The following is a 903,560-nucleotide window of genomic DNA, read 5'->3' as shown; positions in this document are numbered from 1 at the left end:
GCCGCGCTGGTCTTCGACGCGAGCGGCATCACCGGCAGCGCCGGGCTGAGCGCGCTCTACGAGTTCTTCCACCCCGTGATCCGCTCGCTGCGCCCGTGCGGCCGGGTGATCGTGCTCGGCAGCCCGCCGGAGCTGTGCACGAGCGCCCGCGAGGCGACCGCCCAGCGCGCGCTGGAGGGGTTCGTGCGCTCGGTCGGCAAGGAGGTCGGCCGCGGCTCGACGGCGCAGCTGGTCTACGTCGCGCCGGGGGCCGAGGAGGCGACCGAGTCCACCCTGCGTTTCCTGCTGTCGGGGCGCTCGGCGTACGTCTCCGGCCAGGTCATCCGCATCGGCCCCGCCACCGTCGACGTCCCCGACGACTGGGACCAGCCGCTGGTCGGCAAGACCGCGATCGTCACCGGCGCCGCCCGCGGCATCGGCGCCGCGATCGCCGCGGTTCTCACCCGCGAGGGCGCCCACGTCGTCTGCCTCGACGTGCCCGCCGCCGGCGAGGACCTGTCCCGGGTCGCCAACGAGCTCAAGGGCACCGCCCTGCAGCTCGACCTGACCGCCGGGGACGCCCCGCGCCGCCTCGCCGACTTCATCGCCACCCGGCACGTGCACGCCGACGTCTTCGTCCACAACGCCGGCATCACCCGCGACAAGACGCTCGGGCGCATGGACGAGGCGCAGTGGTCCGCCGTGATCGACGTCAACCTGGAAAGCCAGGAGCGGATCAACGACGTACTGCTCGCCGAGAACCTGCTCGGCGGCAACGGCCGGATCGTGTCGGTCTCCTCGGTCGCGGGCATCGCCGGCAACCGCGGCCAGACCAACTACGCCACCTCGAAGGCCGGCGTGATCGGCCTGGTCCAGGCCACCGCCGGCGCGGTCGCCGAGCGCGGGCTCACGATCAACGCGGTGGCGCCCGGCTTCATCGAGACGAGGATGACCGCGGCGATGCCGGTGTTCGTGCGCGAGGGCGGCCGGCGGCTCAACAGCATGTCCCAGGGCGGGCTGCCGGTGGACGTGGCGGAGACGATCGCATGGCTGGCGCATCCGGCCTCGGGCGGGGTGAACGGCAACGTCGTGCGGGTCTGCGGGCAGAGCCTGCTGGGGGCCTGATGGACGACGTCACGGTCCTTTCGCGCCCACCGCGGCTCGGGCCGATGTACCGCGCCGCCGCCCTGCGCCGCCATGTGGGCTCCTCGCTGCCCGCGCGGACCCTGCGCCTCGACGGCGTGTCCGTGGTCCGCGCGCACCTGGCCGCCTACGACCGGGTCTGCGGCTTCCGGCTCGGCGACACGCTGCCGGCCACCTATCCGCACGTGCTCGCGTTCCCGCTGGCCATGGCGTTGATGACCGCCCCCGACTTCCCGTTTCCGCTGCTCGGTCTCGTGCACGTCGCCAACCGGATCCACCTCGATCGGCCCCTCACGTCCGCTGATGCGTTCTCCCTGTCCGTACACGCCGAAGAGCTGCGTCCCCACGAGCGCGGCACGCGGCTCGACGTCGTCGCGACCGCCTCGGTCTCCGGCACAGTGGTGTGGACCGGGCGGTCGACGTACCTGCGCGTCACACGGCCGCGGGAAAAGTCGGGTGGTCGTGAAACTTTCGAGTTCTCGCCGACCGCCGTCTGGCGGGTGCCGCGCCGGATCGGCGGGGACTACGCGGACGTCTCCGGCGACCGCAATCCCATCCACACCAGCCGGATCCTGGCGCGGGCGTTCGGGTTCCGCTCGACGATCGCGCACGGGATGTGGACCCAGGCCCGGTGCCTGGCCGCGCTCGAGGGGCGGCTGCCCGAGGCCTACACGGTGACCGCCGCGTTCAAGCTGCCGATCCTGCTGCCGGCGACCGTGGGCTTCGCGGCGTCGGCCGGCGATGGCAAGGGGTGGCGGATAGCAGTACACGATCGAAGGACAGGAAAGCCCCACCTGGCCGGCCAGATCGTTGACCATGGCTGTGCAGACCCCGACGAGGGCGCCCGAGCTGACTGAACCCGCGGCGCCGGCGCCCGCCGCACCCAGCCGTCGCGGGCGCGGCTTCACCGGCCCGGCGCTGCTGCTGGCCGGCTGCGTCGCGGTGCTGTGGTTCTACCGGGTGCCGCCCGCGACGACCGGGCTCTTCGTGGTGTACCTCGCCCTCGGCGTCGCGCTGCCGGGGACCCTGTGGTGGCGGCTGCTGCACGGCCGCGGCTGGTTCGTCGCGGACGTGGCGGCCGGGCTCGTCGTGGGGTACATCGGCGAGGTCTTCTGCTATGTCGTCGCCCGGCTCCTCGGGGCCCCGCTCCTGGTGCTGCTCTTCCCGCTCGGCACCGTGGCGCTCTTCGGCCTCGTCCGGACCTGGCGGCCGTGCTTCTCCTTCGCCGGAGGCGAACGCCCGCCGGCCGCGTGGCGCTGGGCGATGACCGGCCTCGCCGCCGTGACGCTGCTGTGGAGCGTCAAGTTCTATCGGGTGTACGGCCTGAGCTACCCCGCCAACGCCTCCCCCGACACCGACTCGACGTTCCACCTCGCGCTGGTGGGCGAGGCGAAGCACCACATGCCGATGACGGTCCCGTGGATCCGGGGCGAGCCGCTGCTGTACCACTGGTTCGTCTACCCCGAGATGGCCGCGACGAGCTGGGTGACCGGCATCGAGCCGAACGTGCTGCTGCTGCGCCTGTCGATGCTGCCGATGCTGATGGGGTTCACGGTCCTCGTGGCGCTGCTCGCGCGCCGGGTCACGGGCGGCTGGTGGACGGGGCCCGCGGCGGCTGGGGTGACGCTGCTGGTCCTGGCGCCGAATCCGTACCAGTGGCAGCTCAACGCCTTCTACCGCGATCTCGCCTTCAGCGGCTTCGACGACGGCGCGGCCCTGCGCCAGACGGTCTGGACCGGCCCGACCCAGACCTTCGGCGCCGTCCTCTTCGTGCCCCTGATGCTGGTCCTGGTCGATCTCCTGCGCGGGCTCGGCAACCGGCGGCGATGGGTGCTCTTCGCCCTGCTCCTGGCGGGGATCACCGGCGGTAAGGCGACCTACCTACCCCTGCTCGCCGCGGGCCTCGCGCTCCTGGTCCTGCTCAAGCGCGGCCGGCACCGGCCGGCGCTGGCCGCGCTGGGGCTGACCGTCGCCGGCATCGGGCTGGGGCAGGTCGTGCTGTTCGGGGCGAGCAGCCAGGGGACGCGGCTGGCGCCCCTGACCGACGTGGCCACCGGTGGCATCGGCGTGACCACCGGGTTCAGCGCCGGGCGCGAGGGGTGGAAGCTGCTGGTCCTGGCCCTGCTGACCGTCCTGTGCTGGGCGGCGATCTGGGCCGGGGCCGCGTTCCTGCGCGCGCCGGCGCCGGAGCTGATCGTGATGCTCGGCATCGGCCTGGCCGGGGCGGTCGCGACCATGCTGCTCGGGCAGGACGGGGACAGCCAGCGGTACTTCCTGGAGTCCGCTCGTCCGTACCTCAGCATCGCCGCCGTCGCCGGCCTGTCCCGCCTGCTCCCTGGGCCGATGACCCGGCGCCGAGCCGTCGTCCTGCTGTCCACGGCCCTCTTCGGCGTGGTCGTGATCCAGGCATTGCAGTCCCTCGGCCGCCACGACATTCCCCGCTCCTCGCCCCTGGTCTCCCTGGTCGTTCCCTACGCGGTCCTCCTGCTCCTCGTCCTCGTCCTGTATGCAGTGCTCAAGCGGATATGTCCGCCACTCCGTGACGGACATATCCGACATTTCGCAATTTTTCGGCAGGTTACGGCTCCCGCGCTGCTGGTGGCGCTCCTGGCCGGGTTCGGGGCGAACACCAGCGCGCAGCACTTCCTGCTTATCGCGCAGGAGTCGCGGCAGGGCGGCTGGCGGGACGTGGTGCGCTCGCCGCAGTACGTCTCGGAGGGAACACTGGAGGCGGGCCGGTGGCTGCGCTCGCACTCCGACCCCGACGACCTCGTGGCGACCAACGCGCACTGCCTGGTGTTCCAGGGCGAGTGCAGCGATCTGCACTTCTCGATGACGGCGTACTCCGAACGGCGGATGCTCGTCGAGGGCTGGGGCTTCGCCACGACCGCCCACGGGGAGGCGCAGCGCCTGGGGACGTGGGTCGGGGCGGTGCCGTACTGGCGCCCGGACGAGCTCGCCGCCAACGACGCGGTGTTCGCGCACCCAACTGCGGCAAATGTGGACGAACTTCGCAATCGCTACCGAGTCCGGTGGCTGTTCGTTGATGAAACGCAGAGCAGCGTTTCGCCCAACCTTGCGACCTTTGCGAGTTTCCGCTTCCGGTCGGGGGTCTGCGTGGTGTACGAGCTGCCCCGATCCTGACGTGAGGTAGGCGCCGCACAGTGAAAGCCACGAAGCAACTCGCCGTCCCGTTCAACAAGGGCTACCTGACCGGTGCCGAGACCGCCTACATGCAGCAGGCGATGACGACCGGCCCGATGACCGGCGACGGCCCCTTCACCCGGCGCGCCCACCAGCTCCTGAACCAGATCATCGGCAGCCGCCACACCCTGCTCACCACGTCCTGCACTCACGCCCTGGACATGACGGCGCTGCTGCTCGACCTGGCCCCGGGCGACGAGGTGATCCTGCCGTCGTTCACGTTCTGCTCGACGGCCAACGCGTACGCCCTGCGCGGCGCCCAGCCGGTCTTCGTCGACTGCCGCGCCGACACCCTCAACCTGGACGAGCGCCTGGTCGAGCCGGCCATCACCGAGCGCACCCGGGCGATCGTGGTCGTCCACTATGCTGGCGTGGCGGTGGAGATGGACGCCATCATGGCCCTGGCCCGCCGCCACAACCTGGTCGTGATCGAGGACAACGCCCACGGCCTCGGCGGCACGTATCGCGGCCGCAGCCTGGGCTCGATCGGCGACATGGCGACCCAGAGCTTCCACGAGACGAAGAACATCCACTGCGGCGAGGGCGGCGCCCTGGTCCTGAACGACGACCGCTTCCACGACCGCGCCGAGATCATCCGCGAGAAGGGAACCAACCGCGGCCAGTTCTTCCGCGGCATGGTGGACAAGTATCGCTGGATGGACCTGGGCTCGTCCTACCTCCCGTCGGACCTCCTGGCCGCGTTTCTGACGGCCCAGCTGGAACACTTCCCGGAGATCCAGCGCCGCCGCATGCACGTGTGGAACAGCTACCACAACCGCCTGGCCACGTGGGCGGTGGAGCACGGCGTGATCCAGCCGACGGTCCCGGAGGACCGCACCCACCCCGCCCACCTGTACTACCTGCTGCTGCCGGACCTGGCGAGCCGCTCGGCGATGCTCTCCCACCTGCTGGAGCAGGGCGTCCTGGGCACCTTCCACTACCAGCCCCTGCACCTGGCCCCCGCCGGCCAGAAATACGGTCAAACCCGCCCCGAGGGCTGCCCGGTGACCGAGGACGTGGCCGACCGCCTCCTGCGCCTGCCCCTGTACGCCGGAATGGACGACGACGACATCGACCTGGTCATCCGCGCCGTGGAGTCCTACCACCCGGTCCGCCGAGCCCCCCGCCCGCCACTGGCCTGCCCCTCGTGACCGCGACGGTGGAGCGAGTGCTGTCCGACCGCCGCGTACGCTACGTGGCGGTCGGCGCGGTTTCCTCGGCCGCGTACTACGCGCTGTTCACAGCCATCTACCTGACCACGAGAAACCACCTGCACTACCTGGCGATCCCAGTGCTGGCCAACTTCGGCTGCGCCCTGATCACGTACCCCCTGCAACGCCACTGGGTCTTCCAGTCCAAGGGCCCCGTGCTTTCGGGCTTCCTGAAGTTCTACGTGGTCTGCCTGTGGGCCTTGGTCTTCACGTATGCCGGGCTTCCGGCACTGGTGGAACTCGCCCACGCGCCGGTCCTCCTGGCCCAGGCAATCCTGATCGTGACGGCCCCGCTGATCAACTACCAGCTGAGCAAACTCTGGGCCTTCCGCCGATAGCCGAGTTGTGGCGTTCGATGTGTCGTCCAGGACGCGCCGCTCGGCGATCGAGCATGAGGGGTTCATTCTTACAAGCCGTCGCTATGACTGATTAATCCAGTCATAGCGACGGAATCAAGCCATCATCATGATGGAAAGCAACACCTTATCCATCAAGGAGCGCCGCAAGATCGTCCGCTTGCTCGTTCGGGGCGCAGGATGGCACCTTTCGGGCATGCGTACCTTCTTCGACCTGGCGGTTCGCCGGTGGCGCGATGCCATGTTCGCTGATCGAGGCATGGCGGCCACGTCGTGGGCCCCCTGATCAACTACCGGACTGAGCAGGCTCTGGGCCTACCGGCGCTGGCAGGGTACTTTGGTACCAAGCTACCTGGCCACTATAGGGAGGACTCCGTGGCGAGCGCTTCCGCGCCGATCAAGGTCGACGTAGCCACCGACGAGCTGATCTCTCACGCTGCCCACTTCCTCGGCAAGTCCAAAAAGGACGTGGTGGACGCCGCCGTCCGTGAATACGTCGACGCCCACCGCGCCGAGATCAACGCGGGCATTCGTGCCGCCCTGGGCCGCCTCGACGGCTCCTCCAAGTCGGCCGTGGCACTGCTCGCAGATGTGCCGGCGGACCAACTCGACGATTTCGGCGGCCTGCCCGAAAGCTAGCACCAAGCGGCCGGCCCCTTGCCCGATCTCGGCTACCCGATAGATGCGCGGCTGGCGGCGTCGAAAGGATCCGCTCCCTCGGTGACCGCCTTTGATTCAAAGGCTTCACTGGCGGCCGCGTCGTCCGCTGGCCGCTTGCGCGGTCGTCCCATGTGCCTTGGAGCGGCCTGCTGATACCTGTAGTAATGGCACGACGCCAGCAGCGGGCAACTCGTACAGGTTCACGGCCACAATGCTCAGCGAACTCCACGGAAGATCGCCGCAACTTGATCCATGTGGTAACGGCTCACCAGCGCGTCCAGGACCTGATCGACAGTCCGCTCCGGTCCGCGCTTGCCAGAACGCTGAGCGATAGCCGACAGGGCGTTAGCTGCGCGAACTGGGTCAAGGGCGACGGTGTTGGCTGCAAATTCGCTAGGCGGCAGGACCTCGATCCCTAGAGGGAGGCGAGAAGCTGGAAAATCTTTCACGTTCGCCGTCACTACGGCGCCGGCACCAGCAACAACCGCCGCCGCAAGCACATGTTCATCATTCGGGTCGGGCAGGCCGAAAGTCCCGTCCAGGGGCTCCCAGCCTCGTACTTCAGCGTCATCAAACGCGGCCCGCATCCGGTCCACAAGGCGGCTAGCCCGCTGATTTGCCGTGACCTGCTCCTCACCACGGCTGACGAGCTTCACCGCCTCATGGTATTCAAGTTCGTCGAGGATTACCGAACTCCACACCGGTCGATACATTCCCTCAACTGCAAGCGACAACAGGAAGTCCCGCTGCAGGCTGGGCCAGAGAACGCATGTATCGAGAACTGCGGTGAACACGCCTGCATCCTGCCAGTGCGGCGAGGCCCTGTCATTCAGCTATGCCCCGACGCCGTGCGGCAACGACACGCCGAGCCTCGCGAAGCTGCTGCAATGCAGTGTCGAGGTCTTCCTCGTCGTCAATTTCGACGCTCGTCGCATCGAGAGCGTCATACTGCTCCGCGCGCCTCTGTTGGCGATAGGCCAGCAAGTCGCGCAGCAAGATGCGACGGTGAGTTCCAGACCTCTCGAACGAGATCTTTCCGCCATCAAGCAGCTTGATCACGGTGGGCCGACTCACCCCTAGAAGATCCGCCGCCTGCTGCGTCGTAAGCGTTTGAGTCTGCGGAGCCACGGTCACAGCAAGCCCCTGCTGGAGTGCCTCTACGACTTGGCGAACCGCTCGGTAGACCTCGACCGGAAGTTCCACCTGATCGCCGGCCGTAGCGCCGGCCAGGAAGTATCGAGGCTCAACAGCTCCTCGACCAGTCTTCTCATGGGCTTGCAGGAAGTCGTAGACCTGCGCAACCTGGGGGATCGCCTCAGGCAGGTACGTCTCCTGCTTCAGTGCCGCACCAGTCATGACAACCCCCTTCAACGCAAAAACCGTAGCACCTTTCGTTTCTTGCGTCTAGCCGAGGAGGCCTGGCGCATGATCACCACTATTTGTATCTGATATCACAAAGCCGTTCCGGCGTGTCGGAGCGATGACGCGCGCGGGTTCATGCTGCCCGTAGGGCACGGCGAGACGGCCGACTGATCGGTGAAGAGGCATGTTGGCCGGCGTTCGCGCTGGTCGACTGGCGTCGCGGCTGATCTTGGCGGAGGGCGTGGGATTCGAACCCACGGAGACGCGGAACGCCTCACCGGTTTTCAAGACCTGGGCACGCACCGCGCCTGAGCTGCCCTGATGGCCCTGACGAGGGCATCGATGACACTCCTCAGGCACGTCGCCCCCCGGGGCAGGCAGTGTAAATCTCACCGGACGTATGGCCATCGGAGTATTACCGGTAATACGATGCTCCCGTGAGCGAGTTGCAGTGGCGGATGCCGCAGCCGGATGAAAGTCCGCAGGCGACCTTGAGGGATGGGCTGACCGTGGCCGACGTCGCCGAGGCCCTGGACCGCGACGAGCGGCTGCAGCTCCGGGCGCACAGCGACCTGTTGCTGCTCGTGGTGGCCGAGACGGACGCCCTTGTGCTCGTTCGGGTGTTGCTGGTGCGCAACGACGACTCGTTCGTCTGGCGGGTGCACAACGCCCGTGTTGCCAGTGCCGTCGATGGTGAGCAGTGGAAGCAGAGGGGAGATCAGCGATGACCGGGACGCCGGATTTCGAGCGGATGAGCCGGGAGGAGATCGCAAACTGGCTGATGGAGGCCGACGACATCACTCCGTGGCGCGAATGGGCGAAGCCGTCGAGCCCTTCCGGGGCTTTCGTCCAGGTCGACCCGGCCGGCGAGGCGGTCGAGCGGGTCGTGACGGTGAAGATGCCAAGCGACATGGTTGCGAGGCTCGATAGCGCCGCCGGCCGCGACCGGGCCGGCCGATCCGGCATCATCCGGGCCGCAGTCGAGGAGTACCTGGAACGGCACCAGGGGGAAGCTGCATAGGCCAAGCGGCTACTGCTGCCTGTAACGCCCGAACGCCTCACCCGGTTTCAAGGCCGACGGCTGTAATGCCCGTGAGCTGCAAGACAGCCGCGCGGGCGAGCATCCATGGCGCAGCTCAGGCACCGATGGTGCAGCTAGGGTAGCGCGTCATGCCGTCAGGAGGGTCGGCGGGCAAGGCGCCGACGATCGGCAGGGGCGGATCTTCGCCCGAGTATGCGGCAACGTTGGAGCATGTACGCATCGTAAGTGTGAAAACACGTAAGGCTACAGGAAGTGAGGACTAACCGGACGGACGGCGCGAAATGCCTACATTACAAGCGACACATTATGTGGCATGATCGGTTCTGCGTCTAGTCCAGGGACGCGCAAGGTCAAGCGGTCTCTCTGTCGATGGAGGAGTGGCGACGATGACAGGCCAGGATGGCGGCTTCGCGCGGGAGGACCCGGAGTCCGCTGAGGCGCAGATCGTCGAGCAGTCCAAGCGCATCGACTTCTACATCACCGAATATTCGGTTGAGATCCTGGCAGCCAAGATGCGCGCCGGAGAGTACGTCGTCCCAGATTACCAGCGTGAGTTCACGTGGGAATCCGAACGAAAGTCAAGGTTCCTGGAGTCGCTAATCATGGGCCTTCCAATTCCGTTCATCTTTTTCTGGGAGATGCCGGACGGAAAGCTTGAGATTGTCGATGGCTCCCAGCGATTGCGAACGATCGAGGAATTCGTTCTGGGGGACTTCAGGCTTGGTGAGCTCGAACAGCTCAGCATGGTCTCCAACTTCACATTCGCAGAGTTGCCTGAGTCTCGACAACGAAAGATCAAAAACCGTTCGATTCGTGGAATCGTACTCAATGAACATGCAGACGAAGTGGCTCGTCTTGACATGTTCGAGCGCATCAACACCGGTAGCAAAATCGCCAATACAGCGGAGATCCGGCGAGGAGCCCTTGCCGGGCCGTTCATGTCACTGGTTATCAAGCTCTCTCGGCTTGAGCGATTCGAGAAGCTTGCTCCGATGAGCGTCAAGACCAAGAAAGAGCGTGGTTACGAGGAGCTTGTTACTCGGTTCTTCGCGTACGGCGATGGTCTCGACGGCTACAAGGACCGACCGGCTGACTTCATCTTCGAATATTCGAGAAAAATGAATGAAACGTTCAGGGAGCGCCCGGAGCTCATCGGTCAATACGAGCAGCGCTTCCTGGAAGTACTCGGCTTCGTTGAACGCGTATTCCCTAACGGCTTCAGAAAGACCGCAACGAGTCAAGCGACTCCTCGTGCGCGATTCGAGGCGATTGCAATCGGGTCTTATCTAGCTCTGCAAGACAAGCCGGGCCTTGCCAATGCGTCGGCCGATGATCTCAACGTCGGCAGTTGGCTAGGTAGCGCGGAGTTTGTCGACGCCACCGGTTCCGACGGAGCCAACGCGATCGCCCGGCTGCGAGGCCGTGTGAACTTCGTTCATGACAAGTTGGTCGCGGCATGAGCGGCGCAGCCGATCTCTTGCCGTTCTTCGACGAGCGCTTCAAGGAAGTAGAGACTTATCTGGAGTTCCTTGAAGAGTTGGAGAAGGCCGCGCAGTCCGGGCCGCCGCGTCTCGAAGGATCGCCGCTTGCCATCAGTGCCCCGCAACAACGCATTTTGTACTCAAGCGTATATCTTCAACTTTACAATCTCGTTGAAGCGACCGTTTCGAGATGCATAGAGGCGGTCTGCGACGCAACCCAAAGCAATGGCCGTTGGCGTCCCGACGACCTTAACTCTTCACTGAAGCAGGAGTGGGTTCGCGCTATCGCCCGAACTCACATTGACATGTCGCCAGATAACCGGCTCAAGTCCGCAATGGCCATGTGTGATCATCTGATGGACAGCTTGCCGATCAGCGACTTTTCGATCTCAATTGGGGGTGGTGGAAACTGGGACGATGACTCTATCGAGAAGATAGGAGTCCGTGTCGGCTGTTCGTTGCGGTTCAACATGACGACCCGCGTTGCGGTTAAGCGCCCACTCCGAAACGAGATGGGGGCCTTGAAGTTGGTCAAGAGCCACCGCAACAGCCTTGCCCATGGATCAATATCTTTCGTAGAGTGTGCGGACGGCGTCGTTGTGGACGAATTGCGCACAACCGTTAACGCGGTCGGCGCATACCTTCATGAAGTGATCGAAAGCTTCAGTAAATACATCGAGTCGTTTGATTTCCTCCGCCCGGATCGTAAACCTCAAGGGGTGGCGTAATGTCACCTCGTCGCCGCAGCCCAAAAATAGCCGCTGTTGATCTGTTCTGCGGAGCTGGTGGACTTACGCACGGCTTGATCGAGGCAGGCATTGACGTTCGTGCTGGAATCGATTTGGATCCCGCTTGTCGGTATCCGTTCGAACAAAACAACGGCTCTGCGAAGTTCGTTGAACGCGATGTCAAAGATCTGGGCGCCAACGATTTGAGACCCTTCTTTAAGGGGAGCGACTACACCCTGCTCGCTGGGTGCGCTCCTTGTCAGCCGTTCTCTACATACAGCCGGAGCGGGCGAAGCAAGAAAAGAGAATTGGACTGGCAACTTGTTTCTAACTTCGGCGAGTTGGTCTCGGACCTTCAGCCGGATCTTGTCAGCATGGAGAACGTAACCCAGCTGGCGGACCATGATGTATTCGCGAAGTTTCTCGACCATCTCGACGGGTATCACATTTCGTGGTCCGCCATTGAATGCACTCAATTGGGCATCCCTCAGACCCGGCGTCGGCTCGTGCTCTTGGCATCTAGGCTCGGCCCCGACAACCTGAGCCTCTCCAATATCGTCGAGCCTGCCCGAACGGTACGTCAGACGATTTCCGAATTGCCGGTGATCGCGGCCGGGCAACAGGATGCTGAAGATCGGCTTCACACCGCGTCCTCCTTGAGCCAATTGAACATGCGGCGTATTGAGGCGTCACGGCCGGGCGGAACGTGGCGGGACTGGCCGCCAGACTTGCTCGCCTCTTGCCACAGAAAGATGAGCGGAGCCAGCTACCCGAGCGTTTATGGGCGCATGGAATGGGATGCTCCATCGCCGACTATTACAACCCAATGCTTTGGATACGGCAACGGACGGTTCGGCCATCCCGAGCAGGATCGTGCCATCTCGCTGCGTGAGGCTGCGATGCTGCAAACGTTTCCGCGGACCTATCGCTTCGTCCCAGATGATGAGCCCGTTCGGTTCAACGTCCTTGGGCGTTTGATTGGCAATGCGGTTCCGGTCAAGTTGGGCGAGGCGGTTGGTCGAACCCTCGTACGACATGTTGGAGCTCCTGGTTCCGGCAAACCACCACAGAAGAGGGCTGTCCCCCAATATCTATTCGAGCTATAAAGCAGTCCGAGGAATGCGGAGAAGTCTGATTACTTAAAGTCGCGCTCAGTGGCTTGGGCTCGACGAGATCGGTGTCACAGTCATCGAGCCACGCAACGGCGCAGTCCGGGTGGCCTTGGGGGAGGCGTCGCCCGCTCCTCAGACTGGCGAGCAGGTCCATTGCTCTGGGATGATCGGCCGTATGGTCAATGAGTACGGCAAGCACTCCTCCCATACATGACCGACGACGAGCGGACGCCGCGGAGGATCTCGGGCGAGCCCCGACCGCCTGCCAGCTCTGAAGTGGTTCGCACACGGATGAGGCAGCAGGTTCGAAGCCACACCGCGCCTGAGGTCGCTGCCCGGCACGCGTTACATGTACGCGGCATTCGTTACCGTCTCCACGTCCCGGTACCTGGGCTGCCCCGGAGAAGCATTGACATCTGCTTCGCAGGCAGGAAGGTTGCCGTTTTCATTGATGGGTGCTTTTGGCATGGTTGCCCCGTACATGCCACTGCGCCGAAGAGCAACGCTGCGTGGTGGCGCGCGAAGCTAGTTGCTAACCGGCAGCGTGACACCGACACAACAGCTCATCTTGAGAAGCTCGGCTGGCTCGTCCTTCGGTTCTGGGCACATGAGAGCCCAGAAACCATCGCAAACCATGTACAGGACGTCATCTGCGCCGTCGATATGGCGAATGTCAAGATGCGCACAGCAGGCGGATCTTGATTCACTATAGGTCGTTTGTGGGCCGTCGTTGCCTCTAGTCGTGACGATCGGCGACGAACGTGCCGCGTTGAGGCACGGTGAAGACTAGACCGCGGTCGCGGAGGAGTTCGACGGCGCGGCGGGCGGTGCCTCGAGCTACGCCGAACTCTTGCTGGAGCGCCAGTTCGCTTGGGATCGGCCGGTTCGGTAGTAGCTCGCCGGCCTCGATCCGCTGCTGGATGATGTCGGCGATCTGCACATACACGGGCGTGGGGCCGTCCGGATCGACCATGTCGGCAACGTAGATGTGTAGGTACATCAGCGTTCCTTCAGCTACGTCTCTAGACGTACAGGTACGTACAGACATAGCCTTGTGCTTGCGGGCATGGCAGCGACGCGAACGTCGCCACTGTCACCCACATCGTCACCACCGGATCGGACGTGAGCTGCTGGAACGCTCGGACGTCCGCCCTCGGTGGTGTGGGTCGACCCGGGTCCGCGACGACATCGGGGAGGTTGGATGCACTCGCAGGCATCGCCACACAGAAACACCGCACCGGCTGACCTAATAGGCCTTCGTCTTCGTACGGTCGTCACTCGAACCGAGCGGCACTACAGCGGCCTGGTCCTGGTCGTTGCCGACGATGTGCGCCGGGTGCACCTGGTGGGCAGCGAACACGGCCAGACCGGAGACGCAATTCGAGGAGCACTGCGGCTTGCCGCTGGCGCGTCCGCGCACGCGCGTCAACTCGCCGCCACGCTTGGGCAGCCCGATGATCGGCACGCACCGGCGCGGCCGGAGTGGGTGTGTGTCCGGTGTGGGCGGCCTTGGCCCTGCGATTCGGTGCGACGCCACCTTGCAGACGAGTTTGCGGACAATCTTGATGCGCTGGCGGTGCTGATGGCGGCGAGGGCCGTTGAGGCGTCCAAAGATCTCGGGGTCGCCGCGCTACCAGAACTCTATGACCGGTTTGTTTGCTGGACGCCGACGCCGACTACCGGACCAATCTTCGCTGAGGAGTGTTGACGTAGGAGTTGATCAAGAGCTGCACGCTCCGCCCGTTGTCAGCGGCGTGGCACCGCGCCAGTCATCGGCCTCCACTCGGCGTCAGCAGCGCCGTAGCGATGTCGCCCATGCTGGTCAGCACGACGTCGGCTGACGCGTCGGTGAAGCGTTGCATCTTGGGTGGCTTGTTGGCGTAGGCGATGACGGGTACGCCAGCCGCCTGGGCGCCCTCGATGTCGAACAGCGAGTCTCCGATGAGCACGCACGTGGTCGGCTCGATGTCGAGCGCGGTAGCGGCGCGCCAGAGAGGCTCTGGGTTGGGTTTCATGCGTTCGGGTTGGGCGTAGGCACGGCCGGCAACGTAGGCGATGTGGTGGGCAAGTCGGCGCGTCGCCAGGTACGCCTCGATGGCGCCGGCCGAGTTGTTGCTGACGATCGCGACCGGCAGCCCAGCGTCACGCGCGGCCACGATGACCTCGCGCCCGTACGGCGCTGGGATCGCGGTCTCCGCGGCGAGCAGCTCGGCGCGGCACAGCCCGTCCTCGACCTCGCGCAGCAGCTCCGGCTTGCCGAGCGTCGCCGACCACCGGAGCACCTCCATCGGGTCTGTCTCGGACCGGACGTCATCGGGAAGGTCGACGCCGCGCGCATCGAGCAGGTTGAGCAGCTCAGCCGCGATCAGTGGCGCCGGGTAGCCGCTGAAGATGCTGCACACCGGGCCGTCGAAGTCGAGCAGGATGGCGCGGCTGCGGGCCAGCAGCGAGCGCAGGGTGTCGCTCATCCCTCGTACTCCCTGGCCACGCTGTTCCACACCGAGTCGAACCACTGCTTTGATGCGCCGACGAACTGCGTGCCGTGCGAGGCGTCTTCTTCGCTGACCTGGTAGTTGAACAGCGGCACGTCCTTGCCGAGCAGGTCATAGATCGCCATCGGCTCACCCTTGTGCGCCACGGTCCGCTCGGTCACCGGGTAGAAGCCGAAAAACACCTCGCTGTTGTTGAGGATGTACAGCTTGAACAGCGGCGATGCCGAGTGCAGCCGGACCGCCACGGTGGCGGACTCGACCAGGCCGAGATCGCCGAGCTCGTGGACCTGGTCCACGATCGTGTCGAGCGACCGGTGGGAGATTCGCTCCATGCGCTCGCGCACGATCGGGTCGTCGGCGCCGGTTTCGGCGCGCGCGGGGACGGCCATCGGCACACCCATGTCGGACACCATGATCCGGATTGCGATCCGCTTCGGCGCCAGCTGGCCCGCGCGCACCCGGTCGAGCACCTCGGCGAGCGCGCCCTGGAGGGTCTCGCCGAGGAAGCCGGCGAAGTCGATGGTGACTTCCTCGCGCTCGAACGCGGCCTCCAGGTGCGGCCGTAGCTCGACCGGCCGCTGGGTCTGCGCGCGCACGAACACGCCGCTGCCCTGCCGCGACACGATGAGCCGCTCCGCGCGCAGCACGTCGAGGGCGCGCTTCACCGTCTCGCGGGCAACGCCGTAGTGCTTGGCGAGGTCCGGCTGGGAGGGCAGCTTCTCGGCCGGCTTGAGCCGTCCGGTCAGGATCGCCGCGCGTAGTTGGCGAGCGATTTGGTTGGCGGCGCCTGAGGACTCGTCGGGGTCGAGTTCTCCCAGGTAATCCAGCTCATCGGGCATGGGCGCATCCTACAGCCTGACTAGCCAGACTAGAAAACTTGCGTCATACATATTGACCTGTCTAGCCAGGCGCATCTACCTTCATCTCAGCGCACTTGACTAACCAAGTGCAGCAAGTCGAAGGAGTGTGCGTGAGGTACCCCGACGAACCTACCGACGCGGAACTCGCAGCCATCGAGCGCGAGTCCGACCTGATCGACGCCGAGATCGCACTGGTCGACGCGGAGATTCGACTCCTGGTCGCCGAGCCCGGCCCGACCGTGCTCGACTGGCACCGCGTGCGCCGCGCCGAGGCGCGCGTCATGCGCGAGTTGCTCAAGCTGGCCGCCGCCGGCGTCTGGCCCGAGGCGGTGGCGGCGTGATCGAGCCGAAGCTGAAGGGCCGCGGCTGGGCCTACACCGGCGCCCTGCTCGGCGGCGCCGTTTCGGTCGCCGCGAACGTCGCCCACTCGTACGTCCCGCCCGTCGGCAGTGAGCAGGGCTGGTCGCCGAACTTCGGCGCTGTGGTCGGCGCGGTGTTCTGGCCAATCGCGGTCTTCGTCGCGGTCGAGATCCTGGCCCGGGTGATCTGGCCGAACGGCCGGGCGTGGACCGCGCTGCGATTCCTTGGCCTGCTCCCGGTCGCCCTGGTCGCCGCCGTCGTCTCGTACCGCCACCTCTCCGGCCTGCTCCAGTTCTACGGCGAGGACGACCTGACCATGCTCATCGGCCCGCTGGCCGTCGACGGCCTGATGGTCATGGCGACCGGCGCACTCATCGCCACGGGCCGCCGCCAGCCCTGGACGGAGCCAGTCACCGAGGCGGCATCGGAGCCACAGCCCGAGCCGGTTCAGGAGCCGGCAGTTGTACCGCCAGAAGCCGAGCCGCCGGCCCCGGCACCTGTCGCCGAGGTGAAGGCCGAGCCGCGCAAGACGACCCCGAAGCGCCAGCCGTCCGCGGCCCAGCGCATCGCCGCCGCGGTGGCGCGCAGCCCGAAGGCGAGCGACGCCACGATCGCCGCCCGGCTCGGCCTGAGCGAGGCCACCGTGAAGCGCCACCGCCGACAGGCTGTCGACAGCGTGTCGACGCCGAACCTCAAAGCCGCATGAGCCCCGCCGGCCCCGCGCAGCGTCGCGCTCGACCAGCCATCTACGCCACGGCACACGACCTGTAGCTCTGCCCGGAGCGCGGCCACTTGGCCTAGGAACCTCGGCCGCGCTCCGGCCCCTCACGTGGAGGAAGCCTCATCATGCCCAGCAACAACCCGGAACGCTCGCCGTTCGACTGGCAACGGCACGAGCAAGAACTGGCAGATGTCGTACAGCTCCACCCCGACGCCGACGACCAGGACGGTCCGACGCTCGTGGACTCGCCCGAGGCACAGCGCCCGATCGGCCTCGCCGCAACGGTCCGGCGCGGCGAGCGTCGCCCGGTGGTGCCGTCGTGGCTGCGATCCCGCGCCGAGTTGGTGTACACGGTCCGGTGGGGGATTGGGCACACCGCGCACGTCGCCGCCTATCACGCGGTACGCGTGCCGAAGTACGCAGGCAAGCTCGCCCTCCGCGCACCGCGCGGTCTGCTGAAGATCCTCGGCGGGTACGTCCGCTGGCTGCTCGACCTCGAAGGCGAGGCTGTCCGGCAGGCCACCGTGCGCACCGAAGACGCCGAGGCGTACCTGAAGCTCTCTCGCCAGCGCGACCGGCGCGTGCGCTGGCGCGGCATCGTGACCCTGTTCCTGGTCGCCGCGCTCATCATCGCCGCCAGCCTGCTCGCGGTCAGCCCGGCATGGTGGCACTGGTGCGCGCTGACGCTTGGCGTCATCATCTGCGGCGTCGTCGGCGCGCCGGCCGATCGACCGCTGCTCGACACCGCCGTGGTCGCCCCGCGCGTCGCCGCGCTCACCTCCGACGTGGTGACCCGCGCACTGTCGGTACTGTCCATCGCCGGCATCAACCAGGCACTGGCCCGCAACCCGAAAGCGATCGGCTTCCCGGCACCGATCACCCGCGACGGCCCCGGCTGGCGCGCCGATGTCGACCTACCGCCTGGCGTCACGGTCGGCGAGGTCATGGACCGGCGGGACAAACTCGCATCCGGCCTCGGCCGCCCGCTCGGCTGCGTCTGGCCGGAAGGCAACGCCGACGTGAGCCCGTCACGGCTGGTGCTGTGGGTTGGCGATGAGCCGATGGCCGCCGGTCGTCAGCAGCCGTGGCCCCTGCTCAGGGCGTCCACAGTCGACATGGCCAAGCCGTTCCCGTTCGGCACCGACCCGCGCGGCCGGATCGTGCACATGGAACTGCCGTACACCAACCTCCTGATCGGCTCGATCCCCGGCTACGGCAAGACCGCCGCGATTCAACTCCCGATGCTGGTCGCTGCGCTCGACCCGCACGCCGAGCTGTGGGCGTACGAGTTCAAGGGCACCGGCGGACTCGACCCGCTGATGAAGGTGTGCAGCCGGTACGCCTCAGGCGCCGACGACGACACCGCCGAGGCAGGCCTCATGGCGCTGCGCGAGCTGCGCGCGGAGTGCCAGAAGCGCGCAGCGATCATCAAGAAGCTGCCCAAGGACGTATGCCCGGACAACAAGGTCACGCCCGAGCTGGCCCGCCGCATCAAGGGCCTGCACTGGCTCGTGGCGGCATTCGACGAGTGCCAGGAGCTGTTCGCCCACCCCGAGTTCGGCAAGGAAGCCGGCGAGCTGGCCGAAAAGATCATCAAGCTCGGTCGCGCCTTGGGCGTCATCCTGCTCAAGGCCACCCAGCGCCCCGACGCCAAGAGCCTCCCGACCGGCGTTTCAGCCAACGTCGGTACCCGCTTCTGCCTGCGCGTCATGGGCCAGCTCGAAAACGACATGGTGCTGGGCACCTCGGCCTACCGCAACGGCATCCGCGCCACGATGTTCGCCAAGAAGGACAAGGGCGTGGGGTACCTGGTCGGCGCGGCCGATGAGGCCCAGATCGTTCGGACGTTCTACCTCGACGGCCCGAGCGTGGAACGAGTCTGCGAACGGGCGTACGCCGCCCGCCAGGCCGCCGGCACGCTGACCACCCGACCGGCAGCCGAGCCCACCGCACGCCGCGAAACGCTGCTGGAGGACACGCTGAGCGTCATCCGCGCCGACGAACCGAAGGTGTGGATGGAGACGCTCATCGAACGCCTGGCCGCACTACGCCCCGAGGTCTACGGCGAGCTGACACGCGATCAGCTCGGCGCCGCGCTCAAGCCGTACGGCATCGCAACCACACAGGTATGGGGCACCGACCCGGCGACCGGCAAAGGCGCCAACCGGCGCGGCATAGAACGCGCCACGCTCGCCGACGCGATAGCCGAGCGTAACCGCCGCCGAGGAGACCAGGCCGCGTAAATCGCCGCTAGGTCTAGCGGCCGACCCCGCTAGACCTAGCACCCCCACTAGCACCAAATCCCAGCCCTGATCAGCGCGCTAGTACCTAGCAGCGCCAGCCTTCTGCACCCTCAAACCGCCCCCCTGGAGGCGTTTCGTGGACTCCCTCGCCCTGCTCGCTAGCCTCGGCCTCGCCGGTTACGCACTGTGCTACATCCTGGCCTGCGCCGCCTTCCCGTTCGGCGCCTGCCGCCGCTGCAAGGGCACCGGCAAGCTCCGCAACCCCTTCGCCCGCCGCATGTACCGCCTCTGCCCCCGCTGCGACGGCACCGGCCACCGAGTCCGCATCGGCCGGCGCATCTACGAGTACCTCCGCAGCGAACGCCGCCAGGGCACCCGATGAGGCGCGACCAGCACCCCGACTGGTGCGCCCGCGGCCACCGATGCGGCCTCGGCGAGCATCGCGCCCAGCCGATCACCCTCGACGCCCCCGGCCTCGGCCGCGTCGTCCTGACCCGCGTCCGCACCGAGGACGGCCGGGAGTCCGCCGAGGTCCGGCTCACCGTAGCGCTCGCGACGACCGAACCGGCCGCCCGACGCCAGCTCATGGCCCTGACGAACGACCTCGACACCGTGCTCAGCCGCGCCGTCTACGCCAGCCAGCCACCGACGCGCCGCGCCGCCTGACCGTCCACACCGGACACCGCAGAGAGGAGACCAACGCCGTGGACCGCACCGCGCCACACGACCAGGCCGCCGAACAGGCAGTGCTCGGCGCTGCCCTGCTCGACCCGGCCGTGCTGGCGAAGCTCGCCGAAACCCTTGCGGCCAGCGACTTCTACCGCCCGGCGCACGGCGAGCTGTGGCAAGCGCTGGTGGACCTCCACCACGCCGGCCAGCCGACCGACCCGGTGACCGTGGCCGCGCACCTTGCCGAGGCTGGCACCCTCGGCAAGGTCGGCGGCGCCGGCTACCTGCACACCCTCATCGCCGCCGTCCCGACCGTGGCCAACGCCGGCCACTACGCGAGCATCGTGGCCGACCGGGCGCGTCGCCGCGCGGTGGTCGACCTCGGCCGCCGCCTGACCCACCTCGCGGACGCCGAGCCTGACACGGCCGAGCTGCTCGCCGCTGGCCGCGCAATGCTCACCGACGCCGAACCAGCCTGGCCCGCACCGATCCCGCTCACCGCCCGGCACCAGCCCCCGCCGTTCCCGATCCACGTACTACCCGGCTGGCTCGGCGACATGGTGTCCGCCGTCGCGGAGTTCACTCAGACCCCGGTCGACGCCGCTGGCTGCATCGCCCTCGCCGCGCTCTCGACCGCGACCGGCGGCCGAGCCGAGGTCGAGATCCGGTCCGGCTGGCGCGAGCCCTGCAACCTTTTCACCGTCGTCGTCCTGCCGCCTGGCTCCCGCAAGTCCGCCGTCTTCGCCGCGCTCATTCGGCCCCTGCTCGACGCCGAGAAGGCCCTCAAGGAACGCATGGCCCCGGCCATCATCGAGGCCGAACTGGCGCAGCGCGTCGCGGGCAAGGCCGCCGAGAAGGCCGCCAACGTCGCCGCGAACGCCGACCCCGCCGCCCGCGACCGGCTGCTGGCCGAAGCCACCGCAGCCGCGATGAGCGCCGACGCCATCGCCGTCCCGAAGCCGCCGCAACTCGTCGCCGACGACGTGACCAGCGAACAGGCCGCATCCCTGCTCGCCGAGCAAGGCGGCCGACTCGCAGTGCTCTCCCCGGAAGGCGGCATCTTCGCCACCCTCGCCGGCCGCTACTCCGGCACGCCCAACCTGGAGGTCTTCCTCAAGGGCCACGCCGGTGACATGCTGCGCGTCGACCGGCGCTCCCGCCCAGCCGAGCACATCGACAACCCGGCGCTGACCCTCGGCCTGGCAGTACAGCCCGAGGTGCTTCGCGACATCGCCCGCATGCCCGGCTTCCGCGGCAAGGGCCTACTCGCCCGAATCCTGTTCTCCCTGCCGGAGAACACGGTCGGTCGCCGCACGCCGGGCGCCCGATCGGTGCCGACCGAGGTAGCTCACGCCTACACCCGCGACCTCGGCGCCCTGGTCCTCGACCTCGCCGCGCTTCCAGAACCCGCGGTCATCCCGATGACCGCCGAAGCCGACGCCGCCGTGCTGGGCATCGAGTGGCACGTCGAACCACGACTCGCACCGACCGGCGCATGGACACACATCATCGACTGGGGCAGCAAGTACACCGGCGCCGTTGTCCGCATCGCCGGCCTGCTCCACCTCGCCGAGCACTCGGCCACGGGCGTACACAAGCCGATCGAGTTCCACACCGTTGCTCAAGCCGACGCCATCGGACGCTACTTCGCCGAGCACGCCCTGGCCGCGTTTGACGACATGGGCACCGACCCGACCGTGGAGGACGCCCGCCACATCGTGGCGTGGCTGGAGCGCACGGCCACGGCCCGGTTCACCCGGCGCGAGCTGTTCAGCGCCGTCGCTCGAGGCCGTTTCCCGAAGGCCGGCGACCTCGACCCGCCGCTCAACCTCTTGCACGCCCACGGGTACATCCGCGCCGAACCTCTCCCGGCGCGAGCCGGCGCAGGCCGTCCACCGTCGCCCGCCTGGCTGGTCCACCCCGACGTGATCCGCCCGGCCAGCACCGTCCACCCGCTCAGCGCGGCCATCCGATGAACCGCCCGCAGAATCCGCGCAATCCGCAGAACCCTTACGCCACCCGCCATTTCGTGGATTCCGCGGATATCGCGGCGGCACCTCGACCGCCACCCGCAACCTGTCTTCCCCCCTCGGCAGCCCACCGGACCAAGGCGAAAGGCCCCTCGCTTGCCGCATCGATCGATCGCTGACCACCGCACCATCCACGGGGAGGACTGCCGTATGTACACGCCCAACGTCACCCGGCTACCCAAGACGCGCGGCGGCGAGCTGCTCACGCTCGCCCAGGTGCTCGCCGAGCTGGACGTACCGAAGTCGACCTTTTTCCGCTGGAAGGCCATCGGCAAGGCGCCCCGAACGATCAAGTACCCCAACGGCAGTCTCCGCATTCGCCGCACCGATCTTGACGCCTGGCTCACCGCCCACGAGGAGGACGCCGCAGCATGAGCACCTACGACGTGCGCATCTGGGCAATCGGCACTTATGAAGTGAAGGACCGAAAGACCGGGAAGAGAAAGGACGCGTACCAACTGCGCTGGCTGGTCGCAGGCAAGCGGTTCAGCAAGGCGTTCCAGACGCAAGCGTTGGCGGAGAGCTTCCGGTCCAGACTCATCGTCGCGCAGCGCGAAGGCGTTGCGTTCGATGAACCAAGCGGACTTCCCGAACCGATGGCGCGGGAACTACGAGCTTGCTCGTGGTTCGAGCACGCTATCGAATTCGTGGACATGAAGTGGCCGCGCGCTGCAGCCACGCAGCGCAAGTCGATCGCCGAGAGCCTTGCAACCGTGACACCAGCGCTGCTATCGACCGATCGTGGCGCTCCGACCGACGCGGAGATCCGACGCGCTCTGTACAGGTGGGCGTTCAACAAGGCTCAGCGAGACGCCGGCCCGCCGCCGGACGAGCACGTCCGCGCCATTGACTGGTTGAGGAAGAACACGGTCAAGCTCACGGCGTTGACGGACGCTGGACTTGTCCGAAAGGCGTTGGACCAGTTGGCGTTGAAGACGGACGGCAAGGCGGCGGCACCGAACACGGTGGCACGGAAGCGAGCTGTCTTCTACGGCGCACTCCGACACGCCGTTGAACTCCGCCGGCTGGATGCGCATCCTGTGGATTTCGTGCAGTGGTCCGCTCCCAAGAACGATGAGGAAGTAGACCGGCGCGTCGTCGTCAACCCTGCACAAGCCCGATCGCTCCTGGATGCCGTGGCGCAGAAAGATCCGCGTCTCAAGGCGTTCTTCGGCTGCATGTACTTCGCGGCGCTTCGGCCGGCTGAGGTCCTGCATCTGCGCCTCGACGACTGCCGACTTCCAGAAGGCGGGTGGGGCTCGCTGCATCTTGCGGGGTCGACGCAACGAGCCGGCCAGGACTGGAGTGACAGCGGCGAAGTGATGGAAGACCGCGCGTTGAAGCACCGCGCGATCACCGCAACGCGTATTGTTCCGGCGGCGCCTGAACTGGTCCGGTTGCTCCGCCACCACATCGGCGAGTACGGCGCGGCAGCCGACGGTCGGCTGTTCAACCGACGCTGGCACCAGCGGGGTCCGGTGTCGAAGGAGACCTACAGCCGCGTATGGCGTCAGGCTCGGGCTATCGCGTTGAGTGAGGCTCAGCAGCGCTCACCGCTGGCGAAGGTGCCATATCACCTCCGGCATGCGGCCGTGTCGCTCTGGCTAAACGCCGGCGTTCCTGCGACCCAGGTTGCCGAGTGGGCAGGGCACAGTGTCAACGTCCTACTCAAGGTGTACGCCAAGTGTATCGACGGCCAGGACGAGGCTGCGCGGCGCCGTATCGAAGCGGCGTTGCGGCAAACGACCGAACCGCGATAACGGGACGGCGAATCCGCTAATTCTGCGAATTTGACGGCCACCGTTGTGAGGTCAGTTGGCATGACACCACAACGGTGGACCGTTGGCGCGTGGCATCGGTGTCTACTGAATTAGGGCGCGGAGGCTGCCGAGTAGCTGTCGACCGGACGTTACTAGATCGTCGAATGTTACGACGTCGATCAAGTTACTGTTGATACTCCAACGTCGAAGCTTGCTTTCTTGACGAGCAGTGAGCGCCGACCGTCTTCCAATAACCAGCAAGCCGCGCGGGTTCTCGATGTTTGGTAAGGAGCTTCGAGCATATTCCCCGTGCTCCGCTACCCAGCCCTGGAAGTCAAGTACCTGTCCAAGAGCGTGCGAGAACTCACGCGTAAAATCGTCGCTTGAGTTGAAGATTCGATCTTGGGGTTTCTCAATTTCGACCACGAGGTACCGCAGGTCGTGGCGGCGGATTACGAAATCAGTGACATACTCGGTCCCCAGTCGATGCTTGGGAATGACCTCTGCGGCTAGGGGATCGAGCACCGTCGGGTGAGTCTTGAGGAATTCCTGATATCGTTCCTCAGGCAAATTCTTTGAAACCAGTGCTTCAAAGTCGTCAAGAATAGACGCGGGCACTGCGATGGAGCCAGCCGCCAAAACCTTCATTACGTGTTCGGTGAAGTCATTAACGCCGCCCACAACCTGGTTCTTGTTTGCTTCCAGGCTTGCGAGCGTCAGAATTTTTGCAAATAGCGCTTTGTCCTCTTTGGAATTGACAATCAGCTCGTCAAGCGTCGCTCGCGCTTTTGCGCGAATCGCGCTGGGAATCTCGAAATGAACCTCTGAGGCGGAAGAAGCGTAGCCCTCCGCCGGTAGTCGTTTGTTGGATGCCGCGAGCCATAGAGCTTCGATCCCGTAGTTTGCCCAGTTCTTGTAGCTGTCGTCGAGAGCAACTTCCGCCAGCATCCGGATCCCGGCATCGCCAGCCAACACTGCAGTTGCGGCGGCGAGTTGCGCGTAGCTCATTCGTTCTGTACCGCCAAACCGACGACGCTCATCCCGCAGAACTTGCTCGGCGAGATCGATGCGCCCAGCTTTGCCGAGCGCCAGGAAGACCTCAGTTACGCGCTGCATCGCCTCCCGGTATGGGTCGAACTTGTCGTGACGGTCGGGATCATCCCGGGAAGGAGCCCGGGTTTGTCCGTCCAGCCAATCCATTGTGTAGGAATCAAGATTCACTGGGGTGTCCAAGTCGTGTGTCGATGACGGACGAGCACCCTACCAGGACGAGGCGTGACGAGGATCGCATCAGACTCTGGTCTCCCGGCCATTGCTTGGTCGGGCGCGATCTCATGCACGGCTCATGCACAACCAGCGGGCCGCAGCGGGTTTCGGTGAGATCCAGCGAGATGGCGGGCCGATTGACGGAGACGCCCGTTGGGTGGCGTTCGAGCTGCTCAGCGGGCGTTTTGGCGGATCACTGGCGGAGGGCGTGGGATTCGAACCCACGGAGACGCGGAACGCCTCACCGGTTTTCAAGACCGGCGCCATCGGCCACTAGGCGAGCCCTCCAGCGCAACGACGTTAAGTGTGCCAGATCGCCGCTCGTCCCACTCTGTCACCCACGTGAGGGAGGTCGTTCGGGTGGTGTCTCGGGGCCGGGTGAGGGACCGCTGGACGGTGAACCCTGGGACATAGTGGGGCAAATGCCACCCCAAAGCGTCTGAGCTGCGCAGACTCGGGGTCTAGGGCATCTCGGACGGGGGATGGGACCAGTGCACCTCTTCTTCAACGATCCTCGGGCGCCGTACGTCACCCGGCATCGGCGGATTCTCCGGCCCTCGTTGGCCGGGCTTGTCGTGGGCGGGGTCGGGGTCGCGGCGCTCGGCGTGATCGTCGGGGTGGCCGGGTACGACCCCCACACGAAGGCGCCGGCGCCGGCCGCGCGGGACGGGGGGTTTGCCATGCCGGTGGCCACGCCCCGGGCGGGCGGGGGCGATGCCAATGGGCCGCTCGCCGTCGGTACCGTCCCGGCCGCGCCAGTGCCCATCCTCGATCTCGGTGGGCCGGTGGGCGCTTCGCCCGGAAGTACCATCAAAAATCCGGACACGTCCGGAAAACGTGGCGAGAGTTCCCCCGCTCGGCCTCGCACGACTCCAGGTAGCACCTCGGTTGCGATCCCCACCAAGAACCCGGCCCCGGCTCCGGCCAGCGAAGAGCCAGCAGAGGAGCCCGTGGAGGAGCCGGTGGAGGAGCCAGCAGGGGGCCCGGCGGAGAACCCGGCCGAGGAACCGACCGCAGGCCAGGACACGGATCAGGACGGCAGCTGGATCGGGCGGCACCGGTGGCATCAGGACCGGCGTGGATGGGACGTCCAGCGGTGGCATCCGTGGTGGCAACCGCGATGATGGAGGCGTGCATGCGATCACGATCGAGCGGCCCGGTGGACCCGAAGCGCTGCGCTGGACGGAGGTGCCGGACCCGGCCCCCGCCGCCGGCGAGGTGCTCATCGAGGTGGTGGCCGCGGGCGTCAACCGGGCCGACGCGCTGCAGCGGCAGGGGAACTATCCGCCGCCCAAGGATGCCCCGCCGTACCCGGGCCTTGAGGTCTCCGGGCGAGTTCGAGCGCTCGGCGAGGGGGTTCACGGCTGGCAGGTGGGCCAGGAGGTCTGTGCGCTGCTGGGCGGAGGGGGCTACGCGCAGCTCGCGCTGGCGCCAGCGGGGCAGCTGCTGCCAGTACCGAAAAATGTCGATCTGATCGAAGCGGCCGGACTGCCCGAGGTTGCCGCGACCGTGTTCTCGAACGTGGTGGACCTCGCGCGGCTCCAGCCCGGCGAGACGCTGCTGGTGCACGGTGGCGGGAGCGGGATCGGCACGTTCGCGGTGCAGCTGGGGAAGGCCCTTGGCGCGGAGGTCGTGGCCACGGCGCGGGCCGGGAAGCATCAGCGGCTGCTGGAGCTGGGCGCGGACCGGGTCATCGACTACACGGCCGAGGACTTCAGCAAGATTACCCAGGCCGACGTGGTGCTCGACATCATGGGCGGCGGGTATCTCAAGCAGAACGTCGACGCCCTGAAGGCGGGCGGGCGGCTCGTGGTCATCGGCCTGCAGGGCGGGCGGCGGGGCGAGCTGGACCTCGGCCAGCTGCTGGTGAAGCGGGCGCTGGTGGCGGGTACGACGCTGCGGGCTCGTTCGGCGGCGGAGAAGGCCGCGATCGTGCGCGGGGTGCGCGAGGAGATCTGGCCACTGGTCGAAGAGGGCATGGTACGGCCGGTGATCGACGAGCGGTTCCCGATGACCGCGGCGGCGGAGGCGCACCGGCTGCTCGAGTCGAACGAGCACTTCGGGAAGATCCTGCTCACGGCCGTGTGAGGATCACCGGGCCCGAGCCCTTGGTCGCGAGGCGGTCGTCGGTGTTGACCAGGCGGCAGGTCTTCAGCGACAGGCAGCCGCAGCCGATGCAGCCGGTGAGCGTGTCGCGGAGGCGTTCGAGGAGCTCGATCTGCTCGTCGAGGTGGGTGCGCCAGCCGGCGGAGAGGCGGGCCCAGTCGGCCTTGGTCGGTGTGCGGTTGGCCGGCAGGGAGGCGAGCGCCTCCTTGATCGTCTCCAACGGCACGCCGACCTGGGCGGAGATGCGGATGAACGCGACGCGGCGCAACTGGGTGCGCTCGTAGCGCCGCTGGTTGCCGCCGGTGCGGGTTGCCTGGATCAGCCCCAGCTTCTCGTAGAACCGCAGCGCGGACGGGGCGACGCCGCTGCGGGCGGACAGTTCCCCGATGCTGAGCAGGTCGTTCGGGCGGCTCAAATGCTGCGGGACGGCTTGCGGACGCGTTCGCGGGACAGGATCCACAGCGCCTCGACCCCGTCCTTCCAGGTGATCTTCTTGCCCTCTTCGCGGGTGCGGGCGCGGTAGGAGATCGGCACCTCGAACGGCCGGTGGCGGTTGCGCAGCAGCTTGCCGGTCACCTCGGCCTCCATGCCGAAGCCGGCCGAGCGCACCTGCAGCGAGCGGTAGAGCGAGACGGGCATCAGCTTGAAGCACGTCTCGAGGTCGCCGAGGTAGCAGTTGTACAGCATGTTCGCGGCGGTCGTGACGGCCTTGTTGCCCATGACATACCAGAACGAGAAGGAGCTGTGGCTGCCGAATGTCCGATTGCCGTAGACGACCGTGGCCCGGCCGTCCAGCACCGGCTCGAGCAGCTTCGGGATGTCCTGCGGGTCGTATTCGAGGTCGGCGTCGAGGATGACCATGTAGTCACCGGTCGCGTTCTCGACCGCGGTCTTGATCGCCGCGCCCTTGCCACGGTTGCGCGGGTGGACGACCACGCGCAGTCGCTCGTCGCGGATCCCGCCGAGAATCTCGGCCGTGCGGTCACGGCTGCCGTCATCGACGATCACGAGTTCGATCTCGGTCGGGTAGTTCACGTCGAGTGCCTGCTTGACGGCGTCGGCGACGCGCACTTCCTCGTTGTAGACCGGCATCAGGATCGACAGCTTCATCACGATCTCCGGAGGGGATTGGGCTGGACCATCAGAGTAACTCCCCGTCACTCTGGCGTGTGATGGACCCGTTGGGGGTTGCGGTGCTCGTACGGTGTGTCGTATGACGGACACTCCCGCCACCGCGGAGCAGTTGGGCGAGGAAGAGTATCTGCTGGTCACTACGTTTCGCCGGGACGGCACCCCGGTGCCCACGCCGGTGTGGGCCGCGCGCGACGGTGACGCGCTCATGGTCTGGACCGTGGGCGACTCCGGCAAGGTCAAGCGCATCCGCCGCGACGGTCACGTGACGGTCGCGCCGTGTAACGTTCGCGGCAAGCCGAAGGGCGACCCGGTCTCCGCGCACGCCGAGATCCTCGGCCCCGAGGGCGGTGTCGCGGCACGCGAGCTCATCAAGCGTAAGTACGGCCTGAAGGGTCGCCTGTTCGTCTGGGCGAGCATCCGCCGCCGGGGCGCCGATGCCACGGTCGGCCTTCGCATCACGCTGGTCTGAACGCCGGATTCCCTTGCCAGGCAACGCATCTGGGTGAACACAAAGCAACGCGCTCGGATCACCGGGGGGTGACGATCCGAGCGCGTTGCGGAAAGAAGCGTGTCGTTTGGCGCTGGGGGGTGACGCGATGTACTGTCTGCGTCAGTCGCCCTGGCGTTGGGTGGGGATTTGGCCCTGGAGCAGGGCCCGTACCTCCGACTCGCGGTAGCGCCGGTGGCCACCGAGCGTACGAATGGCGCTCAGCTTGCCCGCCTTCGCCCAGCGGGTGACGGTTTTCGGGTCGACGCGGAACATCGACGCGACCTCAGCCGGCGTGAGCAACGGCTCAGGTTCATGCGTTCGAGATGGCATCGGTCACTCCTCCACAGGTACCCAGGAACGCCGGCCGGGGTCCCGCCGGTCGACGCGTTTCCTATGGTCCGGCTAGTCCCCGATGTCCGACATGGGCCGAACGGCTACAGGTCCCTGTATGGACGGATGATGAATAAGTGAATTTTCCCATTTTGATGCCACGAAATGGGATAAAAGGGGACTCATTTTGACGGAGGGTGAGCGATCCACCACGAATCTAGCTCACTCTCCGGGGTGACGGGTAGCCCACAAAACTGATCCAATTAGTCATAACGGACATCGTTCGGGTGCGATTCGGTTGCCGTGGGTGACACTCGATCGGGTGGGTGACGAACCGGACATTTAGCATCGTCAACCTCTTGACTCGGGCCCGCGTCACTTGCGGACCGTCCCTCCCGCGAGACACCGTTCGGCCGCGGCCGGCCTCTCTGCCACGCCCGCGCCGCCAAGAACCCCCGGCCTCCGGCCGCGACAACCAACCCGCCTCCCCCGCCGTTCATAACGCACATGCCTCCGGCTCCCGCCGGGTTCAACGGCCCCGAGTACCTGGCGGCCCGCCCGGCACCCGTGACGCGCACGGCTCCGGGGCCTGTTGGGGTCACCGGCCCGGAGTGCTGGCAGCTCGCCCGGCACCCGTGACGCGCACGGCTCTGGGGCCTGTTGGGTCACCGGCTCGGAGTGCTGGCGGCTCGCCCGGCGTCCGTGACGCGCACGGTCCTGGAGTCTGTGGGGTCACCGGCCCGGAGTGCTGGCGGGTCGCCCGGCGTCCGTGACGCGCACGGTCCTGGAGTCTGTGGGGTCACCGGCCCGGAGTGCTGGCGGGTCGCCGAGCGCCCGTGAGCGCATGGCTCCGGGTTCTGCCGGCGTCGACGGCCCCGGGCGGCTGGCGGCTCGCCCGGCACCCGTGACGCGCCTGCCGCCCGGGGTTTACCGAGACCAATGGCCCGAGCGGCCGGACGAAGAATCCCGCTCCCCGCGATCCGGATCTTCGAGACTCGAAGCACAGGTCGACGGGCCACGGCTCGACAGTGCTGGGACGCCAATCGTCATGCCGAGCTGCGACTGAGAATGCATCCGCAGTCCGCCCCAAAACTCTGCGCGTCGGCGCGGCGAAGCTCGATCTTGATCCGCTGGCGGTGCTTTTATGACCCGCCAGGTGATAAATCCTGACAATGCTGGAGGGCGCGACCCGGGAAGGGTTCGCCGGCACGGGTTCCGCTAGCTCGACGACAGCCCGGCCAGCGGCCCAATCAATCGGCCCGTGGCCGTGGGCCTGTGGCCCGTGGCCGTGACTGTGGCTGGTGACCGTGACCGTGACCGTGACTGTGGCTCGTGGCCGTGGCCCGTGGCCGTGGCCCGTGGCCGTGGCCCGTGGCCGTGGCCTGTGGCCCGTGACCTGTGGCTTGTCGCCATGCCATGGCCTGTTACCCACGGCCTTGTAGCCCGTGGCCTGTGGTCGACGGCGGGCCCGGCCGCACCGTTCCCGCCTCCTGGCTGGCATCTTCGGTGGCGTCGAAGTCGCGCCCCCAGTCGGGTCCCGGCCGCACACCGAGAACACGAGCGGCCATGACCCGACCGACGGCCGCTCCTATGCCCCGTCGGGCGACAAATCCGACAAAAATCCCCCACAATGGGCGCCCGTATTGCGGCAGGTCGAGCGCCGAGGCGCCGCCACGACGGGCGCGACCCTGGACGGCCGTCGGTCTCTCCAAGCGCGGAGGCGCCCGATTTACCGCGCTTCGCCCCGAACCAAGACCTAGTTGCAGCGCTCCAGCAGCTGCACCGAACGCCACCGCTCGACGAGCTTCTCGTACGTCTCCGTCGCCGCGTCCGCGTCCCCGCGGGCCACGTTCGACAAGCCCGCCGACACCAGTCCGGGTGAGTCGTCCGCCGCCAGTGCCTCGTCCGACATCAGGTTGACCAGGCCGCCGTAGTCGAGCTCCACGATCGAACGGGAGTGGAACTCCTCCAGCCAGCGGGCCGTTTCCTCGACGGCGACGGTGATCGGGGCGTCTCCTATGGCCCGGCGCAGCACCGCATAGGCCCGGTGCGCGCGGCGGCGGGCCTTCGAGATTTCGGTGCGGTAACGCAGGACGCGCCGGCCCTGGCGCAGGGACAGCTCCCGCTCCTCCAGGTCCACGAACACGAACCAGCGCAGGGGTACGCCCCACGTGGCGACCTGCTCGTGGACGCGGGGCAGGCCGCGCTCGAGGACTCGGTCGCCGCTTCGCCAGTCGTCGACGATGGTCTGGGCCAGGCCGGCAAGCACAGGGGGTACGAACGCGTCGGCAATCACGCTGGGAACGCCGTCGCGGGCCGTCAGAGCCGCCTCGGCGACGCGGATGCGCAGGTTCCACGGGCAGACGAGCAGCGTGTCGTCCGCCTCCAGGACGTAGGCCTCCTCGGGCAGGGCCGGCAGGCGGGTCCAGCCGGCCCCGAGGGCCTCCAGAACCGCGGTGCGCTGGCGGACCGGACCGTCGGACAGGGCGACGGCCCGGCCCTCCTTGACGTAACGACGCCAGTACAGCTGGTGGTCGCGGTCGAAGGCGGCCAGCGGCTCGTACACCCGCAGGTATGACGCGAAGAGCGACGGCACGGCCCGATCGTCGCACGAAACGGCCGAACGACGCGAAGGCGCCCTCGATCCCGGGGTGACGTGTCGGCGTTAGGGTCGAACCACCGCCACTCCGTGAACAGCTCCGTCTCACGAGGACGGGTCGCGACTCGCATCGGGAGCATCCATGGGTGTCTTCACCAACAACCACGAGCAGGTCGTGTTCTGCCACGACCGCCAGTCCGGCCTGCGGGCCATCATCGCCGTCTACTCGACCGCCCTCGGGCCGTCGCTCGGGGGGACCCGCTTCTATCCGTACGCCTCGGAGGAGGACGCGCTCCACGACGTCCTGGATCTCTCGCGCGGCATGGCGTACAAGAACGCGCTCGCCGGGCTCGACCTCGGCGGCGGCAAGGCGGTCATCTGGGGCGACCCGGACAAGGACAAGAGCGAGGCGCTGCTGCGGGCGTACGGCCGCTTCGTGCAGTCCCTCGGCGGCCGCTACTACACCGCCTGCGACGTTGGCACCTACGTGCAGGACATGGACGTCGTGGCGAAGGAGACGCGTTACGTCACCGGCCGCTCCGAGTCTCACGGCGGCGCCGGCGACTCCTCGGTGCTCACCGCCTACGGCGTCTTCCAGGGCCTGCGGGCCGCCGCCGAGCACCGCTGGGGCACCCCGACGCTCGCCGGGCGCCGGGTCGGCATCGCGGGCCTGGGCAAGGTCGGCAAGCACCTGACCCGCCACCTGCTCGAGGACGGCGCCGCGGTGGTCGCCACCGACGTCTCCGAGCGGGCGCTGGGCTGGGCCAGGTCCACCCACCCCCAGGTGGACCTCGTCGACAGCAGCGAGGCGCTGATCGCCGCCCCGATCGACGTCTACGCCCCGTGCGCCCTCGGCGGCGCCCTCAACGACGAGACGGTCCCGCTCCTGCGAGCCAAGATCGTTGCCGGCGCGGCCAACAACCAGCTGGCCCACCCCGGGGTCGAGAAGCTCCTCGCCGAGCGGGACGTGCTCTACGTCCCGGACTACGTGGTGAACTCCGGCGGGGTCATCCAGGTGGCCGACGAGATCGAGGGCTTCAACTTCGCCCGGGCGAAGGAGCGTGCGGGACGGATCTACGACACCACCAAGCAGATCCTTCAGCTCGCCGACGCCGAGGGCGTGCCCCCGGCGCTGGCCGCCGATCGGCTCGCCGAACGGCGGATGGCCGAGGTGGGAAGGCTCCGTACCATCTTGGTGTAGACATGCGCGGGGGCTCGGAGCGGACGTGACGACCTCCCGGCCGTGGTGGTGCTTACCCGTCGGTTACCCGACCGGTCCGGTCGGGTAAGCAACGCCACCGAAATGGTCGGTAGGGGCGAGATGCCGAAAGGTGCCCGCGACATGTACCGTAAGAGCCACGAGAGATGCCTGACGTTGTCGGGGCCTGCCGGTAATGGCTGCCCCGTAATTCTGTGCGAGGGGGTCGAGCCATGGGGCGCGGCCGTGCGAAGGCCAAGCAGACTAGGGTGGCCAGGGAGTTGAAATATCACTCCCCAAACACCGACCTCGAAGCGTTGCAACGCGAGCTCGCGGCGGGCAGCCCTAAGTCACGCGACGACTACGCCGAGTATGACGGAGTCGACGAAGAGGCTGACGACGAGGACGATTACGACGACCCCTCTAGCGACGGTGATTGGCGCTCACGGGGTCGTTGACCATCGTCGCCCAGTCTGGCTCGACTGGCTTCGCGCAGGTCGACCCAGACCGGGCGTCAACCCGGCTCACGGGCACGTGGACAACCACGTGCCCGAGTCGTGTTTCACACACCCGCACGGCGGTCGTTCTCTCGACGGCCCGCCATGCGGGTGTCTTGGCGTAGCCACCGCCGCCGGGCGTTCCCACGCACCCGTCGGCGCGGTCACGCTCCGTCCGGCATCACCAGCCACGGCTGGCGCTCAGCCGCGCCCGATGTAAGGGGTGCCCCCGCGCCGAGCCGTGCGGTGATGAGCGCCGGCCGGAGACCGCGCCAGCAGGCCGGCGCCCACCTGGCGATGAGCGCTGCCCACATGCGCGCCGGCTGGCAAGCGACCTCTACCTGGGACGGTTGTTCCAGTTGTAGAACGTCGGGATGTTCTCGAAGTGGTTCCAGGCGCAGACGGCGCTCGCGCCGTCCTCGCCGGTCGCCTCCGCGCGGGCGGCCCGTGCCGCGGCAGCCTCCTCCAGCAACACCCGCAGACCGTCCGCGGCCTCGTAGACGCGCTCGGTGACCGGGTCAGCATGCTCCGGCATGGTCGAGTACTCCCTCCAGAAGGCGTATCTTGCTGTTGCGGCAGTGGTTCGTCTCGGTGCCGTCGAACCTGCCGTGCTCGAAGTAGCGGTTCGCCGCGTGGGCACCGCCGCAGAAGCCGAAGTACGGGCAGCTCGCGCGGCACGCCTCGACACCGCGCAGATACTGCGGGATCCACCCCGCCGACGTCGCCGCCCCGGCCAGGATCGTCGCCAGCGGGGTCTGCAGCACGCTGCCGGAGGAGAAGTCGCCGTAGCGCGGGTCGGTGAACCCGGCCAGCTCCGGCGAGAGCAGGAACACGCGTCCGTCCGCGGCGATGGTCGGGATCGGGTCCAGGGCGCCGGGCAGGATGCCGTCGGCGCGGCCGGCGAGCACCGCCCCGGCGTATCGCAGCGTCCACTCGATCTCGCGGACATGGATCCGCGGGTCGAGCCGCCACGCCGCCACCAGCTCCGCCCAGAACGCGCGCACGTCATCGGCGGCGAACGCGTTCGCGCGGGCGTTCACGCCCTCCTGCTCCTCGATGTTGATCCCGAGGACCTCACAGCCGAGCCCGAGGAAGTACTCGTAAAGCCCCGCCGCCAGCCCCGGCCGCGGCCGCGTGACCACGCAGAGCGCCGAAAATGGCACCCGATGCCGGCGGAGCGTCTCGATGCCGCGCAGGATTTGGTGGTACGCCGGGGAGCCTGCCCGATTCACCCGCTCTCCGTTGCGCTCCTCCGGCCCGTCGACGCTCACGGACACGTGCACTGCGCGCTCGGCGAAGAACTCGCACCAGGCGTCGTCGATGAGGGTCGCGTTGGTCTGCACGTGGTGCTCGACACCGGCGAACGGGGCCATGAGCTCGGCGAGGGCCTCACGCCCGGCCGCGAGCGGCTCGCCGCCGTGCCACACGACCGAGAAGCGCTCGTCGCGGGCCGCCCACGGGTTCACCGACTCGGCCACCGCCGCGGCCACGGCGGGGCTCATCCGGTCGTTGCGGGACCGGAAGGGGAGGTAGCAGTAGGTGCAGTCAAGATTGCACAGGGTCGTCGGCTGCATGACCACATAGCCGGGGACCGGCGAGATGCCTTGCATGCCGCTCCACGACACCGCCCCGTCCTCCTTTTGGGTGTAGGGACGTGTCGCTTCAGCCTAGGTCCAACGCCGCGCCGCGGTAAGCCCCAGTTGATCGAGTTTCTCCGTACCCGCCTATTCCGACACCCGCTCAGTTCTTAAGAACGCGTCCGGGGGCGGCGCCGGTTGTCCCGGCGGCCGCCCCCGCGTCGTAAGTTTCGTTCCGCGGCTCAGCCGCGGGTGTGTGAGCCGACCATCTGCACGGTGCCGGTGCCCTCGATGACCTCGCCGACCTGCCACGCGTCCAGGCCGCGGCCGGCCAGGAAGGCCAGGGTGCGGTCGGCGTCCTCGGCGGAGACGACGGTCATCATGCCGATGCCCATGTTGAAGGTGCTCTCCATCTCCGAGTCCTCGATGCGGCCCTTGGTCCGGACCAGCTCGAAGATCGGCTGCGGCCGCCAGGTGGAGCGGTCCACGACGGCGTCGAGGTGCTCGGGCAGGACCCGGACCAGGTTGCCGGGGATGCCGCCGCCGGTCACGTGCGCATACGCGTGGATGTCGGCCTCCTTGATGAGGTCCAGGCAGTCCTTGGCGTAGATGCGGGTCGGAGTGAGCAGCTCCTCGCCCAGGGTGCGCTGCTTGCCGAACTCGTCGATGACGGAGTCCAGGCGCATCCGGCCGGCGCCGAGCAGCACGTGGCGGACCAGCGAGTAGCCGTTGGAGTGCAGGCCCGTGGAGCGCAGGGCGATCACCGCGTCGCCGACCTCGACCCGGTCGCGGCCGAGGATCGCGTCCTCCTCCACGACGCCGACGCCGGTGCCGGAGATGTCGTACTCGTCGGGGCGCATCACGCCCGGGTGCTCGGCGGTCTCGCCACCCAGCAGCGCGCAGCCGGCGTAGCGGCAGCCGTCGGCGATGCCGGCGCCGATCTCGGCGACCCGGTCCGGCACGACCTCGCCGCAGGCGATGTAGTCGAGCAGGAACAGCGGCTCGGCACCGCAGGCGACCAGGTCGTCGACGACCATGGCGACCAGGTCGATGCCGACCGTGTCGTGGATGCCCATGGTCTGCGCGATGGCCAGCTTCGTGCCGACACCGTCGGTCGAGGAGGCGAGGATCGGGCTCTTGTACTTCTTGAGGTCGAGCCGGAACAGCCCCGCGAAGCCGCCGATGTCGCCCATCACCTCGGGCCGGTGGGTCCGGTGCACCTTGGTGCGCAGCAGCTCGACGGCCTGCTCGCCGGCGTGGATCGACACACCCGCGTCCGCATACGTCACGGTCTTTCGGCGGCCCCGGCCGTTGCCGGCCGTCCACAACTGCCGCTCGGGGGTGCTGCCCTGACCGGTCTGGCCGGCCTTGTCGGCGCGCTCATCCACGTGCGTCACTTTCTCCCCTTTGATTGCCTTTGCGGCGGGCGGCCACCGCGGTATGTCTCGGGTGGGCGGGTCACGGGCGCAGCAGCGCGCCCGAACCGCCCACGCTGGCGGCGACGCTCGCCACGCCGCCGTCATTCGTGGTCGGTGCGGCTCCGGCGGCGCGCGCGACGCCTTCCAGCACGTGCTTGCCGATCACGTTGTCGGCCGGCAGCTCGATCGGGTAATGCCCGTCGAAGCAGGCGCCGCACAGCCGGGTGGCCGGCTGCTCGGTGGCCGCGACGAGGCCGGGCAGGGACACGTAGCCGAGGGAGTCGGCGCCGATGGAGCGGCGGATGCCCTCGAGGTCGAGGCCGTTCGCGAGCAGCTCCGCCCGGGTGGCGAAGTCGATGCCGTAGAAGCAGGGCCACTTGACCGGCGGGGAGGAGATCCGCACGTGTACTTCGATGGCGCCGGCCTCGCGCAGCATGCGTACGATCGCGCGCTGGGTGTTGCCCCGCACGATCGAGTCGTCGACGACGACGAGCCGCTTGCCGCGCACGTTGTCGCGCAGCGGGTTGAGCTTGAGTCGGATGCCCAGCTGGCGGATGGTCTGGGACGGCTGGATGAAGGTGCGCCCGACATAGGCGTTCTTGATCAGGCCGTGGCCGAACGGGATGCCGGACTCGGTCGCGTAGCCGATCGCGGCCGGCGTGCCGGACTCCGGCACCGGGATCACCAGGTCGGCCTCGACCGGGTGTTCGCGGGCCAGCGTGCGCCCGATGGCGACGCGGGCCGCGTGGACGTTGCGCCCCGAGATGGTCGTGTCGGGGCGGGCGAGGTAGACGTATTCGAACAGGCAGCCCTTCGGGTCGGGCGTGCCGAAGCGGCTGGAGCGCAGCCCGTGCTCGTCGATCGCGATGAGCTCGCCCGGCTCGATCTCGCGGACCACGCTCGCGCCGACGATGTCCAGCGCCGCGGTCTCGCTCGCCACGACCCAGCCGCGCTCGAGGCGTCCGAGCACCAGCGGGCGGACGCCGTTGACGTCGCGCGCCGCGTAGAGAGAGTCCTCGTCCATGAAGACGAAGCTGAACGCGCCGCGCAGGGTCGGCAGCACCTCCAGCGCGGCGGCCTCGACCGACAGGTCGGGGCGCGCGGCGAGCAGGGCCGTCACCAGGGCGGTGTCGTTCGTCGCGTTGATCGCGTCCGGTTCCATGTCGGGCAGCTCCGCCACCCGGCGCGCGAGCTCGGCCGTGTTGACCAGGTTGCCGTTGTGCGCCAGCGCGATCGTCGTGCCCGCCCGGTCGCCACCGCCGCGGGTCGAGCGCAGCGTCGGCTGGGCGTTCTCCCAGGTCGAGCCGCCGGTCGTCGAGTAGCGCGCGTGGCCGATCGCGATGTGGCCACGCAGGCTCGCCAGGGTCGGCTCGTCGAAGACCTGCGACACCAGGCCGAGATCCTTGTAGACCACCACACCGGATCCGTCGGACACCGCGATGCCGGCCGCCTCCTGCCCACGGTGCTGCAGTGCATACAGCCCGTAGTAGGTCATCTTCGCGACCTCTTCGCCCGGCGCCCAGACGCCGAACACACCGCACTTGTCCTGGGGACCTGGACGCTGGGGGTCGAGCTCGTGGCTCAACCGGCCATCGCCTCGGGGCACTTGCCGCTCCTGTCGTCGCAGTTGCCTTGGGGTGGCTGAGTGAAGAACCTTGTGTGTGGTGGCGGGAAGATGGCTCTCAGGTTGACCCGGGCCGTCCGGCCGGCGGCGCTTCTACGCCACACGCTGGGTCGTCGTCGCGGGGAACAGTGTACGCGAGGTTTCGGGCATGACGCAGAGCGACGTATCGAAGGCTGTTGGTAGCAGCTGGCTGGGCGGTTTGCTGTGCTACAAGGGTAGATAATCGGATAAATCCGCCCGAACCCCGCTCGCACGAATCTTCCCCGCCATGACGGCTTCGTGCCAAGATCTCCGACCCGTGGCGATCTCGACCCACGTGGTCGGGTCGGTCTCGACGACATTGGGTGGCGTACCTCTCGTATGTCTTGGCCCCTCGATGCACTGAATCGCGCCGTACGGAGGAATGCGGACCTCCACCGAACGTCCGGGTGCGCGTGTCCGCAGGTCGGCCAGGAGTTCCCGGACGGCGTCGCGCAGGGCGGGACGGTCCGGATCGACCCCGTCGTCCAGTGCATGTAGGACGGTTTGCACCGTGCCGGAATATCGGTGCGGAGTGGACATAAGCGGACGATACGACCGCCTGTGGGCGGCTCGCAACACTCGGCGGGTTTCGCCGACCCCTCCGGACAGGGCATAGTTTGCGGCGGCGCACCATGCAAGGCGAGTCTCGCTCGCGTGTTGGACCATAGACGGACATGCTCGGCAGCGACGCTCGGGTGAAGGTCAAGATCCGGAGGGGTGTGGACGTGACTGCGCACCGACGAGCCCTGCTGCTCAGAGCGGGGGCGGTGGCTGTTCTGGCGGCGAGCGCTCTGTTGGGCATATCAACACCTGTGGTCGCGGCACCCGGCCCCAATATTACGGTCAGTGCCAACGATGTGACGCTGACCGTAGGCGGTGGAGCGCAAACCGTCAACGTCGCGGTGAAGAACACCGGCGACGGCGACGTGGGCCCGATCGGCGGCGGGGTCTCGCTGACCATCGACCTGCCGGGCGACCTGCAGGTGTCGGTCTCCAGCAAGCCATCGGGCTGCGACGGGAGCGGCACGCACCTGACCTGCCATATCGACACGCTCGCGGCGGGTGCGACCAAGAACCTCCCGGTCGGCGTCCAGCCGCCGGGGCAGAGTAACGTCCCGGCCGGGCAGAGCCGGTCCGGCGGCGGCCAGGTGATCGTCACCGACGGCGGCTCGGACACCAAGCCGTTCAACGTGACGCTCAAGGCGCAGGCCGCGGCCCCGACCTCGGCGGCGTCGACGGCGGTCACCGTGACCGAGGTCTCCGGCACCATCACCGACTCGGGGACCGGTAAGGGCATCAAGGGCGCGACGGTCGTGCTCGAGGACGGCGCGCAGAAACGGCGCCAGATGACCAGCCTCGACAACGGGACGTTCCGGTTCGTCGGCTCCGGGTCCAACCCGATCGCGCCGGGGACGATGACGGTGTCGGCGGGCGCGAGCGGATACGAGAACTTCGAGAAGGACGTCACCGGGACGGCCGGCAAGGCCACGACCGGCGTGAAGCTCGGCCTGCCCGTCCTGGCCGACTCCGCCTCGCCGGTACCGCCGCCGTCCGCGGGTGACGCGTTCGCGACCGGTGACGCCTCGTCCGGCGGCGTCGTGCCGCAGAACACCGCGACGAACAACGCCTCCAACGACAGCAGCGGCGGGGTCTCCTGGATCCTCATCGCGCTCGGCGTACTCCTGGTCGGCTTCGGCATCGTGGCGATCGTGCTGCTGCTGCGCCGCCGCGGCGATGACGACGACGAGGACGAGGGCGACGACGACCCGCGCCGCGGCGGCCCCGGCCAGGGGCCCGGTCAGCGCCCCGGCTACCGCCCGCAGGCCGACCCGACGATGGTCGGCGCGATGGGCGCGGGCGCGGCCCCGACGATGATCAGCCGGGGCAACGCCAATGACGCGACCGCGATCGTGCGCCCCGGCCCCGGCGGCTTCGACGACGTGCCCCCGGACCCGTATGGCGCGCCTCCGCCCGGCCCCGGTGGCTACCCGTCCGCGGGCGGCTACGACGACCGCGCCGGCTTTGCCAGCGGCGGCTATGGCGGCGGCCCCGGTGCCGGCCCGGGCGCCGGCTACGGGCCGTCCTCGCGCCCGCCCGTCGACCCGTATGCGCCGGACTACAACGCCGGCGCCGGCGGCTACGGCGAGGCGACCCAGCGCTACGAGCCCGGCACCGGCGGCAACAACTACGGCGGCAACAACGGGTACAACAACAACGGCGGCCCCTCGGCCGGCGGCTACGGCTCCGGCGCGGCCGGCGGTTACGGTGAGCGCGGCGGTTACGACGCGCCGGCCACCAGCGCCTACGACGCCCAGTCCGGCGGCGCCTACGGCCAGGGTGGCGGTCAGGGTGCCCCTGGCGGCTACGACCCGCGCGACCGTGGCGGCTACGAGGCCCCGCCCGCGACGCTCGGCGGCTTCTCGGGCGGCGAGCGCGGCGGCTACGGGCCGGGCGCCGATCGCGGGGGCTACGGACCCGGCGACCGTGGCGGCTACGACGGCCCCTCGGCCGGTGGCGGTTACGATCCCGGCGACCGCGGCGGCTACGGCCCCGGCAGTGCCCCCGGCAATGGCGGCGGCTACGACGGCCCGTCCGCGGGCGGCGGATACGGCGGCCCGGGCGGCGACCGTGGCGGCTATGGCCCCGGCGGCGGCCAGGGCGGCGGGTACAGCGACGACTACGGCCCGAGCGCTGGCAACGGCTACGGTCCGGGCAGCCCAGGCGGCCCAGGCGGCCCAGGCGCTGGCAACAGCTATGGTCCGGGCAGCCCAGGAGGACCGGGCGCCGGCAACGGCTACGGCCCGGGCGGACCGGGCGCTGGCAACGGTTATGGTCCGGGCGGACCGGGCGGTGGCGGTGGCTACGACGACGGGCCGCATGCGGGCCGCGGTGGCTACGAACCACGCGGCGGCTACGAGCCGGCCGCGGGCTACGAGCGCGACGGTTACGAGCGCGTCCCGGAGCCGCCCCGCGCGGGCAACGGCTACAACGGCGGCGGCGGGGAGTACGAGCAGCGCGGCGGCTACGGCCCGGGCAACGGCGGCGGTGGCGACTACGACGACGCCCGCTCGTCGGGCCAGCGCGGTGGCGGCAACCGGCGCCCCCTGGACTGGCTCGACGACTGACCGGACGCCCGGTCCGGCTCCTGACGCCCCGGTATCGGCCCTGACCTCGGGCTGAGACCGGGGCGTTCCGCTGCGGCAGGGGTGGCCGGGTGCCGCCCCGCCGCAGGTCAGCCGTCCTCCTGTGGGTCGCCGTCGCCGTCGGCGGATTTCGGGTCGGGGCCGTCGCGCAGGTCGAGGTCGTTGCGGGTGTTGCGCAGATCGCGGGCGTGCCGCGGGATGTACCCGTCCTCTTCCGTCTGGCGCAGAACCTTCGGGTGGCGTGGCATCATGTTTCCGGTTCCCCGTGGGTCATCTCGTGGTGGGTGTGGCGAATACTCACGCCACAGAGTGTGCGTGGGCCACGACGCAATCGTTAGACCACGAACAGTCCGGGTACGGCGACCGTCCGGATTCCCCTGTTAGAAGGTGAGTACCACCTCAGCCGGGACTGAGTAAGTATCCGAACTCGGCGTGCAGGGTCTGACCTGCGCTGATTGCTTTCGATGCGAGTGTCAGGCGCCGGAACATCGAGGGGCGCAGATCGGTGCGCGCGTCGTCGAGAAATGACCATCGGAAGCCGGTCAGTTCATTCTCGGCCGGGCGTATCTCGGCCTCGTCCGGATCGAGCACGCCACCGTCGAAGACGAACTGCACCTGATCGCTCCACGGGCCCCGGCCCGGCGTCCAATCCACCAGCAGGAGCCGGCCGACGGGAAGGTGCAGCCCGATCTCCTCGAACACCTCGCGGGCACAGGCGGCCGACGGCGACTCGCCCGTCTCCACGATTCCGCCCGGAATGTCCAGGAAGGGCTTGTAGTTCGGCACCACGAACAGCATGCGTCCGGCGGGGTCGCGCACGATCGCGCCGCCGGCCACGGTCTTGTGGGCCATCCGCCGGGCGGCCCCGGCGTGAAACTCCCGCTCCGGCTCGCCGTCGAGCTCGAAGTCCGCGCTGAAATCGCTCATCGCCCGGATCCAACTACTCAGGCCGGCGGTTCGTCCATCCAGCGGGGTACGCCGCGGTGCGCCCGAGGAGCCGGACAGGTCCGCTGATGGTGCGCATGCTCGATGCCAAGGTGCTTTGAGTAAGTACTGAGAAATGGCGCCCGGCAATGCGTCAGGAACTGCGCCGGATGTGCAGGCGGACCGTTGTCCCGCCGGAACCGGTGCGCATTTCCAGAAGGTCGCAGATCTGCCGGGCGATCCAGAGTCCGTGCCCCTGTCCGCCGCCCGGATCGGCACGCAGAAAGCCGAGGAAATTGTCCGTGGCCCGGCCGGGATCGGTGATCTCGCAGATGACCCGGCGGTCAGTCGCCCACAGGCGCGCATCGCCGTGGCCGGCGCCGTGGCGCACCGCGTTGGTGGCGACCTCGTTCACGGCGAGGGCGAAGTCGGCCAGGCGCTCCGCCGGCACGCCGAGGCGCGTCGCGTGGTCGGCGACGAACTGCCGTACGGGCGCCATGTCCGCGAAATCGGCGAGCCGTTCGACGCCCTCGCCCGGGCGGGGCAGGAGGGGGCCGTTGTGCTCGGCGTAGTAGGAGGCCGGGTCGGCGTAGGCGATGCTCGCCTCGCTCTGGGCGCCGACCGCGAGCGCCGGGTGGGTCCGCCGGGCGTCGTCGACGATCGCGGTGGGCAGGCTGCGGCTGCTGTACCCGCACATCAGCCAGGCCCGCGCGTCCGCCAGGGCGACGTTCAGTACGGACTCGTAGCGCCCCCACTCCGACGTCTCCAGCGGGTCCCGGCCCTCCCAGACCGGCTCGCTGAGCACCCGCAGGATTCCCGTCGTCCCCGGCAGGGCGTCGATGCGCCGGTGGTGCGCGTCCAGCGTGCGGCCGGGCGAGTCGAACCAATCCACCGCCGACAGGAACGTGACGTGCTCCGCGGTGCCGCCGATATGCTCGCGCAGGAGCTCCTCGTTGGCGGCCGAGGTGATCGCCAGCACCGTGTCGCCGCGGTGCACGCCCTCGGTCACGAACGGCACCGCGGCGGCGAGGAACGCGGCGGCGGAGTCGAAGACGAGGGCCTGGTGGATCAGGTTCACGGCGCTTCGTCCCGGTCCTCGAAGGCTGTCCAGTTCGCGATGTGCAGCACCCGGCGCATCGCGGCCGGCATGCCGCTGACCTGCACCCGCCGCTGCGGCGCGAGCGACTCGGCGAAGCGCACCAGCGCCCGGATGCCGGCCACGTCGATGAACGCCACCCCGGCCAGGTCGAGCACGAGCAGCGGCTCCCCGGCCGGCCACTCCGCCGCGTGTGCGAGCGCCTCGGCGAGCGGCGCCGCGGTCGAGTCGTCGACGGTCCCGGTGATGCGCAGCCCGCGCGGCGAATACGTCGGCACGATCCGCAGCCGCCGGTCGTCGTGCAGCGGGTCGATGCGGACCACACCGTGGTGCACCGCCACCAGACCCGTGATGTCGGCCTTCTCGAAGAGCCGTTCGTCGTACTGGCAGATCGCTGCCAGATCCCCGGAGTCCACCACGGTCGAGGCGACGCCGGTCTCGTACTCGTGCAGCCGCACCGTGCCCGGGACGCCCCGCAGCGCCCAGCTCATCTCCCCGGTGAGCCGCAGCCCCTGGAACCCGGCCGCCCGCGCGTCGCGCACGGCGAGCCGGATGCCCCCGACCACCTCCGCGGGGTCGAACCCGCCCTCGGCCGGGCGAACCTCCAGCTGCCCGCGCGCGATCGCGAGCGCGCCGTCGACCCCGCGCGGCCCGAGCCACGCGTCGATGGCGTCGGGCCTGGTGCGGTCCGAGAAGTACAGCACCCGCTCACCCCGCCGCAGCCCGTCGGCGATGTACGCGGAAACGACCTCACGCTGCTCGACGTCGCTGGCGAAGGGCAGGCAAAGATGATCGCCGAGACGAATGCGCCCGGCGTGCGTGGAGGAGATCGGCTCAGTGATGTGATTCAACCTAGGCGCTGTACCCACCGAGTGCAGCTCATGAAACGTCCCCGGGTGCCTGTGATGGCGTGATTACGCTCCGCCAGCAGATCTTGAAGGCGATTTGGATGGGTCCTGTAGCGTGGTGGATGAAAGCGGAATCGCACCGCCGAGGCATTGCGCTCACGGGTCATCGGCCCCGGCCGCCGACTCGCCCCGACAGCGGCGCGAACGCCGCCAACGAGTGCGGTCGCATCGCGGACGCGCCCGCGCGCGAAGCCACGGGGGTCAGGAAAAACTTAAGAGTGTGAGCGGATGCAGCAGGTCGTGCAGACCTTCGGGGTCGGCAGCGTGAACGCCAGGCAGCAGGTGCGGCGCTGAATGTCCAGGCCGCCGCCCGCGCGGGGGGTCAGGTCGACCAGGTCCTCCGCGTCCAGGGCGGTCAGCAGCCGCTCGGCGATCTCCAGGGTCGGGCCCGGCAGGGAGTCGGCGGCGCGGGACAGGCCGTAGGCGACGCCCGAGGCGACCGAGCCCCACAGCGTCCGCCGCCCGATGCGGGCGCGCTTGCGGAACTCCTCCAGCAGGGGGTTCAGGTGGGCGTCGACCAGGGAGCGGCGCAGCACCCCCAGCAGTTCGGTCTCGTCGTCGACGATCAGCAGGCCCGGGGCGTCGGTCGCCACGATCGGGTCGGTGGCCAGGACCGCGGTCACCGGGTGGCGCAGAGCCAGGGTCAGGAAGGGCTGGCTGTCGCCGTATCGGACGAGGACGTTGTCCGGGGTCATCAGCGGGACCCGGCGGGAGGCGGCGAAGCCCAGGACCGCCGGCAGTGCGCACCAGTAGGAGTAGCACTTCCAGGCCAGGGCGGCCGCGGCGTGGGGCTGGGCGCTCCAGCGGCGGGCCGCGGTGTCGAGCAAGTCGGTGACGTCGAGCTCGCAGGCCGGGCGCCAGGCGAGCGAGTCGTGAGGAGCGGCGATGGCCGGGCCGGCGAGCGAGGCGGGAACGGCCGGGCCAGCGAGCGGGGCGTGGGTGGCGGGACCGGCCGGGCTGGTGAGCGGGGCGTGGGAGTCGGGGGCGGCTGGGCCGGAGGTGCGGGGCGGGGTGGGGTCCGGCAGGACCAGGCCGGGGGCCAGTCCCTGGAGTGAATCTTTGCCGTGGCGGTGCCGCAGGGTCGAGAGGGTCGCGAGCACCGGGGCCAACGGCTCCACCCCCTCGCGGCTGATGAGGGCGGTCACGTTGGGTCGCCGTTCCGGGAGCCGGGCAGGGCGACACCGAACGACGTCATTACGCCGTTCGTCAGCGCGTGGCTGGTGCTCACCACCGTTGCGTACCCCCAGAAGTGCCTGCCAAGCGCCCACCATACAGCCCTTAGGTAAGCCTAACCACCCTACCTTGCGAGGGTGTCGGTGACCTGCCTTTCGTGACTTTGCGTTACGGGCGAGCGGCACGTGGTGACCGAAATTGGTTGATCAAGACCGATGTCGCGGTGGTGTCAACCATTTTGTCAGGAATCCGTCGGGCTGGCCTGGTCGACAGTCGGACTCGGGGACACTAACCGGACAGGGGCCGTCTCCCTGTAGGGCTGGACCGGACAATGACCACGAGCGACCCCTCTCCCGTGCAGCGGGCGTCGGAGGCGTTCGTCGCAGAGTTTGCGCGGTGGCGCGTCGAGCGCGGCATGTCCAAGAAGCAGCTCGCCGCCGCCATGGGGTTCGACGCCTCCTACGTCAGCCACGTCGAGGCCGGCCGGCACCGGCCGACCGAGGACTTCGCGCGCCGCGCCGAGGCGATCCTGCAGAGCAACGGGCAGGTCTGGCAGCGGTACAAGGAGTACGACGAACTGCGGGCGACCGCGCGCAGCCGGGTCGGGGTGCCCGGGCGTGACCCGCCGGTGCCGGACCAGTGGCTACCGCCCGGGACCGGACTCGTGGTCGAGCGGGAGACCGCCCGGCTGTCGTACGTCGACGGGAAGTACCGCTGCACGGTCCGCCGGGCGCTGTACAACGCCGGCACGGAGCCGATCACGCGGTACCTCGTGCGGATCTCGGTCGACCGCTACCCGGACGACCCGGCGCGCTCCAATCGCCACCACCACGACCACCCGCTCTCGCTCGACGAGCTGTCGCTGGTGGCCTCGTGCGCCGGTGAGCCGATGGAGTGGCGGGCCAAGACCGACCGCGACACGCTCAAGGAGCTCTGGCTGCTCTTCGAGAACGCACAGGGGCGTTTCCCGCTGTACCCCGGGCAGCGCACCACCATCGCGTACTCCTGGCACATCGGCATCGACAAGTGGGGCAACTGGTTCGAGCGGGCGATCCGCCTGCCGACCCGGCACCTCACGGTCGAGGTCGAGTTCCCGGCCCGGATGCGCCCGGTGGTCTGGGGCGTGCAGACGTCGCTGTCGGCCGAGGAGGTGCCGCTGCGCACGCCGATCACGCAGGAGCTGTCGGAGGACGGGCGCGCGGTCTTCTCCTGGCACACCGAGGCGGCCACGCTGCACGACTACTACCGGCTGGAGTGGCGCTTCCGCGGCAGCCGGCCCGAGGGCGCCGTCGAGGAGCCCGACGACTGGGCCGACAACGACGTGGGGCACCAGCTGTCCGCGTGAGAACCGACCGCCCCGACGAGAGCCGGGGCGGTTCTTCTCGTACGTCATGCCATCGAGACGGCCGGCGCGCCGGGCTCCACGTGGTCGATGCACAGCACGCCGCTGAGGTGGTCGACCTCGTGCAGCACGTCGCGGGCCAGCCGGCCGCGGTCGAAGGTCGCGATCGCCTCGTCCCCCGCCGGGGTCAGGTAGCTGATCACCGCCGAGCGCGGCCGGCGCAGCGTGCAGCGGAAGTCGAAGAAGCTCAGGCAGCCCTCGGTCGTCTCCTCCCAGCCCGGCGTCCCGGCCGGGCCGACCTCGACGACCTGCGGGTTGATGAGCGCCAGCTGCGCCTCGCCGGCGGCGCGGAAGATCGCGACCGAGCGCGGCTCGCCGATCTGCGGCGCGGCCAGGCCCATCGCGCCGGTGGTGAAGTCGTGCACGCGCTGGACGGCGTCGGCGACCGCGGTCAGCCGGTCCAGGATGCGCAGCACCTCGTCGCGCTCGTCCGGCAGCATGAACGGGCGGGTGGCCGTGGTGAGCACCGGGTCGCCCAGCTGCACGATGCCGAGCGCCGCCATCACCTCGCTCGGCCGGGGCGTGGGCCTTCCGGGCCCGCGAGGAGTGCCGATCGGCCGGATCGCCCGCAGGGGCTTCGGGATCGGCGCGGTCTTCCGGTCGTCAGCCACGTCGCTGGTCATCGCTGCTCCTTCAGGGGCGGGTTACCGAATCGCCACGTGAATGGGCGCGGGCCGGGCGCGCAAAAAGCCGCGGTCTGGCGGGACCGCGGCGGGGAAGAATCGTACGGGTGCGAAGACGGAAATGCGTCGGCCCGGCTCACAGCCATCCACCCAGTGTGCGTGGCTGTGAGCCGGGTGTGAACCCCTTTAGGTCTCGCTGAACGTGAATGAATGCGTGCGATTCTCAGGGTGAAACAAAACGCACCATAAGGCTGGTCGTCAGTCGAGTTCGCCGGGCGCCGACAGGTATGCCTCCGCAACGTAAACGGTGATCCAGCGGGTCGGCCGGCGGTCCGCGACCAGTTCGAGGGAGGGGTCGAGGTTGAGCCGGCGGTACGCGCGGCGCATCGCACCGTCGTCGAGGACCTTCGCCAGGCCGCTGACGTGCAGCCCGATCGCGCCGCGGGCGAAGTCGACGAACAACAGGCTGATCCGCGGGTCCCGGCGAATGTCGTCGATGGCGCCGGAAAGGCTCGTGTCGTCGAACTCCGGCCACGCGAGGCGATTCACGCTCAGCACGCGGACGAAGCCCGGCCCGCCGGTGACGAAGGTGCAGTCGTGCCCGTCGTCCGGTTCGCCGGTGGCGACGAACATCATCTCCTGGCGGCGGACGAAGCTCTGCATTCGCTCGTCCAGCGTGGTGAGGACCTCGCGGTCGGACAGGGTCGGCACGGTACACCTCCGGTTGCTGCGGACGCCTGCGCCTCACCGTCGCATTGCCGCGCCGGGGTAGCCGGACAGTCGGTGCGACACCGCCGTTCGGCGGAGTCCGGCGCTCAAGTTCGGGCGTGTCACCACTCAAAAAGCTGGCGGAACGCTACTCAAGAAGCGTCCGAAACACCCGAACCGGTGGGACATGTCCGGCATGTCCAGGGCCGTCAGTCGGCGCGTCGAGGGGAATATCGACCCCGGACACGCCTCGTCGCACACTCAGTGCGATGCGTGGTCATCGCAGGTCGCGACGCTGATTCGCGGACGGCACCTACGTTGACGACGAAGGGCACCGATGAGCAATCTCTCGCGATTACTGAAGGAGAGTTGGACACTCGTCGAGGAACAGCAGGACAAGCTCGCCAGCTACTTCTACGCGCGCATGTTCCTCAACAACCCGCAGTTGCGGGACCTGTTTCCGGTGCAGATGGATGTCCAGCGGTCCCGCCTGCTGGGCGCCATCGTCAAGGCGGTGCAGACGGTCGACGACCCGGAGCACCTCGAGGAGTACCTCAGCTCGCTCGGCCGTGACCACCGCAAGTTCCACGTTCAGCCGGAGCACTACGAGGTCGTCGGTACGGCGCTGCTGGAGGCCCTGCGCACCTACGGCGGCGACCAGTGGACGTACGAGTTCGACCAGGCCTGGCGCGACGGCTACGCCCTGATCGCGTCGAAGATGATCGCGGGCGCCGAGGCCGACTCGAGCAACCCGCCCTACTGGCACGCCGAGGTGCTCCACCACGAGCGCCGCAGCCGGGACATCGCCGTGCTCACCTGCCGGCCGATGCAGCCCCTGGAGTTCCGGGCCGGGCAGTACGTCAGCGTCGAGACCAAGTACCAGCCGCGGCTGTGGCGCGCGTATTCCGTCGCGAACGCGCCGCGCAAGGACGGCTCCCTCGACTTCCACGTCCGCGCGATCGGCGCGGGCTGGGTCTCCTCCGCCCTGGTGCGGCGGGTGCAGCCCGGCGACATGATCCGCCTGGGCGCCCCGATGGGCCAGATGACGCTGGACCGCCGCTCGACCCGCGACATCGTCTGTGTCGCGGGCGGCACCGGCCTCGCCCCGATCAAGGCGCTGATCGAGGAGATGACCCGCGCCAACCGGACCCGCTGGGTGCACGTGTTCTTCGGCGCCCGGGACCGCGACGACCTCTACGACCTGGCCTGCCTCAACCGGCTGGCGGCCCGCTACCCGTGGCTGTCGGTGGTCGCGGCGACCAGCGACGACCCGGACTTCCCGGGCGAGCACGGCAACGTCTCGGACATCGTCGCCAGGTACGGGCCGTGGCGGGACCATGACTTCTTCGTCTCCGGCTCCCCGACGATGGTGCGCTCGACCCTGCGGACCCTCGCCGAGATGCAGGTGCCGGCGATCCGGATCAAGTACGACGCCTTCGGTGATTGGTGAGCGCGGGCGGGCGGTCAAGGTGCGGTGACCGCCCGCCCGTCTCGCAGGATTTCGCCAGTACAGTGACGGCGTGATCGAGAAGCGGGGCGTCCGGGCCGAAATCCTGCTCGTGCTCGGCGTCTCGCTCGGCAGTTCGGCGATCTACTCGATCCTCAAGATCATCGACCGGTTGACGTACGTCAAGCCGCTGTCGGAGCAGACCGCGACCCTCAACCCGACGGTGGTCGCCGACCGGCCCTGGCTCGACCTGCTCTACCAGCTGGCCGGCATCGGGCTCGGGGTGGTGCCGGCGCTGCTCGCGGTACACCTGCTGCACAAGGCGCACGAAGACCTCGCGATCGGGCTGGACGCGCGCCATCCCGGCGGGGATCTGCTGCGCGGGGCCGGGATGGCCGCGCTCATCGGGCTGCCCGGGCTCGGGCTGGTGTGGGCGGCCCGGCAGCTCGGCGTCAGCGCCCAGATCGTGCCAGAGGCGCTCGGCGAGCACTTGTGGTCGGTGCCGGTGCTGATCCTCTCGGCCGTCGAGAACGGGGTGCTCGAAGAGGTCGTGATGATCGGCTACCTGCTGACCCGGCTGCGCGACCTCGGCTGGGGCCCGTGGCCGGCGATCGTCACCAGCGCCGTGATCCGCGGCTCGTACCACCTCTACCAGGGCTTCGGCGGCTTCGTCGGCAACCTCGTGATGGGGCTCGTCTTCGGGTACTTCTTCCGCCGCACCGGGCGCGTGCTGCCGCTGATCATCGCGCACTCGATCCTCGACATCGTCTCGTTCGTCGGGTACGCGCTGCTCAAGGATCATCTCGGTTTCCTGAGTTAGGGCAAATCCGGACAATTACCCTGACTCCGTGGGCCGAATCCTTCTCGTTATCACCCTCGTCCTCGCCGGTGCCGTCGCCGTTCCCGCGCCGGCCGCCGCGAAAACGGACACGACGCTCTACATCGTCCAGCTCGCGGGCGACCCCGCCGGACGCACCGAGAGCGCCCGCGCCGCCGTGCGGGCCGGCCGGGAGTCGGTGCTGCGCCGGGCCGGCATCGGCCGGACGGTCGTCGACTACGAGACGGTGTTCAACGGCTTCGCCGCGGCCCTCACACCGCAGCAGCGCGAGAAGGCCATGCGTACCCCCGGCGTGCTGCGCCTGTGGAAGAACGAGCGGCGCACCGTCGACACCATCTCCACGCCCGCGTTCCTCGGCCTGGCCGGCGCCGGCGGGGTGTGGAACAAGGAGTTCGGCGACCCGGCCCGCGCCGGCGCGGGGATGATCATCGCCGACATCGACACCGGCTTCTGGCCCGAGAGCCCCAGCCTCGCCGCGCTGCCCGAACCCCGCCCCGACCAGGCGGTCGTCGACGCCAAGTGGAAGGGCGAGTGCGTCACCGGCACCGGAACGCCGCAGCAGCAGGTCACCTGCAACAACAAGGTGATCGGCGCGCGCTACTACAACAGCAGCGGCTTCGGCGACTGGAGCGGCGAGTTCCAGTCCCCGCGGGACTACGACGGCCACGGTACCCACACCGCAACCACGGCCGCGGGGGACCACGACGTGCCGGCGGCGATCAACGGCAAGCCGGTCGGCAAGGTCTCCGGCATGGCCCCGGCCGCCCGGATCGCCGTCTACAAGGCACTGTGGCGCCAGGCCGACGGGGAGGGCTCCGGCGGCACCGTCGACCTGCTCGCCGCGATCGACGACGCGGTGGCCGACGGCGCCGACGTCATCAACTACTCGGTCTCCGGCTCCACCTCGCTCGTCGTCGACCCGGTCAGCCTCGCCTTCTACAACGCGGCCGCGGCGGGCGTGTTCGTCGCCGCCGCGGCCGGCAACTCGGGGCCGGACGCGTCCACGGTCGCGCACAACGCCCCGTGGGTCACGACGGTCGCCGCGAGCTCGCACGACCGCGGCGCGGTCAAGAGCGTGACGCTCGGCGACGGCCGCAAGTTCGAGGGGGTCGGCCAGGGCGCCGCGGTGCCCGACGCGCCGCTGGTCGACTCCGTGAAGGCGGGGCGGGCCGGCGCGGAGGCGGACAAGGTCGAGCTGTGCTACCCCGGCGCGCTCGACCCCGCCAAGGTCAAGGGCCGGATCGTGCTGTGCAAGCGGGGCGTGAACCCGCGCACCGACAAGAGCATCGCCGTGCGCGACGCCGGGGGCGTGGGGATGCTGCTGTACAACCCCAGCGAGAACTCCCTCAACGCCGACTACCACGTCGTCCCCACGGTGCACGTGGACGAGACGGCGGGGGCGGCGATCAAGGTGTACGCCGCCGGGGCCGCCCCGCACGCCAAGATCTCGGCGACCACCGTCACAGTCGCCCGCGCTCCCGCGATGGCCGCGTTCTCCTCGGCCGGCCCGGCCGACGCCGGCGCCGGCGACCTCATCAAGCCCGACATCGCCGCGCCCGGCGTCGACATTGTCGCCGGCGTCTCCCCGGCCGGGCACCACGGCAACCTCTTCGACGGCGAGTCCGGCACCTCGATGTCCAGCCCGCACATCGCCGGCATCGCCGCGCTGCTGCGCGCCCGGCACCCGCAGTGGTCCCCGGCGGCGCTCAAGTCCGCGATGATGACCACGGCCGGCGACCTCGACAACACCGGCGGCGCCATCCAGCGCGGCGACCGCGACGCCAACCCGTTCGACGACGGCTCCGGGCAGGTCCGCCCGGCCCGCGCTTTCGACCCGGGGCTCGTGTACGACTCGGGGGCGCAGGACTGGGCGCGATACGCCTGCGGCCTCGACCAGTTGCAGACCGCCAGCGACTGGTGCCCGGCCGTCGGCCGGATCGACCCGAGCGACCTGAACTATCCGTCGATCGCGGTCGGGTCGCTGCCCGGCGCCCAGACCGTCACGCGGACCGTCACCAACGTCACGGCGCTGCCGAGCGTCTACGTCGCCTCGGTCACGCCGCCGAAGGGCACCACGGTCGAGGTGAACCCGTCCACGATCACCGTCCCGGCCGGCGGCTCCGCCGCGTTCACCGTCACCGTCAAGCGGACCGACGCGGCCTACCGGGAGTACACCTTCGGGAGCCTGACCTGGACGGACCTGCGCGGCCACCTCGCGCGCAGCCCGATCGCGGTCCGTCCGGTGGCGCTTTCCGGCCCGGGCGAGATCACCGGCACCGGAAAGTCCGGCCACGCCACCATTGACCTGCTCGGCGGGTACACCGGCACCGTCACCGCCCACCCCTACGGCCTGGCCGCCTCCACCGTCCACGCCCAGAAGTTGCTCGGCAGCACCGCCGCCTTCGTGCCGTCCGCGCCGGGCCTGTCGCCGGCCGTGTTCAGCTTCGAGTTCACGCTGCCCCCGGCCACGAAGCTCGCCCGGCTGGCGACCTACGACGCCGACCACGCCCCCGGCACCGACCTGGACCTCTACGTCTACCAGGACGGGAAGCTCGTTGGGCGCAGCGACGGCACGACCTCCGACGAGGAGGTTCCGCTGACCGGTGGCTCCGGGACCTATCAGGTGTACGTCGTGCAGTTCGCCCTTCCCCCGACGCTCACCGCGCAGGTGGTGAAGGCGCACGTGTTCCTGGTGGGCAGCCCGCTGACCGGCAACCTGACCGTCACGCCGAAGGCGCGCCCGATCGCGCCGAATGCCTCACTGCCGTTCGACGTCACCTGGCAGGGGCTGGATCCTGACAAGCGTTACCTGGGGATGATCGAGTTCGGCGACGGGACGGCGGCGCGGGCCTGGACCACCGTGGCGATCGGCCCGCAGCCATTGACCATTCCCTAAGCGAAGAACTGGATCTGCAGCAGCATGGGTGCGAGGAAGAGCGTCTGGGACGTCAGCGCCATGAAGAGGTACACGCGCTCGAAGGTGCGGCTCGCGCCCATCATGCCCAGCACGATGAAGCACGGGAACCACTCCAGCGCGATGCGCGGGGCCGACATCAGGTAGTTGGGCCAGCCGGCCTCGGTGCAGATGAACAGGAAGATCGGGGCGGCGGCGTAGACGAGCAGGTAGTACTGGTCGCGGCGGAAGTGGAAGCGGCCCTTGCGCAGTGTCAGCAGCAGCAGGACCATCGCGCCCACGACACAGACCAGGTTGAGGCCTTGGAGCAGGCGCCAGTCCAGCAGATACGGCTTGTCGTTGAGCAGCTTGAGCGTCTTCCAGATCGGCTGGCCCGGCCAGCCGTAGGTGCGCTTCCAGCCGTCCTGGGCGTGGCTGAACGCGAGCCAGTCGCCGAGCTTGATCTGCAGGAAGATCGCGAACGCGATCACGCCGCTCGGGATGAACGCGAAGCTCAGCGCGTCCCAGCGGATCTTGCGGATGCTCCAGCCCCGCTGCCGCATGTACTCATACGCCAGTGGCGCCGCCAGTAGCAGCCCGAACAGCCTCGTGGAGCCGGCCAGCGCGGCGAAGGCACTGGCGAACCAGAAGTTGCCCTTGCGTGCGGCGTAGAGCGACATGAGCACCAGCGCGAGGAACAGCGACTCGTTGTACGCGGCCAGGAAGAAGAACCCGGCCGGGAACGCCGCGATGTAGAAGACCGTGCGGCTGGCGACCTTCTCGCCGAACTCCTCGTCGACCAGGCGGTGCAGCATCGTCAGCGCGACGAGCGCGAACATGATGCTGACGAACAGCGCGGCCGGGAACGCCCCGCCGGGCAGAATCGGGTTGAAGAGCTTGATCAGGCCCGGGTAGAGCGGATAGAACGCCGGGGCGAACTTGTTGTAGAGGTATCCGTCCTCGGCGATGCGGACGTAGAAGAGGGTGTCGAACTGATACCAGGACCCGAGCAGGTTGTGCACCTGCGGCTCGCGGGTGGGCACGAAGCGCCCCGCGAAGACCGTGACCACCACGTAGGCGAGCCCGGCGGCGAGCCAGACGCCCGCGGCGGCCTTCAGTGATCGAATCCACGGCGCCATCCACGGCCGAATCCACGCCCGCCACTTGGGCGTCGGCGCCGGATCCTCGGGGGTGTTGTCCGTTGTGGATGAAGTCTCGCTGGTCTCGGCAGTGGTCCCGGTCACCGCGGGGGACACGGCGGCCTCCCGTTCGACCTTGCCGGTCACAGCTTTCCGCCCAACGTTCAATGCATCAATGTCGATATCGTTCACGTCGGCGGCGTCAGAGTCGAGAGCGCCAGAGGTAAGCGACACAGGGCGAGACTATACATAAGAGCAGTTCACGTTGCCGTCCCCTGGCTTGGCTCGGATTCGCTTCAACGGTGACCAAGACGTTGCCGTTTCGTTTCCGGTTGCTGTCCCGCACGGTTCCCGCGGCCAACACTTCGGCACTCCTCACTCCCCGTACAGCCATTTCTACGCCCGGGTTGCCAGCTCGGGTTCAGTGTTCGTCCGGCGTTCGGCGCAGCGTGCCGCGGTAGTAGCGGACAGTCCGGGCGGCGAGGCGCTCGGTGCTGCGGGCTGCCGCGATGGAGCCCACGGCCAGGCCCGCGCCGATCGCAAGGCCGCGGCTGCGTCCCGGGACGAGCCGGCGGGCGAGGCGGGTCACCGCGGCCCGCAGCAGGCCCGGGACGATCGCCCTGGCCAGCGGGGATGTCAGGCGCTCGACGCCGGCCCGGCGCGAGCCCTTGCGCTCGGCGGCGCGTACGGCCGCCTCCGCGGTCTCCACCGTGGCGTGGACGCGCTGGAGCACCAGCAGTTCGGCGGCGCGGCGGCGGTTCTCGGGGTCGTGGCCGTATGCGGCGGCCAAGTGCAGCACGAGCTTGGCCTGCAGCCAGGCAACCCCGGCGGCCTCGACGACCAGCCCGGCGGGCCCGGCGACGGCGGTGGCGAATCCCTGGCGACGGGCGCGGCGGACGAACTCGTGCGTAATGGCCCGCGACAGAGCGTCGCGGTCCGCGTCTGGATACGTGAGCTGGTACCACTCGACACGCCGCCGAGCACCGGCACCCAGCCGCTCCACGGCCGCGAGCGCGAGGATTTCGGGAAGGTATGCCGGATTCGCCCCGACCAGATGAATCCGGATTTCTCGGTCGCCGGGGTATTCGGTCCCTTCGTGCGCTTGGGGAGTTTGTGCATCAACTGAAGCACTCTCACTCGCGTTGACACTGGGCAATACCACGCTCACGGGCGGTGCAATTCCGATGATCGGCTCAGGCTCGGGCGCAGTCGCTGTGTCCTTGGTCACTTTCTCCCGCGAAACGACCACCATGGCCGCGGCCGCCGTCTCCGGACTCGCGGTCTCATCGCCCACTTTCGCCCCGGCGACCTTCTCCGGACCGGCGGTCTCGCCGCCCACTTTTGCCGCAGCGGCCTTCTCCGGACCGGCGGTCACGTCGGCCGCATCTGCCATGGTGGCCTTGTCCGGACCGGCGGTCTCGTCGGTCGCTTTTGCCGCGGTGGCCGTCGTCGGGCTGGCGGTGTGCTCGGATGCTTCTGCTGCGGTGGCCTTCTCCGGAGCGGCGGTCGAGCCGGCCGCCCTTGCCACGGCGGTCTCGCCAGGCGTTCCTGTTGCGGCCGCCTCCTTCGGAGCGGCGGTCTCGCCGGGCGCCGCAGTGGCGGCCTTCACGACCGGGGCGGCCTCTTGGACCGGGTCCGGAGCCGTCCCGTCCGAGTTCGTCTCAATCCCGGGCGTGGCGCTCTTCTTCGCCGGGGTCGTCTTCTTGGCGGCCTTTACGACCGGGCCCGGAGCCGTCTCGTCTGAGTCCGTCTCGGCCTCGGGCGCGGCCCGCTTCCTCGCCGGGATCGCCTTCTTGGCGGCCTTTACGACCGGAGCGGTCTCTTCGGTCGGGGCGGCTTCTTGGACCGGAGTTGGCGCCGTCTCGTCCGAGTCCGTCTCGCCCCCGGGCGCGGCCCGCTTCCTCGCCGGGGCCGTCTTCTTGGCAGCCTTCATGACCGGGTCCGGAGCCGTCTCGCCCGAGTTCGTCTCAATCCCGGGCGTGGCGCTCTTCCTCGCCGGGGTCGCCTTCTTGGCCGCGGTCTTCTTCGCCGCGGTCGTCTTCCTGGTCGCCGCCTTCTTGGCTGGGGGAGTCGCCTCGGCGGGCGCAGCTGCGGGTTCACCTGCCAGGAGGTCCGGGGGCGGAGTCTGGCTCGCGCGGGCGGGTGTGGCGGTCGATGGTGGGGTGGCGGGCTCGACCGGCGGCTGTGTTTGGCGGACCGGCCGGCTGGCCCGGGTGGATGCGGCGGTTGCCGGTGGTGCAGCGGGCGTGGAAGCGGTGGGGGTCTGGTGGCTCGGCCGGCTCGCGAGGGTGGGTGCGACGGTTGCCGGTGGTGCGGTGGGGGTCTGGTGGCTCGGCCGGCTCGCGAGGGAGGGAGTGGGGGCCGCCGGAGGGCTGGCGGGCGGTGGGTCCTGGTGGTTCGTGCGGGCGGGCGTGGAGGTTGCCGGACGGGTGGTGGGCTCGGGCGGTGGCGGGTTCTGGCTTGGCGGCGGGCCCGGGCGGATGGGCGTCGAGGCGACCGTCGCCGCAGCGGGCGCGAACGGTGTCGTCAGTGCGGGCGTCCGTGGGCCGGGCGGGGCCGGGGGCGGCCCTTCCTCGCTGGACAGGTCCTGTGGGGGCGGCTCGAACCGCAGAGCCGTGTCGCCCAGCGCCGCGGGCCGGCGGGCGCCGCGGGAGGGGGTAGCTTTGCGCGGTACGGTGTCGGGGTCTTCGCCGGGGGTTGCGTCCTCTCCCATCTGAACGAGCGTAACGGTCAACCGCCCTGAGCACCCGTTCTGCGTCCGTCGCCCGGCCCTGGCCCGCCGGATGGCGTACCCGCTTTGCCGGTCCAGCGGGCCTGCCTGTATCCTCGGACGGCGGTCTCCGGTGACGGGGACTGCTGGAGGCTTCGCCTAGTTCGGTCTATGGCGCCGCACTGCTAATGCGGTTTGGGTCTTAAAGCCCATCCCGGGTTCGAATCCCGGAGCCTCCGCGCAAAACCCGAAAAACCGGGTGTGTATAGTAGTCCCAGCACCAAGCGCCCGTAGCTCAACGGATAGAGCATCTGACTACGGATCAGAAGGTTAGGGGTTCGAGTCCCTTCGGGCGCGCAACATCAAGAGGCGGTTGACCTGCGGAAACGTAGATCAACCGCCTCTCGCGTTTCGTCCACTGTGGACCTGTTGTGTTCCGAAAGGGATCCGCTGTTTCGCAACGGTCCAGGTCGGAGCGTGCTGGTGGGGATCCGTTCGTGCTGGTTGGTCTGGATCTTGGGCTGGGTGCCATGGCGTCAGCCAAGATCAAGCAGGGTCCCCGGATCGTGATCCAGGCCGGCGCCGACCGTCTTCAGCGAAGATCATCTGCCGGGTCGCATCGCCGTGCGGACGTCCGCGACAGCGCTGGCCGTCCGGGCTGTTGGCTCCATCGCGCCGGCCGCACCCCCAGTCCCCGCACCCCGGCTGGGGCACCACCGCCAAGCCGACCCCCGCCCAGACCCTCACCGCAGCCGGCCGCCGACCATCTGACTGCACCACCGCAGGCACCCCACCACAGCCGATACGCATCCGGGCCCGCCGATGACCGTGCACGCCGCCACCGCAACGCGTGGCCAAGCCAGGCATGATCAGCACATGAGCGACAACGGACGCGAGATCTGGGACGCGCACGCTGCGACGTTCGACGACGAAGCCGACCATGGCCTTCGAGATCTCGCCGTCAGGAGCGCATGGATCAACCTGCTGTCGCCCGTGCTACCCGCTGCACCGGCATCGGTCATTGATGTCGGCTGCGGGACTGGAAGCATCTCAGTACTTCTGGCCGAAGCAGGACATGACGTCCATGGCTTGGACGCCTCGCCGCGGATGCTCGACGTAGCCAGGGGGAAGGCATCGAGGCACGGCGTCAAGGTGTCCCTCGTTCTCGGTGACGCGACGTGGCCGCCGTTCAAGCCCGCCTCATTCGACGTTGTTTTGGCACGGCACGTGCTCTGGGCGCTCCCGGATCCGGAAGCGGTACTCGCTCGCTGGATTGCCCTTCTCCGGCCGCAGGGCAGACTGGTGCTCATCGAGGGATGTTGGGCAACGGGCGCAGGGATGGCAGCAAACGAGTGCGCATCATTGGTGCGCCGTCACGGCCGGGTGGCAGACGTCAGGACGCTGCACGACGAGGCCCTCTGGGGCAAGACGATCACGGACGAGCGGTACCTTCTCGTCAGTCGCGGCTGAGGATCGCCGAAGAGGATGCCCGTGCGAGCATCCGCTCATGGCCGCTGAGCTCGCTCGAAGCGATCGTGCTGTGAACCTGGCCATTGTTTCGTTTTTCGGACCGGCGTCACCTCATACGATCTAGGCATGTTGGGGGTGCATTTCGCCATCACGTCGGACCAGGAACGCTCGCTGCTCGCAGCTGACGACGAAGGCGACAGCGACACGGTGGGCGAACTTCTCGAAGACATCGAGGAGTCGTGGCGCGACGGCGGGCTGAAGGTCGACACCGACAAGGCGTGGGACGCCATCCACCGCTGTCTGACCGACGGCACCCTCGACCCGGACGGCGGAGAGTACCCGCTGTCTCTCGCCGTGCTCGGTGGACGGCATCTGCATGACGAGTACTACGTCGTGTACATCAGCGCGGCCGAGACCCGAGATGTCGCCACCGCTCTGCGCGGCGTGGACCGAACATGGCTGCGCCGCCGCTTCGATGCCATCGACGACCCGGGCTACCGCGGCACCCGTGACGATGCCGACTTCGAGTACACCTGGGACGGCTTTGCCGACGTTCGAGCCTTCTACGAACGGGCTGCCGCCGCTGGACGCGCAGTGCTCTTCACCGCCACCTGAATCATGATTGGGTGCGCGCTCACGCCGCATACCGCTCGTCACTCGCTGTCAGGCCGATCGGTTCGGCGGGCTTCCGGTCATGCCGATGAGCGGTCGTCACTCCCACCTGTTCTTGTCGGTCCACCGGACCTCGGGATACGACGGCTTGGGGATGGTGCTGAACCCCACCGCCTTCATGAAGCGGCGCAGCGCGAGGATGCTCCCGGAGGCTGACCACTCCGCAGCGCCTTTAGACGGCGACTGGGTGCCGCCGTACAGGCAGATGCCTACGTTGTGCTGCTCAGCCAGGGAGTAGACCTCTGCGATCTCCGCGTTGGAGAGCGCGTTCGGGCTCTGCAGGTACGTCTTCATTAGCCGAGACTAGCGTCGTAACGTTGGGATCTGAGCGTGTATACGTCGCTGGTCAGGGGTGGATGCGCGCGAGGTAAACCGCTCCGTGCGAGCCCGTTGACGAACGCACCAATCTGCCGCGACGCGGGCCCTGGCGTTCATCGTGGTTGGTGACGCACCGTAATACATGGCTGCGTCTCCTGTTCCCGTGACTGATCAGGTGTTGGTCGGCGGGTTGACTTGACCTGCGTGGTTTGTGCTGGATCATGATCGGGTGTCCGGATCGCCGTCCATCGTGGAGCTGCTTGAGCGGCTTGCCCGGTTGGAGGCTCGGATCGGTGTGCTTGAGCGTGAGAACGGCGGGCTGCGGCAAGAGAACGCGGTGTTGCGGGCGGAGAACGCAGATCTGCGGGCCCGGCTCGGGCAGGACTCGTCGAACTCGTCGAAGCCGCCGTCGTCGGACGGCCTGGGGAAGCCGGTGCCGAGGTCGTTGCGGCAGCGGTCGGGTCGCCGCCCGGGCGGGCAGCCCGGCCATGAGGGCCGCACGCTGCGGCAGGTCACCGACCCGCACGAGCGCATCACGCATGAACCGGCCGGCTGCGGCCGGTGCGGTGATGACCTGAGTGGTGCCCCGCTGGCCGCGACGGTGGTGCGGCAGGTGTTCGAGCTGCCCGATATCGGGGTGCGGGTGAGCGAGCATCGGATTGTCTCGCGCCGGTGCGGGTGCGGGCAGGTCACCGCGGGCCGGGCGCCGGACGGGGTCGATGCCCCGGTGCAGTACGGGCCCCGGGCCCAGGCTGCCGCGGTGTATTTGCAGCAGGCGTTGTTCGGGGCGCAGGCGCGGACCGCGCAGGCGATGGCGGATCTGTTCGGGGTGGCGATGTCGGCCGGCGCGGTCGCTGCCGCGCACGCTCGTGCCAGCGACGTCCTGGCTGATTCGGAGTTTGTCGATCAGGTCCGTGACGCGCTCAGCAGCGCGAGCGTGGTCCATGTCGACGAGTCCGGGTTGCGGGTCGCGGGGCGGCTGCACTGGGTGCACGTGGCTACCACCGGCAGATACACCCTGGTATGGGTCCATCCGAAGCGTGGCCGGGCCGGGATCGACGCCGGGCAGATCATGGGCTGCATGACCGGGATCGCCGTGCACGACGCGTGGGCCCCGTACGACACCTACACCCCGGGCGGACACCAGTTGTGCTGTGCGCATCTGCTACGCGAGCTTGCCGCCGCCGGCGAACTGGCACCCGAGGCGGTGTGGCCCGGACAAGCGACAGACGCGCTGCTGGCACTCAAGACCGCCGCTGACACCGCCCGCGCCGCGGGCCGGACCGGGATCGACACAGATCTCCTCGCGGAGCAGACCGGCTTGTTCCACCAGGCCGCCCTGGTCGCGGTCAAGGACCACCAGCACGAAACCTGCAAGACCGGCCGGAAACTGGCCGCCCTCGCCCGGCGGATGCGCGACCGGATCGACGACTACCTGCGCTTCGCGACCGATCTGCGGTCCCCGTTCGACAACAACACCGCCGAGCAGCAGATCCGCATGGTCAAAATCCGGCAGAAAGTATCCGGCTGCTTACGCACCCTCGACGGAGCCCAGCAATTCACGCTGATCCGCTCCTACCTCGCCACCGCCGCCGCGCACGGCCGCAACATCATCAACGCCCTCACCGAACTCGCCACCGGCCATCCCTGGCTACCCACCGCCGCAGCCACCACCTGATCAGTCACTGCAAACGTAGGTCCCAATGCGCCCCGATTCGTCACCGAATACACTTCGCCCAGTGGTAGCCGGTATTATGGTCGCACCACACCTGGGGGCGTAGATGTCGAGCCGGGTTCGGTCTTGGATGACGTACTACGCGGGCGCCACACGGGCTGTTCGGAAGTTTGCGCGGTCAACGAGGCTCAGAAGGCTGGGGATGAGATATTCGGAGGCACCTTCCGGACGCTCAAGGTGAACTCCGGAGAAGGGGTCAGCCCCTGTAAGGACGAGTGTCAGCCCATGATCCGGCGGCTCTTCGGCTCATGGTGATGGTGGCCGTAGTCCGCTCTCGTCTTCCAATGAGGTGATCTCAACAAGGAATCGGCAGGTAGCGGTGCTCGAAATGGGTGAGCGCGAGTGCCGCTTTGACGAAGTCGCCGATTCTGGTTGGGCTGGCGGTGGTGTGTTGCAGGGCGTGCCAGCGGGTGGTGAGGAGTGCGAAGCCGCGTTCGCCGCGGCAGCGCATCGATCGCAGCAGGAGGTTGTAGGCGCGGTTGTCGATGGCCAGGGCGCTGCCGTCGGTGGGCTGTTTGACCGGAGTGTGGACGCCGCGGCCTGCGCCTTCGTAGCCCGAGTCGGCCAGGGTGGGCAAGTCCAGTTGCGATGCCGCCCAATACAGGGCAGCGAGGACGTCGTGATCGTGGGCGACGGTCAGGTCGTGCAAATGTCCCGGTGACACTGGTGCGGTCCAGATCGGCAGGCCGTCCGGGCGCATGATCGCTTGGATGTTCCCGCCGAAGTCGCGGTGCTTGCCGGAATACCAGGCGTCGATGGTTTTGCCTTTGACACTGGTGGTGGTTTGGGCGCAGCGGTCGGTGGTGAACACTTTGCCGTCCAGGATCACATGGGACCAGCCGTCCTCGGCCACGCGGCGCAGCGCGTCGTGGAGGTCCGGGGCGGTCGCGGCGAGCAGGGCGGTGACCTCGTCGCGGTAGCGGTAGGCGGTGGCGCGTGACACGCCGAACCCGGCTGCGAGGAGGGTCAGGTCCTCGCGTTTGCGGTACCAGACCAGGACCAGCAGGGCGTGATACCAGCAGGTCAACGCTCGTGTTCCGCGTCGGGTTCCGCGTCTGCGGCGGTCGGCGCGTAGGAGCCCGGCGACGTGGTGGACCAGTTCCCTGGGAACGTCGAGCATGGCACGATAGGCGATCACTGGGGTCCTCACCGTGGGCGGGTGTTCTTGTGGTGAGAACTGCCTACCGAGGGCCCCAGCCCTCTTCCAGCACCGTCCACATTGGACGCAATGTCCGTGTCGTCCAAATCAGCCAGCATTCCTCGCTGAGATCACCTCAATGGGTGAAGGAGTGCGTTGTGATAGATATGCCGGCGGCAGGAACTCTGTCGCGGCGTGCTCGCTCATTCGTGCATGGTGATGGGCACCGGGTGTTGAGCGAGCCTGTCCGGCGGTCAGCGGAGGTCTGGATCGGACAGGGCGCCGATCGAGAGCTCGTGCAACGGGCGGTGGAATACGGGCAGCGCTGGGGCGACCTCTACTTGCCACCATCGTTGTTTTACAACGGTGGTCCTCGATATCTTGGACCTGATTTGCTAGTGGGGGACTGGTCAGCTACTGGATACTTTGAGGCGGGTCCCGCTCGGTTTTCTGTCTCCTACGACTTCCTCCTTGCGGCCGATGGCGCTTTCGGCGTGGGTGAGGTCGAGTTCGTTCCTCTGTATGCGTCGGTGGAGGGTTGGATTGAGTCGCTAGCGCTCGAATACCTGCTTCGTGGTGTAGCGGCTGAGACGAGGAGGTTTAAAGGGGCTGACGTCGCCATGCTTGGTCTATCGGACATGGTGCCTTTCCCTGGAATCTCGGGAATCGCTGACATGTGGCTGATAGACAGGGATCGGCTGGTCTTCCTGTGCCGTGGAGTGAGCTTTCTCTCCCATTTTCCAGATGACGTGAATGCCGTTGTCTACTCGGGAATCCCGGATCGGGAGCTGACCCTAGATCTGCCGCCGTTTCAAGATGGTTGAATCAAATTACAAGCGGGACCTGAACATATTCTGGGATCTTGAATGAATACGTTCGACGCGACGAGTCGTGAGGAGGTTCCGCAGCGCTTGGTCCGTGCGCGTCTCGTCGCCACATGGCCCAACTACAGTAGCGGACAGCATGCGGTCGGGACGCTTCAATGATCTGACGTGAGGTGATCGCTTCCACGAACCAGTAGATGTCGGTCGCCCCGCCGGCTCTTGGTGCGCCGCACAGTATCCGGTTCGGTTCTTCGCCCTGCCTCGGAAACCGCGTCGCGCCAGGCCGGGGTCGCGGTCGTCCAGCCAGTCGATGACCGTCTGGGCGGTGCGGCCTTCGACCTGCCCGAGTAGGCCCTGCCGGCCGGACAGGTCCACGAACCCGCGATGGCCCAGACGTCTACCGGGCCGCCGGTGTTGTTGAGCCGGACCAACCAGTCGGGTTCGCCCGGCTGGACACAAAGGAAGACGCCCTCGACCTCGGCCTGCGACTGCCGGCGATCCCGGGTGCGGCGCCCATCCGGGTCCAGTCCAGGCCGAACGATCGGATCGAGTCCCGGATTGTGCACGGACGAGACGTGGTAAAGGCGTGGCACGTCGGCAATGTACCTCTCCTGGAACGGCCACGACCGGCCGCCAAACCGAGCAGGCGGTCACTCGACCGTGGCATGGCCTCTCGTCATCGGCGGAGGTAGGCCAACGGCGGTGTGGGCGGATGGAGCTGATTATGTCAGGAGGAGGCGTTTGGCAGGTCAGCGAACACCGTGAGGTCGTCGTCGGGCTCGATAGACCATGCATCCAGACTGGGTACGGTCAGCACGGCATCGACAAGATCCTGCGACCCGGCGACCAGAGTCGAATCGAAGTCGACCTCAGTGCTGACGCACCAAGAGTGGTCAGCTGGCCAGAACAGGCTGGGCGATTGGGGCTCGAATCCGCAGGGTGACCCCTGCCAGCCCATGCCTAGTGCCGCTCGCAGCGGCCCGCGGAACAAAAGGTAGGCACGGTGCGGCAGGCGCAGACGCGGCAGCGCCCATACCTCAGCGGACACTCCGGGCTCCGGTACAGGTGCCGACTCGACCGGGCGGCCGTCATCGGCGGAGACAACCTTCACCCCGGTGCCGTCGACCCAGCCCCAGCCCTCCCACAGGGCGTGGAAGCAGTCCTGCCCGCCGGTAGCCGGAGCCAGGACATTGATCAGCGCGCCGAGCAAGGCTGGGGCGAGTGTGCCCACCCGCACATCGCCGCCCTCCCAGCGGCCAGACGGCGTCGTCGCGACCTCGGACGCGGCGGTAGGGGTGGCGATGGCAGCCCACTGCATCAGGGCGTGCGGGATGCGTCCGGTGAGCTGGCAGACCTGCTCCCACCTCAGCGATCCACGACCATCGGCAAGCTCGACGGGATGCAGAACGCGAGCGTAGGCTGCGAACCCCTGCGGCACCACCGAACCTACCGTCCCGAATGATCCACGCAGCCGTCCGGCGATCCAATCGCCCCCAGAAACGTCCACGACGGGTTCAAGGCCCGCCTTCATGTCCACCCCTTCATCATGCTCGCGACGAACCTGCGCAACGCACGCATATCAAACATGAGCGCGTACCCGATCATGACCGATCACCGCCGGGGGTCCTCGCGGCTGTTGCTCGGTTGGCCAGGCCGCATGGGACGCGATCGCGCTGAGTTCCGGTGGTGATCGGGTGTGCGGCCACCGTCAGCACGACGGGCGCCCATCCTTGGCGGCGTCTACGCCCCAACTCGGCGCAAGCGACCGCCAACCGGCGGCGTGAGCGCGTCCCATTTGCCGGTGCGGGCTCGATTGCGTTGTGTTCGGAATGTGTTCGGACGTTTCGCGATTGACGAGCACGGACGGCTGCGTTTCGGCACGGGCGTGAAGTTGCATAACCTTTTGTGGGCGTGCTGCACTGGGTTCAGCGCGTGGACCAGCCGAAACGCAGCGAACTCCACGAGCATGAAGCGACCATAAATCGACACGGCGGTGCATCAAAAATCCGTAGTTACATTGAAGAACGCCAATCTGACTACGGATCAGAAGGTTAGGGGTTCGAGTCCCTTCAGGCGCGCAACATCAAGAGGCGGTTGAGCTGCGGAAACGTAGATCAACCGCTTCTCGCGTTTCGTCCACTGTGGACCTGTCGTGTTCCGAAAGGGATCCGCTGTTTGGCAACGGTCCAGGTCGGGGCGTGCTGGCGGGGAGCCGTCCGTGCTGGCTGGTTCGGATCTTGAACAGCGCCGTGGGCGGCAGGACTTGTCGCTGGCAGACGGTTCGCGGCGTCTGACGTCGTCGGGCGGTTGCACCTCCTCGAGGGATCACCTTCTACTCCAGGGCGTCGGCGATCTGCCAGGTGGACGGGCGGCGTCACCGAATAGCGTGCTGAGCGTCCGGCGCACCTACTACGTGGTCGAAGTGACCGACGCGCAGTGCCGCCGCCTGCTCGACAGCCCCCGTACCCAAGACGGCGGCCTGTTCGACCTAGGCGACGCCCGGCTGGTGTCCAACCGCGCGCGCCGAACACGAACAGCGGACCCGCCGTCGTCGTGACTGCTGCCTCCGCTGTCCGTCGGGCCGTCACCGTATTCGCCGAGAGCCGGCGCCCGCCCGGGCCTGGCCGCGCATACTGGTTGGTCCCAGAGGTCCACGAGGTCGGCGGCAACCACAGCGAGTTCTACCCGCGGCAGGATGTCGCCGCGGCTGGCGGCGAGTTCCGCCTGACGATTCCGCCGGAGGTCGACCTGAGCCGCCGCCGGACCGGCGCCGTCTACGAAGTGCCCGCCGAGCAGGCCGACTGGCCGCGTTCGACCCGGTCAACCCTGAGGTCGACTACCCGCCGACCGTCCCTTGTCAGGGTCGCGCATCCGACGACATCGAACGGCCGTTCAGCTAGACCTAGAAGTGTCGCGCACTTGACACGACCACCGACTTGCTCGCCGCCACCGGTCGGGGCCCCTGGCGTGCGGCAATAGGCCGGACGTCGGCGTCGCAATTCTGTCGTACCCCACGGGTAGCGTTAGTGCCCGACCCACCACCGTCGGTGACGCTCGAAGGGCCGGCGCAACAAGCTGCACAACGAGGCCGACCTCAAGAAGGTCGAGGACTCCGAGCTGATCGGGGCGGCCCGCGACATGGGCCTCGTCTCAGACGTCGGATACCAGCAGCTCGACCTCATCCGGTACATGCGTAACTACGCCATCGCCGCGCACCCCAACCAGGCGGCGATCAGCGGGCTCCAGCTGATCGGATGGCTTGACACCCGGACCGGGTCCTGGCCGACAAGGCCTACACGTCCCTGGCCAACCGCCGCTATCTGCGCCGGCGTGGGGATCAGGGCCACCATTCCGTCCAAGGCCGAACAGGACGCCAACCGGCGCAAGCTGGGATCGAAGGGCGGCCGCCCACCAGCCTTCGACCCCGAACGCTACCGGCAGCGCCACGCGGTGGAGTGCGGCATCAACCGCCTCAAGCGCCACCGAGCGGTCGCGACCCGGTACGACAAGCTCGCCGTGCGCTACCTCGCCACACTGCACATCACCGCGCTCAACGAATGGCTCTGATCCCGATGAAACACGGCCTAGCTGGATCACAGCGGACTGCCGATCAGCGGCAGCAGTTCGCGCAGGTCATCGATGATGATGGCGGCGCCGGCGGCGCGGAGTGCGGCAACGGTCGCATACCCGCCTGCGACTCCGACCGGTCGGTAGCCCACGGCAAGGGCGCTGCGGATGTCGTAGGTGGTGTCCCCGACGTACCACGCGCGGGGTGTCTGACCGCGTCGCAGTCTGAGCGCCGTCGTCTTGTCGACGGCGGGAGCGTCGATGCTGTGGAAGCGTCCGGTGAGCCCCAACCGTTCGAGGTCGGCCGCTACGGCTGCCGCGGATGCCGCCGATACGACACCGAGGGCGGCCGCGCCGTCGGCGAGCGTCTGCAACGTCTCGGTGGCGCCCGCACGCGCGGGGGCCGCCGTCCTGGCCATCGCCAGGTTCCAGTCCGCCTCGGCGTCGGCGAGCCCGTTGGGCGTGACTCCGAGTTCGGCGAACATCGTGGCGATCGGAAGTTGGAACCGCGATGAGAAATCGTCGGCTGTGAGCACGGCGAGGCTGCGTGCCGCGAGGACTTCGTTGAGCGCGGTTCGCGCGCGGTCGCGGTCGAGGACGATTGTTCCGTTCCAGTCGAAGAGCACGAGCGCGTCGCGGTACTGTCCGGGCGGCATGCCTGTTTCCGTCCGGCTCACGCGGCGCTGGCCGTGATGGCGATCCCGGCAGATTCCACGTGGCCCAGGCGGCGGCCTGAGGCTCGGGCGTAGACGTGCACGGCTTCGAGCGGTGCTGACACCGTGACCCGCGTGCCCACAGGTGGTGCCGCCGGGATCGGGCACCGGAATGCGACGGAGTCGCCGCGGTCGGTGAGGATTTGGACGATCCTGTCCAGTCCGGTTGGTTCGACGAGCCCGACGACGCCGGTGAGGCGCCAAGCCTCCGTGGCTGCGGGGCCGAGTGTGAGATGTTCGGCGCGCACGCCCAGCGTGACCGGTTCGCCTGTCTTGATCATGATGTGATCGAAGGAGCTGGTGCCGAGGTCGTCGACGGGGAGTAGGTTCATCGGAGGTGTTCCGATGAACGCTGCCACGAATGTGGTTGCGGGCTCGGTGTACAGCTCGTCTGGGGTGCCGACCTGTTCGAGTTGGCCGGCGTCGATGACCGCGATCCGGTCCGCCATTGCGAGGGCGTCGAGTTGGTCATGGGTGACGTTGATCGTGGTCGCGCCTGCGGCGCGCAGCAGTCCGGCGATCTCCAGTCGTAGCGTGGTGTGCAGTTGAGCGTCGAGGCCGGAAAGCGGCTCGTCGAGCAGTACGAGTCCGCTGCGTCGGGCGAGCGCGCGGGCGAGCGCGATGCGTTGGCGCTGCCCGCCGGACATCTCGCGCGGTTTGCGGTCGAGCAGGTCGTCGACTTTCATTCGCGCGGTGATGTCCCGGGCGCGGGCCTCGGCCTCCGCCTTGGCAAGTCCCAGGCCGTGCCGCAGGCCGGTGGTGATGTTTCGCAGGGCGTTCATGTGCGGGTAGAGGGCGAAGTGCTGGAACACGATCGCGCAGTCGCGCTGGTGCGCGGGGATTCCCTGCTGCGACTGTCCATCGAATGTGACCTTGCCGCGGTCGGGCTGGTCGAGCCCGGCGATGATGCGCAGGAGGGTTGACTTGCCTGATCCGGAGGGTCCGAGGACGGCGACGTTTTCGCCGTCCTCGACCGTCAGGCTGATGCCGTTGAGTGCGCGGACGCTCCCGAAGGACTTGCGGATGTCGGTCAGCTCGACGACAGGCATGGTTACTCCGCCACCAGGCGTTCGATGGCGGCGGCCGCGTTCGCGATGGTCGGTTTGGCATCGGCGCCGGACTGCAGCTTCTGCGACGTTGTGCGGAAGATGTCGACGACCTGTTGGGTTGCGTTGCCCGGCCATCCGCCCCACGGGGTCACCGGACGGTTGTAGGACCAGGCGTAGGAGCGCTGCGGGGTTGCCGCGTTGCTGGCGAGCAGTTCCGCGCCCGCGGCCGAGTCGACCGGGATGTAGCTCCACGAGGCGCCGCTGGCCGCGAGCACGCCGTCCTTCGAAAGCAGGTAGCCGATCATCGCGTTGGCGAACGCGGCCCGGCAGGCGTCCTGGCTCAGCACGATCCAGCCGTTGCCGCCGGCGGGCATGGGACCGTCTTTGCCGTTGACGGTGGGCAGGTCGACAGCGGCCCACTTGAATTTGTCTCCGATGTTCTTTTCGAAGTTCGCGATGCCTGCGCTGGAGGTGATCACGAACGCCGCCTGGCCGCGCGTGAACGCGGCCTGGCTGTCGGCGTCCATGACGATCCCGAGCTCGAGGCCCTTGGCCTTCAGGTCGCTCCAGATCGACATAGCCGATACACCAAGTTCGTCACCGAACGCCGGCTTGCCGTCATCGGTGATGAACGTGCCTCCCGCGCCCTGCACGAAGGCCTGACTGAGCCAGTCGGGAATGTTGTTGGTTCCGATCGACACCGACGGGGCCCCGGTCTTCGCGGTCACCTTGCGGGCCGCCTCGTAGAGGTCGTCGTAGGTTTGGATGTCTTTGGCGTCGCCGGCGCCGGCCGCGTCGAGCACGGTCTGGTTCACGGCGAGGAACGGAATCGAGACCTGAGCCGGTGCGAGGTAGACCTTGCCGTCGACCGTGCCGGCGCTGAGGAATGCCCGCTGGTATGTCGCTGGGAGCGCGTTGACGTTGATTGGTCGCGGGTGGTGCTGCTCGACCCAGAAGCGCAGTTGGCCCAGGCCCGACACGATGAGGTCGGGACGCTTACCGACGGCGGAGTCTGCGACGACGGCCCGGGTGAACTCGTCGTACGTGGCGGTCTGAAGCGAGTTGACGGTGATGTCGAGTCCTGGGTACTTGCCCTTCATCTGCCGGACCGCGTAGGTCACCGCATCGGCCGCAGGTGGCTGGTGGCTCACGATGAGCGACGACTGTGCGGGATCGCACTGGGAGATGTCCGCCGCGTCGGCCACCGGAGCATCCGATGCGGACGTTGACGAGCATGCCGCAAGCGCGAGCGAGCACGCTGCGAGCGCGGCGAGCCCGATGGGCGCATGGGAGCGCATGTCCTTCTTCCTTTCCGTGAATAATCTGCTGAGGTGGTTGAGGAGGAGGCTTCGGTCAGCTTGGGATTTCCGTGCCGCTCAGGCCCTGAACGAAGCGGCGCTGTGCGGCGAGGAAGAGCACGACAATGGGGGCGGTGATGATCGCGGCGCCGGCGCTCAGCGCGGGATAGTCGTACCCGACATCCGCTTGTTGGAAGACGGCCAGCGCGAGTGGCGGCGTCCGGGTGCCGGGACTGCGTGCGAGAAGCAGGGGCCAGAGATATTCGTTCCAGTGCGCGAATACCGAGAAGATGCTGAATGCGGTGATTCCCGGCGCGGCGATCGGGATGACGATGTTGGTGAGCCGGCGCAGATGTCCGAGCCCGTCGGCTCGTGCGGCTTCGAGCAACGCGTCCGGGATCGCGACGATCTGCTGGCGGATGAGGTAGATGCCGAAGGCGCTGGTCATGAACGGCAGGATCAGGCCGGTCAATGAGTCGCCGAGCCCGACGACGTTGATGCCGATGAACAGCGGGATCAAGGTCACCTGCGTCGGCACGAGCAGGCAGGCGAGTACGACCGCCAGCGCGACCGCGCTCGCTCGGGTCCGAACGGTGCCCAGCACGTACGCGGCGGGGATGCACGTCAGTAACTGCAGCGCAAGGATGCCCAATGTCTGGGCCAGCCCGACGCCGATCGCTTGGCCAAGCCCGCCCTGCTCCCAGGCGCGGGCGTACCCCGAGAAGTCGAGTCGGGACGGCCACCACGAGATTCCTTCGAAGAAGGTCTCATCGTTCGGCGCGACCGAGGTCCGCAGCATCCAGTAGAACGGGAAGACGGAGATGGCGATCGCCGCAGCGAGGGTGAGCCCGAATGCGACGCGGACCATGACTCTCATCGGCCCCACCCCGTCAGGGATCGACGCTGCAGGAGGCCGACCGCGATCAGCACGACGAGCAGCAGCAGGGCGAGCGCTGAAGCGGCTCCGAGGTCGAAGTAACCGAAGCCGATCCGCCAGACCATGGTGAGCATCGACTCCGTCGAACCGAGCGGGCCGCCCTGGGTCATCACGTTGATCGTGTCGAATACCTGGACCGAATTGATGATCGCCAGTACGGTCGCGAAGGTCACGGTGGGCCGGATCATCGGCAGCGTGACCAGCACCAGCTTGCGCACTCCGCGGATCCCCTCGGCGCGGGCCGCCTCGTCGATGCTTGTCGGCACAGTGGCGAGCCCGGCGAAGAAGATGACCATCGTGAGCGACGCCGCGCGCCAGACGCCAACGAGGGCGACGACGGGTAGCGCGGTCGAGGGATCACCGAGCCAGTTCACAGGGGCGATCCCCGCCAGGGCCAGCATCTGGTTCACGAATCCGCCCCGATAGCTGAAGATCCAGCTGAACACCACAGAGATCGCGACCAGATTGGCTGTCATCGGCAGGAACAGCAGTGTGCGTACGAGCGGCTTGGCGCGGCCCGCGGCGTTGGCGAGCAGCGCGAGCGCCAGCCCGATGGCAAGGCTCGGTACGATCGTGAGCACGCTGTAGACGAGCGTGTTCCCAACCGCTTGCTGCACCGCGTGGTCGGTGGCCACCCGCTCGAAATTGGCCAGGCCGACGAATCGCCACGGCCCGCCGGAGAGCGGGATTCGGAAGAAGCTACCAATGAGGGCGAGCACCGCCGGCAGGACCACAAACAGCGTTATCGCGGTCGCGGCAGGCAGGACCATGAGCGCTAGAGCCATCCGCTCACGCCGGACGAGCCTGGATCCGGCCGTGGCAGGTTCTCGCCGCCGACGGTCGCGTCGCAGTGTGACGGCCATGACTCAGTGCCGATGCTCGACGAGGACGTCTTCGGTCATCGCCAGGCTGGCCGCGCTCGTCGGGAGCGCGAGCGCGATCGCGACGTAGAGCGCGTCGAGAACCGCGAGGTGCACGATGCGGCTGGCCATGGCCTCGACCCGATACGCGGTCTCCGAGCTGCCGGCGACGAGGCTGAGGTCAACCACATCGCTGAGCGGTGAGGCCGCGAAGCTCGTGAGCGCGACACTGCCGGCACCCGATTCGCGCGCCGCCCGGGCCGCGGCGAGCGTCTCAAAGGTTGACCCTGTGTGGCTGATCGCGAAGAAGAGGTCCTCGGTGTCGAGCATCCGGGCGGTCACGTGCTGGGTGTGGACGTCGGGCACGAAGACCGCAGATATGCCGAGGGTGGTGAGCCGGTAGGCGAAGTCTTGCGCCAGCGGCGCCGACGTGCCGACGGCACCGATGAGGATCCGACGGGCCGACATGATCCGGCGCGCCATCGCGGTGAGTGCGATCGGATCGATCGACTCGGATGTGCGTAGCAAAGCGTCGGCCGTGCTGCCGAGGATCTTCCGCGCGATCGTTCGGGAATCATCATTGACTTCGATGTCGCTGTGCACCCGGCTCGCGGCGGGGATTGCCTGGCTGGCCAGCGTTATTTTGAGTTCCTGGTAGCCGCGCAGGCCGATCCCGGTGCACAGCCGGATCACCGTGGCGGCGGATGCGTCGGCGTCTCGGGCGAGTTCGGTCACCGACTTGTGGATAACACCGAGCGGATCGCGCAGGACCGCGTCCGCCACTCGGCGTTCGGCGGGGGCGAGGGTCGGCAGCGCGGCGCGCAGACGCTCGAGAACCGGTGGCCTGACGGCGGCAGGCGAAGGTGCCCGAATGCCGGTGGTGTCCTCCGAGGTGGTCATGACGGCGAGGCTAGGCACGCGCCGTGAACGGCTGCCGTTTCGCCGGCCAACGATGGATGAAATTTTCGTACGCTTGTTGCGGTACGAAATTCCGTTCCGAAGAGTGTGGGCATGACTGAGCACACGAGCGGCCTGCGTTGGTACCGAGGCAATGTGCACACCCACACCGCCGAGCCGCCCGCTTCAGACGTGCACACCGATGCCCGTACCGTGGCGGCCTGGTATCGCGATCACCGCTACCAGTTCGTCGTGGTGACCGACCACGAGCACCTCACCGATGTCGCACCGCTCAACGCGCAACTCGGCACGGCCGACTTCCTCGTGCTGCCTGGCCAGGAGATCACCCAGATGGTCCTCGACCCGGCCCATCCCCACGGGCGGCGCCAGGCCCACGTCAACGCCATCGGCACTGACCGGCTCATCCTCCCCCTCGGCTATCCCGACTTCACCGGCGAGGAACTCGCGGTCTGGCGGGCGACCCCACCGGGCGGACTGGCAGCGCTCCTCGAGCGAGACGAGCGGATCGCCGCCCGATTCGCAAGCTACCCGACAGACCAATACACGATGGCCGAGACCTTCGTCCGCAACGTCGCCGCGGTTCGCGCCGCCGGCGGGATCGCCCAGATCAACCATCCCAACCTGCACTGGTCGGTGCGCCGCCAGGACCTCGAGGCACTGGACGGAGTGTTGCTCATGGAGGTCGCGAACGCATTCTGGGCGGCCGGCAACCTCGGTGGCACCGACGCCACGGGCGAGCGGACACCCTCCACCGAGGAGCTCTGGGACGAGCTGCTGACGCTGGGCATGGTGATCTGGGCCACGGCGGGCGACGATGCCCATGACTACCTCGCATTCGACGACCGGGACGCCCCGACGCCAGGAAAGGCCTGGATCACGGTGCGAGCGGCGCAGCTGACCCAAGCGGCCATCATCGAATCGCTCGCCCGAGGCGACTTCTATGCATCGACCGGCATCGTGTTAGATGACCTGCAGTCCCGAGGCGACCGCTATGCCCTGACGATCGGTGAGCGGCACGGGTGGGACGGCGCCCGATTCCCTGCAATGCCTCGGTACAGCACGCGCTTCGTCGGTGCCGGGGGTCGCCCGCTCGCGGAGGTCAGCGGGACCGGCCCGGTCTACGAGATCCGCGGAGACGAGGGCTACGTACGGGCCGTAGTGCGCGACTCGGATGGTCGTACGGCCTGGACCCAGCCTGTGTTTCTCGACGACCGACTCACCCGCGCACGGTCGGCCACGGCGAGTACAACCTGACCTTCGACCAGGCCCGGCGCAGCTCCGCCGGGCGCGCCGGCCTGCGACCCACCACGACCACCACGGTCGAAGTGGTCGTGGTCTGCGACCCGGACGCCGCCAACGACTACGCCGTCTTTGTCGACGTCCGCCAATAGGCCGGTGACCCGAGGGTGGACCGAGCTGATGTTGATCTCAGGGGCCAGAGCCGAACGCCTTGCCCAGCTCCTTGCGGCCGGTGATGCCGAGTTTGCGGTACGCGCGGCTGAGGTGGGTCTCCACCGTCTTCGTGGTGACAAACAGCGTCTGCGCGATGGTCGCGTTGCCGTCGCCGTGCAGCGCCAGCAGCGCCACCCGCTGCTCGGCCGGGGTCAGCGCGTTGACGCCGGTCACGGCAGTACGACGGGGCCGCCCCCCGGCGGCCAGCAGCTCGGTCCGCGCGCGTTCGGCGAGCGGGACGGCGTGCAGCCGGTCGGCGAGCGCCAGGCCGTCGCGCAGCGCGCCGCGGCCCGCCTCCAGTCGCCCCTGGCGCCGCAGGGCGGTCCCGAGATCCACGAGCGCGCGGGCGTGCTCCAGCGCCGCGCCGGTGCCCCGCAGCGTTTCCACCGCCTCCGCGAGCAGGGTCGCGTCGGGGCCCGGGCCGGCGACGACTCCCATGATCCGCAGGGCGGACCCGACGGCCACGGCCACGCCGATCTGCCCGGCGCGTTCGTGGGCGTCGCGGGCCAGCCGGACCGCCTGCCGGTGATCGCCGAGGCGATGCGCGGCCAGTGCCGCGGTCGTCCGCCACGGCAGCAGGCCCGGATGGTCGATGCCGAACCCGCGCCACAGGCCGGCCCCGACGGCCTGCGCGCCGGCCACAGCGGCGGCCGGGTCGTGGTCGCCTAGGGCGAGCCGGGCCCGGGCGAGTCCCAGCAGAGCGGCCTCCATTGTGTCCGGCGCAACCTCGCCGCCGTCGCGCAGCGCTCGCCGCGCCGCGTCGCGGTCGCCGAGGTCGAGGTGGATGTCGACGGCCAGTGCGGTCAGCCAGCCCGCGGCGCCGCGCCAGCCCGCGTCCGGGGTGCCCTGGGCCACCTGCAGATCGGCGAGGGCCGCGGTCAGCGAGCCCTGGGCGAGGTGGGCGAGCGAGCGGTGGAAGGCGCCGGAACGCAGCGCCAGGTAATCGCCACGGCGGCGGGCCGCGGCAAGTGTGGCGTCGGCCGCGGACTCGGCCGTGGCGCACTCGCCCGCGATGACGAGGGCGTGGGCGACGAGCCCGAACAGCGTGCCGTGATCGGCGGGATCGACGAACGGGTCGTCGGCCAGGGCGCGGGCGGCGAGCGCGCCCACGGTCGCCGGCGGATCACCGGCCAGCGCCAGCCGGAGCGTGACGTGGGCGAGCAGCCGGGCCCGCCGCGGCGGCCGGCCGGCCCGGGCGTCGTGCAGGACAGGGGCCAGCCGCTGCTCGGCGGCGGCGCGCAGCGGCGGGTGGAAGGTGGCAACCGCCAGGAAGTCCGCCAGCACGTCCTGCCAGGCCGGGTCGCGCGGGTCGAGCAGGTCCAGGGCCTGCCCGGCGGCGGTGGCGGCCCGGGCCAGGTCCCCCTGGGCATGGTGGATGCGGGCCAGCCCGGACAGCGCCTCGGCCCGCGCGTGCACCTCGGCGGACCCGAGGAGCCCCAACGCCTGCGTGAGCAGGCCGTCGGCGTTCGCGTCACCGGCGGTCACCTGCGCGGCGGCCAGGTCCATCAGGTGCCGGGCCCGCTCGCCGGGCGGCGGCTCGTCCAGCGCGCGCCGCAGCAGCAGTACCGCACCGGCGGGATCGCCCCGGCGCAGGGCCCGGCGTGCGGCCGCGGACAGGACACGCACCGCGGCCGGGTCCTGCGCCGGTTCGGTCAGCAGCAGGTGACCGGCCGCCTTGTCGATGCTGCCCGCGTCCGCCGCGAGCAGGTCCGCGGCCCGGCGGTGCGCTCTGGCCCGTGCGAAGCGTGGCAGGTGCGCGTGCACGGCCGCGCCGATGAGCGGATGCCGGAACGCGAGCGGGTTGCCCGGGCGCAGCAGCTGGGCGGCGGCGAGCAGGTCGGCGGCGTCCTCGGCGGTGGTCAACGGCAGGCCGGCGTGGGCGCGGGCCAGCCCGATCGGCGTGTCGTCACCCAGCACCGCGAGCGAGGTGGCGAGCCGGATCGCGGGATCGGGCAACCGGGTCAGCCGGGTCAGCACCGCGTGCAGCACCGCGGCGGGGACCAGGTTCGCGGCGGTCGCGGCGGTGGGAGTGGTACCGGCGGTGCGCAGGGCGTGCAGGACCTGGTCGACGAAGAACGGGTTGCCGCCGCTGACGTGCGCGACGGCCGCGGCGAGGGACGGATCGGAGCCGGGGAACGTGGCGGTGGTCAGCCGGTCGACGGCGGCGGCGCTCAGCGGAGCCAGGGTCAGCCGCCGGGCCCGCGGGTGCGCGACGAGATGGCGCAGCGCCGGCGGCTCGTCCGGCTCGCCGTCGCCGGCGGTGACCACGAGGGACAGCGCCAGCCGGTCCGCCCGGTCGGCGAGCATGGCCAGGAACCGCAGCGAGAGCGGGTCCGCCCAGTGCGCGTCGTCCACGGTGAGCAGCAGCGGCCGGCCCGGCTCGGGCCGCACGTTCCAGCCAGCCAGGTGGGCGGCCACCCAGCACAGGCCGACGAGGGCGGCGTCCCCGGGCGGCGCCGGCTCCTCGGCGGGGCGCAGCAGCAGCGCGGCGGCCGGCGCGGCGAGGCCGTCGAACAGCCTCGCGCGCTGCGCCGGCGGGACCGCGGCGACCGCCGGGGCCAGAAGATCCGTCACGACGCCGAGGGCGACGGTCCGCTCCAGCTCCCGTCCGCGGCTGGCCAGCACTCCGACCCCGGCCGCCCGGGCGGTTACAGCGGCGGCGGCGAGGAGCGCGGTCTTGCCGGCTCCCGGCGGGCCCTGGATCACCGCGACGACGCCGGCGCGCCGGCGCGCACCGTCGACCGCGGCCCGCAGCTCTGCGAGCTCGCCGTGGCGTTCCAGGAGGCCGGAGCCGGACGCCGGGTCGTCCGTCGCGCTCGCGACGGTCGGCGAACCGCCAACGTCAGGGTGTATGGCTCTCTCCCTGGTCCGATCTCCCCGTCCGGGATCCGCGGCGCATCGACAGGGCTGGGTGCGCCCCCACTCAGGGTACCGGGGGAAAAGATTGGGGTCCCAACCCTGACGCCGGGTGCCCGCCGCACTTTGCATGCTAGGCCCACCGCCGCGCGGCGCGAGGGCCGGCCGGACAACCCTCGGCGATGCAGGGAGTGATCAGGTGGACGAGAAAGAGGCCGTGACCCGCGCGCTCGACGCGCTGCTGGCCGAACCGGCGGTGGCCGAGTTCCACGACGCGCTGGCGGCCGCCCGCGCGGAGCTCGACCGGCACGCGGCACCGGATGACGTACCGGCGCTGCAGTCGGGGGTGTTGTGGCGGCTGGTGTGCCTGCAGGGCGCCGGCTATCTCGATCGCACGCCGCGCGACGACGAGTCCGGCGCGAGCCTGCCGTCCGTCGCCGAGCTGGTCGAGCTGGCCCGGCGCGAACCGCCCCGGCCCGCGCCCGCCGGGGGGGACGCGCTGCCGGTGCCGACCGTGGCGATGGCCACGTCCACCAAGTCCGCGGCCACGTTCATCTTCCTGGCCGACCCCCAGCCGAGCCGCACGGAGGACCCGAAGGAACGGCCCGACCGGCTGAGCAGACTCAACGAGGCGCTGAACGCGCTGAACACGCTCAACTGGCCGGCGGGGATGCAGCTGACCTGCGAGGGGCAGGTGATCACCGCGGTGGACGGAATCTTCTTCGGCGGCGACCTGTGCCAGGACGGCGGCGACTACAGCTTTGCGGACCAGTTCGCCGGAAGCCCCACGTCGTTCAAGGGCGGCTGGGAGCTGCAGGACCTGCGCAAGCTGTACCAGCCGCCCTTCGACGGACCGCTGGCGGACCCGCTCACCCCGACCAACAAGCAGCCGAGCTACTTCGGGCTGGGAAACCACGACATCCAGGGCAACTACAACCCCGACAACCCCGGTACCTCGCAGGACCTGCCCAACAAGGGCACCGCCATCTGGAACTGGTGGCGCTTCTGGCAGGGCAACCCGAAGGACTTCTGGCGGGACCAGATGTGGAACTTCATCTGCCAGATGCACAGCGGGGTTCGCTCCGGCGGCGACTACGCAGCCGCGGCGTTCCCGGTGACGGACATCGACGCCGACGGCGACGGCGGCTTCAAATGGCGCGAACACAGCTTCAACTACCGGGTCGACCTGGGCCCCGTCGACGTCTACCAGATGCACCGCTACGGCGGGGACAGCGAGTGGGGCCGGCCCGACGGCCTGGAGTGGCTGCGCACGCAGCTCGAGCGGGGCGGACCCCACCGGCCGGTCATCATCGTGCAGCACTACCCGTTCCTGTGGACCGGCGACCGCAGCCCGATCTGGACGACGGCGCAGCGTGACGACTTCCTCCGGATGCTGGCGCCGTACAACGTCATCGCCCTGCTCGTCGGCCACATCCACGACGGCTACTCGTTCGCGCAGCCGGTCACGATCCCTGGGACCGGAAAGGTCCTGCGCGAGTTCCGGCCCGGGGCGGCCGGCGACTACGGCGCGTTCGCCCTGCTGCGGGTGACCCCGTCCACGCTCGACGTCGTGTTCGGCAACGGCGACACCGGCTCGGTGGTGTGGCAGCCGAAGAACGGGCAGGGCTTCGCGCTGAACCCGTTCATCGGCTGGGAACCCGTCGGGGACAACATCCTGTTCGCCGGCCCGCCCGCCGGCCACGCCCTGGCCGACGACAGCATCCGGTTCGTGTACGCGGTCGGCCAGGATCGCCAGCTGTACTACAACGTCTGGCACGCCACGTCACGGTCCTGGCAACGGCAGTGGCTGCCGCTGCCACTACCGCCGGGGAAGACCGTCGCCGGCCGGCCCACCGTCGTCAGCGCCAGCGCGAACACCCACGACCTGTTCGTGGTCGGTACCGACGGCGAGTTGTGGCACGTGTCTTGGAACAGCGGGAGCTTCTGGTCCCAGCCGGCCACGCTCGGCGGCGCCCTGCAACCCGACGTCAGCGTCGTGGTCACCGGACCGGACCAAATCGACATCCTGGGCCGCGGCCTCGACGGCCGGCTGTGGCACCTGTCGGGCAACGCCGCCGGCTTCGGCTCGTGGCAGCAGCGCGAGGGCGAGCTGCTGTCCAGCCCGTCGGCGGTGGCCTGGTCGGACACCGAGCTGCAGATGGTGGCGCTGGGCCCGGGCAGCGACCTGCTGCACCAGTGGTACGACCGGGGCAAGGACGTGTGGAGCGGGTGGGAGAGCCTCGGCGGCCGGCTCAGCTCCGCCCCGGTCATCGTCGCCCCAGACGCGCGGCGCCTCGAGATCTTCGCGCGCGGCGCCGACATGTCGCTGCAGCGCCGGTTCTGGGACGGCCGCGGCTGGGGAAGCCAGTTCGGCTCGCTCGGCGGTAGCCTCGCCGCGGGCCCGGTGGCCGCCGTGCACGGCACCCGCATCGAGGTGCTCGCGCCGCAGCTTGACCACACCGTCGGCCGTCTGTACTGGGACGGCGGGTGGGGCAGCTTCACCGCCCAGTCCGGCCAGTGCGACACGGCACCGGACATCACCATACGTACCGGCGCCGTCGCCGCGGACCTGTTCGCGCTCGGCCTGGACGGCGCGATCTACCACAAGCAGCTGACCTGACCCCCGGCCGGCATCGGCCGGCGAAGACATGCAAAGAGAGGTCGAGCATTGTCCGCGGACCCCTTCGCCGGCTGGCAGACGGTTCCCCGCTCGGGGCTGTTCGCCCACCCGCCGGCCGCCGTCGTACTGGACGACACGACCGTCCACCTGTTCGCGGTCGGCGCCGACACCGTGCTGTACCACAACTGGGCGGGCATCAACGCGGCCCAGCTGACGTGGGTGGGCTGGGAGTCCGTGGCGCCGGGTGCGGTCGGCGCTCCGGCCGTGGTCAGTGCCGAGGCGGGCACCCTGGACGTCTTCTTCGTGGGCACGGACAGCGCGCTGCGGCACGCGTCCCGGACCGGCGCGACCTGGTCGGCGGACTCGCTCGGCGACGCCCTGCGCCCCGGGGTGACGGCCGTGGTGGCGGCCGCCGGCGAGATCGACGTCGTCGGGTGCGGCCTCGACGGCCGGCTGCGGTACATCCACCGTGGCCGGTTCGGATTCGGCCCGTGGCAGCAGCGCGACGGCGCCCTCGCGTCGGTACCCTCGGCGGTGGCGTGGACCGGCGACGTGCTGCAGGTGGTGGCGCTGGGCCCCGGCAGCGACCTGCTGCACCAGTGGTACGACCGGGGCATCAACGCCTGGAGCGGCTGGGAGAGCCTCGGCGGCCAGCTGAGCACGGCTCCCACGCTGGTCGCGCCGAGCCAGGAGCGGCTGGACGTCTTCGCCCGCGGCACCGATCTGTCGCTGCAGCACCGGTTCTGGGATCGCGGCTGGGGCGGCCGGTTCAGCTCGCTCGGCGGCACCCTCAGCGGCCCGCCCGCCGCCGTCGCCGATCCCGAGACCGGCCGCATCGAGGTGCTCGCCGCTCAGCTCGACCACTCGGCGGGCCGCCTCTTCTGGGACGGCGGCTGGGGCAGCTTCGTCTCACAGGGCGGCCGATGCGCCGTACCACCCGTACCCGTGATCCTGTTCGAACTCGATCAGCTCTTCGAGGTGGCCCTCGGCGCGGACGGCAACATCCACGTGCGGCGCATCCCGCTGTAGCCGCCCGCGCAACGGCCGGGTCCGGAGCGTTCCGGTCCCGGCCGGCCGGGCGCTCAGCGGCAGGCGGTGCCGTTGAGCGTGAATCCGCTCGCGCCGAGACCGAGCTCGTTGCCTGCCCGAGCGTGTTGTACTTGGTCACCAGATGCGTGTCTGCGTACGCATCCTGCAGGCTGGTGCCGGCCGGCACGAACATCTCCCGTGGCACCGCTCGGACGGCCTGTTCGACCGCTGGATCGGTGAGCGCGCCGCGGGCGACGGCCGCTGGCATTGCGGACAACTGGCTCGGGCGGCTGGCGGATCGCCACAGCCAGACGGCAAGCAACGCGGGGCCAGAGCCTGTCATGGCCTACCGCGACGGTCCCCGCTCGCCAATGGCAGCCAAGATCACGTGCACTGATCTGAGCCGCGATATGGGCGGCTCCGGGCATGCCTTGCCAGCGGTCGGGTGCACGGCGGGCAGAAGGCCATGACACTGTCACGCGATGCGCTGCGCGGCGGCGGTGCGGACCTCGTCGTCCTCGATGGGGTCGTCGCGCAGTTCGGTGAGCCAGCGGCGGGCGTGGTCGGTGAGTGGGGTGTGCCGGGTGGCCAGCAGCCGTACCGTGGGCTCGCAGTCGAGCAGGAAGCGCGGCAGCATACCGGTCGTGCCCGCCAGGTCCAGCTGGAGCAGGCTGCGCAGGTAGCTGGCCCGCTCGTAGGAGTGCGGTGAGGCCGCGCAGCCGTACGCATCTTCCGTGGCCCGCCCATTTACTATTATTAATAAGTCGACTTGATCAGATGCGCGCACATGCCGCTCCAAGGGCGCTCGTTGACTCCGCACGAGCTACCAGCTCGCCAGACGGGCTCGAGGGGGCTTGTCGGGACGGTAGGCTGTTGGCCCTTCTGTCGGTTAGCGGTGGCTGACGACGTTGACCACCTTGCCGTCTGGGTCGCGGACGAAGAAGCGCCGGACGCCCCACTGCTCGTCGGTAATCGGGTGCACGATCTCTGCGCCCGTCGCGCGTACCGCATCGTAGGCGGCGTCAACGTCATCGACCTCCACGCTGAGGTCCGGGTTTACGGAGGCCGCTGCATCTTTGGTGATGAGGATGACCTGGGCGGTGGGGTTGGACGGTGAGACGAGGTTGACCACCCAGCCCAGGTTCATCTCCTCGCGGAAGCCCAAAAGCTGGTAGAAGCCGCTGCTCGCGACCGGGTCGGCGGTTGTGATATCGGGCACGGCACGGCGAATCGTCATGCCGGATTTTGGCATGCGAAGTACTGGCTCGGCCACGACTGCTGCGCGGTCCGGCCAGCGACCGCCTCATGCAACACCCCGGCGACGTCGACCGCCTTCGTCGATACCGGAGTGACCCGCATCCCCACAATGCAGCGGGTGAACAGGTCCTGCGCGACGGTCAGCTGCGCCCGCACCCACCGGCAGGTCACCGGCTCCATCGCGAACACATCCAGGTCCTGCGTATCCAGGATCACGTACTCGCCGGGCCGGGGCGCCCGCAACCGGCCATAGACTCCCTGCGGCCGGTCAGCAATCGACCGGCGGCCCTTCGCGCTGCCCGACACCGCGTTCGTGCCCTGGTCAGCTCCGCCAGCCACCGGTAGGCCGTCGCTGCCGTGGACGGCAACCGGACCACGCCCGCCCCGTGCAACTCTTCGACCCTGGCCGCAACGCGGGCGATCACCGCACTACGGGTCGGCGTGGACGCGTCCACCAACTCGGCCAGCACCCACCGGACGGCTTCGTCCCACCGCGGATCCACCTGCGTCGGCCCGCCCCGCACGACGGAGACCAGCCCAGCCTCGCCGGCCTCGCGGTAGCCGGACACCCACCGCTCCAGCGTGCGGATGCCGACCCCCAGCTCGCTCGCCTTGCTGGCGTAACGCTGACGCAGCGGCACGTCCTGCGCGAACCGTGGATCAGGCTCACCAGGCGGCGGCCGATCCGCGCGGCCGCTGCGGAAGCCCGTCAACATCTCCCGCACGTGCCCGGCTCGTTCTGCGACCTCACGGCGCTGCTTCGCGGTCAGCGTCGCCAGCACCACCCCAACCGGGGCGTCGCTGGCGGCCGGCTCGAATAGGCTCCGCGCGGCGCTGATCAACGCGGTCAACCCGACTGTCCGCGCGGCGCTGGTGCGCTCGTTCCGCAGCGTCACCCGGGTACCCTCCAGCGCGAAGACCTCGACGATCTCGCCGTCCATCAGCAGCGTCATGCCCGGCGCCAGCGCCAGCGTCCGCGCGCCCACCGCGTGACTCCCACGCGCACCGGGGACCCCGCACCCAACACGACATCAGCGTCGATCTGGGCGCTCATCAGCGATGCGGATGAAAGTGTTCATTTCGCCGGTAAGGCGGACAATTCCGGCTAGGGGTTAGGGGTCGGCGCAACCCTGGGGTTATCGGAGGATCACTCTGGGTGTTAGTTTCGGGCCACTTGGAACTTTTGTGATTCGTGTGCGGAGAGTCGCAATTTATCGGACACGGGGGAGCTGCGGCATGTGTACAACGTGATCAGGAAAGGCCGCACCTCAAGGCGACACGGGATGGCGCAGGTTTCGCCATGATGCGAGCTTGGCATGTCTGCGCTCACGCGATGCGGGCGCCGCTGCCGCATGCCCGTCGCTCTTCGGCCACCCGGACTTCGGCCAGCCCCATGTCGTGAGGGCCGTTACCTGCCGAGTCCGGCCGCGGACGGCCCGCCCGCCCCCGATGCCATCGCCGTCGACGCCCCGGACCGGCCGCCTCGTCTGCGCCGGTTGTCTCCGGCCCGCCGTCCGGCTCCGGCGTGCGGTCTTGCCTCAAGTGTGTCCTCCGGCGGGCTGTGCGCCGGATCGGTGCCGGCCGGTCGGCGTGTCGGCCTGCCCGGCGACCGTGCGGGAACCCCTGCGCGGCCTGCTCTCCACGGATCTCACACCCGGACCGTGCTCCCGTGTGAGGTGATGAGCGGAAGGAATCTTCTTGACACTCAAGAAAGAGGACATCAATCGACAACCGGTCGTGCCGATGAAGATCAGCTTGCTCCGGCTGACCGGGTCACCGCGGCTCGCCGGTGCTGATCCTGACCACTTGCAGGCATTGATCGCCGCACAAAGGGACCTGCCGCCGATCGTGGTGCATCGTCCGACCATGCGTGTCATCGATGGCGCTCACCGGGTCCGGGCGGCCCTGCAGCGGGGCGAAACGACTATCTCCGGGCGCTACTACGACGGCACCGAGGAACAGGCGTTCGTGCTGTCGGTATGGCTGAACATCACGCACGGTCTGCCGCTGTCCCTTGCCGACCGCAAGCGGGCGGCAGAGCGCATCGCCACCTCGCATCCACAGTGGTCGGGCCGCCGGATCGCGGCGGTGACCGGGATCTCCGCGGGTACCGTGGCGGACATCCGGCGCCGGTTGGGCGACGCCCCCGCGCTCGGCGGGAGCCGGATCGGCGAGGACGGCAAGGTGCGCCCGCTGGATAGCAGCGCCGGACGACGGCTCGCCGGCCGGCTGATGACGGAGAATCCGAACCTGTCCCTGCGGCAGGTGGCCAAGGCCGCGGCGATCTCCCCGGAGACCGCCCGGGACGTCCGCAACCGGTTGCTCAGCGGCGCCGAGCTGGTGCCGACCCGCCGCGTCCGGGGCGCCGGGGTCCCGGCGAACGGCGGAGGAAGCCACGGCCGACCGTTGAACCTCGTCCCATCCGCGGGTCTATCCCAACGGCCCGTGTTCGATCGGGCCGCGGTCGTGAGCCGGCTCACCGGTGACCCTTCCCTGCGATACACCGAGACCGGTCGGAACCTGCTGCGGCTGCTGACCCTGCACGCCCGCTGGACACATGAGTGGGACACCATCGTCGAGAACGTGCCCCCGCACTGCACCGATGCGGTGGCCGATCTGGCTCGGGCGTTCGCCGACATGTGGGCCGACTGCGCCACCAGGTTGGGGCCCGTGAAACGGATAGCCGGCTGACGGAGAACCGGAGTTGCGTGGCCGGGCGGCGGTGTGAGAAACGTTACCGCTGCCCGATACCCGCGCGCACCTCGTCATCCTGCAGCGGAGTCGGTGGCGACGTCAAACGCGAACCCAGGACTGGCGTCCAACCGGAGGAATCTGCCGGTTGGACGGCGAACCGGAGAGCCGACGCCCGGCGGTGCGGAGTTCACCGGCAGCGGCGACCTCCGCGCAGCCAGCCAGTCCCATGGCGTCGCGCGACTCGGTCGCCAGCAGCGCAGGACGCTATACACCCCTCGCTCCCCGCCGGTTGCCAGTCCCCAGAGGAGCGGGCGGCCGACCAGGACGCCGGCGGCGCCGAGGGCGAGCGCGCGGAGCACGTCCGTGCCGCTGCGGATGCTGCTGTCCAGCAGGACCTCGCAGCCCCCGGCTACCGTGTCGACGACCTCCGGCAGCGCGTCGACACTGGCCACGGCGCCGTTGAACTGACGGCCGCCGTGGTTCGACACCATGATCGCATCCACGAAGTGCTCCACCGCGTGCCGGGCGTCCTCCGGTGCGAGGATGCCCTTGATCACCAGTGCAGCGTGGTGTGTCGCTGCAGCCGGGCGACCGCCGATCAGGTTACCGCCGGGCTGCACGCGGAGACGTCTCGCAGCACCCGGGGGAGCAGGAATATCTCGTCCAGGGCGATGCGGTTCGCGTGCAATGTCGTCTCGGCACCGCTGCCGCCGGCGATGAAGTCCCAGATCTCGGCGGACGGGATCGCCGCGGCGGTGTGTTCAAGGTCGGCCGACGTGACGGGATCAGCGTTACGGTTCACCGTGATCCGTCCGCCCTCGTTCCGCGCCGGCGTATTACGCCGTTGCTCGAGGTCACAGGACCCTTCTCCGAACTCCAACATTTCCGTATTGGTGTCAATAAATCAAGCTCCTGAACATGTATGGCTTGGCGTGGGTGCCTGCCGAAGGCATGGGTGGACATGATGCTGCGCATTTCGGCGTCTATTCAGAGCGGTGGCGCACGATGATCGCCATCGGGGCCGAGCTGATCTCGACCCGCGACGCAACCGGTAATTCCGAAGTGCACGATCAGTTCCTTTGATCACGGAGGCCCGGTATCGTGCCACAGGGCGGCAGCGGTATCAGCTCAATGCGGGGAGTCGTGACGTTGAGTGAGCGCAAATCTGAATTGGTCTTGTTCGATGAGATCCATGCGGCAACGGCTCTCGGCCGAGGCGCTGTCCTGCTCGTCAGCGGCGCGGTAGGCAGCGGAAAGACCGCACTGCTCCAGGCGATGGCCGAGCACGTCGGCCGACAGGGTGGCGCGTGGTTCATGGTCACGACCTCGGCTGACGAACGATCACACCCCTACGGCCTGCTCGACCGGCTCATTCAGGCAATGGGTGCGGCCGGCATGCGGAACCCGTATCGGGACGGCGGGACCGGCGACAATCGGGATTTCTTCGCGACGATGGACAGCGTGTGCGCTGCGATCTGCGACTTCGCCGGCGGCCGGGCCGCCATCGGCATCGACGACGTCCATTTCGCCGACGAACAGTCGCTGCGCTGCCTGAGCTACCTGATCCGCCGGATCGAGCACTGTGGTGTGGTGGTCGTCCTCAACGAGCGGTCGTCCTCGGAGTGGGACACGGCCGGCATCCGGGCGGACATCGTACATCTGCCGTTCTGCCACCAGATCCGCCTCGCGCCGCTGACCCCCGCCGCCATCAGGGAACAACTCGAGCAGCGGCTGGGCGGCGCGCCCGACGAGGTGTCGGTGCGGGTCTGCGCCGATGTCAGCGGCGGCAACCCGCTGTTGTTGCACGCGCTGATCGACGATCGGGCCGCCGAGCCCGGCCCGTCCGGCGGTGAGCCCGGAGCCAGCTTCCGGCAGGCGGTCCTGCGTGTCATGCACCGATGCGAGCCCACGACGGCCGTGGTCGCACAGGCAATGGCCATCCTCGGCGAGCACGCCACATCGGCACTGATCGCGGAGTTCGCCGGCCCGGACGTGGCCCTGGTGCAGGAGAGCATCCACGATCTGCACGAGATGTGCCTGCTCGACGCCGGCCAGTTCCGGCACGAGCAGACCCGTGCGGCAGTGCTCGCGAGCATTCCGTTGACCGAGTTGCCGGCGCTGCGGAGCCGGGCCGCCGAGCTGTTGTACGAGATCGGGGCGCCGGCGAGTGCTGTGGCCGAACAGTTGGTCACCGCCCACGACGGCGGCAAGGCGGCGTGGCGGGTCGCCATCCTGTGCGAGGCGGCCCGTCAGGCGATGGCCGCGGGTGACGTCGGCACTGCGGTGAACTGCCTGCGATACGCCGCGGGCGCCAGTTGCCACGAGGCGCAGCGGGCCCAGGTCGGCGTTCAGCTCGCCGAGGCCCTGTGGCACGCCGATCCCAGCCGGGCGGCGCGCCGCCTGCGGGAGCTGAGCCGGGATGCCCGGGCCGGGTTGCTCACCGCACCGGACATCCTGACCGTGGTCGACCAGTTGCTCTGGTGGGGTGAGTTCGCCGAGGCGGACGAGCTGCTCCGGCTCGGCGAGATCGAGGCCGAGGGTCTGGTCCTGGCGCGGCTGTGGGCGTTCCTGCGCACGGCGGCCCTTGGTTCGGAGCTGCGCGAGGAGCCTGGCCGCCCCGGCGACTCGCCGCTGGCGTATTCCGGGCCGATGGCCGCGGCCACCCTCCTGAGCGCGGAGGCGAACTCGGCCTTCGACGGCATGACGACAAGCCGGGCCGATCGGTTGCTGCTGGGCATCGGGGCCGACACCTCGCTCAGCCCGGCTCTCTATGCCCTCGTCCTGCTCGTGCAGGCCGGCCGGTTGGACGAGTTGCGGGTCTGGTGCGACCGGTTGCTGAAGGAGGACTGGATCGTGCGGGTGCCGATGCGCCGGGCGCTGATCGGGACGGTCTCGTCCCTGGCTGCGCTACGCGGTGGCGACAGTGTGGCCGCCCTGGGCAGCATCCGTGAGGTGCTCGACGCTGTGCCGCCCGCGGCCTGGGGTGTGGTGGCGGGCCTGCCGCTGTCGGTGGCCATCCGGGGCGCCATCGATCTGGGTGACGCGCAGTCGGCTCGTTCGTATCTGGCCGTCCCGGTGCCGCCGACCATGTTCGATACCCCGTTCGCGCTGCCCTACCTGCACGCGCTCGGGCGATACCACCTGGCCATGGGCGACCCGCGAAGCGCTGTGACGCACTTCCAGTCGTGTATCGAGCTGATGACCCGATGGCAGGCGGGCGAGGCGGGTATCGCGGCCGCGATGGAGTGGCAGAGGGAGGCGGCCGGGACGCTCGCCGAGCCAGGGCATGGTGCCGGTGCCGCCTCCGGGGCGGGGCGGTCCGCCCGCAGCGGCGAGTCCCCGCGCGGGAAGGGCTGGGGCCGCCGCCGCGAGTTCCGCCCGGCTGCGGATCTCGCCGACTCGGCGCTGACGGGCGAGACGGCCGGTGCCAAGCTGACGTACGCGGAGCGACGGGTCGCCGCGCTCGCCGCCGCTGGCAAGACCAACCGGCAGATCGCCGAGTATCTCTTCGTCACCGTGAGCACGGTCGAGCAGCACCTCACGAAGACTTATCGCAAGCTCAATGTGCGCAGCCGTTCCGGGCTACGGCGCTGCGGCCATTGATCCATTCAATGAACCTCGATGTCTGGGCGCCGTTGTCGCGGTTGGCCGAGAAGCGCACCGGCGGCTGGCCCTGGGTTCATCCCCGCCGGGGCCCACCGGTGACACGATCCGGTGCGCGGCCCACGACCGTGCGGGGTCGAGCATCATGGGGGCATGGGTGCGGTCGAGCACGACCTCAAGACGGATTCGCCGCGGGCGGTGGACGTCGGGGCGGCGCTGGTCGTGGTCGGGATGTTCTGGGTCTTGCCCACGGTCAGCGCCGGAGGCTGGCAGCGCGGGGTGATCGGTGCGTGCCTGGCGGTGGTCACCGGTGTCGTGATGGTCGCCCGGCGGCGGATCCCGTTCGGCGCCACGGTGACCGCCGGGGCGGCCACGCTCGTCGGCACCGTGCTCGGGGTTTGTCAGGATCCGATGTTGGCCACGGCGTGGTGCCTCTATCCGCTGGCCGTCGAGCGGGTGTCACGGACCCGTTTGGTCGCGGCCGTGCTGGCCGGCCTCTTCGCTGCGCTGTCGCTGGTCTCCGGCGTACCGGAAGGCGCCGTCCGCGGTCTCGGCGAGCAGCTGGTCGTCGCGGTGGCCGCGCTCAGCGTCGCGTGGCTGCTCGGCATGACGGTGGGCAAGCAGCTGCGCAGCGCGCGGGAGGCTGAGCGGGCCCGGGTGCAGCTGGCCGTGGCACGTGACGTGCACGACGTGGTGGGGCACGCGCTCGGCGTCATCGTCGCCGAGGCCGGGGTGACGCTGAGCCTGCCGGATACCCGCGAGGACGAGCTGCGGGCAACGCTGGCCGGGGTGGAGGGCCACGCGCGTACGGCGTTGGCCGACGTGCAGAGCCTCGTGCGGTCGTTACGCACCGACGACAGCCGGGTGGCGCCGAGTACGGCCGAACTGCCGACGTTGTTCGCCGCGACCCGGGCCGCCGGGATACGCGTCGATGCGTCCGTCGGCACCGGCCCGCTCGATGAAACGGTCGGCGCGGTGGTGTTCCGGATCGTTCAGGAGTCGTTGAGCAACGTGGTGCGGCACGCGCCCGGCGCGAGCTGTTCCGTGGACGTACGGCGGGAAGGAGACGGTGTCGTGGTGCTGATCCGTGACGACGGGCCGGCGGTGCCGGGCGGTGAGGTGCCCGGCACCGGCCTGGGCCTGGACGGCATGCGGGAGCGGGCCCGATCGATCGGCGGAACGGTTCGGTGGGGTACTCGGCCGGCTGGCGGGTTCGAGGTCGTCGCTCGGCTGCCCCTGGCCGGTGCTCGATGAGTGAGGTCCTCTCCGTCTTCCTGGCGGACGACGACGAGCGCTTCCGCGGCGCGTACCGGAAGTTGTTCGAGCGCACGGATGGCTTCCGATTCGCCGGCGAGGCGGCCGACGGCGCTGAGGCGGCCCGTCTGGTGGCCTTGCGCAAGCCGGTGGTGGCGTTGCTGGACGTCCAGATGCCGGGCACCGATGGGCTGGAGGCGGCGCGGCGGATCCTCGCGGGCGGCGGCACCCGGGTGATCATGCTGACCACGTTCGACCTGGACGAGTACGTCTTCGAGGCGCTCACCCTCGGGGCGTCCGGGTTCCTGCTGAAGAACGTCCCCCCGGCGGAAGTGTTGCAGGCCGTGCGTACGGTGCACGCGGGCAACGCGATGCTGGCGCCGGAGGTAACCGCGCGGCTGCTCGAACAGTTCATCCCGCGCCGCCCGGCACAGCGGCACGCCTTCGCCGGGCACGTGCTCTCCGAACGGGAGATCCAGGTGATCCGCCTGGTCGCCGGCGGGCACTCCAACCAGCAGATCGCCGACGAGCTCTTCCTGAGCCTCGAAACGGTACGCACGTATCTGCGCCGAATGTTCGCCAAGCTGGGCGTGAACGACCGCACGCACCTGGCGGTGCTGGCCCACCAGGCGGGCCTGCTCCGCGAGCCGCGGTAGGTGTCTACTTCCGGGGGACGCGCTCGCCCGGCGCCGCCGGGCACATTCTTGTCCATGATTGAGATCTCCGGGCTCACCAAGCGATACGGGGCGAAGCTGGCGGTCGACGAGGTCACCTTCGGCGTGCACCCCGGCCGGGTCACCGGCTTCCTCGGCCCCAACGGCGCCGGCAAGTCGACTACCCTGCGCATGCTGCTCGGCCTCGACCATCCGACCAGCGGCACCGCGCTGATCGACGGCAAGCGCTATCGGGACCTTCGCTTTCCGCTGCGCACGGTGGGTGCCCTGCTCGACGGCGCCGGACCGGTGCCCGAGCGTCGGGCGGTCGACCACCTGACCTGGATCGCGCAGAGCAACCGGATCTCCCGCCGGCGGGTGCGGGAGGTGCTCGACCTCGTGGGCCTGGTGGACGCGGCCAAGAAGCAGGTGAAGAAGTACTCGCTGGGTATGGCGCAGCGCCTCGGCATCGCGGCGGCGCTGCTCGGCGACCCGGAGATCCTGGTTCTGGACGAGCCCGTGAACGGGCTCGATCCGGAGGGCATCCGGTGGGTGCGGGGTTTCCTGCGGCAGTACGCGGCGTCGGGCCGTACGGTGCTGCTCTCCAGCCACCTCATGGCCGAGATGGCCGACACCGCGGACGACCTGGTGGTGATCGCCCGAGGCCGGATCGTCGCGCAGGGGACGCTCAAGGAGATCACCAGCGGCCACGCGTCCCTGGAGTCCGCGTTCTTCGCGCTGACCGGCGACCAGGCGGGGGTGGCCTGGTGAGCACGATCACTGCGGCCGCCCGGGCCGAATTCACCAAGATCATCTCATTGCGGTCCATCTGGATCGCCACCGGCGTCATCCTCGCGCTGCATCTGCTGGTACAAGCCGCGAACCTGCGTCTCAACTCGAACGCGGTCGCCGCCATCACCCCGAACGGCACGATCGAGCTTTTCGAGGGCGACCCGCAGCCGGCCCACCGGGCGCTCGTCGACTTCCTGGTCGCCTCCTCCTTCCAGATGGGCCTGTTCCTGCCGGCGCTCGCCGCCATGATCGCCGGGCAGGAGTTCCGTGGGCGGCAGCTCGGCCAGAGCGCGCTCGCCGTGCCGCGCCGCGGCCGGCTCGTCGTGGCCAAGACGATCGCGGCCACCTGCTTTCTGGCGCTGGTCTCCGCACTGATCGCCGCGGTCAGCGCCGCCTTCCTGTACGCCGCCACCAGGAACTGGGACCCCGGCCTGGTGGTAAGCGCCGACGCATGGCGCGGCCAGGCGAAGTTCCTGGCGTTCGCGGTGCTGACCGGTCTGGTCAGCGTGGCCCTCACCCTGCTGGCCCGCAGTACCCTGCTGGGCATCGTGATCACCGTGGCACTGATCGCGCTGACCATGACGCAACTGCTGGCCGCCCTGGCGCCGGTCCTGGATTCGCTGCTTCCGCTCAGCGCCGGGCGTAACCTGCTGCTGAACCCCGCAGAGAACGATCTCTCCGCCGGGCCGGGCCAGGCGCTGTTCGTGCTCATCGGCTGGCCGGTGGTGGCGATGACCGTCGCGGGAATCGCGCTCACGCGCCGGGACGCGCGATGACCGGAGCCGTCGCCGAGACCGGCGAGATCCGGCTGCACGACCTGGCGGCCGCCGAGCTGACCAAGATTCGCATGCTTCCGGCCGGCTGGATCGCGTTCGCCGTCGCGTTCGTGCTGAACACCGTGCTGGGCTTCGTGGCGGGGACCGATGCGGTGCGCCTCGCCGGCGCGGGCGGAACGACCCCGATCGCCCAACTCGGCATCGTGATGCTCGCGCCGGCCTACTTCCTCCTCGCGGTGCCGGTCTACGCCGCGGGGGGCGAGTACCGCGGCGGCCAGTTCCGGGTCAGCCTCGCGGCGGTTCCCGCCCGGCACCGGTTCTTCGCGGCGAAGCTGCTGGTGAGCGCGGCGGTGACGGCGGTCGCGGCGGTCGTCGTGGTGGTTCCCGGATACGTCCTGGAGCACGGCCCGGCGACCACGGTAGGCGGGCTCGCCGCCCGGGTGCTGGCCTACCTGCTGCTCGGGCTGACCGGATTCGGGTTCGCGGCGCTGGCGCGGACTGTCGTCACGCCGATCGCGGTGCTGTTCATCCTGCCGGTGCTGGTTTCCACCACGCTGGGTGGTCTGCTGCCGAGCCTGGTACGGCTGCTGCCGCATGAGGCGATGCTGAGTTTCCTCGGCATGCCCGCGAGCCCGCAGCTCGCCCTCGCACGGCCGACGGGGCTCGCGGTGGCGGCGGCGTGGGCCACGCTGCTGGTGGCCCTCGGCTGGTTCGCCACCGCCCGGCGGGACAGCTGACCGGTCAGGACGGCTGCTTGAGCAGGTTCGACCGGATGAGGACCGCGACCAGGGCATCGCGGCCGGCGCCCTTGGGCAGGTGCAGCTTCTCGCTTACGTACTTGATGTGCGCGTCAACCGCGCGCGGGCTGATTGTGCGATAGCGGGGCCGCAGCTTCTCGGCGATCTCCGCCGAGGTGGGCAGGCACGCGTCCATCGCACCGTCGAGCCGGTCCCGGCACAGCTCGGAGAGCACCGAATAGTAGGTCGACCGCCGGTCGAGCAGTGGGCGCCGGCCGACGGTTCCCTGGCAGCGCGGCGGGCGCCATCGCGCGGTGTACCGCGGTTCGTAACCGAAGACCGCCACCTTCGGGCCCCCGGGCGCGGCGGAGAGTTCGATCTGCGCCAGCTCGAAGGCACAGCCTGCCGAGGTGAGGGATGAGGACGCGTTCGACATCGCGGGTGTAGTGCAGTTTGGTCGTCGGGCGGATGCTGGTGCGGCTGGACAGCCAGTACCGCAGCCATCGCTCCACCGTCCACGACCGGGCAGTGCGGTCCTCACCAGTGGTGGCCAGCCACTCATCCCGGGCACGGCGGGCGGCTGCCTGCGACGGGTAGCCACCTCGGCGGGCGCGTTCCGGACGGCCGAGCAGGTTCGTGGCCGAGCAGTGGAAGGACCAACTGCCATGTCCGCGTTCCGTCAGGCGGGGACACACGCGTTCCAGCCTGCGTCCGGCGTCGTTACGGCATCCACACCGCTTGAAGATCACACCTGTGTCCGCCATGGCCGTGCCCTTCTCCTCGCCCGTCCTGGCATCCAGGGTGAGCGCTATCCAGGCAGGCGGACGTCACCCGAACGAGCGACGGATCCGGCATCGGCGCCGAGCGCACCGCAGCAGATGAGGATGCCGCGAGCCTGCGCCGTCAATCTCCACTGCTGTCCACGGGGTAGAGCGCCGGGTTGATCGCAGCAAGGGTGCCCGACAGACGAGCGGCTCCTCGACGAATGCCTGGATCAGGCTCTTCGAGGAACGCGTCGCACATTCGCACCGCAGCGTCACGTTCGCTGGCGTAGATCATGTACACGTTCTGGACTGCGGTAAAGATCCAGTCTGCATGGTTGTCGTCGGCGTCCGCCAGCGCTCGCGCGACCAGCGCCAGACCGGCCGGGTCTTTCCGACGAAGCAGCGCATCCGCGGTCACGAGGGTGACGAACGTGTCGTCAGCATCAAGCAGGAGCCGTCGCAGCGGCTGTGCCGACTCCGGCATCTCCGCAAAACTCGCCAGGGCCCGGCCGGCATCCGCCCGGTCCTGGTAGGCGCCGCTGCCGGCCAGCCTCAGCAGCGCCACAACCACGGCACGTCGAGCTTCCACGTCCATGCCCGTCATCATCGAGGACGTCCGTTCGCGTTCCTGCCCCGACTCCGACCTACCAGCCGCACGGGACCGACTATCGATGTCCGATGGCGAGCACACAGCGGAGCTGACGAAACGGCACCGGCTGCGGTTCAGGTGAGTTCATCGTGGAGTTCGCGGTGGGCGGCGGCGATCCATGCGGCATCCGGGCGCAGGGCGAGCGCCGTGTCGACGTCGGCGAGGGCTTGCTCCCGGTGGCCGAGGTCGTAGTGGACTCGGGCCCTGGCCTCGAACACCCACGCCTGGTCCGGGGACAGCCGGATCGCGGTGTCGAGGTCGGCGAGGGCGGCGGTGAGGTTGCCGCGGCGGTGGTGGACCTGACCGCGGGCACCGGCGATCCAGCCCACATCCGGACTCAGCGTCACGGCCACGTTGTAGTCGACCAGGGCGGCGTCGAGGTCGCCGAGGTCACGGTGGATCGCGGCGCGTTCGGCGAGCATCCACGCCAGGTTCCCCTGCGGATCCATCTGCAGTGCCCGGTTGACGTCCCCCAGCGCTTCGGCCAGTTGACCGAGGCGCTGCCGTGCAACACCCCGGTCCGCGTACATCCACGCCTGCCCCGGGTCGAGTGCGATAGCCCGTTCGATGTCGACGAGCCCGCCCTGCGGGTCGCCAGCGCGAACCCTCGTCGCGCCGAGATCACCGCGGAACGTCGCGTTGTCCGGGGCAAGGCGGACGGCCTCGCCGAGGTCGGCGACCGCCGGTTCGTAGCGTTCCAGTTCGCGGTGGACGAGCCCGCGCTGCGCCCAGCTCCGTGCGTCGGATGAGTCTAGTTCCAGTGCCCGGTCGAGATCGGTCAGCGCCGCGTCGAGTTTGCCTAGTCTGCGGTGCGTCTCGGCCCGCAGCTGCAGGCCGGTCACGTCGTCGGGAGCTCGGGACACGACCCGGTCGAGGACGGTGAGCGCCTCGGCGTGGCGGCCCTCGCGAACATGCGCGTCGGCGACGTCGACGTCCCGTTGCGGTGTGTCCACCGGTGCCGAGGCCTCCGAAGGGGCGGCACCGGCGAGAAGGCTGCCAGCCGCGACTGCCAGCTCCGGTTGCTCGATGACGACCGGTGCCCGTTTGAGGGCGCGGTGCAGCAGGGTCGCGACCAGTGGCATCCGGCTTGAGCCGCCGACGAGGAACACCCCGGCGATACGGTTCTCGGCGATATTGGAAAACCGCAGTACGCCCTGGGTGATGCGAACCGTCTGCTCCACGATGGACCTGGCGAGGACATCGAGCTCGTCGCGGGTCAGGTGAGCGCCGGCGGCCAGGGATGGCACGACGAGGTCGGCCGTCGGCAGCCGCGACAGGCGTTCCTTTGCCTCCCGTACGTCGTGCCACAGCTGCCCGTGCGCCCGCCGTTCCTCAACGGTCGACGGTTCCCGCAAACGCCGCCACACGTCCGGGTCGCCAGTCGTGCGCAGGTGTTCTACGACGCTATTGTCAATGTCGAGCCCACCGAGGTCGTCGCGGCCCTCCACAACAAGAATCTCGAACCCGGCACCCGTTCGGGCCACAACACTCGCGTCGAAGGTTCCCGCGCCGAAGTCGTAGACCACAACGACCGACCCGACCGGCACTTTGTGATCGAGGACGCCGGTGAAGTACACAGCGGCCGCGACCGGTTCGGCGACGAGCCGGACGCGGCCGAGCCCGGCGGCCGCGGCGGCATCGGCGAGAACCAGTTGCCGGGTGGCGCCCCACGACGCGGGGCAAGTCAGCACAACGTCGAGCCTGTCGACGCTGGCTCCTCCAGTGACACGGCGGCACTCGTCACTGACCCTGGACAGCACGGCGGCTATCAGGTCGGTGACGGGGATCTCACGGTCGCCGAGCAGGACGACGGAGTCGTCGACGCGGCGTTTTGGGTTCGGTTCGAACCGCGCCGGGTCGACGCGGGAGCTCTGCAGCGCGTCACGGCCGGTGACGATTGCCCCGGCCGGGTCGGCATAGACCGACGACGGTAGCAGCGGCGAACCGTCGAACAACAGCGGACTCGTCCGGCCGTCCTGGGTCCGGACGACGGCGGCAGTGTTGAATGTGCCGAAGTCGATGCCGAGTCCGACGGTGCCCATGCGCTCAAGTCTATTACGCTCGGCGGGGCTCGCTGGGTCCGCGGCGCCCGTGGACACTGTCGGTTACCGATTTCCGGAGAGGCCGTTTGTTGGCGGTGGTCCAGAATGTCGGCACCTCGACCTCACCGCCAACCTCTCCCGGCACGCCACCGTCCTCGGCCCACCGTCCTCGACGCGACCCGGCCCACCGACGCCCAGCTGCGGTACGCCACCGGCAACAGGCTTGACCAGCCGCCGCTACGACCAGCAGGAGCCGACAGGCGCGGAGGATCTGGAACGTCAGTTGGCGGACAGGATGCCCCCTCTGCGCGAGTGGATTGCGACGTTCGACGCGACCGACTTGTTGGCACCCGACGGGCCGCGCGTGGTCAGAGGGCTGCTCACCCCTGCTGCTCCGCAGGCAGCGCACGGCATACAAGAAGGTTCCGCCACCCGTGTACCGTGCGATCGCTACCCGGCCAGCAGCAGGCGCATATTACACAGATCGGATGCTCGCACATCGGCATGTGTGCTCACCCGATCATGGCCGGTCGACGGCGTCCGCCGCCGCCTCGCGGATCGTCTCGTCCGGGGCCGCGCCGGATGGGTAGTCGCCATGCGACCCGGAAACGTAGATCAACCGCCTCTCTCGTTTCGTCCACTGTGGACCTGTCGTGTTCCGAAAGGGATCCGCTGCTTCGCAACGGTCTGGATCGGTTGATGTCCGTGCTGGTCGGCCAGCGTCGATCTGTCTAGACCCGTCTTTCGCACATGGTTGTGAGTGGCGATGTACGGTGTCGGCGGGTTGAGGTGGTTAGGTCTGTCTATGGGTGTTGGTGGTTCGTCTCGGGGTCGTGCGGTGGGTGGGCGGCGGGCGGAGTTGACGGTGGTGTCGGTGTTGGAGAAGCGGTTGGGGTCGTTACCGGTGATCGCGGAGTTCTCGCGCCGGCTGGACATCGCGGACATCATCGACCGGGCTTGCCCGGTTCGGGACGTGGCCCATGCGACGCATGGTCAGGTCATCGAGGTGCTGATCGCGAACCGGTTGACGAACCCGTCCGCGATGGTGGGGATCTCGGCGTGGGCGGCGGCGTGGGCGGTCGAGGAGGTGTACGGGGTGCCGGCCGCGGTGCTCGGTGATGATCGCCTCGCTCGGGCGTTGGATGCGATCGCGCCGCACTTGGACGGGATCGTCGGGTCGGTCGGTGCGGCGGCGATCGAGGCGTTCGGGATCGACGTGTCCCGGTTGCACTGGGACATGACGAGCGTGTCGCTGCACGGCGCCTACGACGAGGTCGACGACAGGTTCCCGGCGCCGGGGTGGGGACATCCGAAGGACCGCCGCACCGATCTGCAACAGATCCAGGCCGGGATCGCGGTCGCTTCCGACGGTGGTGTCCCGATCTTCCATCAGGCCTACGACGGCGGCGCCGGGGAGGTGTCCCAGGTCATCGAGGCGATGCAGCACATGCGGACGCTCGCCGGGCAGCGCCGGTTCCTGCTGATCGGGGACTCGAAACTGCTGTCCTACAGCAACATCACCGCGATGCACGACGCGGAAGTCGGGTTCATCGCACCCCTGGCGGCGGGACGGGTCCCGGCCGGGCTGTTCGCCTCGCTCGACCCGGCCCAGGCCGTACCGGTGGACTACACAGCGCAACGCGACGTGGGCAAGCCCGCCGACCGGCGCGGCGCCTACCGGGTCTGCGAGGACGTCATGGACATCCCCGGACCCCGCAAACGCGACCCGGTCCACCACCTGCGGCGGGTCCTGGTCCACTCCACCGCGAACCAGACCGCCGCCGCCAAGTCCAGAACCCTCAAACTCGACAAAGCCCGCACCGAACTGGACACCCTCGTGCGCACCGCGGGCACCCGCTACCATCCCGACACCGCTGCGGTCGCCGCGAAAGCCGACCAGATCAGCCGGCAACGCCGCATCAGCGCCTACCTACGCACCCAGGTCACCACCGACACCGCCACCGGCAAACCCGTCTTCACCTGGCACTTCGACGAAGCAGCCATCGCCGCCGAAGCCGCAACCGACGGCTGGTACGCCCTGCTGTCCAACCTGCACCCCGACGAGGCCGACCCCGCCGAAATCCTGCGCCGCTACAAGAACCAACCCGCCGTGGAACAGCGCTACGCCACGATCAAAGGCCCTCTCGCCGTCGCGCCCATGTTCCTGCAACACAACCGGCGGATCACCGCACTCATCACCGTGATCTGCCTCGCCCTGCTCATCTTCAGCCTCATCGAACGCGAGGTCCGCACCAACCTTGCCCGGCAAGGCCACACCGACATGGTCGGGTTCTACGCCTACGACAACCGAGCCACCCGGCCCACCGCACGACTCATCCTGCAAGCCCTCCACGACCTCCGACTCATCCCCGCCCACGACCAGCAACCACCCAAAATCCCCCAACCCGGATGGCTGCAAGCCCAACTCCTCACACTCCTCAACGTCGATCCAACCCAGCCACGCTGGCCATAAACCACCGCTCAAGACCATGTGCGAAAGACGGGTCTAGACGCGAGCGAGTGTGGATTCCGCCGGACTCATGGCGGCCGGCAGCATGGCTGTCCGCGCTTCGCGGCGAACCCGTCCGTGTCCCTGCGTAGGTCGTGGACGGGGATGCGGGGCAGGGCCGCCTCGGCGGTCGGCAGGCGGAATCGGTCGAGGACGGGTTGCGGTCGGAGAGGCTGCCGGTCCGGGTTGGTCTTCAGACAGGACGGCGTAGGGCTTCGACGGCACGGCGGGAGAGGGCGATCCCGTCGCGGCTGCCGCCGGTCCTGGGGTCACCGAGCAATGGTCCGGCCCATCTGAATGAGCAAAGTTTCTTGCCAACTTCTCTTATATCTAGATAGGCTGACGGTCGCCGCGCAGTGGATGTGGGTTACGCAAAGGAGTTCGACCTTGACAACCAACGCTCCGACCTTCGACCCGAGGTCGGCCTCCGAGCCCGAACTCTTCGCCCTGTTCCGCGAGCGGCTCCACACCCCGGTCGTCGGCGACATCCTCGACACGCTCGGGCTCATGCATCAGTTCCTGCCACCGGAGATCCACGGCATCCGGGCCGAGGTGAAGGTGGTCGGGCGAGCGATGCCCGTGGTCATCGCCGACGTGAGCGGCCCGCAGAGTCGGCCGTTCGGCCAGCTGACCCAGGCCCTCGACCAGCTCGAGCCCGGCGAGGTCTATGTGGCCCAGAACGGCACCGTCCCGACCGCGGCCTGGGGGGAGATCCTGACGGTCGCCGCGCGTGGCCGCGGGGCCGTGGGCGCCGTGATCGACGGGTATCACCGCGACACCCGCGCCGTGCTCGCGCAGGATTGGCCGGTCTTCAGCCGGGGCGGCTTCGCGCAGGATGCCGGCGTTCGCAAGGTCGTGGTTGATTACCGCGTCCCCATCGAGATCGGCGGCGTACGTCTAGCGCCGGGTGATCTTGTCTTCGGGGATTACGACGGAGTCGTGGTGGTGCCGGCGCACGTCGAGCAGGAGGTCATCGAGCGGGCGATCGAGAAGGTCTCGACGGAGAACTTCGTTCGCCAAGCGATCGAGCAGGGCATGTCGTCGACCGATGCGTTCGAGCGTTTCGGCGTCCTGTAGAGCCTCCCCCAATCCCAGACCTGCATTGTCAAGGAAGTGCCATGAGCATGATCAAGAGTGTGTCGACCGCGGTGGTGGCGGCGAACTTCGATTGGACGATCGTCCGGATCGAGACCATGGACGGTCAGGTCGGATGGGGTGAGTCCTTCTTCGCTCCCGGCCTCACCAGCATCATCCGTGCCATGGCGCCCCTCATGGTCGGGCAGGACGCGCGGAACACCGACGCGGTCATCGCGCGCCTGCGGGCTGCGGCCTCGGGCGCGGGCTCCGTGGGCGGCATCATCCACAACGCGCTGTCCGGCATCGACGCGGCGCTGTGGGACCTGAATGCCCGCGTGCTCGGCGTGCCGCTGTGGCAGATGCTCGGCGGGCGCTTCCATGAGTCGGTTCGGGTCTACGCCGATTGCCACAGCGGCGGGGGCCTGATGAGTCTGGGCCCGATGCTGGATATCCGGCCCGTGCCCTGGCACGACGACGAGGCGGTCGCGGACGGCGTGGTGGGCAGGAGCCTGTTCGACCCGGACGCCGAAACCGGCAAGATCGACCTCGACCTGCTCGCCGACCGGGCTCGGCAGGCGGTCCGCCGGGGGTTCGACGCTCTGAAGTTCGACCTGGACGTGCCGGGTCTCGTGCCGACCCGAGCCGGATCGAGAAGCATGCCGGTCGGAGCGGAGCGCCTGGCGCGGGAGATGGTCGAGGCGATCTCGAGTGCGGCCGGGCCGGAGGTCGAGCTCGCTTTCGACCTGCATTGGCGCTATGACATGGCATCCGCGGCCCGGCTCGCCGGAGCCCTCGAAGGCTTTCCGATCCTCTGGCTGGAGGATCCGCTGCCGCCGGAGAACGTCGCCGGCCTCATCTCGCTCGCCCGCACGACCTCCACTCCGCTCGGCGGGGGCGAGAATCTGATCGGCCATCGCGGATTCGCGCCGCTGTTGGAGACGGGAGCGCTGGCCGTCGTGACGCCGGATCTGGGCAAGGTCGGCGGGGTGTCCGAAGCTCGGCGGATCGCGGCGTCCGCCGCGGAGCGCGGCCTGGCCGTCGCGCCGCACAACATCGCCGGGCCGATCGGCACCGCGTTCGCCGCGCAGGTCGCAGCGACGTGGCCGAACCTGCTGGCCCTGGAATTCCACGCGCAGGACGTGCCGTTCTTCGACGAGCTGGTGGGCGGCGCGCTCATCGTCGGCGGCCACATCGCCATGTCGGACCGCCCGGGGATCGGGGTCGAGCCGGATCTCGCCGTGCTGCGCCGGTGGGCGAAGCCGGGCGAGGAGTTCTTCGCATGAGCACCACCGAGAGCCTGACCGCCACCCAGAGCCTCTCCGGCCGTACCGCGCTCGTGACCGGCGCCGCCCGGGGGATCGGGCTCGCCATCGCGGACGCGCTGGCCGCTGCCGGAGCGTCGGTCACGGTGCTGGACCTGGCGCCGGAGCCGGCGCCGGACCTGCCGTACCGGTACATCGCCGCCGACCTGTCCACGGCGGAGGCTCCAGCGTCCATCGCCGAGCGAATGGGGGATGAGCCGCTCGACATCCTCGTCAACAACGCCGGCTATGAGGTCGAGGAGGACTCGCTCGAGCTGAGCCTGGCGGACTGGGATCGCACCCTGACCGTGAATTTGCTGGCGCCGGTACGCCTGATCGGTGCTCTGCGGAAGAGTCTCACCGCGCGTCCCGGCGCCGCCGTGGTCAACGTGACGTCGATCCACGAGCGCGTTCCATATCCCCGCCACCTTTCCTACAGCGTGTCCAAAGCGGGATTGTCGATGGCGACCAAGGTGCTCGCTATCGAGCTGGCCCCGCGCGGCATCCGCGTCAACGCGGTCGCCCCCGGTGTCATCCGAACCGCGATGAACGAACACACGATCGCCGCCGTCGGTGAAGACCTGTTCCAGCGTGCGGTGCCGACCGGCACGATCGGCGTGCCCGCCGACGTCGCGGGCGCGGTGGCTTTCCTCGCCTCCGATGCGGCTCGCTACATCACCGGTACGACGCTCTACGTCGATGGTGCCTACAGCGAGAACATCGTCCGTTACTGAGCCAGAACCCGACATCGAAAGCGAGGTGCCACCGTGCCTTTCGACCAGCATGACCAACGGGCCGCCACCCTGGTGGCGCAGATGACCCTCGACGAGAAGATCCAGCTCGTCACCGGCTACATCGGCATTCCCATCGGCGCGGACGGCCCCGAGAGCGACGACCCGATGTTCAAGCTCACCCCCGAGACCACGCCCCCGCCCGGCGCGGTCGGCAGCGACGGGTTCGTTCCTGGCATTCCGCGACTCGGCATCCCCGATCTCCAGCTCGCCGGCGCCGGTGTGGGCATCACGTCTCTGGTCGAACGCCCGGGCGGTGAGAACGTGGTCTTCCCGTCCTCCGTCGCCCAGACCGCGACCTGGAGCGAGCCGCTCGTGCGGGAGTTCGGCCGGCGGCTCGGAGCGGAGGCGCGGGCCCAGGGCATCAATGTCGTGCTCGCCGGTGCCACGAACCTCTCGATCGAGCCGCGGTCGGGGCGCAACTTCGAATATCACGGCGAGGACCCCATCCTGGCCGGCGCCATGGTGCGGGAGGAGTTGCTCGGCACCCAGGACAGTGGGGTAGTGGCCACCGTCAAGCACTTCGCGGCGAACTTCCAGGAGACCGGCCGATTCGTCGTCAGCTCGGTCGTCGACGAGCGGTCCCTGCGCGAAGGCGAGCTGCTGGCCTTCGAGGTGGCGCTCACCGACGGCGATGTGGGCGCCGTCATGACGTCGTACAACCGGATCAACGGGGTTTACAGCTCCGAGAACCACTATCTGCTGACCGAGGTGCTGAAACAGGAGTGGGGCTTCCGCGGGTGGGTGATGTCCGACTGGGGCGCCGCGCACAGCACGGTCCCCTCCGCGCTGGCCGGTCTCGACCAGGAGTTCCCGCTCGCGCACTGGTTCGGCCAAGCGCTCAAGGATGCCGTCGAGCGCGGCGAGGTTCCCCTGGAACGCCTCGACGACATGAACCGGCGCATCCTTCGATCCCTGATCGCCGTCGGTGTGCTCGACCGGGACGCCTCGCAGAAGCCCGCATCCGCGACGGAGGACAACCTCGACACGGCTCAGCGGATCGCCGAGGAAGGCATCGTTCTGCTCAAGAACAACGGCGTGCTGCCGCTCTCCGACGCCGTCTCCCGCGTCGTCGTCATCGGCGCGCACGCGGACATCGCGGTGCCGTCGGGCGGCGGATCCGCCGCCATCCGGCCGATCGGTGGCAACCCGGTGAAGGCCGCGCCCGGGGCGTTGCCGCAGTACTGGGTGCCGTCCTCGCCGCTGCACGCGCTCCGCCGGGAGCTGCCCGGCGCCGAGATCACCTGGTTCGACGACTCGGACGCCGAGGCCGCGGCGAGCGCGGCGGAGCATGCCGACGTCGCCGTCGTGTTCGCCGCGCAACTGACGAGCGAACACTTCGACGTACCCGATCTGGGACTCGCCGACGGGCAGGAGGAGCTCATCGCGGCCGTCGCGGCCGTGGCGCCGCGTGTCGTCGTGGTCCTTGAGACCGGCGGCGCCGTGACCATGCCGTGGCTCGACGATGTCGAGGCGGTCGTCGCCGCGTGGTACCCCGGGCATCGCGGTGGCGACGCCATCGCCCGGATCCTGACGGGCCGGGTCAACCCCTCGGGGAAGACACCGCTGACGTTTCCGCGCAGTGAGGACGATCTGCCCCATCGGGCCGTCTTCCCGATGCCCCCGCTGCCGGGTCAGACCGGACCGGTCGAGCTGACGCTGGTCAACCTGCTCAAGGAACAACAGGGCGAGTACTTCGACGCGGTCTACGACGAGGGACTGCTCCTGGGCTACAAGTGGTACGACGCCGGCGACCGGGCGGTGGCCTTCCCCTTCGGTCACGGACTCTCGTACACGAATTACGAGTACGGCGCCGTCGATGCACAGTGGACACCCGAGGGTGCCCGCGTCACGGTGAGCGTGCGGAACGCCGGAGCCGTGGACGGCAAGGAAACCGTGCAGGTGTACGCGACCCTGCCCGAGGCCGCGGCGGCGCCCCGACGCCTCGTCGGCTGGGCCAAGGCTGAGATCCGGTCGGGAGAGACCAGGACGGTGACCATCGACGTGCCGGCGAAGTACCTGTCGGTGTGGTCGGTGGCGGACAAGATCTGGTCCTTTCCCTCCGGGGCCTTCGCAATCGAGGCGGCGGCGTCGTCGCGGGACTCCCGCGGAACGGTCCACCTGCACCGCTGACCTCCACTCCCAGGCCGCGGCGGCTCTACCGGCCGTCTAGGGCCTGTCAACTTCTATTATTAGCTGATATCATCCGGCCATAGTGCCAGATGAGATGCTCCTGGAGGTCTCCGTGAAGGTTGCCCACGACGTGGCCCTGCCTGGCACGGTCCCGCGACCCGGCGCTGCCGCATGATCGCGTACACGGCGAAGCGGGTCGCCTCGGCCGCCTTCCTGGTCTTCGTCGTCTCGCTGCTGTCGTTCTTGCTGACCCGGCTCGTGCCGGGCGACCCGGCGCGCACGATTCTCGGGGTCTCCGCGTCCGGCCAGCAGGTGGCGGAGAAGCGCACCGAACTGGGGCTCGACGAGAACGTGTTCGTCGCGTACGCGCAGTGGCTGGGCCACGCCGTGACGGGCAGTCTCGGCTCGTCCTGGTTCACCGGCCAGGATGTGGCGTCCTCGATCGCGAGCCGGCTGCCGGTCACGCTGTCCATCGCGCTCGTGGCCACGGTGGTCGCGGGCGTCATCGGCACAGCTCTCGGCCTGCTGGCCGCCGTTCGGCGCGGCTTCGTCGACCGGCTCCTGCAGCCGATCTCGATCGGCGGCTTCGCGATCCCCAACTTCATCGTCGCGATCGTGCTGCTGGGTGTCTTTGCCATCCGCCTGAGGGCCCTGCCGGCCACCGGGTACACCGACCTGACGGCGGACCCGGCCGGGTGGGCTCGATCGATCACCCTGCCCGTCGTGGCGCTCGCCGTGGGCGCCATCGCCGCGGTGGCCCAGCAGATGCGCAACGCCGCGATCTTCGTCCTCCAGCAGGACTACGTCCGGTCGCTGCGCGGGCGCGGCCTTCGTGGCAGCACCGTCTACCTCAAGCACGTGCTGCGCAATTCCGCTCCGGTGGCGTTGACCGTGCTCTCGTTGCAGTTCATCGGCCTGCTCAGCGGCGCCGTCATCATCGAGAACATGTTCGCGCTGCCGGGCATCGCCGCGATGACGGTCAGCGCGTCGACGCAGCGCGACGAGCCGGTGATCCAGGGCGCGGTCGTGACCGTCGTCGTTGTCGTCGTCCTCGTGAACCTGCTCATCGACCTCGCCTCCGCGTGGCTCAACCCGAAGGTGCGCACATCATGACCGAGGTTGTCGACCCCACGGCGACAGCGCCGCAACTGCGTACGGGCGCGTGGCGCCGGCTTCTGCGAAGCCCGGGCATGCTCATCCCGGCCCTCGTGCTCGCGCTCATGATCATCGCTTGTTTCGCCGCGCCGCTGCTCGGCCTTGTGTCGCCGAACGCGACCGACCCCCTGCACGCGCTGTCCGGACCGACCGCTGAGCACCTGCTCGGCACGGACTCCTCCGGGCGTGACGTGCTGAGCCGGCTGCTCCACGGCGGACAGGCGACCCTTCTGGCGGGGTTGATCGCCACCGCGGTCGCCCTGGTGCTGGGTCTGCCGCTCGGCCTCGTCGCTGGCTATTACGGCGGGCGGATCGACCGGGCGCTGAACTGGGTCTCCAGCCTCGTGCAGGCCCTGCCGGCGATCGTCGCGCTGCTCGCCGTGGCCGCCGTCATCGGCTCGAGCCCGTACGCCATCATGGCCGTCTTCGGCTTGCTGCTGCTGCCGGCGGTGTTCCGGCCGGTCCGCGCCGCGGTGATCGACGTCCGGCGTGAGCTGTACATCGACGCGGCCAAGGTCGCCGGGATCAGCGACACCTCGATCGTCGGCCGCCACATCCTCGGCGTCGTCTTCCCGGTGGCCCTCATCCAGACCGGGTTCATCTTCGGTGTCGCCCTCATCGTGCAGGCCGGCCTGGAGTTCATCGGCATCGGCGATCCGACGGCGGCGAGCTGGGGCTCCATGCTCCAGGACGGCTTCAGCGCCATCTACGGCAACGCCTTCCTGGTCGTCCCGCCCGCCTTCGCCATCGCGCTGACGGTCCTGTGCCTGATGCTCCTGGCGTCGGTCGGCCGTGACCTCACGAGCGAGAGCTCCACACCGTCGCGCCGCGCACGCCGGCGCGTCCCGGCGCCGGGGTCCGATGCCCCGCGAGGACTGCTCGACGTCCGCGACCTGGGCATCACGTATCGCGCCGACGGCAAGGACGCCAAGGTCGTGGAGCACGTCGACTTCTACGTCCGCGAAGGCGAGATCCTCGGGCTGGTCGGCGAATCGGGCTCCGGCAAGACCCAGTCAGTGCTCGGCGTTCTCGGGCTGCTGTCCGCGGGCGGCGCCGTCACGAACGGAACCGTGCTCTTCGACGGCCGCGACATCACCGCGCTGTCCCCGAAGGAGCTGAACCGCCTGCGGGGCCGGGCGATCGGCTACATCCCGCAGGAGCCGATGTCGAACCTCGACCCCAGTTTCACCATCGGTTCGCAGATCACCGAGCCGATGCGGCAGCACCTGCGGCTGTCCCGAGCCGAGGCGAAACGCCGGGCGCTCGAGCTACTGACCCGGGTCGGCATCGTCGACCCCGAACGGACGTTCCGCAGCTATCCGCACGAGATCTCGGGCGGCATGGCCCAGCGCGTGCTCATCGCCGCCGCCGTCTCGTGCGAGCCGCGCCTCATCGTCGCCGACGAGCCGACGACGGCCCTGGACGTGACGGTGCAGGCCGAGGTACTCGATCTCCTGCGCTCGCTGGTCGCCGAGCGAGGGCTGGCGACCGTGCTCGTCACTCACGACCTGGGCGTGGTGGCCGACATGTGCGACCGCGTGGCGGTCCTGCGCGACGGCCACGTGCTGGAACGTGCGGACGTCCAGCAACTGTTCACCCAGCCGCAGGACCCGTACACGATCGCCCTGCTCGACGCGATGCCGTCGCGCCTCCCGCCGCGCGACGTCGCCCAGCGGCAGATCGGCGAGGTCGTGCTGGAGGTTGAGCGCCTCCAGGTGAGCTACCCGGGCCCGCGCGGCGCGGCGTTCGTCGCGCTGGACGACGTCAGCCTTGACGTCCGGCGGGGCGAGACCCTCGGTCTGGTCGGCGAGTCCGGCTCCGGCAAGTCGACGCTCGGGCGAGCGATTCTGGGTCTGGCCCAGGCGACGTCCGGCGACATCCGCTGGGACGGCCGCAGCATCGTGAACGCCTCGCGGGCCGCGCGGCGCGAGCTCAGCGCCGACATCCAGGTCGTGTTCCAGGATCCGTTCAGCTCGCTCAACCCGGCCATGTCCGTCGAGGACATTCTCGTCGAACCACTGCTGAGCGATCCCACGCTGACGCGGGTGCAGGCGTTGCAGCGGGTTCGCGGGCTGCTCGACGAGGTGCATCTGCCCAAGGACGCCGGCCGGCGCCGGGCCCGGGAGTTCTCCGGTGGCCAGCGTCAGCGGATCGCGATCGCGCGGGCGCTGTGCCGGTCGCCCCGGCTGATCATCTGCGACGAGCCGGTGAGCGCTCTGGACCTCTCGACCCAGGCACGCGTGCTGGAACTGTTCAACGAGCTGCAGGACCGGACCGGTGTCGCGTACCTGTTCATCTCGCACGACCTCGACGTGGTGCGGCACATCGCGGATCGGACGGCGGTGATCCGGCACGGCCGCCTGGTCGAGCTCGGTGCGAGCGAGAAGATCGCCACCGACCCCGCCGATCCCTACACGCGGGCTCTGGCGGAGGCCTCACCGCTGCCGGATCCCGTGCTCCAGGCCGAGCGCCGCAAGAAGCGCCTGGAGTCCCGAATGGCGTCACTGTGACGCTCGCCGTCTACCAGCCTGAGGAGGCAGCCATGACAACTGGAACCGTCCGCGTGACCGATCGTTCGCTCGGCACGATCTCGCCGTTGGTGTTCGGCGGCATGATCGAGCACTTCGGCCGCACCGTGTACCCCGGGGTGTGGGACGTCGAGCGGGATGAGGTCCGCGCCGACACCCGGGAGGCCGCAGCCCGGATGGGCGTACGCCTGCTGCGGTACCCCGGCGGCTGTTTCTCCTGCGACTACCACTGGCGCGACGGCGTCGGGCCGCGCTCCGAGCGGCCGACGGTGGCGGAGACCTTCTGGACCGGCCTCCCGCAACGGATGGAGGGCTTCGGGCGGGACTCCCAGTGGGCATCGGGCGCGGAGGCCGTCGGCCGGCTGATCGGCCCGGCCGAGACGAACGCCTTCGGCACCGACGAGTTCCTGCAGTACTGCCTCGACATCGACGCCGAACCATTCCTCGTGATCAACATCGGCACCGGGACGCCCGAGGAGGCCGCCGACTGGGTGCGCTACTGCAACGTCGACCGCAAGTCACCCCGTACGGTCACCTGGTGGTCCATCGGCAATGAGACTTGGGGCTCCCACGAGTACGGGCACGACACGCCCGGCGCGTACGGCGAGCGCGTCGCCGAGTTCGCTCGGGCCATGCGCCTCGTCGACCCCGCCATCAAGCTCGTGGCGGTCGGTCTCCCGGTCTCGGGCGGGACGGAGATCATGGCATCCGGTGAGGAGGGGCTGGGCCTGACGACGTACGCGGCTCGGGATTGGAACAGCGGTGTCCTCAAGGCGTGCGGCGACGTCATCGACCTGCTGTCCGTGCATTGGTACTTCCCAGGCATGATCGGGCGGGCCCTCGACAACGAGAACGACCTCCTGCAGCTCAACACCTCGCCCGATCAGCTCGCGGAAATCCTGCGCGACACGGCCGCCTTCAACGACGAGATGGTTCCCGGGCGCAATATCGGCCTGTCGCTGGACGAGTGGAACCGCATGGTCCAGTTCGACGATCACCTGAGCACGAACCACCCGCTGGGCAACGCGGCGTTCTTCGCCGGCTGCTACAACGCGCTGCTGGCCAACGCCGAGCGGGTGCCGATCGCCGTCATCAGCCATCTCGTCAACTGCCTCGCGCCCATCCAGACCGACGACGACCGGCTGTTCGGCACGGTCGCCTTCCTGGTCGCGCGGCTGTACGAGGCGCACGCGCGGGGCACGTCGCTCGCCGTCGACGTCGAGGCCGCCGCGATCGACGTTCCGCCGCTGGATCGGCTGGCCCCGGATGCCATGACTCTCGGCGACGTGAGCAGCCCGCGCCAGGCCCCGATGCTCAGCGCGTCAGCGACGCGTCACGGCGACGAGACGAGCGTGTTCCTGGTCAACCGCAGCGTCGCGGAGGCGGCCCAGGTGTCCGTGCTCGGCACGGCCGACGGCGAGGCGATCGTGCGCTGGGTCGACGGGCCGGACCTGTGGGCGGTGAACACCCTCGACGCCCCGGAGACGCTCACCGTGCGGGAGAAGCGGGTGGTGGTCGCGCAGGGCCGTGTCGTGGTGACGGTGCCGCCGTGCGGTGTCGCGGTGCTGACCCGATGACCATGATCGAGCCGATCGTCCACGGTGCGCAGCTCGTTACCGACATTCTCGGCTCGGCGCCGGACCCCGGTTCCGCGTCGCTGTGGCGGCTCGGCCAATCGGGCCTGGTCGTCCGCCTTCCTGGCGCGACGCTCGCGATCGACCCGTACCTGAGCAACCACTGCGAGGCGGTACTCGGGTCACCCTTCGACCACCGCCGGCTGACCCGCGCGCCGCTCGACCCGGCCGAGATCGACTTCCTCGACGCGGTCCTGGTCAGCCATGATCATCTCGACCACCTCGACGTGCCGACGATCCGGACGCTGGCCCGGACCAACCCCGGCGCGCGTATCGTCGGCCCGGCCGCCTGCCGGAAGACGTTCGAAGATCTCGGCTGGCGCGCCGAGCAGGTCGTCGTTCTCGGCGACGGGTCCCGCAGCGAGTTTGGCGGCTGGTACGTCGAGGGCTTCGCGGTCCCGCACGAGGAGTTCGACGAGGCGGACGGCTCGACCCGGTATCTCGGATTTGTGGTCGGCGATGCGCGCGTCCGGCTGGCCCACCTCGGCGACAGCCTGGCGCACACCCGCGTCGCGCGGACGCTTGCCGGCAAGGCGGTCGATTTGATCGCCATGCCGATCAACGGGCGCGACGAGGACCGCCGGCGCATGGGGTTCGCCGGCAACATGTCGGCCCGCGAGGCGGTGCGGCTGGCGGTCGAGGCCGGCCGCCCGCCGGCCTTGCCGATGCACTACGACATGTTCGCGCAGAACGTCGATCGGGACGCGCTCGCGACGTTCGAGGCCGCCGCGGCAGCCGCCGCCCTGCCGTACCGGGTCGCCGCGGTCGGCGAGCGGGTGGACTGGGGGTCCCGATGACGGTGTTCGAGTTCGGCGAGGCCGACCCGGTCATGCGGTGACGGCGCTCGTCGCCTGATCCGGCGCGTCCGCCGGGAAGCCGGCGTTGCCAGCGACCTGGCGGTCACCGTCGCGGATCGACTCTTCGAGGCCGAGCCGGGCCTGCTCGAGGTGGACGGCCATCGCGGTGGCCGCGGCGTTCTCGTCCCCGGCCTCGATGGCGTTCAGGATCACCCGGTGAGCGTCGATGATCGCCTCGACCCCGCCGCCGGCGTTGACCCACCCGTTCCACACCCGACGGCGGAGCCGCCGCAGCAGGGGCTCGAGCGACTCCAGCGTGAGCTCGCAGAGGTCGTTGTTCGCCGCTTGCGAGACGGCGGCGTGGAAGGCGACGTCCGCCTCGTGCAGGTGCTCGGCGTCGCGGACCGAGGTGAGCGAATCCAGCGCCTTGTGCAGCGACGCGATGTGTTCGGGCGTGTGGTTGCGCGCGGCGAGCCGGGCGTTGCCGACCTCCACGATCTCGCGGAACTGCTGCAGCTGCTCGTCGTCGACCGCGGTGCCGACGATGCGGAGCGCGAACAGCCTCGACATGTGGGTCGAATCCGGCGTCGAGACCGTGCTTTCCCGGCCTTGGTGGCGCTTGAGCAACCCGATGGCAGACAGGCCCGCGACCGCTTCACGGACCACCGGCACGCTCACGTTCAGCATCTCCGCCAGCTCCCCGGTGCCCGGCATCTGATCGCCGTCGCGGAGGTTGCGCTCCTGGATCAGCTGGATGATCGCCTCAGTCGCCTGGTCGGTGAGCGACGTGCGCTTGATGGATGCCGGCATCTCTCAGCTCCACTCCCGGCGACGGTCCTGGACCCGCGGTACGGGTCCGCAGTACGATCGCGCAAGCCACTTACAAACTTCTCTGATATTAACAGAGAGCCCGCAATGCGGTGAACGTGGCGCTCCGCACTGCGGAGGCCCCCGGAACCTGGCGCCCTGCGGTGTGACGTCGAGTCCGGTCGATGTGGGCAAGGCTAAGGGCAAGGTGTCGCGCAGTCCAGTGGCTTGTGGCGCCGCGCGTCTGCGCTGGTTACTCAGCAGAAACGTCACCGACTCATGTCAGTCATCTCCTTGACACATATCTACTTCTCATATTAGATGATGTGAGCTCGCGCACCGCGGCGACCCGGGGCAGAGAGGCCTTCCACCAGATGAAACGCATATTTGCTGCCGGCATGTCGGCCCTGCTGTTGGCTGCGACCGTCGCCGGCTGCTCCAGCGGTACCAAGGACTCGTCCGGGGCCAAGCGGACCCTGACGCTCGGCGCGATCATCGACGTCGCGTCGTTCGATCCGTCGCAGTCCGACGTCGGCAACTACATGCAGTACCTGCAGCCTGCGTACGACACTCTGATCAAGATCGACTCAACCAACCAGCTCCAGCCGATGCTGGCGACGAAGTGGACCTACACCGACGGCACCAAGACGAAGCTGGAGCTCACCATCCGCGGTGACGTCAAGTTCTCCGACGGCACCGCCATGGACGCGGATGCCGTCGTCAAGAGCCTGGAGCGGTTCAAGGCGGCGAACGGGCCGCGTTCCTCCGCGCTGCAGAACGTCGAATCCATCACGGCGCCGGACAAGACGACGGTCGACATCACGCTCTCGTCGCCGGACCCGGCCCTGGTGCACAACCTCGGGCTCGTGGCCGGCATGATCACGAATCCGGCGGCCGTCGCGACCGACCTGAAGAGCACCCCGGCCGGCACCGGACCGTACGTGCTCGACACGAAGAAGACGAACCGCGGGAACGTCTACGCGTTCGTCCGGAATCAGTACTACTACGACACGGCGGCGTTCCCGTTCAACGAGATCGACATCCGCGTGATGACCGACCCGACCGCCCGGTTGAACGCCGTCAAGACCGGAGAGGTCGATGCCGCTTTCGCGCTGGCGTCGCAGACGAGCACGGCCAAGGGGTCCGGCCTGAACGTGTTGGCCAACCCGGGAGACTGGCAGGGTCTTTTCCTGAATGACCGGGAAGGCAAGATCGTCAAGGCGATGTCGGACGTCCGGGTCCGGCAGGCGATCAGCTACGCGATCGACGGCGACGCCATTCTCAAGTCGTACGCCTTCGGGCACGGGTCGTCCTCGACGCAGATCTTCTACCCGGGCACCGCCGCCTACGACGCTTCCCTGAACTCCAAATACCCGTACGATCCGGCGAAAGCCAAGCAACTGCTGGCCGAAGCCGGGTATGCCGGCGGATTCACGCTGACCATGCCGTCCTCGACCGCGTTCTTCGGCAGCGTCTACCCGATCCTGCAGGAACAGCTCGCGGCGGTCGGCATCAAGGTGGACTACAAGAACGAACCGGCATCGGCCGGGCTGACGCCTTACCTTTCACAGGAGTTCCCCGCCTACCTGTTCAGCTGGGGCTCCTCGGACAACTGGCTCGACGCCAGCCTCCTGCTCGCCAAGAACGGCGCGTGGAACCCGCTCCACGCAGGCGACGCCACCATCGAGTCGCTCATGAAGCAGATCGCCGTGGCGAGCGGCTCCGCGCAGGACGCGCTGTACAAGCAACTGTCCGCGTACGTCGTCGACCAGGCCTGGTTCGTGCCGTTCTACGTCGCGGACAACATCTACATCTCGAGCACCTCGGTCAAGGTCGTCGCGCAGCCGGAACAGAGCGTGCCGTCGATCTACAACTACTCACCGGCTTCCTGATCGATTCCGCCACCGGGCGGGGCGGCGCCGGACAGAATTTTCCCGGAGCGAGCCCGGCCGGACAGCCCCACAAGGAAGGTTGCGTTTGATGAACGTCTCCATTCCGCGCTGGCGCGGATTCAACCTGATCGACTTGTTCTCGACCAGCGTCCGATGGAAGGACGAGTTCCCGATGAGTGACGGCCTGGTGCCGGAGGAGGACTTCGCCCTCATCCGCGAACTCGGCTTCGATTTCGTCCGGGTCCCGCTCTCCTACCTCTGGTTCGGCAAGGGTGCGTTCGGGCGGGAAGTCGACCAGGAACGGCTCCGGCTGCTCGATCGTGTGGTCGAGTTCGGCCGGCAGTACGGGGTGCACGTCATGCTCGGCTTCCACCGTGCGCCCGGCTACTGCGTCACCTCCTCGTCGTACTTCGACTTCCCGGAGCGCGGCGACCTGTTCCGCAGCGATGAGGACCTCGTCGATTTCCTCGAGTGGTGGCGCGCCCTCGCGGAGCGATACCAGCACGTGCCGGCCCAGGAATTGAGCTTCAACCTGCTCAATGAGCCCATCGACATCGACGACGCGACCTTCGACCGTACGTTCCTCCCGGCGGTCGAGGCCATTCACAAGATCTCGCCCGACCGCCGCATCCACGTCGAGGGACGGTTCATGCTGGAGGACGGGACCCTGGACGGCGGTGTCCGCTACGAACCGCCCACCAAGGCGGTCCGGACGCTTCCGAACATCGTGTCGTCGGTGCACATGTACAGCCCGCTGCACCTGACCCACTACGACAACCCGTGGGCGGGATCGAACGCACACCTGCTTCCGCCGCAGTGGCCGTTCACCCCGACCCTGCGTCCGGGGAGCACCAAGCCGTTGGTCGGTGAGGACACGCACCCGTGGGACAAGGCCGCTTTGCGCGACACTGTGGCGCAGTACCTCGATCTGGCCGATTCGGGCCTTGCCGTGCACGTCGGCGAGATCGGCGCCTACACGAAGATCTCGCACGACACGTTCCTGGGCTGGCTCGACGACGCACTCGCGGTGTTCGCCGAGCACGGGATCGGATGGGCCCTGTGGAACTTCCGCGGCCCCTTCGGAGTTCTGGACAGCCGCCGGACCGACGTGAACTACGAGCCGTGGAAGGGGCATCAACTCGATCGGAAGATGCTGGAAATCCTGCGCGCGCACTGATCGCCGCCGTCGAATCCGATCCTGTCGAGAGGACGCCATGTTTCGCCTTGCCGAGTTTCTCTACCCACGCAAGGAGCCGCTGTGGGAACTCGTAAAACAAGCAGGAGTCACTGACGTCGTCGCGATCATGCGGGGTGCCGAGCAGGAGCAGCGGATGTTCGCCGCGCTCGACGGCGGGTTCCGGGGCGAGTCGAAGACCGACGACCTCCCCTGGAGCGAGAAGTCGCTCGCCCGGGACCAATCCCTCTTCGCGGCCGAGGGTATGACCGTCGTCGCCATCGAGGACACGGTCCCGATGGACCGTGTCCGGCTGGGCCTGCCCGGCCGCGACGAGGACATCGCCGCCGTCGTCCAGCAGATCGAGGCGATGGGCAACCTCGGGATCGGGGTGCTCTGCTACAACTGGATGCCGATATCCAGCTGGTCCCGGACGGCGAGCGGCATCCCCAGCCGGGGCGGCGCCCTGGTCACGGGCTTCCGCCTGGCCGACGCCGAGGCGCTGGCCGAGGTCGAGCACCCCGAGACCAGCACGGAAGCCATGTGGGACGCCCTGGCCTACTTCCTGCAAGCGGTCATGCCGGTGGCCGAGCGGAACGGGGTCAAGCTGGGCATGCACCCGGACGACCCGCCCCTGCCGCGGCTGCGCGGCGTGCCGCGCATCATGGGCTCCGCCGACGCCTACCGCCGGCTACTGGCGCTGTACGACTCGCCGGCCAACGGGGTCACCTTCTGCCAGGGCAATTTCGCCCTGATGGACATCGACGGACCCGCTCTGATCCGCGAGTTCGGGAATCGGATCCAGTTCGTCCATTTCCGTAACGTCCGTGGCGCGGCCGCCGACTTCGTCGAGATCTTCCACGACGATGACGGCGTCTTCGACATGGCCGAGTGCATGCGCGCCTACGACTCGATCGGCTTCGAGGGCCCGCTTCGGCCCGACCACGTGCCGACGATGGCCGGTGAGAGCAACGAGCGCCCGGGGTACGAGACGCTCGGACGCCTGTTCGCGCTCGGTTACATCCGCGGCCTCCAGCACGCGATCAGCCCTTGATGACCGTTCTCCACCCGAACCCCCGCGCCCGGATCGCATCCCGAGCCGCGCCAGCCGTGCGTCGGCTGCGGCGCTACGACCAACCCCTACCGCTGGGGGCTGTGCCCAGAGTGCGTCCTGGACGCCGCATCGCCGCCCGCGCCCGCTTGGCGGTAGAAGTACGCGCGTGATCTTGCATCGGACCGGTGGAACGGCGCGGCAGCGTCCGCGCGGTAGGGGCCAGCGGCACGCCCTGGCGTGAACCTGGACGGCATAGCCGCCCGGCCAAGGCGAACCCGTAGCGACCGGCCACCTGTAGCCCGATCTCGGCCAGCCGGAGATGGACCGGATCCACCTCAGCCGGCCAGCGTCTGCGGCGGCGTCACCAACTCGGGGAAGCGTGCCTGCCAGAGCAGCCTCAGCCGGGCGGGCAGCCACAGGTCAGGCCACAGCCGGCGCAGCGTGGCACCGTCGAGCCAGCGGCACAGATCAGCGTCGGTGGCGGCCTGGTTCAGAACCGTCTGGTACATCACCTGAAGATCACCCGGGTCGTCCAGGTCATAGGTGCTGTCACCCGACCAGTCCAGCCACCGGTCAAGGGTCACTTGGCCACTGGTCGGACCCCGCAGGCCGGCCAGGCTGCCGGGAACCGCGTAGCTGCGCTGGTCGATATACCGCGAACCAGGCGGCGCACCGCTCACCCTCGCCATGACGACACCTCTCAACCCGATCGTACGCGGCGGGCGGCCCATTTCAGCGGCGCAGCGCAGCCAGCATTCCGGCCACGCGGCTGCTGGAGGAGGCGATCGCGTTGTGATCCTGCTGTGATCGGATGTTCAGCCTTCGGCATGCCTCCGCGAGGCGAGCGGTTCAGGCCGTCCTCGGCGGGTGGCGTTGTCCAGATGGTCCCACCGGCGGTCACCGTCGCCGGCTCCAACCGCGCCTACCTGCGCTGGTGCAACGCCAACGCCCGCCACCCCGACGTCCTCGCTGCGCAACGCCGCGAACGCGCCCGCATCCGTTCCGAACGCCAACGCCGGTGGGGCCAGCTCACCAGACGAACAGCGGTTCCAGCCTAAACACAAGCCGCTGACCAGTAACAACTCCAAACCGGCCGGACCCATGTGCTTACGAACTGCGGAACCCGGGGCGTGGCGCACCGGGGCAGACCGCCAAGCCCACGAGTAAGGAGCAAGCTCAGTGGCTACTTTCATACATCACAAGGCTGCGTCAGCGACTCGATGCCGGAAAATCCGCCAATCAGCCAATAGTGCTACAGCGGCAACGGGAAGGCTATGTGCTGATGGTCGATCCTCAAGCGGTCGACGTGCACCGGTTCCGGGCAGGCACGCGACCGCCGCGGGAAGGCGAAGACGCTGCACAGGTGTTGCGACGACTCGAAGCGGCCTTGGCCGAGTGGACGGGCGATCCGTTGCACGGAATGCAAAGCCGGTGGGCGGCAGGAGTGCGGCAGGACCTGCGCGCTAGGCGCCGCCGTTGCCTGATTGAGATCGCGGATATGAGTCTGTCGATGCAGGATCGCCGTGACCTCAGCGGTCTGCTCGGTGTCTATTTGACCGAGGAGCCGTTCGACGAGTTGGTTGTCGAGAAGTGCATGTTGACACTGAGTGCTTCCGGCCAGACGTCTCGGGCACTGGAGCTTTACACCGATACGCGGGTACGTCTGCTCGATGAGCTCGGCATTGAGCCGTCGGCATCGTTGCAGAAGATCAATCTTGAGTTGCTGCGACAGTGAGCGGCTCGGGGCGTCCGGTCTTCAAGCTGCTACGGTGGGTGTCGATGGGACAGATTGTCGCGATTGCGTGGCGGCTCGGAGTCGCCGCGGTGGTGTGGTTGGTCGTCGCCGTCGGGCAGGACGCCTACGGCAACCGTCACCACTTCTCCGATTTGCGGATCTACCACCTTGCGGTGCGGTGGTGGCGTGACGGTCGCCCTCTTTACGATTTCGCCGTCCCGGACCCGACCCAGGGTTCGCTCGGGTTCACCTATCCACCGTTCGCCGCGCTGGTGCTGCGGCCGCTGGCCGGACTCGCCTGGCCGGTGCCGGTGCAGGTTGCGTTCGGCGCGGTGTCCGTGCTGGCCTTCGCGGCTTCGTTGTGGCTGCTCTCATTGCCAGTCGCGCGCCGGCTCGGCCAGCCAGCATGGTTCATGTTCCTGCTGGCAATGTGGGCATCGGCTTGGCCGTGGCGGTCAAGCTCACACCCGGCATCTTTATCGTGTACCTGCTGTGTACGCGTCGTTGGAAGGCCGCGGGCGTCGCCACCGTGACAGCCGCTGGGGCGTCCGGGGTCGCCTGGGCGGTTGCGCCTGGTGACTCGTGGACCTACTGGACCCACACCCTTTTCGGCGGCGACGGCATCGGACATCCCGAGTATTTGTTCAACCAGTCGCTGATGGGGGTGGTGGCGAGGGCTTCGGACCCGCCGCAGCGGGTGCTCTGGCTGTTGCTTGTGCTGGGGGTCGTCGGTTTCGGCATGTGGCGGGCGGCTCGGGCGTACACCGCAGGCAGCGAACTGACCGGCCTGACCGTCGCCGGCCTGACCGGATGCCTGGCCAGCCCGATCACCTGGGTGCACCACATCTTCTGGTTCGTTCCCGCGATCCTGCTGCTGGTAACCGCGGGCACGCGGCCGCTGCGGTGGATGCCGCTGCTCGGCGCCGCAGTCGTGTACCTCACGGTGACGTTCAGCGTCATCTCGTTCTACGCCTACGACCTGCACGAGCCCGGTGGGCTCACCGGCGCGGTCCTTGGCAACTGGGACGTGCTGCTCATGATCGCGCTCGTCGCCGCTTTGCCGGCCGTGCAGCGTGAGCCGGTGGCGGCGCCTGCCGACGCCGCCACCGATCAGACTCTCTCGGTCAACAACTGACTCGGATCTCGTTGGAGTACTTCGTCCCGACGATCGTGTTGGGCGGCGGTGGGTATCCGCCCTGGCCCCACAGCTCAACCTTGACCCGGTAGGTCTGGGTGCCCGTGTCCCGGCAGTTGTAGGAGACGTACTGGATACCGCTGTCGGTCCGCTCCATGGTGCGCAACGTTGACCAGTACCCGAGGCCGACGTACTTCTGCAGGTGCACCTTGATAAGCTGCTGCTCGGTAGAGCATTCGGTGTAGCTGCCCTCGCCGTTGATGGCGTAACCACTCTGGTAGGTAACCCCGACATCGAAAATCTTCGCGCATGCGGCTGCGACCTGCGTGCCGACCTCTGCCGCATTTGCCGGCGCCCCAGTACCGACGAGTGCAGTGGTAACCGCGAGTGATCCGAGTGTTGCGGCCAGGAACTTCTTCATCGCTCTCCTTGGATGCTGGTCGGTGATGAGCGTGTCCCAGCATCGGTCGGCGGAGTTGACGCATCGTTGAACGATCGTTGGAGGGCCGGACGTCCTCAGCGTTCGTCGCCGTGGCCTGGTGCGGCAACGCGTGCCTTTCGACGCCGCTGGGCAATTCGGAACCGTATGAGCTGACCCGTGCGCACAGGTTGAAACCGCTGCGGTACGCGTTGGTACAGGCTGGGCAGTCAGCGACCCTCGACGAGCTCACCGATTTGGCGGTGCCGATCTCCAACATGTTGTGGCTGGACACGCCGGGCCCGTCCAGCGCGCTTGCGGCAGCCGTTGAGGCGCTGCGCCACGTCCGGGTGTTTCAGGGTGTCGGAATCCTCGACGTCGAAGTTCAACGGGTCCGCGTCAGCCAGCCGGGCCACCGCACCGCGTCGTGTGCGGCCTCATCGAACAGTGTCATCGTGGCCGTATCCACCCCGACGCCGAAGAAGTACCCTCGCTCAAGGCCACACCATCGAGCTCGGGCTGCAGAATCGCCAGTTCCTCGAGCAGTGTCGGCATCTGCGCCCGGTTGAAGATCGTGTCGCCGTATAGGCATCGACGTGCGCAAGCATGGGAACCGGTGGCGATCCTGCAGGGTGACCACGGGGTCGTACGACCCGGGCGGCAGCGGAGGCGACGCGAGGTGGACCACTTCGCGCAGGGCCGCCAACCGGTTCCTTGGTTCGTCCCGCTGCGTTGGTGCGGAGGGTAACGGCGACCCAGCCGGGGCGCGCGGGTCGCGCTACGTGCATGATTTTGGCGTTCGTGTCCGAACTGGGTGCAGCACCGCGATGACCCTGTTGTTGGCGCCGGGGCAGCGAAGCAGATCTTCGCGAGCGATAATGCGCTGGCCAACCGAAGATCAGCGATGCGCTCCGCGGCGGATGTCGCGCGACACCCCTCATAAGGAAGCACCGTGCGCCCACGTCTCCTCACCGGCCTCGCGATCACCGCGGTGGCCTCTGGCGCGGTTCTGACCGTCGGCGTACACCCGGCCGGCGCGGACGTCCCCGTCGTGCTCTACGTCAACAACACGAAGACAACGAGCATCACCTGCAGCGACACCGGCCCGGGTAGCTCCGCTCAGCCGTACTGCACGATCGCGGCGGGCGTGGCGGCGGTTCAACCCGGCCAGACGCTCAGCATCGTCGGCCAGTTCGCCGAACACGTCACGATCGCAAAGTCGGGCACGCCGACCGCGCCTATCACGATCCAGGGCGGATCCACCAAAGGTGCGGACGCTGGGCTGACCATCGACGGGCAGCACGACATCATCGTCGAGTATTTCCAGGCCCGCGATGTCGTCAACGGGCCCGCCATCGCGCTGAGCAACTCGACGGCGCTTCGGCTGACCAACGTCGGGGCGTACATGAATTCCGCGGCGACGTCGGCCGCCGTCTCGGTGGTCGCAGTCACCGACTCCGTCTTGCAGAACGTCGGGTTCGGGCCGTCGAGCGGCGGCGAGGGTGTGATGTTGGGCGCCGCGACCAGCGGGGTCACGCTCGATCATCCGAGGGGCCCCCTTGCGGCAACCGGTACCACGGCCATCGACATCGCCGGGTCCCACAACACCGTTTCCGGCCCAAGGGTGACCGGCGGGTCGGTCGCGGCGATCGCCCTGCAGCCGGGTGCCCGCGACAACACCATCGTCAACGGGGACATCGAATCCGGTGCTGCGGTGGGCATCCTGAACAACGGCGCGACGGGTACCGCGATCGCCAACAACGCGGTGAAGGACAACTGCGGGACCGGGATCCGGATCGCGGGAAGTTCCTCGGGCGTCTCCGTGCAGAACAACCTGGTGTCCGGCAACGGCGCGGCCCGCACTGGGTGCACGCCGCCGGCCGACGCCGTCAACATCGGGGTGTACGACGGTGCGGTCGGGCACACAGTGGTGGACTACAACAACGTCCACCAGGACGCCGGGCCGGCCGACTACGCGTGGTCGACACCGATGACGCCGGCCCAGTTCCGGGCGGCGTCGGGGCAGGCCGGGCACGACGCCGAGACTGTCGCGCCCACCGCGGTGGTCGACTCGGCGAACTCGGCGGCACCCGGATACCCAAGCGTCGACGGCACGGGACAGGCCCGCAGCGACAACCCGAAGATCGCCGACACCGGCACGGGGTCCGTCTCGTACACCGACCGCGGCCCCGCCGAATTTGGGCCGGGGCCACACGCCTGGCTGTTTCTCAAAGGCCCGCAGATCGGGCTCACCGTGAACGTGGGCGACCAGAGCACCCCGGGCTACGGGTACCTGCCGGCCCGCTCGATCGACTGGGGTGACGGCACCCCCGTCGACACCTCGGCGGCCCACGCGCACACGTATGCGAAGCCCGGCCCGTATACAGTGACCCTCACCGTCACCGATTCGTACGGGCTGACCGACAGCGCCTCGATGCAGGTGTGGCCGGCGCCGGATATCCGCGAGGCGGGCCTGCTCGCGGTCGCGAACAATCGGTTCGTCACCCAGCTCAACGACGTCACCACCCCGCTCATGGCGAACGGAACGGCGGCGGGGGCCCCGCAGCGGTTCCAGCTCGTCGATGCCGGCAACGGGTTCGTGGGAATCCGCACGCCCAACTCCTTCTACGTAGGCGTGGACCCGAGCCGGGGCGACGAGATTGTCAGCAACTGGCCGGAAATCAGCGATACCGGGCTGTTCCAGCTCATCACGAACGCCGACGGCAGCATCAGCCTCAAAGCCGTGGTCAACGGCAAGTACGTCACGGCCGACGCCGGCGGCGCGCAGCCGCTGACCGCCAACCGAACGGCGATCGGTCCGTGGGAGAAGTTCCACCTCGCCGACATGGGCAAGGCGGGCCAGGCGTTGCGCGCGCACGCGAACTCCCGCTACGTCACGGCGGAGAGCACCGGTGCCAATCCGCTGATCGCCAACCGTACGACCATCGGCCCATGGGAACAGTTCGATTTCATCGACGCCGGTGGTGGCTACATCGCGCTGTACTCCCGGGCCGACGGCAAGCTGGTCACCGCGGAGAATGCGGGTGCCGGCGCGCTCATCGCGAACCGCACCGCCATCGGCGACTGGGAGCAATTCCAGCTCGTCACGAACGCCGATGGCAGCATCAGCCTCAAAGCCAAAGCGAACGGCAGATACGTCACGGCCGAGGCCGGCGGCGTCCAACCACTGATCGCCAACCGCACAGCCATCGGCCAGTGGGAGGAATTCGATCTAGCATCCTGACGACCGCGCGCGATCGGCGGCACGACAGCGTACGTGATCTCGCTGCCGGCGGGGTCCGGCAGCCTTCAGGTCCGTTGCGCTTGGCTGCTCTCTTGCGGTTACTGAGGAACCGGTAGAGAGTGATCGAATGGGTACCAGGCACGAAGTGAGCGGACTGCCGCCGGCTGCCGACCTGGCGCGGGCCGACTCGCTGGCACGGGAGATCTTCTCCGACGTGGCCAACAAGTGGGCGTTTCTGATCATCGAGTTTCTCGGGCAGCGCACGATGCGCTTCGGCGAACTGCGCGACGAGGTCGGCGGCATCAGCCACAAGATGCTCACTCAGAACCTTCGGATGCTGGAGCGCAACGGCCTGGTCGAGCGGACCGTGTATCCATCTATCCCGCCCAGGGTGGAGTACACCCTTACGGAGGCCGGTGATGCCTTGCGCGGCGTCGTCGACGGCATGTGCGGCTGGACCCAGCGCTACCTGGGCCACATCGAGGCGTCGCGCCGCCGGTTCGGCGCCTCGCAGTCCTAGTCCAGGACGGCCGTCGCCTCAACCTCGACGAGGTGCTCGGGAACGTCCAACGCCGCGATCCCGAACAGCGAGGCCGGCGCCATTGGTGTGGCGCCCAGCTTGACGGACGCCCGGGCGATGCCGTCGAGCAGCTCGGGCATCCGGTCCGGGGTCCAGTCGACGACGTGCACGGTCAGCTTCACCACATCGGCAAAGGACGCCCCGACGCCGGCCAGCGCGGTGCCGACGTTGAGGTAACACTGCTCGACCTGAGCGGCCAGGTCGCCTTCGCCGATCGTCTTCCCGCCCGCGTCCCAGGCGACCTGCCCGGCGACGTGGATCAGCTTGGAACCGGTCGCCACCGAAACCTGCCGGTACACGGCGACCTCGGGGAGTCCGCTCGGGTTGATGAGGGTTACGGCCATGAGGGGTGCCTCCTTCTTCGCTCTCCTTCGGTTACTGGGAAACCGTAGGAGACCGACCGCGGGCTGGGAAGAAGGCACTTTTCCGAGACCTGAGAACCTTTCGGTAACTTGCCGGACGTTGCCGAGTTCCGGGGCGCCGCCCGGCTGGCTGTTTGGCGAGCGCGCAAGGGTCTCGGCAGATCCGCGCACCCGATCATGGCCGATCACGGCCCCGGGGTCCTCGCGGCTGTTGCTCAGTTCGTCCGGCAGCATGGGAGGCGGTGGTGATCGGATGTACGGCCACCGTCAGCTGTGGCCAGTATCGGCTGCCGCGGCCATCGCGGTGCGGAGTAAATCTTGACATAGTTTGGCCTCATAGTAAACTCCCGTAGTGACTTATTGGAGGGGTGATACGGCATACTTCGAGATGTTTGCTGCTGGCAGCCCGCACCTAACCCGGCTGTGACCTGGCATTTCACGGCGTGTACCGATCTGGACGGCAGCCGCTGCAAGGTGGTCCTGAACTGTCTGATCTGGGGGGCCACGCCAGGCCGCGCGTGACGCCGCCCGCGCTCATGGCCTCTGCGGCACGACCAATCGGCGCTGTGATGCGCGGCGGCAAGCAGGGCGAGACTGGAAACCCCAGCAAGGCTCGACGCTCCCCGGCTCGCACAACCGTGCCTGGGCAGGGCGACCTGATCATCGACACACCCACACTCGATGGAGCGCGCTCATGACTGACCTGCACCACCGTGCCGTTGTCGCGGACACGCACAACGACCTGCTCTGCGCGGTCGTTTCGCGTCCTGTCGCGCGGTGGGCACCGTTCTTTCGTGAACGATGGCTACCACAACTGCGTGCCGGCGGTGTGAACGTGCAGGTCCTGCCGGTGTTCATCGACGCCTTGTTCCGGCCTGAGAACGCGCTGCGGCAGACGCTGCGGATGATCGAGGCGGCGCATCGGCTCGCTGCCGGTAACCGTGATGCCGTAGAGCTGTGTTGTGACGGCGCCGCGGTCGACGCCGCGCTGGCCGCCGATCGCATCGCGCTGGTCCTGGCCTTGGAGGGCGCGCCCGGGGTGGGCGAGGATGTCGAGTTACTGGAGACGCTGCACCGGCTGGGCGTTCGCATCGCGTCGCTGGCGCACTTCGGCCGCACCGCGCTCGCCGATGGCAGCGGCGAGGACGGCGCCGGCAGTCGGCTCACCCGCGCCGGCGTCGCCGCCCTCGGCGAGATGGAGCGCCTCGGCATGCTCTTCGACGTCAGCCACCTCGGCGCGGCGGGTGTCGACCATGTGCTGGAACTGGCGACCCGGCCGGTGATCGCCACGCACTCCGCGGCACGTGTGCTGTTCGACCACCACCGCAACCTCACCGACGCACAGCTGGGCGGTATCGCGGCCGGTGGCGGCGTGGTATGCGTGAACTTCTACGCCCCGTACCTGCACGAGAACGAGCACACGCTCGACACTCTCATCGACCACATTGAGCATATCGCCTCCGTCGCCGGTATCGATCGTGTCGGTCTCGGTCCCGACTTCGTCAAGGAAACGATGGCCGACGTCACCCCGCCTGGTTGCGAGCGGGATCTGATCGGAGGCGTCCCTGCCGGCAGGTACGTGCCCGGCCTCGAAGGTCCCGCGGGCATGCCGCTGGTTACCGAGGCACTACAACGACGTGGCTGGACTGATGAGCACATCCTCGCGGTGCTGGGCGAGAACGTGCGCCGGTTGTTCCGTGCCGAACTCGGCCGGATGAGCACTAACACACAAGAAGGAGCCGTTCACTAATGGCCGGTGCGAACGACGTTCCGAACCTTACTCAAATCGACGCGAGCGTCCGTGGGGAGTTGCTGCGGGTCGAGTCCTACCAGATCGAGCTCGACCTGACAGACGATCGGGGCGGGCCGTCGGAGCGCCTGTTCCGTTCGACATCGACCGTTACGTTCACTGCGGCGCGGCCGGGTGAGTCGACGTTCATCGACCTCGTCGCCGATCGGCTCCGCTCGGTCACGCTCAACGGAGAGCGGGTGGACGCGTCCGGCTACGCGCCACAGGAGGGCATTACGCTCACGGGCCTCGCCGAGCGGAACGTGCTCGTCGTCGATGCCGACCTCCGCTATACAAACACCGGGGAGGGCCTGCACCGCTTCGTGGACCCGATTGACGGCGAGACCTACCTGTATTCACAGTTCGAGGCTGCCGACGCGAAGCGCATGTACGCCTGCTTCGACCAGCCGGACCTCAAGGCCGAGTTCACCGTCAGTGCGATCGTCCCTCGGCACTGGGAGGTCGTGTCGAACGGTCGCCTGGTCGCCACGGAGGACGCGGGTCCGGCGAAGCGGGTGCGTTTCGCCACGACCGCGCGGATGAGCCCGTACGTCACCGCGCTTGTCGCGGGCCCGTACCACGTCGTGCGCGACTCCCATGACGGCATCGAACTGGGCCTGTTCTGCCGCAAGACGCTTGCGAAGTACTTGGACTCCGAGGAGTGGTTCGCCGTCACGAAGCAAGGCTTCGACTGGTACAACGCGCACTTCGGCATGCGGTACCCGTTCGACAAGTACGACCAGCTCTTGGTGCCGGAGTTCAACGCCGGTGCGATGGAGAACGCCGGCTGTGTCACGTTCCGGGAGGACGACGTCCTCAGGGGCAGGGTCACCGATGCCCGCCACGAGCGCCGCAGCATGAAGATTCTGCACGAGATGGCGCACATGTGGTTCGGCGATCTCGTGACCATGAGATGGTGGGATGACCTGTGGCTGAACGAGTCGTTCGCGACATACGCGGGCATTCTGTGCCAGGCACACGCCACGCGGTGGACCGAGGCGTGGACGACGTTCGCAAACACCATCAAGACCGGGGCATATCGGCAGGACCAGCTGCCGACCACCCACCCCATCGCCACTGACGCGCCGGACATCCAGGCCGCCGAACTGAACTTCGACGGGATCACCTATGCCAAGGGTGCCAGCGTCCTCAAACAGCTGGTGGCATATGTCGGCGTGGACGCCTTCCTGGCCGGACTGCGTGAGTACTTCGTCGAGCACGCCTACGGCAACGCCACACTCATGGACCTGTTGCGCGCGTTGGAGCAGTCTTCGGGCCGTGACCTGGACAGCTGGTCCAAGCTCTGGTTGGAGACGGCTGGCATCAACACCATCAGCGCCGAGTTCACGCTCGACGGGGCCGGCCGTTACGCGACGTTTGAACTGGCGCAAACAGCCCCCAACGAGGTCGCCGCGTCGAACACGCTGCGACCCCACCGCCTGGCGGTCGGTCTGTACCACGACGACGGCACGCGGCTGGTGCGAACCGCACGGGTGGAGGTGGACGTCATGGGCGAGCGTACCCCGGTTCCGGACCTGATCGGCCTGCCGCAGCCGGATCTGCTGGTGGTCAACGACGACGACCTCACCTACTGCAAGGTCCGGCTCGACGAGCGCAGCTTGACCACGCTGCGCGACGGCCGCATGTCAAGGTTGGAGGAGTCGTTGCCTCGTGCGCTCGTGTGGTCCACCGCATGGGACATGACCCGCGACGGCGAGCTTGCGACCCGTGACTACGTCGCGCTCGTGATCGCCGGCGCCGGGCAGGAGACGAACGTCGGTGTCATGCAGTCGCTGATCGACCAGTCGCTGCGTGCGTTGGAGATCTATGCCGACCCGGACTGGGCGCCGCGGGGATACCGCGCACTCGCCGACGCTGCGATGGCCGCGGCCAGGGCGGCAGCACCCGGTTCGGACCATCAACTGGCGTGGGTACACGCCTTGCTGCGCGCCGCTCGCGACGGTGAACACCTCAGGTTCGCCCGGAGTCTGCTCGACGGCAGCGTCGTCCTGCCGGGCCTCACGGTCGACGACGAACTGCGCTGGGCCATTGTGCAGGCGCTGTCCGCGCACGCAGCGATTGACCTGCCCGCCATTGAGGCCGAGTGCGAGCGCGACCCCTCGGCCGCAGGGCAACTCCACGCGGCCACTGCCCGCGCGCTGCGGCCCAATGCGGAGGCGAAGCAGTGGGCGTGGGAGCAGGCTGTGCACAACGACGACCTGCCGAATGCGATGCATGAGGCGCTCATCGCCGGGTTCGCGCACCCGGCGCAGGGCGAACTGCTGGTGCCGTACGCGACCCGGTACTTCGCTGAGGTCCACGGCGTCTGGCTGCGGCGAACCAGCGAGCTGGCCAAGAAGGGACGAGGCGGCGTCGCGACCGGGCTGTTCCCCACGTGGACGTCCACGATCTCTGCGGACACCGTCGCGGCCGCTGATGCCTTGCTCGCCGCGGATGACCTGCCCGCGGGGCTGCGCCGGCTGGTGGCCGAGGGGCGCGACGAGGTGCGCCGGGCGCTGCACGCCCGCGAGATCGACGCCACCCAGGGGCGATTCGCCACAACGCTTGGCTGATCCCGGTCGTGCTGCCAGCCAGACGTGAAAGGCCGGGGCTCGAGCCTCGGCCGGTGCGCCGGACCGGCGGCGAACTGCACATTCGCATGGGCCGGCAGCAGAGTTGAAACCTAATCTCCACAATTGTTCGTTGACTTACTTAGACATCATAGTACTGTAACATTCCATGTCGACACCGCGGCGCCGCACCTTCGATCTGCCGACTGGGACCGGCCGGTCAGTTCACGTCGGTAGCCGGCTCCGAGGTGCCGATGTTCTGCAACGTCTTCGGCGGCCGTACCGTGGCGGCGCTTGGACTTGGCGCCACTGAATCGGAGATCACCTCGTTCTTCACGGCCCGTCGCGAGTCGCTCGTCGAACCCGAGCGTATGCACCCGACCCCGGCCTTGGCGGCAGGCTCTCGGCGAAGAGTCTTGCTGGCATAGTTGGACATCGTATTAAGAATGCGTAGATCCTCGTAGGAGGCGTTGTGAGGCGTGGTTTCGTGTTATTTGCCGGTGTGACGAGTGTCCTGGCGGCGACCGCGCTCGCGGGGTGTTCCGGAGGTGGTGGGCAGGCGTCCAGTTCGGACACGCCATTGAAGATTGATGGCGCATTCACGCTCGCGCGAGGGTCGGACGTGGGCAACCTGGATCCGCAGTCGGCCTACACATCGAACAGCAGGCAGGTGTACGCGTTCCTGTACGACACCCTCGTCAGCGTTGTCGACGGCAAGGTTCGCCCGCAGCTCGCGTCGACGTGGACCGACTCGACGACGAATGCCACCTTCACGCTCAAGGATGGCGTGACATGCTCAAACGGTGCCAAGCTCACTGCCGACGACGTCGCCGCGAACATCAACTACGTGGCGGATGTGAAGAACGGCTCGCCGTTGGCCGGGTTGGCGGTGCCGGTCGGCGCGAAGGCCACGGCGGCGGGGAACACCGTCACGGTGACGACCGCGAAGCCGACCGGGTTCCTGGTGCAGATGCTGGCGAACGTGCCGATCGTCTGTGGCAAGGGCCTCGCCGACCGCGCGATGCTCAAGCAGGGGGCCGACGGCACCGGCCCGTACACGCTTGCCGACGTCGTTCCGGGTGATCACTACACGTTCCAGCGGCGTCAGGGATATACCTGGGGTCCGGACGGCGCCACGACGGCGACCCCCGGTATGCCGGCCACGGTAACCATCAAGATCATCAGCAATGCGACGACGCTGGCCAACTCGCTGCTGTCCGGTTCGGTGAACGCCGGCGCCGTCATCGGCCCGGACGTCGCCCGGCTGAAGGGCGCGGGCTTGTTCTCCCAGAGCTATCCCGGCATCTGGGGTGAGTTCCTGTTCAACCAGGCTTCCGGACGTCCATTGGGCGACGCGGCGCTGCGCAAGGGTATGGCCCAGGCGCTGGACACCAAACAGCTCATGACCGTTTCGACGTCGGGCGAGGGCCAGCCGGCCACCACGCTCCTCGGCGACACTCCTTGCAAGGCTGACACGGTCACCGGCAACGTTCCGGCGTACGACGTGACCGCCGCGAAGCAGGCACTCGCGGGCCTGTCCGGGAAGACACTCACCTTCGTGTACTCCAGCACCACCATGGGCAAGCAGGGCGCCGCGGGCAGCGAGCTCGCCGTGTCGATGTGGAAGGCCGCCGGTGTCAACGTCGAGGTGAAGGCACTGCCGACAGCGGAACTGTTCAAGACCGTGTACCAGACCGGCGACTGGGACATCGTCTGGTTCCCGGTGGACGGTGATCTGCCGCAGCAGGTGCAGAACACGTTCAGCGGACCCGCGGCGGCGGACGGCGGCAACAACTTCGCCGGCATCAAGAACCCGACGTACGACGAGCTCTCGACGCGTGCCTACGGGCAGCTGGGAGAAGCCGGGTGCGCCGACTGGGCCCAGGCCGACAAGGCGCTGGTACAAGCCGCCGACGTCGTCCCGTTCTCGGTGCAGACGCAGGCCATTTGGGGCTCGCACGCGACGTTCGACCTGGTGTTCCACGTGGTGGCGCCGACCAGTATCCGGCTGCACCAGTAGTCGTCGTACCAACGGAAGAAGGAGCGAAATGCCAGAGATTGGCCGGCTGGTGGGCACGGTGGCGCAGCGCACCGGGTTCCCGACCGTCGATGACCTGCATGCGTTCACCCAGGACCTGGCCGCGAAATACGCCTCACTGGTGCACACCCGGGTGATCGGCACGTCCCGAGGGGGAGACGAGATCCATGCGGTCACGGTCGGCGACGGCCCGCGTCACGCGGTCATCGTCGGCAACCCGCATCCCAACGAGCCTATCGGCCTGGTCACGATCCAGCACCTGCTCACCCGGCTCTGCGAGGACGACGCGCTGCGCGCCGAACTCGGCTTCACCTGGCACTTCGTGCCGTGCGTCGATCCGGACGGCACGCGCTTGAACGAGGGCTGGTACGGCGGGCCGATCAGCCGGAGCCACTACGCCCGGAACTTCTACCGGCCCCCGGCCGACGAGCAGGTCGAGTGGACTTTCCCGGTGGAGTGGGCGGGCAGGACGTTCGGTGATCCGATTCCGGAGACGCGGGCGCTCATGGAGCTCATCGACGAGACCCGGCCCACGCTCCTGGTGTCCCTGCACAACAGCGAGTTCAACCGCGGCTTCTACTACGTCAATGGCGGTGACGAGGAGTACTGGAAGGGCCTGTCCGACCTGCTGGTCGACGCCGGTATCTCGGTGGAGCTCGGCTTGTCCGACTCGCCGGGGTCCCGGCAGTTCGCGCCCGGCGTTTACGACCTGCCCCCGTTCGGCGTGCTGTATGACGCCATCGCGCAGGCCGACCCGCAGGCCGCAGCCGGGCTCAGCGGCGGGTCCACCGGCGACTACTCGGCGCAGTACGGCGCCAGCCTGTTGATCGCCGAGCTACCGCTGTGGGCTGTGCCCGACGTTGACGACGACTCGCCCGGTTCGCGATCGCTGCGGGATCTGCTCCACGCCGCGGCCGCCGCGTACCGCACAAGCGCCGAGCTGTTCAGCGGAATCCTGAGCCGCCTCGACGGACGGCTGCCGGAGACGAACCCGTTCTACCGTGCGATCAGCAAGTCGCGAGCGGCTGCGCTCTTGGACGGGAAGGCGGCGGTCGCGGACTCCGCAGACGACCGCATCACGACCAAGTCCGAGGAGTTCACCGAGCTGTACGGCACGCCGGAGATGCTGAAGCTGCGGACGGGTGGCATGCTGCTCCGGCTGCTCGACGCGGCCGACCCGGACGGGGCCGACCCCGATATTCAACGGGAGCGGCAGGACTTCGCGAAGATCTTCGATTCCTGGTGCGCGGACGTCGAAGCCCACCGGCCGGGCCGGCCGATCCCCATCGCCACGCTGGCGGCGGTGCAGGCGGGTGCGATCCTGCTCGCTGCGACCAGGCTCCGCGACGGCCGTCCCGCATGATCGGGCCCGACGGAAAAGGAGCCTGACATGGCCATCGCGGCGGCCGCGCCGAAGCAACAGCAACGCGCCTGGGGGCAGGCGCTGCGCAATCCGTGGGTGTCGTTCGCGGTCCGCCGCGTCACGCGGTTGGTCGTCTCGCTGTGGGTGCTGGTAACGGCGACGTTCCTGATGATCCACCTGGTACCGGGCGACCCGGTGCGCGCGGCCCTCGGCATCACCGCGCCACCGGAGCTGGTCGCGGCGCGGCGCGAAGCGCTCGGCCTGAACCAGCCGCTGCTGGTCCAGTACTGGAGGTACCTGAAGGGGGTGCTGACCGGCGACCTCGGGACGTCGATGACCAGCGGCCTTCAGGTCGCCCAGCAGGTGGGCGACCGGCTCGGTTCGACGGTGCTCCTCGCCGTGCTCGCCTTCCTGGTGGTCGTCGTCGTGACCGTGCCGCTGGGCACGTTCATGGCCGCGCTGACGCGTGGCGGCCGGCGCCGGGGCAGTGAGCTCGCGTTCACCTCGGGCAGTGTGGTGCTCGCCGCGATTCCCGAATTCCTGCTCGCGGTCGGGCTTGTCGCGCTGTTCTCCGTACTGCTGCGATGGTTCCCGGTTGCCGGACGCAGTGATGCCTCGTCGTATGTCCTGCCGGTCCTGGCGCTGGCGATCGGCCCTGCCGCGGTCATGGCTCGCATCATGCGGGTCGAGATGCTCGCTGTCCTCGACAACGACTTCGTCCGCACGGCCCGCGCGAAGCGGCTACCGCCGTGGAAGGTCTACTTGCGGCACGCGTTGCCCAACGCGCTCACGGCCAGCCTCACGTTGGGCGGGCTGCTGCTGACCTCGATGGTGGCCGGGACGGTGCTGGTCGAGAACGTGTTCGCCTGGCCTGGACTGGGGGCGATGATCGTGCAGTCGATCATCGAGAAGGACTACCCCACGGTGCAGGGTGTCGTGCTCGTCTACGGCGCCGCGGTGCTGGTGGTGAACCTGATCGTCGATGTCCTGCTGGCCTTGCTCGATCCGCGTTCGACGATCCGGGAGCGATGATGCGCAGCAAATGGCTTCGGATTGCCCGCACCCCGGTCGGGGCGAGCGCGGTGGTGCTGCTGGTCGTCGTACTCGGGCTGGCGGCACTGGCGCCGATCGTCTGGGGTGGGCGGGCGGCTGCCGTCGACACCGCCGCTATCCAGCAGGGCCCGTCGGCCGCACACTGGCTCGGGACCGACGCGCTGGGCCGGGATCTGTTCTACCGGCTCCTCGTCGCCACCCGGCTGTCGGTCATCCTGGCCCTGCTGGCGACGATCATCGGCGTCGTTACGGGCACTCTGCTGGGTACCGCGCCCTCCGTGCTGCCCACGCGGATCGGGCGCCTGGTGACCGCCGCGGTCGACATCGCCGTCGCGTTCCCCGGACTGCTGCTGGCGCTGTCGTTCGCGGTGATCTTCGGAACGGGCACCACGGGCTCGGTCTTCGCGATCGGTCTGGCCTTCGCGCCGCAATTCGCGCGGCTCACGTACACCCTGTCCGCCGGTGTCGCCGGCCGGGATTTCGTCGCTGCCGCCCGGGTCGTCGGAGTCGGACGAGTGCGGATCCTGCTGCGGCACATCCTGCCCAACATCGCTGAGCCGCTGGTCGTCAACACCACCCTCGGGGCAGGCAGCGCGCTGCTGGTGTTCGCCGGGCTGTCGTTCCTCGGCATCGGCGTTCAGCCACCGCAGTACGACTGGGGGCGGCTGCTCGGCGAGAACCTGGACCGCATCTACACCGAGCCGATCGTGGCGATCGCGCCCGGGATAGCCGTCGTCATCGCCGGGCTGGCGTTCAACCTGCTCGGCGAGGCAGCCGCGTCCGTTCTCGGCATGCGGATGCCCACACCGCGACGGGGCGCACCACCGGTGGCGAGCGCGCGCGAGGACATCCCGGACGATGCGGCCGCCGAAGCAGTGCTGGCCGTGTGGAACCTCCAGGTCGCCTTCCCCGGCCGCACCGGATGGGTCACTCCGGTCCGCGGCGTGAGCTTCGCGATCGCGCCCGGCGAAGCGGTCGGGCTGGTCGGCGAGTCCGGCTCGGGAAAGTCGATGACCGCGCTCGCGGTGGCGCGGCTGTTGGCCGAGCCCGGCGTCGTCACGGCGGACCGGCTGACGTTCGCCGGCGAAGATTTGCTCGGGGCACCCGAGCGCAGGGTGCGGCGGCTGCTCGGCACGTCGCTGGCGGTCGTGTTCCAGGACCCGATGACGTCGTTCAACCCGACCCAGCGGATCGGCCGCCAGCTCGCCGAAATCGCCATCGAGCACCAGGGGCTGGGCCGTCGCGCCGCACTGGCCCGGGCCGTCGACAGGCTACGTTCGGTGCGAATCCCAGCGGCGCAACGGCGCGCGCACCAGTACCCGCATGAGCTGTCCGGCGGCATGCGCCAGCGCGCCATGATCGGTTTGGGGCTCATGGGCACACCGCGACTGGTCATCGCCGACGAGCCGACCACCGCGCTCGACGTCACCGTGCAGCGTCAGGTGCTGCGCCTGCTGGCCAGAGTCCGGGCCGACACGACCGCAGCGATCCTCCTGATCAGCCACGACATCACGGTCGTGGAGCAGACGTGCGAGCGGGTGATGGTCATGTACGCCGGACGCGTCGTCGAAACCCTGCCCACCGCGGATCTGCGGACGAAAGCCGCGCACCCGTACACCCGCGCACTGCTCGCGGCCGTGCCGGACATGGACACCGACCTGGATCGGCCACTGGCGGTGATCCCGGGCCGGCCCCCCGAGCTGGACCAACTGCCGGCCGGGTGCGCGTTCGCGGCCCGCTGCGAGCGCGCCGACGACCGCTGCCGCGCTAGCGACCCGGCCCTGATCGAGCTCGGCGGCAAGCACCGGATCGCGTGCTGGCATCCGGTTGCTCAGCACCCGGCCGGGCCGGATCTGGCCACTGATGCGGCTGAGGAGCGGGTGTGAGCGAACTGCGGTTCGACGACGTGCGCGTCCGCTACGGCAGCCATCGTCGTGGATTGACGGCGGTCGACGGCGCCAGCCTCGTCGTGCCGTCCGGCCGGATCGTCGGGCTGGTCGGGGAGTCAGGGTCGGGCAAGTCCACCCTGGCCCGCGCCGCGGTGGGGCTGGCCCCGATCAGCTCCGGGCAGATCACGCTCGACGGCACCGACGTCCGGCGGCTACCCCGGCGGGACCGGCCTCTGCAGATGATCTTTCAGGATCCGTACTCGTCCCTGGACCCGCGGCTGACGATCGGCGAGTCGATCGGCGAGGCGATGCCGGCTGGGACGGACCGGCGTGCCGAGGCGGCGCGGCTACTGGAGCTGGTTCATGTCGATCCGAGCCGCGCGGCCATGCTGCCACGGGAGCTGTCCGGCGGGCAGCGGCAGCGCGTCGCCATGGCCCGGGCGCTCGCCGGGAAGCCGAAAGTGGTGATCGCGGACGAGATCACTTCCGCGCTCGATGTCTCGGTGCAAGGCGCGGTGCTCAACCTGGTGCGCGATCTGCAACAGCAGTTCCACCTGTCGATCCTGTTCATCTCGCACAACCTCGCCGTTATCCGCTACCTCTGTGACATCGTCGCCGTGATGTACCTCGGCCGGATCGTCGAAGTCGGCCCGACGCTGGAGGTGCTCGCGGATCCCCGGCATCCCTACACGAGGGAGCTGCTGGAGGCCGCGCCGTCAAAGACCCGGACGCTGCTGGCCGGTGACCTCGATGCCGCGGGCGAGATCGACGTACCCGACCCGCATGACCCGCCGAGCGGCTGCCGTTACCACACCCGCTGCGCGATCGGTCCGGTCCAGCGGCAGGACCGGGATGTCTGCCGTACGACCGACCCGGCCGCAGGCGTCCTCAGCCACCGCTGGGCGGCCTGCCATTTCGCGGATGAGCTCACGACGCGGTAGGACGTGCCGCGTTGCCGACCCGAAGCGCGGACGGTCAGGCGGCGGGCTGGGGGAGTGGCAGAGTCGCGGTCCGGTTCTCGTCGCCTTGCCGGATGAACTGTATTTCGATGGTGTGTTCGGTGGCTTGTTGGATGGTGGTGTCGAGGTGTTGGTTGAGGATGGCGACGGATCGTGCGGGGGTGCCGTCGACGGCGATGAGTAGGTCGCCGGGGGTGAGTCCGGCTTGGTGGGCTGGGCTGTCCGGATCGACTGCGGCGATGATCATTCCGGGTTGGTCGGGGAGGCCGACGGTGCGGCGGAGTTGGATGGAGCGGTGGAGTGATTCGAGCCAGATGCCGAGGGTGGGGACGGCGCCGGTGTGTTGGTTGTGGCCGAGGTCGGTGTCGTAGCCTTCGAAGGTGAGGAGGAGGCGTTGGAGGGTTTGGGCGAGTTGGTCGCGTTCGGTGTTGTCGAGTCCGGTGAGGAGGAGTCGTTCGGTTTCGAGGTAGGTGGGTGCGGCTTCGTCGATGAGTTGGAGGCCGCGGTCGGTGAGGCTGATGATGACGGCGCGGCCGTCGTCTGGGTCGGCTGATCGGGTGACGAGGCCGTCGCGTTCGAGTCGGGCGATGCGGGTGGTGAGGGTGGCTTGGGTGCGCAGGCATTGGGTGGCGAGTTCGCTGGCGGTCATGTGGTATGGGGGGCCGATGCGGCGGAGTGCGGAGAGTGTGTCGAATGCTGAGTGGTTGAGGCCGAAGCGGGCGAGTGGTGCTTCGAGGAGTGGTTCGAGCAGGCTCATGAGGCGGCGCATGCGTGCCATGGCGTGAGCTGGGGCGAGGTCGAGGTCTGGGCGGCGTTGGTGCCATGCGTGGAGGGCCTGGCCGGTGTGGTCGAGTGGCAGCTGTGACACGGTGCCACTGTATCGCAACAAAATTACGTCGCAAAGCATTGATGATGTAGTTCGACCTCGTAGTAAGCTGCGTGTCATGACGGATGATGAGCGCTGGAGTCTTCGCGGTCATGTGCGGGCGTTGGAGGGTGCTGGGCGGCTGGTCAGGCTGGGCCGGCCCGCGGACCCGGATACGGAGGTGTCGGCGTTGATGGCTGAGCTGGATCGGCGGCGTCTGGCGGGGGTGTTCGAGGTGGTGGGCGATTCCCGGTTCGCGTTGGCGTACAACCTGTTGGGTAGTCGTGACATGGTTGGGATCGCGCTGGGTGTGGCTGGTGCGGAGGTGGCTGACGCGTTCGCGCGTGGGGTGGGCAGTCCGGTCGATCCGGTGGTGGTGGCTGGTGGTGCGGCGTCGCAGGAGTGTGTGCTGGAGGGTGCGGACGCTGATCTGGGGTTGCTGCCGGCGGTGGTGCATTCGGAGTTTGATGCTGGGCGGTATATCACTGCTGGGATGGTGTTGACCCGGGATCCTGAGACGGGGTTGCGGAATATTTCGTTCAACCGGATGTGTCCGGTGGGCCCGCGGGCGGCGGGGATTCGGATGATGCCGCCGCAGCAGTTGGGGCAGATCCAGGCGAAGGCGGAGCGTCGGGGTGAGGATCTGCCGGTTGCGGTCGCGGTGGGGATGCATCCGACGGCTGGGTTGGGTGCGGCGGCTTCCCCGCCGTTGGGCCGGGATGAGTTGGCGATGGTTGGTGGGTTGCGCCGGGAGCCGGTCCGGTTGGTTGCGGGGGTTTCGGTTCCGATCGAGGTGCCGGCTGAGGCGGAGTTCGTGATCGAGGGTTGGGTGCGGTGTGGGGTGCGGGAGCCGGAGGGTCCGTTCGGTGATTTTCTGGAGTATTACGTGCCGCGGATGGACAATCACCGGTTGGAGGTCACGGCGATCACGCATCGGCGGTCGGCGGTGTATCAGACGATGCATGCGGGTTCTCGTGAGGATGTGCAGATCCTGGGGGTGAGTCGGGAGGTCGATATTGTCGAGGCGGTCCGGCGGACCGGGGCTCGGGTGAGTGCGGTGCGGTTGCAGCCGACGATTCTGGGTGCGGTGGTGGCGATCGCGCCGCGGTATGCGGGGGAGGGTAAGGCGGTCGCGATGGCGGCGTTGGGGGCGTATCGGTGGCTGAAGTATTGTGTGGTGGTCGATGCCGATGTTGATGTCGACAGTGGTGATGATGTGTGGTGGGCGGTCGCGACCCGGACGGCGTTGGATCGTGATGTTGTGGTGGTGCCGCATGCGGGTGGGTTCCCGCGGGATGAGAGCGGTATGCATGATGCGCGGTTGATCATCGATGCGACCGTGCCGCTGGACCGGGCCGAGCACTTCCACCGGCGGCTGCCGCCCGGGCACGGCCGGGTCCGGCTTGAGGACTTCCTGGCCACCGCACGCGGGACGGGTGCGTAGCGTGGATACGCAGTTGCGCGAGCAGGCGAAGCAGTCAGTACGCGAGCGGGTCGCGAGCCTGGGCGAGGTCGCACTGGACCTGTCCCACCGCATCCACGCGCACCCCGAGCTCGCGTTCGAGGAGCACTCGGCGTCCGCCGCGCTGGCCGGCGTGCTCGACCAGCACGGCTTCACGGTGACCCGGGGCGTTGCCGACCTGCCGACCGCGCTGGTCGGTTCGGCCGGCGGTGGTGAGCTGGTGGTCGGGTTGTGCGCCGAGTACGACGCGCTGCCGGAGATCGGCCATGCGTGCGGGCACAACGTCATCACCGCCGCGGCCGCGCTGGCCGGTATGGCGCTCGCGCCGTCGGCTGACAGTTTGGGTCTTACGGTGAAGGTGTTCGGGACACCGGCGGAGGAGCGCGGCGGCGGCAAGATCATCATGTTGGGTCGTGGTGTCTTCGACGGTGTGCACGCTGCGCTCATGGTCCATCCGACGCCGCATGACATGGTGCGTCCGACGATCGCCGCGCATTGCGGCCTGGATGTCGAGTTCTTCGGCGAGACCCCGCCGGCCATGGCGCCGGAGCAGGGTCGCAATGCCGGCGCGGCGGCCACGCTGCTGGAGGTCGCCGTCGGGCTGCTGCGGCAGAGCATCCGCTCGACCGACCGGCTGGCGGGATATGTCCGCTCCGCGGGGACGGCCTCGAACGTCATGCCCAAGTACGCCGCTCTGTCCTTCTCGCTGCGCTCGGCCACCGATGAACGGCTCGCCGAGCTGATCGGCCAGGTACGCCGCTGCGCCGAAGGCGCCGCCCTGGCCACCGGCACGGACGTCGAGATCCGTGAACACACCCGCTACGGCGCACTGCGACATCACGCGGGCATGGGCGAGTACTACCGGACCAACGCCGAGCGCCTCGGCCGGGTGTTCCCACCGGTCGGTGCGCAGGACGCCGAGCGCAGCGCGTCCACCGATTTCGGCGACGTGTCCGCTCGCATCCCCGCCATCCATCCGCTGGTCGGCATCGACGCGCAGGGGGCGAGCAACCACCAGGCGGCCTTCACGGCCTACTGCGCCGGCCCCGAGGGCGACCGGGCCGTCCTCGACGCCGGGACCGCACTGGCGCTGACCATCGTGGACATCGCCACCGACCCGGACCTGCGTGACGAACTCATGGCGGCCCGGCCGTGAGCGCCCGCCGGCTGGTCGTCGCGATGAGCGGCGCATCCGGACTGCCGTACGGCGTGGCGGCACTACGAGCCCTCCGCGAGCACCCGGACATCGAAAGCCACCTCATCATCTCCCCCGGCGCTCGCACAGCGGTGCCACACGAACTCGACCTCAGCATGGCCGACGTCAAAGCACTCGCCGACGTCGTCCACAGCGACAGCAACCTGGCCTCAGCCCTGGCGAGCGGCTCGTTCCGGACCATCGGGATGATCGTGGCACCCTGCAGCATCAAGACACTGTCAGCAATCGCCACGTCGTACTCCGACAACCTGATCGCCCGCGCCGCCGACGTGACCTTGAAGGAACACCGCCGTCTCGTTCTACTGCTCCGCGAGACCCCTCTGCACGCCGGGCACATCCGGCTGATGGCCGACGCCACCGCGAACGGCGCGATCATCTACCCACCGGTGCCAGCGTTCTACACCCGCCCGACCTCGATCGACGACATGGTCGACTACACCGTCCGCCGAGCACTGGATCTGTTCGACATCGACACCGGCGACGCCAAGCGGTGGCGCGGCGTCCCGGAACTGGATGCGTGACACTCATGAATGGAAGGATTCGCCGGCTCGGTGACGGCGTGCCAGCGTGAACGAGCACCGTTCGACGTTCGTGTCCCTGACTGGAACGGCCGGGCGGGGCGGTAGTTTTCGCCTGCTTCAGGTATTCGGTTAGGCTTGCCCGACAACCGTCGATCTGGAGTGTGTTCGCGATGGCGTTGTCAGAGCTTGCTGCGGTGGAAGCGGCGTATCAGGTGTTGCACTCACTGGATGCCGCCGGCCGTCGGCGGGCGTTGCAGTGGTTGTCCGACGCGTTGGGCGCCGAAGGACCAGTCATGGAAGCCGAACCCGAGATCGCCGCGGCGGCGGGGCAGGGCAGCGGTGAGCCTGAGCCGGAACGCTCACCCGCCACCAAGGCGGCGCCGACCCGATCCCGGCGCCGACCCGCGACCGTCGAGGCCGCAGCGGCGGAGACGCCGGCGACGGAGATCGCGGAAGGCCGTCCACGGCGAGTCCGGGCGGCCAGGCGGGCCGCCATGCCGGTGGAGAGCCGCGAGCGAGCCTACCGGCGAATGCCACCCGCCGAGGATGTCATGGCCGCCTACCAGCAGGTCGGTAGCATCAGCGGCCTCGCCGATCACTTCAACGTTCCCCGGTACACCGCGCAGGGCTGGGCCCAGCAACTGCGCAAACAGGGCCACGCCATCGGCCGAGCCACATGAACGCGCCGCAGCCGAGCAGCTGTGGATGACCGCTCCTGCGGGGGAGGGCTCGGCGGGCAACCTCAGCCGGCTCAGGCACCATTGTTGCGCGCGACCTGGCCGGTCTTCGCACCGAACTCCCGGCAGCCCTGGAGGCGTGCGCCGCGACTGGGCTGAAGAACAGGTCGAGCCGCTGCGCATCGCCGAGATGACTTCTGCCAGAAGTCGATCGATTGTCGGGCCGGATGCGATCGTCCGGGCAAGCGAGCGCGGTCAGGATGCTGGTTTGTGGCCGCTGGGTATGCGGACGTGGGAGTGGGCGATGGCCGGGTTCAGCTTCAAGCGGACGTATAACAAGTAAGTGCCGATGAGCAATGACGATGCTGAGGTACGTACCGTGCTGGGTGCGTACCTGCGCGCCTTCATGCTTGGACGCCTTGATGAGTCCGCTGTCCTGCGTGAGGAGTTCGACGCCCGTGACGGCGGCGACGACGAGTTCGCCGGCATGATCGACGCGGTCTTCACCGTCGTGGTCCGCCGTGTGTTTCGGCCCCCCGTCGACCCGTATGGGATCAAGGGTCTCGCCGACCGCTGCCGGGCGCGCTTTGGCGAGGCGGTGCTGACCCATGAGATGCAGATGCTGATCCGGTACCGCCTGGGCCCGTCCGACGCGCCGGCGCCCACCGTTGCGTTGGAGGACCGGGTGCTCATGCAGTTGCTGGCCGCCGACCAGCTTGTCGGCGAGACCGGGCTGAACGACGAGATGGACGCTCTCATCGCCGAGGCGGAGGACCTGGCTGCGTACCGCGGCCAAGGTCCGGACCGGCTCGTGCGGGCGAGCGCTGGGCCGTGCTGACTAGTCTGGATCTTGGATGGCGGCGCAGGGGGTCGAACCGCTCTGCAGCAGGGTTGTCCGGGCTTCTGACCTCGGCCCGATTCCATGCCTCGGCGAGAAGATCATCTCTTGCGGCAGGCCTCGGTGATCTTGTCACATTTTGGTCCCCGGTGCCGGCGCCAGCCCGGAGAACCCGCCGAGCAAGACGATCGGCTCATCGCGCGGGTCGAATGTCGCCATCGGCTTCCGAAATTCGGTATCGCTGTCGCTGGACGCCCGGTATGAATCACCAAATGAGCGAAGAAACCCTGCCGGGCGGCAACACCGTCGGCGCCGTGCGGATCGGTGATGTCGTCCACAAAGTGGCGTCGCCCTGGACGCCGACGGTGCACGCGTTGTTGCGGCATTTGGAGGAGGCTGGCGTCGACGGCGCCCCAAGAGCACTCGGCTTCGACGACCAGGGCCGCGAGATGATCACCTATCTGCCTGGAGAAACGGTCGGCGGCCGCGTTCCCTGGCCCGGGTGGGCCTTCGCTGACTCAACGCTCGTGCAGGTTGGTCAATGGCTGCGACGCGTTCATGACGCGACAGCCGACTTCACACCGCCGGCGGATGAGAGATGGTTCGCCGGTTCCGCGATGCAACCCGGGTTGATCGTCGGCCACCAGGATGCGGCTCCGTACAATGCGACGATGAACGGCGACCGGCTGGTCGGCTTCTTCGACTGGGACACGGCGGGTCCGTCGTCACGGGAATTCGATCTGGCGTTCTCGATACTTTCCTGGGTGCCGATCTACGCGCAGGGTGCGGCCGAGGAGTTGGGCTTCCGCAACTTCAAGGACCGGTCCCGTCGCCTTCATCTCCTGCTTGACGCCTACGGGTACAACAGCGATCGACACGCCTTCCGGGCCGTAATCGCGCAGCGCGCCCGGCTACAGGCAAGCGTCATTCGTGACATGGCCGAAGCCAAGGACCCAGCTGCGATCGCTCTCCTGCCTGTCGCTGGCAACCTCGAAACGTCCGCGGCGGAAGTCGAGATGCTGCCGGACGACTTCTGGACGCGTTGACTCGCGTCCGGCACGGTCAGCCTCCACACCGAACAGAGCCGGGTACACCGCGAATCGTTGCCCAGCACTGGAGGCTGGATCGATCGCAGAATCACGGTCACATCGCAAGATCCGGTTCACTGATCTGCCGCATGGCGCGGCGCGCAGGATGTCAGAGGTTGACTCTCAGAGACTTCGTCACGCGGTTGTCAGGGCGGGTCACGATGTAGCAGCGGGCCGTGCGATCGCCGAGGGCCCACCGCTCCGGATTGCCGCCTGTCGGGATGACGACCAGGTCGGTGCGATTCTCGAACCTCGACTGTGACTCGCCCAGGAACTTCGCTGCCTTGGCGTTGCAGGCCTGCGTCACCTCGCGGGTCAGCTTGGTCATGCCCGGATGCGGGACGTCCGGGCCGACGTCCGGGCCGACGTATTCGCCGTTGTGGGGCCGGGCGCAGTCGATCGGGACCAGACGGTCGATGGTCTTGTACCAGCCTTGCCCGTCCGGGGTGGCGAGGACGTCCATACAGGTCAGCGCCAGCGGGCGAGTGCCGCGCAGGCCGTCCTTCAGGCTGCCGGTACGCAGCCGGGAAGTGAAGTCGTCGGCGGAGAACTCGAACAGGGCGCAGCGGTACTCGCGGGCGCCCGCGATCCACTCCTCCGTCGACGGGACGATGACCGCCAGGCCCAGGCGGCCTTCGTGCCAGTCGGCGCCGACGTACTCGCGGGCGGCCGTGTCGCAGTCGGTGAAGACCTCCCGGGTCTTGTTCTCCGGCGGTGTCGTGAGCAGGCCGACGCGGATGATCTCGGCCTGGTGCTCGGCGGCGCAGTCGACCGGGTTGAGGGTGGCGGGGCGGTAGTCGTACGCGCCCAACGACTGGCCCGAGTGGCACATGCCCGCGGCCGGCAGGGCGATTGCGGAAGGCGAAGCCGCCGCGGCACTGGCGGTCGATTCGCCCACGGGCTGCGCCCCGTCGCATCCGGCCAAGCTCAGCAGTACCACCGCCGCAATCATCCTCAACCGCATCTGATCATGATTTCGGATCGCAGCGGCGAGACAATCGGCGGTACGGTCGTTCGCCGACCAACAGATGGCGATTGGCTGGCGACACCAGGCGAAGTACGTCATCTGCCTGACGTACTTCACCTGGTGAAGTGAGACGGTTTGGGCTACTGATGCGTGAATCAAAGCAACGCTTCAGCTCGCCACCGGCGTCGGCGTGTGAACGGTTGGCGGCGCTTCGTCCAGTGCCTGCCGGCGAACGCCGCGGACGAGCAGGTAGCCGACCATCCAGAACTCGCCTACGGACGCGGGATACGCAAGTGCCTCGGCGACGACTTGTGCGTCAGGGACGAGGTATCTGATGAACGCACTGAGCACGTACAGGACACCGCCACCGACGAGGATCCAGCCCAGGACGCGGGGCATCCAGCCCGATCGCAGCACGCACCAGCCCATGGGGATGAGCCACAGGCCGAAGAACAGTGCTCCCACGCCCCACAGGCTGTCGCTGATCAGGTACAGGACCTGGACGTTGGCCGCCGCGTCGCCGACCGGGTCGACCGATATCCCGACCGCCGTGGCCAACACTGCCGCGCTCACGAGGCCCACAATCGCGTTGACCAGGCCGAAGGCGGCGATCCCGCTCGCGGTAAAGGAGTCTACGGTGCGGAACAGGCGATAGAACCAGACGGCGGCGAGGGTCTGGGTGACGACCATGCCCAGCTCCAAGGCAACGCCGGCGCGGGCGAGCGACTCGTGCGTAACCAGGTTGGCCAGCGTCGCATTGGGGTCGTCGGCTGCGAAGAGCTGCGGGCGGACAATAAGGAACCCGAGTATGCCGGTGATGGCATTGCCGAGGTAGAACAGCCCGGTCATGCGGGCGGTACGTGTCAGCGCGTGCATCGTGGCTCTTTCTCGATCCGGGCGAGGTGCAGGCCGAGGCGTTGAGGGGTTTGCACGATCTCTCCTTGATTTCGGGTGCGTGGAACCGGGCCGCGAGGCGGTTGCCTCGCGCGCCGTGTCACGTGGTGGGGTTTACTCGTGGGTGTCGGGGTATCCGAAGACGTCGTCGAGTGGCACCTGGAATACCCGCGCGATCTGGAAGGCCACCTCCAATGACGGCGAGTAGCGGCCCTGTTCGATGGCGATGATGGTCTGGCGGGTCACCCCGATGTGGTCGGCCAGTTCCGCCTGGGTCATCTCCCCGTGGGCGAAGCGCAGCGCCCGGATCGAGTTGGTGACCCTGGTCGGCTTGCCCATGGGCTACCAGCCCCGCCGGTACGCGACGATCTTCACCACCGACGAGGCCAGCGCGGCCAGGACGAACGCCAGGTAGAGCGCATGGGCGATCCAGAAGTGATCGACCTTCGCCATCGCCAGGACCAGCGGCACGATCGCGGCGATGCTCATGACATAGAACCCGACGTACTCACCCCGCCGGTTGATCTCCCGATCGCGCTCGTCGGTCCGGTCCGCATCCTTGGGTGAGGCCATGGCGGCCACGATGGACAGGACGATGCCCGCGCCGATCCCGGCGCCGATCGCAGTGAGCATCGGCCCCACGTAGGCGATCCTCGCCACGTCCGTACCCGGCACCTTGGACAGGACGGTCGCCAGGTAGGCGACCGGGACGACGACGCCGACCAGGGCGGAGATCCAGGTGCGCTTCTCCTCGGAGGACATGTCCGGCTCCCATGTACGAAAAACTTGACATGTCGAAGGTAAAGCGATCTCGACATGGTGTCAAGAATCTTTAACACGACCTGGGGCTGGCTCGCACACCGGCGATCGAGGGCGGCCGGCCGGCCTGAGGCCTCCCCCGGCAAGATAGGCCGTTCTTGATCTAGGACGCGGCAGTGTCGCGCTTCTGCCATGGCCATCGCCCGCTCAGCTCGACCTCCAGCGAGAAGCTCAGGAAGGTGCGGATGAGGACGATCGACGCCAGTATCGCGACGCCGATCAGACTGGGTGAGGCGGCGACGGTACGGACGATGTCGCCGGCCACGAGCAGTTCCAGGCCGAGCAGAATGGTCTGGCCAAGCTGCTGGCGGAAGCGCCGGTAGACATCACGCTCGTGCCGGGAGAGCCGGACGGCGCAGGCCGCGAACGCGAGCGCTGCGCCGGCCAGGATGACCACGACCCCTGCGGCATCGATAGTCATCCCGATCTTCTCGATCACGTCGTTGTAAGCCATCTCGCTCTCCTTCGACCTGTCCGTCCGACGGGATGGTTGTCGTGCTCCAGGTTCGGACACCACTGGTTGGTCTCGGCGCTGAGAAAGCCGTAGAAGCGAAGCCGCGGCCGGCGGCCTTCCCTGGAACACGCCACCGACTTGCAGCCTCACGAGCAGCGCGACGCGGACACATCACCCGAAACGGGCAAGGGACGAGCGGTGACCACTCGGCCACACTGACCGAGTGGGTCTACCTGAGCACAACGCGGCCCGCGCGCGGCGGGGTGAACCGACCTCGCGTGGCATGGCATACGCGACCGGGAGGACCGAGAACATGGCACACAACGCGCCTGCTCCGCAAAACGGCGAGCATGCCAGCGCGTTTGCCGTCGCCCCGTACCGCGTGACCAATGCCGCGTTCGTGGCGGCCACCGGGTACCTCACCGGCAATCTCGGCTTCCGCTACGCGGGCCCGGCCTGACGGAGCACCGTGCCAGCGACGATCGGACAGCCCGGCCAACCGCCCCGGCCGCCCCGGGCGGCGGGAGTCGCCGGCGTCGTCTTCGCCGCCCTGCTCGCCGCCACCGTCGCCCTCATCCGCATCGTGTTCCCGGCACTGCCACCCGACACGACCACGTGGCACGCCGCCACATTCGGCCGCACCGCCCTGCGGGTGGCGCTGGCTCTGCTGCCGTTCGTCGGCATCGCCTTTCTGTGGTTCATGGCCGCGCTGCGGACCTACATCGGCGCGCGGGAGGACAAGTTCTTCGCCACCGTGTTCCTCGGCAGTGGACTGCTGTTCGTCGCGATGCTGTTCGCGCTGGCCACGGTCGCCGACAGCATGCTCTCGGTCGCCGACACGTCACCCGGCGGACCGCCACCGCAGCTGTGGCGCTACAGCCACCACTTCACCTTCACGCTGCTGTCGAGCTACTGCATGCGCATGGCCGCCGTCTTCACCTTCTCGACGACCACGATCGGGCATCGCCTGAAGCTGTTCCCACGCTGGCTGGTGGGGCTGGGCTACCTCGTCGGCGCCATCCTGCTCGTCGTCGTCACCCGAGTTCCCTGGTCCGAGCTGGCATTCCCGTTCTGGGTCCTGGCCGTCAGCTGCCGCATGCTCTCCGCGCGGCCCGCCGTCGGCGTGACCTCACGTAGCCGGCTGTAACGTGTGCGACGAGCAAAGCGTCGACACCCTCAGGGTAGAGGTCGGTGACGTCGGTCACCTCGCCTGGGCTTCAACACGGCGCCCGCCCGTTTGCCGTCAGGCTGGTCCAGGTCACGCGGGCCGCGCATCGGACTTTCGACGTGCGGCTCGCTCGGCGCGGTGACGCTCGGCTGTGCGTGCGATCTCCTCGATGGTCTTGACCTCATCGGGGCGTTCGCGGCCGAACCGCTTGGCGTACAGGTCCTCGAGGTACTGGGGTAGCGGCGCCTTCCACGGCTCCTGCCGGTGGTTGTCGAGTTTACCGAGCTTGGCCGGGTTCAGCCCGAGTTCGCGCGCCATCTGCACGTGTGCGTGTGATACATGTTCACCGCGGCAGCGTACCGCTGCGACGGTCTGGTGGCCGAAGTTGGTCGAGCACCTCGAGGCCGCGTAGAGGAGCACGGTCCCGGGCCCGTGGCGCTCCCAGTACAGTGGCCGGCTATGGGTGTGCGGGGCAGTGCGGCGGATGTCGACGAGGACTGCCGGGTGGTGCGGCTCACCGAGCCGGAGGCGCTGGCCAACGTGTCGGCGGTGCTGCAGTTGTGCGGGGCGGGGAAGTTGCGGTGCAGCGAGAAGACCCAGCGGCCCGCGGCCGCCACTGTTGCGGCGGTGGCCGAGGTGCTGGCCGGCGGAGACTTCTACGCCGCGGAGCCGATTGCGGCGTTCGCCTGGCCGCTGCTGGTCCAGGCCGGCGGGCTGGCGGAGTTGGCCGGTGGCCGGTTGCAGTTGACGGCGAAGGGTCGCACGGCGTTGGGTCGGCCGGCGGCGGAGACGGTCCGTGGGCTGTGGCGCTCCTGGGTGAGCAAGGCGATCATCGACGAGTTGAGCCGGGTTGAACACATCAAGGGCCAGCGCACCGCCAACACGCTGACCTCGGCGAAGACCCGCAGGCAGACCGTGGCCATGGCACTGGTCGGTTGCCCGGTCGGCGAGTGGGTACCGGTGGACGACCTGTTCACCACGATGAGTAGCGGCGGCCTGTCTCCCACCGTGGCGCGCAGCGAGCGGGGGCTGTGGCGGCTCTACATCACTGACCCCGAGTACGGGAGCCTCGGCTACGCAGGCTTCGCGGACTGGCCGGTCCTGGAGGGCCGGTACACCCTGGCCGTGCTGTTCGAGTATGCCGGCACGCTGGGATTGTTCGATCTCGACTACACCGACCCGGTCGGGGCCCGCGACGACTTCCGTGACAATTGGGGCACCGACGATCTGGACTATCTGAGCCGGTACGACGGTCTGCGCGCGGTCCGGCTCAACGCGCTGGGCGCGTATGTGCTGGGCCTGACCGGTAAGTACGCGGCACCGTCCAATGTGGACCGGGTGCGGCAGACGCTCAAGGTACTGCCCAACCTGGACATCGTGGTCACCGGAGACCTCCCACCGGCCGACCGGCTGATGCTGGACACGTACGCGGCGCAGACCTCGGACCGGGTCTGGGCGCTGCGTGAGGCGTCGCTGCTGGCCGCCCTGGACGCTGGACGCGGCCTCGACCAACTCCGCCAGTTTCTCACTGCCCGCGCCCCACACGACCTGCCCAACCCGGTGACCACGCTGTTCGCCGACGTCGAGGCGCGGGCCGGGCGGCTGCGGAACCTGGGCATGGTCCGGTTGATCGAGTGCGCCGATCCCGCCTTGGCCACACTCATCGCCGGCGATCGCCGATTGCGCGGCCGGTGCCACCGGGTCGGTGACCGGCACCTCGCCGTCACGATCGACCGGGAACCTGAATTCCGCAAGGCGCTGCGGGCGCTGGGATACATCCTTCCGTCCGACACTCCAGCCTGACCAGTAGAAGGATCACCGCATGCCAACCATGCATTCAGTCCCCGGGCCGCGCGCGACGGTGTACCAGATGGCCTACTTCCCTCCGGCGGAGTACGAGGCGGCGTGGTCTCATGGACTGCTGAACGCCACTAGCTACCGGCGCCATGCCGACTACCGACGCGAGACCGAACAGGCCCTGCGGGCGATGGCCGAGCGGGGCGGCTCCGGGATCCGGGTCGTTGCGCTGGACGTGCCCGACCTACTGGCGTACGCGCAGCGGAGGGGAAAAGATCCGGCGCACCGGCAGACCCGCCTGGCGTACACGGGCTGGCTCCACGAAACCGGCCGCGCTGCGATCGACTGGCCGCCGGAGCGTAACGGGCCCTGCTGGTGTGGTTCCGGCGGCAAGTACAAGAAGTGCTGCGGCTCGCCCGCCTTTCTCGGGGTCGAACCGCCCGACCCGGCATCGCTGATCCTGACCATCGAACTCGACGGTGTCACACCGCGGGTGTGGCGGCGCGTTGCGATACCGTCCAACACGCCGCTGGACCGGGTCCACCTGATGATCCAGGACGCCATGGGGTGGCAGGACAACCACATGTACGTCTTCGAGACCGACGAGTTCACGGTCATCGACCCCCGCTCGGACTCCGACGAGATCCCCGCCGACGGCAAACGGCTGGTCTCCATCGCCGGCGACCGCGGCGCCCGATTCGCCTACGTCTACGACTTCGGCGATGCGTGGGGGCACACCGTCACCGTCGACGAGATCCGGCCAGGCGGCCCGGACAACGTCTTCACCGTCCTGGACGGTGGTGGGGCCTGCCCACCCGAGGACGTCGGCGGCGTCGCCGGATACCAGCAGCTGCTCGCCGCGTACGCGGACCCGGCCAGCCCGGACCACGACGACGCGGTCGACATCCTCGGGCCGGATTTCGACCCGGCCGCTCTGCGCTCTGGTGAAGCCGAGCGCGCGGTATCCGGGCATGCGGCGTTGTAGGGAGGTGGCGAGGATCGTCGACCTCGGAGCACATCGTGGATCAATGGAATTCGGCGTGCAGGCCGCTGCCCAGTGCGTAGAGGACCGCGAAGTTCGGGATGCCGCTGACCGACGTCCTGATCAACGGCTGTGACTGGCCCTCTATCGCGATCTCCAGCCGCGCGTTGTACACGATCCGGAAGTGCCGCACTTGCGACCACGGCACCGTGCGGCCGGCCGCCGTCACCCCGTTGCGGTGCAGCGCGACCGGCCCGAACGCCACCGTCTGCCGGTCGGCGATGCGGCGCACGGCCGTCGGGAGCTGCGCCTCCAGGACCCCCTGCTCGATGTCGCGGCCCCACTGCTCGGGCCGGACGAACGACGGGCCCCGCACGGCCTCCGATACGCCGAGATCCGGTCCCGGACCGTTGGAGGTGTCGCCGAGGGTCACGGCCACGCCCTCGGGCCCGGCCAGCGTGTACGCATGCCAGGTCCGGACGGTGCCGTTCTTGCGGCTCTCGACCACCCGCCGCAGCATGCGCAGCGAGTCCCAGCGGTACACGAATCGCCGGCCGTCAGTGGCGGTGAACGCCAGGCCGTGCTCGTGCAGGTCCAGGCGCGCCCCCTTGCCCCGTCGCGCCGCGCGGACCTTGCTCGCCGTGACCACGGTCCAGGTCACGGCCAGCCCCGCGGTCACCAGGCCGACGCCCCAGTTTTGGGACACGAGTGTCACGAACACCATGAACGCGAGCCCGGCGCCCGCGAAAGCCGTGCCAATCCACGGCTCGGGGTTCGGGGGGTACGACTCGCGCAGCCCGCCGAGCTGATCGGCCGTCATCACACCTCCCATTACCTAGCCATCGCTAGACAATTGACACTGTAGAACATTTATCTAGTGGTCGCTATACAATGTGGTCATGAGGGTGGCTCCGTCAGCTCGACGGGACCTGACTGACCAGCTTGGCCGCACGCCGTCGCTGTAGAAAATTCTTTAGGGATCGCTATAGTATTCGCCGGTGCTGGCGAATCCCCCGATGTGCCCGCGGGTGCGCGTCATCTTCCCGATCTTGGCCGTGCTCGCCGTGCTGATCCTGGCCGTGGCCACCGTGGCCATCGCATACTTCCAGTTCGTCGTGAGGAGAGACCCCTACGAGGCCAATGTCACCGCTGTGCGGAGCCTCGGGACGCCGGTCGGGTTCACGCCGAAATCCGAGACGAGGCTGGACTCGGGATCGGTTCGGAAGGAGTACTCCGGCTGCGCGGCCCCCTGCGACCGCGAAAGCCTGCAGGGCAAGGCCGAGGCGGTCCGGGACTGGCTGCGGTCGATGTCCGGCGTCCAGAGGGTGGGCACCGTCGATGCTGAGAACTGCCTCCCCAAGGGCGGCTGCCCGATCCCGTTGCAGACGGGCCGACAGCCGGAACTGTCCAACGCCTGGCTGATCCTTACCCAGGCGGGGGAGGTCATTTTTCGGGTCGACTTCGGGTAGCGGCCGCGGACTGCTTCTCTAGCCGTCGTTATACAATGCATCGATGGCCCCGAAGCGAGGACGGCCCCGGCAGTTTGACCGGGATGTCGCGCTGCACACGGCGGTGATGCTGTTCTGGGAGCGCGGATACGAGGCGACCTCGATCGACGACCTGTCCGCCGCGATGGGGATCGGGATTCCCAGTCTGTACGCCGCATTCGGCAGTAAGCGGAAGCTGTTCGACGAGGTCGTGGCGGAGTACACGCGGCTCTATCGGTCGTTCATGACGACGGCGATCGCCGAGGAGCCGACGCTGACCGATGGTGTACGGCGGCTGCTGCACGAAGCTGCAGAGGCTTGCACACGACCAGGGTTGCCGCGCGGCTGCCTGGTCATCAGTGCGGCGACGAACACCACCTCGCCCGAGGTGGAGGAGGGGCTGCGAAAGCTGCGCACCGACGGGGTCGATGTCCTGGAAGGGCTGATTCGGCAGGCAATCGACGCCGGGGAGCTACCCGCCGACACGGATGCCCGCGCACTTGCCCACTATGTCTGCGCGACCCTGCAGGGCATCGCACAGCAGGCGCGGGACGGCGCGGAACGGGGCACGCTCGAGTCGATCGCGGCGCTCGCCATGCACGCCTGGCCGACCACGGCACGTAGGCGCGGCAAGGCGCCGACGCGTGCCCGTCCCGCGTAGTCACGCCTGCAGCGCCCGCGAAAGCCGCCGCAGTGGACCTTCACGCGCGGCACCGCTGCGCGGGTCAGGCGACCGTGCTTTCGCGAACGACGAGGGTGAACGGGGTGACGATGTCCTGCGGGTCCTGGACGCCGTCGTGGACTGCGGCCCGGGCGAGGTCGATCGCCGCTTCGGCGATCGCCGCCTTGTCGGGGGCGATCGTGGTCAGCCGCGGCGCGGTGTAGTTACCTTCATCGACGCCGTCGAAGCCCACCACGGCGATGTCGCCGGGGACGCGCAGGCCGCGGTCGCGGGCGGCGCTGAGCGCGCCGATGGCGAGCAGGTCGTTGAAGCAGAAGACGGCGTCCGGCGGCTCGGGCAGATCGAGCAGGCGGCGCATGGCGGCGGCGCCTTCGGCGCGGCTGTAGGCCGCGGCCCGCACAGTCAATGCGGGATCGGGCGTGATCCCGGCGGCCCGCAGGGCGCCGAGGTATCCGTTGAGGCGTAGCGCGGCGGTGCCGTGCCGGCCGGGCTGGTCGCCGATGGCCGCGATCCGGCGGCGGCCGAGGTCGACGAGATGCCGCGTCGCGGTTGTCGCGGCCGCCACGTTGTCGATGGCGACGTGGTGCGCCGGTGCGTGCAGGGCGCGTTCGCCGAGCAGGACCAGGGGAGTGCCGGCGGCGGCTTGCGCGAGATCGGTGGGGCGCAGGTCGATCGGACTGATGATGATGGCGTCCACGAGCGAGCGGTGCGCCATGTTGATGACGGTCATCTCCTGATCCCGTACGCCGCCGGTCTGCTCGATCAGGACGGTCCAGTCGTGCCGTGCCGCGGCGCTCATCACCAGCCCGCAGAGTTCGGCGAAGTACGGGTTGGCGAGTTCGGGCACGGCGAGGGTGAGGAACCCGGTGCGGCCCTTGCGCAGGTTGCGGGCGCCGATGTTCGGGACGTAGCCCAGGTAGTCGATGGCCTCCTGAACCCGGCGGCGGTTCTCCTGCGTCACGAACTCGTATCCGTTGACCACATTCGACACGGTCTTCACCGAGACGCCGGCGCGCGCGGCGACGTCCTTGAGCCTGGCGACCATCAACCATCCTCGCTTCCGCCTCTGCCGAGTCACGGTACAACGTTGTAACGAATTTCTCCAAGAGTCTTTACAACGTCGTTCCAACGATGGAACATCGCTGCAATCTCCCGAGCTGGGACGGAAGGTCGACCCTATGAGATCACCATGGAAGATCGCGACAGTCCTCGTCGCGGCGTTACTGACGGCGGCCGGATGTGGCTCGAGCGGGGCAGGCACGGACGACGGTACCGTCTCGCTGAGCCTGTGGACCGGCTTCAGCGGCCCGGACCGCCCCGCCTACGAGGCGCTGGTCAAGCAGTTCAACGACAGTCACCCCAAGATCAAGGTTACGATGGACGTGCAGCCCTGGGACGCCATCGGGCAGAAGCTGCCCGGCGCCTGGGCCACCGGACAGGGCCCGGACCTGGCCACGCCGAACTTCGACCCCGGCGTGCTGTTCACCTACGCGAAGACGAACTCGCTGCTGCCGTTGGACGAGGCGGTCGGCGACGGTGACGGCAAGCTCAACACCTCACTGTTCCCGAAGGCGGCCAACACCGCGTTCACCATCGACGGCAAGCTGTACGCCGCACCGGCCAACATGGCGACCCTCGTCCTCTACTACAACAAGGCGATGCTGTCCGCCGACGGCGTTGCGGTGCCGACGACGGCCGACGAGTTCGCCGCCGCGGCGAAGAAGCTCACCAAGGTCGACGGCGGCAAGGTCACCCAGTACGGCATCTCGCTCGCCGATCACTCGACCATCCAGATGTGGCCGATCCTGCAGTGGATGAACGGCGGCGACATCGTCGACGCGAAGGGCTGCGCCACCATCGCCCAGGCCCCCAGCGTGCAGGCGCTGCAGAACTGGGCCGATCTGGTGGCCAAGGACAAGGTGAGCCCGGTCGGGCAGACCGGCGCCGACGCCGACACGCTGTTCTCCGCGAAGAAGGCCGCGATGGAGATCAACGGCCCGTGGGCCGCGGCCGGATTCAAGACGGCCGGGATCGACCTCGGCATCGCGGCCATCCCGGTCGGCGCCGGTGGGCCGGTCACGCTGGCCTCGACGGTACCGCTGGCGATCGGCAAGTCCACCAAGCACAAGGCGCAGGCGCTGGAGTTCCTGGCCTGGTGGACCGGCAAGACTGCCCAGGCCGCCTTCAGTGACGCGTCCGGGTTCCCGCCGGTGCGCACCGACGTCACGTCGAGCAACCCGGTCGTGGCGCCGTTCGCCGCCGGGCTGCCGCACGCCCGGCTCTACCTGCCCGGCCTGAGCACCTCCGCCAAGATCGATACCGATGTCTACGTGCCCCTGATCGGCAAGATCACGCGAGGGGAGCCGGTCGAGCCGGCGGCGAAGGCCGCCGCCGAGGCGATCAACAAGATCACCGGCTGCAAGCCCTGACACGCAGGCCAGTCCACCGCCTTCGCGGTGGGCTGGCTCCCACTGGAGGACGGCATGACCACCGCCACCCTGACCCCGGCCACCGGGCGCGCGGCGCCACCCCGGCGTCGGCTGCGCCTCAATCCGGCGTACCTGTACGTTGCGCCGAGCCTGCTGCTGATCGGCGTCTTCATCGCCGAGCCGATCGTCCGCTCGGGCTGGATGAGCCTGCACGACTGGACCGTCGGTGAGCAGACCCACGCCTGGGTCGGCCTGGGCAACTACCGCGAGCTGCTGGGCGATGAGCGGTTCCGCAACAGCCTGATGGTCACCGGCCTCTACACGGTGGTCGTGACGACCGGGCAGGTACTCGGCGGTCTGGCCCTGGCGCTGTGGCTGCGGCGCACCACCTGGCTGACCTCGCTGCTGCGATCGGCGTTCTTCTTCCCGACCATCGCCTCGTTCGCCGTCGTGGGCGTGGTCTGGAAGTTCCTCCTGGACCCGCAGGTGGGTCTCGTCAACGCCTGGCTGGAGGCCGTCGGGCTGACCGGTCCGGGCTGGCTGACCGACACGAAGCTGGCGCTGCCCACCGTGATGGCGGTCGGCATCTGGAAGGGCGCCGGCTTCTCGATGATCGTGCTGCTCGCCGCCCTGCAAGGGGTGCCGCACACCCTCATCGAGGCGGCCACGCTGGACGGTGCGGGACGCTGGCAGCGGCTGCGCGCGGTGATCCTGCCGGAGATTCGCCCGGCGCTGCTGTTCACCACGGTGATCTCGACCGTCACCTCGCTGCAGCTGTTCGACCTGGTCTATGTGATGACCGGCGGCGGGCCGCTGTTCCACACCGAGTCCATCGTGGCCTACCTCTATCAGCGCGGCTTCGTGGAGTTCCGGTTGGGCTACGCCAGCGCGATCGCCTGGGTGCTGTTCCTGCTGATCCTCGCCGTATCACTGCTACAGCTGCGGATTGCGAGGCACGACGATGACGACTGAGACGGTCGCACCGGTCGCGGCGCCCGCCTGGCTACCGGGTGCGCTGCGAGTCCTGCGGCACATCGTCCGGTACGCCGCCTGGGCGGTGCTCGCCGTCGCCGCGGCCGCCACCATCCTGCCGTTCGTGTGGATGGTCGGGGTCTCCCTGCGTACTCCCGCCGACCTCTACGCCGACCCGGCGCGGCTGTGGCCGGGCCACTGGAGCGTGGCCGGATTCCAAGCGGTCGTCACGCAGCTGCCGTTCGCCCGGCTGGCGTTCAACACCTTCGTCTTCGCCGGGGGAACCACGATCCTGCTCGTGTTCCTGGACTCGCTGGCCGGCTACGCCCTGGCCCGGCTGACGTTCCGTGGCCGCCAGGCGATCTTCCTGGTCATCCTGGCCACGCTGATGGTGCCGTTCCAGATCACCATCATCCCCGTCTTCCTCACCCTGTTCGACCTGGGCTGGCTCAACACGTTCGAGGGTCTGATCATCCCGCGGGCCACCAGCGCGCTGGGCATCTTCATGCTGCGCCAGTTCTTCCGCACCCTGCCCCGCGAGCTCGACGAGGCCGCCCACATCGATGGCGCCAACAGTTTCCAGATCTACTGGCGGATCGTCCTGCCGCTGGCGCGGCCCGCGCTGGCCTCGCTGTTCGTCATCCAGTTCATGGCCCTGTGGAACGACTTCCTCTGGCCGCTGGTCGTCTCCAGCACCCTCGACATGCGGACACTGCCGTCCGCGCTGACCCTGTTCGCCAGCCAGTCCGGCGTCGACCACGCCGCGCTCATGGCCGGCGCGGCCATCTCGCTGGCCCCGCTCGCCGTGGCGTTCCTGTTCGCGCAGCGCTTCTTCGTACAGGGCATCGCCACCACCGGCCTCAAATGAACCCGAACCAGATAGGAAGTACCGTCGTGCTCACCTGCACTGTCACGCTCGATCCCGCCTTCGGCATCGCGGCCGTGGACCCGCGCCTGTTCGGCTCGTTCGTCGAGCACATGGGCCGCTGCGTCTACGGCGGCGTCTTCGAGCCGGGCCATGCCGAGGCGGACACCGACGGGCTGCGACTCGACGTGCTCAAGCTGGTCCGGGAACTGGGCATCACCACCGTGCGTTACCCGGGCGGCAACTTCGTCTCCGGATACCGGTGGGAGGACGGCGTCGGCCCGCTCGCCGAGCGTCCCCGCCGGCTGGACCTGGCGTGGCGGTCGGTGGAGACCAACGCCTTCGGGGTCAACGAGTTCATGACCTGGACGCGCCGCGCCGGGGTCGAGCCGATGATGGCGGTCAACCTCGGTACCCGTGGCATCCAGGAAGCCTGCGACCTGCTCGAGTACACCAACCACCCGGGCGGCACGCACTGGTCCGACCTGCGCCGGGCGCACGGCGTCGCCGACCCGTACGGGATCGAGCTCTGGTGCCTGGGCAACGAGATGGACGGCCCGTGGCAGGTCGGCCACAAGAGCGCCGATGCCTACGGTGCTCTGGCCGCCGAGACGGCCAAGGCGATGCGGCAGGTCGACCCCGGCATCAAGCTGGTCGCCTGCGGCAGCTCCAACGACCGGATGCCCACCTTCGGCTCCTGGGAGGCGACCGTCCTCGACCACACCTTCGAGCACGTCGACTACATCTCGCTGCACGCGTACTTCGAGAAGCACGGGGACGACCGGGCCGGATTCCTCGCCTCCGGTGCGGCCATGGACCGGTTCATCGACGGCGTCGTCGCCACCGCCGACCATGTCGCCGCCAAGAAGCGTTCCCGCAAGCGGCTGAAGCTCTCCTTCGACGAGTGGAACATCTGGTACGAGAGCCGGTTCGCCGGGCACACCAACCTCGAGTGGGCGCAGGCGCCGCGGCTCATCGAGGACGAGTACACCGTCGAGGACGCGGTCGTGGTCGGCTCGCTGCTGATGAGCCTGCTGCGGCACGCCGACCGGGTGGGCGTCGCGTGCCTCGCCCAGCTGGTCAACATCATCGCCCCGATCCGGGCCGAACCCGACCGCCCGGCGTGGCGGCAGACGATCTTCCACCCGTTCGCGCTCACCGCCCGGCACGCCCGGGGCAACGTCCTGCGCGTCGAGCCGATCACTCCGACCTACGACACGGCGCAGCACGGTGACGTGGCGGTCGCCGATGTCGTCGCCACCCACGACCCCGAGACCGGTCACGTGACGGTCCTCGCGGTCAACCGCAGCGAAACCGACGCTGTCACACTCACCGCCCAGCTGCGGGCACTGCCCGGCCTGCGGATCGTCGAGCACCTCGTCCTCGGCGGCGTCGCCGACGAACTGCTGCAGACCAACAACGCCGCCGACCCCGACCGCGTCCAGCCGCGGACCGGCAACGCCAGCACCCTGACCGACGGCGAGCTCACCGCCGCGCTCCCGCCGGTCTCCTGGACCATGCTCCGCCTCGCACCCGCTGCCTGACCCAGGGCAGCGGCACTCCCAGCGAAGGAGACGCCATGCACCGCCCGCTACTTCGCACCCTCTCCATCCTGTGTCTCGTCGCGGCCGCCACCGCGATCCCCAAACCGGCCGCCGCCGCCGGCGCCAACCTCATCTCCGTCGACGCGAGCGCGCCGACCGGGGTGATTCAGCCCGGTGTCACCGGCCAGATGATGGAGTGGGCCTCCGACGAGATGAACGGCGCCTGGGCCGAACGTGTCGCCGACCGCTCCTTCGAGAGGGAGCAGGTGACGTCGGCCCGCAGCACCCTCTACGACGGCTTCAACGGATCCACATTGGACGCCTCCCGGTGGACGCCGATGAGCCTCGACGGCGCGCCCGCCGGCACCGTCGCCGTGACCGGCGGAAACGCGGTGATCACCGGGAGTGCGCCGGGCCGGTACGGCATCATGAGCAACCCGATCCCGCAGAGCCGCTACGCGACGGTGAGTGTGGAGACGAAGATCGTCTCGTACACCGGGACCAACGCCATCCTCAGTGTCTACGGCGGGACCGGGGCCGGCGACTTCAGCCACTTCGCCGAGTTCGCGATCGAGGGCGGCGTGCTGAAGGTCTTCGCCGACGGCCAGCCCGTCTGGACCGGCGGCGCCGCGTCGACGCCGGCCACCCTGCGTGTCGACGTCTCCGGACTGGCCGGAACCGCCCGTACCCTCGGCTTCTACTACAACGGCACGCTCGTGTACACGCTGTCGGGCTTCACCGGCCTGCCCGGAACCTATCGCGCCTTCCTCTACGGCTGGAGCGGCACGGTTACCGCGGACTACCTCACCATGACCCCGGACGCGACCTATGACGCGTTCGAGGGAACGGCCCTCTCACCCCGGTGGACACCCACCCGGCTGGAAGGCGCCACCAACGGTACGGTCGCCGTCGGCGGCGGCAACCTCACCGTCACGGGCGCAGCGAACTCCCGCTACGGGGCGCTGTCGGACTACATCCGCAACAGCTCCACCGACTGGACCACGATCGACGCCCGGCTGACCGGCGTCAGCGGCACCAACGGGCTGCTGAACATCTACGGCGGCACCGGCGCGGGGGACTTCAGCAAGTTCGTCGAGTTCGGCGTCGAAGGCGGCGTCGCCCGGGTCTTCACCAGCGACGGCACCGGCAACTTCACCGGCGGCGCGGTCGCCCTGCCCGCCACGCTGACCGTCCAGATCAGCCCGTACTGGTCGAACGGGCGGCTGTTCCGGTTCTTCGTCAACGGCACCAAGGTCCATGAACTGGCCACCCGGTTCGACGTGCCCGCACCGGACTTCCGGATGTTCCTGTACGGCTACGGCACCTCGACGACGACCTGGGACTCCGTCAATGTCCGGCAAGTGCACATGCTGGACCGCTGGGACAACCATTTCGAAGGCGGGCCGGGCATCAGCGCCGCCTGGACCAACTCCACCCTCGCCGGCGGCTGGGGCACATCCAGCATGTCCAACAGCGAGATGGTGATCAACGGCGCCGCGAACAGCCGCTACGGCATCATGTCCCAACCGGTCTCCGAGTCCGACGTCTACGACTACACCGTCGAGGCCAAGCTCGACTCGTACACCGGCACCAACGGCCTGCTCAACATCTACGGCGGCACCGGGCGCGGCGACTTCTCCAAGTACGTCGAGTTCGGCGTCGAAGGCGGGACGCTGCGCGTCTACGGCGACGGCGTCACCCCGTGGACCGGCCCGGCGATCAGCCTGCCCGTGGTACTGCGCATCGAGGTCGGCCGGTGGACCGGCGGCGGGCGGACCGTGAACTTCTTCGCCAACGACCGGCTCGTGTACAGTCTCGCCGCAACGACAGCGGTCCCGAACGGCGACTACTCGGCCTTCCTCTACGGCTGGGGCACCTCCGTCACCAAGTGGGACTACCTCACCTGGTGGCGCACCGACGGCTGGGCCGAGGACGGCTACGCCGACCAGGCCGTCTACAGCCAGGACCGGACCGGCTACAACGGCACCTACGCCCAACGCATCGACATCGCCCAGCACACCACCGGTCGCAAGGGCCTGCGCCAGGGCAGCATCGCCGTCACCGCCGGCCGCGCGTACCAGGTCAGCGCCTACCTCAAGCAGACGGCCCTGAGCAGCCCGGTGACTGTCACGCTCGGACCGGACGTGGGAGACAGCGCGAGCTATCCCGCGTACGCCTCCACGACGTTCAGCGGCATCGGCTCCGGCTGGAGCAAGTTCACCGCGACCCTGACCCCGACCACCACCGACCCCTACGCGAAACTGTTCCTCGGCACGGCCGGCACCGGAACGCTGTGGATCGACATGGTCAGCGTCATGCCGCTCGACCCGGCCGAGGTGACGCTGGGCGGCTGGCGCAAGGACTTCGTCGACGCGCTGACCGCGCTGAAGCCCGGCGCGATCCGCTGGCCCGGCGGCATCATCGCCGACAGCTACACCTTCACCGACGGCATCGGCCCGCGCGACAACCGCCCGCCCATGCACTACAACCAGTGGGACGCGCTCTGGCTGAGCAACGACGTCGGCACCGACGAGGTCCTCGCGCTGGCCTCAGCCCTCTCGATCCCGGTCTATCTCAACGTGAACTGGGGCCGCGGAACCCCGGCGACGGCCGCGAACTGGGTCGAGTACACCAACGGCAGCACGGCCACGACCTACGGCGCGCAGCGCGCCGCCAACGGCCGCAGTCAGCCGTGGAACGTCCGCACCTGGGAGATCGGCAACGAGGTCTGGGGCTCGTGGACGCCCGGCTGGACGTCGGCGGCGAACTACGCCGCCAGCTACAACACCTTCCGGGACGCGATGGCCGCGAAGGACTCCACGATCGCGTTCATCGGCGAGGGCGGCGACGGCACCAACAACGACCAGACCTGGAACACCACGGTCCTGAGCACCTCCGCCAGCCGGATGGACCACCTGTCGGTGCACTACTACAGCCCGCAGCCACTGCCCGCCAACTACGACAACCTGACCGTCTACCAGGCGTCGGTCGGTGCACCCGCGGTCATCGGCGACCGCATGGCCACCGCCACCAACACCATCCTGGCCAGCGGCGGCGGCCGCGACATCAAGCTCGCCGTCACCGAGCAGAACGCGATGTACTTCAATGAAGAACACCGCCGCACGCGTACCCTCGAAGGTGGCCTGCAGGAAGCCGGGCTGCTCAACCTGTTCATGCGCCGGGCAGACGTGAACGAGATCAACGGTGCGTCGGCGCTGGTGAACTTCTGGGACGGCAGCGCGATCCGGCTGGCCAACCGGGGCAGCTTCGTCACGCCGGGGTACCTGGTGCAGAAGCTGGCCGCCACCCAGCGCGGCCCGCTGCTGCTCGACACCACCGTCGCCGGCCCCACGTACACCGCCCCCGCGCTGGGCAACCTGCCCGCCCGAAGCGGCGTGCCGATGCTCGACGTCACGACCACCCGGTCGGCGGACGGCACGAAACTGTACCTGTCGGTCGTCAACCGCGACCCGGCCGCCGTTCAGACCTCGACGATCAACCTCACCGGCGCCGGCACGATCGGGTCGACGGCAAGCGTCGCCACGGTCAACTCGCCCGGCTACCTCGACCAGAACAGCTGGCAGAACCCCGGCCTCATCCAGACCGCGACCAGCACCATCACCGGCGTCGGGGCGAACTTCGACTACACGTTCCCGGCCCACTCATACACCGTCATCACGGTCACCATCGGCGCGAGCCCGGTCAGCGCGCCGACGATCATCGGACGGGTCACCACCACCAGCGGCACGCCGATCCCGGGTGCCACAGTGGACGCCGGCGGCGGGCGCACCGGCACCACCGACGCCGCGGGCTACTACCGCATCACCGCGCCCGTCGGCACCTACACGTTGACCGCGTCCAAGGCCGGCTACACCACGAAGGTCCGCACTGCGGTCGAAGTCTCCACACTCGGGGCAACGCCGCTACCGTTCCGGCTCAGCTGACAGACGCTTCCGGAGTCGGCCGCCTCGCCGTATGGTTCTCGGCGATGGCGGCCGACTGTCGGTCCAGGTGCGACACAGTGTCGCCGCAGCCGTGAGAAACGGCGTGCTCACGGTCCGCGGTGGGGTACCGACCTGCCGGAGCCTCATTGGCCCGCCGATCGGGGCCGGGGCCGCCCGTCGGCTGAGCCACAGCGGTCATTTCCCCGGTCCTGAGCGCCGCCGCGTGACCAGTTCAGGCCGGCCCCACAGGTTCTTGATGGTCATGGCGAGGAGTTCGACGGCGTGGCTGTGCTCGGCGGTGCCGGTGAGGCCGTCGCCGCCGAACGCGTAGGCGTCGTTGATCTTGTCGTGGCCACCGGGGTAGCGCTTGGCGCCGTTGTCGTATGGCGGGATCTTCGCTCAGGTGTCGCGGGGGATGGAGATGAGGAACGCGGCGTTGTGGCTGGCCGGGATGTGCAGGATGAGGATCGAGTCGGCGCGGACGAGTTCGGCGGGGTCTTGGCCGGGGCGGGCATCGATGCCGATAAGGAGGATGTTCTTGGCGCCGGTGATGTCGACGTGGCCGCGCTGTTGGGCCTGTTTGCCGGTGTCGCCGAGCAGGTTGCGGGCCGGCCAGGGCGACGAGCAGGCCCAGCGCACCGCGCCAGGCCAGCGCCGCTCCGGCCGGCCAAGTGGTCGTGGTGGCGGTGCGGCATGCCGTGCTGCGGCGGGCGACGCGTTGGTGCAGGCGCGCAGTCTTGCAGACTGTCCCGGCGAGCGGTACGCCGTAGCGGCGCCACCACCCCGCCGGGTGAGCGGGCCGGTGTCACGGCCGTACGGCGCTGGTCGGCCGGCAGGGCGAGGCTGTGCCCGGTTGACAGTGTGCGGGCAGGCTGGACCCGCCGGGTGAGCGGGTAGGGTTGCTGCCGGGGCGCGAGGAGGGGGCGGCACGATGGGTTTGGAGAACCTCGGCGGCTGGCACCTGGTGGTGATCGTCCTGGTCGGGGTGCTCGTCTTCGGGCCCGACCGGCTGCCGAAGGCGATCAGCGACGGGCTGCGGATGCTGCGCACCGTGCGGCAACTGGCCCGCAACGCCGCCGGTGACCTCGGCCGGGAACTCGGCACTGACCTGCAGTTGGAAGATCTGCATCCGAGGACGTTCGTGCGCAAGCATCTACTCAGCGAGGCCGACGAGGCGGCCCTGCGCCAGCCGCTGCAGGGCCTCTACGACGACGTGCGCGGCGTGGCGCACAGCGTGCACCGCGACGCGGAGGCAGCCGCGGCCGCCGCCAGGAACGTCACCCGGGACACGGCCGGTCCGGCGGTCCCGCCGGTGACGCGTCCCTCGTGGGACGAGGCCACCTGATCCCGACGCCAGCGCTGGCAACCCGGCGCGGCGGCGATCGTCCTGCATGGATGCGGTCAGCCGAAGACGGCGACACGTTTCTGCACGATGCCACCAATCGTGGTGAACTCGCAGCCGCCGGTGACCGGACTCGCGGCCAGAGCCCCGCACCCCGACGATCCCGTTGGCCGGCGGCGCCCAGCCGGTGAGCCGGGCGGTGGGGTCGACGGCGGCGAGTTTGATTCGCGTCGCGGCCCCGTCGGTACAGATGCCGTGCGCCTGGTTGCGGCTGGTCGTGCACGCCGCCGCAGGGCTTGGGCGAGGACCGGCTGCCCCAGGGTCAGCACGGCAGGGAGCTTCCGCAACCGCCTGAATGAGTCCCCTGTGGACACCCTCCGGTAAGAGCTCGAAACGCTTCCGATCGTACCGATGAAAGGGATTCCTGATGGTGATGTCCACTGTGGAGCATTCGACAGGTGGGCTGTGATGGGCTGGTTGCAGGCGGTGGTCTTGGGTCTGGTGCAAGGCTTGACGGAGTTTCTGCCGATCTCATCGAGCGCGCATCTACGCCTGGTGTCGGCCGGGCTCGGGTGGCCCGATCCGGGTGCGGCGTTCACCGCGGTCAGCCAGCTGGGCACCGAGACCGCAGTATTGATCTACTTCCGCTCCGACATCGCGTCCATCGTCCGCGCGTGGACGGTATCGCTGTACGACCCCCAACGACGCAAAGACCCGCAAGCCCGGCTGGGGTGGTACGTCATCGCCGGCACCATCCCGATCGCAGTCCTGGGGCTGGCACTCCAGGACGCCATCGAGACCGCGTTTCGCGACCTGCGGCTGATCGGCACGACCCTCATCGTCTTTGGACTGGTGCTGGCCATCGCCGACCGGCTGGCCCGCAACACCAAGGCCATCAGTGAACTGACGCTGCCACACGCGCTGGGCTACGGGTTCGCACAAGCGCTCGCGCTCATCCCTGGCGTATCCCGGTCCGGCGGCACGATCAGCGCCGGCCTCGCCCTCGGATACCGGCGCGAAGCCGCCGCCCGCTACTCGTTCCTGCTGGCGATTCCCGCAGTGCTGGCCTCGGGACTGCTCGAACTGACCAAGATCGGCGACGGCGGTGCAAGCCCGGCCTGGGGCCCGACCATCCTGGCGACGGTGATCGCCTTCGTCGTGGGCTACTCCGTGATCGCCTGGTTCCTGCGGTACATCTCCGCCCACAGCTTCGTCCCGTTCGTCGTCTACCGCGTAGCCCTCGGTGCGGTCGTGGTCGGGCTGGTCAGCTTCGGCATCCTGGCGCCGGACGCGGGCGCCAACAGTTAGTTAGCGGTTTTGAAGACCCAGTCACCAGGCCCGGCTCAACGGTGCCGGGCCTGGTGTCCCTATCAGCGGCCGCGCGATTTCAGTGCCTTGGGGGAGTATCCGCTGAGGTTGACACAAGATCGTTTCCTCGGATTTACCTGCATGTCATGGTGGCGCTTTCGCGCGTTGGATGATCACCACGACGCTCGGCGTCAACATCAACACTGCCAGTGAGGAGCACGCATAATGCGCTTCAGATCTTCGTCGCGCCGTGGCGCGGTGCTCGGGGCGGCGGTCGCCGTCGCGGTCGGGGCGGGGCTCGCCGCACTCGCGCCGGTCGCGTTCGCCGCCCCCGGGGCGCCGGGTACCCGGCCGGCGTTCTGCGACCACGACCAGCGCAAGACGCCGTTCGCGCAGTACCTGTGTGCTGAGGCCGATGACCTGCTCGACGTTCGCATCGGCGACGTGCATCCGACGCAGCCGTCACTGGGTTACGACGAGGTCTACTACAAGCTGGGCCGCTACACCCTCGGCAAGGACGCGATCAACAAGAAGTTCGACGACTGGTGCGAGGCCGACGGCCGGATCGCGGCCGCGACGGCCGCACCCGGCGCTCGGCTGGACGACCCGTCCTCCTTCACCTGCCAGCTCGCGGTCGGTGCCGAGACCACAGACAGCGTCGCCGCCATGAAGACCGTGGTCATCGGACCCGGCGGCGAGCCGTTCCTCACCGACGGGCACCACACGCTCACGTCCTTCTACGAGACTCCCGACGGCGGCCCCGACATGCATGTCCGGCTGCGCGTGCAGGCCAACTACAGCAGCCTCACCCGGCAGGACTTCTGGGCACAGATGCAGGCTCACAAGTGGGTGTACCTGCGTGACCCGCAGGGCAATCCGACCACGGTGAACAAGCTGCCGACCAGCGTGGGGCTGGCCAACTTCACCGACGACAAGTACCGCAGCCTGCTCTACTTCGGCCGCGACATCGGCTACGCCCAGAACGGGCTGCCGTTCCAGGAGTTCTACTGGGGCAGCTGGGTCCGCGACGCCAAACCGATCGACCTGACCACCTGGAACCCGAACGACCACGCCAGCTACCTGGCCACCGTCAAGGCACTGACCGAGACGATGACCGCACTGCCCAAGGCCACCGTCGTCGACAGCGGCTTCACCGCCACCGAGCTCGGTGCGCTGGATCAGTGGAACAACGGCAAGGCCGCCAACAAGGGCGAGTTCGACAAGCTCAGCAAGCCGTACTCCGACGCCAAGCCCGGCAAGCTGGCCTACACCCTCGAGTACAAGCGGGTGCACGGCCTCGGCTGATACTCGCCCGGCCTCGACGGCTGCACACCGAACAGGGCTAGCTGCGCCCAAGCCGCTCGGCGACACTCGCTCGCCGAGCGGCTTCGCGTTCTCCTGGGCGGTCGTCGTCATTGCCGCTTCGAGCTTGACAGCACGGGCGGACTCCAAGCCAGCGCCGTACAGTGGCGGCGCGGGCCCCGACCAGCGGGCGTGCCTGCCGCAACGGCGTCACGTTGGCCGGCGAGCGCCGCCCGGTTCTGCCGCCATTCACCCGGTGACAGGTGGCATTCGATAAGATCTATGTCAGGGTCAATGGGGTGTGGTGGTACGTGGACCGGGCGGTTGACCAGTATGGGCAGGTCATCGACGTGCTGGTCTCGAGGTGATCACCGGCGCCGCCTCGGTCTACCCTGGCGTGCTGGATGAGCTGATCCCGCAGGCGTGGCGGCAAGACGAGCCGGGGCGGGCAGAATTCCTGCCCGCCCCGGCTCGCTGGGATTCAGTGGCTGGGGCGGACGGTCGGCTCCTGACTCGGGCGGCCGGTTGGGTGATCGGTGGGGGCGCCGGTCGGGCGATCGGTGGGGGCGCCGGTGTGGTGGGTCGTGGCGGCACCGGCCGGTTGGCCAGTGGGGGCACCGGTCGGGTGGCCGCCGGGGTGGGCGGACTCGCTGGCGGAGGCGGCGGAGAGCGTGCTGCAGTACGCGTCGACCTTGTCCTTGCCGCCGGCGGCGGTGATCAGGGCGCTGAAGGCCGGGTTCTCGAGGGCCTTGCCGTGCTCGGCGCCGGCGCCGGCGGTGTACGCGTGGCAGAGCCCGACCAGCGAGGGTGACGGGTCGGCGCTGGAAGGGCCGTGGCCGGACGCCGAGGGGCGTGCCGACGCGTTGGAGATACCGGCCGATGCGGCGGGGTTGGCGTGAGTGTTCAGCGGGTTGGGCAGGTTCCCGGTGCTGGCGGCCAGGGCCACCCCGCCGGCGCCGACCGCGACCACGGCGATCGCGGCGGCCTTGACGGTGAGCAGCTTGACCAGGGCAGTTTTGATCACTGATTGTCTCCGTGAAGGTGGGACGGGATCGAGCTGAGCGGCCCGGAACCCGGCCACGGCCTGTTGCAGGCCGCTGAGCTCGGCCGGCTGGGCTGAGCCGGCCGAGCTGGCGAGTACGACGGCCAGCAGGTGGTGCTGGTCGTCGACGCGGTCGCCACCGGCACCGGTGAGAAGGCGCTCGGCGGTGGCGGCGGTGATGCGGCGGGTTCGACGGTTCCTCATCTCACTTGTCCCGGCGCCGGAGCCGAGCCGGGCGTTACACCGGGCCGGCCAGAGTTGCGTGGAAGTTGGTCCAGAAGCGCGGCGAGCTGGCGTAGGCCCCGGTGGGCCGCGACCCGGACCGCGCCGGGGCGTTTACCCAGCACCTGAGCCGCCCTCTTGGCGTCGAGGCCCACGACGACCCGCAGCAGGACCGCCTCGGCTTGGTCGCGGGGCAGACTGGCGATCAATGCCACCGCCTGGTCGGTGGAGATCGCCTCGACCGCCTGATCGCCGGCGTCGGGCTGGCCCGCAGGCAGTTCGGCCAGCTCCTCGATCGGGGTGGCCACGGCCGGCCGGCGGCGGTGATGGCGCAGGTGGTCAAGGGCGCGGTGCCGGGCGACGGTCGCCGCCCAGCCGCGAAACCCGGCGGCGTCGCGCAGGCCGGGCAGGTCGCGGGCGATGTGCAGCCACGCCTCCGAGGCGACGTCTTCGGCATCGTCACCGACCAGCGCCCGCAGATAGCGCAGCAGACCCGGCTGTACCGCCACATAGAGCGCCGCAAACGCCGCTTCGTCACCGCGCTGTGCCGCGATCACCGATGCGGCCAGTTCATCCGGTGAGCCCGATGCCGGTCGCGGTCGTGTCACCGGCCATCCCCACGCCCGGCCCTCATGGCCGGACCTGCCGGCGGTGTCGGCGCGCGCGAACGGCCGTCCGGATTTTGTCACCCCAGATGACAGCAATGACACATCCACCCATCTGCACGCAAGCGGCTCCGAGCTTCCGTGGTTAAGGCGTCGGCGGCGCTGTCCGCGTTACACACAGTGGACGGGCGGCGTGTGGGGTTCCATACCCTGTCATCGACCCTGAGCGGGTCCTTCTACGCGGCTCGTTCGTACTCGTTGATCAGCCCGCCGAGGACTGGGCGGCGTTTGACCCGCTCGTGGGTCAGGTCGACGATGGGCCGGTCGGGATCGTGGAGGCTGCAACTGCTCAACCAATACCCGCACGGCTCGCAACGGATCCGTCGAGGTCGGGCCGGTCAGCGGCTGCCCCAGTAGTCAGCCAGGCCGTAGAAGCCCTGGTTGAACGTGATGTGCCTGCTGAGAAAGATGGCGAGCGGCCGGTTCGTCGCCATGAGCGGCGCGAGCCGCAGTTCGGCCTCCTCGATCAGCGCGACCAGCCTGGCGTCGACGATCTCCCGCCCGACGCCGAGCAGCAGCACGTTGACGTCGCCCCAGGTCACGTCGCGGTGATAAGTGCCGTAGTCGTTGAGGATCCGGATGATTTGCTGGACCAGCCGGCCGGCGGCGACGAGATCATCGATGTCGGTGACGGGTGCACCGGTCGTGGCGATCCAGTGCGACAGGAATACCAGCGAGTATCCGAACTCGGCCTGGGCCAGGTATTCGTCCAATGTGGGCAGTGGGGCATCCGGGGCGGCTTTCCACTCCCAGTCCCGGACCATCGACGCGAGCATCCGGCGAACGTCGTCCTGCCAGATCTCCGCGAGCTGGGGAAAAGCCGGCGAGGTGGCGAGTTCGGCGCGAATGTCGGCGAGGAAGCCGGCCAGCGGGTCGTCCGGGGGCGCGGGTGCGCCGTCGACGACCGCGAGGCAGCGCGCGACGATCGAGTCGATCTCGCCCCGGGAGGTAGCGAGAAGGTCCATCAGCCGATCGACCCCGAAGATCCACATCGTGATGCGGTTGGCCGGGCGGAGCTGGTCGGCGGTCAGCCACGGCGCGCAGAACGTGTTGGCCAAGGCGATCGTGCTGAAGAAGGTTGCGTCGAACGGCTTGGCGGGGAACAACTCCGGGTATGCCTCGGCGCAGGCGATCAGGTCCCGCTGGACATGACTGGCTACCGCGCAGACCGCACCTGCCTCCCGTGGCGCGAGGAGATCGGCGATTGCGGTCACGGATCGATCATAGGTCAGCCGACGGGCATCGGCTCCTCGGTAGCCATCACGTGCTCGACCAGCGTGATCAGTCCCTCCCTGGCGCTTGCCCGCCGGCGCGCGTCGCAGAGGACCAGCGGCACCCTGGGATCGAGGTCGAGTGCCATCCGTACCTCGTCGACCTCGTATCGCCGCGCGCCGTCGAAGCAGTTGACTGCGACGATGAACGATGTGCCGCGGCGCTCGAAATAGTCCACCGACGGGAAGCAGTCCTCCAGCCGTCGGGTGTCAGCGAGTACGACGGCGCCGATCGCGCCCTGCGCCAGGTCGTCCCAGAGGTACGAGAAGCGATCCTGGCCCGGGGTGCCGAAGAGGAACAGCACGAGGCTGCTGCTGATGGTGATTCGGCCGAAGTCCATCGCTACCGTGGTCGTGGTCTTCCGGTCGACCCCGGAGGTGTCATCGATGCCGACACCGACCTCGGTCAGTTGCTCCTCGGTAGTCAGCGGCGAGATCTCGCTGACCGCACCGACGAACGTTGTCTTGCCGGCGCCGAATCCACCGGCGACCAGGATCTTCACCGTGGTGGGCAGCAGTTCGCCGTCCGCCGGTTCAGAGCGCACGTAGCCCATTGATGACCGCCTTGAGTACATGTTGACGTGGCTGATCGGCCGGCTTGGGTTCGCTGGTCAGGATGAGCCCGGCGTCGAGCAGGTCGCCGAGCAGCACCCGCACGGTGCCGGCCGGGAGCTTCAGGTGGGCCGAGATCTCCGCCACCGTGATGGGCCGCTGGCACAGGTCCAGGATGGCGATGTGCTCGGGTTGCAGGTCGTTGCCGCCAGCGCTGGACGGCTGCATCGCCAGGACCACCGAGATGAGGTCGAAGACCCCGTTGGACGGACGGGTCCGTCCCTGGGTCATCGCGTAGGGGCGGACGAACGGCCCGGCCTCGTCGTCGACCCAGGCCGGCCCGTCGGTGTGCCCGTTCATGACTTTCCTGCCGGATCAGCAGGGGTTCGAGCGTCGGCGGCCAGATACTGTCCGACCTGAACGACAAGCAGGGCCAGCTGGTACGAGATGACGCCGATGTCGGCTTCGACGCCGGCCAGGACCGCCAGGCAGGCGCCTTGCCCGGCGGGTGTTACCACCAGCAACCCTTCGTTCATCTCCACGACGGTCTGGCGCACGGAGCCGGTGCCGAAGCGGCGTCCGGCACCGCGGGCGATGCTCTGGAGGCCGGACGCGACCGCGGCCAGGTGCTCCGCGGCATCCTGGGCGAGCCCGTCGGAGGTTGCCATCAGCAGCCCGTCAGCGCTCAGCACCACCGCATGCTGGAGATGTTCGACCTGCTTGACGAGGTTGTTGAGCAGCCACTCCAGGCTGGTGGTCTGTTTTGTCGACTGGTGCACCGAACTGTCTCCCTCTACCAGGTCTCGCCGCAACTTACCGATCCCGGCTCGTGTCAGTCTTGTTGCCGGGCTCCGGCTCGACCGGCGCGTCGGCGTCATCAGACGGCTGCACCGCTCGCTTGGCCTGTTCGCGGCCGCGGGCCGTCAGCTGCTGATAACTGGACCACCGGGATCGGGTCGCGTCCGGGCTTTGCGGCGCGGCGACCGGCTCGTCCACCGTCTCGCTCGCACGCACTTGGCGCCGCCGGCGGGGCAGCCCGTTCGGCGTCCGCGCCGCCGGCGGCGCGGCGCTGCGCTCCACGGCGTTGGGCTGCACCGGGAACTGCGCCGGCGCCTCCGCTGGGGCCTCCGCCGGGGGTGCGGCGAGCAGAGCGGTGCCACCGGCACGTCTGGCTGCGTTCAACGCTGCCGACGGCGCCGCGAGCGCGCCCTGAGCGTTGCTGCCATCCGGTGCGGCTTCCGCGGGTGCTGGCTGGGCCGGCTCCGCCGCATCGGCCGCGACGACCAGCGCCTGCGGGATCAGCACGATGGCCTTCGTCCCGCCGTACGGAGAGCCGCACAGCTCGACCCGGATGCCGTGGCGGGCCGCGAGCCGGCCGACCACGAAGAGTCCCAGCCGGACCGCGGCGGGAGAGAATACGAACTCCGGCGGGGCCTTCAGCTCTGTGTTGGCTGTGGCCAAGTCCTCGTCGCTCATTCCGAGACCGCGGTCCTCCACCTCCACCACATACCCGTTGCTGACCTTCTGGCCGCGGACGCTTACGGGAGTGTGCGGCGGGGAGAACGTGGTCGCGTTCTCGATCAGCTCGGTCAGCAGGCGGGAAATGTCCAGGGCGGCGACGCCGGCGACCCCGGCCGGGTTGGACGGTGAGACAGTCACCCGGGGGTAGTCCTCGACCTCGGCGACAGCGGCGCGGATGATGTCGATCACCGGCACCGGTTGCCGCCAGGTCCGGCGGACGTTAGCGCCGGCGAGCACGATCAGGTTCTCCGCGTTGCGGCGCATACGGGTGGCGAGGTGGTCGACCCGGAAAAGTCTTTCGAGGGCCTCTTCGTCGTGCTCCAGGTGCTCCATCTCGTCCAGCAGCGTGAGCTGCCGGTGCACCAGGCTCTGGGTGCGCCGGGCCAGGCTGAGGAAGACCTCCCGGATGTTGCGGCGCAGTTCGGCCTGCTCGACGGCGGTGCGGATCGCGGTCTCCTGCACCAGGTTGAACGCATCGCCGAGCTGCCCCACCTCGTCGCGGCCGAACTTCAGCGGCGGCGCCTCGGCCGCGACGTCGACCGAATCACCCCGGCCGATCCGGGCGACCACCCCGGGCAGACGCTCGTTGGCCAGGGCGAAGGCCGCGTCGCGCAGGCGCTCCAACTGCCGCAGCAGCGACCGCGCGGTGGTGAACGAGATGATGATCGAGGCGATGACCGCGACCAGGCCGAGGCCGCCGGCGAGGGCGATCCGGATGATGACACCGACCGCTGCGGTGCCGGCGCGCGCAATGAGGTGGTCGGCGGCCTGCAGGACCAGGCCGCGCAGCTGGTCGAAGACGGGCTCGACGACGGCTTGCCAGGCGGCTGTGTCAAGCGGCAGCGCCCCGCCGGCCCGTGCTTGGTTGACGATCAGGTCCTCGGCCGCGCGGAACTTCCCGAAGACCTCGCCCTGGACGAATGCCTCGTACGCGATCCGGTCCGCTTCAGGCAGTGCCCCGGCGACCTCCGCGTATCGCACCCGCTGCGCCCCGACCAGTTGTACGAACTGGGCGTGCTCGGTGGCGGCGGCGAACTTGCCCGCGGCCAGCACACCGGTCAGCAGCGTGTCCTCCTGGGCCAGAATTTCACGGGCGTAGCTGGCCTCGACAAGGGTGCGACCGTCGTTGATGATCGCCGCGTCGTCGAGTGTGGACAGCGCGCCGAAAATCAGGAGTGTGTCGGAAACAATGCCGCTGAAGAAATCGGCGGCCTGAGCCCGGGTCATGGTTCTGGCATCGATGTTGGTGCGTGTCTGGCTCAACTGGTCGAGCCGGGCGGCGGCATTCGCGATACGCCGGTGAAGCATGTCACTGCCGTCGGTCTCCCGGCGCGTGAGCTGGTTGAACTTCTGGTGCGCGGCGTCGGTCCTGGACCGCTGCTCGGCCAGGGCCTGCCGCCGTTCGGATGTCGGGCCGGCCAGGTAGATGACCGAGAGCCGACGCTCCTGCTGCATCGCTTCCACCAGGGATTCGGCCGGTCGGCCGACCGTCTTGTCCAGCGTCGAGACCGTCAGCAGGTTGAGCCCTTCGCGTGACGTCACCCAGGCGGCGAAGCTCCAGAGCGCGACGAGTGACAACAGCAGGGCGACGATCTTCGTCCGCACGTGTGAGCTGCCGGATCTCATGAGTGTCTGTCTCCCGAAAACCCACGCGTCCGACGGATTTGACCGGACTTTTGCCGTGACCACGCGATGCGCTGATGATGCTGGACATGCGGCGCGGCGGTCACGGTCCTTTGACGACGGGCACCGTAGCAGTGCCCGATCAGTCACTTCAAGTATCCTGGTGTCCGGTTCGGGAGTCCGGCGCCAGGGCGACCCGGCCACGCTGGTCGTCGCAACCACATGGCCTGGAGGGCCATCCAGCGATGGCTACGCACCTCGCGAGGGCCCGGTGCGGCGAGAGTCACACAAAACTCGTGGATGAACGGGTTCGGCAAGATCCGCCGATGCGCCAACCGCAACGCCAACGCCAACGTCACCGTTCAACTCATCCGTCGCGCCGGAACGCTCTACCGCGGGGACACCCGGCCCACCACTCGCAGGCTCAAGTAACGCATTTTGCCGGTCGGTCGCTACTTAATCCGTAGGGAGGGCGAATGAGTTTCCGTGGGTCAGTGGATGGGTCGGTCCGGCCAGCCGAAACGCGGCGAGGACGGCGGCTCGGACAATGCGGGGTGGCGCGTAGAGATCTTTGTCATGCCACAACGCCGGGTCCGGCTGGCGCCCGTGTGCTGCGGTGAGGTAGGCCAGCCCGTCGACCGCGGCGGCGTGCGCCCCGGTTTCGTCCAGGGCGGCGGTGAGCAGCAGGGTCTGTACCGCGTACGCCGTCTCCTCGACCGTCCCGTGCCAGCGGCCCCAGGCTCCGTCGACGCCTTGGGTGTCGACGATCCAGCGGATGGCCCGTCGGAGCACGCCGACCGGATCGGCGGCCGCGCCGCCAGCCAGGCGGCCGTAGCGGTGCAGCGCTGCGACACAGCAGAACGTTGCGTAGTACGGCGATGAGTGCCATTTGTCCAGCCAGCTGCCGTCAGGGCGCTGTTGCCCGCAGAGCCACTCGGTGAGCTTGCCGACGACCGTGCGGTTTCGCGCTTGCGCCCCGCCGTGCGTGGCGACGTGGTGGCCGAACGCTTCCAGGACGTGGGCATTCGTGGTCGTTGACGGGGTCCTCTCCCCAGGCCAGGTGCACCAATGGGTGTCCGTTTCGAACGCCGACAGGCTGTCGAGCGGTTGTGCCGCACCGAGCTGGGCCAGGGTCAGCAGGGTGACCGAGGTGGTGTCGGCGTCCAGTGGGAGACCGTCGCCGCCGGCGATCCCGGCTGGCCCGAGCGGCGCGGCGAGGGCGGCGACGAGCCGGTCGGTGCGCCCGAGCGGAAAGCCTGCTCCGATCAGCAGGCTGAGTACCCATGCGCGTTCGAACGGTGCGATCGGGATGACGCTCGGCGCTGGTCCGCCGTGGTGGCGGGTGATGGCTTCCAGGTAGCCCAGCGCCGTGGCGGTCGGGGCCGCCGGATGATTGGTCAGCCATGCCGCAGTGGCGGCCGGTGATGCGCCGACCCCGCCGATCGCCGCGGGTCGTACGGGTTGGTTTCCAGCGATGGGGCCGACGACTTCGAGCGCGTGCAGCAGCTTGTCCGGCACCGGTGCCCCGGCGTTGAGTGCCGCGCGGATCGACCGCAGCGTCAGGTCGTCCATTCCGGAGGGCGCCGACAGCCGTACACCGGTGAACCGGTCGAGGCCGGCGATCGGCCGGGCGGCGAGGGTGTCCAGGTGACTGTTCACGAGGTCGATCAGGGCGGGGACGATCAGCTCGATCGCCGGCGTGTCCGGCAGTTCGGCGGCCCGCAGCGGCGTCGCCCCGGCCAGCCAGGTCATGAGCCGGTCGAGGCCCTGACCGGCGGGCTCCGCGGCCGTCGCGTCGCCGCGGCGGGCACTGGCAAGCAGCGCCTCGCTCGCGCTGAGCGTCGGTGCGAGGGCGTACCCGCCCGGCTGCCCCCAGCCGCCGTCGGGACGTTGGGCGGCTCGCAGGAACGCCACGCGTGCGGCGTGGTCGACCAGCCATGGTGCGATCGACACCAGGCGCCCGGTCTCGTACACCGATGGGGAGATGCAGCCCCACTGCGTGGTGGCGACCTCGTCCACCAGTGCGTCCGCCTCGAACCCGGTCGATGCCGAGTCAGCCCGCACGCCGCTGACATCGGCCTGTGTCACACCGTCTCCGGTCACTGGTTCTCCCGGGCAATCGTCATGGCCAGCTGCCGGTCGGGCCGTAGGGTGACCGCGAGTTGTGGGCGGACCGGGCCGTCGTCCCGCAGCCGTGGCCGGTAGCGGCTGAGCATTGCCGCCACCACGAGCTGGGCTTCGATCATGAAGAGCTGGCTGCCGAGGCACTGGTGCGGGCCACCTGCGAACGGCAGGTACGCGAACCGGTGCGGCTTGGCTCGTTCCGGCGCGAACCGCTCCGGGTCGAACGTGTGCGAGTCCTCCCCCCACACCGACGGCAGCCGGTGGGTGAGGTATGGGCTGACCATGACGGTGCTGCCCGCCGGGAGTCGTACCCCACCGACCACATCGGACCCGAGCATGGTGCGTGGGATGAACCAGGCGGACGGATACAGCCGGAGTACCTCCTGGATCACCATGCGGGTGTACCGCAGCTGTGGCAGGTGCGCCGCGCTGGGGCGGGCATCGCCGACAACCTGCTCGACCTCGGCGCGGAGCTTCGCCGCAACGGCCGGGTTGGCCTCGAGCGCCACCCAGAGCCAGGTGAGGGCCATCGCGGTGGTCTCGGTGCCGGCTACGTACATGGCGACCACGTCGTCGCGGATGCGCCGATCGCTGAGCGGCTGCCCGGCCTCGTTGCGGACCTGGCACAGCAGCGCCACGACGTCGCCCGCGTCGGGCTGGTGCCGGCGCTGCGTCACGAGTGGGTCTATCACCTCGTCGACGGTGCGCACCGCCCTCCGGAACGCGCTGTCGCCGGGCAGCGGCATCCATGACGGTGCGAACGGCAGGAGCATCCGCGCCGTCAGCGAGGTGAACGCGACGGCGACGGCCCGGCCGAGCCGGCCGCCGTCGGCCGCTGAGATGCCACCACCGAAGAAGGCGCGACCCAGCACGAGGTCCGCGATCCGGGTCATCTCGTCGGCAACATCGAATGGCTTGCCGGTCGTCGCATGGTCATCGAGCCCGTCAACTGCCTCATTGACCGTGGTTGCGAGCAGGTCCGTCAGCGCGGCGACGTGACGCGCGGCGAACACGGGACGTAGCACCTCGCGGCTCGCCTTCCAGGGCGGGCCATCGCCAGAGATGCCGTTGCCCGTCAGCCGGTGCACCGGCTTCCACAGCATGCCCTCGCGCATGTATCGGCCGGCGTCGTCACTCAGGACGTGCTGCACGTCATCGGGGTGTGTGACCAGGTAAGGCCGGAAGAGCCCCAGGTTGAGCCGGACGACCGCACCGTTGGCTTGGCCGCCGATGGTCTCGAACTCGGTAAGCGGATCGCGGGCGAATCTGGCCAGTCTGCGGTAGACGGGGAAGGAGATGGCGCGTTGCGGCGGAGCGGTTTCGGGCCCCGGCGCGGAGTGCGGCGAGGCCGGCTGCTGGCAGACGCTGGACGACATGTACGAACCCCCTACGGCGACGGCAGAGTCATTTATCTCTACTCACCGATGCCACACCCTGAAGTTACGTGATCACGAAAGGTAATGGAATGGCGTCCATTGAGAGGGATGCCACATCGACGGTTCCGCTCGCCCGGACTGTCCGCGTCCAGGGGTGAAGCGCCGGTGCTGTCGCTTCTGGATGGAAATCGTACCTTGTACGCCCGTCGACACCATACTGGTCGGTTTGCGACGCACGGGCGGCCCCGTTGGCCGTTCCGCCGCGGCCCGGCGTCCCGCAGCCGAAACACGGCGAAGTCCGCGAGCATGAAGCGCCGCAAGTCGATGCGGTGAGGCGTTCGGAATTCGTAGCCACATTGAAAGACGACAATCTTGCTACTGCGTCTGGCGGCTGGCGGGTTTGTTGTCCCGGTGGTGGGGTGACTTCGGTCCCGTGTGATTGGGGAGGTTCGGCCCGGGTGTCTGGTGCCGGTCTGGGATGACGATGTGTGTGTCAACAGGGAGACGGCAGGAGGCCGAAAGCCATGAGCACCGCACACATTCACCGGGTCAATCACCTTGAGCGGGTCGAGGCCCCGGGCAGCATGCTCACCAAGACGGCTGCCAAGGGTTTGGCGGTGCTGCGCTACGCCACCGGGTTCGTGTTCCTCTGGGCGTTCCTCGACAAGACCTTTGGCCTGGGCTACAGCACTCCTGAGGCCAAGGCGTGGATCAACGGCGGCAACCCCACCAAGGGTTTCCTCGCCTCGGTGGACGCCGGACCGCTGCAGGGCTTCTTCCACACCATCGCCGGCACCTGGTACGCCAACTGGCTGTTCATGTTCGGCATGCTCGGCATCGGCCTGGCCCTGATCGCCGGGATCGGCCTGCGCGTCGCCGCCGCCTCGGGCACCCTCATCATGGCCGGCATGTGGCTGGCCGAGTGGCCCCTCGCCCAGCACACCGCCAAGGGCGCGCCCACCGGCTCGACCAACCCGCTCACCGACTACCACGTCGTCTACGCCGTCGTGCTCATCGTCCTGGCCGCCGCCTACGCCGGCCACACCTGGGGCCTCGGCCGCCGCTGGGCCAAGCTCCCGATCGTCCAGCGCAACCGCTGGCTCATCTGAATCCCGCACAACCCAGCCCCGAAGCCCGGTAGAGGCAGCCAGCAGCCGCCTCAACCGGGCTTCAAGCTACTGAAACCGGACGCCGTCATAGGGAAAGACCGGGTCCAAGTTGCTGGTGCGCGACCCGAGCGCCGTCGTCCCGGGCGACCCCACCGGAGGCGCCGCCCGTTCAGCCCCACCGGTCCAGCAGGGTGCCGAGGCCGTCGACGCCGCCGTCGGGGTACTCGCCGGACACCTCCGGGGCGGCCTGGAACGGCAGGATCCGGTCCACGTCGCCGGGCCGGGCGACGCGTACCTCGGACAGATCCTCCGACAGCACCCAGACCTGCACTGTCGCGCCCGGCGTGAGCGCCGCGGCGTCGTCGGAGCGCAGGCGGTACCCGAGGAACTCCAGCACGTGCTCCTCGATGCCCTCGAAGCGCAGCCGCAGCCGCACGTTGCGCCGCCGCGACCCGTCCGGGCCCTTGAGCGGGGCGATCTCGGCCGCGACGATTTCAGCGCTCAGCCGCGCGCCGCGCCGCAGAATGCGCCGATTTCGCCGGTACGCCCCGAGGCCCACGGCCACACCGGCGCCCACAGCCACGACCGCGCCCACCAGCGCCCACCCGAGGGCTGCCGGAACCGGCGCCGATCCGATCGCCATCGGCGTACGATACCGCCCGAAGACGCTCCGCTAAGCCTTCCGCGAACGCCTCTACCGGTGCGTTCTCGGCAGGCGCGGACCCCGATCCGTGGTGCTAGGTGTACTGGTTCGAGCCGTTGCCGAGGTCCCAGACCCGTACTTCGACAACCGGCGTGTCGGCGAAGTTGTCGCTACCGGTGATGACGACCGGCCGTCCTTCGAGCACGGCCGTCGCGATCGCCACCACGTAGGCGGCGTGACGGCCCAGCAACCGGCCGGGGGCGTCGTTGTCGCGCAGGTCCCAGACCCGGACCTCGTGGTCGGCGGTGATGGCCAGCGGGCGGCCGTCGATGACGGCGGTGGCCGCCACCCGCACCTCGTGCTCGTGGCCGGTGAGGGGCTTGCCGACCTGCCGGGCGTCGGTGAGGTCCCAGACCCTGGCCGTGTTGTGGTGGCTGGTGACGGCCACCGGCCAGCCGTCGATGATCGCGGTCGCCACCGCGTACACCGGCGCCCGGCCGCTCTGTCCGGTGATAGTGAGGGGTTCGCCGACCGGTTCGCCCGTGGACAGGTCCCACAGCCGCAGGGCTTTCCAGCCGCCGGACACGGCCACCGGCCGGCCGTCGAGCACAGCCGTCGCCACCGCGTGCACCGTCTCGTGTCCGGTCAGCGGCTGGCCGACCATCTCGCCGGTGCTCGGATCCCACAGCCGCAGCGTGCCGTCGGCGCTGCCGCTCACCACCACCGGCCGGCCATCGACGTCGGCCCACGCCAGCGCCAGCACCGCGCCGGTGTGACCGCGCATCTTCTTCAGGCGTCGTCGCCTGGCCACGTCCCAGATACCGATCGTGCCGTTACCGCCCCCGGTCAGCACCACCGGCCGGCCGTCGAGCACCCCGCCCGTCATCGCCCACACGCCACGCTTGTGGCCCCGCATCGGCTCGCCAAGCGGCCGGCCGGTGGCCAGGTCCCAGAACCTGATCGTGCCGTCGGGCTCGGGATACGCGTCCGAGTGCAGGGAGAAGATCTCGTTCGCGGCGGCGGTCACGAGCACGACCCGACCATCCGCCACCGCCGTGGCCATCGGCCCGCCGGTGCCGGGCACGCCTTCCAACGAGTACACAAGGTGGCGGCTCACCCGGGCAACCTCCTGGCTCAGCTCGTCCTCACGCCGTCTGACCCGTCGGCGCAGAGTAACCATCGCGAACAACCCGGCCGGAGCACGATGTTCCTCGAACAGGCGTCCGCATCCCGGCGTATCCGCATACGTGCCGCTGCATGAGTGCGCCTGGCCCGGTAGGCCGGCCCGGGAGACTACGTCAGCTGACGTACACACGGTTGCGCCGGCGAGCCGACGATCCGACCGATCCATCGCCCACAGAATTGGACGGTCGTAACGACGTAGCGAAGACGTCAGGCAGCCATCTGCCGATCGGAGAATTGGTGAGCACTGCACGGGGCAACTCCCGGCTACCCAGGCTGGGTGTCCGAACCCGCAAGGCCGTCCTTGTGGTCCACATCGCGTCCGCCGGCGCGTGGCTCGGTATCGACGTGGCCATGGCAGTGGTCATCTTCACCGCGGTGTTCACCGACGACACCGGCATCCGAGCGCTCTGCTATCAGGCGCTCCAACTCTTCGCGGTCTGGCCGCTGTTCACCGCCGGCACCGTCTGCCTCGCCAGCGGTGTCGTGCTGGGCCTCGGCAGCAAGTACGGCCTGGTGCGGTACTGGTGGGTCGCTACGAAGCTCGCGTTGAACATTCTGCTCGTCGGGCTCGTCCCCATCGCGTTGCGCCCGGGTCTGTACGGGTTGAGCGAGTTGGGCCGGCAGCTTGCGGCGGGGCAGTCGGTGACCGCCTCGGTGGGCGACATGATCTATCCGCCGATCGTCTCGCCCGCTGCCCTGCTCATCGCTACGGTGCTGGCGGTTTTCAAGCCGTGGGGTCGGATCCGCAGGCGTCCGGAGCCCAGCCGGCCTCCGCGAGCGCTCGAGAACGCCTCGGTACAAGACCGGATCACGCCATCGGACCGCTGATCCGCCAGATCCTGCCCGCGACGGTCGTCATGGGGGAAGTACACGGCCGAGTCGGTGGCGCGACGTGACGTCGAGCTTGCGGAACACCTTGCGCAGGTGGTATTCGACCGTGCTCGCGCTGATGAACAGTTCGGTCGCGATCTCCTGGTTCGTGGCCCCGTCGGCGGCCAGGCGAGCGATCCGCGCCTCCTGCGGGGTGAGGTCGCGGGCGGTCGATTCCTCCCGCTTGCGGGCCCGTTCCCCGGTGGCGAGCAGCTCCAGCCGGGCACGCTCGGCGAACGCGGCGGCGCCCATCTGGTTGAACATCTCGTGCGCCGTCGTGAGACGGACCCGGGCGTCGCCGCGGCGTCGTTGCCGGCGCAGCCATTCCCCATAGAGCAGGTGGCTGCGGGCGAGGTCGGTCGCGACCGGGGTCTTCTCCAGGTGCTCGACGGACTCGCGGTACAGCGCCTCCGCGTCGGGCTCCGCGGCGAGGAGCGCCCGGCTGCGGGCCAGCAGGCCAAGCGCCCACGGGGTCGGGCTCGCCTCGGCCCGTACGCGCAGCTCGGCCAGCGCGCGGCCGGCGACGGCCGGCTTGCCGTTGCGGACCGCTGCCTCGATCAGGTCGGGCAGCACCGTGCCGAGGTAATGCGGGGGGTTCTCGCCGAGGATCAGCTCCCCGACTGCCTGTGCCTCCGGGTATCGGCCAGTGCTGAGGGCCAGCACGATCAGGCCGCGCCGGGCCATCTGCACGATGGCCGGGCCGGGCGTGTCGACGGCCGGCCCGGCCTGCACGGCCGCCGCCGCGCGAGTCTTCGCCTCGTCGCCGCGCCACGCGTGCAGCATCACGTCGCTGGCGAGGTAGTACCCCGCGTTGGCCCACATGGCGGCGCCGACCTCCGCGAACTCGGCGAACCGCATTTCGGCGGCGGCGAAGCGGCCGCACTGCAGCTCCCACATCGCCTGGCCATACGCGGCGACGTCCAGCACGCGCAGCGCACCCTGCGTGCGGGCGGAGGCCGCGTAGCGTTGGGTGAACGCTCCCAGCGCGTCGATGTCCCACAGGTCGATCGCGGCGACGATGCCGAGCAGGCACCGGGAGGTGGCGCTCTCGCCGTCGGCGCTGTCGAGCCGCAACGCCGACAGCGCGCTGCGCAGGATGGGCGCCGCGGCCGGGTAGCTTTCCGTGATGAGGCTGGCGTGCCCGGTCAGCAGCAGGTCGCCGACTGCCGGGTCGGGGTGCCTCAGCTCCAGCGCGTCCCGCGCGACGCGCAGCGCGGTTGCGCCTCGCCCGAGTCGCGGGGTGACGACGGCGGCCTTGAACGCCTCCAGCAGGGTGTCGCGCGCCGTCGTCGGATCGACCTGCCCGAGGATTCTCGCCGCGTCCAGCAGCAACGACGTGGCGCCCTCGCGCCCGGTCGCGAGCAGCAGGTTGCCCCGCAGCCGCAGCGCAGTCGCCGCCTGGGCCGGTGTGTCGAGCCGGGGGATGCGGCGGTCGAGCAGTTCCTCGGCGCGCTGCAGGGCGCCGCCGGTGATGGCGGCGCTGGTGGCCGCGAGCAGTCGCGCGTTGCGCCGCCGTCCCACCGCGGTCAGGTCGGCCGCGCGGGTGAGGAACGCGGTCTGCGCCAGGTAGCCGCCGCGGTCGCGGGCGCGGTCGGCCCGGTGCTCGAGCTCGGCCGCGACGGCTTCGTCGGGACCGTCGGCCGCCGCGGCCAGGTGCCACGCACGGCGATCCGCGTCCCGGCCCGGGTCGATGACGGCGGCCAGGGCACGGTGGGCGATGCGGCGGCGGACCGCCGAGGCGCCGCCGTAGACAGCCGAGCGGATCAACGGATGCCGGAAGCTGACCCGCTCGAACGCGCGGTCGCAGAGGAGCAGCCCGGCCCGTTCGGCGTCCTCCAGCGCCGCGGTGACGTCCCCGCCGGGCTCGTACTCCGGCAGCTGCCGCACGGCGCCGCGGACCACGTCGACGTCGCCGGTGGTGTCCGCGGCGGCGATCAGCAGCGTCATCTGGGTCAGGTTCGACCGGCTGCGGACCTGATCGAGGAACCGGGCCTCGAGCTTGCGGTCCAGCGGCAGCGGGCCGCCGAGGATGAAGTCCTCGACCAGCCCGGCCTTCATGGCGCCCGGCGTCAGGATGTGCGCGAACTCCCGGATCGCCAGCGGATTGCCGCCGGCCACCTCCAGGACGCGGGCGGCGACGGCGCGGTCGCGGTGGTCCCGAGGGGCGGCGGCGAGGTCGTCCTCGAGCAGCGCCTTGGCGTCGTCGTCGGGCAGGCCCGTGATGACGAGCTGGGGGAGGCCCTCCAGCGGGGGCGTCCCGTCGACAGGGTGGCGAACGCCGAACACCATCGCGATCGCGTCGAAGTCGAGCCTGCGCGCCACGAACCCGAGCACGTCCAGGGACTCGCCGTCGAGCCACTGGGCGTCATCGCAGACCACCAGCAGTGGTCGCTCCGCGGCGGCGTCGGCCAGCAGCGTCAGCACCGACAGGCCGACGAGGAACCGATCCGGTGGCGAGCCCGTCACCAGGCCGAAGGCCAGCGCGAGGGCATCCCGTTGCGGCGCCGGCAGCCGCTCCCATCCGCCGAGCAGGGGGCGCAGGAGCCGGTGCAGCGCCGCGAAGCCCAGCTCCTGCTCGGCCTCCACGCCGTCGATGCGGATCAGGCGCAGGTCGGCGCCCGCCGCGACCGCGTGATCGAGGAGCGCGGACTTCCCGATGCCCGCCGGTCCCCGCAGCACCAGGCTTGCGCTGCGGCCCTGTCTGACCGACGCCAGTAACCGGGCGAACTCGGCGCGCTCCGTGACGCGGTCGCGCATCTGCACATCTGCGGATGCTACCGTGCACCGGCCCTTGGGGCAGCGGTCAACCTGCCGTCGCGCCGGCCAGGTGCCGCAGGCCGCTGATGCCGGGCAGGAACACGTGTTCGCCGCCTCTGGTGACGACGAACGCCGGGAGCCCGCGCAGGCGCCGGCGGACCGGCCGGGCGGGGTAGGCGAAGTCGCTGTCCGTGACGTGGCTTCCGGCGATCGGGTCCTGGTCGGTGCCGGCCGAGATGAAGTTGCCGTCGTTTATCCACTGCGACTGGACGAACTCGAACTGCCGGCCCGGGTCGGCATTGACGAAGGCGAGCACCGCGCCCCGGGGTACACCGTCGTCGTCCAGCACGCCCTCGGGGAGCATCGGCCCGTAGGCGGCGCCGCGGCGCAGCAGCCGGTGCAGACGGGCGTCGACGATCGTGTCCGTGAGCGCGTCGCGCGGGTTCACCCTGCGGATGTGCGAGCCGGGCGGCGTCTTGCGCCCGTCCGGGTCGTCGTCGCGGTAGGCGAAGTCGTTGAGACGCGCCGGGTCCCGCGGGGTGTCCTTGTCGGGTGACAGTGCCAGCGGGCAGCCGCTGCGCCACCGGCCCACCATCTTGGCGGCCAGCAGTTCCTCGCCGTCGGCGTCCTGGGCGTGGTCCTTGAGGAAGCGCCGGAACATCGCGACGTTCTGGTGCAGCTTGCGGATCGACAGGTAGGTGCCGTTGCGCCAGAGTGCCTGTGGTCCGGGTCCGGTGGCGACGTGGCCCAGTTCGTTGACGTAGCCGAGCAGGAACTCTCCGGCCTTCGTCACGGCCTGGCCCGGTTTGGGTTCGCCGCCTTGGCCTTCGATGAACGGCCGGCTGATTCCGTCGACGAAGCCGAAGTGCTCACGGAGGTTCTCGGGGGTGCGGATGTCGAGCCGGTCGACCCGGGTGATGCCGTCCAGGTCGGCCTGGGCGCCGTGCCCGATCGCCAGCTTGGCGTCGAAGGCCGCCTGATCCGGCGCCATGAGCAGCAGTCCGACGTCGAAGCGACCCCGTCCGGGGAGGTCCCAGTTGCCCGGATCGCTGTCGCCGAGGTCGCCGAGGAACTCCTTGCGGGTCCGCATCGGCTCGCGGAACTCGCGGGGGAAGCCGTCGAGGATGTCCCGCGGCAGGCCCAGCGCGCGCAGCCCCGGGTGGGTGAAGACGATGTTGAGCCAGGCGCCCGCGTCCGGGCCCTGCCAGTCGGCGGCGGTCGTCACGTACGGGATGAGGCGGCGCAGCATCCTCCTGGCCTGGTCGGCGTCGTCGATCTGGTACAGCAGGTAGGCGCCCACGTACGGCATCGGCCGGTCCCGCAGGACGGTCCCCTGGATCTGGTCGAGCTCGAGCTGCATGGTTCGGTGCTCCCTCGGGAGGCGCGCTCCCGCCGCGGCACGGCGGCGGGAGCGCGGCGGCGGGTCAGCTGGCGGCGTCGAGGACCTCGGCGAAGGCGTCGCTGAGGCGCTGCATCTTCTTGACGTCGCGGACGGTCACGTCCGGGGTCGCGTGGAAGTAGATCTCCGCGGAGTGCGCGAGGGAGATCACCAGCGGCGCGGTCCCGGGATCCTGGTAGCCCTGGTAGCCGTCGACGACGTCCAGGAAGATCTCGTCCAGCCACGGCTGCGCCTGCCCGATGTCGGCGAGGTACGGCACGAAGTCGCCGTCGTAGACGAGAGTGATGAGCATCCGGGTGTCGTTGTCGAACAGGAAGATCCGGAAGTTGTCGACGGTGCCGACCCGCGCCTCCCAGTAGCCGGCCTGCGCCTGGGTGTGCGCGAGCCGCTGCCGGAAGATCTCGGCGCCGCCCGGCCTGACCGGGGCGATGAGGGTGAGCTCGCCCTTCTTGCCGATGCGCCGGCCGGGGCCGTCGGGCTGGTCGGTGACCGGCTGCGCGTGTGCGGTGAGCTCGTCGGTGACGGTCATGTGCGGTTTCCCTTCACTCGTAGTGCTTGGCGAACGGGCAGGCGTGCCAGCCGCCGGTGCGGTAGGCGGCCGAGACCTCGTAGACGCCGCGGCGCGCCTGGAGGATCGGGTCGTCGTTGAGTTCGATGCCGTCGGTGACCTTCGTCGGGTCGTGGTTCATCTCGGGATCGCCGAGTTCCTCGAGCGTCACCGGGTCGGTGATCTCCACCGTGCCGACGGTGACCCGCTCCCGGTCGGCGGGCCACAACGCGGTCGGGTCGGTGAGCGGGTCGCCGTCCCGGCCGATCTCGAGAACCAGGTCGAATCGCACGCGCTGGGTCCGCAGCCGGGCGTCGAACTCGTCGAGCAGCACCTCACGGGACATCGCCGCGAGCTCCTCGACCGGCCGTCCGTGCACGCCCGCCTGCGGGATCCAGTGGCAGCGCACGTTGGTGACCACGTCGTCGGCGTTGACGTACCGGAAAACGTGCACCGCGTGGAACTCGCTGTGCGCGAAGCTGGTCGGCGCCGACGAGGCGGCGCGCATCCGCAGGACATCGGCGATCTCGGGGTGTTCCTTCAGGAACGGCTGCAGCGCCGCCTTGTTCAGGGCACCGCCGGGCTCGGCGGGCGCCGCGAGCGCGATCGCGGCGAGCAGGTCTTCCGGCCGCCGGGCCGGAAACAGCAGCTGGCTGAGCATGACGAGGTTCGTCGTGCGGCCGTTGGGCAGATAGAAGCGGGTCGCCATGCCGACCGTGGCGCCGAACGGCGCGTCGGGCCGGCCGCCACCCTTGGAAAAGCGGACCGAGACCGGGATCGTGTCACCCTGCAGGTGCGCGGCGCGGGTGTACCCGCAGGCGACCGGCAGGGCGGTGAAGCTGCCACGGTAGAGCCGGCCGTCCGCGTGCAGTGCGCGGTAGCCGGGATGGAACCCGAACACCTCGTGCGCGCCCTCGACCAGCGCCTCCGCCTGGTCGTACTGGCTGAGCTGTGCCATCGCGACGTCCTTCCGGTGTGATAACCGGGCTGACGCTAGGTCGTGCGGCGGTGGCGAACCGTGTCCGCTGTGCACAGGTGGCTGACCGTTGTGCACGGGCACGCCCGCCGACGGCACTAAGGACGTCCGGGATGCGATCGCGTCGCCGACCGTGTGAGGCTTCGCCCCGACGGACATCGACGGGGAGGTCGACGTGGAGCTCATTCTGGACTCGTCGCTGCTGCGCCCGCAGGAGCGGCGCGACGCAGTGCAGGCGTTCGTCGGCGACTCAATGGTCCGCTGTACGATCGCCCACCCGCCCGAGCTGAGCAGCCGCTTCTCGTACGCCCCGGCCGGTCTGCTCGGCGTCTGCGAGTTCGCCCTCGCGGTGCCGCCGGGTGCTCGCCCCGCGGTCTCGGACCGCACGGAGCGGCAGGCCCGGGAGGACGTCGAGCCCGCCATGATCATCAATCTCCAGGTCGCCGGCACGTCCGTCGTCGTCCAGGACGGCCGGGAGACGGTGCTGCGTCGCGGCGAGTTCGCGCTGCACGACACCACGCGCCGCTCGGTGGTCGTCTACGGTGAGAGCGGCGTCCAGAACGTCTTCCGGGTCACGAACGCCGCCCTTGCCCTGCCGCAGCGCACGCAGCGGGAGGTCACGGCCCGCGCGTTCGGGTCGGCGAGCGCGGTCTCCGCGCTGGCGGCCGACTATCTCACCCGGCTCGGCGCCGAGCCGGGTCTGCGGACCGCCGCGCACGCCGACCGGTTGGCCGCCGCGGGGGTGGACCTCCTGCGCGCCGCGCTCGCCGCCGAACTGGCCGACGAGACGCTCGGCCGGCAGTCCGGCGTGGAGAGCCTCCATCTGCGGATCATGGCGTACCTGCGCGAGAACCTCGCCGAGCCGGGACTCGACGCCGCCCGGGTCGCGGCCGCGCACAACATCTCCGTGCGCCACCTGTACGTCGTGCTGGAACGGGCCGGCGTCAGCCTCGGCAGCTGGATCCGCACCCAGCGCCTCGAGGGCGCGCGGACCGACCTCGCCCGGCCCGGCGCCGGGAGTGAGCCGATCCGGGCGGTCGCAAGACGGTGGGGCTTCACCGACGTCACGCATTTCAGCAGGACGTTCCGGAAGGTGTACGGCATGAGGCCGCGCGAGTGGCGCGACGGCCGGTGAACGATGGAGTCCGTCGCGGAGCTGCGTTTGTCCACATTGGACAGCAGCTCGCCGCCGGCCGCGGAGCCGGGCCGGGGCGGCGAGCCGATGCTGTGCCTCGTCATCCAGGTCAGTGGCACCGGCATCCTGCGGCAGCGCGGTCGCGAGGCGGTGCTGAGCCCCGGCGACTTCGCGCTGTGCGACATGACAGCGCCCTACACGCTGCGCCGTCCCGGCGGCTCCATCCAGCACATCGTCCAGATCCCGCTGGCGATGCTCGGGCCGGCCCGGCCGTTGCTCGCCGCCGCGACCGCCCGCACGTTCCCCGCACACGGGGACCCCACCGGCGAGCTCGTGACCGGGTACTTCACGCGGCTGATCAGCCAGCCGGAGCTACGGCACGGGCTGCACGCCGCGACGGTCGCCGAGGTCGGCGTACGGCTGCTCACCGCGCTGCTGACCAGCCAATGCGCCGGCGCGGCCCAGGCGTGCGAACCGTCGACGCTGGCGAGCAGCATCCTGGCCTACCTGCGGGAGCGCTTCGCCGACCCGGACCTGTGCGCCGCGCAGGTGGCCCGTGCGCACAACATCTCCGTCCGGTACCTCTACGTGCTGCTCGGCCGCGAGGGCATCACGCTGGGCGAGTGGCTGCGGTCGCGGCGGCTCGCCGCAGCACGCGACGAACTCGCCGGACGCCACGCGGACCGGCGCACGATCGCGGCCGTCGCCAACCGGTGGGGGTTCGCCGACGCGACGCACTTCAGCAAGGTCTTCCGGGAGACGTACGGCATGACGCCGCGGACCTGGCGCGCCCTGCATCAGCGGCCCGCCGGGTGACGCGGCCCGCGCGGCGGTCGCCGTGCACGGCTACGCAGGTGGTGTGCACGGCAGCACCAGTCAGGTCCGCGTGGCGCGCTTAGCGTGGCCGTCGCCAGAGCACGCACCATGTCGTCCACGGAGGAAGGCACCCGGATGAAGAAGCTTTCGGAACAGCTCAGCGACCTGTCGGAGCGCACCCGGCAGACGGAGGAGACCATCGACGCGGCGCGGGAACGCAACCGGGCCGCGCTCGAGGCGAAGAAGGCCCAGCTCAAGACGGCCGCGGACGCCGGCGCCGCCAAGGTCTCCGAGGAGGCGGCCGAGGCGAAGTCGAAATGGCACGCGCTGCGCTCGTCGGTGGCGAGCCACGTCGCCGACGTGCGGGCCAAGGCCGACGCCCGCCGCGCCGGACGCGACACCGAGCGCGCGCAACGCGCGGCGGACGACGCCGAGGACGACGCCGCCGACGCCATCATGTTCGCGCTCTACGCGCTGGACGCGGCCGAGTGGGCGATCGTCGACGCCGTGCTGGCCCGAGCCGATGCCGACGACCTCGCCGCGGCGCAGTAGCACCGGTCACCGTCTCCTCCGCGAGCCGCCGGAGCGCCGACGAACCATGGCCGGCCCGGCCGCTCGCGGAGGACGTCGTCGAGGGCCGGCACGGACAGGCCCCGCCCACCGTCGACACACCGAAGCGACCGACACGACAAGGAGCAACCATGTCCGACCCTGAGGTGCACATCTCCCCGTCGACGCTGCAACAGATCGAACGCGCCAACGCATCCGGGCGTACCCCGGTGGTGTTCATCCACGGCCTGTGGCTGCTGCCGAGCAGCTGGGACCGGTGGGCCGAGCTGTTCCACGAGCACGGGTACGCGCCGTTGCTGCCGGGCTGGCCGGACGACCCGGAGACGGTCGAGGAGGCCAACGCGCACCCGGAGGTGTTCGCGAACAAGACCATCGGCCAGGTGGCCGACCACTTCGCGGCCGTCATCGGTGGGCTGGCGCGGAAGCCGGCCGTGATCGGGCACTCGTTCGGCGGTCTGCTGACGAACATCATCGCCGGCCGCGGCCTGGCCGCGGCGTCGGTGGCGATCGCGCCGGCGCCGTTCCGGGGCGTGCTGCCGTTGCCGATCTCCGCGCTGCGCGCCTCCGCACCGGTGCTCGGCAATCCGGCGAACCGGCACCGCGCGGTCCCGCTGACGTTCGAGCAGTTCCACTACGCGTTCGCGAACGCGGTCGACGACGCGGAGGCGAAGGAGCTGTACGAGACCCACGCCGTCCCGGCGCCCGGCGCGCCGATCTTCCAGGCTGCCACCGCGAACCTCAACCCGTGGACCGAGGCGAAGGTCGACGTGGACAACCCGGAGCGCGGGCCGCTGCTGGTGATCGGTGGCGAGCGCGACCACACCGTACCGCGGGCGATCGCCATCGCCGTCTACCATCAGCAGCTGGACAATCCCGGAATCACGGAGTTCGTGGAGATCCCCGCCCGTGGGCACGCGATCACCATCGACAGCGGATGGCGAGACGTCGCCGAGGTCGCTCTGGGGTTCGTCAAGCGCTTCGTCTGAGCGGTACGGATCCGGCGCCCCGCCGCTACGGGCCTTCCGGCTCGAGCGGCGGGGCTTCGGCCGCGTCCGGCTGCGGCGGCGCGGCCTGCCGGCGGAGTGTGACGACGACGGCCTTCGCGGCGGCGGCGACCGGGATCGCCATGAGGACGCCGACCAGCCCGAGCAGCGCGCCACCGACCAGGCCGGCGATCAGCACCGACAGCGCGGGCATCGACACGGCGTTGCGCAGCACCCGCGGCGCGATCACGTAGTTCTCCAGCTGCTGGTAGACCACGAAGAAGACGGTGAGCAGCACCGCCCCGGGCCACAGCCGCGTCGCGGCCAGCGCGACGAAGACGCACGCCGTGGCGCCCAACGTCGCGCCGACCATCGGGATGAGGTCGGCGAGCGCGACGAACACCGCGAGCGGCAGCGCGAACGGCACCCGCAGCGCCGCCATCGCCAGGAACGCGGCAGCGCCCGCGATCGCCGAGATCGCCAGGTTGCCGATCATGTACGACCCGACCTTGTCGCTGACGACCGTGAGGGACTCCTGGACGGCGTCGCGGTGCCGGGCCGGAACGAGCCCGACAACCGCCCGGCGCAGGCGCGGCAGGTCGAGCATCAGGTAGATGGTGAGCACCGCGACCAGCACCGTCGACGACAGCACGCCCATGAACTGCTGCCCGTAGGCCCACGCGCTGCGGCCGGCCCATCCCGGCAGCCCGGCCATCGCGTCGTCGAGCCGCTCACCAAGGTGGAACCGGTCGTCGGCGGCGGCCACGCCAGCCGACCGCCCCCGCAGGTCCGCGAGGTACCGAGGCAGGTCGGTGACCAGCCCGGTGCCCTCGCGGACCAGCGGCGGCACGAGCGCCCAGACGAGCGGTACCAGCGCCGCGAGCGCCACCAGGAAGATCACGGTGACGGCGAGGCCCCGGCGGATGCCGCGGCGCACCATCCAGCGCACTGGCGGGTCGAGGCTGAGTGCCAGGAAGAGCGCGATCACCGTCTGCACCAGCACGGTCCGTACGGAGTACACCACCAGGCAGGCCAGGCCGACGAGCACCACGCCCGCGGCGGCGGCGACCGCCCATCCCAGGACGGTCGCCTTCGACACCGCCGGCCTCACGTCACGGCTCACGGGGGTTCAGCTCGCGGACTCGGCGATCCGGTGGGCGAGCTTGCCCAGCCGGCGCATCCGGAACCACTGCAGCAGCGCAGTGACCCCGTAGGCGATGGTGAAGATGCCGAACACGGTCGCCAGGGTGACCGCCCCGACGTCCGGCCGCACGAACAGCACAACGCCGAGTGCCACCGACACCAGACCGCCGAGCGCCCACATCGCCCGCTCACCGGCGGCGGCACCGCGCTTGAACGCCAGCGAGATCTCGATGATCCCGGTGACGACCGCCCAGACAGCGACCGACACGGTCAGCACCAGCGCCGTGATGCCGGGCCAGAACAGCGCCACCAGCCCGGCACCGAAACCGACCAGGGCCAGCAGCAGGTAGCCGACCACGGGACCGGCGCGATCACTGCCGAACGCGCGCTCCAGATCGCTGCCCGCCCCCAGCAACGCGTAGACGGCGAACAGAATCACGAACGCGCCGATGGTAATGCCGGGCCAGGCCACGGACACGATACCGACCGCGAGGGCGAGGATGCCCCGCCACAGCAGCGAGGTGACCAGGGACTTGAACACGATGAGCCTCCGGGGAGCCGGGAACGGGGGTACAACCCAGGCCTCGCTTCCGGGCCGGGGCGCCAGCCACGCTAGAAGCCCAGCGGCCCCCGAACGGTGTCCGCCGTGCACAACGCCGTGCCGGCCGTGCACGCCGACCGCGGACCGAGGCTGCGCCATTCAAGAACTGATCCCGCCGTCCACCGGGTGTCCCCGCGCGGGGACAGGCGGCGTACCGCCCGGCCCCGCGCGGATCTGACGATCAGCGCTTCATCAGGGCGAAGACTCCCCAGCCGAGATACTCACGCATGTAGCGCGCGTAGCGTGCGGGCTCGGTGGTGAGCTCGGCCCGTACCTGGGGCGCCAGTTCGTCATCAGGGTTCCGGTCGAGCCAGTGGCGCATGTTGAGCCACTGCGCCGCGGCGTACCGATCCCAGCTGTCCTGGTCGGCCAGCATCATTTCCACGACGTCGTACCCGAGGTCGCGGAACTGTTCGATCAGCTCGGGCAGCGGCATGAAGTCGGCCAGGCTGGTGGCGTGGCAGGCCTCGGCGGCTTCCTGGTCCGGCGGAGTCCGGCGCCAGTAGGGCTCGCCGATCAGCATCAGACCTCCGGGCCGGAGGCTGCGGCTGAGCAGCTCGGCCGTTCCGGCGACGCCGCCGCCGATCCAAGTGGCGCCGACGCAGGCGGCGAGATCGACCGGCTCGTCCGCGACATGGCCGGAGGCGTCGTCGTGGACGAACTCCACCCGGTCGGCGACGCCGAGCTCGATGGCGCGGGCCCGGGCCTGGGCGGTGAAGATGGTGCTGATGTCCACGCCTGTCCCCGTGAAGCCCAAGTCACGTGCCCAGGTACACAGCATCTCGCCCGAGCCGCTGGCCAGGTCGAGCACCCGTGTCCCGGGGGCCAGGTGAAGTGCCTGGCCAAGGGCGGCGAGCTTGTCGGGAGTCAGCGGGTTGTGAATGCGGTGGCTGCTCTCGCGAATGGTGAAGATGCGGGGAACGTCCATGACCATATTCCTTTCCGTCATGCCTTGCGGAGGGAGGAGCGCTTGATGGCACGCCGCATGCGCGCGATGTCCTTCTTGGGCCGTGGTGTCGGCGGGACGCGCGCAGGAGAGAACGAAACAGGTTGATGAGAAGCAGGTTGACGTAACAACGTGGAGGCCTTTGTGAAGGGCCCTCCGGACGGCACGTGCGGCCAAGGACTCCCGCTAGGAGAGAGAAAGGCAGGTGCGGGTCAGGACGAGGCCCGGGAGGTGAGGATGATCCGGGTACCGCACACGGCAGTGGCCTCCACGACAGTCATCAACCCACCTCCTTCGGTCTCCGCAGCAGACCCAGTCGTCACTGCGTCCCCCAAGATAACAGACACCGGAGATCCCGCGTCGGCCTCGCCATGTCGGCGGAGAGCAATTCGACGCCGCCGTCGCGGTGGCCGCCCTGGCCGTGAACCTCGCAGTAATTGCCGCGCCGTCCCGTGAACCGTTCGCCCCGCCCGGTACGACGAACAGGGCATGGATGGGAGCCGCATCGCCGGGCATGTGACTCTTGACCTCGTCGAGCTGCGAGAACCGGGAGGTCACGCATGCTGACGCGACCGCCGGACCCTCGGGAGGACTCCCAGCTTCTCGCGGCGATCATGGACGGCGACCGGGAGGCGTTCGCCGAGCTGTATCGGCGGCATCTGCCGTGGCTGTTGGTACGCCTGGGGCGGCGGTGCTCGTCGCCGGAGCTCGTCGACGAGGTCGTGCAGGATACGTTCGTGGCGGTCTGGCGGTCGGCCGGGCGGTGGGACCGCCGGGGCGAGGTGGCCGCGTGGATCTGGGGCATCGGTATCCGCCGCCTGGTCGACGCGCTGCGGCGGGGCCGGCCGCCGGCCGATGAGCTGACCGAGTTCGCCGGCGTCGAGACGTCGGCCGAGGAGCACGTGCTGCTCGCGGTCCAGTACGGCGACGTCGGCGCGGCCCTGGCGAGCCTGTCGCCGGAGCTGCGGGCGGTCGTACAGGCGACGGTCCTGGACGGGCTGACCACGCGGGAGGCCGCCCGGCTGCTGGGCATCCCGCCGGGCACGGTCAAGACACGGATGATGCGCGCCCGCGCTCAGCTGCGGGAGCGCCTGGCATGACGGGGAGGTTGGGATGACCGTCTGGCACCTGGATCCGGAGGCGATCCGCCGGTATGCGCAGGGCGCCGCCCCGCCGGACCTGGCCGCGTCGGCCGAGGCGCACCTGATGAAGTGCGCGACCTGCCGGGACGCGATCGCGTCGCACGTCGATACCCGGCGGGTCGAGGCGATCTGGCACGAGGTGGTCGACCGGGTCGACACCCCCCGGCCGAGCTGGCCCGAACGGGTGCTGGCCCGGCTCGGCGTCGGCGAGGCGACGGCGCGCCTCGTCGCCACGACGCCGACCCTGCGGGGGCCGTGGCTGCTGGGGGTCGCGGGCGTACTCGCGCTCTCCGTCTGGGCGGCTCAGGTCGACGAGCGCTTCCTGCGGATGTTTCTCGTGGCCGCTCCGCTCGGGCCGCTGGCCGGGGTCGCGGTGGCCTTCGCGGGCGGCCTCGACCCGACCCGGGAGATCGGGCTGGCCGCGCCGTACTCGGGACTGCGATTGCTGTTGATCCGCACGGCCGCGGTCCTGGCGGTCACGGTGCCGATCGTGACCGTGGCCGGGCTCGCGCTACCCGGCTCCCACTGGCTGGCCGCCGCGTGGCCCCTGCCCACCGCCGGGCTCACCTGCGCCGCGCTGGCGCTGACGGCCCGGTTGACACCGGTCGTCGCCGTCGGCGTCGTGGCCACGGCCTGGGTGCTGGTGACCGCCCCGACTGCCATGGCCGGTCACCTGGACCTCGCCTTCGGCGTCGGCGCCCAGATCGTGTGGCTCGCCGTGGCCGTCGGCGGCGGCCTGTGGCTCGCCGTCTCCCGCAACACCATCACGATCAAACTCGGGAGAAGTGCATGACTGTACGCGTGCGGAGCGCGACGAAATCCTTCGGTCGCACGACGGCGCTGGACAGCGTCGACCTCGACGCCGGCCAAGGGGTGACCGGCCTGCTGGGACCGAACGGCGCCGGCAAGACGACCCTGCTGCGGATCATCGCCACCGTCCTGGCGCCGGACCGGGGTACGGTGACCCTGCTGGGCCGTGATCCGTCGCGCCCCGACGACCGGACCTGGATCCGCGAGCGCCTGGGCTACGTGCCGCAGGAAGCCGGCTTCCACCGGGGGTTCACCGTCTTCGAGTTCATCGACTACGTGGCGATCCTGAAGCAGATGACCGACCGGCGGGCCCGGCACGACGAGGTCCGCCGGGTCATCGAGCTGACCGGGCTGGCGTCGGTCAGCGCCAAGCGGATCCGGGCCCTCTCCGGCGGCATGCGCCGGCGGGTCGGGTTGGCCCAGGCCCTGCTGGGCGAGCCCGACCTGCTCCTCCTCGACGAGCCGACGGTCGGCCTCGATCCCGAGCAGCGGCTGCGGTTCCGGGAGATGATCTCGCACGCCGGCGAGGGGCGCACGGTGGTCATGTCCAGCCACCAGACCGAGGACATCGCCGCCCTGTGCACCCGGATCGCCGTGTTCCATCACGGCCGGGTCCGATTCACCGGTACGCCCAACGAGCTGACCACGCAGGCCGCGGGCCGCGTGTGGGCCGACACGCAGCGCTCGCCCGCCGCCCTCGCCGCGTGGCGCACCGGCGACGGCACCTTCCGCAACGTGGGCGACCCGCCGGCCGGCGCCGAGCTGCTCGCACCCTCGCTGGAGGATGCGTACCTCCTGCTCATGGGCGAACCCGATCTGGAGGTCACCCACTCATGAGCACCGCCATCCTGATCGGCCGGGAGGCTCGCCGCCTCCTGCGGCACCCCGTGCTGTGGCTGGTACCGGTCGTCGTCGCCGTGACCACCGCCGCCGACTCGGCCAGCGACGGCCGGAACGCCGACTACTGGTACGTCACCATCTTCATCGCCGTCGCGTTCTTCGGGCCGATCATCGTCCTCTTCGCGGCGAACCTGGTCGCCAGCGGCGCCCGCCGCAGCCGGGCCGAGGAGATGCTGAGTGTCACCCCGACCTCGGACACGCGCCGGACCTGGGCGATGAGCCTGGGCATCGCGCTGCCTCTGGCCGGCATCGGCGCCGTCGCGGCGGCGGCCATGGCCGTCATCGGCAGCCTCAACGACATCCCGGCCAAGGACCTGATGAACGCCGGCGAGCTGGCCCAGCTTCCGCTCGTCATCGCCGGCGCCGGGCTGCTCGGCGTCCTCGCCGCCCGCTGGCTGCCCTTCGCCGGCGGCGTGCTGATCACCTTCGTGGTCGCGACGCTGGGCGGTCTCGTCGCGTTCCGCCGCTTCGACGGCGGCGCCTGGTGGATGTGGTGGACGACCGGGATGACGTTCGAGGGCTGGGTGCCGGGGCCGGGCCGGCCGTGGCTGCACGTCGCGTACCTGACCGGGCTCTGCGCGTGCGCCGCCATCGCCGCCGTGTACCGCTCCCAGGGCCGCCGGCTGGTCCTCGTCGGTGGGCCGGTCCTGGTCGCCACCCTCGTCCTCGGCGGGCTCCAGCTGCCATGAGACCGTCCGTGGCACGGGAACTGGTCCGCAGCGGCCACCTGGTACGCAGCCTGCGCCTGGCCCCGTTCGCAACGAGTGCCGCCGCCGTCGCCGCGTACCTGGTGGCCCGCCTCGGCGACACGCACGACGCCATCGGCGACCTGCGCGTCCTGGGTCTGCTGCTGGCCCTGGGCAGCGGCTACGCGCTCGACGACAGCGCCGCGATCACGCTGCAGGCCAGCCCGTACGGCCTGGCGCGCCGGCTGTGGCTGCGGATCGCTTGTGCCGTGGCCGTCGTCGTGCCGGTGTGGGCGGCGGTGCTCGCGGTCTATCTCCCCTCGGCTCCGGCGGGCGATCGGTGGAGCCTCGGCCTCGGTCTCACGACCGAGCTGGCCGCCACGGTCACCGTGATGTGGGCCGTGGCCGCGTGGGCCCGTCGCCAGGGATTCGACCAGCCCGGCATCATCACCACGCCCGTGCTTCTGGCGTCGCTGCTGCTGGCCGCGTCGATTCCACAGGCCCCGATGCTGGTCGGTCTCGGCCGGGAGTGGACGCCCGCTCACCTGCGCTGGTCAGGCATCGCGGTCGCCGCGACCTGTGCGCTCGTGGCCGCGATGCGCGACCCGGCCGCGCGCTGGGCGACCCGGGGGTGACCCAATAGCGATCGAGGTTACAACCGCGCATCGGACACCATGGTTGTGGAGGCCAAAAAACGCACGACGCCGCATGAGGGGCCGGTTCGGCCGTAATGTCGTAAGAGCCCCTTATGCGAGTCTCAGGAAGGGCCGTGCCAGATGCGGTGGTCCGGGATCGTCGCGGACCGCGGCGTCGGCACGAAGATCCTGCTCGCCGTGCTCATCGTGGCGCTGTTCAGCCTCGGCGACGGACTCGTCGGGCTGCTCAGCCTGGGCTCCATCAACGACCAGGTCGGCTCGATGGCCGGGTACAACCGCCAGCTGCAGGCGACCGGCGCGCTGCGCGACCTCGTCGGCCAGGCGCTCGTCGCGGTCGACGACCACATGCTGGCCACCGACGCGGCCGCGCGGGGCACGGCGGCCAAGACCATCACCGCGCTGGAGCAGCAGATCACGGCCGCGGTCGCCGACTGCCGGACGCTGGGGCTCGACGCGGTGCAGACCCGGGCGCTGGACGCGTTCGGCTCGGTCTGGCAGCAGTACGTCACCGCCGTCGCGAACTCGATCCTGCCCGCCGCGGATCTCGCCACCGCCGACTCCGCCCGTACCGCCGCGGCCGGCTCCGTCGACGACATCCGCCGCGCGCTCACGGCACTGGAGAACGAGACCGTACGCCGCTCGACCGCAGAGGATACGACCGCGGAGTCGCTGTACAAGGGCACCCGCCGGGCCATCGCGATCATGCTGACCGTCAGCTTCGTCCTCGGCATCGCGGCCGCCCTGGCGATCAGCCGGACGATCACGCGGCCGCTGCGGGACTGTGTCGGCGCGCTGGGCCGGCTCGGGGCGGGGGACCTGACCGCGCGGGTGCCGGTGCGGCATCGGGACGAGATCGGGCAGGTGGCCACGACGCTGAACAGCACCGCGGAGTCGGTGGCGGGCATGGTGCGCCGGATCGGGCAGGCCTCCGACCAGGTCTCGAGCGCCTCCGGGGAGCTGTCGTCGGTCTCCGAACAGCTCGCCAGGGCCGCCGAGGGGACCACGGCCCAGGTCGGCGACGTGTCGACCGGCGCCGACGGCGTCTCCCACCACGTGCAGGCCGTCGCCGCCGCCACCGACGAGATGACGCAGGCGATCCGGGAGATCGCGGGGAACGCGGCCGAGGCGGCGGGTGTGGCGCAGTCGGCGACGCGGACGGCGGAGGCGACCAGTGCGGGTGTTTCGCGGCTGGGTGAGGCGTCGGCACAGATCACGACGGTGGTGGCGCTGATCACGCAGATCGCGGAGCAGACGAATCTGCTGGCGTTGAACGCGACGATCGAGGCGGCGCGGGCCGGTGAGGCGGGCAAGGGGTTCGCGATCGTGGCGGGTGAGGTGAAGGAGCTGGCGCGGCAGACGGCGGAGGCGACGGAGCGGATCTCGGCTCAGGTAGCGGCGATTCAGTCCGAGACCGGGGGGACGGTGTCGGCGATCGGGGAGATCGCGGCGGTGATCGGCACGATCAACGACTACGCGGCCACGATCGCCTCGGCCGTGGAGCAGCAGACCGCGGTGACCGCCGAGATCGCACGCCGGGTGACCCAGGCGGCCGACGGCTCCTCCGGCATCGCCGGCACGATCACGCACGTGGCCGGCAGCGCCGCGACCGTCTCCAGCAGCGCCACGCAGACCCAGGCGACCGCCGCCGAGCTGGCCCGGATGGCCGCCGAGCTGCGGAGCACCGTCGCGGCGTACAAGGTGTAGAACCGGGCTCAACCTTTCCATCGCGGCTGTCGTCCTTGACCGCGACGAGGGGAGAACCCGTGCCATGGAAACGTGACTTCGAGGGCCTCGACGCGCTGGTGGCCGAGCGCGGCAACGCCCTGCTCGCCACCGCGGTGCTGCTCACCGGCGGCCCGGGCGGCCGGCGAGGACCTCTGAAGGGGCGCCTCGACCAGGGGGACTGGACCACGACGGTGGAGCTGTCCGAGCACGGCCTGCCGGTGACGGTGCCGGCGTAGCTTGGGGGCATGAGCGGGTACCTCCTCGACAACGCCCAGGCCGAGGCCGGCGACCGCTTCGGTGCCCTGGCCGAGCTGTTCGACCCGTCCACCTTCCGCCACCTGGCCGCGCTCGGCGTGGGGCCGGGCTCCCGGTGCTGGGAGGCGGGGGCGGGCGGGTCGACGGTGCCGTCCTGGCTCGCGGAACGCGTGGGGCCCGAGGGGCACGTGGTCGCCACCGACCTGGACGTGCGCTGGCTGCCGGCGGACGCCGGGTTCGAGGTCCTCTGCCACGACATCGGCGCCGAGGAGCCGCCCGGCACCGGCTTCGACCTGGTCCACGCCCGGCTGCTGCTGGTCCACGTGCCGCGGCGCGCCGAGGCCCTGGCGGCGATGGTGTCGTCGCTGCGCCCCGGTGGCCGGCTGCTGCTGGAGGAGGCCGACCCGGCCCTGCAGCCGCTGGCCTGCCCCGACGAGTCCGGGCCGCCGCAGCGCCTGGCCAACAAGCTCAAGCACGACTTCCGCACCCTGATGGCCGAGCGCGGAGTGGATCTGGCCTACGGCCGGACGCTGCCCCGGCTACTGCGCTCGGCCGGGCTGGTCGACGTCGGCGCATCCGCGTACTTCCCCGTGGCCGGCCCGGCCGGCGCCCGGCTGGAGCGGGCGACCGTGCTGCAGATCCGGGACCGGCTGGTGGACGCCGGGCTGGCCAGTGCCGCCGAGATCGACGAGCACCTGGCCAACCTGGACGCGGGCGGCCTCGACGTGGCCACCTCCCCGATGGTCTCCGCCTGGGGCCGCAAGCCCGAGGCTTAAGGCGCGGACCTCGGCGGCGGCCTCAGAGCAGCGTGACCTCCATCTCGGCCAGCGCCTGCGGGCCGCCGGTGACGTCGATGGCGGCGATGCGACCCGCGACCACGGTGAAGCTGAGCAGCAGACGGCCGACGGGGGCCTCGACCACGGCGCCGGGGGCGCCGTCGATGTCGGCGAGGCGGGCGGCCTGGGCGCGGCCCGAGAAGAACTCCGCGACCACCTGGGCGCCGCGGGTTTCGCCCACCCGGCTCAGGCGGTCCGCGGTCTCGTCGGCGCGCAGGACGACGTCCGGGTCCAGCAGGGTGAGCAGCCCCGCCATGTCCCCGCCGCGCGAGGCGCTCAGGAACGCGGCGACGATCTCGCGCTGCCGGTGGATGTCGGGCTCCAGGTCGGCCGGGCCGTTCTGGACGCGGCGGCGGGCGCGGCTGGCGAGCTGGCGGGCGGCGGCCGGGCTGCGGCCGACGACGACCGCGATGTCGTCGAAGGACACGGCGAACATGTCGTGCAGCACGAACGCCAGCCGCTCGGCGGGCGTCAGCGTCTCCAGCACCACGAGCAGGGCCAGGCCCACCGAGTCGGCCAGCAGCGTCTGCTGTTCGGGGTCGGAGCGCTCCGCCGGTACGTCCTCGAGCGGCTCCTCGCGGCGGTTCGTGCGGGCACGCAGCATGTCCAGGCAGATCCGGCCCACCACCGTGGTCAGCCACGCGCCGAGGTTGTCGACCGCGCCCGCGTCCGTGCGGTTCAGGCGCAGCCACGCCTCCTGGACGGCGTCGTCCGCCTCGCTGACCGAGCCCAGCATGCGGTGCGCCACCGCCCGCAGTCGCGGCCGCAGCGCCTCGAACTGCCGGGCCAGTGCCTCGTCGCTCACCACGATCCCCCTTGCCCTAATTGTGGCCTGCGCCACATTCGTCACATTCCCCCGGAGCGGGGCGTCATACCAGCGACGAACCAAACCGCCCCGATGTGACAGGAGACGAGAACAATGCAGGCTCGTATCAACAACCCCGCCGGGCTGCTGCCGGACGCGGCCAAGGCGATCAACCTGCTGTACAAGGCCGCGCACTCGGCCGGCGTGCCGCAGAGCACGCTGGAGCTCGTCCACCTGCGGGCCAGCCAGATCAACGGCTGCAGCCCCTGCGTGGACTCGGGCGCCAAGGCCATGCGCAAGGCCGGGGAGACCGACGAGCGGCTGTTCACGGTCGCGGTGTGGCGCGAGACGCCGTACTTCACCGACGCGGAGCGCGCCGCCCTGGCCCTCTCGGAGGCCGCGACCCGCCTCGCCGACCGGGCCGACGCGGTGCCGGACGAGATCTGGGACGAGGCCGCCAAGCACTTCAGCGAGGCGGAGCTGGCCGCGATCGTGCTGTGGATCGCCACGACGAACTTCTTCAACCGGATCAACGCGGCGACGAAGACGCCCGCCCCGCAGAACTGGGGCTGATCTTCACTCGGCCCTCGTCGTCGTCCCCGTCCCATCGGCAAGGTGCTGCGGGACAGGCTCGCGGCCGCGTTCGAGACCGGCCGTCGCCGATGCCGCGGACCTCGGCGACCTGTGCTCCACTGTGGACATCGCCGGGCCGGGCTTCATCAATCTCAGGCTCGCCGACACCGCGCTCGACCGGTGGCTCGCCGCGTCCGCCGCCGATGCCCGGCTGGGGGTGTCCACTGTGGAGCCCGAGACCGTCGTCGTCGACTATTCGGGTCCGAACGCCGCCAAGGAGATGCACGTCGGGCACCTGCGCTCGACCGTCATCGGCGATGCGGCCGTGCGGGTGCTGGAGTTCCTCGGGCACCGGGTCGTCCGGCAGAACCACCTCGGCTGCTGTACGTCGTCGGCGCGCCGCAGCGGCAGCACCTCGCGATGGTGTTCGCCGTCGCCCGGGCCGCCGGCTGGCTCCGGCCGCCGGTGCGGGCCGAGCACATCGCGTTCGGTTCGGTGCTCGGCACCGACGGTAAGATGCTGCGCTCCCGGGTCGGCGGTGCGATCAGGCTCACCGGGCTGCTCGACGAGGCCCAAGCGCGCTCGCCGGAGCTCGGCATCGGGGCGTTGAAGTACGCCGACCTGGCCGGCGACCGGATGAAGGACTACACGTTCGACCCCGAACGGATGCTGGCGCTCACCGGGGACACGGCGCCGTACGTGCAGTACGCCCACGTGCGGACGGCCTCCGTGCTCCGCGAGGGTGGCCGTCCGGACGGTCCGTTCCTCATCGGCCATCCGGCCGAACATGCCCTCGCCGTCGAGCTGCTCGCCTTCCCCGGCGTCGTGGCGAACGCCGGCGAGACGCTGGAGTTCCACCGCCTCACCGCGCACCTGGTCGCGGTCGCGACGGCGTTCAGCGTGTTCTGGGAGAAGTGCTCGGTGCTGCGCGCGCCGGAGCCGGTGCGCACGAGTCGCCTGGCGCTGTGCGGCCTGGCCGCGCGTACCCTGCGTACCGGTCTCGACCTGCTCGGAATCGACGCGCCGGAGCGCATGTAGGACAGTGTGCGGACGCCGTCGGCTGTTACGATCCGGCGTCCGCTCGCTCGCCGGTCCCGGAACAGCCGGTGGGCACACGCCGAGCGCGACGCATCCCATAGATATTGAGGAGAACCCCCAACATGCGACGGCTTCTGACCGTGGCGATCCTTGCCGCCCTGGTAAGCACGTCCGCCGCCTGCGGCGATTCCACGGACAGTGACACCTCCGCCTCGGCCGGGTCGAGCCCCACCTCGTCGCCGAGCCCGACGGTCGACATCAAGGCCAACACCAAGGAGGTCTGCGGCAAGGCCGAGAAGATCGTCACCGAGGACGCGGCGAAGCCGATCGGCGAGCAGATCGGCATCATGATCGTGGCGAAGGAGCAGAAGAACAAGGCGAACGAGACCAAGGCCGTGGCCAAGGCGAAGGAACTCGCCGACGCGCTGGCCAAGCAGCTGCGCGACCTCAAGGCCGAGGCCGCCGACCCGAAGCTGCAGTCGGCCCTGGACAAGGCCGCCGACGGCATCGCGCTGTTCGGCACGCCGGACAACCTGTCGAAGATCAACTCGGTCGGCGACATGGAAAAGCTGGCGGAGGACATCGACGCCGCCAGCAAGGACCTCAAGGCGATCTGCTCCTGATCCACCGTCGAACCCCGCGCCCCGGTTTCGGGGCGCGGGCTTGATGGTCTGTGGCAGGCTTCCGAGGGTGGTAGATCCATCGGGTGTCTCCACCCTGGACGAGCTCTCCGGGCTCCTGCGTGACCTGCGGCGAAGGCAGGCGCGGCGGGTCCGCTCGTCCCCGTTGACCTTCGGCGAGCTCGCCGAGCGCACCGGCTGGCCGCACGCGGTCATCGGCGCCTACTTCGACGGGCGGGCACTGCCGCCCGAGGAGCGGCTCGAGGCGCTGCTTCGCCTGCTCGGGGCCAGCCCGGCCGAGTGCGGGGCCTTCGCCTCGGCCCGCTCGCGCATCGCCACCCTCGACGGGCGGCGGCGGGAGCTTCCGCCCTCGGCCGCGCCGCCGGGCCTCCCCGCGCCGCCCGCCGGGTTCGCCGGGCGGGCCGGGGCGATCGCGCGGCTCGACCGGCTGCTGCCCGGGGCCCGGGCCGTCGTCCTGAGCGGGTCCGCGGGCGTGGGGAAGACCGCCCTCGCCGTCCACTATGGACATCGCGTCGCCGATCGCTTCCCCGGCGGGGCGGTGTTGCTCGATCTGCGCGGCTCCGATCCGGCCGGGCCACTGTCCGTGGCCGAGGCGCTGCGGGTGCTGCTGGCCGCGCTGGGGGTGGCGCCCGCGGATCTGCCGCTGGGGATCGCGGCGCGCACCGGGCTGTACCGCGCGCTCACCGCTCGCCGCGGGGTGTTGTTCGTGCTCGACGACGCGTCCGACGCGGCTCAGGTCCGGCCGTTGCTGCCCGCCACGGGCGACAGCGTCGCCGTCGTCACCGGGCGGGGCGGGCTCGCCAAACTGTCCGAAGTGGACGGCGTGGCCTCGGTGGTGCTCGACGCTGTCGACCGCACCGAGGCCCGGGCCGTTCTCGCGGCCCGGATCGGGGCCGAGCGGGTCGCGGCCGAGCCGGCTGCCGTGGACCGCATCATCACCGCCTGCGGGCGGTTGCCGATGGCGCTGGCCGTTGTCTGCGCGCGGGTCGCGCTGGAGCCCGCGCTGATGCTCGGCCCGGTGGCGGACGCGCTCGCCCGCGACACCGCGTTCTCCTGGGCGTACGGGTCGCTCTCGCCCGCCGCACGGCGGCTGTTCCACGGCTTCGGCGCTCACCCCGGTGCGGACCTCGGCTCCGCCGACGCGTCCGTGCTCATCGCAGCGTCCGATGCGCCCGGCGCGCTGGCCGAGCTGCTGCGGGCGCAGCTGATCGCGCAGCCGAGGCCCGGGCGATACGCGATGCACGCCCTGCTGCGCGAGGACGCCGCCGGCCGCACTCCGGACGCGGAGCGGGGCGAGATGCAGGACCGGCTCGTCGCCCACCACGCCGGGCCGACCGCCGCGGGGGATGCCGGCTTGCCGATGCTCGCGCTGGCGATGCGCCGCGGGCGATACCGCGACGCCTGGCGCATCGCCGACGCCGTCGACGCCCACCTCGACGTGGCCGGCCGCTGGGACGAGCGTATCGCCGCCCAGGAGACCGCGATCCGCGCCGCCGAACGGCTGGGCGACCCGGCGCTGCTGGCCCGGGCGTTACGCGCGCAGTCGGCCGCGTACCTGCGCACGGGTCAGCACGATGCCGCCCTGCGCCGCCTGCGCGAGGCTGCCGACTGCTTCCTGAGCCAGGGCGACCCGGGCGCCGCGGCCCGCTGCCGCGTCGACCTGGCGGCGCGGCTGGAGTCGATGGCCCGCATCGCCGAGGCGATCGTCCACGACGAGCTGGCCCTGGCCCTGTTCCGCCGCGCCGCCGACCCGCACGGCCAGGCCGCCGCCCACGCCGCGGCCGCCTGGCACTACGCCCTGGCCGGCCGCGCCGCGGAGGCGACCGCACACGGCGAGGAGGCGCTGCGGCTGCGCACCGGCCTCGACGACCCGAACGAGATCGCCGCCGCCGAGGCCCATCTGGGCCGGGTCCACGCGGCCCTCGGCGACCGCGAGCGCTCGCTGCGACACCTCCGCGCGGCGCTGGAGCGCTACGCTGAGCTCGGCGCCCAGCTCGACGAGGCCGAAACCGCGACCCGCCTGGGCGACGCGCTGGACGGTGCCCCGGCCGTCGGCATGTGGCGCCGCGCCCACGCCATCTTCGAGCGCTCCGGCCACCCGGCCGCCGCCGCGGTGGCCGCGCGACTGGGCATTTGACCGCCGGCGCGGGCTCCCGGGGGCGTGCCGGAAATCCATCGAGCGGGTTTAATCACCGCATGACCTCCGAAACGGCCGGCTGGGACGCCATCGACGCGGAGCTCGCGCGGCTCTACCCCGGCGTCGAGCCGCACCATCTCGCGTTCGACGGCCCCGACCCGCTGGAGGGCGTCGGCTTCCTCCCCCGGCTGGAGCCGGTCCCGCACTGGCACGCCGTGTCGTACGGCATGAGCGAGCTCTACGACAAGCGCTCCGACAACCCGGACGAGTCCGGCTGGGGCTTCGAGTTCACCTTCCGCATCCGCCGCGAGCCGGACGAGACCGACCCGCCGGCCTGGGCCGCGAACTTCCTGCAGAACCTGGCCCGATACGTCGTCCAGACCGGCAACTGGTTCGAGCCCAACCATCACATGGACCTCAACGGCCCGATCGCCCTGGAGCGGGACACCCTCATCCGGGCGGTCGTGTTCACCGAGGACACGCAGCTCGGCACCGTCGACACGCCCAACGGCTCGGTGCAGTTCCTGCAGGTCGTGGGGATCACGGCGGATGAGTACGCGGCGACCCAGGCGTGGAGCGTCCGCGACTTCCTGCAGCTGCTCGCCCAGCGGCTCCCGCTGCTCGTCACCGACCTCGGCCGGGCCTCGGTGACCGACGATCCGGAGGTGGCCGAGGAGGTCACCGAGGGGCGCCGGATCGACGGCTCGTCCACCGCCACCCTCGCCCTCGCCGAGTTCGGCTGGCGCCCCGACGGCGACCTGATCCGCCTGGTGCTCGGCGCGCACGTGGCCCCGCGGGTCGCCGAGACGCTGCTGGGCCGCCTGCCGTTCGGCCGCCCGCTGCGCCTGGACGGGCCGCACAGCAGCGCCGAGTTCTCCTCGGGCAGCTTCTCGGTGCGCCCCGACGAGGAGCTGCTCGACGTCGTGCTTACCGGTGAGGCCCTCGACGGCCTGATCCAGGTCCTGGTGCCGGTGGCCGGGGTCCGGGCCGCGCCCGGGGCCGAGCCGCTGGTGGTGGAGATCGTGCGCTCGCAGATCCGTGATCCGGGCGGCAACGTCGTGCGCACGATCGGATAGCGCCTCGCCCGGGTCTTAGTGTGGGGTGGTGACGTACACCGCAGGCGCCTCGCGTTATGAGCAGATGCCGTATCGACGGACCGGGCGCAGCGGCCTGAAGCTGCCGGCCGTCTCGCTCGGGCTGTGGCACAACTTCGGCCACGGCCGGCCGCTGGACGGGCACCGCGCGCTCGTCCGGCGCGCGTTCGACCTCGGCATCACCCACTTCGACCTGGCCAACAACTATGGGCCGCCCTACGGCTCGGCCGAGGAGAACTTCGGGCGGATCATGGCCACGGACTTCCGGCCGTACCGCGACGAGCTCGTCATCTCCACGAAGGCCGGCTATGACATGTGGCCGGGCCCCTACGGCGAATGGGGCTCGCGCAAGTACCTGACCGCGAGCCTGGACCAGAGCCTGAAGCGGATGGGCCTGGACTACGTCGACATCTTCTACTCCCACCGCTTCGACCCCGAGACGCCGCTGGAAGAGACCATGGGGGCGCTGGACACGGCAGTACGGGCCGGCAAGGCGCTGTACGTCGGCGTCTCCTCCTACTCGCCGGCGAAGACCGCGGAGGCGGCGGCGATCCTGCGCGACCTCGGCACCCCGGCGCTCATCCACCAGCCGTCCTACTCGATGCTCAACCGCTGGATCGAGGACGGCCTGCTCGACGTGCTCGACCGCGAGGGCATGGGCTGCATCGCCTTCTCACCGCTGGCGCAGGGGATGCTCACCGATCGTTACCTGCGGGGCGTGCCGGAGGGGTCGCGGGCCAGCGAGAACAGCTCGCTGTCGTCCGAGTGGCTGACCGAGGAGAACCTCGGCAAGATCCGGGCCCTGAACGACATCGCGGCCCGCCGCGGGCAGAGCCTCGCCCAGCTGGCCCTGGCCTGGACGCTGCGCGACCCGCGGGTGACCTCGACCCTGATCGGCGTGTCCAGCGTCGAGCAGCTGGAGGACAACGTGGCGGCGCTCGGCAACATCGAGTTCTCGGCCGAGGAACTCGCCGAGATCGACAAGCACGCCACCGAGTCGGGCATCAACCTGTGGGCGAAATCCAGCGCGCACTGATGTCGAAATCGGGCCCGCCCCGATCGTGTGGCAGGTAGGAGCTTCGCGAAGGAGGAGATCATGAAGCAGTACCTGCTCAGCGTCGTCGAGCCCAGCGAGGGCGCCATGCCCGGGCCGGAGGAGATGGCGCGGATCATGGCCCGGGTGGCCGAGCTCGACCGGGCCGCCCAGGAGGCCGGGGTCTGGGTGTTCAACGGCGGCCTGCACCCGCCGGGGACGGCCACCACCCTGCGGGCCAACGGCGACGAGGTGCTGGTCACCGACGGGCCGTACATCGAGGGCAAGGAGTACCTCGGCGGGTTCATGATCATCCGCTGCGAGGACCTCGACGAGGCCCTGGAGTGGGGGCGGCGCACGGTGGAGGCGACCGGGCTGCCGGTCGAGGTGCGCCCATTCAAATGATCGAGTTTTGAAGTGATCGAGAAGGTCTTCCGGGAGGAGTACGGCCGCGCGGTCTCCGTGCTGATGCGCAGCTTCGGCGACATCGACCTCGTCGAGGAGGCGGTCCAGGAGGCCTTCGCGGCCGCGCTTCAGCGCTGGCCGGACGACGGGGTGCCGCCGAGCCCGGCCGGGTGGATCATCACGACCGCGCGCAACCACGCGATCGACCGGCTGCGGCGCGAGGCCAAGCGCGCCGAGAAGCACGCCGAGGCCGATTTGATCCACAACGCGCCCCCGGAGCCGCCCGACGACCGCCTCCGCCTCATCTTCACCTGCTGCCACCCGGCCCTGGCCCGGCACGCGCAGGTGGCGCTCACCCTGCGGCTGCTCGGCGGTCTCGGCACCCCCGAGATCGCCCGGGCGCTGCTGGTGCCGGAGCCGACCCTGGCCCAGCGGATCGTGCGGGCCAAGAACAAGATCCGCGACGCGGGCATCCCCTACCGGGTGCCGCGGGACGAGGACCTGCCCGACCGGCTGGCCGCGGTCCTCGCCGTGGTGTACCTGATCTTCAACGAGGGCTACGCGGCCAGCTCCGGCGGCGACCTCGTGCGCGACGACCTGTGCGTCGAGGCGCTGCGGCTCGGGCGGATGCTGCGCGGGCTGATGCCGGACGAACCGGAGGTCGCCGGGCTGCTCGCGCTCATGATCCTGTCCGCGGCCCGGCGCCCGGCCCGCGTCGACGCCGCCGGGGCCCTGGTCCCGCTGCCGTCGCAGGACCGCTCGAGGTGGGACCGGGCCGCCATCGCCGAGGGGCACCGGCTGGTGCGGGAGTGCCTGCGGCGGGGCCGGCCCGGGCCGTACCAGATCCAGGCGGCGATCAACGCGGTCCACACCGACGCGCCGAGCGCAGAGGCGACCGACTGGCCGCAGATCGTCCAGCTGTACGACCAGCTGATGGCGCTCGCGCCCTCGCCCGTCGTCGAGCTCAACCGCGCCGTCGCCGTGGCCGAGGTGGACGGGCCCGACGCCGGGCTGCGGCTGGTCGAGGGGGTTTCGCTGCCGCGGTACCACGTGCTGCACGCGGTCCGGGCCGACCTCCTGCGCCGCGCGGGTCGCCTGGCCGAGGCCCGCGCCGCCTACGCCACCGCCGCCGAGCTGGCCGGGAACGAGGCGGAGCGGGACTACCTGTTGTCGCGCCGCTCGACCATCTTGTCCGGGAGTGGGATGCTCGAATGATGACCCATCCGGTGCTCGCCCAGTTGCTCGCGATCGCGTTGATCGTCGCGATCTGCGCACTGGCCGTCGTCGTCATCCCGATCAACCGCCGCGGCGCGCCGATCAGCGCCCGCACGCAGGGCCGGCGCGGCCGCGACGACGAGCGCGGCTGGTATGGCTTCATCTACGCCAACCCCGACGACCCGAACCTCTTCGTGCCCAAACGGCTCGGCCTGGGCTGGACGATCAACTTCGGCCACCGGCGCGCCTGGCAGGCGGTCTTCGGCGTGCTGGCGTTCATCGCGCTGAGCATCGCCATCGGCACGGTCGCCGGCCACCAGGGCCGCTAGCCTCCCGTCTACGCGATGGTGGGCCAGTCCCACCCCAGCTGCAAAAACATGCCCAGGCGGTCGCTGACCGCCCGGATCTGCGTGATCCTGCCGTCCCGCAGGGTCATGATCCAGATCTGCTCCACCTCGCACGAGCGGCCCGTCGGCTCCGGCATCCGCGGGTGGAAGCCCGTGTGCGTGCCCCTCACCAGCAGCCGCGCGACCACAGTGTCGCCCTCGGCGATGACCTGCTGCGGATACATCCCGCCCTCGCCGAACGCCTCCAGCTGCTGACGGAACCCGTCGAACGCCGCGCCCGGCCGGTCCTCCTCGCCGAAGATCACCTTGTTGTGGTCGATGACGTCGGCCGCCATGTACTTGCCCCAGTCCTCGTAGCGGCGCTCCGTCACGGCGTCGAAGAAGTCGACCACGACCTGCTTGTTCGCGTCCATCCGCCCGTCCTCGATTCTTACAACGTAAATTTGATGCGCTCACTGTAGACTTACGTCGTAAGACAACGCAACCCCCGGGAGGATCGGACCGTGCCAAGGAAGCGCGGCGAGCGCGCCGGCCTGACCCGCGAGCAGGTCCTCGACGCCGCCCTGGCCCTGGTCGACCGGGCCGGCCTGCCCGCGCTGACCATGCGCGCGCTGGGCGCCGAGCTCGGCGTCGAGGCGATGACGGTGTACCACTACGTGCCCAGCAAGGAAGCCCTGATCGACGGCATGGTGGAGCGCCTGTTCACCGCCGCCCACCCCGCCGAGCCGGGCCCCGACTGGCGCGAGCACCTGCGCCGCTACGCCCACGACCTGCGCGCGGCGCTGCTGCGCCACCCCGGCATCCTGCCCGCGGCCGTCCGCCCGGCGACCACCCCCGCCACGCTGGACGCCGTCGAGGCGGGCCTGCGCGCGCTGACGGGCGGCGGCTTCGCGCTCGGCACCGCGCTGGACATCCTCAACACGCTCACGCTGTTCGTCCTCGGCCACACCGCCGCGGAGGTCGGCATCGGCCCGGAGCCCCCGGCCGGCCTCGCCGAGCTCGACGAGGCGCGCTACCCGCTGCTGCTGCAGTCCCTGCGCTCGGGCGCCGGCACGGACGACGCCGCGCGGTTCACCTTCGCGGTGGAGGTGCTGCTGGCGGGGTTCGCCGCGACACTGCCAGTATTCTTTTCGGCGGCCGTTGTCGTCGAGAAGGAGCCGGAGTGAGCGAGACGCTGGAGTTCCAGGCCGAGACCAGGCAGCTGCTGCAGTTGATGGTCCATTCGATCTACTCGAACAAGGACATCTTCCTGCGCGAGCTGATCTCCAATGCCTCTGATGCGCTGGACAAGCTGCGCCTGGAATCGCTTGTGAACAAGGAGCTGGAGGTCGACACGAGCGACCTGCACATCCAGCTCGAAATCGACAAGGAACAACGCACGCTGACCGTGCGGGACAACGGCATCGGCATGTCGCACGACGACGTGGTCTCGCTGATCGGCACCATCGCCAAGTCCGGCACCGCGGAGCTGCTCAAGCAGCTGCGCGAATCGCCCGAGCAGCAGGAGCGGGCCGAGCTCATCGGCCAGTTCGGGGTCGGCTTCTACTCGACGTTCATGGTCGCCGACAAGGTGACGCTGGTGAGCCGCCGGGCCGGGCAGAGCCAGGGCACGCGATGGGAGTCGGCGGGCGAGGGGACGTATGAGATCGAGTCCCTCGACGAGGCACCGCAGGGCACCGCGGTCACGCTGCACCTGAAGCCGGAGGACAGCGAGGACAAGCTGTTCGACTACTCGGCGGAATGGAAGGTCCGGGAGATCGTCAAGAAGTACTCGGACTTCATCGCCTGGCCCATCCGGCTTTCCGGCGACGACTCCGACGCGCCGCTGAACTCGATGAAGGCGCTGTGGGCCCGCCCGCGCAGCGAGGTCGCCGCCGAGGAGTACAACGAGTTCTACAAGCACGTCAGCCACGACTGGACCGACCCGCTCGAGACCGTTCACATGAAGGGCGAGGGCACCTTCGAGTACGAGGCCCTGCTCTTCATTCCGGCCCGCGCGCCGTTCGACCTCTTCATGCGCGACGGGCACCGCGGCGTGCAGCTTTACGTCAAGCGCGTGTTCATCATGGACGACTGCGAGGCGCTCACCCCGCGATACCTGCGATTCGTCAAGGGTGTCGTCGACGCCCACGACCTCTCGCTCAACATCTCCCGGGAGATCCTGCAGCAGGATCGCCAGATCAAGGCCGTGCAGCGGCGCCTGGTGAAAAAGGTCCTCGCCACGCTCAAGGAGATGCCCGCCGAGCGTTACACGACGTTCTGGACCGAGTTCGGCCGTGCCTTGAAGGAGGGCCTGCTCGACGACACCGAGAACCGTGAGGCCCTGCTCGATCTGCTCCGCCTTCCCTCGACGCACTCCGCGGACGAGCCGACTTCGCTGCGCGCCTATGTCGAGCGCATGCCGGAGGGCCAGAAGGACATCTACTACATGACCGGCGAGACCCGGGCGATGGTGGAGAACTCGCCGCACCTGGAGGCGTTTCTCGCCAAGGGCTACGAGGTCCTCATCCTCACCGACCCCGTGGACGAGGTCTGGGCGGAGCAGGTCACGGAGTACGACGGCCGCTCCCTGCAGTCCGTGGCGAAGGGCCAGGTCGACCTCGGCTCCGAGGCGGCCGACAAGCCGGAGGGCTTCGACGAGCTGCTGTCGTGGCTGGGCACCCGCCTGGAGGGCGACGTGAAGGAGGTCCGCCTGTCGACCCGCTTGACGACCTCGGCCGCGTGCATCGTGGGCGACGAGCACGACATCACGCCGACGCTGGAGAAGATGTACCGTGCGATGGGCCAGGAAATGCCGCACACCAAGCGGATCCTGGAGCTGAACCCGGAGCATGCGCTGGTCAAGGGCCTGCGCGACGCCCACGCGGCCGACGCCGTCTCACCCGCCCTGGGTGAGACCGCCGAGCTGCTCTACGGCATGGCCCTGCTGGCCGAGGGCGGCGAGCTGTCGGACCCGTCCCGCTTCACCCGCCTGCTGGCCGACCGGCTGGCCCGCTCTCTCTGACGCTCCGCGCGGCGGCGATGGGCCCCTCACCCGAGGGGCTCATCGCCTCGCGGGAAGCCTGGCGTGCGACCTCCCCAGCGACAACGGCCGCTCTGCGGCCGGGTCCGTGGTTTTCGGAGTAGCCGCAGCTGCCCTTGGGGCGATTCCGTGGTGTTCTGAGTGACCGTAGCCGCTCTGGGGGCCGGGTCCCATGGTCTTCTGGGTGAGTGCTCTGGGCCGGGTCCGTGGTCCTCGGGAGTGCTCTGGCCCGGTCTGTGGTGTTCGGGAGTGCTCCGGACTCGGTCTGTGGTGTTCGGGAGTGCTCTGGGCCCGGTTCGTGGTCTCCTGGTGAACTGCTCCGGGCCGGGTCCGTGGTCTTCTGAGTGCTCCGGGCCCGGTCGTGGTCTTCGGAGCAGCCGTAGCCGCCCGGGGGGTGAGCCCGTGGTCTTCAGGGCGGCCGCAGCCGCTGTGGAAGCCCGGGCCGTTGTTCGACCGCAGCCGCCGTGGAGGTGGCCGTGATCTTCACCGGTCCGGCCGCCCACCGCCGATCGTGCCGAGGAGGCCGTTGTGACCACGCCCGACAGTGTCCGGACCGAGGCCGAAGCCGCGTTGCTCGCGGCCGAGCGGCGCCTACAGGCCGCGCAGCTCGCGAGCGACGTCGGCGCCCTCGACGAGCTCATCGACGAGCGCCTGATCTTCACCGGGCCGGACGGCAAGCTCTACCGCAAGCAGGACGACCTGCACGTCCACCGCACGGGGTATCAGGTCATGACGAGGGTCGACGAGGAGGTGGTCGAGCTCCTCGTCACCGGTGACCTCGGCGTGACCTGGTTCCTGGGCACCCTGGAGGGCACGTTCGGGGGTGAGCGGTTCGCCTGGCGGATGCGGTACACCCGCACCTGGCACCACGACCCTACCCGAGGCTGGCGGCTCGTCGCCGCCCATGGCAGCGCGATGTAATGGAAGACGTGCGGAAGGTAACGCTAGTCCTCGTCGACTCGGCCGGGGTGGTGCTCGGGGAGCTGCCGCCGTTCGAGGTCGCGGTGCCGTACTGGCCCGAGGTCGACGTGGTCGTCAACGGGGCGCGGCAGCTGCACGGGGCCGAGGTCACCGTGCTGCGGCTGCTGCACGCCGATCGGCCGCGCCCGCACGGGGGTGCGGTGACCTACCTCGCGCAGCTCGACGGGGAGCCGCCGGCCGGGCTGCAATCGACGTCGTTCCGGCCGGTGCCGCACCCGCGGCGGGCGCCGTTCGCGGAGGTGGGCGGGCCGGCCGAGACGATCGCCTGGGGTCTTGGGGCGATTTCGCGGCTCGGGTTCGGTACACCCGAAGAAATCTTGCAGCGCAAGACCTGGAACCTCGCGGCGCTGTGGCGGCTGGACGGGGCCGCCGGCAGTCCGCTGTGGCTCAAGCATCTGCCGCCGTTCCTGCGCGCGGAGAGCGACCTGCTCGCGTGGCTCGGCGCGGTGGCGCCCGGGGCCGCGCCCCCGCTGCTCGCGGCCGACGGGACCGGCCGGCAGCTGCTCGGGCACCTGCCCGGCGAGGACGGCTTCGGGGCGCCCGCCGCGGCGCGCCACGCGATGGTGGATCTGCTGCACGGGGTGCAGGTCCGGGCGCTCGCCGACGTGGAGCACCTGGCCGGGCTCGGGGTGCGGGACCGGCGCGGCGCGTGGCTGCGGGAGGAGATCGTCGTGGCGGCGGAGCCGTGGCTCGGCGAGATCTTCGGGCTCGACGCGGTGGTGCATGGCCTGCCGGAGCGGCTGGCCGCGGTCGCCGCGTGCCGGCTGCCGGACACGCTCGTCCATGGCGACTTCCACCCGGGCAACGTCCGTTTCTCCGCGACGGTACCCCCGGCCGTGCTGGACTGGGGCGATGCGTTCCTCGGCAATCCGGCGTTCGACATCCTGGCCGTCTGCGAGGGGCTCGCCCCGGACGAGGCCGACGCCCTGGTCGAGCACTGGGCGGGCCGGTGGCGGGAGGCGGCGCCGGGCAGCGACCCGGTCGAGGCCGTGCGCCTGCTGCGGCCGGTCGCCCCGCTGCTGAGCGCCGTCGTGTACGCCGGGTTCGTCCACAATATCGAGCCATCCGAATGGCCGTACCATGCCGAAGACGTCCCGACCTGCCTGCGGACGGCAGTCACGCTTGCCTGAGATTTTTTGTCGTACCCATGCGGTACAACTTCTGGCGTCACGGATCATCCGAATGCTGGAGGTTGATGGTCTTGAGCGTTGAAACGCGCTCGACGGCGGTCGTCATAGCGCCCGTACAGCCCCGCAGGCTGGCCAAGGTGCCGTTCGTCGAGCTCGCCGACGGACGCTTGCAGGGCGTGGTGTCGAGCGGATCGGACATCGAGCGGGTCTACGTCTCCTCGATCGGCGCGGGCAGCCACGGGCTCAGCTGCAGCACCAACAACAACCGGCCCTGCGGCGGGCTGCGCGGCAACTATCCCTGCAAGCACCTGGTGGCGCTGCTCGACGAGGCCGAGCTGCAATACGGGCGGGATCGCGTCGCGCGTTACCTGCGCATCGAGGCCGACGAGCAGACCCCGCTGGTGCGGGGGCTGAAGGCGCACCACGAGCCGTCGCCGGCCGCGACGGTGTTCAGCGGGTTCCTGCGCCACCTGGCCTATCTGGAGCTGCCGGGCAGCGACGAGCCGATCCCGGAGCTGCACTGGTTCCCGTCCGTCGCGGCGGGAGAGCGCTGATGCTGTCCACACTGTTCGCGGGCGCCGAGACCGACGCCGGGGTCGGCGCGGCGCTGGAGCTCGCCGCCGCCGTCGACGAGGGGCTGCTGCACGGGTTCGCCCGCATCGACGAGGACCGGGCTGCGGCGCTGACCGCGCTGGCCGGGGCGTTCGCAGGCAGCCCGCTGAGCGAGCCGGTCGCCGAGGCCGTCGACAAGATCGCCGCCGGCTCCATCGCCGACGAGCACCTCTTCGCCCTCGCCGCCGCCCGGATCGCGCTCTTCGGCGCCGTCCACGACGCCCTCCTCGCGCAGGCCGACGCGGCGCTGGGCCGCACCCGTGCCGACTGGCACGGCGAGCCCGGGCCGGCCGCGAGCGCCGGGCACCTGCTCGCCGGTGCCCGGTCGTGGCTGCGGGAGCTCGCCATCACCGGCTGGCGGGGCGTCGACAACGACCTCGTCTCGGCCGCCGGGCAGGCGATCGAGGCCTCACTCGCCGACCCGGAGCTGCGCCGCCTCGCGGTGCTGCTCGACGGGCTCGCGGCGGAGCTGCGGGCCGGCAGCCCGATCGCGACGATGGCGCACGTGCCGGTGCGCCGCTGGGCCGACCTGTGGAGCCGCGCGCTGCTGCTGGCCCGCGACGGTGGCCGGGCGCAGCGGGCCGGGCAGGCCGAGCCGGTCACCGGGCGGCTGTTCCTGCTCGGCGCCGACGTCCACGAGCACCCCACCGCCGTGCAGGTCCAGGTCCACGGCGTGCTGGAGACCGCCGGCGCCGGCACCCGGCTGGTCCGGGCGAGCATCTCCGCGGCGAAGGTCGACACGATCGTCGGCCCCGCGATCTGGCGGCTGCTGGCCGGGCACCCGATGCTGCTGACCGCGCTCGCCGAGCACCGCGTGCTCGAGCTCACCGACATGCCGCTGCTGGCCGGCGGCGACCTGATCTGGCGCGACGCGCAGGCCAAGCCCGGCGATGCGGCCGACCCGTTCACCACCGCCCGCGTCCACCTCGGCCCCGCGCTCGCCCCGGCGACGCCGCCGCTGGAGCGCCACCCGGCCCGCATCGCCGAGCCGGTGCTCGTCGAGGACCTGGCGGCGGTCGCGATCGACGCGACCCGGCTGCCCGCCTGCGGACCGCTGACGCCGGAGGTGCTCAAGGGCGCCACCGCCTGCATCGGGCTGCTGCGCTGGGACGACGGCGCCTGGACGGTGCAGCCGCTCGGGGTGCTGGCGACGGTGAAGAAGAAACCGGTCGGGGTGCACACCGGCGACTGGGCGCTCGGGCCGTCCGACGCGAAGCTGGCCAAGTCGGCCGGCGAGGCGGTCGAGGTGCTGCGCGAGCGGGCCGGAAGGTTGCTGCGCAAATGACGACCGCCGAGGAGAACCGTCGCCAGGTGCTCTACTGGCGGATGCTCGGCCGGGTCTTCGAGGCCGACGAGCAGCTGACCCTGGAGTCCGCGAGCGTCGCGATCGTCGACGACATCGGGCTGCCGCCGGCGCTGCTCGACCCCGGCGTCACCGTCGACAACCTCGTCCAGCGCCACCCGGAGCTGGCCGCCGAGTTCGAGGGGCTGATGGCCCCCGGGGCGGACGAGACCGGCGCGGGGCTGGAGGTGCGGCGGGCGGCGCTGGTGTCGAAGCTGCTCATCAACGTCTTCCACACCGGCTCCGGCAGCGTCAGCGCCACCCAGCTGGCCAACTGGCAGGCCGACGCCGGCTGGTTCGAGAAGGCGCTCGGCATGGACCCCGGTGAGCTGCGCGGGCGCCCCAACGCCGGCGGCCTGGCGGGCGTGCTCGGCGGCATCGAGGGCGACCTCGTCAAGCGCATGCACCTGCGGGAGGTGCTTGCCAACCCGGCGCTGGCCAAACAGCTCACGCCGAGCATGTCGCTCATCGAGCAGCTGCTGCGGGACAAGAACAACCTCTCCGGTGTCGCCCTGGCCAACGCGAAGGCGCTCATCCGGCGCTTCGTCGACGAGGTCGCCGCGGTCCTGCGCACGCAGGTGCAGCAGACCAGCGTCGGCGAGATCGACCGGTCGGTGCCGCCCAAGCGGGTCTATCGCAACCTCGACGTCGAGCGCACCATCTGGAAGAACCTCACCAACTGGAGCCCCGAGGACGAGCGGCTCTACGTCGACAAGCTCTTCTACAAGCAGACCGCGAAGCGCACCACCCCGGCGCGGCTCATCGTGGTCGTCGACCAGTCCGGCTCGATGGTCAACGCGATGGTCAACTGCACCATTCTAGCCTCGATCTTCGCCGGGCTGCCCAAGGTCGACGTGCACCTCGTCGCCTACGACACCCGCGCGCTCGACCTCACCCCGTGGGTCGCCGACCCGTTCGAGGTCCTGCTGCGCACCCGGCTCGGCGGCGGCACGGACGGCACCGTCGCGATGGCGCTGGCCCAGCCGAAGGTGTCCGACCCGCGCAACACCGTGGTGGTGTGGATCTCCGACTTCTACGAGTCGCAGCAGCAGGTGCTGTTCGACTCGATGCAGGCGATGCACCGCTCCGGCGTCAAGTTCATCCCGGTCGGCTCCGTCAGCAGCGGCGGCCAGCAGAGCGTCAACCCCTGGTTCCGGCAGCGCTTCAAGGACATGGGCGCGCCGGTGCTCTCCGGGCACATCAAGAAACTCGTCTTCGAGCTCAAGAGCTTCCTCGCATAGGAGACCCCCTCAATGACTGACATGCTCCGCGCCCCCGCCGAGGTCAAATTCGCCGAGGAGCTGGACTGGCTCGAGTCGATCGACGACTCGCCCAAGCCGTTCTCGTGGCGCCTGAGCCCGAAGATGATCCGGCTGTTCATCCTCGGCTCCGAGCGCGCCGACGGGCTCGACCGCGAGATCTCGCAGAAGTGGTTCGGCGACCGCAGCTTCGTCGAGCGCAGCATCGTGACCCTGGCCTCCGACCGGGGACTGCTGCTCATCGGCGACCCCGGCACCGGCAAGAGCTGGCTCGCCGAGCTCCTCGCGGCGGCCATCTCGCGCAACTCGACGCTCGTGGTGCAGGGCACGGCGGGCACGACCGAGGACCACATCAAATACTCGTGGAACGTCTCGATGGTCATCGCCAAGGGCCAGTCCCGCGCCTCGATGATCCCGTCGCCGATCATGACCGCGATGGAGAAGGGCGTCATCGGGCGGTTCGAGGAGCTGACCCGCTCGACCAGCGACGTGCAGGACGCGTTGATCTCGATCCTGTCGGAGAAGTACGTGTCGATTCCGGAGCTCGACGACGACAACATCGTCTTCGCCCAGCCCGGCTTCTCGATCATCGCGACCGCCAACAGCCGCGACCGCGGGGTCAACGACCTGTCCTCGGCGCTCAAGCGGCGGTTCAACTTCGTGCGCATCCCGGTGGTGACCAACAAGAAGAGCGAGGCGGAGATCGTCCGCTTCCGCACCACCGAGCTCCTGCGCCGCCACCAGATCGAGCTGGACGTGCCGCCCAACCTGCTCGACATCCTGCTGCAGAGCTTCGCCGACCTGCGCGCCGCGTCCGCGTCGGCGACCAGCGACGACGAGAAGCTCGAGTCGGCGCTGTCGACCGCCGAGCAGATCGGCGTGCTGGAGGACGCGATCCTGCACAGCACGTTCTTCGGCGACCGGCAGCTGCGGGCCGAGACGCTCGCCGGGTCGCTGGTCGGGTCGCTGGCCCGGCGCAGCCCCGAGGATCTCGCGATCCTCAACAAGTACTGGCACGGGGTGGTCGAGCCGCGCAGCAAGGAGGACGGCGGCGAGTGGCCCGCGTTCCTCGAGGGCGGCCGAGCGGCGATCGCCACCCTGTCATGACCGAGTCCCCTGAGGCGCGCGCGCCCGAGCCCGGCGGGTCGGCGCCGTTCGACGCACTGCGGTCCCAGCTGGTGGAGGCCGCCATGGCCTTCGCCGCGCCTGGTCCGGGTCGGCCCGGCGAAGCTTCGCCGAGCCACACTGGGCGAGGGCCGGGCGCCGTGCCGGAGATCCTCGCCGGCATCGTCGACGACGTCGACCGGGCGCTGCGCGAGGAGCTGGAGATCTTCCCGGTCTGCCACCACTCGCCCGCGTCCGGGCTGGCCATGGTCCGCCGGCTGCGCGAGAAACAGCCGAAGGTCATCTACCTGGAGCTGTGCGAGGACCTCGGGCCGCTGCTCACCGAGCTGCGCAACTGCCGGCTGCCGGTGGCGCTGCAGGCGTTCGCGTCGCAGCTTGACGGGTTCCCGCAGGACTGGGGACCGCTGAGCATCGTGGCGCCGATCACCGAGGCGTCCGCGGAGTATCAGGCCATCGCCTACGCGCTCGACACGCCCGGCGTCGAGCTGGTGCTCGTGGACCGCTCCACGGACCACGTGTTCCAGTGGCAGCCCCGCGAGGAGGCCGCGCCGCCGGCCGAGAGCAGCGAGGAGTCCGAGGACACCGACCTGCACGGCGACGCCGTCGGCATCGAGATCGGCGACCTGCGGCCGCGCTTCGCCGAGCTGGAGGAGCACCTGCTGCACCACGGCAAGGTGCGGCACTGGTCGGAGTGGTGGGACCAGTATGTCGAGCAGCCGCTGGCCGGGGCCGACTACGACACCTACCGGCAGGTCATGGTCCTCATCGGCAGCCTCTTCCGGCGGCTCACCCCGGCCGACACCCGGCGGGTGCAGGTCGACGAGGACCGGGAGCGCTACATGTGGACCCGGATGCGGGAGCACCTCGCCCGCACCGGCGTCGACAAGGCCGACTGCCTGTATGTCTGCGGCGCCTTCCACGCCGCGAGCCGGGTCGAGGAGTTCGGCACCGCCGAGGGCGTCCCCGGCTTCGACATCAGCCCGCGCACGGCGACCAAGTGGCTTTACGGGCTGATCCCCTCCAGCCACTCCGCGATCGAGGCGCAGTTCGGCCTCGCGTCCGGCTCGGTCTCGATCGCGGCGGCGACCTGGCAGAAGGCGGTCACCCGGGCGCGGCTGACGCCGTTTCAGCTGGAGGGGCAGAAGGGCAGCCGCAAGCGCAAGGCCGTCGCGGCCGCGCCCGCCGCGGCGGCGGAGCCGGTCGCCGACCGGCTCACCGGGTTCCTCGCCAGCCCACCGGTGCTCGACGGGCTCGACGAGGAGGAGCTGCTCGGCTGGTGCGTCGACATCGTGCGGCTGGCCCGGCGCAACGGCTACCTGGCCAGCACCGCCGACGCCATCGCCGTGTTCGAGACGTCGATCCTGCTCGCCGGGATGCGCAACCGGGCGCGCCCGACGCCGTATGACTTCCAGGACGCCGCTGTCACCTGCATCGAGAAGGACAGTGTGCCGGGCCGGCGCGACGTGCGGCGACTCTGCGAGATCCTGCTCGGCGGCGACCGGGTCGGCCAGGTGGGCTACGAGGCGCTGCCGCCGCTGGCCCAGGACGTCTACGACCGGCTCGCCCCGATCGGGCTCGACCTGACCAGGTCGACGGTCCAGCGGGCGCTGCTCGATCTGGCCGGGCGGCCCGAGCTGGTGCCGGCCTCGCACCTGCTGTGGATGCTGCGTTACCTGCTGCCCGACGGCGCCGTCCGGCCGATCATGGGCACCCGGCGGCTCGGCGAGAAGTCGATCCAGGAGAGCTGGGATCTGGCGATCGGCAAGCACCAGCGATACATCATCGAGCTGGGCTACGAGGGCGTGACCGTCGAGCAGGTCGTCGAGCAGCGCCTGCGCCGCTCGGTCTGGGCGCCCGACGCCACCGCGGCGGTGGCACTGCGCGCCGTCGAGGACTCGATCCTGTTCCTGGGCAGCCGGCGCTTCACCGACGAGCTGGGCGCCCGCGCGGTCGAGCTGCTCGCCGCCGAGCGCACGGTCGACGAGGCCCCGGAGGTGCTCAAGCGCATCCGGCGGCTGCTGGCGCACTACCGCGCGACCGAGCCGACGCTGCCGGCCTGGGCGGAGTCGTTCGTGACCGCGGGCTATGCGCATTACTGCACGCTGCTGCCGACCGCGTTCGTCGACGACGAGACCGGCGTGCGGCAGGTCGCGGCCATGCTCGGCTTCCTGTTCACCATGGAAGGGCTGGCCATGTCGCTGGGCTGCGATCGGGCCCAGCTGGAGCTCGCCGTGCGCCAGTCCCACCCGGAGAGCCCGGCCAAGGTGGCGCTGCTGTGGTCGGCCCACCACCAGCTGGGCCTGCTGCCGCTGGCCGACCTAGGCTCGCGCGCCGGGGAGCTGCTGGGCAACCCGCTGGTCGTGCCGTCCGTGCCGCAATACCTCAGCGGCTTCATCCAGGCGCTGGACCCGGTCCCGAAGCTCACACCGTTCGTGGTCGAGTTCATGTCGAACGCGTTCGCCAAGCTCCCCGACCCGGTCCTGCTGCCGTGGCTGCCGACCCTCATCACCACGCTGCGCGACCAGGCCGCCGAGCTCGTGCCGGTCCTCATCCGCGAGGCGGGCCGCACGTTCCCGGGCACCCTCGCGGCCGTCGACGCCTTCGTGCCCCCGTGGCGCGCCACCCCGCGCCGCACCCCGACCGGCCCCGGCGCCGCGACGGCGGGCCCGACCCCGTCGACCGGGCCGGTCGGCGCGTTCCTGGCCGCGCACCCGGCCACGACCGACGCGCTGGCCTCCACCCTGGGCCTGCCGACAACCTGGCAGCCCGCCGTGTCCGCGCCCGGCACCGGCTCCGGCTTCGGGCCGCCCGCCGGCGCCGGTCCGCTGGCGTTGCTGGTCAGTCACCCCGAGACGGCCGGCGCGCTGGCCGCTCTGCTCGCCGCCCCGGCCTAGGCCGTACCGGGCGCGGCGCGCCGGGCCCCCGACGACCTCGTGACCGTCGGGGGCCCGGCCCCTTATGACCGCCTACCCGCCGCGGCGAGCCGCGCCTTGAGGATCGTCGTCGTCAGGGACTCGGCCCTTTCGCCGGTCGGCCGTCGTTCCGGTCTTCGCTGCTGGCGGCGTCTTCGCTATGGCCTGGGCCTCTTGGAGCGGGATTGGCTGTTGCTCCGGTGGTTGCCGGTGGTGGCGTCTTCGCCGTGGCCTGGCAGGGGGCGTGGAAGCCGCGGTCGTCAGGCCGGGCTTCTTCGGGCGGGCCGGCTATTGCTTCGGTCGTCGTCGTTGGCGGCACCTTCGCCGTGGCCTGGTAGGGGCTTGGAAACCGCGGTCGTCAGAGTCTGGCCTTTTTTGGACGTCTTGGCAGCCAGTGGGGCTTGATGCTGCTCGGCGTGCACCCGGCGGTGTCGTCTGCCGGCGGTTGGGTGACAGGTTGTGGGGTGTGCTTTGGCGGGCGGGGGTCGATGGGTCCCGCGGGAACCGGCAACTGGCCCGCCCGCGGGGCTGCGGGGGCGATCCGTGTTGGGGGCTCACGGGGCCTGTTCGGCTCCGGTCCACATGGCGATCACGCTGTGGGGTGCATCGTCCGCGAACATCAGCCGGAAGTCGGTGGCTTCTGCGGCTGCGGCGGCGGCGCGCGGGAACATGGCCTGCTCGTACTCGGCGAGCGCGGTCTCGGGGTCACCGGGGTGTGCGGCGATGGCCCGGCCGAGTTCGGCGCCGTCGTACATCGCCACGTTGGCGCCTTCGCCGTTGGGAGGCGCGAGGTGGGCCGCGTCGCCGAGCAGGGTCACCCCCGGCACCCGGTCCCAGCGGTGCTCGCCGGGCAGGGTGTAGATGGGCCGCGGGGCCAGCGGGGTGTCGCCTTCGGTGATCAGGGCAGTGAGCTCGGGGGCCCAGCCGCGGAACTCCTCGACGACCCGCACCGCCGCGGCCGCGGGATCGGCGAAGTCGATACCGGCAAGCCAGCCCTCCGGTTTGAGGAACTGGCCGTAGACGTGCAGGGTCCCGCCGCTCTCCCGGTGAGCCAGGATCCCCCGGCCGGGCGCGAGCGCGATCAGTGACCCGCCGCCCACCAGCTTGGCCGCCGCGGGGTGGCGGGTGTCGCCGTCGAGCAGGAAAGTCTCGACCGTCGAGACGCCGGCGTACTCGGGGGTGGCGCCGGACAGCAGCGGACGGACCCGCGACCACGCGCCGTCCGCGCCGACCAGCAGGCTCGCGGCGACGGCGGTGCCGTCCGCGAAGACAACCTCGTGGCGGCCCTCGCCGAGGGCCCGCACCTCGATGACCTTGTGCCCCCATCGCACGGTGCCGGCCGGAAGCGAGTCGAGCAGGAGCCGGCGCAGGTCGCCGCGCTGCACCTCGGGTCGATCGCCGGTTCCCTCATCGGGGTGGTCGAGCCACACGGTCCCCTCCCGGTCGAGGACCCGGTAGGACTCGCGGCCCGGCAGGACGAGACCGCGGAACTCCTCGCTCAGGCCGGCCGCCTCGAGCGCCGGCTGGCCGTTCCAGGGGTGGATGTCGAGCAGCCCGCCCTGGGCACGCGCGTCCGGCGAGGGCTCCGCCTCGTAGACCGTGACCGGGATGCCCTGGACGTGCAGGACGCGAGCCAGAACCAGACCGCCGAGGCCGGCGCCGATGACCGTGACCGATGTCGTCATTACGTCGCTCTCCCAACTTGATTGGATTGACGCTCCAAAGCTAGCACGATATTGGATCGACAATCCAATCGTGTGAGCCGGGCCTCAACCTGGCTCATGCCAGACTGGAGCGCATGGCGACCAAGGCTCGGCGGGCCCCGCGGCGAACCGACGCTCTGTCCAGGGAGCTGATCGTCGAGACCGCCACGCAGATCCTCGACACCGACGGCGAGGAGGCGCTGACCCTGCGCGCGCTCACCGTTCGCCTGAGCACCGGATACGGGGCGCTCTACCACCACGTCGCGAACAAGAGTGACCTGCTCGCGGCGGCCGCCGACGACGTCATCGCCCGCGCCATGACAGACGTGGCCGCGGATGCGGAGCCGCGGGAGACGCTGCGTGCGATCGCGCTGAGCCTGTTCGACGCGATCAACGCTCACCCCTGGATCGGCGCTCAGCTCAGCCGGGAGCCGTGGTGGCCCGCACTGCTGGAGATCTACGAGGGCGTCGGCGAGCAACTCCAGGCGCTCAATGTTCCCGAGCACGCGCTGTTCGACTCGGCGGGCGCGCTCGTGAACTACATCCTCGGCGTCGCCGGCCAGAGTGCCGCGAACGCCCGGGTCCGTGCCGGCGAGGCGGCAGACCGGACGGCTTCCCTCGCGGCCGTCGCCGCACGCTGGGCGCAGCTCGACCCCGCCAAGTACCCACGCTTGCACAAGGCCGCGGCGCAGCTGCGCGAGCACGACGACCGCCAGCAGTTCCTGGCCGGCGTCGATCTCTTCCTCGCCGGCATCGAGACTGTCTACGGTCAGGGCGAGGATCACTGAACTGCCGGCGGACGACCACCTGACGGCCCACGTCCGGCGACTGGTCACCGTCCCCGCTGATGGGCTCCGCGGACCCCGCAGCTTCGAAGAGCCTGATTGTGCTTGGCGTGAGGGTATGGACGCGTCACTGGTCTTGGCCGGGGTCGGCTGCCGGTTCGGAAAAGGTGGGGGTCTCGCTCGCGCTGAGCGGGGTGGTCGGTGGGCGGCCGGTCTCCGTCGCCGAATACTCCTACACGACCGCCACGACGACGTCCGGGGCGGATGGGCGACGAGCACCAGCGGTACGACTCATCATTTTGTGGTTTGGGTGGCTCGGGTCGGCGGGTTGTATCCAGGCATTGCTGGGCGACGGTGCTGGGGCACGAGCCGTTCGACAGTGCGTTCCGGATTCTCCGGGGACCGGCCCGAGGTGGTGCGGGACGTGTTCGGGCGGGATCTCGTGGCCGAGCACGTCGCGGGGTGGAGCCTGCGCGGCGACGAGGTCATGATCGGGGCGAGCGGGCGGCCGGCCGAACCGGACAGGATTCCCGCCCGGTTCGGGCCGCTGGTGCGCATCGCCGGCCTGATCGACGCGCGGGCGCTCCCTACGACTTCTGCAGGAACTCTTCCACCGTGGTGGTCGGGCGGCCGATGAGGCGGCTGAGTTCGCCGGTCACGACGTCGAGGGCACCCTGCGCGATGGCCGCGTCGGACTGGGCCAGCGCCTGCGCGAAGCCGGACGGCACGCCGAAGCTCTCCAGCGCCTTCGCGTACTCCTCGACGGGCAGGTCGCGGTACACCACGGGCTTGCCGTAACGCCGCGCGATCGCCTCGGCGAGTTCCGTGAGCGTGAAGGCCTGGTCGCCGCCGAGCTCGTACGCCTTGCCGTCGTGCCCTTCGGTCGTGGCGACCACGGCGGCGGCCGCGGCGAAGTCGGCGCGGGTCGCGGCGGCGACGCGGCCGTCGCCCGCCGAACCCAGGACCGCGCCGTGCTCGACGGTGCCGGCCAGGTTGGCGGTGTAGTTCTCCAGGTACCAGTTGTTGCGCAGGAACGTGTACGGGATGCCGGAGGCTTTGATGAGCTCCTCCGTCGCCTCGTGCTCGCGTGCGATAGTGATCGGGTTCGTGTCGGCGTTCGTGATGCTGGTGTACAGGATTCGCCCGACCTTGGCCTCGATGGCCGCGTCGACGATCGCGCGGTGCTGGACGATGCGCTTGCCGAGATCGCTCGCCGAGACGAAGACGAGCGTGTCGGTCCCGGCGAACGCATTCGTCAGCGTCTCCGGCCGGTCGTAGTCGCCGAGGCGCGCGTCCACGCCGTCGACCGCCTCGGGGCGTCGGGCCACGGCGCGTACGTCGTGTCCCTGTAGCTCACTCAGGATCAACTTGCCGAGGTGCCCGGTCGCGCCGGTTACGGTGATGGTCATTTCTGAATCGTAGGCACTAACTTTTAGAAAGTACAACCGCTCGGGTTATCTTGGTGACATGCCCCTCGATCAGCTGGTGTACGACGTCTTCGCGAAGAACTGCACGTCGCGGCGGGTCATGGACACCGTCGCCGGACGGTGGGGCATCCTGACGCTGGCCGCGCTGCAGGAGGGAACGCATCGGTTCAACGAGCTGCGCCGCCGCGTCGACGGGGTGAGCGAGAAGATGCTGTCCCAGACGCTGCACGCACTGGAGCGCGACGGGCTGGTTGTGCGGGAGGTGCTCAGCGCCATACCGCCCCGCGTCGAGTACAGCCTGACCGATTCGGGCCGGCGGATCGCGGCGAAGCTCAGCGAGCTGATCGACCTGGTGGAGGCCGAGATGCCGGACATCACGGTCGCGCAGGAGCGTTACGACGCGCGGGAGCCCGCCTCCGACTCCACCCCCGCGACCCGTTAGAGCGCCGAGACGGCTGTGGCCAGGCCGGCTCCGATCAGGACCACGGCCCAGATCCGGTCCAGGGCGCTCCAGCGGGAGCGCAGCACCCGGGGGCCCGCGAGCTGGTACGCCAGCAGAGCCACGGTGCCGGCGACCGTGACCATGGCGGTGGTGTGCACCGCGGTGGCCAGCAGGCCGGTCCACAGGGACGGGCCGTGGTGGGCGTCGGCGACCAGGACCGGGACGAGCATCAGGCCGGTGCCGTGGATGCTCGACATCAGGAAGGACCAGGCCGTCAGCTGAAGTGGGCCCGGGCTCAGGGCGGTCCAGCGGAAACGGAAATCGTGCCTCGACAGGGCCCGCCACAGGCCGGCGGCGACCAGGACCGCGCCGCCGGCCGTCGCCACCGTGCGGGTGGCGGCCACGGACTGCAGGGCGCTCACCAGGCCGGCGATCACGAGGACGGACAGGGCGTGACCGGCGGCCAGCGGCGGCAGGGTGCGCAGCAGGGCGGAGCGGCTGCGGTCCTGGACGGCCTTGGCCGTCGCGAACAGCCAGCCCATGCCGGGGTTCAGGCCGTGGAAGGCGCCCATCGCGGCGAGGGCGGCCCAGGAGGCGTGCAGCGAATCGGTCACACCCGATACGACGCTCGGCGCGGCCGAAAATCAACCCCGGCTCCGCAACCTGTTGCCAACCGGTGACGACCTGAACGCTTCTCATGCGGCGGGCCCGGCGCGCCGATAGCGGGGGATCGCGGTCACGAATCCCCCGTTAGGAGCACGGATGCGCGTTCTCAAATCGGCCGTCGGCCTGGCCCTGGTGGCCTCGGGCGGCGCGGTGGTCGCCGCCCAGCCGGCGTTGGCCGACACGACCGTCCTGCCGCACGCCGTCGGCGGGTTCGCCGCCCCGGCGACCCGGGTCGCAGCCTCGGCCGGCACCGGGTTCCGGGCGATGGACGCGCTGCCGGACAGCGCCTCGCTCGTCACCGACCTGCCCCCGGTCGGTGACCAGGGGCAGATCTCGTCCTGCGTGGCGTGGACGATCGCGCACACCATCATGGGGTACTACGCCAAGCGTGACGGCGGGACCGGCGCGCCGTACGCCCCGCTGTACCTGTACATGCGCTCGGTCGCCAAGGGCGGCGCCCCGACCCAGGGCCTGAACCCGGACAAGACGCTGCAGGAGGCCACGGCCAACGGTGTCGACACCCAGGACGACTACGTGCAGGGGACCGCCGGCTACCGGACCGCACCGACCGCGGCCGAGATCGCGAACGCGGCGAACTACAAGCTCACCGGCTGGACCACGCTTTGGGCCGGCGACAAGCAGGGCGACAAGGCCAAGGCCGCGATCAAGACAGCCCTCGCCGGCGGGTCGCCGGTCGCCATCGGCATCCCGGTGTTCAAGGACTTCATGTACCTCAAGGGCGACACGCTGTACAACACCCTGACCGGCGCCAGTCTCGGCGGACACATGATCACGGCGTACGCGTACGACGCGGACGGCGTCTGGATCCGCAACCAGTGGGGCACCGGCTGGGGCAGCAACGGCGACGCGCATCTGTCGTGGTCGTTCGTCACCACCGACGTCCAGGCGGCCTACACGGTGAAGGGCGTGAAGACGCCGGCGACCGCGACGACCCCGGCCCCGGCCGTCACGTCGTTGTCGGCCACCCGCGGCCCGGTCGCGGGCGGCACGCAGGTCACGCTGACGGGCGCGAACCTGTCGGCCGCGACCTCGGTCAAGTTCGGCGGCACCGAGGCGACCTTCCGCAAGGCGGAGTCCAACGGTGTGACGACGCTGGTGGCGACCACCCCGGCGCACGCCAAGGGCATCGTCGACGTGACCGTGACCAACGCGACCGGCACCAGCCCGCTCAACGCGCTGGCGAAGTTCACCTATGTCCCGGCCGCGCCGGCGGTGACGAAGCTGTCGGCGTCCTCGGCGTCGACCGCGGGCGGCACCGTCATCACCGTCACCGGCACCGACCTGTCCGAGGCGAGCGCGGTCAAGCTCGGCACCGTATCCGTCGCCGGCGCGAAGGCCACCTCGCCGACCACGCTGACCTTCACCGTGCCGGCGAACCTGGCCGCGGGCGGCTACGACGTCACGGTCACCACGCCGTACGGCACCAGCCCCGTCGTCCCGGCCGGCCGCCTGACGCTGGTCGCCCCGCCGGCCCCGACCGTGGGCGCGCTCAGCGTGAACAGCGGCCTGACGTACACCACGACGGCCGTCACGGTCACCGGCACCGGCTTCGGCACCCTGAAGTCCGTCACCGCGGGCGGCGCGAACGTGCAGTTCAGGAAGGTCTCGGACACCCAGATCACGGTGACGATGCCGGTGCACACGGCCGGCAAGGTGACGCTGAAGCTCACCAACGCGGGCGGCGCCTATGAGGCCACCGCGCTGCCGTTCACCTACGTGGCCCCGGCCGCGCCGGTGGTGGCGTCGATGAGCCCGAGCACGGGCGGCACCAGGGTATCGACCACCGTCGAGCTGACCGGCACCGGCCTCGGCGGCACGAGCAAGGTGACAGTGGGTGGCGTCGCGGTCGCCTTCACCAAGATCTCCGACACCAAGCTGCGCATCGTCCTGCCGCCGCACGCGGCCGGCACGGTCGCCGTGCAGGTGACGACCCTGGGCGGCACCAGCGCGAACAACGCGGCCGCGACCTTCACCTACAAGGTCTGACCGGAGCAGGCCCGCGCAGCACCGAGAAAACCCCGCAGAACCCCGGCGTCTCGAACAGACGCCGGGGTTCGCTCCATCCCGGCACTTTTTCACGCTGTGTGATTTGTCGTGCCCACTCGGCGAACGGGGCAGCCGCATCCCACTCTCTGCGGCTAACCTTTGGCGGACTTCGATCGGACCACGACTGGTGCCGGAGGTTCTCGGGTGCGAAGGATTCTGCCGCTACTTACCGTGCTGGGCCTGCTCGCCGGGTGCACCGCGTCCGGCAACGCCCAGGAGTCGCCGCCGGGCCTGGCCGATCGTGGCACCGCGGTGACCACGGCGAAGCCCGCCCGCCAGGACCTCACCAACAAGGTCAGCCTGAGCGGCAAGGTCGCGCTCAACCCGACCTTCGGGCTCGTCGCGCCGATCGACGGGGAGGTGCGCTACCTCGACGTCAAGGCGCCGACGGGCACGCCGACGAAGCCGACCAAGGTGGCCAACATCTGGGCTGGGGGCAAGGCGACCGCGGTCGAGGTGCCGGCCGGGGCGATCTTCGCCGGGCGGCTCGTCGACGACCGCTCGAAGGTGACCGCGGGCATGCCGATCGTCTCGGCGCGCCAGGCCGGTTACGGGATCGTGGCGGACATCGACGGCTCGCAGGCGTACCAGATCTCCGACACCCTGGAGTCGGTCACCGCGCAGATCAAGAGCGGCCCCGGCCCGTTCCCCTGCACAGTGCTGGGCACGCTCGCGGCGCTGCCGGGCGGTGTCATCCCCGAGCCGAAGCAGCCGGAACCCAATCCGAGCTCGAGCGCCGCCGCGCCCGTGGTGCAGCGGGGCCAGACGCAGCCGCCATCGGAGCCGACCGGGATGCGGCTGGTCTGTGTCGGGCCCGCCGACGTGAAGCTCATCAACGGCGCCGCCGCCACGGTCGAGATCGTCACGGCGAAGGCGGCCGGCGTGCTGGTGCTGCCGGTCGAGGCGGTCGCGGGCTCGCAGGGCAAGGGCAAGGTCGAGGTGATCAAGGCCGATCAGAGCCGGGAGATCCGCGAGGTCACGCTCGGGCTCACCGACGGCAAGGTCATCGAGATCAAGACCGGGCTCAGCGAGGACGAGACCGTGGCGGTGCCGGGGCCGAGCCTGCCCGACGCGAAGGGCGGCCAGGGCATCCCGGGGGTGGGCAAGTGAGCCGGCCGATCATCGAGCTCGCCGGGATCACCAAGACGCTCAAGGGCCAGCAGCAGCCACGCACGATCCTCGACGGCGTCAACCTGACCGTCGGCGAGGGTGAGAGCGTGGCGATCCTGGGCCGGTCCGGGTCGGGCAAGAGCACGCTGCTGAGCCTCATCGGGCTGTTCGACCGGCCCGACTCGGGGACATATCTGATGGGCGGCCGCGACCTGGCCCGCATCTCGGAGCGGCGGGCCGCCGGGCTGCGCAGCGCCGAGTTCGGCTTCGTATTCCAGCGGTTCTTCCTGCTCAAGCACCTCACCGCCGCGCAGAACGTGGCCATGGCGCTGGTCAACGGCCAGGGCTGGCTGCCGCGGCGCAAGCGGCGCGCCCGCACGATGGAGGCGCTCGACCAGGTCGGCATCGCGCACCTGGCCAAGAACCGCCCGGCCCGCCTCTCCGGCGGCGAGCAGCAGCGGGTGGCGATCGCGCGGGCGCTCGTGCGCGGCCCGCGGATGCTGCTGGCCGACGAGCCGACCGGCGCCCTGGACACCGAGACCGGCAACCTGGTCATCGAGGTCATGCGGGCCGCCACCGACCGCGGCTGCGGGCTCATCCTGGTCACCCACGACCAGGCCCACGCCGCGAAGATGCGGCGCGTCCTGCGCCTCGAGGACGGCCGGCTCAACCCCGTCGCGTTGGAGCCCGCATGATCCGGCTGTCCGGGCGGTTCCGCTCCGCGCTGATCATCGGCGTGCAGGGCATCCGCGCCCGCAAGATGCGCACGTTCCTGTCGATGATCTCGCTGTTCCTGGGCGTCCTCGCGGTCGTCACCGTCCAGGCCGGCGCCGAGACCGCCCGCACGCTGAGCCTCGCCGACATCGAGCTGCACGAGGGCCGCGACGGCACCCGCATGATGTTCGTCCCGCCGTTCGGCTCCGCCTCGCAGGTCACCGAGGACGTCATCAAGGGCCGGCCCGGCGTCGCGGCGACCTACACGATCCAGGCGACGATCGGCGAGCCCCGGGTCCGGGCGATCAACCCCGGCGCCCAGTCGTTCGAGCACCTCGACGACTACGGCGGCGGGCCCGTGTATGGCCCGGAGACGAGGTTCGAGATGCGGTGCGACGACGCCGGCAACTGCCGACCGGTGCCGATCGACGCGAGCGCCGCCCAGCCCAAGGGCGCCGCGATCGAGGTCATGCTCGTGGCGATGGTCAACGACATCCGTCAGTTCCGCCCGTTCCGCCCGGTCTCGGGCAGCTGGCTGGACTTCGGCGGCGACCCGTCCTATTCGCCACGGCTGGTGATCAACAAGGCGGCGGCGGTCGGCTTCTCGCGATACACGATCCCGGCCGAGATGCGCTTCGAGGGCGCCACCGCCAACCTGACCCCGCGAATCATCGGCGTGATCGACGACGGCAGCGAGCAGCCGACCGCCTACGCCCGCGCCGACGAGATCGACAACTGGATGGCGCCCCCGCAGCCCCCGCAGCCGGCGCCGACGGGCGCGCCGGGCGGCGACCTGAAGGCGGCGATGGTGATGAGCAGTGGTCAGCCCCTGCAGGCCTACTTCCGCCCGGGCACGGCCGAGACGGAGGACCTGCTGACCCGCAGGCTCGTCGCCGCCGGCGTGCCCCGCGAGGCGCTGCACGTCCAGGTCAACAACGCCCGCCAGCGGATCGAGCAGCAGCTGGCGATCCTAAACTGGATCTTCCTGGGCATGGCTGGCCTGGTCCTGCTCATCGGCGTCGCCGGCATCCTCAACGTCGGTCTGGCCACGGTCGGCGAGCGCGTCGAGGAGTTCGCCCTGCGCCGCGCGGTCGGCACCCCGCGCGTCCTGCTGGCCGGCATCGTCCTGGCCGAGACCCTGCTGACCGGCTTGCTCACCGCCGGCGCCGCGATCGGGGTCGCCGCCGCCGGCCTCGACGTGGGCACCCGCATCCTCGGTGGCCGCATCCCGCAGCTGCAGGAGATGGGCTTCCCCTGGCAGGCGGGCGTCGCGGGCGTGATCGCCGGCCTGGTCGCGGGGCTGCTCGGCGGCTCCATCCCGGCGCTGCGCGCCGCGCGGATTCCGATCGCCACGGTGATGAGGGCATAGGCCATGGCCGTGACGGGGCGAGGCGCACGGCAGGCGGGCCGGGTCGTCACCGCCGCGACGGCGCGCGGTCTGACCGTGGCCGGGGTGGTCACTGAGGCCGGCTCCGGCGGCCCGGCCCGCGCGCCCGCGGCGCGTCGCCGGGGTTCGGGCTTGACGCTCGCCGCCCGAAGCTGGCGAAGCTGCTGCCTGACCCGGCGGTGACGACGATTGCGGTCGAGCGCCCCGACCGGCTGGCCCCGGTTCGGTGTCGAGCACTTGACCTGCGCGCTCGCGGCATCGTCGTACTCGACAACGCCGAGGTCGATGACGACCTCGTGCGGGACATGACCGAGATCGTCACCTCGTTCTGCGCCCGCCAGTACGGACGGCGGTCGGCCCGGCGTCAGGCCGAGGCGGCGTTGACCGCGGCCGAGGCGGCTGGGTGAGCACCGTCGTCGCGCTGCACAACCCGGGGCCGGCCGTGTCAAGCAGGGTTCCGGGTCGAGTTGGCGTGCACGTGCGGGCAGGTCGAGGCGATGGGCCGTCACGCCGGGCTGTCGCGGTTTGTCGAGAACTACGCCTTGGACAAGATCCGGGCTGCGTTCGCGCAGCGAGCCGCCGAGCGCACCTACGGTGTCCCGGATGAGTGGTTGACCCGGGTGCCGTGGATGGCGGTCGATCTGGAGCGGTTGTGGCGTGCCGAGCATCCTTCGGTCGCGCCGTGGTTCGCCGGGTCCGGCCTGTCTTCGCGCGTTCCGAAGGAGGCGTGCCGGCTGCGGGCGGCCGGGTCGCGGAACTGGTGGGCGTCGAGGACCGGGAGGCGTCGGGGCCGCAAGGTCGGTTTTCCGAAGCTGCGCCGGCGTCGGGACGGTTCTCGGTTCCGGTATGACGCTGACCGGGCCCGGCCCGCGACGGAGGCCACGGTGAGCCTGCCGGGTATCCCGGGCAGGGTCGCCGCCCGTGAAGATCTGTCGTGGCTGACTGTCCGGCTCGGTGACGGCCGGGCCCGGATCATCGGTGCCACGGTCCGGGAGCAGGCCGGGCGCTGGTGGGTGGCGTTTCAGCTCGACGTCGACCGGTCCGGTATCAACACGGCCCGTCAGGTCGTCGAGGATGCGCCGGCGTGTGGGGTCGACCTCGGGTTGCGTACGTTCGCGGTGATCGCCGATGACACCGGCGCCGTCGAACAGGTGCAAGCGCCGCGCGCGCTCAAGGCCGCGCAGCGCCGGCTTCGGCGGGCGAACAAGGCCCTGGCCCGCACCCGCGACGGCAGCACCAACCGGGATAAGGCCCGGCGGAAGGTCGCGGCGCTGCATGTGCGGGTCGCGGACCGGCGCTGCGATTTCTTGCATCAGCTCACCACGAGGCTCGCGAGAACCAAACGCGCCATCGCGGTAAGACCACCAGCGAAAGCCGGTGGCAGCGCGCCCGATGAAGCAGGCAGAGAATCCCTGAGATTCTCAGAATGGTGACTCTCGGCGGGGTTGGCGTGGCCGGGGAAAGAGCCGGCCGGCTTCCACGGCAGCGGGAGCCGGCCGGCGTTCAACTGAGGACTACGGTGCCCAGGGCGCGTCCACCGACCAGGTTGTGTCCTCGGTGAAGAGGGTCGGGCCGTCGTAGGCACTGGGGCCGCCCGGCGTTGCCAGCCACAGTTCGGCGTTGTAGTGACGCAGGTACTGGCCGGGGAAGTTCCAGGCCGTCAGCCGGACGCCGCCGTTGCCCGGCTGGGCGCACCATGTTGCGTCGGCCTTGAACAGTGCCGAGTTGTCGTTGGCGTCCTTGCGCACTCGGAACGCCTGGTGCCGAAGGTAGTGGCCGGGGTAGTTGCGCGACTCGAACGAGTAGCAGGACGAGTCGGCCAGGCCGGGCACGACCCGCCAGGTCGCGTCCTGTTTGAGCAGGGCGGTGCTGTTCGCGTCTACGACGTCGGTATAGCCGAGGCTGTCGCGGTGGCGGGCGTATCGGTTCGTGCAGCACGCTGTCGTCGCGCGCAGGGACTTGTAGACGCCGGTCTGCAGGGTGGCCGAGCCGGCCGGGTTGGACGAGGCGGCGATGAGGGCCTGGTTGGCGGCCCGCAGCCGGGCCGTGTCCACCTTCACGATCTGCCGGTCGTAGGTGAGCAGGCCGTTGCTCTCGTTCTCCACGTCGGTGATCTCGGTGTAGACCGAGGCGGACAGGCCCTGCGGCATCCCGCCGCTGCGGATCTGCTCGTAGAGGCCGTTGAGCCGGTCGTTGAGGCGCGCCGCGCCGGCCTGGTCCTCGTAGGAGAACCCGTTGCCGGGCGACCACTCGTGCCCGGCGACCCGCAGGCCCAGGCCGCCGAACTCGCCGAGCACCGCGGCCCGCGTGCCGGACGGGCGGGTCGCGCCGGGGCCGACGTAGATGTGGTTGTCGAGCACGTCGCCGTTGCCGCCGTCGACCGAGCCGCAGCAGTTGATGCCGCTCATGTTGTCGACCAGGCGCGACGGGTCGTACGCCTTCACGTCATTGGCGATGCGGGCCTGGTCGTACTGCCCCCAGCCCTCGTTCTCGTCGACCCACATCACCAGCGCCGGCGAGCTGCGGTGCTGGTCGATGATGCGATGGTACTCCGCCTCCCACTGCGTGCGGGCCGCCGAGTCCGGGTTCTTCCCGGTCGGCATGGCCGGCATGTCCTGCCACACGAGCAGGCCGAGCTGGTCGGCGGCGTAGAACCAGCGCTGCGGCTCCACCTTGATGTGCTTGCGCACCATGTTGAAGCCCATGTTCTTGTGCTGCTGCAGGTCGGAGCGCAGCGCGGCGTCGGTCGGCGCGGTGTAGATGCCGTCCGGCCAGTAACCCTGGTCGAGGGTCCCGCTCTGGAACACGAACTGCGCGTTGAGCAGGATGCGCAGCTTGCCGTTGACGTTGCCGATCGAGATCGACCGCAGGCCGGCGTAGCTGCCGACGGAGTCGACCACCGTCGAGCCGCTCTTCAGGTCGATCCGCACGTCGTAGAGGAACGGGTCGTCCGGCGTCCATCGGTGGGCATTGGGAACCGGCACGCTGAACGCGGTACCGACGCTGCCGCTGGAGCTGCCCACGGCCGTGCCGCCCGTGGAGACGGTGGCGGTCACCGTCTGGCCGGACAGGCCGGCGCCCTGCGCCGTGACCGAGAGCGTGTTGTTCGACAGGTTCGGCACCAGGTCGACCCGGGTGATGCGGGCCGCCGGCGTCGGCTCCAGCCAGACGGTCTGCCAGATGCCCGAGGCGCCGGTGTAGAAGATGCCGCCGCCCGCGTGCGGCAGGACGTCGTTGCGCCGCTGCTTGCCCACGGCCTGGCTGCCGGCGTCGGTCGGGTCGTAGACGCCGACGACGATCGTGTTGGTGCCGCCGTTGAGCAGCGAGGTGATGTCGTAGGTGAAGGCGTCGTAGCCGCCGCTGTGCACCGCGCCCGCCTGGGTGCCGTTGACCCAGACCGTGGTCTGCCAGTCGACGGCGTCGAAGTTGAGCTGCACCCGCTTGCCGCTCCAGCCCGCGGGGACGGTGAAGGTCCGGCGATACCACATCCGGTCGTTCTCGCTGATCTTGCGCTGGATGCCCGACAGCGCCGACTCGACCGGGAACGGGACCCGGATCTGCTCGCCGAACGTGGCCGGCGGAGTCGTCCGGCCGCTGCCGGTCACCGCGAAGTCCCAGATCCCGTTGAGGTTCTGCCAGTCCGGGCGGGTCATCTGGGGCCGGGGGTACTCCGGCAGCGGGTTGGTCGTGGACACCGAGTTCGTCCACGGCGTGGTCATCGGCGGGGTCTTGGGCGTCCACGCGCCGGCCGGCTGCGCGGAGGCGACCAGGGCACCGGCGGTGGCGATCAGCGGGGCGAGCGCGAGCGCGACCCGTCTGGAGAGCTTCATGGAGACTCCTCGAGGCACGGTGGCGGCCGTAGCCGATCCGTGAGGGTGCATACACCCCCATGGATGAACACATGCACTCACGTTCCAACGAGAAGTGTCAAGAGTTTTCGATCAATATCCAACAACCTACAGCGGCACGTGCTACTGGAGTTACGCCCGTCATTCGCACTTGGCGAAAAAAGAACCTCTGGAGTTTGTCGTTATAGAACCGTGATATTCGCCAAGATTCGTAACGTGTGGTAGTCGTCACAGTGGTCGTCTGCCCGATTTGATGGCTTTGTTGGCCCGTCATCGCCCGGACATTCCCCCGTAACCGGCTACGCAGCGTACGCATTTGCGAGTTTCGTTGTTACCGGCCGGTAACGGCGCCCCTTGAACCCGCACGGGGGACCCGGCAACATCGTCCGCACGCCCCGACCCGGCCTTGGGATTCCGCCCGGCAGCCCACGAAGACCGGTCCCGGAACAGCGCGATGCGAGCGCCCGCACAGCAGGAGCGCCGCACCTTCAGCACCCCGCGACAAGAGGAGCCCTACGTGTCCGTAGCTCAGGGCAGCGCGGCGAAGGGCCGCACACGATGGAAGCGGTTCGCAACCGTCGTCGTGCCGGCCAGTTTCATCGCCGGCGCCATCGTCTTCGGCCAGGCGACCGGCGCGATCGCCGCGTCGTTCAACGTGTCCGGCAGCCAGTTCAAGGTGTCCGCCGACAAGCTCGAGGGCACCGGTTTCGTCCAGTACGGCGGCCTGGCCACCGAGAAGGGCGGCAACCCGCAGAACCCGGCCGACCCGAAGAACCACTTCGTGGCCGTCTCGGGCATCTCCCACGCGAAGCTGTACAACCTCTGCCAGTCGGTCAAGGTGCCCGGCCTGCCGGTGACCATGGTCATCCACGCCGGTAAGGACCCCAAAAACCCGGCCGAGGCGACCGACCTGCTGATCAACATGTCTTCGCTCAAGGGCGACGCGACGTTCGACAACATCCAGATCGGCATCGACGCCTCCGACCTCACCAAGGGCGGCACCAACGCCAAGGGCCTGCAGGGCAGCTTCGCCCAGCAGGCGGACGGCGTCGTCATCAACAACCTCAAGCAGGTCGCCTGGTCGACCACGGCCGGCACCTTCAAGCTCACCGGCCTCGACCTCGGCCTCTCCACGGGCGCGAACCCGGAGGAGTGCTTCTAACCGCTCGGCCAGGGCCCGCGGGTGCTCGCCCGCGGGCCTCCTGCTTGTAGGACCGCAATCTGGAGGACCCAGTGACCACCTCGCACGCCGCGCACGCGAAAGACCGTGCGACCTTCGGTGGGTGGCGCGCCCAGCGGCCGTTCTGGGGCGGCCTGTTCCTGATCCTGTCGGGCCTGGAACTGTTCATCAGCGGCAACCTGAAGCTGGCCCTGGAGGTCCACTTCGGACCGACCGGCTTCCTTTCCTATGTCCTGCCCCTGATCATGCTGCTCTGCGGGGCCCTGACGTGGTTCAGCCCCGGGCAGCGGCTCTTCTACGGCATTCTCGGCACGGTCACCGCCCTGTACTCGCTGATCGGCCTGAACCTGGGCGGCTTCTTCCTCGGCACGGTGCTGGGCCTGGTCGGCGGCGGCCTGGCAGTGGCCTGGGCTCCCGCCGCCGACGCGTCGGCTCCGGTGGTCGAGGAACCGCCGGTCGACTACGAGGACTCCCGCCTGGACGAGATCCTCGCCGAGGACGGGGACACCACCGACTACCGGCGCCCGGCCTCGGGTGTCCTGACCGACGAGCTGCCGAGCGCCCAGGTCAGCCCGCTGCACGAGGGGTACGGTGCGGGCAGCGCCGATGACCAGCTCCCCCCAGCGTCCGGCCCGGGTGACCTGCCGAAGCGGCGTCACCTGGGCCCGCTCCTGATGGCCGGGCTGCTGGCCGCCGCGATCGCCGGCGCCACGAACCGCGGCGGCGAGGCGTATGCGGCCCCGGCCGCCTGCCGCTCCTCGGCCGCCACCTCCGCCAAGCCCACCCCCACCGCCACCGGCGCCGCCAGCCCCACCCCGTCGCCGACCCCGGCCAAGACCGAGGAGAAGCCCGGAATCCTCGACTGGCTGACGGGGATCTTCAGCGGCGGCAAGAAGCAGGAGTCCATGCCGGAGGCGTCCGCGGTCCCCAGCACCGGTGCGACGCCGGGCAAGCCGCCGTCGCCGGCCAAGACGCCGGCGTGCGCGCTGACGAGCGCCAGTCCGATTCCGAACAACAAGAAGGCCCAGGTCGCCGCCGGCCAGCCGTTCGTGGCGAAGCAGCCCTCGATCCTGAAGGCCGACGTGATGACGATGGACAGCCTGACGTACGACGGGGTGGCGGAGTTGCCGCACAGCGACGGCACCACGGTGAAGGTGCTGGCCTTCACGATGAAGAACTCGGTGTCGACCCCGTTCGAGCTCGACACGCCGGGCGCCCCGAAACAGCTGATCACCAGGAGCAGCAAGCTGACGGTCGAGGGCGACGTGAAGTTCTACACGACGAGGTTCTCGGCGAACGTGCTCGGCCTGCTGCCGCTGACCTTCACCCCGTCGTTCCCGCCGCCGTCGTTCCCGCTGCCGGGCTACTACACGGCGTGCGACATCGAGCTGGTGTACGTCCAGTCCAACGTGCTGACGGCCCCGGCCCTGAGCATCGCGTACGCCAACTGAGTCGCGACCGCCGAAAGCGACACTCGGCTGACCGTCACGCCCAGCCGGTCAGTCGAGTGCAGGCGGTGGGAGGCGGTACGAGATCGGCGTTTCCGACAGCGTGATCGGCGATGCCACCGAGCGGCGGCCGGCCAGCTCCACGACCGGGGTCAGGCCCAGGCGCTCGGCCAGGGCGATCGCCTCCGCCACCGTGTTCACCGAGCCGCACGGCACGCCCGCCGTGGTGAGCAGGTCGACCCAGTGTGCCGCCGGGGCCGTGCCGAAGGCGGTGGACAGCAGCTCGCCGAGCGCCTCGCGGTGCTGGACGCGGTCGCGGTTCGTGGTGAAGCGGGGGTCGCTCGGCAGGCCCAAGGCGGCGAGCAGCCTCGCGAACTGGGCGTCGTTGCCCACTGCCAGGACCACGTCACCGTCCGCGGCCGGGTAGGTCTCGTAGGGGGCGATGCTCGGATGGCGGTTGCCCATCCGCCCGGGCACGACGTCGGAGTTCAGCACCGCCGACGCCTGGTTCACCAGGGCCGCCAGCAGGCTGCCCAGCAGCGACACCTCGACCCGCTGGCCGCGGCCGGAGCGCTCCCGGGCGTAGAGCGCCGCGAGGATGCCCGTCGTCAGCTGCTGGCCCGCCAGGACGTCCACCAGCGCCACCCCGGCCTTGGTCGGCGGGCCGTCGGGGGAGCCGGTGATGGACATCAGGCCGCCGAGGGCCTGGACCAGGAAGTCGTACCCGGGGGAGGGGCTCGAGCGGCCGAAGCCGGTGATGCTCGCGTATACCAGCCGGGGATTCGCGGCGCGCAGGTCCTCGTAGCCGAGGCCGAAGCGCTCCATCGTGCCCGGGGCGAAGTTCTCGACCAGCACGTCGGCCCCCAGGGCCAGGGACCGGGCCGCCGGGGACGCCAGGTCGAGGGCCACCCCGCGCTTGTTGCGGTTGACCGAGAGGTAGTACGTCGAAGTGCCGTCGAGGCTCCACGGCGGGCCCCAGGACCGGGTCTCGTCGCCGGTGCCGGGGCGCTCGACCTTGACGACGTCGGCGCCGAGGTCGCCCAGGGTCATCGTGGCCAGCGGGCCGGCCAGGACGCGGGAGAAGTCGGCTACCAGCAGACCCGAAAGCGCCCCGGCCATCGAAGGAACCTCAGATCCGGGCGAGCGCGGCGCGCAGGGGGTCCAGGCCCAGGGCGCCCAGGTTCAGCGCGTCGCGGTGGAAGGCCTTCAGGTCGAAGGCCGAGCCCTTGCGGGCCTGGGCGTCGGCGCGGGCGGCGAGCCAGGCGCGCTCGCCCAGCTTGTACGACGGGGCCTGGCCGGGCCACCCGAGGTATCGGTTGAGCTCGAAGCGCAGGCTCTTCTCCTCGACCCGGCAGTGGGCGCGCAGGAACTCCCAGCCCAGCTCGGGGGTCCACCGCTCGCCCGGCGCGAAGCCGAACGGGTTGTCGGCCGGGATTCGCAGCTCCAGGTGCATGCCGATGTCGACGATCACGCGGGTGGCGCGGAAGGCCTGGCCGTCGAGCATGCCGAGCTTGTCGCCCGGGTCGGCGAGGTAGCCGAGCTCGTCCATGAGCCGCTCGGCGTAGAGGGCCCAGCCCTCGCCGTGGCCGGAGGACCACGCGAGCACGCGGCGCCAGCGGTTGAGCAGCTCCGCTCGGACGTACGTCTGGGCGATCTGCAGGTGGTGGCCGGGAACGCCCTCGTGGTAGACGGTCGTCACCTCGCGCCAGGTCGAGAAGCTGTCGACGCCCTGGGGCACGGCCCACCACATGCGGCCCGGGCGGCTGAAGTCCTCGCTCGGGCCGGTGTAGTAGATGCCGCCGTCGGAGGTCGGCGCGAGCATGCACTCGATCGCCCGGACCTGCTCCGGGATGTCGAAGTGGCGGCCGTTGAGCTCCTCCACGGTGCGGTCGGCGAGCTGCTGCATCCAGTCGCGGAACGCTTCCTTGCCCTGGATCGTGCGGGCCGGGTCGGCGTCGAGCGCGGCGACCGCCTCGTCGATCGTGCCGCCGGGGACGATCTTGTCCGCGACCGCGCGCATCTCCGCCTCCAGGCGGGCGAGCTCGTCGAAGCCCCAGGCGTAGGCCTCGTCGAGGTCGACCGTGGCGCCCAGGAAGTAGCGCGAGGCGAGCTGGTAACGCTCGCGCCCGGCGGCCTCCTTCGGCCGGCCCAGCGGCGCCAGCTCGCGGCGCAGGAACTCGCCGGTCTCCACGGTCGCGGCCCGCGCGGCCTCGGCGTTGCGGGCCAGGTCGGAGGCGAGCGCCGGATACTCGGCGCCGACGCGGGCGGCCAGGTCCGGGTAGAAGTTGTCGCCGTCGAGGTCGGCCCAGACCTCGCACTGCTTGCCGACCTCGATGATCTGCTTGGCCGGGGCGACGCGGCCGCGCTGGGCCTCGTGCATGAGGGTCTGCCGCCACTGGGCCAGCGCCGTGGGCACGGCGGCCAGGCGCGCCGACATGTCGGCGACGGCCTGCTCGCTGCCGGTCGGCATGAGGTCGAACGAGCTGCGCACGCCGTGCAGCGGGCTGGAGATCACGTTGACGTCGCTGGTGAGGTCGCCGGCCTCGTAACGCTCCAGGGCGAGCCCGAGCCGCTCCTGCATGGCCTCCTTGGCGACCCGCTCCGTCTCGGTGGCCGGGGTCTGGGTGTCCAGCGCGGCCAGCGTGGCGCGGTCGAGGTCCGCGAGGGCGGCGAAGCCGTCGGGCGAGAGGTCGGTCAGCCGGGCGTCATGACCGGCCACGCCGACGAACGTCGCGCCGATCGGGTCGAGGGGCGCCCACTGCTCGACATACCGGTTGGCGATGTCATCGATAGAACCCACGGGCCGACCCTACGGCACGCGGCCCTCGGCGCGGTACGGCCGGGGGCCAATTCCCAACGGGTGGCTTGACCTGGAGCTCGAGGTCCGAAACGCGCGCGACAGGGTGAGCCCCGCAGGAGCACAGTAAGGCCCATGACGAGCCCCGCTCCTGACGTGAAGCGCTGGCTGCCGGCCTTCGCCGCCGTCGCCCTCATCTGGGGGACGAGCTTCATGTTCATCAAGGACGCGCTGACGGGGCTCGCGCCGGCGTACATCGCCCTCTACCGCATCGCGCTGGGCGCGCTCACGCTGCTGATCTTCCTGGCCGTACGGCGGATGCCCCTGCCGCGCGGAGCCTGGCTGTGGGGCCACCTGTTCGTGTTCTCGCTCTTCGCCGCGACGATACCGTTCACCCTCTTCGGCTACGCCGAGCAGCGCGTGCCCTCGGTCCTCGCCGGCATCTGGAACGGCACCGCCCCGCTCACCACGCTCGTGGTCACCCTGGTCGCCGTGCGCTCCCAGCGGCCGAGCCGCCGCCAGATCGGGGGCCTGCTCACCGGGTTCCTCGGCGTGCTCGTGGTCCTCGGCGTGTGGGAGGGCGTCGGCGGCGCGTCGCTGGCGGGGCAGCTCATGCTGCTGGGCGCGGTCACCTGCTACGGCATCGCGTTCAACTACACCCGGTGGCTGATGCGGCACTTCGACATCACGCCGCTCCAGCTCTCCACCGGCCAGCTCATCATGTCGACCCTGCACCTGGTCATCGCCGCCCCGCTCATCGCCGGGCTCCCGCCGTCCCCATCCGACCTCGGCCCACGGGTCTGGATTGGCGTCGTCGCGCTCGGCGTCTTCGGCACCGGCATCGCCTTCGCCCTGAACTACCACGTGGTGCAGGCCGCCGGCGTGACGACCGGATCGATGGTCACGTACTTCCCGCCGTTCGTGGCCGCCGTCGCCGGCGTGGCGTTCCTGGGTGAGCACCTGACCTGGCACCAGCCGGTCGGCGGCCTGATCGTCCTGGCCGGCGTGGGCATCTCGCAGGGCCTACTGGTGCGCCGCCGTCCACGCCAGCAGCTCGTCGGCGGGCAGGGTGTTGACGATCCGGTCGGCGGGCACCCCGCAGGCGACGGCCCGGGCGCAGCCGTTGGCGAGCCAGTCGAGCTGGCCGGGGGCGTGCGCGTCGGTGTCGATGGAGAAGCGGCAGCCGGTCTCCAGCGCCACCCGTAGCAGCCGCTTCGGCGGGTCGAGCCGCTCCGGCCGCGAGTTGATCTCGATCGCCTTGTCGTGCTCGACGGCGGCCGCGAACACCGCCGCCGCGTCGAACCGGCTCTCGGCCCGGGTGCCCCGCCCGCCGGTGATGAGCCGCCCCGTGCAGTGCCCGAGGATGTCCATGTGCGGATTGGCCAGCGCGGTGACCATCCGCCGGGTCATGACCTCCGGCTCGTCCTTGAGGTTGCTGTGCACGGACGCGACCACGACGTCCAGGCGCGCGAGCAGCTCGTCGGTCTGGTCCAGCGAACCGTCGGCGAGGATGTCGACCTCGATGCCGCTCAGCAGCCGGAACGACATGCCCAGCCCGGCGAACCCGGCGTTGACCTCGGCCACCACGTCCAGCTGCTCGGCGAGCCGCTCGGCCGACAGCCCGCGCGCTACGGTGAGCCGCGGCGAGTGGTCGGTGAGCACGAGGTATTCGTGACCGAGCTGCGCCGCCGCCATGGCCATCTCGTCGATCGGCGAGCCGCCGTCGGACCAGTCCGAGTGGGAGTGGCAGTCCCCGCGCAGCGACCGCAGCAACGCCGCGGTCTCCTCGTCGAGGTCCTGCCCGGCGGTGGCCTCGAGCCGGCGCAGGTAGACCGGCTCCTCGCCGTTCAGCGACTCGGCCACGCACCGCGCCGTGACGTCGCCGATGCCCGGGACCTCGGTGAGCGTCCCGGCCCGGGCTCGCGCGGCCAGTTCGCCCTCGGGCAGCTTGGCCAGCTTGCCGGCCGCGCCGCGAAACGCCCGCACCCGGTACGTCTTCTCGTGCGCCCGCTCCAGCAGATAGGCGATGCGCCGCAGATCGGCGATGGGGTCACGCGCGTCGGGCATGCCCCCACGCTATCGAAAACACCAGACCTCAAGCGGAGGCGGCGCGGTGGGCCCGTGGAGCGAGTACCGTTCGCGTGCGGGTCAGGGTGGCGAAGGGGTTCGCGAACTGCAGGACCAGGTTGGCGAACTCCGACCCCGGGTGGCAGGTGATGATGAGCAGCTGGTCGCCGCGGCGGACGTCCCAGAACGCCGTGCCGTGCCGGCCCGCCGTGATGATGCCCCGCAGGTGCAGGGCGTTTCGGTGCCGGGGCAGCGGCGGAGCCTCCGAGCGCGGCGCGATGCGGATCGACGCGATCGCGGACAGCGGGACCGCGATCCGCTCGCGCCGGGTCCACCAGCGGTCCAGGCCCTGCGGCTCGATGACCAGGGCGCTGCCGGTCACGGTCAGCTGGAGATGGGTCGGGACATTCATCAACGCGAGCAGGACCACGGCCAGCAGAGGCGGGACCGCCGCGAGCACCAATGCGGGGCTCATGAACACCGAATGTACGCGCGTCTACGTACGACATCGGGAGTTTCGGAAAGAATATCGGGAGTTCTGGGAAAAACAGACCGAGGGAGTATCGGTGCGCACCATTGACTGGGTTGACGGGGCCGTGGTGATCGTGGACCAGACGCGGTTGCCCGGCGAGGAGGTGTACCTGCGGCTGACCAGCGTCGAGGAGCTGGTGGAGGCGATCCAGCGGCTGGCCGTGCGCGGGGCTCCCGCGCTCGGGGTCGCCGGGGCGCTGGGCGTCGCACTCGCCGCGCAGCAGGGCGGCGACACGGCACAGCGGGTACGACTCCTGGAGACGGCGAGACCGACGGCCGTCAACCTGAGCCGCGGAGCCCGGCGCGCCGCGGCGCTCCTGCCGTCCTTCGACGCGGTGCTCGCCGAGGCGTTGCGCATCAGGGACGAGGAGATCGCCAACTCGGCGGCGATGGCGCGGCGCGGGGCCGATCTGGTCGAGCGGCTGTGCGGGAGCAGCGCGCGGCTGCTGACGCACTGCAACACCGGCGGGCTGGCGGCCGTGGTCGAGGGCACGGCCCTGGCCGTGGTGTTCGAGCTGCACCGCCGGGGCTCCCTCGCCGGCGTCATCGCCAGCGAGACGCGGCCGCTGCTGCAGGGCGCCCGGCTCACCGCCTGGGAGCTGCGGCGGGCCGGCATCCCGCACCGGCTGGCCGTCGACTCGGCGGGGCCGTTCCTGATGGCCCGCAAGGAGGTCGACGCCGTGATCCTGGGCGCGGACCGGATCTGCGCCAACGGCGACGTGGTGAACAAGATCGGTTCGTACTCGCACGCGCTCGGCGCCCGCGCGGCCGGGATTCCGTTCATCTGCGTGGCGCCGGAGTCCACGGTGGACCTCGCCACGGCCTCGGGGCACGACGTGGAGATCGAGGACCGGGGCGCGGCCGAGGTGGCGGGCGGGACGGCGCCCGCGGGCACCGACGCGGTGAACCCGGCCTTCGACGTCACGCCGGCCGAGCTCGTGACCGCCGTGGTGACCGACGAACGCGTCTTCTCAGGCCGGGCGGACGGCGCGGACGGTCTTACGGTCGGCTGAGACCGACTCGATCCAGCCGCCGACCCGGCCCAGGCGCAGCAGTACGTCGGCGCGGGCCGGCAGGTCGGCGGACTCGCCCGGCTCCGGCGGCCAGGCCAGCCGGGCGGTGTGGCCGGGCGTGAGCCAGGGGGTGAGCGCGCCGATCGGGTCCGCGCCGTCGAGGGCGGCGCGGGCCGCGTTCAGGTCGGCGAGCACGGCGTCCAGGGCGCGGACGACCGCGGGCGCGTTGCCGCCGCACATCGCGGCGGTGAGCTGCGGGCGCGCGGCGGCCACCCGGGTCCCGTCGCGGAAGGAGCCGGCCCCGAGCGTGCCGGCGAGCGGGTCGTTGGAGATGAGCGCGGCGACCGCGGCGGCGACCAGGTGCGGCACGTGCGAGATCGCGGCCACGGCGGCGTCGTGCTCGTCCGCGGTGGCCGGCACGACCCGCGCGCCGAGGCCGGTGACGAGCGCGGCCAGGTCGACCCAGTCGCGCAGGCCGGCGCCGTCCTCGGTCAGGCACAGCACCCAGGCGCAGCCGGTGAACAGGCGCGGGTCGGCGGCGGTGAAGCCGGACGTCTCGCGACCGGCCATCGGGTGCCCGCCGATGAACGTGGCCAGGGCCTGGCCGCCGGTGCGCAGGCGGTCGGCGGCGAGGTCGCGCACGGGGCCCTTGACCGAGGTGACGTCGGTGACGACGCCGACGTACCCCAGCGAGGCCAGCTCGTCGAAGACCGACCCGACCGCGGGCAGCGGCACCGCCACGACGGCCACGTCCGCGTCGCGCACCGCGTCGGCGATCGAGGCGGTCACGTGCCAGCGAGCGTTCGCCGGCGCCTGGGCCGCCGCGGTGCGCGCGGTCGCCCGGGTCGCCGGGTCGGCGTCGTACCCGCTCACCCGGTGCCCGTGCACCGCCAGCGCCCGCAGGACCGATCCGCCGATCAGCCCGAGGCCGATCACCGCCACGTTCAACGTCGCATCACGCACTGCGGAACTGTCGCACACCGTCCGGTCACCCGTTCGGCTCGGGACGCCCGCCGAACGACCTACGCGGATAAATTTCTACCGCTTCGCGGCGATTACTTCCTGTTACCGTCACATCCATGCGACTTATCCCTTTTGTGGCGGCTGCCGTGGCGGCCGTCGCGGTGCTCACCGGCGGCGCGGCGCTCGCGGCCGGGGTGCAGAAGAGCCCGCGCAGCGCACCGCAGTTCGACGGGACCGTCTACGCGACCGCCTATCTGGGCGACACCGTGTACGTCGGCGGGTCGTTCGGCAACGCCATCGTGGCCGGTCGCAGCTACCCGCGGGCCCGGCTGGCGGCGTTCGACGCGCGCACCGGCGCACTGCTTCCCTGGGCGCCGGGCGCGGACGACACCGTTCGCGGACTGGCCGCCGATGGTGACTCTGTGTATGCGATCGGTGACTTCTCGCGGATCTCCGGGGCGAAGCGAGACTCGCTCGCGAAGCTCGGCGCGAGCACGGGGGCCGTCGATGCGTTCAGCCACGCGATCGCCGGCTCGCCGGTCGCGATCGGGGTCGGGGGCGGGCGGGTGTACGTCGCCGGGCGCTTCACCGCCGTGGACTCCGCGCGCCGGAGCAACCTCGCCGCCTTCAGCACCGCCACGGGCGCGCTCGACACCCGCTGGGCGCCCACGGCCGACGACACCGTCGAGGCGCTCGCGGTCGCGAAGGACCGGGTGTACCTCGGCGGGCGCTTCCACAAGGTCAACGGCGTCGCCAACGCGCTGCGCCTCACCGCCGTCGACCCGGCCACCGGCGCGCTGGACAAGGGCTTCCTGCCGCGCCCGGGCGCCGTCGTGCTCGCGGTCGCGGTCGCCGCCGACGGCACCGTCGTCGCCGGCATGGGCGGGCAGGGCGGGCGGGCCGCGGCGTACTCGCCGGCCGGCCGGGAGAAGTGGACCCGCGTCTTCGACGGCGACGTGCAGGCCGTCGGGGCGCTGGACGGGGTCGCGTACGTCGGCGGGCACTTCGACAAGGCCTGCAAGACGCCCAGGAACGGCAGTCAGGGCGTCTGCACCGACGGCTCGCTGCCCCGGGTCAAGCTCGCCGCCGTCGACGGCGCCGGCCGGCTGCTGGACTGGGCGCCGCAGGCCAACGGCATCGTCGGCGTGCGCACGATCACCACCAGCGAGCCGCTGCGCCAGGTGGTGGCCGGGGGCGAGTTCACGATGATCGCCGGCGCCGGCTGGAAACGGCTCGCCGTCTTCGGCTGACGCCCCGGGCTAAGCTGCACTGGTGGCAGTGAGCGAGTCGCAGTGGAAGGAGCCGGGCGCGCCGCCCGTTCCGCAGGCGACGACCGCGCGGGCTCCCTGGCCGGGCGCCATGGGGCCGCCGGTGGTCGGCCCGCCGCCCCGGCTCTCGGAGCGCCCCGCCGCCCGGCCGCCCACCCCGGCCGCGGCCTACGGCGCCTGGCAGGGGGCGCTGCGGCCGCCGGTGTTCAAAGTCAGCCAGGCCCGCCCGACGTATCGGGAACCGCTGCCCGCCAGCGCCCGGATGATCGCCATCGGCGGCGCGGCCGGCTCGGCCTGGATGCTGCTGTTCGGGCTGCTGATGACCGGCTCCGCCCGGGCGTATGTCTGGACCACGCTCGTCGCGGGCTTCCTGGCCTGGGGCGCGGCGGCGATCCTGGCCCGCTTCGGCAACCGCGGGGTGGCCGTCGGCGTGGCGGCCTCCAGCGGGGTGGCGGTGGCGATCGCGGGCATTCTCGTCGCATATCGTCTCGCCGGCGGTGACTGGCTGCTGTGGTAGCCAGGTGTAGTCGCGAAGTTCGTTTGATGCCTCTTGACGAGGGGTTGCGGCGAGGATCACGCTCAGCGTCATGGCTTTGAGGCTGCAGCGGCTCGATCCCGAGCGGCGACGCCGGCGGCTCGCGCTGCTGGTCGAACTCGCGGACGCCAAGGCGCTCCGCGAGCGGCTCCACCCACGCCGGCTGCGCTCCGACCGGCTGCGCGAACTCATCGCCAGCCGGCGACGCATCGCCGGGTGAGCCCGTTCGGGTCCACCCAGCCGGTTTCACCCCGGCGACGACTCGCCGACTGAACTCCGGGGCCCTTTGCCGCCAAGGCGCAACCCGCTCGAATAGTGTTCACGCGTACCGACGAGCACCGACCGGGGGGACCGTGTCGCACTTCGCTGCCGCTGTCACGCGCGGCGCTGAGGGCTGGGCAGCAGCCGAGCTCGACCTCAGTGGCGTCGCCGACATCGAAGAGATCACCGATCGCCTGCGCGACGCCGATCCGGAGGCGTCCGTCTCGCTGCTGTTTGTCGAGTCCGACGATGCCTACCTGGCGATCCTCCGCCTCGACGAGGGCGAGGACCTGCGCGTCTTCGGCTCCGACGCCGTGTTCGCCGAGGAGTCGCGCCTCGGCGCGATCCTGCTCGGCGACGTCGAGGAGCAGCTGCCCGACATCGCCGACGACACAGAGCCGTCCGGCGAGGACGAGGAGGACGAGGAGGAGCGCACCGCGGCCGAGCCGGACGTCGAGCCGGTCGGCGACGCCGAGCTGCTGGCCGACCTCGGCATGTCCGGTGGGCGGCTGATCGAGCTCTGCGCCCAGGAGGGCATGCTCCCGGCCGACCTCACCGCCGAGATCTGCCAGGCGATCGGGGCCGGCGACGAGATCGAGGAACTCCGCGAGGCCTGAGCCGGTGGGAGCCCGTGACAGCCGGTGGGATACCGCCATGCGCCGGGCTCTCGCCGTCGCCGCCGAGGCGGGCGCCGATGTGCCCATCGGGGCGGTGATCCTCGGGCCGGACGGAGCCGAGCTCGCGGCCGCGCACAACGAGCGCGAGCTGACCGGCGACCCGACCGCGCACGCGGAGCTGCTCGCCCTGCGCCGCTCGGCCGGCCCGGCCGGCTGGCGGCTTTCGGATTGCACCCTCGTCGTCACCGTGGAGCCCTGCACGATGTGCGCGGGCGCGATCGTGCTGGCCCGGGTCGGCCGGGTCGTCTTCGGGGCCTGGGAGCCCAAGACGGGCGCCGCCGGCTCGCTGTGGGACGTGCTGCGCGACCGGCGGCTCACCCATCGCCCCGAGGTGATCGGCGGGGTGCTGCCGGACGAGGCCTCGGCGCTGCTACGGGACTTCTTCCGCAACCACCGCGAGTAGGGGCGCGGCCGTGCGGCGGGTGTCCTCGCTCCACGGCGCGGGGCGCAGCGTGCGCGGGTCGAGCTTCACGTTGACCCGGCGGCCCTCCGCGTGGACGGTCCCTCCGTCGCAGGACAGGATGCGGAAGCCGTACACCGCGCTGCTCTCGCCCAGCGTCTCGATCCAGAAGTGCACGCCGATCTCGCCCATGCCGCGCACCGGGGTCTTGTAGGAGATCGAGTACTCGGCCACGGCGTGCACCGCGTCCGGCGTCGTCGGGCGGCCGCCCGCGAACGAGTGGCCCCGCTCGCCCCACCACCGGGACAGTGCGCGCTCCAGGAAGACCGCGTAGCGGGCGTTGTGCACGATCCCCATCGCGTCGAGATCGTCGAAGTGCACCGTGAAGGGCTCTACATGGCCGGGCATCATGCCTCCGGGAGTAGGTCGGGGGTGGGGCTCAGGCCGCGCAGCCGGACCAGGGCGGCCGTGCGGGCATGCTGGTAGACCTCGCGCGCGCCGAGCATCCGCGACTCGTAGACCGCGGCGGTGCCGTGCGCGTTGATCTCGAAGGACAGCTGTCGCGGGTCGGTGTCCGCGCGCAGCTCGCCGAGCTCGATCGCCTCGCCGATGAGCCGCTCCAGCAGTGCGTGCCACCCGCGCAGCGCCGCGGCCAGCCGGTCGTGCACGGGGCCGGGGCGCGCGGAGAACTCGAACTGGGCGTTGCCGAAGAAGCAGCCGCCGGGCAGCTCGTCCGAGGCGATGTCGGCGAGCCGGTGCTCGTGGACCGCCCACAGGCGCCGCACGCCCCGCGGCTCGCGCAGCGCCGGGCGCACGACCACCTCGGTGAACCGGGCCTCGGCGTGCTCGACCGCGGCGAGCTGCAGCTCCTCCTTGGCCTTCCAGTGCGCGAAGAGCCCGGACTTGCTCACCCCGAGCCGCTCGGCGAGCTGGCTGAACGACAGCCCCTCCAGGCCGGACTCGGTGGCGAGCACGACCGCGGCGTCGAGGGCGGCGTGCCGCGCCCGCTCGCCGCGCAGCAGGCGCCCGTCGGTCATGCACCGACGGTACCAACAAGAAATGCGATCGGTCGGTTAGTTTTCTGTGGGAAGGGTCACCGTGACCCTCAGGCCGCCGCCGTCGCGGGGTTCGGCGTCGGCCGTGCCCCCGTGCGCGACCGCGACCGAGCGGACGATCGACAGGCCCAGCCCGGTGCCGCGGGCCGAGCCGGTGCGTGAGCGGAGTCGCCGGAACGGCTCGAACAGGCCCGGGATCTCGTACGCCGGGATGACCGGTCCGGTGTTCTCCACGACGAGCCGCGAGCCGTTCCCGGTGCGCGCGGTGGAGATCCAGACCTTCCCGTCCGGCACGTTGTACGCCACGGCGTTGTCGACCAGGTTCTGCACGACGCGCTCCAGCAGTACCGGATCCCCGGCGACGGGCGCGGGGCGCAGGTCGGCGACCAGGTCCCGGCCGCCCGCCACGTGCCGGGCCACGTCGGCGAGGTCGACCCGGTCGTGCACCGTGAGCGCCTGCTCGGAGGCGACGAGCGTGAGCAGCCCGTCGATGAGCCGCTCGTGGCGCGCGTTGACCGCCAGCAGCGTCTCGCCCAGCTGCACCACCTCCGGCGGCGGGTCCGGCCGGCCGAGCGCCACCTCGATGAGCGTCCGGTTGATCGTCAGCGGCGTGCGCAGCTCGTGCGAGGCGTTCGCGGCGAACCGGCGCTGCCCGTCGAAGGCCTGGTCGAGCCGCTCCAGCATCGAGTCGAAGGTGTCCGCGAGCTCCTTGATCTCGTCCCGGGGCCCGCCTAGCGCGATCCGCTCGTGCAGGTTGCCGCCGGCCACTCGGCGGGCGGTCTCGGTGATCTGCCCGACCGGCCGCAGCGCCCGCTCGGCCACCACCCAGCCGACGCCGACGCCGACCACGGTGACCAGCCCGAGCGCGATCGAGCCCTGGGTGACGAGCGAGTCCAGGGTCTCCTGCTCGATGCGCTTCTGGCGCTCCTGCAGCTGCTGCAGCAGATGCACCAACTCCAGCTGCTGGCCGTCGAGCTGCACCTTGATCTGGGCCGGCAGCTCGATCGCGGGGGAGCTGCGCTGGTGGATGTTCTGCTTGACCAGGAGGTACGTCACGCCGAGCAGGAGCGCGCCGCCCAGGAGGAACAGCACGCCGTACAGCACGGTCAGGCGGACGCGGATGCGCAGGTGCTTCACGGGATCTGGTACCCCACTCCGGCGACGGTCTCGATCACGGGCGGGTCGCCCAGCTTGCGGCGCAGCGTCATCACCGTCACCCGCAGCACGTTGGTGAACGGGTCGATGTGCTCGTCCCAGGCCCGCTCCAGCAGCTGCTCGGCCGAGACGACCGCGCCCCCGGCCCGCAGCAGCTCCTCGAGCACGGCGAACTCCTTGCGGGTCAGCGCGACGTAGTGCCCGCCCCGGAACACCTCGTGCCGGCTCGGGTCCAGCCGCAGGTCGCCGCGCTCGAGCACCGGCGGCGCGGCCGAGCGGCTGCGCCGGCCCAGCGCCCGGACCCGGGCCACCAGCTCGGTGAAGGCGAACGGCTTGCTCAGGTAGTCGTCGGCGCCGAGCGAGAGCCCCGCGACCCGCTCGGCGATGGCCGAGGCGGCGGTGAGCATCAGGATCCGGGTGTCGGGCAGCGCCGCAACGACCTGCCGGCAGACCTCGTCGCCGTCGACGACGGGCAGGTCGCGGTCGAGGATCAGCACGTCGTACTCGTTCACGCCCAGCCGCTGCAGCGCCCCGTCGCCGTCGTAGGCGACGTCGACCGCGAACGACTCCCGGCGCAGCCCCTCGGCGACCGCGTCGGCCAGCAGTTGCTCGTCCTCGACCACCAGCACGCGCATGCCTTCATGGTGCCGTGCCGCGGTATAAGCCGGGGATAAGCTCGCACGCTGACGCCCCTCTTACGCGTCCGCGCATTGACTGGCCGGCATGAAGAAGACGCTCCTGGCCGCTGCCGTGGCCGGTCTGCTGCTGACCGGGTGCTCGGCGAAGCCCTCGGGCCCGTCGGTCGCCACCGCTGGCTCCTCCGATCCGAAGCCGGTGGCATCGCTCGACAAAGCGGACGCGAATCGGCAGTTCGCCCGGTGCATGCGCGAGCACGGCGTGGACATGCCCGACCCCGGACCCGACGGGAACCTTCAGTTCGACGCCGGTGCCGGCGGGGACCGCGACAAGGCCGTCCAGGCCGCGTCGCAGTGCCAGCAGTACCTGCCCAGCGGGGGCGCGATGACCGACCTCTCGCCGGAGCAGCTCGAGCAGGGGCGGGCCTTCGCCAAGTGCATGCGCGAGCACGGGATCGACATGCCCGACCCGGACCCGGGCACCGGCCTCTCGGCGATCCTCAAGGGCGGCATCGACTTCGACTCGCCCGCCTTCAAGGAGGCGACCGAGGCGTGCAAGGGCGTGGTGCGGCGGTGAGGCGCGCGCTCTGGGCCTCGGCGGCGGCCCTGCTCGCCGCCGTCGGGGTCCTCGCCTACGTCGGCTTCACCCGTGAGCCGGACGCCGGCACCGCCGCGCCGCCCGCGCACACCGCGAAGATCACCAAGGGCACGCTGACCGCGACCGAGAAGGTCGACGGCACCCTCGGCTTCGGCGACCCGGTGACGGTCACCGGCCGCCTGCCGGGCACGATCACCGGCCTGCCCGCCGAGGGCTCGACGATCCGCCGGGGCGAGGCGATGTACCGCGTCGACGGCCACCCGGTCGTGCTGTTCTACGCCGGCGCGCCGTTCTACCGCGTGCTGAAGCCCGGCGACGAGGGCGGGGACGTCACCGCGTTCGAGGCCAACCTCGCGGCGCTGGGGTACAAGGGCTTCACCGCCGACGACTCCTACACCGGCGCCACCGCCGACGCCGTGCGCGACTGGCAGCACGACCTCAGCCTGCCCGAGACCGGCACCGTCGAACTCGGCCGGGTCGTGGTCGCGCCCGACGCCGTGCGCGTCGGCGAGGTCAAGGCCCACCTCGCCGACCCCTCGACCGGCCCGATCCTGCAGTGGACCGGCTCGACCCGCCTGGTCACCGTGCAGCTCGACGTCACCCGGCAGCGCCTCGCCGCCGTCGGCGCCACGGCCCGGGTCGAGCTCCCCGACGACACCGAGGTCGACGGGAAGATCGCCGCGATCGGCGCGGTCGCGACGGCCTCGGTGCAGAACAACCAGACCAAGGTCACCGTCGACGTGACGATCAGCGTGGCGGACCAGGGCCGGCTCGGGACGCTCGACGCGGCCCCGGTGAGCGTCACCCTCGTGTCCGAGCAGCGGGCGAACGTGCTCATCGTGCCCGTGAACGCCCTCGTGGCGCTCGCGGAGGGCGGGTACGGCCTGCAGATCGTCGACAGCGGTGCCACCGTGCGGACGGTGGCCGTGAAGACCGGCCTGTTCGCCTCCGGCAACGTCGAGATCTCGGGCGCCGGCCTCGAGGAGGGCCTGATCGTCGGGGTGGCAGGATGATCGAGCTTTCGCAGGTCCGGAAGGTGTACCCGGGCGGCGTCACCGCCCTCGACGACGTCTCGCTGTCGATCCCGGCCGGCTCGCTGGTCGCGATCGTGGGGCCGTCCGGGTCCGGGAAGTCGACCCTGCTGCACCTCATCGGGGCGCTGGACGTGCCGACGAGCGGCACCGTGCGCATCGACGGCCGCGACGTGGCGTCCCTGTCCGACTCGGGCCTGTCCCGGCTGCGGGCGACCACGATCGGCTTCGTCTTCCAGCAGTTCCATCTGGCGCCCGGCATGTCGGCGCTGGACAACGTCGCGGACGGTCTGCTGTACGCCGGGGTGCCGCTTTCGTCCCGGCGCCGCCGCGCGGCTCTGGCCCTGGAACGGGTCGGTCTCGGGCATCGGCTCGCCCATCGGCCCCATCAGCTCTCCGGGGGTGAACGGCAGCGGGTCGCTGTGGCTCGGGCCGTGATCGGGGACCCGCCGCTGCTGCTGGCCGACGAGCCGACCGGAAACCTGGATTCCGCCTCCGGTTCGGGGGTCATGGAGTTGCTGCGTTCGCTGCACTCCGGCGGTACGACCGTCGTCGTCATCACCCACGACCGGGACATCGCCGCGTCCTTGCCGCGGCAGATCGCGATGCTGGATGGGCGCGTGTCATGAAATTTTCGGATATTTGGCGTCTTGGCGCCGTCGGGCTGCGGACCCGGCCGCTGCGGGTCGTGCTCTCCGCGCTCGGCATCGCGATCGGGATCGCCGCGATGGTGTCGGTCGTCGGCATCTCGGCGTCCAGCCGGGCCCAGGTCGACCGGCAGCTGGCGGCCCTCGGCACCAACCTGCTGACCGTCGGGCCGGGCAAGTCGTTCTTCGGCGACGCGTCCCACCTGCCCGAGTCGGCCGAGGCGATGGTCGCGCGGATCGGGCCGGTCACCGACGTCTCCGCCACGGGCCGGGTGCCGTCCGCGCACGTGTACCGCAACGACCGCATCCCTGCCGCCGAGTCCGGCGGCGTCGCGGTGCTCGCGGCCCGCCCCGGCCTGCCGGCGACCGTCGGCGCCACCGTGCACGCCGGGACGTGGCTGGCCGCGCCCACCTACCCCACGGTGGTCCTCGGCTCCCGGGCCGCGTCCATCCTGGGCCTCGGCGACGGGATCGGGCTCAACGTCTGGCTCGGCGACCATTGGTTCACGGTGGTGGGGATTCTGGATCCGGTACCGCTGGCGCCCGAACTCGACACCGCGGCCCTCATCGGCTGGCCGGTAGCCACCGGCGTCCTGGGCTTCGACGGCTACCCGACGACGATCTACAGCCGCTCGCGCGACGACGCCGTGACCCAGGTCGCCGACGTCCTCGCCGCGACCGCGAACCCCGCGGCGCCGAACGAGGTGCAGGTCTCCCGCCCCTCCGACGCGCTCGCCGCGAAGCAGGCGGCCGACCAGGCGTACACCGGGCTGCTCCTGGGCCTGGGCGCCGTCGCCCTGCTGGTCGGCGGCGTCGGGGTGGCCAACACCATGGTGATCTCGGTGCTGGAGCGGCGCTCGGAGATCGGCCTGCGGCGGGCCCTGGGCGCGACCCGCGGCCATGTGTGCCTGCAGTTCCTGTCGGAGTCGCTGCTGCTGGCGGGCCTGGGCGGCGCCGGCGGCGTGCTGCTGGGCCTGCTGGTCACGGAGGCGTACGCTGCGGCCCGCGACTGGCCGGCGGTCCTGCCACCATGGTCGTTGGCGGGCGGTTTCCTGGCCACGCTGGTCATCGGCGCGATCGCGGGCCTGTACCCAGCGATGCGAGCGGCCCGCCTGTCCCCAACGACGGCCCTGGCATCGTGATCTGGCCCGTGTTCTGACCCTGCTCTTGTTGGGGTGTTCCGTGCTCCGACTATCGCCGGGTGTTCTGCTCCGGCTCTTGTCGGGGTCTTCTGGTCGCTCCTGTCGGGGTGTTCTGCTCCCGCTCTTGTTGGAGTGTTCCGCGCTCCGACTATCGCCGGGTGTTCTGTTCCCGCTCGTGCCGGGTGTTCCGCGCTCCGACTATCGGCGGGTGTTCTGCTCCCGCTCCTGTCGGGGTGTTCTGGTCCCGCTTCTTGTCGGGGTGTTCTGCTCCCGCTGACTCGGGGGTTTCGGTCCGATATGTCGGCCGCTTCGCGGCCGAACCGGCCGACATATCGGATTTATACCTTATTTCGCATTCTGCCCGTTTCTTGCCGGTCAGGCGACGATCGTCTGGAGGGCGATCTCGACCATCTGCCCGAACGTCTGCTCGCGTTCCTGCGCCGTGGTCCGCTCCCCGGTCTTGATGTGGTCGCTGACCGTGAGCAGCGTCAACGCCTTGGCCCCGAACCGCGCCGCGATCGTGTACAGCGCGGCCGACTCCATCTCGACGGCCAGCACCCCGTAGTCGGCGAGTCGGTCGTAGAGATCGGGCCGATCGGTGTAGAACGCGTCAGCGGCGAGAATCGGCCCGACCCGCATCGCGATCCCCTTCTCCGCGGCCACGTCGACAGCGGTGCGCAGCAGCGAGAAGTCGGCGACGGGCGCATAGTCGATGAGCCCGTCGAACCGCGCCCGGTTCATGTTCGAATCGGTGCTGGACCCGATGGCGGCGATGACGTCCCGCAGCCGAAGCGACTCCTGAATCGCCCCACAGCTGCCGACCCGGATGAGCGACCTGACCCCGTAGTCGTTGATCAGCTCGTGGGCGTAGATACTGGCCGAGGGCATACCCATGCCAGACCCCTGCACCGACACCGCGACCCCGTTGAACGTCCCCGTGAACCCGAGCATGTTCCGGACGGTCGAGTAGCAGCGGGCATCCTGAAGGTATGTCTCAGCGATCCACTTCGCCCGCAGTGGATCCCCGGGCATGAGGACCCGCTCAGCAATCTGACCCGGCTCGGCGCCGATGTGCGTGCTCATACCGCTGATCCTGCCAAACGGCGAGCCCCGGCGCGGATGGCCCCGGGTGGTCAGGTAAGGTCTTCGGCGGTGGCGTGTCCGAGTGGCCTAAGGAGCACGCCTCGAAAGCGTGTGAGGGTTTACGCCCTCCCGGGGTTCGAATCCCCGCGCCACCGCCAGCAAGCAGGCCAAACGCCCGGCCCGTCCGCAAGGACGAAGCCGGGCGTTCGCCGTTTGAAGATCGCTAGTCTCAGTTGTCGTCTCAGTTCACCGGGGGCGCCCCGAAAACCGAGACGCGTCACCGCCGGCCGAACGCGTACCGTGTATGGCCGTGCCCGGTATCTTCACGACGGAAGGCTCCGACCTTCGCATCCCCTGGCTGAGGTTCGACCTCAACAGCGGTGAGACGAGCATGGGCGCCGTGCAGTTGCGCAGTGAGATGTGGGATCACTGGCTTCATATCGCTCACGCGACGACCGAGCAAGCCGTCGCTGCCCGCACAGCCGTACTCGACGCCCATGCGCGTGATCATGCCTCCGATCTTGGCCTCGCGCTCGAAGACGAGTTCCGTGCGTCAATGACTTCGATCTGCGCTGTGGCTTTCGCCATCGACGCGCTTTACGGGAGCATCAAGGATCGCGCGGGACCCCACCCGAACAGCGCCGCTTGGGCCGAGAAGAAGCTGGCTCGACACAAGCAGATCGCCGAATACTTGCGTTGGGTATTCAAGATCGGGCCGACGAGCCACAAAGAAATTCGCTCGCTCCTTTCGCAGATCTTCCAGTTTCGCGGCGAGGCGGTCCATCCTGGAATCGAGTTTCGCGAGGCGATCCATCGGCCGGATATCGACCGGGGGGTTGATCCGCGCTTCATCCGTTTCCGGGCGGACAACGCGGAGATCGCGCTCTGGGCGACCTTGACGATCATCGAGGCTCTGCTGCGAAACGCGGACCGGGCACCGGAGACGGTGAAGGAGTGGGCTACGCACAATCGCGAGCGCTTCTTTCGGCTGACCGGATCGAGGGTCGGCGAACCGAGACCACCCAAGCCGATCAGCGCCTTCTGAAAAGCTCACGCTTGATCGCTTGCCCAGATGAGACCGCCAACTCTCGCTGCAATATCGCGGCGAACCTGGCCGGTTATGTGTTGGTAGCGGCTGGCCATGGACGAGTTGGACCACCCCATAATGCCCATTACCGCCCGTTCGGCGACACCGAGCACAAGCAGCACGGTGGCGGCCGTGTGGCGGGCATCGTGAAGCCGGCCATCTCGAAGCCCGGCCAATTTCAGCAGCCGCTTCCACTCGGCGTAATCGGTGCGCGGGTTTACGGCCTCGCCGATCGCCGTAGCGAATAGCCAACCGCCCTCACGCCACAACTGCGCGGCCTGCTCCCGCTCGGTCTGCTGGTGCACCGCGTGCCCGCGCAGCAACTGCACCAGCTCGTCCGGCAGGCCGATGCTGCGCCGACCGGCGCGAGACTTCGTCTCCGTGGTGGCCGGGCGCTGTGGCCGGCGCTTGGGGCAGTAGCCGGCGAACCGCTTGCCGCAGTCACCCGCGCAGCCGTGGTCCCAGCGCGGCCGTAGGCGGCCGCGCCGCACGGTCAGCGTGCCCTCATCGAGGTTCACGTCGGACCACTTCAAGCCGAGGGCCTCACTCTGGCGTAGCCCGAGCGACAGTGCGATGGCCCAACGGGCGCTGTTGCGACGGGTGGCGGCCTGGTCGAGGAGCTTGCGTACCTCCTCCACCGTGTACGGCTCGATCTCCTCGTCGGCCACCCGCGGGGTCTTGGCGAAGGTGGCGGGATTCCGCGTGATGTGGCCGCGTCGTACCGCCTCGTTGAGCGCCGTGCGGAGGGTCCGGTGCGCCTGGTGAGCCGTGGCCGGCTTGCTGCCGCGCCGGACCATAGCCGCGTAAAGCTTCTCCAGATGCTCCGGCTCGAGCCGGTCGAGCCGGTGCGCGCCGAGACCGGGGATCAGGTGGCGGTTTACCGCTACCCGGTAGCCGGCGATCGTGTTCTCGCGGACGGCCGGGGCCGCGATGTTCTCCACCCAGTGCGTGAGCCACTTTTCGACGGTCCAGCGCTGCCCCGGCTTGCGCACGGTGGCGTTGTCGCGGTCGCGCTCCAGCTTGCGGACCCTGGCGATGACCTCCCGCACGGTCTTGGCCTGCACGTGACGACGGTCCGGCTCGCCGTTGTCCCGCAGACCGACCGTCACGCGGCCATGCCAGTAGCCGTCACTGCCCTTGTAGATGCTCGATGCGCCGTTCGGCTTGCGTCGCCCCATGTCGTGTCTCCTCAGGCAGCCGGGGCAATGGTCGGGACGCTGGCGAGCAGCGATTGCACGTACTCCTCCAAGCACTGCACCGGCACGCGGCGCAAGCGGCCGATGGTGACGGAACGGACCTCGCCGCTCGTGACGAGCGCGTACATGGTGGTCCGGCCGATGCCGAGCCACTGGGCGGCTTCCTCGATGGTCAGGACGACACGCTTGTCGGCGCTGGGCACGACTTCCTCCCCGTTTCCTGCGTGGTTCAGCGGTACGGCTGGGCGGTTGAACTGCAAGGGGTTGCCTCTCGGGTCGCTCGGCCAGGTCGAAAGAGGCGGGAACGCGGCGGGCCACGGCCAGGCGGCAACGGCTCCGCAGAATCCGCGCAATCCGCAGAAAGGCGAGGCGGCACGGGATTTCGCGGATTCTGCGGATTGTGCGGACGGCTCACTCGGCCACCGCCTCGCTGATCGGGTGCAGGCTCGCCGCCGGCCGCGTGAGGTCGGGATGCGTGAGCCAGGCCGGCGACGGCGGGCGGCCCGCGCCGGCGCGCTCCGGCTGCGGCTCGGGGTGGAGGTACCCGTGCGCCTGCAGGAGGTTGAGCGCCGGATCGAGGTCAGCCGCCTTGCGGAACCGGCCGCGGGACATCGCCGTGAACAGCTCGCGCTTCGTGAACCGCTCGCACGCCGTCCGCTCGATCCATGCGAGCACGTGGCGGGCGTCATCCACGACCGGATCGGCGCCCATGTCGTCGAACGCCGTGAGCGCGTGCTCGGCGAAGTACCGGCCGAGCGCGGCGGCCTGGTCGACGGTGGCGGCCGGGATGGGTCGCGTGCAGCCGGCGCCGAGGTACTGGGCCAGGTGGAGTAGACCGGCGATGCGGACGACGGCGCCGACGTACTTGCTGCCCCAGTCGATGATGTGCGCCCACGCGCCGCCCGGCCCGAGCCGCGGTTCGACCTCCCGCTCGATGTCGAGTACGCGGGCGTTCGCCTCGGCGGTCAGCGGCATCACCGCCGGATCGGTCCAACCGTCGAGGGCGGCGACCAGGGCGCCGAGGTTGTCGGCGTACGCACGGCGCATCGGCTCCGGCACCGGCTCGGTGCCGATGCGCCGGCGGCCGACCGTGTTCTCCGGTACCGCGAACAGGATGCGTGCCAGCAGCCCTTTGCCCCGGAAGCCCGGCATCTGCGCGATGTCCCGCAGCACCTCGGGCTGTACCGCGAGGCCGAGCGTCAGCGCCGGCCGGTCGACGTGCTCGGCCGGCCGCGAGCGCCGGTCGACGCGCAGCATGTCGCCGGCGTGGCCCTTGAGGAACACCTCCAGGTTCGGCGCACCGCTGTACCGACCGGCCAGCGTGGCAAAGATGCCGCCCTCCGGCGAGAGGACCGCGAGCCGGCCGCCCTGCTCGGCGAGCAGCGATGCCGCCTGCTCGCTCGTAACGTCGTCGGCGATGAGCCGGGGCATCACCGGAATGGCGATGGCGTCGGCGCTCATCGCCGCCGCTGCGGCCTCGGCGAGTAGCCGGTCGCGGGTGGCAGCATCGGCGTTGGCGGCCGCGTTCGCCGCACGCTCAGCCGACTTCCCGGCAACGCGCTGGGCCAGCTCGGCCTCAACGATCGCCGGCTTCGCCCGCTCGATGAGGGCTCGCTCGGCCGTGAGCAACGGACCGGTCATCGTGGCGAAGACGGCCGACTTCCGCGAGCCCGGCGGCAGTACGACAACCGTGAAGAGATTGCAGGGCTCCCGCCAGCCGCTGCGAATCTCGACCTCGGCTCGCCCGCCGGCAGCCGTGACAGCGCGGCGAGCGCGATGCAGCCGGCCAGGTCGGCCGGAGTCTGCGTGAACTCCGCCACCGCCGCGACCATCTCGGCGAGCCAGCCGGGCAAGGAGTCGACCGGGTACGGCGGCGGCGCATGGCGGGCGGTCAACGGGATCGGCGCCGGCCAGGACGGCGCGTTGGTCGCGGCCAGGAGCGCGCGGCCGGCGGCGAGGACTTCCGTCGTGTCGCCGTCCGACCGCGCCAGCCGGGCGAGCCGATCGCCGAGGTCGACCACGGCGCGGCGCCGGGCGCGTTCGGCGACGATGGCGGCGTAGTGGCCGGCGTTGGCGACGGTCGGGACGGACGCGACGAGCGTGTGCAGGTACCCCGCGCCGCCGATCCGGCCGAGGGTGCCAGCCTCGGCCAGGTGGGCGGCGACGGTCACGGCGTCGGTAGGCGTGCCGGCGGCGCGAAGGGCGGTCAGCGTCTCCCACAGCATCGCGTGCGCGGGCCGGTAGAAGTCCGAGGCCGCAAGGGTCTCGGCGACATCGGCCAGCACCTCGGGTGCGAGCAGCACGGAGCCGATGACGGCTTGCTCGGCGGTCAGGTCGTGTGGCGGTACGCGGTTCACGGGCGGCGGCCCCTTTCGGCGGTCGGTGGTCACGCGGCGCGGCGCAGTACGGCGGCGAGGTTGTCGATCAGAGCGCCGAGTTGGCGCCGTGCGGCCGGTTCGGGGCCGGTGAGGGCGACGGTGGCGCGTACCTCCGCGTAGTCCCGGCCGCCGGCCGAGCGGACGCGGGTGAGGACGACGCGGCCGGCACCGGGGATGTCCACGAGCAATTGGTCGGCGCGGTGCTCGCCGAGCTGGCACCGGTGACCGCCGGCGCACCAGGCAGTGTGAGTGCCGTTCATCGGCCCGACCGGTACTCGCTGAGGACGTAGCGGTAGAGCCGCCGGCCGAGCCGGACGCGGATGCCGGTTCCGTCGCAGCGCGGGCACGGCCGGCGCAGGACGCGGCCGGTCGTACGGGCGCCGTGGCATCGCCGGCAGCGTCCCCACGGCGCTACGGCGCACTTGAGCGTGTACCACGCTGCGTAAGCAACGGCGGCGATGCCGAGAGGGCTGGCTAGCAGGTCGAGGGGGTTCACGAAGTGCCTCCACAGGCCGTTTCGGGGCGCGAAGGGTTGGCGCTGCTAGGTGCTAGCGCGCTGGCCAGGGATTGTTTGGGTTGCTAGCGGGGGTGCTAGGTCTAGCAGGGGTGGCTGCTAGACCTAGCAGTGATCAGCCGCTCTTCCGGCGGTTACGCTCGGCGATCGCCTTCAGTACCTCGGCCCGGTCGAGGCCGCGCCGGTTGGCGCCCTTGCCGGTGTCCGGATCGGTGCCCCATACCTGTCCGGTCGTGAGGCCGTGCGGCTTGAGCGCGGCCGTGAGCTGGTCGCGCGTCATGCCCGCGTACGCGGCCGGGCGGAGCGCGGCGAGCCGCTCGCACACCACCTCGGACCACTGCTTCGGCTCGGCATCGGTGAGGATGGCGGCCAGGTCGTCGAGGAGCGTGTCTCGGCGGACGGCGGTGGTGTCGACCGCCTCGCCGGTCGCGTAGCCGGACAGGGTGCCAGCCGCCTCCCGCGCGGCCCGTGCGCGGATGACGATGGCCGTTGCAGTCGGGCCGTCGATGTAGAACGTCCGGGCGATCTGCGGATCGTCGCCCTCGCCGGCGAGGTAGCCGATGCCCCGGTCGCGGCGGCCGAACATCGTGGCGCGAATGCCGGCGCGGTGGGCGCCGGTGCCGAGCACCATGTCGTTCTCGGTGTGGCCCATGACCTTGAGGCAGAACCGCAGTACCGCGTTCGCCGAGATGCCGGTCGGCAGGCTCTTGGCGTCCGGGCGCTGCGTCGCCAGGATCAGCGTGATGCCGGCGGCCGGGCCGCGCTTCACCAGGTCGGTGCAGATCTCCTCGAACTCGTCGCCGTACTTCGGGTGCTCGAACCACACCTGGCACTCGTCGGCGCCGATGACGATCGGGTGTAGGCCGAGCGACTTCCGCGACGCCAGCTCGGGCGTGACCTTGTTCTCCGGACAGACGTCGACCGGCAGGTCACGGATCACCTTGGTACGGCGGCGCAGCTCGGCCCGCATCGCCCGCATGGCGACGATCGCGTACTCGATGTCTTCCTCGTCGTCGCCGGCACGGTACCGATGCGCGACCTTCGCCAGGCGGCGCGAGGTCGCCGGTGCCCTTGAGGTCGAACGCCAGGATCCACGCCCGTGGGTCGAGGCACGCGCCGAGCAGGGCGAGGCGCAAAGAGAACGTCTTGCCCATGCGCGGGATCGACCCGACGACCATCGACGCGAACATCAGCGTGAGCGTCACCAGCCGACCGCGCGGATCGGTACCGAACGGGAAGGGCTTGAACAGGTCGACCGTTCCGGACTTGAGCAGCGGCCACGGCTTCTGCTGGGCCTGCGACATGTCGCGGTCAGCGACGAAGAGAACGAGACGCCCCGGGTGTACCTCGGCGTTGACCTCCGGCCACACGCAGCCGCGCGGACGCGCGAGGGCCGACGCGAGCTCGGCCCGCTTCTCCGTGACCTCGGCCGCCGTCACGCCACGCGGCAACTCCACCTCGGCGCGCCAGCCGGCGTTGTTCTCGCGCGTGATCGGCGCCGGGAACCAACCGCGGCCCGTGTCGCCGGCCCGCAACGCGCGGTCGATGCCGACGATGCGCAGCGCCGCCAGGGCGCGCACCACCTCGTCCGAGGTGAGCACCGGTACCGCCGCCCGCACAACGGCCGTCGTCAGCAAAGGCTTGTCCTTCGGCATGCCGATCAGACCGAGCAGCCCGACGACCACAGCCCCGGCGAGGAGCTGCGCCCAAACCGGCGCGGCTAGCACCACGGCCAGGGCGACGAGCACTACCGCCGCCAGCGGGACGCTGATGATGCCGCGCCACCGGACGCGCCGGTCGCGCTGGCGGGAGAGCTTCAGGTACACCTCGGCGTCGTCGCGATCGGCGGAGGACTGGCGCACCTGCTCGCCCTCGGCGTCGGTGAGCCAGCGGAGGTACCGCACGGCGGTGCGCCAGCCACCGATCGGCGCTCGCCACGCGAGCCGCACCGCGTACACGGGCAGCCGGAGCGCGTGATAGCCGGCCGTGTGGCCGAGCACGCCGGCAACCCACGCCGCCGAGGCGACGGCCTCGGCACGCGAGCGCAGCCACGCGGGCAGGATCGGCCGGCGCTCGCCCTCGCGCAGACCGGCCAGGGAGAACCGGGGCCGGCGCTGCGCCTCGATGCTGTCGACGAGCACCGGGCCGTCATCGGCCGGCGCGGAGTCGTCGGTCAGCTCGGTCTCGTAGCGGTTCCAGTCGAACTCGTTCGGTTCGCCGCTTCCCTACACGCTGTTCGGCATCGGTGAGAAGACCGTCGGCTCGAACGTCGCCGGCGTCATCAACGCCACGACGCCGCTGTGGACGGTGCTGATCGCGTTCCTCGCCGGTACCGACCGGAACATCACTGTCTGGAAGGGCGCCGGCATCGCGGTGGGCTTCGCCGGCACGGTACTCATCTTCACGCCGTGGCAGTCGGCCGGTGACATCGCGAGCTGGGGCGGCCTGGCGTGCCTGGCGGCGTCCGCGAGCTACGGCGTCTCGTACGTCTACATGGGCAAGTTCCTGACCGGACGCGGCATCGAGCCGATCGTGCTGTCGGCGTCACAGCTCGCGGCCGGAAGTGTCCTGATGGTGCTCGCCCTGCCGCTCGGCGGCCTGGTCGCGCCGACGTGGCGATGGGACGCGGTGGGCGCGCTGCTGATCCTCGGAGCACTCGGCACCGGCGTCGCGTACGTGCTGAACTACCGGCTCATCGAGGATCTCGGGCCGACCGTCGCATCGGTCACCACGTACCTGTTGCCGGTCGTCGCCGTGATCCTGGGCTTCCTGGTGGTCCACGAGCGGGTGACGTGGCCGATGATCGCTGGCACGGTGCTCGTGCTCGCCGGCGTCGCGCTCGTCAAGCGCCAGGCACCACAGCCGGCCGCGGAGCCCGAGCCAGCTGAGAGCCCGTCGCTGGGATGAGCACCGACTCGCGGTTTCCTGCACTGCTCCGCGAGTTACGCCAGCAGCGCGGCCTGTCGCTGCGAACCCTTGCCCGCCAGGTCAACTACTCCCACACGTACCTGTGGGAGCTTGAGGTCGGCCGCAAGCAGCCGACTCACGCTGCGGCCGACGCTCTGGACACCGCCCTCGGCGGCGACGGCCAGCTCGCCGCGCTCGTCGCCGAGCCGGCGATACCTGCACCTCGTCCACCGGCGACGCCCGAGGAGCTTGACGACTTGCGCGAGCAGCTCGCGCACGCCGCGCAGACGGTCGCCGCCGCGCCCGGGAGTGCGGCGGCGGCGCAATGTTCCGGCTGGAAGCGTCGAGGCAGGGAAGGCATCCGAGTACCGAATGCCGATCGGTGACGCGAGCGCCAGCGCCGGCCGTCGTCGCCGATCGGCTGGGCGTGGATCGGGACCAGGCCCTGGCGTCAGGCCGGATTCTGTGCGGGCGGTGCGGGAGTACCGCTGCGGTCCGAGTCTCACGAACCGCGGCCGGCGCCGTACGAACGTGTCGTACAACCAGCTCGCGAGTTGCGCCCACATCAGGCGCGAGAACTGGTACTTCACCGATGGCGAACCGGTGCAGGCAGGCATCACGTACGTCCCGGTCGACGTGGCCAACACATCGGTTGTGGCAAGCACGAGACAGCTCGGCGCTGGCGGCCTGTACCGCCGACTTGAAGACCTCGGCTACCCGATGCACCGCATGCGCGAGGAGGTACACGCGCGAATGCCGTCACCGGAGGAAGCCGCCGCGCTGCGCCTGCCGCCCGGCGTGCCAGTGCTCGAAGTGCTGCACACAAGCTACGATACCAAGGAGCGCCCGTTCGAGGTGACGCGCTTCGTGGTCCGCGCCGACCTCGGCGCCCTGGACTACGAGATCACCGTCGAGGACTGACCGTCAGCCAGCGCACGGCTGACACCAAGACGCTTCGCCAGCCAGGTGGCGTACAGGCACCTCATCGGTACCGGAAGCGATGCAAGCGATCGCACAAGCTCACCGGACCCGAGCGCGCCGACTGGACTCGCCGCGCTCCAAGTGCGGCGCCGGCTGCAACGTCCCCATGCGGCGCCGGCGCCGCACACTGCCGCCTCGTAGCGCGTGCCCATGGCTTCCGCCCATCCATGCGACGCCATATAGTAGGGCTTCCGTTACTGGTGGTGATGGGAGCAAAATGGGTGGGGTAGAAGCGCTCAGAGGCTTCGAATACCAGTTCCTTCGTGCTCTGGAGCATGCGCTTTCATACCTGAGGGACGCATCCGCTACTGGGATCTACGTTGAGAGTCCCAACGAAGACGACCCTGAGCGCGATGTTGAAGCCGTTGACTTCGCTATACATGACGGCAATAGAGTGATTTTGGCAGCCCAGGTCAAGAGCGGAAAAGCTGCGCTATCTGCAGTCGACGCAATTCGCATACTCCTTCGCCTAATAACAAACCCAGCTGAAAGTTACGTGCTGTTGACGAATAAGAGCGCCGGAGTGGGTCTCGATAGGCTATCCGACGCTCTTGACAATCATGGTCGAGACGCGCCGCGGCTCCGAAGCGAACTGGAGCGACTCGCCAGCCGTTCCGCTGGGCTGAGCGCGTCACTAGCCGCCTTATCGGATGAAGGATGGGCTCGGCTCGCTACGTCGTCTGTTCAGGTAGACGCGCGCTCTATATCAACGATTAAGGCGGGCTTGCGAACTGAGATAAGGCAATTAAGAAGTCGGTATACACGTGGTGCACCGGGTTGGGATGCAGCTGGCCTCCTACTGGGTCATACACTATGGAACATCCTTGCTAAGGCGGCATCCGATAGGGATCGCCCTTTCCTTGAGATGGACGAACTAGCCGCTGCCTTGTCAGTTGGCAATGCCGAGCTGGCCGCCGCGCTGAGCGGAGGAGCCTGGTCGTCCTTCGTCAATCCGGGGCCGCTTCTGACCGACGTGGGCAGGCCCCAACTCATCGAGGAGCTTTCCGTCAATCTCCCATTTCCCAACGCAACCCCACAGGTTCCCGTCTGCATACTCTCCGGGCTATCCGGCATCGGAAAGTCCAGCGTGGCGGCGGCATGGGCGGCGGACAGACTTGACGAATATGGAGCCGTCATATGGATCGACGCGACAAGCGTGGCTACCTTGGAAGGCTCGTTTGCCGTACTCGACAGATGGTTGGCCGGTGAACTGCCTGACGACTCCGACAGAAGCCGGAGCGCGCATTTAGACCTTTTTGGCCGTGTGGCCGCTGGTCTTGGCAGCTTGAAGTATCCGTGGTTGATAGTATTTGATAATGCTACTAATCCGCGCGAAGTGCGTAAGTGGTTTCCGCGGACCGGAATCGGACATGCTGTGGTCACCACGACCAACCCAATTGGATGGACCGGCCCCCATGCTCGGCTGATTCCAGTACCGCCAATGACATTGGACCAGGCCTCAGAACTGTTGTCTAAGCGCCTTAGGGGGGCAGGCGCTGAGAGTAACTCTATACGCGATCTCAGGGACCTGGCCGAGAGGCTTGCCCGATGGCCCCTCGCGCTGGAACTCGCCGCTGCATACCTCAACGACTGCTACGAAGGATCGTTGGGAGGGTCGGATTATCCAAGCCTGATTATGAGGTCTCTGGACGACGAGGAAGCCATTCCGCCGGAGTATCCGCGTACGTTGGTCGCAGCAGTTCTATTCGCGTTCGCTCGAATGGAGGAGCGGGCGCGCAACCAAGAAGGTTCGGCTTTTCGGCTGGCATTCAACTGTACCTGGTTCGCCGCATTCTTTCGGTCGAGACAGATTCCATTGCACATCCTTCTCAGCTGCTCGATTTTAGAACCGCATGATGTCCTAGAAAAGAATATTCCTCCTCTAACGCCATACGCTGGCACGGATCCACCCGTTGGTGAGGTGCTACGTGCTATGCGACGAGAGTCGCTAGTAACAACAGATGTTGCGATATTCGACAACCCAAGCGGCGAGAACGGACCGGCATGGGTTGGTTATACGGTCTCAATGAATGAGATCGTACAAATGGTGCTTCGACGAGAGGCGCTGACGAGGCAGAATACGGAACCCCTGCTTTCCATAGCTGCATTTTTCGCTCAGTACTGGCTGAGCTCTCTAGTTGATGCGAAGAGGCTTGATCTAGCGCTAGCTCTGGTCGGTCATTGCTGCCAAGTCGCAGACCAGGCACAAGCAGCCTCGCTCAAGAACTATCCGCTAGCTCTTCTGTGGGGAAACACCGCGGCGGTGCTGGCTGCCGTCGAGGAGTGGCGCATAGCGGAAAGATACCTACGCCTCGAAATGGACTACATAGCTTCAAACCAGCCGGAAGACAGATACATAGAATTGGCTACTGGTGTACAGCTAGCGACCGTGCTTGTGAGGTCGGCCGCGACTTCAAGTGACGTGGTTGAGGAGGTGGTATGCCTTCTTGAAGCAAGCATGGCCATTATTGATGAGATTGGTCCATCTGACGATGGCAGGGCGTCGAGTTACTGCATTAAGATCGCCGCCTTAACGCAAGAGCTCAGTCAGGACTGCCCGGCGAATATGGCAGTGCGGAGTTTGCGGAATCGGGCGAAGTTCGTTGGCGACTCCGAAGCGCTCCAGAACTCTGACGATGCAGCAGCCGCGGAAGTCATGAGACTTCACGAAATGGTGCGGTCCGGTGATTTTGTGAATGCCAAAAGACTTGCGCAGCGGCTACGTGTGCAGCCTGAGTACGACTTCCACTATGTAACCCTAACGAGGCTAGTTATCGAATGCAGCCTGCATCTAGGCGAATGGAGGGAGGCCGAACGTCAACTCCGTGATGTTGCCTCACTCGTCGATAAAAAGACCGTAAGTTCGGTTGATATTAGTCATCTAATTGGCAATCTTGGAATGATCTGCTTCGGGCGCCACAGCGGGCAGCACGCGCGAGCTTACGCTGTACTCCGAGCAGTCGTGGGAATCGCAGCGACACATTTAGCCAACGGAGGCCAACTACGACCTTCGGACCAAGCTCGCCTGCTGGTCTACCAAGCCTGCATCTTTGCCTCTGAAGCCAACTTTTCGGGCGCGCAACGAATGATCGAATCGGTAAGCCCAGACCTCCTACTTGCAGATGAAAAGCACAGGGTGGCTCGAGTTCACGACGTCTATCAACTTATCAGGCGCTGGCTCGACACGCTGCCCAAACAATTGCGTAATTCTCGGAATGGACGAGGCGCGTCGGGTGGTGGAGATGGCTTCGAATAACGGCCCGAGGACTCCGAAGGTGACGAGGCGAAACGGCGCTATGCGATCCAAGGATTACCTTCGTGTTCCTAAAATTCCGAGACACAAACACGAGTTCTGGCAAAGGTCCGACCTGGATCCCCGCCAACGCGTGCTTCAAACAGTGGTGGCGGCGTATCGACGGTCGCGTGATGGGCTCGCCAGGAGGTCTAGTCTGGAAGAGGCTTATGAAGTCGCGCGATCTCTTGGTCTCTTAGGTTATCCCTGTTCCATAATTGCGGTATCCGTTGAGGTGATCCGAATGGATGCGCCACTCGCGCGGGCGGTGATTGATCTAGGCGACTATCGAGACGATGTCACGAATATTGATGCGCACGTGATTGTATATGCGGACAGCTTTGGCCGATTCGTCGACCCGGGTCTGTTTTTGCATAACGCGATGAATCGCATTGTTTTCGACCACCCCGAGCTGTCTTGGCCGCTGATATTCGGTGGCGTTGATGAGATCCCCAAGATTCCTTTTCAAGCGATCGGGACTCGACCGCCATACTATGTCAAGTACGAGATTGCAGCGAGCCGACGCGTGCGCATTGAATCCCTATCGTTTGATCTCGACGCTTGGACAAATATGGAGCGCAACGCCTTTTTCATAGCACACAACGCCGTGTCGAACCTTGTGGCTTATGAAGCGCTGCTGCCGGAAAGAATAACGGTGGAAAGCCCCATATTTCGTTCGATGTTTGGTCCTCCTCGATCTGATCTTCCAGCGAATTTTGAGGGATGGGACGTCGACGCACGCTAGGTCGTCTCAGTTGTCGTCTCATTCGTGCCCGTCCGCCGGCGTCCGTCGCGGTCCCGGCCGCTGCGGTGTGGCAGGTCACGGGCGTCGAAGGACTGCGGCGGACGCTGAGGGGCAGACCTCGAAAGCGTGTGAGGGTTTACGCCCTCCCGGGGTTCGAATCCCCGCGCCACCGCACCTTGGCCAGCGCGAATGCCCGGCGTATCTCCTTCGGAGGCGACCGGGCGTTCGGCATTCAGTCTCTCGTCTCAGTTGCCGTGCGGGTGGTTTGCGCATCGTTGGCAGCCATACTGAACGCCGGGACGGCCGGTTGGCGATCCTCTCCTACACCTCGATCGACACGCGCTGTACTACAAGTCGTGTGCTGTACTGCACGGATGCTGTCATGCTGTAGTACAGAACGCAGTCCTGTACTACAGCATGTCGCACAGGCCCGTGCGTGAGAGGGAGCATGCATGATCCCGGCGGATGTTCCTGCCCTGCTCGCCGAGTTGCAGCAGCTTGGCAACGATCACTTCCTCTGCGAGGTCAAGCGCTCGCAGGGAGGGCTACCGGCCACGCTCTGGGAGACGATCAGCGCGTTCGCCAATGCCCAGGGTGGCTGCATCCTGCTGGGTGTCGATGAACGATCCGGCTTCGCCGCCGTGGGTGTCACTGATGCCGGTGCGATGGAGAGCCAGATCGGCGCGGTATGCGCGGAGATGGAGCCGGCCGTCCGGGCGGAGATCTTCACGGTCGCCATCGACGGCAAGAACGTCGTCGCCTGCTCAGTGCCACCGACACCACGCGATCAGCGCCCGTGCCACAAGAGAAGCCTTGGGCCCTGGGCCGGGTCGCGGATTCGGGTCGGCGACGGAGACCGGCGGCTCACCGACTACGAGGTCGCCGTGCTGCTCGCGAACCGTACCGAGCAGAAGCACGATGTCCGAGCCATGCCCGATGCCAGCGTTGCGGACCTGGACCAGGAGGCACTCGGTCGATTCCTCCACCGGATTCGAGAGACCAGAGGCGAGATCTTTCGGAAGATCGACGACGAACACGCCCTGGCGATGCTCAACGTCCTGACCGTTCACGAGGGCAGGCTCGTGCCGACGCTGGCCGGCCTGCTGACGTTCGGCATCTATCCGCAGACCTTCGAGCCGCAGCTCAACCTCACCTTTGTCGCCTACCCCACCAGCGAACCCGGCGTGCTGGGCCCGGCCGGTGAACGGTTCACCGAGAACCGGTCCGTGGACGGTTCGATCCCGTTCATCGTGAATGAGTGCGTGCGCATCCTGAAGCGCAACATGAAGCGACGCAGCATCGTTTCAGGCATCTTCCGCATCGACGAGTGGGAGTACCCAGAAGAGGTTCTGCGCGAGGCATTGGTCAACGCGCTGGTCCACCGAGACTACTCGGACTTCGCACGCGGCATGCAGGTCCAGGTCGAGATGTTCCCGGATCGGCTGGTGATCCGTAACCCCGGCGGGCTCTACGGGCCGGTCGACGTCGGCGCGCTGGGCATTACCGGCGTCACGTCATCACGGAACAAGGCCCTACTCAAGATCCTGGAAGACACGCCGTACTTCGATGGTCATATGGTGTGTGAGAACCGCGGGAGCGGAATCACCCGGATCCGGATCGCGCTCACCGAGGCCGGCATGGAGCCGCCGCATTTCACCGACTCGGTCTCATCGTTCACCGCGGAGTTCCCGAATCACACACTGCTCGACCAGGAAGCGCTCGAATGGCTGCAGTCCCTCGACAACCGGCCGCTGTCGCGGTCGCAAATGAGCGCCTTAGTGATGATGCGCAACGGTGTCGTCATGACGAACAGCGCCTATCGAGCGTCCACTGGCGTACAGGACAGCCGGACGGTCACTCGCGAACTGCGAGACCTTGTCGAACGGGGCCTGATCGAACAGGAGGGAACGCGGGGAACGACAACGTATCGCCTCCCGCCGAACGATCCGCTTCAGCCGGACCAGCCTGACGAGCCAGCAAAGACGGACGACGACTTGACCCGGCACTCGGCTCGGGTGATTGGCGTGCTCTCCGCCGAGGGTTCATCTCGAAGCGAGATCGAGGAGCGCACCGGCTTGAAGCCGCACCAGGTCTTTCGTGCCTTGAAAGCGCTTCGGGACGGGGGTCTGGTGGAGATGACTGGCCAGCCACGATCGCGGACCGCTCGCTATCGGCCGGTACCGCAGAATCCGGAAGCCTGAGGTCGCACGCGGCGAGTGCCAACGTTCAACCAATCGGGATCGTCTCAGTTGTCGTCTCATTCGTCAGCGTCCGCCGACGGCTTCGGCGTCCACCGTGTCACCCGCGCCCAGCTTGTGAACCCTGCGGACCACCCACGGACGGAGGAGAGCAGACCTCGAAAGCGTGTGAGGGTTTACGCCCTCCCGGGGTTCGAATCCCCGCGCCGCCGCCCTCTGGCCGGCGAAACGCCCGGCTCGTCCCCCGCGAACGACGACCGGGCGTTCGTCGTTCAGTCTCAGTTCGGCGGACAGCACTGCCACTCTGTACGACAGATCTGTACCCCCGTGCGACATCTCTGTGAACACTGAGCTGCACGGGTGTCGCACAGAAGGAGGCTCCCTTGAATTCCTGCGGACATCCCGGCGCTCATCGCTGAACTCCGGTAGGTCGGCAATGATCATTTCCGCTGCGAGGTGAAGCGATCGCAAGGCGGGCTGCCCGTCACACTGTGGGAGTCGATCAGCGCGTTCGCGAACGCACAGAGCGGATGGCATCCTGCTCGGTATCGGCGAGTGATCCGGCCTAATGACGTACTCATGGGTGAGTCGCACATAGGACGGAGAACGGTTGGAGGGTGCATGTCCATTGCCGCGCATTTTGACAGCTACACGGCTGCTCGGGCGCACTTCAAGGATCTCCTCGACGCTGCTCGCCGCGGTCGGGTGGCGACCGTGCAGCGGGAGGTGGGCCGAGCGGCGGTTGTGGACGCTGATCGTCTGCGGGTGAGTCTCGTCGGTGTTTTGCCATCGCCGCAGGTGGTGGCCGAGGACGGCGGGTGGTCCGTGTTTCTTCCAGGCGTGCCGGTGGCCGCGGACGCCTCGACGTTCGACGACGCGATCGACGAGATGGTCCTCACCCTTCGTGAGTACGCCGGCGATTGGCAGGAGCGGCTGCTGGACGCACCGAACCACCAGAACAACTGGGCGCTGGTCCAAGTGGTCGAGCTCAGCGATGATGCGCAACTGCGCGAGTGGCTGGTGGGTTCGGCGCGATGAGCCGGCCGACGCCGACCCGCCAAGATCACCAGAAGTTCTGCGAGATCGAGGGGCCCGTCCGGACCGAGACCCAACACCTGACCGACGAGCTGGCATTGCCGGACGGACCCTGCGAACCCGAATCTCCCATCCACCGGCCCGAAGCACCTACGGTCCTCCGACACTGACGCCGAGCAGCTCGGCGGCCTCGGCCTCGGTGCAGTCCTCGACGCAGGACCAGCACGGCCCGCTGCTTGACCGACAGCTTCAGCAGGGCCGCCCGCAGCGTCATCCGCATGGTTGTCCGGTCGGCGTGATCCCCCGCGCCGCGCCGCGGCTCCGGCAGGTCGCCCGGCATCGACTCCGGCACGCGCCGCCGCCACCAGGAGACCTGCAGGTGATACATGACTTTTCGGGTGTACGCCTCGGCGTTCCCGCGGTCGTGCAGCTGCCCCCACGCGCGGTGGGTGCGGGCCAGCGCCGACTGCACGAGATCCTCGGCCAGGTGCTGGTCGCCGGTCAGCAGATACGCCGAGCGCAGCAGCGCCACGCTACGAGATCGCACAAACGAGTCGAACTCACTCACGTTGGGGTTCACACGAGCCGGTCCTTGGGGTCGGGCGGTGCATCTCGACAAGACGCACACCAAGACGCCACCCCGGCGCCGGACGGTTGCCGTTCGGCCAGAACAAGTTTCCGACCGCCGATGATCAGGCGTATTCCCAGCTCAGGGCCTATGTCGTGGCGATGACACGGGCGATCCCCGGCGGATGCGGGCCCGCCGTCAGCCGGAGATCTCGCCGATCTTCTCGGCGCCCAGGGCCTCCATCAGCAGGCGCAGGGCCGCCTCCTCGCTGGTCTCGCGCACCTCGGAGGCGTCGTCGAGCAACTCGTCGCCTGGGTCGAGTCCGGGGAAGCGAGGATCGGGGACCGGCGAGTCGTATTCGGGATCGAACGGCGGCTCATCCCCGGTCGTGCCATCCCACGCCGAGTCGCCGCCGCCCCGGGCGCCGCTCGCCCCCGGCCGTCCCGCTGCCGCGGCCGCGTTGACCGGGCCGTTGTTCGATCCGCCGGAGCCCGGTCCGGCGTTCGTCCGTCGCCCACCGTTCGCGGCCGTGGCGGCGGCGCGGCTGGCCGCCTCGCGGGCCTTCTCCAGGGCGCTGGACCCTCCGCTGCGAGGGCGGGCCGGCGCGGCCGACGCCGTCGGGGCGGCCGGCGCGGTGGCCGCTGGGCCGGTTGTGGCGGCCGCGGATGCGGCCGTGCGGGCCGCTGCAAGCCCGGGGCCGGCCGGCAAGCCGCCGGGGCCGCCCGAGGCGGTCGCCGTCACCGAGTCGCTTACGCCTGCGAAATTACCGCCATATGTGGACGAACCGGACACGGGCTGCGCGGAGCTGCTGCCCGCCGTGGGAGCCGGCGTCACGGTGGCGATCCCGCTCCCAGACGCTGTGGCCACGGCGTCAGGCGTCACCGGACCGGCCCCGGGCGTTGCCGGTGCGGGCCAGGATCCGCCGGGCGCCGCGGGAGTCGGCCAGTCCTCGTCGCCTCCGCCGGCTGGCTTGGCGGCTGCGGAACTCCTGGCGTCGGGAACGGACCCGCCCGGCACAGCGGGCGCGGGCCAATCCTCGTCCGCGACCGCAGCGGTCGCCAGACCTCCGCCAGCAGCACCGGAAACCCCCGGAGCTGCCCCGCCGCGAGCCCCGCTCGAGATCGGACCGGGCTGGGCGCCGGCCGGTGCGAATGCGGCGTGCTGGGGGCTGACCTGCTGCGGAGTCCCCTGCGGCGGCTGGGCCTGCTGCGGCGCGCCGTGCGACCCTCCGGGCGCCCCGTAGGACCCCCCGGCCGGCGACGGCGGCGCCCCGGCCCCTCCGGGCGGCCCGGACGACGGTGCCGGCGGGCCGGACGGCTGCGGCGTCGGCTTCGGCGGCGCGGGTCGGTTGCCGCCCCCGCCGCCGCCCGGCTGCCCGCCGACCTCGCACCGCACCTGCCAGCGCCCGCCCAGCAGCTCCTGGAGGGCCTTGAGCAGCACGTCCGGCGACGCGTTGAGCATGTCGGCATGGGTGGAGTATTTGAACCCGAGGACCAACGTGGTCCCGTCCACGTCCTGCACCGTCGCCTCGCGCACGATCGCGCCGGCCTTCTTGCTCTTGTCGTTGACCAGCGCCAGGAGGTCCGGCCAGATCCGCCGGATGCCCTCGGCATCCGGCGAGCCCCCACCCCCGGCCGGCGCCGCGGGCTGGGCGGGTGGCGCGGGGGGCTGGGGAGCCGAGGCCGGCGCGGCGCTCGCCTCGGACCAGGTGTTCGGCGGCGGCGCGGCGGCCGGCGTGGACGCGGCAGTCCCCGAACGCGAGTCGCGGATGTAGTCCAGCCCCCGGTTGCCGCCGTCGTTGGCCCCTCGCGCCGGAGGCTCGTCCACGACAGGCGCCGCCGGGGCGGCCGGCGGGACATTCGGCGGGGTCGCGGCGGCCGGGGCGGAGACCGGGGCCGCGGAGACGACCGGTGCGGCCGCGGCGACCGGGGCCGCGGGCACGCCGCCGGCCTGGAGGCGGCGCTCCATGCGCTCCAGGCGCTGCAGCAGGGCCGCGCTCGAGTCGTCGGCGCCGGGCAGGAGCATGCGAGCCGTGATCAGCTCCAGCAGCAGCCGCGGGGCCGTCGTGCCGCGCATTTCGGTCAGGCCGTTGTGCACGATGTCGGCGTAACGGGACAGCGTCGCCTGCCCAAGCTGCGACGCCTGGGCGCCCATGCGGTCGAGCTGGTCGTGCGGGGCGTCGAGCAGGCCCTTGGTGACGGCGTCGGGGACCTGCTGCAGGACGATCAGGTCGCGGAGGCGCTCGAGCAGGTCGGAGGCGAAGCGGCGCGGGTCGTGGCCGGCCTCGACGACGCGGTCGATGACGCCGTAGGCCCCGCGGCCGTCCTCGGCGGCCAGGGCCTCGCACATCTCGTCGATGAGGGCGACGTCGGTGACGCCGAGCAGGGCAACCGCCCGGTTGTAGGTGACGCCGTCCGCGCCCGCGCCCGCGATCAGCTGGTCGAGCACCGAGAGCGTGTCGCGGGCGGAACCCGCTCCCGCCCGGACGACCAGAGGGAAGACGGCGGGCTCGACCTTCACGCCCTCCGCGGCGGTGAGCTGCTCGAGATAGGGCCGCAGCACGCCCGGGGGAATCAGCCGGAAGGGGTAATGGTGCGTCCGGGACTTGATCGTCCCGAGGACCTTCTCGGGCTCGGTCGTGGCGAAGACGAACTTGACGTATTCCGGTGGCTCCTCCACGAGCTTGAGCAGTGCGTTGAAGCCCGCCGAGGACACCATGTGGGCCTCGTCGATGACATACACCTTGAAGCGGCTCGACACCGGCGCGAAGAACGCCCGCTCGCGCAGGTCCCGGGCGTCGTCGACGCCACCGTGGCTGGCCGCGTCGATCTCGATGACGTCGATGGAGCCGGAGCCGTCGGGCGCCAGGTCGCGGCAGGACTGACACTCGCCGCAGGGCTCGGGGGTCGGGCCGCGCTCGCAGTTGAGGGACCGGGCCAGGATCCGGGCGCTACTGGTCTTGCCGCAGCCGCGGGGGCCGGAGAACAGATAGGCGTGGTTGAGCCGCCCGGAGCGCAGTGCCTGCGACAGCGGCTCGGTGACGTGCTCCTGGCCGATGACCTCGGCGAACGTCCGAGGACGATATTTGCGGTACAGCGCGAGCGCCACCAGCGGTCCTCCGATCGACTAGAGCCGGGACCACCGTACTCCCGACCACCGACACTTTTCGGCGGGCGTCACGCGGGCGGGCACGGATGCACGAAGGCCACTCGTGCACCCGACAGAGCTCACTTATCCTTGCTGCCTTCCGGCCCTGGGGAGGTTCATGAGGTGCCGCCGCACGAGTGGCTTGCGGACCACAATACCCGGTGGCGCGAACCTGGCGAGCGATGGGTATCCTGGCGCACGGAGGATTCGCCTAGAGGCCTAGGGCGCACGCTTGGAAAGCGTGTTGGGATAAAACCCTCACGAGTTCGAATCTCGTATCCTCCGCCAGCTCCACCAGGCGAAACGCCGGGCGACCCCGACACCGGGGAGTCCGGCGTCGGTCTCTGGGGGGACGCGTTGAAGGCCGCAGATGGCGCACAGCCGAGTGTGGCGAGCGTCTCACGCCCGCAGACGGGCGATGTCGTACAGCCGCACCCGGAATGCCATCCACCGGCCAGCCAATCGTCATGTCGCCATCTGCGATATGGCAGATTGAGCGCTGTTGCCGGATGACGCCGCATGGGACCATCGTGGTATCAGCACGCTGTCGGAGGGGGCGGCGATGTTCTACCAGAGCCCGGACATCCTGATCACCAACACGCACGTGGTAGTCCTGTATCCCGATCCCGCCCGGTTCGATCTGGCCGGAATCCAGGCGCCGTACATCGTCCGGCACGGTCGGGGGGCCGGCTTCCGGGCGGGGTACGAGATCCGGGCGCGCTACGGCGCGGCCGACGTCCGGCTCTTCCACACCACCGACCGCGCCGCGTTCGGCGCCGTGCGCCGGGCCCTGATCCGGGCCCTGGAGTACTGCGGGGACCCACTCCCGATCTGATCAGCTACCAGCGTTGAGGCAATCTGCGATATCGCAGGTTGTCGTCTAGCGCATCGGCGTGCGGCCATGCAACCATCGAGAGAGAGCCACGAGGGGGCGAGTGGCGCAAGCGCAACGGCGCCCGGCGGCCATCTCCTGGCCACGCACGGGCGCTGTTCTGTTCGCGGCCACCGCTGCGGATACGGGCAGAGACGGCATCGATACCTGAAGTTATGCCTACCGCATTGTCGACCCCTCTCGCAAGCCCGAGGGGAAAGGGAGATGCGAATGTTTTACCGAAGTCCCGACCTGGTCGTGACCAGCGATCACTTCGTGATCCTCCGGCCCGTCCAGATGCAGTACCGAATCGACTTCCTGGAGGGCGTGTACGTCCTGGAGCACCCTCGCGCCGGCCGCACCCCGGCCGCGCAGGAGATCCGGGCGCAGTATGGCCGGCATGACGTGAGCCTGTTCCGGAGCACCGACCGCCGCGTCTTCGGCCAGGTCCGCCGGGCCCTGATTCGCGCCTTGGAGCGGCGCCACGCGGCTTCCCGCTGATAATGGGCCGTTCACCTACTGTCCAGTAGGTAACGATCTGACGAATGTGCTATATATCAGTCGGCCATACGGCGGCTGGACCCTACAATGACTCGGGCTCATTTGGACCACCCGTACGGACGACATATTCCGCGACAAGTGGGGCATGTCCGTCGTGCGTCTTTTCCGCGTCTGCACCCATGTGCGTCTACCCGCGAGTAGGGTTGGGCCACAGCCAGCGATATGGCAAGTAGACATACGTCCAACGAGGGACAACGATGAGTTCCGGGGACACGCCCGCCGTCGCGCGCCGGAAGGTCCGGCTGGCGATCAAGGACGCCCGCAACGCCAAGGGTGACACGCAGACCCAGGTGGCCGAGGCCATGGAGTGGTCGCTCTCCAAGGTGATGCGGATCGAGTCCGGCGAGGTCACCATCTCCCAGAACGATCTGCGTCCACTGCTCAGCTATCTCGGCGTGAAGGATCGTAAGGTCGTCGAGGAACTCGTCCAGGCCGCGAAGGCCTCCAAGCAGCGCCGCCAGTGGTGGGACGACAAGCGTTATCAGGGGATGCTGACGGCGGCGATGCGGCAGCTGATCAGCTTCGAGGCCGAGGCATCGAGAGTCCTGAGCTTCGCACCGGCCGCGATTCCCGGCTGGTTGCAGACCGAGGCTTATGCCCTGGCGATCACCCAGCAATACGTCGGCGAACTGACGGCGCAGGAAATAGATGCGCGAGTTGCCATCCGGGCCGAGCGGCGAAAGATGATTCGCCGGCGCAGCCCGTGGCCGAAATTGTTCGCGCTGCTCGACGAGTCCGTGTTGCTGCGGCAGGTCGGCGGGCCCGACGTGCTGCGCGAGCAGCTCGCGGCGATCAGCGCGGCGATCGACGAGGGCTGGGTGTCGGTGCGCTTGCACCCGCTGGCAAGTCCGTATCCCGCGTTCGGCCTTTTCGATCTGCTGTATCTGTCGGACGCGGAGAACGGCCATGCCGTGCTGTATCGAGAGAGTGGTCCGGTCGACGAGATCGTCGACGACGCGGTCCGAATCACGCGCCACCGCGAAGGTTGGGATCGCATGTGGGCCGGCTCGATCAATGAGGAGGATTCGGCAAGGATGATCGCCGCGGCCGCCGGCGCGGCGAGTCCCTCTGCCGACGAAGGATCTTCGGACTGAATAGGCTTCCGAAGACCGTTCGGAGGCCGACCGGACCCGGCCTGCCTCCCGGAATGAGAAAAGGTGAGAAATGCACGAAACGGTCACGCCGGGTTGGCGCAAGAGCAGCTACTGCGGGACGACCAGCTGCGTTGAGGTCGCCAACCTCGCGTCTGACAGCATTCTCGTTCGCGACGCCAAGAACCCCGGCGGTTCGGTCCTGTCGTTCGAGCGGGAGAGCTGGAGTGCGTTCGTGGCCGGCATGAAGGGCGGCGAGTTCGACCTCCAGTAGTTGTCAGTGCGGCGGCGTGAGGGTTTCGATGCGCAACCCCGCTATGAACGCTTCCCAGTCCGCCCGAGTGAACGTCAACTGCGCACCGCTGGGGTTGTCCGCGTCACGAACCAGGATGACGTCGGCGGTGCTGGCTACCTCGACACACGCGTCGCTACCGCAGAAACTGGACCTGCGCCACGCGAGGGTCTCGCCGTGCTCGGCCATCGGGTCGTCCTCCCCATAGCTCTAAGGACGTGAGCCTTCAGCATTGCGTAGCGGGTGCCTGCCCGCCACGTTTATATGCGAAGTTGGCCTATGAATGCACATAACCGGCAAACCGGGCAACGGGCGTTGCCCGCGGGACCTCCTGTCCCGCGGGCAACGTTGTGGGGCGGTCAGAGCAGGGTGTTCAGCCTCTGGTAGTCCTCGGCGTAGCCGGATCGATCCAGGCGCTCGACGCTCGCCGCGTTCGCGGCGAAGGCGCGCATCAGGCTGCGGCGCACCCGCAGCAGGGTTATCGCGTTGCTCGTGGTGAACAGGGTGACGCCCGCGCCGGCGTAGCGGGCTCGCAGCAGCCATACCACCGGAGTGAAGATTCGGATGGCCTGATTCGTCAGCGGTGGGAAGGACAGGACGGCCGCGGCGACCACGAATCGCCCGGCGCCATCGGTGAACGTGAACGCGGCCGCCGCCCCCGCGGTGGCCAGGGCGCCCGCGACGAGCAGGGCGAGCCGGGCGGGGCGGCCGTCGTGCTCGACGTGCATGTCCTCCAGGGCCTCCAGGTCATACACCTGGGGCTCCGGTTTCCAGATCGCGTAGACGTCGTCGGTGATGACGACGTCGTGGGCCCGATAGAAGACGGTCGGCATAAGTTCCCCCCTTAGCCTCGTCAAACAGTATGAGTCGGCTGCGTCACAGATCGCCAGGCCACAAGGTGCCATATCGCAACCTGCGAAATACCCACCGGCTGTAGTGCCGGTGCTACGGGAAGTGTTCTTGCTGGTGAGCGCCCACCCTAGCGTGGTCGGGGCCAGCGAAGGGGGCAAATGGAATTTTCGGTGGGCACGGAGAGGGCGCGGCGGAGGTCGCGGTCAGGCAGGCCCTAAGCTGGATCGAAGGTCCCGTTGCCGAAAAAGTTGAAGGAGCGCCCTGTGCGGCCCGGTGGACAGCCCAACCTGCAGCAGATGATGAAGCAGGCGCAGAAGATGCAGCAGCAGATGGTCGCCGCGCAGGCGGAGCTGGCCGAGGCCGAGCTCACCGGGACGGCCGGAGGCGGGCTCGTCACGGCGACGGTCAAGGGGACCGGCGAGGTCGTGTCGGTGAAGATCGACCCCAAGGCGATCGACCCCGACGACGTGGAGACGCTCGAGGACCTCATCGTCGCGGCCGTGCACAACGCGGCGCAGGCGGCGCGGGACCTGACCGAGCAGAAGATGGGTCCGCTGACCGCCGGGCTCGGGGGCCTGGGCGGCGGGCTCGGGCTGCCCGGCTTCTAACGGGCGTCCGGCGTGTACGAAGGCGCCATCCAAGATCTTATCGACGAGCTCGGGCGGCTGCCCGGGGTCGGGCCGAAGAGTGCGCAGCGCATCGCGTTTCACGTGCTCTCGGCCGACCCCGTCGATGTCAAGCGGCTCGCGCAGGCGCTGCAGCGGGTCAAGGAGCTCGTGCGGTTCTGCACGCGCTGCTTCAACGTGGCCGAGTCCGAGCTGTGCCGCATCTGCCGCGACCCGCGCCGCAGCGACGAGGTGTTCTGCGTGGTCGAGGAGCCCAAGGACGTCGTGGCGATCGAGCGCACGGGGGAGTTCCGCGGGCGATACCACGTGCTCGGCGGGGCGATCAATCCGCTGGAGGGCATCGGGCCGGACAACCTGCGCATCCGCGAGCTCATGACGCGCCTGGCCGACGGGGCCTGCAAGGAGCTGATCCTGGCGACCGACCCCAACACGGAGGGTGAGGCGACGGCGACGTACCTCGCCCTGCTGGTCAAGCCGATGGGCCTCAACGTCACGCGGCTGGCCAGCGGGCTCCCGGTCGGCGGCGACCTGGAGTACGCCGACGAGATCACGCTCGGGCGCGCCTTCGAAGGCAGGCGAGCCGTTTAACCCTCGGGCCGATTGAGGATTCCGGCGACGACGGCGTGCACGGCGGCCAGGTCGGCCGGGTCCTTCAGGGTGCCTTTCGCACCGCTCACGACGTACCACTCCTCGGCGTCCTTGTATTGGACCTTGACGACGAAGGAGTTGTCGGTGCCGAGCTCGGACTGCAGCGTGAGCTCGCCGGTGACCACGCCGACCTCGTCGGTCATGACGCCGCCCGGGCCGGCCATGATGTCGGTCCTCGGCGGGGGAGCCGGAACAGCAGGAGTCTGCGCAGCAGGTGTGGGCGTCTCCGCCATTCCGGTTCCTCCCAAAAAAACACAAGCCCTACCAAGAAAAAACGAGGGCCTACTTGCAGGTCGCGAGCATGTCGGCGAGCGCTGTCTTCTCGGCCTGCGTCACGGACAACTTGTAGTACGTCTTCACTGTGACCCAGTCCTGCGCGTACGTGCACCAGAACGCGTGGCTCGGCGGCTTCCACGTCGACGGGTCCTGGTCGCCCTTTGCCCGATTGGACTGCAGGCTAACCGCGAAAAGTTGCGGCCGTGTCAGGTCGTTGGCGAACTCTTTGCGCTGATCGTCGGTCCACTTCGCCGCGCCCGAGCGCCAGGCGGCCGCGAGCGGGACCATGTGGTCGATGTCGAGATCCTGCGGGTTGGTCGTGTCCTTGTCGTCGTACGGGCTGTGCCACGTGCCCGCGGTGATCTTGCATTCGGCAGTGGCCTTGACGTTCTTGCCGTCGCGCTTGAGCACGACGTCGCGCGTGTCGCAGCCGCTGCCCTGGCCGATCCAGTGCGTGAACTTCTCGCGGCTGTAGCCGGACATCGATCCGGCCGCGGCCACGGTCAACGCGTCCAGCGACGTGGTCCCGCCGCCACCGCTGCCGGTGCCGGCGGTCGGGCCCGACGTCGGCTCGGCCGCGCCGGGGGTGGAGGAGACGTCGCAGCTGCCGGCGCCGGTGAGCACCGTGGCGAGCACGAGGGCGATAAGAACGGCTTTGCCGTTGGGGGAGGGGCGCACGCCTTTACTGTGCGGCATCGACGCTCGCGGGGCCCGCAGGACCCGCCCGTGAGGATCGACACGGGCGGGTCCGATAGGCGACTTTCAGACGCGGTTGGCCGCGCTGAGCACGGCACGCAGGGAAGCGGTGACAATGTTGGCGTCGATGCCGACGCCCCAGTAGGTTCGGCCGTCGACGGAGCATTCGACGTACGCCGCGGCCTGCGCACCCTCGCCGGAGGTCAGCGCGTGCTCGGCGTAGTCCAGCACCCGCACGTCGACGCCGACGTCGCCGAGCGCGTGGACGAACGCGTCGATCGGGCCGTTGCCGTTGGCGGTCACGTGGCGCGTCTCACCGTCGACGGTGATGTCCGCGTTCAGCGCGACCTTGCCGTCGGCGGTCGTGGCCTCGTACTCGACCAGCGTGAACCGCCTGTCGGAGAAGTACTCGCTGGAGAAGAACTCCCACATCTGCTGCGGGCTGACCTCGCCGCCCTCGTCGTCGGTGTGCCGCTGCACGACGCCGGAGAACTCGATCTGCAGCCGGCGCGGCAGCTCGAGGTGGTGCTCGCTCTTCATGACGTACGCCACGCCGCCCTTGCCGGACTGCGAGTTGACCCGGATGACGGCCTCGTAGGAGCGGCCCAGGTCCTTCGGGTCGACCGGCAGGTAGGGCACGCCCCAGGTGAACTGGTCGACCTCGACCCCGGCGGCCGCCGCGTCGCGGTTCAGGGCCTCGAAGCCCTTCTTGATCGCGTCCTGGTGGGAGCCGGAGAAGGCGGTGTAGACCAGGTCGCCCGCGTACGGGTGGCGCTCGTGGACCGGCAGCTGGTTGCAGTACTCGACCGTGCGCTTGATCTCGTCGATGTCGGAGAAGTCGACCTGCGGGTCGATGCCCTGCGAGAACAGATTCAGCCCCAGGGTCACCAGGTCGACGTTGCCGGTGCGCTCGCCGTTGCCGAACAGGCACCCCTCGATCCGGTCGGCTCCGGCCAGCAGGCCCAGCTCGGCGGCGGCGACGGCCGTCCCGCGGTCGTTGTGGGGGTGCAGCGACAGTACGACGGACTCCCGCCGCGGCAGGCTGCGCGACATCCACTCGATGGAGTCGGCGTAGACGTTGGGCGTGGCCATCTCCACCGTCGCCGGCAGGTTGACGATGAGCGGGCGGTCCGGGGTCGGCTGCAGCACCTCGATGACGGCGGTGCAGACCTCCAGCGCGTAGTCCAGCTCGGTGCCGGTGTAGGACTCGGGGGAGTACTCGTAGTAGATCTCGGTATCCGGGGTGATCGCCTCGGCGTACTTCTGGCACAGCCGTGCCCCGGTCGTGGCAATGTCGGTGATCCCGGCCCTGTCCAGGCCGAACACCACGCGGCGCTGCAGCGTCGAGGTCGAGTTGTAGAAGTGCACGATGGCCCGGCGGGCGCCGACGAGCGACTGGAAGGTGCGCTCGATCAGGTTGTCCCGGCACTGGGTCAGGACCTGGATCGTGACGTCCTCGGGGATCAGGTCCTGCTCGATCAGCGTGCGTACGAAGTCGAAGTCGGTCTGCGAGGCAGCGGGGAAGCCGACCTCGATCTCCTTGTAACCCATCCGGACCAGCAGATTGAACATCCGCCGCTTGCGCTCGACCGACATCGGGTCGATCAGCGCCTGGTTGCCGTCGCGCAGGTCCACCGCGCACCAGCGCGGCGCGACCTTGACCTCCTTGCCCGGCCACTGCCGGTCGGTCAGCGGGATCGGGAACTGTTCAGAGAAGGGCCGGTAACGGTGAATGGGCATGCGGCTGGCGGTCTGGCGGGCGATTTCGGACATGCTTTCTCTGCTCCTGGGTTGTCGCGCTCGAAGCGCGGGAAGGGTCTGGGCTTTCAGACCGGCAGGAGCGCAGACGCGCGCATCATCCCCGCGACGAGGTGCCGGCCTGAAGGGCCTCGTCGCGGCGACGAAGAAGAAGCGTCTGCCACATGTCAAGCGCCACAGTACGCCTCCGCTACTGAGCCTGGAAACCGGTCCCGGTCATTTGAGAGCTGACCGACAGTTCCAGTGATTCCGGCAGATCTCAGCGAGACGGCTTGACCGACGGTGGGGCGCTGCTCGCCGGCGGCGGAGGAGGCGGCGGGGCCGACGTGCCCAGCGGTGCGCTGTTGGCGACCGGGCCGGGCAGCGAGATCGTAGGAGGCGGGGCGACCACCTCGCCGGTGAGCATCAGCTGGCCGAACGGGAGCTTGGCCGCCGTGAGGATCCCGTCGTCGCTGTAGCAGAAGGTGCCCGGGTCCATGGCCGGGGCGATCGCGGTCACGCCCGGCTCGACCGCGAAGCACGGGGCGGACGTGCCGGCCAGCGGCTCGGCGGGCGCCACCGACAGGGGGGTCTGCCGGTCCAGCAGAACGTCGAGCCAGGTCACGAAGACGTACTGCACCCGCGGGTCGATCGCCGCCGGCAGCCGTTTACCGCCGGCCGCCACCTTGACACAGCTGCTGGAAGGGTTGATCGGGCACTGGTACACCCCCTCCGGGCGGCTCGCGATCGCCACGTCCGCGGTGCCGCCCAGCGCGCCGCCCTGGATGTCGACGCGCCACGTCCGGTCGGTGGCGACCGAGACCAGGATCGAGCGGGGCGCCTTGCCCGGCTCCGTGAGCGTGTATGCGGCGACGTAGCGCCGGTCCTTGGCCACCGCCACCCGCGCCGCGAGCTGCCCGCGCGGGTCGGGCTGGGCCGGCACCGGGGTCGCCGAGGGGCTGACCTGCGGATCCGGGGCGCTCGACGAGCTGCAGGCGGACAGCAGCAGCCCGGTGAGCACGGCCAATGCCGTGCCGGTGGTCACAGTGATCGCATGATGGCCGACCCGAGGCTCCCGCACCCGCGTATTCTCGCCCGGCCAGGCGGCCGGATCGTGGAACGCCACTCCCGAGGGGCATCGCACCCCGGTACGCTCGGCTGCGATAACTCCCGGTCGGTCCGGGTCAGGCGGGAAGGAGCTCGACGGCGTGGCGCTGATCGTGCAGAAGTATGGCGGTTCCTCCGTCGCCAACGCCGAGCGCATCAAGCGCGTCGCCGAGCGCATCGTCGACACGCGAAAGGCCGGCAACGAGGTCGTGGTGGTGGTCTCCGCCATGGGCGACACGACCGACGAGCTGCTCGACCTCGCCTCGCAGGTGAGCCCGGTCCCGGCCGGCCGCGAGCTGGACATGCTGCTGACCGCCGGCGAGCGCATCTCCATGGCGTTGCTCGCGATGGCGATCAACAATCTGGGATACGAGGCCCGCTCCTACACCGGTAGCCAGGCCGGCGTGATCACGACCTCGACCCACGGGCGTGCCCGGATCATCGACGTGACCCCCGGCCGGCTGCGCAGCGCGCTCGACGAGGGCGCGATCGCGATCGTCGCCGGCTTCCAGGGCGTCTCCCAGGACACCAAGGACATCACGACCCTCGGCCGCGGCGGCTCCGACACCACCGCGGTCGCGCTGGCCGCGGCGCTGCAGTCCGACGTCTGCGAGATCTACACCGACGTCGACGGCATCTTCACGGCCGACCCGCGCGTGGCCAAGAACGCCCGGCACATCAAGCAGATCACGTACGAGGAGATGCTGGAGCTGGCCGCGTGCGGCGCCAAGGTGCTGCACCTGCGCAGCGTGGAGTACGCGCGGCGGTTCTCGCTGCCGATCCATGTGCGCTCCTCGTACTCAACCGCCAACGGCACCATGGTCACCGGATCGATGGAGGACCTTTCCGTGGAGCAAGCGCTCATCACCGGCGTCGCGCACGACCGCAGCGAGGCGAAGATCACCATCGTCGGCGTGCCCGACCAGCCCGGTGTCGCCGCGCGGATCTTCCAGACGGTCGCGGCCGCGGAGACCAACATCGACATGATCGTGCAGAACGTCTCCACCGAGAGCACCGGCCGCACGGACATCTCCTTCACCCTGCCCAAGACCGACGGCGCCACCGCCAAGGCGGCCCTGGAGCGGATCAAGGCGACGATCGACTTCAAGGCGATCCTGTTCGACGACCACATCGGCAAGGTCTCGCTCATCGGCGCCGGCATGCGCTCCAACCCGGGCGTGGCGGCCAAGCTCTTCGCCGCCCTGGCCGAGGCCGGCGTCAACATCGAGATGATCTCCACCTCGGAGATCCGGGTGTCGGTCGTCTGCCGCGACACCGACCTCGATGTCGCCGTCCGGGCGATCCACGACGCGTTCGAGCTCGGCGGCACCGAGGAAGCCGTGGTCTACGCGGGGACCGGAAGGTAGGTTCGTCCTCCATGGGCGATCTGCCGAGCCTGGCCGTTGTCGGTGCCACCGGGGCCGTCGGCTCCGTGATGTGTGAGCTGCTCTCCTCCCGCAAGAACGTGTGGGGCGAGATTCGGCTCGTGGCCTCCAAGCGCTCGGCGGGCCGCCGGCTCACCGTGCGCGGCGAGGAGTTGCTGGTCCACGAGCTCGCGCCCGAGGTCTTCGACGGCGTCGACGTGGCGATGTTCGACGTCCCCGACGACGTCTCCGCGGAGTGGGCGCCGGTCGCCGTCTCGCACGGCACCATCGCCGTGGACAACTCCGGCGCCTTCCGCATGGACCCCGACGTGCCCCTCGTCGTCCCCGAGATCAACCCGGAGCAGGTCCGCAACCGCCCCAAGGGCATCATCGCCAACGCCAACTGCACCACGCTGACGATGATCGTGGCGCTCGCCCCGCTGCACCGGGAGTACGGCCTCAAGGAACTCGTCCTGGCCTCCTACCAGGCCGTCTCCGGCGCCGGCAAGGACGGCGTCGACACGCTGCTCGACCAGCTTGAGCGCGTCGTCGGCGACCGCACCCTGGGCTCGCGCTCCGGCAACGTCCGCCGCGCCGTGGGCGACGACCTCGGGCCGTTCCCGGCGCCGCTGGCCCTCAATGTCGTACCGTGGGCAGGCTCCCTCCGCGAGGCCGGCTGGTCCTCCGAGGAGCTCAAGCTGCGCAACGAGTCCCGCAAGATTCTGGGCCTGCCCGACCTCAAGGTCTCGGCCACCTGCGTCCGCGTCCCCGTCGTGACCGGCCACTCCGTCGCCGTCCACGCGGTCTTCGGCACCGAGGTCGACGCCGAGGGAGCCCGCGAGGTCCTGCGTCACGCCCCCGGCGTGATCCTGGTCGACGACCCGGCCGCGGGCGAGTTCCCGATGCCGATCGACGCCGTCGGCACCGATCCGTCGTGGGTCGGCCGGATTCGGCGCTCGGTCGACGACCCGCGGGCCCTCGACTTCTTCGTCACGGGCGACAATCTGCGCAAGGGTGCGGCCCTGAACACGGCCCAGATCGCCGAGCTGCTCAGCGCCGAGCTGACCGCCTGATTCCGGGCGGGTTATCACGATAAGTCGGGCGCTCCGCGCCGCGACTTATCGGACATATCACGATTTTGCGTGTTTTACGGCCGCCGGATCGCGCGGGACGGCCGCAGGCGAGGAACTCGGCACTTGATCGACGTATCGGAAATTTCGGATATGTCGGATTCTGCCGCATCGCCTGAGGGGCGTCAGGTCGCCGTTATCGCGCTATTCAGGCATATCGCCTGACGGGGTTTAAATCCGATAAGTTCGCCGGTCACCAGTTGCACGAACTGCTCCTCGCCGCGTTGCGGGGCGCGAACTGGTCGAGCGGCATCCGGGCCCGTTCGGCGTGGTGGGCGTCGAACCGGCCGGTCGGCGCCTCGACCACCAGGGCACAGGGCGCCTGACCTATCCCGAGCAGGGGCCCGTGGCGGGTCAAGACCGTGCTTCGGTTGCCATCCTGGCGAGCCGGTGCAGGTCGGGCGCCTACGTTCGGGGGCTTCGGGTCGCGGCGCCGAGCTAGGCAAAGATCGCGCCCCGGTGCTCGGACGGGCGGGCGCTCTGGTCGGCCGACCGGGCCGTGCGAAGGGGAGCGGCGCCGACCGAGTCCGAAATGTCCGGACCGGCGACGTGAAGTCCATCGCGATTGACATAGACACGCAAGTGAGAGTTACTGTCAACATATGGATGCTGTCACTTCCAGCCCGCGCCGGTGGTGGGCGCTCATCGCGATCGTCCTCAGCGTGCTCACGGTCGGCTTCGACACCACGATCCTCAACGTCGCGCTGCCCACGCTCGCGACCGCGATCGACGCCGGCAGCGACGACCTGCAGTGGATCGTCAACGCGTACGTGCTGGTCTTCGCCGGTCTGCTGCTGCCCATGGGCGCGCTCGGCGACCGGTACGGCCGCAAACGCCTGCTCATGACCGGCCTGCTCCTCTTCGCCGGCTCGTCGCTCGTCGCGGTCTTCGCCACCGACGCGGCGCAGGTCATCGCGGCGCGGGCGCTGATGGGCATCGGCGGCGCGATCCTCACCCCGCTGACCATGGCCGTGCTCCCGGTGCTGTTCGAGCCGCACGAGCGCGGCAAGGCGATCTCGCTGCTGACGATGGGCATGGGCGTCGGGCTTCCGCTCGGGCCGATCATCGGCGGCTACCTGCTGGAGCACTTCTGGTGGGGGTCGATCTTCGTGATCAACATTCCGGTCGCGCTCGTGGCGCTGGCGGCGGTCGCGATCCTGGTGCCGGAGTCGCGCTCGGCCACGCCCAGGCGGGTCGACCTGCTCGGGGCCGGGCTGTCCACGCTCGGGCTGGTTTCCGTCGTGTACGGCGTGATCGAGGCGCCCACCCGGGGCTGGACGGACGCGCGAGTGCTCGCCGGCCTGGCCCTCGGCGCGGCGCTCCTGGTCGTGTTCGTGCTGGTGGAGCGGCGCAGCGGCAGCCCGATGATCGATCTGCGGCTGTTCGGCAAGGCTCGCTTCGCGTGGGGTACGGCGGCGGGAACCCTGGCGTCGTTCGCGCTCTTCGGCCTGCTGTTCATCCTGCCGCAGTACCTCCAAGCCGTCCGCGGCGACGATGCCCTCGGCGTCGGCCTGCGCCTGCTGCCACTGATCGGCGGCATGTTCGTCGGCGCCCCGCTGGGTGAGCGCATCGCGCGCCTGACGAGGACGAGGCTCCCGGTGGCCGTGGGGCTCCTGCTCGGCGCGGCCGGCCTGGCGCTCGGCGCGCGGACGGGCGTCGGCTCCGGGTACGGCTTCGTCGCCACCTGGCTTGCCATCGCCGGGGCCGGCATCGGCCTGGCGATCACCCCGGCCATGGACGCGGTGATGGGCGCCCTGCCCCGCGACGAGGCCGGCTCCGGCACCGCGATCACGATGACCCTGCGCCAGATCGCCGGCGCCCTGGGCGTAGCGCTGCTGGGCAGCCTTACCGCGGCCGTGTACCGCGCCCGGCTCGACGGGGCTCCCGAGGCCGCCGAGCACTCGGTCGCGGCCGCCGTGGCCATCGCGGCGCGCGGCGGTGACGCCGCCCTGGCGCTGGCCGCGCGAACGGCGTTCGTGGACGCGATGGGTGCCGTGCTGCTGGTGTGCGCGGCGGTCGCGGTCGCGGGCGCGGTGCTGGTGGCGCTGCTGCTGCCCGATGCCGAACCGGTCGCCGGTGGGGAAGAATCGGTGGATGAGCTCACCCGGGTTGCGTGAACGCAAGAAGCAGAAGACCCGCTGGGCGATTCAGGAGCACGCCGTGCGCCTGTTCGTCGAGCAGGGCTACGACGCGACCACCGTCGAGCAGATCGCGGAGGCGGCGGAGATCTCGCCGAGCACGTTCTTCCGATACTTCAAGACCAAGGAGGACGTGGTCATCCAGGACCGCTACGACGAGCTCATGGCGGAGAGGATCCGCGCCGCCCCGCCGGAGCTGACGCCGCTGGAGGTCGTCCGCCACGCGTTCGTCGAGTCGTTCATCGCGATCGGCCCGGACGAGGTCGACCAGGCGCTGCAGCGGGCCCGGCTGCAGCTGGGCGTGCCGGCCCTTCGGATGCGCGCCCTGGACAGCCTGCAGGACTCGATCCGCTATCTGGCCGTTCCGCTGGCCGAGCGCCTGGGCCGCCCCGGCGACGACTTCCGCTGCCAGGCCTTCGTCGGTGCCTGCGTCGGCGCGATGATCAACGCGATGATGGCCTGGGTCCGCGACGGCGGCGAGGTCCAGCAGGTGCTGGCCCTGATCGACGATGCCCTCTCGGTGATCGAGCGCGGCCCGTAGGACGGCACGGCCGGCGCGGTGCGACTCCCCCGCCGCAGGCGAGGCGGGGGAGCGAGAGCATCACGCCACGAGGTCGTCGGCGTCGGTGATCGTGTAGGCGTATCCCTGCTCGGCCAGGAACCGCTGCCGATGCGCCGCATACTCCGTGTCGATCGTGTCGCGGGCGACGACGGTGTAGAAGTGCGCCTGCCGCCCGTCGGCCTTGGGCCGCAGCACCCGCCCCAGCCGCTGCGCCTCCTCCTGCCGGGACCCGAACGTCCCCGAGACCTGCACGGCCACCGCCGCCTCGGGCAGGTCGATGGAGAAGTTGCCGACCTTGGAGATCACCAGCGTCCGCAGTTCCCCCGCCCGGAACGCGTCGAACAGCTTCTCCCGCTCCCGGTTGGTGGTCGCCCCCTGCACGATCGGCGCATCGAGGAACTCTCCCAGCTGATGCAGCTGGTCGATGTATCCGCCGATGACGAGGATCTGATCGTCCTTGTGCCGGTCGATCAGCGCCCGCACCACCGGCAGCTTCGTCCGCGCCGTGGCCGCGACCCGATACCGCTCCTCCGGCTCCGCGACCGCATACGCCATCCGCTCCTCGTCGGTGAGCGTCACCCGCACCTCGACGCACTCGGCCGGCGCGATCCACCCCTGTGCCTCGATGTCCTTCCACGGCGCGTCATAGCGCTTCGGGCCGATCAGCGAGAACACGTCGCCCTCGCGCCCGTCCTCGCGCACCAGCGTGGCCGTCAGCCCGAGCCGGCGGCGGGCCTGCAGATCGGCGGTGAACCGGAAGATCGGCGCCGGCAGCAGGTGGACCTCGTCGTAGATGACCAGGCCCCAGTCGCGGGCGTTGAACAGGTCCAGGTGCGCGAACGCGCCGCCGCGGCGGGTCGTGAGCACCTGGTAGGTCGCGATCGTGACCGGCCGGATCTCCTTGCGCTCGCCGGAATACTCCCCGATCTCGGCTTCCGTGAGGGTGGTGCGGGCGATCAGCTCACGCTTCCACTGCCGCCCGGCGACCGTGTTGGTGACCAGGATCAGCGTGGTCGCCTTCGCCTCGGCCATCGCCGCCGCGCCGACCAGCGTCTTGCCGGCGCCACAGGGCAGGACCACGACCCCGGAGCCGCCGGCCCAGAAGGAGTCGACCGCCTCGCGCTGATAGGACCGCAGCACCCAGCCGTCCTCGGCCAGGTCGATCGAGTGCGCCTCGCCGTCGACGTAGCCGGCGAGATCCTCGGCCGGCCAGCCCAGCTTCAGCAGCGCCTGCTTGAGCCGCCCGCGCTCGGACGCGTGCACGATGATCGTGTCGGCGTCGATCCGGGCGCCGAGCATCCCGGCGAGCTTCTTGCTCTTGGCGACCTCGATCAGCACCGCCCGGTCGGAGGCGTGCAGGACCAGGCCGTGGACGGGGTCGTTGAGCAGCTGGAGCCGCCCGTAGCGGTCCATCGTCTCGGCGATGTCCACCAGCAGCGCGTGGGGCACCGGATAGCGCGAGAAGCGCAGCAGCGAGTCGACCACGCCCTCGGCGTCGTGGCCCGCGGCGCGCGCGTTCCACAGGCCGAGCGGGGTCAGGCGATATGTGTGCACGTGCTCCGGCGACCGCTCGAGCTCGGCGAACGGCGCGATCGCCATGCGGCACGCCTGGGCGTCGGGGTGGTCGACCTCAAGCAGCAGCGTTTTGTCCGACTGGACGATCAATGGACCTTCAGGCACGCAGACAGTGTCGCATGCGGGTCTGACACTTCCCGGATAGTGGGAAGATGGTACGCCCGTGCAACCGTCGAAGTGGTCGCATGCGTTCAAGGGATTGACGGCTTCGCGGCCGTCGTCGCGGAGCCGGACGCGCGTTCGATGGCCGCCCGGGCGCCCCGGGCGGTCGAATCAGTTCGGGGGCGGACGCGTCGTCCGATCCGGCTCCTGGTGAATATCCGGTGAATCACCTGATCCGGAGCGGAAAACCCCGACCTACCATCGATGTATGCGTCCGAGGGTGACCTTGACGTTCGGGGGTGCCGCCGCCCTCGCGGTGGCGGTCGGCTGGTTCCTGCTCTCCCACCGCATCGCGCACACCGATGCCGAGACCGCGGTGAGCGAGTCGGTCGGCGCGATACTCGTCGTCATGCTCGTCGCTTCGGTCATCGGCTCGATCCGAAGCGGGAAGAGCCGTGGGCCGCGGCGAGCTCGAGGACGGCGGCGCCGATGACCGAACTCAACCGCGTCGAAGAGCCGGAGGTCCTTTCGCCGCTGGCCAAGCTCGGCGTCGCCGTTGTCGTCACTGCCGCGCTGACCTGGTTCTTCGTCTCGTGGCTGGTGCTCAAGAGCCCGCTGACCGACGCGATCGGCGAGACCGTCGGCAGCCTGGCCGTCGTCCTGCTGATCGTCTCCGTCATCGGCATGGCCCGCACCGACGGTTAGTCAGCTCTCGTCGGTTGGTCAGCTCTCGGATTCTGGCACGGCGCCCGTGATGCGGTGCAGGGCGAAGGTGTGCAGCATCTCCGTCCGCTCGTCCTCGGCGCGCAGATAACCCGAGCCCATCGACACCGGCCGGACCAGGCGCGAGGCGGTGGCGCCGTGGGCGTCGACGTAACCCACCCACACCCGCGTCTTGTCCCGCAGCGCCTGCTGCAGCACCTCCAGCGCCTCGGTGTGCGACGCCGCCGAGCCGGACGGCCCGTTGGCCCGCACGGTCACCGGCGCGCGCCGGGCGGCCCGGGCCGCCGCGTCGCCCCGCCGGATCTGGTCGATGACCCCGGCCAGCCGGGGCGCGGACAGCCGGACGCTGGAGGTCGGGTCCTCCACCACGCGCGCGGCCCACGTCGGGCGGGGCGAGCCGCGGCGGGCCTTCGGCCGGGTCAGCACCGCGGCGCCGGTCGAGTCCTCCTGCACGGGCGGATATCCGGCCTCACGCAGCGCCTCCAGCAGCCGGGCCGGGGTGTGGCGGCAGGCCAGCACGGTCGGCGCCAGGCGGCGCAGGCCGAGCGACTGCAGGCGCCGGTCCGCCAGGACCTCGGCGATGACGGACTCGTCGTCGCTTCGCACGTACGAATTCGCCGAGCCGATGCGCATCCCGCCGTGGCGGCGGGCGACGTCGTCGATGAGATACGTCAGCGTCTGCGGCACCGGCGTGCGCGAGCGCCGGCCGAGCAGGGCGTGCAGGTCGCCGGCGGAGTAGCCGGCGTCGAGGCTGCGCCGGACGGTGTCGGTGGTGATGCGATACACACTCGCGGACTCCTGCTGCCCGAGCAGCTCCAGCTCCCCGGCCAGCGTCGGCTCCGGCGGCCCGGGGACGATCACGGAGAGGTCGGCCTGCAGCAGCACGTGGTCGACGGGGGCCGGCAGCAGCTTGTCCAGCAGCGCGGCCGCCCCGCCCGGCGCGTGCCCCTCGGGCGAGGCGATCCCGAGCGGGTCCTCCGGGTCGATCGCGTCCGAGGCGAGCTCGGCGAGCAGCAGCCGGCCGTACGCCGTCAGCCCGTCGAACCCGGTCAGCCCCACGAACGCGGCCTCGGCCAGGCCCGCCTCGATGCCGGCCGACGCGCCGCGCGAGTTGCGCCGGGGCGCGCGCCAGGCCAGCGTATCCACCACGGCCGCCGGCGGCGCGGTCTGCCCCGGCTCCAGGTCGGCGAGCACCTGCAGCGCGGCGCGGCGCTGCGCGGGCGCGCCCGGGCGGGACAGCTCCGGGGCGAGCGCGTTGATCGGGCGGTCGCGGTCGTCGCGCTGGCCGACGAGCGCCGGGGCGCGGGTCATGGTCAGCCAGGCGAGCGCGAGCCGGTGCCAGCGGGCCGCGATGCCGAACGCCCGCCAGGCGTCGTAGGCCACGGTGGGCAGGAACACGCTCTCGACGCGCTTGTTGTCGACGATCTCCTCGCCGACCAGCCCGGCAGCCGTGACGATCTCGGCGAGGACCGCCGCCTGCTGCTCCTCCACGCCGACGGTCTTGGCGAACCTGCGCAGCTCGCGGATGCCGAGGCCGCCGGAGCGCAGTACGGCCGGCGGCTCCTGCCCGATGGCCTCGATCAGCGCCTCGGCGTTGCGGACCAGCTCCAGCACCTGCCCGGCGCCGGCGCGGTCGATCTGGGCCGGCTCGCGCCGCGGGGTCTCGATCCGCGGCGGGTCGGGGTGCAGCTGCCCCAGCGGCCCGGCCTCGCGCCGCAGCACCAGCGACACCTCGACGGGCAGCTCCACGGCGTCGCGCCCGACGGCGACCAGGAGATGGCGGTCGACCAGCCAGCGCACCGGCGAGTCGGACTCCGCCTGGAGGCCGGCCGCGGCGACCGTGCCGACCGGCGGGCCGGCGGCGAGCCGGTCGAGGACCGCCCGGGCGGCCGGTGGGGCGGCCAGCAGTGTGCGGCGCAGCCCGGCGGCGTCGGCGACCAGGGCGCCGGCCAGCGGGTCGAGCTCCTCGGCGGGACGGCCGAGGCCGGCCGGAAAGGGCGAGCAGACCTCGTCGACGGCGCCGACGATCCGCAGGGCCGCATCCGCGCCGTACACCACCGCGCAGGCCCGCAGCCGGTCGATCGCCGCACGCACGCGCGCGGCCTCCACCCCCGACTGGACCGTGAGCGCCAGCACCGCCTCGACCGACGAGCTGTGGCCCACGCGCGTGTATCGCAGGGCGTCGAGGATCTCCAGCGTGAACTGGTCGAGCCCGTCGAGCGCGCGGGCGACCGCGACGCGGGACTGCGCCCGGTGCGCCAGGGCCGAGAAGTCCGCGGGCGGGGGAATGACCAGGTCCGGGCGCAGGCGGATGAGCGCCACCAGGTCCTCGTCGGGCAGGGCGCGCAAATGGTCGGCCAGCGAAGTCGTCATCTCGCCTCATACGCTAACCGGCCGCTACGACAAAAGAGGGCGGGCCCGGCGGGCCCGCCCTCGATTGTTGAACGCAGACTTACTTCAGGCCACCGCTCACGGCGGACATCAGCTCGCCGTTGGACGTGTCGCCGGAGAGCTCCCAGACGAACGCGCCGCCGAGGCTCTGCTGCTTGGCGTACGCCATCTTGCTGCCGATCGTGGCCGGCGTGTCGTAGCTCCACCAGTTGTTGCCGCACTTGGCGTAGGCGGTGCCGCCGACGGTGCCGGTCGAGGGGCAGCTGTTCTTCAGGACCTTGTAGTCCTCGATGCCCGCCTCGTAGGTGCCGGGGGCCGCACCGGTCGCGGTGCCGCCGGGCCCGGCCTGGGTGACGCCCGTCCAGCCGCGGCCGTAGAAGCCGATGCCGAGCAGCAGCTTGCTGGCCGGGATGCCCTTGCTCTTGAGCTTCTGGAGCGCCGCGTCGGAGCAGAAGCCCGCGGTCGGGATGCCCGAGTAGCAGGTCAGCGGCGAGTGCGGCGCGGTCGGGCCCTGCGCGCTGAAGGCGCCGAAGTAGTCGTACGTCATCACGTCGATGAAGTCGAGGTACTGGACGGCGCCGGCGTAGTCGGCCAGGTCGATCTTGCCGCCGTTGGAGCCGTCAGCCGTGATGGCCGCGGTGACCAGGGCGCTGGAGCCGAACTTGGCACGGACCGCGGAGATCAGGCTCTTGAACGAGTTGGGGCCGCTTGCGTCGCACTGCAGGCCACAGGCGTTCGGGTACTCCCAGTCGATGTCGATGCCGTCGAAGACACCGGCCCAGCGCGGGTCGTTGACCAGGTTGTAGCAGGAGTTCGCGAACGCGGTCGGGTTGGCGGCGGCCTGCGTGAAGCCGGCCGACCAGCTCCAGCCGCCGAAGGACCAGATGACCTTCAGGCCCGGGTGCTTCGCCTTGAGCTTCTTGAGCTGGTTGAAGTTGCCCTTCAGCGGCTGGTCCCAGGTGTCGGCCACGCCGTCGACGGACTCGGCGGCGGTGAACGCCTTGTCGTAGTCGGCGAAGCTGTCACCGATCGAGCACTGGCCGCCCGAGGTGTTGCCGAACGCGTACATGATGTGGGTCAGCTTGGCGGCCGAGCCGCTCGTCTCGATGTTCTTCACCTGGTAGTTGCGGCCGTAGATGCCCCAGTCGGTGAAGTACGCGACGACCTTCTTGTTGCCGGTCGCCGGCGGCGTGCTGGTGGTCGGCGGGGGAGTCGTCGGCGGCTTCGTCGTCGGCGAGTTGGTCACCGGCGGCGTGGTCGGCGGCTTGGTGGTGGTCGGCGGCGCCGTGGTCGGCGTGCCGCCGCTGCAGCTCACGCCGTTGATCTTGCAGTTGGTCGGCGGCTTGGCGCCGGCCCCGTTCATGCCCCAGCTGAAGCTGGCGCCGGCCGCGAGCGTCGGGGACCACGACTTGTTCTTGGCCACGTAGTGCTGGCCGGTGTGGGTCACGTCGGCGTCCCAGAAGCTGGTGATCGAGCCGCCCGCGGGCAGGTCGAACTCGAGCGTCCACCCGTTGATCGTGCTCGCGGTGCCATTGGTGATCTTGTAGGTGGCACCCCAGCCCGTTCCCCAGTCCTGATCGACCGTGAAGGTGGCGCTGAGGTTGCCGGCGGCGTTGGCGGTGGTGGTGACAATCGGCACGACGGCACCGGCCACCGCCAGCGCGGCGGCGACGATGAGGCCGTTGCGGACGGATCGTTTCATCGCGTCTCCTGGATGGTCTCTTAGGAAACTTTCCTAAAAGTATTGGCGACGATAGTGGTCAAGATCTCACCACGTCAATAGCAAGCGGACGGGTATTTCGATGGCGTACCTACTGTGACCTGGGCATCCTTAAATGTGTCTCAACAACCGGTTGTCATTGGCTTTGACCTTGACATGACGCTGCTCGACACCAGGCCCGGCATCGCCGCAACGTGGCGAGCGCTCACTGCGCGTACGGGCGTCCACGTCGACGCCGACCTCGCCGTCACTCGCCTGGGACCGCCACTTCGCCGCGAGATGTCGGAATGGTTCCCCGCTGACCAGATCGAGGAGGCGGTCCGGATCTATCGGGCGCTCTACCCGGACTGCGCCATAGCGCCCTCGGTGGCCCTCCCAGGAGCGTTGGAAGCCTTGGCAGCCGTACGCCTGGTGCCTGCCCGGATCGCCGTCATCACCTCGAAGCTGGGTCGCCTCGCCGAGCTGCACCTGGCGCATCTGGGCATTCCGGTCGACCACGTCTTCGGAGATGTCTTCCACGACGGAAAGGCGCAGGTTCTGCGCGACATCGGCGCCACGCTCTACGTGGGCGACCACGTCGCCGACATGCAGGCCGCAGTCCTGGCCGGAGTCCCCGGCGTAGGTGTCTGCTCGGGTCCGTGCTCGGCCGAGGAGCTGCGGGCCGCCGGCGCGACGGCGGTTTTCCCCGATCTGCGCCCGTTTCCGGGGTTTCTCCAAGGCATGATCTCGGTTGGCCGGGCCGTTTCGGGTGACTAGCCTTGTTGTGCAATCCCGGGTGCCCGCCGACGCGGCCGCCGGGACGGTCCGACACTGGGGAGCAGGACAGCGTGCCGACGGGTCGAGTGAAGTGGTACGACCAGGAGAAGGGTTTCGGATTCCTCACCAGCGACGACGGTGGAGACGTCTTCGTGCACAAGGCGGCCCTGCCGTCCGGCGTGGGTGAGCTGAAAACCGGTCAGCGGGTCGAGTTCGGGGTGGTCGAGAGCCGCAAGGGCAGCCAGGCCCTGCAGGTCAAACTGCTGGACGCGCCGCCGTCGGTCACGGAGGCCCGGGCGGTGGCGAGCCGTCGCCCGCCGGAGGAACTGCACGGCCTGATCGAGGACATGATCAAGGTCCTGGAGGCGAAGGTCCAGCCCGACCTCCAGCGCGGCCGCTTCCCGGACCGCAAGACCGCCCGCACCGTCGCCGAGGCCGTCCACCTGGTGGCCCGCGAGCTGGAGGTGTAGTTCCGCCCTGTGCTTTGCCGTCCGGAAGGGCCCGTCGGTGGACGGGCCCTTCCGGACGTCTGGGCGGTGTGATTCTCCATCCGGGTCAAGAGCGACCGCCGATTGGCCGAGAGTTGTGGCGCCGGTCCCGGCGAGGTTCGCCCTTCGCCCTTATCGCGATATTGCACCTGTCGGGCGATTTGTCGCCTGCTGCCCCAGCCGGCCGGACAAATTCGGCTGTCGTCAGGCGCCCACGAGCGGGGTCGCCGGGACGAGGCCCTCCGCCGCGGCCCGGTTGAGCAGCGCGTCGACCGCCGCGTGCCCGTCGGGCCCGAGCGAGGCCGTGAACTCGTTGACGTACAGCGCGATGTGCTGGTCGACGACCGTCGGCTCCATCTCCTGGGCGTGCTCGAGCACGAACTCCCGGCTGGCCCGCGGGTTCTCCCACGCCAGCCGCACCGACTCCTTGATCCAGGCGGTCGCCTGCTCGGGGTCGACCCGATCCCGGTGCGCGATGATCGCCCCGAGCGGGATCGGCAGCCCGGTGTCGTTCTCCCACCACTGCCCGAGGTCGGCGAGCGCGTGCAGCCCGTATCGCTGGAACGTGAACCGCGCCTCGTGGATCACCAGCCCCGCGTCGAACCGCCCCGCCGCCACGGCCGGCATGATCTCCGCGAACGGCACCACGTCGATGCTGGCCGGCGGGTCTCCGGCCGACCAGAGCCGCATCAGCAGATACGCGGTGGTCCGATCCCCCGGCACGGCCACGCTCTTGCCGGCCAGGGAGGTGATTGACTGATCCTTGACGAGCACGAGCGGCCCGCACCCGCGCCCGAGCGCCCCGCCGCAGGGCAGCAGCGTGTACTTGTCCAGCAGCCAGGGCAGCGCCGCGTAACTGACCTTGACGAGGTCGAACGCCCCGTTCAGCGCCGCGGTGTTGGTGACGTCGACGTCGGCGAAGGTCACGTCGAAGTCGGGTGCCCCGGCAACCAGCCCGTGTGTGAGCGCGTGGAAGACGAACGTGTCATTCGGACACGGCGAAAAAGCGAGCGAAAGCGTCACAAGCCCGAATCTAGACCTCTAAGCGGACCCCGCACCCCGAGTAACGAAACCCCTGGTGTGACCCTTATGACTCTCCCGCCCCACCCACCTGTCAGGGTTGCCGGCCGCCGCAGGACTGGCCAGAAAGCGGCCGAGCATGTGCCGACCCGGCCAAGCGCGGCCCAGGGATTCGGCCAGGGCTCAACCACGAGACGGCCCCAGGCCCAGTCCGAGCGGGGCTGAGGGTCGACCGGAGTGCAAGCGGCGGGTCAGGGCTCGAACGGGAGACGGCCCAGGCCGAGTTCGAGCGACCGGGCCCCTTCCAGATCGTCGACGTCCCCGGGCCGAGCCCCGGCCGAGGACTCGACCGTGCGGGTCGGTCAGCGGCTGCTCAGCGCCGCGAACGCCCCCTTCAACGTCGAGAGGGCCTGCGGGATGCGCCAGGCCGCCCGGTCCCGCGGCCCCACGGCGTTGGAGATCGTGCGTATCTCCCCGAAGGCCGCGGCCGGCCACAACCGCGCCGCAGTGGCGACCCCGAACCCCTCCATGGCCTCCGCCACCGCGTCCGGATGCCGCTTCTGCACCAACTCCTTCGAGTGCGCCGTCCCGGTCGCGGTCGAGACGGTCAGCACCGGGCCGCCGACGGCCTCGGGCAGCGCCAGCCGGAGCGTCCGCAGCAGCCTCGCGTCCCCGTCGATCCGCGACGACCCGAATCCCAGCTCGTCGACACTCTGAAAACCGTCGGGCCCGTCGGCCCCGAGGTCGGCGGCGATCGACTCGGTGGCGACGACCAGCCCGCCGATCTCGACCCGCCCGGCGAACCCGCCCGCGATCCCGGCCGACAGCACCACGTCGAACGGCGCCCCGTCCTGCGCCGCCATGCTCATGAACTGCGCCGTGACCGCCCCCGCCGCGGCCGGCCCGACCCCGCACGCCGTCACGACCACGGGCGCGCCCGCCTCGAGCGCGTCGGGCGCCTGCTCGCCGAGCCCGAGCCCGGCCAGCACATTGGCCCGCTCGACCTCGACCGCGGTCACGATGAGCGCCCGCGTGTATCCCAGAAACGGCCGCATCCTCTACTCGCCCTCCAGCCGCGTTGTCGGATCCGTCCCCGACGGCCGATACAGCGTGTATCCCGGCGGAGCCAGCGGCGTGGTCCCGTCCTCGACGTCCACGGCCGGCATCTTCCGCGTCTCGGCCGGTGCCGCCGTGGGAGCGGGCGCGGGCGCCGCAGCGGGCGCGGCCCCGGGCTCGGATCGTTGCCGTCCCCACCCGAACCGGCGCCGCTGCCCGTCGTCGGCCCCGGAGGCCGGCCGCGGCACCGTGGTCGCCTCCGCGGCCGGCATCCGGGCGGTCGGCACGGTCGGTGCGGGCCCGGGATTGGCCACGGTGGTCGCCTCGGCGGTCGCATCGGGGTCCGCGACATCCGGCGGTGCCCCCCGCAGCCGCTCCTTGCGCAGGGCCAGCGCCGAATACAGCGCCCGCACCGCGCCCAGCGTCATGAAGGCCGCGGCCACCAGCAGCCCCCACGACCCGCCGAACGGAATGAGCCCGACGGCCCCGCCGAGCACCCACGCGATCATCAACAGCGTCTCGGAGTGGGCGAAGGCGCTCGCGCGCACGTTCTCGTCGATGCGCTCCTGGATCGAGGCGTCCACGGCGAGCTTGGCCAGGCCGCTGGCGACCGCGGTGAACAGGCACAGCAGCGCGACCGTGGCGAGCGAGCCGCGCTGCGCCGCGATCATGGCCACGAGCGCGGTGAGCACGATGCCGATCGCCTGCAGCATGGTGGGCCGGTGGATGCGCAGGCGGGTGCCGATCGCCGTGGCGAGGAATGAGCCCACGCCCAGCGCGCCCGCGACCACGACGACCGCGGCCTGCTGGGACAGCTGCCAGGTGACCAGCTTGACCGGGAGCGTGCCCGCCTTGATGGCGAAGGCGAGATACAGCGTCAGGAACCCGTAGAGCGCCCGCAGCGTGGCGCTGCCCACCAGCGCCGCGATCACGACCTTGCCGCTGAGGACCTTGGCTCCGCGGCGGGCCAGCGGGTTGAGGATGCGGGGCACCGTCTCGGGCGGGTCCGAGTCGGCGCGGGGAGGCAGGCGAAGGGCGGTGACCATGCCGTAGAGGAAAACCAGGATCGACACTCGAAGCGGCCACTGCGCCCCGAACTGCCCGGCCAGCAGCCCGATCGGGAGCACGATCGCGCCCGCGAACGTGCCGAAGACCGAGGCGCGCGCGCCCGCCTCCGACAGCCCCAGGCCCGGCGGCAGCACCCGCGGCACGGCGGCGCTGCGGGCCACGCCATAGGCCCGCGACAGCACGAGCATGCCGAACGCGGCCGGATAGAGCGCCCAGCCCGTGAGGTGCTCGGAGAGCAGAAAGGCCAGGAACGCGCGGCCGAGCATGGTGACGGCGAGCGCATATCGGCGGCCGTGCCGGAACCGGTCGAGCACCGGCCCGACCACCGGCGCGAGCAGCGCGAACGGCAGCATCGTGATGATCAGGTAGAGCGCCACGCGGCCCCGCGCCTCACCGGCCGGGACCGAGAAGAAGATCGTGCCCGCGAGACCGAGCGCGACCAGGGTGTCCCCCGCACAGGACGCCGCGTGCAGGTCGAGCAGGCGCAGCATGCCGGCCTCGCCGCCGGCCCCGCGCTCGCGGACGCGCAGCAGGTTGCGCCCGAGGAACCGGCCCGCCCTGGTCGTGCCCACCGTGGCGACCCGTGCCGCGCGCACGGTGGTGACCACGGTCTGCGCCACTCCTCGAATCACGGACATGCCACCATCCTGAACCATGGGTACGACAGTTTCGGGGCACGCCGGGGCCGCAGTGCTCGGCGGGCGTGGCGATGAGGAAGAATGGAGCTGTGACTGCCTCGACTGCACCCACACGTGGAAGCGGCCGCGCCGCCAAGCTCGACCAGGTTCTGGCCGACGCGGTCGAGGTCGCGTTGAAGGGGCTCGACGTCGTCGACCCTGACCACATCGGTGCCCATTTGGGCGTTGTCGCAGAGGGTGAGCGGCTCGTCACGCACTTCTTCGAGTGCGGCCTGCCCGGCTACCGCGGCTGGCGCTGGGCCGTCACCGTGACCCGCATCCCGCGCAGCAAGCAGGTCACGATCTGCGAGTCGACGCTGCTTCCCGGCCCCGACGCGCTGCGCGCTCCCGAGTGGGTGCCCTGGCAGGAACGCCTGCAGCCGGGCGACCTCGGCGTCGGCGACCTGCTGCCGACCCCGCCGGACGACCCGCGCCTGGCACCTGGCTACGTGCAGTCCGACGACCCGGCCGTCGAGGAGGCCAACTGGGAGCTCGGCCTCGGCCGGACCCGCGTGCTGTCCCGCGACGGGCGCCTCGACGCGGCCCAGCGCTGGTATGACGGTGACCGTGGCCCCAACGCGCCCATCTCGGTCGCCGCCCCGTCCGCGGCCCGCTGCGGCTCCTGCGGCTTCTACCTGCAGCTCGCGGGCTCGCTGCGCCAGGCGTTCGGGGTGTGCGGCAATGAGTACGCGCCGGACGACGCCCAGGTCGTCTCCGTCGACCACGGCTGTGGCGCGCACTCCGAGGTCCTAGTCGAGCAGGTCCAGGCGGTCGACGAGCTCCCGACGGTCTTCGACGACAGCGAGGTCGAGGCGGTCGCCGTGAGCCGCGCCCCGGGGTCGGTCGACGGCGACGAGCCGGCCGAACCGTATGGACACGGCTGAGCTCGGTTACCGAGAGCGACCCTCGCGGATACCCGGCGCGATCGTATGGCGCTGGGGCGTACGGGAGGCGGGTGAGATCCGTGTCCTTCCCGACGGCTGCATGGACGTCATCCACTGCGACGGCGAGCTGTTCGTCGCCGGTCCGGACACGACCGCCCACCTGACATCGAGCCCCGTCGGCCGGCGGGTCACGGCGATCCGGTTCGCGCCGGGCTCGGGTCCGGCGATCCTCGGCGCACCCGCCAGCGACCTGCGTGACCTCCGCGTGCCGCTCGGCGACCTCTGGGGCCCGCAACGAGCCCGCCGCCTGACCGAACAGCTCGACGTGGCGCCGGACCGGGCCGCCGTGCTCGAGTCGGCCCTGGGCCGGGCCGGCGATGCCCCCGACCCGCTGGTGTCGCACCTGCTGGCCTGCCTGCGCGCCGGCCGCCCGGTGGCCGGCATCGCGCGCGAGGTGGGGTTCAGCGAGCGCCAGCTGCACCGCCGGGGCCTGCACCTGTTCGGGTACGGCCTCAAGACCCTCGCCCGCATCGTCCGGCTCAACGAGGCCCTCGACCTGGCGCGCCGCGGTGTCGCGTTCGGAGCGGTGGCGGCGAGCGCCGGCTATGCCGACCAGGCCCACCTCTCGCGCGAGGTCAGGGCGCTGGCCGGGGTGCCGCTGGGGGAGCTGCTGCGAGGTTAGGACAGCGTCGCGTACAGGTCGATGCCGTTGCCGTCCGGATCGTGGATCACCGCGTACCGCATCCCCCAGAACGCGTCCCACGGCTCCTTGTGGCTCTCGTAGCCGGCCGCGACCAGCTCACTGTGCACCCGATCCACCTCGGCCGGCGAACCGCACTCGAACGCGAGCCCCATGCGGCTGCTGCCCGCCGGCGGCGCCCATTCGGGGTCGAACGAGCGCACGGTCTCGATGGTGTCCCAGGCGAGCTTCATGCCCCCGTCGAGCACGAACTCCACGTGCGGGCTCTTGTCCTCCTCCGCCGGGACGTCCAGCCCCAGCCGGCGGTAGAAGGCGAGCGAGCGGCCCATGTCCGCGACGACGATTTCGATGACGTTGAGTCGAAGTCCCATGCGCCCCACGCTAGGAGGCGGCGGGCGAGTCCGTCTTGAACGAATCAGACACGGCCGCCGCGGCCCGGGCCCGCCGGCGCCGCCGGTTCCGGTCGTGCACGACCATCGTGAGCAGCCCGGGAATGCCCCACAGCGCCCCGGCGATCGCGATGCCGAACCAGTTGCCGTGCCCGTGCGCCGCCAGTTCGTCGCGGAACGGCAGCATGATCAGCGCGGCGACGATCCACAGCGCGATGCCCGCGATGGCGAACGGCACCATCGGCGGGTCGAGCGGCTTGGGCGTGGTCACGCTGATCACGGTACCCGCCCACGTCCGCCCGCCGCAGGCGCGCCGGTGATCGACGGCACAGGTCGTTAGCCAGGCTTATTAGATAAGCTAACGAGTGTGATGGTACGCGTCCCGAAAACCGCCGCCACCCAGCTCGCGGCCGCGCTGCGGGACAGCATCACCCGGCTCAACCGCCGCCTGCGTCAGGCCCGCCCCATGGGTGACCTGACGATGACGCAGCTGTCCGCGCTGACCAGCCTGGAGCTCGGCGGCGCGCTGACACCGCGCGAGCTGGCGGAGATCGAGCGGGTACAGCCGCCGACCCTCACCAAGATCGTCGCGAAGCTGGAGGAGCGCGGCCTCGTCCAGCGCTCGCCGCACCCGACCGACGGCCGGCAGGTCATCCTCGCCGCCAGTGAGCCGGGCCGCGCCGTCGTCGCCGAGCACCGGCGCAGCCGCGACGAGTGGCTCGCCAAGCGGCTCATGGCCCTCACGCCGGAGGAGCGCGAGGTGCTCGCCAAGGCCGCCGAGATATTAGGGAGGATCGGACGCAGCGCATGATCACAAGCACGTTCGGCTCATTGCAAGTTCGTAACTACCGTCTGTTCACCATCGGCCAGCTCGTCAAGCTCCTCGGCACCTGGATGCTGTTCACCGCGCAGGACTGGCTCGTTCTGCAGCTGTCGAAGGACTCGGCCACTGCCCTCGGCGTCGTGACGGCGCTGCAGTTCACCCCGGTTCTCCTCCTGACCTTGTACGGCGGGCAGCTCGCCGACCGCTTCGACAAGCGCCGCCTCCTGCTGTTCGCCAACGCCGGCTCGGCCGTCGTGGCCACCCTGCTCGGCGTGTTCGTCGTCACCGGTGTCGTGACCCTGGGGTGGGTGTTCGTCACGGCCGCCCTGTTCGGCGTCGTCAGCGCGATCGAGACCCCGGTCCGCCAGGCCTTCGTCTCCGAGCTCGTCAACAAGGACCTGCTGCCCAACGCCCTGTCGCTGTCGTCGGCCACGTTCAACGCCGCCCGCATCGTCGGCCCCGCCGTCGCCGGCTTGATCATCGCCGTCCTGCACGACCGCACCGGCCCGATCTTCCTGCTCACCGCGGTGCTGTGCACGGCCCCGCTGCTCTCGCTGGCCCGCATGAGCACCACGGAGTTGTACCGCGTGGAGCGCGACGCCGTCGCCGCGAGCGAGGCGCGCACGATCGACGGGCTGCGGTACGTCTGGCACCGCCCCGATCTGAGCCTTGCCATCCTGCTCGTGCTCGTGGTGGGCCTGTTCGGCTTCAACTTCCAGCTGACCCTCGCCGTGCTGGCCAGGGTCGAGTTCAGGGTCGACGCGAAGTACTTCGGCCTGCTCACCACCGCGATGGCGATCGGCGCCCTGGCCGGCGCGCTGGCCAGCTCGAGGCGCCGGGCGCGCCCGTCGGTGTATCGCGTCCTGGCCGCGGCCATCCTCTTCGCCGGTTTCGAAACCCTGGTCGGCTTCGCCCCCAACTTCGCGACGGCGGTGATCCTGCTCCTCCCGACCGGCTTCTTCATGATCTACTTCGCTCAGGCCGCCAACCAGCGTGTGCAGCTGGGCACGGACGCCGCCTTCCGCGGCCGCGTGATGGCGCTCTACGTGCTGGTGTTTCTCGGCAGTACCCCGATCGGCTCCCTGGTCATCGGCTGGTGCGCGGAGCAGTTCGGCCCGCGGTCGGGCATGTGGGTGGGCGGCCTGGTGTCCCTGATCGCCACGGTGACGCTGGGCGTGCTGCAGTTGCGCCGGGCGGGCGGCCGCATCCACGTCGGCCTCCGCCCCCGCCTGCACGTCAAGGTCCATGAGCGCGCCGTGGGCGTTCCGGCGGTCCGTCCGGCCGTGCGCTGACCCTCGCCCCGCCACGGGCGGCAGATTTTTGTCGTACCCATGTGGTTGAGTCACGGTCATGGAGCGATCGCGTCTGCTGCAGTGTCTGGCCGCCGACTACATGCGTCTGCGCGAGGTGGCCGGCGCCGGCCTGACGGCCAAGGTTCCCAGCTGCCCCGGCTGGACCGTGGCGGATCTCGTCCGCCACGTAGGCCAGGTCTATCTGCACAAGGCCGAGGTCCTGCGCACCGGTGCCTGGCCCGAGCAATGGCCCCCGCCGGAGATCGCGACCGAGAACCCGATCGCCCTGCTGGATCGGGGCTACGGGGCGGTGACCCATGAGTTCTCCCGCCGCGGCGACGCCGACCATGCGCTGACCTGGCACGACCCGGACCAGACGGTCAAGTTCTGGATCCGCCGCATGGCCCAGGAGTCGGTGATCCACCGTCTCGACGCCGAACTGGCCCACCACACCGAATCGGCCCCGATCCCACCCGATCTGGCCCGGGACGGCATCGACGAGGTCCTCCGCCTCTTCCTGAGCTACGGCTCCCACACCTGGCAGGAGGACTTCGCCCCGGCCCTGTCCAAGGCCACGGGCTACGACATCCGAATCCAAGCTGCCGGCGATCCTGCGGTGATCACCGACGCCTGGCTCATCCGGACCGGCTCCGAGGGTGTCTCGGTCACCTCGGCGAGTCCGAACCGAACCATCGCTGATTCCCAGCCGGACGCGACCGTAACGGGCCCACCGGCCGAAATTCTGCGATGGCTTTGGGCACGCGAATCAAACCCAACGACCGATGTGCATCAACCGATCCGAGTGGAAGGTAACGAGGAGGCCATCACCGAACTCCGATCCTTGTTGACGGCCGGCACGCAATAACGACGAGGCCGGGGCGCGACGGGCGCGGAGCCTTGGACGGCGGTGAGGCCGGGCAAGCGGCGGCGAGGGGGCGCCGCTGGCCCGACCTCATCGCCCCAGGACGCGACTGGTCGGCGGCAACGCGCGAAATCGGTGGCTTTCGCTGTCGTGTGAGCTTAGTCTCATCTCGTGGGTGGCGTGTTGCACGGCCTGCTGGTGGCCGGCGTCATCGGGCTGATTGCCGTGGCGCCGTGTGTTGTCTGTGCGCTGCTCATCTCCGCCGATGAGATCTTCTCGCAGGGCTGGCAGTGGATCCGGCGGCTGTTGCCCTCGCGGGTGCGGGCCCGGCTCGACGAGCGGGCCGAGCGGGCGCGACAGCGGGACATGGAGCGGGTCAAGCGGGACCGGTGGCGGGCGCGGTCCGGCCACCCGCGGGCGGGGCGGCGGTCGTGGTTCGGCCCAGGGCGGGATGAGTGCCGCGGGCGGTTCGGCCAGGGGCCGGGTGAGTGGCGCGGGCGGTTCAGCGGGGCGGGCGATGAGGGTGCGCTCCCGCGGCGGCCGCGGCCCGGTGGTGAGACCGGAGGCCTGGACCCGATCGGCGGCGGTGGGCAAGCGTCTGGCGGCGGTGGGCAGGCGCCTGGCGGTGGGCGGCGGGCGGGGTCCGGTGGTGGGACCTGGGGCCCGGACCCGGTCGGCGGCGGCGGTAGGCAGGCGTCTGGCGGCGGTGGGCAAGCGCCCAGCGGTGGGCGACGGGCGGGGTCCGGTGGTGGGACCTGGGCCCCGGACCCGGTCGGCGGTGGGCAAGAGCCTGGTGGCGGGTGGCGGGCGTGGTTCGGGGGGCGCAGCGGTGGGGCGCGGTATGGGCGGCGGGGGCCGGCCGGTGGATGGCTTCGGGGGAGCTGGTTCGGTCGGCGGTGGCGGCTGCGGCGCGTCGGGCGGGACATCGACCAGGGCAGTCGCGGGCGGGTGCCCCAGGTCGCCGGGCCGCCCATCGAGCAGGTGGCCGGGGACCTTCGGCGGCTCAACCGGCTGCGGGAGAGCGTCGCCATGCGGTCGCGGGTCTGGTTCGTGGCGGTGCAGGAGGCGTACGACGAAGGGTTGCACACCGCCTGTGTGCAGCTTGGCGTGGAGGAGCATCTCGACGGGCTGGCCGGGGTCGATCTCGAGCTGGAGCGGCTCCGGGTCGAGGGGGAGCTGCAGCGGGCCGGGCTCGTGTTGAGAAACGCCGGCGCCCAGCAGTGTTGAGACGACGAAAGTAGTGGGTTTTGCGGGTTTTCATGGCGGCGTATCCGCCGGCCGAGGTGCGGGAGCACTTCAAGAGCGTGGTTGACCGGCTGGCCGTGGCCCGGCCCCGGGAGAGGTCGGTCCGGCTCGCCCCGCCCGAGCGGTGGCACCTGACCGTCGCGTTCATCGGGGAGGTGGAGGACGAAACGGCGTCCGTCGGCGCGCTCGAAGAGCTGGCGGGGGTGCCCGCGCCCAGTGTGCGGATCGCCGGGGGCCGGACGCTCGGGCGCAGGCAGTTCAAGCATCTCGTGACCGGCATCGAGAGCGAGGACGGCGGGGGTGGGCTCAGGCAGCTGGGCGGGGCGGTTCGCAAGGCGTTGCGGCGGCACCGGCTGCCGTTCGACCGGCGGGACTGGCAGCCCCACGTGACGATCGCGCGGCCGGGGGACGTTCTGACGCCCGAGGAGCTGGCCGGGGATTTGCGGACGCTCCGGGAGTACCGGGGGCCGCTGTGGCGCGTCGGCGAGGTACGACTCATGCGCAGCCGGCTCGGGCCTCAGCCGGAGTATGACGTCCTGGCCACCGTCGCATTGGCATGACAACGGCGCCGGCCGAAGGTGTCACGGCCGGCGCCGTCAACCGGGTGGCCGGTTACCAGGCCCAGGCCTCCGGGCCGGGGCCGCCCTTGCCGACCGGCGGGAACAGCTCGTCCAGGCGGTCCAGCGTGGCCTGCTCCAAGGTCAGGCCCAGGGTGCCCAGCGTGCTGTCCAGCTGCTCCAGCGTGCGGGGGCCGATGATCGGGGCCGTCACCGCCTCCTGGGCCAGCAGCCAGGCCAGGGCCAGGTTCGACGGGTCGGTGCCCAGCTCGGCGGCCAGCTTCTCGAAGGCCTCCAGGGCGCTGCGGTGCTTCTCGAGGTCGTCGGCGGCGCGGCCCTCGGCCGAGCGGCCCGCGCTGCCCGCCGCCAGCTTGGCCAGGGCGCCGCTGAGCAGGCCGCCGTGCAGCGGGGACCAGGGGATGACACCCAGGCCGTAGTGCCGGGCGGCGGGGAGGACCTCCAGCTCGACCGTGCGGGCCATGAGGTTGTAGATGCACTGCTCGGCGACCAGGCCCAGGAAGTTGCGCGACCGGGCGGACTCCTGGGCGGCGGCGATGTGCCAGCCGGCGAAGTTGGAGGATCCGACGTACAACACCTTGCCCTGCGCGACGAGGACCTCCATCGCCTGCCAGATCTCCTCCCACGGCGTGGCCCGGGAGATGTGGTGCATCTGGTACAGGTCGATGTAGTCGGTTCGCAGGCGCCGCAGCGACGCGTTGGCCTCGGCGATGATGTGGCGCGCGGAGAGGCCCTGGCCGTTGGGCCACTCCTGCATCTTGCCGTAGACCTTGGTGGCCAGGACGACCTTCTCGCGGCGGCCGCCGCCCTGCGCGAACCAGTTGCCGATGATCGTCTCGGTGACGCCCTCGCCGAGCTTCCAGCCGTACACGTTCGCGGTGTCGAAGAAGTTGATGCCGTGCTCCAGCGCGCGGTCCATGATCGCGAAGCTGTCCGGCTCGGTGGTCTTCGGCCCGAAGTTCATGGTGCCCAGGCAAAGACGGCTCACGGAGAGCCCGGTCCGCCCGAGGTTGGTGTACTTCATGGATACCAACCTAGCCGCATTTCGCGCCGGCTCCGCTCGCGTCGCGCGGGCGGTCAGGAGGTCTCGCGGGCGGCGGGGGCGCCGCCGAAGAGGACGTCGTCCCAGCTCGGCAGGCGCTTGCGGGGCTTCTCCGCGGCCGCCGAGGGCTGCTCGACCGCCGCGGCCGCCGACGCCGTGTTGCGGCGCGGGCGCAGGACCGCCAGCGACGGCACGGCCGGGACCTCCTTGCTCTGGTCCGTGTCCTCGTCGAACGGGGACCGGCCGATGAGCGCGGCGGCACCGCGGGCGCGGTTGTCGTGCTTGACCGGCGGCGGCGTGACGACCGGCTCCTCGCTGGGCTGCGAGCCCAGCGGCCGGTCCAGCGAGGCGAGCAGCGCGTCGCGGCCGGCGCGGATCGGGTCGTTGCCCAGCGTGCGGCCGCCCGGGCGGCGCTCGGGCGTGGCCGGGCGGATCGGCTCGTGGCCGCCGCTGCGCACGGCGTCGGGGCGCAGGCCGAGGTCGCCGCGGCTGGTCTCGCCGCGGGCGGGCAGGGCGCGCTCGGTCGCGGGCGGCTCCTGGCCGAGGATGCCGGCGCCGCGCTCGGTGCACAGATACTGCGCCATGTCGTCGTGCGGCGCGACCAGCTGACGGGCCTTGTCCAGCTCCCAGACGGCCTGGGCGGTCGCCTTGCCGCTCGGCCACGTGGCGGTGATGCGCCAGGTGCCGTCCTCGCGACGATACGCGTCCCAGGAGATCTTCTCCGTGTCGATCCCGTGCTGGCCCAGGCGCGTGTCGACGACCTCGGCCAGGGACGAGCCCTTCTCCGAGGTCTTCAGCCGCGTGCGCCGGGCGTGCTGGGCGAGCATGGCGCGCTCCTGCAGCACCGGGCCCGCGTAGCGCAGAACCCGGTCAATGGGCACGCCGGCGACCCGGGCGACCTCCTCGGCCGACTCGCCGGAGCGGATGCGGGCCTGGATGTCACGCGGCGCGAGCTGCGACGAGCCGGTCTCGACGGTGCTGGTCGGATGGCTGTGATCGGGGCGCAGGGCACTGTGGACGCGTTCGTCGATGGGCAGCGCCAGCAGCCGTCCAACCTCGTCGGCAAGGACGAACGCCTGCCCGTCCTCCGAGAGGGCGACGAATCGCACAGGCCGCATCGCGTGCCTCCGTCCCACCCGCTTCAGGCGCCATCGGCCAGCGCCTTCAAGTCACAGTACGGCAACCCTAGCTGGAATGACCTGCGCCGCGCCGACAGAAACGGGGAATGGAGCAGTGCTTCCCTTCACGACGAAATTACGCTCGGTGTCGGCACTCCCCCGAATCGGTGATTCTTCGGCATCAAAGCCGTTCGATGACGAAGTCGATGCACACGGTCAGCGCCTCGACGTCCGCGGGGTCGACGCCCGGGAACATCGCGATGCGCAACTGGTTGCGGCCGAGCTTGCGATACGGCTCGGTGTCCACGATCCCGTTCGCGCGCAGCGCCTTGGAGATCGCGGTCGCGTCGATCGAGTCGGCGAAGTCGATCGTGCCCACCACGTTGGAGCGCACCGCCGGGTCGGCGACGAACGGGGTGGCCACGGCGGAGCGCTCGGCCCAGCCGTAGAGGATCGAGGCCGACTCGGCGCTGCGCTTCGCGGCGAACGACAGCCCGCCCCCGGCCAGCATCCAGTCGACCTGCTCGGCGGCCATGAAGATGGTGGCCAGCGCCGGGGTGTTGTAGGTCTGCTCCAGCCGGGAGTTGTCGATCGCCGTCTGCAGGTCGAGGAAGTCGGGGATGTATCGCCCGGACTCCTTGATCTGCGCGGTGCGGGCGATGGCGGCCGGCGACATCAGCGCGATCCACAGCCCGCCGTCGGAGCCGAAGCCCTTCTGCGGCGCGAAGTAGTAGACGTCGGTCTGGGACACGTCGACGTCGAGCCCGCCGGCGCCCGAGGTCGCGTCGGTCAGGTGCAGAGCGCCTTCATCGGTACCGCCGAGCCGCCGCACCGGCACCGCGACGCCGGTCGAGGTCTCGTTGTGGGGCGAGCAGTACGCGTCCACGCCCTCCTCGGCGCGCAGGAAGGCGCCGGTGCCCGGCTCGGCCTTGATCACGGTCGGCTCGCCGAGGAACGGGGCCTTCTTGGCGGCCCCGGCGAACTTGGCACCGAACTCGCCGAAGCTGGCGAACTGCGCCCGGTCGCGGATCAGGCCGAAGACCGCGACCTCCCAGAAGGCGGTGCTGCCGCCGTTGCCGAGCACGACCTCGTAGCCCTCGGGCAGGCTGAACAGGTCCGCGAGGCCGTGCCGCAGCCGGGCCACCTGGTCCCGGACCGGCTTCTGCCGGTGGCTGGTGCCCATCCAGGTCGAGGCCACGCCGGCGAGGGCCTGCACAGCCTCGGGCCGCACCTTGCTCGGGCCGGACCCGAAGCGTCCGTCGGCGGGCTTGATCTCATCGGGGATGCGGATTTCAGCCATCTGAGTACTCCGGGGTGCGGCGGGCGGGCGGGTACCCCGCGGATCCTGCCACCTTCCGCGCCGCAGCCCCGGCACATTTAACGAGCGTCACACACCGTGCGGGATGCGGTCCCAGCCCTCGACGTCCTGCGGCTTGCGCGGGCCCGGGCCGACGTACTTCGCCGACGGCCGCACCAGCCGCCCCAGCTCCTTCTGCTCCAGGATGTGCGCGCTCCACCCGGCGACCCGGGCGCACGTGAACATCGACGTGAACATGTGGGCCGGCACCTCGGCGAAGTCGAGCACGACGGCCGACCAGAACTCGACGTTGGTGGCCAGCACGCGGTCGGGCCGGCGGGCGTGCAGCTCCTCCAGCGCGGCCTTCTCCAGGGCCTCGGCGACCTCGAAGCGCGGTGCGCCCAGATCCTTGGCGGTGCGGCGCAGCACGCGGGCGCGCGGGTCCTCGGCGCGGTACACCCGGTGGCCGAAGCCCATCAGCCGCTCACCGCGGTCGAGGACGTTCTTGACGTAACCCTCGGCGTCGCCGCTGCGCTCGACCGCCTCGATCATGCCGAGCACCCGGGACGGGGCGCCGCCGTGCAGCGGGCCCGAGAGGGCGCCGATGCCGGAGGAGATGCAGGCGGCCGCGTCGGCACCGGTGGAGGCGACCACGCGGGCGGTGAAGGTGGAGGCGTTCATGCCGTGCTCGGCGGCGGAGATGAAGTACGCGTCGACCGCCTTGACGTGCCGCGGGTCCGGCTCGCCGCGCCAGCGGCGCATGAACCGCTCGACGATGGTCTCCGCCTTGTCGATCTCCTTCTGCGGCACGGCCGGCAGGCCGAGCCCGCGGGCCGCCTGGGCGACGAAGGACAGGGCGGTGACGCTGACCCGGGCCAGGTCCTCGCGGGCCTGGGGGGTCTCGATGTCCAGCAGCTGGCCGAGGCCCCAGTAGGGCGCCAGCATCGCGACGGCCGACTGCACGTCGACGCGGATGTCGCCCGAGTGGACCGGCACCGGGAACGGCTCGGCCGGGGGCAGGCCCGGGCCGAACTTTCCGTCGACGAGCAGGGCCCAAACGTTGCCGAACGACACCTGACCGATGAGATCCTCGATGTCGACGCCGCGATAACGCAGGGCGCCGCCTTCCTTGTCGGGCTCCGCGATTTCCGATTCGAAGGCGATCACGCCCTCGAGTCCCGGCTTGAAATCGGACATCTCACACTCCTGCTGAATCGGGGTGTCAACTCCCTGACATCTTCGCCTTGCGGCTTGACGAACGCCGCCTGAACGCCGGCTCAGATGTGGCCTGCATGACACATCTTCACGCATATGTGATCGCCGGAGGAAGGATGTGGGCGTGAGCCCCAGCACATCACCGCAGGATTTATCGCGCATGCGCACCGAGTACGAGGGCGAGTTCGGCGAGGATTCGATCGCCGGGAACTGGCTCGACCAGTTCGCCACCTGGTTCGCCGACGCCGTGGCGGCCGGGATGCCGGAGCCCAACGCCATGCTGCTGGCCACCGCGGACGCCGACGGCCGCCCGTCGGCGCGAACGGTGCTGCTGAAGAGTTACGACGAGCTCGGGTTCACCTTCTTCACCAACTACGGGTCGCGCAAGGGCCACGACCTCGCCGCGAATCCTCGTGCGACCCTCGTCTTCCCCTGGTACCACCTGCACCGCCAGGTCATCGTGAGCGGCGTGGTGACGAAGGTCTCGCGCGAGGAGACCGAGGAGTACTTCGCGGTGCGGCCCCGCGGCGCGCAGCTGGGCGCCTGGGCGAGCCCGCAGTCGACCGTGATCGGCTCCCGGGCCGACCTGGAAGGCTGGTGGGCCGACGCGGAGCGGCGCTTCGGCGACGGGCCGGTCGAGGCGCCGCCGCACTGGGGCGGGTTCCGGGTCGCCCCGGACGAGGTCGAGTTCTGGCAGGGCCGCGCGAGCCGGCTGCACGACCGGCTGCGCTTCACCACGACCGGCGGCACGGGGAAGCTCGAACGGCTCGCGCCGTGACGGCGGTCGAGGACGAGCGGGAGCAGCGGCGCGAGCCGAGGGGCTGGCTGCGCCGGCACGCGATCGACATCCGGCCGCTGCGCCACGGCGCGTACCGCCGCATCTTCATCGGCAACGCGGTGGCGTTCTTCGGTGTGCAGTTCACCGCCGTCGCCGTGCCGGTGCAGGTGTACACCATCACGAGGTCCTCCCTGTGGGTCGGCGTCGCGAGCTTCGTCGGCCTCGTCCCGCTCATCGTCTTCTCGATCTGGGGCGGCGCGATCGCCGACGCCTACGACCGGCGCAAGGTGCTGCTCGTCAGCTCGGCCCTGATGTGGGTGACCACCCTCGGCCTGCTGGTCCAGGCCGTGCTGCACCTGGACAACGCGTGGCTGATGCTCGCGCTCATCGCCGCCCAGTCCGCCGCGTTCGGCATCAACAGCCCGGTGCGGCAGGCCATCATCCCGAGCCTCGTCGACGAGCGCGAGGTGGCCTCGGCCAACACGCTGGGCTTCACGGTGTCCAACGTGGCCGCGATCGGCGGCCCGGTCGGCGCCGGCATCGTCATCGCCGCGTTCGACTTCTCCGCCGCCTACGCGGTCGACGCGGTGCTGTTCACCGTCGTGCTGTGGGCCGCGCTGCGCCTGCCGGAGCTCCCGCCCACGGGGGCGAAGAACAGCGCCGGGCTGCGCGACATCGGCGTCGGGCTACGCTTCCTGGCCGCGCACAAGCTCATCCTGCTCACCTTCGCCATCGACATCGCCGCGATGGTGCTGGCCATGCCCAAGGCGCTGTTCCCGGTCGTCGCCGACGAGCGCTTCGGCCAGGCGTCACTCGGCTGGCTGTACTCCTCGATCGCCATCGGCGCCGTGATCGCCGGCCTGACGTCGGGCTGGATCAACCGGGTCCACCGCCGCGGGATCGCGCTCGTGGCCGCCGTCGTGGGCTGGGGCGTGGCGGTCGCCGCGGCCGGGGCGGTGCCGTGGCTGTGGGCATGTGTAGCTTTCATGGCTCTGGCGGGGGCGGCCGACATGATCAGCGGGGTGTACCGCCAGACGGTGCTCCTCAGCGCCCCCGACGAGATGCGCGGGCGCCTGCAGGGCGTCTTCTTCGCCGTGGTCGCCGGAGGTCCACGTCTGGGTGACCTCCGGGCCGGTTCGATGGCCGACGCGACGGGCGCGACCTTCTCCTGGGTCAGCGGCGGGATCGCGGCCGCGGTGGTCGCGATACTGCTCGCGGCGTCGTTCCCTGTGCTCCTCCGCTACACCGACACGACGCAGTGACGATATTGTCGCGCTCATGGACACCGCCGCCGCCGCGCAGCTCTCGCACGCCCCTTCGGGTACACAGTGGACGATCCGTTCGGGCGGCCAGGAGGCCGTCATCGTCGAGGTGGGCGGTGGCGTGCGCGCCTTCTCCGCCGACGGGCGGGACGTCGTCGCCGGATACGCCGAGCACGAGCGGGCCGTCGGCTGCGCCGGCCAGGTCCTCGCGCCCTGGCCGAACCGGATCCGCGACGGGCAGTACACCTTCGGCGGCGAGCACCAGCAGCTGCCCCTGACCGAGCCGGAGCGGCACAACGCGATCCACGGCCTGGTGAACTGGGCCCGCTGGAGCCTCGTCGACGCCGCGCCCGACCGCGTGACCGTGGCGCACGACCTCGTGCCGCAGCCCGGCTACCCGTGGCCGCTGCGGCTGTCGACGACGTGGTCGGTGAGCGAGGCCGGCCTGCGCGCCGAGCACGAGGTCACCAACACCGGCGACATCGCGGTGCCCTTCGGCCTGGCCACCCACCCCTACGTGCTCGTGCCCGGCGTGCCGGTCGACGAGCTGACCCTGCGCGTGCCGGCCCGCAGCCGGCTGCTCGTCGACGCCCGCCTGCTGCCGATCGGCGCGGCGAAGGTCGCCGGCAGCGAGTACGACTTCACCGAGGGCCGGCGCCTCGGCGCGACCGTGCTCGACACCGCGTTCGGCGAGGTGGATGCGGACGCCGAGGGCGGCTCGCGGGTCACCGTCGAGGCCCCCGACGGCCGCGGCGTCGTCGTGTGGGCCGACGCCGCCTTCACCTGGTGGCAGGTGTACTCCTCCGACACCCTCCCCGCCGACCGGCTGCGCAAGGCCCTGGCGATCGAGCCGATGACCTGCCCGCCGGACGCCTTCCGCTCCGGCCGCGACGTCGTGACCCTCGAGCCCGGTTCGACCTGGCAGGGCGCGTGGGGGATCCGCGCGATCTAGGCTTCACCTGTGGAGCTCTCCGAGGTGATCCGCCGGCGGCGGATGGTGCGCAACTATGACCCCGACCGTCCGGTGCCGGCGGAGATCGTCGAGAGGCTGCTCGGCTACGCCGTGCACGCCCCCTCGGCGGGCTTCTCCCAGGGCTGGGAGTTCCTGCTGCTCGACACCCGCGGGGACGTCGAGCGCTTCTGGACGGCCACGACGCCGGAGGAGCAGCTGCCGACGGCGTGGCTCGACGGGATGAGCCGCGCGCCCGTCGTCGTCGTGCCGCTGAGCCACCGCGACGCCTACCTCGACCGCTACGCCCAGCCCGACAAGGGCTGGACCGATCGCGACGAGGCCCGCTGGCCGGTGCCGTACTGGCACATCGACACCGGCATGGCGAGCCTGCTGGTGCTGCTCGGCGCGGTCGACGAGGGGCTCGGAGCGTGCTTCTTCGGCATCACCCCCGAGCGGATCCCGCAGTTCCGCGCCGAGTTCGGGGTGCCGGATGCCTACACGCCGATCGGCGCGGTCACCATCGGCTACCGGGCCGTCGACAAGCGCTCGCCGTCGCTCAAGCGGGGGCGCCGGGAGTCTCCGAGCGTTACGCACCGCGGCAACTGGGGTAACCGAACGGTCTCGTGACGTATTTCTGTCGCACCCGGTCGGTACCCTGACACGGTCAGGGGGGTGACGTTCATGATCTTCAAGGCGGTCCGCGACGGTCGGCCGTATCCGGAGCATGGGCTGACGCTGAAGCAGTGGTCCGAGATCCCGCCGCGGCCGGTGCGGCTGGACCAGCTCATCACCACCAAGCGCGAGCTGGCGCTGGACAAGCTGCTCGCCGAGGACTCGACGTTCTACGGAGACCTGTTCCCGCACGTGGTGCAGTGGGAGGGCGGCCTCTACCTGGAGGACGGTCTGCACCGGGCGCTGCGGGCCGCGCTGCAACAACGGACCTCGATCCACGCCAGGGTGCTGCAGGCCTAATGCATATTCTGGGGGGCGTGACGACTACGCCGGCGCGCCCCCTCGATCTGCTCGACATCGACGGACTGCACTCCGAGGAGGAGCTGGCGATCCGCGCGCTGGTGCGCCGGGTCGTCGACGACCACGTGCGGCCCAACGTCGCCGGGTGGTATGAGCGGGGTCAGGTGCCGGTGCGCGAGCTGGCCAAGGAGCTCGCCGGCGTGGGGCTGCTCGGCATGCATCTCTCGGGCTACGGGTGCGCCGGGGCGAGCGCGGTGGCCTACGGTCTGGCGTGCCTGGAACTGGAGGCCGGCGACTCGGGCGTGCGCAGCCTGGTCTCGGTGCAGGGGTCGCTGGCGATGTTCGCGATCGCGAAGTTCGGCTCCGAGGAGCAGAAGCAGCAGTGGCTGCCGCGGATGGCGGCCGGTGACGCGATCGGCTGCTTCGCGCTGACCGAGCCCGACCACGGCTCCGACCCGGCCTCGATGACCACCCGGGCCCGGCGCGACGGGGACGACTGGGTCCTCAGCGGCGGCAAGATGTGGATCACCAACGCGCCCGTCGCGGACGTGGCCGTGGTGTGGGCGCGGACCGACGAGGGCATTGCCGGTTTTGCCGTACCGACGGATGCCCCCGGGTTCAGCGCGCGGGAGGTGCACCACAAGCTGTCCCTGCGCGCCTCCTGCACCGGCCAGATCTTCCTCGACGAGGTGCGGCTGCCCGCCTCGGCCCGCCTGCCGCTCGCGCAGGGGCTGAAGGCCCCGCTGTCGTGCCTGACCGAGGCGCGCTACGGCATCGTGTGGGGCGCGCTCGGGGCGGCCCGCGACAGCCTGCACACCGCGCTGGACTATGCCGGGGCGCGGGAGCAGTTCGGCCGGCCGATCGCCGGGTTCCAGCTCACCCAGGCCAAACTCGCCGACGCCGCGGTGGAGCTGCAGAAGGGGTACCTGCTCGCCCTGCACCTCGGCCGCCTCGCCGACGCCGGGAGGCTGCGCCCGGAGCAGGTCAGCGTGGGCAAGCTCAACAACGTGCGCGAGGCGCTCGGCATCGCCCGCCAGTGCCGGACGATTCTCGGCGCCAACGGGATCAGCACGGAGTATCCGGTGATGCGCCACGCCGCCAACCTTGAGACGGTGCTCACATACGAGGGAACGTCGGAGATCCATCAGCTGGTCATCGGCCAGCGCCTCACGGGCCTCGCCGCATTCGCGTAGAACGCGGGCCGAGATCGATTCGCGGCACTTTACTGCTCCCCTTACCGTTGAGGGGGAGTAGATCCTCCGCATCCAGGAGTCAGTCATGGCCGACAATGAAGAGTCGAAGACCTCCGAGTACCCCGAGGTCACGTCGGGTCCTGGGCGGAGCCTCGAGATAGGCGACCCGATCGATCCCCGGGACGACCGTCAGCCGCGCCGGGCCGCCGAGCTCCCGGTCGTCATCAAGCAGGGCGGCGGCGCGATGCGCGGCCTGTTCTGGCTCGTCGCGAGCATCGGCCTGGTCGTCGCGCTCGTGCTCGGGGCCAAGACCATCGGGCTGTTCCCCGGCATGAAGAACCCGTTCGCCCAGGAGCAGACCGACCGCTCCGGCCCGGCGCTGCTCAAGAGCGTCCAGGACCTCAGCCAGTTCGTCGCCGCCGAGGGCAACTTCCAGGTGATCGTGGACGTGCAGAAGGACAGGAAGTACATCCCGGACTTCCTGCTCAATGAGCGCATCCTGTTCGTGGCGGCCGGATCGGTCGAGGTGTATGTCGACTTCTCCGCCATCGGCCAGGGCGCGGTCAAGGAGTCCGAGGACCGCCGCACGGCCGAGATCACCCTGCCGGCGCCGCAGCTGCGGCCGGTGCGGATCGACAACGATCACAGCTACGTCTACCAGGAGGAGCGCGGCGTCTTCAATCGCATGGGCGACGCGTTCAACTCGGACCCGAACCGCCTCCAGGAGGTCTACAAGCTCGCCGAGCAGAAGATCGGCGACGCCGCCAAGGACGCCGGCCTGCAGAAGCGCGCCGAGGATAACACGCGCAAGATGCTGCAGCAGTTTCTGGCCGCGCTGGGGTATACATCAGTGACGGTGAACTTCCCGGCCCCGTGAAGCACGCCGCTGACCTGCGACTTCATTAACAGTAGTTGCGCGGTAACACGCCGAACACTGGTCATTCACCCGATGGACCAAGTTGCGTGCCCCTCATCACAGTATTTGACTCGGGGTAACTGCCGAACCGCGAATTGCTGACCTGGGGTGGAGGTGACGGTGGCTACCGTCGCACTCAAAGACGTAATGAAGGTGTTCGCCGACGGCACGGTTGCCGTCGACCGAGTCAACCTGGACGTGGGACAGGGCGAGTTCATGGTGCTCCTCGGTCCCAGTGGCTGCGGCAAGTCGACGCTGCTGCGCATGGTGGCAGGCCTGGAGGACCCCACCTCGGGCGCCATCATGATGGACGGAGAACTGGCCAACGACCTTCCCCCGCGCGAGCGGGGGGTCGCCATGGTCTTCCAGGACTTCGCCCTCTATCCGCACATGACCGTCGGGGACAACATCGGCTTCCCGCTGCGGCTGTCAGGCGTGGAGCCCGAGCCCCGCGGGGAGCAGGTCGCCGAGGTGGCCAGCGCGCTGGGCATCGGTGACGTCCTGGCCCGCAAGCCCGGGCAGCTCTCCGGTGGCCAGCGCCAGCGCGTGGCGATGGGGCGGGCGATCGTACGCCGGCCGAAGCTCTTCCTCATGGACGAGCCGCTGTCCAACCTCGACAGCGGCCTACGCGCCGAGCTGCGGGCCGAGATCTCCGGCCTCGTGCGGGAGCTCGGCGTCACCACCATCTATGTCACGCACGACCAGGCCGAGGCGCTGACCATGGCCGACCGGGTCGCGATCCTGCGCAAGGGCGTCCTGCAGGACGTGGGCACGCCGACGCAGGTGTACGGCCGGCCGGCCACGCTCTACGTCGCGGCGTTCCTCGGCAGCCCGCGGATGAATCTGCTCGAGGCCGAGGTGTACGTGCACCTCGATCGCCACATCGCGCTGCACATGGGCGACCAGGTGCTGCACCTGCCGTGGAACGACCTGCGCTCGCGCCAGGTCGCGCACTTCCACGGCGAGCGGATCGTCATCGGGGTCCGGGCGGAGGCGCTGACCCCGGTTCCGGACTCGACCACGGGCGACGTGCTGCGCGGCCGCATCCGCTACCTGGAGCACCACGGCCACGAGTCGCTGGCGTTCCTCGACATCGGCGCGACCGCCGTGATCGTCGACGAGATCGGCAAGCCGCCGACGGACGTGCCGATCAACGGTGGCGGCCTGCGCCGGTTCGTCTCCAAGTTCACCGGGCGCGGCGACGACGACCAGGGCGCCGGGGCCGGCAACGGCCGCGGGGTCCCGCAGCAGCGCCGCCCGCAGAACCGCGAGAGCGTGCTGAGCGACCCGGGCCGGCACCACCGCCGCCCCGCCGAGTTGGCGGTGCGACTGGCGCCGTACCCGAATGTCACGCACGGTCATCCATTGACCGTCGCTGTGCGCATGGAGGCTCTGCACTTTTTCGACGAAAGGGGACAACGCATCGACGTGGGGTGGCGCTGAGTGACAAATGTCGCTTAGCCTGCGCCGATGGCAGCCTATGGCGAATCCGGTTCCGGACTGCTCATCATCGAGCGCATCCTGCGCGATCGTGAAGGGATCTGGCGGCAGATCGGCGAGGAGCGTGAGCTCGGCAAGCTGACCCGGCAGATGCTGTACAGCTCCGTAGTGGCTCTGGCCTGCTACGGAGCTGTACTCGGCGCATCTCACAGCGTGGCCATGGCGGCGCTCTCGGCGGTGAAGCTGCCGCTGTTGTTCCTCATGACGCTGGCGATCTGCCTTCCCACGCTGTACCTGTTCAACCTCGTCTTCGGGGCGCGGCTGCAGGTCAAGCAGGCATTGTCGCTCGTCATGGTGACCATCACCGTCACCTCGGTGCTCTCCCTGGCCTTCGCGCCGATCAGCCTGTTCTTCCTCATCACCGCGTTCAGCTACGACTTCTACAAGATTCTGAACGTCGGCATTCTCGCGCTCACCGCCTTCGTCGGGCTGCGGTTCCTGACCAGCGGCATGCGCGCGCTGAACGGGCACACGGCGGCGCTGGCCGCCGCGCGCCGCGCGGAGAAGGCACGGGAGGCGGCCGCCCTCGCCGCGCTGTCCGCGCCCGGCCAGCCCGTGGAGGGCGCTGCGGGGGAGGCCGTCTCGCCGGTGTCGGCAGTGCCGGCACCCGCTCCCGCTCCCGCCGGCAACGGGCTGGTGGCCACCATCGTCGAGGCCCCGTCCGTCCCGGTCGCGCCAATGGTGCCGATCGGGCCCGACGGGCGGCCGTATCCCATGCTCCCCCCGGCGCCCCGCCTGGTTGCGCCGCCCCAGCCGCAGCTGGCGCCGGGGGAGCGGCCGGCCAGCATGACCCTGCTCAACGTGTGGATCCTGCTGTTCGGCTTCGTCGGCACGCAGCTGGCCTGGACGCTGCGGCCGTTCCTGGGCTCGCCGGACAAGCCGTTCGAGTTCTTCCGCAAGATCGAGGGCAACTTCTATGTCGACATGGTCCGCGCCATCGGCGAGCTGTTCACCTGATCGCGCTTTCTCAGGGGCCCCGCGTCGCGGGGCCCCTTCTTGCTACCCACTAGTAACATCTGGCGCATGACTCTGGACTCGAAGGCGCTCGGCGAGAACCTCATCGCGGCCGTCCCGTTCGCGCGCACCCTGGGCATCGAGATCGTCGACCTGCGGCTCGAAAGCGACCTGGTCCGCGCCGTGGCGACCCTGCCCGACGAAGAGCGCCTGCACAATCACGTGGCCGGACCGCACGCGGGCGCGCTGTTCGCGCTGGGGGAGACCGCGTCGGGCGCGGTGGTGATGGCCGCGTTCGGTCCGCACCTGTCGCTCGGGACGCCGCTGGCGGTGCGGTCCGACATCGCCTACGCCAAGCTGGCCCGCGGTCCGGTCCGCGCGACGGCGACGCTGGGCCGCCCCGTCGCCGAGGTCGTCGGCGAACTGGCCGCGGGCGGGCGCCCCGAGTTTCCGGTGAGCATCGAGATCACGCGAGCGGACGGCGCGGTGACCACGACGATGACCGTGGTGTGGACGATCCGCCCGCACGGGTGAACCCCTGCCGGTGGTAAGAGCCTGTTAACTACTGGAAGGTTTCTTGACTATTACTGAGATGTGATGTGACCATCATCGCCAGGCGCGAAGGGTGGTTCACGCATGGATGCAGGCACGGGGGTCGAACTGGGCGGCATGGCGGATGCCGTGCTGCAGCCCGGGTTCATCGGCAAGGAGCCCCCGCCGTGGCTTCGCCGCCGCCTCGCCGAGGGGCTGGGCGGCGTCGCGCTCTTCGCCCGCAACGTCGTCGACCGGGACCAGGTCGCCGAGCTGACCGCGGCCCTGCGCGCGGAGAAGCCCGACGTCATCGTCGCCATCGACGAGGAGGCCGGGGACGTCACCCGCATCGACGCGCACACCGGCAGCCCCTGGCCGGGCAACCTGGCCCTCGGCGCGATCGACGACCCGGCCCTGACCCGCGAGGTCGCCGGGCACATCGGCCGAGATCTCGCCGCGTCCGGCATCACGTTCGACTACGCGCCCGACGCCGACGTCAACAACGACCCGAACAACCCGGTCATCGGTTCGCGCGCGTTCGGCGCGGAGCCGGAGCGGGTCGCCCGGCACACGGCGGCCTGGATCGCGGGGCTGCAGGAGGCCGGCGTCGCGGCGTGCGCCAAGCACTTCCCGGGGCACGGGAACACCAGCGTCGACTCGCATCTGGACGTACCAGTGATCAAGGCCGGCCGCGCCGAGCTGGACGCCGTCGAGCTCCTGCCGTTCCGCGCCGCGATCGCCGCCGGCGTCCAGGCGGTCATGAGCGCGCACCTGCGCGTGCCGGCCCTCGACCCGGAGATGCCGGCCACCCTCAGCCGGAAGATCATGACCGACCTGCTCCGCGGCGACCTCGGCTTCGAGGGCCTTATCGTCACCGACGGCATCGAGATGCGCGCCATCTCCGGCCGCTACGGCCTGGCCCATGCCACCGTCCTGGCCCTCGCGGCCGGCGCGGACGCCATCTGCGTCGGCGGCGACCACGCGGACGAGGCGACCGCGGTCATGCTCCGCGACGCGATCGTCGCCGCGGTCCGCTCCGGCGAGCTGCCCGAGGAGCGCCTCGCCGACGCCGCCGCGCGCGTCGCCCGCCTGGCCGCCTGGTCCGTCGCCGCCCCGAAGTCCGCCCCCGACCCGCGCGCGGCCGAGATCGGCCTCTCGGCGGCCCGCCGCGCGCTGCGCATCAGCGCGCCGGACGCGACCTTCCCGATCTCCGGGCCCGCGTACGTCATCGAGCTGCAGCCCGAGCTGAACTTCGCGATCGCGCCTGAGACGCCGTGGGGGCTCCTGGCGCCGCTCGCGGAGCTCATCCCCGCGACCACGGGGGTGCGGCTCTCGTCGGCGGAGGGGCTGCCGGACGCGCTGCGGGCGTCGCTCGGGCGGCCGCTGGTGCTGGTCGTGCGGGACCCGCACCGTTACGCGTGGATGGCGAACGCCTTGGGTGCCGTTTTATCAGTACGTCCCGATGCCGTCGTCGTCGAGATGGGCGTCCCGGCCGCGCCGCGGGGCGACGTGCACATCGCGACCTTCGGTGCCACGGCCGCGGCCGGCCGTGCGGTGGCCGAACTGCTCGCCGGGCGCTGATGCTGCAGCGGGTGAGCGCGCCGCTACCCTGAGACCGCGCTCAGCGTCGGAGCCCATGGCGTTTCCCCGGTCGGTCTAGCATGCCGGTATGTCCCGCACCCAGTCCCGTTCCGTTCTCCTCGTCGCCGCCCTCACAGCGGCGCTCGTCGCTCTTGTTGGCTGCTCCGGCAAGTCCGACGACCAGAAGAGCTCGGCGCCGACGGCCGAGGCCAACCTCCCGGCCGCCGACGGGCTGCTGAAGGACTCCTCGACGGCGATGAGCGGCATCAAGACCGCCAAGTTCCTCATCACCGCCGACGGCACGATCGCCGGCCTGGCCCTCAAGCGCGCCGAAGGCGTGCTCACCAAGGAGGGCAACGCCCAGGGCACGGCCCAGGTCGAGCAGGGCACGACGGTCGACCTGGCCTTCACGATCGTCGGCCAGACCATGTGGCTCAAGGGCCCGACCGGCGACTACCAGCAACTCCCGCTCTCGCTGGCGGCCACGGTCTACGACCCGTCGGCCATCCTCGATCCGGAGCGGGGCATCGCCAAGGTCCTGTCCACGGCGACGGAGGGCAAGACGGAGGCGTCGGAGTCGGTGGGCGGGAAGGACACGTATCGGGCATCGGCCAAGTTCCCGGGGGAGAACCTGTCGAAGATCGTGCCGGGCGTGACCGGAACGATCCCGGGCCGGCTGTGGATCGCCAAGGACAGCAAGCGCCTGCTGAAGGCGACGTTCGACCTTCCGGCCTCGGGCGAGGCCAAGGGCGGGACCGTGACCGTCACCTTCACCGAGTTCGACGCCGCCGTCACGATCAACCCGCCGAAGTAGAGCCGGCCCGATGCCGCACAGCGACCCGCACCTCGCCGTCGTGCCCGGCCCCGCTCATCCGGACACGTCCGACATCTGTGAATCTCCGGATCGCGCGTCCGGCGTCCGGCGGCGGCTGGCCATCGGGGTCGGCGGGGCGACCGTGCTCCTCGCGGCGCTCGACGCGTATGTCGTCGTCGGGGTGCTGACCGACATCCTCGATGCGCTGCACATCGCCGCCAACCGGCTCGAGCGCGTGACGCCCGTCGTGACCGGGTTCCTGCTCGGATACATCGCCGGGATGCCGCTGCTCGGGTCGCTGTCGGACCGGCTCGGGCGGCGGGCCGTGATCATCGGGTGTCTGGTCGGGTTCGCGGGCGGGTCGGTGCTCACCGCGGCCTCGGGGGACTCCATCTGGTTGCTCACCGGCGGGCGGACCCTGCAGGGGCTCGCCGGTGGGGCGCTGCTGCCGGTGACGCTGGCGCTGGCGGGGGACCTGTGGGCGCAGCGGCGCCGGGCCGGGGTGCTCGGGGCCGTCGGGGCGGCGCAGGAGCTGGGCAGTGTGCTCGGGCCGCTTTACGGGGTCGGGGTGGCCGCGCTGCTCGGGTCGTGGCGGGGGATCTTCTGGCTCAACCTTCCGCTCGCCGCCGTCGCCATCGTCCTGGTCTGGGTGGCGTTGCCGGGGCAGGCACAGGGCGTACGAGCGAAGGTTGATGTCGTCGGGGGACTGCTGCTGGCCGTGACGCTCGGGGCGGCCGTTGTCGCTCTTTACAACCCGGACCCCGAGCGCGGTGTGCTGCCGCCCTGGGGCGGGTGGGGGCTGGGCGGGGCCGCCGTCGGGGCCGTGTTGTTCGTGCTGTGGGAGCTGCGGGCGCGGACGCGGCTCGTCGATCTGCGGGGGGCGGCCCGGGGGCCGTTCTTCGCCGCGCTCGGGGCCAGCTTCTGCGCCGGGGCGGCGCTCATGGTGACGCTCGTCGACGTGGAGCTGGTGGCGCAGACGCTGCTCGGGCGGTCCGGGGTGCAGGGGACGCTGGTGCTGACCCGGTTCCTCGTCGCGCTGCCGGTCGGTGCCGTCCTGGGCGGGTGGCTGGTCGGGCGACTGGGGGAGCGCCTCGTCGCGGTGGCGGGGCTGGTGGTCGCGGCCGGCGGGTATGTGCTCGTCGCCGGATGGCCGGCCGACGTCCTGTCGCGCCACTACCTCGGTTTTCTGCCCAGGCTCGACACCGACCTGGTCGTCGCCGGGTTCGGGCTGGGCCTCGTGATCGGGCCGCTGTCGGCCGCGGTCCTGCGCGCGACACCGGCGGCCCAGCACGGCGTCGCGTCGTCGGCGGTGGTCGTGGCGCGGATGATGGGCATGCTGATCGGCGTGGCGGCGTTGACGGCCTGGGGCCTGCACCGCTTCCACGAGCTGACGGCGCACCTGAATTTCCCACTGGTGTTCGGCAAGCCGGCCGACGAGCAACGCCGCCTGATGGACGCCTACAAGGCGGCGTTGCAGGAGGCGCTACGCACCGAATACCGCGAGATCTTCCTCGCCACGGCCGCCATCTGCGTGCTGGGCGCCGCGTGCGCGCTCCTGCTACAGGGCCGCGCGACCCGTCCAAGGCCCTGACCGCCCGCGACCTCACCCCGCCGCGGAGCGCACCGCGCTGATGGACGTCGGCGCGGGTCACGGCCGCCGTCGGTGGTGCGGCATGTTGGTGGGTGTCGGCGCGGGTCACGGCCGCTGTGCGGTCACGGCCGCCGTCGGTGGTTGCCGTGCTGATGGGTGTCGGCGTGGTCACGGCCGCGGTCGGTGGTGCGGCGTGTTGATGGGTGTCGGCGCGGTCACGGCCGCCATTGGGGGGGTGCGGTGCACCGACTCATGAAATAGGCCTAAACGGGCCTAAACGAAGCCGCCGGCGCGGGCGAGGGCACAGATGGCGATCAGGCGCAGAGCCGGCCACTCCAGGTTCGACCAGTCGATCTCGGTGGTCGGCGGGAGCTGCCACTGGGCCTCGATCAGGGCATCGCGAACCCCGGTCGCGTAGCCGGCCAGCGGGACCGCGCCCGGGCCGTGCTGCGGGTCGCCCAGGGCGTCGCGAATGGCGGCGGCGTGCTGGTCGATGACCGCCTGCAGGCCCGCGGCCTCACGAGCCGCCGCGAGGCCGGGCTCGCCGAGCCAGGTCATCAGGCCGTTGAGCGTCGATCGCGCGACGCTGCGGCGAGTGGCTTCCGAAAAGTCACCGAAGGCGCCAGTACCGGCTGCGCTGTAGCTCGTGTCGTTGGACATGCCACCGACTTCGGCCGCCCCCAGGCCCGGCATGACCCGTGAACCCACCCCGCACCCGCCACGACCCACCCCGCTCCCCAAGCCGCCCGCGGTCGCTGTCGCCGAGTCCGACGGGCACTGCATCCAGCGGCGCCCCTCCGCGCAGGAGCGCCCCACGGGAGCCTGTCGCCACCGTTGTCTCCAAGATCGAGTTGTCGGCCCCGTGGTGCCGGCTGGGCCGCCTGTTTTCCCTGGTCAGCGGTTTTTGTCGTACCCCTGTTCTAGGTTCTTGTCATGGCTGAGGTGTTGACCGGGATAGCCGCCGATTCGGAGTGGCGTTGTCGGTTGGATGCGATGTTGGCTGAGCAGCGTCGTCGTGTGGCTCGTCGTCGTGCGGTGCGTGCCGAGTTCGCTGAGGCTCGCCGTCGTGGTTTGGAGGCGCGTCATGCCGAGCGGCTGGCCCGTCTGGACGCCGAGGCCCGGACCGCCGAGATCAGCGCTCATTGGGCCGAACAGGACGCCCGAGCGGCCCGCCGCCGTTCTTTGGCGGCCCAGCTCAGCCCGGGCCATCCGTCGCCTCAGCCCAGCCCGGACTGTCCGCCAGCTCAGTTCGACTCCGGCGGTCCGCCAGCTCAGTTCGACTCCGGCGGGCTGCGGGCTCAGTTCGACTCCGGCGGTCCGGCGACCCAGTCCGACTCTGGCGGTTCGGCGGCTCAGCCCGACTCCCGCGATCCGGCCGCCCAGCCCAGTCCCCGCCGTCCGGTGACTCAGCCCTATTCCCGCCGACCGGCCACCCAGCCCAACCCCCGCTTCGATCCGTCCGCGGCCGCCCTGCCCGGGCCATCTCGCCCGCACGACCTTGCTCCCCCACCGTCGCAGCCGTCGCCGCCGCCGACATCTCGTGCGCAGTCATTGAGGCCACCGTCGCCGCCGACGTCTCGTCCGCCATCACCAGAGCCTTCGCCCGAGCGTTCGCCAAGGCCTTCGCCGTCACCGCGCTCCCAGCCGCTCGAGTTGCCGCGCCTGCGGCTGGTTGGGTTGTTGTGCTCTCAGTTGGTCGAGTTGCCGCGCCTGCGGCCGGTTGGGTTGCTGCGTTCCCGGCCTGTCCGGTCGTCGTGCTGTCGATCCGTAGCGTCGCCACCGCCGCACCGGCGTAGCCGTTGTGGCGGAGACGCTGCGTCACCGCCGGAACAACGGCCGAGCGGTTCCAGCGATGCCACGCCTCCGCCCGCCGCCTCTGCCCCCGCCACCCGTCGGGCCGCCGCCGCACCGGCGCATTCCTCGCTACCGCTGAGTCCCCCTCCGGCCAGGCGGCAGCCGTCATGTGCTTCTCCTGGGCCGCGTCGACCTCGTCATCCGCGTCCTGAGTCTCGCCGGCCGTGGCCTTGGATCACCGGACGGCCTGAAAGCAGTTGGACGTGTGGCACGACATCACCAGGGCCGACGACGCTGGGTTTGTCGTTCCCCGTGTTTGGCGCCTTGGGCGGTAGGGGTCGGGTGGGAGCGCGGTCGCCGCCGGCGTGACCGTGGTGTCGTTACTGGGCGGGGTCGAGGCTCTGCTGTTGCCCTGGTTGTCGAGCCGGTCGCCGGGCGTCACCGGCCGATGTGAGTCCAGACCATGCTGCGCGGCGTGAACTGGCGCCACGCGGGCGCGTGGGCAAGCGCATGCGCGCGGGCAGGCGTTTGTGGGGCCTGGTCGTCGAGCTTGGGTGTTCCGTGCTCGCGCTTCCAGCATCGCTGCTGGAACTGATCTGGCTGGGGTTCGCCGCGCTGAGGACCAGTTGTCGCGTGTTCACCCGGCCCGTCCCCTTGGTTGTCGCCGCCGTCGTGTCACAGGGCTGGGTCGGGTTCGAGCACCTGGTTAAGGCGTCGGTTACGGGCGGGTGGCCAGCGGGTGCTTGGACGCGACGATCCGCCGCCGGTAAGTCACGGTGTATGAAGCCGTCGCCGGGTCTCGAAAAGGCGGTGCGAGTGGCCCGGGCCGCACCCCGGGCCACTCCGTTCCGGCGGGCGAGTTCGGGGATGGTGCTCAGCCGTAGCTGCGGGCCTTGTGCTCGTCGGGCACCAGGACCCACAGGACCAGGTAGACCACGAACTGCGGGCCTGGGAGCAGGCATGAGAGGACGAAGATCAGGCGCATCACGTTGGGGGAGATGCCGAAGCGGCGCGCGAGGCCCGCGCAGACGCCGGCGATCCAGCGGTTGTCGCGGGGTCTGACCAGACTGGACATTTCCGTGAGCTCCTTCGTCGAGGTGTACCTCAACGGTAGAAATGCCCGGCGGGCCTGCCCTCCAACCTTTGACGGAAATCGGGGGCAGCGACCACTAGGGAACTCTCCGCACGGGTAGCCGGCCGGTTGCCGACCGTTGCGGGTCGGTTGACCTGCTCAGTGTCGGTGTGACGGGCCCGATACCAAGGGCGTCCGACCTCACGTGTCCCCGAACGGAAGGCCTCGCCACCGTGACCCGGTTCGCCCGCCGCGCCACCATTATCGCCGCCGCCATCGTCGCGGCGCCCCTGGGCTTCGCGCTCGTCACGACCACCGGACCACAGGCCCTCGCGGCCGCGGCGCCCGTCACGGCCAGTGTCGCGCACGTGGCCGAGGCGGTTGGCGCGAACGCCGCGGACGACGTGGCCGCGAAGTCGTCGTACAACGCGAAGAAGAAAAAGAAGAAAAAGCCGGCCGCCAAGAAGACGCCGACGAAGCCCCCGACGACCCCGGCCACCACGCCGGTGGACACGAGCAAGTACGCGGCGATCGAGAACGAGGTCGTCACGCTGACGAACAACTACCGGCTGGCCAACGGCTGCGGCGCGCTGCGTGTCGACAGCCGGCTCGTCGCCGCGGCCCGCGCGCACAGCACCGACATGGTCACCAGGAACTACTTCGACCATACCGGCTCGGACGGCAGCAGCTTCGTGCAGCGCGAGGCCGCCGCCGGCTACACCACCGGCGCCTCAGCCGAGAATATCGCGTGGGGTTACCGTGCCGCGCAGGACGTCGTCAACGGCTGGATCAACAGCCCGGGCCACCGTGCCAACATCCTCAACTGCACAAGCGTCGCCGTGGGCGTGGGCCTGGCGTACAAGACGGACGGCACCCCGTACTGGACGCAGGACTTCGGCCGGGTCTGACCGGGGGCAGTGACATACGGCATGGAAACGGGGGTCACCCACCGTGTAGAAAGCACGAGTGATCCTCACCCTTCGTAGAGTGTTGCTGCTGGCGGGTGCTGCCCTGGCGCTCGCCGGCTGCGGCGACGGCACGGCGGCCGCCCCCGAGACGAAGTCCAACGCGTCCGCCTACGACAGCGTCGACGTGTGTGCGCTCGCCACCGACGAGCAGTACAAGGCCGCCCTCGGCCAGGATGCCGGCGCCAAGGAGCGCCGGGACACCGACAGCCTCAAGGCGTGCGCGGTGGACGGAGCCGCCGGGGACTTCTACATCTTCCTCAGCGTGATGCGGCCGTCGATGGCCGCCGCGGACCAGGTCAACTTCGACAAGGCCGCGGTGCAGGGCGCCAAGGGCGTGGATGCGAAGACGTTCTCGTTCTTCGATGAGGGGCAGGCGTACGTCGAGACGTCCGACGGCGACCTCGTGCTGCGGGCGTCGTTCGTGTACTACGTCGACAGCGGCAAGATCACCGATGGCCAGGGCGTCGTCGGGCGCCTACACACGCTGCTCGGGCAGATGACACAGAAAGTCTAGGAGCGGTTTAATTACATTTCTACCGTAGGCGTAGTACCGGTTCCTGCGCCTGCTTAGCGTGCGGGCGCATGAGGAATCTTCGACGTGTTGGTCTGGGTGTGGGTGTCGGCGCGCTGGCGCTCACGCTCGCGGCGCCGAGCGCCAGCGCCCACAACGACGGCGGCCGCGGCTTCGGCCAGGCCACGCTCACCGGCTGGGCGTCGCTGCCGGCGGCGACCTTCGTCTCGGCGAGCGACCCGTCGGGCGCACTGCTCGGCGGCACCCCGTCCAACGGCATCACCCCGCCCTTCGACGACCAGCCCGTCCAGGGCTTCAGCGGCATCGTGAAGAACGGCGACGGCACGTTCGACGTCATCTCCGACAACGGCTACGGCAACAAGGCCAACAGCGGCGACTTCGTGCTGCGCATCCACCACGTGGCCCCGGACTACGGCAAGAAGACCGTCGACGTGCTCGGCGGCATCAACCTGACCGACCCGAACAACTTCGTGCCCTTCCCGCTCACCCGCAAGGACCGGGTGCTCACCGGCGCCGACTTCGACATCGAGTCGATCCAGCGGGTCAAGGACGGCTCGTACTGGATCGGCGACGAGTTCGGACCCTACCTGCTGCACTTCGACCGGGCCGGCCGCCTGCTGCAGGCGCCGATCCCGCTGCCCGGTGTGCGCGCGCCGGAGAACCCCGAGGGTAACCCGAACCTGAACAGCAGCAAGGGCTTCGAGGGCATGGCGCAGTCGCCCGACGGCCGCACGCTCTACCCGCTGCTGGAAGGCACCGTGGCCGGCGACCCGGCCGGCGCCCTGCGGCTCAACGAGTTCGACCTGGTGAAGCAGAAGTACACCGGGAAGATCTTCACCTACCAGCTCGAGGACCCGGCCTACGCGATCGGTGACGCCATCGCCGTCGACGACAATCGGTTCCTGGTCATCGAGCGCGACAACGGCCAGGGTGCCACGGCCAAGTTCAAGCGGATCTACCTGGCCGACAAGCGCGACCGCAACCACGACGGCAAGATGGACAAGACGCTGGTCGCGGACCTGATGAACATCGCCGACCCGCGCCACCTGGGCGGCCCGTCGAACGTCTTCACCTTCCCGTTCCAGACCATCGAGGACGTCGTGATCCTCGACGACCGGACCCTGGGCGTGGTGAACGACAACAACTTCCCGTTCTCCAGCGGCCGCACCCCGGGCCAGCCGGACAACGACGAGTTCATCACCATCCGCCTGACCGACAACCTGCACGCGGACAAGCGCTTCCTGAAGTAAGCCCGGCCGCGGTGTGCAGCCTCTTCGAAGATGAAACTTACGGAACGAGGCTGCACACCGCGAGCAGGCGCAGCATCGCCCACGACGGGCGCGACCAGTCCTCGAGCGGGTCGCCGGCGTCGCGGGCCGCGTCCCGGATCGCCGCGGAGTAGCCGGCCAGCGCGACCGGGTCCAGCAGCGCCCCGCCGAGCGAGTCGCGGATCGCGGCGGCGTGCTGGTCGACCCGTGCGAGCAGGTCGGGGCGCGTGGCGACCGCGGCCCGGCCGGGGCGGCCGATGGTGGCGGCGAGCTCGGCGAGGCCGGTGCGGGCGATCCAGGCCCGGCGTCCGGCGGTCAGCTCATCGAAGGGCGCACTCACGTCGCGACCATAAGCCCAGCGTGCTGGCTTGCACACCCCCGACATGCGCCTCGGCGCCGGGCAACGGCGCAGGACGAGCCGAACCGTCAGGTTCCCCCGGTTCGTCCGGTGGGTATTTAGAACCGCATGGCCGATCGCGAGAGTCCCCGGGATAGGCGTGGGGAGACGCCCGACGAGCGGTTCGACCGAAATTGGACCGAACTGCTGCAGGAACTGCGCGTCGCCCAGACCGGCGTGCAGATCCTGTTCGCGTTCCTGCTGACGCTGCCGTTCAACCAACGATTCGCCACGGTGACCCCGGCACAGAAGGCCACCTATATCGTCACGATCGTGTGCACCGCGCTGTCGGCCCTGTGTCTGATCGCGCCGGTGAGCCACCATCGCATTCTCTTCCGGCGCGGTCGCAAACGGGAACTGGTAGCGATCAGCAGCAATCTGGCGGGCGTCGGATTATGGTTTCTGTGGCTGTCGATCGTCGGCGCGGTATTCCTCATCTTTCAGGTGGTCGTAGGGATGTCCTGGGCCCTCGCGGTCGGGATCGCGCTCGCTGCAGCTTTCATCGGGATCTGGTACATCCTGCCCACCGTGAGGCGCTGAAGCGCTTCCGGTCTTGACAGCCACTGTGCTCTACGCCACAGTGGGAGCGCTCCCAATCACCTTCCGCCAAAAGGGGTGTCTGTGCAGCGCAAATTACCCATCGCCATTGCGGCGGCGTTGCTGATCGTTCCGCTGGGTGCGTCCGTGGCCTACGCCGACCCCGCGGAACAGATCATCAACGGTACCTTCGACAGCGGCACGGATCCGTGGTGGTGGACCGGCAACTCGCCGGCCTCCGTCGTCGACGGCCGCCTATGCGCGAACATTCCCGCGGGCACCGCCAATCCGTGGGACGCCATCATCGGGCAGAACCAGATCACGCTGCAGGCCGGCGAGTCGTACCGGCTCGCGTTCTCGGCCAGCGCCTCCGTGCCGGTGACGGTACGCGCCAACGTGCAGCTCGCCGACCCGCCGTACACCCAGGAGATCTCCGAGACCCCGCAGCTCACGCCCGCGGCCAAGGACTTCGGCTACACCTTCACCGCGGCCGCCGACACCACCGGCGGACAGGTCGCCTTCCAGGTCGGTGGCAGCGCGTCGGCCTACACGTTCTGCGTCGACAACGTCTCGCTGCAAGGAGGGGCGCCGCCACCCGTGTACGTGCCGGACACCGGCCCGCGGGTGCGGGTCAACCAGGTCGGATACCTCGCCGACGGCCCGAAGCGGGCAACCGTGGTCACCGAGGCCACCACCGCGCTGCCGTGGCAGCTGCGCAACGCCGCCGGCACGGTCGTGGCCGGCGGAAGCACCACCCCGCGCGGGGTCGACGCCACGAGCGGGCAGAACGTGCAGGCGGTGGACTTCTCGGGGTACCGGACCCAGGGCAAGGGCTTCACGCTGACCGCCGACGGCGAGACCAGCGTGCCGTTCGACATCGGGGCGAGCACCGCCTACGAGCAGCTGCGCGCCGACGCGCTGTCGTGGTTCTACGTCCAGCGCAGCGGCATCGAGATCTCCGACGCGATCGCGCCCGGATACGGCCGCAAGGCCGGGCACCTCGGCGTCGCGCCGAACCAGGGCGACACCAGCGTGCCGTGCCAGGCCGGCGGGTGCGACTACCGGCTCGACGTGCGCGGCGGCTGGTACGACGCCGGCGACCACGGCAAGTACGTCGTCAACGGTGGCATCGCCGCGTATCAGCTCATGAGCACCTTCGAGCGCACCAAGGTCGCCGCGAACGCCCGCCCGCAGTCGATCGCCGACGGCACCCTGCGCCTGCCCGAGCACGGCAACGCCACGCCCGACGTGCTCGACGAGGCCCGCTGGGAGCTCGAGTTCATGCTGCGCATGCAGGTCCCGGCGGGGCAGCCGCTGGCCGGCCTGGTGCACCACAAGGTCCACGACCAGAACTGGACCGGCCTGCCGCTCGACCCGGCGGCCGACCCGCAGCCGCGCGAGCTGCACCCGCCGTCGACGGCGGCGACGCTCAACCTCGCGGCCACCGCGGCCCAGGGTGCGCGGCTGTTCGCCCCGTACGACAAGGCGTTCGCGGCGAAGCTGCTCGCAGCGGCGAAGACCGCGTACGCCGCGGCGCTGGCCCACCCGGCGGTGTACGCCCCGGGCAGCGACAGCAACGGCGGCGGCGCGTACGACGACGCCGACGTGAGCGACGAGTTCTACTGGGCGGCCGCGGAGCTGTACATCAGTACCGGCGAGAAGGCATACCGGGACGCGGTCACCACCTCGAAGTGGCACACTGCGGACATCTTCAAGCCGGAGGGCTTCAGCTGGGGCTTCACCGCCGCTCTGGGCCGGCTGGACCTGGCGAGCGTCCCCAACGGACTGCCGGACCGCGACCGGGTGCGCCAGTCCGTCGTCGACGGCGCGAAGGCGTACCTCGCCACGATCAACGCCAACCCGTATGGCATCTCGTACGCGCCGGGCACCGGCAAGTACGAGTGGGGCTCGAACAGCGCGGTGCTGAACAACCTCGTGGTCATCGCGACCGCCTACGACCTCACCGGATCCGCGGACTTGCGCAACGGCGTCGCCACCGGCATGGACTACCTGCTCGGCCGCAACGCGCTGAACCAGTCCTACGTCACCGGCTACGGCGAGCGCTCGTCGCGCAACCAGCACACGCGCATTTTCGCGCACCAGCTCAACGCGGCGCTGCCGAACCCGCCCAAGGGATCGCTCGCCGGTGGGCCGAACTCCTACCTGCAGGACCCGCTCGCGCAGAAGCTCCTGCCGGGCTGCGCCCCGCAGTTCTGCTACGTGGACGACATCAACTCGTACTCCACCAACGAGATCGCCATCAACTGGAACTCGGCGCTGTCCTGGGTGGCCTCGTTCGTGGCCGACCAGGGCGAGGGCGGCGCGCCGAAGGCGTCGGCGTGCTCGGTGCGGTACGACACCGTGCTGAACCTCGGCGGCGTGTTCATCGCGACGGCGACGGTGAAGAACACCGGCCGGCAGACCGTGGACAACTGGAAGCTGCGCTTCGCCTACACCGGTACGCAGAGAATCGAGCTGGCGGTGAACGGCACGGCGGTGCAGACGGCGGCGAACGTGCAGGTCACGCCGCGGGACTCGCGCCTGCGGCCGGGGGAGCAGACCACGGTCGTGCTCGTCGGGACCGTGCCCTGGGGCCCCAATGCCGCGCCGGCCACCTTCCAGTGCGGTTAGATTAGGAGCATCGAGGGGCGGGCCGGGTCAGGGCCCGCCCCTCTTCCCTTGCGGGACGAGCGCTCAGACCAGCCAGACGACCAGCGCGACGACGGCCGCGACCACGAGCACGACGGGGATCGCCAGCTTCACGAGCGTCGCGGTCCCCGCCACCTTCGTGAGGTCGACGGCCTCCACCTCAGGGGCGGTCTTCAGCGGTACCGCCGGTGCCTGCGCCGGCACCGCGACGTCCGCAGCGGACGCTTCAACCTCCGCCGGGGGCTCGGCCGCGGCCGGTGCCGTGGACTCCTCGGCGGCGAGCTGCTGCTCGAGGTTCTCCACGAATTGGGTCAGCAGGCGGGTGCTGATGTCGGCGATCGTGCTGCGCCCCATCTGCGCCAGCGGCCCGGCGATGTTCAGGTCGGTCTCGACCCGAACCCTGGTGCTGGCGCCCTCGGGCGCGAGCACCGCCGTCACCAGCGCGGACGCGCGGCCCTTGCCGCTCGCGTCGCGCCCCTTCGCCTCGATGACGGCGCGGTGCGCGGCCTCGTCGCGCTCCTTGAACACGGCGGTGCCGGAGAACTGGGCGGTCATCGGGCCGACCTTGACCTTGACCTTGCCCTGGTACTCGTCGCCGGTGACGCCGGTGAGCTGCGCGCCCGGCATGCAGGGCGCGATCCGCTCGATGTCGGTCAGGACGGCCCAGGTCTCATCGACCGGGCGGGCGACGACGAACTCGTTGGTGAGCAGCATGGGTGGGGGTACCTCCGGTGAGGGCGTCGAGGAGCGGGGCGACGGCGGTCAGCGAGTGCCCGCTGACCACGGCGTCGCAGTGGGGCCAGGCCGCCGCCATGCCGCCGACCAGCGGCTGGTAGCGCGGGCTCTGGGTCCGGGGGTTGACCCAGACGATGCGGTGGGCGAGGCGGCGCAGGCGGGCCATCTCGGCGCCGACCTGGGCGGGGTCGCCGGTCTCCCAGCCGTCGGAGACGATGAGCACGACCGCGCCCCGGGCCAGGCCGCGGCGGCCGTGGTCGTCGTTGAAGCGCTTGAGCGCGGCGCCGATGCGCGTCCCGCTCGCCCAGTCCGGGGCCGCCTGCCCGGCCCGCCGCAGGGCCACCGCCGGGCGGGTGCGGCGGGCCAGCGCGCGGGTGAGGCGGGTCAGGCGCGTCGCGAACGTGAACACCTCGGCGCGGGAGGCACCGGCCGCGCAGTACAGCAGCTGGATCATCGCTCTTGCGTAGGGCTCCATCGAGCCCGAGATGTCGCAGAGCACGACGAGGCGCCGCGGCTTCTCCCGCCGGGTCCGGCGGGGCAGGCGCAGCGGCTCGCCCCCTGTGCGCCTGGCCCGGCGCAGTGCGGCCCGCAGGTCGACGAGGCGGCCGTCGGCGGCCGGGCGGAACCGGCGGCTGCGGCGGGGCGGCGTGGCGAACCGCAGCCCGCGCATGAGCTCGGCCAGCCGGGCCAGCTCGTCCTCGGTCAGCGTGGCGAAGTCGCGCGCGGCGAGCCGCTCGGCCGCGCTGCCGGGCGTCCCGACCGGGATATCGTGGACCTTGTCCGATTTGTCGGGCTTCTCCCCGCCGCTCGCGGCGATCGACGGCGTCGACCGTGTGGTGGAGACGGCGCCCTGCGCGTTGAGGTCACCGCGGAACTCGGCCACGTCGCTGTAGCCCCGGAAGATCGCGTCGAAGACGGCGTCCAGGATCTCGAAGTGCGCCGGATCGGACACCAGCGTGGTGCGGGCGCAGCGGTGCAGCTCCTCGACGGTCCGCGGGTCGAGGACGGTGATCGCCCGGGCGAAGCGCTCGGCACGGTCCGGGCCGATGGGCAGGCCCGCGCGGTGCAGCGCCGCCCCGAACGCCGCGACGAGGTCAGCTAAGGACGTCGGCGAGAGCGGCACGGGCCGCCTCCTCGTCCTCGCGATACTTCAGCACCGCGCCGAGGGTGGCGCCCGCCGCCGCCGAGTCCAGCCGCAGGCCGAGCAGCTGCAGGGCATTGGCCCACGAGATCGCCTCGGCCACGCCCGGCGGCTTGACCAGGTCGAGCGAGCGCAGGCGGGACACCGCGCCGGCGACCCGGTCGGCCAGCGGCTCGCCGGCCTCGGGGACGCGGCGGCGGATGATGGCGGCCACGCGCGCCGGGTCCGGGTAGCCGATCCAGTGGTACAGGCAGCGGCGCAGCAGGGCGTCGTGCAGGTCGCGGGTGCGGTTCGAGGTGAGCACCACGATCGGTGGCACGAGCGCGGTGCGGGTGCCGAGCTCCGGGATGGTGACCGAGCCCTCGGCGAGCAGCTCGAACAGGAACGCCTCGAACTCGTCGTCGGCGCGGTCGACCTCGTCGATGAGCAGGACCGCCGGGCGCGGACCCGGGTGCTCGATCGCGGCCAGCAGCGGCCGGCGCAGGAGGTACTCGGGCGCGAAGAGGTCGGCCTCGCGCGGGGTCTCGCCGCGCGCCTCGGCCAGGCGGATGCCGAGCAGCTGGCGCGGGTAGTTCCACTCGTACAGCGCCTCGGCGGCCGACAGCCCCTCGTAGCACTGCAGCCGGATCAGCGGCGTGTCCAGCGCCGCCGCGAGCGCGGCCGCCGCGGCGGTCTTGCCGACGCCGGGCTCGCCCTCCAGCAGGATCGGCTGGTGCATCCGCAGGGCCAGGAACAGCGCGGTGCCCAGGGCGGCGTCGGTGAGGTACCCCTGCCGCTCGAGGCCCTCGACCAGCGTGTCGACGGTGTCGATCACAGGTATCGGGCCGGGTCGTCGGCGAAGGCGCGGCGGCAGCCGGTGCCGCAGAAGTAGTACACGGTGCCCTCGTGCTGATAATGCAGCGCGTCCGGCACGATCGCCACATCCATGTTGCAGACGGGATCCTTCGCCGTCTGCACGGTGGTCTTCTTCTCCAGCAGCGGCAGCATGATCCGCCCGGGCGGCGGGGCGGTCTGGCGGGGCCGGTTCGAGACGATCTCGGCCAGCACCGACAGCGCGATCTCGGGCGCCGTGCGCGCGCCGATGTCCAGGCCGGCCGGGGCGTGGATCGTGCCCCGCTCGGCGTCGGTGAGCGCGAGTTCGGCGAGCACCGCCGTGGCGCGTCTGCGGCTGGCGACGAGGGCGACGTACGGAATGCGGGCCTTGACGGCGGCGGTGAGGATCTCGGCCTCGTCGCGCCCGTGCGAGGCGACCACGACCGCGCTCGCGTCCAGCGGGATCGGCGTCTGTGAGTCCGGGGCGCGGAACCCCTCCCAGCCCACGGCCCGGGCCACGTCGGCCAGGGCGCGGGCGACGGGCGCCTCGCCGTAGACGAAGACCAGCGGCGCGGGGATCATCGCCTCCAGGAAGATTTCGAGGGTACCGCCGGAAAGGCACGGATTCGCGACCGTCAGCAGCCCCTCCGCGCCCGGCCGCGGGTCCGGCCCCTCGTCGTCGGGCGTGATGCGCAGCAGCGTCGACTCGCCCGTCTCCAGCAGCCGCAGCCCCTGGAGACGGACGGTCGACTCGGCGCAGGTCCCGCCGACGAACCCCTCGATCGTGCCGTCCGGCAGCACCAGGGCGCGGTCCCCGGCCTTGGCGCTGGTGGGTCGTTCGGCGCGTACGACCGTCGCCAGGACGAACGGGGTGCGGCCTTCGCGCAGCTGGTCGGCGCGAACCGAGAGGTTCATGGTGGGAATCCTTAGCTCAGCTGATCGCGAGGTCGGTGCGGATGGGGTTGCCCTGCACGGCCCGCCAGACGTTCGACGGGGTCAGGGGCATGTCCGCGTGCCGGACCCCGAAGGGCTTGATCGCGTCGAGCACGGCGTTGACCACCGCGGCCGGGGAGCCGACCGTGGCGGACTCGCCGACGCCCTTGGCGCCGATCGGGTGGTGCGGCGACGGGGTGACGGTCTCGCCGAGCTCCCACGAGGGGCACTCCAGCGCCGTGGGCAGCAGGTAGTCCATGAGCGAGGCGCCGAGGTGGTTGCCGTCCTCGTCGAACGCCATGAGCTGCATGAGTGCCATGCCGATACCGTCCGCGAGCCCGCCGTGCACCTGGCCCTCGACGATCATCGGGTTGATCCGCACGCCGCAGTCGTCCACGGCGATGAACCGGCGCACCTTGACCTGGCCGGTGGCCGCGTCGACGTCGACGACGCAGATGTAGGCGCCGAACGGGTACGTCAGGTTCGGCGGGTTGTAGACCGTGGTCGCGTCCAGGTGCCCCTCGACGCCCTCGGGCAGCTCGAGGCTGGAGTGGGCGGCCATGGCGATCTCCTGGATCGTCCTGCCCTGGTCCGGGTCGCCCTTGACGAAGAAGCGGCCCTTCTCCCAGTCGAGGTCGTCCGGGGACACCTCCAGCATCGCCGAGGCGACGATCCGGGCCCGGTCGCGCACCTTGCGGGCGACGATCGCCGTGGCCGCGCCGGAGACCGGGGTCGAGCGGGAGCCGTACGTGCCGAGGCCGAACGGTGTCTGGTCGGTGTCGCCGTGCACCACCTCGATGTCGTCGGGCGAGATGCCCAGCTCCTCGGCGACGATCTGGGCGAACGTCGTCTCGTGGCCCTGGCCCTGGGTCTGCACCGACAGCCGCAGCACCGCCTTGCCGGTCGGGTGGACCCGCAGCTCGGCGCCGTCGGCCATGCCCAGTCCGAGGATGTCCATGTGCTTGCGCGGGCCGGCGCCCACACCCTCGGTGAAGAAGCTGATGCCGATGCCCATGTACTCGCCGCGCTCGCGCTTCTCCGCCTGCTCCTGGCGCAGCTTTTCGTACCCGACCATGTCCATGGCCAGCCGCAGCGCCTTGGGGTAGTCGCCCGAGTCGTACTCCCAGCCGGTGGGCGTGGTGTACGGGAACTGCTCGGGCTTGAGCAGGTTCTTCATCCGCAGCTCGGCCGGGTCCATCTTCAGCTCGTACGCCAGCACGTCGATCATGCGCTCGACGAGGTAGACGGCCTCGGTGATGCGGAAGGAGCAGGCGTACGCCACGCCGCCGGGCGCCTTGTTGGTGTAGACGCCCGTGACGTCGCAGGAGGCCGCCTCCAGGTCGTAGGACCCGGTGAAGATGTGGAAGAAGCCGGCCGGGAACTTCGTCGGCTGCGCGGTGCCGTTGAAGGCGCCGTGGTCGGCGAGCACCTTGACCCGCAGCGCGCGGATCTTGCCGTCCCTGGTCGCCGCGATCTCGCCGTGCATGTGGTAGTCACGGGCGAACGCGGTGGACGTCAGGTGCTCGTTGCGGTCCTCCATCCACTTGACCGGCTTGCCCGTGACGATCGAGCCGACGATCGCCAGCACGTAGCCGGGGTAGATGCCGACCTTGCCGCCGAAGCCGCCGCCGATGTCGGGCGAGATCACTCGGATCTTGTGCTCGGGCAGCCCGGCGACGAGCGCGTAGACGGTCCGGTGGGCGTGCGGGGCCTGCGTGGTCGAGTAGATCGTCAGCTTGCCGCTGACCTTGTCGAAGTCCGCGACGGCGCCGCAGGTCTCCAGCGGGGAGGGGTGCACGCGCGGGTACAGCACGTCCTCGGCCACCACGACCTCGCTGTCGGCGAAGACCGCGTCGGTCTGCTCCTTGTCGCCGGCGCTCCAGTCGAAGATGTGGTTGTCGGTCTTGCCCTCCTTGTCGTCCCGGATGACCGGGGCGCCCGGGGCGAGGGCCTGCTTGGCGTCGGCGACGACCGGCAGCGGTTCGTAGTCGACCTCGATGAGCTCCAGGGCGTCGCGGGCGATGTAGTGGCTCTCGGCCACCACGAACGCGACCTCCTGGTTCTGGAAGCGCACCTTGTCGGTGGCGAGGACCGCCTGGGTGTCGTACGACAGGGTCGGCATCCAGGCGAGCTTGAGCCCCTCCAGCGTCGCGCCGGTGATGACCGCCTTGACGCCGGGCAGTGCCTCGGCGGCGCTGGTGTCGATCGAGAGGATCTTCGCGTGGGCGTACGGGCTGCGCAGGAACGCCCCGTGCAGCATGCCGGGCAGCTGGACGTCGTCGACGTAGTTGCCCTTGCCCCGCACGAACCGCGCGTCCTCCTTGCGGTGCATGCGGCCGAAGCCCATCGGCGTCGGGTTCTCCGTCACGGTCATGCCTGCGCCGCCTCCTTCTCGTGCTCGGCCGCCCAGCGCACCGACCGGACGATGTTCTCGTATCCGGTGCAGCGGCAGAGCTGGCCGGAGATGGCCTCGCGGATCTCGCCCTCGGACGGGTCCGGGTTCTTGTCCAGCAGCGCGCGGGCGGTGATCAGCATGCCCGGGGTGCAGAACCCGCACTGCAGGCCGTGGCACTGCACGAAGCCCTGCTGCACCGGGTCGAGCCCGTCCGGGCGCTCCAGGCCCTCGACGGTGCCGACCCGCTTGCCGTCGGCCATGACCGCCAGCACGGTGCACGACTTCACCGGCACGTCGTCCAGCGTCACGGTGCACACGCCGCAGTTGGAGGTGTCGCATCCCCAGTGCGTACCGGTGAGGCCGAGCTCGTTGCGCAGGAAGTGCACCAGCAGCAGCCGGGGCTCCACGTCGCGGGTGTGGTGTTCGCCGTTCACCGTCACGGTGATCTGCATGATCTACGCCTCCCGCCCCCGCGCGCGGGCCGCCGCGGCGCGCAGCGCGCGCACGGTGAGCTCCCCGGCGAGGTGCCGCTTGTAGTCGACCGGTCCGCGCTGGTCCGCGACCGGGTTGGTGTGCTCGGCAGCGATCCGCCCCGCCTCGGCGAACGTCTCCTCGGTGGCCGGTTCGCCGGTGAGGTACGCCTCCGCCTCGGCCGCCCGGAAGTGCTCGGCGCCGACCGCGGCCAGCCCGATGCCGGCCCGCCGGACGGTGTCGCCGTCGAGCCAGACCGCGGCGCCCGCGGCGGCGACCGCCCAGTCGCCGACCCGGCGCTCCACCTTGAGATACGCCGAGCCGCCGCCGGGCCGGATCGGCACCCGGATCTCGGTGAGCAGCTCGCCGGGCTCGACGACGGTCTCGTAGGGCCCGACGTGGAACTCGGTGAGTGGCACGGTCCGCGACCCCCGCGGACCCTGGATCACCACCGAGGCGTCGACGGCGGCGAACGCGGCGGAGAGGTCCTCGGCCGGGTCCGCCTGGCACAGCGACCCGCCGACGGTGCCGCGGTTGCGCACCAGCGGGTCGGCGATCACCTTCTCGGCGTCGGCGAAGATCCGGTAGTGCTCCTCGACCAGCGGCGAGGCGAGCAGCTCGGCATGGCGGGTGAGCGCGCCGATGCGCAGCTCGCCGCCCTCGACCCGGATGTAGGACAGCTCGGTCACGTCGTTGATGTCGATCAGCGCGGTCGGCCGGGCCAGGCGCAGCTTCATCATCGGGATGAGGCTGTGGCCGCCGGCGATCACGCGGGCATCCTCACCCCACTGCGCCAGCAGCTGCAGGGTCTGATCGACGCTCGCGGCCTTCGCGTATTCGAATGCGGCGGGTACTTGCATCGCGCCTCCGGTCTTCCAGATTCGGACGTTCGGGATTCAGGCGTTCGGGTTCCAGCCAACCAGCATCGTCGTCCTTGGGTTGATTTCGGACAACCCGTGGCTGTGTAGTTTCCTCGTATACGCAGCGTGGTTCTCGTTGCCCGGGCGCGGGTGCCGGGCGCTGGAAGTTGCAAGATTGCGGGCGTGGGCGGACGCAAGCGGGTGACCGGGAAGGTCGAACAGGTCGACGGGGGCGTCGCCGAGCTGTGCCCGGACGACGGCCGCCCGGGGCGGTGGACGCTGCTGCTCGACGGCTATCCACAGTCCGCGCTCGACTTGGACGATCCGCGGCGGCTGGACTTCGAGTACATGCGCCGCATCGCCTCCGTCGTCGACGAGATGGCCCCGGCCGGCGCGCCGCTGTCGGTGCTGCACCTCGGCGGCGGCGCGCTCACGCTGCCGCGTTACGTCGCCGCCACGCGCCCTGGCTCCGCACAGCGGGTCGTCGAGCTCGACGCTTCGCTCATCGCGTTCGTACGCCGTGAGCTTCCCCTCCCGCGCGGCGCCGACATCCGCGTGCGCGCCGCCGACGCCCGCGCCGCCGTCGAGTCCTCGGCCCCGGGCCGCTTCGACCTGATCGTCGCCGACGTCTACGGCGGCGCCCGCGTCCCCGCCCACCTCGCGTCGCTGGAGTTCCTGACCGCGGCGGCCCGGCTGCTGCGCCCCGGCGGGCTCTACGTCGCCAACCTGGCCGACGGCTCGGGCCTGGCGTTCGCGCGCGGCCAGGTCGCGACGCTGCGGCGGGTCTACGGCGAGGTCGTGCTCCTGGCCGAGCCCGCCGTCCTGCGCGGCCGCCGCTTCGGCAACGTGATCCTGGTGGCCGCCGCCGAGCCGGGCCGCATCCCGCAGGCCCCGCTGGCCCGTGCTGCCGCCGGGGACCCGTTCCCGGCCCGCCTGGTCGCCGGCGACGACCTGACCGACCTGGTCGCCGGCGCCCGGGTGGTCACCGACGTCACGGCGACCTCGTCCCCGCCCCCGCCGGCCAATTTGTTCTGAGTGGTTATTACCGACCAGTCCCCGGGATTGAGCTTAGCGATCGTTCAGGAAACGCTTAGGGTTCCGGAATGCTCGAGTTCGACATTGTTCCCGCCGAGCGGCGCCCGGCCGAGGAGCGCGCGGCGCTGCTCGCCGATCCCGGGTTCGGCCGCATCTTCACCGACCACATGGTCACGATCCGCTACGGCGCGAACAAGGGGTGGTATGACGCGCGCCTGATCCCCTTCGGCCCGCTGTCGCTGTCGCCGGCCACCGCGGCGCTGCACTACAGCCAGGAGATCTTCGAGGGGATGAAGGCGTATGCGCTGCCGGACGGGCAGATCGGCCTCTTCCGCCCCGAGGCCAACGCCCGCCGCCTGAACGCGACCGCCGACCGCCTGGCGATGCCGCAGATGCCGGAGGAGCTGTTCCTGCGCGCGATCCGGACGCTGGTCGAGGCCGACCGGGACTGGGTGCCGACCGGCGAGGGCCAGAGCCTCTACCTCCGCCCGTTCATGTTCGCCACGGACCCGTTCCTGGGCGTGCGGCCGTCCCTGGAGTACCTTTTCGCCGTCATCGCCTCTCCCTCCGGCTCCTACTTCGCCGGCGGCGCGAAGCCGGTCACGGTCTGGGTGTCGCATGATTACTCGCGGGCGGCACCGGGCGGGACGGGCGCGGTGAAGGCCGCCGCCAACTACGCGGTGGGCCTGCTCGCCCAGGCCCAGGCCCAGGACGCCGGCTGCGACCAGGTGGTCTTCCTGGACGCGGTCGAGCACCGCTGGATCGAAGAGTTCGGGAACATGAACGTCTTCTTCGTGTACTCCCGCGACGGCGCCCCGCTGCTGGTCACGCCCCCGCTGAACGGATCGATCCTGCCGGGCGTCACGCGCGACTCGGTGCTGACGCTGGCCCGCCACAACGGCTGGGCGGTGCAGGAGCGCCCATACTCCCTGGACGAGTGGCGCGCGGACGCCCAGTCCGGCACCCTGCGCGAGACGTTCGCCTGCGGCACCGGCGTGGTGATCACGTCGATCGGCCGAGCCCGCACGCGCGACGGCGAGTTCACGATCGGCGACGGCGTGGAAGGCCCGACGACCTCGGCAATCCGCTCCCAGATCGTTGGCATCCAACGCGGCCTGTCCGAAGACCCGTTCGGCTGGTCCCACCGCGCCTGACCACCCCTTCCAGCGCGAGGGCGCTGAGTCCGGACACAGTGCTTGTGTCCGGACTCAGCGATGCCGACCCTGCTCATCGGTTTTTGTCGTACCCGGTTCTAGGTTCTACCTATGACTGAGGTGCTGCCCGGGGCCGCCGATTCGCAGTGGCGTAGCCGCTTCGATGCGATGCTGGCCGAGCAGCGCCGTCGTGTGGCTCGCCGCCGTGCGGTTCGTGCCGAGTTCGCTGAGGCCCGCCGTCGTGGTTTGGAGGCGCGTCATGCGGAGCGCTTGGCCCGTCTGGACATGGAGGCCCGCACCGCCGAGATCACCGCGCACTGGGCCGAACAGGACGCCCGAGCCGCCCGCCGCCGTTCTTTGGCGGCCCAGCCCAACCCCGGCCGTCCATCGCCCCAGCCCAACCCCGGCCGTCCACCGACCCAGCCCAACCCGGGCCAGCGACCGCCAGCCCAGTCCGACTCCGGCGGTCCGGTGAGTCAGTCCAACGCCCGCCGTCCGCCAACCCGGTCCGAATCCCGTGGTCCGGTGACTCAGCCCAATCCGGGTTGTCCGTCAGCTCGGTCCGAATCCGGCGGTCCGGTGGCTCAGTCCAATCCGGGTTGTCCGCCAGTTCGGCCCGAATCCTGCCGTCCGGCCGCCCAGTCCAAATCCGGCGGTCCGGTGACTCAGTCCGACCCCCGCCGTCTGGCTGCCCAGCCCAACCCGCGCTCCGATCCGTCCGTGCCCACCCTGCCCGGACCGTCTCGCCCTCACGACCCTGCCACCCCACTGGCGCCGCCCGCGCCGCCGACATCTCGTACGCAGCCGCCCAGGCCACCGTCGCCGCCGGCATCCCGCGCACCATCGCCAGAGCCTTCGCCGGAACGGTCGGCAAGGTCTTCGCCGTCGCCGCGTTCCCAGCCCGCACCGACGTCACCCCGCCCCCGACCGGTCCATTCACCGCATTCCCGGCCTGTCCAGCCGCCGCGCTGTCGATCCGTCGCGGCACCACCACCACAGCGGCCAGACCCTTGCGGTGGCGACGCTGCGTCACCACCGCCGCAACGGCCGGGCCGTTCCAGCGACGCCGCGCCACCGCACACCTTCCCGGCATCCGCCACCGGTCGGCCCACCGCCCCACCGGCGCATCCCTTGCCGCCGCCGAGCCCCGCTGCGGCCCGGCCGCCACGTGCTTCACCCAGGCCGCGTCCAGCCCGTCATCCGCGCGCCCAAACCCACCGGCCGTGGCCTTGGGCCATTAGACGGCCTGGAGGCGGTCGCTGGGCGCACGGCTCGACAAGATCCCCGTGGCTGACGATGCCTGGCTGGTTGCTCCCCGCGATCGCGGCCTCGGGTGACAGAGGTCGAGCAGGAGCGGGAGCACGGTCACCACCGACGTGACCGTGGTGTTGCCACCGGGCGGAGCCGAGGCTCCGCTGTTGCCCTGGTTGCCGAACCGGCCACCCGGGACACCGACCGACGCGAGCCCAGACCATGCCGCACGGCGTGAACAGCCGCGAACGCGGGCGCACTGGCGGGCGGGCATGCGACGCAGGGACCCGTTTGTCGAACTCCACGCGGCGACGCGCCCAGCGGGCATGCGAACGCACGGACCGGTTTGTCGAACTCCGCGCCGCGACGCGCCCGAGTTGGCCGCGCTCGAAGTATTCGGCCGGCACTTGGTTCAGTGCAGGCGATCGGGTGGTTGGTTGGGTGCCCCATTGGGTTGTGGGTTCTGGCGTGGTGGATCAGTTGACGCGGGGTCCCGAGCTATCGGCGCGCCGCCGGCTCGGGGTGCTGGTTCGTCGCCCGTGGTCGAGTGTCCGGCGGTGGGGCGGCCGCGGGCAGGGTGAAGGTGAAGCGCGACCCGCCGCCTGGGTTGTCCGTCGCGGCGATTGTGCCGCCGTGGCGTTCCACGATTCGCTTGCAGATCGCCAGGCCCAGGCCGGTGCCGGCGTAGCCGCTGGAGCGGTGGGCCCGGTGGAAGTTGGTGAAGATCGCGTCGTGGTGGCCGGCCGGGATGCCGATGCCGTTGTCGGCCAGCTCCACGCGGACCAGGCCGTCGTCGTCGATCGAGGAGGCGATGGCGATCCGCGGGACGGTGCCCGGGGCCGTGTACTTCACCGCGTTCCCGACCAGGTTGTCCAGCAGTTGCCGCAGGAGTACGGGATCGGCCCGCACGTTGTGCAGGTGGCCCAGTGTGAACTGCGGCGGTGGCGTCCCGGCCGCGGCGGACAGGTCGGTGCGGGCGTTCGTCACGTCGGCGACCAGCTCGCGCAGGGGCAGGTCGGCGGGGGCGATCGCGGCGTTGCGGGCGGTTGTGTACGCCAGCAGGTCGTTGATCAGGTGCCGCATCCGGCCCGAGGCGCGGGTGATTCGGACCAGGCTGTCGCCGGCCTCGCCGACGGCCGGGTCGTCGGCCGGCATCGCGCGCAGGATGTCGCCGAGGTTCTCGGCCCAGCCGTCGATCGTGGTCAGCGGGTTGAGCAGGTCGTGGGCGACGACGCCGGCGAAGGACGAGAGCTCGTCGCGGTGGCGGCGCTCGGCGGTGACGTCGTGGAAGACCACCACCGCGCCGCCCTCGTCGGTGCCGTCGGCCGGCAGCCGGGTGGCGCTGACGCTGAGGATTCTCCCCTCGGGCACGCCGGAGTTGCGCAGCAGCACCTCCTGGCCGCGCACGTCCCGGCCGGCGAGCGCCTGAACGTGCGCCATCTCGGACTCCGGCAGCGGGGTCCCGTCGGGGTGCAGGAGGCCGTAGTGCTCGGGGCGCGCGACGGTACGGCTGCCGCTGGTGACGCCTCCCATCAGCGCGACCGCCGCCGGGTTGCGCATGATCCAGCGGCCGTCCGGGCGGATCACCGACACGCCGTCGCTCATCGAGTTGACGATCGTGGTCAGCAGCCGGGCCTGGGCGGCCGCCTCGCGCCCGGCGGCCGTGAGCCGGTCCAGCAACTCGGCGCGCTCGTCGCGGCCCAGCGCGATCGCGAGCCCCACGACCGCCACCATGCCGACGAACGCCTGCGCGACCATGGCCCGGGTCGGGTGGGAGTCGATGGCGGCGAAGGGGCCGTCGCGGTGCAGGGTGAACAGGATCGCGATCGCGCCGAGGGCCAGGCCGTGGACGACCACGAACGTGGTGTGCAGGCGCAGGGCCGCCCAGACGGTGACGGCGAGCAGCGGAAAGGCGAGCGGCAGTTGCCCGGCGCCGAACGCGATGCCGTACGCCGCGAGCGAGCACACCACCAGCGCCGCGTACTCCACCCGCCGCACCGGGCTCGCAGGCCGCGCCGGCCATCCCCTGGCCCGGTGGTGGCGCAGCCGCATCCCGACGGCGCCGATCAGCAGGATGCTCACCGTGTTGCGCAGCAGCCACACGAGCCCGTCCGACCAGCGGAACTGCCCGGTGGTGAGCCACACCGCGGTGGGGCCGGCGAGCGCGCCGGCCGCGGCGCCGGCGACGGTCGCCACGAGCAGGCGCCACAGGTCGGCGGAGCGGGACAGCGGATCGTCGCCGCCCGCGCCCCACGGTTGCGGGCTCAGCCGATGGTGTACCCGCAGAAAGACGGCGACCTGGGCCAGGTTCGCGACCACGAACCAGCAGGCGAGCGCGAAGGAGGCTCCGGTGTTCATGTTCACGGCGACCGTGATTACGGCCAGCGCCACCGGGTCGGCCCAGCGCAGGCGGGCCTTGCGCTGGGTGGCGAACCACACGATCGACACGCCCGCCGCCGGCCAGACCAGGCTCAGGCCGCTGCCGTCCATGATGGTCTTGCGGCCGGCGAGCGTCGCCAGGAGGTACACCGCCGCCCAGGCCGCCGTCCGCAGCAGCGATGCGGTCATCCGGCGCCCCGCAGGGCCTGCTCCAGCCCGGAGCGCAGCGCCTCCGCGGTGAAGGGCTTGCGGACGTACAGCGCGCCGGTCCGCTGCGCGCGCACGGCCACCTCGCCGTCCCACAGCACGGTGAGGAACATGGCCGGCAGGTCGGCCCGGTGCCGGCGCAGCCGCTCGAGCAGTTCGATGCCGTCCATGCCGGGCAGGTCGACGTCGAGGATCGCCGCCTCGGGCAGCCCGTGCCGGGCCACCGCGGCGAGCGCGGCGGCTCCGTCCCCGGCGGCGATGACGTCGTGCCCGTCGGCCCGCAGCCGTTTGACGATCAGGTCGCGAACGTCCGGCTCGTCGTCCACCACGAGCAACCGGGCCATGGGTCGGCACCTCCCGCCTCTCCGACCACCCATCGGCAGCCGGACGGCGAGAATTACCCCTTGGCGGGCATGATCCCTTGCAGGTGGCGGCCGTTCACGGACCCGCGTCGGCCCGCGTCGGCCTCGCCTTTCCAGGTGCGCACGTAGTTGGAGGCGGTGAGCCGCTCCACGTCGTCGAGGTCGAGCAGGTCGCCCACCAGCGTGGTCAGGGCGACCACGTCGCGGCGGTCGTTCGGCGGGACGTGGTCGTGCAGCACCTGGTACACCTGATTGCGCAGCGACCCCTCCCGGATCAGCGGCGGCGGGGTCAGCGTCGGCTCCTCGGCGATCTCCAGCACCTCGCCGGCCTCGTGGGTCACCGGCGCGGTCCGGCTCCGCGAGCGCCGCGGCGCCGCGGTCGGCGGCAGGATGCCCTCCAGGTCCGCGCGCAGCCCGCCCAGCGGCGAGGCCGGCACGGCCGGCTCGGGCGGGCTCACCTCGGCCGCAGCCTCGGCGGCCCGGGCCACGGCCTCGCGCGCCGCCCGCCGCTCGTCCTCCTCGCGCCGCTCGCGCTGCACCCGCTCCCGGGCCCGCAGCTCCTCGCCGACATCGGCGGCGGTCGGCAGCGCGTGCTGCTCGTCGGTGTCCAGAACCGGCAGCGGCTCGGGCTGCGGGGCGGCCGGAGGCGAGGGCGGGGGCGGGCCCGCCACCGCAGCCAGGCGCGCCGGGGCCAGGTCGGCGGCGATGAGGGAGGTCAGGCCGTCGTAGTCGGCGCCGTCGGCGAGGCGGACCGCGATCTCGTCGAGGTCGTACACGGCGACGGCGATGTCCGCGGTCGTCGGGTCGACCGCCGAGCGGATCTTGCGGTGCAGCACCTTGGCGATCGCGGCGGTGCGCTGCTCCTTGCGCTTCTCGGCCTTCGCGGCGGCGATGGAGGAGTAGAGCCCGAGCGAGGAGTCGGCCTTGGCGAGGTTCTTGGCGCGCAGCGTGAGCCACGGGTGGCGGACCCAGTGCCCGACCACCTCGTAGGCGGGAGTCGTCGGCGGCAGGTCGCCCTTGGCCCGCAGCCGGTCGCGGCGCTGGTTCTCGGTGTGCATCAGCCAGACGAGGTACCCCAGGGCGGACATCCCCGCGAAGAATCCGGCGAGCAGCTTGTTGTCGTGCGCCATCCAGTTGAACGCGACCGCGAACGCGGCGATGGCGGCCGACAGGATGCGGGAGGCGACCGCGCGCTCGCCGAGCCGGCGGCGCACGTCGGCGTTGGCCAGGACCACGATGCCGCCCAGCTCCAGCGCGCCGACCGCCGGGATCGCCCAGATGGTCGGGATGCCGAGGGCCTCGACCGCCCCGGAGACCTGGCCGGCGAGGGCGACGAGCAGGACCACGATGTAGAAGAGCTGCCGCATGTACGAGGTGCGCTTGACCGTCTTCTGCAGATCGGCGTCGAGCTGGTTGATGCCCGGCGTGCTCACCGGCTTCTCCCGTCGTCGTTCTTCTGGGACACCGGATAGCCCCTCGCTGCCAGGAACTCGGCCAGCGCGAGGTCCACGGAGCTCTGCACCGTGGTGTTGTGGTCGACGACGAACCGCTGCAGGGTCTGCTCGATCTCGACCCGGACCCGGGTGTTGAGCTGTACCCGCTCGAACCGCGGCCGCTGTGGCGGCATCGCCACCGTCTTGTCTGTCGCTTCCAACGCCACTCCCGCTAGCCGAATGCTAGCCGGGACGCTAGCAAAGCATCCGTCGATGACCGAATCCAACACGCCGGACACGTGTTCGAACGAATTCGCCTAACGTTGGGTAGTCACCCGGGAGCGTTTCTCGCTGCTGCGCCGGGCCGTTCGGGTTCGGTACGCTCACCGTCATGCGGCGCCGGGTGCTCATGGTGATGACCGCGGCGCTCATGCTGATCGGTGCGTGGGCCGTCCCCGCGTCCGGCGCGCCCGGCGATCCGACCGCGGCCCCGAACGAGGGTTCGGACACGACCCTCGGCGACAAGCTCGATGCCGCCAACACCGCGTGGCTGCAGGCTCAGGCCGTGCTGGACGCCTCCAAGAAGCGCCAGGCCGAGCTCGCCCAGCAGGTGGACGCGATGCAGAAGGAGCTCGAGCCCGTGCGCGCGAGCGTCAACGTCATCGCCGCCGCGGTCTACCGCACCGGCGGAAACGTCCGCCTCACCGCCGCGCTCGTCAACACCGACTCCCCCGAGCAGTTCATGGATCGAGTGCTGCTGGTCAATACGATCGCGCAGTACAACGACCGGCAGATCGCTCGTCTGACGAAGCTCGAGAAGGACCTCGCGGACGCGAAGAAGGCGGCCGACGACGAGGTCGCCAAGCAGCAGGCGCAGGCCGAGATCCAGGCCAAGAAGAAGGCGGACGCGGAAGCCGCCCTGGCCAAGATGAAGGGCAGGGCGGACGGCTACGTCAGCGTGAACTCGCCGCTGGCCACCCCCGCCCCGCGCAACGGCGACGGCAGCTGGCCGAAAGAGAACTGCATCATCGACGACCCGACCACGACGGGCTGCATCACCCCGCGCATGCTGCACTCGGCGCAGGAGGCCCGCAAGGCCGGCTTCACGCACTTCTATTCGTGTTTCCGTCCCTCCGGCCCGTACGAGCATCCGAAGGGCCGCGCCTGTGACTTCGCCGCGGCCTCGGACGGCTTCGGTGGGGTGGCGAGCGGCAATGACAAGACGTACGGCACGAATCTGGCCGCGTTCTTCGTCAAGAACGCCTCCTCGCTGGGCGTGCTGTACGTCATCTGGTTCCGGCAGGTCTGGACGCCGGCGGCGGGCTGGCACGCGTACAGCGGCGGCAATGGCGATCCCTCCAGCGACCACACGAACCACGTCCACCTCTCGGTGATTTAGCCCGATAAGTCGGGCGCTCCGCGCCATGACTTATCGGATTTATACCCTGCCGGGGGATAAGTCCGTTATGTCGGGCCTGTGGCTCCCTCGGCGTGGTAGGCGTCGCACTGCAAAGCGAACGTTCATTCTTGACGCGCGGCCGGGTGTGACGCCATGCTCAAAAAGAGCGAACGAACGTTCTTTTTAGGAGACGACGATGGCCAACGGATCGCCGTGGGGGAAGGTCGCGGGGATCGTCCTGCTGCTGACCGCCCTGCTCAGCCTCATCATGGTCGCGTTCGCCTGGCCCGCGACGCGGTCCAGCCTGCACGACATCCCGCTCGCCGTGGCCGGGCCGCCGCAGGCCGCCGCGCAGGTGGTGAGCCAGCTCGAAAGCAAGCGGGCCGGGGCGTTCGACGTCACCGTGGTCGGGGACACCGCCGCCGCGGAGCGGATGATCAAAGACCGCAAGGTGTACGGCGCGATCGATCTCACCACCGGCAAGCCGCAGGTGATCATCGCCTCGGCGGCCAGCCCGGCGATCGCGCAGGCCTTGCAGCAGCTCGCACAGGGGCTGGGGCCGGCGGACGCGGGGCCGGCGGTGCGGGATCTCGTGCCGCTGCCGCAGGACGACCCGCGCGGGGCCGGGCTCGCGGCCGGGGCGTTGCCGCTGGTGCTGGGCGGGATCGCGGCCGCCGGGCTGCTGACCAACCTGATCATCGGCACCGGGCGCCGGGTCGTCGGCGCGATCGCGTTCGCGGTCACGGGAGGGCTCGCGCTCGTGGCGATCCTGCAGTACTGGCTGGGCTCCCTCGAGGGCGACTACTGGACCAACAGCGGGGTCGTCGCGCTGTCCATCGCCGCCACCGCGCTCACGATCCTCGGCCTGGAGGCGCTGTTCGGGGTGGCCGGGCTCGGGCTCGGGGCCGCGGCGATGATGCTGCTGGGCAACCCGCTGTCGGGGCTGGCCAGCGCGCCCGAGATGCTGCCGTCCGGGTGGGGTGCGCTCGGGCAGTACCTCCCGCCGGGGGCGGCCGGGTCGCTCCTGCGCAGCTCCGCGTTCTTCGACGGGGCCGGGTCGGCGCCGCATCTGCTGGTGCTCGGCGGGTGGGCGGTGCTCGGGCTGATCCTGGCCGGGATCGCCGGGCTGCGGAAGTCCCGCGGCGCCGGGCGGGTGGCCGAACCGGAGCTCGTGGCCGCCTGAACGCTCACAGGCTGTTGCCAAGCTGCGCGCGGCCGGGTGCCAGGCTGCGCCGGGATTGTCGCTCATGAGCGGCTCCCCGGAGCGGGCCGCCGGACGCAGGGAGCCAACGCATGAGCAGCCAGACCGACCAGCAGCCCGCCGCCCCCGTCTGGGCGCAGCCCCAGCCGGGACCGAGCGCCGCGCCGGCCTCGCCCGTGAACCCGGGGCCGTCCGCATCGTCGGCCTCGCCCGCGAACCTGGGACCGTCCGCCGCGCCGGCCAGATCGTCCTCGAAGATCAAGACGATCGTCGTCGGGGTCGTGGCCGCGCTGGTCATCGGCGGCGGCGGGTTCGCGGTCGTCAAGGCCGCGAGCGGGGATTCCTCCTCGACCTCGCAGCAGGCCGGGCCCGGCGGCACGGGCGGCTTCGGCGGGAACGGGCCGGGCGGCCCCGGCGGGTTCGGCGGCGGCATGGGCGGCAACGGCCTGTCCGGCGCGCTCCACGGGGACTTCACGGCCTCGGACGGCAACGGCGGGTACACCACGAAGCGCCTCCAGACCGGAACCGTCACGGAGATCAGCACCACGTCGATCACCGCCAAGAGCGCGGACGGGCACGCGACGACGTTCGTCATCGGCTCGTCCACGACCGTCGACAACGGCAACGACCAGGTGTCGGACATCAAGACCGGCGACACCGTGACCGTCGTCGGCGCCGTGGACGGCTCGACGGCCACCGCGACCACCATCACCGACACCACGCTGAACCAGGCCAGCGGTCAGAACGGCCAGCCGGACGGCAACGGCGGGCAGCCGCCGGCGAACTGACAAGTGATCTGCGCCCCAGATGGTTGGCGTCGGCCGTATGATTGTACGAATATAATAATTATGGTCGTACAATCACGCAGCCGGCGCCTGCTCATTCTGGGCATCTGCTGCATGAGCCTGCTGATCGTCGGGCTCGACAACACGATCGTGAACATCGCGGTGCCGGCGATCGGGCGAGACCTGGACGCGCCGCTGTCCGGCCTGCAGTGGACGATCGACGCGTACACCCTCGTCCTGGCCAGCCTACTGCTCATGGCCGGGTCCACCGCCGACCGCATCGGGCGCCGCCGCACCTTCCAGACCGGCCTGATCGTCTTCGCCGTCGGGTCGCTGCTGTGCGGGCTCGCGCCGTCGCTGGGCTGGCTGATCGCGTTCCGCGTGCTGCAGGCGATCGGCGGCTCGATGCTCAACCCGGTCGCCATGTCCATCATCACCAACGTCTTCACCGACCGCCGCGAGCGCGCGCAGGCCATCGGCGTGTGGGCCGGTGTGATCGGCATCAGCATGGCGCTCGGCCCGGTCGTCGGCGGCCTGCTGGTCCAGACCGTCGGCTGGCGCACGATCTTCTGGATCAACGTGCCGATCGGCATCGCCGCGGTCGTCCTGACCGCACTGTTCGTGCCCGAGTCCCGGGCCGAGCGGCCCCGCCGGGTCGACGTCCCCGGTCAGATCATCGTTCTGGTACTGCTGGCCAGCGCGACCTTCGCCATCATCGAGCACGAGCCCGTGGCCGGCGCCGTCGCCCTGGTCGCGCTGGCCGCCCTGCTGCTGGTCGAGCCGCGCCGGCCGCAGCCGCTGATCGACGTCAGACTGTTCCGCAGCCCGCCGTTCGCCGGCGCCACCTCGATCGCCGTGTGCTCGTTCAGCGCGCTGGCGGGGTTCCTGCTGCTCAACACGCTGTACCTGCAGGACGTACGCGGTCTCTCCCCGCTCCACGCCGGCCTGCTCACCCTGCCCATCGCCGCGATCACCCTGGTCCTCGGCCCGGTGTCGGGCCGCCTGGTCGGCGGTGCGGGCCCGCGCCCGTCCCTGCTCGTCGGCGGCGCCGGCATCATGGTCAGCGGCCTGCTGCTGACCCCGCTCGCGCCGGACACCCCGCTGCTGTGGGTCGTCGCCGCGTACGTCTCGTTCGGCATCGGCTTCGCCATGGTCAACCCGCCGATCACCGTCGCCGCCGTCTCCGGCCTGCCGATGGCCCAGGCCGGCGTGGCGGCCGCGTTCGCCTCGACGAGCCGCCAGTTCGGCTCAGTGCTGGGCATCGCGGTCCTCGGCGCCGTGATCACCACCGGCCTGCACGGCCGCCCGATGCCCGACGGCTTCACCCCGGCCAGCCACGCGGGCTGGTGGATCATCGCTGGCTGCGGCGCCGCGATCCTGCTCATCGGTACGCTCACCACCGGCCGCTGGGCGACCAGCCGACAACCCGATGCGGAGCTCGTCGATGCCTGACCCCGACCACGCCGTGCTGGCCGCCGCCGTCTGGCGCGCGATGTCGGCCCTGATCCATGAGCGCAACGACCGCCGCAAGGAGGTCTGCGAGGCGCTGGACCTGAGCTTTGTGCGGATCAAGGCCCTGCGCCGGCTGGCCGGCGAACCGATGACGATGCGCGAGCTGGCGACCCGCCTGCAGACGGACGCGCCGTACACCACCCTGGTCGTGGACGATCTGGAGAAACGAGGCCTCGTACGCCGCGAGCCCCACCCCTCCGACCGCCGCGCCAAGCTGGTGACCGTCACCGATTTGGGCCGCACAGAGGCAGCACGAGCCGAGCGGATCCTGAGCCAGCCCCCGCCCCAGATGCTGGCCCTCGACCCCACGGACCTGCAGCAACTCGCCCGCCTGATCGCCAAACTGGACAATCCCGACAACTGATCCGTCGACGGCCCCGCCAAGCCGGTTGGGCCGCCTGTTTTCCCTGGTCGCCGGGTTTTGTCGTACCCCTGTTCTAGGTTGTCCTTGTGGGTGAGGTGTTGACCGGGGTCGCCGATTCGGAGTGGCATAGCCGCTTCGATGCGATGCTGGCCGAGAGCCGTCGTCGTGTGGCTCGTCGTCGTGCGGTGCGTGCCGAGTTCGCTGAGGCTCGCCGTCGTGGTTTGGAGGCGCGTCATGCCGAGCGTCTGGCTCGTCTGGACGCCGAGGCCCGCACCGCCGAGATCAGCGCTCATTGGGCCGAACAGGACGCCCGAGCCGCCCGCCGCCGTTCTTTGGCGCCCCAGCCGGACTCCCGCCGTCCGCCAACCCAGTCCAATTCCGGCGGCCCGGTGACCCAGGTCGACTCCCACCGTCCGGCCACCCAGCCCAATCCCCACCGCCCGTCGACTCAGCCCGACCCGGCTTGCCTGCCAGTCGAGTCCGGTTCCCGCCGTCTGTCGGCTCAGTCCGATCTGGGTTGTCCGCCTGTCGAGTCCGGTTCCCGCCGTCTGGCCGCTCAGCCCGGCTCTCGCCGTCTGTCGGCTCAGTCCGATCTGGGTCGTCCGCCGGCCCAGCCCGGTTCCCGCCGTCCGGCCGCCCAGCCCAACCCCCGTTCCGATCCGCCCGCCCTCACCCCGACCGGACCGTCTCGCCCGCACGACCTTGCCGCCCCACCGCCGCAGCCCCCGCCCCCGCCGACGTCTCGTGCGCAGTCGCCGAGGCCACCGTCGTCGCCGACGTTTCGTGCACCATCACTAGAGCCTTCGCCGTCGCGGCGTTCTCACCCTGCACCGACGTCACCGCGCCCCCGACCCGTCCAGCCGTCGTACTGTCGATCCGCAGCGTCACCACCATCGGCGCGCCGGCCAGGCTGCAACTGCTGCGACATTGCGTCGACACCACCGCCGCACCGGCCAGGCCGTTGCGACGACGCTGCGTCGCCGCCACAGCAACGACCGAGCCGTCCCCGCGACACTGCGCCACCGCCCACCTTCCTGGCCCAGGCACCCGTCACCTGTCGGCCCGCCCCCGCACCGGCGCTTCTCTCGCCACCGCTGGGTCCCGCCGCGGTCAGACCGTCATGTGCTTCTCCTGGGCCGCGTCGACCTCGTCATCCGCGTCCCGAGTCTCGCCGGCCGTGGCCTTGGACCACCGGACGGCGTGAAAGCAGTCGCTGGACGTGCGGCACGACATCACCATGGCCGACGACGCTGGGTTTGTCGTTTCCCGTGTTTGGCGCCTTGGGCGGTAGGGGTCGGGTGGGAGCGCGGTCGCCGCCGGCGTGACCGTGGTGTCGTCGCCGGGCGGGGTCGAGGCTCTGCTGTTGCCCTGGTTGTCGAGCCGGTCGCCGGGTGTCGCCGGCCGATGTGAGCCCGGACCATGCTGAGCGGCGTGAACTGGCGCGACGCGGGCGCGCGGGCGAGCGCATGCAAGGAGGCTGTTTGCCGAACTCCAAGACGCGATGCGAAGCGGCTGGGGGTAAGCATTGAGAGAGGTCGACGGCAGGTCAAGATCACGGCTCGTCGCGGCGGCGCCTCGGCACTTTGATCTGCCCCGCCGTGGGTGCACGGCGGGGCAGGTAGGCGGGGCGATTTGAGCAGTGTCAGCGGCGTCGTGCGACCTGGATGACGGAGCGGCCTCAGCATGCGTTGTGACGTTTGGGCGCACTGGGCTGCGGCGGATGCCGGGTGATGCGGTGGGGAGGGGTGGTTTGGCGCGCGTCGGGCTTTCGGCGGCGACGGGCGGGGCCTTGGCGGGCGCTGGGCGTTCCGGCGACGACGGGCGTTCCGGCGGTGATGGGCTGCGGCGGACGCCGGGCGATACGGAAGACGAGGGGTCGTCGCGGCAGGCACTGGGGCGTTTCGGAGGCGACGGGCGGGGCCTTTGGCGGGCGCTGTTCAGTGCTGGCGGGCGGTCGCGGCGGGCGCCAAGGCGTTTCGGCGGCGACGGGCGGGGTCTTGGCGGGCGCTGTTCAGCGTCGGCGGGCGGTCGCGGTGGGCGCTGGGATGTTGCGGAGGCGACGGGCGGGCGCTGGGCGATTCAGTGCTGGCGGGCGGTCTCCGGCAGGCGCTAAGGCGTTTCGGAGGCGATAGGGCCTTGGTGGGTGCCGGACGGTGGGGGGAGGGTGGGTTTGGTGCGAGTCGGGTGACTCGGCAGTTACGAGTCGTGGCGCGACGCGCGCTGGTGTTTTGGCGGTGGCGGGTGGGGTGGCGCGCGTCGGGGCGGTGCGGGGGCGGCACGGCGGGCTCGGCGGGGCCGGGCGGTGCGGTGCCGACGGGTGGCCTCGGCGCGCGTCGGGTGGTCAGGCGGCTACGGCCTCGGCCGGAGCGAGAGTACGTTGGCAGACGGCGCGGGCCCACTGGATTCGGTCCAGGGCCACCTCTGGGCGGTCGCCGAAGACCTCGGCCGCGCGAGCGTAGCACTCGTTCGGGCCGAAGCGCTCCAGCGTCGCGTCGACCGTGGCGCGGACGGTTGCGGCGTCGGGGTCGGAGTAGCACGGGGTGTCGGAGACGAACAGCGCCATGCACTTCACTGGGTCTACCAGGCACGTTGTCATGGGGATCACCTGTTCAAGGGGGCGTGTTGACTGTTCAACCGTGCCTCCGGACGGGTGTCCGTTGCGTCGGCGCCAGCGGGGTTTTACGGCTGCGGGTTTCCCGACCCGGCTATACCGGCTGGCTGCCATCGGGGGCTCAACGCGCCTCACCCTCCGGTAGGAGGACGCGGTCAGAGCGTGGCGCTCGGTGGGGAGGACGCCGTTGTGGGAGGTCGGGGCCCTGGGACGGGGCCGGTCACGGGGGACTCGGGCTCCGTGGAGGTCGGTGTGAGGGGGACGGTGATGGACAGGCGCGTGCCGGCGCCGGAACGGCTGGCGATCTGCATGGTGCCGCCCAGCGCCGCCACGCGGTCGCCCAGGCCGGTCAGGCCCGTGCCCGTGCCGGGGTCGGCGCCGCCCACGCCGTCGTCCTCGACGGACAGGTTCAGGTGGTCGTCGACGATCTCGCCGCTGACCGAGATTACCGTGCCGTGCGCGTGGCGGATGGCGTTGGTGAGGGCCTCGGCGACCACGTAGTACACGCCGATCTCGACATTGGTGTTGAGCCGCTCCGGCAGGCGCAGGTGCAGCTCCACCGGGACCGGGGAGCGGCGGGCCAGCGACTTGATCGCCGGGGTGAGGCCGCCCTCCGAGAGGATCGACGGGTGGATGCCGCGGGCCAGCTCGCGCAGCTCGTCGATGGCCGCGGACAGGTCGCTGCCGATGGTGTGGATGCGGTCCTGCAGGCCGTCGCCGGCCTGGGGCTCGGTGGCGCGCAGGGCCAGCAGCAGGGCGATCAGGCGCTGCTGGGTGCCGTCGTGCAGGTCGCGCTCGATGCGGCGGCGGCTCTCGTCGGTGGCGGCGACGACGCGGGCGCGGGAGGCGGTGAGGTCGGCGCGGGCCTGGGAGTTGGCGATGGCGCTCGCCACCAGCTCGGTGAACTCGGCCGCGCGTTCGGCGTCGTGCTGCTCCAGGGGCTGGGCGCAGGTGGAGAGGGCCTTCAGGGCGCCCCAGGTGCGGCCGGCGACGAGGACGGGGGCGCCGATCGCGGAGCGGATCGAGGTGTCGCCGAACTCCTGCTGCAGGAAGTCGGCGCTGCGCGACCCGGCCAGGCGGATCGGGCGGCCCGAGCGCAGGACCTGCCCGGCGATGCCCTCGTGGGCCAGCTTCACCTTGCCCAGGGAGATGCGGTGCGTCGGGTCCTGGCTCCAGCTGGCCACGACCGTGCCGTCGCCGTCCGGGTCGAAGCGCAGCAGCACCGCCGCGTCGGCGCCGAAGAGCTTGCCCGCCTCCTCGGTCACCGCGGCGAAGACCTCCTCTGCGGGTTTGCCGCGGGCCGCGACCGTCGCCACCCGGCGCAGCGCCGCCTGCTCGGCCGCCACCGCCGCCAGCATCACCCGGCCCCGGTCGAGGGCGGCGACCATCGCGTTGAAGGTGCGCTGCAGGACGCCGACCTCCGCCGGGCCGGCCGTCGGGACGCGGGCGGTCAGGTCGCCGCCGGCGACCCGGTCGGCGGCCAGGACCATGCGGTGCAGCGGGCGTACGACCATGACGTTCAGCGACCGCATCAGCAGCGCGACGGCGGTCAGCGCGACCGCGAAGCCGGCGATGCTCGCCGCCAGGGCCTGCTGGCCGGCGCGGTCGGCCTCGCCGTGCAGGCGGTCGACGCGCGTGCGCTGGGCGGTGATGAACTCGTCGAACTCGGCACGCAGGGCGGCGATGTGCTTCTGCCCGGCCCTGATGGACTGCGGGTCGATGTTGGCGGGCTCGCCGGCCTCGTCGTCGGCGATCGCGGGGTCGGCGTAGTTGTCGATGTACGCCGTGACGTCGTTGTTGAGCCGCGTGACCCGCGCCGCCTGGGCTCGATCGCTCGCGACCGACGAGGCCAGGTCCTGCTGGCGCAATGGGATCTGCTGCTGGGCCTGGATCCACGGTTCCAGCAGCGCCTGGTCGTGGGTGAGGGCGTAGCCGCGCCGGCCCGCCTCGACGTCGAGGACCAGCCGCTCCAGGGTGTTGCTGGCCGAGACCGCCTGCTCGGCGTTGGTGGCGACCGTGACGGAGGAGCTCAGCTCGTACACGGAAATGAGGATCGCCGCGAATGCCGTGCTGATCATCACGGTGAACAGCACACTGATCACCGCCAGGCGGACCGTCAACCCCCCGCGCATGAGGAGGTGTCTACCCCGACTCGCGGGGATATGTTGGGTTTAATGTCATTCGAGACGAGTGCGGCGCTGCGTCGTTCGGTGGTGATCGCGGACGACGATGTGCTGCTGCGTGAGGGGCTCGCGAGCCTGCTCGACCGGCACGGGTTCACCGTGACCGGGCTGGCGGACGACGGCGCCCACCTGCTCGATCTGGTCGAGAAGACCGCGCCGGACATGGCCGTGGTCGACATTCGCATGCCCCCAACCAATACCACCGAGGGCCTGGCCGCGGCACGGGAGATCCGCCAGCGCTTCCCGAAGGTGGCGATCCTGGTGCTGTCGGCCTACGTGGAGGTCGAGCACGCCATCGAGTTGCTGGCGAGCGGGGAGCGCATCGGCTACCTGCTCAAGAGCCGTGTCACCGACGTCGACGACTTCGTGGAGACCCTGCACCGGATCAACGACGGCGGCACGGTCGTCGACCCCGCCGTGGTCCAGGAGCTCGTCGCCGCGCACCGCCGCCGCGACCCGCTCGACGTGCTGAGCCCCCGGGAGCGTGAGGTGCTCGCGCTCATGGCCGAGGGGCGCTCCAACGCCGGCGTGGCCAAGGCGCTGTGGGTCACTGAGGGCACGGTCGAGAAGCACGTCCGGTCGATTCTGACCAAGCTCGACCTGCCGGAGACGGACGAGACGCACCGGCGGGTGCTCGCGGTGCTCACGTTCCTGGAGGCGGCGTCGTCCTCAGCAGGGGCGTGAGGCACCGTCGAGAAGGTAGCTGATCGCTGTGCCCGAGAGTTGGTCCTTGGGTAGGTAGCCGATCGCGGGGCTTCCGGCGAGCAGTTCGGCCAGGTCTTCCGGGGCGAGGCTGGAGACCATGATGACCGGGCTGCGCTGGATTCGGGCCGCCAGGTCGAAGCCGCTTTCCGCGCCGAGGCCGACATCCACGAGTACGACATCTGGATGTTCTTGCTCCACAGCGCGAATGGCCTGACAGCTGTCCGCCGCGGTCGCGACCACCGTGATGCCCTCGGCTGTCAACAGCCGCCGGGCGCTGGTCCGGAACCGCTCCGAGTCGTCGACGATGACGCAGCGGATCGTCATGCAGCAACTCTGGCACGACCGCGGGTGGTGTGGCCTTGGTGGTAACAGGAAAGACCACCCTCCGCAGCGGGTGGTCTTTCCCCTTACCGGTCTGGCGGAACCGGCGGCCCGGGCCGGGTGGCCTTCGGCTGGAGGGTGCCCTGCGCGTTGCACTTGCACTTGAAGAAACCGGCGTGCAGGTCGTCCCGGCGACGAACGGCGACTCGCCTGAACCGCAACCAGTTGACGTTGCTGAAGTCGCTGCCCTGCGGGCTCTTGAGCAGCAGGAAGACGGTCTGCTTGCCGGTCAGCGAGGTGGCGCTCACCGCCGTCTTGGTGGTCCAGTTCTGCCAGCCGCCGGTGTACCCGACCGGATAGCTCGCCAGCAACTCCCCGTCCTGGGTGCCGGCCCGCAGCTCGATCGTGCCGCCCGCGCGGCTGGCCGCCGCGACCCGGACACTGGCGGTCAGGGAGCCGGGGCCGCCGAGGTCGACGTTGTCGTACCGTATCCAGTCCCCGTTGGCCAGCCACCCGACGTTCTTGCCGCCGCCGGTGTCGCCGGTGTCCTCGATCCGGGCGCCGCTCTGGGCGCTCCACGCCTCGGCCTGCACGAGACCGGCGGTGTCGGTCTGCTCGGCGCCGGCGGTGGAGGTGAGGATGACGGTGGTGGCCAGCGCGCCGGCGACCGGCACGGCCAGCAGTGCCAGCAGGGTGCGGCGGCGCTTCGGAGGGCGCGCGGGCGCGGCCGGCAACGGCATGGTGGAGGTCCTCCGGGAGGCGCTTCAACAGCAGGCGGTGCGACCGTATGCCGTTGGAGAGCGCTCTCTCAACGCCTCCCGGAGGATCTAAGTCGAACGTAAAACTGGTCTAAGCGGCGGCTCGAACTCGCTCGCGGAACTCAAGCGTCGCGGCGGCGCAGAGTCAGATAGCCGGCGACGAGCGCGGCCGCCGTCCAGAGGGCCATGATGCCCAGGCCGGTCCAGGGACCGAAGCCGCGGTCGTACCGCGCGGTGCCCGGCGCCCCGAAGAAGTGCAGCATCGCGGCCCCGGCCTGGTCGGGCAGGAACTGGGTGACCCTCTTGAGCCCGGGAACGTTTCCCAGCCCCTGCGAGCCGAGGAACAGCAGCGGCATCAGCACGGCGAGGGTCACCGTCGAGCTGCGGAACACCTGGGCCAGGCCGGCGGCGTAGAGGGCGATCAGCACGAGGTACAGGAACGCGCCCACCACGGTCGCGGGCACGCCGGCGGCGGTGAGGGCCGTGTGGCGCGGGCCGAGGCCGGCCTGCGCGGCGCCGAACGCGGCCAGGGCCGTCACCGCGGCGGTGCCCGTCGCCCACAGCGCGATGGCGGCCAGCTTGGCCAGGTAGAACGCGCCGCGCCGGGGGACGGCGGCGAGCGAGGGGCGGATGGTGCCGGAGCCGTACTCGCCCGTCACCGCGAGCACCGCGAACACAACGAGCGCCAGCTGGGCGAGGCTCAGCCCGTAGAACGCGGCGAAGGTGGCGTCGAAGTGCTCCGGGTCCGGCTCGGCGTCGCGGAACCCGTTTCCGACGAGCAGGCCGAGCCCGGCCGCGATCAGGGCCGTGAGGGCGAGGGTCCAGGGCATCGACCGTACCGTGCGGATCTTGAGCAGCTCCGCCGAGAGCGCGCTCACCGGGCCACCGCCTTGAGGAACGCCTCCTCCAGCGAGGCCGCGCCGGCCGTGAACTCCTCGACCGTGGCGTCGGCGAGCAGCCGCCCGCGGGCGATGACCACGAGCCGGTCGGCGGTCAGGGCGGTCTCGGCCATGAGGTGGCTGGAGATCAGGACCGTGCGGCCCTGCCCCGCGTATTGCCGCAGCAGCGTCCGCAGCCAGTGCACGCCCTCGGGGTCGAGCCCGTTGACCGGCTCGTCGAGCAGCAGCACCGGCGGGTCGCCGAGCAGCGCGGCGGCGATCCCGAGGCGCTGGGCCATGCCGAGTGAGAACCCGCCGGCCCGCCGCCGTGCGGCGCCCGCGAGGCCGGCCAGGTCGAGCACCTCGTCGACGCGCCGGTCGGGGATGCCGTTGCTGCGGGCCAGGTAGAGCAGGTGGTGGTACGCGCGGCGGCCGGGGTGCGCCGAGCGCCCCTCCAGCATCGCACCGACCTCCCGCAGCGGGTGCCGCAGCGTCCCGTACGCCCGGCCGTTCACCGTGGCCCGGCCGCTCGAGGGCCGGTCGAGGCCGAGGATCATGCGCAGGGTGGTGGACTTGCCCGCGCCGTTGGGGCCGAGGAAGCCCGTCACGTGCCCGGGGCGGACGGTGAACGACAGGTTCTCGACGGCGACGGTCCGGCCGTACCGCTTGCTGAGCCGTTCGGCAACGATCATGCCCCGCACGCTAGGTGCGCCCCGGGGCGGCCCGCAGTCACCGAAAGTAGCCGGGCCTCGGCGACGATCGTCGCGGGTTAGCCTGCTGGCATGCGTCGGCTTGGTGTTCCTGCGGGCATCGTGGGCGTCGACAGCCTGCTGCTCACGTTCGCGCATCCGGGCCCGGTCCACGCCTGGATGCTTCCGGTCTGGGCGCTGCTCGTCGCCGGGATCGTCGCGCTCTCTCGGCGCAGCCCGGCCGCGGGACTCGTCGCGGCGCTCGGGCCGGCCGTCATCACCGGGGGAGCCGGGGTGCTGCTGCCCTGGAGTGCCTATCGGGCCGGGCGAGGCACGAGCGGTACGACTAGCGGGGTCTGGCTCTTGGGCGCCGTTGCCGGGATGCTCGGCGTCGTCATCGCGCTGCGGCCCGGGGCCGTGGTGTCCGTGATCGTCGTCGGGGTCGTGTTCGCCGTGGTGCCGCTGCTGGTCGGGCGGTATCTCGCGCAGCAGGAGCGGGAAGCGGCCGCGGTCGCGGACCGGGAGCGGCGGCGGATCGCCCGCGACATGCACGACACGCTCGGGCATCGGCTCAGCCTCGTGTCCATGCAGGCGGCGGTGCTGGAGACGGGGGAGCTGCCGGCGGCGCAGCGGGACGCGGTGCGGCGGCTGGCCGAGGCGGCGCGCGGCGCGGCCGACGACCTGCACGACGTGGTCGGGGCGCTGCGGGGGTCGCGGGCCGGGCTCGGGGCGATCCCGCAGCTCGTGGCCGGGGCACGGGCGGCCGGCGTCGACGTCGAGCTCGTCGTGCGCGGGGTGGAGCGGGGGCTGCCGGAGGAGGCGGGGCCGGTCGCGTACCGGGTCGTGCAGGAGGGGCTGACCAACGGCTGCAAGCACGCGCCGGGGGCGCCGATCACCGTGCGGGCCGAGTGGGAGGACGACGGGCTGGTGCTGTCGGTCGTCAATCCCGTCGGGCCCGGTGGGGCGGTGACCGCCGGGCGGGGGCTGCTCGGGCTGGCCGAGCGGGCCGCGCTCGCCGGGGGCCTGGCCGGACACGCCGTAAACGACGGCGAGTTCCGGCTCTGGGCGGTGTTTCCCGCGGTGGTGGCGCGGCGGCGGCCGGCGCTGGTCAGCGTCGCCCTGGCGGGGCTGATTTTCGGCGTCGTCCCGCTGAGCATGCTGGTCGGCGTGGCCTGAGCGATGACACGCGTACGGGTGCTGGTCGCCGACGACGAACCGCTGATCGTCGCCGGGATCCTCGCGGTGCTCGAGTCCGCCGCGGATCTCGAGGTCGTGGGGGTGGCCGGGGACGGGGCGCAGGCCGTCGCGCTGGCCGGGCGGACGGCGGTGGACGTGGCGCTGCTCGACGTGCGGATGCCGCTGCTCGGCGGCCTGGACGCGATGGCCGCGCTGCGCGCCGCCCGGCCGGGCGTGGCGATCGTGGTGCTGACCTCGTTCGGGGACGAGGCGAGCGTGCTGCGGGCGCTGCGGGAAGGCGCGTCCGGATACGTGCTGAAGTCCTGCACCCCCGACGAGCTGCTGCGCGCGGTGCGGTCGGCGCACGCCGGCGACGCGTATCTCTCGCCGCCCGTCGCCCGGCAGGTGCTCGGGCTCATCGGGCCGGCCGGGGTCGACGGCGCCGAGCGGCGGCGCACGGCCGGGGCTCGGCTGGCGGCGCTGAGCCCGCGCGAGGCCGACGTCCTGCGGCTGGTGGCGGAGGGGTTGTCCAACGCGGACATCGGGGCGCGGCTGCGGATGAGCGAGCCGAGCGTGAAGACGTATGTCAGCCGCGTGCTCACGAAGCTCGACTGCGCGAACCGGGTCCAGGCGGCCCTGCTGTTCCGCGACGCTACGTGACGAGCAGCCCCGCGCGGATTGCCAGGGCGAGCATCGCGGCCGTGCGGTCGGCGATCTGGGGCTCCAGCGGCTCGCCGGTGATGTAGGCGCGGGCGAAGTAGGGGGCGCCGACCAGCCGGACGACCTCGGCCGCGTCGGTGCCGGGCGGGGCCTCGCCGCGCTCGATCGCGCGGTGCACCAGGGCCGAGCCGTTCGCGATCCGGGCCGCGGAGAACGCGGTCAGCGCGGCGCGCGCGGCGGGGTCGTGGATCGCCTCGCGCACGATGACGTCGAAGGCGGCCCGCAGCGGCGGCATCCGCAGCAGCGCGATGCTCGACCGGCCGAGCTCGCGCAGGTCGCCCTCGAGCGAGCCGGTGTCGGGCAGCGGGATCTGCGCGGCCGCCGTCTCGGTGAACAGGTCGATGACGAGCTGGGCGACGGAGCCCCAGCGGCGGTACAGCGTGGTCTTCGCCACCCCCGCCCGCTGGGCGATGCGCTCCATGGTCGTGCCCGTGAACCCGACCTCGACCAGCTCCTGCCGCACCGCCTCGGCCACCGCGGCGCGCGTGCGGGCCGTGCGCCCGCCCGGCCGGACGGTCCCGACCGGCTCAGCTTTCTCAGCCTTCATGCAACTCCAGTTGCGTTAGTGGGGTGGCGTCTGCAACCCTGATATTAACGCAACTTCGGTTCACTTAAGGAGCCTCGTATGGCGTTCTTCGCCGGCGTGTTCCTGTTCGCCGCCGTAGTCGGCGTGCTGGACGCCAAGCTTCCCTGGAGCAGCAGATGATCACTGGACACTTCGGCCTGGCCGCGGCCGCGAAGTCGGCCGATCGCCGGGTGCCGCTCTGGGCGCTCATGATCGCCACCATCTGGCTCGACGTCGTCTTCGCGCCGCTGTTCGCGACCGGCATCGAGTACATCGACCCCGCGCCGGGGACCGACGGCGGGTACGGCGACTCGATCATCTACGCCGACTACACCCACTCGCTGCTCGGCGCCCTGCTCATCGCGGCCGTGACCGGGCTGGTGTGCGCCCGCTGGTGGGGGCGGCGGGGCGGCCTCGTCATCGGGGCGGTGGTCTTCTCGCACTGGGTGCTCGACCTGATCGTGCACCGGGCCGACCTGCCGCTGCTGCCCGGGAACCTGGGCTCCCTGCCGCGGCTGGGGTTCGGGCTCTGGCAGTACCACATCGTGACGGCCATCGTCGAGATCGTGCTGGTGCTCCTCGGCGCCGGCCTGTACTGGCGCGCCGCGGTCAAAACCGGCGGATCGCGGGGACGGGTGAACCTGGTGACGGTGCTGATCGTGGCCTTCGGGGCGGTGACCCTGGGGCTGGACATCGCCGGGATCTAGCGGCTATGTCCGGGCGAATCCGGACTGGGTGGCGATGCTGGCGCGGGCCGTGAGGCGGCCCGCGCTCGTCTGGAACGGCTGGTCGAAGGTCGCGCGCAGGGCCGCGGCCAGGCGGCTGGCGGCGGCCTCGTCGGCCTCGGGGAGCAGGACCGCGAACTCGTCGCCGCCGAGGCGGGCCACCAGGGCGCGGTGGTCGGCGGTGCGGGTCTCGGCCAGCGCGGCGTCGCGCAGCCGGTGGGCGACCCCGGTCAGCAGGTCGTCGCCGGCCTGGCGCCCGTGGTTGTCGTTGACCGACCGGAAGTTGTCGAGGTCGATGTGCAGCACCGCGTACGGGCGCTCGCCGGCGGCGGCCGCGTCCAGGTGTCGCCAGAGCATGGCGCGGTTGGGCAGGCCGGTCAGGGCGTCGTGGTACGCGGCGTGGTGCAGCGACTCCTCGTAGACGCGCTGGGCGCTGACGTCCATCAGGGCGAAGACGGTGCCGCCGCCGTCCTCGATCGGTACGGCCTCGACGAGCACCTCGCTGCCGGTGCCGTCGGGCCGGGTCAGCCGGATCTCCCGCGTCTCGTTGGACGCGGTGCCGGCCAGCAGGCTCAGGGCCGCCGGGGTGGCCGTGCGCTCCGAGGGCCAGCCGAGCAGGTCGAGGGCGGCCGGGTTGGCCAGCAGCACGTTTCCGGCCGGGTCGGTGATCAGGACCGGGGACGGGAAGCGGCGCAGGACGGTCTGCAGCAGCACGCTCTGCGAGCGGTTCTGCTCCTGCAGGCGCTGGAGGAGCAGGCGCGTGCAGTACATGAGCAGGCCGATCACGCTGATCGCGACGATCGTGCCGGGGCGGATCTCCACGCCCGGCCGCAGGACGCCGGCCGTGACCCAGATCGCGGCGTAGCCCGCGGCCAGCGGCAGCAGCCGGGGCAGGCCGGCGACCGAGGAGCGGCACAGGATGTGGAAGAGGAACGGGCCTACGACCGCGTTGACGTCGACGTCGCCGATCATCATCATGACCGGCAGGAGCGCGGCCAGCTCCAGCGCGTCGACCCACAGCGGCACCGGGCGCATCCGGACGGACTCCACGATGCGCAGGACGGCCAGCCCGGCGATCGCGGCCATGCCGGCCAGCGCCGTGCGCGGGGGCAGCCCCAGCAGACCGATCTGGATCAACGAGACGGCGGTGACCGCCGACAGGGCGAGCGCGAACCCGAGTCGCATCGCCCGTAGCAGATCCCGCCGCAGGTAAGCGACCGCCCAAGCCATGCTGCCAACATCGGGCGCGCAACCGGCCCGCGGCAGTGCGGGCCGGTTGCGAGTGTGGTTTGTTCAGGTGTTCTGGGCCACCAGCGGCTGGCCGCTGCTGAAGACGTTCGCCGGGTCGTAGGCGTGCTTGATCCGCAGCAGGCGGTCGCGGTCGGACGGGGCCCAGTTGGCCTGGATCTGCTCGGCGTCGGCGCCGCCGGAGAAGTTGATCAGGCCGCCCGGGACGGCGTCCACGTCGAGCACGCGCGCGGTCGCGGCGTCGACGACCGGCTCCAGGCCGGGGACGCCGAGGCCGATGACGAACAGGGAATACCCGGCATCGCGACCGCTCACGGCGTTGGGCGCGGCCGGCGTGCGCGCGAGGGCGCCGCCCAGCTGCCGCACCTCGACCATGATCAGCGGCACGTCGACCTGCGGCCCGGCCTGCGCCAGCAGGTGCTCGACGGTCCGCTCGGTGATCTCGCCGAGCAGCACGCCCCGCTCGCGGCTCGGCATCGGGTCGACGGGGTCGCGGTGGACGGCGTCGATCGCGGCGTAGGGCAGCGGCGCGATGTCGTCGATGATCGCCGGCGCGGCGGCGCGCATCGGGGCGAGCAGCTCCGCGGCCTGCTCGGGGCCGCCCAGCAGGAAGAACCGCAGGTGGGCGACGTACGCCCCGCGCAGCGGCTCGGGCAGCGCGGGCAGGTCCGGCAGCCGCAGCAGGGCCACCGACGTGCTCGCCTCCTCGGGCAGGCCGGCGGACCAGGTGCGGTACGCGTGCAGCACCTCGGCGGCGTGCGAGCCCGGGAAGTAGATCCCGCCGCCGACGAAGCCGGCCACCTCGAACAGGTCGAACTCGATCGCGGTGACGATGCCGAAGTTGCCCTTGCCGCCGCGGACCGCCCAGAACAGCTCGGCGTCCTGGCCGGCGTCGATCGTCCGCAGCGCGCCGTCGGCAGTGACGATCTCGACCGAGCGCACGTGGTCGGCGGCGAAGCCGAAGCGGCGCCCGAGCGGGCCGACGCCGCCGCCGAGCGTGTATCCGACCACGCCCACCTGCGACGACGAGCCGCTGAGCGGGGCCAGGCCGTGCGGCGCGGCCGCCTCGATCACCTGCGACCAGCGCGCGCCGGCCGCGGCGCGGGCGGTCCGGGCGGCCGGGTCGACGGACACCTCGGTCATCCGGCTCGTGTTGATCAGCAGGCCGCCCTTCACGGGCCGGGCGGCACCGTGGCCGGTGGCCTGGACCGCGACCGGCAGGCCGAGGGTGCCGGCCCAGCGGACGGCCGCGGCGACGTCCTCGGCGCTGGTGGCGCCGACGACGGCGAGGGGCTCGTTGACGGTGGCGACGTTCCAGGACGCGACCTCGGCCGCGTAGCCCTCGTCGCCGGGAACGTATACGGGACCGGCGACGGCCGGGAGAGAAGTCAGTGCAGTGGTCATGCACCGAGCGTGCCCGCCGGCGGTTGGTGGCTACTTGATGTTGACTTGCACCCGGCTGGGGCCGGGTGCCGCGCCGCTGTTGCACGCCCCGGTCAGCGGCGGGTGTGGCGCCAGGCGGTCCGGCCCAGAGCGATGGCCACGCCGGCCGCCGCGAGCGCCGCCCAGGCCGGGGCGCCCGGGCCCGTCGGGTGCCCGTTGTCGCGCAGGACGCCCATGAAGTTCAGGGCGTCGGTGTCGTTGATCATGAGGTACCAGAGCAGGGTGTAGATCGCCTGGAACACTCTCGGCGCCCCGGTCAGCGTGCCCAGGGCGAGGGCCAGTGCCGGGATGAACAGCGCGCCGGCCAGCCAGGCGGCCAGCCCGGCCGCGTCGCCGGTGAAGGCCATGCGCAGGGCGGCGCCCAGGCCCACGGCCGCGGCCAGCAGGATGCCCGCGCCCCACTCGGCCAGGACACGGCGGTGCGGGGACGGGTACGGGGCCAGGATTGCCGCCGCGCCCGACGTCGACGGCTGGGTGCCCAGCCGCGACCACAGCAGGATCGGCCAGATCCAGATCGCGGCCAGGAGGGCGCCGCGCGGTACCGCCAAACCGGCCAGGGCCAGCAGGCCGGCGCCCAGCCACCACCACAGCGGCGCGCCCGCGACCAGGATTCGGGCCTCGCCGGCCAGGAGGCGCGGGAACGTGCCGCCGGGGGCCGGGGCGGTGCGGGGGAGCCCCTTGTAGACGGCGCGGGGTTCCGGGCCGGGATCCCGGCGGGCCGCGCGGGCCGGGCGGTCGAAGCGATGGAACCACAGCGACGGCAGCAGGGCGAGGGCGACCGCGACGGCGGTGAGGGTCAGGCGGCCGCCGAGGAACGCGGGGTCGAGGCGCAGGCCGGGCCAGTCGAAGACCTTGAGGGGCTCCTCGACGTACATCAGCCCGAGCCCCACGTCCTGCGACGCGCCCGCCGGCAGGTCCACCCGCTGCAGGCCGAGGCCGCCGAAGGGCGCCCCGGAAGACTGGCCGCCGATCGCGCCGACCATCCACGCGAAGATCCACAGGATGTTGCCGAGGCCGCCGCGCAGCACTGGCGTGCTCTCGAACAGCACCGCGAGCGCCGCGGTGAGGACCAGCATCGGCAGCGCGACGAGCACGAACGGCAGCAGCAGCGCGACCGGGTCCACGGTGCGTGACTCGCCGCGCAGCAACTGCAGCACGCACGCGGTGCCGGCCAGCACGACTGTCATCGAGCCAAGCACAGCCACATTGCTCAGGAGTTTGCCAGTCAAGTACACATGCTTGCGCAACGGCGACGCGGCCAGCAGCTGCCCGACGCCGGTCCGCTCGTCGCGCGCCACGGCGTCGCGGACCAGGTAGAAGCCGGCGAGGGTGAGCCAGAGCGCGCTCGTCAGGGCGGTGACCATGCCGACGTAGCCGCTGGTGTATCGCCCGCGGAACCCGCCGATCACCAGCACCGACCAGTGCGCGTCGACGGGCGGCACCGCCACCAGGCCGAGGCCGATCGCGCTGATGAGCATCAGCGGGTACGCCGGGCGCCGCACCCGCTCGCGGAAATCCGCCAGGGCCAGGCTCGCGAGGATCATCGGTTGACCGCCCCGACATAGGCGTCCTCGAGGTCGGGCGCCACCGGCACGGCATCGGCCACCGGTCGATCCACTGCCAGAACCCGCAGTCGTACGCCCTGTGCCGACCGAACCGCCCGCGTCGTCAACAGCCGCTGCTGGAGCCCCGCCGCGGCCGGCGGCGGCACGGTGACCTCCCACACGTGCCCGGCAACGCTGCGCACGAGCTCGTCGGGCGATCCGTCGAGCCGGATGCGTCCGCCCTTCACCACCGCGATGCGCGACGCCACCGACTCCACGTCGCCGACGATGTGCGTGGACAGCAGTACGACCCGGTCGGCGGCGAGGTCACTGAGCAGGTTGCGGAAGCGCACCCGCTCCTCGAGGTCGAGCCCGGCGGTCGGCTCGTCGACGATGACGACCCGCGGATCGCCCAGCAGTGTCTGCGCGATCCCGACCCGGCGCAGCATCCCGCCCGAGTACCCGCCGAGCGCCCGCTTCGCCGCGTGCGTGAGGTTGACCAGTTCCAGCAACTCGTCGATGCGCGCGTTGGCCGACCGGGCCGAGAGCCCCTTCGCGGCCGCGAGATACCGCAGGAACTCCACGGCGGACAGGTTCGGGTACACCCCGAAGTCCTGCGGCAGGTATCCCAGCGCCCGCCGCAGCCCGTCCGGCCGCGCGACCGCGTCCCGCCCCTCGAACCGTACCTGCCCGCTGGTGGGCCGGGTGACGGTGGCGGCGATGCGCAGCAGCGACGACTTGCCGGCCCCGTTGGGCCCGAGCAGCCCGACCAGCCCCGGCGTAAGCCTCAGCGTCAACCCGTCGACGGCGCGCTTCTGTCCCTTGTAGACCTTCGTGATGTCGAGCAGTTCGAGCATGCCCTCAAGGCTGCTGGCGCCCGCCGCCCCGCACATCTGCCGAACGGGAGAGATCGCAGACCACTTCCCAGCCACCCGCCACCGGCCCGGCCCGAAGCGACCCACCGACACCCCGCACCCGCTCCGCCAGCCCACTCAACCCGCTACCCCCGCCAACACGCCCCCGGTCAACCTGCCCAATGTCGCTTCCCGGTGCTCTCTGCCCCGCGCCGTTCACCTGCTCCCTCCGTCCTACGCCGCGTCCTCGATCTCCCTGCCCCGTGCCGCTTTCTCCGTCTCCCTGGCCCGTGCCGTTTCCTCCGCCTCTCTGCCCCGTGCCGTTTCCTCCGTTTCCTCCGTCTCTCTGCCCCGTGCCGTTTCCTCCGTCGTTCCGCGTCGCGCCGCTTCCTGTTTCTCCTTCTCTTTCGGACATTTCCGAAATTCCGGGAAGCGTCACCGTGTCGCGGGGTGCGGAAATCGGCAAATCCGAAGTATCGGCACGATCAGTGACGGTCAGGACGCCCGTGGGGGAGAGCGTCACGGTCACGCGGGCGCCGGTCGGAGCGTGGCGGCGGACGTTGGTCAGGGCCTCGATCACCACGTGGTACGCCGCGGTTCCGGCCTCCGGCGGCAGCTGCACGCCCGGCGCGATCGACAGCGTCGCGGACGACCCGAAGCGCGAGACCACCCCCGGCAGGTCGGCCAGGCCGTGGACCCGCGCCGGGGCGTCGTCGGCCGAGGTCGCGCGGAGGGCGGCGATCAGGTCGTCCATCGCGGCCAGGGCGCGCTGGCCGGCGGATTCGATGCGGGCGTACGAGTCGGGGGCGGGGGCCAGCTGTGCCGCCTGGGCCTCCACCACGATCCCGGTCACCTCGTGTGCGACCAGGTCGTGCAGGTCCCGGGCCAGCTCCAGCCGCTGGGCGCGCCGGGCCGCGGCCAGGGACCGGGCGCGGCGGGTGTCGCCGGCGCGCAGGAACAGGCCCAGGCCGGCGGCGGCCACGGTCAGCGCGAAGGCGGACGCGGCCAGCAGTATCGAGCCGTCGAGGCGGTGCTGGGGCTGGTTGAGGGTGACCCGTAGCGGCAGGAGCGTCGCGGCCAGGGCGATCATGGCTCCGGCGAGCGCGGCGCGGCCGGCCGGGGCGCGGCGCAGGAGGCGGGCCTGCAGCACGAGCAGCGGGGTGAACTCGAACGGCAGCCACAGGCCCGGCGGCTGCGGCGGCCCGCGGTAGATCAGCGTGACGGCCAGGGAGCCCAGGGCGGCGGTGATTGGCAGCGCGAACAGGGCCGGGCGGATGGCGGCGGCGACCGCGAGCATCGCCGTGATGCTGACGACCAGGCCGGGCGCGCGGGTGAAGGGCAGACCGCACAGGACCGGCAGTACCAGCAGAAGCAGCCACAGTGCCCTCACGGCGCGACGACCCCGTTGTTCCACGCCCACACCGCGATCCCGACGCGGTTGCGCACGCCGAGCTTGCGCTGGACCGCGGCGACGTGGGTCTTCACCGTGCCCGGCGAGATGAACAGCTCGGCACCGATCTCGGCGTTGGTGCGCCCGGCGCCGACGTGGGCGGCGATCTCCAGCTCGCGCTCGGTCAGCGGCTCCGGCGACTCGGGGCGAGGGCTGGACAGGTGGCGCAGCAGCTTCACGGTGATCGCCGGGCTGATCAGGCTCTCGCCGGAGACCGCGGCCCGGACGGCCTCGGTGAGCAGGGCCGGGCCGGAGCGCTTGAGCAGGAACCCGGCGGCTCCGTTGCGCAGGGCCGCGTACACGTACTCGTCCAGGTCGAACGTCGTCACCACGACCACCCGGGTCGGGCCGCCGGCCAGCTGCCGGGTGAGGGTGAGCCCGTCCATGCGTGGCATCCGGATGTCGACGAGCGCCACGTCGGGCCGCAGGTCGCGGGCGAGATCCAGCGCCTCCACCCCGTCGGCAGCCTCCCCGACCACCTCGATGTCGTCCGCCGCGCCGAGGATTCGCCGCAGCCCGTCGCGCACCATCTCCTGGTCATCGGCGATCAGCACCCGAATCCCCACGAGACGAGCCTAGGGCGCGTATCAAAGTCGGTGGTGGCGGCTGATCGCTCTGATGTTTGGGCGTGTCGCGATCGACAATGAGCGAGGTCTCCGGTAGGTGGTTTCACGACCAAGATAAACCGGAGACCACCGGAGACCTCGTGACCACGATAGCGGTGACGAGGCGGCATGACCTTTCCGACGCGCAGTGGGCGGTCCTCGAACCGCTGCTGCCGCAGTCGCGGAAGCCGGGTCGGCCGCCGACATGGACGAAACGGCAGCTCATTGACGGGATCCGGTGGTGGGTGAGGGCCGGGACGCCGTGGCGGGACATCCGGGAGTGCTACGGCTCGTGGGCCGCGGCGTACAGCTTGTTGCGGGACGGGACCTGGGCGGCGATCCTGACCGCATTGCAGGCCCTGGCCGACGCGGCGGGCCGGATCGTGTGGGACGTGTCGGTGGACTCCACGATCGCCCGGGCGCATCAGCACGCCGCCGGGGCGCGGAACAGGGGGATCTGCAGGCCGAACCGCCCGGCGGGGTTTGCGAGAAGCCGGCTGATCATGCGCTGGGCCGGTCCCGTGGCGGGCTGACCACGAAGATTCACCTGGGTTGTGAGCAGGGGCAGAAGCCGCTGCCGATCGTGCTGACCGCCGGGCAGCGTGGGGACAGCCCGCAGTTCATCCCGGTGCTGGACGGCATCCGGGTGCCGCAGCCGGGTGGTGGCCAGCCCCGGACCCGCCCGGACCGGACGTGGGCTGACAAGGCGTACACGTCGCGGGCCAACCGCCGGTATCTGCGGCGGCGTGGGATCAGGGCGACGACCCCGTCCAAGGCCGATCAGGACGCCAACCGGCGCAAGTTGGGGTCGAGGGGCGGCCGGCCACCAGAGTTCGACCCCGAAACCTACAAACAGCGTCATGCGGTGGAGTGCCGCATCAACCGGCTCAAGCGCAACCGCGCAACCGCGCCGTCGCGACCCGGTTCGACAAGCTGGCCGTGCGCTCCGAAGCCATGGTGCACATCGCCGCGATCAACGAGTGGCTGTGACCGACTGTGATACAGGCCTTAGCCGCGCCTGGGCGCCTCGACTTCCCGTCGTCTTGAGTCGGGCAAGTGTGACTGGGCGCCTCGACTTCCCGCTGTTCTGAGCCGGGCAAAGCGTGACCGGCACCCAGCTGTCCTGCGGCCCGGCAAGGGCGACCGGGCACCCCGAATCCCGGGCGGCCTGAGCCTGATCAAGATGCGATCGGGCGGCTCGATCCCCAGCAGGGGTGACCTGGGCGTCCGAGCTCTCACCCGTCGCTGGGCCGGTCGGGCGGCATAGGCTTCGCGCCGTGGCTGACGTTGCCCCGGAAGGCGACATATCCGAAAAGTCCGTTTGGCGCCGCGACATCGCCGCGCCGCTGCGGAGCTTCGTCGCGACCGAGGCCGGCAGCGCCGGGATTCTCGTCGCGGCCATCGTCGCGGCCCTGATCTGGGCGAACGTGGACGAGGGCGGGTACGAGCGCTTCTGGCACACCGAGTTCGCCCTTAGGGCCGGCGGGTGGGAGCTCGCCGCCGACCTGCGTGCCTGGGTCAACAGCGGCCTGATGACCCTGTTCTTCCTGGTCGTCGGCCTGGAGGCACGCCGCGAGCTGGATCTGGGCGACCTGCGCGACCGCCGCCGCTTCCTGCTGCCGCTGGCCGCCGGCGTGGCGGGCATGATCCTGCCGGTCGCGATCTACCTGGCCGTCAACCGCGGCGGCCCCGGCACCGCCGGCTGGGGCGTGGCGATGTCCACCGACACCGCCCTGGCCCTGGGCCTGCTCGCGCTCGTCGGCCGCGGCGTGCCGGAGCAGGCGCGGCTCTTCCTGCTCACCGTCTTCGTCGTCGACGACCTGGTCGCGCTGCTCGTCATCGCGGTGGCGTACTCGGGGCACATCGCGGTCATGCCGCTGCTGCTGGCCGTGGCCGTCTTCGGTGCGCTGCTCGGCCTGCGCGCGCTGGGCGTCAAGGGCGGCGCGTTCTACGCCCCGCTGTGCGTCCTGCTGTGGTACTGCCTGCTGCGAAGCGGCGTCGACCCCGTCGTCGCCGGCCTCGCGATCGGCCTCACCGCGACCGCCTACACCCCGGCCCGCGGCGCCCTGGAGGCGGCCAGCGGCCTGTTCAAGCTCTTCCGCGAGCAGCCGACGTCGGAGCTGGCCCGCTCGGCGTCGCTGGGCCTGACCCGCACGTTGTCACCGAACGACCGGCTGCAGCGGATGTACCACCCGTGGAGCAGCTACCTCATCGTCCCGCTCTTCGGCCTGGCCAACGCCGGTATCCCGATCGGCGGCGCGTTCCTGGCCGGGGCGTTCACGTCCCCGGTGACGCTCGGGGTGATGGCCGCCTACGTGCTGGGCAAGCCGGTCGCCGTGGCCGGCACCTCGTGGCTGGTGACCCGGCTGTCGGGTGGGCGGGTGCGGCCCGGGGCCGGGTGGGCGGCGGTGCTCGGCAGCGGCACGATCGCCGGCATCGGCTTCACCGTGTCGCTGCTGATCGCGAGCCTCGCCTTCACCGGTGACGAGCTCGCCGAGGCGAAGCTGGGCGTGCTCGCCGCGGCGGTCCTCGCGTCGCTGCTCACCTGGATGGTGTACCGCGTGACGGCCCGCCTGCCCAAGCACAAGCGCGCCCGGGCCCTGCTCGGCGAGGCGGACGTGCTCCTCGACCTGATCCCGCCCGTGGACCCGGCGCTCGACCACGTGCGCGGGGCCGCCGGCGCCTCGGTGACGGTCGTGGAGTACGGCGACTTCCAGTGCCCGTACTGCGGCCAGGCCGAGCCGGCCGTGCGCGAGCTGCTGTCGGACGCGGACCTGCGGTACGTCTGGCGGCACCTGCCCCTGACTGACGTGCACCCGCAGGCGCAGCTGGCGGCGGAGGCGGCCGAGGCGGCGGCCGCGCAGGGCGCCTTCTGGCCCATGCACGACCTGCTGCTCGACCACCAGGACGAGCTCAAGCCGGCGACGCTGGTGCGCTACGCCGAGCAGCTCGGCCTGGACCGCGAACGCTTCCACGAGGATCTCATGCGCCACAGCCATACCGCCCGGATCGCCCAGGACGTGGATTCCGCGGATCTCAGCGGTGTCGGCGGTACCCCGACGTTCTTCATCAACGGCCGGCGCCACTACGGCGCCTACGACCGGGCCACCCTCACCGAGGCGGTGAAGGTGGCCCGGGCGCGGGCACTCATCGGCACCGCCACCGATCGGCGAACGTCGGGCCGGCATGCGCCGGGGAGCTGAAGGGCCGCGGCGGCTCGGGCGTCCGCGGGAGGTCGCACGGATACGCGATTTCGGTCGCGCCCCCGGTTCGCCTAGACTCGACCCCAGGACAAGGCCTCGTAGCTCAGGGGATAGAGCACCGCTCTCCTAAAGCGGGTGTCGCGCGTTCGATTCGCGCCGGGGCCACTGGCGCAACGGCTGTCAACCAGCCGAAATGGGCCCCTTGACCAGCGGTAACGCGGTCAAGGGGCCCGTTCGTCGTCCGGCTGTCCCGGCGCTGACCGGCCGTTCGCGGCAAATACGCGGCCAAGTTCGCCGCGCCTACCGGTCGACCCAACGCTGCCTCGACCCGCTGACGGTTTCGCTCGATCCCCCGGGTCAAGGCACTTGGCGTAGATCCACAGCAACACCTCTACAGACTGCCCCGCCCACTCGGCAACGCCGGTCGGCGGAACACCGCCGTTGAGCAACGTCGACACTGCGGCGTGACGTGGGTCGCAGGCGCTTCGCCAGCGGGGGGCCAGCACCTGCGGCGTGAACATCGCTGCGCGTACACGCTTCCATACCTATCGCAAGGTGGGCCATGCTGAGAAACGCAGCATCCTCCGGACGCATCGCCGCGTAGTGGAGGCACGACACAATGCCAGATGTCAAGGGCCACAACGTCGATTGGGTCTATCCGTACACCTCGCGGTTCGAGCGAGATTTGCGACGCGTGACACGCTTGGGGCACTGCTATGAGTGGTCACCGCTGAGGAGCCGCCAACCACCATCGACGCATTCGGAGCTCTGCCCGGCGGCCCAGGCACCACACCTCCGGCAGCACCGACTCCCGCAACGACGGCTGCACTTGCGCGGCCGCGGCGTGACCGCAATCCTTGCGCGCCACCGACTTTCTGTCACCTGCATCGTGACAGGCCGGCGTGTCCGGCACCGCCAGGCACGCCGACAATCTGTCTACGTCTTCAGGTCGAAATAGCTAGACGTTCGTAGTGTAAGTCCAGTGATGGTAATTGTTGTCACCGTTACACCTATTCAGGTAGACACGGTTGCCGCCATCTATGCAAAGCTCGCTTCCCGGAATGCCTCCCGTCGTGTGGTACGACTCGAGAATCACATCGCCCCAACTATTGCCCCACGCCCTCCAATGTTGCCAAGTCCGGCCCAAGTAGCATTCGAGCATGCCGAAGGTCGGGCCGGTGGGATTGGGTCCTATATCGGATATGCACAGACCCGTCTTGTCGTTCTTGAGGGCCACGATGTCCATGCCATCCTTCTTGATGTACACCCGCTCCCACTTCTGGCGGCGCTCGTTCTTGTCGCATTTTGCGTCATAGATCGCGACGTCGCCCCCCACCATGCACCGGTCCGTCGCCTTGTTTTTAAAGTGCTTGAAGACTCCTTGGTACCGCGCGGCGGCGGATGCTTCGCCCACCTGCACGACCGCTGCCGTCGACGCAAGCGCGACACCGACCAGCGCGGCCGCGACGAGCCGGCGCACGAAGCCGATGTTTGCCGGCCGCGCCGGCGCCTGACCGATGTCATTGCCCAGCATCTGCTCGCCTACCGCGGTCGGGATCGTCCTTCGACGAGCGACCAGGTCCAACCATCTCCGCACGTGGCTCAACTCCCTACTCGAACACTGCGCGATCCGCGCCGGGGACATCGACACGACCGCCCGGGGCAGTTGCCACTCCCGGGCACCCCTAGAACGAACGCCACACCACGACGGTTCATCCAGCTCCGGATCCCGCACTGGACAAGACTCCGGCCATAGATGTTTCTGTACGGGTTCCAACCCGCAGGAACGACAAAGCCCCGTCCCGCCGGCGAAACCGAGGGCCAGAGCGTTACTTGCGGGCGCTGTGAGTGGTCACCGCTCAGAACCCGAACAAGGCGCTTGTCCGTCCGTGACGCATACGTGTAACAAGGGGTCGATGACGAGGCTGGAACTGCAGGCTGGGGGCGTCGTGGGAGAGATCCGGGCGACGATCATGTCCCGGATGCGTCGACGCGCCGCTCCAACCCCGACGGATACTCATGCCTTCACCGGGTCGTTTCGCTCCGACTGCAGGCGACAGAGCCGAGTTGACCTTGTTCGCGTCGAGTGTTCGGCGTTTGAGTTGGAGAGCGCTAACCCGGGTTTACCACCACTTCGGATACCACCTCAGGACCTTCTCCGCCCGTTCTGGCCCTCTTTCGGCTTGAGCCCACTCAGAACGTACGCGGCTGAAACCACGCGCCCACAGAAGGGCGAGCCAACCTGCGCCCATAAACAGCCAGGATCCCACGCCCCAACCGAGTAGCAGCCCAAGGACGGCTACGAGGTAGAGGACCCAGCCCACGACGGTCGACAGCCTCCGGAGCCCCGCACGCGTCATGACCCGATGTTAGGTCAGTTGATCAGCAAGCCGCGACCAGCGCCGGACGAACGCCCGAATGGCGAATATGCGGCCAACCACCACCGGAGAACGGGTAGCTAGGCGGTGTTTGCACTGGTGAACGGCCATCCACCGGTGGCAGCATGCGCCGCTCTCCCAAAGCGGGTGTCGCGCGTTCGATTCGCGCCGGGGCTACCGCAACGGCGACCCCTGCTTCGCGGCGGGGGCCGCTTGCCGTTGGAGCGGTGGATCCTTCGCGCTCGCTCCCCGGTGGGGCCTTCGCCACCCACACCCCATCTCGCCGGCTCGTTCTTGGGCGTGGCGTGAGGGGTCTTCGGGTGTTGCCGGCTCGTCTTGCACGTGAACGGGAGCGGCCCCCGCCAGCCGGCGGGGGCCGCTCGTCTTCCTTTATGTCGGGGCGCGCTCAGCCGGTGAAGGACTCGCAGCGCGCGCCGGAGTTGGTGTTGTTGCCGCGGCCCGGGTGGGCGACGTCGGTGCCGGCGCCGCAGTCTATGGCGTCGTTGCCGCTGCCGGTGGTGATCGTGTCGTCGCCGGACCCGGTTGTGACCGTGTTGTTGCCGTTGCCGGCGTCGATCGCGTCCGCGCCCGCGCCGGTGGTGATCGTGTCGTTGCCCGACTCGGTCCGGACCGTGTTGTCGCCGTCGCCGGCTTGGATGACGTTGTTGCCGCCGCCGGCGTCGATGCGGTCGTTACCGGCGTCCGTGGTGATCGTGTCGTTGCCGGACTCGGCGTTGATCACGTTGTTGCCGCGGCCCGCGGTGACGACGTTGTTGCCGCCGCCGGCGTCGATCCAGTCGTCGCCGTCGCCGGTGGTGATCGTGTCGTTGCCCGGGCCGGTGGTGATGCAGTCGGTGCCGCCGGCGCCGTCGACCGCGTCGTTGCCGCCGCGGCCCAGGATCAGGTCGTTGCCGGCGGTGCCGGTCAGCCGCTCGTTGCCGGTGCCGCCGACGATCACGTTCTGCACCGCGATCCCGGCGCACGCGCCGGCCGGCTGGCTCGCCGCCCGGATCGCGACCGGCCCGGTCGAGCGGATGCCGGTGAGCGCGTCGGTGTAGGAGACCGAGCCGCCCGCCGACACGGTGATCAGGATCGGCGTCGACTTCACGGTGGCGGTGACGACCGCCGGAGCACCGCTCGCGACGCCGACGGTGCCGGGGGCGCTCAGGGAGTACACACCCTCACCGAGCGAGATGGTCGCGGCGCTGCCGTCCAGGCGGACCTGGACCGGCGCGGACCCCGCCCCGACCGTGACCTTGAGGCCGGGCTCGACGGTGACCGTCCGGCCGCCGCGGTCCAGGATGCGGCCGCCGGTGAAGTCGTCGCCGGGGGTCGCCGGGTGCGGGTCGACCGCGTCGTGGATGCCGTCATCGTCGGCGTCCGGGTCGAGCACGGTGCAGCCGATCGTGCCGGCCCGCAGCGCGTGGCCCTCGTCGTTGCTGTCGTCGGCCCACCAGACGCGCTTCTGCCCGTCGGCGCACTCGGACTGCGGCGCGATCGCGCGGCCCTCGTTGTTGTAGTTCGGCAGGCCGGCCGGGCGCTCGTAGACGTTCGTGACCGCGAACTTCCCGTCCGCGCCGATGTCCAGGGTCGCGCTGCGGCCGTTGCAGGTGTCGTCGCAGACCGCCCAGAGCGGGCCGGTCTCCGGCTCGTACTGCAGGTCCATCACGTTGACGAACCCGCTGGCGATGGTGGCGACCCGGGTGTAGGCGCCGGTGTCCGACAGCGCGTACGCGTAGATCGAGCCGTTCGCCTCGAGCCCGACCAGGAACAGCCCGTCGCCGTGGCCCGGGTAGGCCGCCGGATTGTAGGCGGCGCCGGTGTGCTCGTCGCGGAAGCCGTGCGCGGTGAGGTACGAGTCCGGGACGAACGCGATGCCCTCCAGCCCGCTGTTCGCGCCGACGGCCGGCAGGTCCGCGGTCAGGTTCCACTCGCGGGTCGCGTTCAGGGCGCTCGCCCCCGGGACCGGGTCGAAGCGCTCGACGGCGGGCCGGCTCACGCCACTCTTGGCGTTGTCGCGCTCGGTGGAGACGTAGACGGCGCCGCCCGCGAGCGTGACGCCCTCGGCGTCGAGGTCGCCGGTGCCGTCCGGGTAGTGCAGCGCGAACGTGTCGGCCGCGCTCCAGTTCGAGCCGTTGCGGCCCAGGCGGTACAGCGTCCCGGGCCCGTTCTTGACCGCCCACAGCGTGTCGCCACCCGCGTAGGCCAGGCCGCTCAGGTTGCCGCCGAAGACGCCCGCCGCGTCCACCGTCGACACCGCGGCGCCGCCCGGCCACGGCGCGGCCGGGGCCGCACCCGGGCACGCGTTCGCCGCACCCTTGGTGCCGGTCGTCGTGGTCGTGAAGTCGCCGGTGCCGTCGGGGCAGCGGCCGTACGTCGTGGCCGCGTGCGCCGTCCAGGTGTAGGAGTCGACCAAGGCGCCCGAGGCGGTGAACAGCCGGGCCGAGTCGGCGCTGCCCAGCCCGAAGACCGGGTCGACGTCCAGCGCGAGGAACCCGCCGCCGGCGATCGTCGTGCCGGTCGCGATGGTGAAGACGTGGGTGTCGTCGTTGTCCTTGACGATCCAGCCGGACAGGTTCACTGGGGAGGTGCCGGTGTTGACGAGTTCGACCCAGTCGCCGGGGGTGCCGCCGTTGGATTCGACCTCGTTGATGCGGACGGGGCTGCTGCAGTCGTTGGCCGCTGCGCGGGTGGACGACGTCGTGGTCGTGAACGCTCCCGTGCCGTCGGGGCAGCGGCCGTACGTCGTGGCCGCGTGCGCCGTCCAGGTGTAGGAGTCGACCAGCGTGCCGTCGGGCTGGAACAGGCGCGCGGAGTCGGCGCTGCCCAGGCCGAACACCGGGTCCACGTCCACGACCGTGAAGCCGCCGGCGGGAATCGTGACGCCGCTGGCGATGGTGAAGACGTGGGTGTCGTCGTTGTCCTTGACGATCCAGCCGGACAGGTTCACTGGGGAGGTGCCGGTGTTGACGAGTTCGACCCAGTCGCCGGGGGTGCCGCCGTTGGATTCGACCTCGTTGATGTGCACGGCGGGCGGGTCAGCGGCGTGGGCGGCGACCGCCGGGACCATCGCCAGCAGCGGCGCGGTCGCGAGCAGCAGGATTCTCGTACGCACTCGCGCAGCGTCGGCTACGGCGACGAACCGCGCGTAAACATCCAGCGAACAGCGTAACGGCCAGACCGTTCGGTGGAGGGTCCGGCGCCGAATGTGCCTACATTCGCTTGCCCGATGTCCACGCCGCCGCACGTCAACGTCCTCGGCGACCTGACCGTGACCCGCGCCGGCGTCCCCGCTCGACCTCGGCGGGCGGCGCCAGCGGGCGGTGCTGGTGCTCGCCCGCTGGCCAGATCGTCTCCGCGGACCGGCTCGTGGCCGCGGTCCGGGGCGACCGGCCCCGGCCGGCAGCCGTCGCGGCGCTGCGTCTCGCATCTGCGCCGCCGGCTGGAGCCCGGCTGACGGTCACCGCGAGATCGCCGAGGCGCTCTACCTGACGCCCCGCACGGCGCTCGACGCGATGCGCGCTCAACCTGCCCGGAGTCCGGCCCGCTGCCGTGAGCTGAGGCGGGTCTCGCCGGCGGCGGCGACGTAGGCCGCTTCGCCGTGCCGGTGAATCGCCACCGGGTCCACGAAGTCCGACCTTCGCAGCCCCAGCTCCAGGGCGTTCTCCACGCGCTGCGCGCTCCAGCCGAGCGCCTCCGCGAGCCGCCCGGCGGTGCACGGTGCCGCCGCGTGGACGAGCGCCGCGACGATCGTGAGCACGTCGTTGACCACGGCGAGGTCCTGCCCGCCGGACATCTCCTCGCTGAGGGCGGCGAAGAACCGGCCCATGCGCTCCAGCCGCTCGCCGGCCTGCGTGCCCCGCCCGTACACCTCGGCGCCCTCCCGTGCGGAATCGCTCCACATCGCGTGCAGCCGCGCGTTGGTCAGCCAGGTCCGCAGCCAGACGTCGTCGTCGATGACGTACCGCTCCCGCCGCTGCGCCTCCCGCTCCCGGCGCACGATGTCGAGCTTCTCCAGGTAGGCGATCGCCTTGGAGACCGAGGCGGGGCTCACCCGGAGGCGCTGGACGAGGCCCGCCGCAGTGAGGGCGCCCTCGTCGGTGGTGACGAGCGCGGCCAGCACCCGGGCGGCCATGCGCGGCAGCCCGGTCTCCACCATGAGCGCCACGAACCGCTCGTAGAACGCCGCCGCCACCCGCGGATCGCGCCCGCCCCCGCCATCCCCCACCCCTACGCCAGGCCCGGCCCCATTCTCCGCCGCCCCGCCCGGCCCTGTCCCGCCCGGTCCTGCCTCGCGTGGTCCTGCCTCGCCCGGTTCTGCGCCGCCCGGTCCTGTCCAGCCTGGCCCTGCCCCGCCCGGACTCGCCCCGCCCAGACCCGAAATTTCAGGTGAAAGCCCGAAATATCCGACCAGGGGGCTGGATTCATCGGGGGCTGGGCGCCGCGCCGAGCGCCGCCGTAGCAGCGTCGCCTGCTGGGCGTCCGCGGCCCGATAACCACCCATCTGAAGGTTTCGAGCCACCTCGCGGGAGATCGTCGAAGTCGGACGACCCAGGCGGCGGGCGATCTCCGCGTAGTCGAGGCCCTCCGCGATGCCGGCCGCGATCCGCTCGCGGTCCTCGCGCGTCAACCTCGCCCCCGGCATGCCGCCATGATTGCATTCGCGCCCACCTTATTGCAACGCATTGCAATACCTGTCAGCGCCATTGCAACACTTGACCAGGGGTTATTGCTGCACGGTTCTCAGCGTTTCTATGTTTGCGAATATGGAAACCACGGTGATCGAGATCGACGGGCTGCGGATGCGGTACGGGGATCGCGACGTGCTGCACGGGGTCGGGTTCGTCGCGCGGCGCGGGGAGATTCTGGCGCTGCTCGGGCCCAACGGGGCCGGTAAGAGCACCAGCATCGAGATTCTCGAGGGCTTCCGGCGGCGGTCGGGCGGGGACGTCGCGGTGCTCGGGGTCGATCCCGGGCGCGGGGGCGAGGACTGGCGCGGGCGGATCGGGATCGTGCTGCAGTCGTGGCGGGACCACGGCAAGTGGGCGGTGCGGGAGTTGCTCGCCCATCTGGCGCGGTACTACCCCGGCGCCTGGGACACCGATGCCCTCATCGCCGCCGTCGGGCTCGGCGGGGTCGCGCGACAGCGGATCCGGACGCTCTCCGGCGGGCAGCGGCGCCGGCTCGACCTGGCGATCGGGATCGTCGGGCGGCCCGAGGTCCTGTTTCTCGACGAGCCGACCACCGGGCTCGACCCGCAGGCGCGCCGCGAGTTCCACCGGCTGATCGAGGGACTCGCCGCCGAGCATGGCACCACCGTGCTGCTCACCACACACGACCTGGACGAGGCCGAGCGGCTGGCCGGCCGGATCGTCATCCTCGACGGCGGCCGGGTCGTCGCCGACGGCCGCCCCGACGAGCTGGCCCGCGGGATCGCGGGGGCCGACGAGGTGCGCTGGACGCTGGACGGGCGGCGGCACACCGAGGCGACGGCCGACTCGACCGGGTTCGCGTTCGAGCTGTTCCGGCGGCACGGGGCGGCCGTGCGTGAGCTCGAGATCCGCCGGGCGTCGCTGGAGGACACGTACCTCGCGCTGGTCCGGGCGGCGGAAGGGGCGGACCGGTGAACCGGGCGGTGCTGCGCGCCGGATGGGAGCGCGGGCTGATCGAGCTGCGGCAGTCGCTGACCAACGCGGCCGACCTGTTCAACCACGGGTTCTGGCCGCTGTTGATGATCATCACGCTGTACTGCATCCGGGACCGCGCCTTCGGTGGGGCGCGACTGCCCCTCGGCGCCCTCGTCCTGCCCTCCATTCTCGGCATGAACGCCGCCATGGCCATGGTGACGATGAGCCAGACGCTCACCGCCGACCGTGAGGACGGCACCCTGCTGCGGGCGCGGGCGACGCCGCACGGCGTGCGCGCGTACCTGATCGGCAGGGTCGTCAGCGTCTCCGGCGGCCTGCTCGTCGACCTGGCGATCTTCGCGATCCCCGCCCTGCTGCTCATTCCCGGCCTGGCCACCGGCCACGTCGGTGCGTGGGCGACCGTGCTGTGGGTGCTGGCGCTCGGCCTGCTCGCCACCCTGCCGCTCGGCGCGGTGCTCGGCTCGGTCTTCACCAGCGTCCGCAGCCAGGGCCTGCTGACGCTGCCGGTGCTCGGGATCATCGCGATCTCCGGCATCTTCTACCCGATCACGGCGCTGCCGGGCTGGGTGCAGGGGGTGGCGCAGGCGTTTCCGGTGTACTGGATGGGGCTCGGCATGCGCTCCGCCCTGCTCCCGCCCGGCGCGGTGGCGGTGGAGATCGGCGACTCGTGGCGGCACCTGGAGACGGTCGCGGTGCTGGGCGCCTGGGCCGTCGCCGGGCTGCTGGTCGCGCCGTCGCTGCTGCGCCGCATGGCCCGCCGCGAGTCGGGCTCGACGGTCGCGGCCCGCCGGGAACGCGCCCTACGCCGGGCCGGTTAGCTCCCGCATCACTGAGTGACCGCATAACCGAGTGACCGAGTGACCGCGAGGAGGCGGTCGGCGGCCGGGTGCAGGGTCGGGAACGCGGGATCCAGGACCCGGCCGCGGTCGAGGGCGGTCAGCTGGGCCGCGGGCGGCTCGTCGACGAGCGCCACGATCGGGGCCGCCGCCTCCGCGACCGGGCGCGTCGCTACCCGGGCCGGCGCCCGCAGCGCCAGCCGCGCGAGCGGGTTGAGGGTGCTGCGCGTGAAGCCGGGGTGGTACAACACGTAGCGGGCCAGCCCTGCACGCTGCTGGTGCTGTCCCGGCTCAGCGGATGCTGACCCGGACCCTGCGCACCTGTGCCGGACAAGGGCGTCACGCTGATGGAGTCGCTGCCGGGCCTCGTCGACCGGGCCGTGTGCCGCGGCGGGCCAGCCACAGCAGTGCGCCGACAGCGAAGAGGGCGAGCCCGCTCAGTACTGACGAAAGGGGCAGCGTCGCGGCCAGCAGCAGGCAGCCGGCCAGCCCGGCCACCGGCACGATCCGCGGCGGCGGACCCTCGTCGCGGCGCAGTGTGAGCGCCGACGCGTTGGCGATCGCGTAGTAGACGAGTACCCCGAACGACGAGAACCCGATCGCGCCGCGCAGGTCCAGGAACGCGACCAGCAGCATCACGACGATGCCGACGGCCGCCTCGGCCCGGTGCGGGATGTGCCGCTGCGGGTGCACCGCGGCCAGGAACCCGGGCAGGTGGCGGTCCCGCGCCATGGCCAGGGTCGTGCGCGAGACCCCGAGCACCAGGGCGAGCAGCGACCCCAGCGCCGCGATCGCCGCCCCGGCGCGCACCACCGGCGCGAGGAAGCCCGCTCCGGCCGCCGCGACCGTGTCGGCCAGCGGGGCCGTGGAGGCGGCGAGGCCGGCCGGGCCGAGCGCGGACAGGGCGGCGACGGCGACCGCGACGTACACCAGCAGCGTGATGGCCAGGGCGATCGGCACGGCCCGGGGGATCGTGCGCGCCGGGTCGGCGACCTCCTCGCTGAGGGTGGCGATGCGCGCGTAGCCGGCAAAGGCGAAGAACAGCAGGCCGGCGGCCTCCAGCACGTTCCCGCCCCCGGCGCCGCCGGTGACGCTTCGATGGGGGCCGGACAGGCCGGCCACGACGACCGCGGCCAGTACGAGCAGCACGAGCACGACGATGATCCAGGTCGCCAGCGCCGACTTGTGCACCCCGAACAGGTTCAGCGCCGTCACCGCGGCCACGGCCAGGATCGCGACCAGCCGGGCGTGGCCGGGGAAGGCGTAGGCGCCGACGGTGAGCGCCATGGCCGCGCACGAGGCGATCTTGCCCACGACGAAGCCCCAGCCGGCGAGGTAGCCCCAGAAGTCCCCGAGGCGGCGGCGCCCGTAGACGTACGTGCCGCCGGACTCGGGGTAGAGGGCCGCGAGCCGGGCCGAGGAGGTCGCGTTGCAGTAGGCGACGACGGCCGCGATGGCGAGGGCGACGAGCAGCAGCCCGCCCGCGGCCCGCGCGGCGGGGGCGAACGCCCCGAAGACGCCCGCGCCGATCATCGCCCCGAGGCCGACGACCACCGCGTCGCCCGTTCCCAGCCGCCGTGCCAACCTTGGTTCCGTCACGCCTGAAGTCCACCACGCATCTGGAAACGCTGGGCAAACGTAACTACCCTGTCGACTATGGGTCCTTACATTTTCGACGCGTTGGCGTGGCAGGAGAGTTGGGATCGGCAGCAGGAGGCGTTCCTGCCGGACCGCGAGCACCGCTTCGCGGCCCTGCTCGACGTGGTCGCGGCAGTGACCACGCCCGATGCGACACCCAAGATCCTGGATCTGGCGGGCGGAACCGGCTCGATCTCCCTGCGCGCCCTGGCCCGATTCGCCGGCGCCGAGCTCACGGTGGTGGATCTGGACCCGTCCCTGCTGGCGATCGCCGCGGCCTCCCTGGGCGAGCGCGCCACGATCGTGACGGCGGACCTGCGCGACCCGGCCTGGACCGGGCGGCTGCCCCACCGCGCGTACGACGCCGTGCTCACCGCCACCGCCCTGCACTGGCTGGCGCCGGAGCGCCTGACCGCCCTGTACGCCGAGATCCCGGGCATCCTGCGCCCGGGCGGCGTCTTCGTCAACGCCGACCACATGCCCGACGAGAACCTGCCGGACCTGACCCGCCGCCTGGTCGCGCGGGCCGACCGCCACCGGGAGTCCCGCTACGCGACGGGGGCGCTGCCGTCCTGGCGCGACTGGTGGAGCAGGGCGGCCCAGGACCCGGCGCTGGCCCCGCTCGTCGAGGAGCGCAACCGCATCTACAGCGAGCCCCACTCCGGCGAGTGGCTGCCGGCGGTGACCTGGCACCTGGCGGCGCTGCGCGAGGCGGGCTTCGCCGAGTCGGGCGTGGTGTGGCGCGGCGGCCCGGACGCCGCGGTCGCCGGCGTGACGGCGGCCCCGGTCCCCGCACAGTAGCGCAGGCATGAGGTCGCGGGGTGGGGCCTGCCCCACCCCGAAGACTCCGTTCAGCAGGCTGGGGCACGGGCGGCGGTTTCCATAGCGTCGTGTCTATGACGACGGGCACCCTGATCCGGGCCCGCGGCGCCACGCGGCCGGCGAACCGGCCGGCCTGGCCCACGGTACTCGCCATGCATCTGCTCCCGGCGGCCGCGACGTTCGCCGCCGCGCTCGCCCTCGGCCCGCTCATGCGGGCGTGGCACCTGCCGCCACAGTTCGCGCTGACCCTGGCCTTCGCCTTCGTCCTCACCCCGATCGAGCTCGGCCTGCTGCTGGCCGCGGTGAGGGCGGCCCGGAACCTGCGTGCGGCCGGCTGGTCGCCGCGGCGCCTGCCGGAGATCCTGGCGTTCCGGCGAAGGCTGCCCCTGCGCCTGTACCTGCTGATCCTGCCCTGCCTCACCGCGATGGCCGTGGGCCTGGCCATGCTGCTGGCGCCCCTGGAGCGGCGGGTCCTCGACGGCTACCCGGCCGGCTGGGCGCTGCCCCCGGACTCGGACGCGTACCCGGTCGCCACCCTCGTCGCCACGCTGCTCGTCACGCTGCTCGTCGACGGGCTGGTGAACCCGGCGGTGGAGGAGCTGTACTTCCGCGCGTACCTCCTGCCGCGCCTGCCCGTCCGCGGTGCCCTCGCGGTCGTCACCTCCGCCGGGCTGTTCGCCGCGCAGCACTACTGGCAGCCGGAGAAGTTCGCCTTCATCTTCCTCGCCCAGCTGCTGCTCATCGTCGTCATGCTCCGCGTGCGCAGCGTGCGGATCAGCATCGCCGCCCACTGCCTGACCAACAGCCTGGCCATCCTGTTCGCCCTGGCCACGGTCCTGACCTGACCTGATCTGATCTGACCTGAGCGCTACACGGCGAAATCCGCGGGCATCGGGGCCTCGACCGTGACGCGTTCGCCGCGGTGGTCGAAGGACAGGCGCCACGAGTGCAGGTACGTCCGGCCCGCCGGCGCCTTCTCGAACAGCGGGTCGCCCACGATCGGGTGACCGACCCAGGCCAGGTGCACGCGGATCTGGTGCCGGCGCCCGGTGAGCGGCGCGGCCTCCACCAGGGCGCGGGCCGGCGTCTGGGCGCGGACCGCGAACGTGGTCACCGACGGGTACGTCGGAACCGTGTCGAACACCGCCGACGCCGGCACCGTCCAGGTGTCATCCTTGAAGGCGATGCTCTCCCGAGGCGCCGCGATCCGCACCCGGTTCTTGCGGCCGACGCTCAGCGGCAGGTCGATGCGGCCCGCGGCCGGCAGCCCGCCCGGCGCGGTCACCGCCAGATACGCCTTCTCCACCGTGCGCTTGTTGAACTGCCGGGTGAGCCCGCCGTGCACGGCCAGATTCTTGGCGAACAGGATCACGCCGGACGTCACCTTGTCGATGCGATGCACCGCGAACAGCTGCTCACCGGCGTCCGCGGCCATGCGGACCAGGTCGGACTCGTGCCGCTCGCCCATCACGGAGACGCCGACCGGCTTGTCCAGCACCAGGATCGCGTCATCCTCCAGGATCACGCGCTCACGAAACTCGGCCCACATCGTCCTAACATCGCATGCTGCGACGAGAGGGCTCGCATGGACCTGACCGAACTGCTCGAACCGCACCGCCGCGAGCTGGAGGTGCACTGCTACCGGATGCTCGGCTCCTTCCACGAGGCCGAGGACATGGTGCAGGAGACGTTCCTGAAGGCCTGGCGCGGCTGGGAGACGTTCCAGGGCCGCTCGTCGGTCCGCGCGTGGCTGTACCGCATCGCCACCAACGTGTGCCTGGACGCGCTCAAGAGCGCTCAGCGCCGGGTGCTGCCGATGGACCTGGGTCCCCCGTCGGACCCCGCCGTCAGCCTCCCGCCGGTCACCGGCGTCGCCTGGCTGGAGCCACTGCCGGACCGGGTCCTGGACGCGGACCCGCAGACGCGGGCCGTGTCCCGCGAGACGGTGGAGCTGGCGTTCCTGGCCGCCCTGCAGCACCTGCCCCCGCGCCAGCGGGCGGTGCTCATCGCCCGTGACGTGCTCGGCTGGTCGGCCGCCGAGACCGCCGAGCTGCTCGACGTCACGACGACGGCGGTCAACAGCGCGCTGCAGCGGGCCCGTGCGACCCTGCGCGAGCGCCTGCCCGAGCGCGGCGAGGACTGGCAGCCCGACCGGACCCCGCAGCCCGAGGAGCGCGAGGTGCTGCGCCGATACGTCGAGGCCTTCGAACGCGCCGACGTCCGGGCCATGATGAGCCTGCTGGCCGACGAGGCGCGCGCCGCGATGCCTCCGCTGCCGATGTGGTACCTCGGAAAGCCGGCCATCGCCGGCGCCCTGAGCCGGAGCGTCCCGCGCGACGCCGAGTTCTGGGTGGGCCGGGTCCGGGTGCGGCTGACCCGCGCCAACCGCGACCCGGCGATGGTGTCCTATCACACCCCGCCGGGCGAGACCGAGGAGCGCCCCTTCGCCGTCGGGGTCCTGCGCATCGAGGACGGCCTGATCCGCGAGCTGACCGCTTTCCACGACCCGGCGGTCTTCGCCGACTTCACGTCCCGCGACGGGTGACCTCCGGCCGGGTGGCCTGCTGGGGGGGTGGGGATAGCCCCCCGTTCGATCGGCGGGTTGGCACCGCTGATTCCGCGGCGCCCGGGCGGCAGGGTAGATGGCATGGAGGCGATGGCCGGCTGGGCGTACCTGGTGATCTTTCTGCTGCTGGTGCTGGACTGTCTCGTCCCGGCCGTACCGGCGGAGACCAGCGTGATCGCGGGCGGGGCGCTCGCCGCCAGCGGGGACCTGCACCTGGCCGTCGTGCTCGTCGCGTCGATGACCGCGGTCTTCGTCGGGGACGTGCTCATGCACGAGGTCGCCCGCCGCGGCGGGCGGCGGCTCGTCGAGCGGTTCCTGCGCAACGAGAAGTACTCGAAGGCCGTCGGGTGGGTGGCCCGGCTGCTGGACCGGCGCGGTGCGGCGATCGTCGCCGCTGGGCGGTTCGTACCCCTCGGGCGGACCACGGTGGCGCTGGTCAGCGGATACGCGCAGTTTCCGCGGCGCCGGCTGCTGCCGGCCGTGGCGGCCGGGGCGGTGCTGTGGAGCCTCTACGTGGTCGGGCTCGGATACCTCGGCGGGAGCGTCTTCACCGGCAACCCGCTCGCGGCCGCGGGGCTGGGGATCGCGCTTTCGCTCGTCGTCACCGGGGTGACCACGCTCGCGCAGCGGATGCGTATGCGGGCGCGAAAAAGCCGGGCATTCAGTGCTGTAGCAGGGCAGTGACCTGCAGGGGCTGAGCAAAGCCCGGCCCCGCGGTCAGCCTTCAGCGCTCAGTGCCACGCAGACCATCATCAGCATTCCCACGCAGACGTCGTTCACGGTCGAGGCCGACCAGCCGTACTGCAGCACCAGGGGCGCCAGGAGCAGCCACGTCGCCAGCCCGGCGGTCACCCACCCGAACGCGGTCGAGCGCGCCACCAGCAGCCGGATGGCGGTCACGATCGCGATGGTGACCCCGGTGACCGCGTCGCTCCAGAAGGCGTCGTACCGCCCCGCGCCGATGTACCCGAACGGCACGGCCGCCACCACGAGCCACACCGCGGCGAGAAAGATGACCACCAAGGGCGCACGGCGAGGTGTTTGTTCCCGCTTGTCCGAAAAGTCGGGGCGATCGCCGCCGCGTACGTGAGCGGGCGTCGTGAAGTCCTGGTCCGAGATGAAGCTCATGAACCGCAGCCTGCAAAGGGCGCAGATGAGGGCGGATCACCCCGAGGGAGGGCTTTCGTTCCAGGATCGATCGAGCGAGGTGACACAGTACGTGCCCGCGGGTCCGGTGAACGAGCCGTCTGCGCCGCGCCGGGTGGCGACGAGCCTGGCCGAACCGTTGTCGACCCGGTAGACCGCGGCCGAGACCCCGCCGGCGGTCCAGGTCAGCCGCACGTTCGCACCGTCCGGTGACGACTGCACCACCGGCGCGGCCGGGGCGTGGTTGGGCAGCCACTTCATGACCGGCGGCAGCGCCGGCGTGCTGTAGAAGTCGGCGGCGTACTTCGACACGGACCCGAGCGCGTCGGCCCGCACGCTCTTGGCACTGAAGTGCACGCTCCCGGTGACCTGCGGATACTTGCGGTTGAGCGCCAGCTGGCGATCGAGCTCCGCGGGATCGGACCAGGGACCGGCCTGCCCGACGCGGTAGTCGGCCTGACCGATGTACAGCTGCACCCGCGTGTCCTTGACGACGGAGACCCACCAGGGCACGAGCTTGGCGTAGTCCGCGACGTCGAAGCCGATGTTCCAGTACAGCTGCGGCACGATGTAGTCGAGCCACTGCTCGCGCACCCAGCGCCGCGTGTCGGCGTAGATGTCGTCGTAGGCCTGCAGGCCGCGGGTCGGTGAGCCGGCCGGGTCGGTGCCATCGTTGCGCCAGATGCCGAACGGGCTGATGCCGAACTTCACCCAGGGCTTGAGCTGCTTGATCCGCTGGTTCATCTCCTGCACCAGAAGATTCACGTTGTCGCGGCGCCAGTCGGCCTTGCTCTTGCCGCCGCCGTACTGCCGGTAGGCCGCGTCGTCGGGGAAGTCCTGCTTGCCGACCGGGTACTGGTAGAAGAAGTCGTCGAAGTGCACCCCGTCGACGTCGTACTTCTCCACCGCCTCCAGCATCGAGTCCTCGACGAACTTGCGTGCCTCGGGGATGCCCGGGTTGAAGTGCAGCCGGCTGCCGGTCGTGCCCGCCGACGGGTAGACGACCGCCCACTCCGGGTGCTTGCGCAGCGGGTGGTCGGGCGCGAGCGCGTTGATGTCGGGCCCGGCGCCGGCCGGGGCGGGCTGGCTGCCGCGGTACGGGTTGAACCAGGCGTGGAACTCGAGGTCGCGCTTGTGCGTCTCGTCGATCATCCACTGCATCAGGTCGAAGCCGGGTCCCTGGCCGCGGACCCCGGTGATCCACTCGGACCAGGGCGCGTACTGCGACGGCCAGAGTGCGTCGCCGCTGGGCCGCACGTGCACGAACACCGCGTTGAGATTGCGCTGCTGGGCAAGGTCGAGCCAGCCGATGTACTCCTGCTTGATCTGCTCGACTGGCAGACCTGGCCTGCTCGGCCAGTCAATGTTCTCGACCGTGGTGATCCAGATGCCGCGCAACTCGCGCGGTGCCGTCAACGGCGCACCGCCGCAGCGGGCCGCGCGCGGATCGGTGGCCCGATCGGCCCGGTTGAACCGCGATCGATCCGCGGACGGCGCCTCCGCCGAAGCCTTCAGCGCGTCCTTCCACACCGCTCGGGCCGCGCCGACACCAGCCACCAGAACCAGCACGATTCCGATGACGATGGGCAGGACCGGCGCGCGGCGGGCGCCTGGTTCGGACCGAGGCCGCGTAGCCGCATCGGGCCGAGCTGGGCGTTGGAGGCGGTGACGCACCGGGCAAGTCTGCCCGCCCCACCGGCCCCGGAAGCAAGCCATTCGGGAAGTTCTGCCCTAACGGACCAGTCGGGACTGGTCCTCCAGTTCCGCCATGAGCCGCTCGGTGGCCCGGCTGACCGCGGCGTCCATGAGCCGCCGCTCGGTCACGACCGTCTCCAGCCCGTCGCCGGCCAGGCCCTGGGCCTCCTCGGCGACGCGCAGCTCCTGCTCGTGCCGCTTGGTCTCGGACAGCTCCCTTCGCCGGGCCTCGCGAGCCTCGGTTCGCTCGTAGCCGTTGCCGTGCGAGACCAGCTTGAGCCATACGGCGGCGCAGTCCAGGCAGACCAGCAGCGCGGCGATGCCGAGGTAGAAGAAGCCGAACCCCCAGAAGTCGCTGGTCACCAGGTGCCACATCGCGGTCGTGCGGGCGCCGAAGCCGGACCCGGCCTCGACCGAGGCGCGGTTGGCGGCGCGCTGGTCGGCGATCTGGGCCAGCAGCGACGCGACCTGCTCGGCGCGGGACTTGCGGCCGGCGTCCTGGGACGTGCGCAGGCTCGCCGCCTCGCCGTCGAGCCGGGTCGCCTCGTCCATGAGCGCGCGGGACTGCTGGACCAGCGTGTCGCAGTAGCCGCCGGGCGGGCAGCCGGCCCGCTGGGTCACGCCACCCGCCTGCGAGTCCTGCAAGGCCTTGTCGTAAATCGACGTTGATTCTCTGCGCTTGTCCGCTGCGAGGTTGTGCAAGCTCGCCACGGCCGCATCGTCGGCATCGTCCTGCGCCCGCAGTGCCACGACCTGCCTGCTGAAGGTCGCGATGGCGCCGTTCTGCTCAAGCTGGATGAGCTGACGGTTGTGCACCGTGCCGAGGTACGCGTCGATTTCGCCCTTGTAGCGCGCCAGCATGAGCGGCTCGGTGATGACGATCGCGAAGAGCAGGGCGAGCGCGAGGCGGCCGGCGTACAGTCCGAAGGTCCGCCGCCGCAGCAGCTGATGGGGATCGGGCGAGTCGAGCCGCTCGAAGTTCACCGCGACCCGGCCGACGACGGCCCGGTCGTAGGCGATGACGGCGGCGGCGACCGGCGGCCCGACGAGCCACTGCCACCACGGATGGGCGTAGTTGGTCGAGGCGTCGACGAAGCTCGCCGCGCCGACGATCGCGTACACGCCGTACAGCAGGACGAAGACCCCGATCGAGCTGTAGAGCGCCCGGTCGGTGTGGGTCCGCACGCTCGCGGGGTTGACGTTCGCGACTCTCAGTAGCGCGTCGCGTGCCGATCCCGCTGCCATGCTAGGGACGGTACGCGAGGATAAGTCGCGTTTGTGGGCGTTTTGCGAAACACATCTGTCGACAATCGATTGTGAGCGGCAGGTAACGCGCCAGCAATCGAAGCATCGCGATATGCGAAATGGTCTGTCCTTACCGTTCGGGCTCCCCACCCCCGAACAGGTAAGGACCGGATATGGCCCCACTCGCGCGACGCGGTCTCATTGCGCTGGCAAGTCTCACCCTGGTGGCCCTGGCGGGCTGCTCCGAGCCGGCATCCGGCGGCGGTTCCTCGAGCGGCGACACGATCAAGGTCGGCATCCTGCACTCGCTGAGCGGCACGATGTCGATCAGCGAGGTCACCGTGCAGAAGTCGGAACTCATGGCCATCGACGAGATCAACGCCGCCGGTGGAGTACTCGGCAAGAAGCTCGAGCCCGTCGTCGAGGACGGCGCCTCGGACTGGCCCACCTTCGCCGAGAAGGCACAGAAACTGATCTCCAAGGACAAGGTCGCCACGGTGTTCGGCGGGTGGACCTCCGCCAGCCGCAAGGCGATGCTGCCGGTCTTCGAGCGCAACAAGGCCCTGCTCTGGTACCCCGTGCAGTACGAGGGCCTGGAGAGCTCCCCCTACATCTTCTACACCGGCGCGACGACGAACCAGCAGATCATCCCGGGCCTGGACTACCTCAGGCAGCAGGGCAAGAAGAAGATCTTCCTGGTCGGCTCGGACTACGTCTTCCCGCGCACGGCGAACAAGGAGATCAAGGCGTACGCCCAGGCCAACGGCATGGAGATCAGCGGCGAGGAGTACACGCCGCTGGGCCACACCGAGTACAGCACGCTGGTGAACAAGCTCGCCGCGGCCAAGCCCGACGCGGTCTTCAACACCCTCAACGGCGACTCGAACGTGGCCTTCTTCAAGGAGCTCAAGAACAAGGGCATCACCGCCGGGACCATGCCGACCGTCTCCGTCAGCGTCGCGGAGGAGGAGGTCGTCGGCATCGGCAAGGAGAACATCGCCGGCCACCTGGTCGCGTGGAACTACTACCAGACCACCACCGGCGCGGCGAACGACAAGTTCGTGGCCGCGTTCAAGGCCAAGTACGGCGCCGACAAGGTGACATCCGACCCGATGGAGGCCGGCTACAACGCGGTCCACCTGTGGGCCGAGGCGGTCAAGAAGGCCGGCAGCACCGACGTGGAGAAGGTCAAGGCCGCGGCCAAGGGCATCTCGCTGGACCTGCCCGAGGGCAAGGTGACCATCGACGGCGACAACCAGCACGTGTACAAGACCGCCCGCATCGGCATCATCCAGCCCGACGGGCAGATCAAGGAGGTGTGGAACTCCGGTCAGCCGATCAAGCCGGACCCGTACCTCAAGGGCTACGACTGGGCCAAGGGCCTGAGCTAGGAGGGGCGCCGGCCATGATCGCCAACCAGTTCGTCACCGGCCTGAGCATCGGCGCCGTGCTGCTGCTCATCGCGCTCGGCCTGACCTTCACGTTCGGCCAGATGGGCGTTATCAACATGGCGCACGGCGAGTTCATCATGGCCGGCGCCTACACCACCTACCTGGTCCAGTCCTTCGCCGGCTCCCAGGCCGTGCCCGTCGCGCTGCCGATCGCCTTCCTGGTGGCCGGCACGATGGGCCTGATCCTGGAGCGCCTGCTCATCCGGCGCTTCTACGGCCGCCCGCTCGACACGCTGCTTTTGACCTGGGGCGTGAGCCTCATCCTGCAGCAGCTGGCGATCGACCTCTTCGGCGCCCCGAACGTGCAGGTCAGCGCGCCCCGCTGGCTGACCGGCGGGTTCAAGGTGGCGGGCGTGGACATCCTGTACAACCGGCTGTTCATCATGGCCCTGGCGATCGCCGGCGTCGTGGGCATCTGGCTGTACCTCACCCGCCTCGCCGCCGGCCGCAAGATGCGCGCGGTCATGCAGAACCGGCAGCTGGCCGCGGTCAGCGGCGTGGCCACCGACCGGGTCGACCAGCTCACCTTCTTCATCGGATCCGGGCTGGCCGGGCTCGCGGGCGTGGCGATCACGCTCATCGGCCCGGTCGGGCCCCAGATCGGCACCTACTACATCGTCGACGCGTTCCTCGTCGTCGTGGCCGGCGGGCTCGGCCAGCTGCGCGGCGCGGTCATCGCCGCCGTCGCCCTCGGCCTGCTCAACAGCTACGTCGAGCTGTGGACCAACGCCAGCTTCGCCAAGGTGGTGGTGTTCGCCGTGATCGTCGCGTTCCTGCAGGCCCGCCCGCAGGGCCTCTTCGTCCTGCGATCGAGGGCGCTGACATGACGCTCGCCCGCAAGTACTCCGGCCCGGCGCTGTTCGTGCTGGCCTTCCTCGTGCTGGCGCTCGTCGCGCCCAACGTGCTGGGGCCGTTCCGGCTGCAGCTGCTCGGCAAGTACCTGTGCTTCGCCATCGTCGCCGTCGGCATCGCGATCGCGTGGGGCCGCGGCGGCATGCTCACCCTCGGCCAGGGCGTCTTCTTCGGCCTCGGCGGCTACGCGATGGGCATGCACCTGAAGCTCAAGGAGGCCGGCTCCGCCGGGCTGCCCGACTTCATGGTGTGGAGCGGCGTGGACAAGCTGCCAGTGCTGTGGAAGCCGTTCGCCAACCCGGTCTTCGCGCTGGCGATGGTGGTCGTGTTGCCAGCCGTGGTTGCCACATTGCTGGGCTTGCTGGTGTTCCGGCAACGCGTGCGAGGCGCCTACTTCGCCGTGCTGTCGCAGGCGCTGGCCGCCGCGTTCGTCATCCTGCTCGTCGGGCAGCAGGGGCTGACCGGCGGCACCAACGGCCTGACCAACATCCAGTTCTTCTTCGGGCTCGACCTCTACGAGGAGGCCGGCCAGCGGCTGGTGTACCTGCTCGTGGTCGGCGTGCTCGCGGTGGTCTTCCTGCTCGCCTGGCAGCTCAAGGAGAGCCGGTTCGGCCGGCTGCTGGTCGCGATCCGCGATGGGGAGGACCGGGTGCGATACCTCGGCTACGACCCGGCGATCGTCAAGACCGTCGCGTTCGCGTTCTCCGCGGCCCTGGCCGGCATCGGCGGCGCCCTGTTCGTGCCGGTCGTGGGCATCATCTCCCCGGCCGACCTGGGCGTGGTGCCCTCGATCGCCATGGTGATCGCGGTCGCGATCGGCGGGCGCTACTCGATCGTCGGCGCGGTCGTGGGCGCGCTGCTCTACAACTACGCGGAGACGTCGCTGTCGGAGGCGTGGCCGTCGGGGTGGAAGTATCTCGTCGGCGCGCTGTTCATCGCCGTGATGGTGTGGGCGCCCCGCGGGCTGGCCGGGCTGAGCACGCAGATCCCGTGGCTGCGCAGGAGGTCCGCATGACGGCGCTGCTGGACGTACGACATCTGAATGTTGTTTTTGATGGTTTCCGGGCCGTCACCGACCTCGACTTCTCGGTCGCGCCCGGCGAGTTGCGATTCGTCATCGGTCCGAACGGGGCTGGCAAGACAACGTTGATCGACTGCATCACCGGGCGCACGAAATCAACGTCGGGGAGCATCACGTTCGACGGGCAGGAGCTCGTCGGGCAGCGGGAGCACCGGATCGTCCGCATGGGCATCGGCCGCACCTTCCAGACCTCGGTCGTCTTCGAGGAGCTCACCGTCGGCGAGAACCTCGACCTGGCCGCCTCGTTCCGCCGCCCGCTCGTCACGCTGCTGCGCCGGCGCAAGGGCTACCCCGACGACGTCGCGCGCGTGCTGGAGACGACCGGCCTGGCCGGCCTCGTCGAGCACAAGGCCGGCGTGCTCAGCCACGGCCAGCGCCAGTGGCTGGAGATCGGGATGCTCATGGTCCAGCAGCCGCGCCTGCTGCTGCTCGACGAGCCCGTCGCCGGCATGAGCCGCGAGGAGCGCGAGCGCACCGGGCAACTGCTGGTCGACATCGCCACGACGCACACCGTCGTGGTCGTCGAGCACGACATGGAGTTCCTGCGCCGGTTCGCCTCCGTCGTGACGGTGCTGCACGAGGGCCGCCTGCTGTGCCAGGGCACGGTCGCCGAGGTGCAGGCCGACCCGCGCGTGCAGGAGGTCTACCTGGGCCGCAGCCGCAAGGAGGTTGTCGATGCTGGAAGTTGAGGCGATCGACGTCGCCTACGGGCGGGCCAAGGTGCTCTTCGGCCTGTCGATGACCGTCCCGCACGGCTCGTTGACGTGCGTGATGGGCCGCAACGGCGTCGGCAAGACGACGTTGCTCAAGGCGATCATGGGCGTCCTGCCGGTCCGCTCCGGCCGGATCACGTTCGAGGGCCGGGACATCACGCGGCTCAAGACGTACGACCGCGTCCGCCTCGGCCTCGGCTACGCCCCGCAGGGCCACGAGACGTTCCCGCAGCTCACCGTCTGGGAGAACCTCCAGGTCGTGCTGGAGGCCGCCCCGAAGGCGACGAAGTCCTCGGTGGACGAGGCGCTGGACGTCTTCCCGGCGCTCAAGGGCCTGCTGCGCAACAGGGCCGGCTTCCTCTCCGGCGGCCAGCAGCAGCAGCTCGCGATGGCCCGCACGCTGGTCACCAAGCCCTCGATGCTGCTGCTGGACGAGCCGACGGAGGGCATCCAGCCCTCGGTGATCCTGGAGATCGAGGACTCGATCGAGCGGCTGCACAAGGAGACCGGCGTGGCGGTGCTGCTCGTCGAGCAGTATCTCGACCTCGCCCTGCGCCTGGCCGACGGCTTCGTCATCATCGACGCCGGCGAGGTCGTGCGGGCGGGTGGCCGGACCGACCTGCAGGACCCGGCGGTCCGTCAGCTGTTGACCGTCTGAGGTTCAGGCCGTCTGACGTTGGCTCGTCCGACGCCGCTGGGGTGACCGGACGCACCCCAGCGGCTTCACCATGATCAGGCAGCGTTCGGTGCTGAACCGGCGTCCGCCGTCCGTGCCGTACTCGACGACCATGGCGTTGACCTCGCCGAACTCCCACTCGGCGTAACCGCGCTTGGCGTAGAGCCGCCGGGCCGCGGCGTTGGTCGCGGTCACGCCGAGCGCGATGTACGCGCGGCCCCGTGCCCGCGCGTACCCCTCGGCGGCCCGCATGATCGCCGACCCCACGCCCTGGCGGCGCAGGTCCGGCGCCACCTGTACGTTGCTCAGGATCGGCACGCCCCGCAGCCGCTGGCGCAGCTCCCACTCCTCGGCGGCCTGCATGCGCAGGAACGCCGTCCCCGCGAGCCGGTTGCCCGCGTGCGCCACGAACAGGATGCCGAGGCGGGGCTGGCGGGCGATTCGCTCGGTGAAGTACCGGAGCTGTCGAAAGGTGCCGGCCAGCTCGGGCAGATCGGCGGCCCGGGCGGGTCGAACCGCCGGGCCGACCTGGAAGCCCGGCGGGGCCCACGTGCGCTGGACCGGACCGGAGGACACCACTCCGACCCCCCTCGGTTCAGTCGGCGAGACTGAATTTCAGCGATGTCCTGAAGCCCTCGACTCCTTTCGATCCGCAGCCTATGGTTTCAGCGTCGGCTGAAACAACGCCGGTGGGGACGCTTATGGCCTCTGCGGATGGCCGGGCCACCGGCCGCCGGCGGCTGAAGTCGGCTGAAGGGGGAGTGTTGGCGGCCCGGGAACCGCTCGCGCCGGTCCTGCGGGAGCTGCGCACGACGGCGCGAGGGCTGGCGACCGGGCGGATCAGCCAGGGCGACCTCGCGCGCGCGTTCGGCGTCAGCGTCCCGCTGATCTCCTCGTGGGAGAAGCGCGACCGGGCGACCCGGCCGACGGACGCGCACCTGGACAAGTACGCCCGGCTCTTCGCCACCCACCGCTCCTTCGGCCCGGGCGGGCCGAGCCTGCTCGAGGTCGAGCAGCTCACGCCCGAGGAGCGGGTGCGCTACGACGAGCTCAAGCAGGCGCTCGGGCTGGACAGCGAGCCGCTCAACCCGCTGCGGTACCCGGCCGGCGAGCCCCTCACCGTGGTCTGCGCCGAGTTGCCGGAGCGGCTGCAGGCGGCGCGGGAGTACGCCGACCCGCTCGCCCCGGACCACGTCGAGCTGTACCGCTACGCCGACCCCGACGCGCTCTTCGAGCTCTACAGCTACCTGCGCCAGGTCAACCCGGACAACCGCATCCGCTACAAGCTGGTGACCCGCCTCGACCGCGCCGACCTCGACACGCACCTGCTGCTGCTCGGCGGGGTCGACTGGAACACCCTGACCCGGCAGATGTACGACATGCTGCGCCTGCCGGTCGCGCAGGTCGGCCGGGAGGGCATCGAGGCCGGCGCCTTCGAGGTCGGCGACCCCGACGGCACTGCCCGCACCCTGCTGCCGGTGCTCAAGCGGGAGGACGGGCGGCTGATCCTGCGCGAGGACGTGGCGCACCTGTGCCGCGCGCCCAACCCCTACAGCCGCGCGGGCACCACCGTGACGATCTTCAACGGGGTGTACGGCCGCGGCACCTACGGCATCGTCCGCGCCCTCACCGACGTCGACTGGCGGGAGGGCAACCTGCGCTACCTGGAGCGCCGCTTCGGTGGCGCGCCCGCGTTCAGCCTGATCTCGCGGGTGCGGATCGTCACCGGCATCGTCACCGTCCCCGACTGGACCGACCCCACGATCCGGCTGCACGAATGGTCCTCGGACTCCGCCTGATTTGTCAATCTTCATAGATGTTTGGGGTGGCATCGGGGTCGTACAGTTCAGGGCACACGACCGATGTACGGGGAAGGGCGTTGATCGTGGAGTCGGGGGCCTGATGACCGAGCCTGTGGACCCGCACCACCACTTCTCCCACAGGCAGCTGCTCACGCCGGACCGCCTCGCGCCCGGCTGGTTGGACGGACGGGTGGACGCGATCATCGTCCCCACCAACCGTCCGGTGACCTTCGTGCGCTCCGTGCTCAGACTCGCGCACGAGCTCGACTGCCTGGTGCTGGTGCTGTGCAGCCGGTGGAGCAGCGCCAGCCTGGTGGGCAGCGAGGCCGACCGCGCCGAGGTGCGGGCGGTCGCCGTCGACGTGCCGCCGCGGGCCCGCCTGCCCCGGCCGAGCGCGGACGACCTGCTGCGCACCAAGCCGTTCCGGGGCCGCACCGACACCAGCCTGAAGCGCAACATCGGCCTCGCGGTCGCGCAGATGATGCCCGGCTGGCGGGCGGTGCTGTTCCTCGACGACGACGTGGCGGTCACGGCCGAGGACGTGCGCGCGGCGGCGGGGCTGCTGGGGGAGTACGACATCGTGGGCCTGGCCAACGCCGGCTTCCCCGACAACTCCGTGGTGTGCCACGCCAACCGGGCCGTCGGCGGCGTCCAGGACACCTTCATCGGCGGCGGGGCGATGGTGGTGCCGGCCAGCACCCGGTCGTTCTTCCCGAACGTCTACAACGAGGACTGGTTCTTCGTCTTCGACTACGTCCGCCGGCGCCGGGTCGCCGTCACGGGCCTGGCCGTGCAGAAGCCGTACGACCCCTTCGACGGCCCGACCCGCGCGCGCCGCCAGGAGTTCGGCGACGTGCTGGCCGAGGGCGTCTTCGAGCTGCTCGACGACGGCCGCGACCTCAGCTGCGCGGGTGTGGATTTCTGGCGCGACTACCTCGACCGGCGCGGGGCGTTCGTCGAGGGCATCGCCAAGCGGCTGCCGCCGACCGAGCAGGGGCTGCGGATACTGCGGTCGCTGGAGGCCGCGAACAGCAGCCGGGAGCTGATCACGCCGGAGCTGTGCGTGCGATACCTCAACGCCTGGCTGCACGACCGCCTGGCGTGGCAGGAGTACCTCTCGGGCCTGCCGCTGCTGGGCGACGTCCACGCGGCGCTCAAGCACCTGTCGCTGCGTCCGGCCTGATCGGGCAGGTATAAAAGCCGGCCCGTCGTGGTATGCCAATTGCACGGCTCTTCCCCGCGGAGGTGGCATCCATGGGCAAGGACGTCGAGTCGGCCGTGTTCAGCCGCGTGGACCGGATGCGGTACCGCGACAAGGTCCGCCGCTGCCTGGACGCGTTCGCGCGGATGCTCGCCGAGGCCGACTTCGAGGCCGGCGAGGGGATGAGCGGCCTGGAGATCGAGCTGAACCTCGTCGACGAGCACCACGACCCGGCGCTTCGCAACCAGCGGATCCTCGACGCCATGGCCGACCCGGCGTTCGTGACCGAGCTCGGCCAGTTCAACATCGAGATCAACGTGTCGCCCCAGCGGCTGGCCGGCGACGGGCTGGCGCGCCTCGAGGCCCAGGTGCGCGCGAGCCTCAACGCCGCCGAGGAGCACGCGGCCCAGGTCGACACCCGGCTCGCGATGATCGGCATCCTGCCCACCCTGCGCCGCGACCAGCTCACGCCGGACGTGCTGTCGGCCAACCCGCGTTACGCGCTGCTCAACGAGCAGATCTTCGCCGCCCGCGGGGAGGACCTGCTCATCGCCATCGACGGGGTCGAGCGCCTCCACGTGCGCTGCGACTCGATCGCCCCCGAGGCCGCGTGCACCAGCGTGCAGTTCCACCTGCAGGTGGCGCCGCAGCGCTTCGCCGCCTGCTGGAACGCGGCCCAGGCGATCGCGGCGGTGCAGGTGGCGCTGGGGGCCAACGCGCCGTACCTCTTCGGCCAGGAGCTGTGGCGCGAGACCCGCATCCCGCTGTTCGAGCAGGCCACCGACACCCGCGCCGAAGAGCTCAAGAGCCAGGGCGTGCGGCCCCGGGTCTGGTTCGGGGAGCGCTGGATCACCTCGATCTTCGATCTGTTCGAGGAGAACGTGCGGTACTTCCCCGCCCTGCTGCCCATTTGCGAGGACGAGGACCCGATCGCGCTGCTCGAGCGCGGCGCGGCCCCGAAGCTGGGCGAGCTCACGCTGCACAACGGCACCGTCTACCGCTGGAATCGCCCGATCTACGACACCGTCGACGGCCGCCCGCACGTGCGGGTCGAGAACCGGGTCCTGCCGGCCGGCCCGACGGTCGTGGACAGCATGGCCAACGCCGCCTTCTACTTCGGCCTGGTGCACCGCCTGGCCGCCCAGGACCGCCCGGTGTGGACCCAGATGTCCTTCGGCGCCGCCGAGGAGAACTTCCACACAGCGGCCCGCCACGGCATCGACGCCTCGGTCTTCTGGCCCGGCCTCGGCTCGGTGCCGGTGACCGAGCTGGTCCTGCGCCGCCTGCTGCCCCTGGCCCACGAGGGCCTGGACGAGTGGGGCGTCGACCCGCGCCACCGCGACCGCCTGCTCGGCATCATCGAGCAGCGCTGCCTCTCCCAGCGCAACGGCGCCGCCTGGCTGGTCGAGGCGGCGCACGCGATCGAGGGCACCGGCCCGGTCGAGCGGGACGCCACCATGCGCAGACTGCTGGCGGAGTACCTTCCGAGGATGCACTCGAACGTCCCCGTCCACGAATGGTGACCGGCGAGCTGGTCCTGACCCAGGACGGCCCGCTGGCCACGCTCGTGATCTCGAACCCTCCGAAGCGCAACGCGATGACGTCGGCCATGTGGTCCGCCCTGCCGTCGCTGTTGGAAGATCTGGCCAAGGATCCGTCGGTCCGCGTCCTGATCCTGGCCGGCGCGGGCGGCACGTTCTGCGCCGGCGCCGACATCACCGAGGCGGCGGCGATCGCCCGGGCCGGCGACGAGAGCCTGGCCGTCACCGCCGAGCGCGCCCTGGCCGAGTTCCCGAAGCCCTCGATCGCCCGGGTCGACGGTTTCTGCGTGGGCGGCGGCTGCCAGCTGGCGGTCGCCTGCGACCTGCGGGTAGCTGCCGATTCGGCCCGCTTCGGCGTGACCCCGGCCAAGCTCGGGATCGTGTACCCGCCGTCGACGACCCGCCGCCTGGCCGCCCTCGTCGGCCCGGCCCGCGCGAAGCTGCTGCTCTACACCGCGGACCTGTTCGACGCGGCCTTCGCGGAGCGCACCGGGCTCGTCGACCTCGTGGTGCCCGATGCCGCGCTCGCCGGCACCGTACAGTCCCTGGCCACGACCATCGCCGCCCGCTCCCAGCTGACCCTGCGCGCGACGAAGGCGGTGGTGAGCGGCGGGGCGCCCCCGGCCCAGGACGAGGCGGAGCTGGCGGAGGGCCTGGCCGCGTTCGCGGAGCGCCGCCAGCCGGTCTTCACCTGGTCCTGACGGCGATCCGATATGTCGGCCGCTTCGCGGCCGAAGCCGCCGACATATCGGATTTTTCGCATATGCGCGGGTATCGGCGGTGAGAGCTGTGACCGACAAGCCGGGTGCTCCGCACCGCGAATTGTCGGACTTTTCGTATATGTGACGCCCCGGCCGGATGCTCGAGCGCGACCGCGGGGTGGCCGGTCGAGGTGCTCCTGGCTCATGACCCGAACAATTGGCCCGCTCAGGAGCGGGACGAGGGGGCGAGGGCGTCGCGGCGTTCGAGCGGCATCAGGCTCTGGCCCGGGGTGATGACGATCTGGCGCGGCTGGGCGATCTGGGCCACCAGCAGGGTGCCGATCAGGCCGAACAGGGCGTAGCCGCCCAGGACGATGGCGGCGCGCTGGACGCCGGCGCCGGAGAAGTACACGATGCCGCGGATCGCCTCCGTGCCCAGCCCTGGGGGCAGCCACTGGCCGATCGCGCGCCAGAACGGCGGGAGCAGCGGGGCCGGGTAGGCGCCACCCGCGCTCGGGTTGCCCAGGATCACGAAGAGCAGCACGGTCAGCCCGGTGCCGACGAAGCCGAACGCGGCCTGCAGTGCCATCGTGAAGCAGCCGGACGCGAAGACCAGCAGCGCGCCGAACCACAGCAGCTGCGCGAAGTGCCCGTCCAGCGCGCCGAACAGGGAGCCGGCGATGAGGGCGCCGCCGACGCCGGACAGGGCCGAGTACAGCGCCAGGGACAGCAGCCGGACCAGCGCGCGGTGCGGGTTGGCCGGGCGCGAGCCCTTGCTCGTGCTGACCGCGATCGCGACCAGGTAGCCGCCGACCACCCAGCCCAGGGCCAGGTAGAACCCGGACAGGCCGCGCGCGTCGCCGAGCAGGGCCGGGTGGGCGTCTTCCGTGGTGAAGGCGCGCTCCTGGGCGTCCTCCAGCGGCGTGATGATCTGGGTCAGCGCCGTGGCGACGCCGGCGCCGGCCGCGCTCGCGACGACGAGCCGGTCGGTGGCGTCGGTGCCGGAGACGATGAAGGCGCCGTAGACCTCGCGCTGGTCGATCATGCGCCGGGCGGCGTCCTCGCTGAAGGCGGGCCGGGCGTCCAGGGGGTCGCCGGGCAGCCGGTTCAGCTTGCCGACCAGGTCGTCGAGCGCCTCCGGGGGCGCGGCGACGGCAACTGGAATCCGGTGCGGGGTCGGCTCGTGGAAGGCCCCGATGTAGCTGGCGATGAACGCCAGCTGGAGGGCGAGAACCGCGAGGACCAGCGCACCCGCGCGCGGCGTGACGCCGTCGCGCACTTCATGAAGAAATCCCGCTTTCACCGCTTTTGACGGTATCGTACGGGCGACTCCGGCGTGTCAGACTTGAACCTTTTGTCCACTCGGAGGTCGCCGAACACCCACACCCGCATGAGCACGAAGCGCAGCAGCGTCGTGACCGCGTTGGCGACCAGCAGCACCGCGAGCTCGGCGGCGTGCGAGTGCCCGGGCGCGGCCAGGTTGAGCGCGGCAAGGGCCGCCGCGTTCAGGGCGAGGCCCAGGGCGAAGAGCAGAAGACCCTGGACCTGATGGCGTACCGCGCCGTCGCTGCCCCGGATCGCGAAGGTGAGCCGGCGGTTCAGCGCGGTGTTGACGATCGCGGTGGACAGCAGCGCGACGAAGTTCGCCGCCTGCGCGCCGATCTCCGGACGCAGCAGCGCGAAGAGGGCCAGGAACGCCACCGTGGAGAAGATCCCGATCCCGCCGAAGCGCAGCAGCTGCGGCAGCATCCCGGCCGGCACGCCCTCCACCAGCGGCGCCCGCCCGAGCCGGCTGCGCAGCGCGGCCAGCGGCAGCTTCCCGGTGACCAGCGCCCGGCCGAGCCGCGCGATGCCCCTGAGGTCCGCGACGGCGGTCGCCACGATGTCGACCCGGCTGTCGGGGTCGTCGATCCAGTCGACCGGCACCTCGTGGATGCGCAGCCCGGCGCGCTGGGCGAGCACGAGCAGCTCGGTGTCGAAGAACCAGCCGGTGTCCTCGACCAGCGGCAGCAGCTGCTCGGCCACATCGCGGCGGATCGCCTTGAAGCCGCACTGCGCGTCGGAGAAGTTGGCGCTCAGCGCGGTACGCAGGATGCGGTTGTAGCTGCGGGAGATGAACTCGCGCTTCGGCCCGCGCACGACCCGCGAGCCCCGCGCCAGGCGCGTGCCGATCGAGACGTCGGAGTGCCCCGACACCAGCGGCGCCACCAGCGGCAGCAGCGCGTTGAGGTCGGTGCTGAGGTCCACGTCCATGTAGGCCAGTACCAGCGCGTCCGAAGCCGACCAGGCCGCCTTCAGCGCCCGCCCGCGCCCCTTCTCCGCCAGCCGGACCACCTCGACGCCGTCCAGCTCGACGGCGAGCGCCGCGGCCACCTCGGCGGTCCCGTCCGTGCTGGCGTTGTCGGCCACGGTGATCCGAAAGGGGTACGGGAAGCTCTCCCGCAGGTGCGCGTACAGCCGCCGCACGCAGGGCCCGAGGTCGGCTTCCTCGTTGTGGACCGGGATCACGACGTCGAGTACGGCGCCGGCGTTCCCCTCGCCCCCGCCCGCAGCGCGAGGAAGCGTCTCAGTGCTCATGCCGCAAGATTCGGCGCCGGACCTGCCAGGACCTTTCCGCCAACCTGTGCCCCACCTGTGAAAACAGCGAGCGGCCCCGCCGATGGCGGGGCCGCTCGCTGCCATGGGGTCAGCTGGTCAGGTCGTACAGGGTGGTGTTGCCGATCGTCTGGGCGGTGTAGTTGGCCTCGACCCAGGCGGCGATCTGCGCGCTCACGCCGCTGCCGCCGTTGCTGCGCCCGCCGAGCCCCGAGCCGCCGACGAAGTAGTGGATCCGGCCTTCCTTCACGTACTGCTGGAACTGCGCCAGGCTCGGCGCCGGGTCGCTGCCGTTGAACCCGCCGATCGCCATCACCGGCAGCCCGGTGGCGAGCTGGTAGCCGGAGGCGTTGTTCGAGCCGACCGCCGCGGCGACCCAGGTGTAGCTGGACGCGTTCCGCTTGAGCGCCGCCACCACCTCGCTGCCCGGCGTCGTGGCGTTGAGCAGGCCGCCCATGCCCCCCATGCCGCCACGCCCGCCGCCGGGATTGAAACCGCCGGCGTTGCCGCCACCCGGGAAGCCGCCCGGAAAACCACCCGGGAAGCCACCCCGCCCGCGGCCCATGCCGCCCGCGACCGCGGGGCCGGCGGTGACGATGGAGCCGGTGTGAGCGGTGGCGGCCGTGTTGAGCGAGTAGGCGACGGGGCCGCCAAGGACCGCGAAGAGGGCCAGGGCCGCGGCGAGCAGGTGCAGGCGGGGGCGCAGCTGCTGGCTGAGCAGGAGCCCGGCGGCGCCGACGGCGCCGGTGACGAGGACGGCGACGCGCAGCCACGGGTGGAAGTCGGCGGCCCGGTTGAGCAGGACGTACGACCAGACCGCGCTGACCGCGACCGTGCCGCCGAGCACGAGCAGGGCGTAGAGGTCGTCGCGCCGCCGCCACAGCGTCGCCGCGCCCATGCCGGCCAGCGCGCCGATCGCCGGGGCCAGGGCCACCGCGTAGTAGTCGTGGAAGATGCCCCGCATGTAGCTGAAGACGACCGCGGTGGTGACGAGCCAGCCGCCCCACAGGACGTACGCCGCCCGGCGCCGCGACCACACCAGGCCGGCGACCATCAGGATCAGCGCGGCGGGCAGCAGCCAGGACGCCTGGCCGCCGGTCTGCCCGTCGAGCAGCCGCGACCAGCCGGTCTCACCCCAGCCGCCGCCGGCCCCGCCCCCGACGCTGCCGGTCTCGTTGCCGGTCAGCCGGCCGAAGCCGTTGTACCCGAGGGTGAGCTCCAGGATCGAGTTGGCCTGTGAGCCGCCGATGTACGGCCGCCAGGAAGCCGGGGTCAGCGTCACGATCGCGACCCACCACCCGGCCGAGACGATCACCGCCGCGCCGGCCACGAGGAGCTGGACCAGGCGGCGGACCCAGCCGGTCGGGGCGAAGAGGAGGTACGCCAGGCCGAACGCGGGCACCACCAGCAGCGCCTGCAGCATCTTGGTGAGGAAGCCGAAGCCGACCGCGCTGCCGGCGAAGATCAGCCACCAGGTGCTGCCCCGCTCGATCGCGCGCAGCATGCCGTACACCCCGGCGACCAGCAGCAGCATGAGCAGCGCGTCCGGGTTGTTGAACCGGAACATCAGCGTGGCCACCGGCGTGGTGGCGAGCACGGCCCCGGCGAGCAGGCCGGCGGCCGGCCCGTGCCAGCGGCGCACGGTGAGGTACAGCAGCCAGACCGTCGCCACGCCGATGAGCGCCTGCGGGGCCAGGACACTCCACGAGCTCAGCCCGAAGATCCGCACCGACAGGCCGGTGATCCACAGTGCGCCCGGCGTCTTGTCGACCGTGATGAAGCTGGAGGCGTCGGAGGAGCCGAAGAACCACGCCTTCCAGCTCTCCCCGCCGGCCTGCGCGGCGGCGGCGTAGAAGGCGTTGCCCCAGCCGGAGGCGCTGAGGTTCCACAGGTACAGCACGCCGGTGGCGAGCAGGAGCACGACGAGCGCCGGCCGCGCCCAGCGGGGATCGCCGGCCCGGGTCCCGGCACTCGCCTCGGCCCGGGCCGCGGGGCTGGCCGGCGTCGCGGCCGGTGGGGTCAGCGTGGTTGTCATGCCTTCCACGCTGCGGCCCGAGCCTTCCGGCGGGTTGCGGGCAAGCTGTGCGCGAGCTGTGAACTACGAGGCCGTGAGGCCGAAGAGCATGCAGGTGGAGGTGGCGTGCGCGACCAGGCCGCCGCGGGCGTCGGTGATGCGGGCCTCGGCGAGCGCGGTGCGCCGCCCCTTGGAGATCACGGTCCCCTCGCAGGTGAGGACCCCGGAGGCGACCGAGGCGGGGCGCAGGAACTTGGTCGTCAGGTCGAGGGTGGTGTACCCCACGCCGACCGGCAGGGTCGAGTGCACCGCGCAGCCCGTGGCGGTGTCCAGCAGCGTGGCCAGCACCCCGCCGTGCACGCTGCCCAGGGGGTTGTAGTGGTACTCCTGGGGCTCAAGCGTCACCACGACCCGCCCGGCCTCGGCCTCGAGCTCCCCGGTCCCCAGCAGGTGCATGATCGGCGGCGCCGGCAGCTCCCCGCGCCCCATCGCCTGCAGCAGCTCCAGACCGCTCCGCCGGCCGATCTGCGCCGCGTTGAGCATCGGATCGGACCACGAGAACGTGCGTTGGCGGAGGTCGTCTTCGGTCTGCGTCATGGACCCAGACTCGCGGCCGGTGCTGGATCTGTCAACAAGACTCAGCCCGGCGCTAGCCTGTGGGGCATGAGACCTAGAGCACTCGAATGGTCGGTCGAGAACTGCACCATCGGGCGGGCCATGGCGATCCTCGGCGAGCGGTGGACGCTGGTCGTGCTCCGGGAGGTCTTCAACGGCATCTTCCGCTTCGACGACATGCGCGAGCGGACCGGCATCCCCCGGCAGGTGCTCACCAACCGCCTCGGCGTGCTCGTCGACAACGGCATCCTGCGCCGCGTGCCCTACCGCGAGCCCGGCGCCCGGGTGCGCGACGAGTACCGCCTCACCGAGAAGGGCTTCGATCTGTACCCGCTGCTCGTCGCCGTCCGCGAGTGGGGCGACCGCTACCTCGCCGACCCCGGCGGGCCGCCGCTGGAAACCGTCCACCGCGGCTGCGGTGCCGCGGTGCACGCCGCGCTGGTCTGCGACGCGGGGCACGGGCGGGTCCCGCCCCGCGACGTTCTCCCGCAGCCGGGACCGGGGGCGATTAGACGTACAAAAGCGGATAAATCTCCCACGATGACCTGACGGGACGTGGGTCGGGTCGCGCACCGTGAGCGAAGACTGACCGTCCTGTTGACAGCGAGTCGCTACCGGCTGGCCAACCATGGATCACAGCGAGTCATCGACCCATGGAAGGGGCCCGCATGCCAAGCAGATACCGGAGCGCACTGGGCGCCGCGTCCGCCGCGATCCTCGCGATCGCGGCCGGTGCGGTCGTGCCGGGCGGGCCGGCGGCCGCCGCCACCTCGCCGGCGACGACGGCCGGACTGACCCGTGTGATCGTCGAGTACGACGATCCCGACGCGGCCGCCCTCGCGGTGGCCCGCGCCGGCGGCACGGTCGGCCGGCCGCTGTCCGTCGTGGACGGCTTCGTGGCCGAGGTACCCCCCGAGCGGATATCCGCGCTCAAGGCCGCGCCCGGCGTGCGCGGCGTGACCATTGACGCAAAGGTGGGAATGGAGGCCGCCCGCTGGCGCGCGGACGGCGACTCCAACTCCATGTTCAGCGTCGTGCGGGCCACCGGGGCCCTCGACGTGTGGAAGAAGCCGGACTCGACCGGCCGGCTCATCTCCGGCACGGGCGTCGGCGTGGCGCTGATCGACTCCGGCGTGTCGCAGGTGACCGGACTCAACGACAACGCCCGGATCATCAACGGCCCGGACCTGTCGTTCGAGTCGCAGGCGCCGAACCTGCGCTACAGCGACACGTTCGGCCACGGCACCCACATGGCCGGCCTCATCGCCGGCCGCGACCCCGGCACCAACCTGCTCACGGTCAGCGACCCGACCAACTTCACCGGCATGGCCCCCGGAGCCACGCTGATCAGCGTGAAGGTCGCGGCGGCCGACGGCGCGACCGACGTGTCGCAGGTGATCGCGGCGATCGACTGGGTCGTGGCGCACCGCGACGACCCGGCGCTCAACATCAAGGTGCTCAACCTGTCCTTCGGCACCGACTCCACCCAGGACGAGCAGCTCGACCCGCTCTCGCACGCCGTCGAGTCGGCCTGGAAGAAGGGCATCACGGTGGTCGTCTCCGGCGGCAACGACGGCACGACCCGCGACTCCCTGTCGATGCCGGCCGCCAACCCGTACGTCATCGCGGTCGGTGCCGCCGACTTGAAGGGCACCGAGGCGCGCGCGGACGACGTCGTGGCCGACTTCAGCAGCCGCGGCAACGCCACCCGCTCGGTCGACCTGACCGCGCCCGGGCGCTCGATCGTCGGCCTGCGCGACCCCGGCTCGTACATCGACGTGAACTACCCCACGGGGCTGGTTCCCGGCGACACCACGGGCCGCTACTTCCGCGGCAGCGGCAGCTCCCAGGCCGCCGCCATCACCTCCGGCGCGGCCGCGCTGCTGCTGCAGCAACGCCCGTCGCTGACCCCCGACCAGGTGAAGGAGCTGCTGACGAGCACTGCCGACGTCATGCCCAAGGCCGAGGTTCTCGGCCGGGGCGCAGGCGAGCTGAACATCAAGAAGGCCATCAACGCGCCGACCCCGACGGTGGCCGCGTCCACCCAGGCGTGGGCGTCCTCGACCGGCACCGGCTCGCTGGAGGCCTCCCGCGGCAGCGCCCACGTGGCCGACCCGGCCAGCGGCATCGAGCTGACCGGCGAGAAGGACATCATGGGCAAGGCGTGGAACGGCACCACCTGGGCCAAGGCCGCCACGGCCGGCACCGCGTGGAGCGGCGGCACCTGGAACGGGTCGGTCTGGACCGATGCGACGAAGTGGGCGGCGGTGGACTGGTCCGGCACCAACTGGGACGGCCGGACCTGGAGCGGGCGCACCTGGAGCGGGGCGACCTGGGACGGGCGCACATGGAGCGGCCGAACTTGGTCAGGAAACACCTGGAGCGGCCGAACTTGGAGTGGGAGCTACTGGTCGAGCTCCATCTGGGAATAACCACCACAAATCAGGGCGATGATGAAGAAAGCACGTGGGTGGAGTCGCCCGGACGCTCGGGTCGTGGCGCTCAGCCTCTGGCTGGGCGTCGCGACCATCGCGTGGCACGCCGTGCGCATCCGCACCGTCGGGCTGCCCGGCGACCCCGAGCCGGTGCCGCTGGCGATCCTGACGGTGGCCTTCGCCCTGACCGAGGGCTTCGCGGTGCACGTACGCGTGCGCCGCGGCGGGCACGCGATGAGCCTCAGCGAGATCCCGATGGTGCTGGGGCTGCTCTCCGTCGACGCGACGCTGCTGCTGTGCGTGCGGCTCATCGGCGGGATCATCGGCCTGGCCCTGCTGCGCCGCCAGCGCGGGATCAAGCTCGGCTTCAACGTCGCCCTGCTCGGCGTGCAGACCACGGCCGCGGCGGTGCTGCTGCGCGCGCTGTCCGGGCCGGCGCCGGCGACCGGGCCGCGCGAGTGGCTCAACGTCCTGCTCGTCATGCTCATCTCCGACGTGATCGCCGCGGTCCTCGTCACCGCCGTGATCGCGCTGCACGACGACCCCACCGAGTGGAAGCGGCTGCCGTCGGCCCTGCGGGGCCTGCCGCTCGTCGCCATCACCACCAGCATCGGGCTCATCAGCGCGCTGGCCATCGAGCGCGACGCCCGCGCGATCGCGCTGCTGGCGGTCGTCTCCGCGGTCACGTACCGCGCCTACCGCGCCTACGTCGAGCAGAGCCAGGGCCACCAGCAGGTCGAGGAGCTGTACGCGTTCACGCGCGCCCTCGACGGCCCGCTCGACACCGGCGGCGTCGCCCGGATCGTGCTGGAGCAGGCCCGCGACCAGCTGCGCGCCGAGCGGGCCGAGCTCATCGCCCCAGGCCCCGGCGGCACCCACGTCCGGCTGCGGATGCACGGCCGGCACACCCTGGACCGCAGCACCCTCGACGCGCTGCCGGAGACCGCCTGGTGGCAGCCGGCCCGCCACGGCGAGCCGGTGCTGGTGGCCAAGGGCTCGCGCTTGGCCGGCTCGGCCGAGGACGGCATCGCGGTGCCCGTACAGCTCAACGACGGCGCGACCGGCGTGCTCCTCGTGGCCGGCAGCCTTCCCGACATCCCGACCTTCGGCGAGCGGCACGTGCGGCTGTTCCAGGCCCTGGCCAACCACGCCGGCGTGTCGCTGGCCAAGGCCCGGCTCCTGGACGACCTGCGCCGGGAGGTGGAGCAGAACGAGCGCCTGGCCCTCTACGACCCGCTCACCGGCCTGCCCAACCGCCAGCGTTTCCAGGCCCTGACCGACCGGCTGCGCGAGGCCGGCACCCCGCTCGCCGTGCTGCTCATGGACCTGGACCGGTTCAAGGACGTCAACGACGCCCTCGGCCACGACGTCGGCGACCAGCTGCTGCGCCAGGTCGGCGAGCGGCTGCAGGTCCGCCTCGGCGAGCGCGGCACGGTCGCCCGCTTCGGCGGCGACGAGTTCGCGGTACTGCTGCCGGGCATCGCCACCCACGAGGCCGCGATCACCGTCGGCGACGACCTCGACGCGGCGATGGAGTACCCGGTGCCGATCGGCCACCTGCGGCTCAACGCCCGGGTGAGCATCGGCATCGCGCTCGCCCCCGAGCACGGCCACGACGCCAAGACGCTGATCCAGCGCGCGGACGTGGCGATGTACGTCGCGAAGAACACCCACACCCGCGTGCGCGTCTACACCAGCGACGACGACCGCAACAGCCCGCGCCGGCTGGCCATGGTCGCCGACCTGCGCGAGGCGATCCAGCGCCGCGACATCGTGGTGGTCTTCCAGCCCAAGCTCGAGACCGCGACCGGCGTGGTCGTCGGCGCCGAGGCCCTGGCCCGCTGGCACCACCCGGTGCACGGTTTCGTCCCGCCGGACGAGTTCATCCCGCTCGCCGAGCACTCGGGCCTGATCCGCCCCCTGACCCTGCACGTGCTGGAGGTCGCCCTGCGCCGCTGCGCCGCCTGGCGGCGCATGGGACACGACATGCACGTGGCCGTGAACCTCTCGCCGAACAGCCTGCAGGAGTGCGAGCTGCCCGACATCGTCGCCCGCCTGCTGGGCCAGGCCGGGGTCCCGGCCGGCGCCCTGACCCTGGAGATCACCGAGAGCAGCATCATGGCCGACCCGACCGGCGCGCTGGTCATCCTCGACCGGCTGCACGCCCTCGGGGTCAAGCTCGCCATCGACGACTTCGGCACCGGCTACTCGTCGCTGGGCCGGCTGCGCGAGCTGCCCATCCACGAGATGAAGATCGACCGCTCGTTCGTGCAGCGCATCGCCGTCGACCACCGCGACCGGGCCGTGGTGCGCTCCGCCGTCCAGCTCGGCCACGCCCTGGACCTCATGGTCGTCGCGGAGGGCGTGGAGGACGAGCAGACCCTGCACCACCTGCGGCAGGAGGGCTGCAACCTGGTCCAGGGGTACTACATCTCCAAGCCGCTGCCGGCGGACGAGTTCGCGGATTGGCTGACCGCCCGAGTGCCGTTGCTCGGCGGGGCATAACGTTCGGTCCCATGTGCACCGTGCTCCTCCGGTTCGACCCCGACGCCGCCTGGCCCGTGCTGCTGGCCGCTGTCCGCGACGAGTACCTCGCCCGCCCCTGGGAGCCCCCAGCCGAGCACTGGCCCGGCCGCTTCGGCGGGCGCGACAGCACCGCCGGCGGCACCTGGCTGGCCGTGGACCCGGCCCGCCCGAGCGTGACGGCCCTGCTCAACGGCTTCCCGCCGCTGCCTCCGGCCGGCGATCGACCCACCCGCGGCTCGCTCCCGCTGGCCTCGTTCCCGCCGGACGACGACGTGCTGCGCTCCTTCGACGCCTTCCACCTCGTGCGCGCCGAGCCCACCGAGGTCGCCGTGACCTCCTGGGACGGCGTCAACGTCACCCATCGCCTGCTCGAGCCCGGCGACCACGTGATCGTCAACCACGGCGTCGACGTCAACGACTTCGCCCCGCTGCGCGCCGCCGCGAGCCCGGACCCGAAGCCCGGCCTGCCGCCGGCGCAGGCGTGGGGCGACTGGATCGCCCTGCTCGCCGGCGGGGATTTCACCGGCGCCGCCGTGCGCCCGCTGCTGGTGCGCAAGGAGGTCGAGGGCCTGCTGTACGGCTCCGGCTCCGCCGCCCTGATCGCGATCGGCGAGCCGGGGGTGCGTTACGACTTCACCGCCAACCCCGGCCCGGACGCGGCCTGGGGCGAGATCCCGCTGCCGGACTGACGCGGTTAGACTTCGGGTTTTGGGCGGTAGAGTTCTGGGTTTTGGGGCAATTCGGTGCGGGTGGGGAGGCGGGTGTGACGCGGTTTGCGACGGAGATTGTCGCGGATCTGCGCCAGCGCGTCATCGCGGGCGATCTGAAGCCGGGCGACTACTACCCCACCGCGCACGACATCATGCGCGACTGGGAAGCCACGATGGCCACCGCCTACAAGGCGATGCTGCTGATGCGACAGGAGGGCCTCGCCGAGAAGGTGCACGGCCATCACGGCATCCGGGTCACCGAGCAGGCCCCGGAGGTCGCCGCCGCCTGGAGCCCCCCGCCGCCGCCCCGCGAGGAGTATCGCGCGAAGTTCCGCGAGCGGATGGTGCGCGCCGCGATCAAGCTCGCCGACGCCGGCGGCCTGGAGGGCGTCTCCATGCGGCTCGTGGCCGAGGCGATCGACGCCCGGATCATGTCGCTGTACCACTACGTGCGTGACCGCGCCCACCTCGAGGTCGTGATGGCCGACACGATCTTCTCCAAGCACCCGCCGCCGAAGCGCCCGACCGGCGACTGGCGGGCGCAGCTGGAGCGGCTGTGCCGGCTGCAGTGGCAGATGTACCGCAAGCACGCCTGGCTCGCCGAGGCCGTCACCTTCAGCCAGCCCGAGGACACCCCGCACGTGGTCGCCCACACCGAGTGGGCGGTCCGCGCGCTGGCCGGCACCGGCCTGCCCGCGCCGACCCTGCCCGACCTGGCCGCGACCGCCGCCGACTTCGTGCGCGGCAGCGCGATGAGCCTGGAGCGCGCCCCCGAGGTGCGCAAGGCCGAGACCGAGCAGGACGACGCCCTCTTCGAGTTCGGCCTCCGGGTCCTGCTGGACGGTTTCGCTCCCCAGCCGGTCGGGTAGCCCCCGCCTCCGCCTCCCGCCGGATCCGCTGCCTCACACGTTCGCTCCCCAGCCGGTCAGGTAGCCTCCGCCTCCCGTCGGGGTTCGCTGCCTCACCCGAGCCCGGTCGCGACGAGCGACGCGTCCCAGAGCCGGGCGGCCCGGCCCGGGTCGGTGGAGCGCGGCGTGGCCGGGAAGAGCTCGCGCCCGAAGTAGTACCCGCCGGGGACCAGGTCACCAGCCGGCGCGTCGGCGAGCCAGCACAGCGTCCCGGCGGCCCGCTCCGGCGAGCTGAACAGCCCCGGGATCGGCTTGGCCAGCATGAACAGCGGGCTGCTGGACGCGAACCGGCTGCGTACGAGCCCGGGGAAGAACGCGGTGGGCAGAATGCCGTGCGGCCGCCACCGCCGGGCGGCCTCCCTGGTGAAGAGGATGTTCGCCTGCTTCGACGACCCGTACGCGAGCCACCGCGCCCGATGCCCGATCGAATCCTTGAGCGGGTCGTCGACGTCGAGCACGCCCCACGCCTCGGCCAGCGACGCGGTGGTGACGATCCGCCCGCCGCGAAGCCGTTCGAGCAGTTCGTGGGCGAGCAGGAAGCCGGCGAGGTGGTTCACGACGAGGGCGCGCGGGCCGCGGTACAGCCCACCGGCGTTGTTGACCAGCACATCGACGCGTTCGCACAGCTGCTCGATCCGCGCGGCGGCCGCCCGGACCTGCCCGAGGTCGGCGAAGTCGGCCCGCACGGTCTGCGAGCCGGGCAGCTCGCCCCCGGCCGCGGCCAGCCGCCGCTCGTCGCGCCCGAGGAGGATGAGGCGGTCTCCCCGCGCGGCGAACCGGCGCGCGGCGGCGAGCCCGATCCCGGCGCTGGCCCCGGTGACCACAACCGTCCGCCCTCGCCCCGTGCCTGGCGCTGGGTCTTCCCTCATGGTCGCGGATCCCGGGCGCTATCGGCGCGCGGATCCCGGGCGCCGATGGCGATCTCGGCGTCGGCGCGGTCCCTCCGGGCGTGGTGGATCGCGGTCAGGACGACCCAGGCCGAGACGCCGATCAGGGCCGCCCGCTCCGTCATGCCCGTGAACAGCGAACGCCCCGCGAACAGGATGCCGCCGGCGGAGAGCAGCAGCGGCGGGTACGCGATCACGACCCCGACCAAGCCGGTCCACCGCAGCGGGGGAGGCCGCAGGGAGTACAGCAGGATCGCCAGCGCGCACAGCAGCAGCGCGCCGATCGCGGCGGCCGCGTGGACCAGGTCGCGGGGCGCCGGGGTCTCGTACGGTGGCAGGGGGCAGCCTGGGCTGCAGTGCACCACCCCGGACAGCGCGGCCAGCGGTGCGGCGAGCGTCAGGGACGCGCCGATGAGCACGCAGGCCCGGCGGCCCGGGAGGGCCAGCAGGGCCAGCGACGCCGCCAGCAGGATCATGCTGGCCTGGTAGAGCCCCGCGTGCGGCGCGCCGGGCACCCCGGACTCGGACACGTAGGCGGAGGCCGCCGAGCCGGCGACGGCGCAGGTCAGCCCCGCCACGCCGAGCGCGCCGGCGGATGCGGACCCGGCGGCGGCCCAGCGGTTGATCACCGCTCCAAGAGTAGCGAGAACAGAGTAGCGAGAACCGCGTGGCCACGAATCGGATCCCGGAGGCGGTGGCGCGCTGCTCAAACCCACCTTAACACACGCGAAAAAGTTGGATCTATCAATCTTGCGCGGAGTGAAGCAGTGGTTGCGATCAGTGGTGATGGTGCTGGTGGACGACCGCGTGGCCGCGGCCCCGGGCGATCAGGAACCGGTTCACCGGCACCGTCACCGCGAATGCTATCGCCAGCGAGGCCAGCAGGCTCAGCCAGAACAGCGGGCTGGTCAGGCCGGCGTCCATCGCGCCCGGGACGGCCAGGACGACCGCGTTGTCGACGATCTCCATCGAGGCGATCGAGGCCGTGTCGGCGGCGAGCACCACCGGCAGGGCCGCGCCCAGGGTCAGGCCGGCGGCGAGCACCGAGCGCAGCGTGAGCGCGTAGCCGAACACGAAGGCGAGCGCGATCGACAGGATGACGGTGGCCGCGTTGCCCCAGCCGAGGGCGGTGCCGGCGATCATGCCCAGCATCTCGCCGATCGCGCAGCCGGTGAGGCAGTGCAGCGTGGCGGTCACGGCCTGGCGGGTCAGGGATTCCATGTCGGCCACTATATACCCCCTGGGGGTATGTGCAAGTCTGAAGGTTTCATAAAGCGACATCTCTCGATGTATTCCTCGGCTGGAACCGACCTAGTTATGGAACTGGAGCTGCGGCATCTGCGGGTCGTATGCGCGATCGCGGACGCCGGCAGCGTGACCAGGGCCGCGTCCGCGCTCGGGCTGGCCCAGCCGGCGCTCACCGCCCAGCTGCAGCGCATCGAGCGCGCGCTCGGCGGTGCGTTGTTCGAGCGGGACCGGCGCGGCGCGCGGGCGACGCCGCTGGGGGAGCTGGTGCTGGCCCGGGCCCGGGTGCTGCTGCCGGCCGTGAAGGGGCTGCAGGACGAGGCGACCCGGCTGGCCGGCGCGGCCGGGCCGGCGGGGCGGTACCGGATCGGCGCGGTCAACGGCCCGATCCTGGGTGGCCTCGTCCACCGGATCACCAGCAACCACCCGGCCGCCCAGGTCACCACGCACGCGTCCTGGTCCACGGCGGAGCTCGGCGACTTCGTGCTCGCCGGCAAGCTCGACTTCGTGCTGGTCGGCGCGTGCGGGGACGCCCCGCCGGCCACCGACACCGGCCTGGCCTGTGATCGCCGCCGACCCCGTGTTCCTGCTGCTGCCCGAGAAGCACGAGCTGGCCGGGCGGGACGACGTGGAGCGCCGACGCGCAGTGGGTGGCCGCACCCGGCGACGGCTGCTCCTCGGCCTGCCACGCGACGGCCTGCGCGCGGGCCGGGTTCACGCCGAAGGTGCTCTTCGAGACCGAGGTCCGCGGCGCGATCGACCTGATCGAGTCCGGCGACGCGGTGGGGCTGTGCCAGGCGACGCTGCGGCCGATCGCGGGGCTGACCACCATGCCGATCGCCAATACGCCGCTGCACTGGCGGCAGATGCTGGGCTGGCTGCCCGACGGGCCGGTGGCGGATCTGGCCGGCCAGGTCTGGGCCTACGCGATCGAGTCCTACGCGAACGCGGTGCCGCAACGAGCGGTATCGCAACTGGCTGGGCCGCCACCCCGACCGGCGGGGGCCGACGCTGTAACCGGCGTCAGCCCCCGCGGCGGATCGTCAGCCGGTGAATGTGGCTGTGATCTGGGTGAATTGCCAGTTGTTTTGTGTGATGCCGGAGCAGTTGGAGACGACGCCGCCGCCGGGGCAGGGGCGGTCGCGGTTGACGGACCAGAAGGCGAGGCGGGCGAGGTGGTGGGTTTGGGCGTAGTCGCGGATTTGTTGCCAGTATGCGACTGAGGTGAGTTCTTGTTGGTCGGAGAGGCCGTTCATGCCGGAGATGCCCATGTGGCGGTAGGCGGTGTCGTCGTTCCAGCCGAATGCGGTTTTGAGCATGGTTTTGAGGCCTTCGGAGGCGCTGACGGTGCTGGTGTACATGTTGGCGCCGCCGCCGAAGTCGAAGGGCATGATGGTGAAGATGTCGATGTTCGCGTTGGTGGATGCGGCGCGGTTGATGAGTTGTTGTGCGTAGTAGCCGGGGCCGGTGGTGGCGGTGCCGAAGGTGACGATGACTTTCAGGTTGGGGTTGTTTTGTTTGATGATTTTGAGGGCGTCGACGATGCGGTTGCGGACGGTGTCGTTTTCGAATTCGTCGGTGTTTTCGATGTCGATGTCGATGGCTTTGAGGTTGTAGGCGTTGATGACGGTTTGGTAGGCGTTGGCGAGGGCTTGGGGGGTGGAGCAGTTCGGGCCGAGTTTGTTGCCGCTCCAGCCGCCGAAGGATGGGATCACGTCGCCGCCGCCGGCGCGGATCTGGTTGATGACGGTTTGGTCGACGCCGCCGGTGAGTGGCCGGTTGCCGTCCCAGGCGGGGGTGCAGCCGCCGTTGGCGAGGACGAACGCGAGGGTGAACCATGTGATGCCGGTGGCGGACTGGATGGTCTGTGGGTTGGGTGGGTCGCCCCACTGGTAGAGGTAGGGTGCGGCGGCGAACCCGGCTGGTGGGTTGGTGGTGCCGCCGGTGGTGGTGGCGGTGATGCTGTTCGACGCCGCCGATTCGCCCTGGGCGTTGTACGCCTTGACGGTGTACGTGTGGGTGGAGCCTGCGGTCAGGCCGGAGACCGTCGTGCTGGTGGTGGTGACCGTGGCGCGCACCGTGGCGCCCTCGTAGACGCGATACCCGGTCGGGCTACCGGTCGACGCGTTCCACGCCAGCGCCAGACTCGTATTCGTGGTCGCGGTCACCCGCAGGTCGCCCGGCGCGGACGGGGCGCCCGGCGTCGTGGTGCCACCGGAGCACGAGGCGCCGTTGAGCGTGCAGTTCGCCGGGTCGCCGCTGCCCGCGGCTATGAAGCCGAAGCTGGCCGTGGCGCCGGGTGCGATCGTGCCGTTCCAGCTGTTGGTGACGACGATGTGGCCGGTCGAGCCGGTCCGGTTGCCGTCCCACGACGAGCTGACCGAGGTGCCGGACGGCAGGTCGAACGCGACCGTCCAGCCGTTGATCGTCGACGCGGTGCCGTTGGTGATCGTGTACTTCGCCTCGTAGCCGGTGCCCCAGCTCGAGGTCTTGACGAAGGTCGCGGTGGCGGCCGCGGCGAACGCCGGCGCTTGAGAGATGACGGTGGCCGCGACTGTTGCCAGGGCAGCCGCGATCACCCCGATTCGCAGTCTCCGCACGATGGTCCTGCCTCGGGTAGAAGGGGGGTTCGGGCGCCCTTGGCGGGCAGCCTACGCGAAGGTTTCTTAACAGTAAAGGTTCTTCATCTATTGCGGCTGTTCGGTTGGCCCGGGCCTCCTTGCCAGGACGGCTACGCTCGCAACCGTGGAGGACGCGCTCGACCGGCGGGGCACGCTGGTGCAGGAGGCGGCCCGCCGCTGGCGGTCACAGCTGATCGACCTCGGCGGCCGCAACACGCTGCTGTACTACCGCGACCTGCGCGTGGGCACCCTGGATCTGAGCGCCGCCGACCCGGTCGCCCTGCAGGCCCTGCTCGGCGGCCGCACCTTGCCACTGGGCCAGATCTTCGCCGACCGGGAGGCGCACGCCACCGCGATCAAACGGGCCCGCACGATCCGCAACAAGGCGCGCGAGCTCACCGAGGAGCGGGGCATCGAGACCTGCTTCGCCGCGATCGGCAGCGCCACCTGGACCCAGCCGCCCGGCTCCGGCGCCGCCCCGGCCGCCCCGGTGCTGCTGCGCTCGGCCCAGCTGCGCGCCCGCGGCGCCGCCGAGGACGACTTCGACCTCACCCTGCAGGGCGACCTGGAGCTCAACCCGACGCTGCTGCAGCTGCTCGAGGAGGACTTCGGCGTGCGGGTCGACGCCGACGAGCTCGAGGAGCTGGTCAGCTACACCGCGGGGTTCGATCCGCAGCCGCTGTACGAGCGGCTCGTGAAGGAGGCCGCCGGCCGCGTGCGCGGCTTCACGGTCAGCCCCCGTTTCGTGCTCGGCACGTTCTCCTACGCCAAGCTGCCGATGGTCACCGACCTGCGGGTCGCCGCCCGCGCGCTGGTCCAGCACGACGTCATCGCCGCGATCGCCGGCGACCGCGACGCCCAGGCGGCGCTGCGTCCGGCGGGTGGTGGCATCGCCCTGCGCGACCCGGACTGGATCCCGCCGGAGGACGAGTTCCTGGTCCTCGACGCCGACTCCTCGCAGAACTACGCGATCAACGCGGTCCTGGCCGGCCAGCACAGCGTGATCAAGGGCCCGCCCGGCACCGGCAAGAGCCAGACCATCGCCAACCTCATCGCCTCGCTGGTCGCCCGGGGCAAGCGGGTGCTGTTCGTGGCCGAGAAGCGCGCCGCGATCACCGCCGTGACCGACCGGCTGGCCCGGCGCGGCCTGGGCAACCTGGTGATGGATGTCCACGACGGCACGACCTCGCGCAGGAAGGTCGCGGCGGACCTCAAGGCCGCGTTCGACTCGGCGGCCCGCATCGCCCAGCCCGACCTCGGCGTCCTGCACGAGACCCTGGCGGCCCGCCGCGCCGCCCTCAACGACCACGACGACGCGATGCACCAGGTGCGCGAGCCGTGGGGCGTCTCGGCGTTCCAGGCCCAGTCCGAGATGATGCGCCTGGCCGCGGTCGTCCACCCGATGACCGCCGTCCGGCTGCGCGGCCCGGTGCTGGCCAACCTCGACGCGGCCAACGCCCGGCGTTTGCGCGAGCAGTTGCGCGACTACGCGACGCTCGGTGGCTTCGCGCTCACCGAGCAGCAGTCGGGGTGGATCGGCGCGAGCGTGCGCACGCCGCAGGAGGCCGAGGCCGCGTTCGACCTCGCCGAGCGCCTGTCCGGGCGGACGCTGCCGGAGGCGCGCCCCGCGCTGGAGTATGTCGCCGCCCAGACCGGCCTGCACCGCCCGGTCAACGTCGCCGGCTGGCGTGCCCTGTTCGCCTTCCTCGGCCAGGTCGCCGCCACGCTGGTTTCGTTCAAGCCGGAGGTGTACCAAGCCGAGCTCGACCCGCACATCGCCTCCGCCGCGGACGCGCAGTGGCGCCGCGCCAACGCCGGCCGGCCGGGCGCGGACGCGGGCTGGTGGACCCGCCGCAAGATGCGCAAGCGGGCCGCGCAGCTCTGGCGCGGCAGCGGCAACCCCAGTCGCCGGCAGCTCTTCGAGGGCCTCACCGCGGCCCAGACCCAGCGCGAGCAGTGGGCGCGCATGGCCGCCGACGGCGGGACGCCGCGCCAGCCGTCCGAGCTCCCGCGCGCCCGCGCCGCGTTCGACCTGCTCGATCGGCAGGTGCAGGAGCTTCAGCAGTACTGCGCTCACATCCCGCTGCTCACCCTCGACCTCGACCGCCTGGCCCGCGGGCTGGCGAGCCTGGCCGCCGACGAGCGCACGCTGCGCCGCGTCCCGCGCATGAACGAGCTCGCCGAGTCCTTCGCGAACGCGGGCCTGCACCAGCTGGTCGAGGACCTGCAGGCCCGCAGGGCAGACGCCGACCAGACAGCGGCGGTCTTCGACGCGTGCTGGTATGCCTCGATCCTGCAGCACCTGAACTTCACCGACCCGCGCGTCGGCGCCTTCGACGGCCCGCTGCACGCCCGGACGGTCGCCGAGTTCCGCGACGCCGACCGCCGCCACATCGACGCCACCGCCACCCGGGTCCTGCGCGCCGTGGCCGAGCACATCACGCACACCCGCGACCAGTACCCGGACGAGAGCAGCCTGGTCGAGCACCAGGCCAACCTCAAGCGCCGCCACCTGCCGATCCGCCAGCTCTTCGCCACGGCCCCGCACATGCTCACCGCCCTGCGCCCGTGCTGGGCGATGAGCCCCCTGGTCGTCTCCCAGCTGCTACCGCCCCAGGCCGACCTCTTCGACGTGGTCGTCTTCGACGAGGCCAGCCAGGTGACCCCGGCGGACGCCGTGCCGGCCCTGCTGCGCGGCCGCCAGATCGTGGTCGCCGGCGACGAGCACCAGCTCCCGCCGACGTCGTTCTTCACCGCGGCCGAGGAGGGCACCGCGGCCGACCCGCTGGGCGTCAACCCCGACGGCTCGATCGACCTCTCGCTGACCTCCGGCTACGAGTCGATCCTGGACGTGCTGACCGCGCTGCTGCCCGGTTACCTGCTGCGCTGGCACTACCGCAGCCAGGACGACCGCCTGATCGGCTTCTCCAACGCCCACATCTACGAAGGCTCCCTGGTGACCTTCCCGGGCGTGGCCGGCGACGGAACGCTCCAGCACGTCCACGTCTCCGCCGTCGCCGACGAGGCCGCCCCGGACTCGGTGACCGCCGAGGTCGACCGGGTGGTGGAGCTGATCCTCCAGCACGCCCAGATCCGCCCGAACGAGTCCCTGGGCGTCATCACGATGGGCATCACCCACGCCGAACGCATCGACCTCGCCCTGCGCAGGGCGCTGTCGGCCCGTCGCGAGTTGCACCCGTTCTTCGCCGACACGGCCGCGGAGCCCTTCTTCGTGAAGAACCTGGAGCGCGTCCAGGGCGACGAGCGCGACGCGATCATCCTGTCGATCGGATACGGCAAGAACGCCTCGGGCCGCCTGCTGTACCGCTTCGGCCCCCTGCTCCTGCCGGGCGGCGAGCGCCGCCTGAACGTCGCCGTGACCCGGGCCCGCCGCCGCATGACCCTGGTCAGCTCGTTCACGGCCGCGGACATGGACCCGGCCCGCTCGACGAGCGACGGCGTCCGCCTGCTGCGGTCATATCTGGAATACGCGGAGTCCGGCGGCACGTCGCTGTCCCCGGCGGCCGCGGACCGCCCGCCGCTGAACGCCTTCGAGGCGGACGTGCGTGACCGCCTGACCGCCGCGGGCATCCCGGTGACGCCCCAGTTCGGCGTGGCCGGCTACTCGATCGACTTCGCCTGCGCCCACCCGAGCGACCCCAGCGAGATGGTCCTGGCCATCGAGGCTGACGGCGCGACGTACCACTCCGCGAGCACGGCCCGCGACCGCGACCGCCTGCGCCAGGAGCAGCTGGAGCGCCTGGGCTGGCGCTTCCACCGGATCTGGTCCACGGACTGGTTCGCCGACCCGGTGGCGGAGACCACTCGCGCGCGGGCCGCGTATGACGAGGCGGTGGCGGCGGTGGAGGCCCGCCGCACGGACGAGCCCACAGTGGTGCTGGACCTGCAGCCCTCGGCGGCCGAACCGTCCCCTGATGAGGATCATCGCCCCGCCCCGAAGCCGGTGTTCGCCCCCGGCCGCCCGATCGCCGAATACCCGCACGAGCTCCTGGTCGACCTGATCCGGTGGATCGAGTCCGACACGCTGCTGCGCACCGAGGAGCAGGTGGCGGAGGAGGCCCGCAAACAGCTGGGCTTCAAGCGCGGCGGGACCCGGATCAACGCGGCCCTGACGGCGGCCCTGCAGGACGCCCGCGCCCAGTCTGCGAGCCCCGACCCGGACCAGACCCGCGTCCTGCACCTGGACGAGCCCGCGACGAACCCCGGCCAGCGCCCCGAAACCGACTGACGCGGGCCACCCACGCCGGCGAGTGGCCCGCGCCGCCGTTCACGGGATCAGGCGGTCGCCGTGAAGGTGTAGGAGCCGGACGGCAGGTAGTACGTGGCCGGGGCGGACGGGACCGCCTGGGCCGGGGCCGCGATCGACGACGGGTTCGAGGTCGGGACCTTGACCGTGGCCGTCGCGCCCGCCGGGACCGTCACCCGCAGGGTCAGGGTGCCGCCGGAGATCGACCAGTCGCTCACCGCCGCGCCGTACGGGGTCTCGTACGACGACTTCGCCGAGGTCAGGCCGCCGCCCGGCTGTGGGGCGATCAGCAGCGAGCCGTAGCCCGGCGACGCCGGGCCCAGGCCGCCGACCTGGCGGTACAGGAAGTCGCCGACCGAGCCCAGGCCGTAGTGGTTGAAGGAGTTCATGCCGGGGTCGTTGAAGGAGCCGTCGGTGCGGATGCCGTCCCAGCGCTCCCAGATCGTCGTCGCGCCCGAGCCGATCATGTAGCCCCAGCCGGGGAAGCCCGGCTGCATGAGGATCGTGTAGGCCGCGTCGGCGTGGCCGTTACTGGCCAGCACCGGCAGCAGGTTCTCCACGCCCAGGAAGCCGACCGACAGGTGGCCGCCGGTGGCGTTGACCTTCGCCGCCAGCCGGTCCGCGGCCGGCTGCACGCGGTTGGCCGGCAGCAGGCCGAAGGCGAGGGCGAGCACGTACCCGGTCTGGGTGTTGCCGCTGACCGTGCCGTCCGCCGCGACGAACCGGTTCGTGAACGCGGCCGCGACCTGGTCGGCGAGCTGGCCGTACGAGTTCGCCTCGGCGGTGCGGCCCGTCGCGGCCGCCATGCGCGAGACCAGCCGGGCCGACCACGCGAAGAACGCGGTCGAGATGACGTCCTGCGCGGTGTTGTCGTTGACGTTGAGCCAGTCGCCGTAGGTGGGTTGATTACGAATCAAGTCAGCACCGGACGTTGATTTCAGATAGTCAACCCACTTGGCCATCGCCGCGAAGTGCTCGTCAACCACGCGCACATCGCCGTAGCGCTGCCACAGGGTGTACGGCACGATCACTCCGGCGTCGCCCCAGCCCGCGGTGCCGGCCCCGCAGCACACGCTCGGCACGACGTCGGTGAACGCGCCGTCGGCGTGCTGCGCGTCGGTCAAGTCGTCGGCGAACTTGTCCAGGAAGCCGTGCACGTCGACGTTGAACGTCGACGTCATGCTGAAGATGGCGATGTCGCCGGTCCAGCCGAGCCGCTCGTCGCGCTGCGGGCAGTCCGTCGGCACCGACAGCATGTTGCTGCGCTCGCCCCACAGGATGTTCTTCGCCAGCTGGTTGAGCATCGTGTTCGAGGTGGTGAACGTGCCCAGCTGGCTGCCGCTGGTCCACGCCGCGCGACCCGTCAACTCCTCGGCCGTGGGCGTGAAGCCGGACGGCAAGCCGGTCAACTCGACGTACCGGTATCCATGCACGGTGAAGCGAGGCTCGAAGGTCTCGGTGCCGGAGCCGCTGAAGGTGTACTTGTCGGTGGCCAGCGCGTTGCGCAGGTTCGCCGTGTAGATGGTGCCGTCGGGGTTGAGGACCTCGGCGTGGCGCAGCCGCACCGTGGTGCCGGCCGGGGCGCTCATCGTCAGCCGGTTCCACCCGGCGAAGTTCTGCCCGAGGTCGAAGACCCACACGCCGGGCTGCGGCTGGGTGATCGCGACCGGCCGGAACTCCTGCTGCACGGTGACGCCGTCGTCGACCTGGGCGACGAGGTTGGGCTTGGCGCCGCTCTTCACGGCGACGACCGGCCAGGCGGCGTCGTTGAAGCCGGGGCCGTCCCAGCCGGCGATCGCCATCCGGTTGTCGTAGGTCTCGCCGTTGTAGAGGTCGTCGGCGCGGATCGGGCCGGTGGTGACCTTCCAGCTGGAGTCGGTCTTGACCGTCTGGGTGGTGCCGTCGGTGAAGGTGATCAGCAGCTGGGCGGAGTACCACGGCTGGGTGCCGTAGTGCTGGCTGCCGGCGAAGCCGAGGCTGCCGGAGTACCACCCGTTGCCCACGTACGCCCCGAGCGCGTTGGCGCCCTGCCGGATCTGCCCGGTGACGTCGTACTCCTTGTACTGCAGCCGCTTGGCGTAGTCCGTCCACCCCGGCGCGAGCACGTCGGAGCCGACCTTCGCCCCGTTGAGCCGGGTCTCGTGCAGGCCGAGCGCGGTGGTCAGCAGCCGCGCCGAGGCGACCGCCTTGCTCACCGTGAAGCCCTTGCGCACCAGCGGGGACGGCTTGGTGACGAGCACGTTCGAGCCCCACGGCCCGCTGCCGTACGCGGCGACCGCCCGGGCCGCGGGCCAGCCCGAGTCGTTGAAGCCGCTCGTGTTCCAGCCGCCCGGCGCGCTGTTGAACGCCTTCCACGCGGTGTCGGTGCTGATCGTCGGGCCGCCGGTGACGAACAGCTTCGCGATCATGCCGGCGGGCGAGTCCGTGGTGTTCTGGACCGAGATCGCGATGGTGTTGGTACCGGCGGTGAGGTGCCCGCCGAGGTCGATCGTCGCCGCTTGCTTCCACGAGTCGACGATCCGGGGCGAGGCGCTGACCTGCGCGCCGTTGACCCACACGTCGGCGGTGTCGTCGCCGGTGACGACCAGCGTGGCGCTCGCCGGGGCGGTGGTCAGGGAGAAGGTGCGGCGGAAGTACCGGGTGGCCGCGGGCACGCCGGCGGCCGGGTCGCCCTCGGGGTACCAGATCCAGCTCGCCCCGGACAGGTCGGCGTTGACCGAGGGCTGGCCGATGAAGTCGGCGGTCCACTCCGTGGCCGGCGAGCGCAGCGCGGTCTCGAAGCTCCGGGTCGCGCTCCACGCGCCCGCGCGCCCCTGGGTGTCCCAGACCCGCACGCGCCAGGAGTACTTCGTCATGCTCGAAAGCGCCGGCCCGCCGTAGACGACGTCGACCTGATTCGCCGAGGCGACCCGGCCGCTGTCCCACACGTCGGCGGTGTTCGCGCTGCTGGTGGAGACCTGGATCTGGTACGCCCCCTGCTCCTGCTGCCCCGAGCCGGCCGCGAGCTTCCAGCCGAACCGCGGCTGCGCGGCGTCGATGCCCAGCGGGTCGGTGCGATGCTCGACGGTCGCGCTCGCGACGCTCAGCGGCGAGGCGGCGTTGGTGTCGGGCAGCACCACGGAGGTGTTCCAGGGCGCCGTGCCGTACGCGCCGAGGTCCATCGCGGCCGGCCAGCCCCCGTCGCCGAACCCGGGCTGCTCCCACCCGGCCGGCGCGTTCGGCGAGGATTTCCAGCTCGCGTCGGTGACGAGATCGGTGGTCCCGCCGCCGGTGACGACGTGGACGTGCCCGATCACCCCGGCCGGCCCGGCGGTGGTGTTCTTCGCGGCCAGGGCGATGGTGTTGGTACCGCTGACCAGGGCGCTGCCCAGGTCGACGTACACGGCCCCCTTCCAGGAGTCGACGACCCGCTGCGAGCCGGCGAGGGGCTTGCCGTTGAGCCAGACGTCGACCGTGTCGTCGCCGGTGACCACGAGCTGGGCGTCGCTCACGCTGCCGGCGGCGACGCTGAAGGACTTGCGGAAGTACCGGTAGCCGACCGGCACGCTGACGCGCGGGTCGCCCTCGGGGTACCAGATCCAGTGTGCGCCCGAGAGTGCGACCGGGGTGGCCGCGACGGCGGGCGGAGGCGGCGCGACGAGCACGAGCGCCGCGACCGAGACGAGCGCGGTGGCGGCCGCGCGCGTTCGCTTTTGCAGGGGCATGGCGGCTCCCTTGGTTTGTGAAACGTTTCATTTAAACGTTTCATGCACCTGTAGTGCGCTCACTGTAATGAGACGCTGGTCGATATGCAAGGAGTTGCCAAAACTTCGGCGGGGGCGGCCGGGTCCGGGCAATACCGGCAAACACGCAGCACTTGGCGCGCTCGGTTTGCAAGATGAAGGAGTTTGTGGAGGTGGGATGGCGGGACAGCTGCTCGTCATCGGTGGCGCGGAGAGTCACGACGCCGGCGATGACGAGATCCTCGAGCGCTTTGTGCTGCTCGCGGGCGGGAGCGACGCGCACCTCGTCGTGATCGCCACCGCGAGCGAGAGCCCGGGAGAGCGCGAGAAGGAGTACGCCGACGTCTTCCAGCGCCTCGGGGCCGGGCGCGTCACCCCGCTGCGGCTCGAGTCGCGCGCCGATGCCAACGGCGACCTCGCGGTGGCGGCGATCGAGCGCGCCACCGGCGTGTTCTTCACCGGCGGCGACCAGTTGCGGATCACCACCGTGCTCGGCGGCTCCAAGGTCGACTCGGCGCTGCACGCGCGGCTGGCCGAGGGCATGATCCTCGCCGGCACCAGCGCGGGCGCCGCGATGATGTCCAGCACCATGATCCTGGGCGGGAGCATCGCCTCGGTGAGCACGTCCAGCGTGCTGACCGGGCCGGGCATGGAGTTCCTGCCCGGCGTGCTGATCGACATGCACTTCGCCGAGCGCGGGCGGCTCAACCGGCTGCTCAGCGCCATCGCCATGTTCCCCCACGAGCTCGGCCTCGGCATCGACGAGAACACCGCGATCCTCGTCGACGGCGACGCGTTCGAGGTGCTCGGCCGCGGCACCGTCACCGTGATCGACGCCGGGCGGGCCGGCGACATCAGCTGCCCCTCGCGCGGACCGGCCGGGGAGGCCGGCGCCCCGATCGCCCTGTGGGGCGCCCAACTGCACGTCCTACCGGCCGGCCACCGGTTCAACCTGACCGAGCGGGCCCCGATGAGGAAAGCGGAAGAGGATCATGCGCATTGACAGCAGCCGGCGTCTGCGGGGGCCCAACCGGTACCTCGTCCGCCCGGTTCAGGTCACCCGGGTCTTGCTCGACGACCTCACCGGGCGCGAGACCTGCGACTTTCCGGGGCTGCCCGAGCGCCTGCTCGACCTGCTGCCCGGGCTCGCCGAGCACCACTGCGCGGCCGGGGCGCCGGGCGGGTTCGTCAAGCGACTCTACGGCGGCACATACTTCGGCCACACCGCCGAGCACATCGCGATCGAGCTGTCCAACCGTATCGGCCGCGAGGTCAGCTTCGGCCGGACCGTGGGCACCGAGGACCCGTCGGCGTTCGACGTCATCATGGAGTGCCCGGCAGACGAGCCGGATGAGTCTGACATGTCCGAAAAATTACTAGAAACAGCGATAAGGCTGGTCGTGTCGCTGACGCACGGCGGGACGCCCTCGGCGCCCGACCTCGCCGAGCTGCAGCGGCAGCACGAGCGGGAGCAGTCCGGCCCGTCGACCCGCGCGATCGCCGAGGCGGCCCGGGCCCGCGGCATCCCCGTCGAGCGCGTCGGCGATCTCAGCCTGCTGCGGCTCGGGTACGGCCGCCACCGCCGGCTCGTCTGGGCGGCCCTGACCGACCAGACCTCCGCCATCGGCGTCGACATCGCCGGCGACAAGGAGCTCACCCGCCGCCTGCTCGCCGACGCCGGCATCCCGGTCGCCGCCGGTGGACCGGCCGGCACGGTCGAGGAGGCGCTGCGGCTGTTCGCGCAGCTTGGGGCGCCGGTCGTGGTCAAGCCGCGCGGGGGGCGGCAAGGGCAGCACGTGTACCTCGGGATCGACACCCCCGACGCGGTGCGCTCCGCGTTCGAGGCGGCGACCGCGGACGGCGGCGACGCCGTCGTCGAGCGCCAGGTCGCCGGCCGCGACTACCGCGTGCTCGCCGTCGGCGGCGAGATCATCGCCGCGGCCGAGCGCGTCGCCGCGCACGTCGTCGGCGACGGCCACACCGACGTCGCCGGGCTGGTCGAGCGCGCCAACGAGGACCCGCGCCGCGGCGTCGGGCACGCCCGGGCGCTGACCCGGATCAAGATCGACGAGGTCGCCCGGACGCTGCTGCGCCGCCAGGAACTCGGCGAGCACGACGTGCCCGCGGCCGGCCGGACGGTGTGGCTGCGCGACAACGCGAACCTGTCGACCGGCGGTACCAGCGTCGACGTGACGAAGATCGTGCACCCCTCGGTCGCCGACCTGTGCCGCCGGGTCGCCGGCCTCGTCGGGCTCGACATCGCCGGGATCGACCTGCGCCTGCCCGACATCGCCGAGGAGCCGCTGCTGCACCGCGGCGGCGTGATCGAGGTCAACGCCGCCCCCGGCCTGCGGATGCATCTGGAGGAGCACGACGTCGGCGCCGCGATCGTCGACGCCCTCTACCCGGCCGGCACCCCGTCGCGGATCCCGATCGTCGCCATCACCGGTACCAACGGCAAGACCACGGTCGCCCGGCTCACCGCCCACCTGCTCGCCGGGGCCGGCCTGCGCGTCGGCGTCACGACCACCGACGGCGTGGTCATCGGCGGCCGGCTCGTCCAGCGCGCCGACGCCACCGGCCCCCGCTCGGCCCGGGTCGTCCTCGGCGACCCGACCGTCGACGCGGCCGTGCTGGAGACCGCGCGCGGCGGGCTCCTGCGCCAGGGGCTGGGGTACGACTGGAGCGACGTCGGCATCATCACCAACCTGGCCTCGGACCACATCGGCCAGGACGGCATCGAGAGCCTCGACGAGCTCGTCGACCTCAAATCCGTCGTCGCCGAGCGGGTGCGCGAGGGCGGCGCGGTCGTGCTCAACGCCGACGATCTCCGCAGCCGCGAGCTGGAGTTCCCCGGCCGCGAGATCATCTGGTGCTCGCTCGACCCGCGCAACCCGCTCGTGCGCCGGCACTGGGACTCGGGCGGCCGGGCGTACCTGCTCGCCGACGGCTGGCTCGTCGAGCTGGCCGGCCGCCGCTGGGTCCCGCTGCTGGCCGCGCACGAGCTCGGCGGCGGCTTCGGCGGCGCCGCCCGCCACCTGATCGCCAACGCCCTCGCCGCGACCGCCGCCGCCCGCGAGCTCGGTGTGACCACCGCCGGCGTCGCCGAGCGCCTGCGCACGTTCGGTGCCCAGCCCACCGACAACCCCGGCCGCGGCATGCTCCTGCGCCGCGGCGACGTCCACATCCTGGTCGACTACGCCCACAACCCGGCCGCCATCGACGCCGTCAGCGACCTGGTCGAGCGGGTCTGGGGCTGCGAGCGGGCGGTCGCCGCGATCACGCTGCCCGGCGACCGCTGCGACGACCTGCTGCGCGAGTCCGCCGCCGTGGTCGCGAACCGGTTCGCCCGCGTCGTGCTCTACGAGGACGCCGACCGGCGCGGCCGGGCCTCGGGCGAGGTCCCCGCGATCCTGCACGACGAGCTGCGCCGCCTCGCGCCCGAGATCGCCTGCGTCGAGGTCCGCACGGTCGACGAGGCGATCCCGGCGGCGCTGGCGCTGGCGCGCCCCGGCGATGTGGTGCTGCTGCTGTACGAGAAGATCGAGCCCGTCCTCGCTCTGCTGGAGGCCCTCGGCGCGCGCCCTGCCAGTGAGGTTGGTGTGGCTGACGTGAATCTGGGAATGACCATGGCGTGGACGGCAACTGGCTGAACGGACGACGGTACCGATTGATCGAACCCCTCGGCACGGGCGGCATGTCAGTTGTCTGGCGCGCCTTCGACGAGGTGCTGGAGCGCCCGGTCGCGGTCAAGCTGCTGGCCCCGAAGCTGCTCGCCGATCCCGTGTCCCGGCGGCGCATCCAGGCGGAGGCCCGCGCCGCCGCGCTGCTGAGCCATCCCCACATCGCCCAGGTCTACGACTTCGGCCACGGACCCGACGGCGTTCCGTACGTCGTGATGGAGCTCGTCACCGGCCCCTGCCTGGAGGACGCCGGCCGCCTGAGCACGGCCGAGATCCTGCGCGCCGGCGGCGAGCTCGCGGCCGCCCTGGCCGCGGTCCACGCCCGCGGCCTGGTCCACCGCGACGTGAAGCCGGCCAACGTCATGCTCACCGACGGTGGCGCGAAGCTGGTCGACTTCGGCATCTCCGCCGTCGCGGGCGAGCACAGCGACCGCCACGACGAGATCCTGGGCACGCCCGCCTATGTGGCCCCGGAGCGCATCCGCGGGCTGCCCACCACCGCGGCCACCGACGTCTACGCGCTCGGCCTGCTGCTGTACCGCACCCTGACCGGCCACTTCCCCTGGCCCGCGGGTTCGGACAACACCGGCGTCCTGGAGTTCCATCGCCGCGGACGCCCCGAGCCCCTGCCGGCCGGTCTGCTGCCGTCCCCGGTCGCCGCCGCCGTCACCAGCTGCCTGGCCAAGGCCCCCGAGAACCGCCCGTCGGCCGGGGAGATGGCCCGCCTGCTGTCCTCGGCCGCTTCCCGGACCGCGCGGTTCTCCTCCGCGCCGCTCGCCTCGCGGGTGCTGGCGACCGCCCCCGTCCGGGCGGCCGACCCCCGGCCCGCGCAGTCCGGCTCCCTGCCGCTGCCCCGGATCCCCGCCGGCCCGCGCGGCCGCGTCGCGGTCGCCGGTGTCGTCGCCGCCGCGGTGGTGGGCGGCCTCGCGATGTGCTCGCCCGGCAGCGCCTCTACCGGCGCGGACAAGCAGCCGACGTGGATGGCGGCCGCGTCCCCCACGCCTACGAACGTCGACTGCGCCGTGGAGTACTCCGTGCGCGGCGAGTCCGAGGGACACTTCCAGGCCGACCTCCACGTCCGGGCCGAGGGCGCCCCCGGTGGCTGGTCGCTGAGGTTCCGCCTGCCCGAGGGCCAGGCCATCGGTACCGTGGACGGCGCGACCTGGCGCCAGGACGGCCCGACCGTCCTACTGGGCGGCGCCGACGTGCTGGAACTGGCCGGCGGCGCCGACTTCGGCGTCACCGGCGCCTACGGCGAATCGGCCGCGCTGCCGACCGACTTCGCCCTGAACGACACCGCGTGCCGCTCGGTCCTGCTGGCCCCCGCCGCGCAGCCGGCCCCGGCCGTCACCACCACGGTCGCGCCGCCCTCGCCGACGAAGGCCCCGGCCGTGAAGGGCCCCGCCAAGAACTCCAAGAAAGAGCACGAGAAGAAGGAGAACGAGCACGACTGACCCTTTTCGTAAGTCGATCGTCGTTTTGTAGGTTATGGCGTGCAACCTTCCTGACTGGTACACAAGTCTGATCCTGGTGGCGTCCCGACATTGGGCGGGTCGCCTCGCCTTAGGGTGTCGGGTTCGAAGGTAGGAGGCGCCGTGCGTTTCGAGATCAGCCGGGTCATGGACACGATCGAACAGCGGCTGACAACGGACGTGACCCTGGCCCAGGCCGTGGTCGACCTGGCCGAGGTGGCCCGCTTCACGGCGCTGGACGGCGGCCGCCCGATCAACCTGCTGCGCCTCGGCATGGTGGTGGACGCCCTGAGCCGCTACCTGATCGACGCCGGCGCCATGCTCTACCCGGTCGCCGGCCGCGAGGTCCTCTCCGAGGCCGCCCTGACCTCGAAGGAGCGCATGGTCCTGGGCCGCTGGGCCGACGACGGCCTGATCGAGGTGACCCCGGTCGTGGCCGACCGCCCCGCGGAGATCGCCGACTTCACCGGCCTGCCCCTGATCGTCGTGCGGGCCGTCCCCCACCAGGCGACGCGCTTCCCCTGGATCGCCGACAGCCCCGAACGGGTCCTCCGCCTGACCCCGAGGGCCGGCGGCGCGGTCCTCACCCCCGGCGGCGAGCCGACGCCCCCCAAGGACGGCAAGGAACGCCTGGTAGTGATCGGCAAGGCCACCCTCCCGATCGTCCCCGCGGACCCGGACGACAAGACCACGGAAAAGCCGATGGCCGAACCGTCCCCCGCCCCGGACACCCCCACCGACTCCTCCTCCGCCGATCCCGCGTCCTCCCCGCCCTCGTCTACCGAGCCGCCTTCTTCCACGTCCCCGTCGTCCGCGTCCGCCTCTTCCGCGTCCTCGTCTTCCTCCTCCGCGTCCTCCGCGTCCGCCTCTTCCCTGTCCCCGTCCCCGTCTTCCGCGTCCCCGTCCCCGTCTTCGCCGTCCCCCTCTTCCTCCTCCGCGTCCCCGTCTTCCGCGTCCTCCGCGTCCTCGCCCTCCGGATCTTCCGCGTCCCCGCCCTCGTCGTCCGCGTCCCCGTCGTCCGCGTCCTCTGCGTCCGCCTCTTCCCCGTCCCCGTCTTTCGCGTCCTCCGCGTCCCCGTCTTCCTCCTCCGCGCCCTCGCCCTCCGGGTCTTCCGCGTCTCCTTCTGCCGCGCCCTCCGAGCCGTCCGAATCCGCCGCCACGCCGGGGCCCTCCTCCAAGCCCTCGCCCATGAAGGCCTCCGCCGACGCCGAGCCGAAGGGCGGCCGCCCCGACGGCTTGCAGACGTTCACGGCGAGGGGCGCCCAGCGCCAAGGCCGGACCCGGGTCGTGCGGCGCCGCTTCACCAGGGCCGACCCCAGCGGCGTGGGCGCGTCGCTGATGGCCCGTCAGTGGCGCTGCAAGGAGCCCGAGTGCCCGGCCTTCGGCGAGTATCGCCGGATCGGCCAGCCCGTCCCCCGCATGCGAGCCGGTGTCCCCGCCTGCCCCCGCCACGGCGAGGCGGTCAAGGACATCGGCCCCCGCCCTCCGGCCTACGCCGTCGCGATCGTGGTCGAGGACCTGGCGAGGCGCCGCTTCGTGGTGGCCGCCGACCACCCGGTGATCGTCGGACGCGACCCCGCGAACCCGGACGACATCTCGGTGGCAGCGTGGCTCCACGAGGCCGCCGCGTCCTGGATCGCCAAGGAGCACGTGCGGCTGTCGGTCGTCAACGGCAAGCTCCAGGTGACCGACCTGAGCGACAACGGCACCCTGATCTGGAAGCGCTCGACCCCCGACAACAAGGAGGAGACCGAGCGCATCTACCGCAAGACCTACGAACTCGTCGGCTGGGACTCGGTCGAGCTCTACACCGGCGTCGAACTGGTGGTAGGCGACCACCGCCTGCAGACGGTCGTAGGCTCCGAACCGGCCTCGGTCCTCCTGGACGCCCCCACGGTCGCCCTCCGCCTGGTCGACTGACCCCGAACACTCCCACTCACCTCGCCGCGGGCCCGTTCTCGTTTCCTTCTCTGCTCCGCGCGCTCGACGCGATCCCGCGCCGTCCGGGCCCGGCCTCAGGCGGTCAAGGCCAGCGCGAACGGCAACACCCCCTGAGCGCCCGCCTCTCGCAGGGCCCGGGCTGCCAGGGCCATCGTCCAGCCGCTGTCCACCATGTCGTCGACCAGCAGCACCGGCCCGTCGGCGGCGCGCACTGCCTCGGCCAGCGCCGGCGGGACGACGAAGCCGCCGTAGAGCGCGCGCACCCGCTGTGCGCTGTTGGTCCGTGAGGCCGTCTCCGTGGCCGCGCCGGGTGGAATGGTCCCGAGCAGCGGCAGCCGCCCCACCGAGGCGATCCGCGCGCCGAGCGATCCGACCAGCTCCGGCGCGTGGCGCGATCCGAGCACCACGACGCCGACCGGTCGCTGCTCCCAGCGCCCGTCGCCCTTGGCCCACTCGGCGAGCGTGGCGACGACACCGTTGAACAGTTCGTCGGAGACGGGGGCGTCCGGCCCGTTGAGGGTGGTGCGCAGGCGATCGCCCCAGCCCAGGTCGCTGAGGCGGCCGATCGCGCGGCCCGGCAGCGACTGCTCGCCGGGTGGGATCTTGCCGCTGAGGGGCACACCGACCGCGGGGAGCCCCGTCGGCCACAGCCGGCGCGGTGCGATCTCGACACCGGCCCGGCCGAGGTGGGCGCGGGCCCCGTCGAGGGCGGCGGGGGAGACGTCGGTCGGATACCAGGCGCCGGCGCACGTGTCGCACCGCCCGCACGGCGCCGCCTGCGGGTCGTCGAGCTGCCCGCGCAGATACTCCAGCCGGCACGACGACAGCGCCGCGTATTCCAGCATCGCGGCCTGCTCCGCCTCGCGCGCCTGCGCGATGCGCGCGTATCGCTCGGAGTCGTGCCGCCAGGGCGCCCCCGTGGCCTCCCAGCCGCCGCCGCGCACCCGCCGGACCGCCCCGTCGACGTCGAGGACCTTGAGCATCAGCTCGAGCCGGCCGCGGCGCAGCTCGACCCGCGGCTCCAGCGCCTGGATGGACAGCGGTTTGGCGGCCGTGGCGAGCACGTCGAGGACCGCGCGGACCTGGTGCTCGGGCGGGAAGGCCAGCGAGGCGAAGTATCGCCAGATGTCCGCGTCCTCCTTGCCCGGCAGCAGTAGCACGTCGGCCTTCTCCACGGCCCGCCCGGCCCGCCCGACCTGCTGGTAATAGGCGATCGGCGAGGACGGCGCGCCCAGGTGCACCACGAACCCGAGATCCGGCTTGTCGAACCCCATCCCGAGCGCCGAGGTGGCCACGAGCGCCTTGATCCGGTTGTCGAGCAGGTCGGCCTCGGCGCCGCGCCGGTCGGCGTCCTCGCTCTTGCCCGTGTAGGCCGCGACCTCATACCCCTGCCCGCGCAGGAAAGCCGCCGTCTCGTGCGCCCCGGCGACGGTGAGCGTGTAGATGATCCCGGAGCCGGGCAGCGCGGCGAGGTGCTCGCCGAGCCAGGCGAGCCGGTGCGAGGGCGAGGGCAGCGTCAGCGACCCCATGCGCAGGGACTCGCGGTCGAGCGAGCCGCGCAGCACCAGCGCGTCGCCCAGCTGCTCGGCGACGTCCGCGGTGACACGGGAGTTGGCGGTGGCGGTGGTGGCGAGCACCGGCGTGCCGGGCGCCAGGTCGAGCAGCAGCGTGCGCAGGCGCCGGTAGTCGGGGCGGAAGTCGTGGCCCCAGTCGGAGACGCAGTGCGCCTCGTCGACCACCAGCAGGCCGGTCGTCGCCGCGAGCTTGGGCAGCACGTCGTCGCGGAACACCGGGTTGTTGAGCCGCTCGGGGCTGACCAGCAGCACGTCGATCGAGCCGGACGCGATCTCCGCGGTGATCGCGTCCCACTCCTCCAGGTTGGCGGAGTTGATCGTCCGCGCCGCGATCCCGGCCCGCGCGGCCGCGTCGACCTGGTTGCGCATCAGGGCGAGCAGCGGCGACACGATCACCGTCGGCCCGGCGCCGCGCCGGCGCAGCAGGGCGGTCGCCACGAAATACACCGCCGACTTGCCCCACCCGGTGCGCTGCACGCAGAGCACCCGGCGCCGCCCGGCCACGAGTGCCTCGATGGCCGTCCACTGGTCTTCACGCAGCTCAGCGGTTTCTCCGGCGAGCTTCTTGAGAACTTCCGAGGCTTCCTGTCGCACGAGGCCGACGCTAGCCGAAGGGTCCGACAAAAACCGAAAGGATCACTGCGGGCGGCCGTACCCGATCACCGGAGCGTAGTTGATCAGTCGCATGGAGATACGCTCGCCCGCCCGGGGTGCCTCGATCACGCGGCCGTCGCCGATGTAGATGCCGACGTGGCTCACGTCCTTGTAGTAGAAGACCAGGTCACCGGGGCGCAGCTCGGCCCGCGTGATCGGCTTGACGGTCTGTTTCTGGCGGGCGGCGTTGTGGGGGAGTACGACTCCCGCGGTCTTCCACGCGGCCATCGTGAGCCCCGAGCAGTCGAAGCTGTTCGGCCCGTCGGCCCCCCACTGGTAGACCTTGCCCAGCTGGGAGTAGGCGAAGCGCACGGCCCGCCCGGCCGCGTCGTCGGTGAAGGCCGGCACGAACCCGTCGTGCAGCGCACCCGAGGGCGCCCGGGCCGCACGCCCGACGCCGAGCCGGCGCAGCTGCGCCTCGATCGTGGCCTTGCGCTGGCCCAGCTCGGTCTGCTGAGCCCGCTGCGTGGCCTGCAGCTTCGACAGCTCCGCCTGCTGGGTGGCCAGCTCGTCCCGCGCGAGCTTCAGCGCCCGCAGCGCCCCGACCCGCTTGCGCGAGATCTGATCCAGCATCGCCAGCTGGTCCATCCAGGACTCGGGCGAAGGCGCCGACATCAGCACGGCCGTCGACCCGACGGCGCCGCTGCGGTACAGCGCCGCCGCCGTCTCATCGGTCTCGTGCTGGGCGGCGTCGACCTGTGCCCGCATCGGCCCCAGGCGCGAGTTGACCTGCTCGAGGCGCACGTCGGTGGCCCGCAGGTCGTCGCGGACGGCGTTGTACCGTTCGACGACGCCCTCGAGCTCCTGCCAGGCGTTGGCCAGCAACCGTTGCCGGTCCGCGGTCGGATCCGCGTGACCGGTTCCCGGCGCCGCCAGGAGAATGAACCCAGCGACGACGAGCGATGCGGCGCTGCGCAAGTTCTTGCGGCGAAACCCCACGTGTCACTAACGTCGCAATTTGGACAAAAGTTACCTAAGTTCCCTCGGTAGGGTGGGTCGCATGTTGCTCAAGGGACCGCTCGTGGCGGCCGGGATGGTCGCGGCCCTGCTCCTGGGCTTCGGCATCGCCAAGGCGACGAACTCGCCGGCCACACCGTCCGCGGCCGCGAATCCGACCACGATCCCGTCCCATTCGCACGGTGGCGCGGTCATCGGCGACCTGGGCGGCTTCTCGCTCAGTGCGGGCGGCTTCACGCTGGTCCCGTCCCAGTCGCTGGTCATCGCGCAGCCCACCGAGCAGCGCTTCGCATTCAAGATCCTCGGCCCGGACGGCAAGCCGGTCACGAAGTACATCGAAAACCACGCCAAACTGATGCACTTCATCGTGGTGAAGCATGATTTGTCCGGCTTCCAGCACCTGCACCCCGACCTGGCCGCGGACGGCACCTGGTCGACCCCGCTGACCCTGCCCACCCCGGGCATCTGGCGCCTCTACGCGGACTTCGTGACCCTCGACCCGACGGGCCAGCAGGCCCCGATCACCCTCGCCGTGGACGCCACCGTCAGTGGAAATTACACGCCGGCGCCGCTGCCGCCGGCATCGCGTACGGTGGACGCCGACACCTTCAAGGTGACCCTCGAGGGCGCCCCGCAGGTCAACGCCACCCAGCCCCTGTCGTTCCGCGTCTTCGCGGGCGGCTCGCCCGTGACCGACCTGGAGCGCTACCTGGCGGCGTACGGTCACCTGGTCGTGGTCCGCGACGGCGACCTCGGCTACCTCCACGTCCACCCCGAGGACCAACTCGTCGGCGGGGCGGTCAAGTTCTGGCTGTCCACCCCCAGCCCGGGCCGCTACCGCATGTACTTCGAATTCCAGAAGTCCGGAAGCGTCCATCGCGCGGAGTTCACGGTCGACGTGCAATGAAAAGGGCGGGTCCGACGAGGACCCGCCCTGAACATGAACCTCTACTCGGCCGCGCTCTCCCCGCCGCGTCCACGGCCACCCCGGCGGCGCCGCCGGCGAGTGCGACCCGGCCCGGCCTCGTCTCCGGCGACCGCGACCGGCGCCCCGCCGTCATCCTCCGAAGGGGCCAAGGACGAGCCCTCCGTGGACGCCGCGTGCTCGGCGGCGTCCACCTCGCCCCGCCGGCGACGCCGGCGCTGGCGACGCGGCTCGGCCGCCTCCGCGGTCTCGGTCGCGACGGCCGGCGCCGAGGAGCGCCCACGCGCGCGGGTGCGGCTCCGCCCGCGCGGCTTGCCCTCGACGTCCTCGAGCTTCTCCGCCGACAGGCCGGCCCGCTTCCGGTCGGCCGTCGGCAGCGAGCCGGTCGTGCCCTCCGGGATGTCGATGTCGCTGAGCAGGTGGGCCGAGGTGTGGTACGTCTCCGGCGGCTCCGGAAGCTCCATCCCCAGGCTCTTGTCGATGATCCGCCAGCGGGGCATGTCCTCCCAGTCCACGAACGTCACCGCGACGCCGGTCGCGCCGGCGCGGCCCGTGCGGCCGATGCGGTGGGTGTACGTGTCCGGGTCCTCCGGGCAGTCGTAGTTGATGACGTGCGTCACGCCGGAGACGTCCAGGCCGCGCGCGGCGACGTCAGTGGCGACGAGAACGTCGATCTTGCCGGCGCGGAACGCCCGCAGGGCCCGCTCGCGGGCGCCCTGGCCCAGGTCACCGTGGACCGCGGCGGCGGCGAACCCGCGGAAGTCGAGGTCCTCGGCCAGGCGGTCCGCGGCGCGCTTGGTGCGGCAGAAGATCATGGTGAGGCCGCGGTCGGTGGCCTGCAGGACCCGCGCCACGATCTCCATCTTGTTCAGCGGATGGGTGCGGTACACGAACTGCTTCGTCAGCGGCGAAGGGCCCGTGCTGGCGTCGTGATGCGCGTGGATCGTCATCGGCTGGCGCAGGAACCGCCGCGCCAGGGTCACGATCGGGTCGGGCATGGTCGCCGAGAAGAGCATCGTCTGGCGCTCCTCCGGCAGCAGCGTGAGGATGCGCTCGACGTCGTCGAGGAAGCCCAGGTCGAGCATCCGGTCGGCCTCGTCGAGGACCAGCGCGCGCACGGCGTGCAGGCGCAGGTGCTTGCCCTTGGCCAGGTCCAGCAGGCGGCCGGGGGTGCCGACCACGATCTCGACGCCGTTGCGCAGCGCCTCGACCTGCGGCTCGTAGGCGACCCCGCCGTAAAGCGGAAGGACCCGCACGCCGCGGGTCTTGCCGGCCGCCGCGATGTCGCGGGCGACCTGCAGGCCGAGCTCCCGGGTCGGGACCACGACCAGCGCCTGCGGGAGCCCGTCGGCGCCCTCGCCGGGGGCGGTGACCCGGTCCAGCAGCGGAACGCCGAACCCGAGGGTCTTGCCGGTGCCGGTCGGCGCCTGACCGATGAGGTCGGTGCCCCGCAGGGCGATGGGCACCGCGTATTCCTGGATCGCGAAGGCTCGCGTGATGCCGACCGCCTCGAGTGCGGCCACGGTCTCGGGCCGGGCGCCGAGGTCGGCGAAGGTAGGACTGTCGTCGCGCACAGGAGCGCGGGGGGCCACCGTCTCGGCGGCCTCGGTGTTGTCGATCGTCATGTTTTGCTCGGGGTGTCTCTCTCGCGGGAGCGCCCCTGATGTGCCGGGTGCGCTCGATCGGTGTAGGGCGCGGGCCACACGCGACCGATTTGACCATGGTCGCGGGCTACAAACGCCGGTTTGCCAGGGCTAGGGTCCGCCCGGACTATTTCGGCCAGTGTACCGACACGAACGCGGATTCGCTCACTACACCGCGCGACGGTCCGGCGGGGTACTGTGCCGACGTGTCCGATCTCACTCCGGCCGCCGCCCCGAATGACGGTACACCCGTCGATGAGCCGCCCATGGAGGCGGTCGTCGATCTGCTGGGCATGCTCGCGTACGGCGAGCTGGTCGCCTTCGACCGCATGGCCGCCGACGCCCGCCTCGCCCCCGACCTGCGCCGCCGTGCCGTGCTGAGCGAGATGGCGGCCCGCGAGATCACCAACTACCGGCGCCTGGCCGGCCGCCTGGCCGAGCTGGGCGCCGACCCCGAGGCCGCGATGGCCCCCTACGTGCGGGCGGTCTCGGACTACCACGAGCAGACCGAGCCGAACGACTGGCTGGAGGGCCTGACCAAGGCGTATGTCGGCGACGCGATCGCTGACGACTTCACGCGCGAGGTCGCCCTCGTCCTGGCGTCCCCCGACCGCGACCTGATCCTCGACGTCCTGCACGACTCCGAGCACGCCGACTTCGCCGCCGACGAGCTGCGCGCCGCGATCGCGATCGACCCGAAGGTCGCCAACCGCCTGTCGATGTGGGCCCGCCGCCTGGTCGGCGAGGCGATCTCCCAGTCGCTGCGCGTGGCCGGCGAACGCCCGTCGCTGGCGGCCCTGCTGGCCGGCCGCGGCACCGACTTCCAGGCGTTGCTCAAGCGCCTGACCACGGCGCACACGGCCCGTATGGGCGCGGTGGGTCTCAACAACTGACCCGGGCTGTGCCGAAATGCTGGAAATGCCGGGCGCGAGCGCCCGGCATTCCGTGCGGCGAGGGCAACGAAAAGGGCCCCGCGCGGGGGCCCTTGCGCTGACCGGATCTCAGCGAGCCGCGGAGAACCCGACCGGCCGGGCCGACGACTCGGCGATCTCCACGTAGGCCAGCTTGTCGACCGGCACGATCACTCGCCGGCCCTTCTCGTCGACGAGCGACAGAACACCTTTATCGCCACCGCTGATCGCGTCGGTGACCGCAGACTCGACCTCGCTGGGCGACTGGTTGCTCTCGAGCACCAGTTCCCGAGGCGCGTACTGCACGCCGATCTTGACCTCCAACGTCTTCCTCCTTGATCGGGCGCGGCCGCGCGTCGGGCCGCACACCCAGTGTGGTTGAAGATTAACGCGATCAGGCGTGTTCGCCTTGCAGGGGGAAGCTCGCGATGCCGCGCCACGACAATGTGGTCAGCAGGCTCTCCGCCTCGGCCTTGTCCACCTTGCGGCCACCGGCCAGCCAGAAGCGGGCCGCGATCTCGGCGGCGCCGACCAGGCCGGAGGCGAGCAGCTCGGCCCGGGCGCGGCTGACGCCGGTGTCGGCCATGATCGTGTCGGTGATGGCGGCGATGCAGCCGGTCTCGACGCGGTCGACGCGTTCGCGGACCGCGGGGTCGTTGCGCAGGTCGGACTCGAAGACGAGCCGGAAGGCTTCGCTCTCGTGGTCGATGAAGTCGAAATACGCCTGGATCGCGCCCCGCACGCGGTCCTTGTTGTCGGTGGTCGCTTCCATCGCCGAGCGCACCCGGGAGACCATCGCGTCGCAGTGCGTGTCGAGCAGGGCCAGGTAAAGCTCGAGCTTGCCGGGAAAGTGCTGGTAGAGCACCGGCTTGGAGACGCCCGCGCGCTCCGCGATGTCGTCCATCGCGGCGGCGTGGTAGCCCTGGGCCACGAAGACCTGCTGGGCCGCGGCGAGCAACTGCTTGCGGCGGGCCGACCGGGGCAACCGTACGGGTCGACCGGCCGCCTGAGTGCCGCTCATCGCCGAGGTCATGTTCACCATCCGGATTTGGGTCGAGATTGCAACTTACCCCCTTTCCACCCACACGGTAGCCTCACCTAGGGGCGACGGAGGAGCGTGCGGTGGACGAAACAGGGCAAGCCGGAAGCCCGGATGCGGCTGGTGGATACCCTGGTGCGAACCTTGGCCCAGCTCCGGGCCATGGTCGCGGCCGTGGCGGATACCCGGACGGGCACATCGGTGGCCCGACGCCGACGGACGACGCCCTGGAGGCGATCGTCTCGGCGTGGCGTGAGCCGGCCACGGGTTCCATCGCGGGCCGGGCGTCCGTCACCGGCAGCTTCAGCAGCATCAGCCCCAACGGCCTGGGCTCCAACGGCGTCAGCGTGAACGGGTTCAACGGCGGCCACGGGCCCGGCACCAACGGTACGAATGGGGCAAACGGCGGTCAGAACGGCAACGGTGTCAACGGCGTCGGCTCGCGCGGCCGGGCCGAGGTCCGCGGTCCGTATTCCGACATGCTTGCCCCCGTGAGTCCGCCCGTCTCCGCGCCGCCGCCGGTTCAGCCGCCCACCACGACGCTGCACTACGGCCACTACGGGCCCGACGGTCAGGGCTGGCCCAGCTCCACCGGCGAGACCAGCAGCGTCCCGGCCCCGCCGCCCCCGGCGCCCGGCACCGTCTACGGCGCGCTGCCGGTCGAGCACACCGGCGAGGTCCGCCGCCCGGTCTCGGCCCAGCCGGCGTTCGGCCAGCAGCCGTATGAGTTCAACCAGCCCCAGGAGCCGGAGCAGGCGCCCGCGCCGCCGGTGCCGAGCCAGTGGGGATACCAGGGCCGCTACCAGCAGTCCCAGGACTATCAGCCCCAGGACTACCAGCCCAAGGACTACCCGCCCCAGGAGTATCAGCCCAAGGACTACCCGCCCCAGGAGTATCAGCCCCAGGAGCAGCGGCATTGGGCGCCGGAGCCCGCCGGTGAGCCCGAGTTCGACTGGGCCGCGCCGGCCCAGCGCGAGCCGGCGCCGCCGCAGCCCCCGGCCTCCGCCCAGCCGCAGCAGCTGCCCACTCAGCGGGTCCCGGAGGACGACCCGCTCGTCGGGCCGCTGCCGCCCGTCCTGCTCGGCTCCGCTTCGGCGCTGGCCCCGGCCGAGCCGGTCATGCCGACGTTTGCCGACGACCTGCACGAGCCGGCCTATGCGCCGCTGGAACTGCCGCAGCGCATTCCCGCCGAGCCCGACGTGCCCCCGGTGCCCGCCGGTGAGCCGCAGCCGGTCACGCTCGGCGCGCCGCAGTCGGCGGCGGTCGGCGCGCCCGAGCTCGCCCGGATCACCAACTACCTGCGCGAGGACGAGGACAGCGAGCCCGGCGACCCGGACAGCCGGCCCGACGGCTTCGACGTGCAGAGCGTGCTCCGCGCGGTCCAGTCGGTCGGCGGCGTGCACCGCGCCAGCCTGCGCAAGAACGCCGACGGCATGCACACGCTGCGCCTGGAGCTGGCCGACGAGGCCGACGCCGGGCAGGTCAGCCGGATCGTCGCCCGGATGCTCAACGACACCATGGGCCTGTCGGCCGAGCAGAACCCGCTGCTGCCCGAGGGCATGCCGGCCGCGCCCGCCGCGTTCGCCCCGGCGACGGACACCGCGGTGATGCCGCCCAAGCCGCCGACGCGCAACTCGCCGCACAGCGCCCAGCCGGGGTACGGCCGCGAGTCCCGCCGCCGCCGGCCGGTCAGCAGCGGCGTGCGCCGGCCGGCCGAGCAGAAGGCGCCCGCCCTGACGCCGAACCCGGGCTCGATCGTCTCGCCCCGGATCGTCATCGAGTCCGTCGACGTCAGCACGCAGGGCATCGACGCGACCGTCGAGGTTCGCCTGACGGCCGACAACCAGCCGGCCATCGGCGTGGCCAGCGGCCCGAACTTCGACGGATACATGCTCAAGCTCGCCGCGATGGCCGCCGCCTCCGCCGTCGACCAGTTGCTGGTCGACACCGACACGTCCGTGCGCGCCCGCTGTTACGTCGAGCACGCGGCGGTCGTCGCCCTGGGCGGGTGCGAGGTGGCCGTCGTCGTGCTGCTGCTGATGTACGAGGGCTTCGTCGAGCAGCTCACGGGCTCGGCCGTGGTCGCCGCGGACGGCGACTCGCGCCAGGCCGTGGTGCGCGCGACCATGGCCGCGGTCAACCGCCGGCTGGAGGCGTTGCTTCCCTAGGGCATCCCGCTTCCCTTCCGTGGGCATCTCATGGAAGGGAGCGGCACACTTGGGTCATGAAGCGAGCAACTCTTGTTCCGGAGTTCACCGTCCCGTCACCCGAATGCCTGCCGGAGCGGTGGCCGGGGCGAGAGGTGGAGCTCGACGGATCGATCACGTACGTCCGCGACACCCCGGCCGCGACGCCGAACAGCGAGCCGGCCGTCTACGTGCACGGCCTCGGCGGCTCCTCGACCAACTGGACCGACCTGGCCGGCATCCTGGCCTCGCGCACGGACGGCACCGCGCTGGACGGGCAGGCCATCGACCTGCCCGGATTCGGCTACAGCGCCCGCGCCCACAGCTACACCATCGACTCGATGGCGACCCACGTCATCCGCTGGATCGAGCACAGCGACCGCGGCCCCGTCCACCTCTTCGGCAACTCGATGGGTGGCGCCGCGATCGTCAAGGCCGCCGCGCACCGCCCCGAACTGGTCCGCTCGCTGACGCTGATCTCCCCGGCGATGCCGTTCCTCGACCCGCGCCGCTCCCTGCAGGGCCGGGTCGTGCCCCTGCTCCTGCTGCCCAACGCCGCCCGGCTGGCGGCGCGGCGCATGTCGTCGATGGAGCCCGAGGCGCTCGCGGACATGGTCATCGACTCCTGCTACGCCGACCCGACCCGCTACCCGGCGCAGCGCCGGCTGGAGGCCATCGAGGAGGCGCGCCTGCGCCATCAGGTGCCGTGGTACGCCGAGGCGTACGTCGGCAGCCTCCGCGGCCTGGTGAGCAGCTTCCTGCGGGCGTACCTGCCCGGCGAGGGGTCCATGTGGCGCGCCGCCGCGAGGATCACCGCCCCCACCCTGGTCATCGCCGGACGCCAGGACCGGCTCGTGGACATCCGCACCGCGCCGCAGGTCGCCCAGCTCATCCCGGACAGCCGGCTGATGATGCTGGAGGGCGTCGGCCACGTGGCGCAGATGGAGGTTCCCCGCTCCGTGGCACGGGCCGTGTTCGGGCTGCTGGACGAGCTCGCGGGCGCCGGGGCGCAGGTTGCGGTACAGGTGCGGTCCACGGTCCGCCCGCGCGTCGCCCGGGTGCGCATGGCAAGCTGAACATCGATGGTGAGCCGGCTGATCAGCGACCGCCGGCGGGAGCCGGAACCCCTGCCGAGCGACCCGACGGCCGCCCGCGAAGTCGTGCGCGCCGCGCGGCACCGCCGCCGCATGGAGGCCCGGCGCCGCCGCTACATGATCGCCGGCGTCATGGCCACGGCCGGCCTGCTCGCCGCGCTCGGCCTCGGCCGCCAGCTGTTCTTCGCCGGCGACTCGCAGGCCGCGCCCGACCCGCCGGCGCGCCAGGACGAGCCGATGCTGACGCCGCCGTCGCAGCCGGCCAGCCCGCCGCCGGAGGCCGGCCCGGCCAAGGGCGAGGGCACCTTTTCGTACGCCACCAGCGAGGGCCCGGTGGCCGGGGCGAACGGGGGGCTGAAGAAGTACCGCGTCGCGGTGGAGAACGGGGCCGGGGTGCGGGCCGACGCGTTCGCCGCGGCCGTCGAGAAGACCTACGCCGACCCGCGCGGCTGGACCGCGGCCGGCGACCTGCGCCTGCAGCGCGTCGCGGGGGAGGGGGCCGCCGACTTCACCGTGTTCCTGGCCACCCCGGTCACCTCCGAGCAGATGTGCGCGACGGCGGGGTTGCACACGGAGGGGTACAGCTCCTGCCGGATCACCGGCAAGGTCATCATCAACCTGGCCCGGTGGAACACGGCGATCCCGGACTACGGCGTGCCGGTCGCGGACTACCAGACGTACGTCGTCAACCACGAGACCGGGCACGAGCTCGGCCACGGGCACGAGGCGTGCCCCGGCCAGGGAAGGCCCGCGCCGGTGATGATGCAGCAGACGTACGGCCTGAAGGGCTGCGTCGCCAACTCCTGGCCCTACGTCGACGGGCAGTTGTACACCGGACCCAAAGTGCCGTAGCTCACTCGGGTTCGGCCCTCCGGCGCGGCAGAATGAGAACCATGTCGCTGCCTCCTCTGGTCGAGCCCGCCGCCGACCTGTCGGTGGACGAGGTCCGCCGCTACTCGCGTCATCTGATCATCCCCGACGTCGGCGTGGCCGGGCAGAAACGACTCAAGAACGCCAAGGTGCTCTGCGTGGGCGCGGGCGGCCTGGGTTCGCCGGCGCTGATGTATCTGGCGGCCGCCGGCGTGGGCACGCTCGGCATCATCGAGTTCGACACCGTGGACGAGTCCAACCTCCAGCGCCAGATCATCCACGGCCAGTCGGACATCGGCCGCCCGAAGGCCGAGTCCGCGCGCGACTCGGTGCTCGAGATCAATCCGTATGTCAACGTCGTGCTGCACAACGAGGCGCTCAGCAACGACAACGTGATGGAGATCTTCGCGCAGTACGACCTCATCATCGACGGCACCGACAACTTCGCGACGCGTTACATGGTCAACGACGCCGCGGTGCTGCTCGGCAAGCCGTACGTGTGGGGTTCGATCTACCGCTTCGACGGCCAGGCCTCCGTCTTCTGGGCCGAGCACGGCCCCTGCTACCGCTGCCTCTACCCGGAGCCGCCCCCGCCCGGCATGGTGCCCTCGTGCGCCGAGGGTGGCGTGCTCGGCGTCCTGTGCGCGTCGATCGGCGCGATCCAGGTGACCGAGGCCATCAAGCTGCTGACCGGCGTGGGTGAGACGCTGCTGGGCCGCCTGATGGTGTACGACGCCCTGGAGATGGAGTACCGCAAGATCAAGCTCCGCAAGGACCCGAACTGCGCGATCTGCGGCGAGAACCCGACCGTCACCGGCCTCATCGACTACGACGACTTCTGCGGCGCCGTCTCCGACGAGGCCCAGGCCGCGACGATCGGCTCCACGATCACCGCGACCGAGCTCAAGGACTGGCAGGACTCCGGCAAGCCGATCGAGCTCATCGACGTGCGCGAGCCGGCGGAGTGGGAGATCGTCCGGGTCCCCGGCGCCCGCCTGGTGCCCAAGGGCGAGATCCTCAACGGCAACGCGCTCGCGGAGCTCCCCCAGGACCGGCAGATCGTCCTGTACTGCAAGAGCGGCGTCCGTTCCGCCGAGGCCCTCGCCGCCGTGAAGGCCGCCGGCTTCAAGGACGCCGTCCACGTGCAGGGTGGCGTGGTTTCCTGGGTGAAGACCGTCGACCCCGCACTGCCGGTCTACTGACGGCCAACGTGGCGAAGGCGGGCGAGCGGTAGCCTACGGCCCATGGTCGACCTTGATGCCGCGATCGGTTACGTCGTCGCCCACGGCGACGCCGTGGACCGCGCCCGCCTGGCCTGGCTGCGCACCGGCCAGGCCCCCTCGGCCGACGTGCTGGAGCGGGCCGAGGTCGGCCAGGCGTCCACGGGCGGCTGGCCGGCCTACCACGGCGCGCACATCGCCTCGGTCGACGCCAGCTGCTTCCGCCTCGGCGAGCTGGACGACCTCGGCGCGATCGACCGCCCCGCGGCCCGCAAGGCGCTGACCTGGCTCGGCCACAGCCAGCGCCCCGACGGCATGTGGGAGGAGGACGCGTCGCTGGCCGGCATCGCCCCGCCGTGGGCCCAGCCCGGCGACGACGAGGCCCGCCTCTACCTGACCACCAGCGCGGCCTTCTGGCTCGTGGTCGGCGGCCCGGCCCCGGGCGACGAGGACGAGCACGCGGCCCGCATCGCCCGCGCCGCCGAGGCGTTCCGCGCCTCCCTGCGCCCCGACGGCAGCTGGCCCTCGTTCCTGGTGACGGGCTGGCTCGGCTGCGCGGTGCTCTACCACCTCGGCTGGTTCTACGAGTCCGCCCAGATCCAGGTCGCCCTGGCCGACCGCGTGCCGACCATGACGGCGGCCGACACGGCGTCGATGGCCGCGGCCCTGCGCCGGGTGGGCATGTCGATGGAGGACTGGCTGCTGGGCGCGGCGCGGAAGCGGCTGCTGGAGACACAGCGCAGCGACGGCGGCTGGACCAGCGACGACGGCGACCAGTTCAACGTCCACACGACCCTGACGGCGATCCGCGCCCTGCGCTGAGGCGCCGTCGAGTCGCCGGTCATGAGCAGGACGTCCACCCTGACTTCGGATTTGTCGCCTTTATCAGGACTCGTCCGGCCACCAGGCGGCACGGCGCATGTCGACCTTGTCGCCCCGCAGCGGCGTGCCCTCGCCCCGGTGCCGCCGCAACGCCTCGACCTCGTGCCCGGGGACCAGCCGCCCGTTCGCGGCCACGACCCGGTGCCAGGGGACCCCGCCGCCGTGGAGCGCCATCACCGTGCCGACCTGGCGAGGGCCGCCCCGCCCGAGGTATTCGGCGATCGCGCCGTACGACATGACGCGCCCGGCCGGGATGCGCTCCACAACCTGCAGAACCAGCTCGGTGTACTCGTCGTCGGCCACGATATGGGAACCTACCGCGCGGTCCGCGAAGGCAGGCGGCAAGATTAGCGGGTGCGCGAACAGGTCACCGACGCTCGGCGGATCGTGGTCAAGGTCGGGTCGTCGTCGCTGACCACCGCGGCCGGAGGCCTGGCCGGAGAGCGCGTCGACGCCCTGGTCGAGGCGCTGGCCACCACGCCGGCCGAGGTGGTGCTGGTCTCGTCGGGCGCGATCGCCGCCGGCCTGGCCCCGCTCGGCCTGCCCCGCCGCCCGCGGGACCTGGCCACGCAGCAGGCGGCCGCGAGCGTGGGGCAGGGCCTGCTCATGAGGGCCTACAACGACGCGTTCGCCAGGCAGGGCCGTGTGGTGGGCCAGGTTCTGCTGACGGTGGACGACGTGACCCGGCGCGCCCATTACCGTAACGCCTACCGCACGCTGCGCCGCCTGCTGGACCTCAAGGCCATCCCGATCGTGAACGAGAACGACACGGTCGCCACGCAGGAGATCCGCTTCGGCGACAACGACCGCCTGGCCGCGCTGGTGGCCGCGCTGGTCCACGCCGACCTGCTGGTGCTGCTGTCGGATGTCGACGGCCTCTACACGGGCGACCCGTCGCTGCCCACGTCGCGGGCCATCACGGACGTGCGCACGTTCGCCGACCTGGACGACATCGACGTCAAGCGCCCCGGGAAGGCCGGCATCGGCACGGGCGGCATGGTCACCAAGGTCGAGGCGGCGCGGATCGCCACGACGAGCGGCATCCCGGTGGTGCTGGCCTCGGCGCCGCAGGCCGCGGACGTGCTCAAGGGCCGCGAGGTCGGCACCCTGTTCCACCGCCAGCGCGAACGCCCGCAGGCCCGCCTCTTCTGGCTGGCCCACGCGACGAGCCCGAGGGGCCGGCTGCACCTGGACCCGGGCGCGGTCCGCGCGGTGGTGAGCAACCACGCATCGCTGCTGCCGGCCGGCATCACGGCGGTGGACGGCCGCTTCGCCGCGGGCGACCCGGTGGACCTGGTCGACGACGGCGGCATCCCCGTGGCGCGGGGCCTGGTCAACTACGACGCGGCGGAGCTGCCGAGCCTGCTGGGCCGCTCGACGGGGGACCTGGCCGCGGAGCTGGGCCCGGCCTACGAGCGGGAGGTCGTACACCGGGACGATCTGGTCCTGCTCTGACAGTCAGGCCAGGAGGCGGCCGATGCCGCCACGCCTCGGGTCGCCCGCGGCGCCGGCCACGCCGACCGCGCTCACGCCGCCGAAGTAGTGGTCGAGGCGGTCCCAGCGCTGGATCTTGTAGCCCGCCTCCTGCAGCGCGTCCAGCTCGTCCTCCGGGTAGCCCGGCTCGGCGTGGACCAGGTCCGACACCACGTGGAATCGCGGGCGGTGGATCGCCTCGTGCGTGCCGGTGCCGTCGATCACGGTGTTGATCAGGGCGTGCAGCAGCGCAGTGCGGATTCTCGTCGCGCCGGCCGAGCCGATGGCCAGCAGCAGCGGGCCGTCGGGGGCCGTCACCACCGTGGGGCACATGCACGAGGCCATGCGGTCGCCGGGAGCCGTGCCCGGGCGAATCAACTCGCCCTCACCCAGCATCGAGTTCAGGTGGATGCCCAGACCGTCCAGCCAGACGCCGGAGCCGATGCCGAGGGTCAGCGTGACCACGCAGGCGTTGCCGTCCGCGTCCACGACGGAGATGTTCGTCGTGTCGCCCAGCCGCTGGCTGCCGTATGACCGCAAGGCATCCGCCAGCGCCACGGCCCGGGCCGGACGGGGGAGGTCCGCCAAGTCCGGCAGCGCCCCCAACGTCACGATGAAGTCGTTCAGATCGGGGCGGGCGCTCACCGTCAGGCCGCCGAGCTCAGCCGACGCCACCGGCAGCACCAGGACCCGGTATTCGGACAGATCCGTAGAGGTCAGAATCCCGCCGCCGGCGTTGATCGCCGAGACGATCTGGCGGCCCACCCGTCCGGTGTAGAAGGCGGCCGGCCCCTCGTCGGCCAGGATCCCCAGCGCAGTGTCCAGCCCGGGGTGGTACAGCAGATCCCCGCCCTGCAGCAGCCGGCCCCCGGGCGCGTAGACCTGAGCACCGAACCCGGGCAGCATGGCCTGCTGCAGGGAAGCGAGGGTCCCGGCGTGCGGCTGAGGCAGCAGGGTGCCGCTACGCGCGAGGGAGGCGGCCGGCGCGACGACCCGCTGCCAGGGCAGGCGCCCCCACCGCTGATGCAGCGCCCCGCACCCGGCCGGAACCCCGGGCACCCCGACGCTCGACGCCCCGATCTCGTACCGCTGCGGAACCCCGCCGAACGCCACCGCGATCGGCACCATGGGCGCCCCGGCTCGGGTGGCGCCGAGGCCGGGGACCGAGCAGAAGAAGTCGAGGCAGGTAGTGGTCCGGGTGGCGGCCTCGTAATAGGTGGCGAACCCCCCGCCGGCGATGCCGGTCAGCACACTCTCCGCCACGCAACTGGCCAGCATCGCGGCGACCGCGGCATCGGCGGCCGAGCCGCCGGCGTCCAGCACGCGCAGGCCCACCTCCACCGTGGCGGGATGGCCGGCCGCCACTCCCGCCGGGATCTTCGATTCAGAACCCTTATATGAAGAAGTCTCGCGGTAGCATCCGTGGACCATGAATCACCCGTCGCAGTCACTGCCCGGACGTGTGCGGGCGGGGTACGCACTCGGCTCGCTCGTCACGGGTGCCTTCGGCACCGTGCCGGGTTTGTTGCTTCTGCCCTACCTCACCGACACCCTCGGCGTCGCGGCCGGGGTTGCCGGGCTGCTCGTACTCGCGCCGAAGGCGTGGGACGTGCTGATCAACCCGGTTGCCGGGCGGATCTCCGATCGTACCCGCACCCGCTGGGGCGCCCGGCGGCCTTATCTGCTCGGGGCGGGGCTCCTGGTCGCCGTGCTGTTCGCGGGGATCTTCGCGGCGCCGGTGCGCAGCGGGGTGTACGTGGCGCTGACGTTCCTGGCCACGGCCACCGCGTACGCGTTCTACCAGGTGCCGTACGTGGCGATGCCGGCCGAGATGACCGATGACTACACCGAGCGGACCCGCCTGATGACCTGGCGGGTGGCGCTGCTCGCGGTCGCCATCCTGGCCTCGGGCGCCCTGGCGCCGATGGTCACCAAGCAGTTCGGCGACGGAATCCCCGGTCACCGCGCCATGGGCGTGTTCGTGGCCGCGCTCATCGTCGTCGGCACGCTGGGCAGCTTCCTCGGCACCCGCGGCGCACCCACCGGCCAGGTCCTGCAGAGCGAGGCGAGCCTCGGACGGCAGTTGCGCACCGCGCGGCAGAACGGGGCGTTCACCCGGCTGCTGATCTGCTTCATCATCCAGGCCGCCGGGATCGCCACCATGCTCGCCGGGGTCAGCTACTTCGCCACGCAGGTGCTGCAGGACCCGGACACGGGCGCGACCGTGCTCTTCGCGTGCTTCGTCGGGCCGGCCCTGCTGGTGATGCCGCTGTGGTCCCGGGTCGGGGAAAGGCTCGGCAAGCTGCGGTCGTACGTCCTGTCCTCCCTGATCTTCGCCGGCGCGGCGGCCCTGATCGCGCTGGCGCCCGCGCTGCCCGCCGTCGCGGTGTACATGATCACCGGGCTCGTCGGCTGCGGATACGCCGGCCAGCAGGTCTTCGGCCTCGCGATGCTGCCCGACTGCATCGCCTTCGACGCGGCCCGCACCGGGCGCCGCCAGGCCGGCGTCTTCACCGGGCTGTGGACGGCCGGCGAGACGTTCGGGCTCGCGCTCGGGCCGGGGATCTTCGCCGTGATCCTGGCCGCGTTCGGGTACGTCTCCAGCGACTCCGGCACCGCCGCGGCCCAGACGGACACGGCCCGCCTCGGCGTGCTGCTCGGCTTCACCGTCGTACCCGCCGTCATCGTCGCATCGGCGTTGTTCACTCTGCGACGCTATGACCTCGACGAAGAGCGACTGACGCAGGAGGTTGAGGCACGTGAACGCACTGCCTGAGCGGGGCCTCCCGGCCCAGGACGTCCTGGCGGAGCTGCGCGAGATGCGCGGCGGCGACCTGCCGACCCACGGCGGGCGGCTGTTCGCGTACGTGTACGACCCCGGACTGGCCGGCCTCGACGACCTCGCCGCCGCCGCGCACGCGATCTCCGCGCACGTCAACGGCCTGGACCCGACCGCGTTCCCGTCGCTGCTGGCGATGGAGAACGACCTGGTCGGGGCGGCCGCGCAGCTGCTCGGCGGCGACGAGCGCACCGTCGGCAGCGTGACGGGCGGCGGCACCGAGTCCCTGATCCTGGCCGTGAAGGCGGCCCGCGACGGGCGCCCGGACATCGCCGCACCCCGCCTGGTCATGCCGGTCACGGCGCACGCCGCCCTGGCCAAGGCCGCCGCGTACCTGCGCGTGGCCCTCGACACCGTGCCCGTCGACCCCGCGACGCTGCGCGTGGACCCGGCCGCGGTCGCCGCCGCGATCACCCCCGACACGGTCCTCGTCGCCTGCTCCGCTCCGTCGTACGCGCACGGCCTGATCGACCCCGTCGAGCCGATCGCCGCCGCGGCCCGGGCGGCGGGGGTACGCTGCCACGTGGACGCGTGCTTCGGCGGCTGGACCCTGCCCTACCTGCGCCGCCTCGGTGAGCCGGTCCCGCCGTTCGACCTGTCGGTGCCCGGGGTCACGAGCATCTCGGTCGACCTGCACAAGTACGCGTACGCGCCCAAGGGCGTCTCGGTCCTGCTGCACCGCGACGAGCAGCTGCGCGCGCCGCAGTACTTCGGCTACGCGGACTGGCCCGGGTACACCATGGTCAACCCGGTCATCTCCTCGACCCGCTCCGGCGGCCCGATCGCCGCGGCCTGGGCCACCCTGCGCCACATCGGCGACGACGGTTACCTGGCCCTGGCGGCCCGGACGCGCGAGGCGACCCGGGCGATCGCCGACGCGGTGGCGAAGATCGAGGACTTCGCGGTCGTACCCCGTGAGTCGACGGTCGTCGCCTTCATGTCCTGCGGCGTCGACCTGTTCGTCCTGGCCGACGAGCTCGCCGCGCGCGGCTGGCACACGCAGCCCCAGTTCCGCCACGGCGAGATCCCGGCGTCGGTCCACCTGACGGTCACCGCCGCCGTGGCCCCGCGGGTCGGCGAGTTCGAGTCCGACCTGGCCGCCGCGGTCGCCGCCGCCCGCTCGCACGGGCCGGTCGAGCTGCCCGACGGCATCCTGGAGCTGCTCGGTCAGGTGCCGGTCGAGCAGCTGGCCGCGACCCTGGGGCTCGGCGAGGGCGGGGCGCTGCCGCAGCGCATCGCCCCGATCAACACCTTGCTGAACGCCGTCGATCCGGCGGTACGAGAACAGCTGCTTGTGGCTTTTCTCAGTCTCCTGCAGCGACCTTCACGGCGGCCGTGAGCACCAGCTGGCCCAGGGCCGCCGGGACCAGGACCAGCCAGCACAGCCGCTGCAGCTGGTCCTCGCGCAGCCGCGGGTAGGACACGCGCACCCAGATCACCACGAACGAGACCGCGAAGACCTTGATCAGCGTCCAGGCCCAGCCGAGCTGCTCGTCGAGGCCGAACGGTCCCTTCCACCCGCCCAGGAACAGCACGGTGGTCAGCGCCGCGATGACGACGATGCCGACGTACTCGGCGAGCAGGAAGAACGCGAAGCGCAGGCCCGTGTACTCGGTCATGTAGCCGAACACGAGCTCGGAGTCGGCGATCGGCATGTCGAACGGCGGCCGGCGGATCTCGGCCAGCCCGGCGATGAAGAAGACCAGCATCGCCGGCAGCTGCCACAGCAGCCACCAGGGCCGCCACGCCTCGACGATCCCCGAGAGCGACAGCGTCCCGGCCGCCATGGCCACCGACAGTGCGGAGAGGATGAACGGCAGCTCGTACCCCAGCAGCTGCGCCGCCGCGCGCAGGCCGCCCAGCAGCGCGTACTTGTTCGCCGAGGACCAGGCCGCCATGAGCACCGCGACCACGCCGACGCCGACCACCGCGAGCACGAAGAACAGCCCGATGTCGAGCTTCTGCGCCACGAGCCCGCCGGGGCCGAGCGGGATGACGAGCAGCACGACGAGGTACGGCAGCAGCGCGATCACCGGCGCCAGCCGGAACACCGCCCGGTCGGCCGCCCGCGGCGTGATGTCCTCCTTCTGCACGAACTTCACGCCGTCGGCGACGAGCTGCGCCCAGCCGTGGAACGCGCCCGCGTACATCGGCCCGAGCCGCCCCTGCATGTGCGCCATGACCTTGTGCTCGGCCTGCCCCACGATCAGCGGCAGTGTCAGGAACGCCACGACGACGGCCAGGACACGGATCGCCACGTCGAGCCAGATCGGCATCAGGACCGTCCCCCTGGCCATTCGCTGGGATCCGGTACCCCCGGCGGCCGCATCGGCGCCCGCTTGCTGACGGTGTGGTCGCTCTCCCCGGGCTCCTTGGCCCCCGGCCACGGCTTGGCCACGCGCGAGGCGAGCACGAACTCCTTGCGCAGCGGATGCCCCTCGAACTCCGGCGGCAGCAGCAGCGGGTCGAGCCCCGGGTGCCCGGTGAACCCGATCCCGAACATCTCGTGCGTCTCCCGCTCGTGCCACGCGGCCCCGGGAAACACGCCCACGATCGACTCGACGTCCGGCGCCGACCGGGCCAGCTCGGCGCGCAGCAGCACCCCGTGCCGCTGCCCGGTCGACCACAGATGCGCCACGATCATGAACCCGCCGGGCAGCTCGTCCACGGCCGAGAGCCAGTCGAAGAAGTCGAATCCTTCCCTTTTCGCCGTCGTGACGGCGTCGACCCACCGCTGCGCCGGAACGTCCACGGTCGCCCGCGCGAACTTCCCGCCCCCGCTCTCGGACGCCTCCCCGGCCCCGAGCAGCCCAACCAGCCGCTCCCCGATCTCGGCGGGCGTCACGGCTTCACCGGCGGCGCGGTGAGCGCCCGGACATCGGGCCGCGGCGTCCCGCCCAGCCCCGCCTGCTCCCCGGCGATCTTCTCCTGCAGCCGCATGATCCCGTGCAGCAGCGCCTCGGGCCGCGGCGGACACCCCGGCACGTACACGTCGACGGGGATGATCTGGTCCACGCCCTTGGTCACGGAGTACGAATCCCAGTAGGGCCCGCCACAGTTGGAGCAGGCCCCGAAGCTGATGACATACTTGGGCTCGGGCATCTGGTCGTAGAGCCGCTTGATGGCCGGCGCCATCTTGTCGGTGACGGTCCCCGAGACGACCATGAGGTCGGCCTGCCGGGGCCCGTGCGCAAACGGAATCACGCCCAGCCGCATGAAGTCATGCCGCCCCATGGAGGTGGCGATAAACTCGATGGCGCAGCACGCCAACCCGAAGTTGAACACCCACAGCGAGTAGCGCCGCCCCCAGTTGAGCACAAACTTGATCGGCTCACCCAGCACACCCGACATGGCGACAGCCTACTCGCCCGCCGGTCCACCGATACGCCTCCACGAACGCCGCGATCTTCCCCGTCCACGGCGACGACGGCCAGGTACCCATACAGCCGCCCCAGTTCCCGCCGCCCGGCGAACCCGTCGTCGATGGCGCGAACCACCCGATACCCGTCGAAGAGCGACCCCGGCACCGGCGCGATGCAGTCCACGAGCGCAAGATCGACCTTGGGATGCCCGAAGTAGGCCGCAGCATCGACAAAGACCGCCCGATCAGCGAGGCAACGAATCCGGTATTTCCGCCTTTGTCATGATTTCCCGTATTCGCCGAGCCAGGTCAAGCGGCAACCACCCGGCATCGACGGCGTCTTGATCCGCGGCTCAACCCGCCGCTCAAGATAGAAGTCCCGCCACGAGTTGGACGGGACGTGCCGGTTGTCCTGCCGAAGTGGCCCGAAATACCCGAGCCCGAACAGCCGCTCCTGCCGCTGATGCGGTGTGGCAAGCGCCCCCGACGGACCGCCACTGCTCCTCGGACCGCTGCCCGGCCGGCACCTAGCCAATCGCCTCAACCCAGAAGAACGGCCCGATCGCCGACGTCGAGCACGCCAATCACCGCCGGAGTGGCAACCACCGGCCCCACCAGCTCCAGTCCAAGAACCTCGGCGTGAAGATGCACCCGATCCCCGACCTTCGCAAAGACCGAAGAACCCGAATCCCTGGTAGATCCCGGCAGGATGCGAGGCAAGATCATCCAGGCTGACGAACCGCTCAACCGACCACCTGCGCTGGAGGTGAGCTGTCACGGCCAGTTCAACCTGCTGCAGCACTTCAGATTGCAGGAGGGCACGCAAGCCGGCTTACCCCGTTGAGGTACAAAATCTGCTGGAGGTTGACGGAGTGTGGACGCAGGCGCCATCGAGAGGGCGGCGAATGGGCTGCGCTGGTGGAGACGCATGACCTGGCATGCACGCCACCACGAACACTTGGAAGGCCTCGGCCTGGGAGCTTATTCCGAGAAGATTATCGCGCGGACGCACGAGGAGATCTGGATTACGGCGACGCCGAGCGAGTCACCGGCGGTGGGTCAATCACGAATCGGCGGGGTACCTGATCTGCCGGATGGCGTTGCGTGGCCGCGTCAGCGTTGGACACACGCCGAGGTTCAGGCCTGGCCGGACCTTTCACGCCGAGACCTCGACGAAGCGATCACGTCCGGAGTCGTCACGACGGAGCCAGGGCACTTCACAGCCGCATTGCCCTTCGTCGCGCAGCTTGATCTCACTGATGTCGCCCCGTTCCAGACAGTGCTGCCCCGGAATGGTCACCTGTGGCTGTTCGCTGATCAGACATCCTCCGGTGGAGAGGCCGGCGGCTTCTTCTGCGTCGCAAGCGCGTGGTTGTTTGAGCCTCAGCCCAGGCCACTTCGTCGGGCGGTGCCCCCGCCTGTTCCCGAACAGTTCGCCGCGGGCTCGATCTCATTCGCACCCGGCACGGCGATGCCGGACTTCTACGACGAGCACCTCGCGCTGCCGGGTGACCACTGGCATACGTACGAGAAAGCGCGCGTGGCGGTGCAGCAGCCCGAGCCGAGGCACGCCCTCCTGCCCGGCCCCGATTGCGGAGCGATCGGTGACGTGCCGCCTCCCGGTTACGTCCACCTCGTACGTGACGAAGGCTTGGACCGACTCGCTGCCGAGCTTGCCCCACCTGGTCGCATGCACGTCGGCGACGAGCGCGGGGACGGGACGACCGTCCCGGACCCGCCGGTCGCCGATGTGCACTAGGTACTGGCTCCAGGCGATGCCGGCGGCCGCCACCACCAGGGCCGCGCCCACGGTGATGAAAGTCCGCCGCCATGTGCGACCAACCCATGTGGGCCAGTTTGAGCCCGTCACAACCGCATACCCCTCACCAGACAAGGCCCAGAGTCAGCCTCGGTCTCGATCCGGCGGCACGCCGAATGGGCGCCGAAGTTCTTGCGTGCCTGAGCCCCGTCCTGACGTTTTGCGCTGCTCATATGATGACAGCCGCCTGGGAGCTCCGCGCCCTCCGGAGGTGGGAGCGGCCTTTCGCTAGGACTCAGACGTTCCGCGACACAAAGGCCGAGCCGCTTCGGGGTCGCCTTCGGCGAGCCTGGCCCAGCCGACGCCGCTCCGCTGCCCTTGGGGGGGGTGGCCGACGGCATACGGGAGGCTCCGCTAGCGAGCCGGGGGAGGGCGGGCGCCAATTACAGGAACGCCGCCCGCGCTCGGCCTGCCGGCGGCGCAAGCGCCGGCATCGGCCGGCGCGGCGGCTCACCGGCCTCAGACGCTCCGCAGTGCGCAACCCATCCGGTGAAGGTTGGAGGACAAGACGCCTGCCCTACCCGGCGCTACCGGCCCAACAGCGACCCGGTGTCGAGCTGAAACGGGAACGGCCGGTCCGAGGCAAGCACAGCACCGCTTGTAGCTGTCGCGTGCTCGACGTAGTGCGCGCCTTCCAGGCGGTAGAGCCGCAACAGCACTGCATCCGAATCCTGCTCGACCAGCAGATACCACGCGATCTGCGCGGCCGGGTATAGCTGCATCTTCAGCAGGCGGTCCGCAGAGGCGTTGCCCGGTGAGACGACCTCGCCGACCAGGACGACCTCGGACGCCTCGGTCATTGCGCCGTCATCGTCGGTGTCCGCCACGACCAGATCGGGGATGACGATCCGACCGGTGTGGAGCCGGACGTTGACCGCCTCCCAGACTTCCAGACCGGCCTGCGAGGCAGGCTCGTCGAGCGCGTTGGCGATCCGCCGGGACAGCCGCTGGTGGCGCTTGGACGGGGCGGGGCTCACCAACAGGCTCCCATCGAGCAGCTCGATCCGATCCACGGTCTCGCCTAGCGCAAGGTAATCTGCCTCACTCCACGGACCGACGTGTTCCAGCACGGCGACGCTCATCTCGGACCACCTCCCGGCCGACACCTGGCTCAAGTTTCTCATGACCGGAGCCGCACCTCCACGCAGCGCGGACAAGATCGACCTGCCCACGATCTGCCCACAACCAGCCATGGCTGGCTGGATTCACCCGGACGGCGCCAGACACACGAAAGAGGCCCCCGTCCAGAGTTTCCCCTGGTCGAGGGCCAGATTCCTTAGCAAGTGGCGGGTAGAGGATTCGAACCTCTGTAGCTTTCGCGACGGATTTACAGTCCGTATGTCAGAACGGTCCTGAGCTGCAGTGATGGGGCCAGGAGACATCTTATTGTCGCGGTATCGTCATCGGCGGGGCGTTTGAGCCCCGTCGCGGCGACGCTCGCACTTGCCCGCCGCCGACCACCCGCGAGCGTTTGAAGCAAGTCGGCTCGCCCCAACGTCGTCAATGATCGGCCGAAGTCTCTACGGCTTCCGAGTCATTTTCAAGACCTCCGCTGCTAGGGTCCTGACGTGGACATCTTCGTTCACCTGCCGTTCGATTGGACGTTCCCCCGTCCAGCGGTACCCTCTTCCCCTTGTCGGAGACGGCCATGATGTCAAAGTTCGGCCAACTCACGATCTCCCGCGTGATCGTTCACGTTGTCCCAAGGGCGCTAAAGAACGACCCAGACGCGCCCGGTCTTCAGCTCAGTGAGGCGGACTGCGACCTAGCTGAGGATGCTCAGAATCACTTGCAAGCAGTCTTCCGCGGCCTGCTAGCCGACTCGGGACGAGAAGTAATGGAGGACGTCGACACTGCGTCGAAGATCCCCGGGGTAGTTCGTCAGTTCCTTCAGAAGGCCGGACCGGGCTTCGTTCCTTCCTCGCAAGAAATGGCCCATGCACTCCGCGAGGCACAGTCTGGAGCGAATTCTGGCGGCCTGCTGCTGGTGGCGGAATGCAAGCTTGGGAGATCTCTTGCGGTCCTGCTTGCCAAGATTGAGCAGGAAACTGGTATGCGTGCAAGTTTTACCACTGTGAACGGGCAAAAGACCTTCGATATGGAGTTCCTCAAGGACTTGTTCTTTACCAATCGTTCGAAGGTCTACAAGGCTGGATTATTCAGCGCGGCAGATCTTCACGGCGATCAGATCAGAGGTTGGGCTGCTGACAAGCAACTGAGCGGCACCAAGATTGCAGATTTCTTCTTGAGATCGTATCTGGGCTGCACTCATCTCGAAAAGCCGGAGGAGTTGACTCGACGGTTCTATGAAGAATCGCAAGAATGGATAAATAGAGAGGTCGCTGAACCCGATCTGAAGACTCAGTACTCGATGGCTCTCGTGGCAGAGTTGCAAAGCCCGCGCGCCACGCTTTCCGCCAGCGATTTTGCTAAGCGCAACTTGCATCTGGCGCACCGTGATGAGTATCTAGCCTATCTGCGGTCAAAGAATGTGCCGAGCGCACCCGTTGAGAAGTCGGTCGGACTCGTCGCTGACCGTCTTCAAAAGTTCTCGATTGCATTCGCCAGTGGTGTTACTATGTCGATTCCCAGGACCGCATTGGATAACGAGATCGTTCGAATTGAGCGAATTGCGGGTAACAGGGGCCGGGTGACTGTGGTGGATGAGATGGGTGACATCAAGGGAAGGAGTGTCCCCGGGCGCAAAGCGCAATCGGCAGAGTGATCGGGGCTTTCCAATGTCGGTTGGATCGGCCTTAGATGCAGCGCGCATCCGCTATGTGCGAGAACGGCCAAATTTTGAGCGCGCGGCGGCGCATATCGCGAACGCTTTTAAGATTGCAGCGGCTGGAATCGGGCTAGAGTGCCGAATCACGTACAGGGCGAAAGATGTGGCTAGCTTTGTAAAAAAGGCCCTAGTCAAGAAGATGGACGACCCGTGGGCAGAGATCTACGACAAAGCCGGCATCAGAGTTATTGTGACCCATCCAGGCGACCTCGACGTCGCAAAGCAAATCGCCGCAACACTCTTCGGCCCTCCGGTCTGGGAGGAAGACGATCGGCATGACCGCGAGAAGCTGGACCGACTCTTCTATCCGCGGTTGCATGTCTGGGTGGAAGTGCCAGACATTCCGGATATAAAACTCGAATCCGATGAATCTATGCAATGCGAGATTCAGATTCGGACCGAGGCGGAAGATCTGTGGTCACGCATGTCGCATGGTCTGCTCTACAAGCCGACGACCCAGCTGCCAGAAAATGTCGTACGTTCGCTGTACCGTCTCCTTGCCTTGGTAGAGCTCTACGACGGCGAGGTGGAACGGGCGGTGGCTGCAATGTCCCAAGATCCAGACCACCGCCTGAACGAGATCCTCTTGCAGGCTGAGCAGAGCTTCTACACGTTCTGTTCAACGCCGTACGATCGGGATCTGTCGCGGGAGGTTGGCAGAGTGCTAATGCGAGCGATTTCAACTGCCAAGTTTGTGACGTACAAGTCGGACCTGGCGCTATTTGTAGATGAAAATCGCGAGCAACTTGAGAACGTCTACCGCGATTACGGCCCATTAAGCTCGCTCGGGCAGCAAGGCACGTACATCCTCGCTAGCCAGCCGGAAAGTCTGGCTATCTTTGAGCGTCTCACGAATGCTCCCATGCTTTTCGGGCAAATCTGGGAGGAGGAGTTGCCTCCCGAACTGCTGGAGGAGATGAAGAATGTCTGGGGAGTCGGGTAGACTCGCCAGAGTTACTTATCCTGGTTCTTGGATTCTTTGGCGGACATTCTTGCGTTTTGTTTTAGGTAGGCAGCACTGAAGCCTTCTGGCCTTTTCGTATGCTGAATCTCTTTCTGTGCCGTCTTCCATAGGCGGTCTGGGACATCGGGTGCAGTTCCGGCGATCTCATCCAAACGCTTGCGAAGTCCTTCAAGAATTGATGTTGCCTGTTCTCTGGATTGAGGTCGAATGACTTGATGTTGTTCGATTTCGCGCCTTATGGCGCCGTAGGCGGCTGCTGCCGTTCGGTGCTTCGCGGCGCGGTCATCGGAGTTGAGAAATGTTTGCAGGGCGGTCAGAGCGGCGGCAACGACCGCGACTAGGCCGGCCGCCAGTCGCATCCAGGATGACGTATCATCTTTCTGTAAACTGGCAAAGAGTGTTGTCCCGGCTGCTGCACTCAGCAATACGCTCGGGACGCCGAGCCATCTCGACAGATGCGCCGATCTATTGGCGGCGAGATAATGAGTCATCTGTGATTCGCGCGCGCGCCGATACCACGCGGCGATTACGACATCGAAGTTCGCCCAGTCGGAATTGTTGGATGCTTCAGCACTCAAGGAGATCACCTCGACTAACGTGGACGCCAGGTCTGGCGTTGGAGGTTGGCCTGTGGTGGGGCCTGCCCGGAGCGGCACCTGAACTCATCGTTATTCGCTCGAATAGTCAAGCGGGGGTTGATGATATTGACTGAGTAGGCCGATGGCTCTACCATAGTTTCCCAATTTACTGAGAACGTAGTTGGCGATGTCGGCTCGGCCCGCTTTGGTGCGCCACATTACTTCGATTCTGATGGGACTTCCGTCGCCCAAAAGGCAGTATAGGTCACTTAAGAACCTAAGCTGTGTGCCCAGGCCATGTTCAGTCTTGAAGCTCTCGACTATTCCTAGATCGACCAGTCCGGTGCCGAACGCGAAGTTCAGTAGTCCGTCGTTGGTGCGGGCGATTTCCGCCAAGTTGTTGAATGCTGCCCGCGTGTTTCCTTTTGCTTTGCCCCCTACTCGCCGAGTGCCCAGATTGCCACCCGCGAGGAGCAGGCCCAGTTCGCTGCCCTGCAGGCGTTCGCGTGCCTTGCCGTCTGGGCTTGTCGACATGTTTCTAGCCTTCATCATCTGATGGAGGGCGGGACTTCCAAACTCGCGAGAAACGGCAAGGGCCGTGAGCATATCGACGTGAACAATGCGCGCATCGAGCACAGTTCCCAGGATTCCGAGTTGGTCGGGATGGCGCTTGAGTTCGGCAACAACGTTTGCTCCGGTAGATGTCATCAAGCGATCGATGTCGGCATAGGCGTACCCTCCTCGCGTGAGGGCCGCAACGTCACCCTCGGGTTCGTTGCCTGCGACAACTAGGGTCCACATTCGGAACTGCTCCATTGGGAGCAAGCCTCGTACTCGGCCAGTATTGGCAATAAGATCTCTGCGTATTAGTGCGAGATAAGCGCCGATAGTAACGGCCTTCTCTGCAAGATCGTTCGCACGATCCGCCGAAATGCCAAGGGCTGCGAGTGATGCCCCCTCGTTAAGGGCGGTGATAGTCCGTTCGGCGATCGCGATGAACTCGGTTCTGGGTGGTCCCGCGAACCTTAAGAATGGTTCTTCTACGCCCAGCAGTGATTCGCCGCCGAGTGTGCCGGCGAAGTCGACAAGGATCTTCGTAAGATCATCTGTGTTTGTGGGCCACACGACTAAAGTGTTCCTGCCTGTCGAGGCGCGCAGGAAGGAATTGACGGCATGAAGCGACGCTTCGATTTTTGCGGTCGAGACATCACGGAGAGCTTCTCGGCCTTCGAGTACGACAATGCGGGGGTGGTTGGCGGCTGGAAGCTGTTGAAGCGATGCCGCGACGTCGTCGGAGGCGCCAACGGCGACCGTCGACACTCCTTCTCGGAACAGTGCAACAGTGTCCAAGAAGGTTGACTTTCCCGCGCCACTTTCCCCGCGGAGGATCAAAAATGCGCCTCGCCTGGCGGCTCGCATGTCCATAAAGCGGGCATCAAGTGCTACTAGCGCTGAATGAACTGGAACGACGATCGTCTTTAGCGCCTGAGTTCCTGCCTCTCGAAGTCCTTCGAAACGGTCAGGAACGTTTAAGTCGTGCTCCGTTGTGTGAGGCGTGATCACCGGATAAGTCTTGCATGGTTCCCCGAGAGCGCGGTACTCCGGTAGCCGCACGCCCAGTGCGGGGCCGCCGTCACCCTAAGGCAGACTAGGGGTGGCAAATAGACCTAGGAGGCACAGCCGGTGGCATCGTTGGAGCGGACCCTTGTACTGCTGAAGCCGGATGCGGTTGCGCGTGGGCTGGCTGGGCGGATCATCCAGCGGTTTGAGGATGCTGGGTTGAAGATCGTGGGCACGAAGATGGTGCAGATGGATGCTGACCTGGCGAAGAAGCACTACTTCGACCTGGAGGAGCGGTTCGGCGCGTCGGTGTTCAACGTGACCGCGACGTTCATGCAGTCTGGGCCGGTCATCGCGCTGGTGCTGGAGGGCGTCGAGGCGGTGCCGACCGTGCGTCGGCTGGTGGGCGTGACGTTCCCGAACCAGGCGAACCCGGGCACGATCCGCGGCGACTTCGCGCACACGTCGAAGGCGTACACCGAGGCCAAGCACACGGTGGCCGCGAACCTCATCCACGCGTCCGGCAACTCGGAAGAGGCGAAGTACGAGGTCGAGCTGTGGTTCAGCGAGGCGGAGCTGTTCAACTACCAGACCGTGGCCGAGAGGTTCCTGTTCTGATGGTCGACGACGACGCGGCGCCCGTGGTGACCATCGGCGAGCTGCGTAAGCAGTACGACGAGGAGCGGTTCTACCGGGACGATCGGGCCGCCGCGGAGTACGCCTACGCTCTGGCCGTGCGGCTGCGGGAGTTGGGGGAGACGGACGAGGCACGCAAATACGCGCGGGAGTGTCTCCAACTCGCCGAGGCGCTGCCGTCGGACACGCTTGACGACGTTGCCTCGGCGCGGCAGGACATCGGTGGGGTACCGCTGCCGGAGCACTTCCATGATGGTGTGGTCCGGTCGCGGTTGCGGGATCTGCTCGACGCTGCCTGACGCTCAGACGAGCGTGGCGTCGAGGTACTCCTGAACGGGCCCGAAGAACGGGTACGGGACGTAGTCGGTGAGGGTGGCGCGGTTGCACCACGCCACCTCTGCCAGCTCCTCGGGGTCGCCGACGTCCGCGGTGCCGCTGACGCGGTCGCATGCGATGTAGGCCATGGTGCGGCCGGTGTTCGGGTGCACGCGGCTTCCGAGTGAGCGGGTCGCGCGGACCGTGAGCGTGGTTTCCTCGTTGGCCTCGCGTACGGCGGCTTCCTCGTCGGTTTCGCCGTTCTCGACCTCGCCGGCCGGGAACTGCCAGGAGAGCTGGCCTTCCTTGACGCGGCGGCGGACGAGCAGGAGCCGGCCCTCTTCGACGATGACGGCGGCGGCGATGGTGGGGCGGGTTGGTTCGGTCATGATTCCTCGCTGAGTGCTTGCAGTGCGGGTGGGAAGATGCGCTCGGTCGGGATGAAGTCGGTGACTCGCTGCCGTGGAATCCAGATGGCGTCGACGTTCTCGTCGGTGTCGCGGTTCTCGACCTGGCCGGCGAGGTAGGCGCAGAGGAAGTACTCGGCGAAGACCCCGGTCACGGGGTGCACGCGGCTGCCGAGTTCGCGTACGACCGAGCAGTGAATGCCGGTCTCCGCGAGGGTTTCGCGTACGGCGACGGTGCGGGCTTTGGCGCCGGGCTTGACGATGCCGGCCGGGAACTGCCACGTGATGCCGCCGGGGTCGTCCTCGCGTCGGCAGACGAGCAGGACGTCGGTTTCGTTGGTGACGACGGCGATGGCGACCGTGAGTGCGACGCCGCTGGGGGCCGCTTCGACCTCGGCCCGGTCGTCGGCGCGGAGTTGGCGTGCGAAGCGGACCTTCACCGACTCGGGCGCTTGCTCGTAGACGGTGTCGAGGGCGCGTTGTAGTTCCGGGCGGATGCGTACGTCGGGTTGTTGGTGCCAGGACGCGATGGTGCGCTTGGCGACGCCGAGGCGGTCGGCCATCTCGTCTTGAGACAGGCGCAAGGCCGCTTGGAGTGCGCAGGCGTGGCGGCCGGTCCACTGGTCGATGACCGTTTCCCGCGCCGGCTGGCCCATGGCGCGTCAGGAGACCGTCAGCGTGGTACCGGCCGGGAATGTCTCAATCTCGCCGGAGGCTCGGGTGACGGTCAGGCCCGCGCTTGAGGTGACGCTGTCGCCCGGGCCGAGTGTCACCTGAGGTGGCGTGTCGACGACGAACGTGCCGTGGCCCTGCCGGATCTCGACCAGGCCTTCCGAGCGTAGGACTGCCATTGCGCGGCGGACCGTTTCGCGGGCGAGGCCGAATTCGTCGTGGAGATCCTTCTCGGACGGCATTCGCCGGCCCGGTGGTAGCTCTCCGCTACGGATGCGGTTGCGCAGAACCGTGGCGAGCTGCCTGTACGCAGCACCTTCGCGATCCGGCGTGATCATGCGATTACCGTACGTACGGGCATGTGGGCGCCTGGTGGTGTATGCGTCTAGACGTCTGTACCTTTGAGGGAGAGCAGGTCGGGCGAAGGGAGAGGGTCGTGACGGTCGAGTCGGAAGCGCCAGAAGTTGGTGACTGCCCCGCCTGGTGCGGGGCGAATCACCAGAGCGGGACGAGATTCCACACGCACTGCGCCGGCGAAGTTCGATGGAACGAGGGGAGTGTCGTGCTCGTCGTGACGCGGCGCGGCAACGATGACGGCGTCGAGATCGCATACCACGCGCCGGGCGAGGCACCTGCCGTTGCGTTCCTGGGCAAGCGTCAGACGCGTAGGTTGCGCGACAGTCTCGACGAGGCGCTACGGTCGCTCAACGCCGCATAGCCGCAACGCAAAGAGCCCCCGAGCGTGTGTGCTCGGGGGCTCTTGCATCATTGCTGCATCGGAACTGCATCGACGATGGTGCCTTGGTTCATCGGCGGCGCGCCGGTTTCCCGGTTGACTTGTCTTCATCGGAAGACGGGTCAACGGGAGGAGGTGAGGCATCGATGGAACCGCGTCGGGGGCGAGCGGCTTGCCACTCGCGCACCGCGGTCGGCCGCCATGCCGGCGAGCGGCCGAACATTCGATCGGCGGCCGGGGCCTGGCCGCGCGACACGTAGGCCGCCCACGTCACGCGGCTGATCGGCGCGCCCACTGATCGTAGGTACGCCAGGACGTCATCGGTCGTCCACCAGTCTGCAGGCAGTTCATTGCTTGTATCCGCCATCAGGACGAGCGTATGTCAACTGGCGTGGACAACGTTAAGGCCTGTGTCCACATGAGTAGGCGCCTGACGCCTGGCTCAGCAACTGCTAGCTCGGACTCGGTCTGAGCACTTGCTCGAATACAACGTCAAGTTGTACGTTGCTCACGCCCGAATACAACGTCGAGTTGTAAAGGAAGGCCATGAAGCTCGCTCCCTCCGACGGCCCGTCACGCGCGGAACTCGCCGCGATCCAGCAGGAGTGGCCGCTCATCGAGGCGGAGATGTCCCTGGTCGCCGCCGAGATCCGCGTCCTGACCGCCGACCCGCAGCCCACGGTGCGCGACTGGCACCGCCTGCACAGCGCCGAGCGGCGCGTCCTGCGCGAGGCCGCCGCGCTCGTCTGCGCCCGCCTCAGCGAGGCGCTCGCCGCGTGAACCCCGTACGCCCCTCGAAACCGGAGGCTCCCATGAGTCTGGGCATCTTCTCCCTAATCCTGATCGGCCTGCTCGCCACCCTGTTCGTCGACCGCCGCACCCGCGGCCGGATCGCCGTCACCACCCTGGCCGCGTTCCTGCTCGGCATGGTCGTCGCCGGCTCCAACGGCGTGCTCGCCAAGCCCTCCCGCGCCGTCGTGGACGGCGTCCGCTCGGGCATGATCGCCATCGGCGACTCGCTCGGCGGTGGCAAGTGACCGAGCACCACCTGATCCGCGTGCGATGGGGAGTGCGCGGCGCCCTGGTCCTGGGCGTCGCCACCTCCGTCGCCGCGAACATCCTGCACGCCGACCCCAACCCCATCTCGCAGGCCATCTCCGCGTGGCCGCCGCTCGCGCTGCTGCTCACCGTCGAGCTGATCTCACGGGTACCGGTCCACCGCCGTTCCCTCGCCGCCGTGCGCCTGACCGCAACGGCGTGCATTGCCGGCATCGCCGCCTGGGTGTCGTACACCCACATGGCCGGCGTCGCGGCCAGATACGGAGAGCAGGGCCTCGCGCCGTACCTCATCCCGCTGTCCGTCGATGGCGTCGTCGTGGTCGCGTCGGTCTGCCTGGTCGAGCTGGCCGGCCGGATGCGCGCCACCCCAACGGAACCGAAACCCGAACCGTCCACAGTGGACATCGCACCGGACACGACGCCGGACATCGCGCCGGACGAGCAACCGGACGCCGATCGGACACCGCAGAAGCTCGCACCGGCCCGGAAGAAGGACAACGCGTCCGCCATCGCCCGCCTCCGGGCAAGGCACCCGGACATGTCCGCCGCGGACATCGCCCGCCGCGTTGGCGTCACCGATCGGACCGTGCGCCGCCACCTCAACGCCCTGACCGCCAAACCCGCCTGAAGGAGCCACACCCGATGACTTCGCTGCACCAGCGCCTGACCAGCACCCTCAACACGCTCGGCATGTCCGCCGACGCAGTCGCCGACACACTGCTCTCCGGCGGCTGGACCGGGCTGCGCGAAGACGGCCTCAACTGCCCGGTCTCCAACTACGTCACGGCCGTCATGCCGGACGTCGAGGTCGCAGCCGTCGCCTTCAACCGCATCACGGTCGTCTCCATCACCGGCGAGACCGTCGAGGCCCCGCTCCCGCCCGGCGCCGCGCGGTTCGTCATCGCGTTCGACACCGGCTCCTACGACGACCTCGCGGCCACTCTTACCCGCGACGACGGCGAGGTCATCGACGACCTCGAACGGTAGCTCCGCCCGGGGCGCGGCCATCCGGCCTCGCAAACCTCCGGCCGCGCCCCGGCCTCCTCGTCAGCCCATCTGAGACCTCCGTGGAGGAACACCCATCATGACAAACCCCGAAGGCTTCGACTGGGACCGGCACGAGGCCGAAATCCTCGACCTCGACGCCGCCCGGGCCGACAAACGGCCCACCCCGGTCGACCCGCCCGACGCCCTCGCCCCCAACCGCTGGAGCGTCGCAGCCCTGCGAACCGCGAAGCGCCGCCCGATCGTGCCCGCCTGGGCGCGCTCGAAGACCGAACTGATGACGCAGGCGCAGTGGGTCGTCAGCTTCTACACCCACGCGGCCCTGTACCACCTGACGCGCCTGCCGAAGTACACGATGAAGCTCTTCTTCCGCGCCCCACGCGGCGCCGTCCGCGTCATCTCCGGCACCGCTCGGTGGGTCACCGACGCCGAGGGCGCCCCGGTCCGCGCAGCGGCGGTGCGGCGGGAGAACGCCGAGGAGTACCTCAAGCTCTCCCGCCAACGCGACGGCCGCGTCCGGCTGCGCACGCTCATCCTGCTGGCCCTCACCGTGCTCGGCCTCGGCGGCGTGATGTTCCTGCTCATCATGACGCCGCAGGTGTACTGGTACACCGCGCTCACCGCCGCGATCGCGCTCCTCGGCGCGGCCGGCGCACCGGCCGACCGGCCACTCCTCGACACCGCCGTGTCGGTCACCCGCACGCCGCGCCTGACCTCCGACGTGGTGCTCGCCGCCCTGGGCGCCATCAGCGTCGCCGGCATCAACCAGGCCATCGCCAAGAAGGGCGCCAAGGACGCCATCCGGTTCGCGGAGCCGATCAGCCGCGACGGACCCGGCTGGCGCGCCGTCGTCGACCTCCCGCCCGGCACGACCGTCGACCAAGTCGCCGACAAGCGAAAGGAACTCGCCTCCGCACTCGGCCGCCCGCTCGGCTGCGTCTGGCCGGAGGGCAACCTCGACGTACACCCGGGCCGCCTCGTCCTGTGGGTCGGCGACGAGGACCTCTCCAAGTCCCGCCAACCCGCCTGGCCGCTGCTGAAGTCGGGCACGGTCGACCTGTTCAAGCCCATCCCGTTCGGTACCGACCAGCGCGGCCGGCCGGTCGCCCTCACCCTCGTGTTCGCCTCGATGGTCATCGGCTCCATCCCGCGCGTGGGCAAGACCTTCGCCGCGCGGCTGCTGCTGCTCGCCGCCGCGCTCGACCCCCTTGCCGAGCTGCACGCGTACGACCTCAAGGGCATGGGCGACTTCGCGCCGCTGCAGCCGGTCGCGCACCGGTATCGGGCCGGCGACGATGACGACGACATCGCCTACGCCCTGGCCGATATGCGGGAGCTGGCCAAGGAGCTGACGCGGCGCACGAAGGTGGTGCGGGAACTGCCGCGCGAGCTGGCTCCCGAATCGAAGATCACGCCGGAGTTGGCCGCCGCGAAGCAGTACCGGCTGCATCCGATCCTGCTCGTGGTCGACGAGTGCCAACGGTGGTTCGAACACCCCGAGCACGGCGACGAGCTGCGCGAGATCGCCGAGGATCTCGTCCGGCGTGGGCCGGCCGCGCTCATCATCGGCGCCTTCGCAACCCAGCGGCCCGACTCGAAGTCACTGCCGACCGGCATCTCCGGCAACGCGGTACTGCGCTTCTGCCTCAAGGTGATGGGCCAGATGGAGAACGACATGGTGCTCGGCACCAGCGCCTACCGCAACGGCATCCGCGCCACGATGTTCAGCCGCCGGGATCTCGGCATCGGCTACCTGGCGGGGGAGAGCGACGAACCGCAGATCACGCGCACGTATTACGTGGACGTACCGGCGGCCGAGGCGGTCGTGACGCGCGCCCGCGCGGCCCGGGAGAAGGCTGGCACGCTCACCGGACACGCCCTCGGTGACCAGTTCGCCCCGGCCGCCGTCGCCTCCATTTCGCTCCTCGACGACATCGCCGCGGTGCTGCCGGCGAGCGAGGCGAAGGTGTGGTGCGAGACCGTGGCGGCGCGTCTGGCGGAGTTGCGCCCGGACGTGTACGGCGGGTGGGACGGCGAGCGGGTCACGGTCGCGCTGAAGCCGTTCAAAGTCAAGGTCTCGCAGATCTGGGGAACCGACCCGCACACCGGCAAGGGCGCCAACCGGCGCGGCTTCGAACGAGCGGCCCTCATCGCTGCACTGACCGAACGTAACCGCCGCCGCGACGCCGCCTAACACGGAAACGGTGCTAGGTCTAGCAGCCGGCCGCCGCTAGACCTAGCACCCCCGCTAGCACCTCATCCGTGCCCCTGCCTGGTCTCTAGCGCCCTAGCAGCCCCTGCGTGCTGCCGCGCCCCTTCCTGCCCTGGAGGGCCTTGTGAACCCCCTCGACCTGCTAGCCATCCTGCTCTGCCCCAGCCTGTCGATCGTCACCGCCGGTTACCTCACGCTCTGCCGGATCGCACCTTTTCGCCGCTGCCGCACGTGCGCCGGGACCGGGCTCGCACGCCGCCAGTACGGCCGCGTCAGCCGCTCCTGCCGCCGCTGCGACGCCACCGGCCTGCGCCTGCGCTACGGCACCCACCTCATCAACGAAGCCCGCCGCATCCACCACGACGGCAACCGCTGAACGGAGGACTCGACTCGTGCACCGCACCCCGCCGCACGACAACGCCGCCGAACAAGCGGTGATCGGCGCGGCCCTGCTCGCCCCGGCCCTCGTCGCCGACCTCGCAGACATCCTGACAACCGACGACTTCTACCGCCCCGCCCACGGCTTCCTGTGGCGCACCTTGGTCGAACTGCACGCCGCAGGTGCGCCCGGCGACCCGGTCTCGGTCGCCGCGCACCTCGCCTCGACCGGCGCCCTGACGCGACTCGGGGGAGCGGCGTACCTGCACACGCTCGTGGCAGCCGTGCCCACCCTCGACAACGCCACGCACTACGCCCGGATCGTCGCCGAACACGCCCGCCGCCGCGCCATCGTCGACCTCGGCGATCGGCTGACCCGCATCGGCGACGGCGACGCCGACGAACTGCTCGCCACCGGCCGCGCCCTACTCGCCGACGTCGCCGCGCCAGCCTGGCCGCCGCCGATCCCGCTCACCGCCCGGCACGGCGCACCGCCGTTCCCGGTCGACGCGCTGCCGGGCTGGCTCGCCGACATGGTCTCGGCGGTCGCCGAGTTCACCCAGACGCCCGCCGACCTCGCCGGATGCCTCGCCCTCGCCGCGCTGTCGACGGCAGCCAGCGGTCGCGCGTGCGTGGAAATTCGGCCCGGCTGGCGGGAGCCGTGCAACCTCTTCACGGTCGTCGTCCTACCACCCGGCTCGCGCAAGTCAGCCGTGTTCGCCACCATGACCGGACCGCTCCTCGCGGCCGAACGGGCGCTTATCGACCAGACGAAACCCGCGATCGTGGAAGCGGAACTCGCGCGGCGAGTCGCGAGCAAGGCCGCCGAACGTGCGGCGAACGCGGCAGCGCACGCCGACAACGCCGCCCGGGAACGGCTGCTCGGCGACGCGGCCGGCGCGACGATGAACGCCGACGCCATCACAGTTCCCGTGCTGCCACGCCTGATCGCCGACGACGTCACCAGCGAACAGGCCGGCTCGCTGCTGGCCGAGCAAGGCGGGCGGCTGGCGGTGCTGTCGGCCGAGGGCGGCATCTTCGCCACCCTCGCCGGCCGGTACAGCGGCACGCCGAACCTGGAGGTATTCCTCAAGGGCCATGCCGGCGACATGCTCCGCGTCGACCGCCGCTCACGCCCAGCCGAACACGTCGACCGGCCCGCGCTCACGCTCGGCCTCGCCATCCAGCCGGAGGTCTTGCGCGACATCGCCTCCATGCCGGGCTTCCGAGGCAAAGGCCTGCTCGCCCGCATCCTGTTCTCGGTCCCGGAGAACACCGTCGGCCGCCGCCGCATCGGCACCGAACCCGTACCGCCCGCGGTCGCCGAGGCGTACGCCGATCGGCTCGGCGCCTTGGTCGCCGCGCTCGACGAGTGGACCGATCCGGCCATCATGCCGCTCCTGCCCGCGGCGAACGCCCGCGTGCTCGACATCGAATGCGAGGTCGAACCCCGGCTCGGCCCGACCGGGGCTTGGGCGCACATCGTCGACTGGGGCAGCAAGTACACCGGCGCCATCGTCCGCATCGCCGGCCTGCTCCACCTCGCCACCCACGGCGGCGACGGCTGCACACGACCGATCGACGCCGAAACCGTCGACCAGGCCGCGACGCTCGGCCGCTACTTCGCCGAACACGCCCTGGCCGCCTTCGACGACATGGGCACCGATCCCGTCGTCGACGACGCCCGACACATCCTCGGCTGGATCGAACGCACCGCCTGCCGCCGCTTCACCAAACGCGACCTGTTCAGCGCACTCTCCCGCGGCCGATTCCGCAAGGCCGCCGACCTCGACCCAGCACTCAACCTGCTACAGGCCCACGGATACCTCCGCGCCGAACCAGCTCCCGAGCGCGCCGGTGCCGGCCGCCCGCCATCGCCAGCCTGGCTCACCCACCCGGACATCACGCGACCCGCGGCGACGGTGCACCCGCTCTCGGCGGTGGCCGGATGAGCCGCCCGCGCAATCCGCAGAAACCGCAGAACGTCACGCCGCTTCGGACTTTCGCGGATAGCGCGGATTCCGCGGCGCGACCAAAGCGGACCTTCCTCACCCTGGCCGAGTTCCTGGCCGAGCTGGACGTCCCGAAGTCGACCTTCTTCCGCTGGAAGGCGCTCGGCCTGGCTCCCCGCACTTACAAGCTGCCGAACGGTCAGCTCCGCATCCGTCGCTCCGACTTCGACGCCTGGCTCGCGAGCCGGGAGGAGGAACAGGCCGCATGATCACCTTTGACGTACGGGTGTGGGGCATCTCCGAGCACAAGGGCAAGGACCGGAAGACCGGGAAGCCGCGCAGCACGTTCCGCGTGCGGTGGATCGTCGCCGGCAAGAGGTTCGGTGATTCCTTCCAGACCCGGCCGCTCGCGGAGAGCTTCCGCTCCAAGCTCGTGAGCGCCCAGCGCGAGGGCGTCGGGTTCGACACCGATTGCGGCCTGCCGGAGCCGATGGCCCGCGAGCTGCGGACGCGCACTTGGTACCAGCACGCGACCGAGTACGTCGACATGAAGTGGCCCCACGCCTCGCCGAACCATCGCAAGGGCATCGCGGAGACCATGGCCACGGTCACGCCGGTACTCCTGTCGAGTGACCGCGGAGCGCCGGATGCCAAGACCATGCGGGCGGCGCTGTACGGCTACGTCTTCAACAGCGCCGCGCGGGAGGCCGGGCCACCACCCGAGCGCCTGGCCGGCGCGGTCGACTGGGTGCAGGCGAACACGGTCAACCTCTCCGCGCTCGCGGATGCCGCGCTCGTCCGGAAGGTGCTCGACACGATCGCGCTCACCATGGAGGGCAAGCCGGCCGCCGCCGCGACCGTGACGCGGAAGCGCGCGGTCTTCTCGAACTGCTTGCGGTACGCCGTGGAGCTGCGCCACCTGGACGTGCACCCGCTCTCCTTGGTGAGCTGGACCGCCCCGAAGAAGGACGAGAGCGTCGACCGGAGCGTGGTGGTCAACCCGAAGCAGGCCGCCGCGCTGCTCAAGGCCGTTGCCGTCAAGAGCCCGGAGCTGAAGGCGTTCTTCGGTTGCATGTACTACGCGGGCCTGCGGCCCGAGGAAGTACTCCACCTGTCGGACGACGAGTACGAGCGGCCCGCGAAGCCGGGGGAGTTCGGCTGGCTTCACCTGACCGGTGCAACGGTGGCAGTGGGGCGGGAATGGAGCAATGACGACGAGGTCATGGAGGACCGAGGGCTGAAGCACCGGGCGACGACGACCACCCGATCGGTACCAGTGGCGCCTCCGCTCGCCGCGCTGCTCGACTGGCACATCACTGAGTACAAGCCCGCGGCGAACGGCCGGCTGTTCGTCACCCGCCGGGGACCAGGGGGCCGCTACGTGCCGACGCTGGGTCAGCCGATCCCGAACAACGCCTACACCACCGCCTGGCGGGAAGCGCGCAAGGAGGCGCTCACCGCCGCCCAGGTACGGTCGCTGCTCGCCAGGCGACCGTATGACCTCCGCCACGCCTGCCTCTCGACGTGGCTCAACGCTGGCGTCCAGCCGACCCAGGTGGCGGAGTGGGCGGGCAACAGCGTGAAGGTGCTGCTGGACGTCTACGCCAAGTGCCTCGACGGCGAGATCCCGACCGCGCTGCACCGCATCGCGCTTGCGCTCGGGGTCAAGCCACCCTCACGCCGCCGGTGATCATGGCGCAAACTTTGGCGCGTATTTGGCGCGACAGGTGGGATCGAGTGGGTCTGGGCCGGACCCAGTGAGACCAACGCTAAGGGCCTGCCACCGGAGTTTCCCCTGGTAGCAGGCCCTTTAGCCTTGCCTGTGGCGGGTAGAGGATTCGAACCTCTGTAGCTTTCGCGACGGATTTACAGTCCGCTCCCATTGGCCGCTCGGGCAACCCGCCTGGCGGAAGCCAGAATAGCGGTAGCCCCCGGGGGCAATGCAAACGGGTACCCTCGGCAAGCCCACAACCGTCTTAGCACGCAGTAACAGGGAGCGTCTGCCATGGCTTCGGCACCCTCGTTCGACATCGTCAGCAAGGTCGACCGGCAGGAGGTCGACAACGCGCTCAACCAGGCCGAGAAGGAGCTGGGGCAGCGGTTCGACTTCCGCGGCACCGGGGCTGAGATCAAGTGGGCCGGGGAGGAGACGGTGGCCCTCCAGGCGGAGACCGAGGAGCGGGTCGTCGCCGCGCTCGAGGTCTTCAAGGAGAAGCTGGTCAAGCGGAACATCTCGCTCAAGTCGCTCGATGCGGGCGAGCCGCGGGCGTCCGGCAAGACGTACAAGATCGACGCGAAGATCGTGCAGGGGATCGAGTCCGACAAGGCCAAGGCGATCTCGAAGAAGATCCGCGACGAGGGCCCCAAGGGCGTCCAGGCCCAGATCCAGGGTGACCAGCTGCGGGTGACCGGCAAGAAGCGGGACGACCTGCAGGCGGTCATCGCCCTGCTCAAGCAGGAGGACTTCGGAATCGCCCTGCAGTTCACGAATTACAGGTAGTCGGCTCGGCGGGGTGCCGGAGGGCACCCCGCCCATTTCCGGCGCGGAGCACTACTGTGCGCGGCATGAGTGACGCCCCGCTGTCGGATGTCATGGCGGAACATGCCGACACCGAGACCTCGGAAAGCTACGAGCGCTTCGTCGCGCTGTTCCGCACGTCCACCATCGGCATCGTCGGCGTCGGGACACTGGCTCAGGATGACCAGGGGCGTTTCATCGCGGACGGCGACTTCGGCGCCGGCCGGACCACGCACGGCGATGGGCGATCGCGGATCCTCGCCTTCGCCGACCCCGAAGCGGCCATCCGCAACTTCGGTCCCCGGTTCAACACGGGTGTATCGGGCGAGGTCCTGCTGCAAATGGCGGCAACCGACCCGGATTGCGCCGGCGTACTGGTCAACAGCGCCACCCGCGAGATCAGCCTCGTCATCAGCCAGGCGACGGCCGAGTCTTTGCTGGCCGAAGCACCCGGGAGGCGGCGCTGGTGGAGACGTCGCTAGAGGCGCATTGAGCTAGCCGGTCTTTGTCCACACACCGCACCGGTCAGTCTCGAAGTCCTGGCCGGCTTTGAGGGTGACCCGCAGATTGCCGCCGCCGATGTGGTTGTCGATGATGTCGTGCTGGTTGGTTCCGGACTTGAAGATCGCCCAGTAGCAGTCCGCGCTGGCCCCGGTGGTCTTGTAAGAGCCGGCCGGGACGTTCCAGGTGTGGAGGCGACCGGAGCGGGCGGCGGTGAGGTCGTCGGGGCCGGCGGCGACGTGGTGACGACCGGCGAGGTGGGGGTTGCGGCGAGGCCCGGGTTGCCGTCCCCGCTGGTGCCCGTCGTGGCCACGACGCCGATGCCCACGCCAGTGATGAGCGCCGCGACAACGAGGCCGACGGTGAGCGGCTTGGTGAGGCCCGAGGTCGGTGCTGGGCCGACCGGGGCCTTGTCAGGCTGAGCGGGCACGGGCGGTGGCGGGGTGGGGTCCGGGTCGGTCATGACCGGCAGCTTGGCGTAACCGCATCCGGAGTGCCCTCCGTCGATCATTCGGTGGGCATGGGCCGGGGCGCGAAACTGTTTTGCACCCTCGGGCCGTGCCCGGCGCCGGGTGGCTCGTTCAGCGTGGGCGCTTGCCGCGCTGAACCAGCACCAGGACGACGGTGGCGACGGTCGCGCCGAAGACCAGCAGGCAGCAGAGCAGGACTTCCCACGGCCTGATCGCATCCATGGGCGCCGAGCCTAGCCCTTCGCCGGGGTCGCGCAGGTCGTGGGCGTCTCGGACCAGCGAGCACGGCCTGGAGCGTCTGGGCCAGGGGTGCTGACCCTACACGGCGGCCGTTTCGCGGTCGCTCGTGTGAGTGAACGGGGCCGGGGCGACCAGGGCGCCGGCCGCGACCGCGGCGCCCGCCAGCAGGAACGCCCAGACGGCGCCGCCGGGGCGGTCGACGACCAGGCCGGTGACGGCGACGCCGGCGGCGCTGGCGCCGATCGAGGTGGTCACCAGCCAGGTGTACGCCTCGTTGAGCATCGATCGCGGCACGATCTGGCCGACCATCGCGTTCTGGACCGTGAGTGCCGGCGCGATCGTCGCCCCACCGAGCATGAGCGCCAGGCCGAGCGCAAGCGCGTTGGGCATCGCGGCCAGGACCGCGAGGCTGGCGGCTACCGCGGCGAGGAGCCATCGCAGCCGTACCCCCGGCCGCGCCCGTGATCCGAACCACACCCCGGCGACAGCGCTGCCGATGCCCCACACGCCGAGCAGGATGCCGCCGACGCTCTGGGGGTCATCGGCGACGTACTCGGTCGCGTACGCGGGCACTGCCACCCCCGTTCCGCCGAACGCGAACCCGACCCCGAACGCGGTCACCAGCAGCGGCACGAAGCCCCGCACCCGCAGCGGCCCGAGCCCGCGGGCCGGCGCGTGCCCCTCGGCCCGCCGCCAGGAGCGCATCGCCCGCCCGCGCGCCACGACGAGTGTGACCACGGCCGCGGCGGCGAGCGCGACGGCGGGCTGCCACAGCGCCACGCACAGCGCGACGAGCATCGGCCCGACGACGAAGACGAGCTCGAACAGCGCCGTCTCGGCGGCGAGCGCCGTCACCCGCACCGCGGGGTCGTCGGCCGTCAGCGCGTTCCAGGTGCCGCGCACCGCCGCCGTCATGGGCGGAAACGTCACCCCGGCCAGCACGGCCGCGCCCAGCACCGCCGCCGACGGCCATTCGCGCAGCCCGGCGAAGATCAAGAAGACCAGGCAGCAGGGGTACGTCAACCCGGTGGCCACCAGCACCGGCGCCGGCCCGATCCGATCGGCCAGCCGCCCGACGATCGGGCTCGCGGCGGCGCTCGCCACCGCGTACACCGAGCAGGCCAGCGCCGCCTGCGCGTATCGCCCCTGCGCCTGCTGCAGCAGCAACAGCAGCGACAGCGACACCATCCCGATACCGAGCCGCGCGATCACGCCGACGACGAGCAGCAGGGGCGCCCCGGGGAGCCGCCAAACGGACAGGTACTGGCGCACGCCCCGACCTCGTTTCGATCTTGAACAGCAGAGAGCCCGCCGATAGTACGGCGGGCTCTGCTGCGTTTGCGTTGGGTTTACCGGTGTCCGGCCACCCCGGCCATCTGCTCCAGTCGCGCGACGCGCTGCTCCATCGGCGGGTGCGTGGAGAACAGCGACGCGATGCCCCCACCCCGGAGCGGGTTGTCGATCATCAGGTGCGCCTGGCTCGCCAGCTGCCCGTCGGCCGGCAGCGGCAGCGCCTGCGTGCCGCGGTGGATCTTCCGCAGCGCGCTGGCCAGCGCCAGCGGGTCCCCGGTGAGCCGCGCGCCCGACTCGTCCGCCTCGTACTCCCGGCTCCGGCTGATCGCCAGCTGGATCACGGTCGCGGCCAGCGGCCCGAGGATCATCATGAGCAGCAGCCCGGCGATGCCCGGCCCCTCCTCGTCGTCGTTCGAGCTGCCCAGCGGCAGGAAGATCGCCAGGTTGGCCAGCATCGTGATCATGCCGCCCAGCGCCCCGGCGACGCTGGAGATGAGAATGTCCCGGTTGTACACGTGCGAGAGCTCGTGCCCGATCACGCCCCGCAGCTCGCGCGGCGTCAGCATCTCCAGAATCCCGGCGGTCACCGCGACCGCCGCGTTCTGCGGGTTGCGCCCAGTCGCGAACGCGTTGGGCTGCCGCGTCGGGCTGATGTACAAGCGCGGCGTGGGCTGCCCGGCCGCGGTCGCGAGATCGCGCACCATCGCGTAGAGCTGCGGCGCCTGCGCCTCGCTCACCGGCTGCGCATTCATCGCGCGCAGCGCGATCTTGTCGGAGTAGAAGTACGAGAACGCGTTCATCGCCAGCGACAGGAACACGGCGATGACCAGACCGGTGCTACCGCCGAGCCAGTAGCCGACAAGCAGAATCAGTGAGGTCAGCAGCCCGAGGAGGGCCGCTGTCTTCAAACCGTTGAAATGCCTGTGCTGCATGCTTTCAATAACAGCGCGACTCCCGGTGTACCTTCCCGATGCCGGCTGTGAGCTAGCTGAAAGCCCTCGCGGCTAGGATTCGTCCCCTTTCGCGCTCCTTCGCACGGACACGACGCTCATCGGGCCCCGGCCGTCCCCTCAGCCGAACGTCGCCGCCGCCCTCATCACCAATTCCGGCCCAAACCCGACAAGCACCGCGATCACGGCCGCCACCGCCACCGACGCCCCAACCGGCCACGGCACCCGCACGTGTTCTACGTCTACGTCACCCGATGGTGGCGCGAAGAGGGTGGCGCCGACCCGCACGTAGTACGCGAGCCCGATCACCGCGTTGACCGCCACCACCACCGCGAGCCAGGTGGCGTCCCCGCCGAGCAGCGACCGGACCACCGCCACCTTCGCGAACAGCCCCGCCAGCCCCGGCGGCAGCCCCGCCAGCCCCGCCAGGGCCAGCACCAGCACCCCGGTCAGCCACGGCCGCCGCCGCGCCAGCCCCCGGTAGTCGGCGATCTCCCCGCCGTCGGCGGCCCCGCGCACCGCGACCACGGCCGCGAACGCCGCGAACTCCAGGATCACATAGAAGAAGGTGTACCCAACGACTGCCGCCACCAGCAGCGGCGTCACCGAGTCCGCCGCGACCAGCGCCCCGAGCGGCGCCAGCAGGTAGCCGGCCTGCGCCACTGAAGACCACGCCAGCAGCCGCACCATCCGCCGCTGCCGCAGCGCCACCAGGTTGCCGACGGTCATGCTGAGCACCGCCAGCACCGCGAGCGTCAGCCCCGACGTCGACAGCACCGTCCGCGCCGCCGACACCCCGACGAGCAGCATCGCCACGACCCCACCCAGCTTCGAAGCGGTCGACAGATACGCGGCAACCGGCAGCGGCGCCCCGTCGTACGTCGCCGGCGCCCAGGCGTGCGCTGGCACCGCCGCCACCTTGAACCCCAGCCCGACCAGCAGCAGCACCACCCCGGCCCGCAGCAGTGCCCCCCGCGCGGAGGCGCCCAACGCCCCACCGGTCCCCGGGCCGCCGTCCCACGACGACAGGTGCGCGTATCCGGCCGCGATGTCGGCGAAGTGCACGCCCCCGGTCGCGGTGAAGACCAGCGCCGCCCCGAGCAGCGCCACCGCCGTCGACACCACGCTCACCACGAAGAAGGTGACCGCCGCCGAACCGCCGGCCGTGGCCCCCCGTCGCAGCCCCACCAGCAGGTACAGCGGCAGGGTCAGCGTCTCCAGCGCCACGATCAGCGTGATCAGGTCCCGGGCCCCGCCCAGCACCACGGCCCCGGTGAGCGAGCAGGCCAGCAGGAAGCAGTACTCCCCGACAGGCACCTCCCCGGTCCGCAGCAGCGGCACCGACAGCGCCAGCGCCCCGAGCGCCAGCCCCGCGAACACCCCGGCGACGATCGCCGCCGCCGGATCGAGCACGAGGGAACACTGGTCCGGCCCGGCACAGAACGCGGCCCGATGCCCGCCACCGATCCCGACACCGATCGCCGCCCCCACGACCCCGGCCATCCCCAGCGCCGTGGCGACCATGACGGGCCCGCGCCGCCCGGGCACGACGAGGTCGACGAGCAGCGCCAGCACAGCGGTGCCCGCCGCCACGTACGCGGGAACCAGCGCCACCTGATCGATCGTCATCGCCCGAACACCCCCGCCAGCGCCTCGACTGCGGCATTGGACCAGTGCAGCGTGACCGCCGGAGCCACCCCGACCACGAGCGTGAGCACGATCAACGGCGACCAGGCCACCAACTCGCCCGCGGTCAGCCGCCCGATCGTCCGCCGCCCGCTGATCGCCACCGGCTCACCCTCCGGCGCCCGCTCGCCGTCCGGCTCCCCGGGGGGCGGCGATCCGCCGGCCAGATGAGCGGCGGGCGAGGCCGTGACGAGCGCGCCGGCGAGGGCGGCGACCGCCGGGGTGGCCGGGCCGTGGGTGACCCGGCGCAGCAGCCGCAGGAAGTACGCCGCCGCGAGCGCCGCCCCCACCGCCGCCAGCGCGCCGAGCGTGATCCACAGCGCCCCGCCCCGCTCGAAGGCGGCCACGACCGCGAACGCCTCGCCCCAGAATCCCGCGAGCCCGGGCAGCCCGAGCGACGCGATCGCCGCGAAGGCCAGCACCCCGCTCAGCGCCGGCGCGGTCTCCCGCAGCCCGCCCAGGCGATCGAGTTCCCCGGTGTGCGCACGGTCCTTGATCGCGCCGGCGACGAAGAACAGCAGGCCCGTCACCAGCCCGTGGGCGATGTTGCCGATGAGCGCCGCCTGCATGCCCGTCGCCGTCAACGTCGCCACCCCCAGCAGGACAAACCCCATGTGCCCCACCGAGGAGTACGCGATCAGCCGCTTCAGCTCCGCCTGCGCCAGGCAAATCAGGCCGCCGGCCAGGATCGCGGCGGTCGCGAGGACCCCGAGCACCGGCGCACAGCGGGCCGCCCCGTCGGGCGCCACGCCCACCGCGACCCGCAGCAGCCCGTACGTGCCCATCTTCAGCAGCACCCCGGCCAGGATCACCGACCCGACCGTCGGCGCCTCGGTGTGCGCGGCCGGCAGCCAGGTGTGCAGCGGCCACAGCGGACTCTTCACCGCGAACGCCAGCGCGAGCAGGACGAACGCCAGCAGCTGCATACCCGCCGACATCGGCCGGACCGCCGGATCGCTCAGCGCCACCAGGTCGCCGGTGCCGGACGAGGAGACGACCACGAACACGCCGACAAGCAGCAGGACCGAGCCGAACAGGGTGTAGAGCACGAACTTCCGCGCCGCCCGCCGCCGCTCGGGCCCGCCCCAGACGGCGATCACCGCATACATCGGCAGGAGGACGACCTCGAAGAACACGAAGAACAGCACCAGGTCGAGCGCGAGGAACACCCCGGTGATCCCGGCCTGCAGGACCAGCAGCAGCGCCACGAGCTGCCGCCCGCGCCCGGGCTCCGGCACCCGCCAGAGGCAGTACGCGCAGCAGAGCACGGTCAGCAGGGCGGTCAGCACGACCAGCGGATAGGAAATGCCGTCGACTCCGATATGGAACCGCAGGCTCAGCGAGGGCGCCCAGGGCACGTCGATCTCGGCGAACGGCCGGATCCGCCCCGCGCCGCCCGCGTCCGCCCGCGCGGCCCCGAGCGCGACGACCACCCCGAGCGTCGCCGCGGCGAACACGGTCCCGCCGATCCGCCCGGCCCGATCCAGCCGCCCCGGCATCCCGGCGGCGAGCAGCGCCCCGATCGCGGGCAGCAGCAGGCTCGCGAGCAACAGCGCCTGTCCGGTGCTCATCGCCCCACCCCCAGCGCGACGACGATCACGGCGGCGACGACCACGGCCCCGGCCAGCACGGCGGTCGCGGCCCGCGGCAGCGCGGCGGAATGCGCACGGGCCAGTAGCCCGCCGAGCCCGCCGGCGCCCGTGCCGACCCCCTCGACCGCCCCGTCCACCAGGCCCTCGTCGCCGCGGCGGGCCAGCCGGGCCAGCGCCGCCACCGGCCGGGTGACCAGCGCGTCCTGCACCGCGTCGAGATAGAAGGCGTTGCCGAGCAGTCGGCCCAACCACGTGTCGGGCGGCGCGGCGGCCGGGTCCCAGCGCCAGGCGAGCAGCCCTCCGACCATCAGCAGGACCGCCGCGACCGCCGTCGTCCAGCCCACGTGCGCCACCGCCTCGTGCGAGCCGAGCCGCGCCGAGAAGGCGGGCGCCAGCCCCGCGAACCCGAGCAGCGCCGCCGGCACGGCCAGCACCAGCAGCGGCGCGCGCATCGCCCACGGCGGCTCGTGCCCGGCCCGCGCCCCGGCGCCGCGCGGGGCGCCGAAGAACGTGCGCCGCCACAGCCGCACCACGTATGCCGCGGTCAGCGCCACGGTCACCGCCGCCGAGCCGAACACGAGCAGCGTGAAGCCGCGCGGCAACGGCCAGGACCCGGTCGCCGCCTCGAGGATCGCGTCCTTGCTCCAGAACCCGGCCAGCGGCGGCACGCCAGCCAGCGCGCCCAGCCCCACGGTCATGGTCCAGAACGTCACCGGCATGCGTCTCCGCAGCCCGCCCATCTCCGACATCAGGTTGCCGCCGACCGCGTGGATCACCGACCCGGCCGCCAGGAACAGCAGCGCCTTGAACGCCGCGTGCGTGAGCAGGTGGAACAGCGCCGCCGAGGGCGCCCCGACCGCCAGGGCACCGGTCATGTATCCGAGCTGGCTCACCGTCGACCAGGCGAGCACCCGCTTGATGTCGTCCTGCCCGAGCGCGCTGAGCGCCCCGAGCAGCATGGTCACGGCCGCCATCACCGCGAGCACGACCAGCGCCACCGTCGAGCGCTCGAAGAGCGGATACAGCCGCGCCACCACGTACACACCCGCCGCCACCATCGTCGCGGCGTGGATCAGCGCCGAGATCGGCGTCGGACCGGCCATCGCGTCGGGCAGCCAGGTGTGCAGCGGGAACTGCGCGCTCTTGCCCGCCACCCCGGCCAGCAGTAGCACGCAGGCCGCGGTGAGCGTGCCGCCGGAGATCGCCCCCGACTGCGCCGCCGCGAAGACGTCCGCGATCCGGAAGCTGTGCGCGTGCAGCCCGAGCAGCACGATCCCGAGGAGGAACCCGACGTCGCCGACCCGGGTCACCAGGAACGCCTTGACCGCGGCCCGCGGCGCCTCGGGCAGCCGCCGGTCGTGCCCGATCAGCAGATACGAGCAGACGCCCATGACCTCCCACCCGACCAGCAGCGCGATCAGGTCCCCGGACACGACGACCAGCAGCATCGCCCCGGTGAAGAGGCTCACCTGCGCGGCATAGGGCGCATACCGGTCATCGTCGTGCAGATAGGCGACCGAATACACCTGAACGCAGAGCGCGACCACCCCGACAGCCACGGCGACCAGCCCCGCGGACCCGTCCAGCCACGTCCCGAACGTGACCGAGACCCGCCCGAACTCGGCGATCGTGACCCCCGAATCCGCACCACGACCGCCCCGGACCGCGGCGACGACCGCGCCGACGAGCACGACGGCAGCCCCGCCCACCCCCAGGAAAGCCGCAAACCCCCGCATCCTGTACCGCAAGAGCAGCCCCACCAGCCCAAGCCCCAACGGCACCCCAGGCAGCGCGGCCCCCAACGCATCGACGCTCACCCGGCCACCCCCGCTCCACCCGCTCCACCCGTGCTCCCCGGCCCGCCCGCGTCGTCCCCGTCGCCCGCGTTATCGCCGCCGACCGTTCCGCTCTTACTGCTTCGGCCGCCCGCCGCGTTGGCCGGAACCCGCTCGTCCGCGCCCCCGGCGTCGCTCCCACCGGCCGAAACTGGTTCGTCCGCGCCCCCGGTATCGCCCTCGCCTGCCGGCGCTGGTTCGTTCGTCCCACCTGTCTCATTCACGCTGGCTGGGACCGGTTCATCCGCGCCACCCGTGTCGTTCGCGCCGCCTGGGACCGGTTCGGTGCCATCTGTCTCGTTCGCGCCGCCTGGGACCGGTTCGTCCTTACCGCCTGTCTCGCTCGCGCCGGCCGAAACTTGTTTGTCCGCGCCACCTGTCTCGTTCACGTCGGACGGGACTGGTTCGTTCGTCCGACCTGTCCCGTTCACGCCGGCCGGTTCGTCGGTGCCGTGCGCTTCAGCCGGGGACGAGGGGCCGGCCGAAGCCGGCGGGGCGGGTGGCGGGTCGAGCGGACCGTCGCCCAGCGGGAGGTCGTCGACGCCGACCGTGCGGCGCAGGCGGTAAAGCTGCAGGATCAGGGCCAGGCCGACGCCGATCTCCGCGGCCGCCAGCACGATCACGAACAGCGCGAACGACTGGCCCGAGCGGGGGATCGCGGCGCGGATCGTCGCGTCGGCGGTCACGAGGATCAGGTTGACGGCGTTGAGCATGAGCTCGACGGCCATCAGGAGCAGCACGGCGTTGCGGCGCACGAGAACGCCGTAGACCCCGATGCCGAAGAGCAGGGCCGCGATCGTGAACGGCAGTGCCGGATGCATCAGCCCCGCCTCCGCTGCGCCGCGCGGGCGCCGATGTCCGGGCGCGACACCACGATCGCGCCGACCAGGGCCGCCAGGAGCAGCACCGAGACCAGCTCGAACGGCAGGACCCAGGTGCGGAACAGGGCCGCGCCGATGCGCTCGGCGGTGCCGGGCTCGGGGGTGGGGACCCGTGTCCACCGGAAGGCGCTGATGAACAGCGCGGCCAGACCCGCCCCGGCGCCGGCCCCGACCAGCGCGCCGGGCCATCGGGTGCGGTCGAGGTCTTCGCTGGCGCCGATCGGGGCGCGGGTCAGCATGACGGCGAAGAGGAGCAGGACGACGACGGCCCCGACGTAGACCAGGACCTGGACCCAGGCGACCAGCTCGGCGGTGAGCACGAGATAGAGGCCGGCGACCGCGCCCAGGGCGACGACGAGCCACAACCCGGCCCGCACGACGTGCCGGGTGGTCACGACCAGCAGGCCGGAGCCCAGCGCCACCGCGCCGAGCGCCAGCGTGAGCACGTCGGCCACGGTCATCGCTGCGCCACCCTCATGGCCGACATCCTGCCACCCGGGTATGACAGGAATCGACCGCCAGGCCGTCCGTCATCGAGCTACCAGGGAAGACCCGAGGAAGAGAGCGCCAGGGAAGAAAGGAGTGTTAAGGAGGGACGCGATCAGGCGTCGCGGGCGGCGCGCTTGGCCGCGGCGGTCTGCTCCTTGGCCGGCTCGCCCTGCGGATCGTGTGCGGGCGGCGCGGGCACGGTCGGCACCCACTCCTCGAGCCGCTCCTTCTCGTGGAGCAGGTCGCGGATGTCGTGCTCGGCGTATTCGAACTCGGGCGACCAGTGCAGCGCGTCGAAGGGGCACACCTCGACGCAGATCCCGCAGTACATACACAGGGAGAAGTCGATCGCGAACCGATCGAGGACGTTGCGCTGGCGCGGGCGTGCGGCGCCGGGGACCAGCACTTCCTCCTTGTGGGAGTCGATGTAGATGCACCAGTCCGGGCACTCCCGCGCGCACAGCATGCACACGGTGCAGTTCTCCTCGAGCAGCGCGATCACGCCCCGCGAGCGGGGCGGCAGGTCGGGCTCGACGTCCGGATACTGCCGGGTGTGCGCCCGCCGGGTCATCGTGCCCAGTGTGACGGCCAGCCCCTTGGCGAGACCCTTCCCCGGAAACTCCACATTTGGAAAATACACCGCACCCGACCGGGTGGCCCGCCTCCACGGGCCGAAAACTGTCGTACACCCGTTCTAAGATGTGCCCATGAACGAGCGACGGTGGTGGAACGGAAGCTGGTCCCGGCTGACGCGCCGGGACGTGTTCGTGCGCAACGCGGGGGCCGGGCGGTGGGAGGTCGAGCTGCGCCGGGGCGGCCCCGACGGCAGGGTCCGGACGCGGGCGTTCGGGTCCGAGGGGGACGCGGTCGGCTGGGTCGAGTCAGCCGTGCTCGACCCGGAGCGGGGGTGGCGGGAGATCCAAGCCCTTCGTGACTCCCAGCGGCCTCGAAAAGTTGCGCGCAAACTGACTCGGGCGAGCTGAAGTAGCCGGTCCGCCAGCGTCGGAATCGGCCGAATGGTCGATTCTTCTCCGAGGCCGCATCATCCTGGGCGGCGCACTGTTGGTCCCGGCGTGGTTTGTGGCACGATCGTGGGTAACCCGACCAGACCGGTACCACGGCGATCGCATGGGAGTAACAGATGCGCGACAACAAGCTCGGTCGGTGGATGGTTCGGTTGGCGGTGACGGCCGGCGTAGGCGTGGTGGCGTTAGGCATCAGCTCAACGGCCGCGCAGGCGAGCGACTACGCGCGCGGGGTGACCGTCTCGCAAGCCCGAAGCCTCACCTACATCGGCGATGCGCAGTCGGTCCAGGCCGATCCGATCTACGTGACAGAGGACTTTTCCTGGGGTTAGGCGGACCTGACAGCCGTCCCGTGGGGGCGGGCGGCTGATCGCGCCTCGACGCCAGTGTGATTGGGGAAGAGGTGCCCGCTCCGAAGTCTCCGGTCGCTCGCCCGGAGAAGCACGCATGGCTCGTGACCGGGCCCCTGTTCCTACTCGGCGTGCTGCTGACGCTGCCGGTGATCCTGTCGACCGGCGGCCGATCGATCGAGTACAACCTGCAGTTCGCGCCGATCCTGTTGGCGGTGGCGATCCTCGCCGTCTACACGCCGCTCAACTTCGAGATCCGCCGTCAGGCCGTGACCGTCCATCTCAACGACGTCGCGATCCTGCTCATGCTGTTCTACCTCTCGCCGCTGGTGGCGATCGGCGTCCGGCTCATCGCCGGACTCACATGGCTGATCACGTCCAAGTTCGGCGCGCACAAGCTGGCGTTCAACACGGCGAGCTACTTCGCGGGCATGGCGGCCGCCAACCTCGTCGTGTTCGAGCTGCACCTCGGCAACGGCATCGACCCGTGGACGTGGTTCGTCCTGGGTCTCGCGATCGTGGCCAACAACCTGGTCACGCTCGTCGGCGTCTGCGGCGTCATGACGCTGGTGCAGGGCGTCGGTGTGCTGCTGCCGATGCTGCGCATGGCGTTCTCGGTCCAGGCTGTGATGGGCGTGAACATCGTGGTCGGCCTGATCATGATGCTGACCCTGCAGGCCAGCCGCTGGGGCAGCTTCCTGATCGTGGCGCTCGTGCTCGTGCTCGGGTTCGTCTATCGGGCATATTCGCAGTTCCTGCGCCAGCATAAGAGCCTCGCCGAGATGTATGAGCTGACCCGGCAGGTCGGCGCCACCCACCACGACGGCACCCTGCCCGACGTGCTGCTCGGCCGGATCCGGGCGCTCATGGCGGCCGACTCGGCGACCCTGTGGCTACCCCGGCAGGGCCGCCACCAGGAGGTTCTGCTCTCCGCCCGGTTCGACTACCCGGGTCTGCTCGACAGTGCGCCCACGCCCGAGGTGTTCCGGCGGATGGCGCTGCGCGTCGGCAGCACCATCGCCGTCGGTCCGAAGATGGGGCCGCTTGATCTGCGGGTCACGCTGCAGGAGGCCGGCGGTAAGGACGTCATCGTCGTGCCGCTGCGCTCCAGCGGCGTCTCGATCGGCACGCTGGAGGTCGCCGGCCGGCTCGGTGGCGCACCGGTGTTCGGGCCGGACGACGTGCGGCTGATCGAGACGCTCGCCGCGCACGTGGGTGTGGCGGTGGAGAACAGCCGGCTCGTCGACCGGCTGCAGTACGACGCGAACCACGACGCGCTCACCGGGCTCGCCAACCGGCGGCGGATGATCGAGGCGCTCGGGGAGGCCATGAGCGGCCGCAGCCCGCGCGAGGTCGTCGCCGTGCTGCTGTTCGACGTGGTGGCGCTGCGGGAGGTCAACGACTCGCTCGGCTACGCCGCCGGCGACAAGGTCCTGGCCGAGGTGGCCAAGCGGCTGCGCGGGCTGGCGCCGCAGGGCGCGCTGGTGGCCCGGGTCGGCGACGACGAGTTCGCGGTCGAGCTGCGCACGGCGAGCGCCGACGCGGCGGCCGCGGTCGCCGACACGCTGCGGCACGGGCTGCGCGACCCGATGGTGATCGAGTCGCTCACCGTCGACGTCGACGCCAACGTCGGGGTCTCGATCTACCCGGAGCACGGCGAGGACGCCGAGGTGCTGCTCCAGCGGGCGCACGTCGCCACACACGTGGCGAAGTCGCGGGGGATCGTGCAGGTCTTCAACGCCGGTCTGCAGTCTCGGGCGGTGCGGCGCGTCGGGCTGGCAGCCGACCTGCGCACGGCGCTCGCGAATGGTGAGCTCGAGGTGTACTTCCAGCCCAAGGTCAGCCTCGTCGACCGCCGGCTGGTCGGCGTCGAGTGCCTGGCCCGGTGGGAGCACCCCGTGCACGGCCAGGTGGCGCCGCCGGACTTTGTGGCCGTCGCCGAGCACACGGGGCAGCTGGGGCTGCTCAACGGCGTGGTGCTGCGCGAGGGCATCCGGCGGGCCCGGGAGTGGGCCGACGCCGGGCGGCCGCTCGCCGTCTCGATCAACCTGTCGGCCCGCACGCTCGGGGACGCGGACCTGCCGCTGCAGGTCGCGGAGCTGCTCGACGAGCACGGCGTGCCCGCCGACCGACTGATGCTGGAGATCGCCGAGGACGAGGGGCTGCTGGCCGGCGGGCGGGCGCTGCCCACCCTCGACCGGCTGCGCGACCTCGGTGTGCGGTTGTCGGTCGACGACTTCGGGGCCGGGCGCTCGTCGTTCGCCGACCTGGGCCGGCTGCCGGTGCAGGAGGTCAAGATCGACCGGACCTTCGTGCAGGGCATGGCGACGTCGCCAAGCGACCTGGCGATCGTGCGCACGATCGTGGACATGGCGCGCAACTTCGGGCTCGACGTGGTGGCCGAGGGCGTGGAGAGCGAGCTCACGCTCGGGCTACTCGAGGACATGCACTGCGACATGGGGCAGGGCTTCCTGTTCAGCCGCCCGCTGCCGCATGAGCGCTTCGAGTCGTGGCTGCAGGCCCAGGCCTCCGCCGACCCGGCCGAGGCCCCGGCCGGCGAGGTCCGCTGGCTCCGCGCCGTCCCCTGACGCCCGCAGTCCCGCAGTGCCCGTCGTTCCGCAGCGCTTGCAGTCCCGCAAAACGCCGCCCAACGCGACACCGACACCCCGCAGTGCTCGTCGTCCCCTGACGCCCGCAGTCCCGTAGCGCCCGTCGTTCCGCAGCGCTTGCCGTCCCGCGGCGGCCGCAGTCCCGCAGTGCTTGCCGTCCCGCGGCCAGTAGCGTCCGCCGTCCCGCAAGCCTGTTGCCCGGCTCGCGCCCGTCCGCTCGGCTTGAGCCGGTCGACCTCCGCGTGCTGCTTGGCATTTGCGCCTCCGGCATGGTCACCGTTGCCGTGCCCGCTGCCCCGCCGTGCCGTCCCGCGGCCAGTAGCGTCCGCCGTCCCGCAAGCCTGTTGCCCGGCTCGCGCCCGTCCGCTCGGCTTGAGCCGGTCGACCTCCGCGTGCTGCTTGGCATTTGCGCCTCCGGCATGGTCACCGTTGCCGTGCCCGCCGCGCCGGTCGCGCCGTCCGCGGCCAGTAGCGCTCGGCGGTCTGCTGCCCGTGGCGTTCGCCGTCGTGAGGCGTCTGAGGTTCGCCCGGGAGCAAGCGGACAGGTCGCGGTCAAGAGCGCCGTCGGCAGGGCATGTGGCCTGCGGTTGTCGGCCGCGCCGTTGCGGGCATTGGCGGGGGAGCGGCCGTGTACTCCATCGACGGTCGCTCGTGGACAAAAATATCGGGAGCGAGCGGACAGAATGGGGAGTGTCGCCCGCGCCGTCGAGGGTGCCTTGGCAGGCCCTGTTTCCCTAGCGAATAGCGGAGCAAGCAGACATATCGTGTCAAGAGCACCGTCTACGGGCGTTGGTTGCACCGCTAAGGGTGCCGTGGCGGGCTCTGGTGCGGCGATGATCCCCGTCGACAGCTCGCCCACGAGGCGAAATATCCGGAACTAGCTGATTGTCGGAGTTTCGGCGCGGGATGGGCCAGCTGAATGCCAACACCGAAGAGCGCCGGAATCAGGCTCGGGGCAGAGGCGGAACGTCTGGGCTCGGTATTGGGCGAGTGTCCCCCGCCGGTGGGCGGCAGACGTGCCGAAGTGGGTGGAAAAGGCCTGGTGAGCTGCGAGAAGGCCCAAAGTGGGTAAGTCGATTTCGTGGCTGGGCTGAGGCCGTGTACGCTTAGCGAGCGCGTGTGCGGGAACGTATGCGATGCGCCCCCTTAGCTCAGTCGGCAGAGCGTCTCCATGGTAAGGAGAAGGTCTACGGTTCGATTCCGTAAGGGGGCTCGAGACCGGGCTTGAGGCATCGAGTCCGCCGCGGCGGTGTAGCTCAGATGGCAGAGCAAGCGGCTCATAATCGCTGTGTCGCCGGTTCAAGTCCGGCCACCGCTACAGAACGTAACACGGGACGCCCGGCTGGGCGTCCGTCTGTGTGAGCCGCTATGATGGTTCGCCGGATCGGCATCCGCCCCACAAGAACGCTCTGAAGGAAGGCACTTCGCCATGGCCAAGGCGACCGACGTTCGTCCGAAGATTACGCTGGCGTGCACGGAGTGCAAAGAGCGCAACTACATCACCAAGAAGAACCGCCGCAACGACCCGGACCGCATCGAGCTCAAGAAGTTCTGCCCGCGCGACGGCAAGCACACCGTCCACCGCGAGACCCGGTAGTCGTAGCGACGTCCGAAGTTCCGAGTGAAGCCCCGGCCTGAGGCCGGGGCTTCGCCGTGTTACCGGTAAATTCCACTGCATGCCGTTGGATCAGTCGTTCATGGGCCGGGTGTACCCGCCCACGCCGCCCTACGAGGTGGGCCGGGAGAAGATCCGCGAGTTCGCGGACGCCGTCTTCGCCACCGACCCCGTGCACCGCGACCTCGCCGAGGCCCGGGCCAAGGGCTACAGCGACGTGATCGCGCCGCCCACGTTCGCCATCATCCTGAGCCAGAACGCCGGGCAGCAGCTCGTGGACGACCCGACCTTCGGCATGGACTACAGCCGGGTGGTGCACGGCGGTCAGACGTTTCGCTATGAGCGCCCGATCCAGGCCGGCGATCATCTCGTGACGGTGATGACGGTGGAGGAGATCAGCAGCCGGGCCGGGCACGCGTTCCTCACGACCAGGCACGAGGTGTCCACCGTCGAGGGCGAGGCCGTCGTGACGATCTGGACCCGGCTCGTGATCCGTGGGGAAGGCTGAGATGGCCGTGGGAAAGGCTGAGACGGCCGGGGGGAAGGCTGAGATGGGGAGGGCTGAGATGCAGCCAGGCGCCGAGTTCCCGGCCCAGACCTACCGGGTGACGCGGGCGACGCTGGTGCGCTACGCGGGCGCGTCGGGCGACTTCAACCCGATCCACTGGAGCGACCGCCAGGCGACAGGCGTCGGGCTGCCCGGGGTGATCGCGCACGGCATGCTGACCATGGGCGTGGCCGCCCAAGCGGTCGCCTGCTGGGTGGGCGGCACCGCCTCGATCGTGGAATTTTCCACGCGATTCGCCAACCCGGTCGTGGTCCCCGACGACGACAAGGGGACCGAGATCGTGGTGAGCGGCGTGGTGCGGAAGATCCTCGACGAGGGCATCGTGCAGATCGACGTGACCGCGACGTGCCAGGGTGAGAAGGTCCTGGGCGCCGCGAAGGCACTCGTTCGAAACAACGACGACAACCAGTAGAGGGGGTGGTTGGGATATCCCGCCGCTTACCCGTACACTGGTGCGCCGTGGGGTGAGCAACCCGACACTGGCCTGTCCGGAGTCGTGGATGCGTTCCTCGCGAAGGGGTGTGGCGCAATTGGTAGCGCAGCGGTCTCCAAAACCGCAGGTTGCAGGTTCGAGTCCTGTCGCCCCTGCGCCGAAGGCCTGACCTGGGTCTGGCGCACCCGGCCGGAAGGCCGGGGCGTCGACCGCAGCGGTCACGGTTGGTCCGACCGAGCGCCGCCGGCTCCCGCCGGTGGTCCACGATCGGGCCGATACCGGTGGTCGACGGGTCGTCCAAGGGCCCGGGGTCTTGCTGCCGGCCGGAACGGACCGAGCACTCGTGAGATCACGGAAGAGGGCGAAAGTGGCCGAACGCAGGCGACGCGGGGTCAACCCCGCCGACGATCGCCGTGAAGAGGAGCTCAGCGCCGAAGACGCCGCCATCGAGGAAGAGTTCGCCGAAGAGCTGGACAGCCTCGACACCGCCGACGACGTCGAGGACGAGGACGACCTCGGGGACGACGAGACCGCGAGCAAGAACGGCCGGGCCAAGGGCTCGAAGTCCACGGACACCAAGTCCAAGGACGTCAAGGACAAGACCGGCAAGAAGGCCAAGGTCAAAGAGGGCTCGTCCAACAACATCTTCGTGCGGCTCATCAACTTCATCCGCGAGGTTGTCGCCGAGCTGCGTAAGGTTATCTGGCCGACCCGCAAGGAACTGACCACGTACACGCTGGTCGTGGTGGTGTTCGTGATCATCATGCTCGCCATCGTCGGCGGCCTCGACTTCGGCTTCGCCAAGCTCGTCCTCTGGTCCTTCGGAAACGGCAACGCCGACCAGTAAGGCCTGGGGACGATCCGGCAAGGCCCTGAGGACGATCGGGTGCCGCCGGGCGGATACTTAGGTCACAGGCGCCGGACGGGCGACCGAAGACAGACAGACGGAAGTGAGCAGCGTGCAGGAATTCGACGAGACGCCCGGAACCGACGACGAGCAGCACGAGGAAGCGTCGACGGTGATGACGGCCGCCACCCCGACGGTGGCGTCCGACGCCGAGGACCCCGTCGCCGAGCTGCGTGCCGCACTGCGCTTCGCGCCCGGTGACTGGTACGTCGTGCACTCCTACGCCGGCTACGAGAACAAGGTCAAGACGAATCTCGAGACCCGGATCACGAGCCTCGACATGGAAGAGTTCATCTACCAGGTCGAGGTCCCGACTCGTGAAGAGGTCGAGATCAAGAACGGCAAACGCACCCAGGTGCAGAACAAGGTCTTCCCCGGCTACATCCTCGTCCGGATGGAGCTGACCCCGGAGTCGTATTCGTGCGTGCGCAACACGCCCGGCGTCACCGGCTTCGTCGGCGCGACCGACCGGGCCGACCGCCCGGCGCCGCTGTCGCTCGACGAGGTGCTCAAGTGGCTCGCCCCCGCGGTCCAGCAGGAGGGCAAGAAGGTCGGCAAGCCCGAGGTCAAGGTCCTCGACTTCGAGGTCGGCGACTCGGTCACCGTCACCGACGGCGCCTTCGCCTCGCTGCAGGCGACCATCAGTGAGATCAACGCCGACCAGCAGAAGCTCAAGGTGTTGGTCTCGATCTTCGGTCGCGAGACCCCGGTCGAGCTCAACTTCAACCAGGTCACCAAGATCTAGGTCGCGAAGACCCAGGTCACGAAGATCTAAAACGCCTGCGCTACGCTTGAGCGTCCGGCCTCAGACGCCGGGCGCTCAAGCGTGCGTGGAAGAAACCCGGACCGTCGGCCCGGGCGAACACGGCACGAACCGATTCCAGCCCAGGAAGACGAAAGCAGCCATGCCTCCGAAGAAGAAGCTCGTCAAGACCTTCACGCTTCAGTTGCCGGGCGGCCAGGCCACGCCGGCTCCGCCGGTCGGTCCCGCCCTCGGTCAGCACGGCGTGAACATCATGGAGTTCGTCAAGGCGTACAACGCCCAGACGGAGTCCATGCGTGGTGACATCATTCCGGCGCAGATCAGCGTCTACGAGGACCGGACGTTCACGTTCATCCTCAAGACGCCCCCCGCCGCCCGCCTGCTGCTCAAGGCCGCCGGCGTGCCGAAGGGCTCCGGCGTCCCGCAGCGGGACAAGGTCGGCTCGATCACCAAGGCCCAGCTCCGCGAGGTCGCCGAGAAGAAGATGGCCGACCTGAACGCGAACGACATCGAGCAGGCCGAGAAGATCATCGCCGGCACCGCCCGCTCCATGGGCATCACGGTCAAGGACTGAAGCACAGAACCGCAGAAGTGGGAGGGCGCCCCCCGGGCGTCCGCACTGAGACCACAGGAGAAATCAGCGACATGTCGCAGCACGGCAAGAACTACCGCAAGGTCGTCGACCTCGTCGACCGCAACGCGCTCTACAGCCCCGCGGACGCCGTCCGGCTGGCGAAGCAGACCACGACCGTGAAGTTCGACCCCACCGTCGAGGTGGCCATGCGCCTGGGCGTCGACCCGCGCAAGGCCGACCAGATGGTCCGGGGCACGGTCAACCTGCCGCACGGCACCGGCAAGACCGCCCGCGTCATCGTCTTCGCGCAGGGCCCCAAGGCCGCCGAGGCCGAGGCCGCCGGCGCCGACGCGGTCGGCACTGACGAGCTCGTCGCCCGGATCCAGGAGGGCTGGCTGGACTTCGACGCGGCGATCGCGACGCCCGACCAGATGGCCAAGATCGGCCGGATCGCGCGGATCCTGGGCCCGCGCGGCCTGATGCCGAACCCGAAGACGGGCACGGTGACCATGGACGTCACCAAGGCGGTCAACGAGATCAAGGGTGGCAAGATCACCTACCGCGTGGACAAGCACGCGAACCTGCACCTCATCATCGGCAAGGCCAGCTTCACCGATCAGCAGCTGGTCGAGAACTACGCGGCCGTGCTCGACGAGGTCAACCGGGCCAAGCCCTCCGCGGCCAAGGGGAAGTACCTCAAGAAGATCTTCCTCACCACCACGATGGGCCCGGGCATCCCGGTCGACCCGAACAAGACGCGCAACCTCCTCGAGGACGACAGCGTCACCACCGCCGCGGAGTAGTTCAGCGAACTCCCAGCCAAGCGGGGCATTCCGGGACAGCGTGCCTGTGGCACGCTGTCCCGGTGCGTTTGCAGGACGTGTGGTTTCGATACGGCCGCCGCGCGCCGTGGACCCTGCGGGGCGTCGACCTGACGCTCGAGCCCGGCGAAACGGCCGTCGTGGTCGGCCCGAACGGATCGGGGAAGTCCACGCTGCTGCAGCTCGCGGCCGGGGTCCTGCGGCCGGGCCGGGGCGTGGTCACCGAGCGGCCCGCCGTGGTCGGCTGGGTGCCGGAGCGCTTTGCGGCGGATCAGCCGTTCACAGCGCGTACCCACCTGACCCACATGGCGGCGATCCGCGGCCTGGACGGCACCGCGGACATCGAGCGGTGGGCGCGCCGGCTGCACTTCGAGAACTTTCTCGACGTCCGGCTCAACCGGCTGTCGAAGGGCTCGGCCCAGAAGGTCGGGCTGGTCCAGGCGCTGCTCGCGCCGCCGGGCCTGCTGGTGCTCGACGAGCCGTGGGAGGGCCTCGACGCGCAGACCCGCGAGCAGGTGCCCGCGATCGTCGCCGAGGTCGTCGGGCGCGGCGGGTCCGTGCTGGTCAGCGACCATCTGGGCGAGGTCGCGCGGTTGCCCGGGGCGCGCCGCTGGCACGTGCGCGACGGCGAGGTGCACGCTGGGGAGCGACCGGCCCGCAAGAAGATCATCGAGCTGGCCGTCGACGCGGCGGAGGCCGGGGACGCGGTCGCACGGCTGCGCTCGGCGGGCTTCGACGTCCTGGCCGTCCGCGACGACGCGACCGACGGGATGGCCCGCGCATGATCGCGCTCACCCGCATGCGGCTGGCCGGCTTCGTGCAGACCGGGCGAGCCGCCGCCCCGCTGCTGGCCGCCCTGGTCGTGCTCTCGATCCTGTACGGCGGCGGCCAGGCCCAGGCCGGCGAGGCCTACGGGGTCTCCGCGGCCATCCTGTTCGTCGTGCTCGCCTGGCAGACCAAGGTGCTGCTCGACGTCGAGCCCGACGTGCAGCGCCGCCTCGGGCGAGTCGCGGTCGGCGGCGCCGGGCGGGAGATCGTCTCGGGCCTGCTCGCCGGCGTGGTGGCCGGACTGCCCCTGGTGCTGATCGCGATGGTGCTGCCCTGGATCGTCGGCGGGGTGACGACCCCGCGCGCCGGCGACCCGCCGCTGTCCACCGGCATCGCCCTCGGGCTGTGGGCGCACCTGCTGCTCCTGCTGCCGGCCGTGGCCCTGGGCGCGCTGTCCAGCCGGGCGGTGACCCTGCAGGCGGCCCGCGGCCTGACCGTGCTCGTCGCCGGCATCGTCTTCGCGATCGTCTTCGGCCTCAAGCACTTCCCGGCGCCGTGGCTGGCCCCGCCGGTCATGACCACCGCGCGCGACACCGTCGGCGCCGCGCACCTGCCGGCCGTCATCGTCGCGACCCTTTGGGGGATCGTGTGGAGCGCCGTATGCACCGGGATATACGCGAAGATCCGGATCAGTCGCGCGTGATTTGGTGAAAGCCGGCTCGTCACGTACTGTAATAGCGCTAAACCCGAAGACCGCTGGTCATGTCCGCGTGCCTCTCCTGCTGAGGATGCTCGGACATCGAAGGCCCCGCCGCAATGCGGGCGACCCGCGCAGGGACGCGAAACTGGTGTGAACGCCGGCGCCGTCATGCGCCGTCCTCCGCTCCGTGCGCCCCTGCGCCGGGGCGTTTTTCATTGCCCGGGGCTGTGACCGACGTCCGAGGGACCGAGATCAACCCGAAGCAACGAGAGAGGAGGGACATGGCGGACAAGCCGGTTCGAGACGACAAGGCCAGCGCGGTTGCGGAGCTCACCGAGAAGTTCCGTGGCTCCTCGGCCACCGTGCTGACCGAGTACCGCGGCCTGACCGTGGCGCAGCTCAAGACCCTGCGCCGCAGCCTCGGCCGTGAGACCACCTACGCCGTCGCGAAGAACACGCTCGCGAAGCGTGCCGCGACGGACGCGGGGATCAGCGGACTCGACGATTTGTTCTCCGGTCCTACCGCGCTCGCCTTCGTCGGCGGTGACCCGGTCGAGGCGGCCAAGGGTCTCCGCGAGTTCGCGAAGGCCAACCCGCTGCTCATCATCAAGGGCGGCGTGTTCGAGGGCAAGGCCATCAGCGCGGACGAGGTCCGCCGCCTGGCCGACCTGGAGTCCCGTGAGGTGCTGCTGGCGAAGCTGGCCGGCGCCATGAAGGGCAACCTGAGCAAGGCCGCGGCGCTGTTCCAGGCCCCGCTGTCGAAGGCGGCCCGCACCGCCCAGGCTCTGGTGGACAAGCGCGCGCAGGAAGCCGGTGGCGCGGCCGAGTAGTCCGGCCGCTCACCCATAACCCGAACTTTTGAAAGGAACCGCCACCATGGCGAAGCTGAGCACCGACGAACTCCTCGACGCGTTCAAGGAGATGACGCTGATCGAGCTCTCCGAGTTCGTGAAGCAGTTCGAAGATGTCTTCCAGGTCACCGCGGCCGCCCCGGTCGCCGTCGGCGTTGCCGCGCCGGGCGCCGCGCCGGTCGAGGAGAAGGAAGAGCAGAGCGAGTTCGACGTCATCCTCGAGGGTGACGGCGGCAAGAAGATCCAGGTCATCAAGGTCGTGCGCGAGCTGACCGGCCTGGGCCTCAAGGAGGCCAAGGACCTGGTCGAGGCCGCCCCGAAGGCCGTCCTCGAGAAGGCCAACAAGGACAACGCCGAGAAGGCCAAGGCGAAGCTCGAGGCCGAGGGCGCCAAGGTTACCCTCAAGTAACTTCTGGTCCTCAGTGCCTGCGGGCAAGGGCGGCCGCCGGGGGACCGGCGGCCGCCTTTCTCGTGGGCGAATTGTAAGGACCCCAAGATCTAGGGGGCCGACCACAACACTTAGTGGTCGGAGTGCGAGATATCTGTCACGGTGCCTCGACGCGCGTGGGAACCCTTGACGCGATGACCAGCGGCCAGGCACGCTAATCAGGCACTGCCTTCCGCGGACGCGGCGGCCGGGCGGACCGACCAGATGTGCCCCGACCCTTCTTGGGTTCGGCTCTGAGTGCATCGATAGGGAAACCGCAGGCCACGACCGACGCGAGCGGCTCGGCCGGTGGAGAAACGATCTTCGCAAAAGGTCGTTGGAAACATCGTGCACGATGCCGCTGGACAGCGGTGAGCCCTTCGGCTACACTGCTAGTTTGCGCTGTCTTCTGACTTCACCTTCGGCGTGAGGTGCCTGTTCATGGGCTCCTCCACATCGAAGGTCGTCAGGCTGCACGCGAAACGGCCTGTCTGCAACACCGGTCCTCGGAAGGACGCATCTTGGCAGCTTCCCGCCCTGCGAAGACCAGTTCGAGCGCTTACGCTCCCCGCCGGGTCTCCTTCGGCAGGATCACCGAACACCTTGAGGTTCCCAACCTCCTTGCCATCCAAACCGACTCGTTCGACTGGCTGGTTGGCAACGAGAATTGGCAGAGCCGCACGGCCGGTGACCAGCACGCCCGTTCAGGGCTCGCGGAGATCCTCGATGAGATCAGTCCTATTGAGGACTTCTCCGGCACGATGTCACTGTCGTTCTCCGCGCCGCGCTTCGACGAGGTCAAGGCCCCGATCGAGGAGTGCAAGGAGAAGGACCTCACCTACTGTGCCCCGCTGTTCGTGACCGCGGAGTTCACCAACCACACCACCGGCGAGATCAAGAGCCAGACGGTGTTCATGGGTGACTTCCCGATGATGACTCCCAAGGGCACCTTCATCATCAACGGCACCGAGCGCGTCGTGGTGAGCCAGCTCGTCCGCTCCCCGGGCGTGTACTTCGACAAGCAGCCGGACAAGACCTCCGACCGCGACCTCACCAGCGTCAAGGTCATCCCGAGCCGGGGTGCCTGGCTGGAGTTCGACATCGACAAGCGCGACACCGTCGGTGTCCGTATCGACCGCAAGCGCCGGCAGGCGGTCTCCGTCCTGCTCAAGGCGATCGGCTGGTCGGCCGAGCGCATCCGTGAGAAGTTCGGCTGGTCCGAGCTCATGATGACCACGCTCGAGAAGGACCACATCGCCGGCCAGGACGAGGCGCTGCTGGACATCTACCGCAAGCTGCGGCCCGGTGAGCCGCCGACGCGGGAGAACGCGCAGAACCTCCTGGACAACCTGTTCTTCAACCCGAAGCGATACGACGTCGCCAAGGTCGGTCGATACAAGTTCAACAAGAAGCTCGAGCTGAGCGTCCCGATCCACCAGGGCGTCCTGACCGAGGAGGACATCGTCGCCACGGTCGAGTACCTCTGCCGCCTGCACACTGGCGAAGAGGGCTACGAGGCCGACGACATCGACCACTTCGGCAACCGGCGCCTGCGCACGGTCGGCGAGCTCATCCAGAACCAGGTCCGCGTGGGCCTGTCCCGGATGGAGCGCGTCGTCCGCGAGCGCATGACCACCCAGGACGTCGAGGCGATCACGCCGCAGACCCTGATCAACATCCGCCCGGTCGTGGCGGCGATCAAGGAGTTCTTCGGCACGTCGCAGCTGTCGCAGTTCATGGACCAGACCAACCCGCTGGCGGGCCTGACCCACCGGCGGCGGCTGAGCGCGCTCGGCCCCGGTGGTCTGTCCCGTGAGCGGGCCGGCTTCGAGGTCCGTGACGTCCACCCGTCCCACTACGGCCGCATGTGCCCGATCGAGACCCCCGAGGGTCCCAACATCGGTCTCATCGGCGCGCTCTCGACGTTTGCGCGGGTCAACCCGTTCGGCTTCGTCGAGACGCCCTACCGCAAGGTTACCGACGGCCGGGTGACCGACCAGATCGACTACCTGACCGCGGACGAGGAGGACCGGTACGTCAAGGCGCAGGCCAACGCCCCGCTCAAGAGCGACGGCAACTTCGCCGAGGACCGCATCCTGGTCCGCCGGAAGGGCGGTGAGGTCGACAACGTCCCCGCCGACCAGGTGGACTACATGGACGTGTCGCCGCGGCAGATGACGTCGGTCGCGACCGCGATGATCCCGTTCCTCGAGCACGACGACGCCAACCGGGCACTGATGGGCGCGAACATGCAGCGCCAGGCGGTGCCGCTGGTCAAGGCGGAGTCGCCGCTGGTCGGCACCGGCATGGAGTACCGTGCCGCCGTCGACGCCGGCGACGTGGTCGTGGCCGAGGTCGGTGGCGTGGTCGAGGACATGTGCGCCGACTACGTCACGATCCACCAGGACGACGGCCACCGCCGCACGTACCTGCTGCACAAGTTCCGCCGCTCCAACTCCGGCTCCTGCGTCAACCAGAAGCCGGTGATCTTCGAGGGCGACCGGGTCGAGGCGGGGCAGGTCATCGCCGACGGTCCGTGCACCGACGAGGGCGAGATGGCGCTCGGGCGCAACCTGCTCGTGGCGTTCATGCCCTGGGAGGGCCACAACTACGAAGACGCGATCATCCTGTCCCAGAAGCTGGTGCAGAACGACGTCCTCACCTCGATCCACATCGAGGAGCACGAGGTCGACGCGCGCGACACCAAGCTGGGCCCGGAGGAGATCACCCGCGACATCCCGAACGTCAGCGAGGAGATGCTCGCCGACCTCGACGAGCGGGGGATCATCCGGATCGGCGCCGAGGTCGTCACCGGCGACATCCTCGTCGGCAAGGTCACGCCCAAGGGTGAGACCGAGCTGACCCCGGAGGAGCGGCTGCTGCGCGCGATCTTCGGCGAGAAGGCCCGCGAGGTCCGCGACACCAGCCTCAAGGTGCCGCACGGCGAGACCGGCACGGTCATCGGGGTGCGGACGTTCAGCCGCGAGGACGGCGACGAGCTGTCCCCGGGCGTGAACGAGCTGGTGCGCGTCTACGTGGCCCAGAAGCGCAAGATCCAGGACGGCGACAAGCTCGCCGGCCGGCACGGCAACAAGGGTGTCATCTCCAAGATCCTTCCGGTCGAGGACATGCCGTTCCTCGAGGACGGCACCCCGGTCGACATCGTGCTCAACCCGCTCGGCGTGCCCAGCCGGATGAACATCGGCCAGGTGCTGGAGACGCACCTCGGGTGGGTGGCCAAGACGGGCTGGAAGATCGACGGCGACGACACCGAGTGGAAGCGCGCGCTGAAGGCCATCAACGCGGGGGAGTCCGAGCCGGACACCAACGTGGCGACCCCGGTCTTCGACGGCGCCAAGGAGGAGGAGATCGCCGGCCTGCTGAGCAGCACGCTGCCCAACCGGGACGGCAACCAGCTGATCGGGGCGAGCGGCAAGGCGCGGCTGTTCGACGGCCGCTCCGGCGAGCCGTTGCCCGACCCGATCGCGGTTGGCTACATCTACATCCTGAAGCTCAACCACCTGGTCGACGACAAGATCCACGCTCGCTCCACCGGGCCCTACTCCATGATCACGCAGCAGCCGCTGGGTGGTAAGGCGCAGTTCGGTGGCCAGCGCTTCGGTGAGATGGAGTGCTGGGCCATGCAGGCCTACGGCGCGGCCTACGCGCTGCAGGAGCTGCTGACGATCAAGTCCGACGACGTCCTCGGGCGCGTCAAGGTGTACGAGGCGATCGTCAAGGGCGAGAACATCCCGGAGCCGGGCATCCCGGAGTCCTTCAAGGTGCTCCTCAAGGAGCTGCAGTCGCTGTGCCTGAACGTCGAGGTGCTCTCCAGCGACGGCGTGGCCCTCGAGATGCGTGAGACGGACGACGAGGTCTTCCGCGCGGCCGAGGAGTTGGGCATCGACCTCTCGCGGCGCGAGCCGAGCAGCGTCGAGGAAGTCTGATTCGCGGCCGGTGCCCCTCCCGGCGGGGAGGGGCACCGGCACCGCGACCTAGCAATTACCCGAGCAACTGAATCGTGAGGACATAGACGAAGTGCTCGACGTCAACTACTTCGACGAGCTCCGCATCGGCCTGGCCACGGCCGACGACATCCGCCAGTGGTCGCACGGCGAGGTCAAGAAGCCCGAGACGATCAACTACCGCACCCTGAAGCCGGAGAAGGACGGGCTCTTCTGCGAGAAGATCTTCGGGCCCACCCGGGACTGGGAGTGCTACTGCGGTAAGTACAAGCGGGTCCGCTTCAAGGGCATCATCTGCGAGCGCTGCGGCGTCGAGGTGACCCGGGCGAAGGTCCGCCGTGAGCGCATGGGCCACATCGAGCTCGCCGCGCCGGTGACGCACATCTGGTACTTCAAGGGTGTGCCGAGCCGCCTGGGCTACCTGCTCGACCTGGCGCCGAAGGACCTCGAGAAGATCATCTACTTCGCGTCGTACGTGATCACCAGCGTCGACACGGAGGCCCGCCACCGCGACCTCGCCACCCTCGAGAACGAGGTGTCGGCCGAGAAGCGGCAGGCGGAGAACGCGCGCGACTCCGAGATCGAGAAGCGGGCCGCCAAGCTGGAGCAGGACCTGGCCGAGCTCGAGGCCGAGGGTGCGAAGGCCGACGTGCGCCGCAAGGTCAAGGAGGCCGGCGAGCGCGAGATGCGGCAGATCCGCGACCGCGCCCAGCGCGAGATCGACCGCCTCGACGAGGTCATGGACACGTTCCGCAAGCTGGAGCGCAAGAACCTCATCACCGATGAGCTGCTCTACCGCGAGCTGCGCGACCGGTTCGGCGAGTACTTCAACGGCGCCATGGGCGCCGAGGCGATCAAGGCGCTGCTGGAGACCCTCGACCTCGACGACGAGGCCGAGCTGCTGCGCGAGACCATCCGCAGCGGCAAGGGCCAGCGCAAGATCCGGGCGCTCAAGCGCCTCAAGGTCGTCGCGGCGTTCCTCAACACCGCCAACTCGCCGCTGGGCATGGTCCTGGACTGCGTCCCGGTCATCCCGCCGGACCTGCGCCCGATGGTGCAGCTCGACGGTGGCCGCTTCGCCACCAGCGACCTCAACGACCTGTACCGCCGGGTCATCAACCGCAACAACCGGCTCAAGCGCCTGATCGACCTGGGTGCCCCGGAGATCATCGTCAACAACGAGAAGCGGATGCTGCAGGAGGCCGTCGACGCGCTCTTCGACAACGGCCGCCGTGGTCGTCCGGTCACCGGCCCGGGCAACCGGCCGCTGAAGTCGCTGTCCGACATGCTCAAGGGCAAGCAGGGCCGGTTCCGTCAGAACCTGCTCGGCAAGCGCGTGGACTACTCCGGCCGTTCCGTCATCGTCGTTGGCCCGCAGCTCAAGCTGCACCAGTGCGGCCTGCCGAAGCAGATGGCCCTGGAGCTGTTCAAGCCGTTCGTGATGAAGCGCCTGGTGGACCTCAACCACGCGCAGAACATCAAGTCGGCCAAGCGCATGGTCGAGCGTCAGCGGCCGGTCGTGTGGGACGTGCTGGAGGAGGTCATCGCGGAGCACCCGGTGCTGCTCAACCGCGCGCCGACCCTGCACCGCCTGGGCATCCAGGCCTTCGAGCCGCAACTGGTCGAGGGCAAGGCCATCCAGATCCACCCGCTGGTCTGCACCGCCTTCAACGCCGACTTCGACGGCGACCAGATGGCCGTGCACGTGCCGCTGTCGGCGGAGGCGCAGGCCGAGGCCCGCATCCTCATGCTGTCCAGCAACAACATCCTCAAGCCGGCCGACGGCAAGCCGGTGACCATGCCCACCCAGGACATGATCATCGGTCTGTACCACCTCACGCACATCCAGAAGAACCTGCTGGGCGAGGGGCGCGTGTTCAGCTCCGACGCCGAGGCGCGGATGGCGTTCGACAACGGTGAGCTGCACCTTCAGGCGCCGGTGAAGATCCGGCTGAAGGACATCATCGGGGTCGACAACGGCGTGGGTGCGCAGCCGTGGGACGCGCCGGAGGGCTGGCAGCCGGGCGAGCCGGTCGTCGTGGAGACCACGCTCGGCCGGGTGCTGTTCAACGAGACGCTGCCGGTCGGGTACCGCTTCGTGAACTACGAGATCCGCAAGGGTCAGCTGTCGGCGATCGTCAACGACCTCGCCGAGCGCTTCCCGAAGGTCTCCCTCGCGGCGACCCTGGACGCGCTGAAGCTGGCCGGCTTCCACTGGGCAACCTGGTCCGGCGTCACCATCGGCATGGAGGACGTCATCCAGCCGCCGCGCAAGGCCGAGATCCTGGAGCGCTACGAGAAGGAAGCCCAGCGCATCGACAAGCAGTACCAGCGTGGTCTCATGACCGCCGAGGAGCGCCGCGGCGAGCTCATCGAGATCTGGACCAAGGCGACCGGCGAGGTGGCCAAGGAGATGGAGAGCGCGCTGCCGCGCGAGAACCCGCTGTGGAAGATGATCAACTCGGGTGCCCGCGGTAACCTCCTCCAGCTCCGCCAGATCGCCGCGATCCGTGGCCTGGTGGCCAACCCGAAGGGCGAGATCATCCCGCGGCCGATCAAGGCGTCGTACCGCGAGGGTCTGTCCGTGCTGGAGTACTTCATCTCCACCCACGGTGCCCGCAAGGGTCTGGCCGACACCGCGCTGCGGACCGCCGACTCGGGTTACCTGACCCGTCGTCTGGTCGACGTCTCGCAGGACGTCATCATCCGCGAGGAGGACTGCGGCACCGACCGCGCGATCCCGATGCCGGTCGGCGAGCTGGTCGACGGCGTCATGCGCATCCACCAGCACGCGGAGACCGGGGTGCACGCGCGCACCCTGGCCGACGACGTGCGGGACCAGGACGGCCGGATCGTCGCCGAGCGGGGCACGGACATCAACTCGATCGTGGTCGACCTGCTGGTCGCCGCGGCCGTGGAGACGGTTCGGGTCCGCAGCGTGCTCACCTGCGAGTCGAAGCTGGGCGTCTGCGGCGCCTGCTACGGCCGGTCGCTGCCCACGGGCAAGACGGTCGACGTCGGCGAGGCGGTCGGCATCATCGCCGCCCAGTCGATCGGTGAGCCGGGCACGCAGCTGACGATGCGTACCTTCCACACCGGTGGCGTCGCGGGTGAGGACATCACCCAGGGTCTGCCGCGTGTCACGGAGATCTTCGAGGCCCGCGTCCCGAAGGGCAAGGCGCCCATCGCCGACACCCCCGGCCGCGTGCGCATCGAGGACGGCGAGCGGATGCGGAAGATCATCATCGTGCCGGACGACGGCAGCGACGAGATCGTCCACGACAAGCTCAGCCGCCGCGTGAAGCTGCGCATCCAGGACGGCGAGCACGTCGAGGTCGGCGAGAAGCTCACCGAGGGCACGATCGACCCGCACGAGCTGCTGCGCATCATGGGTCCCCGGGCGGTGCAGGTGCACCTGACCTCGGAGGTCCAGGAGGTGTACCGCTCGCAGGGTGTGCTCATCCACGACAAGCACATCGAGATCATCATCCGCCAGATGCTCAAGCGGGTGACGGTCATCGACTCCGGCTCGACCGAGTTCCTGCCGGGCGTGCTCGTCGACCGCGCCATGTTCGAGGCGGAGAACCGCCGCGTCGTCGCCGAGGGCGGCGAGCCGGCAGCCGGCCGTCCGGTGCTGATGGGTATCACCAAGGCGTCGCTGGCGACGGAGTCGTGGCTGTCCGCGGCCTCGTTCCAGGAGACGACCCGGGTCCTGACCGACGCCGCGATCCACGCGCGCAGCGACTCGCTGATCGGTCTGAAGGAGAACGTCATCATCGGTAAGCTCATCCCGGCCGGTACGGGCATCAGCCGTTACCGCAGCATCCGGGTCGAGCCGACCGAGGAGGCGAAGGCCAAGGTCTACTCGATGACGGGCTACCCGGAGGCCGACTACGGCTTCGGGCCCGCCAGCGGCCAGGCCGTCCCGCTGGACGACTTCGACCTGGGCTCCTTCCGGTAACCAGCCGGCGCGACACAGCAACAGGGGCGGGGACCTACGGGTCTCCGCCCTTTCGCTGTGGCTGCCAGAGCGCCGGCCCGGCCCGGGCGCACGGCGAACCGGAAGGTCGCGATGAGGGCGACCGGCGTGTGGCAGGGGGTGTGGGTGGGCGGAGCCCCCTGCCGGGGAGCGAACGGAGCGAGCGCGAGACGCAGGTTAGAGTCGTCTTGTGACGTCCTCGACCCGGCACCCGCTCGACCCGGACCCCGTCCGCGCGACGAAGGCCACCGCCGTGCTGGGGCTGGGCCTGCTCTCCGTGGTCACCGGGCCGTTCCTGGGCGGGATCATCCCGGCGACGCTCGCGCTGCTCATGGCCCGGGAGTCGCACGGGGAGCTCGTCGCCGCCGACGGCTTCCTGCTCGGCGCCCGGCGCATCCGCACCGGCGTGCGACTGGCCTGGACCGGCATCGTGCTCGCCGTCGCCGGCCTGGTCGTGCTGGCGATCATCGGCCTGCTGCACTACGCACGGCAGCGCGGCACCGCCTTCGACCCGACGGTGAACTGATGGCCTACCCGGGACCGCCGGCCCCCCATCAGCCGCGGCCCGCCTACCCGGCCGCCCCGCCGCCGGCGTACGGTCCGCCGGCCTACGGTCCCCCCTACGGTCCGCCGCCGGCGTACGGCCACCCGGGCGCCGGCCTCGTGCCGCCCTCGCCGGCGGTGGCGCCGGCCATCCGGATCGACCACGTGCAGGGCACGTCGTTCGGGGTCGCCTACCCGGCCGTGCCGTCGACGCCGAGCGGCCCGTCGATCGGCTCCCTGGTCGCCGGCATCGCCTCGATCCTCGTCGCGCTCTTCGCCACCTGCCTCGGGGTCAGCGGGGCGCAGGGCGGCTGGGGCCTCGCGGCCGCCGGCGCGTTCACCGTCCTGGGTGTCTTTCTCGGCGGCGGCTCCGTCGGCCTGGCCATGTTCGGCCTGCGCCAGATCCGCCGCGCCGCCGGCCCGGCCGTGACGATCACCGGCCGGGGGATGGCGATCAGCGGGATCGTGCTGGGCTCGATCGGTGCCGGCCTGGCCCTGCTCGCGCTGCTGCTGAGCTTCGCGACGGGGTGAAACGAGGCGCGGACCTCGGGATAAGGAGGCCCCCGGACGCTTCGATCGGCGACCGGGTACTCTTAGCGTGAAGAGTGTTCCGTCGGATGGCGCCCCGGGCGATTTTGACCAGCGTCCTCACGGTGGGTACTCTTTCCCCTCGTGCCCGGCTTTGCCGGGCAACTCGTGCGTGCGCCCACATCGCCCGCTCTGCGGGCAGAGGGTGGGTGCGGACCACAACCCCCGGGCTGGGATCAAACGGGCCGGGTCGCGCGACAGGCGACACGCCCGACCGCGGGTGCCGGTCACGCCGGGAAATACAGAAGAGAAGACGTGCGGCCGCGAGGCCGAAGGGAGAGGCAGGCCCAGTGCCTACGATCCAGCAGCTGGTCCGCAAGGGCCGCCAGGCGAAGCTGAGCAAGACGAAGACGCCGGCGCTCAAGGGAAGCCCGCAGCGGCGGGGCGTCTGCACGCGTGTGTACACCACCACGCCGAAGAAGCCCAACTCGGCGCTGCGCAAGGTGGCCCGCGTGCGGCTGAGCAACGGTATCGAGGTGACGGCCTACATCCCCGGTGTCGGTCACAACCTTCAGGAGCACTCGATCGTGCTGGTCCGTGGCGGCCGGGTGAAGGACCTCCCCGGCGTCCGGTACAAGATCATCCGCGGTTCGCTGGACACCCAGGGCGTTCGCAACCGCAAGCAGGCTCGCAGCCGTTACGGCGCGAAGAAGGAGAAGAGCTGACATGCCGCGTAAAGGCCCCGCGCCGCGCCGGCCGCTCGTGGCGGACCCGGTCTACAACTCCCTGCTCGTCACCCAGCTGATCAACAAGATCCTGGTCGAGGGCAAGCGCCAGCTCGCCGAGCGCATCGTCTACAGCGCTCTGGAAGGCGCCCGCGAGAAGACCGGCACCGACCCCGTGGTGACGCTCAAGCGCGCCATGGACAACGTCAAGCCGACCCTCGAGGTCCGCAGCCGCCGCGTCGGTGGCGCGACCTACCAGGTTCCGGTCGAGGTCAAGCCGGTCCGGGCGACGACGCTCGGCCTGCGCTGGCTGGTCACCTACTCCCGCGCCCGCCGCGAGAAGACGATGGTGGAGCGGCTCATGAACGAGCTGCTCGACGCGAGCAACGGCCTCGGTGCTTCGGTGAAGCGCCGCGAGGACACCCACAAGATGGCGGAGTCCAACAAGGCCTTCGCGCACTACCGCTGGTAAGCGACGCTTCCCCAGCGACCCGACGAGAGACGAAGTAGGGATTTGTAGTGGCTGCCGCAGACGCCGCCCTCGCCAAGGTCCGCAACATCGGCATCATGGCGCACATCGACGCCGGTAAGACGACGACGACCGAGCGCATCCTCTTCTACACCGGCATCACGTACAAGATCGGCGAGGTCCACGAGGGCGCGGCGGTCATGGACTGGATGGAGCAGGAGCAGGAGCGCGGCATCACCATCACCTCCGCCGCCACGAAGTGCGAGTGGAAGGGCCACACGATCCAGATCATCGACACGCCCGGCCACGTCGACTTCACGGTCGAGGTCGAGCGGTCGCTGCGCGTCCTCGACGGCGCGGTCGCGGTGTACGACGGCGTGGCCGGCGTGGAGCCGCAGACCGAGAACGTCTGGCGGCAGGCGGACAAGTACAACGTCCCGCGTATGTGCTTCGTCAACAAGCTGGACCGCACCGGTGCCGACTTCTTCCGCTGCGTGCAGATGATGGTCGACCGGCTCAACGCCACCCCGCTGGTGCTGCAGATCCCGATCGGGCTCGAGGGCGACCACATCGGTGTCGTGGACCTTCTGGAGATGCGCGCGCTGACCTGGCGCGGCGAGACCCAGAAGGGCGAGGACTACGCCATCGAGGCGATCCCGGAGAACCTGGTCGAGCAGGCCAACGAGTACCGGGACAAGCTCCTCGAGACGCTGGCCGAGACGGACGACGACATCATGGTCCGCTACCTCGACGGCGACACGTTCGACGTCAAGGAGCTCAAGGCCGCGATCCGCAAGGCCACGATCGCCGGCAAGCTGAACCCGGTCGTGTGCGGCTCGGCGTTCAAGAACAAGGGCGTGCAGCCCATGCTCGACGCCGTCGTGGACTTCCTGCCCTCCCCGCTGGACATCCCGGCCATCGAGGGCATCGCGACGGACGGCGAGACGCCGCTGCTGCGCAAGCCCTCGGTCGACGAGCCGTTCTCCGGTCTGGCCTTCAAGATCCAGACCGACAAGCACCTCGGCAAGCTCACCTACGTGCGCATCTACTCCGGCACGCTCGACTCCGGCACCCAGGTGGTCAACTCCACCAAGGACCGCAAGGAGCGGATCGGCAAGATCTACCAGATGCACGCGAACAAGCGTGAGGAGCGCAGCAGCGCCGGTGCCGGCGACATCATCGCCGTGCAGGGTCTCAAGCAGACCACCACCGGTGACACGCTGTGTGACCCGGCCAACCCGGTCATCCTGGAGTCGATGACCTTCCCGGAGCCGGTCATCGAGGTGGCGATCGAGCCCAAGACGAAGGCCGACCAGGAGAAGCTGGGCACCGCCATTCAGCGCCTGGCCGAGGAGGACCCGACCTTCCGCGTCAAGAACGACGAGGAGACCGGGCAGACGGTCATCGCCGGCATGGGCGAGCTGCACCTCGACATCCTCGTCGACCGCATGCGGCGCGAGTTCAACGTCGAGGCCAACATCGGCAAGCCGCAGGTGGCCTACCGCGAGACGATCAAGTCGGTCGCGGAGAAGGTCGAGTACACCCACAAGAAGCAGACGGGTGGCTCCGGCCAGTACGCCCGAGTGATCATCAAGCTCGAGCCGCTGGAGACCAGCGCCGACGGTCCCACCTACGAGTTCGTCAACGCGGTCACCGGTGGCCGCATCCCGAAGGAGTTCATCCCTTCGGTCGACGCCGGTGCCCAGGACGCGATGCAGTACGGCGTGCTGGCGGGCTTCCCGCTGGTCGGCATCAAGCTCACGCTGCTGGACGGCCAGTACCACGAGGTCGACTCCTCGGAGATGGCCTTCAAGATCGCCGGCTCGATGGTGCTGAAGGACGCGGCGCGCCGCGCCAACCCGGTGCTCCTCGAGCCCCTCATGGCGGTGGAGGTGACGACGCCCGAGGAGAACATGGGCGACGTCATCGGCGACCTCAACTCCCGGCGTGGCACCATCCAGGCGATGGAGGAGCGTGGCGGCGCCCGTGTCGTCCGCGCCACCGTGCCGTTGTCGGAAATGTTCGGCTACGTCGGCGACCTGCGGTCGAAGACTCAGGGCCGGGCGAGCTACTCGATGCAGTTCGACTCCTACGCCGAGGTTCCCGCGAACGTGGCGAAGGAAATCATCGCGAAGGCGACCGGGGAGTAGTTCCCGGTAGTTGGCCGTGAGGCTGTGTCAGCGGGGCTGAGGCTACCGGGCTGCGTGCAGTCAGGGAGTTTGCCAGACCCAAGTCGACAGGGTGCGTCGGCGCTTCCAGCGTCGGCGCACCGTGAACCAAGAAGTCCACAGGAGGACACCAGTGGCGAAGGCGAAGTTCGAGCGGACTAAGCCGCACGTCAACATCGGCACCATCGGTCACATCGACCACGGTAAGACGACGCTGACGGCGGCCATTACCAAGGTGCTGCACGACCGGATGCCGGACGTGAACCCGTACACGCCGTTCGACGAGATCGACAAGGCGCCGGAGGAGAAGGCCCGCGGCATCACGATCTCGATCGCGCACGTCGAGTACCAGACCGAGAACCGGCACTACGCCCACGTGGACTGCCCGGGTCACGCCGACTACATCAAGAACATGATCACCGGTGCCGCGCAGATGGACGGCGCGATCCTGGTGGTGGCGGCGACCGACGGCCCGATGCCGCAGACCCGTGAGCACGTGCTGCTGGCCCGCCAGGTCGGTGTGCCGTACATCGTCGTGGCGCTCAACAAGAGCGACATGGTCGACGACGAGGAGCTCCTCGAGCTCGTCGAGCTCGAGGTCCGCGAGCTGCTGTCGAGCCAGGAGTTCCCGGGCGACGACGCTCCGGTGGTGCGCGTCTCGGCGCTCAAGGCGCTCGAGGGCGACCAGAAGTGGTCCGACGCGCTCATGGAGCTGATGAACGCGGTCGACACCGCGATCCCGCAGCCCGAGCGTGAGACCGAGAAGCCGTTCCTCATGCCCGTCGAGGACGTCTTCACGATCACCGGTCGTGGCACGGTCGTGACCGGTCGCGTCGAGCGTGGCATCCTCAAGCCGAACGAGGAGGTCGAGATCGTTGGCATCAAGGCCAAGTCGATGAAGACCACCTGCACGGCGATCGAGATGTTCCGCAAGATCCTCGACGAGGCGCGCGCCGGCGAGAACGTCGGTCTGCTCCTGCGCGGTATCAAGCGCGAGGACGTCGAGCGCGGCATGGTCGTGGTGAAGCCGGGTTCCAACACCCCGCACACCGAGTTCGAGGCGACCGTCTACATCCTCTCCAAGGAGGAGGGCGGCCGGCACACCCCGTTCTTCCAGAACTACCGTCCGCAGTTCTACTTCCGCACCACGGACGTCACGGGCGTTGTGACGCTGCCCGAGGGCACCGAGATGGTCATGCCGGGCGACAACACCAGCATGTCGGTTCAGCTCATCCAGCCGATCGCGATGGAGGAGAACCTCCGCTTCGCGATCCGCGAGGGTGGCCGTACCGTCGGCGCCGGTCGCGTGACGAAGATCATCAAGTAATACCCAGAGGTACCCCGATTTCACTTTGCCGCATTACGTGCGGCATAATGGACGGGTTGCGTCGCGGGGCGGTCGAGACTGCTCGATGAGGAGTCTCGACCGCCTCTGCGCGGCGTCGGTCAGGATTTGCCCAAACAAGCAGTCTGGACCGGCGCGGATCCCCTCGACTGGGCGTGGCACGCCCTGGGGTTGGTCTCCACGGCGGAAATCGCATACGGCGGAGCCTGGCCCTTGGCCGCGACACGCCCGACCGCGGGGGTCGGACTACCACCTTTAGGCGGCACCGGACCCTTCGGGGTTTGGCGGGGTTGCAAGGCCCCGCATGAGAGAGGGAACTGAAGCCACCATGGCGGGACAGAAGATCCGCATCCGGCTCAAGGCCTACGACCACGAGGTCGTCGACTCCTCGGCGCGGAAGATCGTCGAGACGGTCACGCGCACCGGGGCTCAGGTCGCTGGGCCGGTGCCGCTGCCCACTGAGATCAACCGCTACTGCGTGATCCGCTCGCCGCACAAGTACAAGGACTCGCGCGAGCACTTCGAGATGCGCACGCACAAGCGTCTGATCGACATCATCGACCCCACCCCGAAGACGGTCGACTCGCTGATGCGTCTCGACCTGCCGGCCGGCGTCGACATCGAGATCAAGCTGTAGGGACTCGGACTTATGGACAGGCAAGTCAAGGGCATCCTGGGTGAGAAGCTCGGCATGACCCAGGTCTGGGACAACGGCAAGGTTGTCCCCGTGACCGTGGTGCAGGCCGGCCCGTGCGTCGTGACCCAGGTGCGCACGCCCGACAACGACGGCTACTCGGCGGTCCAGCTGGCGTGGGGCCAGATCGACCCCCGCAAGGTCAACAAGCCGCGCGCCGGTCACTTCGCCAAGGCGGACGTCGCGCCGCGCCGGCACGTCGTCGAGCTGCGGACCACCGACGCGGGCGACTACTCGCTCGGCCAGGAGATCAACGCCGACACCTTCGCCGCCGGCCAGCGCATCGACGTGACCGGCCGCACCAAGGGCAAGGGCTACGCCGGTGTCATGAAGCGGCACGGCTTCCACGGCCTGCGGGCCAGCCACGGTGTCGAGCGCAAGCACCGCTCGCCCGGCTCGATCGGCGCCTGCGCGACCCCCGGTCGCGTCTTCAAGGGCGTGCGGATGGCCGGTCGCATGGGTGGCGCGCGCTTCACCGTGCAGAACGTCACCGTCCAGGCGGTCGACGCCGAGCAGGGCCTGATCCTGGTCCGGGGTGCCGTCCCCGGCCCGAAGGGCAGCCTGGTGCTCCTGCGCAGCGCGGCCAAGACCGAGGCGAAGGCGCAGAAGGGCGGGATCACCAAATGAGCACCGTCGACGTTCGTAAGGCCGACGGCACGAACAGCGGCACCGTCGAGCTCCCCGACGAGATCTTCGACGCGCAGGCCAGCATCCCGCTGATGCACCAGGTCGTCGTGGCCCAGCTCAACGCGGCCCGCCAGGGCACGCACAAGGCCAAGAGCCGCGGCGAGGTCGCCGGCGGCGGCAAGAAGCCTTACAAGCAGAAGGGCACCGGTCGCGCCCGCCAGGGCTCGATCCGCGCGCCGCAGTTCACCGGTGGTGGCGTGGTCCACGGCCCCGTGCCGCGTGACTACACCCAGCGGGTGAACAAGAAGATGAAGGCCGCCGCCCTGCGCGGTGCGCTGTCGGACCGCGCCCGCGAGGGTCGCATCCACGTCGTCGAGACCTTCATCGAGGGCGAGACGCCGAAGACCAAGGACGCGCTGGCGGTGCTGCGCGGCATCACCGAGGCCCGCCGGGTCCTGGTGGTCCTGGCCCGCGACGACGAGGCCAACTGGCTGAGCCTGCGCAACGAGCAGTCGGTGCACCTGCTGGTCGCCGACCAGCTCAACACCCACGACGTGCTCGTCGCCGACCAGGTCGTCTTCACCTCGGCGGCGCTGGACGAGTTCCTCGGGGTGCCGGCCGAGTCGAGCGCGAGCGCCGACGCCGACAGCAACGAGGAGGGCTGAGCCATGGCGACGATCGCCGACCCGCGGGACGTGATCATCCAGCCGGTGGTCTCGGAGAAGAGCTACAGCGAGCTCAACCGCAACTGGTACACGTTCCTGGTGCACCCGGACGCCAACAAGACCGAGATCAAGATCGCGATCCAGCAGATCTTCAACGTCCGCGTCCTGTCGGTCAACACCATCAATCGCGAAGGCAAGCGCAAGCGGACCCGCACGGGTTGGGGCAAGCGCAAGGACACGAAGCGGGCGATGGTGAAGCTCGCCGAGGGTGACCGGATCGAAGCCTTCGGCGGACCGGTCAGCTGAGGGGTATAGACGATGGCTATCCGTAAGTACAAGCCGACGACGCCCGGTCGTCGTGGTTCGAGCGTTGCCGACTTCGCGGAGATCACCCGGTCGACGCCGGAGAAGTCGCTGCTCGTGCCGCTGCCGAACAAGGGCGGCCGCAACGTGCACGGGCGGATCACCGCGCGGCACCAGGGCGGCGGGCACAAGCGCCAGTACCGGTTGATCGACTTCAGGCGCGCGGACAAGGACGGCATCCCCGCCAAGGTCGCGCACATCGAGTACGACCCCAACCGCACCGCGCGCATCGCCCTGCTGCACTACGCCGACGGCGAGAAGCGCTACATCATCGCCCCGAAGGACCTCAAGCAGGGCGACGCGGTCGAGGCCGGCGCCGGCGCGGACATCAAGCCGGGCAACAACCTGCCGCTGCGCAACATCCCGGTCGGTACCACCGTCCACGCGGTGGAGCTGCGCCCGGGCGGCGGTGCCAAGCTGGCCCGCTCGGCCGGCGTGGGCATCCAGCTGCTGGGCCGCGAGGGGCAGTACGCCACGCTGCGTATGCCCTCGGGTGAGATCCGGCGCGTCGACGTGCACTGCCGCGCGACCGTGGGCGAGATCGGCAACGCCGACCAGTCGAACATCAACTGGGGCAAGGCCGGCCGCATGCGGTGGAAGGGCAAGCGCCCGACCGTCCGTGGTGTCGCGATGAACCCGATCGACCACCCGCACGGTGGTGGTGAGGGTAAGACCTCGGGTGGTCGCCACCCGGTCAACCCGAAGGGCAAGCCGGAGGGCCGCACGCGGCGCAAGGGCCAGCCGAGCGACCGTCTCATCGTCCGTCGGCGTTACGCCACCCGGAAGCGCGGCTAAGGAGCCTGAGTAATGCCTCGCAGCCTGAAGAAGGGCCCGTTCGTTGACGACCACCTGATCAAGAAGGTGGAAGTCCAGAACGCCAAGAATTCCAAGAACGTCATCAAGACCTGGTCGCGCCGCTCGACGATCGTTCCCGAGATGCTCGGCCACACGATCGCCGTCCACGACGGGCGCAAGCACGTGCCCGTGTTCGTGACCGAGGCGATGGTCGGGCACAAGCTCGGCGAGTTCGCGCTGACCCGCACGTTCAAGGGTCACGAGAAGGACGACCGGAAGAGCCGCCGCCGCTAAGGCAGCCGATAGGAATCAAGGGGATTTCCCGATGCCAACGAAGAGCGAGGCGGCGGTGCCCGGTGCGCGGGCGATCGCGCGGCACGTGCGCGTGTCGCCGATGAAGGCGCGCCGTGTGGTGAACCTCGTGCGCGGCCTGCCCGCGCGTGAGGCGCTCACGGTGCTGCAGTTCGCGCCGCAGTCGGCGAGCGAGCCGGTCTACAAGGTGCTTGCCAGCGCCATCGCCAACGCAGAGAACAACGAGCGTCTCGACCCCGATTCGCTCCTGGTCGCCGAGGCCTACGTCGACGAGGGCCCGACGCTCAAGCGGTTCCGGCCGCGGGCGCAGGGCCGGGCGTACCGGATCCGCAAGCGCACCAGCCACATCACGATCGTGGTCGAGAGCGTCCCGGCTGCCCAGGCCCGCGCGGCGAAGGCCGGCGTGGCCAAGGCGACCCGGGCGGCGAAGGCCGTGACGCCGGAGACGGACGAGACCGACGAGGTCGAGTCCGCGCCCGCCGCCAAGAAGGCGGTGGCCAAGAAGGCTCCGGCCAAGAAGGCGGCAGCCGAGCCGGCTGACGCCGAGGAAGGGACCGAGTAATGGGTCAGAAGGTTCACCCGCACGGGTTCCGGCTCGGCATCAGCACCGACTGGAAGTCGCGCTGGTACGCCGACAAGCTCTACAAGGACTACATCGCCGAGGACGTCAAGATCCGTCGGATGATGTCCAAGGGCCTGGAGCGCGCCGGCATCGCCAAGGTCGACATCGAGCGCACCCGCGACCGGGTCCGCGTGGACATCCACACGGCCCGCCCGGGCATCGTCATCGGCCGCAAGGGCGCCGAGGCGGACCGCATCCGCGCCGAGCTCGAGAAGCTCACCGGCAAGCAGGTCCAGCTCAACATCCTCGAGGTGAAGAGCCCCGAGTCGGACGCCCAGCTCGTCGCGCAGGCCGTGGCCGAGCAGCTGTCCAGCCGGGTCAGCTTCCGCCGGGCGATGCGTAAGTCGATGCAGTCGGCGATGAAGAACACGCTGGTGCGCGGCATCCGGGTGCAGGTCTCGGGCCGTCTGGGCGGCGCCGAGATGAGCCGGACCGAGTTCTACCGCGAGGGTCGCGTCCCGCTGCACTCGCTGCGCGCGAACATCGAGTACGGCTTCTTCGAGGCCCGCACGACCTTCGGCCGCATCGGTGTGAAGGTCTGGATCTACAAGGGCGACGCCGTTCCGGGTCGCGAGGCGCCGGCCGAGGCCGCCGCTCCGCGGGGCCGCCGTGACCGCGCCGACCGGCCCGAGCGCCCGCGACGCGGCCGCTCCGGCTCGTCCGGCACGACCGCCGGTGGCACCGAGGCCGGCCGCGCAGCGGCCGCCGCGCAGGCCGCCGAGGCCGCCGGCGACAGCGCGCCCGCCGCGGAGGCGGCCGCCGCTCCGGCAGAGACGCAGCAGGAGGGCTGACGAATGCTGATCCCTCGTAAGCCCCCGAAGGGCTTCCGCAAGCCGCACCACCCGGACCGGCACGGTCCGGCCAAGGGCGGCACGCGCGTCGTGTTCGGCGAGTTCGGTATCCAGGCCCTCGAGCCCGCGTACATCACGAACCGCCAGATCGAGGCGGCGCGTATCGCGATGACCCGGCACATCCGCCGTGGTGGCAAGGTCTGGATCACCATCTTCCCGGACCGCTCCATCACCAAGAAGCCGGCCGAGACCCGCATGGGTTCCGGCAAGGGCTCGCCGGAGTGGTGGATCGCCAACATCAAGCCGGGCCGGATCCTCTTCGAGATGTCGTTCCCGAACGAGCAGATCGCCCGGGAAGCAATGCGACGCGCGATCCACAAGCTTCCGCTGAAGTGCCGGATCGTCACGCGCGAAGGGGCTGATGTGTGATGGCCGCCGGTATCAAGGCGACCGAGCTGCGTGAGCTGTCCGACGAGAGCCTGGTCGAGAAGCTGCGGGAAGCCAAGGCGGAGCTGTTCAACCTCCGCGTGCAGTCGGCCACCGGCCAGCTGGACAACCATGGGCGGCTGCAGACCATCCGCAGGGACATCGCCCGGATCTACACGATCATGCGCGAGCGCGAGCTGGGTCTTTCGGCCGCGCCCGACGCTGTGGCTGAGGTGGCATGAGCATGAGCGAGCAGACGACCGAGTCGGGCACCGAGGTGCGCGGCCGCCGCAAGGTCCGCGAGGGCCTCGTGGTCAGCGACAAGATGAACAAGACCGTCGTCGTGGCGGTCGAGGACCAGGTCAAGCACCCGCTGTACGGCAAGGTCATGCGCCGCACCAGCAAGCTGAAGGCGCACGACGAGCAGAACGCGTGTGGCGTCGGTGACCGGGTGCTGCTCATGGAGACCCGCCCCCTGTCGGCGACCAAGCGCTGGCGGGTCGTGGAGATCCTCGAAAAGGCCAAGTAAGGCCGTCGTTCCGCCAAGCTCGGCGCCGGTGCTCCCGGCGCCGAGAACTGGCAGACATTAGGAGACAAGCGTGATTCAGCAGGAGTCGCGGCTGCGCGTCGCCGACAACACGGGAGCCCGGGAAATCCTGTGCATCCGTGTGCTCGGTGGCTCCGGCCGCCGCTACGCAGGCATCGGCGACATCATCGTGGCCACGGTGAAGGACGCCATCCCGGGCGCCGGCGTGAAGAAGGGCGACGTGGTCAAGGCCGTTGTCGTCCGCACCACGAAGGAGCGGCGCCGGCCGGACGGCTCGTACATCCGCTTTGACGAGAACGCCGCCGTGATCATCAAGGACGGTGGCGACCCGCGCGGTACCCGTATCTTCGGCCCGGTCGGGCGTGAGCTCCGGGACAAGCGTTTCATGAAGATCATCTCGCTCGCGCCGGAGGTGTTGTAGCCATGAAGGTGAAGAAGGGCGACACCGTCCTCGTCATCGCCGGCAAGGACAAGGGTTCCCGCGGCAAGGTCCTGTCCGCACTGCCTCGCGAGGACAAGGTCGTCGTGGAGGGCGTCAACCGGGTCAAGAAGCACACCCGCATCCGCACCACCCAGCGGGGCTCGAAGACCGGCGGCATCGTGACGCAGGAAGCCCCGATCCACATCTCCAACGTGATGGTGATCGACTCGGACGGCAACGCCACCCGCGTCGGCTCCCGCGAGGACGAGAACGGCGTGAAGACCCGCGTGTCCCGCCGTTCCGGTAAGGAACTGTGATGACGACGGTCGAGAAGGTGAACCCGCGCCTCAAGCAGCGCTACCGCGACGAGATCGCCGGTGCGATGCGGGAGCAGTTCAAGTACGCCAACGTCATGCAGATCCCGGGCGTGGTGAAGGTCGTCGTCAACATGGGTGTCGGCGAGGCCGCTCGCGACTCCAAGCTGATCGACGGTGCCGTGCGCGACCTGGCCACGATCACCGGCCAGAAGCCGCAGGTGCGCCGGGCGACCAAGTCCATCGCACAGTTCAAGCTCCGCGAGGGCATGCCGATCGGTGCCAAGGTCACCCTGCGCAACGACCGCATGTGGGAGTTCCTGGACCGGCTGCTGTCGATCGCGCTGCCGCGTATCCGCGACTTCCGCGGTCTCGACGGGCGCAAGCTCGACGGCAACGGCAACTACACGTTCGGTCTCACCGAGCAGTCGGTGTTCCACGAGATCGACCAGGACCGCATCGACCGGCCGCGAGGGATGGACATCACCGTGGTCACCACCGCCCGCACGGACGAGGAAGGTCGCGCGCTGCTCAAGCTGCTCGGCTTCCCCTTCCGTGAGAACTAGGGAGAACTGACCAATGGCGAAGAAGGCTCTCGTCCTCAAGGCCGCCGCGAAGCCCAAGTTCGCGGTCCGCGCGTACACCCGCTGCCAGCGCTGCGGCCGGCCCAAGGCCGTCTACCGCAAGTTCGGCCTGTGCCGCGTGTGCATCCGCGAGATGGCGCACCGTGGCGAACTGCCCGGCGTTTCCAAGGCTTCCTGGTAATCCTCCTTCGCCGCAGGCCCACCGAGCCGGTGCGGAACCGCGGCGAGAAAGGCTGACAAACCCATGACCATGACCGACCCGATCGCAGACATGCTGACCCGTCTGCGCAACGCCAACCAGGCGTACCACGACCGGGTGTCGATGCCATATTCGAAGATCAAGGCGAACATCGCCGAGGTGCTCAAGACCGAGGGCTACGTGTCCGCGTGGCAGGTTCAGGACCCGGACGAGGGCAAGGTCGGCAAGACGCTGATCGTCGACCTCAAGTACGGGCAGAACCGTGAGCGCAGCCTCGCCGGCATCCGCCGCGTGTCGAAGCCCGGCCTCCGCGTCTACGCGAAGTCTGTCGAGATGCCGCGCGTGCTCGGTGGTCTCGGTGTGGCCATCATCTCGACGTCCCAGGGCCTCCTGACCGACAAGCAGGCCCGCAAGCGAGGGGTGGGCGGGGAAGTCCTCGCCTACGTCTGGTAAGGGAGGGCATCACATGTCTCGAATCGGACGTAAGCCGATCACGGTGCCCGCGGGCGTTGACATCAAGGTCGATGGCCCGGTCGTCACCGTCAAGGGCCCCAAGGGCGAGCTCACCCACACCGTCGCCGAGCCGATCACGTTCGAGCGGGCCGAGGACGGCAGCTACAACGTCGTGCGCCCGAACGACGAGCGCAAGTCCAAGGAACTGCACGGCCTCACCCGCACGCTGATCTCCAACATGGTGGTCGGCGTGACCGAGGGCTACCGCAAGAGCCTGGAGATCGCCGGCACCGGCTACCGCGTCACGGCCAAGGGCAGCGACCTCGAGTTCGCGCTAGGGTTCTCTCACCCGGTCCTGGTGACGCCACCGCCCGGCATCACCTTCACGGTCGAGAAGCCGACGGTGTTCCACATCGCCGGCATCGACAAGCAGCAGGTCGGCGAGGTCGCCGCCAACATCCGCAAGATCCGCCCGCCGGAGCCGTACAAGGGCAAGGGCGTGCGTTACCAGGGCGAGGTCATCCGCCGCAAGGCCGGAAAGGCTGGTAAGAAATGAGCGCCACGCTGCTCAAGCGCCGCAACTCCGGCGGCGTTGCCGCCGCGCGCCGCACGGGGCGTGCTCGCCGGCACTTCCGCATCCGCAAGCACGTCAGTGGCACCGCCGAGCGTCCCCGCCTGGTGGTCACCCGCTCTCTGCGGAACATCACCGCGCAGATCGTCGACGACCTCAAGGGCCACACGCTGGCCGCGGCCTCGACGCTCGACGCGACCATCCGTGGCACCGACGGCGACAAGAAGGCGCAGGCCGCGAAGGTCGGCATTCTGCTCGCCGAGCGGGCGAAGGCCGCGGGTGTCGGCAAGGTCGTCTTCGACCGTGGTGGCAACAGGTACGCCGGCCGCATCGCGGCCCTGGCGGACGCCGCCCGCGAAGCCGGACTCGAGTTCTAAGAAGGAGAAACGTTCATGCCTGGTCCTCAGCGCAGGGGCGGCGGGTCCGGTAACACCCAAGAAGGTGGTGGCGGCCGTCGCGAGAATCGTCGCGAGGGTGGCGGCCGCGGCAACGCGCCCGCCGAGAAGACCCCGCACCTCGAGCGGGTCGTCGCGATCAACCGCGTCGCCAAGGTCGTGAAGGGTGGTCGTCGCTTCAGCTTCACCGCCCTGGTGATCGTCGGCGACGGTGACGGCACGGTCGGCGTCGGCTACGGAAAGGCCAAGGAGGTGCCCGCGGCCATCGCCAAGGGCGTCGAGGAGGCCAAGAAGCACTTCTTCAAGGTTCCGCGGCTCGCGGCGACCATCCCGCACCCGGTGATCGGCGAGGAGGCGGCCGGCGTGGTGCTGCTCAAGCCGGCCTCCGCTGGTACGGGCGTCATCGCCGGCGGCCCGGTCCGCGCCGTCCTGGAGTGCGCGGGCATCCACGACGTGCTCTCCAAGAGCCTCGGCTCCTCCAACGCCATCAACATCGTCCACGCGACGGTGGCGGCGCTGAAGAAGCTGGAGGCCCCGGAGGCCGTGGCCGCGCGCCGTGGTCTCCCGGTCGAGGACGTCGCGCCGGCCGCCATGCTGGCCGCGCGTGCCGGGGTGGGGGCGTAGCCATGGCCCGTCTGAAGGTGACCCAGATCCGGTCCGAGATCGGCGGCAAGCAGAACCAGCGGGACACGCTGCGCTCGCTCGGCCTGAAGCGGATCCGCGACGTGGTCGTCAAGGAGGACCGCCCGGAGATCCGCGGCATGATCCACACCGTGGCGCACCTCGTCACCGTGGAAGAGGTGGAGTAATCCGATGACGATCAAGCTGCACCACCTGCGGCCGGCCCCCGGAGCCAAGACCGAGAAGACCCGCGTGGGTCGCGGTGAGGGCTCCAAGGGCAAGACCGCCGGTCGTGGTACCAAGGGCTCCAAGGCCCGTAAGAACATCTCGGCGGCGTTCGAGGGTGGGCAGATGCCCCTCCACATGCGCCTGCCGAAGCTCAAGGGCTTCCGCAACCGCAACCGGATCGAGTTCCAGGTTGTGAATCTTGCACGCCTCGCGGAAATTTTCCCGCAGGGCGGCGAGGTCGGCGTGGCCGAGCTGGTCGAGGCCGGTGCCGTCCGCAAGGGCGAGCTGGTCAAGGTGCTCGGCGACGGTGAGCTCGGCGGCGTGAAGCTGCAGGTCAGCGCGCACAAGTTCAGCGCGACGGCCGAGGCGAAGATCAAGGCGGCCGGCGGCTCGGTGAAGCTGCTCGGCGGCGGCAGCGAATAGAGCGCTATCGTGGCGTCCACCATCTCGGTGGGCGCCACGCGGCGCGTCCAAAGCCGGGCGTGATGTGCTCCGGACATCCTGTTAGAGTCCGTTGCGCAATGACACGCTCGACTCATACGTTCGACAGTGACACCAGCACCAGCCGGACCCCACCTCGTCGGCCGAACGACCGGCCGCCTTGCGCAGGAGGATGAAGTTGCTCTCCGCCTTTGTTAGCGCGTTCCGAACGCCTGACCTGCGCAAGAAAATTCTGTTCACGTTGCTGATGATCGGTGTGTACCGGCTCGGTGCGACCCTGCCCAGCCCGGGCGTGTCGTACGGCAACGTGCAGAAGTGCCTCAACATCGTCGAGAACAGCAAGGACAACCAGGTCTTCACCCTGTTGAACCTGTTCTCCGGCGGGGCGCTTCTCCAGCTGTCGGTGTTCGCGCTGGGCATCATGCCCTACATCACCGCGAGCATCATCCTGCAGCTGCTGACGGTCGTGATCCCGCGCCTGGAGCAGCTGCGCAAGGAGGGGCAGTCGGGCCAGGCGAAGATCACGCAGTACACGCGCTACCTGACTCTCGGCCTCGGCATCCTGCAGGCCTCGGCGTTCGTCGCCCTGGCGCGGTCCGGCCAGCTCTTCGGCGGCGCGTGCGACCAGTCGCAGTTCCCGATCATCCCGGACACCGGCAAGCTGCCGATGTGGCTCGTGCTCGCCTCGCTGGTCGTCACGATGACCGCCGGCACCGGCGTCATCATGTGGCTGGGCGAGCTGGTCACCGACCGCGGCGTCGGCAACGGCATGTCGGTCCTGATCTTCACCTCGATCGCGGCCCGGCTGCCGATCGAGGGCATCCAGATCTGGCAGGACAACAAGACCACGTTCTTCGTGATCGTCGGCCTGGCGGTCGTCGTCATCGCCTTCGTGGTCTTCCTCGAGCAGGCCCAGCGGCGCATCCCGGTGCAGTACGCCAAGCGGATGATCGGCCGGAGGATGTACGGCGGGACTTCGACCTACATCCCGCTGAAGGTCAACCAGGCGGGCGTCATCCCGGTCATCTTCGCCTCGTCGCTGCTCTACCTGCCGCAGCTGATCACCTCGTTCGCCGGCACTGACACGACGAACAAGACGATCCTGTGGATCAACCGGAACATCGTGCCGCAGAACAGCGCCTGGCACATCTCGATCTACTTCCTGCTGATCATCTTCTTCACCTACTTCTACGTCTCCATCACCTTCAACCCGACCGAGGTGGCGGACAACATGCGGAAGTACGGTGGATTCGTACCGGGCATCCGCCCGGGCAAGCCCACGGCCGAGTATCTTGACTTCATCCTCAGCCGCATCACCCTCCCCGGCGCGCTTTACCTGGGCATCATCTCGATCTTGCCCAACCTGCTCATCGGGATCGTGGGCGGCGGACAGGCTCTGCAGAACTTCCCGTTCGGTGGCACGGCGGTGCTCATTATTGTTGGCGTTGGCCTCGAGACGGTGAAGCAGATCGAGAGTCAGCTGATGCAGCGCAACTACGAAGGGTTCCTGCGGTAGTGAGGCTGGTGCTGGTAGGTCCCCCCGGGGCGGGCAAGGGGACCCAGGCTGAGTACATCGCCGCGCACCTCGCTGTGCCCAAAATCTCCACGGGCGACATCTTCCGGGCCAACGTCGGGCAGGGCACCCCGCTCGGCGTGGAAGCCAAGCGCTACATGGACGCGGGCCAGCTGGTGCCGGACGAGGTGACCATCAACATGGTCTCCGACCGGCTCGCCGAGGGCGACGCCACGGACGGGTTCCTGCTCGACGGGTTCCCGCGCACGGTGCCGCAGGCCAACGCGCTGGACAAGCTGCTGGCCGACCTCGGCACCGGGCTGGACATCGTCCTCGAGCTCGTCGTGGAGAACGAAGAGGTCATCCGCCGGCTCTCGGGCCGGCGGACCTGTCGCGGCTGCGGCAAGATCTGGCACGTCGAGTTCGACGCCCCGACCCACGACGGCGTCTGCGACCGCTGCGGCGGCGAGCTGTTCCAGCGTGACGACGACCGGGCCGAGACCATCGCCGAGCGGCTGAAGGTCTATGCCCGGGACACGTCGCCGCTGGTCGATTACTACGGCGCCCAGGGCAAGCTGGTGGGCATCGACGCCACGGGCCCGGTCGAGGACGTCACCGTGCGCGCGATCGACGCGCTGCGTTCCTACGGCGCCTGATCCTTCGCGAGTAGGTTCCACATGGCTCACCACCAGGTCGAGATCGAGCTGAAGACCCCGGAGCAGATCGGCCTCATGCGCCGCGCCGGGCTGGTCGTCGCCGACGCGCTGGAGCGCATGCGGGCGGCGGTCGCGCCCGGCGTCTCCACGGCGGAGCTGGACCGCATCGCCGAGGAGACCATCCGGGCCGCGGGCGCGGTTCCGTCGTTCAAGGGCTACCACGGCTACCCGGCCTCGATCTGCTCGTCGGTCAACGACCAGGTCGTGCACGCGATCCCCAGCGAGCGGCAGGTGCTGCGCGAGGGGGACCTGATCTCGATCGACTGCGGTGCGGACCTCGACGGGTGGCACGGCGACGCGGCGATCACGGTCGGCGTCGGGGAGGTGCACCCCGACCTGCGCGGGCTCGTGCGGGTTACCGAGGACGCCATGTGGGCCGGCATCGCCGCGGCCGCGCGTGGGGCGCGCTCCGGCAAGGGGCGGCTGACCGACATCTCGTTCGCCATCCAGTCCTCGATCCGCAAGGCCGGGCGCTACGGCATCGTCGAGGGCTACGGCGGCCACGGCATCGGCAGCGCGATGCACCAGGACCCGTTCGTGCAGAACTCGGGGCGCCCGGGCAAGGGTCCGATGCTGCGCCCGGGCATGGCGCTGGCGATCGAGCCGATGGTCACCCGGGGCAAGCCGAAGGTCGCCGAGCTCGACGACGGCTGGACGGTGGTCACCCTCGACGGCTCCGCCGCCGCGCACGTCGAGCACACGATGGCGTTCTGCGAGGACGGCGTGTGGGTGCTCACCGCCCACGACGGCGGCCGGGGCCGGCTGGGGGACCTGGTAACGGCCCGTGAGCCGGTTCCCGCGACCGAGTAAGGGAAATTCCGGGGTGGAAGCTGCGTGGCGCTCGGTGCGATGCTGTGGGCAGTGTCCGAAGGGGGAGCGGTGGCAGACCGGCGGGAAGACCTGCGCGCGGCCGACGTGGACCGGCAGTTCGTGGCGGAGCGCCTGAAGGCGGCGCTCGACGAGGGCCGGCTGTCGCTCGGCGAGTATGACGACCGGCTCAAGGAGACCTACGCCGCGCGCACCTACGGCGACCTGGACGGGATCCTCAAGGACCTGCCCGGTTTCCACTCGGCCGGCGGCTCCCGGGTCGAGCCCCTTGAGCCCGTGGCCGACGACCCGGACGAGCGGCCGGACCGGGGCGAGCGAAGCAACCCGAAGTGGCTGGTCGGCATCTGGAGCGCCTGGCTCGTGGCCGTCTCGGTCAACGTGGTCATCTGGGCCCTGGTCAGCCTCTCCAGTGGCGAGGCCGTCTACTTCTGGCCGATGTGGGTCGCCGGGCCCTGGGGCGCGGTGCTGCTGGCCTCGACGTTCTCGGTGAAGGTGCTGGGTAACAGCCCCGACGACAATCGTCAACGGCGCTACCGCGACAGCTAGGCACCCCGGATTTGGTACGTTGCGGTCCCGCGCGTAGACTTGCGCATTGGCGCAAAGCGTCCACTCCGGCATGCCTCCACGCGCTTCTAGTGGTGTGTCCGGAGCCGCGGCTGGCTCAGGGGTTGGATGCCCCTGAGAAAAAGGATGCGAGCGTCGACCACCAGACCCGATGTCAGGTAGCGGAGGACATGCCGAAGAAAGACGGGGCCATCGAGATCGAGGGCCGAGTGATCGAGCCACTTCCCAACGCGATGTTCCGGGTGGAGCTGGCCAATGGCCACAAGGTCTTGGCGCACATCAGCGGAAAGATGCGGCAGCACTACATCCGCATCCTGCCCGAGGACCGTGTCGTCGTGGAGCTCTCGCCCTACGACCTCACTCGCGGGCGCATCGTCTACCGCTACAAGTAATCGGTGTCGGTACCCAGGTAACGGTCGGGTTCTGTCGTGCCCGCTCACCCCGAGCGTGCGCGCACAGCGAGAGTTAGGCACACCGTGAAGGTCAAGCCGAGCGTCAAGCGGATCTGCAACAACTGCCGGGTGATCCGGCGGCATGGCCGGGTCATGGTCATCTGTAGCACTGACCCGCGCCACAAGCAGCGCCAGGGCTGAGTCCCGGGCTCTGCCGGATCCACCTTTCGTATTCAGCCCGTTCCAGCCACGGGCGACCCGCCGGTCACGGCGGCGCGCGTGGGCTGCACCCCCGGTCGGAGGCCGGGGCCCGTCTGTGGGCAGACGGGAGCGGAGCGGGCACAGACCTCCGCACACATGAGGAGCACGCCCACCTATGGCACGTCTCGTCGGTGTCGATCTCCCGCGCGACAAGCGCACCGAGATCGCACTCACCTACATCTACGGCATCGGGCGTACCCGCGCCGTGGAGACCCTGGCCGCCACGGGCATCGACCCGAACAAGCGGGCCCGGGACCTGACCGATGAAGAGGTCGTGCAGCTGCGCGACCACATCGAGGCCAACTACAAGGTTGAAGGTGACCTGCGCCGCGAGGTCGCCGCGGACATCCGCCGCAAGGTCGAGATCGGCTGCTACGAGGGCATCCGGCACCGCAAGGGCCTGCCCGTGCGCGGTCAGCGCACCCGGACCAACGCGCGCACCCGCAAGGGGCCGAAGCGCACGGTCGCCGGCAAGAAGAAGCCGGGCAAGAAGTAACCGCCGGTTCGAGATCAGAAACGTATCTAGGAGCGCATAGAGAATGCCGCCGAAGGCTCGCGCCGGCGCGACCGCTGTCAAGAAGGTCCGGCGCAAGGAACGCAAGAACGTCGCCCACGGGCAGGCGCACATCAAGAGCACGTTCAACAACACCATCGTGTCGATCACCGACCCGACCGGTGCCGTCATCTCCTGGGCGTCCGCCGGCCAGGTGGGCTTCAAGGGCTCGCGCAAGTCGACCCCGTTCGCCGCGCAGCTGGCCGCCGAGGCCGCCGCGCGCCGCGCGATGGAGCACGGCATGCGCAAGGTCGACGTCTTCGTGAAGGGCCCGGGCTCCGGCCGGGAGACCGCGATCCGCTCGCTGCAGGCCGTCGGCCTGGAGGTCGGGCAGATCTCTGACGTCACGCCGCAGCCGCACAACGGCTGCCGTCCGCCGAAGCGCCGCCGGGTCTAAGGGAAGAGACGAAGAGAACATGGCTCGCTACACAGGTGCCGACTGCCGCCGTTGCCGGCGCGAGAAGATGAAGCTGTTCCTCAAGGGCAGCAAGTGCGACGGGCCGAAGTGCCCGTTCGAGTCGCGTCCCTTCCCGCCCGGCCAGCACGGCCGCGGCCGGCCGAAGGAGACCGAGTACCTCCTGCAGCTGCGCGAAAAGCAGAAGGCCCGCCGCATCTACGGCGTGCTGGAGCGGCAGTTCGCCGGCTACTACGAGGAAGCCGTGGCCAAGCCGGGCAAGACCGGTGAGGAGCTGCTGAAGATCCTCGAGTCGCGGCTGGACAACGTCGTGTACCGCGCCGGCCTGGCCTCGTCCCGCGACATGGCCCGCCAGCTCGTCAAGCACGGCCACATCGTGGTCAACGGCCGGAAGGTCGACATCCCGTCGTACCGTCTGCGCGAGCACGACATCGTGCAGGTGCGCGAGAAGTCGCGGGAGCTGACCCCCTTCCAGATCGCGCAGGGCCTCGCGGGCAGCAAGACCGTCCCCGCGTGGCTGGAGTTCATCCCGAGCGAGTTCAAGGTCCTGGTGCACAGCCTGCCGCAGCGGCAGGTCATCGACACCCAGGTCCAGGAGCAGCTCATCGTCGAGCTCTACAGCAAGTAGCAACATCGTCGGCGCCTGGTCTGGGTCGATCCTTGCGAAGCGTCATCGAGCCAGACTGGGCGCGCCCGGTCTGGGTCGATCCTCGCAAAGCGCCATCGAGCCAGACCGGCCCCGCCGATCCGGAGCGCGTCAAATAGCGGGCGCGCAACGAACTGGAGGAACAGAAAGTGCTCATCTCACAGCGGCCCACACTCGCGGAAGAGACCATCAGCGAGGTCCGGTCCAAGTTCACCATCGAGCCCCTCGAGCCGGGCTTCGGGTACACCCTCGGCAACTCGCTGCGGCGCACCCTGCTCAGCTCGATCCCGGGCGCGGCGGTGACGAGCATCAAGATCGACGGCGTGCTGCACGAGTTCACCACGATCCCCGGCGTCAAGGAGGACGTGGTCGAGCTCGTCATGAACATCAAGGAGCTGTGCGTCAGCTCCGAGCTCGACGAGCCGGTCTCGATGTACCTGCGTAAGCAGGGCCCCGGCGACGTCACGGCGGGCGACATCCAGCCCCCGGCCGGCGTCTCCGTGCACAACCCCGACCTCAAGCTGGCGACCCTCAACGGCAAGGGCCGGCTCGACATGGAGCTGACGGTCGAGCGCGGCCGCGGCTACGTGACGGCCAACCAGAACAAGCAGCAGGGTCAGGAGATCGGGCGCATCCCGGTCGACTCGATCTACTCGCCGGTGCTCAAGGTGACGTACCGCGTCGAGGCGACCCGCGTCGAGCAGCGCACCGACTTCGACCGCCTGATCATCGACGTCGAGACCAAGGCGTCGCTGACCCCGCGCACCGCGCTGGCCTCGGCCGGCTCGACGCTGGTGGAGCTGTTCGGCCTCGCCCGCGAGCTGGACGAGAGCGCCGAGGGCATCGACATCGGCCCGTCGCCGCAGGACGCGCAGCTCGCGGCCGACCTGGCGCTGCCGATCGAGGAGCTGGACCTCACCGTCCGCTCGTACAACTGCCTCAAGCGTGAGGGCATCAACTCCGTCGGCGAGCTGATCAGCCGCACGGAGGCCGACCTCCTCGATATAAGGAATTTCGGTCAGAAGTCGATCGACGAGGTCAAGATGAAGCTCGCCGGGATGGGTCTGGGTCTGAAGGACTCCGCCCCGACGTTCGACCCGGCCCACGTCGTGGACTCCTTCGCCGAGGTGGACTACGACGCTGACGACTACCGCGAGACCGAGCAGCTGTAACACCAGCCGCTGTATTAGAGGAGTCCCAACAATGCCCACGCCCACCAGAGGTCCCCGCCTCGGCGGCAGCCCCGCGCATGAGCGGCTGATGCTGGCGAATCTCGCCACGTCGCTGTTCAAGCACGGTCGCATCCAGACGACCGAGACGAAGGCCAAGCGGCTGCGCCCGCTCGCCGAGCGGCTCATCACCAAGGCCAAGCGCGGCGACCTGCACGCGCGCCGTCAAGCGCTCTCCGTGGTGCGGGACAAGGACGTGGTGTTCGCGCTGTTCGACCAGATCGCGCCGCGGTTCAGCAACCGTCAGGGTGGCTACACCCGGATCGTGAAGACGGGCCCGCGCAAGGGCGACGCCGCCCCGATGGCGATCATCGAGCTGGTCGAGGAGCTCGAGGTGGCCGCCCCGAAGGCGCCGCGCAAGGCCGCCCGGCAGGCCGCCCAGGCCGACTCGATCGCGGTCCTCGCCGGCGACGAGGCGGACGAGACGCCGGCCGCGCCCGCCGCCAAGGCGGACGCCAAGCCCGAGGCGGAGGCCTCGGAGGCGAAGGACGAAGAGACCAAGGCCTGATCACCGGTCGAGGTCCGTCGGCCCGGCACCCCTCGCGGGTGCCGGGCTCTTCCTTTGGGAGTTGTACCGCATGAGCGTGCGCATCCGCCTCGACGTCTCCTACGACGGCACGGACTTCTCAGGGTGGGCCGTGCAGCCCGGCCGCCGTACGGTCGCGGGGGAGATCCTGGCCGTCCTGTCGCGCCTCTGCGGCACGGTCGAGGGGCTGACGGTGGCCGGGCGCACCGACGCCGGCGTGCACGCCACGGGCCAGGTCTGCCACGTCGACGTGCCCGAGGAGCGCTGGGCCGCCCTGGCGCCGGCTCTCGTGCGCAAGCTCGCCGGCCTCCTCCCGCCCGACGTGCGCGTGCTGAGCGCGACCGAGGCCCCGCCAGAGTTCGACGCCCGGTTCTCGGCCCTGTCGCGCCGCTACGAGTACCGTGTCACCGACGCCGAGTCCGGCGCCGCCCCTCTGCGCCGCCGCGACACCCTGGCCTGGCGCCGCCCCCTGGACCTGGATCGCCTGAACGCGGCCGCGGCCGACCTGGTCGGCGAGCACGACTTCGCCGCGTTCTGCCGCCGCAAGGAGCACGCGAGCACGATCCGCGCCGTGTCCCGGATGGACTGGCGCCGCGACCCCGACGGCACGCTGGTGGCCACGGTGGCGGCGGACGCCTTCTGCTGGTCGATGGTGAGAAGCCTGGTCGGCGCCCAACTGGTGGCGGGAGACGGCCGCCGGGCCCCGCACTGGCCGGCGACACTGCTGAGCAGAACGGCCCGGGCCGACGAGGTGATGGTCGCCCCGGCCCACGGCCTGACCCTGGTCGAGGTCGTCTACCCGGCGGACCCGGCGTCCCTGCGCGCCCGCGCGGAGCAGACCCGCCGCCGTCGCGATCTGTGAGCCCGGTCAGCCCGGCGTCAGCCCGGCGGCGCGGACGGCGGTAGGGACGCCGCCGGGGTGGCCTCCGGCTGGACGATGGCGCGGTTCTCGATGATCCCGTTGTCCAGGTAGGTCTCGACGATGTCGTACGTGATCTGGTTCGGGTACGGGTCACCCTGGGCGAAGTTGTTGCCGTCGACGCGGGCGATCACGCAGTACGTGATGAAGTGGCCCTTGTAGTTCCAGCCCAGCTGCGTCGGGGCCCGCACCAGGGCGTCCGTGCCGGTGCCGGCGCCCACGCTCATGCCCGCGAAGCGGCCCTTCTGGCCATCCACGATCGGCTTGATGCCGTCGAAGGTCTGGGCGGCCACCTTCTCGCTGGTGACGTTGAAGATGCCGGCCGTGATGAGGTACTCCTCGTTCGGCGACTTCATCGTCGCCCGCACGACCTCCGAGCAGCCCGCGCCGGCCAGCAGCGTCGCCAGCTCCTCGGTCGCGGCGACCTTGCAGTCGTTGGACGCCTTCGTCGCCAGGATCACGTAGGGCGGCTCCTGGGGCACGGCCACGATGTTGTTGGTCGGGAACACCTCGGCCTCGGTGAGCGCCTTCGGGTCCACGTCGCGGCTGCTGATGTCGCGCTTCTTCGGCCCCGACGTCGTGCTGGACTTCGCCGAGTCCGGCCCGTTCTTCTCGTCGTTGACGATGAACCAGGTGCCCATGGCGCAGGCGCCCAGCACCACGAGCACGGCGACCACGCTGAGCATCGCGACCCAGCGGTGCGGCCGCGGCCCCGGCTGCACCGGTCCGGCCACGGTGCGGGGCCGCTTGGGCCGGTCCAGCCGATCCGAGTCGAGGTCGTGGGGCCGCTCCGGCCGGTCCGGGCGCCCGGGGGCCTCGCGCAGCGCCCGGCGGCTGCCGCCCGAGGTGTACTCGTCCGAGTAGTCCCCGCGACCGCGCCGCCGGACCTCCGACGGCTCGTCGTACGGGTCGTAGCCGGGCATGGCGTCGTCGAGCGCCCGGCGCTGCTGCGGTGGCTCGTCGCCGGCGGACCGGCGGCGCATGGCCTGGTCCCGGCGGCCCACGCCGCTGTCGTCGCGCCGAGCGGTGTCGGGCGGCGCCGCGGCCTCGAACCCGCCCCGGCCACGCCGCCCGGTGTCCTCGAGCCCGCGCACGTCATCGAAGCCGCGCCTGCCGTTGACGCCGCGGGGCTCGTCGACGCCCCGGCGACCGCCCTCGAAGGCGCGGGGATCGTCGAGGCCGCGTCTGCCGTTGGCGCCACGCGGGTCCTCGGGTCCCTGGCGACCGCGCTCGAAGCCCCGGGGGTCGTCGTCGAGGCCGCGCCCGGTGCCGCGGGGCTCGTCGGTGCCCCGGAGACCGCCGGTCATGGCGCGGGGGTCGTCGTCGAAGCTGCGTCTGCCGTTGGTGCCGTGCGGGTTGTCGGCGTCCTGGCGACCGTTCTCGAAGGCTCGTGGGTCGTCGAGGCCGCGCCGGGGTGCGTCGTCGAACGGGGCCCGCTGGCGGCGCACGCCGACGTCCTCGCCATGGCGGAACATGGTGGTCTCGCCCGCGTAAGGCGCCCCGCCGCGAGGGCCGTCGACGCCGTCGGGGGCCGGCGCGCCGTAGGCGCGGGCGGTGCCGTTGGTGCCGGCGCGTTCGCGGTGGCCGCCCGTGTCGTCGCCGGGCCGGAACATGGTGGTCTCGCCAGCGTAGAGCGCGCCGCGGCCGCCCGTGTCGTCGCGCCGGGTGCCGGACGTGGGCGGGTCGAAGCCGTTGCCCGTGCGCACAACTGGCTCGTCCTCCGCCGCCCGCCGCCGGCCGCCCTGCTCCCCCGTGCGCGAGCCGAGATCGCCGGTGCGAGGGCCGACGTCGACGGCACGTGCAGCGAGGTCCCCCGGGCGGGAGTCGAGGCCCCCGGTGCGGGAGTCGAGGTCACCGGTGCGGGAACCGAAGTCGCCCGTGCGGGGGCCGAGGTTGCCAGTGCGTGAAGCGAGGTCGCCGGTGCGGGGACCCGGGTCGCCCGTGTCTGGGGCGTCGTCGTCGCGGCGGCGGCGGCCTCCGGCGGAGAAGGCGGCCGGGGTCTCGTCCTCGGGTGCGCGGCGCGCTCGGCGGCCGGCGCCGCTGACCGGGGACGAGTCGGGGCGCATGTTCGGGAAGATCGGGACCAGCGGCGGCGGATCGTCCGTCGGGGCGGGCGGGGCCAGGTCCGTGAGCGGCTTGATGATCGGGGTCAGTTGCGGGCCGTGATCGTAGGACTCCGAGGCCTCGTCCCGCGCGCGGCGGCGACCCTGCGACTCACCGGAGGCGTCGGAGGGGAGCTGGCCTGGGCGTCCGTACACACCGCTGGGGGAGTCGTCCTCGGCGGCCCGGCGCCGGCCGGTGGTGATGGGGGTGGTCGCCTCGGGGGCGGACCAGCCGTCGACGTTCGCGGGGCGAGCCGGCGGCGGGGCGGGTGGCAGCGCGCCGGGGCCGAAGACGCCGCTGGGCGAGTCCTCCCGGGCGCGCCGGCCGCGGGGCTGGCCACCGGACCCGGGCCGCTGGATCGCCGTCGTGCGGTCGAACGAGACGGCGCGTTCGCCGGTGCCGGAGCGCTCGAGCCGATCGGGCCGGTCGAAGGAGGCGGCGCGCTCGCCGGTGCCGGAGCGCTCCAGGCGGCCGGGCTGTTCGGGCCGGCCAAGGCGATCCGCCCGGCCAACGCGATCCGCGCGGTCGGGGCGATCCGGGCGGCCGGGCTGCTCGGGGCGATCGAGGGATCGCAAACCGTCGTACGCACTGGAGCCCTCGAACGGGGCGGGCGGTGGGCCGGAAGGGGGTGCCGCGAATGGGTCGGGCTCGCTCCGGCTGCTGCCGCGCAGGCCCGCGAGCCAGTTGTCGGCTTCGTCCGCCTCGTCCCGGCGGAACGAGTCGGATCGCCGCTTTCGGCGCTGCTCGTCCCGAGAAGTCATGTCGCACAGGGTAGCCGACGTCGCCGCACGTCGGCTTGTCGGCAATGTTTCGCACAATCCGAACGGGTGGCCGCCGAAACCGGCCGTCACCTGCGCGTGGACAATGCGTTGCGAAGCGTCGCGTTGGAGGGGCATCTTGTCAGGCGAGCACTACTTCTCGGCCGACCCGGCGGTGGGAATCGAGCGCCACGAGGTCGTGTTCGAGGCCCTTGACCAGGAGTTTCGCCTCGCATCGGCGTCCGGGGTGTTCTCGTGGAGCGGGCTGGACCGGGGCACCGCGGTGCTGCTCGACGAGGCCCCGCTGCCCGGCCCCGAGACCGAGGGCGCGCTGCTGGACCTGGGGTGCGGATACGGCCCGATCAGCGTCGTGCTGGCCACCGCCGCGCCGAGAACGACCGTTTACGCGATCGACGTGAATCAGCGCGCGCTCGATCTGGTGCGGGAGAACGCGGCGGGGCGAAGAATCGTCGCGGCGCTGCCCGACGAGGTGCCGGAGTCTGTCAGGTTCGCGCAGATCTGGTCGAACCCGCCGATCCGCATCGGCAAGCCGGAGCTGCACGCGCTGCTGCTGCGCTGGCTGCCCCGGCTGGCCCCGGACGGCGTCGCGTGGCTGGTCGTGGCCAAGAACCTCGGCGGTGACTCGCTGCAGCGGTGGCTCGTCGAGCAGGGCTTCACGGCCGAGCGCCACGCCACCCACAAGGGCTTCCGGGTGCTGCGGGTCGGAAAACCGCTTTCGTGAGGTACCGCCGCGGCCGAAGCTCTTCAGCGTGGGTTATGTGGACGTCGCCGGGGTCGGGCACACGCTGCCGGACGGTCGTGAGCTCTTCTCCGAAGTGTCGTTCCGGGTCGGTGAGGGCGCCAAGGTCGCGCTCGTCGGACCCAACGGGGCCGGCAAGACGACGCTGCTGAAGATGGTCGCCGGCGACCTGCCGGTGCGCGAGGGTGCGGTCGCGCGCTCCGGCGGGCTGGGCGTGATGCGCCAGTTCATCGGCATGATCGGCGACGATCGCACGCTGTACGACCTGGCGCTGGAGCTCGCCCCGCCGCGCCTGGGCGAGGTCGGGCGGCGCCTGGCCGCGGCCGAGCGCGCCATGCACGAGGCGACCGGCCCGGCAGCCGAGAAGGCGCAGCTCAAGTACGCCAACGCGCTCGCGGCCTGGGGCGAGGCGGGCGGGTACGACGCGGAGGTCCTCTTCGACACCGTCAGCGTCGCCGTGCTCGGGCTGCCGTGGGAGTCCACGCGTGACCGGCCGGTCCGCACGCTCTCGGGTGGTCAGCAGAAGCGCTTCGCCCTGGAGCTGCTGCTACGCGGCGAGGACGAGGTGCTGCTGCTGGACGAGCCCGACAACTTCCTCGACGTGCCGGGCAAGCGCTGGCTCGAGGAGCGCCTGCGCGAGTCGCCGAAGAGCGTGCTGTACGTCTCCCACGACCGCGAGTTGCTGGCCCGCTCCGCCGACCGGGTCGTCGCCGTCGAGGGCGGCTCGGCGTGGGTGCACCCTGGCGGGTTCGCGTCCTGGCACGAGGCCCGCAGCGCCCGCCACGAGCGGCTGGACGAACTGCGGCGGCGCTGGGACGAGGAGCACGAGAAGCTCAAGGCGCTCGTGCTGATGTACCGCACGAAGGCCGCCTACAACGACGGCCTCGCCTCCCGCCTGCAGGCCGCCCAGACCCGGCTGCGCAAGTTCGAGGAGGCCGGCCCGCCGCCGGCGCCCCCGAAGGAGCAGGACATCCGCATGCGGCTGGGCGGCGGGCGCACCGCCAAGCGCGCCGTCATGTGCGAGCAGCTCGAACTCGACGGCCTGACCTACCCGTTCGACCTGGAGATCTGGTACGGCGACCGCGTGGCCGTCCTCGGCGGCAACGGCACCGGCAAGTCGCACTTCCTGCGGCTGCTGGCGCGGGGCGGCACCGACCCCGACGGGCCCCAGATAAACGCTGAGCTGGCCCCGGTCGCGCACGACGGGCGGGTCCGCCTCGGCGCGCGCGTGCGCCCCGGCCACTTCTCGCAGACGCACGACCGCCCGGAGCTGATGGACAAGACCCTCGCCGAGATCCTCTGGCGCGGCGACGACTGGCGCGAGGGGCTGCCGAGGCCGCAGGCGATGCAGGCGCTGGGGCGCTACGAGCTGGCGGCCCAGGCCGACCAGCGCTTCGGCACCCTCTCCGGCGGCCAGCAGGCCCGGTTCCTGGTGCTGCTGCTGGAGCTGTCCGGCGCGACGCTGCTGCTGCTCGACGAGCCGACCGACAACCTCGACCTGGCCAGCGCCGAGGCGCTGGAGGAGGGCCTGCGCGGCTTCGACGGCACGGTGGTCGCGGTCACGCACGACCGGTGGTTCAGCCGCTCCTTCGACCGGTACGTGCTGTTCCGCGCCGACGGCGAGGTCGTCGAGGTCCCCGAGCCGGTGTGGGAGGGCCGCGGCTGACGGGCGCGCGGGGTGGTGTGGCGCAGGTGACCGGCTGAAGGCGTCGCGCGTGGTGGATGATGCAAGCCATGGACGAGAAGACGCTGCTGCACCAGATCTCCACGCTGGTCGACGAGGAGCACACGCTGCGCACGCAGCTGCAGGCCGGGAAGATCACCGAGCAGGAGGAGCACGACCGGCTGCGCGGGCTCGAGCAGGAGCTCGACCAGCTCTGGGACCTGCTGCGCCGCCGCCGGGCCGCCAAGCTGCAGGGCGTCTCGCCCGACGAGGTCGAGGCACACTCCGTCGAGGAGGTCGAGCACTACCTGCAGTAGTCAGTCCACCCTGAGGCGATACCCGCGCTTCACCACGGTCTGGACGAAGGCCGAGCCGCCCAGGGCCGCCCGCAGCCGCGCCACCGCCATCTCCACCGCGTGCTCGTCCGCGCCCCGCGGCAGCTCCCGCAGCAGGGCCGCGCGTGACAGGACGCGGCCCGGCGACGCGGCCAGGGCACGCAGGACCGCCATGGGACCCGGGGCCAAGGGCTTCAGGGTGCCGTCGATGATCGCGGCGTGCCCGCGCAGAGTGACCGCGGCGCCGGCGACGTGCAGGGTGGGCGAGCGCTTCGGCAGCTCGTCGACCAGGATGCGGACCAGGGCGCCGAGGCGGGCCCGCGCGGGGGCCGCGACGGGGACGCCGAGGCGCTGCAGCGGGGCCGCGGTCACCGGGCCCACACAGGCGGCCAGGACGTCGGTCCGCAGGGCCTCCAGGACGTCGGGGGCCTCGGGGCCGGCCACGCGCAGCAGCGAGCTGACCGCGGGCGCGGAGGTGAACGTGACCGAGTCGACCAGGCGCGAGCAGATCAGGTCGACCAGGCGGCGCAGCGGGGCCGGGTCGACCGGTGGCGCCCAGCGGTACACCGGAATCTCCACCACGATCGCCCCGGCGTCGCGCAGGGCCGAGGTGAACTCCGGGTGCGGCTCGCCGTGCAGCTGCAGGGCGATGCGCCGCCCGGCCAGGCCGCCCGGGAAGCCGCCGCCGATCAGGTAGTCCAGGACCTCGTCGCAGCTCTCGGTCTCCGGGGACCACGCCTCCATCATGCCGGCGGCGCGGACGGCGCCCTTGGCCTTCGGGCCCCGGGCGATCAGGTACGCCTCGCCGAGCCGCGCCCGCAGCGCCTCGCCCAGCCCCCAGCCCTCGGCCGCCTCCAGCCAGCCGCGCAGGCCGATGCCGGTGGTCGCGATGACGATGTCCGGGGCCACGTCGACGCAGGAGACGGTGGCCGCCTTGAGCTCGGTGTCGTCGGCGACCGGCACGATGCGCAGGGCCGGCGCGAGCACGACCCGGGCGCCGCGGCGCTCCAGCAGGGCGCTGAGCTCGTCGCGGCGCCGGTCGGCGGTCACGGCCACGGTGAAGCCGGCCAGCGGCAGGTCCTCACCCGAGGACGGGCGCGCCTCCAGGGTGCTGCTCGCACTCATGCCAGCCCCTCCGCCATGTCGCTGAGACTGGTCGCGATCTCGACCATGCCGTCGGTGACGCGCACGGCGTACACCGCGACGCGCAGCCCCGGCTCGTCCAGGCACTCGCCGGTGGTCAGGTCGAAGGCCTGCTTGTGCATCGGGGAGGCGACCACCGGGCGGTCGCCGCGGCTGCCCACGATCCCGCGGGAGAGCACGGCCGCGCCGCTGATCGGGTCGACGTTGCCGATGGCGTGCAGGCCACCGTCGTAGACCCGGAAGAGGGCCACCTGCTCGCCGTCGACGAGGGCGGCCACGCCCCGGTCCGGCTCCAGCCGGAGATACGGGCAGACGACGGTCCACTTCATGGGCGCGCTCCCAGGACGACGGGGACGGGCTGTCCGCGTTCGGATACGAAGGAGATCGTCGGGTCGGGGGTGCCGGGGGCGTTGACGAACGAGACGAACCGCGCCAGCCGCTCCGGGTCCTCCACCGTGGCTCGCCACTCGTCGATGTACGACGTGACGTGGTGGGCCATCATGGCGTCGAGCTCCGCGGCGATGCCGAGGGAGTCCTCGACGATCACCGCGCGCAGGTAGTCCAGGCCGCCGTCCAGGCCCTCGACCCAGGCCGCGGTGCGCTGGAGCCGGTCGGCGGTGCGGATGTAGAACATCAGGAACCGGTCGACGACGCGGATCAGCTCCTCGGTGCGAAGGTCCGCGGCGAGCAGGTCGGCGTGGCGGGGGCGGAAGCCGCCGTTGCCGCCGACGTAGAGGTTCCAGCCGTGATCGGTGGCGATGATGCCGAAGTCCTTGCCGCGGGCCTCGGCGCACTCGCGGGCGCAGCCGGAGACCGCGGACTTGAGCTTGTGCGGGGCGCGCAGGCCGCGGTACCGCAGCTCGAGCTCGATCGCCAGGCCGACGGAGTCCTGCACGCCGTATCGGCACCAGGTCGACCCGACGCACGACTTCACGGTGCGTAGCGCCTTGCTGTAGGCGTGCCCGGACTCGAACCCGGCCGCGACCAGCCGGCCCCAGATCGCGGGCAGCTGCTCGACCCGGGCGCCGAGCAGGTCGATGCGCTGTCCGCCGGTGATCTTCGTGTACAGCTCGAAGTCCCGGGCCACCTCGCCGATCACGATCAGCTTCTCCGGCGTGATCTCGCCGCCGGGGATGCGCGGGACCACCGAGTACGTGCCGTTGCGCTGGATGTTGGCGAGGAAGTGGTCGTTGGTGTCCTGCAGCGAGGCCTGCTCGCCGTCGAGGACGTAGTCGTTGTGCAGCGAGGCGAGGATCGAGGCGACCGTCGGCTTGCACACGTCGCAGCCGCGCCCGCGCCCGTGCTCGGCGATGAGCTGGGAGAAGGTCCGCACGCCGCGGATGCGCACGATGTCGAAGAGCTCGGCGCGGCTGTACTCGAAGTGCTCACACAGCGCCTTCGAGGCGGCCACGCCCTGTTGCTTGAGGATCTGCTTGAGCAGCGGCACACAGGACCCGCAGCTCGTGCCGGCCCGCGTGCACTCCTTGATCGCGGCGACGTCGGTGCACCCGTCGGTGATCGCGGCCACCACCTGGCCCTGGGTGACCGCGTTGCAGCTGCAGACCTGCGCGTCGGCCGGCAGCGCCACGTCGCCGGGCGCGTCCCCGGCCAGCAGGGCGAGCGGGTGGCCGGGCAGCGCTGCGCCCACGCTGGCGCGCAGCGTGGGATACGCGCTCGCGTCCCCGACCAGGATGCCGCCGAGCAGCGTCTGGGCGTCGTCGGAGAGCACCAGCTTCGCGTAGCGCCCGTTCGCCGGGTCGAGGTACACGATGTCGAGCAGATCGTCGCGCAGCGCGTCGCCGAAGCTGGCGACGTCCACGCCGAGCAGCTTGAGCTTGGTCGACGTGTCCGCGCCCGGGAACTGCGCGGCCCCGCCCAGCAGCCGGTCGGCGACCACCTCGGCCATCGCGTAGCCGGGCGCCACCAGCCCGTAGCAGCGCCCGTCGATCTCCGCGCACTCGCCGATCGCGTAGATCGCCGGGTCCTCGGTGCGGCAGCCGGCGTCGACGACCACGCCGCCGCGTGCCCCGGTGGCCAGGCCGGCGCCGCGGGCCAGCTCGTCGCGGGGGCGGATGCCGGCGGCGACCACCACGATGTCGGCCGGCACGTGGGCGCCGTCGGAGAGCGTCAGGCTCAGGCGCCCGCTCGGGGAGGTCGGGCGGATCGCGGTCGTGCCGGCGCCGAGGTGGACCCGCACGCCGAGGTCCTCGACGTAGCGGCGCAGCACCGCGCCGCCGGCCGCGTCGACCTGCACGGGCATCAGGCGCGGCGCGAACTCGATCACGTGGGTGCGCAGGCCCAGCAGGCGCAGCGCGTTGGCCGCCTCCAGGCCGAGCAGCCCGCCGCCGATGACCGCCCCCACCTCGCGGTCCCGCGCGTGGGCGCGGATCGCCTCCAGGTCGTCGAGGGTGCGGTACACGAACACGCCGTCCTGCTCCACCCCGCTGATCGGCGGCACGAAGGCGGACGAGCCCGTGGCCAGGACCAGGGCGTCGTAGGGGTACTCCCCGGCGGCGGTGCGCACCTTGCGGGCGCCCCGCTCGATCGCCAGCACCGGCTCGCCGAGACGCAGGTCGACCCCGTCCGGGACCGCGTATGTCAGCTCCTGCGCCGACACCCCGTCGAAGTACGCCGACAGCCGTACCCGGTCGTAGGCGGAGCGCCCCTCCTCGGCCAGGACGGTGATCCGTAACCGGCCCTCGGTGTCGCGGGAGCGCAGCGCCTCGACGAATCGGTGGCCCACCATGCCGTTGCCGACGACGACGATATTCATCGAAGAATATGATTCATTCACGCGTGCCCCCGGGTGACGCAGGCATGACGGCGCCGTTTCGGCGTTGTTGCGGCCCCGCGACAGCGTCGTACGGGGGCCGGGCAGCACGCGGCGACCGCTTCGGACATGGCCAAAAGGCTGCCGGTGGGCGGTTTCGCGGCAAAGTCCCGAATGTTTCGCGCCTGCTAAGAGCACCTCACACGCATCTTGAGCAGGCCGTTACCGTTCCGTGGTCGAATAGGAGTCGATCGCGGTCGATGAAGTCCCGGATGCTGGGCGCCGGTTGTGCCAGATCTTCACACTGTAGGGTGGCGACGGTTCGCGGCGGGGTAAAGAACCATCGACCCCTATGGAGCAGCGAGGAGGAAGCAGATGCGCACGACCGGCAAGGCCGCTCTCGCGGCCGTCGCGGCGCTCAGCATCGGGCTCACCGGATGCAGCGGTGACAAGGCCAAACCCGGGGCCGGTGCCTCCGGCGGAGCGTCCGGCGCCACGTCGGCCGGCGCTTCGGGCGCGGCGTCCGCGGGCGCCTCGGGCGACACCGGCGCCACCACGGGCGGCGGCCCGGGCAGCGTGGCGTCGTGCCTGGTCGGCACCTGGAAGGCCGACAACATCACCGGCAAGCTCAGCGGGTCCGTCAGCGGCACCTTCACGGGCGGCGGCGGCACCCTGCTGACGATCGACTCCGGCGGCAAGACGCAGGTCGACTTCGGCCCCATGCAGCCGGTGACCTTCACCTTCGCGGTCTCCGGCAGCGACGTGAAGGGCAGCTTCAGCTACGGCGGCAAGGTCAACAGCGCGATCAAGAGCCCGTCCGGGACCACCGGCACGCTGGAGCCGACCGGCTCGGTCGACTTCGGCACCCTCACCGTCACCCTCGACCTGACCGCGCCCGTCGCGCAGCGGATCGCCGACAAGGTCTCGATCGCCGAGTTCGCCGGGACGGGCACCGCCAACACCGGCGGCGCCGTCGACCCGCAGCCGATTCTCAAGAAGAGTCAGTACGAGTGCGGCAGCGGCACCCTGAAGCTCTCCCCGCCCCAGGGCGCCGACGGCACCGGCACGTGGACCTTCAAGAAGGCCTGATCAGGCCCTTCCTCGCCGGCGGCGGATCTCACAAGCGGGGATCCGCCGCCGGGAGGGAAACGTTTCGGCGCTGACAAGTTCGATGCGCCGACGTGAAACGGGGCGTCCATAGCATCCACGGTCATGACTCTTGCCGTGGACAAGCCGCAGTCTCAGCCCGAGCCGCGCCGCGGCCGGTGGATCGACGACTGGCGCCCCGAGGACCCGCAGTTCTGGGCGGCGACGGGGGCCAAGGTCGCCCGGCGCAACCTCGTGGTCTCCATCCTCTCCGAGCACATCGGCTTCTCGATCTGGAGCCTGTGGTCGGTGTTCGTGCTCTTCCTGGGCCCGAAGTACGGGCTCGACCCCGCGCAGAAGTTCCTGCTCACGAGCGCGCCGACGCTGGTCGGGGCGGTGCTGCGGCTGCCGTACACCTTCGCCGTGGCCACGTTCGGCGGCCGCAACTGGACGATCTTCAGCGCGCTGCTCCTGCTCGTCCCGACGATCTTCGCCGGGATCATCCTCGAGCCGGGCGTCTCGTTCCTGACGCTGCTCATCGCCGCTTCGGTCGCCGGCGTCGGCGGCGGCAACTTCGCCTCCTCGATGGCCAACATCAACGCCTTCTACCCGCAGCGGCTCAAGGGCTGGGCCCTGGGCGTCAACGCGGGCGGCGGCAACATCGGCGTCGCCGCGGTCCAGCTCGTCGGCCTGCTCGTGCTCGCCACCGCCGGCGCCGCGCACCCGCGCCTGATCGTGCTGATCTACCTGCCGCTGATCGTGATCGCCGCGCTGCTGGCCGCGATCCACATGGACAACCTGACGCACGCCTCCAATGACAAGCGCGCCATGCGCGACGTCGTCAAGGACGGCCACGCGTGGATCATGTCGCTGCTGTACATCGGGACGTTCGGCTCGTTCATCGGCTTCGGCTTCGCCTTCGGGCAGGTGCTGCAGGTCCAGTTCAAGTCCGACTTCGACACCCCGGTCAAGGCCGCCTACCTGACCTTCCTCGGCCCGCTGCTCGGCTCGCTGGTCCGCCCGGTCGGCGGCCTGCTCGCCGACCGCTTCGGCGGCGCCCGGATCACCTTCTGGAACTTCGTGGCCATGGCGCTCGGGGCCGTCACGGTCCTGCTCGCCTCCCGGCAGCACTCCCTGCCGCTGTTCGTGGCCGGGTTCGTGCTGCTGTTTCTCTTCAGCGGCATCGGCAACGGCTCGACGTACAAGATGATCCCGGCGATCTTCAAGGCGAAGTTCCCCGACGACGAGCGCGAGGCGCGGCGGCTGGCGACCGCGCTCATCGGCGTGGCCGGGGCGATCGGCGCGGCCGGCGGCGTGCTGGTGAACCTCGCGTTCCGGCAGTCGTTCCTTTCGTACAAGACCGGCGACGGCGCATACATCGCCTTCATCGCCTTCTACGCCCTGTGCTTCCTCGTCACCTGGTTCGTCTACCTGCGCGACTCGCCCCGCAAGCTCGCCGCGGTGTGATCGGCGGACCCGATTTTGTGGTCGGTGGGGGCGCCGAGTATCGTGGTCTGCTGTTGTGCGATGACAAGGCGTTCCCATCGTTCGGGTACGCTGGATGGTCGTGCGCCGGAACCTCGCGGTTCGACGCCTCCATCGAGAGCGCACCCCAGACCGACGACGTGGAAGACAAGGTAGACCTGTGGGTACGTACAGCCCGAAGCCGGGTGAGATCGAGCGCGTGTGGCACGTCATCGACGCCACCGACGTGGTGCTCGGCCGCCTGGCCACGCACGCTGCGACGCTGCTGCGCGGCAAGCACAAGCCGACGTTCGCCCCGCACGTGGACACCGGCGACTTCGTCATCGTGATCAACGCCGGCAAGGTGGCGCTGACCGGCAACAAGCGGCAGACCAAGGTCGCCTACCGCCACTCGGGCTACCCGGGTGGTCTCAAGGCGGTCGGTTACGAGGAGCTGCTGACCAAGCACCCCGAGCGGGCGATCGAGCTGGCCGTCAAGGGCATGCTCCCGCACAACCGCCTGGGCGCGCGCCAGATCCGCAAGCTGAAGGTCTACGCGGGCGCCGAGCACCCGCACGCGGCCCAGCAGCCCCAGCCGTTCGAGATCAAGCAGATCGCGCAGTGAGCGCGGACGAAGGACTGAGCGTGACCGACGAGACCATCGCCGCCCCGACGCCGGCCGCTGTCGCGACCGTCGAGACCCCGGCCGCCACGGCCACGGCCACGGCCACCAGCGCGGCGCCGACCCGCGCGCGCCGTGCCGGCCAGCCGATCCAGACCGTCGGCCGCCGCAAGGAGGCCATCGTCCGGGTCCGCCTGGTGCCCGGCACCGGCAAGTTCCTGCTCAACGGCCGTGAGCTGGAGAACTACTTCCCGAGCAAGGTGCACCAGCAGTCGGTGCGCGAGCCGCTCGTGATCGTCGAGAAGGCCGAGGCGTTCGACGTCTTCGCCAACCTCCGTGGCGGCGGCACCACCGGCCAGGCCGGTGCGCTGCGCCTGGCGATCGCCCGGGCCCTGGTCGAGAACGACGCGGACGACCGCGCCGCGCTCAAGAAGGCCGGATTCCTGACTCGGGACGCGCGCGCGACCGAGCGGAAGAAGTACGGTCTGAAGAAGGCCCGCAAGGCTCCTCAGTACTCGAAGCGCTAACGAAGCCTGTCGGCCGGGTGCCACCCTGAAGGTGTGGTGCCCGGCCGTTTCGTGTCGCGCTGCCGGTCCGCCGGGAAGACTGACAGCCCGGTGGGTATGCGCGATGGGTTCACCTTGGGAGGTAGCGCAAATGGGGCGACTGTTCGGCACCGACGGGGTACGTGGGCGGGCCAACGCCGACCTGACTCCCGAGCTGGCGATGGCGGTCGCGATCGCCGCCGCCCAGGCGCTGCTCGAACACGACCACTCCCACGCGCCGGTCGCGGTCGTCGGCCGGGACCCGCGCGCCAGCGGCGAGATGCTGGAGGCGGCCGTCGTGGCCGGCCTCACCAGTGCCGGCGCCAACGTGGTGCGGGTGGGCGTGCTGCCGACGCCGGCGGTGGCGTATCTCACCGGCGTGCTGGAGGCCGACATCGGCGTGATGCTCTCGGCCTCGCACAACCCGATGCCCGACAACGGCATCAAGCTCTTCGCCGCGGGCGGGCACAAGCTGCCCGACGAGGTCGAGGACGAGATCGAGCGCCTCATGGACGACGGCACCCACCGCCGCCCCACGGGCGCCGGGGTCGGCCGGGTCACCGACTACGCCGACGGCGAGGACCGCTACGTCCAGCACCTGCTGACCTCGCTGCCCAGCCCGCTGGCCGAGCTCAAGGTCGTCGTCGACTGCGCCAACGGCGCCGCCTCGTCCGCCGCTCCCGAGGCCTACCGCCGCGCGGGCGCCTCGGTCATCGCGATCAACGCGGACCCCGACGGCCTCAACATCAACGAGGACTGCGGCTCCAACCACATCGAGCACCTGCGCCGGGCCGTCGTCGAGCACGGCGCGGACCTGGGCATCGGGCACGACGGTGACGCCGACCGGTGCATCGCGGTCGCCGCGGACGGCACCGAGGTCGACGGCGACCAGATCATGGCGATCCTCGCGCTGTCGATGCGCGAGGCCGGCCAGCTGACCGAGGACACCCTGGTCGCGACCGTGATGAGCAACCTGGGCCTCAAGCTTGCGATGGCCGAGGCCGGCATCCGGCTGCTGGAGACCAAGGTCGGCGACCGATACGTGCTGGAGGAGCTGCGCGCCAAGGGCCTCGCGCTCGGCGGCGAGCAGAGCGGGCACATCGTGATGCCGGCCTACGCGACCACCGGCGACGGCGTGCTGACCGCCCTGCACCTCATGGGCCGCATGGAGCGCACCGGCAAGAGCCTCAAGGAGCTCGCCGCGGTCGTGCACCGGCTGCCCCAGGTGATGATCAACGTGCCGGTGCTCGACCGGGCCGCGGCCGCCCGCTCGCCGCAGGTGCTCGACGCGGCCAAGCAGGTCGAGGGCGAGCTCGGCGGGGCGGGCCGGGTGCTGCTGCGCCCCTCGGGCACCGAGCAGCTCGTGCGCGTGATGGTCGAGGCCGGCACGCAGGAGATCGCCAAGGAAGCGGCCGAGCGGATCGCTCACATCGTGCGGATGGTCTCGCCTACCAGCTAGTAACGTGCGGGCATGACTCCTGCCCGCACCGTCCTCGTCACCGGCGCCTCCCGCGGCATCGGCAAGGCGAGTGCCGTGGCCTTCGCCGCCGAAGGCTGCAACCTCGTGCTGACCTCGCGCAAGATCGAAACCCTGGACGAGGTCGCGGCCGAGATCACCGCGCGGTTCCCGGACGCGGGCGTGCTCACCCACGCCGCGCACGCCGCCGAGCCCGACCAGGCCGCCGCGGTCGTCGAGGCCGCCATGGGGCGCTTCGGCCGCATCGACGTCCTGGTCAACAACGCCGGCACCAACCCGTACTTCGGGCCGCTCGTGGACATCGACCCGGTCCGCGCCGAGAAGACCGTCCGGCTCAACCAGTTCGGCCCGGTGCTGTGGAGCCAGCTGGTGTGGAAGGCGTCGATGGCGCGGCACGGCGGGGCGATCGTCAACGTCGCCTCGGTCGGCGGGGTGCTCACCGAGCCGGGGATCGGCTACTACAACGCCACCAAGGCCGCGGTCATCCACCTGACCCGGCAGCTGGCCGCCGAGCTGGCCCCGGCGGTGCGGGTCAACGCGGTCGCGCCCGGGATCGTGCGCACGCACCTGGCGCGCGGGCTGTGGGAGAGCAACGAGGAGTACCTCAACGACAAGCTGCCCCTGCGCCGCATCGGCGAGCCGGACGACATCGCCGATGTCATCACCTTCCTCGCCGGTCCCGCGTCACGCTGGATGACGGGGCAGACGTTGGTGGTCGACGGCGGCGCACAGATCCGCTCGTCGCTCACCTGACGCATGCGCATTGCCCGTGCGCGAATGCGACAGTTTTGAGCACGGACGCTGCGCGAATTTCTGCTACGGTACGGGCATGTGCGGAATCGTGGGGTACGCCGGCGCCCGGCCGGCTCTGAACATCGTGCTGGACGGGCTGCGGCGGCTGGAGTATCGCGGCTACGACTCCGCCGGCGTGGCCATCGTCAGCGGTGAGCTGCTCACCGCCAAGCGCGCCGGCAAGCTCGCCAACCTCGAGAAAGCCCTCGCCGAAGAAGGCGTCCCCGGGCTCGACGACGACGATGCAGCCGGCCGCCGCCGGCTCGGTGTTGGCACCACCGGCATCGGCCACACCCGCTGGGCCACCCACGGCGGCCCGACCGACCGCAACGCGCACCCGCATCGCTCGTTCGACGGCCGGGTCGCGGTCATCCACAACGGCATCATCGAGAACTTCGCGAAGCTGCGCGCCGAGCTGGAGGCCGGCAGCGTCGAGTTCGCCAGCGACACCGACACCGAGTGCGCGGCGCACCTTCTGGCGCTGGCGCTGCAGGACGCGAACGGGGACACCCCGGGCGAGCGCCTCGCCGACGCGATGCGGGCCGTGTGCCGGCGGCTGGAGGGCGCGTTCACGCTGCTCGCCGTCGACGTGCAGGCCCCCGGCGTGGTCGTCGGCGCGCGGCGCAACTCCCCGCTCGTCGTCGGCCGCGGCGAGGGTGAGAACTACCTCGCCAGTGACGTGTCGGCGTTCATCGAGCACACCCGCGAGGCGGTCGAGCTCGGCCAGGACCAGGTCGTGCTGATCACCGGCGACGCGATCGTCATCACCGACTTCTTCGGCAACGCCGCCGAGGGCAAGACGTTCCACATCGACTGGGACGCCTCCGCCGCCGAGAAGGGCGGCTACGACTACTTCATGCTCAAGGAGATCGCCGAGCAGCCGCACGCGGTCGCCGAGACGCTGCTGGGCCGGCTCAACGAGCAGGGTGACCTCATGCTCGACGAGGTCCGCCTCAGCGACCAGGACCTGCGTGACGTCGACAAGGTCTTCATCGTCGCCTGTGGCACCGCGTACCACGCCGGCATGGTCGCCAAGTACGCCATCGAGCACTGGACCCGCATCCCGTGCGAGGTGGAGCTGGCCAGCGAGTTCCGCTACCGTGACCCGGTGCTGGACCGCTCCACGCTGGTCGTGGCCATCTCCCAGTCCGGCGAGACCATGGACACCCTGATGGCGCTGCGCCACGCGAAGGAGCAGAAGGCGCGGGTCCTGGCGATCTGCAACACCAACGGCTCCACCATCCCGCGCGAGTCCGACGCGGTGCTCTACACGCACGCCGGCCCGGAGATCGCCGTCGCCTCCACCAAGGCGTTCCTCACCCAGCTCGTCGCCTGCTACCTCGTCGGGCTGCACCTGGCGCAGGTGCGCGGGGTGAAGTACGCCGACGAGGTCGCCGCGGTCGTCGCTCAGCTGCAGGAGATGCCGGCCAAGGTCGAGCAGGTCCTGGCGATGATGGCCCCGATCCGCAAGCTCGCCCGCGAGCTGGCCGAGGCCAAGAGCGTGCTGTTCATCGGCCGGCACGTGAGCTACCCGGTGGCCCTGGAGGGCGCGCTGAAGCTCAAGGAACTCGCGTACATGCACGCCGAGGGCTTCGCCGCCGGCGAGCTCAAGCACGGCCCGATCGCGCTCATCGACCACGGCACGCCCGTCGTGTGCGTGGTGCCCTCGCCGCGCGGCCGCGGGGTGCTGCACGACAAGGTCGTCTCCAACATCCAGGAGGTCCGCGCCCGCGGCGCCCGCACGATCGTGATCGCGGAGGAGGGCGACGAGGCGGTGAAGCCGTACGCCGATCACCTCTTCCACGTCCCGGTCACCCCGACCCTGCTCGCGCCGCTGGTCACCACCGTCCCCCTGCAGGTCCTGGCCTGCGAGATCGCCTCGGCCCGCGGCCACGACGTGGATCAGCCCCGAAACCTGGCCAAGTCCGTCACCGTCGAGTAGGGCACATGTGACAGGGTTGTCCCTGTGAGAGCCGCCTGGCGGGTCGCGCAGGTGCGCGCGGCCGAAGAGTTCGTCATGAAGACCCTGCCGGAGGGCTCGCTCATGCAGCGCGCCAGCGCCGGCCTGGCCCGCCGCTGCGCCGACACCCTTCCCCGGGTGTACGGCGGCCGCGTGCTGCTCCTCGTCGGCCCCGGCAACAACGGCGGCGACGCCTTGTACGCCGGGGCCATGCTCGCCCGCCGCGGCGCCCGCGTCGAGGCGCTGCTGCTCGACCCGGACCGCGTGCACCACGCCGCCGCCCAGGCCCTCCACCGGGCCGGCGGCCGGGTCGGCACCGACGCCCCCGGGGGCGCGGACCTGGTGGTGGACGGCATCCTCGGCATCGGCGGGCGCGGTGGCCTGCGCGAGCCCGTCGCCGCCCGGGTCGCCGAGATCGCCGACGTGCTGCGCGACGCGCCCGTCATCGCCGTCGACGTGCCCTCCGGCGTGGACGCCGACACGGGCGCCGTCACCGGCATGGCGATCCACGCCGACATCACCGTGACCTTCGGCGTGCTCAAGCCCGGGCTGCTGGTCGGAGCCGGCGCGGTACACAGCGGGATCGTCGAGCTCGTCGACATCGGCCTCGGCGAGCACCTCGACGGCGACCCGGCCCTCTACCTGCCCGACGCGGCCGACATCGCGGCGTGGTGGCCGCGGGCCGGGGCGAACGACAACAAGTACTCCCGCGGCGTCGTCGGGCTCGCGACCGGCTCGGCGAAGTACCCCGGCGCGGCCGTGCTCTCCACCGCCGGGGCGCTCGCCGGGCCGTCCGGGCTGGTGCGATACGCGGGCAGCGCCGCCGACGGGGTGCGCGCCCACCACCCGACCGTCATCGCCACCGAGCGGGTCGCCGACGCCGGGCGGGTCCAGGCCTGGGTCTGCGGCAGTGGCCTCGGCACCGACGAGCGCGCCTACGGCGAACTGCGCGCGGTGCTGGGCGCCCCGGTCCCGGTCGTGCTCGACGCGGACGCCCTCACGCTGCTCGGCGACGCGCGCCTGGGCGACTGGCTGCGCGAGCGCGACGCCCCGACCGTGGTGACCCCGCACGACGGGGAGTTCCAGCGCCTGTCGGGGGGCGCGCCCGGCGACGACCGGGTCGCGGCCGCGGTCACGCTGGCGGGGCGGATGGAGTCGGTCGTACTGCTCAAGGGCGACCACACGATCGTCGCGACCCCCGACGGCCGGGTCTACGTCAACCCGACCGGCACCGCGGCGCTGGCCACCGGCGGCACCGGCGACGTGCTCGCCGGGCTCCTCGGTTCCCTGCTCGCCGGCGGCCTGCCAGCCGAGCACGCCGCCCTCGCCGCCGCCTACGCACACGGCCTGGCCGGCCGCGAAGCCGCCGAGGCCGGGCCGGTGACCGCCGCCGATGTGGCCGTCCACCTGCGCGAAGTCGTCGGGAGCTTAACCCGTCGGTAACGACCGTTTAGGCTTGCTGCATGGGTACCGAGGTGGTCAAGAGCGGCAATCGCAAGCGCACGGCGGGGATCATCGGGGCGATCGTCGGCCTCGCCGCGGCCGGCGTCGCCGCCGGGGTGGCCACCGAGCGATACATCGTGCGCCGCTCCAAGAACGCCGACGACCCGTACGCGGACGAGGAGTTCGGCGTCTGGCACGCCGACGAGGAGCTGACGGTCACCGCCGAGGACGGCATCGACCTGCACGTCGAGATCGTGGACGGGCCTTCGAATTCGCAGGTGCCCACGCTGGTGTTCGTCCACGGCTTCTGCCTGGACATGGGCACGTTCCACTTCCAGCGCAAGTTCTTCCAGGGCAAGCACCGCATGGTCTTCTACGACCAGCCCGGGCACGGGCGCTCGGGGCGGCTGAGCAAGGGGGAGTACACCCTGGACTCCCTCGGCGCCGGCCTGCGCGCGGTCCTCGCGGCGGCTGCCCCCGACGGCCCGGTGGTGCTCGTCGGCCACTCGATGGGCGGGATGACCATCATGGCCCTGGCCGAGCAGGTGCCCGAGCTGTTCGAGTCCCGCGTCGCGGCCTGCGTGCTCATCTCCACGTCGGCCGGCAAGCTCGACACCGTCACGTTCGGCTTCCCCGACGTCATCGCCCGCTTCCGCCGCCCGCTGCTGCCGGTCGTCGGCTTCGCGGGCCCGATCAGCTCGGCCGTGATCGACCGGGCCCGCCGCGCCTCGACCGACCTCGCCTGGCTGCTGACCCGCCGCTACGGCTTCGGAACGTCCCGCCCGAGCCCGGCGCTGGTGTCGTACGTCGAGCGGATGAACTCCACCACGTCGACCGAGGTGATCGCGCGGTACCTGCGCACCCTCTACACCCATTCCCGGCTGCTGGTCCTGGGCCCGCTACGCTCGGTGCCGGTGTTGCTGGTCTGCGGGGACAAGGACGAGCTGACGCCGCTGGCGCACACGTACGAGATCACCTCGGTGCTGCCGGAGGCCGAGCTGGTGGTCGTGGCCGACGGCGGGCACGTGGTGATGCTGGAGCACGCCGACGAGGTCGACGACGTGATGGACAAGTTCCTGACGAAGGTGCTGGAGTGACAAGGGTGCTCGGGGTGACGGGGTGCTTGGGGTGACAGGGTGCTTGGGGTGACAGGCGTGCTTGGAGCGACGAGAGTCCTTGCGACCGTCGAGCAGACGCGGGACTTCGGCAAGGCCCTGGCCGCCGTTTTGCGCCCCGGCGACCTGGTCGTGCTGACCGGCCCGCTGGGCGCCGGCAAGACGGTCGTGGCCCAGGGCGTCGGCGCGGGCCTGCACGTCCGCGGCGACGTCACGTCCCCGACGTTCGTGATCGCCCGCGTCCACCAGCCGGACCCCGCACGCGGCGGAACCGTGCCCATGGTGCACGTCGACGCGTACCGCCTGGGCAACGTGCCCGACCCGATCGGCGAGGTCGACGCCCTGGACCTGGACGCGACGCTGGAGGACTCCGTGACCCTCGTCGAATGGGGCGAGGGCCTGGTGGAACAGTTGAGCGACGAGCACCTGGAGGTCCACCTGGACCGCCGCGACGACGACTCCCGCGTGGTGTCGCTGATCCCGCGCGGCGGCGACTGGCCGGCCCGGGCCGCGTCCCTCACACCAGCGTGACGGCGCGGGGGCGTGAGGGCGTGAGGGCGTGACTACGCTGCGGAGCGCAATTTGTCCGAAAATTTGCGCGGCGGGTTAGCGTAAAAATCAGAGGAACGGCACCGCCCCCAGACGCACACCGAGCTTCATCGTCCGACGTCTTTCGGCCCCGTGGCCCTGGCCTTCAGCCGTTCGGGTCGATGGCCTCGGCCTTGAGCCTTCGCTTCGAGCCGTTCGGGTCGATGGCCTCGACCTTCGCCTCGAGCCGTTCGGCCGATGGCCTTGCCTTTGGCCTTCGCCTTGAGCCGCGCGGTCGATGGCCTTGCCCTTGGCCCTGGCCTTCGTCTTGAGCCGTTGGCGTTCGGGGCGGCCCTCGGCGGGTGTTTGGTGCTTGGCCGTCACGCAGGTTGGAGGACTTCCCAGACGTCGACCCACGTGCCCTCGTCGTCGCGGCCGCGGGCGAGCAGGTGGCGTCCCTCGTGGCAGAACGCGGTGCTCACCGTCCGGGCCGGGGCGAGGTCGGCTCGGAAGACCTCGGCCTCGGTCTCCAGGTCGCGCACCGACAGCGTGCCGTCCAGCGCCGCCGCGCGCAGGCGGCCGTCCGGGCTCTCCATCTGCGTGGCGAACGCGTCCGCGCGGCTGGTCTCGGTGTAGCCGGTGAAGCGCCTGGGCAGGTCCTCGCCGACGACGCGGTCGATGCGGGTGCCGGTGGCCAGGTCCCAGACGGTGGCGACGTCGCGGCGGTATCGGCCGACGCTCGCCGCGCCCTCGCCGGTGGTGACGAGGCGCCACTCGGATTCGTTGAGGAGCACGGCGTCCGGCCTCTGGCCGTCGGTGAAGCTCGCCGTCACGCGGCCCGAGAGGACGTCCCACACCGCGAAGTGGCCGTCGGCGTCCCAGGTCACGAGCGCTAGTTGCTGGCCGGGGCCGAGCGCGACCTGCGCGTGCCCGCCACGGCCGGCGCCGCGGCCCGGGCGCAGCTCGGTGACGAGGGCGCCGGTGGAGATGGCGCGGACCTTGACGTATTCGCCGTCGCCCGAGCATTCAACCAGCGTGCGCCGGTCCGGCATGAGCAGCCAGTCTCCGGCCACGCGCAGGTGGTGGCGCTTGGCGAGCTGGTAGCGCTCGGCCCCGGCCGGCTCCAGGCGTGCGTGCGCGGACACGGCACCGGAGACCACCATGTCGCCGATCGCGACGCGCTGCTCGAGCAGGATGCCCTCGCTGCGGCCCGCCAATAGGTCGTACACGCGGTCGTCGGCGGTGCGCACCTGCGCGATGGGGGCACCGCGACCGTACGCCTCGCCCTCCTTCACCAGCCATCGAACCAGCCGGCCGCGCCCGCCCGGCACGGTCCACGACAGCGGCTCGACCCGCCACAGCGGCGGGTCGGCCGGCACCGCCCGGACCGAGCGGGCCCGGGCCCAGGCCGCCACGCCACGCAGCACCGCGAACTCGGGGTCCGCGGGCCGGGTCACGGGCCGGCCCAGGCCGTTGTGCAGCACCTGGCCGACGCCCGGCAGCCGTGCCCCGCCGCCCACAAGCAACACCGCCGCCACGTCCGTGGGCATGATCCCCGCGCGCGCGACGACCGCCCGGCAGCTGGCGACCAGCCACCGGGTGGCGGGCTCGGTGAGCTGCTCGAGGAGCCGGCGGTCCATCCGGTACGCCGGGACGCCCGCCTCCACCTCCTCCGCCGCCTCCGGATGCTCGGCGAGGCGGTGCTTGAGTCGGCGGACGATGTCCAGCGCGTGCAGGTTCGCCCGCACGCTCGTGTCCCCGCCGGCCGCGAACGCGGGCTCCACCCACTCGGCCAGCGTCGCGCGCAGGTCCGCGGCGAGCATGACGTCGATGTCGCGGCCGCTGCCCGATCCCTCGTGGCTCACCGGCACCGGCTGGCCCTGCTGTACCTGGGCGAGCGTCGCCGACCACGCGGCGCCGAGGTCGCACACGAGCACGTATCCGCCCTCGGGGACCTCCAGCAAAGTCATCGGGTCGAGCACCGCGGCGGCCGCGTCGGTGACCAGCTCAGCGTCGGGGAAGCCGGCCATGGAGGCGGCGGCGACGAGCGCCTCGCGACGGGGATCATGGATGCGGTACCCGGCCGGCGCGCTCAGCACCAGCCGCCCGACGGCCCCGTGCGCGCGGCGCGCCTCGGCAAGGACCGCCTCCAGCGCCGTGCTCACCAGCTCCACGCCGTTGACGAGCTGGTCGCCGAGCCAGAGCGGGGCGTTGGCATCGATCGCGCGGCGCACCCCGTCGACGTAGTGCCGCGGATGCTGGTCGCGGGCCTGTTCGGCGGCGGCCCCGACGATCAGGCGCGGGCGAGCGGGGGTGCCGGCCGGCGGGGCGGCCAGGGCGGCGCTGCCCGGCCATCGCGGCGCGCCGGTCATCGGCTCGCGCACCGGGTTGAGCTGGTCGGGCAGGACGACGGCGGCGGACAGGGCCCACGACCCGATGTCCACGACCAGGATCGGTTCGTTCACGGCGGCTCTCCCGGCGTAGATAGCCGCCGATGCTAGGCGCCCCTCGTTGCGGACGCGTTAATTGTGTCCGCATGACCAGGGCGAGGGGCGCGGCGAGGAACTGTTTAGAGTTGGGGCCGTGCTGGTGATGGTGGTGGACACGGCGACGGCGGCGGTGACCGCGGCGCTGGCGCGGGTCGGTGACGACAATGTGATCCTGCTCTCGGAGCAGGTCACCGTCGACGCCCGCGGCGCCGGGGAGTTGCTCGCGCCGCAGATCACCGCCGTGCTGGCCGAGGGCGGGGCGGCCGCCGGCGACCTGGCCGCGATCGTCGCCGGCGTCGGCCCGGGCCCCTTCACCGGCCTGCGCGCGGGCCTGGTCACCGCGGCGGCGCTGGGCCACGCGCTGGGCATCCCGGTCTACGGGGTCTGCACGCTCGACGCGATCGGCCTCCGCCTGCCCGGGCGGTCCCTCGTGGCCACCGACGCCCGCCGCAAGGAGATCTACTGGGCCGTCTACGACGACGGGGCCCGGATCGCCGGCCCCGACGTCGCCCGCCCGGCGGCGGTCCCGCTCGACGGGATCGCGCGGGCCGGCGGCGACGGCGCGGAGAAGTATTCGGACGTGCTCGGCCTCCCCGTCGAGGGCTCCCCCTACCCGTCGGCGCTCGCCCTCGCCGAGCTGGCGGCCGACCGGGTGCGCGGGAAGGCCCCGGCGGAGACGCTGACCCCGCTCTACCTGCGCCGGCCCGACGCGGTGCTGCCCGGCGAGCGGAAACCGGCCCTGCGGTGAGCGCCGTCGTGAGTCCGGTGACCCTGGCGCAGCTGCGGTGGTTCCACGTCGAGCGGCTGCTGCCGATCGAGGACGAGCTGTTCGGCGAGGAGCGCTGGTCGGCGGGCATGTTCTGGAACGAGCTCGCCGGCGGCCACCACTACCTGGTCGCCCTGGACGCCGGCGGGGACGGCGAGGTCGTCGTCGGATACGCCGGGCTCGCGTTCGCGCCGCCGGACGAGGCGTGGGTGCAGAATCTCGGGGTACGCAAGGACGCGCAGCGGCGGGGGATCGGGCGGCGGCTGCTGGAGGCGCTGCTCGACGAGGCCGCGCGGCGAGGGGCGAGGAAGGTGCTGCTGGAGGTGGCCGTGGACAACGCGCCGGCGCAGCGGCTCTATGCGCGGCACGGGTTCGAGGCCGTCGGCATCCGCCGCGGTTACTACCAGCCCAGCAACACGGATGCACTGGTGATGATGCGTGAGCAAGACTGAGCCGCTGGTTGTCGGGATCGAGACGTCGTGCGACGAGACCGGCGTCGGGATCGTGCGCGGGCACACGCTGCTCGCGGACGAGATCGCCTCGAGCGTGGACGAGCACGCGCGCTTCGGCGGCGTGGTGCCCGAGGTCGCCAGCCGGGCGCACTTCGAGGCCATGGTCCCGACGATGCAGCGGGCCCTGGACAAGGCGGGCGTGACGCTGTCCGATGTGGACGCGGTCGCGGTGACCGCCGGGCCCGGCCTGGCCGGTGCCCTGCTGGTCGGCGTCGCCGCCGCGAAAGCCTACGCGCTGGCCGCGGGCAAGCCGATCTACGGCGTCAACCACCTCGCCGCCCACGTCGCCGTCGACACCCTGGAGCACGGGGCGCTTCCGGAGCCGGCCATCGCGCTGCTCGTCTCCGGGGGCCACTCCTCCCTGCTGCGGGTCGACGACCTGGCGGGCGGTGTCGCTCCGCTCGGCGCGACCATCGACGACGCGGCGGGGGAGGCGTTCGACAAGGTGGCGCGGCTGCTCGGGCTGCCGTTCCCGGGCGGGCCACCGATCGACAGGGCGGCGCGCGACGGGCAGGTCGTGATCCCGTTCCCGCGGGGCCTGACCGGGCCGCGGGACCTCGCCGAGCACCGGTTCGACTTCTCGTTCTCGGGGCTGAAGACGGCCGTGGCGCGGTGGGTCGAGGCGCGGCAGCGGGCCGGGGAGGCGGTGTCGGTGAACGACGTGGCGGCGAGCTTCCAGGAGGCGGTCTGCGACGTGCTGACGGCGAAGGCCGTGGACGCCTGCCGGGAGCACGGGATCGCCACGCTCGTGATCGGCGGCGGGGTCGCGGCCAACTCGCGGATCCGGTCGATGGCGCAGGAGCGGTGCGACAAGCACGGCATCGCGCTGCGGGTGCCACGGCCCAAGCTGTGCACGGACAACGGGGCGATGGTGGCGGCGCTCGGCTCGCACCTGGTCGCGTCCGGGGCCGCGCCGGGGTCGCTGGGGCTGCCGTCGGACTCGGCCATGCCGATCACCCTCGTGACGGCCTGACGGGCGCGGGGCTGGTCGGTGCGATGGGAGTAGAGTCCAGCGCCGTGATCGTGCGCATGTGGGAGGTCAGGGCGCACCCGGAGGCGTTCGGGGAGCTGTTGTCCTGGGTCTGTGAGGCGATGCTGCCCCGGGTCGAGGTGCATCCGATGCACCTGAGCAGCGAGGTGTACAGCTCGACGGATCATCGCCTCGTGGTCGTGTCCAAGTGGCGGGGGAGCACGCCCGAGGGCTTCGCCGAGCCGCCGTCGCATCTCCTGGCCCGCAAGCCGCAGTTCTGGGACTTCACGCAGGTCGACCGCTGAGCAGTGGGTCGACCGCTGAGCAGTGGGTTGAGCGCTGAGTAGTGGGTTGAGCGCTGAATAAATGTAAGGCGCCGCGCGGGCGGTAATGGTTACCGTCAGGGGCTGTGCGCAGACTGCCTCTCGATGAGCCCGGGGAGCCCGATCATTCCTCGGCGGCGCGGTATCTGCTCTGGATCGCCCGGCGCCAGGCCTCGCTGATCATTGGCGGGGTCTGCTTCGGCATCGCCTGGATGGTCAGCCAGGCGCTCGTGCCCGCCGCGATCGGGGCCGGCGTCGACGCCCTGGCGCGGCACGACCGCGGCGGGCTGCTGTGGGCCGCGGCCGGCGTGCTCGGCCTCGGCGCGGCCACCGCGCTATCCGGCGTCATGCGGCACCGCTTCGCCGTGACGAACTTCCTCAGCGCCGGGTTCCGCACTGTACAGGTCACCGCCCGGCACGCGACCCGGCTCGGGGCCACGCTGCCGAAGCGGATCGCCACCGGCGAGGTCGTGAGCATCGGCACGACGGACTTCGACCACATCGGGTACTCGATGGACATCACGGCGCGCGGCAGCGGGGCGGTGGTCGCCATCGTCGTGGTGAGCGCGCTGCTGCTGCGGGTATCGGTGCCGCTCGGGCTGGTCGTGGTGCTCGGCGTCCCGGTCCTGGTCGCCGTGGTCGGGCTGCTGCTGCGGCCCCTGCATCACCGGCGGCGCCACCAGCGCGACCTGGCCGGTGAGCTGACCGGGCGGGCCGTCGACATCGTGGCCGGGCTGCGGGTGCTGCGCGGGGTCGGCGGCGAGGCGGAGTTCTCGCGCCGGTACCACGCCGAGTCCCAGCGCGTCCGCTTCGCCGGTGTCCGGGTGGCCCGCGTCGAGTCGCTGCTGGAGGCGGCGCAGATCCTGCTCCCGGGCTGCTTCGTCGCGCTCGTGACCTGGCTCGGCGCGCGGTTCGCGATCGCGGGAAGGATCTCGCCGGGGGAGCTCGTCGCCTTCTACGCCTACGCGGCGTTCCTGATCTCGCCGCTGCGGACGCTGACCGAGTTCGCCGACAAGGTCACCCGCGGGCTGGTGAGCGCCCGCCGCGTGGTCGACCTGCTGAGCATCAGTCCGGATTTCACGCTCGAAGAAGGGACCGAACCGCCGCCGGGTAACAATCTCGATGACCCGGACTCAGGACTGCGGGTAGCGGAGAACCTGCTCACCGCGGTCGCGGCCGTGCGGCCCGAGGACGCGGCCGCCATCGCGGATCGGCTCGCGCTGCTGGCGCCGGGGTCGGCGGCGAGGCTGCACGGGGTACCGCTGCGGCAAATGGCGGTCGAGGACGTGCGGCGCCGGATCGTCCTGGCCGACAACGACGACCGGCTCTTTCGCGGGGCCCTGCGCGAGGCGGTCGGGGACGGCGCCACGCTGGCGGACGCGGCGGCGTGGGACATCGTCGAGGCGCTGCCCGACGGGCTCGACACCGAGATCGCCGAGCGCGGCCGGGACTTCTCCGGCGGGCAGCAGCAGCGGCTGCGCCTGGCCCGGGTGCTCGCGCTCGACCCGCCGGTGCTGGTGCTCGTGGAGCCGACCAGCGCGGTCGACGCGCACACCGAGGCGCGCATCGCCCAGCGGCTGCCGGCGGCGCGGGCCGGGCGCACGACCGTGGTGTGCACGACCAGCCCGCTGCTGCTCGACCGGGCCGACACGGTCGCGTTCGTCGGCGCCGACGGGCGGGTCGCCGCCACCGGGTCGCACCGGGAACTGCTGGACACGTGCCCGGCGTACGCCGCCGTCGTCACCCGCGGGGAGGACTGATGCTGCCGGTCGCGAGCCCGCCCGAGGTGCGCCGATACCTCCGGGCGCTGCTCACCGCCCACCCCGGCCGGCTCGCCGGGGTGCTGGCGCTGCACGTGCTCGGGGCGGCGGCCGGGCTCGCCGCGCCGCCGCTGCTCGGGCGGCTCGTGGAGCGGGTCGTGGCCGGGACCTCGACGGTGACCGTCGACCGGATCGCGCTGGCGATCGCCGGGTTCGTACTCGCACAGGCGGTGCTGGTGCGCTACGCGCGGCTGGCGGCGGCGCAGCTGGCCGAGCGGGTGCTGGCCGGACTGCGCGAGGAGTTCGTCGACGGGGTGCTGGCGGTGCCACTGTCCACGGTGGAGCGGGCCGGCACCGGCGACCTGCTCAGCCGGGCCTCGCGGGACGTTTCGCAGACGTCGGAGTCGGTGCAGGCGGCGCTGCCGGCGATCGTGGTCGGGCTGCTGCAGATGCTGCTGACGTTCGTCGCGATCGCGCTGGTCGGGCCGATCCTGCTGCTGCCGGCGCTGGTGGCGGTGCCGGTGCTGTACCTCGGCTCGCGCTGGTACTTCCGCCGCGCCACCGCCGGCTACCTGCGCGAGGGCGCCGCCTTCGCCCGGGTCGCCGACGGGCTGACCGAGACCGTCGAGGGCGCCCGGACCGTGGAGACCCTGGGTCTGCGGCAGCGGCGGGTCGATCACACCCAGGAGCAGCTGCGGCAGCTGTACGGCGCCGCGATGTACACCCTGAAGCTGCGCACGGTCTGGTTCCCGGTGACCGAGTTCGGCTACGCGCTGCCGGCCGCGGTGACGCTGCTCGCCGGCGGCTGGTTCGTGCTTTCGGGCTGGGCGGACGTCGGGCAGGTGACCGCGGCCGTGCTGTACTTCGTCGCGATCATCGACCCGCTCGACCGCGTGCTGAGCTACTTCGACCAGATGCAGCTGGGCCTGGCCTCGTTCGCCCGGATCGCCGGCGTGCGCCCGGCGATGCGAGAACAACCGGAGGCGAACGCGCGGCCGGTGGACGAGGCGCTGGTCGCCAAGGACGTGCGGTACTCCTATGTGGACGGCCGGGACGTCCTGCACGGCATCGACCTCGCCGTCCGGCCCGGGGAGCGGCTCGCCGTGGTCGGGCCCTCGGGCGCGGGCAAGTCGACGCTCGGACGGCTGCTCGCCGGGATCCACGCGCCGCGGGAGGGGGTGGTGGAGCTCGGCACGGTGCCGCTGACGGACCTGCCCCTCGACGAGCTGCGCGGCCACGTCGCGCTGGTGACCCAGGAGCATCACGTCTTCATCGGCACCCTGCGGGACAACCTCACCCTGGCCCGGGCCGGGGCGCACGACACCGAACTGTGCGCGGCGCTGGCGAGCGTCGACGCGCTGGACTGGGCGCTCGCCCTGCCCGAGGGCCTGGACACCGCGGAGCTGAACCTGTCGCCGGCGCAGGCCCAGCAGCTGGCCCTGGCCCGGCTGGTCCTGGCCGACCCGCACACCCTGGTCCTGGACGAGGCGACGTCGCTGATCGACCCGCGGGCCGCCCGGAACCTGGAGCGGTCGCTGGCCGGGGCGCTGGCCGGGCGGACGGTGATCGCGATCGCGCACCGGCTCTTCTCCGCCCACGACGCCGACCGGGTCGCGGTCGTGGAGGGCGGCCGGATCACCGAGCTGGGCAGCCACGACGAGCTGATCGCGGCGGGCGGCGCCTACGCCGCGCTCTGGCGGTCGTGGCACGGCCGGTGACTACTTGACGAGGCCGTACACGACCGCGATGACGACGAGCGCCGCGATCGCGAGCCCGAACGTCAGCAGCAGCTGGCGGTCGACGGATGGTTCGGCCGGGACCGGGGCGAGCGCGGGGAGATCGATCACGGCGGCTTTGAGGTCGTCGAGGGTCTTCGCCGCGTAGACGGTCCCGACCCGGTCGGAGAACTCGTCCAGGGTGAGCCGCCCCGCCTCGGTGTGCCGCTGCAGCACCCCGATCACGCGCTGACGGTCCTCGTCCGATGCCCGCACGCCGATATGGTTTCAGTGCGCGGCGATCGGCGCCAGGGTCGCCCCCGTGACCTGCACCAGGTCGGCCGGGGCGAGCTCGATCTGCAGGCCGCGGCGGCCGCCGGAGACGTATATCGTGGCGAATCCCTCCGCCGAGGCGTCGATGACGATCGGCAGCCGGGAGCGCTGCCCGACCGGCGAGATGCCGCCGGTGACGTAGCCGGTGGCCCGCTCGGCGGCGGCCGGCTCGGCCATCGCGGCCCGCTTGCCGCCGGCCGCGGCGGCGAGCGCCTTGAGGTCCAGCGAGGACGAGACCGGGACTACGCCGACGGTGAGCTGCCCGTCGACGCTCGTCACCAGGGTCTTGAACAGCCGCGTGGGATCGACGCCCAGGGCTGCGGCGGCGGCCTCGCCGTAGGAGGCGGCGCGCGGGTCCACCTCGTAGGTGTGCGGGGTGAACGCGATCTTCGCGCGGGTCAGCAGTGCGGTCGCCGGGGTGCCCTTGCTCGCCACTGGCCCACAATAGCGACATGCAGATCGGCGCGGTCCAGTTGTACCTCGGCCACGGCCACCTGTTCCTGGGCGCGACGAGCGGCGTGGACCTGTCGGTGTTCGACGGCGACGGGGCGGTCACCGCGACCGAGCACCACGTGCGCATCGCCGCCCGCCCGCAGGTCGGTCCGGTGCGGGTGCGGCTGTGGCAGGGGGCCGGGCCGCGGGTCGGGCGGCTGGTCTTCGACGGGGTGCTCAAGCTGCCCGACGCCCGCTTCTGCATCGAGGAGGCCACGGGGCTCTCGCGATACGTCACCAAGGTCACCGGCCACAGCCCCCGCGTGCTGATCGCGGTCGACGACCCCGGGCACGCCTCCCGGGTCGATGTCGTGCTGGAGCCCGAGTTCGTGCCCCGCAGCGCGCAGGTGTGGACCGCCGGCGAGCCGCCGTTTCCGAAGCTGACGGTGGCGCCGAGCGCGCCCCGGCACCGGGCCGACGCGTTCGCCGATGCCCTGGCCGGGCACGACTTCGCCCGCCGGCGCCTCGCCGCCGCCCTGCTGGTCGTGGCCGAGGAGCGGCGCCAGCGCAACTCCGAGCAGAGCGTGGCCTTCTACGTCAACGACATCGTGGAGTGGCTGCGCTGGCTCAACGACCGCCTGACCTACGAGATGTGCCGCGACACCGGCCGCGACCTGCTGGGCCGGCTCGGGCTGCACCCGCCCGACCAGCTGGCCGAGGAGGTCCTCAGCGACCTGCAGCGCCGGCTGGGGCATCCGCTGGTGTGAGCAGCAGCACGGCGGGCTCGCCGGCGATCCTCGTCAGCGCGATGACGGCGCTCCCGCTGCCCTCCAGCCGCAGCTGTCTGCGCAGGTCCTCGACGTCGTGGGCGGATCCGCGCTTGATGATCTGCAGCGCGCCGACGTCGCGCTCCCGCAGGGCCGCGCGCAGCTTCTTCAGCGCCAGCGGCAGGCGCTCCGTGATGACATACCTTCTACCGAAATTCGTAGGTATATCGGCATTCGTGGTGACATAGGCGATCGTCTCGTCCAGCAGCGTGCCGTCGAGCGACTCGGCCAGCTCGGCCACCAGATGGGCCCGGACCACGGCGCCGTCCGGATCGACCAGGAAGCGGCCGAGCGGGCCGGCCGGGGCGCGCAAGGAACCGGAGCCGGTCAGCTCGAACGCGTGCTCGCCGCGGATCACGGTCGCCCGGCGCGGGGCCCGGGCCAGGGGGCCGCACCACGCGGCCGCCTCGACCACGTCGCCGTCCACCGACACCCACTCGCCCTCGGCGCCCTCGGGTAGCAGGTCGTGGTCGATGCCGGGGGCGAGCTTGAGCACGGTGTGCGGGACCCGGGCGGGCAGGGCGGTGACGAAGTCCCACGGCGGGCTGTAGGCCCGCGGGTCGAACACCCGGCGCCCGCCCGACGTGCGGCGGGCCGGGTCGCAGAACACCGCGTCGACGGCGTCGAGGGGCGTTTCGGTGGCGTCGCGAGGCTCTACGAGTACGACCTCCGAAAGATCCAGCGCGCGGACGTTGGCCTCCGCCACGGCGGCCGTCACGGGATCCGCGTCGACGGCCAGCACCGAAAGGCCCGCCCGGGCGAACGCGATGGTGTCGGCGCCGACCCCGCAGCCGAGGTCCGCCACCCGGCGCACGCCCGCGGCGGTCAGCCGGGCGGCGCGGCGGCGCGCGACCGTGGCCCGGGTCGCCTGCTCCAGCCCGGCCCGTGTGAAGAGCATTTCGCCCGCATCGGTACCGAACTTCGCCGCCGCCTTCCGCCGCAGTTCGGCCTGGGTCAGCGCCGCGGCCGCGAGGGCGGGCGGAAGGCCCCGCGCGCGCAGCGCCGAGGCCGCGGCGAGCGGGTCGCCGCCGGGCAGCGCGGCCGCGGCGGCCAGCGCGTCCCGCCCGGCGACGGAGGTCAGGGCCTGCACGTCCTCGAGCTGCACACGGCGATTATCGCCGCCGGGGATCGGGGTGATTTCGCGGCGTGTCTGGCACTCTAGTTGACGGAGTGCTAGCCACCGGCATAACCTCCGAGTTAGCACTCTCGTGTCGAGGGTGCCAGTTATGCCCGGCCGGGGCCGGCACCCGCGACGACGGCTTCACCGGGCACTCGATAAGCAAGCTCGATACCCCAGGAGGGTATGCCCGTGACTACCGCGACGCAGGTTGCGATCAAGCCGCTCGAGGACCGCATCCTGGTCCAGGCCAACGAGGCTGAGACGACCACCGCCTCGGGCATCGTCATTCCGGACACCGCGAAGGAGAAGCCCCAGGAGGGCACCGTCATCGCGGTCGGCCCGGGTCGCATCGACGACAAGGGCAACCGGGTGCCGATCGACGTCAAGGTCGGCGACACCGTCATCTACTCGAAGTACGGCGGCACCGAGGTCAAGTACGCCGGCTCGGAGTACCTCGTGCTCAGCGCCCGCGACGTGCTCGCCGTCATCGAGAAGTGACTCTCACTCACTAGAAGCTAGTGGCCACCGCCCCGGACCCGTGCGCAGGCGCGAGGCAGCCGGGGCGGTGTCGCTTTGAAGGGAACCCACAAGCATGGCGAAGATCCTGAGCTTCTCCGACGAGGCGCGCCACCTTCTGGAGCACGGCGTCAACCGCCTGGCCGACACGGTCAAGGTCACGCTCGGCCCCCGCGGGCGCAACGTCGTCCTGGACAAGAAGTTCGGCGCCCCGACCATCACCAACGACGGCGTGACGATCGCCAAGGAGATCGAGCTCGCCAACCCGTACGAGAACCTCGGCGCCCAGCTGGTCAAGGAGGTCGCCACCAAGACCAACGACGTCGCCGGTGACGGCACGACGACGGCGACGGTCCTGGCCCAGGCGCTCGTCCGCGAGGGCCTGCGCAACGTGGCCGCCGGCGCCAACCCGGCCGGTATCAAGCGCGGCGTCGACCAGGCCGCGGCCGCGGTCGTGCAGGCGCTCAAGGACAAGGCCACCCCGGTCGCGAGCCACACCGAGATCGCCCAGGTCGCCACCATCTCCGCGCAGGACGCCGCCATCGGCGACCTCATCGCCTCGGCGATGGAGCGGGTGGGCCGCGACGGCGTCATCACGGTCGAGGAGGGCTCGACCCTCACGACCGAGCTCGAGGTCACCGAGGGCATGCAGTTCGACAAGGGCTTCATCTCCCCGCACTTCGTCACCGACGGCGAGGCGCAGGAGGCGGTCCTCGAGGACGCCTACGTCCTGATCACGACCCAGAAGATCTCCGCCATCGAGGAGCTGCTGCCCCTCCTGGAGAAGATCGTGCAGAACAGCAAGCCGCTGTTCATCATCGCCGAGGACGTCGAGGGCCAGGCCCTGTCCACCCTCGTGGTGAACGCGATCCGCAAGACCTTCAAGGTCGTCGCGGTCAAGGCCCCCGGCTTCGGCGACCGCCGCAAGGCGATGCTGCAGGACATCTCGATCCTCACCGGCGCCGAGCTGGTCGCCCCCGAGCTGGGCTACAAGCTCGAGGGTGTCGGCCTGGAGCAGCTGGGCACCGCCCGCCGCGTCGTGGTCACCAAGGACCTGACCACGATCGTCGACGGCGGCGGCGAGCGGTCCGAGGTCACCGCGCGCGTCGAGCAGCTGCGCAAGGAGATCGAGGCCTCCGACTCCGACTGGGACAAGGAGAAGCTCAACGAGCGGGTCGCCAAGCTCGCGGGCGGCGTCGCGGTCATCAAGGCCGGCGCCGCGACCGAGGTCGAGATGAAGGAGCGCAAGCACCGCATCGAGGACGCGATCTCCGCCACGAAGGCCGCGGTCCAGGAGGGCATCGTCCCCGGCGGCGGCGCCGCCCTGGCCCAGGTGCGCTCGGTCCTCGACGGCGACCTCGGCCTGACCGGCGACGAGAAGGCCGGCGTGTCGATCGTGCGCAAGGCCCTGGTCGAGCCGCTGCGGTGGATCGCCCAGAACGCGGGCCACGACGGCTACGTCGTGGTCGGCAAGGTCGGCGCCCTCGACTTCGGCCACGGGCTGGACGCCGCCACGGGCGAGTACGTCGACCTGGTGAAGTCCGGCATCGTCGACCCGGTGAAGGTGACCCACAGCGCGGTCGCCAACGCCGCGTCGATCGCCGGCCTGCTGCTGACCACGGAGAGCCTGGTCGTCGAGAAGCCGGAGGCTCCGGAGCCGGCCGCCGCCGGTGGCCACGGTCACGGTCACGGCCACTCGCACGGCCCGGGCTTCTGATCCGGTTGCACTGCGGACCCCGGGCGCCCGGCGCCCGGGGTCCGCGTGTTTCTTAGGGAGTCATTACCGGGCCTGGTGGCGGACGGATGATCGCCGCATGCTTGGGGCGTGCTGACTCGCAGGTTCGGGGCGCTGGCCGGGCTCGCCGCCGCGGCCGTGGCGCTCGGCGTCGCCGAAGTTGTCGCCATTCTCACCGGGGCCGCCACGTCGCCGCTGGTCAGCGTCGGTGGCGTCGTCATCGACAGTGTCCCGGCGAAGGTCAAGGACTTCGCGGTCTCCGTCTTCTACACGTACGACAAGCTCGCGCTGACCATCGGCACGATCGTGATTCTGGCCGCCTTCGCCGCGGCTATCGGTATCTTGGCGACAAAGCGCGAAATATATGGTTACGCCGGAATCGGCGTCTTCGCGGTCGTCGGCATCGCGGCCGCCCTCAGCCGCCACAACGCCCCCTGGTACGCCTTCGTCCCCACGCTCCTCGGGGCCGCCGCCGGCGCCGGGGTCCTGCGCCTGCTGCTCACCCGCGAGGCCGGCTACAACGCCCCGGCCGGGCAGCGGCGCTCGTTCCTGCGCACCGCCGGATACACGCTGCTCGGCGCCGCCGTCGTCGGTATCGCCGGCCGCTGGTGGTCGACCCGCCGCGGCGTCGAGGCGGACCGGGCCGCAGTCGACCTTCCGACAGTTCCGCCCAACACCGTGGCGCCGCTGCCGCCCGGCGCCGACGCGGGCCTGCCCGACCTCGCGCCGTTCGTCACGCCGAACAAGGACTTCTACCAGATCGACACCGCGCTGGTGGTGCCCCAGCTGACCACCGAGGACTGGAGGCTGCGCATCCACGGGCGGGTCGAGAAGGAGGTCACGATCAGCTGGGACGAGCTGCTGAAACGGCCGATGATCGAGCGGTACGTCACCCTCGCCTGCGTCTCCAACGAGGTCGGCGGCAACCTCATCGGCAACGCGAAGTGGCAGGGCGTCCGCGTCGCCGACCTGCTCGACGAGGCCCGGCCCAAGGCCGGCGCCGACCAGGTCGTGAGCCGCTCGATCGACGGGTTCACCGCGGGCACCCCGACGGCCGTGCTGCGCGACGGGCGCGACGCCATGCTCGCCATCGCGATGAACGGGGAGCCGCTGCCCGTCAACCACGGTTTTCCGGTGCGCATGGTCGTGCCGGGGTTGTACGGATACGTCTCGGCGACGAAATGGCTGGTGGAGCTCGAACTGACGTCGTTCGCCGATTTCGACGCATATTGGATCAAGCGCGGATGGTCCGCCCAGGGGCCGATCAAGACCGAGTCGAGAATCGACGCGCCGCGGGACGGGAGCAATCCGCGGGCGGGCGAGATCGTGATCGGCGGCGTGGCCTGGGCACAGCACCGGGGCATTTCCAAGGTCGAGGTCCAGGTCGACGACGGTCCCTGGCAGGCCGCCACGCTGCTGCCCGTGCCGTCGATCGACACCTGGCGCCAGTGGACGCTCAAGTGGCAGGCGACCCCGGGCCGGCACCGCCTGACCGTGCGCGCGAGCGACAACGGCGGCGAGACGCAGACAGACGCCGTGGCGCCGCCGGATCCCGACGGCGCCACGGGGTGGCACTCGATTCAGATAGAGGTCAAGTAGGCCCAGGTCAGCGGGTGGCCGTCCGCGACCGGGGGTTGCCGGCCGTGACCTGCGGCCGGCGCTGTGACGGCACGCCCGGCGCCGGGTGTGTCGGGCCGGGGCGGCCCGGCACCGCGCGCAGCGGCTGCTGAGCGCCCGCGGTGGAGGCCGGGACCGGCGGCGTGGGGCGCAGACCCAGCTTCGCCTCCAGCCGTGCGACGTCGACCCGCGCGTGTCGCCGGTCGGCGGCGTCCTCCCAGCCCAGGGCCAGCAGCCGGAGCCGCTCGCCCTCGGTGAAGCCGCCCCAGACGCCGTACGGCTCCCGGCTGCTCAACGCCTGTGCGGCGCACTCCGCGCGGACCGGGCACGCTCGGCAGACGTTCTTGGCGGCGGTCTCCCGGCGGCCGCGTGACGCGCCGCGCTCACCGTCGGGGTGGAAGAACTGTGCGCTGTCCCGTCCCCGGCACAGGCCGAGCCGCTGCCAGTCCCAGATGTCCGCGATGGGACCGGGCAGGCGAGTCACATTCGTCATTCGCTCCTCCTTCCAGGCGTGCGGCCTGGAATTCGCGCGTCGCACAGACTCTGTACAACGCGCGAGACCGCCACAGGTAACGGCATGTCGTCGGTCAATTTCTCGTAGGCCAATCGCGGCGAAACCACGTCTAGATCTCGCCATTTCGTGTTTCTCTCTTTGAGAGAGAGGAGCACGACGGTGCGTACGATTTTGGTGTGTGTGCGAACACAGGTCGCGGCACAGACGGTCGCCGCTGCCGCGGCCAGACTGGGAGTGGCACACGCGGTGCGGACCGCCGTCACGATGGTCGAGGCCCTGGCGCGACTCAGCGAGCAGCCGGCCGACCTGGTGCTGGCGGACCCGACGCTCGCCCGGCCCGACAGCGCGGAGTTCTCCCGCCGCGTGCTGGCCGTGGCGCCGGGCGCGACGGTGGTGTTCTTCGGGACCGAGGAGCCTCGCGCGGCCGCCGCGGCGATCGCGGCCGGGGCCCGGGCGGTCATCCGCGTCGACACGGCCGACCCGGTCACGACGCTGGCGAAGGCCGTCCTGCTCGTGCTGAGCCAGGTCGGGCGCAGCAACGGCGAGCCGGTGCTGCAGGCGCGCGTCGGTGCGCCGAGCCAGGCCGCCGGCGGCATACTGCAGGCCGGTCGCGGGCTGCCCGCGACCGCGCGGACCGCGGTCGGGGTGCCCGGGGCCCGGGTGGCCGGGGCCGGCGTGCCGCAGCAGCGCGGCGACGTGCCCGGGGAGCCGCCGCGGCGGCGCGTGGAGCTGACCGAGCGTGAGCTGCAGGTCCTGCGCGGGATGGCGGACGGGAAGAGCAATGCCGAGATCGGCCGGGAGTTGTTCGTCTCCGAGGACACGGTCAAGACGCACGCTCGCCGGCTGTTCCGCAAGCTGGGAGCGCGCGACCGGGCACACGCCGTCGCGGCGGCGTTTCGTGCCGGGCTCGTGAGCTAGGGGCGCCGCAGGCCAACCGGAGCATGCCGCAGCGGTACCCTTGACACCGTAAACCTAAACAGGGTGGCAAACCCGCACGAGGGGGCCTGCTCAGCCTTCGCCGTCGTCGGTCGCACTCGCCAGTGCGTCGTGAACACCGTCAGCGTAACCCCGCGCGTATTCCCATGTGACGTAATGGTCCGGGTCGGGGTCGAAGGCGGGCTCGTGCACGCGCGGGCGACCCGACGTGAGCAGGTGCTTGAGGTTTCCCCGCAGCAGGTCCCAGTCGAAGTAGTGGGGCTCGTGGCAGTCCTCGCACTCGATGACGAGCCCGCGGACGCCGATCGCCGTGAGCAGCGCCTGGTAGATCTCGAGGTCGGCAAGGTCCTCGAGAACGTCCTGGCGCTCGGCGGCGGTCAACGGGTCTTCGGTCCCGCTGTCGTCGAGCTCGGCCGACGGATCGGCCGGGTCGCCGGCGAACGGGTCGATGGGCTCTTCGTGCACGCCTCAACGGTATCCCCATTTGGCCCGGGTGTGGGCCCGGGCACGGGTCTGCCATGGCGGGCGGGTGCATCGTCGCGGCGGAAGTACGATGAGACGCACCCGCCGGACGACCGAGAGCTGGGATGCGCTTCATGGATTTCTCCCGACCTGACGTGCTGCCTTTGGGCCTGACCTTCGACGACGTGCTGCTGCTTCCGGGCGAATCGGACGTGGTGCCCAGCGGCGTCGACACCTCGAGCCGGGTCACCCGCAACATCACCCTCCGGATACCGCTGGTGTCCTCGGCCATGGACACGGTCACCGAGGCCCGGATGGCGATCGCGATGGCGCGGCAGGGTGGCATCGGCACCCTGCACCGCAACCTGTCGATCGAGGACCAGGCGCTGCAGGTCGACCTCGTCAAGCGCTCGGAGGCCGGCATGGTCACCAACCCGGTGACCTGCTCGCCGGACGACACGCTCGGCGAGGTGGACGAGCTGTGCGGCCGCTACCGCATCTCCGGCGTGCCGGTCACCGACGCCGACGGCCAGCTCGTGGGCATCGTCACCAACCGCGACATGCGCTTCGTGTCCGACCCCAACACCCGCGTGCGCGACATCATGACCGTCGCGCCGCTGATCACCGCCCAGGTCGGGGTGAGCAAGGATGAGGCCCTCGCCCTGCTGCGCAAGCACAAGGTCGAGAAGCTGCCGATCGTCGACGGCACCGGCAAGCTGCGCGGCCTGATCACCGTGAAGGACTTCTCCAAGAGCGAGAAGTTCCCGCACGCGACCAAGGACGAGGCCGGCCGGCTGCGGGTCGCCGCCGCGGTGGGGGTGGGCGAGGAGTCGTACAAGCGCGCCCGCACGCTCATCGACGCCGGCCTGGACATCGTCATGGTCGACACCGCGCACGGGCACAACCGGCAGGTCGTCGAGATGGTCATGCGGCTGAAGAAGGAGACGTCGGTCGACGTCGTCGGCGGTAACGTGGCCACCTACGAGGGGGCCAAGGCGCTGGCCGAGGCCGGGGCCGACGCGGTCAAGGTCGGGGTCGGGCCCGGCTCGATCTGCACCACCCGCGTCGTCGCCGGCGTGGGCGTGCCGCAGATCACGGCGATCATGGAGGCGGCCCGGGCGTGTCGTCCGCTGGGCGTGCCGGTGATCGCCGACGGCGGCATGCAGTACTCCGGCGACATCGCCAAGGGCATCGTGGCCGGCGCCGACACGGTGATGCTGGGCAGCCTGCTCGCCGGCTGCGAGGAGAGCCCCGGCGATCTGATCTTCATCAACGGCAAGCAGTTCAAGACGTACCGCGGCATGGGTTCCCTCGGCGCCATGCAGTCCCGCGGCCAGACGCGCTCCTTCTCCAAGGACCGTTACTTCCAGGACGACGTGCGCTCCGACGACAAGCTGGTCCCCGAGGGCATCGAGGGCCAGGTGGCCTACCGCGGCCCCCTCTCCGCGGTCGCCCAGCAGCTCGTCGGCGGCCTGCGCTCCGGCATGGGCTACGTCGGCGCGGCGACCGTCGCCGACATGCACGAGCGCGGCCGGCTCATCCGGATCACCGCCGCCGGGCTCAAGGAGAGCCACCCGCACGACATCCAGATGACCGTCGAGGCACCGAACTACCACTCGCGCTGACGCGGTGGACGTACACCCCGAATTCAACAGGAGCTGACATGCGTGACGTGGTCGAGATCGGGCTCAGCAAGAGCGCCCGGCGTGGCTACCACCTGGACGACATCGCGATCGTCCCGACGCGCCGCACCCGCGACGTCGACGACGTTTCCACGAATTGGCAGCTCGACGCGTACCCGTTCAAGATCCCCTGCGTGGCTCACCCGTCCGACGCCACGATGAGCCCGGCCACGGCGGTCGCGCTGGGGCGCCTGGGCGGTCTCGGCGTGCTCAACGTCGAGGGCCTCTGGACCCGTTACCCGGACCCGACCAAGATCCTTGAGGAGCTGTCCGGGCTCGACGAGGACGCGCCGGCCACCCAGCGCCTCCAGGAGGTCTACGCCGAGCCGATCAAGCCCGAGCTGATCGGCGAGCGGGTCAAGGAGATGCGCGACGGCGGCATCACGGTCGCCGTGCGGGTGTCGCCGCAGCACACGCTGGCCCTCGCGCCGGTGATCCTCGACGCGGGCGTGGACATCCTGGTCATCCAGGGCACGCTGGTCTCGGCGGAGCACGTCTCGACCACCGACGAGCCGCTCAACCTCAAGGAGTTCATCGCCGATCTCGACCTGCCGGTCATCGTCGGCGGCTGCACCAACTACCAGACCGCGCTGCACCTGATGCGCACCGGCGCCGCCGGCGTCATCGTGGGCATCGGCGCCGACGAGTGGTCGACCACCGACCGCGTGCTGGGCATCCGGGTGCCGATGGCGACCGCGATCGCCGACGCCGCCGACGCGCGCCGCGACTACCTCGACGAGACCGGCGGGCGTTACGTGCACATCATCGCCGACGGCAACATCCAGACCTCCGGGGACATCGCCAAGGCCCTGGGCTGCGGCGCCGACGCCGTCATGGTCGGCGAGCCGCTCTCGCGCAGCGACTCGGCCCCGGCCGGCGGCGCGTGGTGGCACTCCGCGGCGAGCCACCCGAAGCTGCCGCGCGGCTCGTTCGGCTCGGCCGAGCCCTCGCTGGGCAGCCTCGAGAAGGTGCTCTACGGCCCGTCCGAGGACCCGGACGGCGCGCTGAACCTCTTCGGGGGCCTGCGCCGGGCGATGGCCAAGTGCGGCTACCGCGACCTGAAGGAGTTCCAGAAGGTCGGCCTGATCCTCGACAAGTAGGACTTCAACCGGCAAAACGGGCCCGCGAGGGCCCGTTTTTCGTGTCCGCCGCACGCCGCCGATTCGAACCATGTTCACCCGGCGGAGTTGGAATCGGGCCATGCGGGGGATCATCGCGCTGGCCGTCGCGTCGGCCACACTGCTGGCACCGGCGGCGGACCATGCCCGGATCGAGGGCACCGGCTCGTCCTGGCTGAGCAATGCCGTCAACACCTGGATCGCCGCCGGGTCCGGCACGGGGCTGCAGGTCTCGTACACAGCCCTGGGCTCGCAGACCGGCCGGCGCGACTTTGCCAACGGGATCAGCGACTTCGGCGCCACCGACGTGCCGTTCGGCCAGGTCGGCGACCCCGCCGTCACCCGGCCCTACGTATACGCACCGGTGGCGGGCACGGCGGTCGGCTTTCCGTATCACCTGATGATCGACGGCAAGCTCAAGCGCGACCTGCGCCTGTCGGGCCGCACCCTGGCCGGCATCTTCACCGGAAAGATCACGAACTGGAGCGACCCGGCGATCACCGCCGACAATGGCCAGCCGCTGCCCGCGCTGCCGATCATCCCCGTCGTCGAGGCGACCGAGTCCGGCGCATCGCTGCAGTTCAGCAGCTATCTGGCGGAGAACCATCCGGATCTCTACCACCCGTTCGTGCCCACCGCCTACTTCCCGCAGCAGGGACCCGTAGTCCCCCGGCTCGGCGCCGACAGCGTGATGAACTCGGTCCTCAGCGCCGGCGGCAACGGCGCGATCGGCGTGGTGCCGCTGTCCTACGCGCTCGACATAAACTACCCGGTCGCGGCGATCGGCAACGCCTTCGGCCGCTTCATCCCCCCGAACTGGCAGAACACGAGCCTCGCGCTGGCCGGGGCGAACGACCCGCGGGCGTACCCGGTGGCGGGCTACACCTCGGCGATCCTGCCCACCGGCACCGATGCGCAAGACCCGCGGATGACGACGGCGAAGCGCCAGACGATCGTGGACTTCCTCGCCGGCGCCGTGTGCCGGGGCCAGTCCGGCCTGAGTTCGCGCGGCTACGCCCCGCTGCCCCTGAACCTGGTCCGCCAGACGTTCGACCAGCTCAGCAAGCTCCGGGACGCCGATCCGGCGGTCGACCTGAGCGCGCTGGACCTCTCCCGCTGCGACAACCCGACGTTTGACCCGTCCAACCTGGGCCGCGACCTGCTCGACGAGATCACCCCCGCGGCACCCGTCCCGCAGAACGACATCCCGATCGCGGGCCAGAACGACACCGAGCCGTGGGCGGGCGCGCTGACGCTGCAGGTCGCGACCGGAAGCCGGGTAACGCTGACCCAGGTCGACCCGGCCACGGCGGCGGGCCACCCGGCGCAGGGCACCGACCCGACCGGGCACCGGCACGCCTGGGTCTTCCAGGGCGACCTGGCCGGCGTCTCGGTGGTGGACACCCGGCCCGCGCAGCCAGGCTGGCAGCTGGTCGGCCGGATGAGCGACATGACCAGCGAACAGACGAGCATTCCGGCCCACGACCTCGGCTGGGTGCCGCAGGCCGGACCGGGCGGCGACGCCGAGGGTACGGTCACGATCGGCGGGACGGTCGCGCCCGGGATGCGGGCGGTCGGCAGTCCCGGCCTCGGCGAGGGCCAGATGCTCGGGGCCGCCCCGGCGGGGTCGGGCCTCGGCACCCAGCCGCTCGGCGCGCGGATGGAGCTGTGGATGCCCGACACGTCCCCGACGGGACGCTACTCGGGCACCCTCACCCTGACATTGATCGGCGGTTAGCGGGGCAGCGCCTGCTGCAGTTCGGCACGCAGCGCTGGGGTCAGCATCTCGCCCGCCTGCTTGGCCAGGCGGGCCATCTCGTAACCGACCACCCCGATGTCGGCCTCGCGGCCGGCCAGCGTGGCCAGGATCGACCCGTCCCGGATCGACATGACCAGGAAGAAGCCCTGGCCCATCTCGACGACGGTCTGCTTGACCTCGTCGCCGTCGAAAATCCGGGCCGCGCCGCTGGTGACGCTCACCAGACCCGACGTGACCGCGGCGAGCTGATCGGCGCTGTCACGGGGCAGATGGTCGGAGACGGCCACCAGCAAGCCGTCGGAGGAGACCACCACAGCATGGGCAATGCCGGGCACCCGCTCGGTGAACGCGTTGATCAGCCAGCTCAGGTCCCGTGCTTGTTGGCTCAGGGTCACGCCGTGCTCCCTCGATGTTCGTTGATCGGCACCGTGGGCACCTCGTCCTCGTTCGCGGCCCGATGCACGCCACTGTAGAACCGGGTGAGCATGCTGCCCACGCTGGCCGGGTCCGGCTCCGTCTGGGGGGTCGTCACCGACTGCGTCTCCTCCGGCGCGGGCACCGGCTCGTCGGGGTCGCCGGGCAGCTGCGCCAGCGGCACCCGGATCGGCAGCCCGGCGCTGCTCGTGCCCGCGATGACCGGCTGGCGCTGCGCCGGGATGACCCGGGCCGGGGCCGGCGCCCCGCCGGCGCCGCCGCGTGACCACCAGCGCGTGCCCTTCGCGGCCGCCGGGGTGGGCGCCTCGTTGCCCCGCGACGCCGCGTCGATGATGTCCTCGGCCCGGGCCGGGCCACGCTTGGCCCCGTTGACCGGCCCGCCGTTGGTCGGCGGCGTCGGCCCAGGCGTCGCGGAGACGGGCGTCGCCGAGACGGGCACGGCCGAGACCGGAGCCGCCGACACCGGCGCGGCCGAGACCGGAGCCGGGGACACTGGCGCCGGGGACACTGGGGAGGCCGAGACGGGGGCCGCCTCGACGAGGTCGGGGATCTCGGGCAGTGGCGGCGCGGCGACCGCGGGCACGTCCCCGGCGGCGTCCTCCTCGGGCTCCGCCGTCGAGGCCGGGCGGCCCGGCAGCGCCGGGAGCACCGCGGTCGGGGTGTCCGCCGGCTCCGGGCCGGGCGGGGTCTGCGAGGTGCCACCGTCGACGGGGATCGGCAGGCGCGCGGCGCCGGCGAGGCGGCTGCCCGCGTTGTTGCCGTAGAGCCCGACGCCGTCCGGCGGGGCGGCCAGCAGGCGGGCGGGGAGCGTGACGTACGAGGTCACGCCCTCGTCGGTCGCGGTCAGCCGCACCGAGACACCGTGCCGGTCGGCGAGGTGACCGACCACGACCAGGCCCATCCGCTCCGAGGCGGCCACGTCGATGGCGATCGGGCTGGAGACGCGCTCGTTCGCCTCGATGAGGCCGGACTCGGTCATGCCGATGCCCTTGTCCTCGATCACGATCGTCGCCTCGCGGGCCTGCTGGGCGGGCCAGCCGGTCACCGTCACCACCGTGTCGGGCGGAGAGAACGTGGTGGCGTTCTCCAGCAGCTCCGCGAAGAGGTGGACGATGTCGGAGACGGCGTGGCCCACGACGAAGATGTCGTTGGACACGTCGTGGCGGATGCGGGCGTACTGCTCGATCTCCGCCATCGCCGCGAGCATGACCGCGGAGAGCGAGACGGGCTGGGCCCAGCGCCGGGTCGCCTCGCTGCCCGCGAGGACCAGCAGGTTCTCGTCGTTGCGGCGCATGCGGGTCGCGAGGTGGTCCAGCCGGAACAGGTTGGCCAGCTGCTCGGGGTCGGTCTCGGCGGACTCCAGCTGGTCCAGCAGCTGCAGCTGGCGCTCGACCAGCGTCTGCGACCGGCGGGCGAGGTTGACGAACATCGAGTTGACGTTGCGCCGCATGACCGCCTGCTCGACGGCGAGGCTGACGGCGCTGCGGTGCACGGCGGTGAACGCGTCCGCCACCTCGCCGATCTCGTCGGAGGAGCGCACCCGGGTCGTCGTGTCGACGGTGACCGTCTCGCCGCGCGGTAGCGTCCGCAGGCGCTGGATCGCCTCGGGCAGGCGGTGCTGGGCCACGTCGAGGGCCTGGGCCCGCAGTTGGCGCAGCGAGCGGGCCATCGAGCGGCCGATCAGCCAGGACAGCAGCAGCGCCAGCAGCATGACCAGCACGATCGCCGAGGTGGCGACGACCGCGTTGGTGCGCTGGGTGGCGCTGCGGTCGCCGGCGCCCTTGATCGCGTCCTCCAGCATCTCCTTCTCGATGCTGCGGACGTAGTCCAGCTCCTGGGTGCTGGCCCGCCACCAGTCCTCGGCCGAGACGCCGACGGCCGCGCCCCGGGCCCGGGAGATGATGTCCTGCTGGAGCCGGGCGACGGTGGAGACGGCGGACTGGCGCAGGTTGCGGTCGTAGAGCGCGAGGTGACGCGGGCTCGCGGAGGAGCGGAAGCGCTCGACGGCGGCGACCTGCCGCGCCTGGATCTCCGAGAACGTCTCGAAGTCGTCGGGGGCGAACTTGCCGGCGCTCGCCGCGCCGAAGATCCGCCCGCGCAGCTGGTCCTTGAGCTCCTTGGACTGGGCGAGGTCCATGAGCGAGGAGACCTCGGCGACCGACTGGGAGTCGCCGCCGATGTCGGGGCGGTCGGGGACCAGGTCGAAGAGGTGCTGGATGGTCACCGAGAACTGCTGGAAGACGGCCTCCTCGCGCAGCCACCGGTGCGCCACGCCGTCGCGGACCAGGCCGAGGTCGGTGAAGTCGGCGGTGATGCGGTTCTGGGTGCCCCTGAAGATCGGGTTGCGCAGCAGCGGGCGGGCCTGCTCGGAGAAGGCCTGCAGCGCCGCGTCGGTCGCGGCCTGGCTCGCGGCGAGATCGTCGGCGGCCGGATTCGGACCGGACCGCGGCGTGCCGGTGGTCGACCTGGCGAGAAATCCGACCGTTCGGTCCCTTTCAAGCTGCAACTGGTGGACAAGATCGGTCAGTTGGCGGCCGACCTTGACCCCTTGGGCGAACTGATCCAGCTTCGCCGCGTCCTGCACGGAGATGTTGATCTGGACACCGGCGATGACGAGGAAGGCGACGGCGGGCAGCACGAGGACGGCCGCGAGCTTCGTGGGCACGCGCCAGTCGCGCACCCTGAACAGGGATGCGCTGCGCCGCTGCGGTTCCCCCGGCCGCCTGCGGCGATGGCTGTTCACCTTCATCACGACGGCCGGAGCCCTCGTGGGAGGCGGCGAAGCGAAGGTCTGCACCCCTCCACACCTTTCGCATGCGTCATCGCGCTGCCTGAGCAGCGTGCGGCCCTTATCAAACCAGGGTTGTGACCAGTGTCCAACCGGGTCATAGTGGCGCAGGTCACAATACTCGAAGCCGGACACCGGGGTTGCTACGCATTGATCAGAGGGGAAGGATACGGCCGTCCGCCCAGCCACCCGTCACCGCTCGCCACGAGGAGTCATTCGCCGTGCTCACCCGGGGCTTCCGGCCCGCCGTGATCGCTCTGGTGTCGGCATTGGCGTTACTCATGTCGGCCTGCACCGGCGGTGCGGATCCCGCACCCAGGGCACCGGCGACCGTCGCCATCGGGCTGCTGGTGCCGACCAGCGGCGCCAACGCGCAGCTCGGCCAGCAGGCCACCCTCGGGGCGAAGCTCGCCATCGAGGTGGTCAACCGCGACCTGCCGACCAAGCCGCTGCCGCTGCCCCTGGGCGCCGGTGTCGGCCTGCGCAGCGGCACCAGGCTGACGCTGCTCACCGGCAACACCGAGAGCGCGCCGGAGAAAGTGGAGAAGGAGGCCGGCAAGCTCGTCGACGACGGCGCGCTCGGCATCGTGGTGGCCGACCGCATCGACGTGGCGCTGCCCGCCGGCCGGGTCACCGACCTGCTGGGCGTCTCCCTGGTCGACGCGCTGAGCACCTCCGACACCTTCGGTGACCTCAACCGGATCGGGCACTTCCGCATCCAGCCCAGCGACCGGCGCGAGGTCACCACCGCGCTGGACCTGCTCTACCGCCAGCGCGACACCCCGGGGCAGATCAAGCGGATCGTCACCGCGGCCGGCACCCCGCAGGGCCCGCTCGGCGACGAGGTGGCAAGCCTCAAGTCCTCGATCGAGGACCTGAGCCGGGCCGTCGGCTACGAGGTGGCCGGCAAGGACCACATCGTGCCGCTGTCGGGCGCCAACGCCGGCCAGCCGGACGGCCAGGTGGTCAAGGGCGACGCGGTGCTCGCGATCGTGACCAGCCCGGCCGAGGCGCAGGCCGCGAACGACCTGGCGGTGCGGGTCAAGGGGACCGCTTCGGTGATCGCGATCGGCCCGGCCGTCGCCGCCCTGGACGGGGTGAAGAACCCGACCGCCCTGCGCGCCTCCGGCTGGTCCAGCGAGTTCGCCGCCCGCAACCCGATCACGCAGGTCATCGGGGCGATGTTCGAGCAGGCCTTCCACACCAAGCTGACCGAGGTCGCCGCGAACGCGTTCATGGCGACCCTGGTCATGGCGATGGCGATGGACCAGGCCGTCGACTACTCCAAGCAGGCCGTCCGTAACGCGGTGCAGCAGGTGACGATCCCGGCCACGCAGACGATCATGCCGTGGAACGGGGTCCGCTTCGACGGCAACGGCGTCAACCAGCTCGCCGCCGGCATCGTGGAGCAGCGGGCGCCGAACGGCTACTTCGTCGTCCACCCCGCCGAGCTCGCGGCCGCGCCGGCGCTGAACCTCTAGGCCTCACCCGAGGTAGTTCATCAGCGCACCCGGGTCGCTGCGCACCAGCTCGTTGAGGTCCAGCACGCCCTCGCCGGCCGGGCCGCTCAGGCGGCGGGGCAGCAGCGGGTGCTCGCGCTGCCAGCCCCGGCGCAGCAGCGCGTACTCCACCACGACCGCGAGCAGCGCCGCGCCCATCCACGGCGGTGCGGCCGGGTCGTCCTCGCCGACGCCGGGCGGCAGACCGCGCCGGGCCCGCTCCACGTCCACGGGGCGGCGCAGCAGGGTGCCGGCGAGCTCGTCGCGCCCGTCGGGCGGGCGGCCCAGCACCTCGTGGACGGCCTCGACGTATTGCCGGGCCCGCCGCTCGACGTCCGTCAGGTAGGACTCGACCGGCAGGTCCGCCAGGCGAACCCAGGAACCGGTCGCGGTTGGCAGCGCCTCGGCGGCGAGGGCCCGCAAGGCGGCCGGCCTCAGCTCATCGAGGGTGACGGCGTCCGGGTCGAGGCGCACCAGCGGGCCGCTGCCCGGTGTGCGCAGCTCCTCGGCCAGGCCCGGGTGGCGCCGGGCCAGCTCCGCGTGGAGGGTCTCCGCGGCGACGGCCGGGGCGCCCCAGCGCGAAAGCCGCAGCCGCCAGCCGGCGTGCAGATCCTCGGCCTGGATCGGCCCGGTGACCGGCAGGGAGCCGGTGCTGAACGCCGAGAGGGTGCCGGAGGCCAGCGGGGCCGCGGCGAATGTTGCGAACGCGGCGCCGATCGCGGCCGCCTTGAGCAGTGCGCGGGCCGCGTCCTCGACCGCCGAGAGCCCGCCGCCGGCCGCGGTGATCGCCGCCGCGTCGCGGACCTGCTCGGCCTCGGCCAGCAGCGACTCGGTCGCGGCGAGCAGCCGGGCGTGCCGGGCCGCGGAGCGCTCCGAGGCCGGCGCCGCGCGGCGGGCGTTGAGCAGGTCGCGGACGAGGTCGGGGTGGCGGGAGGCGGGTAGCGTCAGCTCGTGGGTGAGCAGCGCGCGCAGCTCGTCGGTGGAGAGCCCCCAGACCAGGGGCAGGCCGACGATCAGCACGCCGCCGTCGGTGCGCACGGTGGCGGGGCCGCCGAGATGTACTGACAGCGGCGGCGCGACGTCGGCGAACTTGAGTGCGTCCAGAACCACGGAGTGCAGTGCCGGGTGCTGCCCCGCGTCGACGGCCGGCAGGGCCGGGAGCGGCGCCGCCGAGGCCGGCCCGCCCAGCAGCCGACGAGCGCGCCAGACCGCCAGCCCGCCCGGAAGTCTCGCCATAGTTGACCAGTCTGCCGCAAATGACCACCGAAACCGAAGGGGCTTCCCCGTAAGTTACTCGTGAGTCACTATGGGGCATGCGCTACGACGTCGTGGTGATCGGCTCCGGGTTCGGCGGGAGCGTGACCGCGTTGCGCCTGGCGGAGAAGGGTTACTCGGTAGCGGTGCTGGAGGCCGGGCGGCGCTTCGCCGACGACGAGTTCCCGGAGACCTCCTGGGACGCGCGCCGGTTCCTGTGGGCGCCGGCCCTGGGCTGCTTCGGCATCCAGCGGATCACCATGCTGCGCAACGTGCTCGTGCTGGCCGGCGCCGGGGTCGGGGGCGGCTCGCTGGTCTACGCCAACACGCTGTACCGCCCGATGCCCCCGTTTTACGACGACCCCCAGTGGCGGGACATCACCGACTGGCGCGCCGAGCTCGAGCCCTTCTACGACCAGGCCGAGCGGATGCTCGGGGTCGCCACCTACGCCCGCACCACCGCCGCCGACCGGGCCATGCGCAAGGTCGCCGAGCGCATGGGTGTCGGCGAGACCTTCCACGCCACGCCGGTCGGGGTGTACTTCGGCCGCTCCGGCGTCGATCCCTACTTCGGCGGCGCCGGGCCGGTGCGCAGCTCCTGCGAGCACTGCGGGGCGTGCATGACCGGCTGCCGCGTCGGGGCGAAGAACACGCTCGTCAAGAACTACCTCTACCTGGCCGAGGAGCTGGGCGCCGAGGTGTACCCCCTGACGAGCGTCACCACCGTGCGCCCCGCGGACGCGGGCTATGTCGTGCAGACCCGCGGCACCGACCGCCGCTGGCGCCGGCAGGCGTTCGAGGCCGGCCAGGTCGTCTTCGCCGCCGGTGCCCTGGGAACCCAGCGGCTGCTGCACCGGATGCGCGCCGACGGCGTCCTGCCCCGCATCTCGCCCCGGCTCGGTGCCCTGACCCGCACCAACTCCGAGTCGATCGTCGGCGCGCGGTCGCTGCGCAAGGGCGTCGACTTCACCGACGGCGTCGCGATCACCAGCTCGTTCCACCCGGACGCGAACACCCACATCGAGCCGGTTCGCTACGGCCCCGGCTCCAACGCGATGGGGCTGCTGCAGACGGTGCTCACCGACGGCGGGCCGTGGCGGCCGCTGCGCTGGTTCGGTGTGTTCCTGCGCCATCCGCTGCGCCATCTGCGGGTGCTCTCCGTGCGCCGCTGGTCGCACAAGACCGTGATCGCGCTGGTCATGCAGTCGCTGGACAACTCCCTGAACGTGCACTACAAGCGCTCGTGGACGGGGCGGCGGCGGCTGAGCACGACGCAGGGGCACGGCGAGCCGAACCCGGCCTGGATCCCGGCGGGCAACCGGGCCGTACGCCTGCTGGCCGAGGAGATCGGCGGCCTGCCCGGCGGCGGCTGGTCGGAGGTGTTCAACATCCCGCTCACCGCGCACATCCTCGGCGGCGCGGCGATCGGGGACTCGGCGGCGACGGGGGTCGTGGACGCGTACCACCGCGTCTTCGGCCACCCGGGGCTGCACGTCGTGGACGGCGCCGCGGTCTCGGCCAACCTCGGGGTGAACCCGTCGCTGACGATCGCCGCGCAGGCGGAGCGGGCCGCGTCGATGTGGCCGAACCGGGGCGAGCCCGACCCCCGCCCCGACCTGGGCGCACCCTACCTGCCGGTGGCGCCGATAGCTCCGTCACGCCCCGCCGTCCCGCCGGAGGCACCCGCCGCACTCCGACTAGGCTTTCGAGCATGACCACGCCGCCGCCCGTGCTCGTCGTCGACTTCGGCGCGCAGTACGCACAGCTGATCGCCCGCCGCGTGCGCGAGGCCCACGTCTACTCGGAGATCGTGCCGAGCTCGATGCCGGTCGCCGACATGCTGGCCAAGCGCCCCGCGGCGATCATCCTGTCGGGCGGCCCGTCGTCGGTCTACGAGGAGGGGGCGCCGCAGGTCGACCCGGCGCTGTTCGAGGGCGGCGTGCCGGTCTTCGGCATCTGCTACGGCTTCCAGGCGATGGCGGTCGCGCTGCGCGGTGAGGCCGCCCACACCGGCAACCGCGAGTTCGGCGGCACCCCGCTGTCGATCGTGGGCGCCGGCGGGGTGCTGCTGCGCGCACTGCCGGCCGAGCAGTCGGTCTGGATGAGCCACGGCGACTGCGTCACCGCCGCCCCGGCCGGCTTCACGGTCACCGCCGGCTCGCCGGGCGCGCCGGTCGCGGCGTTCGAGGACACCGCCCGCCGCCTGGCCGGCGTGCAGTTCCACCCCGAGGTCGCGCACACCCCGCACGGCCAGGAGGTCCTGCGCCGGTTCCTCTACGACATCGCCGGCATCGAGCCGACCTGGACCTCGAACAACATCATCGAGGAGCAGGTCGCGGCGATCCGGTCCCGGGTCGGTGGCAAGCGGGTCCTCTGCGCGCTGTCCGGCGGCGTGGACTCCGCCGTCGCCGCGGCACTCGTCCACAAGGCCGTCGGTGACCAGCTGACCTGCGTCTTCGTCGACCACGGGCTGCTGCGCGCGGGCGAGGCCGAGCAGGTCGAGAAGGACTACGTCGCCGCCACTGGCATCAACCTCAAGGTCGTCGACGCGTCCGGACGTTTTCTGTCCGCGCTGGCCGGGGTGACGGACCCGGAGCAGAAGCGCAAGATCGTCGGGCGCGAGTTCATCCGGGTCTTCGAGCAGGCCGCACGCGAGGTCGACGCCGAGGAGCACGTGGAGTACCTGGTCCAGGGCACCCTCTACCCGGACGTCGTCGAGTCCGGCGGCGGCACCGGCACCGCCAACATCAAGTCGCACCACAACGTCGGCGGGCTCCCCGAGGACCTCAAGTTCGCGCTGGTCGAGCCGCTGCGGACGCTGTTCAAGGACGAGGTGCGCCAGATCGGCGCGGCCCTCGGGCTGCCCGAGGAGATCGTCATGCGCCACCCGTTCCCGGGGCCGGGCCTGTCGATCCGGATCATCGGCGCGGTCGACGAGGAGCGCCTGGCGATCCTGCGGGCCGCCGACCTCATCGCCCGCGAGGAGCTCACCGCCGCGGGGCTGGACCGCAGCGTCTGGCAGTTCCCGGTGGTGCTGCTCGCGGACGTGCGCAGCGTCGGGGTGCAGGGCGACGGCCGGACGTACGGCCACCCGATCGTCCTTCGCCCGGTCTCCAGCGACGACGCGATGACCGCCGACTGGTCGCGCCTGCCGCACGAGCTCATCGCGAAGATTTCGACTCGGATAACGAACGAGGTCCGGGAGGTCAACCGCGTGGTCGTGGACGTTACGTCCAAGCCGCCGGGCACCATTGAATGGGAATGAATCCCCCTTCAGGCGGAACTTGGTCTTGTCACCGGTTGATAAAGCCGGAGAATTTATCGACGTGACTCCTGCCTTAACGCCGCTGCGGCGCATCGCGGCCTACTGCGTGTGCGCCGACGGCGACAGCTACCTGCTGGTGCGGGCCTCGGCCAAGTCCGGGACGCCCGGCGCCTGGTCGCTGCCCGGCGGCGCCGTCGACCACGGTGAGAACCCGGTCGACACGGTCGTGCGCGAGACCGCGGCCGAGACCGGCCTGTCCGTCGCGGTGGTGAACCTGCGCGACGTGCTCGCCGACATGCGGGCGCTGCCGGCGCGCGGGCTGACCATCCACACCGACCGGCTGATCTACGAGGTCACGGTCCGCGGCGGGGTGGTGCGCGACCGGGTCGGCCAGCCGACCGACCTGGCCCGCTGGGTCACCCTCGAGGAGGCGCAGGAGCTGCCGCTGCGCCGCTTCACCGCCGACGCGCTCGGCCTGCCCGACGCCACCGCCGACATCCGCCCCGACGGGGTCCCCGAGGTTCCGTCCTTCTACGCAGTTCCCGGCCCCGACGGCCTGCACCGCGCGCAGCGCTTCGCCGCCTACGCCGTCTGCACCGACCGCCGCAACCGGGTCCTGCTCACCCGCATCGCCGACAACTATCCCGGTGGCGGCTGCTGGCACCTGCCCGGCGGCGGCACCGACTTCGGCGAGCAGCCGGGCGTCGCCCTCATCCGCGAGCTCGCCGAGGAGACCGGCCAGGAGGGCACAATCGTCGAGCTGCTCGGCGTGGCCAGCCACCGCGACGCGGCGCAGCTGGGCCCCGAGGGCTATCCGATCGACTGGCACGGCGTGCGCGCCTTCTACCGCGTCCAGGTGCCCCGCTCCAGCCGCCCGGTCATCCACGACGTCGGTGGCTCGACCGCCGAGGCGCGCTGGTTCGACCCGGACGAGCTGGACGAGCTGCCATTGACGGAGGTGACGGAGGAGGCCCTGCGCGGGGTCGGCCTACGCTGATCACCATGACGCGGACACGGGTGATCACGGTGTACGGGCGGCTGCCGGGCGCGACCGACGAGATCGGCGGCCCGATCCGGCACGGGGAGGACCCGGCGGCCGCGGTGGTCCGGCTGTTCCGCGAGAGCGCCGGGGTGTCGGTGGCGGTTTCGGGCGTACGCGACGTGCTCGCCCTGATCTCGCCGGACCGTCACGAGGATCGCGTGCTCTTCGACGTCGAGCCCGACTCGGCGACGGTCCTGGGCGAGGAGGAGTCCGCCGCCGAGTCGGAGCTGCCGAAGGGGCAGCGCTTCGCGGCGTACGGCTTCGTCACCGACCTGGCCGGGCGCGTCCTGCTGACCGAGATCGCGCGCGGGTTCCCGGGCGCCGGGCGCTGGCACCTGCCGGGCGGCGGGACCGACGTCGGCGAGCAGCCGGCCGAGGCGCTGCTGCGGGAGTTGTACGAGGAGACCGGGCAGCGCGGGCGGATCGTCGAGTTGCTCGGGGTGACCCACCGGTGCAGCCAGGGGCTCGTGGGCCCGGAGGGGTATCCGATGAACTGGCACGCGGTCCGGGCGCTCTACCGGGTGCTGGTGCCGGAGCCGTCGGCACCGAGCGTGACGGAGGCGGCCGGCGGGTCGACCGCGGCGGCGGCCTGGTTCGAGCCGGCCGAGCTCGCTGGCCTGGCCGTGACCGAGGTGGTTCAATGGGCCGCTTCACTACCCGCGACGGCGGAGTGACCGCCCTCGTTAAAATGGACTAGAGGTTAACAAAAAACTACACTGAGTAGTTCCACGGTTCGCCTTAGATGGCGGTTTCCTTCCTGAGGCATCGCCAACCGCGACCCGATATGCGATCGTGTAGATCGCGAGACGGTCTCTCGCGAAACGGACACCGCGGGCCGAAGGCCCCCAGAACGCGACCGTGGGAACCTCGTTCCTACATGGAGGATCAGTGCCGAGCTCACCTTGGCAGCGACGACGCACTTCGGACAGTCCGCGCCCCGGTGGCGGACGGCAATGGGCGGGACGGCTGCGGCGCAGCGGTTCCCTGGCCCGCCAGGTGCTCTTCGCCGGACGCGTCGGACGCCGCGGTGACGGCAATGTCGCCGGCGCGACCTCGCTGCTCGTGCCCCCCGCGGAGACCGACACCCGCACCGGCCGGGTCCGGTTGCCCCGCCTTCGGATGCGCCGCCGTGACGGACTGTCACGAGACCTGGCCGCGTCCATCGCCCCGGTCAGCCCCGCGGTCGCGGCGCCGCAGGTCTCTCCCGAGGTTTCCGAAGAGCCGGCCCCGCTTGCCATCCCGCTGCTGCCCGGTGAGCGCACGCTGGCCCGGCGGGTCCGGTTCGCGCTGGTCAACGCCTGCACCCTGAGCAGCCTCATGCTCGGCCTGTCGGCGATCTTCATCGCGGTCAACCAGGGCGACGTGCGCGTGGCGGCCTCACTGCTCATCGCCTGCGTCATCTTCGACGGCCTCGACGGCTTCCTGGCCCGCCGCCTCGGCGTGGCCAGCCCCTTCGGCGCTCAGATGGACTCGCTGGCCGACATGTGCTCGTTCGGCCTGGCCGCACCGGTCGTGGTCTACGCCTGGCTCAACGGCTCGGCCCCCGCCGCGGCGCTGATCCCGGCCTGCGCCCTGGTCGCGGCGGCCGCGGCGATCCGGCTGGCCCGCTTCAACGTCTCGCCGAAGGACGGCCGCTTCTTCTGCGGCGTGCCGACGACGATGTGCGCCGCGGTGCTCGCGTTGAGCACGCTGATCGCCCCGGCGATGCCACCGGCGCTGCGCGTGGCGGGCGTGGCCCTGCTGGGCCTGGCGATGGTGTCGAGCTTCCCCTACGCGAAGCTGGCCGGGCTGGTGAAGCTGCCGCCGTGGCTGCTGGTGCTGCCGGTGATCGGCGCCCTGGTCAACTACCGCCTCACCTTCGTCGTGGTAGTCCTGGCGTATCTGATCAGCGGCCCCCTGATCTGGCTCCGCCAGCGCAACAAGGTCGCCTGAGCCCAAGCCGAGAACGGCCCCGCCCACCAGGGCGGGGCCGTTCGTCTGCCTGGACTTTCCTGGCGAACCGGCCGTTCGCCGCCGCAATATGCGATCTACGCCCCGTTCTCGGCGTTCGCCCGTTTTGCCGGACTCAATCGGGGATGTCCCGGCCGGCCGCCCGGCCTGCGGCTGGAGCCGTCGCAGGCCGACCGGCGGGAGCGTGCCGGGATCAGTGCCAGGTGGCGATGACCGTCTGGCCGCCGACGACCCGGTCGCCGGGGGCTACCTCGGGGGTCGCCTTGTCCGCCGGCAGGTAGACGTCGGTGCGCGATCCGAACCGGATCAGACCGAACCGCTCGCCCTTGGCCAGCAGCGACCCGATCGGCGCCCGCTGCACGATCCGCCGTGCGATCAGCCCGGTGCGCTGCACGACCGCGACCGGCCCGTGGGCGGTCTCCAGGAGCGTGTACGCCGCCACGTTGTGCTCCGCCTCCGGCTTCATCGCCGCCGCGTAGCCGCCGTCCTCGACGAAGTAGTCGACGACCTTGCCGGCCACCGGCGCCCGGTTGACGTGCACGTCGAGCACCGACAGGAACACCGCGACGCGCAGGAACTCCATCTCGCCGAAGCGCTTGTCGAACATCCGCTCGACCCCGAGCACCTTGCCGTCGCTCGCGGCCACCACGGCCTTGGGGTCCTCGGGCACGTCGCGCTGCGGGTCGCGGAAGAACGCCGCCACGGGCGCCGCGGCCAGGGCCGGGACCAGCCACAGCTTCGACTTCGGCCGGGCCGCCTTGGCCAGCGCCGCCAGGCCCAGCGCGATGCCGGCCGCGGCGACACCGTTGGAGTCGATGTTCATGCCCCGGGTCAGCGGCACGCTGGAGGGCCGCGTCGCCGGCAGCAGGTTCGCCGCCGTGGCGTGGTCGGCGGGAGTGTGCCGGAGCCGGTGGACGCGCACCGGCGGGACGTTGCGCAGGACCAGATCGCTGCCGACGCCGTAGAGCGCGGCCTGCCGCTCGACCTCGTCCGCGGCCCCGCTGGGCAGGCGCGTCGCCGGCACGACCACGGTCAGCACGCCGCCGTCGGCGACGAGCTTGGTCAGGCCGGCGAGCACCTCGCGGGCATCCTCGGCGCTGCCGGTGAGCGCCTCGGCATGGACGACGACGTCCGCGGGCTCGGCGGCGTCGATCGACTCGATCACGCGGGTGCGCTCGGCGACCCAGCGGCCCTGGCGTTCGACGTGCTCGCGCAGGGCGGCGGCGCTGCCGGGGCCGGTGGCGACGACGGTCAGCCGGTCCTCGGGCAGCAGCGCGTCGATCGCCGCGGCCAGCGCCGGGGAGCCGGCGGGCGCGCCGATGACCAGGCCGGTCTTGGGGCCGCCGTGGCGGGCGAGCTCGGAGGCGAGAACCCGGGCGGCGCGGTCACCGATCTGGGTCTGGGTCATCTCGAAAGGGCTCCTCAGAGAAGTCAGGGAAGTCGGGAAAGTCAAAAGCCGGCCGACGGGGTTGGCGAACCCCGTCGGCCAGCATATTCCGTGCCGGTGCGAGCCCGTACGTCCTAGTCAAGGTCCAGGTCGTAGTCCGGCGCGTCACCGTTGCCCCCGGCCTTGCTGCGCTCCGACGGTTTGTCGGAGCGCAGCGCCCCCACCAGGCCGAGCCCCCCGAACAGGATCAGGCCGACGGCCACGATCCAGCCCGCATTGAGGTGTACCGAAACAGCCTGGTTGAACAGCCAGACCACCACGATCCCCAGGAAAATCAGGCCGAACGTCAGTGAGACGCCGTCCAGACGGTGTGGCTTCACCGGTACACCTCCACGTTGCCCCACTGCATGTCCAGGTTCAGCGCCAGCTTGCCCCCGCCGGCACCGTCGGTGCCGAGATCCGTGAACGTGCTGGTCTGCTTGAACCCGCTGCAGTCGTTGCCGAACACATTGCAGTCGCCGCCCTGGATGTGCACGGCGACGGTCACGTCGACGTTCTCCGGCACCCTGATCGTCATATTGCCCGCCCCGACCCGGAAGGTGACCTGCACCGGCGTCTCGGCGGTGGTGAAGTCGACCCGGGTCAGGTCGGCGTTGATGTTGCCGATGTCGGTGGAGTACCGCGGCGAGAGGTCATCCACCGACGTCGGCGCGATGCTCATACTCTCGGTCCGGTGCGGCACCGGCGCGCCCGCCGCCGTCGCGATCGCCAGCGCGATGCTCAGCAGCGCGCCGAGCAGGATCAGCACCCGCGCCCGCCCGAGCCACGCGCCCGTGATCAGGCCCAGCGCCGTGATCGCGAGCGGCACCGCGAAGAACGTGCTCACCTTGAAGTCCGCCACGGTGACCTCGAGCACCGCGAGGATGCCCAGCGAGAGCAGGATCAGCGAGAACGTGATCCGGCCGAGCTTCGAGCGCTCCTTCGGCGGCTTCGGCGGCGGGGCCGGCGTCAGCCCCGGGTACGGCGAGATCGGCACCCCCGGCGGCGGCGGATACCCACCGAGGCTCGCCGCATAGGGACTGCTCGTCGCGTAGGGACCGTGCGGCGCGAACGGCGGCCGGTAGCCCGACGCTCCGGTGCCCGGCAGCGGCGGCAGCGGAGGGAGGGGCGGCAACGGCGGGAGCAGGGCCGGCTGCGGCGGCCGCGGGCCCGGTGGCGTCTGTGGCGCCAGGTCGCCGCCCGCCGCGTACGCGGTCTGCACGGTCTGCGTCGTCTCCTGTCCCCTGGTGGGCTCGTAGTCCCTGCGCTCGGTCGGTGCCGCGGTCGTGGTCATGTTCCCCGGCGGCGGGGGTGGCGTGGCCCCCGGCGCCGGCGGGCGCGCCGGTACGGGCCCGAACGACGGCGACCCGAACGACATGGGCCCGTGCGGCTGCGACTGAAACTGCGCCGGCCCGCCGAACGGCGCCCCGGCGGTCGCGAACGGCCCCGGCGCCGGGTTGGGCACCGCGGGCGGCACGTACGGCTCCGCGGGTCCGCCTTGCTGGTTGTTACCCTGCCCGCGTACGACCAGCGCGACCACGCCGACCACGACCGCGAGCCCGACCACGGCAGCGCCGAAGTTCTGCGACATGACCAGCAGGAACGCGAGCACCGCGCCGACCCCGATCACGATCGCCAGCGGCGCCGAGGTCCCGGACCGGCCGCGGCCGAGCAGGGCCTCGAGCGGGGAGCCGGTGTCGCCCTCGGCGGGCAGCAGGAGCCACCCGAGCAGGTACGCGACGATGCTCACCCCACCGGCCAGCGTCAGCACCGCGAAGATGACCCGCCACAGGGTGGGGTCGGTGTTGGTGGCCCGTCCGATGGCCGCGCAGACGCCGGCCACGTATCGCCCCTGCAGCGGCCGTACGAGCAGCGCCCGGTTGAACCCGGCCGGCCCGAACGGCCCTCCACTCCCGAACGGCGGCGGTGGCGGATTTCCGCCCGGTGGCGGAGGCGGCACGTCACCGGGCCCGGGCGGCGGAGGCGGCACACTGCCGGGCGGCGGAGGCGGCGCGGCCGCGAACGGCGGCGCCTCGGGCGGCAACTGCCCGCCAGCCGAAACCGACTCCCCCCGGTCACCCCCCGTCACACCGCCGACCGCCGCCGGCTCCTCCCGGCGCGGCTCGTTCCCGCTGGCACCCCCCGCATCCTCGGCGAGCGTGGCGCCCCCCGCTCCTGCTCCGGTTCCACCCGGAGCCCTAGGCGACATTTCCGAAATGTCGGAAATGTCGCTCGAAGTTGGCGAATCGGTGGACAGCTTCTCCGTGGTGGCTTCGGACGTGGAGCCGGACGCCGCGGTGTCGGACGTCGGCCAGTCGAGGGTGACCGGCACGCCGGGCGGGGCGTAGTCGGCCTCGAAGCGCGGCTCGTCGTGCGCCTTCGCCGCGTTCTCCGCGGCCGGATCGTGCCCGGCCGGGGTCGGCTCGGTCGTCGCATCGGTGTTCTTGCCGGTCGCAGCGTTGTCGGCGCCGATGGCGTGCGGGCCGGGCGGCGTGCGGGCGGGCACCGGCTCCGCGGCCGGTTCCGCGGCGGCGCTGGGGGCCGGCTCGGGGGCGGCAGGCGGGTTCGTCATGTCATCAATGTTCGCGAACCCGATGCACACCCGCCTCAGGCATCGACCCTGACGCCACCCTGATTCTGCGGCTCCGGGGCGTTGGGAGTGGTCCGGCCGTCGCCGTTCGTGTGACGATCTGAGGTACCGAATCCGGACCCCGAGCAGGAACGAGCCTCATGACCAGCCCTTATCCCGTCCGCCGCCTTTACCGCGAGCCCGCCGACCGGGTCGTCGGGGGCGTCGCGGCCGGCCTCGCCGCCCACCTGGGCGCGTCGGTGGTGCTGGTACGCGTGGCGTTCGTGGTGCTGGCCGCGTTCAACGGGCTCGGCGCGCTGCTCTACGCCGCGTTCTGGGCGGTCCTGCCGATGCAGCCGCACGGGCGCGGCGGCGGGCGCAACGTCAACCAGCTCTTCTCGTTCCTCGCGCTCGGCGTCGGCATCGTGGTCCTGCGCCTGATGGTGCAGCCCGACGGCAGCGTCGAGGCGGTGATCGGCTGGCTCGCCGCGATCATCGCGCTCGGCGCCGGCATCATCTGGCACCAGGCCGACCCGAAGCGCCGCGAGCGCTGGTCGGCGACCGTTCCCGGCATGCCGTGGCTGGGCTCGGTGATGGACAACAACCGCAAGTCGTACCTCGTACGCTTCGTCGGCGGCGGCCTGCTCGTGGTCGCGGGCATCATCGGCGTCTTCGTGGTCGGCGTCCCGCTGCGCGGAGTGCCGTTCTCCTCGATCGGCTACGGACTGGGCTTCGCCGCCGTGGCGCTGGCGGGCGTGGGGCTGGCGCTGGCGCCGCTGCTGTACCGCATGTTCACCCAGCTCAGCGCGGAGCGCGAGGCGCGCGTGCGCGAGCAGGAGCGGGCCGAGCTCGCCGCGATGATCCACGATCAAGTGCTGCACACGCTCGCCCTGATCCAGCGCAACGCGGGCGACGTCAAGGAGGTCCAGCGGCTGGCGCGCGGGCAGGAGCGGACGCTGCGCAACTGGCTGTACAAGCCGGCGGCCTCGCCGATGGAGAAGCTCAGCGCGGCGCTGGAGGAGGCGTCGGCCGAGGTCGAGGACACCTTCGCGGTCGCGGTCGAGACCGTCGTCGTCGGTGACGTGGACGTCGACGAGAAGGTCGGCGCGATCGTCGCCGCCGCCCGCGAGGCGCTGGTGAACGCCGCCAAGCACGCGAAGGTACAGACCATCTCGCTCTATGCGGAGGTCGAGCCCGACTGCGTCAGCGTCTTCGTCCGCGACCGGGGCGCCGGCTTCGACCTGTCCGCCGTGGACGATGATCGTCACGGCGTGCGCGGCTCGATCGTCCTGCGCATGCAGCGTCACGGCGGCAAGGCGGAGATCCGCAGCACCCCGGGGGAGGGCACCGAGGTGCGCCTGAGCATGCCGATCGACACGGAGGCCCGGCGCCGCAAGCACGCGGCTCAGGGTGCCGCCCAGAGCGAAAGCGGAGAACGATGAGCACCGAAGAGAGCCAACGCCTGCGGGTGTTCCTGGTCGACGACCACGCCATGTTCCGGGCGGGCGTGCGGGCCGAACTGGGCCTGCACGTCGACGTCGTCGGCGAGGCCAGCGGCGTCGCCGAGGCCGTCCAGAAGATCTCCGGGCTGGAGCCCGATGTCGTACTGCTCGACGTCCACATGCCCGACGGCGGCGGCCGCGCGGTCCTCGACGCGATGCGCCGCAGCCACCCCCACGTGCGCTTCCTGGCTCTCTCGGTCTCCGACGCCGCCGAGGACGTGATCGGCCTGATCCGCGCCGGCGCCCGCGGCTACGTCACCAAGACCATCTCGCCGGACGAGCTGGCCGACGCCATCCGCCGGGTGGCCGACGGCGATGCGGTGTTCTCGCCGCGCCTGGCCGGATTCGTGCTGGACGCGTTCGCCGCCCGCCCGGACACCCCGGTGGCCGACCCGGAGCTGGACCAGCTGACCAACCGCGAACGGGAGGTCCTGCGGCTGCTGGCGCGCGGTTACGCGTACAAGGAGATCGCCAAGGAGCTGTTCATCTCCATCAAGACGGTCGAGACCCACGTGTCCAACGTCCTGCGCAAGCTGCAGATGTCGAACCGGTACGAGCTGTCCCGCTGGGCCGCGGATCGCCGCCTGGTCTGATTTCGGGCGCCCGCCGGGGCTCGCCCCTCGCTCGCCGGCCGCGTGAACCCGGACCAGTCCGCGAGCCCGCCTCCATCGTCAGCAGGCGGCCGCCGTGCCCCGACCTCGTGAGGCTCGGTCGGCACCTGCGGCGGCGCGCTCGGCGATGCGGCTGACGACCACAGCTCGCGCCCATTCGCAGCGATATGGCAGATCCTCACAGGTTCTGTCCATTACTGGGCGATATTGCCAGCTACGGAAGGGCTGCCTTCGTTCACGACGCCTTTATCGGATTTATGCCCTGTCAGGCGAAAAATCCGACATGTCGCGGCACGGAGTGCCCGACATGTCGTGCGAACAGGACCTTCCTGCCGCGTCCGGCTCCCCGGGCGTCGCTGCTTGCCGGTGGATCAGGCGGTGTGGAAGACCGAGTAGCCCTCGGCGAGACGGCCCTCCGGCAGGCCGCCCGCGCGGGCGACCATCCCGTGGCGCTCGCGGAGCATCTCCTCGAAGCCGTCCAGGTGCGCGGTCTGCGAGACGTGCGCGCGCAGGGCCGCGAGCTTGCGCGGGAACACGTCGGTGATGTCGACGAAGTGGTCGGGGGCGGGGCCTCCGCTGTACCAGATCTCGCGCACCGTCCAGGGCTCCAGCCCGATGTCGGTGAACGTGAAGGGGTTGCGCGCGTCCGGGTACACCGCGCAGGTCGTCGCCTCGCCCGCGGCCAGGTGGTCCGGGTGGCTCGGGCCGGCCAGGCGGTCCCAGCGGCGCAGCGGCGAGCTGGTCAGGACGCGGTCGGGGCGGAAGCGCCGGATCGCCGCCGTGATGTCCCGGCGCAGGGCGATCGTGGGCTCGAGGACGCCGTCGTGGTATCCCTCCAGGAACTCCACCTGCTTGACCCCCACGGCCGCGGCGGCCGCGCGCTGCTCGGCCGCGCGCAGGACGGGCATCTGCTCGCGCGGCGTGTCGTCGAAGCCGCCGGCGTCGCCGCGGGTCACGAGCAGATACGCGACCTCGAGGCCGGCGTCGACCCAGGTCGCGATCGTGCCGGCCGAGCCGAAGTCGACGTCGTCGGGGTGAGCGAGCACGCACAGCACGCGCTGCACGTCGTTCAGCGGTGTGGCCGAAGGAGGAAAGCTCATGCTCCTATTAGTACCGCGCCTACAGCGGCCCGCGACCCGCCCGCAGGATCAGCAGGGCCAGCTGGGTGCCGTCGGCGCCGAGCTCCGAGGAGAAGCGCTCGAGGATCTCGCGCTCGCGGGAGAGGACCAGGCGCGTGCCGCCGGCGGCGATGCGGGTCTTGCCGACCTGCTGCGAGATCGCGGCGCGCTCCTTCCACAGGGCGATCAGCGCGGCGTCGATCTCGTCGATGCGGGAGCGCAGACCCGCGATGTGCTCGTCCGGGGAGGTGGGCTGCTGCTCCATGGTGATGGCGGCCATTTCTCTTCGTTCCTTTACTCGGATGGGCTGCTGCTCCGCCCCCGGGAACGCGAACGCCCCGGGCTCGGAGCCCGGGGCGTCGGTAGGTTTTGCGATCAGGCGCGACCTACGGCTGCCGGACTCCGGTAGCCGTAAAAAAAGTAGTGCGCCCGCTCGATCACGACCCGATTATGGCACGGCGTCAAGGCCGGCGGAAAGATCTTCCGCAACGTGGGACGGTCGCTTTTCGGCCACCCGTTCGACCCGCCCGGCGGGTCGGGCGCCGGAAACTGTCGGAGGGTCGGCATAGACTCGCCCCTGCGATGCATGCTCTCTTCGAAGTGCCTCAGTCCCGCCCGCCGCAGCCCGAGGCCCCGGCGGCGCAGTCCCGACCGCCCAAACGCGACCAGCGCGACCTGCTGGAAGGGCTCAACGGCCCCCAGCGCGACGCCGTGACCCACGAGGGGCAGCCGCTGCTCATCGTGGCCGGCGCCGGCTCCGGCAAGACCAAGGTGCTCACGAGCCGCATCGCCTACCTGCTGGCGCACCGCAACGTGCACCCGGGCGAGATCATCGCGATCACGTTCACCAACAAGGCCGCCGGCGAGATGAAGGAGCGGGTCGCCCGGCTGGTGGGCAACCGCGCCCGGCTGATGTGGGTGTCCACGTTCCACTCGGCCTGCGTGCGGATCCTGCGCGCCGAGCACGACCACGCCGGGCTCAAGTCGACGTTCTCGATCTACGACGCCGACGACTCGCGCCGGCTCATGCAGCTCGTCGCGCGCGAGCTGGACCTCGACCCGAAGCGTTACCCGGCGCGCGGGCTCGCCACCCAGGTCTCCAACCTCAAGAACGAGCTGATCGTCCCGGAGACCTTCGCCGACAGTGCGAAGGGGCCGGCCGAGCGGGCGCTCGCGGAGGCCTACACGCTGTATCAGCAGCGGCTCACCGAGGCGCACGCGCTCGACTTCGACGACTTGATCATGCGCGTGGTGCACCTGCTGCAGAGCCACCCCGAGGTCGCCGAGAGCTACCGGCGGCGCTTCCGTCACGTGCTCGTCGACGAGTATCAGGACACCAACCACGCGCAGTACATGCTGGTGAAGGAGCTTGTCGGCGACACCGGAGAGCTGTGCGTGGTCGGCGACGCGGACCAGTCGATCTACGCCTTCCGCGGCGCGACGATCCGCAACATCCTGGAGTTCGAGCGCGACTTCCCCAACGCGCACACGATCCTGCTGGAGCAGAACTACCGCTCCACCCAGACCATCCTCTCCGCGGCCAACGCGGTGATCGGGCGCAACACCGAGCGCAAGCCCAAGCGCCTGTGGAGCGACCAGGGCGAAGGCGAGCAGATCGTCGGATACGTCGCCGACACCGAGCACGCCGAGGCCGACTGGGTCGCCCGGGAGATCGACCGGCTCTCCGACGCCGATGGCGTGCGCCCCGCCGACGTGGCCGTGTTCTACCGGACCAACGCGCAGTCCCGCGTCTTCGAGGAGATGTTCATCCGCTTCGGCCTGCCCTACAAGGTGGTCGGCGGCGTCCGCTTCTACGAGCGCAAGGAGGTCCGCGACGCGCTGGCATACCTGCGCGCCGTGGTCAACGAGGACGACACGGTGAGCGTCCGCCGGGTCCTCAACACCCCGCGCCGCGGCATCGGCGATCGGGCCGAGGCGTGCATCGAGGCGCTGGCGAGCCGGGAGCGGATCTCGTTCGGGGCCGCGCTGCGCCGCGCGAGCGAGGCACCGGGCATCTCGACCCGGGCGGTCAACGCGATCGGCGACTTCGTGGGGCTGCTCGACGACCTGCGCGCCATGGCCGAGACGGCGATGCCCGAGGAGGTCCTGGAGGCGGCGCTGGAGCGCTCCGGATACCTCGGCGAGATCGAGGAGAGCACCGACCCGCAGGAGGCGGGCCGCGTGGAAAACCTGCAGGAGCTGGTCAGCGTCGCCCGGGAATACACGGAGCGCGCCGAGGCCACGCTCGCCGTCGCCGCCGAGCAGGGCGACGCGACCGTCGCGCCCCCGCCGAGCGTCAGCGGCTTCCTGGAGCAGGTCTCCCTCGTCGCCGACGCCGACCAGATCCCCGACGACGACCCCGATCACACCGGCGTCGTGACGCTGATGACCCTGCACACCGCGAAGGGCCTCGAGTTCCCGGTGGTCTTCCTCACCGGCCTGGAGGACAGCGTCTTCCCGCACCAGCGCGCGATGAGCGACCGCAAGGAGCTGGAGGAGGAGCGCCGCCTGGCCTACGTGGGCATCACGCGGGCACGGCAGCGGCTCTACATCTCGCGCGCCGTGACGCGCTCGGCGTGGGGGCAGCCGTCCTACAACCCGCCGTCGCGCTTCCTGGAGGAGCTGCCGCCAGAGCTGCTGCGCTGGGAGCGCACCGACGCGGCGTACACGAGCTGGTCCGGCCGCGCCGGCGTCGGCGGCCGCTCGTCCGGGCGCACCCAGGCCCGCACGTCGTCGTTCGTCGGCGGCACGCCGAAGGCGGCCCAGCTCGCGGCGAAGCTGGGCCTGGACGCCTCGAAGCTGTCCACGGCGAGCGAGCTGCAGCGGGATGTGCCGTCGCTGTCGGTCGGCGACCGGGTCAACCACCAGCGCTACGGCCTCGGCCGCGTCCTGGCCGTCGAGGGCGCCGGGCCGCGGGCGCAGGCCCAGATCGACTTCGGCGACCAGGTGATGTGGATCGTGCTGCGCCACGCCGCTTTGGAGAAGATCTGAACAGCTTTTGACGGCTCGGGCCGCGTCACTATCCGACCGTCGCTCCTCCCGCCAGCGCCTGGTCTGGGTCGGTCTCCGCGAAGCGCGCCGAGCCAGACCAGGCGAAACGGGCCGGGGCCCAGCATTCGCTGGCCCTGGCCCTGCCAGGTCCGCGGGGCCAAGAGCAAAGGCGCTTACGAATAGATCGCTTCCGTGTGCCTCCGGAGGTCGACGCCGTGCTTTCGCATGAAGGCCAGGGGTTCGACCGGCTTGTCGTTCTCGCGCACCTCGAAGTGCAGATGCGACCCGAATGAGTGCCCGGTATTGCCGACCAACGCGATCTTGTCCCCGGCCTTCACCTGCTGCCCCTCTTTGCACAGCAGCTTGGAGGCGTGCCCGTAGACGGTGACGACCCCGCCCCCGTGGTCGATCATCACGTTGTTGCCGTAGCCGCCGTTCCAGCGGCACAGAACGACCTTGCCCGCGGCCACCGCCGTGAACGGGGTTCCCTGCGCCGCGCCGAGGTCGACGCCCGGGTGCAGCCGGCCCCAGCGCTGGCCGAAGAACGAGGTCAGCGTGTACGCGCGCAGCGGCAGGATCCACACGTCCGGCGCGGGCTGGTTGGCCGTGGACGAGGTCCCGTGGACGTCGCCGCGGCTCGCTCGATCGGCCGAACGAGTGGCGACGTCGTCGTAGTTGCCGGCCGACTCGATCGACAGCCCGTCGGTGTGCGGCTCCGGCAGCGCCGTCGCCGTGCCCAGGGCCACCACGCCCGAGCTCACCAGCGCCGTGGTCAGCACGGCCAGATACCGGCTGCGGGGGCCCTGCAGGCGCCGCCGGCCCCGGTAGTTCGCGCGGGCGGATCGTGCATTCACCGCGGGAACCTCCGAATCGAGCCGAATTACGATCTTCAATGAAAAATCGTGAAGGTAAATCAGGAATTGACGAAACCGAAGGTCACGGTAGCGACGGCTGAATCTTTCGCACAAGTTGTGGTGCGCGCCGCGCCGAATGAGGTGTGCAATTCTGCCCGTCGGGTTGGTTGTGCGTAACCGCGGTGCCGTGCGGTCGTTGCTCGCCGCCGCGGCGGGCTGCGGTACTTTCGGCAGGAGGTCCGCAACGGTGCGGGCTCGTCCGATGGCCGCCACGAACGGCCGGGAAGGACCGTGAGGATGAGCGCGCGGACCCGCGTTGTCATCGCCAAGCCTGGCCTCGACGGACACGATCGAGGCGTGAAGATCGTCGCCCGGGCGCTGCGGGACGCCGGCATGGAGGTCATCTACACCGGCCTGCACCAGACGCCCGAGCAGATCGTGGAGACCGCGATCCAGGAGGACGCCGACGCCGTCGGGCTGTCGGTGCTCTCGGGCGCCCATATGACGCTGTTCCGGCGGGTCGTCGAACTGCTCGCCGAGCGCGGCGCCGCCGACGTGACGGTGTTCGGCGGCGGGATCATTCCGGACGAGGACGTGCCGGAGTTGCAGCGGCTCGGCGTGGCCGCCGTCTTCACCCCGGGCGCGACGACTCAGTCGATCGTCGAATGGGCGCGGGCGAATCTCGGCAGCGAATAGGCCGCCGTCAAAGGCTTGAATTCCCGCGGAAGTGGGGAAAAGGGGGAGGGGCCGGACGCACCCCTCACACGTCCGGCCCCTCTATCGCACGATGCCCCGCCGCCACCCCTCGACCGACAGGGCATCGGCCGTTTTGGTGCCGGCCCTACCTGCGGGGCTTTCCCCGTGGGCGGGCCGACACTGCTCTCAACGACGGGCCGCCGGGGAGGTTACGCGGCCCCACCGGTGTCCCCCGGAAGTGAAAACAGGGCCGGAGTGGAATGGGGCACATCGGGAACCCGCGGGGAGCCGGTCGCCCCGCGCGTGGTTAGGCTGCGATCGTTGAGCCGTCCTCGCGATGGGGCAGGCGGCACGGTTGACGGAACGGGACCAACTGTGGACCTGTACGAGTACCAGGGGCGCGCCCTCTTCGCCGAGCACGGGCTGCCCGTGCTCGGCGGCGGTGTCGCGGAGACCCCTGAAGAGGCCAGGGCGATCGCCGAGGATCTCGGTGGCCGGGTCGTCATCAAGGCTCAGGTGAAGGTCGGCGGCCGCGGTAAGGCGGGCGGCGTGAAGCTGGCGGAGGGCGCCGACGAGGCGACCGCCCACGCGACCAACATCCTTGGCATGGACATCAAGGGCCACACGGTCCACAAGGTGATGGTCACCACCACGGCCGACATCGCCGAGGAGTACTACTTCTCCTACCTTCTCGACCGCGCGAACCGCACGTTCCTGTGCATCGCCAGCGTCGCCGGCGGCATGGAGATCGAGACCGTCGCGCACGACGCCCCGGAGAAGGTGGCCAAGGTCGCCATCGACGCGGTGAAGGGCGTCGACGAGCAGACGGCGCGGAAGATCGTCGAGCAGGCCAAGTTCCCGGCCGACGTCGCCGACCAGGTCGTGTCGATCGCGGTCAAGCTGTGGCAGGCGTTCGTCGCCGAGGACGCCACGCTGGTCGAGGTCAACCCGCTGGCCAAGACCGCCGACGGCACCGTGCTGTGCCTGGACGCGAAGGTCACCCTCGACGCGAACGCCGACTTCCGGCAGCCCGAGCACGAGGCTCTGGAGGACAAGGCCGCGACCGACCCGCTGGAGCAGGCGGCCAAGGAGAAGAACCTCAACTACGTCAAGCTCGACGGCAACGTCGGCATCATCGGCAACGGCGCGGGCCTGGTCATGTCGACCCTGGACGTCGTGGCGTACGCCGGCGAGGGCCTCGGCAGCAAGCCGGCGAACTTCCTCGACATCGGCGGCGGCGCCAGCGCCCAGGTGATGGCCAACGGCCTGGAGATCGTGCTGGGCGACCCCGACGTCAAGAGCGTCTTCGTCAACGTCTTCGGCGGCATCACCGCCTGCGACGCGGTCGCCAACGGCATCGTGCAGGCCCTGAAGCTGCTCAAGGACCGCGGCGAGGCGGTCGCCAAGCCGCTCGTGGTCCGCCTCGACGGCAACAACGCCGAAGAGGGTCGCCGCATCCTCGACGAGGCCGCCAACCCGCTGATCGAGCGGGTCGACACGATGGACGGCGCGGCCCGCCGGGCCGCCGAGCTCGCAGCGAGTGGGGTGTAACGACCATGGCGGTATGGCTGACCGAGTCCAGCAAGGTCATCGTCCAGGGCATGACCGGCGCCGAGGGCTCCAAGCACACCCGGCGCATGCTCGCCGCGGGCACCGACGTGGTCGGCGGCGTGAACCCGCGCAAGGCGGGCCAGCAGGTCGACTTCGACGGCACGAAGCTGCCGGTCTTCGCCAGCGTCGCGGAGGCGATGGAGCAGACCGGCGCCGACACCAGCGTCATCTTCGTCCCGCCGGCCGGCACCCGCTCGGCCGCGGTCGAGGCGATCGACGCGCAGATCCCGCTCGCCGTGGTCATCACCGAGGGCGTGCCGGTGCACGACACCGCCTGGTTCTGGGCCTACGCGCAAGAGGCCGGGAACAAGACGCGCATCATCGGCCCCAACTGCCCCGGCATCGCGAGCCCCGGCAAGTCCAACGCCGGCATCATCCCCGCCGACATCACCGGCCCCGGCAAGATCGGCCTGGTGAGCAAGTCGGGCACGCTGACGTACCAGATGATGTACGAACTGCGTGACATCGGCTTCTCCACCTGCATCGGCATCGGCGGCGACCCGGTCATCGGCACGACCCACATCGACGCGCTCGCCGCGTTCGAGGCCGACCCGGAGACCGCCGCGATCGTCATGATCGGCGAGATCGGCGGCGACGCCGAGGAGCGGGCCGCGGAGTTCATCAAGGCCAACGTGCGCAAGCCGGTCGTCGGCTACATCGCCGGCTTCACCGCCCCGCCCGGCAAGACCATGGGGCACGCCGGCGCGATCATCTCCGGCTCGGCGGGCACCGCCGACGCCAAGAAGCTCGCGCTGGAGGCGGCCGGCGTCGCGGTCGGCAAGACCCCGACCGAGACCGCCAACCTCATGCGGGACATCGTCACCGCCCTGTGAGTGCAAGTCCGGACGGCCGGGGTTAGTGACCGGCCGTCCGGACTTTGGCAAAGTGAAGGCGATGCCGACCACCCCAGAGGAACCAGACGAGGGGGCGCAGACCCGGCTCGCCGCCCGCGAGACCGTCCGACTGCCGATCCAGCGACGCGCGGTGCGCGGCAAGGGCCCTGCCCGCCGCCCGGCCCGGCGTGCCCCGCTGGCGCTCGCCGCCGTAATCGGATCGCTGTGGGCCGCCCTGGTCTCGCTGATGCCCACGCTGATCGTGGTGTGGCTGCTGTACGCCCTCGACAGCGCCGGCGCCCCGCTGACCCAGGTCCTGCGGCTCGGGCTCGCCGGGTGGCTGCTGGCGCACTGGGTACCGCTGGAAACCGGCGTCGGCCCGCTCAGCCTCGCCCCGCTGGGGCTCACCGCCATCGCCGCCTGGCGGGTCTACCGCGCCGGCGTCCACACCGCCCGCGCCATCGGCGCCCGGGCCCATCACCGGGGTAAGCCGTGGTCCCCCTGGCCGGCCGCGCGCGCCGGGGTCGCCATCGCTGTCGTCTACGCGGTCCTCGGCGCCCTCGCCGCGGTGGTCGCCGCGCACAAGGGTGTCGCGGTCGGAGCCGTGCGCGCCGCGCTCACGTTCGCCGGGTTCGGCCTCGTCGCGGGCTCGCTGGGGGCGTTCGCCGAGGCCCGCGGGATCGCCCGGCTCGCCGCGCGCACGCCCCGGGTCCTGCGCGACGCGACCCGCACCGGGGCCGTCGCCGCGCTGCTCGTGCTCGGTGCCGGGGCGGCCACGGTCGGCATGGCGGTCGCGGTCAGCGGCGGCGACGCGAGCCAGATCATCGACGACTACCACACCGGCATCGCCGGGCAGATCGGGCTCGTCGTGGTGTGCGGGTTCTTCGCGCCGGACGTGGCCGTCTGGGCGGCCAGCTACCTCGTCGGGCCCGGCTTCACGATCGGCTCCGAGACCTTCATCAGCGCCGCGCACGTGACGGTGGGGGCCCTGCCCGCCGTACCGCTGCTGGCTGGTCTTCCGTCGACCCCGGCCACCGGCTATGCCCCGCTGCTGCTGGGCCTGCCGCTGCTGGCGGCCCTGATCGCGGGGTGGCTGCTGGCCCGGCGGTCGCTTCGCCTGGACCCCGAGCGCCCCTGGCTCCCGCTGCTGGGCGCGGCGGCCCTGGCCGGCCCGGTCGCCGGCGTGCTGCTCGCGCTGGTCTCCGCGGCCGCGAGCGGCTCGCTCGGCGCAGCCGGGCTCAGCGACGTCGGGCCGCACTCGGGCGCGGTCGGCTTCGTCGCCATGTTCATGGTCGCGATCGGCACCCTGCTGTCCACGGCCGCGACGAAGGTGGCGCTGCGCGCGAAAAGGGCGCGCGAGTAGCTCTCGCGCGCCCTTTGTCGAGGGTCAGGCCCCGATCACGGGTAGGTGCTGAGGCTGAAGTTGAGCGCGAAGGCCGCGATGATGACGATGAGGAACAGGCCGACGGCCGAAGCGCCACAGATGAGGCCGGCCTTGGCCTGGCCCTCGTTGGTCGCGAGGCCCTGCTTGGCCTTGTTCATGCCGAGGTAGCTCACGATCGCGGCGGCGATGCCCAGGGGCAGGCCGATGTAGCAGCAGAAGACCAGCGGGATCGCCGCGATGCCCAGGATCATGCCGACCAGGCCGAGCGTGTTCTGCGGCTGCTGCGGCGCGCCGTAACCGCCGGGAGCGGCGTTGTAGCCGGCCGGGTACGCGCCGCCGGACGTGGGGTAGGCCCCGCCCGAGGTCGGGTACGGCGTGCCGGAGACCGGCGGCTGCTGCGCATACGGGTCCTGGTACGCCGGCTGCTGCTGCTGCTGCGGCTGGGCGTACGGGTCCTGGTACGCCGGCGGCTGGGGCTGCGCGTACGGGTCCTGGTATCCAGGCTGCTGACCGTACTGCGGCTGCTGGCCGTACTGTGGCTGCTGACCGTAGGGATCCTGGTTGGGCTGCTGCCCGTACGGATCCTGGCCCGGTGGTGGGTAGCCCATGAGTGATGGCTCCTAAAGCTGGGGACGACTCGCTGCGATGGTGGTTCGCATCAGGGTAGTCCCGCGGGGATACGGAACCACGGCAGCCTACTTGCCCAGCTCAACTCTGTGCAGCGGTAAACGATGGAGTATCGATAACTGGACCACTGAGTGGTGGCAATCGTCCCGGTTTCGCCGTAATCACGCGGGCAGCTCGACGCTGAGCAGGGCCCCTGCCCGGTCTCGCGCGGAGCGCGAGACACCCGGTCCATTACAGTTTTGTGGTGACCGTTCGGCTTGTCGTGCTCGTGTCCGGTTCCGGGTCAAACCTGCAGGCCCTGCTCGATGCCGCCGAGGATCCGGCGTATGGCGCCGAGGTCGTCGCGGTCGGCGCCGACCGCCCCTCGATCGAGGGGCTCGCGCGTGCGGAGCGTCACGGCATGCCCACCTTCGTGTGCCGGGTGGCCGACTTCGAAAGCCGCGACGAGTGGGACGCCGCGCTGCTGGCCGAGTGCTCCCGCTTCCAGCCGGACCTGGTCGTCTCGGCCGGCTTCCTGAAGCTGGTTGGACCGCGTTTTCTGGGGGAGTACGAGGGGCGCTACATCAACACCCACAACGCGCTGCTGCCGGCGTTCCCCGGCATCCACGGCCCGCGCGACGCGCTGGCCTACGGCGTGAAGCTCGCGGGCGCCACGCTGCACTTCGTCGACAGCGGCGTCGACACCGGGGCGATCATCGCGCAGGTCGCGGTGCCCGTCCTCGACGACGACACCGAGGACACGCTCCTGGAACGGATCAAAGTGGCCGAGCGCCGCCAGCTGGTCGACACGGTCGGCCGCATGGCGCGCGACGGCTGGACCGTCAACGAACGAAAGGTCAGGCTGGGCCGTGGCTAACCGCCGTCCCATCAGGCGCGCGCTCATCAGCGTGTACGACAAGACCGGGCTCGAGGAGCTGGCGCGCGCGCTGGCCGGCGCCGGCGTCGAGCTGGTGTCCACCGGCTCCACCGCCGGTCGCATCGAGGCCCTCGGCCTCCCCGTCACGCGGGTCGAGCAGCTGACGGGCTTCCCCGAGACGCTGGACGGGCGGGTCAAGACCCTGCACCCGAAGGTCCATGCCGGCCTGCTCGCCGACCTGCGCCTGGAGGCCCACGCCGCCCAGCTCGGCGAGCTCGGGATCGAGCCCTTCGAGCTGCTGATCTCCAACCTCTACCCGTTCACCGACACGGTCGCCTCCGGCGCGTCCGACGACGAGTGCGTCGAGCAGATCGACATCGGCGGCCCGGCCATGGTGCGCGCCGCAGCCAAGAACTTCCACAGCGTCGCGGTCGTGACCTCGCCGGCCTCCTACGACGCGGTACTGCAGGCCGTGGCCGACGGCGGCTTCACGCTGGACGAGCGCCGGTCGCTGGCAGGGCAGGCCTTCGCCCACATCGCGGAGTACGACGTCGCCGTCGCCGCCTGGTTCGCCCGCGACGACCAGCGCTTCGCCGGCACCGCGCTGCGCCAGGCGGCGACCCTGCGCTACGGCGAGAACCCGCACCAGTCCGCCGCGCTCTACACCGACCCGGCCGCCGCCCCTGGCCTGGCCCAGGCCGAGCAGCTCGGCGGCAAGGAGATGTCCTACAACAACTACGTGGACGCCGACGCGGCCTGGCGCGCCGCCCACGACTTCACCGAGCCGTGCGTGGCGATCATCAAGCACGCGAACCCCTGCGGCATCGCGGTCGGCGCCGACGTCGCCGAGGCCCACCGCAAGGCGCACGCCTGCGATCCGGTCAGTGCCTACGGCGGGGTGATCGCCGTCAACGCCCCCGTCTCGGCCGACCTGGCCAAGCAGATCAGCGAGATCTTCACCGAGGTCGTGGTCGCGCCGGAGTACGCCCCCGACGCCATCGAGATTCTGACGGCCAAAAAGAACCTGCGGGTCCTCCGCGCGCCCGCCTGGTCGTCGGCGCGTCTCGAGCAGCGGCAGATCTCCGGCGGCGTCCTCGTCCAGGCGGCCGACCGCATCGACGCCGACGGCGACTCGCCGGCGAACTGGACCCTCGTCACCGGCACCGCCGCTGACGAGGAGACGCTGCGCGACCTGGCCTTCGCCTGGCGGGCGGTGCGGGCCGTGAAGTCGAACGCGATCCTGCTCGCCTCCGCCGGCGCGACCGTCGGCGTCGGCATGGGGCAGGTCAACCGGGTCGACTCGGTGCGCCTGGCGATCAGCCGCGCCGGCGAGCGGGTCACCGGCTCCGTCTGCGCCTCCGACGCCTTCTTCCCGTTCCCCGACGGGCCGGAGGCCCTGATCGCCGCGGGCGTGAAGGCGATCGTGCAGCCGGGCGGGTCGATCCGCGACGAGCAGGTCATCGCCGCCGCCCAGGCCGCCGGCGTGACCATGTACTTCACCGGGACCCGGCACTTCTTCCACTAGCCGCGTGCGTCGCCCCCGTCACGGCAGCGTGACGGGGGCGGGCACCTTCGCCCCGAAGTACGTCGCGACCGCGTCGCTGACCGCGTGCGCGCCCTTCGCCAGCGTGCCGCCCGGCCTCTGCTCGTACATGGCGGCCACGACGTAACGCTCCCCGTCGCCCGCGAACCCGACGGTGTGCGTGACCCAGACGTTGCGGCCGTCGACGGGCTTCTCGGCCCAGCCGTCCTTGTTGCCGGGCCGCAGCCCCGAGCCGGCCGCCCACACGCCCCAGCGCTGGTTGGACGCGACCTTCCGCAGCGTCGTGACCAGATACGTCCGGCTGGTCGAGTCCGTCTTCTCCAGCACGTACGTCATGAGGTTCTGCAGATCCTCGGCGCCGCACTCCAGGTTGCGCCAGAAGGTTTCGTACCCGCTGATGACGGCGAGACCGCTCATGCCGAACTTCGTCCGGAACCGCTCGAGCATGCCCGGCCCGTCGTACTTGTTCCACAGCGCGGTCGCCGCATCGTTGTCCGAGTTGATCAGCGCCTTGTCCAGGTTCGACCGGTCGGCCGAGTCCAGCGTGACCTGCTTGGCCTGGCTCCGCTCCAGCAGATCGGTCGCGATCGCCAGCTTGATCGTCGAAGCCGTCCAGGTTTTCGCCTTCGTGTCACCGGCCCGCCAGACCGCGCCGGTCTGCCGGTCCCGCACGATGATGCCCAGCGTCCCCGGCTGCTGCTGCACGAACGCGAGCGCCTGCGCACCCCGGTCCTTGACGGCGCCGGCACTGGGCGAGGCCCCCTTGCCCGCCAGCCCCGCCGCCCCGCCATCGTCGTCCATCTGCCGCCCCTGGCTCTGGCTCTGCACCGCCGCTGGCGCCTGATCGGCCGGCGGGGATGCGTCGTCGCCGCAAGCGGCCAGGGCAGCCAGGGTGAGGAGGGCGACAACGCCGCGCCGGAGCAGCACGCCCTGCACTCTAATGGCAGGATCAGGTTCCGTGACGGCAACGATTCTCGACGGCAAGGCAACGGCGACCGCCATAAAGGACGAGCTGCGCGTTCGCGTGGATGCGCTCAGGGCCCGCGGCGTCGTGCCCGGCCTGGGCACGATCCTGGTGGGCGACGACCCGGGCTCCCACGCGTACGTGGCGGGCAAACACCGCGACTGCGCCGAGGTCGGCATCGCCTCGATCCGCCGCGACCTGCCCGCCACGGCAACCCAGTCCGAGGTGGAGCGAGCGGTCGCCGACCTGAACGCCGACCCGGCCTGCACCGGCTACATCGTGCAGCTGCCGCTGCCCGCCGGCTTGGACGAGCAACGAATCCTGCAGCTGATCGACCCGGACAAGGACGCCGACGGCCTGCACCCGACCAACCTGGGCCGCCTGGTGCTGAACATCCCGGCCCCCCTCCCGTGCACCCCGAACGGCATAGTCCAGCTCCTGCGCCGCTACGACGTGCCGATCAACGGAGCCGAGGTGACGGCAATCGGCCGAGGCACGACGGCGGGCCGCCCCCTGGGCCTGATCTTTACCCGCAAGACCGAGAACGCCACGGTGACCCTGTGCCACACCGGCACCCGCGACCTGCCCGCCCACACCAGAAACGCGGACATCATCATCGTCGCCGCAGGCTCAGCGGGCCTGCTGACCAAAGACATGGTCAAGCCCGGCGCCGCGGTCCTGGACGTAGGCGTGACCAGAATCATCGACGAGTCCGGCAAGTCCCGCCTGGCCGGCGACGTGTCCCCGGACGTGGCCGAGGTGGCGGGCTACCTGGCCCCCATGCCGGGCGGCGTAGGCCCGATGACAAGGGCAATGCTCCTGGCCAACGTGGTAGACCTGGCCGAACGCCAACCCACCCCCTGACCGACGGGCGGCCTGGGTGCTGGCCCGCCAGCCCCAGCACCCAGCCGCTTAACGTGGCCCTCGCGTGAGTCGCCACAGGTTCCCGGTTCGCACGGCCCGTCCCTCCACACCGAGTCGAACACCCACCGGTTCACGCGCGCCCCTTCCGCCGAGTCGAACGCCCGCCGGTTCGCGCGGCGCGTCCCTCCACACCGAGTCACGCCCACCGGCCGACACGAGCGTCTCGAACCCGATCACGGCCAGCCGCAGCCCGCCGCCCGGCCGGTAGGTTCGCGCGAGGCCCTTCCGCCGAGTCTCACGCCCATTGGTTCGCGCGGCGCCGCTCCCTTCCGTCAAGTCGCGCGTACACCGTCACGCACAGCCCTCGGCTTCGGCGCGGGCCCGGCCCCTCCTGCGTCGGCGTGCGCGCGAGCCGGCCTCTCTGTTGCCGTCTCGGCATTTCCTCCTCCGCTCCCCGCCCGCCGCGCCGCACCCGCCGCCCTCCGCGCGACAGCTCGAACCTGGCCACGATCGTGCCGAGATCGTCGGGCCGCCCGCCGGGAAACGTGCTCCGCCCCCGCGGGCGTTCGCGATCAGGTCGGCCGGCATGACCACCGGGCGGTCCGGCGCCCCGGTCTCGGCCTCTCCATCCCTGGCGCCGCGGTCTCGGCCGGAAGGGACGTGGCCATCAGGGTCGTGACCGGCGAGCGCACGGTGTGGTGCCCGCGCCGTGTGGTCAGGTGGCACTCAGGAACAGCTGCGTGGCCTTCTCCTCCCGGGTCGCTATTACGGCGTGGGCGCCGGCGGCGGCGATGGTGGCCTCCGGGCAGCGGGTCGTGCAGGCGATGGCGCGCTGCTCCTTCGTCGAGCCGTCGCTGGTCGAGATCGTGAGCAGGCGGAAGGCACCGGCGGTGTTGCGCCACAGGACATAGACGCGGCCGTCCGCCGCCGTGGCCGCCGCCGGCTGGTAGCCGCCAAGGCCGGCTAGGCCGACGTTCCACTGCACCTTGCCGGTCTTGACCTCGACCGAAGCGAGGTGTGCCTGCGCGGACCCGGGATCGGCGTAGATCAGGCTCGCCCCGGCGTCGACCGGCAGCGTGCCAGCCGCGTCGTGGCCCGTGCCGACCGTGCCGGTGTCCGCCTCTATGTACACGGCCCGCTGCGGCGCCGCGCCGGTCAGCGTGACGAAGCCGTCGCCCACGGAGTGCACCTTCAGCTCCGCGGTCCCGCGCTGGCTCGCGCGCCACGACCAGCGCTCCGCCCCGGTCGCCGCGGCCAGCCCGACGGCCACGTCGTCGACCCCCTGCGAGCGGCAGCGCAGCGCCACCGCCACAGTGTCGGGCGCGCCCGCGACGTCAGTCACGTCGCACGCCGCCCCGCCGCGCGCCGGCGTCCACCGCCACCGCTGAACCCCGTTGCGCGCGTCGATGCCGAGCAGGTCCCCGGCACCGATCCCGGCCCCGGACAGGACCGCCGTGTGCCCGGCGGCATGCACGGTCGCCATCTTTCCCGACTGGTAGCGCTGGGAGAACCGCGCGGCCCCGTTGCCCGCGTCGAGCGCGGTGACCAGCACCCCGTCGTTGGTGCCGAACACGATCACGACCGCGTCGTCGACGAGCCCCGCGGCCTGGCTGGGCAGGTCGGAGCGCAGATACTGCCAGGCTGCGGTGCCGCTGCCGAGCCAGACCGCCCGGATGCCGTCGCTCGCCCGGAGGATCGCCAGGTCCTTGTAAACACCCACGAGCTCGATGCCCGCATACGGCAACGGCCACGTTGGTGACATCCCGGCCGGCTCCGCCCCGGCTGTCGTCGAGTCGACGAATCGCCCCTCCCGTGCCCAGTCGACGGCGAATCCGGAGGCCGTTGCTAGTGCCGCCAGAACGACCCCGACCGCGGTCCACGGCCGCCAGTCCGCGCCCGGCAGCGCGCCCATGCCGGCGACGGCCAGCGCCGCCCAGCCCACGACCAGCGCTGCGGCCCCCACGACCGTGACCGGTCCGCCGGACCCGATGCCGGTGCTCGGCTCGACCAGGCGTGCGAGCGCCACCGCGATGACGGCCGCGGCGAGGCCGGACACCGCGGCCACCACGGCGATCAGCCTGGCCCGGCGCGGCTCCGTCCGCACATACGCCAGGCAGAGGCCGCTCAGCAGCGGCCCCAGGAACGCGATCCCGGCGATCGTGGTCAGGTCCGGATGCTTGCCGCCCGCGATCGTCCACGGCAGCGCCAGACCGGCGATGGTCACGACTGTGCCGAGCCCGATGACGACGACGCCTGCTGCGCGAGCGGTGAGGTTCACGAGGACAGGATGACGGGTCGGTACGACATTTTTCATCTTGGCTGGTCGCGGCGCTTCTGGCGGTAGGCGGACGACTTCGCCCGGTTTTGACAGGCGAGCGAGCAGAAGCGGCGGGACGCGTTCTTGGTCGAGTCGAGGTAGAACGCGTCGCAAGCGTCGGCCGAGCACTGGCCGAGGCGGTGGGTCTGCCGAGTGCCGACGAGGAAGGCCAGCGCCGTGGCGGACTCCGCCGCCCAGGCATCGACGATCGGCGCGTCCGCGGCGTGGAACGCCAGGTGCGGCGCCTGGCCAGGTGCGGCATGCAGATTCGGTACTGCCCCGAACTCCGCCAGCACCGTGTTCAACGCGAACGCGGCCGTCAGCAGGTCCCCGGCGATGCACGCCTCGACGGCGAGGTGCAGCCGGCGCGCAACCGAGGCCAGGTCGTCGACGTGGGCCGAGGACAGCTCGAAGCGGCGCGTCAGCACGTTGGCGGCCAGGTCGGCGAACGCCTCCCCGAGGCCGGCGTCGTCCGCGACCGGTCTGCCTTGCCGCGACTCGATCGTGAGGTCGTTGACGACGGTCAGGCAGAGATCGACCCAGGCCACGACGTGACTGTCTATCTCCACTTGACCAGTGATGCCACCTCCGCCTATCGTCACTGCCATAGCCTACCAAGGCAGTGACGGGAAGGTGTTGAAGTGCAGTTCGAGTTCACCGACGCCGGCCGCATCCTGGCCGGCATCGCCCTGCTGTCGATCGTCACCATCGAGTTCGGGGGCTATTTCCTCACCAAGATCGTGCGGGGTTCGGTCCCGATGACACCGTTCCAGCAGGCCTTTGCCCGCGCCGGTCACGCCCATGCGGGCGTGCTCGTCACGTTGGGTCTGGTCGGAATCCTCTACGCGGACCTGGCCCGCCTCGACGGCGTCGTGGGCTGGCTGTCCCGGGCCGGCATCCTGGCGGCCGCGATCCTCATGCCGGGCGGGTTCTTCGCCTCGTCCGCGGGCAAGGAACGCACGAAACCCAACGGGGCGATCGCCATGGTGTGGCTGGGAGCCGCGAGCCTGGCGGCGGGCGCACTGAGTCTCGGCATCGGCGTCCTGGCTTCGTGATCCCAGTGACCGGCCACGTCATCGCGCCTCGTCGGGGCGTGCATCCACGCCAGGCGATCAATACCGAAGTCCTTGGAGCGGTTCAACTGCGCATCCCGGCCGATCGGGCCAACCGGCCGCGGCTCGGTCTCGATCGCTTGGGTTCCGGCGGTACTGCCCCAAGGACGCCGACCGCAACGTCGACGCACACCGCGGCGGCCGCCGCCTACCTAACTTCCACGGTTCGGCGGCGATGCTCAGCGGCCTTGCCGTCCAGGAGAGTTGTTCAACAATCCTGTGGATTGTTGAACAACTCGCGGGATTCCCGCCGACTCGGTCCCCGCTGAGCTTGTCGGCGGATTGTCAGTAGGAGGCCACGTTGAAGCGTTGTCCCGCACGGGCTCGCGGCTACAGGCGGGTGGCGGCCCGGACCAGGCCGGCCAGGGCGCGGGACCGGCTGTGGGGAGGCCAGGCGATGACCGTGGTTACCGGGGGAGCGTCCAGGATCGGGACGGCGGCGAGTTCGTGGTGCAGCTGGGAGCGGCAGGAATCGGGTAGGACGGCGGCGGCCCGGCCGAGGGAGATCAGTTGGAGGAGCTGGGTGTGGTCGCGGACCTGTGGGCCGGGGCCCTCCGGGTAGGTGCCGTCCCGGCCAGGCCAGCGGGGCAGCGGCAGGCCCGGGATGGCGGCGATGTCGGCCATGCGCAGGTGCGTGCGGACCGACAGCGGATGGCCGGACGGGAGGACCACCACCTGACCCTCGGTGAGCAGTTCCTCGGTGTCGAAGCCGACTGTCGAGTCGTAGGGGAGGTGTAACAGGGCCACGTCGGCGCGGCCGTCGCGGAGGAGGCGTTCCTGTTCGGCCACGCTGCACAGGATCACGTCGACGGGGACGGAGCCGGGTTCGGCGGCGTAGGCGTCCAGCAGCTTTGACAGGAGCTCGCTTGAGGCGCCGGCCTTGGTGACGAGCACCAGGCCGGGGCGGGCCGTGGCGGCTCGGCGGGTCCGGCGGGCGGCGGCGTCGACGGCGTCCAGCGCGGCGCGGCCCTCGCGGAGCAGGACGGCGCCGGCCTCGGTCAGAGCGACGGTGCGGCTGGTGCGAGCCAGCAGCGTCACGCCCAGGCGGCGTTCGAGCTGACGGATCGCCCTGGACAGCGGGGGCTGGGCGATGCCGAGGCGCTGCGCGGCCCGGCCGAAGTGCAGCTCCTCGGCGACGGCGATGAAGTAGCGCAGTTCCCGCGTCTCCATGTCGCCCACGGTACTGGCGGGATCGGCCCTTCCGCGCCCGCGACGCCCACTGCCGGGCCACGGTCCGGGCAGGAGCGGTCGGAGCGGCCGGGATCGGCCCGGAGAACGGTTGCGAGTGTCGGGGAAGCGGATCGGGAGATCGGGAGAGTGGTTGAGAGCGTCCGGGAAGCGATGGGGAAGGTCCGGAGATCGCCCGGTCGTGTCGGCCCGGTCTCGCGCGGAGTGCGATGAGGGGCCGGCGGTGCTGTCTGGCGTTGCGAGCGTCCGGGAAGCGGATGGGGGAGGCCGAGAGCGCGTGGGGCGGGCGTACGGCTGGGAACGAGCGCGCCGCCGGGCGGGAGCGAGCGCGCCGCCAGGCGAACGAGCGCGTCACCGGGCAGGTTGGCGGTCGGGTCGTGGCGGTGTGAGGGCGTCGCCAGGCGGGTCGCGGCGGGGTTCCGGCGGGAGCGGGCGGGTCGCGGTCGGGTCGCCTGGCGGGTGCTGGCGGGGAGCGGGCTGGGAGGTGTGCCCGGAGGAGCGGAGCGGACTGGACGGGTTAAGAGTTCGGGAGGTGGAAGGGAACGGCGGCGGGATTGATACCCGATGGGTATTGGTGGCCACCCAAACGGTGTTGGAGGGGGCTGGTTGGGGCGACAGGATCGAGGCATGAGTGAGCGGACGATTGCGCTGGTCACGGGCGCTAACAAGGGGATTGGGTACGAGATTGCGGCTGGGCTCGGGGCGCTTGGGTGGAGCGTCGGGGTCGGGGCTCGGGACGACGCGCGGCGGGACTTCGCTGTGGAGAAGTTGCGGTCGGGTGGGGTTGACGCGTTCGGGGTCGGGCTCGACGTTACCGATGACTCCAGCGTCGAGGCGGCGGCTCGGCTCGTTGAGGAGCGGTTCGGGCGGCTCGACGTGCTCGTCAACAATGCCGGGGTCACCGGGGGCATGCTGCAGGAGCCGACCGTCGTGAGCATCGCGGCCGTCCGGGCGGCCGTTGAGACCAACGTGATCGGGGTTATCCGGGTCACCAATGCCATGCTGCCGCTGCTGCGGCGGTCCGGCTCGCCGCGGATCGTGAACATGTCCAGCAGTGTCGGGTCGCTCACGCGGCAGTCCGATCCGGATGGGCAGGTCGGGCCGGTCTCCGCGGCCTATTCGCCGTCGAAGTCGTTTTTGAACGCGGTCACCATTCAGTACGCCAAGGAGTTGCGGGGCACTGGCATTCTGATCAACTTGGGGTGTCCGGGGTACTGCGCCACGGATCTCAACGGGTTCCGTGGGGTGCGGACGCCGGAGCAAGGGGCGGCCATTGCGATTCGGCTCGCGACGCTGCCCGATGACGGGCCCAGCGGTGGGTTCTTCGAGGATGCCGGGCCGGTGCCCTGGTAGCAGGGCGACAAAAAGAGAGCCCCGCGCCCGAAAGGGGGCGCGGGGCTTTGCGAGGAGAGAACTCAGGCGTTCAGGCGCTTCGCGAGGTTCTGGTCCAGGGCGTTCATGAACTCGTCCGTGGTGAGCCACGGGGCGTCGCGCGAGATCAGCAGGGCCAGGTCCTTCGTCATCTGGCCGGCCTCGACGGTGTCGATGCAGACCTGCTCGAGGGCGTTGGCGAAGCTGGTGACCTCGGGGGTGCCGTCGACCTTGCCGCGGTGGGCGAGGCCGCGCGTCCAGGCGAAGATCGACGCGATCGGGTTGGTCGAGGTCTTCTCGCCCTTCTGCCACTGGCGGTAGTGCCGGGTGACGGTGCCGTGGGCGGCCTCGGCCTCGACGGTCTTGCCGTCGGGGGTCATCAGGACACTGGTCATGAGGCCGAGCGAGCCGAAGCCCTGCGCGACGGTGTCGGACTGGACGTCGCCGTCGTAGTTCTTGGCGGCCCACACGAAGCCGCCCTCCCACTTCAGCGCCGCGGCGACCATGTCGTCGATCAGGCGGTGCTCGTACGTGATGCCGGCCTTGGCGAACTCGTCCTTGAACTCGGTCTCGAAGATCTCGGCGAAGAGGTCCTTGAAGCGGCCGTCGTACGCCTTCAGGATCGTGTTCTTGGTCGACAGGTACACCGGGTAGCCCCGGTCCAGCCCGTAGCGGAGCGACGCGCGGGCGAAGTCGCGGATCGAGTCGTCGTAGTTGTACATCCCCATGGCCACGCCGCCGCCGGGGAAGTTGGCGACCTCGAACTCCATCGGGGCGCCGCCGTCGGCCGGCGTGTAGGTGACGGTGACCTTGCCCGGGCCCGGAACGACGAAGTCGGTCGCCTTGTACTGGTCGCCGTGGGCGTGGCGGCCGATGATGATCGGCTTGGTCCAGCCGGGGACCAGCCGCGGGACGTTCGACATGATGATCGGCTCGCGGAACACGACGCCGCCGAGGATGTTGCGGATCGTGCCGTTCGGGGAGCGCCACATCTTCTTGAGCGAGAACTCCTCGACGCGCGCCTCGTCGGGCGTGATCGTGGCGCACTTCACGCCGACGCCGTGCTGCTTGATGGCGTTCGCGGCGTCCACGGTGACCTGGTCGTCGGTCTGGTCGCGGTACTCGATCGACAGGTCGTAGTACTTCAGGTCGACGTCGAGGTACGGCAGGATCAGCTGCTCGCGGATCTGCTTCCAGATGATCCGGGTCATCTCGTCGCCGTCGAGCTCGACGACAGGGTTGTTTACCTTGATCTTCGCCATCGGCCGGGCGCTCCTCTCGCGCAAACTTAAGCAGTACGAGCGTACTGCATGGCTTCGCCGCCGCCACCCGCGCCCCCGGGCCAGCCATAAGCCCGAAAAATCATGATATGTCGTAAATGTGCGAGCCTAGACCGGCCACTCGGGACCGGACGGCGTGTCGTTGGCGGGCCACGCCGGCATCGGCGAGCAGGTCGCGGAGCGAGTCGCTCAAAGCCCAGTCCCTGGCGGTGCGGGCCTCAGACCCAGCGCCACGACCAGCGGGGTGAAGCGGTCCGGACCGGCGAAGGAGAAGCCTAGATCCCGTGGCCCCTGCGGTGGAGGGCTCCGAGGACGCTTTCGACCTTGACGACGCCGGTGACCGCGGCGAGGGCGATCGCGGCGCGGGGTTCGCGCCAGTTCGAGCGCATCGCGGCCTTCGTCCAGCGCCACGCGTCGCGGCGGTTGCCGGTCGCCGCGGACCAGCAGGCGAGCTGGCCGTACACGCGTCCGGCGCCCGTGGTGGACGCGGCGATCTCCGGGTGGCGGCTCATCATCCAGCGCAGCGAGGCCATCTTGGTGGCGTACTCGTACGCGAACATCGACGACCGCCCCCAAAGTACCCGTACGAGCGGCTCGTCAGCGTGGACGATCTCGCCGCGCCTGGCCGCCCGCAGCAGCAGGTCCCAGTCCTCGTTCTGGCTGCCCGGCGCGTCCTCGGCGACCAGGCCCATCTCGTCGGGGGCGAACGCCGAGCGGCGGACCAGGAACGTCGAGGAGTGCAGCATCGCCATCCGCGAGCGGACCAGGTCGTCCAGGCCGATGAGCGAGGCGCCGGCCAGCCGCGGGGTGAGCCGGTCGCCGAACTCGACCTCGATCGCGCACGTGCAGAACTCCGCCTGCGGCCGCTGCTGCAGCGCGTGGACCTGCCGCCGCAGCTTGGTCGGGCGCCACATGTCGTCGTCGTCGCAGAACGCGACCAGGTCGGTGTCCAGCGCCACGATCCCGGTGTTGCGCGCCCCGGCCAGGCCGGGCCGGCGCAGATTCGGCAGTACGTCCAGTGGCCGCTCGCCTCCGCGGCACAGGCTCACGTCCGGGTCATGCTGGTCGAAGACGACGATCGTGCGGACCGGGCCCGGGTAGTCCTGGGCGACGATCCCGGCCACCGCGCGGCGCAGCAGCTCGGGCCGATTGCGGGTGGGAATGACGACGCCGACGCTCGGCCAGTGCCCGGCGGCGGTCATCGGGCACCCCGGTAGCCGTACGCGCCCAGCAGTGGCGCCGTCAGCGCGCTCACGACCCGCCGCTGCCGCCCCGGCAGCGCCGTGCGCCAGGCGTCGTCGCGGCGCAGCGGGACTGGGCCGACCGTGAAGCGCATCGGGTTGCCGGCGGCGCTGTGGCAGGCGCCGAGCTGGGCGATGCCGTCGTCGAGGAAGCGCAGATCACCAGGCTTTATGTCGATAAATCTGGACAGATCGCGCAGCGTGGTCTCGGGCTGGTCCAAGAGTTCCTCGTACCGCACCCGCTGCACCGGCACCCCGCAGTGGTGCAGCGCCGAGAACGCCACGTTGTGCGCGTTCCACAGCAGGGCCGAGCGGCCGGGGGAGTACCGCGTCATCTCCTCGGCGTTGTCGGTCTCCGGGCGGGTGACCTTCTTGGTCCAGGAGTACGCCACGCCGCGGCTGTCCCGGACCATGTGCACGACCCGCAGGTCGATGCTGGTCGCGAAGCGCAGGCAGTAGGCGAGCGCGGCGTGCTTCGAGGAGTCGACGAGCACGTCGGCGCCGGACACGACGGCGGCGGCCTCGTAGAGGCGGGCGTACCAGTCGGCGTACTCCTCGACGAGCAGCCGGTGCGCGGGACTCATCCGCAAACTGGCCAGCCGCGGGATGTGCCGCGTGCGCTCGACCGCGTGACGCAGCGCGAGGACCCGCCACACGTCGACGTGCTGCCAGCCGCCGAACGCCTTCTCGCCCACGGCCTGCCAGAACCCGCACTCCGAGAAGTGCTCGCCGCACGCGCAGCGCTCGTCGCCGGCGATGTCGCGCTCCCACAGGTGCACGACCTCCCCGAGTGGGCACACGCCGGGCAGTTCCCCCAGTAGGCGTTCGAGCAGCGTGGTGCCGCTGCGCCCCAGCCCTCCGAGGAACAGAACGCGTACCAAACCGTCCTCCTTGGTCGTTTTGGTAGATATGCCGGTTTCACTGGCATCTGGTAGGTCTAACGAGGAATTGCGGACGAACGATGCTGCGCAGCTACTCCCACACCCGGCGGGTCCCCGTCGGCGGCCTGGCGATCGACCCGCTGACTGAGGAGGAGGTCGTCGCCCGCGTGCTGGCCGCGCTGGACCGCGGCCGCGGCGGCTGGATCGTCACGCCGAACGTCGACATCCTGCGCCAGGTCGCCCGCGACGAGCCCCTGCGCGCCCAGCTCAGCGCGGCTGACCTGGTGGTGGCCGACGGCGCGCCGCTGGTCTGGGCCGCCCGCCTGGCCGGCCGCGAGCTCCCGGCCCGCGTCGCCGGCTCCGACCTGATCTGGTCGCTGTCGCGCGGCCTGGCCCCGCGCGGCGGCAGCGTCTTCGTCCTCGGCGGCGCCCCGTCCACGGACGGCGAGCCGGACGGCGCCCACCGCGCCGCGGCCCGGCTGAGCGCCACCTGCCCGGGCCTGCGCATCGCCGGCGCCCACTGTCCGCCGTTCGGGTTCGACCGGACCCGGCGCGGCCTGCGCTCCGTCTGCATGCGGGTCATCAAGGCCCAACCCCAGATGGTGTACGTCGGGATCGGCTTCCCCCGCCAGGAACACCTGATCGCGTCCCTGCGCCAGGCCCTGCCGTCGACGTGGTTCCTGGGCTGCGGCGCCGCGGTCAACTTCGTGGCCGGCGACGTGCGGCGCGCCCGCCCGGCTCTGCAGAAGGCCGGCCTGGAGTGGCTGGACCGCCTGGCCCGCGAACCACGGCGGCTGGCCCGCCGCTACCTACGCGAGGACGCCCCGTTCGCCGCGGCCCTGCTGGCGAGGTCGCTCCACCACCGCCTGACCCACCGCCCAGCCCACCGCGCCTGACTTCGTCACCGCCGGGCTGTCACCGCCGGGCTGTCACCGCCGGGCTGTCACCGCCGGGTCACAGTCGCCGGGCCGCCACCGCTTGGCGCGCCACCGCCCGGTTCAGCGCGCCCGACCCGCCGCGCCGGGCTCGCCGCAGCCCGACCCGTGGCTCAGCCCACCGCGACCCGGCTCACCGTGACCCGATCGTCGTTGAGGTTGCCGCGCGGTGGCCCGACCCACTGCATCGCGCTCGAGCGGATGGTTCGCCACCTGCTTGGCTATGGCCACTGTCGGCAGCCCACCACTAAGTCACGAACCGGACCCCGTTTTTACCGTGGGCATGCGACGCGGAAGTCATAGCGGTAGTTGACGAGCAGGCGCAACGGGTGCGCGCTCATGCCGAGAAGTCGTGCGTTGATCGTGCGGCCGTAGCCTGGCAGACGCTGGCCCGGGGATCACGTGGCCAGGGTTCCCGCTCGCCTGTTCAGGTCATGCGCCCGGTCGAGAAGGCACTGGAAGTGCGAGCCCCGTCCCGTGGTTACATGATCTTCATGGTGTCTACCGACCGCCTGCTCGCTTTCGCGGCCGTGTCATTCCTGCTGATCTTGATCCCTGGACCCAGCGTGCTGTTCGTGATCGGACGGGCGCTGGCGCACGGGCGCCGTGCCGCACTGACCACGGTGATAGGGAACACGCTCGGTGCATGCATGCTCGTCGGGGCGGTGGCCTTGGGGATCGGGTCCGTGGTGGAACGCTCGGTCGTCATCTTCACGGCACTCAAGTTGGCCGGCGCCGCCTACCTGGTGTATCTCGGGGTCAAGGCGTGGCGGGAGCGTGATTCGATGCGTGCCTCCTTCACCGACGCCGAGGCGGCGCGCAGTGGCCTGCGCACCTTCTGGGAGGGGTTCACCGTCGGTGTGTCGAACCCCAAGACCATCGTGTTCTTCGCGGCCGTGCTTCCGCAGTTCGTCGACCGCGGTCAGGGGCATGTCGCGGTGCAAATGTTGGTGCTCGGTCTGGTCTTCAACGTCATCGCTGTCGTCTCCGACAGCATGTGGGGGCTGGTCGCGTCCGCCGCACGGGACTGGTTCGCCCGCTCACCGCGACGGCTGTCCTTGGTCGGCGGGGTCGGTGGGCTCACTCTGATCGGGCTCGGCATCACTGTGGCCGTCACCGGACGTAAGGACTGAACCCGTCTGCCGCTGGCCGTACCTCAATCCAAGGTCCAGCCGTTCCGGTTACACCACAGTCATCAACCCGTTACCGGGGTCGGCGGGTCTCGATGGAGCGGACCGTCTCCATGTAGTGCAGGGCCGCGTCGCGCAGGGCGGCCTCAGCGTCCTCGCCGTCGGTGCGGGCCTGGGCCACCGCCGCGAACAGGCGGCCGCCGAGGGACTCGGGGGCGGGGAGGGGCACGTCGAGGCCGGCGCGTTCGACTCGCTGCAGGAGTTTTGCCGTCAGGGAAAGGGCCGGCTGGGACAGGGCGACGCCGTCGACGGCGGAGGCGCGGGACTTCTCGGCCTTTTTGATCTGCTCCCAGTTGGCGATGATCTCGTCGATGCCGCCGACCTCGGTGTCGGCGAAGACGTGCGGGTTGCGGCGGATCAGCTTCTCGACCAGGTCGCCGGCCACGTCGTCGGCGGTGAAGCCCGACGTCTCCTCGGCCAGGCGGGCGTGCAGGATCACCTGGAGCAGGACGTCGCCGAGCTCCTCGCGGACCGCCTCGGCGTCGTCGTCGCGGATGGCGTCGTAGAGCTCAAACGCCTCCTCGAGCAGGAACGGTGCCAGGCTCTCGTGGGTCTGGGCCCGCTTCCACGGGTCGCCCGCGTCCGGGTGCATCAGGCGGTCCATCACCGTCACGACGTCGAGCAGGCGGGCACCCGGCGGGTCCCAGGAGCCGTAGAGCAGCTCCAGCTCCGCCAGGCCGGGCTCGCGGGCCAGGCGCAGGCCCAGCTCGCGGGCGAGCTGCTCGTCGCCGTCGGGGCCGGCCAGCCACACGATCGTGCTGTGCGACGCCAGGGCGGCCAGCAAGACATCGACAGCCGGGTCGACGACGGTGACCGCGGCGCCCGCGGATCGTAGGGCGGCGGTCTGCTCGGACTCCGCGGCGGTCAGGACGGGATGCGCGCGCACCAGGTCCCACGCCTGCGCCGTCAGTACCCCGGCCGGCAGGCGCGGGGATGTCACCAGCAGGACCACGCTGCCCGACACCGCCGTCAGTCCTCCTCCACCGTGACGCCACCCTCGTTGGGGAACCCTACGTCAACGGGCCGCCCGCCGAGCACTGCAGGGAGCACCACCGGCCCGTATCGCGGGTCGACCGACACCCGCGCCGCCAGGCGGCGCCGGGCGTCGAAGAGCGTGCCGAGGCTCAGGTTGACCCGGAAGCTGTGGACCGCCCCGGCGTAGAGCCGGTCGGCCTCCTCTTCGGTGAGCGGGCGGGCCTGACCGACGACAGGCCGGTGAGATAGTCCACCCACAGCGTTACGTAAGGGTCCGAGGGCAGCATCCGGCGCCGGGCGGGTGTCGAGGCCGCGAGCGCGTTGCTGTGGATCAGGCCGAGGGCTGGCTGCGGATGTTGATCTGGACCGACACCAAACCATCGCGTCCCTCGGCCGCTGGGAACGCCAGGCGATCCGCGGCTCGTTCGGCCATCGGTGATGCGACAGCCACCGCCGAGGACCATCAGCGAAACGACCTCGGTGCCGGTCGTCCGGATGACCGCCGGTGGCGACCGGGTCGGGTCGTCGGTGCGGGCCTAATCCAGGTGTCGATCCGGAGCGCGGCCTCGGTGCTGACGTCGTGGACGATCTGGTCGGCCTCGGCCGCCGGGATCGTCCGGTCGCGGGGACATACGGCGAGGTCGGGCTGCGAGCGGCAGCCGGCGAGGGCGGACCCGGCGGCGCCGGCGAGCGCGGTGACCACCGTGAGGCGACGAACACGAACGCGAGGTGGCGAACCATGCATAGTGCGACGTCTTCTCGCGTCGGGGTGGCGGCGCCGGCGCGCTAGGGCGCGGGGACGGGGACCGGGTCGCCCAGGACGGTCTTGAGCAGCTCCGCTGCCCAGCCCAGCAGCTGGGTGTCGCGCATCGGCTCGCCGCCGACCCGCCGCGTCGACGGGCGGGGCAGCGAGACCGTGTCGGCTGCCGCCTTGTAGACCGCCTCCGGGTAGAGCCGCTTGAGCCGCATCTGCTTGGAGTCCGGCAGCGCCAGCGGCCCGAACCGCACGTGCTTGCCCTGCAGCGAGACGTCCGTCAGCCCGTAGGAGCGGGCCAGGAACCGGAACCGCGCGACCGACACCAGGTTGGCCACGGGCAGCGGGGGCTCGCCGTAGCGGTCCTTCATCTCCGCCACGATCTCGTCCAGCGCCGCGTCGTCCTTGGCCCCGGCGATCTTGCGGTAGATCTCCAGCCGCAGCCGCTCGGCCCCGATGTATTCCAGCGGCAGGTGCGCGTCGACCGGCAGGTCGATCTTGACGTCCGGCTCCTCCTCCTCGGGCCGCTCGCCCTTGAACTGCGCGACGGCCTCGCCGACCATCCGCACATAGAGGTCGAAGCCGACGCCCTCGATGTGCCCGGACTGCTCGCCGCCGAGCAGGTTGCCGGCGCCGCGGATCTCCAGGTCCTTCATCGCGACATACATGCCCGCGCCCAGCTCCGTGTGCTGCGCGATCGTCGCCAGCCGCTCGTGCGCGTGCTCGGTCAGCGGCTTGTCCGGCGGGTAGAGGAAATACGCATACGCCCGCTCCCGGCCCCGGCCGACCCGGCCGCGGATCTGGTGCAGCTGGGCCAGGCCCAGCAGGTCGGCGCGCTCGACGATCAGGGTGTTGGCGTTGGGGATGTCGATGCCGCTCTCCACGATCGTGGTGCAGACCAGGACGTCATACTCCTTCTCCCAGAACCCCACCATGATCTTCTCGAGGGCCTCCTCGGTCATCTGCCCGTGGGCGACCGCCACCCGCGCCTCGGGCACCAGCTCCCGCAGCCGGCGGGCGGCCCGCTCGATCGACTCGACCCGGTTGTGCAGGTAGAAGACCTGGCCGTCGCGCAGCAGCTCGCGGTGGATGGACGCGGCGACCTGCTTGTCGTCCTGGGCGCCGACGAAGGTGAGCACCGGGTGGCGCTCCTCCGGCGGCGTGGCGATCGTCGACATCTCCCGGATGCCGGTGATCGCCATCTCCAGGGTGCGGGGGATCGGGGTCGCCGACATGGTCAGCACGTCGACCGAGGCCCGCAACTGCTTGAGGAACTCCTTGTGCTCCACGCCGAAGCGCTGCTCCTCGTCGACGATCACCAGGCCCAGCTGCTTGAACCGGGTCGCGGTCTGCAGCAGCCGGTGCGTGCCGATGACGATGTCGACGGTGCCTTCGGTGACCTTCTCCATGGTCAGCTTCGTCTCGGTCGGCGTCTGGAACCGCGAGAGCTGCCGCACCTCGACCGGGAACTGGGCGACCCGCTCGGAGAACGTGTTGAAGTGCTGCTGGGCCAGCAGCGTGGTCGGCACGAGCACGGCGACCTGCTTGCCGTCCTGCACCGCCTTGAACGCCGCCCGCACCGCGATCTCGGTCTTGCCATAGCCGACGTCGCCGCAGATCAGCCGGTCCATCGGGACCGCCTTCTCCATGTCGGCCTTGACCTCCTCGATGGCGGCGAGCTGGTCCGGGGTCTCGTGATAGGGGAACGCGTCCTCCAGCTCCCGCTGCCACGGCGTGTCAGGGCCGAAGGCGTGCCCCTGGGAATTCTGCCGTACGGCATAGAGCTGGATGAGCTGCGCGGCGATCTCCCGAACCGCCTTGCGCGCCCGCGACTTGGCCTTCTGCCACTCCGACCCGCCCATCTTGTGCAGCGCCGGGGCCTCGCCGCCGACGTAGCGGGAGAGCTGGTCGAGCTGGTCGGTGGGCACGAAGAGCCGGTCGCCGGGCTGGCCGCGCTTGGACGGCGCGTATTCGATCACGAGGTATTCGCGGTCGGCGCCGTTGACCGTCCGCTGCACCATCTCGACGTATCGCCCGATGCCGTGCTGCTCGTGCACCACGAAGTCCCCGGTGCGCAGCTCCAGCGGGTCGATCTGGTTGCGCCGGCGGCTGGGCATCTTGCGCATGTCCTTGGTGGACGCGCCCCGGCCGCCGGAGATGTCGGCGCCGGTGATCACCGCGAGCCGGGCGTCCTCGTCGAGGAAGCCCAGCTCCAGCGAGCCCGTGGTGACCGTGATGAGGCCGGCCGCAGGGGCCGTCTCCACCGAGTCGGCCAGCGTCACCCCGAGGTCGGAGCCGCGCAGCACCTCGGCCGCGCGCTGAGCCGGGCCGGTGCCCTCGAAGACCAGCGCCACCCGCCAGCCGTCGCCGGTCAGCCGCTTGAGGTCGTCGACGACTCGGGCGGTCTCGCCGTGATACAGCGGGACGGCCTGCGCGGCGATCGTGATCGACACCGCATCGTCCGTGACCGGTGTGACCGGCTCATCCTCGCCGAGGCGCCAGGGCTCGTCCGAAACCGAAACACTTTCAGCGGCCGCGAACGGGCTCAGCGACCACCACGGCTGCCCCAGCGAGGCAGCCGCCGCGCGGACGTCGCCCAGGTGGCGGAAGGCCGCCGCGCCGAGGTCGATCGGGGCCTTGCCGCCGACCGCCGCCGCGGCCCAGCTCGCCTCCAGGAACTCCTCGCTGGTGCGGACCAGGTCGTGGGCCCGGGTGCGGATGCGCTCCGGGTCGCACAGCAGCACGTGGGTGCCCTCCGGCATGCAGTGCAGCACCAGCTCCAGCGAGTCGGTGCCGCCCAGCAGCGCCGGGGCCAGCGACTCCATGCCCTCGACCGGGATGCCGCCGGCCAGCTTGTCGAGCATCTCGGCCAGCTGCGGGTGGTCGGTGGACAGCGCCGCGGCCCGGGCCTTGACCTCGTCGGTGAGCAGTAGCTCCCGGCACGGCGGCGCCCACAGCCGGTCGGCCTTGGAGATCGTGCGCTGGTCGGCCACGGCGAACGAGCGGATCTCCTCGACCTCGTCGCCCCAGAACTCGACGCGCAGCGGGTGCTCCTCGGTCGGCGGGAACACGTCGAGGATGCCGCCGCGAACCGCGAACTCGCCGCGCTTGGTGACCAGGTCGACCCGCCCGTAGGCCAGCTCGGCCAGCCGCACCGTGAGCGCGTCGAGGTCGGCCGTGGAGCCCGGGCGCAGCTCGATCGGCTCCAGGTCGCCCAGGCCCTTGAGCTGCGGCTGCAGCACCGAGCGGACCGGGGCGACCACGACCCGGGGCCGGGGCGCCTCCGCCGTCGGGTGGGCCAGCCGTCGCAACACCGCCAGGCGTCGCCCGACGGTGTCGGAGCGGGGGGAGAGCCGCTCGTGGGGCAGCGTCTCCCACGACGGATACACCGCCACGGAGTCCGGCTCCAGCAGGCAGCTCAGCGCCGCGGCCAGGTCCTCGGCCTCGCGCCCGGTGGCGGTGACGGCCAGCAGCGGCCGCTGCCCGGCGATCGCGGCGGCGACGACGGCGCGCACGGCCGGCGGCCCGGTCAGGTCGACCTGGTCGGTCTGGCCGGCGGCGGCGAGGTCGCGCGCGCGGGCGAGTGCGGGATCGGCGAGTGCGGCGGCGGTGATTCCGGCGAGCTTCATGGTGATTAGCGCCCAATCTGCACGGCAAAAGGCCCCTGCGCCCAGGCTGGGCGGGGGTGGTCGATGCTCCACCAGACTATCTGGCGGGTACGACAGAAAGTTCCGGGGCGAGCGATGGTGAACGCCGGGTGAGATCTTGAGACGTGACTCACCGCAGCGCCACGCCGTGTCGCGGGAGCCGATACGATGCCGGGGAGCACTAAGGGATAGAAAACGGACAGCGCCGTCCCCCAGCCGAGCCGAGCCACAACTTGGAGGGGACAAATGTCTACTGAAGCCCCCGAGGCGTCGGGCGCTGCCGACGCCGCCGATGCCGCGCTGCGCGCCGACGTTCGCCGGCTGGGCTCGCTGCTCGGCCAGAGCCTCGTCCGCCAGGACGGCCAGCAGCTGCTGGACCTCGTCGAGGAGGTCCGGGCGCTGGTCCGCACCGACCCGGAGGCGGCCGCCGAGCGGCTGCACGGGCTCGACGTGGTGACGGGGACGCAGCTGGCGCGGGCCTTCTCGACGTACTTCCACCTCGCCAACATCACCGAGCAGGTCCACCGCGCCCGCGAGCTGCGCCGCATCCGCGTGCGCGAGGGCGGCTGGCTGGAGCGCGCCGCCAAGCTGATCGCCGACCGCGGGGTCGGCGTGCGCGAGATCGGCTCGATCGCCTCGAAGCTCGCCGTGCGGCCGGTCTTCACCGCGCACCCGACCGAGGCGGCCCGCCGTTCGATCCTCACCAAGCTGCGCGCCGTCGGTGACGAGCTCGACGCCGAGGCCGTGGCCACCGCGCTGGACGGCTCCGCCGAGCCGGACAGGAGCCGCACCGCGCGCACCGACCGGCGCCTGGCCGAGCTGCTCGACCTGCTCTGGCAGACCGACGAGCTGCGCCTGGAGCGCCCGGAGCCCAGCGACGAGGCCCGCAACGCCGTCTACTACCTCGCCGACCTGGCCGAGGGCGCGGCGCCGCAGGTGCTCGACGACCTCTACGAGACGCTGCGCGATCTCGGCGTACAGCTGCCGCCGACCGCCCGCCCGCTGACCTTCGGCTCGTGGATCGGCGGCGACCGCGACGGCAACCCGTTCGTCACGCCCGCGGTGACCCGCGACGTGCTGCTCATCCAGCATGAGTACGGCATCCGCTCGGCCGAGGGCGTGATCGACGCCCTCATCGACGAGGTCTCGGTCTCCAAGCGCCTGCGCGGCGTCTCGCTGGACCTCTCCGCGAGCCTCGCCGCCGACCTGGACAACCTGCCGGAGCTGCCGGCCCGCTACCGCCGGGTCAACATGGAGGAGTCCTACCGGCTCAAGCTGCGCTGCATCCGCCTCAAGCTCGGCCACACCCGCGCGCGGCTGGCCACCGGCACCCCGCACAAGCCCGGCCGCGACTACCTCGGCACCGGCGAGCTCATCGCCGACCTGGAGCTGATGCGCGCGTCGCTGGCCCGCAACGGCGGCCAGCTCGCCGCCACCGGCAAGCTCGCCTCCGCGATCCGCACGCTGTCGGCGTTCGGCCTGCAGCTGGCGACCCTCGACGTGCGCGAGCACGCTGACGCCCACCACGAGGTCCTCGCGCAGCTGTACCGCCGCGTCGGCGAGGTCGACTACATGTCCCTGGACCGCGACGCGCGCCGGCAGCTGCTCATCGACGAGCTCAACGGCCGCCGCCCGCTGGCCACCCGCGACACCGGCCTCTCCGACAGCGCCCGCAAGACCTTCGACGTGTTCGCGGCGATCCGCGAGGTGCAGGAGCGCTTCGGGCCGGAGGTCATCGAGACGTACATCATCTCGATGACCCAGGGCATCGACGACGTCCTCGCCGCCGTCGTCCTGGCCCGCGAGTGGGGCCTGGTCGAGGTGAGCGCGGGCGCCGGCTTCGGCGGCGCGTCGATCGAGTCGGCCCGTGCGCGGATCGGCTTCGCGCCCCTGCTGGAGCAGGCCCGGGAGCTGGAGATGGCCGGCGAGCTGCTGGACGAGCTGCTGTCCATTCCGGTGTACCGCGCGATCGTCCGCGCCCGCGGCGACGTCCAGGAGGTCATGCTCGGCTACTCCGACTCGAACAAGGACGCCGGCATCACGACCTCGCAGTGGATGATCCACAAGGCCCAGCGCCAGCTGCGCGACGTGGCCGCCCGCCATGGCGTACGCCTGCGCCTGTTCCACGGCCGCGGCGGCACCGTCGGGCGCGGCGGCGGCCCGACCCACGAGGCGATCCTGGCCCAGCCGTGGGGCACGCTGGACGGCGCGATCAAGGTGACCGAGCAGGGCGAGGTCATCTCGGACAAGTACACGCTGCCCGCCCTGGCCCGGGAAAACCTGGAGCTGACGCTGGCCGCGGTGCTGCAGAGCGCCCTGCTGCACACCGAGCCCCGCCAGCCCGCGGAGTCCCTGGCCCGCTGGGACGCCGCCATGGAGACCGTGTCCTCGGCCGCCTTCGCCGACTACCGGGCGCTGGTGGAGAACCCGGACCTGCCGGCGTACTTCTGGGCGGCCACCCCGACCGAGCTGCTCGGCGCGCTCAACATCGGCTCCCGGCCGGCCAAGCGCCCGAACGCCGACGCGGGCCTGTCCGGCCTGCGCGCCATCCCGTGGGTGTTCGGCTGGACGCAGTCGCGCCAGATCGTGCCGGGCTGGTTCGGCGTCGGCAGCGGCCTCAAGGCGGCCCGCGAAGCCGGCCTCGGCGACGTGCTGCGCGAGATGCACGAGCAGTGGCACTTCTTCGCCACGTTCCTGTCCAACGTCGAGATGATGCTGGTCAAGACGGATCTGCAGATCGCTTCCCGATACGTCGAGACACTCGTTCCCGCGCAGCTGCGCCCGATCTTCGAGGTGATCAGCGCCGAGTACGAGCAGACGGTCCGCGAGGTGCTCGCCATCACCGGCGAGACGCGGCTGCTGGATCGCCAGCCGGTGCTCCAGCGCACCCTGGGCGTCCGCGACAGCTACCTGCAGCCGCTGCACCATCTGCAGGTGACGCTGCTGGGGCAGTACCGCGACAGCAAGTCGGCCGACAGCGGAGCCTGGCTCGGCGGCCGCCGCTCCTCGCCGGACCCGGCTCTGGAGCGCGCGCTGCTGACCACCATCAACGGCATCGCGGCGGGCATGCGCAACACCGGATGAGTGAACGAGCGGTCACTGTGGCAGGCTTGCGGGCGTGTCTGTGAACGGCTGGGTAGTCGATGGATCGGGCCCCGAGGATTGGGCACTGCCGGATGATGTGTTGCGGGACGCCCCGACCTACACGCCGAAACCCTCCGAGCTCGCGGACCTGGAGCTGCTGTTGTCGGGGGCGTATGCGCCCCTGACCGGCTTCCTGGGATCGGCCGATCTCATCGCGCTGCGCCGCACCGGCCGCCTGGCCGACGGCACCCAGTGGCCAGTCCCGGTGACGCTGGAGATGCCCCGCACCCTCGCGGAGCACTTCGACGTCACCAACCCGCTCAAGCGGGTGCTCATCCTCGCCGATCTCGAGGGCGCCCCGGTCGCGGCCCTCGACGCGAAGGAGCTGTATCCGGCCCGCAAGACGACCCTCGGCGTCGCCGGCCGCGTCCGCCGGCTCGGCGACGGGGGGCACGGGGCGTTCCGGCGCATGCGGCGTACCCCCGCGGAAGTCAAGGGCTCGCTGCCCCCGGGCCGCATCCTCGGCGTCATCGCCGACCGCCCCCTGCACCGCCCGCAGCTGGCCCAGATCGCCCGTGCGGCCCGGACGCTCGCCGCCCATTTGGTCGTGCTCGTCCCGGTTGACGGCCCCGGCCCGGACGGCCTGGCCCCGGAGGCGCTGGTCCGCTGCGTCCTGGCCGCCCGCGACCGCATGCCGGCCTCGACGATCGTCGCCCTGCCGCTGCCCAAGCACGAGGGCGACGACATCCGCGACGCGATGCTGCGCACCCGGGTCGCGGCCGCCTACGGTGTGACCCACCTGCTGGCCTCGAGCGAGTCGATGCTCTCCGGCGGCGGCCTGCGCGTGCTGGTCCCGCGCGAGCTGGCCTACGACGGCCGCGACGGGCAGTGGCGCTCCCTGGACGACATCCCGCCGCGCCACCGCCGCCTGCCGCTCACCTTCGCCGAGATCGACGACCACCTCGACCGCGGCTCGATCCTGCCGGAGTGGCACACGCCGCCGGCGGTCGCCCGCGAGCTGGCCCGCGCCCGGCCTCCGCGCCGCCAGCGCGGCCTGGTCGTCTTCTTCACCGGCCTCTCGGGCTCCGGAAAGTCCACGATGGCCACGGGCCTCGCCGACGCCCTGCTGGAGACCGGCGAGCGCAGCATCACCCTGCTGGACGGGGACATCGTGCGCCGGCACCTCTCCGCCGGCCTGGGCTTCTCCGCCGAGGACCGCGACACGAACATCCGCCGGATCGCCTGGGTGGCCGCGGAGGCGGGCCGCCACGGCGGGGTCGCCATCTGCTGCCCCATCGCGCCGTACCGTGACTCGCGTGCCGCGGCGCGCCAGTTCGCCCACAACGCGGGCGCCGGCTTCGTCCTCGTGCACGTGGCGACGCCCCTGGCCGAGTGCGAGCGCCGCGACCGCAAGGGCCTCTACGCGAAGGCCCGCGCGGGCCTGATCAAGGGCATGACGGGCATCGACGACCCGTACGAGGAGCCCAAGGACGCCGAGCTGACCATCGACACGACCAACCTCTCCCAGGGCGAGGCGGTCACGACGGTCCTGCGCTACCTGGGCAGCAACGGCTGGCTCGACCCCCGCCCGATCCCTTAGCCTCGATCCGTGGACCGGATTGCTCCGCCGTGACCAGAACCGGTGTGGAGATGTGACGAGAGTGCCCTGCCAGCTGGGATGATCGGGTTTGTCTAGGACCCTGACCGGACCAGCGTGGAAGGACACTCTCGGTGCAAGCATCTCATGCCTGGCGCGGTGACAGCGCGGTGTTCGATGAGGGCAACCTCGTGTCGCACGCGGGCCTGGTGCCGCTGCTGGAACTGGCCGAGCAGACGGGACTGTCACAGCTGCTGGACGAGCACGTGCGGTTCGTCGACGAGCGGGTCAAGTCCGGGGCGGCCAACGCGACACCGAAGCTGACCTCGATCGTCGCTGGGATGGCCGCCGGCGCGGACAGCATCGACGACCTCGACGTCATCCGCGCCGGTGGGACGGGCAAGCTGTTCAGCGGCGTCTACGCCGCTGCGACGCTGGGGATTCTGCTGCGGGAGTTCACCCACGGCCACACCCGGCAACTGTCAGCGGTCCTGCGCCGGCACCTGCTCGCCCTCGCCGCGCGCACCCCGCTGCTGGCCGGCATCGACGAACGCGTGTTCATCGACATCGACTCGCTGCTGCGCCCGGTCTACGGCCACGCCAAGCACGGTGCGTCGTTCGGCCACACGAAGATCGCGGGCAAAACCGTGCTGCGCCGGGGCCTGTCCCCGCTCGCCGTCACCATCAGCACCCCGAACGCGGCGCCGGTCCTGGCCGCGGTCCGGCTACGAGCCGGACGCGCCGGCTCCGGCAGGGGCGCGGCGAGCATGGTCACCGAAGCCCTCAACACCGCCGTATCAGCCGGCGCGGACCCGGCGAACATCCTGGTCCGCGGCGACTCCGCATACTGCTCCGGCAAGAACGTCACCGCGGTCGTCAAAGCGGGAGCACAGTTCTCGTTCACGATCACCCGCAACCCCGCCGTTGACGCCGCCATCGCCACCATTCCCGATGAGCAGTACACACCCGTGCGCTACCCCGGCGCGGTCATCGACCCGGACACCGGGCAGCTGATCTCCGACGCCCAGGTCGCCGAAGTCCCGTACACCGCGTTCACCGGCACCCGCCACGAAACCACCGGCCGGCTCGTCGTGCGCCGCGTGCTCGACGCCAACACCCAGGACCCGCTGTTCCCGGTCTGGCGCTACCACCCGTTCTTCACCAACACCACCACACCGGTCACCGACGCCGACCTCACCCACCGCCAGCACGCCATCTGCGAAACCGTCTGGTCCGACCTCATCGACGGCCCCTGGGCCCACCAACCCTCCGGCTCCTTCCCCGCCAACGCCGCCTGGACCATCCTCGCCGCGATCTGCCACAACCTGCTCCGCGCCGCCAGCACGCTCACCGGCACCACCCGCTACACCAAAGCCCGAGGCGCCACCCTACGCACCCACCTGATCACCATCCCAGCCCGGCTCGCCCGCCCCCAACACCGCCCCACACTGCACCTACCCGCACACTGGCCCCGCGCCGCAGCCTGGCTCACCCTCTGGAACGCCGTCTTCGCCACCTGAGACAGACCACCCCCTGCCGCACGCACCACCACGCAACACCCCACCCGCAACCAACCCGACGGGCAGGAAACCGAGCACGCTGGACCGAGGGCCAGCAGCACAGCCACACCCTCAACCCAACAAGATCAATTCAATCTCATCCAAACACCCACGCAAGCGCCGATCCACGGATCGAGGCTTAGCCGCGGTAGAGATCGCGCAGCGGCGCCGGCCGGCCGAGGCCCTCGGCGATCGCGAGGACCGGGCCGGCGGCGACGTAGTAGCGGCCGCGGGTCTGGCCGCGCTGCTCCAGCAGGCCGCGGTCGAGCAGCGTGCGCAGGTCGCGGGTGGCCTGGTCGTCGGTGAGGTCCTCGTCGCGCGACCAGGCGCGTTGCGATTCGGGGGGTCCGGCGTTGTAGCAGGCGGGGCCGAATCGATGGGCCGGGGTGCGGGAACCGTAGCAAGGGTGGGTGAACCCTCCTATACCGCCCATCACGTCACGTATCGCTGGGCGTTAGAGCCTGGAGAACCTGACGCCGAAGGGGCCGCCGCTCAATGGACGCCAATCGCCTGCACTCCGCCGAACCCGACTCCCCTGGTGTCGATCTGCTCGGCATGGCCCGGCGCCATTGGTGGCTGGTGCTGGTGCTCCTCCTGGCCGGGGTGGCCGGCGCCGTGCAGTTCACCCGGATGCAGACCAAGGTGTTCGAGTCGGCCACGTCGGTGCTCGTCTCGCCGATCGGCAACGGGCAGGACGCGAACTCGACCAGCGGGCGCACCAAGGGTGACATCAACCTCGACAACGAGGCGCAGCTCGTCGCCAGCACCACCGTCGCGACCGACGCGGCCGCGCTCATGCGCTCCACCACCCCGCCCGACACGCTCGCGGCCCACGTGCGGGTGGAGGTGCCGCCGAACACGACCTTCCTCGTCATCACGTTCTCGGCCGGCACGGCGGAGCAGGCCCAGGCCGGCTCGCACGCCTTCGCCGAGGCGTACCTGCGCTACCGTGAGGAGTCCGCCAAGGCCGACGTCGCCGGGCGGATCGCGATCCTCAACGACAAGATCAACCAGCTCAACGCCGGGCTGACGCAGATCAACCAGAGGCTGGCGGCGCTCAAGCAGAACGACCCCAACCGGCCCAACCTGGAGAGCCAGCGCAGCACCGCCACGTCGCAGATCAACACGCTCGCCGGCCAGCTCAACCAGCTGCTCACCACGACGGTGAGCGCCGGCAAGATCACGCGGGACGCGGACCTGCCCAGCTCGCCGGTCAAGCCCAACGGGCTGCTCAACCTGGCCAGCGGCGCGATGCTCGGGCTGCTGCTCGGCGTCGGCGCGGCCATGCTGCGCGAGCGGCTCGACCAGCGGGTGCGGCGCGCCTCGGACCTGCCGCGCCGGGTCGACGTGGGGGTGCTCGCGAGCGTCCCGGGGCGGGTCAAGCCGCGGCTCGACGACGTGTTCGCGCCGTTCGGCGCCGGCGGGCGGATCTTCAACCGGCTGCGCAACGAGGTGCTCGCGAGCATCCCGGCGCCGGTCGGCGGGGACGCGCGGGTCGCGCTCGCCGGGCAGGTCGTGGTCGTCGCGGGGGCGAGCCGCGGTGCGTCGTCGACGGTCGTGGCGGCCAACCTGGCGGCCGCGTTCGCCCGGACCGGCGCCGAGACGGTACTCGTCTGCGCCCACCTCCCCGACAGCCTGGTCGAGACCGCGTCGGTGAGCCGGATGCTCGGCGTCCGCGCGGTCCCCGGCCTGTCCGACGTGCTCGCCGGCCGCTTCTCGCTCAGCAGCGCCACCCAGCGCGCCCCGCGCCACCCGAACCTCAGCGTCGTCACCACCGGCGGCACGGCCAGCGCCGGCGGCCTGCTGCAATCCCAGGCCCTGCGGGACACGCTGGCCACGCTGCGGGAGCGGGCCGCGTACGTCGTCGTCGAGGCACCGTCCACGGCCACCAGCGCCGACGCGCAGAGCCTCGCCGCGCTCGCCGACGCCGCCATCGTCGCGGTCGAGCTGCGCCGCACGCGCAACACCGAGATCGCCGACGCCGCCGACCAGCTGCGCCGGGTCGGCACCCCGCTGCTCGGCGCCGTGGTGCTGCCCCGGCTCGCCGCCCCGCGCGGCGGCGAGGAGCGCGAGGAGCCCGCCGTGGCGACCGCGGCCATCGCCGAGGACCTGACGGCGGTGCTGGAGAAGCTGCCGGCCAAGCTCAAGGACGAGGAGGCCGTGGTCGCCAAGCGGATCCGCACGTCGCCGCCGGCCGCGCCGTCGTCGCCGGCCCCGGCGCCCGCGGCGTCCGTGGCGAACCAGAAGGTCCCGCCGCCGAAGCGGGCGACGCGCACCATCTCGGTCACCCGCATCCCGACCGAGACCCCGAGTGAGAACGGCGCCGACAAGCGCCGATGACACTCCTCACGCGACACCCCTCCGCCGAGGTCGCCCCGCCGGCCCGGCCGTTCAAGCCGGCGCACCGGCTGCGCGCGTGGCCCGTGACCGGGATCCTGCTGCTGTACCCGCTGTGGTGGGCCCTCGGCCTCGGCGTGCTGATCTTCTTCATCGCCGCCGTGCCGATGGCCTGGAGCCTCGTGCGCCACCGCGCGGCCGGGCACGTGGTCAAGCTGCCGCCCGCGTTCCTGCTCTGGCTGCTGTTCCTGGCCGCCGTCGGGTTCGGGGTGTTCACGCTGGGCGCCGACCCGGCCGGCACCGTGCCCGGCACGGCGCAGAGCCGGCTGGTGTCGTACGCCTTCCGCCTCGGCGGCTACGGCGCGCTCACGGTGCTGCTGGTCTACGCCGGCAACCTCGAGCGCCGCGTGCTCACCCAGGAGCGGCTGGTGCGGCTGCTGGCCTGGCTCTTCGTGGTCACCGTGGCCGGCGGGCTGCTCGGCATGGCCGCGCCGCGTTTCGAGTTCACGGCGCCGTTCGAGCTGCTGCTGCCGGGGCACATCCGGCACCAGGCGTTCGTGCAGTCGCTGGTGCACCCCACGGCCGCGCAGATCATGAACCTGCTCGGCGGCCAGACGCCGCGGCCGGGCGCGCCGTGGGGGTACACGAACACCTGGGGCAACAACGTCTGCCTGCTGGCGGGCTGGCTCGCCGTCGCCGGGCTCGCGCTCGCCCGCCGCCCGCGCACCAGGATCTTCGCCGTTGTCACGCTGCTCGTCTCGCTCGTGCCGATCGTGTACTCGCTCAACCGCGGCCTGTGGATCGGTCTCGGCGCGATGGCGGTCTTCGTCGCCGTACGCCTGGCGCTCAAGGGGCGCGTCGCGGCGCTCGGTGCCGTCGCGGTCGCGGGGGTCGCGGTCGCCGTGGCGCTCGCGGTGACCCCGCTCGGCGACGTCGTCAACGCGCGCGTGGAGTACGGCAAGTCCAACGGCGTGCGCATGTACACCACCCAGAAGGCCCTGGACGGCATGTGGGAGTCGCCGGTCATCGGCTTCGGCTCCACCCGCACCACCATCGGCGGGCGCAACTCGATCGCGGTCGGCGAGAGCGCCGGCTGCGAGCGGTGCGGCAACTTCACCATCGGCGGCAACGGCCAGCTCTGGCAGCTGCTGTACGCCCATGGCCTGCTCGGCACCGCGTCGTACGCCGGCTTCTTCCTGGCCGGGCTGTGGCGTTTCCGGCGCGACTCGACCGCGATCGGGCTCGCCGGCTCCGCCGCGCTCGTGTCCAGCCTCACGGCGATGCTCTGGTACAACGCCCTGGTCACCCCGCTGGCCCTGACGTTCCTGGCGTATGCCGTCCTGTGGCGCAACCAGCAGAGGGGTGCACGTCAAGCATGAGCCCGATCAAGACCGCGCCGGCCGCGCTGCGGGCCGACGACGAGCAACTGCGCGCCCAGTACATCCAGGAAGTCCTCGCCCTGCTCTACCCAGGCACCGGCGAGCGGCCGGTGGAGTACCTCGTCATCCCCAACGCCCGCAAGCCGCGCCTGCTGGTGCCGGCCGACGACCGCCGGGTCGCCGCCGCGGCCGTGCGCCGCTACGCCGAGCCCCAGTCGCGGCTGGCCCGGCTCAAGCGCGACGCCGTCGTCGCCGCGCTGCACACCGGCCTGTCCGGGCTGCTGCTGCGCGACCGGCTGCGGCTGCACCCGGCCGAGGACACCATCGAGCAGTACCTCGGCCGCCACCTCGGCGCCGGGCTGCGCCTGAGTGTCCACATCGGACCCGCGCGGGCCAACCGCAAGCCGGTGCTACAGCTGCTGGACGCCACCGGACGCACGCTCGCCTTCGCCAAGCTCGGCACCTCGGCGCTGACCCGCGAGCTGGTGCGCGCCGAGGGCAACGCGCTCGCCGCGGTCGGCGCCGCCGGGTTCAAGGCCGTCAAGGTGCCCGACGTGCTGCACGCCGGGCAGTGGGGCGAGCACGAGGTGCTGGTCCAGTCCGCGCTGCCGGTCTGGCAGGCGCGGGCCGTGCTGACCGCGCCGCGCCTGGCCGCGGCGATGCTGGAGGTGGCGCGCTGCTGCGGCACGAGCCACGGCCGCCTCGACGGCAGCGGCTACTGGACGCGGCTGCGCGCGCGCCTGGACGCCGTGGCCGGCCACGCCGAGGGGTCCGCGCTGCGCACGGCCGCCGAGCGCATCGCCCGCGCCGCCGGTGACGTCGACCTGTCGTTCGGCTCGTGGCACGGCGACTGGTCGCCGTGGAACATGGCCGGCGTCGCCGACGCGGTGCTGGTCTGGGACTGGGAGCGGTTCACGCCCGGCGTGCCGATCGGCTACGACGCCCTGCACCACGCGCTGCAGATCGGCATCGGGCGCTCCCCGTCGGCCGGGCAGGCCGTCAACGAGCTCGTCGCGGCGGCGCCGGACCTGCTGCTGCCCTTCGGCGTGGTGCACCGCCAGGCGGTCGAGGTGACCACGCTGCTGTACCTGATCGACCTGGCCACCCGGTACGTCACCGACCGGCAGGCGGAGGCCGGCGCCCGGCTGGGCGTGCTCGGCAGCTGGCTGCTGCCCGTCCTCGTCGCGCGAGTGGAGGCGCTGTAACCATGCCCGTGCAGGTGCCCGAGACGGTGAAGCGCATCGTCCACTTCGGATCCCGCAACTACGGTCAGCTCACCGCCCGGCGGCGGATGCTGCCGCAGTTCCTCATCTGCGGCGGGCAGCGCTGCGGCACGACCTCGCTCTACCGGGCCCTGGCCGCGCACCCCGCGGTCATCAAGGCGGTGCTGCACAAGGGCGTGCACTACTTCGACGTCGGCTACCACCACGGGCTGCGCTGGTATCGCGGGCACTTCCCGCTGCAGCGGCGGGCCGAGCGGGTGCGGGCCGAGTTCGGGGTGCCCGCGCAGACGTTCGAGTCCAGCCCGTACTACATGTACCATCCGCACGCCCTGGCCCGGATCGCCGCCGACCTGCCCGGCGTCCGCCTGGTCGTGCTCGTGCGCGACCCGGTCGAGCGCGCCTACTCCCAGCACGCGCACGAGGTCGCCCGCGGGTTCGAGACCGAGGTGGACTTCGCCCGCGCCCTGGAGCTGGAGCGGGAGCGGCTGGACGGGCAGCGGGAGCTGCTGCTGGCCGACCCGTTCGCGTACAGCTTCGCCCACCAGCACCACGCCTACCGCGCCCGCGGCGAGTACATCGAGTATCTCGAGCCGATGGCCCGCCTGCTCGGCCGGGACCGCGTGCACGTGGTCGACAGCACCGAGTTCTTCACCCGGCCCGAGCCGGTCTACGACGCCGTCGTGGACTTCCTGGAGCTGCCGCACCTGAACACGTACCCCAAGTTCGAGCGGCACAACGCCCGACCCCGCAACCGGCTGGACGACTCGATCGCCCAGCAGCTGGCCGCGCACTACGCCCCGTACGACGAGCGCCTCGCCGACTTCCTCGGGTACCGCCCGTCCTGGATGCGGCGATGACGAGCACGCTTGCGCGGCCCGCGATCGAGTCGCCCGGCGGCATGCTGCGCGGCGCGGCCCGCGGCGGGATCGCCAACCTCGCCGGCACCGTCTGCACCGGCCTGGCCGGCGTCGGCGTCACCTGGCTCGCGGCCCGGGCGCTCGACCCGCACGCGGCGGGCGCGTTCTTCGCCGCCACGGCGACGTTCGGCCTCGGCGTCACCGTGGCCAAGCTCGGCGTGCAGACGTCGCTGGTCTACTGGCCGGCCCGGATGCGCGCGGTCGGCGACCTGTCCCGCTTCGGCGAGTGCCTGCGGGTGGCGATGGTGCCGGTCGCCGTCGCCGCCGCCTTCATCGCGGCCGGGCTGTGGTTCGCCGCCGACCTGCTGCCCGGCCGGCCCGACCTCGTCCGGGCGCTGGCGCTGTTCCTGCCGGCGGCCGCGTTCACCGACGTGCTGCTGTCGACCACGCGCGGGCTGCGCGCGATGCGGCCGACCGTGCTGCTGGACCGCGTGACGCGACCGGCCGCGCAGCTCGTCCTGCTCCTGCTCGTGTGGGGCGCGGGCTGGGGCGAGCAGCTGTTCGCCGCCCTGTGGGCGCTGCCGTACGTCCCGACGGCCTTGCTGGCGGGATACGCCCTCATCAGGTTGAAGAGCCGGATAAATACAGAAACGTCGGACACCACGGACTTCACGCCGAAGCGGTTCTGGTACTTCACCGCGCCAAGGGCGGTGGCGAGCTTCGCCCAGATGGCGCTGCAGCGCGTGGACGTCCTGATGGTAGCGGCCCTGGCCGGCCTCGCCCCGGCCGCCATGTACGCCGTGGCGGGACGGTTCGTCATCCTCGGCCAGTTCGTCAACCAGGCCGTGTCCCAGTCGGTCCAGCCGCGGCTGGCCGAGCGCCTCGCGGTCCGCGACACCGCCGGCGCGAACCTGCTCTACCGGCAGTCCACCGCCTGGGTCGTGCTGTGCTGCTGGCCGCTGTACCTGCTCGTGTTCACCTACGCCCCGTTCTACCTGGGCCTCTTCGGCGAGCACTACGAGAACGGGGTCGGCGTCGTGCGCGTGCTCGCCTCGGCGATGCTCGTCGCGACCGCCTGCGGCATGGTCGACGTCGTGCTGGCCATGGCCGGGCGCACCTGGTGGAACCTGGCCAACGTCGGCCTGGCGCTGATCGTGATGCTCGGCGTCGACGCGCTGCTCATCCCCCGCAGCGGCGCGTTCGGCGCGTCCGTCGGCCTCGCGGCCGCGGTGCTCGTGAACAACCTCGTCCCGCTCGTGCAGGTCGTGCGCGGGCTGGGGCTGCACCCCTTCGGCCGGGCGACGCTGCTCGCCTGCGCCATGGCGGCCGGGTTCTTCGCCGCGCCCCAGCTTCTGCTGTGGGCGCTGCACCCGGGTCTGGTCGTGAAGTTCGCCGCCACCGGGGCGGGCGCCGTCGCGTACTGCTGCGCGGCGGTCCGGTTGAAATCAGTTCTGTTTCAAGGAAGAGCCTGAGTACATGGGGGAACGATGAGAACGGACTACGCGGAGGTCTTCCAGTCGGAGGCGGCGGTCGAGAAGTACGAGCGCGTGGTGTACGCGCCGGAGACCTACGCGACGGCGGTGAGCGGGCGGCAGCGGGCCTTCCTGCGCCGGCTCGTGCGCCGCGAGTTCACCGCCCGGCGGCCGGTCCAGCACGACTTCGCCTGCGGCACCGGGCGGGCCATCAAGCTGCTGCACGGCGTCGTGCGGGCCGCGCACGGGTACGACACCTCGGAGCAGATGCTCGCCAAGGCCCGGGAGGCGGGCGTCTACGCGAAGCTGCACCAGGTGACGGAGGACGGGCCACTGCCGGAGCCGGCCACCACGGACGGCCCGGCACTGGTCACCGTGTTCCGGCTGCTGCTCAACGCCCCGAAGGACGTACGGGACCGCGCGATCGCCTTCGCCGCCCGGATCCTGCCGGAGGCCGAGTCCGGGCTGCTGGTCGTGGAGAACCACGGCAACCGCTCGTCACTGCGTCACCTGCGCCATCGCCAGCACCGCGGCAACGCCTGGTTCGCCGAGCTGCAGCACGGGGAGGTCGAGCAGCTGCTGGCCCGGCACGGCTTCGAGGTCATCGACCGGCGCGGCTTCGCGGTGTTTCCCGCCGGGGCGTACCGCCGCGAGTGGCTGCGCCCGATGGCCCGCCGCGCCGACGACCTCGCCACCCGCTCGCGCCGTCTCTCCGGGGTCGCCACGGACGTTCTCTATGTAGCAAGGCGAATTCCGAAGTAGCCGGCCCGCGAAGGCCTGACGGAAGGGGCCCGCCCGTGAAACGGATCGCGCTGACGATCGCCGTGGTGGCCGCGACGGTGGCGGCCGCCGCGGCGGTGACCCTGACAGTGCTCAACCAGGGCCGCAAGGACCACCCGCCCACGACGGCCCCGTCGTCCACTGTGGACACCGGCCCGCCGGCCATCGCGACGTCCGGCGGGCCGTTCCAGGCCGGGCCGGTGGCGCCGCCGCGGCAGGGGTCGTACCTCGGCGCGTGGGTCCGCCCCGAGCGCCTCACGGAGTCGGGCCGGGTCAGCGCGATGACCGTCTGGGAGAAGGAGGTCGGGCGGAAGATGGCGATCGTCAACACGTACCGCCGCTTCGACGAGAACTTCTTCAACGACTCCGACCGCCAGTTCACGGCCCGCGGCAGCACGCTGATGCTGTCGTGGGCCGGCGGCGACACGCGGCTGATCACGATGGGCCGCTACGACGAGCTGATCCGCGAGCGGGCCCGGGAGCTCAAGGCGTTCGGCCATCCGGTGCTGCTGCGCTACCGGTGGGAGATGGACCGGCCCAACCTGCGGGCGCAGATGTGGTCGGGGGCGGACTACGTCGCGGCGTGGAAACACGTGCGCGACATCTTCAACCAGGAGGGCGCGACCAACGCCTCGTGGGTGTGGTGCCCGACCGCGGAGGGCTTCCAGGGCGGCTACGCGGCCGACTTCTACCCCGGTGACGACCAGGTCGACTGGACCTGCGTCGACGTCTACGCCGGCACGAAGTACGCCACCATCGGCGCGCTCATGCGCCCGTTCCTCGAGTTCTGCGCCGAGCATCCGAGCAAGCCGGTGATGGTCGGCGAGTTCGGCATCGCCCGCAGCTGGGGCACCTCTCAGCGGGCCGCGTGGCTGCGGGACGCCTCGAGCACGTTCAAGGCCAACCCGCAGATCCGCGCGGTGCTGTACTTCGAGTCCGACCCCACCGACAACAAGGGGCCGACGAACCAGTTCATGGTCTCCGACGACCCCGCGGTGCTGGCCGCCTTCCGCACCTCCCTGGCCCAGGACGACTACTACAAGCCCATGGCGAAGGGCTCAAAGGGATAGCTCACGCCCCTGCCGCTCGGCCGCGGCCAGCACGTCGGTCCAGCGGCCGGCGTCGGAGACGTTGCCGCCGATCGCCTCCATGGCCGCGTCGTCGGGCTCGATGAGCGTGAACGCCGGGTCGAGCGCGTCGCGCTGCATGAGCGGCATCCGGGGCGCGATCACCACCACCCGGCCGTGGCCGGCGGCCAGGTCGGCATTGGTCCGGGTGCGCACCCCGCCGTCCATGTAGCGCGATCCGTTCACGAGGCCCGCGATCGTGATCGAGGACGGCCAGATCCTGCTGCTGGACCAGGGCACCGAAGATGCCCGGTCGTGGTCGCTGCCGGGCGGCAAGTCGAGCCCGGCGAGACGATCGAGGAGGCCCTGAAGCGCGAGGTCCGGGGTCGGTGATCTGCTGTACGTGTGCGACGTGACGAAGGCGCACGTCCTTCACCTCACCTTCGAGCGCCGCCGGTTGGGTGGCACGCTCGGGGCGATCACGCCGGGGGTGGACACCCTTGGTTCAGCGAGAAGTTCGTCGAGCTGGCTCTGGCGAGGTTCCGTCGCACCCGAACGGCGCCCGGACCGGTAGCGTGGAGGCATGACGAGCGCGTTCGAGTTGCACGAGGACGGTGGCCGCCTCGGTGAGGCGGTGCACACCGTCGAGGCCGGCAACGTGGTCTTCGTCCTGCGTCACGGCGAGCGGGTCGCGGAGATCACGCCACCGGACATGGTGCTGCTGGCCCGCGAGCAGGCGGTGACCATGGCGCGCACCGCAGCACAGGAGGCCCGGCAGGCGGCGGACTCCATTGTCGAGTCGGCGGCCCGCCTCGGGGATGCGTCCGTCCGTGAGGCCATCACCCGGCCGGTGCTGGAGATCGCCGACCACGCCGAGGAAGCCGCAGCGGTGGCTACCGCCCGCCTGGCGCTGGCCCGGCATGCCCGCAACGGCGATGTCGCGGCGATCTGGCCCTGGGCGGTGACGCTGCCAGCGGACATGCTCGACGACGCCATGCGCGAATTCGACGCTGCGACCACCAGCGACGGCGGGACTCGTGCAGCGGTCCAGTTGTTGATCGCCAAGTGGCAAGAGGCCGCCGAGTCGCACGCCGACCCTCGCTTGCAGGCGCTGCTCGCCGCCGAGCCGGCAGACCGGGCAGGCGGGCTGAGGTGGCTCCAGGAGAACGCCTCGACGTATCTGAACTTCGACGCACTCGCTGACTACGAGGAGTCCGGCCGGTGACCGGGTACCTCGCCGACACCTCAGCGGTGTGGCGGCTGCTGCGCGGCAGATCGCCGGCCCGTGGCCCGGCCTGGTCGATCAAGGGGTGGTGTCGATCTGCCCACCCGTCGAGTCTGAACTGATGGTCGGCGTGGAGGCGGCGCGACACTACGGCCCGTTTGCCGCGGTGCTCCGCCGCACGTTCGGCTGGGTCCCCGCCCTCGACGACCCATGGACGCGTGTGCTGGCAGTGCAGCGTGACCTGATCCAGGTCGGACACCATCGCGGGCCCTCGCCGATGGACATCATCATCGCGCTCACCGCGCAGGCTCACGGCCTCACCGTGGCACACGTTGATGCGGACTTCGACTCGATCGCCAAGGTTCGCCCCGACATCGCGATGGTCCGCATCGACGAGGTCGAGCCCGCCTGACAACTCTGACCAGCGGGGCTCGGGTTGCCCGGTAAGGTCGAGGATTCGCAGCACGTGTCGCGCGGTGTCCTAATAGCGTCGAGCACCGGCTGGGCGGGTCGCCGGGGCCGAGCGGGGCCTCGATCGCGGCGGCGGGCCCTGCCCGTCATCGTCGTCCGCGGGATCAGCGACCGGGCCGACGTGCGCGGGTCGCCGAACGCGGCGATCAGCGCGCCGGTCATGGCCCCGGCCGAGGTGCCGAGGATCAGGTCGGCGTCCGCGCCGAGGTCGATGCCCCGGTCGTGGAGGCCGACGAGGATGCCGAGTTGCCAGGCGACGCCGGTGATGCCGCCGGCGCCGAGGACGAGCGCGGTACTTGCCATGCGATCCGTCTTAACACGCCCGGGGAAACACCGCGTGCGGCCAGCACCAGCCCGGCGCCCACGAGCGCCACGCCGGCGACCTCGGCCGGGCCGGGCCACGCGCCGTCCACCACGGCCGCGGTGAGCAGGGCGACGACGGGCACGAGGGCCAGGTAGACCCCGGCCCGCTCCAGGCCGAGCCCGGCGACCCCCGAATACCAGCACACGAACGCCACCACGGTCAGCACCAGCCCGAGAAAGGCGATCGCCGCCGCCTCCGACGGGTCCGGAAGGCGCGGCCGCTCGCCGCTGAGGGGCAGCAGGAGCAGCAGCAGCGGTACCGCCAGTGCCGTGCTCCACGCCGAGACGCGCACCGGCCCGAGGCGCGGCAGCAGCGGCGCCGCCAGCAGTGAGAAGGCGGTCTCGCAGCCCAGCACCCCGACCGCCGCGGCGAGCCCGGCCGCGTCGTGCGCGCCGAAGCCGGAGACCAGCGCCGCCCCGGCGACCGCCACCGCGGCCGCCCCGAGCAGCCGGGGCGCCGGCCGCCGCCGCTCCTGCACCGGTCCGAGCAGCGCGAGCAGCAGGGGGCTGACCCCGACGATGGTGGCGATGACCGCCGGGTCGGCGTGGCGCAACGCGAAGAGCAGCAGCACGTTGAACGCCACGAGCCCGGTCGCCGCGACCAGTGCCAGCCGCGCCAGCTCCCGCCCGGACGGGTGAACCCGGGGACGGCCGCGGCCGGCCAGGGCGAACAGCGCCAGCGCGGCCAGGGCGTAGCGAAGGGTCTGGCCGGTGAGGATCGGATAGTCGACGATCGAGCGGCTCACGATGAACGAGCCGCCGAGAATCGCGCAGGTCAGCACGCAACAGGCGGTGTAGCGGCGGGTCACGACAAGGAACTTACGAGCGTCAGTGGTACCCGCTACAGTGCCACCGGACGCCGGTTTTGGAGGGCCACTTTGTCGGTGTGGGAGGCGCTCGTCGAGCTCGACCGCACGCGCCCGCGCGTGGGCGAGCAGCTCGTCGGCGCGCTGCGCGAGGCGATCACGCGCGGCCGTCTCGCCCCCGGCACCCGGCTGCCCTCGACCCGCGACCTCGCCGCCGACCTCGGCGTCTCGCGCGGCCTGGTGGTCGGCGCCTACGAGCAGCTGGCGGCCGAGGGACGGCTGGTGAGCCGGCGCGGCTCGGGCACCGTCGTGGCCGAGGTGGTCGCGGCCGTGCCGCCCCGGCGCGCCGACGTGGCCGAGCGCCGCACCGCGGTCGCCCCGCTGCGCCCGGGCGTGCCGGACCTGGGCGCCTTCCCGCGTACCGCCTGGCGCCGCGCCTACGAGACCGCGCTCACCAGCGCGCTGGACGCGGACTTCGACTACGGCGACGCGACCGGCGTGCCCCGGCTGCGTGCCGAGCTCGCGGGCTACCTGGGCCGCGTGCGGGCCGCCCTGGTCCCCGCCGATGGGCTCATCGTCACCGCCGGCGTCACCCAGGGCCTGGCGCTGCTCGCGCGGGTGCTGCTGGCCCGCGGCACCCGCCGGATCGCGCTGGAGGACCCGGGGCCGGCCGCCCTGCGTGAGCACCTGACCCGCCTCGGCCTCGACGTCGTGGCGGTCCCGGTCGACGGGGACGGCCTCGACGTGGCGGCGCTGGCCCGCACCCGCGTCCGGGCGGTCGTGCTCACCCCTGCCCACCAGTTCCCGACCGGCGTGGTGCTCGCGCCCGGGCGCCGCGCGGACGTCATCGCCTGGGCCCGCCGGGTCGACGGGCTGGTCGTGGAGGACGACTACGACGCGGAGTACCGCTACGACCGCGAGCCCGTCGCCTGCCTGCAGGGCCTGGCCCCGGACCGGGTCGCCCTGGTCGGCTCGGTGAGCAAGGTTCTCGCGCCCGGCCTGCGGCTGGGCTGGCTCGCCGCCCCGCCCGAGTGGCTTACGGACCTGTGCGCGGCCAAGCACGACGCGGACAACGGCGGCCCGGCCCTGCAGCAGCTCGCCTTCGCCGAGTTCCTGGCCGGCGGCGGCTACGACCGGCACCTGCGCCGCGCCCGCCGCCTGCACCGCGAGCGGCGCGACGCGGTGGTCGCCGCCGTCCGCCGCCACCTGCCCCGCGCCCGCATCGGCGGCATCGCGGCCGGCCTGCACCTGGTGGTCGAGCTGCCGCCGGACGTCGACGACCGGGCCCTGGCCGAGCGCGCGGCCGCGGCCGGCCTCGGCCCGCTGGCCCTCTCGGAGTTGCGCGTGCGCAAGGGCGGGCCCCGTGGCCTGGTCCTGGGCTACGCCGCCCACACCCCGCACGAGCTGGCCACCGCCGTGCGGAAACTCGCCACACTCGTCTGAGCACGGCACCGGTCGTGGTCGCGGCTGAGCACCCGATACCGTCAGGTGTATGTCCCAGCAATTCGTGCCTCTGGCCGAGCACATCGCCGACGCGCTGCTCGAGTGTGCGCCCTCGCTCGCGGCCGGCGCCGGGGATCACCGCTTCGACGACCGGCTACCCGACTACTCCGCCGAGGGTGTGGCCGGCGACGTCGACATGCTCCGCGACGCCTCCGCCGCCCTGAGCATGATCGACATCGACGAGCTCGACCCGCAGGACCAGATCGACCACGCCGTGCTGCTGGCCCGGGTCGAGCGCATGCTGTTCGAGCGCACCGAGATCCGCGAGCACGAGTGGAACCCGCTCGTGCACAACCCCGGCGGGCTGCTGCACGGGCTCATCTCGCGCCCGTTCGCCCCGGCCGAGGAGCGGCTGGTGTCGATCGCCGCGCGGCTGACGGCGATCCCCGACGCGCTGGCCACCGCCCGCGAGGTGCTCGGCGAGGCGCCGCGGGTGCACGTGGAGACCGCGATCGGGCAGTTCGCCGGCACGGCCCGGCTGGTCCGTGAGGAGCTCGGCGAGCTGTTCAAGGAGGCGCCGGGCATGGCCGAGGTGGTCGCGCCGGTGCAGGAGCGCGCCGCGGCCGAGCTGGACGCCTTCGCCGAGTGGCTGCGCGGCCGCCTGGACTCCGCCGAGCGCGACCCGCGGCTGGGGCGGCGGCTGTGGGAGGCCCGGCTCTGGCACACCCTGGACACCGAGCTCGGCGCCCGCACGGTGCTGGAGCGGGCCGAGGCCAACCTCGACCGGGTGAGCGCGGAGCTTGCGGCCGTCGCGGCCGAGCTGACCGGGGCGGCGCCCGGCACCGGCACCGTGCGCGAGGCGCTGGCCCGGGCGGCGGCGGACGTGCCCGACGACGACACGATCGTCGAGCTGGCCAAGGTCTCCCTGGAGGAGGCCACCGCGTTCGTCCGCGAGCACGACCTCGTCACGCTCCTCGACGACCCGATCGTGATCATGGAGATGCCCGAGTTCGCGCGGGGCGTGGCGGTGGCCTACTGCGACCCGCCCGGCCTGCTCGAGCCCGCCGAGCTGCCGACGTTCTTCTGCATCTCGCCCACGCCCGCGGACTGGCCCGGCGAGCGCGTGGCGTCGTTCTACCGCGAGTACAACAGCCACATGCTGCGCGACCTCACCGTTCACGAGGCCACGCCCGGGCACTTCCTGCAGCTCGCGCACGCCCGCCGGTTCCGCGGCCGCACCCGGGCCCGCGCGATCGGCTGGAGCGGGCCGTTCGTGGAGGGCTGGGCGGTCTACGCCGAGGAGTTCATGGCCGAGCGCGGCTTCGGCGGGCTGCCGGTGCGGCTGCAGCAGCTCAAGATGCAGCTGCGGATGAGCATCAACGCGATCATCGACCAGCGGGTGCACTGCGACGGGATGGGCGAGTCCGAGGCGATGGCGCTGATGATGGAGCGTGGTTTCCAGGAGGAGGGCGAGGCGGCCGGCAAGTGGCGGCGGGCGCTGCTGAGCTCGACGCAGCTTTCGACGTACTTCGTGGGCTACACCGAGATCCGCCGGATCGCCGACGCGCGCCCGGCGGGCGTCACGCTGCGCGACTGGCACGACCGCATGCTGGCCCACGGCTCGCCGCCCCCGCGCCACCTGCGCACGCTGCTGGATCTGCAACCCGAGCGGTAAGCGGGAGACACCCGGACGATAGGCTCAGGGGTGCCGCACCGTGGCGGCCGACCAAACTTTTTTCTGCAAGGAGTGACACGACAGTGGCCACTATCGAAGCAATCGGCGCGCGGGAGATCCTCGACTCACGGGGCAACCCGACGGTCGAGGTCGAGGTCGTTCTCGACGACGGCACCCTGGCCCGGGCGGCGGTTCCCTCGGGCGCCTCCACCGGCGCCTTCGAGGCCAACGAACTGCGCGACGGCGACAGCAAGCGCTACCTCGGCAAGGGTGTGGAGAAGGCCGTCGACAACGTCAACGAGCGCATCGCCGAGGCCGTCCGCGGCTTCGACGCCACCGAGCAGCGCCTCGTCGACCAGGCCATGCTCGACCTCGACGGCACCCCGGAGAAGTCCGCGCTCGGCGCCAACGCGATCCTCGGCGTGTCGCTCGCGGTCGCCAAGGCCGCCGCCGACTCGGCCGGTCTGAGCCTGTTCAAGTACCTCGGCGGCCCCAACGCGCACCTGCTGCCGGTGCCGATGATGAACATCCTCAACGGCGGCGCGCACGCGGACTCCAACGTCGACATCCAGGAGTTCATGATCGCGCCGATCGGCGCGCCGACCTTCCGCGAGGCCCTGCGCACCGGCGCCGAGGTCTACCACACCCTCAAGTCCGTGCTGAAGAAGAAGGGCCTGGCCACCGGCCTGGGCGACGAGGGCGGCTTCGCCCCGAGCCTGCCGACCAACGCGGCCGCGCTCGACCTGATCGCCGAGGCCGTCGAGAAGGCCGGCTACTCGCTGGGCAGCGACATCGTGCTCGCGCTCGACGTGGCCGCGACCGAGTTCTTCAAGGACGGGGCGTATGGCTTCGAGGGCGGCAGCAAGTCGTCCGACGAGATGATCGCCTACTACACCCAGCTCGTGGACGCCTACCCGATCGTGTCCATCGAGGACCCGCTGTCCGAGGAGGACTGGGACGGCTGGAAGGCGATGACCGACGCGCTCGGCTCGCGCATCCAGATCGTCGGCGACGACCTGTTCGTCACCAACCCGCAGCGCATCGCCCGGGGCATCGCCACCGAGACCGCCAACGCGGTCCTGGTCAAGGTCAACCAGATCGGCTCGCTCACCGAGACGCTCGACGCCGTGGACCTCGCCCACCGCGCCGGCTTCCGCACGATGATGAGCCACCGCTCGGGCGAGACCGAGGACACCACCATCGCCGACCTCGCCGTCGCCGTGGGCAGCGGCCAGATCAAGACCGGCGCGCCGGCCCGCTCCGAGCGCGTGGCCAAGTATAACCAGCTGCTGCGCATCGAGGACGAGCTCGACGACGCGGCGCGCTACGCCGGCCGCGGAGCCTTCCCGCGCTACCGTTAACCGTTCCGAGTTCGTGTAACCGTTCTTGAGTTCGTGCGGTGCGGTCCGCAAAGGCCGCACCGCACGACGCTCAAGGCTCCCGCACGACGCTCCCGGCTCCTTCCCGACCACAGTGACCAGAGTGTGGCAGGGGGTGCGGGTGGGCGGAGCCCTCCGCTGGGGAGGGAGCGCAGCGACCGCGAAGGACAGCATATGCAGCAGCGCACCAGGCCCGGCGGGCGCGGTGCGGGCCCGCGCGGCTCGTCCCCCCGGGGCCAGAACGGGAGCCCCCGCGGGACCCAGCGGGCCGGCGGACGCGCGCCCTCGCGCCCGATGCTCGCCCGGCGGGCCGTCGCCACCGGCGGCGCGGCGCTTCGCACCCGGGCGCCCCAGCCGCGCCGGTTCACCAGCCGGGCGGTCCTGCTGAGCCTGGTGCTCCTGGTGCTGCTGCTCGCCTATGCCTACCCGGTGCGGGTGTATCTCGCCCAGCAGGCCGAGATCCAGGCGCTGGAGGCGAGCCAGCAGCTGCAGGCCGCCAAGGTCGCCGACATGGAGGCGCGGGCGAGGAAGTGGGACGACCCGGAATACGTGATCTCCCAGGCCCGCCAGCGGCTGCACATGGTGCTGCCCGGCGAGAAGCCCTACATCGTCGTCGACCCGGCCAACCGCACGGAGACCGACCCCGCGGAGCTGCCGGGCGCGCCGAAGCCGCCCCGGCCGTGGTACGGCAAGCTCTGGTCGAGCGTCGAGGCGGCGGACAAACAGTGACCGAGTTCAGCAAGGCCACCGACGAGGACCTCGCGGTGGTCGCGGCCCAGCTCGGCCGGACCCCGCGCGGCACCCGGGCGGTCGCGCACCGCTGCCCGTGCGGCCTGCCCGACGTCGTGGAGACCACGCCCCGGCTGCCCGACGGCACGCCGTTCCCGACGCTGTTCTACCTCACCTGCCCCCGCGCGGTGCACGAGTGCAGCCGGCTCGAGTCGTCCGGCCTGATGCGCGAGATGGGTGCCCGTCTCGCGCAGGACCCCGAGCTCGCCGCGGCCTACCAGCGCGCGCACGAGGACTACCTGCGTCGCCGCGAGGCGGTCGGGCACGTCGAGGAGATCGACGGGGTGTCCGCGGGTGGCATGCCGACCCGGGTGAAGTGCCTGCACGTGCACCTCGGCCACGCGCTGGCCGTCGGCCCGGGGGTCAACCCGTTCGGCGACGAGACCGCCGAGCTCGCGGGGGAGTGGTGGAAGCAGGGGCCCTGCGTGTCACTCGATGCTGGTGACGACTGAGCGCAGGATCTCGTAGCCCTCGGCGTCGTCCTGGGTGCCGGTGTGCGGGCGGCGGAAGCGGCGCACCTCGACCGCGACGTCCGCGAGCGCCCAGCGCAGCTGGAACAGCATGATCGTCGACGGGCGGACCAGCACGCCCGTGGCCTCGGCGTAGGCCGCGAAGATCGACCCGTCGCCGGGCTCGATCAGCCACAGGTCCCGCTCCGGCGGCGAGATCAGCACGGTGTCCCAGTCGATGAGCCGCCACCCGGTCGGCGTGCGCATGGTGTTGCCCGAGTGCGGCTCGCCGTGCGTGAGCACCGCCCGGACCGGCTCGGCCCGGCTGCTCAGCACCAGCTCGTCGTAGCGGGCCAGCACCTTCTCCAGCTGGCGGCGGTGCGCGGCGAGCAGGTCGGCGGCGGGCACCGCGTAGGGCCCGCACTCCTCGCCCGGGCGGCGCAGCGCCGCCTCGACCTCGTCGCGGTAGGGCACCGCGAAGTCGTCGGCCCGGGCGTGGCGCCGCGCGATCGGCGGCGCGGTGTGCAGCCGGATGATCATGTCGAGCGTCGCCTGCCGGTGCGCCGGGCCGGTGAAGGCGTTCCACTCGAAGCTGGCGCCGTCGACGAAGGGGTACACCGCGATGGTGAACGGCCCGCTGCGGACCGTGCCGGCGCTGCTCAGTGTCGGCACGGGGGCGACGACGAAGGAGTGGCCCGTCGCGTGGAGGTCGGCCGCCACCCGCAGCGAGGCGTCGAGCTTGCCCGGGTCGGCCGGCTCGTCGACGGTGACGAACCAGCGGGACCCCGCGGTGTCGACGAGCTCCCAGTGATGGCTGCCGAAGCCGACCGGCCGGTAGGCGAGCGACTTGACCGGAATGCCCCACTCCTGGGCCAGGAGCGCCCCGAGCGTCTTCTCGGGAAGCCCGGTCGGTGGGGTGAGCACCACGACAAGGTACGTCAGTATCCCGCCGCGGGCAGGACTGGACGGCGATCACATTCAAACAGTCAGATTTTTGACGATTATCTGGTCTCAGCAAGGCGTTCCGTTGACCAGGCAGCCGGTCGGCGGGCCCGCCGGTCCCTTGGCCTCGAAGCCCATCCGGATCGTGCCGCCCGCGTCCAGGTAGGTGTTGTACGACTGCGAGCGCAGCACCAGCAGTCCCGGCTGCAGATCCGCCTTGGCGCCCCACGTCGAGGTGACGTCCACCTCCCTGGGCAGCTCGAGCTGCACCGTCCAGCCCATCAGCGGCTGGCTGCCCAGGTTGGTCAGCGTCACCTCGGCGTTGAAGCCGTCCTTCCACTTGCTGCGCACCGCGTAGGCCGCCTTCACCGACCCGGCCTTCGCGACGCCGCTGGGCCGGGCGGAGGCGGCCGGGGGGTGCGGGTCGCCGGTGGTGGCCACGGGTTTCGTCGGCGGCGGGCCGGGCTCGCCCTTCGTCACGTACAGGGCCGTCATCGTCCCGGCCGCCACCGTCATCACCGCCGTGGTGACCATCAGCACCCGGTCGCGTGTCAGATGCCACATCCGCGCGCCACTACCCTTACGTCAGGGAGGTAACCGTTCCATGGAGGTAACCGTCCGGCGGGCGCGCACCGCCGACGTGCGGGGGATCCGGCGGCTGGTCGCGATGTACGTCGCGGATCGCCGGCTGCTGTCCAAGCCCACCGTCGCGCTCTACGAGGCCATCCCGGAGTTCTGGGTGGCCGAGCGGCGAAGCGACGGCACGATCGTCGGCTGCGGCGCGCTGCACGTCATGTGGGAGGACCTCGCCGAGGTGCGCACGGTCGCGGTCGACCCGCTGCTGCGCGGCCACAAGATCGGGCACCGGATCGTGGCCGAGCTGCTCGACGCAGCGCGCGAGATCGGCGTGCGCCGGGTGTTCGTCCTGACCTTCGAGACCCGCTTCTTCGGCTCGTTCGGCTTCGTGCCGATCGACGGCACCCCGGTCACCCACCAGGTCTACGAGGAGCTGCTGCGCTCCTACGACGAGGGTGTCGCCGAGTTCCTCGACCTGGAGCGGGTCAAGCCCAACACCCTGGGCAACCACCGCATGCTGCTGCATTTGTAGGCTCTCAGGTGTGAAGCGCGTGGCGGCCATTGACTGCGGGACGAACTCCGTCCGACTCCTGATTGCCGATGTTTCGGATTCTTCGGAAATCTCGGTATCTTCGGAAATTTCGGACGTCACCCGGCAGATGCGGATCGTCCGGCTGGGCGAGGGCGTCGACCGGACCGGTCGGCTGTCCCCGGCGGCGATCGAGCGCACCCGGCTCGCCCTGGCGGACTATGCCGCGGACATCGCCCAGGCCGGCGTCGACGCGGCCCGCATGGTGGCCACCAGCGCCTCCCGCGACGCCGAGAACGCCGCCGACTTCCGCGCCATGGTGCTCGACACGCTCGGCTTCGCGCCCGAGGTGATCACCGGCGACGAGGAGGCCCGGCTGTCCTTCGCCGGGGCCGTGCGCGGCCTCACCGCCGAGCCGCCGTTCCTGGTCGTGGACATCGGGGGCGGGTCCACGGAGTTCGTCGTGGGGGAGAGCGACGTCGACGCCGCCATCAGCGTCGACATCGGCTGCGTGCGGATGACCGAGCGGCACCTGCGGGCCGACCCGCCGACCCCGGAGCAGGTCGAGGCGGCCGAGGCCGACATCGCCGCCGCCGTGGACCGGGCCCTGGCCGCGGTCGACGGCACCCGGGCGGCCACCCTGGTCGGGCTGGCCGGCTCGGTGACGACGGTGGCAGCGCTGGCGCTGGGGCTGCCGGAGTACGACCCGAAGCGCATCCACCGGGCCCGGATCGGCGCGCAGGACGTCGCCAAGGTGACCGCCGACCTGCTCGCCAAGACCGCCGCCCAGCGGCTGGAGCACCCGGTCATGCACCCCGGCCGCGCTGACGTCATCGGCGCGGGGGCGCTGATCCTCCGCGTGATCGTCGAGCGCTCCGGCGCGGATTCGGTCATCGCGTCCGAGTCGGACATCCTCGACGGAATCGCCCTGTCGTTGCAGTGAACTCACCGATAGCAGCCCCTGTGCAGGCCCGCCCGCCGACGCGTTGCTGGGCGGCGTACGGCACCCACCTGCTGATCCGTGCGCCGAAGGCGCCGCTCGTCGCGGTGATCGCGCCACCACGCTGACGGACGCGCCCGCGGTTGGTTGCGATCGAGGCGCGCAAGCACATGCCCACCATGCCCGACGCGTTCCTTCAGCAAGGAGTTTCGGCGACCGAACGATTGCGTCGTTCTTGCTGACCTGCCCTGAGTTCGCTCGCCGCGACGAACCCCGCAAGCTGCGCCGGGCCCGGAAGCGAACTTCCTACGGACTTGAGGACCTCGACTCCGCCAACCCGAAGGTCTCGCCCCGAACAGGTGAGCACGCTGCATGACCGGGACTGGTCGTTGCCGGGCAGCCGATCCGCCTGATCGGCGACTCCGGCGCCGACCAGTCGCACCTGCTCATTTTGTGAAACGCCGATCGTTGCCGTCATTGTGCGGGTGCGAGTCGGAGGTCGGCCCGCAGCCGCCGCTCACGTCGGCCCCGGCCAGGCCCAGCGTTGCGGCAGTGCCCGCCCTCGCCCTCGTCGGCCGGGGTTACGCCGGCCGACGCTCCAACTCCGCGACCCGCGACGCCAGCGTTTCGCCGCCACCCGCAGTTCGGCGTTCTCGACGTCCCGGCCTGCCGCAACGCCTTGATCTCGGCATCCCCGGCAGCCAGCAACTCCCGCAACCGCGCCTTCGCGCGGCGGGGCTGCTCAACTGGCTCCGCCGCAGGCGCGTCGGATTCAATCCATGACCACCCGGTCAGCGCGGCGTGGGATCGTCCGTAGTCGATCCCACGCCGCTGAGTTTGTTGCTACTGGCCCGGGTCAACGGATTTCCTCGGACTGATGGCGGCATATCCCGGATTGATTGGGCTGGTGTCACAGGTGGCTTGGACCCGATATTGGCCATCGCCTACCAGAATGTGCCGCTTGGCCTGCCGTTAGCCCGAGAAGTGTTGCGAGGCGCTGATCAGGTAGTGCGCTCCGCCGATGCCGGCGGAGCAGTCGGCGATGCTGTTGCCCCCGCCGGGCGACCTCTTCGGGCCGATTGCGACGTACACCGGATTCAGTGCACTTGTTCCGCAACTGGCTTGCGTCCAGTACAGTCCGGTGCCGGCGGCGCAGGCGCCGTAGGCGAATCCGTTCTGCCCCGTATTCGCGTAGAAGTAGCAGTCTGAGGGCTGCGCGAATGCCGGCTCGGCCGACACCGCCAGCCCCGCCAGGGCGGTTGTCGCCACAACCGTTGCGGCGAGGAAGCGCTTTCGGGCAGTGCTCATCCCATCCCCTTTTGGGCTTGGTTTGACAATGGACGCCATGTTTGGCCGAAATTGATATTTGGCCGGAGGAGTCCGAGCCGTCACGTGCCGACCGCGGCTAGAACCTGCGGCCGTATCCGTCAGACGCGCATCGGCATTTAAGTCTGTGCCGAGGACGCGATGCGCGACTTTGCAATGTCTTGCTCCCCGTAAATTCTGTTCCTCGCGTTGCGTCGGCGCGTGAGTACGGTATCTGCGATCATCATTAATGTCAATACATCGATGTCTAATTAGTTCATTTTTGTAGGGAATGCTGGCTTGTGTGAGGTTTCGGGAGTGATCCGGAACGGGTCCGCCATCCCTCTCCGCCATCCGAAACGGACAATTGGCGAACCGGGGTCCGGCTGCCGGTCATCCCTTCGCCGTCGGCGGGGCGGCATGGAGCGTTACGGCCCTGACCAGGCGGGGTCAATCAAGTGGGGTCGGCCGCGCTGCCGGGGCGGGGCTCGGGCATACCGTGATCTCGCGCCGGGGCTGGGGGCTCACGCGGATTGGGCCAGGCAGCGGATGAGCCCGTCGCGTAGTCCGTAGAAGACCAGGGTGAGCCGTTCGCGGGCGGCGGCGACGTTGGCGATGTTGTTGCCGCGTCGTTCGTCGATGCGAGCCGGGTCCGCGCGATGGACCCGGCGCGCACGCAAACGCCGTGGCCCTGAAGCCGTGGGCACCTCGCCGGCGGCCCACCTCACCCTCAGGGCGGCGGCGCACTAATGCACCGCCGCGTCCGGCCCAGGATTGCCAACCCGGCGATCGTGCCCGCTCATCGGCGGTCACCACCTGCACGGTGGCTCGTCGGTGTCGGTGGCGACCCGACCATGGTCAGACGGTGAAGGCCCGGCAGCCGCGCCACATCACTGCCCGTGCCCGTAGCCGATCATCTTGCTTCGACAACAGATCGCCCAGAGCGACGGGCATCCTCACCCTGGGCGGTGGACTGTGTCCGGCCGACTGGCTTGCGCGCCGGCTCACCACCGCCACAATGTGAGACCGGTCAGTCGTGGTGTCTGTCGAGTTTGTGTCAGGACTCAGCCGTCGGGGAGGTGCGGGTATGGGCAGGTCTCACCCGGTCCGGCGGACCTCGGCTCGGGACTGCTCCCGGGGCTCGGCGTCGTCGCGCGACCACCACCAGCCATAGGTAAGTACGCCGTCACTCGGCATCGTGATGATGATCTTGGCTAGCAGGGCGCCCTCGTAGGCGTTGAACACGCCCGGCTCGCTCTGCACGAATCGGGTCACACCGGGCAGCTCAAGGCACGTGACGTGCAGTTCCAGCCGGCCGGCCTCACTCGCGGTGAGGATCGTGTGCTCGACGTGCTGCAGTCCCTTGCTGTCGCTGACCGCCTCGTAGTCCAGCGTGATGGCGTTCCCGCGCACCACGGAGGTCACCTTGATGCGGGCGACGAAGGGGCCGGACTCGAGCCCGTCGCCGCGTCCCCGATACACGCCGGGGGCTGCGGCGAGTCGTTTCAACAGATCGGTCACGGCGCACACCGTAGTACGAGCACGCTCGGTGGTGCGCGTATTGGCCCTCTACCGCTATCGTGAGCCGTCTCCAGTGGGCCAGAGGCCGGTTTTCCAAGCTCAACCGTCCTTTTGCCCGTTAGGGTGATCTTTGCGGCATACCCCGGAAGGAAACGCATGTCTGATCAGTACCCGCCGCCCGGCAGCTACCCGCCTCCCGGTGGCGGGGGATACCCGCCGCCCGGCGGTGACCAGCCTCCGTACGGGCCGCCGTCGTCCGGTGTGCCGTACGGGTCGCCCTCCTCTGGCGCGCCCTACGACCAGCCGCCGGCGTACGGCGCTCCCGGCGCTCCGTTCGGTGCCCCGCCGCCGCCTCCGAAGAAGAGCAGCGCCGGCAAGATCATTTTGATCATCGTGAGTGTCATCCTGGTGCTGGCCCTCCTGTGCTGCGGCGGCATCTTCCTGTTCGCCCGGAGCACCTGGAACGACATCGTCGACAGTGTGAACTCCGACCCGTCGAACGCCAAGGTGGGCGACTGCCTGGCCGGTGACTCGATCACCGACGAGGCGTCCAAGGACGTCAGCGTGAAGATCGTCAAGTGCGACGACGCGACCGCGAAGTACAAGGTCGTGGGCATCAAGGGCGGCGTCCCGAAGACGGAGGCCCTCAAGGAGAAGCCCACCGTCTGTGACGACTTCACCGACGCGAAGTACGTGCTGTGGCAGGGCGCCAACGACAGTAGCGGTGACGCCCTCTGCCTCGACGACAAGTAAGACCTCGGCAACACCTCGCGAGGCGGTCCGCTCCGGGCGGGCCGCCTTTTGCGTGTTCATGGTGCTGCGTGCTTGATAGTACTGCGCATTGCACACTACTCTGCTTGCCGTGGACACCACCCAGCTGCTCAAGGGGGTGCTCGACCTGGCCGTGCTCGCCGTGCTGCGGGACGAGGACGGATACGGGTACGACATCCTGCGCCGGTTGCGCGCGGCCGGCCTCGACGACGTCGGGGACGCGTCGGTGTACGGCACCCTCCGCCGGCTCTTCCAGGCCGGCGCGCTCACCACCTACGTGGTGCCCAGCGAGTCCGGGCCCCACCGCAAGTACTACGCGCTCAACGCCGCGGGCCGGGCCCAGCTCGCCCAGTCCGGCAAGGTCTGGCACGGCTTCGCGCAGACCATGCACCGGCTCATCGGGGAGGAAGCCGCATGAGCGGTACGGAGCGAAGCGGAGTGGCCGCTCATAGGGGTTCAGGGGTTTCAGGCCTGGACCGGAGCGAAGCGGAGGGGCTGGCATGAGCGGTACGGAGCGAAGCGGAGTGGTCGCTCATCAGGAGCTCAGGGGTTTCAGGCCTGGACCGGAGCGAAGCGGAGGGGCTGGCATGAGCGGTACGGAGCGAAGCGGAGTGGTCGCTCATCAGGAGCTCAGGGGTTTCAGGCCTGCACCGGAGCGAAGCGGAGGGGCTGGCATGACCGCGCCGAGTAGCAGCAGTCTGGAGATCGACTACTACCTGGAGCGCGTCCGGGAGGCGCTCGCGGACCTGCCCGAGGACGTGCGTGACGACCTCGTGGAGGATCTGCCCGCGCACCTCGCCGAGGTGCTGCAGGAGCAGGGCGGCCCGCTGGTCGAGCGGCTCGGCCCGCCCGCCGCCTACGCCGCCGAGCTGCGCGCCGCCGCCGGGGTCGAGACCCGCTCCGCCGCCGCCCGCCGGTCCCGGATCGACCTGGACAAGTGGCGCGCCCGGCTGCGCACCGCCGACGAGAAGACCGGCCGGGTGCTGGGCTACGAGCGGGCCACGGACTTCCTGCGGCTGCTGCGCCCGGCCTGGTGGGTCGTGCGCGGGATCACGATCGTGGTAGTGATCTTCGCGCTGGACATCGTCCCGATCGACCGCATCGACGACCCGATCGGCTGGGCGTTCATGGCGATCGCCGTGGTGGCCTCGGTGCGCCTCGGCGCCACCGGCCGGCCCAACCTGCACCGGTTCGTCGGCTACGGGATCACCGGGGTCGCCCTGATCGGGGCGCTGATCCTCGCGACCAACCTCGACGGGATCGTCTACCGGTTCACCGGCACGAACACCTACACCCCCGTGCCCTACAACCCGTATTCGGACGTCGTGGACGTCTACCCCGTCGACCAGGACGGCCGGCCGCTGGAGCACGTCACGCTGTACGACCAGGACGGCAACCCGATCTCCCTCGGCGACGCCTGGCGCTGCTCCTCCTCGATGAACCAGGAGCCGCCGTCCACGCCCAGCTACCCGCTGTGCCCGCTGGGTCGTACCAAGCCGACAGCAACGCCCTCCGTCGAGCCGGCGGTGCAAGGTTCGGCCTCACCCTCCGTGCAGGCGTCGCCGTCACCCTCCGGCTAACGTTCGACGGGTGGAAGACGCGCTCGACCGGCTCGATCGGGAGATCTCCGAGTGCCGCCGCTGCCCCCGGCTGGTGGCGTGGCGGGAGGAGGTCGCGGTCACCAAGCGGGCGGCGTTCCGTGACGAGGAGTACTGGGGGCGCCCGGTGCCCGGCTTCGGCCCGCACCGGGCGCCCATCGCCATCCTCGGGCTGGCCCCGGCCGCCCACGGCGGCAACCGCACCGGCCGGATCTTCACCGGCGACCGCTCCGGCGACGTGCTCTTCGCCGCCCTGCACCGCGCGGGCCTGGCCAACCAGCCCACCAGCACGTCCCGTGACGACGGGCTCACGCTGACGGCGACCCGGATCTTCGCCGCCGTGCGCTGCGCCCCGCCCGACAACAAGCCCACCCCGCTCGAGCGGGACACGTGCGCGCCGTTCCTGCACCGCGAGCTGCGCGAGATCGCGCCGGACCTGCGCGTCGTCATCGCCCTCGGCGCATTCGCCTGGGCCGCCTTCTGGCCCGCGGTGCGCGCCGTCTACGGTGTAGCACCGGCACGGAAGGTGCCGTTCGGCCACGGCGTGCTGTGGCAGGCCGAGGGTGCCCCCGCGTTGCTCGGTTGTTACCACGTTAGCCAGCAGAACACCTTTACCGGTCGGCTCACGCCAGGAATGCTTGACGAGATTCTCGCCCGGGCGAAGCAACTCGCCGGGCTTTCATAGAGCGACGGGATGCCAGTGGAGGCCAGGGACCGCACCTTCAGCCGCTGGTGGCCGGTGCTGGGCGTGATCGCGGTGCTGATCGTCGCCGGGCTCGCGGCGTCGATGTCCTCGCCCGAGATCACCAGGGTCCCGGTGCCAACGCCCGCGGTGACGACGGACACGCCGACCCCCACGCCGACCCCGCAGGCCCCGAAGGCCGAATTGCCGCCCGCGCCCGGCAACGAGGACGGCGGCGGGCCGGCGGACTGGTTCCTGCAGGCGATGACGGTCCTGTGCGGACTGCTGATCGCGGTCCTGGTCGGCGGCCTGGTCTGGTTCATGCTGCGCAACCGCACCGTCGCGCAGAAGCCGCGCGTCTACGTCGAGCCGGAGCGGCCCCGCCCGATGACCGCGGCCACCGCCGGCGAGGAGGTCATGGCCGCGGTCGAGGCCGGGCTGGTCGAGCTCAGCGACACCGACACCGACCCGCGCCGGGCGGTGATCGCCTGCTGGGTGCGCCTGGAGCGCGCCGCCGCGGCCGCCGGCACCCCGCGCCTGGTCGGCGACAGCCCGACCGAGCTCGTCACCCGCCTGCTCGGCGAGCATCGGGTGAGCCGCCCGACGCTGGAGGGGTTCGCCGAGGTCTACCGCGAGGCCCGCTACGCCACCCACCCGGTCGGCGAGCGCTCCCGCCAGGATGCCATCGCGGCCCTGCGGCAGATCCGCTCCGAGCTCTCCGGCGTCGAGATCGGAGGTGAGCGCGGTGCCCCGTGAGGAGCAGGTGGTCGGCCTCGACGAGCTCTTCGACGGCGGCCGGCCGGTGCCCCGCCGCGAGCAGCCCCCGCGCCCGGCCCGCCGCCCGTCGCGGCCGTTCGACTGGCGCTGGTGGGTGCGCCGGCTCTTCGTCGCCGTGGCGCTGACCACGGTCGGCTTCGGGATCCTGTACTTCGTGGGATACGTGGTGTCGTATCCGCTGCTCCTGCTCACCATCGTCGCGATCCAGGTGCTGCGCGAGATGCTGCAGCAGGTGCGCGCCGAGGAACTGCCGGCCACGGTCACCGGGGCCGGCCTGGAGCCGACCGGTGCCCGCCCGCGGGACCCCGCCCGCGACAGCAACCCGACCCGCCGGGAGCTGCGCGACGCGATCCCGTCCGGTGACGGCATCCTGCTGGCCGTGGCCAAGTGGGACGACCGCTTCGTGTGGGGCGAGCGCGACCCGGGCCGCTTCGCCGCCGTCGTCGTGCCCCGCTTCACCGACCTCGTTGACGCCCGGCTGCGCCAGCGGCACGGCATCACGCTTTCGGGCAACCCCGAGCAGGCCCGCCGCCTGGTCGGGGAGGACCTGTGGAAGCTGCTGCACTACACACCGTCCCGCGTGCCCAGCCCGCAGGACATAGCATCGATCGTCGCAAAGGTGGAGGCGCTATGAAGACGCTCGCACCGGCCGAGGTGGGCCGGATCGCCAAGGTGGTCCTGGACCAGGTCGGCACGGTGGTCGTCGGCAAGCGCGACTCGCTGGAGCTGGTCTTCGCCGGCATCCTGGCCGGCGGCCACGTGCTGCTGGAGGACCTGCCGGGCCTGGGCAAGACGCTCACCGCGCGCTCGTTCGCCCAGGTGCTCGGCATCGGCTTCCGGCGCCTGCAGTTCACCCCGGACCTGCTGCCGGCCGACGTGACCGGGTCGTTCCTCTACGACCAGCGCAACCACGAGTTCTCGTTCCGGGCCGGGCCGGTCTTCACCAACCTGCTGCTCGCCGACGAGATCAACCGCACGCCGCCGAAGACACAGTCGGCGCTGCTGGAGGCGATGCAGGAGCGGCAGGTCTCCGTCGAGGGTGCCACCTACCGGCTCGACGCCCCCTTCCACGTGCTGGCCACCGCCAACCCGATCGAGTACGAGGGCACGTATCCGCTGCCCGAGGCCCAGCTCGACCGGTTCCTGCTGCGGGTGTCGTTCGGCTACCCCGAGGCCGACGAGGAGTGGGACGTGCTGCGGCGCCGGATGTCGCGGCGGCGCGAGGAGGCCAACCTCGAGCCCGTCGTCGACTCCGAGACGCTGCTGGCGATGCAGGGCGCGCTCGAGGACGTCGCGGTGGAGGACTCGATCGGGCGGTACATCGTCTCCCTGACCGCCGCCACCCGCGTCCACCCGCACGTGCTCGTCGGCGCCTCCCCGCGCGGCTCGCTCGCCCTGCTGCTGCTCTCCCGCGCCTCGGCGGCGCTCAGCGGGCGCGACTACGTGGTGCCGGAGGACGTCAAGGCGGTCGCCGTCCCGGCCCTGGCCCACCGTATCTCGCTGCGGCCGGAGATGTGGCTCAAGCGCATCGACCCGCGCTCGGTCGTCGGCGAGGTGCTCGCCCAGACGCCCGCGCCGGCCAGCGGGGCGCTGCCGACCTACGGCGGAAGGCGTGGCTGAGCGGGGCGGTCCCCGGTCCCACGCGCGGGCGTTCGAGCCGACCCGGGCGCTGGGCCGGGCCGTGCTGGTCGTCGGCGTGCTCGTGCTCGTCGCCGTGCTCATCGGCCGCTTCGACCTCGTCGTGCTCGCCGTGCCCTTCGCGGTCGGCACCGCCGTGTCGCTGGTGCGCCGCCCCCGCCGCACGCCCACCGTCGAGGTGGTCGCGGCCGAGCCGTTCCTCGTCGAGGGCGCCGACCTCGGCGTCACGATCAACGTCGGCAACCCCAACCCCAACGGGTTCGACCTGGTCGTGGTCCGCTCGGTCGTACCCCGCTGGGTCCGCCTGAAGCACAGCGACCGCCCCTACGCGGTGAACGTCGAGGCCGTCACGATCGCCGGCGTCGAGCTGGAGGGCCGGATCCTGCGCTGGGGCCGCCACCCGCTCGGCCCGGTGACCGCGCACGCGATCGCCTCCGACGGGCTGCTCATCAGCCGGGCGATGCAGACCCCGCCGCTGCCGCTCAAGGCGTATCCGGCGACCGAACACTTCGACGCGGCCGAGGCGATGCCCCGCGCGGCCGGGCACGTCGGCGGCCACCGCTCCCGGCGCACCGGCGAGGGCGGTGAGCTCGCCGGCGTGCGCCGCTTCGGCCCCGGCGACCGCCTGCGCCGCATCGACTGGCGGGTGTCGCTGCGCACCCGCGAGATCCACGTGGTGAGCACCCTGTCCGACCGCGACGCCGAGGTCGTCGTCCTGCTCGACGCGCTGCACGAGGCGGGGCGCTCCGGCGGCATCGACGGACGCGCCTCGGTGCTGGACATCACCGTGCGCGCCGCGGCCGGCATCGCCGAGCACTACCTGCACCGCGGCGACCGGGTGGCGCTGCTGCAGTACGGCGGGGCGGTCCGGCACCTGCGCGCGGCCAGCGGCCGCCGCCACTACATGACGGCGCTGGAGTTCCTGCTCGACGTCGCCCCCGGCGAGGAGTCCGACGAGCCGCCGCCGTCGTCGTTCGGCCCGCACATGATCCAGGGCAACGCGCTGGTGATGGTGCTCACCCCGCTGCTGGACGTGCGCTCGGCCGCGATGCTGGCCAACCTCGCCCGCGCCGGGCGGTTCGTGGTCGCCGTCGACACCCTCGCCGACCCGGTCCTGCGCGTGCGCGCGACCGGCAAGTGGGGCGACGTCGCCCAGCGCATGTGGCGCCTGGAGCGCGAGGCCATCATCGGCCAGCTGCGCGAGCACGGCGTGCCGGTCGTCGCCTGGGGCGGCGCCGGCAGCCTCGACGAGGTCCTGCAGGGGGTGGCCCGCGTGGCGGTGGGGCGGACGGTGACGACCTGATGCTGGAAGACCTGCAGGACTACCTGGCCGGCCGGGCCGGCCGGATGCGCGACAAGGCCGAGCGAGCCGCGGCCGGCCCGCTGCTGGTCCGGGCCGGGATCACCGTCTTCGCGGCGCTGAGCCTGGTGCTCGCCTTCCCGGCCGAGGTGATCCGCAACGTCGCCGCCCTCGCGCTGGCCGGGATCGTGGCCCTGCTGCCGGCGCTGTTCCCGCGCACGCGCCTGGTCGGCCTGGCGATCTTCGCCTGCGCGTTCGGGTGGCTGATCGGCACGCTGCTGTACGGCGAGCCGATCTCGATCCCCCGCCTGATCGGGCTGTCGACGGCGCTGTACCTCATGCACAGCCTGGCCGCGCTCGCCGCCGTGCTGCCCTACGACGCCGTGGTCTCCCCGGGCGTGCTCGTCGGCTGGCTGCTGCGGGCCGTCGCCGTGGTCGCGGCCAGCGCCCTGACCAGCGTCGTCATGATGGCGGTCGTCAAGGCGACGCTCGGCCCTGTGTTCCTCGTCGCATCCCTCGTGGGCGTCGTCGCGGCCGGCGCGCTGGGCTATCTGATCGCCCGGCGCACCTGAGAGATTTCGGGCGGGCTTCGGGCTGATGAACGGCGAGATCGACCGAAGTCGGTTCGCTGTGGCGGTCGTTACAGCCCTGGTAATGCGGGTTACATTGTCCGCGACCCGGCTGAGCGCGCGCCGGTCGCGCTCCTAGCTTGGATTCGTGGCTGCGAAGCGAATCCTGATCGTCGGGGCCGGGCACGTCGGGCTCTATGCCGCCCTGCGCCTGTCCAAGAAGCTCAACCCGCACGAGGCTGAGGTCACCGTGGTCGACCCCCAGCCCCACATGACCTACCAGCCGTTCCTGCCCGAGTCGGCGGCCGGCAACATCTCGCCCCGGCACAGCGTCGTCCCGCTGCGCCGTGAGCTCAAGCGCTGCCACGTGCTCTCGGGCACCGTGACCAGCATCGAGCACGCGCGGAAGGTGGCGATCGTCCAGCCGATCATCGGCCCGGCGCGCGAGGTGCCGTACGACCACATCGTCGTCGCGCCCGGCTCGGTCTCGCGGACGCTGCCGATCCCGGGCCTGCGCGAGCAGGCGGTCGGCTTCAAGACCATCGGCGAGGCGGTCTTCCTGCGCAACAGCGTGCTCGACCGGCTCGACGTCGCGGCGACCACGACCGACCCGGCCACCCGGCGGCGCGCGCTCGCGTTCGTCTTCGTCGGCGGCGGCTACGCGGGCGTCGAGGCCCTGGCCGAGATGGAGGACATGGTCCGCGGCGCGCTGCGGTACTACCCCGAGATTCCCCAGGACGAGGTCCGCTTCGTGCTCGTGGAGGCGGCCAACCGCATCCTGCCCGAGGTCGGGCCGGAGATGGGCGCCTACACCGCGGTGCAGCTGACGCGGCGCGGCATCGACATCCGCCTCGGCACGCGGCTGGAGTCGTGCGTCGACGGCCTGGTGAAGCTCTCCGACGGTGACGCCTTCGAGGCCGACACCATCGTGTGGACCGCGGGCGTCAAGCCGCACCCGATGCTGGAGGACACCGACCTGCCCCGCAACCCGCGCGGCGCGATCACGTGCAAGCCGACGCTGCAGGTCCTCGACGCCGACGGCAACGTGGTCGAGGGCGCCTGGAGCGCGGGCGACTGCGCCGCCGTGCCCGACCTCACCTCGGCCGACCCCGGCGCGCTGTGCTCGCCCAGCGCGCAGCACGCGGTGCGGCAGGCCTCCCGGCTCGCCGACAACATCGCCGCGGTGGTCCGGGGCCGCACGCCCGTCGACTACCGGCACAAGCACGTGGGCTCGGTCGCCGGCCTCGGGCTCTACAAGGGGGCCGCGCGGGTGTACGGCATCAAGGTCCGGGGCGTTCCGGCGTGGTTCATGCACCGGACGTACCACCTGAGCCGTATCCCCACCCTGAACCGCAAGATCCGGGTCCTGGTCGACTGGACCCTGCAGCTGGTGCTGCGCCGCGAGGTCGTCGCGCTGGGCTCCCTGCACGAGCCGCGGGAGGCCTTCACCGAGGTGGCGGTCCCGATTCCGCTCCCGGTGCGCACCGAGTCCGCCAAGCGCGCGGCCTAACCTCTGGCCCGCCAGACCCAGACGCCGGCGACGTGCTCGCCCGGTCCCAGCAGGGCGTCGAGGGTGCTCTTGAGCGCCTCGGCGCCCGGCTGGCCGTCGGCGAGCACGAAGCAGGCGGCACGCCAGTAGGCGATGTCCCGGCGCAGCGCGATGCGGTCCGCGTCGGTGAGCGCCGGCGCGGTGCCGCTCGCGGCCGTGCGGTGCAGCAGCTGCGCGGTCGGGCGCGGGTAGATGCCGACGGCGGCGCGGCCCTCGTCGCCGTACGGGCCGATGAACCAGCCCTGCGGCGTGGCGAACGCCACATTGGTCGCCGCCGCCCAGCGCACCGCCGTCGGGTCGTGCGCGTCGGGCAGCGGCACCGGCACGATCGTGCCGTCGTGCGGGGCGAAGCCGCGCCAGTACCCGTCGGTGAAGAACTGCGGCACGGGCGCGCGCTCGGCCGTGGGCAGCGGCATCGGCGCCAGCGGGACGAGTGCGGCCACCACCGCGACCGGCACGAGCAGGCCGAGCGTCTCGGTCTGGGTGAGCGCCGCGTGTACGACCTGGGCCAGCACGAACGCCAGCAGCGGCACGGCGGCCAGGGCGAAGCGGGCCGGCTGCACCCACTCGAAGACGGGCAGGTGGCGCAGCAGCGCGTAGGGCCCCCATTGCGCGGTCACGTCGTGGCCGACCACGACGTGCGGCCCGAGCGCGAGGGCGAACAGCACGATCGAGACCACCGTGCAGGCCACCACCGCCGGTCGCCGCCACATCCACAGCGTCGCGCCCAGGACTACGATGAGCACCGGGGCGCCGAAGAATGCGGTGTACTCCGCCGGGCCGCTCGCCAGCCGGGCCGCGCCGTCGCCGCCGGCCAGCGACAGTGGCGAGAGCGCCGCGAAGCTCTTCAGGTCGGCCGAGTGGAACTCCGGGTTGAACACCCCGCCGTGGGCGCTCTGCGGGCCGCGGAACTGGGCGGTGACGGGGTACGCCAGCAGCGCGCCCGCCACCAGCGCCGCGACGGCCAGCCCGCCGCCGAGCGACGGCAGGACGCGGCTCGGCACCGGCCGCGCGGTCGCGGCGTAGGCCAGGCCGAACAGCGTGAGCGTGACCGCGGCGAGGAACAGTACCTCCTCGCCGAGCAGGAACTGCCCGACGATCAGCAGGCCGAGCTTCGTGCCGTTTTTCACCGGATGGCCGTCGTTGACCATTTTTATGGCGAAATGGACGATGGGTGGGACCAGCCAGGCCGCGGTCATGTGGAGGTGACCGTTGGACTGGCTCACCATGCCGGGGGCGAAGCCGCAGAACACGCCGCCGACGAGCGCGGCCAGGCGGTGCAGGCCGGCGGTGCGGGCGAGGAGGAGGTACCACCCGGTGCCGTTGGCCGCGAGGTTGAGCCCGGTCGCCACCGCGAACGTCACCGGCGCCCCGAGCGCCAGGGTGAGCGGGGCGAGCAGCAGCCCCAGTCCGACGAGCGAGGCGTTGCCGAAGACGTTCACGCCGTCGGGGGCGTTCAGCGCGGTCGCCACGAGATGGAAGTCACCGCGGTAGGCGCGGGTCGCGTAGGCGAGGAACCACTCGTCGAGCGCCTGGTCGTTCGGGTTCAATTCGAGTGCGCGCCCGGCCGGGCTCGGCCACAATCCCTTGGTGACCAGGGCTCCGGCCAGGAGCATCGTCAGGCCGGCGGCCACGTCCTTAATCCATGATCGCCAAATGCGCAACGGCGGACCGGATGATGTTGGATGCTCAACCGGCGCAGTCCCCACCTCGTCGGTCTGTGGTGCGCTGGTCACCCGGATGACAGTAACGGCCAACCCCTTGTCGGTGTTGACGGTTCGTCGGACGGACTACCGTGAGACGCGGTTTCTATGCCCGGGTGGTGGAACGGCAGACACGGCCGCCTTAAAAGCGGCTGCCGCGAGGCGTGCGGGTTCGAACCCCGCCCCGGGCACGTTTCGCCGATATTTTTCCGCAGACCGCCACGTTGCACTGTACGGTGGCGGTTTCCTGCGCGCCTGCACGCGGTACCCTGGTCGTACACGTGAATGAGACGCCCATGGAGGCCGATCGTGCAGAGTTCCAACCCGGTGCTCACCCGCCTTGGCGAGGCGGCGCGGGCTTCCCGCTACGAGACCGGCGCCCCGTCGCGCGCCATGACCATGGACGACGTCGTCGTCCGCACCGTTGCCCTCCTCGCCGTCACCGGCATCGTCGGCGCGGGCGCATGGATCCTGCTGCCGGCGAGCAGCGGCCTGACCTTCTTCGCGGCCATCATGTCCAGCATCGCCGGACTGGTCCTCGGCCTCGTCATCTCGTTCCGCCGGATCACCAGCCCGGCCGTGATCGTCCCCTACGCGGTGCTGCAGGGCGTGGCCCTGGGCGTCTACAGCCGCGCCTTCGAGAGCTGGTATTCCGGGATCGTCCTGCAGGCCGTGGTCGCCACGTTCGGCATCTTCGCCGTGATGGCGGTCCTCTACAAGTTCCGCGTCCTGCGCGCGACCCCGCGCTTCACCAAGTTCGTGATCGGCGCCCTCATCGGCGTCATGGTCCTGGCCTTCGCCAACTGGCTCTTCTACCTCTTCGGCGTCAACCTGGGCCTGCGTGAGTACAGCACGAACGGCCAGGTCGGCTGGCTGCCGATCATCTTCAGCCTGGTCATTATCGGCGTCGGCGCCCTGACGTTCATCCTGGACTTCGACGCGATCGAGCAGGGCACGCGCTACGGCATGCCGGCGAAGTTCGCGTGGTACTGCAGCTTCGGCATCCTGGTCGGCCTGATCTTCCTGTACTACGAGATCCTGCGCCTGCTGAGCTACCTGCGACGCTGATGCCCACCCCCGACGACCCGCTCGACGCCCCCGTGCGCAAGCTGGTCGCCCAGGTATCGCACTGGACGCCGCCCCGATGGGCGGCGTCCGGTCCGTCGGGCGCCAGTCGCGCCGCCCTGCTGCACGATCTGGTGCAGTGGATGGCCGACCGGTGCGCGGAGGCGGAGGGCCGCCCGGCGCTGCCGGTGCCCCGCCTGGACAACGATCTGGCCCTGCCGGACCAGCTCCAGGTGGTGGCGGCCGACCTGCGCCGCTTCGCGCCGCTACCGGTCCAGGCGGCGGCCGCGGAGCGGGTGAGCGCCATCCGCGGCGCGTTCAGCTGACCCCGGTCAGGGTTCAGCTGACCCCGGTCAGGTGAGGTGCGCGAGCAGGTCCTGGCGCGTGATCACGCCCGCCGGCTTGCCGTCGATGAGCACCACCGCGGCGTCCGCCTTCTCCAGCAGCGCCACCGCCTCGCCGACCGGCTGCCCGCCGCCGATCATCGGCAGCGGGTCGGACATGTGCCGCTCCACCATGTCGTGCAGGTGGGCCTGGCCCGAGAAGAGCGCGTCGAGCAGGTCCCGCTCCGCGAGCGCCCCGGCGACCTCGCCGGTGACGACCGGCGGCTCGGCCTTGAGGACGGGCAGCTGGGAGACGCCGTACTCCCGCATGTAGTCGATCGCGTCCCGCACGGTCTCGTTGGGGTGGATGTGCACCATCCCGGGCATGCGCCCGTCCTTGCCGACCAGGACGTCGGCGACCGTCGGGGCCTGCTCGGCGGTGCGCAGGAAGCCGTAGCGGGCCATCCACTCGTCGTTGAAGATCTTGGAGAGGTAGCCGCGGCCACCGTCGGGGAGCAGGACGACCACCACGTCCTGCGGGCCGGCCTCGCGGGCGACCTTCAGCGCGGCGGCCACCGCCATGCCGCAGGAGCCGCCGACGAGCAGGCCCTCCTCGCGCGCCAGGCGGCGGGTGAGGTCGAAGGAGTCCTTGTCGGAGACCTCGACGATCTCGTCGCAGATCGTGCGGTCGTACGTCGTGGGCCAGAAGTCCTCGCCGACCCCCTCGACGAGGTAGGGGCGACCGCTTCCGCCGGAGTACACCGAACCCTCCGGATCGGCGCCGACGATCCGCACGCGGCCCTCGGAGGCCTCCTTGAGGTATCTTCCCGCGCCCGAGATGGTGCCGCCCGTGCCGACGCCCGCCACGAAGTGGGTGACGCGGCCCTCGGTCTGCTCCCAGACCTCGGGGCCGGTGGTCTCGTAGTGCGAGCGCGGGTTCGCGGGGTTGGCGTACTGATCGGGCTTCCACGCGCCGGGAATCTCGCGGGCCAGGCGGTCGGAGACGTTGTAATACGACCGCGGGTCCTCCGGCGCGACGGCCGTCGGGCAGACGACCACCTCGGCGCCGTAGGCCCGCAGGACGTTCTGCTTGTCCTCGCTCACCTTGTCCGGGCACACAAACACGCAGCGGTATCCCTTGAGCTGGGCCACCAGCGCCAGCCCGACGCCGGTGTTGCCGGAGGTCGGCTCGACGATGGTGCCGCCGGGCTTGAGCGCCCCGCTCTTCTCGGCCTCCTCGACCATCCGCAGTGCGATGCGGTCCTTCACGCTGCCGCCCGGGTTCAGATACTCGACCTTGGCCAGGACGGTGGCGGAGATGCCGGCGGTGACGTTGCGGAGCCGGACCAGGGGCGTGTTGCCCACCAACTCGACGACGTTGTCGTAGTAGCGCACTCCGCCAGCCTATCGGGGCCGGGGTGACTAGCGGACGACGTGCCCCGGAATGATCGTCTCCCGGCGCTTCTCCCACTCCAGGAAGCGCTCGAGCTCGTCCATGAGGGCACCCGCGAAGTAGCCGGCCACGGCCAGGTCGTCGACCAGGCCGAAGACCAGCAGGAACATCTCGGGCACGGCGTCGATGGGGGAGACGATGTACGCCCCGGCGACGGCCAGCATCGCCAGGCGCGTCCCGCCGTCGTACTCACCCTTGAACGTGGCCTTGACCATGCGGGGGATCGCGGCCAGCCGCCGGCCGATCCCCGGCGTGTCGGACTTGAACACGCGCAGCAGCGCGGTCCACGCCATCCGCCGTCGCAGTGCACTGTCCGCCATGGTGACCGCCCTCTCTTCGTTGCTACGAATGTAACGGTGCCCGTCACCATGCGCCGAGGTAAGAATTACGACATGGATCTCGATGAGGCCCGCGCCGTGATCGCGGAGCAGCACCAGGCCGTGCTGGCCACCCGCCGCGCGGACGGCGGCGTGCAGATGTCGCCGGTCGTGGCCGTGGTCGACGCCGAGGGCCGGGTGGTCATCAGCAGCCGCCTCCCGGCATTCAAGGTGCGCAACCTGCGGCGGGACCCCCGCGCGGCGCTGTGCGTCCTGCCCGGCGGCTTCTACGGCCGATGGGTGCAGGTCGAGGGCGAGGCGGAGATCGTACCCCCGTCGGAAAGCATCGAAGGTCTCCTCGACTACTACCGGCGCGCAACCGGAGGTGACCACCCCGACTGGGACGATTACCGGGCGGCGATGGTGCGGGAGGAGCGGGTTCTCATCCGCATCACGCTCGACCGCGCGGGGCCTGATCGGTCTGGATGAATCGGTCGGGATGAAGACGATCGGGTAGAGGACGAACCGCGGCGAACACCTGGAGGACGGGGATTAACCTCGGGTTCGCGAGGACCTTGGGGATGGAAGGCGGGGGCGGTGAAACTGCAGGCGAAGCGGATCGCGACGGCGGCGGTGGTCGGTGGCGGCGGGGTCGCGGGTGCGGGCGTTCTGTTCTACGGGCTGGTGCTCGGCCAGGCGCTGCTGGCCCGCAAGACCATTCCGCAGGTGATCAGCCCGCCCCCACGGGCTGACGGTGTCTTCGGCGCGCACTTCGACGGCGAGCCCGTCCGCCTGGTGGTGCTCGGGGACTCCTCCGCGGCCGGATACGGCGCCGAGGGCCCCAGCGAGACGTTCGCCGCCGCGGTGGCGGCGGGCCTGGCCGAGCAGTTGCGGCGTCCGGTGCGCATGCGGTGCCTCGCGGTCGTCGGCGCCGAGTCGAAGGGCCTCCCGCCGCAGGTCGAGGTGGCGCTGCGCCAGCGCCCCGACATCGCGGTGATCAGCATCGGCGGCAACGACGTCACGCACCGCGTGAGCATCCCCACGGCCGTGCGTCACCTGGTCCGCGCCGTGCGCACGCTGCGCCAGGCGGGCATCGAGGTCGTCGTGGGCACTTGCCCGGACCTGGGCACGATCCGCCCGATCCAGCCGCCGCTGCGCTGGCTGGCGCGGCGCTGGAGCCGCCAGATGGCCACCGCGCAGACGATCGCGGTCGTGGAGGCCGGCGGTCGCACGGTGTCCCTGGGTGACCTGCTCGGCGAGCTCTTCTACGCCGAGCCGGACCGCATGTTCAGCTTCGACCGCTTCCACCCGTCCGGCGCCGGCTATCTCGCCGCCGCCCAGGCGGTGCTGCCGACGGTCGTCGCCGCCCTGACCGAGCGCGAGGAGCCGGCGGTAGAGGCCCCCCGGGCCCTGGCCGCGGGCGAGGGTGTCCGCTCCCTGCCCCAGGCCGCGGTGGAGGCGGTGCACCGCCCCGGCACCGAGGTCAGCGCGGCTCAGGTCGCGGGCCGCGACCGGGGCCCGGCGGGCCGCTGGGCCCAGCTGCGTCGCCGCGTGTGGCACCGGCTGCCGCAGCAGTCCGCCCGCACCCCGGACCGCGCCGCGGAGCCGGCGTGATCCGCGCAACTGGCACGGGGCGTTCGCCGGCCGTTGTCGTAGGGTTTGGGATTCGTCCGGATTTGCACCTTGTTTGGGTGACCTGGCGCGTGATTCGATGGATGAGCCCGGAACGGAGGTGACGGCGTGAGTGTCGTCAAGCGCCTCGCCAAGCTCGCGACGGCCACGGTGATCGCGGGCACGGTCGGCGGGGCCGCCGTGATCGCCGCGCAGGCGGTCGCCGCCCGCACCCGCAACTACGCCAAGCCCGACCTGCGCCTGGCGATGCGCTCGTCGATCGGCGCCGCCGGCAAGCCCCCGATGCGCCTGGTGCTGCTGGGCGACGCCACGGCCCTGGGCGTCGGCGTGGACCGCGTGGCCGACACGGTGGGTGGCCAGCTGGCCGCTTTGCTGTCCGAGGGTTCGGCGGGCCGCCGGGTGGAGCTCTCGAGCGTCGCCGTGGCGGGCTCCCGCTCTCCCGACCTGGCCGCCCAGGTCGCCCGCGCCCTGGTCGGCCCGGCCCCGGACGTCGCCCTGATCCTGGTCGGGACCAACGACGTGATCCACCTGTCCGGGGCCGCCGACGCCGCCGAGCACCTGGCCACCGCGTGTGTCCGCCTGCGCGACGCCGGCATCGCGGTGGTCGTGGGGACCTGCCCCGACTTCGGCTCCCTGCGCGCCTTCGCCCCGCCCCTGCGCCAGCTGCTGGGCCTGCGCAGCCGGAGGGTGGCCCGCCTGCAGTCGGCCGCGGCCGGTGCCGCGGGTGCCGTGGTGGTCGACCTGGCCGCCCGGACCGGCGCGGTGTTCCGCGCCGATGAGGGGACCCTGTGTCACGACGGCTTCCACCCCTCGGCCGACGGCTATCGGGTCTGGGCCCACGCGCTGCTCCCCGCGGTCGAGGAGGCCGCCGCCGTGCGCCGCACCGCCTGAAATCAAGCACCCGCTGTGACAACTTTGGCGATCGGACGCAGGTAGGCGCCGGGTTACCTTTGGGTAGCATGCTGCGTATGCCGGAAGCTGTCATCGTCGCCACCGCCCGGTCCCCGATCGGCCGTGCCGTCAAGGGATCGCTGCGTGACCTCCGCCCCGACGATCTTGCCGCCACCATCGTCAGAACCGCGCTCGACAAGGTTCCGCAGCTCGACCCGCGCGAGATCGAGGACCTGTATCTCGGCTGCGGGCTGCCCGGCGGGGAGCAGGGATTCAACATGGCCCGGGTGGTCAGCACCCTGCTCGGGTTCGATCACCTGCCCGGCGCCACGACCACGCGATACTGTGCCTCGTCGCTGCAGACGACCCGCATGGCGTTCCACGCGATCAAGGCCGGCGAGGGGGACGTGTTCATCTCGGCGGGCGTGGAGTGCGTTTCGCGATTCGCGCGCGGGAACTCCGACACGCTTCCGCCCGACGCGCAGGCCCTCGTCGGCGGCCCCTGGCAGAACCCGGTGTTCGCCGACGCGTACGCGCGCACGAACAAGCGCGCCGAGGGCGGGGCCGAGACCTGGCACGACCCCCGCGAGGACGGCGAGCTTCCGGACATCTACATCGCCATGGGGCAGACGGCCGAGAACCTCGCCGAGGTCGAGGGCGTGACGCGGCAGGAGATGGACGAGTTCGGCGTGCGGTCCCAGAACCTCGCCGAGAAGGCCATCGAGAACGGCTTCTGGGCCCGCGAGATCACCCCGGTCACGACGCCGACCGGCGAGGTCGTGTCGCTCGACGACGGGCCGCGGCCGGGCGTGACGATGGAGGGCGTGGCCGGGCTCAAGCCGGTGTTCCGCCCCGACGGTCGCGTGACCGCCGGCAACTGCTGCGCGCTCAACGACGGCGCCGCGGCCGTGGTGATCATGAGCGATGTCAAGGCGCGCGAGCTCGGGATCACCCCGCTGGCCCGGATCGTCTCGACCGGGGTGACCGCGATGTCGCCGGAGATCATGGGGATCGGGCCGGTCGAGGCCTCGCGCAGCGCGCTCGAGCGGGCCGGGATGACCATCGACGACGTCGACCTGGTCGAGATCAACGAGGCGTTCGCGGCGCAGGTCATCCCGTCGTACCGCAAGCTGGGCCTGCCCATCGAGAAGCTCAACGTCAACGGCGGCGCGATCGCGGTCGGCCACCCGTTCGGCATGACCGGCGCGCGCATCACGGGCACGCTGATCAACTCGCTGAACTGGCACGACAAGTCGATCGGCCTGGAGACGATGTGCGTGGGTGGCGGTCAGGGCATGGCGATGGTCCTGGAGCGGCTGTCCTGAGACTTCCGCCGCGAAGCCCGGCGGCTGGAGTCGCCGGGCTTTCCCTCACTCCAGTGGCGTCGGTATCGCCACTACGTCGACCAGGGCGTCCTTGCGCAGCACCGTGATCGCCAGGCGGGCGCCGATCGCCGGGCCGAGCATCAGGCGCTGCACGTCCTGCACGCCGGTGATCGGCCGCCCGCCGGCGCTGAGGACCAGGTCGCCGACATACAGCCCGGCCAGGCCCGCCGGGCTGCCCGGCACCACCTCGGCCAGCCGCAGGCCGCGGGACTGGCCCAGGCGCTCGGCCAGCGGCCGGGGCAGCGGGACCGTGGCCCCCGCGACGCCGAGCCAGGCGCGGCGGACCCGGCCCGTGGACATCAGCTCCGACATGATGAGCCGGGTCGTGGAGTTGATCGGCACGGCGAGCCCCAGGCCGATCCCCGCCACCGCGGTGTTGACGCCGACCACCTGCCCGGCCGAGTTGGCCAGCGCGCCTCCGGAGTTGCCGGGATTGAGGGCCGCGTCGGTCTGGATCACGTCGTCGACGAGGCGGGTGTGGCGGCCGTCGCGGACCGGCAGCGAGCGGCCCAGGGCGGAGACCACGCCGGCGGTGACCGAGCCCGCCAGCCCCAGCGGGTTGCCCACCGCCACGACCAGCTGACCGATGCGCAGGTCATCGGCGTTGCCCAGGGTCGCGGGCGGCACGCCGGGCTCACGGATGCGTAGCACGGCCAGGTCGGCCAGGGGGTCGGCGCCGACCACGTCGAAGCGGGTCCGGGTGCCGTCGGTGAAGTCGGCCTCGCCGCCGTCGGCGCCGGCCACGACGTGGGCCGAGGTGAGGACGAAGCCGTCCGGGGTGTAGACGACGGCCGAGCCGGCCCCCTCGCCGCGGCGGCTGCGCACGGTCAGGCTGGCCACGCTCGGCAGCAGGGTGGCCGCCACGGTGGAGACGACCCGGCTGTACGCGTCGAGCGCGTCGAGTTCAGGGTCCATGACAATCCGAACGCCCAGCGACACCGGGCGAATGCCCGCCGCGTTACGCCGACAGCGATACCGCCGGCAGGTCGAACCACCGCAGGGCCTCGAAGTTGGCCGAGACGACCCCCTCGGCCTGCGGCTCGGAGGGCAGGGAGTCACATAATTCGCGGGCGTACCGCAAATATCCGGATAAGTCCGATTCGGGGGCCCGTTCGTGCCGCGCCGGCCACGTCAGCTCGCCGGACTCCGTGTACCGCAGCTCGGACAGGCGAAGCGGCGGCTCGACGACGCCGTCGCGGTGCTTCCACAGCCCGGTGTAGGGGTCGAAGCGGTACTGCGGCAGCAGCGCCCACCCGTGGGTGGCCACGAGATGCACGGCATCGACGATGTACTGGAACACCGTGGGCGAGATGAAATAGTTGAAGCTGACCCGCACCCAGCCGGGTTTGATGCCCTCGCAGCCCGCGATGATCTCCTGCTCGAACCGGTGCGACCGCTCGATGTCGATCCCGAGCAGCCGGTGGCCGTAGGGCCCCGCGCACGAGCAGCCGCCCCGGGACTGGATGCCGAAGAGGTCGTTGAGCAGCGAGACCACGAAGTTGTGGTGGAGGTACCGGCCGCCGGGTCGTTTGATCACGAACGACACGATCGACAGCCGGGACGCGTCGAGGTTGCCCAGGATCTCGATGTTCGGGTTGGTCTTCCACGACGCGATGGCCGCGCGCAGGAAGCCCTCCTCGAGGGTCCGGATCGTGTCCGTCCCGACCGCCTGCTTGAGCTGGAACACCAGGCCGGCGCGGATCGACTCGACGATGGCCGGGGTCCCGCCCTCCTCGCGGTGCGCGCGGTCGGCGATGTAGTGGTGGTCGGTCGGGTTGACGTAGTCCACGGTCCCGCCGCCGGGCACGGTCGGCACCCGGTTGGTGAGCACCTCGCGCCGCACGACCAGCACGCCCGGGGTGCCCGGTCCGCCGACGAACTTGTGCGGCGAGATGAAGACCGCGTCCTTGTACTCGCCCGGTCCCAGTCCGTACATCGCGACGTCGACGTACGGCGCGGCCGCCGCGAAGTCCCAGAACGACAGAGCCCCGTGCGCGTGCAGCAGCGCCGAGATCGCGTGCGTGTCGCTGACGATCCCGGTCACGTTGGAGGCCGCCGAGAACGATCCGATCTTCAGCGGCCGGTCGGCGTGGCGCACGAGTTCCGCGCGCAGCCGGTCCAGGTCGATGTGGCCGTTGTGATCCTCGGGGATGACCACCACGTCCGCGATGGACTCGCGCCACGGCAACTCGTTGGAGTGATGCTCGAAGGGGCCGATGAACACGACCGGGCGATCGCCGGGCGGGATGTGCGCCGAGAGTCCGTAGCGGTCCTCCAGCCCGGCCGGCACCCGCAGGCCGAGGATGTGCACCATCTTGTCGATCGCCGCGGTCGACCCGGAGCCGGTGAAGATCACGACGGTCTCGGCGTCGCCGCCGACGGCGTCGTTGACGATCGCCCGGGCGTCCTCGCGCAGACGGGTGGTCTGCAGGCCGGTGCCCGACGATTCCGTGTGCGTGTTGGCGTATCGCGGGAGCACCTCGTCGCGGATGAAGCGCTCGATGAAGTCCAGCGCCCGCCCCGAGGCGGTGTAGTCCGCGTAGGTAACCCGGCGGGCGCCGAACGGCCCCCACATGACCTGGTCGTCTCCGATGACCGCGGCGCGAATCCGCTGCAGGAGGGCGCTGTCCATGGCGGTCATTATCCGCGCCGCCACGCCGTCCTCTTTCGTGTGGCCGAGAGAATGTCGCACTCGTTGTCCGCTCCGGCGTACCCCCCGATTGTTTAACGTTTCGTCCGGAGGTGCTCAGGAAGCCTCACGGAGACTGGGGGTAGGGAAGTTGGTCAGTGTTGACCAGTCCGAGCCAACAGATGTCGTCGATCGACTCTTGTGGCGGGACGCCACGCAGATCCTGAGTCGGCACAGCGAGTCTGACGGGGAGGGCCAGTGCCTCTGGTGCGGGCGCGAGTGGCCCTGCGCGCCGCGCCGGCTGGCGCAGAACGCCGCCGAGGCCTCCCGCCGCCCGTGGAACGAGGCATGGACGGCCCGCCACGACCTGTACAGCCTGCGCACCATGCCCGACTGGCGCATCGACCTCGGCCGGCCGGGCGGCTCCCGCGGCGGCTGGCACCGCGCCGGCGGAAACCGGGGAACCTTCCTGTAACTCGATCGTTGATCCAAGCGGAGACTCCGGCGCGCCCCGCCAGTGCAACGCAGTCCCGCGACACAAAGACCCGCCCGGACACGGTTGCCGGCATGCCTCCGCCGGCTCCGAACGCCTCCGGCCAGGCGTCCTCCCCAGGGATCGGGCGGGTCTACCCGGCAGGCGAGGGCACTTCTCGTGGTTCCCCCGCATATATCGCGATTTGTGCCCTCGCCTGCCAAAACCCTGAGCACGGCAACGGCCCGGAGCGCAAGCTCCGGGCCGTCGTCATGAACTAGTTGTAGTCCGCCACGGTGAACGTGGAGCCGCTCGAGATGATCGACTGCACGTACGTGGCGGCGCTGGGGTTGGTCGTGGAGACGACGTTGGCGTTGACCGCGCCGCTGCTCACCACGGTGACCGTGTAGGTCCCGTTCGGGATCGGACCCGTGCCGGCCACGAAGATCGGCTGGGCCAGGCTGGCCGCCGCGGTCTGGGCGGCGGTGAGGTTGTTGGACAGCGTCACGTTCTTGGTGTCGGTGAACGCGGTGATGACCGTCCCGGCCGGGATGTTCGCGCCGTACACGGCCCTGCCGACGTCCGTCGCGGCGAACACGGCCGTCGTGGTGGTCAGGTTCTTCTGGCCGTTGGCGCCGCTGGCGTCCGTCAGCGACTTCACCGCGGCCGGCGCCCACACGTTGATCACCGTGGTGCCGGTGACGGCGGCCGTCAGTGCCTTGCTGATCGTCGCGGCACCGGTGCTCGAGTTGACCGCGGTGATGGTCGTCGCCGCCGGGATGCCGGTGCCGATGATCGTCATGCCGACGTCGGTCGAGCTGAAGGTGCAGGCGCCGCCCGCGGTCAGCGTGGTCGCGGCGGAAGCGGCGGTGCAGCCCTGGACGCTGCGCGCGGAGGCGGTCGACAGCGGGCCGTTGCCCATGGTGTACAGCGTGCAGATCAGGTTGGTGTCGGAGACGACGAGCACGTCGGCGCACTCCGCGGCCTGGCCGTTGGCCTTGACCGTGCCCGAGCCCTTCGGGTCGTACCCGCCCTTGACCAGGTACACGTGCGCCTTGGTGCTGTTCGGCTCGTAGGTGCCCGCCGCGGCGAAGGTCAGGTCCTGGAAGCCGACGCCCTGAACGTCAAGGTCGGTGCCGGTCACCTTCGAGTTCGGCGCCGTGTTCGGCGTCACCGTGATGCCGTTGGTGAACGTGAACAGGTTCTTGCCCTCGTAGGTCTGGCCGTTCGTCAGCGTGATGGTGATCGAGTAGCCGGAGCCCGGGGCGTGCGGCGGCGTGACCGCGGTGAAGTTGGTCGCGGTCTGGGCCGTGATGGTCATCGGCACGCCGCCGATCGCGGCGGTCATCGAGCCGAGGCTGCTCGGCAGGTACTGGCCGCTCACCACGATCGTCGAGCCGCCCTGCGCCGGGCCGGTGGCCGGGGACACCGACTGGATCACCGGCAGGTCGCCCGACGTGTAGAAGCCGTAGCCCTGCGCGACGAGGTGGTTGCCGGAGGCCGCGCTGGCCACGTCATAGACGCAGACGTTGTACGAGCCGGCCGCGATCGCGGGCAGCGTGACCGCGATCTTCGAGGTCGAGATGAACCGGATCTGCGACGTGGTCGGGACGATCGCGCCGCTGGCCTGCGGGTACTGGTCGCAGTCGTTGTGGTTCGACGCCGAGCTCTGGAACTGCACGAAGGTGGAGCCGCTGGTGAAGATCGTGCTGAACGCGGTCATCGTGATCGAGTTGCCGCCGGCGGTCGAGCCGGTGGAGGCGCTCAGTGCGACGTTGCCGCTGAGGTTGAACGGCGAGCCCGGCAGCGTCTCGGCCACCAGCGCGTTGCTGGCGTACACACAGACGTTGAAGTTCGTGCTCATGACCGTCGGCAGGGCCGTCAGGTACGGCTGGATCATCGTCGCCGGCATCTGCACCTTCATGGTGCGTGTCGACGGCACCTGCAGGTTCGCGGCCGGGATCTGGACCACGCCGCCGGTGATCGTGGTGGAGTTCGACGCGCTCGGCGGGGAGGCGCTCGGCGGCGTGGCGGCGCAGACCACCCCGGCCGCCGTCTTGGCCTGGAACTGCACCGTGTAGCCCGTCGAGTACGCGGTGAAGGCCGGGTTCGGCGTGGTCAGGTCGACCGCGTAGTTGCCGCCGCTGGCGCCGCTGGTCGGGGTGGCGACGAGCATCGGGTTCACCGTGTACGCGGCGGTGGCCGTCTCGGCGAGCAGCGCCGTGGTGCCCACCACGCTGCCGTCGTAAACGCAGATGTAGAACGGGGTCGGCGCGGTCACGTCGGGCGGCAGGCTGAGCGTGGACGGCACGGTGACCTGGAGATTGGCGCCGCTGACGGAGACCGTCGAGGCCCGCACGACGCCCGCGGTGACGGCGCCGCTGGCCGAGGTGACCGGCGTCTGGGCCACGAGCGGGTCGGCGCAGGCGGTGAACGAGAACTGCACGAGGGGGCTGCCGGCGCCGCTGAAGGTGGTGCCCGTCGTCGGCGTGAGCGAGATGATGTTGCCACCGCCGCTCGGCCCGTGCGCGGGCGTGACCGTGGTGATCGGGTCGGCGGCGGCGAAGCTGGGCGATGTCGTCGCGACCAGACCGGTCGCTACCACGCCCAGGACGACGGCCGCACGGGCGACCGGCCGGCCGCCGGGCAGTCGTTTTCTGACTTGCACTTGAGTGTCTCCTCCGTTGATTGCCACGGGGTTGGGAGTGGTCGGTGGGCGCGGCTCCCTGAAGAGGTAGCGCTCAGCATCCGGACTGTCACTCAACGTAGCAGTGAGGTACCTGAAAGTTCCTCAAAACCGCCAATCCGCGAGATCCGCTCGTATTCCCTGCTAAGGGCGCGAAAAGGGCACCCCCGGCGGAGGGGGCGCCCTGCGGTTCAGGTTCTCGATCCTGGCGATCAGTGATGTACTCGCTGTGCCGGTGACCACCACGCACCCCGCCACCTGCGTTCGCCAGTCCCGGGCTACCGCAAGGCCACCGCTCGCGCGGCCAGGCTGGTCACATCTCGGATCCTTCAAGATCTCCTGTGTCGGGAATCGACGTAATCAGAAACCCACTTCTTGCTGCTGCGCCAAGACCCGTCGTCTCCCTTGATGGCGCGGAGTCGTCCACGAACGGCGGCGGCGCGGAGTGCGTTCTCCGACAGTTCGGGGGATGCCAGCGCGGGGAGCGGGAGAAGCTTCACGGGACCAGCGACGGCTGGCATGACGAAGCGGTAGAGGTTCGTCGTGACGCTTCGGGCGATCAGTTCTCCCAACGGACCGGGCTCGTCAGCATCTGCCCGCCTCATGGCTCGCAGGTACTTGTCGCGGTCTCGTTTGTAGATGATCGCCGGTGGGTAGCCGAGTCTGCAAAGAATGAGGTTCAGCAACAGCCGTCCGGCGCGTCCGTTGCCGTCCAGGAACGGATGTACCTGCTCGAACTGGTTGTGGACGCCGGCCAGTCGTTCGGGCCACGGCGCATCGCTATCGAGTCGCAGGTCATTGACCATATCGATCCAGCTACGCATATGCGAGTCGATGTCCGCCCACGTTGGGGGTTTCATGCCTCCTGGAAACCTGGCGATCTCGTGTTGGCGGAAGTTTCCCGGAGCCTCGGATGTGGTCGCATGTGGGTGCGGCGCAACGGTCCACACCGGCGTCATCGCCGTGTAGTGGACTTGCCGGACCTCTTGCAACGAGATCAGGTCGCCGGACTGCCATCCACCGGGGTCCAGGGCCTGCCCATAGACCCATTTGGCGGCATCGCCGTACCCTTTGACCTCCATGTACTCGCTGAGTGGCTTCGCGCCGACGGCTCGGCCCTCCTCGAGGAGTTTTTCCACCTCTTGGAGGACGAGGGTGTTTCCCTCGATCGCCGTGCTGTTGTGGGCCTCCTGGTGCCAGATGTCCGACCAGATGTCCTCCGCTTCGGCCGGAGACGGGAGGCCACCGAGGCGGTCTCGGAGTTCGGCGACCGCCTCATCGAGACGTTGGTACACCGTGGCTCGGGACGGTCGGCCTGGGCCAGACCAGGCTGCTCCTGAGGTTTGTTGGGTTTGGCGAAAACTAACCGTACCGAACAAACGTCAAGTTGTACGCCTGGCCCGATCTAATTGTTCCGAACAAAATGGCCGCCAGCAGGCCTGGCGGCCACATGGTTCGGGCAGGTCAGGTGGCGTCGGGGGCCGGGCCTGGGCGACGCCGACGGGGCAGGCCCGGGTCGAGTTCGACGCCATGCAGGCAGGGCTGAGGCGTCTGCGCCGCGAGGCCGCCCGTGGGGTCGCGCTGACCCTCATGCAGGCAGACCGCGGCGCCGGACCCGGCGACGAGGCTCAGGTGTTCACGCGCGGGCAGCTCGCCGAGGCGTGGGGAATTCGTGCCTGACCGGCAGATTCGTTTCCCTGAGCAAGCGTGGCAACAGGTAGAGGCACTTCCCCAGCGACTGCGATAGACAGTCCAGCGTGCGATCTTCCACCTTCTCGACGACCCGGTTCCAGCGCTCGCAGATCCGTTCCCGCCGGGCGATCCATTGCCAGGTGCTTATGAACTTCATTTACCCGCCGACGGCGTAACCATCTGGTACATGGTCACGCCGCACGACGGGAACGAGGTCATCAGCATTCAGTGCGGGCCGACACCTGATTTGGTGCACGACGCGGCGTCGAGAGATCAGGACGGCAGGGTGCCGACACCGATCGGGCACGTCATGCCGTTGGGGCCGTGGTTGCAGTAGCCGCCCGGGTTCTTGGACTCTGGCGAACGGTGCGGTATTAGAAGCGGCTCTAGTCGCCGAGGAACAGCAGGTACTGGTGGGGTCGGCGCGGAACCTTCCGGGCCAACTCGAGGAGAGCGGTCGCTGTGGCCCGTACCGCCTCGGGCCCGGCGCTCTCGAGCGACTCAAGCTCCGGGATCAACAGCTGCATCTGCACGACGTTGAACTGCGTGTCCCCATACGCGTCGATGTAGCCGAGCATGGGATAGGACCGCTCACGTGCCGCCTCGACCAGTTCGTTGATGTCGTGCCCGGTCACTGTGTCGACGGTGGCGCCGTGGTAATTCGTCAGTCTCGCACTGATGCCCACGAGGGAAATTGTCGTCGAGCCGGTCGATCGGCTCGTCGCCGGGACGTTGATGCGCCCGCCGGCCCCGACCAGTTCTTCGGTCGGGGCCAGAAAGCCGTCACAGGACGAGCTAGCGAGCGTCGGGGACCTGGGCGACACCGATCGGGCACGTCATGCCGTTGGGGCCGTGGTTGCAGTAGCCGCCCGGGTTCTTGGCGTCGGAGAGGTACTGCTGGTGGTAGTCCTCCGCGTAGTAGAACGGCCCCGCCGGGGCGATCTGCGTGGTGATCTCGCCGCGGCCGGAGTTGCGCACGACCGGCGCGAACGCCTCGCGGGACGACTCCGCCGCGGTCGCCTGGGCCGGCGTGGTCGTGTAGATCGCCGAGCGGTACTGCGTGCCGACGTCGTTGCCCTGCCGCATGCCCTGGGCCGGGTCGTGGTTCTCCCAGAACGCCTTCAGCAGCGTCTCGTAGGACACCTTCGCCGGATCGTAGACCACCTGCACGGCCTCGGTGTGCCCGGTCCCGCCGGAGCAGGTCTCCTCGTACGTCGGGTTCTTCGTGAAGCCGCCCTGGTAGCCGACGGCGGTGGAGTAAACCCCCGGGATGCGCCAGAAGATGCGCTCCGCGCCCCAGAAGCAGCCCATGCCGAAGTAGGCGACCTCCAGCCCGGCCGGCCACGGGCCGCGCAGCGGGGTGCCGAGCACGGTGTGCTTCGCGGCGACGGGCATCTCGGTGTCCCGGCCGGGGATGGCCGACTCGGCGGTCGGCAGGTCAAGCTGCTTGGTGTACCGCAGGAACACGATCCGCTCCTTAACTTGATGCTCTCGGGCTCAAGTTTGCCGCGAAAGTCGCCGCGATGCCTTAAGAGCTCATTACGGCGGAGACCTTCTCCGCGAAGGACAACGCCTCATCGTCGGACGCGTATTTCGTGCGCGGCCAGAAGAAGCCCTTGAGGCCGTCGCCCTTGGTTCGCGGCACGACGTGCGTGTGCAGGTGGGCGACGCTCTGGGACACGCGGTTGTTGATGGCGACGAAGGAGCCGCCCGCGCTCAGGCCGCTCTCGACGGCGGCCGCGATGCGCTGGACGAAGCCGAAGTACTCCGGGATGTCCGCCGGCGGCAGATCGGTGAGCGTCACCACGTGCGTCTTCGGCACGACCAGCACGTGGCCCTTGAACACCGGGCGGATGTCCAGGAACGCCGCGGCGGTGTCCGTGGAGGCCACCATGAACCCGGGCACGGCGCCCGACGCGATCGAGCAGAACAGGCAGTCCGACACGACCGCCAGACTATCCGCCGCTAGGGTCGAGGCCATGAGCCACGGCTTCGAGACGCTCGCCATCCACGCCGGCCAGGAGCCGGACCCGGCCACCGGCGCCGTCGTGCCGCCGATCTTCCAGACGAGCACGTATGCCCAGGATGCCGTCGGCGCGCCGCGGCGGGGGTACGAGTACAGCCGCACCGCCAACCCGACCCGCGACGCCCTGCAGGAGTGCCTCGCCGCGCTCGAGGGTGGCCGCCGGGCGCTCGCCTTCGCCTCCGGCCTCGCGGCCGAGGACACCCTGCTGCGCACCGTGTGCGGGCCGGGCGACCACGTGATCATCCCCGACGACGCCTACGGCGGCACGTTCCGCCTCTTCGCCAAGGTCGCCGAGCGCTGGGGGCTCAACTGGACCGCCGCCTCGGTCCACAGCGTCGACGCGGTCCGCGCCGCGATGACCGGGCGCACGAAGATCGTCTGGGTCGAGACGCCGACCAACCCGCTGCTGGGCATCGCCGACATCGCCGCGCTCGCCCAGGTCGCGCACGACCGCGGGGCGCTGCTCGTGGTCGACAACACGTTCGCCTCGCCGTATCTGCAGCAGCCCCTGCACCTCGGCGCCGACCTCGTCGTGCACTCGACGACGAAGTACCTCGGCGGGCACTCCGACGTCGTCGGCGGCGCGCTCATCGGCACCGACGAGGAGCTGATGGGGCGGCTCGCCTTCCACCAGAACGCGATGGGCGCGATCAACGGCCCGTTCGACGCCTGGCTGACCCTGCGCGGCATCAAGACCCTCGGCGTGCGCATGGACCGGCACTGCGACAACGCCGAGAAGGTCGTCGAGTTCCTCTCCCGGAGCAAGGCGGTGGCGCAGGTGCTCTACCCGGGCCTGCCCGGGCACCCCGGCCACGAGACGGCCGCGAAGCAGATGCGACGCTTCGGCGGCATGGTGAGCTTCCGCGCCCGCAGCGAGGAGGACGCGGTCGAGATCTGCAACCGCGCCCGGCTGTTCGTGCTGGGCGAGTCGCTCGGCGGCGTCGAGTCACTGATCGAGCACCCCGGCCGGATGACCCACGCCAGCGCCGCCGGCAGCCCGCTGGAGGTCCCGGGCGACCTCGTCCGGCTGTCCGTCGGAATCGAGACTATCGACGATCTTCTGGCCGATCTGGAGTACGCGCTCGCTCGTTGACACACTTGACCGCACCGTCGATGGGTACGGAAGGGTGTTTCGCATGCTGCAGCGCTCCACCACCTGGGTAGGCGCCACGGCCAAGGAGATCGCCCGGGCAGTGCGCCGCGGCGACACCTCGGCGACCGCCGTCGTGGCCGATCACCTGGACTCCATCCGGGCGTACGACCGCATCGTCGGCGCGTTCCGCGAGGTGCGCGCCGGCGCCGCGATCGCCGAGGCGGAGATCGTCGACGACCAGCCCGGCCTGGGCAACCTGGCGCTGGCGGGGGTGCCGGTCGCGGTGAAGGAGAACGTCGCCGTGGCGGGCCTGCCCACGTGGAGCGGCTCGGCCGCCGCCCGCGGCCCCGTTGTCGACCGCGACCACGAGGTGGTCCGGCGGCTGCGCGGGGCCGGCGCGGTCGTCGTCGGCGTCACCCGCATGCCGGAGCTGGGCATCTTCGCGACCACCGACGACCGGGAGGCGATCACCCGCAACCCGTGGCGGACCGACCGCACGCCCGGCGGCTCCTCCGGCGGGTCGGCGGCGGCGGTCGCCGCCGGGCTGGTGCCGATCGCGCACGGCAACGACGGGCTCGGCTCGATCCGCATCCCGGCCGCCTGCTGCGGGATCGTCGGGCTCAAGCCCGGCCGGGGCGTGGTGCCGGCCGGGATCGGGGTCAACGACTGGTACGGCCTGGCGGAGAACGGCATCCTGGCCACCACGGTCGCCGACGCTCACCTCGGCTACGCGGTGCTCTGCGGCCGGGCACCGCGCGCGCTCACCGAGCCGGGCCCGCTGCGGGTCGCCGTCTCGCTGCGCAGCCCCGTCACCGGTGTCTTCCCCGACGCCGGGGCGCGCAAGGGGCTCAGCGACGCGGTCCGGCTCCTGCTCGCCCACGGCCATGGCGCCGTGCGGGCCGACCCCGGCTACCCGCCCGCGCTCGCCGCCCGGGTCCTCGCCACCTGGTTCGCCGCGGCGAGCCTCGACGCCGCCGGGCTTGACCGGGCCGCGCTGCAGCCGCGCACCCGGCGCCACATGGCGCTCGGCGAGGCGGCCCTGCGGCGCGGGCTCGTGCGCGAGGACGACCGGGCCGCCTGGCGGGAAAACTGCCGGAACTGGTTCGGCGACGGGAGGTACGACGTGCTGGTCACCCCCGCCCTCGCCACGGCGCCCCCGGCCGCGGACCGCTGGTCGGCCCGCTCCTGGGCCGCGAACATGCTGGTCAACACCCGCTACGCGCCGTACGAGGCGCCCTGGAACTTCGCCGGCTTCCCCGGCCTGGTGATCCCGGTCGGGGTGCGCCCCGACGGCCTGCCGGTCGCCGTGCAGCTCGTCGGGCCGCCCGGCTCGGAGCTGCTGCTGCTCGCCCTCGCCGGCCAATTGGAGCAGGCCGCGCCCTGGCGCCGGCACGCACCCGGCTGGCCCCGGATGGCGGCCCGGCGCCGATGATCAGGGCGATCTCGCACTGGGCGACCGTCACGCAGCTCGGCCTCGCCGCGGCGGCGCTCGCCCAGCTCGTGATCGCCTTTCTGCCCGTCGCCGACCTGTGGGCGGTCCACCACCCGGGCGCCGAGTCCGCCGCGCTCGCCGCCACACTGCGGGTCGGCGCCTGGACCTTGACGATGCTGTCGGCTGCTGTGGCATTTGCGGCGATTGTCGCGTGGGCCGGTCGCGCCCGCGCGAACCTCGCCGCGTTCGGCATCCGTTCGCGCCGGATCACCGACAGCGTCGGGCGCGACCCGGCGCTGCGGCGGCGCGTGACGGCGCTGGTCTGGCTGCTGCGGGCCGCGGTGGCGGCCGGGGCGGTGGCACTCGTACTGGCCTGGGCCGCCGGACGCGACAACGCCGGCGAGATCGGCGCGGTGCGCGGGCAGGCCCGGGCCGGCCATCCGGTCGACGACGCGCTCGCCGGTCACCTCCTCGGCCGGCAGCTCGTGCTGAACCTGCCGGCCGCGGCGCTGTTCGTGCTCGCCGCCGCGCTCGCCCTGCTGCTGATCGCGCGGGTCACCAGCGCGCAGTACGGCCGGGTGGCGAGCCTGCGGGCCCAGGAGGCCGCGGCCCCGGCGATTGGTGGGACGATCGGGGCATGACCGTCTCAACGGATCTCGTTACGTTGCCCGAGATCGAAGCGGCCAGGCAGCTGCTGGCCGGTGTGACCCGCCTGACCCCGGTGGAGCCCAGCCGGCCGCTGACCGCCAAACTCGGCGGCCCGGTGTGGCTCAAGTGCGAGAACCTCCAGCGCGCCGGATCGTTCAAGGTCCGCGGCGCGTACGTCCGCCTGACGCGCCTGTCGCCGCAGGAGCGCGCCCGCGGCGTCGTCGCCGCCAGCGCGGGCAACCACGCCCAGGGCGTCGCCCTCGCCGCGGGGCTGCTCGGCATCGCCAGCACCGTGTTCATGCCGGTCGGAGCCCCGCTGCCCAAGATCGCCGCGACCCGCGGCTACGGCGCCGCCGTCGAGTTCGCCGGGGGGACCGTCGACGAGGCCCTGGTCGCCGCACAGGGGTTCGCCGAGCGCACCGGCGCGGTGTTCATCCACCCCTTCGACCACCCCGACGTCATCGCGGGCCAGGGCACGGTCGGGCTGGAGCTGCTCGAGCAGGTCCCCGAGGTCAAGACCGTCATCACCGGCACCGGTGGGGGCGGGCTCATCTCCGGGCTCGCCGCGGCGATCAAGTCCCTGCGCCCCGACGTGCGGGTGATCGGCGTGCAGGCCGCCGACGCGGCCGCGTTCCCGCCGTCACTGCGGCAGGGGCGCCCCGTGCGGCTGGACTCCTTCGGCACCATCGCCGACGGCATCGCGGTGGGCCGCCCCGGCGACCTCACCTTCGCCCACGTCGCCAAGCTCGTCGACGAGATCGTCACGGTGAGCGAGGAGGACATCTCCCGGGCGCTGCTCATGCTGCTGGAGCGGTGCAAAATGGTGGTCGAGCCGGCGGGGAGCGTCGGGGTGGCCGCCCTGCTCGCGGGCAAGGTGAAGGTCGAGACGCCGGTGGTGGCCGTGCTCTCCGGCGGCAACATCGACCCGATGCTCATGATGCGGGTGATCGAGCACGGGCTGGCGGCCGCCGGGCGATATCTCACCTTCACCGTGCGCTGCAGCGACCGCCCCGGCCACCTGGCCAAGGTGCTGACCTGCATCGCCGAGCAGGGCGCCAACGTCGTCGACGTCGCCCATCGCCGCCAGGACCCGCGGCTGCAACTCGGCGAGGTGGAGCTCGGCCTGTCGGTCGAGACGCGCGGTTCCGAGCACTCCGATCGGCTGGTCAACGCGCTCCGCTCGGCCGGCTACACGGTGACCTTCGGCTTGTAGCCCGCTGCACCGTGGCGTTCGCGGTGCTCGTCGTCATAAGCCTGCTGCCGTACCTCATGATCCTGGCGATCCTCGCCGCGGGTCTGCGGCAGTGCGGCCTGGCGTTTCCGGGCCCGGGCCGGCCGGGCCGCCACGGTGGAGCCGCTCGACGTGATCATGCTCGCCAGCAGCGCGTTCATGCTGGTCAAACGGGATGCGCGGGCCGGCCGACCGGTGCCGCGACGGCCCGAGCCGATCGGGAAGATGCTGGATGACGCCCGGCCGGGAATCGAGGCCCGCCGCGACGCCGATATCGCGAAGGCGACCCGGATGGACTCGCATATGCGGCCGGGGCGGCGAGCTCGGGCGGTGGACGCCCAGGCCGGCGAATCGGCGTCGGTGGTGGCGAGCTCGGCGCGGAACGACCGGATCGACGCGGAGTTCGCCACCCACTGCGCGCGGCCGGCGCGCACCCTCAAATCAACGTGAGGGTGCGCGCGATGCTCATCCGGCGAAGGGCTCGAACTCGATGACCTTCACCTTGATCGCGGCGCCGCTCGGGGCCGTGTAGGTCACCGTGTCGCCGCGCTTGGCGCCGAGGATCGCCTTGCCCAGGGCGGACTCCGGGCTGTAGACGGTCAGGTCGGTGGTCGCGGCGATCTCGCGCGAGCCGAGCAGGAACTTCTCCGTGTCGTCCTCGTCGTCGTCGAACTGGATCGTGACGACGGTGCCGGGCGCGACGGCGTCCGACGTCGGAGCGTCGCCGACGACCGCCTTGCGGAGGAACTCCTTGAGGTACAGGATGCGGCCCTCGGCCTTGCCCTGCTCCTCGCGGGCGGCGTGGTATCCGCCGTTCTCGCGCAGATCGCCCTCTTCGCGGCGTGCGTTGATCTCGGCGGCTATTGCCGGGCGGTTGGCGATGAGCTCGTCGAGCTCTGCCTGCAGCCGGTCATAGGCGTCCTGCGACAGCCAGGTGGTGGCCTGGTCGCCGTCGGTGGTCGACACTGAAGATCTCCTTACGGGCACGCTCGGTCAAACCACCAAAGTACCAGTGACCCGCATCACCGATGCCACCCGAATTCGTGCGACCGTTACCTGTCAGTCGTTTTCAGCGGGCTACAGGCCGGCACCTCGACTGTGACCGGCCGGTCGCTGGTGGCGAGGCGGTATGTGACGTACGCCTCGGCGCCGGTCGGCACATCCACCTGGGCCAGGCCGACCTCCTCGCCGCTGGCCGAGCGGGCCCGCACGCTGCAGGTCGCGCGCTTGTCCGGCTCCTTGCGCACCACGAAGTCGACCGTGATGCCGTCGTCGGTGACGTTGTAGAAGCGCTGGACCTGCGGCTCGAAGTCCTGTGGGCCGTATTGCGCGTAGAGCTGCCACGCGATCGCCAGCCCCGCCACCGCCACGACCGCGGCGAGCGCGAGGACCAGCCAGGGACGGCGCGGCTGCGGCTCGCGGCGGCGTCCGTAGCGCCCGGGCGGGTATTTCGGTGTGGTGTGCGTCTCGTCCATGTCGGTCACGGGTGTGCGTCCTCGTCGTTTTGTCGGAGGTACCGACCACAATAGGGTCGTTATCCGGGGTGCCCCGGCGCCGGGGCCGCTGACGTTCCTGAGGAGAGCTCGTGACCGAGCAGCTGAGATTGATGGCGGTGCATGCTCATCCCGACGACGAGTCGAGCAAGGGCGCGGCCGCCATGGCGAAGTACTCGGCGGAGGGGGTCGACGTCCTCGTCGTCACGTGCACCGGGGGCGAGCGCGGCAGTGTGCTCAACCCGAAGCTCGACCGGCCGGAGATCTGGCAGAACATCGCCGAGATCCGCCGCGCGGAGATGGACCGCGCCCGGGAGATCCTCGGCGTGCGCCAGGCCTGGCTGGGCTTCGTCGACTCGGGGCTGCCGGAGGGTGACCCGCTGCCGCCGCTGCCCGACGGTTGCTTCGGCCTCATGGACCCCGACGTCGCCGCCGAGCCGCTGGTCGAGCTGATCCGCAGCTTCCGCCCGCACGTGATCACCACGTATGACGAGCGCGGCGGCTATCCGCACCCCGACCACGTGATGACGCACAAGGTCACCATGGCCGCGTTCGAGGCGGCCAACGACCCCGCCCGCTTCCCGGACAAGGGCGAGCCCTGGCAGCCGCTGAAGCTCTACTACAACATGGGCTGGTCACGCAAGCGCATGACGCTGCTGCACGAGGCGATGCTGGAGCTGACCGGCGAGTCGCCCTTCACCGAGTGGCTCAAGGAGTGGTCGCAGCGCAGTGACGGCGAGGACTGGCCCGACCCGGACACCCGCGTCACCACCAAGGTCCCCTGCGGCGAGTTCTTCGAGACTCGCGACGACGCCCTGCGCGCGCACGCCACCCAGGTCGACCCCGAGGGCTTCTGGTTCGCGGTGCCGCTCAACATCCAGCAGAAGATCTGGCCCACCGAGGACTACGAACTGGTCAAGTCGTTCGTCGAGACCACCGCGCCGGAAGACGACCTCTTCACCGGCGTAAGGTGAGGGTATGGGCGTGCTCGACGTTCTGGCCGAGAACAACTTCGGCGACACCCGCTCCGGGGGCCTGGCCGGCCCCATGGGGCTGCTCATCATCGTGCTCCTGGGCATCGTCACGGTGCTGCTGATCCGCAACATGACCGCCCGGATCCGTCGCCTCCCGGCCGAGTTCCCCGACCCGGACGCCCAGCGCCGCGACCGGGATGCCCAGCACCGCGACCCGGAGGCCGGCTCCGCCGCCGACAGCGGGGCCAACCCCGATCAGCTGGACAAATCGACGCCCGCCTGAGTATTGCCGCAGCGTGATCTGAGTCAGAAACGCATCACCGGCCACTGTTGTCCCCTTCCCGCGTGCCTTAGCCTTCACCAGGGCGCGTTCCATATCGCCGGTCGCGCATGCTTGTGGGGCACGGAAGGGGACAGATGGTGAAGGCCCCGACGGGCGCCCGCCGGGTCCCCGCGCCGGTCGGCCGGGCCCTGACGGCGGTCGTTGCGGTGGCCCGATGAGGCCGCTGCCGCCGCGGCTCGTCGCAGCCCTGGTCGTCGCCGCCGCCCTCGGCGTGTCGGCGTCCCTCGCCGCGGCCTCGCGCCTGCCCGAGGGCGCCGTCGATGCCGCGTTGAATCGGTTCAGCATCTCCGCCCGTCCGCCCGTCCCGGCCGCCCTGCTCATCGGCGCCGCCGTGGCCATGGTCTCCCAGTTGGCCCGCCTGCGCGTGCGCGCCGGGGGCGGCCTGGCCCGCCTGGCCTGGGGCGAGGCCGCGATCGTGGTGCTGTGCGCCGGCCTGCCGGCGGCGGCCGTCCCGCCGGTCGGGCTGCTCGGCTTCGCCGCCGCCCACGCCGCCCTGCACGCCGTCGACGCCCGCTCCAGCCGCGCCCGGCCCGTGCGCGAAAGCATCTACGGCGTCGCCGCGCTGACCGTCGGCGCCTCCCTGGCCGCCCTGGTGATGGGCCTGGCGTGGGGGGACGGGGCCGAGCGCCCGGGCATCCCGCCGCGCTTCGTCGCGGCCCTCGTCGCGGCCGCGGTCGTGTACTTCCTGGCCACCGGCAGCCTGCTGATCCTGCGCATCGTGGCGGCCGGCGGCGACCTGCGGGACTCGGTCCGCTCGATGGTGGCCAGCAGCCCGCTGATGCTCATCGGCAACGTCACCGTCGGCCTGGTCATCGTGTGGGCCTGGTCCACCAGCGCGTTCCTGCTGGTGCTGCTGCCGCCGCTGCTCTGGCTGATGCACCAGTTCTACGCCAACCGCATCGGCGAGGACGACGAGCGGCGCACCTGGGCCGAGTTCGCCGACGTGGCCCGCGACCTCAACCGCCTCGACGAGCGTGACGCCGCCCAGGCCGGCATCAGCGGCGCCGTCCGCCTCTTCCACGTCCCCGCCGCCCGCATCGTGCTGGCCGCCGGTCGCACCCACGGCGACCTCCCGCCGGGCCCGGTCACGACCCGCCCGCTGGCTGTCGGCTCGGTGGCGGTCGGCGAGCTGCAGCTGGCGGGGCCCGAGCCCCAACGCCCCCGCGACCGGCTCATGCTCGCCACCTTCGGCGACGCCCTGGCCGCGGCCCTGCACGACGCGATGGCCCACGGCGAGCTGCGCGCGATGAGCGAGCGCACCACGCACGACGCCGTCCGGGACCCGCTCACCGGCCTCTACAACCGCGCGGCCCTGCTGGCCCGGGGCAACCTCGCGCTGAAGGCGCGGGGCCGGCGCGACCCGGTGGCCCTGCTGCTGCTGGACGTCAACGACTTCAAAGAGGTCAACAACGCCCTGGGTCACACCGCCGGTGACGAGGTCCTGCGGGCCATCGCCGGCCGGGTCCGCGACGCCGGCGGGGCCGCGGACCTGCACGCCCGCCTGGGCGGCGACGAGTTCGCGATCCTCATCACCGACCTGGCCGCCGGCGCCGACGACCTGGCCCTGGCCGCCGCCGTGGAGCGCGCCCGCAAGCTGGGCACCCAGATCGCCGTGCCGATGAGCATCGGCGGCGTGGCCCTGTCCAAGGAGTGCTCCATCGGCGTGGTGGTGGCCCCGGCCGGCTCGGCCGACCTCAACGAGCTGCTGCGCCGGGCCGACATCGCGATGTACCAGGCCAAGGACGGCGGCCAGCCGGTCGCCTGGTACGACGCCGCCCGCGACGACGCCAGCACCGACCGGCTGGCCCTGCTGGCCGAGCTGCGCGAGGCCCTGAACGGCGGTGGCGAGCACGGCCAGGCGGGCGAGCAACTCACCCTGGAGTTCCAGCCGGCCGTCGCGCTGACCGGCCCGGCCGGCGTGGCGGGTGCGGGCGGCCCGATCACGTCCGTCGAGGCCCTGATCCGCTGGCGCCACCCGCGCCGCGGGCGCCTGGCCCCCGGCCAGTTCCTGCCGGCCGTCGAGGCGAGCGAGCTCATCGCCCCGCTCACCCACTGGGTCCTGGAGCGCGCGATCGGGCTGGCCGCGGGCTGGCGCCGGGCCGGCCTGGCCGTGCCCTTGGCCGTGAACATCTCGGCCCGCAGTCTCGCCGAGCGGCAGCTGCCGGAGACGATCAACGAGTTGCTGGGCCGCCACCGCTTCCCCGCCGAGCTGCTGATCCTGGAGATCACCGAGACGGTCATGATCGGCAGCTCCCCGGTCGTCGACGACGTGCTGACCCGCGTGCGCCGCCTCGGCGTGCAGCTCGCTGTGGACGACTTCGGCACCGGTTACTCGGCCTTCACGCTGCTGACCCGGGTCCCGGTCCAGGAGGTCAAGATCGATCGCGAGTTCGTGGCCCAGATGCTCGACTCGCCCAAGTCCGCCGCGATCGTGCAGACCACCGTCGACCTGGCCCGCCGCATCGGCCTGCGCGTGGTGGCCGAGGGCGTGGAGAACCCGGAGCAGCGGGCCCGCCTGACCGAGCTGGGCTGCAGCGCCGCCCAGGGCTTCCTGTTCTACCCGCCGCTGCCGCCGAGCGCCCTGCAGGCGGTGCTCCGCGAGCGTCGCCAGCTCCAGCGCCGCCACCTGCGCGCCGAGGGCATCGGCTGAAGCCTCGCCCAGGGCTTCTCTGCTACCCCGCGCGCTACCGCCGAGCTTCCTGCGGGCAGGTGCTGCGCGAGTGCCGCCGCTTTCGCGCCGAGGGTTTCCTGTTCTACCGGCCGCTGCCGCCGAGCGTCCTGCGGGCGGTGCTGCGCGAGTGCCGCCGCTTTCGCGCCGAGGGTTTCGCCCAGGGCTCCCTGTTCTACCCGCCGCTGCCGCCGAGCGCCCTGCGGGCCGTGCTGCGCGAGTGCCGCCATTTCGCGCAGAAAGGGCTTCTCTTCTACCCCCCGCGCTGCCGCCGAGCCTCCTGCGGGCGGTGCTGCGCGAGTGCCGCCGCGTCCGCGCCGAGGGTTCCCTGTTCTACCGGCCGCGGCCGCCGAGCGTCCTGCGGGCGGGTGCTGCGCGAGTGCCGCCGTTTCCACCGCCCAGCGTCAAAGGTTGAACAGCCCCCAGGCCGCGGCCCACGGCACCAGCAGGACCGCCGCGGCCGTGCCGGCCCCGAGCCGCATGCGCCGGCCCCGGGCGGGCCCGACCCGCCGCCAGGCGAGCGCCGCCGCCACGACGACCCCGGCGACCAGCAGCTCCAGCCCGAGCCAGGGCAGCGGCCGCCCGAGCACCGGCGGTCCGGTCACCTTGCCGGCGGTGGCGAGCAGGAACACGAGGTACAGCAGCGTCCCCACGATCGCGAGCGGACCCAGCACCCGCAGGCGCCACGACGGCGCGACCGCGAACCCGGCCAGCAGCAGCACCGTGAGGACCACCAGCGGCCACGGCCGCAGGTACCAGGCGGGCGGGGCGATCGCGGCGGCCGGTGAGCCCGACGCCGGCGCGACCCCCTCCGCGGCGGGACCGGGCTCGAAGCCCGACTCGATCCAGGCCGCCTCGGCGTCGCCGTAGCCGGCCAGCAGGTCGGCCCGCCGGTCGAAGCCCTCCGCGGCGGTGGCGTGCAGGTTGTGGTTCACGCCGGGGACGATCCGGATTCGGTACCGCGCGTTGCCCCCGTCCCGCAGCGCCGCCCGGATGATGCGTACGCTCTCGGCCGGCACGCTGTCCCGGTCCAGCTCGCCCCACTCGGCGAGCACCGGCTGGCGTACCTGGCGCCAGACCGGCGCCGGGTCGAAGCCGGCCTCCGGGAACAGGCCGGCGGCGATGGCCGCGGGCAGGACGGCGGTGCGCAGCGCCCGGGACACGGCGCCGGAGACGCCCGCGTGGCGGAGATACTCGTCGTACGCCCACGCCGTCTGCGCCGCCGGCGTCGGGCCCACCGCGCCGACCGTGACCAGGAACGCCACGTCGGCCGAGCGGGCGGCGGCGATCGGCGCGACGAACGCGCCCTCGGACAGCGCCCACAGCCCCACCCGGGCCGGGTCGACGCCGGCCCGCCCACGCAGCAGCGCCAGCCCGGCCAGGGCGTCGTCGGCGAGCACCGAGTAGTCGCGGTGCAGCAGGGAGTACCCCTTCGTGCGCTTGTCGTAGATCAGCGTCACGATGCCGTGGCGCGCGTAGGCCTCGGCGTCGGGACGCAGGTAGCCGCGGCCCCGGTTGCCCGCGCCCTCCAGCATCACGACCCCCGGTCGATCGCCGCTCGCCCCGGCCGGGGCGAGGACCGTGCCGTGCAGGACCACCCCGTCGCGGCCGGTGAACGTGACCTCGGTGCTCGTCAGGTCCGCGGCCTCGGCGCCGGCCGGCGGGCCGGGCGCGAGCGCCGCCACGAGCGCGGCGACCAGCACGGCCGTCAACGTTTTCAGCGATCGATGCATGCGTCCAGCGTCGTCGGGCGAGGCCGGTCAACCCATGCCGCCAGTACCCGGATCGCGTGGTGGTGCAGACCCCCGGGCCGGACACACCGTGCGGGTACCACTGCTGATCTCCGTGTTGCTCTACCGTCACGGTTTGTGATCAGGCGGGGGTTCGTCGGGGTGGTGGGGTTCGCCGTCGCGGCGGTCGGGGCGTTCGTGGTGCTGGACCGCTTCGGCGGGAGCGAGAAGTTCGCGGACCTGCCCGGCGGGGCGGACGTACGACTGGTCGGGAGGTTCACGCCTGATCAGGTCGAGCGGCTGGCGGCGCTGCCGGAGGCGGCCGCGGTGGAGTGCGACGACGCGCTGTACGACGTCGATGTCGCCACCGGCCGGCTGAACCTGGCGCAGGCGACGGTGCTGACCGCGGTCCGCAGCCCGGAGCTGCAGCGGGCCGCGCTGGTCCAGGGGCGGGCGGCCGGCTCCGACGCGGAGCTGCTCGCCGTCGACGGGCGCGGGCTACGGCTGGGGGAGTGGGTCACAATGACCCGGGCCGGGCGCGGGGTGGCCGGGACCGTGGTCGGGGTGGTCGCCCGGCCGGCCGGGCAGCCCGACGCCGTTGCGCTGCTGCCGGCCGGGGCGATGTCGCGGCTGGACGGGGCGGCGCCGTGCGGCGAGGTCGCGGTGCGGCTGAAGCGGCGCAGCGAGGCGACGGCCTTCCAGCGGGCGGCCAAGGGCGTGCTGGGCGGCGACCCGGCGGTCACCTACGACGACTCGCTGCGCGGCCACGTCTGAGAGCCGGTGGTCCAGGTCAGTGACAGGCCGTTGGCCGCGCGCTCGGCCCGGATCTCCATGGCGTCGCCGAGGATCACGGCCCGGTCGGCGACCACCGTGGCGCCGTCGAGCGCGTAGGTCACCCGCGAGCTGATGAAGACGGGCGCGTCCGCGGGCGCGGCGAGGTGCCGCCGCGAGGGCCCGGGCAGGAGAGCCGGCGTGATCGTCTCTGTCGCCCGGGCCACGGTCACGCCGATGGCGGTCAGGGCGGCGTAGAGGGCGGTGGTGGCGAAGTCGGTGCCGAGGAGTCGCTCGCCGTGCGGGGCCGGGACCCACGAGACCTGGTGGACCGAGGGGCGGCCGGCGAACTCGCGGACGCGCTCCAGGCGCAGGGCGCCGGGGCCGAACATCGGCGCGTCCGTCAGACCCGCGGCCACGACGGTCGTGCGGACCGTGTGGCCCTGCTCGCGCAGGTCGTCGGTGAGGCTGCGCAGGGAGCCGAGGCGGTAGGCGAGGTGGGGCGGGGACACGAAGGTGCCCCGCCCCGCCTGCTGGACGATCAGGCCCTCGTCGCTGAGCTCGCGCAGCGCCTGGCGAAGGGTCATGAGCGTCACGCCGTACGCCGTGCTGAGCTCGCGCTGGGCCGGCAGCGCGGAGCCGGCCGGGTAGACGCCGGCGTGGATCTTGGCGGCGAGGTCGGCGGCGATGGCGCGGTAACGGGGCTCACCGTCGCGGACCAAGGACTCATCCTCCAGACATCGCCGTGCCCAGCTCTCGCACGAAGGCGCCGGCCTCGTCCGGGGTGGCGCCGTCGAGCACCCGGCGCATGAGGGCGGCGCCGACCACGACGCCGTCGGCCAGCCGGGCCGCCGCCGCGGCCTGCGCCGGCGTGGAGATGCCGAATCCTAGCAAGACCGGCAGTTCGGTCCGCGGCCTGAGGCGCGCGGCGAGATCGGCGGCGGACGGGGCGATCGCGTCGCGCTCGCCGGTGGTGCCCATGACGCTCACGGCGTAGACGAACCGGCGGCTGCGGCGGCCGATCTCGGCCAGGCGGGCGTCCGGGGTGGCGGGCGCGGCGAGCAGGACCAGGTCGATGTGGCGGGCGACCTCCTCGCACTCCTCCAGCGGCAGGTCGGGCACGATGAGCGCGTCGACGCCGGCCGCTTTGAGCCGGCGGCAGAATCGCTCCGCGCCCTCCCGGATGACCAGGCTGGCGTAGGTGCTGGCGACGAGGGGTACCTTTATCGATATTTCGGATATGTCGCTGAATATCCGATCCAGTCGCGCCCCACGCGCCAGCGCCGTCGCCGTCGCCTCCTGAATCGTCGGCCCGTCCAGCGTGGGATCGGAGAAGGGCAGGCCCACCTCGATGTACGACGCGCCCGCCGCGGCGTAGGAACGCACGTAGTCGGTCCAGCCGGCGCGGACGCCGGCGGTGATGTACGGCATCAGCAGTTTCACAACGCCCCCAGATCCTTGTCGCCGCGCCCCGACAGCGTGACCAGCACGGTCGAGCCGGCCGGGATCCCGCCGCGCAGCACCCAGGCCAGGGCGTGCGCCGACTCCAGCGCCGGGATGATCCCCTCGGTCCGGGCCAGGCGCGTGGCCGCCGCGACCGCCTCGTCGTCGGTCACGGTGACGTACCGCGCCCGCCCGAGGTCCCGCAGGTGCGCGTGCTCGGGCCCGATGCCCGGGTAGTCCAGCCCGGCGGCGATGGAGTGCGCCTCGGCCACCTGCCCGTCGTCGTCCTGCAGGAACATCGACCGCACCCCGTGCAGGACCCCGAGCCGGCCCCGGCTCGCGCTCGCGCCGCCGTCGGCCTCGACCCCGACCAGCCGGGCCGGCGTGTCGACGAACCCGGCGAACGTGCCGGCCGCGTTGGAGCCGCCCCCGACGCAGGCGACCACGTAGTCCGGCACCGCAGCACGCAGCTCGGCGGCGCACTGGCGGCGGGCCTCGTCGCCGATGACGCGCTGGAACTCGCGGACCATCCACGGGTACGGCGCCGGGCCCAGCACCGAGCCCATGCAGTAATGCGCCTCCTCGGTGGCGCCGACCCAGTGCCGCATCGCCTCGCTGGTCGCGTCCTTGAGTGTCCGCGCGCCGGTGTGCACTGGCACGACCTCGGCGCCGAGCATGCGCATCCGGAACACGTTGAGCCCCTGGCGCTCGATGTCGTGCGCGCCCATGAACACGGTGGCCCGCAGCCCGAGGAGCGCGGCCGCGGTCGCCGTGGCGACGCCGTGCTGCCCGGCCCCGGTCTCGGCGATGAGCCGGGTGCGCCCCATGCGCCTGGCCAGCAGCGCCTGCCCGAGCACATTGTTGATCTTGTGGGAGCCGGTGTGGGCGAGGTCCTCGCGCTTGAGCAGCAGCGTGGACCCGAGTTCGGTGGAGAGGTTCAGCGCGGGTGTGAGCGGGGTCGGCCGCCCCGCGTAGGTGGTCAGCAGCCGGTCGAGCTGCCCCCGGAACCCCGGGTCCGCCCAGGCCTCGCGGAACGCGTCCTCGACCTCACGGCACGCGCCGATGAGCGACTCGGGGACGTAGCGCCCGCCGTACTCCCCGAACCGCCCGAGTGCGCCCGGATCGCCCATGAGCGGCCCCCGGGTCACCTCCCGGCGCGGACGAATGAGCAGCTCGGCCATGGTGAGCCTCCACAGTTCTAGAACAGCTGACAGTTCTAGAACTGTGGCACGAAAGCCCGGCGATGTCCAGACTGTCGACGTGGCGGTCATCGACTACGACGCCCGGGCCGCGGCCGCGTTCGCCGCCGGCCGGCACCTGCGCGACGACGCCCTGACCGCCTGGCGGGAGCGCGTCGCGCACCACCTGCGCCCCACTGCCGCGACGCGCCTGCTCGACCTCGGCTCGGGAACGGGTCAGTGGTCGGCGGCGTTTCGTCGCTGGTACGGCGTGAGCGTCACCGCGGTCGAACCCTCCGCCGCGATGCGCGCCGTCGCTGAGGAGCCCGCCCTCGCCGGCGACGCCGCCCACATCCCGCTGCCCGACGGGGACGTGGACGCGGTCTGGCTCTCCACGGTCGTGCACCACATCCCCGACCTGCCGGCCGCGGCCGCCGAGATCCGCCGCGTTCTGCGCCCGGGCGGTTCGGTGCTGATTCGTTCGGTCTTCGCTGGGCGCCACGACGGGGTGACGCTCATGCGGTACTTCCCGGAAGCCGCGGCCGCCCTCGACGCCCGGTTCCCGTCCGTGGCCGCCGTCGCCGCCTCATTCGCCGCGGCCGGGTTCGCCGCCCTCGCCCTGGAGCCGGTGCCGCAGCTGACCGCCCCGGCCCTCGGCGCCGCCCTCGCCGGGCTCGACCGCCGCGGCCGACGCGTATCTGTCGAGGCGTCACCAGCGCGGCTCATCCTGACGCCTGCGGAATCGCGCTCAGTGGCCGCACAGGGTATTGTAGCCATGTGGCCATAATTAATCGTGGCTCGGCCAGACAGCGACGGTCGGAGGGTCTCCGCCCGGACAAAATGATCGCCATGAGCGCAGAGTCCGTTGGCCGGCACATGCCGGCAATCGTGACGCTCGATGATCTCACCGCCATGATCGCCGCTGACCCGCACGGCCACCGCTACGAGATCAGCCCTGAGGGGGGTCCTGTCGGTCATGCCGTCGCCCGACTTTGAGCATGCCGTCATCGCAACTCGCATCATGTTGTGGCTTGCCGCCGCAGGTTGGCCGGCTGAAAAGATCACCCAGGCCGTCGCTCTTCGCATCCCCGGTTCAGGCGGCGGTGTGGGCGGGCGAATCCCCGACCTGGTCGTCTGGGGCAAGGTGCCGGCGCAGCCCCGCACGGTGTGGCTGCCGGTCGACGGTGTGCTGCTCGTGGTCGAGATCGTCTCATCGGGCTCCGAGGCCGCCGACACGGTGACGAAGCGCGTCGAGTATGCCGGCGCAGGCATCGTGCAGTATTGGACCGTGGGCCGGGACGCGAGCCAGACAGTCACGATGTATCGGCTCGCCCATGACGCATACCAGACCCGCGCCGCGATGCCGCTTGCCTGGGTGCTCAACGCCACACCGGCCAACTACTTGGACTGCGAAACCACGCCGTCCGCGTCGGGGGAGTGGAGCGGATCGACGTGATAGGGCGGGAGCCAAACGGCGAGACGTTCCGCTCTTGATCAGCGTGGGTTATTCCTCTTGCCATTGGTGTCAGTGAAGTTGTAAGCCCAGTAGCTCTTCTCCGGCGACCATGCGCCGCTCGTTCGGCACGGCTGTGTGCTACGGCGTAAGTCGCAAAGTGGCGAAGCCGTCGGCGTCGTTGGCGAGGCTGCTACGATCGTCGTAGCATTGTCGCATGCTGTACGCCGTGCCCCCTTTGACCGGTGACGACCGACGGGTCCTGGCCGAGATCGACGAGTTCTACGCTGAGTTCCAGCGTTCGACCGGCGGGTCCAAGGCGAGCGAGTGGATCGGTGGCGTTCGGAAGCGGCTTGTCGCTGGGGCGATTCGGGGCTCGAACACGATTGAGGGCTATACGGTCGAGTTGAGTACCGCGTCGGCGATCGTGACCGGAGCGCCGGTTCCGGCGAGTGTTCCGGAAGAGTCCAGGGAGGCCGTCGTCGGCTACCGGGACGCGCTCACCTGGGTCATGCAGACCCCTGACATGGACTTCTTTGCGCACAGCGAAGCCGTGCTGTCGGCGCTGCACTTCATGATGACCCGGTTCTGGAAGGCCAAGTCTCCGGGGCGGTACCGCCGGAAAGGCATCGTTGTCACCGGCACGGACCCGCTCGCACCGGCGTACGTAGGGCCCGCCGCCGATGAGGTGCCCGGTCTCATGCGCGAGTTGGTCGAATGGCTCAACGCCGGCGACCTGGACACCCACTTGCTGGTACGGGCCGCGATGGCGCACCTCAACCTCGTCGCCATCCATCCTTGGCGCGACGGGAACGGGCGGATGTCACGGTGCGTGCAAACGCTTGTCATCGCGCGAGGCGGCCGGGTGTATCCGGAATTCTGCTCGATTGAAGAATGGCTGGGACATGACGTCAATACGCTTGACTACTACCGGGTGCTTCGCGAGACGAACCGGGGTACCTACCAGCCGGAACTCAGCGCGAGTGGATGGGTGCGGTTCTGCTTGCGGGCCCACCACCTCCAGGCCCAACTGGTCGGAAAGAGGCTGACGCTCGGGCGAGATGTATGGACAGCAGCCGAGGAGATGGTCGACCGGCTCGCGCTGAACGAGCGGACGGTATCCGCGCTCTACGCGGCCGCCACCGATCAACTGCGGCGGGATGTCTATCAGGACGAGGAGGGGCTGTCCCGGGATCAGTCGATCCGTGATATCCGGCGGCTGGAGCAGGCGGGACTCGTGGAGTCGGTCGGATACGGCGCGACGCTGCACTACGTCGCCGCAGGCGACCTCAAACAAGCTTATGACGAGATCAGCGCGGCGGTGACCGCACCGCCGGTCGAGCCCTACCCGGATTAGGTACCGCGCGGCGGCTCTCGCCGGGGTATCGGTCACGGGTGGCGACACGCCGCATGCCGGACTGTCTCTCGTGGCAGGATGGGTAAATGAATCGACTGGCCGGCTCCCAGTCGCCCTACCTCCAGCAGCATGCCGCCAATCCCGTGGACTGGTGGCCGTGGGGAGAGGAGGCGATAGCCGAGGCAAAGCGACGCGACGTACCCCTCTTGATTTCAGTTGGGTATTCAAGCTGTCATTGGTGCCACGTGATGGCGCACGAGTCGTTCGAGAACGAGGCGGTCGCGGCCGTCGTCAACGAGTTCACGGTCCCCATCAAGGTGGATCGGGAGGAGCGGCCCGACGTCGACGCCGTCTACATGACCGCCACGCAGGCGATGACCGGGCAGGGCGGCTGGCCGATGACCGTGTTCGCCACGCCCGACGGGCAGCCGTTCTACTGCGGGACCTACTTCCCCCGCGACGCGTTCCTGCGCCTGGTCCAGGCCGTCGCGGCCGCCTGGCGCGAGCAGCGCGACGGTGTGCTGCAGCAGAGTGCCGCCGTGGTCGATGCCGTGCGCAAGGTGGCGGAGCGACCGCCGTCCAACCCCATGGACGATTCGGTACTGCGCTCAGCCGCCGCCACACTCATGGAGTCCTACGACGACCGGCACGGCGGCTTCGGCGGCGCCCCCAAGTTTCCGCCGCACATGGCGCTGCTGTTCCTGCTGCGGCACTACCAGCGCACCCGCGACGACGCGATCCTCGACGCGGTGCGCCACACCTGCGAGCGGATGGCCCGCGGCGGCATGTACGACCAGCTGGCCGGGGGCTTCGCGCGATACGCCGTCGACAGCACCTGGACCGTGCCGCACTTCGAGAAGATGCTCTACGACAACGCGCTGCTGCTGCGTGTGTACACCCACCTCGACCGGATCGCCGGCAGCGGGACCGGCCGCCGGGTGGCGCACGAGACCGTTGCGTTCCTGGCGCAGGAGCTGCACGACGGACATGGGTTCATCTCCGCCCTCGACGCGGACGCGGACGGCGAGGAGGGCCTCACGTACGCCTGGACGCCGGCCCAGCTCGACGAGGTGCTCGGCGAGATCGACGGGGCCTGGGCGCGGTACCTGCTGAGGGTGACCCCGGAGGGGACGTTCGAGCACGGGTCCTCGGTGCTGCAGCTGCCCGAGGACCCGGCGAACGCGGAGCGCTGGGCGGACATCCGTGCCCGGCTCCTGCATGCTCGCGCGGCCCGGCCGCAGCCCGCCCGGGACGGCAAGATCGTGGCTGCCTGGAACGGACTCGCGATCACCGCGCTGGTCGAGTTCGGCCGGGCGTACGGCGACGCCGAGGCGATCGCGCTGGCCGTGCGGACCGCGGAGTTCCTGGCCGGCACCCACCTGGTCGGCGGCCGCCTGCGCCGCGTGTCCCGCGACGGCGTGGCGGGCGAGCCGGCGGGCGTGCTCGAGGACTACGGGGCGGTCGCCGAGGCGTTCTGTGCCGTACACCAGGCGACCGCCGACGGCCGCTGGCTCGCGCTCGCCAAGGACCTGCTGGACGTCGCCCTGGCCCACTTCCGCGACCCGGACGGCGACGGCTTCTTCGACACCGCCGACGACGCCGAGGCACTCGTGGCCCGCCCGGCCGACATCACCGACAACGCGACGCCGGCGGGCCTGTCGGCGATCGCGGCGGCGCTCGTGACCTACTCGGCGCTGACGGCGGACCCGGCGTATCGTGAGGCGGCGGAGCGCGCCCTGGCCACGGTCTCGGTGGTGGCCGCCACGCACGGGCGCTTCACCGGCTACGCGTGCGCCGCGGGGGAGGCCCTGCACTCGGGCCCGTTCGAGATCGCGATCGCCACGCCGGACCCGCAGGACCCGCTGGTCGCCGCCGCCTGGTGGCACGCGCCGCCCGGTGCCGTGATCGTCGCCGGCGAGCCGGATCGTGCCGGCGTACCGCTGCTTGAGGGCCGCCCCCTGCGCGACGGTGCCCCGACCGCGTACGTGTGCCGTGGTTTCGTCTGCGACGCGCCGGTGACGGCGCTCGAGGATCTCGTCGCCAAGCTCGCCTGATCGTTTCTCTGAGGGCGAACTCCGGACCCTTGGCGTCCCTTTGCAAGGGTGTAATCGTGTAATCAGAGTTGCTCACGCAAAGGAGTAATGATGATGATGCGACGAGGGGATGCACCCTGGGGCCGCGGCGGCGGTCCGCGCAGCGAGCCCCCGCCGGCCGACGACGCGGCGGCCTGGATCGCCGGGGCCCTGCCCGAGTCCTGGTTCCAGGGCCCGGCCGAGGTGACGATCGACCGCGACGAGATCCTGATCGTCGGCCGCCTGGGCGAGCCCACCCTGGCGGACGACGCGACGGACGCGGACCGGGCCGCGGCCGAGCAGGGCCGGATCGCCGGCTTCCGCGAGACGACGCGGGACCAGCGGATCGGGATCGCACAGCAGCTGGAGCGGCGGTACCGGCGCAAGGTCTCCTGGGGCGTCCAGGTCGGCGAGGCGCGCGAGCTGTTCACGACGCACTCGGCCCCGGTGATGACCCGCCTGCGCCAGCCGGAGCGCCAGGTTCTGGACACGCTGGTCGACTCGGGCGTGGCGCGGTCCCGCTCCGAGGCCCTGGCGTGGTGCGTGGCCCTGGTCGGCCAGCACGCGGACACCTGGCTGACCGAGCTACGCCAGGCCATGGAGTCAGTGGACGAGCTACGCAAACGCGGCCCAGCGGTCTGATCAGAGGGAGCGCCGCGCGCCTGCCCCGGATAAGTCGGACATATCCGGAAAGCGTGCGGTGCTCCTGCCTTCTTCGGCCGGCCCGTGAAGTCGGCACGCCTCAGAGGGCCCGACGCAAATGGCCACGGGTTCGATCGATCATCCGAGTTGGCTTCGCCGGCTGGAGCCGGGTACCCGCGCTGCGGGCCCGATCGTGGCAGGGGAAACCGCCGCCGGGGCCGGCACTAAGGGGCGACAGTGTGATCTTGGCCTACTAAGGTCGCTTTTAGCGGATTTTTCCTCTCCCAGGGCATAAGTCTGATAAGTCGTGGCGCCATGCGGCTTCTGGCTTATCCGGGGCGGGGCTGGTGCTGGGCGAACGATAGGCTGGCCAGCCTATGGACACCCGAACCGGACTTCCCGTCGTCGGCATGGTGGGCGGGGGGCAGCTGGCCCGGATGACCCACCAGGCGGCGATTGCCCTTGGTCAGTCACTGCGTGTGCTTGCCGTCTCACCCGACGACGGGGCCGCGCTCGTTGCCGCCGACGTGCGGATCGGGCGGCATGATGACGTCGACGCGGTGCGGGAGTTCGCCAAGGGCTGCGATGTCGTCACGTTCGATCATGAGCACGTGCCGGGCGAGATCATCCGGCGGCTCGCGGACGAGGGTTTCACGCTGTTGCCGGGGGCCGACGCGCTGCAGTACGCGCAGAACAAGCGGGCCATGCGTGAGCACCTCGGCAAGCTCGGGTTCCCCATGCCGCGGTGGACCGACGGGGACGTCGAGGCGTTCGGGGACGAGGTCGGGTGGCCGGTGATCGTGAAGACGGTCACCGGAGGGTACGACGGGCGCGGGGTGTTCGTCGCGCACTCGGCCGCCGACCTGCCGGCCGGCGTCGAGGTCATCGCCGAGGAGATGGTGCCGCTGCGGCGCGAGCTCGCCGCCGTCGTGGCGCGATCGCCGCTCGGGCAGGTCGCGGCGTACCCCGTCGTCGAGACGGTGCAGGAGGACGGGATCTGCGTCGAGGTGCTCGCGCCGGCGCCGGGGCTGGACGAGGACCTCGCGATCGAGGCACAGCGGCTCGCCATCGACGTCGCCACCGGGCTCGGGGTGGTCGGGGTGCTCGCCGTGGAGCTGTTCGAGACGACCGACGGGCGGCTGCTCATCAACGAGCTCGCGATGCGGCCGCACAACTCGGCGCACTGGACCATCGAGGGGGCCCGGACCTCGCAGTTCGAGCAGCACCTGCGGGCCGTGCTCGACTACCCGATGGGGGACACCCGCCTCACCGCGCCGGTCGTGGTCATGGCCAACGTGCTCGGCGGCGCGCCGGGCGGCATGTCGATCGACGAGCGGCTGCACCACCTGTTTGCCGAGGAGCCGGGGGCCAAGGTCCACCTGTACGGCAAGCAGGTCCGCCCCGGCCGCAAGATCGGACACGTGACGGTGCTCGGCGACGACCTGGAAGACTGCCGCAGGCGGGCCCGCCGGGCCGCCCGCATCCTCGAGGAGGGGTACCAGCATTGAGCGCAGCACCGATCGAGGTCGGCATCATCATGGGCAGCGACTCCGACTGGCCGGTGATGCGCCTGGCGGCCGAGGCGCTGGACGAGTTCGGCGTGCGCCATGAGGTACGCGTCGTCTCCGCCCATCGCACCCCGCACCTCATGCTCGACTATGCCGGCGAGGCCGTGGCCCGGGGCCTGAAGGTCATCATCGCCGGCGCGGGCGGCGCCGCGCACCTGCCCGGCATGGTCGCCTCGGCCACCCCGCTGCCGGTCATCGGCGTGCCGGTGCCGCTGAAGTACCTGGACGGGATGGACTCATTGATGTCGATCGTCCAGATGCCGGCCGGGATCCCGGTCGCCACGGTCTCGATCGCGGGCGCCCGCAACGCCGGCCTCCTCGCCGTGCGCATCCTCGCCGCTGCCGACCCGGAGCTGCTGGCCAAGGTCCGCGACTTCCAGGAGTCGCTGCGCGCCCTGGTCGCCGAGAAGGACGCGGCGCTGTCGGCGTCACTCGTCCAGAAGTAGAAGTAGAAGTAGCGGTACCCTCGGGGCAACCGGTCTTCGGGTGTGAGCTAGCTAGGCCGTGTCGCAAAGTTCTGGCGCGGCCATGGCACCGGGGGCCGTGTGGCCCCGTATTGGTCGGTGTGGCGGCAGCGGGGTCGATACGGCGGCGTGGGCCGAACCGGGTGGTGCCGTGGCGGTGGGACGGTGCGGTGTCGGTGTTGCGGCTGCCGCTGGACGTGCATGACCCAGCGGTGCGGCGGCATGCGGAGCGGGTCTTCGCAGCGGTGTTCGCGGTACAACGGGCGGTCCAGCGTGACGCCCGCGCCAAGGTCGACGCGTACTGGGCCGCGCACCGCGCGCGAGCCACCGCAGGTCCGGCCGCGGTCCGCGACCGGCTGGGGTTGACCCGGGCCGGGTTGGAGTATGCCGCGTATCGACACCTGGATCGTGCCCCGCATCTGCGCCGGTCCTGTACGAAAGCGGTGGCGATGCACGTCGCCGACAGCGTGTGGCAGGCTGCCGATCGGCACCTGTTCCCCGACGCGGCCGGACGACGCCACGGCCGGCCGAGGGTCGGCGGCTGGTGGGCGTTCAGCCGTATCCCCGGGCCGGGCGCGGTCGCATACCAGGGCGCGGAAGTGGGAGACGTTCCGCCTGGCTGGGACCTTGGCGGGGCATCGGGCGGTGTTCGGCCGGGCCGGGCGGTTGTGGCAGCCGCGGCGGATGCCCGCCGTCACCCCCGTCGCGGGCGGCCGGCCGGTGCGGTCGTGGTGGGACCACGACGGCGCCCTCGCCGTGGTGTTGACCGGCACCGGCGTCCGGGATCTGGTGCTGCCGGTCCGCCTGCGGCAGGGACCCGGCCGTGAGCCGGTGCTGGAGCACTATCTCGCGGATCCGCGCCGCTGGCACAAGATCGACCTGGTCCGGTATCGCGACCCGGGCGCACTGGGTGGTGGCGGTACGAGGCGCACTTGATGGTCCTCGGCCCCGGCTACACCTCCCCGACGGTCGTGGCCCGCCGGCAGACGGCTGCGGCCCTGCACCGGCGCGGCGGCGTGGACGTCAACGTGTCCAACCTGGCCGTCGTCTCCGTCCCGGCCGACGCCGACGGTGGTGGCGGGGTGCGGGCGACCCGGATCGCGAAGACTGGCGCCGATGCGGACCGGCTCGCGGTGGAACGGTTGTGGCAGCGGCGGCGTGACCGCGCCCTGCAACGTTCCCGCCGCGCCACCAACCCCGGCCAGTACCGGCTCTCGCCCCGGCAGCAGCGCAGGGCGCAGCGTCGCCAAGCCGCTGGCCTGCCCCCGGTGCAGGTCGCGGTGCCGGGCGGCGCCCGCATCGCCAACACGGCGGGTATCCCGGTGCAGGCCTACCGCCGCGACCAACTCTCCGCCGGCTACCTGCGGCTGCGCGCGCAGGCGGCTGCTGACGGCGCGGCCCGTACCCAGGCTGGGCGTACCCGTGCCCGGATCGTCGCCGCCGGCATCGTCGCCACCCACGGCCCGAACCTGGTCGTCGAGGCCGGTGACCCGGGGGTGTGGGCGCGGCGGTGGGGCCGCGGCATCCACGCGTTCACCCCCGGCATTTTCGTGGCCGCCGTCGATCGGGAAGCGGCCAAGGTTGCCGCCCTGGCTGGTGGTGGTGGGTTGGTCCGGGCCGGGACCCGGCACACCGCCTGGACCCAGCACTGCCTCTGCACTGCCCGCGTCCCCAAACAGCTCCGCCACCGCCGTCACACCTGCCCGCAGTGCGGTCTGACCGGCGACCGGGACCTTGTCGCCGCCCTCGTCGGGGCGCACACCGTGCTGAGCGACCCGGCCGTGCCTGGCACCGCCCGGGTGGATTGGGCCGCCGCGCAGACCACCCTCGCCACCCACGGCGTGGACGTCATCAATGAGGGGCTGCAAGGAGCCCTGCCTGAGTCAAGCGGACACCACCGCCCCGGCCGGCACCCAACCAGTGCCCGGCCGCGGCGGCCGCAGCGCAGCACCAGCCACCCCAGACGGCCGGTGCCGGCGTGCTCGGCGAACTGCCGGAACGACGCGCTCGACAACCCCGGAACGACGAGACGCGCAACCCGGACTGTTCACAACCCGGACACCAAACCCGAGTTTGAAACAGACCTTAGGGAATCTGACCGGTCTCGACGCGACCTTCAGCACGGCCGAGGCGGAGAAGAGGTCGCCCTTCTTGAGCCCTTATCGAAGATGAGCTCGGTGCGCATGCCCTGCACCTGGGTCAGCGCCACCGCGACCCCGTGCCGGCCGGCCAGGTCGCTCACCTCGCCGGTCACGTCCACACCTTGGATGCGGGCCACCGCGTCGAAGACGGCGGCGAGCGCGGCGGGAGAGAGGTACGCCTCCCGGATCAGGTCGGCGGCGGTGGTGAACGCCTGCTGGTCGCGGGGGTTGCCGCCGGACGAGTGGTGGTACAGGTAGTCGAGCATCGCCTTCGCGTCCGTCGGCAGGTCCGCGACGTAGACAGGCAACGGGCTGCACTCGACGGTCTCGCTCTGGCCGCCGCCCTTGCTCTGCGTCTGTTTGCCGTCGCGGCAGCCCGGCAGCGGGACGTCTTGGCCCCGGGTGCGGATGAGCCCGTCGCGGGTGCCGTCAACCAACAGCCAGACCGCACGGTCGCCGGACTCGAGCGTCGTCCCTTCCGGCTTGAGGGCCACGGCGCTGGTGAGCGACTCGACGTACTCGCGTCGTCGACGCCCGAATCGGTCATCATCACGGTTCCATCCGGCTTCCTCCCGTTGTAGCGCGGACATCCTTCACCCGTGTCTCTGCGTCTGGGCGGAAATGAGTTCTCGGCCGGAGCGTGAGGCGCAACTGTTCGTCGGTTTTCGCCGTTATCGGAGGGAAAGCGGGCGCGAGTACGACAGGGCGGTACGGCATGGCGGCGCGGCAGCGGATTCTGCGGTGGACGGCTCGGGCCCTCGTCGGCGCGGCCGCCGTCGGCTCGGCGCTCGCCTTCGGTACCGCGGCCGCCGCGCCGCCCGGCACGGCCCCCGGCTCCGGGCCGGCGCGGGCGGTCAGCGGCGTCGTGGTGACCGGGATCGCGTCGGTGACCCTGCTGCTGCTCCTGGCGGGCGCGGTCCTGGTGGCGACGCCGCACCTGCTGCGTCTGGTCCGCGTCGTCAACGCTCGCCGCTCGGTTCGCTGAGTTCTCGTCCTTCTGGGCAGGTCGGGCTGTTCGTCCGTGCTCCCCGACGGCGGCCGGGTCGAGCGCCACGAGAAGCGCGGCGAGCCGAGCGTTGATCTCTACCGCGTGGACGGCACCGCGATCCACGTGTCCCTGTCGAACACCGCCATCGCCCGAGACGGAGCGAGGTTCAGCAGGGAAGGGTTTGGACCCGAATCGGTGACCCCACGCAGCCGTGTCCTAGCGGTACAGTGACCGCGACGCGAGGACGGTGAGGGGGATCGATGTCCGATTACTCGGCGATCGGCGGGGTCGAGTCCTTCGAGTGGAACCGGCGCGACAGCGCCCGATACGATACCGCGCTCGAGATTATCGACGAGGCCATCGCCTGCTACGCACGGCTGCGCAACCGGGCGGTTGCCAGTGGCAACGCGGCCGAGGCGGAGCGGCTGCACTCGGAGCAGGCCGCCTGCGTCACCGAGCAGAAGCTGCTGCGGCCCGGCGACTCGGTCGCGATCGACCGCGTGCTGAGGGACTACCCGGCCCTGATCGCCTGGCTACGCGACCGCATCGGCTGAAGCCGGGGCCGCAGTGAGGCGGTGGCGGACGATCGCCGGGACCAGCCAGCCGGCGGCCGCGAAGATCGCCGCGACGCCGAGCCAGCCCGCCGCGCCCAGGCCGATCACCAGGCCGGTCAGGATCGGGGGCGCGGCCAGGTTGCCGATCTGCCGGCCCGTCTGCTGTGCTGCCTGGTACTGCCCTTGCGCCCACTCCGGCGCCAGGTCGAACACCACCGCGCCGGTCGCGCTGGACAGCCACAGCTCGCCCAGGACGTGTACGACCGAGGCCGCCACGACCAGGGCGACCACCAGCCACGAGGTGCGGTGCGCGGTCAACCCGAACAGCACGCACGCCGCGGCGACCACCAGTGCGCCGCGGCGGGCGACGGGGATCGCGGCGGCCGCCGTCTCCGTCCCGCGCGCGGCCCAGACCTGCAGCGTCACGCAGCCCACCGTGTTGATGAGCAGGGCGACGGAGACGAGGGTGACGGGGGCGTGGGTGTACGTCACCAGCCACAGTGGCAGGGCCAGGCTCGTGATCTCGTTGTACAGCGCCGCCGTCAGGCCGTCCACGAGCGCGAACGCCATGAACGGCCGGTCGCGCAGGGCCACCATCCGCGGTCCGCCGGCCGGGGCGGCCACGGGCGCGGCGTCGCGGATACACATGATGACCGCGAAGGCGATCAGGAACGAGGCCGCGTTGCCCAGCAGCACCGCGACGTACCCGGCGCGGCTGTCCAGGGCGAGCGGCACCCCACCGGCGAGCGTGCCGATCGCGATGCCGGCATTGCTGGTCGAGCGCAGGAAGGCCCGCGTCCGCACCCGCTCCCCGGCCGGCACTGCGGCCGCGATCAGCGCCCCGTTGGCCGCCTTGACGGTCGCGTCGCCGACGGCGATGAGGCAGGCGATCATCGCGTACGCCCACACGCCGTGCACCCGCGTCAGCCCCGCGAAGCACAACGCGTTGCCCAGCAGCGCGGCGAGCTGCACGCGCTTGGCGCCGAGGCGATCCACGACGTACCCCATCGGCGTGCTCAGAACCATCCCCGCGAATGCGGCCGCGCTGAGGCCGGCCGCCACCTGCCCCGTGGACAGCCCCACGGACCGGGTCAGGAACAGCGCCGACGTGGTCAGGTACGCGCCGTTGCCGATCGTGTTCACCAGCGTGGCGAACATGAGGATGCGCGGCGTCCGGTTCACGGGTCGGACGCTAGCAAGACGTACGTACGGTTTGCAATCTCGTATCGCCTGGCTGGCCTACATCGCGTGGCGCGTGCCCTCGGCGGCTCCTTGATCGCCCTGGCCTGGGACTTGCCCGGACAGGTCCTGCCCGGGCTGCGCACCGCGACGGGCCCGACCGCCCCGCCGACGGTGAAGCGGGTCCTGGGCGACGATGACGACGGCGGCCAGGAGCCCCCGGCCGACCTGCCGGAGCGCGACAACCAGACGATGAGGAAGACGGCGTTCTGCAATAAGGATGCAAGCCGCCTGGACTTGGACCCTGCCGGCCCGGCGGCCGGGTGTACGCATTGGACGACGACGTCCACGGCTCGGTCCTGCCGGCCCAGGACGCGGTGACGTTCTTCAACGCCGGTCGAATCGATTCCGGCTGCCCCGTGGTCCGGCAGGATCGTACGGTGGGGGCGCGACAACCCCAGCGTAATGGCCGTGATCGATATCACGTTCTGGCACGCGTGGCCCCCGACCGCACTGGAAGCCTGAGCCGCGCGAAGGTCCGGTCCGGCCGTCATCCACGGAGCTGATGATCCGCCGGGCCGGACCGCACTCATCACGCTGCGCACCTGATAATCCGGCGGCGTTCTTCGAAGATCGACAGTAACCTTGGCGGTCATGAATGGGCTGCTCAACGTCGTCGATGTCGAGGCGACCTGCTGGGCCGGCAACCCGCCGCCCGGGCAGGTCAACGAGATCATCGAGATCGGCCTCTGTGTTGTGAACCTCGACACCCTGGAGCGGGTCGAGCGCGACCGGATCATGGTCCGGCCGGCCCGGTCGACGGTGAGCGAGTTCTGCACCGAGCTGACCGGGATCACGCCGGAGGAGGCCGCGGCCGGGGTCTCCTTCGCCGAGGCGTGCGAGCGGCTGCGCCGCCGTCACCGCGCCGACTCGCGGCCGTGGGCGAGCTGGGGCGACTACGACCGCAAGCAGTTCCAGCGGCAGTGCGACGGGCCGCAGCGGTACCCCTTCGGCGCCCGGCACGTCAACGCGAAAGCGGTCTTCGCCGAGGCCATGGGTGTTCGCCGGCAGGGGATGGCCGACGCACTGCGGACCGCCGGCCTGCCGCTTGAGGGTCGCCACCACAACGGCTCCGACGACGCCTGGAACATCGCCGCGCTCGTGCTGCACCTGGCCGAGCGCGGGCAGTGGGCCGCCTCCGTCTGACCGGCGCCGGCGGTTGGCCTGATCCGGTCATTCCGTTACAGGCCGTACCAGATCAGCATGCGCAGCGCCGGGAAGGTGGCCCGGGACTTCACGACCAACTCGTCCGTCGCCGTTCCTTGGCTCGCGCAACCTCCAGATGGAGAAGCCACTGAACTGGCGGTTCGGCGAGTCCGGCCCGATGTCGCGCAAGAAGCAGACGATCCGGTGGACGGAGACGATCGATCTGAAGAACCCGAAGCCGCCGAGCATCAACCCGTTCGGCGGGGGCCGCCGGTACGGCAGCTGCCGCCTGTGCTTCCTGTAGGCACGAACGGATCCGTCGTTGCTGCGGGCCGGCCTTTACCGGCCGGCCCGCGGCGAGCGCCAGGCATGGACCGAGGTGCTTCGAAGCAGATGGCGGACATGCGCAGGGCGGTAGCCGGGGCCGTCGCCGGCCTGGCGTTGATCGCGGCGGCAGGCTGTGAGGACAAGGTCGAGGACGTGCAGACGTCGGCGATCGCGGGCGTCTGGCGCAGCACCTGCGACGGCACGCTGACCGTCGCCGCGGGCGGCACCTTCACCGCGGAGTCGATCAGCCCGTCGCCAGTCTCCCTCGCCGTCAAGCTCGACGACAGCAACCACTGGCTGAGCCTCTGCTTCGTCAAGCGCAAGGACCGGCTCGCGATGCTGCAGTACTTCGGCGATCCGGACACCGGCGACACCTGCGTGTTCACCAAGCAGTAGAGCTACGGCTCGGCCACGATCCGGCGCACCGTGCGGGCGGACGGGCGCGGGGTTGTGGCAGCGCTCGTCGCGCTGTTCGGAGCAGTGTGGGCGACGGCGGTACCGCTGGGGGCCGCCCGGACCCGAGACCGCAACGGCGTCAGCCCGCAGGAGCGCGAGCTGCTGGGGGAGGGGCACACGGACGAGTCGGCGGCCAAGCGGCTCGGCGTATCCGAGCGGACCGCGCGCCGCATCATCCGGGTCGAAGCCGGCGAGAGTCCCGTCCAGCTGCTTCAGGCGCTGCCCCTCGATGCTCTCTCGCTCGGCCTCGGCCGGGCGCTTGTGCACCAGCGGCGGCCCGATGCGCAAGAGCACGGTATCCGTCCGATAGGTGCTGCCGCGCTGGGCGCGCGGGGCCAGGTGGTCAAGCTGCAGGTCACGCGTTGGGCAGGTGATCTCCGGGTGACGTTTGCAGCAGCCAGGCTAGTGGCATCTGCGCCGATCGCTCGTAGGTGCCGGCCGGGCCGAGTCCGTAGAGAGTCACGGTCTGGGCCGAGTCGCGAGCGACGGTCCAGTATCGCGGGATTCCCGCCGCCGCGTACTCGTCGACCTTGATGACTCGGTCGGTCGCCTCGGAGCCGCGGGACATGATCTCGATGACGAGCAGTAGGTCGGCCACGGTCAGCCATACGGCATGTTGCTGAGGTTGCGACCAGACCGTGAGGTCCGGGATGCGGCCGCCGTCGCCGTCGGGACCGGGGATGCGGATGCCGGCGGCCTGCATCAGCTGCTCCGCGGGCCAACCGGCGAGACCGAGCCACAGCATCAGGCGCGTAGCAATAACGGCGTGCTCGCTGTCGGGTGGTGGCACGACGGAGAGCACTCCCTCGGGACTGGTCTCATACCGGCGCCCATGGGTGTCGGCGGAGATCATGGCGGCCAGGTCGCCGAGCGTGATGACGGCGGGCATGTGCCTACCGACTGCCTCCGCGCTCATGCCGCCATATTACTTTGTCCGGTCTGGTCGGGACGGGACGCTGGCGGAAGGTGCCTCGATGCAAGCGCTCATGCGTGAACCCGCGGCTGGGCCGCCGTTGACTACCGTACGTGATCTTCGAGCTCGTTTCGGGCGGATGATTCGGCTGTCCCTTTTGGGTGGTTGAGGTTGAGGTATTCGCATGAGTGCCGCGCGAAGCCAGGATTTCGCCAGTATGCCAACGCGTGGCCCTGGCCGCCCGACGTTGACTCAACATCAACCTCGGGCGGCTCGATGGGCCTTCACCTGCCAAAACTTGCCTCGGCCGCCTGCTGAGTGGGTGGCGTGTCATGGCGGCCGCCGCGTCCTCGTAAATAGCCCGCATCTTCGAGTGGTGGGCGCCGGCAATGCCGCATCGGCCGCCGGCCAGAGCGGCGTGAGCTGGGATAACGATGCGCCTCAGCCCTTGAGGAGCTGCCTGGCCATGACGATGCGCTGGACCTGGTTGGTGCCCTCGTAGATCTGGGTGATCTTCGCGTCGCGCATCATGCGCTCCAGGGGGAAGTCGCGGGTGTATCCGTATCCGCCGAGCAGCTGGACCGCGTCCGTCGTGATGGACATGGCCGCGTCGGAGGCGAAGCACTTCGCGGCGGCGCCGAAGTAGGTGAGGTCGGCGTCGCTGCGTTCGGACTTCGCGGCCGCGGCGTAGGTGAGCTGGCGGGCCGCCTCCAGCTTCATGCCCATCTCGGCCAGCATGAACTGGATGCCCTGGAAGTCCGCGATCGGCTTGCCGAACTGCTTGCGCTCCTGCACGTAGCCCAGCGCGAAGTCGAGGGCGCCCTGCGCGATGCCCAGGGCCTGGGCGGCGATGGTGACCCGGGTGTGGTCCAGGGTGCGCATGGCGGTGCCGAAGCCGGTGCCGGGCTCGCCGATGACGCGGTCGGCGGGGATGCGGACGTTGTCGAGGTACACCTCGCGGGTCGGGCTGCCCTTGATGCCGAGCTTCTTCTCGGGTGCGCCGAAGCTCACACCCGGGTCGGACTTCTCGACCACGAACGCCGAGATGCCGCGCGAGCGCGCGGAGGGATCGGTGACGGCGAACACGGTGTAGTACTCGCTGACGCCGGCGTTGGTGATCCAGCGCTTGACGCCGTTGAGGACCCACGAGTCGCCGTCGCGCTCGGCGCGGGTCTTCATGCCGGCGGCGTCGCTGCCGGCGTCGGGCTCGGACAGGCAGTACGAGAACATCGCCTCGCCGCGGGCGACCGGGGGCAGGTAGCGGCGCTTGAGCTCCTCGGACGCGGCCAGCAGCAGCGGCATGGTCCCGAGCTTGTTGACGGCCGGGATGAGCGACGAGGACGCGCAGGCGCGGGCGACCTCCTCGATCACGATGGCGGTCGCGAGCGCGTCGGCGCCGGCGCCGCCGTACTCGGCCGGGATGTGCGGAGCGTGGAAGTCGGAGGCACGCAGTGCGTCGTACGAGGCGTGGGGGAACTCGCCGGATTCGTCCGCAGCGGCGGCGTTCGGTGCGACCTTGCCATCACATACCGCACGCACCGCTTCGCGTACCGCGACGTGCTCCTCGGGCAGCTGGTAGACGTCGAACACGGCAAACCCCCTCGTCACGGCCGACTGAACCGCCATTCAGCGGTTCGCCGGTGTGAGCATACCGACGAGTAACGAATCGGCCGGAGGCGCGGGCCGCCCCGAGGGTCTATCCTTCGCCGTGGCGAAGTCGGCCCGATCCCACCAGGCAAGGGTTCGGCCAAGCGGAACTCGATCGAGCGGAGACAAGGCGTGACCATCGCGTACCCGAGCACCCCACCCGTCGTAGCGCCGCCGTCCGGGTCGGCCCGGCCGCGCCTGACCTTCCTGGGCACCGGCTATCTCGGCGCGACCTATGCGATCTGCTTCGCCGAGCTCGGCTACGAAGTGATCGGCTTCGACATCGACGAGGCCAAGATCGCCAAGTTGGCGGGCGGGGACGTGCCGTTCCACGAGCCGGGCCTGGACGAGCTGCTGCGCAAGAACCTCTCGGCGGGCCGGCTGCGCTTCTCGACCTCCTACGAGGAGGTCGCGGAGTTCGGCGACATCCACTTCATCTGCGTCGGCACCCCGCAACGCCCGGACGGCATGGCCGCCGATCTGTCGCACGTGGAGAGCGCCGTCTCCAACCTCGCGCCGCACCTGACCCGCAAGGCGCTCATCGTCGGCAAGTCGACCGTCCCGGTCGGCACCGCCGAGTGGATCGAGCAGCTGGTGGCCCGCCACGCGACGGCCGGCCTCGGCGTCGAGGTGGCCTGGAGCCCCGAGTTCCTGCAGGAGGGCGTGGCCGTCGAGGACGTGCTGCGGCCCAACCGGGTCATCTTCGGTGTGAAGTCGGAGTGGGCGACCGGGATGCTCTACGCCGCCCACAAGGGCGTCTTCGACCTGGCCCTCACCGAGGACCGCGAGGTCCCGGTCGTGGTCACCGACTTCGCGACCGCCGAGCTGGTCAAGGTCGCGGCCAACGCGTTCCTGGCCACCAAGATCTCGTTCATCAACGCGATGGCCGAGGTCTGCGAGGCGGCCGGTGCCGACGTGACCCAGCTGGCCCGCTCGATCGGCTACGACGCCCGCATCGGCAACAAGTTCCTGCGCGCCGGCGTCGGCTTCGGCGGCGGCTGCCTGCCCAAGGACATCCGCGCGTTCCAGGCCCGCGCCCAGGAGCTCGGCGTCGGCGAGGCGCTGCGGTTCCTGCACGAGGTCGACCTGATCAACCAGCGCCGCCGGCAGAAGATCGTCCAGCTCTCCGCCGAGCTGCTCGGCCGCGGCTACGGTCCGGCCGGCCCGGACCTCGCCGACACCAAGATCACGGTGCTGGGCGCGACCTTCAAGCCCAACTCCGACGACGTGCGCGACTCGCCGGCCCTCTCGGTCGTGCGCAAGCTCGCCCGCTCCGGCGCCGACGTCACCGTCTACGACCCCGAGGGCATGGAGCAGGCCCGCGCCGAGGTCTCCGACGTCTCCTACGCCAAGACCCTCACCGACGCGGTCGCCGGCGCCGACCTGGTTTGCGTGCTCACCGAGTGGGAAGAGTTCCGCAACACCGACCCCAACACGCTCTCCCCGCTGGTCTCGGCGAAGCGGGTCATCGACGGCCGGAACTGCCTTGACCAGGCGGTCTGGGTCGCCGCCGGCTGGGAGTACCGCGGCATGGGGCGCCCGGTCGTTTCATAGAGAATCTCCCGAACGGGCACACCGCTTTCGTCGCCCGGCGAAACAAGGCATTCTTCCCAGTAGGGCGTGAACGGCCGGGGAACCGCACCGCGGGACCCCGGCCGAGAACTCCGGGGGAGGAGTGGCGTGGAGACGTATCCGTGTCCGGCGTGCGGCGGGCCGGCCACCGAGGCCGCCGGCTGTCGTCAATGCGGCCGGCCGCACGACCCGGACGCGGCGGCCCTCGCCATGTTCCAGCGCACAGTCGCCGCCCTGGAGCAGAAGAAGCGCGAGATCACCGAGGACACCCAGGTCCTGCGCAAGCAGCTCGCGCACGTCTCCGCGCAGCGTGACAACCTCCGGCGCCGCGTCCGCGCCGCCGTCGAGGCCGAGCAGGCCCACACCGCCAAGTCCAAGCGCCCGCTGCTCGGCCGGTCCCGCGAGACCGCCCCGCCGGCCGTCGCAGCCCCCCGGACGGAGCCGGTGACGGCGCCGCCCGACGATTCGCCGACGCAGCAGCGCTTCTCGCCCCGCGCGCCGCACGCCATCGAGAGCGGCCACTCGACCGCCGTCGCCGAGGGCGGCCCCTCCCACCCGGTCGCCGCGCCCGAGCGGCCCCGGATCGCCCCGCTGCCGCAGATGCGCCGCCCGCCCCGCGACAGCGGCCCGCCGCCCGGCGACCAGCCCGAGGCGACACAGAGCAGCATGCAGGCGTCGGTCCTGGCCCTGGGCGGCCTGCTGCTGGCCGGCGCCGCGATCGTGCTCACCCTCGACGCCTTCGGCACCATCGGCACCTTCGGCCGGATCGCGTCCCTGGCCGTCATCACCGCCATCGCCCTCGCCCTGCCCCTGGTGCTCGTCCGGCGCGGGCTGAGCGCCACCGCGGAGACGGTCGCGTCCGTCGCGCTGCTGCTCGTGCTGCTCGACGGCTACGTCGTGCGCTCCGAGCGGCTGCTCGGCGCCGACGGGCTCCAGTTCAGCACCTACCTCGGCCTGGTGTGCCTGGCGACGGCCGGGGTCGCGGCCGTGTACAGCATGCAGAGTCACCTCATCGCGCCGCGCTACGCGACCCTGCTGGCCCTGCAGCCAGTACTGCCGCTGCTGTTCTACGACGCCATCCACGGCCCCACCGGCTGGGCCGTGGCCCTCTGCGGCGTCGCGCTGATCGACCTCGGCTTCGCCATCGCGCTCAAGCAGTCCGTCCAGCGGCGCATCGACGCCCACCACGAGGACGCCGCCGCCGAGGACGAGCCCGCCCACACCGGCCGGACCAACCGCATCGCCGACGGCCTCATGCGCGACCTCGCCTGGAGCCTGTTCGCGTTCGCCACGGCGCTCGCGCTGCTGGCCGCCTCCGTCGGCCTGGCGAGCACCGACGCGCGAGTACCGACGCTGCAGGCCGCGCTGAGCATGGTCGTCGCCGCGGCCCTCGGCGTCGGTGGGGCGCTGACCTGGCGCCGCGGCGCGCTGCCCGACATCGCGACCGGCATCGCCACCGGCGCGGTCATCGTTGCCATCGCCCGGGTCGGCGCCGTCTGGCTGCCCGGCTCGACGCCGCTGTTCCTCGCGCTCGCGGTGACCGTCGCCGCGGCCGGGGTCCCGTTCCTGCCCGCCGACGCCCGGCGGGGGCCGCGCTATGCCGTGTCGGTGTCCGCGGCCGGCGCCACGCTGCTGGTGCTGGTGCGGGCGCTGCCCGGGATCGCCGCGCCGCTGCGGGCCGCGTGGCCGGTATGGGGGGCGGACCTGCGCGGATACGGCGCGAAGATCCATGACGCGGTCGGGCCGGACGGCTGGCAGTACGTCATCGCGGTCCTGCTGCTCACCGGCGCCTGCGTGCTCATGCTCAGCGGCCGCAGCGAGCCGGTGTCGATCCCGCTGCGCGACGGCTCCGGCCCGGCCGTCCCCCCGGACGAGCTGCGCGCCGACATCGGCGTGGTCGGTGCCGCCCTGACCCTGCTCGTCGCGCCCGCCGCGCTCGGCCTGAGCTGGCTGATGATCCCGGCCCTGGCCGTCAGCGCCGCGATCGGGGCCGGCGCCCTCGCGCTACGGGTCCGGGCCGCCCACACCGCCCGGGTCTGCCTCGGCGCCGCGCTCGTGCTCGGCCTCTACGCGGCCGGTGCCAGCCTCGCCCGCCCGGCCGCCACCGCGCTCACCCTGACCGCCATCACCCTCGCCGGGGCCGCGATCGCGCTGCTGCCGCGGCCCCACCAGACCGGCGGCGAGCGGCTCGCCGCCACCCAGCAGGTCACCGACGCCGCGGCCGGCGGCGCGCTCTTCGCCCTGCCCGGCGCGGCCGCAGCCGGCGCCGCGATCGTCTTCGGGGACCTGCCCGGCGGCGCGACCGTGGTGCTGGTGCTGAGCTTCCTCGCGCTCGCCGTGAGCCTCGGCGTCGCCGCGATCACCCAGGTCGCCCGCGGCGGCGAGCCCAGCGCGCCGCTGCTGTCCGGCGCGACCGCCGGTGCCGTCGCGGTCGGCGTCGCCACCGTCACCGTCGGCGGCTCCTCCACCATCGACTTCGTCATCGGCCTGCTCATGGTCGCCGCCGCGGTCATGCTGTGGGTGGCGCCGCGGATGGACGACCGGCGGACGTTCGGCATCGACTTCAGCGGCTCCGACGCGGCCGCCGCGGCGGTGGCGGTCGCCGCCATCGGCGCGGTCGCGCGGGCCGTGTCCCTGGCCGCCACCGGCATCGAGGTCGTCACCCTCGCGCTGCTGGTGTTCATCGTCGCCGTCGGCGCCCGGATGCTGCCGCAGGAGTGGCGGCGCGGGCCCGTCGCGGGCGCGGCCATGGTCGGCCTCGGCACCGGCCTCTACGCCGGCGTGCTGTCGGTCATCGGCGCCGTCGGCGTGATCCAGGCCGCCAACCCGCCGTGGCACGCCGCCCTCGACGAGAGCTGGCCCGCCGCAGCGCGGGGCCTGGCCGACTTCGGCTGGCAGGTGCCGATCGCGCTGCTGCTGCTCGCCGGGGCCGCGGCGATCGCGCTCCCGCAGCCGTACGGCGACGACACCGCCTCGGCCGCCCTCGTGCTCGCCGCCCTCGGCGCCCCCATCGGGCTGGCCCTGGGCTGGCAGGCGCCCATGGTCATCGGCTGGGCCGCGGCCACCGGCGTGGCGGCCTGGGCGAGCCTCGCGCGCAGCTGGCGCGCCGTCTATACGCGCCTCGGCGCGGCCCTGGTCGCGGGCCTCTACGCGGCCGGCGCGAGCCTCGTTCGCCCCGGCGGCGGCGCGATGATCGCGGCCCTGGCCCGCATCGTCGCCGTCCGCCGCGGCGCCACGGCCGGCGCCGACACCGACGACGCCGACGATCCCGACATCGGCCCGCTCACCGTGGCCGGCGGCGCGGCGCTGGCCGGCGCGATCTTCGCCTTCACCGGCGCGGCCGCGGCCATGGTCGGCGGCCTGTACCCGAACCGGCCCAGCACGATCCTCATCGCCGCGCTCGCCACCGCCGCCGTCGGGCTCGCGGCCGCCGCGGCCGGGGCGCAGCAGCAGGCGCCGGGCTACCTGCCGTACGTCAGCATCGGCGTCGCCGCCTCCGCGACCACCACGGCCGTCCTCGCGCTGATCGTGCAGCGGCAGGGCGCGGTCGTCTACGCCGCGGCCGCCGCCCTGCTCGGCGTGCTCGCGGAGCTGCTGCGGGCCAACTGGTACCGCCCGTCCGCGCCCGAGCTCGTGCACGGCTTCCGCCCGGACCGCACCGCCCGCCCGGTGACCCGCTGGGAGCAGGCGCGCATCCCGCGCAACTTCGCCCTCGGCGTCGCCGCGGCCGCCGGCGTACCCGCCACCATCGTCGTGGTGTTCCTCGCACCCGCGCTGCTGGCGGCGCTGGCCGGGCCGTACCGCTGGATCGAGCATCCGTGGACCGGCACCCCGGCGACCGCCGCGGACCTGGGCCCGTTCGGGCAGTACGCCGGCAACAGCACCCACGTGCTCGGCGCCTTCCTGCTCACCGTGGCCGGGGCGCTCATGGCCGTCGGGCTCGGCGGCAGCGGCCAGGCCGTGGCCAACCGCGCCGTCGCGATCGTCGTCCCCGGCGCCGCGCTGACCCTGCTCATCGCGCCGGCCGCCCTGGCCGCGCCCTGGCCGGTGCAGCCCACGCTGGCGCTGCTGGTTTCGACGATCGCCGGCCTCGGGCTGGCTTTGACCGTACCCCCGGTGCCCGACGGCCCCGACGGCCGCCTGATGATCGGCGCCCGCCGCCTGGTGTTCGTGATCGCCGTGCTGGCCGCCGGCGCGGGCGGCGCCGGCAGCCTCGCCACGCGCAGCCAGACCCTGACCTGGCTGGCCGGCTCAGTCGTGGTCGGCGCGATCGGCGGCATCTGGGGCAAGACGGCGACCGCGCGGATGCTGGGCTGGCACGTCGCCGCCTCGACCGCGCAGGGCTTCGCGGTCGCCGCCGGGCTCGCCGCCGGCCTCGGCCTCAAGCAGTGCGCGTTCCCGCTGCTCATCGTGGCGGCCGCGCTGCTCGTGCTGGGCGCCGCCCTGCCCCGGCTGCGCCCCAACGACACCGTTATCCGCGAGGCGCTGACGATCGAGTCGGCCGGATACGCCGGCGCCGTCATCGCGGTGCTGCTCACCCTCGGCTCCCCGGCCCACACCGCGGCCGCCCTGACCGCGGTCGGCGCCGTCCTGGGCCTGTCCGCCGCGCGCAAGGGCCGCAGCCCGCGCCAGCGTACGATCCTCATCATCGCCGCGTCGGTCGCCGAGCTGCTCGCGATCTGGCTGCTGCTGATCACCGTGCGGGTGGCGCTGCCCGAGGCGTACACGCTGCCGTTCGCCGCCCTGGCCCTGATCACCGGCCTGATCGAGATCCGCAACCGCCCGGAGCTGGGCAGCTGGCTCGCCTACGGCCCGGCGCTCGTGGCCGGCTTCGGCCCCAGCCTCGCCATCGCCGTCGCCGAGCCCGGCTCGCCCGAACTGCGCCGGGTCCTGCTGATCCTGGCCGGCGTGATCACCGTGGCGGTCGGTGCCGTACGCCAGCAGAAGGCCCCGGTCGCCGTCGGCGCCGCGGTGACGGTCATCGCGACCGTCAACGAGCTGTTCCGCATCGGCCTGCCGTTCCCGATAATGCTCCTGCTGTTCACCGGCACCGGCGTGCTGCTCATCAGCCTGGGCGCCACCTACGAGCAGCGCCAGCGCCTGGACCGGCTGCGCGGGGTCTACCGGGGCATGCGTTAGCCGCGGCCTGGCCGACTTGCTGGATTTGTCATATATCGAGATATATGTCCGAAAAGTCGCGGCGCGAGGCGCTCGGCTTTTCGCTCCATCCGCCCCGGCCGCGGTCTGGACCGGCTGCTGAAACGGCTTCGCGGAAACGCTTCCGGAATGAGGGTGCCGTGCCGATAGCAGGGCCATGTCGAGCAGCAGTGAGCGCTGGTTCGGCGCGGGCCACAGCACCGACGCCGATGCCGGCAAAGCCGGCGCGGAGGCCGCGGCCGCCGCGATCGCCGGTCGCACCCCCGCCGCCGTGTTCGTCTTCACCTCGGGCGGGCACGACCCGACCGCCGTGCTCGCGGCCGTGCGCGCCGAGGCCGGCGGCGCCGTCGTCGCCGGCGGCACGGGCTACGGCGAGCTGACCGCCGCCGGCGCGACCGAGCAGGGCGTCGCCGTCGCGGCCCTCGGCGGCGCCGGCTTCACCGTGCGCGCGCACGCGACCGACATCGGCGCGCTCGGCCCCCGCGAGGCCGGCGCCGCGGCGGCCCGCGTCATGGCGGGGGTCGACGCCCCGCACGCCGCGCTGTTGCTGCTCTGCGACGGCGCCGCGCTGGGCCCGCACGAGATCGTCCGCGGCGCCTACTCCGTCGTCGGCGCGTCGGTGCCGCTCGTCGGCGGCCTGACCCTGGGACCGGCGGGCGGGCAGCTCCTCGGCGACCGGGTGCTGACCGGCAGCGTCGTCGGCGTCGCGATCGGCTCCGACCACCCGATCGGCATCGGCCTGGCCCACGGCTGGCGGCGCATCGAGCCGCCGATGCTCGTCACCCGCTGCGACGGCGTCCGCGTCTACGAGTTCGACGGCGAGCCCGCCCTCGACGTGCTCATGCGCCGCTACGGCACGACGGGCACCGCCGCGGAGCTGTTCGCGGGCACCCGGCTGCGCCCGCTCGGCCTGTCGCGGCGCAGCGGCGAGGACATCCGCTCGCTGCACGCGGGCGACGACGTGGAGCGCTCGGTCTTCGGTACCGCGGAGATCCCTCAGGGCGCCCTCGTCTGGCCGATGGAGGGCGAACACGACGAGCTCGTGGCCGGCGGCGGCGTCGCGGTGCGCGAGGCGGTCACCGCCCTGGGCGGCGCCGAGCCGCTCGGCGTGCTGGCGTTCGACTGCGGCGGTCGCAAGCTCACCCTCGGCGACTCCGGCACCGCCGAGGAGGTCGCGGTCATGCGCGGTGTGCTCGGCGAGGTGCCGTTCGCGGGCTTCTACACCATGGGTGAGATCGCCCGGGTACGCGGCGCGTCCGGCCTGCACCCGCTCACCCTGGTCGCGCTCGCGCTGGCCTGAGGGGATCGTTCGTGGGCAACTGGTCGACGCAGCAGCTGATCGAGTACTTCATCGCGGTGAACGCCGCGGCGACCGAGGACGCGGCGCTCGCCCTCGCGGTCGAGCGGGCCGCCGAGATGGTCGAGGCCGAGGTCGGCGCCGTCGCGCTCGACGGGCGCCTGCGGGGCGCGTGGGGCTTCGGCGGTGTCACGCCCGCGCCCGAGCTGCTCGCGCTGCCCGCCGCCGGCGCGGTCGTGCCGATGCCGGGGATCGGCGGGGCCTGGGACGGGCGGAAGCACAGCGGCGTCCACGCCGTGCCGAGCCAGCTCGGCGCGGGCCTGCGCGGCGCCCTGATCCTGGGCCGCCTCGACGAGCCGTTCGCGCCCGACGAGCGGCAGGTGCTGCAGGGCATGGCCCAGATGCTCGGCGTCGCCGTGCGCAGCGCCCGCGCGCTCGCCGCCGAGCAGACCGTGCGCGCCGAGCGCGAGCGCGAGACCCGGCTGGTGGAGACGCTGCTGACCATCCAGCGGGCCATCTCCAGCCGCCGCCCGCTGCAGGAGATCCTCGACACCGTCACCACGGGCGCCGCGGAGTTGCTCGGCGGCGCGCTGGTGGTGCTGGTGCTGACCGACCCGGACCCGCGGATCGCCTCCGCCTCCTCGGCCGGCGCACCGCGGGAAGCGCCCCCGTGCCCCGCCGCCCGGGCCGCCCTGCGCACCGGGGCCCTGCACGTGGACGAGGACACCGACGGCCGGACCATCGTCGCTGCCCCCGTCCAGGTGACCGGCGAGACGGCCGGCACCCTGGTCGCCCACTTCGACGGCTCGACCGGCTACCACGCCGACCAGCTCGAGGCCTTCGCCCAGCAGGTCGGCCTCGCGCTCACCGACGCGCGGACCGTCGAGCAGGTCCACGAGGCCCACCACGACCACGTCACCGGCCTGCCCAACCGGGTCCTGTTCCTGAAGATCTTCAACGAGCGCCCCGGGTCCAGCGTGCTCTTCATCGACCTGGACCGGTTCAAGGCGGTCAACGACAGCCTCGGCCACGACGCCGGCGACCAGTTGCTGGCCGCCGTCGCCGGGCGGGTGCGCGGCTGCGTGCGCTCCGGCGACACCGTGGCCCGCCTCGGCGGCGACGAGTTCGCGGTGCTGCTCGGCGACGCCGGCCCGGACGCGGCGGTCGCGGCCGGCGAGCGGATCATCGCCGCGATCCGGGAGCCGTTCCGGATCGCGAACCGCAGCGTCTACATCGGCGCGAGCGTCGGGGCGGCGCTGCCCGACAACGCCGACGCCGGCCCCGACGCGCTGCTCAACTGCGCGGACCTCGCGATGTACCGCGCGAAGAAGGACAGCCCCGGCTCCGTCGTCGTCTACGAGCCGGCGATGCACGAGGCGGCGCTGCGGTACCTCTCGCTGCGCACCGACCTGCAGCGGGCGCTCGCCGGCGGGGAGTTCCGCCTGCAGTACCAGCCGCTGGTCCGCCTGGACACCGAGAGCGACGGCGAGGACGCGATCGTGGGCGTGGAGGCGCTGCTGCGGTGGGAGTCGCCCGGCCGCGGGACCGTCGCGCCGGCCGAGTTCCTGCCGATCGCCGAGGAGTCCGGGCTCATCGCCGACATCGGCCAGTGGGTGCTGGCCACCGCCGCCCGCCAGGTCGCCGCGTGGCGCCGGCACCGGCCGGACCTGACGCTCAACGTCAACGTCTCCGGCCACGAGCTGGTGCGGCCGGGCTTCGCGGAGTACGTCACCCGCACCATCGCCGCGGCCGGTCTGCCCACCGCCGCGGTCACCCTGGAGCTGACCGAGTCGGTGGTCATGAGCGACCCGCTCGCCGCCGTCGCCGCGCTGTCGAGCCTGCGCGAGGTCGGCGTCCAGCTCGCGATCGACGACTTCGGCACGGGGTACTCATCGCTGTCGTACCTGCGTGAACTCCCCGTCGACGAGCTGAAGGTCGACCGCGCGTTCATCGCCCGGGCCGAGCTCACCGGAAGGGACCTGGCGCTCGTGTCGACCGTCATCGAGCTCGGGCACATCCTCGGCCTGCGCGTGGTGGCCGAGGGGATCGAGAACCAGGCCCAGCTCAACGCGGTCCGGCGGCTCGGCTGCACGCTCGGGCAGGGATTTCATCTGTACCGCCCGATGGACCCGGCCGCCGTACCCCCGCTGCTGGAGACCGCCCCGCTCGGCCGCGCCGCATAGGGAAAGGGCCGGGCAACGCCCGGCCCTTTCGAAAAGTGCTGATCTACCGGCCCTGCAGCGACTTCACGTTGTCACCGAAGGTCCAGCCCTTCGAGCCGTCCCAGTTGATCGACCAGTCCATCAGGCCCTTGATGCCGCTGACGCTGTTGTACGCCTGCGACACCAGCGACGGGGCCATGTACCCGCCGCCGGCGCCCGACTGCGCGGGCAGGCCGGGGACCTGCTTGTCGTACGGAATCCGGATGGTCGTGCCCTGGATCGTCAGGCCGGAGTTGAGGCAGTTGGTCTGGGCCGTGAAGCCCTGGACCGTGCCGGCCGAGTACGAGTCGCCGGAGCAGCCGTACATCGAGCCGTTGTAGTACTGCATGTTGAGCCACCACAGGCGGCCGTTGTCGAGGTACTTCTTGATGATCGGCAGGTACGAGCCCCAGATCGAGCCGTAGGTGACGCTGCCGCCGGTCACGTACGCCGTCTCCGGCGCCATCGTGAGCCCGAAGTTCGACGGCATCTGCGCCAGCACCCCGTCGATGATGCGGATCAGGTTCGCCTGCGAGGCCGACAGCGTGCCGATGTTGCCGCTGCCCGACAGTCCGGTCTCGATGTCGATGTCGATGCCGTCGAAGTTGTTGGCCTTGAGGATCGGCACGATCGTGGCGACGAACCGGTCCGCGACGGTCGACGAGCTCAGGTCGATGCCGGCCGTGGCGCCGCCGATCGACATCAGCAGCGTCATGCCGTTGGCCTTGGCCTGGCACATCTCCGCCGGCGTCGGCACCTTCACGCCCGAGTCCATGCCGTTCTCCCACAGCACCGTGCCGTCGCTGCGGATGACCGGGAAGGCCAGGTTGATGACGTTGTACCCATGCTGCGCCATGCGCGCGTCGGTGATCGGGATCCAGCCGAGGCCCGGGTGTACGCCGTTGGAGGCGCCGTCCCAGTTCTCCCAGTACCCCTGCAGCACCTTGCCCGCCGGCCGCGACTTCACCGCGCAGCTACCGGTGCCCCCGGTCGGCGTGGGCGACGTGGTCGGGGACTTGGTCGGCGACGCGGACGGCGACTTGCTCGGCGATGCTGACGGCGACGGCGAGGTCGTCCGCGACGGCGACGCGGTGGGGGAGCCCCCGCCGGAGCACGTGCCGAGGTCCTTCCACAGCGACGGGGTCGCCGCCGGGTTCCAGCCGGTCCCCACATAGGCGGTGTGGGTGACCAGCGCCTGGTACGTGTGCCCGTCGTAGGTCACCTGCGTGCCAGCCGTATACGTGTTGCCCTCGGCCCAGACCGGCGCCGTGCAGGCGGCCGCGGCCACATTCGTGGCGGCCTGGGCCCCGAGCACGGGCGCGAGGCCCAGCGCCGTCACGACGACGGCGGCCGCCCCGGCCACCAGGGCGATTGTGCGACGACGAGATCTCACGGGACCTCCTGCCCATCGATGGATCGATGAGCAGGGACGCTATCAGTTAACACTATTAAATGTAAGGGTAGGGAACCTTAAAGGGACCCCCGGTTTCAACGCCGGCCGGCCGCGGCCAACTCATTGATTATCGTGAATATTTCCAGGGCCGTGGCCTTGCCTCCGCGCGCCCGGGGTCCGGCCGGTGGTACGCCGCGCGTGCGCCGCCCGGGCTGGTGAACGCCCGGGCGGTGTCCTGCGCGGGTGTGCTCCGCCGCGCATTGGGTTCGCAGGGCGAGATCAGCTCCGCTCGCGAGGCGGCTCGGCCCAGGGCGAGGCCGAGGGACTGTCCCGCCGCGGTTGAACGTCGATCCGCCTGGTCGCATCCGTGTCCTGCGCCCCGTCACCGCCCGGCCCGTCCTGCGCCCCAGCGCCCGGCACGTCCGTTCCCGACGGGTTCCCGTCCTGCGTCGCCCGTTCCACGGCGAGCCGGTCGAGCTCGGACGGCGCCCCGGTCCCCGGCGGATTTCCGCCCGGGGCCGCCCGCTCGGCCGCGAGCCGGTCGAGCTCGGACTGCGCGATCGCCCGCCGCTCGGCCTCACCACGGGCAAAGGCCGCCCGCCGCTCGGCCGCCTCCGCGGGCGTGAGCGTCCCGCCCCCGAACCCGAAGTTCACGGTCGCCTCGCTATCCGACACGGTCTGCGCCCGCAACCGGTTGGTCGCCTCGTCCCCGACCACGGAGGCCCCGCCCCCGTCCCCACCATCCGCGAACGGCCGAACCGCCGCGGACGGCTCTCCCGAGGGCCGGTTGGCGACGGAGAATTCTCCTGGGGGCCAGTCGGCGGCGGAGGGCTCTCCTGAGGGCCGGCCGGCGATGGAGGATTCTCCCGAGGGCCGGCTGGCGGCGGAGGATTCTCCTGAGGGCCAGTCGGCGGCGGAGGATTCTCCTGGGGGCCAGTCGGCGGCGGAGGGCTCCCTTGAGGGCTGGCCGGCGATGGAGGATTCTCCTGGGGGTCGGCCGGCGGTGGAGGGCTCTCCCGAGGGTCGGCCCGTCGCGGAGGGCTCTCCGCCTTCGGCCGACGCGAACGGCCGGACGGGCGAGGAGATGTCCCGGCCGACGGCCGAGTCGAACGGCCGGACCGGTTCGGCGGCACCGCCGGACGGCGCCCGCAGCACGGTCGTCGCTTCGTCCCCGGCGGCCGGCGGCACGGCGGAGGCCTCACCCGCAGGCGCCATCGGCTGGAACCGGCTCCGCGTCACGGCGGTGTCGTCGTCCGCGGTCGAAACGATGGGCTGTTCCCCGGCCAAGGCAGCGTGCCGGGGCCGCGGCGAGGCCGGGGACTGCGCGCCCGGATGGAACGCCTCGGTCTCCTCCTCCCGCCCGGGCCGGGACGACACCACGAACCCGTCGAACGAGGGCCCGTCGAGAATCGACCGCTCCTCGCTCACGGGCCCCCGAGCCGCCCGGGACGGCAGCCCGCCCGCGGTCTCGCCACCCAGCGGCCGAGTGGCCTCCTCTTCGGCCCCCGAACTCCCACCCGGCGCCGGCACTACGGGCCAGGACCCAGACGGCCCAAGCCCGGCCGGCGGCGGCGACGAGGACAGCGCACCCCCCGGCACGGAACCGGCGGCCCCGGCCGGCGCGGAAGCCGGAGCCGCACCGGGCCAAGCGCTGGCGGGTGGTGCGGAGGCCTGTGGCGTGGAGGCCGGTGGCGTGGAAGCCTGGTCCGCGCCGGGCCAGGTGGTGGCGGGCGGTGCGGAGGCCGGTGGCGTGGAGGTAGGCGGAGTCGCGGGCTGGGCCCCACCGGGCCAGGCGGCGGCGGGCGGTGCGGAGGCCGGTGGCGTGGAGGTAGGCGGAGTCGCGGGCTGGGCCCCACCGGGCCAAGCGGCGACAGGCGATGCAGAGGCTGGTGGTGTGGAGGCCTGAGTCGCGCCGGGCCAAGCGGTGGCGGCCGGTGGCGTGGAGGCGGGCGAGGTCCCCGCGGGCGGCGCGGAAGACGGGAACCCGGCGGCGGCCGGTGCCGAGGACGGCGGCCCGGCGGTGGGTGCCGCGGAAGCCGGCGGCGCGGAGCCTGGCGCGGCCACCGCTCCCTCGGCGGGCGGTGGCGGGCTCGCTCCCCGGCTGTACCCGATGGCCCCCTCGGCCGGCGAAGCAACTGGTGGACGGGCGCCCGCGGGCGCACCGCTCCACGGCGTGCCACCCGCCGACGGCTGAGGAGCGGCCGACTCGGGCGTCAACCAAGCGGGCCCAGCGCCGGCCGCCGACGGTGAAGGAGGAGCGGCCGGCGACGGCGATGAGGCGGGCGGAGCGGAGGCAACCGCCGGCGCGGCCGGGTCGAACCGCCCGGTCGGCACGGCCCGCGGCGCCACCCCCGGCGGCGTCGGCGGAAACGGCCCAGGCGGTCCGGCAACCGGCCCACCTGCTGCCGGCGGCCCAGAAACAACGCCCGGCTGGGACCCCGCAGGCAGACCCGACACAACTGCGGGCCCCAATCCGGCGGGCGGTCCGGAAACTGCGCCTGGCTGTGGTCCGGCGGGCGGACCTGACACGACTGCGGGCCCAAATCCGGCGGGCGGCCCGGAAACTGCGACGCCCGGCTGCGGTCCGGCGGGCGGACCCGACACGACTGCAGGCCCGAACCCGGCCGGCGGCCCGGAAACAACGGGCGGCGCGGAAGCCACGGGTGGTCCGGAAACGAGCGGGGGCGCCGAGACCGCGGGCGCGTACGCCGAAAGCGGCGGCACCGGCTGGGTCTCGTCGCTGGCTGGGAGCCCGGCCGCCGGCAGTACCGAGGTCGACCCGGCCTGGAACGCGGTCGTCGGGGAGCCGGCGGTCGGAGGCCCGAAGGCGGGGCGGGCCGCGACCGGCGCGGCGGTGCCCGGGCCCTGGCCCAGCGGGTACTCGTGCACGTCGGTGGGGGCCGGAAGCGGGGTCGAATCCAGGGGGACCGTCACGGGCCACGAACGCCAACGCTTCACGCTGGCCGCGGCCACCAGCAGGGCCAGGCCCAGCACGGCCGTCGTGCCGTTGGCGATCGGCAGGCGCAGGTCGACCGTGATGCTCGCGATCTTCAGGTCGCGCGGCAGGCTGTTCATCACCGACAGCGGGTCGATGAACAGGCTCACGTACGTGGCCAGCAGCGCAAGGCCGGCGACGATCGGCCCGACGGGGGAGATGCGCAGGGTCGCGATCAGGCCGATGAGCAGGCCGGCGCCCAGCAGGTACGCCGCGGGCACGATCAGGTCGGCGGAGTCGAAAGCGCCGCGCTCGACCCATTTTGATACGGTTTCCGCGGATTTCTGCTGACCGATCGCGATCAGCAGCCAGGCGATCGGGGCGATCAACATCCCCGCGATCAGGCTTCCGACGTGTCGCATGGGTCGCACCGTACCGTCTTTGGCATGACCGAGCACACCGGCCGACCGCCCACCCGTCCCACCAGTTACTCACGGGTTACCCTGAGCCGGATCATGACCGCGGTCGACGTGAATCTGTACGGCACGGTCCACGGCGGCGTGATCATGAAGTTCATCGACGACGTGGCCGGCGCCGCCGCCGCACGGCACAGTGGCGGCACGGCCGTGACCGCCTCGATCGACGAGATTTTGTTCCTCGAACCGCTGCGCGTCGGCGACCTCGTCCACGCGTACGCGCAGGTCAACTGGACCGGGACCACCTCGATGGAGGTCGGCGTCCGCCTCGAGAGCGAGCGCTGGGACCGGGTCAGCGAGTCGGAACCGCTCGTCGTCGCCACCGCGTACCTCGTCTTCGTCGCGGTGGACGCCGAGGGCAAGCCCCGCCCGGTCGCCGCCGTCGCGCCCGACTCCCCGCAGAACGAGGGCCGCCGCCGCGAGGCGGAAATCCGACGCGAACACCGTCTCGCTCGCCGGGACGCCATCCAGAAGCACAGATCAAACCCATAAGAGCCGCTGGCTCGAGGTCTGGATCGACCAGGACCACGTGGCCCTGTGCGTCGGCGGCAGGTGTAAGGCGCCCAGGTCCACCGCGACCCGCCCGTGCGGTCCGGCGGTAGTTTGCGGGCCGGAGTGCTCGCTGCCGGGTCGCTTCGAGGGGCGGCGTCGCGGCGAGCCCGACATATCGGGCAAACCACCAGTGGTTGCGAACCACACTCCGGCAGGGCGTCAGATAGGGCGACTCCACACTGAGCGATCGTTCGGCCGTGCCGCAAGATGGTCTAATGGCGAAAGTGCTGTGGGAACCCCCGAAGGACGTGCTCGACCACACCAGGATCGGGGCGTTCCAGCGCCGGGTCGAGGCCGAGCACCACCGCAGCTTCGCCGGCTACGAGGAGCTCTGGCAGTGGTCCGTCGACCACCCCGCCGACTTCTGGCGCGCGATCTGGGACCACTTCGAGGTCATCGCCCACGAGCCGCCGGCCGGAAGCCTGGCGGACGCGCGCATGCCCGGCGCCGACTGGTTCCCGGGCGCGCGCCTCAACTACGCCGAGCACGTTCTGCGCATGCCCGGGGTCGGGGACGACGAGCCGATCGTCATCGCCGTCTCGCAGACCCGCGGCCCGATCACCCTTACGGCCCGGGAGCTGCGTGACCAGGTCCGGCGCGCCCGGGCGGGGTTGCGGCGGCTGGGAGTGGGGGAGGGCGACCGGGTCGCCGCGTACGCCCCGAACATCCCCGAGACGCTGGTCCTGCTGCTCGCCACGGCCAGCCTCGGCGCCATCTTCTCCAGCTGTGCCCCGGAGTTCGGCACCCGCTCGGTGGTGGACCGCTGGCGGCAGATCGAGCCCAAGGTCCTGGTCGCCGTCGACGGGTACCGCTACGGCGACAAGCCCGTCGACCGCACCGGCGAGGTCGAGGCGATCCGCCAGGCCCTGCCGTCCCTCGAGCACGTCGTCCGCATCGGATACCTGGACGCGAGCGGGAGCGACTGGGACGGGCTGACCGCGGCGACGGACGAGCCGCTGGAGTTCGCCGCGGTGCCGTTCAAGCATCCGCTGTACGTCCTCTACAGCTCCGGCACGACCGGACTCCCGAAGCCTATCGTCCACGGCCACGGCGGCATCCTGCTCGAGCACCTCAAGATGCTCGCCCTGCACCACGACCTCGGCCCCGGCGACCGGTTCTTCTGGTTCACCACCACCGGCTGGATGATGTGGAACTACCTCGTCTCCGGCCCGGCCGTGGGCGCCGCGATCGTGCTGGTCGACGGTAACCCGGCGCACCCGGACCTCGGCTGGCTGTGGCGCGTGGCGCAGGAGACCGGCGCGACGTACTTCGGCACCTCCGCCCCGTTCCTGCTCTCCTGCCGCAAGGCCGGCTTGGTGCCGAAGGACTTCGCGAAGCTGGACGCCCTGCGCGGGGTCGGCTCGACCGGCGCGCCGCTGCCGCCGGAGGGCTTCGAATGGGTGTACGACGCCGTCTCCGACAACGTCCTGCTCGCCTCGGCCTCGGGCGGCACCGACGTCTGCACCGCCTTCGTCGGCGGCGTGCCGCTCCTGCCGGTCCGCGCCGGCGAGATCGCCTGCCGGGCGCTCGGCGCGCGGGTCGAGGCGTTCGCGGCGGACGGCACCCCGGTCATCGGCGAGCTCGGCGAGCTGGTCATCACCGCACCGATGCCGAGCATGCCGGTCGGCTTCTGGGGCGACGAGGACGGCTCGCGCTACGCCGATGCGTACTTCGGTACGTATCCGGGCGTCTGGCGCCACGGCGACTGGATCACCATCGACGAGCGCGGCGCCTGCGTGATCACCGGCCGCTCGGACGCGACCCTGAACCGCGGCGGTGTGCGGCTGGGCACGAGCGAGTTCTACTCGGTCGTCGAGGGGCTGGACGGGATCGTGGACTCGGTGGTCGTACACCTCGAGGACCCCGAGGGCGGCGCCGGTGAGCTGCTGCTGTTCGTCGTCCTGAGCCCGGGCACGACGCTCGACGACGCCCTGCGCGCGCGCATCGCCCGGGAGCTGCGCACCGCGCTGTCCCCGCGGCACGTGCCCGACCGGGTGTACCAGGTCGAGGCCGTGCCGCGGACGCTGTCGGGCAAGAAGCTGGAGGTGCCGGTGAAGCGCATCCTGACCGGCACCCCCGTCGACCAGGCGGCCGCGAAGGGTGCCCTGGCCAATCCGGAGTCGTTGCGGTACTTCGCCGACATCCGCCGTTAGATCGGGGTCGCCTGCTCCGACTCGGCCCGGCCGGCCAGCTTGGCGGGGTCGCTGTTCACGCTGAGCACGATGCTCGCCCCGGCGGCGAGCGGCGCGACGAGCCACTCGACCGGGTCGGGGTGCGCGACGGTGTCCACGAGGACCCGCCCGCCGGGGTAGCCGAGCGCCCGCCCGCGCTCGACGAGCTCCTCCGTTCCGCCGCCACCGACCGGACCCGGGAAGTGGTCGCCGTGCCGGCGTACCTCGGCCACGTAGTCGGCCCAGCCCGCCGGCACCCCGCCGCGCATGGGCAGCCCCATCGGCGCGAGCCCGAGCACGTAACGGTCGACCGGCCCCGGCGCGCCGGTCTCGGCCGCCGTCAGCGAGGCGAACTCGACGTCCGCGCCGGCCGCGGTCGGCTCGCCGAAGGACACCGACAGCCCCGCCGTCCACGCGCCGAGCAGGATCGCCGCCGTCTGCCAGTGCGGGGGCAGCCGTACCGCCGCGACGTCGCCCACGCCGAGCCCGCACCCGTCGACCAGGAGGTTGGCGGTCTTCGACACCCAGTTGGCCAGGGTCGCGCCCGACAACTCCGTTCGCTCCCCGGTCGCGTCGTCGTAGAACGTCAGGAACGGAAGTGACGGGTCTTTACCGACAATTGCCGCAAAGAGTGAAGGAACTGTATTCCCCATATGTCCAATTAATCCCTTCCATAGCATCTCACCTGTTTTCTAGCGAGATGGGGCAAGCGAGATGGGTGTCTGGGCAACGCGACGATACCGGCGCAGCAGGCTGGTCGCCCTCGCCGGCTGCCCGCTCATCCTGCTGGCGGCCGGTCTGGTCGGCGGCGGCGCCGCGGCCCGCCCGACCGAGCCGCCCGTCGCCTCGCAGAGCCTCACCGCGCCGGTCGAGTGGGCCAACCCGGCCGCCCAGGCGCCGGGCGGCGAGGGCGTGCCGACCCGTGTTACCCGGGTCGTGCTCGGCGACTTCGACCGGCCGTCGGGCGGGGTGAGCGCGCAGGGCGGGACGCTGCAGGACGTGCCGCTCGCGGAGGGGTACCGCAAGACCACCCGCAGCCGGACGCTCACCGCCACCCGCGCCTCCACGGCCCCGTTCAGCGCTATCGGCGTCACCTGGCGCGAGACCGCCGGCATCGGCGAGGTCAGTATCGCCATTCGCAGCCACGTCCCGGGCGGCGACTGGGGCCGGTGGCAGGCCGTCGGCGCCGGCGAGTCCGACCGCGACCCGGTCGAGGGGCCCAAGGCCTCCGGAAAGTCCCCGAGCCCGAGCGCGTCGCCGACCGGCGGACCCGCCCAGCGCGGCGGGGCCGAGCTGGTCTGGGTCGGCCCGAGCGACGGCGTTCAGGTCTCGGTGAGCAGTACCGGGGTCGCCCCGCACGACGTCACCGCCGACCTCATCGACCCGAGCGATTCGCCCGCCGACGCCATGCCGCCGAGCGCCGCGCCGCCGGTCGAGGACGCGCCCGTCGCGCTGCGCCCGTTCATGCCGCCGATCAACCGGCGCGGGGCCTGGGGCGCCAACGAGCGGCTCATGGGCTGGAAGCCGGACTACGCGCCGTACGTCAAGGCGGTGGCCGTGCACCACACCGCGACCGGCAACGACTACACCGAGGCCGACGTACCCAAGATCCTGCGCTCGATCTACCAGTACCAGACGGTCAGCCGCGGCTGGGGCGACATCGGCTACAACGTGCTCGTCGACAAGTTCGGGCGGCTGTGGGAGGGCCGCGCCGGCGGGCTCGCGCGCCCGGTCGTGGGCGCCCAGGCCGGCGGCTTCAACACCGGTACCGCGGGCATCGCGATGATCGGCGACTACCGCACCACGACCGTCCCGCCGGCGGTCGTGGAGTCCGCCGCGCAGTACACCGCCTGGAAACTTTCACTGAACCAGGCCATCGATCCGCGCGGTACCGTGGCGCTCACCGGCGGCGGCTCGACCTCGCGCTACCCGGCCGGCACCACGGTCACCGTCCCGCGCGTCTTTCCGCACCGCCAGACCAACCCGACCGAGTGCCCCGGTGCCCGCGGGATGGATGTGCTGCCGCAGATCCGCGACCGCGCCGCGCAGCTGCTCGGCGACCTGGTCAAGCCCGGCACGGTAAGGGCCCTGATGGCGGCGTACCGGCCCGCCGACGGCACCGTGCGGCTGCAGGGCATCGCCCAGCCCATCTTCACTTCGGGTCCGAACGAGATCGCGGTGCCGGCCGACTACAACGGCGACGGCAAGGCCGACGTGGCCACCTGGTCGCCGACCACCGGCAACTGGACGATGCTGCTCACCGGCGAGGGCAGGTCCGTGGTCCAGTGGGGCCTGCCCGGGGACGTGCCGGCCCCGGCCGACTACGACGGCGACGGCAAGGCCGACCTCGCGGTGTTCCGGCCCGGCAACGGGGTCTGGTACATCAAGGGCGTCGGCGAACTGCAACTCGGGCAGCCCGGTGACCAGCCCGTTCCCGGTGACTACACCGGCGACGGCCGCGCCGAGCCCGCGATCTGGCGCCCGTCGACGGGCCTGTGGGCGATCCGCGCGATCCGCGAGTGGCAGTTCGGCGAGCCCGGCGCGATCGCGGTGCCGGCCGACTACGACGGCGACGGCAAGCTCGACCCCGCCACCTGGTCCCCGGCGACCCAGCAGTTCCAGATCGGCGGCCAGGCCCCGGTTCGGCTCGGGGACCCGGGCGACACGCCGGTGCCGGGGCAGTACGACGGCGACGGCAAGGCCGACCTGGCCGTGTGGCACGACGGCCGATTCGACGTGCGAGGGGTCGGCAAGTACGAGGTCGGAGCGCTGGGAGACGTACCGATGCCGCTGAATTGAGCAAAAATTGAACTGCGCGGTCGACACATGAGTTGAATCAGGCTGAATCCTGGGTGGAACTCACGTCGCGAGTCGCGTCGTGGACATCGATCACCGGCGGATCGGGCGTAGGCTTGCCGCGAGACGCCGCACCGAGTCCAGCATCGAGTTCACAGGGAGTGCCACGTGACCCCCGGCCGACCGCCACGCGTGCTTGTTGACGCCACGAGTGTCCCAGCCGACCGAGGCGGGGTGGGGCGTTACGTCGACGGTCTGCTGGGCGCGCTCGGCGCGCTCGACGCCGACCTCGCCGTCGTCTGTCAGCGCACCGACGCCGAGCGTTACGGACGGCTCCTGCCCAACGCGCGCATCATGTCCGCCCCCGCCGCCGCGGCACACCGCCCCGCCCGGCTCGCCTGGGAGCAGACCGGCCTGCCGATACTCGCGCAGCAGGTCGGCGCGCAGGTGCTGCACTCGCCCTTCTACACGTGCCCGTTGCGTGCGGGCTGCCCGGTGACCGTCACCGTCCACGACGCCACGTTCTTCACCGAGCCCGAGCACTACGACAAGTCCCGCCGCACCTTCTTCCGCTCGGCGATCAAGACGTCGCTGCGGCGCGCCAGCCGGGTGATCGTGCCGAGCAAGGCGACCCGCGACGAGCTGATCCGGCTGCTGGACGCCGATCCGACCCGCATCGACGTGGCCTACCACGGCGTCGACCCGCAGGCGTTCCACGCGCCCACCGACGACGAGAAGGCGCGGGTGCGGGCGCGGCTGGGGCTGGGCTCGACGGAGTACATCGCCTTCCTCGGGGCCAAGGAGCCCCGCAAGAACGTGCCCAGCCTGATTCGCGGCTGGATCTCCGCCGTCCGTGACCGGCAGGACCCGCCCGCCCTGGTCGTGGCCGGCGGCCAGGGCCACGACGACGAGATCGACGGCGCCATCGCCGAGGTGCCCAGCCACCTGCGGCTGCTGCGCCCCGGCTACCTGCGCTACGCGGACCTCCCCGGCTTCCTCGGCGGCGCCGTCGTCGCGGCCTACCCGTCCTTCGGTGAGGGCTTCGGCCTGCCGATCCTCGAGGCCATGGCCTGCGGGGCCCCCGTGCTCACCACGCCCCGGCTGTCCCTGCCGGAGGTCGGCGGCGACGCGGTGGCGTATACGGGCCCCGGCCCCGACGAGATCGCCCGTGACTTGGCGGCACTGCTCGACGACACCGAGCGACGTAACGCTTTGGCAAAGGCCGGCGCCGCGCGCGCCAAGGAGTTCACCTGGGAGTCCAGCGCCGAGGTCCACCTCGCCGCCTGGGCCAGGGCGGCCAGCCCGCGCGGGTATTAGCCCCGGGTGTCACCTTCCGAAACCCCATCAGGCGATTTCGGTAATGGTGTTGGCACCCCCGAGTTGTGGAAGGGTGCCCTCTCCTGGGCATGATGTGCCGGTGTTCTACGCGGTGATTCCTGCAGGTGGCAGCGGCACGCGGCTCTGGCCGCTGTCGCGAGCCGGTCATCCGAAGTTTCTCCATGCCCTCACCGGGACCCCGTTGTCGCTGCTTCAGGCGACCTATGGGCGGCTCGAAGGCCTGGCGACGCCCGAGTCCACGTTCGTGGTCACTGGCGTAGCGCACGCGGCCGCCGTCGCCCGGCAGTTGCCGGGTCTGCCGGAGGGCAACATCCTCGTCGAGCCGACCCCGCGCGACTCCTGCGCCGCGATCGGCCTCGCCGCGGCGGTGATCGCCCGCCGCGACCCGCACGCCGTCATGGGCGCCTTCGCCGCGGACCAGCTCGTTCGTGACGTTCCGGCGTTCCAGAGCACGCTGCGGCGGGCCGTCGAGGGCGCCGAGGACGGCCTGCTCATGACGATCGGCATCACGCCGACCCACCCGGAGACCGGCTACGGCTACCTCCATGTCGGCGAGCCCACCGGCACCGGCGACGTGTGCAAGGTCGCCGAGTTCGCCGAGAAGCCCGCCCTCGACGTCGCCCAGCGCTACGTCGACTCCGGCGAGTACCTGTGGAACGCCGGCATGTTCGTCTGGCGCGTCGACGTCTTCCTGGACGAGCTCGCCCGCCAGCAGCCCGCCCTCCACGACGGCCTGCGCCGCATCGCCGAGTCGTGGGACTCCCGCGAGCGCGAGGAGGTCCTGGCCGAGCTCTGGCCCGGCCTGACCAAGATCTCGGTCGACTTCGGCGTCATGGAGGGCGCGGGCCGCGCCGGCCTCGTCGGTACCGTGCCCGGCAACTTCGGCTGGAACGACGTCGGCGACTTCCACACGCTGGGCGAGTTGCTGGAGACCGACACCGCCGGCAACGTGGTCGTCGAGCTGGGTGCGGTCGTCGGCGACTCCGGCGCCCAGACCAAGCCCACGGTCCTCATGCAGGACGCGGAGCGCGTGGTCGTGGTGCCCCGCTCGGGCCGCCTGGTCGCCGCGGTCGGTGTGAACGACCTGATCATCGTCGACACGCCGGACGCGCTGCTGATCTGCCCGCGCGCTCGCGCCCAGGACGTGAAGAAGCTGGTCGACTCCCTGAAGGAGCGCGGCTCGATCGAGCTGCTGTAACCACGCCCCGCACGGGCCCGGCCGAGTTTCCAGCGGCCGGGCCCGTTGCGTAAACGCGTCGTCCGTGCGGTGGCGGCTTTGGGCGATATGTCGGGCGCTGCCGCGCCACGACATATCCGGATTTTTCGCCTGACAGGGCATAAATCCGCCAAGGATGGCGGCGGCAGCCGATGGCAGCTCAAGATCATGACTGCTCGACCTACCGGCGCTGCGCCGCGTCGATCCGGGTTTGTACCGCTTTGGTCGAGTCGTCGGTGCCGGCCGGCTTCGGTCAGGCGCGCTTGGCCCAGGCCAGGGCGGGCGCCACCAGGACGTCGGTCGCGTCGGCCAAGGGCTCGGGCAGGGCGTCCGGGGCGAACCAGCCCAGCGCGCTCGACTCCGCGCTGACCTTCTCGACCGCGCCGGGCGGGGCGATCGCCGCGTATCGTACGTCGTAGTGCAGCGACGACCCGCCCGAGCAAATCACGTGGTGCACGTCCAGGCCGATCGGGGCCTCGCAGATGCGCAGGCCCAGGATGCCCGACTCCTCGGTCGCCTCGCGCAGGGCGGCGCCCGCGATCGTGGTGTCCTCCGGCTCGCAGTGGCCGCCCAGCTGGGTCCAGCGCTTGATCCGTCCGTGCAGGCAGAGCAGCACGCGCTCGGCCGTGGCGTCCACGACCAGGGTGCTCGCGGTCACGTGGCCGCCGGAGTGCTCGCGCCAGACAGTGGTGGGGTCCGGGCGGACGAAGTCCAGGAACCGCTGGCGGGTCGCCTCGGCCTCCGCCGAGGGCGGTGCCCATCCTGACAGTACGGCCAGTGCGTCCTCGTGCAGCGTATTCATAGTGACCGCAGGCTACCGCGCCCGATCGCGAGGACGCCGAGGGGCACGCCTCCCTCGGGCAGGTCGCCCGCGACGGTCGCCGGGTCGGCGAGCTCCAGCCAGGTCGATGCGAGGCCGTCAGCTGCGAGAACGGCTCGCAGTCGCTCGGCGCGGCGGCCCGCCTCGGCCGCGGCGCGGAGGTCACCGGCGGGTGCCCACACGACGACGGCCGCCACGGTGTCGGGCGGGACCGTCACGCTGTGTGTAACCGGGAACGGGAGCGGGGGGAGCTCGACCGGGGTGTCGACGGGGGCGAAGGCGGGGGCGTCGGGCAGGTCGGCGGCGGCGCGCAGGCCGCGGGCGGTCGCCTCCGCGGTGCCGAGGGAGAACAGGTCGGCGTCGGCGCCGCGGACGAGTTCGGCGGCGCCGCGGCCGTGGGCGGGCGGGAAGCTTCTCGCGAAGCCGCGGACCACGGCGACCGGCACCTGCGCCGTCTTGCCCTTGACCAGTTCGGCGGCGGCCGCCAGCTCGTCGATCTGGGCGGTCTGGGTGAGGTTCAGCTCGTTGCCGTACGCGTCCTCGATGCCCCGGTAGTCCACCAGCGCGTCGACGCCGGCCGCGCCGATCGCCACGTCGGTCAGGCCCAGCCGCCACGGGCGGCCCATCGTGTCGGTGATGATCACGGCGACGTCGAGCTGGAAGCGCTCGCGCAGCTCGTCGCGCAGCCAGCGGGCCGACGCGTCCGGGTCCTTGGGCAGCAGCACCAGGTGGGAGCGGTCGACGTTGGACTGGTCGATGCCGGCCGCGGCGAGGACGAAGCCGTGGTGGGTCTGCACGATCCGGGTCGCGCCCCGGCGGGCGACCACGCGGGCGGTCTCGGCGCGCAGGGCAGCCTCGCGGGCGGCCTCCCGGGCCGGCTCGTCGAGCGGGATCCCGACGAGCTGCCCCTCGGCCTTGCTCACGATCTTGCTGGTCACCACGAGCACGTCGCCGTCGGCGAGCCACGGGGCCGCGGCGGTGATGAGCGCGGCGAGGTCGTCGCCGGGCTTGACGTCGCCGATGCCGACGACCGGGTGGATCTCCAGGGACGGGATCATGCCACACCGACCGTGGACAGCGCGGCGCGGACCATGGCGGCGGTCGCGGCCTCGTCGGTCATCCACAGCGGCACCGCGCGGACGGTCAGGCCGGGCACCTCGACGCCGGCGTCGGACTCGTCCACCAGCCAGGCGTCGAGCACCCCGCCGCCGGACCGGGCGCCGAGCAGGCCGCCGACGCCGGCCGGGCTGCACTCGACGCCCATGACGGCCAGGCACTTGTCGGCCATGCCGCGCACCGGTGCGCTGCCGATGATCGGGGAGAAGCCCACGACGGGCGCCCGGCCCGTGGCCACGGCGTCACGCAGGGCGGGCACGGCGAGGATCGGGGCGATGGAGACCACGGGATTGCTGGGCCCCACGAGTACGACATCCGCCGCCCCGAGCGCGTCCAGCACCCCGGCGGCCGGCTTCGCGGTCTCCGCCCCGACGAAGACGAACCGTTGGGTCGGGATCTCGGCGCGGTACCGAATCCACCACTCCTGGAAGTGAATGGCCCGCGCCGCGCCCTCGAGCTCGACCACCGCGTGCGTCTCCACGCGGTCGTCGCTGGCCGGCAGCATGCGGATGCCGGGCTGCCAGCGGTCGCACAGCGCCTCCGTCACCGCCGAGAGCGGGTAGCCGGCCTCCAGCATCCGGGTGCGCACGAGGTGGGTGGCGATGTCCTTGTCGCCGAGGCCGAACCAGGTGGGCTCCGCGCCGTACGCGGCCAGCTCCTCCTTGACCGTCCAGCTCTCGCCGACCCGGCCCCAGCCCCGCTGCGGGTCGGCGCCGCCGCCGAGCGTGTACATCACGCTGTCGAGGTCCGGGCAGATGCGCAGCCCGTGCAGGGTCACGTCGTCGCCGACGTTGACCACCGCGGTGACCTCCGCGCCCGTCTCCCGGGCCACCGCGCGCACCCCGAGCAGGAACCGCGCGCCACCGATCCCACCAGCCAGAACCACGATCCGCATGGGCTCAATCCTGCCCCACCGCTGTTGCGGAGCTGTTCGGGGTCGCCAGCCACGCGCGAATCGTCGCATGGAGCTAGGCTGCTGGCGACCTGTTGCACGGACCGTTTCACTTCGGGAGAGCCAGTGAGCACCCAGCCACCCGATCCGACCCCCACCGGGGCGTTCGCGCCCCCGTCCGCGGCCCAGTATCAGACCCCGGCGACGCAGGCCGTTCCCGTCGCGAACCCCGCGCAGCAGCACCACCAGGCCGTCCCAGCGGTCCCGGCCGCACCCGTGACACCCCCGGACGCGAAGAAGGTCCGCGGCCTGCTGGAGCCGTATCGCGAACTCGCCGCGGTCGCCATGCTCGGCGCGGTCGCGCTCATCCTGCTCGCCGGCGTCGTGCAGATGCTCACCGGCGTGTTCAACTCGTTCCTGGCGATGGCGGCGACCTCGTTCGGCAACGTGATCGGCTTCCAGGTGATCCTGCTGCCGATCCTCGCCGTCGCGCTGGTCGCGCTCGTCGACCCGGTGACCCCGCGGGCCAAGACCGTCGTCATCGGCGCCCTGGTGGAGTATGCGGTGGCGGCCGTCCTCGGCCTCGTGCTGCTGCTCGCCGGCCTCATCGGCGACATCCAGAACGAGGGCCCGATCGGCTACGCGTTCTCGGGCTTCCTCGAGCACCTCGCCGGCCTCGGCCTCATCGGGCTCGGCCTGTTCCTGACCGCCCGCGTGTTCCTGGGCGGCTACTCGGTCCCGAAGCCGGTCGCGCCGGTCTACGGCCAGCCCGCGTACCAGTACCCGCAGGGCTACGCCTACCCGCAGCAGCAGTACGCGCAGCAGACCGGCTACGTCACCGGTGCCCAGCCCGCCGCGCAGCAGACCGGCTACGTCACCGGCGCCCAGCCGGCCGCCCAGCCCGCCGCGCAGCAGCAGGCCTACCCGGCGGGTTACGTCCAGCAGCAGCCCGCCACCGGGGGCTGGCAGCAGCCGGCCACCGGCGCCAACCCGGCGGTCGCCGCCCAGGCCTACCAGCAGCCCGCCCAGGCGCAGCCCGCGACGCCCGGCTACGCCACCCCCACGTCGGCGGTCCCGGCCGTCACCCCGACCACGGGCGCGCCCACGTCGGCGGTCCCGGCCGCCGCGCCCACCTCGGGCGGCTACGCCGTGCCGGGCTACGCGGCGCCCGGATACACCGCCCCGGCCTCCGCGGCCCCGAGCTACGGCGCCCCGGCCACCCCGCCGGCCGCGCCCGCGCCCGCGGCCGATGCGGCGCCCGCGTCGGCCCCGCCGCTGAGCTCGCCGTTCGCGGTGTACACCGCGCCCGCCCCGACGCCGGTCGCCGACGAGCCGGTCTCGGCGTCCCCGGCCGACTCGGGCGCGTCGTCCACGCCCCCGGCGGCTTCGCCTCGGCGGGCTGGCCGGGCGGCTCCGGCACGCACCCGGCCGCACCGCAGACCACGCAGGACGCCACCGCCGGCCTCTCGCCCGCGCAGCCCGAGGGCCAGGCCGGCCTGTCGCCCGCGCGGCCCGAGGAGGAGGGGACCGCGGTCCTCACCCCGGCGCACACCACCCAGCCGGACGAGGAGGGCACCGCCGTGCTCAGCCCGGCCCAGCCGGAGGAGGCCACCGCCGGGCTCAGCCCGGCCGACCCGGACGCCACCTCGGTGCTGCAGCCGCGCAAGCCCAACGACGACGGCGAGGAGACCCAGCGCACGCAGGCGATCCCGCCAAAGTAAATGAGCGAGGCTCGTATTCCCCGCGGCGCGACGCCGCGGGGAATACGTCACACGCCGGGCGCGCGTGAATCCGACTCGCGGCGGCCTACGCTGCAAGACGTGACGTCTGAAGGCAGAGGTACCGAAGACAACGCCATGCGCCGCGCGCTTCGACGGGCGGCCGACGGCCGGACCCTCGACGCGACCGAGGCTGCCGTCCTGCTGACCGCCCGCGGCGCGGCCCTGGACGACCTGCTCGCGGTCGCCGGCGCGGTGCGCGACGCGGGCCTGGCCGACGCGGGCCGCCCGGGCGTCATCACATTCTCCAAGAAGGTCTTCATCCCGCTGACCCGGCTGTGCCGGGACCGCTGCCACTATTGCACGTTCGCGACGGTGCCGCACCGCCTGCCGAGCGAGTACCTCGAGATCGACGAGGTCCTCGCGATCGCCCGCGAGGGGGCGCGGCAGGGCTGCAAGGAGGCGCTGTTCACCCTCGGCGACCGCCCCGAGGAGCGCTGGCCCCAGGCTCGGCGCTGGCTGGACGAGCGCGGCTACGACTCGACGCTGGCCTACCTGCGCGCGTGCGCCATCGCGGTGCTGGAGGAGACCGGCCTGCTGCCGCACCTCAACCCCGGCGTGCTGTCGTGGGCGGAGCTGCAGCGGCTCAAGCCGGTCGCGCCGAGCATGGGCATGATGCTGGAGACCACCGCCACCCGCCTGTGGTCGGAGCCGGGCGGCCCGCACTTCGGCTCGCCGGACAAGGAACCGGCGGTCCGCCTGCGGGTCCTCGACGACGCCGGCCGGGTCGGCGTCCCGTTCACCACCGGCATCCTCATCGGCATCGGCGAGACGCTCGGCGAGCGCGCCGAGTCGCTGTTCGCGATCCGCCGGCCGATGCGGGAGTACGGCCACATCCAGGAAGTCATCGTCCAGAACTTCCGCGCCAAGCCGGACACGGCGATGCGCGGCATGCCCGACGCCGAGCTGCGGGACCTGGCCGCGACGATCGCCGTGGCCCGGCTGGTCCTGGGGCCCAAGGCGCGCATCCAGGCGCCGCCGAACCTCATCGACGAGGAGTATTCGCTGCTCATCCGGGCCGGCATCGACGACTGGGGCGGTGTGTCCCCGGTGACGCCGGACCACGTCAACCCCGAGCGCCCCTGGCCGGCCCTCGACGAGCTGGCGGAACGGACAAAAGCCGCGGGATTCGTACTGCGCGAGCGCCTGACGATCTACCCGGAGTACGCCCGCCGCGGTGTGCCCTGGCTCGACGCCCGCCTGACCGCGCACGTCGAGGCCCTGATGGAGCGCGACACCGGGCTGGCCGACGAGAGCGCGATGCTCGCGGGCCGGCCGTGGCAGGAGCCGGACGGCGGGCACGAGGACAGCGGCCGCACCGACCTGCACGCCGCGATCGACTCCGAGGGCCGCAGCGCCGACCGCCGGGGCGACTTCGACACGGTGTACGGCGACTGGAGCGAGGTCGCGACCCGCGTGCCGCGGCCGGCGCCCGAGCGCCTCGACCGTGACATCCACAGTGGACTCGACCTGGCCGCGAACGACCCCGGGGCCCTGCTGCTCGAGGAGAACGAGTCCGCGGCCCTGGCGCTGTTCAATGTGGACGGCCCGGGCCTGGAGCAGCTGGTGGGCATCGCCGACGACCTGCGCCGCGACGCGGTCGGCGACGACATCACCTACGTCGTGAACCGCAACATCAACTTCTCGAACGTCTGCTACGTGGGCTGCCGCTTCTGCGCCTTCGCCCAGCGCGAGCGCGACGCGGACGCGTACCGGCTCTCCTACGAGCAGGTCGCCGACCGCGCCGAGGAGGCCTGGAACGCGGGCGCCACCGAGGTCTGCATGCAGGGCGGCATCGACCCGAAGCTCCCGGTCGGCGCCTACGCCGAGCTCGTCCGCGCGGTCAAGACCCGGGTCCCCGGCATGCACGTGCACGCCTTCAGCCCCATGGAGGTGGTGACGGCCGCGGCCAAGGCGGGCGTGTCGATCCGCGACTGGCTGGCCCAGCTCAAGGAGGCGGGCCTGGACACGATCCCGGGCACCGCGGCCGAGATCCTCGACGACGAGGTCCGCTGGGTCCTCACCAAGGGCAAGCTGCCGACCTCGGCCTGGGTCGAGGTGGTGACCACGGCCCACGAGCTGGGCATCCGGTCCAGCTCCACGATGATGTACGGCCACGTCGACCACCCCGGCCACTGGCTCGGCCACTTCCGGGTCCTCGCCGGCATCCAGGACCGGACGGGCGGCTTCACCGAGTTCGTGGCCCTGCCGTTCGTGCACCACAGCGCCCCGATCTACCTCGCCGGCATTGCGCGCCCGGGCCCGACGTGGCGCGACAACCGCGCCGTGCACGCCATGGCCCGGGTGCTCCTGCACGGCCGGATCCCCAACATCCAGTGCTCGTGGGTGAAGCTCGGCGACGAGGGCACGGTCGCGATGCTCCGCGGCGGCGCCAACGACATCGGCGGCACCCTGATGGAGGAGACGATCTCGCGGATGGCCGGCTCGGAGCACGGCTCGGCCCGCACGCGGGAGGAGTTGGAGGCGATCGGTCACGCGGCCGGCCGTCCGGTCCGCCGCCGCACGACGGTCTACGGCCGCGTGACCGCCGAGGCCTGATCAGGGTCGCATCGCCGTCACCGTCGAGATCAGCGTGGCGCCGGTCGTCGGGACCATCGCCACCACCGCGACCAGCCCGCCCACGACCAGCAGGCCCAGCAGGCGCCGGCCGGGGAGGAGCAGCGCCAGCAGCAGCGCCCCGCCGGCGATCTTCACCGGATGCGTGCGCACCTGCATGACCGGCCAGCCCAGGTGGGGCAGGATCAGGCGCACCGGGCCCACGACGTGCTCGCGATCCACCGCGGCCGGGTCCGGCTGCGCGTTCGCGTCGCCCTTCACCGTCAGCGCGCCGTCCGCCGCCTGCGACACGACGCGGTGGGTGATCGGGCCGCGGTCGTCCGTGTACGTGACAATCTCGTACAAGGCGACCGATCGCGCGTTGGGATCGACGAGGATGAGGTCGCCCGCGTGCATCGAGGGCGCCATGGAATCGGACATCACGACGTAGGGTTTCCAGCCCAGGCCGGCGACGCCGACGGTGAACATGATCACGGAGACGGCGACGCCCAGGAGCAGACGGCTGATCATGAGCGGGCCGTGGGGTCGGATCTCAGCTCTTGCCGCACATCGGCGCTGTTCGGCCACGTCAACGGCGGGTTGAGCAAACTTGCCGAGACTCTTCCGGCGCGTCCGGCGTGTCGCCCGTTACCTCCGGCCGGACTTCGTCGGTATGGGTACGGCACGGGGTGCGAGCGATCGCCCGAGCGGGCCTATTTAGCAGGTTCGGCTTGACGACGCACGCATTACACGCGTGTAATTTCACGGGGGATGTTCGCCGGGTGGGGTTGCAAGACGCCACCAAGCGGACATAAGGAACACCGCGCCGAGGTACAGCACCTTGTAGGACATGCGCCTTCCGCGTGGGGGGTTGCGCCGGCATTGACGCCGGTGCGCAAGAAGGAGGCACGCTGATGGACGGCCGACCAGTCGTGGCCGACCTGCTGGGTAACGCTCCGGAGTGGCAAGAGCGCGCTTTGTGTTCGCAGACCGATCCCGAGGCTTTCTTCCCGGAGAAGGGCGGGTCGACGCGCGAGGCCAAGCGCATCTGCTCGCGCTGCGAGGTGCGGGCGGACTGCCTGGAGTACGCCCTGGGGCACGACGAGCGCTTCGGAATCTGGGGCGGGCTCTCGGAGCGCGAGCGCCGCAAGCTCAAGCGACGGGCTGCTTAGCAGATCGGATTTCTCGAATAAGGGCGCCGGTTTCCGAAATGGGACCGGCGCCCTTTTCGTGAATTGAATTGTTATGCGTCAGGGGGAATGACGCGAAGGTGGCCGCGCCGGCCGAGGGGGTGCTGCTGGTCGGGTTCCTGGCGTTGCGGCGCGGGGCGGGCGGCCTCGCGGACGGCCTCGGCGAGCGCGACGAGGTCGTCGTTGGTGGGCGGCGGCGGGCCGTACTCGCCCTCGTGGCGTACGAGATCCCAACCCCGCGGGGCGGTCAGCCCGCGGGCGTGCGACTCGCAGAGGTCGTAGGAGTGCGGCTCGGCGAACGCGGCCAGCGGACCGACAACTGCGGTCGATTCGGCATAAACGTACGTCAACGTCGCAACGGGAGATCGGGGGCAACCGTTGCGCGAGCATCGACGTGGGGTCCTCACGGCCGAACGGTATCTCTCCGAGGCCCTCACGTCGTCTCGGAAGGCCCGCGACACGCCGGGGTGACCACGGCGACACGCTCGCGCGGGCGATAGGGTTGGCTGGCGCTACGCTGACATGGTGGCGAGCCCAGACCGACGACGTAGTGGACCGGGACGGCGCGGTCGCGATCGGCATGGCCGGGGTCTGCGGGGCCGGCTGGTCCCCGCGTCGCTGCCGATGTCCCGCACCCGCGCCGAGATGTTCGACGATCTCGTCCTGGACTCCGTCGAGCAGCTGGAGCAGCGCTTCTCGCAGGAGCTCGCCGGGGTGGAGTTCGCGGTCGAGGACGTGCCGCCGGACCTCAACGTCTACGACTCCGACGTGCTCGAGGACGGCGAGGTGCCGCTGGCCCGGCTGCTTCCCGGCCGCCCGGGGCGCCACGGCGTGCCGCCGCGGATCGTGCTGTATCGGCGGCCGCTGGAGTTCCGCGCCGCGGACCACGACGACCTGGCCGACCTGGTCCACGACGTGATCATCGAGCAGGTCGCCAACCTGCTGGGCGTCTCCCCGGACGAGCTCGAGAACTGACCCGGCCTAGGCGCCGACGATCCTGGACATCAGGGCCGCGCGGCGCGACGGCCGGCCGGTCCGGGACTCGGCGGCATCGGCCGACGTCATGATGCGCAGGCTGGCGTTCATGCCCAGCCACCGCAGCGGCTCCGGCTCCCACCGCGGCGAGCGGTGCCCCACCCAGGGCAGCCGCACCAGCTCGGTGTCGGCCCTCAGGATCAGGTCGGCGAGCGTCCGCCCGGCCAGGTTCGACGTGCCGACCCCGTCGCCGACATAGCCCCCGGCCCACCCCAGCCCGGTGGCGGAGTCGAGCCCGACCGAGGCCATCCAGTCCCGCGCGATGCCGAGCGGCCCGCCCCAGCAGTGCTCGACGGGCACGTCTGCCAGGGCCGGGAACAGCTCGCCCAGGACCCGCCGGAGCTCGGCGAAGACCCGCGGCTCCAGGTCGAAGGCGGGCGAGACGGCCGAGCCGAAGTGGTAGGGCGCCCCGCGGCCGCCGAAGGCCAGCCGATCGTCCGCGGTCCGCTGCCCGTAGATGATGAGATGCCGATGGTCGGAGAACGTCTCGCGGCCGGCCAGCCCGGCGGAGTCCCAGAACGCGGCCGGCAGCGGCGTGGTGGCCACCATCAGCGAGTACACCGGCGCGATGGCCCGCCGGAGCCCGGGCAGCCGCGGCGTGAACCCCTCGGTGGCCCGCACCACGATCGGTGCGCGGACGGTCCCGTGCGGCGTCACCGCCAGCCCGGCGGAGAGCCGGGTGACGGGGGAGTGCTCGAAGATGCGCACGCCGAGCCGCTCACAGGCGCCGGCCAGGCCGCGAACCAGCTTGGCCGGCTGGATGGCGGCGCAGTGCGGCGTGTAGGTCCCGCCGAGCACCCCGCCGGCCCCGACCCGGGCGGCCGCCTCCGCCGCGCTGAGCAGTCGCAGGTCGATCCCGTAGCCGGCCGCCTCGTCGGCCTCGTGCCGGGCCCGCGCGAGCTGCACCTCGGAGCGGGCCAGCACGACCGTGCCGCCCTTGGCGAAGTCGCAGTCGATCCCCTCGGCGGCCGCCACCCGGCCCACCTCGTCCACAGTGGACTCCATGGCGGCGTTGAGCGCCAGGGCGGGTCCCCGTCCGTAGGCGCGCTCGAGCGCGGCCACGGACTTGGGAAACAGCGCCGAGCACCAGCCGCCGTTGCGCCCGCTGGCCCCGAATCCCGCGGTCTGCGCCTCCAGCACGACGATCCGCAGCGAGGGCTCGGCCCGGGCGAGGTAGTAGGCCGTCCACAGCCCCGTGTATCCGGCTCCCACGATGCACACGTCGGCGTCGCGGGGCCCGGGTAGCGGCGGGCGGGGCTCCGCCGCGGGCAGCACCGACATCCAGAATGACATCATGCCTCCCCGGCGACGAAGTCGTCGAGCACCGTCCGGATCGGGATCACCCCGACGGGCGGGGACCAGCCCTCATCCTCGGGTCCGGTCTCGGGCCAGCCGTCGCTGACCTTCAGCGACCACTCGGCCAGCGGCAGCCGCAGCACCAGCGTCGCCGCCAGCTCCTTGCTCGACGGCGGCCGGATGACGTCCCACCGCCCGGGCACCAGGTGCTCGCTGATGAGCCGCAGTGCGGGTACCTGATCGGAGACGACGCCGCAGGTGCCGAGGACCATCGCCGAGCGGTACCGCATCGAGGCCTCGAACGCGCTGCGCGCCAGGATCAGCCCGTCCAGCAGGGTGACCGAGAAGCAGCAGGGTGCGCCGCCGGCCAGCAGGCGGAACAGCCGGCTGCCGGTCGAGCCGTGCAAGAGCACCGAGTCGCCGTCGCGGCCGTACGCCACCGGGACGGCGTACGGCTGTCCATCGTGGACGAACGCCACGTGGGCGAGCATCCCCGCGTCGAGCACGGCGTGCAGCGCGTCGCGCTCGCGGACCGCCTTGTCCGGCAGGCGGCGGATCCGCGTGCGCTCTACAGGCGCGCCCATGCCTCGGTGAGCACCGCGCGCAGGATCTGCTCCATCTCGGCGAACTGGGACTCGTCGCAGATCAGCGGCGGCGCCAGCTGGATCACCGGGTCGCCGCGGTCGTCCGCGCGGCAGTACAGCCCCGCGTCGAAGAGCGCCTTGGACAGGAACCCGCGCAGCAGCGCCTCGGACTCGGCCTCGTTGAACGTTTCCTTCGTCGCCTTGTCCTTGACCAGCTCGATGCCGAAGAAGTAGCCGTCGCCCCGGACGTCGCCGACGATCGGCAGGTCGTAGAGGCGCTCGAGGTACGAGCGGAAGAGCGGCGAGTTCGTGCGCACGTGCTCGTTGAGGCCCTCGCGCTCGAAGATGTCCAGGTTGGCCAGCGCCACCGCGGAGCCGACCGGGTGGCCGCCGTAGGTGATGCCGTGGGCGAACCAGCTCCTGCCGTCCATGAACGGCTCGGCCAGCCGGTCCGAAGCGAGCATCGCCCCCAGGGGGACGTAGCCACTGGTCAGGCCCTTGGCGCAGGTGATGATGTCGGGCTGGAAGCCGTACTTCGTGGCGCCGAAGTACTCCCCGAGCCGCCCGAACGCGCAGATCACCTCGTCGGAGACGAGCAGGACGTCGTACCGGTCGCAGATGGCGCGGACCCGCTCGAAGTAGCCGGGCGGTGGCGGGAAGCAGCCGCCGGCGTTCTGCACCGGCTCCAGGTAGACCGCGGCGACGGTGTCGGGGCCCTCGAACTCGATCGCCTCGGCGATGCGGTCCGCGGCCCAGACGCCGAACTGCTCCGGCGTCATCGACTCGTCCGGCCGGCGGTAGTAGTTGGTGTTGGGCACCCGGAACGCGCCCGGCACCAGCGGCTCGAAGTCCTGCTTGAGTGCCGGGATGCCGGTGATCGACAGGGCGCCCATCGACGTGCCGTGGTAGGCGATCGAGCGGGACAGCACCTTGGTCTTGAGCGGCTTGCCGGTGCGCTTGAAGTACGAGCGGGCCAGCTTCCACGCGCTCTCGACGGCCTCGGAGCCGCCGGTGGTGAAGAAGACCCGGTTGAGGTCGCCCGGCGTGATCGACGACAGGCGCTCGGCCAGCTCGATCGCCTTCGGGTGGGCGTAGGACCACAGGGGGAAGTAGGCGAGCTCGCCCGCCTGCTTGGCGGCGGCGTCGGCGAGTTCCTGCCGGCCGTGGCCGGTCTGCACGACGAAGAGGCCGGAGAGGCCGTCGAGGTAGCGGCGGCCGTTGCTGTCGTAGATGTACGCGCCGTCGCCACGCACGATGACGGGCACTGGGTTCTGCGCGTACGCCGACAGGCGCGTGAAGTGCATCCACAGGTGCTCGCGCGCCGCGGAGTCCAGGGCGGCGGCGTCGGGTTGCTGGTCGATGGTCATCGGGTCCCCCACGCGTAGGTCTGCTTGGCGAGCTTGAGGTAGACGAAGGTCTCCGTCGCGGTCACGCCGGGGATGCTCCGCACCGTGTCGTTGATCAGGTCGAGGAGGTGCTCGTCGTCGGTGCAGACCAGCTCGACGAGCAGGTCGTACCCGCCGGCGCAGATCACCACGTAGTCGATCTCCGGGACCGCGGCGAGTGCCTTGGCGACCGGCCGGAGGTCCCCTTCAACCTTTACCCCGATCATCACCTGGCGGGCGAAGCCGAGCGTGAGGGGATCGGTGACGGCCACGATCTGCATGACGCCGGTGTCCAGCAGGCGCTGCACGCGCTGGCGGACGGCCGCCTCCGAGAGACCGACGACCTTGGCGAGGGCGGCGTAGGACATGCGTCCATCGCGCTGAAGCTGCTCGATGATGCGCTTGTTGACGTCGTCGAGGACGGGCTCGGTCACGTGTGGATTCTTACTCAGAGGCCGACCTTTGGCAACTAATTCCATGGCTGGGAAACGGAGGATCTGCGGATTCGTTAGGGTTGCCATCGATCACGAACCCGTTGCAGACTGGCCATCCCGGTTTCGGCGAGATGACGGGCGTGACTCCTTCTTGATTTCATAGCGCTTTTCGTTGTGCGGCTTGATCGTGACAACGGAATCCCTTGTGAGGGATGGCACCGCGTGTCAGGATCAGTCGTCGGTCACCACCCCCCAGTAGTGTGCGCCGACATCGAGATCCGTAGGAGCCCCCGTGCGAAACCCCTCTCGCCCGCCGCTCTCTTCAGAAGCGCAGGCGGTTCTCAACGCCACCGGCCTGTCGCGCCGGACCCTGATGCGCGGCCTGCTGGCCGGTGGCGGCCTGGTCGCGTCCGGCGGCGCGCTCGCGGCGTGCGGCACGAAGCCCGCGAAGAAGACGGAGTCGGAGAAGGCCGCCTGCGTCGGCACCGACACGTCCGCCACGGAGAAGAAGCTCAACTTCTCGAACTGGCCGCTGTACATCGACGTCGATGCCAACGACGACAAGAAGCGCCCGACGCTGGACGCGTTCACCACCAAGACCGGCATCGCGGTCACCTACACCGAGGACATCAACGACAACAACGAGTTCTTCGGCAAGGTGCGCAACCAGCTGCAGGCCTGCCAGTCGATCGACCGCGACCTCATGGTCATGACGGACTGGATGGCCTCGCGGGTCGTCGGCCTGGGCTGGGTGCAGCCCTTCGACAACACCAAGATCCCGAACTTCACCAAGAACGTCCTCGCCACCCTGCGCAACCGGCCCTGGGACAAGGACATGACCCACGCCGCCCCGTGGCAGTCCGGCCTCACCGGCATCGCGTACAACGGCAAGGTCGCCAAGGAGGTCCGCACGATCGACGAGCTGCTGACCCGCAGCGATCTCAAGGGCAAGATCGCGGTGCTCTCCGAGATGCGCGACACCGTCGGCCTGGTGCTGCTGTCGATGGGCAAGGACCCGGCCAACGTCACCGACGCCGAGTTCGACGCGGCGATCGAGAAGCTCAAGAAGGCCGTCGACTCGGGCCAGATCCGCAAGTTCACCGGCAACGACTACAAGGAGGACCTCGCCAAGGGCGACCTCGCGGCGTGCATCGCGTGGTCCGGCGACGTCATCCAGCTCGCCGCCGAGGAGGGCTCGCAGGTCAGGTTCGTCACGCCGGAAGAGGGCCTCATTCTCTGGTCCGACAACATGCTGATCCCGGCCCCGGCGACCCACAAGGCCAACGCCGAGCAGCTCATCGACTACTACTACGACCCCGCGGTCGCCGCCCAGGTGGCCGCGTCGGTCAACTACATCTGCCCGGTCCAGGGCGCTCAGGACGCGATGACGAAGATCGACCCGGACCTGGCGACCAACCCGCTGATCTTCCCGGACTCCGCGACGCTGGCGAAGTCGCACGCGTTCCGGGCGTTGACGGAGGAAGAGGACAAGAAGTACGCCGCCAAGTTCGAAGCCGTCTCCGGAGCGTGATGGATGACCGAGCAGCCCAGCGGCGCCAGCGGCGCCGACCTCCAGCTCTCCGCCGTGACCAAGCGGTTCGGGACCTTCACCGCGGTCGACGACCTGACCCTCACGGTGCCCCGGGGGTCGTTCTTCGCCCTGCTGGGCGCCTCCGGGTGCGGCAAGACGACCACCCTGCGGATGATCGCCGGCCTCGAGGAGCCGACGGAAGGCCGGGTGCTGCTCGGTGACCAGGACGTCACACGGCTGCGACCGTACAAGCGCCCGGTCAACACGGTGTTTCAGAGCTACGCGCTCTTCCCGCACCTCAACATCGAGGACAACGTCGCGTTCGGCCTGCGCCGGCGCGGCATCCGCAAGTACGCCGACCAGGTGGAGCAGATGCTCCACCTGGTCGACCTCGACGGCTTCGGCAAGCGCCGGCCGGCCCAGCTCTCCGGCGGCCAGCAGCAGCGGGTGGCGCTGGCCCGGGCGCTGATCAATCGGCCGCAGGTGCTGCTGCTCGACGAGCCGCTCGGCGCCCTCGACCTCAAGCTGCGCCGGCAGATGCAGGTCGAGCTCAAGCGCATCCAGACCGAGGTCGGCATCACGTTCGTGCACGTCACCCACGACCAGGAGGAGGCCATGACGATGGCCGACACGGTCGCGGTGATGAACGCCGGGCGCATCGAGCAGCTCGGCGCGCCGGTGGAGATGTACGACTTCCCGGGCACCGCCTTCGTGGCCAACTTCCTCGGCCAGTCCAACCTGCTCGCCGCCGACGTGACCGGGCGCTCCGGCGACGACGTGCTCGTCGCGGCCTACGGCGGCCGCTACACCGTGCCCGTTGCGCGCGCTCGCGCCGCCGAGGGGACCGTGTGGCTCGGCGTGCGGCCGGAGAAGATGCACCTGAGCAGCGGCGAGGTGCCGGCGGGCCACCACAGCGTCACCGGGCTCGTCACCGACTCCTCCTACATGGGAGTCAGCACGCAGTACCTGGTCCGGGCCCCGTGGGGCGACGAGCTGACGGTCTTCGTGCCCAACTCCGGCATCGCCGCGCCCCTCGCGGTGGCCAGCGAGGTCACCGTCCACTGGCGCCCCGACCACGCGTTCCTGCTGCCCCGCCCGGCCGGCGAGACACACGCACCGGTCGCGGATCCCGAGGAAGTCGCGGCATGAGTGCCTTGGGGCATGTCGGGGCGGGGGCGGGGCCCGCGACCCCGGTCAAGCTGGAGAAACCGAAAAAGAAGTGGCTGCCGTACCTCCTGCTGCTCCCCGGCGGCCTGTGGCTGATCCTCTTCTTCGCGATCCCGTGCGTGCAGCTGTTCGCCACGAGCCTCTACGACCCGAGCGGGTCGCTGGAGGCCGGCTACGCGATGACCTGGGCGTTCGGCAACTACTCCGACGCCATCGCCGAATACCTGCCGCAGTTCGGCCGCTCGATCTGGTACGCCCTGCTCACCACCGCGTTCTCGCTGCTGCTGGGCTATCCGCTGGCGTACGCGATCGCGCTCAAGGCCGGGCGCTGGAAGAACGTGCTGCTGATCTGCGTCATCGCGCCGTTCTTCACCAGCTTCCTGATCCGCACCCTGGCCTGGAAGGTCATCCTGTCCGACAACGGCACGGTCGTGTCCGTGCTCAACGCGCTGCACGTGCCGCTGCCCGACGGCCGGCTGCTGGCCACCACCCCGGCGGTGATCGCGGGGCTGGTGTACAACTTCCTGCCCTTCATGGTGCTGCCGCTCTACGCCAGCCTGGAGAAGCTCGACCCGCGGCTGATCGAGGCGGCCGGTGACCTCTACGCCCGCCCGGTCGCGCGCTTCACCCGGGTCGTGCTGCCGCTGTCGATGCCCGGCGTCGTGGCCGGCACGCTGCTCACGTTCATCCCGGCGGCCGGCGACTACATCAACGCGCAGCTGCTGGGCACCAGCCGGCAGTTCATGATCGGCAACGTCATCCAGTCGAAGTTCCTCAAGGTCGGCGACTATCCGGCCGCGGCCGCGCTGTCGTTCACCCTGATGGCGGCGATCCTCGTGCTGGTCTTCATCTACGTCAAGCGCGCCGGAACGGACGAGGTGCTCTGATGCTCCACCGCCTGCGCAGGTTCCTGGCCGACCACTGGGTGCTCGGCATCGGGCTGCTCGTCCTGCTGTACCTCTTCGTCCCCATCGCCGTCGTCGCCGCGATGTCGTTGCGCGACGCCGGCCGCAACGCCCCCTACACGCTCGACAACTACAAGTTCACCCTGGAGCACTGGAAGCACCCGTTCGGCGTGGCCGGCATCGGCGACGCCTTCCTGCTCAGCATCGGCGTCGCGCTGCTGGCCACGGCCGGCGCCACGATCCTGGGCACCCTGATGTCCTTCGCGCTGGCCCGGCACGCCTTCCGCGGCCGGGGCGCGACCAACACGCTGATCTTCCTGCCGATGGCGACGCCCGAGATCGTGATGGGCTCGTCGCTGCTGGCGCTCTTCGTCGCCGCGGGCGTGCCGCTGGGCTTCTGGACCGTGGTCATCGCCCACGTCATGTTCTGCCTGTCGTTCGTGGTGGTCACGGTCAAGGCCCGCCTGGCCGGCCTGGACCCGCGGCTGCAGGAGGCGGCGATGGACCTCTACGCCGACGAGAAGCAGACGTTCCTGCGGGTCACGCTGCCGCTGGTGATGCCCGGCATCGTCGCGGCCGCCCTGCTGTCGTTCTCGCTCTCCTTCGACGACTTCATCGTCACCAACTTCAACTCCGGGACCGTCGTGACGTTCCCGATGTTCGTCTGGGGGGCCTCCCAGCGCGGCATTCCCGCCCAGATCAACGTCATCGGCACCGCGATGTTCCTCATCTCCTTCCTGATCGTCCTCATCGGACAGTTGCCGCGCCTTCGCCGGAAGGCTTAGTTCCCATGCGTCTGCTCATTGTCGGCGCCGGCGGCGTCGGCACCGCCGCGGTGCGCATCGCCGCCCGCCGCTCGTTCTTCGAACACTGTGTCGTCGCCGACTACGATCCGGCCCGGGCCGAGGCCGCGGCGTCCTCGGTGGACGATCCCCGGTTCACGGCCGTCGCGCTGGACGCCTCCTCGGCCCCCGCGGTCGCCGAGCTGTGCCGCAGCCTGCGCATCACGCACGTGCTCAACGCCGTCGACCCGCGCTTCGTCATGCCCGTGTTCACCGGCGCCTTCGAGGCCGGCGCGCACTACCTCGACATGGCGATGTCGCTGTCGCGGCCGCATCCCGAGAAGCCGTACGAGAAGACCGGCGTGATGCTCGGCGACGAGCAGTTCGCGGCGCAGGACGAATGGCGGGCGGCCAACCGCCTCGCCCTCGTCGGCATGGGCGTCGAGCCCGGGCTGTCGGACGTCTTCGCCCGCTACGCCGCCGACGTGCTCTTCGCCGAGGTCCACGACGTCGGCATCCGCGACGGCTCCGACCTGGTGGTGGACGGCTACGGGTTCGCGCCGTCGTTCTCCATCTGGACCACCATCGAGGAGTGCCTCAACCCGCCGGTCGTCTACGAGAAGGAGCGGGGGTGGTACGTCACGAGCCCCTTCTCCGAGCCGGAGATCTTCGACTTCCCGGCCGGCATCGGCCCGGTCGAGTGCGTCAACGTGGAGCACGAGGAGGTCCTGCTCATCCCGCGCTGGATCGACGCGCGGAGGGTCACCTTCAAGTACGGCCTGGGCGACGAGTTCATCGAGGTGCTCAAGACCATCCACAAGCTCGGCCTGGACTCGACGAAGAAGGTGCGCGTCGGCGACGTGGCGGTGTCCCCGCGCGACGTGGTCGCCGCCTGCCTGCCCGACCCGGCCACGCTCGGCGAGCGGATGCACGGCCGCACCTGCGCCGGCACCTACGTCACCGGCCTCGGCCGCGACGGGCGGCCCCGGGCCACGTACCTGTACCACGCCGTCGACAACGCCTGGACGATGCGGGAGTACGGCTCACAGGCCGTCGTCTGGCAGACCGCGATCAACCCCGTGGTGGCGCTGGAGCTCATCGCCGCCGGCACGTGGACGGGCGCCGGCGTGCTCGGCCCCGAGGCGCTGCCGCCGCGGCCGTTCCTCGATCTGCTCACCGAGTACGGCTCCGCGTGGAGTATGCAGGAACTATGACCCGCTACGGACCCATGTTCGGCCCCGACATCACCTTCCTGGGCGTGCCCGCGTGCGACCTGGCCGCCCTGCCGGAGGCCGACGTGGTGATCGTCGGTGCGCCGTTCGACGGCGGCACCTCGCACCGCCCCGGCACGCGCTTCGGTCCACAGGCCATCCGGCAGGCCTGCTACCTGCCCCACGACGGCTCCCGCCCGTCGCTGGCCCTCGGCGTCGACGCGCTACGGGACCTGCGCGTTCTCGACGCCGGGGACGTGGAGATGTACTCCGGGGACGCCGAGCGCTCCGTCAAGGCGCTCGAGGACGCGGTCTTCGCCGTGGCGCGGGCGGGCGCGATCCCGATCGTGCTCGGCGGGGACCACACGATCGCCTGGCCGGACGCGACCGGGGTGGCCCGTAAGCTCGGCTACGGCCGCGTGTCGATGGTCCACTTCGACGCGCACGCGGACACCGGCGACGTCGAGTTCGGCTCGCTCATCGGCCACGGCCAGCCGATGCGCCGCCTCATCGAGTCCGGTGCCCTGCGCGGCGACCGGTTCCTGCAGATCGGCCTGCGCGGCTACTGGCCGGGGCCGGAGACGCTGTCCTGGATGGCGGCGCAGGGCATGCGCTCGTACGAGATGACCGAGATCGTGGCCCGCGGCCTCGACGAGTGCCTGACGGAGGCGTTCGCGATCGCCGTCGACGAGTGCGACGGCGTGTTCCTCTCCGTCGACGTCGACGTGGTCGACCCCGGGATGGCGCCCGGGACCGGCACCCCGGAGCCCGGCGGGCTGACCGCCCGCCAGCTGCTGGATGCCGTCCGCCGCTGCTGCTACGAGCTGCCGATCGTGGGCGTCGACGTGGTCGAGGTGAGCCCGCCCTACGACCACGCCGAGATCACCGCGTATCTGGCCAACCGGGTCGTGCTCGAGGCGCTCTCGGCGATCGCCCGCCGCCGCCGCGGCGACCCCTGGGACCCGCGCCGCCCCCTGCTCGCGGGCCGCTGACCCTGACCCCCGGGCCGGTGGCCAACGGCCCGGGGGGCGCCCCGCCGCAGCGTCGCTAAAGAGCCGATTCGAGCAGGTCGAGCGCGCGGGCCAGGGTCGGGTCGTCGATCACGAGCGGGGGCAGGAAGCGGATCACGTTGCCGTACGTGCCGCAGGTGAGCAGCAGCAGGCCGGCCTCGTGCGCTCGGCGCTGGATGTCGGCCGTTCTGGCCGGATCCGGGGTCGCGCCCAGCGGGGCGCCCCGGGCCCAGCCGCGCTCGGCGGTCAGCGTGCCCGGCGAGGCCGACTCGGGCACGACGATCTCGATCGCGAGCATCGCCCCGCGGCCCCGCACGTCGCCGATGAACGGGAAGCGCGCCTGCAGGTCGCGCAGGCGGGGCAGCATGACCGACTCGATCCGTCGCGCCGCGGCGGCGAGGTCGAGCTCGCGCATGGTCTCGATCGAGGCGAGCGCGGCCGCGCAGGCGATCGGGTTGCCGCCGTACGTCCCGCCCAGGCCGCCGGAGTGCACGGCGTCCATCACCTCGGCGCGGCCGGTCACGGCGGCCAGGGGCAGGCCGCCGGCGATGCCCTTCGCGGTGGTGACCAGGTCCGGCTCCAGCCCCTCGTGCTCGCCGGCGAACCAGTCGCCGGTGCGGCAGAAGCCGGTCTGGATCTCGTCGGCGACGAACAGCGCCCCGTTGGCCTTCGCCCACGCCGAAAGCGACGGCAGGAAGCCCGGCGCCGGCACCACGAAGCCGCCCTCGCCCTGGATCGGCTCGATCAGCACGGCCGCCACCTGGTCGGCGCCGACCTGCTTCTCGATCATGTTGATGGCCAGGGCCGCGGCGTCCGGGCCGGCCAGGCCGTCGCGGAACGGATACGACATCGGCACGCGGTAGATCTCGCCGGCGAAGGGGCCGAAGCCGTGCTTGTACGGCATGTCCTTGGCCGTCAGCGCCATCGTGAGGTTGGTCCGGCCGTGGTACGCGTGGTCGAACACCACGACCGCCCGGCGCCCGGTGGCGTGCCGCGCGATCTTCACCGCGTTCTCGACGGCCTCGGCGCCGGAGTTGAACAGCGCCGAGCGCTTGTCGAACGAGCCGGGCGTGAGCGCGTTGAGCTGCTCGCACACGGCGACGTAGCCCTCGTACGGCGCGATCATGAAGCAGGTGTGCGTGAACCGCTCGGCCTGGCGCCGCACCGCCGCCACCACCTTGGGGCTGGAGTTGCCCACGTTGGTGACGGCGATGCCGGCGGCCAGGTCGATCCACTCCCGGCCGTCGACGTCGTGCAGCGTGCCGCCGGAGGCATGGTCGACGTACGAGCCGATCATGCTGCTGACGCCCCGCGCGACGGCGACGGAGCGGCGCTTGCGCAGATCCTCGGAGTTCGTCATCGGTTCGATACCTACAGCTCGATGTTGTGCATGACGTGCTTGATGCGCGTGTAGTCCTCCAGGCCGTACACGGACAGGTCCTTGCCGTATCCGGACTGCTTGAACCCGCCGTGGGGCATCTCGGCCACGATCGGGATGTGCGCGTTGACCCAGACGCAGCCGAAGTCCAGCCGGCGGGTCATGCGCATCGCGCGCCCGTGGTCGCGGGTCCACACCGAGGACGACAGGCCGTACTCCACCCCGTTGGCCCAGCGCACCGCCTCGTCCTCGGCGGAGAAGCGCTGCACGGTGATGACCGGGCCGAAGACCTCGTCCTGGATGATCTCGTCGTCCTGGCGCAGGCCGGAGACGACGGTGGGGGAGTAGAAGTACCCCTTCTCGCCGATCCGGGCGCCGCCGGTGTTGAGCTCGGCGTGGTCGGGCAGCCGGTCGATGAAGCCGCCGACCCGGGCGAGCTGGTTGGCGTTGTTCAGCGGGCCGTAGAGCACGTCCTCGTCGTCCGGCGCGCCGGTCTTCGTCGCGGCCGCCTGCTCCGACAGCGCCGCCACGAAGTCGTCGTAGATGCCGGGGCCGGCCAGCACGCGGGTCGCCGCGGTGCAGTCCTGGCCCGCGTTGAAGTAGCCGGCGACCGCGATCGCCTCGGCCGCGGCGGCCAGGTCGGCGTCGTCGAAGACCACGACCGGGGCCTTGCCGCCCAGCTCCAGGTGGGTGCGCTTGAGCGACGGGGCGGCGCCGGCGGCGACCTCGCGCCCGGCGCGCACCGAGCCGGTGATGGAGACGAACTGCGGGATCGGGTGGGCGACCAGCGCGCGGCCGGTGTCCCGGTCGCCGGTGACCACGTTGAGCACGCCGGGCGGCAGGAACTCGCCGGCGATCTCGGCCAGCAGCAGCGTCGAGACGGGGGTGGTGTCGGAGGGCTTCAGCACGACCGTGTTGCCCGCGGCCAGCGCTGGAGCGATCTTCCACACCGCCATCATCAACGGGTAGTTCCACGGCGTGACCTGCGCGCAGACGCCGATCGGCTCGCGCCGCACGTAGCTGGTGTGGCCCTTCATGTACTCGCCGGCCGACCTGCCCTCCAGCATCCGCGCGGCGCCGGCGAAGAAGCGGATCTGGTCGAGCGACGGCGGGAGTTCTTCGCTCGCGGTCATCGCGCGCGGCTTGCCGGTGTTGCGCACCTCGGCGTCGACGATCTCGGCGGCCCGGTCCTCCATCGCGTCGGCCAGCTTGAGCAGCGCCCGCTGCCGCTGCGCGGGCGTGGCGTCGCGCCAGGTCTCGAACGCCTTGGCCGCGGCCCGCACGGCGTGGTCGACGTCCTCGGCGCTCGACACCGGCGCGGAGGCGAACACCTCACCGGTCGTGGGGTCGACGAGGTCGGAGTAACGGCCGTCGGCAGGGTCGCAGTACGCGCCGTCGATGAAGTTCTGCAGCTGCTTGGTCATGTCCACTCCCTTTGAGTGCTGGCCGCCTGCGCCGAAAGCGCGGAGCCCATCGGGCCAAACTGGGCGTCGGGCACATCCTTCCATTGAATCCGTAGTACACAACCCCTTGAGCAACTGTTTCCGCGCTGTGAGCGGCCCCGGGCGGGGTTTAGGGTGGGAAATATGACCCCGTTCTTCATCGCCGGGCGCCCGGCAACCAGCGACGACGTCGTCGAGATCCGCCACCCCTACGACGGGCGTCAGGTCGGTACCACTTCCAATGCCACCCCCGAGCAGGTGGAACAGGCGGTCGCCGCCGCGGCCGCCGTCGCCGCGCAGGCCGCCGCCCTGCCCGCGAGCGCCCGGGCCGGCGCGCTCGACCACGTCAGCGCCCGGCTCAAGGAGCGGGCCGACGAGGTCGCCCGGCTCATCACCGCCGAGAACGGCAAGCCCTTGAAGTGGTCGCGCGGTGAGGTGGCCCGCGCCGTGTCCACGTTCCGCTGGGCCGCCGAGGAGGCCCGCCGCTTCTCCGGCAGCGTGCAGCGCCTCGACACCGACCCGGCCGCGACCGGCCGCATCGCGATGGTCAAGCGGGTGCCGCGGGGCCCGGTGCTGGGCATCTCGCCGTTCAACTTCCCGCTCAACCTGGTCGCCCACAAGGTCGCTCCGGCGCTTGCGGTCGGCGCCCCGATCGTGCTCAAGCCGGCCCCCGCCACGCCGCTGAGCGCCCTGCTGCTCGGCGAGATCCTGGCCGAGACCGAGCTGCCCGCGGGCATGTTCTCGATCGTGCCGATCCCGAACGACCGCGCGCCCGCGCTGGTCGCCGACCCGCGCCTGCCGGTCGTGTCGTTCACCGGCTCCGGCCCGGTCGGCTGGCAGATCCGCGACGCCGTGCCGCGCAAGCACGTCACCCTGGAGCTCGGCGGCAACGCGGCCGTGGTGGTCTGCGAGGACTGGGACGACCTGGACTGGGCCGCGTCCCGCATCGCCACGTTCTCCAACTACCAGGCCGGGCAGAGCTGCATCGCGGTCCAGCGGGTGTACGTCCACGACCGCCACTACGACGCGCTGGCCGACAAGCTGGTGGCGGCCGTCGAGGCGCAGCGCACCGGCGACCCCGCCGACGAGGCCACCGACGTCGGCCCGCTCATCAGCGAGGCGGCGGCGCAGCGGGTCGAGGCCTGGGTCGGCGAGGCGGTCGCGGCCGGGGCCAAGCTGCTCACCGGCGGCACGCGCGACGGCGCCAACTACGCCCCGACCGTGCTCGCCGCGGCGCCCGCCGACGCGAAGGTGGTCGCCGAGGAGGTCTTCGGGCCGGTCCTGGTGCTGGAGCGCATCGGCGGCGACGCGGAGGGGTTCGCGGCGGTCAACGCCTCGCAGTACGGGCTGCAGGCCGGCGTCTTCACCCGCCGCCTGGACCGCGCCTTCGAGGCCCACCGGGTCCTCGACGTCGGCGGCGTGATCGTCGGCGACGCGCCGAGCTACCGGGCCGACCAGATGCCCTACGGCGGGGTCAAGGCCAGCGGCATCGGCCGCGAGGGCCTGGCCAGCGCCATGGCCGACTACACCGAGGAGCGCGTCATGGTCCTCACCGGCCTGCAGCTCTAGTTACTCCCACTTACTCCCACGCCTCGCGCGGTTCGCGGGAGGAGGAGCCCGGCGGGCGCTCGGCGGTCTCGTGCAGCTTCGCGTCGAACACGTCGGGCTCCAGGAAGATGAAGCACTCGTAGGAGAGCTCCTCGCGCACCCGGGCCTCGGCCCGGTTGATCGCCTGGGCCACGTGCGCCATCGTCTCGTCGGGGCGCACCGCCACCTTGGCCGCGATCAGCAACTGGTCGGGGCCGAGGTGCATGGTGCGCAGGTGGATCATGCGCTCGACCAGCGGCTCGCGCTCCAGCGCCGTCTCGATCGCGAGCAGCGTGCCGTTGTCGGCGGACTCGCCGATGAGCAGGCTGCGCATCCGCTGGGACAGCGTGATCGAGATGACGACCAGCAGCGCGCCGATGGCCAGCGTGCCGATCGCGTCCCATCGGCCGTCGCCGGTGACGACGGCGAGGGTGATGCCGAGGAAGGCGAAGGTGAGACCGGTCAGGGCGCCGAAGTCCTCGGCGAGCACGACCGGCAGCTCGGGGGAGCGGGTGGTCTTGATGAAGCGCAGCCAGGGGGCCCCGCGGCGGGACGGCTCGGCCTCGTGCACCGCGGTGCGCAGCGAGAAGGACTCCAGCACGACCGAGATGCCGAGCACCACGAAAGCCCAGATCGGGTCCTCGACCGGCTTGGGCTCGTGCAGCTTCTCGTAGCCCTCGAAGAGCGCGAAGACGCCGCCGACGAGGAAGATCACCAGTGTGACGAGGAAGCCGTAGAAGTATCGGAAGCGGGCGTAGCCGAAGGGGTGCAGCTGGCTGGCCCGCTGCCGCGCGCGCCGGCCGCCGATGAGCAGCAGCACCTGGTTGGCCGTGTCGGCCACCGAGTGCACCGCCTCCGCGAGCAGCGACGACGAGCCGGTGAACACGAACGCGACGAACTTGCACAGCGCAATGCCGAGGTTGGCGCCGAGTGCCGCCACGATCGCCCGCAGGGAGTTGCCTTCCTCCGCCATGCTTCATGCTGTACCACACGCTTTCGCGTCGCCAATCACACGGGTTTACTGGATCTCACATGAGCAACTTGGGACTGACACGTGCACGGAACGCAACCGCACTAGGCTCCCTCTAGGAACAGCGACCACGACTAGGGGTGCGAGACTGTGATCGACCTGAGCCGGATCGTCAAGGCCTACGACGTGCGGGGGACGGTGCCCGACCAGCTCAACGAGCCGGTGGCGGAGGCACTCGGGCGGGCGTTCGTGCGGACGCTGCGCTCGCGCGGTGAGTTCGCCGAGAAGATCGTCACCGCGCACGACATGCGGGCCTCGGGCCCAGCCCTGGCGACCGCGTTCGCCAACGGTGCGCGCGCGGAGGGCGCCGACGTCCTGGAGGCGGGCCTCGGCTCCACCGACCTGCTCTACTACGCCTCCGGCGTGCTCGACCTGCCCGGCGCGATGTTCACGGCGAGCCACAACCCGGCGCAGTACAACGGGATCAAGCTCTGCAAGCAGGGCGCCAAGCCGGTCGGGCAGGACACCGGCCTGGCCGAGATCCGCGAGCGCGCGCAGCAGATCCTCGACAGCGGGGCGCCGCGGGTCGTCGAGGCCGACCTCAAGGGCGGCATCGAGCAGTACAGCCTCCTGGAGCGCTACGCGACCCACCTGCTCAAGCTCGTCGACCTCTCCGACATCCGGCCGCTGACCGTCGTGGTCGACGCCGGCAACGGCATGGGCGGCTACACGGTGCCGGCGGTGCTCGGTTCGGGGCTGCCGCTGACGATCATCCCGATGTACTTCGAGCTCGACGGCACCTTCCCCAACCACGAGGCCAACCCGCTGGAGCCCGCCAACCTGGTCGACCTGCAGGCCAAGGTCCGCGAGAGCGGCGCCGACATCGGACTGGCCTTCGACGGCGACGCCGACCGCTGCTTCGTCATCGACGAGCGCGGCGAGGCCGTCTCCCCGTCGGTGATCACGGCGATGGTCGCGGTCCGGGAGCTGGCCAAGGAGCCGGGCGCCACGATCATCCACAATCTCATCACCTCGAAGGTGGTGCCCGAGATCGTCCGCGAGCACGGCGGGGAGCCGGTGCGGACCCGGGTCGGGCACTCGTTCATCAAGGCCGAGATGGCCCGCACCGGGGCGATCTTCGGCGGCGAGCACTCCGCGCACTACTACTTCCGCGACTTCTGGGGCGCCGACACCGGCATGCTGGCCGCCCTGCACACGCTGGCCCTGCTCGGCTCGCAGGCGGCGCCGCTGTCGGCGCTGGCCAAGGACTACGAGCGCTACGCGGCCTCCGGCGAGATCAACTCGACGGTGGCCGACGCCGCCGGGAAGATGGCCGAGATCGAGCAGGCCTTCGGCGTGCCGGTCGACCGCCTCGACGGGATCACCCTGAGCTTCCCCGACGGCAGCTGGGCCAACGTCCGCCCGTCCAACACCGAGCCGCTGCTGCGGCTTAACGTTGAGGCGCCGACCGCGGAGCGGATGGTAGCCCTGCGCGATGAGATGCTGGCGGTCATCCGCCGCTGAAGAGGAGTTGGAACGCGTGTCCGTGGACCCCGCCCTGCTTGCGATCCTGCGCTGCCCCGACGAGCACCATGCCGAGCTCACCCTCGACGCGGACGAGCAGACACTGACCTGCACCGAGTGCGGGCGGATCTTCCAGATCCGCGACGGCATCCCGGTGCTGCTGCTCGATGAGGCCCGCCGGCCGCAGGCCGGCCCGGCCGGCAGCGCGACCGACGGGGAGGCGTCGCAGTGAACCCGCTGGAGGGCACCGCGGGCGTCCGCGGGCATCGCGAGATCGACCTGGCGCTGCTGGACAACCCCGAGGCGCTGCAGCGCAACGATCCGGGCGGCATGCTGCGGGCGACCGCGTCGGCCGGCGCCCAGGTGCGGGAGTCGGCCGCCCTGGCCGCCGAGACCGACCTGAGCGCGCTGGCCGACGAGGGGCGCCCGCGGGCGGTCGTCATCGCGGGCGTCGGCACGGCCGCGCGCACCGGCGACATCCTGGAGACCGTCGCCGGGCCCCGCTGCCCGGTGCCGGTCCTGGCCCACCGCAGCGCCGGCATCCCGGGCTGGGTCGGCGCGGCCGACGTGGTCATCGCCGTCTCGGCGTCCGGCCGCTCCCCGGAGGCGCTCGCCGCCGCCGAGGCCGCCGGCCGCCGGGGCGCCCGGCTCGTCGCGATCGGCGCGCCGGACACCCAGCTGCACGCCCTCGCCGACCGCTTCCGCGCGCCGTTCATCCCGGTGCCGCGGCGCGCGCCGGCCCGGGCCAGCCTGTGGGGGCTGACCGTGCCGGTGCTGCTCGCCGGCCGCCAGCTCGGCCTGGTCAAGGTCACCGAGGCCGACTTCGCCGAGACCGCGGCGCGCCTGGATGCCGACGCCGAGCGCTGCCGCACGGCGATGGAGTCGTTCGTCAACCCGGGCAAGAGCCTGGCCCTGGACCTCGCCCACTCGGTGCCGATCGTCTGGGGCTCCTCGCCGCTGGCCACCGTCGCCGCCCGCCGCTTCGGCGACACGCTGTCGGCCAACGCCCGCTACCCCGCAGTCGTCGGCGCGCTCGGCGAGGCCGGCCGCGGGCGGGTCGGCCTGCTCGACGGGGTCTACGGCGGCCTCGCCGAGGCCGACCGCGACATCTTCGCCGACCCGGAGGAAGAGGCGAGCGCCACCACCCGGCTGCGCCTGGTCCTGCTGCGCGACGGCGGGCTGAGCGCCGACGACGAGCAGGCCGACGGCGAGCCGACCGCGGTCGAGGAGCGCCGCGCCGAGGCCGTGCAGGAGCTCGCCGAGCGCCGCGGCGTGCGGGTGAGCCTGATCACCGCCGAGGGGGGCTCGGCTCTGGAACGATTGGCCTCGCTCGTCGCCGTGCCGGACTTCACCTCCATCTACCTCGGTCTGGCCCACGGCTTCGACCCCATGGCCGTTCCCGCTGTGTCCGAAATGAAGGGGCTGGTAAGTCCGTGAGAGGTCCGGAGCGAAGCGTCGCCCTGTCTGGGTCGATCGCTGCCCAGCTTCATCGAGCCAGCGCAGGGCGTGTCTCACCGCGCCGCGGCGAAGCGGAGGCGATGTGAGCACTGAGGGTGGGACGAAGGCGATCTTGGCGGCGCTGGCCGCCAACCTCGGCATCGCCGCTACCAAGTTCGTCGCGTTCGCGCTGACCGGCTCGTCGTCGATGCTGGCGGAGGCGATCCACTCGGTCGCCGACTCCGGCAACCAGGGCCTGCTGCTGCTCGGCGGCAGGCAGGCCAACAAGCGGGCCACCGCCCGGCACCCGTTCGGCTACGGCCGCGAGCGCTACATCTACGCGTTCATCGTCGCCGTGGTGCTGTTCTTCGTCGGCGGCGTCTTCGCCATCTACGAGGCGTACCACAAGATCTCCCACCCCGAGCCGATCGAGTCCTGGCAGTGGGTGCCGGTCGTGGTGCTCCTCGCGGCGATCGTCATGGAGGGCCTGTCCTTCCGGACCGCCATCGGCGAGACGAAGAAGATCAAGGGCAAGGCGACCTGGGTGCAGTTCATCCGCCGGGCCAAGGAGCCGGAGCTGCCGGTCATCCTGCTGGAGGACTTCGCGGCCCTGCTCGGCCTGGTGCTCGCCCTCTTCGGCGTCGGCCTGACCCTGATCACCGGCAACGGCATCTGGGACGGCGTCGGCACCGCGGCGATCGGCGTGCTGCTGATCGCGGTCGCCGCCATCCTCGCCGTGGAGATGAAGAGCCTGCTCGTCGGCGAGGCGGCCACCCCCGAGCAGGTCGAGGCGATCGAGAAGGCGATCGTCGACGGCCCCGAGGTCGAGCGCGTGATCCACATGCGCACCGTGCACCTCGGCCCCGACGAGCTGCTGGTCGCGGCCAAGATCGCGGTGCGGCACAACGAGACGGCCGACGAGATCGCGCGCGGCATCGACGCGGCCGAGGAGCGCATCCGGGCCGCGGTGCCGATCGCGCGCGTGATCTACCTGGAGCCGGACATCTACCGCGCCTCCAAGGCCGGCAGCGGTGCGGATGGCGCAGCCGCCGAGACCATCGTCCCGACCAGCGCGGAGGCGCACTGACCGTGGAACTGCTCGAAAGCCCGATCCGCAAGTACGCGTGGGGCTCGCGCTCCGCGATCGCCACGCTGCAGGGCCGGCCCGCGCCGACCCCGGACCCGGAGGCCGAGCTGTGGATGGGCGCGCACCCGGCGAGCCCGTCCCGGCTCGCCGTGAGTGGCGCCTCGCTCGTCGACGCGATCGCCGCCGACCCCGTCTCGCTGCTGGGCGCGGGCAACGTCGAGCGCTTCGGCGCCCGGCTGCCGTTCCTGCTCAAGGTGCTCGCCGCCGCCCAGCCGCTGTCCCTGCAGGCGCACCCGACCCTGGAGCAGGCGCGGGCGGCGCACGCGGCCGGGCACCCGTCCTACGTCGATGCCTGGCACAAGCCGGAGATACTGGTCGCGCTGACCGACTTCGACGCGCTGTGCGGCTTCCGCGACCCGGCGCAGGCCGCGGCCGACCTCGCCGCGCTGGGCGTGGAGCGGCTCAAGCCGACGATCGACGCGCTGAGCCAGGCCGACCCGGCCGCGGCACTGCACGATGCGGTCCACGGACTGTTGGCCGGCCCCGACGCCGAACTGGTCGGGGAGGTCGTGGCCGCGTGCCGGCCGCGGGCGGCCGAGCGGGGAGCGTACGACCTCGTGACGGCCCTGGCCGCGCAGTATGCCGGCGACAGCGGGGTCATCGTCGCCACGCTGCTCAACCGCATCCGGCTGCGCCCGACCGAGGCGGTCTGGATGCCGGCCGGCAACCTGCACGCCTATCTGCGCGGCGTGGGCGTCGAGGTCATGGCGGCCTCCGACAACGTGCTGCGCGGCGGCCTCACCCCGAAGCGCGTCGACGTCGAGGAGCTGCTGCGCGTGCTGCGCTTCGAGGTCCTCGACGAGCCGATCACCCGCGCGGTCGAGACCGGGCCGGGCCTGTCGGCCTACCCGGTGCCGGTGCCCGACTTCGCCCTGCACCGCGCGGTCGTGGACGCCGGCCGGCCGGCCGTGCGGCTGCCGGGCGGCGGCCCGCGGATCGTGCTGTGCACGCGGGGCTCGGTCCGCGTGGACGACGGCGTGGTGCCGGTGACGCTCGCCCAGGGCCAGGCCGCCTTCGCGCCGGCGAGCCGCGCCGAGCTGTCGCTCAGCGGCAGCGGCGAGGCGTTCCAGGCTGCCACCCCGGAGTAATTCAACCGTTCGAGGGCTTCTTGCGAGCGCGCCGCGGCTTCCGCGGCGCGCTCTTCTCGTTACCTCTCCAAGGTGTCCGAATTCGGAGCATTTGCTGGACAACTTGGGTTGCTGAGGGTAGTGTTCTGACTACGCAGGGTTCGAGACTACGTCCGAGCCACATGTGGGGGAACCAAACCGGGGGGAAGTGCGGGGCGGTGGGAGAGATCTCACCGCCCCGCACGCTGTCCGGGGGAGGTTGGACAGGGCTCATTGGAGTGGTCTCGAGCCGACGCGTACCGTGAAAGGTCGCCGTTCGCCTCTGCAGACCAGGAGATCGCATTGACCAGCACGCTGCCGCCGCGGACCGTTGCCGACGGTGACTTCAAGGTGGCTGATCTGTCCCTCGCCGCGTTCGGGCGTAAGGAGATTCAGCTCGCTGAGCATGAGATGCCGGGCCTGATGGCGATCCGGCGTGAGTTCGCGGCTGTGCAGCCGTTGCGGGGTGCGCGGATCACGGGTTCGTTGCACATGACGGTGCAGACCGCGGTGTTGATCGAGACGCTGGTGGCGTTGGGTGCGCAGGTTCGGTGGGCGTCGTGCAACATTTTCTCGACCCAGGATCATGCTGCCGCGGCGATCGCGGTCGGGCCGCAGGGCACGCCGGAGCGGCCGGCGGGGGTGCCGGTGTATGCCTGGAAGGGGGAGACCCTGCAGGAGTACTGGTGGTGCACGGAGCGGGTGCTGTTGTGGCCGGACGGGCAGGGCCCGAACATGATCCTCGACGACGGTGGTGACGCCACGCTGCTGGTGCACAAGGGTGCGGAGTTCGAGGGGGCGGGGGCGGTGCCGTCGCCGGAGACCGCGGACTCGGAGGAGTATGCGGTCATTCTGGGCCTGTTGCAGCGTTCGCTGGGGGAGGACAACCGGCGGTGGACCCGGGTCGCGGCCGGGATCAAGGGCGTGACCGAGGAGACCACGACCGGGGTGCACCGGTTGTATGAGATGCAGCAGGCCGGGACGCTGCTGTTCCCGGCGATCAATGTCAACGACTCGGTGACGAAGTCGAAGTTCGACAACAAGTACGGCTGCCGGCATTCGCTCATCGACGGGATCAACCGGGCCACCGACGTGCTCATCGGCGGGAAGGTCGCCGTGGTGTTCGGCTACGGCGACGTCGGGAAGGGCTGTGCGGAGTCGCTGCGCGGGCAGGGCGCGCGGGTGATCGTCACCGAGGTCGACCCGATCTGCGCGCTGCAGGCCGCGATGGACGGCTACCAGGTCGCCACCATCGACGACGTGGTGGAGACCGCGGACATCTTCGTCACCGCCACCGGCTGCCTCGACGTGATCACCGCCGAGCACATGGCCAGGATGAAGCACCAGGCCATCGTCGGCAACATCGGGCACTTCGACAACGAGATCGACATGGCCGGCCTGGCCCGCCGCGGTGACGTCACCCGGATCACCATCAAGCCGCAGGTCGACGAGTGGAAGTTCGACGACGGGCACTCCATCATCGTGCTGTCCGAGGGTCGCCTGCTCAACCTCGGCAACGCCACCGGCCACCCGTCGTTCGTGATGTCGAACAGCTTCGCCAACCAGAGCATCGCCCAGATCGAACTGTTCACCAAGACCGACCAGTACCCGATCGGTGTCTACACCCTGCCCAAACACCTCGACGAGAAGGTCGCCCGGCTCCACCTCGACGCCCTCGGCGTCAAACTCACCGAACTGACCAAGAAGCAGGCCGAATACCTCGGCATCCCGGTCGAAGGCCCCTACAAGGCCGACCACTACCGCTACTGATCGTCCGGCACGAACGGGGCCCCGTCGGCGTACACCGGCGGGGCCCCGTTCGTGTGACCGGAGAGGCGCAATTCACCTGGAGTCCCACAAGCTTGTAGTAGTTGCCGATCGGGTCTAAGGTAATGCTGACCTAAGTAAGGTACGGCTAACCTGCGGAGCTCGAGAATGACCGCGATCTACCTGATCGGCCTGCGCGAGGGCCTCGAGATCACGCTCGTGGTGTCCATCCTCGTCGCCTTCCTGGTCAAGAGTGACCGCAAGCACCTGTTGAAGTTCGTCTGGGCCGGTGTCGCGGCCGCCGTCGTCCTCTCCATCGGCGTGGCGGCCCTGCTGCAGGCCGGCACCACCTACCTCTCGGGGCCGCGCCAGGAGCTCGTCGACGCGATCGCCTCGCTGGTCGCCGTCGTGTTCGTGACCTTCATGATCTTCTGGATGCGCCGGATGGCCCGCCAGATGGCCAAGGAGCTGCGCGGCAAGCTTGAGGACGCGATCAAGGTCGGCTCCTTCGCCATCGCCGCGATGGCCTTCCTCGCCGTGGCCCGCGAGGGCCTGGAGACCTCGATCCTGTTCTTCGCCGCGGCTCAGGGCGCCGACGACTGGCAGCCCATCGTCGGCATCTCGCTGGGCCTGGCGACCTCGGTGGCGCTGGGCTGGCTGCTCTACGCCAGCGCCATCCGGATCAACCTCACGAAGTTCTTCACCTGGACCGGCGCCCTGCTCGTGCTCGTGGCCGCCGGCATCTTCAAATACGGGGTGCACGACCTGCAGGAGGCCAACATCCTGCCGGGCCTGACCAACCACGCGTTCGACATCTCCGGCGTGCTGCCGCCCACCGCGTGGTATGCGGAGCTGCTGCGCGGCATGTTCAACTTCACGCCACAGCCATCGGTCCTGGAGACCATCGCCTGGCTCGCGTATGGGATCCCCGTGCTCGTGCTGTTCCTCCTGCCGCTGCTGCGCAAGCCGGTGGCGACCGAGCCGGCACCCCAGCCGGCCGGCACCAACGCCTGAAGCCGCGCGCCCCCACCCCATTCCGTAGGAGAACCATGCGTACATCACGCCTGCTCGCGCTCGGCGCGGTCCCGGCGCTCGCGGTCGTCGCGCTTGCCGGCTGCGGTGACGACAAGGCCGACGGCCAGTCCGGGTCCGGCTCCGGTGGCAACGGCAAGATCGCCGTGACCGCGACGGACACCGAGTGCAAGGTCGAGAAGACCGAGACGGCCTCCGGCCCCGTCACCTTCACCGTCAGCAACAAGGGCGCCAAGGTCACGGAGTTCTACGTGTACGCCACCGGTGACCGGATCGTCGGCGAGGTGGAGAACGTCGCCCCGGGCCTGACCCGGGACCTGATCGTCGAGCTGGCGGCCGGCACGTACGAGACCGCGTGCAAGCCGGGCATGATCGGCAACGGCATCCGCGGGGCGTTCAAGGCCACGGGCGAGACCAAGCCGCTGACCGACGACGCCAAGCTCGCGCAGGCGACCAAGGACTACCAGACGTACGTCAAGAACAACACCGGCGCGCTGATCGACAAGACGACCGAGTTCGTCAACGCGGTCAAGTCCGGCGACACGGAGAAGGCCAAGGCGCTGTTCCCGATCGCGCGCACCTACTGGGAGCGGATCGAGCCGGTGGCGGAGAGCTTCGGCGATCTCGACCCGGCGATCGACGCGCGCGAGGCCGACCTGGAGCCGGGTCAGGAGTGGACCGGCTTCCACAAGATCGAGAAGGACCTCTGGGTCACGAAGGACATCTCCAAGTCCGGGCCGACCGCGGACAAGCTGCTGGCCGACGTCAAGACGATCGTCGAGAAGGCCCAGTCGGTGCAGCTGTCGCCGCTGGAGCTGGCCAACGGCGCCAAGGAGCTGCTCGACGAGGTGGCCACCGGAAAGATCACCGGTGAGGAGGACATCTTCTCGCACACCGACCTGTGGGACTTCCAGGCCAACCTGGAGGGTTCGCGGGCGGCGATCGCGGCGCTGCGGCCGGTGATCGAGGAGAAGGACCCGGCCCTGGCCAAGAGCCTCGACGAGAAGTTCACGGCGGCGCAGGCGGAGCTGGACAAGTACCGCTCCGGCGACGGCTGGAAGCTGCACAACGAGCTGTCCGAGGCGCAGCTGAAGTCCCTGGCCGACGCCATCAACGCGCTCGCCGAGCCGATCAGCAAGGTCGCCCCGCTCGTCGCCGCCAAGTAACCGGGGGATTCCCATGGATCGTCGCAAGATGCTCGGGCTCGCCGGGGCCGGTGCCCTCGGTGCCGCGGCCGGTGGTGCCGTCGGCGTACAGATCTTCGACGAACCGCCGCCCGCCCGGGCCAGTGACCCGGGCGCGGCGGTGCCCTTCTACGGCGCGCACCAGGCCGGGATCGTCACGCCCGCCCAGGACCGGCTGCACTTTGTGGCCTTCGACGTCATCACCGACAAGAAGGCCGACCTCGTCGAGATGCTGCAGAAGTGGACCGCGGCCGCGGCCCGCATGACGCAGGGCAAGGACGCGGGCGCGATCGGCGCGGTCAACGGTGCCCCGGAGGCGGCGCCGGACGACACCGGCGAGGCGCTGGGCCTGCCGCCGTCCGGCCTCACCCTCACCGTCGGCTTCGGCCCCTCGCTGTTTCGCAACACCGACGGCAAGGACCGGTTCGGCATCGCGGACCAGCGTCCGCCCGCGCTGGACGACCTGCCGAAGTTCGCCAAGGACACGCTCAAGCCGGAGATCTCCGGCGGCGACCTGTGCGTGCAGGCGTGCGCCCACGATCCGCAGGTCGCGGTGCACGCGGTGCGCAACCTGGCCCGGATCGGCTTCGGCGTGGTGAGCGTGCGCTGGTCGCAGCTGGGCTTCGGGCGGACGTCGTCGACCTCGCGGACCCAGGAGACGGCCCGCAACCTCTTCGGGTTCAAGGACGGCACCGCCAACCTCAAGGCCGAGGACACGAAGCTGCTCGACGAGCAGCTGTGGGCCCAGCCCGGCGACGGTCCGCAGTGGATGGCCGGCGGGTCGTACATGGTCACCCGCAAGATCCGGATGCTGATCGAGACCTGGGACCGCACCTCGCTCGCCGAGCAGGAGGCGATCATCGGCCGGGACAAGGGCGAGGGCGCGCCGCTGGGCCAGGCCAAGGAGTTCGACGAGCCGGACCTCTCCGGCCAGCGCATCGCCACGGACGCTCACGTGCGCCTCGCCCACCAGCAGCTCAACGACGGGGCGCGGCTGCTGCGGCGGGGGTACAACTTCGTCGACGGCTCCGACGGCCTCGGCCGCCTCGACGCCGGCCTGTTCTTCATCGCCTACCAGCGCGACCCGCGCAAGCAGTTCGTGCCCATCCAGACCCGGCTGTCGCGGCAGGACGCGCTCAACGAGTACATCCGCCACGTCTCCAGCGGCCTGTTCGCCTGCCCGCCGGGCGTCCCCGCCGCCGACGACTACTGGGGTCGTGCCCTCCTCGCCTAGCTCGGCCCCCTATGGTGGCCGGGTGGCGTTTGTTATCGGAAGGCAGATGCGGGGTTCGATCGCGGTGCTCGGCGCCGTCGCGCTGCTGCTCGGCGCGTGCACCGGCGGCGGCTCGACCAAGCCGTCGCCCACGGCCACCATCGGTTTCGCCGACTGCGAGAAGAACCCGACCACCTGCAACGGCGGCGAGCTCAAGCTCGGGGGCTCCTACACGTACGGCCTGGAGCAGCCGATCACCAGCTGGAACGTCAACTCGAAAGAGGGATCGACGCCCGCGACGAAGCAGGCCCTCGCCGGTCTGCTGCCGCAGGTGTTCAAGGCCGACCCGCAGGGCCGCCTCCAGATCAACGCCGACCTGGTGAGCTCCGCCGACATCACCAACCAGAACCCCGAGACGATCGTCTACAAGATCCGCCCCGACGCGGTCTGGAGCGACGGCATCCCGATCACCGCCGACGACTTCATCCTCACCTGGAAGCAGAACTCCGGGAACCCGGCCCACTGCACCGCCTGCACGCCCGCCACCACCGCCGGTTACGACCTCATCAAGAGCATCGTCGGCTCCGACGGCGGCAAGACGGTCACGATGACCTTCATGGACGGCCGCACCTTCGGCGACTGGAAGGGCGACTTCTCCTCCGACGGCCTCTACCCGTCCCACCTGGCCACCAAGCAGGGCTTCGACCTGGCCAAGCCCGAGGGTGTGGCGGGCGCCGCCGACTGGTTCGCCAGGACCGTGCCCACATGGTCGGGCGGCCCGTACCAGATCGAGTCCTTCACGAAGGACCAGAACCTGGCCCTGAAGAAGAACGACAAGTGGTATGGCAAGTCGAAGCCCGCCCTGGACCGCATCACCTTCAAGTTCGTCCTCGACCCCGCCGGCATCCTCCCCGCCCTCAAGGCCAAGGAGATCACCGGAATGTCGCCCACCCCGACCCAGCCCCTGGTCACGGGCCTGGCCGGCGTTCCCGGGGTGATCTACGAGGTCGGCGAGAGCTACGCCTGGGAGAACCTGACCCTCAACGTCCGCAACAAGTACCTGGCCGACCCCGTCCTGCGCCGGGCCCTGTTCACGGCGGTGAACGCCCGCACGATCGTCGAGAAGACCTACGGGACCTTCGACAAGAACCTGAAGCCCCTGGGCAGCCACAACTTCGTGCCGGGCGACACGGCCTACAAGGACGTCGTGACCGGAACCGGCCAGGGCACCGGCGACACCAACAAGGCCAAGAAACTGCTGACCGACGCCGGCTACAAGCTCGAGAACGGCCGCCTCTCCACCAAGTCCGGCGAGCCGATCCCGGCCCTGCGCCTGCGCTTCGACGAGGGCAACACGTTCCGCGCCACGGCGGCGGACCTGATCGTGGCAGCCTTGAAGAACATCGGGATCGAAGCCCACCCGGATCCGGCCGAAAGCCTGTCCCAGGCCCTGACGTCGGCCGACTTCGACCTGGTCCTGGCCGACTTCCAGAACGGCCCCCTCTACCAGGCGGCGGGCGAGCAGCGCTGGGCCACGGGCGCCCCGGGCAACCACGGCGGCTACTCCAACGCGGAGCTGGACCGCCTGGTGCACCAGGCCGCGGTCGACATCGACCCGAGGCACGCCGCCGACCTGCTCAACCAGGCCGACGACCTCCTGACCAAGGACGCCTACGTCCTCCCGCTGATGCAGCGCCCGACCCTGACCTTCACGTACTCCGAATACGCCAACATCCGCGACAACCCGTCGGTCTGGGGCCCGACGTACAACATCCAGGAATGGGGCCTCCGCTCCACCTGACCCGTCGCCCGTGCAGGCCCGGAGCGAACCGCCCCGGGCCGGTCCGCCTCTGGATCTCGTCAACTGTTCGAAGCGGATTCCTGCTCGAACTCCGCCGTGCAACGGCCCAGGCAGGCGAGCCAATCCGCGCGCGCCGCGACGACGTCGTCGATGGACAGCCTGGTCACTGCCCAGAATCCGACGGAGCAGGCCCGAGGCACGGTAGCGTCGATGAGGGAGATGCCCTGGACCTGGTCTCAGCCGTTGAACGTGCAGAGCACCGGGTGGAATGAGCAGCCTCCGTAGATGCCACCGGCCCGGATCGCGCCAGGCTGGTCCTCGCCCATGGTCGCCATTCTGCCCGGTCAGCCACGCCCAACCCGGTCAGCCGCGCCCCGAGTCTTCCTCGCCGCGCTGTTTGAGCTGCTTGCGCGCCTAGCGTTTTCGTTGCCGCGCCGTTCGAGCCACTTGCGTGCCCCGAGTCCTCCTCGCCGCTCTGTTTGAGCTGCTCGCGCCCCTTGCGTTTCCTCGCCGCTCCGGTAGACCTGCTTGCGCACCTCGCGTTTTCGTTGCCGCGCCGGTTTAGCTGCTTGCTGTTGCCGTTTGCTGCCGCCGCGGCTCGCCGCGGAGACGACGATCCGCCGGCCCTCGCCACGCTCCGCGCTCCACGCTCCGCGCTCCGCGCGAGACCGGGCCGCTCGGCCTGCGGCGCCGGAGGGTGGGTGTTCGCTGTGGATTTCGCGGCCTGATCGGCGGGTGACCCCGCCCGGCCGGCTCAGGTGGCCAGGGGCGGCGAACAACCTGCCGTCCCGCTGCGAGCGGGATCCGGGCCGCAGTCCTGGCGCCGATGCCGGACGGACATCGAGGCGGCCGCCGGGCACGCTTCAAGGGCGCGGCATAGGCGGTCCCGTTGGCTGCGGTGGCGCCCAGGCACTCGTCGTCAGCTTCGGCTGCCAGGCCGGTGGCAGGATGCGCGGCGTGATCGCGGCGTGCAGTCCCGGCCAGACGCTCGCCGAAGCCGCGCGGGCGCGGATCAGCCGCTGGCTCGCCCGGCGGTGGCGTTCGGCCAGGACCGCCGCCAGGTAGGCCCAGCCCGGGACGCCCGGTGGGGGCGGTGGCGTCGTGCACGCGGCGACCTCGCGGGCCAGGGCCTGGCCCAGCGCCGTGCGGGCCGGCTCGGAGATCTGCTGGTTGCGGGCGAGGAAGTGCCGCACCGCCAGCGCCAGGCTGTCATCCAGACCCGTCAGGTCGAGCAGCACCGCCCAGCGCGCCAGCGGTGGCGGCATCGTCGGAACCCAGCCCCAGCCCGCCGGCGTCCGCTCGTGGATGACGATCGTGCCGGCCACCAGGTCGCCGATGCGCTTGCCGCTCGGGTTGAGCATGAGCACGCCCAGGCCGCCCAGCCAGGACACCACTGGGAACAGCAGGCCCGGCCACTCGATCGCGAGGCCGACCAGCGCGCGGGCCAGCGCGTGCCGGAACCGCACCGGGCCGCCGTCGTCGCGGACCACGCGCAGCCCCATCGCGAGCTTGCCCGGCGTGCGCCCGCGCAGGAGCGTCTCCCAGAAGACCGGGTAGCCGACGACGACCACCACGAGGATGATCACGATGAACGCCTCGAGCAGGCCGCCGTCGAAGATGTTGGCCCGGACCGTCAGGTAGCCGATCAGGCCGGTCGCGATCAGCAGCGCCAGCATCAGCACGAACTGCAGGACGATGTCGAGCATCAGCGCGAGGACGCGAGACCCGGCCCGGGCCACCCGCACCTCGAGCTCGACGGCCTCGCCGCTGACGAGCCGCTCGCCGGGGGTCGTCGGAGCCGAGGTGTCGTTCATGTTTGACAGTGTGCTACAGGTCGGCATCCCCTGGGGGTCCTGTCCACAGGCGAGGGCCAAAGCGGTCGGGAAGGCTGTGGACAACGGGACAACACGGGGGTGCGGAGCCCGTTTACGCTGCCGGGGTGGACCTGGACGCCTACGTCGCCGAGCACAACGCCGAGTGGCTGCGACTGGACGAGCTCTCGCGGCGCCGGAAGCTCAACGCCGCCGAGGCCGACGAGCTCGTGGCGCTCTACCAGCGCGCGGCGACGCACCTGTCGCTCATCCGCAGCCGCTCGCCCGACCCGATTCTGGTCGCGCGCCTGTCCCGCCTGGTCCTGGCCGCCCGCAACGCGCTCACCGGCGCCCCGTCGTTCTCGCTCGCCACGGTCGGCCGCTTCTTCACCCACACCTTCCCGCTGGCCGCCTACCGGGCCTGGCCGTGGTGGTGCGGCGTCGCGACCGCGTTCTCGCTGTTCACGTTCGGCCTGATGGCGTACATCGCGGCAAACCCCGAGGTCGCCGGCTACTTCCTCACCGACGACCAGATCCAGGACCTGGTCAACAGCCAGTTCGAGGACTACTACAGCCAGTACCTCCCGCAGAACCAGTTCCTGCGCGTCTGGACCCACAACGCCATGCTCACCGGCGAGGTCCTCGCCTCCGGCGTGATCTTCTTCCCGGTCGTCTATCTGCTGTTCCAGAACGCCCTCAACACCGGCCTCATCGGCGGTGTGATGATCGCCTACGGCCGCGGCGACGTCTTCTTCGGCCTGATCATCCCGCACGGCCTGCTGGAGCTGACCGCGGTCTTCGTCGGCGCCGGCGTGGGCCTGCGCATCGGCTGGTCGTGGGTCGCCCCCGGCCCGCTGCGCACCCGCGGCCGTGCCCTGGCCGAGACGGCGATGGAGGGCATGCTCATCGCCCTCGGTCTGGTGGCGGTCCTGCTGGTGAGCGGGCTGCTGGAGGGCTTCGTGACGCCGGCGCCGCTGCCGAACATCATCAAGGACTTCATCGGTTTCCTGGTCTGGTGCGCCTTCCTGGCGTACGTCTTCGTGCTCGGCCGTCGCGCCCAGCTCGAGGGCGCCACCACCGGCATCGAGGGCGAGGTCCCCCAGGAGGCGTTGCCCACCGCCTGACCGGCCCGGGCGGCCCCTCAGAGGCGGCCGGTGTGCTTCAGCGCCAGGTAGTGGTCGGTCAGCCGGGACGCGAACTCGTCGGCCGGGGCGTCGACCACCTCCACGCCGTGGCGGCGCAGCGCGGCGGCGACCCGGTCACGCTCGGCGAGGGCGCGTTGGGCGGCGGCCGCGGCGTACACGGCGGCCGGCCCCGCCCCCGGCTCCACCCGCGCCATCCGGGCCAGCTCCGGGTCGTGCACGGCCGCCACGATCACCTTGTGGCGGGCGGCAAGCTGAGGCAGCACCGGCAAGAGCCCCTCGCCGAGCGCCCCGGGCTCCAGCGCGGTGAACAGCACCACCAGCGCCCGCTTGCGCTCGCGCCGAAGCACCTCGCCCGCGACCAGGCCGAAGTCGGTCTCGACCAGCGCCGGCTCGAGCGGGGCCATGGTGGTGACCAGGCGGAACAGCAGCGTGCGCTTCTCGACGTTGGTGACCGACGCCCGCACGGCGGTGTCGACCGCCAGCAGATCCACCCGGTCGTCGGCGCGGGCGGCGACCGAGGCGAGCAGCAGCGCGGCGTCCATGGCCGCGTCCAGCCGCGGCTCGTCGCCGATGCGGGCGGCCGACGTACGCCCGGTGTCCAGCACGCACACGAGCCGCCGGTCGCGCTCGGGCCGCCAGGTGCGCACCACGACATCGGCGCGCCGGGCGCTGCCGCGCCAATCGATCGAGCGCACATCGTCGCCGACGACGTACTCCCGCAGCGTGTCGAACTCGGTGCCCTGCCCGCGGCCCCGGGTCACCACGGAGCCGTCGAGCACGCGCAGCCGCGCCAGCTTCTCCGGCAGCAGGCGGCGGGAGTTGAACCTGGGGTACACCCGGACCCGCCACGACGGCGTGAGACGGTCCGCGGTTCTCCGGCTCGTCTGGCGGTACGTCAACCCGAACGGCCCGAACGAACGCACCAGCACGCGCACGGCCGCCCGGTCGCCGCGCCGCGTCGGGGCGAGCGTCGTGGTGACGGCGACCGCGCGGCCGGGCTCGATCCGCACGTCCTGCATCGTCGGCGTGGCGCCCGCGGAGGGCACCCACGCGTCGCGCACCTGCCCGGTGAGCACCCGGTTGGACCGGTTCTGCAGCAGCAGCGTCACCCGCCCGGTCTCGCCCAGCCACAGTGACTGGTCCCCGGTGCGGCTCATCCGCAGCAGCTTCGGCGACGCCGCGTTGAGCACGTCCACAACACACGCCGCGGCGAGCGCGACCACGAGCAGAGCGGCCGCGATCCACAGCCACGGCGTGGCGATCCCGGACCCCGCGATGGCGCCGACCAGCGCCAGGACCGCGGCCCCGGCGCCGAGCAGCGCCGCCGCCCGCCACGTGATCATCGAGGCGTCGGGACCGTGGCCAGCACGGAGTCGAGGACAGTATCGGTGGTCACGCCCTCCAGTTCGGCCTCGGCCCGCAGCCGCACGCGGTGCCGCAGCGTCGGTCGGGCGAGCGCCTTGACGTCGTCCGGGGTCACGTAGTCGCGGCCGGTGAGCCACGCCCAAGCCTTCGACGCGGCCAGCAGCGCCGTTGCGCCACGGGGGGACGCGCCCAGCTCCAGCGACGGGGAGACGCGGGTCGCCCGGCAGAGATCCACGATGTACGCCAGAACCCCCTCGGCCACCGCGACCCGCTGCACCGCGGCGCGCCCGGCGGCCAGGTCCGCGGGGGTCGCCACCGGCTGCACGCCCGCCTCGCGCAGCCGCCGCGGGTCGAACCCGCGGTGGTGCGCGCGCAGCACGCCCAGCTCCTCGTCGCGGCTGGGCAGCGGGACCGTGAGCTTGAGCAGGAACCGGTCGAGCTGGGCCTCCGGCAGCGGATACGTCCCCTCGTACTCGATCGGGTTCTGTGTCGCCGCGACCAGGAACGGGTCCGGCAGCGCCCGCGGCGTGCCCTCCACCGACACCTGCCGCTCCTCCATGACCTCCAGCAGCGAGGCCTGTGTCTTCGGGGGCGTGCGGTTGATCTCGTCGGCGAGCAGCAGATTGGTGAAGACCGGCCCCTCGCGGAACTGGAACTCCGCCGTGCGCGCATCGAAGATCAGCGACCCGGTGACGTCGCCCGGCATCAGGTCCGGGGTGAACTGCACACGCTTGGCGTCAAGGTCCAGCGCCGCCGCGATGGTGCGGATCAGCAGGGTCTTGGCGACGCCGGGCACGCCCTCCAGCAGGACGTGGCCGCGCGCGAGCAGTGCGATGACCATCCCGGTCACGGTCGCGTCCTGCCCGACGACGACCTTCGCCACCTCGGCGCGCAGGCGGCCGAGGGCGGCCCTGGCCTGCTGTTCGGCGGCCTCCGGCGAGCCTTCGATCAGCGGGGTGGCGATGTCGGTCACCGTGGCTCTCCTTCGAACGGGGCGTGCGCTGCGGGTTGTTCCGTCGTGACGGCGTTGACCAGTTGCTCCAGGCGAACGGCCGCCTCGACCAGGTCGGTGTCGTTCTCGGGTGGCGGCCCGAACAGCGTGTGCCCGACCGCCGCCGGCGGCCACCCGCTGCTCGCCGCGACCGCCTCGACCAGCAGCGGCCGCTCGACCGCCGGGTCGAGCCGCAGCAGCCGGACCATGCGCGCGATCGCGGCGTCCCGCAGCACCTGTAGCGACTCGGCACGGGCCTTCGCGCGCTGGTACAGCCGCCCCCGCCCGAGCGCGGTCTCACTCGAGCGCACGATCACCGGCAGCGGCTCGACCACGGGCGCCCCGAGCCGCCGCGCCCGCGCGAGCCCGAGCAGGAACACGCCGAGCGCGACCAGCGCGGTCACCGGGTACGTCCACGGCGGGAACGCGCTCCACAACGGGTTCGGCGGATCGTCGCTCCCCGCGTCGCCCCCTTCGCCGCCGTTGACGCTGCCGGTCCGGGGCTGGGTCTGCTGCTGCCGCTTGCCGTCGATCGGGAAGTCGTAGTCCGGCGGCTCGCCGGGTTCGGCCGGCCGCAGCGATGGCGGAGCGGCCGGCCCGCCCGCCAGCCCCGGGTAGTCGACGACGCCCGGCGGCGGCTCGGCACGGTGCAGGTCCAGCCAGACGAGCCGGGGCGCCCCGGTCAGCAGTGCCGTGGCGAGCTTCGCGTTGCCGTGCTCGCCGATCCGGTCGTTGCGGAACGGATCCGCCGAGCCCACGACAGTGATGGCGACGGCCTCGCGCCGGTACACCACCAGCGCCCCGTCGTAGCAGCGTTGCAACTCGTCGCCGAGATCCGGATAGACCTTCCCGTACTGCGTGCGCACCACCCCCGCCGCCCCAGCCTGCGCCGCGGGCGCGTAGTCGCACCCCGGCTCGGCGGTCCGCGCGACGTAGTGCCGGGCCGCGCCCCGGAACGGCAGCAGCCCATTGTTGGCGGTCGACAGCCCCGGCTCGACCATGACCACGCGCGTCGAGGCCGGCAGAAGCTTGAGCATGCGCAGGTAGTATCGGTGCATCAGCTGCGGCGTCGTGATCAGCAGCGTGACGTTTCCGCTATACGCCGCGACGAGCGCGTCCGAGCTCCGCCGCTCGGGAATGATCTCGACACCCGCCCCGCGCACCCGTCCCGCGAGGTCGGCGGCCCCGATCGCGGCCCGGCTGCCGGGCGACAGATACGCCTCGTCCTCAAGATCTGGCTGCTCGATCTGGTACAGCACCGTGCCCATCAGCATCACCAACAGCGCGGCCACGGGCGGCACCACGAGCCGCAGCCACCGCAGGCTCCGCGGCCCTTGGCGCGCCTTGCGCGGCCCGGCCCCACCCGCGCCGACCGGTCCCTGCCCCGGCCCCGAGTCCGGCGGTTGAGGCGGTCCACCGGCCGCGCTCTGGCCGTTGGCCGCGGTGTCGGCTGTGGTCTCGTTGCCCAGCGCGCCGGCCGTGTTCTGGCCCCAGGCTGCGGCGTCTGTTGCCGGCGCGCCGGGTGCTCCGCCCGCGCCTGGTCCACCCAGCGCGCCGGGTGCTCCGTTCGCGACCGGTCCACCCAGCGCGTCAGGTCCACCCAGCGCGGCTTCGGCGCCGAGGGCGGCGGTGCGGAAGTGCTGGCCGGGCGGTGCGGCAGCGGTGGGCATTCCGGAAATGTCCGGTGTGTCAGGAGGGATCGGGCCCGTCGGCGGCGGCGGGGGCGTGGTCGTCATCGGCCTACCTCCGCGGCAAGCTCGCGCATGCGATGGTCGTGCTCGGCTGTGGCGGGGCGCTCGCCGTACCAGATATCGGAGAAGATGCCCGACGCGCTGCGCATCGGCGCCTCGACGGCAGGCTTGGCCGTGCCCGCGGCGCGGGCCAGTTCGGTGACGGTCATGCCCGGCTGGTGCTCGAGGATCTGCCGCTCAACCAGGCCGCGGACCATCGAGCGCAGCCGCTCGCGGACCGCCTCGGCGTAACGACCCTCGGCGGCGAGCCGGTCGGCGAGCGAGGCGAACACGTGCGCGGGCAGCTCCGGCACCTCCTCGCCGGCGGATGGCTCGGCCTCGGGCTCCGGCTCCTCGTCCGGCTCGAGGTCGACGTCGAGCTGCTCGCGCTTCTCGCGGTCCTTGCCCTGGCGGCCGAAGCGCAGCCGCGCGAAGCGCTTGGGGACCCAGCGCGGGTAGAAGTAGTGCAGCAATCCGAAGATGATCGCGGCGGCGAGCAGCAGCAGCGCGGCGAGCGGCACGCCGACCTGCTCGTCGAGCCACTCCAGGAACTCGGCCCAGGCGCGGGTCATCGCACCGCCGCCCCGAGGATGACCGAGCTGGCCAGGTCGATCGGGCGGTTGAGACGCCGGAGCCGGCCGATGGCCACGTCGAGGCCCTCGACCCGCATGCGCACTTCGAGATAGAGCACGGCATCGACGCACGCCAGCATCGCATAGGCGACGGCGTCGACGATCGCCCAGATGGCGATCATCGCGATCGTGTAGGTCGCGTCGTACCGATGCAGCCAGATCTCCAGCACCGCGGAGCCGCCGTAACCTAGGGCCACGCGGATGGCAGCCCAGGCGATGTAGCCACCCACCCTGATCATGGCGCCCCGCATCCCGCGCCCGGCCAGCTTGAACGAGCGCCCTAACGCTCGCCCTGGGCCGATGCGGTCCACGATCAGGGCGGGCGAGGCGAGACCGAGCAGGCCGAACAGCAGCGGCCAGGGCAGCATCAGCACCAGCGAGGAGATGAACAGCAGGGCGGCGGTGGCAAGCGCGATCACCAGCAGCGGCAGGATGCGCCGCAGTGTCTGGCCCAGCAGTGCGCGGGCGCGGGCCGGCCGTCCGAGCAGTCCCGGCCCGGCGGCGGCGCCGGCCAGGCCGCCGAGGAGAGCCAGGACGAAGCCCTCGAGGGCCATCCCGGTGCACCACGCCACCCAGGACTCGCCGATGTGGTCGAAGTCGGGCCCGAAGTAGGGGAGCCGCAGTTGCGCCCATCGGCGCAGAGGAAACAGGAGCGCCTGCTCGCAGATCGCGAGCGCCAGCGCCGAGCCCAGCAGCAGCGGCGCCTGGGCGCGCAGCAGCGACACGGCCGCGTCGAGCAACTCACCGAAGGTGAGCGGACGCATCGGCATCACCGCGCTGGTCTTCTCCACGCCGGACACCGTAGTAGGCCCGGGCGACTTCGGTGGACCGTGTAACTCACAGTTACATGATCGACACTCTGTGCCGCGAAATTTCCAAGATCGGTGGTGGGGTTCCCATGTTGGGGCGCCGAGGTGAAATATTGGACCGCATGAGAGCCCGTGTCCTGGTGGTCGACGACGACCCCGCCCTCGCCGAGATGCTCGGCATCGTCCTGCGTAGCGAGGGATTCCTGCCCTCCTTCGTCGCGGACGGTGAGCGCGCTCTCGCCGCTTTCCGGGACACCCGCCCCGACATCGTCCTGCTCGACCTGATGCTGCCCGGCATGAGCGGGATCGACGTGTGCCGGTCCATCCGGGCTGAGTCGGGCGTGCCGATCGTGATGCTCACCGCCAAGAGCGACACGGTCGACGTGGTGCTGGGCCTGGAGTCGGGCGCGGACGACTACGTGATGAAGCCGTTCAAGCCCAAGGAGCTGGTCGCCCGGATGCGGGCCCGGCTGCGCCGCGGCGAGGACGTGGCCCCGGAGCTGCTGACCATAGGGCCACCGGGCAACCAGATCACCATCGACGTGCCCGCGCACACCGTCATGCGCGACGGCGAAGAGGTCAAGCTGACCCCGCTCGAGTTCGACCTGCTGGTCGCGCTCGCCCGCAAGCCGCGCCAGGTGTTCACCCGCGAGGTGCTGCTGGAGCAGGTCTGGGGCTACCGCCACGCGGCCGACACGCGCCTGGTCAACGTCCATGTGCAGCGACTGCGCGCCAAGATCGAGCCGGATCCGGAGAAGCCGGAGATCATCCTCACGGTGCGCGGGGTCGGCTACAAGGCCGGGACCGGTTAGGTTTCCCGTGGTGCGCATCGACCCGATCATCGTGCGGGCCCGCCGCCTGAGGCCCAGGCGGCTGGTCCCGCAGGCCGTGAGCCGGCGGCTGCGTCGGCTGTGGGCCGTCGTCCGCCGGCAGTGGCGGCGCTCGCTGCAGTTCCGGGTCGTCGGCATCACGCTGTCGCTGTCCGCGGCGCTCGTGCTGGCCTTCAGCTACACGGTCGCGTCGCTGATCAGCAACGGCGTGCTGCAGAACAAGCTCGACCAGTCCGAGACCGCCATCAACAACGGCGCCGAGTATGCGATGCGGGAGCTGGCCGGCTTCACCCAGGCCGACGACCCGAGCCTGCCGCCCAACCTGCGCAACGTGGTCACGCAGCTCTACGCGTCCATCAACAACCAGCAGGCCGAGGTCATCATGCTGCGCCGCAGCGGCAACCTCAGCGCCGTCTGGCCGCCGCAGGGCGATTCGTCCGTCATGGACGAACCTTCGGTCCGGGGCCTGCGCACCCTCGTGGTCGGCCCCAAGAGCGGGACCTATCAGCAGATCGCGACCCTCGACATCGGTAACGGGCTGCAGAAATACCTGGTGCTGGGCACGCCGGTGGCGGTCGGTTCGGTCCCCATCGAGCTGTATTACGTGATACCACTGCGCACCGAGGACAACCTCGTGCAGTTCACCGGCGCCGTGGTGACGGGCACCGGCATCGCGCTCGTGGCACTGCTCGCCCTGATCGCGGCCATGATGACCCGGCTGGTGGTCACGCCGGTTCGGGTAGCCGCGCGCACCGCCCAGCGATTGTCGGCCGGCCTGCTCGACCAGCGCATGGTGGTCAGAGGAGAGGACGATCTGGCGCGGCTTGCCGCCGCCTTCAACCAGATGGCTGCCAACCTGCAGCGCCAGATCGTGCGGCTGGAGGAGATGTCGCGCCTGCAACGGCGGTTCACCTCCGACGTGTCGCACGAGCTGCGGACGCCCCTGACGACCGTGCGCATGGCTGCCGACCTGCTCTTCGCCTACCGCGACGAGTTCGACCCGGCGGCGGCGCGCAGCGCCGAGTTGCTGCAGGCCGAGCTCGACCGGTTCGAGAGCCTGCTGACCGACCTGCTGGAGATCAGCCGGTTCGACGCCGGGTTCGCCGCGCTCGACGCCGAGCCGACCGACCTGGTGCCGGTGGTCCGCCGCGTCGGTGAGCAGCTCACGGCGCTCGCTGAGCGCTGCAAGGTCGAGCTGAAGATCGTCGTGCCGGAGGCCGAGGTGATCGCCGACGTCGACCCGCGCCGGGTCGAGCGCGTGCTGCGTAACCTGGTCGGCAACGCCGTCGAGCACGGCGAGGGCAAGCCGGTCATAGTCACCCTGGCCGCCGACGGCTCCGCGGTCGCGGTGACCGTTCGCGACCACGGCGTGGGCCTCAAGCCGGGGGAGGAGAAGCTGGTGTTCAACCGGTTCTGGCGCGCCGACCCGTCGCGCGCCCGGCAGACCGGCGGCACCGGCCTGGGACTGTCCATCAGCCTGGAGGACGCCCGCCTGCACGGCGGCTGGCTGGAGGCCTGGGGGGCGCCGGGCAAGGGCGCCCAGTTCCGCCTGACCCTTCCGGCCCACGGCGGCGACCGTCTGGTGTCCTCGCCCCTGCGCCTCGTGCCGGACGACGCTCGCGCCGACGAGGCCGCCCTGATCGGCGAGACCCCATGACAGATCGCTCCAGGTTCTGGCCCTACATCTCGTCCGTCCCCGACGCACACGCCCCCGGCTCGTCCCCACCCGCCGGCCCCCGCCCGGCGCGTTCCGCCTTCCGGCCGTCGCCCGGCGGTGTATCGCTTCGGCGCTCGGTTCCGGCCGGCGCCAGGACCGGGGCCGCGGGCGGTCCGGCGAGCACGGCCGAGGCGCCGCCGGCCGGGCGACGGCGGCGGGCCGGGTCGGCGGTGCTGGTGGTGGTCGCGGCGCTGCTGGCCCTGGCAGCGCTCAACGGGTGCGGGCTGCCGTCGCGGACGGAGCCGAAGTTCGCCGGACCGCCGCAGAGTCCGGCCGCGGCCCAGGGCGTGGTCAAGTCGCCGCCGGTTCCGTCGGACGACAGCACGGCGTCTGGGCTGCTCGACCTGTTCCTGCAGTCCGGGGTCGGGGCCAACCTCGGCGGGGACGGCAGCGAGTCGGACGCGGGCAAGGAGACCCTCGACCGGATGCGGCAGTTCATGACGGACCAGATGGCCGCCAGGTGGAAGCCTTCCGGGGGCGGCCTCGTCATCGTGCGCGACGACCCGGACAAGCATGAGAACCAGGTCGGTGGCGGGCGGGTCACCATCCCGACCCGGCTGGAGCCGATCGGCGTCATCGACGAACGCGGCCAGGTCACGCCGGCCCAGCCGGATGACGAGGCGATCACGTTCACCTACGAGGTCGCGACGGTCAGCGGCAAGCCGCGCCTCGACGTAGTGCCGCAGGACAAGCTGTACATCAGCGAGACGGGCTTCAAGAACTGGTATGTCCAGCAGCCCATCTACTTCTGGGCGACGGGCTCGGATGCCTCGAAGCTGGTGCCGGACCTGCGATACATGCCGAGCACACTCTCGCGGACCAAGCAGGTGAGCGAGATCCTGCGGTGGCTCAACCGTGGGCCGGCGTCCTGGCTGCAGAGCGGGCAGGGCGGGCAGGGCGTGGCGGCGAGCTGGCCGGAGACGTTCGACTTCAAGGACAACCCGGTCATCGAGAACGACGACGTCAAGATCAACCTCGGTGGCAAGGCGGCGGGCAAGAGCGCCGCCGAGCTGAACCGCCTGGCGCGGCAGATTCGCTGGTCGCTGCCGGACCACAAGCCGGTGCTGCTGTCGATCGAGACTCAGCCGTACAACACCACCACCGACGGCTTCGAGGACGACAACGCCGCCGTGGAGGCGTCGGAGGTGAGCCAGGAGCGATACGCGGTCGCCGGCGGCGAGGTCCGGACCGTGAACATCCCGTCGAGCGGCGAACTGCCGCTGTTCGCGCCGAGCGACACCAACAAGGCGGTCGTCTCCGCGGCGCTGAACCGGTCGGCGACGAAGGCGGCTCTCGTGCGGCAGGAGAGCAAGAACGAGCAGCGGCTCTACGTCAGCTCGCCGGATCTGCCGGTGGCGAACCCGCCGAAGTACGTCCGGACCGACGTCGCCGGGGCACGGCTGAGCCGCCCGGCGTTTATTACCTACCCGGCCCGGCGCCTGATGATCTCCGACGGGGCCCGGCTGCTCGTCAGCACCGACGAGAGCGGCCGGACCTTCGAACCGGTGGCCGTCAGCAGCACGATGTCGCCGATCACGGCGTTCGCCGTCGCGCCCGAGGGGCGGCGGATCGCGTTCGTTGCGGGCAAGGCGTTGATGGTGGCCCCGCTGCAACTGGACAACGGCACCGGCAAGTTCAGCATCGGCGCGCCGCAGGAGATCACCACGACGCTCGGCAGTAACCAGGCCGTGGCCTGGCTGACCGAGACGGCGCTGGCCGTCGGCGGCAAGCCCAGCCCGGTCCCGGCCCACGGCGAGCCTGCCTACTCCCTGGTCGCCATCACCATCGACGGCGCCGAGGAGCGCCCCCTGCCGCTGGCCCCGAAGGCGGCGTCGCAGTTCGAGGTGAGCGCCCTGGTCGCGCACATGAACAACCCGCTGGAGAGCATCGACTACCCGATCATGTTCGAATCCAACGGGGTGGCCCGCCAGCTGTACTTCAACGCCACCGAGCCCCTGCAGCCCAAGAGCGCGGCGGCCCCCCAGCCATCCAGTGGCGTGGAGCTGCCGACCGCCCCGTTCTTCGCCGACTGACCCGAGCACGAGCGGTGGGTGGTCTGAGTTTGGGCGGGTTGCGGTGAGCGGGACTGGCGTGGGTCGTGAACGGCGGGGGAGTCGGTGGCGGGCGGCGATTGGCGGGGTGGCCGGCGAGCTGGTGGACGGGCTGGTTGACCTGGTGTTGCCGGCGACCTGCGCGGGGTGCGACGTGCTGGCCGCCCGGGCGCTGTGTCAGCGGTGCCAGGAGGCGCTTGCGCGGGCGCGGCCGCAGTGGACGCGGCCCGATCCCGAGCCCGAGGGGCTGCCGCCCACGTTTGCCCTGGCGGCGTATGCGGGGGCGTTGTCGCGGGCGATCGTGCAGTACAAGGAGGAGAACCGCCACGAGTTGACCGGAGCGCTCGGTGGGCTGCTCGCGCGGGTCGTCGACCGGGCGGTCGGCGGCGGTGCGGTGGTGCTCGTGCCCGTGCCGGCGACCGCGGCGGCCGTTCGGAAGCGGCACGGGGATCACATGCTCCGGTTGACACGGGCGGCGGCGCGTCACGTGACCGACGCCGTTGTGGCGCGGCCGCTGAAGGCGCTGCCGCGCGCCGGTGACTCCGCTGAGTTGTCCGCCGCGCGGCGGGCGATCGCGGCGCGGGAGGCATTCGCGGTGCGGCCGGATCGGGCTGCGGCGCTGCGGCGGCATCTCGGACGGGCCGGGGCAGCGGTCGTGCTCGTCGACGACATCGTCACCACCGGAGCGACCCTTGCGGCCGCCACGCATCGGCTGGCCGAGGCGGGCGTGCGGGTCGATCGGGCCGTAGTGCTGGCCGCCACGCAGCGCCACCGTGAGACCGGCCGTCGTGGCCGATAGACCGGCCGTCGTGGCAGTGGCCAGGTCGTCGCGATGAGGCCCGTCGCGAGCCGGCCTTGCGATCTGCCGGGAGCCGGCCGTGATTCCACCACAGGACAAGCGCGCCGTGGGCCGGCCTTGCGATCTGCTGGGCGCTGGCCTGTGATTGCGCCACGGGACAGGCGTGCTGCGGGTTGGCCTTGCGATCTGCTGGGCTCTGGCTGTATCCCGCCACAGGGGAGTACGCCGCAGATCGGCCTCGCGATCCGCCGGGCGCCGGCCTGTGATTGCACCACGGGACAGGCGCGCCGCGGGCCGGCCTTGCCGATCTGCCGGGAGCCGACTGTGATTGCGCCGCGGGACAAGTGCGCTGCGGGTCGGCCTCGCGGTCTGCCCGGAACCGGCTGCGATCCCGCCCACGGGGGAGTACGCCCTGGACCACCTTGCGATCCGCTTGAACCGGGCTGTGATTGCGCCACGGGACGAGCGTGCTGCGGACCACCTTGCGATCCGCCGGAGGTGGCGTGGCTGGGTGTGCCTGGCTGTCGCGTCGCGGTCGCCGTCGGCGGGGCGCTGGATCGCACATGGCGAACCCTGGCGTGGGTACGTTCGTATGACTGGTTGTGGGGAGTCGATTGGGGCCGCGGCGGGCGTGCGGGCGAGGAGGAAAGGGCGCTACGCAACGTCAGCGGGGGAACACGAGAATTACCCGATTTGTACGGAATGTTACTTCCTGCGTAGCGTGGGGTAATCCCTCGGGGTGGGTTTGTGGTCGAGGACTGATCGTTCTTCTGAACGAGGGGTGACTAGCGGCTGTCCTCGGTTTAACGTCGAGAGACGACCAATGCTCGCCACGGCGGCGCTCACGGCGAGCCGCGGCGAGGAGGCCGCGAAGGGAGGACCTGACACCCGCTTTTCGGTCGCGTACCGCGTGGGCTCAGCCTCTGGGGAGGCGCGTTCCGGCCGAGTCTCGTAACCGAAACCCGAACCCGTTTCTCTGGAAGAACCCGTGGGGGAGGTCAGGAGTGGACATCGTCGTCAAGGGCCGCAACGTCGAGGTGCCCGACCACTACCGGCAGCACGTCGCTGACAAGCTGCAGAAGGTCGAGCGTTACGACCATAAGCTCATCCGCGTCGACGTCGAGTTGTTTCACGAGCGCAATCCGCGCCAATCCGATCACTGTCAGCGTGTCGAGATCACGTGCTACTCGCGTGGTCCGGTGATCCGGGCGGAGGCCTGCGCCGCCGACTTCTACAGTGCCCTGGACAACGCGATCGGCAAGCTGGACAGCCGGCTGAGCCGTGCTGCCGATCGCCGGCGGGTCCATAGGGGCCGGCGCGCCCCGGTCTCCGTTGCCGAGGCGACCGCGTCGCTCGCGTTCACGCCGCCGGAGCGTTTTGACGGCACGGCCCTCGCGACCAAAGTAAAACCGGCCGACCGGGAGGACGGCTTCGACCTGCTCGAAGAGGCCGACAACCAACCCTGGCACATCGTGCGGGAGAAGGAGCACCCGGGCGAGCCGATGACCGTGGACGACGCGCTGTTCCACATGGAGTTGCTCGGTCACGACTTCTATCTGTTCAACGACAAGGAGTCCGGGCGTCCGAGCGTGGTCTACCGCCGACGGGCGTACGACTACGGCGTCATGAGCCTCGGCATGTGAACCGAACGGGCGGGCCGGACCTCCGGCCCGCCCGTTAAAACCGAAAAATCGGGATAAAGCCCAGTGACCCGGCAAAGCGCCCGCCAACGCGGTGAGCGCCCGCCAACGCGGTGAGAGGCGCCCGGCTGGGCCGGGCGCAAAGCCACCAGCAAAAAGAAAGTCAGCAGCCAAAAGCCGGAGCAGAAGCCAGGAGCCGGGAAGCGGTGTCAGCGCCCCGCGAGGTGCAGATCGCGGGCGAGGTACGCCGTGTCCGCGTAGTCGGCGAAGACGCCGTCGAGGCCGGCGGCCAGGAACAGCCTGACCTCCTCGAGGACGTTGCCCCAGGCGTTGGGGTCGTCGCCGACGCGTAGGTTCAGCGGCAGGAACTGGTTCTCGTTGCGGAACGTCCACGAGTGCACCTTGAGCCCGCGGGCGTGCGCGTCCTTGATCAGGGGCGTGGGCTGCAGCAGGTTGCCGGCCGGGTCCCGGGCGATGACCAGGTTCTTGGTCGCGCCGACGCCGTCGGTGAACGCCTTGAGGTAGTCCAGGCCGGCGGGCTTGGCGAGGTCGGCCCAGGTGCGCGGGTCGCCGCTGGTCTTGAAGTCGAACGGCTGGCCGGCCTGGTCGAGCAGGACGACCGACGGCGTGTCGACGAGGCCGCGCAGCTTCTTGATGCTGGTCGGCTCGAAGGACTGCAGGAACACGGGAGCGTTGCGCCCGGCCAGGTTGTTGCGCCTGAGGACCCTGGCGACCAGCGGCTCGAGCGGCAGGCCGATCGAGTTGAAGTACGTGGGGTGCTTCGTCTCCGGGTACACCCCGATGGTGCGCCCGACGCGGCGGCCCTCCTCGCGGGCGAGGTCGATGACCTCCTGGAAGGTCGGGATCTCGAAGAGGCCGTTGTAGATGGTGTTGTGCGGCCGCACGGAGGGCAGCCGCTCGACCGCGCGCAGCGTCTTGAGCTCCGCGAGGGTGAAGTCCTCGGTGAACCAGCCGGTCACCGTCACCCCGTCGATCGTCTTGGTGGTCTTGCGGGAGGCGAACTGCGGCCTGGTCGACACGTCCGTGGTGCCGCCGATCTCGTTCTCGTGGCGGGCCACGAGCTGGCCGTCCTTGGTCGGCACGAGGTCGGGCTCGATGAAGTCGGCGCCGAGGTCGATCGCGAGGCGGTACGAGGCCAGGGTGTGCTCGGGGCGGTGGCCGCTGGCACCGCGGTGGCCGATCACCAGCGGGCGGGCCGGGCGGTGGCGGTCCCGGTCGGTGCCGGCGGCGTAAGCGGGGCTGACGAGGGCGGCGGGCAGGACGGCCGCGCCGGCGGCCGCACCCATGCCCGAAATCACTGCACGACGACGCATGGCCCTACGAAAAAGGGCCGATGGCAACGTCACGTGACGATCAGGTAACCGCCGGGCGCAGTTTGGCGAACGCAACGTTGTCGATGCGAGCGCCGTCGGGTCCGGGCAGGCGTTCGCGCTGGAGCGCCTCGCGGGTGTACCCAGCCGCCTCCAGCACGCGCTGCGAGGCGACGTTGTCCGTGGCGGTGCCGGCGATCATGCGCGCCATGCCGATGTCAAAGCCCCAGTCGGTCACCAGGCGGGCGGCCCGGGCGGCGTAACCATGTCCGCGCGCCTCCGGCGTGAGGCTGTACCCGATCATGGCCTCCTTCAGCACCGGTTCGGCGTAGTACAGCGCGATCTCGCCGAGATATAGATCGCCGTCCGCCCGGCGGATCGTCATCTCGGAGCGGACGCCGGCCAGCCATTTCGAGCCGGACTCGGCGCACTGCCGTGCGACGACGGCCGGGTCCAGCGGCGTGCCCACGACGGAGCGGCCGCTCACGTCGGGCAGGATCCTCAAGTTGTACGTCGAGTGCGCATCATCGGCGAGCAGCGGCCGCAGGACCACGACGCCGTCGGTGAGCCGGCCGCCGGGAAGGTCGGGCAGGGCGCGCGGGCTGGGACCGGGCGGGTCGTCGGCGAGCCGCGCCCAGACGACCATGTCGAACCGCGAGCCGTCCGGCCGACGCCCGGCGCCGCGCGCGATGCCCTCGCGGGAATACCCGGCCGACACGGCGACCCGCTGGCTGGCGAGGTTGTCGGCCTCGATCTCAAGGTACAGACGCTGAAATCCGCTCTTGAACAGCTCGGTGCCGAGCATCTCCAGCGCGCCCGTTGCCACCCGGCGCCCGCGGTGCGCGGGGCCGACCCAGTAGCCGACCGAGGCGACGCCCTCGCCCTTGGGCGCGTAGCCGACGGCGCCGAGCACCTGGTCGGTGTCCGCGTCGATCACGGCCCGTTGGGTGTCGCCCCGCCCGATGAACGCTAGCGCGTCCGAGCGCTCATAGGGGTTCGGGAGCATCGGAAGGTACCGCTGCGTCAAAGGATCGTTGCAGGCGGTGACGATGGCGTCGGCGTCGCCCGTCCGCCACGGCCGCAGGGCTATGCTCACCGCAGGTCCCCGGGCAGCAGGGTGGCGATCCAGCCGTCGACGCGCTCGCCGCGCTGGACGCAGCTGGCGCGCTGCACGCCCTCCACCCGGAATCCCACCTTCTCCGCCACCCGGCGGGACGCGTCGTTTCCCACATGAGCCCGCCATACGATACGACCGATCGCCAGCCGGTCGAATCCGTAAGCACACAGGGCCCGCACGGCCTCGGTCGTGTAGCCCTTGCCGCGCGCCCGGGGTGCGGCGGAGTAGCCAACCTCCGCGGTCACCGGGTCCATCGGGCTGAAGCGCAGGTCGGCGGTGCCCACGAAGCGGTCATCGCTGTCGGCGAACGCGAAACCGGCGCCGGTGCCGCGCAGCCACATGGCCGGGAACGCCTTGCGGATGAAGTCCAGCCCCTGCTCGGGCCGGTAGTCCAGCGGAATCGAGGTCCACTGCACCGTGGCCGGGTCGCGAAACGTCGCAACGAGGTCGTCAAGGTCGCTCTCGCGCAGGGTGCGCAGCGTGCACGGGCCGGCCGGCAGGCGCTCCGGCGGGCTGCTCAGCGCCCGCGCCCGCCGCGCGCCGGGGCCGCCGGGCGCCACCCAGGCCGGCGGCGTGTCGCAGACCTCGCCGGGTAGCAGCACACCGTGCCAGCCGTCGACGAAACCGCCGCCGCGCGCGGGCAGCCCGGCGCGCATGACGCTGTCGAACGTGAACCCGATCCGCTCCGCGCTGAGCTTGGAGGCGTGGTTGCCGACCTCGGCGCGCCAGGTCAGCCGCCGCAGCCGCAGCACCTCGAACGCCCAATGCGCGACCGCTCGCCCGGCGCGTTCGGCGACGCGGCGGCCGCGGGCCCACGGAGCCACCCAGGTGCCCATCTCGGCGTTGCGGTTGGGCAGGTCGAGTGAGACCAGGCCGGCCGAGGCGAGCAGTTCACCCGAGCGGGCGTCGAACACCCCCAGCGGCGCGGAGGTCTGCGCCGCCCACGCCGCCCGGGTGACCGCGCCGGTGAAGTCCTCGGCGTGTTCGCGCAGGTAGGGGACGGGAATCATGGTCCAGCGCTGGATGAGCGGGTCCTGGCACGCTCGGAACACGTCCTCGGCGTCCTCGGGCTGCCAGGCGCGCAGGACGAGTCCGTCACCGGTGGCGAGTTCGATCGGGTCCATGAACGCCGATCCTGCCGTATCACCCGGCGCCCTGAGACGGATATTTCCGCGGGACCTCGGGTGATTTATACCGTTTTGATACCTGGTGTCCGTAGAGTAGGCGGGCGGGGGCGGCGAGTCGGCGGGAAAGCCGCCTACGATGGGTCGCAGACGTTTGAGGGAGCGCTGACCCGTGTCGATTTTCGAGAAGATCCTCCGCGCCGGCGAGGGCCGGATGGTGCGCAGGTTGAAGGCCGTCGCCGACGCCGTCAACTCGCTGGAGGACGAGTATGCCGACCTGACCGACGAAGAGCTCGCCGGCATGACTGAGCAGTTCAAGGAGCGGCTCGCCGACGGTCAGACGCTGGACGACATCCTGCCGGAGGCGTTCGCGGTCGCGCGCGAGGCGGCCTCCCGGGTGCTCGGCCAGCGCCACTACGACGTACAGATCATGGGCGGCGCGGCCCTGCACTACGGCAACATCGCCGAGATGAAGACCGGTGAGGGCAAGACCCTCACCTGCGTGCTCCCGGCATATCTCAACGCGCTGTCCGGCAAGGGCGTGCACGTCGTCACCACCAACGACTACCTGGCCCAGCGCGACGCCGAGTGGATGGGGCGCGTCCACCGCTTCCTCGGCCTCACCGTCGGCACGGTGCTTCCCAACCAGCCCTCGAGCGCGCACAAGGCCGCCTACGACTGCGACATCACCTACGGCACGAACAACGAGTTCGGCTTCGACTACCTGCGCGACAACATGGCCTGGTCGAAGGACGAGCTTGTCCAGCGTGGCCACAACTTCGCCATCGTCGACGAGGTCGACTCGATCCTCATCGACGAGGCCCGCACCCCGCTGATCATCGCCGGCCCGGCCGAGCAGTCCGCCCGGTGGTATCAGGAGTTCGCCCGCGTGGTGAACCGGTTGAAGCGGGGCAAGGACGGCGACGGCGACTACGACGTCGACGAGTCCAAGCGGACCATCTCCGTCACCGAGCGCGGCGTGACCAAGGTCGAGGACCAGCTCGGCATCGACAACCTCTACGAGTCGGTGAACACGCCGCTGGTCGGCTACCTCAACAACGCCATCAAGGCCAAGGAGCTCTACAAGCGCGACAAGGACTACGTCGTCAACGAGGGCGAGGTCCTCATCGTCGACGAGTTCACCGGCCGCATCCTGCACGGCCGGCGTTACAACGAGGGCATGCACCAGGCCATCGAGGCCAAAGAGAGCGTTGAGATCAAGCAGGAGAACCAGACCCTCGCCTCGATCACCCTGCAGAACTTCTTCCGCCTCTACGCCAAGCTCTCCGGCATGACCGGCACGGCGCAGACCGAGGCGGCGGAGTTCAACAAGGTGTACAACGTGGGCGTCGTCTCCATCCCGACGCACCGCTCGATGATCCGCCTCGACCACCCCGACGTCATCTACAAGACGGAGAAGGCCAAGTACAACGCCGTCGTCGACGACATCGTCGAGCGCCACGGCCTCGGCCAGCCGATCCTCGTCGGCACCGTGTCGGTCGAGAAGTCCGAGCTGCTCTCCCAGCTGCTGCGCCGCCGCGGTGTCCCGCACGCCGTGCTCAACGCGAAGTTCCACGCCAAGGAGGCGGAGATCGTCGCGCAGGCCGGCCGCAAGGGCGCGGTCACGGTCGCCACCAACATGGCCGGCCGTGGCACCGACATCCTGCTCGGCGGCAATGCGGAGTACCTCGCCAACGCCGAGCTGCGCCAGCGCGGGATCACCGAGGAAGAGAGCCCGGAGGAGTACGAGAAGGCCTTCGCCGAGCTCCTCCCCGAGTTCGAGAAGCTCGTCGAGGACGAGTCCGACGAGGTCACCGACGCCGGCGGCCTCTACGTCCTGGGCACCGAGCGCCACGAGTCGCGCCGCATCGACAACCAGCTCCGCGGCCGCTCCGGCCGCCAGGGCGACCCGGGCGAGTCGCGCTTCTACCTCTCGCTGCAGGACGAGCTCATGCGCCGCTTCCGCGCCAGCGCGGTCGAGGCCGTCATGGACCGGTTCAACATCCCCGAGGACGTGCCGATCGAGTCCAAGATGGTCACGCGCCAGATCAAGAGCGCGCAGACCCAGATCGAGGCGCAGAACGCGGAGATCCGCAAGAACGTCCTGAAGTACGACGAGGTCCTCAACAAGCAGCGCAAGGTCATCTACGCCGAGCGCAAGCGCGTCCTGGACGGCGAGGACCTCAGCGAGCAGGTCCGCAACATGATCGACGACGTGATCGGCGCCTACGCCGTCGGCGCCACCTCCCTCGGCGAGACCGCCGAGGACTGGGACCTCGACCAGCTGTGGTCCAGCCTCAAGCAGCTCTACCCGGTCGGCGTCACGATCGAGGACCTCGAGGAGGAGGGCGGCGGCCAGATCGACCCCGAGTTCCTCCGCGTCCAGCTCATCGAGGACGCCCACGCCGCCTACGACCGCCGCGAGGAGGAGCTCGGCGCCGAGGCCGTCCGCGAGCTGGAGCGCCAGGTCCTGCTCAACGTCATCGACCGCAAGTGGCGCGAGCACCTCTACGAGATGGACTACCTGCAGGAGGGCATCACCCTCCGCGCCTACGCGCAGCGCGACCCCGTGGTCGAGTATCAGCGCGAGGGCTTCGACATGTTCCAGCAGATGCAGGACGGCATCAAAGAGGAGGCCATCGGCTTCCTCTTCAACCTCGAGGTCCACGTCGAGGAGGCCGTCGCGGAGGGCGCCCCCGCCGAGGCCGAGATCGACGGCGAGGCTCCGGCCGTCCCGCTGCCCGAGCCGCAGGTCGAGATCCGCGCCAAGGGCCTGGGCGGCAGCCGCATGCCCCGCGCCCTGCAGTATTCGGCCCCGGCCATCGATGGCGCCGCCGGCGAGGCCGGGGTGGTCATCGAGCAGGAGCAGGCCCCGGCCCTGGGCATCGGCTCCCCGGACGGCGCCACGGCCGGCCAGCGCCCGTCCCCGACGGCTCGCCGCTCGGGCCCGCCGGCCCCGAACTCCGACGCCCGCAAGCCTTCCCCGGGCCAGGCGGTCGCGAGCAACGGTCCGTCCCGCAACGCGCCGTGCCCGTGCGGCTCCGGCAAGAAGTACAAGCGCTGCCACGGCGCCCCCGGCGGCTCGGCCTGACCAACCTGCCTTAACTCCTGACCAACCCGCCTTAACTCCTGACCAGGCCAGGCCGTGCGACATCGGCCTGGCCTGGTCCCTTTCCCGGCGAAGCCGTCCGCGGCCCGTCGAAGCTCCACCCCGACCCAGTCCAGCCCGAAGCCCACCCTGCACGCCCACATCGCCCCGCAGCGTGGCCATGCTGTTCCGGCCTGACCTGGCCAGCTCGCCCCCTCCGCGTGACCGGACCCAGCTCGGCCTTCGGCCGTTGCGGCTTGGTTCTCGGCCCGGCTCGGCCTGCGTTTGACCGCCCCGGCCGGATTCCTGATCCGGCTCGTTCCTCGTGAGGCCGGACCCGCCCGACTGGCGTCTCGTCCTGGCTTGGTCCTGTATGTGGCTTTTCGGCCTTGGCTTGGTTCTCGGCGTGGCCGGGGGACTGCTCTGGGCCTGTCACGCCGCGTCCGGCTTGGCCTGGCATTGGTCCTGCGTGTGGCTGGTGGCTTTTAGCTTGGCTTGGCCTTCGGCGTGGCCGGGGACCGCTTTCGGCCTGTCGCACCGCGGTCCGGCCTGGGCCTTGGCCTGGTGTTGGTCCAACGTGTGCGTGGCTGGTTTCGGCCTGTCACATCGCGTCCAGCTTGGCCTGGTGTTGGTCCTGCGCGTGGAGCACCGCAAGGACCCTCGAAGGGCCAGGTGCGGCCGGCGCCGGCTCGGTGGCGCTCTCCGCCTCTGCTTCGAGAGAAGAAGAAGGAGGAGGAGCGGCCGCCGCAAATGTGTGATCACGGGGGAGTGCGGCGGCCGCGCTCATGATGGTGGGTTCAATCTCTCCTGGAGCAGGGCAGGCCGCAGGATTCGCATCCGCGAGTCCTGGCTGACCCCTTTCTTCCTTCTTCTTCCTTCTGCGAGCCGTTTCTTGGGCGCCTTTCCTGGCCGACGCCGGCGCTACTGTCCCGTGCGGCCAGTCCTCCCAGGCCGGAGGTGTGTGTCGGGCGGGCCCGGCGTGAAAGCGGCCGCCGCGGTCTGGGCCCTTTCAGCCCGCGGCGGCCGCGTCTGGGTGGCGGTGGGAGTGGAACCCAGTGCACCCGCTGCTTCCAGAGCGACCGAGCACACCGGGGGTACGCGTGGTGGGGGGTGGCGGCCATCGCGCCCCGGCACGTATGGGCGCGATGGCCGCCGTGGGGTGGTCGTCCCGGCCCACCGAATCCGGGAACGACGCACCTCCGGTGCCGCCGCTCGTGCCGTCCCTCCCCGAGGCGCGAGCGGCGGATGTGCCGGCGGGTCGGGCCGCCCCGCCCCGTGCCGGGGCGGCCCAACGCGCCAAGCGGTGTGGTGGCTCAGACGACCTGGACGACGGTGCACATCCAGCCGAGCACGCCGAAGCCCGGCCGGTTGCTCTTCTCCAGGCGGATCGCCATGGCCCAGGTGGAGTCGCCGTGTTCGAGGACCACGACGCCCTCCGCGATGCCGTCCAGGGGCTCGGACAGCAGGAGGCGGCGGGCGCGGACCAGGGTGCCTTGGCGGGCCGCCTGGCTCGGGTTCATCCGGACGCGCACGGTGCGCCGCAGGATCTGGTCGCTGATGTCCGCGAAGCGCTGCGGGTGGGTCATCGGCCGGAGCTGGCCGGGCGGGCGGTATCCGTTGAGGATCTCCACGCAGAGGCCGACGAACCGCTGGGCGGCCGGGTAGGCGTTTGAGCGCTCACGCGGTGGCGGCGGGGCCGGCTGCGGCTGGCGCGGAGGCGGGGGCGGCTGGAACATGGGCAGGGTGCCGGGCCACTCGAGCGGCAGCGGGTCCATGCCCGCGCTCGGCGCGCCCGCGGACTCCGGCGGCGCCGCGGACCTCGGATCGTTTGGCGGCGGGTCCAGCGCCGGGGGCATGCGCAGCACGACGCCCGGGCCGGACCTGGTGACGACCGCCGGCCCGGCCGAAGCTCCGGCGCCGCGCTGAGGTTTCGCCTTGACGGCCGGCTCGGGCCGCGTCTTGGGGGCCAGCGTGGGCATTGCCCTGAGGGCCCGGGCGGGGTCCTCCTTGAGCGCCGATTCGGGCCCGACGTCGTCGGCGAGTGGCGGCCGCGTCTCGACGCCCGGTCTGGGACCCGAGTCGTCGGCGGGCGCGGCCTCCGCCTTGACGGACAGTGTGGGCTTCGCCCGGCCGGTCGACCTGGCCGGCGTCACGAGCACGAGGGCGGCGCGCCCCGCTCGCCGGGACGCCCGCCCGAAGTCGGGCTGGCTCGGCTCGGTGTGGGCCGTGGGGCAGGGGCCAGAACCGGCCGCGACGGCGGCGCCGGTCAAGGCCCGCCGCATGCGCGACCGGCCGCTCCGACGCGGACCTTGCTCGGTGATCACCGTCATGAGAAGCCCCCCGATGCTTACGTTTGCTTTCGTTTGCCTCCAGTAACCGTTGTATCCAGGGCGCGCGGGAGCGTCAAGGATCGTGCGTAGGCTTACGTTGGCCTATGTCCGGTTAGGCCCAATCGTCCTTTCGCGCGGGCGCCGTACCCGTGTCCATCAATGGGCGGTTCGTCCCGAACGCTGACTCACTCGAAGTCCGGTTCGTCCCGTTCGACCAGAGGATTGCTGCGCACCCATTCCGCCGTCTCGGCGTACTTGCGCTCGATGTACTCCTCGAGCTTGATCCGCTCGATGCGCCACTGGCCGCGGCCGCCGACCTTGATCGCAGGCAGCTCCCCGCTGCGGACCATGTGGTACACCTGCGACGTCGACACGTTCAACTGCTCGGCGACGTCGGCCATGAGCAGGAATCGTGGCTCCATCGCCTCAGTTTGCCATCGTTAGCCTTCAGTTGGCTGTGGCAACGTCGTACGGCCCCAAACAAACCGACACGCCCGACATGCGTGTCGAAAGGCGGGTCAGGGTGTAGTACAGGGAGCGTGACGACGGATCTCACGCGCGTGTACCTGCCGGCGACTCTGGCTCACCTTGCCGTCCTTCGGGAGAGCGGGGAGCTGCCGCCGCCCGTCGAGGCGCACGCCGTCACGCCGTCGCTTCGGGAGTGGTACGCGGAGGGCGACGAGGAGGAGCTGGAGTATGTCGCCTTCACGCGGGCCGCGCAGAGTGCCCTGCGGCTGCTGCGCAACGACGCCAAGGCGCCCCGCCGCCGGGTCGTCGTCTCCGTCGATCTGCCCGGGACAGTACTGAAGATGAATGGACTCGAGCTCGGCTCCAGCCTCGTCGAGGTCTTCGGCCGCATCGCGTTGCGGACGGTCGCCGCGATCCATGTGGACGGTCAGGCGGCCGAGGCCGACGTCGCCGCGGCGGCGGACGTCGTCGAGGAGGCGGAGGCGGGGGACCCGGACGCGCAGTTCACCGTGGACGGTGCGGAGGACCACGAGCTGGAGTGGTACGACCCGTCCGAGCTGGACCAGATCGTCAGCCAGCCCGCTTGAGGGTCCGCCCGACCAGGATCATCGCCACGAACGCGCCCGCGAACAGCAGGATCAGGCCGTGGTTGACCTGCTCCGGCAGGCGGTTGGCGATGATCGCCGCGTCGAACTCGCTCTCCTTCGCGACCGCGTGGGACAGCGGCAGGCCGCCGAGCCAGCCGACCAGCGCCGCGCCGAGCGTGAGCAGCCCGGGCAGGGAGCCTGCCAGGGGGTACGACGGCCAGGGAAGTGCCAGCTCGGTGCGGCGCAGGTAGACGAACGCCATGATGCCCGCCGCGATGCCGCTGGCGATCGACGTCGTCATCTGGAGCCGGTACGCCGCGTCGGCCATGCTCCCGACCGTCTCCTGGTTACCGAACAGGTCGACGAGGTCGTTCTGGAAGTACGCCACCAGCAGCCCGGCCCCGGAGGCCAGGACGCCGGCGGCCGCCCCCGCCGCGATCGCGCTGATCGGGCTCGCCGCCGCGACCAGGCCACCAAGGACGCCGGCCACGCAGACGGTGGCGGCGACCAGGCCGAAGGACGGTCCCGAGTGGTACGCCAAGAGCATGCCCCCCATCGCCAGCAGCCCGACCGGCAGGCCGCCGAGCCCGCCGAGCAGCAGCCGCCGGCGCGTCCCGGCCTCGGCCGCGTAGCGCCCCACCGCCAGCACGCCGACGGCCGCCCCGGCGATCAGGGTCGGGGTCAGCACACCCGGCAGCACCAGCGCGGCGACCGCGGGGCCGGGGACGTGTCCGAACGCCGAGAAGAGGGTCAGGAACAGCAGCACGAGCGCGGATCCGGCCACGAACACAGCGCGCGCCGGGCGCCAGGTATTCACGATCGGCTCGGCCTGCTCTGCGCGTTTCGTACCCACGAGCTAGCAGCGTACGCGAGTCCGCGAGCAGTGCCACGACGCGTGCTTGGATACGGAAGGTAGTCGAATGTGACGCTCGGTGATCGGAATCCGGCGCCACTCGCGGCGCGTGCGAGGATAGGGAAAACCTCGCCAACGCTGCCGAGACGACGTGGGAGACCCTCATGGATGCCCTGTTCAACGTGCCCGAGCCCGTAAACGAGCCAGTGCACGCATACGCCCCCGGAGCCCCGGAACGGGCGAGCCTGCAGCGCCGTCTCGGCGAGCTGGCGGCCGAGCGGCACGAGCTGACGATGACCATCGACGGCGAGCGGCGGATGGCCGCCGGCGAGCCGATCGACGTGGTGCAGCCGCATCGGCACCGCCATGTGCTGGGCGTGACGCACAACGCGACGACCGGCGACGCGGCGAAGGCCGTCGCCGCCGCCAAGCGAGCCGCGCCGGGCTGGCGGGACCTGCCCTTCGCCGAGCGCGCCGCCGTGTTCCTGCGCGCCGCCGAGTTGCTCAGCGGCCCCTGGCGGGACACGCTCAACGCCGCGACGATGCTGGGGCAGTCCAAGACCGCGGTCCAGGCCGAGATCGATTCGGCCTGCGAGCTGATCGACTTCCTGCGTTTCAATGTGTACTTCGGGCAGCGGATCCTCGCCGACCAGCCCAGCTCCTCGGCCGGGGTGTGGAACCGCTTCGACCACCGCCCGCTGGAGGGGTTCGTCTACGCGATCACGCCCTTCAATTTCACCGCGATCGCCGGCAACCTGCCCTCGGCGCCGGCGCTGATGGGCAACACGGTCGTCTGGAAGCCCTCGCCCACCCAGCAGCTCGCCGCGCACTACACGATGCGTCTGTTCGAGGCCGCGGGCCTGCCGCCCGGCGTGATCAACATGGTCACCGGCGACGGCCTGGCCGTCTCCGAGGTGGCACTGGCCGACCCGGAGCTGGCCGGCATCCACTTCACCGGCTCGACGGCGGTGTTCCGCACGCTCAACCGCACGGTCGCCGAGAACGTGTACCGCTCCTACCCGCGCGTCGTCGGCGAGACCGGTGGCAAGGACTTCGTCGTCGCCCACTCGTCGGCGGACCCGGCGGCGCTGGTCACGGCGCTGGTTCGGGGCGCGTTCGAATACCAGGGGCAGAAGTGCTCGGCCGCCTCGCGCGCCTACGTGCCGGCGAGCCTCTGGGCCCGGATCAAGGACGAGCTGGCCGGCACCGCGGAGTCCCTCGCCTACGGCGACGTCACCGACTTCACCAACTTCGGCGGCGCGGTCATCGACCGGCGCGCGTTCGACCGGCACGCCGCGGCGCTGGACCGGATCAAGAACTCGCCGGCCTGCACCGTCGTTGCCGGCGGCACGGTCGACGACGCGGAGGGCTTCTTCGTTCGCCCGACGGTCGTCGAGTGCACGGACCCGGCGCACGAGGTGTTCACGACCGAATACTTCGGCCCGATCCTCGGCGTCCATGTGTATCCGGACGCCGACTTCGACGCGGTCGTCGCCCAGGCCGAGTCGGTGGCGCCCTACGCGCTGACCGGCTCGATCTTCGCCACCGACCGCCAGGTCGTCGACCGCGCGACGCACGCCCTGCGCTTCGCGGCCGGCAACTTCTACATCAACGACAAGCCGACCGGCGCCGTGGTCGGCCAGCAGCCCTTCGGCGGCGGCCGCGCCTCGGGCACCAACGACAAGGCCGGCTCGTGGCACAACCTGCTGCGCTGGACCTCGCCCCGGACGATCAAGGAGACCTTCGTCCCGCCGGCCGACCACCGCTACCCGCACATGGGCTGACGGTTCGGGACGCGCAGGGCTCAGGCGCGGGGGCGGGCGACGGCGACGATCTTCTCCAGGGCGAAGGCGCGGTCGTCGCGACGGAGGCGGCACCAGGCCTCGATGACGGAGCCGGACAGTTCGGCGTTCTCGATCACACGCTCCGAGGTGCGGCCGTTCGCATCGACGTAGCGGATCCAGACCGGGGTGCCGTGCTCCACCGCGTTAGCCAGCAGCTGGGCCTGCTCCGGGCGCAGCTGCGGGGCGCGGCGGCGAATCTGGTCCAGCGGGGTGGCGTCGCGCTGCATCGGCACGGTCAGCCGGCGCGCCAGCTCGGCGGCGTCGATCGTCGGCCTTGCCGTCCGGGACGGCGAGGGCGAGCCGGACCGCGGCGCGGTCCGGTCGGGCGAGGAGACGGTGGCCCGTGGGGCCGGGGACACGGACGGCGAGGAGGCGGTTCGCGGGGACGAGGGCGAAGAAGCGGCCCGCGGGGACGGGGCGCGGCGCAGGGTCAGTCGCAGGCCGTTGCGCTCCGGGGTGAAGCCGGCGGCTTTCAGGGCGGCGACGGTCTCGGCCGGGGACTCCTGGGAGGCGGCGACCGTCGGGGCCAGGCGCTCCAGGTGCAGGGCGGCGACCACGGTGTCCAGCAGGTCCTCGTCGTCGCTCAGCACCACGCTGGTCACGGCGCGGACGTGCAGTGGGTCCGGGGCCGGCGGCTCGGGCAGGAGGTGGGCGGCCACCTCGGCGACCGAGCGGCCGTCGGCCAGGGCGCGGCCCACCGGACTGATCGCGAACGTGTCCGAGGCGACCATCGCGCAGACGCCCAGGAGAGTTGCCTCGGCCAGCAGGCCGCCCACCGTCCCGGGGAGGTCCGGCGCCTCGCGGGACGGTAAGGGAGCGGTCCAGCGGATCAGCGGGGCGAGCGACCCGGGGCCGACGACCGCGGTGTCCGGTGGGAGGTTGTGCAGGACGCGGACGAGGACCTGGCGGAGAGGCCGGCCCGACCACCAGCCCGCGAGCAGGCGGGCCAGGCGGTCGGGCGGGGACGCCGCGATCCATGCGGTGGCGGCGGTCGTCGGCTGCAGGTGGACGCCGTCGGGGCCGAGGAGGCCCGCCTGGAGTACGACATCCGCGAAGTGGGCGGCGAGTGCCTCGTCGACGCCCAGGGCGTCGGCCAGCCGGGCGTGCTCGCGGGCTGCCACGCCGCCGTTGCGCTGGCGGGCCAGCGGGTGGTCGGCCGCCGCCTCCAGGATCGTCTCCGCGTGGTCGAGCAGAGCCTGGGCGGACTCGGCGGCGGTCGCGCGGATCGCGGCGCGGTCGGCGGGGACCAGGGCGGGAGCCGGGGGAACCGGTTCGAACGGCTCGGACAAAGCGCCTGAATCCGAAATGTTCGGTCCGGGATCGCCGGGTCCTGAATCGTCCGGCCCGAAACTGCCTGGGCCCGGAACTCCCGAATCCGGCGTGCGGGCCTTGGCGTCCAGCAGCAGGTACGAGGAGGCCCAGAGGTCGTCGCCATCCGGCCAGACCAGTGCGCGCTGGCTCAGGACGCGCAGGGTGGCGTCGAGTTCGGCGTCGTCGGGGGCGCGGCCCAGCGCCTCGGCCAATCGGGTGCGGGGGATCGGGGGCTCGCCCAGGCGGGCCAGGGCCTCGATGACCTGCAGGGCCGGCAGCGGGAGTGCGGCGACGACCTCGGCGACCGCGGTGCGGGCGGTCAGGCGGGCGGCCAGCTGGGCCAGGTCGCCGGGGGACGGGGCGCTCAGCGCGTCCGGGCGGCGGCGCAGCACCTCGCCGAGCTCGTGAGCCTCGAGACCCTGCAGCCAACGGACCAGCGCGCCTCTCGTCACGACAGGTGACCTTATAGCGTGCGGCGGTGGCCTAGGAATCCGCCTGCAACTGGGCCGACGTCCAGTTCGGGGAGCGGGGCGGGCGGCTCACGTACAGTGACCATCCCTGTCCAGACTGACTGAGCGGCGGATCGGCACCAAGGCCGGCACGGGTGGCAGCGTGGGCGGGGCATACCTGCGCTCCCGTGCCGAGCTGCGCGGCCGGGGGTGGCACCTGCGGTACGACTCCCGTCTTTGTGCCATCCGGGCCGTGCGGGGCGGTCCGGCGTGGCGGCGCTCGCCTACCGTTCCAAGGTAAGGGGAGGGACGGGCGATGAAGACGGTCACGGGCGCGAAGACGATCCTGGGCAACCGCTACCGGCTCGAGTCGGAGGTGGCCCGGGGCGCGATCGGCGCGGTCTGGCGCGCATACGACACGCAGGCCGGAGAGTGGGTCGCGGTCAAGGTGCTGCGCCACGAGGCGGCCGCGGTGCCCGAGCTCAAGGACGGCTTCCTCGGCGAGGCCGAGCTGCTGGCCGGGCTGGAGCACCCGTCCGTCATCCGGGTCATGAACCTCGTCAGCGAGACGAACGTGCTCGCGATCGCCATGGAGCTGGTCACCGGGCCGGACCTGCGCCGCCGGCTGCGGGCCGAGGGGCCGCTGCCGCCCGCCGTCGCCGCCGAGGTGGTGGCCCAGGTCGCGGATGCGCTGGCGTACGTTCACGCGAACAACATCGTCCACGGCGACGTGAAGCCCGGGAACCTGCTCGTGCCGACCGACGGCGGCCCGGTCCGCCTCGCCGACTTCGGTGTCGCCCGCCGCCTGGACCGCCCGGCCGGTCCGACGCACGCCACGCCCGAGTACGTCGCCCCCGAGGTCGTTGCCGGCGGGCCGCCGAGCCCGGCCGCCGACGTGTACGCGCTCGGTGTCGTGCTCTTCGAGCTGATCTGCGGCCGCAGCCCGTACCGTGGCGGCTCGCCCAACGAGGTCCTGCGCCGCCACGCCGACTGCGTGCCGGTGCCCCCGCCCGGCATGCCGGCCGCGCTCTGGCCGGTGATCGAGGCGTGCATGGAGCTCGACCCGCGTATGCGCCCGACCGCGGCCTCGATCGTCGGCCGGCTGCGCGCCGCCGAGGGCGCCCTGGACGGCTTCGAGCCACTGCCTCGGCTGCCCGCGGAGGCGGTGACGTTCTGGCAGCGCTCGGCCGAGCTGACCGCGCCGGTCCAGGCCCCCGTCCGCCGCGTCGACTGGGTCCCGCTGCCGACCGCCCCGACCTCACCGGCGGCTGCGTCCGCGGCGCTGATGATGGCGGTGCCGATCGACGACCTGCCGACCGAGCCCCACGGCGTCGCCGACGTTGCCACGCAGGCTCTCTCCGCATCAGTACCACACGACGAGCCGTCCCCGGCGGAAAGCGCCCCGCCCCCGGCCGGAGACGACCCGACCACCACGATCGCCGCTGCTTCGGACGTCGACGCGACCACGGTGATCGCGGCCGAGCCGGCCCAGGTGGCCGAGCCCGCCTCCGAACCCGTGTCGGACGATTACCCGACCGCCGCGTTCGCCGCCGGGTCCACCGCGGCGCCGGACGCTGATGTGACCGGGGTGATCGTGGCCGAGGTCGCCTCCGAGCCTGCGCCCGTCGTGTCCGGCGACGACCCGACCGCCGCGTTCGCCGCCGAACCGGTCGTGACCGTCCAGCCGGAGGCAACCGCCGAGTCCGTCACCCCCGCGGAGTCCGATGAGACCGGAATGTCGGACAAAACCGAAACATCGGGTGAGGTGGCTACGCGCGGCGGGATCGATCCCCCTGGGGCAAACGCCGAGTCGGGCGCTTCCACGCCAGGTGTAGCCGCCACTCCGGGTGCGGTTGCCAAGTCTGGCGTAAGCGCCCCGTCTGACGCGATTGCCATCTATGACGCGAATGTCCCGTTTAGCGCGGCGGCCGCATTGGATCCGAAACTCACGCTGGGCGCTGCTGCAAATGCCCCGTCTGGCGTGGCTGCCACGTTCGGCCCGAGCGTTAGCTCGGACGTGGATGCCACTTCGGGTGTAAATGCCCCGTCGGGCGCGGATGCCACGTTCGTCCTGAGTGTCACGTCGAACGCGGATGCCACTTCGGGCGCAAGCGTCGCGTCGGGCGCAGATGCCACGTTCGTCCTGAGTGTCACCTCGGACGCGGATGCCACTTCCGGCGCAACCGTCGCGTCCGGCGCAAGCGTCGCGTGGGTCGCGGATGCCACATTCAGTCCGAGTGTCACGTCCGGCGCGAATGCCACTTTCGGAGCGAATGCCCCGTCCAGCGCGGATGCCACTTCCGGCGCAAGCGTCGCGTCCGTCGCGGATGCCACATTCGGTCCGAGTGTCACGTCCGGCGCGGATGCCACTTTCGGAGCGAATGCCCCGTCCGGCGCGGATGCCACATTTGGCTCGAGCGTCGCGTCGGGCGCGGATGCCGCTTCGGGCGCAAGTGTCGCGTCTGGCGCGGTTGCCGTCTCTGGCTCGGGCGTCACCTCAGGCGCGGCTGCCGCGTCCGGTGCGAGCGCCATGTCGGGGGCGGATGCCGTGCCGGGCGAGGTCGGCATGCCGGATGTGGCCGCCGAGGCGATCGCTGCCGGTGCGCCGCTCTGGGGCGATCCCGCCGCTCCGGCCGGTGTGTCCGCCGCTGCGATGGTCGTCCCGCCGCAGCGTACGTCGTCGCCCGATGAGCCCCCGACCGTGCTCCGCTTCGAGTCGGTCGCCCCGAGCGCGGCGCCGGAGCTGGTCACCACTGTGCTGAACAACCAGCCGAGCGTGCTGCCGCCCGCGGTTGACCCGTTCGAGCCGGTGGCGCCGCCGCGTCCGGTGGTGGCGACGCCCGAAGAGACCGCCGATCACCTGTTCGAGACATTCGGTGAGCCGTCCGTCGCCGCGCCGCCGCGGGATGAGCAGCGTAGGCAGCGCCGCGTGCTCGCCGCGATCGGCGGCGGGCTGCTGTTGATCGTGATCATCGCGGGTGGGGTGCTCCTGCTCGGTGGCAACGACAAGCCGACCGGCGACACGGGCGACAAGAAGGTCAACGTCACCACGCCGGCTCCGGGCGCCTCCGGGTCGGCCGGTGTCGTGCCGCCGGTGAGCGCCACGCCGGGCGAATCGGCCACGGCGACGGCGGAGCCCACGGCGACCGGCGACGCGGGCTCAGGCGAGAAGCCGCCGACGAAGAAGCCGACGACGCCGGTGCCGCAGCCGACGAAGACGGGGCTGCCGGGCATCGGCGATCCGATGCCTTCGTTCCCCACGTTCCCGTCTATGCCGGCGTTCCCGTCGTTCAAGTGACGCTCGTGTAAGGACGGTCACCGTACGGCTGTCCTAACTCGACAGTCGCAGCGCGACAGTTCACAGTGGATTTGCCGAAATCCTGGACTGCGCCGGAGAAAAGTGACAGCGTAGGGTCCATGGCGGATTCTGGAGTCAACGCGACCGCGGCGGCCCTGCTGGGCCTGCTGCACGAGGGACCGATGACGGGTGGCCAGCTGATGGCCGCCGCACAGCGCCGGCTCGGGCCGTACTGGTCGATGACGCGCAGCCAGGTCTACCGGGAACTGCCCGCGCTGGCCGACGCCGGCTACGTCAAGCTGGGCAAGCCGGGCGCCCGCTCCAGTCAGCCGTATGCGATCACCCCGGCGGGCAAGCGTGCCTTCGCCCGGTGGCTGGCGGAGCCCGCCGGCCGCGAGGCGCTGCGCAATCCGGTCGCGCTGCGGGTCGCATTCGGGGCGCAGCAGTCCGCCTCCCAGCTCCAGGACGTCTATGCCCAGGCGGCCGAATATCACAATGCGGCATTGACCGAGGCGCGGGAAATGGCCAAGGAGGCGAAGAAAACGGGCGACGACTTCTTCGCCGCGTCGCTGGAGTTCGCCGTCGGTTACCACAAGGCGGCGCTCACCTGGCTCAAGGGTGTCCCGGGCAAGTAGCCCAGGATGCGCGCCGGGCAAATGGCCAGGGGCCCCCTGGGCGTACGCTTGACCCGTGACTGCTCTGGACCACGCCGAAGCTCTCAAGGACCTCGACGGCACGCTGCGCAACATTGAGGCGGTGCTCGACCTCGATCGCCTGCGCAAGGAGAAGGCCGATCTCGAGGAGCAGGCGTCGGTGCCCAACCTGTGGGACGACCAGGTCGCCGCGCAGAAGGTGACCTCCCGACTGTCCTACGTCCAGGGCGAGATCGCCAGGCTGGAGCGCCTGCGCTCGCGGCTCGACGACGCCCAGGTGCTGCTGGAGCTGGCCCAGGCCGAGGGCGACGCGGGGTCGTTGAGCGAGGTCGGCGACGAGATCGCCGGGCTGTCCAAGTCGATCGAGGAGCTTGAGGTCCGCACGCTGCTGTCGGGGGAGTACGACGCCCGCGAGGCCCTCGTCACGATCCGCGCCGGCGCCGGCGGCGTCGACGCGGCCGACTTCGCCGACATGCTCCTGCGGATGTATCTGCGCTGGGCGGAGCGGCACGGCTACGACACGGACGTCTACGACACCTCCTATGCCGAGGAGGCGGGCATCAAGTCCGCCACGTTCGCGGTCAAGGCGCCGTATGCCTACGGCACGCTGTCGGTCGAGTCCGGCACGCACCGGCTGGTGCGGATCAGCCCGTTCGACAACCAGGGCCGCCGGCAGACGTCGTTCGCGGCGCTGGAGGTCGTGCCGGTGGTCGAGCAGACCGACGACGTGGAGATCCCCGACGACGAGCTGCGCGTGGACGTGTATCGCTCCAGCGGCCCCGGCGGCCAGGGCGTCAACACCACCGACTCGGCGGTGCGGCTGACCCACCTCCCGACCGGCATCGTGGTGTCCTGCCAGAACGAGCGCTCCCAGATCCAGAACAAGGCGACCGCCATGGGCGTGCTGAAGGCCAAGCTGCTGGCAGTGAAGCGGGCCGAGGAGGCGGCGAAGATGGACGCGCTGCGCGGCGACGTCGCGGGCTCCTGGGGCGACCAGATGCGTTCCTATGTCCTGCACCCGTATCAGATGGTGAAGGATCTGCGGACCGAGCACGAGACCGGCAACCCGACCGCGGTCTTCGACGGCGACATCGACGCGTTCATCGACGCCGGGATCCGCTGGCGCAAGCAGCGAGAGCTCGACCCGGCCGCGTGATCGGTCACGATTGCGCCACGAGTGCGCGACTTCTCGCTTTGGAGTGCGTCAATTACCTAACGTGACATGTGGTTGATCCCCGTGAAATGAGGCGTACATCACACCTTTTCGCGGAATCAAGCGCTGCCCTGCTGTTCGCGTCCCCTCTTCGGGTTCGCATTGCCGGCAAATCGCGCATGACGCACCGCGCGTACTTGGCCAACTTGTGACACCGCGTAGACTCACCTCCCGTGATTCGGCTTGACCACGTGACGAAGACGTATCCGAAGGCGTCTCGCGCCTCCCTCGACGACGTGTCAGTCAACATCGAGAAGGGCGAGTTCGTCTTCTTCATCGGTCCCTCCGGCTCAGGCAAGTCAACGATCATCAAGCTGCTGCTGCACGAGGTCACCCCGAACCGGGGCAAGGTCGTCGTGAACGAGCGCGACGTGACGTCGATGCGTTCCTGGCGGATCCCGGCCTTCCGTCGCCAGATCGGCTGCGTGTTCCAGGACTTCCGGCTCCTGCCGAACCGCACCGCATACGAGAACGTCGCTTTCGCCCTCGAGGTCATCGGCAAGTCGAAGGGCGTCGCCCGCCGTGTCGTCCCCGAGGTGCTCGAGCTCGTCGGCCTGGGCGGCAAGGAGCACCGCTACCCCCACGAGCTCTCCGGTGGTGAGCAGCAGCGCGTGGCGGTGGCCCGGGCGTTCGTCAACCGGCCGCTGATCCTGCTGGCCGACGAGCCCACCGGAAACCTCGACCCGGACACGTCGATCGAGATCATGCGGCTGCTGGACCGGATCAACCGCACCGGCACGACGGTCGTCATGGTGACCCACGACTCCAACATCGTGAACCAGATGCGTCGCCGGGTCGTCGAGATCGAAAGTGGCCGGATCGTGCGGGACCAGCCTCGCGGTGTCTACGGCTGACCTCCAGCCCTAGTCCGCACCGCCCTTTGTCCTCCTGCTGGGTCCGCTGGGAAGGAACCCCCACCCGATGCGCGTGAGATACGTCCTCTCCGAAGTCCTGACCGGGCTCTGGCGCAACGTCACGATGACCATCGCGATGATCATCACGATGACCGTCTCGCTGACCATGCTCGGCGCGAGCCTCCTGCTCTTCTTCCAGGTCGGCAAGATGGAAGACTTCTTCTACCAGCGGGTGGAGGTGTCCGTCTTCCTCAAGGCCGACGTCACCGACGACCAGCGCAGCACCATCGAGAGTGCGCTGAAGTCGAACGGCCTCGTCAAGTCCTACGAGCACGAGACCAAGGAAGCCGCCTGGAAGCGATTCCAGGAGCAGTTCAAGGACGCGCCCGACCTCGTCGCCGCGACCAAGCAGGACTCGCTGCCGGAGTCGTTCCGGATCAAGCTGAAGGACCCGAACAAGGTCCAGGAGTTCGGCGACCAGTTCCGCTCGCAGGAGGGCGTCAGCGACATCATCGACCAGAAGCAGCTGCTGAAACGGGTCTTCGACCTCCTCGGCGCGCTGCAGACCCTGGCGCTGACGGTCGCGGTCGTCCAGGGCGCCGCCGCGCTGCTGCTGGTGGCCAACACGATTCAGGTCGCGGCGTACAGCAAGCGGCGCGAGGTCGCGGTCATGAAGCTGGTCGGCGCCTCGAACTGGTTCATCCAGATGCCGTTCGTCCTGGAGGCGGCCTTCGCCGGCCTGATCGGCGCGATCCTCGCCTTCGGCGCATTGGTGGCCGCGAAGATCTTCTTCATCGACGGCTCACTCAAGGCGCTGACAACGGTGCTCCTGCCGGTGGACTGGAGCAACGTGTGGGTCATGCTCCCGGTCCTCTGCGGCGCCGGCGGGCTGGTCAGCGCCGTCACCGCCTGGGTCACGCTGCGGTTCTACGTGCGCGTCTGACCTTCGATCCAGCCGTACTGCGAGGGCGGCTCCCCGGACCGGGGAGCCGCCCTCGGCGCGTTCGGGTTGTCCACGTTAGGTGCATTTAGCCGAAATTTCGGGCTTGTGGGCTTTTTCCCGCGTACGGTAACCCTCAAGTGGTACTGGAGGGTTGCTTCCGTGAACCGAATCCGGATCGTCGCCGCAGTCGGCGCCGTCCTCATGCTCCTCGGACCCGGTACCGCCGGGCACGCGGACGCCCGCGACGACAAGGCCCGCCTCGACCGGCAGCTGCAGGAGACCCAGGCCACGCTGGAAGCCGCGACCGGGCGCGCCCAGCAGGCCGCCGCCGACCACGACCGCGCCCAGGCCGCCCTGCCCGGGGCGCAGGCCGGCCTCGCGGACGCGAAGGGTCGCGTGATCGCGGCGGATGCGGCGGTACGGCAGGCAGAGCGCGACCGCACCGGCGCCGACGCCGCCGCGCAGGTCGCCGACCAGGGGTACGCCGAGGCCAAACGCCAGGTCGACAAGGCCCGCGGCGACGTCTCGGTCTTCGTGGCCGCCGCCTACAAGGGCGGCGGCTTCGCCATGGTCAACTCGGTCCTCGACGCCGGCGGCCCGGCGGACCTGGCGATGCGCATCGAGTACCTCAACCACGTCGCCGGGGAGAACCAGCGGGCCGTCGACGAGCTGACCACCGCCCGCATGCAGGCCAAGCAGCGCAGCGACGCCGCACTGCTGGCCCTGCGCCGCGCCCAGCAGGCCGCCGACGAGGCCGCGCGCACCCTCGCCGAGTCGCAGGCGGCCCAGGCCGGCGCCGAGAAGGCCGCGGCGGACGTGCAGACCCTGCTCGACCAGAGCGCGAAGGCCGAGGCGACCGCGAAGGAGGAGCGCGGCGCGGTCCTGGCCCGCTACGAGCAGCTGAAGGCCGACAGCGACAAGGTCGCCGAGCAACTCCGCGCGCAGGCGCAGGCCGAGGCGAAGAAGGCGGCCGGCGGTACGACCACGAAGAAAACCCCGCCGAACACCGTCATCGCCCCGAAGACCGGCGCGTTCTTCGTGATGCCGGTGCACGGCTGGAAGTCGAGCAACTTCGGCATGCGCTTCGATCCGGTGTACAAGGTCTACCAGCTGCACGCCGGCGTCGACCTCGCCGCGGGCGGCGGCCAGCCGATCGTCGCGGCGGCCGACGGCGTCGTGGTGCGCGCGGGCCCGTCCGGCGGCAACGGCAACTACACGTGCGTCTCGCACGGCCTCTACCAGGGCAAGGGCCTGGCCACGTGCTACGCGCACCAGTCGGCGATCCTGGTGCACGTGGGCGAGGCCGTACGCCGTGGCGAGCTGATCGGCCGCGTGGGCACGACGGGCGCGTCGACCGGGTATCACCTGCACTTCGAGGTACGCCTGAACGGCACCCCGGTGCAGCCCCTGAACTGGCTCCCCGCCTGCCTGTGCTGAGGCTTTCGCGAAATGTCGGGCCGCCGGCCGCGACATTTCGGATTTATACCCTGACCGGCGGCATGCCGTGACAAGCGGCAATCGGCGCCGGCGGTACCGCTAAATGCTCTTGCCCGGCGCGCTACGCTTCTCTTCGATCGTGAGACTCAGGAGGGGTCGATGCCGCGCGAAAAAGGGCGCAAGCTGGTCGCGTCCAACCGCAAGGCGCGCCATGACTACGAGATCCTCGACACGTTCGAGGCCGGCATCGCGCTGACCGGAACCGAGGTCAAGTCGCTGCGCGCCGGCCGGTGCTCGCTCGTGGACGCGTTCGGGCAGATCTCCGACGGCGAGGTCTTCCTGCACGCGATGCACGTGCCCGAATACACGATGGGCACCTGGACGAACCATCCACCCCGGAGGATCCGGAAGCTGCTGCTGAAGCGGCAGGAAATCGACCGGATCGGGGCCAAGGTCCGGGAAAGCGGCCTGACCCTGGTGCCCCTGTCGGTGTACTTCTCCGACGGATGGGCGAAGGTCGAGCTCGCGCTGGCGCGGGGCAAGAAGGCGTACGACAAGCGCCAGACCCTGGCCAAACGCGACGCGGACCGCGAGATCGCTCGCGTTGTGGGCCGCCGCGGCAAGGGCAACGCTGAGTAAATAGGCCCGCGCGCGTGAGCAACGCCTCGGCACCATGCAAGCAATGCGTTGAGGCCATATAGTCCCTCCGTGACCGAGATTCGGGTCGATGTCGACCTCGAGCACCCGCCCGCCGTGGTATGGCGCGCGCTCACCGAGGCCCACCTCGTCACCGACTGGCTGCCGACCACGCAATTCATGATCCGGGACAACGACACGTTCACCTTCCAGGCCAGCGACCTTGCCGGCCTGGAGGACCCGATCGAGGGCCAGATCGTCACCGTCGAGGTGCGCGAGCGCCTGGTGATGCGCTGGGAGGCCACCAACCTGCACACCGTGGTCGCGCTGACGCTGGCCGAGCACGGGGACGGCACGCGGCTGACGATGACGCAGAGCGGGTTTCTGGGGCCGCAGGGGACGATGCGGCGAAGGGCGCTGCTCACGACGTACAACACCCTGTTTGAAGGCCCCCTGAACGCCACGCTGGCCAAGATCGCCGCGCGGGAGACGGAGGCCCCGGAGACGCCCCCGCCGCCGGCCGTGCCGCGCCGCAACGACGGCGGCCCGTTCAACCGCCTGCCGCGCCAGGGCAACGCCCCGAGCCACTCCGCGCCGGGCCTGAGCTCGCACGTGCGCAAGATCGCCGGCCCGCGCCCGACCACCGCCGTCCCCGGCTTCGCCGCGGCGGTGCTCGGCGCTCACGCCACCGGCGTCGCCACTTCAAGACCTGATCCCGTCCGTACCGCGAGAATGGGCGCCCGGCCCGCCCCCGCCCCGGCCCTTCGCCGCGCCTGGCACTGGCTGGCCGGCGTCCGTGACTGGTCCGCCGACCGCCGCAGCCAGGCCGTCGCCACCGGCGCCGCGGCGCTCCTGCTGCTGGCCATGGCCGCGATCCTGATCGGCAAGGCCACGGCCCTGCACCCGGCCGCGCCCCCGCGCACCGGCGGCGAGAGCCCCGGCCCGGCCCAGGCCACGATGCCGGCCGCTCCGATCCCGCCGTCGCGCCCGTCCTCGGCCCCGGTCATGTCCGCCGCCGCCTCGCGCTCTCCGACCCCTTCGGCGCCCGCCTCGTCGCCGGCCGCCTCGCCCCAGGCGTCGACGGCGGGCTTCGCACAGCTCGCGGCGGCGTACAAAACGGAAAATCTGACCCTGACCTCCTACCGCGTCACGGTCACGATCTCCAACCCGAGCCAGACCATGGCGACCGACTGGACCCTGGTCATCGCCCTGCCCCTGCTGGACCTGAGCGTCCGCAACATCAACGGCGCGGTGATGAGCCGCACCGACCTGCGCGTGGTCTTCACCCCGGTCGACGACACCCGCACGATCAAGCCGGGCACGTCCGCCACGGTCCGCTTCGACGTCGAGGGCCTGGGCGTACGCAACTCCCCCTTCAGCTGCACGATCGACGGCCGGAACTGCACCGGGATACCGGGATGAAACTGTGGCCGAGAGGGGTTACGCTTGATCGGTCGCACCGAGGTGGTGCGGCAGCCAACACCACCCGCGCGGGGGTGACTGGTTTCGACTTTGTTTGTGGCGATAGGGGAAGCGAGCCGAGGAAGCCGACGTTGTCTCGCGAATCAGTCGTCGGAAAGTTATAAGCGCCAACTACAAGCGCTCCGAACTCGCTCTCGCTGCCTAAGCAAGGGTGAAGTTCTGTCGGTCTGGGAGTGCCTTCGGCCCAGTAACCGGCATCAGCTAGAAGGCTGGCCAACCGAGCCCGGTCACGGGGCTCGCGCGGCGAGATTAATTGTGACTGGGCCCGTCATACCAACTCGCTCGCGTGATTGGTAGGGCCGAGTAGAGGCACAGCGAGCTGCGCTCGGAGAAGCCCTAACAAAGCGACGAAGGACCCGGGTTCGATTCCCGGCACCTCCACTGTCGAACGCCCCCTGCTCACGCAGGGGGCGTTCGCCGTTGACAGCGGAGGATTCCTCGCGCTCGCTTCGCTCGCTCCCCGGTGGGGCTTTGCCACCAACCCCCCCTTGCGGCGGCGTTCGCGGTGGTTGTGGTGGGCGGCGCTGTGCCGGAGTCGCCTGCTGCTACTTGGTGCCCCCGTGCGGCGAGGGTCGCTTGCTGTTAGCCGTGCATTTCGCGTTGGACGACGACCGTGGTGTTGTCCAGGTCGTCGCGGTGGCTGGAGAAGAGGCTCGATGTTGCTCGCTCGGGCGGCAGGTTGCGTTCCTCGACCCATTGGCCGGTCATGGGATCAGCGCGGCTGTGAAGAGCACGTCGCGGGCTGCTCAGGCGGCGTACGGGCCCGTCGGCGGCGAGGGCGGTCACGGGGTCTGAGTGGTGGGAGACGCTGGATACGAGTGATCGCCGAGTGTGTTCCGCGGCGGCCGCCCGCACGCCGGCGAGGTAAGTGCGTACTAGGGGTCCCTGCGCAATTGAGCGCAGGGTAGCTCCACAGCGGCTCGGTCGGGTCCGTTGTGGGCTCGATCGCGTCAGTGGCCAACGTGTTCCCCAGGCTCGCCTCCACGACGGGTTGTGGCTTGACCTGGCCAGCTAGCGCCGGGAACCGCCTGGTGCTCGGCGGCGTCCAACCGGCGACTGGTCGACCAGATGGCAACGGGATTGTTGCCGAGAGTTTACTGAAAAGAATTGTGAAGATAAACTAATCTACTCTACCCAATAGATGCATGTTAATCTAGACATGCATCGGATCGCAGGGAGCTGGATGATGAATCGGAAACGCTCGGTCGGGATTTGGGCCTTGAGTAGGTTGGGATCCCTCATGGTCGCGGTAGTTGGCAGTGTGGCGGGTGTGGCGGCGGCTCCGGCACATGCGACGTACTACTCAGGGGGAATGTGGAGCTCCCACTTCTTCATCCAGCCTTACAGCTTCAATAGCACGTGGCAGGGGCCTCTGGATCAAGCGTTGACGAACTGGTACAACACGCCAACGGCCGCCTGGATCGAGAAGTCCTCCTCGGCGTCGTCGTGGATGGAGGCGCCGAATCTGTCGGACACCTGGTATGGGTTGTACACCCCGTTCGGATCCGGCTCCGGGCGCTACTTCCGGATCCAACTGAACTCGCGGACGTTGAGCGCTGACGCGGGTGGCAACTTCGGTAACTGGGTAACGAGTTCATTCACGCACGAGTTGGGACATGCTCTGAGCCTTGCTGACAACCCTCCAGTGGCGTCGAACGCGTCGATCATGAGACACGACCGCAACCGCTCGACGCTGACCACGCCTCAGACGTATGACATCAATGACGTCAACAACTTCTACTCGTGAACGGGAGAGTCCATTGTTCAACCGTAAGGTTCGCTCGTTCGCTCTAACCAGCGTGTTTCTCGTGGCCCTCGCCGGATGCGGTGAGGAAGCTGCTCCGCCTAAGGCCACGGCCCAGAGCGAGGTATTTGAATACCATCCGGACTACCCCGCATACTCTGACCTGCCTGCCCTGTTCAAGAAGGCCGATTTGGTGATCGAGGCCACGATCGGCCAGGATTCGAAAACGCAATACCTGGTCCCATCGGGCCAGCCGGCGAACGATCCGCGACTGAACCCCAATGCCGGCACGAACAAAGGGCAAGACGCTAAGACGCCAGTTGTCGTCACGGTCTATCAGGCGAAGGTAATTAAGGTGTACAAGGGCAGTGTCGCGGTCGGCGATGGGGTTGCGATCAAGCAGCTAGGCGGCACATTGGACGGCAAGACGTTCCGCGAGGTTGGGGCTAAACCGCTGCGCCAAGGCGACCGCTACGTGCTGTTCCTCGCGACGTACCCTGACGCCCCGACGTCGCTGCTCAATCCTGACCAGGCGCAATATCCGGTTGACGCGTCCGGGGCCCTGGCTCAGATCAGCGACACCGCGCCCAAATTCACGGTCGCGGACCTTGAGCGAGTCGCCGCCAAGTAGTTGGACCGACGACGGACCACGGTTGGTTGTTGCCGGATTCAAGGGACCCGCTGTTGGGTGCCCGTACTCGGGCAGGGGGCCGTTCGCCCTTCGCGGGCGGAGGAGTTCGTAACTCTCCGATGGGGCTTGGCCCACTCGTACCTCGCACCCCAGCGGCATCCTACGGCGGGTTCAAGTAAGCGAGTGTTAGGTCCACTGGAGAGATCAACGGCGGCGGCCCCACCCAATCGGGTGGGGCCGCCGAAGTGTCTACCGGCGCTGGGGTACTCGTCTAGCTCCCTGCTCGGCGGGGGGCTTCGCTTTGTGGTTCCGGGTTCCTCGCGATCGCTTCGCTCGGGTCGGACTACGGATTTGTGTCCGTCAGACGGCGAGAATGTCGACGTCGTACTTTTGGATGTCGGCATCGCGGGTTGCCAAGGTCAAGCCTTCGACGATGGCCTGGGCTATGAGCATCCGATCGAACGGGTCGCGGTGGTGCAGGGGGAGCCGGCCGGCGGCAATGCTGTGGTCCATCTCGATCGCAAGGCGGCGGAAGTCGCTGTCTCGGATTCGCTCTGGAAGGTCCGCCGGCTGGAGTTTGCCCGCTTCCTGCTTGATCGTCACCTCCCACACGGTTGCGGCGCTGACGAAGACATCCGGCTCAGAGTCGAGACGGTCTTTGAAGTCGCTGGCAAGCGTCGGGTCGTCGGTGAGCCACCACAGCACAACGTGGGTGTCGAGGAGAAGGCCCATCAGTTGGTCCCCTGCATTGTCGAGTCCTTGTTGGTGCTGACGTTTCGTGCTCGCTCAGATTGCTCGACGGTGTCGTTCGATCAACTGTCCGTCATCGGCGTACCAGAACCGCCAGCCGTTGGTCTGCGGGTGCTGTCTGTCAGGGTTGAGAACCCGGACCGTCTCCATCGCTGCCTGGCTGGGCGTTCTGTACGTCCCTATCAGATTGGGTGCCGGCGATTCGGTAATTCGGACTCTCCCTGTCACGGGATCGAGGAATCCCGAAATGCGATGGCCGCGGTACTTTACCGTGATCGGAATCTCTTCGGTGGCTGGTCGGCCCGCCTCGTCGGTCGCTGGGGCCTTGCTCGCCGCCCCATCGGAGATTCCTACAAGTCTGTCTACGGCTTCACTAATAGATAGGTTTGCGATCCTAGCGGCGAACGCGATCATGTCGTACGCCGCATCGCTTACATCAATCTTCCTCAAGCGTGGCTCACCCCTGATGGGTGATTCTACCTATCTATAGTTAGGAGTCAAGTGCGAGGTGAGGTTGATGGGACTGCTACGGCATCATCCCGAAGTCGGACGCGATGGCCTCGTTGACCTCGGGTGAGTCCCAGTCGTCCGTCGCGACCAGACTGTCCTTCAGGGTTCCGCGGCCTGTCCGCTTGATCTCGCGCTTGAACGGGATGACCTTCGCGACCGGCGTGCCGGCTCGGCTGATGGTGATCTCCTCGCCGTGCTCGACTCGATCGATGATCCGAGACAGATTGGTCTTAGCTTCGTGGATGTTGAACTGGGCGGCGGCCTCAGACATGGTGACCTCCTTAGCTAATAGGTTAGCCCGTCGACTTGCGCAGGTCACGGGTTCAGGTCGGGCGGCCGGCAGCTCAGGTCAGGTCCGGGCCGTTACGAGGGTTCAAGTAGGCAAGCGCGACCTCCACCACTGGCAGCCCCTGCTCCACGGCAGGGGCCGCTTGCCATCTGCGGTTCCGGGTTTTCGCGCTCGCTTCGCCCACACCCCGAAGAGCACGGCGTCGTCCCACGGCGGGTCAAGGTAAGCGCGGCGATGGTAGGAACGCGTGGCAGAACTGCGGGTGTCGCGAGCCTGCGCGACATGCCGCATGTTGTCGTACTGGTTGATCCTGCCCGCACGACAAACGGAGACCGCTTTGGAAGAAGGCTGGACACTGTCTGACGTGTGGATTCTGCGGTCGATCGGCGGGGTGGACTCGGTTCGCGGATCGTCGTTGCGTCAGGTGATCGCTGCGGCCGACTACCTGAACCATGCGATTCCACGGGAGGACGAGTTCGTCGCGGCGCTGAGTCGGCTGGCTGCGGCTGGGCTGGTCGAGTTCGACGTCGCAGCCGACCGATACTGGCGCACCGCGGCGGGCCAGTCGTCGGCGGCGCACCGTGGGACGTTCACCGCCGGGCTGGCCGTATTGTCCGAGCTGCCATCGGCGAGCCCACCCCAGGCACTGCCCCCTGGGGTGTTCTCGTCGGCGGTGGCCAGTTACCTGCAGGGCTCGACATGAAGCGTGGACTCCTGACACGCGCCGGTGCACCGACTCGATCGCGCTGGTGGTGTCCGAGCCGGGAGTACAGGCCCCGCTGCGTCGCGTTGCGACTCTCGTCGCGCCCGTCAGTGTTTCCGCCGTCACGGAGTTCAAGTAAGCGCGGTCCGAACGGGCGCCCGGATCGCGAAGCGCGTGACCGTCCAGTGCGAGTAGGCCCTTCAAGCGGGGACGAGCAGGCCGGACCGCGCGGCCAGTAAGCGGATCAGCTGCGGTGCTCGTTCGATCTCGGCCAGCTGGGTCACTTCCCGGTCGATCAGGTTCTGCACGTACGAGTTGAGGAAACGCCCCCGGGCGGCGCGAGTCAGTGCGAGCGACCGCCTCCTGCTTTCGTTTCGCGACCAACTGTCTTTCGATTTGCGAAGGCTGCAGCTGCGATCTGCGACAAGATCACTTGCGGTCGTGGGTTTCGCCGGCAGTTTCGAGGTGGTGGCGTGTGGCCGGATAGGCTGGCCCAGGGGTCTCAGGGCAGGCGGGGCGGCAGGCCGAACCGGGCGAAGGTCGCCGGGTCGATGAATGAGGTGATCTCGTGGATTCGGTCCTCACGCAAGGTTAGGACGTTGAGTGACCAGGCCTCGTGTGGCCCGGACTCGCCGGCGCGCAGGTAGCAGGCGATCGCCGGCTGGGCGTTGGCGGATGTGGCGAGGTGTCGCCAGCTGCCGCATGTGGTCAGCGGCAGGCGTACGGCGAAGTCGGTGACGGCCGGCAGGCCGCAGTACCACGTCGGGAGGGGTGGCATCGACCAGGTGACGTCCTCGGTGAGGAGCGCGATGAGGGCCGCCGCGTCGCCGTGTTCCAGGGCGGTGGCGTAGGCGGCGACGATCTCGCGGATTCGCTCGTCGCCGATGCGGCGGAGGGTGGGCTGCTGCGGTGCTGCTGGGATTCGCTGGGCCACGGTCCGGCGGGCGCGCGCGATGGCCGAGTTCACCGACCCGACCGTCGTGTCCATCATCGCGGCGATCTCGGCCGCGGAGAAGTCGAGCACCTCGAACAGCAGCAGCGCGGCGCGCTGGTTGCCGGGCAGGTGCTGCAGCGCGGCGACGAAGGCGAGCTCGACGCGCTCGCGGCGCTCGTAGACGACATCGGGGTAGGGTGTGAGCCACGCCACGTCGGTGCGCGGCTCCTCGCCGACGGCGGCCCGCTCGGCGGACGGGCCGAGGTCGATCGGCAGCGCGCGGCGGCCCCGCGCGGCGGCCAGGTCGAGGCAGGTGCGGGTGGCGACGGTGAACAGCCAGGCGCGCAGGGACCCGCGGCCCTCGTAGCCCGCCAGCCCCAGCCACGCCCGGACCAGTGCGTCCTGCAGCGCGTCGTCGGCGTCGTGCACGGAGCCCAGCATCCGGTAGCAGTGGGCGTGCAGCGGCCCCCGCAGCGGCTCCACCAGGCGCGCGAACGCGTCGTCGTCACCCTTGCGCGCCCGGTCGAGGTCGTCGGCGAAGTCGGGCTCGAGAAGGCGACGAGTCTGCGCCACGGCGGCGGTCTCCTCTCAATGACAGAAGGAGGTCATCCGATGAAACACGACATCCTGCGCGTGGCGGACGCCGCGCTCTACTACGAGGTGCGCGGCGAAGGCCCGCTCCTGGTGCTGGTCGGCGCCCCGATGGGGACGCGGTTCTTCGCGCCGCTCGCCGACCTGCTCGCCGCCGACCATACCGTGCTCACCACGGATCCGCGGGGCATCGGCGCGAGCACGCTCGATGTGCCGGAGTCCGGCTCCACCCCCGAGCGGCGCGCCGACGACCTGGCCCGGCTCATCGCGCACGTCGACGCCGGCCCGGCCGCGGTCCTGGGCTCCAGCGGCGGCGCGGTCACCGCCCTCGCGCTCGCCCAGCGCCACCCCGGCGCGGCGCACACCGTGATCGCGCACGAGCTGCCGCTCAACGAGGTGCTCGAGGACCGCGCGGAGCGGCACGCGGCCGTCGAGGACATCATCGCCACCTACGAGTCCGGCGACGTCGCCGGCGCCTGGAAGAAGTTTATGGTCAACGCCGGCGTGCCGGGGGAGCCGCCGGCGGGGCCGAACCCCGACGAGCGCTTCTGGTTCTGCCACGAAATGCGCGGCACCACCCGATTCCGCCCCGATGTCGCCGCGCTGCGTGACGGCGGTGCGCGAATTCTCGTCGCGCTCGGCGAGGAGTCCGCCGGTCAGCTGCTGGATCGCACCTCGCGCGCGATGGCGGCGCTGCTCGGCGGCGAGCCGGTGCCGTTTCCCGGCGGGCATATCGCCTTTGTCATGGACCCGCCCGGATTCGCCGCGCGGCTGCGGGAGGTGCTCGGCGCCGTGTGACGCACCTCACGCCTGAATGTGGGCCGGGAATGCGCTGGTAAACGGCTGCCAGCGCATTCTCGCACGTGTGTGCATGTCCGCAGATTTCGGGCGACTTCCCGATTCGGCGTACACCTTTTCTTCAACCGGCGATGTAAAGCTCCCGGCATGCGCCGGAGATGGAGGAAACACGTCCTGGCCGTGGCGGCGGTCGCGCTCATCGTTTTTCTCGGATTGACCGGGCGGTACTTCGTCTGGCCCCGCCTCCCGGCCCTCCCGGCCCACGCCGACGCCATCGTCGAGCTGGCCGGACCGGGCAACGCGGACCGCGACCGCCTGGCGATCCAGCTGGCGGCCCAGCACCGCGCCGACTATCTCGTGCAGTCCACGCTGCAATCCGACGCCGACTCGGGAAAATGCCTGCCACCCGAGTCCGGGGTCACCGTCCTGTGCTTCCACCCCGACCCCGACACCACCCGCGGCGAGGCGGAGGCGATCGGGAACTACGCGCGGCAGTACGGCTGGCACTCGATAATCCTCGTCACCACCGCCGACCACGCCTGGCGTGCCCGGCTGCGGGTCACCAGATGCTTTCCCGGGCAGGTTTACGTGGCCGTCTCACATTTGCCGCCGCTGTACTGGTTCCGCCAGATCCCGTACCAATGGGCGGCCTCGGCGAAGGCGAAGTTCGTGCAGAAGTACTGCTGACCTGCAGCGCGCTCCGGGTGGCGCGCTACGTTTATGAATACGCGATTCCTGGGACGCGGCGAGGTCGAGGTCAACGTGCTCGGCATGGGTTGCTGGGCGATCGGCAACTTTCCCGAGCGCGCCGACGCGTTCGCCGCGGCCGGCCCTCACTGCGCCACCGTCCAGGCCGACCTGTCCGTCCTGCGTGGCCCCTTCGAGGTCCTCCCGGTCGCCGCTCGCCACGATCGTCCGCGGCCCGCTCGCCATGGGCCTGCTCGGCGGCCGGTACACCGCGCAGTCCGAGCTGCCGCGCGACGACGTGCGCGACCTGAGCCCGCAGTGGTCGGCGTACTTCCGGGACGGCCGCTCAACGCCCGAGTTCCTGACCCGCATCGAGTCGATCCGCGAGATCCTCACCTCCGGCGCTCAGGGCGCGCCGGCCTGGCTGTGGGCGTACGATTCGCGGACGATCCCGATCCGAGGCTGCCGCACGGTCGCCCAGGTGGAGGGGAACGCCGGCGCGCCGGCCCGCTTACGCCGTACGAGCCGGCCGAGGTCGAGAGGTTGATGGGCCGGGCATGAACCCAGTCGCGCTCCCCGGTGGCGTCGTCCTGCGGCCGATCGCCGCCGACGACGCCCCGGCCCTGCTGACCGCGAGCCTGCGTAACCGGCACCGTTTGCGCCGCTCGTCGCCGATGCAGCCGGAGTGGTACTGGACGCTGCCGGGCCAGCGGGAGCGCGTGGCCAAGGCCGTGGAGCGCAACACCGCGGGCGAGGCCCTCACCATGGTCCTCACCCACGCCGACGCGATCGTCGGCATGATCACCCTCTCCAACATCGTCCACGGCCCCTTCTGCAACGCCAGCGTGGGCTACTGGATCGACACCGACTACGAGGGCCGCGGCCTGACGAGCGCAGCCCTGACGGCGGTCTGCGAGATCGCGGAGGCGGAGCTGGGCCTGCACCGCATCGAGGCGAGCACGCTGCCGGACAACGAGGCGTCCCAGCGGGTCCTGCGCAAGAACGGCTTCGAGCGCATCGGGCAGGCCCGCGACTACCTGTATTTGGACGGTACCTGGCAGGAGTCGGTCCTGTTCCAGCGCATCCTGCACGACCGTCCACCGCCCGCCGGCTCCGCCTGACCTTCGCCGCCGCCGCGTCCGGCGGCCCCGACCCGGCAACGATGAATCCGGCCCACGTCAACAGGTCCGGAACCAGCACCAGTGGGTTATCCGGTCGCAGCCGGCGACCGTCCACGTGTGCGCCTGATTCCGGCTGCGCCGCGCCCTGGCTCTGGCGAGTTTCACCTGGGTGGGGTCAGTCTGCGGTCGGCTTCGGCCATCTCGGCGCGGATGCTGCCGAGACGTTCGGCGGCGCCCCCGTCGGGCTCGAAGCCGGGCGAGGTGCCTGGGGGCGGGCGCGCGAGCCAGGCCAGGGCGCGGCGGACGTTGGGCAGCCCGGCGGCGAGGGCCTGACGAACCAGGGCTGGAAGGACTCCGCCGCGCCTCGGTACGGCGGGCTCGGTGTGGGCGGCTGGTCAGTCATCGTCGCCTCCATCGGCCGGAGGCCGACCGCGAGTAAACGCGGACCTGACAGGGATGCGAAGCGACCGCTGCCTCGCGGGAGGAACGGTCGCAACCCAGACGAACCCGAGCCAAAAAATTCCATGCAACCTTCCGCTCGGCCCGGCGTGTTACAGGTGGTTCCAGCAACTCGGGCAAGGGACGGCTTCGATGGTCGCGGCGGCACGGGGCTCCGCGGCCAGCGAAGTCGATCTAGGCTGTATGGGTCTTGTTCCTGACCGGAGTATCGCACCGTTGGTCGTCGCCCCCGAATTCGCCGGCTTCTACGCGGCGACGTTCCCCCAGCTTCTGACGCAGCTCCACGCGTTCGTCGGCGACCGGGCCGAGGCGCAGGACCTCGTCCAGGAGGCGTACACGCGCGCCTTCGCGCGGTGGTCGGTGATCTCGCGCTTCGACGACCCGGTCGGCTGGGTGCGCCGGGTCGCCTGGAACCTCGCGATCAGCCGCTGGCGGCGCGCGCGACGGCTGCTGCACTGGCGCCGCGACCTCGCGCTGCCCGACGTCGAGGGCCCGGACGGGCTGTCGCTGGACCTCACCCGCGCGCTGGCCAAGCTCCCGCCGATCTACCGGCAGGCGGTCATCCTGCATTATGTTGCGGACCTGCCGGTGCGCGACATCGCGACCTTCACCGGCGCCGCCGAGGGCACCGTGAAGGCCCGCCTGCACCGCGCTCGTACGATGCTGAACGAGCTGCTCAGCCTGGACGACGGGCGGTCTGGCGATGGCTGAGCGGGACCCGCTGCGGGAGCGCTTCGAGGCGTTCCGGGAACAGTCCGTGCGCGCGGCGCGGCCGCCCGGTCCGGAGTCGATCCCGGCCGTGCTGCGCCGCCGTAAGCGCCGGAGGCTGGCCGCCGCCACCGCGGCGATCGTCGCCGTGCTCGCACTGGCCGTACTACCGACCCTCGGCGACGCCCCGCGCCCGCCCGACCCGTCCGTCTCCGACGCCCCGACACCGACCCTGACCAGCGAGCCGGCCCCGACATCGGCACCCCCCACCACCGCCGCCACCGGCTCCCCGCTCGCGCAGGCCGGCGACCCCGCCGGCAGCGCCGTCGCCAAGCCGTCGAATTGCGCGACACCCCCGGACGGCGCCGCGTACGGCGAGCCCTACGTGTACGGCACCGAGGCGCTCAACGGCGTCCCCTATTCGATCCGGCCGCTCGACTACTTCGACCGGTGCCCGGCCTACCGCCTGCGCTTCGTCGAGGCCCGCTACGTGTGGGACCGCGACCGCCAGCTCATCGTCCTGGCCTCCACCACCGAGCGTTACCTGACCAAGGCGTCACCGACCGTCCCGGCCCCCAAAATCAACGAGATACCCGGCCCGTGCGGCGAGGGCTACGTGGCCCTGCAGACCACGAAGCCGATCCCGGCCACCATTCCCAACTCGGTCCAGGACACCCCGAGCGCCTACCTGAACCTGCTGCAGAAACACGCCACCGCAGCTTTCAGCTTCTGGCAGTTCCCGACCTCAGCCGAGGAGCGCAACAACAGCAACTGCGGCCCACCCACCGCTACCCCGTCAACCTCCCCAACCCCATAGCGCTCCCCAGCGGACCCGCGACGGGACGTTCATCCGGTTTCAACGTGGCGACCAGATCCAGCCCTCATCGCGCAGCGTTCCTTGGTCTGACGTCCAGTGCGCCCCGCCGAATATCACCAGGTCTCTGCCAGCCGCGACGACCGTCGGTCCGGCCGTATCCGAGCCTTTCGGCAGCTGCGGTAGATGGATCCATCGGCCGCGGGCCACATCGAGCACGGCGCCGTCGGGCCGGGTGTAGACCGCGGCGCGCTCGTCGAAGGCGCCCGCGGACTCCAGCCCGTCGGGAGCCGGGGGGAGCGTCGACCAGCGACCGCTCGGGAGGTCGACGACGCCCCCGTACGGATAGGCTCGGCCGTAGTTGCCGACCTTCCCGCCATCGGCGCCGCCGAGGGTCGGGTTGACCAGTCGACCGCCGGCCACCAGCCAGGGCGAGGTGCCGAGGATCTCCGAGTCGGCCAGCCGGCGCCAGACCGGCGGCGCTCCCGCGAACGGGTCGACCACCAGGGCGGCCCGCGTCACCGAAGGGCGCTGCGCTCCCGGGTCCGGGACGAGTTGCTTGTCGAACAACACAAGCTCACGCCCGGTCCAGGCCATGGTGCGGTCGAACCCCGGGCCGAGCGGGTCGGCGGGCAACGGCTGCCAACCCGCCGTTCGCGGGTCATGGAACAGGTCCGGCAGGTCCGGGTCGCGCTCATCCGAACTCCGATACGCGACAAGATGCTCGCCGGCGCCGAGCAGGCGGTATCCGTCGCCGCCTTCCCCGGGCGGACTGAGCCGCGACCACCGATCCTCGCCGATGTCGTACGCGAGTAGCGACGACGTCCCGCCCCTCGGAGCGGACGGAAGCACGTACGCCACCTGTCCGACGACCACGGCATCGGCCCACGCGACCGGCTCGGGCGCAGGGGCGATCGCCCGCCAGGTCCGGCTGGCCGGGCTGTAGGCGGCACCGTCAGTCAGCAGGCGGTCCGGTGGGACGCAGGAGGCGGTCGGCGGGCATGGCGGCGCGGCGCTGCCGCCGACCACCAGCACCTCGGTGCCGGTCCACAGTGCTATCGCGCCCTCGCGGGCGGTCAGCGGCCCGTCCGGCAATCGCCGCCACGCCGCCGACTCGACACCCGACGACGCCGGCTCCACCCGCCCGGGTCCGGTAGTGCAGGAAGCGATCGCGACACACGCGAGCGCGGCGAGCGTGGCGGACAGCGTACGACGACCCATGGCGCTTCGACGCCGCAGGAGCAGCGCGGGTTCCGGTCGGCGGCGCGTGCACGCCGACGCGATCGTCACAGGCGCGCACGGACAGGTACAGGCCGTCGAAGAACACGTCCCTACCGGCACGAACTCACTCGTTGACCGTGAAAAGGGCGGAAACTCCGGCCAGCCGCCCTCCCGGGAAAGCCGGCGCGGTGAGCGCGCGCCGCACCGCGCCGGCTCGGTCGAGCCACCAAGCCTTACGCCGGCCCGATCTCCTCGGCGGCGCGAATGAGCGCCGACGCCACGCTCTCGATCTCCGAGTGTGGGAATCGCGGCAGTACGCAGGGGCACGCCGACGCATCTACCGTCAGTCTCGTTTTCCCGGTCGTTGAGCGCGCATCCGCGCTTCGCCACTTCATCGAGTTCAGCCATGAACGGCTCGACTCGCGTGATGGTCTTGGGATAGCCAAACGTGAGTTGACAAGCCCTTCATCCCGAAGGAGCCGCAGGGCATCACGAACCGTGTCCCGACCGACGTCGTAGGTTTCGGATAGCGCTTTCTCGCTCGGCAGGTCCGAGCCCGGCCGTAGGGTCCCGGTGCGGATCTCGGCACGGATGGCCGCTGCGACTTGCTCGAAAAGGCTCTGCCCTGGTCTTGGCGACATCGACATGCGACGTAAAATAGGCCATATGGCCAACATTAACCAGGTGTCAACGACCACGGCGGTCGCGGTCACGCGTCGCCATCCCTGGCGGTGCCATGCCTCCACTGGTACCATATTTGGTACAAGTGCTTGGGAGGTTGACATGGCAGCGGCGATCAGCGCCAGCGAGGCGCGCAAGAGCCTGTTTCCGCTCATCGAGCGCGTGAACGAGGACCACACGCCAATCGAGATCGTGTCCAAGCGTGGCAACGCGGTGCTGGTCAGCAAGGAAGACTGGGACGCGATTGTCGAGACCAACTACCTCTTGCGATCCCCCGCCAATGCGAAGCACCTCATGGAGAGCGTCGAGCAGTGGCGCTCCGGACGGACGACCGAGCGAGAGTTGGATACCGGCGAGTGAAGCTCAGCTGGACCGATCCCGCATGGAACGACTATCTGTACTGGCAAACGCAGGACCGCAAGACGCTCAGACGAATCAACGCGCTGATCGCTGACATCAAGCGCGATCCGGACGGCCCCGGCATCGGCAAGCCGGAACTTCTGCGGAACAACTTGGCCGGCCTGCGGTCGCGGCGCATCGACGAAGAGCACCGCTTGGTCTACGCGGTCGAACCCGGCGAAATCACGATCATCTCCTGCCGGTATCACTACGACTGATCCGGCCGATCGCCAAGCCCTGGCGCAGTTTCCGCTCGCCGAGCGCACCACCGGTCCGGCCAGTAGTTGCGGCCGCGACGAGCAGCACCACAACCGCGCCGGCGATCCACCACGCCGCCGTTGCGGAGTCCTCGGCGTTGGAGGCGGCTGCAGGACTCACAAAGCTGATCACACGATCGCGCATGCCTTGCCGGCATGGCGCCGGGCGTCATGCGTCGAGGCTGGGCTCGGGCAGGCCGGCGCGGAGCACCCGCAGCTGGAGCATCGCGGCGAAGCGCTGGTCGGGGTCGGCCAGGTCGATCCGGCCGACCTCGGCGACTCGCCGCAGCCGGTAGCGGAAGGTGTTCTGGTGGACGAAGACCGAGTCGGCGGCGGCGACGACGTCGCCGAAGGCGTCGAGCCAGGCGCGCAGCGTCTGGACCAGGTTGGCGTGGTGCCGGCGGTCGTAGTCGATCAGCCGGGCCAGGGCGCCGGTCGGTTCGTCGCCGCGGGCGGCGGCGAGGTCGCGCAGTTCGATGATGAGGGCCTCGCCCTGGAGTTCGTCGATGCTGCCGATGCGCCGGTGGCCGCGTCGCTCGCGCAGCACCCGCAGGACCCGGTCCACGCAGGAGCGGCTGTGGGCCACGCCGGAGAATTCCAGCGCGGCCGGTCCGACGGCGGCGACCGCGGGCAGCCGGTCGCCGACCCGGTCCAGGAAGTCCTGCAGGGTCCGCTCCGCGCGCGGCCCGGCCCGGTCCCCGGTGCCGGTCACGGGCACGAGGCCGTAGGTGACCTCGCCGATCTCGGCGGCCGCCGAGCGCGGGTGGAAGGCGGACAGGTGCACGGCGAACGCGTCGCCGAGCCGCTGCCGGTTGTGGACCACGGCAGCGCCGTCGTCATCGCGGTGGCGGTCGCGCTCGTCGAGGGCCACCCCCAGCACCAGCAGCGGGCGGCCGGCGAGCCCCAGCCGCTCCAGCGCCGCGCTTGCGCCGGCCCCGCCCTCCAGCGCCGAGCGCACCAGGTCGGCCCGCAGCCGCCGCTGCACGTCGGCGCCGGCCCGGACCCGCAGCAGGTGCAGGGCGACCAGCTTGGCCGACTCGCGCAGCGCCTCGTTGCGCTCCGGGCTGAGCGGGCCGGGTACCGCCGCCCAGATCGAGCCCAGCACCTGGTCCCCGGCACGCACCGCGATGGCGACCCTGGGCACCGTCAAGCCGCTGTTCCCGCTGGCGATCGGCTTGATGTAGATGGGCCCGTCGTCGCGGAGCAGGTCCTGAAAAACCCCGCGTTCGCGCAGGATCCGGAAGTATCGCTCCGGCACCTGCCGGCCCAGGATGGTCTCGACCCGGGACGGGTCGGCCTCATCCTGGCGGCCGGAGAAGGCGAGCACCCGGGAGTTGCGGTCCTCGATGGTGATCGGCGCGTCGAGCAGCGAGGCGACCGCGTTGGCGACCGCGAACAGGTCGCCCGCGGGCAGCCCGCCGAGCGACTCCGCCGGGTCCAGGCCGATGTCGCCGTCGGCGAGCAGGGAGCGCAGCATCTCGCTGAGGTGGCCCCAGGGCGCGCCCCGGCTCAGCCCGAGCAGGGCCACCCCGGCCTCGTCGGCGGCAGCCCGCACCTCGTCGGTGAGCGGGATCGGCGCGCGCAGTACCAGTGCCACCGCCTGCTGCCGGCCGAGTGCCCGCAGCAGCGCCGCGATCTCGCCGGGGGAATCGACGCCGACGCCGAGCACGAGCGCGTTGGGCGGCAGAACCGGCTGGTCGAGCGGGTCGTGGATGACCAGGCCGCCGATCTGCCCGGGCCGCTCCGGATCGCCATGAGCGAGGTCGAGCAGCGTGGCGCCCAGGTCGTCGAGGACCCGCCCCAGGCTCGCACGCGGCCGCGCGTCGCCGGTCTGCACCATTGCCCGACGATATGCCACTCCTTGATCCACGACTAGTCGGCCGTTACAGATCGCGTCCGCGTTCTTCGTCCGATCCGACGATCTCAGCCGGTCAGCCACTCGGCCGCGGTGGTCACCTCGGCGAGGCGGCCCGGCAGTGGCGCCACGCCGAGGCCGGGGAGGGCCGGGACGGGGAGGTGGCCGTCGTCGAGCACGAACGGCTCAGTGATGTCCGCGGCGTAGTACCGCCCGGACGCCGACGTGTCGCCGGGCAGGGTGAATCCGGGCAGCGCAGCGAGCGCCACGTTGGCAGCCCGGCCGAGGCCGGTCTCCAGCATCCCGCCACACCAGACCGCCACGCCGCGCGCCGCGCACACGTCGTGGATGCGGCGCGCCTCGAGGTAGCCGCCGACCCGCCCGGGCTTCACGTTCACCACCCGGCAGGCGCCCAGCCGGATCGCGGCCGCCGCGTCGCGGGCCGAGCCGATGGACTCGTCCAGGCAGACCGGCGTGCGGACCAGCCGGGCCAGCTCGGCGTGGCCGAGCACGTCGTCCTCGTCGAGGGGCTGCTCGATCAGCAGCAGGTCGAAGGGGTCCAGCCGGGCCAGCTGCCCCGCGTCGGCCAGGGTGTAGGCGGTGTTGGCGTCCACCTGCAGCAGTACGTCGTCGCCGTAACGCTCACGGACCGCGCGCACCGGCTCGACGTCCCAGCCGGGCTCGATCTTGAGCTTGATCCGCAGGTACCCCTCGGCCAGGTAACCGCCGACCGCGTCGAGCAGCGCCGGGATGCTGTCCATGATGCCGACCGAGACGCCACACGGCACTCGGTCGCGCACGGCGCCGAGCTCGCGGGCGAACGACCGGCCGGCCGCGCGCAGCTCGGCGTCGAGCACGGCCGTCTCCAGCGCCGCCTTGGCCATCCGGTGGCCCTTGAACGGCGCGAGCAAGTCCGCGACCGCGTGCGCCCCCGGCGGTTCGGCGGCCAGGAGGGCCGGGACGAGAAACCGGCGCAGCACGTCGGCGGCCGCGTCGACGTATTCCGAGGAGTACCGCGGGCTGCTCATCGCGACGCACTCGCCCCAGCCCTCGGCGTCGGCGGTCACCGCGCGGACGAGCAGGATGTCGCGGGTCGTCTCGGTGCCGAAGGATGTGCGAAACGGCGCGACCAGCGGCATGGCGACGCGCAGCAGTTCCACTCCGGCGATCTTCATGCGTCTCTCCTCACCAGGTACCAGCCCGTCCGGTCGAAGCCGTCGATCCGGCCGCCGCGGGCGGCGAGGCCGGTGAGCGCGTCCCGCACGGCGACGCGCCAGCGCCGGGCCAGCGCCGGGTCGGCCGTGCGGAGGGTTTCGATGTTCCGGGGTACGGCCACGAGCGAGGTCGCCCCGTCGAGGCGGCCCGGCACCGGCTCGCCGTCCGCCCCCATGCTCAGCGCGGCGACGGCGCCGGCCGCGAACTCGTCCGCGGCGACGGTGCCGGTGCGGGCCCCGGCGCAGGCGGCGGTCACCGCGGGGTCGCACAGGCGCCAGCGCACCAGGAGCCGGTCTGAGTCCTCGGCGCCGTTGATGGCGTCGAGCATCGGCCCGTAGAAGTTCGGCAGGTACTCGGCCGGCCGCGCGGCGAGCTTCACCAGGTTGAAGTAGGCGTTGCGGGCCACCAGCGGGTCGAAGGTCCAGGCGATCTCGGAGACGTCGCGGCGCAGCGCCCAGGCCCGCTGGTGCAGCTTGAGCGCGAAGCCGATGCTGCGCCCGGCGGCCCGTGCCGAGACACCGGCGATGTGGCTGTGCAGGGCGTCCTCGGCCGGGGCGTGGAAGAAGCCCACGCAGGCGCCGGCCAGGCGGCCGTCCTCGAAGGCGCCGGCGACATAATTGCCTGCCTTGCCCAGCGCGCGCAGAAGCTCGATCGTCATCGGCGGGTTCGCGACGCGGCCCCAGATGGCGGCGAGTAGCTCGACCACCCGGTCCAGGTCGGCGAGGTCGGTGAGCTCGCGCACGGAGACGCCGGCCGCCCGGGCCGCGGCGCCGGCGGCGCGCTCGGCCCGGTCCGGTTCCGGCCCCGCGGCGGCGGACGCCACGCTGATGTCGGTCACGGTGTTCATGCTCCTCGGCTCGTTCGGTGGCGTCACGGTTGTGGCGCATCAGAGGTGGCGGTCGGTTTCGTCGAGTCCGGCAGCAGGTCCTCGACCAGGACGCGCCGCAGCGCGGTCCGGCCGGGTAGTGCCTCGACCAACACGTGCTCGCTGGGGGCGTGGCCGCCGCCGACCGCGCCGATCCGCGCCTCCGGCCGCTTGACCGAGAACAGGGCCGGCGTGCAGTACCGCCCGCACCGCGCCCGGCACGTGGTACTCCTCAAGCCAGGTTCGGAATTCGTGGAGGTCGCTCATATGCGACCACGCTAGGAACCGGGCCCGCGGCTGTGTTCATCGATCTCGACAACTCGGCGGCGAGCGACTAGTCGTCTGTGACGAACACACGAATCGACGACGTGCCTCAATATTTCTCCTCTTCCGGCGTCACGGTCCAGCCCGGCGACGGCGATGGTTCCCGGCTCGGCGGGCACCGGGTACGGCACCGGCCGCCACGACGAGGACAGCGCAGCAGCCCGACCCCCATGGCCCAGCTGGTACGGGCGCACGGGCGGTCTGTTGTGGATTCAGACCCGGCGAAACCTCACGCCCAGGGCCTCCATCGCGGCGACGTGGGCGTCGCCGTCCCGGTGGTCGGTGACGATCAGGTCCACGTCGGACAGGGCGGCGAAGCGGGCCACGTCGTCCCGCCCGATTCGGGTCCCCTCGGCCAGCACTACGGTGCGGCTCGCCGCCGCGATCACCGCTCGCCCGGCCGTCGCCAGCGCGGGGTCGGCCGCGCTGAGGCCGCGCACGGAGCAGCCCGACGGGCACACAAAGGCCACGTCGACGCACAGCGACGCCCAGGTACGCAGTGCCCACGCGTCCGTGGCCGTCAGCGTGTCGCCGCGCAGCCGGCCGCCGACGAGGAACGCGGTGATCGTCCGGCGGGCAGGCAGCCGCGCGACCAGGGTGGGCGAGTTGACCACGACGGTCAGGGCGCGGTCGCGGGGCAGCATCTCCACCATCCGTACCGTGATCGCCCCGGCGTCCACGGCGATGGTGGCGCCGTCGGGGATCTCGTCGAGCGCCGCGGCCGCGATCCGGCCGACGGCGGCTTCGGCGTTGCCGGTCGGGACCGGCGGGTGGGCCTGCAGCGTGGTCACGGGACGGCTCGGGCCGGCTCGAGCCGGCCCTCGACCGGACGCGGCGTGGAGGTCGCGTCGCCGAGGTGCCCGCTGCGCCCGTGGCCGCGCAGGCCGACTCCGACGGCGGTGCCGTGCAGCAGCACGAACCGCGGCCCGCCGGTGCCGTACTCGCGGCTGAACAGCCGCATGGTCAGTCAGCTCGCTTTCGCAGTGTTGTCTCGAGGTCGCGGTGCCGGGGCAGCTCGGCGCCGCGGTGGGACACGGTGTAGGCCGCGGCGGCCGCGGCGAGGGCGCCGAGCCGGTGCAGTGCGGCGGGTGGTGTTTCGAGCAGGCCGAGGATCAGGCCGGTCATGTAGCTGTCCCCGGCGCCGACCGTGTCGACCACGTCGGCCGCGGCCGCGGCGATGCGCACGGTGTGCCCGGGCGCGTGGAGGGTGGAGCCGGCGGCGCCGCGGGTCACGGCGACGAGCCGGGGACCGGCGCCGGTGATGTGTTCGGCGACCGCGTCCGGTGTGCGGCCGGGGTAGAGCCACTGGGCGTCCTCGGCGCTGAGCTTGACCACGTCGACGAGCGAGGCGACGGCCTCGAAGATTGCCCGGGCCGGGGCGGGGTCGGTGCCGAGGATGGCGGGGCGGACGTTCGGGTCGAAGGTCAGCGTCGCCTGTCCCCGCAGGTCGCGCAGCAGCGCGCGGACCTTGCCGGCCCCCGGCTCCAGGAAGGCGGCGATGGAGCCGGTGTGCACGAGGGTGGCCCGGTCCGGGACCGCGGCCGGGTCGATGTCCCAGTCGATGTCGAAGACGTAGCTGGCGTCGCCGGCGGCGTCGACGGTCGCGGTCGCGGTGGCGGTCCGTCCATGATGGACGCTCGCGGGCAGCACGTCGACGCCCGCGCCGGTGAGGTGCGCCAGCAGGAGCCGGCCGCGGTCGTCGTCGCCGATGCTGGTGAGCAGCGCGGTCGGCACGCCGAGCCGGGCGAGGCCGCGGGCGACGTTGGCCGGGCTGCCGCCGGGGACCTCGTCGGTACCGCCGGGGCGGACGATGACGTCGATGAGCGCCTCGCCGATGACGAACGCCCGGGCGGGGGCCGTCACGGGGCCGCCGTTCCGGGTGCCGCAGGCGACGTGCCGAGGCGGGCCGTGAGGGCGGCGGCGATGCCACCCGAGCGGATGTCGTGGTAGCTCGTGGCGAACGCGTCGGCGAAGATCGGGCGCTCGGCGAGGTCGCCGAACAGGCCGGTGTCGCGCAGGAACCCGATCGGGTCCGCCTGCTGGCGGCGTACGGCCGCGGCGACGGCCGTGTGCTGCCGGTCCGGGGCGCCGGGCTCGGTGACGTCCGCGGCGAACACGGCCCAGGCGGCGACTACGAGGGCGGCGATCGGCGTCGGCTGGTCGAGCCGGACGCGGTCGTGTACGACCGGCAGGAGAAATTTCGGGATGCGGTCGGAGGCGTCGGTGGCCAGTCGGGCGAGGGTGTCGGGGATGTAGGGGTTGGTGAACCGCTCGATCAGCGAGCGCTTGTAGGCGGTGAGGTCGATGCCTGGTACCGGCTGGAGTGTCGGGGTGGCCTCCTCGTCCATGTATCGGGTGAGCAGTCCGGCCAGCCGGGGGTCCGCGGCGGCCTCGTGGGCGTGGCGGTGCCCCAGCAGGTAGCCGGGGTACGCCAGGGCCTGATGGCTCGCGTTGAGCAGCCGCAGCTTCATCAGCTCATACGGCGTCACGTCGGCGACGACCTGGACGCCGACGCGTTCGAAGGCGGGCCGGCCCAGCGTGAAGTGGTCCTCCAGGACCCACTGGACGAACGGTTCGCACAGCACCGGCCAGGCGTCGGTGACGCCGAACTCCCGGCCGACGAACTCCCGGTCGGCGTTGGTGGTGATCGGCGTGATCCGGTCGACCATGCCGTTGGGGAACGCGACGGTCGCCGCGATCCAGTCGGCGAGGCCGGGGTCGCGCAGCCGTGCGTAGCCGACGAACGCGGTGCGGGCCACGTCGCCGTTGCCGGGCAGGTTGTCGCACGACATCACGGTGAAGGGCGGGATGCCGCGGGCACGGCGGCGGGCGAGACCCTCGACGAGGTAGCCGAAGACGGTGGTCGGTGCCGCGCCGGGCCGCAGGTCCTGCTGGACGGCGGGGTTCGACGCGTCGAACTCGCCGGTGGTGTCGCTGGTGTTGTAGCCGCCCTCGGTGATCGTCAGCGAGACGATCCGGGTGGCCGGGTCGGTCAGGCGTTCCAGCACCCGGTCGGGATCGTCGGGGCCGAAGAGGTACTCCACGATCGAGCCGACGGTGCGGGGGCTGCTCGACCCGTCCGGGCGGCGTTCGACCAACGTGTACGTCATGTCCTGGCCGGCGAGGGCGTCCCGCATGCGCCGATCGCCGGGCAGCAGGCCGACGCCGCAGATGGCCCAGTCGAGGTCTTCGCCCCGCTCGAACAGCCGGTCGAGGTACATCGCCTGGTGCGAGCGGTGGAAGTTCCCGACGCCGAAGTGCACGATCCCGACGGACAGGCCGGACCGGTCGTACCTGGGCGGCTCGTACGCGGGCCTCATGCGCCGGCCACCAGGGCGGCCAGCGGCTCGGTGGACACCGCGCGATGTGCCTGCCAGAAGTCGACGTAGTGGCCGTCGGGGTCCGGCGCCTGCCCGGGAGCGGTGTCGAAGAGCATGGTGGCACGGGCCGCCGGGGTGTAGGGGTCCCACGGGCCGGGCGCGCCGCCGCCCGGGTCGCCGTCGGTGACGAACCGGGCCAGGGCGGTGCTCATCGCCGCGCCGAGTTCGAGCGCCGCCTGATCCAGCGGGCCGAGCAGCGCGCCGGCTCCGGGCGCGTCGAGGTTGCCGAGCAGGAACGGCAGGTCCACCAGGTGCGCGGCGCCGACCCGCCCGTCGCGCGCGCTCGACGGCCAGGCGAACAGGTAGCGGAAGACGCGCCCACCGGCCTGGGTCTGCGCATCGGCCACGGCCCGGGCCGGCTGCGTCCAGTCGTGGTCCGTCAACGCCCGGTACGCCTGGTCCTCGGGGCTGCCGGGCAGCCCCTCGTAGAGCGCCTTGGCCTCGGCCCGGGCGCCGGCGTCGACGAGCAGCCCGCCGAGGACCGCGTCCAGCGAGCCAGGGGCGGTGCTCCAGCCGGTGACCTCGAACAGCCGGGACTCCGCCACCGTGGTACCGATCATGAGGTCGACCCCGGCGGCGCTGCCGCCCCGGATGGCGGCGACCGGATCAGCGTCGAGGGTCACGCCGTCCCGGACCAGCGGTGTCACGGGCACCGGGCCGAGGCCGCGCTGCACCGCGGCGATCCGCAGCGCCGAGGCGGCGCGCAGCTCGGCGAGGACGTCGCCGTCCGGGTCGATGTGCAGGCCTGCGAGGACCCGCGCCGTGCCGGCCCGGGCCGCCTCGGGAGACGGGAAGATCGCCGCGTGGCCGCTCTGCACCACGGCGCGGCGGAACAGGCCGCGGGCGGCCGGAGCGGCCAGCAGCGCGACCGTCGACATCGCGCCGGCCGACTGCCCGCCCACCGTCACCCGCCCGGGGTCCCCGCCGAACGCGGCGATGTTCGCCGCCACCCAGCGCAGCGCGCAGATCTGGTCCTGCAGCGCCAGGTTGGACCGGCCCGGGTCGAGATCGCCGAGGTAGAGTCCGCCCAGCACGCCGAGCCGGTAGTTGAGCGTCACGACCACGATCCCGTGGGCGCGGGCCAGGCTCGCGCCCACGGTCCACTCGCCGGTGCCGGAGCCGAACTGGAACGCCCCGCCGTGGATCCAGACCAGGACCGGCGCCGCGCCGTGCACGTCGGGCGACCAGACGTTGAGGGTCAGGCAGTCCTCGCCGGTGACGGCGCCCTCGTGGAAGAAGTTCCGCTCGGTCGGCGGTACCGCTTGGAAGAGCGGATCGGCGTCCTGGATCGAGATCGGGCCGAACCGGCCGGCGTCCAGGGGTGCCGCCCACGGCGCAGCGGCGACCGGCGGCGCGAACCGGAGCGGCCCCACTGGCGGCTCCGCGAACGGGATGCCGCGGAAGACGGCGACACCACGCTCGATCCGCCCGTCAACCGGCCCGCATAGCGGGTCGACCCGATTCTTCATCGACTCTCCTCGATTAAAATTAGGTGGTCCCCGCACTGCCCGGTTGACGTCCGGGTCGGGGTGTGCCCAGTCCCCGAGACGACGCCGGCGCTATCGGGCGGGAAATCGCGCCGACAGTTTGTTCGTCGCGCTCTCGACGACAGCCGCGGGAGCGGATTCCAGGGAGCCCGCGTGATAGGGCGGCTCCGGTGCGTACTCAATGATGAGCTGCACGGTCTGCGCCACGTCGTCGCCCGCGATCAAACCGGCCAGGGCCAACGCCATGTCGATGCCCGCCGATACGCCTGCCGCGGTCGCGTAGTGACCGTCGATGACGACCCGCTGTTTCGACGGCGTCACACCGAACTCGACAAGCTGCTCCATCGCGGCCCAGTGGGTCGTTGCCTGACGACCGTTGAGGACTCCGGCGGCGGCAAGGATCAAGGACCCGGTGCAGACGGATGCCGTCCACGCACTGGTCCGATCGACCGTTCGCAACCACTCGTGCAGCTCGCCGTCGGACATTTGCGCCGGCTGGCCCGGGCCCCCTCCGACGAGCACCACGTCGGGTTCCGTCACGTCGGCGATCGTCGTGACGACGTTGATCGACAGGCTCTTCAGGTCGTTGCGGACGAGGCCCGGTTGCTCAGCAACGAAAACGACCTCGGTGTCCGGGAGACGGCCCAGAACCTCGTAGGGTCCGATGACGTCCAGCGAGGTGAAGCCGGGATACAGAACGATGGCAACCTGCATGTCAGTGCTCCTTCAGATTACGTGGCTCACCGTCGAGCCCCTTACGGGTCGGCCAGGCAGGACGTGCTCTTGCAACCTGCCGTCACTGACGACCGATTCGCCGTTGACGATCACGTGGGCGAACCCCGTCGAGGGACGCACCGAATGTTGGTAGGTCGCGGCATCGGTGACTCGCTCCGCGTCGAACACCACGACATCCGCATCGCAGCCGGGCTGGATCCTGCCCTTGCGCCGCATCGCAGGTGCGGCCCGCTCCACGATTCGCGCTGGTTGGAGGGTGCACTTGGCGATCGCTTCAGGCAGCGACAGGACGCCCGTTTCGCGCACTGCGATCCGCAAGGTGCGACCGTAGGTGCCGGCGCTGCGCGGATGGGTCTTGACGAACTTCGGTAGCGGCCACTGCATCGGGTCGTAGGCGTGGCCGTCCTCGATGACGAATGGAATGGCGTCGGAAGCGATCGCCGTGTGAGGCAATGCGCACATTCGAGCAATGCGGTCCGTGGAGCTGGCCTCGTCGAACAGTTTGATGAACGCCAGACCCGACGGGTCGGCTGCTCGCAGTTCGAGCAGCCGACCGGCCGAGGCGACCGTCTCCCCGGTCCGTGCGTAGATCACGTCCTGGGGCGTACCCGTCGCACCCAGGACATGAAGCCGATCAGGATGGAAGTAGTCGGACCCGATCGAGCTCATGCCGGACCCGTAGGGATAGACCTCGCTGGTCACTTTGGCGCCCTGGGCACGGACCGCCTCGACCAACGCCTGGACTCTGTCCAGGTGGCGCGTCGACGTGGAGTTGACGTGGCAGTAATGCATGTGAACAGAGGTTTCGCCGGCCACCCTCGTAAGCTCCTCGGCACCGTCGATGACGACTCCGGGATCCTGTTCGATGAGTGGTCGCGCATGAACGAACGCCGGCACTCCCGCGGCCGCTGCAAGCCTCGCGACCTCGACGAACTCCGCCGGATCGGTCGCGGGTGCATACCCCAGCAGGATGCCGATCCCAAGTGCTCCGTCGACGAGCTCGCGCTCCAGCATTCGCAGCATCGCGGCGATCTGGGCAGGCGAGGCGGGCCCGCGCCATGCGTCTGATCCGAGGCGGTCGAGCGGTCCGTCCGCTCCCCCGGACAGTGGTGCGCCGCCGATCACATGCATGCGCAGCGACGACCAGGAGGCCGAGTACCCATAATTGATGGGCCGGCCTTCCGCGGCGGCCCTCAGGTACGCGACCGACACCGGAGCGACGCCCGCTTCAAGTTCGAGAGCCGTGGTGACGCCATCGAGCGCCTGCAGGCGGCATTCGCCAACGCCTTGCCCATGGCTGTGCAGGTCGATGAACCCCGGAGCGACCACGAGCCCACGTGCGTCTATCCGCCTCCGACCGATCAGCTCCGCCTCGCAAACAGCGGTAATCTGATCGCCGACTATGCCGACGTTGCGAACGCCGTCCAGTCCACTCTCGGGATCGATGACTCGACCCCCTCGGATCACGACGTCGTATGTCACGCCGTTATCGGCACAGTTCGAGCTGTCGGCGTTCGGATGCACGGCCATAGCAGGTTGTTCTCCCAACGGAGCTACGCCGGGGTGGTTACTCGGCTGATGAGGTCGTTGACGCTGTCGGTGAGGCGGCTGAAGGCTCGATCGGCCGACGGCACGCGTGGCGCGAAGTCGATCCAGCCGTGGACGAGTTCGGGATCGAGCTGGACCGTCACAGGAACCCCGGCGTCCCGCAACCGGGTTGCGTAGTCCTCCTCGGCCGACCGCAACAGGTCGTGTCCAGCGATCGCGACGACGGCGGGCGGCAGTCCAGCCAGCGACGTCGCCCGCCCCGGCAAGGCGTACGGCGAGCCGAGCGTCGCTTCGTGGGACGCGTACTGCTGGAAGAAGAACCGCAGGTCTTCGAGGCTGATCCGCGGGCCGTCGCGGAAGGCGAGCATGCTGGGCGTTTCGAGGTTGTCGTCGATGCCCGGGTACACCAGCACCTGCGCGTCAACGCGGGGGCCGTCCTCGTCGCGCGCCCGCAACGCGGCACACGCGGCGAGGGTGCCGCCCGCGCTGTCACCGGCGACGAGGAGCGGCAGATCGGGTTGCAGGGCCCTGGCCCAGACAACGGCGTCGTAGGCGTCGTCGATCGGCGCTGGGAAAGGGTGCTCCGGCAACATCCGATAGTCGACCGAGACCACGACAGCTGCGGTGTCGCGACTGAATCGCCGCGTGACGAGGTCGTGGGTGTCGATGTCACCACTGATCCACGCGCCGCCGTGCAGGTACACGATGACCGAACTGGGCTTCTCGGGGCTGTAGACGCGCACCGGTATTGTCCCGCCGCGACCCGGCACGAGCTCGTCGGTGACGTCGTGAACGGCGATGGCGTCGGCATCGCGGGTGAAGATCGCGATCGCGTCGCGCATCCCCTGACGGAGTTCGCCGGCGGTCAGGTCCGCGGCGGAGACAGGTGCGGGTGCTCCGAGCTCAGCCAGCAGACTGAGGACGTCGGGATCGATGGGTATCTCGTTCATATCGCTTTTCTCCTGGGTCGGATCGCTGTCTTGGGTGTCTATCTCTTCCGGTAGATCCGGGCCCGGCGGAGGTGGTCGAATCCGACCGCACAGACCAGGATCGCGCCGATGACAATGCTGTTGTACTGCGGCGGGATGCTCGTGAGCACCAGGGCGTTGTCGATGAGCGACAGCAGGACGGCGCCTACCGCGATGCCCTGGATGCTGCCCATGCCACCCATCAGGCTGACGCCCCCGATGAGCACCGCGGTGATCGCGTTGAGGGTGGTCGACGTACCACCCGCGGTGACCTGCCCCGCGCCCACCCGGGCGGAGTAGATCATCCCCGCAAGAGCTGCCGTCGCCGCGGCAATCACGTACAGCGCCAAGTCGAGCCGGAACACCCGCAGTCCGTTCCCGACCGCGGCCTGACGGTTGCCGCCGAGGGCGCGGACGTTGACTCCGAAGCGGGTGCGCTCGAGCAGGAACCAGAACAGGACGCCGACGGCAACGGCGATGAGCACGTCGTTCGACACGCCGGCGACGCTGCCCTGTGCGATCCGCTGGAAGCTCGATGGAAGCGGCAGGACGTCGGAGCCGCCCGTCACCAGATTGTCAATGCCGGTCAGCATGTAGAACGTCCCGAGGGTCGCGATGATCGGCGGCACGTGGATGTAGGTGATGACCACGAAGTTCACCACCCCGACCGCGCAGCAGATCGCCATCCCGGCGAGTACCGCCAGCGGCCAGGAAACCCCCTCGACAAGCAGCTTGCAGGTCGACAGCGCACCGAGGGTGAACACGGCACCGGCCGAGAAGTCCAGACCACCGCCAATGATCAGCATCGCGGCGCCGCAGGCCATCACGAAGTAGATGACGCTGCTGCGAAGTATCTCGGTCAGGTTGCCCTGGGAGAGGAACAGGCTGGAGCGAGACGCCGCAAAGGCCCCGATCACCAGGATGACCAGCACCAGCGTGGTTTCCTGCCGGACGAGGATCTTCGTCAGCACGCCGTCCCGCTCGCCTCCGTGGTCCGTGCCGCGGTCTTGAGTGGATTGGGATGTCGCGGTCACAGTCATCACGCCCCCTCGTAGTCGTGGACCGGGTCGTCCAGCCGGTCGGGCGGGACGGCGCCGGTGATCATGCCGACGATTTCCTCGCGACCGACCTCGGCGACCCGCCGGGTGCCGACGGTCCGGCCGAGCCGGAGAACCGTCACGCGGTCGGCGTGGGAGAAGACGAAGTCCAGATCGTGGCTGACAATGATGACCGCCTTTCCCGACGCTCGGAGCTCGTCGATGATTTCGCCGACGTGCGCGGTCTCCTGGACGCCGAGCGCGGCCGTCGGCTCGTCGAGGAGCATGATCGGCTTGTCCATCCGGACGGCGCGGGCGACGGCGACGACCTGTCGCTGACCGCCGGACAGCAACCCGACCGGTGTACGCACGTTGCCCACCCGCACCTTGAGGTCCTTGAGGACCTGGGCCGCCTCCCGCTCCATCCGGCGGCGGTCAAGCACGATGCCGAACTTGCGTGGCAGGTTGCCAAGCGCCATGTTGTGCGCAATGTCGAGGCACTCGACGAGAGCAAGGTCCTGGTACACGACGGCGATGCCGTGTTCCTGAGCGTCGGCCGCTGACCGGACGTGGCTCAGTTCTTCGCCGTTGACGAGCACCTCGCCCTCGTCGGCCCGATAAACACCCGTGATGATCTTGATCGTCGTGGACTTTCCGGCCCCGTTGTCGCCGACGATAGCGTGCACCTCGCCGGCATAGGCGTCGAAGCGGACGTCCTCCAGTGCCGATACGGAGCCGAAGTATTTGCGGACGCCGCGCAGTCGCAGGGCGGGGCCGCTCATCAGACCCATCCCTTGTCGAGGTATTCCTGCACCTGGTCCTTGCCGACGACCTTGATGCGGACGGGAACCACGGGTGCCTGCTTGCCCTCGCGGACGTCGACGACCCCGTCGACCAGCTGCTTGCCGAGCGTGCAGACGTCCTGCATCAGCATCAGGTTCGCCGTGCCCTCGTTGATAGCCTCGGACCCGCCGTTGTCGTGGCCGCCGGCGAGCAGGAAGGTCTTGCCCACAAGTCGATGAGACTTGATAGCGGCAACCGCGCCCGGCGTGGTGGTGCCCATGTGGGTCAGGATCTCGGTGATGTCCGGGTGCGCCGTGAGGAGTGCGTTGACCTGTGGGAGTGCCTTGGCCGCGTCATCGCCGGTGTAGACCTCGCCCGCGATTGAGACGTTGTCGGTCTTCGCGGCCGCGGCTTTGACCCCGTCCAGCCACGACTTGCCGAGTCCGGTGTTGGCCGCCGCGACGAGCCCGAGCACGTGCTTACCGGGCAGAGCTGCGACCGCATCGACCAGCGTCTTGCCGATCTCCGTCCAGTCCGGACCGATGTTGTAGTCAGCGCCGCTGTCCTTGCCACCGGGACCATAGAGGGTCCCGGTCACGATGCCCGCGGCCTGGGCCTGCTTGAGCACCTGGGTGAAGCCCTCGCTGGCCGGGAACGTGATGATCGCGTCCTTCTTGTTGGCTGTGGCCTGCTGTACCTGCTGGATCATGGCGCTCGCGTCCAACGCCTGACCGGTCGGGCCACTCTCGGTGAGATCGGCTCCGCGCTGCTTGGCCTCAGCCTTCATGCAGTCGCCGATCTGCCGCCAGGTCGGGTAGCTGGGTAGCGGGTTGATGAACTGGATCGTCATGGCGTGCGAATCGCCCGAGGGCGCAGAGCCGCCGGTAGCTGAATCCTGGCTGGCGCAACCGGACAGGCCGGCGAAGACGAGCATCGGCGCCGAAAGCGCCGCGTAGATGCGGATGCGACCGAGCCGAGCGGCCGTAGTGGCAGACATCTAGAGCTCCTCCCGGAGGGTAACCGCGGCCCAGGCCGTGGCGGTGGCGGTGGCTTGATTGGTGAAGCATCATCCCGCGCACCGGGCCTGCGAGAGTTGGTTCGATCGCCCAAACCTGAGCGGTGCTGTTTGGACCCTGCTACGAGGTTGCGGCTCCGGGAGGCCTAGACGATCTATTCCAAGTGCAACGCTGCTTCGCTGGGTGATGGGAGTCGCCGTGCCGTCGTGTGTCATCTGTGTTTCTGGGACCGGCCGGACACGCTTGTTGAGCGAGTTGGTCGGAGTGCTTGCGCATCGCCTCGTCGACGTCACCTCGATCAACGCTGCTTTCGACGACAGTGTCTGCCGGGTGCAGCTGAGCGTGGCGACGACGGACCCGGCGGCAATCGACATGCTCCTGAAGCGGATCAACCGGATCGTCGGTGTCGCGAAGGTGGTCGTCCTGACGGACGACGTCGCGCACCACCGGTCCGCCACCTTGGTGACTGTCAGCGCGGTCGCCGGCGCGGACCGAAGTCAGCTGCTGGAACTGGCGGGTGCGTTCGGCGCGGAGATCGTTGAGGTCGCCGCGAAGACCGTGACGCTCTCGTTCGCCGGGACGCCGCGGCGAGAGCGGGAGTTCCTGGATCTGGTCGAGCCGTTCGGGGTTGCCGAGATCGCACAATCCGGGGCGATCGGCGTGCGACGGGCGCGACGCCCGGCATCCCGGCCGAACGCCGTCGCGTCGCTGAGCGTGGTGTCGGCATGACCGGTCCGGAGCGGAGCGGAGGGGCCGGTCATCATGGGCTCAGCCGGGAGGTCGTGCGGCCGGAGCGAAGCGGAGGCCGCATGACCGGCCGGGCGGTGAGCGGGCGGTCCACGGCGGCCGAGGTTCCGGTCCGGGCTGAGGGTGTGATGCATCAGTTCCTCAGGCCCGACGGCACGGTGAACCCGGACTGCGGACTCGACGTCCGCGTTGCACCGGAGCTGGCCCGATCCTGCTATCGCGAGATGGTCCTGGCGCGGCGTTTCGACCAGGAGGCGTACCACCTGCAGCGGCAGGGCGAACTTGGTCTGTGGCTGTCGAGCCGGGGCCAGGAGGCTGCCCAGGTCGGCTCGGCGCGGGCGCTGCGCGAGACCGATTGGATCTTTCCTGCCTATCGCGAGCACGCGGTGGGACTGCTCCGCGGTCTGTCCCCAACCGAACTGCTCTCACAGTGGCGGGGTTGCAGCCACGGCGGATGGGATCCGGCGTTGTATCGGATGCATATCTACAGCTTGGTGCTGGGCACGCAGACGCTGCATGCCACGGGCTACGCCATGGGGGTCCGCCTGGACGGCACGGACGAGGTCGTGCTCACCTACTTCGGCGACGGGGCGACGAGCCAGGGGGATGTGAACGAAGCGTTCAACTGGGCGGCGGTGACCGGATCTCCGATCGTGTTCTTCTGCCAGAACAACCAGTGGGCGATCTCGACGCCGGCCGCCAAGCAGACCGCGACCGCGTTCTCCCGGCGGGCCGCCGGTTTCGGCCTCGATGCGGTGAGCGTCGACGGCAACGACGTGCTGGCGGTCCACGCCGCAACCCTCGCCGTGGTGGACCGCGTCCGAGCTGGCGGGGCACCAGGCTTCGTGGAGGCCCGCACCTACCGCATGGCAGGGCACAGCACGTCCGACGACCCCACGAGATATCGGGACACGGAGGAGACGCAGCGCTGGCAAGCCCGCGACCCGCTCAACCGCCTCCGGACGTATCTGGACAACAACGCATGGTCTGACCCGTCCTGGCTGGCCGATCTCGACGAGGAAGCGGACCAGCTCGCGGCGGACGCACGCGCCGCCTGTCTGGGACTCCCCGAGCCTCGGCTGGAGGACGTCTTCGACGCCACGCTGGTGCACAAGACCGCGGCGCTGGCCGCCGAACGGGCGTCCTACACGGCCTACGAGGAGTCATTCCTGTGATAGACGCCCAGACGCCGACCAAGCTCTCGCTCGGGCGAGCGCTCAACGCCGGCCTGCGCCAGGCGATGGCGGACGACCCTTCCGTGGTGATCATCGGCGAGGACATCGGCGCGCTGGGCGGGGTGTTCCGGATCACCGACGGGCTGCTCGACGAGTTCGGCGAACGACGCGTGTTCAACAGTCCACTCGCGGAGTCGGCCATTGTCGGCACCGCGATCGGCTTGGCGCTGCGCGGGTACCGGCCGGTGTGCGAGATCCAGTTCGACGGTTTCGTCTATCCGGCCTTCGACCAGATCGTCAGCCAGCTGGCGAAGATGCGGGCACGCTCCGGTGGACGCCTGACACTGCCGGTCACCATCCGAATCCCGGTCGGCGGAGGCATCGGTGCCGTGGAGCACCACAGCGAGTCCAACGAGGCGTACTTCTGCCACACCGCCGGCCTTCGGGTCGTCGCCTGCGCCAGCCCGGCCGACGCCCACACCATGATCCAGCAATCCATCGCCTGCGACGACCCCGTGATCTTCTACGAACCCAAACGACGCTACTGGGACACCGCGGATGTCATCGTCGGCCGGCCCGGCGCAGAGGAACTGGGACTCGACCGTGCCCGGGTGGTCCGTCCCGGCAGCGATGTGACCGTCATGACGTACGGCCCGACGGTCCGCACCGCCTTGGACGCGGCCGCCGTCGCCGAGCAGGAAGGCAGATCGTTGGAGGTCATCGACCTGAGGTCGCTGTCACCGATCGACCTCCCGATGCTGACCGCCTCGGTCGCACGGACCGGGCGAGCCGTCGTCCTGCACGAGGCGCCCACCTTCGCCGGCCTCGGCTCCGAGATCGCCGCGGCCGTCACAGAGCGATGCTTCGATCTGCTGGAAGCACCGATCGCGCGCGTGGGCGGGTACAACATTCCCTATCCGCCGGCCCGGGCCGAAGAGCGCTACCTGCCCGACATCGATCGAGTGCTCGACGCGGTCGACCGCGTCACGGCCCACTGAAAGGGGGTAGTCCGTGGTCAATCAGTTCAAGCTCCCCGACGTCGGCGAAGGCCTCACCGAGGCGGAGATCATCGGCTGGCGTGTCGCCGTCGGCGATCACGTGGAGCTCAATCAGATCCTCGTCGAGGTCGAAACCGCCAAGGCCGTGGTCGAACTCCCCAGCCCCTACACGGGAACCGTACTGCAACTCCTCCACACCGCCGGAGACGTCGTTCCCGTCGGGTCACCCATCATCACGATCGGCGACCCCGCAGCGATCGCCGCACCGGCCGGCGACGACCAGAGCGACCCCCAGCCAGTGCCGGAAATGTCGCAGGTGTCGGCACCCGATGCCTCGGCTGAGGGGTCTGCGGCCGCAGTCCTCGTCGGATATGGCGTACGCGCCGCGGGCGCCGTTGCCCGCCGCCCGCGCAAAATCCCCATACCGCGCGCGGGTACCCACGCCCCGACGGACCGACCGACGGCCAGCCCACCGGTGCGCAAGCTCGCCCGCGGCCTGTCGGTGGACCTGGCCACAGTCACCCCGACCGGGCACCGCGGCCAGGTCACCCGGAACGACGTCCTCGCGGTGGCGGCACAGCGGACACCGGTCACCGCCGCCGGTACACCCGCGCAGGTCCGCATCCCGGTCAAGGGAGCCCGAAAGCACATCGCTGACGCGATGGTGCGCAGCGCGTTCACCGCGCCGCACGTCACCGAATGGCTCAGCGTGGACATCACCCGAACCCTCCGACTCATCGCCGACCTGCGCTCGGCACCGTCGACCCGCGACCTCAGGATCACCCCGCTGACGCTCCTGGCCCGAGCAGCGATCCTCACCCTCGGCCGGCACCACGAGATCAACGCGTCATGGGACGACTCCGCACAGGAGATCGTCCAGCACCACGACGTCAACCTGGGCATCGCCGTCGCCAGCCCCCGAGGCCTCATCGTGCCCAACATCCCGGCCGCACAGAACCTCGACTTCGCCGATCTCTCCCGCGCGCTGGCAGAACTGATCAACGAGGCCCGAGCGAACCGTACCGCCCTGGAGCGCATGCGTAGCGGCACGTTCACGATCACGAACGTCGGCGTATTCGGCGTCGACGGCGCAACTCCCATCCTCAACCCCGGCGAGGCCGCGATCCTGGCCCTCGGCCAGACCCGCCAGTTGCCGTGGAACCACAAGGGCCGGGTACGCCTCAGATCGGTCACCACATTGTCGTTGTCATTCGACCACCGCCTCGTCGACGGCGAACTGGGCTCCAAGGTCCTGGCCGAAATCGGGGAACTGCTCGAACACCCGGCCCGGGCCCTGGCCCGCTAGGGCGGTCACACGCCGCGGTGACCTCCCAGACGACCGGGCCGTATGAGGATGCCGGCATGCTCACAGCGCTCCCTGACATGGCTGGGCTTGGGGTCTGCCGCGCCACAATGCGCCCGGGGATGCCATCCAACGGCGCCGGTTCGGCCGATGTAGTGGCTGGATGCGTGGCCTAGGGTTGCTGCGCGTGACCGGTATTCACCTGGGTATCGACTACGGCACCTCCAATACCGTCGCGGTGCTGCGATGGCCTGACGGGCGTGGCCGGACGTTGCTGTTCGACAGTTCGCCGCTGCTGCCCTCGGGGGTTTTCGCCACGGTGGAGGGCCCCCTGCTGGTCGGCCGCGACGCGGAGCGAGCCGCCCGCGCCGACCCGGGCCGGTTCGAGCCGAACCCGAAACGGCGCATCGACGAGCTTGAGGTGTTGCTCGGCAACCGCGTCCACTCGGTCGCCGAGCTCGTCGCGGCGGTGCTGCACCGAGTGGTCGCCGAGGCCCGGCGGGTCGTCGGCGGCCCGGTCGACCGCGTCACGCTCACGCACCCCGTGGCGTGGGGGCCCGCGCGGCGCCGGGTGCTGGTGGAGGCGGCCCGGATGGCCGGGTTGCCGACGCCGAGGCTTCTGGCCGAGCCGGTCGCGGCGGCCGGCTACTTCACCGCGGTGCTGGGCAACCGTGTCGCCCCCGGGCAGTGTCTCGTGGTCTACGACCTGGGTGCGGGCACCTTCGACGCGAGCGTCGTGCAGCACACTGGCACCGGGTTCGAGACGCTGGCCTACCGCGGGATCGACGACATCGGCGGTCTCGACCTGGACGCGCTGATCGTGTCCCATATCGGGGCAGCGCTGGCCGAGTCGGCCCCGCAGGCCTGGCAGACCATCAACGACCCGGGGGATCCGGCCGGGCGCTATCACCGCCTGGCGCTGTGGAATGACGCCCGCGAGGCGAGGGAGGCCCTGACCCGGCAGTCGGCCGCGACGATATACGTGGCCGCCGCCCAGCGCGACGTGATAGTCACCCGGGAGGAGTTCGAACGCGCGGCGACCGGCCTGCTGCACAAGACCATCGCGACGACGCTGGCGACCGTCCGGGAGGCCCGCGTCCGGCCGGACAGCATCGTGGGCTGGTTCCTGGTCGGTGGCGCCACCCGCACACCACTGGTGGCCACCATGTTGCTACGAGCGTCCGGCCAGCCCGCTACGGTCCTCGATGAGCCACAGCTCGTCGTGGCCGACGGCGCCGTCCACGCCATCCCGGCCGGACCCGAGGACGCCCCGGTCTCCGTTCCCCAGCCGGCACAGCCCCCGTCCAGCCCGGTCAACCTCCCGCACCAGGCGCTGACCATCACCCCGGCGGCCGCACCCGCGTCACCTGCGGCCGTTCCGGTGTCTCCTGCAGCCGCACCGGTGTCTCCTGCGGTCGCACCAGCGTCTCCTGCGGCCGTTCCGGTGTCTCCTGTGGCCGCGGCATCGTCGGCGACGGCACCCCCATCGGCGGCGCTCCCGCCGATGGCACCTCCCACCGCCCCGTTCGTCGCACAGGTTCCCAACATCGGCGGTCCCGGCTTTCCGGCGCCGCCACCACAGCCCCCGGCTGACATCACCGGAGGGATTCGACCGTCCGGGACGCCACGCTCGCGTCGCTGGCTGGTCGTGGGCCTGGCCGCCAGCGCCGTCGTCCTCGTCCTGGCCGGCCTGCCGTTCCTGACCCACCTGAACGGCGACGACGACAAGGCAGACTCAGGCTCCAACGGGCCGAGCGGTCCCAGTTCGGCGACCGGCGGGCCGCCCGCCTTCAACGCCGCAATCAACGGCGTCGTCAACCCTTCCGACAAGAAGGGCGGCAAGCTCAAACTCGTCGTCAACAGCGAACCGGACTCGTTCGACCCGGTGCGTACGTACTACGCGTGGGTGTGGAACTTCGGCAAGGGCTACTACGTCCGCTCTCTGCTCACCAACCAGGCGAAGCCGGGCCAGGACGGCCTCAAGCTGGTTCCCGACCTGGCGACCGCGCTCCCGGCGATCGAGGACGGCGGCAAGAAGTACACCTTCAAGCTGAAGGACAACATCAAGTTCGAGGACGGCTCGCCGATCACCTCGAAGGACATCAAGTACGGCATCGAGCGGATCTTCGCCCAGGACGTGCTCGCCGGCGGCCCGACCTACCTCATGGAAGCGCTCGACCAGGGCCAGAGCTACCCGGGCCCGTACAAGGACACCGACCCGAACAAGCTCGGCCTGAAGTCGGTGCAGACGCCCGACGACAAGACGATCGTGTTCACGCTGGCCAAACCGCTGGCGGACTTTCCCTACCTCCTGGCCATGCCCACCGCGGGTCCGGTACCGGCGGCGAAGGACACCGGCGAGAAGTACGGCGAGAAGCCGGTCTCATCCGGTCCGTACAAGTTCCAGTCGTACGAGGCGGGCAAGAAGGCCGTGCTGGTGCGCAACGACAAGTGGGACCCGGCGACCGACACCGTGCGCATGGCGCTACCGGACGAGATCGACCTGACCATCGGGGCGGCACCGGCGGACATCGACGACCAGCTCATCTCCGGCACCGCCGACATCGACGTCGGGCAGATCGGTGTCCAGCCGGACACTCAGGCGCGGATTCTGCAGAACGCCGCCAACAAGCGAAACGCGGACGCGCCGAACACCGGCTACATCCGGTTCTTCTCGATCAGCACCAAGGTCGCGCCGTTCGACAACGTCCACTGCCGCAAGGCGGTGCAGTACGCGACCGACAAGGTCGCGATGCAGAACGCTCGCGGTGGCCCGGACGCCGGCGGTGACATCGCCATCAACATGTTGCCGCCGGGCATCGCCGGCTATGACCCGAAGCTGGATCCGTACAACACCAAGTCGGGCAAGCCGCAGATCGACAAGGCCAAGGAGGAACTGGCCCTCTGCGGCAAGCCGAACGGGTTCGACACCGTGATCGCCAGCCGCAACACCGGCAAGGAACCGATCAGCGCCACGGCGCTGCAGGAGGCGCTGAAGAAGGTCGGCATCAACGCCACCCTCGACCAGACCGACCCCTCGGTGTACTTTCGTTCGACCATCGGTTCGCCGTCCAACGTGCACGCGAAGGGTTACGGCCTCATGATGGCCGCCTGGGGCGCCGACATCCCGACCGGTTACGGCTTCCTGTCCATGCTGGTCGACGGCCGCCAGACCCCGCCGGCGAACAACAACTACGCGGAGCTCAACAACTCCGAGATCAACCGCCTGATCGACAAGGCCACCGACGAGACCGACCCGCAGAATTCCGCGGCCATCTGGGGCCAGATCAACACGATCGTCATGGACGAGGCCGTCATGGTGCCGTTCGTGTACGACAAGGCGCTCAACTACCGCAACCCCCGCCTCAAGAACGTTTTCGTGAACAACTACTACGGAATGTACGACTTCGGCAGTCTCGGCGTCATCTGACCCGGCGTCCGCCGCGCAGCGCCCGGCACCGCCGTCGAACGGCGCCACCGGCCGCTGCCGGCCGTGCGGTTTCCGCGTGCGGGCCGGACGGTGCGTTCGCGGGGGCGTCAAAGCCTTCCGGCACAATTGATTCCCCGCCGGCAACTGTGATTCACTTCAAGGTGTGGCACGGATGTAGCACGGTGCGAACCAGACCAATTCACCACCGATCTCGCGCTTTCGGATGACGATAGCGCCGTGGGGTGTGAACGCTGCACCTCGTAAACCGTCCGAAGCGGGCCTGCGCTCATTGGTAGTCAGCTCATCGACGACTTGGAACACCAGGTGCTCTTCTTGGTGGAGCATCGTGCACAAGGTTCCGCTCGTCTGGGCCGGTAACGACGGTTACGCGCCACCGACACAGCGGCCCGTGCGACCGCCCGGCAAGGAAGTACAATCAGCGTCGCCAACAGCCAAGACAGATAAGTCGTGATGAGCGCGATGACGATCAGCGACGGACGCACGTACATGCGCCAGATCAGCCAAACCCGGTCGCAAAACCGTACACCTGTAGCGTCGCGCAGCGCTCGGCCGTCGCTGCGGTGCCTCTGCACATTGCCCACGCCCTGTCCAGACGCAAAGAGCCGGCAAAAGGTTCTGTTCCCGGGACTGGCACTGGAGCGATCGCTCTCGCACAGAGACGGTGGCCGCATCTCCGTTGCGTCAGCGGAGTCTTCGGGTGGAACGCTCTACTAGAGCGGGGCCAGGCTGTACGGGTGCACGGTACCCGCCCTTGGCGCCGCGGACCTGGCAGACGTCCCATGTGGTTGGGGTGTCAAGCGGCGGTGCAAGATTTTTGGGTTGGAAGCGGTCCTCGACGACCGCCAACCCGCCCCGCGAGGGTTGAGGCGACTTGGCCATGCTCGACGCGGCCGCAGGTAACCGGCGTCAGGGGCAACTGGTGGATGCGTCGCTGCCGAGGTTCAGGCTCGGTTCTGGGTGGCTTGTGAGGCTTGCCAGCGGCGGTGGGCGGTGAGGACGTTTACCCAGAGTCGATCACGTGTCTGCGGGGTCATGGTGTCCAGTCGCAGATCGAACAGGTCGGCGAGCAGGTCAAACCACTCCGCGCGGCGAGCGACGGGCTCTGCGGTACGAGCGCCGTCGCCGATCCGGCTCAGGACCAGGCCGCGGATGACGTCCACCCCGGTGGCGTCGCGGCGTTCGGCCATTGCCACCTGGACGAACCCGGACTCCGGCGACGTCGACAGCCAGTGATGCTTGGCTTCGAAGTCGGTCAAGTGCGCGTGAGCCATGGTCCAAGTCATTCCGGTGAATCCGCCGCTTGGGTCATGGGTCAGATGCCATTGCGATTTGTCGGCAGCCTGCTCGAGGGAGAGTTGGAAGGGCGGCTGATCGTGCCTTCCCGCGACCAGCGGCAGCGGGTTGTGCAGAGCATCGCCCAACCCGGCGTCTACGTACCAGACGCCGCCGGGGTTCGTGTCGCTCGGTAGCTGCTCGACGGTCAAGACGAGGTGGTTTCCCATCGCGGCGGCGTTAGGGCCTTCCGGGCCGTGCACTCCTCCGACGTGGCCGCGTACTGCGTAACCGAGCGAACTGAGCAGCAGGCCCAGCGCCCCGTTCATGTGATAGCAGTAGCCGCCCCGGCGTTGTAGAGCGATACGCGTCGCGGACTCGTACGGGTCGATGTTCCAGGCCTCGCCGGCGTGGATCCACAAGGTTTCGTACGGCACGCGCTCGGCGTGACGCTGTACCAACAGGTGCATGCCTTCCACCGACGGCGGTTCCGCCGCAACACCGAGACGGCCGAGATACGCCTTTTGGATATCCACACCCAATCGGGGCATCGACTCGAACATCGCTCCATTATTCTTGGCCGGCCGAGGACGTGAACCGCCCGGGGTTCGGTGGAAAGTACGCTCCGTCCTCGGCTCAACGGGCACCTCGGTCAGGCCGGCCTGTACGGCTTCGACCGCCACCAGCAGCGCCGGAAGATCAGCGACCCGTGACGGCGATCGGGAAGTACGACGCCGAGCTGCGCACCGTCGAGGGGATCGGGCTGACCGACGTCGAGATGGACTCGACGCTCGCCCTCGTCTTGGCGTACGTGCGGGACGCGACCGCGACGCTCCTGGAATGGACGACAATGGCCGAGCGGACGGGACCGAGTGGTGGACCACCCTCGCGCCGCTGCTGGACCGAGTCCTCGACCGGGAGCGCTACGCCGTCGCCGTCCGCGTGGGCACCTCGGCCACCACGCACTACCAGGGAGTCCACGACCCCAAGCACACGTTCGAGTTCGGCCTGCAACGCGTACTCGACGGCATCGAGTCGTTCGTGGCTGCCAACCGTCGCCAGCCCAGCTAACCGATCAGCGTTTCGCCGAAAGGATGAGCAGCGATGAGGACGCGTTTGACCTGGCGTTGCGGACGGCGTTTCCAGGCATTTTCAGCCATGGCGACCACTTGCGCGCAGCGGTGGCCGTCCGTGCAGGTCAACGATTAGCGGAGTAAACGTTCGACCAGCACCAGGAGCTTCTTCCCGGGCGTGCGTATGGGGTCTGGCGCCGGTATGTTGATTGTGGGCGAGACGAATGGGATGGCGGGCTGCAGCGCGATTGTGCGACGAGGGAGCTTCGCGCCGATCTGGGCGGACCAGAGTTCGGCCGCGCGTTCGAGCTCGGACAGGACCTCGTCGATACCGATGTGGTCCTGGGCATCGATCCGCGTCATGAGTTCGGCCATACCCTGCCGGAACTGGCTGACTTCGGCCGTGGTCCGAAGCCATGAAATCGTCCGTCCTACGCTCCACCCGCGGCGATCCGACTCTCTCATCACGTAACCGGCCAGCAGCGGTGTCGACAGTTCCTGCGCCGGCTGACCCAACCACTGCTCGTATCGCTGCTGGTAGGCGTGACGGACCCGATCGTCGAAGACATCGAGGATTCGACTTGCGTATCCGTAGCTGGACGCGGCGGCGTAGCCCTTGGTGGGGTGAAGAAGTAGCAAGGAGCCGAGTTGCTCCTGCAGCGCGAGGTAGTAGCACATACGGGCGAGAATGATGCCACCACTCGGTTGATCCATATCGAGGTCACGCATCAGACGATCGATAAAGATCTCCGTATCGCGGGACATCTCGTGCGCCACGTAGCCACGGAGGTCGCTCCACAGCCGTTGGTCGTCGGGTGTATAGCGCAACGGCCTCTCCAGTTCGATCGGGGAGGTCGAGGTCCGGAGAAAATCGGCAGTTGGCGGAGTAGCCGCGATGTGCGCGGCCAGCTGCATGCCGCGATGGTAGGTCGTCTGAACCTCATCGTAGGAGTTGTTGACCATGACGAAGCCGTGGTCGAGTTCATCCTGCCACTGAAATGCGGACAATTCGGCGTTGACGGTGCGGCCGTCCAGGTAGACCTTGTCGAAGAGGACGAGAGCCTCAACGGCAGCCGCTCCGCGATGATCAAGGTGCGGCCGACGCTCAGGATCGTCTAAGCGGAGCTCCGTCAGGGTCGATGTATCAACGAGAATCGCTTGCTGTTGAATCGGCGCCATGGGCATGGACCTTATCGATGTTCGGCGCGAGTGGGTATGTTCGGTCGGCGTGACACTCTTCTGCCGTCGGTTGTGCGCTTACAGATGTTGATCAGCTCGCCAGGTTCAAGGCGCCCCGTCAGTCAGTGCTGTACTGCCGGGTAGCCCGCCGACTTTGTCCGCGGTCGTGGGATCAATCCTGGGAGCGACGTGAGCTTTGGCGGGCGATCGGGCCGCGCATGTCGTTCTTGTCGATCATCGAGTTCAGGGCCTCGGCCAGGGCGGAAAGGTCAAAGCCCTGCAGATGGTCCATCACCATGACGCGTACGCCGCGCAGGTGGTCGGGCCACGCCTCGCGCAGCCGTTCAAAACCGAAGTCGGTCAGCACCGCCTGGTTGCCGCGGCCGTCGGTGTCCGCCTTGATGCGCTCGACCATGTCGCGCCGTTCGGAACGTGTCAAGGGATTGAGGCCAACGGGAGTTAAGCGGCTTGTGGTGCGGGCTCGGTTTGCTGGTCGGGCTGGTGGCCAACCGCGCGGTGGCGCCGGCATCGAAGCTGGCCGCATCCGACTGGGTGAACTGGGACGTGGCCGTGCCGGGGCTGGCGCAGATGGACGCCGATCATGCCTACCGGGCGATGGATCTGCTCATCGACGCCGATGCCGGCGCACACGCCACCGTGCAGGAGACGGTGTTCTTCGCCGTGGCCAACCTGCTCAACCTGGAAGTCGACGTGCTGTTCTTCGACACCACCAGCACCTACTTCGAACTCGACGACGAGGACGACCCCGACGGCGACACCGTGTCCACGCTGCGCCGGTTCGGTCGTAGCAAGGACCACCGGCCCGATCTGCCGCAGGTGGTCATCGGTCTGGCCGTCACCCGTGAGGGCATCCCGGTGCGGTGCTGGGTATGGCCGGGCAACACCACGGACGCCACGGTGATCCCGCAGGTCAAGGACGATCTGCGCGGGTGGCGGCTGGGTTGGGTGGTCACCGTGGTCGACCGCGGGTTCTCCTCGGATGCCAACCTGGCCTACCTGGCCCGGGCCGGTGGCGGGTGGATCGCCGGGGAACGGATGCGCGACGGCAGCGCCGACGCCCAGGCCGCGCTCGCCAGGCAGGGCCGCTACCAGGTGGTGCGTGACAACCTGCGGGTCAAGGAGGTCACCGTGGACGCGACACCGGGCAAGCGGTGGATCATCTGCCACAACCCAGTCGAGGCCGAACGCGACCAGCACGCCCGTGACAAGCACCTGGCCCGCATCGAGGCCGAACTGGCCCGCATCGCCGCTGCCCGGGCCAAGGCCAGCGCGAAGGCCGCCAACGCCGGCAAGATCGCCGACGACGAGCCACACCGGCGGGCCGAGTGCGCCCTGCGCGATCATCCGACGCTGGGCCGCTACCTGCGCCAGCAGGCCAACGGCCGGCTCGTCGTCAACCGGGCGAAGGTCGCCGCCGACGCCAAGCTCGACGGCAAGTACCTGCTGTCGACCAACGACCCGCACCTGTCCGCCGAGGACGTCGCCCTGGGCTACAAGAACCTCCTCGAGGCGGAACGCAGCTTCCACGACATGAAGCAGGTCATCGAACTGCGGCCCGTCTACCACCGCCTCGACCAGCGCATCCAGGCCCACGTCCCGCTCTGCTGGCTGGCGCTGCTGCTCGTGCGGGTCGCCGAACGGCGCACCGCACAGACCTGGAACGTCATCAACACCCAGCTGTCACGGGTCCACCAGGTCCTGTTACAGGGCCCCGACGGTCAGGTCCTGCAAACGACATCTCTCAATGCATCACAGCAGGCATTGTTCACCGCCGTCGGCGTGCCCAAACCACCGCGAATCACCGCGATCCACCCCGCCTGACCAGGTCCGCGCGTAGGCACACGACCATCCGGCCTCACCCTGCCCATTTTCGCAGCCCACAGCCCAGATCCAGCATGATCGTCTGCCCACCAACTGCGGAACGCGGGATGCGGTGTCAGCGGGGAACACACCAGGCCAGGTGAGACCATGCCGGCAAGGGGAAACGCTGGTCCGACGTCCGACGTTGTCCAATTCCCAAACTGACAGTCTCAGGGAGTTTGGACTTCGGCGATGAGGGCTTCGATCGCGGCTTTCGCTCGGCGGCCGTGCCGCTGGCCATGATGGCGGCGGGTGCGAGTCACATGGAGTCGAGGTCGGCGTCCTGGGCCAGGAGACCAGCCTGGGTGCGGTTGGTGTAGCCAAGCTTGGTGAGCATCCGGGACACGTAGCTCTTCACGGTCGCCTCGGTGAGGTGGAGATGGCCGGCGATCTGGGCATTGGACCGGCCCTTGCCTATGAGGGCGAGCACTTCGAGTTCCCTCTCGGTGAGGTAGGCGATGGCCGCGCGGGCTTTGCGGCGGGTCGCGTCGCGGTCGGCGGAGGCGGTGACAAGGCGCTGGGTGGTGGCGGGGGACAGGACGGTGTGACCGTCGGCGGCGACCCGGATCAGGCCGATCAGGTCCTCGGGCCGGGTGTCCTTGAGCAGGAACCCGGTGGCCCCGGCGCGGAGGGCGCGCAGAACGTAGGCGTCCAGGTCGAAGGTGGTCAGCACGACGACCTTTGGCGGCTGAGGGAAGGTGGCGATCCGCTCGAGCGCGGTCAGGCCGTCCGAGCCGGGCATGTGCAGGTCGAGGAGGACCACATCGGGCCGGTGTCGGATCACGGCCTCGACGGCCTCGGCCCCGTCGTGGGCCTCGCCGACCACGGTCATGTCGTGGGCGGGCGACAGGATGGTCCGCAGGTGCGCGCAGACCATTGTCTCGTCGTCGACCAGCAGCACGCGGATCACCATCGGGCCTCCAGTTCGAATCCGCCGTCCGGTGTCGGACCGGTTCGCAGGGTGCCGCCGGCCATCAGGACGCGTTCGCGGAGCCCGGCCAGGCCGGTTCCGCCGGAGCCGAGAACCGGGTCGGGGGGACGCTCGGCGGGACCGTTCGCAACGGTGATCGCCAGCGCCGCCGGTTCGTAGCGTATCGAGACCCGAACCTCGGCGTCCGGCGCGTGCTTGTGCACGTTGGTGAGCGCCTCCTGGACGACCCGGTAGGCGGTCCGACCGACGAGCGGCGGGACCGCCCTGGCCTGCCCCTCGACGAGGATCATGACCGAGATCCCGGCCGTGCGGGAGGCGTCGATGAGGTCCGTGACGTCCAGGACGGCCGGGGCGATGGTCGCCGCAGCGCCGACCTGCGGCTCCGACCGGAGCACGCTGACCAGGTCCCGTAACTCGGTGAGGGCCTGACGTCCGACGAGCCGGAGATCCTCGGCGGCGGCCGCCACCTCGTCGTTGGGTGCCTTCGCCCGCAGTGCGCCCGCTTGCAGGACCATCAGGCTGACCCGGTGGGTGACCACGTCGTGCATCTCCCCGGCGATTCGGGCCCGTTCGTCCAGCCGGACCCGTTCGACGAGCAGTTCGTGCTCCCGTTCGGCCCGTTCCTCCTGCTCTCGGGTCAGCCGTCGCCGATAGGTGACGGCGATGCCGAACGCCCCAGGCAGGAGGATCATCGCCGCCGCGCCGATCATGTTCCGCGGTTGTGGGTTGGGATAGGGCAGGTAGGCCAGGACGAGCATCACCGTGATCGCGGCCGCCCAGCGGCGCTTCACGTAGGCGGCGACCGCGTATGCACCGAACAGCGACGCAAGCGACGGGTTGAGTACCGTCAGCGCGGCGACGGCGATGCCTGTGGCGAAGGGGGCGCGACGCCGCCAGATCAGGGCCAGGCCGGTGGCCACATGGATCAGGACGGCCGCGAGTTCCGACGTGTCCGAGGAAACCAGGCCCTGTGCGCGCCCCAGAATCCCCCGCGAGGTCAGGACGGTCACGGTGAGCGCGAGCGTGACGTCGAACCAGGTGGATCGCGACAACCTCAGCTTGTCAAACCAGGCGGATCGCGACAACCTCCGCTTGTCGAGCCACCTCGCGACGGTCATTGCGAACGACTCGCCGTGAGGATGTTCATCCGGGCGGCCCGGTGTGCGGGTGCCAGTGCGGCCAGCAGTCCGACGACTCCCGCGCCGGCGACCACGGCGAGGACCGTCGGCCACGGGACGGTCAGGACGGGGAAGGTCGCCTGGCGCCGCTGCACCGCGATCCCCCAGCTCAAGCCGAGAGCCAGGCCGATCAAGGTACCGTAGACGGCGATGGTCAGCGATTCGAGCCGGATCAGTTGCCGGATCTGGGCGCGGGACGCGCCGATGGCCCGGAGCAGGCCGATCTCGCGGGTCCGTTCGAGCACCGACAGCGCCAGGGTGTTGACGACCCCGAGGGAGGCGACCAGGATCGTCAGCCCGAGCAGCGCGTAGACCAGGGCGAGCACTGAGTCGAGGTCCGCCCTCGCCCGTTGCTTGTAGGCGGCGTGGTCCTCGACGAGCAGCCGCGGATTTCCGGCGAAGGCCGCTCGCAGTGCGGGGTAGACCTTCGCCGGGTCACCCGCCGAGGTCACGAACACCGTGGTCAGGGCGGCCTGATGGGCGATCGTCCGCAGCACGTCGATGCCGACGGTCGGCGCGCCCCGGTAGCGGTTCAGGCTGCCGCCGGAGGGCTCCACCTCCTGGATCGCGCCCACCGTCAGCGTCGTCGCAGGGCCGCCGGACGCCTGCAACTCCACGGTGCCGCCGACCGTCACTCCGCTCTCCCTCGCGAGGTCCGCACCGATGATCACCTTGCCGGTGGCCAGGGCCTGCCGGGCGTCTCCAGCGATGTAGTCGTGCTTCAGCATCGCGGGGAAACCCGGATCGTCACCGTACACATGGAGGTTGTAGGAACGCCCATTAGCCGTGATGCGGACCGGGCTCTCGATCTCCGGGAGGACGGTGCCGACGCCGTCGACCCGACGGGCGAGGTCCACCATCTCCGGTCCGAAGGTCCGGTCTCCGGTCCCCTTGCTGATCAGGCTGCCGTCGCTCGCGGCCCTGATCACGAAGTCCGCCCCGAGCATCCGGTCGACCCGCGCGTCCACCGAGTCGGCCGCCGAAGCCGCATATACCGAGATCAACCCCACCATTGCGACACCGACCGTCAGTGCGGTGGCCGTCGCCGCAGTCCGCCGGGTATTACGCAGCGCGTTCTGTCGGCTCAGCCGCCCGACCGCACCGAACAGCAGGGGCAGGACGCCGGCCAGCGGGGGGACGAGCAGGCCGACCAGCGCCGGCCCACCTACGATCACGCCGAGCAGACTGGCGAAGACACCGAAGGCCACCAGCGGGCCACTGCCGAGCAGCGCGGCGCAACCGCAGGCCAGCAGCGCTCCACCGACGATCCCGCGCAGCCGGTACGCCTGCCTCGGCGCGAGGTGCGCCTCGCGCATCGCCGCCATCGGGGACACCCGGCCCGCCCGCCGGGCCGGCAGGTATCCGGCGAGCACGGTGACCCCAGTGCCGACGAGATACGCCGCCAGCGGGACGGTCGGCCGGACGACCAGCGGCCCGTCCTTCAACGCGGCGGCGATCCCGACGCCGGCCGCCAGACCCGCGGTCGACCCCGTCAGCCCGAGTACGAAGGCCTCGACCAGCACCGAGCGACGCAGCTGGCGGCGGCTCGCGCCGAGCGCCCGCAGTAGGCCGAACTCCCGCGTACGCTGGGCGATCAGTACGGAGAAGGTGTTGACGATCAGGAAGACCCCGACCAGGACGGAGAGCCCGGCGAAGCCGAGCAGATAGTTCCTGATCGTGCTGGTGGAACCGGTGTCGGTGAGCATCAGCGTGCCCGCGACGAACGCGACCGACAGCATGATTGCCAGCCCGGACAGCACCATCCTGCCCAGGTGTGCGAGGAGGCTGCGCAGCGTGACTTTCAGCATGCCACGGCCCTCGTCAGGTGTTCGAGGATGGCGTCGGGGGTCGGCTGCTGCAGTTCGGCCATGATCTTTCCGTCCGCCAGAAACAGGACCTGGTCGGCGTAGGCGGCGGCCCGGGGGTCGTGCGTCACCATGACGATCGTCTGCCCGAGGAGGTCGACGCAGCGGCGCAGCAACTCGAGTACAGCGGTGCCGGAGCGGGAATCCAGGTTCCCGGTCGGCTCGTCGGCGAAGACGATCTCCGGTCGTCCGGCCAGGGCCCGCGCGCATGCCACCCGCTGCTGCTGACCGCCCGACAGTTCACCGGGACGATGTTTCAGCCGGTCGCCCATGTCCACGGCATCGATGATCTCGGTCAGCCAGTGCCGGTCGGGCTTGCGGCCCGCGAGTTCCAACGGCAAGATCATGTTCTCCAGCACCGTCAATGTAGGCACCAGGTTGAACGACTGGAAGACGAAACCTATCCGGTCCCGGCGCAATCGGGTGAGGTCTCGGTCTCCGAGTTTGGTCAGTTCCACTCCGCCGATCCGGACCTGGCCCGACGTGACGGTGTCGAGGCCGGCCAGGCAGTGCATCAGAGTCGACTTGCCGGATCCCGATGCGCCCATGATCGCGGTGAGTCGGCCACGCGGGATGACCACTGAGATCCCATCCAACGCGACCACCGCGGTCCCACCGCGCCCGTAGGTCTTGGACACCTCCACTGCCTCGGCCGCGATAGTTGCACCCTGAGCATTCAAAACAGCACTCCTCCAGTCATCTCTCACGTTTCTCCACTCTCGCCGCTGGCCACCTGTCGTCACCAGCCCATAACGATGCGAGTCGAATCAACGAAAGTTGCGTTCCCGCGGACGATCCACCCGCTCCGCATTCCTGGGAATTCAAAGTGTCAATCCCCTGGAATCGTGGAGGACTCGGTTATGCGGCCTGGTCCTCCAGGACGCGGATGGTTGATCGTTCGTAGTCGATCGGTGAGCGTCCGTCGCAGACGGAGTGGCGGCGTCGGCGGTTGTAGAAGTCGGTGATCCAGGTGGCGATCTTCAGCCGGCCTCGGTGCGGGTGCGGAACTGGTGACGGTGGATGTACTCGACCTTGATGGTGGAAAAGGTGGCCTCGGCCACGGCGTTGTCGAGGCGTGAGCCGACCCGGCCCATCGACTGGCGTACCTTCCAGCGGGCGCACGCCGGGGGCGCCAGGCGATCACCGGCCCCGTCACCCCGACCACCGACCTGGCGCGCGGTCGTACCACGTTTCCCACCTCGCCCCTGCCCGCCGGCATGAGCGAACCGGCCCCACGCCGTCGATGGCGACCCCGGCACCGCGTGGCACCCCGGCCCGGACGGGCGGATGGTCGTCGACCTAGGCGCAGCCCGCACCGTGAACACGGTCATGCTCAACTGGACCGGAGGCGCCCGGCTGGCAGCCGCCATCACGACCTCGACCGACGCGACGACCTACACACCCTTCGCCGCGCCGGCGACCGCACGCTACGTCGCCGTGTCCGTGCCTGGCTGGCGCAGCGGGGACCCGGAACTCATCGAGCTGGCCGTGCGCTGACAATCGGACGGGTCCTCCTGAGCTGCGCCATTTGCGGGTCTGTACAACGAGCCCATTTTCATCGTGGGCAGCGGTCGGTTCGACGTGGTGCAGGGTGAGGACAGCGTGGACGATCGCAGTGGCGCGGCGTGGGCATCAGTGCAACTTGACCAGGACTCTCTCCAGGTCTTGAGGATGGCGACAGCGCGTTCGCCGAGGGCGCGGATACGGGCGTGGTCGGTTGACGGCCTTCTGCCGTCGTGACGGCCGCCGCCGGTGACGTTTGAACGGCTCGCGGATGCTGCCGACTGCTGCTTGGTAACCCTTGTCCGCGAACGTCATCACGTTCGCGCTGGTGAGCCCGCCGATATGCCGGTACATTCACACCAGCTAATAAAATTAGCCCGCTCCAGTCAGAGTCTTTCGGGTCGGGCCGTCGGCGCGACGGGGAAATACATGCTAGGCCTACTTGCTTTCTAGGGCCGTACTAAGGCATTGTTGGCGAGTACCTAGAATTTCCGTCAGCTGCAGATGTCCGTCCATAGCGCGCGCCTTGACTGCACGAGTGTGCGCGGGGCTGACGGGGGTTAACCGCTGCGAACACGAGCGAAAGGGAAAGAGATGCACAAGAGCCGCAAGGTCATGGCTGCTGCGGTCACGTTTACACTTGCTGGAATCGGTGTTGCCATAGCGGCCGGTCCCGCCTCTGCTGCGTCGTGCAACACCACGGATGTCATCGCCATCGAAACTGTCCAAGCCTATTTCCGGCAGATAGAGTCCGCTCGAAATGGACGTCACGACGGACTCATCGGCCTGACCGACCTGATCGCAGTCGCAAACAGCTCGAATTTCTCGCCGGCCGTGCGACACTCCGCGAGCATCGTGGCGCAGCCCCGGCTCTTCAATCAGCTCGACACCGCCGCGAGGGGCGGACGCCGGGACGGACTTCTCAGCGCGGCTGACCTTAGGGCGGGATGTCGATGAGCGGCGAGGACGCTTCCGGGTCTCGAAAGCCCTCGGTCGATGTAAAGGGCGGTACTGGACGAAAAACCTGGACCCGCCTCGTTGGCCGCAGTGACCAGGGCGGTCGGAGTGAGGCCGCGAGAGCGCGCATGTCGTCGTTCTAGCCGGCCCACACGGTCTCGGGTTTGTCGCTCATTGCCACTTAGAGTTCCTAACAAAGATTGTCTATGGTCTGGCGTCTCTTGTGGACGGTGATCTAGCATCTTGATCTGTGCGGCGAGGTGAGCAGCCGCCGTGGACCGTGCCCGACGGGTTGTGGCAACGCATCGAACCGTTGCTGCCCAAGCCCGTTCCGCGTGATCCGCGGCGCCCGGGGCGGAACCGGATCCCGGATCGGCAGGTGTTGTCCGGGATCCGGTTCGCGCTACATACCGGCATCCAGTGGGAGTTCCTGCCGCAGGAACTCGGGTCCGGGTCCGGGATGACCTGCTGGCGCCGCCTCGAAGAGTGGAACCGCTGTCCGCGCGCTGCGCGACAGTCAGCAGATGATCGAAGAACCGGCTTCGCTCATCCGCGGGCAGCTCTGGTCGTGTCGGGGCAGGGCCACGTCGTGACGCAGGAGGCGCGAACTCGTGGATCTCCCGGCGGCCGTGGCCGCGGTCGGTGGTGCGGTCAGCGACCGGGACGAGCCGCCAGGGCAGGCCGGCGAGTTGGTGGTGCAGGGTGGGTTGGTTGCCTTTGGCAGTGAGGATCCAGTGGGCGCCGCGCCGGGCGAGGTAGGTGACGTGGTCGCGTTGGCAGTGCAGCGCGTCGGCGGTGATCACGGTGCCGTCCAGGTCGTGGAGCTGGTCGAGCAGCGCGGTGAAGCGGGTGATCTCGTTGGTGGTGCTGTCGACGTCGGTGCTGGCGAGCACGGACCCGGTGTGCTGGTCCGCAGCGGCCAGGACATGCCGGGCGGTGGTGTGGCGGGTGCGTGAGCCCCGCATGGTCTTGCCGTCCACGGCGATCGCCCTTCTGGAGCCGGGCGCCGGCTCGGGAATCCTTGTGGCGAGCCAGGTCCCGATCGCGGCGGCGAGCAGATCGGGGTCGACGGCCTGGAGCAGTCTGCGGATCATCGCCTCGGACGGCCGCCGGTCTGTGTCGATCCCCAGCAGCAGCGCTGTTCCGGCGGGTAGATCTGCGACCCACTCACCGATCGCGGTGTAGGAGCGGTAGCCGGCCACCACCGCGCAGACCGCTGCGGTCAGCACCACGGCCAGCCGATGACGGACACCGCGGGGAGCGCGTGGATCGGGTACGGCGGCCAGGGCTGTGGGCAGGCCGGCGGTCAACTCCGGTGGGCGGAGCCCGCAGAGTCCGGCCGGTGCGTGGGACAACGAGGCGATCAGCGATGATGGCGATGCGGGCATGGCTCACTTCGGCGGCGATCAACATGGCGTAGGAACCTTGATGATCTTCCGAACAGGTCATGCCCGTCTTGCTGCCTCCAGACGAGGCGCGTCTACACCAATCACCTCAAGCCGGACACCCATCATGACTTTGCCGGGGCCCTGACCCCGGCCCCGACGCCATGGCCAACAGCGCCGCATCCGGACGAATCAGCAGTACGCGGCAATGACCGCACCACACCAGAATGTGGGGTACCACACCTCAGCCCGGCCAAGGGCGCATGCGTGGACGATGGACAAATCCGCAGGTCAACCAAGCCGCTAACTGCGAATGAAACCGGCTACCGGGAAGGCGAGTGTGGGGCGATTGTGTGATCAACCTGTGAGCACTGTGAGCACTGTGAGCACTGTGAGCACGAAAATCGGCACCCATCGATGATGGATGCCGACTGACCTGCGAAGATGGGTGGAGCCGAGGGGACTCGAACCCCTGACCCCCACACTGCCAGTGTGGTGCGCTACCAGCTGCGCCACGGCCCCATCTTCCGTGCCGCTCTCGCGGGCACTCACGGAATAGTACACACACCCAGCGGGGTGGTCACATCGGGTTCCCCTAGTTCTGCGTCGGGTCCGCCGGATAGTGGGCCACGGCCGCCATCAGGCCGCCCTGGCGGCGTAGGACCATCTGCCACAGGTCGTCCGGGCGGGGGGCGAAGGCGTCGCTGGGCAGGGCGTCGAAGACGAACCAGGAGCCGCCCTCGATCTCGCGTTCCAGTTGGCCGGGGGACCAGCCCGCGTAGCCGGCGAAGACGCGGACGCCCAGGACGCCGGCGACCAGGAGGTCGGGGTCGCTGGAGAGGTCTACCGTGCCTACGGCGCCGGAGACGCGGTTGAAGCCGGCCAGGTCCTCGACGCCGGGGCGGGTGCGGGCCAGGCAGATGGCCGCCTCCGGCTGGACCGGGCCGCCCTCGAAGACGACCGGGGGTTCGCCCGCCAGGGCGCCCCAGCCGCCCAGGACGTCGGCCACCTGAACCTCCGTGGCGCGGTTGAGCACTACGCCGAGCGCGCCGCCCTCCTCGTGCGCCACCACCAGGACGACGGTGCGCTCGAAGTTCGGGTCGCGGAGCGCGGGTGTGGCCACGAGCAGGCGCCCGGTCAACGACTCCATCGGCCTCCCTCGACGCTGTCTCGATGTGCCCCGGCCCGTGCCGGATGATCCGGGGCGGGGTGAGCCGCGTCCGGTCGGAGGCTGGCCGGACGGGTAGCCTTCCATCCCGCCGAGATCCCCGTGCGTGGACATCAGCACCACCAGCAAACATCACCGGCCCGGCGGCCGGGGACCGGACGCGCCGAGTGGATCTTCGCGAAGGGGGGTGCGAGGGTCATGTCTCGCACCATAGCCTGACCCGCGCGTCGCGGTTAGGGTCTGTTCCGTGACCTCACTCGCGGACGTTGCCGTCATCGGCGGTTCGGGCCTCTACGCGCTCCTTGACGACGCCGAGGAACACGTGGTCGACACACCTTATGGCCCACCCTCGGACCCGATCACCGTCGCCACGGTCGGCGGGCGGCGGACGGCATTTCTTCCGCGGCACGGGCGGGATCACCGGTTTCCGCCGCACCGGATCCCCTATCGGGCGAACCTGTGGGCGTTGAAGGAGATCGGCGTGGCGCAGGTGCTGGCGCCGTGCGCGGTCGGCGGGCTGCGGCCGGAGCTGGGGCCGGGCACCTTCGTGGTGCCGGATCAGCTGATCGACCGGACCTCGGGCCGGGTTCAGACGTTCTACGACGACGGGGCGGTGCACGTGAACTTCGCCGACCCGTACTGCGCGACGGGGCGCGACACGGTCAAGAAGGTCGCGGCCGAGCACGGGATCGAGGCCGGGGACGGCACGATGGTGGTCGTCGAGGGGCCGCGGTTCTCCACGCGGGCCGAGTCGCGGTGGTTCACGGCGATCGGCGGGGCGATCGTGAACATGACCGGTCACCCCGAGGCGGTGCTGGCCCGCGAGCTGGCGCTCTGCTACACCTCGATCGCCCTGGTCACCGACCTCGACGCGGGCGTGGAGGGCGACCACGGGGTCACCCAGGAGGAGGTCTTCCGGGTCTTCGGGGAGAACACCGCACGGCTGCGGCAGGTGCTGCTCGACGTCATCCCGCGGCTGCCGGAGCGGCCTGATGACCCGTGCCGGCACGCCCTGGACGGTCTGCGCTAGGCAGCCGCACCACGAAACGGCAGCCGGCGCCGACGTTGTCGACGGCGACGGCGCCGTGATGGGCCTCGACGAGGCCGCGGACGATCGCGAGGCCCAGTCCGCCGCCGGCGCTCTTCTCGGGCGTACGCGCTGTGGCGCCCCGGAACGCCACGTCGAAGACCCGGGGCAGGTCCGCCTCGGGTATGCCGCCGCAGGTGTCGCTGACCGCGAGCCAGCCGCCGCCGTCGTCCTGGCCGCCGGTGACGGTCACCGTGCCGTCCGGCGGGGTGTACCGGATCGCGTTGCGGATGAGGTTGTTCACCACCCGCGAGAGCTCCGGGACCGAGCCGCGGACCACGGGCCAGCCCGAGGACGGCTCCGCCACGATGCTGATGTGCCCGGCGGCGGCCAGTGGCGTCGCGGAGGCGATCGCGTCGGAGACCACGTCGCCGAGCGGCACGTCCGACACCGACAGGCGCAGCGCGCCGGCGTTGATCCGGGACAGCTCGAACAGGTCGTCGACGAGCGCGGCCATGCGGTCGGTCTCGGCGCTGATCCGGCGGTGGTAGTCGGCCACGGTCCCGGGGTCGGACACGACGCCGTCGTCGAGGGCCTCGGCCATGGCGCGCAGGCCGGCGAGGGGAGTCCGCAGGTCGTGCGAGACCCAGGCGACGAGCTCGCGGCGGCGGGCCTCGGCCTCCCGCTCGCGCTCGCGGGCCTCGGCCGCCCACATGCTGGCCCGGGCGAGCCGGCGGCCGGCCCAAAGCCCGACGGCGAGCGAGACGGTGGCGGCGGTGCCGACGACGATGAGCAGGACGTGCAGGTCGTGGTCGGAGATGAACATGCGCATGGCGGCGCTGAGGATGCCGGCGAGGACGCTGAGCACGGTGACGAGCAGGATGACCGCGATGTGCGCGGTGACCGAGCGCCCGCGCAGGACGCGCAGCGCGCCCAGGCCGGCCAGGGCGACCAGCAGGGACCCGCTCAGGGCCATCAGGAACGTGTGCAGCACGTCACGCATACTCGTACCGGTATCCGACGCCCCACACCGTGAGGATGCGTTCGGGCTCGGCGGGATCGTCCTCGACCTTCTCCCGCAGCCGTCGCATGTGGACGGTGACCGTGGACTGGTCGCCGAAGGTCCAGCCCCACACCTGTTCGAGCAGCTCGGCGCGGCGCAGCACCCGGCCGGGATTGCGCATCAGGAACACCAGCAGGTCGAACTCGCGCACGGTGAGCGCGAGCTCCTTACCGCGCAGGGTGGCGATCCGCCGGGCCACGTCGACGTGCAGGTCGCCGTCGACCAGGTCGCCGGCGGCGGCCGGCGGGGGTGACGCGCGGCGCAGCACCGACTGGACGCGCAGCACCAGCTCGCGGGGGGAGAAGGGCTTGGTGATGTAGTCGTCGGCGCCGATCTCCAGGCCCAGCACCCGGTCGGACTCCTCGCCGAGTGCGGTCAGCATGATGATCGGCAGCGCGGGGTCCTGGGCGCGCAGCCGGCGGCACACCTCGAGCCCGTCGATGCCCGGCAGCATGAGGTCGAGCACGACCAGGTCGGGGCGCTCCTGGCGGTACTCCTCCAGCGCCCCCGGCCCGTCCCCGGCCAGCCGCACGCTGAAGTCCGCGCGCTCCAGGTATCGTCGCACGACGTCACTGACGGTCGGATCGTCGTCGACGACCAGCACGCGCTGCCCCATCGTTCGAGCGTAGAGCGCGAACGGCGAGGCGCCTCACGCGCCGGACGGCCGTAAGCGAACCGTCAGGTCTCGCCGCCGAGGTCGGTCTCGTACGCCTCGTGCAGCAGGTCCGCGCCCCGCTGCCGATGCTGCCACACCTCGCGGATGAGCCGGTCCGCCTGCCACCGGACGGCCTCGGCCGGGTCCCGGTGCGACAGGCGCCCCTCGAGCTCGTCCAGCGCCGTCCACACCGAGCGGTGGTCGCCGACGAGATCGTCGAGGTGGGGCGCCAGCCGTGGCGCGTCGCCGAGGACCTCCGCGTAGAGCCCGGCCGGGCCCTCGGTCACTTCGACGTGCTCCGCGAATGCCACCTTGAGTTGTTCGACCGCGCGACTCACCGCAGGTCGGAACGCCGGGTCACCGACCGGCGTCTGGATGGCGTGTTGCATGCGTCGAATGCCGACGAGCAGTTCCATGGCACACCTCCCGCCCACTCCATGGTGTGACACGGGACACACCTGTGTCTAGGTCAGAGCGTGGGGATCTCCTCGCCCGGCGCGGCGGCCGCGGTCATCCGGGTCAGCCAGGCGTTCACGACGGCCAGCTCGTCCGCGCTGAATCCGGCCGCCAGGCGGGCCTCCACGGCCTTCACGGTCGGCACGGCCTCGGCGAGCCGGGCCCGGCCGGCGTCGGTCAGGAAGATCTGCTGCGAGCGCCGGTCGGTCGGGTGCGGGCGGCGCTCCACCAGCCCGGCGCGCTCCAGGCCGCCGAGCATCTCGTTGGCCGACTGGCGCGCGGTGGAGACCTTGCGGGCCACGTCCGCCACGGAGAGCCCCGGCGTCTCGTCGACCATCAGCAGCGACGCGAACTGGGCGACCGACAGCTCGTGCTGGACCAGGGCCTCGGCGACGACGCCGCGCAGCGCGAGCCAGGCGTGGCGGACGAGGAAGGTCGAGCAGGCGTGGGCGGCGTCCATTCGACCATTGTGCGCCGGGAAGCTATTGACAGGTACCTGACGTTGCTGGGAGTGTGGCCGACATGACCGTCAGGGACCTGTCAATTAGCCTACCCCGGCAGCGCCGTGTGCTGTCGGTTCTCGTCTTCGCCGCGGTACTCATCTGGATCGACACGACGATCCTGGGCATCGCCCTGGAGCGTCTCGCGGACCCGCGCGCCGGCCTCGGCGCCACCCCGGGCGAGCTGCAGTGGGCCGTCGGCTCGTACGCGCTGCTCTTCGCCACCGCCCTGTTCGCCGCCGGCGCCCTCGGGGACCGGTACGGCCACCGCACGATCCTGCTGCTCGGCCTGGTCTGCTTCGGCGCCGCCTCGGTCTGGGCCGCCTGGGCCGGCGACGCCACCGGGCTGATCCTCGCCCGGGGCCTGATGGGCCTGGGCGGGGCGATGATGATGCCGACGTCGATGGCGATCATCGGCGCCACGTTCCCGCCCGAGCGGCGCGCCGGTGCGATCGCGGCCTGGTCGGCCTCCAGCGGCGTCGGGGTCGCGCTGGGGCCGCTGCTCGGTGGAGTGCTCGTGGACCACTTCTGGTGGGGATCGGTGTTCCTGGTGAACCTGCCGGTCGTGGGGCTGGCGCTGCTGGGGGTGGCACTGGTGGTACCGAATCCGAGGCTCGCGCAGCGGCGCCGCCCCGACCCCGGCGGCCTGCTGCTGTCCACGGCCGGCCTGGCCGCGCTCGCCTACGGCCTCATCGAGGCCGGCCAGGACACCGACTGGGCCCGGTGGAACGTGTGGGGCCCGGTCGTGCTCGGCCTCGCGCTGCTGGCGCTGTTCGGCGTCTACGAGTGGCGCACCCCGGAGCCGTCGTTCGACCCGCGGCTGTTCCGCGACAGGCGGTTCAGCGCCGGCAACATCGCCCTCGCCGCGCTGTTCTTCGCCATCACCGGCCAGATGTTCTTCGGCAATTTCTACCTGCAGGGCGCCCGTGGCATGAGCGCGCTCGACACCGGCCTCGCGTTCCTGCCCGGCGCGCTCGGCGTGGCGATCGGCTCCGGCCTCGGCGCCCGGCTGGCCCGGCGCTTCGGCGTGGCGGCGGTCAGCGGCACCGGCCTGCTCGTCGTCGCGGCCGCGTTCCTGGCCAACCTCGCCTTCGACGTGGACACCTCGCTGGTGTGGTTCTGCACGCTCGGCGGCGTGAGCGGTATCGCGATGGGCTTGACGATCGCCCCGACCGTGGCCGCCGTCATCGCCGTGCTGCCGCCGGACCGCATGGGCGCCGGGTCGGCGGTGAACAACACCGTCCGGCAGGTCGGCAGCGTGCTCGGCATCGCGCTGCTGGGCACGATCCTCACCACGGCGTACCGCGACCGCATCGCCCCCGCCCTGGCCGGCCTGCCGCCCGCGGCCCGCGACGCCGCCGCCCCGTCGGCCGAGCACACCCGCGCGGTCGCCGACGCCCTGCACCGCCCGGACCTGACCAAGGCGGCCAACGACGCGTTCATCGCCGCCATGCACGTGACGGCGGCGAGCGCGGCCGTCGCCGCGTTCCTGGGTGCGGTACTGCTGGTGCTCGCCTTCCGGGCCCGCTCCACTACCGGGGTCGACACGGCGGCCGCGGCGGCGCCAAAATCGCCGGCGTGGATCGCTCCCGGCTCCTGACCCGGACCCTGCTCGCGGCCGGCGGCGGTCTGCCGGTGCTCGTCGCCGCCGCCTGGACGCAGGCGCACGCCCTGCCGCAGCACCTCATGCTGCTCACCCCGCTCACCCGGCTGTGGTGGACCTCGGCGTGCCTCGCCGCCGGCCTGGCGCTGCTCGCCTGGGGCGCCTGGCGCGCCCTCGGCGGCGGCACCGGCGCGCGCGTCCTGGCCGTCCTCGCCGGGGTCTTCGCCGGTCTGCTGCTGCCCGCCGGCGTCGCCCTGGGCGCGATTCAGGACGTGCTGGACCACCGCCCGCCCTTCGAGGCGGCGGTGGCGCCGGACGGGCGGCACGCCCTGTACGGGCACGCGGTCGACGACAGCTACGACGAGGTCTGCTATCGCCTGCGCACCACCGGCCCGCTGGCCCGCGAGGCCCGCGACTGCATCGCCCGCCTGGCCCGGCGCGAGGAGATCGGCTTCGCCGACGCCACCCATGTCCGCGCCGGGGGCGAGACGATCGCCTTCCACGGCCTGTCCCGCGGGCGTTGAGCACGCGGTGGAGATCCACTTGGTACCTTGCGCGCATGCACAGTCGATACGTGGACTGGGACGAGGCCGTGGCGGTGTTCCGCGAGCGCGGGCTGCCCGAGTCGTTCTACGAGAACCTGTACAACGAGGGGTACGCCCTGATCAGCGGCGACACCACGGTCGCCGGCGACTTCCGCCTCACCGGCGAGGTCCCGCACGACGCCACCGGCTACATCATCGACGGCGACCTGACCGTCGAGGGCAACGTCTACGACGAGGACGACGGCGCGGCCGCGCTGGTGGTGCTGGGCAACCTGCGCGCCCGCGACGTCTTCCTCTGGTGCGACCCGAAGCTGCTCGTCCTGGGCGACACCGAGGTCGGCGTCTTCGCCGGCGAGATGACCGACAAGCTGGTCATGCTGGGCGGCGACCTGCGCACGCGGGCGGTCCTGCTCGACGCCGAGTTCGAGCCGGACCTGGTGGAGGGCACGATCTCCGGCCGCCTGGTCGCCCCGTCCTACTGCGAGCTGGAGACCGAGGACCCGAACCCGTCGCTCCCGCTGCGCGACCTGCTGGTGAACGAGGTCCTCAAGGGCGACGAGGTCGATTTCGAAGCACTTCGCGAACGCGTCCGCGACGGGCTGCCGGTCACCCGCGCCGCCGCTTGACCCTTTGGTTGCTGGCGATGATTTGCTTGAATCTCGCCAGCAACCGCCCGGTGGGCAAAATGCCGAATGACATCGGCAGTATCCGCCAAATCGGTGGGTTTCCCGACATGCGGAGGATGGCTTTCCGGGATAACCAGTCGCGCCGAATCATTGATGTCGCCAGTGGTCGTGCTGCGGCACAATGATCGCCATGACCCGGCCGCAGGACGGCACGGCACAACTTCACCTTGCCGGCGTTGCCGGCCACGGCGGGCGGGTCACCGTAGCGGGCCATGCGGATGCCCTTGTGGCGAGGAGGATCATTGTCCGAGATCGGCTTGGTGGAAGCGATTGCCAAGGTGCGCGCGGAACTCGCGGACGCTGTCGCCCAGGCGGCAAATGAGTCCGTACAGTTTCCGGTGGGCGCGGTGACGATCGAGTTTCAGGTCGGCGTGACCAAGGACGGCGGCGCCAACGGCGGAGTACGGCTGTGGGTGCTCCAACTGGGTGGCACCACGAAGTACGCGAAGGAGACGGTCCAGACCATCCGGGTCGAGCTCGGAGCGCCGGTCGGCCCGGACGGTGAGCGGATTCTGGTGAACTCGCAGCTGGCGGCGAAGCCGGGCTAGGTCGAGCGTGGTCACGCAGCGCGAGCGGGCGGTCGAGGTCATGCTGGATCGCGGTCCATCGGCGCACCCCCGCTGGAGCCTCGGATCCGGTTTCCTGGTCGGCGACGGTCTCGTGCTCACCGCTGCCCATGTGGTGGCTGGGGAGGGCGAGATCGTCGTCCGGATGCTGGGGAAGCGCAGCGGCGATCCGAAGATCGAAACGTCGGCGAGCATTCACCTGATGGGGGAGATCGAGGTCGCCGACCTCGCGCTGCTCCGCCTCGACCACGGCGGCGACGACCTACCGCCGGCCGTCTTCAAGCGGCTCGATCTGACGGCCTGGGAGGCGTCCAGGAAGGCGGCGTCGGCGGTCGGTTTTCCGCGTTTCAAAGACTGGATCGTGAAGGGCAATCGGATCCGGGACACCCGGCAGGCTGACGGTCACTTCAAGGCCGGCGACGGGATGTTCCAAGGATGGCTGACGCTCAATGTCGATTCCCCGCCGCCCGTGCGGGAGGGGCAGGCCAACCCATGGTCGGGCATGTCCGGCGCGGGCGTCGTCTGCAAGGACGAGGTTGTCGGCGTGGTAGCCATGCAGGAGACGAGCCTGGGTGCCTCGGTGCTGACAGTCACGCCCCTGTCCTTCGTCGATCGCCTGGCCGATCCGCTCGCCGATCAGTGGCGCCGCGCGCTCGGGTTCACCAAGAAGGAGCCGCCCGTTGCCGACACCTTTACGATCATCCAGCTGTCCCGCGTGGTGCCCGACCTCCCGGACCCCCGCGATCGAGCGCGCTACCACGAGGGTCTGGTAGCGGATCTCACGAGGGAGCTGCACAGATCCGGCGTGGAACCCGACCTGATCGTGGCGCCCGCCGGGCTGACGCGGACCGGCTCGTGGTCGGAGTTCTCCGAGGCCCTGTCGTTCCTTTCGAAACTCGGGGACGCCCTCGACCTGGGCCGTGACCGGTTCGTGCTGCTTCCCGGTCACGACGACGTCGGGGAAGGATTCTGGGCGGCGCACAACGCCGGTGCCCGGCATGCGAGCAACTCGATCGGGTGCCCGGGCTGGCCGGACTCCACGAACGTGGACAAGGCCATGGACGACTTCTACGGCGACCGTCCGCAGCCATTCCGGTTTGCCGACGGTGCGCCCTGGATCCTCCTGGAGGACCCGTCGAACGAGGTCGTGGTGGCCGGGTTCAACTCCGCGCTGCGGCGAGACTGTGCCGCCCCCGCCCGGGGGTACATCGGGGCAGCGCAGGTCGAATGGTTCGCCGAGCACATCGCGGCCCGCCGAAAGTCCGGCTGGCTCACGCTCGGCGTCGTGCACGACGCTCCGAGCCCGGCTCTCGGTCCGGCGGAGGACGGCCTCCTCCTCCAGCGGCTCGGCTCGATGCTCGACTGTGTTGTCCACGGGGGCCCGCAGGCGTCGGTCAGCTGGTTCGGCGCACTCGGGTTGGTGGGAGCGCGCACCGACGTCGCCGGGTCCTACCAGGTCATTCAGGTCCGCCGCCATTCGGGCCGCATCCGAATTTACCGCCGAATATACGACAATGAGGACCGCCGCTGGAAAGGTGACCTGAGCGTCAGCCGTGACCGGCGAACCTGGTGGAGTGGCTGGCTCGGTCCAGAACTCAATGGGCAGCATTAAGTCAACGATCATCGGATACGTACCGGCTAAGAAGCTGGGTAGCATCGCGATCAATTCCCAATGAGATTTCCGAGGTGATCGTTGCACTCGGTTTGCCTTCGAGGCGGGGTGGCTCGGTGACTCTGGCCGATGCGGACCCGCTGCCGTGCCTTGACTTCGGTGACTGGCGCGTCGCTTTTCCGCCGCGCGGACAACACAGTTTCCTGCCGAGCCATGCCCTCACGATGCCGCAGGACAGCCCGCCCGACGAGGACGAAAGTGGTATCTGGCTGGCCCGGGCCGAGTCAGGAGCCTCGCTGGCCGTGCCCGTGCGAATCCGAGTGTTGCGAAACGGGCTGCCGGTGGTCGCCCTCGCCGCGCTGCACCACGGGGACCGCTTGGAGTTCGCGGGGCACAGGGTGGGGTTCCACGAGGTGCGCCGCACGCACGTGGCTGCCGGAAGCCGGCTTGTCGATACCCGTTGCTCCCAATGCCACACCCCGCTCGGCGCGGGTACCGCTGTCGTCGCCTGTCCCCTGTGCGGCGGCGTCTACCACGACGACTGCTGGCACTACCTCGCCGACCGGCGTTGCTACTCGCGCAGCTGCAACTTCTCGCCCGGGCCGGTCGAGCCGGAGCCATGGGAATGACCGCCGAGCGCTATGCGCGGCTGCGCATGATCGGGTGGTGGGACGCGGACCGTGTCGCCGGCGCGCGAGCGATCGTCGCCGGGGCGGGTGCGCTGGGCAACGAGGTTGTCAAGAACCTTCTGCTGCTCGGCTGGGGCTCCATCGTCGTGGTCGACCGGGACCACATCGAGGAGTCCAACCTTTCCCGCTCCGCGCTGTTCCGGTCTGACGATGTGGGGCGTCCGAAGGCCGAGGTCGTGGCGGAGCGGGCTGCGGGGATGAATCCGGACTGCGATGTGACCGCTCTGACCGGTGACCTTCGGGCCGTCCTCAGCGCGGGGATGGTCGCTCGGTCGGACGTCGTGTTCGGCTGCCTCGACAACGTCGTGGGCCGGATCGCGTTGAGCCAGCTCGCCGGGCAGACCGGCCGCGTTTTCATCGACGGCGGTTTGTCCACGTGGGAGGGGTCGGTCCAGGTCTTCGCGTCGGACCCGGAGGCGCCCTGCTACGTGTGTGGCCTGACCAGCGCCGACCTGCAAGACCTCACACTGCGGCGGTCCTGCCTCGCCTACCAGCGCCGCGCCGACGAGCACGGAGGCGTGGCGACGACCCCCACGCTCAGCTCGATCATCGGGGCGCTGATGGTTCAGCAGGCCGTCAAGCTCATCCATCAGGGCGAGCACACCATGACGATCTCCCTGGGCCACGAGTTGCGGGTCGACACGGCCGACGACCGCTTCTGGCGCACGGAGCTCACCCGCGACGCCAACTGCCCGCTGCACCCGGGTCCACCCACCACGCTCGACAGTGCGTCGCTGAGCTGGGAGATGAGCTGGGCGGCGATCGTGGAGCACTGGCGGACGGTGCTGGCCGAGGCGGACGTCGTGCTGCAGCTGCCGGTCCGGTTGCTGTGCGGCTGGAGTTGCAGCGACTGCGGGGCCAGGGACAGCGGCGTCCGCGTGCATGTCGAGGACGCGCCGATCACCTGCCAGACCTGCGGCAGCGAGGTCGTGCCGACGGTCGTCCGGCACGTGAACGGCCAGGAGCCTTGGGCCACGACCAGCCCGCGGGAGTCCGGTCTCGCCGCGCTGAGCCGGCTGCAGGCCCAGGCCGTCAGCAGACAGGTCACCTTCGAGTTGGCCGGCGGTGCCGGCACCCAGTGGGGGACATAGGAGGCATGCCGTGACGATGTTGCCGCGCGACCGCAGGCTGGACGGTGAATACCGCGACATGCAGCGTCTGGTCGAGGCCAGTTCGCTCATCTCGTTCACGTGCCAGGGTGTGCCGCCGACCAGCTACCGCGTGACCTTGCGATGTGGCGGCCTGGCGCACGTCGGCGGTCAGATCGGCCCGATCTCGTTCCACCAGTTCGATCTCGATCTGGACGAGATGTTTCCGCTGGTACCGCCGACGATCGTGTGGCGGACACCAATCTTCCATCCCAACATCAAGGCATCGCACGCCTGCACCGGCGACATCTGGTTTCCCGGGCATTCGCTGGCCGAGCTCTGCGTCGGCCTCTGCGAGTTGGTGCAGTACAAGCAGTTCAACATCTACGACCCCCTCGATCGGGACGCGGCGCTGTGGCTCGTCGCGCAGCTGGCCATCGACGACGCGGCCATCCCCGTCGATCCGACTCCCGTGTTCGACGCCGACTTCGAGGTCGTCGTCGAGTCGAAGCTCGACTCCTCGGCCGAGAGGGCATGACCCATGTCGCTGGACAGCCGGACCATCGCCAGCTACTTCGAGCGCATCGGCTGGACGTATCACGTCATTGACAGCAGTCGAGTGGTGGTGAAGTACCGCTGTCCAATCAAGTTCTACTACTACCCGGTCACGATCGAGGTCGTAACGACCAAGCACTGGGTGATCGTCCGGACATTGCTGCAGCGGGACGTCGGCCGTGGTCAGGCCGACGCGGTGCTCAGATACATCTCGCAGTGGAACGAGCAGGTCTACCTCCTGCGTTTCGTCATCGTCCAGGACTGTGTCCTGCTCCAGGGCGAAATACCGGCGGCACAGTGTCACATCGAGGCCTTCGTCGACCTGTTGCGAGCGAGTTGCCGCTACAGCGCGCTCGCGGGGGTCGAGATCGCGCTGCTCGCGACGAACCCGTCCGCGGCGGCTTTGTACACCAGCGCCATGGCATCCATGACCAAGGTGGGCAGCGAGGCTCTGCTGGTGGATGCGGACACCGACCTCGACTTCGATCTGGGTGTCAACGTGCTGCCCGCCGGCATCAGCGCGGGGACCGGACCGGAGCCCGAGGTCGAGCGGGAACCAGAGTTGGTTGTCAGTTCCGAGGTTGGTTAGGAACCGAGAGGTCGAGCATGACGACAGATGACCAGGGGAGCATTCCGATCAGGCTGGCGACCACGATGGGCACCGAGCAGTGGAACATCCGCCTGCCCGTCAACGTGGTGGTCCAGCGGCTGATCGCCCGGCTTGTGGCCGCGCCCGAACTCCCCTTCCGCGAGCAGGACGACTCCGGGCAGCGGGTGCCTTACCGTCTCATGTGGAAGGAAGGCAACCGGTACCTCGCCGAGGCGGAGACACTGGCCCGGACCGGTGTCTCGCCCAACGACACGCTCGTCGTGACCCATCAGGCGCGGGCCGGCCGGAAGCCGTTCGCGCGGTCCGCACCGGGGCGCGACAGTGCTTGACGACCTCGATTTTCCGATCGAGGCGCAACGGCGCGACCTGCCTCAGCACCGCCCGGCCGACCTGGCCTTGTTGGCGGAGCAGGACTCGCCCTTCCGGCTGTACCTGCACGACGACGCCCTCAACGGGATGAAGCGGCACGCCGCGCTCGATCCTCGAAACGAGGTCGGCGGGGTGCTCATCGGACGGCATTACCAGCGCGGCGATCAGCTCGCGGTGGTGGTTCGCGAACATCTACCGGTTCCGAGCCGCAGCCGCGGAGCCGCCCATTTCGAGTTCGACGAGTTGTCCACCCGGGCGATCCTGGAGCGTCTGGACAGCATCCCGGGGCACGTGGACGAGTATGTGGTGGGCTGGTACCACTCGCATGTGTCCGGCCGGCCCTTCATGTCAGTACACGACAACATCCTGCACCGCGACCACTTCGGCCAGCCCTGGCACGTCTCCTGCGTCATCGGGGTGGAGCCGTGGGCGCGGCCGGCCGGATTCTGGCGCCTGGTCGACGGCGAGTTGGAGGAGATCAACGGCTACGTCGTCGACATGGCCTACAAGCTGGGCGACCTCGATCGTCACACCGACTACCTCGATGCGGCGGGCCTGAGCGAGGACGATCCCTGGGGGCCGGCGCTCGACCTTCCAGCGCTCCTGCGGTCTCTTGGTGTCCCTCCCGGCGGCCGGCTGCTCGGTGCGATACCGGAAGATCGCCCGATGCCGGCCGACGGCGGCCTGGATACCGTGCGATTTCTGGTCCAGGCCGCCCAGGCGGCGGCGAAGGATCCGGCTGCCGTCGATGAGCTCAGCAGTCTGTCCGACCGTCTGCGCCTGGCGCGGTCGTTCGACCGCGCGATGTCCCGACGACTTGTCGGCGGCTGGATCCAGCGGCGGATTCAGGTGCACGGCCACATTTGCTACGCCTACCTCCCGGGCTCGAGCCATGTCATCCGCACGCGGACCTCGGACGCGCAGATCTGGACGCTGACGTTCACCCCGGCGCCGCGCCTGCTGGCGCACTCGGAGGATGGCGCGTTGTGGGCGCTCACGGCGCAGAACCAGATCGTCAGGTTCTCCACGGAGGGTGACGGAGAATCCGACGAGGACGTGGAGTTGAATGCGGTACAACACGTCGTCCTGCACGGGATCACCGGAGAGGTCAGGCAGTTCATGGTGCGCCCTGACGCACTGTGGCTGCTGACGGATGCATCGTGGTACCAGGTGCCCCTGACGCGTATGGACAAGACAGTCACCTTCGGACCGGTAGTGGCCGGGGTCCTGCCGGCGCAGGACTGCGCACTCCTCGATGACCGCGGGCCGAAGGCGGCCACCGCGGCGGCGCTCGTCGGCAGGGACGGCGACCGGCTGCAGCTGTGGCAATACCGCGGATCGGGCTGGAACTGCGCCGTCGAGCAGAGGCTGCCCACGCCGTGGAACGAATGGCGCCCCACCCACGCCGCGCGGTGCGGCTCGTCAGTGTTCGTGCTCTTCGACGACGGCGACCTCGGTCAGCTCGGACGGTTCGACCTGCACTCCCTGGATCTCGAACTCCACCTGGTTCGCAACCGCGGGATGGAGAGTTCGAGCCCGATCACCGGATTCTGCGGCGACGGGCTGGGCCGGGTCTACGCCTTCGCCGAGGGGGTCCTGTACCGTGTCTGACCCTCCGGTGAACCTCGTCGCGGACGTCAGCGTCGCCGACGTCGCACGGGAGTTCGTACGATCCGTGCGGCTTCCGCCCGACACCGCGATCGAGTCCTCCTCGGGTGACGATCCGGTGCCGCCGGCCGCGCTGACCCTCGTCCTCCAGCGAGCACGCAAGCCGCAGCGGGTCGACTGGTGGGGCCGGGTCGCGGAAGCCTGGTTGGACGCGGGCCAGCCCGCGGTCGCGAGGGCCTGCGTCGAACGGGCCCGGGAGCTGCTGCTCGCCGGATCGCGCGTGAACTGGAAGGTCATCTCCGGCATCGCGGCGCTGAGTGCGAGGATCGACGGCTGGACCAAGCCGCCGCGCCCGTCGGCGCCGGTCCAGGTCAACCTGGCATCGGAGGCCGCCGATCTCAAGCAGGCGCGCGTGGCTGCCACCTTTCGCCTCCGCCGCCGCGACAACCCGGCCTCGTACCGAGGCCCGTGGAGAGCGGAAGACGTCGCCACCTTGCTGGTCCGCGGCCGGACCGGGCTCGACTCCCACTTCGCGCGCGCCTGGTACGACCTGGACGAACACCACCTGCTGGTGGAACACCTGCTCGTCACAGTCGCGGCGAGGCCGATGGCCGCGTGGTTGCACCGCTACGGCGAGGAGCTCGTCTGGTGCGGCCGGTCGCTGCTGCGCCTCGGCGATGCGGCCAACGCCTGGGCCTGCTTCTGGCTCGCCGCCGGCATGGACACCAGGAGAGTCATCAGCTCCCAGTATGTCGACGTCGCTCGTGAGCACCTGCGCCGGCTCGGGGAGAGCGAGCATCCCGGTAGTCCGGACGTCCCGGACCGCCTGGACCATCCGCCGGGCAGCCGACTCGGCACCTGGCTCCTGGAGCATCAGATCGAGGGTGCCTTCGGCGGCTTCGAGGACACCCTTCGGCGGTGCGAAGCCCGTGGTGTGCCGGGGACGCTGGAGCGTCAGCGCCGGTACCTCGGTCAGCTCAGCGGATGGTTCCTGCCGACCCTGAAGGTGCCGGAACCGCCCCGGCCCCAGGCGTGGAACGTCCCCGGACCCGCCCCGCGCGCGCCGGGCGTCCTCGCCAGGCCCCCGCGACCGCGCGCCCGCAGCGGCCTGCACTGGTCGTCGCCGCCACCCCGGGAGCGGGACGGATCGGCGCCCGCGTCCGCGGAACCGGCAGCATCGGCCGCGCGCCCGTCGTCGATCCCCGCCGGCTTCCTCACCAGCGGGACTGTCGCGACCTTCGACGTGGCGCCGGGCGGTGGGGTGATGTTGCTGGGCCATCTGGCGACAGCCACCGCGATGCGTCAGATCGGGGAGGAACTCGCCATGGAGGGCTGGACGGTCATCCACCTCGCCGAGTCGGGCGATGACGAGGACAGCGGCAACGCATATCGAGGATGGCACCGACTCACCGCCGCCGGGCGGCCGGGTGACGACCATGGTGCCTGGGCGAGTGAGCTGGTGGCTGTGCCGCACGTTCGCCAGGCGGTCCGCGACGAGCTCGTCGCTTCGCTGCCCGAGTGCACCGACCCGGCGGCGACCGCTTGCGTCACCGATCTGCTGGAGGCGGCCCACACGCGGCCCGGTTGGCAGAGTCTGCTGGCCAACCGTAGCCTCACCGCGTCGGCGACGGCGGCCGCCGCCGTCGTGGACGCCGCCGCCGACCTTCCGTTTCAGCGCGCCGGCGATCTGCGGCGAGCGGCGTTGCTGCTCAACCACACCGTCGCCGCGGCATCGACGATCGGCCGGGCGCTGTCGATCCGATGGCACGAGGGAGCGGTTCCGCACGCGCCGGTGCTGATCGACACCGCCGGACCGAGGCTCGAGGCGACCATTCGGCTGGCCGTCATGCTCGGCTCGCTCGTGCGCGCCTTGTCGGCGGAGCCGCCGGCCGAGGAGGCGCCGGCTGCCAAAGCGCCGACCGAGCCGGACACGAAGTCCGCGGGCGCCGAGACAGATATGGACCTGGCGGTGCAACTGCGTCCGGACCCGGCGGACGTAGCGGATCTCATCGCGGCGGTCGAGGCCGCCGACCGCAGCGACCGGCCCCGTCGCGCGCCGGTCGCGGACACCGAGGAGGGAAAGGACGCGACCTCTCCGTGGGTGTCCCACGGCGTCGTCGACCAGGGCAAGGCGCGCCGGCCCCTCTGCGTCATCGTGCAGGGTGGGCTGGGCGACACGTGGCCCGTGGTCGCTGAGTGGATCGCCACGGCCGAGGCGCGATCGGCAGCGCTGGTGCTGGGCGCCGAGGCGCCCGACGCACGGGCACTGGCACTGGCCTGGCGTTGCGACCGATACGTCGTGGGCAGGCTTCCCCGCGCCGGACAGCGACTCTTCGAGATCGCCGCCGGGGCCCGGCTACCCCACGCGATGGATGACATCGATGAACACCACGGCCTGATTGTCGAGGCCACCTCGAGCGGTAGCCGCTCGAGTCGATTCGCCGTCTGGCCGTCGAGACACCCGAGGACATGGTCACAATGAGCGAGGACGACGACTGGAGAGTCGCCTACGACAAGGGCATCGCGGCACTCGACGGTGCTGCCCTCGACGAGGCGAGGCAGTGGTTCAAGGTCGCCGTCGACAGCGATGCGGAAGGGTGGGAGCCCTACTACGCATGGGCGTGGTCGGTCCTGCGCGATCCCGCATCCGCCGGCGACGATGTCCTGACCGATCTTGAGAAACACCTGGACCGGGCGCTGACCCGGTTCGGCGGTGGCTCGGACCTCAACGCGCTCAGAGGGCAGGTGGCCGCCTTGCGCGGTCAGCACGAGCGGGCAGTGGAGTTCTTCCTGACCGCGGTCGCGCGCAGCTCGCAGCGCGAGCAGGTCATCGACGGCCTCTCGCAATCACTGGCGCTCCTCCTCGCCGGGGCCGAGAGCGGTCCGAGCCCCACCGATGGGCCGACGTCGATCGCGCTGTGCGACCGGCTTGAGACGGTCGTGAGCGTCTCCGCTCTTCCGAGCCCGATCCGGGACGAGCTCATCGGCGAGGTCGTCGCCACCCGAGCCTTCTGCCGGCAGCGCGCGGGCGATGCGGAGGGGGCGCTCAAGGAACTGCGCCAGCTACGGCGGCTCGTCCCCGACCACCCACGGCTTCCCTCCGAGATCTCCGATGCGGACATCGCCGCCTTGCCGACCAGCTCACCCGAGCTGAACAGCGAACCCCGGTTCGCCAGCCTGGGCGGGATCGACAACCCGAACAGCTTCATGAGCGGCCTGCGGCGGCTGTTCGAGGTCTATCTGGCAGACGCGGACCCTGAGGCGACCCGCACCAAGCTCGCCGAGTTCGGCCAGTCGCCCATGCGGTCGCTGCTCCTGTTCGGACCATCCGGGTGTGGCAAGACGTACGTCGTGCGGGCGTTCAGCGGCGAATATCGTGCTCGCCATCATCGCGACCTTCCCATCTTCAGGCTGAAGATGGACGAGGTCTTCGGCCACTACTCCGGCGACGGTGAGCGCAAGCTGACCGAGGTGTTCGACCAGGCGTTGGACGCCCAGCCGTCAATTGTGTTCTGCGACGAGGTCGATGCCGTAGGCGGCACGCGGGAGCGGGGAGAGGCATGGCGGGCAGCACTGACCGGTCACTTCCTCCAGCAGCTCGATCGGGTTCGTGAGCGGGGTGCGGCGGTCATCTTCTTCGGTTGCACAAACCGGGTCTGGGCCGTCGATCTCGCGTTGATCCGCCGCTTCGACCGCCTCATCCCGGTGGAGCTTCCCGACGAGGCGGCGCGCCGCGAGATCCTGCAGATCCACCTTGCTCGGATGGCGTCGCAGTACCGGTCGCCGGACATCGATCTGCAAGAGCTGGGTCGCATGTCACACGGCCTGACGCCAGGAGACCTGCAGAAGCTCGTCTCGCGGGCCACCGACGATCTGATCGACGCGCGTTCAGCAGGTGCCGAAGCGCCCCACCTGACGCAGGAGGGTCTCGTCTCGGCGCTGGCGCACTACCGTCGTCCCGTCCATGTCCGTGAGTGGGTACGGCAGTCGCTGAACGCCCTGCGCACGTTCGGTAATGACGACATGGCGGCCGAGTTGGAGCGACTCTACGCTCCATACATCGGCGGAATCGCGGAGGTCTCGGAGCATGGACGCAACGGGGCGTGGCGCGGCATTCCGCCCGAGGCGTGGACGGAGCCGATGAACCAGGACCTGAGCAACTTGCGCCAGTTCCGCCGGCGGTCCTGACGATGGACACCGGACTGCAGGACCTCGTCGAGACTCTCGAGGCATCGCTCAGCCGTGACGAGAAGAACGCGATCGTCATCGGATTCGAGGCCAGTCAGGCGCTCGTCGGCCATTCGACCCAGGACGAGCTGGTGGCCGAGCTGCTCAGCAAGGATGCCTTCGTCCCCTCACATCTGTACGCGGAGCGGATCCTGAACCGCTGGTCCAACCTGCCGCAACGCGAGAAGCAGAAGTTCCTTCGTACCCACGTCGGGACCCGGCCCGGTCGACAGCCCGACCTGGAGGCCATCCAGGCCCTCGCGCTGCTGGTGAAGCAGGGCTATCTGTGTTCGATCATCGCTACGGATCCGACCGAGGTGCTGTATCGCGCGATCGATCGCATCGCGCCGATGACCCGCCTCGAGTGCGCGCGGTTCAGGCCCGAGGTCGTCGAGGCCGGCTATGGCCCGTACTCGACGGATGCGGTGTTCGTCGATGGCGGGGAGCACCTTCTCGGTGGCTTCGAGCCGAACAGCTACGGCTTCCGCGAAGACCACCGGCAGAAAATGGTGGAGGGGCTGCACCGGTTTCTGAGCCACTTCGACCGCGTCTACTGCTGGGGCTGGTGCGCGCTCAACGTGCCGTTCAACCTGATCTGCCCCGACCGGAGCAGTCTCGAGGTCCACGCCCTGGGCGCGTACACGGTGGTCGACCGAGGCAGCCGGAACCCGTTCAAGCGGACCTCGATCGAGGGGGAGGTCACGGCCACCGCCGGCATTCTGCTCGAGTTGTCAGCGGCGCTGAAGCTGCGTGACGAGGCAGTCGACAAACTGGTTGGTGCCGCCGATGTCGAGCCGCGCGAGGCTGGGCCGCTCGCGTCGATGGCCCCCGCGCGCCCGTTGCTCGACGCGGAGGTCCTCACCACCTTCACCTCGGAAGCCCCGGAACGGCGAATCACGATCTGCGGGATCGAGGGCGTCGGCGAACGGTTGAGGGCAGGCGCATGGCTTTACCACGAGCTGTCCCGCAAGGGTGAGCCCTGCTTCTACCGCGAGGGCCCGGAGATGGTGGAGCTCGGGCGGTACATCGCGCTGCAGGCCGCCCAGGTCGAACACGCACACATCGTCGGCGTTCTCACCGGACTCCACCAGGACGAGGATTGGATACCGGGCTTCCTCACCCTGGTGGCCCGGTGGAGCGCGGCACCGGGGCTGCAGGCGGAGCCGGGTCTGCGGATCACGCTGTTCTGCCCGGTGGAGGTGCCGTCGCAGACAAAGCGCAAGTTCCCTCGCAACGATCACATCCACCTGGAATGGCACGCGGCCGGCAGCTACTTCAGGGAGACCAGTCTGCTGAACTGGCTGATGGCCGAGACGACCGCGTGCCTCGGCTCCGTCGACATGGATGTGTTGAGTCCGCTGGCGCAACGGATGATCTCCGATGTCGCGACGTACAACGGGTTCGCCGCGGACATGCTCGCCGAAGCGCTGGACCTGTGGTCCCAGGAACTGGGCCGGTCGGTAAGGGCGGCGAACGAGGCCGGGACGGACCCGGGCAACCGGCGGGCGGTGAATCTGGTACAGATGTGGGCCGACATCGACCAGCGGTACCGTTCCATCACCAAGGACCTGGCGCCGGATTTCGACCTCGAGATCCAGCCCGTTGCGGTGCAAGCGAACGCGGGCGACCACGAGGTGGACCTCGGACCGATCACCAAACGGCCTGAGGAGGATGAAGACGATGGAAGCACGGGCTGAGTCCCGGCCGAGTTCGTCAGATCCCCAGCAGTCGGTCGCGGCGGCCGGGGCCGACAGTGTCGAGCAGCCCGCGGCGGTCTCGCTGACACTCGACGTCGAACGGGGTCGGCTGTCGGTCGGCGTGGACCTGGACACGGTCCTGGACCACGACGCCTCGGCAGTGCTCGCCTTCAAAATGCCGAAGAAATCGGTCCAGTTCCTGTACGACATGGGCGACGAGGTCCGGGAACTCATCGCCCAGATCGGCCGGCGCTACTCGGGCCGGGAAGAGTTGTCACTGGAGTTCGAGGGATCCGAGGCCGGCGCTGTTTCGGGCGAGCCGAAGGGCGCGTCGCAGTCGATGGCCGGCAAGATCTCCAGACTGCTCGACTGGCAGCAGTTCATCGAGGTGACCGACGCCCTTCGCGACGTCCGCTCCGACTCGAGCCAGGACCAGATGCACAGCGTGCTGATGAACTACGTTCTCGACCAGTACGTGCAGCAGTTCCGCCTCATCCGGGAGGAACTGCAGAGTGGTCCGTACGCGGGTAAACTCCTGGCGGCCCTGCTCAGGTCGCACAACGAGGTTCTGATCGACGTCGGCCTGAGGCTGGCGAGGGAGCCCGGTCTTCGCGCCGCGGTCCAGGGTGAGCTACTCGACCTCGTGCGGGACGACGTGCTGGCCATCGACATCCGGCGTCGCGCTTATGCCTACCTCCAGTGGGCGCAGCGATACCGGCTGGCCTCCACGCCGCGCTCCGATTAGCGAACCTTGGTCGACAGCGCGGTCAGCGGGGCTCGTCGCTGGAGTAGCACGGGGTGGCGATGCTGACCCGCGGCGCCCGGCATATCGGCGGGCAAGGCGGTGCCGGTTCAGGCCGGGCGGCGGGGGAGGACCAGGGCGAAGGCCCGCGGGAAGCCGAGGGGTTCGAGGCGCCGCGCCCGGACGTCGTCGACCGTCACCGTGCTCACCGTGCCGCGGGCCGGGTTGAAGCAGCGCAGTTCGCCGTCCGCGTGCCCGACCAGCAGCACCCAGTGGCGCGGTATCGCGTTGCCGATCAGCATCGCCACCGGCCAGTCGCACTCGACGGCGGCCAGGGCCGGGCGGAGGTCGCCGCGGAAGGGGCGCCAGCCGTATCGGACGCCGAGCGCCTCGGTGTGCGCCGAGATGACCGCGGCGACGCCCCACGGCGTCGTGCCCAGTTTACGCGGCCACAGGCGGTTGGCGGCCGCGTGGATGCGGTGCTGCTCCTCGCCCGGGTCGGTGACCGTGGCGCCGTAGGCGGGGTCCAGGGCGGCCGAGGCCACCAGGGCGACCGTCGGGCCGCACGTGAAGCCGTCGGTCTGCCGTACGAACGCGTAGTCGGTCACGGCCACGAGGGTAAGGCAGCGTCGATCGATCAGCCGCGGCGGAGCAGGCGGCCGACCGCGGCCATCATCTCCGTGGCCATCTCGTCGCCCTTGCCCTCCTCGGCGCCGTGGTGCATGCAGTGGCGGGTGTGGCCGTCGAGCAGGCCCAGGGCGACCTTGTCCAGGGCGGCCTGGATCGCGCTGATCTGGGTCAGGACGTCGATGCAGTACCGGTCCTCGTCGACCATCTTCTCCACGCCGCGGACCTGGCCCTCGATGCGGCGCAGGCGGCTCTGGAGCTGGTCCTTGGTCGCGGTGTAGCCGCGCGTTACCGGGGCAGTCATACGCACCAGCATACCCGCGCGACCTGGAACCCCCAGGGGGTATAAAACGGGCGCAAAATGCTCAACCCCGGACCGGGCGCTGCCGATAACCACGCCGTGGGAGAGTGGCTGGCCAGGCGATACTGGATTGTCTGGTTACTGGTGGGCGGTCTCGCGGTCGCCGTGTACCCGCTGCTGCCCCCGTTCTCGTACGCCGCCAACCTCGGATACGAGATCGTCGGCTTCGCCTCCGTGATCATGGTGCTGCTCGGCGTCCGGCGGCACCGGCCGGCCCGGCCCGACGTCTGGTACCTGCTGGCCGCCGGGCTGGCGGCCTGGGCGCTCGGCGACGTGACGTACGGCATCTACTACCACCAGAACGGAACGGTCCCGTACCCGTCCGTCGCCGACGTGTTCTACCTCGGCGCGTACGTGCCGCTCGGCATCGGCCTCGGGCGGCTGCTGCGCGCCCACGGCCGCGACAAGGCCGGTCTGGTCGACGCCGGCATCGCGGCCAGCGGCGGCGCGCTGCTCTTCTGGGTGTTCGTGATGCGCCCGCTCGCCGAGGCCGAGAACGTCTCCGTGCTGCACCGGACCTTCTCGCTGTGCTCGCCGATCGCCGACGTGGTCCTGCTGGTGCTGCTCGCGCGGCTGCTCACCGGGCGGGCCGCCCGCACGCCGAGCTACAGCCTGCTCGTCGCGAGCATGGTGCTGATGTTCGCCACCGACGTGAGCTTCTCGGTGCTGTCGACCTCCTCATCGGTACCGAACGGGCTGGTCCAGGTCGGATGGCTCTTGTCCTACGTCGCGCTCGGCGGGGCCGCCCTGCACCCGTCGATGCGCACGCTCACCGAGCCGGCGGGGGTGGCCGCGGCGACGCTGTCGCGCGGGCGGCTGGCCGTGCTGGCGATCAGCTCCCTCATCGCGCCGCTACTGCTGCTGGGCGAGGGCCTGGCCGGCTCGCACACGATCGACTGGTTCGCCATCGGCGTGGTCGCCGTCGTGCTGTTCCTGCTCGTCGTGGTCCGGATGGCCGGGCTGGTCGGGCAGGTGCAGTCGCAGGCCGACCAGCTCAGCGACCTCGCGATGCGCGACGACCTCACCGGCCTGCCGAACCGGCGGCTGCTGGAGGAGCTGATCCGCGACGACCTCGACCGCGGCGGGCACCCGCAGGTCGCGTTCGTCGACCTCGACGACTTCAAGCGGATCAACGACGGGCTCGGGCACGCCGTCGGCGACCAGCTGCTGGCCGCGGTCGGCAAGCGGCTCACCGGGGCGCTGCGCCCCGGCGACGTGGTGGCGCGCCTCGGCGGGGACGAGTTCGCGGTCCTGATGCCCGACACCGGCCGGCCCGCGGCCGACGCCCTGGTCGGCGAGCTGGCCGCGACCCTGGAGGAGCCCGTCTTCGCCGGTGAGCACCACCTGCTCGTGCGGGCCGGCATCGGCGTGGCCGACGCGGACGGCACCCGGGACCCGTTCGAGCTGCTGCGCCGGGCCGACGTGGCGATGTACGCGGCGAAGGAGGGCAAGTCGAGCCAGGAGCGCTTCCGGCCGGAGTTCGACCAGCGCGCCGCCGAGCACGCCCGGCTCGGCGCGCAGCTGCGCGAGGCCCTGGACGAGGGGCAGTTCCAGCTGGTGTACCAGCCGATCGTCGCCCTTCCCCGCGGGGACGTCGCCGGCGTGGAGGCGCTGATCCGCTGGCACCACCCGGAGCTGGGGTTCATGAGCCCGGCCGAGTTCATCCCCGTCGCCGAGCGCAACGGGCAGATCGTCGAGCTCGGCGCGTGGATCCTGCTCGAGGCGTGCTCGCAGGCGGCGACCTGGATGGCGACCCTCGGCCCCGCCGCGCCGGGCAAGGTCAGCGTCAACGTCTCGGCGCGCCAGCTCGCGGAGCCGGACTTCGCCGAGGTGGTCGCGGCGGTACTCGCGGCGACCGGGCTGCCCGCCGAGCGCCTGGCGATCGAGGTCACCGAGACCGCGGTGTTCGGCGGCGGGCGGGCGATCGAGGCCCTGGACGCCATACACCGGCTGGGCGTGCGGATCGCCCTGGACGACTTCGGCACCGGGCACTCGTCGCTGGGCCTGCTCCAGACGTGCCCCGTGGACATCCTCAAGGTCGACAAGTCCTTCGTCGACAACGTCACGATGGCCGGGCGGCACGCCGTCATCGCCACCGCGCTCATCAACGTCAGCGACGGGCTCAACCTGGACGCGATCGCCGAGGGTGTCGAGACCGCCGAGCAGGCCCGGGAGCTCTACCGGCTGGGGTACCGTTACGCGCAGGGCTACCACTTCGGCCGCCCCGTCGCCAACCCCCAGTTCGCGCTCGAGCCGGCCGCGGCCTGACGGCTACGCGGTCAGCGCCGCGGTGTCGCGCTGCGGCAGCACGACGCAGATGCGGCAGCGGGCCTCGTACGTGTACGTGCCGTCGTCCGGCAGCGCGGTCGACGGCGCCAGCCGCCGGATCATCGGCTCGCCGTGCTCCAGCACCTGCGTGTAGACCGCGGAGAACGAGCGGCACCGGTCGCACACCGCGCGCCGGTAGGTCACGCTCGCCGGCCCGAGCTCCAGCAGCGCCCGCACCGGCGCGAACAGCTCGCCGCGGTGGTCCAGGTCGATGCCGGCCGCGACGACCCGCGTGCCCCGCTCCAGCAGCCGCCGTACGACATCCATGTCCGGCAGCGCGAACATGTGAACCTCGTCGATGCCGACCACGTCGAGATCCTCGTCCAGTGCCGTGGCGAGCGAGGTCGCCTTGACGGTCGCCAGCGCCGCACCGCTGCGCGAGACGACCCCGGCGTCGCGCACGTGCCGGGCGCTCTGGAACACGCGGTGCCGGGCGTCGGTGTACTGCAGCGGGGAGAGCAGGCTCACCAGCTCCAGCGACTTGCCGCTCTTCATCGGCCCGAGAATGACGGTCAGATCCACCGCGACAAGGTACCGCTTGGTTCTGTAGGAATTTTCACCCCCGGTTGCGACCTGCGCCCGGAGCGGGCATGTTTGATGTATGCAGGTCGTCGCGCCGTCCAGCCGACTGCGGCGTGGTGTGCGACGACTCGCGACGGCGATCTGCGCCATCGTTCTCGGCGCCGGCTTCACCCCCGCGCTGCCGTCCACAGTAGAGCCCGCGCGCCCCGCGCCCGTCTCCTTGAGCGCCCCCGGCGCCGCTCCGCAGGCTGAGTCCGCTGTGGAGGAGACCGAGACCGCTCGCGTCGTGCCGGCGGCCGCCCCCGGCTTCGCCGCGCTCGCCCAGCCGCTGCCCGCCGGCCGCCACGCCGGCGCGGTCACCGGCCGGGCCCCTCCCGCGCACCCCGTGTAGACGACTCTCCCCGACCGGTCTCGTCCCCTCCGAGGTGCCCGCCATGCAGAACTTCTCGCACGGCATGCAGGAAGCCCTGGCCATCTGGCTGGCCCTGCTCGCCGCCGTCATCATCGCGTTCCTGGCCATGTCCTTCGTCTCCCGCCGCGGCTCCGGCGGTCCGTCCTGGTGGAGCCGGCTGCGCAAGGCGATCCGCGACCCCGAGGCCGTGCGCGAGAAGCAGGCGAAGGTCGAACGCACCGCGAAGGAACTGCTGGAGCTGCAGCGGTACTGCGCGGAGGTCACCGTCGCCGCCGAGCGCACCACCGTCATGGCCGACCGCCGGCGTGCCGAGTGGGAGGCCGCCCAGCGCACCCAGGAGGCGGCCTGGCGCGCCTACGAGGAGGCCGAGCAGGCCGTGCACCGCCTCCAGCGCGCGAACGCCTTCCCGCTGACCGAAGACGACCCGCAGATCCGCCGGGCGCACCTGGTCCGCATGGTCAACGCGGCCCACGACCGCGGGGAGATCTCGGCGGCCGGCCTGGCCGACGCCCTCATGCACCGCAACGGCTGGGACCCCACCGCCCACCCGTTCGCCCAGCAGCTCATGCTGCGCAGGGTGATCCGGGACCGCAAGTTCCACGCCTACCAGGAGGCGTCCGAGATCGAGCGCCAGACCGCGAACGCGGCCGACCTCGCGGCCGCGGCGAAGCGCAGCCTGGACGACGAGGCGTTCGACGCGGCGCTACGGCTGCGCAAGGCCACGGCGGTGGCACCTGAGCGGTCGGCGCCGTCGTTCCAGACCGCACCGGCCCGGTCTTAGCTTAGAGGCCGCGCAGATAGGTCAAGATCATGGGCGGGGCGTTTGTCCTACCGGTGCAGGGTTCACGTCTGCTGGATCGGGCTATGTGGCGTGGTGATGGTGTCGGCGAGGTCAAGGAACGTGTTGATGACGCCGTGCTGTGCGTTGGTAGCAGCGTTGCAGGCGGTTGGTGGTGTTGTGCGGGGAGTTCGTGCGCTCGACGTGCCATCTCCGGCTCGCCTGGTGGGCGCTTTGTCGCCGTTATGGGTGGTTTCGCCGTCCGGGGTTCGGGCAGCCGGAACCTCGTGGGTGGCCGCCGAGTCGTCGCCGGTGTCCCAGATGCGCCGTCACCTGCCGGGGCGGCGGATCGGACGCGTCTGGTGTGTCGGGGGTTGGCCCCAGCGGCAGTGGTGGATCGTGTCGGTTCGCGCCGGCTGGGCTCAGTCCTGAGGGATCCCTGTACCCTCGACCGTGTTGGGGCGTTTTATCCCATGTTTGCCCTGGTCGGCCGGGGGCGGCCGGGGACCTCACCGCCGCCGGGAGCCTTGGTGATGCATCCGTCCACGGCGATGTCCTCCGGGACTGGGCCGACGATCTGTTGACCTCACATGGGCAGCGTTCGATGAGGCCCGCTACGGCGGGGGCGTCGGTGTTGTCGAGCCGTCTTGTTGTCTGCCTTCGGTCCGGCTTTTCTGCGTCAAGCGCCACGACGCCGGGGTGAAGTACCGCAGTGACCCGGGGCCGTGATCGGGTGCCCGTGTATTCGGCATGTTCGTGGCTGACGATCCAGCTTCCGTCGCGTTGGGTGGCAAGCCTCGACGCGGTGTGTGCGTGCACTATTTGACTTTTTCGTCGGCCGTGCGGGGCGGTGGGTCGGGCTGGATTCTGGGAGAATGAATGCATGGGGCAGCTGCAATTGTTTTGCAAGTCTGAATTGGCTGCCATGCGTGACCGGACCAGGTCGCGTCGTTATTCTGCGGCGAATGAGGAGTTTCGTCGGGAACATGCTCGGCATCGCGCGTGGGGTCTCGCTCAACGACACGCCGAGAAACTCCGCCGAATACGCGCGAGCACCCCGCCGGCAAGCGTGGCTGCCGACGGCCGGGAAAACTCAGTGAACGAACCAGCCACGGCCCCGGCTCCCGCCACGGCCCCGGCTCCCGCCACGGCCCCGGCTCCCGCCACGGCCCCGGCTCCCGCCACGGCCCCGGCTCCCGCCACGGCCCCGGCTCCCGCCACGGCCCCGGCTCCCGCCACGGCCCCGGCTCCCGCCACGGCCCCGGCTCCCGCCACGGCCCCGGCTCCCGCCACGGCCCCGGCTCCCGCCACGGCCCCGACCTCGGCGCCACGCACGGCCACGACCCTCGCCCCGGCCTCGGCGCCGCGCACGACCCCGGCATGGCCCAGCCACAACCCCGGCACCGCGCATGGCCACGGCCACGGCGCGGCCGCCGACCAAGGCCCCAGCCAGGACCTCAGCACCGCCGGCCAAGGACAGGGCCTCGGCACGCCACCGGCCGAAACACCGCCAGCGGCCGAAACACCGCCGCCGGCCGAAGCGTCCGCGCGGCCCGGACCGCCCCGCGATCGATACCGGCTCGGACGACCACACCGCAGTGCCGCACCCGACGCATGGCGCCGGTCAACCCGGCCCCGCCTTGCAGCGCCCACCCGCCCCCACCGCATCAGTGCCATCCCGCCGGCCCGTCGGCGCGGCGCGGGCACGCCCGGGAGAATCCGCGCCGGCCCGCCGACACGACACCGCGAAGTAATACCGGCGAGTATCAGCGCCTGCCGGCACATGAGAACTGTTCCCGGGAAATGTCACGCACGAAATCCGTCCAGCCCTATCCCAGCGGACCACCGACCAGCATTTCCGAGCGCCTCAAGAACGACGACGACGCACGAGGCGCGTGCGTTGACCGTGTCCCTCATAATGGGTGGCGTGAAGCTGCGCTGGTGCAAGAAGGTGCAGCAGTGCGTTGCGGCTCCGCTCGTCTCAATTTATGGCCGGTGGTGCATCCCTTGCATCCGCTGGGCTATCACCGTCCGCGGGTGGCGGATCGGTTGGTGTTCGAGAAGTTGTTGCAGGTGTTGCGGTTCGGATGTTCGTACGAGTCGATCGCGGACAGGAGTTGTTCGGCGACGACGATCCGGAACCGGCGTGACGAGTGGATCGCTTTGAGTGTGTTCAAACAACTCAACATGATCGTTTTGGGGCTTACGACCGGATTGTCAGCCTGGTCCGGGAGGACATCGCCGTGGACGGATGCATCACCAAAGCTTCCGGCGGCGGTGAGGTCCCCGGCCGGCCCCCGGCCGACCGGGGCAAACATGGGATAAAACGCCCCAACACGGTCGCGGGTACAGGGATCCCCCAGGACCGGGTCCCGGCCGGCGCGAACCGACACGATCCACCACTGCTGCTGGGGCCAACCCTCGACACACTCGACGCGTTCGGTCCGCTGCCCGAGCAGGTGACGGCGCATCTGGGACACCGGCTACGACTCGGCGGTCACCCGCGAGGTTCCGGCTGCCCGAACCCTGAACGGCGAAATCACCCAGCAAGGCGACAAAGCACCCACCCAGGCGAGCCGGAGATGGCACGTCGAGCGCACGAACTCCCCGCACAACACCACCAACCGCCTGCAACGCTGCTACCAACGCACAGCACGGCGTCATCAACGCGTTCCTTGACCTCGCCGACACCATCACCACGCCACATAGCCCGATCCGGCAGACGTGAACCCCGTACCGGTAGGACAAACGCCCCGCCCATGATCTTGACCTATCTGCGCGGCCTCTAAGCCTCGGGCCTGGATGCTTGATGAGCCGGTTTGGGGGCTTCGGGACGACCGCCGACCGGCCGGACTCGGATGGCTGACCGCGTCGCCGGTGCTGGTCCGGGACCTGCCGTGGCGCGCCTGGCGGCGCCGCCGGCGGCTGCGGGTCGCGGGGCTGTTGGCGGGCGCCGTTGGGCGCACTTGGCGGCGAGTTCGGGCTGGGGCGGAGCGAAGCTGCGCGCGAGCCGGGCGGTTGCCGTGCCGGGAAGGGGCGGCAATTCGAGGTCAGGCGGCTTTGACTAGCTGTAATCTGAGCGTAACGTTGCGTGATCTCGGAGGCTGGTCATGGGCATCGAGCTGTCGATCGTTGCGGGGCTCTGTTATGCGTCGTCCAGCGTCAACGCCCACGGCGTCGACCGGCATACGACGAGCGCGTCCGAGGTGGAGCTGTTCGGGCTCGGTGACGAAGGGCTCGCCGAGGCCGTGGCTGCGTGCCTGGGGCGGGCGCCGGATCGGGTACAGCTTGACGGTCTCCTGCACAGCACGCACGGCTGGGCGCCGGTCGCCACGACGCTGCGCGTGGCGAGCGCGTCCGTCACCGGGGTCGGGTCCGAGCCCGTTGCGCAGGCGATCGGCGACGGCGCGCGGCTGACCGTCACGGCGGCGCATCTGTGGTCGCCGATCAGCGGGGTGGTGGCGGGGGAGCACGTGGGGTACGACATCGAGATCCCGGGCGGGCAGCGCCTTTCGTATTCGCACGCCTGGGGCGCGGACACGATCGAATCGTGCAGCGCGGATCTGGCCGGCGGCGCGGCGGGTGACGAGCTGCTCGCGCTGCGGATGGATCTCGGGGTGCGGATCGTCTATGACGCGTATCTCAGCGGCGACGTGGCCGTGCTCTTCCGCGACGGCCACGAGGGGCACCGCGTCTGGGGCGTCGACATCGGCACGATCATGGCCGCGGGCGGGCTGGCGAACGGGCGGAACTTCGCGGAGAACGTGAGCGTGCGATACCTCGCCGGCGCCCGGGTCGTGCACGCCGGCCCCGGCGGTGAGGTGAGCACGATCGGCGGCCCCGGCATCCGGGCGGGCGAGGATCTGGCGCTCATCCACGCCTGAGATCGGCTACGTTGGCCGGTGTGGCCTACCTGATCTCCGTCAACGTCGGCACGCCGGCCCCGACCGCGCACTCCGACGTGCCGATGACCGGCATCGACAAGCGGCCGGTCGAGGGGTCGGTGGCGATCACCGTGCCGGGGCCCCGCGGGACCGAGCCGACCGGGGTCGCCGGCGACCGCGTCTGCGACACGCGCAATCACGGCGGGCCGGATCAGGCGGTCTACGCGTACGCGCGCGAGGATCTCGACCGCTGGGCCGAGGAGCTCGGCCGGGACCTGCCCGGCGGCGTCTTCGGCGAGAACCTGACCACGGCCGGGCTCGACGTCACCGGCGCCCGCATCGGCGAGCGCTGGCTGATCGGCGCCGAGACCGTCCTGGAGGTCAGCATGCCCCGCATCCCGTGCCGGACGTTCGCCGGCTGGCTGGGGGAGCGGGGCTGGGTCAGGACGTTCACGCAGCGGGCGGTGCCCGGGGCGTATCTGCGCGTGCTCCAGCCCGGGTCGGTGCGCGCCGGCGACGAGGTGCGGGTGGTGCACTCCCCGCCGCACGACGTCACGATCGGGCTCACCTTCCGGGCCCTGACCGCCGAGCCGGAGCTGCTGCCCCGGCTCGTGGCGGCGGAAGCGCTGCCGTTCTCGACCCGCGAGAAGGTGCTAAGCCGTCTGCAGTGAGCGCTTGGACAGCCCCATGAAGTATCCGTCGATGACCGACTTGACCGGCGCGTCGGGCCGGTCCGCGGCGCCGAGGGTGACGAAGAGCGGCGTGTAGTGCTCGACCGTCGGGTGCGCGAACGGCATGCCCGGCGCCTGGCTGGCGAACCGGCTCAGCGTGTCGACGTCGCCGCGGGCGAGCGCGTCGGCGGCCCAGGCGTCGAAGTCGGCGGACCACCCGGGCGGCGTGCCGTGCCCGGTCCAGTGCTCGCGTCGCAGGAACGGCAGCCCGTGGGTCATGAACCCGGAGCCGATGACGAGCACGCCCTCCGCGCGCAGGGGGCGCAGGCGCCGGCCGAGCTCGAGCAGCCGGTCCGGGTCGTGGGTGGGCAGGCTGAGCTGCAGCACCGGTACGTCACCCAGCGGGTACATCACCATCAGCGGCACCCAGGCCCCGTGGTCCAGCCCGCGCGTGGTGTGCTCGTGCAGCGGCTCGGAGTCGGGCATCGCGGCGGCGACCCGCTGGGCGAGCGCCGTGGCGTCGGGCGTTTCGTACTGCAGCGTGTAGAACACCGGCTTGAAGCCGCCGAAGTCGTACACCAGCGGCGTCCCCGCGGCCGTCGCCGACACGCTCAGCGGCGCCGACTCCCAGTGCGCGCTCACGATGAGGATGGCCTTGGGCTTGGGCAGGCTCAGTGCCCAGTCCCGCAGCTCGCCCATCCACTCGCCGTCCTCCAGCAGCGGCGGGGCGCCGTGGCTGATGTACAGGCTGGGCAGCGCCCCGTCCTCGGCCGTCCACGACCGTTGCTCGCGGCTGGCCGGCACCGCGACGGCGAGATGCTCTTCGAGAAGGGGCAGTGCGCTCATGTGCACAAGGGTAGCTCGATAGTTGAGCGCTCAACAAGGGTGACGGCGCTCGCCCCTCAGCCAGCGGCCAGGTCGGCGGCGCGGTTGAGCGCCTCGGCCAGGGCCCGGGTCTCGGCGGCGCCGTAGATCAGCAGGAGGTCGCGCTCGCGGGTGCCGTGGCGGTCGGTGGCGATGGCTCGCTCGACGACGACCCGGGTGGTGGTGAGCTGGTCGTCTACGGAGATGTCCATGTCGGCCACGCCGATGTCCACCTGGCGGACGAGGAGTTCTTCCATGCCTCCAGCGTGGGGCCGCGGCCGAACCCCAACGCCGCCCCGGGCGGGTTATTCAGTGGTGCAGGCGCGCCGCGGTGGTGACCAGCAGCTTCGCCTCGGCCAGGTGAGCCCGCTCCTCGGCGGTGACGTTCGGGTCGGCCGTGCAGCGGTGCGCGGCCGCCTCCAGTTGCGACAGCGGGTTGTCCCGCGTGCAGCGCAGCAGCGTGTCCAGGAACGGCTCGGCCTGCTCGGCGAAGGGGTGGCCGGGCAGCACGGCGACCGTGGCGATCATCAGGGCGGTCATCGCCACGTCGAGCTCGGGTGGGCCCTCGGTGCTGTTGCGCCAGTCGATGACCACCGGGCCGCCCTCGGTCATCACGACATTCTCGGGGTGCAGGTCCAGGTGCAGGATGCGCGTGCCCGGGTCGGTGGCCGAGCGGACGCGGACCTTGTGCAGGCGCTCGAGGAGGTCGGCCAGGACGGTGGCGCCGGAGTGCAGGTCGAGCGTGCCGTCGCTCAGGGCCTGCAGCATCGTCGGGCCGTCGAGGCGCTCCATGACCAGGTCGGCGCCCTCGGCCGAGTAGACGCGGGGCACCGGGTAGCCGTGGTCCGAGACGTATCGCATCATCGCCGCCTCGGCGGTGACGTCGCCCCCGCGGCGGTAGCGCCGCAGGACCCGCAGCTCGTCCAGTGCGTAGACGTCCGCGTCGCGGCCGCTGGCGAGGAGTGCGGTCATGCCGCGACTCTACGTCCCCAGCCGGAATCATTCAGCCCTTAGGTCTACAGCCATCCACTCTCGTCGGCGAGGCGCACCGCCTCGGCCCGGGTTCGGGCTCCGGTCTTGCCGATGGCGGCGGAGAGGTGGTTGCGTACCGTGCCCTCCGACAGGCCGAGCTGGCCGGCCACGTCCGCGACCGTGCCGCCCTCGCGCGCGGCGCGCAGGACGTCCGCCTCGCGCGGGGTCAGGGGGCTGTCGCCGCTGGCGAGCGTCTCCGCGGCCAGGGTCGGATCGACGACCCGCAGGCCCTGGGCGATGCGGCGTACGGCATCGGCGAGCTGCTTCGCGGGCGTGTCCTTGACCACGAAGCCCGACGCGCCCGCCGCCATGGCCCGCCGCAGGTAGCCGGGGCGGCCGAACGTCGTCACCATGAGCACCTTGCACGAGGGCAGGGCCCTGCGCAGCGCGGCGGCGGCCGCGATGCCGTCGAGACCGGGCATCTCGACGTCGAGCAGGGCGACGTCGGGGCGGTGCTCGCGGGCGGCCGCGACGACCTCGTCCCCGCGGCCGACCTCGGCCACGACGGTGAGGTCGGCCTCCAGGTCGAGCAGCGCCGCGAGCGCGCCGCGCACGAGGGCCTGGTCGTCGGCGATCAGCAGTCGGATGGACACCCGAGCATGTTGTCACGCCACGAACGCGGGCCTGCGCGGTGACATGGATCACTGCGCGAGTTCGGTGATCGTTCGCACTGCGGCCTTGACCACTCCGGCGGCGAAGTCGTAGTCGAGGCTGTCCGCGGTGTCGTCCTCGCGGTGGTACCGGGGGTTGCGATAGTCGGCCGTGTCGGTGACCAGCAGCGATCGACGGCCCGCATCCCAGTACGGCACGTGGTCGCTGCGCATCGCCACCTCGCGGGCGAAGTCCGGCAGGACCAGCGGCAGCGCCGGCACCTGCAGATGGCGGACGAACCGGGCCAGCAGCCCCTGCGAGTGCTCGTCGGAGACCAGAGCGATGAAGTCGCCGTGCTCGGGCGGCTCGACGAGGCCCTCGAGCTGCTCCGGGAAGCGCTGGACCGGCGAGGTGAAGCCGATCATCTCGAAGACGATCGACTCCGTCCGCGGGGTGATGAGGGCCTGGTGGGCGAGGCTGCCGTCGAAGTATGCCTCCTCGCCGCCGAAGAGGCAGAAGCGGATCGTGCGCGCGGGCAGGTCGGCGTCGCGCAGGGCCCGCGCCGCCTCCAGCACGCCGGCCACGCCGCTCGCGTTGTCGTCGGCGCCGGGGCTGTCCGCGACCGTGTCCCAGTGCGCGCAGAGCTCGACGGCGTCGTCGGAGGTGCCGCCCTCGATCTCGGCGACGAGGTTGACCTGGTGCAGCTCGCTGCCGTAGCGCTCGACCCGCACCTTCAGGCCCAGGCCACCGAGCTGGTCGGTGATGTATCGCAGGCCGGCCGGAACCCCGGGCAGGTCCTCGTATCGGGGCCCGTGTGCGGTGAGCGCCTCCACGTGGGCGCGCAGCCGAAGCGCTTCGATCACGATCATAGGATATGGAACAGCCCCCGAGGTTCCCGCGCTAGCCTGAGTTTCCGGGCTAGATACGTGGGCCGGTTGGACTACACCGGAAAGCCCCGGGGGCTGGGTGGCTGTCTCGTATTCGCCTGCCGCCATCCGGGCGGACATGCGAAGTGCGAGTCCAGAGGACGGCGACTAGCGGACAGTCACCTCACGAGTCCCATTGCTACACAACTTTGGACCACCTCCTTTCCCGTGTACGCCCAAGGTAACCACCCGCGTGGATCATCGGCAACGGTTTTTCGGGAGCAACCTGGTAGCTGCTCTACGCTGCGCCGATGAGAGACATCCAGATCCGTGGCGACATGATCCGCCTGGGTCAGTTCCTGAAGCTCGCCGACGTCATGGAGTCCGGCGGGGAGAGCAAGGAGCTCATCCTCGACGGCGAGGTGACCGTCAACGGCGAGGTCGACACCCGCCGCGGCCGCCAGCTGCACAAGGGCGACGTCGTGCGGGTCCTGGGCGAGACCCTGCGAGTGGCCTGAGACCACCGGTACTCAGGAACTTCACAGCGCCGTCCGGGGCCATCCCCAGCTCGGGCGCCCATGATTGCAGATGTGACCGGCGCCGGAAGCCGGAAGCCTCCCTGGATGGTCCACCGGCGCACGGTCACGCCAAACGTTGCTCAGGACGTTGCCGAGCTGGGGTGGTCAGTGGGGGCAACGGTGATGCGGTCGAGGTCGGGACACCATCTGCCGGTGGTGTTCCCGGCCTCGACTGTGTTGCGGCCCTGCTCGAGCCGCACGGTGACCGTGACGGTCGCGACGGTGTCCGGGCCGCCGCTGCCCGGGAACGTGACCAGCACCCAGCCCCGCCCGGCGCTGATGTAGCAGCGGCGCTCCCGTGTGGACAGGTAGGCGATCGTCAGCCGGTACTCGCCCCGCCGCGGGACCGTGACCCCCGTGAACGCGAGCGCCCGCCCGTTGCCGACGTTGCCCACGGCGCGCCCGCCCGAAGCGCCGGGGACCTCCCGCACCGTCATCGTCCCGGACCGGCCGTTGCCGGGAGCCTCCGCTTCGACGGCGAAGACCCCGGATGTCGTACCGCCGGTGCTCCCCGACGGCGTCGCCCGGCTCACCGTCGCCGTCGTCGGTGCGGGCGACGGGCTCCTGGTGGGCGTGGGCCGGCTCGACCCGGTCGGCGCCGGGCTCGGTGACGCCGACGACGCCGGCGAGGGCGGCGGTGACCCGGTGCTCGGCGGCCGGATCGACAGGGCTGGGATCACGGGGTCCTCGGCCGCGTACGGCGCCTGGTGGCCGGGTTCACGGCCGGGGAGGGCGCGCAGGGCGATGAAGGCGCCTGCGGACACGATGAGTACCGCGACGAGCGCAATGCGTAACGATCCCTGGGTGTGGGCCCGGCGCCGTCCGGTGTAGTCGGCGGGGGCGTCGATCATGCCGGTGAACGTACCCCGAGACAGGCATGATCGTGCTTTGCCTGGTGGCGACACCGATAAGTCGGGCGCTCCGCGCCACGACTTATCGGATTTATACCCGGACGGGCGAAAAGTCCGATATTCTGCCGCGCCGGCCTTCAGAGCGTCAGGACGAGCTTGCCGCGGACGCGGCCGGTGCCGAGCAGCCGGTGGGCGTCCGCGGCCTCGGCCAGGGGCAGCTCGCGGTGCAGCGCCACGCGCAGTTGGCCCCGGTCGGCCAGCGCGGCCAGCCAGCGCAGGTCCTCGGTGTTCTGGGTGGGAAGGACGCAGCGGCCACCGGCCGCGGTGATCGCCGGGTTGGCGGTCGAGATCGCGCGGGCCGGGTCGAGAACCTGGTGCAGCACCGCGGCGGTCACCTCGCCGCCGATCAGGTCCAGGGCCACGTCCACCGGCAGGGCCACGGCGGCGATGGGCTCGGCGCCCAGGTTGCGCAGGAAGTCGTGGTCGTCGAGGTCCGCGATGGCCAGGACGCGTTCGGCGCCCAGGGCCCGCGCGATCTGGACCGCGAAGTGGCCGACGCCCGTCGCGGCCGCGTGGATCAGGACCACGTCGCCCTCGCCGGTGCCGGCGGCGCGCAACGCCTGCAGGGCCGTCACCGCGGCCCGGGGAACGGCGGCGGCCTCCACGAAGGTCAGGCCGGCGGGCTTGTGGGCCACGGCGGTCTCCGGGACCGTGACGCGCTCGGCGTAGGCGGCCTCGGCGTACGCGTACACCTCGTCGCCCACCACGAAGCCCGTCACCTCCTCGCCGCGGGCGATCACCACCCCCGAGACCTCGTGGCCGGGGACGGCTTCGACCAGATCGAGGTCGGACGGGTCGACGCCCGCCGCGCGGACCTCGAGCAGGACCTGGTCCGGAGCCGGGCGGGGGATCGGGAGATCCTGCAGGGCGAGGGTCCGGTCCGCGGTCAGCTTGATCGCCTTCACGCCTCCATGTCTAGCGGCTCCGGGACCCGCGTGCAGGCGGATACGGCCAGGTCGAGGGAGGTGAGATGGTCCAGGCCGGCACAGGTTAGCCTCGCCGTCACCCGGCGCGGCGCCGGGACGCAGGCCCCGGTCCGGACGGCGGCGACGCCACAGTCCAGGTCCCGGGCCTGCGTCCGTGCGACACGTCAGGCGCTCTGCCTGCGGACCAGGGTGGTCGGCAGGACCGACGGCTCGTCCCACGGCTCGCCGCTCATGAGCGTGAGCAGTTGGCGGGCCGCCGCGGCGCCGATCTCCTCGACCGGCTGCTTGATGGTGGTCAGCGGCGGCTGGGTGAACGACGCGAGCGGCAGGTCGTCGAAGCCGACCAGGGCCACGTCCTCCGGTACGCGCCGCCCGGACTGGCGCAGGGCGTGCAGGGCGCCGACCGCCATGAGGTCCGACGCGCAGAAGACCGCGTCGAGGTTCGGGCGATGATCCAGAAGCCTGGTCATCGCGTGTACCCCGGCCGGGCGCGTGAAGTCGCCGTACGCGATCGGGCCCGGGTCCAGGCCCGCCCGCTCGAGGCCTTCGCGGAACCCGGCGAGCCGGTCGACGCCCGCGGAGACGTCCGGCGGGCCGGCGATCGTGACGATGCGCCGGCGGCCCGTGCGGGCCAGGTACTCCACCGCCTGCCGGGCGCCACCCCGGTTGTCGGCATCCACGTACGACAGCTGGCTGCCCTGCAGCGGCCGGCCGATCAGGGTGACCGGGACCCCGAGCGCGGGCAGTGTGACGACGAGGGGGTGGCTGCTGCGGCAGTAGATCAGCAGCACGCCGTCGATGTGCCCGCTGGACAGGTAGCGCTGCAGTGACGCGGGTCGCTCGCCCGCGGCCAGCAGCATCGGCATGTCGTGCTCGGCGAACGCGGCACTGGCGCCCGCCAGCACACGGGAGTAGAACGGATCGGCGAAGAGTCGTGCGTTCGGCTCGCACACCACCGCGGCGACGCTGCGGGGGCGGCGGTCCACGGCGCGGGCGGCACGCTGGCGGACATAGCCGAGGCGGTCGACGGCGTCGCGGACCTGCTGGCGGGCGGTCGGAGACACGCGGGCGGAGCCGTTGAGCACGCGGGAGGCCGTGGCGGAAGAAACACCCGCGAGGGCGGCGACGTGGGCAAGGGTGGGGTGTTCGGCGGTGTCGCGCATGGGGTCGTGCGCGGGATCCTGCGTTTCCGGAGCGGCGGTAATCGACATCGCGACCTCCTCAGATAGCAAGTCGTCGATTTTGGGAGCGCTTCCATATCGGAGCGTCATACACCGTTTCTGCCCTGTCAACACGAGATTGCCGTGAGGTTTCGCGACCGGGCTTCCGACTGTAAATTTCAGCGCCGGGGCGTGAGCCGGGTCTCGACGGGCGCCCGCCGGGGTCTCTAGCCTGCTGGGGCAGACAGCTCCCAGGGAGGCAAGCGATGCGTGACTGGATCGCGGTGATCGTCGCGGTGCTCGGGGTCCTGCTGGTTCTCGCCGGCGGCGTCCTGATCGTCCTGCAGGCCCTCGGCGACCGCAGCGCGGCGCCCGTCCCGGTCGCGCCGGTTCCGGATAATCCGGATAATGCGGACACCGTCGTGGTCGCGGCCCCGGCGCCCGCCCCGGCGCCGCTGACGAGCCGGCTCCTCGGGGTGGTGAAAAGTCCGACTCCGGCCGATCGGTTGATCTTCTGGGGAATCATCTTGCTGGTGCTCTCCGCGATCGCGGCGGGCGCCATCACGTTCGAGCTGGGGGCCAAGGGCGGCGGTAGCTGAACCCCTGCGTTTTCGCGTCGGGTGGGAGGACTATTCTGCCTGCGGGGTGACGTGTTGATCGCACTGCCGATCACCCGGAGCCTCGCGGAGCTGGCTCGCCAGCTGGTTCAACAGCCACAGGAGGCCTTTCGTGACCACCGTCGCACCGAAGCCGATCGTCACCAGGCCCTGGCCGGTGCACAAGCCGGTCAAGGGCTCGGCGTTCGCTCGGCTGCTGCGCACCACGGATGCGAAGCAGATCGGCCTGATGTACCTGACGACGTCGTTCGTGTTCTTCATGATCGGCGGGTTCATGGCCCTGCTCATGCGCGCCGAACTGGCCCGGCCGGGTCTGCAGTTCCTCTCGCCCGAGCAGTACAACCAGCTGTTCACGATGCACGGCACGATCATGCTGCTGTTCTTCGCGACGCCGATCGTCTTCGCGTTCGCGAACTACATCACGCCGCTGCAGATCGGCGCGCCGGACGTGTCGTTCCCGCGGCTGAACTCCTTCGCGTACTGGCTGTACGCGTTCGGTGGCACGGTCACGCTGATCGGCTTCATCACCCCGGGCGGCGCGGCCGACTTCGGCTGGTTCGCGTATGCGCCGCTCAACAACATCATCAACTCGCCCGGCGTGGGCGCCGACCTGTGGATCGTCGGTCTGGTCCTCTCCGGCCTCGGCACGATCCTCGGCGCCGTCAACATGATCACCACGATCCTGACGCTGCGCGCGCCCGGCATGACGATGTTCCGCATGCCGATGTTCACCTGGAACATCCTGGTCACCAGCGTCCTGGTCATCATGGTCTTCCCGATCCTGGCCGCCGCGCTGCTGGCCCTGGAGGCCGACCGGCGCCTGGGCGCGCACGTCTACGACGCCGGCACCGGCGGGGCGATGCTCTGGCAGCACCTGTTCTGGTTCTTCGGCCACCCCGAGGTCTACATCGTGGCGCTGCCGTTCTTCGGCATCATCACCGAGGTCATCCCGGTCTTCAGCCGCAAGCCGGTCTTCGGCTACAAGGGCCTCGTCGGCGCGACGATCGCGATCGGCGCCCTGTCGATGAGCGTGTGGGCCCACCACATGTTCGCCACGGGTCAGGTCCTCATGCCGTTCTTCTCGTTCCTGAGCTTCGTCATCGCCGTGCCGACCGGCATGAAGTTCTTCAACTGGATCGGCACGATGTGGCGCGGCCAGATCACCTTCGAGACGCCGATGCTCTTCGCGATCGGCTTCCTGGTGACGTTCCTCTTCGGTGGCCTCTCCGGCGTGCTGCTGGCGAGCCCCCCGATCGACTTCCACGTCTCCGACACGTACTTCGTGGTCGCCCACTTCCACTACGTGCTCTTCGGCACGATCGTGTTCGCGGTGTACGCCGGCATCTACTTCTGGTTCCCGAAGATGACCGGCCGCATGCTCGACGACCGTCTGGGCAAGATCCACTTCTGGCTGACCACGATCGGCTTCCACACCACCTTCCTCGTGCAGCACTGGCTGGGCACGCAGGGCATGCCCCGGCGTTACGCGGACTACCTGGCCACCGACGGCTTCACCACGCTGAACACGATCTCGACGATCGGTTCGTTCATCACCGGCCTGTCCACGCTGCCGTTCATCTGGAACGTGTGGAAGTCCTACAAGACCGGCCGCGTCGTCGAGGTCAACGACCCGTGGGGCCACGGCATGTCGCTGGAGTGGGCGACGTCCTGCCCGCCGCCGCTGCGCAACTTCGACAGCATGCCGCGCATCCGCTCGGAGCGGCCGGCGTTCGACGCCCGCTTCCCGGCACACGCGCCCGGCCACTCGCTGGAGGCGCCCCCGCCCGGCGGCGCGCGCCCGCTGAGCCACGAGGCCAACGGCGGCGCGACCTACGAGGAACAGCACTGACCCATAGCACGTCCGCAGAACGCCCCCGGCCGCTTCGGCGCCGGGGGCGTTCCCGTTCCACAGCATCGATACTCTCCCCCGTTCACAGGCCAAGGGTGCCCCGTCCCCTCGCCACGGGCTTCTGGGCCGCGAGCGGCGTTCTGAGCCCGGTCTACGACGGCCTCGTGCGTTTCGGCAGCGAGCGGCGCTCTGGGCCCCGCGTACGCGCTGTCCTCTGGTCCCGCCCTGTGTTCGACACCGTGTCCGCCGTCTCGGCCGGTTCCCCGTGCATTGCGGGCGGCCCGGGCGATCACCGCGGACCTGAGGTCGATGGTTGGGGTCGGGGTTGGCGGTGAGCGGCGGTTTGGTCCGCTTGCGGCGCTGTTGTCAGCTCCTGCCTGCGTGGCGCCGTGTTCGCCGTCTCGGCCGGTCTCCCGTGCATCGCCCAGGGTTCCCATCGCGGGTGGTCCGGGCGATTGCCGCGAACCCGATCGGGTCGGGGCCCAGCGGTGACGGCGGTCTGGACCTGCTTGCGGCGCCGTTCTTCGGCCCTGCCCTGCGGGCGGCGCCGTCTCGTCCGTGTTCCCGCGGATCGTCGAGGCGTTCGGCCGTGAGTGGTGCGTTTTCGGTCCCGCCCGTGCACATCGCCCAAGGCGCTCGGCCGTGAGTGACCCATCGTGTCCGTGTCTACGTCGTTCCTCGGACCACGCCAGGTCACATATCCGAAAAATCCGGGCAGCCCGCCACCTGTGACGGATCATCGGCGTGGGATGAGAGAGATCACGCTGCGTCAGTGTGCCTTACTCGGCGTCACTGCTGCGTCGGGGCCGAGAGCGGGCACGGGTGAGTGGAGCGCCACCGTCAGGTGACGACGGGGCACTCCACTCAGTGTGTCCAAAACGGGCGGCCGGAGCCGGGGAGAGGCTTACATTCCGTAAGCGGTCAGGCCGGCTGGGTGACGCCCCGCTCGCGCGGGGAAGGGAGGCGGCCTGACACGGTGCCGGGCGGGATCGGCACGCCGAGGATGTCGCTCACGCCGACCACCGCGAACAGGCGCGCGATGAACGGGTTGGGCCGGCGAATGTCGAGCTTGACGCCCATGCTGTGACAGATGCGCTTGGCAACGACGAGGGTGCCGATGCCGGTGGAGTCGAGGAAGGTGACCCCCGCGAGATCGATGACGAGGAGGTCGATGCTTCCGTCGAGCACTGAGCTCACTGCGGTGCGGAGCTCCTGAGCGGTCTCATAGTCGATTTCGCCACTCAGCGTCAGCACTGACTCCCGCTGATCCGAAGGGCGAGTCTCGATCGACAACTTCACGTGACCCTCCTGGTGCTGAGCCGTCCACCATGGACGACCCTTCGAGGTCCCGCAAGCGTAGCGAAGTCTTGCCATTTTCGCCACGCTCCGTGTAGGGGCTCCTCACGTTGTGACGTGAGAAGTCCTCACATTGGTCCCGCGAGACCGCTTGCCCGGATGACGGTACACGTCGCTTGTTACACGGCAAGTCCAGCCATGTGCCATCAGCCGACCGGTCAACTGTTGGACACGACCGGTTCACCGACCAAGGTCACTCCGGCCTCACGCAGCTCTACCAGGGCGGACTCGGTGGTCGCCGGTGCGACACCGGCCGTGAGGTTCAACAGCACGGTCGTAACAAAGCCCTCACGTACGGCATCCAGCGCGGTGGCCCGCACGCAGTGGTCGGTGGCGATGCCCACGACGTCGACCTCGGTCACGTTCCGCGCGCGGAGCCAGTCGCCCAGGCCCTGGCCGCCGGCCGAGCCCTCGAAGCCGGAGTAGGCTGCGGCGTACGAACCCTTCTCGAAGACCGCCTCGACCTTCGCGGTGTCGAGCGAGGGGTGGAAGTCGACGCCGCCGGTCCCGACCACGCAGTGCGCCGGCCAGGTGCGGACGTAGTCCGGGTGCTCGGCGAAGTGCGCGCCGGGATCGATGTGGTGATCCTGGGTGGCCACCACGTGATCCCAGGAGCCGGCGGCGAGCGCGGCCGAGATCTCCGCGGCCACCCCGGCGCCGCCGGTGACGGCCAGGGAGCCGCCCTCGCAGAAGTCGTTCTGGACGTCGACAACGATCAAAGCGCGCGGCATGGGGGTGCCTCCAAAGGGGACGTACCGGCAAAAGGGGCTAGACGGTGCCGCCGGTCATGACGACCGGAACCGCCGGATCGCCGGCGGAGAGCTTGAGCCCCTCCCAGGGGATCGAGATCAGGCACTGCCGCAGGTGCTCGCGGGAGTCGGTCAGCGTCGGCAGATCGGCCACCGGCTCGCCGCCGCGCAGCAGGGGCCGCTGCAGCGTCCGGTCGTGCGGCTGCGGCTCCGGCGCGCCGAGCGAGACCACGATCTCCTCGGTCGCGGTGCCGGTCGGCTTGTGGCGCCGTACGGCCGTCTTGCGCCCGCCGACCGTGCCCTTGTTCTCGGAGCGCTTGACCACGGGCCGCCCGTCGACCTCGACCAGCTTGTAGACCAGCCCGGCGGTTGGCGCGCCGGAGCCGACGACGACCGCCGTCCCCGCGCCGTAGGCGTCGACGGGCTCGGCGGCGAGGGCGGCGATCGCATACTCGTCGAGGTCGCCCGACACGACGATCTGCGTGTCCGTGGCGCCCAGCGAGTCCAGCAGGGCCCGGGACTCGGACGCGAGCACGGACAGGTCGCCGGAGTCGATGCGCACGGCCCGCAGGTCCGGCCCGGCCACGGCGATCGCGTTGCGGATGCCCTGTGCGATGTCGTAGGTGTCGACCAGCAGCGTGGTCTGCTTGCCCAGCGTCGCCACCTGCGAGACGAACGCGGCCTGCTCCGAGTCGTGCAGCAGCGTGAACGCGTGCGCGGCCGTGCCGGTGGTCGGGATGCCGTAGCGCCGGCCGGCCT

830 protein-coding genes, 13 tRNA genes, 2 other RNA genes and 23 pseudogenes (2 of these 868 running past the window's edge) are annotated in these 903,560 nt (G+C 70.7%); 529 read left to right on the top strand and 339 right to left on the bottom strand.

Annotation, left to right across the window (positions count from 1 at the left end; translation table 11 throughout):
* From ACQPY0_RS56960 to ACQPY0_RS56930, 7 genes are all read left to right on the top strand, one after another.
* Positions 1-1,104 carry the 3' portion of a 3-oxoacyl-ACP reductase gene (locus ACQPY0_RS56960; RefSeq protein WP_432981636.1) on the top strand. Its footprint begins 213 nt before the window's first position, so 1,104 of the gene's 1,317 nt are visible here — the last part of the coding sequence; its start codon lies beyond the left edge, outside the window; the stop codon is at positions 1,102-1,104.
* Positions 1,104-1,979, top strand: coding sequence for a MaoC/PaaZ C-terminal domain-containing protein (locus ACQPY0_RS56955; RefSeq protein WP_432981633.1), 876 nt, complete (start codon positions 1,104-1,106; stop codon positions 1,977-1,979). Before ACQPY0_RS56960 ends, ACQPY0_RS56955 begins: the two co-directional genes overlap by 1 nt.
* Entirely contained in the window at positions 1,939-4,266 is a 2,328-nt protein-coding gene (locus ACQPY0_RS56950; protein WP_432981630.1) for a hypothetical protein, read from the top strand. Before ACQPY0_RS56955 ends, ACQPY0_RS56950 begins: the two co-directional genes overlap by 41 nt.
* 20 nt (positions 4,267-4,286) lie before the next feature.
* Positions 4,287-5,477 (top strand): dTDP-4-amino-4,6-dideoxygalactose transaminase, encoded by a 1,191-nt coding sequence (gene rffA / locus ACQPY0_RS56945; protein WP_432981627.1) that lies wholly within the window; start codon positions 4,287-4,289, stop codon positions 5,475-5,477.
* Positions 5,474-5,875, top strand: a complete 402-nt coding sequence (locus ACQPY0_RS56940) for a GtrA family protein (protein ID WP_432981624.1) — start codon at positions 5,474-5,476, stop codon at positions 5,873-5,875. Before rffA ends, ACQPY0_RS56940 begins: the two co-directional genes overlap by 4 nt.
* Positions 5,876-6,002: 127 nt before the next feature.
* A complete protein-coding gene (locus ACQPY0_RS56935) occupies positions 6,003-6,179 on the top strand; it encodes a hypothetical protein (protein ID WP_432981621.1) in 177 nt (58 codons plus the stop codon).
* An 89-nt stretch (positions 6,180-6,268) separates the two neighbouring features.
* Positions 6,269-6,532, top strand: a complete 264-nt coding sequence (locus ACQPY0_RS56930) for a hypothetical protein (RefSeq protein ID WP_432981618.1) — start codon at positions 6,269-6,271, stop codon at positions 6,530-6,532.
* 236 nt (positions 6,533-6,768) lie between these two features.
* On the opposite strand, the gene ACQPY0_RS56925 is transcribed toward ACQPY0_RS56930, so the two are convergent.
* Both ACQPY0_RS56925 and ACQPY0_RS56920 read right to left on the bottom strand, forming a co-directional pair.
* Positions 6,769-7,347, bottom strand: a complete 579-nt coding sequence (locus tag ACQPY0_RS56925) for a PIN domain-containing protein (RefSeq protein ID WP_432981615.1) — start codon at positions 7,345-7,347, stop codon at positions 6,769-6,771.
* A 31-nt stretch (positions 7,348-7,378) separates the two neighbouring features.
* Positions 7,379-7,924, bottom strand: coding sequence for a helix-turn-helix domain-containing protein (locus ACQPY0_RS56920; RefSeq protein WP_432981612.1), 546 nt, complete (start codon positions 7,922-7,924; stop codon positions 7,379-7,381).
* Between the two features lie 428 nt (positions 7,925-8,352).
* On the opposite strand from ACQPY0_RS56920, the gene ACQPY0_RS56915 reads away from it, so the two are divergent.
* From ACQPY0_RS56915 to ACQPY0_RS56890, 6 genes are all read left to right on the top strand, one after another.
* Complete coding sequence (locus tag ACQPY0_RS56915) at positions 8,353-8,643, top strand: hypothetical protein (RefSeq protein WP_432981609.1); 291 nt, start codon at positions 8,353-8,355, stop codon at positions 8,641-8,643.
* Positions 8,640-8,936 (top strand): ribbon-helix-helix protein, CopG family, encoded by a 297-nt coding sequence (locus ACQPY0_RS56910; protein WP_432981606.1) that lies wholly within the window; start codon positions 8,640-8,642, stop codon positions 8,934-8,936. The genes ACQPY0_RS56915 and ACQPY0_RS56910 overlap by 4 nt, the downstream gene beginning before the upstream one ends.
* Positions 8,937-9,343: 407 nt before the next feature.
* The gene (locus ACQPY0_RS56905; RefSeq protein WP_432981603.1) at positions 9,344-10,417 is read left to right on the top strand and encodes a DUF262 domain-containing protein; all 1,074 of its coding nucleotides are present in this window, start codon (positions 9,344-9,346) and stop codon (positions 10,415-10,417) included.
* Entirely contained in the window at positions 10,414-11,166 is a 753-nt protein-coding gene (locus ACQPY0_RS56900) for an MAE_28990/MAE_18760 family HEPN-like nuclease (RefSeq protein ID WP_432981600.1), read from the top strand. Before ACQPY0_RS56905 ends, ACQPY0_RS56900 begins: the two co-directional genes overlap by 4 nt.
* Positions 11,166-12,272 (top strand): DNA cytosine methyltransferase, encoded by a 1,107-nt coding sequence (locus tag ACQPY0_RS56895; protein ID WP_432981597.1) that lies wholly within the window; start codon positions 11,166-11,168, stop codon positions 12,270-12,272. Before ACQPY0_RS56900 ends, ACQPY0_RS56895 begins: the two co-directional genes overlap by 1 nt.
* 216 nt (positions 12,273-12,488) lie before the next feature.
* The gene (locus tag ACQPY0_RS56890) at positions 12,489-12,980 is read left to right on the top strand and encodes a very short patch repair endonuclease (RefSeq protein ID WP_432981594.1); all 492 of its coding nucleotides are present in this window, start codon (positions 12,489-12,491) and stop codon (positions 12,978-12,980) included.
* A 34-nt stretch (positions 12,981-13,014) separates the two neighbouring features.
* Here the strand turns inward: ACQPY0_RS56890 and ACQPY0_RS56885 are convergent, their stop codons facing one another.
* The 4 genes from ACQPY0_RS56885 to ACQPY0_RS56870 form a co-directional block, all read right to left on the bottom strand.
* Positions 13,015-13,251, bottom strand: a complete 237-nt coding sequence (locus tag ACQPY0_RS56885) for a GntR family transcriptional regulator (RefSeq protein WP_432981591.1) — start codon at positions 13,249-13,251, stop codon at positions 13,015-13,017.
* A gap of 273 nt (positions 13,252-13,524) precedes the next feature.
* A complete protein-coding gene (locus tag ACQPY0_RS56880) occupies positions 13,525-13,743 on the bottom strand; it encodes a hypothetical protein (protein ID WP_432981588.1) in 219 nt (72 codons plus the stop codon).
* A gap of 304 nt (positions 13,744-14,047) precedes the next feature.
* A complete protein-coding gene (locus ACQPY0_RS56875; RefSeq protein WP_432981585.1) occupies positions 14,048-14,746 on the bottom strand; it encodes an HAD family hydrolase in 699 nt (232 codons plus the stop codon).
* A complete protein-coding gene (locus ACQPY0_RS56870) occupies positions 14,743-15,609 on the bottom strand; it encodes a GntR family transcriptional regulator (protein WP_432981582.1) in 867 nt (288 codons plus the stop codon). The genes ACQPY0_RS56875 and ACQPY0_RS56870 overlap by 4 nt, the downstream gene beginning before the upstream one ends.
* A gap of 131 nt (positions 15,610-15,740) precedes the next feature.
* On the opposite strand from ACQPY0_RS56870, the gene ACQPY0_RS56865 reads away from it, so the two are divergent.
* The 8 genes from ACQPY0_RS56865 to ACQPY0_RS56830 all read left to right on the top strand — a co-directional run bounded on the left by ACQPY0_RS56865 (position 15,741) and on the right by ACQPY0_RS56830 (position 23,413).
* Positions 15,741-15,971, top strand: coding sequence for a DUF6284 family protein (locus ACQPY0_RS56865; protein WP_432981579.1), 231 nt, complete (start codon positions 15,741-15,743; stop codon positions 15,969-15,971).
* Complete coding sequence (locus tag ACQPY0_RS56860; RefSeq protein WP_432981576.1) at positions 15,968-16,696, top strand: hypothetical protein; 729 nt, start codon at positions 15,968-15,970, stop codon at positions 16,694-16,696. The genes ACQPY0_RS56865 and ACQPY0_RS56860 overlap by 4 nt, the downstream gene beginning before the upstream one ends.
* Before the next feature lie 140 nt (positions 16,697-16,836).
* A complete protein-coding gene (locus ACQPY0_RS56855; protein ID WP_432981573.1) occupies positions 16,837-18,954 on the top strand; it encodes a cell division protein FtsK in 2,118 nt (705 codons plus the stop codon).
* A 136-nt stretch (positions 18,955-19,090) separates the two neighbouring features.
* The gene (locus tag ACQPY0_RS56850; protein ID WP_432981570.1) at positions 19,091-19,336 is read left to right on the top strand and encodes a hypothetical protein; all 246 of its coding nucleotides are present in this window, start codon (positions 19,091-19,093) and stop codon (positions 19,334-19,336) included.
* Entirely contained in the window at positions 19,333-19,620 is a 288-nt protein-coding gene (locus tag ACQPY0_RS56845; protein ID WP_432981567.1) for a hypothetical protein, read from the top strand. The genes ACQPY0_RS56850 and ACQPY0_RS56845 overlap by 4 nt, the downstream gene beginning before the upstream one ends.
* A 38-nt stretch (positions 19,621-19,658) precedes the next feature.
* Positions 19,659-21,599, top strand: a complete 1,941-nt coding sequence (locus tag ACQPY0_RS56840; protein WP_432981564.1) for a DUF3987 domain-containing protein — start codon at positions 19,659-19,661, stop codon at positions 21,597-21,599.
* A 204-nt stretch (positions 21,600-21,803) separates the two neighbouring features.
* Positions 21,804-22,028, top strand: coding sequence for a helix-turn-helix transcriptional regulator (locus ACQPY0_RS56835; protein ID WP_432981561.1), 225 nt, complete (start codon positions 21,804-21,806; stop codon positions 22,026-22,028).
* Positions 22,025-23,413, top strand: coding sequence for a tyrosine-type recombinase/integrase (locus tag ACQPY0_RS56830; RefSeq protein ID WP_432981558.1), 1,389 nt, complete (start codon positions 22,025-22,027; stop codon positions 23,411-23,413). The genes ACQPY0_RS56835 and ACQPY0_RS56830 overlap by 4 nt, the downstream gene beginning before the upstream one ends.
* A 102-nt stretch (positions 23,414-23,515) precedes the next feature.
* Here ACQPY0_RS56830 and ACQPY0_RS56825 read toward each other — a convergent pair whose 3' ends face one another.
* Both ACQPY0_RS56825 and ACQPY0_RS56820 read right to left on the bottom strand, forming a co-directional pair.
* A complete protein-coding gene (locus tag ACQPY0_RS56825; protein WP_432981555.1) occupies positions 23,516-24,634 on the bottom strand; it encodes a Shedu immune nuclease family protein in 1,119 nt (372 codons plus the stop codon).
* Between the two features lie 242 nt (positions 24,635-24,876).
* Positions 24,877-24,967 (bottom strand) — tRNA-Ser (locus ACQPY0_RS56820).
* 843 nt (positions 24,968-25,810) lie between these two features.
* Between ACQPY0_RS56820 and ACQPY0_RS56815 the strand changes: the two genes are divergently transcribed.
* Entirely contained in the window at positions 25,811-26,767 is a 957-nt protein-coding gene (locus ACQPY0_RS56815; protein WP_432981552.1) for an NAD(P)H-quinone oxidoreductase, read from the top strand.
* Here the strand turns inward: ACQPY0_RS56815 and soxR are convergent.
* Both soxR and ACQPY0_RS56805 read right to left on the bottom strand, forming a co-directional pair.
* On the bottom strand, positions 26,754-27,200 hold the full coding sequence (soxR, locus tag ACQPY0_RS56810) for a redox-sensitive transcriptional activator SoxR (RefSeq protein ID WP_432981549.1): 447 nt from the start codon (positions 27,198-27,200) through the stop codon (positions 26,754-26,756). The genes ACQPY0_RS56815 and soxR overlap by 14 nt on opposite strands.
* Positions 27,197-27,895, bottom strand: coding sequence for a glycosyltransferase family 2 protein (locus tag ACQPY0_RS56805; RefSeq protein ID WP_432981546.1), 699 nt, complete (start codon positions 27,893-27,895; stop codon positions 27,197-27,199). Before ACQPY0_RS56805 ends, soxR begins: the two co-directional genes overlap by 4 nt.
* Positions 27,896-27,998: 103 nt before the next feature.
* On the opposite strand from ACQPY0_RS56805, the gene ACQPY0_RS56800 reads away from it, so the two are divergent.
* The gene (locus ACQPY0_RS56800) at positions 27,999-28,388 is read left to right on the top strand and encodes a PPOX class F420-dependent oxidoreductase (protein WP_432981543.1); all 390 of its coding nucleotides are present in this window, start codon (positions 27,999-28,001) and stop codon (positions 28,386-28,388) included.
* A gap of 141 nt (positions 28,389-28,529) precedes the next feature.
* Here the strand turns inward: ACQPY0_RS56800 and ACQPY0_RS56795 are convergent, their stop codons facing one another.
* Positions 28,530-28,739: a BldC family transcriptional regulator gene (locus tag ACQPY0_RS56795; protein WP_344610657.1), complete on the bottom strand. Its 210-nt coding sequence runs from the start codon at positions 28,737-28,739 to the stop codon at positions 28,530-28,532.
* A gap of 1,756 nt (positions 28,740-30,495) precedes the next feature.
* Positions 30,496-31,335, bottom strand: a complete 840-nt coding sequence (locus ACQPY0_RS56790) for a hypothetical protein (RefSeq protein ID WP_432981539.1) — start codon at positions 31,333-31,335, stop codon at positions 30,496-30,498.
* A gap of 145 nt (positions 31,336-31,480) precedes the next feature.
* On the opposite strand from ACQPY0_RS56790, the gene ACQPY0_RS56785 reads away from it, so the two are divergent.
* Both ACQPY0_RS56785 and ACQPY0_RS56780 read left to right on the top strand, forming a co-directional pair.
* Positions 31,481-32,539 carry a Glu/Leu/Phe/Val dehydrogenase dimerization domain-containing protein gene (locus ACQPY0_RS56785; protein WP_432981536.1) on the top strand — a complete coding sequence of 353 codons (1,059 nt, stop codon included), beginning with the start codon at positions 31,481-31,483 and terminating at the stop codon, positions 32,537-32,539.
* A gap of 230 nt (positions 32,540-32,769) precedes the next feature.
* Positions 32,770-32,994 (top strand): DUF3073 domain-containing protein, encoded by a 225-nt coding sequence (locus ACQPY0_RS56780; RefSeq protein ID WP_432981533.1) that lies wholly within the window; start codon positions 32,770-32,772, stop codon positions 32,992-32,994.
* Between the two features lie 376 nt (positions 32,995-33,370).
* Here ACQPY0_RS56780 and amcA read toward each other — a convergent pair whose 3' ends face one another.
* The 5 genes and pseudogenes from amcA to ACQPY0_RS56755 form a co-directional block, all read right to left on the bottom strand.
* A complete protein-coding gene (gene amcA / locus ACQPY0_RS56775) occupies positions 33,371-33,508 on the bottom strand; it encodes a multiple cyclophane-containing RiPP AmcA (RefSeq protein WP_432995850.1) in 138 nt (45 codons plus the stop codon).
* Positions 33,509-33,541: 33 nt separating this feature from the next.
* Positions 33,542-34,643 (bottom strand): annotated as a pseudogene (gene amcB, locus ACQPY0_RS56770) (cyclophane-forming radical SAM peptide maturase AmcB); the annotation flags it as partial.
* A gap of 209 nt (positions 34,644-34,852) precedes the next feature.
* Complete coding sequence (gene purM / locus ACQPY0_RS56765; protein WP_432981530.1) at positions 34,853-36,007, bottom strand: phosphoribosylformylglycinamidine cyclo-ligase; 1,155 nt, start codon at positions 36,005-36,007, stop codon at positions 34,853-34,855.
* A 61-nt stretch (positions 36,008-36,068) separates the two neighbouring features.
* Positions 36,069-37,634, bottom strand: a complete 1,566-nt coding sequence (purF, locus tag ACQPY0_RS56760) for an amidophosphoribosyltransferase (protein WP_432981527.1) — start codon at positions 37,632-37,634, stop codon at positions 36,069-36,071.
* 225 nt (positions 37,635-37,859) lie between these two features.
* The gene (locus tag ACQPY0_RS56755) at positions 37,860-38,213 is read right to left on the bottom strand and encodes a sterol carrier family protein (RefSeq protein ID WP_432981524.1); all 354 of its coding nucleotides are present in this window, start codon (positions 38,211-38,213) and stop codon (positions 37,860-37,862) included.
* Positions 38,214-38,530: 317 nt separating this feature from the next.
* Here ACQPY0_RS56755 and ACQPY0_RS56750 point away from each other — a divergent pair, with 317 nt between their 5' ends.
* Entirely contained in the window at positions 38,531-40,798 is a 2,268-nt protein-coding gene (locus ACQPY0_RS56750; RefSeq protein ID WP_432981521.1) for a carboxypeptidase-like regulatory domain-containing protein, read from the top strand.
* A gap of 107 nt (positions 40,799-40,905) precedes the next feature.
* Here ACQPY0_RS56750 and ACQPY0_RS56745 read toward each other — a convergent pair whose 3' ends face one another.
* The 5 genes from ACQPY0_RS56745 to ACQPY0_RS56725 all read right to left on the bottom strand — a co-directional run bounded on the left by ACQPY0_RS56745 (position 40,906) and on the right by ACQPY0_RS56725 (position 44,889).
* Positions 40,906-41,067, bottom strand: a complete 162-nt coding sequence (locus ACQPY0_RS56745) for a hypothetical protein (protein WP_432981518.1) — start codon at positions 41,065-41,067, stop codon at positions 40,906-40,908.
* Positions 41,068-41,215: 148 nt separating this feature from the next.
* Positions 41,216-41,743, bottom strand: coding sequence for an NUDIX domain-containing protein (locus ACQPY0_RS56740; protein WP_432981515.1), 528 nt, complete (start codon positions 41,741-41,743; stop codon positions 41,216-41,218).
* 151 nt (positions 41,744-41,894) lie between these two features.
* On the bottom strand, positions 41,895-42,818 hold the full coding sequence (locus tag ACQPY0_RS56735; RefSeq protein ID WP_432981512.1) for an anti-sigma factor RsbA family regulatory protein: 924 nt from the start codon (positions 42,816-42,818) through the stop codon (positions 41,895-41,897).
* Positions 42,815-43,687 carry an MEDS domain-containing protein gene (locus tag ACQPY0_RS56730; RefSeq protein ID WP_432981509.1) on the bottom strand — a complete coding sequence of 291 codons (873 nt, stop codon included), beginning with the start codon at positions 43,685-43,687 and terminating at the stop codon, positions 42,815-42,817. Before ACQPY0_RS56730 ends, ACQPY0_RS56735 begins: the two co-directional genes overlap by 4 nt.
* Positions 43,688-43,956: 269 nt before the next feature.
* Positions 43,957-44,889 carry an IucA/IucC family C-terminal-domain containing protein gene (locus ACQPY0_RS56725; protein ID WP_432981506.1) on the bottom strand — a complete coding sequence of 311 codons (933 nt, stop codon included), beginning with the start codon at positions 44,887-44,889 and terminating at the stop codon, positions 43,957-43,959.
* A gap of 359 nt (positions 44,890-45,248) precedes the next feature.
* Here ACQPY0_RS56725 and ACQPY0_RS56720 point away from each other — a divergent pair.
* Positions 45,249-46,217: pseudogene (locus ACQPY0_RS56720) on the top strand (helix-turn-helix domain-containing protein); the annotation flags it as partial.
* Between the two features lie 89 nt (positions 46,218-46,306).
* On the opposite strand, the gene ACQPY0_RS56715 reads toward ACQPY0_RS56720, so the two are convergent.
* Positions 46,307-46,942 (bottom strand): peptide deformylase, encoded by a 636-nt coding sequence (locus ACQPY0_RS56715; RefSeq protein ID WP_432981503.1) that lies wholly within the window; start codon positions 46,940-46,942, stop codon positions 46,307-46,309.
* Positions 46,943-47,200: 258 nt separating this feature from the next.
* Positions 47,201-47,653: a pyridoxamine 5'-phosphate oxidase family protein gene (locus ACQPY0_RS56710; protein WP_432981500.1), complete on the bottom strand. Its 453-nt coding sequence runs from the start codon at positions 47,651-47,653 to the stop codon at positions 47,201-47,203.
* Between the two features lie 334 nt (positions 47,654-47,987).
* On the opposite strand from ACQPY0_RS56710, the gene ACQPY0_RS56705 reads away from it, so the two are divergent.
* The 3 genes from ACQPY0_RS56705 (at position 47,988) to ACQPY0_RS56695 (ending at position 52,831) form a co-directional block, all read left to right on the top strand.
* Positions 47,988-49,100 carry a globin domain-containing protein gene (locus tag ACQPY0_RS56705; RefSeq protein WP_432981497.1) on the top strand — a complete coding sequence of 371 codons (1,113 nt, stop codon included), beginning with the start codon at positions 47,988-47,990 and terminating at the stop codon, positions 49,098-49,100.
* Positions 49,101-49,170: 70 nt separating this feature from the next.
* A complete protein-coding gene (locus ACQPY0_RS56700) occupies positions 49,171-49,917 on the top strand; it encodes a CPBP family intramembrane glutamic endopeptidase (protein ID WP_432981494.1) in 747 nt (248 codons plus the stop codon).
* A gap of 28 nt (positions 49,918-49,945) precedes the next feature.
* Positions 49,946-52,831 carry a S8 family peptidase gene (locus tag ACQPY0_RS56695; RefSeq protein ID WP_432981491.1) on the top strand — a complete coding sequence of 962 codons (2,886 nt, stop codon included), beginning with the start codon at positions 49,946-49,948 and terminating at the stop codon, positions 52,829-52,831.
* Here ACQPY0_RS56695 and ACQPY0_RS56690 read toward each other — a convergent pair.
* Both ACQPY0_RS56690 and ACQPY0_RS56685 read right to left on the bottom strand, forming a co-directional pair.
* A complete protein-coding gene (locus ACQPY0_RS56690) occupies positions 52,828-54,114 on the bottom strand; it encodes a mannosyltransferase family protein (protein ID WP_432981488.1) in 1,287 nt (428 codons plus the stop codon). The genes ACQPY0_RS56695 and ACQPY0_RS56690 overlap by 4 nt on opposite strands.
* 274 nt (positions 54,115-54,388) lie before the next feature.
* Positions 54,389-54,970: a hypothetical protein gene (locus ACQPY0_RS56685; protein WP_432981485.1), complete on the bottom strand. Its 582-nt coding sequence runs from the start codon at positions 54,968-54,970 to the stop codon at positions 54,389-54,391.
* 181 nt (positions 54,971-55,151) lie between these two features.
* On the opposite strand from ACQPY0_RS56685, the gene ACQPY0_RS56680 reads away from it, so the two are divergent.
* The 5 genes from ACQPY0_RS56680 (at position 55,152) to ACQPY0_RS56660 (ending at position 58,762) form a co-directional block, all read left to right on the top strand.
* Positions 55,152-56,684, top strand: a complete 1,533-nt coding sequence (locus tag ACQPY0_RS56680; RefSeq protein WP_432981482.1) for a hypothetical protein — start codon at positions 55,152-55,154, stop codon at positions 56,682-56,684.
* 141 nt (positions 56,685-56,825) lie between these two features.
* A tRNA-Ser gene (locus ACQPY0_RS56675) sits at positions 56,826-56,916 on the top strand.
* 45 nt (positions 56,917-56,961) lie between these two features.
* Positions 56,962-57,034: transfer RNA gene (locus tag ACQPY0_RS56670), tRNA-Arg, on the top strand.
* Positions 57,035-57,553: 519 nt separating this feature from the next.
* Positions 57,554-58,147, top strand: coding sequence for a class I SAM-dependent methyltransferase (locus ACQPY0_RS56665; protein WP_432981479.1), 594 nt, complete (start codon positions 57,554-57,556; stop codon positions 58,145-58,147).
* Between the two features lie 135 nt (positions 58,148-58,282).
* Positions 58,283-58,762 carry a YfbM family protein gene (locus ACQPY0_RS56660; RefSeq protein WP_432981476.1) on the top strand — a complete coding sequence of 160 codons (480 nt, stop codon included), beginning with the start codon at positions 58,283-58,285 and terminating at the stop codon, positions 58,760-58,762.
* 96 nt (positions 58,763-58,858) lie between these two features.
* Here ACQPY0_RS56660 and ACQPY0_RS56655 read toward each other — a convergent pair whose 3' ends face one another.
* Entirely contained in the window at positions 58,859-59,113 is a 255-nt protein-coding gene (locus tag ACQPY0_RS56655) for a hypothetical protein (RefSeq protein ID WP_203744929.1), read from the bottom strand.
* A 253-nt stretch (positions 59,114-59,366) separates the two neighbouring features.
* Between ACQPY0_RS56655 and tnpC the strand changes: the two genes are divergently transcribed.
* Entirely contained in the window at positions 59,367-60,815 is a 1,449-nt protein-coding gene (gene tnpC / locus ACQPY0_RS56650; protein ID WP_432981473.1) for an IS66 family transposase, read from the top strand.
* A 352-nt stretch (positions 60,816-61,167) separates the two neighbouring features.
* On the opposite strand, the gene ACQPY0_RS56645 is transcribed toward tnpC, so the two are convergent.
* Positions 61,168-61,992, bottom strand: coding sequence for a transposase family protein (locus ACQPY0_RS56645; RefSeq protein WP_432995377.1), 825 nt, complete (start codon positions 61,990-61,992; stop codon positions 61,168-61,170).
* Positions 61,993-62,306: 314 nt separating this feature from the next.
* Between ACQPY0_RS56645 and ACQPY0_RS56640 the strand changes: the two genes are divergently transcribed.
* Positions 62,307-62,834: a hypothetical protein gene (locus ACQPY0_RS56640; protein ID WP_432981470.1), complete on the top strand. Its 528-nt coding sequence runs from the start codon at positions 62,307-62,309 to the stop codon at positions 62,832-62,834.
* A gap of 727 nt (positions 62,835-63,561) precedes the next feature.
* On the opposite strand, the gene ACQPY0_RS56635 is transcribed toward ACQPY0_RS56640, so the two are convergent.
* Positions 63,562-64,371, bottom strand: a complete 810-nt coding sequence (locus ACQPY0_RS56635; RefSeq protein WP_432981467.1) for a hypothetical protein — start codon at positions 64,369-64,371, stop codon at positions 63,562-63,564.
* A 681-nt stretch (positions 64,372-65,052) separates the two neighbouring features.
* Here ACQPY0_RS56635 and ACQPY0_RS56630 point away from each other — a divergent pair.
* Positions 65,053-65,391: a hypothetical protein gene (locus ACQPY0_RS56630; protein ID WP_432981464.1), complete on the top strand. Its 339-nt coding sequence runs from the start codon at positions 65,053-65,055 to the stop codon at positions 65,389-65,391.
* A gap of 709 nt (positions 65,392-66,100) precedes the next feature.
* Positions 66,101-66,401: pseudogene (locus tag ACQPY0_RS56625) on the top strand (transposase); the annotation flags it as partial.
* 26 nt (positions 66,402-66,427) lie between these two features.
* Here ACQPY0_RS56625 and ACQPY0_RS56620 read toward each other — a convergent pair.
* The 6 genes from ACQPY0_RS56620 to ACQPY0_RS56595 form a co-directional block, all read right to left on the bottom strand.
* Positions 66,428-67,057 carry an HAD family hydrolase gene (locus ACQPY0_RS56620; protein ID WP_432981461.1) on the bottom strand — a complete coding sequence of 210 codons (630 nt, stop codon included), beginning with the start codon at positions 67,055-67,057 and terminating at the stop codon, positions 66,428-66,430.
* Positions 67,058-67,074: 17 nt separating this feature from the next.
* Positions 67,075-68,163 carry an ABC transporter ATP-binding protein gene (locus ACQPY0_RS56615; protein WP_432995848.1) on the bottom strand — a complete coding sequence of 363 codons (1,089 nt, stop codon included), beginning with the start codon at positions 68,161-68,163 and terminating at the stop codon, positions 67,075-67,077.
* A gap of 2 nt (positions 68,164-68,165) precedes the next feature.
* Complete coding sequence (locus ACQPY0_RS56610) at positions 68,166-69,368, bottom strand: extracellular solute-binding protein (RefSeq protein ID WP_432981458.1); 1,203 nt, start codon at positions 69,366-69,368, stop codon at positions 68,166-68,168.
* 148 nt (positions 69,369-69,516) lie between these two features.
* Entirely contained in the window at positions 69,517-70,329 is an 813-nt protein-coding gene (locus ACQPY0_RS56605) for a carbohydrate ABC transporter permease (protein ID WP_432981455.1), read from the bottom strand.
* 5 nt (positions 70,330-70,334) lie between these two features.
* On the bottom strand, positions 70,335-71,168 hold the full coding sequence (locus ACQPY0_RS56600; RefSeq protein WP_432981452.1) for a carbohydrate ABC transporter permease: 834 nt from the start codon (positions 71,166-71,168) through the stop codon (positions 70,335-70,337).
* Positions 71,169-71,264: 96 nt separating this feature from the next.
* Positions 71,265-72,158, bottom strand: a complete 894-nt coding sequence (locus ACQPY0_RS56595; protein WP_432981449.1) for a MurR/RpiR family transcriptional regulator — start codon at positions 72,156-72,158, stop codon at positions 71,265-71,267.
* Positions 72,159-72,269: 111 nt separating this feature from the next.
* Between ACQPY0_RS56595 and ACQPY0_RS56590 the strand changes: the two genes are divergently transcribed.
* On the top strand, positions 72,270-73,430 hold the full coding sequence (locus tag ACQPY0_RS56590) for a hypothetical protein (protein ID WP_432981446.1): 1,161 nt from the start codon (positions 72,270-72,272) through the stop codon (positions 73,428-73,430).
* 174 nt (positions 73,431-73,604) lie between these two features.
* On the opposite strand, the gene ACQPY0_RS56585 is transcribed toward ACQPY0_RS56590, so the two are convergent.
* Positions 73,605-76,616 carry an AAA family ATPase gene (locus ACQPY0_RS56585; protein WP_432981443.1) on the bottom strand — a complete coding sequence of 1,004 codons (3,012 nt, stop codon included), beginning with the start codon at positions 76,614-76,616 and terminating at the stop codon, positions 73,605-73,607.
* A gap of 67 nt (positions 76,617-76,683) precedes the next feature.
* Between ACQPY0_RS56585 and ACQPY0_RS56580 the strand changes: the two genes are divergently transcribed.
* Positions 76,684-79,104: a metallophosphoesterase gene (locus ACQPY0_RS56580; protein ID WP_432981440.1), complete on the top strand. Its 2,421-nt coding sequence runs from the start codon at positions 76,684-76,686 to the stop codon at positions 79,102-79,104.
* Between the two features lie 48 nt (positions 79,105-79,152).
* On the top strand, positions 79,153-80,133 hold the full coding sequence (locus ACQPY0_RS56575; RefSeq protein WP_432981437.1) for a hypothetical protein: 981 nt from the start codon (positions 79,153-79,155) through the stop codon (positions 80,131-80,133).
* A gap of 475 nt (positions 80,134-80,608) precedes the next feature.
* Here the strand turns inward: ACQPY0_RS56575 and ACQPY0_RS56570 are convergent, their stop codons facing one another.
* The 4 genes from ACQPY0_RS56570 to ACQPY0_RS56555 all read right to left on the bottom strand — a co-directional run bounded on the left by ACQPY0_RS56570 (position 80,609) and on the right by ACQPY0_RS56555 (position 82,376).
* Complete coding sequence (locus tag ACQPY0_RS56570; RefSeq protein WP_432981434.1) at positions 80,609-80,932, bottom strand: hypothetical protein; 324 nt, start codon at positions 80,930-80,932, stop codon at positions 80,609-80,611.
* 90 nt (positions 80,933-81,022) lie between these two features.
* Positions 81,023-81,370 (bottom strand): VOC family protein, encoded by a 348-nt coding sequence (locus ACQPY0_RS56565; protein ID WP_432981431.1) that lies wholly within the window; start codon positions 81,368-81,370, stop codon positions 81,023-81,025.
* Positions 81,367-81,606 (bottom strand): hypothetical protein, encoded by a 240-nt coding sequence (locus ACQPY0_RS56560; RefSeq protein WP_432981428.1) that lies wholly within the window; start codon positions 81,604-81,606, stop codon positions 81,367-81,369. Before ACQPY0_RS56560 ends, ACQPY0_RS56565 begins: the two co-directional genes overlap by 4 nt.
* Complete coding sequence (locus ACQPY0_RS56555) at positions 81,603-82,376, bottom strand: hypothetical protein (protein ID WP_432981425.1); 774 nt, start codon at positions 82,374-82,376, stop codon at positions 81,603-81,605. Before ACQPY0_RS56555 ends, ACQPY0_RS56560 begins: the two co-directional genes overlap by 4 nt.
* 880 nt (positions 82,377-83,256) lie before the next feature.
* On the opposite strand from ACQPY0_RS56555, the gene ACQPY0_RS56550 reads away from it, so the two are divergent.
* Positions 83,257-84,081 carry a ParB/RepB/Spo0J family partition protein gene (locus ACQPY0_RS56550; protein ID WP_432981422.1) on the top strand — a complete coding sequence of 275 codons (825 nt, stop codon included), beginning with the start codon at positions 83,257-83,259 and terminating at the stop codon, positions 84,079-84,081.
* A 180-nt stretch (positions 84,082-84,261) separates the two neighbouring features.
* Here ACQPY0_RS56550 and ACQPY0_RS56545 read toward each other — a convergent pair.
* Both ACQPY0_RS56545 and ACQPY0_RS56540 read right to left on the bottom strand, forming a co-directional pair.
* Positions 84,262-84,644, bottom strand: a pseudogene (locus ACQPY0_RS56545) (alpha-hydroxy-acid oxidizing protein); the annotation flags it as partial.
* 38 nt (positions 84,645-84,682) lie between these two features.
* Positions 84,683-84,886, bottom strand: a complete 204-nt coding sequence (locus ACQPY0_RS56540) for an alpha-hydroxy-acid oxidizing protein (protein WP_432981419.1) — start codon at positions 84,884-84,886, stop codon at positions 84,683-84,685.
* A 116-nt stretch (positions 84,887-85,002) separates the two neighbouring features.
* Here ACQPY0_RS56540 and ACQPY0_RS56535 point away from each other — a divergent pair, with 116 nt between their 5' ends.
* The 7 genes from ACQPY0_RS56535 (at position 85,003) to ACQPY0_RS56505 (ending at position 91,899) form a co-directional block, all read left to right on the top strand.
* Positions 85,003-85,167 (top strand): hypothetical protein, encoded by a 165-nt coding sequence (locus ACQPY0_RS56535; RefSeq protein ID WP_432981416.1) that lies wholly within the window; start codon positions 85,003-85,005, stop codon positions 85,165-85,167.
* Between the two features lie 48 nt (positions 85,168-85,215).
* Positions 85,216-87,687: a LuxR C-terminal-related transcriptional regulator gene (locus tag ACQPY0_RS56530; RefSeq protein ID WP_432981413.1), complete on the top strand. Its 2,472-nt coding sequence runs from the start codon at positions 85,216-85,218 to the stop codon at positions 87,685-87,687.
* A 153-nt stretch (positions 87,688-87,840) separates the two neighbouring features.
* Positions 87,841-88,941: a sensor histidine kinase gene (locus ACQPY0_RS56525; protein WP_432981410.1), complete on the top strand. Its 1,101-nt coding sequence runs from the start codon at positions 87,841-87,843 to the stop codon at positions 88,939-88,941.
* Positions 88,938-89,597, top strand: coding sequence for a response regulator (locus ACQPY0_RS56520; protein ID WP_432981407.1), 660 nt, complete (start codon positions 88,938-88,940; stop codon positions 89,595-89,597). Before ACQPY0_RS56525 ends, ACQPY0_RS56520 begins: the two co-directional genes overlap by 4 nt.
* A gap of 54 nt (positions 89,598-89,651) precedes the next feature.
* Positions 89,652-90,365 carry an ABC transporter ATP-binding protein gene (locus ACQPY0_RS56515; protein ID WP_432981404.1) on the top strand — a complete coding sequence of 238 codons (714 nt, stop codon included), beginning with the start codon at positions 89,652-89,654 and terminating at the stop codon, positions 90,363-90,365.
* Positions 90,362-91,162: a hypothetical protein gene (locus ACQPY0_RS56510; RefSeq protein ID WP_432981401.1), complete on the top strand. Its 801-nt coding sequence runs from the start codon at positions 90,362-90,364 to the stop codon at positions 91,160-91,162. The genes ACQPY0_RS56515 and ACQPY0_RS56510 overlap by 4 nt, the downstream gene beginning before the upstream one ends.
* Positions 91,159-91,899, top strand: coding sequence for a hypothetical protein (locus tag ACQPY0_RS56505; RefSeq protein WP_432981398.1), 741 nt, complete (start codon positions 91,159-91,161; stop codon positions 91,897-91,899). The genes ACQPY0_RS56510 and ACQPY0_RS56505 overlap by 4 nt, the downstream gene beginning before the upstream one ends.
* A gap of 4 nt (positions 91,900-91,903) precedes the next feature.
* Here the strand turns inward: ACQPY0_RS56505 and ACQPY0_RS56500 are convergent, their stop codons facing one another.
* The 3 genes from ACQPY0_RS56500 to ACQPY0_RS56490 form a co-directional block, all read right to left on the bottom strand.
* Positions 91,904-92,335 carry a hypothetical protein gene (locus ACQPY0_RS56500; protein WP_432981395.1) on the bottom strand — a complete coding sequence of 144 codons (432 nt, stop codon included), beginning with the start codon at positions 92,333-92,335 and terminating at the stop codon, positions 91,904-91,906.
* Between the two features lie 467 nt (positions 92,336-92,802).
* Positions 92,803-93,258, bottom strand: a complete 456-nt coding sequence (locus ACQPY0_RS56495) for a hypothetical protein (RefSeq protein ID WP_432981393.1) — start codon at positions 93,256-93,258, stop codon at positions 92,803-92,805.
* Between the two features lie 128 nt (positions 93,259-93,386).
* A complete protein-coding gene (locus ACQPY0_RS56490; RefSeq protein WP_432981391.1) occupies positions 93,387-95,411 on the bottom strand; it encodes an Hsp70 family protein in 2,025 nt (674 codons plus the stop codon).
* 808 nt (positions 95,412-96,219) lie between these two features.
* Between ACQPY0_RS56490 and ACQPY0_RS56485 the strand changes: the two genes are divergently transcribed.
* From ACQPY0_RS56485 to ACQPY0_RS56445, 9 genes are all read left to right on the top strand, one after another.
* On the top strand, positions 96,220-97,827 hold the full coding sequence (locus ACQPY0_RS56485) for an IS1634 family transposase (RefSeq protein WP_432981388.1): 1,608 nt from the start codon (positions 96,220-96,222) through the stop codon (positions 97,825-97,827).
* A 423-nt stretch (positions 97,828-98,250) separates the two neighbouring features.
* The gene (locus ACQPY0_RS56480; RefSeq protein WP_432981385.1) at positions 98,251-98,940 is read left to right on the top strand and encodes an RraA family protein; all 690 of its coding nucleotides are present in this window, start codon (positions 98,251-98,253) and stop codon (positions 98,938-98,940) included.
* A gap of 41 nt (positions 98,941-98,981) precedes the next feature.
* Positions 98,982-100,223: a mandelate racemase/muconate lactonizing enzyme family protein gene (locus ACQPY0_RS56475; protein WP_432981382.1), complete on the top strand. Its 1,242-nt coding sequence runs from the start codon at positions 98,982-98,984 to the stop codon at positions 100,221-100,223.
* Between the two features lie 53 nt (positions 100,224-100,276).
* The gene (locus tag ACQPY0_RS56470; RefSeq protein ID WP_432981379.1) at positions 100,277-100,975 is read left to right on the top strand and encodes an SDR family NAD(P)-dependent oxidoreductase; all 699 of its coding nucleotides are present in this window, start codon (positions 100,277-100,279) and stop codon (positions 100,973-100,975) included.
* 33 nt (positions 100,976-101,008) lie between these two features.
* Positions 101,009-103,165, top strand: coding sequence for a glycoside hydrolase family 3 C-terminal domain-containing protein (locus tag ACQPY0_RS56465; protein WP_432981376.1), 2,157 nt, complete (start codon positions 101,009-101,011; stop codon positions 103,163-103,165).
* Positions 103,166-103,336: 171 nt separating this feature from the next.
* A complete protein-coding gene (locus tag ACQPY0_RS56460) occupies positions 103,337-104,278 on the top strand; it encodes an ABC transporter permease (protein WP_432981373.1) in 942 nt (313 codons plus the stop codon).
* The gene (locus ACQPY0_RS56455; protein WP_432981370.1) at positions 104,275-106,830 is read left to right on the top strand and encodes a dipeptide ABC transporter ATP-binding protein; all 2,556 of its coding nucleotides are present in this window, start codon (positions 104,275-104,277) and stop codon (positions 106,828-106,830) included. Before ACQPY0_RS56460 ends, ACQPY0_RS56455 begins: the two co-directional genes overlap by 4 nt.
* A gap of 32 nt (positions 106,831-106,862) precedes the next feature.
* Positions 106,863-108,425: an alpha-L-arabinofuranosidase C-terminal domain-containing protein gene (locus tag ACQPY0_RS56450; RefSeq protein WP_432981367.1), complete on the top strand. Its 1,563-nt coding sequence runs from the start codon at positions 106,863-106,865 to the stop codon at positions 108,423-108,425.
* On the top strand, positions 108,422-109,279 hold the full coding sequence (locus ACQPY0_RS56445) for an MBL fold metallo-hydrolase (RefSeq protein ID WP_432981364.1): 858 nt from the start codon (positions 108,422-108,424) through the stop codon (positions 109,277-109,279). Before ACQPY0_RS56450 ends, ACQPY0_RS56445 begins: the two co-directional genes overlap by 4 nt.
* A 30-nt stretch (positions 109,280-109,309) precedes the next feature.
* On the opposite strand, the gene ACQPY0_RS56440 is transcribed toward ACQPY0_RS56445, so the two are convergent.
* Positions 109,310-110,089, bottom strand: a complete 780-nt coding sequence (locus tag ACQPY0_RS56440; protein WP_432981361.1) for a FadR/GntR family transcriptional regulator — start codon at positions 110,087-110,089, stop codon at positions 109,310-109,312.
* 323 nt (positions 110,090-110,412) lie between these two features.
* Between ACQPY0_RS56440 and ACQPY0_RS56435 the strand changes: the two genes are divergently transcribed.
* The 3 genes from ACQPY0_RS56435 (at position 110,413) to ACQPY0_RS56425 (ending at position 114,206) form a co-directional block, all read left to right on the top strand.
* Positions 110,413-111,978 carry an ABC transporter substrate-binding protein gene (locus ACQPY0_RS56435; protein WP_432981358.1) on the top strand — a complete coding sequence of 522 codons (1,566 nt, stop codon included), beginning with the start codon at positions 110,413-110,415 and terminating at the stop codon, positions 111,976-111,978.
* A gap of 88 nt (positions 111,979-112,066) precedes the next feature.
* Positions 112,067-113,155: a glycoside hydrolase family 5 protein gene (locus ACQPY0_RS56430; protein WP_432981355.1), complete on the top strand. Its 1,089-nt coding sequence runs from the start codon at positions 112,067-112,069 to the stop codon at positions 113,153-113,155.
* A gap of 37 nt (positions 113,156-113,192) precedes the next feature.
* Positions 113,193-114,206: a mannonate dehydratase gene (locus tag ACQPY0_RS56425; protein ID WP_432981352.1), complete on the top strand. Its 1,014-nt coding sequence runs from the start codon at positions 113,193-113,195 to the stop codon at positions 114,204-114,206.
* A 335-nt stretch (positions 114,207-114,541) separates the two neighbouring features.
* On the opposite strand, the gene ACQPY0_RS56420 is transcribed toward ACQPY0_RS56425, so the two are convergent.
* A complete protein-coding gene (locus ACQPY0_RS56420; RefSeq protein WP_432981349.1) occupies positions 114,542-114,895 on the bottom strand; it encodes a hypothetical protein in 354 nt (117 codons plus the stop codon).
* A 593-nt stretch (positions 114,896-115,488) separates the two neighbouring features.
* Here ACQPY0_RS56420 and ACQPY0_RS56415 point away from each other — a divergent pair.
* Positions 115,489-115,941, top strand: coding sequence for an AfsR/SARP family transcriptional regulator (locus ACQPY0_RS56415; RefSeq protein ID WP_432995846.1), 453 nt, complete (start codon positions 115,489-115,491; stop codon positions 115,939-115,941).
* A gap of 406 nt (positions 115,942-116,347) precedes the next feature.
* Entirely contained in the window at positions 116,348-117,076 is a 729-nt protein-coding gene (locus ACQPY0_RS56410) for a glycosyltransferase 87 family protein (protein WP_432981346.1), read from the top strand.
* On the opposite strand, the gene ACQPY0_RS56405 is transcribed toward ACQPY0_RS56410, so the two are convergent.
* Complete coding sequence (locus tag ACQPY0_RS56405; RefSeq protein ID WP_432981344.1) at positions 117,066-117,497, bottom strand: hypothetical protein; 432 nt, start codon at positions 117,495-117,497, stop codon at positions 117,066-117,068. The two genes, ACQPY0_RS56410 and ACQPY0_RS56405, sit on opposite strands and share 11 nt — an antisense overlap.
* 949 nt (positions 117,498-118,446) lie before the next feature.
* Between ACQPY0_RS56405 and ACQPY0_RS56400 the strand changes: the two genes are divergently transcribed.
* Both ACQPY0_RS56400 and ACQPY0_RS56395 read left to right on the top strand, forming a co-directional pair.
* Positions 118,447-120,738, top strand: a complete 2,292-nt coding sequence (locus ACQPY0_RS56400; RefSeq protein WP_432981341.1) for a PKD domain-containing protein — start codon at positions 118,447-118,449, stop codon at positions 120,736-120,738.
* A 127-nt stretch (positions 120,739-120,865) separates the two neighbouring features.
* Entirely contained in the window at positions 120,866-121,258 is a 393-nt protein-coding gene (locus ACQPY0_RS56395; protein WP_432981338.1) for a winged helix-turn-helix transcriptional regulator, read from the top strand.
* Here ACQPY0_RS56395 and ACQPY0_RS56390 read toward each other — a convergent pair.
* Complete coding sequence (locus ACQPY0_RS56390; RefSeq protein ID WP_432981335.1) at positions 121,255-121,662, bottom strand: RidA family protein; 408 nt, start codon at positions 121,660-121,662, stop codon at positions 121,255-121,257. The two genes, ACQPY0_RS56395 and ACQPY0_RS56390, sit on opposite strands and share 4 nt — an antisense overlap.
* A gap of 712 nt (positions 121,663-122,374) precedes the next feature.
* Here ACQPY0_RS56390 and ACQPY0_RS56385 point away from each other — a divergent pair.
* The 7 genes from ACQPY0_RS56385 to ACQPY0_RS56355 all read left to right on the top strand — a co-directional run bounded on the left by ACQPY0_RS56385 (position 122,375) and on the right by ACQPY0_RS56355 (position 133,323).
* Entirely contained in the window at positions 122,375-123,430 is a 1,056-nt protein-coding gene (locus ACQPY0_RS56385; protein ID WP_432981332.1) for a dipeptidase, read from the top strand.
* Positions 123,430-126,042, top strand: a complete 2,613-nt coding sequence (gene pepN, locus ACQPY0_RS56380; protein ID WP_432981329.1) for an aminopeptidase N — start codon at positions 123,430-123,432, stop codon at positions 126,040-126,042. Before ACQPY0_RS56385 ends, pepN begins: the two co-directional genes overlap by 1 nt.
* 469 nt (positions 126,043-126,511) lie before the next feature.
* Complete coding sequence (locus tag ACQPY0_RS56375; RefSeq protein ID WP_432981326.1) at positions 126,512-128,059, top strand: ABC transporter substrate-binding protein; 1,548 nt, start codon at positions 126,512-126,514, stop codon at positions 128,057-128,059.
* 28 nt (positions 128,060-128,087) lie between these two features.
* A complete protein-coding gene (locus ACQPY0_RS56370) occupies positions 128,088-129,440 on the top strand; it encodes a M14 family zinc carboxypeptidase (protein WP_432981323.1) in 1,353 nt (450 codons plus the stop codon).
* Positions 129,441-129,467: 27 nt separating this feature from the next.
* Positions 129,468-130,472, top strand: a complete 1,005-nt coding sequence (locus ACQPY0_RS56365; protein WP_432981320.1) for an ABC transporter permease — start codon at positions 129,468-129,470, stop codon at positions 130,470-130,472.
* Positions 130,469-132,379, top strand: a complete 1,911-nt coding sequence (locus ACQPY0_RS56360) for a dipeptide/oligopeptide/nickel ABC transporter permease/ATP-binding protein (protein WP_432981317.1) — start codon at positions 130,469-130,471, stop codon at positions 132,377-132,379. The genes ACQPY0_RS56365 and ACQPY0_RS56360 overlap by 4 nt, the downstream gene beginning before the upstream one ends.
* On the top strand, positions 132,376-133,323 hold the full coding sequence (locus ACQPY0_RS56355; RefSeq protein ID WP_432981314.1) for an ABC transporter ATP-binding protein: 948 nt from the start codon (positions 132,376-132,378) through the stop codon (positions 133,321-133,323). The genes ACQPY0_RS56360 and ACQPY0_RS56355 overlap by 4 nt, the downstream gene beginning before the upstream one ends.
* 34 nt (positions 133,324-133,357) lie before the next feature.
* Here the strand turns inward: ACQPY0_RS56355 and ACQPY0_RS56350 are convergent, their stop codons facing one another.
* Complete coding sequence (locus ACQPY0_RS56350) at positions 133,358-134,209, bottom strand: MarR family transcriptional regulator (protein ID WP_432981311.1); 852 nt, start codon at positions 134,207-134,209, stop codon at positions 133,358-133,360.
* A gap of 76 nt (positions 134,210-134,285) precedes the next feature.
* Between ACQPY0_RS56350 and ACQPY0_RS56345 the strand changes: the two genes are divergently transcribed.
* From ACQPY0_RS56345 to ACQPY0_RS56315, 7 genes are all read left to right on the top strand, one after another.
* Positions 134,286-135,650 (top strand): UbiD family decarboxylase, encoded by a 1,365-nt coding sequence (locus ACQPY0_RS56345; protein WP_432974671.1) that lies wholly within the window; start codon positions 134,286-134,288, stop codon positions 135,648-135,650.
* Between the two features lies 1 nt (position 135,651).
* Positions 135,652-136,824, top strand: coding sequence for an amidohydrolase (locus tag ACQPY0_RS56340; RefSeq protein WP_432981308.1), 1,173 nt, complete (start codon positions 135,652-135,654; stop codon positions 136,822-136,824).
* A complete protein-coding gene (locus ACQPY0_RS56335; protein ID WP_432981305.1) occupies positions 136,821-137,405 on the top strand; it encodes a UbiX family flavin prenyltransferase in 585 nt (194 codons plus the stop codon). Before ACQPY0_RS56340 ends, ACQPY0_RS56335 begins: the two co-directional genes overlap by 4 nt.
* Positions 137,406-137,566: 161 nt before the next feature.
* Positions 137,567-138,085, top strand: a complete 519-nt coding sequence (locus ACQPY0_RS56330; protein ID WP_432981302.1) for a hypothetical protein — start codon at positions 137,567-137,569, stop codon at positions 138,083-138,085.
* Between the two features lie 136 nt (positions 138,086-138,221).
* The gene (locus tag ACQPY0_RS56325) at positions 138,222-138,425 is read left to right on the top strand and encodes a hypothetical protein (protein WP_432981299.1); all 204 of its coding nucleotides are present in this window, start codon (positions 138,222-138,224) and stop codon (positions 138,423-138,425) included.
* Positions 138,426-138,431: 6 nt separating this feature from the next.
* Positions 138,432-138,920: a hypothetical protein gene (locus ACQPY0_RS56320; protein WP_432981296.1), complete on the top strand. Its 489-nt coding sequence runs from the start codon at positions 138,432-138,434 to the stop codon at positions 138,918-138,920.
* 272 nt (positions 138,921-139,192) lie between these two features.
* The gene (locus tag ACQPY0_RS56315; RefSeq protein ID WP_432981293.1) at positions 139,193-139,966 is read left to right on the top strand and encodes a phosphotransferase; all 774 of its coding nucleotides are present in this window, start codon (positions 139,193-139,195) and stop codon (positions 139,964-139,966) included.
* Positions 139,967-140,117: 151 nt separating this feature from the next.
* On the opposite strand, the gene ACQPY0_RS56310 is transcribed toward ACQPY0_RS56315, so the two are convergent.
* The 5 genes from ACQPY0_RS56310 to ACQPY0_RS56290 all read right to left on the bottom strand — a co-directional run bounded on the left by ACQPY0_RS56310 (position 140,118) and on the right by ACQPY0_RS56290 (position 143,142).
* Positions 140,118-140,906: a septum formation family protein gene (locus ACQPY0_RS56310; RefSeq protein ID WP_432981290.1), complete on the bottom strand. Its 789-nt coding sequence runs from the start codon at positions 140,904-140,906 to the stop codon at positions 140,118-140,120.
* 237 nt (positions 140,907-141,143) lie between these two features.
* The gene (locus tag ACQPY0_RS56305; RefSeq protein ID WP_432981287.1) at positions 141,144-141,824 is read right to left on the bottom strand and encodes a DUF4386 domain-containing protein; all 681 of its coding nucleotides are present in this window, start codon (positions 141,822-141,824) and stop codon (positions 141,144-141,146) included.
* 159 nt (positions 141,825-141,983) lie between these two features.
* Positions 141,984-142,208, bottom strand: coding sequence for a helix-turn-helix transcriptional regulator (locus ACQPY0_RS56300; protein WP_432981284.1), 225 nt, complete (start codon positions 142,206-142,208; stop codon positions 141,984-141,986).
* Between the two features lie 3 nt (positions 142,209-142,211).
* The gene (locus ACQPY0_RS56295) at positions 142,212-142,631 is read right to left on the bottom strand and encodes a hypothetical protein (protein WP_432981281.1); all 420 of its coding nucleotides are present in this window, start codon (positions 142,629-142,631) and stop codon (positions 142,212-142,214) included.
* A gap of 160 nt (positions 142,632-142,791) precedes the next feature.
* Positions 142,792-143,142, bottom strand: coding sequence for a DUF1622 domain-containing protein (locus ACQPY0_RS56290; protein ID WP_432981278.1), 351 nt, complete (start codon positions 143,140-143,142; stop codon positions 142,792-142,794).
* A 313-nt stretch (positions 143,143-143,455) separates the two neighbouring features.
* Between ACQPY0_RS56290 and ACQPY0_RS56285 the strand changes: the two genes are divergently transcribed.
* The gene (locus ACQPY0_RS56285; protein ID WP_432981275.1) at positions 143,456-143,602 is read left to right on the top strand and encodes a hypothetical protein; all 147 of its coding nucleotides are present in this window, start codon (positions 143,456-143,458) and stop codon (positions 143,600-143,602) included.
* Positions 143,603-143,611: 9 nt separating this feature from the next.
* The gene (locus ACQPY0_RS56280; RefSeq protein WP_432981272.1) at positions 143,612-144,289 is read left to right on the top strand and encodes a hypothetical protein; all 678 of its coding nucleotides are present in this window, start codon (positions 143,612-143,614) and stop codon (positions 144,287-144,289) included.
* A gap of 111 nt (positions 144,290-144,400) precedes the next feature.
* Here ACQPY0_RS56280 and ACQPY0_RS56275 read toward each other — a convergent pair whose 3' ends face one another.
* Complete coding sequence (locus ACQPY0_RS56275) at positions 144,401-144,634, bottom strand: hypothetical protein (protein ID WP_432981269.1); 234 nt, start codon at positions 144,632-144,634, stop codon at positions 144,401-144,403.
* Between the two features lie 135 nt (positions 144,635-144,769).
* Between ACQPY0_RS56275 and ACQPY0_RS56270 the strand changes: the two genes are divergently transcribed.
* Positions 144,770-146,113, top strand: coding sequence for a helicase-associated domain-containing protein (locus tag ACQPY0_RS56270; protein ID WP_432981266.1), 1,344 nt, complete (start codon positions 144,770-144,772; stop codon positions 146,111-146,113).
* Positions 146,114-146,132: 19 nt separating this feature from the next.
* Positions 146,133-147,092, top strand: a complete 960-nt coding sequence (locus ACQPY0_RS56265; protein ID WP_432981263.1) for an IS1096 element passenger TnpR family protein — start codon at positions 146,133-146,135, stop codon at positions 147,090-147,092.
* A 40-nt stretch (positions 147,093-147,132) separates the two neighbouring features.
* On the opposite strand, the gene ACQPY0_RS56260 is transcribed toward ACQPY0_RS56265, so the two are convergent.
* A complete protein-coding gene (locus ACQPY0_RS56260) occupies positions 147,133-147,909 on the bottom strand; it encodes a DUF6585 family protein (protein WP_432981260.1) in 777 nt (258 codons plus the stop codon).
* A gap of 208 nt (positions 147,910-148,117) precedes the next feature.
* Between ACQPY0_RS56260 and ACQPY0_RS56255 the strand changes: the two genes are divergently transcribed.
* Together ACQPY0_RS56255 and ACQPY0_RS56250 are read left to right on the top strand one after the other, a co-directional pair.
* A complete protein-coding gene (locus ACQPY0_RS56255) occupies positions 148,118-148,558 on the top strand; it encodes a hypothetical protein (RefSeq protein ID WP_432981257.1) in 441 nt (146 codons plus the stop codon).
* A 43-nt stretch (positions 148,559-148,601) separates the two neighbouring features.
* Complete coding sequence (locus ACQPY0_RS56250; RefSeq protein ID WP_432981254.1) at positions 148,602-149,237, top strand: TetR/AcrR family transcriptional regulator; 636 nt, start codon at positions 148,602-148,604, stop codon at positions 149,235-149,237.
* A 64-nt stretch (positions 149,238-149,301) separates the two neighbouring features.
* Here the strand turns inward: ACQPY0_RS56250 and ACQPY0_RS56245 are convergent, their stop codons facing one another.
* Positions 149,302-150,303 carry a LacI family DNA-binding transcriptional regulator gene (locus tag ACQPY0_RS56245; protein ID WP_432981251.1) on the bottom strand — a complete coding sequence of 334 codons (1,002 nt, stop codon included), beginning with the start codon at positions 150,301-150,303 and terminating at the stop codon, positions 149,302-149,304.
* A 133-nt stretch (positions 150,304-150,436) separates the two neighbouring features.
* Here ACQPY0_RS56245 and ACQPY0_RS56240 point away from each other — a divergent pair, with 133 nt between their 5' ends.
* Genes ACQPY0_RS56240 through ACQPY0_RS56220 form a run of 5 tightly spaced genes read left to right on the top strand, consistent with a single transcriptional unit; the run spans position 150,437 to position 159,012 of the window.
* Positions 150,437-151,687 (top strand): ABC transporter substrate-binding protein, encoded by a 1,251-nt coding sequence (locus tag ACQPY0_RS56240; protein ID WP_432981248.1) that lies wholly within the window; start codon positions 150,437-150,439, stop codon positions 151,685-151,687.
* A 54-nt stretch (positions 151,688-151,741) separates the two neighbouring features.
* Positions 151,742-152,659 (top strand): carbohydrate ABC transporter permease, encoded by a 918-nt coding sequence (locus tag ACQPY0_RS56235; RefSeq protein ID WP_432981245.1) that lies wholly within the window; start codon positions 151,742-151,744, stop codon positions 152,657-152,659.
* On the top strand, positions 152,649-153,527 hold the full coding sequence (locus tag ACQPY0_RS56230; protein WP_432981242.1) for a carbohydrate ABC transporter permease: 879 nt from the start codon (positions 152,649-152,651) through the stop codon (positions 153,525-153,527). The genes ACQPY0_RS56235 and ACQPY0_RS56230 overlap by 11 nt, the downstream gene beginning before the upstream one ends.
* Before the next feature lie 26 nt (positions 153,528-153,553).
* A complete protein-coding gene (locus tag ACQPY0_RS56225) occupies positions 153,554-155,068 on the top strand; it encodes an alpha-N-arabinofuranosidase (protein ID WP_432981239.1) in 1,515 nt (504 codons plus the stop codon).
* Positions 155,069-155,103: 35 nt separating this feature from the next.
* Positions 155,104-159,012, top strand: coding sequence for a carboxypeptidase regulatory-like domain-containing protein (locus ACQPY0_RS56220; RefSeq protein WP_432981236.1), 3,909 nt, complete (start codon positions 155,104-155,106; stop codon positions 159,010-159,012).
* Between the two features lie 399 nt (positions 159,013-159,411).
* Here the strand turns inward: ACQPY0_RS56220 and ACQPY0_RS56215 are convergent, their stop codons facing one another.
* Positions 159,412-159,651 (bottom strand): hypothetical protein, encoded by a 240-nt coding sequence (locus ACQPY0_RS56215; protein WP_432981233.1) that lies wholly within the window; start codon positions 159,649-159,651, stop codon positions 159,412-159,414.
* A 292-nt stretch (positions 159,652-159,943) separates the two neighbouring features.
* Between ACQPY0_RS56215 and ACQPY0_RS56210 the strand changes: the two genes are divergently transcribed.
* The 4 genes and pseudogenes from ACQPY0_RS56210 to ACQPY0_RS56195 form a co-directional block, all read left to right on the top strand.
* Positions 159,944-160,357: a twin-arginine translocase TatA/TatE family subunit gene (locus ACQPY0_RS56210; protein ID WP_432981230.1), complete on the top strand. Its 414-nt coding sequence runs from the start codon at positions 159,944-159,946 to the stop codon at positions 160,355-160,357.
* Positions 160,358-160,822: 465 nt separating this feature from the next.
* Positions 160,823-161,662, top strand: coding sequence for an undecaprenyl-diphosphate phosphatase (locus tag ACQPY0_RS56205; RefSeq protein WP_432981227.1), 840 nt, complete (start codon positions 160,823-160,825; stop codon positions 161,660-161,662).
* Between the two features lie 225 nt (positions 161,663-161,887).
* Entirely contained in the window at positions 161,888-162,967 is a 1,080-nt protein-coding gene (locus tag ACQPY0_RS56200) for a ParB-like protein (RefSeq protein WP_432981224.1), read from the top strand.
* Between the two features lie 219 nt (positions 162,968-163,186).
* Positions 163,187-163,400, top strand: a pseudogene (locus ACQPY0_RS56195) (DDE-type integrase/transposase/recombinase); the annotation flags it as partial.
* 45 nt (positions 163,401-163,445) lie between these two features.
* On the opposite strand, the gene ACQPY0_RS56190 reads toward ACQPY0_RS56195, so the two are convergent.
* The 7 genes from ACQPY0_RS56190 to ACQPY0_RS56160 form a co-directional block, all read right to left on the bottom strand.
* Positions 163,446-164,210, bottom strand: a complete 765-nt coding sequence (locus ACQPY0_RS56190; RefSeq protein ID WP_432995930.1) for a hypothetical protein — start codon at positions 164,208-164,210, stop codon at positions 163,446-163,448.
* Complete coding sequence (locus tag ACQPY0_RS56185; protein ID WP_432981221.1) at positions 164,207-164,836, bottom strand: RNA polymerase sigma factor; 630 nt, start codon at positions 164,834-164,836, stop codon at positions 164,207-164,209. The genes ACQPY0_RS56190 and ACQPY0_RS56185 overlap by 4 nt, the downstream gene beginning before the upstream one ends.
* Positions 164,837-165,231: 395 nt before the next feature.
* Entirely contained in the window at positions 165,232-166,107 is an 876-nt protein-coding gene (locus ACQPY0_RS56180; protein ID WP_432981218.1) for a terpene synthase family protein, read from the bottom strand.
* 14 nt (positions 166,108-166,121) lie between these two features.
* Positions 166,122-166,718, bottom strand: coding sequence for a GTP-binding protein (locus ACQPY0_RS56175; RefSeq protein ID WP_432981215.1), 597 nt, complete (start codon positions 166,716-166,718; stop codon positions 166,122-166,124).
* A complete protein-coding gene (locus tag ACQPY0_RS56170; RefSeq protein ID WP_432981212.1) occupies positions 166,699-167,076 on the bottom strand; it encodes a DUF742 domain-containing protein in 378 nt (125 codons plus the stop codon). The genes ACQPY0_RS56175 and ACQPY0_RS56170 overlap by 20 nt, the downstream gene beginning before the upstream one ends.
* Complete coding sequence (locus ACQPY0_RS56165; RefSeq protein WP_432981209.1) at positions 167,073-167,528, bottom strand: roadblock/LC7 domain-containing protein; 456 nt, start codon at positions 167,526-167,528, stop codon at positions 167,073-167,075. The genes ACQPY0_RS56170 and ACQPY0_RS56165 overlap by 4 nt, the downstream gene beginning before the upstream one ends.
* A gap of 1 nt (position 167,529) precedes the next feature.
* Positions 167,530-169,863 (bottom strand): sensor histidine kinase, encoded by a 2,334-nt coding sequence (locus ACQPY0_RS56160; protein ID WP_432981206.1) that lies wholly within the window; start codon positions 169,861-169,863, stop codon positions 167,530-167,532.
* 291 nt (positions 169,864-170,154) lie between these two features.
* On the opposite strand from ACQPY0_RS56160, the pseudogene ACQPY0_RS56155 reads away from it, so the two are divergent.
* Positions 170,155-170,292 (top strand): annotated as a pseudogene (locus tag ACQPY0_RS56155) (IS5/IS1182 family transposase); the annotation flags it as partial.
* A 24-nt stretch (positions 170,293-170,316) separates the two neighbouring features.
* Here ACQPY0_RS56155 and ACQPY0_RS56150 read toward each other — a convergent pair.
* Positions 170,317-171,948, bottom strand: coding sequence for a prenyltransferase (locus ACQPY0_RS56150; protein ID WP_432981203.1), 1,632 nt, complete (start codon positions 171,946-171,948; stop codon positions 170,317-170,319).
* Between the two features lie 11 nt (positions 171,949-171,959).
* Positions 171,960-173,360, bottom strand: coding sequence for a cytochrome P450 (locus ACQPY0_RS56145; RefSeq protein WP_432981200.1), 1,401 nt, complete (start codon positions 173,358-173,360; stop codon positions 171,960-171,962).
* A 524-nt stretch (positions 173,361-173,884) separates the two neighbouring features.
* Between ACQPY0_RS56145 and ACQPY0_RS56140 the strand changes: the two genes are divergently transcribed.
* Positions 173,885-174,469, top strand: coding sequence for a hypothetical protein (locus ACQPY0_RS56140; RefSeq protein ID WP_432981197.1), 585 nt, complete (start codon positions 173,885-173,887; stop codon positions 174,467-174,469).
* 169 nt (positions 174,470-174,638) lie between these two features.
* On the opposite strand, the gene ACQPY0_RS56135 is transcribed toward ACQPY0_RS56140, so the two are convergent.
* Both ACQPY0_RS56135 and ACQPY0_RS56130 read right to left on the bottom strand, forming a co-directional pair.
* Positions 174,639-175,112, bottom strand: a complete 474-nt coding sequence (locus tag ACQPY0_RS56135; RefSeq protein ID WP_432981194.1) for a hypothetical protein — start codon at positions 175,110-175,112, stop codon at positions 174,639-174,641.
* Positions 175,113-175,206: 94 nt separating this feature from the next.
* The gene (locus ACQPY0_RS56130) at positions 175,207-176,229 is read right to left on the bottom strand and encodes a WD40 repeat domain-containing protein (protein ID WP_432981191.1); all 1,023 of its coding nucleotides are present in this window, start codon (positions 176,227-176,229) and stop codon (positions 175,207-175,209) included.
* Positions 176,230-176,534: 305 nt separating this feature from the next.
* On the opposite strand from ACQPY0_RS56130, the gene ACQPY0_RS56125 reads away from it, so the two are divergent.
* Complete coding sequence (locus ACQPY0_RS56125; RefSeq protein ID WP_432981188.1) at positions 176,535-177,125, top strand: hypothetical protein; 591 nt, start codon at positions 176,535-176,537, stop codon at positions 177,123-177,125.
* 27 nt (positions 177,126-177,152) lie between these two features.
* Here the strand turns inward: ACQPY0_RS56125 and ACQPY0_RS56120 are convergent, their stop codons facing one another.
* From ACQPY0_RS56120 to ACQPY0_RS56105, 4 genes are all read right to left on the bottom strand, one after another.
* The gene (locus ACQPY0_RS56120) at positions 177,153-179,924 is read right to left on the bottom strand and encodes an ATP-binding protein (protein ID WP_432995844.1); all 2,772 of its coding nucleotides are present in this window, start codon (positions 179,922-179,924) and stop codon (positions 177,153-177,155) included.
* Positions 179,925-179,970: 46 nt separating this feature from the next.
* On the bottom strand, positions 179,971-181,284 hold the full coding sequence (locus ACQPY0_RS56115) for a Dyp-type peroxidase (protein WP_432981184.1): 1,314 nt from the start codon (positions 181,282-181,284) through the stop codon (positions 179,971-179,973).
* Positions 181,285-181,348: 64 nt separating this feature from the next.
* Complete coding sequence (locus tag ACQPY0_RS56110; protein WP_432981181.1) at positions 181,349-181,852, bottom strand: hypothetical protein; 504 nt, start codon at positions 181,850-181,852, stop codon at positions 181,349-181,351.
* Positions 181,853-181,865: 13 nt separating this feature from the next.
* Complete coding sequence (locus ACQPY0_RS56105) at positions 181,866-182,828, bottom strand: catalase (protein ID WP_432981178.1); 963 nt, start codon at positions 182,826-182,828, stop codon at positions 181,866-181,868.
* Between the two features lie 193 nt (positions 182,829-183,021).
* On the opposite strand from ACQPY0_RS56105, the gene ACQPY0_RS56100 reads away from it, so the two are divergent.
* The 4 genes from ACQPY0_RS56100 (at position 183,022) to ACQPY0_RS56085 (ending at position 186,353) form a co-directional block, all read left to right on the top strand.
* A complete protein-coding gene (locus tag ACQPY0_RS56100; RefSeq protein WP_432981175.1) occupies positions 183,022-183,981 on the top strand; it encodes a helix-turn-helix domain-containing protein in 960 nt (319 codons plus the stop codon).
* 3 nt (positions 183,982-183,984) lie between these two features.
* The gene (locus ACQPY0_RS56095) at positions 183,985-184,797 is read left to right on the top strand and encodes a helix-turn-helix domain-containing protein (RefSeq protein WP_432981172.1); all 813 of its coding nucleotides are present in this window, start codon (positions 183,985-183,987) and stop codon (positions 184,795-184,797) included.
* Positions 184,798-184,932: 135 nt separating this feature from the next.
* On the top strand, positions 184,933-185,349 hold the full coding sequence (locus tag ACQPY0_RS56090) for a hypothetical protein (protein ID WP_432981169.1): 417 nt from the start codon (positions 184,933-184,935) through the stop codon (positions 185,347-185,349).
* Positions 185,350-185,498: 149 nt separating this feature from the next.
* On the top strand, positions 185,499-186,353 hold the full coding sequence (locus tag ACQPY0_RS56085) for an alpha/beta hydrolase (RefSeq protein ID WP_432981166.1): 855 nt from the start codon (positions 185,499-185,501) through the stop codon (positions 186,351-186,353).
* Positions 186,354-186,378: 25 nt separating this feature from the next.
* Here ACQPY0_RS56085 and ACQPY0_RS56080 read toward each other — a convergent pair whose 3' ends face one another.
* The 3 genes from ACQPY0_RS56080 to ACQPY0_RS56070 all read right to left on the bottom strand — a co-directional run bounded on the left by ACQPY0_RS56080 (position 186,379) and on the right by ACQPY0_RS56070 (position 189,022).
* Positions 186,379-187,473 carry an AI-2E family transporter gene (locus ACQPY0_RS56080; protein ID WP_432981163.1) on the bottom strand — a complete coding sequence of 365 codons (1,095 nt, stop codon included), beginning with the start codon at positions 187,471-187,473 and terminating at the stop codon, positions 186,379-186,381.
* A 6-nt stretch (positions 187,474-187,479) separates the two neighbouring features.
* Positions 187,480-188,034 (bottom strand): HdeD family acid-resistance protein, encoded by a 555-nt coding sequence (locus ACQPY0_RS56075; RefSeq protein ID WP_432981160.1) that lies wholly within the window; start codon positions 188,032-188,034, stop codon positions 187,480-187,482.
* Positions 188,035-188,275: 241 nt separating this feature from the next.
* On the bottom strand, positions 188,276-189,022 hold the full coding sequence (locus ACQPY0_RS56070) for a methyltransferase domain-containing protein (RefSeq protein WP_432981157.1): 747 nt from the start codon (positions 189,020-189,022) through the stop codon (positions 188,276-188,278).
* Between the two features lie 578 nt (positions 189,023-189,600).
* Between ACQPY0_RS56070 and ACQPY0_RS56065 the strand changes: the two genes are divergently transcribed.
* The 8 genes from ACQPY0_RS56065 (at position 189,601) to ACQPY0_RS56030 (ending at position 195,990) form a co-directional block, all read left to right on the top strand.
* The gene (locus ACQPY0_RS56065) at positions 189,601-190,140 is read left to right on the top strand and encodes an RNA polymerase sigma factor (protein WP_432981154.1); all 540 of its coding nucleotides are present in this window, start codon (positions 189,601-189,603) and stop codon (positions 190,138-190,140) included.
* 13 nt (positions 190,141-190,153) lie between these two features.
* On the top strand, positions 190,154-190,975 hold the full coding sequence (locus ACQPY0_RS56060; protein WP_432981151.1) for a hypothetical protein: 822 nt from the start codon (positions 190,154-190,156) through the stop codon (positions 190,973-190,975).
* Positions 190,972-191,829 (top strand): ATP-binding cassette domain-containing protein, encoded by an 858-nt coding sequence (locus tag ACQPY0_RS56055; protein ID WP_432981148.1) that lies wholly within the window; start codon positions 190,972-190,974, stop codon positions 191,827-191,829. Before ACQPY0_RS56060 ends, ACQPY0_RS56055 begins: the two co-directional genes overlap by 4 nt.
* Positions 191,826-192,581, top strand: coding sequence for a hypothetical protein (locus ACQPY0_RS56050; RefSeq protein WP_432981145.1), 756 nt, complete (start codon positions 191,826-191,828; stop codon positions 192,579-192,581). Before ACQPY0_RS56055 ends, ACQPY0_RS56050 begins: the two co-directional genes overlap by 4 nt.
* 8 nt (positions 192,582-192,589) lie before the next feature.
* Complete coding sequence (locus ACQPY0_RS56045) at positions 192,590-193,213, top strand: hypothetical protein (protein ID WP_432981142.1); 624 nt, start codon at positions 192,590-192,592, stop codon at positions 193,211-193,213.
* A 141-nt stretch (positions 193,214-193,354) separates the two neighbouring features.
* The gene (locus ACQPY0_RS56040; protein WP_432981139.1) at positions 193,355-194,938 is read left to right on the top strand and encodes a methyl-accepting chemotaxis protein; all 1,584 of its coding nucleotides are present in this window, start codon (positions 193,355-193,357) and stop codon (positions 194,936-194,938) included.
* 59 nt (positions 194,939-194,997) lie between these two features.
* Entirely contained in the window at positions 194,998-195,195 is a 198-nt protein-coding gene (locus ACQPY0_RS56035) for a hypothetical protein (protein WP_432981136.1), read from the top strand.
* Between the two features lie 9 nt (positions 195,196-195,204).
* Entirely contained in the window at positions 195,205-195,990 is a 786-nt protein-coding gene (locus ACQPY0_RS56030) for a class I SAM-dependent methyltransferase (protein ID WP_432981133.1), read from the top strand.
* A 22-nt stretch (positions 195,991-196,012) separates the two neighbouring features.
* Here the strand turns inward: ACQPY0_RS56030 and ACQPY0_RS56025 are convergent, their stop codons facing one another.
* A complete protein-coding gene (locus tag ACQPY0_RS56025) occupies positions 196,013-196,855 on the bottom strand; it encodes a sigma-70 family RNA polymerase sigma factor (protein WP_432981130.1) in 843 nt (280 codons plus the stop codon).
* Between the two features lie 114 nt (positions 196,856-196,969).
* Between ACQPY0_RS56025 and ACQPY0_RS56020 the strand changes: the two genes are divergently transcribed.
* The 9 genes and pseudogenes from ACQPY0_RS56020 (at position 196,970) to ACQPY0_RS55980 (ending at position 205,320) form a co-directional block, all read left to right on the top strand.
* On the top strand, positions 196,970-197,428 hold the full coding sequence (locus tag ACQPY0_RS56020; protein ID WP_432981127.1) for a carboxymuconolactone decarboxylase family protein: 459 nt from the start codon (positions 196,970-196,972) through the stop codon (positions 197,426-197,428).
* A 55-nt stretch (positions 197,429-197,483) separates the two neighbouring features.
* A pseudogene (gene argS, locus ACQPY0_RS56015) lies at positions 197,484-198,466 on the top strand (arginine--tRNA ligase); the annotation flags it as partial.
* A 122-nt stretch (positions 198,467-198,588) separates the two neighbouring features.
* Positions 198,589-199,089 carry a hypothetical protein gene (locus tag ACQPY0_RS56010; RefSeq protein ID WP_432981124.1) on the top strand — a complete coding sequence of 167 codons (501 nt, stop codon included), beginning with the start codon at positions 198,589-198,591 and terminating at the stop codon, positions 199,087-199,089.
* Between the two features lie 67 nt (positions 199,090-199,156).
* The gene (locus tag ACQPY0_RS56005; protein ID WP_432981121.1) at positions 199,157-201,244 is read left to right on the top strand and encodes a hypothetical protein; all 2,088 of its coding nucleotides are present in this window, start codon (positions 199,157-199,159) and stop codon (positions 201,242-201,244) included.
* 59 nt (positions 201,245-201,303) lie between these two features.
* A complete protein-coding gene (locus tag ACQPY0_RS56000) occupies positions 201,304-202,320 on the top strand; it encodes a suppressor of fused domain protein (protein WP_432981118.1) in 1,017 nt (338 codons plus the stop codon).
* A gap of 64 nt (positions 202,321-202,384) precedes the next feature.
* Entirely contained in the window at positions 202,385-203,374 is a 990-nt protein-coding gene (gene mgrA, locus ACQPY0_RS55995; RefSeq protein WP_432995843.1) for an L-glyceraldehyde 3-phosphate reductase, read from the top strand.
* A gap of 60 nt (positions 203,375-203,434) precedes the next feature.
* Positions 203,435-203,776 (top strand): YciI family protein, encoded by a 342-nt coding sequence (locus tag ACQPY0_RS55990; protein ID WP_432981115.1) that lies wholly within the window; start codon positions 203,435-203,437, stop codon positions 203,774-203,776.
* Between the two features lie 63 nt (positions 203,777-203,839).
* Positions 203,840-204,991 (top strand): RNA polymerase sigma factor, encoded by a 1,152-nt coding sequence (locus ACQPY0_RS55985; protein WP_432995841.1) that lies wholly within the window; start codon positions 203,840-203,842, stop codon positions 204,989-204,991.
* Positions 204,988-205,320 carry a DUF5808 domain-containing protein gene (locus tag ACQPY0_RS55980; RefSeq protein WP_432981112.1) on the top strand — a complete coding sequence of 111 codons (333 nt, stop codon included), beginning with the start codon at positions 204,988-204,990 and terminating at the stop codon, positions 205,318-205,320. The genes ACQPY0_RS55985 and ACQPY0_RS55980 overlap by 4 nt, the downstream gene beginning before the upstream one ends.
* 8 nt (positions 205,321-205,328) lie before the next feature.
* Here the strand turns inward: ACQPY0_RS55980 and ACQPY0_RS55975 are convergent, their stop codons facing one another.
* Positions 205,329-205,751: an ester cyclase gene (locus tag ACQPY0_RS55975; RefSeq protein WP_432981109.1), complete on the bottom strand. Its 423-nt coding sequence runs from the start codon at positions 205,749-205,751 to the stop codon at positions 205,329-205,331.
* A 90-nt stretch (positions 205,752-205,841) separates the two neighbouring features.
* Between ACQPY0_RS55975 and ACQPY0_RS55970 the strand changes: the two genes are divergently transcribed.
* The 9 genes from ACQPY0_RS55970 (at position 205,842) to ACQPY0_RS55930 (ending at position 217,703) form a co-directional block, all read left to right on the top strand.
* Positions 205,842-206,504 carry a TetR/AcrR family transcriptional regulator C-terminal domain-containing protein gene (locus tag ACQPY0_RS55970; protein ID WP_432981106.1) on the top strand — a complete coding sequence of 221 codons (663 nt, stop codon included), beginning with the start codon at positions 205,842-205,844 and terminating at the stop codon, positions 206,502-206,504.
* A gap of 47 nt (positions 206,505-206,551) precedes the next feature.
* Complete coding sequence (gene htpG / locus ACQPY0_RS55965) at positions 206,552-208,342, top strand: molecular chaperone HtpG (protein WP_432995839.1); 1,791 nt, start codon at positions 206,552-206,554, stop codon at positions 208,340-208,342.
* Between the two features lie 546 nt (positions 208,343-208,888).
* Positions 208,889-209,281, top strand: coding sequence for a nuclear transport factor 2 family protein (locus tag ACQPY0_RS55960; RefSeq protein WP_432981103.1), 393 nt, complete (start codon positions 208,889-208,891; stop codon positions 209,279-209,281).
* Complete coding sequence (locus ACQPY0_RS55955) at positions 209,281-210,471, top strand: aminoglycoside phosphotransferase family protein (RefSeq protein WP_432981100.1); 1,191 nt, start codon at positions 209,281-209,283, stop codon at positions 210,469-210,471. Before ACQPY0_RS55960 ends, ACQPY0_RS55955 begins: the two co-directional genes overlap by 1 nt.
* A 65-nt stretch (positions 210,472-210,536) precedes the next feature.
* Entirely contained in the window at positions 210,537-211,025 is a 489-nt protein-coding gene (locus ACQPY0_RS55950; protein ID WP_432981097.1) for a hypothetical protein, read from the top strand.
* Positions 211,025-212,368: a hypothetical protein gene (locus tag ACQPY0_RS55945; protein WP_432981094.1), complete on the top strand. Its 1,344-nt coding sequence runs from the start codon at positions 211,025-211,027 to the stop codon at positions 212,366-212,368. The genes ACQPY0_RS55950 and ACQPY0_RS55945 overlap by 1 nt, the downstream gene beginning before the upstream one ends.
* Positions 212,365-213,666, top strand: a complete 1,302-nt coding sequence (locus tag ACQPY0_RS55940; protein WP_432981091.1) for a VWA domain-containing protein — start codon at positions 212,365-212,367, stop codon at positions 213,664-213,666. Before ACQPY0_RS55945 ends, ACQPY0_RS55940 begins: the two co-directional genes overlap by 4 nt.
* 12 nt (positions 213,667-213,678) lie before the next feature.
* Positions 213,679-214,791, top strand: coding sequence for an ATP-binding protein (locus ACQPY0_RS55935; protein ID WP_432981088.1), 1,113 nt, complete (start codon positions 213,679-213,681; stop codon positions 214,789-214,791).
* Positions 214,788-217,703, top strand: coding sequence for a DUF5682 family protein (locus tag ACQPY0_RS55930; protein WP_432981085.1), 2,916 nt, complete (start codon positions 214,788-214,790; stop codon positions 217,701-217,703). Before ACQPY0_RS55935 ends, ACQPY0_RS55930 begins: the two co-directional genes overlap by 4 nt.
* 572 nt (positions 217,704-218,275) lie before the next feature.
* On the opposite strand, the gene ACQPY0_RS55925 is transcribed toward ACQPY0_RS55930, so the two are convergent.
* A complete protein-coding gene (locus tag ACQPY0_RS55925) occupies positions 218,276-219,406 on the bottom strand; it encodes an FAD-dependent oxidoreductase (RefSeq protein ID WP_432981082.1) in 1,131 nt (376 codons plus the stop codon).
* 113 nt (positions 219,407-219,519) lie between these two features.
* Between ACQPY0_RS55925 and ACQPY0_RS55920 the strand changes: the two genes are divergently transcribed.
* Positions 219,520-220,212: a TetR/AcrR family transcriptional regulator gene (locus ACQPY0_RS55920; protein ID WP_432981079.1), complete on the top strand. Its 693-nt coding sequence runs from the start codon at positions 219,520-219,522 to the stop codon at positions 220,210-220,212.
* 584 nt (positions 220,213-220,796) lie between these two features.
* Here ACQPY0_RS55920 and ACQPY0_RS55915 read toward each other — a convergent pair.
* The gene (locus ACQPY0_RS55915; RefSeq protein ID WP_432981076.1) at positions 220,797-221,618 is read right to left on the bottom strand and encodes an SDR family oxidoreductase; all 822 of its coding nucleotides are present in this window, start codon (positions 221,616-221,618) and stop codon (positions 220,797-220,799) included.
* A 58-nt stretch (positions 221,619-221,676) separates the two neighbouring features.
* Between ACQPY0_RS55915 and ACQPY0_RS55910 the strand changes: the two genes are divergently transcribed.
* Positions 221,677-222,078, top strand: coding sequence for a winged helix-turn-helix transcriptional regulator (locus tag ACQPY0_RS55910; protein WP_432981073.1), 402 nt, complete (start codon positions 221,677-221,679; stop codon positions 222,076-222,078).
* On the opposite strand, the gene ACQPY0_RS55905 is transcribed toward ACQPY0_RS55910, so the two are convergent.
* Entirely contained in the window at positions 222,075-222,692 is a 618-nt protein-coding gene (locus ACQPY0_RS55905) for a hypothetical protein (RefSeq protein ID WP_432981070.1), read from the bottom strand. The genes ACQPY0_RS55910 and ACQPY0_RS55905 overlap by 4 nt on opposite strands.
* 148 nt (positions 222,693-222,840) lie before the next feature.
* Between ACQPY0_RS55905 and ACQPY0_RS55900 the strand changes: the two genes are divergently transcribed.
* The 6 genes from ACQPY0_RS55900 (at position 222,841) to ACQPY0_RS55875 (ending at position 229,455) form a co-directional block, all read left to right on the top strand.
* Positions 222,841-224,751 carry an IPT/TIG domain-containing protein gene (locus ACQPY0_RS55900; protein WP_432981067.1) on the top strand — a complete coding sequence of 637 codons (1,911 nt, stop codon included), beginning with the start codon at positions 222,841-222,843 and terminating at the stop codon, positions 224,749-224,751.
* 204 nt (positions 224,752-224,955) lie between these two features.
* Positions 224,956-225,921, top strand: coding sequence for an efflux RND transporter periplasmic adaptor subunit (locus ACQPY0_RS55895; RefSeq protein WP_432981064.1), 966 nt, complete (start codon positions 224,956-224,958; stop codon positions 225,919-225,921).
* On the top strand, positions 225,918-226,616 hold the full coding sequence (locus ACQPY0_RS55890) for an ABC transporter ATP-binding protein (RefSeq protein ID WP_432981061.1): 699 nt from the start codon (positions 225,918-225,920) through the stop codon (positions 226,614-226,616). Before ACQPY0_RS55895 ends, ACQPY0_RS55890 begins: the two co-directional genes overlap by 4 nt.
* Entirely contained in the window at positions 226,613-228,004 is a 1,392-nt protein-coding gene (locus ACQPY0_RS55885) for an FtsX-like permease family protein (protein ID WP_432981058.1), read from the top strand. The genes ACQPY0_RS55890 and ACQPY0_RS55885 overlap by 4 nt, the downstream gene beginning before the upstream one ends.
* 197 nt (positions 228,005-228,201) lie before the next feature.
* Positions 228,202-228,429, top strand: coding sequence for a hypothetical protein (locus ACQPY0_RS55880; protein ID WP_432981055.1), 228 nt, complete (start codon positions 228,202-228,204; stop codon positions 228,427-228,429).
* A gap of 90 nt (positions 228,430-228,519) precedes the next feature.
* Positions 228,520-229,455: an RNA-guided endonuclease InsQ/TnpB family protein gene (locus ACQPY0_RS55875; protein WP_432981052.1), complete on the top strand. Its 936-nt coding sequence runs from the start codon at positions 228,520-228,522 to the stop codon at positions 229,453-229,455.
* An 81-nt stretch (positions 229,456-229,536) separates the two neighbouring features.
* Here ACQPY0_RS55875 and ACQPY0_RS55870 read toward each other — a convergent pair whose 3' ends face one another.
* A complete protein-coding gene (locus tag ACQPY0_RS55870) occupies positions 229,537-231,852 on the bottom strand; it encodes an AbfB domain-containing protein (RefSeq protein ID WP_432981049.1) in 2,316 nt (771 codons plus the stop codon).
* Between the two features lie 535 nt (positions 231,853-232,387).
* On the opposite strand from ACQPY0_RS55870, the gene ACQPY0_RS55865 reads away from it, so the two are divergent.
* Positions 232,388-233,032 (top strand): DUF6230 family protein, encoded by a 645-nt coding sequence (locus ACQPY0_RS55865; protein WP_432981046.1) that lies wholly within the window; start codon positions 232,388-232,390, stop codon positions 233,030-233,032.
* Between the two features lie 71 nt (positions 233,033-233,103).
* Complete coding sequence (locus ACQPY0_RS55860; protein WP_432981044.1) at positions 233,104-234,501, top strand: DUF6114 domain-containing protein; 1,398 nt, start codon at positions 233,104-233,106, stop codon at positions 234,499-234,501.
* A 48-nt stretch (positions 234,502-234,549) separates the two neighbouring features.
* Here the strand turns inward: ACQPY0_RS55860 and ACQPY0_RS55855 are convergent, their stop codons facing one another.
* Both ACQPY0_RS55855 and ACQPY0_RS55850 read right to left on the bottom strand, forming a co-directional pair.
* A complete protein-coding gene (locus ACQPY0_RS55855; RefSeq protein ID WP_432981041.1) occupies positions 234,550-235,617 on the bottom strand; it encodes a CaiB/BaiF CoA transferase family protein in 1,068 nt (355 codons plus the stop codon).
* A gap of 10 nt (positions 235,618-235,627) precedes the next feature.
* A complete protein-coding gene (locus ACQPY0_RS55850) occupies positions 235,628-237,298 on the bottom strand; it encodes a DUF885 domain-containing protein (RefSeq protein WP_432981038.1) in 1,671 nt (556 codons plus the stop codon).
* A 132-nt stretch (positions 237,299-237,430) separates the two neighbouring features.
* Here ACQPY0_RS55850 and ACQPY0_RS55845 point away from each other — a divergent pair.
* A pseudogene (locus ACQPY0_RS55845) lies at positions 237,431-238,246 on the top strand (DMT family transporter); the annotation flags it as partial.
* A gap of 72 nt (positions 238,247-238,318) precedes the next feature.
* Here the strand turns inward: ACQPY0_RS55845 and ACQPY0_RS55840 are convergent.
* Together ACQPY0_RS55840 and ACQPY0_RS55835 are read right to left on the bottom strand one after the other, a co-directional pair.
* Positions 238,319-239,362, bottom strand: a complete 1,044-nt coding sequence (locus ACQPY0_RS55840) for a PHP domain-containing protein (RefSeq protein ID WP_432981035.1) — start codon at positions 239,360-239,362, stop codon at positions 238,319-238,321.
* 28 nt (positions 239,363-239,390) lie between these two features.
* Complete coding sequence (locus ACQPY0_RS55835) at positions 239,391-239,837, bottom strand: hypothetical protein (RefSeq protein ID WP_432981032.1); 447 nt, start codon at positions 239,835-239,837, stop codon at positions 239,391-239,393.
* A 91-nt stretch (positions 239,838-239,928) separates the two neighbouring features.
* Here ACQPY0_RS55835 and mtnA point away from each other — a divergent pair, with 91 nt between their 5' ends.
* Complete coding sequence (gene mtnA, locus ACQPY0_RS55830; protein WP_432981029.1) at positions 239,929-240,906, top strand: S-methyl-5-thioribose-1-phosphate isomerase; 978 nt, start codon at positions 239,929-239,931, stop codon at positions 240,904-240,906.
* On the opposite strand, the gene ACQPY0_RS55825 is transcribed toward mtnA, so the two are convergent.
* Positions 240,865-241,869: a prephenate dehydrogenase/arogenate dehydrogenase family protein gene (locus ACQPY0_RS55825; RefSeq protein WP_432981026.1), complete on the bottom strand. Its 1,005-nt coding sequence runs from the start codon at positions 241,867-241,869 to the stop codon at positions 240,865-240,867. The genes mtnA and ACQPY0_RS55825 overlap by 42 nt on opposite strands.
* Positions 241,870-241,985: 116 nt before the next feature.
* On the opposite strand from ACQPY0_RS55825, the gene ACQPY0_RS55820 reads away from it, so the two are divergent.
* The 5 genes from ACQPY0_RS55820 (at position 241,986) to ACQPY0_RS55800 (ending at position 245,013) form a co-directional block, all read left to right on the top strand.
* Positions 241,986-243,119 carry a hypothetical protein gene (locus ACQPY0_RS55820; protein ID WP_432981023.1) on the top strand — a complete coding sequence of 378 codons (1,134 nt, stop codon included), beginning with the start codon at positions 241,986-241,988 and terminating at the stop codon, positions 243,117-243,119.
* 22 nt (positions 243,120-243,141) lie between these two features.
* Positions 243,142-243,654, top strand: coding sequence for a hypothetical protein (locus ACQPY0_RS55815; RefSeq protein WP_432981020.1), 513 nt, complete (start codon positions 243,142-243,144; stop codon positions 243,652-243,654).
* Between the two features lie 70 nt (positions 243,655-243,724).
* On the top strand, positions 243,725-243,892 hold the full coding sequence (locus ACQPY0_RS55810) for a hypothetical protein (RefSeq protein WP_432981017.1): 168 nt from the start codon (positions 243,725-243,727) through the stop codon (positions 243,890-243,892).
* 133 nt (positions 243,893-244,025) lie between these two features.
* Positions 244,026-244,550, top strand: coding sequence for a tRNA adenosine deaminase-associated protein (locus ACQPY0_RS55805; protein ID WP_432981014.1), 525 nt, complete (start codon positions 244,026-244,028; stop codon positions 244,548-244,550).
* Between the two features lie 37 nt (positions 244,551-244,587).
* The gene (locus ACQPY0_RS55800; RefSeq protein WP_432981011.1) at positions 244,588-245,013 is read left to right on the top strand and encodes a nucleoside deaminase; all 426 of its coding nucleotides are present in this window, start codon (positions 244,588-244,590) and stop codon (positions 245,011-245,013) included.
* Here ACQPY0_RS55800 and ACQPY0_RS55795 read toward each other — a convergent pair.
* From ACQPY0_RS55795 to ACQPY0_RS55780, 4 genes are read right to left on the bottom strand one after another with little or no spacing between them, the layout of a single operon-like run.
* Complete coding sequence (locus ACQPY0_RS55795; RefSeq protein ID WP_432981009.1) at positions 244,981-245,421, bottom strand: acyl-CoA thioesterase; 441 nt, start codon at positions 245,419-245,421, stop codon at positions 244,981-244,983. The genes ACQPY0_RS55800 and ACQPY0_RS55795 overlap by 33 nt on opposite strands.
* Positions 245,418-246,047, bottom strand: coding sequence for a TetR family transcriptional regulator C-terminal domain-containing protein (locus ACQPY0_RS55790; protein ID WP_432981006.1), 630 nt, complete (start codon positions 246,045-246,047; stop codon positions 245,418-245,420). The genes ACQPY0_RS55795 and ACQPY0_RS55790 overlap by 4 nt, the downstream gene beginning before the upstream one ends.
* 36 nt (positions 246,048-246,083) lie before the next feature.
* Complete coding sequence (locus ACQPY0_RS55785; protein WP_432981003.1) at positions 246,084-247,202, bottom strand: sensor histidine kinase; 1,119 nt, start codon at positions 247,200-247,202, stop codon at positions 246,084-246,086.
* Positions 247,199-247,855, bottom strand: coding sequence for a response regulator transcription factor (locus tag ACQPY0_RS55780; RefSeq protein WP_432981000.1), 657 nt, complete (start codon positions 247,853-247,855; stop codon positions 247,199-247,201). The genes ACQPY0_RS55785 and ACQPY0_RS55780 overlap by 4 nt, the downstream gene beginning before the upstream one ends.
* A gap of 88 nt (positions 247,856-247,943) precedes the next feature.
* Between ACQPY0_RS55780 and ACQPY0_RS55775 the strand changes: the two genes are divergently transcribed.
* From ACQPY0_RS55775 to ACQPY0_RS55760, 4 genes are read left to right on the top strand one after another with little or no spacing between them, the layout of a single operon-like run.
* Positions 247,944-248,432, top strand: coding sequence for a hypothetical protein (locus ACQPY0_RS55775; RefSeq protein WP_432980997.1), 489 nt, complete (start codon positions 247,944-247,946; stop codon positions 248,430-248,432).
* Positions 248,429-249,466 (top strand): peptidoglycan-binding protein, encoded by a 1,038-nt coding sequence (locus ACQPY0_RS55770; protein ID WP_432980994.1) that lies wholly within the window; start codon positions 248,429-248,431, stop codon positions 249,464-249,466. The genes ACQPY0_RS55775 and ACQPY0_RS55770 overlap by 4 nt, the downstream gene beginning before the upstream one ends.
* A complete protein-coding gene (locus tag ACQPY0_RS55765; RefSeq protein ID WP_432980991.1) occupies positions 249,463-250,113 on the top strand; it encodes an ABC transporter ATP-binding protein in 651 nt (216 codons plus the stop codon). Before ACQPY0_RS55770 ends, ACQPY0_RS55765 begins: the two co-directional genes overlap by 4 nt.
* A complete protein-coding gene (locus tag ACQPY0_RS55760; RefSeq protein WP_432980988.1) occupies positions 250,110-251,273 on the top strand; it encodes an ABC transporter permease in 1,164 nt (387 codons plus the stop codon). The genes ACQPY0_RS55765 and ACQPY0_RS55760 overlap by 4 nt, the downstream gene beginning before the upstream one ends.
* A 375-nt stretch (positions 251,274-251,648) precedes the next feature.
* On the opposite strand, the gene deoD is transcribed toward ACQPY0_RS55760, so the two are convergent.
* Positions 251,649-252,356 carry a purine-nucleoside phosphorylase gene (gene deoD, locus ACQPY0_RS55755; protein ID WP_432980985.1) on the bottom strand — a complete coding sequence of 236 codons (708 nt, stop codon included), beginning with the start codon at positions 252,354-252,356 and terminating at the stop codon, positions 251,649-251,651.
* Positions 252,357-252,424: 68 nt separating this feature from the next.
* Between deoD and ACQPY0_RS55750 the strand changes: the two genes are divergently transcribed.
* Positions 252,425-252,514 (top strand) — tRNA-Ser (locus ACQPY0_RS55750).
* 152 nt (positions 252,515-252,666) lie between these two features.
* The gene (locus ACQPY0_RS55745) at positions 252,667-253,401 is read left to right on the top strand and encodes a hypothetical protein (protein ID WP_432980982.1); all 735 of its coding nucleotides are present in this window, start codon (positions 252,667-252,669) and stop codon (positions 253,399-253,401) included.
* 5 nt (positions 253,402-253,406) lie between these two features.
* Here ACQPY0_RS55745 and ACQPY0_RS55740 read toward each other — a convergent pair whose 3' ends face one another.
* The 7 genes and pseudogenes from ACQPY0_RS55740 to ACQPY0_RS55710 form a co-directional block, all read right to left on the bottom strand.
* Positions 253,407-254,621, bottom strand: coding sequence for a tyrosine-type recombinase/integrase (locus ACQPY0_RS55740; RefSeq protein WP_432980979.1), 1,215 nt, complete (start codon positions 254,619-254,621; stop codon positions 253,407-253,409).
* An 11-nt stretch (positions 254,622-254,632) separates the two neighbouring features.
* Positions 254,633-254,842, bottom strand: a complete 210-nt coding sequence (locus ACQPY0_RS55735; RefSeq protein WP_432980976.1) for a helix-turn-helix domain-containing protein — start codon at positions 254,840-254,842, stop codon at positions 254,633-254,635.
* A 208-nt stretch (positions 254,843-255,050) separates the two neighbouring features.
* A complete protein-coding gene (locus ACQPY0_RS55730; protein ID WP_432995837.1) occupies positions 255,051-256,367 on the bottom strand; it encodes a YfjI family protein in 1,317 nt (438 codons plus the stop codon).
* Entirely contained in the window at positions 256,277-256,996 is a 720-nt protein-coding gene (locus ACQPY0_RS55725; protein WP_432980973.1) for a DnaB-like helicase N-terminal domain-containing protein, read from the bottom strand. Before ACQPY0_RS55725 ends, ACQPY0_RS55730 begins: the two co-directional genes overlap by 91 nt.
* 29 nt (positions 256,997-257,025) lie before the next feature.
* A complete protein-coding gene (locus ACQPY0_RS55720; protein WP_432980970.1) occupies positions 257,026-257,277 on the bottom strand; it encodes a hypothetical protein in 252 nt (83 codons plus the stop codon).
* On the bottom strand, positions 257,274-257,513 hold the full coding sequence (locus tag ACQPY0_RS55715) for a hypothetical protein (RefSeq protein WP_432980967.1): 240 nt from the start codon (positions 257,511-257,513) through the stop codon (positions 257,274-257,276). The genes ACQPY0_RS55720 and ACQPY0_RS55715 overlap by 4 nt, the downstream gene beginning before the upstream one ends.
* A gap of 133 nt (positions 257,514-257,646) precedes the next feature.
* Positions 257,647-259,708 (bottom strand): annotated as a pseudogene (locus ACQPY0_RS55710) (cell division protein FtsK).
* Between the two features lie 55 nt (positions 259,709-259,763).
* Between ACQPY0_RS55710 and ACQPY0_RS55705 the strand changes: the two are divergent.
* The 7 genes from ACQPY0_RS55705 (at position 259,764) to ACQPY0_RS55675 (ending at position 268,692) form a co-directional block, all read left to right on the top strand.
* On the top strand, positions 259,764-260,438 hold the full coding sequence (locus ACQPY0_RS55705) for a DMT family transporter (RefSeq protein ID WP_432995835.1): 675 nt from the start codon (positions 259,764-259,766) through the stop codon (positions 260,436-260,438).
* Positions 260,435-260,824, top strand: coding sequence for a helix-turn-helix domain-containing protein (locus ACQPY0_RS55700; protein WP_432980964.1), 390 nt, complete (start codon positions 260,435-260,437; stop codon positions 260,822-260,824). Before ACQPY0_RS55705 ends, ACQPY0_RS55700 begins: the two co-directional genes overlap by 4 nt.
* 145 nt (positions 260,825-260,969) lie before the next feature.
* Positions 260,970-261,359: a UTRA domain-containing protein gene (locus ACQPY0_RS55695; protein ID WP_432980961.1), complete on the top strand. Its 390-nt coding sequence runs from the start codon at positions 260,970-260,972 to the stop codon at positions 261,357-261,359.
* A gap of 925 nt (positions 261,360-262,284) precedes the next feature.
* A complete protein-coding gene (locus ACQPY0_RS55690; protein ID WP_432980958.1) occupies positions 262,285-264,675 on the top strand; it encodes a hypothetical protein in 2,391 nt (796 codons plus the stop codon).
* Between the two features lie 280 nt (positions 264,676-264,955).
* A complete protein-coding gene (locus ACQPY0_RS55685; protein WP_432980955.1) occupies positions 264,956-265,456 on the top strand; it encodes a hypothetical protein in 501 nt (166 codons plus the stop codon).
* A gap of 452 nt (positions 265,457-265,908) precedes the next feature.
* Positions 265,909-267,657 (top strand): ATP-binding protein, encoded by a 1,749-nt coding sequence (locus tag ACQPY0_RS55680; protein WP_432980952.1) that lies wholly within the window; start codon positions 265,909-265,911, stop codon positions 267,655-267,657.
* 618 nt (positions 267,658-268,275) lie between these two features.
* Complete coding sequence (locus ACQPY0_RS55675) at positions 268,276-268,692, top strand: hypothetical protein (protein WP_432980949.1); 417 nt, start codon at positions 268,276-268,278, stop codon at positions 268,690-268,692.
* A gap of 156 nt (positions 268,693-268,848) precedes the next feature.
* On the opposite strand, the pseudogene ACQPY0_RS55670 reads toward ACQPY0_RS55675, so the two are convergent.
* The 3 genes and pseudogenes from ACQPY0_RS55670 to ffs form a co-directional block, all read right to left on the bottom strand.
* Positions 268,849-269,269, bottom strand: a pseudogene (locus tag ACQPY0_RS55670) (SigE family RNA polymerase sigma factor); the annotation flags it as partial.
* A gap of 186 nt (positions 269,270-269,455) precedes the next feature.
* Positions 269,456-272,365, bottom strand: a complete 2,910-nt coding sequence (locus tag ACQPY0_RS55665; RefSeq protein WP_432980946.1) for a DNA polymerase III subunit gamma and tau — start codon at positions 272,363-272,365, stop codon at positions 269,456-269,458.
* A 90-nt stretch (positions 272,366-272,455) separates the two neighbouring features.
* An RNA gene (gene ffs, locus ACQPY0_RS55660) (signal recognition particle sRNA small type) lies at positions 272,456-272,549 on the bottom strand.
* Positions 272,550-272,604: 55 nt separating this feature from the next.
* Between ffs and ACQPY0_RS55655 the strand changes: the two genes are divergently transcribed.
* The 5 genes from ACQPY0_RS55655 to ACQPY0_RS55635 all read left to right on the top strand — a co-directional run bounded on the left by ACQPY0_RS55655 (position 272,605) and on the right by ACQPY0_RS55635 (position 275,201).
* A tRNA-Ser gene (locus ACQPY0_RS55655) sits at positions 272,605-272,692 on the top strand.
* Between the two features lie 274 nt (positions 272,693-272,966).
* On the top strand, positions 272,967-273,239 hold the full coding sequence (locus ACQPY0_RS55650; RefSeq protein ID WP_432980943.1) for a hypothetical protein: 273 nt from the start codon (positions 272,967-272,969) through the stop codon (positions 273,237-273,239).
* Between the two features lie 267 nt (positions 273,240-273,506).
* Positions 273,507-273,776: a DUF6232 family protein gene (locus ACQPY0_RS55645; RefSeq protein WP_432980940.1), complete on the top strand. Its 270-nt coding sequence runs from the start codon at positions 273,507-273,509 to the stop codon at positions 273,774-273,776.
* Between the two features lie 257 nt (positions 273,777-274,033).
* A complete protein-coding gene (locus tag ACQPY0_RS55640; protein WP_432980937.1) occupies positions 274,034-274,930 on the top strand; it encodes a helix-turn-helix domain-containing protein in 897 nt (298 codons plus the stop codon).
* Positions 274,931-275,000: 70 nt separating this feature from the next.
* Entirely contained in the window at positions 275,001-275,201 is a 201-nt protein-coding gene (locus ACQPY0_RS55635) for a DUF397 domain-containing protein (RefSeq protein WP_432980934.1), read from the top strand.
* Between the two features lie 3 nt (positions 275,202-275,204).
* Here ACQPY0_RS55635 and ACQPY0_RS55630 read toward each other — a convergent pair whose 3' ends face one another.
* The gene (locus ACQPY0_RS55630) at positions 275,205-275,408 is read right to left on the bottom strand and encodes a DUF397 domain-containing protein (protein ID WP_432980931.1); all 204 of its coding nucleotides are present in this window, start codon (positions 275,406-275,408) and stop codon (positions 275,205-275,207) included.
* Positions 275,409-275,578: 170 nt separating this feature from the next.
* Positions 275,579-276,052, bottom strand: coding sequence for a DUF6232 family protein (locus ACQPY0_RS55625; RefSeq protein WP_432980928.1), 474 nt, complete (start codon positions 276,050-276,052; stop codon positions 275,579-275,581).
* Positions 276,053-276,358: 306 nt separating this feature from the next.
* Between ACQPY0_RS55625 and ACQPY0_RS55620 the strand changes: the two genes are divergently transcribed.
* On the top strand, positions 276,359-276,679 hold the full coding sequence (locus ACQPY0_RS55620) for a YbaB/EbfC family nucleoid-associated protein (RefSeq protein ID WP_432995833.1): 321 nt from the start codon (positions 276,359-276,361) through the stop codon (positions 276,677-276,679).
* A 12-nt stretch (positions 276,680-276,691) separates the two neighbouring features.
* Positions 276,692-277,285, top strand: coding sequence for a recombination mediator RecR (gene recR / locus ACQPY0_RS55615; RefSeq protein WP_432980925.1), 594 nt, complete (start codon positions 276,692-276,694; stop codon positions 277,283-277,285).
* On the opposite strand, the gene ACQPY0_RS55610 is transcribed toward recR, so the two are convergent.
* The 4 genes from ACQPY0_RS55610 to ACQPY0_RS55595 form a co-directional block, all read right to left on the bottom strand.
* The gene (locus ACQPY0_RS55610) at positions 277,282-277,509 is read right to left on the bottom strand and encodes a hypothetical protein (protein WP_432980922.1); all 228 of its coding nucleotides are present in this window, start codon (positions 277,507-277,509) and stop codon (positions 277,282-277,284) included. The genes recR and ACQPY0_RS55610 overlap by 4 nt on opposite strands.
* A 118-nt stretch (positions 277,510-277,627) precedes the next feature.
* Complete coding sequence (locus tag ACQPY0_RS55605; RefSeq protein ID WP_432980919.1) at positions 277,628-278,299, bottom strand: HNH endonuclease family protein; 672 nt, start codon at positions 278,297-278,299, stop codon at positions 277,628-277,630.
* A gap of 84 nt (positions 278,300-278,383) precedes the next feature.
* Positions 278,384-280,090 carry a 2-isopropylmalate synthase gene (leuA, locus tag ACQPY0_RS55600; protein WP_432980916.1) on the bottom strand — a complete coding sequence of 569 codons (1,707 nt, stop codon included), beginning with the start codon at positions 280,088-280,090 and terminating at the stop codon, positions 278,384-278,386.
* Between the two features lie 244 nt (positions 280,091-280,334).
* Positions 280,335-281,099: a hypothetical protein gene (locus ACQPY0_RS55595; protein WP_432980914.1), complete on the bottom strand. Its 765-nt coding sequence runs from the start codon at positions 281,097-281,099 to the stop codon at positions 280,335-280,337.
* A 163-nt stretch (positions 281,100-281,262) separates the two neighbouring features.
* Between ACQPY0_RS55595 and ACQPY0_RS55590 the strand changes: the two genes are divergently transcribed.
* The 5 genes from ACQPY0_RS55590 (at position 281,263) to ACQPY0_RS55570 (ending at position 286,334) form a co-directional block, all read left to right on the top strand.
* Complete coding sequence (locus ACQPY0_RS55590; protein ID WP_432980911.1) at positions 281,263-282,528, top strand: aspartate kinase; 1,266 nt, start codon at positions 281,263-281,265, stop codon at positions 282,526-282,528.
* Positions 282,529-282,539: 11 nt separating this feature from the next.
* Positions 282,540-283,598 carry an aspartate-semialdehyde dehydrogenase gene (locus ACQPY0_RS55585; RefSeq protein WP_432980908.1) on the top strand — a complete coding sequence of 353 codons (1,059 nt, stop codon included), beginning with the start codon at positions 282,540-282,542 and terminating at the stop codon, positions 283,596-283,598.
* Between the two features lie 257 nt (positions 283,599-283,855).
* On the top strand, positions 283,856-283,981 hold the full coding sequence (locus ACQPY0_RS55580) for a hypothetical protein (RefSeq protein WP_432980905.1): 126 nt from the start codon (positions 283,856-283,858) through the stop codon (positions 283,979-283,981).
* Positions 283,982-284,257: 276 nt separating this feature from the next.
* Entirely contained in the window at positions 284,258-285,772 is a 1,515-nt protein-coding gene (locus tag ACQPY0_RS55575; RefSeq protein WP_432980902.1) for an MFS transporter, read from the top strand.
* Positions 285,750-286,334 carry a TetR family transcriptional regulator gene (locus ACQPY0_RS55570; RefSeq protein ID WP_432980899.1) on the top strand — a complete coding sequence of 195 codons (585 nt, stop codon included), beginning with the start codon at positions 285,750-285,752 and terminating at the stop codon, positions 286,332-286,334. The genes ACQPY0_RS55575 and ACQPY0_RS55570 overlap by 23 nt, the downstream gene beginning before the upstream one ends.
* Positions 286,335-286,394: 60 nt before the next feature.
* Here ACQPY0_RS55570 and ACQPY0_RS55565 read toward each other — a convergent pair whose 3' ends face one another.
* On the bottom strand, positions 286,395-288,035 hold the full coding sequence (locus ACQPY0_RS55565; RefSeq protein ID WP_432980896.1) for a DNA repair helicase XPB: 1,641 nt from the start codon (positions 288,033-288,035) through the stop codon (positions 286,395-286,397).
* A gap of 265 nt (positions 288,036-288,300) precedes the next feature.
* On the opposite strand from ACQPY0_RS55565, the gene ACQPY0_RS55560 reads away from it, so the two are divergent.
* Together ACQPY0_RS55560 and ACQPY0_RS55555 are read left to right on the top strand one after the other, a co-directional pair.
* Positions 288,301-288,525 carry a hypothetical protein gene (locus tag ACQPY0_RS55560; RefSeq protein ID WP_432980893.1) on the top strand — a complete coding sequence of 75 codons (225 nt, stop codon included), beginning with the start codon at positions 288,301-288,303 and terminating at the stop codon, positions 288,523-288,525.
* Entirely contained in the window at positions 288,522-288,737 is a 216-nt protein-coding gene (locus ACQPY0_RS55555) for a hypothetical protein (RefSeq protein WP_432980890.1), read from the top strand. Before ACQPY0_RS55560 ends, ACQPY0_RS55555 begins: the two co-directional genes overlap by 4 nt.
* Before the next feature lie 18 nt (positions 288,738-288,755).
* Here the strand turns inward: ACQPY0_RS55555 and ACQPY0_RS55550 are convergent, their stop codons facing one another.
* Both ACQPY0_RS55550 and ACQPY0_RS55545 read right to left on the bottom strand, forming a co-directional pair.
* A complete protein-coding gene (locus ACQPY0_RS55550) occupies positions 288,756-291,128 on the bottom strand; it encodes a helicase-associated domain-containing protein (RefSeq protein ID WP_432980887.1) in 2,373 nt (790 codons plus the stop codon).
* Positions 291,129-291,207: 79 nt separating this feature from the next.
* Positions 291,208-292,848, bottom strand: a complete 1,641-nt coding sequence (locus ACQPY0_RS55545; RefSeq protein WP_432980884.1) for a glycosyl hydrolase family 18 protein — start codon at positions 292,846-292,848, stop codon at positions 291,208-291,210.
* 174 nt (positions 292,849-293,022) lie between these two features.
* Here ACQPY0_RS55545 and ACQPY0_RS55540 point away from each other — a divergent pair, with 174 nt between their 5' ends.
* Positions 293,023-293,622, top strand: coding sequence for an HAD family hydrolase (locus tag ACQPY0_RS55540; protein WP_432980881.1), 600 nt, complete (start codon positions 293,023-293,025; stop codon positions 293,620-293,622).
* Positions 293,623-293,693: 71 nt separating this feature from the next.
* Positions 293,694-294,092 carry a cold-shock protein gene (locus tag ACQPY0_RS55535; RefSeq protein WP_432980878.1) on the top strand — a complete coding sequence of 133 codons (399 nt, stop codon included), beginning with the start codon at positions 293,694-293,696 and terminating at the stop codon, positions 294,090-294,092.
* A gap of 222 nt (positions 294,093-294,314) precedes the next feature.
* On the opposite strand, the gene ACQPY0_RS55530 is transcribed toward ACQPY0_RS55535, so the two are convergent.
* From ACQPY0_RS55530 to ACQPY0_RS55520, 3 genes are all read right to left on the bottom strand, one after another.
* Positions 294,315-295,133, bottom strand: a complete 819-nt coding sequence (locus ACQPY0_RS55530) for a 1,4-dihydroxy-6-naphthoate synthase (RefSeq protein ID WP_432980875.1) — start codon at positions 295,131-295,133, stop codon at positions 294,315-294,317.
* Positions 295,134-295,492: 359 nt separating this feature from the next.
* The gene (locus tag ACQPY0_RS55525; protein ID WP_432980872.1) at positions 295,493-296,185 is read right to left on the bottom strand and encodes a futalosine hydrolase; all 693 of its coding nucleotides are present in this window, start codon (positions 296,183-296,185) and stop codon (positions 295,493-295,495) included.
* Between the two features lie 3 nt (positions 296,186-296,188).
* Entirely contained in the window at positions 296,189-297,892 is a 1,704-nt protein-coding gene (locus ACQPY0_RS55520) for an MFS transporter (RefSeq protein ID WP_432980869.1), read from the bottom strand.
* A 71-nt stretch (positions 297,893-297,963) separates the two neighbouring features.
* Here ACQPY0_RS55520 and ACQPY0_RS55515 point away from each other — a divergent pair, with 71 nt between their 5' ends.
* On the top strand, positions 297,964-298,815 hold the full coding sequence (locus ACQPY0_RS55515) for a DUF3027 domain-containing protein (RefSeq protein ID WP_432980866.1): 852 nt from the start codon (positions 297,964-297,966) through the stop codon (positions 298,813-298,815).
* A 100-nt stretch (positions 298,816-298,915) separates the two neighbouring features.
* Positions 298,916-299,497 carry a helix-turn-helix domain-containing protein gene (locus ACQPY0_RS55510; RefSeq protein ID WP_432980863.1) on the top strand — a complete coding sequence of 194 codons (582 nt, stop codon included), beginning with the start codon at positions 298,916-298,918 and terminating at the stop codon, positions 299,495-299,497.
* Here ACQPY0_RS55510 and ACQPY0_RS55505 read toward each other — a convergent pair.
* Positions 299,494-299,886 carry a VOC family protein gene (locus ACQPY0_RS55505; protein WP_432980860.1) on the bottom strand — a complete coding sequence of 131 codons (393 nt, stop codon included), beginning with the start codon at positions 299,884-299,886 and terminating at the stop codon, positions 299,494-299,496. The genes ACQPY0_RS55510 and ACQPY0_RS55505 overlap by 4 nt on opposite strands.
* A 10-nt stretch (positions 299,887-299,896) precedes the next feature.
* Positions 299,897-300,145, bottom strand: a complete 249-nt coding sequence (locus ACQPY0_RS55500; RefSeq protein WP_432995831.1) for a DUF2530 domain-containing protein — start codon at positions 300,143-300,145, stop codon at positions 299,897-299,899.
* Between the two features lie 129 nt (positions 300,146-300,274).
* Here ACQPY0_RS55500 and ACQPY0_RS55495 point away from each other — a divergent pair, with 129 nt between their 5' ends.
* From ACQPY0_RS55495 to thpR, 5 genes are all read left to right on the top strand, one after another.
* Complete coding sequence (locus ACQPY0_RS55495; protein WP_432995829.1) at positions 300,275-300,715, top strand: MarR family winged helix-turn-helix transcriptional regulator; 441 nt, start codon at positions 300,275-300,277, stop codon at positions 300,713-300,715.
* Positions 300,712-302,019, top strand: coding sequence for an MFS transporter (locus ACQPY0_RS55490; protein WP_432980857.1), 1,308 nt, complete (start codon positions 300,712-300,714; stop codon positions 302,017-302,019). Before ACQPY0_RS55495 ends, ACQPY0_RS55490 begins: the two co-directional genes overlap by 4 nt.
* 58 nt (positions 302,020-302,077) lie before the next feature.
* Positions 302,078-302,884: a maleylpyruvate isomerase family mycothiol-dependent enzyme gene (locus tag ACQPY0_RS55485; RefSeq protein WP_432980854.1), complete on the top strand. Its 807-nt coding sequence runs from the start codon at positions 302,078-302,080 to the stop codon at positions 302,882-302,884.
* Between the two features lie 945 nt (positions 302,885-303,829).
* On the top strand, positions 303,830-304,108 hold the full coding sequence (locus ACQPY0_RS55480; protein WP_432980851.1) for a hypothetical protein: 279 nt from the start codon (positions 303,830-303,832) through the stop codon (positions 304,106-304,108).
* Positions 304,109-304,128: 20 nt separating this feature from the next.
* Entirely contained in the window at positions 304,129-304,686 is a 558-nt protein-coding gene (thpR, locus tag ACQPY0_RS55475) for an RNA 2',3'-cyclic phosphodiesterase (RefSeq protein WP_432980848.1), read from the top strand.
* Positions 304,687-304,738: 52 nt separating this feature from the next.
* Here the strand turns inward: thpR and ACQPY0_RS55470 are convergent, their stop codons facing one another.
* The 4 genes from ACQPY0_RS55470 to ACQPY0_RS55455 all read right to left on the bottom strand — a co-directional run bounded on the left by ACQPY0_RS55470 (position 304,739) and on the right by ACQPY0_RS55455 (position 309,355).
* Positions 304,739-305,725, bottom strand: a complete 987-nt coding sequence (locus ACQPY0_RS55470; RefSeq protein WP_432980845.1) for an aldo/keto reductase — start codon at positions 305,723-305,725, stop codon at positions 304,739-304,741.
* 53 nt (positions 305,726-305,778) lie between these two features.
* A complete protein-coding gene (gene sepH / locus ACQPY0_RS55465; RefSeq protein ID WP_432980842.1) occupies positions 305,779-306,861 on the bottom strand; it encodes a septation protein SepH in 1,083 nt (360 codons plus the stop codon).
* Between the two features lie 181 nt (positions 306,862-307,042).
* On the bottom strand, positions 307,043-308,161 hold the full coding sequence (gene serC, locus ACQPY0_RS55460) for a phosphoserine transaminase (RefSeq protein WP_432980839.1): 1,119 nt from the start codon (positions 308,159-308,161) through the stop codon (positions 307,043-307,045).
* 87 nt (positions 308,162-308,248) lie between these two features.
* Positions 308,249-309,355, bottom strand: a complete 1,107-nt coding sequence (locus tag ACQPY0_RS55455; protein WP_432980836.1) for a citrate synthase 2 — start codon at positions 309,353-309,355, stop codon at positions 308,249-308,251.
* A gap of 136 nt (positions 309,356-309,491) precedes the next feature.
* On the opposite strand from ACQPY0_RS55455, the gene pdxH reads away from it, so the two are divergent.
* The 13 genes from pdxH (at position 309,492) to ACQPY0_RS55390 (ending at position 322,417) form a co-directional block, all read left to right on the top strand.
* Complete coding sequence (pdxH, locus tag ACQPY0_RS55450) at positions 309,492-310,151, top strand: pyridoxamine 5'-phosphate oxidase (protein ID WP_432980833.1); 660 nt, start codon at positions 309,492-309,494, stop codon at positions 310,149-310,151.
* Positions 310,148-311,413 carry an MFS transporter gene (locus tag ACQPY0_RS55445; protein WP_432980830.1) on the top strand — a complete coding sequence of 422 codons (1,266 nt, stop codon included), beginning with the start codon at positions 310,148-310,150 and terminating at the stop codon, positions 311,411-311,413. The genes pdxH and ACQPY0_RS55445 overlap by 4 nt, the downstream gene beginning before the upstream one ends.
* A 16-nt stretch (positions 311,414-311,429) precedes the next feature.
* Positions 311,430-312,365 carry an aldose 1-epimerase family protein gene (locus ACQPY0_RS55440; RefSeq protein ID WP_432980827.1) on the top strand — a complete coding sequence of 312 codons (936 nt, stop codon included), beginning with the start codon at positions 311,430-311,432 and terminating at the stop codon, positions 312,363-312,365.
* A gap of 9 nt (positions 312,366-312,374) precedes the next feature.
* On the top strand, positions 312,375-312,992 hold the full coding sequence (locus ACQPY0_RS55435) for a nitroreductase family protein (protein ID WP_432980824.1): 618 nt from the start codon (positions 312,375-312,377) through the stop codon (positions 312,990-312,992).
* A gap of 54 nt (positions 312,993-313,046) precedes the next feature.
* Positions 313,047-313,337, top strand: a complete 291-nt coding sequence (locus ACQPY0_RS55430; protein WP_190249067.1) for a type II toxin-antitoxin system VapB family antitoxin — start codon at positions 313,047-313,049, stop codon at positions 313,335-313,337.
* A gap of 17 nt (positions 313,338-313,354) precedes the next feature.
* Positions 313,355-314,530: an acyl-CoA dehydrogenase family protein gene (locus ACQPY0_RS55425; protein ID WP_432980821.1), complete on the top strand. Its 1,176-nt coding sequence runs from the start codon at positions 313,355-313,357 to the stop codon at positions 314,528-314,530.
* An 85-nt stretch (positions 314,531-314,615) separates the two neighbouring features.
* Positions 314,616-315,407: a DUF4230 domain-containing protein gene (locus ACQPY0_RS55420; RefSeq protein ID WP_432980818.1), complete on the top strand. Its 792-nt coding sequence runs from the start codon at positions 314,616-314,618 to the stop codon at positions 315,405-315,407.
* A 159-nt stretch (positions 315,408-315,566) separates the two neighbouring features.
* On the top strand, positions 315,567-316,889 hold the full coding sequence (locus tag ACQPY0_RS55415; protein ID WP_432980815.1) for an ABC transporter ATP-binding protein: 1,323 nt from the start codon (positions 315,567-315,569) through the stop codon (positions 316,887-316,889).
* A gap of 27 nt (positions 316,890-316,916) precedes the next feature.
* Positions 316,917-317,903: a hypothetical protein gene (locus tag ACQPY0_RS55410; protein WP_432980812.1), complete on the top strand. Its 987-nt coding sequence runs from the start codon at positions 316,917-316,919 to the stop codon at positions 317,901-317,903.
* 66 nt (positions 317,904-317,969) lie between these two features.
* Positions 317,970-318,434, top strand: coding sequence for a DUF4442 domain-containing protein (locus ACQPY0_RS55405; RefSeq protein ID WP_432980809.1), 465 nt, complete (start codon positions 317,970-317,972; stop codon positions 318,432-318,434).
* 102 nt (positions 318,435-318,536) lie between these two features.
* Positions 318,537-320,012 carry a glycoside hydrolase family 3 protein gene (locus ACQPY0_RS55400; RefSeq protein ID WP_432980806.1) on the top strand — a complete coding sequence of 492 codons (1,476 nt, stop codon included), beginning with the start codon at positions 318,537-318,539 and terminating at the stop codon, positions 320,010-320,012.
* A gap of 88 nt (positions 320,013-320,100) precedes the next feature.
* Positions 320,101-320,826: an LppX_LprAFG lipoprotein gene (locus tag ACQPY0_RS55395; protein WP_432980803.1), complete on the top strand. Its 726-nt coding sequence runs from the start codon at positions 320,101-320,103 to the stop codon at positions 320,824-320,826.
* A 10-nt stretch (positions 320,827-320,836) separates the two neighbouring features.
* A complete protein-coding gene (locus ACQPY0_RS55390) occupies positions 320,837-322,417 on the top strand; it encodes an MFS transporter (protein WP_432980799.1) in 1,581 nt (526 codons plus the stop codon).
* 273 nt (positions 322,418-322,690) lie between these two features.
* Here ACQPY0_RS55390 and ACQPY0_RS55385 read toward each other — a convergent pair whose 3' ends face one another.
* The 3 genes from ACQPY0_RS55385 to ACQPY0_RS55375 form a co-directional block, all read right to left on the bottom strand.
* Positions 322,691-323,077, bottom strand: coding sequence for a DUF6401 family natural product biosynthesis protein (locus tag ACQPY0_RS55385; protein ID WP_432980796.1), 387 nt, complete (start codon positions 323,075-323,077; stop codon positions 322,691-322,693).
* Positions 323,078-323,311: 234 nt separating this feature from the next.
* On the bottom strand, positions 323,312-323,560 hold the full coding sequence (locus ACQPY0_RS55380; RefSeq protein ID WP_432980793.1) for a hypothetical protein: 249 nt from the start codon (positions 323,558-323,560) through the stop codon (positions 323,312-323,314).
* A 1,525-nt stretch (positions 323,561-325,085) separates the two neighbouring features.
* Positions 325,086-325,286 (bottom strand): PspC domain-containing protein, encoded by a 201-nt coding sequence (locus tag ACQPY0_RS55375; protein WP_432980790.1) that lies wholly within the window; start codon positions 325,284-325,286, stop codon positions 325,086-325,088.
* A 230-nt stretch (positions 325,287-325,516) separates the two neighbouring features.
* On the opposite strand from ACQPY0_RS55375, the gene ACQPY0_RS55370 reads away from it, so the two are divergent.
* From ACQPY0_RS55370 to ACQPY0_RS55360, 3 genes are all read left to right on the top strand, one after another.
* A complete protein-coding gene (locus tag ACQPY0_RS55370) occupies positions 325,517-326,191 on the top strand; it encodes a CAP domain-containing protein (RefSeq protein WP_432980787.1) in 675 nt (224 codons plus the stop codon).
* A 79-nt stretch (positions 326,192-326,270) separates the two neighbouring features.
* Positions 326,271-326,765 carry a hypothetical protein gene (locus ACQPY0_RS55365; protein ID WP_432980785.1) on the top strand — a complete coding sequence of 165 codons (495 nt, stop codon included), beginning with the start codon at positions 326,271-326,273 and terminating at the stop codon, positions 326,763-326,765.
* A 68-nt stretch (positions 326,766-326,833) separates the two neighbouring features.
* Positions 326,834-328,033 (top strand): esterase-like activity of phytase family protein, encoded by a 1,200-nt coding sequence (locus tag ACQPY0_RS55360; RefSeq protein ID WP_432980783.1) that lies wholly within the window; start codon positions 326,834-326,836, stop codon positions 328,031-328,033.
* Positions 328,034-328,070: 37 nt separating this feature from the next.
* Here ACQPY0_RS55360 and ACQPY0_RS55355 read toward each other — a convergent pair whose 3' ends face one another.
* Complete coding sequence (locus ACQPY0_RS55355; RefSeq protein ID WP_432980781.1) at positions 328,071-328,391, bottom strand: DUF6401 family natural product biosynthesis protein; 321 nt, start codon at positions 328,389-328,391, stop codon at positions 328,071-328,073.
* Between the two features lie 126 nt (positions 328,392-328,517).
* On the opposite strand from ACQPY0_RS55355, the gene ACQPY0_RS55350 reads away from it, so the two are divergent.
* Both ACQPY0_RS55350 and ACQPY0_RS55345 read left to right on the top strand, forming a co-directional pair.
* Entirely contained in the window at positions 328,518-328,988 is a 471-nt protein-coding gene (locus tag ACQPY0_RS55350; protein WP_432980779.1) for a DUF6328 family protein, read from the top strand.
* A gap of 81 nt (positions 328,989-329,069) precedes the next feature.
* On the top strand, positions 329,070-331,616 hold the full coding sequence (locus ACQPY0_RS55345; RefSeq protein ID WP_432980777.1) for a glycoside hydrolase family 9 protein: 2,547 nt from the start codon (positions 329,070-329,072) through the stop codon (positions 331,614-331,616).
* A 63-nt stretch (positions 331,617-331,679) separates the two neighbouring features.
* Here the strand turns inward: ACQPY0_RS55345 and ACQPY0_RS55340 are convergent, their stop codons facing one another.
* The 7 genes from ACQPY0_RS55340 to ACQPY0_RS55310 are packed head-to-tail and all read right to left on the bottom strand — an operon-like array spanning position 331,680 to position 338,982.
* Complete coding sequence (locus tag ACQPY0_RS55340) at positions 331,680-332,348, bottom strand: SRPBCC family protein (protein ID WP_432980775.1); 669 nt, start codon at positions 332,346-332,348, stop codon at positions 331,680-331,682.
* Entirely contained in the window at positions 332,305-333,492 is a 1,188-nt protein-coding gene (locus ACQPY0_RS55335; RefSeq protein WP_432980773.1) for a vWA domain-containing protein, read from the bottom strand. Before ACQPY0_RS55335 ends, ACQPY0_RS55340 begins: the two co-directional genes overlap by 44 nt.
* Entirely contained in the window at positions 333,464-334,324 is an 861-nt protein-coding gene (locus ACQPY0_RS55330) for an AAA family ATPase (RefSeq protein ID WP_432980771.1), read from the bottom strand. Before ACQPY0_RS55330 ends, ACQPY0_RS55335 begins: the two co-directional genes overlap by 29 nt.
* Positions 334,321-335,238: an XdhC family protein gene (locus tag ACQPY0_RS55325; RefSeq protein ID WP_432980769.1), complete on the bottom strand. Its 918-nt coding sequence runs from the start codon at positions 335,236-335,238 to the stop codon at positions 334,321-334,323. Before ACQPY0_RS55325 ends, ACQPY0_RS55330 begins: the two co-directional genes overlap by 4 nt.
* 16 nt (positions 335,239-335,254) lie before the next feature.
* The gene (locus ACQPY0_RS55320) at positions 335,255-337,630 is read right to left on the bottom strand and encodes an aerobic carbon-monoxide dehydrogenase large subunit (RefSeq protein ID WP_432980767.1); all 2,376 of its coding nucleotides are present in this window, start codon (positions 337,628-337,630) and stop codon (positions 335,255-335,257) included.
* The gene (locus ACQPY0_RS55315; RefSeq protein ID WP_432980765.1) at positions 337,627-338,103 is read right to left on the bottom strand and encodes a (2Fe-2S)-binding protein; all 477 of its coding nucleotides are present in this window, start codon (positions 338,101-338,103) and stop codon (positions 337,627-337,629) included. Before ACQPY0_RS55315 ends, ACQPY0_RS55320 begins: the two co-directional genes overlap by 4 nt.
* 3 nt (positions 338,104-338,106) lie before the next feature.
* Positions 338,107-338,982 carry an FAD binding domain-containing protein gene (locus tag ACQPY0_RS55310; RefSeq protein WP_432980763.1) on the bottom strand — a complete coding sequence of 292 codons (876 nt, stop codon included), beginning with the start codon at positions 338,980-338,982 and terminating at the stop codon, positions 338,107-338,109.
* Between the two features lie 183 nt (positions 338,983-339,165).
* Between ACQPY0_RS55310 and ACQPY0_RS55305 the strand changes: the two genes are divergently transcribed.
* Together ACQPY0_RS55305 and ACQPY0_RS55300 are read left to right on the top strand one after the other, a co-directional pair.
* Positions 339,166-340,017 carry a spermidine synthase gene (locus tag ACQPY0_RS55305; RefSeq protein WP_432980761.1) on the top strand — a complete coding sequence of 284 codons (852 nt, stop codon included), beginning with the start codon at positions 339,166-339,168 and terminating at the stop codon, positions 340,015-340,017.
* Positions 340,018-340,085: 68 nt separating this feature from the next.
* Positions 340,086-341,171 carry a branched-chain amino acid aminotransferase gene (locus ACQPY0_RS55300; RefSeq protein ID WP_432980759.1) on the top strand — a complete coding sequence of 362 codons (1,086 nt, stop codon included), beginning with the start codon at positions 340,086-340,088 and terminating at the stop codon, positions 341,169-341,171.
* 1,749 nt (positions 341,172-342,920) lie between these two features.
* Here ACQPY0_RS55300 and ACQPY0_RS55295 read toward each other — a convergent pair.
* Genes ACQPY0_RS55295 through ACQPY0_RS55280 form a run of 4 tightly spaced genes read right to left on the bottom strand, consistent with a single transcriptional unit; the run spans position 342,921 to position 347,024 of the window.
* A complete protein-coding gene (locus ACQPY0_RS55295) occupies positions 342,921-344,990 on the bottom strand; it encodes an ATP-binding protein (protein WP_432980757.1) in 2,070 nt (689 codons plus the stop codon).
* The gene (locus ACQPY0_RS55290; protein ID WP_432980755.1) at positions 344,987-345,352 is read right to left on the bottom strand and encodes a response regulator; all 366 of its coding nucleotides are present in this window, start codon (positions 345,350-345,352) and stop codon (positions 344,987-344,989) included. The genes ACQPY0_RS55295 and ACQPY0_RS55290 overlap by 4 nt, the downstream gene beginning before the upstream one ends.
* 53 nt (positions 345,353-345,405) lie before the next feature.
* Positions 345,406-346,803 (bottom strand): hypothetical protein, encoded by a 1,398-nt coding sequence (locus ACQPY0_RS55285; RefSeq protein WP_432980753.1) that lies wholly within the window; start codon positions 346,801-346,803, stop codon positions 345,406-345,408.
* Positions 346,800-347,024 carry a hypothetical protein gene (locus ACQPY0_RS55280; protein WP_432980751.1) on the bottom strand — a complete coding sequence of 75 codons (225 nt, stop codon included), beginning with the start codon at positions 347,022-347,024 and terminating at the stop codon, positions 346,800-346,802. The genes ACQPY0_RS55285 and ACQPY0_RS55280 overlap by 4 nt, the downstream gene beginning before the upstream one ends.
* 170 nt (positions 347,025-347,194) lie before the next feature.
* On the opposite strand from ACQPY0_RS55280, the gene ACQPY0_RS55275 reads away from it, so the two are divergent.
* From ACQPY0_RS55275 to ACQPY0_RS55255, 5 genes are all read left to right on the top strand, one after another.
* The gene (locus tag ACQPY0_RS55275; RefSeq protein ID WP_432980749.1) at positions 347,195-348,202 is read left to right on the top strand and encodes a coiled-coil domain-containing protein; all 1,008 of its coding nucleotides are present in this window, start codon (positions 347,195-347,197) and stop codon (positions 348,200-348,202) included.
* A 196-nt stretch (positions 348,203-348,398) separates the two neighbouring features.
* Positions 348,399-349,385, top strand: a complete 987-nt coding sequence (locus ACQPY0_RS55270; RefSeq protein ID WP_432980747.1) for a hypothetical protein — start codon at positions 348,399-348,401, stop codon at positions 349,383-349,385.
* A gap of 110 nt (positions 349,386-349,495) precedes the next feature.
* Positions 349,496-350,191 (top strand): hypothetical protein, encoded by a 696-nt coding sequence (locus ACQPY0_RS55265; protein ID WP_432980745.1) that lies wholly within the window; start codon positions 349,496-349,498, stop codon positions 350,189-350,191.
* Between the two features lie 60 nt (positions 350,192-350,251).
* On the top strand, positions 350,252-351,640 hold the full coding sequence (locus tag ACQPY0_RS55260; protein WP_432980743.1) for an MFS transporter: 1,389 nt from the start codon (positions 350,252-350,254) through the stop codon (positions 351,638-351,640).
* Positions 351,633-352,064 (top strand): MarR family winged helix-turn-helix transcriptional regulator, encoded by a 432-nt coding sequence (locus ACQPY0_RS55255; RefSeq protein WP_432980741.1) that lies wholly within the window; start codon positions 351,633-351,635, stop codon positions 352,062-352,064. The genes ACQPY0_RS55260 and ACQPY0_RS55255 overlap by 8 nt, the downstream gene beginning before the upstream one ends.
* A gap of 669 nt (positions 352,065-352,733) precedes the next feature.
* Here ACQPY0_RS55255 and ACQPY0_RS55250 read toward each other — a convergent pair.
* The 4 genes from ACQPY0_RS55250 to ACQPY0_RS55235 form a co-directional block, all read right to left on the bottom strand.
* Complete coding sequence (locus ACQPY0_RS55250; protein ID WP_432980739.1) at positions 352,734-353,051, bottom strand: hypothetical protein; 318 nt, start codon at positions 353,049-353,051, stop codon at positions 352,734-352,736.
* 123 nt (positions 353,052-353,174) lie between these two features.
* Positions 353,175-353,303, bottom strand: coding sequence for a hypothetical protein (locus ACQPY0_RS55245; protein ID WP_432980736.1), 129 nt, complete (start codon positions 353,301-353,303; stop codon positions 353,175-353,177).
* 1,102 nt (positions 353,304-354,405) lie between these two features.
* The gene (locus ACQPY0_RS55240) at positions 354,406-354,660 is read right to left on the bottom strand and encodes a hypothetical protein (RefSeq protein WP_432980733.1); all 255 of its coding nucleotides are present in this window, start codon (positions 354,658-354,660) and stop codon (positions 354,406-354,408) included.
* A 170-nt stretch (positions 354,661-354,830) separates the two neighbouring features.
* The gene (locus tag ACQPY0_RS55235; protein ID WP_432980730.1) at positions 354,831-356,807 is read right to left on the bottom strand and encodes a CHASE3 domain-containing protein; all 1,977 of its coding nucleotides are present in this window, start codon (positions 356,805-356,807) and stop codon (positions 354,831-354,833) included.
* Positions 356,808-356,849: 42 nt separating this feature from the next.
* On the opposite strand from ACQPY0_RS55235, the gene ACQPY0_RS55230 reads away from it, so the two are divergent.
* Complete coding sequence (locus ACQPY0_RS55230) at positions 356,850-357,542, top strand: response regulator (protein ID WP_432980727.1); 693 nt, start codon at positions 356,850-356,852, stop codon at positions 357,540-357,542.
* On the opposite strand, the gene ACQPY0_RS55225 is transcribed toward ACQPY0_RS55230, so the two are convergent.
* The 4 genes from ACQPY0_RS55225 to ACQPY0_RS55210 form a co-directional block, all read right to left on the bottom strand.
* Positions 357,528-357,887, bottom strand: coding sequence for a response regulator (locus ACQPY0_RS55225; RefSeq protein WP_432980724.1), 360 nt, complete (start codon positions 357,885-357,887; stop codon positions 357,528-357,530). The genes ACQPY0_RS55230 and ACQPY0_RS55225 overlap by 15 nt on opposite strands.
* An 83-nt stretch (positions 357,888-357,970) precedes the next feature.
* Entirely contained in the window at positions 357,971-358,624 is a 654-nt protein-coding gene (locus ACQPY0_RS55220) for a carbohydrate-binding protein (protein WP_432980721.1), read from the bottom strand.
* Between the two features lie 140 nt (positions 358,625-358,764).
* The gene (locus tag ACQPY0_RS55215; RefSeq protein WP_432980718.1) at positions 358,765-359,520 is read right to left on the bottom strand and encodes an ABC transporter permease; all 756 of its coding nucleotides are present in this window, start codon (positions 359,518-359,520) and stop codon (positions 358,765-358,767) included.
* Entirely contained in the window at positions 359,517-360,212 is a 696-nt protein-coding gene (locus ACQPY0_RS55210) for an ABC transporter ATP-binding protein (protein WP_432980715.1), read from the bottom strand. The genes ACQPY0_RS55215 and ACQPY0_RS55210 overlap by 4 nt, the downstream gene beginning before the upstream one ends.
* A gap of 90 nt (positions 360,213-360,302) precedes the next feature.
* Between ACQPY0_RS55210 and ACQPY0_RS55205 the strand changes: the two genes are divergently transcribed.
* Both ACQPY0_RS55205 and ACQPY0_RS55200 read left to right on the top strand, forming a co-directional pair.
* Positions 360,303-361,385, top strand: coding sequence for a sensor histidine kinase (locus tag ACQPY0_RS55205; RefSeq protein ID WP_432980712.1), 1,083 nt, complete (start codon positions 360,303-360,305; stop codon positions 361,383-361,385).
* A 3-nt stretch (positions 361,386-361,388) separates the two neighbouring features.
* Positions 361,389-362,045, top strand: coding sequence for a response regulator (locus ACQPY0_RS55200; RefSeq protein ID WP_432980709.1), 657 nt, complete (start codon positions 361,389-361,391; stop codon positions 362,043-362,045).
* Here ACQPY0_RS55200 and ACQPY0_RS55195 read toward each other — a convergent pair.
* Complete coding sequence (locus ACQPY0_RS55195) at positions 362,038-362,652, bottom strand: TetR/AcrR family transcriptional regulator (RefSeq protein WP_432980706.1); 615 nt, start codon at positions 362,650-362,652, stop codon at positions 362,038-362,040. The genes ACQPY0_RS55200 and ACQPY0_RS55195 overlap by 8 nt on opposite strands.
* A 155-nt stretch (positions 362,653-362,807) precedes the next feature.
* Between ACQPY0_RS55195 and ACQPY0_RS55190 the strand changes: the two genes are divergently transcribed.
* Entirely contained in the window at positions 362,808-363,377 is a 570-nt protein-coding gene (locus ACQPY0_RS55190) for a permease (RefSeq protein ID WP_432980703.1), read from the top strand.
* A gap of 3 nt (positions 363,378-363,380) precedes the next feature.
* On the opposite strand, the gene ACQPY0_RS55185 is transcribed toward ACQPY0_RS55190, so the two are convergent.
* The 6 genes from ACQPY0_RS55185 to ACQPY0_RS55160 form a co-directional block, all read right to left on the bottom strand.
* Positions 363,381-364,625 carry a diguanylate cyclase domain-containing protein gene (locus tag ACQPY0_RS55185; protein ID WP_432980700.1) on the bottom strand — a complete coding sequence of 415 codons (1,245 nt, stop codon included), beginning with the start codon at positions 364,623-364,625 and terminating at the stop codon, positions 363,381-363,383.
* A gap of 63 nt (positions 364,626-364,688) precedes the next feature.
* A complete protein-coding gene (locus tag ACQPY0_RS55180; RefSeq protein WP_432980697.1) occupies positions 364,689-366,047 on the bottom strand; it encodes an FAD-binding oxidoreductase in 1,359 nt (452 codons plus the stop codon).
* Positions 366,048-366,139: 92 nt separating this feature from the next.
* Entirely contained in the window at positions 366,140-367,630 is a 1,491-nt protein-coding gene (locus ACQPY0_RS55175; RefSeq protein ID WP_432980694.1) for a hypothetical protein, read from the bottom strand.
* Positions 367,627-368,487 (bottom strand): ABC transporter ATP-binding protein, encoded by an 861-nt coding sequence (locus ACQPY0_RS55170; protein ID WP_432980691.1) that lies wholly within the window; start codon positions 368,485-368,487, stop codon positions 367,627-367,629. The genes ACQPY0_RS55175 and ACQPY0_RS55170 overlap by 4 nt, the downstream gene beginning before the upstream one ends.
* A 4-nt stretch (positions 368,488-368,491) precedes the next feature.
* Positions 368,492-369,874, bottom strand: coding sequence for a sensor histidine kinase (locus ACQPY0_RS55165; RefSeq protein WP_432980688.1), 1,383 nt, complete (start codon positions 369,872-369,874; stop codon positions 368,492-368,494).
* Positions 369,871-370,500, bottom strand: a complete 630-nt coding sequence (locus tag ACQPY0_RS55160; protein ID WP_432980685.1) for a response regulator — start codon at positions 370,498-370,500, stop codon at positions 369,871-369,873. The genes ACQPY0_RS55165 and ACQPY0_RS55160 overlap by 4 nt, the downstream gene beginning before the upstream one ends.
* A gap of 140 nt (positions 370,501-370,640) precedes the next feature.
* Here ACQPY0_RS55160 and ACQPY0_RS55155 point away from each other — a divergent pair.
* From ACQPY0_RS55155 to ACQPY0_RS55145, 3 genes and pseudogenes are all read left to right on the top strand, one after another.
* A pseudogene (locus ACQPY0_RS55155) lies at positions 370,641-371,529 on the top strand (IS5 family transposase).
* Between the two features lie 287 nt (positions 371,530-371,816).
* Positions 371,817-373,742, top strand: a complete 1,926-nt coding sequence (gene nhaA / locus ACQPY0_RS55150; protein WP_432980682.1) for a Na+/H+ antiporter NhaA — start codon at positions 371,817-371,819, stop codon at positions 373,740-373,742.
* Between the two features lie 92 nt (positions 373,743-373,834).
* Positions 373,835-373,907 (top strand) — tRNA-Arg (locus tag ACQPY0_RS55145).
* Between the two features lie 793 nt (positions 373,908-374,700).
* Here ACQPY0_RS55145 and ACQPY0_RS55140 read toward each other — a convergent pair.
* Complete coding sequence (locus tag ACQPY0_RS55140) at positions 374,701-375,327, bottom strand: hypothetical protein (RefSeq protein WP_432980679.1); 627 nt, start codon at positions 375,325-375,327, stop codon at positions 374,701-374,703.
* 869 nt (positions 375,328-376,196) lie between these two features.
* Between ACQPY0_RS55140 and ACQPY0_RS55135 the strand changes: the two genes are divergently transcribed.
* Positions 376,197-376,294, top strand: a tRNA-Gly gene (locus tag ACQPY0_RS55135).
* Positions 376,295-376,526: 232 nt separating this feature from the next.
* Here the strand turns inward: ACQPY0_RS55135 and ACQPY0_RS55130 are convergent.
* The 3 genes and pseudogenes from ACQPY0_RS55130 to ACQPY0_RS55120 all read right to left on the bottom strand — a co-directional run.
* A complete protein-coding gene (locus ACQPY0_RS55130) occupies positions 376,527-379,235 on the bottom strand; it encodes a lamin tail domain-containing protein (protein WP_432980676.1) in 2,709 nt (902 codons plus the stop codon).
* Between the two features lie 408 nt (positions 379,236-379,643).
* Positions 379,644-380,315 carry a MarR family transcriptional regulator gene (locus tag ACQPY0_RS55125; RefSeq protein ID WP_432995827.1) on the bottom strand — a complete coding sequence of 224 codons (672 nt, stop codon included), beginning with the start codon at positions 380,313-380,315 and terminating at the stop codon, positions 379,644-379,646.
* A gap of 372 nt (positions 380,316-380,687) precedes the next feature.
* A pseudogene (locus tag ACQPY0_RS55120) lies at positions 380,688-380,765 on the bottom strand (MarR family transcriptional regulator); the annotation flags it as partial.
* Positions 380,766-380,886: 121 nt separating this feature from the next.
* Between ACQPY0_RS55120 and ACQPY0_RS55115 the strand changes: the two are divergent.
* Positions 380,887-381,747, top strand: coding sequence for an ABC transporter ATP-binding protein (locus ACQPY0_RS55115; protein WP_432980673.1), 861 nt, complete (start codon positions 380,887-380,889; stop codon positions 381,745-381,747).
* The gene (locus ACQPY0_RS55110; protein WP_432980670.1) at positions 381,744-382,586 is read left to right on the top strand and encodes an ABC transporter permease; all 843 of its coding nucleotides are present in this window, start codon (positions 381,744-381,746) and stop codon (positions 382,584-382,586) included. Before ACQPY0_RS55115 ends, ACQPY0_RS55110 begins: the two co-directional genes overlap by 4 nt.
* Before the next feature lie 8 nt (positions 382,587-382,594).
* Here ACQPY0_RS55110 and ACQPY0_RS55105 read toward each other — a convergent pair whose 3' ends face one another.
* Positions 382,595-382,855 (bottom strand): hypothetical protein, encoded by a 261-nt coding sequence (locus ACQPY0_RS55105; RefSeq protein ID WP_432980667.1) that lies wholly within the window; start codon positions 382,853-382,855, stop codon positions 382,595-382,597.
* Positions 382,856-382,943: 88 nt separating this feature from the next.
* A complete protein-coding gene (locus ACQPY0_RS55100) occupies positions 382,944-384,137 on the bottom strand; it encodes an APC family permease (RefSeq protein WP_432995825.1) in 1,194 nt (397 codons plus the stop codon).
* 123 nt (positions 384,138-384,260) lie between these two features.
* On the opposite strand from ACQPY0_RS55100, the gene ACQPY0_RS55095 reads away from it, so the two are divergent.
* Positions 384,261-385,043, top strand: coding sequence for a class I SAM-dependent methyltransferase (locus ACQPY0_RS55095; protein WP_432980664.1), 783 nt, complete (start codon positions 384,261-384,263; stop codon positions 385,041-385,043).
* Between the two features lie 95 nt (positions 385,044-385,138).
* Positions 385,139-385,909 carry a lysostaphin resistance A-like protein gene (locus ACQPY0_RS55090; RefSeq protein WP_432980661.1) on the top strand — a complete coding sequence of 257 codons (771 nt, stop codon included), beginning with the start codon at positions 385,139-385,141 and terminating at the stop codon, positions 385,907-385,909.
* Positions 385,910-385,932: 23 nt separating this feature from the next.
* On the opposite strand, the gene ACQPY0_RS55085 is transcribed toward ACQPY0_RS55090, so the two are convergent.
* Complete coding sequence (locus ACQPY0_RS55085) at positions 385,933-386,589, bottom strand: RluA family pseudouridine synthase (protein ID WP_432980658.1); 657 nt, start codon at positions 386,587-386,589, stop codon at positions 385,933-385,935.
* A gap of 60 nt (positions 386,590-386,649) precedes the next feature.
* Between ACQPY0_RS55085 and ACQPY0_RS55080 the strand changes: the two genes are divergently transcribed.
* Positions 386,650-387,609: a sigma-70 family RNA polymerase sigma factor gene (locus ACQPY0_RS55080; RefSeq protein WP_432980655.1), complete on the top strand. Its 960-nt coding sequence runs from the start codon at positions 386,650-386,652 to the stop codon at positions 387,607-387,609.
* A 102-nt stretch (positions 387,610-387,711) separates the two neighbouring features.
* Complete coding sequence (locus ACQPY0_RS55075; RefSeq protein WP_432980652.1) at positions 387,712-388,314, top strand: DedA family protein; 603 nt, start codon at positions 387,712-387,714, stop codon at positions 388,312-388,314.
* A gap of 33 nt (positions 388,315-388,347) precedes the next feature.
* Here ACQPY0_RS55075 and ACQPY0_RS55070 read toward each other — a convergent pair whose 3' ends face one another.
* The 3 genes from ACQPY0_RS55070 to ACQPY0_RS55060 form a co-directional block, all read right to left on the bottom strand.
* Positions 388,348-388,758, bottom strand: a complete 411-nt coding sequence (locus ACQPY0_RS55070) for an SPW repeat domain-containing protein (RefSeq protein ID WP_432980649.1) — start codon at positions 388,756-388,758, stop codon at positions 388,348-388,350.
* Between the two features lie 36 nt (positions 388,759-388,794).
* Positions 388,795-390,345 carry a glycoside hydrolase family 10 protein gene (locus ACQPY0_RS55065; protein WP_432980646.1) on the bottom strand — a complete coding sequence of 517 codons (1,551 nt, stop codon included), beginning with the start codon at positions 390,343-390,345 and terminating at the stop codon, positions 388,795-388,797.
* A gap of 162 nt (positions 390,346-390,507) precedes the next feature.
* Positions 390,508-391,716 (bottom strand): DUF4407 domain-containing protein, encoded by a 1,209-nt coding sequence (locus tag ACQPY0_RS55060; RefSeq protein WP_432980643.1) that lies wholly within the window; start codon positions 391,714-391,716, stop codon positions 390,508-390,510.
* A gap of 173 nt (positions 391,717-391,889) precedes the next feature.
* Between ACQPY0_RS55060 and urtA the strand changes: the two genes are divergently transcribed.
* From urtA to urtE, 5 genes are read left to right on the top strand one after another with little or no spacing between them, the layout of a single operon-like run.
* A complete protein-coding gene (gene urtA, locus ACQPY0_RS55055; RefSeq protein WP_432980640.1) occupies positions 391,890-393,107 on the top strand; it encodes an urea ABC transporter substrate-binding protein in 1,218 nt (405 codons plus the stop codon).
* A 14-nt stretch (positions 393,108-393,121) separates the two neighbouring features.
* Entirely contained in the window at positions 393,122-393,994 is an 873-nt protein-coding gene (gene urtB, locus ACQPY0_RS55050; protein ID WP_432980637.1) for an urea ABC transporter permease subunit UrtB, read from the top strand.
* Entirely contained in the window at positions 393,991-395,034 is a 1,044-nt protein-coding gene (gene urtC, locus ACQPY0_RS55045; RefSeq protein WP_432980634.1) for an urea ABC transporter permease subunit UrtC, read from the top strand. Before urtB ends, urtC begins: the two co-directional genes overlap by 4 nt.
* Positions 395,031-395,789, top strand: a complete 759-nt coding sequence (urtD, locus tag ACQPY0_RS55040; RefSeq protein WP_432980631.1) for an urea ABC transporter ATP-binding protein UrtD — start codon at positions 395,031-395,033, stop codon at positions 395,787-395,789. The genes urtC and urtD overlap by 4 nt, the downstream gene beginning before the upstream one ends.
* The gene (gene urtE / locus ACQPY0_RS55035; RefSeq protein ID WP_432980628.1) at positions 395,776-396,471 is read left to right on the top strand and encodes an urea ABC transporter ATP-binding subunit UrtE; all 696 of its coding nucleotides are present in this window, start codon (positions 395,776-395,778) and stop codon (positions 396,469-396,471) included. The genes urtD and urtE overlap by 14 nt, the downstream gene beginning before the upstream one ends.
* Positions 396,472-396,474: 3 nt before the next feature.
* Here urtE and ACQPY0_RS55030 read toward each other — a convergent pair whose 3' ends face one another.
* Positions 396,475-397,065, bottom strand: a complete 591-nt coding sequence (locus ACQPY0_RS55030) for an N-acetyltransferase family protein (protein WP_432980625.1) — start codon at positions 397,063-397,065, stop codon at positions 396,475-396,477.
* 188 nt (positions 397,066-397,253) lie between these two features.
* Between ACQPY0_RS55030 and ACQPY0_RS55025 the strand changes: the two genes are divergently transcribed.
* The 4 genes from ACQPY0_RS55025 to ACQPY0_RS55010 all read left to right on the top strand — a co-directional run bounded on the left by ACQPY0_RS55025 (position 397,254) and on the right by ACQPY0_RS55010 (position 401,734).
* Positions 397,254-398,288, top strand: coding sequence for a helix-turn-helix domain-containing protein (locus ACQPY0_RS55025; RefSeq protein ID WP_432980622.1), 1,035 nt, complete (start codon positions 397,254-397,256; stop codon positions 398,286-398,288).
* 103 nt (positions 398,289-398,391) lie between these two features.
* Positions 398,392-399,474 (top strand): hypothetical protein, encoded by a 1,083-nt coding sequence (locus tag ACQPY0_RS55020; RefSeq protein ID WP_432980619.1) that lies wholly within the window; start codon positions 398,392-398,394, stop codon positions 399,472-399,474.
* Between the two features lie 71 nt (positions 399,475-399,545).
* Entirely contained in the window at positions 399,546-401,015 is a 1,470-nt protein-coding gene (locus tag ACQPY0_RS55015) for a glutamate-cysteine ligase family protein (protein ID WP_432980616.1), read from the top strand.
* The gene (locus tag ACQPY0_RS55010) at positions 401,009-401,734 is read left to right on the top strand and encodes an enoyl-CoA hydratase/isomerase family protein (protein WP_432980613.1); all 726 of its coding nucleotides are present in this window, start codon (positions 401,009-401,011) and stop codon (positions 401,732-401,734) included. Before ACQPY0_RS55015 ends, ACQPY0_RS55010 begins: the two co-directional genes overlap by 7 nt.
* Before the next feature lie 226 nt (positions 401,735-401,960).
* On the opposite strand, the gene ACQPY0_RS55005 is transcribed toward ACQPY0_RS55010, so the two are convergent.
* The 4 genes from ACQPY0_RS55005 to ACQPY0_RS54990 all read right to left on the bottom strand — a co-directional run bounded on the left by ACQPY0_RS55005 (position 401,961) and on the right by ACQPY0_RS54990 (position 406,940).
* Complete coding sequence (locus ACQPY0_RS55005) at positions 401,961-403,037, bottom strand: hypothetical protein (protein ID WP_432980610.1); 1,077 nt, start codon at positions 403,035-403,037, stop codon at positions 401,961-401,963.
* A complete protein-coding gene (locus ACQPY0_RS55000) occupies positions 403,034-404,311 on the bottom strand; it encodes a glycosyltransferase (protein WP_432980607.1) in 1,278 nt (425 codons plus the stop codon). Before ACQPY0_RS55000 ends, ACQPY0_RS55005 begins: the two co-directional genes overlap by 4 nt.
* Before the next feature lie 109 nt (positions 404,312-404,420).
* The gene (locus ACQPY0_RS54995) at positions 404,421-406,364 is read right to left on the bottom strand and encodes an ArnT family glycosyltransferase (protein WP_432980605.1); all 1,944 of its coding nucleotides are present in this window, start codon (positions 406,362-406,364) and stop codon (positions 404,421-404,423) included.
* A gap of 63 nt (positions 406,365-406,427) precedes the next feature.
* A complete protein-coding gene (locus ACQPY0_RS54990) occupies positions 406,428-406,940 on the bottom strand; it encodes a PaaI family thioesterase (RefSeq protein WP_432980602.1) in 513 nt (170 codons plus the stop codon).
* 66 nt (positions 406,941-407,006) lie between these two features.
* Between ACQPY0_RS54990 and ACQPY0_RS54985 the strand changes: the two genes are divergently transcribed.
* The 5 genes from ACQPY0_RS54985 (at position 407,007) to ACQPY0_RS54965 (ending at position 413,498) form a co-directional block, all read left to right on the top strand.
* Positions 407,007-407,507 carry a winged helix-turn-helix transcriptional regulator gene (locus ACQPY0_RS54985; RefSeq protein ID WP_432980599.1) on the top strand — a complete coding sequence of 167 codons (501 nt, stop codon included), beginning with the start codon at positions 407,007-407,009 and terminating at the stop codon, positions 407,505-407,507.
* A gap of 119 nt (positions 407,508-407,626) precedes the next feature.
* Complete coding sequence (locus tag ACQPY0_RS54980) at positions 407,627-409,390, top strand: S8 family serine peptidase (protein WP_432980596.1); 1,764 nt, start codon at positions 407,627-407,629, stop codon at positions 409,388-409,390.
* 63 nt (positions 409,391-409,453) lie between these two features.
* Complete coding sequence (locus ACQPY0_RS54975) at positions 409,454-411,898, top strand: putative bifunctional diguanylate cyclase/phosphodiesterase (protein WP_432980593.1); 2,445 nt, start codon at positions 409,454-409,456, stop codon at positions 411,896-411,898.
* An 11-nt stretch (positions 411,899-411,909) separates the two neighbouring features.
* Positions 411,910-412,608, top strand: coding sequence for an NRDE family protein (locus ACQPY0_RS54970; protein WP_432980590.1), 699 nt, complete (start codon positions 411,910-411,912; stop codon positions 412,606-412,608).
* 74 nt (positions 412,609-412,682) lie between these two features.
* Positions 412,683-413,498: a TetR/AcrR family transcriptional regulator C-terminal domain-containing protein gene (locus ACQPY0_RS54965; RefSeq protein ID WP_432980587.1), complete on the top strand. Its 816-nt coding sequence runs from the start codon at positions 412,683-412,685 to the stop codon at positions 413,496-413,498.
* A gap of 92 nt (positions 413,499-413,590) precedes the next feature.
* On the opposite strand, the gene ACQPY0_RS54960 is transcribed toward ACQPY0_RS54965, so the two are convergent.
* The 3 genes from ACQPY0_RS54960 to ACQPY0_RS54950 all read right to left on the bottom strand — a co-directional run bounded on the left by ACQPY0_RS54960 (position 413,591) and on the right by ACQPY0_RS54950 (position 415,645).
* Positions 413,591-414,361, bottom strand: coding sequence for an SDR family NAD(P)-dependent oxidoreductase (locus ACQPY0_RS54960; RefSeq protein WP_432980584.1), 771 nt, complete (start codon positions 414,359-414,361; stop codon positions 413,591-413,593).
* A gap of 41 nt (positions 414,362-414,402) precedes the next feature.
* Positions 414,403-415,053, bottom strand: coding sequence for a DUF998 domain-containing protein (locus ACQPY0_RS54955; protein ID WP_432980581.1), 651 nt, complete (start codon positions 415,051-415,053; stop codon positions 414,403-414,405).
* Positions 415,054-415,201: 148 nt separating this feature from the next.
* A complete protein-coding gene (locus tag ACQPY0_RS54950) occupies positions 415,202-415,645 on the bottom strand; it encodes a DUF4396 domain-containing protein (RefSeq protein WP_432980578.1) in 444 nt (147 codons plus the stop codon).
* 96 nt (positions 415,646-415,741) lie between these two features.
* Here ACQPY0_RS54950 and ACQPY0_RS54945 point away from each other — a divergent pair.
* Positions 415,742-416,686 (top strand): annotated as a pseudogene (locus ACQPY0_RS54945) (LysR family transcriptional regulator).
* 26 nt (positions 416,687-416,712) lie between these two features.
* Here the strand turns inward: ACQPY0_RS54945 and ACQPY0_RS54940 are convergent.
* Positions 416,713-417,837: a fibronectin type III domain-containing protein gene (locus ACQPY0_RS54940; RefSeq protein ID WP_432995823.1), complete on the bottom strand. Its 1,125-nt coding sequence runs from the start codon at positions 417,835-417,837 to the stop codon at positions 416,713-416,715.
* 111 nt (positions 417,838-417,948) lie between these two features.
* Positions 417,949-418,248: pseudogene (locus ACQPY0_RS54935) on the bottom strand (cellulose binding domain-containing protein); the annotation flags it as partial.
* A 166-nt stretch (positions 418,249-418,414) separates the two neighbouring features.
* Here ACQPY0_RS54935 and ACQPY0_RS54930 point away from each other — a divergent pair.
* On the top strand, positions 418,415-422,539 hold the full coding sequence (locus tag ACQPY0_RS54930) for an AAA domain-containing protein (RefSeq protein ID WP_432980575.1): 4,125 nt from the start codon (positions 418,415-418,417) through the stop codon (positions 422,537-422,539).
* Positions 422,540-422,586: 47 nt separating this feature from the next.
* Here ACQPY0_RS54930 and ACQPY0_RS54925 read toward each other — a convergent pair whose 3' ends face one another.
* On the bottom strand, positions 422,587-426,261 hold the full coding sequence (locus tag ACQPY0_RS54925; protein WP_432980572.1) for a family 78 glycoside hydrolase catalytic domain: 3,675 nt from the start codon (positions 426,259-426,261) through the stop codon (positions 422,587-422,589).
* A 196-nt stretch (positions 426,262-426,457) separates the two neighbouring features.
* On the opposite strand from ACQPY0_RS54925, the gene ACQPY0_RS54920 reads away from it, so the two are divergent.
* The 4 genes from ACQPY0_RS54920 (at position 426,458) to ACQPY0_RS54905 (ending at position 433,354) form a co-directional block, all read left to right on the top strand.
* A complete protein-coding gene (locus tag ACQPY0_RS54920; protein ID WP_432980569.1) occupies positions 426,458-427,282 on the top strand; it encodes a cyanophycinase in 825 nt (274 codons plus the stop codon).
* Positions 427,272-429,932 (top strand): cyanophycin synthetase, encoded by a 2,661-nt coding sequence (gene cphA, locus ACQPY0_RS54915; RefSeq protein ID WP_432980566.1) that lies wholly within the window; start codon positions 427,272-427,274, stop codon positions 429,930-429,932. The genes ACQPY0_RS54920 and cphA overlap by 11 nt, the downstream gene beginning before the upstream one ends.
* A 44-nt stretch (positions 429,933-429,976) precedes the next feature.
* On the top strand, positions 429,977-431,416 hold the full coding sequence (locus ACQPY0_RS54910; RefSeq protein ID WP_432980563.1) for a protein kinase domain-containing protein: 1,440 nt from the start codon (positions 429,977-429,979) through the stop codon (positions 431,414-431,416).
* A 141-nt stretch (positions 431,417-431,557) separates the two neighbouring features.
* Entirely contained in the window at positions 431,558-433,354 is a 1,797-nt protein-coding gene (locus ACQPY0_RS54905; protein ID WP_432980560.1) for an FHA domain-containing protein, read from the top strand.
* Positions 433,355-433,449: 95 nt separating this feature from the next.
* Here ACQPY0_RS54905 and ACQPY0_RS54900 read toward each other — a convergent pair whose 3' ends face one another.
* Positions 433,450-435,543 (bottom strand): RecQ family ATP-dependent DNA helicase, encoded by a 2,094-nt coding sequence (locus ACQPY0_RS54900; RefSeq protein WP_432980557.1) that lies wholly within the window; start codon positions 435,541-435,543, stop codon positions 433,450-433,452.
* A 42-nt stretch (positions 435,544-435,585) separates the two neighbouring features.
* Positions 435,586-436,542 carry an NlpC/P60 family protein gene (locus ACQPY0_RS54895; RefSeq protein ID WP_432980554.1) on the bottom strand — a complete coding sequence of 319 codons (957 nt, stop codon included), beginning with the start codon at positions 436,540-436,542 and terminating at the stop codon, positions 435,586-435,588.
* Positions 436,543-436,603: 61 nt separating this feature from the next.
* On the opposite strand from ACQPY0_RS54895, the gene ACQPY0_RS54890 reads away from it, so the two are divergent.
* Positions 436,604-437,467, top strand: a complete 864-nt coding sequence (locus ACQPY0_RS54890; RefSeq protein ID WP_432980551.1) for a hypothetical protein — start codon at positions 436,604-436,606, stop codon at positions 437,465-437,467.
* A gap of 41 nt (positions 437,468-437,508) precedes the next feature.
* On the opposite strand, the gene ACQPY0_RS54885 is transcribed toward ACQPY0_RS54890, so the two are convergent.
* A complete protein-coding gene (locus tag ACQPY0_RS54885) occupies positions 437,509-439,110 on the bottom strand; it encodes a DEAD/DEAH box helicase (protein ID WP_432980548.1) in 1,602 nt (533 codons plus the stop codon).
* 224 nt (positions 439,111-439,334) lie between these two features.
* Between ACQPY0_RS54885 and ACQPY0_RS54880 the strand changes: the two genes are divergently transcribed.
* A complete protein-coding gene (locus ACQPY0_RS54880) occupies positions 439,335-440,021 on the top strand; it encodes a ferritin-like fold-containing protein (protein ID WP_432980545.1) in 687 nt (228 codons plus the stop codon).
* 108 nt (positions 440,022-440,129) lie between these two features.
* Here the strand turns inward: ACQPY0_RS54880 and ACQPY0_RS54875 are convergent, their stop codons facing one another.
* Together ACQPY0_RS54875 and ACQPY0_RS54870 are read right to left on the bottom strand one after the other, a co-directional pair.
* Positions 440,130-440,363: a DUF3107 domain-containing protein gene (locus tag ACQPY0_RS54875; RefSeq protein WP_432980542.1), complete on the bottom strand. Its 234-nt coding sequence runs from the start codon at positions 440,361-440,363 to the stop codon at positions 440,130-440,132.
* A 70-nt stretch (positions 440,364-440,433) separates the two neighbouring features.
* Positions 440,434-441,072 carry a TetR/AcrR family transcriptional regulator gene (locus ACQPY0_RS54870; protein WP_432980539.1) on the bottom strand — a complete coding sequence of 213 codons (639 nt, stop codon included), beginning with the start codon at positions 441,070-441,072 and terminating at the stop codon, positions 440,434-440,436.
* 89 nt (positions 441,073-441,161) lie between these two features.
* Between ACQPY0_RS54870 and ACQPY0_RS54865 the strand changes: the two genes are divergently transcribed.
* Genes ACQPY0_RS54865 through ACQPY0_RS54845 form a run of 5 tightly spaced genes read left to right on the top strand, consistent with a single transcriptional unit; the run spans position 441,162 to position 447,270 of the window.
* Positions 441,162-443,246, top strand: coding sequence for a hypothetical protein (locus ACQPY0_RS54865; RefSeq protein WP_432980536.1), 2,085 nt, complete (start codon positions 441,162-441,164; stop codon positions 443,244-443,246).
* Between the two features lie 56 nt (positions 443,247-443,302).
* On the top strand, positions 443,303-444,340 hold the full coding sequence (locus ACQPY0_RS54860; protein WP_432980533.1) for an alpha/beta fold hydrolase: 1,038 nt from the start codon (positions 443,303-443,305) through the stop codon (positions 444,338-444,340).
* 6 nt (positions 444,341-444,346) lie between these two features.
* The gene (locus ACQPY0_RS54855) at positions 444,347-445,210 is read left to right on the top strand and encodes a DUF3152 domain-containing protein (protein WP_432980530.1); all 864 of its coding nucleotides are present in this window, start codon (positions 444,347-444,349) and stop codon (positions 445,208-445,210) included.
* Positions 445,211-445,251: 41 nt separating this feature from the next.
* Entirely contained in the window at positions 445,252-446,430 is a 1,179-nt protein-coding gene (gene moeZ, locus ACQPY0_RS54850; protein WP_432980527.1) for an adenylyltransferase/sulfurtransferase MoeZ, read from the top strand.
* 42 nt (positions 446,431-446,472) lie between these two features.
* On the top strand, positions 446,473-447,270 hold the full coding sequence (locus tag ACQPY0_RS54845) for a squalene--hopene cyclase (RefSeq protein ID WP_432980524.1): 798 nt from the start codon (positions 446,473-446,475) through the stop codon (positions 447,268-447,270).
* 63 nt (positions 447,271-447,333) lie between these two features.
* Here ACQPY0_RS54845 and ACQPY0_RS54840 read toward each other — a convergent pair whose 3' ends face one another.
* Positions 447,334-447,633, bottom strand: a complete 300-nt coding sequence (locus ACQPY0_RS54840; protein ID WP_432980521.1) for an MGMT family protein — start codon at positions 447,631-447,633, stop codon at positions 447,334-447,336.
* A gap of 51 nt (positions 447,634-447,684) precedes the next feature.
* Here ACQPY0_RS54840 and proB point away from each other — a divergent pair, with 51 nt between their 5' ends.
* On the top strand, positions 447,685-448,785 hold the full coding sequence (proB, locus tag ACQPY0_RS54835) for a glutamate 5-kinase (protein ID WP_432980518.1): 1,101 nt from the start codon (positions 447,685-447,687) through the stop codon (positions 448,783-448,785).
* 3 nt (positions 448,786-448,788) lie between these two features.
* Here proB and ACQPY0_RS54830 read toward each other — a convergent pair whose 3' ends face one another.
* Positions 448,789-450,144, bottom strand: a complete 1,356-nt coding sequence (locus tag ACQPY0_RS54830; RefSeq protein ID WP_432980515.1) for a gamma-glutamyltransferase — start codon at positions 450,142-450,144, stop codon at positions 448,789-448,791.
* An 88-nt stretch (positions 450,145-450,232) separates the two neighbouring features.
* Here ACQPY0_RS54830 and ACQPY0_RS54825 point away from each other — a divergent pair, with 88 nt between their 5' ends.
* The gene (locus ACQPY0_RS54825; RefSeq protein ID WP_432980512.1) at positions 450,233-451,579 is read left to right on the top strand and encodes an MFS transporter; all 1,347 of its coding nucleotides are present in this window, start codon (positions 450,233-450,235) and stop codon (positions 451,577-451,579) included.
* Positions 451,554-452,981 carry a pyridoxal phosphate-dependent decarboxylase family protein gene (locus ACQPY0_RS54820; protein WP_432980509.1) on the top strand — a complete coding sequence of 476 codons (1,428 nt, stop codon included), beginning with the start codon at positions 451,554-451,556 and terminating at the stop codon, positions 452,979-452,981. The genes ACQPY0_RS54825 and ACQPY0_RS54820 overlap by 26 nt, the downstream gene beginning before the upstream one ends.
* Here the strand turns inward: ACQPY0_RS54820 and ACQPY0_RS54815 are convergent.
* From ACQPY0_RS54815 to ACQPY0_RS54795, 5 genes are all read right to left on the bottom strand, one after another.
* Positions 452,947-453,918, bottom strand: a complete 972-nt coding sequence (locus ACQPY0_RS54815) for a complex I subunit 1/NuoH family protein (RefSeq protein ID WP_432980506.1) — start codon at positions 453,916-453,918, stop codon at positions 452,947-452,949. The two genes, ACQPY0_RS54820 and ACQPY0_RS54815, sit on opposite strands and share 35 nt — an antisense overlap.
* The gene (locus tag ACQPY0_RS54810) at positions 453,918-454,487 is read right to left on the bottom strand and encodes an NADH-quinone oxidoreductase subunit C (RefSeq protein ID WP_432980503.1); all 570 of its coding nucleotides are present in this window, start codon (positions 454,485-454,487) and stop codon (positions 453,918-453,920) included. Before ACQPY0_RS54810 ends, ACQPY0_RS54815 begins: the two co-directional genes overlap by 1 nt.
* Positions 454,484-454,927 carry an NADH-quinone oxidoreductase subunit B gene (locus ACQPY0_RS54805; RefSeq protein ID WP_432980500.1) on the bottom strand — a complete coding sequence of 148 codons (444 nt, stop codon included), beginning with the start codon at positions 454,925-454,927 and terminating at the stop codon, positions 454,484-454,486. Before ACQPY0_RS54805 ends, ACQPY0_RS54810 begins: the two co-directional genes overlap by 4 nt.
* On the bottom strand, positions 454,843-455,187 hold the full coding sequence (locus ACQPY0_RS54800) for a hypothetical protein (RefSeq protein ID WP_432980498.1): 345 nt from the start codon (positions 455,185-455,187) through the stop codon (positions 454,843-454,845). Before ACQPY0_RS54800 ends, ACQPY0_RS54805 begins: the two co-directional genes overlap by 85 nt.
* Positions 455,188-455,543: 356 nt before the next feature.
* A complete protein-coding gene (locus ACQPY0_RS54795; RefSeq protein WP_432980496.1) occupies positions 455,544-455,750 on the bottom strand; it encodes a hypothetical protein in 207 nt (68 codons plus the stop codon).
* Positions 455,751-455,931: 181 nt separating this feature from the next.
* On the opposite strand from ACQPY0_RS54795, the gene ACQPY0_RS54790 reads away from it, so the two are divergent.
* Positions 455,932-456,762 carry a DUF1963 domain-containing protein gene (locus ACQPY0_RS54790; RefSeq protein WP_432980493.1) on the top strand — a complete coding sequence of 277 codons (831 nt, stop codon included), beginning with the start codon at positions 455,932-455,934 and terminating at the stop codon, positions 456,760-456,762.
* Positions 456,763-457,349: 587 nt separating this feature from the next.
* On the opposite strand, the gene ACQPY0_RS54785 is transcribed toward ACQPY0_RS54790, so the two are convergent.
* Positions 457,350-457,904 carry a Uma2 family endonuclease gene (locus ACQPY0_RS54785; protein ID WP_432980490.1) on the bottom strand — a complete coding sequence of 185 codons (555 nt, stop codon included), beginning with the start codon at positions 457,902-457,904 and terminating at the stop codon, positions 457,350-457,352.
* Between the two features lie 566 nt (positions 457,905-458,470).
* On the opposite strand from ACQPY0_RS54785, the gene ACQPY0_RS54780 reads away from it, so the two are divergent.
* Positions 458,471-459,547 carry a nucleoid-associated protein gene (locus ACQPY0_RS54780; RefSeq protein WP_432995821.1) on the top strand — a complete coding sequence of 359 codons (1,077 nt, stop codon included), beginning with the start codon at positions 458,471-458,473 and terminating at the stop codon, positions 459,545-459,547.
* A gap of 13 nt (positions 459,548-459,560) precedes the next feature.
* Positions 459,561-460,553, top strand: a complete 993-nt coding sequence (locus ACQPY0_RS54775) for a hypothetical protein (protein ID WP_432980487.1) — start codon at positions 459,561-459,563, stop codon at positions 460,551-460,553.
* An 11-nt stretch (positions 460,554-460,564) separates the two neighbouring features.
* On the opposite strand, the gene ACQPY0_RS54770 is transcribed toward ACQPY0_RS54775, so the two are convergent.
* Positions 460,565-461,161: an SLATT domain-containing protein gene (locus tag ACQPY0_RS54770; RefSeq protein WP_432980484.1), complete on the bottom strand. Its 597-nt coding sequence runs from the start codon at positions 461,159-461,161 to the stop codon at positions 460,565-460,567.
* Positions 461,162-461,242: 81 nt separating this feature from the next.
* Positions 461,243-462,715, bottom strand: a complete 1,473-nt coding sequence (locus ACQPY0_RS54765) for a hypothetical protein (RefSeq protein WP_432980481.1) — start codon at positions 462,713-462,715, stop codon at positions 461,243-461,245.
* A gap of 120 nt (positions 462,716-462,835) precedes the next feature.
* Here ACQPY0_RS54765 and ACQPY0_RS54760 point away from each other — a divergent pair, with 120 nt between their 5' ends.
* Together ACQPY0_RS54760 and ACQPY0_RS54755 are read left to right on the top strand one after the other, a co-directional pair.
* Complete coding sequence (locus tag ACQPY0_RS54760) at positions 462,836-463,330, top strand: nucleoside-diphosphate kinase (protein ID WP_432980478.1); 495 nt, start codon at positions 462,836-462,838, stop codon at positions 463,328-463,330.
* A complete protein-coding gene (locus tag ACQPY0_RS54755) occupies positions 463,330-463,647 on the top strand; it encodes a hypothetical protein (protein ID WP_432980475.1) in 318 nt (105 codons plus the stop codon). Before ACQPY0_RS54760 ends, ACQPY0_RS54755 begins: the two co-directional genes overlap by 1 nt.
* 3 nt (positions 463,648-463,650) lie before the next feature.
* On the opposite strand, the gene ACQPY0_RS54750 is transcribed toward ACQPY0_RS54755, so the two are convergent.
* Genes ACQPY0_RS54750 through ACQPY0_RS54740 form a run of 3 tightly spaced genes read right to left on the bottom strand, consistent with a single transcriptional unit; the run spans position 463,651 to position 465,080 of the window.
* Positions 463,651-464,052 carry an NUDIX hydrolase gene (locus ACQPY0_RS54750; protein WP_432980472.1) on the bottom strand — a complete coding sequence of 134 codons (402 nt, stop codon included), beginning with the start codon at positions 464,050-464,052 and terminating at the stop codon, positions 463,651-463,653.
* Positions 464,049-464,726: an NUDIX domain-containing protein gene (locus ACQPY0_RS54745; RefSeq protein ID WP_432980469.1), complete on the bottom strand. Its 678-nt coding sequence runs from the start codon at positions 464,724-464,726 to the stop codon at positions 464,049-464,051. Before ACQPY0_RS54745 ends, ACQPY0_RS54750 begins: the two co-directional genes overlap by 4 nt.
* A gap of 6 nt (positions 464,727-464,732) precedes the next feature.
* On the bottom strand, positions 464,733-465,080 hold the full coding sequence (locus ACQPY0_RS54740) for a GntR family transcriptional regulator (RefSeq protein ID WP_432980466.1): 348 nt from the start codon (positions 465,078-465,080) through the stop codon (positions 464,733-464,735).
* Between the two features lie 224 nt (positions 465,081-465,304).
* Between ACQPY0_RS54740 and ACQPY0_RS54735 the strand changes: the two genes are divergently transcribed.
* From ACQPY0_RS54735 to ACQPY0_RS54690, 10 genes are all read left to right on the top strand, one after another.
* Entirely contained in the window at positions 465,305-465,460 is a 156-nt protein-coding gene (locus ACQPY0_RS54735; protein ID WP_432980463.1) for a hypothetical protein, read from the top strand.
* A 564-nt stretch (positions 465,461-466,024) separates the two neighbouring features.
* Positions 466,025-466,258, top strand: coding sequence for a DUF6284 family protein (locus ACQPY0_RS54730; protein WP_432980461.1), 234 nt, complete (start codon positions 466,025-466,027; stop codon positions 466,256-466,258).
* 32 nt (positions 466,259-466,290) lie between these two features.
* Positions 466,291-466,515 (top strand): hypothetical protein, encoded by a 225-nt coding sequence (locus ACQPY0_RS54725; protein ID WP_432980458.1) that lies wholly within the window; start codon positions 466,291-466,293, stop codon positions 466,513-466,515.
* Entirely contained in the window at positions 466,512-467,165 is a 654-nt protein-coding gene (locus ACQPY0_RS54720; RefSeq protein WP_432980455.1) for a helix-turn-helix domain-containing protein, read from the top strand. Before ACQPY0_RS54725 ends, ACQPY0_RS54720 begins: the two co-directional genes overlap by 4 nt.
* Positions 467,166-467,179: 14 nt before the next feature.
* Positions 467,180-467,524, top strand: coding sequence for a hypothetical protein (locus ACQPY0_RS54715; protein WP_432980452.1), 345 nt, complete (start codon positions 467,180-467,182; stop codon positions 467,522-467,524).
* A gap of 97 nt (positions 467,525-467,621) precedes the next feature.
* Complete coding sequence (locus tag ACQPY0_RS54710; protein WP_432980449.1) at positions 467,622-469,736, top strand: cell division protein FtsK; 2,115 nt, start codon at positions 467,622-467,624, stop codon at positions 469,734-469,736.
* Between the two features lie 142 nt (positions 469,737-469,878).
* On the top strand, positions 469,879-470,130 hold the full coding sequence (locus ACQPY0_RS54705; RefSeq protein ID WP_432980446.1) for a hypothetical protein: 252 nt from the start codon (positions 469,879-469,881) through the stop codon (positions 470,128-470,130).
* Between the two features lie 16 nt (positions 470,131-470,146).
* Entirely contained in the window at positions 470,147-472,084 is a 1,938-nt protein-coding gene (locus ACQPY0_RS54700; protein ID WP_432980443.1) for a DUF3987 domain-containing protein, read from the top strand.
* A complete protein-coding gene (locus tag ACQPY0_RS54695; RefSeq protein ID WP_432980440.1) occupies positions 472,081-472,353 on the top strand; it encodes a helix-turn-helix transcriptional regulator in 273 nt (90 codons plus the stop codon). The genes ACQPY0_RS54700 and ACQPY0_RS54695 overlap by 4 nt, the downstream gene beginning before the upstream one ends.
* Positions 472,350-473,774: a tyrosine-type recombinase/integrase gene (locus ACQPY0_RS54690; protein ID WP_432980437.1), complete on the top strand. Its 1,425-nt coding sequence runs from the start codon at positions 472,350-472,352 to the stop codon at positions 473,772-473,774. The genes ACQPY0_RS54695 and ACQPY0_RS54690 overlap by 4 nt, the downstream gene beginning before the upstream one ends.
* A gap of 133 nt (positions 473,775-473,907) precedes the next feature.
* On the opposite strand, the gene ACQPY0_RS54685 is transcribed toward ACQPY0_RS54690, so the two are convergent.
* Positions 473,908-473,988, bottom strand: a tRNA-Tyr gene (locus ACQPY0_RS54685).
* Between the two features lie 101 nt (positions 473,989-474,089).
* Here ACQPY0_RS54685 and ACQPY0_RS54680 point away from each other — a divergent pair.
* Entirely contained in the window at positions 474,090-474,584 is a 495-nt protein-coding gene (locus ACQPY0_RS54680) for a YajQ family cyclic di-GMP-binding protein (RefSeq protein WP_432980434.1), read from the top strand.
* A gap of 65 nt (positions 474,585-474,649) precedes the next feature.
* Entirely contained in the window at positions 474,650-475,084 is a 435-nt protein-coding gene (locus tag ACQPY0_RS54675) for a hypothetical protein (RefSeq protein ID WP_432980431.1), read from the top strand.
* 807 nt (positions 475,085-475,891) lie between these two features.
* Here ACQPY0_RS54675 and ACQPY0_RS54670 read toward each other — a convergent pair.
* From ACQPY0_RS54670 to ACQPY0_RS54635, 8 genes and pseudogenes are all read right to left on the bottom strand, one after another.
* Positions 475,892-477,085 carry an MFS transporter gene (locus ACQPY0_RS54670; protein WP_432980428.1) on the bottom strand — a complete coding sequence of 398 codons (1,194 nt, stop codon included), beginning with the start codon at positions 477,083-477,085 and terminating at the stop codon, positions 475,892-475,894.
* A gap of 77 nt (positions 477,086-477,162) precedes the next feature.
* Entirely contained in the window at positions 477,163-478,038 is an 876-nt protein-coding gene (htpX, locus tag ACQPY0_RS54665; RefSeq protein ID WP_432980425.1) for a zinc metalloprotease HtpX, read from the bottom strand.
* A gap of 138 nt (positions 478,039-478,176) precedes the next feature.
* Positions 478,177-479,685, bottom strand: coding sequence for an NADH-quinone oxidoreductase subunit N (locus ACQPY0_RS54660; protein ID WP_432980422.1), 1,509 nt, complete (start codon positions 479,683-479,685; stop codon positions 478,177-478,179).
* The gene (locus tag ACQPY0_RS54655; protein ID WP_432980419.1) at positions 479,682-481,313 is read right to left on the bottom strand and encodes a complex I subunit 4 family protein; all 1,632 of its coding nucleotides are present in this window, start codon (positions 481,311-481,313) and stop codon (positions 479,682-479,684) included. Before ACQPY0_RS54655 ends, ACQPY0_RS54660 begins: the two co-directional genes overlap by 4 nt.
* Positions 481,310-483,151, bottom strand: coding sequence for an NADH-quinone oxidoreductase subunit 5 family protein (locus ACQPY0_RS54650; protein ID WP_432980416.1), 1,842 nt, complete (start codon positions 483,149-483,151; stop codon positions 481,310-481,312). Before ACQPY0_RS54650 ends, ACQPY0_RS54655 begins: the two co-directional genes overlap by 4 nt.
* A 473-nt stretch (positions 483,152-483,624) precedes the next feature.
* A pseudogene (gene nuoK, locus ACQPY0_RS54645) lies at positions 483,625-483,990 on the bottom strand (NADH-quinone oxidoreductase subunit NuoK); the annotation flags it as partial.
* Entirely contained in the window at positions 483,990-484,511 is a 522-nt protein-coding gene (locus ACQPY0_RS54640; protein ID WP_432980413.1) for an NADH-quinone oxidoreductase subunit J family protein, read from the bottom strand. The gene ACQPY0_RS54640 and the pseudogene nuoK, both read right to left, overlap by 1 nt.
* A 140-nt stretch (positions 484,512-484,651) precedes the next feature.
* Entirely contained in the window at positions 484,652-485,164 is a 513-nt protein-coding gene (locus tag ACQPY0_RS54635; protein WP_432980410.1) for a NuoI/complex I 23 kDa subunit family protein, read from the bottom strand.
* A gap of 82 nt (positions 485,165-485,246) precedes the next feature.
* Between ACQPY0_RS54635 and ACQPY0_RS54630 the strand changes: the two genes are divergently transcribed.
* From ACQPY0_RS54630 to truA, 58 genes and pseudogenes are all read left to right on the top strand, one after another.
* Entirely contained in the window at positions 485,247-485,522 is a 276-nt protein-coding gene (locus tag ACQPY0_RS54630; protein WP_432980407.1) for a hypothetical protein, read from the top strand.
* A gap of 158 nt (positions 485,523-485,680) precedes the next feature.
* Positions 485,681-485,896, top strand: coding sequence for a hypothetical protein (locus ACQPY0_RS54625; protein ID WP_432980404.1), 216 nt, complete (start codon positions 485,681-485,683; stop codon positions 485,894-485,896).
* Between the two features lie 122 nt (positions 485,897-486,018).
* Positions 486,019-488,502 (top strand): putative bifunctional diguanylate cyclase/phosphodiesterase, encoded by a 2,484-nt coding sequence (locus tag ACQPY0_RS54620; protein ID WP_432980401.1) that lies wholly within the window; start codon positions 486,019-486,021, stop codon positions 488,500-488,502.
* Positions 488,503-489,663: 1,161 nt separating this feature from the next.
* Positions 489,664-489,736 (top strand) — tRNA-Thr (locus ACQPY0_RS54615).
* A gap of 32 nt (positions 489,737-489,768) precedes the next feature.
* Positions 489,769-489,841: transfer RNA gene (locus ACQPY0_RS54610), tRNA-Met, on the top strand.
* Between the two features lie 111 nt (positions 489,842-489,952).
* A complete protein-coding gene (gene rpmG, locus ACQPY0_RS54605; protein ID WP_033357682.1) occupies positions 489,953-490,120 on the top strand; it encodes a 50S ribosomal protein L33 in 168 nt (55 codons plus the stop codon).
* 79 nt (positions 490,121-490,199) lie between these two features.
* Positions 490,200-490,646, top strand: coding sequence for an FAS1-like dehydratase domain-containing protein (locus ACQPY0_RS54600; protein ID WP_432980398.1), 447 nt, complete (start codon positions 490,200-490,202; stop codon positions 490,644-490,646).
* A 58-nt stretch (positions 490,647-490,704) separates the two neighbouring features.
* Positions 490,705-491,118 carry a MaoC family dehydratase gene (locus ACQPY0_RS54595; protein ID WP_432980395.1) on the top strand — a complete coding sequence of 138 codons (414 nt, stop codon included), beginning with the start codon at positions 490,705-490,707 and terminating at the stop codon, positions 491,116-491,118.
* Between the two features lie 103 nt (positions 491,119-491,221).
* Positions 491,222-491,294: transfer RNA gene (locus ACQPY0_RS54590), tRNA-Trp, on the top strand.
* A gap of 212 nt (positions 491,295-491,506) precedes the next feature.
* Complete coding sequence (secE, locus tag ACQPY0_RS54585) at positions 491,507-491,986, top strand: preprotein translocase subunit SecE (RefSeq protein WP_432980392.1); 480 nt, start codon at positions 491,507-491,509, stop codon at positions 491,984-491,986.
* 205 nt (positions 491,987-492,191) lie between these two features.
* Positions 492,192-492,791 (top strand): annotated as a pseudogene (nusG, locus tag ACQPY0_RS54580) (transcription termination/antitermination protein NusG); the annotation flags it as partial.
* A gap of 160 nt (positions 492,792-492,951) precedes the next feature.
* Positions 492,952-493,383, top strand: coding sequence for a 50S ribosomal protein L11 (rplK, locus tag ACQPY0_RS54575; protein WP_432980389.1), 432 nt, complete (start codon positions 492,952-492,954; stop codon positions 493,381-493,383).
* A gap of 71 nt (positions 493,384-493,454) precedes the next feature.
* Positions 493,455-494,186, top strand: a complete 732-nt coding sequence (gene rplA / locus ACQPY0_RS54570) for a 50S ribosomal protein L1 (protein WP_432980386.1) — start codon at positions 493,455-493,457, stop codon at positions 494,184-494,186.
* A 62-nt stretch (positions 494,187-494,248) separates the two neighbouring features.
* Entirely contained in the window at positions 494,249-494,989 is a 741-nt protein-coding gene (locus ACQPY0_RS54565) for an ATP-binding cassette domain-containing protein (RefSeq protein WP_432980383.1), read from the top strand.
* The gene (locus ACQPY0_RS54560; protein WP_432980380.1) at positions 494,986-495,675 is read left to right on the top strand and encodes a hypothetical protein; all 690 of its coding nucleotides are present in this window, start codon (positions 494,986-494,988) and stop codon (positions 495,673-495,675) included. Before ACQPY0_RS54565 ends, ACQPY0_RS54560 begins: the two co-directional genes overlap by 4 nt.
* 278 nt (positions 495,676-495,953) lie before the next feature.
* Positions 495,954-496,502 carry a 50S ribosomal protein L10 gene (gene rplJ / locus ACQPY0_RS54555; protein WP_432980377.1) on the top strand — a complete coding sequence of 183 codons (549 nt, stop codon included), beginning with the start codon at positions 495,954-495,956 and terminating at the stop codon, positions 496,500-496,502.
* Positions 496,503-496,548: 46 nt separating this feature from the next.
* Positions 496,549-496,932 (top strand): 50S ribosomal protein L7/L12, encoded by a 384-nt coding sequence (gene rplL / locus ACQPY0_RS54550; protein ID WP_432980374.1) that lies wholly within the window; start codon positions 496,549-496,551, stop codon positions 496,930-496,932.
* 539 nt (positions 496,933-497,471) lie between these two features.
* Positions 497,472-500,897, top strand: a complete 3,426-nt coding sequence (locus tag ACQPY0_RS54545; RefSeq protein WP_432980371.1) for a DNA-directed RNA polymerase subunit beta — start codon at positions 497,472-497,474, stop codon at positions 500,895-500,897.
* Between the two features lie 91 nt (positions 500,898-500,988).
* Positions 500,989-504,876 carry a DNA-directed RNA polymerase subunit beta' gene (locus tag ACQPY0_RS54540; protein ID WP_432980368.1) on the top strand — a complete coding sequence of 1,296 codons (3,888 nt, stop codon included), beginning with the start codon at positions 500,989-500,991 and terminating at the stop codon, positions 504,874-504,876.
* 208 nt (positions 504,877-505,084) lie between these two features.
* Positions 505,085-505,420, top strand: coding sequence for a hypothetical protein (locus ACQPY0_RS54535; RefSeq protein ID WP_432980365.1), 336 nt, complete (start codon positions 505,085-505,087; stop codon positions 505,418-505,420).
* Positions 505,420-505,968 (top strand): hypothetical protein, encoded by a 549-nt coding sequence (locus tag ACQPY0_RS54530; RefSeq protein ID WP_432980362.1) that lies wholly within the window; start codon positions 505,420-505,422, stop codon positions 505,966-505,968. Before ACQPY0_RS54535 ends, ACQPY0_RS54530 begins: the two co-directional genes overlap by 1 nt.
* Positions 505,969-506,315: 347 nt before the next feature.
* A complete protein-coding gene (gene rpsL, locus ACQPY0_RS54525; protein WP_033357671.1) occupies positions 506,316-506,690 on the top strand; it encodes a 30S ribosomal protein S12 in 375 nt (124 codons plus the stop codon).
* Between the two features lies 1 nt (position 506,691).
* On the top strand, positions 506,692-507,162 hold the full coding sequence (rpsG, locus tag ACQPY0_RS54520; RefSeq protein ID WP_260725398.1) for a 30S ribosomal protein S7: 471 nt from the start codon (positions 506,692-506,694) through the stop codon (positions 507,160-507,162).
* A 47-nt stretch (positions 507,163-507,209) separates the two neighbouring features.
* A complete protein-coding gene (gene fusA / locus ACQPY0_RS54515) occupies positions 507,210-509,309 on the top strand; it encodes an elongation factor G (protein WP_432980359.1) in 2,100 nt (699 codons plus the stop codon).
* Between the two features lie 151 nt (positions 509,310-509,460).
* Positions 509,461-510,654: an elongation factor Tu gene (gene tuf, locus ACQPY0_RS54510; RefSeq protein WP_432980356.1), complete on the top strand. Its 1,194-nt coding sequence runs from the start codon at positions 509,461-509,463 to the stop codon at positions 510,652-510,654.
* A 346-nt stretch (positions 510,655-511,000) separates the two neighbouring features.
* Positions 511,001-511,309, top strand: coding sequence for a 30S ribosomal protein S10 (gene rpsJ / locus ACQPY0_RS54505; protein WP_018347762.1), 309 nt, complete (start codon positions 511,001-511,003; stop codon positions 511,307-511,309).
* A 12-nt stretch (positions 511,310-511,321) separates the two neighbouring features.
* Entirely contained in the window at positions 511,322-511,993 is a 672-nt protein-coding gene (gene rplC, locus ACQPY0_RS54500) for a 50S ribosomal protein L3 (protein WP_432980353.1), read from the top strand.
* On the top strand, positions 511,990-512,658 hold the full coding sequence (gene rplD, locus ACQPY0_RS54495; protein WP_432980350.1) for a 50S ribosomal protein L4: 669 nt from the start codon (positions 511,990-511,992) through the stop codon (positions 512,656-512,658). The genes rplC and rplD overlap by 4 nt, the downstream gene beginning before the upstream one ends.
* 3 nt (positions 512,659-512,661) lie before the next feature.
* The gene (gene rplW, locus ACQPY0_RS54490) at positions 512,662-512,964 is read left to right on the top strand and encodes a 50S ribosomal protein L23 (RefSeq protein WP_033357665.1); all 303 of its coding nucleotides are present in this window, start codon (positions 512,662-512,664) and stop codon (positions 512,962-512,964) included.
* Between the two features lie 12 nt (positions 512,965-512,976).
* The gene (gene rplB, locus ACQPY0_RS54485; RefSeq protein WP_432980347.1) at positions 512,977-513,816 is read left to right on the top strand and encodes a 50S ribosomal protein L2; all 840 of its coding nucleotides are present in this window, start codon (positions 512,977-512,979) and stop codon (positions 513,814-513,816) included.
* Between the two features lie 12 nt (positions 513,817-513,828).
* Complete coding sequence (gene rpsS / locus ACQPY0_RS54480; RefSeq protein ID WP_190249384.1) at positions 513,829-514,110, top strand: 30S ribosomal protein S19; 282 nt, start codon at positions 513,829-513,831, stop codon at positions 514,108-514,110.
* Positions 514,111-514,141: 31 nt separating this feature from the next.
* Positions 514,142-514,591, top strand: a pseudogene (rplV, locus tag ACQPY0_RS54475) (50S ribosomal protein L22); the annotation flags it as partial.
* A 98-nt stretch (positions 514,592-514,689) separates the two neighbouring features.
* On the top strand, positions 514,690-515,541 hold the full coding sequence (gene rpsC, locus ACQPY0_RS54470; protein WP_432980344.1) for a 30S ribosomal protein S3: 852 nt from the start codon (positions 514,690-514,692) through the stop codon (positions 515,539-515,541).
* A 3-nt stretch (positions 515,542-515,544) separates the two neighbouring features.
* On the top strand, positions 515,545-515,970 hold the full coding sequence (rplP, locus tag ACQPY0_RS54465) for a 50S ribosomal protein L16 (RefSeq protein WP_432980341.1): 426 nt from the start codon (positions 515,545-515,547) through the stop codon (positions 515,968-515,970).
* Entirely contained in the window at positions 515,970-516,209 is a 240-nt protein-coding gene (gene rpmC / locus ACQPY0_RS54460) for a 50S ribosomal protein L29 (protein ID WP_432980338.1), read from the top strand. The genes rplP and rpmC overlap by 1 nt, the downstream gene beginning before the upstream one ends.
* 2 nt (positions 516,210-516,211) lie before the next feature.
* Positions 516,212-516,496: a 30S ribosomal protein S17 gene (gene rpsQ, locus ACQPY0_RS54455; protein ID WP_344615991.1), complete on the top strand. Its 285-nt coding sequence runs from the start codon at positions 516,212-516,214 to the stop codon at positions 516,494-516,496.
* A 70-nt stretch (positions 516,497-516,566) separates the two neighbouring features.
* Positions 516,567-516,935, top strand: a complete 369-nt coding sequence (gene rplN / locus ACQPY0_RS54450) for a 50S ribosomal protein L14 (protein WP_033357657.1) — start codon at positions 516,567-516,569, stop codon at positions 516,933-516,935.
* 2 nt (positions 516,936-516,937) lie between these two features.
* Positions 516,938-517,252, top strand: a complete 315-nt coding sequence (gene rplX / locus ACQPY0_RS54445; RefSeq protein ID WP_432980335.1) for a 50S ribosomal protein L24 — start codon at positions 516,938-516,940, stop codon at positions 517,250-517,252.
* The gene (gene rplE / locus ACQPY0_RS54440) at positions 517,252-517,815 is read left to right on the top strand and encodes a 50S ribosomal protein L5 (protein WP_432980332.1); all 564 of its coding nucleotides are present in this window, start codon (positions 517,252-517,254) and stop codon (positions 517,813-517,815) included. Before rplX ends, rplE begins: the two co-directional genes overlap by 1 nt.
* 13 nt (positions 517,816-517,828) lie before the next feature.
* Positions 517,829-518,014, top strand: coding sequence for a type Z 30S ribosomal protein S14 (locus ACQPY0_RS54435; RefSeq protein WP_190249376.1), 186 nt, complete (start codon positions 517,829-517,831; stop codon positions 518,012-518,014).
* Positions 518,015-518,077: 63 nt separating this feature from the next.
* A complete protein-coding gene (gene rpsH, locus ACQPY0_RS54430; protein WP_432980329.1) occupies positions 518,078-518,485 on the top strand; it encodes a 30S ribosomal protein S8 in 408 nt (135 codons plus the stop codon).
* A 13-nt stretch (positions 518,486-518,498) separates the two neighbouring features.
* Complete coding sequence (gene rplF / locus ACQPY0_RS54425; protein ID WP_432980326.1) at positions 518,499-519,041, top strand: 50S ribosomal protein L6; 543 nt, start codon at positions 518,499-518,501, stop codon at positions 519,039-519,041.
* On the top strand, positions 519,038-519,433 hold the full coding sequence (gene rplR / locus ACQPY0_RS54420; protein ID WP_432980323.1) for a 50S ribosomal protein L18: 396 nt from the start codon (positions 519,038-519,040) through the stop codon (positions 519,431-519,433). The genes rplF and rplR overlap by 4 nt, the downstream gene beginning before the upstream one ends.
* A gap of 15 nt (positions 519,434-519,448) precedes the next feature.
* On the top strand, positions 519,449-520,075 hold the full coding sequence (rpsE, locus tag ACQPY0_RS54415; protein WP_432980320.1) for a 30S ribosomal protein S5: 627 nt from the start codon (positions 519,449-519,451) through the stop codon (positions 520,073-520,075).
* Positions 520,076-520,077: 2 nt separating this feature from the next.
* Entirely contained in the window at positions 520,078-520,260 is a 183-nt protein-coding gene (gene rpmD, locus ACQPY0_RS54410) for a 50S ribosomal protein L30 (protein ID WP_360374631.1), read from the top strand.
* 4 nt (positions 520,261-520,264) lie between these two features.
* Positions 520,265-520,723, top strand: a complete 459-nt coding sequence (gene rplO, locus ACQPY0_RS54405; RefSeq protein WP_432980317.1) for a 50S ribosomal protein L15 — start codon at positions 520,265-520,267, stop codon at positions 520,721-520,723.
* Between the two features lie 196 nt (positions 520,724-520,919).
* Positions 520,920-522,257, top strand: a complete 1,338-nt coding sequence (secY, locus tag ACQPY0_RS54400; RefSeq protein WP_432995819.1) for a preprotein translocase subunit SecY — start codon at positions 520,920-520,922, stop codon at positions 522,255-522,257.
* Positions 522,257-522,910, top strand: a complete 654-nt coding sequence (locus ACQPY0_RS54395; protein WP_432980314.1) for an adenylate kinase — start codon at positions 522,257-522,259, stop codon at positions 522,908-522,910. Before secY ends, ACQPY0_RS54395 begins: the two co-directional genes overlap by 1 nt.
* Before the next feature lie 21 nt (positions 522,911-522,931).
* The gene (map, locus tag ACQPY0_RS54390) at positions 522,932-523,780 is read left to right on the top strand and encodes a type I methionyl aminopeptidase (protein ID WP_432980311.1); all 849 of its coding nucleotides are present in this window, start codon (positions 522,932-522,934) and stop codon (positions 523,778-523,780) included.
* A gap of 69 nt (positions 523,781-523,849) precedes the next feature.
* Positions 523,850-524,344: a DUF1707 SHOCT-like domain-containing protein gene (locus ACQPY0_RS54385; protein WP_432980308.1), complete on the top strand. Its 495-nt coding sequence runs from the start codon at positions 523,850-523,852 to the stop codon at positions 524,342-524,344.
* Positions 524,345-524,532: 188 nt separating this feature from the next.
* Positions 524,533-524,754 carry a translation initiation factor IF-1 gene (infA, locus tag ACQPY0_RS54380; RefSeq protein WP_007073013.1) on the top strand — a complete coding sequence of 74 codons (222 nt, stop codon included), beginning with the start codon at positions 524,533-524,535 and terminating at the stop codon, positions 524,752-524,754.
* Positions 524,755-524,838: 84 nt separating this feature from the next.
* Positions 524,839-524,955 (top strand): 50S ribosomal protein L36, encoded by a 117-nt coding sequence (gene rpmJ / locus ACQPY0_RS54375; RefSeq protein WP_014440745.1) that lies wholly within the window; start codon positions 524,839-524,841, stop codon positions 524,953-524,955.
* A gap of 175 nt (positions 524,956-525,130) precedes the next feature.
* Positions 525,131-525,511, top strand: a complete 381-nt coding sequence (rpsM, locus tag ACQPY0_RS54370) for a 30S ribosomal protein S13 (RefSeq protein WP_432831892.1) — start codon at positions 525,131-525,133, stop codon at positions 525,509-525,511.
* Between the two features lie 43 nt (positions 525,512-525,554).
* On the top strand, positions 525,555-525,965 hold the full coding sequence (gene rpsK, locus ACQPY0_RS54365; RefSeq protein WP_033357646.1) for a 30S ribosomal protein S11: 411 nt from the start codon (positions 525,555-525,557) through the stop codon (positions 525,963-525,965).
* A gap of 19 nt (positions 525,966-525,984) precedes the next feature.
* Entirely contained in the window at positions 525,985-526,611 is a 627-nt protein-coding gene (gene rpsD, locus ACQPY0_RS54360) for a 30S ribosomal protein S4 (protein ID WP_432980304.1), read from the top strand.
* A gap of 167 nt (positions 526,612-526,778) precedes the next feature.
* Positions 526,779-527,801: a DNA-directed RNA polymerase subunit alpha gene (locus ACQPY0_RS54355; RefSeq protein ID WP_432980301.1), complete on the top strand. Its 1,023-nt coding sequence runs from the start codon at positions 526,779-526,781 to the stop codon at positions 527,799-527,801.
* 31 nt (positions 527,802-527,832) lie between these two features.
* Entirely contained in the window at positions 527,833-528,366 is a 534-nt protein-coding gene (gene rplQ, locus ACQPY0_RS54350) for a 50S ribosomal protein L17 (protein ID WP_432980298.1), read from the top strand.
* Between the two features lie 70 nt (positions 528,367-528,436).
* Positions 528,437-529,246 (top strand): tRNA pseudouridine(38-40) synthase TruA, encoded by an 810-nt coding sequence (truA, locus tag ACQPY0_RS54345; protein WP_432980295.1) that lies wholly within the window; start codon positions 528,437-528,439, stop codon positions 529,244-529,246.
* Positions 529,247-529,263: 17 nt separating this feature from the next.
* Here truA and ACQPY0_RS54340 read toward each other — a convergent pair whose 3' ends face one another.
* Positions 529,264-532,167: a hypothetical protein gene (locus tag ACQPY0_RS54340; RefSeq protein ID WP_432980292.1), complete on the bottom strand. Its 2,904-nt coding sequence runs from the start codon at positions 532,165-532,167 to the stop codon at positions 529,264-529,266.
* A gap of 136 nt (positions 532,168-532,303) precedes the next feature.
* On the opposite strand from ACQPY0_RS54340, the gene ACQPY0_RS54335 reads away from it, so the two are divergent.
* The 3 genes from ACQPY0_RS54335 (at position 532,304) to ACQPY0_RS54325 (ending at position 534,904) form a co-directional block, all read left to right on the top strand.
* Positions 532,304-532,906 (top strand): class I SAM-dependent methyltransferase, encoded by a 603-nt coding sequence (locus ACQPY0_RS54335; RefSeq protein ID WP_432980289.1) that lies wholly within the window; start codon positions 532,304-532,306, stop codon positions 532,904-532,906.
* 28 nt (positions 532,907-532,934) lie between these two features.
* Entirely contained in the window at positions 532,935-534,590 is a 1,656-nt protein-coding gene (locus ACQPY0_RS54330) for an ABC-F family ATP-binding cassette domain-containing protein (protein ID WP_432980286.1), read from the top strand.
* 68 nt (positions 534,591-534,658) lie between these two features.
* Positions 534,659-534,904 carry a DUF2630 family protein gene (locus ACQPY0_RS54325; protein ID WP_432980283.1) on the top strand — a complete coding sequence of 82 codons (246 nt, stop codon included), beginning with the start codon at positions 534,659-534,661 and terminating at the stop codon, positions 534,902-534,904.
* On the opposite strand, the gene ACQPY0_RS54320 is transcribed toward ACQPY0_RS54325, so the two are convergent.
* The 3 genes from ACQPY0_RS54320 to nirB are packed head-to-tail and all read right to left on the bottom strand — an operon-like array spanning position 534,905 to position 538,838.
* A complete protein-coding gene (locus ACQPY0_RS54320) occupies positions 534,905-536,047 on the bottom strand; it encodes a uroporphyrinogen-III synthase (protein WP_432980280.1) in 1,143 nt (380 codons plus the stop codon). It abuts the gene before it with no gap.
* Positions 536,044-536,394, bottom strand: coding sequence for a nitrite reductase small subunit NirD (nirD, locus tag ACQPY0_RS54315; protein WP_432980277.1), 351 nt, complete (start codon positions 536,392-536,394; stop codon positions 536,044-536,046). Before nirD ends, ACQPY0_RS54320 begins: the two co-directional genes overlap by 4 nt.
* Positions 536,391-538,838: a nitrite reductase large subunit NirB gene (gene nirB, locus ACQPY0_RS54310; RefSeq protein ID WP_432980274.1), complete on the bottom strand. Its 2,448-nt coding sequence runs from the start codon at positions 538,836-538,838 to the stop codon at positions 536,391-536,393. The genes nirD and nirB overlap by 4 nt, the downstream gene beginning before the upstream one ends.
* A gap of 372 nt (positions 538,839-539,210) precedes the next feature.
* On the opposite strand from nirB, the gene ACQPY0_RS54305 reads away from it, so the two are divergent.
* From ACQPY0_RS54305 to tsaE, 10 genes are all read left to right on the top strand, one after another.
* Entirely contained in the window at positions 539,211-539,924 is a 714-nt protein-coding gene (locus tag ACQPY0_RS54305; RefSeq protein WP_432980272.1) for a hypothetical protein, read from the top strand.
* A gap of 123 nt (positions 539,925-540,047) precedes the next feature.
* Complete coding sequence (locus ACQPY0_RS54300) at positions 540,048-541,388, top strand: nitrate/nitrite transporter (protein WP_432980269.1); 1,341 nt, start codon at positions 540,048-540,050, stop codon at positions 541,386-541,388.
* A 178-nt stretch (positions 541,389-541,566) separates the two neighbouring features.
* Positions 541,567-542,010, top strand: a complete 444-nt coding sequence (rplM, locus tag ACQPY0_RS54295; RefSeq protein ID WP_432980266.1) for a 50S ribosomal protein L13 — start codon at positions 541,567-541,569, stop codon at positions 542,008-542,010.
* A 35-nt stretch (positions 542,011-542,045) separates the two neighbouring features.
* Positions 542,046-542,534: a 30S ribosomal protein S9 gene (rpsI, locus tag ACQPY0_RS54290; RefSeq protein WP_432995817.1), complete on the top strand. Its 489-nt coding sequence runs from the start codon at positions 542,046-542,048 to the stop codon at positions 542,532-542,534.
* Between the two features lie 130 nt (positions 542,535-542,664).
* Positions 542,665-544,011 (top strand): phosphoglucosamine mutase, encoded by a 1,347-nt coding sequence (glmM, locus tag ACQPY0_RS54285; protein ID WP_432980263.1) that lies wholly within the window; start codon positions 542,665-542,667, stop codon positions 544,009-544,011.
* 12 nt (positions 544,012-544,023) lie between these two features.
* Positions 544,024-544,782 (top strand): SDR family oxidoreductase, encoded by a 759-nt coding sequence (locus ACQPY0_RS54280; RefSeq protein ID WP_432980260.1) that lies wholly within the window; start codon positions 544,024-544,026, stop codon positions 544,780-544,782.
* 76 nt (positions 544,783-544,858) lie between these two features.
* Positions 544,859-546,763 carry a glutamine--fructose-6-phosphate transaminase (isomerizing) gene (glmS, locus tag ACQPY0_RS54275; protein ID WP_432980257.1) on the top strand — a complete coding sequence of 635 codons (1,905 nt, stop codon included), beginning with the start codon at positions 544,859-544,861 and terminating at the stop codon, positions 546,761-546,763.
* A gap of 24 nt (positions 546,764-546,787) precedes the next feature.
* Positions 546,788-548,224: an NAD(P)H-hydrate dehydratase gene (locus tag ACQPY0_RS54270; RefSeq protein ID WP_432980254.1), complete on the top strand. Its 1,437-nt coding sequence runs from the start codon at positions 546,788-546,790 to the stop codon at positions 548,222-548,224.
* A gap of 20 nt (positions 548,225-548,244) precedes the next feature.
* Positions 548,245-549,321, top strand: a complete 1,077-nt coding sequence (locus ACQPY0_RS54265) for an alpha/beta fold hydrolase (RefSeq protein WP_432980251.1) — start codon at positions 548,245-548,247, stop codon at positions 549,319-549,321.
* 48 nt (positions 549,322-549,369) lie between these two features.
* Positions 549,370-549,870: a tRNA (adenosine(37)-N6)-threonylcarbamoyltransferase complex ATPase subunit type 1 TsaE gene (tsaE, locus tag ACQPY0_RS54260; RefSeq protein ID WP_432980249.1), complete on the top strand. Its 501-nt coding sequence runs from the start codon at positions 549,370-549,372 to the stop codon at positions 549,868-549,870.
* Between the two features lie 377 nt (positions 549,871-550,247).
* On the opposite strand, the gene ACQPY0_RS54255 is transcribed toward tsaE, so the two are convergent.
* Positions 550,248-552,332, bottom strand: a complete 2,085-nt coding sequence (locus tag ACQPY0_RS54255) for an Hsp70 family protein (RefSeq protein WP_432980246.1) — start codon at positions 552,330-552,332, stop codon at positions 550,248-550,250.
* A gap of 118 nt (positions 552,333-552,450) precedes the next feature.
* Between ACQPY0_RS54255 and tsaB the strand changes: the two genes are divergently transcribed.
* The 6 genes from tsaB (at position 552,451) to ACQPY0_RS54225 (ending at position 558,405) form a co-directional block, all read left to right on the top strand.
* Positions 552,451-553,104: a tRNA (adenosine(37)-N6)-threonylcarbamoyltransferase complex dimerization subunit type 1 TsaB gene (tsaB, locus tag ACQPY0_RS54250; RefSeq protein WP_432980243.1), complete on the top strand. Its 654-nt coding sequence runs from the start codon at positions 552,451-552,453 to the stop codon at positions 553,102-553,104.
* An 8-nt stretch (positions 553,105-553,112) separates the two neighbouring features.
* Positions 553,113-553,574 (top strand): ribosomal protein S18-alanine N-acetyltransferase, encoded by a 462-nt coding sequence (rimI, locus tag ACQPY0_RS54245; protein ID WP_432980240.1) that lies wholly within the window; start codon positions 553,113-553,115, stop codon positions 553,572-553,574.
* On the top strand, positions 553,561-554,607 hold the full coding sequence (tsaD, locus tag ACQPY0_RS54240; protein WP_432980237.1) for a tRNA (adenosine(37)-N6)-threonylcarbamoyltransferase complex transferase subunit TsaD: 1,047 nt from the start codon (positions 553,561-553,563) through the stop codon (positions 554,605-554,607). Before rimI ends, tsaD begins: the two co-directional genes overlap by 14 nt.
* Positions 554,608-554,651: 44 nt before the next feature.
* Positions 554,652-554,909, top strand: coding sequence for a hypothetical protein (locus tag ACQPY0_RS54235; protein WP_432980234.1), 258 nt, complete (start codon positions 554,652-554,654; stop codon positions 554,907-554,909).
* 104 nt (positions 554,910-555,013) lie between these two features.
* Positions 555,014-556,687 (top strand): ABC transporter transmembrane domain-containing protein, encoded by a 1,674-nt coding sequence (locus ACQPY0_RS54230; RefSeq protein WP_432980231.1) that lies wholly within the window; start codon positions 555,014-555,016, stop codon positions 556,685-556,687.
* On the top strand, positions 556,687-558,405 hold the full coding sequence (locus tag ACQPY0_RS54225; RefSeq protein WP_432980228.1) for an ABC transporter ATP-binding protein: 1,719 nt from the start codon (positions 556,687-556,689) through the stop codon (positions 558,403-558,405). Before ACQPY0_RS54230 ends, ACQPY0_RS54225 begins: the two co-directional genes overlap by 1 nt.
* On the opposite strand, the gene ACQPY0_RS54220 is transcribed toward ACQPY0_RS54225, so the two are convergent.
* The gene (locus ACQPY0_RS54220; RefSeq protein WP_432980225.1) at positions 558,406-558,678 is read right to left on the bottom strand and encodes a DUF1707 SHOCT-like domain-containing protein; all 273 of its coding nucleotides are present in this window, start codon (positions 558,676-558,678) and stop codon (positions 558,406-558,408) included.
* Positions 558,679-558,690: 12 nt separating this feature from the next.
* The gene (gene ybaK, locus ACQPY0_RS54215) at positions 558,691-559,170 is read right to left on the bottom strand and encodes a Cys-tRNA(Pro) deacylase (protein WP_432980222.1); all 480 of its coding nucleotides are present in this window, start codon (positions 559,168-559,170) and stop codon (positions 558,691-558,693) included.
* 17 nt (positions 559,171-559,187) lie between these two features.
* Between ybaK and ACQPY0_RS54210 the strand changes: the two genes are divergently transcribed.
* Positions 559,188-559,934, top strand: a complete 747-nt coding sequence (locus ACQPY0_RS54210) for a hypothetical protein (RefSeq protein WP_432980219.1) — start codon at positions 559,188-559,190, stop codon at positions 559,932-559,934.
* On the opposite strand, the gene ACQPY0_RS54205 is transcribed toward ACQPY0_RS54210, so the two are convergent.
* A complete protein-coding gene (locus tag ACQPY0_RS54205; RefSeq protein ID WP_432980216.1) occupies positions 559,894-561,099 on the bottom strand; it encodes a class I SAM-dependent methyltransferase in 1,206 nt (401 codons plus the stop codon). The two genes, ACQPY0_RS54210 and ACQPY0_RS54205, sit on opposite strands and share 41 nt — an antisense overlap.
* 198 nt (positions 561,100-561,297) lie before the next feature.
* Between ACQPY0_RS54205 and groES the strand changes: the two genes are divergently transcribed.
* The 3 genes from groES (at position 561,298) to ACQPY0_RS54190 (ending at position 564,964) form a co-directional block, all read left to right on the top strand.
* A complete protein-coding gene (gene groES / locus ACQPY0_RS54200) occupies positions 561,298-561,612 on the top strand; it encodes a co-chaperone GroES (RefSeq protein ID WP_223099008.1) in 315 nt (104 codons plus the stop codon).
* A 94-nt stretch (positions 561,613-561,706) separates the two neighbouring features.
* Positions 561,707-563,347, top strand: coding sequence for a chaperonin GroEL (gene groL, locus ACQPY0_RS54195; protein ID WP_432980213.1), 1,641 nt, complete (start codon positions 561,707-561,709; stop codon positions 563,345-563,347).
* A 108-nt stretch (positions 563,348-563,455) separates the two neighbouring features.
* The gene (locus ACQPY0_RS54190; protein WP_432980210.1) at positions 563,456-564,964 is read left to right on the top strand and encodes a molybdopterin-dependent oxidoreductase; all 1,509 of its coding nucleotides are present in this window, start codon (positions 563,456-563,458) and stop codon (positions 564,962-564,964) included.
* 145 nt (positions 564,965-565,109) lie between these two features.
* On the opposite strand, the pseudogene ACQPY0_RS54185 reads toward ACQPY0_RS54190, so the two are convergent.
* Positions 565,110-565,475: pseudogene (locus ACQPY0_RS54185) on the bottom strand (WhiB family transcriptional regulator); the annotation flags it as partial.
* Positions 565,476-565,655: 180 nt separating this feature from the next.
* Here ACQPY0_RS54185 and ACQPY0_RS54180 point away from each other — a divergent pair.
* On the top strand, positions 565,656-566,414 hold the full coding sequence (locus ACQPY0_RS54180) for a helix-turn-helix transcriptional regulator (RefSeq protein ID WP_432980207.1): 759 nt from the start codon (positions 565,656-565,658) through the stop codon (positions 566,412-566,414).
* A 90-nt stretch (positions 566,415-566,504) separates the two neighbouring features.
* Here the strand turns inward: ACQPY0_RS54180 and ACQPY0_RS54175 are convergent, their stop codons facing one another.
* Positions 566,505-566,897, bottom strand: a complete 393-nt coding sequence (locus tag ACQPY0_RS54175) for a DUF5319 domain-containing protein (protein WP_432980204.1) — start codon at positions 566,895-566,897, stop codon at positions 566,505-566,507.
* A gap of 122 nt (positions 566,898-567,019) precedes the next feature.
* On the opposite strand from ACQPY0_RS54175, the gene guaB reads away from it, so the two are divergent.
* The 3 genes from guaB (at position 567,020) to ACQPY0_RS54160 (ending at position 571,432) form a co-directional block, all read left to right on the top strand.
* Complete coding sequence (gene guaB / locus ACQPY0_RS54170) at positions 567,020-568,519, top strand: IMP dehydrogenase (protein ID WP_432980201.1); 1,500 nt, start codon at positions 567,020-567,022, stop codon at positions 568,517-568,519.
* A 38-nt stretch (positions 568,520-568,557) separates the two neighbouring features.
* Positions 568,558-569,676 (top strand): GuaB3 family IMP dehydrogenase-related protein, encoded by a 1,119-nt coding sequence (locus tag ACQPY0_RS54165; RefSeq protein WP_432980198.1) that lies wholly within the window; start codon positions 568,558-568,560, stop codon positions 569,674-569,676.
* Positions 569,677-569,776: 100 nt separating this feature from the next.
* On the top strand, positions 569,777-571,432 hold the full coding sequence (locus ACQPY0_RS54160) for a substrate-binding domain-containing protein (protein ID WP_432980195.1): 1,656 nt from the start codon (positions 569,777-569,779) through the stop codon (positions 571,430-571,432).
* Here the strand turns inward: ACQPY0_RS54160 and ACQPY0_RS54155 are convergent.
* Positions 571,429-571,848, bottom strand: a complete 420-nt coding sequence (locus ACQPY0_RS54155) for a roadblock/LC7 domain-containing protein (protein ID WP_425556692.1) — start codon at positions 571,846-571,848, stop codon at positions 571,429-571,431. The genes ACQPY0_RS54160 and ACQPY0_RS54155 overlap by 4 nt on opposite strands.
* Positions 571,845-574,553: a nitrate- and nitrite sensing domain-containing protein gene (locus tag ACQPY0_RS54150; protein ID WP_432980191.1), complete on the bottom strand. Its 2,709-nt coding sequence runs from the start codon at positions 574,551-574,553 to the stop codon at positions 571,845-571,847. Before ACQPY0_RS54150 ends, ACQPY0_RS54155 begins: the two co-directional genes overlap by 4 nt.
* 344 nt (positions 574,554-574,897) lie before the next feature.
* Here ACQPY0_RS54150 and ACQPY0_RS54145 point away from each other — a divergent pair, with 344 nt between their 5' ends.
* Positions 574,898-576,157: an ABC transporter substrate-binding protein gene (locus ACQPY0_RS54145; RefSeq protein WP_432980188.1), complete on the top strand. Its 1,260-nt coding sequence runs from the start codon at positions 574,898-574,900 to the stop codon at positions 576,155-576,157.
* 3 nt (positions 576,158-576,160) lie between these two features.
* On the opposite strand, the gene ACQPY0_RS54140 is transcribed toward ACQPY0_RS54145, so the two are convergent.
* Complete coding sequence (locus ACQPY0_RS54140; protein WP_432980186.1) at positions 576,161-577,411, bottom strand: hypothetical protein; 1,251 nt, start codon at positions 577,409-577,411, stop codon at positions 576,161-576,163.
* Positions 577,412-577,488: 77 nt separating this feature from the next.
* On the opposite strand from ACQPY0_RS54140, the gene ACQPY0_RS54135 reads away from it, so the two are divergent.
* From ACQPY0_RS54135 to ACQPY0_RS54115, 5 genes are all read left to right on the top strand, one after another.
* Positions 577,489-579,144: an FAD-dependent oxidoreductase gene (locus ACQPY0_RS54135; protein WP_432980183.1), complete on the top strand. Its 1,656-nt coding sequence runs from the start codon at positions 577,489-577,491 to the stop codon at positions 579,142-579,144.
* Complete coding sequence (gene guaA / locus ACQPY0_RS54130) at positions 579,141-580,694, top strand: glutamine-hydrolyzing GMP synthase (RefSeq protein ID WP_432980180.1); 1,554 nt, start codon at positions 579,141-579,143, stop codon at positions 580,692-580,694. The genes ACQPY0_RS54135 and guaA overlap by 4 nt, the downstream gene beginning before the upstream one ends.
* A gap of 61 nt (positions 580,695-580,755) precedes the next feature.
* A complete protein-coding gene (locus ACQPY0_RS54125; RefSeq protein WP_432980177.1) occupies positions 580,756-581,691 on the top strand; it encodes an NUDIX domain-containing protein in 936 nt (311 codons plus the stop codon).
* Between the two features lie 5 nt (positions 581,692-581,696).
* Positions 581,697-582,410, top strand: coding sequence for an NUDIX hydrolase (locus ACQPY0_RS54120; protein ID WP_432980174.1), 714 nt, complete (start codon positions 581,697-581,699; stop codon positions 582,408-582,410).
* Positions 582,411-582,702: 292 nt separating this feature from the next.
* The gene (locus ACQPY0_RS54115) at positions 582,703-583,668 is read left to right on the top strand and encodes a CDP-alcohol phosphatidyltransferase family protein (RefSeq protein ID WP_432995816.1); all 966 of its coding nucleotides are present in this window, start codon (positions 582,703-582,705) and stop codon (positions 583,666-583,668) included.
* Between the two features lie 211 nt (positions 583,669-583,879).
* Here ACQPY0_RS54115 and ACQPY0_RS54110 read toward each other — a convergent pair whose 3' ends face one another.
* From ACQPY0_RS54110 to ACQPY0_RS54100, 3 genes are all read right to left on the bottom strand, one after another.
* A complete protein-coding gene (locus ACQPY0_RS54110; RefSeq protein ID WP_432980171.1) occupies positions 583,880-585,094 on the bottom strand; it encodes a phosphatidylserine decarboxylase in 1,215 nt (404 codons plus the stop codon).
* 113 nt (positions 585,095-585,207) lie between these two features.
* The gene (locus ACQPY0_RS54105; RefSeq protein WP_432980168.1) at positions 585,208-585,453 is read right to left on the bottom strand and encodes a hypothetical protein; all 246 of its coding nucleotides are present in this window, start codon (positions 585,451-585,453) and stop codon (positions 585,208-585,210) included.
* Positions 585,450-587,684: a PspC domain-containing protein gene (locus ACQPY0_RS54100; RefSeq protein WP_432980165.1), complete on the bottom strand. Its 2,235-nt coding sequence runs from the start codon at positions 587,682-587,684 to the stop codon at positions 585,450-585,452. Before ACQPY0_RS54100 ends, ACQPY0_RS54105 begins: the two co-directional genes overlap by 4 nt.
* Positions 587,685-587,842: 158 nt before the next feature.
* Between ACQPY0_RS54100 and ACQPY0_RS54095 the strand changes: the two genes are divergently transcribed.
* Both ACQPY0_RS54095 and ACQPY0_RS54090 read left to right on the top strand, forming a co-directional pair.
* Positions 587,843-589,123, top strand: coding sequence for a sensor histidine kinase (locus ACQPY0_RS54095; RefSeq protein ID WP_432980162.1), 1,281 nt, complete (start codon positions 587,843-587,845; stop codon positions 589,121-589,123).
* Entirely contained in the window at positions 589,120-589,776 is a 657-nt protein-coding gene (locus ACQPY0_RS54090) for a response regulator (protein ID WP_432980159.1), read from the top strand. The genes ACQPY0_RS54095 and ACQPY0_RS54090 overlap by 4 nt, the downstream gene beginning before the upstream one ends.
* A 389-nt stretch (positions 589,777-590,165) precedes the next feature.
* Here the strand turns inward: ACQPY0_RS54090 and ACQPY0_RS54085 are convergent, their stop codons facing one another.
* Both ACQPY0_RS54085 and ACQPY0_RS54080 read right to left on the bottom strand, forming a co-directional pair.
* Complete coding sequence (locus ACQPY0_RS54085; protein WP_432980156.1) at positions 590,166-590,894, bottom strand: PIG-L deacetylase family protein; 729 nt, start codon at positions 590,892-590,894, stop codon at positions 590,166-590,168.
* A gap of 19 nt (positions 590,895-590,913) precedes the next feature.
* Positions 590,914-591,192, bottom strand: coding sequence for a chorismate mutase (locus tag ACQPY0_RS54080; protein WP_432980153.1), 279 nt, complete (start codon positions 591,190-591,192; stop codon positions 590,914-590,916).
* 302 nt (positions 591,193-591,494) lie between these two features.
* Between ACQPY0_RS54080 and pcrA the strand changes: the two genes are divergently transcribed.
* Positions 591,495-593,903: a DNA helicase PcrA gene (gene pcrA, locus ACQPY0_RS54075; protein ID WP_432980150.1), complete on the top strand. Its 2,409-nt coding sequence runs from the start codon at positions 591,495-591,497 to the stop codon at positions 593,901-593,903.
* A 173-nt stretch (positions 593,904-594,076) separates the two neighbouring features.
* Here pcrA and ACQPY0_RS54070 read toward each other — a convergent pair whose 3' ends face one another.
* Complete coding sequence (locus ACQPY0_RS54070; RefSeq protein WP_432980147.1) at positions 594,077-594,757, bottom strand: M23 family metallopeptidase; 681 nt, start codon at positions 594,755-594,757, stop codon at positions 594,077-594,079.
* A gap of 297 nt (positions 594,758-595,054) precedes the next feature.
* Between ACQPY0_RS54070 and ACQPY0_RS54065 the strand changes: the two genes are divergently transcribed.
* The 4 genes from ACQPY0_RS54065 to ACQPY0_RS54050 all read left to right on the top strand — a co-directional run bounded on the left by ACQPY0_RS54065 (position 595,055) and on the right by ACQPY0_RS54050 (position 599,260).
* Complete coding sequence (locus tag ACQPY0_RS54065) at positions 595,055-595,453, top strand: cobalamin B12-binding domain-containing protein (RefSeq protein ID WP_432980144.1); 399 nt, start codon at positions 595,055-595,057, stop codon at positions 595,451-595,453.
* A gap of 375 nt (positions 595,454-595,828) precedes the next feature.
* Positions 595,829-597,004 (top strand): ADP-forming succinate--CoA ligase subunit beta, encoded by a 1,176-nt coding sequence (gene sucC / locus ACQPY0_RS54060; protein ID WP_432980141.1) that lies wholly within the window; start codon positions 595,829-595,831, stop codon positions 597,002-597,004.
* A 5-nt stretch (positions 597,005-597,009) separates the two neighbouring features.
* Entirely contained in the window at positions 597,010-597,897 is an 888-nt protein-coding gene (sucD, locus tag ACQPY0_RS54055; RefSeq protein WP_432980138.1) for a succinate--CoA ligase subunit alpha, read from the top strand.
* Between the two features lie 61 nt (positions 597,898-597,958).
* Positions 597,959-599,260: a cell division protein PerM gene (locus ACQPY0_RS54050; protein WP_432980135.1), complete on the top strand. Its 1,302-nt coding sequence runs from the start codon at positions 597,959-597,961 to the stop codon at positions 599,258-599,260.
* 35 nt (positions 599,261-599,295) lie between these two features.
* On the opposite strand, the gene ACQPY0_RS54045 is transcribed toward ACQPY0_RS54050, so the two are convergent.
* Positions 599,296-599,889, bottom strand: a complete 594-nt coding sequence (locus ACQPY0_RS54045; RefSeq protein ID WP_432980132.1) for a DUF4190 domain-containing protein — start codon at positions 599,887-599,889, stop codon at positions 599,296-599,298.
* A gap of 263 nt (positions 599,890-600,152) precedes the next feature.
* Here ACQPY0_RS54045 and purN point away from each other — a divergent pair, with 263 nt between their 5' ends.
* Positions 600,153-600,764: a phosphoribosylglycinamide formyltransferase gene (gene purN / locus ACQPY0_RS54040; RefSeq protein ID WP_432980129.1), complete on the top strand. Its 612-nt coding sequence runs from the start codon at positions 600,153-600,155 to the stop codon at positions 600,762-600,764.
* A complete protein-coding gene (gene purH / locus ACQPY0_RS54035; RefSeq protein WP_432980126.1) occupies positions 600,757-602,289 on the top strand; it encodes a bifunctional phosphoribosylaminoimidazolecarboxamide formyltransferase/IMP cyclohydrolase in 1,533 nt (510 codons plus the stop codon). Before purN ends, purH begins: the two co-directional genes overlap by 8 nt.
* 18 nt (positions 602,290-602,307) lie before the next feature.
* Here purH and ACQPY0_RS54030 read toward each other — a convergent pair whose 3' ends face one another.
* A complete protein-coding gene (locus ACQPY0_RS54030; protein ID WP_432980123.1) occupies positions 602,308-603,234 on the bottom strand; it encodes a hypothetical protein in 927 nt (308 codons plus the stop codon).
* Between the two features lie 31 nt (positions 603,235-603,265).
* On the opposite strand from ACQPY0_RS54030, the gene ACQPY0_RS54025 reads away from it, so the two are divergent.
* On the top strand, positions 603,266-604,135 hold the full coding sequence (locus ACQPY0_RS54025; RefSeq protein WP_432980120.1) for a bifunctional methylenetetrahydrofolate dehydrogenase/methenyltetrahydrofolate cyclohydrolase: 870 nt from the start codon (positions 603,266-603,268) through the stop codon (positions 604,133-604,135).
* A gap of 715 nt (positions 604,136-604,850) precedes the next feature.
* On the opposite strand, the gene ACQPY0_RS54020 is transcribed toward ACQPY0_RS54025, so the two are convergent.
* Both ACQPY0_RS54020 and ACQPY0_RS54015 read right to left on the bottom strand, forming a co-directional pair.
* Positions 604,851-606,413 (bottom strand): hypothetical protein, encoded by a 1,563-nt coding sequence (locus ACQPY0_RS54020; RefSeq protein ID WP_432980117.1) that lies wholly within the window; start codon positions 606,411-606,413, stop codon positions 604,851-604,853.
* A 32-nt stretch (positions 606,414-606,445) separates the two neighbouring features.
* Positions 606,446-607,000, bottom strand: coding sequence for a CGNR zinc finger domain-containing protein (locus ACQPY0_RS54015; RefSeq protein ID WP_432980114.1), 555 nt, complete (start codon positions 606,998-607,000; stop codon positions 606,446-606,448).
* A 93-nt stretch (positions 607,001-607,093) separates the two neighbouring features.
* Here ACQPY0_RS54015 and ACQPY0_RS54010 point away from each other — a divergent pair, with 93 nt between their 5' ends.
* A complete protein-coding gene (locus ACQPY0_RS54010) occupies positions 607,094-607,507 on the top strand; it encodes a hypothetical protein (RefSeq protein WP_432980112.1) in 414 nt (137 codons plus the stop codon).
* 387 nt (positions 607,508-607,894) lie between these two features.
* On the opposite strand, the gene ACQPY0_RS54005 is transcribed toward ACQPY0_RS54010, so the two are convergent.
* A complete protein-coding gene (locus ACQPY0_RS54005; protein ID WP_432980109.1) occupies positions 607,895-608,734 on the bottom strand; it encodes a LysR family transcriptional regulator in 840 nt (279 codons plus the stop codon).
* 645 nt (positions 608,735-609,379) lie between these two features.
* Between ACQPY0_RS54005 and ACQPY0_RS54000 the strand changes: the two genes are divergently transcribed.
* On the top strand, positions 609,380-610,105 hold the full coding sequence (locus ACQPY0_RS54000; protein ID WP_432980106.1) for an SDR family oxidoreductase: 726 nt from the start codon (positions 609,380-609,382) through the stop codon (positions 610,103-610,105).
* 62 nt (positions 610,106-610,167) lie between these two features.
* Here ACQPY0_RS54000 and ACQPY0_RS53995 read toward each other — a convergent pair whose 3' ends face one another.
* From ACQPY0_RS53995 to ACQPY0_RS53985, 3 genes are all read right to left on the bottom strand, one after another.
* Positions 610,168-611,385: an NADP-dependent isocitrate dehydrogenase gene (locus tag ACQPY0_RS53995; RefSeq protein WP_432980103.1), complete on the bottom strand. Its 1,218-nt coding sequence runs from the start codon at positions 611,383-611,385 to the stop codon at positions 610,168-610,170.
* Positions 611,386-611,678: 293 nt separating this feature from the next.
* Positions 611,679-612,605: a glycosyltransferase family A protein gene (locus tag ACQPY0_RS53990; RefSeq protein WP_432980100.1), complete on the bottom strand. Its 927-nt coding sequence runs from the start codon at positions 612,603-612,605 to the stop codon at positions 611,679-611,681.
* Positions 612,602-613,525: a sulfotransferase gene (locus ACQPY0_RS53985; protein WP_432980093.1), complete on the bottom strand. Its 924-nt coding sequence runs from the start codon at positions 613,523-613,525 to the stop codon at positions 612,602-612,604. The genes ACQPY0_RS53990 and ACQPY0_RS53985 overlap by 4 nt, the downstream gene beginning before the upstream one ends.
* A gap of 80 nt (positions 613,526-613,605) precedes the next feature.
* Between ACQPY0_RS53985 and ACQPY0_RS53980 the strand changes: the two genes are divergently transcribed.
* Entirely contained in the window at positions 613,606-614,421 is an 816-nt protein-coding gene (locus ACQPY0_RS53980; protein WP_432980090.1) for a WecB/TagA/CpsF family glycosyltransferase, read from the top strand.
* A gap of 524 nt (positions 614,422-614,945) precedes the next feature.
* On the top strand, positions 614,946-615,593 hold the full coding sequence (locus tag ACQPY0_RS53975; protein ID WP_432980087.1) for a LysE family translocator: 648 nt from the start codon (positions 614,946-614,948) through the stop codon (positions 615,591-615,593).
* A gap of 70 nt (positions 615,594-615,663) precedes the next feature.
* On the opposite strand, the gene ACQPY0_RS53970 is transcribed toward ACQPY0_RS53975, so the two are convergent.
* From ACQPY0_RS53970 to mfd, 3 genes are all read right to left on the bottom strand, one after another.
* Positions 615,664-616,614 (bottom strand): MazG family protein, encoded by a 951-nt coding sequence (locus tag ACQPY0_RS53970; protein WP_432980084.1) that lies wholly within the window; start codon positions 616,612-616,614, stop codon positions 615,664-615,666.
* A 5-nt stretch (positions 616,615-616,619) separates the two neighbouring features.
* The gene (locus ACQPY0_RS53965) at positions 616,620-616,883 is read right to left on the bottom strand and encodes a hypothetical protein (RefSeq protein ID WP_432980081.1); all 264 of its coding nucleotides are present in this window, start codon (positions 616,881-616,883) and stop codon (positions 616,620-616,622) included.
* 528 nt (positions 616,884-617,411) lie between these two features.
* Positions 617,412-621,008 carry a transcription-repair coupling factor gene (gene mfd, locus ACQPY0_RS53960; RefSeq protein WP_432980078.1) on the bottom strand — a complete coding sequence of 1,199 codons (3,597 nt, stop codon included), beginning with the start codon at positions 621,006-621,008 and terminating at the stop codon, positions 617,412-617,414.
* Positions 621,009-621,272: 264 nt separating this feature from the next.
* Between mfd and ppc the strand changes: the two genes are divergently transcribed.
* The 3 genes from ppc to ACQPY0_RS53945 all read left to right on the top strand — a co-directional run bounded on the left by ppc (position 621,273) and on the right by ACQPY0_RS53945 (position 627,227).
* Complete coding sequence (gene ppc / locus ACQPY0_RS53955) at positions 621,273-624,110, top strand: phosphoenolpyruvate carboxylase (protein WP_432980075.1); 2,838 nt, start codon at positions 621,273-621,275, stop codon at positions 624,108-624,110.
* Between the two features lie 40 nt (positions 624,111-624,150).
* Positions 624,151-625,710, top strand: coding sequence for an adenylyl-sulfate kinase (gene cysC / locus ACQPY0_RS53950; RefSeq protein WP_432995814.1), 1,560 nt, complete (start codon positions 624,151-624,153; stop codon positions 625,708-625,710).
* 131 nt (positions 625,711-625,841) lie between these two features.
* Positions 625,842-627,227 carry an IS1380 family transposase gene (locus tag ACQPY0_RS53945; protein ID WP_432972463.1) on the top strand — a complete coding sequence of 462 codons (1,386 nt, stop codon included), beginning with the start codon at positions 625,842-625,844 and terminating at the stop codon, positions 627,225-627,227.
* Between the two features lie 178 nt (positions 627,228-627,405).
* Here ACQPY0_RS53945 and ACQPY0_RS53940 read toward each other — a convergent pair whose 3' ends face one another.
* The gene (locus tag ACQPY0_RS53940; RefSeq protein ID WP_432980072.1) at positions 627,406-627,699 is read right to left on the bottom strand and encodes a hypothetical protein; all 294 of its coding nucleotides are present in this window, start codon (positions 627,697-627,699) and stop codon (positions 627,406-627,408) included.
* A gap of 62 nt (positions 627,700-627,761) precedes the next feature.
* On the opposite strand from ACQPY0_RS53940, the gene ACQPY0_RS53935 reads away from it, so the two are divergent.
* Genes ACQPY0_RS53935 through ACQPY0_RS53905 form a run of 7 tightly spaced genes read left to right on the top strand, consistent with a single transcriptional unit; the run spans position 627,762 to position 636,384 of the window.
* The gene (locus ACQPY0_RS53935; protein ID WP_432980069.1) at positions 627,762-629,606 is read left to right on the top strand and encodes a lipopolysaccharide biosynthesis protein; all 1,845 of its coding nucleotides are present in this window, start codon (positions 627,762-627,764) and stop codon (positions 629,604-629,606) included.
* A complete protein-coding gene (locus ACQPY0_RS53930) occupies positions 629,603-630,982 on the top strand; it encodes an O-antigen ligase family protein (RefSeq protein WP_432980066.1) in 1,380 nt (459 codons plus the stop codon). The genes ACQPY0_RS53935 and ACQPY0_RS53930 overlap by 4 nt, the downstream gene beginning before the upstream one ends.
* Positions 630,979-632,187 (top strand): hypothetical protein, encoded by a 1,209-nt coding sequence (locus ACQPY0_RS53925; protein ID WP_432980063.1) that lies wholly within the window; start codon positions 630,979-630,981, stop codon positions 632,185-632,187. The genes ACQPY0_RS53930 and ACQPY0_RS53925 overlap by 4 nt, the downstream gene beginning before the upstream one ends.
* Before the next feature lie 2 nt (positions 632,188-632,189).
* A complete protein-coding gene (locus tag ACQPY0_RS53920) occupies positions 632,190-633,062 on the top strand; it encodes a sulfotransferase domain-containing protein (RefSeq protein WP_432980060.1) in 873 nt (290 codons plus the stop codon).
* Positions 633,059-634,534, top strand: a complete 1,476-nt coding sequence (locus tag ACQPY0_RS53915) for a lipopolysaccharide biosynthesis protein (protein ID WP_432980057.1) — start codon at positions 633,059-633,061, stop codon at positions 634,532-634,534. Before ACQPY0_RS53920 ends, ACQPY0_RS53915 begins: the two co-directional genes overlap by 4 nt.
* Before the next feature lie 15 nt (positions 634,535-634,549).
* A complete protein-coding gene (locus tag ACQPY0_RS53910; RefSeq protein WP_432980054.1) occupies positions 634,550-635,296 on the top strand; it encodes a methyltransferase domain-containing protein in 747 nt (248 codons plus the stop codon).
* 35 nt (positions 635,297-635,331) lie between these two features.
* Positions 635,332-636,384 (top strand): glycoside hydrolase family 26 protein, encoded by a 1,053-nt coding sequence (locus ACQPY0_RS53905; protein WP_432980051.1) that lies wholly within the window; start codon positions 635,332-635,334, stop codon positions 636,382-636,384.
* On the opposite strand, the gene ACQPY0_RS53900 is transcribed toward ACQPY0_RS53905, so the two are convergent.
* Positions 636,373-636,627, bottom strand: a complete 255-nt coding sequence (locus ACQPY0_RS53900; RefSeq protein WP_432980048.1) for a hypothetical protein — start codon at positions 636,625-636,627, stop codon at positions 636,373-636,375. The genes ACQPY0_RS53905 and ACQPY0_RS53900 overlap by 12 nt on opposite strands.
* Positions 636,628-636,964: 337 nt before the next feature.
* On the opposite strand from ACQPY0_RS53900, the gene ACQPY0_RS53895 reads away from it, so the two are divergent.
* Both ACQPY0_RS53895 and ACQPY0_RS53890 read left to right on the top strand, forming a co-directional pair.
* Positions 636,965-637,606, top strand: a complete 642-nt coding sequence (locus ACQPY0_RS53895) for a hypothetical protein (protein ID WP_432980045.1) — start codon at positions 636,965-636,967, stop codon at positions 637,604-637,606.
* A gap of 28 nt (positions 637,607-637,634) precedes the next feature.
* Entirely contained in the window at positions 637,635-638,018 is a 384-nt protein-coding gene (locus ACQPY0_RS53890) for a hypothetical protein (protein WP_432995928.1), read from the top strand.
* On the opposite strand, the gene ACQPY0_RS53885 is transcribed toward ACQPY0_RS53890, so the two are convergent.
* Together ACQPY0_RS53885 and ACQPY0_RS53880 are read right to left on the bottom strand one after the other, a co-directional pair.
* Positions 637,916-638,380, bottom strand: a complete 465-nt coding sequence (locus ACQPY0_RS53885) for a patatin-like phospholipase family protein (RefSeq protein ID WP_432980042.1) — start codon at positions 638,378-638,380, stop codon at positions 637,916-637,918. The two genes, ACQPY0_RS53890 and ACQPY0_RS53885, sit on opposite strands and share 103 nt — an antisense overlap.
* Entirely contained in the window at positions 638,263-639,249 is a 987-nt protein-coding gene (locus tag ACQPY0_RS53880; RefSeq protein WP_432980039.1) for a DMT family transporter, read from the bottom strand. The genes ACQPY0_RS53885 and ACQPY0_RS53880 overlap by 118 nt, the downstream gene beginning before the upstream one ends.
* A 75-nt stretch (positions 639,250-639,324) precedes the next feature.
* Here ACQPY0_RS53880 and ACQPY0_RS53875 point away from each other — a divergent pair, with 75 nt between their 5' ends.
* From ACQPY0_RS53875 to ACQPY0_RS53855, 5 genes are all read left to right on the top strand, one after another.
* The gene (locus tag ACQPY0_RS53875; protein WP_432995812.1) at positions 639,325-640,689 is read left to right on the top strand and encodes a PLP-dependent aminotransferase family protein; all 1,365 of its coding nucleotides are present in this window, start codon (positions 639,325-639,327) and stop codon (positions 640,687-640,689) included.
* Positions 640,690-640,738: 49 nt separating this feature from the next.
* A complete protein-coding gene (locus tag ACQPY0_RS53870; RefSeq protein WP_432980036.1) occupies positions 640,739-642,364 on the top strand; it encodes a DUF885 domain-containing protein in 1,626 nt (541 codons plus the stop codon).
* An 83-nt stretch (positions 642,365-642,447) separates the two neighbouring features.
* Entirely contained in the window at positions 642,448-643,725 is a 1,278-nt protein-coding gene (eno, locus tag ACQPY0_RS53865) for a phosphopyruvate hydratase (protein ID WP_432980033.1), read from the top strand.
* Positions 643,726-643,917: 192 nt separating this feature from the next.
* Positions 643,918-644,472 carry an FtsB family cell division protein gene (locus ACQPY0_RS53860; RefSeq protein ID WP_432980030.1) on the top strand — a complete coding sequence of 185 codons (555 nt, stop codon included), beginning with the start codon at positions 643,918-643,920 and terminating at the stop codon, positions 644,470-644,472.
* Positions 644,469-644,984 (top strand): DUF501 domain-containing protein, encoded by a 516-nt coding sequence (locus ACQPY0_RS53855; protein WP_432980027.1) that lies wholly within the window; start codon positions 644,469-644,471, stop codon positions 644,982-644,984. Before ACQPY0_RS53860 ends, ACQPY0_RS53855 begins: the two co-directional genes overlap by 4 nt.
* Here ACQPY0_RS53855 and ACQPY0_RS53850 read toward each other — a convergent pair.
* Complete coding sequence (locus tag ACQPY0_RS53850; protein WP_432980024.1) at positions 644,961-645,905, bottom strand: phosphotransferase; 945 nt, start codon at positions 645,903-645,905, stop codon at positions 644,961-644,963. The genes ACQPY0_RS53855 and ACQPY0_RS53850 overlap by 24 nt on opposite strands.
* Positions 645,906-645,992: 87 nt before the next feature.
* Positions 645,993-646,487, bottom strand: a complete 495-nt coding sequence (locus tag ACQPY0_RS53845; protein ID WP_432980021.1) for a cellulose binding domain-containing protein — start codon at positions 646,485-646,487, stop codon at positions 645,993-645,995.
* Positions 646,488-646,527: 40 nt separating this feature from the next.
* Between ACQPY0_RS53845 and ACQPY0_RS53840 the strand changes: the two genes are divergently transcribed.
* The gene (locus tag ACQPY0_RS53840; RefSeq protein ID WP_432980018.1) at positions 646,528-647,031 is read left to right on the top strand and encodes an amino-acid N-acetyltransferase; all 504 of its coding nucleotides are present in this window, start codon (positions 646,528-646,530) and stop codon (positions 647,029-647,031) included.
* 19 nt (positions 647,032-647,050) lie between these two features.
* Positions 647,051-647,971 (top strand): exopolyphosphatase, encoded by a 921-nt coding sequence (locus ACQPY0_RS53835; protein WP_432995810.1) that lies wholly within the window; start codon positions 647,051-647,053, stop codon positions 647,969-647,971.
* Positions 647,972-648,940: 969 nt separating this feature from the next.
* Here ACQPY0_RS53835 and ACQPY0_RS53830 read toward each other — a convergent pair.
* From ACQPY0_RS53830 to ACQPY0_RS53820, 3 genes are all read right to left on the bottom strand, one after another.
* A complete protein-coding gene (locus ACQPY0_RS53830) occupies positions 648,941-649,276 on the bottom strand; it encodes a hypothetical protein (protein WP_432980015.1) in 336 nt (111 codons plus the stop codon).
* A 521-nt stretch (positions 649,277-649,797) separates the two neighbouring features.
* Positions 649,798-649,953, bottom strand: a complete 156-nt coding sequence (locus tag ACQPY0_RS53825) for a hypothetical protein (protein WP_432980012.1) — start codon at positions 649,951-649,953, stop codon at positions 649,798-649,800.
* 418 nt (positions 649,954-650,371) lie between these two features.
* The gene (locus ACQPY0_RS53820) at positions 650,372-650,794 is read right to left on the bottom strand and encodes a hypothetical protein (protein WP_345126066.1); all 423 of its coding nucleotides are present in this window, start codon (positions 650,792-650,794) and stop codon (positions 650,372-650,374) included.
* 156 nt (positions 650,795-650,950) lie between these two features.
* Here ACQPY0_RS53820 and ACQPY0_RS53815 point away from each other — a divergent pair, with 156 nt between their 5' ends.
* From ACQPY0_RS53815 to ACQPY0_RS53770, 10 genes are all read left to right on the top strand, one after another.
* Positions 650,951-651,547 (top strand): LppU/SCO3897 family protein, encoded by a 597-nt coding sequence (locus ACQPY0_RS53815; protein WP_432980009.1) that lies wholly within the window; start codon positions 650,951-650,953, stop codon positions 651,545-651,547.
* Positions 651,548-651,656: 109 nt separating this feature from the next.
* Positions 651,657-651,983 carry a PadR family transcriptional regulator gene (locus ACQPY0_RS53810; RefSeq protein WP_432980006.1) on the top strand — a complete coding sequence of 109 codons (327 nt, stop codon included), beginning with the start codon at positions 651,657-651,659 and terminating at the stop codon, positions 651,981-651,983.
* A gap of 256 nt (positions 651,984-652,239) precedes the next feature.
* Positions 652,240-653,145, top strand: a complete 906-nt coding sequence (locus tag ACQPY0_RS53805) for an HAAS signaling domain-containing protein (protein ID WP_432980003.1) — start codon at positions 652,240-652,242, stop codon at positions 653,143-653,145.
* A 10-nt stretch (positions 653,146-653,155) separates the two neighbouring features.
* Positions 653,156-653,848, top strand: coding sequence for a uracil-DNA glycosylase (locus ACQPY0_RS53800; protein WP_432980000.1), 693 nt, complete (start codon positions 653,156-653,158; stop codon positions 653,846-653,848).
* A gap of 9 nt (positions 653,849-653,857) precedes the next feature.
* Positions 653,858-654,601, top strand: a complete 744-nt coding sequence (locus ACQPY0_RS53795) for a DUF4129 domain-containing protein (protein ID WP_432979997.1) — start codon at positions 653,858-653,860, stop codon at positions 654,599-654,601.
* Complete coding sequence (locus ACQPY0_RS53790) at positions 654,591-655,256, top strand: hypothetical protein (RefSeq protein ID WP_432979994.1); 666 nt, start codon at positions 654,591-654,593, stop codon at positions 655,254-655,256. Before ACQPY0_RS53795 ends, ACQPY0_RS53790 begins: the two co-directional genes overlap by 11 nt.
* Positions 655,253-656,242 (top strand): AAA family ATPase, encoded by a 990-nt coding sequence (locus tag ACQPY0_RS53785; RefSeq protein WP_432979991.1) that lies wholly within the window; start codon positions 655,253-655,255, stop codon positions 656,240-656,242. The genes ACQPY0_RS53790 and ACQPY0_RS53785 overlap by 4 nt, the downstream gene beginning before the upstream one ends.
* Positions 656,235-657,563, top strand: coding sequence for a DUF58 domain-containing protein (locus ACQPY0_RS53780; protein WP_432979988.1), 1,329 nt, complete (start codon positions 656,235-656,237; stop codon positions 657,561-657,563). Before ACQPY0_RS53785 ends, ACQPY0_RS53780 begins: the two co-directional genes overlap by 8 nt.
* Positions 657,563-658,132, top strand: a complete 570-nt coding sequence (locus ACQPY0_RS53775) for a hypothetical protein (RefSeq protein ID WP_432979985.1) — start codon at positions 657,563-657,565, stop codon at positions 658,130-658,132. The genes ACQPY0_RS53780 and ACQPY0_RS53775 overlap by 1 nt, the downstream gene beginning before the upstream one ends.
* A 145-nt stretch (positions 658,133-658,277) precedes the next feature.
* The gene (locus ACQPY0_RS53770) at positions 658,278-659,639 is read left to right on the top strand and encodes an NAD(P)/FAD-dependent oxidoreductase (RefSeq protein WP_432979982.1); all 1,362 of its coding nucleotides are present in this window, start codon (positions 658,278-658,280) and stop codon (positions 659,637-659,639) included.
* On the opposite strand, the gene ACQPY0_RS53765 is transcribed toward ACQPY0_RS53770, so the two are convergent.
* Complete coding sequence (locus ACQPY0_RS53765) at positions 659,636-661,312, bottom strand: hypothetical protein (RefSeq protein WP_432979979.1); 1,677 nt, start codon at positions 661,310-661,312, stop codon at positions 659,636-659,638. The two genes, ACQPY0_RS53770 and ACQPY0_RS53765, sit on opposite strands and share 4 nt — an antisense overlap.
* A gap of 179 nt (positions 661,313-661,491) precedes the next feature.
* Between ACQPY0_RS53765 and ACQPY0_RS53760 the strand changes: the two genes are divergently transcribed.
* From ACQPY0_RS53760 to ACQPY0_RS53750, 3 genes are all read left to right on the top strand, one after another.
* Positions 661,492-661,572 (top strand) — tRNA-Leu (locus tag ACQPY0_RS53760).
* A gap of 118 nt (positions 661,573-661,690) precedes the next feature.
* Complete coding sequence (locus ACQPY0_RS53755) at positions 661,691-662,449, top strand: Bax inhibitor-1/YccA family protein (RefSeq protein ID WP_432979976.1); 759 nt, start codon at positions 661,691-661,693, stop codon at positions 662,447-662,449.
* The gene (locus ACQPY0_RS53750; protein WP_432979973.1) at positions 662,449-662,772 is read left to right on the top strand and encodes a hypothetical protein; all 324 of its coding nucleotides are present in this window, start codon (positions 662,449-662,451) and stop codon (positions 662,770-662,772) included. Before ACQPY0_RS53755 ends, ACQPY0_RS53750 begins: the two co-directional genes overlap by 1 nt.
* A 27-nt stretch (positions 662,773-662,799) precedes the next feature.
* Here ACQPY0_RS53750 and ACQPY0_RS53745 read toward each other — a convergent pair whose 3' ends face one another.
* Together ACQPY0_RS53745 and ACQPY0_RS53740 are read right to left on the bottom strand one after the other, a co-directional pair.
* The gene (locus tag ACQPY0_RS53745; protein WP_432979970.1) at positions 662,800-664,164 is read right to left on the bottom strand and encodes a cystathionine beta-synthase; all 1,365 of its coding nucleotides are present in this window, start codon (positions 664,162-664,164) and stop codon (positions 662,800-662,802) included.
* Between the two features lie 27 nt (positions 664,165-664,191).
* Entirely contained in the window at positions 664,192-664,542 is a 351-nt protein-coding gene (locus tag ACQPY0_RS53740) for a YkvA family protein (protein ID WP_432979967.1), read from the bottom strand.
* A gap of 72 nt (positions 664,543-664,614) precedes the next feature.
* Here ACQPY0_RS53740 and ACQPY0_RS53735 point away from each other — a divergent pair, with 72 nt between their 5' ends.
* From ACQPY0_RS53735 to ACQPY0_RS53720, 4 genes are all read left to right on the top strand, one after another.
* Positions 664,615-665,028 (top strand): PPOX class F420-dependent oxidoreductase, encoded by a 414-nt coding sequence (locus ACQPY0_RS53735; RefSeq protein WP_432979964.1) that lies wholly within the window; start codon positions 664,615-664,617, stop codon positions 665,026-665,028.
* A 108-nt stretch (positions 665,029-665,136) separates the two neighbouring features.
* Positions 665,137-666,153: an SGNH/GDSL hydrolase family protein gene (locus tag ACQPY0_RS53730; RefSeq protein WP_432979961.1), complete on the top strand. Its 1,017-nt coding sequence runs from the start codon at positions 665,137-665,139 to the stop codon at positions 666,151-666,153.
* Positions 666,154-666,279: 126 nt separating this feature from the next.
* Positions 666,280-667,062, top strand: a complete 783-nt coding sequence (locus tag ACQPY0_RS53725; RefSeq protein ID WP_432979958.1) for an SGNH/GDSL hydrolase family protein — start codon at positions 666,280-666,282, stop codon at positions 667,060-667,062.
* 77 nt (positions 667,063-667,139) lie between these two features.
* The gene (locus ACQPY0_RS53720; protein WP_432979955.1) at positions 667,140-668,387 is read left to right on the top strand and encodes an acetyl-CoA C-acetyltransferase; all 1,248 of its coding nucleotides are present in this window, start codon (positions 667,140-667,142) and stop codon (positions 668,385-668,387) included.
* A gap of 45 nt (positions 668,388-668,432) precedes the next feature.
* On the opposite strand, the gene ACQPY0_RS53715 is transcribed toward ACQPY0_RS53720, so the two are convergent.
* A complete protein-coding gene (locus ACQPY0_RS53715; RefSeq protein WP_432979952.1) occupies positions 668,433-669,362 on the bottom strand; it encodes a S1C family serine protease in 930 nt (309 codons plus the stop codon).
* A gap of 43 nt (positions 669,363-669,405) precedes the next feature.
* Complete coding sequence (locus tag ACQPY0_RS53710; RefSeq protein ID WP_432979949.1) at positions 669,406-671,079, bottom strand: aminotransferase class V-fold PLP-dependent enzyme; 1,674 nt, start codon at positions 671,077-671,079, stop codon at positions 669,406-669,408.
* Positions 671,080-671,275: 196 nt separating this feature from the next.
* Between ACQPY0_RS53710 and ACQPY0_RS53705 the strand changes: the two genes are divergently transcribed.
* A complete protein-coding gene (locus tag ACQPY0_RS53705) occupies positions 671,276-671,551 on the top strand; it encodes a hypothetical protein (RefSeq protein ID WP_432979946.1) in 276 nt (91 codons plus the stop codon).
* Positions 671,552-671,825: 274 nt separating this feature from the next.
* Here the strand turns inward: ACQPY0_RS53705 and ACQPY0_RS53700 are convergent, their stop codons facing one another.
* Complete coding sequence (locus ACQPY0_RS53700) at positions 671,826-674,216, bottom strand: IPT/TIG domain-containing protein (RefSeq protein WP_432979943.1); 2,391 nt, start codon at positions 674,214-674,216, stop codon at positions 671,826-671,828.
* A 347-nt stretch (positions 674,217-674,563) separates the two neighbouring features.
* Positions 674,564-675,529, bottom strand: coding sequence for a Fic family protein (locus ACQPY0_RS53695; protein WP_432979940.1), 966 nt, complete (start codon positions 675,527-675,529; stop codon positions 674,564-674,566).
* A 235-nt stretch (positions 675,530-675,764) separates the two neighbouring features.
* Here ACQPY0_RS53695 and ACQPY0_RS53690 point away from each other — a divergent pair, with 235 nt between their 5' ends.
* Positions 675,765-675,914, top strand: coding sequence for a hypothetical protein (locus ACQPY0_RS53690; RefSeq protein ID WP_432979937.1), 150 nt, complete (start codon positions 675,765-675,767; stop codon positions 675,912-675,914).
* A gap of 398 nt (positions 675,915-676,312) precedes the next feature.
* Here ACQPY0_RS53690 and ACQPY0_RS53685 read toward each other — a convergent pair whose 3' ends face one another.
* From ACQPY0_RS53685 to ACQPY0_RS53675, 3 genes are all read right to left on the bottom strand, one after another.
* On the bottom strand, positions 676,313-676,612 hold the full coding sequence (locus ACQPY0_RS53685; protein ID WP_432979935.1) for a hypothetical protein: 300 nt from the start codon (positions 676,610-676,612) through the stop codon (positions 676,313-676,315).
* A 109-nt stretch (positions 676,613-676,721) separates the two neighbouring features.
* Entirely contained in the window at positions 676,722-677,393 is a 672-nt protein-coding gene (gene msrA, locus ACQPY0_RS53680; protein ID WP_432979932.1) for a peptide-methionine (S)-S-oxide reductase MsrA, read from the bottom strand.
* 61 nt (positions 677,394-677,454) lie between these two features.
* Positions 677,455-677,871: an HIT family protein gene (locus ACQPY0_RS53675; protein ID WP_432979929.1), complete on the bottom strand. Its 417-nt coding sequence runs from the start codon at positions 677,869-677,871 to the stop codon at positions 677,455-677,457.
* Positions 677,872-677,905: 34 nt separating this feature from the next.
* Here ACQPY0_RS53675 and ACQPY0_RS53670 point away from each other — a divergent pair, with 34 nt between their 5' ends.
* Genes ACQPY0_RS53670 through ilvA form a run of 4 tightly spaced genes read left to right on the top strand, consistent with a single transcriptional unit; the run spans position 677,906 to position 682,338 of the window.
* Entirely contained in the window at positions 677,906-679,045 is a 1,140-nt protein-coding gene (locus ACQPY0_RS53670; RefSeq protein ID WP_432979926.1) for a cystathionine gamma-synthase, read from the top strand.
* 43 nt (positions 679,046-679,088) lie between these two features.
* Positions 679,089-680,477, top strand: a complete 1,389-nt coding sequence (locus ACQPY0_RS53665; protein ID WP_432979923.1) for an amidase — start codon at positions 679,089-679,091, stop codon at positions 680,475-680,477.
* Positions 680,474-681,118, top strand: a complete 645-nt coding sequence (locus tag ACQPY0_RS53660; protein WP_432979920.1) for a hypothetical protein — start codon at positions 680,474-680,476, stop codon at positions 681,116-681,118. Before ACQPY0_RS53665 ends, ACQPY0_RS53660 begins: the two co-directional genes overlap by 4 nt.
* Complete coding sequence (ilvA, locus tag ACQPY0_RS53655) at positions 681,115-682,338, top strand: threonine ammonia-lyase (protein WP_432979917.1); 1,224 nt, start codon at positions 681,115-681,117, stop codon at positions 682,336-682,338. The genes ACQPY0_RS53660 and ilvA overlap by 4 nt, the downstream gene beginning before the upstream one ends.
* Here the strand turns inward: ilvA and ACQPY0_RS53650 are convergent.
* Positions 682,314-682,517 carry a hypothetical protein gene (locus tag ACQPY0_RS53650; RefSeq protein WP_432979914.1) on the bottom strand — a complete coding sequence of 68 codons (204 nt, stop codon included), beginning with the start codon at positions 682,515-682,517 and terminating at the stop codon, positions 682,314-682,316. The genes ilvA and ACQPY0_RS53650 overlap by 25 nt on opposite strands.
* Here ACQPY0_RS53650 and ACQPY0_RS53645 point away from each other — a divergent pair.
* Positions 682,489-682,806: a hypothetical protein gene (locus ACQPY0_RS53645; protein WP_432979911.1), complete on the top strand. Its 318-nt coding sequence runs from the start codon at positions 682,489-682,491 to the stop codon at positions 682,804-682,806. The two genes, ACQPY0_RS53650 and ACQPY0_RS53645, sit on opposite strands and share 29 nt — an antisense overlap.
* A gap of 15 nt (positions 682,807-682,821) precedes the next feature.
* On the opposite strand, the gene greA is transcribed toward ACQPY0_RS53645, so the two are convergent.
* Both greA and ACQPY0_RS53635 read right to left on the bottom strand, forming a co-directional pair.
* Entirely contained in the window at positions 682,822-683,322 is a 501-nt protein-coding gene (gene greA / locus ACQPY0_RS53640; RefSeq protein ID WP_432979908.1) for a transcription elongation factor GreA, read from the bottom strand.
* Positions 683,323-683,408: 86 nt separating this feature from the next.
* Positions 683,409-683,831: a DUF4307 domain-containing protein gene (locus ACQPY0_RS53635; RefSeq protein ID WP_432995808.1), complete on the bottom strand. Its 423-nt coding sequence runs from the start codon at positions 683,829-683,831 to the stop codon at positions 683,409-683,411.
* 110 nt (positions 683,832-683,941) lie between these two features.
* On the opposite strand from ACQPY0_RS53635, the gene mca reads away from it, so the two are divergent.
* The 3 genes from mca to ACQPY0_RS53620 all read left to right on the top strand — a co-directional run bounded on the left by mca (position 683,942) and on the right by ACQPY0_RS53620 (position 687,816).
* The gene (gene mca, locus ACQPY0_RS53630; RefSeq protein ID WP_432979905.1) at positions 683,942-684,823 is read left to right on the top strand and encodes a mycothiol conjugate amidase Mca; all 882 of its coding nucleotides are present in this window, start codon (positions 683,942-683,944) and stop codon (positions 684,821-684,823) included.
* A 4-nt stretch (positions 684,824-684,827) separates the two neighbouring features.
* Positions 684,828-685,106, top strand: coding sequence for a hypothetical protein (locus ACQPY0_RS53625; protein ID WP_432979902.1), 279 nt, complete (start codon positions 684,828-684,830; stop codon positions 685,104-685,106).
* Between the two features lie 214 nt (positions 685,107-685,320).
* On the top strand, positions 685,321-687,816 hold the full coding sequence (locus ACQPY0_RS53620) for a putative bifunctional diguanylate cyclase/phosphodiesterase (RefSeq protein WP_432979899.1): 2,496 nt from the start codon (positions 685,321-685,323) through the stop codon (positions 687,814-687,816).
* Positions 687,817-688,238: 422 nt separating this feature from the next.
* On the opposite strand, the gene ACQPY0_RS53615 is transcribed toward ACQPY0_RS53620, so the two are convergent.
* Positions 688,239-689,567 (bottom strand): alpha/beta hydrolase family protein, encoded by a 1,329-nt coding sequence (locus ACQPY0_RS53615; RefSeq protein WP_432979896.1) that lies wholly within the window; start codon positions 689,565-689,567, stop codon positions 688,239-688,241.
* 135 nt (positions 689,568-689,702) lie between these two features.
* Here ACQPY0_RS53615 and ACQPY0_RS53610 point away from each other — a divergent pair, with 135 nt between their 5' ends.
* Positions 689,703-690,338, top strand: coding sequence for a hypothetical protein (locus ACQPY0_RS53610; RefSeq protein WP_432979893.1), 636 nt, complete (start codon positions 689,703-689,705; stop codon positions 690,336-690,338).
* Here the strand turns inward: ACQPY0_RS53610 and ACQPY0_RS53605 are convergent.
* The 3 genes from ACQPY0_RS53605 to trpB are packed head-to-tail and all read right to left on the bottom strand — an operon-like array spanning position 690,308 to position 692,959.
* Entirely contained in the window at positions 690,308-691,057 is a 750-nt protein-coding gene (locus tag ACQPY0_RS53605) for a GntR family transcriptional regulator (RefSeq protein WP_432979890.1), read from the bottom strand. The genes ACQPY0_RS53610 and ACQPY0_RS53605 overlap by 31 nt on opposite strands.
* 4 nt (positions 691,058-691,061) lie before the next feature.
* Positions 691,062-691,778 carry a tryptophan synthase subunit alpha gene (gene trpA / locus ACQPY0_RS53600; protein ID WP_432979887.1) on the bottom strand — a complete coding sequence of 239 codons (717 nt, stop codon included), beginning with the start codon at positions 691,776-691,778 and terminating at the stop codon, positions 691,062-691,064.
* Complete coding sequence (gene trpB / locus ACQPY0_RS53595) at positions 691,775-692,959, bottom strand: tryptophan synthase subunit beta (RefSeq protein WP_432979884.1); 1,185 nt, start codon at positions 692,957-692,959, stop codon at positions 691,775-691,777. Before trpB ends, trpA begins: the two co-directional genes overlap by 4 nt.
* Positions 692,960-693,038: 79 nt before the next feature.
* Here trpB and ACQPY0_RS53590 point away from each other — a divergent pair, with 79 nt between their 5' ends.
* The 9 genes from ACQPY0_RS53590 to ACQPY0_RS53550 all read left to right on the top strand — a co-directional run bounded on the left by ACQPY0_RS53590 (position 693,039) and on the right by ACQPY0_RS53550 (position 701,448).
* Positions 693,039-693,743: a class I SAM-dependent methyltransferase gene (locus tag ACQPY0_RS53590; protein WP_432979881.1), complete on the top strand. Its 705-nt coding sequence runs from the start codon at positions 693,039-693,041 to the stop codon at positions 693,741-693,743.
* Positions 693,744-693,805: 62 nt separating this feature from the next.
* The gene (locus ACQPY0_RS53585) at positions 693,806-693,952 is read left to right on the top strand and encodes a hypothetical protein (protein WP_432979878.1); all 147 of its coding nucleotides are present in this window, start codon (positions 693,806-693,808) and stop codon (positions 693,950-693,952) included.
* A complete protein-coding gene (locus ACQPY0_RS53580; protein WP_432979875.1) occupies positions 693,933-694,412 on the top strand; it encodes a Uma2 family endonuclease in 480 nt (159 codons plus the stop codon). Before ACQPY0_RS53585 ends, ACQPY0_RS53580 begins: the two co-directional genes overlap by 20 nt.
* A gap of 214 nt (positions 694,413-694,626) precedes the next feature.
* Positions 694,627-695,766 carry a Fic family protein gene (locus ACQPY0_RS53575; RefSeq protein ID WP_432979872.1) on the top strand — a complete coding sequence of 380 codons (1,140 nt, stop codon included), beginning with the start codon at positions 694,627-694,629 and terminating at the stop codon, positions 695,764-695,766.
* A gap of 86 nt (positions 695,767-695,852) precedes the next feature.
* A complete protein-coding gene (locus tag ACQPY0_RS53570; RefSeq protein ID WP_432979869.1) occupies positions 695,853-697,820 on the top strand; it encodes a thioredoxin domain-containing protein in 1,968 nt (655 codons plus the stop codon).
* Positions 697,821-697,910: 90 nt separating this feature from the next.
* Positions 697,911-698,480 (top strand): hypothetical protein, encoded by a 570-nt coding sequence (locus ACQPY0_RS53565; RefSeq protein ID WP_432979866.1) that lies wholly within the window; start codon positions 697,911-697,913, stop codon positions 698,478-698,480.
* Between the two features lie 377 nt (positions 698,481-698,857).
* Complete coding sequence (locus ACQPY0_RS53560) at positions 698,858-699,988, top strand: 5-(carboxyamino)imidazole ribonucleotide synthase (RefSeq protein WP_432979863.1); 1,131 nt, start codon at positions 698,858-698,860, stop codon at positions 699,986-699,988.
* A gap of 29 nt (positions 699,989-700,017) precedes the next feature.
* Positions 700,018-700,494: a 5-(carboxyamino)imidazole ribonucleotide mutase gene (gene purE, locus ACQPY0_RS53555; protein WP_432995806.1), complete on the top strand. Its 477-nt coding sequence runs from the start codon at positions 700,018-700,020 to the stop codon at positions 700,492-700,494.
* A gap of 702 nt (positions 700,495-701,196) precedes the next feature.
* Positions 701,197-701,448 (top strand): hypothetical protein, encoded by a 252-nt coding sequence (locus ACQPY0_RS53550; RefSeq protein WP_432979860.1) that lies wholly within the window; start codon positions 701,197-701,199, stop codon positions 701,446-701,448.
* 1,180 nt (positions 701,449-702,628) lie between these two features.
* On the opposite strand, the gene ACQPY0_RS53545 is transcribed toward ACQPY0_RS53550, so the two are convergent.
* Positions 702,629-703,243 (bottom strand): CU044_5270 family protein, encoded by a 615-nt coding sequence (locus tag ACQPY0_RS53545; RefSeq protein WP_432979857.1) that lies wholly within the window; start codon positions 703,241-703,243, stop codon positions 702,629-702,631.
* A 125-nt stretch (positions 703,244-703,368) separates the two neighbouring features.
* Between ACQPY0_RS53545 and ACQPY0_RS53540 the strand changes: the two genes are divergently transcribed.
* Both ACQPY0_RS53540 and ACQPY0_RS53535 read left to right on the top strand, forming a co-directional pair.
* Entirely contained in the window at positions 703,369-703,638 is a 270-nt protein-coding gene (locus tag ACQPY0_RS53540; protein WP_432979854.1) for a hypothetical protein, read from the top strand.
* Between the two features lie 263 nt (positions 703,639-703,901).
* Complete coding sequence (locus ACQPY0_RS53535; protein WP_432979851.1) at positions 703,902-704,195, top strand: hypothetical protein; 294 nt, start codon at positions 703,902-703,904, stop codon at positions 704,193-704,195.
* On the opposite strand, the gene ACQPY0_RS53530 is transcribed toward ACQPY0_RS53535, so the two are convergent.
* On the bottom strand, positions 704,175-705,377 hold the full coding sequence (locus ACQPY0_RS53530) for an MFS transporter (RefSeq protein WP_432979848.1): 1,203 nt from the start codon (positions 705,375-705,377) through the stop codon (positions 704,175-704,177). The two genes, ACQPY0_RS53535 and ACQPY0_RS53530, sit on opposite strands and share 21 nt — an antisense overlap.
* Positions 705,378-705,443: 66 nt before the next feature.
* Here ACQPY0_RS53530 and ACQPY0_RS53525 point away from each other — a divergent pair, with 66 nt between their 5' ends.
* The 4 genes from ACQPY0_RS53525 (at position 705,444) to ACQPY0_RS53510 (ending at position 707,303) form a co-directional block, all read left to right on the top strand.
* Positions 705,444-705,755 carry a hypothetical protein gene (locus ACQPY0_RS53525; protein ID WP_432979845.1) on the top strand — a complete coding sequence of 104 codons (312 nt, stop codon included), beginning with the start codon at positions 705,444-705,446 and terminating at the stop codon, positions 705,753-705,755.
* A 273-nt stretch (positions 705,756-706,028) separates the two neighbouring features.
* Positions 706,029-706,580 (top strand): exonuclease domain-containing protein, encoded by a 552-nt coding sequence (locus tag ACQPY0_RS53520; RefSeq protein WP_432979843.1) that lies wholly within the window; start codon positions 706,029-706,031, stop codon positions 706,578-706,580.
* Positions 706,581-706,716: 136 nt separating this feature from the next.
* Positions 706,717-706,884: a hypothetical protein gene (locus tag ACQPY0_RS53515; protein ID WP_432979840.1), complete on the top strand. Its 168-nt coding sequence runs from the start codon at positions 706,717-706,719 to the stop codon at positions 706,882-706,884.
* A gap of 98 nt (positions 706,885-706,982) precedes the next feature.
* Entirely contained in the window at positions 706,983-707,303 is a 321-nt protein-coding gene (locus tag ACQPY0_RS53510; protein ID WP_432979837.1) for a hypothetical protein, read from the top strand.
* Positions 707,304-707,718: 415 nt separating this feature from the next.
* Here the strand turns inward: ACQPY0_RS53510 and ACQPY0_RS53505 are convergent, their stop codons facing one another.
* Entirely contained in the window at positions 707,719-708,279 is a 561-nt protein-coding gene (locus ACQPY0_RS53505; RefSeq protein WP_432979834.1) for a Uma2 family endonuclease, read from the bottom strand.
* Between the two features lie 438 nt (positions 708,280-708,717).
* Positions 708,718-709,866: an acyl-CoA dehydrogenase family protein gene (locus tag ACQPY0_RS53500; RefSeq protein WP_432995804.1), complete on the bottom strand. Its 1,149-nt coding sequence runs from the start codon at positions 709,864-709,866 to the stop codon at positions 708,718-708,720.
* Positions 709,867-710,055: 189 nt separating this feature from the next.
* Here ACQPY0_RS53500 and ACQPY0_RS53495 point away from each other — a divergent pair, with 189 nt between their 5' ends.
* From ACQPY0_RS53495 to ACQPY0_RS53480, 4 genes are all read left to right on the top strand, one after another.
* Complete coding sequence (locus tag ACQPY0_RS53495) at positions 710,056-711,477, top strand: UDP-glucose dehydrogenase family protein (protein WP_432979831.1); 1,422 nt, start codon at positions 710,056-710,058, stop codon at positions 711,475-711,477.
* A gap of 126 nt (positions 711,478-711,603) precedes the next feature.
* The gene (locus ACQPY0_RS53490) at positions 711,604-716,634 is read left to right on the top strand and encodes an SCO7613 C-terminal domain-containing membrane protein (RefSeq protein WP_432979828.1); all 5,031 of its coding nucleotides are present in this window, start codon (positions 711,604-711,606) and stop codon (positions 716,632-716,634) included.
* 175 nt (positions 716,635-716,809) lie between these two features.
* Entirely contained in the window at positions 716,810-717,952 is a 1,143-nt protein-coding gene (locus tag ACQPY0_RS53485; protein ID WP_432979825.1) for an FIST signal transduction protein, read from the top strand.
* An 11-nt stretch (positions 717,953-717,963) separates the two neighbouring features.
* Positions 717,964-720,132, top strand: coding sequence for a putative bifunctional diguanylate cyclase/phosphodiesterase (locus tag ACQPY0_RS53480; RefSeq protein WP_432979822.1), 2,169 nt, complete (start codon positions 717,964-717,966; stop codon positions 720,130-720,132).
* Positions 720,133-720,175: 43 nt separating this feature from the next.
* Here the strand turns inward: ACQPY0_RS53480 and ACQPY0_RS53475 are convergent, their stop codons facing one another.
* Positions 720,176-721,543, bottom strand: coding sequence for a carbohydrate-binding protein (locus tag ACQPY0_RS53475; RefSeq protein ID WP_432979819.1), 1,368 nt, complete (start codon positions 721,541-721,543; stop codon positions 720,176-720,178).
* A gap of 279 nt (positions 721,544-721,822) precedes the next feature.
* Positions 721,823-722,971, bottom strand: coding sequence for a hypothetical protein (locus ACQPY0_RS53470; protein ID WP_432979816.1), 1,149 nt, complete (start codon positions 722,969-722,971; stop codon positions 721,823-721,825).
* A 1,609-nt stretch (positions 722,972-724,580) separates the two neighbouring features.
* On the opposite strand from ACQPY0_RS53470, the gene ACQPY0_RS53465 reads away from it, so the two are divergent.
* From ACQPY0_RS53465 to ACQPY0_RS53455, 3 genes are all read left to right on the top strand, one after another.
* Positions 724,581-724,829, top strand: a complete 249-nt coding sequence (locus tag ACQPY0_RS53465; RefSeq protein ID WP_432979813.1) for a hypothetical protein — start codon at positions 724,581-724,583, stop codon at positions 724,827-724,829.
* 95 nt (positions 724,830-724,924) lie between these two features.
* Positions 724,925-725,446, top strand: coding sequence for an acyl-CoA thioesterase (locus tag ACQPY0_RS53460; protein WP_432979810.1), 522 nt, complete (start codon positions 724,925-724,927; stop codon positions 725,444-725,446).
* A gap of 275 nt (positions 725,447-725,721) precedes the next feature.
* Entirely contained in the window at positions 725,722-727,659 is a 1,938-nt protein-coding gene (locus tag ACQPY0_RS53455; RefSeq protein ID WP_432979807.1) for an acetoacetate--CoA ligase, read from the top strand.
* Here ACQPY0_RS53455 and ACQPY0_RS53450 read toward each other — a convergent pair.
* Positions 727,656-728,330: a TIGR03089 family protein gene (locus ACQPY0_RS53450; RefSeq protein WP_432979804.1), complete on the bottom strand. Its 675-nt coding sequence runs from the start codon at positions 728,328-728,330 to the stop codon at positions 727,656-727,658. The genes ACQPY0_RS53455 and ACQPY0_RS53450 overlap by 4 nt on opposite strands.
* Before the next feature lie 61 nt (positions 728,331-728,391).
* Between ACQPY0_RS53450 and ACQPY0_RS53445 the strand changes: the two genes are divergently transcribed.
* The 3 genes from ACQPY0_RS53445 (at position 728,392) to ACQPY0_RS53435 (ending at position 733,009) form a co-directional block, all read left to right on the top strand.
* Complete coding sequence (locus tag ACQPY0_RS53445) at positions 728,392-730,476, top strand: FG-GAP-like repeat-containing protein (protein WP_432979801.1); 2,085 nt, start codon at positions 728,392-728,394, stop codon at positions 730,474-730,476.
* Positions 730,477-730,641: 165 nt separating this feature from the next.
* Positions 730,642-731,790, top strand: coding sequence for a glycosyltransferase family 4 protein (locus ACQPY0_RS53440; protein ID WP_432979798.1), 1,149 nt, complete (start codon positions 730,642-730,644; stop codon positions 731,788-731,790).
* Positions 731,791-731,890: 100 nt separating this feature from the next.
* Positions 731,891-733,009 (top strand): mannose-1-phosphate guanylyltransferase, encoded by a 1,119-nt coding sequence (locus ACQPY0_RS53435; RefSeq protein WP_432979795.1) that lies wholly within the window; start codon positions 731,891-731,893, stop codon positions 733,007-733,009.
* A 271-nt stretch (positions 733,010-733,280) separates the two neighbouring features.
* Here the strand turns inward: ACQPY0_RS53435 and ACQPY0_RS53430 are convergent, their stop codons facing one another.
* From ACQPY0_RS53430 to cofD, 3 genes are read right to left on the bottom strand one after another with little or no spacing between them, the layout of a single operon-like run.
* Positions 733,281-733,829: an NUDIX hydrolase gene (locus tag ACQPY0_RS53430; protein WP_432979792.1), complete on the bottom strand. Its 549-nt coding sequence runs from the start codon at positions 733,827-733,829 to the stop codon at positions 733,281-733,283.
* Complete coding sequence (locus ACQPY0_RS53425) at positions 733,826-734,905, bottom strand: coenzyme F420-0:L-glutamate ligase (RefSeq protein ID WP_432979789.1); 1,080 nt, start codon at positions 734,903-734,905, stop codon at positions 733,826-733,828. Before ACQPY0_RS53425 ends, ACQPY0_RS53430 begins: the two co-directional genes overlap by 4 nt.
* The gene (gene cofD / locus ACQPY0_RS53420; RefSeq protein ID WP_432979786.1) at positions 734,902-735,858 is read right to left on the bottom strand and encodes a 2-phospho-L-lactate transferase; all 957 of its coding nucleotides are present in this window, start codon (positions 735,856-735,858) and stop codon (positions 734,902-734,904) included. Before cofD ends, ACQPY0_RS53425 begins: the two co-directional genes overlap by 4 nt.
* Before the next feature lie 123 nt (positions 735,859-735,981).
* On the opposite strand from cofD, the gene ACQPY0_RS53415 reads away from it, so the two are divergent.
* The gene (locus ACQPY0_RS53415) at positions 735,982-737,580 is read left to right on the top strand and encodes a hypothetical protein (protein ID WP_432979783.1); all 1,599 of its coding nucleotides are present in this window, start codon (positions 735,982-735,984) and stop codon (positions 737,578-737,580) included.
* A 131-nt stretch (positions 737,581-737,711) separates the two neighbouring features.
* A complete protein-coding gene (locus ACQPY0_RS53410; protein WP_432995802.1) occupies positions 737,712-740,192 on the top strand; it encodes a bifunctional FO biosynthesis protein CofGH in 2,481 nt (826 codons plus the stop codon).
* On the opposite strand, the gene ACQPY0_RS53405 is transcribed toward ACQPY0_RS53410, so the two are convergent.
* Positions 740,193-740,720: a signal peptidase I gene (locus tag ACQPY0_RS53405; RefSeq protein ID WP_432979780.1), complete on the bottom strand. Its 528-nt coding sequence runs from the start codon at positions 740,718-740,720 to the stop codon at positions 740,193-740,195.
* Positions 740,721-741,103: 383 nt separating this feature from the next.
* On the opposite strand from ACQPY0_RS53405, the gene ACQPY0_RS53400 reads away from it, so the two are divergent.
* Complete coding sequence (locus ACQPY0_RS53400; protein WP_033364663.1) at positions 741,104-741,361, top strand: WhiB family transcriptional regulator; 258 nt, start codon at positions 741,104-741,106, stop codon at positions 741,359-741,361.
* 71 nt (positions 741,362-741,432) lie between these two features.
* Here the strand turns inward: ACQPY0_RS53400 and ACQPY0_RS53395 are convergent, their stop codons facing one another.
* Positions 741,433-741,786: a DUF3499 domain-containing protein gene (locus ACQPY0_RS53395; RefSeq protein ID WP_432979777.1), complete on the bottom strand. Its 354-nt coding sequence runs from the start codon at positions 741,784-741,786 to the stop codon at positions 741,433-741,435.
* 118 nt (positions 741,787-741,904) lie between these two features.
* Between ACQPY0_RS53395 and ACQPY0_RS53390 the strand changes: the two genes are divergently transcribed.
* Positions 741,905-742,354, top strand: coding sequence for a metallopeptidase family protein (locus ACQPY0_RS53390; RefSeq protein WP_432979774.1), 450 nt, complete (start codon positions 741,905-741,907; stop codon positions 742,352-742,354).
* Positions 742,355-742,360: 6 nt separating this feature from the next.
* On the opposite strand, the gene ACQPY0_RS53385 is transcribed toward ACQPY0_RS53390, so the two are convergent.
* The 4 genes from ACQPY0_RS53385 to ACQPY0_RS53370 are packed head-to-tail and all read right to left on the bottom strand — an operon-like array spanning position 742,361 to position 746,158.
* A complete protein-coding gene (locus tag ACQPY0_RS53385) occupies positions 742,361-743,707 on the bottom strand; it encodes an NAD(P)/FAD-dependent oxidoreductase (RefSeq protein WP_432995800.1) in 1,347 nt (448 codons plus the stop codon).
* Entirely contained in the window at positions 743,707-744,294 is a 588-nt protein-coding gene (locus tag ACQPY0_RS53380) for a pyridoxamine 5'-phosphate oxidase family protein (RefSeq protein WP_432979771.1), read from the bottom strand. The genes ACQPY0_RS53385 and ACQPY0_RS53380 overlap by 1 nt, the downstream gene beginning before the upstream one ends.
* Positions 744,279-745,661 (bottom strand): aspartate aminotransferase family protein, encoded by a 1,383-nt coding sequence (locus ACQPY0_RS53375; protein ID WP_432995799.1) that lies wholly within the window; start codon positions 745,659-745,661, stop codon positions 744,279-744,281. Before ACQPY0_RS53375 ends, ACQPY0_RS53380 begins: the two co-directional genes overlap by 16 nt.
* Positions 745,658-746,158, bottom strand: a complete 501-nt coding sequence (locus ACQPY0_RS53370; protein ID WP_432979768.1) for an Lrp/AsnC family transcriptional regulator — start codon at positions 746,156-746,158, stop codon at positions 745,658-745,660. The genes ACQPY0_RS53375 and ACQPY0_RS53370 overlap by 4 nt, the downstream gene beginning before the upstream one ends.
* Before the next feature lie 247 nt (positions 746,159-746,405).
* Between ACQPY0_RS53370 and ACQPY0_RS53365 the strand changes: the two genes are divergently transcribed.
* From ACQPY0_RS53365 to speB, 6 genes are read left to right on the top strand one after another with little or no spacing between them, the layout of a single operon-like run.
* Positions 746,406-747,644 carry an extracellular solute-binding protein gene (locus ACQPY0_RS53365; RefSeq protein WP_432979765.1) on the top strand — a complete coding sequence of 413 codons (1,239 nt, stop codon included), beginning with the start codon at positions 746,406-746,408 and terminating at the stop codon, positions 747,642-747,644.
* A 3-nt stretch (positions 747,645-747,647) separates the two neighbouring features.
* Positions 747,648-748,793, top strand: coding sequence for an ABC transporter ATP-binding protein (locus tag ACQPY0_RS53360; protein ID WP_432979762.1), 1,146 nt, complete (start codon positions 747,648-747,650; stop codon positions 748,791-748,793).
* On the top strand, positions 748,790-749,698 hold the full coding sequence (locus ACQPY0_RS53355) for an ABC transporter permease (protein ID WP_432979759.1): 909 nt from the start codon (positions 748,790-748,792) through the stop codon (positions 749,696-749,698). Before ACQPY0_RS53360 ends, ACQPY0_RS53355 begins: the two co-directional genes overlap by 4 nt.
* Complete coding sequence (locus ACQPY0_RS53350) at positions 749,698-750,501, top strand: ABC transporter permease (RefSeq protein WP_432979756.1); 804 nt, start codon at positions 749,698-749,700, stop codon at positions 750,499-750,501. Before ACQPY0_RS53355 ends, ACQPY0_RS53350 begins: the two co-directional genes overlap by 1 nt.
* Before the next feature lie 5 nt (positions 750,502-750,506).
* The gene (locus ACQPY0_RS53345; RefSeq protein WP_432979753.1) at positions 750,507-751,712 is read left to right on the top strand and encodes a saccharopine dehydrogenase family protein; all 1,206 of its coding nucleotides are present in this window, start codon (positions 750,507-750,509) and stop codon (positions 751,710-751,712) included.
* Positions 751,709-752,701: an agmatinase gene (speB, locus tag ACQPY0_RS53340; protein WP_432979750.1), complete on the top strand. Its 993-nt coding sequence runs from the start codon at positions 751,709-751,711 to the stop codon at positions 752,699-752,701. The genes ACQPY0_RS53345 and speB overlap by 4 nt, the downstream gene beginning before the upstream one ends.
* A 55-nt stretch (positions 752,702-752,756) precedes the next feature.
* Here the strand turns inward: speB and gabT are convergent, their stop codons facing one another.
* Together gabT and ACQPY0_RS53330 are read right to left on the bottom strand one after the other, a co-directional pair.
* On the bottom strand, positions 752,757-754,079 hold the full coding sequence (gabT, locus tag ACQPY0_RS53335; protein ID WP_432979747.1) for a 4-aminobutyrate--2-oxoglutarate transaminase: 1,323 nt from the start codon (positions 754,077-754,079) through the stop codon (positions 752,757-752,759).
* A gap of 11 nt (positions 754,080-754,090) precedes the next feature.
* Entirely contained in the window at positions 754,091-755,521 is a 1,431-nt protein-coding gene (locus tag ACQPY0_RS53330; RefSeq protein WP_432979744.1) for a gamma-aminobutyraldehyde dehydrogenase, read from the bottom strand.
* Positions 755,522-755,683: 162 nt separating this feature from the next.
* On the opposite strand from ACQPY0_RS53330, the gene ACQPY0_RS53325 reads away from it, so the two are divergent.
* Positions 755,684-757,108 (top strand): aldehyde dehydrogenase family protein, encoded by a 1,425-nt coding sequence (locus ACQPY0_RS53325; protein ID WP_432979740.1) that lies wholly within the window; start codon positions 755,684-755,686, stop codon positions 757,106-757,108.
* Between the two features lie 10 nt (positions 757,109-757,118).
* On the opposite strand, the gene ACQPY0_RS53320 is transcribed toward ACQPY0_RS53325, so the two are convergent.
* Complete coding sequence (locus tag ACQPY0_RS53320) at positions 757,119-758,099, bottom strand: cation diffusion facilitator family transporter (protein WP_432979737.1); 981 nt, start codon at positions 758,097-758,099, stop codon at positions 757,119-757,121.
* 147 nt (positions 758,100-758,246) lie between these two features.
* Here ACQPY0_RS53320 and ACQPY0_RS53315 point away from each other — a divergent pair, with 147 nt between their 5' ends.
* From ACQPY0_RS53315 to ACQPY0_RS53270, 10 genes are all read left to right on the top strand, one after another.
* Positions 758,247-759,620: a phosphomannomutase/phosphoglucomutase gene (locus ACQPY0_RS53315; RefSeq protein WP_432979734.1), complete on the top strand. Its 1,374-nt coding sequence runs from the start codon at positions 758,247-758,249 to the stop codon at positions 759,618-759,620.
* 16 nt (positions 759,621-759,636) lie between these two features.
* Complete coding sequence (locus ACQPY0_RS53310; protein ID WP_432979731.1) at positions 759,637-759,852, top strand: Trm112 family protein; 216 nt, start codon at positions 759,637-759,639, stop codon at positions 759,850-759,852.
* A gap of 5 nt (positions 759,853-759,857) precedes the next feature.
* A complete protein-coding gene (locus tag ACQPY0_RS53305) occupies positions 759,858-761,057 on the top strand; it encodes an SIS domain-containing protein (RefSeq protein WP_432995797.1) in 1,200 nt (399 codons plus the stop codon).
* A gap of 103 nt (positions 761,058-761,160) precedes the next feature.
* On the top strand, positions 761,161-762,144 hold the full coding sequence (locus ACQPY0_RS53300) for a cation diffusion facilitator family transporter (protein WP_432979728.1): 984 nt from the start codon (positions 761,161-761,163) through the stop codon (positions 762,142-762,144).
* A 2-nt stretch (positions 762,145-762,146) separates the two neighbouring features.
* Positions 762,147-763,292 (top strand): mannose-6-phosphate isomerase, class I, encoded by a 1,146-nt coding sequence (gene manA, locus ACQPY0_RS53295; protein WP_432979725.1) that lies wholly within the window; start codon positions 762,147-762,149, stop codon positions 763,290-763,292.
* A 321-nt stretch (positions 763,293-763,613) separates the two neighbouring features.
* Entirely contained in the window at positions 763,614-765,080 is a 1,467-nt protein-coding gene (gene ahcY / locus ACQPY0_RS53290; protein ID WP_432979722.1) for an adenosylhomocysteinase, read from the top strand.
* 165 nt (positions 765,081-765,245) lie between these two features.
* The gene (efeU, locus tag ACQPY0_RS53285; protein ID WP_432979719.1) at positions 765,246-766,091 is read left to right on the top strand and encodes an iron uptake transporter permease EfeU; all 846 of its coding nucleotides are present in this window, start codon (positions 765,246-765,248) and stop codon (positions 766,089-766,091) included.
* Between the two features lie 35 nt (positions 766,092-766,126).
* Positions 766,127-767,275, top strand: coding sequence for an iron uptake system protein EfeO (gene efeO / locus ACQPY0_RS53280; protein ID WP_432979716.1), 1,149 nt, complete (start codon positions 766,127-766,129; stop codon positions 767,273-767,275).
* A gap of 13 nt (positions 767,276-767,288) precedes the next feature.
* Complete coding sequence (efeB, locus tag ACQPY0_RS53275) at positions 767,289-768,527, top strand: iron uptake transporter deferrochelatase/peroxidase subunit (protein ID WP_432979713.1); 1,239 nt, start codon at positions 767,289-767,291, stop codon at positions 768,525-768,527.
* Positions 768,528-768,573: 46 nt separating this feature from the next.
* The gene (locus ACQPY0_RS53270) at positions 768,574-770,307 is read left to right on the top strand and encodes an ABC transporter family substrate-binding protein (RefSeq protein WP_432979709.1); all 1,734 of its coding nucleotides are present in this window, start codon (positions 768,574-768,576) and stop codon (positions 770,305-770,307) included.
* 863 nt (positions 770,308-771,170) lie between these two features.
* On the opposite strand, the gene ACQPY0_RS53265 is transcribed toward ACQPY0_RS53270, so the two are convergent.
* Complete coding sequence (locus ACQPY0_RS53265; RefSeq protein WP_432979706.1) at positions 771,171-772,121, bottom strand: RDD family protein; 951 nt, start codon at positions 772,119-772,121, stop codon at positions 771,171-771,173.
* Positions 772,122-772,246: 125 nt separating this feature from the next.
* Between ACQPY0_RS53265 and ACQPY0_RS53260 the strand changes: the two genes are divergently transcribed.
* Positions 772,247-773,242, top strand: a complete 996-nt coding sequence (locus ACQPY0_RS53260) for a stage II sporulation protein M (RefSeq protein ID WP_432979703.1) — start codon at positions 772,247-772,249, stop codon at positions 773,240-773,242.
* Positions 773,243-773,259: 17 nt separating this feature from the next.
* Here the strand turns inward: ACQPY0_RS53260 and ACQPY0_RS53255 are convergent, their stop codons facing one another.
* The 5 genes from ACQPY0_RS53255 to ACQPY0_RS53235 form a co-directional block, all read right to left on the bottom strand.
* The gene (locus ACQPY0_RS53255) at positions 773,260-774,606 is read right to left on the bottom strand and encodes a DUF58 domain-containing protein (RefSeq protein WP_432979700.1); all 1,347 of its coding nucleotides are present in this window, start codon (positions 774,604-774,606) and stop codon (positions 773,260-773,262) included.
* The gene (locus ACQPY0_RS53250; RefSeq protein ID WP_432979697.1) at positions 774,603-775,601 is read right to left on the bottom strand and encodes an AAA family ATPase; all 999 of its coding nucleotides are present in this window, start codon (positions 775,599-775,601) and stop codon (positions 774,603-774,605) included. The genes ACQPY0_RS53255 and ACQPY0_RS53250 overlap by 4 nt, the downstream gene beginning before the upstream one ends.
* Positions 775,598-777,289 carry a DUF4350 domain-containing protein gene (locus tag ACQPY0_RS53245; RefSeq protein ID WP_432979694.1) on the bottom strand — a complete coding sequence of 564 codons (1,692 nt, stop codon included), beginning with the start codon at positions 777,287-777,289 and terminating at the stop codon, positions 775,598-775,600. Before ACQPY0_RS53245 ends, ACQPY0_RS53250 begins: the two co-directional genes overlap by 4 nt.
* A 62-nt stretch (positions 777,290-777,351) precedes the next feature.
* Positions 777,352-777,921, bottom strand: a complete 570-nt coding sequence (locus tag ACQPY0_RS53240) for a DUF4129 domain-containing protein (protein ID WP_432979691.1) — start codon at positions 777,919-777,921, stop codon at positions 777,352-777,354.
* Positions 777,918-778,772 carry a hypothetical protein gene (locus ACQPY0_RS53235; protein WP_432979688.1) on the bottom strand — a complete coding sequence of 285 codons (855 nt, stop codon included), beginning with the start codon at positions 778,770-778,772 and terminating at the stop codon, positions 777,918-777,920. The genes ACQPY0_RS53240 and ACQPY0_RS53235 overlap by 4 nt, the downstream gene beginning before the upstream one ends.
* Before the next feature lie 140 nt (positions 778,773-778,912).
* Here ACQPY0_RS53235 and mtrA point away from each other — a divergent pair, with 140 nt between their 5' ends.
* The 5 genes from mtrA (at position 778,913) to hpf (ending at position 785,830) form a co-directional block, all read left to right on the top strand.
* Positions 778,913-779,602, top strand: coding sequence for an MtrAB system response regulator MtrA (mtrA, locus tag ACQPY0_RS53230; RefSeq protein WP_223098678.1), 690 nt, complete (start codon positions 778,913-778,915; stop codon positions 779,600-779,602).
* A gap of 10 nt (positions 779,603-779,612) precedes the next feature.
* Positions 779,613-781,277 (top strand): MtrAB system histidine kinase MtrB, encoded by a 1,665-nt coding sequence (gene mtrB / locus ACQPY0_RS53225; protein WP_432979685.1) that lies wholly within the window; start codon positions 779,613-779,615, stop codon positions 781,275-781,277.
* A gap of 230 nt (positions 781,278-781,507) precedes the next feature.
* The gene (locus tag ACQPY0_RS53220) at positions 781,508-783,370 is read left to right on the top strand and encodes an LpqB family beta-propeller domain-containing protein (protein ID WP_432979682.1); all 1,863 of its coding nucleotides are present in this window, start codon (positions 781,508-781,510) and stop codon (positions 783,368-783,370) included.
* Between the two features lie 106 nt (positions 783,371-783,476).
* The gene (locus ACQPY0_RS53215; RefSeq protein ID WP_432979679.1) at positions 783,477-784,187 is read left to right on the top strand and encodes a ComF family protein; all 711 of its coding nucleotides are present in this window, start codon (positions 783,477-783,479) and stop codon (positions 784,185-784,187) included.
* A 1,004-nt stretch (positions 784,188-785,191) separates the two neighbouring features.
* Positions 785,192-785,830: a ribosome hibernation-promoting factor, HPF/YfiA family gene (hpf, locus tag ACQPY0_RS53210; protein ID WP_432979676.1), complete on the top strand. Its 639-nt coding sequence runs from the start codon at positions 785,192-785,194 to the stop codon at positions 785,828-785,830.
* A 206-nt stretch (positions 785,831-786,036) separates the two neighbouring features.
* On the opposite strand, the gene ACQPY0_RS53205 is transcribed toward hpf, so the two are convergent.
* Genes ACQPY0_RS53205 through ACQPY0_RS53195 form a run of 3 tightly spaced genes read right to left on the bottom strand, consistent with a single transcriptional unit; the run spans position 786,037 to position 789,399 of the window.
* Positions 786,037-787,161, bottom strand: a complete 1,125-nt coding sequence (locus tag ACQPY0_RS53205) for a glycerophosphodiester phosphodiesterase (RefSeq protein WP_432979673.1) — start codon at positions 787,159-787,161, stop codon at positions 786,037-786,039.
* Positions 787,162-787,201: 40 nt separating this feature from the next.
* Positions 787,202-788,254, bottom strand: coding sequence for a GNAT family N-acetyltransferase (locus ACQPY0_RS53200; protein WP_432979670.1), 1,053 nt, complete (start codon positions 788,252-788,254; stop codon positions 787,202-787,204).
* A complete protein-coding gene (locus tag ACQPY0_RS53195) occupies positions 788,251-789,399 on the bottom strand; it encodes a GNAT family N-acetyltransferase (RefSeq protein ID WP_432979666.1) in 1,149 nt (382 codons plus the stop codon). The genes ACQPY0_RS53200 and ACQPY0_RS53195 overlap by 4 nt, the downstream gene beginning before the upstream one ends.
* A gap of 172 nt (positions 789,400-789,571) precedes the next feature.
* Between ACQPY0_RS53195 and secA the strand changes: the two genes are divergently transcribed.
* Positions 789,572-792,490, top strand: a complete 2,919-nt coding sequence (gene secA / locus ACQPY0_RS53190) for a preprotein translocase subunit SecA (protein ID WP_432979663.1) — start codon at positions 789,572-789,574, stop codon at positions 792,488-792,490.
* Positions 792,491-793,800: 1,310 nt separating this feature from the next.
* Here secA and ACQPY0_RS53185 read toward each other — a convergent pair.
* Positions 793,801-794,769 carry an Rv3235 family protein gene (locus ACQPY0_RS53185; protein ID WP_432979660.1) on the bottom strand — a complete coding sequence of 323 codons (969 nt, stop codon included), beginning with the start codon at positions 794,767-794,769 and terminating at the stop codon, positions 793,801-793,803.
* Between the two features lie 233 nt (positions 794,770-795,002).
* Complete coding sequence (locus tag ACQPY0_RS53180) at positions 795,003-795,239, bottom strand: helix-turn-helix domain-containing protein (RefSeq protein ID WP_432979657.1); 237 nt, start codon at positions 795,237-795,239, stop codon at positions 795,003-795,005.
* 117 nt (positions 795,240-795,356) lie between these two features.
* Between ACQPY0_RS53180 and ACQPY0_RS53175 the strand changes: the two genes are divergently transcribed.
* Positions 795,357-795,872, top strand: coding sequence for a DUF6912 family protein (locus tag ACQPY0_RS53175; RefSeq protein WP_432979654.1), 516 nt, complete (start codon positions 795,357-795,359; stop codon positions 795,870-795,872).
* Here ACQPY0_RS53175 and ACQPY0_RS53170 read toward each other — a convergent pair.
* Entirely contained in the window at positions 795,856-796,725 is an 870-nt protein-coding gene (locus tag ACQPY0_RS53170) for a hypothetical protein (protein ID WP_432979651.1), read from the bottom strand. The genes ACQPY0_RS53175 and ACQPY0_RS53170 overlap by 17 nt on opposite strands.
* Positions 796,726-796,889: 164 nt before the next feature.
* Between ACQPY0_RS53170 and pruA the strand changes: the two genes are divergently transcribed.
* Positions 796,890-798,509, top strand: coding sequence for an L-glutamate gamma-semialdehyde dehydrogenase (gene pruA / locus ACQPY0_RS53165; RefSeq protein WP_432979648.1), 1,620 nt, complete (start codon positions 796,890-796,892; stop codon positions 798,507-798,509).
* A gap of 20 nt (positions 798,510-798,529) precedes the next feature.
* On the opposite strand, the gene ACQPY0_RS53160 is transcribed toward pruA, so the two are convergent.
* Positions 798,530-800,332, bottom strand: a complete 1,803-nt coding sequence (locus ACQPY0_RS53160; RefSeq protein WP_432979645.1) for a hypothetical protein — start codon at positions 800,330-800,332, stop codon at positions 798,530-798,532.
* Between the two features lie 313 nt (positions 800,333-800,645).
* Here ACQPY0_RS53160 and ACQPY0_RS53155 point away from each other — a divergent pair, with 313 nt between their 5' ends.
* The 9 genes from ACQPY0_RS53155 (at position 800,646) to ssrA (ending at position 811,229) form a co-directional block, all read left to right on the top strand.
* A complete protein-coding gene (locus ACQPY0_RS53155; RefSeq protein WP_432979642.1) occupies positions 800,646-803,627 on the top strand; it encodes a protein kinase domain-containing protein in 2,982 nt (993 codons plus the stop codon).
* 119 nt (positions 803,628-803,746) lie between these two features.
* Complete coding sequence (locus tag ACQPY0_RS53150) at positions 803,747-804,262, top strand: PadR family transcriptional regulator (protein WP_432979639.1); 516 nt, start codon at positions 803,747-803,749, stop codon at positions 804,260-804,262.
* Between the two features lie 55 nt (positions 804,263-804,317).
* A complete protein-coding gene (gene prfB, locus ACQPY0_RS53145; protein WP_432979636.1) occupies positions 804,318-805,436 on the top strand; it encodes a peptide chain release factor 2 in 1,119 nt (372 codons plus the stop codon).
* Positions 805,437-805,666: 230 nt separating this feature from the next.
* Positions 805,667-806,347: a cell division ATP-binding protein FtsE gene (ftsE, locus tag ACQPY0_RS53140; RefSeq protein ID WP_432979633.1), complete on the top strand. Its 681-nt coding sequence runs from the start codon at positions 805,667-805,669 to the stop codon at positions 806,345-806,347.
* 67 nt (positions 806,348-806,414) lie between these two features.
* Positions 806,415-807,290 carry a permease-like cell division protein FtsX gene (gene ftsX / locus ACQPY0_RS53135; RefSeq protein WP_432979630.1) on the top strand — a complete coding sequence of 292 codons (876 nt, stop codon included), beginning with the start codon at positions 806,415-806,417 and terminating at the stop codon, positions 807,288-807,290.
* Between the two features lie 159 nt (positions 807,291-807,449).
* Positions 807,450-808,727: a peptidoglycan DD-metalloendopeptidase family protein gene (locus tag ACQPY0_RS53130; RefSeq protein WP_432979627.1), complete on the top strand. Its 1,278-nt coding sequence runs from the start codon at positions 807,450-807,452 to the stop codon at positions 808,725-808,727.
* A gap of 159 nt (positions 808,728-808,886) precedes the next feature.
* Complete coding sequence (gene smpB / locus ACQPY0_RS53125) at positions 808,887-809,366, top strand: SsrA-binding protein SmpB (protein WP_432979624.1); 480 nt, start codon at positions 808,887-808,889, stop codon at positions 809,364-809,366.
* A gap of 69 nt (positions 809,367-809,435) precedes the next feature.
* On the top strand, positions 809,436-810,785 hold the full coding sequence (locus ACQPY0_RS53120; protein WP_432979621.1) for an SRPBCC domain-containing protein: 1,350 nt from the start codon (positions 809,436-809,438) through the stop codon (positions 810,783-810,785).
* 70 nt (positions 810,786-810,855) lie between these two features.
* Positions 810,856-811,229: a transfer-messenger RNA gene (gene ssrA / locus ACQPY0_RS53115) on the top strand.
* A 198-nt stretch (positions 811,230-811,427) separates the two neighbouring features.
* Here ssrA and ACQPY0_RS53110 read toward each other — a convergent pair.
* Positions 811,428-811,553, bottom strand: a complete 126-nt coding sequence (locus ACQPY0_RS53110; protein ID WP_432979618.1) for a hypothetical protein — start codon at positions 811,551-811,553, stop codon at positions 811,428-811,430.
* A 532-nt stretch (positions 811,554-812,085) separates the two neighbouring features.
* Between ACQPY0_RS53110 and ACQPY0_RS53105 the strand changes: the two genes are divergently transcribed.
* Together ACQPY0_RS53105 and ACQPY0_RS53100 are read left to right on the top strand one after the other, a co-directional pair.
* Positions 812,086-812,592, top strand: coding sequence for a hypothetical protein (locus tag ACQPY0_RS53105; RefSeq protein WP_432979615.1), 507 nt, complete (start codon positions 812,086-812,088; stop codon positions 812,590-812,592).
* A 13-nt stretch (positions 812,593-812,605) separates the two neighbouring features.
* Complete coding sequence (locus ACQPY0_RS53100; RefSeq protein ID WP_432979613.1) at positions 812,606-813,220, top strand: hypothetical protein; 615 nt, start codon at positions 812,606-812,608, stop codon at positions 813,218-813,220.
* 360 nt (positions 813,221-813,580) lie between these two features.
* On the opposite strand, the gene ACQPY0_RS53095 is transcribed toward ACQPY0_RS53100, so the two are convergent.
* The 3 genes from ACQPY0_RS53095 to ACQPY0_RS53085 all read right to left on the bottom strand — a co-directional run bounded on the left by ACQPY0_RS53095 (position 813,581) and on the right by ACQPY0_RS53085 (position 814,751).
* Positions 813,581-813,952 carry a type II toxin-antitoxin system VapC family toxin gene (locus ACQPY0_RS53095; RefSeq protein WP_432979610.1) on the bottom strand — a complete coding sequence of 124 codons (372 nt, stop codon included), beginning with the start codon at positions 813,950-813,952 and terminating at the stop codon, positions 813,581-813,583.
* A 54-nt stretch (positions 813,953-814,006) separates the two neighbouring features.
* A complete protein-coding gene (locus tag ACQPY0_RS53090) occupies positions 814,007-814,420 on the bottom strand; it encodes a hypothetical protein (protein ID WP_432979607.1) in 414 nt (137 codons plus the stop codon).
* Positions 814,421-814,496: 76 nt separating this feature from the next.
* Positions 814,497-814,751, bottom strand: coding sequence for a type II toxin-antitoxin system Phd/YefM family antitoxin (locus tag ACQPY0_RS53085; RefSeq protein ID WP_432979604.1), 255 nt, complete (start codon positions 814,749-814,751; stop codon positions 814,497-814,499).
* Between the two features lie 265 nt (positions 814,752-815,016).
* Here ACQPY0_RS53085 and ACQPY0_RS53080 point away from each other — a divergent pair, with 265 nt between their 5' ends.
* Positions 815,017-815,472 carry a hypothetical protein gene (locus ACQPY0_RS53080; protein ID WP_432979601.1) on the top strand — a complete coding sequence of 152 codons (456 nt, stop codon included), beginning with the start codon at positions 815,017-815,019 and terminating at the stop codon, positions 815,470-815,472.
* 502 nt (positions 815,473-815,974) lie between these two features.
* Here ACQPY0_RS53080 and ACQPY0_RS53075 read toward each other — a convergent pair.
* Complete coding sequence (locus ACQPY0_RS53075) at positions 815,975-816,979, bottom strand: sigma-70 family RNA polymerase sigma factor (protein ID WP_432979599.1); 1,005 nt, start codon at positions 816,977-816,979, stop codon at positions 815,975-815,977.
* Positions 816,980-817,018: 39 nt separating this feature from the next.
* Between ACQPY0_RS53075 and ACQPY0_RS53070 the strand changes: the two genes are divergently transcribed.
* The 6 genes from ACQPY0_RS53070 (at position 817,019) to ACQPY0_RS53045 (ending at position 821,587) form a co-directional block, all read left to right on the top strand.
* Positions 817,019-817,795, top strand: a complete 777-nt coding sequence (locus tag ACQPY0_RS53070; RefSeq protein ID WP_432979596.1) for an alpha/beta fold hydrolase — start codon at positions 817,019-817,021, stop codon at positions 817,793-817,795.
* A 147-nt stretch (positions 817,796-817,942) separates the two neighbouring features.
* Positions 817,943-818,482: a YdcF family protein gene (locus ACQPY0_RS53065; protein WP_432979593.1), complete on the top strand. Its 540-nt coding sequence runs from the start codon at positions 817,943-817,945 to the stop codon at positions 818,480-818,482.
* Positions 818,483-818,666: 184 nt separating this feature from the next.
* Positions 818,667-819,029, top strand: coding sequence for an aldo/keto reductase (locus ACQPY0_RS53060; RefSeq protein WP_432979590.1), 363 nt, complete (start codon positions 818,667-818,669; stop codon positions 819,027-819,029).
* Positions 819,030-819,039: 10 nt separating this feature from the next.
* Positions 819,040-819,603, top strand: a complete 564-nt coding sequence (locus ACQPY0_RS53055; protein WP_432979587.1) for a GNAT family N-acetyltransferase — start codon at positions 819,040-819,042, stop codon at positions 819,601-819,603.
* Between the two features lie 675 nt (positions 819,604-820,278).
* A complete protein-coding gene (locus ACQPY0_RS53050) occupies positions 820,279-820,773 on the top strand; it encodes a SigE family RNA polymerase sigma factor (protein WP_432979584.1) in 495 nt (164 codons plus the stop codon).
* A complete protein-coding gene (locus ACQPY0_RS53045) occupies positions 820,766-821,587 on the top strand; it encodes a hypothetical protein (protein WP_432979581.1) in 822 nt (273 codons plus the stop codon). Before ACQPY0_RS53050 ends, ACQPY0_RS53045 begins: the two co-directional genes overlap by 8 nt.
* 39 nt (positions 821,588-821,626) lie before the next feature.
* Here ACQPY0_RS53045 and ACQPY0_RS53040 read toward each other — a convergent pair whose 3' ends face one another.
* Positions 821,627-822,805, bottom strand: a complete 1,179-nt coding sequence (locus ACQPY0_RS53040) for a hypothetical protein (RefSeq protein ID WP_432979578.1) — start codon at positions 822,803-822,805, stop codon at positions 821,627-821,629.
* 233 nt (positions 822,806-823,038) lie between these two features.
* Positions 823,039-823,446 carry a winged helix-turn-helix domain-containing protein gene (locus tag ACQPY0_RS53035; RefSeq protein ID WP_432995795.1) on the bottom strand — a complete coding sequence of 136 codons (408 nt, stop codon included), beginning with the start codon at positions 823,444-823,446 and terminating at the stop codon, positions 823,039-823,041.
* 142 nt (positions 823,447-823,588) lie between these two features.
* On the opposite strand from ACQPY0_RS53035, the gene ACQPY0_RS53030 reads away from it, so the two are divergent.
* Together ACQPY0_RS53030 and ACQPY0_RS53025 are read left to right on the top strand one after the other, a co-directional pair.
* Positions 823,589-823,846 (top strand): type II toxin-antitoxin system Phd/YefM family antitoxin, encoded by a 258-nt coding sequence (locus ACQPY0_RS53030; protein ID WP_432979575.1) that lies wholly within the window; start codon positions 823,589-823,591, stop codon positions 823,844-823,846.
* Complete coding sequence (locus tag ACQPY0_RS53025) at positions 823,843-824,103, top strand: Txe/YoeB family addiction module toxin (RefSeq protein ID WP_432979572.1); 261 nt, start codon at positions 823,843-823,845, stop codon at positions 824,101-824,103. Before ACQPY0_RS53030 ends, ACQPY0_RS53025 begins: the two co-directional genes overlap by 4 nt.
* On the opposite strand, the gene ACQPY0_RS53020 is transcribed toward ACQPY0_RS53025, so the two are convergent.
* The 16 genes from ACQPY0_RS53020 to ACQPY0_RS52945 all read right to left on the bottom strand — a co-directional run bounded on the left by ACQPY0_RS53020 (position 824,075) and on the right by ACQPY0_RS52945 (position 839,273).
* The gene (locus tag ACQPY0_RS53020; RefSeq protein ID WP_432979569.1) at positions 824,075-824,287 is read right to left on the bottom strand and encodes a hypothetical protein; all 213 of its coding nucleotides are present in this window, start codon (positions 824,285-824,287) and stop codon (positions 824,075-824,077) included. The genes ACQPY0_RS53025 and ACQPY0_RS53020 overlap by 29 nt on opposite strands.
* 24 nt (positions 824,288-824,311) lie before the next feature.
* On the bottom strand, positions 824,312-825,982 hold the full coding sequence (locus ACQPY0_RS53015) for a PucR family transcriptional regulator (protein ID WP_432979566.1): 1,671 nt from the start codon (positions 825,980-825,982) through the stop codon (positions 824,312-824,314).
* An 83-nt stretch (positions 825,983-826,065) separates the two neighbouring features.
* Positions 826,066-827,172, bottom strand: a complete 1,107-nt coding sequence (menC, locus tag ACQPY0_RS53010; protein ID WP_432979563.1) for an o-succinylbenzoate synthase — start codon at positions 827,170-827,172, stop codon at positions 826,066-826,068.
* Positions 827,169-828,059: a GNAT family N-acetyltransferase gene (locus tag ACQPY0_RS53005; protein WP_432979560.1), complete on the bottom strand. Its 891-nt coding sequence runs from the start codon at positions 828,057-828,059 to the stop codon at positions 827,169-827,171. Before ACQPY0_RS53005 ends, menC begins: the two co-directional genes overlap by 4 nt.
* 23 nt (positions 828,060-828,082) lie before the next feature.
* On the bottom strand, positions 828,083-828,313 hold the full coding sequence (locus ACQPY0_RS53000) for a hypothetical protein (protein WP_432979557.1): 231 nt from the start codon (positions 828,311-828,313) through the stop codon (positions 828,083-828,085).
* 300 nt (positions 828,314-828,613) lie between these two features.
* A complete protein-coding gene (locus ACQPY0_RS52995; RefSeq protein ID WP_432979555.1) occupies positions 828,614-829,192 on the bottom strand; it encodes a hypothetical protein in 579 nt (192 codons plus the stop codon).
* Positions 829,189-829,362, bottom strand: coding sequence for a hypothetical protein (locus ACQPY0_RS52990; RefSeq protein WP_432979552.1), 174 nt, complete (start codon positions 829,360-829,362; stop codon positions 829,189-829,191). Before ACQPY0_RS52990 ends, ACQPY0_RS52995 begins: the two co-directional genes overlap by 4 nt.
* Before the next feature lie 2 nt (positions 829,363-829,364).
* The gene (locus ACQPY0_RS52985; RefSeq protein ID WP_432979549.1) at positions 829,365-830,264 is read right to left on the bottom strand and encodes a PfkB family carbohydrate kinase; all 900 of its coding nucleotides are present in this window, start codon (positions 830,262-830,264) and stop codon (positions 829,365-829,367) included.
* On the bottom strand, positions 830,261-831,721 hold the full coding sequence (locus ACQPY0_RS52980; protein WP_432979546.1) for a mannitol dehydrogenase family protein: 1,461 nt from the start codon (positions 831,719-831,721) through the stop codon (positions 830,261-830,263). Before ACQPY0_RS52980 ends, ACQPY0_RS52985 begins: the two co-directional genes overlap by 4 nt.
* Positions 831,718-833,250, bottom strand: coding sequence for a carboxylesterase/lipase family protein (locus ACQPY0_RS52975; RefSeq protein ID WP_432979543.1), 1,533 nt, complete (start codon positions 833,248-833,250; stop codon positions 831,718-831,720). The genes ACQPY0_RS52980 and ACQPY0_RS52975 overlap by 4 nt, the downstream gene beginning before the upstream one ends.
* Before the next feature lie 90 nt (positions 833,251-833,340).
* Entirely contained in the window at positions 833,341-833,982 is a 642-nt protein-coding gene (locus ACQPY0_RS52970) for a DJ-1/PfpI family protein (protein WP_432979540.1), read from the bottom strand.
* A gap of 12 nt (positions 833,983-833,994) precedes the next feature.
* On the bottom strand, positions 833,995-835,533 hold the full coding sequence (locus ACQPY0_RS52965) for an amidohydrolase family protein (protein ID WP_432979537.1): 1,539 nt from the start codon (positions 835,531-835,533) through the stop codon (positions 833,995-833,997).
* Between the two features lie 23 nt (positions 835,534-835,556).
* Positions 835,557-836,501, bottom strand: coding sequence for an alpha/beta hydrolase (locus tag ACQPY0_RS52960; protein ID WP_432979534.1), 945 nt, complete (start codon positions 836,499-836,501; stop codon positions 835,557-835,559).
* 38 nt (positions 836,502-836,539) lie between these two features.
* Entirely contained in the window at positions 836,540-837,490 is a 951-nt protein-coding gene (locus ACQPY0_RS52955) for an ABC transporter permease (protein ID WP_432979531.1), read from the bottom strand.
* Between the two features lie 68 nt (positions 837,491-837,558).
* Positions 837,559-838,338 carry an ATP-binding cassette domain-containing protein gene (locus ACQPY0_RS52950; RefSeq protein ID WP_432979528.1) on the bottom strand — a complete coding sequence of 260 codons (780 nt, stop codon included), beginning with the start codon at positions 838,336-838,338 and terminating at the stop codon, positions 837,559-837,561.
* Positions 838,338-839,273 carry a sugar ABC transporter substrate-binding protein gene (locus ACQPY0_RS52945; protein WP_432979525.1) on the bottom strand — a complete coding sequence of 312 codons (936 nt, stop codon included), beginning with the start codon at positions 839,271-839,273 and terminating at the stop codon, positions 838,338-838,340. The genes ACQPY0_RS52950 and ACQPY0_RS52945 overlap by 1 nt, the downstream gene beginning before the upstream one ends.
* 268 nt (positions 839,274-839,541) lie before the next feature.
* Between ACQPY0_RS52945 and ilvN the strand changes: the two genes are divergently transcribed.
* From ilvN to ACQPY0_RS52920, 5 genes are all read left to right on the top strand, one after another.
* The gene (ilvN, locus tag ACQPY0_RS52940; RefSeq protein WP_432979522.1) at positions 839,542-840,084 is read left to right on the top strand and encodes an acetolactate synthase small subunit; all 543 of its coding nucleotides are present in this window, start codon (positions 839,542-839,544) and stop codon (positions 840,082-840,084) included.
* An 80-nt stretch (positions 840,085-840,164) separates the two neighbouring features.
* Positions 840,165-841,277, top strand: coding sequence for a thiamine pyrophosphate-dependent dehydrogenase E1 component subunit alpha (locus tag ACQPY0_RS52935; RefSeq protein ID WP_432979519.1), 1,113 nt, complete (start codon positions 840,165-840,167; stop codon positions 841,275-841,277).
* Between the two features lie 65 nt (positions 841,278-841,342).
* Positions 841,343-842,275 carry an alpha-ketoacid dehydrogenase subunit beta gene (locus ACQPY0_RS52930; protein ID WP_432995793.1) on the top strand — a complete coding sequence of 311 codons (933 nt, stop codon included), beginning with the start codon at positions 841,343-841,345 and terminating at the stop codon, positions 842,273-842,275.
* Between the two features lie 13 nt (positions 842,276-842,288).
* Positions 842,289-843,581, top strand: coding sequence for a dihydrolipoamide acetyltransferase family protein (locus ACQPY0_RS52925; RefSeq protein WP_432979516.1), 1,293 nt, complete (start codon positions 842,289-842,291; stop codon positions 843,579-843,581).
* A gap of 184 nt (positions 843,582-843,765) precedes the next feature.
* Positions 843,766-847,008 carry an ABC transporter substrate-binding protein gene (locus ACQPY0_RS52920; RefSeq protein WP_432979513.1) on the top strand — a complete coding sequence of 1,081 codons (3,243 nt, stop codon included), beginning with the start codon at positions 843,766-843,768 and terminating at the stop codon, positions 847,006-847,008.
* Positions 847,009-847,970: 962 nt separating this feature from the next.
* On the opposite strand, the gene ACQPY0_RS52915 is transcribed toward ACQPY0_RS52920, so the two are convergent.
* Complete coding sequence (locus ACQPY0_RS52915; RefSeq protein WP_432979509.1) at positions 847,971-848,864, bottom strand: arylamine N-acetyltransferase family protein; 894 nt, start codon at positions 848,862-848,864, stop codon at positions 847,971-847,973.
* 277 nt (positions 848,865-849,141) lie between these two features.
* On the opposite strand from ACQPY0_RS52915, the gene ACQPY0_RS52910 reads away from it, so the two are divergent.
* Positions 849,142-849,372, top strand: a complete 231-nt coding sequence (locus ACQPY0_RS52910) for a TetR/AcrR family transcriptional regulator C-terminal domain-containing protein (RefSeq protein ID WP_432979506.1) — start codon at positions 849,142-849,144, stop codon at positions 849,370-849,372.
* 134 nt (positions 849,373-849,506) lie between these two features.
* Here ACQPY0_RS52910 and ACQPY0_RS52905 read toward each other — a convergent pair whose 3' ends face one another.
* Complete coding sequence (locus tag ACQPY0_RS52905) at positions 849,507-850,553, bottom strand: hypothetical protein (protein WP_432979503.1); 1,047 nt, start codon at positions 850,551-850,553, stop codon at positions 849,507-849,509.
* Positions 850,554-850,725: 172 nt separating this feature from the next.
* Entirely contained in the window at positions 850,726-850,968 is a 243-nt protein-coding gene (locus ACQPY0_RS52900) for a hypothetical protein (protein WP_432979500.1), read from the bottom strand.
* A gap of 71 nt (positions 850,969-851,039) precedes the next feature.
* On the opposite strand from ACQPY0_RS52900, the pseudogene ACQPY0_RS52895 reads away from it, so the two are divergent.
* Positions 851,040-852,395 (top strand): annotated as a pseudogene (locus ACQPY0_RS52895) (IS1634 family transposase); the annotation flags it as partial.
* A 298-nt stretch (positions 852,396-852,693) separates the two neighbouring features.
* On the opposite strand, the gene ACQPY0_RS52890 reads toward ACQPY0_RS52895, so the two are convergent.
* From ACQPY0_RS52890 to ACQPY0_RS52875, 4 genes are all read right to left on the bottom strand, one after another.
* On the bottom strand, positions 852,694-853,347 hold the full coding sequence (locus tag ACQPY0_RS52890; protein ID WP_432979497.1) for a response regulator: 654 nt from the start codon (positions 853,345-853,347) through the stop codon (positions 852,694-852,696).
* Entirely contained in the window at positions 853,341-854,417 is a 1,077-nt protein-coding gene (locus ACQPY0_RS52885; protein WP_432979494.1) for a sensor histidine kinase, read from the bottom strand. The genes ACQPY0_RS52890 and ACQPY0_RS52885 overlap by 7 nt, the downstream gene beginning before the upstream one ends.
* A gap of 62 nt (positions 854,418-854,479) precedes the next feature.
* Positions 854,480-856,351 (bottom strand): ABC transporter permease, encoded by a 1,872-nt coding sequence (locus ACQPY0_RS52880; protein WP_432979491.1) that lies wholly within the window; start codon positions 856,349-856,351, stop codon positions 854,480-854,482.
* Complete coding sequence (locus ACQPY0_RS52875; RefSeq protein WP_432995791.1) at positions 856,345-857,046, bottom strand: ABC transporter ATP-binding protein; 702 nt, start codon at positions 857,044-857,046, stop codon at positions 856,345-856,347. Before ACQPY0_RS52875 ends, ACQPY0_RS52880 begins: the two co-directional genes overlap by 7 nt.
* A 649-nt stretch (positions 857,047-857,695) precedes the next feature.
* On the opposite strand from ACQPY0_RS52875, the gene ACQPY0_RS52870 reads away from it, so the two are divergent.
* A complete protein-coding gene (locus ACQPY0_RS52870) occupies positions 857,696-857,905 on the top strand; it encodes a hypothetical protein (protein WP_432979488.1) in 210 nt (69 codons plus the stop codon).
* A gap of 138 nt (positions 857,906-858,043) precedes the next feature.
* Here ACQPY0_RS52870 and ACQPY0_RS52865 read toward each other — a convergent pair.
* Positions 858,044-858,238, bottom strand: a pseudogene (locus tag ACQPY0_RS52865) (transposase family protein); the annotation flags it as partial.
* Between the two features lie 267 nt (positions 858,239-858,505).
* Here ACQPY0_RS52865 and ACQPY0_RS52860 point away from each other — a divergent pair.
* Together ACQPY0_RS52860 and ACQPY0_RS52855 are read left to right on the top strand one after the other, a co-directional pair.
* Positions 858,506-858,868: a hypothetical protein gene (locus ACQPY0_RS52860; RefSeq protein ID WP_432974356.1), complete on the top strand. Its 363-nt coding sequence runs from the start codon at positions 858,506-858,508 to the stop codon at positions 858,866-858,868.
* Between the two features lie 280 nt (positions 858,869-859,148).
* Positions 859,149-859,364: pseudogene (locus ACQPY0_RS52855) on the top strand (transposase); the annotation flags it as partial.
* A 178-nt stretch (positions 859,365-859,542) separates the two neighbouring features.
* On the opposite strand, the pseudogene ACQPY0_RS52850 reads toward ACQPY0_RS52855, so the two are convergent.
* From ACQPY0_RS52850 to ACQPY0_RS52840, 3 genes and pseudogenes are all read right to left on the bottom strand, one after another.
* Positions 859,543-860,256: pseudogene (locus ACQPY0_RS52850) on the bottom strand (ISAs1 family transposase); the annotation flags it as partial.
* A 446-nt stretch (positions 860,257-860,702) separates the two neighbouring features.
* Positions 860,703-860,775, bottom strand: a tRNA-Ala gene (locus ACQPY0_RS52845).
* A gap of 73 nt (positions 860,776-860,848) precedes the next feature.
* Positions 860,849-861,403 (bottom strand): YqgE/AlgH family protein, encoded by a 555-nt coding sequence (locus ACQPY0_RS52840; protein WP_432979485.1) that lies wholly within the window; start codon positions 861,401-861,403, stop codon positions 860,849-860,851.
* A gap of 265 nt (positions 861,404-861,668) precedes the next feature.
* On the opposite strand from ACQPY0_RS52840, the gene ACQPY0_RS52835 reads away from it, so the two are divergent.
* Entirely contained in the window at positions 861,669-862,451 is a 783-nt protein-coding gene (locus ACQPY0_RS52835) for an S-methyl-5'-thioadenosine phosphorylase (protein ID WP_432979482.1), read from the top strand.
* On the opposite strand, the gene ACQPY0_RS52830 is transcribed toward ACQPY0_RS52835, so the two are convergent.
* The 4 genes from ACQPY0_RS52830 to ACQPY0_RS52815 all read right to left on the bottom strand — a co-directional run bounded on the left by ACQPY0_RS52830 (position 862,387) and on the right by ACQPY0_RS52815 (position 865,082).
* A complete protein-coding gene (locus ACQPY0_RS52830) occupies positions 862,387-863,451 on the bottom strand; it encodes a sensor histidine kinase (protein ID WP_432979479.1) in 1,065 nt (354 codons plus the stop codon). The genes ACQPY0_RS52835 and ACQPY0_RS52830 overlap by 65 nt on opposite strands.
* Complete coding sequence (locus ACQPY0_RS52825) at positions 863,444-864,127, bottom strand: response regulator transcription factor (RefSeq protein ID WP_432979476.1); 684 nt, start codon at positions 864,125-864,127, stop codon at positions 863,444-863,446. Before ACQPY0_RS52825 ends, ACQPY0_RS52830 begins: the two co-directional genes overlap by 8 nt.
* A gap of 62 nt (positions 864,128-864,189) precedes the next feature.
* Entirely contained in the window at positions 864,190-864,582 is a 393-nt protein-coding gene (locus tag ACQPY0_RS52820; RefSeq protein WP_432979472.1) for a hemerythrin domain-containing protein, read from the bottom strand.
* Positions 864,583-864,635: 53 nt separating this feature from the next.
* Complete coding sequence (locus ACQPY0_RS52815; protein WP_432979469.1) at positions 864,636-865,082, bottom strand: MarR family winged helix-turn-helix transcriptional regulator; 447 nt, start codon at positions 865,080-865,082, stop codon at positions 864,636-864,638.
* Between the two features lie 107 nt (positions 865,083-865,189).
* On the opposite strand from ACQPY0_RS52815, the gene ACQPY0_RS52810 reads away from it, so the two are divergent.
* From ACQPY0_RS52810 to ACQPY0_RS52740, 15 genes are all read left to right on the top strand, one after another.
* Positions 865,190-866,722 (top strand): MFS transporter, encoded by a 1,533-nt coding sequence (locus ACQPY0_RS52810; protein ID WP_432979466.1) that lies wholly within the window; start codon positions 865,190-865,192, stop codon positions 866,720-866,722.
* Positions 866,701-867,249, top strand: coding sequence for a hypothetical protein (locus ACQPY0_RS52805; protein WP_432979463.1), 549 nt, complete (start codon positions 866,701-866,703; stop codon positions 867,247-867,249). Before ACQPY0_RS52810 ends, ACQPY0_RS52805 begins: the two co-directional genes overlap by 22 nt.
* A gap of 35 nt (positions 867,250-867,284) precedes the next feature.
* Positions 867,285-867,896, top strand: coding sequence for a hypothetical protein (locus ACQPY0_RS52800; RefSeq protein WP_432979460.1), 612 nt, complete (start codon positions 867,285-867,287; stop codon positions 867,894-867,896).
* A gap of 302 nt (positions 867,897-868,198) precedes the next feature.
* Positions 868,199-868,504: a trypco2 family protein gene (locus ACQPY0_RS52795; RefSeq protein WP_432979457.1), complete on the top strand. Its 306-nt coding sequence runs from the start codon at positions 868,199-868,201 to the stop codon at positions 868,502-868,504.
* A gap of 7 nt (positions 868,505-868,511) precedes the next feature.
* On the top strand, positions 868,512-870,134 hold the full coding sequence (locus tag ACQPY0_RS52790; RefSeq protein WP_432979454.1) for a trypsin-like peptidase domain-containing protein: 1,623 nt from the start codon (positions 868,512-868,514) through the stop codon (positions 870,132-870,134).
* Between the two features lie 74 nt (positions 870,135-870,208).
* Positions 870,209-870,763: a hypothetical protein gene (locus ACQPY0_RS52785; protein WP_432979451.1), complete on the top strand. Its 555-nt coding sequence runs from the start codon at positions 870,209-870,211 to the stop codon at positions 870,761-870,763.
* Complete coding sequence (locus ACQPY0_RS52780) at positions 870,760-871,914, top strand: HesA/MoeB/ThiF family protein (protein WP_432979448.1); 1,155 nt, start codon at positions 870,760-870,762, stop codon at positions 871,912-871,914. Before ACQPY0_RS52785 ends, ACQPY0_RS52780 begins: the two co-directional genes overlap by 4 nt.
* Before the next feature lie 16 nt (positions 871,915-871,930).
* Entirely contained in the window at positions 871,931-872,449 is a 519-nt protein-coding gene (locus ACQPY0_RS52775) for a ubiquitin-conjugating enzyme E2 (protein ID WP_432995789.1), read from the top strand.
* A gap of 3 nt (positions 872,450-872,452) precedes the next feature.
* Entirely contained in the window at positions 872,453-873,055 is a 603-nt protein-coding gene (locus tag ACQPY0_RS52770) for a hypothetical protein (RefSeq protein ID WP_432979445.1), read from the top strand.
* A gap of 17 nt (positions 873,056-873,072) precedes the next feature.
* Entirely contained in the window at positions 873,073-873,405 is a 333-nt protein-coding gene (locus ACQPY0_RS52765) for a hypothetical protein (RefSeq protein WP_432979442.1), read from the top strand.
* A complete protein-coding gene (locus ACQPY0_RS52760) occupies positions 873,398-875,056 on the top strand; it encodes a Mov34/MPN/PAD-1 family protein (RefSeq protein ID WP_432979439.1) in 1,659 nt (552 codons plus the stop codon). Before ACQPY0_RS52765 ends, ACQPY0_RS52760 begins: the two co-directional genes overlap by 8 nt.
* Positions 875,049-877,535, top strand: coding sequence for a hypothetical protein (locus ACQPY0_RS52755; RefSeq protein WP_432979436.1), 2,487 nt, complete (start codon positions 875,049-875,051; stop codon positions 877,533-877,535). The genes ACQPY0_RS52760 and ACQPY0_RS52755 overlap by 8 nt, the downstream gene beginning before the upstream one ends.
* Positions 877,532-879,241 carry an ATP-binding protein gene (locus tag ACQPY0_RS52750; RefSeq protein WP_432979433.1) on the top strand — a complete coding sequence of 570 codons (1,710 nt, stop codon included), beginning with the start codon at positions 877,532-877,534 and terminating at the stop codon, positions 879,239-879,241. The genes ACQPY0_RS52755 and ACQPY0_RS52750 overlap by 4 nt, the downstream gene beginning before the upstream one ends.
* A gap of 2 nt (positions 879,242-879,243) precedes the next feature.
* Positions 879,244-880,977, top strand: coding sequence for a hypothetical protein (locus ACQPY0_RS52745; RefSeq protein WP_432979430.1), 1,734 nt, complete (start codon positions 879,244-879,246; stop codon positions 880,975-880,977).
* Positions 880,961-881,722 carry a hypothetical protein gene (locus ACQPY0_RS52740; RefSeq protein WP_432979427.1) on the top strand — a complete coding sequence of 254 codons (762 nt, stop codon included), beginning with the start codon at positions 880,961-880,963 and terminating at the stop codon, positions 881,720-881,722. Before ACQPY0_RS52745 ends, ACQPY0_RS52740 begins: the two co-directional genes overlap by 17 nt.
* A 107-nt stretch (positions 881,723-881,829) precedes the next feature.
* Here the strand turns inward: ACQPY0_RS52740 and ACQPY0_RS52735 are convergent, their stop codons facing one another.
* Together ACQPY0_RS52735 and ACQPY0_RS52730 are read right to left on the bottom strand one after the other, a co-directional pair.
* Complete coding sequence (locus ACQPY0_RS52735; protein ID WP_432979424.1) at positions 881,830-882,327, bottom strand: hypothetical protein; 498 nt, start codon at positions 882,325-882,327, stop codon at positions 881,830-881,832.
* Positions 882,328-882,356: 29 nt separating this feature from the next.
* Positions 882,357-882,650: a metal-sensitive transcriptional regulator gene (locus ACQPY0_RS52730; protein WP_432979421.1), complete on the bottom strand. Its 294-nt coding sequence runs from the start codon at positions 882,648-882,650 to the stop codon at positions 882,357-882,359.
* 96 nt (positions 882,651-882,746) lie between these two features.
* Here ACQPY0_RS52730 and ACQPY0_RS52725 point away from each other — a divergent pair, with 96 nt between their 5' ends.
* Complete coding sequence (locus tag ACQPY0_RS52725) at positions 882,747-884,975, top strand: putative bifunctional diguanylate cyclase/phosphodiesterase (RefSeq protein WP_432979418.1); 2,229 nt, start codon at positions 882,747-882,749, stop codon at positions 884,973-884,975.
* 3 nt (positions 884,976-884,978) lie between these two features.
* On the opposite strand, the gene ACQPY0_RS52720 is transcribed toward ACQPY0_RS52725, so the two are convergent.
* Positions 884,979-885,557 carry a thymidine kinase gene (locus ACQPY0_RS52720; RefSeq protein ID WP_432979415.1) on the bottom strand — a complete coding sequence of 193 codons (579 nt, stop codon included), beginning with the start codon at positions 885,555-885,557 and terminating at the stop codon, positions 884,979-884,981.
* Positions 885,558-885,636: 79 nt separating this feature from the next.
* On the opposite strand from ACQPY0_RS52720, the gene ACQPY0_RS52715 reads away from it, so the two are divergent.
* The 5 genes and pseudogenes from ACQPY0_RS52715 (at position 885,637) to ACQPY0_RS52695 (ending at position 891,302) form a co-directional block, all read left to right on the top strand.
* The gene (locus tag ACQPY0_RS52715) at positions 885,637-885,948 is read left to right on the top strand and encodes a hypothetical protein (RefSeq protein WP_432979412.1); all 312 of its coding nucleotides are present in this window, start codon (positions 885,637-885,639) and stop codon (positions 885,946-885,948) included.
* 43 nt (positions 885,949-885,991) lie between these two features.
* Positions 885,992-886,750 (top strand): hypothetical protein, encoded by a 759-nt coding sequence (locus ACQPY0_RS52710; protein WP_432979409.1) that lies wholly within the window; start codon positions 885,992-885,994, stop codon positions 886,748-886,750.
* Between the two features lie 1,935 nt (positions 886,751-888,685).
* A pseudogene (locus tag ACQPY0_RS52705) lies at positions 888,686-889,475 on the top strand (IS5/IS1182 family transposase).
* 382 nt (positions 889,476-889,857) lie between these two features.
* Positions 889,858-890,631 (top strand): hypothetical protein, encoded by a 774-nt coding sequence (locus tag ACQPY0_RS52700; protein WP_432979406.1) that lies wholly within the window; start codon positions 889,858-889,860, stop codon positions 890,629-890,631.
* Between the two features lie 20 nt (positions 890,632-890,651).
* Positions 890,652-891,302, top strand: coding sequence for an MOSC domain-containing protein (locus tag ACQPY0_RS52695; RefSeq protein ID WP_432979404.1), 651 nt, complete (start codon positions 890,652-890,654; stop codon positions 891,300-891,302).
* Here ACQPY0_RS52695 and ACQPY0_RS52690 read toward each other — a convergent pair.
* From ACQPY0_RS52690 to ACQPY0_RS52670, 5 genes are read right to left on the bottom strand one after another with little or no spacing between them, the layout of a single operon-like run.
* Positions 891,285-892,148: a dioxygenase family protein gene (locus tag ACQPY0_RS52690; RefSeq protein WP_432979401.1), complete on the bottom strand. Its 864-nt coding sequence runs from the start codon at positions 892,146-892,148 to the stop codon at positions 891,285-891,287. The two genes, ACQPY0_RS52695 and ACQPY0_RS52690, sit on opposite strands and share 18 nt — an antisense overlap.
* A gap of 56 nt (positions 892,149-892,204) precedes the next feature.
* Positions 892,205-892,423 (bottom strand): hypothetical protein, encoded by a 219-nt coding sequence (locus ACQPY0_RS52685; protein ID WP_432979398.1) that lies wholly within the window; start codon positions 892,421-892,423, stop codon positions 892,205-892,207.
* Between the two features lie 52 nt (positions 892,424-892,475).
* Positions 892,476-893,138: a phosphotransferase gene (locus ACQPY0_RS52680; protein WP_432979395.1), complete on the bottom strand. Its 663-nt coding sequence runs from the start codon at positions 893,136-893,138 to the stop codon at positions 892,476-892,478.
* A gap of 44 nt (positions 893,139-893,182) precedes the next feature.
* Positions 893,183-893,791, bottom strand: coding sequence for a response regulator transcription factor (locus ACQPY0_RS52675; RefSeq protein WP_432979392.1), 609 nt, complete (start codon positions 893,789-893,791; stop codon positions 893,183-893,185).
* Positions 893,792-893,839: 48 nt separating this feature from the next.
* A complete protein-coding gene (locus ACQPY0_RS52670; RefSeq protein ID WP_432979389.1) occupies positions 893,840-894,652 on the bottom strand; it encodes a M20/M25/M40 family metallo-hydrolase in 813 nt (270 codons plus the stop codon).
* 314 nt (positions 894,653-894,966) lie between these two features.
* On the opposite strand from ACQPY0_RS52670, the gene ACQPY0_RS52665 reads away from it, so the two are divergent.
* A complete protein-coding gene (locus ACQPY0_RS52665; protein WP_432979386.1) occupies positions 894,967-895,173 on the top strand; it encodes an RNA-binding S4 domain-containing protein in 207 nt (68 codons plus the stop codon).
* A gap of 140 nt (positions 895,174-895,313) precedes the next feature.
* On the opposite strand, the gene ACQPY0_RS52660 is transcribed toward ACQPY0_RS52665, so the two are convergent.
* The 3 genes from ACQPY0_RS52660 to ACQPY0_RS52650 all read right to left on the bottom strand — a co-directional run bounded on the left by ACQPY0_RS52660 (position 895,314) and on the right by ACQPY0_RS52650 (position 898,281).
* Positions 895,314-896,084 (bottom strand): hypothetical protein, encoded by a 771-nt coding sequence (locus ACQPY0_RS52660; RefSeq protein ID WP_432979383.1) that lies wholly within the window; start codon positions 896,082-896,084, stop codon positions 895,314-895,316.
* A gap of 137 nt (positions 896,085-896,221) precedes the next feature.
* A complete protein-coding gene (locus ACQPY0_RS52655) occupies positions 896,222-897,049 on the bottom strand; it encodes an NADP-dependent oxidoreductase (RefSeq protein WP_432979380.1) in 828 nt (275 codons plus the stop codon).
* 185 nt (positions 897,050-897,234) lie between these two features.
* Positions 897,235-898,281, bottom strand: coding sequence for a LacI family DNA-binding transcriptional regulator (locus tag ACQPY0_RS52650; protein ID WP_432979377.1), 1,047 nt, complete (start codon positions 898,279-898,281; stop codon positions 897,235-897,237).
* Positions 898,282-898,496: 215 nt separating this feature from the next.
* On the opposite strand from ACQPY0_RS52650, the gene ACQPY0_RS52645 reads away from it, so the two are divergent.
* Both ACQPY0_RS52645 and ctaD read left to right on the top strand, forming a co-directional pair.
* The gene (locus ACQPY0_RS52645; protein WP_432979374.1) at positions 898,497-898,829 is read left to right on the top strand and encodes a hypothetical protein; all 333 of its coding nucleotides are present in this window, start codon (positions 898,497-898,499) and stop codon (positions 898,827-898,829) included.
* A gap of 130 nt (positions 898,830-898,959) precedes the next feature.
* Positions 898,960-900,696 (top strand): aa3-type cytochrome oxidase subunit I, encoded by a 1,737-nt coding sequence (ctaD, locus tag ACQPY0_RS52640; RefSeq protein ID WP_432979371.1) that lies wholly within the window; start codon positions 898,960-898,962, stop codon positions 900,694-900,696.
* Between the two features lie 921 nt (positions 900,697-901,617).
* Here the strand turns inward: ctaD and ACQPY0_RS52635 are convergent.
* The 3 genes from ACQPY0_RS52635 to ACQPY0_RS52625 form a co-directional block, all read right to left on the bottom strand.
* Entirely contained in the window at positions 901,618-901,995 is a 378-nt protein-coding gene (locus ACQPY0_RS52635; protein WP_432979368.1) for an STAS domain-containing protein, read from the bottom strand.
* Positions 901,996-902,210: 215 nt separating this feature from the next.
* Positions 902,211-902,783 carry an isochorismatase family protein gene (locus ACQPY0_RS52630; RefSeq protein WP_432979365.1) on the bottom strand — a complete coding sequence of 191 codons (573 nt, stop codon included), beginning with the start codon at positions 902,781-902,783 and terminating at the stop codon, positions 902,211-902,213.
* 37 nt (positions 902,784-902,820) lie between these two features.
* On the bottom strand, positions 902,821-903,560 hold the 3' portion of the coding sequence (locus ACQPY0_RS52625) for a nicotinate phosphoribosyltransferase (RefSeq protein WP_432995787.1). 505 nt of this gene lie beyond the right edge of the window; the window shows 740 of its 1,245 coding nt (coding positions 506-1,245); its start codon lies beyond the right edge, outside the window; the stop codon is at positions 902,821-902,823.

It is taken from the genome of Dactylosporangium sp. CA-233914 (assembly GCF_050942935.1).
Lineage (GTDB): Bacteria > Actinomycetota > Actinomycetes > Mycobacteriales > Micromonosporaceae > Dactylosporangium.
This window is presented reverse-complemented; position numbering and strand designations above follow the sequence as displayed.

Excerpts from the sequence above, each read along its gene's own strand:
- ACQPY0_RS53710 (WP_432979949.1), bottom strand. The coding sequence starts at position 671,079 with ATGGACAGCGCCCTCCTGCAGCGGATTCGCGCCGCGGTCATCGGAGAC.
- ACQPY0_RS56500 (WP_432981395.1), bottom strand. The coding sequence starts at position 92,335 with ATGTCGAACGCGTCCTCATCCCTCACCTCGGCAGGCTGTGCCTTCGAG.
- ftsX (WP_432979630.1), top strand. The coding sequence starts at position 806,415 with ATGCGCGTGAGATACGTCCTCTCCGAAGTCCTGACCGGGCTCTGGCGC.
- ACQPY0_RS55810 (WP_432981017.1), top strand. The coding sequence starts at position 243,725 with ATGGCTTTGAGGCTGCAGCGGCTCGATCCCGAGCGGCGACGCCGGCGG.
- urtA (WP_432980640.1), top strand. The coding sequence starts at position 391,890 with ATGGCCCCACTCGCGCGACGCGGTCTCATTGCGCTGGCAAGTCTCACC.
- ppc (WP_432980075.1), top strand. The coding sequence starts at position 621,273 with ATGTCTACTGAAGCCCCCGAGGCGTCGGGCGCTGCCGACGCCGCCGAT.
- ACQPY0_RS53385 (WP_432995800.1), bottom strand. The coding sequence starts at position 743,707 with ATGTCATTCTGGATGTCGGTGCTGCCCGCGGCGGAGCCCCGCCCGCCG.
- ACQPY0_RS54660 (WP_432980422.1), bottom strand. The coding sequence starts at position 479,685 with ATGACGATCGATCAGGTGGCGCTGGTTCCCGCGTACGTGGCGGCGGGC.
- ACQPY0_RS54000 (WP_432980106.1), top strand. The coding sequence starts at position 609,380 with ATGAGTGAGCGGACGATTGCGCTGGTCACGGGCGCTAACAAGGGGATT.
- ACQPY0_RS56230 (WP_432981242.1), top strand. The coding sequence starts at position 152,649 with ATGACGACTGAGACGGTCGCACCGGTCGCGGCGCCCGCCTGGCTACCG.
- ACQPY0_RS55210 (WP_432980715.1), bottom strand. The coding sequence starts at position 360,212 with ATGATCGTTGCCGAACGGCTCAGCAAGCGGTACGGCCGGACCGTCGCC.
- rplR (WP_432980323.1), top strand. The coding sequence starts at position 519,038 with ATGAGCGCCACGCTGCTCAAGCGCCGCAACTCCGGCGGCGTTGCCGCC.
- ACQPY0_RS56395 (WP_432981338.1), top strand. The coding sequence starts at position 120,866 with ATGGGTACCAGGCACGAAGTGAGCGGACTGCCGCCGGCTGCCGACCTG.
- ACQPY0_RS54120 (WP_432980174.1), top strand. The coding sequence starts at position 581,697 with ATGACGCGGACACGGGTGATCACGGTGTACGGGCGGCTGCCGGGCGCG.
- smpB (WP_432979624.1), top strand. The coding sequence starts at position 808,887 with ATGCCGCGCGAAAAAGGGCGCAAGCTGGTCGCGTCCAACCGCAAGGCG.
- ACQPY0_RS52840 (WP_432979485.1), bottom strand. The coding sequence starts at position 861,403 with ATGGAGTCGTTGACCGGGCGCCTGCTCGTGGCCACACCCGCGCTCCGC.
- ACQPY0_RS53510 (WP_432979837.1), top strand. The coding sequence starts at position 706,983 with ATGCGCAGGGCGGTAGCCGGGGCCGTCGCCGGCCTGGCGTTGATCGCG.
- ACQPY0_RS55925 (WP_432981082.1), bottom strand. The coding sequence starts at position 219,406 with ATGACGACATCGGTCACGGTCATCGGCGCCGGCCTCGGCGGTCTGGTT.
- ACQPY0_RS56715 (WP_432981503.1), bottom strand. The coding sequence starts at position 46,942 with ATGACCAGCGACGTGGCTGACGACCGGAAGACCGCGCCGATCCCGAAG.
- ACQPY0_RS55315 (WP_432980765.1), bottom strand. The coding sequence starts at position 338,103 with ATGCAGATCACCGTGACGGTGAACGGCGAACACCACACCCGCGACGTG.
- ACQPY0_RS52830 (WP_432979479.1), bottom strand. The coding sequence starts at position 863,451 with ATGCGTGACGTGCTGCACACGTTCCTGATGGCCCTGAGCGGGTCCCTG.
- ACQPY0_RS56550 (WP_432981422.1), top strand. The coding sequence starts at position 83,257 with ATGCGTGTCATCGATGGCGCTCACCGGGTCCGGGCGGCCCTGCAGCGG.
- ACQPY0_RS54530 (WP_432980362.1), top strand. The coding sequence starts at position 505,420 with ATGGCCTACCCGGGACCGCCGGCCCCCCATCAGCCGCGGCCCGCCTAC.
- ACQPY0_RS55690 (WP_432980958.1), top strand. The coding sequence starts at position 262,285 with ATGGACGAACTAGCCGCTGCCTTGTCAGTTGGCAATGCCGAGCTGGCC.
- ACQPY0_RS54920 (WP_432980569.1), top strand. The coding sequence starts at position 426,458 with ATGGCGGGACAGCTGCTCGTCATCGGTGGCGCGGAGAGTCACGACGCC.
- ACQPY0_RS54755 (WP_432980475.1), top strand. The coding sequence starts at position 463,330 with ATGGTCGACGACGACGCGGCGCCCGTGGTGACCATCGGCGAGCTGCGT.
- rplD (WP_432980350.1), top strand. The coding sequence starts at position 511,990 with ATGAGCACCGTCGACGTTCGTAAGGCCGACGGCACGAACAGCGGCACC.
- ACQPY0_RS53485 (WP_432979825.1), top strand. The coding sequence starts at position 716,810 with ATGTCGAGCAGCAGTGAGCGCTGGTTCGGCGCGGGCCACAGCACCGAC.
- ACQPY0_RS52715 (WP_432979412.1), top strand. The coding sequence starts at position 885,637 with ATGCAGGTCGTCGCGCCGTCCAGCCGACTGCGGCGTGGTGTGCGACGA.
- ACQPY0_RS56780 (WP_432981533.1), top strand. The coding sequence starts at position 32,770 with ATGGGGCGCGGCCGTGCGAAGGCCAAGCAGACTAGGGTGGCCAGGGAG.
- efeB (WP_432979713.1), top strand. The coding sequence starts at position 767,289 with ATGGATCGTCGCAAGATGCTCGGGCTCGCCGGGGCCGGTGCCCTCGGT.
- ACQPY0_RS54715 (WP_432980452.1), top strand. The coding sequence starts at position 467,180 with ATGACTTCGCTGCACCAGCGCCTGACCAGCACCCTCAACACGCTCGGC.
- ACQPY0_RS54980 (WP_432980596.1), top strand. The coding sequence starts at position 407,627 with ATGCCAAGCAGATACCGGAGCGCACTGGGCGCCGCGTCCGCCGCGATC.
- ACQPY0_RS52800 (WP_432979460.1), top strand. The coding sequence starts at position 867,285 with ATGCACAGTCGATACGTGGACTGGGACGAGGCCGTGGCGGTGTTCCGC.
- ACQPY0_RS55265 (WP_432980745.1), top strand. The coding sequence starts at position 349,496 with ATGAGCAGCCAGACCGACCAGCAGCCCGCCGCCCCCGTCTGGGCGCAG.
- ACQPY0_RS53150 (WP_432979639.1), top strand. The coding sequence starts at position 803,747 with ATGGCGGATTCTGGAGTCAACGCGACCGCGGCGGCCCTGCTGGGCCTG.
- ACQPY0_RS54730 (WP_432980461.1), top strand. The coding sequence starts at position 466,025 with ATGAAGCTCGCTCCCTCCGACGGCCCGTCACGCGCGGAACTCGCCGCG.
- ACQPY0_RS56910 (WP_432981606.1), top strand. The coding sequence starts at position 8,640 with ATGACCGGGACGCCGGATTTCGAGCGGATGAGCCGGGAGGAGATCGCA.
- ACQPY0_RS55100 (WP_432995825.1), bottom strand. The coding sequence starts at position 384,137 with ATGATCGGCGCGGGCGTCTTCGGGGCGTTCGCCCCCGCCGCGCGGGCC.
- ACQPY0_RS55385 (WP_432980796.1), bottom strand. The coding sequence starts at position 323,077 with ATGTCCAACGACACGAGCTACAGCGCAGCCGGTACTGGCGCCTTCGGT.
- ACQPY0_RS52745 (WP_432979430.1), top strand. The coding sequence starts at position 879,244 with ATGGACACCGGACTGCAGGACCTCGTCGAGACTCTCGAGGCATCGCTC.
- rpsC (WP_432980344.1), top strand. The coding sequence starts at position 514,690 with ATGGGTCAGAAGGTTCACCCGCACGGGTTCCGGCTCGGCATCAGCACC.
- leuA (WP_432980916.1), bottom strand. The coding sequence starts at position 280,090 with ATGTCCGAAATCGCCCGCCAGACCGCCAGCCGCATGCCCATTCACCGT.
- ACQPY0_RS56600 (WP_432981452.1), bottom strand. The coding sequence starts at position 71,168 with ATGGTCCTGCCTGCCGCGACCGCGATAACGCTGTTTGTGGTCCTGCCG.
- ACQPY0_RS52965 (WP_432979537.1), bottom strand. The coding sequence starts at position 835,533 with ATGGCCGTGCATCCGAACGCCGACAGCTCGAACTGTGCCGATAACGGC.
- ACQPY0_RS53445 (WP_432979801.1), top strand. The coding sequence starts at position 728,392 with ATGGGTGTCTGGGCAACGCGACGATACCGGCGCAGCAGGCTGGTCGCC.
- ACQPY0_RS55835 (WP_432981032.1), bottom strand. The coding sequence starts at position 239,837 with ATGAGCCCCGCATTGGTGCTCGCGGCGGTCCCGCCTCTGCTGGCCGTG.
- ACQPY0_RS56450 (WP_432981367.1), top strand. The coding sequence starts at position 106,863 with ATGACAACTGGAACCGTCCGCGTGACCGATCGTTCGCTCGGCACGATC.
- ACQPY0_RS54630 (WP_432980407.1), top strand. The coding sequence starts at position 485,247 with ATGAACGAGCGACGGTGGTGGAACGGAAGCTGGTCCCGGCTGACGCGC.
- ACQPY0_RS55360 (WP_432980783.1), top strand. The coding sequence starts at position 326,834 with ATGAGGAATCTTCGACGTGTTGGTCTGGGTGTGGGTGTCGGCGCGCTG.
- ACQPY0_RS55310 (WP_432980763.1), bottom strand. The coding sequence starts at position 338,982 with ATGCAAGTACCCGCCGCATTCGAATACGCGAAGGCCGCGAGCGTCGAT.
- ACQPY0_RS56095 (WP_432981172.1), top strand. The coding sequence starts at position 183,985 with ATGGAGTCCGTCGCGGAGCTGCGTTTGTCCACATTGGACAGCAGCTCG.
- ACQPY0_RS53910 (WP_432980054.1), top strand. The coding sequence starts at position 634,550 with ATGAGAACGGACTACGCGGAGGTCTTCCAGTCGGAGGCGGCGGTCGAG.
- ACQPY0_RS53520 (WP_432979843.1), top strand. The coding sequence starts at position 706,029 with ATGAATGGGCTGCTCAACGTCGTCGATGTCGAGGCGACCTGCTGGGCC.
- ACQPY0_RS56855 (WP_432981573.1), top strand. The coding sequence starts at position 16,837 with ATGCCCAGCAACAACCCGGAACGCTCGCCGTTCGACTGGCAACGGCAC.
- ACQPY0_RS53240 (WP_432979691.1), bottom strand. The coding sequence starts at position 777,921 with ATGACCCGCGCCTGGGCCGAGTTCCTGGAGTGGCTCGACGAGCAGGTC.
- ACQPY0_RS53930 (WP_432980066.1), top strand. The coding sequence starts at position 629,603 with ATGACACTCCTCACGCGACACCCCTCCGCCGAGGTCGCCCCGCCGGCC.
- ACQPY0_RS54325 (WP_432980283.1), top strand. The coding sequence starts at position 534,659 with ATGGACGAGAAGACGCTGCTGCACCAGATCTCCACGCTGGTCGACGAG.
- rpmC (WP_432980338.1), top strand. The coding sequence starts at position 515,970 with ATGGCCGCCGGTATCAAGGCGACCGAGCTGCGTGAGCTGTCCGACGAG.
- ACQPY0_RS55650 (WP_432980943.1), top strand. The coding sequence starts at position 272,967 with ATGTTCTACCAGAGCCCGGACATCCTGATCACCAACACGCACGTGGTA.
- ACQPY0_RS56030 (WP_432981133.1), top strand. The coding sequence starts at position 195,205 with ATGAGCGGGTACCTCCTCGACAACGCCCAGGCCGAGGCCGGCGACCGC.
- ACQPY0_RS55685 (WP_432980955.1), top strand. The coding sequence starts at position 264,956 with ATGGATGCGCCACTCGCGCGGGCGGTGATTGATCTAGGCGACTATCGA.
- rpsM (WP_432831892.1), top strand. The coding sequence starts at position 525,131 with ATGGCACGTCTCGTCGGTGTCGATCTCCCGCGCGACAAGCGCACCGAG.
- ACQPY0_RS54065 (WP_432980144.1), top strand. The coding sequence starts at position 595,055 with ATGAGCGCGCGGACCCGCGTTGTCATCGCCAAGCCTGGCCTCGACGGA.
- ACQPY0_RS56140 (WP_432981197.1), top strand. The coding sequence starts at position 173,885 with ATGAGCACCGCACACATTCACCGGGTCAATCACCTTGAGCGGGTCGAG.
- purE (WP_432995806.1), top strand. The coding sequence starts at position 700,018 with ATGGGCAGCGACTCCGACTGGCCGGTGATGCGCCTGGCGGCCGAGGCG.
- ACQPY0_RS55875 (WP_432981052.1), top strand. The coding sequence starts at position 228,520 with ATGGGCCGTCACGCCGGGCTGTCGCGGTTTGTCGAGAACTACGCCTTG.
- ACQPY0_RS53935 (WP_432980069.1), top strand. The coding sequence starts at position 627,762 with ATGGACGCCAATCGCCTGCACTCCGCCGAACCCGACTCCCCTGGTGTC.
- ACQPY0_RS53320 (WP_432979737.1), bottom strand. The coding sequence starts at position 758,099 with ATGGCGGAGGAAGGCAACTCCCTGCGGGCGATCGTGGCGGCACTCGGC.
- ACQPY0_RS54890 (WP_432980551.1), top strand. The coding sequence starts at position 436,604 with ATGTTGCTCAAGGGACCGCTCGTGGCGGCCGGGATGGTCGCGGCCCTG.
- ACQPY0_RS53550 (WP_432979860.1), top strand. The coding sequence starts at position 701,197 with ATGCCCGCCGTCACCCCCGTCGCGGGCGGCCGGCCGGTGCGGTCGTGG.
- ACQPY0_RS53465 (WP_432979813.1), top strand. The coding sequence starts at position 724,581 with ATGCTCGCGATCTTCAGGTCGCGCGGCAGGCTGTTCATCACCGACAGC.
- ACQPY0_RS55855 (WP_432981041.1), bottom strand. The coding sequence starts at position 235,617 with ATGGCCGGGGCGCTTTCGGGTCTGCTGGTAGCCGACTTCTCCCGCGTC.
- ACQPY0_RS52645 (WP_432979374.1), top strand. The coding sequence starts at position 898,497 with ATGCGTGACTGGATCGCGGTGATCGTCGCGGTGCTCGGGGTCCTGCTG.
- ACQPY0_RS53665 (WP_432979923.1), top strand. The coding sequence starts at position 679,089 with ATGCTGCAGCGCTCCACCACCTGGGTAGGCGCCACGGCCAAGGAGATC.
- ACQPY0_RS56680 (WP_432981482.1), top strand. The coding sequence starts at position 55,152 with ATGATCGGCTCAGGCTCGGGCGCAGTCGCTGTGTCCTTGGTCACTTTC.
- ACQPY0_RS55765 (WP_432980991.1), top strand. The coding sequence starts at position 249,463 with ATGATCGAGCTTTCGCAGGTCCGGAAGGTGTACCCGGGCGGCGTCACC.
- ACQPY0_RS56530 (WP_432981413.1), top strand. The coding sequence starts at position 85,216 with ATGCGGGGAGTCGTGACGTTGAGTGAGCGCAAATCTGAATTGGTCTTG.
- ACQPY0_RS52660 (WP_432979383.1), bottom strand. The coding sequence starts at position 896,084 with ATGATCGACGCCCCCGCCGACTACACCGGACGGCGCCGGGCCCACACC.
- ACQPY0_RS55350 (WP_432980779.1), top strand. The coding sequence starts at position 328,518 with ATGGCCGATCGCGAGAGTCCCCGGGATAGGCGTGGGGAGACGCCCGAC.
- ACQPY0_RS53430 (WP_432979792.1), bottom strand. The coding sequence starts at position 733,829 with ATGAATACGCTGCACGAGGACGCACTGGCCGTACTGTCAGGATGGGCA.
- ACQPY0_RS54675 (WP_432980431.1), top strand. The coding sequence starts at position 474,650 with ATGAGTGACGCCCCGCTGTCGGATGTCATGGCGGAACATGCCGACACC.
- ACQPY0_RS54265 (WP_432980251.1), top strand. The coding sequence starts at position 548,245 with ATGGGTACCGAGGTGGTCAAGAGCGGCAATCGCAAGCGCACGGCGGGG.
- ACQPY0_RS56895 (WP_432981597.1), top strand. The coding sequence starts at position 11,166 with ATGTCACCTCGTCGCCGCAGCCCAAAAATAGCCGCTGTTGATCTGTTC.
- ACQPY0_RS54745 (WP_432980469.1), bottom strand. The coding sequence starts at position 464,726 with ATGGGCCAGCCGGCGCGGGAAACGGTCATCGACCAGTGGACCGGCCGC.
- ACQPY0_RS55820 (WP_432981023.1), top strand. The coding sequence starts at position 241,986 with ATGCGACTTATCCCTTTTGTGGCGGCTGCCGTGGCGGCCGTCGCGGTG.
- ACQPY0_RS55175 (WP_432980694.1), bottom strand. The coding sequence starts at position 367,630 with ATGATCCTCGCGAGCCTGGCCCTGGCGGATTTCCGCGAGCGGGTGCGG.
- ACQPY0_RS54160 (WP_432980195.1), top strand. The coding sequence starts at position 569,777 with ATGCGGGGGATCATCGCGCTGGCCGTCGCGTCGGCCACACTGCTGGCA.
- ilvN (WP_432979522.1), top strand. The coding sequence starts at position 839,542 with ATGGGAGTCGCCGTGCCGTCGTGTGTCATCTGTGTTTCTGGGACCGGC.
- ACQPY0_RS52630 (WP_432979365.1), bottom strand. The coding sequence starts at position 902,783 with ATGCCGCGCGCTTTGATCGTTGTCGACGTCCAGAACGACTTCTGCGAG.
- rplX (WP_432980335.1), top strand. The coding sequence starts at position 516,938 with ATGAAGGTGAAGAAGGGCGACACCGTCCTCGTCATCGCCGGCAAGGAC.
- ACQPY0_RS55570 (WP_432980899.1), top strand. The coding sequence starts at position 285,750 with ATGAGCTCACCCGGGTTGCGTGAACGCAAGAAGCAGAAGACCCGCTGG.
- rplC (WP_432980353.1), top strand. The coding sequence starts at position 511,322 with ATGGACAGGCAAGTCAAGGGCATCCTGGGTGAGAAGCTCGGCATGACC.
- ACQPY0_RS52750 (WP_432979433.1), top strand. The coding sequence starts at position 877,532 with ATGAGCGAGGACGACGACTGGAGAGTCGCCTACGACAAGGGCATCGCG.
- ACQPY0_RS55500 (WP_432995831.1), bottom strand. The coding sequence starts at position 300,145 with ATGGTGCCGTTCGCCATCGCGGGCATCGCGCTGTGGATCGTCGCCGCG.
- ACQPY0_RS52870 (WP_432979488.1), top strand. The coding sequence starts at position 857,696 with ATGGTCGTCGACCTAGGCGCAGCCCGCACCGTGAACACGGTCATGCTC.
- ACQPY0_RS54785 (WP_432980490.1), bottom strand. The coding sequence starts at position 457,904 with ATGAGCGTCGCCGTGCTGGAACACGTCGGTCCGTGGAGTGAGGCAGAT.
- ACQPY0_RS54680 (WP_432980434.1), top strand. The coding sequence starts at position 474,090 with ATGGCTTCGGCACCCTCGTTCGACATCGTCAGCAAGGTCGACCGGCAG.
- deoD (WP_432980985.1), bottom strand. The coding sequence starts at position 252,356 with ATGAGCACGCACATCGGCGCCGAGCCGGGTCAGATTGCTGAGCGGGTC.
- glmS (WP_432980257.1), top strand. The coding sequence starts at position 544,859 with ATGTGCGGAATCGTGGGGTACGCCGGCGCCCGGCCGGCTCTGAACATC.
- ACQPY0_RS55550 (WP_432980887.1), bottom strand. The coding sequence starts at position 291,128 with ATGACGACTTCGCTGGCCGACCATTTGCGCGCCCTGCCCGACGAGGAC.
- ACQPY0_RS54640 (WP_432980413.1), bottom strand. The coding sequence starts at position 484,511 with ATGACCGTGGCCGACGTGCTCACGCTGGCGCTCGGCGCGGTGGCGCTG.
- ACQPY0_RS56745 (WP_432981518.1), bottom strand. The coding sequence starts at position 41,067 with ATGATGCCACGCCACCCGAAGGTTCTGCGCCAGACGGAAGAGGACGGG.
- ACQPY0_RS54280 (WP_432980260.1), top strand. The coding sequence starts at position 544,024 with ATGACTCCTGCCCGCACCGTCCTCGTCACCGGCGCCTCCCGCGGCATC.
- ACQPY0_RS56900 (WP_432981600.1), top strand. The coding sequence starts at position 10,414 with ATGAGCGGCGCAGCCGATCTCTTGCCGTTCTTCGACGAGCGCTTCAAG.
- ACQPY0_RS55200 (WP_432980709.1), top strand. The coding sequence starts at position 361,389 with ATGACACGCGTACGGGTGCTGGTCGCCGACGACGAACCGCTGATCGTC.
- mtrA (WP_223098678.1), top strand. The coding sequence starts at position 778,913 with ATGAGAGCCCGTGTCCTGGTGGTCGACGACGACCCCGCCCTCGCCGAG.
- ACQPY0_RS53380 (WP_432979771.1), bottom strand. The coding sequence starts at position 744,294 with ATGGGCGCGCCTGTAGAGCGCACGCGGATCCGCCGCCTGCCGGACAAG.
- ACQPY0_RS52905 (WP_432979503.1), bottom strand. The coding sequence starts at position 850,553 with ATGGCGCCGATTCAACAGCAAGCGATTCTCGTTGATACATCGACCCTG.
- ACQPY0_RS55430 (WP_190249067.1), top strand. The coding sequence starts at position 313,047 with ATGATCTTCAAGGCGGTCCGCGACGGTCGGCCGTATCCGGAGCATGGG.
- ACQPY0_RS55320 (WP_432980767.1), bottom strand. The coding sequence starts at position 337,630 with ATGACCGTGACGGAGAACCCGACGCCGATGGGCTTCGGCCGCATGCAC.
- rplA (WP_432980386.1), top strand. The coding sequence starts at position 493,455 with ATGTCGCAGCACGGCAAGAACTACCGCAAGGTCGTCGACCTCGTCGAC.
- ACQPY0_RS56390 (WP_432981335.1), bottom strand. The coding sequence starts at position 121,662 with ATGGCCGTAACCCTCATCAACCCGAGCGGACTCCCCGAGGTCGCCGTG.
- ACQPY0_RS54815 (WP_432980506.1), bottom strand. The coding sequence starts at position 453,918 with ATGCCGATCTGGCTCGACGTGGCGATCCGTGTCCTGGCCGTCGTCGTG.
- ACQPY0_RS53330 (WP_432979744.1), bottom strand. The coding sequence starts at position 755,521 with ATGACCAAGCAGCTGCAGAACTTCATCGACGGCGCGTACTGCGACCCT.
- sucD (WP_432980138.1), top strand. The coding sequence starts at position 597,010 with ATGGCGGTATGGCTGACCGAGTCCAGCAAGGTCATCGTCCAGGGCATG.
- ACQPY0_RS53925 (WP_432980063.1), top strand. The coding sequence starts at position 630,979 with ATGAGCCCGATCAAGACCGCGCCGGCCGCGCTGCGGGCCGACGACGAG.
- ACQPY0_RS53245 (WP_432979694.1), bottom strand. The coding sequence starts at position 777,289 with ATGCCCACCGCTGCCGCACCGCCCGGCCAGCACTTCCGCACCGCCGCC.
- ACQPY0_RS56440 (WP_432981361.1), bottom strand. The coding sequence starts at position 110,089 with ATGCCGGCATCCATCAAGCGCACGTCGCTCACCGACCAGGCGACTGAG.
- ACQPY0_RS55930 (WP_432981085.1), top strand. The coding sequence starts at position 214,788 with ATGACCGAGTCCCCTGAGGCGCGCGCGCCCGAGCCCGGCGGGTCGGCG.
- ACQPY0_RS54100 (WP_432980165.1), bottom strand. The coding sequence starts at position 587,684 with ATGACGAACCCGCCTGCCGCCCCCGAGCCGGCCCCCAGCGCCGCCGCG.
- ACQPY0_RS56105 (WP_432981178.1), bottom strand. The coding sequence starts at position 182,828 with ATGGCACAGCTCAGCCAGTACGACCAGGCGGAGGCGCTGGTCGAGGGC.
- ACQPY0_RS56000 (WP_432981118.1), top strand. The coding sequence starts at position 201,304 with ATGACCTCCGAAACGGCCGGCTGGGACGCCATCGACGCGGAGCTCGCG.
- mgrA (WP_432995843.1), top strand. The coding sequence starts at position 202,385 with ATGCCGTATCGACGGACCGGGCGCAGCGGCCTGAAGCTGCCGGCCGTC.
- ACQPY0_RS53940 (WP_432980072.1), bottom strand. The coding sequence starts at position 627,699 with ATGGGCGGTATAGGAGGGTTCACCCACCCTTGCTACGGTTCCCGCACC.
- ACQPY0_RS53425 (WP_432979789.1), bottom strand. The coding sequence starts at position 734,905 with ATGATCCCGTCCCTGGAGATCCACCCGGTCGTCGGCATCGGCGACGTC.
- ACQPY0_RS52890 (WP_432979497.1), bottom strand. The coding sequence starts at position 853,347 with ATGGTGATCCGCGTGCTGCTGGTCGACGACGAGACAATGGTCTGCGCG.
- ACQPY0_RS56585 (WP_432981443.1), bottom strand. The coding sequence starts at position 76,616 with ATGCAAAGTGCGGCGGGCACCCGGCGTCAGGGTTGGGACCCCAATCTT.
- ACQPY0_RS56515 (WP_432981404.1), top strand. The coding sequence starts at position 89,652 with ATGATTGAGATCTCCGGGCTCACCAAGCGATACGGGGCGAAGCTGGCG.
- rpsE (WP_432980320.1), top strand. The coding sequence starts at position 519,449 with ATGCCTGGTCCTCAGCGCAGGGGCGGCGGGTCCGGTAACACCCAAGAA.
- ACQPY0_RS55675 (WP_432980949.1), top strand. The coding sequence starts at position 268,276 with ATGTCCATTGCCGCGCATTTTGACAGCTACACGGCTGCTCGGGCGCAC.
- speB (WP_432979750.1), top strand. The coding sequence starts at position 751,709 with ATGACCCGCTACGGACCCATGTTCGGCCCCGACATCACCTTCCTGGGC.
- ACQPY0_RS53355 (WP_432979759.1), top strand. The coding sequence starts at position 748,790 with ATGAGTGCCTTGGGGCATGTCGGGGCGGGGGCGGGGCCCGCGACCCCG.
- ACQPY0_RS53815 (WP_432980009.1), top strand. The coding sequence starts at position 650,951 with ATGTCTGATCAGTACCCGCCGCCCGGCAGCTACCCGCCTCCCGGTGGC.
- ACQPY0_RS52860 (WP_432974356.1), top strand. The coding sequence starts at position 858,506 with ATGCACAAGAGCCGCAAGGTCATGGCTGCTGCGGTCACGTTTACACTT.
- ACQPY0_RS56360 (WP_432981317.1), top strand. The coding sequence starts at position 130,469 with ATGATGCGCAGCAAATGGCTTCGGATTGCCCGCACCCCGGTCGGGGCG.
- ACQPY0_RS55775 (WP_432980997.1), top strand. The coding sequence starts at position 247,944 with ATGAAGAAGACGCTCCTGGCCGCTGCCGTGGCCGGTCTGCTGCTGACC.
- ACQPY0_RS56235 (WP_432981245.1), top strand. The coding sequence starts at position 151,742 with ATGACCACCGCCACCCTGACCCCGGCCACCGGGCGCGCGGCGCCACCC.
- htpG (WP_432995839.1), top strand. The coding sequence starts at position 206,552 with ATGGTCCATTCGATCTACTCGAACAAGGACATCTTCCTGCGCGAGCTG.
- infA (WP_007073013.1), top strand. The coding sequence starts at position 524,533 with ATGCCGAAGAAAGACGGGGCCATCGAGATCGAGGGCCGAGTGATCGAG.
- ACQPY0_RS56115 (WP_432981184.1), bottom strand. The coding sequence starts at position 181,284 with ATGCAGCTCGAGCTCGACCAGATCCAGGGGACCGTCCTGCGGGACCGG.
- ACQPY0_RS55185 (WP_432980700.1), bottom strand. The coding sequence starts at position 364,625 with ATGGCTTGGGCGGTCGCTTACCTGCGGCGGGATCTGCTACGGGCGATG.
- ACQPY0_RS53575 (WP_432979872.1), top strand. The coding sequence starts at position 694,627 with ATGCTGTACGCCGTGCCCCCTTTGACCGGTGACGACCGACGGGTCCTG.
- ACQPY0_RS56190 (WP_432995930.1), bottom strand. The coding sequence starts at position 164,210 with ATGAGGAACCGTCGAACCCGCCGCATCACCGCCGCCACCGCCGAGCGC.
- ACQPY0_RS54725 (WP_432980458.1), top strand. The coding sequence starts at position 466,291 with ATGAGTCTGGGCATCTTCTCCCTAATCCTGATCGGCCTGCTCGCCACC.
- ACQPY0_RS53410 (WP_432995802.1), top strand. The coding sequence starts at position 737,712 with ATGCGCCGCGCGCTTCGACGGGCGGCCGACGGCCGGACCCTCGACGCG.
- ACQPY0_RS52740 (WP_432979427.1), top strand. The coding sequence starts at position 880,961 with ATGGAAGCACGGGCTGAGTCCCGGCCGAGTTCGTCAGATCCCCAGCAG.
- rpmG (WP_033357682.1), top strand. The coding sequence starts at position 489,953 with ATGGCCAAGGCGACCGACGTTCGTCCGAAGATTACGCTGGCGTGCACG.
- ACQPY0_RS53830 (WP_432980015.1), bottom strand. The coding sequence starts at position 649,276 with ATGAGCACTGCCCGAAAGCGCTTCCTCGCCGCAACGGTTGTGGCGACA.
- urtD (WP_432980631.1), top strand. The coding sequence starts at position 395,031 with ATGACGGCGCTGCTGGACGTACGACATCTGAATGTTGTTTTTGATGGT.
- ACQPY0_RS55115 (WP_432980673.1), top strand. The coding sequence starts at position 380,887 with ATGGAAACCACGGTGATCGAGATCGACGGGCTGCGGATGCGGTACGGG.
- ACQPY0_RS54950 (WP_432980578.1), bottom strand. The coding sequence starts at position 415,645 with ATGGAATCCCTGACCCGCCAGGCCGTGACCGCCACGCTGCACTGCCTC.
- map (WP_432980311.1), top strand. The coding sequence starts at position 522,932 with ATGGCTCACCACCAGGTCGAGATCGAGCTGAAGACCCCGGAGCAGATC.
- ACQPY0_RS52690 (WP_432979401.1), bottom strand. The coding sequence starts at position 892,148 with ATGAGCGCACTGCCCCTTCTCGAAGAGCATCTCGCCGTCGCGGTGCCG.
- ACQPY0_RS53375 (WP_432995799.1), bottom strand. The coding sequence starts at position 745,661 with ATGACCATCGACCAGCAACCCGACGCCGCCGCCCTGGACTCCGCGGCG.
- ACQPY0_RS53515 (WP_432979840.1), top strand. The coding sequence starts at position 706,717 with ATGGAGAAGCCACTGAACTGGCGGTTCGGCGAGTCCGGCCCGATGTCG.
- ACQPY0_RS52685 (WP_432979398.1), bottom strand. The coding sequence starts at position 892,423 with ATGGAAGAACTCCTCGTCCGCCAGGTGGACATCGGCGTGGCCGACATG.
- rplJ (WP_432980377.1), top strand. The coding sequence starts at position 495,954 with ATGGCGGACAAGCCGGTTCGAGACGACAAGGCCAGCGCGGTTGCGGAG.
- ACQPY0_RS53015 (WP_432979566.1), bottom strand. The coding sequence starts at position 825,982 with ATGGTGCAGACCGGCGACGCGCGGCCGCGTGCGAGCCTGGGGCGGGTC.
- ACQPY0_RS55390 (WP_432980799.1), top strand. The coding sequence starts at position 320,837 with ATGCCGCACAGCGACCCGCACCTCGCCGTCGTGCCCGGCCCCGCTCAT.
- ACQPY0_RS53870 (WP_432980036.1), top strand. The coding sequence starts at position 640,739 with ATGTCCCAGCAATTCGTGCCTCTGGCCGAGCACATCGCCGACGCGCTG.
- ACQPY0_RS56160 (WP_432981206.1), bottom strand. The coding sequence starts at position 169,863 with ATGAGATCCGGCAGCTCACACGTGCGGACGAAGATCGTCGCCCTGCTG.
- ACQPY0_RS53105 (WP_432979615.1), top strand. The coding sequence starts at position 812,086 with ATGGTCGCGGTAGTTGGCAGTGTGGCGGGTGTGGCGGCGGCTCCGGCA.
- ACQPY0_RS56955 (WP_432981633.1), top strand. The coding sequence starts at position 1,104 with ATGGACGACGTCACGGTCCTTTCGCGCCCACCGCGGCTCGGGCCGATG.
- ACQPY0_RS55225 (WP_432980724.1), bottom strand. The coding sequence starts at position 357,887 with ATGACGATCCGCTGCGTCATCGTCGACGACTCGGAGCGGTTCCGGACC.
- ACQPY0_RS56200 (WP_432981224.1), top strand. The coding sequence starts at position 161,888 with ATGCGCTTCAGATCTTCGTCGCGCCGTGGCGCGGTGCTCGGGGCGGCG.
- ilvA (WP_432979917.1), top strand. The coding sequence starts at position 681,115 with ATGACCGTCTCAACGGATCTCGTTACGTTGCCCGAGATCGAAGCGGCC.
- ACQPY0_RS54780 (WP_432995821.1), top strand. The coding sequence starts at position 458,471 with ATGATGTCAAAGTTCGGCCAACTCACGATCTCCCGCGTGATCGTTCAC.
- ACQPY0_RS52815 (WP_432979469.1), bottom strand. The coding sequence starts at position 865,082 with ATGGACGCCGCCCACGCCTGCTCGACCTTCCTCGTCCGCCACGCCTGG.
- ACQPY0_RS53660 (WP_432979920.1), top strand. The coding sequence starts at position 680,474 with ATGATCAGGGCGATCTCGCACTGGGCGACCGTCACGCAGCTCGGCCTC.
- ACQPY0_RS52665 (WP_432979386.1), top strand. The coding sequence starts at position 894,967 with ATGAGAGACATCCAGATCCGTGGCGACATGATCCGCCTGGGTCAGTTC.
- rpsJ (WP_018347762.1), top strand. The coding sequence starts at position 511,001 with ATGGCGGGACAGAAGATCCGCATCCGGCTCAAGGCCTACGACCACGAG.
- glmM (WP_432980263.1), top strand. The coding sequence starts at position 542,665 with ATGGGGCGACTGTTCGGCACCGACGGGGTACGTGGGCGGGCCAACGCC.
- ACQPY0_RS54925 (WP_432980572.1), bottom strand. The coding sequence starts at position 426,261 with ATGCCCCTGCAAAAGCGAACGCGCGCGGCCGCCACCGCGCTCGTCTCG.
- ACQPY0_RS56065 (WP_432981154.1), top strand. The coding sequence starts at position 189,601 with ATGCTGACGCGACCGCCGGACCCTCGGGAGGACTCCCAGCTTCTCGCG.
- ACQPY0_RS56345 (WP_432974671.1), top strand. The coding sequence starts at position 134,286 with ATGACGGATGATGAGCGCTGGAGTCTTCGCGGTCATGTGCGGGCGTTG.
- ACQPY0_RS55680 (WP_432980952.1), top strand. The coding sequence starts at position 265,909 with ATGATCCCGGCGGATGTTCCTGCCCTGCTCGCCGAGTTGCAGCAGCTT.
- ACQPY0_RS52915 (WP_432979509.1), bottom strand. The coding sequence starts at position 848,864 with ATGTTCGAGTCGATGCCCCGATTGGGTGTGGATATCCAAAAGGCGTAT.
- ACQPY0_RS55205 (WP_432980712.1), top strand. The coding sequence starts at position 360,303 with ATGCGTCGGCTTGGTGTTCCTGCGGGCATCGTGGGCGTCGACAGCCTG.
- ACQPY0_RS56565 (WP_432981431.1), bottom strand. The coding sequence starts at position 81,370 with ATGACGATTCGCCGTGCCGTGCCCGATATCACAACCGCCGACCCGGTC.
- ACQPY0_RS54045 (WP_432980132.1), bottom strand. The coding sequence starts at position 599,889 with ATGGGCTACCCACCACCGGGCCAGGATCCGTACGGGCAGCAGCCCAAC.
- ACQPY0_RS54225 (WP_432980228.1), top strand. The coding sequence starts at position 556,687 with ATGCTGCCGGTCGCGAGCCCGCCCGAGGTGCGCCGATACCTCCGGGCG.
- rpsH (WP_432980329.1), top strand. The coding sequence starts at position 518,078 with ATGACCATGACCGACCCGATCGCAGACATGCTGACCCGTCTGCGCAAC.
- ACQPY0_RS55635 (WP_432980934.1), top strand. The coding sequence starts at position 275,001 with ATGCACGAAACGGTCACGCCGGGTTGGCGCAAGAGCAGCTACTGCGGG.
- ACQPY0_RS56665 (WP_432981479.1), top strand. The coding sequence starts at position 57,554 with ATGAGCGACAACGGACGCGAGATCTGGGACGCGCACGCTGCGACGTTC.
- ACQPY0_RS53795 (WP_432979997.1), top strand. The coding sequence starts at position 653,858 with ATGCCAGTGGAGGCCAGGGACCGCACCTTCAGCCGCTGGTGGCCGGTG.
- ACQPY0_RS56905 (WP_432981603.1), top strand. The coding sequence starts at position 9,344 with ATGACAGGCCAGGATGGCGGCTTCGCGCGGGAGGACCCGGAGTCCGCT.
- ACQPY0_RS56040 (WP_432981139.1), top strand. The coding sequence starts at position 193,355 with ATGCGGTGGTCCGGGATCGTCGCGGACCGCGGCGTCGGCACGAAGATC.
- ACQPY0_RS52980 (WP_432979546.1), bottom strand. The coding sequence starts at position 831,721 with ATGAGGCCCGCGTACGAGCCGCCCAGGTACGACCGGTCCGGCCTGTCC.
- ACQPY0_RS54655 (WP_432980419.1), bottom strand. The coding sequence starts at position 481,313 with ATGAGCACCGGACAGGCGCTGTTGCTCGCGAGCCTGCTGCTGCCCGCG.
- ACQPY0_RS52700 (WP_432979406.1), top strand. The coding sequence starts at position 889,858 with ATGGGCATCGAGCTGTCGATCGTTGCGGGGCTCTGTTATGCGTCGTCC.
- ACQPY0_RS54995 (WP_432980605.1), bottom strand. The coding sequence starts at position 406,364 with ATGACAACCACGCTGACCCCACCGGCCGCGACGCCGGCCAGCCCCGCG.
- rplP (WP_432980341.1), top strand. The coding sequence starts at position 515,545 with ATGCTGATCCCTCGTAAGCCCCCGAAGGGCTTCCGCAAGCCGCACCAC.
- ACQPY0_RS54165 (WP_432980198.1), top strand. The coding sequence starts at position 568,558 with ATGCGTGACGTGGTCGAGATCGGGCTCAGCAAGAGCGCCCGGCGTGGC.
- ACQPY0_RS56060 (WP_432981151.1), top strand. The coding sequence starts at position 190,154 with ATGACCGTCTGGCACCTGGATCCGGAGGCGATCCGCCGGTATGCGCAG.
- ACQPY0_RS52945 (WP_432979525.1), bottom strand. The coding sequence starts at position 839,273 with ATGCTCGTCTTCGCCGGCCTGTCCGGTTGCGCCAGCCAGGATTCAGCT.
- ACQPY0_RS56205 (WP_432981227.1), top strand. The coding sequence starts at position 160,823 with ATGGGCTGGTTGCAGGCGGTGGTCTTGGGTCTGGTGCAAGGCTTGACG.
- ACQPY0_RS55950 (WP_432981097.1), top strand. The coding sequence starts at position 210,537 with ATGGTCTTGAGCGTTGAAACGCGCTCGACGGCGGTCGTCATAGCGCCC.
- ACQPY0_RS56270 (WP_432981266.1), top strand. The coding sequence starts at position 144,770 with ATGGGTGTGCGGGGCAGTGCGGCGGATGTCGACGAGGACTGCCGGGTG.
- ACQPY0_RS53540 (WP_432979854.1), top strand. The coding sequence starts at position 703,369 with ATGGCGGCGCGGCAGCGGATTCTGCGGTGGACGGCTCGGGCCCTCGTC.
- ACQPY0_RS53690 (WP_432979937.1), top strand. The coding sequence starts at position 675,765 with ATGCAGGCAGGGCTGAGGCGTCTGCGCCGCGAGGCCGCCCGTGGGGTC.
- ACQPY0_RS53775 (WP_432979985.1), top strand. The coding sequence starts at position 657,563 with ATGCTGGAAGACCTGCAGGACTACCTGGCCGGCCGGGCCGGCCGGATG.
- ACQPY0_RS54320 (WP_432980280.1), bottom strand. The coding sequence starts at position 536,047 with ATGAGTGCGAGCAGCACCCTGGAGGCGCGCCCGTCCTCGGGTGAGGAC.
- ACQPY0_RS56870 (WP_432981582.1), bottom strand. The coding sequence starts at position 15,609 with ATGCCCGATGAGCTGGATTACCTGGGAGAACTCGACCCCGACGAGTCC.
- ACQPY0_RS55985 (WP_432995841.1), top strand. The coding sequence starts at position 203,840 with ATGCGCAGCTTCGGCGACATCGACCTCGTCGAGGAGGCGGTCCAGGAG.
- rplW (WP_033357665.1), top strand. The coding sequence starts at position 512,662 with ATGGCGACGATCGCCGACCCGCGGGACGTGATCATCCAGCCGGTGGTC.
- ACQPY0_RS55060 (WP_432980643.1), bottom strand. The coding sequence starts at position 391,716 with ATGGCAGCGGGATCGGCACGCGACGCGCTACTGAGAGTCGCGAACGTC.
- ACQPY0_RS54340 (WP_432980292.1), bottom strand. The coding sequence starts at position 532,167 with ATGACTTCTCGGGACGAGCAGCGCCGAAAGCGGCGATCCGACTCGTTC.
- rpsQ (WP_344615991.1), top strand. The coding sequence starts at position 516,212 with ATGAGCGAGCAGACGACCGAGTCGGGCACCGAGGTGCGCGGCCGCCGC.
- ACQPY0_RS56590 (WP_432981446.1), top strand. The coding sequence starts at position 72,270 with ATGACTGAGCACACGAGCGGCCTGCGTTGGTACCGAGGCAATGTGCAC.
- ACQPY0_RS56295 (WP_432981281.1), bottom strand. The coding sequence starts at position 142,631 with ATGTCCTCCGAGGAGAAGCGCACCTGGATCTCCGCCCTGGTCGGCGTC.
- ACQPY0_RS52710 (WP_432979409.1), top strand. The coding sequence starts at position 885,992 with ATGCAGAACTTCTCGCACGGCATGCAGGAAGCCCTGGCCATCTGGCTG.
- ACQPY0_RS53345 (WP_432979753.1), top strand. The coding sequence starts at position 750,507 with ATGCGTCTGCTCATTGTCGGCGCCGGCGGCGTCGGCACCGCCGCGGTG.
- ACQPY0_RS54750 (WP_432980472.1), bottom strand. The coding sequence starts at position 464,052 with ATGACCGAACCAACCCGCCCCACCATCGCCGCCGCCGTCATCGTCGAA.
- ACQPY0_RS56595 (WP_432981449.1), bottom strand. The coding sequence starts at position 72,158 with ATGACCACCTCGGAGGACACCACCGGCATTCGGGCACCTTCGCCTGCC.
- ACQPY0_RS52880 (WP_432979491.1), bottom strand. The coding sequence starts at position 856,351 with ATGCTGAAAGTCACGCTGCGCAGCCTCCTCGCACACCTGGGCAGGATG.
- ACQPY0_RS52990 (WP_432979552.1), bottom strand. The coding sequence starts at position 829,362 with ATGCGGCTGTTCAGCCGCGAGTACGGCACCGGCGGGCCGCGGTTCGTG.
- ACQPY0_RS53740 (WP_432979967.1), bottom strand. The coding sequence starts at position 664,542 with ATGGCGGACAGTGCACTGCGACGGCGGATGGCGTGGACCGCGCTGCTG.
- ACQPY0_RS53045 (WP_432979581.1), top strand. The coding sequence starts at position 820,766 with ATGGCTGAGCGGGACCCGCTGCGGGAGCGCTTCGAGGCGTTCCGGGAA.
- ACQPY0_RS55275 (WP_432980749.1), top strand. The coding sequence starts at position 347,195 with ATGCGGCGCCGGGTGCTCATGGTGATGACCGCGGCGCTCATGCTGATC.
- ACQPY0_RS56405 (WP_432981344.1), bottom strand. The coding sequence starts at position 117,497 with ATGAAGAAGTTCCTGGCCGCAACACTCGGATCACTCGCGGTTACCACT.
- ACQPY0_RS52950 (WP_432979528.1), bottom strand. The coding sequence starts at position 838,338 with ATGAGCGGCCCCGCCCTGCGACTGCGCGGCGTCCGCAAATACTTCGGC.
- ACQPY0_RS55245 (WP_432980736.1), bottom strand. The coding sequence starts at position 353,303 with ATGGTGATGTCGTGCCGCACGTCCAGCGACTGCTTTCACGCCGTCCGG.
- efeU (WP_432979719.1), top strand. The coding sequence starts at position 765,246 with ATGACCGCGATCTACCTGATCGGCCTGCGCGAGGGCCTCGAGATCACG.
- ACQPY0_RS55070 (WP_432980649.1), bottom strand. The coding sequence starts at position 388,758 with ATGAGCTTCATCTCGGACCAGGACTTCACGACGCCCGCTCACGTACGC.
- ACQPY0_RS55000 (WP_432980607.1), bottom strand. The coding sequence starts at position 404,311 with ATGAGCACTGAGACGCTTCCTCGCGCTGCGGGCGGGGGCGAGGGGAAC.
- ACQPY0_RS55525 (WP_432980872.1), bottom strand. The coding sequence starts at position 296,185 with ATGCGGCCGTTTCTGGGATACACGCGGGCGCTCATCGTGACCGCGGTC.
- ACQPY0_RS56445 (WP_432981364.1), top strand. The coding sequence starts at position 108,422 with ATGACCATGATCGAGCCGATCGTCCACGGTGCGCAGCTCGTTACCGAC.
- ACQPY0_RS53095 (WP_432979610.1), bottom strand. The coding sequence starts at position 813,952 with ATGGGCCTTCTCCTCGACACCCACGTTGTGCTGTGGTGGCTCACCGAC.
- ACQPY0_RS55780 (WP_432981000.1), bottom strand. The coding sequence starts at position 247,855 with ATGCGCGTGCTGGTGGTCGAGGACGAGCAACTGCTGGCCGACGCGGTC.
- ACQPY0_RS52910 (WP_432979506.1), top strand. The coding sequence starts at position 849,142 with ATGGACGACAATGGCCGAGCGGACGGGACCGAGTGGTGGACCACCCTC.
- ACQPY0_RS55325 (WP_432980769.1), bottom strand. The coding sequence starts at position 335,238 with ATGAACCTCTCGGTTCGCGCCGACCAGCTGCGCGAAGGCCGCACCCCG.
- ACQPY0_RS56845 (WP_432981567.1), top strand. The coding sequence starts at position 19,333 with ATGAGGCGCGACCAGCACCCCGACTGGTGCGCCCGCGGCCACCGATGC.
- ACQPY0_RS56535 (WP_432981416.1), top strand. The coding sequence starts at position 85,003 with ATGTATGGCTTGGCGTGGGTGCCTGCCGAAGGCATGGGTGGACATGAT.
- ACQPY0_RS55420 (WP_432980818.1), top strand. The coding sequence starts at position 314,616 with ATGGCCGACAATGAAGAGTCGAAGACCTCCGAGTACCCCGAGGTCACG.
- ACQPY0_RS56135 (WP_432981194.1), bottom strand. The coding sequence starts at position 175,112 with ATGGCGATCGGATCGGCGCCGGTTCCGGCAGCCCTCGGGTGGGCGCTG.
- urtB (WP_432980637.1), top strand. The coding sequence starts at position 393,122 with ATGATCGCCAACCAGTTCGTCACCGGCCTGAGCATCGGCGCCGTGCTG.
- ACQPY0_RS56620 (WP_432981461.1), bottom strand. The coding sequence starts at position 67,057 with ATGCCGCCCGGACAGTACCGCGACGCGCTCGTGCTCTTCGACTGGAAC.
- ACQPY0_RS56805 (WP_432981546.1), bottom strand. The coding sequence starts at position 27,895 with ATGAAGCTGTCGATCCTGATGCCGGTCTACAACGAGGAAGTGCGCGTC.
- ACQPY0_RS52765 (WP_432979442.1), top strand. The coding sequence starts at position 873,073 with ATGACGACAGATGACCAGGGGAGCATTCCGATCAGGCTGGCGACCACG.
- ACQPY0_RS55885 (WP_432981058.1), top strand. The coding sequence starts at position 226,613 with ATGATCCGGCTGTCCGGGCGGTTCCGCTCCGCGCTGATCATCGGCGTG.
- ACQPY0_RS56475 (WP_432981382.1), top strand. The coding sequence starts at position 98,982 with ATGAGCATGATCAAGAGTGTGTCGACCGCGGTGGTGGCGGCGAACTTC.
- ACQPY0_RS56875 (WP_432981585.1), bottom strand. The coding sequence starts at position 14,746 with ATGAGCGACACCCTGCGCTCGCTGCTGGCCCGCAGCCGCGCCATCCTG.
- ACQPY0_RS55170 (WP_432980691.1), bottom strand. The coding sequence starts at position 368,487 with ATGCTCGAACTGCTCGACATCACGAAGGTCTACAAGGGACAGAAGCGC.
- ACQPY0_RS56705 (WP_432981497.1), top strand. The coding sequence starts at position 47,988 with ATGAGCAATCTCTCGCGATTACTGAAGGAGAGTTGGACACTCGTCGAG.
- ACQPY0_RS56740 (WP_432981515.1), bottom strand. The coding sequence starts at position 41,743 with ATGAGCGATTTCAGCGCGGACTTCGAGCTCGACGGCGAGCCGGAGCGG.
- ACQPY0_RS53270 (WP_432979709.1), top strand. The coding sequence starts at position 768,574 with ATGCGGGGTTCGATCGCGGTGCTCGGCGCCGTCGCGCTGCTGCTCGGC.
- ACQPY0_RS53805 (WP_432980003.1), top strand. The coding sequence starts at position 652,240 with ATGACCGCGCCGAGTAGCAGCAGTCTGGAGATCGACTACTACCTGGAG.
- ACQPY0_RS56525 (WP_432981410.1), top strand. The coding sequence starts at position 87,841 with ATGGGTGCGGTCGAGCACGACCTCAAGACGGATTCGCCGCGGGCGGTG.
- ACQPY0_RS55640 (WP_432980937.1), top strand. The coding sequence starts at position 274,034 with ATGAGTTCCGGGGACACGCCCGCCGTCGCGCGCCGGAAGGTCCGGCTG.
- pcrA (WP_432980150.1), top strand. The coding sequence starts at position 591,495 with ATGCATGCTCTCTTCGAAGTGCCTCAGTCCCGCCCGCCGCAGCCCGAG.
- ACQPY0_RS54140 (WP_432980186.1), bottom strand. The coding sequence starts at position 577,411 with ATGGCGAGACTTCCGGGCGGGCTGGCGGTCTGGCGCGCTCGTCGGCTG.
- ACQPY0_RS55980 (WP_432981112.1), top strand. The coding sequence starts at position 204,988 with ATGATGACCCATCCGGTGCTCGCCCAGTTGCTCGCGATCGCGTTGATC.
- menC (WP_432979563.1), bottom strand. The coding sequence starts at position 827,172 with ATGAAGATCGCCGGAGTGGAACTGCTGCGCGTCGCCATGCCGCTGGTC.
- ACQPY0_RS53995 (WP_432980103.1), bottom strand. The coding sequence starts at position 611,385 with ATGGCGAAGATCAAGGTAAACAACCCTGTCGTCGAGCTCGACGGCGAC.
- ACQPY0_RS56785 (WP_432981536.1), top strand. The coding sequence starts at position 31,481 with ATGGGTGTCTTCACCAACAACCACGAGCAGGTCGTGTTCTGCCACGAC.
- ACQPY0_RS53785 (WP_432979991.1), top strand. The coding sequence starts at position 655,253 with ATGAAGACGCTCGCACCGGCCGAGGTGGGCCGGATCGCCAAGGTGGTC.
- ACQPY0_RS52820 (WP_432979472.1), bottom strand. The coding sequence starts at position 864,582 with ATGGAACTGCTCGTCGGCATTCGACGCATGCAACACGCCATCCAGACG.
- ACQPY0_RS52960 (WP_432979534.1), bottom strand. The coding sequence starts at position 836,501 with ATGAACGAGATACCCATCGATCCCGACGTCCTCAGTCTGCTGGCTGAG.
- ACQPY0_RS56010 (WP_432981124.1), top strand. The coding sequence starts at position 198,589 with ATGCGACGGCTTCTGACCGTGGCGATCCTTGCCGCCCTGGTAAGCACG.
- ACQPY0_RS55340 (WP_432980775.1), bottom strand. The coding sequence starts at position 332,348 with ATGCTGCTCACCAACGAGTTCGTCGTCGCCCGCCCGGTCGATGAGACC.
- ACQPY0_RS53720 (WP_432979955.1), top strand. The coding sequence starts at position 667,140 with ATGCCGGAAGCTGTCATCGTCGCCACCGCCCGGTCCCCGATCGGCCGT.
- ACQPY0_RS52780 (WP_432979448.1), top strand. The coding sequence starts at position 870,760 with ATGACCGCCGAGCGCTATGCGCGGCTGCGCATGATCGGGTGGTGGGAC.
- ACQPY0_RS56260 (WP_432981260.1), bottom strand. The coding sequence starts at position 147,909 with ATGACGGCCGATCAGCTCGGCGGGCTGCGCGAGTCGTACCCCCCGAAC.
- ACQPY0_RS55180 (WP_432980697.1), bottom strand. The coding sequence starts at position 366,047 with ATGACCACTGCACTGACTTCTCTCCCGGCCGTCGCCGGTCCCGTATAC.
- rplL (WP_432980374.1), top strand. The coding sequence starts at position 496,549 with ATGGCGAAGCTGAGCACCGACGAACTCCTCGACGCGTTCAAGGAGATG.
- ACQPY0_RS56495 (WP_432981393.1), bottom strand. The coding sequence starts at position 93,258 with ATGGACGTGGAAGCTCGACGTGCCGTGGTTGTGGCGCTGCTGAGGCTG.
- ACQPY0_RS55700 (WP_432980964.1), top strand. The coding sequence starts at position 260,435 with ATGAGCACCGACTCGCGGTTTCCTGCACTGCTCCGCGAGTTACGCCAG.
- ACQPY0_RS56410 (WP_432981346.1), top strand. The coding sequence starts at position 116,348 with ATGGTTCATGTTCCTGCTGGCAATGTGGGCATCGGCTTGGCCGTGGCG.
- sepH (WP_432980842.1), bottom strand. The coding sequence starts at position 306,861 with ATGCGGCCTGTGCGATTCGTCGCCCTCTCGGAGGACGGGCAGGCGTTC.
- ACQPY0_RS53565 (WP_432979866.1), top strand. The coding sequence starts at position 697,911 with ATGATGATGCGACGAGGGGATGCACCCTGGGGCCGCGGCGGCGGTCCG.
- ACQPY0_RS53670 (WP_432979926.1), top strand. The coding sequence starts at position 677,906 with ATGAGCCACGGCTTCGAGACGCTCGCCATCCACGCCGGCCAGGAGCCG.
- ACQPY0_RS56835 (WP_432981561.1), top strand. The coding sequence starts at position 21,804 with ATGTACACGCCCAACGTCACCCGGCTACCCAAGACGCGCGGCGGCGAG.
- ACQPY0_RS53585 (WP_432979878.1), top strand. The coding sequence starts at position 693,806 with ATGAGCGCAGAGTCCGTTGGCCGGCACATGCCGGCAATCGTGACGCTC.
- ACQPY0_RS55235 (WP_432980730.1), bottom strand. The coding sequence starts at position 356,807 with ATGCGCGGGGGGTTGACGGTCCGCCTGGCGGTGATCAGTGTGCTGTTC.
- ACQPY0_RS53360 (WP_432979762.1), top strand. The coding sequence starts at position 747,648 with ATGACCGAGCAGCCCAGCGGCGCCAGCGGCGCCGACCTCCAGCTCTCC.
- ACQPY0_RS52650 (WP_432979377.1), bottom strand. The coding sequence starts at position 898,281 with ATGTCGATTACCGCCGCTCCGGAAACGCAGGATCCCGCGCACGACCCC.
- ACQPY0_RS52825 (WP_432979476.1), bottom strand. The coding sequence starts at position 864,127 with ATGGGGCAGCGCGTGCTGGTCGTCGACGACGATCCGACCGTCAGTGAC.
- ACQPY0_RS55870 (WP_432981049.1), bottom strand. The coding sequence starts at position 231,852 with ATGAAGCTCTCCAGACGGGTCGCGCTCGCGCTCGCCCCGCTGATCGCC.
- rplB (WP_432980347.1), top strand. The coding sequence starts at position 512,977 with ATGGCTATCCGTAAGTACAAGCCGACGACGCCCGGTCGTCGTGGTTCG.
- ACQPY0_RS54990 (WP_432980602.1), bottom strand. The coding sequence starts at position 406,940 with ATGACGCAGACCGAAGACGACCTCCGCCAACGCACGTTCTCGTGGTCC.
- ACQPY0_RS53980 (WP_432980090.1), top strand. The coding sequence starts at position 613,606 with ATGCTGCGCAGCTACTCCCACACCCGGCGGGTCCCCGTCGGCGGCCTG.
- ACQPY0_RS54080 (WP_432980153.1), bottom strand. The coding sequence starts at position 591,192 with ATGGCCGCCATCACCATGGAGCAGCAGCCCACCTCCCCGGACGAGCAC.
- ACQPY0_RS53650 (WP_432979914.1), bottom strand. The coding sequence starts at position 682,517 with ATGAACGCGCTGCTGGCGAGCATGATCACGTCGAGCGGCTCCACCGTG.
- ACQPY0_RS55560 (WP_432980893.1), top strand. The coding sequence starts at position 288,301 with ATGCGTCCGAGGGTGACCTTGACGTTCGGGGGTGCCGCCGCCCTCGCG.
- guaA (WP_432980180.1), top strand. The coding sequence starts at position 579,141 with ATGACCACGCCGCCGCCCGTGCTCGTCGTCGACTTCGGCGCGCAGTAC.
- ACQPY0_RS56170 (WP_432981212.1), bottom strand. The coding sequence starts at position 167,076 with ATGAACGGGCACACCGACGGGCCGGCCTGGGTCGACGACGAGGCCGGG.
- ACQPY0_RS55470 (WP_432980845.1), bottom strand. The coding sequence starts at position 305,725 with ATGAAGTACACCAACCTCGGGCGGACCGGGCTCTCCGTGAGCCGTCTT.
- ACQPY0_RS56315 (WP_432981293.1), top strand. The coding sequence starts at position 139,193 with ATGAGCGAAGAAACCCTGCCGGGCGGCAACACCGTCGGCGCCGTGCGG.
- truA (WP_432980295.1), top strand. The coding sequence starts at position 528,437 with ATGAGCGTGCGCATCCGCCTCGACGTCTCCTACGACGGCACGGACTTC.
- ACQPY0_RS53625 (WP_432979902.1), top strand. The coding sequence starts at position 684,828 with ATGGGCGTGCTCGACGTTCTGGCCGAGAACAACTTCGGCGACACCCGC.
- ACQPY0_RS55270 (WP_432980747.1), top strand. The coding sequence starts at position 348,399 with ATGGCCAACGGATCGCCGTGGGGGAAGGTCGCGGGGATCGTCCTGCTG.
- ACQPY0_RS53155 (WP_432979642.1), top strand. The coding sequence starts at position 800,646 with ATGAAGACGGTCACGGGCGCGAAGACGATCCTGGGCAACCGCTACCGG.
- ACQPY0_RS55915 (WP_432981076.1), bottom strand. The coding sequence starts at position 221,618 with ATGACCATCACCGTAACCGGCGCGACCGGGCACCTCGGCAAGTTGATC.
- ACQPY0_RS54300 (WP_432980269.1), top strand. The coding sequence starts at position 540,048 with ATGACTCTTGCCGTGGACAAGCCGCAGTCTCAGCCCGAGCCGCGCCGC.
- ACQPY0_RS55295 (WP_432980757.1), bottom strand. The coding sequence starts at position 344,990 with ATGACCGCATCGCTGCTGCGGACGGCGGCCTGGGCGGCGGTGTACCTC.
- ACQPY0_RS56365 (WP_432981320.1), top strand. The coding sequence starts at position 129,468 with ATGGCCATCGCGGCGGCCGCGCCGAAGCAACAGCAACGCGCCTGGGGG.
- ACQPY0_RS56290 (WP_432981278.1), bottom strand. The coding sequence starts at position 143,142 with ATGGCTTACAACGACGTGATCGAGAAGATCGGGATGACTATCGATGCC.
- groL (WP_432980213.1), top strand. The coding sequence starts at position 561,707 with ATGGCGAAGATCCTGAGCTTCTCCGACGAGGCGCGCCACCTTCTGGAG.
- ACQPY0_RS52775 (WP_432995789.1), top strand. The coding sequence starts at position 871,931 with ATGTTGCCGCGCGACCGCAGGCTGGACGGTGAATACCGCGACATGCAG.
- ACQPY0_RS53895 (WP_432980045.1), top strand. The coding sequence starts at position 636,965 with ATGACGAGCGCGTTCGAGTTGCACGAGGACGGTGGCCGCCTCGGTGAG.
- ACQPY0_RS54740 (WP_432980466.1), bottom strand. The coding sequence starts at position 465,080 with ATGATCACGCCGGATCGCGAAGGTGCTGCGTACAGGCAGCTCGCCACG.
- ACQPY0_RS55505 (WP_432980860.1), bottom strand. The coding sequence starts at position 299,886 with ATGGGACTTCGACTCAACGTCATCGAAATCGTCGTCGCGGACATGGGC.
- ACQPY0_RS55555 (WP_432980890.1), top strand. The coding sequence starts at position 288,522 with ATGACCGAACTCAACCGCGTCGAAGAGCCGGAGGTCCTTTCGCCGCTG.
- rpsG (WP_260725398.1), top strand. The coding sequence starts at position 506,692 with ATGCCGCGTAAAGGCCCCGCGCCGCGCCGGCCGCTCGTGGCGGACCCG.
- ACQPY0_RS55490 (WP_432980857.1), top strand. The coding sequence starts at position 300,712 with ATGATCACAAGCACGTTCGGCTCATTGCAAGTTCGTAACTACCGTCTG.
- ACQPY0_RS54825 (WP_432980512.1), top strand. The coding sequence starts at position 450,233 with ATGAATCACCCGTCGCAGTCACTGCCCGGACGTGTGCGGGCGGGGTAC.
- ACQPY0_RS52680 (WP_432979395.1), bottom strand. The coding sequence starts at position 893,138 with ATGACCGCACTCCTCGCCAGCGGCCGCGACGCGGACGTCTACGCACTG.
- ACQPY0_RS55260 (WP_432980743.1), top strand. The coding sequence starts at position 350,252 with ATGGTCGTACAATCACGCAGCCGGCGCCTGCTCATTCTGGGCATCTGC.
- pepN (WP_432981329.1), top strand. The coding sequence starts at position 123,430 with ATGGCCGGTGCGAACGACGTTCCGAACCTTACTCAAATCGACGCGAGC.
- ACQPY0_RS53545 (WP_432979857.1), bottom strand. The coding sequence starts at position 703,243 with ATGTCCGCGCTACAACGGGAGGAAGCCGGATGGAACCGTGATGATGAC.
- ACQPY0_RS53020 (WP_432979569.1), bottom strand. The coding sequence starts at position 824,287 with ATGCGCGATCGTGTGATCAGCTTTGTGAGTCCTGCAGCCGCCTCCAAC.
- ACQPY0_RS53990 (WP_432980100.1), bottom strand. The coding sequence starts at position 612,605 with ATGACCGCCGCCGGGCACTGGCCGAGCGTCGGCGTCGTCATTCCCACC.
- ACQPY0_RS56300 (WP_432981284.1), bottom strand. The coding sequence starts at position 142,208 with ATGGGCAAGCCGACCAGGGTCACCAACTCGATCCGGGCGCTGCGCTTC.
- ACQPY0_RS54710 (WP_432980449.1), top strand. The coding sequence starts at position 467,622 with ATGACAAACCCCGAAGGCTTCGACTGGGACCGGCACGAGGCCGAAATC.
- rpsS (WP_190249384.1), top strand. The coding sequence starts at position 513,829 with ATGCCTCGCAGCCTGAAGAAGGGCCCGTTCGTTGACGACCACCTGATC.
- ACQPY0_RS52970 (WP_432979540.1), bottom strand. The coding sequence starts at position 833,982 with ATGCAGGTTGCCATCGTTCTGTATCCCGGCTTCACCTCGCTGGACGTC.
- ACQPY0_RS54860 (WP_432980533.1), top strand. The coding sequence starts at position 443,303 with ATGAAGCGAGCAACTCTTGTTCCGGAGTTCACCGTCCCGTCACCCGAA.
- ACQPY0_RS56420 (WP_432981349.1), bottom strand. The coding sequence starts at position 114,895 with ATGGCGAGGGTGAGCGGTGCGCCGCCTGGTTCGCGGTATATCGACCAG.
- ACQPY0_RS53405 (WP_432979780.1), bottom strand. The coding sequence starts at position 740,720 with ATGATCAGCCGTCTGCTCCTGGGCGTCGCCGTCTCCGTGATCATGTTC.
- cofD (WP_432979786.1), bottom strand. The coding sequence starts at position 735,858 with ATGCGGATCGTGGTTCTGGCTGGTGGGATCGGTGGCGCGCGGTTCCTG.
- ACQPY0_RS53570 (WP_432979869.1), top strand. The coding sequence starts at position 695,853 with ATGAATCGACTGGCCGGCTCCCAGTCGCCCTACCTCCAGCAGCATGCC.
- ACQPY0_RS53185 (WP_432979660.1), bottom strand. The coding sequence starts at position 794,769 with ATGCGGCGGGCCTTGACCGGCGCCGCCGTCGCGGCCGGTTCTGGCCCC.
- ACQPY0_RS54210 (WP_432980219.1), top strand. The coding sequence starts at position 559,188 with ATGCAGATCGGCGCGGTCCAGTTGTACCTCGGCCACGGCCACCTGTTC.
- ACQPY0_RS56090 (WP_432981169.1), top strand. The coding sequence starts at position 184,933 with ATGAAGAAGCTTTCGGAACAGCTCAGCGACCTGTCGGAGCGCACCCGG.
- ACQPY0_RS53860 (WP_432980030.1), top strand. The coding sequence starts at position 643,918 with ATGCAGCAGCGCACCAGGCCCGGCGGGCGCGGTGCGGGCCCGCGCGGC.
- ACQPY0_RS56240 (WP_432981248.1), top strand. The coding sequence starts at position 150,437 with ATGAGATCACCATGGAAGATCGCGACAGTCCTCGTCGCGGCGTTACTG.
- ACQPY0_RS52900 (WP_432979500.1), bottom strand. The coding sequence starts at position 850,968 with ATGGTCGAGCGCATCAAGGCGGACACCGACGGCCGCGGCAACCAGGCG.
- ACQPY0_RS53325 (WP_432979740.1), top strand. The coding sequence starts at position 755,684 with ATGACCCCGTTCTTCATCGCCGGGCGCCCGGCAACCAGCGACGACGTC.
- ACQPY0_RS53180 (WP_432979657.1), bottom strand. The coding sequence starts at position 795,239 with ATGGAGCCACGATTCCTGCTCATGGCCGACGTCGCCGAGCAGTTGAAC.
- ACQPY0_RS55190 (WP_432980703.1), top strand. The coding sequence starts at position 362,808 with ATGATCACTGGACACTTCGGCCTGGCCGCGGCCGCGAAGTCGGCCGAT.
- gabT (WP_432979747.1), bottom strand. The coding sequence starts at position 754,079 with ATGACGAACTCCGAGGATCTGCGCAAGCGCCGCTCCGTCGCCGTCGCG.
- ACQPY0_RS55740 (WP_432980979.1), bottom strand. The coding sequence starts at position 254,621 with ATGGGGCGACGCAAGCCGAACGGCGCATCGAGCATCTACAAGGGCAGT.
- efeO (WP_432979716.1), top strand. The coding sequence starts at position 766,127 with ATGCGTACATCACGCCTGCTCGCGCTCGGCGCGGTCCCGGCGCTCGCG.
- ACQPY0_RS53055 (WP_432979587.1), top strand. The coding sequence starts at position 819,040 with ATGAACCCAGTCGCGCTCCCCGGTGGCGTCGTCCTGCGGCCGATCGCC.
- ACQPY0_RS54910 (WP_432980563.1), top strand. The coding sequence starts at position 429,977 with ATGTCAGTTGTCTGGCGCGCCTTCGACGAGGTGCTGGAGCGCCCGGTC.
- ACQPY0_RS54050 (WP_432980135.1), top strand. The coding sequence starts at position 597,959 with ATGCCGACCACCCCAGAGGAACCAGACGAGGGGGCGCAGACCCGGCTC.
- trpB (WP_432979884.1), bottom strand. The coding sequence starts at position 692,959 with ATGGCCGAGCTGCTCATTCGTCCGCGCCGGGAGGTGACCCGGGGGCCG.
- ACQPY0_RS53195 (WP_432979666.1), bottom strand. The coding sequence starts at position 789,399 with ATGGACCCGATCGAACTCGCCACCGGTGACGGACTCGTCCTGCGCGCC.
- ACQPY0_RS55485 (WP_432980854.1), top strand. The coding sequence starts at position 302,078 with ATGGAGCGATCGCGTCTGCTGCAGTGTCTGGCCGCCGACTACATGCGT.
- ACQPY0_RS56210 (WP_432981230.1), top strand. The coding sequence starts at position 159,944 with ATGGGTTTGGAGAACCTCGGCGGCTGGCACCTGGTGGTGATCGTCCTG.
- ACQPY0_RS56220 (WP_432981236.1), top strand. The coding sequence starts at position 155,104 with ATGCACCGCCCGCTACTTCGCACCCTCTCCATCCTGTGTCTCGTCGCG.
- rpmD (WP_360374631.1), top strand. The coding sequence starts at position 520,078 with ATGGCCCGTCTGAAGGTGACCCAGATCCGGTCCGAGATCGGCGGCAAG.
- ACQPY0_RS53040 (WP_432979578.1), bottom strand. The coding sequence starts at position 822,805 with ATGGGTCGTCGTACGCTGTCCGCCACGCTCGCCGCGCTCGCGTGTGTC.
- ACQPY0_RS54625 (WP_432980404.1), top strand. The coding sequence starts at position 485,681 with ATGCGCGACAACAAGCTCGGTCGGTGGATGGTTCGGTTGGCGGTGACG.
- ACQPY0_RS54090 (WP_432980159.1), top strand. The coding sequence starts at position 589,120 with ATGAGCACCGAAGAGAGCCAACGCCTGCGGGTGTTCCTGGTCGACGAC.
- ACQPY0_RS55020 (WP_432980619.1), top strand. The coding sequence starts at position 398,392 with ATGACCGAGCCTGTGGACCCGCACCACCACTTCTCCCACAGGCAGCTG.
- ACQPY0_RS55760 (WP_432980988.1), top strand. The coding sequence starts at position 250,110 with ATGAAATTTTCGGATATTTGGCGTCTTGGCGCCGTCGGGCTGCGGACC.
- ACQPY0_RS55840 (WP_432981035.1), bottom strand. The coding sequence starts at position 239,362 with ATGCCCGACGCGCGTGACCCCATCGCCGATCTGCGGCGCATCGCCTAT.
- ACQPY0_RS55575 (WP_432980902.1), top strand. The coding sequence starts at position 284,258 with ATGGATGCTGTCACTTCCAGCCCGCGCCGGTGGTGGGCGCTCATCGCG.
- rpsK (WP_033357646.1), top strand. The coding sequence starts at position 525,555 with ATGCCGCCGAAGGCTCGCGCCGGCGCGACCGCTGTCAAGAAGGTCCGG.
- ACQPY0_RS56950 (WP_432981630.1), top strand. The coding sequence starts at position 1,939 with ATGGCTGTGCAGACCCCGACGAGGGCGCCCGAGCTGACTGAACCCGCG.
- ACQPY0_RS56615 (WP_432995848.1), bottom strand. The coding sequence starts at position 68,163 with ATGCCTGTCGTCGAGCTGACCGACATCCGCAAGTCCTTCGGGAGCGTC.
- rplQ (WP_432980298.1), top strand. The coding sequence starts at position 527,833 with ATGCCCACGCCCACCAGAGGTCCCCGCCTCGGCGGCAGCCCCGCGCAT.
- ACQPY0_RS55405 (WP_432980809.1), top strand. The coding sequence starts at position 317,970 with ATGACTCTGGACTCGAAGGCGCTCGGCGAGAACCTCATCGCGGCCGTC.
- groES (WP_223099008.1), top strand. The coding sequence starts at position 561,298 with ATGCCCGTGACTACCGCGACGCAGGTTGCGATCAAGCCGCTCGAGGAC.
- ACQPY0_RS54135 (WP_432980183.1), top strand. The coding sequence starts at position 577,489 with ATGCGCTACGACGTCGTGGTGATCGGCTCCGGGTTCGGCGGGAGCGTG.
- ACQPY0_RS54095 (WP_432980162.1), top strand. The coding sequence starts at position 587,843 with ATGACCAGCCCTTATCCCGTCCGCCGCCTTTACCGCGAGCCCGCCGAC.
- ACQPY0_RS53750 (WP_432979973.1), top strand. The coding sequence starts at position 662,449 with ATGCCCACCCCCGACGACCCGCTCGACGCCCCCGTGCGCAAGCTGGTC.
- ACQPY0_RS55410 (WP_432980812.1), top strand. The coding sequence starts at position 316,917 with ATGGCAGCCTATGGCGAATCCGGTTCCGGACTGCTCATCATCGAGCGC.
- ACQPY0_RS55380 (WP_432980793.1), bottom strand. The coding sequence starts at position 323,560 with ATGAGCGCTGATCTCGGCGGTCCGGGCCTCGGCGTCCAGACGGGCCAG.
- ACQPY0_RS55440 (WP_432980827.1), top strand. The coding sequence starts at position 311,430 with ATGGACACCGCCGCCGCCGCGCAGCTCTCGCACGCCCCTTCGGGTACA.
- ACQPY0_RS56455 (WP_432981370.1), top strand. The coding sequence starts at position 104,275 with ATGACCGAGGTTGTCGACCCCACGGCGACAGCGCCGCAACTGCGTACG.
- ACQPY0_RS56265 (WP_432981263.1), top strand. The coding sequence starts at position 146,133 with ATGCCAACCATGCATTCAGTCCCCGGGCCGCGCGCGACGGTGTACCAG.
- ACQPY0_RS55255 (WP_432980741.1), top strand. The coding sequence starts at position 351,633 with ATGCCTGACCCCGACCACGCCGTGCTGGCCGCCGCCGTCTGGCGCGCG.
- ACQPY0_RS55800 (WP_432981011.1), top strand. The coding sequence starts at position 244,588 with ATGCGCCGGGCTCTCGCCGTCGCCGCCGAGGCGGGCGCCGATGTGCCC.
- ACQPY0_RS54085 (WP_432980156.1), bottom strand. The coding sequence starts at position 590,894 with ATGAGCTTTCCTCCTTCGGCCACACCGCTGAACGACGTGCAGCGCGTG.
- ACQPY0_RS53620 (WP_432979899.1), top strand. The coding sequence starts at position 685,321 with ATGAGGCCGCTGCCGCCGCGGCTCGTCGCAGCCCTGGTCGTCGCCGCC.
- ACQPY0_RS53975 (WP_432980087.1), top strand. The coding sequence starts at position 614,946 with ATGATCTTCATGGTGTCTACCGACCGCCTGCTCGCTTTCGCGGCCGTG.
- ACQPY0_RS56415 (WP_432995846.1), top strand. The coding sequence starts at position 115,489 with ATGGTCGATCCTCAAGCGGTCGACGTGCACCGGTTCCGGGCAGGCACG.
- ACQPY0_RS54970 (WP_432980590.1), top strand. The coding sequence starts at position 411,910 with ATGTGCACCGTGCTCCTCCGGTTCGACCCCGACGCCGCCTGGCCCGTG.
- ACQPY0_RS55195 (WP_432980706.1), bottom strand. The coding sequence starts at position 362,652 with ATGAAGGCTGAGAAAGCTGAGCCGGTCGGGACCGTCCGGCCGGGCGGG.
- ACQPY0_RS56305 (WP_432981287.1), bottom strand. The coding sequence starts at position 141,824 with ATGACCGGGCTGTTCTACCTCGGCAATGCCATCACCGGCATACTCGGG.
- moeZ (WP_432980527.1), top strand. The coding sequence starts at position 445,252 with ATGTCGCTGCCTCCTCTGGTCGAGCCCGCCGCCGACCTGTCGGTGGAC.
- ACQPY0_RS53065 (WP_432979593.1), top strand. The coding sequence starts at position 817,943 with ATGCGCCGGAGATGGAGGAAACACGTCCTGGCCGTGGCGGCGGTCGCG.
- ACQPY0_RS56460 (WP_432981373.1), top strand. The coding sequence starts at position 103,337 with ATGATCGCGTACACGGCGAAGCGGGTCGCCTCGGCCGCCTTCCTGGTC.
- ACQPY0_RS55520 (WP_432980869.1), bottom strand. The coding sequence starts at position 297,892 with ATGTCCGTGATTCGAGGAGTGGCGCAGACCGTGGTCACCACCGTGCGC.
- ACQPY0_RS53035 (WP_432995795.1), bottom strand. The coding sequence starts at position 823,446 with ATGTCGCCAAGACCAGGGCAGAGCCTTTTCGAGCAAGTCGCAGCGGCC.
- ACQPY0_RS53580 (WP_432979875.1), top strand. The coding sequence starts at position 693,933 with ATGCCGTCGCCCGACTTTGAGCATGCCGTCATCGCAACTCGCATCATG.
- htpX (WP_432980425.1), bottom strand. The coding sequence starts at position 478,038 with ATGCAGCACAGGCATTTCAACGGTTTGAAGACAGCGGCCCTCCTCGGG.
- ACQPY0_RS53920 (WP_432980060.1), top strand. The coding sequence starts at position 632,190 with ATGCCCGTGCAGGTGCCCGAGACGGTGAAGCGCATCGTCCACTTCGGA.
- ACQPY0_RS54855 (WP_432980530.1), top strand. The coding sequence starts at position 444,347 with ATGGTGAGCCGGCTGATCAGCGACCGCCGGCGGGAGCCGGAACCCCTG.
- ACQPY0_RS56055 (WP_432981148.1), top strand. The coding sequence starts at position 190,972 with ATGACTGTACGCGTGCGGAGCGCGACGAAATCCTTCGGTCGCACGACG.
- ACQPY0_RS53085 (WP_432979604.1), bottom strand. The coding sequence starts at position 814,751 with ATGTCTGAGGCCGCCGCCCAGTTCAACATCCACGAAGCTAAGACCAAT.
- ACQPY0_RS56885 (WP_432981591.1), bottom strand. The coding sequence starts at position 13,251 with ATGGTCGATCCGGACGGCCCCACGCCCGTGTATGTGCAGATCGCCGAC.
- ACQPY0_RS56175 (WP_432981215.1), bottom strand. The coding sequence starts at position 166,718 with ATGGGCTACGTGCGCTCTGAACCGGCGGACGGCGAACTGCTGCCCACC.
- ACQPY0_RS52930 (WP_432995793.1), top strand. The coding sequence starts at position 841,343 with ATGGCGGACGACCCTTCCGTGGTGATCATCGGCGAGGACATCGGCGCG.
- ACQPY0_RS55290 (WP_432980755.1), bottom strand. The coding sequence starts at position 345,352 with ATGGCCCGGTTGCTCGTGGTGGACGACGAGCCGGACGTTCGCGACCTG.
- ACQPY0_RS55630 (WP_432980931.1), bottom strand. The coding sequence starts at position 275,408 with ATGGCCGAGCACGGCGAGACCCTCGCGTGGCGCAGGTCCAGTTTCTGC.
- ACQPY0_RS54790 (WP_432980493.1), top strand. The coding sequence starts at position 455,932 with ATGACCTGGCATGCACGCCACCACGAACACTTGGAAGGCCTCGGCCTG.
- ACQPY0_RS53615 (WP_432979896.1), bottom strand. The coding sequence starts at position 689,567 with ATGCATCGATCGCTGAAAACGTTGACGGCCGTGCTGGTCGCCGCGCTC.
- ACQPY0_RS54690 (WP_432980437.1), top strand. The coding sequence starts at position 472,350 with ATGATCACCTTTGACGTACGGGTGTGGGGCATCTCCGAGCACAAGGGC.
- ACQPY0_RS55900 (WP_432981067.1), top strand. The coding sequence starts at position 222,841 with ATGCGCGTTCTCAAATCGGCCGTCGGCCTGGCCCTGGTGGCCTCGGGC.
- ACQPY0_RS53005 (WP_432979560.1), bottom strand. The coding sequence starts at position 828,059 with ATGAACACCGTGACCGACATCAGCGTGGCGTCCGCCGCCGCGGGGCCG.
- ACQPY0_RS56830 (WP_432981558.1), top strand. The coding sequence starts at position 22,025 with ATGAGCACCTACGACGTGCGCATCTGGGCAATCGGCACTTATGAAGTG.
- urtE (WP_432980628.1), top strand. The coding sequence starts at position 395,776 with ATGCTGGAAGTTGAGGCGATCGACGTCGCCTACGGGCGGGCCAAGGTG.
- ACQPY0_RS53450 (WP_432979804.1), bottom strand. The coding sequence starts at position 728,330 with ATGGGGAATACAGTTCCTTCACTCTTTGCGGCAATTGTCGGTAAAGAC.
- ACQPY0_RS54560 (WP_432980380.1), top strand. The coding sequence starts at position 494,986 with ATGATCGCGCTCACCCGCATGCGGCTGGCCGGCTTCGTGCAGACCGGG.
- mfd (WP_432980078.1), bottom strand. The coding sequence starts at position 621,008 with ATGAAGCTCGCCGGAATCACCGCCGCCGCACTCGCCGATCCCGCACTC.
- cphA (WP_432980566.1), top strand. The coding sequence starts at position 427,272 with ATGCGCATTGACAGCAGCCGGCGTCTGCGGGGGCCCAACCGGTACCTC.
- ACQPY0_RS55545 (WP_432980884.1), bottom strand. The coding sequence starts at position 292,848 with ATGAAACGATCCGTCCGCAACGGCCTCATCGTCGCCGCCGCGCTGGCG.
- ACQPY0_RS55625 (WP_432980928.1), bottom strand. The coding sequence starts at position 276,052 with ATGCCGACCGTCTTCTATCGGGCCCACGACGTCGTCATCACCGACGAC.
- ACQPY0_RS54775 (WP_432980487.1), top strand. The coding sequence starts at position 459,561 with ATGTCGGTTGGATCGGCCTTAGATGCAGCGCGCATCCGCTATGTGCGA.
- ACQPY0_RS55220 (WP_432980721.1), bottom strand. The coding sequence starts at position 358,624 with ATGCCGTTGCCGGCCGCGCCCGCGCGCCCTCCGAAGCGCCGCCGCACC.
- ACQPY0_RS56385 (WP_432981332.1), top strand. The coding sequence starts at position 122,375 with ATGACTGACCTGCACCACCGTGCCGTTGTCGCGGACACGCACAACGAC.
- ACQPY0_RS55910 (WP_432981073.1), top strand. The coding sequence starts at position 221,677 with ATGCCCCTCGATCAGCTGGTGTACGACGTCTTCGCGAAGAACTGCACG.
- ACQPY0_RS53460 (WP_432979810.1), top strand. The coding sequence starts at position 724,925 with ATGACCGAGCACACCGGCCGACCGCCCACCCGTCCCACCAGTTACTCA.
- ACQPY0_RS56320 (WP_432981296.1), top strand. The coding sequence starts at position 138,432 with ATGAGCAATGACGATGCTGAGGTACGTACCGTGCTGGGTGCGTACCTG.
- ACQPY0_RS53505 (WP_432979834.1), bottom strand. The coding sequence starts at position 708,279 with ATGAGCGCGGAGGCAGTCGGTAGGCACATGCCCGCCGTCATCACGCTC.
- ACQPY0_RS53455 (WP_432979807.1), top strand. The coding sequence starts at position 725,722 with ATGGCGAAAGTGCTGTGGGAACCCCCGAAGGACGTGCTCGACCACACC.
- ACQPY0_RS56085 (WP_432981166.1), top strand. The coding sequence starts at position 185,499 with ATGTCCGACCCTGAGGTGCACATCTCCCCGTCGACGCTGCAACAGATC.
- ACQPY0_RS55940 (WP_432981091.1), top strand. The coding sequence starts at position 212,365 with ATGACGACCGCCGAGGAGAACCGTCGCCAGGTGCTCTACTGGCGGATG.
- ACQPY0_RS56800 (WP_432981543.1), top strand. The coding sequence starts at position 27,999 with ATGACGGACACTCCCGCCACCGCGGAGCAGTTGGGCGAGGAAGAGTAT.
- ACQPY0_RS54885 (WP_432980548.1), bottom strand. The coding sequence starts at position 439,110 with ATGACGATCGACAACACCGAGGCCGCCGAGACGGTGGCCCCCCGCGCT.
- ACQPY0_RS53350 (WP_432979756.1), top strand. The coding sequence starts at position 749,698 with ATGCTCCACCGCCTGCGCAGGTTCCTGGCCGACCACTGGGTGCTCGGC.
- ACQPY0_RS55585 (WP_432980908.1), top strand. The coding sequence starts at position 282,540 with ATGGGCGATCTGCCGAGCCTGGCCGTTGTCGGTGCCACCGGGGCCGTC.
- ACQPY0_RS53400 (WP_033364663.1), top strand. The coding sequence starts at position 741,104 with ATGGACGGCCGACCAGTCGTGGCCGACCTGCTGGGTAACGCTCCGGAG.
- ACQPY0_RS56755 (WP_432981524.1), bottom strand. The coding sequence starts at position 38,213 with ATGTCCACTCCGCACCGATATTCCGGCACGGTGCAAACCGTCCTACAT.
- ACQPY0_RS54870 (WP_432980539.1), bottom strand. The coding sequence starts at position 441,072 with ATGACCTCGGCGATGAGCGGCACTCAGGCGGCCGGTCGACCCGTACGG.
- ACQPY0_RS54305 (WP_432980272.1), top strand. The coding sequence starts at position 539,211 with ATGCGCACGACCGGCAAGGCCGCTCTCGCGGCCGTCGCGGCGCTCAGC.
- ACQPY0_RS55240 (WP_432980733.1), bottom strand. The coding sequence starts at position 354,660 with ATGACAACGTGCCTGGTAGACCCAGTGAAGTGCATGGCGCTGTTCGTC.
- ACQPY0_RS56795 (WP_344610657.1), bottom strand. The coding sequence starts at position 28,739 with ATGCCATCTCGAACGCATGAACCTGAGCCGTTGCTCACGCCGGCTGAG.
- ACQPY0_RS56370 (WP_432981323.1), top strand. The coding sequence starts at position 128,088 with ATGCCAGAGATTGGCCGGCTGGTGGGCACGGTGGCGCAGCGCACCGGG.
- ACQPY0_RS56655 (WP_203744929.1), bottom strand. The coding sequence starts at position 59,113 with ATGAAGACGTACCTGCAGAGCCCGAACGCGCTCTCCAACGCGGAGATC.
- ACQPY0_RS53110 (WP_432979618.1), bottom strand. The coding sequence starts at position 811,553 with ATGACCGGCCAATGGGTCGAGGAACGCAACCTGCCGCCCGAGCGAGCA.
- ACQPY0_RS56605 (WP_432981455.1), bottom strand. The coding sequence starts at position 70,329 with ATGGTCCGCGTCGCATTCGGGCTCACCCTCGCTGCGGCGATCGCCATC.
- ACQPY0_RS55455 (WP_432980836.1), bottom strand. The coding sequence starts at position 309,355 with ATGTCCGATTTCAAGCCGGGACTCGAGGGCGTGATCGCCTTCGAATCG.
- ACQPY0_RS53535 (WP_432979851.1), top strand. The coding sequence starts at position 703,902 with ATGTCCGATTACTCGGCGATCGGCGGGGTCGAGTCCTTCGAGTGGAAC.
- ACQPY0_RS55955 (WP_432981100.1), top strand. The coding sequence starts at position 209,281 with ATGGAAGACGTGCGGAAGGTAACGCTAGTCCTCGTCGACTCGGCCGGG.
- ACQPY0_RS56505 (WP_432981398.1), top strand. The coding sequence starts at position 91,159 with ATGACCGGAGCCGTCGCCGAGACCGGCGAGATCCGGCTGCACGACCTG.
- rplO (WP_432980317.1), top strand. The coding sequence starts at position 520,265 with ATGACGATCAAGCTGCACCACCTGCGGCCGGCCCCCGGAGCCAAGACC.
- ACQPY0_RS56145 (WP_432981200.1), bottom strand. The coding sequence starts at position 173,360 with ATGTCGTCCAGCGTCTGCCAGCAGCCGGCCTCGCCGCACTCCGCGCCG.
- ACQPY0_RS55075 (WP_432980652.1), top strand. The coding sequence starts at position 387,712 with ATGGAGGCGATGGCCGGCTGGGCGTACCTGGTGATCTTTCTGCTGCTG.
- ACQPY0_RS53370 (WP_432979768.1), bottom strand. The coding sequence starts at position 746,158 with ATGGAATTAGTTGCCAAAGGTCGGCCTCTGAGTAAGAATCCACACGTG.
- ACQPY0_RS55495 (WP_432995829.1), top strand. The coding sequence starts at position 300,275 with ATGGTACGCGTCCCGAAAACCGCCGCCACCCAGCTCGCGGCCGCGCTG.
- ACQPY0_RS55080 (WP_432980655.1), top strand. The coding sequence starts at position 386,650 with ATGGACCTGACCGAACTGCTCGAACCGCACCGCCGCGAGCTGGAGGTG.
- ACQPY0_RS56050 (WP_432981145.1), top strand. The coding sequence starts at position 191,826 with ATGAGCACCGCCATCCTGATCGGCCGGGAGGCTCGCCGCCTCCTGCGG.
- ACQPY0_RS52770 (WP_432979445.1), top strand. The coding sequence starts at position 872,453 with ATGTCGCTGGACAGCCGGACCATCGCCAGCTACTTCGAGCGCATCGGC.
- ACQPY0_RS56890 (WP_432981594.1), top strand. The coding sequence starts at position 12,489 with ATGACCGACGACGAGCGGACGCCGCGGAGGATCTCGGGCGAGCCCCGA.
- ACQPY0_RS56120 (WP_432995844.1), bottom strand. The coding sequence starts at position 179,924 with ATGCGCGACCGCGTCACGGAGCGCGCCGAGTTCGCCCGGTTACTGGCG.
- guaB (WP_432980201.1), top strand. The coding sequence starts at position 567,020 with ATGCGCTTCATGGATTTCTCCCGACCTGACGTGCTGCCTTTGGGCCTG.
- ACQPY0_RS53030 (WP_432979575.1), top strand. The coding sequence starts at position 823,589 with ATGGCAGCGGCGATCAGCGCCAGCGAGGCGCGCAAGAGCCTGTTTCCG.
- ACQPY0_RS55400 (WP_432980806.1), top strand. The coding sequence starts at position 318,537 with ATGGATGCAGGCACGGGGGTCGAACTGGGCGGCATGGCGGATGCCGTG.
- ACQPY0_RS55540 (WP_432980881.1), top strand. The coding sequence starts at position 293,023 with ATGACGCTGCTCGACACCAGGCCCGGCATCGCCGCAACGTGGCGAGCG.
- ACQPY0_RS55015 (WP_432980616.1), top strand. The coding sequence starts at position 399,546 with ATGGGCAAGGACGTCGAGTCGGCCGTGTTCAGCCGCGTGGACCGGATG.
- ACQPY0_RS56645 (WP_432995377.1), bottom strand. The coding sequence starts at position 61,992 with ATGCTCGACGTTCCCAGGGAACTGGTCCACCACGTCGCCGGGCTCCTA.
- ACQPY0_RS55790 (WP_432981006.1), bottom strand. The coding sequence starts at position 246,047 with ATGACCGACGGGCGCCTGCTGCGCGGCGAGCGGGCGCGGCACGCCGCC.
- ACQPY0_RS54435 (WP_190249376.1), top strand. The coding sequence starts at position 517,829 with ATGGCGAAGAAGGCTCTCGTCCTCAAGGCCGCCGCGAAGCCCAAGTTC.
- ACQPY0_RS55920 (WP_432981079.1), top strand. The coding sequence starts at position 219,520 with ATGGCGACCAAGGCTCGGCGGGCCCCGCGGCGAACCGACGCTCTGTCC.
- ACQPY0_RS55720 (WP_432980970.1), bottom strand. The coding sequence starts at position 257,277 with ATGAACGGCACTCACACTGCCTGGTGCGCCGGCGGTCACCGGTGCCAG.
- ACQPY0_RS53635 (WP_432995808.1), bottom strand. The coding sequence starts at position 683,831 with ATGGACGAGACGCACACCACACCGAAATACCCGCCCGGGCGCTACGGA.
- ACQPY0_RS55090 (WP_432980661.1), top strand. The coding sequence starts at position 385,139 with ATGACGACGGGCACCCTGATCCGGGCCCGCGGCGCCACGCGGCCGGCG.
- ACQPY0_RS54985 (WP_432980599.1), top strand. The coding sequence starts at position 407,007 with ATGAGACCTAGAGCACTCGAATGGTCGGTCGAGAACTGCACCATCGGG.
- serC (WP_432980839.1), bottom strand. The coding sequence starts at position 308,161 with ATGGCTGAAATCCGCATCCCCGATGAGATCAAGCCCGCCGACGGACGC.
- ACQPY0_RS53255 (WP_432979700.1), bottom strand. The coding sequence starts at position 774,606 with ATGATCACGTGGCGGGCGGCGGCGCTGCTCGGCGCCGGGGCCGCGGTC.
- ACQPY0_RS55945 (WP_432981094.1), top strand. The coding sequence starts at position 211,025 with ATGCTGTCCACACTGTTCGCGGGCGCCGAGACCGACGCCGGGGTCGGC.
- ACQPY0_RS56245 (WP_432981251.1), bottom strand. The coding sequence starts at position 150,303 with ATGGTCGCCAGGCTCAAGGACGTCGCCGCGCGCGCCGGCGTCTCGGTG.
- ACQPY0_RS54845 (WP_432980524.1), top strand. The coding sequence starts at position 446,473 with ATGGTCGACCTTGATGCCGCGATCGGTTACGTCGTCGCCCACGGCGAC.
- ACQPY0_RS56110 (WP_432981181.1), bottom strand. The coding sequence starts at position 181,852 with ATGACCGTCACCGACGAGCTCACCGCACACGCGCAGCCGGTCACCGAC.
- ACQPY0_RS55300 (WP_432980759.1), top strand. The coding sequence starts at position 340,086 with ATGCTCGAGTTCGACATTGTTCCCGCCGAGCGGCGCCCGGCCGAGGAG.
- ACQPY0_RS53070 (WP_432979596.1), top strand. The coding sequence starts at position 817,019 with ATGAAACACGACATCCTGCGCGTGGCGGACGCCGCGCTCTACTACGAG.
- ACQPY0_RS55515 (WP_432980866.1), top strand. The coding sequence starts at position 297,964 with ATGAGGAAGAATGGAGCTGTGACTGCCTCGACTGCACCCACACGTGGA.
- ACQPY0_RS53915 (WP_432980057.1), top strand. The coding sequence starts at position 633,059 with ATGACGAGCACGCTTGCGCGGCCCGCGATCGAGTCGCCCGGCGGCATG.
- ACQPY0_RS55095 (WP_432980664.1), top strand. The coding sequence starts at position 384,261 with ATGGGTCCTTACATTTTCGACGCGTTGGCGTGGCAGGAGAGTTGGGAT.
- ACQPY0_RS55935 (WP_432981088.1), top strand. The coding sequence starts at position 213,679 with ATGACTGACATGCTCCGCGCCCCCGCCGAGGTCAAATTCGCCGAGGAG.
- ACQPY0_RS55795 (WP_432981009.1), bottom strand. The coding sequence starts at position 245,421 with ATGATGCCCGGCCATGTAGAGCCCTTCACGGTGCACTTCGACGATCTC.
- ACQPY0_RS56250 (WP_432981254.1), top strand. The coding sequence starts at position 148,602 with ATGGCCCCGAAGCGAGGACGGCCCCGGCAGTTTGACCGGGATGTCGCG.
- ACQPY0_RS55510 (WP_432980863.1), top strand. The coding sequence starts at position 298,916 with ATGGACGTCATCCACTGCGACGGCGAGCTGTTCGTCGCCGGTCCGGAC.
- ACQPY0_RS56285 (WP_432981275.1), top strand. The coding sequence starts at position 143,456 with ATGGCACACAACGCGCCTGCTCCGCAAAACGGCGAGCATGCCAGCGCG.
- ACQPY0_RS54005 (WP_432980109.1), bottom strand. The coding sequence starts at position 608,734 with ATGGAGACGCGGGAACTGCGCTACTTCATCGCCGTCGCCGAGGAGCTG.
- ACQPY0_RS56430 (WP_432981355.1), top strand. The coding sequence starts at position 112,067 with ATGAACGTCTCCATTCCGCGCTGGCGCGGATTCAACCTGATCGACTTG.
- ACQPY0_RS55230 (WP_432980727.1), top strand. The coding sequence starts at position 356,850 with ATGTCATTCGAGACGAGTGCGGCGCTGCGTCGTTCGGTGGTGATCGCG.
- ACQPY0_RS53560 (WP_432979863.1), top strand. The coding sequence starts at position 698,858 with ATGGACACCCGAACCGGACTTCCCGTCGTCGGCATGGTGGGCGGGGGG.
- ACQPY0_RS55990 (WP_432981115.1), top strand. The coding sequence starts at position 203,435 with ATGAAGCAGTACCTGCTCAGCGTCGTCGAGCCCAGCGAGGGCGCCATG.
- rpsD (WP_432980304.1), top strand. The coding sequence starts at position 525,985 with ATGGCTCGCTACACAGGTGCCGACTGCCGCCGTTGCCGGCGCGAGAAG.
- ACQPY0_RS54595 (WP_432980395.1), top strand. The coding sequence starts at position 490,705 with ATGCAGCCAGGCGCCGAGTTCCCGGCCCAGACCTACCGGGTGACGCGG.
- ACQPY0_RS56935 (WP_432981621.1), top strand. The coding sequence starts at position 6,003 with ATGATGGAAAGCAACACCTTATCCATCAAGGAGCGCCGCAAGATCGTC.
- ACQPY0_RS54600 (WP_432980398.1), top strand. The coding sequence starts at position 490,200 with ATGCCGTTGGATCAGTCGTTCATGGGCCGGGTGTACCCGCCCACGCCG.
- ACQPY0_RS52730 (WP_432979421.1), bottom strand. The coding sequence starts at position 882,650 with ATGACTGCCCCGGTAACGCGCGGCTACACCGCGACCAAGGACCAGCTC.
- ACQPY0_RS55395 (WP_432980803.1), top strand. The coding sequence starts at position 320,101 with ATGTCCCGCACCCAGTCCCGTTCCGTTCTCCTCGTCGCCGCCCTCACA.
- rplE (WP_432980332.1), top strand. The coding sequence starts at position 517,252 with ATGACGACGGTCGAGAAGGTGAACCCGCGCCTCAAGCAGCGCTACCGC.
- ACQPY0_RS56425 (WP_432981352.1), top strand. The coding sequence starts at position 113,193 with ATGTTTCGCCTTGCCGAGTTTCTCTACCCACGCAAGGAGCCGCTGTGG.
- ACQPY0_RS54110 (WP_432980171.1), bottom strand. The coding sequence starts at position 585,094 with ATGACCCAGACCCAGATCGGTGACCGCGCCGCCCGGGTTCTCGCCTCC.
- rplF (WP_432980326.1), top strand. The coding sequence starts at position 518,499 with ATGTCTCGAATCGGACGTAAGCCGATCACGGTGCCCGCGGGCGTTGAC.
- ACQPY0_RS53845 (WP_432980021.1), bottom strand. The coding sequence starts at position 646,487 with ATGTGGCATCTGACACGCGACCGGGTGCTGATGGTCACCACGGCGGTG.
- nirB (WP_432980274.1), bottom strand. The coding sequence starts at position 538,838 with ATGAATATCGTCGTCGTCGGCAACGGCATGGTGGGCCACCGATTCGTC.
- ACQPY0_RS54695 (WP_432980440.1), top strand. The coding sequence starts at position 472,081 with ATGAGCCGCCCGCGCAATCCGCAGAAACCGCAGAACGTCACGCCGCTT.
- ACQPY0_RS53715 (WP_432979952.1), bottom strand. The coding sequence starts at position 669,362 with ATGGACCCTGAACTCGACGCGCTCGACGCGTACAGCCGGGTCGTCTCC.
- ACQPY0_RS53840 (WP_432980018.1), top strand. The coding sequence starts at position 646,528 with ATGGAGGTAACCGTCCGGCGGGCGCGCACCGCCGACGTGCGGGGGATC.
- ACQPY0_RS56020 (WP_432981127.1), top strand. The coding sequence starts at position 196,970 with ATGCAGGCTCGTATCAACAACCCCGCCGGGCTGCTGCCGGACGCGGCC.
- pruA (WP_432979648.1), top strand. The coding sequence starts at position 796,890 with ATGGATGCCCTGTTCAACGTGCCCGAGCCCGTAAACGAGCCAGTGCAC.
- rplK (WP_432980389.1), top strand. The coding sequence starts at position 492,952 with ATGCCTCCGAAGAAGAAGCTCGTCAAGACCTTCACGCTTCAGTTGCCG.
- ACQPY0_RS55610 (WP_432980922.1), bottom strand. The coding sequence starts at position 277,509 with ATGGCCGGCCCGGGCGGCGTCATGACCGACGAGGTCGGCGTGGTCACC.
- ACQPY0_RS55375 (WP_432980790.1), bottom strand. The coding sequence starts at position 325,286 with ATGTCCAGTCTGGTCAGACCCCGCGACAACCGCTGGATCGCCGGCGTC.
- urtC (WP_432980634.1), top strand. The coding sequence starts at position 393,991 with ATGACGCTCGCCCGCAAGTACTCCGGCCCGGCGCTGTTCGTGCTGGCC.
- ACQPY0_RS53205 (WP_432979673.1), bottom strand. The coding sequence starts at position 787,161 with ATGCGTCGTCGTGCAGTGATTTCGGGCATGGGTGCGGCCGCCGGCGCG.
- ACQPY0_RS56070 (WP_432981157.1), bottom strand. The coding sequence starts at position 189,022 with ATGGACGTTCCCCGCATCTTCACCATTCGCGAGAGCAGCCACCGCATT.
- ACQPY0_RS55010 (WP_432980613.1), top strand. The coding sequence starts at position 401,009 with ATGGTGACCGGCGAGCTGGTCCTGACCCAGGACGGCCCGCTGGCCACG.
- ACQPY0_RS53885 (WP_432980042.1), bottom strand. The coding sequence starts at position 638,380 with ATGGCAAGTACCGCGCTCGTCCTCGGCGCCGGCGGCATCACCGGCGTC.
- ACQPY0_RS56520 (WP_432981407.1), top strand. The coding sequence starts at position 88,938 with ATGAGTGAGGTCCTCTCCGTCTTCCTGGCGGACGACGACGAGCGCTTC.
- ACQPY0_RS52975 (WP_432979543.1), bottom strand. The coding sequence starts at position 833,250 with ATGAAGAATCGGGTCGACCCGCTATGCGGGCCGGTTGACGGGCGGATC.
- ACQPY0_RS53735 (WP_432979964.1), top strand. The coding sequence starts at position 664,615 with ATGGATCTCGATGAGGCCCGCGCCGTGATCGCGGAGCAGCACCAGGCC.
- nirD (WP_432980277.1), bottom strand. The coding sequence starts at position 536,394 with ATGAAGTGGACCGTCGTCTGCCCGTATCTCCGGCTGGAGCCGGACCGG.
- ACQPY0_RS53265 (WP_432979706.1), bottom strand. The coding sequence starts at position 772,121 with ATGAACGACACCTCGGCTCCGACGACCCCCGGCGAGCGGCTCGTCAGC.
- ACQPY0_RS52935 (WP_432979519.1), top strand. The coding sequence starts at position 840,165 with ATGACCGGCCGGGCGGTGAGCGGGCGGTCCACGGCGGCCGAGGTTCCG.
- ACQPY0_RS55975 (WP_432981109.1), bottom strand. The coding sequence starts at position 205,751 with ATGGACGCGAACAAGCAGGTCGTGGTCGACTTCTTCGACGCCGTGACG.
- ACQPY0_RS55645 (WP_432980940.1), top strand. The coding sequence starts at position 273,507 with ATGTTTTACCGAAGTCCCGACCTGGTCGTGACCAGCGATCACTTCGTG.